This is a genomic window from Streptomyces sp. NBC_00028 (assembly GCF_045041065.1).
Taxonomy (GTDB): domain Bacteria; phylum Actinomycetota; class Actinomycetes; order Streptomycetales; family Streptomycetaceae; genus Streptomyces.
In genome coordinates, this window is the sequence record NZ_CP108293.1 from 6,229,564 (window position 1) to 7,150,444 (window position 920,881).

810 protein-coding genes, 14 tRNA genes, 1 other RNA gene, 8 pseudogenes and 2 riboswitches (2 of these 835 running past the window's edge) are annotated in these 920,881 nt (G+C 70.8%); of the genes and pseudogenes, 442 read left to right on the plus strand and 391 right to left on the minus strand.

The window, feature by feature from the left end; genetic code table 11:
• Positions 1-42, minus strand: partial view of an SsgA family sporulation/cell division regulator gene (locus tag OG885_RS28005; protein WP_329338650.1) — the beginning only. 372 nt of this gene lie to the left of the window's left edge; 42 of the gene's 414 nt are visible here — the first part of the coding sequence; its start codon is at positions 40-42; its stop codon lies off the left edge, out of view.
• Between the two features lie 215 nt (positions 43-257).
• Between OG885_RS28005 and OG885_RS28010 the strand changes: the two genes are divergently transcribed.
• Together OG885_RS28010 and OG885_RS28015 are read left to right on the plus strand one after the other, a co-directional pair.
• On the plus strand, positions 258-2,189 hold the full coding sequence (locus tag OG885_RS28010; RefSeq protein WP_405736415.1) for an RDD family protein: 1,932 nt from the start codon (positions 258-260) through the stop codon (positions 2,187-2,189).
• 87 nt (positions 2,190-2,276) lie between these two features.
• Positions 2,277-2,960 (plus strand): RDD family protein, encoded by a 684-nt coding sequence (locus OG885_RS28015; protein WP_405736417.1) that lies wholly within the window; start codon positions 2,277-2,279, stop codon positions 2,958-2,960.
• A gap of 49 nt (positions 2,961-3,009) precedes the next feature.
• Here the strand turns inward: OG885_RS28015 and OG885_RS28020 are convergent, their stop codons facing one another.
• Positions 3,010-3,288 carry a hypothetical protein gene (locus OG885_RS28020; RefSeq protein ID WP_405736420.1) on the minus strand — a complete coding sequence of 93 codons (279 nt, stop codon included), beginning with the start codon at positions 3,286-3,288 and terminating at the stop codon, positions 3,010-3,012.
• Between the two features lie 403 nt (positions 3,289-3,691).
• On the opposite strand from OG885_RS28020, the gene OG885_RS28025 reads away from it, so the two are divergent.
• Positions 3,692-6,034 (plus strand): immune inhibitor A domain-containing protein, encoded by a 2,343-nt coding sequence (locus OG885_RS28025; RefSeq protein WP_405736423.1) that lies wholly within the window; start codon positions 3,692-3,694, stop codon positions 6,032-6,034.
• 122 nt (positions 6,035-6,156) lie between these two features.
• Positions 6,157-6,504 carry a hypothetical protein gene (locus tag OG885_RS28030; protein ID WP_399961654.1) on the plus strand — a complete coding sequence of 116 codons (348 nt, stop codon included), beginning with the start codon at positions 6,157-6,159 and terminating at the stop codon, positions 6,502-6,504.
• Between the two features lies 1 nt (position 6,505).
• Here OG885_RS28030 and OG885_RS28035 read toward each other — a convergent pair whose 3' ends face one another.
• Together OG885_RS28035 and OG885_RS28040 are read right to left on the minus strand one after the other, a co-directional pair.
• On the minus strand, positions 6,506-7,096 hold the full coding sequence (locus OG885_RS28035) for an isochorismatase family protein (RefSeq protein ID WP_399961656.1): 591 nt from the start codon (positions 7,094-7,096) through the stop codon (positions 6,506-6,508).
• Positions 7,097-7,187: 91 nt separating this feature from the next.
• A complete protein-coding gene (locus tag OG885_RS28040) occupies positions 7,188-8,537 on the minus strand; it encodes a nicotinate phosphoribosyltransferase (RefSeq protein ID WP_405736427.1) in 1,350 nt (449 codons plus the stop codon).
• Between the two features lie 57 nt (positions 8,538-8,594).
• Between OG885_RS28040 and clpS the strand changes: the two genes are divergently transcribed.
• From clpS to OG885_RS28080, 8 genes are all read left to right on the plus strand, one after another.
• Complete coding sequence (gene clpS, locus OG885_RS28045; protein WP_399961660.1) at positions 8,595-8,912, plus strand: ATP-dependent Clp protease adapter ClpS; 318 nt, start codon at positions 8,595-8,597, stop codon at positions 8,910-8,912.
• 12 nt (positions 8,913-8,924) lie between these two features.
• A complete protein-coding gene (locus tag OG885_RS28050) occupies positions 8,925-9,527 on the plus strand; it encodes a DUF2017 domain-containing protein (RefSeq protein WP_405736431.1) in 603 nt (200 codons plus the stop codon).
• Positions 9,528-9,870: 343 nt separating this feature from the next.
• Positions 9,871-11,310: an amino acid permease gene (locus OG885_RS28055; RefSeq protein ID WP_405736434.1), complete on the plus strand. Its 1,440-nt coding sequence runs from the start codon at positions 9,871-9,873 to the stop codon at positions 11,308-11,310.
• 146 nt (positions 11,311-11,456) lie between these two features.
• Complete coding sequence (locus OG885_RS28060) at positions 11,457-11,879, plus strand: M67 family metallopeptidase (RefSeq protein ID WP_132798756.1); 423 nt, start codon at positions 11,457-11,459, stop codon at positions 11,877-11,879.
• A gap of 40 nt (positions 11,880-11,919) precedes the next feature.
• Positions 11,920-12,942, plus strand: a complete 1,023-nt coding sequence (locus OG885_RS28065) for a LacI family DNA-binding transcriptional regulator (RefSeq protein WP_405736438.1) — start codon at positions 11,920-11,922, stop codon at positions 12,940-12,942.
• A 103-nt stretch (positions 12,943-13,045) separates the two neighbouring features.
• Entirely contained in the window at positions 13,046-13,141 is a 96-nt protein-coding gene (locus OG885_RS28070) for a putative leader peptide (protein WP_019759525.1), read from the plus strand.
• A 111-nt stretch (positions 13,142-13,252) separates the two neighbouring features.
• Positions 13,253-13,531: a MoaD/ThiS family protein gene (locus OG885_RS28075; RefSeq protein WP_405736441.1), complete on the plus strand. Its 279-nt coding sequence runs from the start codon at positions 13,253-13,255 to the stop codon at positions 13,529-13,531.
• Between the two features lie 6 nt (positions 13,532-13,537).
• On the plus strand, positions 13,538-14,488 hold the full coding sequence (locus OG885_RS28080; protein WP_405736443.1) for a PLP-dependent cysteine synthase family protein: 951 nt from the start codon (positions 13,538-13,540) through the stop codon (positions 14,486-14,488).
• A gap of 3 nt (positions 14,489-14,491) precedes the next feature.
• Here OG885_RS28080 and OG885_RS28085 read toward each other — a convergent pair whose 3' ends face one another.
• Positions 14,492-14,944 (minus strand): type II toxin-antitoxin system PemK/MazF family toxin, encoded by a 453-nt coding sequence (locus OG885_RS28085; protein WP_405736446.1) that lies wholly within the window; start codon positions 14,942-14,944, stop codon positions 14,492-14,494.
• Between the two features lie 262 nt (positions 14,945-15,206).
• Here OG885_RS28085 and OG885_RS28090 point away from each other — a divergent pair, with 262 nt between their 5' ends.
• Positions 15,207-15,959 (plus strand): MBL fold metallo-hydrolase, encoded by a 753-nt coding sequence (locus tag OG885_RS28090; RefSeq protein WP_399961671.1) that lies wholly within the window; start codon positions 15,207-15,209, stop codon positions 15,957-15,959.
• A 63-nt stretch (positions 15,960-16,022) separates the two neighbouring features.
• Here OG885_RS28090 and OG885_RS28095 read toward each other — a convergent pair whose 3' ends face one another.
• Entirely contained in the window at positions 16,023-17,270 is a 1,248-nt protein-coding gene (locus tag OG885_RS28095) for a PTS transporter subunit EIIC (RefSeq protein WP_405736450.1), read from the minus strand.
• Between the two features lie 138 nt (positions 17,271-17,408).
• Positions 17,409-18,701, minus strand: coding sequence for a PTS transporter subunit EIIC (locus tag OG885_RS28100; RefSeq protein WP_405736452.1), 1,293 nt, complete (start codon positions 18,699-18,701; stop codon positions 17,409-17,411).
• A 132-nt stretch (positions 18,702-18,833) separates the two neighbouring features.
• Between OG885_RS28100 and OG885_RS28105 the strand changes: the two genes are divergently transcribed.
• From OG885_RS28105 to rdgB, 4 genes are all read left to right on the plus strand, one after another.
• Entirely contained in the window at positions 18,834-19,067 is a 234-nt protein-coding gene (locus OG885_RS28105) for a glucose PTS transporter subunit EIIB (RefSeq protein WP_055568676.1), read from the plus strand.
• A gap of 90 nt (positions 19,068-19,157) precedes the next feature.
• Positions 19,158-19,895 (plus strand): ribonuclease PH, encoded by a 738-nt coding sequence (gene rph, locus OG885_RS28110; protein WP_405736454.1) that lies wholly within the window; start codon positions 19,158-19,160, stop codon positions 19,893-19,895.
• Positions 19,896-20,039: 144 nt separating this feature from the next.
• The gene (locus OG885_RS28115; protein ID WP_399961679.1) at positions 20,040-20,450 is read left to right on the plus strand and encodes a hypothetical protein; all 411 of its coding nucleotides are present in this window, start codon (positions 20,040-20,042) and stop codon (positions 20,448-20,450) included.
• A 44-nt stretch (positions 20,451-20,494) separates the two neighbouring features.
• On the plus strand, positions 20,495-21,097 hold the full coding sequence (gene rdgB / locus OG885_RS28120; RefSeq protein ID WP_405736458.1) for an RdgB/HAM1 family non-canonical purine NTP pyrophosphatase: 603 nt from the start codon (positions 20,495-20,497) through the stop codon (positions 21,095-21,097).
• 50 nt (positions 21,098-21,147) lie between these two features.
• Here the strand turns inward: rdgB and OG885_RS28125 are convergent.
• The 3 genes from OG885_RS28125 to OG885_RS28135 form a co-directional block, all read right to left on the minus strand.
• Positions 21,148-21,231, minus strand: a tRNA-Leu gene (locus OG885_RS28125).
• A gap of 45 nt (positions 21,232-21,276) precedes the next feature.
• Entirely contained in the window at positions 21,277-21,942 is a 666-nt protein-coding gene (locus OG885_RS28130) for an HNH endonuclease (protein ID WP_405736461.1), read from the minus strand.
• A complete protein-coding gene (locus OG885_RS28135; RefSeq protein ID WP_405736464.1) occupies positions 21,939-22,580 on the minus strand; it encodes an HNH endonuclease signature motif containing protein in 642 nt (213 codons plus the stop codon). Before OG885_RS28135 ends, OG885_RS28130 begins: the two co-directional genes overlap by 4 nt.
• Positions 22,581-22,742: 162 nt before the next feature.
• Here OG885_RS28135 and OG885_RS28140 point away from each other — a divergent pair, with 162 nt between their 5' ends.
• Positions 22,743-23,267, plus strand: coding sequence for a GNAT family N-acetyltransferase (locus tag OG885_RS28140; RefSeq protein ID WP_405742913.1), 525 nt, complete (start codon positions 22,743-22,745; stop codon positions 23,265-23,267).
• On the opposite strand, the gene bcp is transcribed toward OG885_RS28140, so the two are convergent.
• Complete coding sequence (gene bcp, locus OG885_RS28145; RefSeq protein WP_399961685.1) at positions 23,242-23,715, minus strand: thioredoxin-dependent thiol peroxidase; 474 nt, start codon at positions 23,713-23,715, stop codon at positions 23,242-23,244. The two genes, OG885_RS28140 and bcp, sit on opposite strands and share 26 nt — an antisense overlap.
• Before the next feature lie 118 nt (positions 23,716-23,833).
• Between bcp and OG885_RS28150 the strand changes: the two genes are divergently transcribed.
• From OG885_RS28150 to OG885_RS28160, 3 genes are all read left to right on the plus strand, one after another.
• Positions 23,834-24,166 (plus strand): DUF3618 domain-containing protein, encoded by a 333-nt coding sequence (locus OG885_RS28150; RefSeq protein WP_314202527.1) that lies wholly within the window; start codon positions 23,834-23,836, stop codon positions 24,164-24,166.
• A 44-nt stretch (positions 24,167-24,210) separates the two neighbouring features.
• Positions 24,211-24,567 carry a GroES family chaperonin gene (locus OG885_RS28155; protein WP_399961689.1) on the plus strand — a complete coding sequence of 119 codons (357 nt, stop codon included), beginning with the start codon at positions 24,211-24,213 and terminating at the stop codon, positions 24,565-24,567.
• A 63-nt stretch (positions 24,568-24,630) separates the two neighbouring features.
• Positions 24,631-24,695: riboswitch (guanidine-III (ykkC-III) riboswitch) on the plus strand.
• A gap of 34 nt (positions 24,696-24,729) precedes the next feature.
• The gene (locus OG885_RS28160) at positions 24,730-25,050 is read left to right on the plus strand and encodes an SMR family transporter (protein WP_363163686.1); all 321 of its coding nucleotides are present in this window, start codon (positions 24,730-24,732) and stop codon (positions 25,048-25,050) included.
• Positions 25,051-25,060: 10 nt separating this feature from the next.
• Here the strand turns inward: OG885_RS28160 and OG885_RS28165 are convergent, their stop codons facing one another.
• Complete coding sequence (locus tag OG885_RS28165; RefSeq protein WP_405736469.1) at positions 25,061-27,448, minus strand: transglycosylase domain-containing protein; 2,388 nt, start codon at positions 27,446-27,448, stop codon at positions 25,061-25,063.
• A gap of 240 nt (positions 27,449-27,688) precedes the next feature.
• Between OG885_RS28165 and OG885_RS28170 the strand changes: the two genes are divergently transcribed.
• From OG885_RS28170 to OG885_RS28185, 4 genes are read left to right on the plus strand one after another with little or no spacing between them, the layout of a single operon-like run.
• Complete coding sequence (locus OG885_RS28170) at positions 27,689-28,495, plus strand: ABC transporter permease (RefSeq protein ID WP_405736472.1); 807 nt, start codon at positions 27,689-27,691, stop codon at positions 28,493-28,495.
• A complete protein-coding gene (locus OG885_RS28175; RefSeq protein ID WP_405736475.1) occupies positions 28,488-29,330 on the plus strand; it encodes an ABC transporter permease in 843 nt (280 codons plus the stop codon). The genes OG885_RS28170 and OG885_RS28175 overlap by 8 nt, the downstream gene beginning before the upstream one ends.
• Before the next feature lie 6 nt (positions 29,331-29,336).
• Positions 29,337-30,314: an ATP-binding cassette domain-containing protein gene (locus tag OG885_RS28180; RefSeq protein WP_405736477.1), complete on the plus strand. Its 978-nt coding sequence runs from the start codon at positions 29,337-29,339 to the stop codon at positions 30,312-30,314.
• 32 nt (positions 30,315-30,346) lie between these two features.
• The gene (locus OG885_RS28185) at positions 30,347-31,240 is read left to right on the plus strand and encodes a DUF1707 domain-containing protein (RefSeq protein WP_405736479.1); all 894 of its coding nucleotides are present in this window, start codon (positions 30,347-30,349) and stop codon (positions 31,238-31,240) included.
• A 164-nt stretch (positions 31,241-31,404) separates the two neighbouring features.
• On the opposite strand, the gene OG885_RS28190 is transcribed toward OG885_RS28185, so the two are convergent.
• On the minus strand, positions 31,405-32,742 hold the full coding sequence (locus OG885_RS28190) for an SGNH/GDSL hydrolase family protein (RefSeq protein WP_405736482.1): 1,338 nt from the start codon (positions 32,740-32,742) through the stop codon (positions 31,405-31,407).
• A 167-nt stretch (positions 32,743-32,909) separates the two neighbouring features.
• Between OG885_RS28190 and OG885_RS28195 the strand changes: the two genes are divergently transcribed.
• Together OG885_RS28195 and OG885_RS28200 are read left to right on the plus strand one after the other, a co-directional pair.
• The gene (locus tag OG885_RS28195; protein WP_405736484.1) at positions 32,910-34,295 is read left to right on the plus strand and encodes a DUF445 domain-containing protein; all 1,386 of its coding nucleotides are present in this window, start codon (positions 32,910-32,912) and stop codon (positions 34,293-34,295) included.
• Between the two features lie 107 nt (positions 34,296-34,402).
• Complete coding sequence (locus tag OG885_RS28200) at positions 34,403-35,944, plus strand: MFS transporter (RefSeq protein ID WP_405736486.1); 1,542 nt, start codon at positions 34,403-34,405, stop codon at positions 35,942-35,944.
• A gap of 105 nt (positions 35,945-36,049) precedes the next feature.
• Here OG885_RS28200 and OG885_RS28205 read toward each other — a convergent pair whose 3' ends face one another.
• Positions 36,050-37,543, minus strand: a complete 1,494-nt coding sequence (locus OG885_RS28205) for an alginate lyase family protein (protein ID WP_405736489.1) — start codon at positions 37,541-37,543, stop codon at positions 36,050-36,052.
• Between the two features lie 108 nt (positions 37,544-37,651).
• Between OG885_RS28205 and OG885_RS28210 the strand changes: the two genes are divergently transcribed.
• Positions 37,652-38,011, plus strand: coding sequence for a VOC family protein (locus OG885_RS28210; protein ID WP_405736492.1), 360 nt, complete (start codon positions 37,652-37,654; stop codon positions 38,009-38,011).
• Positions 38,012-38,025: 14 nt separating this feature from the next.
• Here the strand turns inward: OG885_RS28210 and OG885_RS28215 are convergent, their stop codons facing one another.
• The gene (locus OG885_RS28215) at positions 38,026-38,328 is read right to left on the minus strand and encodes a hypothetical protein (protein ID WP_405736495.1); all 303 of its coding nucleotides are present in this window, start codon (positions 38,326-38,328) and stop codon (positions 38,026-38,028) included.
• 156 nt (positions 38,329-38,484) lie between these two features.
• Here OG885_RS28215 and OG885_RS28220 point away from each other — a divergent pair, with 156 nt between their 5' ends.
• Both OG885_RS28220 and OG885_RS28225 read left to right on the plus strand, forming a co-directional pair.
• Positions 38,485-38,907 (plus strand): Hsp20/alpha crystallin family protein, encoded by a 423-nt coding sequence (locus tag OG885_RS28220; RefSeq protein WP_405742915.1) that lies wholly within the window; start codon positions 38,485-38,487, stop codon positions 38,905-38,907.
• Between the two features lie 55 nt (positions 38,908-38,962).
• Positions 38,963-39,370, plus strand: coding sequence for a DUF2267 domain-containing protein (locus OG885_RS28225; protein ID WP_405736498.1), 408 nt, complete (start codon positions 38,963-38,965; stop codon positions 39,368-39,370).
• A gap of 7 nt (positions 39,371-39,377) precedes the next feature.
• On the opposite strand, the gene OG885_RS28230 is transcribed toward OG885_RS28225, so the two are convergent.
• Positions 39,378-39,881, minus strand: a complete 504-nt coding sequence (locus OG885_RS28230; protein ID WP_405736500.1) for a hypothetical protein — start codon at positions 39,879-39,881, stop codon at positions 39,378-39,380.
• A 122-nt stretch (positions 39,882-40,003) separates the two neighbouring features.
• Here OG885_RS28230 and OG885_RS28235 point away from each other — a divergent pair, with 122 nt between their 5' ends.
• Positions 40,004-40,816 (plus strand): alpha/beta fold hydrolase, encoded by an 813-nt coding sequence (locus tag OG885_RS28235; protein ID WP_405736503.1) that lies wholly within the window; start codon positions 40,004-40,006, stop codon positions 40,814-40,816.
• Positions 40,817-40,861: 45 nt separating this feature from the next.
• Here OG885_RS28235 and OG885_RS28240 read toward each other — a convergent pair whose 3' ends face one another.
• The 3 genes from OG885_RS28240 to OG885_RS28250 form a co-directional block, all read right to left on the minus strand.
• On the minus strand, positions 40,862-41,359 hold the full coding sequence (locus OG885_RS28240) for a peptidylprolyl isomerase (protein WP_399961718.1): 498 nt from the start codon (positions 41,357-41,359) through the stop codon (positions 40,862-40,864).
• A 124-nt stretch (positions 41,360-41,483) separates the two neighbouring features.
• Complete coding sequence (locus OG885_RS28245; protein ID WP_405736505.1) at positions 41,484-41,687, minus strand: DUF397 domain-containing protein; 204 nt, start codon at positions 41,685-41,687, stop codon at positions 41,484-41,486.
• Positions 41,688-42,533: a helix-turn-helix domain-containing protein gene (locus OG885_RS28250; RefSeq protein ID WP_405736508.1), complete on the minus strand. Its 846-nt coding sequence runs from the start codon at positions 42,531-42,533 to the stop codon at positions 41,688-41,690.
• A 213-nt stretch (positions 42,534-42,746) separates the two neighbouring features.
• Between OG885_RS28250 and OG885_RS28255 the strand changes: the two genes are divergently transcribed.
• The 3 genes from OG885_RS28255 to OG885_RS28265 all read left to right on the plus strand — a co-directional run bounded on the left by OG885_RS28255 (position 42,747) and on the right by OG885_RS28265 (position 45,662).
• Positions 42,747-43,385, plus strand: a complete 639-nt coding sequence (locus OG885_RS28255; protein ID WP_405736511.1) for an ATP-binding protein — start codon at positions 42,747-42,749, stop codon at positions 43,383-43,385.
• A gap of 139 nt (positions 43,386-43,524) precedes the next feature.
• A complete protein-coding gene (locus OG885_RS28260) occupies positions 43,525-44,943 on the plus strand; it encodes a PIN-like domain-containing protein (RefSeq protein WP_405736513.1) in 1,419 nt (472 codons plus the stop codon).
• Between the two features lie 119 nt (positions 44,944-45,062).
• Complete coding sequence (locus OG885_RS28265; RefSeq protein WP_405736516.1) at positions 45,063-45,662, plus strand: hypothetical protein; 600 nt, start codon at positions 45,063-45,065, stop codon at positions 45,660-45,662.
• A gap of 57 nt (positions 45,663-45,719) precedes the next feature.
• Here the strand turns inward: OG885_RS28265 and OG885_RS28270 are convergent, their stop codons facing one another.
• Together OG885_RS28270 and OG885_RS28275 are read right to left on the minus strand one after the other, a co-directional pair.
• Positions 45,720-47,087: a DNA cytosine methyltransferase gene (locus tag OG885_RS28270; protein ID WP_405736519.1), complete on the minus strand. Its 1,368-nt coding sequence runs from the start codon at positions 47,085-47,087 to the stop codon at positions 45,720-45,722.
• 240 nt (positions 47,088-47,327) lie between these two features.
• A complete protein-coding gene (locus tag OG885_RS28275) occupies positions 47,328-48,011 on the minus strand; it encodes a hypothetical protein (RefSeq protein WP_405736521.1) in 684 nt (227 codons plus the stop codon).
• A gap of 120 nt (positions 48,012-48,131) precedes the next feature.
• On the opposite strand from OG885_RS28275, the gene OG885_RS28280 reads away from it, so the two are divergent.
• Genes OG885_RS28280 through OG885_RS28290 form a run of 3 tightly spaced genes read left to right on the plus strand, consistent with a single transcriptional unit; the run spans position 48,132 to position 52,220 of the window.
• A complete protein-coding gene (locus OG885_RS28280) occupies positions 48,132-49,541 on the plus strand; it encodes a transcriptional regulator (protein WP_405736523.1) in 1,410 nt (469 codons plus the stop codon).
• Positions 49,541-51,385: a DEAD/DEAH box helicase gene (locus tag OG885_RS28285; RefSeq protein ID WP_405736525.1), complete on the plus strand. Its 1,845-nt coding sequence runs from the start codon at positions 49,541-49,543 to the stop codon at positions 51,383-51,385. The genes OG885_RS28280 and OG885_RS28285 overlap by 1 nt, the downstream gene beginning before the upstream one ends.
• Before the next feature lie 19 nt (positions 51,386-51,404).
• Positions 51,405-52,220 carry a protein NO VEIN domain-containing protein gene (locus OG885_RS28290; RefSeq protein WP_405736527.1) on the plus strand — a complete coding sequence of 272 codons (816 nt, stop codon included), beginning with the start codon at positions 51,405-51,407 and terminating at the stop codon, positions 52,218-52,220.
• On the opposite strand, the gene OG885_RS28295 is transcribed toward OG885_RS28290, so the two are convergent.
• Together OG885_RS28295 and OG885_RS28300 are read right to left on the minus strand one after the other, a co-directional pair.
• Positions 52,217-54,226 carry a DUF262 domain-containing protein gene (locus OG885_RS28295; protein WP_405736529.1) on the minus strand — a complete coding sequence of 670 codons (2,010 nt, stop codon included), beginning with the start codon at positions 54,224-54,226 and terminating at the stop codon, positions 52,217-52,219. The two genes, OG885_RS28290 and OG885_RS28295, sit on opposite strands and share 4 nt — an antisense overlap.
• Before the next feature lie 210 nt (positions 54,227-54,436).
• Positions 54,437-54,904 (minus strand): very short patch repair endonuclease, encoded by a 468-nt coding sequence (locus tag OG885_RS28300; protein ID WP_405736531.1) that lies wholly within the window; start codon positions 54,902-54,904, stop codon positions 54,437-54,439.
• 588 nt (positions 54,905-55,492) lie between these two features.
• Here OG885_RS28300 and OG885_RS28305 point away from each other — a divergent pair.
• Positions 55,493-56,113 carry a TOPRIM nucleotidyl transferase/hydrolase domain-containing protein gene (locus OG885_RS28305; protein ID WP_405736533.1) on the plus strand — a complete coding sequence of 207 codons (621 nt, stop codon included), beginning with the start codon at positions 55,493-55,495 and terminating at the stop codon, positions 56,111-56,113.
• A gap of 83 nt (positions 56,114-56,196) precedes the next feature.
• On the opposite strand, the gene OG885_RS28310 is transcribed toward OG885_RS28305, so the two are convergent.
• From OG885_RS28310 to OG885_RS28320, 3 genes are all read right to left on the minus strand, one after another.
• A complete protein-coding gene (locus OG885_RS28310; protein ID WP_405736535.1) occupies positions 56,197-57,234 on the minus strand; it encodes an SEC-C domain-containing protein in 1,038 nt (345 codons plus the stop codon).
• A gap of 92 nt (positions 57,235-57,326) precedes the next feature.
• Entirely contained in the window at positions 57,327-58,799 is a 1,473-nt protein-coding gene (locus tag OG885_RS28315) for a beta-1,6-galactanase (RefSeq protein WP_405736537.1), read from the minus strand.
• A gap of 231 nt (positions 58,800-59,030) precedes the next feature.
• On the minus strand, positions 59,031-59,465 hold the full coding sequence (locus OG885_RS28320) for a DUF3592 domain-containing protein (RefSeq protein WP_405736540.1): 435 nt from the start codon (positions 59,463-59,465) through the stop codon (positions 59,031-59,033).
• Positions 59,466-59,562: 97 nt separating this feature from the next.
• Here OG885_RS28320 and OG885_RS28325 point away from each other — a divergent pair, with 97 nt between their 5' ends.
• Positions 59,563-60,348 carry a class E sortase gene (locus tag OG885_RS28325; RefSeq protein WP_405736543.1) on the plus strand — a complete coding sequence of 262 codons (786 nt, stop codon included), beginning with the start codon at positions 59,563-59,565 and terminating at the stop codon, positions 60,346-60,348.
• A gap of 35 nt (positions 60,349-60,383) precedes the next feature.
• On the opposite strand, the gene OG885_RS28330 is transcribed toward OG885_RS28325, so the two are convergent.
• The gene (locus OG885_RS28330; protein WP_405736546.1) at positions 60,384-61,745 is read right to left on the minus strand and encodes an MFS transporter; all 1,362 of its coding nucleotides are present in this window, start codon (positions 61,743-61,745) and stop codon (positions 60,384-60,386) included.
• A 135-nt stretch (positions 61,746-61,880) separates the two neighbouring features.
• Here OG885_RS28330 and OG885_RS28335 point away from each other — a divergent pair, with 135 nt between their 5' ends.
• The 4 genes from OG885_RS28335 to OG885_RS28350 all read left to right on the plus strand — a co-directional run bounded on the left by OG885_RS28335 (position 61,881) and on the right by OG885_RS28350 (position 64,553).
• A complete protein-coding gene (locus OG885_RS28335; protein WP_405736549.1) occupies positions 61,881-62,408 on the plus strand; it encodes a winged helix-turn-helix transcriptional regulator in 528 nt (175 codons plus the stop codon).
• Between the two features lie 48 nt (positions 62,409-62,456).
• The gene (locus OG885_RS28340; RefSeq protein ID WP_399961747.1) at positions 62,457-62,765 is read left to right on the plus strand and encodes a DUF6412 domain-containing protein; all 309 of its coding nucleotides are present in this window, start codon (positions 62,457-62,459) and stop codon (positions 62,763-62,765) included.
• Between the two features lie 102 nt (positions 62,766-62,867).
• Positions 62,868-63,566 (plus strand): YidC/Oxa1 family membrane protein insertase, encoded by a 699-nt coding sequence (locus OG885_RS28345; protein ID WP_405736553.1) that lies wholly within the window; start codon positions 62,868-62,870, stop codon positions 63,564-63,566.
• 129 nt (positions 63,567-63,695) lie between these two features.
• Positions 63,696-64,553 (plus strand): fumarylacetoacetate hydrolase family protein, encoded by an 858-nt coding sequence (locus OG885_RS28350; RefSeq protein WP_399961750.1) that lies wholly within the window; start codon positions 63,696-63,698, stop codon positions 64,551-64,553.
• 76 nt (positions 64,554-64,629) lie between these two features.
• On the opposite strand, the gene OG885_RS28355 is transcribed toward OG885_RS28350, so the two are convergent.
• Both OG885_RS28355 and OG885_RS28360 read right to left on the minus strand, forming a co-directional pair.
• Positions 64,630-65,139, minus strand: a complete 510-nt coding sequence (locus OG885_RS28355; RefSeq protein ID WP_405736557.1) for a heme-degrading domain-containing protein — start codon at positions 65,137-65,139, stop codon at positions 64,630-64,632.
• Complete coding sequence (locus OG885_RS28360; RefSeq protein WP_405736560.1) at positions 65,136-66,248, minus strand: Gfo/Idh/MocA family oxidoreductase; 1,113 nt, start codon at positions 66,246-66,248, stop codon at positions 65,136-65,138. The genes OG885_RS28355 and OG885_RS28360 overlap by 4 nt, the downstream gene beginning before the upstream one ends.
• A 48-nt stretch (positions 66,249-66,296) precedes the next feature.
• Here OG885_RS28360 and OG885_RS28365 point away from each other — a divergent pair, with 48 nt between their 5' ends.
• Together OG885_RS28365 and OG885_RS28370 are read left to right on the plus strand one after the other, a co-directional pair.
• A complete protein-coding gene (locus tag OG885_RS28365; RefSeq protein WP_405736563.1) occupies positions 66,297-67,382 on the plus strand; it encodes an ROK family protein in 1,086 nt (361 codons plus the stop codon).
• Positions 67,383-68,289: 907 nt separating this feature from the next.
• Positions 68,290-69,087, plus strand: a complete 798-nt coding sequence (locus tag OG885_RS28370) for a hypothetical protein (protein WP_405736566.1) — start codon at positions 68,290-68,292, stop codon at positions 69,085-69,087.
• 14 nt (positions 69,088-69,101) lie between these two features.
• Here the strand turns inward: OG885_RS28370 and OG885_RS28375 are convergent, their stop codons facing one another.
• Positions 69,102-69,881 (minus strand): HAD-IIA family hydrolase, encoded by a 780-nt coding sequence (locus tag OG885_RS28375; RefSeq protein WP_399961757.1) that lies wholly within the window; start codon positions 69,879-69,881, stop codon positions 69,102-69,104.
• A 164-nt stretch (positions 69,882-70,045) separates the two neighbouring features.
• On the opposite strand from OG885_RS28375, the gene OG885_RS28380 reads away from it, so the two are divergent.
• Both OG885_RS28380 and OG885_RS28385 read left to right on the plus strand, forming a co-directional pair.
• A complete protein-coding gene (locus tag OG885_RS28380) occupies positions 70,046-70,594 on the plus strand; it encodes a hypothetical protein (RefSeq protein ID WP_405736569.1) in 549 nt (182 codons plus the stop codon).
• Positions 70,595-70,599: 5 nt separating this feature from the next.
• Positions 70,600-71,280, plus strand: a complete 681-nt coding sequence (locus tag OG885_RS28385) for a class F sortase (RefSeq protein ID WP_405736572.1) — start codon at positions 70,600-70,602, stop codon at positions 71,278-71,280.
• A 372-nt stretch (positions 71,281-71,652) separates the two neighbouring features.
• Here OG885_RS28385 and OG885_RS28390 read toward each other — a convergent pair whose 3' ends face one another.
• Positions 71,653-72,459, minus strand: a complete 807-nt coding sequence (locus tag OG885_RS28390) for a GAF and ANTAR domain-containing protein (protein ID WP_405736574.1) — start codon at positions 72,457-72,459, stop codon at positions 71,653-71,655.
• A gap of 163 nt (positions 72,460-72,622) precedes the next feature.
• Here OG885_RS28390 and OG885_RS28395 point away from each other — a divergent pair, with 163 nt between their 5' ends.
• Positions 72,623-73,642, plus strand: a complete 1,020-nt coding sequence (locus OG885_RS28395; RefSeq protein ID WP_405736577.1) for a glycoside hydrolase family 6 protein — start codon at positions 72,623-72,625, stop codon at positions 73,640-73,642.
• Between the two features lie 60 nt (positions 73,643-73,702).
• Here the strand turns inward: OG885_RS28395 and OG885_RS28400 are convergent, their stop codons facing one another.
• The 3 genes from OG885_RS28400 to OG885_RS28410 all read right to left on the minus strand — a co-directional run bounded on the left by OG885_RS28400 (position 73,703) and on the right by OG885_RS28410 (position 78,167).
• Positions 73,703-75,640 (minus strand): galactose oxidase-like domain-containing protein, encoded by a 1,938-nt coding sequence (locus tag OG885_RS28400; RefSeq protein WP_405736579.1) that lies wholly within the window; start codon positions 75,638-75,640, stop codon positions 73,703-73,705.
• Complete coding sequence (locus tag OG885_RS28405) at positions 75,637-77,613, minus strand: glycosyltransferase family 2 protein (RefSeq protein WP_405736582.1); 1,977 nt, start codon at positions 77,611-77,613, stop codon at positions 75,637-75,639. Before OG885_RS28405 ends, OG885_RS28400 begins: the two co-directional genes overlap by 4 nt.
• Positions 77,614-78,093: 480 nt before the next feature.
• Positions 78,094-78,167 (minus strand) — tRNA-Lys (locus OG885_RS28410).
• Positions 78,168-78,353: 186 nt separating this feature from the next.
• On the opposite strand from OG885_RS28410, the gene OG885_RS28415 reads away from it, so the two are divergent.
• The 6 genes from OG885_RS28415 to OG885_RS28440 all read left to right on the plus strand — a co-directional run bounded on the left by OG885_RS28415 (position 78,354) and on the right by OG885_RS28440 (position 84,359).
• Positions 78,354-79,658 (plus strand): peptidoglycan-binding protein, encoded by a 1,305-nt coding sequence (locus OG885_RS28415; protein ID WP_405736585.1) that lies wholly within the window; start codon positions 78,354-78,356, stop codon positions 79,656-79,658.
• A 69-nt stretch (positions 79,659-79,727) separates the two neighbouring features.
• Positions 79,728-80,855 carry an SPFH domain-containing protein gene (locus OG885_RS28420; RefSeq protein ID WP_405736588.1) on the plus strand — a complete coding sequence of 376 codons (1,128 nt, stop codon included), beginning with the start codon at positions 79,728-79,730 and terminating at the stop codon, positions 80,853-80,855.
• A gap of 111 nt (positions 80,856-80,966) precedes the next feature.
• On the plus strand, positions 80,967-81,572 hold the full coding sequence (locus tag OG885_RS28425) for a lytic polysaccharide monooxygenase (RefSeq protein WP_399961773.1): 606 nt from the start codon (positions 80,967-80,969) through the stop codon (positions 81,570-81,572).
• Between the two features lie 40 nt (positions 81,573-81,612).
• Entirely contained in the window at positions 81,613-82,044 is a 432-nt protein-coding gene (locus OG885_RS28430; RefSeq protein ID WP_405736592.1) for a DUF3592 domain-containing protein, read from the plus strand.
• A 77-nt stretch (positions 82,045-82,121) separates the two neighbouring features.
• Positions 82,122-82,637 (plus strand): hypothetical protein, encoded by a 516-nt coding sequence (locus OG885_RS28435; protein WP_405736595.1) that lies wholly within the window; start codon positions 82,122-82,124, stop codon positions 82,635-82,637.
• A gap of 57 nt (positions 82,638-82,694) precedes the next feature.
• Positions 82,695-84,359: an AMP-binding protein gene (locus tag OG885_RS28440; RefSeq protein ID WP_405736598.1), complete on the plus strand. Its 1,665-nt coding sequence runs from the start codon at positions 82,695-82,697 to the stop codon at positions 84,357-84,359.
• Here OG885_RS28440 and OG885_RS28445 read toward each other — a convergent pair.
• The 6 genes from OG885_RS28445 to ehuB all read right to left on the minus strand — a co-directional run bounded on the left by OG885_RS28445 (position 84,325) and on the right by ehuB (position 88,533).
• Positions 84,325-84,398: transfer RNA gene (locus OG885_RS28445), tRNA-Lys, on the minus strand. The two genes, OG885_RS28440 and OG885_RS28445, sit on opposite strands and share 35 nt — an antisense overlap.
• A gap of 100 nt (positions 84,399-84,498) precedes the next feature.
• Entirely contained in the window at positions 84,499-85,257 is a 759-nt protein-coding gene (locus tag OG885_RS28450; protein ID WP_329338815.1) for an IclR family transcriptional regulator C-terminal domain-containing protein, read from the minus strand.
• A 208-nt stretch (positions 85,258-85,465) separates the two neighbouring features.
• Positions 85,466-86,251 carry an ectoine/hydroxyectoine ABC transporter ATP-binding protein EhuA gene (gene ehuA, locus OG885_RS28455; RefSeq protein ID WP_405736601.1) on the minus strand — a complete coding sequence of 262 codons (786 nt, stop codon included), beginning with the start codon at positions 86,249-86,251 and terminating at the stop codon, positions 85,466-85,468.
• Positions 86,241-86,891, minus strand: coding sequence for an ectoine/hydroxyectoine ABC transporter permease subunit EhuD (gene ehuD / locus OG885_RS28460; RefSeq protein ID WP_405736603.1), 651 nt, complete (start codon positions 86,889-86,891; stop codon positions 86,241-86,243). The genes ehuA and ehuD overlap by 11 nt, the downstream gene beginning before the upstream one ends.
• Positions 86,888-87,625 carry an ectoine/hydroxyectoine ABC transporter permease subunit EhuC gene (ehuC, locus tag OG885_RS28465; RefSeq protein WP_405736605.1) on the minus strand — a complete coding sequence of 246 codons (738 nt, stop codon included), beginning with the start codon at positions 87,623-87,625 and terminating at the stop codon, positions 86,888-86,890. Before ehuC ends, ehuD begins: the two co-directional genes overlap by 4 nt.
• Positions 87,622-88,533: an ectoine/hydroxyectoine ABC transporter substrate-binding protein EhuB gene (ehuB, locus tag OG885_RS28470; RefSeq protein ID WP_405736608.1), complete on the minus strand. Its 912-nt coding sequence runs from the start codon at positions 88,531-88,533 to the stop codon at positions 87,622-87,624. Before ehuB ends, ehuC begins: the two co-directional genes overlap by 4 nt.
• Positions 88,534-88,580: 47 nt before the next feature.
• On the opposite strand from ehuB, the gene OG885_RS28475 reads away from it, so the two are divergent.
• A complete protein-coding gene (locus OG885_RS28475; protein ID WP_405736611.1) occupies positions 88,581-89,075 on the plus strand; it encodes a DUF3830 family protein in 495 nt (164 codons plus the stop codon).
• Here OG885_RS28475 and OG885_RS28480 read toward each other — a convergent pair.
• Together OG885_RS28480 and OG885_RS28485 are read right to left on the minus strand one after the other, a co-directional pair.
• Positions 89,056-90,441, minus strand: coding sequence for an amidase (locus OG885_RS28480; protein ID WP_405736613.1), 1,386 nt, complete (start codon positions 90,439-90,441; stop codon positions 89,056-89,058). The genes OG885_RS28475 and OG885_RS28480 overlap by 20 nt on opposite strands.
• Before the next feature lie 13 nt (positions 90,442-90,454).
• Positions 90,455-91,432, minus strand: a complete 978-nt coding sequence (locus tag OG885_RS28485) for a D-2-hydroxyacid dehydrogenase (RefSeq protein WP_405736616.1) — start codon at positions 91,430-91,432, stop codon at positions 90,455-90,457.
• A gap of 131 nt (positions 91,433-91,563) precedes the next feature.
• On the opposite strand from OG885_RS28485, the gene OG885_RS28490 reads away from it, so the two are divergent.
• The 4 genes from OG885_RS28490 (at position 91,564) to OG885_RS28505 (ending at position 94,832) form a co-directional block, all read left to right on the plus strand.
• Positions 91,564-92,361, plus strand: a complete 798-nt coding sequence (locus OG885_RS28490; RefSeq protein WP_405736618.1) for a decarboxylase — start codon at positions 91,564-91,566, stop codon at positions 92,359-92,361.
• Complete coding sequence (locus OG885_RS28495; RefSeq protein ID WP_405736620.1) at positions 92,358-93,089, plus strand: decarboxylase; 732 nt, start codon at positions 92,358-92,360, stop codon at positions 93,087-93,089. Before OG885_RS28490 ends, OG885_RS28495 begins: the two co-directional genes overlap by 4 nt.
• A 100-nt stretch (positions 93,090-93,189) precedes the next feature.
• Positions 93,190-93,678 carry a hypothetical protein gene (locus OG885_RS28500; protein ID WP_405736623.1) on the plus strand — a complete coding sequence of 163 codons (489 nt, stop codon included), beginning with the start codon at positions 93,190-93,192 and terminating at the stop codon, positions 93,676-93,678.
• Positions 93,679-93,743: 65 nt separating this feature from the next.
• The gene (locus tag OG885_RS28505; RefSeq protein WP_405736626.1) at positions 93,744-94,832 is read left to right on the plus strand and encodes an LLM class flavin-dependent oxidoreductase; all 1,089 of its coding nucleotides are present in this window, start codon (positions 93,744-93,746) and stop codon (positions 94,830-94,832) included.
• Here OG885_RS28505 and OG885_RS28510 read toward each other — a convergent pair.
• The gene (locus tag OG885_RS28510) at positions 94,811-96,664 is read right to left on the minus strand and encodes a putative bifunctional diguanylate cyclase/phosphodiesterase (protein ID WP_405736628.1); all 1,854 of its coding nucleotides are present in this window, start codon (positions 96,662-96,664) and stop codon (positions 94,811-94,813) included. The genes OG885_RS28505 and OG885_RS28510 overlap by 22 nt on opposite strands.
• A gap of 312 nt (positions 96,665-96,976) precedes the next feature.
• Between OG885_RS28510 and OG885_RS28515 the strand changes: the two genes are divergently transcribed.
• Positions 96,977-98,224, plus strand: a complete 1,248-nt coding sequence (locus OG885_RS28515) for a M6 family metalloprotease domain-containing protein (protein ID WP_405742917.1) — start codon at positions 96,977-96,979, stop codon at positions 98,222-98,224.
• 280 nt (positions 98,225-98,504) lie between these two features.
• Here the strand turns inward: OG885_RS28515 and OG885_RS28520 are convergent.
• The 7 genes from OG885_RS28520 to OG885_RS28550 form a co-directional block, all read right to left on the minus strand.
• Positions 98,505-98,578: transfer RNA gene (locus OG885_RS28520), tRNA-Lys, on the minus strand.
• The gene (locus OG885_RS28525) at positions 98,569-99,165 is read right to left on the minus strand and encodes a bifunctional DNA primase/polymerase (protein WP_405736631.1); all 597 of its coding nucleotides are present in this window, start codon (positions 99,163-99,165) and stop codon (positions 98,569-98,571) included. Before OG885_RS28525 ends, OG885_RS28520 begins: the two co-directional genes overlap by 10 nt.
• 124 nt (positions 99,166-99,289) lie before the next feature.
• A complete protein-coding gene (locus OG885_RS28530) occupies positions 99,290-99,667 on the minus strand; it encodes a hypothetical protein (protein ID WP_399961805.1) in 378 nt (125 codons plus the stop codon).
• Between the two features lie 108 nt (positions 99,668-99,775).
• On the minus strand, positions 99,776-101,128 hold the full coding sequence (locus OG885_RS28535) for an AAA domain-containing protein (RefSeq protein ID WP_405736633.1): 1,353 nt from the start codon (positions 101,126-101,128) through the stop codon (positions 99,776-99,778).
• Positions 101,125-102,717 carry a hypothetical protein gene (locus tag OG885_RS28540; RefSeq protein ID WP_405736635.1) on the minus strand — a complete coding sequence of 531 codons (1,593 nt, stop codon included), beginning with the start codon at positions 102,715-102,717 and terminating at the stop codon, positions 101,125-101,127. The genes OG885_RS28535 and OG885_RS28540 overlap by 4 nt, the downstream gene beginning before the upstream one ends.
• Positions 102,708-103,832, minus strand: coding sequence for a hypothetical protein (locus OG885_RS28545; protein WP_405736638.1), 1,125 nt, complete (start codon positions 103,830-103,832; stop codon positions 102,708-102,710). Before OG885_RS28545 ends, OG885_RS28540 begins: the two co-directional genes overlap by 10 nt.
• Complete coding sequence (locus OG885_RS28550; protein WP_405736640.1) at positions 103,783-104,736, minus strand: phosphatase PAP2 family protein; 954 nt, start codon at positions 104,734-104,736, stop codon at positions 103,783-103,785. Before OG885_RS28550 ends, OG885_RS28545 begins: the two co-directional genes overlap by 50 nt.
• A gap of 191 nt (positions 104,737-104,927) precedes the next feature.
• On the opposite strand from OG885_RS28550, the gene OG885_RS28555 reads away from it, so the two are divergent.
• Complete coding sequence (locus OG885_RS28555; RefSeq protein WP_405736642.1) at positions 104,928-105,524, plus strand: histidine phosphatase family protein; 597 nt, start codon at positions 104,928-104,930, stop codon at positions 105,522-105,524.
• 9 nt (positions 105,525-105,533) lie between these two features.
• Here the strand turns inward: OG885_RS28555 and OG885_RS28560 are convergent, their stop codons facing one another.
• Positions 105,534-106,991, minus strand: coding sequence for a hypothetical protein (locus tag OG885_RS28560; RefSeq protein ID WP_405736645.1), 1,458 nt, complete (start codon positions 106,989-106,991; stop codon positions 105,534-105,536).
• A 296-nt stretch (positions 106,992-107,287) separates the two neighbouring features.
• Here OG885_RS28560 and OG885_RS28565 point away from each other — a divergent pair, with 296 nt between their 5' ends.
• Positions 107,288-107,701 carry a hypothetical protein gene (locus OG885_RS28565; RefSeq protein WP_405736648.1) on the plus strand — a complete coding sequence of 138 codons (414 nt, stop codon included), beginning with the start codon at positions 107,288-107,290 and terminating at the stop codon, positions 107,699-107,701.
• 56 nt (positions 107,702-107,757) lie between these two features.
• Positions 107,758-108,627 (plus strand): spermidine synthase, encoded by an 870-nt coding sequence (locus OG885_RS28570; RefSeq protein WP_405736651.1) that lies wholly within the window; start codon positions 107,758-107,760, stop codon positions 108,625-108,627.
• A gap of 8 nt (positions 108,628-108,635) precedes the next feature.
• Here the strand turns inward: OG885_RS28570 and OG885_RS28575 are convergent, their stop codons facing one another.
• Positions 108,636-109,148, minus strand: coding sequence for a hypothetical protein (locus OG885_RS28575; RefSeq protein ID WP_405736654.1), 513 nt, complete (start codon positions 109,146-109,148; stop codon positions 108,636-108,638).
• 98 nt (positions 109,149-109,246) lie between these two features.
• On the opposite strand from OG885_RS28575, the gene OG885_RS28580 reads away from it, so the two are divergent.
• The 3 genes from OG885_RS28580 to OG885_RS28590 all read left to right on the plus strand — a co-directional run bounded on the left by OG885_RS28580 (position 109,247) and on the right by OG885_RS28590 (position 112,925).
• The gene (locus OG885_RS28580; protein ID WP_329338855.1) at positions 109,247-109,951 is read left to right on the plus strand and encodes a response regulator transcription factor; all 705 of its coding nucleotides are present in this window, start codon (positions 109,247-109,249) and stop codon (positions 109,949-109,951) included.
• Positions 109,948-111,345: an ATP-binding protein gene (locus tag OG885_RS28585; RefSeq protein WP_405736657.1), complete on the plus strand. Its 1,398-nt coding sequence runs from the start codon at positions 109,948-109,950 to the stop codon at positions 111,343-111,345. The genes OG885_RS28580 and OG885_RS28585 overlap by 4 nt, the downstream gene beginning before the upstream one ends.
• Positions 111,346-111,452: 107 nt before the next feature.
• Positions 111,453-112,925, plus strand: a complete 1,473-nt coding sequence (locus OG885_RS28590; RefSeq protein ID WP_405736659.1) for a cellulose binding domain-containing protein — start codon at positions 111,453-111,455, stop codon at positions 112,923-112,925.
• Between the two features lie 90 nt (positions 112,926-113,015).
• Here the strand turns inward: OG885_RS28590 and OG885_RS28595 are convergent, their stop codons facing one another.
• From OG885_RS28595 to OG885_RS28610, 4 genes are all read right to left on the minus strand, one after another.
• Positions 113,016-114,455 (minus strand): GH1 family beta-glucosidase, encoded by a 1,440-nt coding sequence (locus OG885_RS28595; protein WP_405736661.1) that lies wholly within the window; start codon positions 114,453-114,455, stop codon positions 113,016-113,018.
• A 99-nt stretch (positions 114,456-114,554) separates the two neighbouring features.
• Positions 114,555-115,451, minus strand: a complete 897-nt coding sequence (locus OG885_RS28600) for a carbohydrate ABC transporter permease (RefSeq protein WP_405736664.1) — start codon at positions 115,449-115,451, stop codon at positions 114,555-114,557.
• 11 nt (positions 115,452-115,462) lie between these two features.
• A complete protein-coding gene (locus OG885_RS28605; RefSeq protein ID WP_405736666.1) occupies positions 115,463-116,470 on the minus strand; it encodes a carbohydrate ABC transporter permease in 1,008 nt (335 codons plus the stop codon).
• 5 nt (positions 116,471-116,475) lie between these two features.
• Positions 116,476-117,792 (minus strand): ABC transporter substrate-binding protein, encoded by a 1,317-nt coding sequence (locus OG885_RS28610; RefSeq protein ID WP_405736668.1) that lies wholly within the window; start codon positions 117,790-117,792, stop codon positions 116,476-116,478.
• Positions 117,793-118,302: 510 nt separating this feature from the next.
• Here OG885_RS28610 and OG885_RS28615 point away from each other — a divergent pair.
• Positions 118,303-119,358 (plus strand): LacI family DNA-binding transcriptional regulator, encoded by a 1,056-nt coding sequence (locus tag OG885_RS28615; RefSeq protein WP_405736670.1) that lies wholly within the window; start codon positions 118,303-118,305, stop codon positions 119,356-119,358.
• Positions 119,359-119,431: 73 nt separating this feature from the next.
• On the opposite strand, the gene OG885_RS28620 is transcribed toward OG885_RS28615, so the two are convergent.
• Both OG885_RS28620 and OG885_RS28625 read right to left on the minus strand, forming a co-directional pair.
• Positions 119,432-119,938: a GNAT family N-acetyltransferase gene (locus OG885_RS28620; RefSeq protein ID WP_405736672.1), complete on the minus strand. Its 507-nt coding sequence runs from the start codon at positions 119,936-119,938 to the stop codon at positions 119,432-119,434.
• 13 nt (positions 119,939-119,951) lie between these two features.
• Positions 119,952-120,524 (minus strand): TetR/AcrR family transcriptional regulator, encoded by a 573-nt coding sequence (locus OG885_RS28625; RefSeq protein ID WP_405736674.1) that lies wholly within the window; start codon positions 120,522-120,524, stop codon positions 119,952-119,954.
• A gap of 123 nt (positions 120,525-120,647) precedes the next feature.
• On the opposite strand from OG885_RS28625, the gene OG885_RS28630 reads away from it, so the two are divergent.
• Positions 120,648-121,052: a nuclear transport factor 2 family protein gene (locus OG885_RS28630; protein WP_405736676.1), complete on the plus strand. Its 405-nt coding sequence runs from the start codon at positions 120,648-120,650 to the stop codon at positions 121,050-121,052.
• Between the two features lie 33 nt (positions 121,053-121,085).
• On the opposite strand, the gene OG885_RS28635 is transcribed toward OG885_RS28630, so the two are convergent.
• From OG885_RS28635 to OG885_RS28650, 4 genes are all read right to left on the minus strand, one after another.
• Positions 121,086-121,158 (minus strand) — tRNA-His (locus tag OG885_RS28635).
• Between the two features lie 115 nt (positions 121,159-121,273).
• On the minus strand, positions 121,274-121,876 hold the full coding sequence (gene orn / locus OG885_RS28640) for an oligoribonuclease (protein ID WP_405736679.1): 603 nt from the start codon (positions 121,874-121,876) through the stop codon (positions 121,274-121,276).
• 145 nt (positions 121,877-122,021) lie between these two features.
• Positions 122,022-123,215, minus strand: a complete 1,194-nt coding sequence (locus OG885_RS28645; RefSeq protein ID WP_405736683.1) for a helix-turn-helix domain-containing protein — start codon at positions 123,213-123,215, stop codon at positions 122,022-122,024.
• 377 nt (positions 123,216-123,592) lie between these two features.
• Positions 123,593-123,898, minus strand: coding sequence for a hypothetical protein (locus tag OG885_RS28650; protein ID WP_405736685.1), 306 nt, complete (start codon positions 123,896-123,898; stop codon positions 123,593-123,595).
• Between the two features lie 312 nt (positions 123,899-124,210).
• On the opposite strand from OG885_RS28650, the gene OG885_RS28655 reads away from it, so the two are divergent.
• Together OG885_RS28655 and OG885_RS28660 are read left to right on the plus strand one after the other, a co-directional pair.
• The gene (locus OG885_RS28655) at positions 124,211-124,738 is read left to right on the plus strand and encodes a universal stress protein (protein ID WP_250078890.1); all 528 of its coding nucleotides are present in this window, start codon (positions 124,211-124,213) and stop codon (positions 124,736-124,738) included.
• Positions 124,739-124,889: 151 nt separating this feature from the next.
• A complete protein-coding gene (locus OG885_RS28660; protein ID WP_405736687.1) occupies positions 124,890-125,447 on the plus strand; it encodes a GPR1/FUN34/YaaH family transporter in 558 nt (185 codons plus the stop codon).
• A 152-nt stretch (positions 125,448-125,599) separates the two neighbouring features.
• Here the strand turns inward: OG885_RS28660 and glmS are convergent, their stop codons facing one another.
• A complete protein-coding gene (gene glmS / locus OG885_RS28665; RefSeq protein WP_399961855.1) occupies positions 125,600-127,417 on the minus strand; it encodes a glutamine--fructose-6-phosphate transaminase (isomerizing) in 1,818 nt (605 codons plus the stop codon).
• Between the two features lie 12 nt (positions 127,418-127,429).
• The gene (locus OG885_RS28670; protein WP_399961857.1) at positions 127,430-127,687 is read right to left on the minus strand and encodes a hypothetical protein; all 258 of its coding nucleotides are present in this window, start codon (positions 127,685-127,687) and stop codon (positions 127,430-127,432) included.
• A gap of 185 nt (positions 127,688-127,872) precedes the next feature.
• On the opposite strand from OG885_RS28670, the gene OG885_RS28675 reads away from it, so the two are divergent.
• Positions 127,873-129,429 carry a fibronectin type III domain-containing protein gene (locus tag OG885_RS28675; RefSeq protein WP_405736692.1) on the plus strand — a complete coding sequence of 519 codons (1,557 nt, stop codon included), beginning with the start codon at positions 127,873-127,875 and terminating at the stop codon, positions 129,427-129,429.
• Positions 129,430-129,446: 17 nt separating this feature from the next.
• Here the strand turns inward: OG885_RS28675 and OG885_RS28680 are convergent, their stop codons facing one another.
• Together OG885_RS28680 and OG885_RS28685 are read right to left on the minus strand one after the other, a co-directional pair.
• Positions 129,447-130,340, minus strand: coding sequence for a DUF4429 domain-containing protein (locus tag OG885_RS28680; protein WP_405736695.1), 894 nt, complete (start codon positions 130,338-130,340; stop codon positions 129,447-129,449).
• A 34-nt stretch (positions 130,341-130,374) separates the two neighbouring features.
• Positions 130,375-131,850: an RICIN domain-containing protein gene (locus OG885_RS28685; RefSeq protein WP_405736697.1), complete on the minus strand. Its 1,476-nt coding sequence runs from the start codon at positions 131,848-131,850 to the stop codon at positions 130,375-130,377.
• Positions 131,851-131,994: 144 nt separating this feature from the next.
• Between OG885_RS28685 and OG885_RS28690 the strand changes: the two genes are divergently transcribed.
• Positions 131,995-133,578, plus strand: coding sequence for a beta-N-acetylhexosaminidase (locus tag OG885_RS28690; protein ID WP_405736699.1), 1,584 nt, complete (start codon positions 131,995-131,997; stop codon positions 133,576-133,578).
• Between the two features lie 112 nt (positions 133,579-133,690).
• Here OG885_RS28690 and OG885_RS28695 read toward each other — a convergent pair whose 3' ends face one another.
• The 10 genes from OG885_RS28695 to OG885_RS28740 form a co-directional block, all read right to left on the minus strand.
• Positions 133,691-135,463, minus strand: coding sequence for an IucA/IucC family protein (locus tag OG885_RS28695; RefSeq protein WP_405736702.1), 1,773 nt, complete (start codon positions 135,461-135,463; stop codon positions 133,691-133,693).
• Complete coding sequence (locus OG885_RS28700; protein WP_405736705.1) at positions 135,460-136,005, minus strand: GNAT family N-acetyltransferase; 546 nt, start codon at positions 136,003-136,005, stop codon at positions 135,460-135,462. The genes OG885_RS28695 and OG885_RS28700 overlap by 4 nt, the downstream gene beginning before the upstream one ends.
• Complete coding sequence (locus OG885_RS28705) at positions 136,002-137,279, minus strand: lysine N(6)-hydroxylase/L-ornithine N(5)-oxygenase family protein (protein WP_405736707.1); 1,278 nt, start codon at positions 137,277-137,279, stop codon at positions 136,002-136,004. The genes OG885_RS28700 and OG885_RS28705 overlap by 4 nt, the downstream gene beginning before the upstream one ends.
• Complete coding sequence (gene desA, locus OG885_RS28710; protein WP_405736710.1) at positions 137,263-138,705, minus strand: lysine decarboxylase DesA; 1,443 nt, start codon at positions 138,703-138,705, stop codon at positions 137,263-137,265. The genes OG885_RS28705 and desA overlap by 17 nt, the downstream gene beginning before the upstream one ends.
• Positions 138,706-138,936: 231 nt before the next feature.
• Positions 138,937-139,791, minus strand: a complete 855-nt coding sequence (locus OG885_RS28715) for a siderophore-interacting protein (protein WP_405736713.1) — start codon at positions 139,789-139,791, stop codon at positions 138,937-138,939.
• A 117-nt stretch (positions 139,792-139,908) separates the two neighbouring features.
• Positions 139,909-140,958: an ABC transporter substrate-binding protein gene (locus tag OG885_RS28720; RefSeq protein ID WP_405736715.1), complete on the minus strand. Its 1,050-nt coding sequence runs from the start codon at positions 140,956-140,958 to the stop codon at positions 139,909-139,911.
• Between the two features lie 134 nt (positions 140,959-141,092).
• A complete protein-coding gene (locus tag OG885_RS28725; RefSeq protein ID WP_405736718.1) occupies positions 141,093-142,253 on the minus strand; it encodes an acyl-CoA dehydrogenase family protein in 1,161 nt (386 codons plus the stop codon).
• 6 nt (positions 142,254-142,259) lie between these two features.
• Complete coding sequence (locus tag OG885_RS28730; RefSeq protein ID WP_405736721.1) at positions 142,260-143,192, minus strand: hydroxymethylglutaryl-CoA lyase; 933 nt, start codon at positions 143,190-143,192, stop codon at positions 142,260-142,262.
• The gene (locus OG885_RS28735) at positions 143,189-145,111 is read right to left on the minus strand and encodes an acetyl/propionyl/methylcrotonyl-CoA carboxylase subunit alpha (protein WP_405736723.1); all 1,923 of its coding nucleotides are present in this window, start codon (positions 145,109-145,111) and stop codon (positions 143,189-143,191) included. The genes OG885_RS28730 and OG885_RS28735 overlap by 4 nt, the downstream gene beginning before the upstream one ends.
• 6 nt (positions 145,112-145,117) lie before the next feature.
• On the minus strand, positions 145,118-146,734 hold the full coding sequence (locus tag OG885_RS28740; protein ID WP_405736725.1) for a carboxyl transferase domain-containing protein: 1,617 nt from the start codon (positions 146,732-146,734) through the stop codon (positions 145,118-145,120).
• A gap of 95 nt (positions 146,735-146,829) precedes the next feature.
• Here OG885_RS28740 and OG885_RS28745 point away from each other — a divergent pair, with 95 nt between their 5' ends.
• The 4 genes from OG885_RS28745 to OG885_RS28760 all read left to right on the plus strand — a co-directional run bounded on the left by OG885_RS28745 (position 146,830) and on the right by OG885_RS28760 (position 150,613).
• Positions 146,830-147,423, plus strand: a complete 594-nt coding sequence (locus OG885_RS28745; protein ID WP_399961889.1) for a TetR/AcrR family transcriptional regulator — start codon at positions 146,830-146,832, stop codon at positions 147,421-147,423.
• A 118-nt stretch (positions 147,424-147,541) separates the two neighbouring features.
• Positions 147,542-148,699, plus strand: coding sequence for an acyl-CoA dehydrogenase family protein (locus OG885_RS28750; RefSeq protein ID WP_194075874.1), 1,158 nt, complete (start codon positions 147,542-147,544; stop codon positions 148,697-148,699).
• Between the two features lie 58 nt (positions 148,700-148,757).
• A complete protein-coding gene (locus OG885_RS28755) occupies positions 148,758-149,630 on the plus strand; it encodes an acyl-CoA thioesterase (RefSeq protein ID WP_405736728.1) in 873 nt (290 codons plus the stop codon).
• A 5-nt stretch (positions 149,631-149,635) separates the two neighbouring features.
• Positions 149,636-150,613: a cation diffusion facilitator family transporter gene (locus OG885_RS28760; protein ID WP_405736731.1), complete on the plus strand. Its 978-nt coding sequence runs from the start codon at positions 149,636-149,638 to the stop codon at positions 150,611-150,613.
• A gap of 28 nt (positions 150,614-150,641) precedes the next feature.
• On the opposite strand, the gene OG885_RS28765 is transcribed toward OG885_RS28760, so the two are convergent.
• Both OG885_RS28765 and OG885_RS28770 read right to left on the minus strand, forming a co-directional pair.
• On the minus strand, positions 150,642-151,430 hold the full coding sequence (locus OG885_RS28765) for a phosphatase (RefSeq protein WP_405736734.1): 789 nt from the start codon (positions 151,428-151,430) through the stop codon (positions 150,642-150,644).
• A 62-nt stretch (positions 151,431-151,492) separates the two neighbouring features.
• Positions 151,493-152,956 carry a PucR family transcriptional regulator ligand-binding domain-containing protein gene (locus tag OG885_RS28770; protein WP_405736737.1) on the minus strand — a complete coding sequence of 488 codons (1,464 nt, stop codon included), beginning with the start codon at positions 152,954-152,956 and terminating at the stop codon, positions 151,493-151,495.
• Between the two features lie 123 nt (positions 152,957-153,079).
• On the opposite strand from OG885_RS28770, the gene OG885_RS28775 reads away from it, so the two are divergent.
• Genes OG885_RS28775 through OG885_RS28785 form a run of 3 tightly spaced genes read left to right on the plus strand, consistent with a single transcriptional unit; the run spans position 153,080 to position 157,248 of the window.
• Positions 153,080-154,537: a sodium:solute symporter gene (locus OG885_RS28775; RefSeq protein WP_405736740.1), complete on the plus strand. Its 1,458-nt coding sequence runs from the start codon at positions 153,080-153,082 to the stop codon at positions 154,535-154,537.
• A 57-nt stretch (positions 154,538-154,594) separates the two neighbouring features.
• Complete coding sequence (gene speB, locus OG885_RS28780) at positions 154,595-155,566, plus strand: agmatinase (protein ID WP_405736743.1); 972 nt, start codon at positions 154,595-154,597, stop codon at positions 155,564-155,566.
• Positions 155,563-157,248 (plus strand): thiamine pyrophosphate-binding protein, encoded by a 1,686-nt coding sequence (locus OG885_RS28785; protein ID WP_405736746.1) that lies wholly within the window; start codon positions 155,563-155,565, stop codon positions 157,246-157,248. The genes speB and OG885_RS28785 overlap by 4 nt, the downstream gene beginning before the upstream one ends.
• A gap of 105 nt (positions 157,249-157,353) precedes the next feature.
• Here OG885_RS28785 and OG885_RS28790 read toward each other — a convergent pair whose 3' ends face one another.
• Both OG885_RS28790 and OG885_RS28795 read right to left on the minus strand, forming a co-directional pair.
• Positions 157,354-158,442 (minus strand): esterase-like activity of phytase family protein, encoded by a 1,089-nt coding sequence (locus tag OG885_RS28790; RefSeq protein ID WP_405736748.1) that lies wholly within the window; start codon positions 158,440-158,442, stop codon positions 157,354-157,356.
• A complete protein-coding gene (locus OG885_RS28795) occupies positions 158,439-159,287 on the minus strand; it encodes a serine hydrolase (protein WP_405736751.1) in 849 nt (282 codons plus the stop codon). Before OG885_RS28795 ends, OG885_RS28790 begins: the two co-directional genes overlap by 4 nt.
• A gap of 176 nt (positions 159,288-159,463) precedes the next feature.
• Here OG885_RS28795 and OG885_RS28800 point away from each other — a divergent pair, with 176 nt between their 5' ends.
• From OG885_RS28800 to OG885_RS28815, 4 genes are all read left to right on the plus strand, one after another.
• Positions 159,464-161,695, plus strand: coding sequence for a glycosyltransferase family 39 protein (locus tag OG885_RS28800; protein WP_405736754.1), 2,232 nt, complete (start codon positions 159,464-159,466; stop codon positions 161,693-161,695).
• A 216-nt stretch (positions 161,696-161,911) separates the two neighbouring features.
• A complete protein-coding gene (locus OG885_RS28805) occupies positions 161,912-162,715 on the plus strand; it encodes an endonuclease I family protein (protein WP_399961995.1) in 804 nt (267 codons plus the stop codon).
• A gap of 179 nt (positions 162,716-162,894) precedes the next feature.
• Positions 162,895-166,596, plus strand: coding sequence for an ABC transporter ATP-binding protein (locus OG885_RS28810; protein WP_405736756.1), 3,702 nt, complete (start codon positions 162,895-162,897; stop codon positions 166,594-166,596).
• A 308-nt stretch (positions 166,597-166,904) separates the two neighbouring features.
• Positions 166,905-167,306: a hypothetical protein gene (locus OG885_RS28815; RefSeq protein WP_405736758.1), complete on the plus strand. Its 402-nt coding sequence runs from the start codon at positions 166,905-166,907 to the stop codon at positions 167,304-167,306.
• Positions 167,307-167,359: 53 nt separating this feature from the next.
• Here OG885_RS28815 and OG885_RS28820 read toward each other — a convergent pair whose 3' ends face one another.
• From OG885_RS28820 to OG885_RS28835, 4 genes are all read right to left on the minus strand, one after another.
• A complete protein-coding gene (locus OG885_RS28820; RefSeq protein WP_405736760.1) occupies positions 167,360-168,787 on the minus strand; it encodes a S28 family serine protease in 1,428 nt (475 codons plus the stop codon).
• A gap of 95 nt (positions 168,788-168,882) precedes the next feature.
• The gene (locus OG885_RS28825) at positions 168,883-169,518 is read right to left on the minus strand and encodes a hypothetical protein (RefSeq protein ID WP_405736763.1); all 636 of its coding nucleotides are present in this window, start codon (positions 169,516-169,518) and stop codon (positions 168,883-168,885) included.
• A 115-nt stretch (positions 169,519-169,633) separates the two neighbouring features.
• Complete coding sequence (locus tag OG885_RS28830; protein ID WP_405736765.1) at positions 169,634-171,412, minus strand: glycoside hydrolase family 3 N-terminal domain-containing protein; 1,779 nt, start codon at positions 171,410-171,412, stop codon at positions 169,634-169,636.
• A gap of 332 nt (positions 171,413-171,744) precedes the next feature.
• Entirely contained in the window at positions 171,745-172,662 is a 918-nt protein-coding gene (locus tag OG885_RS28835; RefSeq protein WP_405742919.1) for a LysR family transcriptional regulator, read from the minus strand.
• 116 nt (positions 172,663-172,778) lie between these two features.
• Here OG885_RS28835 and OG885_RS28840 point away from each other — a divergent pair, with 116 nt between their 5' ends.
• Genes OG885_RS28840 through OG885_RS28850 form a run of 3 tightly spaced genes read left to right on the plus strand, consistent with a single transcriptional unit; the run spans position 172,779 to position 175,586 of the window.
• Complete coding sequence (locus tag OG885_RS28840; protein ID WP_405736768.1) at positions 172,779-173,693, plus strand: EamA family transporter; 915 nt, start codon at positions 172,779-172,781, stop codon at positions 173,691-173,693.
• Between the two features lie 4 nt (positions 173,694-173,697).
• Complete coding sequence (gene aroA / locus OG885_RS28845) at positions 173,698-174,939, plus strand: 3-phosphoshikimate 1-carboxyvinyltransferase (RefSeq protein ID WP_405736771.1); 1,242 nt, start codon at positions 173,698-173,700, stop codon at positions 174,937-174,939.
• Positions 174,936-175,586, plus strand: a complete 651-nt coding sequence (locus tag OG885_RS28850; RefSeq protein WP_405736773.1) for a GNAT family N-acetyltransferase — start codon at positions 174,936-174,938, stop codon at positions 175,584-175,586. Before aroA ends, OG885_RS28850 begins: the two co-directional genes overlap by 4 nt.
• 13 nt (positions 175,587-175,599) lie before the next feature.
• Here the strand turns inward: OG885_RS28850 and OG885_RS28855 are convergent, their stop codons facing one another.
• Entirely contained in the window at positions 175,600-176,565 is a 966-nt protein-coding gene (locus OG885_RS28855) for a LysR family transcriptional regulator (RefSeq protein WP_405736775.1), read from the minus strand.
• A 51-nt stretch (positions 176,566-176,616) separates the two neighbouring features.
• Between OG885_RS28855 and OG885_RS28860 the strand changes: the two genes are divergently transcribed.
• Positions 176,617-177,183, plus strand: coding sequence for an RBBP9/YdeN family alpha/beta hydrolase (locus OG885_RS28860; RefSeq protein ID WP_405736777.1), 567 nt, complete (start codon positions 176,617-176,619; stop codon positions 177,181-177,183).
• On the opposite strand, the gene OG885_RS28865 is transcribed toward OG885_RS28860, so the two are convergent.
• The 3 genes from OG885_RS28865 to OG885_RS28875 form a co-directional block, all read right to left on the minus strand.
• Complete coding sequence (locus OG885_RS28865; RefSeq protein WP_405736779.1) at positions 177,170-178,435, minus strand: MFS transporter; 1,266 nt, start codon at positions 178,433-178,435, stop codon at positions 177,170-177,172. The two genes, OG885_RS28860 and OG885_RS28865, sit on opposite strands and share 14 nt — an antisense overlap.
• Positions 178,436-178,520: 85 nt before the next feature.
• Entirely contained in the window at positions 178,521-179,321 is an 801-nt protein-coding gene (locus OG885_RS28870) for a sugar phosphate isomerase/epimerase family protein (protein ID WP_405736782.1), read from the minus strand.
• A gap of 18 nt (positions 179,322-179,339) precedes the next feature.
• Entirely contained in the window at positions 179,340-180,272 is a 933-nt protein-coding gene (locus tag OG885_RS28875) for a GNAT family N-acetyltransferase (RefSeq protein WP_405736785.1), read from the minus strand.
• A gap of 152 nt (positions 180,273-180,424) precedes the next feature.
• Here OG885_RS28875 and OG885_RS28880 point away from each other — a divergent pair, with 152 nt between their 5' ends.
• The 3 genes from OG885_RS28880 (at position 180,425) to OG885_RS28890 (ending at position 182,803) form a co-directional block, all read left to right on the plus strand.
• Positions 180,425-181,099: a class I SAM-dependent methyltransferase gene (locus tag OG885_RS28880; protein WP_405736787.1), complete on the plus strand. Its 675-nt coding sequence runs from the start codon at positions 180,425-180,427 to the stop codon at positions 181,097-181,099.
• A gap of 111 nt (positions 181,100-181,210) precedes the next feature.
• On the plus strand, positions 181,211-182,143 hold the full coding sequence (locus tag OG885_RS28885; protein WP_405736790.1) for a hypothetical protein: 933 nt from the start codon (positions 181,211-181,213) through the stop codon (positions 182,141-182,143).
• A gap of 24 nt (positions 182,144-182,167) precedes the next feature.
• Complete coding sequence (locus OG885_RS28890; protein ID WP_405736793.1) at positions 182,168-182,803, plus strand: hypothetical protein; 636 nt, start codon at positions 182,168-182,170, stop codon at positions 182,801-182,803.
• Between the two features lie 299 nt (positions 182,804-183,102).
• Here the strand turns inward: OG885_RS28890 and OG885_RS28895 are convergent, their stop codons facing one another.
• Positions 183,103-184,149 carry a LacI family DNA-binding transcriptional regulator gene (locus tag OG885_RS28895; protein ID WP_399961945.1) on the minus strand — a complete coding sequence of 349 codons (1,047 nt, stop codon included), beginning with the start codon at positions 184,147-184,149 and terminating at the stop codon, positions 183,103-183,105.
• Positions 184,150-184,491: 342 nt separating this feature from the next.
• On the opposite strand from OG885_RS28895, the gene OG885_RS28900 reads away from it, so the two are divergent.
• The 3 genes from OG885_RS28900 to OG885_RS28910 are packed head-to-tail and all read left to right on the plus strand — an operon-like array spanning position 184,492 to position 187,624.
• Positions 184,492-185,643 carry a Gfo/Idh/MocA family protein gene (locus OG885_RS28900; protein WP_405736797.1) on the plus strand — a complete coding sequence of 384 codons (1,152 nt, stop codon included), beginning with the start codon at positions 184,492-184,494 and terminating at the stop codon, positions 185,641-185,643.
• Entirely contained in the window at positions 185,640-186,794 is a 1,155-nt protein-coding gene (locus OG885_RS28905) for a dihydrodipicolinate synthase family protein (RefSeq protein WP_405736800.1), read from the plus strand. The genes OG885_RS28900 and OG885_RS28905 overlap by 4 nt, the downstream gene beginning before the upstream one ends.
• Before the next feature lie 32 nt (positions 186,795-186,826).
• Positions 186,827-187,624 (plus strand): sugar phosphate isomerase/epimerase family protein, encoded by a 798-nt coding sequence (locus OG885_RS28910; RefSeq protein ID WP_405742921.1) that lies wholly within the window; start codon positions 186,827-186,829, stop codon positions 187,622-187,624.
• 27 nt (positions 187,625-187,651) lie between these two features.
• Here OG885_RS28910 and OG885_RS28915 read toward each other — a convergent pair whose 3' ends face one another.
• The 5 genes from OG885_RS28915 to OG885_RS28935 all read right to left on the minus strand — a co-directional run bounded on the left by OG885_RS28915 (position 187,652) and on the right by OG885_RS28935 (position 196,881).
• Entirely contained in the window at positions 187,652-188,860 is a 1,209-nt protein-coding gene (locus tag OG885_RS28915) for a hypothetical protein (RefSeq protein ID WP_405736803.1), read from the minus strand.
• A gap of 41 nt (positions 188,861-188,901) precedes the next feature.
• On the minus strand, positions 188,902-189,966 hold the full coding sequence (locus OG885_RS28920) for a hypothetical protein (protein WP_405736806.1): 1,065 nt from the start codon (positions 189,964-189,966) through the stop codon (positions 188,902-188,904).
• Positions 189,959-193,885 (minus strand): FxSxx-COOH system tetratricopeptide repeat protein, encoded by a 3,927-nt coding sequence (gene fxsT, locus OG885_RS28925; protein ID WP_405736809.1) that lies wholly within the window; start codon positions 193,883-193,885, stop codon positions 189,959-189,961. The genes OG885_RS28920 and fxsT overlap by 8 nt, the downstream gene beginning before the upstream one ends.
• Complete coding sequence (gene fsxC / locus OG885_RS28930; RefSeq protein ID WP_405736812.1) at positions 193,882-195,171, minus strand: FxsC protein; 1,290 nt, start codon at positions 195,169-195,171, stop codon at positions 193,882-193,884. The genes fxsT and fsxC overlap by 4 nt, the downstream gene beginning before the upstream one ends.
• A 255-nt stretch (positions 195,172-195,426) precedes the next feature.
• The gene (locus OG885_RS28935; protein WP_405736815.1) at positions 195,427-196,881 is read right to left on the minus strand and encodes an FxsB family cyclophane-forming radical SAM/SPASM peptide maturase; all 1,455 of its coding nucleotides are present in this window, start codon (positions 196,879-196,881) and stop codon (positions 195,427-195,429) included.
• Here OG885_RS28935 and OG885_RS28940 point away from each other — a divergent pair.
• Positions 196,880-197,986, plus strand: coding sequence for a TIR domain-containing protein (locus OG885_RS28940; RefSeq protein ID WP_405736817.1), 1,107 nt, complete (start codon positions 196,880-196,882; stop codon positions 197,984-197,986). The two genes, OG885_RS28935 and OG885_RS28940, sit on opposite strands and share 2 nt — an antisense overlap.
• A gap of 163 nt (positions 197,987-198,149) precedes the next feature.
• Here OG885_RS28940 and rbsD read toward each other — a convergent pair whose 3' ends face one another.
• The 6 genes from rbsD to OG885_RS28970 form a co-directional block, all read right to left on the minus strand.
• Positions 198,150-198,545 carry a D-ribose pyranase gene (gene rbsD / locus OG885_RS28945; RefSeq protein WP_405736819.1) on the minus strand — a complete coding sequence of 132 codons (396 nt, stop codon included), beginning with the start codon at positions 198,543-198,545 and terminating at the stop codon, positions 198,150-198,152.
• Complete coding sequence (locus tag OG885_RS28950) at positions 198,542-199,444, minus strand: ribokinase (protein ID WP_405736822.1); 903 nt, start codon at positions 199,442-199,444, stop codon at positions 198,542-198,544. Before OG885_RS28950 ends, rbsD begins: the two co-directional genes overlap by 4 nt.
• Before the next feature lie 68 nt (positions 199,445-199,512).
• The gene (locus OG885_RS28955; RefSeq protein WP_405736824.1) at positions 199,513-201,450 is read right to left on the minus strand and encodes a substrate-binding domain-containing protein; all 1,938 of its coding nucleotides are present in this window, start codon (positions 201,448-201,450) and stop codon (positions 199,513-199,515) included.
• On the minus strand, positions 201,440-202,963 hold the full coding sequence (locus OG885_RS28960) for a sugar ABC transporter ATP-binding protein (RefSeq protein WP_405736827.1): 1,524 nt from the start codon (positions 202,961-202,963) through the stop codon (positions 201,440-201,442). Before OG885_RS28960 ends, OG885_RS28955 begins: the two co-directional genes overlap by 11 nt.
• Positions 202,960-203,997, minus strand: coding sequence for a LacI family DNA-binding transcriptional regulator (locus tag OG885_RS28965; protein ID WP_405736830.1), 1,038 nt, complete (start codon positions 203,995-203,997; stop codon positions 202,960-202,962). The genes OG885_RS28960 and OG885_RS28965 overlap by 4 nt, the downstream gene beginning before the upstream one ends.
• A gap of 240 nt (positions 203,998-204,237) precedes the next feature.
• Positions 204,238-204,759, minus strand: coding sequence for a GNAT family N-acetyltransferase (locus tag OG885_RS28970; protein ID WP_405736833.1), 522 nt, complete (start codon positions 204,757-204,759; stop codon positions 204,238-204,240).
• Between OG885_RS28970 and OG885_RS28975 the strand changes: the two genes are divergently transcribed.
• Both OG885_RS28975 and OG885_RS28980 read left to right on the plus strand, forming a co-directional pair.
• Positions 204,758-205,372, plus strand: a complete 615-nt coding sequence (locus tag OG885_RS28975) for a helix-turn-helix domain-containing protein (RefSeq protein ID WP_405736836.1) — start codon at positions 204,758-204,760, stop codon at positions 205,370-205,372. The genes OG885_RS28970 and OG885_RS28975 overlap by 2 nt on opposite strands.
• Before the next feature lie 284 nt (positions 205,373-205,656).
• Complete coding sequence (locus OG885_RS28980; RefSeq protein WP_405736838.1) at positions 205,657-206,832, plus strand: MFS transporter; 1,176 nt, start codon at positions 205,657-205,659, stop codon at positions 206,830-206,832.
• On the opposite strand, the gene OG885_RS28985 is transcribed toward OG885_RS28980, so the two are convergent.
• A complete protein-coding gene (locus tag OG885_RS28985; protein ID WP_405736841.1) occupies positions 206,829-210,650 on the minus strand; it encodes a BTAD domain-containing putative transcriptional regulator in 3,822 nt (1,273 codons plus the stop codon). The genes OG885_RS28980 and OG885_RS28985 overlap by 4 nt on opposite strands.
• Before the next feature lie 173 nt (positions 210,651-210,823).
• Between OG885_RS28985 and OG885_RS28990 the strand changes: the two genes are divergently transcribed.
• From OG885_RS28990 to OG885_RS29005, 4 genes are all read left to right on the plus strand, one after another.
• Complete coding sequence (locus tag OG885_RS28990; protein ID WP_405736843.1) at positions 210,824-211,525, plus strand: hemerythrin domain-containing protein; 702 nt, start codon at positions 210,824-210,826, stop codon at positions 211,523-211,525.
• Complete coding sequence (locus tag OG885_RS28995; protein ID WP_405736845.1) at positions 211,522-212,496, plus strand: pyridoxamine 5'-phosphate oxidase family protein; 975 nt, start codon at positions 211,522-211,524, stop codon at positions 212,494-212,496. Before OG885_RS28990 ends, OG885_RS28995 begins: the two co-directional genes overlap by 4 nt.
• Positions 212,497-212,551: 55 nt before the next feature.
• Positions 212,552-214,852 (plus strand): ATP-dependent RecD-like DNA helicase, encoded by a 2,301-nt coding sequence (locus OG885_RS29000; RefSeq protein ID WP_405736848.1) that lies wholly within the window; start codon positions 212,552-212,554, stop codon positions 214,850-214,852.
• A 150-nt stretch (positions 214,853-215,002) separates the two neighbouring features.
• Positions 215,003-216,292: a citrate synthase gene (locus OG885_RS29005; protein ID WP_405736851.1), complete on the plus strand. Its 1,290-nt coding sequence runs from the start codon at positions 215,003-215,005 to the stop codon at positions 216,290-216,292.
• A gap of 949 nt (positions 216,293-217,241) precedes the next feature.
• On the opposite strand, the gene OG885_RS29010 is transcribed toward OG885_RS29005, so the two are convergent.
• The gene (locus OG885_RS29010; protein ID WP_405736853.1) at positions 217,242-219,497 is read right to left on the minus strand and encodes a heavy metal translocating P-type ATPase; all 2,256 of its coding nucleotides are present in this window, start codon (positions 219,495-219,497) and stop codon (positions 217,242-217,244) included.
• A gap of 24 nt (positions 219,498-219,521) precedes the next feature.
• Entirely contained in the window at positions 219,522-219,755 is a 234-nt protein-coding gene (locus OG885_RS29015; protein WP_399957252.1) for a heavy-metal-associated domain-containing protein, read from the minus strand.
• 137 nt (positions 219,756-219,892) lie between these two features.
• Between OG885_RS29015 and OG885_RS29020 the strand changes: the two genes are divergently transcribed.
• The gene (locus OG885_RS29020; RefSeq protein WP_405736855.1) at positions 219,893-221,092 is read left to right on the plus strand and encodes a cation:proton antiporter; all 1,200 of its coding nucleotides are present in this window, start codon (positions 219,893-219,895) and stop codon (positions 221,090-221,092) included.
• Positions 221,093-221,141: 49 nt separating this feature from the next.
• The gene (locus tag OG885_RS29025) at positions 221,142-222,185 is read left to right on the plus strand and encodes a zinc-dependent alcohol dehydrogenase family protein (RefSeq protein ID WP_405736857.1); all 1,044 of its coding nucleotides are present in this window, start codon (positions 221,142-221,144) and stop codon (positions 222,183-222,185) included.
• Here OG885_RS29025 and OG885_RS29030 read toward each other — a convergent pair.
• The 3 genes from OG885_RS29030 to OG885_RS29040 form a co-directional block, all read right to left on the minus strand.
• Positions 222,166-222,771: a GNAT family N-acetyltransferase gene (locus OG885_RS29030; RefSeq protein WP_405736859.1), complete on the minus strand. Its 606-nt coding sequence runs from the start codon at positions 222,769-222,771 to the stop codon at positions 222,166-222,168. The genes OG885_RS29025 and OG885_RS29030 overlap by 20 nt on opposite strands.
• 48 nt (positions 222,772-222,819) lie before the next feature.
• On the minus strand, positions 222,820-223,020 hold the full coding sequence (locus tag OG885_RS29035) for an AlpA family transcriptional regulator (protein ID WP_059191908.1): 201 nt from the start codon (positions 223,018-223,020) through the stop codon (positions 222,820-222,822).
• A 295-nt stretch (positions 223,021-223,315) separates the two neighbouring features.
• Complete coding sequence (locus tag OG885_RS29040; protein WP_405736863.1) at positions 223,316-224,233, minus strand: sugar phosphate isomerase/epimerase family protein; 918 nt, start codon at positions 224,231-224,233, stop codon at positions 223,316-223,318.
• A 161-nt stretch (positions 224,234-224,394) separates the two neighbouring features.
• Between OG885_RS29040 and iolC the strand changes: the two genes are divergently transcribed.
• Genes iolC through mmsA (OG885_RS29065) form a run of 5 tightly spaced genes read left to right on the plus strand, consistent with a single transcriptional unit; the run spans position 224,395 to position 230,452 of the window.
• Positions 224,395-225,360 carry a 5-dehydro-2-deoxygluconokinase gene (gene iolC, locus OG885_RS29045; RefSeq protein ID WP_405736865.1) on the plus strand — a complete coding sequence of 322 codons (966 nt, stop codon included), beginning with the start codon at positions 224,395-224,397 and terminating at the stop codon, positions 225,358-225,360.
• Positions 225,357-226,238 carry a deoxyribose-phosphate aldolase gene (locus OG885_RS29050; RefSeq protein WP_405736867.1) on the plus strand — a complete coding sequence of 294 codons (882 nt, stop codon included), beginning with the start codon at positions 225,357-225,359 and terminating at the stop codon, positions 226,236-226,238. The genes iolC and OG885_RS29050 overlap by 4 nt, the downstream gene beginning before the upstream one ends.
• Before the next feature lie 7 nt (positions 226,239-226,245).
• On the plus strand, positions 226,246-227,058 hold the full coding sequence (gene iolB, locus OG885_RS29055) for a 5-deoxy-glucuronate isomerase (RefSeq protein ID WP_405736869.1): 813 nt from the start codon (positions 226,246-226,248) through the stop codon (positions 227,056-227,058).
• Positions 227,055-228,935, plus strand: a complete 1,881-nt coding sequence (iolD, locus tag OG885_RS29060) for a 3D-(3,5/4)-trihydroxycyclohexane-1,2-dione acylhydrolase (decyclizing) (protein ID WP_405736872.1) — start codon at positions 227,055-227,057, stop codon at positions 228,933-228,935. The genes iolB and iolD overlap by 4 nt, the downstream gene beginning before the upstream one ends.
• Positions 228,936-228,949: 14 nt before the next feature.
• Entirely contained in the window at positions 228,950-230,452 is a 1,503-nt protein-coding gene (gene mmsA / locus OG885_RS29065; protein ID WP_399957218.1) for a CoA-acylating methylmalonate-semialdehyde dehydrogenase, read from the plus strand.
• 58 nt (positions 230,453-230,510) lie between these two features.
• Here mmsA (OG885_RS29065) and OG885_RS29070 read toward each other — a convergent pair whose 3' ends face one another.
• Positions 230,511-231,338, minus strand: coding sequence for a hypothetical protein (locus OG885_RS29070; protein ID WP_405736876.1), 828 nt, complete (start codon positions 231,336-231,338; stop codon positions 230,511-230,513).
• A 289-nt stretch (positions 231,339-231,627) separates the two neighbouring features.
• On the opposite strand from OG885_RS29070, the gene OG885_RS29075 reads away from it, so the two are divergent.
• Positions 231,628-233,031 carry an APC family permease gene (locus OG885_RS29075; RefSeq protein WP_405736878.1) on the plus strand — a complete coding sequence of 468 codons (1,404 nt, stop codon included), beginning with the start codon at positions 231,628-231,630 and terminating at the stop codon, positions 233,029-233,031.
• Here OG885_RS29075 and OG885_RS29080 read toward each other — a convergent pair whose 3' ends face one another.
• Entirely contained in the window at positions 233,032-234,405 is a 1,374-nt protein-coding gene (locus OG885_RS29080; RefSeq protein WP_405736880.1) for a condensation domain-containing protein, read from the minus strand.
• 234 nt (positions 234,406-234,639) lie between these two features.
• On the opposite strand from OG885_RS29080, the gene OG885_RS29085 reads away from it, so the two are divergent.
• From OG885_RS29085 to OG885_RS29100, 4 genes are all read left to right on the plus strand, one after another.
• A complete protein-coding gene (locus OG885_RS29085; protein ID WP_405736882.1) occupies positions 234,640-237,336 on the plus strand; it encodes an alpha/beta fold hydrolase in 2,697 nt (898 codons plus the stop codon).
• The gene (locus OG885_RS29090; protein WP_405736884.1) at positions 237,333-238,187 is read left to right on the plus strand and encodes an ABC transporter permease; all 855 of its coding nucleotides are present in this window, start codon (positions 237,333-237,335) and stop codon (positions 238,185-238,187) included. The genes OG885_RS29085 and OG885_RS29090 overlap by 4 nt, the downstream gene beginning before the upstream one ends.
• Positions 238,188-238,334: 147 nt before the next feature.
• Positions 238,335-239,867, plus strand: coding sequence for a von Willebrand factor type A domain-containing protein (locus OG885_RS29095; protein WP_405736887.1), 1,533 nt, complete (start codon positions 238,335-238,337; stop codon positions 239,865-239,867).
• A gap of 93 nt (positions 239,868-239,960) precedes the next feature.
• A complete protein-coding gene (locus tag OG885_RS29100; protein WP_405736889.1) occupies positions 239,961-241,886 on the plus strand; it encodes an AMP-dependent synthetase/ligase in 1,926 nt (641 codons plus the stop codon).
• 65 nt (positions 241,887-241,951) lie between these two features.
• On the opposite strand, the gene OG885_RS29105 is transcribed toward OG885_RS29100, so the two are convergent.
• From OG885_RS29105 to OG885_RS29115, 3 genes are all read right to left on the minus strand, one after another.
• On the minus strand, positions 241,952-242,347 hold the full coding sequence (locus OG885_RS29105; protein WP_405736891.1) for a rodlin: 396 nt from the start codon (positions 242,345-242,347) through the stop codon (positions 241,952-241,954).
• Between the two features lie 135 nt (positions 242,348-242,482).
• On the minus strand, positions 242,483-243,508 hold the full coding sequence (locus OG885_RS29110; protein WP_405736893.1) for an LCP family protein: 1,026 nt from the start codon (positions 243,506-243,508) through the stop codon (positions 242,483-242,485).
• Between the two features lie 103 nt (positions 243,509-243,611).
• The gene (locus OG885_RS29115; protein ID WP_405736896.1) at positions 243,612-244,010 is read right to left on the minus strand and encodes a rodlin; all 399 of its coding nucleotides are present in this window, start codon (positions 244,008-244,010) and stop codon (positions 243,612-243,614) included.
• A gap of 261 nt (positions 244,011-244,271) precedes the next feature.
• On the opposite strand from OG885_RS29115, the gene OG885_RS29120 reads away from it, so the two are divergent.
• The 3 genes from OG885_RS29120 (at position 244,272) to OG885_RS29130 (ending at position 246,073) form a co-directional block, all read left to right on the plus strand.
• Complete coding sequence (locus OG885_RS29120) at positions 244,272-244,673, plus strand: rodlin (protein WP_405736899.1); 402 nt, start codon at positions 244,272-244,274, stop codon at positions 244,671-244,673.
• Between the two features lie 246 nt (positions 244,674-244,919).
• On the plus strand, positions 244,920-245,147 hold the full coding sequence (gene chpD / locus OG885_RS29125; RefSeq protein ID WP_405736902.1) for a chaplin ChpD: 228 nt from the start codon (positions 244,920-244,922) through the stop codon (positions 245,145-245,147).
• A gap of 131 nt (positions 245,148-245,278) precedes the next feature.
• Positions 245,279-246,073 (plus strand): chaplin, encoded by a 795-nt coding sequence (locus OG885_RS29130; protein ID WP_405736905.1) that lies wholly within the window; start codon positions 245,279-245,281, stop codon positions 246,071-246,073.
• A gap of 84 nt (positions 246,074-246,157) precedes the next feature.
• Here the strand turns inward: OG885_RS29130 and OG885_RS29135 are convergent, their stop codons facing one another.
• Together OG885_RS29135 and OG885_RS29140 are read right to left on the minus strand one after the other, a co-directional pair.
• Entirely contained in the window at positions 246,158-247,411 is a 1,254-nt protein-coding gene (locus OG885_RS29135; RefSeq protein ID WP_405736908.1) for an NAD(P)-binding domain-containing protein, read from the minus strand.
• Entirely contained in the window at positions 247,411-248,685 is a 1,275-nt protein-coding gene (locus OG885_RS29140; RefSeq protein ID WP_405736911.1) for an ATP-grasp domain-containing protein, read from the minus strand. Before OG885_RS29140 ends, OG885_RS29135 begins: the two co-directional genes overlap by 1 nt.
• Before the next feature lie 150 nt (positions 248,686-248,835).
• On the opposite strand from OG885_RS29140, the gene OG885_RS29145 reads away from it, so the two are divergent.
• Entirely contained in the window at positions 248,836-250,110 is a 1,275-nt protein-coding gene (locus OG885_RS29145) for a glycoside hydrolase family 26 protein (protein WP_405736914.1), read from the plus strand.
• A gap of 30 nt (positions 250,111-250,140) precedes the next feature.
• On the opposite strand, the gene OG885_RS29150 is transcribed toward OG885_RS29145, so the two are convergent.
• The 9 genes from OG885_RS29150 to OG885_RS29190 are packed head-to-tail and all read right to left on the minus strand — an operon-like array spanning position 250,141 to position 260,550.
• Positions 250,141-251,232: a GNAT family N-acetyltransferase gene (locus OG885_RS29150; RefSeq protein ID WP_405736917.1), complete on the minus strand. Its 1,092-nt coding sequence runs from the start codon at positions 251,230-251,232 to the stop codon at positions 250,141-250,143.
• The gene (locus OG885_RS29155) at positions 251,229-251,885 is read right to left on the minus strand and encodes a lipopolysaccharide biosynthesis protein (RefSeq protein ID WP_405736920.1); all 657 of its coding nucleotides are present in this window, start codon (positions 251,883-251,885) and stop codon (positions 251,229-251,231) included. The genes OG885_RS29150 and OG885_RS29155 overlap by 4 nt, the downstream gene beginning before the upstream one ends.
• Positions 251,882-253,027 (minus strand): glycosyltransferase, encoded by a 1,146-nt coding sequence (locus OG885_RS29160; protein ID WP_405736923.1) that lies wholly within the window; start codon positions 253,025-253,027, stop codon positions 251,882-251,884. The genes OG885_RS29155 and OG885_RS29160 overlap by 4 nt, the downstream gene beginning before the upstream one ends.
• Before the next feature lies 1 nt (position 253,028).
• Positions 253,029-253,769 (minus strand): polysaccharide deacetylase family protein, encoded by a 741-nt coding sequence (locus OG885_RS29165; protein ID WP_405736925.1) that lies wholly within the window; start codon positions 253,767-253,769, stop codon positions 253,029-253,031.
• Positions 253,753-255,429 carry a murein biosynthesis integral membrane protein MurJ gene (gene murJ / locus OG885_RS29170; protein ID WP_405736928.1) on the minus strand — a complete coding sequence of 559 codons (1,677 nt, stop codon included), beginning with the start codon at positions 255,427-255,429 and terminating at the stop codon, positions 253,753-253,755. Before murJ ends, OG885_RS29165 begins: the two co-directional genes overlap by 17 nt.
• The gene (locus OG885_RS29175) at positions 255,426-256,823 is read right to left on the minus strand and encodes an O-antigen ligase family protein (protein ID WP_405736931.1); all 1,398 of its coding nucleotides are present in this window, start codon (positions 256,821-256,823) and stop codon (positions 255,426-255,428) included. The genes murJ and OG885_RS29175 overlap by 4 nt, the downstream gene beginning before the upstream one ends.
• 2 nt (positions 256,824-256,825) lie before the next feature.
• Entirely contained in the window at positions 256,826-258,250 is a 1,425-nt protein-coding gene (locus OG885_RS29180; RefSeq protein ID WP_405736933.1) for an exopolysaccharide biosynthesis polyprenyl glycosylphosphotransferase, read from the minus strand.
• The gene (locus tag OG885_RS29185) at positions 258,247-259,416 is read right to left on the minus strand and encodes a glycosyltransferase (protein WP_405736936.1); all 1,170 of its coding nucleotides are present in this window, start codon (positions 259,414-259,416) and stop codon (positions 258,247-258,249) included. The genes OG885_RS29180 and OG885_RS29185 overlap by 4 nt, the downstream gene beginning before the upstream one ends.
• 51 nt (positions 259,417-259,467) lie before the next feature.
• Positions 259,468-260,550 (minus strand): DUF3344 domain-containing protein, encoded by a 1,083-nt coding sequence (locus OG885_RS29190; protein ID WP_405736939.1) that lies wholly within the window; start codon positions 260,548-260,550, stop codon positions 259,468-259,470.
• Positions 260,551-260,839: 289 nt separating this feature from the next.
• Here OG885_RS29190 and OG885_RS29195 point away from each other — a divergent pair, with 289 nt between their 5' ends.
• The 8 genes from OG885_RS29195 to OG885_RS29230 all read left to right on the plus strand — a co-directional run bounded on the left by OG885_RS29195 (position 260,840) and on the right by OG885_RS29230 (position 265,990).
• Positions 260,840-261,079: a chaplin gene (locus OG885_RS29195; RefSeq protein ID WP_059191878.1), complete on the plus strand. Its 240-nt coding sequence runs from the start codon at positions 260,840-260,842 to the stop codon at positions 261,077-261,079.
• 240 nt (positions 261,080-261,319) lie between these two features.
• Positions 261,320-262,036, plus strand: a complete 717-nt coding sequence (locus OG885_RS29200; RefSeq protein WP_405736942.1) for a hypothetical protein — start codon at positions 261,320-261,322, stop codon at positions 262,034-262,036.
• A 169-nt stretch (positions 262,037-262,205) separates the two neighbouring features.
• Complete coding sequence (locus OG885_RS29205; protein WP_329339066.1) at positions 262,206-262,493, plus strand: hypothetical protein; 288 nt, start codon at positions 262,206-262,208, stop codon at positions 262,491-262,493.
• A gap of 220 nt (positions 262,494-262,713) precedes the next feature.
• The gene (locus OG885_RS29210) at positions 262,714-263,211 is read left to right on the plus strand and encodes a DUF5949 family protein (RefSeq protein ID WP_405736946.1); all 498 of its coding nucleotides are present in this window, start codon (positions 262,714-262,716) and stop codon (positions 263,209-263,211) included.
• 2 nt (positions 263,212-263,213) lie between these two features.
• A complete protein-coding gene (locus tag OG885_RS29215; RefSeq protein WP_405736949.1) occupies positions 263,214-263,795 on the plus strand; it encodes a vitamin K epoxide reductase family protein in 582 nt (193 codons plus the stop codon).
• Between the two features lie 118 nt (positions 263,796-263,913).
• Positions 263,914-264,429 carry a hypothetical protein gene (locus tag OG885_RS29220; protein ID WP_405736952.1) on the plus strand — a complete coding sequence of 172 codons (516 nt, stop codon included), beginning with the start codon at positions 263,914-263,916 and terminating at the stop codon, positions 264,427-264,429.
• A gap of 150 nt (positions 264,430-264,579) precedes the next feature.
• The gene (locus OG885_RS29225) at positions 264,580-265,140 is read left to right on the plus strand and encodes a tyrosinase family oxidase copper chaperone (protein ID WP_405736955.1); all 561 of its coding nucleotides are present in this window, start codon (positions 264,580-264,582) and stop codon (positions 265,138-265,140) included.
• Entirely contained in the window at positions 265,124-265,990 is an 867-nt protein-coding gene (locus OG885_RS29230) for a tyrosinase family protein (RefSeq protein ID WP_405736958.1), read from the plus strand. Before OG885_RS29225 ends, OG885_RS29230 begins: the two co-directional genes overlap by 17 nt.
• 72 nt (positions 265,991-266,062) lie before the next feature.
• Here the strand turns inward: OG885_RS29230 and OG885_RS29235 are convergent, their stop codons facing one another.
• On the minus strand, positions 266,063-266,344 hold the full coding sequence (locus tag OG885_RS29235; protein ID WP_399957131.1) for a chaplin: 282 nt from the start codon (positions 266,342-266,344) through the stop codon (positions 266,063-266,065).
• Between the two features lie 187 nt (positions 266,345-266,531).
• Here OG885_RS29235 and OG885_RS29240 point away from each other — a divergent pair, with 187 nt between their 5' ends.
• Positions 266,532-267,080 carry a DUF2087 domain-containing protein gene (locus OG885_RS29240; RefSeq protein ID WP_405736962.1) on the plus strand — a complete coding sequence of 183 codons (549 nt, stop codon included), beginning with the start codon at positions 266,532-266,534 and terminating at the stop codon, positions 267,078-267,080.
• 39 nt (positions 267,081-267,119) lie between these two features.
• Here the strand turns inward: OG885_RS29240 and OG885_RS29245 are convergent.
• Positions 267,120-267,192: transfer RNA gene (locus OG885_RS29245), tRNA-Arg, on the minus strand.
• A gap of 321 nt (positions 267,193-267,513) precedes the next feature.
• Between OG885_RS29245 and OG885_RS29250 the strand changes: the two genes are divergently transcribed.
• From OG885_RS29250 to OG885_RS29280, 7 genes are all read left to right on the plus strand, one after another.
• Positions 267,514-269,121: a dynamin family protein gene (locus OG885_RS29250; protein ID WP_405736964.1), complete on the plus strand. Its 1,608-nt coding sequence runs from the start codon at positions 267,514-267,516 to the stop codon at positions 269,119-269,121.
• A 3-nt stretch (positions 269,122-269,124) separates the two neighbouring features.
• Positions 269,125-271,101, plus strand: a complete 1,977-nt coding sequence (locus OG885_RS29255; RefSeq protein WP_405736966.1) for a GTP-binding protein — start codon at positions 269,125-269,127, stop codon at positions 271,099-271,101.
• Between the two features lie 596 nt (positions 271,102-271,697).
• Positions 271,698-272,180, plus strand: a complete 483-nt coding sequence (locus tag OG885_RS29260; protein WP_405736968.1) for a single-stranded DNA-binding protein — start codon at positions 271,698-271,700, stop codon at positions 272,178-272,180.
• 266 nt (positions 272,181-272,446) lie between these two features.
• Positions 272,447-273,871, plus strand: a complete 1,425-nt coding sequence (locus OG885_RS29265) for a Cys-Gln thioester bond-forming surface protein (RefSeq protein WP_405736970.1) — start codon at positions 272,447-272,449, stop codon at positions 273,869-273,871.
• A gap of 236 nt (positions 273,872-274,107) precedes the next feature.
• Positions 274,108-275,772, plus strand: coding sequence for an energy-dependent translational throttle protein EttA (gene ettA, locus OG885_RS29270; protein ID WP_405736972.1), 1,665 nt, complete (start codon positions 274,108-274,110; stop codon positions 275,770-275,772).
• Between the two features lie 6 nt (positions 275,773-275,778).
• The gene (locus tag OG885_RS29275) at positions 275,779-276,192 is read left to right on the plus strand and encodes an acyl-CoA thioesterase (protein ID WP_399956569.1); all 414 of its coding nucleotides are present in this window, start codon (positions 275,779-275,781) and stop codon (positions 276,190-276,192) included.
• Positions 276,189-276,857: a hypothetical protein gene (locus OG885_RS29280; RefSeq protein ID WP_405736974.1), complete on the plus strand. Its 669-nt coding sequence runs from the start codon at positions 276,189-276,191 to the stop codon at positions 276,855-276,857. Before OG885_RS29275 ends, OG885_RS29280 begins: the two co-directional genes overlap by 4 nt.
• Before the next feature lie 21 nt (positions 276,858-276,878).
• Here the strand turns inward: OG885_RS29280 and OG885_RS29285 are convergent, their stop codons facing one another.
• The 4 genes from OG885_RS29285 to OG885_RS29300 all read right to left on the minus strand — a co-directional run bounded on the left by OG885_RS29285 (position 276,879) and on the right by OG885_RS29300 (position 284,580).
• Positions 276,879-277,835, minus strand: coding sequence for an ABC transporter ATP-binding protein (locus OG885_RS29285; RefSeq protein WP_405736977.1), 957 nt, complete (start codon positions 277,833-277,835; stop codon positions 276,879-276,881).
• 181 nt (positions 277,836-278,016) lie between these two features.
• On the minus strand, positions 278,017-280,761 hold the full coding sequence (locus tag OG885_RS29290; protein WP_405736979.1) for an ABC transporter permease: 2,745 nt from the start codon (positions 280,759-280,761) through the stop codon (positions 278,017-278,019).
• Between the two features lies 1 nt (position 280,762).
• Positions 280,763-284,017 (minus strand): FtsX-like permease family protein, encoded by a 3,255-nt coding sequence (locus OG885_RS29295; protein WP_405736982.1) that lies wholly within the window; start codon positions 284,015-284,017, stop codon positions 280,763-280,765.
• Between the two features lie 158 nt (positions 284,018-284,175).
• Positions 284,176-284,580: a globin gene (locus OG885_RS29300; protein ID WP_399956554.1), complete on the minus strand. Its 405-nt coding sequence runs from the start codon at positions 284,578-284,580 to the stop codon at positions 284,176-284,178.
• A gap of 69 nt (positions 284,581-284,649) precedes the next feature.
• On the opposite strand from OG885_RS29300, the gene OG885_RS29305 reads away from it, so the two are divergent.
• The gene (locus OG885_RS29305; RefSeq protein ID WP_405736985.1) at positions 284,650-285,639 is read left to right on the plus strand and encodes a methyltransferase domain-containing protein; all 990 of its coding nucleotides are present in this window, start codon (positions 284,650-284,652) and stop codon (positions 285,637-285,639) included.
• Between the two features lie 6 nt (positions 285,640-285,645).
• Here OG885_RS29305 and OG885_RS29310 read toward each other — a convergent pair whose 3' ends face one another.
• The 14 genes from OG885_RS29310 to OG885_RS29375 all read right to left on the minus strand — a co-directional run bounded on the left by OG885_RS29310 (position 285,646) and on the right by OG885_RS29375 (position 304,663).
• Positions 285,646-287,334 carry an FHA domain-containing protein gene (locus OG885_RS29310; protein WP_405736987.1) on the minus strand — a complete coding sequence of 563 codons (1,689 nt, stop codon included), beginning with the start codon at positions 287,332-287,334 and terminating at the stop codon, positions 285,646-285,648.
• Between the two features lie 46 nt (positions 287,335-287,380).
• Entirely contained in the window at positions 287,381-288,727 is a 1,347-nt protein-coding gene (locus OG885_RS29315; RefSeq protein ID WP_405736989.1) for a vWA domain-containing protein, read from the minus strand.
• 103 nt (positions 288,728-288,830) lie between these two features.
• Complete coding sequence (locus tag OG885_RS29320) at positions 288,831-290,183, minus strand: PP2C family serine/threonine-protein phosphatase (protein WP_405736992.1); 1,353 nt, start codon at positions 290,181-290,183, stop codon at positions 288,831-288,833.
• Positions 290,184-292,730 carry a tetratricopeptide repeat protein gene (locus OG885_RS29325; protein ID WP_405736995.1) on the minus strand — a complete coding sequence of 849 codons (2,547 nt, stop codon included), beginning with the start codon at positions 292,728-292,730 and terminating at the stop codon, positions 290,184-290,186.
• Positions 292,727-294,064: a hypothetical protein gene (locus OG885_RS29330; protein ID WP_399956536.1), complete on the minus strand. Its 1,338-nt coding sequence runs from the start codon at positions 294,062-294,064 to the stop codon at positions 292,727-292,729. The genes OG885_RS29325 and OG885_RS29330 overlap by 4 nt, the downstream gene beginning before the upstream one ends.
• Before the next feature lie 101 nt (positions 294,065-294,165).
• Positions 294,166-295,233 (minus strand): glutamate ABC transporter substrate-binding protein, encoded by a 1,068-nt coding sequence (locus OG885_RS29335; protein ID WP_405736997.1) that lies wholly within the window; start codon positions 295,231-295,233, stop codon positions 294,166-294,168.
• A 14-nt stretch (positions 295,234-295,247) separates the two neighbouring features.
• Positions 295,248-296,675 carry a hypothetical protein gene (locus OG885_RS29340; RefSeq protein WP_405742923.1) on the minus strand — a complete coding sequence of 476 codons (1,428 nt, stop codon included), beginning with the start codon at positions 296,673-296,675 and terminating at the stop codon, positions 295,248-295,250.
• Between the two features lie 324 nt (positions 296,676-296,999).
• The gene (locus tag OG885_RS29345; protein ID WP_405737000.1) at positions 297,000-297,971 is read right to left on the minus strand and encodes an N-acetylglucosamine kinase; all 972 of its coding nucleotides are present in this window, start codon (positions 297,969-297,971) and stop codon (positions 297,000-297,002) included.
• Positions 297,962-299,227 carry a 6-phospho-beta-glucosidase gene (locus OG885_RS29350; RefSeq protein ID WP_405737003.1) on the minus strand — a complete coding sequence of 422 codons (1,266 nt, stop codon included), beginning with the start codon at positions 299,225-299,227 and terminating at the stop codon, positions 297,962-297,964. Before OG885_RS29350 ends, OG885_RS29345 begins: the two co-directional genes overlap by 10 nt.
• 7 nt (positions 299,228-299,234) lie before the next feature.
• Complete coding sequence (locus OG885_RS29355; protein WP_405737005.1) at positions 299,235-300,128, minus strand: carbohydrate ABC transporter permease; 894 nt, start codon at positions 300,126-300,128, stop codon at positions 299,235-299,237.
• A gap of 3 nt (positions 300,129-300,131) precedes the next feature.
• Positions 300,132-301,073, minus strand: coding sequence for a carbohydrate ABC transporter permease (locus OG885_RS29360; RefSeq protein WP_405737008.1), 942 nt, complete (start codon positions 301,071-301,073; stop codon positions 300,132-300,134).
• 2 nt (positions 301,074-301,075) lie between these two features.
• Positions 301,076-302,410 carry an ABC transporter substrate-binding protein gene (locus OG885_RS29365; protein ID WP_405737010.1) on the minus strand — a complete coding sequence of 445 codons (1,335 nt, stop codon included), beginning with the start codon at positions 302,408-302,410 and terminating at the stop codon, positions 301,076-301,078.
• Positions 302,411-302,453: 43 nt separating this feature from the next.
• The gene (locus OG885_RS29370; RefSeq protein ID WP_405737012.1) at positions 302,454-303,647 is read right to left on the minus strand and encodes an ROK family protein; all 1,194 of its coding nucleotides are present in this window, start codon (positions 303,645-303,647) and stop codon (positions 302,454-302,456) included.
• A gap of 182 nt (positions 303,648-303,829) precedes the next feature.
• Complete coding sequence (locus OG885_RS29375) at positions 303,830-304,663, minus strand: hypothetical protein (protein WP_405737015.1); 834 nt, start codon at positions 304,661-304,663, stop codon at positions 303,830-303,832.
• Positions 304,664-304,928: 265 nt separating this feature from the next.
• Here OG885_RS29375 and OG885_RS29380 point away from each other — a divergent pair, with 265 nt between their 5' ends.
• Both OG885_RS29380 and OG885_RS29385 read left to right on the plus strand, forming a co-directional pair.
• Positions 304,929-305,573, plus strand: a complete 645-nt coding sequence (locus tag OG885_RS29380) for a hypothetical protein (RefSeq protein WP_405737018.1) — start codon at positions 304,929-304,931, stop codon at positions 305,571-305,573.
• Positions 305,570-306,133: a hypothetical protein gene (locus tag OG885_RS29385; protein WP_405737021.1), complete on the plus strand. Its 564-nt coding sequence runs from the start codon at positions 305,570-305,572 to the stop codon at positions 306,131-306,133. The genes OG885_RS29380 and OG885_RS29385 overlap by 4 nt, the downstream gene beginning before the upstream one ends.
• A gap of 1,027 nt (positions 306,134-307,160) precedes the next feature.
• Here OG885_RS29385 and OG885_RS29390 read toward each other — a convergent pair.
• Positions 307,161-308,243: a mechanosensitive ion channel family protein gene (locus tag OG885_RS29390; protein ID WP_405737024.1), complete on the minus strand. Its 1,083-nt coding sequence runs from the start codon at positions 308,241-308,243 to the stop codon at positions 307,161-307,163.
• Between the two features lie 292 nt (positions 308,244-308,535).
• On the opposite strand from OG885_RS29390, the gene OG885_RS29395 reads away from it, so the two are divergent.
• Complete coding sequence (locus tag OG885_RS29395) at positions 308,536-309,072, plus strand: HNH endonuclease (protein WP_031476758.1); 537 nt, start codon at positions 308,536-308,538, stop codon at positions 309,070-309,072.
• 84 nt (positions 309,073-309,156) lie between these two features.
• Here the strand turns inward: OG885_RS29395 and OG885_RS29400 are convergent, their stop codons facing one another.
• The 3 genes from OG885_RS29400 to OG885_RS29410 are packed head-to-tail and all read right to left on the minus strand — an operon-like array spanning position 309,157 to position 311,731.
• Positions 309,157-310,518 carry an ABC transporter permease gene (locus tag OG885_RS29400; protein ID WP_405737027.1) on the minus strand — a complete coding sequence of 454 codons (1,362 nt, stop codon included), beginning with the start codon at positions 310,516-310,518 and terminating at the stop codon, positions 309,157-309,159.
• Positions 310,515-311,201, minus strand: a complete 687-nt coding sequence (locus tag OG885_RS29405; RefSeq protein WP_405737029.1) for an ABC transporter ATP-binding protein — start codon at positions 311,199-311,201, stop codon at positions 310,515-310,517. Before OG885_RS29405 ends, OG885_RS29400 begins: the two co-directional genes overlap by 4 nt.
• Positions 311,198-311,731, minus strand: a complete 534-nt coding sequence (locus OG885_RS29410; protein ID WP_405737031.1) for a PadR family transcriptional regulator — start codon at positions 311,729-311,731, stop codon at positions 311,198-311,200. Before OG885_RS29410 ends, OG885_RS29405 begins: the two co-directional genes overlap by 4 nt.
• Positions 311,732-311,975: 244 nt before the next feature.
• Between OG885_RS29410 and OG885_RS29415 the strand changes: the two genes are divergently transcribed.
• The 3 genes from OG885_RS29415 to OG885_RS29425 all read left to right on the plus strand — a co-directional run bounded on the left by OG885_RS29415 (position 311,976) and on the right by OG885_RS29425 (position 314,818).
• On the plus strand, positions 311,976-312,164 hold the full coding sequence (locus OG885_RS29415; RefSeq protein WP_405742924.1) for a hypothetical protein: 189 nt from the start codon (positions 311,976-311,978) through the stop codon (positions 312,162-312,164).
• Positions 312,165-314,303 (plus strand): 4-alpha-glucanotransferase, encoded by a 2,139-nt coding sequence (malQ, locus tag OG885_RS29420; protein WP_405737034.1) that lies wholly within the window; start codon positions 312,165-312,167, stop codon positions 314,301-314,303. It begins immediately after the preceding gene.
• Between the two features lie 239 nt (positions 314,304-314,542).
• Positions 314,543-314,818 (plus strand): hypothetical protein, encoded by a 276-nt coding sequence (locus OG885_RS29425; protein WP_405737037.1) that lies wholly within the window; start codon positions 314,543-314,545, stop codon positions 314,816-314,818.
• A gap of 108 nt (positions 314,819-314,926) precedes the next feature.
• On the opposite strand, the gene OG885_RS29430 is transcribed toward OG885_RS29425, so the two are convergent.
• A complete protein-coding gene (locus OG885_RS29430; protein WP_405737039.1) occupies positions 314,927-315,532 on the minus strand; it encodes a TetR family transcriptional regulator in 606 nt (201 codons plus the stop codon).
• 143 nt (positions 315,533-315,675) lie between these two features.
• On the opposite strand from OG885_RS29430, the gene OG885_RS29435 reads away from it, so the two are divergent.
• Positions 315,676-317,115 (plus strand): FAD-dependent monooxygenase, encoded by a 1,440-nt coding sequence (locus OG885_RS29435; RefSeq protein WP_405737041.1) that lies wholly within the window; start codon positions 315,676-315,678, stop codon positions 317,113-317,115.
• A 1-nt stretch (position 317,116) separates the two neighbouring features.
• Here OG885_RS29435 and OG885_RS29440 read toward each other — a convergent pair whose 3' ends face one another.
• Entirely contained in the window at positions 317,117-317,623 is a 507-nt protein-coding gene (locus OG885_RS29440) for a MarR family winged helix-turn-helix transcriptional regulator (RefSeq protein WP_405737043.1), read from the minus strand.
• A 122-nt stretch (positions 317,624-317,745) separates the two neighbouring features.
• Here OG885_RS29440 and OG885_RS29445 point away from each other — a divergent pair, with 122 nt between their 5' ends.
• The 3 genes from OG885_RS29445 to OG885_RS29455 are packed head-to-tail and all read left to right on the plus strand — an operon-like array spanning position 317,746 to position 320,556.
• A complete protein-coding gene (locus tag OG885_RS29445; protein ID WP_405737046.1) occupies positions 317,746-318,687 on the plus strand; it encodes an EamA family transporter in 942 nt (313 codons plus the stop codon).
• Positions 318,688-318,729: 42 nt separating this feature from the next.
• A complete protein-coding gene (locus tag OG885_RS29450) occupies positions 318,730-319,644 on the plus strand; it encodes a DMT family transporter (protein ID WP_405737048.1) in 915 nt (304 codons plus the stop codon).
• A gap of 9 nt (positions 319,645-319,653) precedes the next feature.
• Positions 319,654-320,556 (plus strand): LysR family transcriptional regulator, encoded by a 903-nt coding sequence (locus OG885_RS29455; RefSeq protein WP_405737051.1) that lies wholly within the window; start codon positions 319,654-319,656, stop codon positions 320,554-320,556.
• A gap of 313 nt (positions 320,557-320,869) precedes the next feature.
• Here the strand turns inward: OG885_RS29455 and pepN (OG885_RS29460) are convergent, their stop codons facing one another.
• Complete coding sequence (pepN, locus tag OG885_RS29460; RefSeq protein WP_405737054.1) at positions 320,870-323,452, minus strand: aminopeptidase N; 2,583 nt, start codon at positions 323,450-323,452, stop codon at positions 320,870-320,872.
• Positions 323,453-323,573: 121 nt separating this feature from the next.
• Here pepN (OG885_RS29460) and OG885_RS29465 point away from each other — a divergent pair, with 121 nt between their 5' ends.
• On the plus strand, positions 323,574-324,044 hold the full coding sequence (locus OG885_RS29465) for a DUF1203 domain-containing protein (protein ID WP_405737057.1): 471 nt from the start codon (positions 323,574-323,576) through the stop codon (positions 324,042-324,044).
• Here the strand turns inward: OG885_RS29465 and OG885_RS29470 are convergent.
• Both OG885_RS29470 and OG885_RS29475 read right to left on the minus strand, forming a co-directional pair.
• A complete protein-coding gene (locus OG885_RS29470) occupies positions 324,041-325,066 on the minus strand; it encodes an aspartate-semialdehyde dehydrogenase (RefSeq protein ID WP_405737060.1) in 1,026 nt (341 codons plus the stop codon). The two genes, OG885_RS29465 and OG885_RS29470, sit on opposite strands and share 4 nt — an antisense overlap.
• Before the next feature lie 107 nt (positions 325,067-325,173).
• The gene (locus tag OG885_RS29475; protein WP_405737063.1) at positions 325,174-327,258 is read right to left on the minus strand and encodes a TerD family protein; all 2,085 of its coding nucleotides are present in this window, start codon (positions 327,256-327,258) and stop codon (positions 325,174-325,176) included.
• A 106-nt stretch (positions 327,259-327,364) separates the two neighbouring features.
• On the opposite strand from OG885_RS29475, the gene OG885_RS29480 reads away from it, so the two are divergent.
• The 4 genes from OG885_RS29480 to OG885_RS29495 all read left to right on the plus strand — a co-directional run bounded on the left by OG885_RS29480 (position 327,365) and on the right by OG885_RS29495 (position 329,924).
• Complete coding sequence (locus tag OG885_RS29480) at positions 327,365-327,910, plus strand: sigma-70 family RNA polymerase sigma factor (protein ID WP_399956460.1); 546 nt, start codon at positions 327,365-327,367, stop codon at positions 327,908-327,910.
• A 1-nt stretch (position 327,911) separates the two neighbouring features.
• A complete protein-coding gene (locus OG885_RS29485; RefSeq protein ID WP_405737067.1) occupies positions 327,912-328,625 on the plus strand; it encodes a hypothetical protein in 714 nt (237 codons plus the stop codon).
• Between the two features lie 61 nt (positions 328,626-328,686).
• Positions 328,687-329,214, plus strand: a complete 528-nt coding sequence (locus OG885_RS29490; RefSeq protein ID WP_405737070.1) for an RNA polymerase sigma factor — start codon at positions 328,687-328,689, stop codon at positions 329,212-329,214.
• Between the two features lie 2 nt (positions 329,215-329,216).
• Positions 329,217-329,924 (plus strand): hypothetical protein, encoded by a 708-nt coding sequence (locus tag OG885_RS29495; RefSeq protein WP_405737072.1) that lies wholly within the window; start codon positions 329,217-329,219, stop codon positions 329,922-329,924.
• A gap of 71 nt (positions 329,925-329,995) precedes the next feature.
• Here OG885_RS29495 and OG885_RS29500 read toward each other — a convergent pair whose 3' ends face one another.
• Positions 329,996-333,310 carry a S8 family serine peptidase gene (locus OG885_RS29500; protein ID WP_405737074.1) on the minus strand — a complete coding sequence of 1,105 codons (3,315 nt, stop codon included), beginning with the start codon at positions 333,308-333,310 and terminating at the stop codon, positions 329,996-329,998.
• A gap of 327 nt (positions 333,311-333,637) precedes the next feature.
• Here OG885_RS29500 and OG885_RS29505 point away from each other — a divergent pair, with 327 nt between their 5' ends.
• The 3 genes from OG885_RS29505 to OG885_RS29515 are packed head-to-tail and all read left to right on the plus strand — an operon-like array spanning position 333,638 to position 335,371.
• Positions 333,638-334,438: a hypothetical protein gene (locus tag OG885_RS29505; protein ID WP_405737076.1), complete on the plus strand. Its 801-nt coding sequence runs from the start codon at positions 333,638-333,640 to the stop codon at positions 334,436-334,438.
• Between the two features lie 28 nt (positions 334,439-334,466).
• Positions 334,467-334,988, plus strand: coding sequence for a hypothetical protein (locus OG885_RS29510; RefSeq protein ID WP_399956444.1), 522 nt, complete (start codon positions 334,467-334,469; stop codon positions 334,986-334,988).
• Positions 334,985-335,371: a hypothetical protein gene (locus OG885_RS29515; protein ID WP_405737079.1), complete on the plus strand. Its 387-nt coding sequence runs from the start codon at positions 334,985-334,987 to the stop codon at positions 335,369-335,371. The genes OG885_RS29510 and OG885_RS29515 overlap by 4 nt, the downstream gene beginning before the upstream one ends.
• Positions 335,372-335,427: 56 nt before the next feature.
• Here the strand turns inward: OG885_RS29515 and OG885_RS29520 are convergent, their stop codons facing one another.
• A complete protein-coding gene (locus OG885_RS29520) occupies positions 335,428-335,955 on the minus strand; it encodes a CGNR zinc finger domain-containing protein (RefSeq protein WP_405737081.1) in 528 nt (175 codons plus the stop codon).
• A gap of 107 nt (positions 335,956-336,062) precedes the next feature.
• Here OG885_RS29520 and OG885_RS29525 point away from each other — a divergent pair, with 107 nt between their 5' ends.
• From OG885_RS29525 to OG885_RS29560, 8 genes are all read left to right on the plus strand, one after another.
• Positions 336,063-336,506 (plus strand): VOC family protein, encoded by a 444-nt coding sequence (locus tag OG885_RS29525; protein WP_399956436.1) that lies wholly within the window; start codon positions 336,063-336,065, stop codon positions 336,504-336,506.
• Positions 336,507-336,508: 2 nt separating this feature from the next.
• On the plus strand, positions 336,509-337,396 hold the full coding sequence (locus OG885_RS29530; protein ID WP_405737084.1) for a pyridoxamine 5'-phosphate oxidase family protein: 888 nt from the start codon (positions 336,509-336,511) through the stop codon (positions 337,394-337,396).
• A gap of 9 nt (positions 337,397-337,405) precedes the next feature.
• Entirely contained in the window at positions 337,406-337,864 is a 459-nt protein-coding gene (locus OG885_RS29535; RefSeq protein ID WP_405737087.1) for an NUDIX hydrolase, read from the plus strand.
• 361 nt (positions 337,865-338,225) lie between these two features.
• Entirely contained in the window at positions 338,226-338,600 is a 375-nt protein-coding gene (locus tag OG885_RS29540; RefSeq protein ID WP_405737090.1) for a hypothetical protein, read from the plus strand.
• A complete protein-coding gene (locus OG885_RS29545) occupies positions 338,597-339,499 on the plus strand; it encodes a hypothetical protein (protein WP_405737092.1) in 903 nt (300 codons plus the stop codon). The genes OG885_RS29540 and OG885_RS29545 overlap by 4 nt, the downstream gene beginning before the upstream one ends.
• A 168-nt stretch (positions 339,500-339,667) precedes the next feature.
• Positions 339,668-341,455: a TIGR03767 family metallophosphoesterase gene (locus OG885_RS29550; RefSeq protein ID WP_405737095.1), complete on the plus strand. Its 1,788-nt coding sequence runs from the start codon at positions 339,668-339,670 to the stop codon at positions 341,453-341,455.
• Positions 341,456-341,546: 91 nt separating this feature from the next.
• The gene (locus tag OG885_RS29555) at positions 341,547-342,677 is read left to right on the plus strand and encodes a serine hydrolase domain-containing protein (RefSeq protein WP_405737097.1); all 1,131 of its coding nucleotides are present in this window, start codon (positions 341,547-341,549) and stop codon (positions 342,675-342,677) included.
• A 113-nt stretch (positions 342,678-342,790) separates the two neighbouring features.
• Positions 342,791-343,243: a hypothetical protein gene (locus OG885_RS29560; protein ID WP_405737100.1), complete on the plus strand. Its 453-nt coding sequence runs from the start codon at positions 342,791-342,793 to the stop codon at positions 343,241-343,243.
• Between the two features lie 83 nt (positions 343,244-343,326).
• On the opposite strand, the gene OG885_RS29565 is transcribed toward OG885_RS29560, so the two are convergent.
• Both OG885_RS29565 and pepN (OG885_RS29570) read right to left on the minus strand, forming a co-directional pair.
• Positions 343,327-344,373: a hypothetical protein gene (locus tag OG885_RS29565; RefSeq protein ID WP_405737102.1), complete on the minus strand. Its 1,047-nt coding sequence runs from the start codon at positions 344,371-344,373 to the stop codon at positions 343,327-343,329.
• A 206-nt stretch (positions 344,374-344,579) separates the two neighbouring features.
• Complete coding sequence (gene pepN, locus OG885_RS29570) at positions 344,580-347,153, minus strand: aminopeptidase N (RefSeq protein WP_405737105.1); 2,574 nt, start codon at positions 347,151-347,153, stop codon at positions 344,580-344,582.
• A 149-nt stretch (positions 347,154-347,302) separates the two neighbouring features.
• Between pepN (OG885_RS29570) and OG885_RS29575 the strand changes: the two genes are divergently transcribed.
• Complete coding sequence (locus OG885_RS29575) at positions 347,303-347,959, plus strand: DsbA family protein (RefSeq protein WP_405737107.1); 657 nt, start codon at positions 347,303-347,305, stop codon at positions 347,957-347,959.
• Between the two features lie 7 nt (positions 347,960-347,966).
• Here OG885_RS29575 and OG885_RS29580 read toward each other — a convergent pair whose 3' ends face one another.
• From OG885_RS29580 to OG885_RS29625, 10 genes are read right to left on the minus strand one after another with little or no spacing between them, the layout of a single operon-like run.
• Positions 347,967-348,194 carry a hypothetical protein gene (locus OG885_RS29580; RefSeq protein ID WP_405737110.1) on the minus strand — a complete coding sequence of 76 codons (228 nt, stop codon included), beginning with the start codon at positions 348,192-348,194 and terminating at the stop codon, positions 347,967-347,969.
• Entirely contained in the window at positions 348,191-349,219 is a 1,029-nt protein-coding gene (locus OG885_RS29585; RefSeq protein ID WP_405737112.1) for a glycerophosphodiester phosphodiesterase family protein, read from the minus strand. Before OG885_RS29585 ends, OG885_RS29580 begins: the two co-directional genes overlap by 4 nt.
• Before the next feature lie 26 nt (positions 349,220-349,245).
• The gene (locus OG885_RS29590; RefSeq protein WP_405737114.1) at positions 349,246-350,664 is read right to left on the minus strand and encodes an FGGY family carbohydrate kinase; all 1,419 of its coding nucleotides are present in this window, start codon (positions 350,662-350,664) and stop codon (positions 349,246-349,248) included.
• Positions 350,665-350,689: 25 nt separating this feature from the next.
• Entirely contained in the window at positions 350,690-351,730 is a 1,041-nt protein-coding gene (locus OG885_RS29595) for a 2-hydroxyacid dehydrogenase (RefSeq protein WP_405737117.1), read from the minus strand.
• The gene (locus tag OG885_RS29600; protein ID WP_405737119.1) at positions 351,727-352,809 is read right to left on the minus strand and encodes an ABC transporter ATP-binding protein; all 1,083 of its coding nucleotides are present in this window, start codon (positions 352,807-352,809) and stop codon (positions 351,727-351,729) included. Before OG885_RS29600 ends, OG885_RS29595 begins: the two co-directional genes overlap by 4 nt.
• Positions 352,787-353,605, minus strand: coding sequence for a DeoR/GlpR family DNA-binding transcription regulator (locus tag OG885_RS29605; RefSeq protein ID WP_405737121.1), 819 nt, complete (start codon positions 353,603-353,605; stop codon positions 352,787-352,789). Before OG885_RS29605 ends, OG885_RS29600 begins: the two co-directional genes overlap by 23 nt.
• Positions 353,602-354,684, minus strand: coding sequence for an ABC transporter ATP-binding protein (locus OG885_RS29610; protein WP_405737124.1), 1,083 nt, complete (start codon positions 354,682-354,684; stop codon positions 353,602-353,604). Before OG885_RS29610 ends, OG885_RS29605 begins: the two co-directional genes overlap by 4 nt.
• Complete coding sequence (locus OG885_RS29615) at positions 354,684-355,514, minus strand: carbohydrate ABC transporter permease (protein WP_405737126.1); 831 nt, start codon at positions 355,512-355,514, stop codon at positions 354,684-354,686. The genes OG885_RS29610 and OG885_RS29615 overlap by 1 nt, the downstream gene beginning before the upstream one ends.
• Complete coding sequence (locus OG885_RS29620; RefSeq protein ID WP_405737129.1) at positions 355,511-356,386, minus strand: carbohydrate ABC transporter permease; 876 nt, start codon at positions 356,384-356,386, stop codon at positions 355,511-355,513. The genes OG885_RS29615 and OG885_RS29620 overlap by 4 nt, the downstream gene beginning before the upstream one ends.
• 6 nt (positions 356,387-356,392) lie before the next feature.
• The gene (locus OG885_RS29625) at positions 356,393-357,814 is read right to left on the minus strand and encodes an ABC transporter substrate-binding protein (RefSeq protein ID WP_405737132.1); all 1,422 of its coding nucleotides are present in this window, start codon (positions 357,812-357,814) and stop codon (positions 356,393-356,395) included.
• A gap of 171 nt (positions 357,815-357,985) precedes the next feature.
• On the opposite strand from OG885_RS29625, the gene OG885_RS29630 reads away from it, so the two are divergent.
• Genes OG885_RS29630 through OG885_RS29640 form a run of 3 tightly spaced genes read left to right on the plus strand, consistent with a single transcriptional unit; the run spans position 357,986 to position 360,834 of the window.
• Positions 357,986-359,422 carry an FGGY-family carbohydrate kinase gene (locus tag OG885_RS29630; protein ID WP_405737135.1) on the plus strand — a complete coding sequence of 479 codons (1,437 nt, stop codon included), beginning with the start codon at positions 357,986-357,988 and terminating at the stop codon, positions 359,420-359,422.
• A complete protein-coding gene (locus OG885_RS29635; protein ID WP_405737138.1) occupies positions 359,419-360,045 on the plus strand; it encodes a histidine phosphatase family protein in 627 nt (208 codons plus the stop codon). The genes OG885_RS29630 and OG885_RS29635 overlap by 4 nt, the downstream gene beginning before the upstream one ends.
• 12 nt (positions 360,046-360,057) lie before the next feature.
• The gene (locus OG885_RS29640; RefSeq protein ID WP_405737140.1) at positions 360,058-360,834 is read left to right on the plus strand and encodes an SAM-dependent methyltransferase; all 777 of its coding nucleotides are present in this window, start codon (positions 360,058-360,060) and stop codon (positions 360,832-360,834) included.
• 117 nt (positions 360,835-360,951) lie between these two features.
• Here OG885_RS29640 and OG885_RS29645 read toward each other — a convergent pair whose 3' ends face one another.
• From OG885_RS29645 to OG885_RS29685, 9 genes are all read right to left on the minus strand, one after another.
• A complete protein-coding gene (locus tag OG885_RS29645; protein ID WP_405737142.1) occupies positions 360,952-361,593 on the minus strand; it encodes a superoxide dismutase in 642 nt (213 codons plus the stop codon).
• A 103-nt stretch (positions 361,594-361,696) separates the two neighbouring features.
• Positions 361,697-363,076, minus strand: coding sequence for an amino acid permease (locus tag OG885_RS29650; protein ID WP_405737144.1), 1,380 nt, complete (start codon positions 363,074-363,076; stop codon positions 361,697-361,699).
• Positions 363,077-363,199: 123 nt separating this feature from the next.
• The gene (locus OG885_RS29655; protein ID WP_405737146.1) at positions 363,200-364,090 is read right to left on the minus strand and encodes a TauD/TfdA dioxygenase family protein; all 891 of its coding nucleotides are present in this window, start codon (positions 364,088-364,090) and stop codon (positions 363,200-363,202) included.
• Between the two features lie 14 nt (positions 364,091-364,104).
• Positions 364,105-365,439, minus strand: a complete 1,335-nt coding sequence (locus OG885_RS29660; RefSeq protein WP_405737148.1) for an LLM class flavin-dependent oxidoreductase — start codon at positions 365,437-365,439, stop codon at positions 364,105-364,107.
• A 66-nt stretch (positions 365,440-365,505) separates the two neighbouring features.
• A complete protein-coding gene (locus OG885_RS29665) occupies positions 365,506-366,231 on the minus strand; it encodes an ABC transporter ATP-binding protein (protein ID WP_405737150.1) in 726 nt (241 codons plus the stop codon).
• Positions 366,207-367,052, minus strand: coding sequence for an ABC transporter permease (locus OG885_RS29670; RefSeq protein WP_405737153.1), 846 nt, complete (start codon positions 367,050-367,052; stop codon positions 366,207-366,209). The genes OG885_RS29665 and OG885_RS29670 overlap by 25 nt, the downstream gene beginning before the upstream one ends.
• Positions 367,049-368,116 carry an ABC transporter substrate-binding protein gene (locus OG885_RS29675; RefSeq protein ID WP_405737156.1) on the minus strand — a complete coding sequence of 356 codons (1,068 nt, stop codon included), beginning with the start codon at positions 368,114-368,116 and terminating at the stop codon, positions 367,049-367,051. The genes OG885_RS29670 and OG885_RS29675 overlap by 4 nt, the downstream gene beginning before the upstream one ends.
• A 199-nt stretch (positions 368,117-368,315) precedes the next feature.
• On the minus strand, positions 368,316-369,515 hold the full coding sequence (locus OG885_RS29680; protein WP_405737159.1) for an ROK family protein: 1,200 nt from the start codon (positions 369,513-369,515) through the stop codon (positions 368,316-368,318).
• Between the two features lie 65 nt (positions 369,516-369,580).
• A complete protein-coding gene (locus OG885_RS29685; RefSeq protein ID WP_399957314.1) occupies positions 369,581-369,667 on the minus strand; it encodes a putative leader peptide in 87 nt (28 codons plus the stop codon).
• A gap of 269 nt (positions 369,668-369,936) precedes the next feature.
• On the opposite strand from OG885_RS29685, the gene OG885_RS29690 reads away from it, so the two are divergent.
• Positions 369,937-370,515, plus strand: a complete 579-nt coding sequence (locus OG885_RS29690) for a biotin transporter BioY (protein ID WP_405737162.1) — start codon at positions 369,937-369,939, stop codon at positions 370,513-370,515.
• Here OG885_RS29690 and OG885_RS29695 read toward each other — a convergent pair.
• Both OG885_RS29695 and OG885_RS29700 read right to left on the minus strand, forming a co-directional pair.
• The gene (locus OG885_RS29695) at positions 370,505-371,794 is read right to left on the minus strand and encodes an FAD-binding oxidoreductase (RefSeq protein WP_405737165.1); all 1,290 of its coding nucleotides are present in this window, start codon (positions 371,792-371,794) and stop codon (positions 370,505-370,507) included. The two genes, OG885_RS29690 and OG885_RS29695, sit on opposite strands and share 11 nt — an antisense overlap.
• Positions 371,795-371,851: 57 nt before the next feature.
• Positions 371,852-372,571: a hypothetical protein gene (locus OG885_RS29700; RefSeq protein ID WP_405742926.1), complete on the minus strand. Its 720-nt coding sequence runs from the start codon at positions 372,569-372,571 to the stop codon at positions 371,852-371,854.
• Between the two features lie 219 nt (positions 372,572-372,790).
• Between OG885_RS29700 and OG885_RS29705 the strand changes: the two genes are divergently transcribed.
• Complete coding sequence (locus tag OG885_RS29705) at positions 372,791-374,671, plus strand: protein kinase domain-containing protein (RefSeq protein ID WP_405742928.1); 1,881 nt, start codon at positions 372,791-372,793, stop codon at positions 374,669-374,671.
• A 42-nt stretch (positions 374,672-374,713) separates the two neighbouring features.
• On the opposite strand, the gene OG885_RS29710 is transcribed toward OG885_RS29705, so the two are convergent.
• Complete coding sequence (locus OG885_RS29710; RefSeq protein ID WP_405737167.1) at positions 374,714-376,132, minus strand: amino acid permease; 1,419 nt, start codon at positions 376,130-376,132, stop codon at positions 374,714-374,716.
• A 193-nt stretch (positions 376,133-376,325) separates the two neighbouring features.
• On the opposite strand from OG885_RS29710, the gene OG885_RS29715 reads away from it, so the two are divergent.
• Together OG885_RS29715 and OG885_RS29720 are read left to right on the plus strand one after the other, a co-directional pair.
• Complete coding sequence (locus OG885_RS29715) at positions 376,326-376,814, plus strand: ribose-5-phosphate isomerase (protein WP_405737170.1); 489 nt, start codon at positions 376,326-376,328, stop codon at positions 376,812-376,814.
• Between the two features lie 35 nt (positions 376,815-376,849).
• Positions 376,850-377,671 carry an Fpg/Nei family DNA glycosylase gene (locus tag OG885_RS29720; RefSeq protein ID WP_405737172.1) on the plus strand — a complete coding sequence of 274 codons (822 nt, stop codon included), beginning with the start codon at positions 376,850-376,852 and terminating at the stop codon, positions 377,669-377,671.
• An 8-nt stretch (positions 377,672-377,679) separates the two neighbouring features.
• Here OG885_RS29720 and OG885_RS29725 read toward each other — a convergent pair whose 3' ends face one another.
• Entirely contained in the window at positions 377,680-378,921 is a 1,242-nt protein-coding gene (locus tag OG885_RS29725) for a GNAT family N-acetyltransferase (protein WP_405737174.1), read from the minus strand.
• Between the two features lie 162 nt (positions 378,922-379,083).
• Between OG885_RS29725 and OG885_RS29730 the strand changes: the two genes are divergently transcribed.
• From OG885_RS29730 to OG885_RS29745, 4 genes are all read left to right on the plus strand, one after another.
• The gene (locus OG885_RS29730) at positions 379,084-380,268 is read left to right on the plus strand and encodes a PP2C family protein-serine/threonine phosphatase (protein ID WP_405737177.1); all 1,185 of its coding nucleotides are present in this window, start codon (positions 379,084-379,086) and stop codon (positions 380,266-380,268) included.
• A 607-nt stretch (positions 380,269-380,875) separates the two neighbouring features.
• A complete protein-coding gene (locus tag OG885_RS29735) occupies positions 380,876-381,673 on the plus strand; it encodes an ABC transporter ATP-binding protein (protein ID WP_405737179.1) in 798 nt (265 codons plus the stop codon).
• The gene (locus OG885_RS29740; protein WP_405737182.1) at positions 381,673-384,102 is read left to right on the plus strand and encodes an FtsX-like permease family protein; all 2,430 of its coding nucleotides are present in this window, start codon (positions 381,673-381,675) and stop codon (positions 384,100-384,102) included. The genes OG885_RS29735 and OG885_RS29740 overlap by 1 nt, the downstream gene beginning before the upstream one ends.
• Positions 384,099-384,563 (plus strand): HD domain-containing protein, encoded by a 465-nt coding sequence (locus OG885_RS29745; protein WP_405737185.1) that lies wholly within the window; start codon positions 384,099-384,101, stop codon positions 384,561-384,563. The genes OG885_RS29740 and OG885_RS29745 overlap by 4 nt, the downstream gene beginning before the upstream one ends.
• An 83-nt stretch (positions 384,564-384,646) precedes the next feature.
• Here the strand turns inward: OG885_RS29745 and OG885_RS29750 are convergent, their stop codons facing one another.
• Positions 384,647-385,816 (minus strand): acyltransferase family protein, encoded by a 1,170-nt coding sequence (locus tag OG885_RS29750; protein WP_399956334.1) that lies wholly within the window; start codon positions 385,814-385,816, stop codon positions 384,647-384,649.
• Positions 385,817-386,339: 523 nt separating this feature from the next.
• Here OG885_RS29750 and OG885_RS29755 point away from each other — a divergent pair.
• Positions 386,340-386,534, plus strand: coding sequence for a hypothetical protein (locus OG885_RS29755; protein ID WP_171143330.1), 195 nt, complete (start codon positions 386,340-386,342; stop codon positions 386,532-386,534).
• Between the two features lie 85 nt (positions 386,535-386,619).
• A complete protein-coding gene (locus OG885_RS29760; protein WP_405737189.1) occupies positions 386,620-388,761 on the plus strand; it encodes a serine/threonine-protein kinase in 2,142 nt (713 codons plus the stop codon).
• A 57-nt stretch (positions 388,762-388,818) separates the two neighbouring features.
• Here the strand turns inward: OG885_RS29760 and OG885_RS29765 are convergent.
• Positions 388,819-388,889 (minus strand) — tRNA-Gly (locus OG885_RS29765).
• Positions 388,890-389,041: 152 nt separating this feature from the next.
• Here OG885_RS29765 and OG885_RS29770 point away from each other — a divergent pair.
• From OG885_RS29770 to OG885_RS29800, 7 genes are all read left to right on the plus strand, one after another.
• Positions 389,042-389,118, plus strand: a tRNA-Pro gene (locus tag OG885_RS29770).
• 166 nt (positions 389,119-389,284) lie between these two features.
• The gene (gene tig, locus OG885_RS29775) at positions 389,285-390,682 is read left to right on the plus strand and encodes a trigger factor (RefSeq protein WP_405737192.1); all 1,398 of its coding nucleotides are present in this window, start codon (positions 389,285-389,287) and stop codon (positions 390,680-390,682) included.
• Between the two features lie 245 nt (positions 390,683-390,927).
• On the plus strand, positions 390,928-391,548 hold the full coding sequence (locus OG885_RS29780) for an ATP-dependent Clp protease proteolytic subunit (protein WP_329339246.1): 621 nt from the start codon (positions 390,928-390,930) through the stop codon (positions 391,546-391,548).
• A 71-nt stretch (positions 391,549-391,619) separates the two neighbouring features.
• Positions 391,620-392,300, plus strand: coding sequence for an ATP-dependent Clp protease proteolytic subunit (locus tag OG885_RS29785; protein WP_399956324.1), 681 nt, complete (start codon positions 391,620-391,622; stop codon positions 392,298-392,300).
• 189 nt (positions 392,301-392,489) lie between these two features.
• Positions 392,490-393,779 carry an ATP-dependent Clp protease ATP-binding subunit ClpX gene (gene clpX / locus OG885_RS29790; protein WP_126271894.1) on the plus strand — a complete coding sequence of 430 codons (1,290 nt, stop codon included), beginning with the start codon at positions 392,490-392,492 and terminating at the stop codon, positions 393,777-393,779.
• 128 nt (positions 393,780-393,907) lie between these two features.
• Positions 393,908-394,165: a hypothetical protein gene (locus OG885_RS29795; protein ID WP_405737196.1), complete on the plus strand. Its 258-nt coding sequence runs from the start codon at positions 393,908-393,910 to the stop codon at positions 394,163-394,165.
• Positions 394,162-394,563 carry a hypothetical protein gene (locus OG885_RS29800; protein WP_405737198.1) on the plus strand — a complete coding sequence of 134 codons (402 nt, stop codon included), beginning with the start codon at positions 394,162-394,164 and terminating at the stop codon, positions 394,561-394,563. Before OG885_RS29795 ends, OG885_RS29800 begins: the two co-directional genes overlap by 4 nt.
• Before the next feature lie 271 nt (positions 394,564-394,834).
• Here OG885_RS29800 and OG885_RS29805 read toward each other — a convergent pair whose 3' ends face one another.
• Positions 394,835-395,773 (minus strand): hypothetical protein, encoded by a 939-nt coding sequence (locus OG885_RS29805; protein ID WP_405737200.1) that lies wholly within the window; start codon positions 395,771-395,773, stop codon positions 394,835-394,837.
• Between the two features lie 847 nt (positions 395,774-396,620).
• Here OG885_RS29805 and OG885_RS29810 point away from each other — a divergent pair.
• The 18 genes and pseudogenes from OG885_RS29810 to OG885_RS29895 all read left to right on the plus strand — a co-directional run.
• Complete coding sequence (locus tag OG885_RS29810) at positions 396,621-399,245, plus strand: valine--tRNA ligase (protein WP_405737203.1); 2,625 nt, start codon at positions 396,621-396,623, stop codon at positions 399,243-399,245.
• Positions 399,246-399,416: 171 nt separating this feature from the next.
• Positions 399,417-400,904: a bifunctional folylpolyglutamate synthase/dihydrofolate synthase gene (locus OG885_RS29815; RefSeq protein ID WP_405737206.1), complete on the plus strand. Its 1,488-nt coding sequence runs from the start codon at positions 399,417-399,419 to the stop codon at positions 400,902-400,904.
• 6 nt (positions 400,905-400,910) lie between these two features.
• On the plus strand, positions 400,911-401,285 hold the full coding sequence (locus OG885_RS29820; RefSeq protein WP_405737208.1) for a DUF4233 domain-containing protein: 375 nt from the start codon (positions 400,911-400,913) through the stop codon (positions 401,283-401,285).
• 73 nt (positions 401,286-401,358) lie between these two features.
• Positions 401,359-401,772, plus strand: a complete 414-nt coding sequence (gene ndk / locus OG885_RS29825; RefSeq protein ID WP_399956309.1) for a nucleoside-diphosphate kinase — start codon at positions 401,359-401,361, stop codon at positions 401,770-401,772.
• Positions 401,773-402,037: 265 nt separating this feature from the next.
• Positions 402,038-403,057, plus strand: coding sequence for a rod shape-determining protein (locus OG885_RS29830; RefSeq protein WP_004931372.1), 1,020 nt, complete (start codon positions 402,038-402,040; stop codon positions 403,055-403,057).
• Positions 403,058-403,213: 156 nt separating this feature from the next.
• Positions 403,214-404,161, plus strand: a complete 948-nt coding sequence (gene mreC, locus OG885_RS29835) for a rod shape-determining protein MreC (protein WP_405737211.1) — start codon at positions 403,214-403,216, stop codon at positions 404,159-404,161.
• Between the two features lie 13 nt (positions 404,162-404,174).
• Positions 404,175-404,855 (plus strand): rod shape-determining protein MreD, encoded by a 681-nt coding sequence (gene mreD, locus OG885_RS29840; protein WP_405737214.1) that lies wholly within the window; start codon positions 404,175-404,177, stop codon positions 404,853-404,855.
• A 167-nt stretch (positions 404,856-405,022) separates the two neighbouring features.
• Positions 405,023-407,278 carry a penicillin-binding protein 2 gene (mrdA, locus tag OG885_RS29845; RefSeq protein ID WP_405737217.1) on the plus strand — a complete coding sequence of 752 codons (2,256 nt, stop codon included), beginning with the start codon at positions 405,023-405,025 and terminating at the stop codon, positions 407,276-407,278.
• Positions 407,275-408,471, plus strand: coding sequence for a rod shape-determining protein RodA (rodA, locus tag OG885_RS29850; RefSeq protein ID WP_399956298.1), 1,197 nt, complete (start codon positions 407,275-407,277; stop codon positions 408,469-408,471). Before mrdA ends, rodA begins: the two co-directional genes overlap by 4 nt.
• Positions 408,472-408,514: 43 nt before the next feature.
• Positions 408,515-409,123, plus strand: a complete 609-nt coding sequence (locus OG885_RS29855; protein ID WP_405737219.1) for a hypothetical protein — start codon at positions 408,515-408,517, stop codon at positions 409,121-409,123.
• Positions 409,124-409,197: 74 nt separating this feature from the next.
• The gene (locus tag OG885_RS29860; RefSeq protein WP_405737221.1) at positions 409,198-410,706 is read left to right on the plus strand and encodes a CHAD domain-containing protein; all 1,509 of its coding nucleotides are present in this window, start codon (positions 409,198-409,200) and stop codon (positions 410,704-410,706) included.
• A gap of 113 nt (positions 410,707-410,819) precedes the next feature.
• The gene (locus tag OG885_RS29865) at positions 410,820-412,784 is read left to right on the plus strand and encodes a TIGR03960 family B12-binding radical SAM protein (RefSeq protein WP_405737224.1); all 1,965 of its coding nucleotides are present in this window, start codon (positions 410,820-410,822) and stop codon (positions 412,782-412,784) included.
• Between the two features lie 471 nt (positions 412,785-413,255).
• Positions 413,256-415,316: a restriction endonuclease gene (locus OG885_RS29870; protein WP_405737226.1), complete on the plus strand. Its 2,061-nt coding sequence runs from the start codon at positions 413,256-413,258 to the stop codon at positions 415,314-415,316.
• A 402-nt stretch (positions 415,317-415,718) separates the two neighbouring features.
• A complete protein-coding gene (locus OG885_RS29875) occupies positions 415,719-416,132 on the plus strand; it encodes a hypothetical protein (RefSeq protein ID WP_405737228.1) in 414 nt (137 codons plus the stop codon).
• Positions 416,133-416,274: 142 nt separating this feature from the next.
• Entirely contained in the window at positions 416,275-416,460 is a 186-nt protein-coding gene (locus OG885_RS29880) for a hypothetical protein (protein ID WP_405737230.1), read from the plus strand.
• 265 nt (positions 416,461-416,725) lie between these two features.
• Positions 416,726-417,151 (plus strand): hypothetical protein, encoded by a 426-nt coding sequence (locus OG885_RS29885; protein WP_405737232.1) that lies wholly within the window; start codon positions 416,726-416,728, stop codon positions 417,149-417,151.
• Positions 417,152-417,293: 142 nt separating this feature from the next.
• Positions 417,294-418,970 (plus strand): SpoIIE family protein phosphatase, encoded by a 1,677-nt coding sequence (locus OG885_RS29890; protein WP_405737235.1) that lies wholly within the window; start codon positions 417,294-417,296, stop codon positions 418,968-418,970.
• A 130-nt stretch (positions 418,971-419,100) separates the two neighbouring features.
• Positions 419,101-419,175: pseudogene (locus tag OG885_RS29895) on the plus strand (DUF899 domain-containing protein); the annotation flags it as partial.
• Positions 419,176-419,234: 59 nt separating this feature from the next.
• Here the strand turns inward: OG885_RS29895 and OG885_RS29900 are convergent.
• Positions 419,235-420,368 carry a glycosyltransferase gene (locus OG885_RS29900; protein WP_405737237.1) on the minus strand — a complete coding sequence of 378 codons (1,134 nt, stop codon included), beginning with the start codon at positions 420,366-420,368 and terminating at the stop codon, positions 419,235-419,237.
• A gap of 103 nt (positions 420,369-420,471) precedes the next feature.
• Here OG885_RS29900 and OG885_RS29905 point away from each other — a divergent pair, with 103 nt between their 5' ends.
• Positions 420,472-421,986, plus strand: coding sequence for a glycosyltransferase family 39 protein (locus OG885_RS29905; protein WP_405737239.1), 1,515 nt, complete (start codon positions 420,472-420,474; stop codon positions 421,984-421,986).
• Between the two features lie 40 nt (positions 421,987-422,026).
• Here the strand turns inward: OG885_RS29905 and OG885_RS29910 are convergent, their stop codons facing one another.
• On the minus strand, positions 422,027-422,881 hold the full coding sequence (locus OG885_RS29910; protein WP_405737241.1) for a hypothetical protein: 855 nt from the start codon (positions 422,879-422,881) through the stop codon (positions 422,027-422,029).
• Between the two features lie 199 nt (positions 422,882-423,080).
• Between OG885_RS29910 and OG885_RS29915 the strand changes: the two genes are divergently transcribed.
• The 18 genes from OG885_RS29915 (at position 423,081) to OG885_RS30000 (ending at position 448,906) form a co-directional block, all read left to right on the plus strand.
• Positions 423,081-424,127, plus strand: coding sequence for a hypothetical protein (locus tag OG885_RS29915; protein WP_405737244.1), 1,047 nt, complete (start codon positions 423,081-423,083; stop codon positions 424,125-424,127).
• 47 nt (positions 424,128-424,174) lie between these two features.
• A complete protein-coding gene (locus tag OG885_RS29920) occupies positions 424,175-424,933 on the plus strand; it encodes a TIGR03936 family radical SAM-associated protein (RefSeq protein ID WP_405737247.1) in 759 nt (252 codons plus the stop codon).
• 260 nt (positions 424,934-425,193) lie between these two features.
• Entirely contained in the window at positions 425,194-429,177 is a 3,984-nt protein-coding gene (locus OG885_RS29925; protein ID WP_405737250.1) for an Rne/Rng family ribonuclease, read from the plus strand.
• 203 nt (positions 429,178-429,380) lie between these two features.
• Positions 429,381-430,448, plus strand: coding sequence for a glucose-1-phosphate thymidylyltransferase (locus OG885_RS29930; RefSeq protein WP_405737253.1), 1,068 nt, complete (start codon positions 429,381-429,383; stop codon positions 430,446-430,448).
• Entirely contained in the window at positions 430,445-431,434 is a 990-nt protein-coding gene (gene rfbB, locus OG885_RS29935) for a dTDP-glucose 4,6-dehydratase (RefSeq protein ID WP_405737256.1), read from the plus strand. Before OG885_RS29930 ends, rfbB begins: the two co-directional genes overlap by 4 nt.
• Positions 431,431-432,327, plus strand: a complete 897-nt coding sequence (rfbD, locus tag OG885_RS29940; RefSeq protein WP_405737258.1) for a dTDP-4-dehydrorhamnose reductase — start codon at positions 431,431-431,433, stop codon at positions 432,325-432,327. Before rfbB ends, rfbD begins: the two co-directional genes overlap by 4 nt.
• Positions 432,324-434,333 carry a glycosyltransferase gene (locus OG885_RS29945; RefSeq protein ID WP_405737261.1) on the plus strand — a complete coding sequence of 670 codons (2,010 nt, stop codon included), beginning with the start codon at positions 432,324-432,326 and terminating at the stop codon, positions 434,331-434,333. The genes rfbD and OG885_RS29945 overlap by 4 nt, the downstream gene beginning before the upstream one ends.
• 56 nt (positions 434,334-434,389) lie before the next feature.
• Positions 434,390-434,983 carry a dTDP-4-dehydrorhamnose 3,5-epimerase gene (gene rfbC, locus OG885_RS29950; protein ID WP_405737263.1) on the plus strand — a complete coding sequence of 198 codons (594 nt, stop codon included), beginning with the start codon at positions 434,390-434,392 and terminating at the stop codon, positions 434,981-434,983.
• Positions 434,984-435,174: 191 nt separating this feature from the next.
• Positions 435,175-435,495, plus strand: a complete 321-nt coding sequence (gene rplU / locus OG885_RS29955; RefSeq protein ID WP_399956248.1) for a 50S ribosomal protein L21 — start codon at positions 435,175-435,177, stop codon at positions 435,493-435,495.
• Positions 435,496-435,509: 14 nt separating this feature from the next.
• Positions 435,510-435,764: a 50S ribosomal protein L27 gene (gene rpmA, locus OG885_RS29960; protein WP_164435564.1), complete on the plus strand. Its 255-nt coding sequence runs from the start codon at positions 435,510-435,512 to the stop codon at positions 435,762-435,764.
• A 117-nt stretch (positions 435,765-435,881) separates the two neighbouring features.
• Positions 435,882-437,327: a GTPase ObgE gene (gene obgE / locus OG885_RS29965; RefSeq protein WP_399956245.1), complete on the plus strand. Its 1,446-nt coding sequence runs from the start codon at positions 435,882-435,884 to the stop codon at positions 437,325-437,327.
• A gap of 185 nt (positions 437,328-437,512) precedes the next feature.
• Entirely contained in the window at positions 437,513-438,985 is a 1,473-nt protein-coding gene (locus tag OG885_RS29970) for a VCBS repeat-containing protein (RefSeq protein WP_405737266.1), read from the plus strand.
• 42 nt (positions 438,986-439,027) lie between these two features.
• Positions 439,028-440,536 carry an FG-GAP-like repeat-containing protein gene (locus tag OG885_RS29975; RefSeq protein WP_405737269.1) on the plus strand — a complete coding sequence of 503 codons (1,509 nt, stop codon included), beginning with the start codon at positions 439,028-439,030 and terminating at the stop codon, positions 440,534-440,536.
• A gap of 184 nt (positions 440,537-440,720) precedes the next feature.
• Entirely contained in the window at positions 440,721-442,277 is a 1,557-nt protein-coding gene (locus OG885_RS29980) for an alkaline phosphatase D family protein (RefSeq protein ID WP_405737271.1), read from the plus strand.
• 87 nt (positions 442,278-442,364) lie between these two features.
• On the plus strand, positions 442,365-443,561 hold the full coding sequence (locus OG885_RS29985) for a hypothetical protein (RefSeq protein ID WP_405737274.1): 1,197 nt from the start codon (positions 442,365-442,367) through the stop codon (positions 443,559-443,561).
• A gap of 241 nt (positions 443,562-443,802) precedes the next feature.
• Positions 443,803-445,302, plus strand: a complete 1,500-nt coding sequence (locus tag OG885_RS29990) for a D-ribitol-5-phosphate cytidylyltransferase (RefSeq protein WP_399956233.1) — start codon at positions 443,803-443,805, stop codon at positions 445,300-445,302.
• A gap of 155 nt (positions 445,303-445,457) precedes the next feature.
• Entirely contained in the window at positions 445,458-447,509 is a 2,052-nt protein-coding gene (locus tag OG885_RS29995; protein WP_405737277.1) for a hypothetical protein, read from the plus strand.
• A 227-nt stretch (positions 447,510-447,736) separates the two neighbouring features.
• On the plus strand, positions 447,737-448,906 hold the full coding sequence (locus tag OG885_RS30000; protein ID WP_405742930.1) for a glycosyltransferase family 2 protein: 1,170 nt from the start codon (positions 447,737-447,739) through the stop codon (positions 448,904-448,906).
• Here the strand turns inward: OG885_RS30000 and OG885_RS30005 are convergent.
• A complete protein-coding gene (locus OG885_RS30005; RefSeq protein ID WP_405742932.1) occupies positions 448,884-450,917 on the minus strand; it encodes a hypothetical protein in 2,034 nt (677 codons plus the stop codon). The two genes, OG885_RS30000 and OG885_RS30005, sit on opposite strands and share 23 nt — an antisense overlap.
• A 241-nt stretch (positions 450,918-451,158) precedes the next feature.
• Positions 451,159-452,505 carry a polysaccharide pyruvyl transferase family protein gene (locus tag OG885_RS30010; RefSeq protein ID WP_405742934.1) on the minus strand — a complete coding sequence of 449 codons (1,347 nt, stop codon included), beginning with the start codon at positions 452,503-452,505 and terminating at the stop codon, positions 451,159-451,161.
• 308 nt (positions 452,506-452,813) lie between these two features.
• Here OG885_RS30010 and proB point away from each other — a divergent pair, with 308 nt between their 5' ends.
• From proB to OG885_RS30035, 5 genes are all read left to right on the plus strand, one after another.
• Positions 452,814-453,920, plus strand: coding sequence for a glutamate 5-kinase (gene proB / locus OG885_RS30015; protein WP_399957302.1), 1,107 nt, complete (start codon positions 452,814-452,816; stop codon positions 453,918-453,920).
• A gap of 196 nt (positions 453,921-454,116) precedes the next feature.
• Complete coding sequence (locus OG885_RS30020; protein WP_399957299.1) at positions 454,117-454,575, plus strand: hypothetical protein; 459 nt, start codon at positions 454,117-454,119, stop codon at positions 454,573-454,575.
• A 103-nt stretch (positions 454,576-454,678) separates the two neighbouring features.
• Positions 454,679-455,965 carry a glutamate-5-semialdehyde dehydrogenase gene (locus OG885_RS30025; protein ID WP_405737280.1) on the plus strand — a complete coding sequence of 429 codons (1,287 nt, stop codon included), beginning with the start codon at positions 454,679-454,681 and terminating at the stop codon, positions 455,963-455,965.
• Positions 455,966-456,002: 37 nt separating this feature from the next.
• Positions 456,003-456,608: a hypothetical protein gene (locus tag OG885_RS30030; protein ID WP_405737283.1), complete on the plus strand. Its 606-nt coding sequence runs from the start codon at positions 456,003-456,005 to the stop codon at positions 456,606-456,608.
• A 100-nt stretch (positions 456,609-456,708) separates the two neighbouring features.
• Positions 456,709-457,782 carry a hypothetical protein gene (locus OG885_RS30035; RefSeq protein ID WP_405737286.1) on the plus strand — a complete coding sequence of 358 codons (1,074 nt, stop codon included), beginning with the start codon at positions 456,709-456,711 and terminating at the stop codon, positions 457,780-457,782.
• A gap of 115 nt (positions 457,783-457,897) precedes the next feature.
• Here the strand turns inward: OG885_RS30035 and OG885_RS30040 are convergent, their stop codons facing one another.
• Positions 457,898-459,007, minus strand: coding sequence for a M48 family metallopeptidase (locus OG885_RS30040; protein WP_405742936.1), 1,110 nt, complete (start codon positions 459,005-459,007; stop codon positions 457,898-457,900).
• 124 nt (positions 459,008-459,131) lie between these two features.
• On the opposite strand from OG885_RS30040, the gene OG885_RS30045 reads away from it, so the two are divergent.
• From OG885_RS30045 to OG885_RS30075, 7 genes are all read left to right on the plus strand, one after another.
• Entirely contained in the window at positions 459,132-459,293 is a 162-nt protein-coding gene (locus OG885_RS30045; protein WP_399956219.1) for a hypothetical protein, read from the plus strand.
• A 113-nt stretch (positions 459,294-459,406) separates the two neighbouring features.
• The gene (locus OG885_RS30050; RefSeq protein WP_097263999.1) at positions 459,407-459,571 is read left to right on the plus strand and encodes a hypothetical protein; all 165 of its coding nucleotides are present in this window, start codon (positions 459,407-459,409) and stop codon (positions 459,569-459,571) included.
• 58 nt (positions 459,572-459,629) lie between these two features.
• A complete protein-coding gene (nadD, locus tag OG885_RS30055; RefSeq protein ID WP_329339323.1) occupies positions 459,630-460,268 on the plus strand; it encodes a nicotinate-nucleotide adenylyltransferase in 639 nt (212 codons plus the stop codon).
• Between the two features lie 16 nt (positions 460,269-460,284).
• Complete coding sequence (locus OG885_RS30060) at positions 460,285-462,036, plus strand: LytR C-terminal domain-containing protein (protein WP_405737291.1); 1,752 nt, start codon at positions 460,285-460,287, stop codon at positions 462,034-462,036.
• A gap of 128 nt (positions 462,037-462,164) precedes the next feature.
• On the plus strand, positions 462,165-462,611 hold the full coding sequence (gene rsfS, locus OG885_RS30065; RefSeq protein ID WP_399956213.1) for a ribosome silencing factor: 447 nt from the start codon (positions 462,165-462,167) through the stop codon (positions 462,609-462,611).
• Positions 462,608-463,282, plus strand: coding sequence for a histidine phosphatase family protein (locus OG885_RS30070; RefSeq protein WP_405737294.1), 675 nt, complete (start codon positions 462,608-462,610; stop codon positions 463,280-463,282). Before rsfS ends, OG885_RS30070 begins: the two co-directional genes overlap by 4 nt.
• Positions 463,283-463,357: 75 nt before the next feature.
• Positions 463,358-463,430, plus strand: a tRNA-Ala gene (locus tag OG885_RS30075).
• Positions 463,431-463,448: 18 nt separating this feature from the next.
• On the opposite strand, the gene OG885_RS30080 is transcribed toward OG885_RS30075, so the two are convergent.
• Positions 463,449-464,315 (minus strand): helix-turn-helix transcriptional regulator, encoded by an 867-nt coding sequence (locus tag OG885_RS30080; RefSeq protein ID WP_405737296.1) that lies wholly within the window; start codon positions 464,313-464,315, stop codon positions 463,449-463,451.
• A gap of 109 nt (positions 464,316-464,424) precedes the next feature.
• Here OG885_RS30080 and OG885_RS30085 point away from each other — a divergent pair, with 109 nt between their 5' ends.
• The 4 genes from OG885_RS30085 to OG885_RS30100 all read left to right on the plus strand — a co-directional run bounded on the left by OG885_RS30085 (position 464,425) and on the right by OG885_RS30100 (position 466,543).
• Positions 464,425-465,888 carry an MFS transporter gene (locus OG885_RS30085; RefSeq protein WP_405737299.1) on the plus strand — a complete coding sequence of 488 codons (1,464 nt, stop codon included), beginning with the start codon at positions 464,425-464,427 and terminating at the stop codon, positions 465,886-465,888.
• A gap of 69 nt (positions 465,889-465,957) precedes the next feature.
• Positions 465,958-466,131, plus strand: a complete 174-nt coding sequence (locus tag OG885_RS30090) for a hypothetical protein (RefSeq protein ID WP_399956201.1) — start codon at positions 465,958-465,960, stop codon at positions 466,129-466,131.
• Positions 466,132-466,134: 3 nt separating this feature from the next.
• Positions 466,135-466,368, plus strand: a complete 234-nt coding sequence (locus OG885_RS30095) for a hypothetical protein (RefSeq protein WP_003976229.1) — start codon at positions 466,135-466,137, stop codon at positions 466,366-466,368.
• A 102-nt stretch (positions 466,369-466,470) separates the two neighbouring features.
• A tRNA-Ala gene (locus OG885_RS30100) sits at positions 466,471-466,543 on the plus strand.
• A gap of 112 nt (positions 466,544-466,655) precedes the next feature.
• Here the strand turns inward: OG885_RS30100 and OG885_RS30105 are convergent.
• A complete protein-coding gene (locus tag OG885_RS30105) occupies positions 466,656-468,269 on the minus strand; it encodes an NADH-ubiquinone oxidoreductase-F iron-sulfur binding region domain-containing protein (RefSeq protein WP_405737301.1) in 1,614 nt (537 codons plus the stop codon).
• Positions 468,266-469,549, minus strand: a complete 1,284-nt coding sequence (locus OG885_RS30110; protein ID WP_405737303.1) for a cytochrome b/b6 domain-containing protein — start codon at positions 469,547-469,549, stop codon at positions 468,266-468,268. Before OG885_RS30110 ends, OG885_RS30105 begins: the two co-directional genes overlap by 4 nt.
• Positions 469,550-469,976: 427 nt before the next feature.
• Here OG885_RS30110 and leuS point away from each other — a divergent pair, with 427 nt between their 5' ends.
• The 9 genes from leuS (at position 469,977) to OG885_RS30155 (ending at position 481,761) form a co-directional block, all read left to right on the plus strand.
• Positions 469,977-472,862: a leucine--tRNA ligase gene (gene leuS, locus OG885_RS30115; protein ID WP_405737305.1), complete on the plus strand. Its 2,886-nt coding sequence runs from the start codon at positions 469,977-469,979 to the stop codon at positions 472,860-472,862.
• A gap of 156 nt (positions 472,863-473,018) precedes the next feature.
• Positions 473,019-473,768, plus strand: coding sequence for a hypothetical protein (locus OG885_RS30120; RefSeq protein WP_405737308.1), 750 nt, complete (start codon positions 473,019-473,021; stop codon positions 473,766-473,768).
• A 72-nt stretch (positions 473,769-473,840) separates the two neighbouring features.
• Positions 473,841-474,686, plus strand: a complete 846-nt coding sequence (locus tag OG885_RS30125) for a DegV family protein (protein ID WP_405737311.1) — start codon at positions 473,841-473,843, stop codon at positions 474,684-474,686.
• A gap of 173 nt (positions 474,687-474,859) precedes the next feature.
• A complete protein-coding gene (locus OG885_RS30130) occupies positions 474,860-475,969 on the plus strand; it encodes a helix-hairpin-helix domain-containing protein (RefSeq protein ID WP_405737314.1) in 1,110 nt (369 codons plus the stop codon).
• A complete protein-coding gene (locus OG885_RS30135; protein WP_405737316.1) occupies positions 475,966-478,746 on the plus strand; it encodes a ComEC/Rec2 family competence protein in 2,781 nt (926 codons plus the stop codon). The genes OG885_RS30130 and OG885_RS30135 overlap by 4 nt, the downstream gene beginning before the upstream one ends.
• A 134-nt stretch (positions 478,747-478,880) precedes the next feature.
• A complete protein-coding gene (locus OG885_RS30140; protein WP_405737319.1) occupies positions 478,881-479,726 on the plus strand; it encodes an arylamine N-acetyltransferase in 846 nt (281 codons plus the stop codon).
• Positions 479,727-479,788: 62 nt separating this feature from the next.
• A complete protein-coding gene (locus OG885_RS30145; protein ID WP_405737321.1) occupies positions 479,789-480,034 on the plus strand; it encodes a hypothetical protein in 246 nt (81 codons plus the stop codon).
• Positions 480,035-480,179: 145 nt separating this feature from the next.
• A complete protein-coding gene (gene holA / locus OG885_RS30150) occupies positions 480,180-481,169 on the plus strand; it encodes a DNA polymerase III subunit delta (RefSeq protein WP_405737324.1) in 990 nt (329 codons plus the stop codon).
• A gap of 196 nt (positions 481,170-481,365) precedes the next feature.
• Positions 481,366-481,761 carry a nuclear transport factor 2 family protein gene (locus OG885_RS30155; protein WP_399956168.1) on the plus strand — a complete coding sequence of 132 codons (396 nt, stop codon included), beginning with the start codon at positions 481,366-481,368 and terminating at the stop codon, positions 481,759-481,761.
• Positions 481,762-481,945: 184 nt separating this feature from the next.
• Here OG885_RS30155 and rpsT read toward each other — a convergent pair whose 3' ends face one another.
• Positions 481,946-482,212 (minus strand): 30S ribosomal protein S20, encoded by a 267-nt coding sequence (gene rpsT / locus OG885_RS30160; RefSeq protein WP_329339357.1) that lies wholly within the window; start codon positions 482,210-482,212, stop codon positions 481,946-481,948.
• A 222-nt stretch (positions 482,213-482,434) separates the two neighbouring features.
• Between rpsT and lepA the strand changes: the two genes are divergently transcribed.
• A complete protein-coding gene (gene lepA / locus OG885_RS30165) occupies positions 482,435-484,303 on the plus strand; it encodes a translation elongation factor 4 (protein WP_399956165.1) in 1,869 nt (622 codons plus the stop codon).
• A gap of 249 nt (positions 484,304-484,552) precedes the next feature.
• A complete protein-coding gene (locus tag OG885_RS30170; protein ID WP_405737329.1) occupies positions 484,553-486,427 on the plus strand; it encodes an AMP-dependent synthetase/ligase in 1,875 nt (624 codons plus the stop codon).
• Here the strand turns inward: OG885_RS30170 and OG885_RS30175 are convergent.
• Both OG885_RS30175 and OG885_RS30180 read right to left on the minus strand, forming a co-directional pair.
• Positions 486,390-487,073 carry a two-component system response regulator gene (locus tag OG885_RS30175; RefSeq protein ID WP_405737332.1) on the minus strand — a complete coding sequence of 228 codons (684 nt, stop codon included), beginning with the start codon at positions 487,071-487,073 and terminating at the stop codon, positions 486,390-486,392. The genes OG885_RS30170 and OG885_RS30175 overlap by 38 nt on opposite strands.
• Before the next feature lie 12 nt (positions 487,074-487,085).
• Positions 487,086-491,249, minus strand: a complete 4,164-nt coding sequence (locus OG885_RS30180; RefSeq protein ID WP_405737335.1) for a HAMP domain-containing protein — start codon at positions 491,247-491,249, stop codon at positions 487,086-487,088.
• Positions 491,250-491,351: 102 nt separating this feature from the next.
• On the opposite strand from OG885_RS30180, the gene OG885_RS30185 reads away from it, so the two are divergent.
• Together OG885_RS30185 and hemW are read left to right on the plus strand one after the other, a co-directional pair.
• Positions 491,352-493,340 (plus strand): SpoIIE family protein phosphatase, encoded by a 1,989-nt coding sequence (locus tag OG885_RS30185; RefSeq protein ID WP_405737337.1) that lies wholly within the window; start codon positions 491,352-491,354, stop codon positions 493,338-493,340.
• A gap of 27 nt (positions 493,341-493,367) precedes the next feature.
• Positions 493,368-494,600, plus strand: coding sequence for a radical SAM family heme chaperone HemW (hemW, locus tag OG885_RS30190; protein WP_405737340.1), 1,233 nt, complete (start codon positions 493,368-493,370; stop codon positions 494,598-494,600).
• A 97-nt stretch (positions 494,601-494,697) separates the two neighbouring features.
• On the opposite strand, the gene OG885_RS30195 is transcribed toward hemW, so the two are convergent.
• Both OG885_RS30195 and OG885_RS30200 read right to left on the minus strand, forming a co-directional pair.
• Positions 494,698-495,501 (minus strand): DUF3097 domain-containing protein, encoded by an 804-nt coding sequence (locus tag OG885_RS30195; protein ID WP_405737343.1) that lies wholly within the window; start codon positions 495,499-495,501, stop codon positions 494,698-494,700.
• Positions 495,502-495,532: 31 nt separating this feature from the next.
• Entirely contained in the window at positions 495,533-496,264 is a 732-nt protein-coding gene (locus tag OG885_RS30200; RefSeq protein WP_405737345.1) for an MBL fold metallo-hydrolase, read from the minus strand.
• A 163-nt stretch (positions 496,265-496,427) separates the two neighbouring features.
• On the opposite strand from OG885_RS30200, the gene hrcA reads away from it, so the two are divergent.
• From hrcA to OG885_RS30225, 5 genes are all read left to right on the plus strand, one after another.
• Entirely contained in the window at positions 496,428-497,444 is a 1,017-nt protein-coding gene (gene hrcA, locus OG885_RS30205; RefSeq protein ID WP_405737348.1) for a heat-inducible transcriptional repressor HrcA, read from the plus strand.
• Complete coding sequence (gene dnaJ / locus OG885_RS30210) at positions 497,445-498,581, plus strand: molecular chaperone DnaJ (protein ID WP_405737350.1); 1,137 nt, start codon at positions 497,445-497,447, stop codon at positions 498,579-498,581.
• 337 nt (positions 498,582-498,918) lie between these two features.
• Positions 498,919-500,007 carry a nitronate monooxygenase gene (locus tag OG885_RS30215; protein WP_405737353.1) on the plus strand — a complete coding sequence of 363 codons (1,089 nt, stop codon included), beginning with the start codon at positions 498,919-498,921 and terminating at the stop codon, positions 500,005-500,007.
• On the plus strand, positions 500,004-500,753 hold the full coding sequence (locus OG885_RS30220) for a 16S rRNA (uracil(1498)-N(3))-methyltransferase (RefSeq protein WP_405737355.1): 750 nt from the start codon (positions 500,004-500,006) through the stop codon (positions 500,751-500,753). The genes OG885_RS30215 and OG885_RS30220 overlap by 4 nt, the downstream gene beginning before the upstream one ends.
• Positions 500,754-500,775: 22 nt before the next feature.
• The gene (locus tag OG885_RS30225; RefSeq protein WP_405737358.1) at positions 500,776-501,168 is read left to right on the plus strand and encodes a VOC family protein; all 393 of its coding nucleotides are present in this window, start codon (positions 500,776-500,778) and stop codon (positions 501,166-501,168) included.
• Here the strand turns inward: OG885_RS30225 and OG885_RS30230 are convergent.
• Together OG885_RS30230 and OG885_RS30235 are read right to left on the minus strand one after the other, a co-directional pair.
• Positions 501,110-501,532 (minus strand): hypothetical protein, encoded by a 423-nt coding sequence (locus OG885_RS30230; protein WP_405737361.1) that lies wholly within the window; start codon positions 501,530-501,532, stop codon positions 501,110-501,112. The two genes, OG885_RS30225 and OG885_RS30230, sit on opposite strands and share 59 nt — an antisense overlap.
• A 9-nt stretch (positions 501,533-501,541) precedes the next feature.
• Positions 501,542-503,128, minus strand: coding sequence for a hypothetical protein (locus tag OG885_RS30235; RefSeq protein ID WP_405737363.1), 1,587 nt, complete (start codon positions 503,126-503,128; stop codon positions 501,542-501,544).
• A gap of 93 nt (positions 503,129-503,221) precedes the next feature.
• Here OG885_RS30235 and OG885_RS30240 point away from each other — a divergent pair, with 93 nt between their 5' ends.
• The 5 genes from OG885_RS30240 to OG885_RS30260 are packed head-to-tail and all read left to right on the plus strand — an operon-like array spanning position 503,222 to position 509,287.
• Positions 503,222-503,746 (plus strand): hypothetical protein, encoded by a 525-nt coding sequence (locus tag OG885_RS30240; RefSeq protein WP_405737366.1) that lies wholly within the window; start codon positions 503,222-503,224, stop codon positions 503,744-503,746.
• 15 nt (positions 503,747-503,761) lie between these two features.
• Positions 503,762-506,959, plus strand: a complete 3,198-nt coding sequence (locus OG885_RS30245) for a S41 family peptidase (protein WP_405737369.1) — start codon at positions 503,762-503,764, stop codon at positions 506,957-506,959.
• Positions 506,960-507,011: 52 nt separating this feature from the next.
• Positions 507,012-507,365, plus strand: a complete 354-nt coding sequence (locus tag OG885_RS30250) for a histidine triad nucleotide-binding protein (protein ID WP_405737371.1) — start codon at positions 507,012-507,014, stop codon at positions 507,363-507,365.
• A 6-nt stretch (positions 507,366-507,371) separates the two neighbouring features.
• The gene (locus OG885_RS30255) at positions 507,372-508,277 is read left to right on the plus strand and encodes a ribonuclease Z (RefSeq protein ID WP_405737373.1); all 906 of its coding nucleotides are present in this window, start codon (positions 507,372-507,374) and stop codon (positions 508,275-508,277) included.
• A 20-nt stretch (positions 508,278-508,297) separates the two neighbouring features.
• Positions 508,298-509,287 (plus strand): adenosine deaminase, encoded by a 990-nt coding sequence (locus OG885_RS30260; RefSeq protein WP_405737375.1) that lies wholly within the window; start codon positions 508,298-508,300, stop codon positions 509,285-509,287.
• Positions 509,288-509,377: 90 nt separating this feature from the next.
• Here OG885_RS30260 and OG885_RS30265 read toward each other — a convergent pair whose 3' ends face one another.
• Positions 509,378-510,568: an MFS transporter gene (locus OG885_RS30265; RefSeq protein ID WP_405737377.1), complete on the minus strand. Its 1,191-nt coding sequence runs from the start codon at positions 510,566-510,568 to the stop codon at positions 509,378-509,380.
• 186 nt (positions 510,569-510,754) lie between these two features.
• Positions 510,755-511,540 carry an IclR family transcriptional regulator gene (locus tag OG885_RS30270; protein WP_405737379.1) on the minus strand — a complete coding sequence of 262 codons (786 nt, stop codon included), beginning with the start codon at positions 511,538-511,540 and terminating at the stop codon, positions 510,755-510,757.
• Between the two features lie 157 nt (positions 511,541-511,697).
• Between OG885_RS30270 and OG885_RS30275 the strand changes: the two genes are divergently transcribed.
• From OG885_RS30275 to OG885_RS30285, 3 genes are all read left to right on the plus strand, one after another.
• The gene (locus tag OG885_RS30275) at positions 511,698-512,594 is read left to right on the plus strand and encodes a 5-dehydro-4-deoxyglucarate dehydratase (RefSeq protein WP_405742938.1); all 897 of its coding nucleotides are present in this window, start codon (positions 511,698-511,700) and stop codon (positions 512,592-512,594) included.
• Complete coding sequence (locus OG885_RS30280; protein ID WP_405737381.1) at positions 512,591-513,880, plus strand: glucarate dehydratase family protein; 1,290 nt, start codon at positions 512,591-512,593, stop codon at positions 513,878-513,880. Before OG885_RS30275 ends, OG885_RS30280 begins: the two co-directional genes overlap by 4 nt.
• Before the next feature lie 102 nt (positions 513,881-513,982).
• Positions 513,983-515,125, plus strand: coding sequence for a carbohydrate kinase family protein (locus OG885_RS30285; RefSeq protein ID WP_405737383.1), 1,143 nt, complete (start codon positions 513,983-513,985; stop codon positions 515,123-515,125).
• A 316-nt stretch (positions 515,126-515,441) separates the two neighbouring features.
• Here the strand turns inward: OG885_RS30285 and OG885_RS30290 are convergent, their stop codons facing one another.
• Positions 515,442-516,161 carry an FAD binding domain-containing protein gene (locus tag OG885_RS30290; protein WP_405737385.1) on the minus strand — a complete coding sequence of 240 codons (720 nt, stop codon included), beginning with the start codon at positions 516,159-516,161 and terminating at the stop codon, positions 515,442-515,444.
• 245 nt (positions 516,162-516,406) lie between these two features.
• Here OG885_RS30290 and OG885_RS30295 point away from each other — a divergent pair, with 245 nt between their 5' ends.
• The 4 genes from OG885_RS30295 to OG885_RS30310 are packed head-to-tail and all read left to right on the plus strand — an operon-like array spanning position 516,407 to position 519,618.
• Positions 516,407-517,465, plus strand: coding sequence for a PhoH family protein (locus OG885_RS30295; RefSeq protein WP_405737387.1), 1,059 nt, complete (start codon positions 516,407-516,409; stop codon positions 517,463-517,465).
• Positions 517,466-517,478: 13 nt separating this feature from the next.
• Positions 517,479-517,976, plus strand: a complete 498-nt coding sequence (ybeY, locus tag OG885_RS30300; protein WP_405737389.1) for an rRNA maturation RNase YbeY — start codon at positions 517,479-517,481, stop codon at positions 517,974-517,976.
• Positions 517,973-519,262, plus strand: coding sequence for a hemolysin family protein (locus OG885_RS30305; RefSeq protein ID WP_314201900.1), 1,290 nt, complete (start codon positions 517,973-517,975; stop codon positions 519,260-519,262). Before ybeY ends, OG885_RS30305 begins: the two co-directional genes overlap by 4 nt.
• The gene (locus OG885_RS30310; protein WP_399956087.1) at positions 519,259-519,618 is read left to right on the plus strand and encodes an MmcQ/YjbR family DNA-binding protein; all 360 of its coding nucleotides are present in this window, start codon (positions 519,259-519,261) and stop codon (positions 519,616-519,618) included. Before OG885_RS30305 ends, OG885_RS30310 begins: the two co-directional genes overlap by 4 nt.
• Here OG885_RS30310 and OG885_RS30315 read toward each other — a convergent pair.
• Positions 519,580-521,040, minus strand: a complete 1,461-nt coding sequence (locus tag OG885_RS30315) for an MFS transporter (protein WP_405737392.1) — start codon at positions 521,038-521,040, stop codon at positions 519,580-519,582. The genes OG885_RS30310 and OG885_RS30315 overlap by 39 nt on opposite strands.
• A 148-nt stretch (positions 521,041-521,188) precedes the next feature.
• Here OG885_RS30315 and OG885_RS30320 point away from each other — a divergent pair, with 148 nt between their 5' ends.
• The 5 genes from OG885_RS30320 to OG885_RS30340 all read left to right on the plus strand — a co-directional run bounded on the left by OG885_RS30320 (position 521,189) and on the right by OG885_RS30340 (position 525,760).
• Complete coding sequence (locus tag OG885_RS30320) at positions 521,189-522,007, plus strand: helix-turn-helix transcriptional regulator (protein WP_405742940.1); 819 nt, start codon at positions 521,189-521,191, stop codon at positions 522,005-522,007.
• A gap of 34 nt (positions 522,008-522,041) precedes the next feature.
• Complete coding sequence (locus OG885_RS30325; protein WP_405737394.1) at positions 522,042-522,392, plus strand: cytidine deaminase; 351 nt, start codon at positions 522,042-522,044, stop codon at positions 522,390-522,392.
• Between the two features lie 355 nt (positions 522,393-522,747).
• The gene (locus tag OG885_RS30330; protein ID WP_405737396.1) at positions 522,748-523,224 is read left to right on the plus strand and encodes a hypothetical protein; all 477 of its coding nucleotides are present in this window, start codon (positions 522,748-522,750) and stop codon (positions 523,222-523,224) included.
• 149 nt (positions 523,225-523,373) lie between these two features.
• Entirely contained in the window at positions 523,374-524,690 is a 1,317-nt protein-coding gene (locus OG885_RS30335) for a beta-xylosidase (RefSeq protein WP_405737398.1), read from the plus strand.
• Positions 524,691-524,746: 56 nt separating this feature from the next.
• Entirely contained in the window at positions 524,747-525,760 is a 1,014-nt protein-coding gene (locus OG885_RS30340; protein WP_405737400.1) for a WxL protein peptidoglycan domain-containing protein, read from the plus strand.
• On the opposite strand, the gene OG885_RS30345 is transcribed toward OG885_RS30340, so the two are convergent.
• Positions 525,654-525,992, minus strand: coding sequence for a P-II family nitrogen regulator (locus OG885_RS30345; protein ID WP_059191692.1), 339 nt, complete (start codon positions 525,990-525,992; stop codon positions 525,654-525,656). The two genes, OG885_RS30340 and OG885_RS30345, sit on opposite strands and share 107 nt — an antisense overlap.
• Positions 525,989-527,311: an ammonium transporter gene (locus OG885_RS30350; RefSeq protein ID WP_405737402.1), complete on the minus strand. Its 1,323-nt coding sequence runs from the start codon at positions 527,309-527,311 to the stop codon at positions 525,989-525,991. Before OG885_RS30350 ends, OG885_RS30345 begins: the two co-directional genes overlap by 4 nt.
• Before the next feature lie 174 nt (positions 527,312-527,485).
• Between OG885_RS30350 and era the strand changes: the two genes are divergently transcribed.
• From era to OG885_RS30365, 3 genes and pseudogenes are all read left to right on the plus strand, one after another.
• On the plus strand, positions 527,486-528,445 hold the full coding sequence (gene era, locus OG885_RS30355; RefSeq protein ID WP_399956067.1) for a GTPase Era: 960 nt from the start codon (positions 527,486-527,488) through the stop codon (positions 528,443-528,445).
• Positions 528,446-528,462: 17 nt separating this feature from the next.
• Positions 528,463-528,650: pseudogene (locus OG885_RS30360) on the plus strand (hypothetical protein); the annotation flags it as partial.
• Between the two features lie 17 nt (positions 528,651-528,667).
• A pseudogene (locus OG885_RS30365) lies at positions 528,668-528,855 on the plus strand (hypothetical protein); the annotation flags it as partial.
• A gap of 412 nt (positions 528,856-529,267) precedes the next feature.
• Here OG885_RS30365 and OG885_RS30370 read toward each other — a convergent pair.
• Positions 529,268-530,116, minus strand: a complete 849-nt coding sequence (locus OG885_RS30370; protein ID WP_405737405.1) for a helix-turn-helix transcriptional regulator — start codon at positions 530,114-530,116, stop codon at positions 529,268-529,270.
• Between the two features lie 118 nt (positions 530,117-530,234).
• On the opposite strand from OG885_RS30370, the gene OG885_RS30375 reads away from it, so the two are divergent.
• Positions 530,235-531,089 (plus strand): NAD-dependent epimerase/dehydratase family protein, encoded by an 855-nt coding sequence (locus tag OG885_RS30375; RefSeq protein WP_405737407.1) that lies wholly within the window; start codon positions 530,235-530,237, stop codon positions 531,087-531,089.
• 18 nt (positions 531,090-531,107) lie between these two features.
• On the opposite strand, the gene OG885_RS30380 is transcribed toward OG885_RS30375, so the two are convergent.
• From OG885_RS30380 to OG885_RS30395, 4 genes are read right to left on the minus strand one after another with little or no spacing between them, the layout of a single operon-like run.
• The gene (locus tag OG885_RS30380; RefSeq protein WP_405737409.1) at positions 531,108-532,355 is read right to left on the minus strand and encodes an MFS transporter; all 1,248 of its coding nucleotides are present in this window, start codon (positions 532,353-532,355) and stop codon (positions 531,108-531,110) included.
• Positions 532,352-533,668: a GH1 family beta-glucosidase gene (locus tag OG885_RS30385; protein WP_405737411.1), complete on the minus strand. Its 1,317-nt coding sequence runs from the start codon at positions 533,666-533,668 to the stop codon at positions 532,352-532,354. Before OG885_RS30385 ends, OG885_RS30380 begins: the two co-directional genes overlap by 4 nt.
• Before the next feature lie 46 nt (positions 533,669-533,714).
• On the minus strand, positions 533,715-533,981 hold the full coding sequence (locus tag OG885_RS30390; protein ID WP_405737413.1) for a protealysin inhibitor emfourin: 267 nt from the start codon (positions 533,979-533,981) through the stop codon (positions 533,715-533,717).
• A gap of 21 nt (positions 533,982-534,002) precedes the next feature.
• A complete protein-coding gene (locus tag OG885_RS30395) occupies positions 534,003-535,076 on the minus strand; it encodes a M4 family metallopeptidase (RefSeq protein ID WP_405737415.1) in 1,074 nt (357 codons plus the stop codon).
• A 342-nt stretch (positions 535,077-535,418) separates the two neighbouring features.
• Between OG885_RS30395 and leuA the strand changes: the two genes are divergently transcribed.
• The 5 genes from leuA (at position 535,419) to OG885_RS30420 (ending at position 542,309) form a co-directional block, all read left to right on the plus strand.
• Positions 535,419-537,140, plus strand: a complete 1,722-nt coding sequence (gene leuA, locus OG885_RS30400; RefSeq protein WP_405737417.1) for a 2-isopropylmalate synthase — start codon at positions 535,419-535,421, stop codon at positions 537,138-537,140.
• Positions 537,141-537,405: 265 nt separating this feature from the next.
• A complete protein-coding gene (locus tag OG885_RS30405; protein WP_405737419.1) occupies positions 537,406-538,101 on the plus strand; it encodes a TerB family tellurite resistance protein in 696 nt (231 codons plus the stop codon).
• Positions 538,102-538,249: 148 nt separating this feature from the next.
• Positions 538,250-540,337: an MMPL family transporter gene (locus OG885_RS30410; RefSeq protein ID WP_405737421.1), complete on the plus strand. Its 2,088-nt coding sequence runs from the start codon at positions 538,250-538,252 to the stop codon at positions 540,335-540,337.
• A 53-nt stretch (positions 540,338-540,390) separates the two neighbouring features.
• Positions 540,391-541,638: a sensor histidine kinase gene (locus OG885_RS30415; RefSeq protein WP_405737423.1), complete on the plus strand. Its 1,248-nt coding sequence runs from the start codon at positions 540,391-540,393 to the stop codon at positions 541,636-541,638.
• A complete protein-coding gene (locus OG885_RS30420) occupies positions 541,635-542,309 on the plus strand; it encodes a response regulator (RefSeq protein WP_405737425.1) in 675 nt (224 codons plus the stop codon). The genes OG885_RS30415 and OG885_RS30420 overlap by 4 nt, the downstream gene beginning before the upstream one ends.
• Positions 542,310-542,333: 24 nt before the next feature.
• Here OG885_RS30420 and OG885_RS30425 read toward each other — a convergent pair whose 3' ends face one another.
• Positions 542,334-543,269 (minus strand): dihydrodipicolinate synthase family protein, encoded by a 936-nt coding sequence (locus tag OG885_RS30425; RefSeq protein WP_405737427.1) that lies wholly within the window; start codon positions 543,267-543,269, stop codon positions 542,334-542,336.
• A gap of 115 nt (positions 543,270-543,384) precedes the next feature.
• Between OG885_RS30425 and OG885_RS30430 the strand changes: the two genes are divergently transcribed.
• Positions 543,385-543,828, plus strand: a complete 444-nt coding sequence (locus OG885_RS30430; protein ID WP_405737429.1) for a protein phosphatase — start codon at positions 543,385-543,387, stop codon at positions 543,826-543,828.
• On the opposite strand, the gene bla is transcribed toward OG885_RS30430, so the two are convergent.
• On the minus strand, positions 543,812-544,633 hold the full coding sequence (gene bla, locus OG885_RS30435) for a class A beta-lactamase (RefSeq protein ID WP_405737431.1): 822 nt from the start codon (positions 544,631-544,633) through the stop codon (positions 543,812-543,814). The genes OG885_RS30430 and bla overlap by 17 nt on opposite strands.
• A 183-nt stretch (positions 544,634-544,816) precedes the next feature.
• Here bla and OG885_RS30440 point away from each other — a divergent pair, with 183 nt between their 5' ends.
• The gene (locus tag OG885_RS30440) at positions 544,817-545,953 is read left to right on the plus strand and encodes an abortive phage infection protein (protein ID WP_405737433.1); all 1,137 of its coding nucleotides are present in this window, start codon (positions 544,817-544,819) and stop codon (positions 545,951-545,953) included.
• Here OG885_RS30440 and OG885_RS30445 read toward each other — a convergent pair.
• Positions 545,941-547,419, minus strand: coding sequence for an alpha/beta hydrolase (locus OG885_RS30445; protein WP_405737435.1), 1,479 nt, complete (start codon positions 547,417-547,419; stop codon positions 545,941-545,943). The two genes, OG885_RS30440 and OG885_RS30445, sit on opposite strands and share 13 nt — an antisense overlap.
• A 195-nt stretch (positions 547,420-547,614) precedes the next feature.
• On the opposite strand from OG885_RS30445, the gene OG885_RS30450 reads away from it, so the two are divergent.
• The 6 genes from OG885_RS30450 to OG885_RS30475 all read left to right on the plus strand — a co-directional run bounded on the left by OG885_RS30450 (position 547,615) and on the right by OG885_RS30475 (position 552,080).
• Entirely contained in the window at positions 547,615-547,830 is a 216-nt protein-coding gene (locus OG885_RS30450; RefSeq protein WP_399956023.1) for a hypothetical protein, read from the plus strand.
• Positions 547,831-547,856: 26 nt separating this feature from the next.
• Complete coding sequence (locus OG885_RS30455; RefSeq protein ID WP_405737437.1) at positions 547,857-548,480, plus strand: DUF1266 domain-containing protein; 624 nt, start codon at positions 547,857-547,859, stop codon at positions 548,478-548,480.
• Between the two features lie 27 nt (positions 548,481-548,507).
• The gene (gene recO, locus OG885_RS30460) at positions 548,508-549,254 is read left to right on the plus strand and encodes a DNA repair protein RecO (RefSeq protein ID WP_405737439.1); all 747 of its coding nucleotides are present in this window, start codon (positions 548,508-548,510) and stop codon (positions 549,252-549,254) included.
• Between the two features lie 23 nt (positions 549,255-549,277).
• Positions 549,278-550,117, plus strand: a complete 840-nt coding sequence (locus OG885_RS30465) for an isoprenyl transferase (RefSeq protein WP_405737441.1) — start codon at positions 549,278-549,280, stop codon at positions 550,115-550,117.
• A 61-nt stretch (positions 550,118-550,178) separates the two neighbouring features.
• Entirely contained in the window at positions 550,179-551,522 is a 1,344-nt protein-coding gene (locus OG885_RS30470) for a histidine-type phosphatase (protein ID WP_405737443.1), read from the plus strand.
• A gap of 24 nt (positions 551,523-551,546) precedes the next feature.
• Entirely contained in the window at positions 551,547-552,080 is a 534-nt protein-coding gene (locus OG885_RS30475; protein ID WP_405737445.1) for a YcxB family protein, read from the plus strand.
• A gap of 4 nt (positions 552,081-552,084) precedes the next feature.
• On the opposite strand, the gene OG885_RS30480 is transcribed toward OG885_RS30475, so the two are convergent.
• From OG885_RS30480 to OG885_RS30495, 4 genes are all read right to left on the minus strand, one after another.
• Positions 552,085-552,501 (minus strand): Fur family transcriptional regulator, encoded by a 417-nt coding sequence (locus OG885_RS30480; protein ID WP_405737447.1) that lies wholly within the window; start codon positions 552,499-552,501, stop codon positions 552,085-552,087.
• A 63-nt stretch (positions 552,502-552,564) separates the two neighbouring features.
• Entirely contained in the window at positions 552,565-553,467 is a 903-nt protein-coding gene (locus tag OG885_RS30485; protein ID WP_405737449.1) for a metal ABC transporter permease, read from the minus strand.
• Complete coding sequence (locus OG885_RS30490; protein WP_405737451.1) at positions 553,467-554,252, minus strand: metal ABC transporter ATP-binding protein; 786 nt, start codon at positions 554,250-554,252, stop codon at positions 553,467-553,469. Before OG885_RS30490 ends, OG885_RS30485 begins: the two co-directional genes overlap by 1 nt.
• On the minus strand, positions 554,249-555,205 hold the full coding sequence (locus OG885_RS30495) for a metal ABC transporter substrate-binding protein (protein WP_405737453.1): 957 nt from the start codon (positions 555,203-555,205) through the stop codon (positions 554,249-554,251). Before OG885_RS30495 ends, OG885_RS30490 begins: the two co-directional genes overlap by 4 nt.
• Before the next feature lie 155 nt (positions 555,206-555,360).
• On the opposite strand from OG885_RS30495, the gene OG885_RS30500 reads away from it, so the two are divergent.
• From OG885_RS30500 to OG885_RS30515, 4 genes are all read left to right on the plus strand, one after another.
• Entirely contained in the window at positions 555,361-556,743 is a 1,383-nt protein-coding gene (locus OG885_RS30500) for a glycine--tRNA ligase (RefSeq protein ID WP_405737455.1), read from the plus strand.
• A gap of 83 nt (positions 556,744-556,826) precedes the next feature.
• Positions 556,827-557,441, plus strand: a complete 615-nt coding sequence (locus OG885_RS30505) for a LysE family translocator (RefSeq protein ID WP_405737457.1) — start codon at positions 556,827-556,829, stop codon at positions 557,439-557,441.
• Positions 557,442-557,483: 42 nt separating this feature from the next.
• Complete coding sequence (locus tag OG885_RS30510) at positions 557,484-558,497, plus strand: aldo/keto reductase (protein ID WP_405737459.1); 1,014 nt, start codon at positions 557,484-557,486, stop codon at positions 558,495-558,497.
• Positions 558,498-558,523: 26 nt separating this feature from the next.
• Positions 558,524-559,111, plus strand: coding sequence for a TetR family transcriptional regulator (locus tag OG885_RS30515; RefSeq protein ID WP_405737461.1), 588 nt, complete (start codon positions 558,524-558,526; stop codon positions 559,109-559,111).
• Positions 559,112-559,115: 4 nt separating this feature from the next.
• On the opposite strand, the gene OG885_RS30520 is transcribed toward OG885_RS30515, so the two are convergent.
• The gene (locus OG885_RS30520) at positions 559,116-559,322 is read right to left on the minus strand and encodes a hypothetical protein (RefSeq protein WP_399957281.1); all 207 of its coding nucleotides are present in this window, start codon (positions 559,320-559,322) and stop codon (positions 559,116-559,118) included.
• Positions 559,323-559,414: 92 nt separating this feature from the next.
• Complete coding sequence (locus tag OG885_RS30525) at positions 559,415-560,845, minus strand: MFS transporter (RefSeq protein ID WP_405737463.1); 1,431 nt, start codon at positions 560,843-560,845, stop codon at positions 559,415-559,417.
• 110 nt (positions 560,846-560,955) lie between these two features.
• On the opposite strand from OG885_RS30525, the gene OG885_RS30530 reads away from it, so the two are divergent.
• Positions 560,956-561,816 carry a helix-turn-helix transcriptional regulator gene (locus tag OG885_RS30530; RefSeq protein ID WP_405742942.1) on the plus strand — a complete coding sequence of 287 codons (861 nt, stop codon included), beginning with the start codon at positions 560,956-560,958 and terminating at the stop codon, positions 561,814-561,816.
• Positions 561,817-561,869: 53 nt separating this feature from the next.
• On the opposite strand, the gene OG885_RS30535 is transcribed toward OG885_RS30530, so the two are convergent.
• Entirely contained in the window at positions 561,870-563,315 is a 1,446-nt protein-coding gene (locus OG885_RS30535; protein WP_405737465.1) for an MFS transporter, read from the minus strand.
• 172 nt (positions 563,316-563,487) lie between these two features.
• Here OG885_RS30535 and dusB point away from each other — a divergent pair, with 172 nt between their 5' ends.
• The gene (gene dusB / locus OG885_RS30540; RefSeq protein ID WP_405737467.1) at positions 563,488-564,654 is read left to right on the plus strand and encodes a tRNA dihydrouridine synthase DusB; all 1,167 of its coding nucleotides are present in this window, start codon (positions 563,488-563,490) and stop codon (positions 564,652-564,654) included.
• A 474-nt stretch (positions 564,655-565,128) separates the two neighbouring features.
• On the opposite strand, the gene OG885_RS30545 is transcribed toward dusB, so the two are convergent.
• The 3 genes from OG885_RS30545 to OG885_RS30555 all read right to left on the minus strand — a co-directional run bounded on the left by OG885_RS30545 (position 565,129) and on the right by OG885_RS30555 (position 570,377).
• On the minus strand, positions 565,129-566,823 hold the full coding sequence (locus OG885_RS30545) for a CDP-alcohol phosphatidyltransferase (protein ID WP_405737469.1): 1,695 nt from the start codon (positions 566,821-566,823) through the stop codon (positions 565,129-565,131).
• 222 nt (positions 566,824-567,045) lie between these two features.
• Positions 567,046-568,983 (minus strand): glycogen debranching N-terminal domain-containing protein, encoded by a 1,938-nt coding sequence (locus OG885_RS30550; protein WP_405737471.1) that lies wholly within the window; start codon positions 568,981-568,983, stop codon positions 567,046-567,048.
• A complete protein-coding gene (locus tag OG885_RS30555; RefSeq protein WP_405737473.1) occupies positions 568,980-570,377 on the minus strand; it encodes an MGH1-like glycoside hydrolase domain-containing protein in 1,398 nt (465 codons plus the stop codon). Before OG885_RS30555 ends, OG885_RS30550 begins: the two co-directional genes overlap by 4 nt.
• A 120-nt stretch (positions 570,378-570,497) precedes the next feature.
• Here OG885_RS30555 and OG885_RS30560 point away from each other — a divergent pair, with 120 nt between their 5' ends.
• Together OG885_RS30560 and ppdK are read left to right on the plus strand one after the other, a co-directional pair.
• Positions 570,498-571,694 (plus strand): ROK family protein, encoded by a 1,197-nt coding sequence (locus tag OG885_RS30560; protein ID WP_405737475.1) that lies wholly within the window; start codon positions 570,498-570,500, stop codon positions 571,692-571,694.
• Between the two features lie 331 nt (positions 571,695-572,025).
• On the plus strand, positions 572,026-574,797 hold the full coding sequence (gene ppdK / locus OG885_RS30565; RefSeq protein WP_405737477.1) for a pyruvate, phosphate dikinase: 2,772 nt from the start codon (positions 572,026-572,028) through the stop codon (positions 574,795-574,797).
• A gap of 150 nt (positions 574,798-574,947) precedes the next feature.
• Here ppdK and OG885_RS30570 read toward each other — a convergent pair whose 3' ends face one another.
• The 3 genes from OG885_RS30570 to OG885_RS30580 form a co-directional block, all read right to left on the minus strand.
• Complete coding sequence (locus OG885_RS30570) at positions 574,948-575,370, minus strand: LAETG motif-containing sortase-dependent surface protein (protein ID WP_405737479.1); 423 nt, start codon at positions 575,368-575,370, stop codon at positions 574,948-574,950.
• Positions 575,371-575,544: 174 nt separating this feature from the next.
• Positions 575,545-575,991: an excalibur calcium-binding domain-containing protein gene (locus OG885_RS30575; RefSeq protein WP_405737481.1), complete on the minus strand. Its 447-nt coding sequence runs from the start codon at positions 575,989-575,991 to the stop codon at positions 575,545-575,547.
• Between the two features lie 92 nt (positions 575,992-576,083).
• Positions 576,084-577,244, minus strand: coding sequence for an alkaline phosphatase PhoX (locus tag OG885_RS30580; protein ID WP_405737483.1), 1,161 nt, complete (start codon positions 577,242-577,244; stop codon positions 576,084-576,086).
• 186 nt (positions 577,245-577,430) lie between these two features.
• On the opposite strand from OG885_RS30580, the gene OG885_RS30585 reads away from it, so the two are divergent.
• Positions 577,431-578,357 (plus strand): oxidoreductase, encoded by a 927-nt coding sequence (locus OG885_RS30585; protein ID WP_405737485.1) that lies wholly within the window; start codon positions 577,431-577,433, stop codon positions 578,355-578,357.
• 4 nt (positions 578,358-578,361) lie between these two features.
• Here the strand turns inward: OG885_RS30585 and OG885_RS30590 are convergent, their stop codons facing one another.
• From OG885_RS30590 to OG885_RS30610, 5 genes are read right to left on the minus strand one after another with little or no spacing between them, the layout of a single operon-like run.
• Positions 578,362-579,132 (minus strand): SDR family NAD(P)-dependent oxidoreductase, encoded by a 771-nt coding sequence (locus OG885_RS30590; protein WP_405737487.1) that lies wholly within the window; start codon positions 579,130-579,132, stop codon positions 578,362-578,364.
• 60 nt (positions 579,133-579,192) lie between these two features.
• Positions 579,193-579,774 carry a TetR/AcrR family transcriptional regulator gene (locus OG885_RS30595; RefSeq protein WP_405737489.1) on the minus strand — a complete coding sequence of 194 codons (582 nt, stop codon included), beginning with the start codon at positions 579,772-579,774 and terminating at the stop codon, positions 579,193-579,195.
• 54 nt (positions 579,775-579,828) lie between these two features.
• Positions 579,829-580,179, minus strand: a complete 351-nt coding sequence (gene nirD, locus OG885_RS30600; protein ID WP_399955951.1) for a nitrite reductase small subunit NirD — start codon at positions 580,177-580,179, stop codon at positions 579,829-579,831.
• Complete coding sequence (gene nirB, locus OG885_RS30605) at positions 580,176-582,791, minus strand: nitrite reductase large subunit NirB (RefSeq protein ID WP_405737492.1); 2,616 nt, start codon at positions 582,789-582,791, stop codon at positions 580,176-580,178. Before nirB ends, nirD begins: the two co-directional genes overlap by 4 nt.
• Positions 582,791-584,005 carry an NAD(P)/FAD-dependent oxidoreductase gene (locus OG885_RS30610; RefSeq protein WP_405737494.1) on the minus strand — a complete coding sequence of 405 codons (1,215 nt, stop codon included), beginning with the start codon at positions 584,003-584,005 and terminating at the stop codon, positions 582,791-582,793. The genes nirB and OG885_RS30610 overlap by 1 nt, the downstream gene beginning before the upstream one ends.
• A gap of 220 nt (positions 584,006-584,225) precedes the next feature.
• On the opposite strand from OG885_RS30610, the pseudogene OG885_RS30615 reads away from it, so the two are divergent.
• Positions 584,226-585,043, plus strand: a pseudogene (locus tag OG885_RS30615) (sulfite exporter TauE/SafE family protein).
• 15 nt (positions 585,044-585,058) lie between these two features.
• Positions 585,059-585,592, plus strand: coding sequence for a chloramphenicol phosphotransferase CPT (gene cpt, locus OG885_RS30620; protein ID WP_405737496.1), 534 nt, complete (start codon positions 585,059-585,061; stop codon positions 585,590-585,592).
• 750 nt (positions 585,593-586,342) lie between these two features.
• On the opposite strand, the gene OG885_RS30625 is transcribed toward cpt, so the two are convergent.
• Together OG885_RS30625 and OG885_RS30630 are read right to left on the minus strand one after the other, a co-directional pair.
• A complete protein-coding gene (locus tag OG885_RS30625; RefSeq protein WP_405737498.1) occupies positions 586,343-586,978 on the minus strand; it encodes a class F sortase in 636 nt (211 codons plus the stop codon).
• A gap of 116 nt (positions 586,979-587,094) precedes the next feature.
• A complete protein-coding gene (locus OG885_RS30630) occupies positions 587,095-587,616 on the minus strand; it encodes a hypothetical protein (RefSeq protein WP_405737500.1) in 522 nt (173 codons plus the stop codon).
• Positions 587,617-587,893: 277 nt separating this feature from the next.
• Here OG885_RS30630 and OG885_RS30635 point away from each other — a divergent pair, with 277 nt between their 5' ends.
• The gene (locus tag OG885_RS30635; RefSeq protein ID WP_405737502.1) at positions 587,894-588,493 is read left to right on the plus strand and encodes an NADPH-dependent FMN reductase; all 600 of its coding nucleotides are present in this window, start codon (positions 587,894-587,896) and stop codon (positions 588,491-588,493) included.
• 113 nt (positions 588,494-588,606) lie between these two features.
• The gene (locus OG885_RS30640; RefSeq protein WP_405737504.1) at positions 588,607-589,092 is read left to right on the plus strand and encodes a DUF6098 family protein; all 486 of its coding nucleotides are present in this window, start codon (positions 588,607-588,609) and stop codon (positions 589,090-589,092) included.
• 16 nt (positions 589,093-589,108) lie between these two features.
• On the opposite strand, the gene OG885_RS30645 is transcribed toward OG885_RS30640, so the two are convergent.
• Positions 589,109-589,432 carry a MarR family transcriptional regulator gene (locus OG885_RS30645; protein WP_405737506.1) on the minus strand — a complete coding sequence of 108 codons (324 nt, stop codon included), beginning with the start codon at positions 589,430-589,432 and terminating at the stop codon, positions 589,109-589,111.
• 127 nt (positions 589,433-589,559) lie between these two features.
• On the opposite strand from OG885_RS30645, the gene OG885_RS30650 reads away from it, so the two are divergent.
• Entirely contained in the window at positions 589,560-590,222 is a 663-nt protein-coding gene (locus OG885_RS30650; protein ID WP_405737508.1) for an STAS domain-containing protein, read from the plus strand.
• 101 nt (positions 590,223-590,323) lie between these two features.
• On the opposite strand, the gene OG885_RS30655 is transcribed toward OG885_RS30650, so the two are convergent.
• Positions 590,324-591,994, minus strand: a complete 1,671-nt coding sequence (locus tag OG885_RS30655; protein WP_405737510.1) for a M4 family metallopeptidase — start codon at positions 591,992-591,994, stop codon at positions 590,324-590,326.
• A 127-nt stretch (positions 591,995-592,121) separates the two neighbouring features.
• On the opposite strand from OG885_RS30655, the gene OG885_RS30660 reads away from it, so the two are divergent.
• On the plus strand, positions 592,122-592,556 hold the full coding sequence (locus tag OG885_RS30660; protein ID WP_405737512.1) for a gamma-glutamylcyclotransferase family protein: 435 nt from the start codon (positions 592,122-592,124) through the stop codon (positions 592,554-592,556).
• A 7-nt stretch (positions 592,557-592,563) separates the two neighbouring features.
• Here OG885_RS30660 and OG885_RS30665 read toward each other — a convergent pair whose 3' ends face one another.
• Positions 592,564-594,651 carry a molybdopterin oxidoreductase family protein gene (locus OG885_RS30665; protein WP_405737514.1) on the minus strand — a complete coding sequence of 696 codons (2,088 nt, stop codon included), beginning with the start codon at positions 594,649-594,651 and terminating at the stop codon, positions 592,564-592,566.
• A 151-nt stretch (positions 594,652-594,802) separates the two neighbouring features.
• Complete coding sequence (locus OG885_RS30670) at positions 594,803-595,480, minus strand: vancomycin high temperature exclusion protein (RefSeq protein ID WP_405737516.1); 678 nt, start codon at positions 595,478-595,480, stop codon at positions 594,803-594,805.
• A gap of 209 nt (positions 595,481-595,689) precedes the next feature.
• Here OG885_RS30670 and OG885_RS30675 point away from each other — a divergent pair, with 209 nt between their 5' ends.
• The 5 genes from OG885_RS30675 (at position 595,690) to OG885_RS30695 (ending at position 602,674) form a co-directional block, all read left to right on the plus strand.
• A complete protein-coding gene (locus OG885_RS30675) occupies positions 595,690-596,592 on the plus strand; it encodes a sirohydrochlorin chelatase (RefSeq protein WP_405737518.1) in 903 nt (300 codons plus the stop codon).
• Positions 596,593-596,648: 56 nt separating this feature from the next.
• Positions 596,649-597,896: a deoxyguanosinetriphosphate triphosphohydrolase gene (locus tag OG885_RS30680; protein WP_405737520.1), complete on the plus strand. Its 1,248-nt coding sequence runs from the start codon at positions 596,649-596,651 to the stop codon at positions 597,894-597,896.
• A gap of 169 nt (positions 597,897-598,065) precedes the next feature.
• Positions 598,066-599,331, plus strand: coding sequence for an NAD(P)/FAD-dependent oxidoreductase (locus OG885_RS30685; RefSeq protein ID WP_405737522.1), 1,266 nt, complete (start codon positions 598,066-598,068; stop codon positions 599,329-599,331).
• Between the two features lie 29 nt (positions 599,332-599,360).
• The gene (dnaG, locus tag OG885_RS30690; RefSeq protein WP_405737524.1) at positions 599,361-601,268 is read left to right on the plus strand and encodes a DNA primase; all 1,908 of its coding nucleotides are present in this window, start codon (positions 599,361-599,363) and stop codon (positions 601,266-601,268) included.
• 104 nt (positions 601,269-601,372) lie between these two features.
• Positions 601,373-602,674, plus strand: a complete 1,302-nt coding sequence (locus OG885_RS30695) for an RNA polymerase sigma factor (protein ID WP_405737525.1) — start codon at positions 601,373-601,375, stop codon at positions 602,672-602,674.
• Between the two features lie 75 nt (positions 602,675-602,749).
• Here OG885_RS30695 and OG885_RS30700 read toward each other — a convergent pair whose 3' ends face one another.
• The 4 genes from OG885_RS30700 to OG885_RS30715 form a co-directional block, all read right to left on the minus strand.
• Positions 602,750-604,678 (minus strand): ABC transporter ATP-binding protein, encoded by a 1,929-nt coding sequence (locus OG885_RS30700; protein ID WP_405737526.1) that lies wholly within the window; start codon positions 604,676-604,678, stop codon positions 602,750-602,752.
• Complete coding sequence (locus OG885_RS30705) at positions 604,678-606,411, minus strand: ABC transporter ATP-binding protein (RefSeq protein ID WP_405737527.1); 1,734 nt, start codon at positions 606,409-606,411, stop codon at positions 604,678-604,680. The genes OG885_RS30700 and OG885_RS30705 overlap by 1 nt, the downstream gene beginning before the upstream one ends.
• A gap of 145 nt (positions 606,412-606,556) precedes the next feature.
• Positions 606,557-607,996, minus strand: coding sequence for an FGGY-family carbohydrate kinase (locus OG885_RS30710; RefSeq protein WP_405737528.1), 1,440 nt, complete (start codon positions 607,994-607,996; stop codon positions 606,557-606,559).
• 43 nt (positions 607,997-608,039) lie between these two features.
• Positions 608,040-608,345, minus strand: a complete 306-nt coding sequence (locus OG885_RS30715; RefSeq protein WP_405737529.1) for a YtxH domain-containing protein — start codon at positions 608,343-608,345, stop codon at positions 608,040-608,042.
• Positions 608,346-608,503: 158 nt separating this feature from the next.
• Here OG885_RS30715 and OG885_RS30720 point away from each other — a divergent pair.
• From OG885_RS30720 to OG885_RS30745, 6 genes are all read left to right on the plus strand, one after another.
• Positions 608,504-608,576: transfer RNA gene (locus OG885_RS30720), tRNA-Asn, on the plus strand.
• Between the two features lie 6 nt (positions 608,577-608,582).
• A tRNA-Asn gene (locus OG885_RS30725) sits at positions 608,583-608,655 on the plus strand.
• A gap of 179 nt (positions 608,656-608,834) precedes the next feature.
• A tRNA-Ile gene (locus OG885_RS30730) sits at positions 608,835-608,911 on the plus strand.
• Positions 608,912-609,007: 96 nt separating this feature from the next.
• Positions 609,008-609,760: a response regulator transcription factor gene (locus OG885_RS30735; RefSeq protein ID WP_405737530.1), complete on the plus strand. Its 753-nt coding sequence runs from the start codon at positions 609,008-609,010 to the stop codon at positions 609,758-609,760.
• Positions 609,757-611,187 carry a sensor histidine kinase gene (locus OG885_RS30740; RefSeq protein WP_405737531.1) on the plus strand — a complete coding sequence of 477 codons (1,431 nt, stop codon included), beginning with the start codon at positions 609,757-609,759 and terminating at the stop codon, positions 611,185-611,187. The genes OG885_RS30735 and OG885_RS30740 overlap by 4 nt, the downstream gene beginning before the upstream one ends.
• Positions 611,188-611,331: 144 nt before the next feature.
• Complete coding sequence (locus tag OG885_RS30745; protein ID WP_405737532.1) at positions 611,332-612,660, plus strand: DUF3500 domain-containing protein; 1,329 nt, start codon at positions 611,332-611,334, stop codon at positions 612,658-612,660.
• A gap of 13 nt (positions 612,661-612,673) precedes the next feature.
• On the opposite strand, the gene OG885_RS30750 is transcribed toward OG885_RS30745, so the two are convergent.
• Positions 612,674-613,552 carry a DUF1932 domain-containing protein gene (locus OG885_RS30750; RefSeq protein WP_405737533.1) on the minus strand — a complete coding sequence of 293 codons (879 nt, stop codon included), beginning with the start codon at positions 613,550-613,552 and terminating at the stop codon, positions 612,674-612,676.
• 437 nt (positions 613,553-613,989) lie between these two features.
• On the opposite strand from OG885_RS30750, the gene OG885_RS30755 reads away from it, so the two are divergent.
• The gene (locus tag OG885_RS30755; RefSeq protein WP_405737534.1) at positions 613,990-614,607 is read left to right on the plus strand and encodes an expansin EXLX1 family cellulose-binding protein; all 618 of its coding nucleotides are present in this window, start codon (positions 613,990-613,992) and stop codon (positions 614,605-614,607) included.
• A gap of 10 nt (positions 614,608-614,617) precedes the next feature.
• On the opposite strand, the gene OG885_RS30760 is transcribed toward OG885_RS30755, so the two are convergent.
• The 3 genes from OG885_RS30760 to OG885_RS30770 form a co-directional block, all read right to left on the minus strand.
• Positions 614,618-617,020 (minus strand): M4 family metallopeptidase, encoded by a 2,403-nt coding sequence (locus OG885_RS30760; RefSeq protein WP_405737535.1) that lies wholly within the window; start codon positions 617,018-617,020, stop codon positions 614,618-614,620.
• A 246-nt stretch (positions 617,021-617,266) separates the two neighbouring features.
• A complete protein-coding gene (locus OG885_RS30765) occupies positions 617,267-617,962 on the minus strand; it encodes an ANTAR domain-containing protein (protein ID WP_405737536.1) in 696 nt (231 codons plus the stop codon).
• Positions 617,963-618,335: 373 nt separating this feature from the next.
• Entirely contained in the window at positions 618,336-618,695 is a 360-nt protein-coding gene (locus OG885_RS30770) for a hypothetical protein (protein ID WP_405737537.1), read from the minus strand.
• Between the two features lie 6 nt (positions 618,696-618,701).
• Here OG885_RS30770 and OG885_RS30775 point away from each other — a divergent pair, with 6 nt between their 5' ends.
• Positions 618,702-619,607 (plus strand): anti-sigma factor RsbA family regulatory protein, encoded by a 906-nt coding sequence (locus OG885_RS30775; protein WP_405737538.1) that lies wholly within the window; start codon positions 618,702-618,704, stop codon positions 619,605-619,607.
• Positions 619,608-619,624: 17 nt separating this feature from the next.
• Here the strand turns inward: OG885_RS30775 and OG885_RS30780 are convergent, their stop codons facing one another.
• The 7 genes from OG885_RS30780 to OG885_RS30810 form a co-directional block, all read right to left on the minus strand.
• Complete coding sequence (locus OG885_RS30780) at positions 619,625-620,776, minus strand: hypothetical protein (RefSeq protein WP_405737539.1); 1,152 nt, start codon at positions 620,774-620,776, stop codon at positions 619,625-619,627.
• A complete protein-coding gene (locus OG885_RS30785; protein ID WP_405737540.1) occupies positions 620,773-623,388 on the minus strand; it encodes an ATP-binding protein in 2,616 nt (871 codons plus the stop codon). The genes OG885_RS30780 and OG885_RS30785 overlap by 4 nt, the downstream gene beginning before the upstream one ends.
• 86 nt (positions 623,389-623,474) lie before the next feature.
• Positions 623,475-624,860, minus strand: a complete 1,386-nt coding sequence (locus tag OG885_RS30790; RefSeq protein WP_405737541.1) for a GAF domain-containing sensor histidine kinase — start codon at positions 624,858-624,860, stop codon at positions 623,475-623,477.
• Between the two features lie 15 nt (positions 624,861-624,875).
• A complete protein-coding gene (locus OG885_RS30795) occupies positions 624,876-625,913 on the minus strand; it encodes a rod shape-determining protein (protein WP_059191590.1) in 1,038 nt (345 codons plus the stop codon).
• Positions 625,914-626,094: 181 nt separating this feature from the next.
• Positions 626,095-627,420, minus strand: a complete 1,326-nt coding sequence (locus OG885_RS30800; RefSeq protein WP_405737542.1) for a carboxyl transferase domain-containing protein — start codon at positions 627,418-627,420, stop codon at positions 626,095-626,097.
• Entirely contained in the window at positions 627,413-628,897 is a 1,485-nt protein-coding gene (locus OG885_RS30805) for an acyl-CoA synthetase (protein ID WP_405737543.1), read from the minus strand. The genes OG885_RS30800 and OG885_RS30805 overlap by 8 nt, the downstream gene beginning before the upstream one ends.
• Before the next feature lie 94 nt (positions 628,898-628,991).
• Positions 628,992-630,026, minus strand: coding sequence for a MerR family transcriptional regulator (locus OG885_RS30810; protein WP_405737544.1), 1,035 nt, complete (start codon positions 630,024-630,026; stop codon positions 628,992-628,994).
• A 145-nt stretch (positions 630,027-630,171) separates the two neighbouring features.
• Here OG885_RS30810 and OG885_RS30815 point away from each other — a divergent pair, with 145 nt between their 5' ends.
• Positions 630,172-631,047, plus strand: coding sequence for a RimK family alpha-L-glutamate ligase (locus tag OG885_RS30815; protein ID WP_405737545.1), 876 nt, complete (start codon positions 630,172-630,174; stop codon positions 631,045-631,047).
• Positions 631,048-631,059: 12 nt separating this feature from the next.
• On the opposite strand, the gene OG885_RS30820 is transcribed toward OG885_RS30815, so the two are convergent.
• The 10 genes from OG885_RS30820 to OG885_RS30865 form a co-directional block, all read right to left on the minus strand.
• Positions 631,060-631,659 carry a hypothetical protein gene (locus OG885_RS30820; protein ID WP_405737546.1) on the minus strand — a complete coding sequence of 200 codons (600 nt, stop codon included), beginning with the start codon at positions 631,657-631,659 and terminating at the stop codon, positions 631,060-631,062.
• The gene (locus OG885_RS30825) at positions 631,607-632,437 is read right to left on the minus strand and encodes an FkbM family methyltransferase (RefSeq protein ID WP_405737547.1); all 831 of its coding nucleotides are present in this window, start codon (positions 632,435-632,437) and stop codon (positions 631,607-631,609) included. Before OG885_RS30825 ends, OG885_RS30820 begins: the two co-directional genes overlap by 53 nt.
• Entirely contained in the window at positions 632,434-632,652 is a 219-nt protein-coding gene (locus OG885_RS30830) for a Trm112 family protein (protein ID WP_405737548.1), read from the minus strand. Before OG885_RS30830 ends, OG885_RS30825 begins: the two co-directional genes overlap by 4 nt.
• Positions 632,649-633,560: a hypothetical protein gene (locus OG885_RS30835; protein WP_399957273.1), complete on the minus strand. Its 912-nt coding sequence runs from the start codon at positions 633,558-633,560 to the stop codon at positions 632,649-632,651. Before OG885_RS30835 ends, OG885_RS30830 begins: the two co-directional genes overlap by 4 nt.
• A gap of 24 nt (positions 633,561-633,584) precedes the next feature.
• Positions 633,585-634,328, minus strand: coding sequence for a methyltransferase domain-containing protein (locus OG885_RS30840; protein WP_405737549.1), 744 nt, complete (start codon positions 634,326-634,328; stop codon positions 633,585-633,587).
• The gene (locus OG885_RS30845; RefSeq protein ID WP_405737550.1) at positions 634,325-635,809 is read right to left on the minus strand and encodes a condensation protein; all 1,485 of its coding nucleotides are present in this window, start codon (positions 635,807-635,809) and stop codon (positions 634,325-634,327) included. Before OG885_RS30845 ends, OG885_RS30840 begins: the two co-directional genes overlap by 4 nt.
• Positions 635,806-639,972 (minus strand): alpha-(1->3)-arabinofuranosyltransferase family protein, encoded by a 4,167-nt coding sequence (locus OG885_RS30850; protein ID WP_405737551.1) that lies wholly within the window; start codon positions 639,970-639,972, stop codon positions 635,806-635,808. Before OG885_RS30850 ends, OG885_RS30845 begins: the two co-directional genes overlap by 4 nt.
• A complete protein-coding gene (locus OG885_RS30855) occupies positions 639,969-640,694 on the minus strand; it encodes a class I SAM-dependent methyltransferase (RefSeq protein ID WP_405737552.1) in 726 nt (241 codons plus the stop codon). Before OG885_RS30855 ends, OG885_RS30850 begins: the two co-directional genes overlap by 4 nt.
• 56 nt (positions 640,695-640,750) lie before the next feature.
• Positions 640,751-641,902 (minus strand): glycosyltransferase family 4 protein, encoded by a 1,152-nt coding sequence (locus OG885_RS30860; protein WP_405737553.1) that lies wholly within the window; start codon positions 641,900-641,902, stop codon positions 640,751-640,753.
• Positions 641,903-642,101: 199 nt separating this feature from the next.
• Positions 642,102-643,079 (minus strand): DUF3068 domain-containing protein, encoded by a 978-nt coding sequence (locus OG885_RS30865; protein WP_405737554.1) that lies wholly within the window; start codon positions 643,077-643,079, stop codon positions 642,102-642,104.
• 182 nt (positions 643,080-643,261) lie between these two features.
• On the opposite strand from OG885_RS30865, the gene OG885_RS30870 reads away from it, so the two are divergent.
• Together OG885_RS30870 and OG885_RS30875 are read left to right on the plus strand one after the other, a co-directional pair.
• Positions 643,262-643,414, plus strand: a complete 153-nt coding sequence (locus OG885_RS30870) for a hypothetical protein (RefSeq protein ID WP_165951142.1) — start codon at positions 643,262-643,264, stop codon at positions 643,412-643,414.
• 3 nt (positions 643,415-643,417) lie between these two features.
• A complete protein-coding gene (locus OG885_RS30875) occupies positions 643,418-644,659 on the plus strand; it encodes a helix-turn-helix domain-containing protein (protein ID WP_405737555.1) in 1,242 nt (413 codons plus the stop codon).
• Here the strand turns inward: OG885_RS30875 and OG885_RS30880 are convergent.
• Positions 644,656-645,948, minus strand: coding sequence for a TerD family protein (locus tag OG885_RS30880; protein ID WP_405737556.1), 1,293 nt, complete (start codon positions 645,946-645,948; stop codon positions 644,656-644,658). The two genes, OG885_RS30875 and OG885_RS30880, sit on opposite strands and share 4 nt — an antisense overlap.
• A gap of 46 nt (positions 645,949-645,994) precedes the next feature.
• Positions 645,995-648,082 (minus strand): TerD family protein, encoded by a 2,088-nt coding sequence (locus tag OG885_RS30885; protein WP_405737557.1) that lies wholly within the window; start codon positions 648,080-648,082, stop codon positions 645,995-645,997.
• Between the two features lie 209 nt (positions 648,083-648,291).
• Between OG885_RS30885 and OG885_RS30890 the strand changes: the two genes are divergently transcribed.
• Both OG885_RS30890 and OG885_RS30895 read left to right on the plus strand, forming a co-directional pair.
• On the plus strand, positions 648,292-649,065 hold the full coding sequence (locus tag OG885_RS30890; RefSeq protein ID WP_405737558.1) for an IclR family transcriptional regulator: 774 nt from the start codon (positions 648,292-648,294) through the stop codon (positions 649,063-649,065).
• The gene (locus OG885_RS30895) at positions 649,062-649,919 is read left to right on the plus strand and encodes an SMP-30/gluconolactonase/LRE family protein (RefSeq protein WP_405737559.1); all 858 of its coding nucleotides are present in this window, start codon (positions 649,062-649,064) and stop codon (positions 649,917-649,919) included. Before OG885_RS30890 ends, OG885_RS30895 begins: the two co-directional genes overlap by 4 nt.
• Positions 649,920-650,007: 88 nt before the next feature.
• Here the strand turns inward: OG885_RS30895 and OG885_RS30900 are convergent, their stop codons facing one another.
• The 3 genes from OG885_RS30900 to OG885_RS30910 are packed head-to-tail and all read right to left on the minus strand — an operon-like array spanning position 650,008 to position 653,238.
• Complete coding sequence (locus OG885_RS30900) at positions 650,008-651,420, minus strand: FAD-dependent oxidoreductase (protein ID WP_405737560.1); 1,413 nt, start codon at positions 651,418-651,420, stop codon at positions 650,008-650,010.
• Positions 651,413-652,597, minus strand: coding sequence for an MAB_1171c family putative transporter (locus OG885_RS30905; protein WP_405742945.1), 1,185 nt, complete (start codon positions 652,595-652,597; stop codon positions 651,413-651,415). The genes OG885_RS30900 and OG885_RS30905 overlap by 8 nt, the downstream gene beginning before the upstream one ends.
• Before the next feature lie 44 nt (positions 652,598-652,641).
• On the minus strand, positions 652,642-653,238 hold the full coding sequence (locus OG885_RS30910; RefSeq protein WP_405737561.1) for a toxin-antitoxin system, toxin component family protein: 597 nt from the start codon (positions 653,236-653,238) through the stop codon (positions 652,642-652,644).
• 242 nt (positions 653,239-653,480) lie between these two features.
• Between OG885_RS30910 and OG885_RS30915 the strand changes: the two genes are divergently transcribed.
• The 5 genes from OG885_RS30915 to OG885_RS30935 all read left to right on the plus strand — a co-directional run bounded on the left by OG885_RS30915 (position 653,481) and on the right by OG885_RS30935 (position 659,166).
• Complete coding sequence (locus tag OG885_RS30915) at positions 653,481-654,830, plus strand: extracellular solute-binding protein (protein WP_405737562.1); 1,350 nt, start codon at positions 653,481-653,483, stop codon at positions 654,828-654,830.
• Positions 654,827-655,765 (plus strand): carbohydrate ABC transporter permease, encoded by a 939-nt coding sequence (locus tag OG885_RS30920; RefSeq protein ID WP_405737563.1) that lies wholly within the window; start codon positions 654,827-654,829, stop codon positions 655,763-655,765. Before OG885_RS30915 ends, OG885_RS30920 begins: the two co-directional genes overlap by 4 nt.
• Entirely contained in the window at positions 655,762-656,619 is an 858-nt protein-coding gene (locus OG885_RS30925; RefSeq protein WP_405737564.1) for a carbohydrate ABC transporter permease, read from the plus strand. Before OG885_RS30920 ends, OG885_RS30925 begins: the two co-directional genes overlap by 4 nt.
• Positions 656,616-657,587 (plus strand): arabinan endo-1,5-alpha-L-arabinosidase, encoded by a 972-nt coding sequence (locus tag OG885_RS30930; protein WP_405737565.1) that lies wholly within the window; start codon positions 656,616-656,618, stop codon positions 657,585-657,587. The genes OG885_RS30925 and OG885_RS30930 overlap by 4 nt, the downstream gene beginning before the upstream one ends.
• Before the next feature lie 67 nt (positions 657,588-657,654).
• Positions 657,655-659,166 carry an alpha-N-arabinofuranosidase gene (locus tag OG885_RS30935; RefSeq protein ID WP_405737566.1) on the plus strand — a complete coding sequence of 504 codons (1,512 nt, stop codon included), beginning with the start codon at positions 657,655-657,657 and terminating at the stop codon, positions 659,164-659,166.
• Between the two features lie 4 nt (positions 659,167-659,170).
• Here the strand turns inward: OG885_RS30935 and OG885_RS30940 are convergent, their stop codons facing one another.
• Positions 659,171-660,286 carry a hypothetical protein gene (locus OG885_RS30940; RefSeq protein WP_405737567.1) on the minus strand — a complete coding sequence of 372 codons (1,116 nt, stop codon included), beginning with the start codon at positions 660,284-660,286 and terminating at the stop codon, positions 659,171-659,173.
• Positions 660,287-660,320: 34 nt separating this feature from the next.
• A complete protein-coding gene (locus OG885_RS30945) occupies positions 660,321-662,951 on the minus strand; it encodes a beta-galactosidase (RefSeq protein ID WP_405737568.1) in 2,631 nt (876 codons plus the stop codon).
• 93 nt (positions 662,952-663,044) lie between these two features.
• On the opposite strand from OG885_RS30945, the gene OG885_RS30950 reads away from it, so the two are divergent.
• Together OG885_RS30950 and OG885_RS30955 are read left to right on the plus strand one after the other, a co-directional pair.
• Positions 663,045-663,515 (plus strand): RrF2 family transcriptional regulator, encoded by a 471-nt coding sequence (locus OG885_RS30950; RefSeq protein WP_399955774.1) that lies wholly within the window; start codon positions 663,045-663,047, stop codon positions 663,513-663,515.
• A gap of 136 nt (positions 663,516-663,651) precedes the next feature.
• Positions 663,652-664,566, plus strand: coding sequence for a sulfite exporter TauE/SafE family protein (locus tag OG885_RS30955; protein ID WP_405737569.1), 915 nt, complete (start codon positions 663,652-663,654; stop codon positions 664,564-664,566).
• Between the two features lie 9 nt (positions 664,567-664,575).
• On the opposite strand, the gene OG885_RS30960 is transcribed toward OG885_RS30955, so the two are convergent.
• The gene (locus OG885_RS30960) at positions 664,576-665,460 is read right to left on the minus strand and encodes an intradiol ring-cleavage dioxygenase (protein WP_405737570.1); all 885 of its coding nucleotides are present in this window, start codon (positions 665,458-665,460) and stop codon (positions 664,576-664,578) included.
• Positions 665,461-665,686: 226 nt separating this feature from the next.
• Here OG885_RS30960 and OG885_RS30965 point away from each other — a divergent pair, with 226 nt between their 5' ends.
• Positions 665,687-666,343, plus strand: a complete 657-nt coding sequence (locus OG885_RS30965) for a DUF4360 domain-containing protein (protein ID WP_405737571.1) — start codon at positions 665,687-665,689, stop codon at positions 666,341-666,343.
• A 101-nt stretch (positions 666,344-666,444) separates the two neighbouring features.
• On the opposite strand, the gene OG885_RS30970 is transcribed toward OG885_RS30965, so the two are convergent.
• From OG885_RS30970 to OG885_RS30980, 3 genes are read right to left on the minus strand one after another with little or no spacing between them, the layout of a single operon-like run.
• Positions 666,445-666,885 carry a hypothetical protein gene (locus OG885_RS30970; protein ID WP_405737572.1) on the minus strand — a complete coding sequence of 147 codons (441 nt, stop codon included), beginning with the start codon at positions 666,883-666,885 and terminating at the stop codon, positions 666,445-666,447.
• Positions 666,878-667,069, minus strand: a complete 192-nt coding sequence (locus tag OG885_RS30975) for a DUF397 domain-containing protein (RefSeq protein WP_405737573.1) — start codon at positions 667,067-667,069, stop codon at positions 666,878-666,880. The genes OG885_RS30970 and OG885_RS30975 overlap by 8 nt, the downstream gene beginning before the upstream one ends.
• On the minus strand, positions 667,066-667,884 hold the full coding sequence (locus OG885_RS30980; RefSeq protein WP_405737574.1) for a helix-turn-helix domain-containing protein: 819 nt from the start codon (positions 667,882-667,884) through the stop codon (positions 667,066-667,068). The genes OG885_RS30975 and OG885_RS30980 overlap by 4 nt, the downstream gene beginning before the upstream one ends.
• Before the next feature lie 131 nt (positions 667,885-668,015).
• Between OG885_RS30980 and OG885_RS30985 the strand changes: the two genes are divergently transcribed.
• The 3 genes from OG885_RS30985 to OG885_RS30995 all read left to right on the plus strand — a co-directional run bounded on the left by OG885_RS30985 (position 668,016) and on the right by OG885_RS30995 (position 670,193).
• Positions 668,016-668,492, plus strand: a complete 477-nt coding sequence (locus tag OG885_RS30985) for an ATP-binding protein (protein WP_405737575.1) — start codon at positions 668,016-668,018, stop codon at positions 668,490-668,492.
• 75 nt (positions 668,493-668,567) lie between these two features.
• Positions 668,568-669,083, plus strand: coding sequence for a putative immunity protein (locus OG885_RS30990; protein ID WP_405737576.1), 516 nt, complete (start codon positions 668,568-668,570; stop codon positions 669,081-669,083).
• Positions 669,084-669,260: 177 nt separating this feature from the next.
• Entirely contained in the window at positions 669,261-670,193 is a 933-nt protein-coding gene (locus OG885_RS30995) for a hypothetical protein (RefSeq protein ID WP_405742947.1), read from the plus strand.
• A 98-nt stretch (positions 670,194-670,291) separates the two neighbouring features.
• On the opposite strand, the gene OG885_RS31000 is transcribed toward OG885_RS30995, so the two are convergent.
• Positions 670,292-671,062, minus strand: a complete 771-nt coding sequence (locus tag OG885_RS31000; protein ID WP_399955763.1) for an intradiol ring-cleavage dioxygenase — start codon at positions 671,060-671,062, stop codon at positions 670,292-670,294.
• Positions 671,063-671,333: 271 nt separating this feature from the next.
• The gene (locus OG885_RS31005; protein ID WP_405737577.1) at positions 671,334-672,311 is read right to left on the minus strand and encodes a serine hydrolase domain-containing protein; all 978 of its coding nucleotides are present in this window, start codon (positions 672,309-672,311) and stop codon (positions 671,334-671,336) included.
• Between the two features lie 91 nt (positions 672,312-672,402).
• On the opposite strand from OG885_RS31005, the gene OG885_RS31010 reads away from it, so the two are divergent.
• From OG885_RS31010 to OG885_RS31020, 3 genes are all read left to right on the plus strand, one after another.
• Complete coding sequence (locus tag OG885_RS31010) at positions 672,403-673,734, plus strand: DUF3500 domain-containing protein (protein ID WP_405737578.1); 1,332 nt, start codon at positions 672,403-672,405, stop codon at positions 673,732-673,734.
• Positions 673,735-673,983: 249 nt separating this feature from the next.
• Positions 673,984-674,955, plus strand: coding sequence for an arabinan endo-1,5-alpha-L-arabinosidase (locus OG885_RS31015; RefSeq protein ID WP_405737579.1), 972 nt, complete (start codon positions 673,984-673,986; stop codon positions 674,953-674,955).
• The gene (locus OG885_RS31020) at positions 674,937-676,370 is read left to right on the plus strand and encodes a family 43 glycosylhydrolase (RefSeq protein ID WP_405737580.1); all 1,434 of its coding nucleotides are present in this window, start codon (positions 674,937-674,939) and stop codon (positions 676,368-676,370) included. The genes OG885_RS31015 and OG885_RS31020 overlap by 19 nt, the downstream gene beginning before the upstream one ends.
• Before the next feature lie 21 nt (positions 676,371-676,391).
• On the opposite strand, the gene OG885_RS31025 is transcribed toward OG885_RS31020, so the two are convergent.
• The 8 genes and pseudogenes from OG885_RS31025 to OG885_RS31060 form a co-directional block, all read right to left on the minus strand.
• Entirely contained in the window at positions 676,392-677,894 is a 1,503-nt protein-coding gene (locus tag OG885_RS31025; protein WP_405737581.1) for a pyridoxal phosphate-dependent aminotransferase, read from the minus strand.
• A 162-nt stretch (positions 677,895-678,056) separates the two neighbouring features.
• Positions 678,057-679,118 (minus strand): annotated as a pseudogene (locus OG885_RS31030) (aldose epimerase family protein); the annotation flags it as partial.
• Positions 679,119-679,169: 51 nt separating this feature from the next.
• Positions 679,170-680,414: a multiple monosaccharide ABC transporter permease gene (mmsB, locus tag OG885_RS31035; protein WP_405737582.1), complete on the minus strand. Its 1,245-nt coding sequence runs from the start codon at positions 680,412-680,414 to the stop codon at positions 679,170-679,172.
• Positions 680,411-681,961: a multiple monosaccharide ABC transporter ATP-binding protein gene (gene mmsA, locus OG885_RS31040; protein WP_399955747.1), complete on the minus strand. Its 1,551-nt coding sequence runs from the start codon at positions 681,959-681,961 to the stop codon at positions 680,411-680,413. Before mmsA (OG885_RS31040) ends, mmsB begins: the two co-directional genes overlap by 4 nt.
• 48 nt (positions 681,962-682,009) lie before the next feature.
• Positions 682,010-683,116, minus strand: coding sequence for a multiple monosaccharide ABC transporter substrate-binding protein (chvE, locus tag OG885_RS31045; protein WP_405737583.1), 1,107 nt, complete (start codon positions 683,114-683,116; stop codon positions 682,010-682,012).
• Positions 683,117-683,257: 141 nt separating this feature from the next.
• Positions 683,258-684,226 carry a hypothetical protein gene (locus tag OG885_RS31050; protein WP_399955741.1) on the minus strand — a complete coding sequence of 323 codons (969 nt, stop codon included), beginning with the start codon at positions 684,224-684,226 and terminating at the stop codon, positions 683,258-683,260.
• Positions 684,227-684,396: 170 nt separating this feature from the next.
• Positions 684,397-685,401 (minus strand): zinc-binding dehydrogenase, encoded by a 1,005-nt coding sequence (locus OG885_RS31055; protein WP_405737584.1) that lies wholly within the window; start codon positions 685,399-685,401, stop codon positions 684,397-684,399.
• Positions 685,398-686,558, minus strand: a complete 1,161-nt coding sequence (locus OG885_RS31060) for a mandelate racemase/muconate lactonizing enzyme family protein (protein ID WP_399955737.1) — start codon at positions 686,556-686,558, stop codon at positions 685,398-685,400. The genes OG885_RS31055 and OG885_RS31060 overlap by 4 nt, the downstream gene beginning before the upstream one ends.
• Positions 686,559-686,847: 289 nt before the next feature.
• Between OG885_RS31060 and OG885_RS31065 the strand changes: the two genes are divergently transcribed.
• The 6 genes from OG885_RS31065 to OG885_RS31090 all read left to right on the plus strand — a co-directional run bounded on the left by OG885_RS31065 (position 686,848) and on the right by OG885_RS31090 (position 694,587).
• Positions 686,848-687,867, plus strand: coding sequence for a LacI family DNA-binding transcriptional regulator (locus OG885_RS31065; protein WP_405737585.1), 1,020 nt, complete (start codon positions 686,848-686,850; stop codon positions 687,865-687,867).
• Positions 687,868-687,979: 112 nt separating this feature from the next.
• Positions 687,980-688,987 carry an ABC transporter substrate-binding protein gene (locus tag OG885_RS31070; RefSeq protein WP_405737586.1) on the plus strand — a complete coding sequence of 336 codons (1,008 nt, stop codon included), beginning with the start codon at positions 687,980-687,982 and terminating at the stop codon, positions 688,985-688,987.
• An 833-nt stretch (positions 688,988-689,820) separates the two neighbouring features.
• Positions 689,821-691,371, plus strand: a complete 1,551-nt coding sequence (locus OG885_RS31075; RefSeq protein ID WP_405737587.1) for a sugar ABC transporter ATP-binding protein — start codon at positions 689,821-689,823, stop codon at positions 691,369-691,371.
• Positions 691,368-692,450 (plus strand): ABC transporter permease, encoded by a 1,083-nt coding sequence (locus OG885_RS31080; protein WP_405737588.1) that lies wholly within the window; start codon positions 691,368-691,370, stop codon positions 692,448-692,450. The genes OG885_RS31075 and OG885_RS31080 overlap by 4 nt, the downstream gene beginning before the upstream one ends.
• Complete coding sequence (gene yjfF / locus OG885_RS31085; RefSeq protein ID WP_405737589.1) at positions 692,450-693,481, plus strand: galactofuranose ABC transporter, permease protein YjfF; 1,032 nt, start codon at positions 692,450-692,452, stop codon at positions 693,479-693,481. The genes OG885_RS31080 and yjfF overlap by 1 nt, the downstream gene beginning before the upstream one ends.
• A gap of 146 nt (positions 693,482-693,627) precedes the next feature.
• Positions 693,628-694,587, plus strand: a complete 960-nt coding sequence (locus OG885_RS31090; protein WP_405737590.1) for a hypothetical protein — start codon at positions 693,628-693,630, stop codon at positions 694,585-694,587.
• A 47-nt stretch (positions 694,588-694,634) separates the two neighbouring features.
• Here OG885_RS31090 and OG885_RS31095 read toward each other — a convergent pair whose 3' ends face one another.
• Complete coding sequence (locus tag OG885_RS31095) at positions 694,635-695,072, minus strand: MarR family winged helix-turn-helix transcriptional regulator (protein WP_399955727.1); 438 nt, start codon at positions 695,070-695,072, stop codon at positions 694,635-694,637.
• An 89-nt stretch (positions 695,073-695,161) separates the two neighbouring features.
• On the opposite strand from OG885_RS31095, the gene OG885_RS31100 reads away from it, so the two are divergent.
• On the plus strand, positions 695,162-696,160 hold the full coding sequence (locus OG885_RS31100) for an NADP-dependent oxidoreductase (RefSeq protein ID WP_405737591.1): 999 nt from the start codon (positions 695,162-695,164) through the stop codon (positions 696,158-696,160).
• A 140-nt stretch (positions 696,161-696,300) separates the two neighbouring features.
• A complete protein-coding gene (locus OG885_RS31105; protein ID WP_329339624.1) occupies positions 696,301-696,720 on the plus strand; it encodes an organic hydroperoxide resistance protein in 420 nt (139 codons plus the stop codon).
• Positions 696,721-697,096: 376 nt separating this feature from the next.
• Here the strand turns inward: OG885_RS31105 and OG885_RS31110 are convergent, their stop codons facing one another.
• On the minus strand, positions 697,097-698,248 hold the full coding sequence (locus OG885_RS31110) for a serine hydrolase domain-containing protein (RefSeq protein WP_405737592.1): 1,152 nt from the start codon (positions 698,246-698,248) through the stop codon (positions 697,097-697,099).
• On the minus strand, positions 698,245-700,791 hold the full coding sequence (locus tag OG885_RS31115; protein ID WP_405737593.1) for a M14 family zinc carboxypeptidase: 2,547 nt from the start codon (positions 700,789-700,791) through the stop codon (positions 698,245-698,247). The genes OG885_RS31110 and OG885_RS31115 overlap by 4 nt, the downstream gene beginning before the upstream one ends.
• 170 nt (positions 700,792-700,961) lie before the next feature.
• Here OG885_RS31115 and OG885_RS31120 point away from each other — a divergent pair, with 170 nt between their 5' ends.
• Genes OG885_RS31120 through OG885_RS31130 form a run of 3 tightly spaced genes read left to right on the plus strand, consistent with a single transcriptional unit; the run spans position 700,962 to position 703,281 of the window.
• A complete protein-coding gene (locus OG885_RS31120; RefSeq protein WP_405737594.1) occupies positions 700,962-701,825 on the plus strand; it encodes a hypothetical protein in 864 nt (287 codons plus the stop codon).
• A 59-nt stretch (positions 701,826-701,884) separates the two neighbouring features.
• Positions 701,885-702,670: an EI24 domain-containing protein gene (locus tag OG885_RS31125; protein ID WP_405737595.1), complete on the plus strand. Its 786-nt coding sequence runs from the start codon at positions 701,885-701,887 to the stop codon at positions 702,668-702,670.
• A complete protein-coding gene (locus OG885_RS31130) occupies positions 702,667-703,281 on the plus strand; it encodes a LysE family translocator (protein WP_399955710.1) in 615 nt (204 codons plus the stop codon). The genes OG885_RS31125 and OG885_RS31130 overlap by 4 nt, the downstream gene beginning before the upstream one ends.
• On the opposite strand, the gene OG885_RS31135 is transcribed toward OG885_RS31130, so the two are convergent.
• A complete protein-coding gene (locus tag OG885_RS31135; RefSeq protein WP_405737596.1) occupies positions 703,253-704,491 on the minus strand; it encodes a pyroglutamyl peptidase in 1,239 nt (412 codons plus the stop codon). The two genes, OG885_RS31130 and OG885_RS31135, sit on opposite strands and share 29 nt — an antisense overlap.
• 122 nt (positions 704,492-704,613) lie before the next feature.
• Entirely contained in the window at positions 704,614-705,567 is a 954-nt protein-coding gene (locus tag OG885_RS31140; RefSeq protein ID WP_405742949.1) for a LysR family transcriptional regulator, read from the minus strand.
• A 50-nt stretch (positions 705,568-705,617) separates the two neighbouring features.
• On the opposite strand from OG885_RS31140, the gene OG885_RS31145 reads away from it, so the two are divergent.
• From OG885_RS31145 to OG885_RS31155, 3 genes are read left to right on the plus strand one after another with little or no spacing between them, the layout of a single operon-like run.
• Positions 705,618-706,415: an NAD(P)-dependent oxidoreductase gene (locus OG885_RS31145; protein ID WP_405737597.1), complete on the plus strand. Its 798-nt coding sequence runs from the start codon at positions 705,618-705,620 to the stop codon at positions 706,413-706,415.
• 9 nt (positions 706,416-706,424) lie between these two features.
• Entirely contained in the window at positions 706,425-706,814 is a 390-nt protein-coding gene (locus tag OG885_RS31150) for a RidA family protein (protein ID WP_405737598.1), read from the plus strand.
• Positions 706,815-706,839: 25 nt separating this feature from the next.
• Positions 706,840-707,169: a YrdB family protein gene (locus tag OG885_RS31155; RefSeq protein WP_405737599.1), complete on the plus strand. Its 330-nt coding sequence runs from the start codon at positions 706,840-706,842 to the stop codon at positions 707,167-707,169.
• A 9-nt stretch (positions 707,170-707,178) separates the two neighbouring features.
• Here OG885_RS31155 and OG885_RS31160 read toward each other — a convergent pair whose 3' ends face one another.
• Entirely contained in the window at positions 707,179-707,757 is a 579-nt protein-coding gene (locus OG885_RS31160; protein WP_405737600.1) for a TetR/AcrR family transcriptional regulator, read from the minus strand.
• Positions 707,758-707,859: 102 nt separating this feature from the next.
• Between OG885_RS31160 and OG885_RS31165 the strand changes: the two are divergent.
• Positions 707,860-710,291, plus strand: a pseudogene (locus OG885_RS31165) (glycoside hydrolase family 3 protein).
• A 94-nt stretch (positions 710,292-710,385) separates the two neighbouring features.
• Here the strand turns inward: OG885_RS31165 and OG885_RS31170 are convergent.
• Complete coding sequence (locus OG885_RS31170; protein WP_405737601.1) at positions 710,386-711,360, minus strand: aldose epimerase family protein; 975 nt, start codon at positions 711,358-711,360, stop codon at positions 710,386-710,388.
• Between the two features lie 15 nt (positions 711,361-711,375).
• Positions 711,376-712,269: an SGNH/GDSL hydrolase family protein gene (locus OG885_RS31175; protein ID WP_405737602.1), complete on the minus strand. Its 894-nt coding sequence runs from the start codon at positions 712,267-712,269 to the stop codon at positions 711,376-711,378.
• A 269-nt stretch (positions 712,270-712,538) separates the two neighbouring features.
• Here OG885_RS31175 and OG885_RS31180 point away from each other — a divergent pair, with 269 nt between their 5' ends.
• The gene (locus tag OG885_RS31180) at positions 712,539-713,033 is read left to right on the plus strand and encodes a DUF3145 domain-containing protein (RefSeq protein ID WP_405737603.1); all 495 of its coding nucleotides are present in this window, start codon (positions 712,539-712,541) and stop codon (positions 713,031-713,033) included.
• Between the two features lie 67 nt (positions 713,034-713,100).
• On the opposite strand, the gene fabF is transcribed toward OG885_RS31180, so the two are convergent.
• The 5 genes from fabF to fasR form a co-directional block, all read right to left on the minus strand.
• Positions 713,101-714,372 (minus strand): beta-ketoacyl-ACP synthase II, encoded by a 1,272-nt coding sequence (gene fabF, locus OG885_RS31185; protein WP_399955683.1) that lies wholly within the window; start codon positions 714,370-714,372, stop codon positions 713,101-713,103.
• A gap of 85 nt (positions 714,373-714,457) precedes the next feature.
• A complete protein-coding gene (locus OG885_RS31190; protein ID WP_015660680.1) occupies positions 714,458-714,706 on the minus strand; it encodes an acyl carrier protein in 249 nt (82 codons plus the stop codon).
• An 82-nt stretch (positions 714,707-714,788) separates the two neighbouring features.
• Positions 714,789-715,790, minus strand: coding sequence for a ketoacyl-ACP synthase III (locus OG885_RS31195; RefSeq protein WP_399955680.1), 1,002 nt, complete (start codon positions 715,788-715,790; stop codon positions 714,789-714,791).
• A gap of 17 nt (positions 715,791-715,807) precedes the next feature.
• The gene (locus OG885_RS31200) at positions 715,808-716,722 is read right to left on the minus strand and encodes an ACP S-malonyltransferase (protein ID WP_399955677.1); all 915 of its coding nucleotides are present in this window, start codon (positions 716,720-716,722) and stop codon (positions 715,808-715,810) included.
• Between the two features lie 89 nt (positions 716,723-716,811).
• Positions 716,812-718,017 carry a fatty acid biosynthesis transcriptional regulator FasR gene (gene fasR / locus OG885_RS31205; protein ID WP_399955674.1) on the minus strand — a complete coding sequence of 402 codons (1,206 nt, stop codon included), beginning with the start codon at positions 718,015-718,017 and terminating at the stop codon, positions 716,812-716,814.
• A 74-nt stretch (positions 718,018-718,091) separates the two neighbouring features.
• Between fasR and OG885_RS31210 the strand changes: the two genes are divergently transcribed.
• Complete coding sequence (locus tag OG885_RS31210; protein WP_405742951.1) at positions 718,092-718,742, plus strand: pirin family protein; 651 nt, start codon at positions 718,092-718,094, stop codon at positions 718,740-718,742.
• Here the strand turns inward: OG885_RS31210 and OG885_RS31215 are convergent.
• Together OG885_RS31215 and OG885_RS31220 are read right to left on the minus strand one after the other, a co-directional pair.
• Positions 718,739-719,563 carry a serine hydrolase domain-containing protein gene (locus tag OG885_RS31215; RefSeq protein WP_405737604.1) on the minus strand — a complete coding sequence of 275 codons (825 nt, stop codon included), beginning with the start codon at positions 719,561-719,563 and terminating at the stop codon, positions 718,739-718,741. The two genes, OG885_RS31210 and OG885_RS31215, sit on opposite strands and share 4 nt — an antisense overlap.
• 18 nt (positions 719,564-719,581) lie before the next feature.
• On the minus strand, positions 719,582-720,052 hold the full coding sequence (locus OG885_RS31220) for a GNAT family N-acetyltransferase (protein WP_405737605.1): 471 nt from the start codon (positions 720,050-720,052) through the stop codon (positions 719,582-719,584).
• Between the two features lie 96 nt (positions 720,053-720,148).
• Between OG885_RS31220 and OG885_RS31225 the strand changes: the two genes are divergently transcribed.
• Both OG885_RS31225 and OG885_RS31230 read left to right on the plus strand, forming a co-directional pair.
• Positions 720,149-720,616, plus strand: a complete 468-nt coding sequence (locus OG885_RS31225; RefSeq protein ID WP_329339660.1) for a MerR family transcriptional regulator — start codon at positions 720,149-720,151, stop codon at positions 720,614-720,616.
• On the plus strand, positions 720,613-721,629 hold the full coding sequence (locus OG885_RS31230; protein ID WP_405737606.1) for an aldo/keto reductase: 1,017 nt from the start codon (positions 720,613-720,615) through the stop codon (positions 721,627-721,629). The genes OG885_RS31225 and OG885_RS31230 overlap by 4 nt, the downstream gene beginning before the upstream one ends.
• A gap of 72 nt (positions 721,630-721,701) precedes the next feature.
• Here OG885_RS31230 and OG885_RS31235 read toward each other — a convergent pair whose 3' ends face one another.
• From OG885_RS31235 to OG885_RS31245, 3 genes are all read right to left on the minus strand, one after another.
• A complete protein-coding gene (locus tag OG885_RS31235; protein ID WP_405742952.1) occupies positions 721,702-722,559 on the minus strand; it encodes a DUF4429 domain-containing protein in 858 nt (285 codons plus the stop codon).
• Between the two features lie 57 nt (positions 722,560-722,616).
• Positions 722,617-723,834 carry an alpha/beta hydrolase gene (locus OG885_RS31240; protein WP_405737607.1) on the minus strand — a complete coding sequence of 406 codons (1,218 nt, stop codon included), beginning with the start codon at positions 723,832-723,834 and terminating at the stop codon, positions 722,617-722,619.
• Positions 723,835-723,916: 82 nt separating this feature from the next.
• Entirely contained in the window at positions 723,917-724,543 is a 627-nt protein-coding gene (locus OG885_RS31245) for a TetR family transcriptional regulator (protein WP_405737608.1), read from the minus strand.
• Positions 724,544-724,609: 66 nt separating this feature from the next.
• Between OG885_RS31245 and OG885_RS31250 the strand changes: the two genes are divergently transcribed.
• Both OG885_RS31250 and OG885_RS31255 read left to right on the plus strand, forming a co-directional pair.
• The gene (locus tag OG885_RS31250) at positions 724,610-726,226 is read left to right on the plus strand and encodes an MFS transporter (RefSeq protein ID WP_405737609.1); all 1,617 of its coding nucleotides are present in this window, start codon (positions 724,610-724,612) and stop codon (positions 726,224-726,226) included.
• Positions 726,227-726,501: 275 nt separating this feature from the next.
• Positions 726,502-726,810, plus strand: a complete 309-nt coding sequence (locus OG885_RS31255) for a small hydrophobic protein (RefSeq protein WP_329339668.1) — start codon at positions 726,502-726,504, stop codon at positions 726,808-726,810.
• Positions 726,811-727,020: 210 nt separating this feature from the next.
• Here OG885_RS31255 and OG885_RS31260 read toward each other — a convergent pair whose 3' ends face one another.
• Both OG885_RS31260 and aceE read right to left on the minus strand, forming a co-directional pair.
• Complete coding sequence (locus tag OG885_RS31260; protein WP_405737610.1) at positions 727,021-727,758, minus strand: potassium channel family protein; 738 nt, start codon at positions 727,756-727,758, stop codon at positions 727,021-727,023.
• Between the two features lie 90 nt (positions 727,759-727,848).
• A complete protein-coding gene (gene aceE / locus OG885_RS31265; RefSeq protein WP_405737611.1) occupies positions 727,849-730,581 on the minus strand; it encodes a pyruvate dehydrogenase (acetyl-transferring), homodimeric type in 2,733 nt (910 codons plus the stop codon).
• 355 nt (positions 730,582-730,936) lie between these two features.
• Here aceE and OG885_RS31270 point away from each other — a divergent pair, with 355 nt between their 5' ends.
• The 6 genes from OG885_RS31270 to OG885_RS31295 all read left to right on the plus strand — a co-directional run bounded on the left by OG885_RS31270 (position 730,937) and on the right by OG885_RS31295 (position 735,490).
• Positions 730,937-731,374, plus strand: coding sequence for a DUF3052 domain-containing protein (locus OG885_RS31270; RefSeq protein WP_181387409.1), 438 nt, complete (start codon positions 730,937-730,939; stop codon positions 731,372-731,374).
• Positions 731,375-731,499: 125 nt separating this feature from the next.
• On the plus strand, positions 731,500-731,958 hold the full coding sequence (locus OG885_RS31275; protein ID WP_405737612.1) for a peroxiredoxin: 459 nt from the start codon (positions 731,500-731,502) through the stop codon (positions 731,956-731,958).
• 130 nt (positions 731,959-732,088) lie between these two features.
• Positions 732,089-732,664, plus strand: coding sequence for a calcium homeostasis/redox stress adaptation protein (locus OG885_RS31280; RefSeq protein ID WP_329339676.1), 576 nt, complete (start codon positions 732,089-732,091; stop codon positions 732,662-732,664).
• Positions 732,665-732,767: 103 nt separating this feature from the next.
• Complete coding sequence (locus OG885_RS31285) at positions 732,768-733,343, plus strand: TerD family protein (RefSeq protein ID WP_399955641.1); 576 nt, start codon at positions 732,768-732,770, stop codon at positions 733,341-733,343.
• Positions 733,344-733,491: 148 nt separating this feature from the next.
• Positions 733,492-734,637, plus strand: coding sequence for a DUF475 domain-containing protein (locus tag OG885_RS31290; RefSeq protein ID WP_405737613.1), 1,146 nt, complete (start codon positions 733,492-733,494; stop codon positions 734,635-734,637).
• A 115-nt stretch (positions 734,638-734,752) separates the two neighbouring features.
• The gene (locus OG885_RS31295) at positions 734,753-735,490 is read left to right on the plus strand and encodes a Tellurium resistance (RefSeq protein WP_405737614.1); all 738 of its coding nucleotides are present in this window, start codon (positions 734,753-734,755) and stop codon (positions 735,488-735,490) included.
• Positions 735,491-735,611: 121 nt separating this feature from the next.
• Here OG885_RS31295 and OG885_RS31300 read toward each other — a convergent pair whose 3' ends face one another.
• Positions 735,612-736,406 carry a TerD family protein gene (locus tag OG885_RS31300; protein ID WP_405737615.1) on the minus strand — a complete coding sequence of 265 codons (795 nt, stop codon included), beginning with the start codon at positions 736,404-736,406 and terminating at the stop codon, positions 735,612-735,614.
• Positions 736,407-736,629: 223 nt separating this feature from the next.
• Between OG885_RS31300 and OG885_RS31305 the strand changes: the two genes are divergently transcribed.
• The 3 genes from OG885_RS31305 to OG885_RS31315 are packed head-to-tail and all read left to right on the plus strand — an operon-like array spanning position 736,630 to position 741,199.
• Complete coding sequence (locus OG885_RS31305) at positions 736,630-737,796, plus strand: HpcH/HpaI aldolase/citrate lyase family protein (RefSeq protein ID WP_405737616.1); 1,167 nt, start codon at positions 736,630-736,632, stop codon at positions 737,794-737,796.
• A 23-nt stretch (positions 737,797-737,819) separates the two neighbouring features.
• Positions 737,820-740,384 (plus strand): phosphoribosyltransferase, encoded by a 2,565-nt coding sequence (locus tag OG885_RS31310; RefSeq protein ID WP_405737617.1) that lies wholly within the window; start codon positions 737,820-737,822, stop codon positions 740,382-740,384.
• Positions 740,384-741,199 (plus strand): HAD family hydrolase, encoded by an 816-nt coding sequence (locus OG885_RS31315; RefSeq protein ID WP_405737618.1) that lies wholly within the window; start codon positions 740,384-740,386, stop codon positions 741,197-741,199. Before OG885_RS31310 ends, OG885_RS31315 begins: the two co-directional genes overlap by 1 nt.
• Before the next feature lie 73 nt (positions 741,200-741,272).
• Here OG885_RS31315 and OG885_RS31320 read toward each other — a convergent pair whose 3' ends face one another.
• The 3 genes from OG885_RS31320 to OG885_RS31330 form a co-directional block, all read right to left on the minus strand.
• On the minus strand, positions 741,273-741,494 hold the full coding sequence (locus OG885_RS31320; protein WP_405737619.1) for a zinc ribbon domain-containing protein: 222 nt from the start codon (positions 741,492-741,494) through the stop codon (positions 741,273-741,275).
• Between the two features lie 16 nt (positions 741,495-741,510).
• The gene (locus OG885_RS31325; RefSeq protein ID WP_405737620.1) at positions 741,511-742,902 is read right to left on the minus strand and encodes a hypothetical protein; all 1,392 of its coding nucleotides are present in this window, start codon (positions 742,900-742,902) and stop codon (positions 741,511-741,513) included.
• A 74-nt stretch (positions 742,903-742,976) separates the two neighbouring features.
• The gene (locus tag OG885_RS31330) at positions 742,977-743,744 is read right to left on the minus strand and encodes a DUF4097 family beta strand repeat-containing protein (RefSeq protein ID WP_405737621.1); all 768 of its coding nucleotides are present in this window, start codon (positions 743,742-743,744) and stop codon (positions 742,977-742,979) included.
• A 252-nt stretch (positions 743,745-743,996) separates the two neighbouring features.
• On the opposite strand from OG885_RS31330, the gene OG885_RS31335 reads away from it, so the two are divergent.
• Positions 743,997-744,068: transfer RNA gene (locus OG885_RS31335), tRNA-Val, on the plus strand.
• 54 nt (positions 744,069-744,122) lie between these two features.
• Here the strand turns inward: OG885_RS31335 and OG885_RS31340 are convergent.
• Positions 744,123-744,455 (minus strand): hypothetical protein, encoded by a 333-nt coding sequence (locus OG885_RS31340; protein WP_405737622.1) that lies wholly within the window; start codon positions 744,453-744,455, stop codon positions 744,123-744,125.
• A gap of 108 nt (positions 744,456-744,563) precedes the next feature.
• Here OG885_RS31340 and OG885_RS31345 point away from each other — a divergent pair, with 108 nt between their 5' ends.
• Positions 744,564-745,085, plus strand: coding sequence for a hypothetical protein (locus tag OG885_RS31345; RefSeq protein ID WP_405737623.1), 522 nt, complete (start codon positions 744,564-744,566; stop codon positions 745,083-745,085).
• Positions 745,086-745,392: 307 nt separating this feature from the next.
• Here the strand turns inward: OG885_RS31345 and OG885_RS31350 are convergent, their stop codons facing one another.
• Both OG885_RS31350 and OG885_RS31355 read right to left on the minus strand, forming a co-directional pair.
• Positions 745,393-746,316, minus strand: a complete 924-nt coding sequence (locus OG885_RS31350; RefSeq protein WP_405737624.1) for a ketopantoate reductase family protein — start codon at positions 746,314-746,316, stop codon at positions 745,393-745,395.
• A gap of 79 nt (positions 746,317-746,395) precedes the next feature.
• The gene (locus tag OG885_RS31355) at positions 746,396-747,154 is read right to left on the minus strand and encodes an MBL fold metallo-hydrolase (protein ID WP_405737625.1); all 759 of its coding nucleotides are present in this window, start codon (positions 747,152-747,154) and stop codon (positions 746,396-746,398) included.
• Between the two features lie 59 nt (positions 747,155-747,213).
• On the opposite strand from OG885_RS31355, the gene OG885_RS31360 reads away from it, so the two are divergent.
• Positions 747,214-747,441, plus strand: coding sequence for a DUF2277 domain-containing protein (locus OG885_RS31360; protein WP_405737626.1), 228 nt, complete (start codon positions 747,214-747,216; stop codon positions 747,439-747,441).
• A 9-nt stretch (positions 747,442-747,450) separates the two neighbouring features.
• On the opposite strand, the gene OG885_RS31365 is transcribed toward OG885_RS31360, so the two are convergent.
• The gene (locus tag OG885_RS31365; RefSeq protein ID WP_405742954.1) at positions 747,451-748,044 is read right to left on the minus strand and encodes a DedA family protein; all 594 of its coding nucleotides are present in this window, start codon (positions 748,042-748,044) and stop codon (positions 747,451-747,453) included.
• A 160-nt stretch (positions 748,045-748,204) separates the two neighbouring features.
• Here OG885_RS31365 and OG885_RS31370 point away from each other — a divergent pair, with 160 nt between their 5' ends.
• Positions 748,205-748,732 carry a superoxide dismutase family protein gene (locus OG885_RS31370; protein ID WP_405737627.1) on the plus strand — a complete coding sequence of 176 codons (528 nt, stop codon included), beginning with the start codon at positions 748,205-748,207 and terminating at the stop codon, positions 748,730-748,732.
• Positions 748,733-748,803: 71 nt separating this feature from the next.
• On the opposite strand, the gene OG885_RS31375 is transcribed toward OG885_RS31370, so the two are convergent.
• The 4 genes from OG885_RS31375 to OG885_RS31390 form a co-directional block, all read right to left on the minus strand.
• On the minus strand, positions 748,804-749,247 hold the full coding sequence (locus OG885_RS31375) for a DoxX family protein (RefSeq protein WP_405737628.1): 444 nt from the start codon (positions 749,245-749,247) through the stop codon (positions 748,804-748,806).
• 85 nt (positions 749,248-749,332) lie between these two features.
• Positions 749,333-751,243: an FAD/NAD(P)-binding protein gene (locus OG885_RS31380; protein ID WP_405737629.1), complete on the minus strand. Its 1,911-nt coding sequence runs from the start codon at positions 751,241-751,243 to the stop codon at positions 749,333-749,335.
• A 182-nt stretch (positions 751,244-751,425) separates the two neighbouring features.
• Positions 751,426-753,060, minus strand: a complete 1,635-nt coding sequence (locus tag OG885_RS31385) for an alkaline phosphatase D family protein (RefSeq protein ID WP_405737630.1) — start codon at positions 753,058-753,060, stop codon at positions 751,426-751,428.
• Positions 753,061-753,122: 62 nt separating this feature from the next.
• Positions 753,123-753,767, minus strand: a complete 645-nt coding sequence (locus tag OG885_RS31390; RefSeq protein ID WP_405737631.1) for an HNH endonuclease family protein — start codon at positions 753,765-753,767, stop codon at positions 753,123-753,125.
• A gap of 348 nt (positions 753,768-754,115) precedes the next feature.
• Here OG885_RS31390 and OG885_RS31395 point away from each other — a divergent pair, with 348 nt between their 5' ends.
• Complete coding sequence (locus OG885_RS31395) at positions 754,116-754,697, plus strand: TMEM165/GDT1 family protein (protein ID WP_405737632.1); 582 nt, start codon at positions 754,116-754,118, stop codon at positions 754,695-754,697.
• A 164-nt stretch (positions 754,698-754,861) separates the two neighbouring features.
• Entirely contained in the window at positions 754,862-755,530 is a 669-nt protein-coding gene (locus tag OG885_RS31400; protein WP_405737633.1) for an HAD-IA family hydrolase, read from the plus strand.
• Between the two features lie 217 nt (positions 755,531-755,747).
• Here OG885_RS31400 and OG885_RS31405 read toward each other — a convergent pair whose 3' ends face one another.
• Positions 755,748-756,701, minus strand: a complete 954-nt coding sequence (locus OG885_RS31405) for a peptidoglycan-binding domain-containing protein (RefSeq protein ID WP_405737634.1) — start codon at positions 756,699-756,701, stop codon at positions 755,748-755,750.
• 160 nt (positions 756,702-756,861) lie between these two features.
• Between OG885_RS31405 and OG885_RS31410 the strand changes: the two genes are divergently transcribed.
• The 3 genes from OG885_RS31410 to OG885_RS31420 all read left to right on the plus strand — a co-directional run bounded on the left by OG885_RS31410 (position 756,862) and on the right by OG885_RS31420 (position 760,841).
• Positions 756,862-758,913, plus strand: coding sequence for a DHA2 family efflux MFS transporter permease subunit (locus OG885_RS31410; RefSeq protein ID WP_405737635.1), 2,052 nt, complete (start codon positions 756,862-756,864; stop codon positions 758,911-758,913).
• Between the two features lie 753 nt (positions 758,914-759,666).
• Positions 759,667-760,311 (plus strand): hypothetical protein, encoded by a 645-nt coding sequence (locus OG885_RS31415; protein WP_405737636.1) that lies wholly within the window; start codon positions 759,667-759,669, stop codon positions 760,309-760,311.
• Positions 760,312-760,316: 5 nt separating this feature from the next.
• Positions 760,317-760,841 carry a hypothetical protein gene (locus tag OG885_RS31420; protein WP_405737637.1) on the plus strand — a complete coding sequence of 175 codons (525 nt, stop codon included), beginning with the start codon at positions 760,317-760,319 and terminating at the stop codon, positions 760,839-760,841.
• Here OG885_RS31420 and OG885_RS31425 read toward each other — a convergent pair.
• Positions 760,827-761,258 carry a DUF1992 domain-containing protein gene (locus OG885_RS31425; RefSeq protein WP_405737638.1) on the minus strand — a complete coding sequence of 144 codons (432 nt, stop codon included), beginning with the start codon at positions 761,256-761,258 and terminating at the stop codon, positions 760,827-760,829. The genes OG885_RS31420 and OG885_RS31425 overlap by 15 nt on opposite strands.
• A gap of 103 nt (positions 761,259-761,361) precedes the next feature.
• Between OG885_RS31425 and OG885_RS31430 the strand changes: the two genes are divergently transcribed.
• Entirely contained in the window at positions 761,362-761,754 is a 393-nt protein-coding gene (locus tag OG885_RS31430; protein ID WP_399965828.1) for a hypothetical protein, read from the plus strand.
• A gap of 24 nt (positions 761,755-761,778) precedes the next feature.
• On the opposite strand, the gene OG885_RS31435 is transcribed toward OG885_RS31430, so the two are convergent.
• Together OG885_RS31435 and OG885_RS31440 are read right to left on the minus strand one after the other, a co-directional pair.
• Positions 761,779-762,450, minus strand: coding sequence for an O-methyltransferase (locus OG885_RS31435; protein WP_405737639.1), 672 nt, complete (start codon positions 762,448-762,450; stop codon positions 761,779-761,781).
• Between the two features lie 54 nt (positions 762,451-762,504).
• Entirely contained in the window at positions 762,505-763,632 is a 1,128-nt protein-coding gene (locus OG885_RS31440; RefSeq protein ID WP_405737640.1) for a DUF2330 domain-containing protein, read from the minus strand.
• A 355-nt stretch (positions 763,633-763,987) separates the two neighbouring features.
• On the opposite strand from OG885_RS31440, the gene OG885_RS31445 reads away from it, so the two are divergent.
• The 4 genes from OG885_RS31445 to OG885_RS31460 all read left to right on the plus strand — a co-directional run bounded on the left by OG885_RS31445 (position 763,988) and on the right by OG885_RS31460 (position 769,237).
• Entirely contained in the window at positions 763,988-765,958 is a 1,971-nt protein-coding gene (locus tag OG885_RS31445) for a bifunctional glycosyltransferase 87/phosphatase PAP2 family protein (protein ID WP_405742956.1), read from the plus strand.
• A 43-nt stretch (positions 765,959-766,001) separates the two neighbouring features.
• On the plus strand, positions 766,002-767,654 hold the full coding sequence (locus OG885_RS31450) for a LuxR C-terminal-related transcriptional regulator (RefSeq protein ID WP_405737641.1): 1,653 nt from the start codon (positions 766,002-766,004) through the stop codon (positions 767,652-767,654).
• A 255-nt stretch (positions 767,655-767,909) separates the two neighbouring features.
• Positions 767,910-768,095, plus strand: a complete 186-nt coding sequence (locus OG885_RS31455; RefSeq protein ID WP_405737642.1) for a tetratricopeptide repeat protein — start codon at positions 767,910-767,912, stop codon at positions 768,093-768,095.
• Complete coding sequence (locus tag OG885_RS31460) at positions 768,092-769,237, plus strand: flavin-containing monooxygenase (RefSeq protein ID WP_405737643.1); 1,146 nt, start codon at positions 768,092-768,094, stop codon at positions 769,235-769,237. The genes OG885_RS31455 and OG885_RS31460 overlap by 4 nt, the downstream gene beginning before the upstream one ends.
• Positions 769,238-769,316: 79 nt before the next feature.
• Here the strand turns inward: OG885_RS31460 and OG885_RS31465 are convergent, their stop codons facing one another.
• A complete protein-coding gene (locus OG885_RS31465; RefSeq protein ID WP_399965836.1) occupies positions 769,317-770,552 on the minus strand; it encodes a cytochrome P450 in 1,236 nt (411 codons plus the stop codon).
• Between the two features lie 236 nt (positions 770,553-770,788).
• Between OG885_RS31465 and OG885_RS31470 the strand changes: the two genes are divergently transcribed.
• Positions 770,789-771,958, plus strand: a complete 1,170-nt coding sequence (locus OG885_RS31470; RefSeq protein WP_405737644.1) for a steroid 3-ketoacyl-CoA thiolase — start codon at positions 770,789-770,791, stop codon at positions 771,956-771,958.
• Here the strand turns inward: OG885_RS31470 and OG885_RS31475 are convergent.
• A complete protein-coding gene (locus OG885_RS31475) occupies positions 771,942-772,127 on the minus strand; it encodes a DUF397 domain-containing protein (RefSeq protein WP_405737645.1) in 186 nt (61 codons plus the stop codon). The genes OG885_RS31470 and OG885_RS31475 overlap by 17 nt on opposite strands.
• Positions 772,108-772,935, minus strand: a complete 828-nt coding sequence (locus OG885_RS31480) for a helix-turn-helix domain-containing protein (RefSeq protein WP_405737646.1) — start codon at positions 772,933-772,935, stop codon at positions 772,108-772,110. Before OG885_RS31480 ends, OG885_RS31475 begins: the two co-directional genes overlap by 20 nt.
• Positions 772,936-773,045: 110 nt before the next feature.
• Between OG885_RS31480 and OG885_RS31485 the strand changes: the two genes are divergently transcribed.
• The 3 genes from OG885_RS31485 to OG885_RS31495 all read left to right on the plus strand — a co-directional run bounded on the left by OG885_RS31485 (position 773,046) and on the right by OG885_RS31495 (position 774,454).
• Complete coding sequence (locus OG885_RS31485) at positions 773,046-773,408, plus strand: ATP-binding protein (protein WP_405737647.1); 363 nt, start codon at positions 773,046-773,048, stop codon at positions 773,406-773,408.
• Positions 773,409-773,516: 108 nt separating this feature from the next.
• Positions 773,517-773,987: a hypothetical protein gene (locus tag OG885_RS31490; protein ID WP_405737648.1), complete on the plus strand. Its 471-nt coding sequence runs from the start codon at positions 773,517-773,519 to the stop codon at positions 773,985-773,987.
• Positions 773,984-774,454, plus strand: a complete 471-nt coding sequence (locus tag OG885_RS31495) for a pyridoxamine 5'-phosphate oxidase family protein (protein ID WP_405737649.1) — start codon at positions 773,984-773,986, stop codon at positions 774,452-774,454. The genes OG885_RS31490 and OG885_RS31495 overlap by 4 nt, the downstream gene beginning before the upstream one ends.
• Before the next feature lie 18 nt (positions 774,455-774,472).
• Here the strand turns inward: OG885_RS31495 and OG885_RS31500 are convergent, their stop codons facing one another.
• The 7 genes from OG885_RS31500 to OG885_RS31530 all read right to left on the minus strand — a co-directional run bounded on the left by OG885_RS31500 (position 774,473) and on the right by OG885_RS31530 (position 781,698).
• Complete coding sequence (locus tag OG885_RS31500) at positions 774,473-775,129, minus strand: YoaK family protein (protein WP_405737650.1); 657 nt, start codon at positions 775,127-775,129, stop codon at positions 774,473-774,475.
• Positions 775,130-775,248: 119 nt separating this feature from the next.
• The gene (locus tag OG885_RS31505; protein ID WP_405737651.1) at positions 775,249-775,668 is read right to left on the minus strand and encodes a transglycosylase SLT domain-containing protein; all 420 of its coding nucleotides are present in this window, start codon (positions 775,666-775,668) and stop codon (positions 775,249-775,251) included.
• Positions 775,669-775,976: 308 nt separating this feature from the next.
• Entirely contained in the window at positions 775,977-776,777 is an 801-nt protein-coding gene (locus tag OG885_RS31510; protein ID WP_405737652.1) for an ECF transporter S component, read from the minus strand.
• Complete coding sequence (locus OG885_RS31515) at positions 776,774-778,534, minus strand: ABC transporter ATP-binding protein (RefSeq protein WP_405737653.1); 1,761 nt, start codon at positions 778,532-778,534, stop codon at positions 776,774-776,776. Before OG885_RS31515 ends, OG885_RS31510 begins: the two co-directional genes overlap by 4 nt.
• Positions 778,531-779,679, minus strand: a complete 1,149-nt coding sequence (locus OG885_RS31520) for an energy-coupling factor transporter transmembrane component T (RefSeq protein ID WP_405737654.1) — start codon at positions 779,677-779,679, stop codon at positions 778,531-778,533. Before OG885_RS31520 ends, OG885_RS31515 begins: the two co-directional genes overlap by 4 nt.
• A 145-nt stretch (positions 779,680-779,824) precedes the next feature.
• A complete protein-coding gene (locus OG885_RS31525) occupies positions 779,825-780,466 on the minus strand; it encodes an SCO2322 family protein (RefSeq protein WP_405737655.1) in 642 nt (213 codons plus the stop codon).
• Entirely contained in the window at positions 780,466-781,698 is a 1,233-nt protein-coding gene (locus tag OG885_RS31530) for a prenyltransferase/squalene oxidase repeat-containing protein (RefSeq protein ID WP_405737656.1), read from the minus strand. Before OG885_RS31530 ends, OG885_RS31525 begins: the two co-directional genes overlap by 1 nt.
• Before the next feature lie 113 nt (positions 781,699-781,811).
• Positions 781,812-781,953: riboswitch (cobalamin riboswitch) on the minus strand.
• 61 nt (positions 781,954-782,014) lie between these two features.
• On the opposite strand from OG885_RS31530, the gene OG885_RS31535 reads away from it, so the two are divergent.
• The gene (locus OG885_RS31535) at positions 782,015-782,659 is read left to right on the plus strand and encodes a phosphotransferase (protein WP_405737657.1); all 645 of its coding nucleotides are present in this window, start codon (positions 782,015-782,017) and stop codon (positions 782,657-782,659) included.
• On the opposite strand, the gene OG885_RS31540 is transcribed toward OG885_RS31535, so the two are convergent.
• Both OG885_RS31540 and OG885_RS31545 read right to left on the minus strand, forming a co-directional pair.
• Positions 782,640-783,110: a nuclear transport factor 2 family protein gene (locus OG885_RS31540; RefSeq protein ID WP_405737658.1), complete on the minus strand. Its 471-nt coding sequence runs from the start codon at positions 783,108-783,110 to the stop codon at positions 782,640-782,642. The genes OG885_RS31535 and OG885_RS31540 overlap by 20 nt on opposite strands.
• A gap of 13 nt (positions 783,111-783,123) precedes the next feature.
• Positions 783,124-784,161: an MBL fold metallo-hydrolase gene (locus tag OG885_RS31545; protein ID WP_405737659.1), complete on the minus strand. Its 1,038-nt coding sequence runs from the start codon at positions 784,159-784,161 to the stop codon at positions 783,124-783,126.
• A 169-nt stretch (positions 784,162-784,330) separates the two neighbouring features.
• Here OG885_RS31545 and OG885_RS31550 point away from each other — a divergent pair, with 169 nt between their 5' ends.
• The 3 genes from OG885_RS31550 to OG885_RS31560 are packed head-to-tail and all read left to right on the plus strand — an operon-like array spanning position 784,331 to position 786,940.
• Positions 784,331-785,788, plus strand: a complete 1,458-nt coding sequence (locus OG885_RS31550) for an aldehyde dehydrogenase (RefSeq protein WP_405737660.1) — start codon at positions 784,331-784,333, stop codon at positions 785,786-785,788.
• Between the two features lie 8 nt (positions 785,789-785,796).
• On the plus strand, positions 785,797-786,030 hold the full coding sequence (locus tag OG885_RS31555; protein ID WP_405742958.1) for a ferredoxin: 234 nt from the start codon (positions 785,797-785,799) through the stop codon (positions 786,028-786,030).
• 46 nt (positions 786,031-786,076) lie between these two features.
• Positions 786,077-786,940: a tetratricopeptide repeat protein gene (locus OG885_RS31560; protein WP_405742960.1), complete on the plus strand. Its 864-nt coding sequence runs from the start codon at positions 786,077-786,079 to the stop codon at positions 786,938-786,940.
• A 269-nt stretch (positions 786,941-787,209) separates the two neighbouring features.
• On the opposite strand, the gene OG885_RS31565 is transcribed toward OG885_RS31560, so the two are convergent.
• Positions 787,210-787,875: a TetR family transcriptional regulator gene (locus OG885_RS31565; protein WP_405737661.1), complete on the minus strand. Its 666-nt coding sequence runs from the start codon at positions 787,873-787,875 to the stop codon at positions 787,210-787,212.
• Positions 787,876-788,089: 214 nt separating this feature from the next.
• Here OG885_RS31565 and OG885_RS31570 point away from each other — a divergent pair, with 214 nt between their 5' ends.
• From OG885_RS31570 to OG885_RS31580, 3 genes are read left to right on the plus strand one after another with little or no spacing between them, the layout of a single operon-like run.
• Positions 788,090-789,493: a glycosyltransferase family 4 protein gene (locus OG885_RS31570; protein ID WP_405737662.1), complete on the plus strand. Its 1,404-nt coding sequence runs from the start codon at positions 788,090-788,092 to the stop codon at positions 789,491-789,493.
• Positions 789,487-790,221 carry a class I SAM-dependent methyltransferase gene (locus OG885_RS31575; protein ID WP_405737663.1) on the plus strand — a complete coding sequence of 245 codons (735 nt, stop codon included), beginning with the start codon at positions 789,487-789,489 and terminating at the stop codon, positions 790,219-790,221. Before OG885_RS31570 ends, OG885_RS31575 begins: the two co-directional genes overlap by 7 nt.
• Positions 790,218-791,288 (plus strand): prenyltransferase/squalene oxidase repeat-containing protein, encoded by a 1,071-nt coding sequence (locus OG885_RS31580; RefSeq protein WP_405737664.1) that lies wholly within the window; start codon positions 790,218-790,220, stop codon positions 791,286-791,288. Before OG885_RS31575 ends, OG885_RS31580 begins: the two co-directional genes overlap by 4 nt.
• 19 nt (positions 791,289-791,307) lie before the next feature.
• Here OG885_RS31580 and OG885_RS31585 read toward each other — a convergent pair whose 3' ends face one another.
• The 4 genes from OG885_RS31585 to OG885_RS31600 form a co-directional block, all read right to left on the minus strand.
• A complete protein-coding gene (locus tag OG885_RS31585; protein ID WP_399965858.1) occupies positions 791,308-791,598 on the minus strand; it encodes a hypothetical protein in 291 nt (96 codons plus the stop codon).
• Positions 791,599-791,640: 42 nt separating this feature from the next.
• Entirely contained in the window at positions 791,641-792,651 is a 1,011-nt protein-coding gene (locus OG885_RS31590) for an LLM class F420-dependent oxidoreductase (RefSeq protein ID WP_405737665.1), read from the minus strand.
• Positions 792,652-792,755: 104 nt separating this feature from the next.
• Positions 792,756-793,556: a DUF5336 domain-containing protein gene (locus tag OG885_RS31595; protein ID WP_405737666.1), complete on the minus strand. Its 801-nt coding sequence runs from the start codon at positions 793,554-793,556 to the stop codon at positions 792,756-792,758.
• A gap of 158 nt (positions 793,557-793,714) precedes the next feature.
• The gene (locus tag OG885_RS31600; protein ID WP_405737667.1) at positions 793,715-794,689 is read right to left on the minus strand and encodes an N-acetylmuramoyl-L-alanine amidase; all 975 of its coding nucleotides are present in this window, start codon (positions 794,687-794,689) and stop codon (positions 793,715-793,717) included.
• Between the two features lie 118 nt (positions 794,690-794,807).
• Between OG885_RS31600 and OG885_RS31605 the strand changes: the two genes are divergently transcribed.
• Positions 794,808-795,017, plus strand: a complete 210-nt coding sequence (locus OG885_RS31605) for a chaplin family protein (RefSeq protein ID WP_405737668.1) — start codon at positions 794,808-794,810, stop codon at positions 795,015-795,017.
• 6 nt (positions 795,018-795,023) lie between these two features.
• Here the strand turns inward: OG885_RS31605 and OG885_RS31610 are convergent, their stop codons facing one another.
• Together OG885_RS31610 and OG885_RS31615 are read right to left on the minus strand one after the other, a co-directional pair.
• A complete protein-coding gene (locus tag OG885_RS31610; RefSeq protein WP_405737669.1) occupies positions 795,024-795,677 on the minus strand; it encodes a class I SAM-dependent methyltransferase in 654 nt (217 codons plus the stop codon).
• A 163-nt stretch (positions 795,678-795,840) separates the two neighbouring features.
• Positions 795,841-797,574 (minus strand): MFS transporter, encoded by a 1,734-nt coding sequence (locus OG885_RS31615; protein WP_405737670.1) that lies wholly within the window; start codon positions 797,572-797,574, stop codon positions 795,841-795,843.
• Between the two features lie 138 nt (positions 797,575-797,712).
• Between OG885_RS31615 and OG885_RS31620 the strand changes: the two genes are divergently transcribed.
• The 3 genes from OG885_RS31620 to OG885_RS31630 all read left to right on the plus strand — a co-directional run bounded on the left by OG885_RS31620 (position 797,713) and on the right by OG885_RS31630 (position 800,643).
• Entirely contained in the window at positions 797,713-799,158 is a 1,446-nt protein-coding gene (locus OG885_RS31620; RefSeq protein ID WP_405737671.1) for an MFS transporter, read from the plus strand.
• Between the two features lie 106 nt (positions 799,159-799,264).
• Positions 799,265-799,804: a SigE family RNA polymerase sigma factor gene (locus OG885_RS31625; protein WP_405737672.1), complete on the plus strand. Its 540-nt coding sequence runs from the start codon at positions 799,265-799,267 to the stop codon at positions 799,802-799,804.
• Complete coding sequence (locus OG885_RS31630) at positions 799,804-800,643, plus strand: hypothetical protein (RefSeq protein ID WP_405737673.1); 840 nt, start codon at positions 799,804-799,806, stop codon at positions 800,641-800,643. Before OG885_RS31625 ends, OG885_RS31630 begins: the two co-directional genes overlap by 1 nt.
• Positions 800,644-800,664: 21 nt before the next feature.
• On the opposite strand, the gene OG885_RS31635 is transcribed toward OG885_RS31630, so the two are convergent.
• Positions 800,665-801,297: a response regulator gene (locus OG885_RS31635; protein ID WP_399965935.1), complete on the minus strand. Its 633-nt coding sequence runs from the start codon at positions 801,295-801,297 to the stop codon at positions 800,665-800,667.
• A gap of 412 nt (positions 801,298-801,709) precedes the next feature.
• Positions 801,710-802,969: pseudogene (locus tag OG885_RS31640) on the minus strand (sensor histidine kinase); the annotation flags it as partial.
• A gap of 268 nt (positions 802,970-803,237) precedes the next feature.
• Between OG885_RS31640 and OG885_RS31645 the strand changes: the two are divergent.
• Genes OG885_RS31645 through OG885_RS31655 form a run of 3 tightly spaced genes read left to right on the plus strand, consistent with a single transcriptional unit; the run spans position 803,238 to position 806,174 of the window.
• Positions 803,238-804,113: a MaoC/PaaZ C-terminal domain-containing protein gene (locus OG885_RS31645; protein WP_405737674.1), complete on the plus strand. Its 876-nt coding sequence runs from the start codon at positions 803,238-803,240 to the stop codon at positions 804,111-804,113.
• Between the two features lie 33 nt (positions 804,114-804,146).
• A complete protein-coding gene (locus OG885_RS31650; RefSeq protein ID WP_405737675.1) occupies positions 804,147-805,223 on the plus strand; it encodes a Zn-dependent alcohol dehydrogenase in 1,077 nt (358 codons plus the stop codon).
• Between the two features lie 12 nt (positions 805,224-805,235).
• Positions 805,236-806,174: a 3-oxoacyl-ACP reductase gene (locus OG885_RS31655; protein ID WP_405737676.1), complete on the plus strand. Its 939-nt coding sequence runs from the start codon at positions 805,236-805,238 to the stop codon at positions 806,172-806,174.
• Positions 806,175-806,227: 53 nt separating this feature from the next.
• Here OG885_RS31655 and OG885_RS31660 read toward each other — a convergent pair whose 3' ends face one another.
• Positions 806,228-806,386, minus strand: a complete 159-nt coding sequence (locus OG885_RS31660; protein ID WP_405737677.1) for a hypothetical protein — start codon at positions 806,384-806,386, stop codon at positions 806,228-806,230.
• A 96-nt stretch (positions 806,387-806,482) separates the two neighbouring features.
• A complete protein-coding gene (locus tag OG885_RS31665; protein WP_405737678.1) occupies positions 806,483-807,733 on the minus strand; it encodes a hypothetical protein in 1,251 nt (416 codons plus the stop codon).
• A gap of 187 nt (positions 807,734-807,920) precedes the next feature.
• On the opposite strand from OG885_RS31665, the gene OG885_RS31670 reads away from it, so the two are divergent.
• The 3 genes from OG885_RS31670 to OG885_RS31680 are packed head-to-tail and all read left to right on the plus strand — an operon-like array spanning position 807,921 to position 810,860.
• Entirely contained in the window at positions 807,921-808,799 is an 879-nt protein-coding gene (locus OG885_RS31670) for a Nif3-like dinuclear metal center hexameric protein (protein WP_405737679.1), read from the plus strand.
• A complete protein-coding gene (locus OG885_RS31675; protein WP_405742962.1) occupies positions 808,796-809,539 on the plus strand; it encodes a zinc ribbon domain-containing protein in 744 nt (247 codons plus the stop codon). The genes OG885_RS31670 and OG885_RS31675 overlap by 4 nt, the downstream gene beginning before the upstream one ends.
• A 31-nt stretch (positions 809,540-809,570) precedes the next feature.
• Positions 809,571-810,860: a bifunctional RNase H/acid phosphatase gene (locus OG885_RS31680; RefSeq protein WP_405737680.1), complete on the plus strand. Its 1,290-nt coding sequence runs from the start codon at positions 809,571-809,573 to the stop codon at positions 810,858-810,860.
• On the opposite strand, the gene OG885_RS31685 is transcribed toward OG885_RS31680, so the two are convergent.
• A complete protein-coding gene (locus OG885_RS31685; RefSeq protein WP_405737681.1) occupies positions 810,832-811,464 on the minus strand; it encodes a bifunctional 4-hydroxy-2-oxoglutarate aldolase/2-dehydro-3-deoxy-phosphogluconate aldolase in 633 nt (210 codons plus the stop codon). The genes OG885_RS31680 and OG885_RS31685 overlap by 29 nt on opposite strands.
• A gap of 71 nt (positions 811,465-811,535) precedes the next feature.
• On the minus strand, positions 811,536-812,321 hold the full coding sequence (gene yaaA, locus OG885_RS31690; protein WP_405737682.1) for a peroxide stress protein YaaA: 786 nt from the start codon (positions 812,319-812,321) through the stop codon (positions 811,536-811,538).
• 72 nt (positions 812,322-812,393) lie between these two features.
• Here yaaA and OG885_RS31695 point away from each other — a divergent pair, with 72 nt between their 5' ends.
• The 6 genes and pseudogenes from OG885_RS31695 (at position 812,394) to OG885_RS31720 (ending at position 820,504) form a co-directional block, all read left to right on the plus strand.
• Positions 812,394-813,824, plus strand: coding sequence for an RNB domain-containing ribonuclease (locus tag OG885_RS31695; RefSeq protein ID WP_405737683.1), 1,431 nt, complete (start codon positions 812,394-812,396; stop codon positions 813,822-813,824).
• Between the two features lie 97 nt (positions 813,825-813,921).
• Positions 813,922-814,749 (plus strand): helix-turn-helix domain-containing protein, encoded by an 828-nt coding sequence (locus OG885_RS31700; RefSeq protein WP_405737684.1) that lies wholly within the window; start codon positions 813,922-813,924, stop codon positions 814,747-814,749.
• A gap of 73 nt (positions 814,750-814,822) precedes the next feature.
• A pseudogene (locus OG885_RS31705) lies at positions 814,823-815,536 on the plus strand (DMT family transporter); the annotation flags it as partial.
• A gap of 115 nt (positions 815,537-815,651) precedes the next feature.
• An RNA gene (rnpB, locus tag OG885_RS31710) (RNase P RNA component class A) lies at positions 815,652-816,058 on the plus strand.
• Between the two features lie 237 nt (positions 816,059-816,295).
• Positions 816,296-818,206, plus strand: a complete 1,911-nt coding sequence (locus OG885_RS31715) for a DNA/RNA helicase domain-containing protein (RefSeq protein WP_405737685.1) — start codon at positions 816,296-816,298, stop codon at positions 818,204-818,206.
• Between the two features lie 291 nt (positions 818,207-818,497).
• Positions 818,498-820,504 carry a DUF2075 domain-containing protein gene (locus OG885_RS31720; RefSeq protein ID WP_405737686.1) on the plus strand — a complete coding sequence of 669 codons (2,007 nt, stop codon included), beginning with the start codon at positions 818,498-818,500 and terminating at the stop codon, positions 820,502-820,504.
• Between the two features lie 53 nt (positions 820,505-820,557).
• Here OG885_RS31720 and OG885_RS31725 read toward each other — a convergent pair whose 3' ends face one another.
• From OG885_RS31725 to OG885_RS31740, 4 genes are all read right to left on the minus strand, one after another.
• The gene (locus OG885_RS31725) at positions 820,558-820,686 is read right to left on the minus strand and encodes a DUF6408 family protein (protein ID WP_405737687.1); all 129 of its coding nucleotides are present in this window, start codon (positions 820,684-820,686) and stop codon (positions 820,558-820,560) included.
• Between the two features lie 209 nt (positions 820,687-820,895).
• A complete protein-coding gene (locus OG885_RS31730; protein WP_405737688.1) occupies positions 820,896-821,141 on the minus strand; it encodes a hypothetical protein in 246 nt (81 codons plus the stop codon).
• A 7-nt stretch (positions 821,142-821,148) separates the two neighbouring features.
• Positions 821,149-821,607 carry a hypothetical protein gene (locus tag OG885_RS31735; protein ID WP_405742963.1) on the minus strand — a complete coding sequence of 153 codons (459 nt, stop codon included), beginning with the start codon at positions 821,605-821,607 and terminating at the stop codon, positions 821,149-821,151.
• A gap of 170 nt (positions 821,608-821,777) precedes the next feature.
• A complete protein-coding gene (locus OG885_RS31740) occupies positions 821,778-823,019 on the minus strand; it encodes a threonine/serine exporter family protein (RefSeq protein ID WP_405737689.1) in 1,242 nt (413 codons plus the stop codon).
• A 235-nt stretch (positions 823,020-823,254) separates the two neighbouring features.
• On the opposite strand from OG885_RS31740, the gene OG885_RS31745 reads away from it, so the two are divergent.
• From OG885_RS31745 to OG885_RS31760, 4 genes are read left to right on the plus strand one after another with little or no spacing between them, the layout of a single operon-like run.
• A complete protein-coding gene (locus OG885_RS31745) occupies positions 823,255-824,736 on the plus strand; it encodes an APC family permease (protein ID WP_405737690.1) in 1,482 nt (493 codons plus the stop codon).
• The gene (locus OG885_RS31750; RefSeq protein ID WP_405737691.1) at positions 824,733-825,176 is read left to right on the plus strand and encodes a hypothetical protein; all 444 of its coding nucleotides are present in this window, start codon (positions 824,733-824,735) and stop codon (positions 825,174-825,176) included. The genes OG885_RS31745 and OG885_RS31750 overlap by 4 nt, the downstream gene beginning before the upstream one ends.
• A complete protein-coding gene (locus OG885_RS31755; RefSeq protein WP_405737692.1) occupies positions 825,173-826,531 on the plus strand; it encodes a dipeptidase in 1,359 nt (452 codons plus the stop codon). The genes OG885_RS31750 and OG885_RS31755 overlap by 4 nt, the downstream gene beginning before the upstream one ends.
• A gap of 1 nt (position 826,532) precedes the next feature.
• Positions 826,533-827,819 (plus strand): hypothetical protein, encoded by a 1,287-nt coding sequence (locus OG885_RS31760; RefSeq protein ID WP_405737693.1) that lies wholly within the window; start codon positions 826,533-826,535, stop codon positions 827,817-827,819.
• On the opposite strand, the gene OG885_RS31765 is transcribed toward OG885_RS31760, so the two are convergent.
• From OG885_RS31765 to OG885_RS31780, 4 genes are all read right to left on the minus strand, one after another.
• Positions 827,773-828,120, minus strand: a complete 348-nt coding sequence (locus OG885_RS31765) for a MazG-like family protein (protein WP_405737694.1) — start codon at positions 828,118-828,120, stop codon at positions 827,773-827,775. The two genes, OG885_RS31760 and OG885_RS31765, sit on opposite strands and share 47 nt — an antisense overlap.
• A 25-nt stretch (positions 828,121-828,145) precedes the next feature.
• On the minus strand, positions 828,146-828,766 hold the full coding sequence (locus OG885_RS31770) for a DUF305 domain-containing protein (RefSeq protein WP_405737695.1): 621 nt from the start codon (positions 828,764-828,766) through the stop codon (positions 828,146-828,148).
• A gap of 77 nt (positions 828,767-828,843) precedes the next feature.
• On the minus strand, positions 828,844-829,248 hold the full coding sequence (locus OG885_RS31775) for a DUF6153 family protein (protein ID WP_405737696.1): 405 nt from the start codon (positions 829,246-829,248) through the stop codon (positions 828,844-828,846).
• Between the two features lie 97 nt (positions 829,249-829,345).
• Positions 829,346-829,912, minus strand: a complete 567-nt coding sequence (locus tag OG885_RS31780) for a DoxX family protein (RefSeq protein ID WP_399965897.1) — start codon at positions 829,910-829,912, stop codon at positions 829,346-829,348.
• Between the two features lie 132 nt (positions 829,913-830,044).
• On the opposite strand from OG885_RS31780, the gene OG885_RS31785 reads away from it, so the two are divergent.
• Positions 830,045-830,368 carry a nuclear transport factor 2 family protein gene (locus tag OG885_RS31785; protein WP_405737697.1) on the plus strand — a complete coding sequence of 108 codons (324 nt, stop codon included), beginning with the start codon at positions 830,045-830,047 and terminating at the stop codon, positions 830,366-830,368.
• 47 nt (positions 830,369-830,415) lie between these two features.
• On the opposite strand, the gene OG885_RS31790 is transcribed toward OG885_RS31785, so the two are convergent.
• The 3 genes from OG885_RS31790 to OG885_RS31800 all read right to left on the minus strand — a co-directional run bounded on the left by OG885_RS31790 (position 830,416) and on the right by OG885_RS31800 (position 833,820).
• The gene (locus OG885_RS31790; protein ID WP_405737698.1) at positions 830,416-831,129 is read right to left on the minus strand and encodes an ABC transporter ATP-binding protein; all 714 of its coding nucleotides are present in this window, start codon (positions 831,127-831,129) and stop codon (positions 830,416-830,418) included.
• A 76-nt stretch (positions 831,130-831,205) separates the two neighbouring features.
• A complete protein-coding gene (locus OG885_RS31795) occupies positions 831,206-832,681 on the minus strand; it encodes an ABC transporter permease (protein WP_405737699.1) in 1,476 nt (491 codons plus the stop codon).
• Between the two features lie 380 nt (positions 832,682-833,061).
• Positions 833,062-833,820, minus strand: coding sequence for an SDR family oxidoreductase (locus OG885_RS31800; RefSeq protein WP_405737700.1), 759 nt, complete (start codon positions 833,818-833,820; stop codon positions 833,062-833,064).
• A 132-nt stretch (positions 833,821-833,952) separates the two neighbouring features.
• Between OG885_RS31800 and OG885_RS31805 the strand changes: the two genes are divergently transcribed.
• Complete coding sequence (locus OG885_RS31805; protein WP_405737701.1) at positions 833,953-835,596, plus strand: alkaline phosphatase D family protein; 1,644 nt, start codon at positions 833,953-833,955, stop codon at positions 835,594-835,596.
• On the opposite strand, the gene OG885_RS31810 is transcribed toward OG885_RS31805, so the two are convergent.
• Positions 835,583-836,605: a Gfo/Idh/MocA family protein gene (locus OG885_RS31810; protein WP_405737702.1), complete on the minus strand. Its 1,023-nt coding sequence runs from the start codon at positions 836,603-836,605 to the stop codon at positions 835,583-835,585. The two genes, OG885_RS31805 and OG885_RS31810, sit on opposite strands and share 14 nt — an antisense overlap.
• A gap of 117 nt (positions 836,606-836,722) precedes the next feature.
• Between OG885_RS31810 and OG885_RS31815 the strand changes: the two genes are divergently transcribed.
• The 6 genes from OG885_RS31815 to OG885_RS31840 all read left to right on the plus strand — a co-directional run bounded on the left by OG885_RS31815 (position 836,723) and on the right by OG885_RS31840 (position 842,802).
• A complete protein-coding gene (locus OG885_RS31815) occupies positions 836,723-838,018 on the plus strand; it encodes a multidrug effflux MFS transporter (protein WP_405737703.1) in 1,296 nt (431 codons plus the stop codon).
• On the plus strand, positions 837,970-839,145 hold the full coding sequence (locus OG885_RS31820) for a serine hydrolase domain-containing protein (protein WP_405737704.1): 1,176 nt from the start codon (positions 837,970-837,972) through the stop codon (positions 839,143-839,145). The genes OG885_RS31815 and OG885_RS31820 overlap by 49 nt, the downstream gene beginning before the upstream one ends.
• A gap of 52 nt (positions 839,146-839,197) precedes the next feature.
• Positions 839,198-840,199 (plus strand): small ribosomal subunit Rsm22 family protein, encoded by a 1,002-nt coding sequence (locus OG885_RS31825; RefSeq protein WP_405737705.1) that lies wholly within the window; start codon positions 839,198-839,200, stop codon positions 840,197-840,199.
• A gap of 151 nt (positions 840,200-840,350) precedes the next feature.
• Complete coding sequence (locus OG885_RS31830; protein WP_405737706.1) at positions 840,351-841,190, plus strand: RICIN domain-containing protein; 840 nt, start codon at positions 840,351-840,353, stop codon at positions 841,188-841,190.
• 46 nt (positions 841,191-841,236) lie between these two features.
• A complete protein-coding gene (locus OG885_RS31835; RefSeq protein WP_405737707.1) occupies positions 841,237-841,866 on the plus strand; it encodes a TetR/AcrR family transcriptional regulator in 630 nt (209 codons plus the stop codon).
• 201 nt (positions 841,867-842,067) lie between these two features.
• Positions 842,068-842,802: a bifunctional DNA primase/polymerase gene (locus OG885_RS31840; protein WP_405737708.1), complete on the plus strand. Its 735-nt coding sequence runs from the start codon at positions 842,068-842,070 to the stop codon at positions 842,800-842,802.
• Positions 842,803-842,816: 14 nt separating this feature from the next.
• On the opposite strand, the gene OG885_RS31845 is transcribed toward OG885_RS31840, so the two are convergent.
• The 7 genes from OG885_RS31845 to OG885_RS31875 all read right to left on the minus strand — a co-directional run bounded on the left by OG885_RS31845 (position 842,817) and on the right by OG885_RS31875 (position 850,356).
• Positions 842,817-843,821 carry a hypothetical protein gene (locus OG885_RS31845; RefSeq protein ID WP_405737709.1) on the minus strand — a complete coding sequence of 335 codons (1,005 nt, stop codon included), beginning with the start codon at positions 843,819-843,821 and terminating at the stop codon, positions 842,817-842,819.
• A complete protein-coding gene (efeU, locus tag OG885_RS31850) occupies positions 843,781-844,653 on the minus strand; it encodes an iron uptake transporter permease EfeU (RefSeq protein ID WP_405737710.1) in 873 nt (290 codons plus the stop codon). The genes OG885_RS31845 and efeU overlap by 41 nt, the downstream gene beginning before the upstream one ends.
• A gap of 6 nt (positions 844,654-844,659) precedes the next feature.
• The gene (gene efeB / locus OG885_RS31855; RefSeq protein ID WP_405737711.1) at positions 844,660-845,892 is read right to left on the minus strand and encodes an iron uptake transporter deferrochelatase/peroxidase subunit; all 1,233 of its coding nucleotides are present in this window, start codon (positions 845,890-845,892) and stop codon (positions 844,660-844,662) included.
• A 12-nt stretch (positions 845,893-845,904) separates the two neighbouring features.
• Entirely contained in the window at positions 845,905-847,059 is a 1,155-nt protein-coding gene (gene efeO, locus OG885_RS31860) for an iron uptake system protein EfeO (protein ID WP_405737712.1), read from the minus strand.
• A gap of 209 nt (positions 847,060-847,268) precedes the next feature.
• Positions 847,269-848,090, minus strand: a complete 822-nt coding sequence (locus OG885_RS31865) for a heme ABC transporter ATP-binding protein (RefSeq protein ID WP_405737713.1) — start codon at positions 848,088-848,090, stop codon at positions 847,269-847,271.
• Positions 848,091-848,275: 185 nt separating this feature from the next.
• The gene (locus tag OG885_RS31870; protein ID WP_405737714.1) at positions 848,276-849,370 is read right to left on the minus strand and encodes a FecCD family ABC transporter permease; all 1,095 of its coding nucleotides are present in this window, start codon (positions 849,368-849,370) and stop codon (positions 848,276-848,278) included.
• A complete protein-coding gene (locus OG885_RS31875) occupies positions 849,367-850,356 on the minus strand; it encodes a hemin ABC transporter substrate-binding protein (RefSeq protein WP_405742965.1) in 990 nt (329 codons plus the stop codon). Before OG885_RS31875 ends, OG885_RS31870 begins: the two co-directional genes overlap by 4 nt.
• Before the next feature lie 143 nt (positions 850,357-850,499).
• Between OG885_RS31875 and OG885_RS31880 the strand changes: the two genes are divergently transcribed.
• The 3 genes from OG885_RS31880 to OG885_RS31890 all read left to right on the plus strand — a co-directional run bounded on the left by OG885_RS31880 (position 850,500) and on the right by OG885_RS31890 (position 854,195).
• Positions 850,500-851,903 (plus strand): HtaA domain-containing protein, encoded by a 1,404-nt coding sequence (locus OG885_RS31880; protein ID WP_405737715.1) that lies wholly within the window; start codon positions 850,500-850,502, stop codon positions 851,901-851,903.
• A 60-nt stretch (positions 851,904-851,963) separates the two neighbouring features.
• Positions 851,964-853,421, plus strand: coding sequence for an HtaA domain-containing protein (locus OG885_RS31885; protein WP_405737716.1), 1,458 nt, complete (start codon positions 851,964-851,966; stop codon positions 853,419-853,421).
• A 117-nt stretch (positions 853,422-853,538) separates the two neighbouring features.
• On the plus strand, positions 853,539-854,195 hold the full coding sequence (locus OG885_RS31890) for a PhzF family phenazine biosynthesis protein (RefSeq protein WP_405737717.1): 657 nt from the start codon (positions 853,539-853,541) through the stop codon (positions 854,193-854,195).
• Here OG885_RS31890 and OG885_RS31895 read toward each other — a convergent pair whose 3' ends face one another.
• Together OG885_RS31895 and map are read right to left on the minus strand one after the other, a co-directional pair.
• The gene (locus tag OG885_RS31895; protein WP_405737718.1) at positions 854,196-854,843 is read right to left on the minus strand and encodes a heme oxygenase (biliverdin-producing); all 648 of its coding nucleotides are present in this window, start codon (positions 854,841-854,843) and stop codon (positions 854,196-854,198) included. It abuts the gene before it with no gap.
• Positions 854,844-854,962: 119 nt separating this feature from the next.
• Positions 854,963-855,820, minus strand: a complete 858-nt coding sequence (gene map / locus OG885_RS31900) for a type I methionyl aminopeptidase (protein WP_405737719.1) — start codon at positions 855,818-855,820, stop codon at positions 854,963-854,965.
• 58 nt (positions 855,821-855,878) lie between these two features.
• Here map and OG885_RS31905 point away from each other — a divergent pair, with 58 nt between their 5' ends.
• Positions 855,879-856,106 carry a hypothetical protein gene (locus OG885_RS31905; RefSeq protein ID WP_399965922.1) on the plus strand — a complete coding sequence of 76 codons (228 nt, stop codon included), beginning with the start codon at positions 855,879-855,881 and terminating at the stop codon, positions 856,104-856,106.
• Here OG885_RS31905 and OG885_RS31910 read toward each other — a convergent pair whose 3' ends face one another.
• Positions 856,107-857,411: an MFS transporter gene (locus OG885_RS31910; RefSeq protein WP_405737720.1), complete on the minus strand. Its 1,305-nt coding sequence runs from the start codon at positions 857,409-857,411 to the stop codon at positions 856,107-856,109. It lies immediately after the preceding gene.
• Positions 857,412-857,460: 49 nt separating this feature from the next.
• Positions 857,461-858,072 carry a hypothetical protein gene (locus OG885_RS31915; RefSeq protein ID WP_405737721.1) on the minus strand — a complete coding sequence of 204 codons (612 nt, stop codon included), beginning with the start codon at positions 858,070-858,072 and terminating at the stop codon, positions 857,461-857,463.
• A gap of 135 nt (positions 858,073-858,207) precedes the next feature.
• On the opposite strand from OG885_RS31915, the gene npdG reads away from it, so the two are divergent.
• Positions 858,208-858,924: an NADPH-dependent F420 reductase gene (npdG, locus tag OG885_RS31920; RefSeq protein ID WP_405737722.1), complete on the plus strand. Its 717-nt coding sequence runs from the start codon at positions 858,208-858,210 to the stop codon at positions 858,922-858,924.
• Between the two features lie 4 nt (positions 858,925-858,928).
• The gene (locus OG885_RS31925) at positions 858,929-859,171 is read left to right on the plus strand and encodes a hypothetical protein (RefSeq protein ID WP_405737723.1); all 243 of its coding nucleotides are present in this window, start codon (positions 858,929-858,931) and stop codon (positions 859,169-859,171) included.
• Here OG885_RS31925 and OG885_RS31930 read toward each other — a convergent pair.
• A complete protein-coding gene (locus OG885_RS31930; protein WP_405737724.1) occupies positions 859,161-859,958 on the minus strand; it encodes a site-2 protease family protein in 798 nt (265 codons plus the stop codon). The genes OG885_RS31925 and OG885_RS31930 overlap by 11 nt on opposite strands.
• 184 nt (positions 859,959-860,142) lie before the next feature.
• Between OG885_RS31930 and OG885_RS31935 the strand changes: the two genes are divergently transcribed.
• Complete coding sequence (locus OG885_RS31935; protein ID WP_405737725.1) at positions 860,143-863,436, plus strand: BTAD domain-containing putative transcriptional regulator; 3,294 nt, start codon at positions 860,143-860,145, stop codon at positions 863,434-863,436.
• 19 nt (positions 863,437-863,455) lie between these two features.
• Here OG885_RS31935 and OG885_RS31940 read toward each other — a convergent pair whose 3' ends face one another.
• From OG885_RS31940 to panB, 3 genes are all read right to left on the minus strand, one after another.
• Positions 863,456-864,286 (minus strand): ABC transporter permease, encoded by an 831-nt coding sequence (locus OG885_RS31940; protein WP_399965929.1) that lies wholly within the window; start codon positions 864,284-864,286, stop codon positions 863,456-863,458.
• Positions 864,283-865,308, minus strand: a complete 1,026-nt coding sequence (locus OG885_RS31945) for an ATP-binding cassette domain-containing protein (protein ID WP_399965930.1) — start codon at positions 865,306-865,308, stop codon at positions 864,283-864,285. The genes OG885_RS31940 and OG885_RS31945 overlap by 4 nt, the downstream gene beginning before the upstream one ends.
• A 130-nt stretch (positions 865,309-865,438) precedes the next feature.
• A complete protein-coding gene (gene panB, locus OG885_RS31950) occupies positions 865,439-866,305 on the minus strand; it encodes a 3-methyl-2-oxobutanoate hydroxymethyltransferase (protein WP_405737726.1) in 867 nt (288 codons plus the stop codon).
• Between the two features lie 247 nt (positions 866,306-866,552).
• Between panB and OG885_RS31955 the strand changes: the two genes are divergently transcribed.
• The 5 genes from OG885_RS31955 (at position 866,553) to OG885_RS31975 (ending at position 872,021) form a co-directional block, all read left to right on the plus strand.
• Complete coding sequence (locus OG885_RS31955) at positions 866,553-868,151, plus strand: MFS transporter (RefSeq protein WP_405737727.1); 1,599 nt, start codon at positions 866,553-866,555, stop codon at positions 868,149-868,151.
• Positions 868,152-868,348: 197 nt separating this feature from the next.
• On the plus strand, positions 868,349-868,900 hold the full coding sequence (locus OG885_RS31960) for a TetR/AcrR family transcriptional regulator (RefSeq protein WP_405742967.1): 552 nt from the start codon (positions 868,349-868,351) through the stop codon (positions 868,898-868,900).
• A gap of 188 nt (positions 868,901-869,088) precedes the next feature.
• Positions 869,089-870,138, plus strand: a complete 1,050-nt coding sequence (locus OG885_RS31965) for an endonuclease/exonuclease/phosphatase family protein (protein WP_405737728.1) — start codon at positions 869,089-869,091, stop codon at positions 870,136-870,138.
• 88 nt (positions 870,139-870,226) lie between these two features.
• Positions 870,227-871,444, plus strand: coding sequence for an MFS transporter (locus OG885_RS31970; RefSeq protein ID WP_405737729.1), 1,218 nt, complete (start codon positions 870,227-870,229; stop codon positions 871,442-871,444).
• 169 nt (positions 871,445-871,613) lie between these two features.
• Positions 871,614-872,021, plus strand: coding sequence for a hypothetical protein (locus OG885_RS31975; RefSeq protein WP_405737730.1), 408 nt, complete (start codon positions 871,614-871,616; stop codon positions 872,019-872,021).
• Between the two features lie 3 nt (positions 872,022-872,024).
• Here the strand turns inward: OG885_RS31975 and OG885_RS31980 are convergent, their stop codons facing one another.
• The 4 genes from OG885_RS31980 to OG885_RS31995 all read right to left on the minus strand — a co-directional run bounded on the left by OG885_RS31980 (position 872,025) and on the right by OG885_RS31995 (position 877,629).
• Complete coding sequence (locus OG885_RS31980) at positions 872,025-874,079, minus strand: NAD(+) synthase (protein WP_405737731.1); 2,055 nt, start codon at positions 874,077-874,079, stop codon at positions 872,025-872,027.
• Positions 874,080-874,219: 140 nt separating this feature from the next.
• On the minus strand, positions 874,220-876,127 hold the full coding sequence (locus OG885_RS31985; protein ID WP_405737732.1) for a protease pro-enzyme activation domain-containing protein: 1,908 nt from the start codon (positions 876,125-876,127) through the stop codon (positions 874,220-874,222).
• A 222-nt stretch (positions 876,128-876,349) separates the two neighbouring features.
• Positions 876,350-876,970, minus strand: a complete 621-nt coding sequence (locus tag OG885_RS31990; RefSeq protein ID WP_405737733.1) for a DUF305 domain-containing protein — start codon at positions 876,968-876,970, stop codon at positions 876,350-876,352.
• Complete coding sequence (locus tag OG885_RS31995; protein ID WP_405737734.1) at positions 876,967-877,629, minus strand: DUF3105 domain-containing protein; 663 nt, start codon at positions 877,627-877,629, stop codon at positions 876,967-876,969. Before OG885_RS31995 ends, OG885_RS31990 begins: the two co-directional genes overlap by 4 nt.
• Positions 877,630-877,979: 350 nt before the next feature.
• Between OG885_RS31995 and OG885_RS32000 the strand changes: the two genes are divergently transcribed.
• On the plus strand, positions 877,980-879,341 hold the full coding sequence (locus tag OG885_RS32000) for a glutamine synthetase family protein (protein ID WP_266830106.1): 1,362 nt from the start codon (positions 877,980-877,982) through the stop codon (positions 879,339-879,341).
• Between the two features lie 66 nt (positions 879,342-879,407).
• On the opposite strand, the gene OG885_RS32005 is transcribed toward OG885_RS32000, so the two are convergent.
• From OG885_RS32005 to OG885_RS32015, 3 genes are all read right to left on the minus strand, one after another.
• Positions 879,408-879,851, minus strand: coding sequence for a histone-like nucleoid-structuring protein Lsr2 (locus OG885_RS32005; protein ID WP_405737735.1), 444 nt, complete (start codon positions 879,849-879,851; stop codon positions 879,408-879,410).
• A gap of 355 nt (positions 879,852-880,206) precedes the next feature.
• Positions 880,207-880,650, minus strand: coding sequence for a VOC family protein (locus OG885_RS32010; RefSeq protein ID WP_405737736.1), 444 nt, complete (start codon positions 880,648-880,650; stop codon positions 880,207-880,209).
• 12 nt (positions 880,651-880,662) lie between these two features.
• On the minus strand, positions 880,663-881,175 hold the full coding sequence (locus OG885_RS32015; RefSeq protein ID WP_405737737.1) for a pyridoxamine 5'-phosphate oxidase family protein: 513 nt from the start codon (positions 881,173-881,175) through the stop codon (positions 880,663-880,665).
• A 102-nt stretch (positions 881,176-881,277) separates the two neighbouring features.
• On the opposite strand from OG885_RS32015, the gene OG885_RS32020 reads away from it, so the two are divergent.
• Entirely contained in the window at positions 881,278-884,256 is a 2,979-nt protein-coding gene (locus OG885_RS32020) for a bifunctional [glutamine synthetase] adenylyltransferase/[glutamine synthetase]-adenylyl-L-tyrosine phosphorylase (protein ID WP_405737738.1), read from the plus strand.
• Here OG885_RS32020 and OG885_RS32025 read toward each other — a convergent pair.
• Positions 884,244-885,194, minus strand: a complete 951-nt coding sequence (locus OG885_RS32025; protein ID WP_405737739.1) for a DMT family transporter — start codon at positions 885,192-885,194, stop codon at positions 884,244-884,246. The genes OG885_RS32020 and OG885_RS32025 overlap by 13 nt on opposite strands.
• A gap of 71 nt (positions 885,195-885,265) precedes the next feature.
• Between OG885_RS32025 and OG885_RS32030 the strand changes: the two genes are divergently transcribed.
• Positions 885,266-886,156 (plus strand): LysR family transcriptional regulator, encoded by an 891-nt coding sequence (locus OG885_RS32030; RefSeq protein WP_405737740.1) that lies wholly within the window; start codon positions 885,266-885,268, stop codon positions 886,154-886,156.
• Here the strand turns inward: OG885_RS32030 and OG885_RS32035 are convergent.
• Together OG885_RS32035 and OG885_RS32040 are read right to left on the minus strand one after the other, a co-directional pair.
• The gene (locus OG885_RS32035; protein ID WP_405737741.1) at positions 886,119-886,979 is read right to left on the minus strand and encodes a phosphatase PAP2 family protein; all 861 of its coding nucleotides are present in this window, start codon (positions 886,977-886,979) and stop codon (positions 886,119-886,121) included. The genes OG885_RS32030 and OG885_RS32035 overlap by 38 nt on opposite strands.
• A gap of 131 nt (positions 886,980-887,110) precedes the next feature.
• Positions 887,111-888,157: a LacI family DNA-binding transcriptional regulator gene (locus OG885_RS32040; protein WP_405737742.1), complete on the minus strand. Its 1,047-nt coding sequence runs from the start codon at positions 888,155-888,157 to the stop codon at positions 887,111-887,113.
• A 414-nt stretch (positions 888,158-888,571) separates the two neighbouring features.
• Between OG885_RS32040 and OG885_RS32045 the strand changes: the two genes are divergently transcribed.
• The 5 genes from OG885_RS32045 to OG885_RS32065 all read left to right on the plus strand — a co-directional run bounded on the left by OG885_RS32045 (position 888,572) and on the right by OG885_RS32065 (position 894,456).
• On the plus strand, positions 888,572-889,840 hold the full coding sequence (locus tag OG885_RS32045) for an extracellular solute-binding protein (RefSeq protein WP_405737743.1): 1,269 nt from the start codon (positions 888,572-888,574) through the stop codon (positions 889,838-889,840).
• 111 nt (positions 889,841-889,951) lie between these two features.
• Positions 889,952-890,956, plus strand: a complete 1,005-nt coding sequence (locus OG885_RS32050) for a carbohydrate ABC transporter permease (protein WP_405737744.1) — start codon at positions 889,952-889,954, stop codon at positions 890,954-890,956.
• A gap of 13 nt (positions 890,957-890,969) precedes the next feature.
• Positions 890,970-891,872, plus strand: coding sequence for a sugar ABC transporter permease (locus OG885_RS32055; RefSeq protein WP_405737745.1), 903 nt, complete (start codon positions 890,970-890,972; stop codon positions 891,870-891,872).
• A 168-nt stretch (positions 891,873-892,040) separates the two neighbouring features.
• The gene (locus OG885_RS32060) at positions 892,041-893,726 is read left to right on the plus strand and encodes a glycoside hydrolase family 13 protein (protein WP_405737746.1); all 1,686 of its coding nucleotides are present in this window, start codon (positions 892,041-892,043) and stop codon (positions 893,724-893,726) included.
• A 163-nt stretch (positions 893,727-893,889) separates the two neighbouring features.
• Positions 893,890-894,456 carry a dihydrofolate reductase family protein gene (locus OG885_RS32065; protein WP_405737747.1) on the plus strand — a complete coding sequence of 189 codons (567 nt, stop codon included), beginning with the start codon at positions 893,890-893,892 and terminating at the stop codon, positions 894,454-894,456.
• 60 nt (positions 894,457-894,516) lie between these two features.
• Here the strand turns inward: OG885_RS32065 and OG885_RS32070 are convergent, their stop codons facing one another.
• On the minus strand, positions 894,517-896,583 hold the full coding sequence (locus OG885_RS32070; protein WP_405737748.1) for a carbohydrate-binding module family 20 domain-containing protein: 2,067 nt from the start codon (positions 896,581-896,583) through the stop codon (positions 894,517-894,519).
• A gap of 234 nt (positions 896,584-896,817) precedes the next feature.
• On the opposite strand from OG885_RS32070, the gene OG885_RS32075 reads away from it, so the two are divergent.
• The 5 genes from OG885_RS32075 to OG885_RS32095 all read left to right on the plus strand — a co-directional run bounded on the left by OG885_RS32075 (position 896,818) and on the right by OG885_RS32095 (position 907,291).
• A complete protein-coding gene (locus OG885_RS32075; RefSeq protein WP_405737749.1) occupies positions 896,818-898,200 on the plus strand; it encodes an alpha-amylase family protein in 1,383 nt (460 codons plus the stop codon).
• 154 nt (positions 898,201-898,354) lie between these two features.
• Entirely contained in the window at positions 898,355-899,650 is a 1,296-nt protein-coding gene (locus OG885_RS32080) for an RNA-guided endonuclease InsQ/TnpB family protein (protein ID WP_405742969.1), read from the plus strand.
• Positions 899,651-899,820: 170 nt separating this feature from the next.
• Entirely contained in the window at positions 899,821-905,220 is a 5,400-nt protein-coding gene (gene pulA, locus OG885_RS32085; RefSeq protein ID WP_405737750.1) for a pullulanase-type alpha-1,6-glucosidase, read from the plus strand.
• A 72-nt stretch (positions 905,221-905,292) separates the two neighbouring features.
• A complete protein-coding gene (locus OG885_RS32090; protein WP_405737751.1) occupies positions 905,293-906,915 on the plus strand; it encodes a SpoIIE family protein phosphatase in 1,623 nt (540 codons plus the stop codon).
• A gap of 28 nt (positions 906,916-906,943) precedes the next feature.
• Complete coding sequence (locus OG885_RS32095; protein WP_399965477.1) at positions 906,944-907,291, plus strand: 5-carboxymethyl-2-hydroxymuconate Delta-isomerase; 348 nt, start codon at positions 906,944-906,946, stop codon at positions 907,289-907,291.
• On the opposite strand, the gene OG885_RS32100 is transcribed toward OG885_RS32095, so the two are convergent.
• The 5 genes from OG885_RS32100 to OG885_RS32120 all read right to left on the minus strand — a co-directional run bounded on the left by OG885_RS32100 (position 907,288) and on the right by OG885_RS32120 (position 912,590).
• Positions 907,288-907,977, minus strand: coding sequence for a TetR/AcrR family transcriptional regulator (locus tag OG885_RS32100; RefSeq protein ID WP_405737752.1), 690 nt, complete (start codon positions 907,975-907,977; stop codon positions 907,288-907,290). The two genes, OG885_RS32095 and OG885_RS32100, sit on opposite strands and share 4 nt — an antisense overlap.
• 56 nt (positions 907,978-908,033) lie before the next feature.
• Entirely contained in the window at positions 908,034-909,050 is a 1,017-nt protein-coding gene (locus OG885_RS32105) for a PDR/VanB family oxidoreductase (RefSeq protein WP_405737753.1), read from the minus strand.
• Positions 909,050-909,928 carry a metal-dependent hydrolase gene (locus tag OG885_RS32110; protein ID WP_405737754.1) on the minus strand — a complete coding sequence of 293 codons (879 nt, stop codon included), beginning with the start codon at positions 909,926-909,928 and terminating at the stop codon, positions 909,050-909,052. The genes OG885_RS32105 and OG885_RS32110 overlap by 1 nt, the downstream gene beginning before the upstream one ends.
• A gap of 69 nt (positions 909,929-909,997) precedes the next feature.
• On the minus strand, positions 909,998-911,920 hold the full coding sequence (locus OG885_RS32115) for a hypothetical protein (protein ID WP_405737755.1): 1,923 nt from the start codon (positions 911,918-911,920) through the stop codon (positions 909,998-910,000).
• 163 nt (positions 911,921-912,083) lie between these two features.
• Positions 912,084-912,590, minus strand: a complete 507-nt coding sequence (locus OG885_RS32120) for a tetratricopeptide repeat protein (RefSeq protein ID WP_405737756.1) — start codon at positions 912,588-912,590, stop codon at positions 912,084-912,086.
• Positions 912,591-912,706: 116 nt separating this feature from the next.
• Here OG885_RS32120 and OG885_RS32125 point away from each other — a divergent pair, with 116 nt between their 5' ends.
• Positions 912,707-913,126, plus strand: a complete 420-nt coding sequence (locus OG885_RS32125; RefSeq protein WP_405737757.1) for a hypothetical protein — start codon at positions 912,707-912,709, stop codon at positions 913,124-913,126.
• A 57-nt stretch (positions 913,127-913,183) separates the two neighbouring features.
• Here the strand turns inward: OG885_RS32125 and OG885_RS32130 are convergent, their stop codons facing one another.
• From OG885_RS32130 to OG885_RS32160, 7 genes are all read right to left on the minus strand, one after another.
• On the minus strand, positions 913,184-914,740 hold the full coding sequence (locus OG885_RS32130) for a DUF1996 domain-containing protein (protein WP_405737758.1): 1,557 nt from the start codon (positions 914,738-914,740) through the stop codon (positions 913,184-913,186).
• Between the two features lie 181 nt (positions 914,741-914,921).
• Positions 914,922-915,575 carry a response regulator transcription factor gene (locus OG885_RS32135; RefSeq protein WP_329339917.1) on the minus strand — a complete coding sequence of 218 codons (654 nt, stop codon included), beginning with the start codon at positions 915,573-915,575 and terminating at the stop codon, positions 914,922-914,924.
• Positions 915,560-916,825, minus strand: a complete 1,266-nt coding sequence (locus OG885_RS32140; protein ID WP_405737759.1) for a sensor histidine kinase — start codon at positions 916,823-916,825, stop codon at positions 915,560-915,562. Before OG885_RS32140 ends, OG885_RS32135 begins: the two co-directional genes overlap by 16 nt.
• 306 nt (positions 916,826-917,131) lie before the next feature.
• Complete coding sequence (locus OG885_RS32145) at positions 917,132-917,701, minus strand: winged helix-turn-helix domain-containing protein (RefSeq protein WP_405737760.1); 570 nt, start codon at positions 917,699-917,701, stop codon at positions 917,132-917,134.
• Between the two features lie 313 nt (positions 917,702-918,014).
• Positions 918,015-918,941: a DUF6891 domain-containing protein gene (locus OG885_RS32150; RefSeq protein ID WP_405737761.1), complete on the minus strand. Its 927-nt coding sequence runs from the start codon at positions 918,939-918,941 to the stop codon at positions 918,015-918,017.
• A 90-nt stretch (positions 918,942-919,031) separates the two neighbouring features.
• A complete protein-coding gene (gene glnII / locus OG885_RS32155) occupies positions 919,032-920,060 on the minus strand; it encodes a glutamine synthetase (protein WP_399965500.1) in 1,029 nt (342 codons plus the stop codon).
• 264 nt (positions 920,061-920,324) lie between these two features.
• On the minus strand, positions 920,325-920,774 hold the full coding sequence (locus OG885_RS32160; protein ID WP_405742970.1) for a MarR family winged helix-turn-helix transcriptional regulator: 450 nt from the start codon (positions 920,772-920,774) through the stop codon (positions 920,325-920,327).
• Between the two features lie 75 nt (positions 920,775-920,849).
• Here OG885_RS32160 and OG885_RS32165 point away from each other — a divergent pair, with 75 nt between their 5' ends.
• Positions 920,850-920,881, plus strand: partial view of an alpha/beta fold hydrolase gene (locus OG885_RS32165; protein ID WP_405737762.1) — the 5' end (the start) only. It continues 829 nt past the right edge of the window; 32 of the gene's 861 nt are visible here — the first part of the coding sequence; it begins with the start codon at positions 920,850-920,852; its stop codon lies off the right edge, out of view.

The following is a 920,881-nucleotide window of genomic DNA, read 5'->3' on the forward strand; positions in this document are numbered from 1 at the left end:
GAGCTTGAGCTCCAGTTCGCGTTCCACCACGGTGTAGTGCATGTCGTTCGGTTCCTCTCCGCTCGCGCGCGGCCCTGTGGTGGGCCCGCAGGAGTGGAGAGCGGGGTGGGCCCGCGAGCATTACGCGGGTTCGGGAAACTTTTTTTCCGGACGTCTCGAACGTGTGGGTCCGGTGCGACTGGCGGTGGGGGGTTGCGCCGGTCTGATAGATGTGGAGCCCCCCATATTCACCCCCGAGCAGATACGGGACGACGGACATGAGCGCCCCAACCCCGGCCCCCGGTGACGACAGGCCCCGCGAGGGCTATTACCCGGACCCGTCCATCCCCGGCTACGTCCGCTACTGGAACGGTGCCGCCTGGGTACCGGGCACGAGTCGCCCGGCCCCGTCGGACGGCGCCCCGCCGGCGCCCCCGGGTTCGGGTACGGCCGCCGCGGTGCCGTCGGTGGAGGAGACGGGCCCGCACTTCTTCGACGAGGACCCGTCCCCGGCGGACGCCCAGCACGGCAGCCGTCCCGAGCCCGCGTCCGCGTGGGGTGCGGACCGGGGGCAGCAGTCCGGGTTCGGCGGCGACCAGGACCGCCGCGTCTCCTGGGGAGCGGCGGCCGGCACGGACCCCCGCGTCCCCTCGGAGACCGCCAGCACGGACGGCACGGCCACGATCCCGCCCACCCAGGGCGCCGGTGACGTCCCGTCGGGCAACACGTTCGTCTTCCGCAGGCCTACGACGGGGCAGCCGGGCGGCGCGGGTCAGGGTGGCGTGGGTCAGGGTGGCGTGGGTCAGGGCGCTGCTGGGCCGGGTGCCGTCGGGCCGGGCGGCGCGGGGGCGGGCGCGGGTGCGTCCGGTGGCCCCGCCTTCGGCCCGCCCCCCGGCACCGCCGGTTCCGGCTCGTCCGGCCCGGGTGGCCAGGGTGGCCCGGCCTTCGGCGCCCCAACAGCCTCCGCTCCAAGTGCTGGTGGCCCCGCGGGCGGTGGCGTTCCCGGGACCCCGGCCTCGGGTGGCCCGGCCGGCGCCGCTCCTCCCGGCGTCCCCGCCCCCGGTGGCCCCGTGGGTGACGAGGGCACCATGACCTTCCGGGCCGTCCCCCCGCGCACGGCCCAGCAGGGCGGGGCGCAGGGAGGGGGCACGGGCGGCGCACACCCGGCCGACGCGGCAGCGGGCAACTTCGGCGCACCGGCCGCCACCGGCACGGGCCACTCCGGCCCCGCCTTCACCGGCACCGGCCCCTCAGGCACCGGCGGCCCCGCCTTCACCGGCCCCTCCGCCCCAGGCGGCCCGGCCTCCACCGGCCCCGGCACCCCCGCCTCCGGCGCCCCGGGCTCAGCTGCTCCCGGCTCAGCCGTCGCAGGCGCCGGCGGCCCCGGCTTCGGCGCGGGCAAGGCCGCCGCCGAGCGAGCCGCGGCCGCGCAGGCCCAGACGGGCACCCCCGCCCAGGCCACCGCCGCGCCCACCGCCCTCTCCGGCCCCCAGCAGGCCGGTCCGGCCGCCGCTCCTCCCACCCCCTCCGTCCCGCAGCAGCCCACCCCGGCCTCCGCCTCCGCCTCCGGCGGCGCCACCCCCATGACGAGCGGTCCCGGTGGCGGGCAGCCCTCCTGGGCGCAGCAGGTGCACCGGCTCGCCGGCGCGTCCGGCGAGGACCAGCCCGTCGTGCCCTGGAAGCCGCCGGTCGACGACATCTTCCAGGCCGCCGCCCGGCGTCAGGCCTCCGCCCGCCCCGCGGGCCTCGGCAAGCGGCTGGCGGCACGGCTGCTGGACACGGTCGTGCTGCTCGGCGTCACCGCCGCCGCGGCGGTACCGCTGGGCACCAGGGCGCTCGACCACGTCGACGAGAAGATCGACGCGGCGAAGCTCAGCGGCGAGACCGTCACCGTCTGGCTGCTGGACGGCACGACGTCCACCTACCTCGGCGGCGTCCTCGCCGTCCTCCTCGTCTTCGGCGTCCTCTACGAGGCGCTGCCCACCGCCAGGTGGGGCCGCACCCTCGGCAAGAGGCTGCTCGGTCTGGAGGTGCGGGACATCGAGGGCGGCGAGCCCCCGTCCTTCGGCGCGGCCCTGCGCCGCTGGCTGGTCTACAGCGTCCCCGGCCTGCTCGCGATCGGTGTCGTGGGCGTCGTATGGGGCCTGTTCGACAAGCCGTGGCGCCAGTGCTGGCACGACAAGGCGGCCCACACGTTCGTAGCCGGATAGCCCGTAGCGCGGGCGGAGCGGCGATTCCGTACTCCGGACGGCCGCTCGCCAGATGCGGAGCCGGGGGGTTCGCGGTCGACTCGGGCCATGAGCAGCGAACCGCCCCCCGGCTCCGGTCAGCAGCCGCCGGAAGACGACCCGTTCAGGAAGCAGCCTCCGCCGTCGGGCGACTCCGGTTCGCCGTACGGCGGTCAGCCCCCGCCGGAGGCGGGAGACCCGTACGGCGGCAGCCCCTACGGCGGCGGCTCCCCGTACGGCGGCGGTGACCCCTACGGCGGTGGCGGTTACGGCGCCGGCGGCTACCCCTCCGACCCGCTGGCCGGGATGCCCCCGCTCGCCGACAGCGGTCGGCGCACGCTCGCCCGCATCATCGACCTCATCCTCGTCGGGATCGTCGTCGCCCTGCTCACCTGGGGTTTCGGGGTCAACGAGTACGACGTGAACGCCGACAAGGTCGAGTACGGCAAGTCCTTCGCGCAGTCGCTGGTCGCCGCCCTGCTCTACATCGGCTACGACACCTTCATGATCACCAAGTCGGGGCAGACGCTCGGCAAGAAGTGGCTGAAGATGCGGGTGGCCAACCTCGACAACGGCTCCACGCCCTCCGTGCAGACCGCGCTGGTCCGCTCCCTGGTGCTCTGGATCCCGTTCGCGTTCTGCTGCGCCTGTGTCTGGACCGCGATCGCGGGCGGCTGGAGCTTCTTCGACAAGCCCTACAAGCAGGGCCTGCACGACAAGGCGGCGAAGACGGTGGTGGTCAGCACCGGCTGACGCACCACCGCACGCGGGTCCGGATGCGGGTCCAGGTCCAGGCCGGGGTTCAGGCGGCCTTCTGGGAGCTCGTGGCCACGACGGCCACGGGCTCCTCGGCCGTGACCGGGGCCGCGGCGGCGACCTCGGCGGGCTTCTGCAGCGCGACCACCCGCGACTTGGGCATCGGCACCGTCATGGCGACGAGGAGCCCGAGCGCGAGTGCCGCGACGGCGATCACGGCGATCCCGATCCCCGAACTCGTCTGTGACAGCAGCAGCATGGCGAGCGTCGAGAAGAGCACGGTGAACGAGCCGTAGGCGAGCTGTGCGGCAGTCGGACGAGGCATGGCAATCGTGTCCTCGGAAGTGGGGGTCCACGGGGGTGTCGGCCTGGCTTTCCGCCGAATTTCGAACGTTCCGCCGGTCGACTCTATTCGCGTGCATGCCCGAGCGGAACGAACAGTAAGCGTGACCTAACCAACAGTACCGGTGCATGGGGGGCGCACGGATTCATACCGTCCACGAAGTGGACGCGGTCGAGCGCCGGTCGACCGCCGTCCGAGGTGTTCGTAAAGCGAACGTCAACTCCGCATAGCGCACTTGTTCTGTTCAGGTCAAGGTCTGTCTTTTCTTCTGAACCTCTAGTCAAATGACGTCACTTGACTACACGCGTTGATCACGCGCGCGCGGACCATCCACGATCAGGACCCCTCCTGCCTCCGCGCGCCCGAACGCGGGGGAGGACCTCAAGTGACCAGTAGATCCTGGACGTTCAGAGCCGCGGCGACCACCGTCGCATTGGCCGCCGCGACCGCGACGTTCTCCACGTTCGCCGTGGCCGAGGCCGGCACCGCCGCCCCTCAGTCGGCCGCCTCGAACCGGACCGACCCTCAGCCGGCGAAGGCCGCACAGGAGCACGACTTCGACGGCCCGCTCTCCAAGACCCAGGAGGCGCAGCGGGAAGAGGCGCTGAAGCAGGTCATATCCGGCGACGCCAAGGTGACGGAGCGGGACGGCTCGAAGGTCGTCGCGCTCAAGAGCCGCAAGGGCGACAGCAAGTACGTCGAGCTGGGCCGGGAGCGCACCGACAAGATCTTCACGATCCTCGTCGAGTTCGGTGACCAGACGGACCCCCGCTACGGCGGCACGACCGGCCCCGCCCACAACGAGATAGCCCAGCCCGACCGCGCCCAGGACAACTCCACGGCGTGGCAGGCGGACTACAACACGGCCCACTACAAGGACCTCTACTTCGGCGACGGCACCGCGTCGATGAAGACCTACTACGAGAAGCAGTCCTCGGGCCGCTACTCGGTCGAGGGCGAGGTCACCGACTGGGTCAAGGTCCCCTACAACGAGGCCCGTTACGGCTCCAACTCCTGTGACACCTGCGCCTGGAACGCGGTCCAGGACGGCGTCACGGCGTGGGTCGCCCAGCAGAAGGCGGCGGGGCGCACCGAGGCCGAGATCAAGGCGGACATCGCCGAGTTCGACCAGTGGGACCGCTACGACTTCGACGGCGACGGCGACTTCAACGAGTCCGACGGTTACATCGACCACTTCCAGATCGTGCACGCCGGTGAGGACGAGTCCGCGGGCGGCGGCGCGCAGGGCGAGGACGCCATCTGGGCGCACCGCTGGTACGCGTTCGGCACCGACGCGGGCGCGAGCGGCCCGTCCGGCAACCTGCTCGGCGGCACCCAGATCGGCGACACCGGCATCTGGGTCGGCGACTACACCATCCAGCCGGAGAACGGCGGACTCGGTGTCTTCGCCCACGAGTACGGCCACGACCTGGGCCTCCCGGACCACTACGACACCTCCGGCGGCGGCGAGAACTCCACCGGCTTCTGGACCCTGATGTCGTCCGGTTCCTGGCTCGGCACCGGCAAGGACACCATCGGTGACCTGCCCGGCGACATGACCGCCTGGGACAAGCTCCAGCTGGGCTGGCTCGACTACGGCGTGGCGAAGGCCGCGACCAGGTCGAAGCACAAGCTGGGGATCGCCGAGTACAACACCAAGAACAAGCAGGGTCTGGTCGTCGAACTGCCCAAGAAGGCGGTCACCACCGAGATCGTGACCCCGGCCCAGGGCGCCACCCAGTGGTGGAGCGGCAGCGGCAACAACCTCAACAACACGCTGGCCCGTTCCGTGGACCTCACCGGCAAGACGGCGGCGACGCTGACCCTGGACGGCTGGTGGGACACCGAGGCCGACTACGACAACGTGTACGCCGAGGTCTCCACCGACGCCGGCGCCACCTTCAAGCCGATCGACGGCACCGCGGACGGCGTGGCCCTGCCGCGTGACGCCAGCGGCCAGCCCGTGCTGACCGGTTCCTCGGAGACGTACAAGAAGCTGTCGTTCCCGCTGGACGCCTACGCCGGCCAGAAGATCGACGTGCGCTTCCGCTACTCGTCGGACGGCGGTGTGGCCGGCAAGGGCTTCGCGGCCGACCGGATCTCCGTGACCGCCGACGGCACCGCCCTGTTCGCGGACGACGCAGAGAGCGCCGACGCGGCCTGGACGGCGAAGGGCTTCTCCCGGGTGGGCGGGTCCTTCAGCAAGGACTACGCGCAGTACTACATCGCGGAGAACCGCCAGTACGTGTCGTACGACAGGACGTTGAAGGTCGGCCCGTACAACTTCGGCTTCTCCACGACCCGTCCGAGCTGGGTCGAGCACTACCCGTACCAGAACGGCCTGTTGATCTGGAAGTGGGACACCTCCCAGGCGGACAACAACACCAGCGCCCACCCCGGCACCGGTCTCGTCCTGCCGATCGACTCGCACCCGAAGGCGCTGAAGTGGTCCGACGGCACGGCGATGCGCAGCCGCGTCCAGGCCTACGACTCGCCGTTCAGCCTCTACCGCACGGACGGCATCACGCTGCACAACGCGGACGTCGCGACCCGGATCCCGTCGTCGAAGGGCGTGCCGGTCTTCAACGACCACACCAGCACGTACTACGACGCGGCGACCCCGTTCGCGGGTGTCCAGGTCACTGACACCAACACCAAGATCAAGATCGTCAAGGAGGCCAAGAACGGCTCCACGATCTCCATCGAGGTCGGCCCCGCGGTGAAGTAGTTCGTATTTCCGCAGGTCAGAAGGCTATCGGCGGCGACCCCCTGGCGGGTCGCCGCCGATCGTGTTTAGGTGCCTCCTGATGACTTTCTTATTGACACCGGTGCACACGGGGGTGTGACTGCATGGCCGCAGGAGGTTTCTGCAAGCTGCCGACCGGCAGCGTGGTGGTGGCGCTGAACCTGCCCAGACCCGCCGCCGACGGCACGGACTGCGTCCGTGTCCTCGTCCACGCCCGCAACCGGGCGCGCGCCCTGACCAGGCTGCGCAACCTCGGGCTGCGGGCCGTCTACCTGCGCGGCAACGCGGCCCCGCCGACGCCGGACGAGATCACCGCCGTACTCCACCACCCGGACGGCCTGATATGGCGTACGGCCCCTGACAACGCTGTCGTGGCGCCGGGCCCGGAGCTCGCCCAGGAGCTGTGGCACCCGATCAGGGCGCTGCTGAGGCGGCCGACGGCGCCCGCCTGACTCAGGCGACGACGGGCTTCCCGGTCAGCTCCACGCCGGCCGCGCGCAGCTCCTCCAGTGCGCGGTCGGTGGTCTCGGCCGCGACGCCCGCCGTCAGGTCCAGCAGCACCTGGGTACGGAAACCCTCGCGCGCCGCGTCCAGCGCAGTGGCCCGCACGCAGTGGTCGGTCGCGATGCCGACCACGTCCACCTCGGTGACCTCCCGGGCGCGCAGCCAGTCGGCCAGCGGGACGCCGTTCTCGTCGGCGCCCTCGAAGCCGCTGTAGGCCGCTGCGTACGCCCCCTTGTCGAAGACGGCGTCGATGGCGCCGGAGGCGACGGCGGGCGCGAAGTTCGGGTGGAAGCCCACGCCCTCGGTGCCCGCGACGCAGTGCGCGGGCCAGGAGTGCCGGAAGTCGGGGTTGTCGGCGAAGTGGCCGCCCGGCGCGATGTGGTGGTCGCGGGTGGCCACCACGTGCTGGTAGCCGGAGCCGGCCGCCTGTCCGATCAGCTCGGTGACGGCGGCGGCCACATCGGCACCCCCGGCCACGGCGAGGCTGCCCCCCTCGCAGAAGTCGTTCTGTACGTCGACGACGATCAAGGCGCGGCGCATGGTGGGTGTCCTTCGACTATGAGTGGCTTACGAGCCTAGAGACTTCGGCGGTCCGGCGATACGGCTTGTGGCACGGCGGGCGGGCGCACCGTTACTGGCTACCCGACCGCTCGTGCACGTACTCCGTCGGAAGGACGGGTTCCCCGCGTGAGAGCTGGGTCGCCGACAGCGGCAGCCCGTCCCGCACGGCCCGGTGCCGGTCCCGTACGACGTCCAGCGGCTCCCGCGCCACCACGTCCCCGCCCTTGACCAGCTCCACCAGCAGCTGCCGGTCGGCGAGCTCGGCCGGGACGGCCCCGGTGCCGACGACCTCGGCCTCCGCGATCCCGTCCTCGTCGAGCCGCCGCGCGGCCCACTTGCGGCCGCCGATCGACGTCTTCCCGCCGGACGACTTCTTCGCGACCGGCACCAGCGGCGCCCTGGGGTCGGCGGACTCGGCCCGCGCGACCAGCTTGTAGACCATCGAGCAGGTCGGGTGCCCGGACCCGGTCACCAGCTGGGTGCCGACGCCGTACGCGTCCACGGGCGCCGCCGCGAGCGAGGCGATGGCGTACTCGTCGAGGTCCGAGGTCACGATGATCTTCGTGTCACGCGCGCCCAGCTCGTCCAGCTGCTGGCGCACCCGGTGCGCGACGAGCAGCAGGTCACCCGAGTCGATGCGCACGGCCCCCAGCTCGGGCCCGGCCACCTCGACCGCCGTCCGCACGGCCGTCGCCACGTCGTAGGTGTCGACCAGCAGTGTGGTGTTCCGGCCCAGCGAGTCGACCTGGGCCTGGAAGGCGTCCCGCTCGTGGTCGTGCAGCAGGGTGAAGGCGTGGGCGGAGGTGCCGACGGTCGGGATGTTGTAGCGGAAGCCGGCCGCGAGGTCCGAGGTGGAGGCGAAACCGCCGACGTAGGCCGCGCGTGAGGCGGCGACGGCGGAGAGCTCGTGGGTGCGGCGGGCGCCCATCTCGATCAGCGGGCGCTGCCCGGCGGCGGACGACATGCGCGAGGCCGCCGCCGCGATGGCGGAGTCGTGGTTGAGGATCGAGAGGATCACGGTCTCCAGGAGCACGCACTCGGCGAAGGACCCCTCCACCCGCATGACCGGCGAGCCCGGGAAGTAGACCTCGCCCTCCGGATAGCCCCAGATGTCGCCCGAGAAGCGGTACGAGGCGAGCCATTCCAGGGTCGGCTCGTCGACGATGTCCCGCTCCCGCAGGAAGGCGAGGACGCCCGCGTCGAAGCGGAAGTTCTCGACGGCGTCCAGGACCCGCCCGGTGCCCGCGACGACGCCGTACCGGCGGCCGTCCGGCAGGCGCCGGGTGAAGACCTCGAAGACGCTGCGCCGCTCGGCGGTACCCGCCTTCAGGGCGGCCTGCAACATCGTGAGCTCGTACTGATCCGTGAAGAGCGCCGTCGAGGGAACGTCCACCGGCAGCCCAAGGTCCGCTGTGTTCATGACGAGGATGCTACACCCCTTCGCGTCAGTGTGACGATTTGTGGAGGCCGTGGCAGCATGGGGCCTGTGACGTCACCCGCTCCCGTAGAGATCGAACGCACCGAGTCGGCGGAAGAGGTCTTCGCCGTACCCGAGCCGGACGTCCCCTGGGTCACGATCGTCCACAACGACCCGGTCAACCTCATGAGCTACGTGACCTACGTCTTCCAGACCTACTTCGGGTACACGAAGGACAAGGCGACCAAGCTCATGATGGACGTCCACCACAAGGGCCGGGCGGTCGTCTCCAGCGGATCCCGCGAGGAGATGGAACGCGATGTGCAGGCCATGCACGGCTACGGTCTGTGGGCCACCCTCCAGCAGGACCGGAAGTAGCGACTGACCCTGATGCCAGGAACCTTCGAACCGCTCCCCGGCGGCGGCGCGGCCGTCGCGCTCGACGACGTCGAGATCTCCATCATCCGGTCGCTGGCCGTCCAGCTCCTGGAACTCATCGGCCCCGGCCCCGCCGAGGACGCCCCCGACGACCCGCTCGCCGAGCTCTTCGCGGAGGGCCCGAGCGAGCCGCCCTCCGACCCGGTGCTCCGGCGGCTCTTCCCGGACGCCTACAGCGACCCCGAGGGCACGCCCGAGGCCAAGGAGGCGGAGGAGCAGCGCGCGTACTCCTCCGAGTTCCGCCGCTACACGGAGAACGACCTCAGGGCCGGCAAGCGCGACAACGCCCTCGCGGTGATCCGCACCCTGGACGCGCTGAGCCCGGTGGACGACGGCGGGGCGGTGCTGAAGCTGTCCGTCGGGGAGTCCCGGCAGTGGCTCAGCTCCCTCAACGACCTGCGGCTGGCGATCGGGTCCCGCCTTGAGATCACCGACGACGAGGACACGGACCTCCTCTACCGGCTGCCGGACGAGGATCCGCGCAAGCCGATGGTGATGGCGTATCTGTGGCTGGGTGGCTTGCAGGAGACGCTTGTCTCCACCCTTATGCCCTGAGTGTGATGTTTTTGTGTTCGCTCAGCGGACGCTCAAATCCGGATAACGATCGCGTCACCCCGGCGGCCTCGTATGCCCGCCGGGGTGTTCTTTGTCCGCTTCTCCCTGTGCTCTGTGCCACATCCCGCACAGGTGATCAATGTTGCGGCCGTGATAAATCTTCACGACCGCCCGACGAACACCACCCGTATGTTCGGTCGGGTGCGCCACCGAGCCGGTAACCGCCGGCCAGGCAGGGGTGGGCTTTGCAGGCCCGCCCAGCTCCATCAATCCGGGGGGATCGAGAACCGGTCCGAGGCCGACGAGAGGCCCGGTTCGGTATGGAGAAAGGCGCACCACACATATGACCTCCGCTCAGGTCGACAAGGGTCCGGAGAACACCTCCGGCACCTCCGAAGAGGGTTACGAGCGTGGCCTCGGCAGTCGCCAGGTCCAGATGATCGCGATCGGCGGCGCCATCGGCGTCGGTCTCTTCCTCAACGCCGGGGCGAACATCGCCAAGGCGGGTCCGAGCCTCATCCTGATGTACGCCGTCGCCGGCGTGATCATCTTCTTCATCATGCGGGCGCTCGGCGAGCTGCTCCTCTACCGACCGGTCTCCGGCTCCTTCGCCGAGTACTCCCGTGAGTTCCTCGGCCCGTTCTTCGGCTATTTCACCGGCTGGACGTACTGGCTGCTGTGGGTGGTCACCGGCATGGCGGAACTGACCGCCGCCGCGATCTACATCCACTACTGGTTCCCGGACATCCCGCAGTGGGCCTCCGCGCTGGCCTTCCTGGTCGTCCTCTTCGTGGCCAACCTGATCTCGGTGAAGCTCTTCGGCGAGATCGAGTTCTGGTTCTCGATGATCAAGGTCACCGCCCTCATCGGCATGATCGTGATCGGCCTCGGCGTCCTCACCTTCGGCTTCAGCGCCGCCGGCGACACGGCCGCCGTCTCCAACCTCTGGGCCTTCGACGGCTTCTTCCCCAAGGGCATCGGCTCGTCCCTGATGACCCTCCAGGGCGTGATGTTCGCCTACCTCGCCGTCGAACTGGTCGGCGTCACCGCCGGTGAGTCGGAGAACCCGGAGAAGACCCTCCCCAAGGCGATCAACACCCTGCCCTGGCGGATCGGCCTCTTCTACGTCGGCGCCCTCACCGTCATCCTGTGCGTGGTCAAGTGGACCGAGTTCGCGCCCGGCGTCAGCCCGTTCGTGAAGGCGTTCGCGATGATCGGCATCCCGGCGGGCGCCGGCATCGTCAACTTCGTCGTGCTGACGGCGGCCCTGTCCTCCTGCAACTCCGGCATGTACTCCACCGGCCGCATGCTGCGCACCCTGGCCGACAGCGGCGAGGCCCCGAAGGCCTTCAACAAGCTGTCCGTGACCAAGACGCCCGCCCTCGCCATCACCGTCTCCGTGCTCTTCATGGGCATCGGCGTGGTCCTCAACTACATCGTCCCGGAGAAGGCCTTCGGGTACGTCGTCTCCGTCGCCACCGCGGCCGGTATCTGGACGTGGCTGATGATCCTGGTCAGCCATGTGCGCTACCGCCGCGCGGTCGAGGCGGGGCGGCTGCCGGCGTCCTCCTTCCCGGCGCCGGGCGGCTCGAAGGGGTCGTACGTCGCCATCGTGTTCCTGCTCTTCGTGACGGGCCTGATCGCGTACGACTCCGAGTCCCGCGTCTGTCTGTATGTGATGGCGGGCTGGGCCGTCGCCCTCGGCATCGGCTGGATCGCCCTCAAGAGCCGCAACCCGCAGATCGCCGAACGCCGCGAGCAGGAGTTCGAGAAGGTCGGCTGACCACCCCCGGCTGACCACCCCCAAGGACGTCCGGCCCAGGGAGTTTTCGTGGAACCCCCTGTCGCCGCCGCTCAAGGCGTCCGGCATATGGGCCGCCCCGTACCACCTGTCGGTACGGGGCGGCCCCTCTGCTTATCCTGACGGACATGCTGACCATCACCCAGGCCCTCGTCGACCAGATCGTCGCGCACGCGCGCAAGGACCACCCCGACGAGGCGTGCGGCGTCGTCGCCGGGCCCGCCGGGTCCGACCGGCCCGAGCGGTTCATCCCGATGCTCAACGCCGCCATGTCGCCCACGTTCTACGAGTTCGACTCCGGCGACCTGCTCAAGCTCTACCGCGAGATGGACGACCGCGACGAGGAGCCGGTGGTCATCTACCACTCCCACACCGCGACCGAGGCCTACCCCTCCCGCACCGACATCTCCTACGCCAACGAGCCCGGCGCCCACTACGTCCTCGTCTCGACGGCCGACACGGACGGACTCGGCGACTTCCAGTTCCGCTCCTACCGCATCGTCGAGGGCGAGGTCACCGAGGAGGACGTGGAGATCGTCGAGGCATACTGATCACCGTACGCCCGACCAACTCGGGGGATCGGAGACGGTGTTGACGCGACGGCCGCATGGACAGCGCCCCACGATCGAGGACGTCGCACGCCGGTCGGGAGTGTCCCGGTCCACGGTCTCGCGGGTGATCAACGGCGAGCCCAAGGTGCGCGCCGAGGTCGTCGAGGAGGTCCGGCGGGTCATCGCCGAACTCGGCTACGTCCCCAACCAGGCGGCCCGCCAGCTGGTCACCCACCGCACCGGCGCCGTCGCGGTCGTCGCGGACCAGCCCGACGGCCGGCTCTTCCTCGACCCGTTCTTCGACCGCCTCCTGCGCGGCATCCGCCGTGAACTCGCCCTGCACGGCGCCCAGGCCGTCCTGCTCTTCCTGGACGAGCCCGACGACCTCGCCCGCGTGGCCGACTACCTCGGCGGCGGCCATGTCGACGGCGCCATCCTCTTCTCCCTGCACCCCGGCGGCCGCCTCCACGGCATGACCGACAGCCTCGACATCCCCGCCGTCTTCGGCGGCCGCCCCCTCCTGGACGCCGGCGACACCGTGCGCGCCCACCCCTACGTCGACGGCGACAACCGCGGCGGCGCCCGCCAGGCCGTCCGGCACCTCGCCTCCCTGGGCCGCCGCCGCATCGCCACCGTCACCGGCCCGCACGACCAGGAGCACTCCGCCGCCGAACGCCTCGCCGGCTACCACGACGTCCTCCCCGACGCCCCGGCCGAACTCGTGGAGCGCGCCGACTACACCCGGCAGGGCGGCGCCCGCGCCATGGCCGCGCTGCTCGACCGCTGCCCTGACCTGGACGCCGTCTTCGCCGCCTCCGACCTCATGGCCGCCGGCGCCCTGGACGCGCTGCGCGAGCACGGCCGCCGGGTGCCGGACGACGTGGCCGTCGTCGGCTTCGACGACCTGACCGAGATCGCCGAAGCGACCGACCCGCCCCTGACCACCGTCCACCAGGACGTCGCCGAGATGGGCCGCCTGCTGGCCCGGCTGCTGTTCGACCGGGCGACCGAGCCGGCCGCGATCGTCGTACCCACCCGACTGACCGTGCGCGCGTCCGCCTGAACTGTGGCGTCCTGAACTGTGGTGTCTCATCCTCCGGCCGGAATCCGTCCATCATGTGGGATCACACTCCGGGACCCGGACCGGGAATCGATACGATGACCGCATGGTTTCCCACGACGTGAGCGAGAAGACGCCGGGCATGCTGCTCGTGGCGCGGCTGCACGTCGACCTGTGCAGGCTCGCCAGCGCCATCTGTTGACGCTGCTCCCTGCCGCCGTACGGCCGTGAGCCGCGGCGCCACTCACCTCCGCTGTTCTGCGCTGCCGCGCGCCGCCCCACTCCAGACCGCATCCGACAGGAGCCCGCAACCATGGCCATCGAGGTCCGCATCCCGACCATCCTCCGCACGTACACCGACGGTCAGAAGGCCGTGGAGGGCGCCGGGGACACTCTCGCCGAGCTCTTCACCGACCTCGAGACCCGGCACAACGGCATCCAGGCCCGCATCGTCGACGGCGGCGAGCTGCGCCGCTTCGTCAACGTCTACCTCAACGACGAGGACGTCCGCTTCCTCGACGGCATCAACACCAAGCTCACCGACGGCGACAACGTCACGATCCTGCCGGCCGTGGCCGGCGGCATGGCCTGATCCTCGATGCGTTACGACTCCCCGCTCGCCGCGGTCGGCAACACCCCCCTGGTGCGCCTGCCGCGGCTGTCGCCGTCCGAGGACGTCCGCATCTGGGCCAAGCTGGAGGACCGCAACCCCACCGGCTCGGTCAAGGACCGGCCCGCCCTGCACATGATCGAGCAGGCGGAGAAGGACGGCCGCCTCACGCCGGGCTGCACCATCCTGGAGCCGACGAGCGGCAACACGGGCATCTCGCTGGCCATGGCGGCGAAGCTCAAGGGCTACCGCATCGTCTGCGTCATGCCCGAGAACACCTCGCAGGAACGCCGTGACCTGCTCGGCATGTGGGGCGCCGAGATCATCTCCTCGCCGGCCGCGGGCGGTTCCAACACCGCCGTGCGCGTCGCCAAGGAGCTCTCCGCCGAGCACCCCGACTGGGTGATGCTCTACCAGTACGGCAACCCGGACAACGCGGGCGCCCACTACGCCACGACCGGCCCGGAGATCCTCACCGACCTCCCCTCGATCACCCACTTCGTGGCGGGCCTCGGCACCACCGGCACCCTGATGGGCGTCGGCCGCTACCTCCGTGAGCACAAGCCGGACGTGCGGATCGTCGCCGCCGAGCCGCGCTACGACGACCTGGTGTACGGACTGCGCAACCTCGACGAGGGCTTCGTACCCGAGCTCTACGACGCCTCCGTCCTGACCACCCGCTTCTCGGTCGGCTCGGCCGACGCGGTGACGCGTACGCGCGAGCTGTTGCAGCAGGAGGGCATCTTCGCGGGCGTCTCCACGGGCGCCGCGCTGCACGCCGCGATCGGCGTCGGCAACAAGGCGGTGAAGGCGGGGGAGACGGCCGACATCGTCTTCGTCGTGGCCGACGGCGGCTGGAAGTACCTGTCGACGGGCGTGTACACGGCCGCGACCACGGAGGAAGCGATCGAGACGCTCCAGGGCCAGCTCTGGGCGTAGCCGCTAACTCGCCAGGTGACGGACCTGGTCCCACAGGACCGGGTCCACCACCCCCACCCGACGCCGGAAGTCCCCCACCGGTACCTCGCGCAGCTCGTCCGTCTCCAGGAAGCTCGCGCGACCGTGGGAGTCGCCCACCGAACCCGGCGGCAGCGGAATGACTCCGGCCCGCTCGTCGTGGTACTTGCTGGTGATCTTCGCGACGACCGCGCGCCGCCCGCGCACCGCCAGCACCAGACACGGCCGGTCCTTCGCCCCCGGCCCGTCCTCGTAGGGCACGATCGCCCACCAGATCTCCGCCGGCCGCGGCCGCGCGGCACCCCGCGTCCCGGGCCGCCCGGGCGGCCGCGAACGCCGCCCCGCCGGCCGGCGCCCCCGCCCCCACCCGTCGACGAGCGTGGCGACCAACGCGAGCAGCACCACCGCCGCGAGCGCCAGCCACCAGGACGTGTCCATAAGCATGACGTTACCGGCGCCCGATCCCCACCGCGCGCCCTTCGCACGCACGTTCCGCCCGTGACCCGGTCGTGCGGCATCGCCCCGAAGCCTCGAACGGCTGAACGTGACGTACCTCGGATGGCAGCGCCGCACAGGTGAGTTCGCCCACAACAGCCCTTGGCGGAGGAGCGACAGGGGGTTTTGCGCCTTACGCTCGACGGACCGCACGACCCCCGACGCACCCACCTCTTTTCATCCCGCCAGCGGAGGTTTCTGCTTCATGAAGCTCACCGTCGTCGGCTGCTCGGGGTCGTTCCCGTCCGCGGAATCGGCCTGCTCGAGCTACCTCGTAGAGGCCGACGGCTTCCGGCTGCTTCTCGACATGGGCAACGGTGCCCTTGGCGAGCTGCAGCGCCACTGCGGTCTCTACGACCTCGACGCGATCTTCCTCAGCCATCTGCACGCCGACCACTGCATCGACATGTGCGCGTACTTCGTCGCGCGCTACTACCGCCACGACGGCGGCCGCTGTGCCCCCATCCCGGTCTACGGCCCCGAGGGCACCGAACACCGTCTGACCACGGCCTACGCCGACACCCCCACCGCCTCCTCGATGAGCGAGGTCTTCGACTTCCACACGGTCAAGCCGTCCACCTTCGACGTCGGCCCCTTCACGGTCCACACCGAACGCGTGGCCCACCCGGTCGAGGCGTACGGCATCCGCGTGGAGCACGGCGGCAAGTCCCTCACCTACTCCGGTGACACGGGCGTCACCCCCGCGCTGGACGAACTCGCCCGCGACACGGACCTGTTCCTCTGCGAGGCCGCCTTCACCCACGGCAAGGAGGACATCCCCGACCTGCACCTCAACGGCCGCGAGGCGGGTGAGACCGCGACCCGGGCCGGCGCCCGGCGCCTGGTCCTCACCCACATCCCCCCGTGGACCGACCCGCAGGCCAACCTCGCCGACGCCCGCGCGGCGTTCGACGGCCCGGTGGAACTCGCGGCGCCGAGGGTGTCGTACGAGATCTGAGACGTACGTACGCGAAGGCCCCGGTACCTCTTCGGTACCGGGGCCTCGGTCATCGCGGGAGCCTCACGCCTTCGTGAGGTCCTCGACCTCCTCCTCGGGCTCGCGGCCCGGGGTGGGGAGGTTCCACTTGACGATGGCGAAGCGGAAGACGGCGTAGTAGATCGCCGCGAAGACCAGGCCGATCGGGATGATCAGCCAGGGCTTGGTGGCCAGGTTCCAGTTCAGGGCGTAGTCGATGAAGCCCGCGGAGAACGTGAAGCCCGCGTGGACACCGAGCGCCCAGGTGATCGCCAGGGACAAGGCCGTGAGCACCGCGTGGATCACGTACAGGATCGGGGCGATGAACATGAACGAGAACTCGATCGGCTCGGTCACACCGGTCACGAAGGAGGTCAGCGCGAGCGAGATCATCATGCCCATCACGGCCTTGCGGCGCTCGGGGCGGGCGGTGTGCGCGATGGCGATCGCGGCGGCCGGCAGACCGAACATCATGATGGGGAAGAAGCCGGACATGAACTGACCGGCGGTGGGGTCACCGGCGAAGAAGCGGGTGAGGTCACCGTGCACGATCTCGCCGGCCGAGTCCTTGAAGTCGCCGATCTGGAACCAGGACACGGAGTTCACGAACTGGTGCATGCCGACGGGGATCAGCGCGCGGTTGATCAGACCGAACAGACCGGCGCCCACGGCGCCCAGACCGGTGATCCACTCACCGGCGTCGGAGATGACGCCACCGATCGGCTCCCAGACCAGACCGAAGAAGACACCCATGGCGGTGCCGACGAAGGCCATGATGATCGGGACGAGACGGCGGCCGTTGAAGAAGCCGAGCCAGTCCACCAGCTTCTTGCGGTGGTAGCGCTGCCACAGCACGGCGGAGAGCAGACCCATGAGGATGCCGCCGAGGACACCCGGGTTGTTGTAGGTCGCGGCTATGTCCGCGCCCGCCTGCACCTTGGCCTCCGTCACCGGGAAGGCCTTCAGGACATTGCTGTAGACCAGGAAGCCGACCAGGGCGGCCAGCGCGGTGGAACCGTCGGCCTTCTTGGCGAAGCCGATCGCGACACCGATGCAGAACAGCATCGGCAGGTTGTCGAAGATCGCGCCACCGGCCGTGGCGAAGACCGCCGTGACCTTGTCGGGCAGGTTCAGCTTGTCCTGGACGTCGGCCTGGCCGAGCCGCAGCAGGATGCCCGCCGCCGGCAACACGGCGATCGGAAGCTGAAGGCTGCGGCCGACCTTCTGAAGGCCCTGGATCAGACCGGATCCCCGCCTCTTTGCGGGGGCCGCCGTGTCGGTGGCGGTGCTCATACGTCCTCCATCGGGTGGTGGTCTACACCACTCAGTGGTGTAGACCTGTTGTAGCACGATGAAGGTGACGTAAGGAACCCACGATTCCGTGACGGGAACCGTGGGTTCTGTAACCGCGTTGAGAAGGGCCGTTCGGCCTCAGACCTTCGTCACGTCCTCGACCTCGTCCTCGGGTTCGCGCCCCGGGGTCTTCAGGTCGAACTTCGTGATCGCGAACCGGAAGATCGCGTAGTAGACGGCCGCGAAACACAGGCCGATCGGGATGATCGCCCACGGCTTCGTCGCCAGATTCCAGTTGATGACGTAGTCGATCAGACCGGCGGAGAAGCTGAACCCGTCGTGCACCCCGAGCCCCCACGTCACCGCCATCGACACACCCGTCAGCAGCGCGTGCACCGCGTACAGCAGCGGCGCGATGAACAGGAACGAGTACTCGATCGGCTCGGTGATGCCGGTGACGAACGAGGTCAGCGCGACGGAGAGCATGAGCCCGCCGACCTCCTTGCGGCGGTGCGGCTTCGCGCAGTGCGTGATCGCCAGGGCCGCGGCCGGCAGCGCGAACATCATGATCGGGAAGAACCCGGACGTGAACTGACCCGCGTTCGGATCGCCCGCCAGGAACATGTTGATGTCACCGTGCACCTCGGTGCCGTCCGGCTTGGTGTACGTGCCGAACTGGAACCAGATGGGCACGTTCAGGAACTGGTGCAGACCGATGACCAGCAACGCCCGGTTCGCCAGACCGAAGATGCCCGCACCCCACGCGCCCGCGTCGCTCAGCCAGTCGCTGAAGTTCTCCAGCCCGTCACCGATCGGCGGCCAGATCCACAGACACAGCGCCGCGAACACGATCGCCACGAACGCCATGATGATCGGCACGAGCCGGCGCCCGTTGAAGAAGCCCAGCCAGTCCACGAGCTTCGTACGGTGATAGCGCGCCCAGAAGAACGCCGCCAGCAGGCCCATGATGATGCCGCCGAAGACACCGGGGTTCTGATAAGTGAACGCGGAAACGGAGTTGTCGGCGGCCTGGCAGCCGATCTTCTCGAGGGCCCTCGCCCCGACCGCGCAGTCCTCCGGGAACTGCCGCAGCACGTTGTAGTAGACGAGGAACCCGGCCACCGCCGCGAGCGCCGTCGACCCGTCCGCCTTCTTCGCCATACCGATGGCCACGCCCACGCAGAACAGCAGCGGCAGCCCCAGCGAACCGTCGAGCAGTGCGCCGCCCGCACCCGCCATCACCTTGGAGACGTTCGTCCAGCCCAGCCCGTCGTCCCCGAACACGTCCGGCTGGCCGAGCCGGTTGAGGATGCCCGCCGCCGGCAGGACGGCGATGGGCAGCTGAAGACTCCGCCCCATCTTCTGCAGTCCCTGGAACGCCGAGTGCCACCGTCGGCGTGTGGGAGGGGGCTCAGTGGTCTCGGAACTCATGAGTTGGCGACCGCCTGTCAGGTGGTGTAGACCAGTTACGGACGATTGGATAGCTGTGACGTCATCTTTCGGTACGTTCGGCGCAATCGCTCGTGAAGTTGGGCCAACAGTGCGTTGCGTGAGGAGACCGACATGGCCAGCAAGGCAGAGAAGATCGTCGCCGGGCTCGGTGGCATCGACAACATCGAAGAGGTCGAGGGCTGCATCACCCGCCTGCGCACCGAGGTCAAGGACCCCGCGCTGGTCGACGACGCCGCCCTGAAGGCCGCCGGCGCCCACGGAGTCGTCAAGATGGGCACCGCGATCCAGGTCGTCATCGGCACGGACGCCGACCCGATCGCCGCGGACATCGAAGACATGATGTAAAGACCGCAGAAACGGTCAGGACGCTTCAGGGGCTCTTCCCGCCGCACCGCGGGAGGAGCCCCTTCCGCGTCTGCCGCTAGGCTCATCGCCATGTCTCGAATCGACGGCCGCACCCCCGAACAGCTCCGCCCCGTCACCATCGAACGCGGCTGGAGCAAGCACGCCGAGGGCTCCGTCCTCGTCTCCTTCGGCGACACGAAGGTCTTCTGCACCGCCTCCGTCACCGAAGGCGTCCCCCGCTGGCGCAAGGGCAGCGGCGAGGGCTGGGTCACGGCCGAGTACTCCATGCTCCCCCGCGCCACCAACACCCGCGGCGACCGCGAATCCGTCCGCGGCAAGATCGGCGGCCGCACCCACGAGATCAGCCGCCTCATCGGCCGCTCACTGCGCGCCGTCATCGACTACAAGGCGCTCGGCGAGAACACGATCGTCCTCGACTGCGATGTGTTGCAGGCCGACGGCGGCACGCGTACGGCGGCCATCACCGGCGCGTACGTCGCCCTCGCGGACGCGGTGTCCTGGGCCCAGGGCAAGAAGCTGATCAAGGCGGGCCGCCAGCCGCTGACCGGAACGGTCTCCGCGGTCTCGGTGGGCATCGTGGGAGGCGTGCCCCTGCTGGACCTCTGCTACGAGGAAGACGTCCGCGCCGAGACCGACATGAACGTCGTCTGCACCGGCGACGGCCGCTTCGTCGAGGTCCAGGGCACCGCGGAGGCGGAGCCGTTCGCCCGCGACGAGCTCAACTCCCTCCTCGACCTCGCGGTTTTGGGCTGCACGGAACTCGCTGTCCTGCAGCGCAAGGCCCTTGATACCGTCCTCGAAAAGTAAAGGACGGACCAAGGAAAGGTGGCCGGCAGGGGCAACCCGGCCGCCCGAACTCGCGTCACTAGGAGTACGGGCGTACGGCACACCGCTGTACGCCCGGCCAGTGCACGGGGGCCCTTGGGGCTGAGCAAGGGAGGGACCATCACCATGGCCGAGAGCCGACGCGGCCGTCGTCGACCACGTCTTGTCGTCATCGCCGCCGCAGTGGCGGCCGTAGGACTGACGGCAGGCCTGACCACCGGCTGCGACGCGGTCAACAAGGCACTGGACTGCGTCCAGACCGCCGACGCCATCGCCGACAGCGTCACCGACCTCCAGCAGGCCGTGGAGAACGCGTCCAACGACCCGACGCAGCTCGAGGAGTCCCTCGACTCCATCGACAAGAACCTCGACGAGATAGGCGACAAGACCGACAACGCCGACGTCAACCAGGCCGTCGAGGACCTCGGCAAGGCGGTCGACAACGTCCGCACATCCGTCGACAACGGCGACGCGACCCCCGACCTCAGCCCGATCACGGACGCGGCGGGCGAGTTGACGAAGGTCTGCACGCCGTAACGGGGCCGTCGGCGGACCGGGAGACTGCCGGGATACTGGAGGGCATGACCCGCCTGATCCTCGCCACCCGCAACGCCGGCAAAATCACCGAACTCCGCGCCATCCTCGCCGACGCAGGTCTGAGCCATGACCTGGTCGGCGCGGAGGCGTATCCGGACATCCCCGACGTCAAGGAAACCGGCGTCACCTTCGCCGAGAACGCCCTCCTGAAGGCCCACGCCCTCGCCCAGGCCACCGGCCTCCCCGCGGTCGCCGACGACTCGGGCCTCTGCGTGGACGTCCTGAACGGCGCCCCGGGCATCTTCTCGGCCCGCTGGTCAGGCCGCCACGGCGACGACCAGGCCAACCTGGCCCTGCTCCTGGCCCAACTGTCAGACATCGCCGACGACCACCGAGCCGCCCACTTCGCCTGCGCGGCGGCGCTCGCCCTGCCGGACGGCACGGAGAGGGTGGTCGAGGGCCAGTTGAGGGGCGTACTCCGCCACACCCCGTCCGGCACAAACGGCTTCGGCTACGACCCGATCCTCCAGCCGGACGGCGAGACCCGCACCTGCGCGGAACTGACGGCGGAGGAGAAGAACGCGATCAGCCACCGGGGGAAGGCGTTCCGGGGGTTGGTGCCGGTGGTGCGGGAGCTGTTGGGCTGACAACTGAAGAAGGTCCACCCGAACGCGGGTGGACCTTCGAATCAAAGATGTGCGGCCGGAGGGACTCGAACCCTCAAGGGATTTCTCCCACAGCATCCTAAGTGCTGCGCGTAGGCCAGTTCCGCCACGACCGCCCGTGCGCTCATGCTACCCGGCTGGGCGGCTTGGTAGTCGAGCGCTTATCGGGCTCCGGAGCCGCCGCGGCACCAGGTACTCGTGACGGCGTGACAGTTGGGGCAGAGCAACCGCAGGTTCTCCCGCCGGTCGTCGCTCCAGTCTCCGCTGATGTGATCGACCTCCAACGTCATGGGCCTGCCGAGCCACTCGGGCCCTGTTCCGCACCCGGAGCACGCCTCGGGCACACCCACTTCGAGGAGTGCCCGGCGGAGCAGGTGCGTTCTGGTCCGACGGGCGCCGTCATGCCGGACCAGGATGTCCTGCGCCCGCCGGAGCGGCGTCGTGCCCGGCCCGCCACGTTGATGCGCCTGCCCCAGAAAGTGAGAGGTGTCGAGGCCGTCCTCAGCCACCCAGTAGTGGAGCAGGGTGCGCAGCCTGTTGTTGTAGGGCTCCATTCCCAGAGCGCGAAGTGTGCCCGCGATGGAGGTCGCTCCCTCGACCGCTCGGCGAAGGTCGCCGGCGGAGGGCCTGGCGGGCACTTCCCTGGTTCGCCTGTGCCGCGGCATGTGCGAGACGTCGATCTCGAAGTGGTCGAAGCGTCGGAAGAGATGGCGGCGCAGTTGGCCGTAGGGCCGCGTGCCGAAGAAGGCGATGACCTCGTCGATGTCCGAACAATCCGCGGCCGCTTCGGTCAGCCGCTCCCGGGTGTACTGCACGCCACTGCTCATGAAACCCGCCCCTTGCCGCGCCCACGGTAACTGTCTGTTGTCGAGTGGCAGTTGGGGCACAGGAACCGGAGGTTCTCGATTCGGTTGTCGCGCCAGTTGCCATCAATGTGGTCGACCTCCAGCGGGAGCGGATGCCCTCGCCACACGGCTTCCGTGCCACACCTTGCACACTGTTCTGCGACGCCCACGCTCGTCATCGCCCACCTGAGCCGATCACTCGGGATGCGCCGAGCCCCTCCGACCGGCTGCTCCACGAGAAGCCCTTCCGGAGTCCGAGGCCGCCACGCCTTGCCCCGTCGGGTCGGTACCCGGAAATGCGAGGTGTCGATCCCGTACGCCTTGATCCGGCGGCTGATGTGCGTGTGGTGGCCGCCGACCACCTCAAGTCCCAGAAGCCGCAGCACCTCGCACATGTTCGTCGATGCCGAAACGGCCTCCTGCAGGACCTCCCGCGTCCACTTCACACCCTCCCGCTCGAAGTGTGAGACATCGACCCCCAGCTTCTTCATCCGCTCGAAGACATACCGTCGTGTCGAGCTCTTCGGATCCACCCCCAATTGCCCCAAGGCTTCCGACAACGTCCGAGCCCCCCGAGCCGCCTCCTCCAGCCGCTCCCTGCTGTAAGCGCTGACTCCCACCGAACCCCCTGCGTCCCGACCACACGTTCATGGCTCGCACGGAGTAACGAAGTGCCCATCCGACAGTCACGCTTGAAACGTAAACCGTGAACCCGATAATCTGCCCGTCGCCTGCAAAGCCTCCCGGCTGTGGACCTCTTGTCCGCTCGGGAGGCTTTTTTCATGACCTCAGCAGCGGACGAAACACGAGACCTGTCCATTCGCCCCGTCACTCCCACCGACCGCCCCACCCTCGACCGCCTCTGGCTCCTCTTCCGGCATGATCTGTCGGAGTTCGGGGGGCAACTGCCCAACCCTGACGGCATGTTCAGGACCGAGCGGCTGGAGGCGGCGTTCAGTGGTGACAAGGACTGGGCCGCGTATCTCTTCAGCAGCGCCCAGCAACCCGTGGGGTTCGCGTTCGTGCGGGGCCTCGATGGGCCCATCCGGGTGCTCAACAGCTTCTTCGTTGTCCGGGGCGCCCGGCGGAGCGGTGTCGGGATGAGGGCGGTGAAGGAGGTCCTCGCTCGGCATCCGGGGGAGTGGACCGTCGCGTTTCAGGACGCCAATCCAGGGGCCGCACGGTTCTGGCGGCGCGTCGCGCGCGAAATGGCCGGGACGGAATGGACCGAGGAGCGCAGGCCGGTGCCGGGGCGGCCCGGCCTGGCTCCTGATGTCTGGGTCAGCTTCCGATACCCAGGTCCTTGATGATCTTCGCCACGTGGCCCGTCGCCCGGACGTTGTACAGCGCCCGTTCGACCTTGCCCTCCTCGTCCACCACGATCGTGGAGCGGATGACGCCCATGTAGGTCTTGCCGTAGTTCTTCTTCTCGCCGTACGCCGCGTAGGCCTCGGTGACCGTCTTCTCCGGGTCGGCCAACAGCGTGATCCTCAGGTTCTCCTTGTCCCTGAACTTCGCCAGCTTCTCCGGGGCGTCCGGGCTGATGCCGATGACGTCGTACCCGGCGCCGGCCAGCAGCTCCAGGTTGTCGGTGAAGTCGCAGGCCTGCTTCGTGCAGCCGGGGGTGAGGGCCGCGGGGTAGAAGTAGACGATGACCTTGCGGCCCTTGTGGTCCGCCAGGGACACGTCGGTGCCGTCGGCGTCGGGGAGGGTGAAGGCGGGGGCTACGTCCCCGGGCTGGAGTCGCTCGCTCATCCGGCAAGCCTAACCGGGGGTCCTGACAGTGCGGCGGCCCGGCGAGCTGACAGACTGTCCAGGACAGGCAGAGGTACACGCACAGGCACAGAACACAGCGGACTCCGGAGGACCCACCGTGGCGGACACGTCGGACACGAGAACCCCGGCGCAGATCGAGGCGGACATCAAGCGCCGCCGCGAGACGCTGGCCGAGACGCTCGACGAGATCGGGGTGCGGGTGCACCCGAAGACGATCGTCGGCGATGCCAAGGCCAAGGTGGTGTCGAACATCGATCACACGCTCGGGCGGGCCTACGTCGGCGTGAACAAGGTCCTCACCGACACCAAGGCCCAGTTCGTCGACGAGGAGGGGGCTCCGCGGCTGGAGCGCATCGTCCCCGTCGCACTCGTCGCCGTAGGGCTCGTGGGGCTTCTCGCCCTCGGCAGCACCCGGCGCCGCAAGGGCTGACCCGGGCGCGTACGGATTCCCGTCAGGCAGGTAGGTTCTCAGCCGTGAGCGCCAAGAGAAACGACCACAGCGACCAGCACGACAAGCTGCCCATCCGGATGCTGCACGACCGGGTACTGGTGCGGCAGGACGCCGGTGAGGGCGAGCGGCGTTCCGGGGGCGGCATCCTGATTCCCGCCACCGCGGCCGTCGGGCGGCGGCTGGCCTGGGCCGATGTCGTCGCCGTCGGGCAGAACGTACGGACCGTCGAGCCGGGGGACCGGGTTCTCTACGACCCCGAGGACCGTGCCGAGGTGGAGGTGCGCGGCATCGCCTATGTGCTGATGCGCGAGCGCGATCTGCATGCCGTGGCCGCGGACCGCTTCGAGGGCTCCGAGGACTCGACCGGGCTGTACCTCTGAATCAACGGTAGAAACGGCAGAAAGGGCTGGTGACCATCGTCACCAGCCCTTTTGTCATTCCTTTGCTAGCTTTGAAGAGCAACCCGACGAGACGCGCCGTACCGGGTCCTACGACAAGACGACGCACCCCGTACAGAAGTCCGCGTCTCGGAGGTGCCTGTCATGGCCTGGGTTCTGCTCGTCGTCGCCGGTCTGCTCGAAGTCGGCTGGTCGATCGGGATGAAGTACACCGACGGTTTCACCCGGCTGGTGCCGAGTCTGTTCACCGGTGCCGGGATCGTCGCGAGCATGCTGCTGCTGTCGTACGCCGCCCGTTCCCTTCCCATCGGTACCGCCTACGGCGTGTGGGTGGGTATCGGTGCGGCCGGGGCGGCGGTGCTCGGCATGGTGGTGCTGGGGGAGCCCGTCACCGCCGCCCGGATCTTCTTCGTGTGCCTGCTGCTGGTCGCCGTGGTCGGTCTGAAGGCGACCGGCGGTCACTGAGCCCGCGGTCCTAACCGGTCTTGCCCGGTGGTCCCGCCGTCGTGCCGGTCGTCGTCGTTCCGCCGTCCGTGGTGCCGCCGTCGGCGGTCCCGCCGTCCGTCGTCCCACCGGTGGTGGTGTCGCCCGTCGTGCCGCCCGTGGTCGTCGTGGTGCCGCCGGTCGTCGTTCCGCCGTCCGTGGTGCCGCCGGTCGTGGTGCCCCCGTCCGTCGTACCGCCGGTGGTCGTCGTGTCGCCGGTGGTGCCGCCGTCCGTCTGGCCCTGGGTGTCCTGGCCGCCGTCGGTCGTGCCGCCGTTGTCCTGGCCCGCGGTGTCGTCCGGGGCCTGGGAGGTGGGCTGCTGGGTCGGGGTCTGGACGACGTCGGCGCCTTCCTGGAGCTCCAGGTCGAAGTCGGTGGCGGGCTTGCCCTTGAGGGCGCGCTCGGTGAAGTCGGCCCAGATCTCCGCGGGCGCCCCGCCGCCGTTGACGCGCTGGAGGCCCATCGCGCCGTAGAGCGACTTGTGGGCGGCGGTCTTCGGGTCCTGGCCCATCACCGCGACGACCGTGGCGAGGTCGGGGGTGTAGCCGGCGAACCAGGCGGCCTGGTCCTCCTCGGCGGTACCGGTCTTGCCGGCCGCCGGGCGGCCCGCGGCCTGGGCGGCGGTGGCGGTGCCGTTCTCGACGACGCTCTGGAGGATCGACGTGGTGGTGTCGGCGGCCTGGCGGGTGACCACCTGGGAGGTCTTGCGCTCCGGCAGCTTCACGACGTCCTGGCCGTCCTTGGTGACGCTCTTGATGAGCATGTACGTACCGTGCTTGCCGTGGTTGGCGAGCGTGGCGTACGACTCCGCCATGTCGAGGACGCTGGCGGTGTTCACCCCGAGCGCGATGGACGGCGAGGCGGTCAGGTCGGGGGTGTCGGAGGGGATGCCGAGGGCGACGGCGGTCTGCTTGACCTTGTCGGAGCCCACGTCCACGGCCATCTGCGCGTACACCGAGTTCACCGACTTGTCGGTGGCGGTGCGCACGGTGATGTCGCCGTACGACACGTCGTCCTCGTTCGCCGGGGCGTAGCTGCCGCCGGTCCAGCCCTGGACGGGGCGCTTGTTGGTGCCGTCGTAGATCGTGTTCGGGGTGATGGGGCGGCCGTCCTGGGTGGTGGACTCGTTCTGGACGGCGGAGGTGAACACGAAGGGCTTGAAGGTGGAGCCGACCTGGAAGTCCCGGCGGGTGGCGTTGTTCGTGTACTGCTTGACGTAGTCGATGCCGCCGTACATCGCCACGACCTGCCCGGTCTTCGGGTCGACGGCGGCGCCGCCCGCGCGGACGTACGTGTCCACCTTGCGGTTCTTCTTGTCGAGCTTGTCCATCAGCTGCTTGTTGACGGCGGCGACGAAGTCGTCCTGCTTGCTCTTCTGGATGGTGGTGGTGATCCGGTAGCCGCCGGCGTCGAGTTCGTCGGCGCTGAGGATCTTGTTCTTGGCCAGGTAGTCGTTGACGGCGTTGACGAGGTAGCCGCGCTGCCCGGACATGCCGGTGGAGACGGTCGCCTCCTTCGGCATCGGGAACTTCAGCCCGGTCCGCTTGGCCTGGTCGAGCCAGCCCTCCTTGACCATGCCGTCCAGGACGTAGTTCCAACGGGCCACGGCGGCCGACTTGTTCTCCGGGTGGGCGACGACGTCGTACTCGCTCGGCGCGTTGAGCAGGGCGGCGAGGTAGGCGCCCTCGGCGGCGGAGAGGTCGGTGGCGTCCTTGCCGTAGTAGGCCTGGGCGGCGGCCTGGATGCCGTACGAATTGCGGCCGAAGTAGCTGGTGTTGAGGTAGCCCTCCAGGATCTCCGCCTTGGACTTCTCGCGGTCCAGCTTGATCGAGATGAAGAACTCCTTCACCTTGCGGGTGACGGTCTGCTCCTGGGCCAGGTAGTAGTTCTTCACGTACTGCTGGGTGATCGTGGAGCCGGACTGGGCGCCCTTGCCGGTGGCGGTGTTCCAGCCCGCGCGCACCATCGCCTTGGGGTCGATCGCCGACTCGGAGTAGAAGTCCCGGTCCTCGGCGGCCAATACGGCGTGCTGGGCGGCCAGGGAGACCTGGGAGAGGCCGACGTTCTCGCGGTTGACCTCGCCGTCGCGGGCGAGCTGGCTGCCGTCGGCGTAGAGGTAGACGTTGGACTGCTTGGTGGCGAGGGCGTTGGCGGGTGGGATCTTGACCAGCGAGTAGCCGAGGAAGAACAGGCCGATGAGCAGCAGTATCCCGATGACGAAGGTGCCGAGCACCATGCGCCAGGTGGGGATCAGCCGCCGCCAGCCGGTGCGCTTGGGCCGCTTGGGCTTGCCCTTGCCGGTGTCCTGGCCCCCTTCGGGGTCTCTGGGCGCCCAGCCCTCGGTCGGCTGCTGCGGCTGCGGCTGCGGCTCGTCGCTCATGTCGTGCACGGACTCCTGTTGCGTGTCTCTTATGCGCTGGTTGTGCGCCATACGCCGCCATACGCCGTCGTACGCGCGCGTACGCCCTCGTACGCCTTCTGCGTCCCCAGATGAAGACTGTCGCACCACGCGTTCCGTTGCGGTTCGCGGCACGCTTCCGCGCCGAAAAAGGCGTGGCGTACGTCACCACCTGCGGACTAGGCTCCTGCGCTTCGGTGCCTGGCGCGGGTGAGGAGGGCTGTGGGGGTGGATTCGGGGCGGTTGTACCTCGCCGTGGGTGTGGGCGGATTCCGACGGTACGCGACGTATCGGGCGGCGACGGCGGCCGGGATCTTCACCAACACGGTGTTCGGGCTGATCCTCGTCTACACGTACACCGCCCTGTGGGACCAGCGTCCGCAGCTCGGCGGGTACGACCTCGCGCAGGCCGTCACCTATGTGTGGGTCGGGCAGTCGCTGTTCAAGACGCTCGCCAACGGGGGCGGTGGTGTCGAGGGCGAGCTCATGGAGCGTATCCGCACCGGCGACATCGCGGTCGACCTGTACCGCCCCGCGGACCTCCAACTGTGGTGGCTGGCAGCCGACTTGGGCCGGTCGGTCTTCGAGCTGCTCGCGCGTGGGGTGCCGCCCTTCGTGCTGGGCGCGCTGATGTTCGACCTGGCGCTGCCCACGGACGCGACGACCTGGCTGGCGTTCCTGGTCGCGGTGGTGCTGGCGATGCTGGTGAGCTTCGGCATCCGGTACCTGATGGCGCTGAGCGCGTTCTGGCTCCTGGACGGCACCGGGGTGGCGCAGATGGTGATGTTCGTCGGCTGGTTCTGCTCGGGGATGATCCTGCCGCTCAACGTGTTCCCGGGGCTGCTCGGCGAGGTCGTACGGGCCCTGCCGTGGTCGGCGCTGCTCCAGGCGCCCGCGGACGTGCTGCTCGGACAGGCCGACGCGCTCGGGACGTACGCCTTCCAGCTGCTGTGGGCGGTGCTGCTGCTGGCGGCCGGGCGGCTGGTGCAGGGGATGGCGACGCGGCGGGTGGTGGTCCAGGGTGGCTGACCTCGCGCGTGGTCCCGTCGGGATCGACCGGGTGCTGGACGGACTGCGCACCTACCGGATGATCTCGGTCATGTGGATCCGCTCCACGATGGCCTACCGCGCCTCCTTCGCCATGACCACGCTCGGCAACTTCACGGCGACCGCGTTCGACTTCGTGGCGATCCTGCTGATGTTCTCCCGCGTGGATGCGCTCGGCGGCTACACCCTGCCCGAGATCGCTTTCCTGTACGGCCTGTCCAGCGTGGCGTTCGGCCTGGCCGACCTCTGCCTCGGCTCGATGGAGCGGCTGGGGCGGCGGGTGCGCGACGGCACCCTGGACACGCTGCTGGTGCGGCCCGCGCCGGTGCTGGCGCAGATGGCCGCCGACCAGTTCGGGCTGCGCCGCCTGGGCCGGGTCACCCAGGGCACGATGGTGCTGGTCTACGCGCTGGCCACGGTCGACATCGACTGGACGGCGCTGAAGCTGCTGCTGATGCCGGTGATGATCCTCAGCGGCGCCGGGATCTTCGCCGCGGTGTTCGTCGCGGGCGCGGCCTTCCAGTTCGTGGCGCAGGACGCCTCCGAGGTGCAGAACGCCTTCACGTACGGCGGTACGACGCTGCTCCAGTACCCGCCGACGGTGTTCGCGACGGAGCTGGTGCGCGGGGTGACGTTCGTGCTGCCGCTGTCCTTCGTCAACTGGCTGCCGGCCACGTATGTGCTCGGGCGGCCGATCCCGCTCGGGCTGCCGCAGTGGGTGGCGTTCCTGTCGCCGCTGGTCGCGGCGGGGTGCTGTGCGCTGGCCGGGCTGGCGTGGCGGGCGGGGCTCAGGTCGTATCGGAGTACGGGGAGTTGAGGACGGATGGCTGACGGTGCGGACGCGGGCTTCATCGAGCTCGACCGGGTCGAGAAGGTCTTCGAGGTGCGCAAGAAGACCGGGTTCATGAAGCGGGAGCGGCGCGAGGTACGGGCCGTCGACTCGATCTCCTTCCGGGTGGCGCGCGGCGAGATGGTCGGCTACATCGGTCCGAACGGCGCGGGGAAGTCCACCACCATCAAGATGCTCACCGGCATCCTCGCCCCGAGCGGCGGCCGGCTCAGCGTGGCCGGCATCGACCCGTCCCGCGAACGCCGGCACCTCGCCCATCGCATCGGCGTGGTCTTCGGCCAGCGCACGACCCTGTGGTGGGACCTCCCGCTGATCGACTCCTACAAGCTGATGCACCGCATGTACCGCATCCCCGACGCCCGTTACCGCCAGAACCTCGACCGCCTCGTCGAACTCCTCGACCTGGCCGACCTCTTGGACGTACCGGTACGGCAACTCTCGCTGGGCCAGCGGATGCGCGGCGACATCGCCGCCGCCCTCCTCCACGACCCGGACGTCCTCTACCTCGACGAGCCGACCATCGGGCTCGACGTCATCTCCAAGGCCCGGGTAAGGGAGTTCCTGCGCGAGGTGAACACCGAGCGCGGCACCACGGTCCTGCTCACCACGCACGACCTCCAGGACATCGAGCAGCTCTGCTCCCGCGTGATGGTCATCGACCACGGCCGCCTCATGTACGACGGTCCGCTGGCCGGGCTGCACGAGGCGGGAGACAGTGAGCGGACGCTGGTGGTGGACCTGGAGCGGGAGCTGCCGCCGATCGAGGTCGAGGGGGCGCGCATGGTGAAGGTGGAGGGGCCCCGGCAGTGGCTGGCGTTCCCGGCCGGGACGTCGGCGGCGCCGCTGGTGGCGCGGATCGCGGCGGAGTACCCGATGGTGGACCTGTCGGTGCGGGAGCCGGACATCGAGGCCGTGATTGCCAAGATGTACGCCGAGAAGGCCGCCACATAGTGCCGGGCGCCCGGAACTCGTAGGCTGAGGACATGACGGACGCCGCGCCTTCTGAGGGGACGCCCCCCGGCTCTCCCAGGCCCTCTGCCCCGGAACTCCGTGCCGCCGACGCCGACCGTGAGCGCGTCGCCGAGATCCTGCGGGACGCCCTCGCCGAAGGGCGCCTGGACATGGAGGAGTTCGAGGAGCGGCTGGAGGCGACGTACAAAGCGCGGACGTACGGCGAACTCACGCCGATCACCCGCGACCTGCCCACGGCCCCCGGGGCTGCTCCGGCGGTCAACATGGTGAAAGAGCCCGCGGGGCAGGGGAGTTGGGCCGGACGCGTCACCGGTGGCGAGGGTTCGTCGAGCTGGGCGGTGGCGATCCTGTCCGGGTTCCAGCGCAAGGGCCGCTGGACCGTGCCGAAGCGGTTCAACTGCTTCGCCTTCTGGGGCGGCGGCGAGATCGACCTGCGGGAGGCGAGCTTCGCGGACCGCGAGGTCGAGATCAACTGCGTGGCGATCATGGGCGGGGTGAACGTGATCGTGCCGCCCGGCGTCGAGGTCGTCGTCCGCGGGATCGGCGTCATGGGCGGCTTCGACCACCGTGAGGAGGGCGTGCCGGGCGACCCGGGCGGCCCACGGGTGATCGTGACCGGGTTCGCCTTCTGGGGCGGGGTCGGTGTCGAGCGGAAGCTGACCCGGGCGGAGCGGCAGGCGCTGAAGGAGGAGCGGCGCCGGCAGAAGCTGGACCGCAAGGAGTCGATGCGCGAGCTGCACGAATCGTTCCGCGACGACGTGCAGGACGCGCACCGCCGGCTGATGGACGGGCACCACGACCTGATGCGGGGCCGCAGCGACCGCCACCGCGACCGACGGGACCGCCACCGCGACCGCCACGACAGGCGTGACCGCCGGGATCGCGGCGACGGGTACGACGACTAGCGCCTGTCCGGCGGATCATGCCGCAGACGCGGGGTCTGGCACGCCGGCCTGCGGCGCCCCTGCTCGCCTGCGTCGATGAGGTGCCGCGGCTTTCCTGCGAGTTGATCCGCCGGACAGGCCCTAGCGCGACCAGCGCACGGGTGCACCGAGGGCACCGAGACCGCCTACAGCTCCGCCGGAGCCGCCCCCTTCAGGTCCTCCAGGTCGAAGACCTCCGCCATCCGCGCGTACCCCTTGTCGCTCGGGTGCAGACGGTCCCCGGAGTCGTAGTCCGAGCGCAGCCGGCGCGGGTTGTACGGGTCGCGCAGCGCCTCGTCGAAGTCCACGACGGCGTCGTACACCTTGCCGTCCCGGATGGCGGCGTTGATCTGCTGCCGCACGCCCTCCCGGGCGCTCGTGTACCCGCGGTGCCCCTGGAAGGGCATGAGCGTGGCGCCGACGACCTTGATCCCGCGCGCGTGGGCCTGCCGGACCAGGGTGCGCAGCCCGTCCAGGACCTTCTCCGGGTCGGCGAGCCGCGGGTTGCGCAGGATGTCGTTGATGCCGAGGTCGATGACGACGACCTTCACGTTCGTACGGGAGAGCACGTCGCGGCCGAAGCGCCCGAGGCCGCTCTGGTTGTCGGCGGGGCGGCCGAGGCCGTTGGCGAGGACCTGGTTGCCGCTGATGCCCTGGTTGACGACGCTGTAGCGGGGCAGGTCGCGGCCGGCCTCGATCGCGGTGCGCAGCCGCTGCGAAAGGACGTCCGTCCAGCGGTGGTTGGCGCCCTCGGTGGAGGTGATGCCGTCGGTGAGGGAGTCGCCGAGGACGACGACGGTGCCGTCCGACTCGTTGCTGAGCACGTCCAGCGCGGTGAGATAGCGCCAGTACGGCGTCTCCTGCGCATACCCCGTGCCGGTCGTGTCCTCGGTGAGGTCGCCGTCCGCGACGTACGAGATCTGCTGGGCGTGCGGATGGTAGGTGACCGGTCCGGACGGTGTGGGCGAGTAGGTGGTGACCAGGACGTCGCTGTCGTGCGTGACGGTGATGCCGACCGCGTCGCTCATCACCTGGCCGCCCGCCGGGACGACCACGCTCGGGCTGCCGCCGAAGGTGAGCCGGCGCATGGTGTCGACGGCCGCGGCGGCGGTGTCGTCGGCCGCCGCGAGGGCGATCGACGCGTGGGTGATGGTCAGCGGCGACTGGCCGTAGAGATTGGACAGCGTGATCCGGGCACTCGTACCACCGACCGACGTGTGCACCACGTTGCGCACCGAGCGGCCCGCCATGCCCTCGGTCTCGGTGCCGGGTTCGGCACCGGCCGGGGAGGTGGACCAGGCGCCGACCCAGGTGCCGGTGGAGGCCGGGGCGGCGTTGCGTGGGGCGGGGGCCTGGGCGGCGCGGTGCCGCGGGCTCGTGGCGCTCCCGTCGTCGGCGGCGACACCGACGTAGATGGCGCCGGACAGGGCCACGATCAGGGCGATGATCGCCGAAAGCAGGGCATAACCACGTCTTCTGGTCATGCGGTGCGGGTCTCCTCGGGCGGATGGGAGCCCGAGGCTCCGATGTGATCACCTCATGATGCGTCATGCGGTGAGGGGTAGTTGACCGGACCCCCTTGTCCCGCTGCCCCGATCAGACAGACGCCGGGAACTCCTGTTCCGTTCCGGGAGTAGGTCAGGAAGGGACAATGTGTGCAGGGGATCACAACGGGCGGAGTGGATCGGACGTGATGGAACGCGCTAATCCGGATGAAACGGATGCCGCTGACGTGAATCAGCATGCCCACCCGGCCACCGCCTCCAACCGCGCGATGGGCACGTTCAGCGCGGCCGACGAGGAGAAGCAGCGGGGCGTACGCCGGATGAAGCTGACGGCGACCGGGCTGCTGCTGTTCGTCGCGCTCGTCTACGTCCTCGCCAAGTGGGCCTCGCACGCGGGCGCCGGCGGCTGGGCGGGCTATGTCGCCGCCGCCGCGGAGGCCGGCATGGTGGGCGCGATGGCGGACTGGTTCGCGGTGACGGCCCTGTTCCGTCACCCGCTCGGTCTGCCGATCCCGCACACCGCGATCATCCCCACCAAGAAGGACCAGCTCGGGGTGTCGCTGGGCGAGTTCGTCGGCGAGAACTTCCTCTCCGAGGACGTCGTACGCGGGCGTCTGCGCGCCGTCGGCATCGGCAGCAGACTCGGCGCCTGGCTCGCCGACCCCGAGCACGCCGACCGGGTCACGGCCGAGCTGTCGGCCGCGCTGCGCGGCGCCCTGACGGTCCTTCGGGACTCCGACGTCCAGGCGGTCGTCGGCGAGGCGATCACCCGGCGGGCCGACGCACAGGAGATCGCGCCCGGCATCGGCAAGATGCTGGAGCGGATCGTCGCCGACGGCGGCCACCGCAGGGTCGTGGACCTGGTGGTGACGCGGGCGCACGACTGGCTGGTCCTGCACGACGAACAGGTCATGGACGCCGTACAGGGCGGAGCGCCCGGCTGGACCCCGCGGTTCGTGGACAAGAAGGTCGGCGAACGCGTCTACAAGGAGCTGCTGCGCTTCGTGACGGAGATGCGGGACATGCCCTCGCATCCGGCGCGCGGCGCCCTGGACCGCTTCCTGGGCGACTTCGCCGCCGACCTCCAGTCCGACACGGACACCCGCGCGCGCGTGGAGCGGCTCAAGGGCGAGGTGCTCGGCCGGGGCGAGGTCCAGGACCTCATCGCCTCCGCCTGGACCGCCGTACGCTCCATGATCGTGTCGGCCGCCGAGGACGAGCGCAGTGAGCTACGGCTGCGCGTGCGCGCGTCGCTGCTCTCGCTCGGGGCGCGGATGGCGGTCGAGCCGCGGCTCCAGGCGAAGGTGGACGGCTGGGTCGAGGGCGCGGCGGTGTACGTCGTGACCACCTACCGGCACGAGATCACCTCCCTGATCACCGACACGGTCGCCGGCTGGGACGCCGAGCACACGACGCGGAAGATCGAGGCGAACATCGGCCGTGACCTTCAGTTCATCCGGATCAACGGCACGGTGGTGGGCTCGCTGGTGGGACTGCTGATCTACACGGTGTCGCGGCTGCTGGGGGCGTAGAGGGCGTAGAGGCCGATGGGGGAAGCTTCGGTGGCTTCACCGGGAGGGGCGTAGAAGGGCTGGTCGAGGGCACCCGGGCGGGGTTCGCCTCGACGAGGAGGGGGCCCATGACCACCGCAGACCACGCCGCGACCGGCCGCACCGTGACGACCGACATTCCCGCCCGCCTGGACCGCCTGCCCTGGTCCCGCTGGCACTGGACGATCGTCATCGGACTAGGCACCGTATGGATCCTCGACGGCCTGGAGGTGACGGTCGTCGGCAACATCGCGGGCCGCCTGTCCGAGCCGGGCAGCGGTCTGCCGATCACCTCGGGCCAGGTGACGGGCCTGGCGGCGGCGCTGTACGTGGCGGGCGCCTGCATAGGAGCCCTGTTCTGGGGCCGCCTGACGGACAAATGGGGCCGCAAGAAGCTCTTCATGATCACGCTGGCGGTGTACCTCGCGGCGACCGCCCTGACGGCGGTCTCCTTCTCCACCTGGTGGTTCTTCACGTTCCGCTTCCTGACCGGCTTCGGTATCGGTGGCGAGTACGCGGCGATCAACTCGGCGATCGACGAGCTGATCCCGGCGCAGTACCGAGGCCGCGTGGACCTGATGATCAACGGCAGCTTCTGGCTGGGAGCGGTCGGCGGGTCCCTGCTGTCGATCGTCGCGCTGGACACCTCGATCCTGCCGAAGGACCTGGGCTGGCGGCTGACGTTCGCGCTGGGAGCGGTCCTCGCCCTGGTGATCCTTCTCGTACGACGCCATGTCCCGGAGAGCCCACGGTGGCTGCTGATCCACGGCAGGGACGAGGAGGCGGAACGGATCGTCACGTCCATCGAGGAACGGGTGGCGGCGGAGAAGGGCGTGACGGGGGAGCGGCTGGCGGAGCCGGAGGGCGAGATCACCATCCACCAGCGGCGGAGCGTGAGCTTCGCGGAGATCGCCAGGACGGTGTTCTCGAAGTACCGCAGGCGCGCGGTCCTCGGCTTCTCGCTCTTCATCGGCCAGGCGTTCCTCTACAACGCGATCACCTTCGGTTTCGGCGCGATCCTGACCAAGTTCTACGACGTCCCGACCGGCAACACCGGCTACTACTTCGCGGTCATCGCCATCGGCAACTTCATGGGCCCCCTGCTGCTGGGCAAGCTGTTCGACACAGTGGGGCGCCGGGTGATGATCTCCTCGACCTATCTGCTGTCGGGCCTGCTGCTCTTCGGCACGGCCTGGCTCTTCGACCAGGGTTCCCTGAACGCCGCGACGCTGACGGCGTGTTGGTGCGCGGTGCTCTTCTTCGCCTCGGCGGGCGCTTCCAGCGCGTACCTCACGGTCTCCGAGATCTTCCCCATGGAGACCCGGGCGATGTCGATCGCCTTCTTCTACGCCCTGGGCACGGCCGCGGGCGGAATCAGCGGCCCGCTCCTGTTCGCCGACCTCACGGGCACCGGCAAGGTCGGCGACACGGTCCTCGCCTTCCAGATCGGCGCGACGCTGATGTGCCTGGCGGGCCTGGTGGCGGCGGCGCTGGCGGTGCGGGCGGAACGGAGGTCGCTGGAGGACGTGGCACGTCCGCTGACGGCGGCGGACCCTTCCGCTTCCTCCGCTTCCTCCGCTTCCTCCGCTTCCTCCGCTTCCGCTTCCGATTCTGCTTCTGCTGTGCGCTAGCGGCGGGCAGTCGTGCGGCTGGAGCGGCACGGGTGGGCGCAGGCGGCACCCCGTCAGCACCGGGCCGCCGCGACCCACCCCCGGCCCACCCTGACGCCGGACGGCCTACTCAGCCGCCCCGCGGCGCCCCCGGTCCCGTCGACGCAGCAGCAGCAATCCACCCGCGACGGCGGTCACCCCGGCGGCCGCGCTCCAGCCGACGAGGTCACCGGACCCCGTGGCGGCGAGGTCACCGTCCGTGGAGGGGGAGGCGGACGCCGAGGCTGACGCGGCGGCCTGCGGACGCGGGTCAGAACCGGCAGCCGACGCCGACGCCGACGCCGACGCCGATGCCGACGGCTCCGGCGAGGCCGCTACCCCCGCCCCCTTCTCCCGCGTGAACGCCAACGTCCCGAACCCCAGCTGGTCGTACCCCCCACTGTTCGGCCCGTAGTCCCCACCCCCACCCTCAGGCGCGGCCTTCGCGGCGATCTGCGTCAGATACGACGCCGACACCCCCCGCCGCTTGGTGTAGTGGTTGGCGATCATCGCCCAGATGGGCCGCATCATGGCGGGATCCACCCCGGCGGCCTCGCTGACGGTCTCGGCTCCCGACCACCCGCCCACGGCCCCCTTCCGCCGCGTGTTAGCGGTGAACGGCACCTCCCCACCCATGGTCCACTTCGCCACGTACTGCGCCCCCTTGAGGAACCGGCTGTCGTCATAGCCGTACAGATCGATCCCCTGGTTCCACGCCATCTCGCAGAACGTGCCCATCAGCCCCACGCCCAGCAGCGCGTGCCCCTGATCCCGCCCGGCCTCCAGCCACTCGGCGAGTCCGTCGTCGTACACCACGGGAATCGCGTTCTTGACCGCCCCCAGCCCGACTCCACCCTTGAAGTAGTCGACCGCGCGCCCGACTTGGGCCCGGTCGTCGCAGAACACGCCCGTGGCGAGGACGCAGGCCATGTTGGCGAGGTCCCAGTTGGTCCAGTAGTTGGAGTCGACGGCACCGTTGTGCCGGACGAGGAAGTCGTCGGCGAGCGTGCCGAAGACCTTGCTGAGCATCTCCTGGAAGCGCCCGAGGTCGAAGTCCCCGTGCTCGCGCACGAGTTCGGCGGCGTTCGCGAACTGGTACCCGTACAGCCCCGAAGCGAGGAACCGGTCCGCGCTCCCGGCGAGCTGGGTGAGCTTCCCCGACCAGGCGTTGAGGATCGCGACGGCGGTGTCGGCGTGGGCGTCGTCGCCGCTGACCTGGTAACGGAGGGCGTTCTGGTAGGCGGCGTGGATGTCGTTGTAGAGGATCGTGTAGTTCTGCGGGCTGCCCGCGCCCCGGTAGATCGTCGCCTGGGGATTCGCCACCCACCCGGTCTGCGCATGCCGGTTGGCGGTCAGCTTGGCGTACCCGGCGGTGTAGGGCGCGGCGCCCGCCTTCACCTTCGCCCGCATCCGGGCCAGGTCGGCGGAGGTGTGCAGCAGCCCGGGGTGGGCGTAGGCGGAGCCTGCGGCGCGCGCGGCCGGGGGAGCGAGCAGGGCCGTACCCGTCACGACACCGGCGGCTCCGGTTGCCTTGAGCAGGGTGCGGCGGCTGAACGGCGGAGTCGAAGTCACGGGTGTCATTCCTCGCGTGCCGGTGGCTGGGGACGCAGGGGAGACGCGAGGGTGGAAGCACGGATAACAGAAAGTCCCGAATGACACTGTCCCGAATGACACTGAGGAGCCGCTCCCATGACAGTCCGCCGGATCATGCCCGACTTCCAGGTCGAGTCGGAGGAGGCGATGACGGCCAGCCGTGACTTCTACGGCCTCCTGGGCTTCCGGGAGGCGATGGACATGGGCTGGATCGTCACCCTCACCTCCCCGGCCAACCCCACCGCCCAGATCAGCTTCTTCACCGAGGAGCGCACGGCACCCGTCGTCCCCGACCTGAGCGTGGAGGTCGAGGATGTCGACGCCGTGTACGCGCAGGTGGTGGCGTCGGGTGCGGAGGTCGTACGGGAACTGCGGGACGAGGAGTGGGGCGTACGACGCTTCTTCGTGCGGGACCCGAACGGCCAGGTGGTGAACGTCCTGACGCACAAGCCCTAGCCGGCTCTCAGCTCTCAGCCCTGGCGGTCCGCCACCGCCCACGACGCGAGCGCGACGGCCCCCGCCGCCCCGAACACGGCGGGCCAGGCGCCCACCTTCTTGGCCAGCGGATGCGAGCCGGCGAACGCGGCGACGTACGCGGCCGTCAGCGCACCGGCCGCCTTCCCGCCGGCCTGCTGCCGCCACTGCGTCGCCGCGGCGGCCCCGGCCACGGCCAGCACGGCCCCGCCGAGCTGCCGCTTCCTGGTCCAACGGGCCACGCCGTACCCACCGACGAGCCCAGTCGCCGCGACGACCGCGCTGGGGACCTTGGCCATGCCTGCCTCCTGATGATTGTTTCCGCCCCCGAGGCTAACTCCGGCACCGCGACGCGACCCGTACCTGAGTCGAGGCTTGTCAGGTTTCCTCCTTCGAGCTATATAAGAAGACGTAAGGGCATCGCACCTAGTTCCTGAGGAGAGGAGTGACCCGTGATGCTCATGCGTACCGACCCCTTCCGCGAATTCGACCGCCTCGCGCAGCAGGTCTTCGGCGCCACCCGTCCGGCCGCGATGCCGATGGACGCCTACCGTTCAGGGGACGACTTCGTCGTCCACTTCGACCTGCCCGGCATCGACCCCGAGACGATCGATCTGGACGTCGAACGCAACGTCCTGAACGTCCGCGCCGAGCGCCGTTCCCCCGCCCCCGAGGGCGCGGAGCCCATCGTCGCCGAACGCCCCACCGGCACCTTCACCCGCCAGCTCTTCCTCGGCGACACCCTCGACACGGAACGCATCGACGCCTCGTACGAGGCCGGCGTCCTGACCCTGCGCATCCCCGTGGCGGAGCAGGCCAAGCCGCGCCGCATCCAGATCACGGGCGGCGACGGCGGACGCAGGCAGCTGAGCAGCTGAGCGCGCCCGCCCGCACGGGCGCACGATCAGTACCAGGACCAGGAGGAAACATCCGGTGGTGAAGAGAAGCTGGGCCGAACTGGTGGACGCGGTACAGGAGTCGGGCCAGTACCCGACCCGCACCGAGGCGGAAAGCGTCACCCGCGTCGTCCTGTCCGCCCTCGGCGGCCACGTCACCGGCGACGAACGCGTGGCCCTCGCCAGGGCACTGCCCGAGCAGGCGGCACGCGTCGTCGCCGCCCAGATCCCGGCGACCCGCCCCCTGACGGCGGCGGAGTTCGTGGAGTCGGTGGCGGCCCGCATCGAGGGCGCGACGACGGCGACGGCCCGCTGGGACGTCAGCTCGGTACTGAGCACGCTCCCGCGGTGGGCGGGCGACGCGCTGGTGGACCGCATCCTGTCCCAACTCCCGCAGGGATACGCGCTGTTGTTCGGAAGGGCGGAGCTGATGACGACAGCGTGAGTGTTCCCTACTGGGCTTCGCCCGCACGGTTTCCGTGCCGCCGTCGGGCGCGCATCTCCGACACATACCCCGCGGCGATCACGCATCCGGCACCGGAGAGGGCGAAGCCCAGAAGGGCGGGGTTGAGATACCCCGGCACGTCCCCGTTGTCGTACCTCCCGCCGTCACTGGTCTCGCACACGAACCCGAGCGGGAGGTACGACACCGAGTAGTCGACGATCTCGACACCCCGCTCGTGCCGCTCCCACCAGCCCGCCGTACGACACGACTGCGGCGGCGCCGAATCCGTACCGCCGTCCTCAGCGGTCAGCACGGCCCCCGCGACGATCAACAACCCCCAAGCACACAGCGCCGCGGCCACGGCACCGGCCAAGGCGCCGAGCCCCCGGAGAAGGGTCGGCAGCTCGGCCCGCCGTACCCCCCGCTCGGCGATCCGCCCGCCCCCGTACCCGGCGAGCGCGAAAGCGACGACCGCCGCGACGACGACGAGCAGCAGATTCAGCAGTGCCATCGTGCCGCGCCCCCCTGTTGTGATCGACTGACTGACAGACAGCCGAGTCCAGCAGCGCCGTCCGCGTACGGCAGTGGCGGAGCCCACAGTTCCGGCAACAGGACGGCTACAGGGGGCGCCACATGAACCACGTGACGATGCGGGACGGCACGAGCATCGCGTACCGGGACGAGTCTCCACCCCTGCCTCATTCTCCTGATCAACCCCGCACGATCCTGCTCCTGCACGGCCTCGCGGGGCACCTGGGCGAGTGGGACGCCCTGACACCGCGCCTCCTGACCGCCGGCTTCCGCGTGGTGTCGTACGACGCACGCGGCCACGGCGCGAGCACCCGCCGCCCGCCTACGGTGAGCAGGGCGGCGCATGTCGCGGACGCGCGGACGTTGATCCAGGAGCTCGGGCTGCGCCGCGTGACCGTGCTCGGCCAGTCCATGGGTGGCAACACGGCGATGCTGCTGGCGTCGGCCCATCCGGAACTGGTGTCGTCCCTGATCCTGGTGGAGGCGGGCCCGGGAGGCCCGAACCCGACCGTCCCGACGCAGATCGCGGCCTGGCTGGACAGCTGGCCGACGCCCTTCACGTCCCTCGCGCAGGCGGAGACCTTCCTGGGCCACGAGGCATGGGCGCGGGGCTTGGAGCAACGCCCGGACGGCTGGCACCCCCGCTTCGACCGGGACACGCTGATCACCACGATCACGGAGCTGACGGCGCGGGCGTACTGGCTGGAATGGGAGCGCCTGACCTGCCCGACGCTGGTGGTGAGAGGCGGGAAGGGGATGCTGCTGGAGAGGGAGGCGGAGGAGATGCTGAGGCGCCGCCCGAAGAAAACCCGGCTGACGGTGATCCCGGACGCGGGTCATGACGTACACCTGGACCGCCCGGAGCAGCTCCTGGCGACCCTCACGGGACCGGACGCGCGACGGCCGGCGCGATGACGTACGCGCCGGCCGTTCGACTGGGGTCCTGCGGTGGGGCAGAGGTCAGAGCTGGCCGGACTCGGAGATGGTGATCTTCGCCGAGGTCCTGCCGTTGCCCGAGCCGAGCGCCTCGATCTTCTTGACGAGCTTCATGCTGTCCTCGTCGGCGACCTCGCCGAACACCACGTGCTTGCCGTCCAGCCAGCCCGTCACGATCGTCGTGATGAAGAACTGCGAGCCGTTCGTGTTCGGCCCGGCGTTGGCCATCGACAGCAGGCCCGGACGGTCGTGCTTGAGCTTGAAGTTCTCGTCGGCGAACTTCTCGCCGTAGATGCTCTTGCCGCCGGTGCCGTTACCCGCGGTGAAGTCACCGCCCTGCAGCATGAACTCCGGGATGACCCGGTGGAAGGACGACCCGGCGTAGCCGAAGCCCTTCTCGCCGGTGGCGAGGGCACGGAAGTTCTCGGCCGTCTTCGGGACGACGTCGTCGAAGAGGTTGAAGTTGATACGGCCGGCGGGCTCGTCGTTGATGGTGATGTCGAAGTAGACCTTGGTTGTCATGGTTCTATCCTGCACCCTCGGCCTTGAGCTGCCGCAATCGTGTCGGTCAGTGCCTGGTGGCACGGGGTGGCAGGCCCGCGAGTACGAGTTTGTTGATCTCCGTTCCTTAATCAGCGTTCCTTGATCAGCGCGAGCGCCGGGTGGCTGTCAGGAAGTCGGCCCATGCTCGCGCCGACACCGTGAGATGCGGCGGCGCGGGGCGCTTGGAGTCCCGGACCAGCACACCCGACGGTATGAAGGCGGCTTCCAGGCACTCGGTGGCGTTGGCGCCGCTGTACGACGACTTGAACCAGGCCGACTCGGTGGTCGACCGAGAGACAACCGGCATTCACAGCTCCTTGAGGGCGCGATGGATCATGGCGGAAGAGGCTTCCATGTCCAACGCTTGTGCGCGCAGGTACTCGAACGCAAGTCTGTAGCGCTCCAGTTCCTCGTCCTTCTCCAGGAACAGGGAGCCGGTGTGGAAGTCGACGTAGACCACGTCGAGCCCCGGCTCGGCACCCCCGATGATGACGAAGCTCCCCAGAGCCGCGGCGTGAGCCCCTTTGGAGAAGGGCAGCACCTGAAGCGTGATGTGCGGCGACTCGTTGGCGTCGAGAAGCCTGCCGAGCTGCTCTCGCATGATCTCGGCTGACCCGACGACGCGACGGATGACGGACTCGTCGAGAATCGCCCAGAGGCGCGGTGGCTTCGGCCGGGTGAGGACTTCCTGCCGCTTCATGCGGATGTCGACCAGCCGCTCGATCTCGGCTTGGTCCAGGGGGACCTCGTTGGCCCGCTGAAGTGCCGTACTGTACGCGCGGGTTTGCAGAAGACCGGGGACGTAGACACACGCGAAGTGGTTCTCGGCGATGGCTTCGTCCTCCAGCGTGAGCAGCAGGTTCATGCTCTCCGGAAGGGAGTCTGCGAAGGAGCCCCACCAGCCCTGTTGCTTGGCATCCTTGGCCAGCCCGACAACCGACGTACGTTCGGCCTCCGTCGCCCCGTACTCACGGCACAGCGCGTCGACGACGATCCACTTGACCGGCCCGGCCTGGGTCTCGTACCGGCTGACCGTTGCCTTGGATACGCCGACGAGCTTCCCGGCCTCCTCAAGAGTGAGTCCCTTACGGGCACGCAACTTCCGCATCATCGCGCCAAGTTGGCGGCGCCGCGTGGTGGTTCGCTCAGCCATTCGGCTCCTTCGCCATGCGCCGGGCGGATGGGCCCGGAGATCCCCATCAGGCTAGGCAGCGAGCCTGCCGACCGACCATCGGATTCACTCGATGGATTCTGGTGAGAAGTTACACAGCGAGATTTCTCTGTGTCATGCTCCTCTTGTTGGCAGCTACGCAGTGCAGCCGTACGAATACGGCGAGTTGGGGGAGTGCGTGGCTGGGAGGGAGGAATGGCCATGCCTGGATGCGACGTCACCGAAACCCGACTGCGCTTGGTCCTGCCGTTCGAGGCGGCGCCTGCGGAGGTCCGGCTGCTGAGGAGAGCCGCGGTCCGGCAGTTGGGCCGATGGGGCATGCCGGCCGTCGCCGAGGAGACGGAGCTGCTCGTCACGGAGCTGGCGACGAACGTCATCAAGCACGTCGGCGAAGGCGCGACGGCGACCTTGATCCTCGAATGGTGCGGTGAGGTGCTGCGGCTCGAAGTCCATGACAAGAGCCCGGCGGCGCCGAGGCTCAAGTCGGCGGGGTGTGAGGAGGAGTGCGGGCGGGGGCTGCATCTGTTGGCGGCGCTGGCTGTGGACTGGGGCACGGTGATCACCGCGGCGGGTAAAGCGGTGTGGTGCGAGATTCCGAGTGGGGCGGGACGCGCCTGTCGGCGCATTGAGCGAGCTGCGGAAGCGCTTGAAAAATATCAGGAGTCCGCGGACCGCTCCGCCAGCCCTGCCGGAGGGCGGAGCGCAGACCTGGAAGAGTCGGCTGTGGAGTTGATCTCCGATCTGCTCCACTGGACCGTTGCTAGTGGGCACGATCCGGACGACATCCTCGACCGTGCTCAGATGCATTACGAAGCCGAGGCGGACGCCGCGTAACTGGCGCGTGCTGCTTGGAGGCGAGGCTCCCGGGAGGCGCTCCTTGGGCGCCTTCCCGGGCAATCTCATTCATCCTCATCTGGTTGCTGTGCCAAGATGATCTCGGGCTGAGACCGCGCGAGTTCAGGGGGATGCGCTCATGGAGGATCCAGTACTGTTGCGGCGATTCCACGCGTGGCTTCGACCAGTGCCATCGCCACAAGACGCTGCCCGCCTCGCCTTCTTCCAGGATGCTCTGATCATCTTGGATGCCAACGTGCTGCTCAGTCTCTACGAGTACACGGCAGAATCCCGAGACGAAGTCCTCATGGCCCTGGGCCAAGTGTCCGGACGTCTTTGGATGCCATACCAAGTGGGACTCGAATTCGTCCGTGGGCGCCGAGGTGTACTGGAGTCACGTAAACGAGTCCTGAATGACGCTGCGAAGTCTGTTAACGCCAAGCTGATAGCTGCTCGCACGGCGATCATCTCGGCCAAGGAGACTGTCCGCTCGCAGCTTCAGAAATATGCACGTGTGCCGGGTGAGATAGATGCTCTGGAACAACTGGTAAGCGAGGCGGCTGTTGAAGAGCATCTAGCTGTATACCGCGACGCCTTCAAGTCACACCTAGACATGTTGAGGAACGGGCATGACCTCACGCCCGTCAACGTTGACTCGGCCGACCCTATTCTTCCCCAAGTGGCGGAGCTTTACGGGAGTCGCGTGGGTGATCAGCCGGATGATCAGCTGCTCCAGAGACGTCTGGACGAGGCTGTGGCATTCCGGTTTCCCAACCAGATACCCCCGGGATTCAAGGACTTCGGCAAGGAAACGCCGCTCAAGGCGGCCGGTGACTTTTTGATATGGGAAGAAGTGATCGAGCATGCGATTGCACTTCCAGAAGGGAAGCGCCGCGTGCTCTTTGTTTCCAACGACGTCAAGGAAGACTGGTACGACACCAGCAATGGCAAGCGCCGCCCCTGGCCCTCACTGCTGGACGAGTTTCAGCGTCGCGCCGACGCAGAATTGCGCCTCGAAACCCCGCCAGACTTCTATGCGGGTGTCGGGGAGTACCTGAACGCCGACCTTGGGGACGACACATACGAAGAGATTCGTCGCGTATCCGAGACATTCACTCCGCCGACGCAAGACGACATCGCAGTGGTCACGGCTATGACGGCCGTAAAGGTGGCACCGTTCGGCGATTTGGCGATCACCGCCTATCGGTCAGCGGGGCTGTCCTCCCCGGTCATGCGCAGCACGATGGGGTCGGTCGAGCCTGCGGATCGCCTTGTCCAGTGGTGGCTCATTGGCGTCACGGCACAGTTGCAGCGGCGGGAAGTCACCGAGGAAGAGCCCAGGGTAGACATCGTTGCCGCTACGCGGGGGAGCGAAGCACCTGCGCCCGACTGGAAGCCTGGGACAGAGCTGCCGTCCGGGGAGTGGATCTACCGGGAGTCTTCGTGGATCGCACCTTGGTTCTTCACCCTCCTTCGTGCTGCCCCACCAGCCGACCGCGTTGTTCTGAGCGCTCTAGCTTCAGAGCAGGCTGCCGAGAACCAGCGTTCCGCTGACTGACCCTGGTGGCGCGATGGAGTCGAAGCCTTCTGTGGATGGGTTGAAATCGCCGCGCGGTCTTGCCGTCTCGCACGCTACTCTCACCGCCTCCACGCCCACAACGAAGAAGGGATGCTGCCGTGCCGGAAGATAATGAAGAGCAGTACGAGGCGTCGTGGAGGAGTCTGAAGCCGGCATCGGCCTTCGCGGTGCGGGAGCTGCATTCTTCCTTCGAGAAAGAGAGCACCTCGGCGGATGACCTCATCGATGCCTACCTCTTCGCGAAGCGCAATCTTGCTCAGTCTATGCAGGCGTTGCTGATGTCCCAATTGCCCTCCGAATGCCCCGATTTTGCGGAGCTGAGGGCGAGGATTCAGACGGAAATGAAGAACCGTTACGCCGACAGGATTCCAGAGCAGTTCCTGAGGGTGCTCTACGGTAGCAAGGTACACAAAATCCTGTTCATGATCCTCCTGCAGAACCTAGGCAAGCGGGTTGACAGCGACAGGCTCCGCTTGGCGACCTCCGATGATGTCCACACAGAGCGCCGTACGAGAGAGCTACGTGAGCTAGGGCTAAACATCACAACTTCGAAGGAAGACGGCAGCCAGTTCTACACCTTGGTTGATTTGGAGATCGACTTCTCGAAGGTGCCGGAACTCATAGAGAAGGTCATCAAGAAGTCGCAAACCCTCAGTGAGGCTGAGAAGGGCGAATTGGCATCCAGGCTGGCGAAGTAGCCATCCAGATGCGGGGCGGCGGCGCCGCTATGAGCGCCGTCCCGCAACCCTATTTGATTAGCTGATTTTGGCCCGGAGTTGGGCAAAAAGATCATGTCGCTGATGATCTTCCTGTCCGGTAAACGCCTTGAACTCCCCGAGGCTGTATGCGATAGCGCCGCTGGATCGGACTGTCACCGTCATGGCGAAGTCATGACCGAGGTGGTTCAAGCGCCGCTCGACATCCGGCTGTTCGAGCACGGTGCCCCTCTTGGCGAGCTTCTCGATGATCTGGTCGATGGTGAGGGGGCGGTCAAAACCGCGGAGCAGCTTGTACACCGGGTCCAAGATGCGATCCGTGTTCTCCAAGAGGGTGTGGCGCTCACCTTCTTGGAGGAGTGCCTTCCGAATAGACACGCCCAGGGCCTTGGCGACCGGCGGAGGGAAGGCGTTACCGATCTGTCGGTACACGGACGTCTTACGGCCGTGGAATCTCCAGCGGAACTCGTCGGCTACGGTTGCCTCACTGTTCCTAGGTGGCTCGATGTCGTGCCAGCCCTGGATCCGGGCGACCATGGCCGTGGTGAGCTTGGGCCCTGGCACACCCTCCGGAACCCGCCACCCCTTCTCTGGAGCCTCATCCCGTACGCCCATGGCGTCGACGCCAAGGTCTGCCCACGCCCGCTTGGCGCGCGTGGGGCCCAGATCGGCGCCACCATGCTTCTTAGACCCTCCGACGATGGTCGGCGCGATGCGGTCAGCCCTCTTGACCCATGCGTCGACTTGATCCTGCTCCCAGCCGTTGGCCGCCATGAGGTCCTCAAGGAGTTCTCCCACGGTGGGCGGTTCTTCGGTGAACGGCGTAGGCCACTCAAAGTACTCCGCAAACTCCCGCTTCAGGGCAACTAGCACAAAGCGCGGACGGAGCTGGGAGACACCAAACTCGTTGGCTTGGAGGAGCTTCCAGTCGCCGATGTAGCCGTATTCGTGAAGCCTGTCCAGGACGTGCTGACGATAAGCCGTGAAGCGATTGGCGCTGAGCCCTCGCACGTTTTCCAAGAGCAGTGCGTTCGGCTGGATCTCACCACAGAGCTCGATTGCCCAGGCGAAGAGGTCCCGCTCGTCATTAGCACCCAGTTGCTTGCCTGCGACGCTGAACGGTGGGCAGGGCACGCCGCCGGCGAGCAGGTCGACGCCCTTGTGCTCCGTGGCATCCCAAGTCTCGGGGGCGGCAACGTCGCCCACCTTTACGGTGTCTTCTGCCTCTTTCTCGCCGTACCCAAGCACTTCTTGCAGATTGAGGCGTAGCGTGCGGGCAGCGTTCTCATCGAGCTCCACCGCCACGCGATGGCGAAATCCAGCCCGCTCCAGTCCGAGCGTCTGCCCTCCGGCGCCAGCGCAGATCTCGACAACCTCAAGCTGTCTGTCGCGCTTTGACGCCGTCATACGATCTCCTTTCAGGCGCGCGGGCGGAGCCAGCGCGGGGCCGAGGTCTTCTTGCGCTCGGCGCACTACCACAACAGGCATCCGCATGAACACAGATCCCGCAGTAGCACCCTAGTCGCCGATCTTCGCCGACGTCATCCCGTTGGAATGGCGAGCCGCGTGAGACTGCGCAGTCTACGGCGACCCCCTGAGGCGCACGAAACTCACACTGCTCATGCGCCTCCAGCAGAGCGGGAAAGGTCAGCTCTCAAGGGCCGCTCGTACCTCGTCTCGAGCGTCGGCTGGGAGTCGCCGGTAGGCGTTCCAGGCTCGGTCTAGTGGTGTCGAACCCCGTCGTCCGCGTTCGATCCACCGGAGGAGCCGACGCTGCTCACCAGGGTCGAGGGCCCTAATCTCGGCCACAGTTTCATCAGCCCGGGCAGGGCTGCCGTTGCTTCCTGCGCGACACCGCTTGCATTCCGTGATGGCCAAGGTCTGCTCCCGGCCATCTGGGAGGACAGTCTCGCGGCGGGTGACAGAGAGCACGGCAGTCTGGTTTGAGTCGTCCAGGTACGGCTCGCCGCCCGAGATCCCACAGACAGTGCACATGAAGTCGTCGCGGGCCATGACGGCCTGCTTCTCCTTGCTGGAGATGGACTTCTGCGGTGCCGCGGCGCGACGGGCCGCAGGGTCCCAGACAGGGACACCTGCCTTGACGAAGCGTTGGTCCTCGGCTGTCAAGGTTGCATCGTCGGAGCTTGTGAGGATGACCCAGCCGTAGTCCCGGAGATCACGTATACGCCGGTCCACCTGCGAGATCCCGGGAAACGCATCGCGGAGCTGTCCCTTCGTGAAGGTGCTTCCTTCACCGACCACTTGGACGAGCCAGAGCGCTCCGCGGACCATGGCCCCGGCCTTGCTGTCGTTCCAGGCGGGCAGCGTCACCTCGTGCTCCGTTCTCCAAGTGATCGAGATGTTGATTGTGGGTTATGGGCACGCCGTGTGTCAGCGGGTCCTGCCATGATGCTGGGACACGCTGCGTCTGACTCCTTGGAGGCTCTGGTTATGGCTGTGAAGTTCGGCGTCCCGCCCGAGGGTGAGAAGATTCGCTCGCTGGTGGACGAGCGGCTCAGGCAGGCCATGGCCGAGGGGGGCGCAAAGGTCACAGTGGAGTGGCGCGGGGAGCAGAAGCACCTGCATGTGATCTCCATGCCAGTTGACATGCTCTATTTCAACCCTGACACCCACCGTATCCGCGCCCAACGGACCCTCGAACCGGAGCGCAACCGCGTCCTTGAGGAGGAGCCCTGGAGCGAATCCGCACAAACGTATCTGCACGACTTGTTGCGGTGCCGTCCCTCGAATCCTAGCCAGAAGGACCCGGACTATGAGGCCTTGCGGGACGAGCTGGACGACGTGGGGCAGAGGGAACCTGGGATCATCAGCCCTGATGGCATCCTTGTCGACGGAAACACCCGCTGCGCCGCGCTGAAGGACCTTGGTATTCGGGACATCCGGGTGGGGGTCCTCCCTGCGGACACGTCCCGCCGCGACATCAACAGTGTCGAACTTGCACTTCAGTTGCGTCGTGACAGGCGCCGCGAATACTCGTACATCAACCGTCTCATCGCGATCGAAGACGAGTTGGCGGACGGCCGGCGTGAAGAAGACGTGGCGCGTGACTTCAACATCAAGAAGACGACCCTCCAGCAGGACCGTTGGGTCTATCAGTTGATCATTGACGCGATTAGGCGCAGCCAGACCACGAACGAAGCTGCTCTGCGACTGGTTGACTTCGAGGACCATCAGGAGAAGCTCCGCGAGCTTCATCGTGACTACACCAAGCTCGTGAAGACCGACCCGGATGCTGCGGAACAGCTCAAGGAAACGCGTCTGGCCATGGTGGTGCTGAACTACGCCAAGACGACGGTGCGTCTCGCGGAGGCGGACTTCCACAGCCGGTATCTCGACGAGCGATTGCCTGTGGAACTGCGTCCTGCTGCCCAGGAGTCCGCTGCTGTAGCCATCCCCGGCCTGGCAGGTGTTGTGATCCCGGACGCCACCGCCGCCGTCAAGACCACTCGAGCTCTTACGGATGCCCTGTTGCAGGCGAAGGCGGCGGCGCAGGCGGGTGACAAGCTGGACGCTGCAGCCGTGGCTCAAGCTGATGCGCTCATCAAGTCAGCCCGCAAGACCTTCGACTCTGCCGTGAAGTTGGCAGGAGCCAACGCTGAACTGCAGAAGCGCCAGGTGGCCGTTCCAGAACGTCTTACGGATGCTGCTGATTATGTCAATCAGTGCGCCGCCGAGTTCGCTGAGGCCAAGGCCAAGCGAGCGCTTGATGAGGATGCGTTCGACGATGCGCTACTCACGCTGAAAGCCAGCCTTGCGAGGCTCGCGAAACAGGCTGGGCGCACCTTCAGTTCTCCCGGCAACGGAGTTGCCTGGTTGCTCGACTCCACGCGGGAGCACTGATGGCTGGGCAGCCCTCTGTGCCCAGTCTGGAGATCGGTTTCGGTGAAGGTGTGACCCGAGCGCGGCTTCGAGCCGGAACCGGGTACGAAGGTGACCTGCGCCGTTTGGCCCTCCGGTTCCAGAGCAGCCTGCAGCGCTCTCCGGGAACGATGGAAATTGAGATCGATGATCTCCTGACAAACCTGGTGGCACTCGCCACATGGCCTGACCCCGCAAGCGTCACTTGGGACCCTCAACTGGCCGCACTGGCTACGGATTCCGCTATCGACGCACAAACGGTCGCCAAACGCCTCGATTCCACAGCCGGTCCCGACGGCGAAGTCGGCCCGGATGACGTAGGCAGTCTGTTGGGCCCGGACTGGGTCGCGGATCTGACGTCCTTCCAACGTCGGGACATCGCGAAACTTCTCTCGTTGCGTCACGGCGCCAACTTCTCCGTACCTGGAGCTGGCAAGACACGTGTAGGCCTCGCTGTATTCCACTCTCTTCGGAAGACCAAGGGCATTGAGCGGCTTCTGATTGTGGGGCCGAAGTCTTGTTATGAGTCCTGGAAGTATGAAAACCGGAAGTGCTTGAGCGAACCCTTGAGCATGGACGTGTTCTCGAAGAATTCAGATCCGGGGGCAGAGGCGCTAATCGTCAATTATGAGCGTCTGCGGCAGGACGGGGTCGTGAATGAACTCGGGCAATGGCTAGCAGCACGTCCATCGATGCTCCTGCTCGATGAAGCTCACCGGATGAAACGTGGTGCCGACGGCACCGATGGCGCTGCTTGCCTCGCCCTCGGACCCCGAAGCAGGCATCGGCTGATCCTGACAGGCACGCCGGCACCGAACGGTGTCAAGGACTTGGAGAACCTGTTCGGCTTCGTATGGCCCGGCCACGGGCGGCAGAAAGTGATCCAGGCAGTTGCTGGAGGGGATTTGGCCAAGGCGAGTCAGGTTCTGCGTCCCTTGTTTACCCGTACGACCAAGGGCGAACTCGGTCTGCCGCCAGTGAAGACGCATCTGACGACCGTGCCTATGCCGCCCCTTCACCTTGAGGTGTACGACGCACTCGCAGGGCGGTTCTCCGCCCGCGCTACTGGTTCAGAGGACGATTTCCTTGCTCTTGGCAAGGTCATCGTCTACATGTTGATGGCTGCGACCAGTCCGGCGCTGCTCGCTGTCGGCACGACACGTTACGAACCGCTGTCGTACCAGGTACCTCCGCTCTCCGTTCCTGAGGGAACGCCCCTCTTCGAGTTGATGCGGGATCTCCCGAGTTATGAGTTGTCGCCGAAGTACCGTGAGGTTCTTGCCATCGTCAAGCGGAACGCTGCGCAAGGCCGCAAGACACTCGTGTGGTCGACCTTCGTGCGAAGCCTGAACACGCTGGAGCGGATGCTCAGCGAGTTCTCACCGGCACTGGTCTACGGAGCGTTGGGAGACGCTGACCGCGAGACGGCGATCCAGCGGTTCCGGCATGACCCCGACTGCATGGTTCTGTTGTCCAACCCAGGCACCCTCGGCGAAGGCATCAGTCTTCATCACCACTGCCACGACGCTATCTATGTGGACCGGGACTTCGCGGCCGGCCGATTCCTCCAAAGCCTCGACCGCATTCATCGCCTTGGTCTTGCTCCAGAAACCGAGACGCGGATCACGGTGCTCGCCGCGGAAGGCACGATCGACGAAGTCGTTGATCAACGGCTCAGCGACAAGCTGAAGTTCATGGGGACGATCCTCGACGACCCGGCCGTCCAGCAGCTGGCCGACCTCGACGAGGAACCGGCAGTTGGCGGTGGACTGGACCGACGGGACCTCCAGGCATTGATGGGACATCTCCGTGCCCGTGCCGCCTGAGCCGGTCCTGCGTGCAGCCATGCGCTGGCTGGAGAGGTTGCCGGCCAGCGGCGTCGCGCGAGTTCGTGCCCTGCTCACCACGCATAGTGACTTCAGCGACATCACGCCGACCCAATACGACGCGGCGTACACCTGGATCCGGGAAACGGGGCTTCTGGACAAGGTGGGCAAAGACGTTTCGGTGAAACACAGCGTGTTTGAAGCTGCAATGGCGCAGAGCGGAGTGCCGTGGTTTCGGGACGCGGACTTGCTTATCCGTAGACCCGATGAACTCCCCGAAGATGCTTTGCGTGCCGCGGAGACTCTTGGCCTCACACCCGAAGAGGCGTACGTGCAAGTGAATACCGCCTGGGGAAAAGTAGACACGGAAGAGCGCTCTCGGATTGGCTCGGCAGGTGAACTCGCGCTTCTTGAGCTGCTCGCGGAATCAGCTGAAGGCAGGGTGGAACATGTAGCGGCGTGGTCGGACGGCTACGGCTACGACATTTTCGTGGATTCCTACCAGCACTCCGCTCACTTGGAAGTGAAGACCACGTTGCGTGTGGGCCGACTCACGGTGTACATATCCCGCAATGAGTACGAGACCATGTTGCATGACCCGGCCTGGGAACTAGTGACGGTTCGCCTTACTCCGGATTTGAAGCTGCTTGCGGTAGCTGCCGTGCCAAAGGAATGGATCACAGGTCAGGTTCCCTCTGACCGCACGGCCCGAGGACGGTGGGAATCGTGCCGCCTTGATGTGCCCCCTGAGGTGCCGGTTCCAGGCATTCCGAGCATTGTGCCGATGCTCGCTGAAACTGCCTCCGAGATCCTTAGGGGGAGGGATGCGTTCTAAGACGAGTTCCGCACTCCAGTGTCTGAAAGCAGGAACTCGTCTGGCTCGGCAGGCCACTGGTTATCGGTGGGTTCTGGGCATTCTTCCAGGGGGTGCGCGTCCTCAAACGCGTCCTTGACCGAAGTGCGCCACTGGTCGAGCGAGCCCCGGATGATGAATGGACCTAGGCCGAACGTCACGCAGTGCTCATCGTCGATGCGCAATGGCGCTGTTTCGTCTCCAACCGGAACATCGCTGGCGAGGCCGGTTGCGGCAGCGTCGAGTGCAGCTTCGAAGTCTTGGGGGTCAATCCACCCGATCCAAGTCCCGCTTTCGATTTCGGCCTCTGCCACCAACACGCTCCGGCCGGCTCCGGTATACCCAGCGAGCACGAGCGATCGAGGTGTATGCCTTTCGGTCGCCGTGGCGTGGTTGGTAAGGAAGTCAGGCCGGAACCGGTCGAGGAGTTCTGTAATCCGCCCCGCTAGCAAGGCCCGCCGTGCGGCCAGGAAGTCACGGTATCCTTCGGGCGTGAGTACGGCAGGGTCAGTCGGGATCGCATGGGACGTCCGGTCGCTGGCGCTGACGTCATGCATGTACGCAGCAGGAGAGCGTCCGCTAATGATGTTCTTCGCCGTCTGCTCGGAGACAAAGACAATGTTCGCGAGTTCGTTGATCTCCGTAGACGAGTACTCGTTGCCGTAGCTGCGCAGTTTCGTGGCCGGGTGTACTAGGCTGTATTGAGGTTTGCCAGACCTGTCGACACTTCCCGAGATAGGGCCGCCGTCCCACCAATCAGTGGCTCCGGCGTGAGCTGCGGCGAGGTAACAGAACATCAGATATGGGCTCTGATGGTTGCGTCCTGCCAAGTCGTCTGCGCGAACAGAAATACCGCCCTCTCGGAGCCCCAGGTTAGACAGCAACGCCGCTACCGGATTGTCGGCATCGAGCATCCTGATGTCCTGCGTCAGGGCGGTGTCCGAAGCGCCTCCATAGCGGTTTCTGGCTGTGGCGGCCAGGAACCAGTACAGAAGGCCGTTCTCTACATCTTCGGTGGAATCCACGATTTCAGAATCCCGCCCGTAGTAGAGGATCAACGGATGGAGTGCAGCCAGCGAAGGGATCAGTGCTGTCGTTGGGATCAGTAGCCTCTCCTCAAGGAGTGGTACTACGCAGGAAAGGCCTCTTTGGACCTTCGCCCATCCCGCTTCCACCATTTCTTTGCTGGCGGAGGTAAGTTTAGCCACAGACGCCAGACGCTTACCCGTGGTTGACAAGCTCAAAGTGAGAGCTTTGATCAGGAAATTGACATCGAGGGCGGCGTATCCATGGGCGGCCCAGCGGGCTGATTCCGCTTCCAGCTGTCCCAGGAAGCCTGGTGCGCGCGCCGATAGCGTCGCGAGGGCGAGATCAGTGGTCTTGAGTGCTCGGCCACCACTGTTCACGCGTACAAAGATGTCGGCAACTTCTTCATATTCAAATTCGTGTAGTACTTCCATATGGAAGTCACGCTGGGTGATCTTCTGAAGTGCGCTCAGGCGGCGCCCGATTTCAGCGTCCGGGATAGCAAGGCCGGCGCCTTTAAGGTCGCCGTGGATTGCGAATACATCGGAATCCGGGCCTGCGACGTCATAGACCTTGATCCATTTCTTATTTCGTCGTGTGGCAGCACTCTGGTTCTGGAACACCTCCGTTTCGATGTTGAAGACAACCTGAGCGTCTGCGTGGTCTGTGAGTACACGGAAGAGGGAGGTAAGCCGCTGTTGGCCGTCCAGGAGGTACAGAGGCATGACACTCGGCAGAGCCTGAGCTACGCCGATGGCTGCTCCTCGGGTTTCGGCTGGTTGTCCTGTCTTCCAGAACAGGAGGGAGCCAGCTGGGTACCCGCGGTACAGCGACTCGATGAGCCTGGCGACCTGTGACGCCTTCCAGACGTATCCACGCTGGATCTCAGGGAGCATGATCTCCCCGGCGGCGATCTGCGTGATGAGTGTCCGGACGTCGCGGTTAGTGCGCTCGACCGCCATCTCGTCCCCCCTATGTGTCCCGTTGGCCGCGGGTGGATGATCCGCATCCACTGCGCTCGATGTGAGTTCAGCCAGCCAGCTTCCCCACCGAAGCCGCTTGTGCCAGTGCCCTTTTGGAGACAGCGTAGGGCAGGAAGAAGGGCCTGTGGCATGGACGCTTACGGCTCGTCAGGTAGCGGTCTGCCTGGCGCGCCGCCGCTGCCGCTTTGCCTACGGCGACGCCGTAGTCCGTAGGGCTCTTCTCGCGGCCACCGCGTCGCAGACAGCTTGCGAGCACTCTTCTGCTGGTTCGTGTTCCCAGAAGCGAAGCACGAGCCATCCTGCCTCCCGCAGCCGCTGGTCTGTATCGCGGTCTCGCGCCATATTGCGGAGAACCTTCTCAGACCAGTAACCGGGGTTTGTTTTTGGCGGCACGTAGTGCTCAGGACATCCATGCCAGTAACAGCCGTCGATGAAGACTGCCACCTTGTCGGGGCGGAACACCATGTCCGCTGTTCGGCGGAAATCTGGGAGAGGGCGGGCGGCCACGCGGTAACGCAGCCCTTGAGCATGTACCAGCCGCCGGACCAGCTTCTCGGGCTTTGTGTCACGGCTGCGAATCGCCTGCATGTTGCGACGGCGAGCTGCGGATGAAGCCCAGGAACCCTCTGGCGCTTCCCACTTGGGATCTTCGGGCACAGCACCGAGCCTAGTACTGGACCGGTGCCGCGGGCGTAGGGGGTATCTGCCGTGGGGCGAGCGGGCGCGGCTGCTTGGTAGGCATGCGGGAGCGGAGGTGAGCCCGCCTGTGGCCTAGGCGCGCCTTAAGTCTTTGGAGGGCACGGTTGCCGTTACAGGGTGATTGGTCTGGGCGGCATGACCGGTCCGGGGGCGCTGTTGGGGTGCACCTTCTGCTGCAAGGTTGGCGTGGGGCCGCCCGCTTCCTGGTCAGTGTCGTGCTTCCACGGCCCGCCTCAAGGGCGCTTCGCGTCGGCTGCGCCGATGGCCCTCCGGGCCACCCTTGACCCGGGCCGCTCCAGCACGGGGGAGAAGCGCGCGGGTGGCCCGGGGGAGCGGGTGGCCGGGGGCTGTTGGCGGGTGCTGTCGGTCGGGCAGTGGGCCGGGGTTGGGCGGGCGCGGGGGCGTCTCGCCTGCACGCCGGGTGGTTTGGCGGCTTGAGGGTGGTGGGTGGGCGCGTTGGCGGCGGGAGGCAGCCGGGCGCGGCGCAGCGGCTGCGGGTGGTGGAAATGGCTCGCTCTGGGGGTGGAGGGGGCTGAGACTCGTTCCATGACTGACATGGGGGCGTTTCGGGATGCCGTCGCTGCGTGGGTGGGGGGTGGCGGCGATGGTGGGTCTGTGGCTGAGCTTGCTGCGCTGTTGCCCGTTCGGACGGTCGTGCTGCTTGAGGGGTTGAGCGATGTTGCTGCCGTCAATGCGTTGGCGGCGCGGCGGGGGCGGGATCTGGAGGCCGACGGGGTTTGTGTGCTGTCCATGGGCGGGGCCATGAATGTGGGGCGGTTCGCTCGGCTGCTTGGGGTGGACGGGCTGGGGGTTCGGCTTGTGGGGCTGTGTGATGAGCGGGAGCTGCCCTATTACGTCCGTGGGTTCGAGCAAGCCGGTGCGGCTGAGGAGGGCATCTTTGTGTGTGCCGCGGATCTTGAGGATGAGCTGATTCGGGCGCTGGGCGTGGCTCGGGTCGGGGAGCTGGTGCGAGGCGAGGGGGAGCTGCGGGCGTTGGAGATCTTTCTGCAGCAGCCGGCGCAGCAGGGGCGGGCTCCGGAGCAGCAGTTTCGGCGGTTTCTCGGGACGAAGAAAGGGCGCAAGATCCGGTACGGGCGGGTGCTCGTCGAGGCGCTCGACGATGATCGGGTTCCGGGTCCGCTTGATGCGCTGCTCGCCAGTCTTTGAGCGAGGGTGACGGCCTGCCGCGATCAAAAGCCGTCACCCTCAGCGGTAGCCGGCGGTATCCGGTTGCGCCTGGTCAGGCGCCGTTACGCCGCCCCCGCCCCATGGCAGTCCCCGTAGACCTGCCCCGACCCGCACCAGCACTCCGTCCCCCGCTGCGGCGGCCAAGCCACCGCCCTCCCCCTCGCCGCCAGTGTCGTCGCGTACTGGGGGAGCAGGGAGCCGTCCGCCGGTGACGCGCCCTCCGATGCCGCGAACGCCTCGTACGACGGGACCGTGCCCGTCACGATGCCGAGGTTCGGGGTGCCGGAGGCGGCCAGTTCGCGCAGTGAGGCCTCTATCGTCGCGAGGTGCTCGGCGTGGGAGGGGTACTCCTCCGACAGGGGCGGGTACGCGGTCAGGAGTTCTGTCAGTTCCCCTGTCGGCCAGTGCAGGACCGCGACCGGGAAGGGGCGGGACAGGGCCTCGCGGTAGGTGCCGAGTTCTGCTCGGAGGCGGGAGATCTCCGCCTTCAGTTCCGCCGGGTTGTCGGAGCCGAGGGACCAGACGCGTTTCGGGTCGTGGAGTTCGTCCAGCGGGACGGGGGACGTGTGGAGGGTGTCCGCCAGGACGTCCCAGTCGTCGTGGCCCACGCCCAGCATCCTGCGGACCCGGTGGCGGCCGAAGAGCAGGGGATGGGTGGAGTACGGGGGCTCCGACACGTCCGTCAGGAGGGCGCGGGCTCCCTCCGTGAACGTCTCCTGGGCCTGCTCCAGCTCGTCGTGGGCCTCCAGGGCCTCCGCGACGATCACCCAGGGGGCCGGGTCGCGCGGGGACGCGGTGCGGACGCCCTCGATGATGGCCCTGGCCTCCGCCTCATGGCCGTACTCCCACAGGTTCGAGGCCTTGAGGGCGCGTACCAGGTGGGGGTTGTCCAGTCGCTCGGGGCCTTCGGAGCCGTCGGAGGGGGACAGCAGGCGGTCGTAGAGCGTGGTTGCCGCGGGGCGGTCGCCGGCCAGTTCCAGGTGGGCGGCGGCCTGTAGGAGCAGGGCCTCGGCGTCCTCGGGATACAGGCCGGCGGTTCGCTCCAGGCGTGCCGCTTCGGCGGTGTGGTCGACGTTCTCGGCAGGCGTGTCGGGGCGCATGAGGGACACCGTACTGCCGAGCGGTGACTATGAAGAGATACGTGCAGGCCAGGGCCCGTCCAGGAACCCCGGCCCGCACACATCCGCGGTGGTCAGATCGTTACGCCGTCGATCTGGATCGTCTGCACCGCCTTCGCGGCGAAGGGGACGGCCACCGTCTTTCCGCTCAGGTACGTGTTGGAGTACGACGCGTACTTGTCGCCGCCCGTCGTCACCGTGTTCCAGCGGGGGACGAGGCCGTTGGTGCCGCCCGTCACCGTGGTGAAGTTGGAGAGGTTGAAGGTCAGGGTCTGGGCGGAGGACGAGGTGTTCAGGGCGACGATCACCAGGCGCTTCGCCGTCGCGTCGTACGCCGCCGTCGCGTAGCTCGATCCCGTGTCGAGGATCTTCATCCCGGGGCGGATGTGGCGGCTGAAGTGGGCGAGGACGTAGTACTTCGTCTCGATCGCGCCGGCCGTCAGGGTGCTCGCGTCGTACTTGATCACACCCCAGCCCGCCGTCGGGTCCATGACCTGCCAGTAGACCCACGCCGTCGGGTGCAGCCAGCGGAAGTCGTAGAGGAGGTTGAAGGCCATGGTGTAGCCGGTGCCGTCGCTGTCGCCGGTCTCCGAGTTCCACAGCTTCTTGCCGGCCGTCGTGACGACGTCCGTGTAGAGCAGGTCGCGGCGGCCGCCCGAGCCCTGGTAGCCGTGGACGTTGACCCGGTCGACGTACCCCTTGGTCGTGGAGCTGAAGGAGTTCCAGGTGGTGCGGGCCAGGTCGTAGCTCGTCTCGTCCGAGGACGAGATCTTCACGCCGGTCAGCCCGCGGCTGTTCAACTCGCTGCGCATGTACGGCAGTACGGCCGACTGGACCGTCGCGTCCATGTGGCAGCCCTCCTGCGTGCCGGTCGCCGTCCACCAGGACGACGAGGGCTCGTTGAAGGGGTCGACGGTCGCGAAGTTCACGCCCCAGTTGTTCTTGGCGTACAGGGCGACGGCGGCCAGGTGGGAGGCGTGCTGGCGGTAGTTCCAGGACTGGAGGTTGTTGCCGCCGTCCGAGGCGCCCGAGGGGTTGTGGTTCAGGCACATCCACCACATCGGGGAGTTGGCGAAGAGTTCGGTGGTCGCGCCCCGGGACACCGCCTTCGTCAGCATCGCGCGCTGGGTGGCGTCCGCGGTCCAGTCCCAGGCGGAGGACGTGGGGTCCTCGTTGTTCCAGTCCTGCCAGTAGCCCTCGATCTGCTTGTACGCGGGGATGTTGGCGGACGCCGTCATCGACGATCCGCTCACCGTGTTCCAGCTGCACGCGCCCAGGTTGTAGCGGGCGATGTTCAGGCCGAGGCCGGGGAGTGAAGTGCCGTTGTAGGTCGTGGACTTGGTGGTGAAGAACAGGTCGGCGAAGTCGTCCCTCGCGCCGAACACGTTCGCCCACCAGGCCAGCGAGGTGCCCCAGCCCTCCCAAGTGCCGTAGGAGGTGCCGGGGTTGACGGCGATCGTGGCGTCCGCCCGTGCGGTGCCGGTCGCCAGGGCGCTGCCGAGGAGGGTGCCTCCTGCGGCTGTCAGCAGCGTTCTGCGTCGGATCATGGCTGTCCTTCTCCGCCTCTCCGTGGGGCCGGCTCCCGCCCCTGAGCAGGGGTCGGCCTGAAGACGTAGTGGCTCGCTCGTCTCGCCCCCCGCGCGCCATCACGAAGCATCAGGGGTGACGCGTGGGGTTGTCGAGAGGTGGGACAGCGCTTTCTTTCTATGAGGCTTTCTATTTTTCCAACGGTTATGAGAAGGGGTAGAGGTACTCGGCTCCGACCCTGGCCCCCGGCCTCAGTACCCGTACCGGTACTCCGGCAGCAGCGTCGCGATCCGTATCAGCACCGCCGTCAGCGCGCCCGCCCACAGCAGCACGCCCAGCCACAGTCCGAACATCGCCGTCTTGTAGCGCTCCGGCGTGTCCAGGGCCACGGTGTCGGGGGCGCCGGGGTTGTGGATGACGCCGACGACGTTGCCCTCGGCGAAGCGACGGGAACCGGCCGACACGGCGTGCTCGTGCTCCGCGCCCTCCTCGTCGGTCCAGCGGACGATCGGGTGCCGGTACGGGTCCGTCCCCGACCGGGTGGTCAAGTGCCCCTTCACCACGGCCTCGGTACGGCGGCCCATGCGGCGCAGCACGATCTCGGTGATCGCGATTTCGGCCTGGTACACCATCAGGGCGAGCCCGCCGAGGAACGGGATCGCGGCCAGGAACCAGAGTTTGCTCATGGCCAAGGAGCCTATGGGGCTGGTGACTTGTGGAGTCAGCGCTTATCGTGCGGGCCCGGTGCAGGTCAGGTGGGCAGCCGGGTGGGCAGGTGGGCGCATGCGCATTCCCGTCGTACGGCCATCACGCACGCCCGTCGTACGGCACGACACCCGGCGTCGGCGTGCGCGGCGGCGGAGGGTGGTGTGGGCTGCCGGTGAACTCCTCGTCACCGTAGGGGTCGTGCTGCTGCTCCTCGTCGTCCATCAGCTGTGGTGGACCAACCGGGAGGCCCGACGCGGCGCCGAGCGGAAGGCGGAGGCGCTGGAGCGGGAATGGGCGGCCGAGCCGCCAACCGACCTTCCCGGCACTCCGCCGGAGCCCGAGACCTCGGACGAGCCGAAGGCGCGCACCACCCACCGACAGCCCACCACCCGTTCCACCCAACCCAGTTGGTCCCAGGCCTACGCCATCCTCACCATCCCCCGTCTCCACCTCCGCGTCCCCGTCGCCGAGGGCGTCGGCAAGCAGGAGGTACTCAACAAGGGGTACGTCGGCCACTATCCCGGCACTCAACAGCCGGGCCAGACGGGGAACTTCGCGCTCGCGGGGCACCGGAACACGCACGGGGAGCCGTTCCGGTACGTCAACCGGCTGGCCAAAGGGGACACCGTCCAGGTGGAGACCAGGTCCGCGGTCTACACGTACACCGTCGACAAGACCCTCGCCCAGACCTCCGCCCGCGACTCGGGCGTGCTGAACCGCGTCCCGCGCTCCACCGTCCGTCCCGCCTACGGCTATTCCACCCCCGGCTACTACCTCACCCTCACCACCTGCACCCCGGAGTACACGTCCCGGTACCGCCTCGTGGTGTGGGCCGAGCTGACCTCGACGCATCCCCGCTGACCAGGCCCTGCGCCCCCGCTGACCAGGCCCCGCGCCTACGCCCGCCGCTCCCGCAGCACCCCCAACAGCACCGCCGCCACCACCGCCAGCCCCGCCGACACCGCCATCGCGATGTCCGCGCCGTGCGCCAGGCCGCCGCCCGTCGACGTGGACACCGCGATCGTCAGCGCCACCCCGGCACACGACCCGACGTACCGGAACGTCTGCTGGGCTCCCGATCCCATCGCCGCCCGCGCCGCCGGTGCCGATTCGACCGCCACCAGCGGGAGCGCCGCGTTCAGGAGGCCGCTGCCGACGCCGCCGAGGAGCAGGCCGGGCAGGAGGCGGGTCCAGGAGTGCGCGGAGAGGGCGCCGAGCATGGTCAGCGCGCCGGCCGCGTGCAGGGCGAAGCCGAGGGCGAGTTGGAGGCGTGGCGGGACGCGGCCGGCGAGACGGCGGGCCTGGAGGGCCACGGCGAAGGAGAGGCCGGACCAGAGCAGGAACAGCCAGGCCGTGTCCATCGCGGACAGGCCGAGGGTCTGCTGGAGCAGTGCCGGCAGGAAGCTGAAGAGGCCGATCACGGCCAGGCCGGTGAACAGGCCCGCCGTGGAGGAGGCGAGGAAGTCCGGGCGACGCAGCAGGCCGAGGTCGATCATCGGGGTCGCCGTACGGCGTTCCACCAGGGCGAAGACGGCCACCAGTACGACCGCCGCGAGCAGCAACAGGGCCACCGGGGCCCGTAGCCAGCCGTCCCGGCCCAGGGTCAGGGCCGCGATCAGGGAGATCAGGGCCAGCCCGAAGGCCACGGCGCCGAGCACGTCCGGGCGGCCGGGGCGCGGGGCTCGTGACTCGGTGAGCGTACGGCTGCCCAGGGCCGCCAGGAGTACGGCGGCGGCGCCCAACACCCCGTACGCCACCCGCCAGTCGGGCAGCGCGCCCGCGACCAGCGGGCCGACGGCTATGCCGCCGCTGACGAAGGCGCCCCAGACGCCGGTCGCGCGCAGCCGGCCGTGCGGGGTGGGGAAGGCGTGCACGAGCAGGCCGAGGCTGCTGGCGAGCAGACCCGCGCTGGCCGCGCCCTGCGCGATCCGGGCCAGCGTGAACTGCCAGGTCGTGGATGCGAACGCGCCGAGGATCGTGGTGAGGCCCAGGGCGAGGGTGCCGGCGGTGAAGATCCGGCGGCGGCCGTGGTCGTCGGCGAGGCTGCCGGCCACCAAGAGGAGGGCGGCGAGACCGAGCGGGGTTCCGTTGATGAGCCAGGCCTGCGCGGAGAGCGGGGTGTGCAGGGCGGCGGCGGTCTCGGGGAGCGTGACCATCGGCGCGGTGTACGTCATCAGCGCCACGGCGGTGGCGGCGCTGGTCAGGGCGAGGGTGCGGCCGGGGTGGGGGACTGTCACCGGGCCTGCGGAAGAGGTCATCACGGGGGATGTCACGGGTGATGTCTCGGGGGAACCGGTTACGGTTCGTTCATTGAACCTAGCCATGTCCCGTAACCTAACAGGGTCAGTTCGGTCACTGAACCAACTGCTCGCAAAGTGGCTAAGGTGGACGGCATGGCACTGGGCAAGGACTACGCGACGCAGGAATGCTCGATCGCCCGCGCGCTGGAGATCGTCGGCGAGCGCTGGACGCTGCTCGTCGTCCGCGACGCGCTCTACGGCGTACGGCGCTACAACGACTTCCTCGTCCACCTCGGCATCCCACGCGCCGTCCTGGCCGCCCGCCTCCACACGCTCACCGAGGAGGGCATCCTGGAGAAGCGCCGCTACCAGGAGTCGCCGCCGCGGGACGAGTACGTCATCACCGACCGCGGCATCGGACTGTGGCCCACCCTCCGCTCACTGGGTCGCTGGGGCCGCGAGCATCACGGCGACGCCCGGTTGCGCTGGTTCCGGCACGCGGACTGCGGCACCGAACTCGGGCCGTACGGCGAATGCGCCGCCTGCGGAACCGTCGTACCGGTCGCGGACGTTCTGATGGAACCGGGACCCGGACTCGACCCGGACCCGGCGGATCCGGTCAGCCGCGCGCTGCTGAAGCCGAAGAGGCTCCTGCAACCGCTGGAGACCGGTCAGGTATAACCGAGGCAGTACGTACAGGCAGACCGGCAGACAGGCAGAGGGGGACTGGTGAACCGCACTCCGCGGCCCGCACCCGCCGTCGCCCTTCTCCTCCTCTTCCTCCAGCTCGCCGTCCTCGACGCGGGCAGCCTCTCCGCCACCGTCGCGCTCGCCGCGACCGCCGCGGCCGGCTCCGCCTTCGCGCTCTGCTCGCTCGCCGCCGCCCGCTGCGCGCCCGCCGTGCCGCCCACCCGGGTGCGTACGGCCATCAGGGACCGCGCCCGTCGTACGGCCTTCCTGGCGCAACGCGACCCCGACGCCCGGGGCCGCACCAGGCCCCGAGCCCCCGGACACGCCCTCCCGGCGACCACCGCGTAGGGCCCCGCACCCCGTTCCGCCTGCCCTCGCGCGGGTCGTCATGCCGTTTCCGCACACTCCCGGAACGTTCCGGCACCGACGAGACCCCCGGAGGGCTCACCCATGTCCGTCTTCGCCACCCTGGTCGAACACCTCGCCGACCTGCTCCACCCGCTGCTCGGCGCATCCGCCGCGGCCGGCGCGATCGTCCTGTTCACCGCCTGCGTACGACTCCTCGTCCACCCCCTGTCCCGGGCGGCGGCCCGCGGCCAGAAGGCCCGTACCGCACTCCAGCCGAAGATCGCCGAGCTGCGGAAGAAGCACGCGAAGAGCCCCGAGAAGCTCCAGAAGGCGGTGCTGGAACTGCACGCCGAGGAAAAGGTCTCCCCACTCTCCGGCTGTCTGCCGAGCCTGCTCCAGATGCCCGCCTTCTTCCTCCTCTACCACCTCTTCTCCAACACCACGAACCCGCTGCTGACCCATGAACTGTTCGCCGCGCCCCTCGGCGGCCGCTGGTCCGACGCGCTCGGTGACGGCGGGATGCTCGGGGGTGCGGGGCTGGTGTACGCCGGGCTGTTCGCGCTCGTCGCGGTCGTCGCCGCGTTCAACTACCGGCGCACCAGGCGCACGATGGCCGCGAGTCCGGTGATGCCGGTCGCCGACGGGGAGGCCGTGCCCGGCATGGGGGCGATGACCAAGGTCATGCCGTTCATGTCCTTCTTCACGCTGTTCACCGTGGCGGTGGTGCCGCTGGCGGCGGCGCTGTACGTCGTGACCAGTACGACCTGGAGCGCGGTGGAGCGGGCGGTGCTCTACCGCTGACCCGGCGGCGCTCGGGGTCCAGTCCGTGAACCGGGTATTGCGGACGGGACGTCGACCTTGGAGGATCGACCAGTCATCCGATGGCTGCACCCGTCGGAGGGCGCCCCGCGATCGAGGGAGATTGTGATCATGAAGCTGCTGCGAGTCGGTACGGCGGGAGCGGAGACGCCCGCGCTGCTCGACGGCGAGGGTGTCCTGCGGGACCTCTCCGGAGTCGTCCCCGACCTCGACGGAGCGCTGCTCGCCGACGCCGACGCGCTGGGCCGGATCCGGGCCGCGGCCGAGGCGGGCACGCTGCCCGCGCTGGACCCGACCGGGCTGCGGATTGGACCGCCGCTCGCCCGGATCGGCAAGATCGTCTGCATCGGCCTGAACTACCACGACCACGCCCGCGAGACCGGAGCCCAGCCGCCCGGCGAGCCCGTGATCTTCTTCAAGGCGGCCGACACCGTCGTGGGTCCGAACGACACGGTGCTGGTCCCTCGCGGGTCGGTGCAGACCGACTGGGAGGTCGAGCTGGCCGTCGTCATCGGGCGCACGGCCCGCTATGTCGAGTCGGCGGAGGCCGCGCTCGGGCATGTCGCCGGGTACGCGGTCGCGCACGACGTGTCCGAGCGGGAGTTCCAGCTGGAGCGCGGCGGGACGTGGGACAAGGGGAAGAACTGCGAGACGTTCAATCCGCTGGGGCCGTGGCTGGTGACGGCCGATGAAGTTCCCGACCCGCAGAACCTGTCGCTCAAGCTGTGGGTCAACGGGGAGCTGAAGCAGGACGGCACGACCGCCGAGCAGATCTTCCCGGTGGCGGAAGTGGTGCGGTACGTCAGCCAGTTCATGACCTTGTACCCCGGCGATGTCATCAACACGGGGACGCCCGCGGGGGTTGCGTTGGGGGCGCCTGATCCCAAGCCGTTCCTGCGGGCGGGGGACGTGGTGGAGCTGGAGATCGAGGGGCTGGGGCGGCAGCGGCAGGAGTTCAAGGACGCCTAAGGGGGTGGGGCGCGGGTTGGGTGGCGGCTGCGGGTGGTTCGTGGCTGGCCGCGCAGTTCCCCGCGCCCCTGGGCATCTACTGATCCTTGCTCAGGAACTCCTCCAGCGCCTCCACCACGAACTTGTGGTCCTGGAGCTGCGGCAGGCCGCTCACCGTCACCGCGCCCACGACCCCTACGCCCTCCACCGTGATCGGGAACGAACCCCCATGGGCCGCGTACTCGTCCGGGTCCAGGCGGGAGCTGTCCTCGAACGTCGTGCCCTTGGCGCGGAAGCGGGCGCCCACCAGGTAGGACGCGGAGTTGTAGCGCTCGACCACCCGGCGCTTGCGCGCGATCCAGGCGTCGTTGTCCGGGGTGGAACCCGGCAGGGCGGCGTGGAAGAGCTGCTGGCCGGCGCGGTGGATGTCGATCGCGACCGGCGCCTGGCGCTCACGGGCCAGGTCGACCAGCAGGGAGCCCAGCGCCCAGGCGTCGTCATGGGTGAACCGGCGGAAGACCAGACGGCGTTCCTGGGCCTCCAACTCCTCGATCGGCGGGGTCAGTTCCGGATGGAACTTCGGGGTCAGCTCGGTGTTGTGCGTCACAGCTTCACCACCACTGCGTCGTGGGCCGAACGGCGGGCCGCCTCCAGTACGTCGAGGGCGGCGGCCGCCTCAAGCGCGGTCACCGGGTTGGGGCCGCCGTCGAGCAGGGCTTTCGCCACGGCCGCATAGTAAGCGGGGTAGTCCCCGGGGAGGGTCGGTTCGGGGCGTCCGCCGCTGGTCAGCGGGGACTCTCCGGAGCCGACGCGACCCCACAGCGACTCGGGCTCCAGGCCCCAGTCCTTCTCCGTACCCGGCCGCTTGCCGTCCCGCAGGGCCGCCTCCTGGGGGTCGAGGCCGTACTTCACGTACCCCGCCTTTGAGCCCAGCACCCGGAAGCGCGGGCCGAGTTGGGCGGTGGTCGAGGAGACGTGGAGATGGGAGCGGACGCCGTTCGCGTGGGTGAGGGCGATGAACGTGTCGTCGTCGACGGAGGCGCCGGCCCGCCGGATGACCGACTCGGCGTACACGGAGGTCACGGGGCCGAAGAGGACGAGCGCCTGGTCGACGACATGGCTGCCGAGGTCGTACAACAGACCTCCGATCTCTGCCGGGTCGCCGGACTCCCGCCAGCCGCCCTTCGGCTGCGGCCGCCACCGCTCGAAGCGCGACTCGAACCGCCATACGTCGCCCAGGGCGCCCTCGTCGAGGAGCTTGCGGAGCGTCAGGTAGTCGTTGTCCCAACGGCGGTTCTGGAAGACGGAGAGCAGCAGGCCGCGCTCCTCGGCGAGGGCCGCCAGCTCGCGCGCCTCGGCCGCCGTGCCGGCGACGGGCTTGTCGACGACGACCGGGAGGCCGGCCTTCAGGGCGGTCGTGGCGAGCGCGACGTGCGTCTTGTTGGGGGAGGCGATGACGATCAGGTCGAGGTCGCCGGCGCGCTCGAACAGCTCGTCGGGGGTCGCGGCGACGCGTACGTCCGGGTACTCGGCGCGGGCCTGCTGCTGGCGCTCGGGGTTCGAGGTGACGACCGTGTCGAGGACGAGGCCCTCGGTGGCCGCGATCAGCGGGGCGTGGAAGACGGAGCCTGCCAGGCCGTATCCGATGAGGCCCACGCGGAGGGGGGCGCCGGGGCTGACAGGAGTACCGGGGGTGCCAGGAGTCGTACGTGTCATGACTCCCACTTTCGCAACGCTGTTGCCAAAGTGCAAGCACAGGGGAAAATGGAGGGCGTGAACAGGACGAACGTCGGCGCCAACCTTCCGGCTCTGCGCAGCCACAACACCGCACTGGTGCTGGACCTGCTGCGCACCGCCGGTGGCGACGGCATCAGCCGGCTCGAACTCGCCGAGCGCACCGGGCTGACCCCGCAGGCCGTCAGCAAGATCACCGGACGGTTGCGGGAGGAGGGCCTCGCGGCGGAGGCGGGGCGCCGGGCGTCGACCGGGGGCAAGCCGCGCACGGTGCTGCGGCTGGTGCCCGGGGCCGGGCATGCGATCGGCGTCCATCTGGACCGGGACGAGCTGCGGGCGGTGCTGGTCGATCTGGACGGGGCCGTGGTGGGGGAGCGGTGCGTGCCGATGGACCTGGGGGCGGGTGCGCGGGCGGTCGTGGAGGGGGTGGCCCGGGTGGTGGAGGGGCTGGCCGGGGCGGTGGCGTCCGTGCTCGGGGTGGGCGTGGCGCTGCCCGGGCCGCTCGATCATGTGCGGGGTGTGTTGCACCGGGTCACGGGGTTTCCGGAGTGGGACGGGTTTCCGCTGCGGGACGCGCTCGCGGAGCGGCTCGGGTCGCCGGTCGTCGTGGACAAGGACACCAACGCCGCCGCGCTGGGGCTGGCGGTCGCGGACGCGGGTGCCTCCTTCGCCTACCTGCATCTCGGGACCGGTCTCGGCGCCGGGCTGGTCATCGGCGGGGTGGTGCACCGGGGGGCCCGCACCGGTGCGGGTGAGTTCGGGCATCAGGTGGTCCAGCTGGACGGGCCGGTGTGCGGGTGCGGTGACCGGGGCTGCATCGAGGCCCTGTGTCTGGGCGCGGTGGGGCGCGGGGACCTGGCCGGGGCGGCACGGGTGCTCGGTGTCGGCGCCGCGAACCTGGTCGGTCTCCTGGACATCGACCTGGTACTGCTGGGCGGCCGTACGGTCACCTCGGCGCCGGAGGCGTTCGTGGGCGGGGTGCGCGCGGTGCTGGAGGAGCGGGCCCGGGGTGCGGGGGCCGTGCCGGTGCGGGTCGCTCCCGGCGGGGTGCGGGGAGTCGCGGAGGGCGCGGCCCAACTGCTGCTGGCCCCGCTGTTCGGCCGGGCGGCCGGTTGACCGGGCCGGTCGTCCACTACCGCTATCGCGGATGGAACGGCTCCGAGGCTTCGGTCGTCGGCTGAGCTGATCGGCTGGCCAGGTTGGTTTCGCTTGTCGGTGGAGCTGATCGGCTGGTGGGGTTGGTGTCGGTTGTGGGCTGGGTGGAGGGCTGGTGGGGTTGGTGTCGGTTGTGGGCCGGGTGGAGGGCTGGTGGGGCTGGTGTCGGTTGTGGGCCGGGTGGAGGGCTGGTGGGGCTGGTGTCGGTTGTGGGCCGGGCGGAGGGCTGGTGGGGCTGGTGTCGGTTGTGGGCCGGGCGGAGGGCCGGTGGGGCTGGCTTCAGTCGTGGGCCGGGGGGACGGTTGACCGGGCCGGCTTCGGTCGTCGGCTGAGCTGATCGGCTGGCCAGGTTGGTTTCGCTTGTTGGCGGAGCTGATCGGCTGGTGGGGTTGGTGTCGGTTGTGGGCTGGGTGGAGGGCTGGTGGGGCTGGTGTCGGTTGTGGGCCGGGGGAACGGTTGACGGAGCCGGCTTCAGTCGTCGGCCGAGCTGATCGGCTGACCCGGCTGTCTTCGCTCGTCGGCCGGGGGGATGGCTCACTCCGCCGGTCCGGTCCCAACCCGTGACCCCGGCCTCCGGCCCCCGGCCCTCGGCCCCGGCCCCCGGCCCTGGCTCCCTGGCCCTGGCCCCCGGCCCGACCCCCGACCCCGGCCCCGGCTCCCCACCCAGACCCCCGACCCCGGCCCCGTCTCCCGACCCCGACCGCCTGCTCCCGGCCCCGTCTCCCGGCTCCGACCCCCTGCTCCCGGCCCCCCCGGCCCCCCCGGCCCCCCCGGCCCACCCCCCGCCCCCGCCGATCGGGCGGGATTCCGCCCCCGCGCGGAGCGGCACCCCCCGTAAGCCGCCCCCACCCGTCATGGTCATGTGTTTATGCGACTGTTCTCGTCCCTCGTCCTCCCGCTCGCCGCGACAGCCGCCCTTCTCGCACCTCTCACCCCAGCTCACGCCACCCCCACCCAGGCCGCCCCCGCCTGCGACGCTCCCGACCCCCGCGCCTTCCCCCTCGCCACCCGTATCCACGGCGGCCCCGCCGCCTACGCGCCCGGCGGTGGGTACGGCACCTGGTATCTGGACCTCACCAACACCACCACCCGCACCTGCACGGACATCCACCCGGTCGTCGTCCTCGTGGACAAGCAACACGCCCTCAAGGCCGGGCAGCCCCGGCTGGAGTTCTATGACAGGGGCCGACCGCGGCCCGTCCGTCTTGAGACCACCGACGAGGACGAACTCGTCGGCGCGTTCGGCGGCGCCGGCCTCACCGTCGGACCGGGCAGGACCGTCACCGTCAAGGTGCGCCTCGCCCTCACCTCGGACGCCGTACCGAACCAGGTGACCGTCAACGCGGCCGTCGTACAACGCCACAACGACGACGGTGACTGGGTCGGCCAGTCCAACGACTACCGGTTCGCCGTCGCCGACGACACAGACACCGACACCGAGACCGGTACTGATACCGATACCGATAGTGGCGTCGGCACCGACGTCGAGGCCGGCACCGGCGCCAGTACCGACCCGGAGGGCCGGCCGGTGACAGGGGGCGACGGTCTCCCGTACGTCGAGGAACTCGCCCGCACCGGGCTCGGCCCGGCCGGCCCCGCCGTCGCCGCTGCCGTCGCACTCCTGGTCAGCGGCGCCGCGCTGCTGGTGGCCCGCAGGCGCCGCTGAGGGGTCGGGGTGGGTCAGACGAGGTCGACGAGGTCCGCGATCGAGTCGACCACCTTCGTCGGCCGGAACGGGAACCGGTCCATGTCCGCCTCGGTCGTCAGGCCCGTCAGCACGAGGAACGTCGTCATCCCGGCCTCCAGGCCGGCCAGCACATCGGTGTCCATCCGGTCGCCGATCATGGCGCTGGACTCGGAGTGCGCACCGATGGCGTTCAGTCCCGTGCGCATCATCAGGGGGTTCGGCTTGCCGACGAAGTACGGCTCCTTGCCCGTCGCCTTGGTGATCAGCGCCGCCACCGAGCCCGTGGCGGGCAGCACGCCCTCGTGCGAGGGGCCGGTGTTGTCCGGGTTGGTGGCGATGAAGCGCGCACCGGCGTTGATGAGCCGGATCGCCTTGGTGAGGGCCTCGAAGGAATACGTGCGCGTCTCGCCCAGGATCACGAAGTCGGGGTCGGAGTCGGTGAGGATGTAGCCCGCCTCGTGCAGGGCCGTGGTGAGACCGGCCTCGCCGATCACGTAGGCCGTGCCGTTGGGCCGCTGGCTGTCGACGAACCGCGCGGTGGCCAGGGCCGAGGTCCAGATGTTCTCGATCGGCACCTCAAGTCCTATGCGGTTGAGGCGGGCGTGCAGATCGCGGGCCGTGTAGATGGAGTTGTTCGTCAGGACGAGGAACGGCTTGCCGGAGTCGCGCAGCTTCTTGATGAAGGCGTCCGCGCCGGGGATCGGCACGCCTTCGTGCATCAGGACGCCGTCCATGTCGGTCAGCCACGACTCGATGGGCTTGAGCTCTGTCATGGGCGCGGACTCCTACGCTCTCGATCTGCTGGACGGCCATGGTATGCAACGGCCCCGCGAAACCCCTCCCCGACCGAATCCACCCCATTCGGAGCAGCGACGGCCCCCTGAGGATGCGGGAGCGCCATGACGGGGGGAGTCTCCAGATATCTGGAGGTTTCACGATGGGCTCACTACGTCTCACTCTCTGTGCCGGACTCCTCGGCGTCGCCTTCCTCACCCCGGCGGCCTACGCGGCGGACGGGGGTGGCGTCGCGGTCACCCCGTCGTCCCCCGCCCCAGGCACCGACGTGGCCCTGCGGGTGAGCGGCTGCGCGAGCAGCAGAACCGGTACGGCGGTCTCCGCGGCGTTCGTCGCCGAGGTGCGCCTGACGGGCGCCGACGGCACCCTCGTCGGCGAGACCCGGGTCCGTGCCGAGCTCAAGGCCGGCAGCTACGACGTCAGGATCAGCTGCGGGGACGTGTCCCGTAAGGGAGCGTTGACCGTGGTGGAGGAGGGCGCCCCGCCCTCTCCCATGGAGGACGGCACCCGGCCCTCGCCGTACGCGTCCCCCGTCGCCCCCGTCCACGCGGGCGGCGGCGGTACCGCGCAGCATCTCGCCTCCGCCACCGGACCCGGCACCGCGCACGCCGTGACCGGCCTGGTGCTGGCCGGGGTCGCGGCGACGGCGGTGGCGCTGCGCAGGTCCCGGCGGGGCCGCGGAAGCGACTGACCGTCATGTCCGAGCAGACCGACTCCACCGACCGCGGCACCCGCACCTCCGGCCGACTGCTGACCGGCGTGGCCTGGGCGCTGCTGCTCCTCGGGCTGTGGATGTGGGGGCGCGAGGTCACCGACGTACGGCACGGGATATCCGCGCCGACCACCGGCGACGTGGCCGCAGTCGGCCGGCCGCCCGACGTGGAGCTGCCGCCCGCCGCGCATCCCCTCGCCGCCGCCCGGCCGCAGCGCGTCGACATCCCGGGGCTCGGGGTGCAGGCGCCCGTGGTCGCCCGCGGGCTCGATACGGCCGGGGCGATCGATCCACCGCCGTACGACCAGGCGGGTGTCGTCGGCTGGTACGAGGGCGGGACACGGCCCGGGGCGGCCGGGACCGCGCTGCTGGTGGGACACGTGGACACCGAGACCCGGCCCGCCGTCTTCTACAAGATCAGCACGATGAAACCCGGCCAGACGGTCAGGGTGATCCGGGACGACGGCAGGGTCGCCGAGTTCACCGTCGACGACGTCCAGGTCGTCGCCCGCGACCACTTCGACGCCCGGCAGGCCTACGGGTCACGGCAGACGGGGCGCGCCGAACTCCGGCTGATCACCTGCGGCGGCACCTTCGACCGGGCCAGCCGCAGCTACACCGCGAACGTGATCGTCTCGGCCTACCTCACGGGCACCGGTCTCTAGGCCGTGTCCGCAAAGTCCCGCCTGCCGGGAGCCGCCCGGCACGCCGAGAGCACGCACCTGACGCCGCCCGCCCGCCCTCCCGGCGGACGACGGGACTTCGCGGACACGACCTGGGGCACCTGGCCCGGTCGACGGCCCGCTCCCCCCGAAGCCGCCGACCGGGCTGGTCCTCAACCGCGCGCGCACGGGCTGCGGGAGTAACCCGGCGTCCGACGCGGGAGGCTGCATCAGCCATGGGTGGGTGGACGACAGGCCGGGGGCTGGGGCCTTCTGGGGAAGACTCTAGAACGTATGAGCGCCCCGGCCTAGAGGGAGATTGACGCCAAGTCAGAGGCTGACGGCGCTCTGTCATCCGGCCAGGTCGTACGGGTGCTACGCGGTCCCGCCGGGGGATCCGCCGTCCGCCGCACGCAACGCGGCGTCGTCCACGGCCCGGTCGATGACAGCGCTTGCCACCTGGTCGAGGGGAAGGCGGTGCCGGCGCGCGAACCGGCGCAGCGCCACGAACGCCTCGTCGGCCCGCACACCCCAGCGCTCGGCGAGCATGCCCTTGGCCTGCTCGATCCGCACCCGGCTGGAGAGCGCCTCCTGCAACTGCGCGGACAGGGTGCGGTACCGCGTGTACGCGCGATGGTGCTGGAGCCCGACGGCCGCGGCGTCGGCGAGCGCCTGGGCCACCAGCACCTCCGACGCGAAGGCGGGCGTCCTACCGGCGGTCTGCGAGGCGGGCGGGGGCGGCCGGTCCGGCAGCGTCGGCACGAACACGTTGAGCACGCCGAACAGCGTCTCGTGACGGCGTAAGGGGACCGCGAAGGTCGCGACGATGTCATGGCGCAGCGCCCGCTCGGTGAACTCGGGCCAGCGGGCGGCCGCGTGGGCCACCCGGATGGAGACGGGCTCCACCGGCTCGCCGGACTCGTAGCTGTCCAGGCAGGGCCCGCCGGTGTGCTGCGACTGGAGCAGCTCCAGCGCCACCTCCCGCCGTTCGCTGCTCGCGGCGAAGGACACCGCCTGCCCGGCGTCGACCAGCATGACCCCCGCGGCCCGCGCGGCCAGCAGCTCCACACAGTGGTCGGACACACGTTGCAGATGGTTCCCGGCGTCGAAGCCGTCGGCGAGGGTGTCGGCCGCCTCCACCAGCGCCGCCGCCAGCCGGAGTTCCCGGGTGGTGTGGTGCATGTGCGCGCACTCCCTTCCCCTCCCGGCCCGCCCCCGTGAGCGCGCGCCTGCCCCGACCATGGGCGCTGTAACAGCTCCCCGACAAGGCCTGGGCGATCTCGTGTGCCCCACGACACCTATGTCAGGATTGAGACTTGGACCAGTGCACCCGAGGGGGAGCTGCATGTACGGCATGAGGGGGGCCGGAGCGAGGACGTCCGCGATGGTGCTGGGGGCGGCGCTGCTGATCGCGGGATGCTCCTCGTCCGGGGACAAGGACGATCCGGAGGACAGCTCCGGCGCCCGGATCACTCAACAGCCCAAGGGCACCGACCCGTTCTGGGTCAACCCGGCCGGCAACGCGGCCCAGCAGGTCGCCGAGTACGAGAAGGCGGGCAAGAAGACCGACGCCGAACAGATCCGCAAGATCGCCGAGCAGCCGACCGGCGAGTGGATCGGCCCGGAGAACCCCGAGCAGGAGGCCCGCGGCTTCACCGAGGCCGCCGCGAAGGCGGACCGCACGGCCCTTCTGGTCCTCTACAACATCCCGCACCGCGACTGCGGCCAGTACTCCCAGGGCGGCGCCGCCGACGGCAACGCCTACCGGAGCTGGATCGACGGCGTGGCCGCGGGCATCGGCGACCGCCCGGCGACGGTGATCCTGGAGCCGGACGCGGTCCTGCACCTGGTCGACGGCTGCACCCAGGACGAGTTCCACGAGGAGCGCTACGACCTGCTCGGCGGCGCCGTCGACAAGCTCAAGTCCCTGAAGAACACCAAGGTCTACCTCGACGCGGGCAACGCGGGCTGGGGCCACCCGGACCAGATCTTCGAGCCGCTGAAGTGGGCGGGCGTGGAGCGCGCCGACGGCTTCTCGGTCAACGTCTCCAACTTCTACTCGACCGCCGACTCCATCGCCTACGGCAAGCAGCTCTCCGGGAAGGTCGGCGGCAAGCACTTCGTCATCGACACCAGCCGCAACGGCAACGGCCCCTACACCGAGGGCAAGGCCGACGAACGCTGGTGCAACCCACCCGGCCGCGCCCTCGGCGAGACCCCGACCACCAAGACGGCGGACGGGCTGGTGGACGCCTACGTCTGGGTCAAGCGGCCGGGCGAGTCGGACGGCGAGTGCAAGGGCGGCCCGAAGGCGGGCCAGTGGTGGGCGGAGTACGCGCTCGGCCTCGCGAAGGCGAGCAAGTAGCCCTTACGACGAAGAGGGCGCCCACCAGACCATCGGCGGGCGCCCTCAACCACGTACGGACTAGGGAACCTTGACCCACTGCGCCTTGCTGGGCGTCCCCTGATCGTCATCGACGAACAGCATGTACCACCCCGACTGCACCAGGTTCTTGTTCTTCGGCACCGTCACCGTGATCTTGTCCCCGGACACCTTGTAGTCCAGCGCGACGGAGCGCTGGTCGACGTCGGTGACATGGGTGGAGGCGCTCGGCCGGATCAGCCGCACCTTCTTGATCGTCGAGGCGTGCTGGGAGGTGAACGTCCCCTCCCCGCCGCGCTCGATGGTCTGCGGACCGCCCGAGAGGGAGGGCCGCGAGTCCCGGTACAGGTACGGCGGCGTGTAGATCTCGATGCGCTGCTCGAACTTGCCCGGCTTGGTGTTGGCCTTGTCGCTGTAGAGCGAGTCCGAGCCGAAGAACATCACCCGGCCGTCGGGCAGCAGCAGCGAGCCGGAGTGGTAGTTCCGGCCCACCAGCGGGTCCGCCACCTGTTCGAAGGTGTTGGTGTCCGGGTGGTAGAGCCGCGCCTGGAGGATGTTGGAGTCGCCGCGCCCGCGGTAGTCCTCCGAGCCGCCCGACACCAGCACGGTGTCGTCGGGCAGGATCGAGGAGCTCGGGTAGCGGGTGCCCTTCTCCAGCGTCGGACCGTCCACGAACTTCGGGTCGTCGTCCTTCAGGTCGATGATCCGGGTCTTGTTGCTGGACTGGTCGGACTCGCCGACCCCACCACCGCCGACCACCATGAACTTCTCGTCCTGCGCGGGCGGCAGCAGCACCGTGCCGGAGGTCTCCATCAGCTTCGCGTCGCCGAGCCCGGTCAGCTTGGTGAACTTGTTGGTGTCGACGTCCCAGATGCCCGGGTCGCGGCCGACGTTGTCCGGTCCGTAGCCCGCGTTCGACCCCGAGTAGAAGACCTTGCCGTTCTGCATGAGGAACAGCGCGGGGTAGGTCGGGAACTGCCGGGTCTTGTCGAGGTAGGTCCACTTCTTGGTCTTCGGGTCGAAGACCTCGTTCTTGCCCGGCACCAGCTGGCCGATGTCGTCGAGACCGGAGACGCTGAGGATCTTGCCGTCGCTCAGGGTGGTGAGCGTCGGGTACCAGCGGGCCTCGTTCATCGGGTCGACCTTGATGTACCGCTCGGCGACCGGGTCGAACTCATAGGCGTCCCGGATGCCCTGGAAGTCCTTCTTGTCCAGGGCGAGCTTCTGGGCTATGCCGTAGGTGTTGCGCGCGTCGGTGCCGGACAGCCCCTGGATGCGGTAGTTGTCCTGCGTACCGGTCGCGTACTTCTCGCCGGACTTCTGCGCCTCCACGTACACCCGGTAGATGCCGGGAGTGTTGCCGAGGAACTTGCCGGTCGCCTTGTCGAAGTTCTTCTTCGCGCGGGGCACGATGACCGAGTCCTTGGAGACGAACGTCATGCCGTTCTCCTTGCCGGTGAACTTCGTGCCGGCGGGGAGGGTGATCGGCTTGTCCGGGTTCTCGTTGTGGACGATCATCAGGCCGCCGGCCTTGGTGACGTCACCCTTCAGCTTCTCGTACCGCTTGGTGCCGCCCGCGATCAGCAGATTGCCGTTGGCCAGCTGGGTGTGGCCGGTGCAGAACAGGTCGCTGGGGGTGGGCACCTTCTTGATGGTGCCCTTGACCGGGTCCCAGATCCGGGTGTCGAACTTCTTGGCGTCGAAGTTGTCCTGGTTGTTGCCGGAGCCCGCGACGAGCAGCACCTTGCCGGTGCGCAGCAGCGCCGCGTGGATGGTGTTGAGCCGGTACTCCTCGGGGAACTCGACGACTTCCCACTTGCCGTTCTCGGCTTTGTACTCCGGCTTGTTGATCTGGTACTGGTGGTATTTCTCGGTGCCGAAGCGATAGAGCCACGGACCGTTCATCCCGGCCAGTGCGAGTACCACCACCGTGCCGATCGCGAGGCGACGGGCACGGCGGCGTCCGGCCTGGTCGTTCATTCCTTACGTCCCCCAAGTCCACCCAGGGCAATTTGCATGGTCTGGTCGTTGCCTCCGCCGTCCGGCCCGGAGGCGGCCCAGGTCGGCTTCTGCGCCGGGGCGTGCGGAGTGGTCGGCAGCGGCTGCGGCTGGTACTGCTGCTGGGCCGACGGGACCGCCGGGTCCTGCGGCGGCGTCGCGGGCCGCTTCCTCTCCTGGCGCAGCATGTGCCGCCAGACGAAGATCGGGGTCGCGGTGATCAGCATGGCGAAGATGGCCCAGGTGATCATCGCGGGGTGGGAGTGGCCGTAGACGAAGCCGGCCGCGATCGAGCCGCCGAAGATGGCGATGAAGTACCAGTGGTAGCGGAAGGTCGCGAACCAGCGGTCGGGGCTGGCCGAGTCGCCCTTGGGGGTGACGACGAACTTGCTCTTCCTGCGCAGCGCGGAGTCGATCAGGGCCTTGGCGTACAGCGGCGCGGACAGCGCGGACATCACCATGCCGGCCACACCGCCGGAGCCCTCCGGCTCGTGCGGCGAGACGTTGTGGCGGCGGTTCCAGACGTACAGGCCGATCTGGAGCGCGGAGGCGTTGCCGTAGAGCATCAGCCACACGGTCGGGTCGATGTTCACACCCGATGCGCCGAGGCCCAGGAAGAGCGCGCAACTGATGGCCGCGAGGATCCAGTTGAGGGCGGACATCGGGTAGAAGATGATCATCATCGTGTAGTTGAAGAGCTTGCCGGGCGGCAGTGAGTACCAGCCCTTCCAGTACTGCTTCAGGATCGTCTCGTACGTCCCTCGCGACCAGCGCATCTGCTGGGTGAAGAAGTCCGTCCAGGCGCTCGGGCCCTCACCGACCGCGAGCACGTCCGGCGTGTAGACCGAGCGCCACTTGCGGCCCGTCGCCGGGTTCTTGTGGCGGTGGATCTCGAAGCCGGTGGCCATGTCCTCGGTGATCGAGTCGTACAGACCGCCGATCTGCTTGAGCGCCCTGATCCGTACGGCGTTCGACGTACCCACGAACATCGGGGCGCCGTAGTAGTTTCCGGCCCGCTGGATGAGGGCGTGGAAGAGGAACTGCTGGGACTCGGCGGCCTTGGTGACGAAGTTGTCGTAGTTGCCGTAGACCTGCGGGCCGATGACGAAGCCGACGTCCGGGTCGCGGAAGAAGCCGAGCATCCGCTCCAGGTAGTTGGGCAGCGGGACGTGGTCGGTGTCGACGGAGGCGAAGTAGTCGTAGTCGTCGCCGTGCGCGTCGAGCCAGGCGTTGTAATTGCCGTGCTTGGTCTTGGCGCGGTGCGGGCCCTTGGCCTGGTTCCACTGCGCGACGCCCTTGCGCGAGAAGTGGCGTACGCCGAGCCGGGCGCACACCTCCTTGACCTCGGGGTCGTCGCCCTCGTCGAGCAGCCAGACATGCATCAGACCCCGGTGGCGCAGCTTGACGGCCGCCTCCAGGGTCCTGGTCACCATCTCCAGCGGCTCCTTGCCGGGCACGAAGGAGGTCAGGAACGCGACTCTCGTGCCGGTCTCTGGCACCACCGGGATCGGGTCGCGGGCGACCAGGGTGGCGTGCGCGTTGGACAGCACGTTCATGCAGCGGAAGAACTCGATCAGGCCGATCGAGACGAGCATGACGATGTCGAGGGCCGGCAGGAAGTCGAAGGCGGGGTAGTCGCGTTCGGTCCAGTGCTCGGGCTGGAGCAGCCAGAACAGCAGGACCAGCGAGAGCACCGGCGCGGCGGCCAGCATCAGGGCGACCCGTATGCGGTGCGGCTCCTGCGAGATCAGCGAGCGGTACTGCACCTTGTACGGCTTGGTCGGGTCCGGCTGGGTGAGGGGTCCGGCCAGCCGGCTGTAGTGCTCGTAGTCGTACTTCGGCAGCGTCTTCTTGATCCGGCGGAAGGTGCCGGTCCGGGTTTGTGAGGCCACCCTGAGCTGGGTGGTCTGAGACGGGTCGAAGTTCTGCCGGGCGCCCGTCGGCGTCGACGTCATGAGTCATCCCCCCACACGCGCGTGTCGTCGCGTGCTGTGTCGGTTCCTTACGTCTGCTCGAGTCCCCCTCGACCTTCACAGACGTATCAGTGGTGGGCCGCAGTCACCACATTCTCCATACCAATAGACATGGAACTGCGACCTTCCGGTTGCATGATGCCCCCCTCGGCATCTCGTGCTGGACGCGGCCCCTCACCCCGTCCGTATCGGCAACCGGCTCCGTGCCCCCCAACTGCCGCATATCAGCAGCATGTTGAAAACCAGGTTTCTACGGTGCCAGGCATGATCGCAAGATGCGAAACGCGGTGTTTACCGGTCATACGCGTTCATTGTGGCACCGGTGGGAAGAGTGTGGAGCTGTTGTGGACAGCCGCGCGCGAGATGCCGCCGCCCCATACGGCGCATGGGCCCGTCCGGTTCAATCGGGCCCCCGCTCCATGCCGAAGGCCCCCCGTGTGCACGGAGGGCCTTCGCTGTCTGTGCGCCGCCAGGGACTCGAACCCCGGACCCGCTGATTAAGAGTCAGCTGCTCTAACCAACTGAGCTAGCGGCGCCTGCTGACCCGGAGAACTCTACCGGATGGTGGAGGGTGGTTTTGACCATGCCCGGTGCTCCCACCTGGGGCGGAGTCGCGGACGTACATCATTCGGACCGTCAACATGCGCGTCCGGACGACAGTTGAGAAACTGACGAATGTGCACAGTCGCGGACATTTCCATCTGGAGGGTGAGGGGAATCGCATGGAGGCTCCGGGATCCAAGGAACCAGTTTTCGAGGAGTTCGATCCCGCGAGCGACTGCGACTGCCCCGGATGCGTTCACTGGAGGCGCGTACTGCCCCCTTCCCGCACCGGCCGCCACCCCGCGGCCCACCGAGCCGTCGTCCTCGCCGCGACGGCCGGTGCGGCCCTCGGCGTGACCCAGGCCGCCCCCGCCTTCGCCGCCCCCCACGCCCCCGACCGCCCGAACCTCCCCGGGGCCGACGAGCCCGACACCCCCCAGGGCGACAAGGCCCCGCTGCACGGCCCGGGCGGCAAACCCGCCGGGGTCAAGGCCCCGGCCACCACCCGGGCCGCGATCATCAAGCGGGCCAAGACCTGGGTCGCCGCGCAGGTGCCGTACAGCATGTACGAGTACTGGACCGACGGTTACCGCCAGGACTGTTCCGGCTTCGTCTCCATGGCCTGGAGCCTGCCGGGCAACGAGTGGACCGGCAGCCTCGACCAGTACGGCGTACAGATCGCCAAGGACGATCTCCAGCCCGGCGACATCCTGCTCTTCCACAATCCGGCCGACCCCGAGAAGGGCTCGCACGTCGTCATCTTCGGCGGCTGGACCGACTACACGCACACCTACTACATCGCCTACGAGGAGACCCCGCCGCGCGCCCGCAAGCAGGCCACCCCGTACGCGTACTGGAGCAACTCCGCCCGCTACACCGCCTACCGCTACAAGGGGCTCGTGGCCGGTACGGCGGGCAGCGACAAGCCGGCCGAACCGCTCGCCACCCCGTTCCCCGGCGCCGCCTACTTCGGTCCGGGCGCCAACAACAAGTACGTCACCCAGCTCGGCCGCCTGCTCGTCGAGCGGGGTGCCGGGCGCTTCTACTCCTCGGGTCCGGGGCCGCGCTGGACGGACACCGACCGGCGTGCCACCCAGGCCTTCCAGCAGGCACAGGGCTGGACGGGCCGGGACGCCGACGGGCTGCCGGGGCCGCAGACCTGGACGCTGCTGGTGACGGGCAAGGGCAACGACATCCGGACCGGCGCGGCCGGACCGCCGGCGCCCTCCCCCTCGTCCCACGGCGTTCCCGGCTATCCCGGGCGGGCCATGTTCCGGCCCGGCGCCCACAACAAGTACGTCACCCAGCTCGGCAAGCAGCTGGTGAAGAAGGGATTCGGCAAGGCGTACACGACCGGTCCGGGACCCCGCTGGGGCGAGGCGGACCGCAGGGCCGTGGAGGCCTTCCAGCGCGCCCAGGGCTGGCGGGGCGGCGCGGCGGACGGCTATCCGGGGCCGGAGACCTGGCGGCGGCTCTTCAAGTGACCAAGTGACCGTTCCCGCAACACCCCATCCACTGTCATGACGTTTCTGGCGCGGAGGCTGGAGGCACGCATGAGCACCATCACCCCATCCACGGAAGAGCCCGAGGGACCCACCGAGACCACAGGGGTCTCCCGGCCCACCCGGCTGATCCAGAACGAGGCGACCACCGAGATCCCCGTTCATCTGCTGTTCCGCGACGACCCCGAGACCGGGGCCGTTCCGCTCAGCCCCGCGGTCGTCGGACGCCGCCAGGGCACCGGCGAGCAGCCCCGCTTCCGGCGCCCGGGCCGGCCCGCGCCGCGCTCCGCCCCGCAGGTCGACCCCGAGCTGGCCGAACGGCCCGCACGGGTGCTGCCGGGCTCGGCGGGCGTGCTCGCCGGCGCCTGCGGAGTGGCGGGCTGTGTGGCGACCTCCTGGTGGGCGGGCGCGCTGCCGACGCTCGCGGTGGAGGCGCTCAGGCTGCCGGAGTACGCGGGCGCGGGACTCGGCCCGGTGCAGTGGGCCGCCTACGCGGGAGCGGGTGCGCTCGGCCTCTTCGGGTTCGGCGGGCTGGCCCGCGGGCGGACCGGGCGGGCCTGGGTGCTCGGGCTGTTCGGCCGCTACCGGGGCACGGTCCGGCGCACCGGCCTGATGTGGGTCAACCCGCTGCTGCTGCGCCGCCGGGTCGACGTACGGCTGCGGCACTGGCGCGGTGAGCCGATGCCGGCCGCGGACGGCAACGGGGTCGCGCTGCGGGTGGTCGTCCTCGTGGTGTGGCGGGTGCGCGACACCGCGCGGGCCACGCTGGGCGTCGAGGACCACGAGGGCTATCTGCGCGAGTGCGTGGAGGCGGCCCTGGTGCGGGTGCCGGTGGAGCCGCCGGGCTCGGCACGGACGTCGGTGGACTCGGCGACCGACGCGCTGACCCGGCTGGTCGCGGCGGACGCGGCGCCGGTCGGCCTGGAGGTGTTCTCCGTGCAGCCGGTACGGGTGGAGTACGCCCCGGAGGTCGCCGCCGCGATGCACCGCCGCCGGATCGCCGCGCTGGACGCCCAGCACCGGGCGACCGTGCTGACCTCGGTCGTGGACTCGGTGGAGGACACGGTGACCCGGCTGACCATGCGCGGCCTGGTGGAGCTGGACGACTACGAACGCAAGGCGCTGGTCAAGGACCTGACGGTGGCGTTCTGCGCGGGGCGCGGGGAGACGGGTCAGTGATTGGTCTGGACATGCTCAAGTAGCGGCAATAATCTGGGACTTGGTCTAGACCTGCACAGCTCACTGAACCTCCTCACTGAACTTCCCCCACGTTCTCCAGGGAGCGGCAGCATGCGCAAAAAGACCAAGTGGTACGCCGCCGTGCTCGGCCTGAGCACGGCCGGAGCCCTCGTGCTCTCCTCCGGCGGCGCCAGCGGCCACGGCTACACCGACCTGCCCATCAGCCGGCAGAAGCTCTGTCAGAACGGCACCGTGACGAACTGCGGCGACATCCAGTGGGAGCCGCAGAGCGTCGAGGGCCCCAAGGGCTTCCCCGGCTCCGGACCGGCCGACGGCACGATATGCAACGGCGGCGTCAGCCGCTTCAGCCAGCTCAGCTCGCCCACCAAGCCGTCCGGCGGCGCCTGGCCGACCACGAAGGTGACGGGCGGCCAGAGCTACACGTTCCGCTGGCAGTTCACGGCCATGCACGCCACCACCGACTTCAAGTACTACGTCACCAAGGCGGGCTGGAACCAGAACCACAACCTGGCCCGCTCCGACCTCAACCTCACCCCGTTCCTGACCGTCCCCTACAACGGTCAGCGTCCGCCGTCCACCCTCTCCCACAGCGGCACCCTGCCGTCCGGGCTGAGCGGCCACCACGTGATCCTCGCGGTATGGACGGTCGCCGACACGGGCAACGCGTTCTACGCCTGCTCGGACGTCACCTTCTGATCCATCGCGTCGATCTTCGCTCGGGTAGGGTCCGCTGTCCGTGGACTCCTTCTTCAACATAGTGATGCCCTTGCTGATCGCCTTCCTGATCTGGGGCGGGTACGCGCTCGTGCGCCGGACCAGGGAGCGGCGGGCCGCCTGGGAGAGCGGGCTGACCGCCACGGCGAGGGTGGTGCGCGCCTGGGCCACGACCCAGATGGTCAACAACGTGGCCCGGCGCGTGCAGTGGCACGAGTACGACTACACCACGGGCGACGGCGTCGCGGTCCGCTTCAAGGAGAGCGGCGGCCCCCGGGACCGGGAGGCGGGCGAGGAGGTCCTCGTCCACTACGCCCCCGCCGACCCCGAGAAGGCCACGGCGTCCGAACCCCAGCCGGGCAAGGACATGGCCGGCACGGTCTTCGGACTGCTCTTCATCGGGGCGGCCGTCCTCGTGCTCCTGTACGTCTGGGCGACCCTGCCCGAACTCTGAGCATCGCTTGAGCAACTGCGCCCCTACCGGCGGGTACGTTCCCCACGCGACCAGCACTCAGAACTCGGGGGAACACCATGGACGTCTTCTTCTACCTCGTACCCGGCCTCATCCTGGCCCTGGTCCTGTTCGCCGCGTACCGCGTGCTGCGCCGCGCGATGCAGATCCGGCGGGCCTGGAACAGCGGGCTGACGGCCGAGGCCCGCTGTCTGCGGATGTACACCACGACCCACGGCGGCAGCGGCGACACCTCGGTGCACAGCACGCTGCACCACGTCTTCGAGTTCACCGCCCGCGACGGCCGTACCGTCCGCTTCGAGGAGGAGGACGGCCCGGGGACGATCCTGGAGGGCGACTTCGTCACCGTGTACTACGCCGAGGGCGCCACCGTCGTCGCCACGGCCAAGGCCCCGCGCCGGACCGTGCTCGCGGCGTCCACGATCGGTGTCCTGGCCTTCTTCGGGGTGGTCGCGGGCTTCTGCATCGTCTTCATGGTCACGTTCAGCCAGATGTCGGACGAGTTCGGCTTCGGCGACGACGGGGACGACACGACCAACGTCGTCGTCGTGGACGGCGTGACGATGACTCCGTGACGACGGCTTCGTGACGCCCCTCCACATCTGACGGTCCATCAACTACCGTGCGCGGCCATGGAGTCCAAGGTGCGCACGGTCGCCGAGCTCGTCGCCGAACGGTGGGGGGACCACCGGGCCGGGCTGTGGTGCGAGGAGCGGACGCTCACGCACCACGACATGGCGGCCGGCGCCGCGGCTCGTGCCGCGCTGCTGGCCGACCTGTTCCCGCCCGGCGCCGGGAACATCGGCGTCCTCCTCGACAACACCCCTGAATACCCCCTGTGGTTGAGCGCGGCGGCCCTGGCCCGTACCGCCGTCGCGGGCGTCAACCCCACCCGCCGCGGCCCCGAACTGGCCCGGGACATCCTGCACACCGAGTGCCGCCTGCTGATCACCGAGCGGGCCTACGAACCGCTCCTCAAGGACCTCGAACTCCCCGGCGTGACCAAGCTGTCGACGGACTCCGAGGAGTACGAGGCCCTGCTGGCCCCGTACGCGGACGCCCGCCCCGACCCCTCCCGGGCCACTCCGGGCGACCGCCTCCTCCTCTACTTCACCTCCGGCTCGACCGGCGCACCGAAGGCGGCGATCTGCTCCCAGGGCCGGCTGGCCGCCGCGGGGCGTTCGCTCGCCGACCAGTTCGGGGTCCGCGCCGACGACGTGCACTACGTCTGCATGCCGATGTTCCACGGCAACGCGGTGATCGCCGACTGGGCGCCCGCGCTCGCGGCGGGGGCGGGGGTCGCGCTGCGGCGGCGGTTCTCGGCGTCCGGGTTCCTGGGGGACGTACGCCGGTACCGGGCGACGTACTTCACCTACGTGGGCCGGGCCATCCAGTACGTCCTCGCGACCGAGGAGCGCGAGGACGACCGGGACAACCCGCTCCGGACGGGCTTCGGCACGGAGGCGGGGGCGGTGGACGCGGCGGCCTTCGAGCGGCGGTTCGGGGTGCGGCTGGTGGAGGGGTACGGGTCCTCGGAGGGCGGGGCGGCGGTGCAGTGGTCGCCGGGGACGCCGGCCGGGGCGGTGGGGCGGGCGGGGCCCGGTCTCGTCGTACTCGATCCGGAGACGCGGGACGAGTGCCCGGCGGCCGTGTTCGACGCGGCGGGACGGCTGCTCAACGGGGACGAGGCGATAGGGGAGCTGGTCAACCAGGCCCCGAACCCCTTCGAGGGCTACTGGCGCAACCCGGAGGCGGAGCGGGAGCGGCGCAGATGGGGAGGCTGGTACTGGACGGGCGACCTGTTCTGCCGGGACGCCGACGGTTTCCTCTACTTCGCCGGCCGCGCGGACGACCGGATCCGCGTCGACGGGGAGAACCTGGCCGCCGCGATGATCGAGAACATCCTCGCCCGGTACGAGGGGGCCGACGCGGTCGCCGTGTACGCGGTGCCGGACCCGGTGACCGGGGACCAGGTGATGGCGGCGCTGGCGGGAACCTTCGACCCCCTCACCTTCGCCGAGTTCCTGCTGGCCCAGCCCGACCTCGGCACGAAGATGGCACCCCGTTTCGTACGGGTCGTGGACCGGATGCCGGTGACAGCCACGAACAAGATCCACCGAGCGCTGCTGAGGCGGGAGGGGCTCCACTGCACGGACCGGGTCTGGTGGCGCCCACCGGGCGAGTCGACGTACCGCCCCTTGACCCGAAACGACACGGAAAAGCTCGAAGGGCCCCTCGCTCCCACGAGAGGCCCTTCTGAGGTGCGCCGCCAGGGACTCGAACCCCGGACCCGCTGATTAAGAGTCAGCTGCTCTAACCAACTGAGCTAGCGGCGCATGACCCTCGCCGACCTCGGGTTTTGTTCCCCGTGGCTGGCGACAGAGAAAATACTACCCGGTGCTGAGGGGTGCTTTTGACCACCGGTGGGTAGGGGGGTCAGATGGCCAGGCTGAGGAGGACGGGGGCCGCGTTGCGGTTCAGGGCGTCCGCCGCCTGACGGAGCCGGTGGGCGTGCTCGACCGGGAGTGAGAGGGCCAGGCAGCCCACCGAGGAGCCCGCGGTGATGGGGACGGCAGCGCAGACCGTGCCCACCGCGTACTCCTGGAGATCTAGGTGGGGGACGGTGGGCGGCTGGGACTCCAGGCGGGACAGCAGCAGCTTGTCGCTGGTGATGGTCCTGGAGGTGAGGCGGGCCATCTTGTGGCGGGAGAGGTGGTCACGCCGGCTGTTGTGGTCGAGCTGGCCCAGCAGGCTCTTGCCGATCGCCGTGGCGTGCGCCGAGTAGCGGAAGTCCACCCACTCGTTGACCACCGGCATCGACGGCCCGTCGGCGTACTGGGCGATCCTCACCTCGCCGTCGACATACCGGCTCAGATACACGGCCGCGCCGACCGAGTCGCGCAGCCGGTCCAGCGTGCGCTGGAGCGTCTCGCGCAGCGCCTGGTCACGGTCGTGGGCGGAGCCGAGGCGGGTCAGGGCGTCGCCCGTGACATACGCGCCGTCGGCGACCTGCTCGACGTACCCCTCGCGGCGCAGCATACGAAGGAGGGTGGTCAGCCGCTCCGGTTCGATGCTGGTGTGCTTGGCGAGCTGGGCGTCGGTGATTCCGGTGGTGTGCCGCGCCACTGTCTCCAGGACGCGCAGGGCGTCCTGGGCCGAGTGGTACGGCGCGGTCGGCTCGTGCTTCAGCGCCACGGTGGTTCCCCCTGCGCTCGCTAAGTCGCTCTACAGTTGGGCCGTATTCCGGACAGCGATCCCTACCACGATAACGGGCAAGCTGCTTGAAGTGGGGGCCTGTTGACGAGATTCCATCCCTCTCAGCAGGGGCGCTGACCCGCTGGCATATGCCAAAGTCAAGCGCCAGCGCCCCTACCTCGCGGATCGGTGCCTTCACCCCTTGTACTCAGAGCACCGCGCTCAGGAATTCCCGCGTACGGTCCTGCTCCGGCTCGCTGAAGATCTTCTCCGGCGACCCGGCCTCGATGATCCGCCCCGAGTCGAACATCAGAACCTGGTCCGAGATGTCCCGGGCGAAATTCATCTCGTGGGTCACACAGAGCATCGTGATGTCGGTGGTGCGGGCGATGTCCCGGAGCACGTCGAGCACGCCCGCGACCAGCTCCGGGTCCAGCGCGGAGGTCACCTCGTCGAGCAGCAGCACCTTCGGCCGCATGGCCAGCGCACGCGCGATCGCCACCCGCTGCTGCTGGCCGCCGGAGAGCTGGGAGGGACGGGCGTCGCACTTGTCCGCCAGCCCCACCAGGTCGAGCAGCTCACGCGCGCGTGCCTCCGCCTCGTCCTTGGACATGCCGAGCACGGTGACCGGAGCCTCGGTGATGTTCCGGAGCGCCGACATGTTCGGGAACAGGTTGAACTGCTGGAACACCATCCCGATCTGCTTGCGGACCTCACGGACCTGCTTCTCCGGCGCCGGGAACAGCCGCTGCCCGTCGACGGTGATGATCCCTTCGTCGGGCTTGGTCAGCGTCATCAGCAGCCGCAGGATCGTGGTCTTGCCCGACCCGGAGGGACCGATGAGGGTGACGTGCTTTCCGGCCTCGACGGAGAAGTCCAGGTGGTCCAGGACGGTGTTGTCCCCGAACCGCTTGGTGACCTGTTCCAGACGGATCAGCTCACCGGGAGCGCGATGGTCGGTGGGGTTGTTCTCGGGCTGAATGTCAGTGGACAAGACGTCGCTCCAGGGCTCGCATGAGGAGGGAGGCCAGATAGGAGATGAGGATGAAGGCCACGCCGATGACGGTCAGGGGCTCGGTGAACTGGAAGTGCTCCTGGGAGAAGAGCCGCGCCTGTCCGAGCATGTCGAGGACGGTGATCGCCATCAGCAGCGGCGTGTCCTTGAGCATCGCGATCACGTAGTTGCCGAGCGCCGGCACGACCCGGCGGATCGCCTGCGGCAGGATCACCACCCGCCACGTCCTGGTCACCGGCAGGTTCAGCGCCGTCGCGGCCTCCCACTGGCCGACCGGCACCGCCTCGATACCGGCCCGGTAGACCTGCATGGTGTACGTCGAGTAGTGCAGGCCGATCGCGAAGACGCCGGTGGTCAGCGCCGAGAACGTGAAGCCCCACTCGGGCAGCACGTAGAAGAGGAAGAACAGCTGCACCAGCAGCGGTGTGTTCCGCACGAACTCGGTGACCGCGCCCACCGGCCAGGTCACCCAACGGGTCGGCGCCCGCATCAGCAGCGCCCACACCAGCCCGAGCGCGAAGGAGATCACCGAGCCGAGGGCCAGCGCCTGCAGGGTGACCAGCAGACCGTCCCAGAACTGCGGCATGAAGTCGCCGACCGCTCCCCAGTCCCACTTCATCCGAGAACACCTCCCGAGGACGAGGCACCGACGCCGGTCGTCTCGGCCCGCTTGAGCTCCTGCTGCGGGGAGTTCCCGCGCGCCGGGGTCCCGCCGACCCCGGCCTTCAGCCTCTTCTCCAGACCGCGCATCACCCGGGTCAGGGCGAAGGCGATCACGAAGTAGATGACCAGCAGATACGTGTAGATCTCCGCGCTCTCCTGGAGCGCGAGCCGCACCAGGTTCCCGCTGAACGCCAGGTCGCCCATGCCGATGACCGACACCAGCGCGGTGCCCTTCAGCAGCTCGATGAGCAGGTTGGAGAACGGCGGGATCATCTCCGGCACCGCCTGCGGGAGCAGGATCAGCCGCAGCCGTTGCCAGGGCGTGAAGCTGAGCGCGATCCCGCCCTCCTTCTGCGCCGGGTCCACCGAGTTCAGCGCGCCGCGCACGATCTCGGAGCCGTACGCGCCGTACGTCAGCCCCAGCGCCAGCGCGCCCGCCCACAGCGGCACCAGCTGCCAGCCGAAGGCGAGCGGCAGCACGAAGTACACCCAGAAGATCATGATCAGCGCGGACGTCCCGCGGAACACCTCGGTGTAGAAGCCGGCGAGGAAGCGCACGACCCACAGCCGATGCGTGCGGGCGACGCCGACCACGAAGGAGACGGCACCGGCCAGCAGCGCGCTGAGGAAGAGGAGTTGGACGGTGACCCACACGCCCTTGAGTACGAGGTCCCAGAGTCCTGAGGTCATCCGCCGCAGAGCTCCTTGGCCGTGAGGTCGGTCATCTCGGCCTCGGTGAACCCGAAGGGCTTGAGGATCCGGAACAGCTCCCCGCTCTTCTTCAGCTTCCGCAGCTCCACGTTGAAGGCGTCCCGCAGCCTGGTCTCGGTCTGCCGGAACGCGAACGCGCCGCCGTCCACATGCGGCTTGCCGTCCACGAGGGGCGCGAAGGCCTTGGTGGCCTCGGCCTTGGCGGACTTCTTCACCACCTCACGGGTGGTGAGGGCCGTACCGGCGAACACGTCGGCCCGGCCCGCCTCGACGGCGTTGAGCCCGGCGACCTGGTCCGGGACGATCAGGATGTCGCTCTCCTTGTACCCCGCGTCCACGGCGTACTGGATCTCCGCATAGCCGGTCCCGGTGGCGAACTTGGCCTTCTTCTCGACGACGTCCTTGTAGTCGTGCAGCCCCTTGGGGTTGCCCTTGCGGACGATGAAGGAGTCGAGCATCTGGTAGTCCGGGTCGGCGAAAATCACCTGCTCGCACCGCTCGGGGTTGACGTACATCCCGGCGGCGACGACGTCGAACTGCTGGGAGTTCAGCCCGGGTATGAGCGAGCCGAACTCCGTCGGCACCGGCTGGACCCGGTCCACCCCGAGCCGTTTGAAGACCGCCTTGGCCAGCTCGGGCGCCTCACCGGTCAGCTCGCCGTTCCTGTCGATGTAGCCGAACGGGATCTCACCGGCGATACCGAGCCGTACGACCCCCGCCGCCTTCATCCGTTCCAGCAGATCACCGCCGTCCGTCGTCGAGGCCGTGGCCACCCGCGAGCAGCCGGCGGCCCCCAGCGCACCGAGCGCCGCCACCCCCGCGAGCAGCGATCGGCGCGTGGTTCCGGTCTGTGATGTGTTTCTGTCGTTCCGAATCGGTGGAGCCATGGCGGCGCGGCTACCCGAGACCATGCGATGTATGCACCATGGATTGCATGGCCGACCGATACATAGAAGTCTCGCTGGTCAAGCGCGGTGTCACCTGCACCGCAAAGCTGCTGGAGGACCGCGCGCCCGTCACCTGCGCGGCCGTCTGGGACGCCCTCCCCCTGGCCGGCGACGTCTACCACGCCAAATACGCCCGCAACGAGATCTACGCCCTCTTCCCACCCTTCGCCGCCACCGAGCCACCCCTGGAGAACCCGACCGTCACCCCCGTCCCCGGCGACCTCTGCTACTTCTCCTTCGCCGGGACCGAACTGGGCACCAGGTCCTACGGCTACGACCGCGAGGTCCGCGCCGGTACGACCGTGGTCGATCTGGCCCTCTTCTACGAGCGCAACAACCTGCTCCTCAACGGTGACGTGGGCTGGGTGCCCGGCATCGTCTGGGGAGAGGTGGTCGAGGGGCTCGCGGAGATGGCCGAGGCGTGCAACGACCTCTGGCGGTCGGGGGCGGCGGGGGAGACGCTCAGCTTCCGGAGGGCGTGAGCCCGTCCAGCGCGTGCGCCGCCCGCAGCACCAGATCGTCCCGGTGCCGGGCGGCCACGAGCTGGAGCCCCACCGGCAGCCCGTCGCCGTCCACCCCGACCGGGACGGACGCGGCCGGCTGCTGGGTCAAGTTGAAGGGGTAGGTGAAGGGTGTCCACCCCGTCCACCGCCGGTACCCCGAGCCCTTCGGCACCTCGGCGCCCGCCTCGAACGCCGTGACCGGCAGAGTGGGCGTCACCAGCAGGTCGTACGACTCGTGGAAGCGGCCCATCCGGCGGCCGAGGTCCATGCGGACATCGACGGCGGCGAGGTAGTCCAGCGCGCTGTACCGCGCCCCGAGCCCGCTGATCTCCCGCAGTCCGGGATCGAGCAACTCCCGCTGATGGGGCCCCAGATGCTGGGTGACCCGGGCCGCCCCGCTGAACCACAGGGTGTGGAAGGCGTCCACCGGGTCGGTGAAGTCGGGGTCGGCCTCCTCGACGTACGCCCCGAGCCCGGCCAGCCGCTCCACCGCCCGCCGCACCGCCGCCGCGACCCCCGGCTGGACCCGGACCTGTCCGCCGAGGGAGGGGGAGTAGGCGATCCGCAGACCGCGTACGCCGTCCTGGAGAACACCCCGGTAGGAGAGGGCACTTGCTCCCAGTGCCGACCAGTCCCTGGCGTCCGGCGCTCCGATGACGTCCAGCATCAGCGCCGCGTCCGCCGCGTTCCGGGTCATCGGACCGACGTGCGCGAGGGTGCCGAACGCGCTCGCCGGGTACAGCGGCACCCGCCCGTACGTCGGCTTCAGCGCGAAGATCCCGCAGAACGCGGCCGGGATACGGACGCTGCCGCCTCCGTCCGTGCCGAGCGCCAGGGGTCCCGCGCCGAGGGCGACGGCCGCCGCCGCGCCGCCGCTGGAGCCGCCCGCGGTGCGGGTGGGATCGTGCGGATTGCGGGTCACCCCCGACAGCGGGGAGTCCGTGACGCCCTTCCAGCCGAACTCCGGGGTCGTGGTCTTGCCGAGGAACACGGCACCGTGCTCACGCAGACGGGCGACGGAGGGCGCGTCCTCGTCCCAACGGCCCTTCTCCGACAGGACCCTGGACCCCTTCAGGGCCGGCGACCCGCGCATCAGCAGGATGTCCTTCACCGTGACCGGCACCCCGTCCAGCAGACCGGCCGGTTCACCGCGCCGCCAGCGGTCCGCCGACTCCCGCGCCTGCGCGAGCGCCTCCTCGCCGGTCAGCCGCACGAACGCGTTGACCTCCGGCTGGATCTCCTCGGCCCGCTCCAGCGCCGCCCGGGTCACCTCCACGGGGCTGAACTCGCCCCTGCGGTACCCCTCGACGAGCTGTACGGCGCCGAGTGCGGTGAGGTCCCTCATGCACACCCCCAGGTCAGTGTCCGGGTACGTACCCGCGCTTCTTGTCGACCACGTTCAGCAGTGGCTTGCCCGCCTCCCACCGCTCGTACAACTCCAGGAACTGCGCCCCGAGTTCGTCCCGCCAGCCGACCGTGTCCCCGCTCATGTGCGGGGACACGATCAGATCGGGCACCTGCCACAACGGGCTGTCGGGGCCCAGGGGTTCGTGCTCGAAGACGTCCAGGGCAGCGCCCGCGATCCACCGCCTGCGCAGCGCCTCGGCGAGCGCGTCCTCGACGACCAGACCGCCCCGCCCGATGTTGATGAACCGTGCCGAGGGCTGCATCACCCCGAACCGCCGGGCGTCGAACATGCCGTACGTCTGCTCGGTCAGCGGCGCCGCCGCGATGATCCAGTCGGCGCGGGCGATCAGCCGGTCCAGGTCGTCGGGGCCGTGGACGCCGGTGCGCGGGGTGCGGCCGACGAGCGCGGTGGTCACCTCGAGTGCCTTGAGGGTGCGGGCGATCGTCCGTCCGATGGGCCCGGTGCCGACGATCACGGCGCGCGTACCGGACACCCGACGGGACTCCCGGTGTCGCCAGGTGCGTTCCCGCTGGAGGTCCAGCGTGCGCGGCAGGTCCTTCGCCATCGCGAGGACGAGCGCGGCCACGTACTCGGCGATGGGCCGGTCGAAGATGCCGCGCGCGTTGGTCACCACCGTGTCGGACGCGGCGAGTTCGGGGCACATCAGATGGTCCACGCCCGCGCTCGCCGTGTGCACCCAGCGCGGCCGCGGACCCTCGCCGGGCCAGGCGTGCCGTACCGCGTGCGAGGTGAAGTCCCACACCAGCAGCACATCGGCGGACGGCAGCCGCTCGGCCAGCGTCGACGCGTCCGCGTGCGCGACGCGGACGCGGCCGGTGAGGCGGCCGAGGCGGGGGAGAGGGTCGGCGTCCAGGACGAGGAGGGTGGGGGAGGTCGGGACGGGGGAGGGCGGGGCGGGGGAAGTCATCCGAAGCCGTTCCTCCACAGGCGTCTGACATGCGCGGATTGACCACGCTCGCACCCGAACCTACCTTCGTCAACACGGGCGCGCGCACGGTCCGTTGTCCCCCTGTCTCTCACCGTGAGGCCGGTGCTGCCATGGACGTCTCCTTTCTCGGCGGACCGCGCCCCCAGCGCGGTGTCGGTGTCGTCGCGCCCTTCGACTTCGCGCTGGACCGCGAGCTGTGGCGCTGGGTCCCGGACGAGATATCGCTCCACCTCACCCGGACCCCGTACGTCCCCGTCGAGGTCAGCCTCGACCTGGCCCGTCTCGTCAGCGAGCACGAGACGCTGCACGACGCGGTCCGCACCCTGCACGCCGTCGCCCCCGAGGTCGTCGCCTACGCCTGCACCTCCGGCAGCTTCGTCGGCGGCGTCGCGGGCGAGCGCGCGATGTGCGAGGCGATGACGCGGGCGGGCGCGGTCCCGTCCGTCACCACGTCCGGGGCGCTCCTGGAAGCCCTGACCGAGCTGGGCGTACGCCGGGTGGCGCTGGTGACGCCGTACACCGTGTCGGTCACGCGCGCCCTGGAGGAGTACGTCGCGGAGGCGGGCGTCACCGTCACCGGCCGTGCCTTCATGGGCCTGACCAGGCACATCTGGAAGGTGCCGTACCGCCAGGTGGTCGCCATGGCGCACAAGGCGGCCCGGCGGGACACCGACGCCCTGTTCATCAGCTGCACGAACCTCCCGACGTACGACGTCATCCCGCAACTGGAGGCGGAACTGCGCCTGCCGGTGCTGTCTGCCAACCAGGTGACGATGTGGGCGGCACTGCGCCGACTGGGTACCCGGGCCTTGGGGCCCTATCAGGCGCTGATCGATCCGGCGGCGCGCCAGAGCCCCCTGCGTCCCGTACTGCCCGACGAAGAACAGCAGCAGGAAGGCTGGACATGACCGCACTCGGACTCCTCTACCCGGGCCACTCCGGCGAGGACGACTATCCACGCATCGAGCAGCTCCTGGGCAGCGACATCCGGGTCGACGTGGTGCACACCGACATCGGCGAGGACGCCCATCGCGAGGACGCCCTGCTGGAGATGGGCTCGCCCGAACGCCTCGCGGCCGGCGTCGAGGAACTGCGCATGGCGGGCGCCGAGTCCGTGGTGTGGGCCTGCACCAGCGGCAGTTTCGTGCACGGCTGGGAGGGCGCCCACGGTCAGGTCCGCGCCCTGGCCCGGGCCGCGGGCATGCCGGCCTCCTCGACCTCGTTCGCCTTCGTGCACGCGGCCCAGGAGATCAAGGCCGGCCGGGTCGCGATCGGGGCGACGTACCCGGACGACGTGGCGGGCCTGTTCGCGGACTTCCTGCGGGCCGCCGGCCTGGAGGTGAGCGGCGTCAAGGGCGCCGGGATCATCACGGCGGCCGAGGTCGGCACCTGGGGCGAGGCGGAGGTCCTCGCCCTGGCGAGGCAGGCCGACACCCCGGACGCGGACGCCCTGCTCCTCCCCGACACCGCCCTGCACACGGTCGCCCACATCCCCGCCCTGGAGAAGGAACTCGGCAAGCCGGTCCTCACCGCCAACCAGGTCACCGTCTGGGAGGGCCTCCGCCTCACGGACCGCCGCGTGAACGCGCCCCGGCTGGGGACGCTGTTCACGAAGGAGCCGATTGTGCAGGTGTGACAGACGGAAACGCCCTTCACGGACGGATGTGTGCATTCCGCCGCCGAGGTGACTGTGACAGCGCGACAATTGCCGCCTGCGCCGTCATCGGGGGATTCACATGTCGTCATTCACGCCGCCGCCACATCCGCCACGCCCACCGCGCCCGCCGCAGCCGCCTGGGGCGTCCCATAAGTGGCAGACCTTCGCGGCGCTGATCAGCGCGGGGGTCGGCGCCCTCACCTTCGCGGTCGGATTCATCGGGCTCCCGGCGGCGGGCGTCACCTCACCGGCGGCGGCCCGCGAGACGGCCACGGTGACGGCGACATCGACCGTCACCGTGTCGGCCCGGCCCGCCGTGCGGAGCGAGGAACCGGACGGCAGTGGCGGCGGCGGGGATGCGACACCGCCAGAGGTGCAGTGGAGCGGTCCGCTGCTTTCGCAGCAGCAGGGATTCGATCTCGACCTGGTGCCGCCCGCCGTCGGGGACGACGATATCGATCCCTGGGGTTTCGACGGACAAAAAGCGACGCTCATCTACAACAACTATGCGCTCGTGCCCGAAGGGGAAGAACCGGATTTCAGCGAGTGCAAGTTGCTCCTGGAATAAACCGGAGACCCCCTCCTGTTAGCACCGGACGGACACCGCACGGCTGGAAACAGGAGGCACACACCGTGACGTCAGACGAGACCAGGGGCACGGCACACGGCACCGCCCCCGTCCCCCTCTCCGTACTGGACCTGGTCACGGTCGGCGCCGGGCACACCGCCACCGAAGCCCTGCGCACCAGCGTCGAGCTCGCCAAGCTGGCGGAGTCGCGCGGGTTCCACCGGTACTGGGTCGCCGAGCACCACTCCATGCCCGGCGTGGCCTCGTCGTCGCCCGCCGTGATCCTGGCCCACCTCGCCGCCCACACCGACCGCATCCGCCTCGGCTCGGGCGGCGTCATGCTGCCCAACCACGCGCCGCTGGTCATCGCGGAGCAGTTCGGCACCCTGGAGGCCCTCGCCCCGAACCGGGTCGACCTGGGCCTCGGCCGCGCCCCCGGCACCGACGGCGCCACCGCGGCGGCCCTGCGCCGCAGCACACAGCTCAACGAGGGCGCCGACGACTTCCCCGAGCAGCTCGCCGAGCTGACTCGGTTCCTCGACGACGACTTCCCTGACGGCCACCCCTACCGCCGTATCCACGCGGTCCCCGGCCCGGTCCAGTCGACGTCCCCCGGCGGCGTCCAGTCCCCGCACCGCCCGCCGGTCTGGCTGCTGGGCTCCTCCGGCTTCAGCGCCCGCCTCGCCGCCACCCTCGGCCTGCCCTTCGCCTTCGCCCACCACTTCTCGGCGCAGAACACGATCCCGGCCCTGGACCTCTACCGCGAGTCCTTCCGCCCGAGCGAGATCCTCGCCGAGCCCTACGCCCTCATCGGCGTCTCCGCCCTCGCCACCGACGACGAGAAGGAGGCCCGCCGCCAGGTCCTGGCCGCCGCGCTGAACATGGTCCGCCTGCGCACCGGTCGCCCCGGCCTGGTGCCGAGCCCGGAGGAGGCGGAGGCGTACGAATTCAGCCCGATGGAACGCGAGTTCATCACGTCCTGGAACGCCAACGTCGTCCACGGCACCGCCGACGAGGTCCGCGCCGGCCTCGACGACCTCCAGAAGCGCACCGGCGCCGACGAGTTGATGATCACGTCCCACGCCCACAGCGGAGCGCTGCGCTTGCGTTCGTACGAACTGATCGCGGACGCCTACGGGTTGCCGACCGCCTGACGCGCCATCAACTCGGAGATACGATCCGGCGCCACCGGCCGTGAGTACAGCCACCCCTGGCCGGTGTCGCACCCGATCCGCCGCAGCCTGGAGGCTTGCGCCGACGTCTCCACGCACTCCGCGGTGACGGTGAGGCCCAGCCGGTGGGCGAGCTGGATCATCGCCTCGACGACGACCTCGTCGGCCGGGTTGGGCGGGGCGCCCGTCCCCTCGTACTGGAAGCCCCGGACGAAGGACCCGTCCAGCTTCAGGACCGCGACCGGCAGCCGGCTGAGGTAGGCGAGGTTGGAGTATCCGGTGCCGAAGTCGTCGATGGCGATGTGGACGCCCATGTCGCTGAGCGCCTGGAGCGCCTGGAGCGGGCGGCCCGCCGAGCCCATCACCGCGGACTCCGTGAGCTCCAGTTGCAGCAGCCCCGGCGCCAGGCCCGTCTCCGCGAGGATGTCCGCCACGTCCGCGACCAGGTCGGAGTCCCACACCTGACGGACCGCGACGTTGACGCTGACGAAGATCGGCGGCTCCCCGGGATGGTCGAGCTGCCACTGCCGCGCCTGCCGGCAGGCGGTCGCCAGCACCCAGCGCCCCAGCGGCACGATCGAGCCGTCCTCCTCGGCCAGTGCGATGAACCGATTCGGCGTCAGCATGCCGAACTGCGGGTGGTTCCAGCGCACCAGCGCCTCCACGCCCCGCAGCCGTCCGTCCTCCATACCGACCAGCGGCTGGTACTCGAGCGTGAACTCGCCGCGCTCGATGGCCGGTCGGAGCGTGGAGGCGAGGGCCTGGCGGGTCATGCGGTGGGCGTTGCGCTCCGGGTCGAAGAGCGTCCAGCGGGACTTGCCGTCGGCCTTCGCCCAGTACAGCGTCGTGTCCGCCGCCTGCACGAGCGCGGTCGGGGTGGTGCCGGCCGCGTGCCGCTCGACGACGCCGATCGACGCGGAGACCGACAGCCGGTGCCCGGCGATGTCGAAGGGGCTCTGCACCGCCTTCAGCACCGCCTCGGCGAGATCGGCGAGTTGGTCGGTGCCGGTGGAGTCCTCGACGAGCAGCGCGAACTCGTCGCCGCCCAGTCTGGCCACCAGCGGGGCGCTGCCCCGGGCGAAGCCCGCCTCGTCCGCGCACCGCGTCAGCCGCTCCGCGACGGCGGCCAGCAGCCGGTCGCCGACCCTGTGGCCGAGGGTGTCGTTGACGGCCTTGAAGCCGTCGAGGTCCAGATAGCACAGCCCGATCCGGCCGGTGCCGCCCTGCTCGTACGCCTCCGGCTCCAGCGCGGCCGACAGCCGCTCGAAGAACAGGGTGCGGTTGGGCAGCCGGGTCACCGGGTCGTGCATCTGCAAGTGCCGCAGCCGGGCCTGGAGTTCACGCTGGGAACTGACGTCGGCGATCGACAGCAGCACCCCGGGCTCGCCGCTGCCGAGCGGCGCGACGGTGACCTGCACCCACAGGGACTGGCCGTCGGGGTTCTTCATCCGCCGGGTGCAGCGCAGCCGGGCCTGCCGACCGCGCAGCACCTCCTGATAGGCGTGCCAGGTGCGGGCGTCGGAGGCCAGGTCCACCAGATCGGCGGCGAGGCGTCCGACGAGCGCGTCGGGCGCGCAGCCGAGGAGTTCGCCGCAGGTGCCGTTGGCGCCGACGACCAGCCCCTCGCGGTCGACGACGGCCATGGCGAGCGGCGCGGCCACGAAGGCCGACCGGTACGCCGTGGGTTCCGGGTACGCCGTGGGTTCCGGGTACGCCTGGGGGTCCGTACGAGATGACGTGTTGAAGTCACTGTCTGTGACGGCTGCCCGGTCGAGGTCTGTCGCGGGCGCCGGCCCTTCGGAGGTTCCGCTCACCGTTCGCTCCCGCAGTGCACTCGATCGCTGTCCGTGCAGGAAAGTGTGCCGATCATAGAGGCTGGCCCCCACCCCTTCCAGCCACTGCCCAGTGTCCCGGAAACACGGGCCCTTCTGACAGATCGTTTCTGCCCGCACCTGGACGGCTTGTTGGGCCGCCCGACCAGGTGTGACGTTCCGTGAGCGATTCGGGGTGTCGATTCTGACGGTTCTTCGACTGACTCACTCTTCTGGTGCAGACAAACAGGGCGTAGTACGACAATCTCACACAGGCTGGGTGCGGTGTCCCGTGAACCGCATCCGGAGGTCCCCGTGCCGCGCCCCTTCCCGCGCCCCCGACTGCGCAGCACCGCGGCCGTGTTCACCACGATGTCGGCGCTGGTCGCGACCTCCCTCATCACCGGCCCCTCGGTCGCCGAGCCGTTCTCCGCCGAACCCTGCGCCCTCACCCGCACCGAGGCCCACCACTCCGAGGGCCTCGACACCTGGAACGCCGCCTACCCGCGGCCGACCCGCACCCTGAACGCGGTGATGGTCTTCCTGTCCTTCCCGGACGCGACCCCGCGCACCACGCCCGACCAGCTCACCGCCGACCACTTCCCCGCCACCAGCCGCTTCTTCGAGCAGGCCTCCTACGGCAGGTTCACGCTGCGCCCGCATCCGCTGCGGCACTGGATCCGGATGCCGCAGCCCTCCACGTCGTACGTCATAGAGCGTGACTGGAACGCGTCGCACCGCGCGGCCTATCTGCGCGACGCGCTGGCCGCGGCGGACGGGCAGGTGGACTTCTCGCGGTACGACGTCGTCTACTTCGTCGCCGACCCGGACGCACCCGGCGTGGACTCGGACGCCACGAAGGTGGTCAACCTCGACGCTCCCCTGCGGGCCGACGGCACGGACATCCGCCGGGTCGTCACGGTGTTCGAGCAGCATCCGCCGGACCGGCTGGTCCTCGCCCATGAGACCGGCCATGTCTTCGACCTCCCCGACCTCTACCACCGCCCCGCCGACGGCAAGGGCGACTGGGACACGTACGTCGGCGACTGGGACCTGATGGGCAGCCAGTTCGGGATGGCTCCCGACCTGTTCGGCTGGCACAAGTGGAAGCTGGGGTGGCTGGAGCCGCGGCAGGTGGCGTGCGTGCAGCGGCCGACGCGGCTGACGCTGGAGCCGCTGGGCGCGGGACCGGGAACGCCGGTCGGCGGCCGCGCTGCCTTCGGCCTGGGGCGCGGCACCAAACTCGCGGTCGTCCGCACCGGCCCCGACAGCGCCCTGGCCTTCGAGGCCCGCGGCCCGGCCGGCAACGACGCGGGGACCTGCAAGGAAGGGGTCCTGGTCTACCGGGTACGCGCCGGCGCCGCGTCCGGCGGCGGCCCGATCCAGGTCATCGACGCCCACCCCCACACGGAGGCCTGCTGGGAGGGCTCGGTCTACCCACCCCTCGCGGACGCCCCGATCGCCCTGGGCGAGAGCTTCACGGTGCCGGGGGACGACGTACGCGTGAAGGTGGAGGGCCGGACGGCTTCCGGGGCTTGGACGGTGAAGATCACGCCCGGGTGACCTGTCGGCCTACGGCCACCTGCACGCCGGGGAGAAGGGGGTGCGGGTGGCGAAGCCCCCGCAACGCGCGGCGCAGCCGCGCAGAAAACAACGATGGCGAGACCGGTTCGCGTATTCCGCGAACATGCCTCGCCATCGCCAACGTGCGCCGCCAGGGACTCGAACCCCGGACCCGCTGATGCTGCATCCATCTGGGGGATAACCCCCAGACCCCCAGCCGCCCCTGCGGTGACGGTAAATACGAAGGCCTCCCACACTTGCGGGAGGCCTTCGTTGTCTGTGCGCCGCCAGGGACTCGAACCCCGGACCCGCTGATTAAGAGTCAGCTGCTCTAACCAACTGAGCTAGCGGCGCCTGCTGACGTCGTAGACCTTAGCATCCTGATCGGCGGGAGGAAAAATCGATATCCGCACCGCCGCGCGGGCCGCTCGTACGGCCGCCCAGAGCAGGATCTCGGGGCCCGGCAGCCAGGGGTGACGGGTGTCCGGGGCGACCAGCCAGCGGCTGTCGAACGGGGTCGGCGTCGCGCGTGTCGGCAGGGGTGCCGGGAGGGTCACCGCGTCGCCGTTGCCGTGGCACAGCAGCGGCGGGATCGCGCCCGTGCGACCGCACTCCTCCCACTGCAACAGCGAGGTCAGCCGATGCGCGGTGCCCGGCGCGGCGAACAGGAGCATGCGGCCCCGGAACACCGCGACCGGCCCCGAGCCGGGCCCGTCGTCCCATAAGCGGTCGAGCATCCGGCGGCCGAAGATGCCGGGCGCGTTCACGACGTCGAACGCGGCGCCGCACGGCAGGACCACCGGGGCGTCCGGGCGGTCCTCCCAGAGGGCGAGCGTGCTGCGCGGATACGTTCCTGCGGAGGCGAGCCAGGAGGCACCGTCCGCAGTGACCCCGCAGACGTCGGAACGGTCGGAGAACGGCTCGGTGCGTGTGTCGCTCATACATCCAGATGTACCGGGAGTGAGCGTTCCGTTTCCGAGAGTTGCCGAAAACCGGGACGGGAGGGGGTGAGGAGGGGTATCTTGCCCGTCTGGCATATGCCAGAACTGAATGGATGAACCCGGGCTACGCCGGGTCGGCGAGGCCCTTCTCCGCCGCGCCCTCGGCCGTACCGCGCATCAGGTCCCGCCCGAACTCGACCATCTTCTTGGCATAGTCCTCGGTCCACTCGGCGCGCTCCGCGATGTCCGCCGGCGTCAGCCGGTCGAACCGCCGGGGGTCGGCCAGCTGGGCCGCCGCCATCGCCTGGAACTCCACGGCACGGTCCGTCGCCGCACGGAAGGCCTGCGTCAGCTCCGTCGCCCGGGCCAGCAGCTCCCTGGGGTCGTCGATGGACTCCAGGTCGAAGAAGTGCTCCGGGTCGCCGGCCGCCTGCGCGGGCTCGAAGAGCAGGGGCGCGGGGCGTAGCCGCGGTTCGTTCCGACGCGGCGTGGGCTCCGCCATGTCTTCTCCTCCTCGTACGTCGCTGATGCCACCTCCGTAGGTAGCGGACCATCGTCCATTGTCGCGCGCCCGCGCAAGAGCCCCATAAGGACGGGGGAATCCCACAGGTCAGGGCTGCCAGGTCACCCGGTGCTCCGCGAGATGCGCCAGTACCGCGTGGTTCGCCTCCCAGCCGTCCGGGAACTTCACCAGCGTGCCCAGCTGCACCGGCTCCGTCGACGGGTAGTCGTCCAGCAGGTCGCTCACGCCCGCCCGGCAGACCACGATGCACGCGTGCCGGTGGCGGGAGGCGAGGACACAGAGGCGGCCCGTCTCCAGGTGGAACGCCGTGGCGTCGGGGCGGCCCGACAGGGGGTGCAGGACGACCGTGACGTCGTACTCCCGGCCCTGGAGACGGTTCGCCGTGTCGACGGTGACGTCCGTGACGCCCAGGTCGGTGAGGGCCGCGCGGACCGCCGCCGCCTGGTCGCGGTGGGCCGTACCGACGGCGATGCGGTCGGCGGTGAGGGGGGAGGGGGCCGGGGAGCGTTCTGAGGTTGCCGCGCCTCCTCGGTCCAGCAGGCGGCGTACGACCGTCGCCACCGCCCGCACCGCCTCCGGGTCCGTGCGCGGGGTGTGCCGGGCGGGGAGTTCCAGCAGGCCCCAGCCGGACTCCGCCGCCTCGTCGATGACCCGGTCGGGGCCCGAGCCGTCCGAGGGGACCGCGAAGGACAGGGCGCGGTCGCCGTGGTCGGTGCCGCTGCGGAACTGGGTGTACGGGTAGAACGCCGCCGAGACCAGCGGTGCCGCGGACGCCGGGAGCCGCCAGGACACCGGGAGACGGTGCTGGGGGAGGGTCGGGTTGTGGGCCAGGAGGGTCGTGACGGCCGATGCCGAGGGGTCGTACGACAGGCCCGCCCACTGCTCGCTGCCCACGATCGCGAACGGGTCCAGCTGGCCCGGGTCGCCCACGAACAGTGCCCGCTGGAACAGGCCCGCGACGGCGAGCAGGGAGTCCGATCGCATCTGGTACGCCTCGTCGACGATCGCGTGCTCCCACGGCTCGTCCACCTTGACGTGGGCCCACTTGGCGGCCGTGGAGATCGTGACCGGGAGGCCGGCGAGGTCCGTCGCCTTCGCCGACTTCCGCACGTTCGGCAGATCGTCCAGCGCCTTGTCGTACGCGTCGGCGTCGCTGCTGTGCAGTCGTCCCACCGGCAGCTCGGGGTTCTTCTCGGCGAGCCGCAGGACCAGGTCGTCCACCTGGGCGTTGGTCTGCGCGACGACCATCAGCGGGCGCCCGGCGTCGGCCAGTTCGAGGGCCGCGCGGACGACCAGCGTGGACTTGCCGGCGCCGGGCGGGGAGTCGACGACCACACCGCGCGCGTCGCCGTGCAGGGTGTCGCGGAGGATCGCGTCGGTCGCCCGGCCGGCCGCCGCACCGGGGTCGAAGCGGCCCGAGAGGTCGGAGACGGTGGTCACAGGACGTCCTCCGGAGTGAGCGGGTCAGCGGTTTCGTGGGCGGCCTCGCCCGGCGGCCCGCCGTGCGTCCAGGGCGTGTTCTCCGGGTCGGGGAGCTTGGCGCCGCCCCGCTGCTCGTGCTCGAAGAGGGTGAAGCAGAGCCGGTCGCCCTTCTCGGGGACCGACCCCGGCTCGGGCTCCTTGCCGCGGCCCATCTTGTCGAGGACGCGGAGCACGACCAGGGCACCCTCGTCCTCGTAACCCACGAACTCGGCCGACTGCGGCTTGCCGCCAAGGGAGCGGTAGACCTTGACGCGCTCCCCGAGATGCGGCCGGTCGTCCGTGCGCAGCGTCACGAGCGGGCGCGGGCTGGGGCGCTTGCCCTCGCTGTACGTCATGACGACGTCGGTGACCTCGCCCGCGAACGCCTCTCCGGACAGCCGCCGCCCGGCCATCACCAGCGGGTCGTCGAGGGCCTCCTGCGCCTCCAGGCGGGCCTGCTCGCGCTCGCGCGTGGCGAGCTTGTTGGCGGCGGTCACCGCGTCGTCGCGGCGCGGTTGCGGGGGCTCGCCCGCGGTGATGCGGTCGCGGTGGGAGGTGAACGACCAGCGGTCGCGGGTCCAGCGCTCCTCCACGCGCGCGCCCTCGGGCAGTTCCCGCAGGAGGTCCAGGCCGCGCCACACCGCGTCCCAGGTGGGGCGGGTCCGGCTCTCGACGAGGTCCCTGATCGCGCGCTCGGCGGCGGTCAGCTCACCGAGCCGGTCGTCCGCCTCCAGGCCGTCCTCGGCGGCGGCGAGCGCCGTACGCGCGCGGTTGTAGCGCTCGATGGCGGGGGCGAGCAGCTTGTTGTCGAACGCCGGGTCGGTGGCCGGGCCGGCCGGCGGGTGCAGCAGCTGGCCCTTGGCGTCCCGGGCGAGCTCGGCGGCGAGGGCCGCCTCGGCGCCGGTCGCGCCCTCCGGAGGGTCGATCCAGGCCAGCAGCGCGCCCAGATGCTGGTCCTCGAGGCTGGACTGGCCGGTCGCCCAGTGCCGGGACAGCAGCTCCGTCGCGGCGAGCAGCAGGGAGGATCCGGGGACGCGGGCCCGCTCCCCGAAGTGGGTCAGCCACCGGCCCAGCAACGGCACGCGCGGAGGCGCCGGGTGCGGGGCCTCCGGGTCCTGCTCGGCCGTACGGCGAAAGCGCATGGAGCGCCCGAGCAGCCGGACGAAGTCGACGCCCGCGCGGCTCGGCACGATCAGCTGCGGGGCGTCCGCGCACAGCTCGACCTCGACCTTGACCCGCTTGCCGGTCTCCGGGTCGGTCTCGCTGCGCTCGGCGGCCTCCACCGCCTCGGCGTAGGTGTCCACGTACGGCAGGACGACGTCCGCCAGCTCGGAGAGGAACTGGAACCTGAGGTCGCGGTCGCGCGGCTGCGGGACGACGAGCAGGCGCGGCGCGTCCCGGTCGGTGCCGACGAGCGCGCCGAGCGGGGCACCGGCCTCACCGGCGGTGGTGAGCGGGACGAGGACCAGGGGGCGGTCGGCCAGATGCCGGTGGCGGACGGTCGCGGCGGGCTGCGCGCGGCCGGTGCTGACGGCTTCCAGACGGGCGAGGGTGGCGATCAGCGACATGCGGCGGCTCCCAGTGCCTCCGCGCGGAGGGCGGCGGCCTTGCGCAGGGCGGTGACGGTCGGGTCCTCCGGGTCGCCGGCCTCCCCGCGCGCCGCCGCCAGGACGTCCGGGACGGTGGTGAGGCCGCCCAGCTCGGCCCGTACGGACCGGCCCAGGGACGTCACCGCGCCCGCCGCGCGGGAGCGGTCGCGGCAGTGGAAGGCCAGCTCGCACGCGGCCAGGCACTCGGGCGCGTACGTCGCCGGGACCGATTCGACGGCGGCGGTCAGCTCCTCGGCGGGCCGGCCGGGGTCGAAGCAGGTGCCCTCGGGGAGCGTGTCGGCGATGTCCTGGATGCGGGTGAGGCGCGCGAGTTGGCGGCCGGTGACCGCGCGCTGCTTGCGGACGTCGACCGCGGAGGCGGTGGGCAGGTTGGAGAAGTCCTTGGGGCAGACGAGGAGGACGCGGTGGCGTACCTCGGGGGAGGGCTCCATGCGCGCCGCCACCTCCTCCAGCGCCAGCACGTAGACCGCGGCCTGGCGGGCCGCCGCGCCCACCTTCGCCGGGTCCGCCGAGCCGTCCAGCAGCGGGAAGGACTTGATCTCCACGACCGTCCAGCTGCCGTCCGGGTGCACCACCACCGCGTCCGGCTCCAGGAAGGCGGGGGAGCCCGCGACGTCCAGGGCGAGCATCGGGTGGTCGAGCAGTGTCCACTCGCCGCGCGCCTCGTCGGCCTCGCGCAGGGCCAGCGCGGTGCGGGCGGTACGGCCCTCGGGGCCGATCGCGGTGAGGTCGGGCACACGCGCGTGGACGGGGGGTTCGGCGGCGGGGTCCAGCTTCTCGTGCACCAACCGCAGCAGTTCGGCGCCGCCGTCGGCCTTGACCTTCGCCTCGAAGGCGTTGCCCCGGGTCAGCGCGAACTGCGACTGGCCGAACGCCGAGGGGGAGCCCAGCGCGCTCGCCAGCGTCGCCTTGTTCACCCCGGCGCCGTCGAGGATCGCGCGCCGTCTGCACCCCGGGTTGGCGGCGAGGGCGGCCAGGGCGCGGGCATCCAGCGCCTTGGCCGGTACGTCGGGACCGCGCAGCTCAGCGAGCTGCTGCCGGAGCGCCGTCCCCCGCGTCCGTGGGAGAGGCACTCGGCTCGGTTCCCGCTCCGACCCGTGACTCGCGCTGCCGTGGAAATCGCTCACCCGCGGAAGTCTGGCATCCGCCACTGACAATTGAGGCCTGTGCGGCTCCGGTGCCCGCCGTGACGGGCGTGAGGGCCGTCGCCACACGCCCCCTGACCCGGCCCGCGGTCCGCAGTACGAGCGGCGCCAGCAGCAGCCCGACGCCCATGACGGCGGCGCCCGCGACGGCGTCGAGGAAGTAGTGGTTGGCGGTGCCCATGACCACGATCGTGGTGATCAGCGGGTAGGCGACACCGGCGGCCTTGGTGATACGCGTCCCGCCGTACCGCCACAGCATGACCCCGCACCACAGCGCCCAGCCCACATGCAGGCTCGGCATGGCCGCGTACTGGTTCGTCATTCCGCCCATGCCACGGGGCGCGCTCGCCTCGCCGCCCCACCAGCCGTACGAGCTGTACTGGGCCATCGTGTCGACGAAGCCGTGGCCCTCGGAGAGGAGGCGGGGCGGGCAGGTGGGCAGCAGGGTGAAGCCGATCAGACCGATGAACGTGGACGTCATCAGCCAGGTGCGGGCGGCGCGGTAGCGCACGGCGCGGGACCGGAACAGCCAGATCAGGATCGCCGGGGTGACCAGGTAGTGCAGCGACGCGTACCAGAAGTCGGCCGGTACGCCGAGCCAGGCCTCGCTCGTGAACAGCCGGTTGAGCGGGTGCTCGGCGTTGATGTGGAGGAACTTCTCCACCCGCAGGATCGTCAGGCCGTGGTCGACGGCGCTCGTGACATCACCCCGGGCCAGGAGCCGGCCCGCCGAGTAGCAGGCGTACACCAGGAGGATCAGCGGCAGCTCGGTCCACCAGCGCAGCCGGGTACGCGGGGCCGTCTCGCTGCCCGGTGTCTCGGCGTGCGGCATCCGATCGCCTCCCCCTTCTCGTTGCGGCGTCCGGTTGCCCGGTCTTACCACTTTACGGTGTATGTGCTCGCCCCCGCGCAGGGGCCCCGGCCCTCTAGGACGCAGAGATCGACCGACGGGTTGCCCCCGGACAGGGTGCGCGATGATGGGTGGGGTCCGCCCGGTTTTTTCCTCGAAAGGTTCCTCACCTCATGGCACCGCGCATCCTGCTCGCCCGGCACGGACAGACCGAGTGGTCCCTGGCGGGCAAACATACGGGCCGGACGGACGTGCCGCTCCTGGAGGAGGGCCGGCGTGGCGCGAAACTCCTCGGCGAGCGCCTGCACCGGCCGCCGCTGGACGGCCTCCCGGGCGTCGAGGTGCGCACCAGCCCGCTGGCACGCGCGCGGGAGACCTGCGAACTCGCCGGGTTCGGTGAGCGCGCGAGCGAGTGGGACGCGCTCATGGAATGGCACTACGGCGCGTACGAGGGCATGACCCCGGACGAGATCCAGGCCGTGAACCCGGGCTGGCTCATCTGGCGCGACGGCGTCCCCGAGGGCGAGACCCTCGCCGAGGTCACCGCCCGCGCGGACGAGGTGGTGGCGTGGGCCCGCGAGGCGGACCGCGACGTGCTGATCTTCGCCCACGGCCACATGCTCCGCTCCATAGGCGCCCGCTGGCTCGGCCTCCCCCTCGACTTCGCGGCCCGCATCAGGCTGAACCCGACGTCCCTGTCGGTGCTGGGCTGGGCGTACGGGGAGCCGGCGATCGAGAGCTGGAACGACACGGGCCACCTGGCGGGGTAGGGCCTGTCCCTACGCCGTACGCGGCAGGGAGGCGTGCCGCTCCAGGAACGCGCCCACCCCGGCGGCCCGCCGATGAGGCAGCAGCACGCGCGTGGTCCCCGCCAGCATCGACTGGATCCGCGACGACTGCACCTGCCCCAGCAGGTCGAGCACCCGCATCCCGGCGGCCGCGGCCTCGTCAGGACGGCCCCCGCGCGCGAGGTCGTCCGTCAGCTCGGCCGTGTACAGGGCGATGTTCCGGGTGAAGTGCGGGTCCTGGAGCTGCGCCGCCCGATGCGCGTGCCGTGCCGCCCGCGGCCAGTCGCCCAGCGTCGACCAGCACTGCGCCTCAAGGCCCTCCAGCTCGGCCTCTCCGTAGAAGCTCATCCACTCGGGGTCGGCGTCCGAGGGGCCGCGCTCGAAGAGGGCCTGCGCCCGGACCAGCGCCTGTTCGCAGCCGGTGCGGTCGGCGAGCCCCGCCCAGCCGCCCGCCTCCCGCAGCGCGAGCAGCGACATCAGCCGGGCGGACCCCAGCGGACGCCCCACCCGCTGCGCGGCCTGCGCGGCCCGCACCGCCTCCCGCGGCCTGCCCGCGTCGCGCGCGAGGAACGCGGTGTTGCAGAAGGCGTGCGACTCCAGACCGGCGTCACCGGTCATCCGCGCGGTCGCGAGCGCCTCCGCGTAGTGCGAGCGCGCGTCGTCGAACCGCCCCGAGTCGTGCGCCAGCCAGCCCACGGAGATGGCGAGTTCACCGGCGCCCGAGTGCAGCCGGTCGGCGGTGGTCTGCCGGGTCGCACCCGCGTCCAGCAGCGCGTAGGCGGCGCGCAGCGGCGTCGCCGCGCGCCGGTAGAGGCCGTCCGCGCCGTGCCGGTCGTCCAGCAGCCTGATCCGTCGTACGGCTTCTTCCAGGGCGTCCGCGTCGGGGACTCCCGGGCGCCGGACGCGGCGTTCGGCCGCCGCGGCGGTGGCGGGGGCGAGCCCGATGGTGCCCATGGAGGCGACGGCCACGGTGGCGCCCCCGCCGGTCATGAATGCGCGACGTAGCACGTCGCTCTCCTCGTAGTTGTCGTGCGTCTCGTACGGGTTCTGCGTGTCATACGGCTCGTGCGCCCCCCACGTCTCACCCGTCGCACCACCCGCGGGGTACGCGGGTGTGGTGACGTGTGCCGGGGGCGCGTCCTCGGTGGGGCGCGCCCCGCGTCCGCGTACGGACGCCCGGGGCGCGAAGCCCAGGTCGGTGAGCGTGCGGCCGGGGAACATGTGCAGGAACACCCGCTCGTACGCGTAGTTGGGGCAGCGGATCTCGCCCGCCTCGACCCGGCCCACATAGCGCGCGTCGCAGCTGACCCGCTCGCCGATCTCGCGCGCGGCCCGTCGGACCGCCGCGGCGAACTCGGCCGGGGAGCGCTGTGCGCGCAACTCCCGGAACGCGAGGTTCGGCCGTGGTGGCCTGGGGGGCTGGGACGAGGTCACCTTTGACGTCGCCATGGCCGGGTCCTCTCGTGCGAACCGTCGAACCATGCCGGATCCATGGTGAGTTGAGTGGTATGTCACTGTCGTCACCCTGGTTCCGGCGGGCAAGAACGTACCTGCTGTGTCAGACCCGCCACGCAGTGTTTGGCTACAAACCGGATATCTCATCCACGATCTGCCATGAACTGCCATCCTTTGCGGCTGACTTCCGCCGTAGCCGTTGACGCTGCCGTGCGTTGAACTCCATGGACCGGGAGCCGCCCGACTCCCGAGCCGCTCGTCCAAGGAGGGGTGCCGTGGTGGAGGCCGGGATGAAGACCAGCCGGAGCATCGAGGTCTGTGCGCCGCTGACGGAGTACAGCGAACCACCGCTCGCCGAGGTCGGCTGCGACCTCGTCACGGTGCCGACCCGGCAGGGGCTGGAGGCGGTCGACATCCTGCGGCGGGGGGCCGGGGAGGCGGTGGGGCCCGTACTGCACGACGACGGGGGCGACACCCTCGGCTTCGTGGTCCCGCCGGGGACGGCCGCCGCGTGGGACGTCCCGGGCAGCACCTGTACGGAGACCAACGGGCGGGGGCTGCGGCTCAACCCCGAGCCGCCGGTGGCGGGCTCGGACTGGCTGCTGCCGCCCGGCGAGGCCGACCTGGCCACCGACCCGGTGGTGCTGCGGGCGGCACTGGGGGAGGCGGCCCGGCTGATCGAGGCGGCGGACGGCTGCCAGTGACCTCCGGTGGCGAGGCTGCGCGAGCCTGACACCGCGCGGCTTGCGACAATGGGCGAATGGCAAGGTCCCGTAGTTCCCGGCGTGCGGCCGCTTCCGTCGAAGCCGTCGTGGAACCCGTCGACGGCGGGCTCGCCGAGCTGATCCCCGACCGGGAACGCGCGCGGGCCTGGACGCTCCTCATCGACGGGGCACCGCAGTCGCATGTCGACCTCGACGACCCCGCGCACCTCTCCTTCGAGTACCAGCGCCGCCTCGGCCATGTCATCGACCTGGTCGCCCCGCCCGGCAAACCGGTGCACGCCGTGCATCTCGGCGGTGGCGCCCTCACCCTCGCCCGGTACACCGCCGCGACCCGGCCCCGCTCCACCCAGCAGGTCGTCGAGCGGGATGCGGCCCTCGTCCAACTCGTCCGCCGGGAACTGCCGTTGGACCCGAACGCCCGGATCAGGGTGCGCTCCACCGACGCCCGCGAGGGGCTCGGCAAGGTGCTCGACGGCTGGGCCGACCTGGTCATCGCCGATGTGTTCAGCGGGGCGCGCACCCCGGCCCACCTGACCTCGACCGAGTTCCTGGACGAGGTCCGCAGGGCCCTCAAGCCGGGCGGCTGCTACGCCGCCAACCTCGCCGACGGCCCCCCGCTGGCCCATCTGCGCGGCCAGATCGCCACCGCCGCCGCCCGCTTCGAGCACCTCGCCCTGATCGCCGACCCGACGGTCCTGCGCGCCAAACGCTTCGGCAACGCCGTCCTCGTCGCCTCCGACACCCCGCTCCCGATCGCCGAACTGACCCGCAGGGCGGCCGGCGATCCCCACCCCGGCCGGGTCGAACACGGCCGCGCCCTCCTGGACTTCACCGGCGGAGCGACCCCCGTCACGGACGCGTCGGCCATCGCCTCGCCCGCGCCACCGCCCTCGGTGTTCCGGTAAGGACGTCGCTAGTACGTCCCGACATCCACCCGCGGCGCGCTGTCGTGCCAGGTGCAGAACACCGAAACCCGGTCCGCGCCGGAGGCGAACTCCACCCGGATCCACGTCTCCGTCTTCCACACCTGCATCGACCAGCCCGCGGCCGGCGTCGCCGACACCAGCGTCGCGGAGCTCTCGCCGAGCGAGAACACCGCCCGGCCGCCCTCGGTGTCGTAGCTCTTGACCTCACCGGAGACGGTGGGGGAGGGACTCGGGGACTTCGTCGGGGTCTTCGAGGGGGCCGGCGTGGGGGACGGCTCCCGTGACGCCGTGCTCCTCGACGGGGACGCGGACGGCCGGGCCGTCGACGACGCCAGCGGCTTCGACTCCTGCGTGGTCTGCTCCGCCACCGTGATGGGCAGGGCACGCGGCGGGTCGTAGGCCGTGCCCGCCATGACCGTGTGCACACCCCACCACGACAGCGTGACCGCCGCGCCCGTGGCGAGCGACCAAGCCAGTACGTGTACGAGTCCTCTGCGCATCGCCGGTCATACTGCCTCACGGACACCATGAGTCGCACCGGTGGGGAGTTATCCACAGGCAGGGATGCGGCTCGGCCGTATGGCGTACGGTGCGGCGCATGGCAAGTGTGCTCGTGGTCGAGGACGACCAGTTCGTACGCTCGGCGCTGATCCGGCAGCTGACCGACGCCGCCCACACGGTGCGGAGTGTCGGTACGGCGCTGGAGGCGCTGCGCGAGGTCGCCCATTTCCGTTTCGACGTCGTCATCCTCGACCTCGGTCTGCCCGACCTGGACGGGTCCGAGGCGCTGAAGATGCTGCGCGGGATCACCGACGTACCGGTGATCATCGCCACGGCCAGGGACGACGAGGCGGAGATCGTGCGCCTGCTGAACGCGGGAGCGGACGACTATCTGACCAAGCCCTTCTCGGTGGAACACCTCTCCGCCCGAATGGCCGCCGTCCTGCGCCGCTCCCGGGCCGTCGTCGGGGAGGCGGCCCCGGAGTCCGTGCTGCGCGTGGGCGGCCTGACCGTCGACCCGCTGCGCCGCCAGGCCGAACTGGACGGCGTCCGACTGGACCTCACCCGCCGCGAGTTCGACCTCCTCGCCTTCCTCGCCGGCCGCCCCGGTGTGGTCGTCCCCCGCAAGGAACTGCTCGCCGAGGTGTGGCAGCAGTCCTACGGTGACGACCAGACCATCGACGTCCATCTGTCCTGGCTCCGCCGGAAGTTGGGGGAGACCGCGGCCAGGCCCCGCTATCTGCACACCCTGCGGGGTGTCGGGGTGAAGCTGGAGCCACCCGGCGGGGGGCTGCCGCTGTGAGGTGGGCACTCGTCAAGGTCTGTCTGGCCGTCACCACCATGGTCGTGGTCGCCTTCGCGATCCCGCTCGGCCTCGTCATCAAGGAGATGGCCCGGGACCGCGCCTTCTCCAACGCCGAACGGGAAGCGGCCGCCGTCGCCCCCGCCCTGTCCATCACCACCGACCGGGACCAGCTGGAGCGGGTCGTCGCCTCCGCGGGCTCGGAGGACGGGATGGCCGTGCACATACCGGCGAGCGGCCAGGACCAGGCCGTCGACATCGGACGGCGGCGCGCCGCCGCCGACGACGTGGCGACCGTGCGCAGACTCGGCCGCGCCTCCACCACCGAGGTGCCGGGCGGCTCCACGCTGCTCCAGCCGGTCGCGCTGAGCTCCGGCGAGATCGCGGTCGTCGAGGTGTACGTCCCCGAGGCCGAGGTCAGCAACGGGGTGGCCACGGCATGGGCGGTGCTCGCCGGGGTCGGCGTCGCGCTGATCGTCGGCTCGGTCGCGGTCGCCGACCGGCTGGGCGTACGGATGGTGCAGCCCGCGCAGAAGCTGGTCGAGGGCGCGCATGAGCTGGGGGAGGGGAAGCTGGGCGCGCGGGTGCCCGAGGAAGGGCCCGACGAACTGCGGCTGGCCGCGGTCGCGTTCAACTCCATGGCCGACCAGGTCGTGCAACTGCTCGCCAACGAGCGTGAGTTGGCGGCCGACCTGTCGCATCGCCTCCGTACTCCGCTCACCGTGCTGCGGCTCAACGCCGCCTCGCTCGGGGACGGGCCCGCCGCCGAGCAGACCCGGGCCGCGGTCGCCCAGCTGGAGCGGGAGGTCGACACGATCATCCGGACCGCGCGGGAGGCCAAGCCGCAGACCGCGGCCGCCGGGCCCGGCACCGGGTGCGACGCCGCCGAAGTGGTGCGGGAGCGGATGGCGTTCTGGTCGGCGCTGGCCGAGGACGAGGGACGCAAGGTGCGGGTGGCCGGGGTGGAGCGGCCGGTGCGCATACCTGTCGCCCGCGCCGATCTGGCCGCCGCGCTGGACGCCCTGCTCGGCAACGTCTTCCGGCACACCCCCGAGGGCACCGCCTTCGCGGTCGACGTGCACAACGGCGAGGACGCGGTGATCGTGCTGGTGTCCGACGCGGGGCCCGGAATCCTGGACCCCGAGGCCGCGATGGCCCGCGGGCGGGGCTCCGGCAACGCGGGGTCGACCGGGCTCGGCCTGGACATCGTGCGCCGGCTCGCGGAGGAGACCGGCGGGGACGTACGGATCGGCTCGTCGGTGCTCGGCGGCACCGAGGTGCGGATCTGGATCCAGCTGGACGGGCGGGTGCCCGAGCGCCGGGGGCACCGGGTGCGACGGCGTCGTACCGGACGATTGGTCTCGACCTTTAACCGTCCCCGATCCCTTCCTTAAGCGCACCCTAAGATCGCCAACCGCCGTCCGGATCAGGCGCTTTGCCCGTTTCCGGCTCGCTAGCGTGCTGCCGCACCCCACCCCCGAACAACGAAGGCAGGCACGCCATGAGCACGCACCGGCGCAAGGTGAGCGGCAGAAACAAGGTGATCGCCGGGGCCGTCGCCGCGGCCGTGGTCGGTGGCGGCGCGATCCTGCTCACCGGCACCGCCCAGGCCGCCGGGATCGGCGCCGCGTACACGAAGACCAGTGACTGGTCGACGGGTTACACCGCCCAGTACGTGGTGACGAACAACAGCGGCGCGGCCAAGAAGGACTGGAAGCTGGAGTTCGACCTGCCCTCGGGCGCCAAGCTGAGCTCGCTGTGGAACGCCGAGTCGGGCGTGAGCGGACAGCACATCACCGTGACCTCGGCCAAGTGGGACACCGACGGCCTGGCCGCCGGCGAGTCCGTCACCGTCGGCTTCGTCGTCAACGGCACCGGCGCCCCGACCGGCTGTCGCATCGACGGCACCACCTGCTCCACGGACGCCACCGCCACCCCGGAGCCGACCGGCCGCCCCACGGAGACCGCGACGGCCTCCCCCTCCCCGACGGCGACCGGCAAGCCCACCGCCACGGCAACCCCCGCCCCCACCCCGACCGCCACGGCCAGCCCCTCGCAGAGCACCGGCACGGGAACCACCACCAGCGCCGGCTTCGCCCCCTACGTCGACACCTCCCTCTACCCGGCCTTCGACCTGGTCGCGAGCGCCACCGCCACCGGCGTGAAGGACTACAACCTCGCCTTCGTCACCGACGGCGGCGGCTGCACCCCCAAGTGGGGTGGCGTCACGGACCTCGCGAGCGACGCGGTCGCCGCACAGATCGGCGCCCTGCGCGCCAAGGGCGGCGACGTCCGCGTCTCCTTCGGCGGCGCGGCGGGCAGCGAACTGGCCACGACCTGCTCCTCGGCGGACGCGCTGGCCACGGCCTACGCCAAGGTCGTGGACGCCTACGACCTCACCAAGGTCGACTTCGACGTCGAGGGCGGCGCGCTGCCCAACACCACGGCGAACACCAACCGCGCCAAGGCGATAGCCAAGCTCCAGGCCCAGCACCCGGACCTGGACGTCTCCTTCACCCTCCCCGTCATGCCCGAGGGCCTGACCCAGGACGGCGTGAACCTCCTGTCCAACGCCAAGTCCAACGGCGTCGGCATCGACACCGTCAACATCATGGCGATGGACTACGGCCCCGCCTACAGCGGCGACATGGGCACCTACGCCGAGCAGGCCGCGACGGCCACGCAGGCCCAGGTCAAGAGCGTGCTGGGGCTGAGCGACAGCGCAGCCTGGAAGGCCGTCGCCGTGACGCCCATGATCGGTGTCAACGACGTCACCAGCGAGATCTTCAAGGTCGAGGACGCCACCCAGCTCGTGAACTTCGCGAAGTCCAAGGGACTCGGCTGGCTCTCCATGTGGTCCGCCACCCGCGACAAGCAGTGCTCCGGCGGCGCCAAGACCTACGCCGACGCCACATGCAGCTCGATCGTCCAGGACGAGCACGCGTTCTCGAAGGCCTTCGCGGCCTACAACTGACCTGCAACTGCCCTTCCCCCCACGAGAAAAGCGGGGCGCGGCATCCCCCTCGGATGCCGCGCCCCTTTCCCCGTTCCCCCATCCCGGTGGCTAGATCTCCGCGGTGACCGGCGGAAGCGTCCCCGTCCGCGCCGCCTGCCCGTACCACAGGGCGCTCGACTTCGGCGTACGGGCGAGGGTCGCGTAGTCGACGTACACCGCGCCGAAGCGCTTCTCGTAGCCGTACGCCCACTCGAAGTTGTCCATCAGGGACCACAGGAAGTAACCGCGGACGTCCGCGCCCTCCGCTATGGCCCGGCGGACCGCGCGCAGATGGCCGTGGAGGTAGGCGATCCGCTCCGGGTCGTGGACCCGGCCGTCGGGGTCGGGCTTGTCGTCGTAGGCCGCGCCGTTCTCCGTCACGTACAGCGGCAGACCCGGGGCCTCGCGCGTGTAGCGCATGATCAGGTCGTGCAGGCCGGTCGGGTCGATCGTCCAGCCCATCTCCGTGCGCTCGCCCGGCGTCTGGTGGAAGGCGACGTCGTCCGCGGCCGGCCAGGGGGAGTGGTCGCTGGAGCCGTGACCGTCCGCGCGAGGCGCGGCGAGGTCGGCGTCGGCCGCCGAGACCAGCGTCGGCGTGTAGTAGTTGAGGCCCAGCGCGTCCAACGGCTGGTTGATCAGCGCGAGGTCGCCGTCCTCGACGTAGGACCAGTCGGTGAGCAGCTCCGTCGCCGCGAACAGCGACTCCGGGTACGCCCCGTGCAGGATCGGGCCGTGGAAGATCCCGTTGGCCAGGTCGTCGATCTTCCGTACCGCGGCCAGGTCGGCGGGGTCCTGCGAAAGCGGCCTGACCACGGACGAGTTGAGGCTCACCGCGACCGAGTTACGGGCCGGCATCGCCGCCCGCAGGGCCGAGGCACCGAGGCCGTGCGCCAGGTTGAGGTGGTGCGCGGCCTTCAGGGAGGCGGCCGGGTCGGTGCGGCCGGGCGCGTGGACACCGGACGAGTAGCCCAGGAAGGCGCTGCACCACGGCTCGTTGAGGGTGATCCACTGCTCCACCCGGTCGCCCAGCGCCTCGCCGACGATCTGCGCGTACTCCGCGAACCGGTACGCCGTGTCCCGCTCCGGCCAGCCGCCCGCGTCCTCCAGCTCCTGCGGCAGATCCCAGTGGTAGAGGGTGACGGCGGGCTTGATGCCCTTCGACAGCAGTTCGTCGACCAGCTTGCGGTAGAAGTCCAGGCCGCGCTGGACCGCCGGGCCGCGTCCGGTCGGCTGCACCCGGGACCAGGAGACCGAGAAGCGGTACGCGTTCAGCCCGATGTCCGCCATCATCGCCACGTCGTCGCGGTAGCGGTGGTAGTGGTCGACAGCGATGTCACCGTGCTCGCCGCCCGCGGTCTTGCCGGGCGTATGGCTGAAGGTGTCCCAGATCGAGGGCGTACGGCCGTCCTCCCGCGCCGCCCCCTCGATCTGGTACGCGGAGGTCGCGGCGCCCCAGAGGAAGGCGGGAGGAAAGGTCACCGGGGTCGCCGGCGTTGCGGGTTCAGGCATGGAAGCGCTCCCATTGGAGGTCGTGGAGACCGACGGGTAGATGGGGGGAAGGAGAAGGGGCCGAGGCGGCGGTGACCCGGCCCCCGGGAAAGCGGGAGGTCAGCCCTTGACGGCGCCCTGCATGATGCCGCCGACGATCTGCTTGCCGAAGATCGCGAAGACCACCAACAGCGGCAGCGTGCCGAGCAGCGCGCCCGCCATGATCAGGGACTGGTCGGGCGTGTAGCCGCGGCCCAGGCCCGCGACCGCGACCTGCACGGTCGGGTTGCCGTTCTGGGTGAGCACCAGGAACGGCCACAGGAAGTCGTTCCAGGTCTGCACGAACATCAGCATGCCGAGCACGGCCATGGCGGGGCGGGCGGCCGGGAACACCACGTGCCAGATGACCCGCCAACTGTTCGCGCCGTCCACCCGGGCGGCCTCGATGATCTCGTCGGGCAGCGCCTGGAGCAGGTACTGCCGCATGAAGAACACGCCGAACGCGCTGACCAGCGAGGGCAGGATCACCGCCTGCAGCTGGTCGGACCAGTCGAGCTTGGCGACCATCATGTACAGCGGGATCACGCTCAGCTGCGGCGGCACCATCATGGTGCCGATCACGATCAGCATCAGGGCACCGCGGCCCTTGAACCGCAGCTTGGCGAAGGCGAACCCGGCGATCGTCGACAGGAAGACGATGGTCACGGCCGAGATGCCCGCCACGAACGTGGTGTTGATGAACGCCTCGCCCAGGTTGGCGTCGTTCCAGGCGATCTCCAGCTTGTCGAACAGGCCCCCGCCGAACCACATCGGCGGCGGGTTCTCCGCCAGCCGCTGGTTGTCGCGGGAGGCGGCGATCGCCGTCCACACCAGCGGGAACAGCGAGCCGAGGGTGAACAGGATCAGGATCAGATACGCGATCGGACCGGCGTGCAGGGTGCCGCCCGCACGGGCCGACTTGGGGCGCCGGGGACGCTTCGCCTCGTCGGCCGGCGGTTTGGTGAGTGTCGTCGTCACGGCCGGTTCTCCTAACTACTGGCGCGCAGCCGGCGCGAGATGACGTAGTTGATGATTCCGACCACGATGAGGATCAGGAACATCGTCCAGGCGATCGCGGAGGCACGGCCCAGGTGCTGGTTGACCCAGCCCTGCTCGTACAGATACAGGCCGAGCGTCTGGAACTGGTGGGTGGAGCCGCCGGACGCACCCTTGTTCGCGTCGAACAGCAGCGGCTCGCCGAAGAGCTGGGAGGCGCCGATGGTCGAGACGACCACGGTGAACAGGATCGTCGGCCGCAGCGACGGCAGCGTCACATGGAAGAACTGCTGCCAGCGGCTGGCGCCGTCGAGCGCCGCGGACTCGTACAGGTCCTGCGGGATCGCCTGCATCGCGGCCAGATAGATCAGCGCGTTGTACCCCGTCCACCGCCAGATGACGATCGAGGACACTGCGATCTGCGACGGCCACTTGTCGTTCTGCCAGTCGATCTTGCCGATGCCGACCTGGTCGAGGACCCAGTTGATCATGCCGTAGTCGCGGCCGAAGAGCAGGACGAAGACGAGCGAGGCGGCGGCGATCGACGTCGCGTACGGGGCGAGCATCGCGACCCGGTAGAAGGTCGAGCCACGCAGCTTGTAGTTGAGGATGTGCGCGAGGCCCATCGCCATCAGCAGCTGCGGGACCGTCGCGATGATCCCGATGGTCAGCGTGTTCTTCGCCGCGTTCCAGAAGAAGTCGTCGTCGAAGATCCGCGTGTAGTTCCGGAAGCCCACCCAGTGCATGTCGGTGGGCGCGGTCAGCTCCACCTGATGCAGCGAGGCCCACCCGGTGTAGATCAGCGGGAACAGGCCGAACGCCAGGAACAGCAGGAAGAACGGCGAGACGAAGGCGTACGGGCTCCAGCGCATGTCCCGCTGCCAGCGGCGGGAAAGCCGGGCGCGGCGGCGCTCGTCCTCCGGAGGCCCCGCGGTCGGGCGGGCCGGGGCCGCGCCCCCCTTGAGGGGGGACGCGGCGGTGGTGTCGTGCCCAGTGGTCATACGGGTCACTGGTCCAGGTTGTTGTCGATGGTCTTGGTGGCCGTCTCCCAGGCTTCCTTGGCGGACTTGCCCTGGGTCACGAGGATCACGCCGTTGTCGGTGAGACCCTGCTGGATGATCTGGTCCTTCGGACCGATCGACTGCACGGGGATGTTCTTGGCGGCCTCGGCGAAGATCGTGCCGATCGGCGCGTCACCCGTCATGTCGTTCTTGGCGTTCTTCACCGCGTCCGAGTCGTACGCGGCCGGGGTGCTCGGGAAGCTGCCCTGGACGGCGAAGAGCTTGGCCTGCTGCTCCGGGGCGGTCAGCCAGGCGGCGAGCTTGGCGGCCTCCTCGGTGTTCTTGCCGGACTTGGGCACGGACAGGAAGGAACCGCCCCAGTTACCGGACTTCGGCGCCTGGGCGACGTCCCACTTGCCCTTGGCGTCGGCCTTCGACTTGCCCTTGATGTAGCCGAGCATCCACGGCGGGCAGGACATCGCGGCGAACTTGCTGTTGGCGATCGTCGTGTCCCAGGCGGGCTGGAACTGCGTCTGGTTGCCGATCAGTCCGGCCTCGGCGGCCTTGGCGGTGAGGTCGAAGGCGGACTTCACGGCCGGGTTGGTCTTGTAGATGACCTTGCCGGAGGCGTCGTAGAAGCGCTCCTCCTCACTGCTGACGATGGCCTGGAGCAGACCGCCGGGGGAGTCCAGGAAGGTCGTGCCCTTGGCCTTCTTCTGGTACTGCTTGCCGACGTCGACGAACTTGTCCCAGCTGCCCGCCCACAGCTTGCCGACCTCCTCGCGGTCGGTCGGCAGACCGGCCGCCTTGAACAGGTCCTTGCGGTAGCAGATGGCCATCGGGCCGACGTCCGTGCCGAGCGCGACGGTCTGGCCGCCGGAGGTGGTGGCCTGCTTCCACTTCCAGCCCAGGTAGTCGCTCTCCTTGCCGTACTTCGACAGGTCGAGCAGCTTGGCGGACTGGGTCTGGACGATCTCGGCGATGTTGCCGACCTCGACCATCTGGATGTCCTGGAGACCACTGTTGGTGGTGAGGTGGTTCAGCAGCGCCGGGTAGTAGTTCTCGTTGCGCTCGACGACGGTCTGCTCGATGTGGATGTTCGGGTGGAGCTTCTCGTACTCCTTGTACAGGCCCGACTCCTTGAAGCCGGCGGTGCCGAAGAGGCCGAGGGTGATCGTGGTCTTACCGCCGCCACCGCCCGACGACTCGTTGCTGTCGTCGTTGCCGTCGTCGGCACAGCCGGCCAGCAGCCCGGCGCCCAGCGACGCTACGGCCGCGAGGACGACCACCCTGCGACGGGCGGTTCGGGTACGTGCTCGCATTGAGTCCTCCTGTTGCCCTGACGTGCCGACCCCCCGGCCAACTGCATTGTTGGGCCCGTTAGTTTCTCGCGGCGGCTCGGGCGGGGAACGTGCGGGATGTGTATGTGTCAGGTACTGTGGGAGCGCTCCCACCAGTGATGAGTTGAAGAGTCGTCGGTCTCGGCGGGGGTGTCAAGGGCACGGACAGTGCGATATCGCTTCGAGATGTTTCTTTCGCTGAAGGGGGGAGGCTGATCTGTTCGTATGCGATCTGTCGGGTACGCGGACGGCTTCCTTGGTGCGAGGCCCGTCGGGGAGGCCTCGGGGGCGTTCGAGGTTGCCTTCGCGAACTCCCGTACCCAGTGTTGCGTGCAAGTCTGAACGCACAGTGCTCCGGCAAGCGGAACCGAAGCGGAATCTGTGGGCGGGTGCCGTCGTACCGGATACGAGATGTTGTCGCTGGATCCCGGTCCGATCACGACTGTTAGATTCCAGGCCAACGTAGGTGAGAACGGCGGGAGGCGGAGCCACATGGCAAGCCACGGGGCGCGAGCTCGGAGCGGTGGCCGGCCCACCCTCGAAGAGGTGGCCGCACGCGCCGGAGTGGGGCGTGGCACGGTCTCCCGGGTCATCAACGGCTCGCCGCGGGTCAGCGACGCGACGCGCGCCGCGGTGGAGGCGGCGGTCGCGGAGCTGGGGTACGTCCCGAACACGGCGGCCCGCGCCCTCGCGGCGAACCGCACGGACGCGATCGCGCTCGTCGTCCCCGAGCCGGAGACCCGGTTCTTCGCGGAGCCGTACTTCTCGGACATGCTGAAGGGCGTCGCGGCGGAACTGTCCGACACCGAGATGCAGTTGCTGCTGATCTTCGCGGGCAACGACAAGGAGCGCCGCCGGCTGGCCCAGTACCTCGCCGCCCACCGGGTCGACGGCGTGCTGCTGGTCTCGGTCCACGCCGACGACCCGCTGCCCGACCTGCTGTCCCAGCTGGAGATCCCGGCGGTGATCAGCGGCCCGCGCTCGGCGCTGGAGACGCTGCCGTCGGTCGACTCCGACAACTACGGCGGCGCCCGCCAGGCGGTCGAACATCTGCTGTCCCGCGGCCACCGCCGCATCGCCCACATCACCGGCCGCCTCGACGTGTACGGCGCCCAGCGCCGTGTCGACGGCTACCGCGACGCCCTGCTGGACGCGGGCCTCGGCTCGGACGAGGCGCTGATCGAGGCGGGTGACTTCACGGAGGAGGGCGGCAGCCGGGCGATGGCGGCGTTGCTGTCCCGCCGGCCCGACCTGGACGCGGTCTTCGCCGCCTCCGACGTCACCGCGGCCGGCGCCCGCCAGGCCCTCAGGGAGGCGGGCCGCCGCATCCCCGACGACGTGGCGCTGGTCGGCTACGACGACTCCGCCATAGCCCGCCACATGGAGCCGCCCCTCACCAGCGTCCGCCAGCCCATCGCCGAGATGGGCCGCCAAATGATCAACCTCCTCCTGACCGAGATCGCGGACCGCCGCCCGGCCGCGTCCAGGGAGCTGGACCGACGCCAGGTGGAACTGGTGACGGAACTGGTGGCGCGGGCTTCGTCGTAGCGTCCGGAACGTTGCGGGACACCCGCACCTGAACGACGGCCGGTGTTGTCCGGAGTCACGCCCCCTCAGCCCCTCAGCCCCCCAGCGACAGCCGCCACACCACCTCTCCCTCGTCGTCCACCTCCTGTGTCGGCGACAACCCCGCCGCTCTCGCCACCGCCGCGGAGGCCTGGTGGGCGGGGTGGATGTGGGCCGTGATCGTGCGGATGTAGTGGCGGACGAGCCAGGTGGTCAGGGCGCGGGCCGCTTCCGTGGCGAGGCCCCGGCCCTGCCAGGGGGTGCCGGTGATCCAGGCGATCTCCGCCGCGCGGCGGGCCGGGGTGACCGTCGCCTGGACGGTGCCGATCAGGCAGTCGGCCGTGCGCAGGCGCAGGACCCAGTTGTGCCAGGAGACGGCCGGGTCCGGTGAGCCGGCGGTCAGGCGTTCGTAGCGGGCGCGCAGGGCCTCCGGGCAGAGGGGCTCGCCGCCGATGTACGTGTGCAGGGCGGGGTCGGCCAGGACGCCCGACATCTCCGCCGCGTGCTCCACCGCCAGCGGGACGAGGTCCAGGCGGGCCGTGCGGATGGGCTCGGTCAGCACGGGGGCTCCTCTCTCAAGCAGGCGGATCCGTCAGGGCCTTGAGGGCGGGACGGAGCAGTGCGGCCACCCGGTCCGCGGGGACCTCGCGAAGGGCGGGCAGGCCCAGGAGCTGGTGGCCGATGGTGATGCCGACCAGGGCGGTGACGGCCAGCGCGGCGCGCAGCTCGGCGTCGTCCTCGGCGGCGCTCGGGAGGGTGGCGGCCAGGCCGTCGATCTGCCGCGTCATCGCCGTACGGGCGTGCTCCGCCGCCGCCGGGTCGGTGAGCATCGAGCGCAGGGTGGCCAGGGTGCCGTCGGGAAGCCCGCCGAGTTTGACGCCGAGGGTGGTGAGGAGCTGGTCGACGACGCCGTCCGGGTCTTTGACCTCCCCGAGGTCCGGGGGCGCCACGACCGCTTCCGTGAACAGGTCCCGCTTGCTGCCGAAGTGCTGCATCACCAGTGCCGGGTCCACCCCGGCCCCCGCCGCCACCGCACGGATCGTCGTCCGCTCGAAGCCCCGCTCGGCGAACAGCCCGCGGGCGCTCTCCAGGATCCGGGCCCGGCTGGCGAGGCGCCGCTCGGCGCGGGTCATGGCAGGTTCGCTCACCCGTTCACTCACTCCTTCACTCACCCGTTCACTCTACAAGCGTTGACCGGTGCGGTGGAGCGGTCGTAGAGTCGGTGACTCAACAACTGTTGAGTGAAATGTCGAGTGAAAGGGGTGGGGCGCATGAGTGGTCCTCGGGATGTGCTCGCTCGCTACTACCAGGCCATGCGCGACAAGTCGGCCGACGATCTCGCGGATCTCTACGCCGAGGACGCGGTGCATGAGTTCCCGTTCGCGAGCCCCGGCTTCCCGCCGCGGTTCCAGGGGAGGGAGGCGGTGCGGGCGGGATACCGGGGGGCGTGGGGGCGCAGCCCCGTGCGGGTAGAGCGGATCGAGGTGGCGGCCGTCCATGACACCGGCGACCCGGAGGTGGTCGTCGCCGAGCACACCGTGGTGGCGTCCCTGCCCGGGCGGACGGGGACCGTCGACGTACCGGGTCTGCTGGTGCTGCGCGTACGGGACGGCGAGCTGGTTCAAGTCCGCGACTACATGGACGGGTTCGGGGTGCGCAACGCAATCGGCCGGTGACCTTGTTGCCAAGGTCACCGGCCGACTGTTCAGGGTGAGTGACGGGACTCGAACCCGCGGCATCCTGGACCACAACCAGGTGCTCTACCAGCTGAGCTACACCCACCATGACCGGCGAGGGATTTTGTGGTGTTCCCTACCGGCCGAGAAAAAGTGTACAGGGTCCGAAGGGGTGCTCGCGCACGGCTTTTACGGCGCCCCTCCGGAGGACCCTCATCCGCCTACTGAGCAGGCAGTACGTGCTTGGCCGCGATCGTGCGCGCGGTGTCCGAGTCGGGGCCGGGCTGCGGCACGAAGATGGCCTCCCGGTAGTAGCGCAGCTCCGCGATCGACTCGCGGATGTCGGCGAGGGCGCGGTGGTTGCCGTTCTTCTCGGGGCTGTTGAAGTAGGCGCGCGGGTACCAGCGGCGGGCCAGTTCCTTCACCGAGGAGACATCGACGATGCGGTAGTGGAGGTAGCCCTCCAGCGCCGTCATGTCCCGGGCCAGGAAACCGCGGTCGGTGCCCACCGAGTTGCCGCACAGGGGAGCCTTGCCGGCTTCCTTGACGTGCTCCCGGATGTAGGCGAGGACCTGTTCCTCGGCGTCGGCGAGCGTGGTGCCGCCCGCCAGCTCGTCGAGCAGTCCGGACGCGGTGTGCATCTGACGCACCACCTCCGGCATCGTCTCCAGCGCCCGGGCCGGCGGGCGGATGACGATGTCCACTCCTTCGCCGAGTACGTTCAGCTCGGAGTCGGTGACGAGGGCGGCTACCTCGATGAGAGCGTCGTCGGACAGCGAGAGGCCGGTCATCTCGCAGTCGATCCACACCATGCGATCGTTCATGCGAACACCCTAAAGCTGGTGTCGCGGTTTGGGAGGACCGGTGGTGCAGCCAGTCTCCCGGCCACGGCCATGATCGCGGCACGGCATGGCGGAACGCCGGACGGGATGAGTGGATCACCCCGTCCGGCGTCGACGCCTCAGCGCCTCACGAGCCGCTGCGCTGCCCCGGCAGACTCGCCGACAGCTGCGCCGCCGGACCCATCGCGCTCGCCGCCGCCGTACGGCGGGTCTGGAGCGGGACCGGACCGGCCTCCGGGTGGAGGAGCGGCGGCCCCGAGGGGCCCGTGGCGCCGTCGGTGTCGGTCGGCGGCCTGTCGCCCTGGGGACGCCGGGCCCGGTACGCCGCCCGGTACGCGGCGGGCGACGAGCCCAGCTGGCGGCGGAAGTGCCCGCGCAGCGCCACCGGCGACCGGAAGCCGCAGCGGCCCGCGACCTCGTCCACCGAGTAGTCCGATGTCTCCAGCAGACGCTGGGCCTGCAACACCCGCTGGGTGATCAGCCACTGGAGAGGGGCCGATCCCGTCAGCGAGCGGAAGCGGCGGTCGAAGGTGCGTCGCGACATGTACGCCCTCGCCGCCAGCGTCTCCACGTCGAACTGTTCGTGGAGGTGCTCCAGCGCCCAGGCGACGACCTCGGCGAGCGGGTCGGCGCCGATCTCCTCAGGTAAAGACCTGTCGAGGTAGCGCTCCTGACCGCCCGAGCGGCGCGGGGGCACGACCAGACGCCGGGCCAGTGCGCCCGCCGCCTCGTTGCCGTGGTCCGTGCGCACGATGTGGAGGCAGAGGTCGATGCCGGCCGCCGTGCCGGCGGAGGTCAGCACGTCGCCGTCGTCCACGAAGAGTTCTCGTGGATCGACGTGCACCGACGGGTAGCGCTTGGCCAGCGTCGGCGCGTACATCCAGTGTGTGGTCGCGGGGCGGCCGTCCAGCAGGCCCGCCGCGGCGAGGACGAAGGCACCCGTGCACAGCCCGACGATACGGGCGCCTTCCTCGTGCGCCCGACGCAGTGCGTCGAGTGCTTCCTCGGGCGGTGGCGAGGTGATCGAACGCCAGGCCGGCACGACGACCGTGCCCGCCCGCGAGATCGCCTCCAGGCCATGTGGCGCGGTGAGTTCCAGGCCCCCTGTGGTCCGCAGCGGGCCTTCCTCGCCGCCGCACACCAGCAAGCGGTAGCGCGGCACGCCGGCGTCCTGGCGGTCGATCCCGAACACCGACAGCGGTATGGAACTCTCGAAGATGGGGCCGCCGCTGAACAGCAGCACCGCGACGATCTCCTTGCGGCGTCGCCCGGACAGTTTCCGGGCCGCGGCTTCCGGCGCGGCAGTGGAGTCGTGGCTCATACTGCTAAGCCCCCCTCGGTGGTCGCGGCTCCTCGGTTGTGTCGCTCCTGCACGTTTCCCCTCGGTCCTGCACGAGTCCCCCGCCGTAAGACGTCAAGATCGAATCTACTGTGTCCCGTGGTGCCGGGGTGACCAGTTCGGCAACCGGCACATTGTCGACATGGCAACTTGGCGTGAAGCATTCGATCACGAAGCGTTGCACTCACGGGCCGTGCAGGGAAGTGCGCCTCGTCGTAGTGGCCAATCCACGAGGGGTGCGAAGGGGCCCCGGGACCCTTTCCGTGCAGGTCGAACGGGGGGTGGGGGGTGCCGGGAGCAACGGATGTGCGGGGCCGAGAAGTTGGCTGAAAAGATACGGGTCCGTGCATGGAAACCGGTCACGCGACCGGTGAGTTTCCCCCAGTGTGACGACCGCCTCGATGAGACCCGGATCCGGTCCTGTGACGACGGCCACGATGGGGTGCGTGTTCCTCGGCGAGCAAGCGTGCCGCGCCGCGCTCCGACTGCCGCAGCAGCACCCGGCAGACCGCCGTGACGGCGGCGAGCCCCAGGGCGGTGCCCGCGGCGCCGGCGAGCGAGGAGCCGTACCAGACAAGGACCACCGGCACGAGGACGCAACTGAAGGCCGCCCAGCGGACCACGTCCGTGGCGGATTCGTCGGAGGGCGGTCGGTGTCCGGACATGGAGTGCTCCCTGGGGGTGGCTCGCGGGGTTCAACGCCCGTTCGACGGGTCGGTCACTGCCCGCAGGGCCCTTCGGGGGGCCATGGAGACCTGAACCCTGTGCAAACCGCCTGTACAGCGCAGCAACCATTGCGTTACGGGCGCACCCTCGTGCATGCTCCCTGGAACCTCTCACTGACCGTGAGCGGGATATGGGCGAAGGAGGCGTGCCGCCGTACCCTTGGGGGTATGGGGTTGGGAAGATGATTCCCGGACACAGCTCCGCCGCACACTGTCGTCCCTCCCACTAAGGATCACAACGCCGAGACAGCCATGGCCGGTCACGAATTCTTCGAACCCGCGGACCGCAAGCGGCCCGTCGCCGATCCCACGGCGGCCGAGCCCCTGGCGGCGGAAGAGCCACGCCATTCCTGCGACCCCGCCTTCAAGCACGGCGTCGTCGTGGGCTTCGACGGCTCCACCTCCAGCGAGCGCGCCCTCGCGTACGCCATCGGTATGGCCCACCGCTCCGGCTCGGCCCTGATCATCGTCCATGTCGCCAACCGGCTGCCCACCACCGTGTGGGCGGGCTGCGAGCCGCCGGTCTTCGTGGACGTCCCGGACCATCGCACCGAGGTTCTCGGTCTTGAGCTGGCCTGTGCGGACTATCTCGCCGAAGTGCCCTGGATCCTCGTCGAGCGCGGCGGCGACATCTGCCATGAACTCGAAGAGGTCGGGCGGGAGTACGAGGCGGACGCGATCGTCGTCGGGTCGACCCACGGGATCGTGGGGCGCATCTTCGGCTCCGTCGCCGGGCGACTCGCCAAGCGGGCCAAGCGTCCCGTCGTCGTCATTCCGTAACTCGTCGTTCTCCCAGGTGAGATGCGAACCGGGAACGCCCCCTCCCTGTTGTGCAACGCCCAAATCTACTGGTGCGTAGAGGTGTTTGTGCCTTTGTGAAGGGCATATATCGCACACACCGCACAACTGCACAGCATGAAGGGAGCCCGCCGTGGACAACGACGTCTCCGCGGGAGCAACCACCACCATCGTCGGCCGACTCGCCCTCGGGATCACCCTCCTGGCGTTCGGGCTCGGCCACACCGACGTGATCGACGGCGTGACAGCCGCTGACGCCGTGTCAATCGCCCATTACGTGGGCGGAATCGCCCTCTTCGTCGCCGGGCTCATGGCCTTCCGCGACCGCGACACCGCCAACGGGACCGCGTTCACGGCGCTGGGCGCGCTGTGGCTCACGTGGGCCGTCTCCGACGCCGGATCCGCCAACGCGGCCGGGCTGTTCTTCCTGCTCTTCGCCCTCGTGGCGCTGTCCCTCACCCTCGCCGGTGGGGACCAACTCGGGCAGGGCACCTACGGGTTGCTCTTCGTGTCCCTCGTGCTGATGGCCATCGCGGCCTTCGCCGACAACGGGGGGCTCGGCAAGGTGGGTGGCTGGTTCGCGGTCGCGGCGGGGGCGGTTGCTTGGTACGCGGCCACTGCTGCGTTGGCTCATTGGCCGACGGTGCTTCCTGGGCGTGCTGCCGGTCGGGGCGTGACGGCAACCGGCTAACTGGCAGCCGACGTCGGGGTATTGGGCGGCCCCGGCGCTATGAGAGCGGACCCCCCGTGATGGGTGGCATCACGTGGGGGTCCGTTCCGTCGCGTTGGCCGCTGCGGGTGTGTGGGGGTTGCTCGCGCAGTTCCCCGCGCCCCTAACAGCCTTTACTCAACCGTCACTGATTTGGCGAGGTTCCTGGGCTTGTCAATGTCCCGTCCCAGGGCCAATGCCGTGTGGTACGCCAGGAGTTGGAGGGGGATGCCCAGGAGGATGGGGTCGAGTTCGTCCTCGTTCTTCGGGACGACGATGGTGTGGTCGGCCTTTTCCTGGTGCTGGTGGGCGACCGCGAGGATCTTGCCGCTGCGGGCCTTGATCTCCTCCATCGCGGCGCGGTTCTTCTCCAGCAGGTCGTCGTCGGGGACGATCGCGACCGTGGGGAGGGCGGGCTCGATCAGGGCCAGCGGGCCGTGCTTGAGCTCGGAGGCCGGGTAGGCCTCGGCGTGGATGTAGGAGACCTCCTTGAGCTTCAGGGAGGCCTCACGGGCCACCGGGTAGCCCCGGACGCGGCCGATGAAGAGCATCGAGCGGGCGTCGGTGTACTGCTCGGCCAGCTTCTTGATCTCCTCCTCCTGGTCGAGGATCTCGGAGATCTGGGCGGGCAGCTTGCGCAGGCCCTCGATGATGCGCTTGCCGTCGCGGACCGAGAGGTCGCGGGTGCGGCCCAGGTGCAGGGCGAGCAGCGCGAAGGCGACCGTGGTGTTGGTGAAGCACTTCGTGGAGACCACGCAGACCTCGGGACCCGCGTGGACGTAGATGCCGCCGTCCGCCTCACGGGCGATCGCGGAGCCCACCACGTTCACCACGCCCAGGACGCGGGCGCCCTTGCGCTTCAGCTCCTGGACGGCCGCGAGGACGTCGTAGGTCTCGCCGGACTGGGAGACCGCGATGTAGAGCGTGTCGGGGTCCACGACCGCGTTGCGGTAGCGGAACTCGGAGGCCGGCTCGGCGTCCGCGGGGATGCGGGCCAGCTCCTCGATCATCTGCGCGCCGATCATGCCGGCGTGGTACGAGGTGCCGCAGCCGAGGATCTTCACGCGGCGGATCTGGCGGGCCTCGCGGGCGTCCAGGTTCAGGCCGCCGAGGTGGACCGTGGAGAAGCGGTCGTCGATGCGGCCGCGCAGGACGCGGTCGACGGCGTCCGCCTGCTCGTGGACCTCCTTGTGCATGTACGTGTCGTGGCCGCCCATGTCGTAGGAGGCCGCCTCCCACTCGACCGTGGTCGGCTCGGACGTCGTACGGGTGCCCTCGGTGGTGTACGTGCGGAAGTCGTCGGCCTTCAGGGTGGCCATCTCGCCGTCGTCCAACGTCACTATCTGCCGCGTGTGGGCGACCAGGGCGGCGATGTCCGAGGCGACGAACATCTCCTTCTCGCCGATGCCGAGGACGACCGGGGAACCGTTGCGGGCGACGACGATGCGGTCCGGGAAGTCGGCGTGCAGGACGGCGATGCCGTAGGTGCCCTCGATGAGGCGGAGGGTCTCGCGGACCTTGTCCTCCAGCTTCTCCGCGGTGGAGCGGGAGATCAGGTGGACGAGGACCTCGGTGTCGGTCTCGGAGAGGAACTCGACGCCGTCGGCCTCCAGCTTGCGGCGCAGGTCGGAGGCGTTGTCGATGATGCCGTTGTGGACGACGGCGACCCGGCCCTCGGCGTCGAGGTGCGGGTGGGCGTTGGCGTCGGAGGGGGCGCCGTGGGTGGCCCAGCGGGTGTGGGCGATGCCGGTCGTGCCCTTGAAGCGGGCCGGGACCTTGGCCTCCAGGTCGCGGACGCGGCCCTTGGCCTTGACGGTCCTCAGTCCGGCCGTCTTCGGCGCGGTGATGGCGATGCCGGCCGAGTCGTAGCCCCGGTACTCCAGGCGCTGGAGGCCCTCCAGGAGGAGGGGGGCCACGTCACGCTTGCCGATGTATCCGACGATTCCGCACATATATACGTATTCCTAGCCGTAGACGATCCGGCGCAGCTGGCGGAGCGTGAGCTCCGGTGGGGCCACCGCCCGGTATTTCAGGTCCGCCTCGATCCGGTCGAAGATCTCCGCGTTCACCAGGCCCTGAGCCTGGAGCTCGCGGTGGCGGCGACGGACGTACACCTCGGTCGTCTCGTCGAAGTAGGCGAGCACGTCCTGGACCACCCGCAGCGCCTCGCCCCGCTGGAGGGGCGTGGTGCGGGTCAGGTGATCAACAAGGTCGTCGTGCACTCGGTAGATCCTGGGGTATCGGCGGCCCCCTCGCAAGAATCCTGCCCGATATCGGGCAGAGCGCTGTAGAAACTCTTAGAACAACATTGAATCTCTTATGAGGCCGTGTTCGTGACCTGGCCACCCGGCGTCTTGCATCTCGTTGCCTGAGGGGACGAGTTTCGGTCGTCATGGACATTCCTCGCATGGGAGTACCGGAGCAGCTCGCCGAGCGCATGAGCATGGCCGAGCAGCACGAGTACCTGCGCGCCAGATTCTCCCGGCGCACGATGATCAGGGGCGGCGCGGTCACGCTGGGCGCCGTCGCGGGCGGCGCGTTCGTGCCCGGCGCCACGGCCCAGGCCACGCCCATGGCCGCCCCGCGCACCGAGACCGTCGACGGGGCGCTCGTCGCCCCCTTCGGCCGCCACCTCGCCTACGGCAACGACCCGCGCACCGAGATGACCGTCTCGTGGCAGGTTCCGGTCGCCGTGAAGAAGCCCTTCCTCCGGATCGGCGCCCACCCCTGGGACCTCTCCCGCAAGATCGAGGCCGAGGTCCGCACCCTCTACACCCCGGCGGGTGTGGGGACGAGCGCCGACCACACCCAGTACTACATCCACGCCAAGCTGACCCACCTCAAGCCCGGCAAGACGTACTACTACGGCGTCGGCCACCAGGGCTTCGACCCCGCCGCCCCGCACCTCGCCGGCACCCTCGGCACCTTCACCACCGCCCCCGCCCACAAGGCGCCCTTCACCTTCACCGCCTTCGGCGACCAGGGCGTCAGCTACCACGGCCTCGCCAACGACAGCCTGCTCCTCGGCCAGAACCCGGCCTTCCACCTGCACGCCGGCGACATCGCCTACGCCGACCCGGCCGGGCAGGGCAAGTCCGCCGACACCGGCTTCGACTCGCGGGTCTGGGACCAGTTCCTCGCCCAGACCGAGTCGGTCGCCAAGTCCGTGCCGTGGATGGTGAGTTACGGCAACCACGACATGGAGGCCTGGTACTCGCCCAACGGCTACGGTGGCGAGGAGGCCCGCTTCACGCTCCCCGACAACGGGCCGGACAAGAAGAACCTCCCGGGCGTCTACTCCTTCGTCCACGGCAACACCGCGATCATCTCCCTCGACCCGAACGACGTGTCGTACGAGATCCCCGCCAACCTCGGCATCTCCGGCGGGACGCAGACCACGTGGTTCGAGGGGCAGTTGAGGAAGCTCCGGGCCCGGCCCGACATCGACTTCGTCGTCGTCTTCTTCCACCACTGCGCCTACTGCACCTCCACCGCGCACGCCTCCGAGGGCGGTGTACGGCAGGAGTGGGTGCCGCTGTTCGAGAAGTACACGGTGGACCTGGTCATCAACGGCCACAACCACCAGTACGAGCGGACGGACGTCATCAAGGGCGACAAGGTCGTCAAGAAGCTGCCGATCGGCGAGACGGCCTACCCGGAGACCGAGGGCGTCGTCTACGTGACGGCCGGTGCGGCGGGACGCAGCCTCTACGCGTTCACCGCGCCCGACTCCTACGAGGGCCACCTGAACGAGGTCGACTCCGTCGCCTCCTTCGTCAACACCAAGGACGGCAAGGTCAACGAGACCGTCACCTGGTCCCGGGTGCGGTATCTCAACTACTCGTTCCTGCGGGTGGACGTGGAACCGGCGCCGCGCGGGCACTACGCCAAGCTGAAGGTGTCCGGCATCGCCGAGACCGGCGACCGGATCGACCACTTCACGGTGGCCCGCAAGGCCAAGTAGCCGCGCCGGCAAGGGGCTTACATCCGTTTGAGGATCGCCTGCTTGGCCATCGTGAACTCCTCGTCCGTCAGCACGCCCGTGCGGCGCAGCTCGCCGAGCTCGCGCAGACGGCGCAGGAGGGCGTCATGGCCGTCCTCGACGGGCGCGACCGGGAGGGAAGGCGTTTCCGGTCGTGGGTCCAGGGCCTTGTGTACGTCGACGGTGGCCGCCCGGGCCGGGTGGGGGAGCCTGGCCTGGACGGCCGCCGCGATCAGGGCCATCAGCGGGTCCTTCTTGAAGCCCCACAGCTCCACCGAGTGGGGGTCGTACTTCGGCGGCGCCTTCGTCGGCGCGTGCTTCACCGTGAAGCGGAGATGGCCGTTGTCCAGACCCGCCGCCGGGAGCCACTCCACGGCGGCGAGGTCGCTGAGGGGGAGGGTACGGATGCCGGCGGCGGCCTTGGCGTCCTCCGTCTTCCAGTTCCACTCCAGGCGGACCCGGTCACCGTCGAAGGACGCGGTGCCGTCGCCGGCGGAGAACGACAGCGGGACGGCGGGGCCGGGGAGCAGATACTCGGTCACCGGGGTCACCGGAACCTGGTCGAGGAGGAGGGCCTCGCGGACCTCGTCCACGAAGTACTCGGCGACGCCGTAGCGGTCGGACTCGACGATCAGCTGATAGGGGTCGTTGGGTTCGGTGAGGCGGCCGCCGGTCGCGTGCAGCAGCGGATCGGCGCCGTCGCGCAGCCGCAGCCTGAGCCGCCCGGCCTTGCGGCCCTGCTCGAAGGAGATCCCCGCCAACGCACCGAGCGGGACGACGAGTTCACCCAGGGACGTGCGGAACAGGCTGACGTTCTTGTCGCGTCCCGGGGTCAGGCGCAGGGCGTCGCCGTCGAAGGCCCAGGTACCGTCCCGCTGGATGATTTCCGCCATGGGGCAAGTCTGGCATTGGGGTCGCGGGTGACGGTCAGTCGCCGAGTGCCTTCGTCAGGTCGGCGGTGGCCTTGAATCGGATCGCCTCGCCGCTCCCGGTCGTCGCCAGCATGCGGACCTCTCCGGCGCGGATGCCGACGGCGATGTCCTGGTTGTCCTGGCACACGAGGGTGAAGGTGCCGTCCGTGTGGGTCCTGAGGAGGAACGCCTGGTCCTCGGGGTAGGGGGCGTCGTCGCCCTGCTGGTAGGCGCAGGGGCGCAGTTGCATGGGGTCGCCGGTGACGCGGTCGCCCGCGATGTCGAGGCAGAACGTCGAGGAGACGTGCTCCAGGGCGTACGTGTTCCTGCCGGACGGGACGACGTTCCACCGTTGCGTCGGGCCCTCCGTACAGGCGACGGTCTTCGGGGCGTTGTCGAAGGAGGTGCCGGCGTCGGCGGCGACACAGCGTCCGCTGCCGGTGTTCTCCAGGGCGAGGGTGGCGATCGACGTGCCGCTGCTCGGGGAGGGGGAGGCGGACGTCGGCGCCGGACCGGTGGCCGAGGGGGCGGTGGCGGCGTCGGCGGCCTGGGCGGTGGAGTCCTCGCCGCCGAGCAGCTTCAGGGCGACCGTGGTGGCCACGGCGGTGACGACGACCGCGACGGCCACGGCGAGGACGGGGCGGCGTCTGCGGGGGGCCTCCGGGAGCGGCGGAGGCGTGGTCCTGGGCTCCGGGGCGGGCTCCTGGGGTGCCGGGGCGGCCGGCTCCGGCTGGGGTTGTTGTGCCGCCCGGTAGGCAGGGCCGCCCCACACCAGCACCTGGTCGACCAGCAGGGCCCGCAACTCCTCCGGGGGGCCGGAGGTGAGCGTGTGCAGGACGGTGACGTCGTGGGTGCAGAAACGGCAGCCGTCCAGGTGCTGCTGGAGGTCGTCGGGGGTCTCGCGGTGGGTGCCGCGGGCGATCGCGCCGAGCATGGTGCCGTAGTGCACACAGCGGGCGTCCGCCGTGCGCTCGGCGCGCAGCCGCAGGAACCCGTCGGCCAGCCGGGCGCGGGCCGACTCCGCCATCGCCTCGACGAACTCCTCCGAGGTACCGAGGACCTGCGCGGCGAACGCCGTCTCGCCCTGTTCGGCCCGGCACAGCCACAGCGCGGCGCGCGGCTGGTCGGCCAGGGTGGCGAAGGCGGCCAGGAGCAGCGAGGTGTGCTCCACCCGGCGCAGGGTGTCGGCCGGCCCGAACGTGTCGGCCGCGCGCTGCGACCAGGACCGGAACCCCGGGCGCAGCAGCGCCGCCCGTTCGCCGCGGACCCAGGTGTCCGCGGTGCGGCGCACATCGGTCAGCAACTCCAGGCGGCCGGTGGGCCCTTGTCGGTGCGCGGCATGGGCGAGGACCTCGGCGGCGAGTTCGGCGGCGGCGTGCTGCTTGCCGCAGAACGCGCCCGCGTACGCGCGCACCGCCGACACGTCCTCCAACGGGACACCCGGCGCCGGGGCGTGGGCGGTACCGGCTTGCTGTGCGGTGTGCTCGGACATCTTCGTCTCCCCCCAAGGAGCCGTCACGGCAAGGTGTGGACCGTAGCGGCCCTGCCTGTGACGGGGCTGTGCACTTCCGCACCGGGCCGGTTACCCGGCAGAGTGGTCTGCACCAATCCTGGGTGGACCATGAAAGGGGCGCAGGTGAGACGGAAGCGCGGAACGACTCCCCGTACGACCCGAGTTCTGGGCGCGTTGCTGCTGGTGGCGGTGGGCTCGCTCACCGTGGGCGCGGCGCCGACGCCCGCCGGGGCCGCACCGCTCGACCAGGTGATTCCGGCCCCCACGAAGGTGACGCCGGGCGGATCGCCGTACCGCATCACGACGAAGACCCGTATCGGCGTGGACGACTCGCGGGAGGTGCGCCGGGTCGGCGAGTACCTCGCGGGGGTGCTGCGACCGTCCACCGGCTATCGGCTGCCGGTGCGTGCGGGGCGCGGCGGTGACATTCAACTGCGGCTTGCCCAAGGCCCGTTCGGCGCGGAGGGCTACCGGCTCGACAGCGGGGCCAAGGGTGTCACCATCACCGCCGCCCAGCCAGCCGGCCTCTTCCACGGTGTGCAGACCCTGCGGCAGTTGCTGCCGGCGAAGGTCGAGAAGGACACCGTGCAGTCCGGCCCCTGGCTGGTCGCGGGCGGCACCGTCACCGACAGCCCGCGCTACGGCTGGCGCGGCGCCATGCTCGACGTGTCCCGGCACTTCTTCACCGTGGACCAGGTGAAGCGGTACATCGACCAGTTGGCGCTCTACAAGGTCAACAAGCTGCATCTGCACCTGAGTGACGACCAGGGCTGGCGCATCGCGATCGACTCCTGGCCGCGCCTCACCACGTACGGCGGTTCCACGCAGGTCGGGGGCGGCCCCGGCGGCTTCTACACCAAGGCCGACTACAAGGAGATCGTCCGGTACGCGTCCTCGCGCTATCTGGAGGTCGTTCCCGAGATCGACATGCCGGGGCACACCAACGCGGCGCTCGCCTCGTACGCCGAGTTGAACTGTGACGGGGTCGCCCCGCCGCTCTACACCGGCACGGAGGTCGGGTTCAGCTCGCTGTGCGTCGGCGAGGACCGCACGTACGACTTCGTGGACGACGTGGTCCGGGAGCTGGCCGCGCTCACGCCGGGGAGGTATCTCCACATCGGTGGGGACGAGGCGCACTCGACCAGTCATGAGGACTACGTCAAGTTCATGGACCGGGTGCAGCCGATCGTCGCCAAGTACGGGAAGACCGTGGTGGGTTGGCACCAGCTCACCGGGGCGACGCCGACGAAGGGGGCCGTCGCCCAGTACTGGGGGCTCGATGACACCAGTGCGGAGGAGAAGGCGCAGGTGGCGAAGGCCGCGCAGGGCGGGACGGGGGTTGTGCTGTCGCCCGCTGATCGGGTGTACCTCGATATGAAATACACCGCGGACACGCCGTTGGGGCAGGACTGGGCGGGGCTGGTGGAGGTGCGGCGGGCTTACGACTGGGATCCGGGGGACTATCTGCCGGGGGTGCCGGGGTCTGCTGTGCGGGGGGTCGAGGCGCCGTTGTGGACGGAGACGGTCGTGACGTCCGCGGATCTTGAGTACATGGCGTTTCCGAGGTTGGCGGGGGTGGCTGAGTTGGGGTGGTCGCCGGCTGTTACGCATGACTGGGGGCGGTACAAGGTGCGGCTGGCTGCGCAGGCTGAGCGGTGGGAGGCGTTGGGGATTAACTACTACCGGTCGCCTCAGGTGCCGTGGTGATTTGGCTGCGGGCCGGTGGGGGCTGGTCGCGCAGTTCCCCGCGCCCCTGACGGCATGAAGTCGACGGGCGCCACGAAGGACCGTACCTCGTGGCGCCCGCCTGTCCCTGGGGTCAGAACCCCGCTATCGGGTTCCTCAAGGTGCCCACCAGCTGGAGTGCGCCCGCCGGGTCCGCCAGGTCGACCATCTGCTGGTTGTTGCGCAGTTGGAGGCGGTTGAGGCAGGACAGGGCGAACTCCGGGGCGAACATGTCGTACCGCTGGAACTTGTCGGCGAGTTCGGGCACCGACGCCTGGTACTCGCGGGTGATGTCCGCGACCGTCCGCCAGAAGTCGTCCTCCTCCAGGATTCCCTCGGCGGCGAGGTTCGCGGCGAGGAAGCGGAAGAAGCAGTCGAAGACGTCCGTGAAGATGGAGAGGAGCTTCTTGTCCTCCGGGACGTCCACGCGCAGCCGTTCCACCGTCGGCGGGAGCACCGCGTCGACGTCCATGACGGCGATCTCCTCGGCGATGTCCTTGTAGATCGCGCGGGTCACCGCGCCGTCCTTCAGGACCAGGATCACGTTCTCGCCGTGCGGCATGTAGACCAGGTCGTAGGCGTAGAAGCTGTGCAGGAGCGGGGTGAAGTACGCCGTCAGATAGCGGCGCAGCCACTCCACCGGGGTCAGGCCCGACTGCTCGATCAGGGCCCCGGCGAAGGACCGGCCCTCGTGGTCGACGTGGACCAGGGAGGCCATCGTCGCCAACGACTCGCCGTCCTGGAGGGAGTTGACCGGGCTCTCGCGCCACAGCGCCGCCAGCATCTTGCGGTACGGCGAGTAGCGGTCGGTCGCCGCCTCGTACTCCAGGTGGCGGTAGCCGACGGCCGCGCGCTCGCGGATGATCGACAGGCCGGCGGACTTCAACACCGGGTCGTTGTCGATGAGTTGGGCGAGCCAGTCGTTGATGGCCGGGGTGGCCTCCATGTACGCCGCCGAAAGGCCGCGCATGAAGCCCATGTTGATGACGGACAGGGCCGTCTTCACGTAGTGCTTTTGGGGGTTCGACCGGTTGAAGAAGGTCCGGATGGACTGCTGGGCCAGGTACTCGTCGTCGCCCTCGCCGAGGCAGACGAGGTGGCGGCGGGCGACCTCGGCGGCGAAGGTGACGGAGAGCTTGTTCCACCACTGCCAGGGGTGGACCGGGATGAGAAGGTAGTCGGCCGGGTCGAGCTGCTGGGCGCGCAGGGTGTCGTGGAAGCGCTCGACCGTCTCCGCACCCAACTCGTCGCGCACGAAGGTCTCGTACTCGATGCCGACGCCCGCCGTGAACGCGGCCCGGTCGCGGTGGGCGGCCAGCCAGACCAGACGGACCGGGTTCGCCGTCTCGGGGGCGTACGAGAGGTACTCGTGGATGCCGAAGCCGAGCCGGCCGTTGTTGGCGACGAAGCAGGGGTGGCCCTCGGTCATGCCGGTCTCGATGGCCTGGAAGCCACTGCCGACCAGCTCCGCGACCGGGATCTGCGGCTTGGTGAGCTTGTAGCAGGTGCCGGAGAGGGTGGAGGAGATCTCCTCCAGGTATACCGGCAGGATCTCGTCGCTCAGGCCCAGCGCCGTCTTCAGCTCGATGAAGAAGTCCAGCGCGGCGAGGGGGAGGTCGACGCCGTCTCGCCGACGGGAGAGGGAGTCGGCGTCGACCTGCCAGTGGTCGAGGGCGCGGCGGGTGGCGGTGAACCCGTAACGGGTCAGACCGTCGTCGCTGCGGACCTCGAAGCGGCCGTCGGCGGTGGCCTCCGGCATGATGAGCCGCTCGTGCGCGAACTCGGCGAGAGCCTTGCGGATGAGGAGGCGGTTGGCCTTCTCCCAGCGCTCGGGGGAGAGGTGGGCGACGGAGTCGGCGAGGCTCATGCGGGCACCTCCGTCGCGGCGCGGAACTGCTCGCGGGTGCAGAAACTGAGCAGCGCCCTTTTCTCCGGCTTCTCGATCTCCCGCTCGGGCACGAATCCGACAGCCGCGTTGAGGGCGTGGACGGCCTTGTTGGAGACGTCCGGCTCGACGACGACCCGCTCGACGGCCGGGTCCTCGAAGAGGTGGGCCATGACGGCGGTGATGACGGACCGGGTGAAGCCGTGGACCGGGGTGTCGGTCGCCGGGGTGAGGAAGTGCATGCCGACGTCGCCCGGCAACGGCTCGTACAGGCCCACCAGTTCACGGTGGGCGGGGTCGTACTTCTCCATCAGGAAGACGGGGACGCCGTACTCGTCGAGACCCAGCAGCGCGTGGTGGTGCTCGTCGGCCGCTATGTCCATGTACGCCCGCTCGACGTCCTCCAGTTTCGCGTCCTGCATCATCCAGAACGCGGCCTTGGGGTGGGTGACCCAGCCGTGCAGCAGCTCGGCGTCCTTGAGCGGGTCGAGGGGACGGAAGGTGAAGGTGTGGGGGGTGGTCATACGGAGAACTCCTGGAACGCGATCGTCTTCTCGACCGGGTAGTACTCGGTGCCGAGCAGCTCACGGATGATGTAGCTGTTGCGGTACGCACCCATGCCCAGGTCGGGCGAGGTGATGCTGTGGGTGTGCACGCCGGCGTTCTGGAGGAAGACGCCGCGGCCGGTGGTGTCGATCGAGTAGTTGCGGGCGACGTCGAAGTTGCCCTGCGAGTCGTAGCGCAGCCGGTCCTTGACGGGGGCAAGGAACTCGGGCTCGGCGTACTTGTATCCGGTGGCGAGGACCAGGCCCTGCGTCTGGAGGTCGTAGTCCTTCTCCTGCTCCTCCTGGCGGAAGGAGAGGGTGTAGGTGCCGTTCTCGTAAGCCGCCGAGTTCAGGGCCGAGTTGGTGAGCAGTCGGGTGGGGACGGGCCCGGCGAGGTTCTTCTGGTAGAGCAGGTCGAAGATCTCGTTGATGAGATCGCCGTCGATGCCCTTGAACAGGCCCTTCTGCTGGTCGGTGAGCCGGTAGCGGGTGGCCTCGGGCAGCTCGCGGTAGTAGTCGATGTACTCCGGGGAGGTCATCTCCAGCGTGAGCTTGGTGTATTCGAGGGGGAAGAAGCGGGGCGAGCGGGTCACCCAGTTCAGCCGGTACCCGTACACGTCGATCTCGGCGAGGAGGTCGTAGTAGATCTCGGCGGCGGACTGCCCGGAGCCGACGATCGTGATCGAGTCCTTCTTCTGAAGCTCCGCCTTGTTCTGCACATAGCGGGAGTTGTGGAAGAAGTCCCCGCCGAGACCGCGCACGGCCTCCGGGTAGTGGGGGGAGGTGCCGGTGCCGAGGACGAGGTGGCGGGCGCGGTAGACGTCGCCGGCCGTGGTCGTCACGACGTACACGTCAGCCACGTACTGGATGTCCGCGACCGTCGTGCCGAAGCGGACGCTGCTCAGCTTGTTCGCGGCCCAGCGGCAGTAGTCGTCGTACTCGACGCGCAGCGGGTAGAAGTTCTCCCGGATGTAGAACGAGTACAGCCGGCCCTTCTCCTTCAGGTAGTTCAGGAAGGAGTACGGCGAGGTCGGGTCGGCCAGCGTGACCAGGTCCGACATGAACGGCGTCTGGAGGTGGGCGCCTTCGAGGAACATGCCCGCGTGCCACTCGAAGTCGGGCTTCGACTCCAGGAAGACACCGTCGAGTTCGTCGATGGGCTCGGTGAGGCAGGCGAGACCGAGGTTGAACGGGCCGAGCCCGATCCCTACGAAGTCGTAGGTTTTGGTCGGGGTTTCAGGACGCGCGGTCAAGGGACTCTCCCAGGTACTGCTCGGCGTGGCCGGCGATCAGGTCGAGGACGGCGGCGATGTCTTCGGTCGTCGTCTCGGGGTTGAGCAGGGTGAACTTCAGGTAGTGGCGGCCCTGGACCTTGGTGCCCGCGACCACCGCGTCGCCGGAGGCGAACAGCGCCTTGCGGGCGTAGAGGTTGGCGCGGTCGATTTCGGCGGGATCGGTCACGGCGGCCGGGATGTAGCGGAAGACGAGGGTGGAGAGCGTCGGCTCGACGACGACGTCGTAGCGCGGGTCGGCGGCGAGGATCTTCCAGCCCTCGACGGCCAGGTCGCAGACCTCGTCGAAGAGCTGTCCGATGCCGTCGGCGCCCATCGTCCGCAGTGTGACCCACAGCTTGAGGGCGTCGAACCGGCGGGTGGTCTGCAGGGACTTGTCCACCTGGTTGGGGATGCGCTCCTGCACCATGCGCTTCGGGTTGAGGTACTCGGCGTGGTAGGTCGCGTGGCGGAGCGTGGCCGCGTCCCGTACCAGGACGGCGGACGAACTCACGGGCTGGAAGAAGGACTTGTGGTAGTCGACGGTGACCGAGTCGGCGCGCTCGATGCCGTCGATCCGGCCGCGGTACTTCACCGACGCGAGCAGTCCGCAGCCGTAGGCGGCGTCCACATGCATCCAGGTGCCGTACTGGGCGCACAGCTCGGCGATCTCGGGCAGCGGGTCGATGGAGCCGAAGTCGGTGGTGCCGGCGGTGGCGACGACGGCCATGGGGACGAGACCGGCGGCCTTGCAGCGCTCCAGCTCATGGGCGAGCGCGACGGTCTGCATCCGCTTGTTCTGGTCGACGGGGATGGTGACCACGGAGTCGGGGGAGAGGCCGAGGAGTTTGGCGGACTTCTTGACGCTGAAGTGGCTGACCTCGGAGGCGAAGATACGCAGTTTGGCGGTGCTGTCCGTCTTCGCCTCCTCACGGGCGAGGAGCAGCGCCTGGAGGTTGGACTGGGTGCCGCCGGAGGTGAACACCCCGTCGGCGGCCGGGCCGAGGCCGATCCGGGCCGTCGTCCAGTCGATGAGCTTGCGCTCGATGAGGGTGCCGCCGGCCGACTGGTCCCAGGTGTCCAGGGAGGAGTTGACCGCGGACAGGATCGCCTCGCCGACGACGGCCGGGATGACGACCGGGCAGTTGAGGTGGGCGAGATAGCGGGGGTGGTGGAAGTAGACCGCGTCGCGGAGGTAGACGTCCTCCAGCTCGTCGAGCACCGCGCCGGTGTCGAGCAGCGGCTTGTCGAGGTCGATCGCGTCGATGGTCGGGGCGAGGGCGTCGACGGTGACACCGGTGAACGGACGGTCGGTGGCGGCGAGTTTGGCTGCCACCCGCTCGATACCTTCGGTCACGGAGCGGCGGTACTGCTCCGCGGTCGTGTCATTGAGCAGGTGCGAGCGCATGGTGGGGGTCCTCCGGTGGGGAGCAGTCCGTGCGGGTCGGACGGGGGTGGGGACGCGATCTTGGCTTTGCCCTGATCTTGCTTACTTAGGTTAGCCTAACCTAAGTAACGGGAATAAAACGTGGCCTCGTGCGTGACTACGGTCACGTGGCCCGCAGTTGCCCCTGCGGGCACAGCAGTCACCGCCGTACGCCCGGGAGTTGGGCGTACGGCGGCTGCGGTCCCGCTGTGGTCACTCCGCGGCGCGGAGCTGTTCCTCGGTCATTCCCTGCCGCCAGTACCCGACGAAGGTGACGCTGCGGCGGTCGATGCCGCGCTCGCCGACGAAGTGCCGGCGCAGCTGCTTCACACAGCTCGACTCGCCCGCGATCCACACGTACGGCCGCTCGGCGTCCGGCAGTTGGGCGTCACGGATGGCGCCGAGGGCCATGGGGGACCCCTCGGCGCCCTCGTGGTCCCGGACGAACCAGGTGATCTCGGCGTCGGCCTCGGTCACCAGGTCCTGGATGTCGCCGGCGTGCTGCACCTCCAGCCACACCCGGGCACGGGTGCCGGCCGGCAGGGACTCCAGGATCGAGGAGACGGCCGGTACGGCGGTCTCGTCGCCCCAGATGAGGGTGAGGTCGCTGCCGTCGGCCGGCCGGAACCGGATGGCACGGTTGTCGGCGATGGCGGGACCGAGGAGGAGGACACGGTCCCCGGCGGAGGCCCGCGAGGCCCAGCGGGAAGCGGGCCCGGCCTGTGTGTCGGCGCCGGGCTCGACGCCGTGCAGCACGAAGTCGATGTCGATCTCGTCGGGGTCGCGGCGCAGCGAGCGAAGCGTGTACGACCGCATCACGGCCCGTACGTCATCGGGGAGTTCACGCCACGCCTGCCACCAGCCGTCACCGAGCTCGATCGGAACACGAGGCTCCGTCTGCCCCTCGGCGGGGAGGAAGAGCGACAGCGACTGATCGCACCCGTTGGAGTGGAACTCCCGCAGTTCTTCGCCGGAGAAGGTGACCCGGACGAGAGACGGCCCGAGTTGCCGCGCTCTCACGACGTGGAGAGAGAAGAACCGGAAGGGTGCGGCGACGGCGGTGGTCATGAGGGGTGCGCTCCTGAGTTGGCAGGGGGGCAAGGCTTGTTGCTTTTAGGGGCGCGGGGAACTGCGCGACCAGCCACAACCGGCCCGCAGTTCACCCACCACATCAAGCCCCGTTTCTCAGATGACCTTCTTCGCGTTCTCAAGAGCCTCGGCGAGGGTCTCGAGCAGCGGCGTGCACTTGTCGTACGACAGGATCGGCTCCGGCGACCGCGAGATGACCTGCCCGGCCTTCACGGCAGGCAGCTTCTTCCAGGTCGCCTCGGTGATGTCGGCCGGCTGAATCGTCGACGACCGGTCGTCCATCATGATGATGTCGGCCTTGTACTTGTCGACGTTCTCCCAGCTCAGCGACTCGTACCAGCCGCCGCCCTCGGCCTTGGACTTCTCGGAGGGCTCGACGAAGTTCACGCCGAGGGCCTTGAAGTACTCCAGGTCGATGGAGAGGTTGGTGCCGGAGACGTAGAAGATGTCCTGGCTGGCGGAACCGGCCATCACCTTGATGTTCGGCTTCGCCTTCGCGGCGGCGCGCAGCCGGGTCGCGGCGGCCTCGAACTTCTTCTTGGCGTCGGTGACGGTGGCGGCCGTCATGTCGGCGCCGAGGGACTCGGCCAGCTCCCACATGCGCTGGAGCGGCTCGGTGATCTGGCGGTCGTAGACGGAGATGCCGACGCTCGGGGCGAGCTTGGCGATCTTGTCCTTGGAGGCGGCCGGGACGTACCAGAGGGTGCCGGCGTCGTCGAACATCGTGGTGATGAGGACGTCCGGGGCGAGGGCGGCGTACTTCTCGACGTTGAACTGGTCCCAGACGTTGCCGAGGATCTCGACCTTGGAGATGTCCATGTCGCCGGCCTGGACGTCGGCCTTGCCGTCGGCGGTCTTGGTCGGGCCGAAGACGCCCTTCACGGAGATGCCGTAGTCGTGGAGCGCGGCGGCGACGCCGGTGAAGGCGACGATGTTCGCCGGGATCTTGTCGAGCTTGACCTCTGTGCCGCGGTCGTCCTTGAACGTCCAGGGGCCGGACTTCTTCGCGGCGGCGGTCTCCTCGCCAGAGCCACCGCTTTTCGCGTCGTCGTCACCGCAGGCCGCGAGCACGGCACCGAGGCCGAGGGCGCCGCCCGCGGCGAGCATGCCGCGACGGGTGAGGTGGGTGGCTCTGGCGTTGGGCATGGTGTGGCTGCTTTCGAACGGGGCGGAACGCCCGCCGGACAAGTTCGAAGGTAGGTTAGCCTAACCTCAGATCTTGTCCAGGGGGTGGGGCCCCTTGTCATCGAAGCTGTGCCCCACCTGTGGGGGCTCGACGCTCAGCTGGTGAGCCCCAACTCCCTTGCAATCAGCATCCGTTGGACCTCGCTCGTCCCCTCCCCGATCTCCAGGATCTTGGAGTCGCGCCACATGCGGGCCACCGGGTACTCGTTCATGAAGCCGTACCCGCCGTGCACCTGGGTGGCGTCGCGGGCGTTGTCCACCGCGATCGTCGAGGAGTAGAGCTTGGCCAGTGCCGCTTCCTTCTTGAAGGGCTCGCCCGAGACCAGACGTGAGGCCGCGTCGCGCCAGGCGAGGCGGGCCGTGTGGGCCTTCATCTCCATGTCGGCGATCTTGAACTGGATGGCTTGGTTGGCGCCGATCGGTTTGCCGAAGGCGTGGCGTTCCTTGGCGTACTTGACCGACTCGTCCACGCAGCCTTGCGCCAGGCCCGTGGCCAGAGCCGCGATGGCGATGCGGCCCTCGTCCAGGATGCGAAGGAACTGGGCGTAGCCGCGGCCCTCCTCGCCGAGCAGGTTCGCCGCCGGGACGCGGACGTCGACGAACGACAACTCCCGTGTGTCCGAGGCGTTCCAGCCCACCTTCGAGTACGGTGCCGCCACCGTGAAGCCCGGCGTGCCCGACGGGACGATGATCGAGGAGATCAGCGGCTTGCCGTCGGGCTTGCGGCCGGTCACCGCCGTCACCGTCACCAGACCCGTGATGTCCGTACCGGAGTTGGTGATGAAGCACTTCGTGCCGTTGATCACCCATTCGTTCGTCTCGGGGTCCAGACGGGCCGTCGTACGCGTCGCGCCCGCGTCGCTGCCGCCGTCCGGTTCCGTCAGACCGAACGCGCCCAGGATCTCGCCCGCGCAGAGACGCGGGAGCCACTCCCGCTTCTGGGCCTCTGTGCCGTACAGATGCAGCGGCATCGCGCCCAGCGACACCCCCGCCTCCAGCGTGATCGCCACGGACGAGTCGACGCGCGCGAGTTCCTCCAGGGCCACGCCCAGCGCCATGTAGTCGCCGCCCATACCGCCGTACTCCTCGGGGAACGGCAGCCCGAACAGGCCCATGCGGCCCATCTCGCGGACGATGTCGTACGGGAACTCGTGGTGTTCGTAGTAGTCGGCGATCTTCGGCGCCACTACGTCGTGTGCGAACTCCTCTACCGTGCGGCGGAGTTCTTCGAGTTCGGGGGAGAGTCGGTGGTCCATCGCGGGTCACTGCTCCTTGTGGGACAGGGCTCGAACGGTGCGGGACGGGCTGGGTCGGCCCAGGTGGTCGGCCATCCAGGCGCTGGTGGCGACAAGACGGTCGAGGTCGACCCCGGTGTCGATGCCGAGGCCTTGCAGCATCCACACGAGGTCTTCGGTGGCGAGGTTGCCGGTGGCGGACTTGGCGTACGGGCAGCCGCCGAGACCGCCGGCGGAGGCGTCGACCGTGGTGACGCCGTGCACCAGGGCGGCGTAGGTGTTGGCGAGCGCCTGGCCGTAGGTGTCGTGGAAGTGCACGCCGAGCGCGGACGTCGGGATTCCCTCTTCGTTCAACGCCCCCAGCAGCGCCCGTACATGGCCCGGGGTCGCCACGCCGATCGTGTCGCCCAGGCTCAGTTCGTCGCAGCCCATGTCGAGCAGCGCCCGGCAGACCCGGACGACCTGCGGGACCGGCACCGCGCCCTCCCAGGGGTCGCCGAAGCACATGGAGAGGTAGCCGCGGACATGGACGCCCGCCTCCTTCCCGCGTGCCACCGTCGGCTCGAACATGGCCAGCGCCTCGTCCATCGTCCGGTTGAGGTTGGCCTTCGCGAACGACTCGCTGGCGCTGGCGAAGACGGCGATCCGGGTCGCGCCCAGCGCCAGGGCGCGCTCCAGGCCGCGTTCGTTCGGGACGAGGACCGGCAGATCCGCCTTCACGTCGGCCAGTCGCGGGAACAGCTGCTCCGCGTCCGCCAGTTGGGGCACCCACTTGGGGTGGACGAAGCTGGTCGCCTCGATCGTCGTCAGGCCCGCTCCGGCGAGGCGGTGGACGAACTCCGCCTTGACGTCCGTCGGGACGGTCGCCTTCTCGTTCTGCAGGCCGTCGCGGGCGCCGACCTCGTGGATACGGACGCGCGACGGCAGGCCTTCCTGCGGTACGACCATGGGGAGTGTCATGTCTCGTCCTCCACGGGGGTGATGACGGCCAGCACCTGGTCCATCGCGACCGTCGTGCCCGGCTTGACGTCCAGTTCGGCGACCGTGCCCGCGTGCGGGGCGGAGATGACGTGCTCCATCTTCATCGCCTCCACCACCAGCAGGCTCTGGCCCGCCGCCACCTCGTCCCCCACGGCGACCTTCACCACCGTCACCGTCCCCGGCATGGGCGCGGTGAGCGAGTCGGCGCCCGCGTGGGCCGCGCCGGACAGGGACGCGGCCACCGGGTCGTGGTCCCGCACGTGCCAGGCGTCGCCGTCGCGGCCGAGCCAGTCGGCGGCGCGGTGGAAGGTGTGCCGGACGCCGTCCAGCAGCACGCTCACCCGGTCGTCCGTGACGGTCGCGGTGCCGCGCGGGGTGTACTCCACCGGGTCCTGGACGCGGAGGGGGAAGGCGACCGGCCTGGGCGTGCCGCCCAGCCGCCAGCCGCTCGGCACGGAGAAGGGGTCCGTCCAGCCGTCGCCGTCTCCGGCTCGCGGCTTCAGGGCCTCCAGGCGTACGGCCGCCGCCGCCTCGTAGACCTCCTCCGGTACGTCCGTCGCGACCAGGCCGTCCACCTCGCGCTCCACCAGGCCCGTGTCCAACTCGCCCGCCACCACCGCCGGATGGGCCAGCAGGCGGCGCAGGAAGCCCGCGTTGGTCTGTACGCCCAGCGTGACCGTGTCCGCGAGGGCCGCGCGGAGCTTGCGGATCGCCGTCGCGCGGTCGGGGCCGTACGCGATCACCTTGGACAGCATCGGGTCGTACAGGCTGCCGACCTCCGCACCCTCGCTGAGCCCGGAGTCCGTGCGGACGCCGTCGCCCTGCGGCTCGCGCAGCCGCACCACCGTGCCGCCTGAGGGGAGGAAGCCGCGCGCTGGGTCCTCCGCGCAGATGCGCGCCTCGATCGCGTGCCCGGTGAGCCGTACGTCCTCCTGGCCGAAGTCCAGTCGCTCGCCCGCCGCCACCCGCAGTTGCCACTCCACCAGGTCCAGGCCGGTGATGAGTTCGGTGACCGGGTGTTCCACCTGGAGGCGGGTGTTCATCTCCATGAAGTAGTAGGAGGCGGGGTCGTTGCCGGGGACGATGAACTCCACCGTGCCCGCGCCCCGGTAGCCGCACGAGCGCGCCGCCTGGACCGCCGCCTCGCCCATCGCCGCGCGCGTGGCCTCGTCCAGGAGGACCGACGGGGCCTCCTCGATGATCTTCTGGTGGCGGCGCTGGAGGGAGCACTCGCGCTCGCCGAGGTGGACGACATTGCCGTGCCCGTCGGCCAGGACCTGGATCTCGATGTGCCGGGGGCGGTCGATCCACCGCTCCACCAGCAGCGTGTCGTCACCGAAGGAGGCGCGGGCCTCGCGGCGGGCGGCGGCGATCTCGTCGTCCAGCACCGACAGATCCCGCACCAGCCGCATGCCCTTGCCGCCACCGCCGGCGCTCGGCTTCAGCAGCACCGGGGCGCCCAGGTCGCGAGCAGCCGCCGCCAGTTCCGGGTCACGGCCGCCGGGCACCACCGGCACCCCCGCCGCGGCCACCGTCTCCTTGGCGCGGATCTTGTCGCCCATGAGGGCGATGGCCTCGGCGGGCGGGCCGATGAAGACCAGCCCGGCGTCGGCGCACGCGCGTGCGAAGGCCGCGTTCTCGGCGAGGAAGCCGTAGCCGGGGTGGACGGCCTGGGCGCCCGTCGCCGCGGCGGCCTCCAGCAGCCGCTCGATGGACAGATAGCTCTCGGCGGCCGGTGCCGGGCCCAGTCGTACCGCCGTGTCGGCCTCCCGGACGTGCCGGGCGTCCGCGTCGGCGTCGGAGAAGACGGCGACGGAGCGCACGCCCAGCGCGCGCAGGGTCCGGATGACGCGGACGGCGATCTCGCCGCGGTTCGCCACAAGAACGGTGTCAAACATGGGTCCTCACATCCGGAAGACGCCGAACTGGGGGTCACCCAGCGGGGCGTTCGCGCAGGCGGTCAGGGCGAGACCCAGCACCTGGCGGGTCTCCAGGGGGTCGATGACCCCGTCGTCCCACAGGCGGGCCGTCGCGTAGTAGGCATTCCCCTGATGGTCGTACTGCGCACGGATCGGGTCCTTGAAGGCCTCCTCGTCCTCCGCGGGCCAGTTCTCGCCGCGGGACTCCAGCTGGTCCCGCTTGACGGTCGCGAGGACCGACGCGGCCTGTTCGCCGCCCATCACCGAGATCTTGGCGTTGGGCCACATCCACAGGAAGCGGGGCGAGTAGGCCCGGCCGCACATGGAGTAGTTGCCGGCGCCGTACGAGCCGCCGACCACCACCGTCAGCTTCGGCACGCGCGTGCAGGCCACGGCCGTGACCATCTTCGCGCCGTGCTTGGCGATGCCACCCGCCTCGTACGAACGCCCCACCATGAACCCGGAGATGTTCTGCAGGAACACCAGCGGGATGCCGCGCTGGTCGCACAGCTCGATGAAGTGGGCGCCCTTCTGGGCGGACTCGGAGAACAGGATGCCGTTGTTGGCGACGATGCCGACCGGGTGGCCGTGGATCCGGGCGAAGCCGGTGACCAGGGTCTGCCCGAACTCGGACTTGAACTCCGAGAAGCGCGAGCCGTCGACCACGCGCGCGATGACCTCGCGTACGTCATAGGGGGTGCGGGAGTCGACCGGGACGGCGCCGTAGAGACCGTACGGGTCCACCTTCGGTTCCACGGCCGGCTCCACGGACCACGGGAGCGCCCCGCGCGCGGGGAGCGTGGCGACGATGTTCCGCACGATCCGCAGGGCGTGGGCGTCGTCCTCGGCGAGGTGGTCGGTGACGCCGGAGACCCGGGAGTGGACCTCGCCGCCGCCCAGCTCCTCGGCGGTGACGACCTCTCCGGTGGCGGCCTTCACCAGGGGTGGGCCGCCGAGGAAGATCGTGCCCTGGTTGCGGACGATCACGGCCTCGTCGCTCATCGCGGGCACATAGGCACCGCCGGCCGTGCAGGAGCCGAGGACGGCGGCGATCTGGGGGATGCCGGCGCCCGACATCCGGGCCTGGTTGTAGAAGATCCGCCCGAAGTGCTCGCGGTCGGGGAAGACCTCGTCCTGCATGGGCAGGAAGGCCCCGCCGGAGTCCACCAGATACAGACAGGGCAGCCGGTTCTCCAGGGCGACTTCCTGGGCGCGCAGATGCTTCTTCACCGTCATCGGGTAGTACGTGCCGCCCTTGACGGTCGCGTCGTTGGCGACGATCACGCACTCGCGCCCGCTGACCCGCCCGATCCCGGCGATCACACCGGCGGCCGGGGCCTGCCCCTCGTACAGCCCGTCGGCGGCGAGCGGGGCCAGCTCAAGGAAGGGCGAGCCCGGGTCGAGGAGGGTGTCCACACGGTCGCGCGGCAGCAGCTTGCCGCGCGCGGTGTGCCGGGCACGCGCCTTCTCACCCCCGCCGAGCCGAGCGGCGGCCAGCTTGCCGCGCAGCTCCCCGACGAGTGCGAGGTGCGCTTCCTCGTTGGCCCGCCAGGCCTCCGACGCGGGTTCTGCCGCGCTCGTCAGCTCCGGTGCCTCGTGCATCCTGCGGTCCCCTCACCCAGTGGTCGACTGTTAATGAGCGTTAACCATTTCCTTCAGGTTAACGACCGCTAACCTCCCTGTCTAGAATTGCTTCCATGGCCACCAGAACCGACGCCCCCACCCGGCGCGAGCAGATCCTCAAGGAGGCCGCGCGCCTCTTCGCCGAGCGCGGCTTCCACGGCGTCGGCGTGGACGAGATAGGGGCCGCCGTCGGCATCAGCGGCCCCGGCCTCTACCGGCACTTCGCGGGCAAGGACGCGATGCTGGCGGAGCTGCTGGTGGGGATCAGCGAGCAGCTGCTGCGGGGCGCGCGGCGGCGACTGGCCGAGGCGGACGGCTCCTCGGCGGCGGACGTCCTCGACTCCCTGATCGAGGGCCATATCGACTTCGCCCTGGACGACCGCCCCCTCATCACCCTCCACGACCGCGAGCTGGACCGCCTGCGCGACAGCGACCGCAAGCTGGTCCGCCAGCTCCAGCGGCAGTACGTGGAGCTGTGGGTGGAGGTCGTCCGCGAGGTGTACCCGGCGCTGACGGAGCCCACCGCGCGGTCCGCCGTCCACTCGGTCTTCGGCCTCCTGAACTCCACCCCGCATCTGGGCCGGCCGGGCGCGCTCCCGGGGCGGGGCGTCACGGCGGTGCTGCTGCACCGGATGGCCCGGGGGGCCTTCGGGGCGGCGGGGGAGTGACGAGCGTTACGGAGGGGTTCCCCCGGACGGCCTGGACGGCCCTCCCTACCGGCCGGTACCTTTATCTTCTGAGCAAGCGCTTAGACAAGCGACCCTGAGCCAGGTGGAGGTGGCGGACGTGCGCCGTACGGTGTTCAACGAGGATCACGAGGCGTTCCGGGAGACCCTCCGGGCCTTCATCGAGGCCGAGGTCGTCCCCGTTTACGACGAGTGGTTCGCGGCCGGCCAGGCGCCGCGCGAGTTCTACTACAAGCTCGCCGAGTTGGGCCTCTTCGGCATCAACGTGCCGGAGGAGTTCGGCGGCGCCGGCATCGACTCGTACAAGTTCGAGGCCGTGATGTACGAGGAGACGGCCCGCGCGGGCGTCCACTTCGGCGGCTCCGGTGTGCATGTGCTGCTCGCCCTGCCCTACATCAAGATGCTCGCCACCGACGAGCAGAAGAAGCGCTACCTGCCGAAGTTCGTCTCCGCCGAGGAGATGTGGGCGCTGGCGATGACCGAGCCGGGCACCGGTTCCGACCTCGCGGGCATGAAGACCACCGCCAAGCTGAGCGAGGACGGCACGCACTACGTCCTCAACGGCGCCAAGACCTTCATCACCGGTGGCGTGCACGCCGACCGCGTGATCGTGGCCGCCCGTACCGCCGCCTCCACCGCCGAGGACCGCCGCCACGGCATCTCCCTCTTCGCCGTGGACACCAAGGCCGAGGGCTACTCGATCGGCCGCAAGCTCGACAAGCTGGGCCTGCGCACCTCCGACACCGCCGAGCTGGCGTTCGTCGACGTGAAGGTGCCCGTCGAGGACCTGCTCGGCGAGGAGAACAAGGGCTTCTACTACCTCGGCCACAACCTGGCGTCCGAGCGCTGGGGCATCGCCTTCGGCGCCTACGCGCAGGCCAAGGCCGCCGTCCGGTTCGCCCAGCAGTACGTCACGGACCGCACGGTCTTCGGCAAGCCCGTCGCCACCTTCCAGAACACCAAGTTCGAGCTGGCCGCCTGCAAGGCCGAGGTCGACGCAGCCGAGGCGGTCGCCGACCGTGCCACCGAGGCGCTGGACGCGGGCGAGCTGACCCCGGCCGAGGCCGCTTCCGCGAAGCTGTTCTGCACCGAGGTCGCGCACCGCGTCATCGACCGCTGCCTCCAGCTGCACGGCGGCTACGGCTTCATGAACGAGTACCCGATCGCCCGCCTGTACGCGGACAACCGCGTCAACCGGATCTACGGCGGCACGAACGAGATCATGAAGACGATCATCGCCAAGGACATGGGTCTGTAAGAACGCAGGACACGGGTCCGTAAGACCCCCGCAACTGCTGACCAGTAGAAATGACTGCATGAGTCAGGCACTACAGGGTCTCCTCGATCTGCTCGACCTGGAGCAGATCGAGGAGAACATCTTCCGCGGCCGGTCCCGGCCCGCCATCGTCCCGCGCGTCTTCGGCGGTCAGGTCGCGGCCCAGGCGCTCGTCGCCGCCGGGCGGACCGTCCCCGAGGACCGCCTCGCCCACTCCCTGCACGCGTACTTCCTGCGCCCCGGGGACCCCGGCGCGCCGATCGTCTACACGGTCGAGCGCATGAACGACGGCCGCTCCTTCACCGCCCGCCGGGTCGTCGCCGTCCAGCACGGCCAGCCGATCTTCGCGCTGTCGGCGTCCTTCCAGAGGTACGAGGAGGGCTTCGACCACCAGGCTCCGATGCCGGCCGCCCCCGACCCCGCCACGCTCCCCACCTCCGCCGAGCGGCTGCGGGGGTACGACCACATCGCCCCCGAGGTCGTCGAGAGGTTCATCGAGGCCCGCGAGGCGATCGACCTGCGCCATGTCGACGAGCCGCCGTACGGGAGGTTCGGTGAGCCGCGCGAGCCGCACTCGCAGGTCTGGTTCCGCACCAACGGCAAGCTCGCCGACGACCCCCTGCTGCATGTCGTCCTCGCCACCTACGTCTCCGACATGACCCTCCTCGACTCCATCCTGCTCGCGCACGGGCGCGGCGGCTGGGCGACCGGGGACGTCGTCGGCGCCTCCCTCGACCACGCGATGTGGTTCCACCGGCCCTTCCGCGCCGACGAATGGCTCCTGTACGACCAGGAGTCGCCGTCCGCGCACGGCGGCCGCGGCCTCGGCCAGGCGCGCATCTACACCCAGGACGGACAGCTCGCCATCTCGGTGATCCAGGAAGGCGTGGTCCGGGCACCTCGGCAACACTGAGGGGCATGACCGCAGCGGAAGCAGAAACAGCAACGGGCGGCGGCGAGAGCACCTTCACAGTGATCGTGGCCGCCGTCGCCAACCTCGGGATCGCCCTCGCCAAGGCGGTCGCCGGTGTGATCAGCGGCTCCAGCGCGATGCTCTCCGAGGCCGCGCACTCGGTCGCCGACACCGTCACCGAGGTCCTGCTGCTCACCGCCCTGAAGCGCAGCGAGAAGCCCGCCGACGAGGAACACCCCCTCGGCTACGGCCCCGAGCGCTACATCTGGGCCATGCTGGCCGCCGTCGCCACCTTCGTCGGCGGCGCGGTCTTCTCCTTGTACGACGGCATCCACACCCTCGTCGAGGGCGAGGACCTCGGCGACCCGCTCGTCTCGTACATCGTCCTCGGCGTCGCCTTCCTGCTGGAGGGCTACTCGCTGCGCACCGGGCTGAAGCAGGCCCGCGGGGAGGCGGCCCGCTTCCGGACGCCGTTCAAGCGCTATCTGCGCCACACCCCGGACACCGCCGTGAAGGCCGTCGTCCTGGAGGACTCCGCGGCGCTGATCGGCCTCGTGCTCGCCGCGGGCGGGCTGCTCGGCGGCCAGCTCACCGGTTCGGGCGTGTGGGACGGGGTCGCCTCGCTGCTCATCGGGCTGTTGCTGCTGTGCGTGGCGTGGGTGCTCGGGCGCTCCAACGCCGAGCTGCTCATCGGCCGTCCGCTGCCGCGGTCCATGCGGGAGCGGATCAGGGCGGAGCTGCTGGCGGTGGAGCACATCGAGGCCGTCCTTGAGCTGACGACCCTGGTCCAGGGGCCGCGCGAGGCGCTGGTCGCCGCCAAGGTCGACTTCCGGGACGTGTCGACGGCGGCCCAGATCGAGTGGGCCTGCGAACAGGCCGAGCTCCGGCTGCGGGCGGAGTTCCCCGGCGTGACGAGGGTCTACCTGGACCCGACGCCGGGGCACGCGCAGCAGCGGACGGAGGGGCTGAACCCCTGGCCCTGAGGGCCTTTAAGGGCGGGTCACTTCAGGGTCACTTCAGGCCCGCCTCCGCCAGCAGATACGCCGTCATCGGGTCGTAGTGCCGCGGGCTGACGACATGGTCGTCGAGGGGGACCGTCACCTGGACGGTGCCCTCCGCCTCGCCGAGGAAGAGGGCGGGGTCGTTGCAGTCGGCGTACCCGACGGAGTCGACGCCGTGCTGGGCGGCGTACCCGGCCCATCCGTGGTCGGCGACGACCAGGTCCGGCAGCGGACGCCCGTCGCGCTCCATGCCCGTCAGGATGGCCTTCATCGGCTCGCCCGAGTGGGTGTGCCACAGCGAGGCGCCGTGCTCCAGCATCGCCACGTCGGCGAACTGCATGACGTACCCCTCCTCCGTCTGCAGCCCCTCCGGGATGACGACGATCTCGCAGCCGGCCGCCCGCAGCGCGACGGCGGTGGAGTGGTGCACCTCCAGCAGGCCGCCCGGGTGACCGGTGGCGAACAGCACCCGCTGCTGTCCCTCCGCCGCCTTCCGCAGCCGCGCCGCCATGCGCTCCAGCCCGTCCACCGTCAGCTCGGGGTCGATGGTGTCCTGGCCGTACCGGTACTCGGGGTCGTCGTTGACACCCACCCGCTCCGCCATCACCGCGAGCACGTCCTGCTCGTCGCTCCAGCGGTCGCCGAGCTCCAGGCCGAGCCAGTAGTGGCGGTTGCCGTTGGCGAGCTGACGGTAGTGGGAGAGGTTGTTCTCTCGGGGCGTCGCGACGTCGCCCGCGATGCGGGTCCGTACAAGGTGGTCGACGAGCTCGGCGCGGCTGGGAGTCCCGGGTATCGGCATGGGGTCCATTGTGAGGCAGGCGACTGTGCACGTGCCGGGTGTCCCGGACGCTGGGACGCGGGTCACTCACGCAGGGCGAACCACAACTCCATGCGTACGTCGGGGTCGTCGAGGTCGGCGTCGAGCAACCCCGCGCACTTGGCGACCCGCTGCCGCACGGTGTTGCGGTGCACGGCGAGCGCCACGGCCGTCCGGTCCCAACTGCCGTGCAGGGACAGCCAGGTGCGCAGGGTGTCCAGCAGGGCGGGGGAGCCGGCGAGGGGCGCGAGGAGGGCGCGGGCGTGCGCCTCGGCGGCGTCGGGTGCGACCAGGGCGGCCAGGCGGGCGCGACCGTCGTGCCGGACGAGCGGGGCACGGGTGGCGCGGGCACGGGCCAGGGCGCGGGCGGCCTGGGTGTCGGCGACGGCCCAGCCACGGGGCTCGACGGCGGCGCTCACGCCCAGGGCCCAGCCGGGCTGCGGGGCGGCCGGCTCCCGCTCGGCCGGCACGAGGACGCGTACGACGTCCTTCGCGACGTCGACCAGCGGCGACCCGAGCGCGGCGCCCAGCGCGGAGGCCGCCACGGCGTCCGGCGTCTGCGCGTCGGGGCGGGCGTGCACCACGACCCAGCGCCCGGCCCCCAGCAGCACCGCCACCTCCTCGGGCCGGCCGCCCAGCAGCAGCCGTACCAGCGCCGAGGAGCGGGCCGCTCCCGAGCCGCTCTGGTGCTCGCCGGTGAGGAGGGAGAGCAGGACGGCGGCGACGGAGGCGATCGTGTGGTCGCCGGGCTCGCGGGCGGGGGCGGCCACCCCGAGGACGAAGCCCTGACCGGCGCCGAGGGCGTAGGCGGCGAGGTGGGTGCCGGCGGCGCTGTGCGTGGCGGAGGTGGGGGTGCCGGGACCGGAGGGGCGTACGACCTGGGCCAGCTCGGCCAGCGCGAGCCGGGCGCCGTCCTCCACGGCCCGCCCCGCCGCCGCGATCTCCGTCCCCTCCGGCCCGTACAGCACCGCCCGTCCCCCCACCCGCTGGGCCAGTTGGCGCAGGACGGACGGCACCGGGTCCGGGCGGGACGCGGCGGCGGCGAGGCTCTGCTGGGCCTCGGTCACGCGGCGGAGTTCGGCGAGGCGGGCCTGGGCCATGAGCTGCCACACAGCGCGGGCCACGCCGGAGAACGTGGTCTGGGGCGGGACCTCGATCAGGGGGAGTTCATAGGCGTCGCAGGCCGCCACCAGGGCGCGCGGCACCGTGTCGTGCACCGGCGCCACGCCGAAGCCGAGAGCCGCTCCGCCCGCAGCCACGATCCGGGCGACGTAGTCGTCGAAGTACGCCCCCGACCCGGCCGCCTCCGGCACATGCACGCCCGCGGTCAGCAGCAGCTCGCCGCCCAGCAGATACGGGTACGGGTCGGCCATCTCCGAGGTGTGCGCCCAGTGGATGACGGCGGCCGGGTCCACGGGGCCGGCGATCTGCCGCAGCGCGAGGTCCTCGCGGGCCAGGAGTGCGGCCAGCGGGACGGGTGGGGTGGGCGGGACGGCCGGGTCCGGCATGGTGTGCGTTTCCTTCACTCCGAACGGCCTCAATGGATGAAAAGTACACTTCGCAGCCGCTTTCCGGCCACCTAGTGTCGGTGCTCGTCACCCGCCGGCGAGACCCGAGCGAAGGAGGGCCCTGTGGCCGTCGACTACACAGTGATCGTTGTCTATCTGCTCGGCATGCTGGCCGTGGGCTGGTGGGGCATGCGCCGCGCCAAGTCCAAGAGCGAGTTCCTGGTCGCGGGCCGCCGCCTCGGCCCCGCGATGTACTCCGGCACCATGGCCGCCATCGTCCTCGGCGGCGCCTCCACCATCGGCGGCGTCGGCCTCGGCTACCAGTACGGCCTCTCCGGCGCCTGGATGGTCTTCACCATCGGCCTCGGACTGCTGGCGCTGAGCGTCTTCTTCTCCGCCCGCATCGCCCGCCTCAAGGTCTACACCGTCTCCGAGATGCTCGATCTCCGGTACGGCGGCCGGGCCGGAGTCATCTCCGGCCTCGTCATGTGGGCGTACACCCTCATGCTCGCGGTCACCTCCACCATCGCCTACGCCACGATCTTCGACGTCCTCTTCGACATGAACCGGACCGTCGCGATCGTCCTCGGCGGCTCGATCGTCGTCGCGTACTCGACGCTCGGCGGCATGTGGTCGATCACCCTGACCGACATGGTGCAGTTCGTCGTCAAGACGATCGGCGTACTGCTCCTGCTGCTCCCCATCGCGGTCGTCAAGGCGGGCGGCTTCGGCGAGATGAAGGCCAAGCTGCCCACCTCGTACTTCGACCCGCTGGGCATCGGCGGCGAGACGATCTTCACCTATGTGCTGATCTATACGTTCGGCATGCTCATCGGCCAGGACATCTGGCAGCGCGTCTTCACAGCCCGCAGCGACACGACCGCCAAGTGGGGCGGCACGGTCGCGGGTACGTACTGCCTGGTCTACGCCCTCGCAGGCGCCGTCATCGGCACGGCTGCCAAGGTCCTCTACCCCAACCTGGCCAACGCGGACGACGCCTTCGCCACCATCGTCAAGGACGAACTCCCGGTCGGCGTACGGGGCCTGGTGCTGGCCGCCGCGCTCGCCGCCGTGATGTCGACGTCCTCCGGCGCGCTGATCGCCTGCGCGACGGTCGCCAACAACGACATCTGGTCGCGGCTGCGCGGAAAGGCCACGGGCGGCGAGCGGGACGAGGTGGCGGGCAACCGCGCCTTCATCCTCATCATGGGCGTCGGCGTCATCGGCACGGCCATCGCCCTCAACAACGTCGTCGAGGCGCTGACCGTGGCGTACAACCTGCTCGTCGGCGGCCTCCTCGTGCCGATCCTCGGCGGTCTGCTGTGGAAGCGCGGCACGGTGTACGGCGCCCTCGCGTCCGTGATCGTCGGCGGCCTCGCGGTCATCGGCCTGATGGCGGGCTACGGCATCCTCGCCAACGAACCCGTCTACTACGGCCTGCTGTCGTCCCTCGCCGCCTACGTGGTCGTGTCCCTGGCCACCCCGGCGACCGACGAGGCCGTCCTCACCGCCTGGCGCGAGCGGCTGGCCGGCCGTGGCGCCCCCGAACTCGTGTCCGAACCGGTCCCGGCTCCCCAGTAGAGTCGAGTGCAGATTCCGCACATACGTGATGAAGCGTAGGAAAGAAGGCATTACCTCATGAGCAGCAACGAGACGCCCCGCGGCCCCGTCGACTCCTCCCGCATCCCGCGGTACGCCGGCCCCGCGACCTTCGCCCGGCTGCCCCGCCTCGACGAGGTCGGCCGCGCCGACGTCGCCGTCGTGGGCGTGCCGTTCGACTCGGGCGTCTCGTACCGGCCGGGCGCCCGCTTCGGGGGCAACGCGATCCGCGAGGCGTCTCGGCTGCTGCGCCCGTACAACCCGGCGCAGGACGCCTCCCCGTTCGCCCTCGCGCAGGTGGCGGACGCCGGCGACATCGCGGTGAACCCGTTCAACATCAACGAGGCCGTCGACACCGTCGAGGCGGCGGCGGACGACCTCCTCGGCACAGGCGCCCGTCTGATGACCCTCGGCGGCGACCACACCATCGCGCTGCCGTTGCTGCGCTCGGTCGCCAAGAAGCACGGCCCGGTCGCCCTGCTCCACTTCGACGCCCACCTCGACACCTGGGACACCTACTTCGGCGCCGAGTACACGCACGGCACGCCGTTCCGGCGGGCGGTGGAGGAAGGCATCCTCGACACCTCCGCGCTCTCCCACGTCGGCACGCGCGGGCCCCTGTACGGCAAGCAGGACCTGACCGACGACGAGAAGCTGGGCTTCGGCATCGTCACGTCCGCGGACGTCTACCGCCGCGGCGCCGACGAGGTGGCCGACCAGCTCCGCCAGCGCATCGGCGACCGCCCCCTCTACATCTCCATCGACATCGACTGCCTGGACCCGGCCCACGCCCCCGGCACGGGCACGCCCGAGGCGGGCGGCATGACGTCGAGGGAGCTCCTGGAGATCCTCCGGGGGCTGGCTGGGTGTCACCTGGTCTCGGCCGACGTCGTCGAGGTGGCCCCCGCGTACGATCACGCGGAGATCACGTCGGTGGCCGCGTCCCACACCGCGTACGAACTGACCACGATCATGTCCCGCCAGATCGCCCAGGAGAAGGCAGCGAAGTGACCCACGACCACGACCTGGTGCTCCGCCCGACGGAAGCGCAGACCGCCGCCGCCCTGAACCCGCCCGCCGGCCGGAACGGCGGAGACCTGGTCGTGGAGACACTGGCCGCGCTCGGCACGACGACGGTCTTCGGCCTGCCGGGCCAGCACGCGCTCGGCATGTTCGACGCGCTGCGGCGCAGCGATCTGCGCTATGTGGGCCTGCGGGTGGAGAACAACGCGGGGTTCGCGGCGGACGCGTACGGCCGCATCACGGGCGAGGCGGCCCCGCTGCTCCTCTCGACCGGCCCGGGCGCGCTGACGTCCCTGGCCGCGCTTCAGGAGGCGGCGGCGGCGTCGGCGCCGGTCCTCGCGATCAGTAGCCAGATCCCGTCCGCCGGTCTGGGCGGCGGCCGCCACGGTTACTTGCACGAACTCCCGGACCAGTCGGCCTCCTTCCGGGGCGTGGTGAAGTCGGTCCACACCGTCCGTACCCAGTCCCAGATCCCGTCCGCGATCGAGGCGGCCTGGAAGTCGGCGCTGACCGCCCCGCACGGCCCGGTGTGGGTGGAGATCCCGCAGGACGTGCTGCTGGCTCCCACGCGGATCCCCGTGGTGACGGGCGGCGACGCGTTCCCTGAGGAACTCCCGCCGCGGGTCGAACTGACGGCGCTGGCGGCGGACTTGCTGTCCAAGGCGGCCCGCCCGGCGATCATCGCGGGCGGGGGAGTCGTACGCTCCGACGCCTCGCGCAAGCTGCGCCAGCTGGCGGAGCTGCTCCAGGCCCCGGTGGTGACGACGCCGGGCGGCAAGGGAGCGTTCCCCTGGAACCACCCCCTGTCCCTCCAGTCCTGGATCGAGGACCGGTACGTCACGGACTTCCTGGAGGACGCGGACGTCCTGCTGGTGGTGGGTTCGGGACTGGGTGAACTGTCCTCCAACTACCACACGTTCAAGCCGCGGGGCCGGGTCATCCAGATCGAGGCGGACCTCGGCAAACTGGAGTCGAACCACCCCGCACTGGGCATCCACGCGGACGCGCGACTGGCGTTGCAGGCGCTGCTGGAGACGGTGGGGAGGCGGACCGACGAAGGCGCTCCGGAGCGGGTGCGCGAGGTGCTCACGAAGGTCGCCGAGCGCATCGCCTCCCAGGAACTCACTCTGGAACAGGACGTGTTGGCGTCGGTGCGCAAGGCGCTCCCCGCCGATTCCCCGTCCTTCTGGGACATGACGATCCTCGCGTACTGGGCCTGGTCCGCCTTCGACGCCAAGGGCCCCAACCTCCTCCACTCCGCCCAGGGCGCCGGCGGCCTCGGCTACGGCTTCCCGGCGGCGCTGGGCGCGGCGGTGGCCGACGGTTCGCGTCCGGTGCTGGCGGTGTCGGGGGACGGGGGTGCGCTGTACTCGATCGCGGAGTTGGCCACCGCCCGCCAGTACGACCTGAACGTGACGTGGCTGATCGTCGACGACGGTGGCTACGGCATCCTGCGCGAGTACATGACGGACGCGTTCGGCGAGGCGACGGCGACGGAACTGACGCGGCCGGACTATGTGGCCCTCGCCGAGTCCTTCGGGGTACCGGGGGTGCGGACGACGCCGGAGACGCTGGAGGCGGACCTGGCGAAGGCGTTGGGGGAGCCGGGGCCTTCGGTGGTCGTACTCCCGGCGGTGCTGCGGATGTTCGCGCCGACCCACCTGGGCTGAGCTACGGTGTGCCCATGACGACCCAGGGCCCTGGCAGAACCGCCGGATGGGCGAAGGCCCTCGCGGTGTGCGTGTTTCTTGTGCCGCTGCCCCTCGTGATCTGGTTCATGGTGTCGTACCCGGGGTCCTGACACGCAGGTCGTAGAACCGCGTCGTCTGTGCCGCGTTCTGGTTGTCGTCGCTGACGAGCAGGACCTTCCAGGTGCCCTTGGCGTGGCCCGTGATCGTCATGCCCTCGATGTTGTCGAGGAGCGGGTTCGGCTGGGGCTGCTTGGCGGTGGCGCCGAGGGTGGGGCAGGCGGCGATGTCCGTGAGGAGGGTCTTGCGCAGCGGGCGTACGCCGTCCTGGCCGGTGAGGTACTCCACCCCGCTGGTGTCCGTGGCGTGGCGCGGGTCGGCCAGGTAAAGGCGGACCGTGTTGCCGACGCCGGAGGTGAAGCCGCGTTCCAGGACGAGGAGGCGGCCGTCGGGGAGGGACTGGACCTCCGGGACGCCGAGGCCCGGGTCGGGCTGGTAGGCGTACTGGGCGGCGAGCCTGAAGCCGCCGCCCCTTGCGCGGTCCCAGGTCTGGAAGCGGACCGCGCCCGAGGTGTCGCCGGACAGGGCGTACTCCATTGACGCCAGCAGTCCTCCGCGGAACCGCGTCAGGCCCTCGAACGTGCCGTTGGAGACCGCCCGCCCCGCCGGTGCCACCCGCAGCGCGTCCGGCACCGGCAGGCGGTCGAGGATCCGGCCGTCCGCGCTGTACCGGCGGATGGACGGCTCCGTCTCCGACGTCACCAGCCGCGTGCCGTCCCGGTCGATGACCAGGCCCTCGGAGTCGAGGGCGGCCCCCTTCTCGTCGGCCAGCGCCACCACGCCCCGCGGGGCGAGCGTCCTCGCGTCCAGCGAGAACAGCGAGGAACGGTCGGAGAGCGCCGCGAGCGAGCCGTCCCGGTCCACCGCCAGTGCGGAGAAGTTGCCGACGAAGGTCCCGTCGTACGACGTCTTGTCGAGCGCGTCGGAGAAGCGCTCGATCGAGACGGCGGGTGAACAGGCCGCCGCCGAGGGGGTGTCGGCGGCTGCGGGGCCCCCGGCGGACAGGCCGGTGGCGGCCGCCGCCAGGCCGGCGGTGACGGTCGCGAGTACGGTTCTCAGGCGCTGGGCGCCACCGTAGGAGGCGTGGGTGACGAACGGGAGACCTGCGGGCGTCAACTCGCGGCGAGATCCTTGTGGATCACCTTCGCCACACCCTGGATGGTAGTGATGCCGTAGTTCATGGTGCTGTTGCCGTGGGTGAGCACCGTGATCATGTAGTCGTGGCCGCCGCCCTTGAAGGTGCCGACGCTGTGGACGCGCCAGCCGTGCGTGGAGCGTTGCAGCCAGCCGTTCTTGACGTGCACGAGGACGCCGGACGGGGCGCCGTACGGAGTGCCCCAGCGCTGCGAGGAGATGACCTGGCCCATCAACTTCCGGATGTACGTACGGGAGTTGTCGCTCAGGACGGTGTTCGACGCGGTGATCAGCTTGAGCAGCTTCTGCTCGTCCGTGACGGTGATCTGGGTCAGGCCCCAGTAGCCGTCGGCGCCGGGCTTGGTCTGGGTCATACCGGCCGCGGTGAGGAAGCCCTTGATCTTCGTCAGGCCCAACTGCTTCCACAGGGTGCTGGTCGCGGCGTTGTCCGACTTGGTGATCATGGCCTTGGCGAGGGTCGTCTCGCGGTCGGTGAGATACCGGTCGTGCTTCTTCGCGTCCCACAGCAGCGTGGCGAGGACGGTGACCTTGACGACGCTCGCGGAGTCGTAGGCCGTCGAAGAACGCAGCGTGCAGGTCGTCTTGGTGCTGCGGTCGTAGAGGCCGACGGCGATCGTGCCCTTGCGGTTGGCGAGGGCCGAGGTGATGTCCCGCTTCAACTTGTCGGCGAGGCCGGCCTTCGCGGACGTACAGCTGACGGTCGGTGTCGTGGCGGCGGTGGCGGGAGTGGCGGCGGCCACGCACGCGACGAGCGCCGCCCCTGCCACCCATCTGGCGCGTGTGGATACGGATATGCCGTGAGTCATGCCCTCTTGACTCACGGACAGGAGTGAAAGGTTGCATGCGTGTTCGATAAGAATCCGGCGACGGGTGGTGCCTTGAGCCGGCTATGGGGGAGGCATTGCCCGGCCCTTGGTCAATTCACAGGCAGCGGCCAGGTACGGCACAGCGCACGCTCACCCCGGGTCCGCACCATGCTCGGGTGACATCTGCCACCGATCCACACCCCCACACCGAGTCCGAGGCCGCGGCCGTCTCTCCCGACTGGCCGCCGCCGGCACCACCCACGCAGACGCCCGACAAGGCGCCGCGCTGGTCGCTGCCCGCGCTGCTCGCGATCCTGGTCCTGGCCGGCGTCCTGTACGCCTGGAACCTGTCCGGGAGCAGCCTGAACAGCTTCTACAGCGCGGCGATCTACAGCGGCACACAGAGCTGGAAGGCGTGGTTCTTCGGCTCGCTGGACGCGGGCAACTTCCTCACCGTCGACAAGCCTCCGTTCGCGCTGATGATCATGGGCCTGTCGTGCCGGGTCCTCGGCTTCGGCACCTGGCAGATGATGGCGCCCGAGATCGCGGCCGCGCTCGGCACGATCTGGATCCTGCACTCCTCCGTCAAGCGGCACTTCGGGCATGTGGCGGCCACCATCGCCGCGCTGGTCCTCGCACTCACCCCGATCACGGTCGCGATCAACCGCGACAACAACCCCGACACGATCCTCGTCCTGCTGATGGTCGGCGGCGCGGCCCTGGCGCTGCGCGCGGTGCGCACCGACAGGCTGCTGCCGCTCATCGGCTCGGCGGTCCTGTTCGGGCTGGCCTTCAACACCAAGATGCTCCAGGGCTACATCGCCCTGCCCGCCGTCTTCGCCGTGTACGTGTACGCCTCGAAGCTCGGCTGGAAGCGGAAGGCCGTCAACCTGGCGCTGGCCGCGGTCGCGCTGGCCGTCGCCAGCTTCTGGTGGGCCACCGCCGTCTCCCTGGTCCCGGCTGACGACCGGCCCTACATCGGCGGTTCGACCGACGGCTCCGCCTGGGACCTGATCATGGGCTACAACGGTCTGGGCCGGGTCCTCGGCGGCGAGGGCAACGGCGGGGGCGGCGGGGGCGGCGGGGGCGGCACCTTCGCCGGCACCGCGGGCATCGGGCGCATGTTCAACGACGTCCTCGGCGGCCAGATCTCCTGGCTGATCCCCTTCGCCTTCCTGGCGCTCGTCGCCGGCCTGGTGCGGTGCGGCCGGGCCCCGCGCACCGACCTGACGCGGGCCGCGCTCGTCCTGTGGGGCGGCTGGCTGGTGCTGCACTACCTGACCTTCGCGATGGCCGAGGGCACCATGCACCCGTACTACACGACCGCGCTCGCCCCCGGCATCGCGGCGCTGTGCGGTGGCGGCGGTGTGCTGCTGTGGCGCGCGTTCCGCAGCGGCGACGCCCGCTGGTCGTGGGTGCTGCCCGTGGGTCTGGTGGTCACGGGGGTCTGGGCGATCGTGCTGCTGCGCCGGGCCACCGGCTGGAACACCTGGCTGTGGCCGGTCGTCGGCGTGGTCATGGCCCTCGCGGTCGTGGGCCTGTTCGTCTTCCGTACGGCGGGGTCCGGGACCAGGGCACGGCTGCTGGCCGCGTCCGTGGCCGCGGCCGTCGTGGCGGGCCTCGCCGGTCCCACGGCGTACGCCGCCTCCCCGGCCTTCGCCTCCGCCACCGGCGGCATGGGCGGCACCAACCCCACCGCGGGCCCCTCGACCGGCAACGGCATGGGCGGTCCCGGCGGCGGTGGCGGCCGGGGCGGCTTCGGCGGCGGCGACGGAGGTGGCCCGGGGGGTCGGCAGGACGGCACCCAGCAGGGCGGCCAGGCGGGCGGGGAGATGCCCGGCGGCGGCAACGGCCAGATGCAGCCGGGCGGCGGCGACGGTGAGCTTCCGCAGGGCGGCGCGCCGGGCGGCGCCACGAACGGGGAGCTCCCGGGTGGCGGTACGGCTCCCGGCGGCAACGGCGGTACGGGCGGCGCGCCCAGCGGCGGCTTCGGCGGCGGTGGCGGCATGGGCGGCAGCGTCGACAGTGAGCTGGTCGCGTACCTGGAGAAGCACCAGGACGGCGCGAAGTGGCTGCTCGCGGTCTCCAACTCGCAGAGCGCCGGCCAGCTGATCCTCAGCACCCACAAGCCCGTCATCTCCATGTGGGGCTTCACCGGCTCCGACAAGGCGATGACCCTGGCCAAGCTCAAGGAGCTGGTGAAGAAGGGCGAGTTGCACTACATCCAGCTCGGCGGTGGTGGCATGGGCGGCAACAGCAGCCTCAACCAGGAGATCACCACCTGGGTGCAGAAGAACGGCACGGCGGTGAAGGCGAGCGAGTACAGCTCCACTTCGACGTCGGACTCCGGTTCATCGAGTTCGTCCAGCTCCTCGATCTACCGCCTGGACGCCTCGGACGTCAGCTGACGTCCCCGTAGATCCCGTAGATCCCGTAGATCCGGCCCAACGGCCCCCGACCACCCGGTCGGGGGCCGTTTTGTCATGTCAACTCGCGTAGACAACGCCCGAATTGCCGTTTCAGGTCACCCAATGGACACGCGGATTCCATTTACACGGCTGCATGTCCATGCCACTCTCTCGCTTGCCGCCTCCATTCAACCCGCGTAGATGGGACCCCCGCTTATGCTGGCGACACGCATACGCCGCTGGAAGACAGTGGCTCTGACGACCGCCGCGGTCATGGCCGGACTCACCGCTCCGGTGGTGACCGCGAGCCCGGCCGCCGCCACGACGACCGCGTACGACTCGACGTACTACAAGAACGCGATCGGCAAGACGGGCACGAGCCTGAAGTCGTCCCTGCACACGATCATCAGCAGCCAGTCGAAGATCTCGTACTCCGCGGTGTGGGACGCGCTCAAGGTCACCGACCAGGACCCGAACAACACCAGCAACGTGCTGCTGCTGTACAGCGGTGTGTCCCGCAGCAAGTCCCTCAACGGCGGTGACGTCGGCGACTGGAACCGTGAGCACACCTGGGCCAAGTCGCACGGCGACTTCGGCGAGGTCACCGGTCCGGGCACCGACCTGCACCATCTGCGCGCCTGTGACGTCCAGGTCAACAGCACCCGCGGCAACCTGGACTTCGACAACGGCGGCAGCGCGGTCACCAACGGAGGCGGCTCCACCGTCGACTCCGACTCCTTCGCGCCGCGTGCCGCGGACCGGGGCGATGTGGCCCGCATGATCCTCTACATGGCCGTGCGTTACGAGGGTGACGACGGCTTCGCCGACCTGGAGCCCAACGAGAAGGTCGGCAACGGCTCCAACCCGTACATGGGCAAGCTCTCCGTCCTCAAGGCCTGGAACGAGGCGGACCCGCCCAGCGCCTTCGAGGAGCGCCGCAACCAGGTCATCTACGACACCTACCAGCACAACCGCAACCCGTTCATCGACCACCCGGAGTGGGTCGAGGCGATCTGGTAGGACCCGGTACACAGCGCCCCACCCGAACCAGCGAACCCCCGAACCCCCCGTGCCGTCCGCCGGGGGGTTCGGTCGTTCACGCGCAGTGACCGGGCTCCCCGGATTGTTGCAGCGGGATGAAATCCCCGCCCCTCCGTGTTGTGCCCTTCCGGCACACCAGCAGAGTGGAGGACGGGCACGTGAGACAGCGGGGATGGGCACGGCGGCTGGCCGGATACGCCTGGCGGTATCCGAAGGACGTCGTCCTGGCCCTGGGGTCGAGCCTCGCCGGCATGGCCGTCATGGCGCTCGTGCCGCTGATCACGAAGGTGATCATCGACGACGTCATCGGTGACCACAGCCGGGACATGGCCCCCTGGGCCGGTCTTCTCATCGCCTCCGCCGTGCTGGTGTACGTCCTCACCTACATCCGCCGCTACTACGGCGGGCGTCTCGCCCTCGACGTCCAGCACGACCTGCGGACCGAGATGTACGGGACGATCACGCGGCTGGACGGGCGGCGGCAGGACGAGCTGTCGACCGGGCAGGTCGTGGGGCGGGCCACCAGCGACCTCCAGCTGATCCAGGGGCTTCTCTTCATGCTGCCGATGACCATCGGCAACTTCGCCCTGTTCCTGATCTCCCTGGTCGTCATGGCCTGGCTGTCGATCCCGCTGACCCTGGTCGCCCTCGCGGTCGCGCCCGCCCTCGCCTGGATCGCCAAGCGCTCCCGCAGCAAGCTGCACCCGGCCACCTGGTACGCCCAGGCCCAGGCCGCCGCCGTCGCCGGGGTAGTCGACGGCGCGGTGGGCGGCGTACGCGTGGTCAAGGGGTTCGGCCAGGAGGAGCAGGAGACCGGGAAACTGAGGGAGGTCGGACGGCGGCTCTTCGCGGGGCGGCTGCGGACCATCCGGTTCAACAGCAAGTACACGCCGGCGCTCCAGGCCGTCCCCGCTCTCGGGCAGGTCGCCATGCTGGCGCTGGGCGGCTGGCTGGCCGTGCGCGGGCACATCACCCTCGGTACCTTCGTCGCCTTCTCCACCTATCTCGCCCAGCTCGTCGGGCCGGTGCGCATGCTCGCCATGGTCCTCACCGTGGCCCAGCAGGCGCGGGCCGGTACGGAGCGGGTCCTGGAGCTGATCGACACCGAGCCGTCGATGAAGGACGGGCCCAAGGAGCTGCCCGCCGACGCCCCGGCCACCGTCGAGTTCGACGACGTGTCCTTCGGTTACGAAGACGAGCGGCCCGTTCTCCAGGGGCTCTCCTTCGAGATCCGGCCCGGTGAGACCCTCGCCGTCGTTGGCTCCTCCGGCTCCGGCAAGTCCACGGTCTCCCTCCTCCTCCCGCGCTTCTACGACGTCACCCGCGGTGCCGTCCTCGTCGGCGGCCACGACGTCCGCGAACTGACCCTCGACTCGCTGCGGGCCGCCATCGGGCTCGTCCCCGAGGACTCCTTCCTCTTCTCGGACACCGTCCGCAACAACATCGCCTACGGCCGCCCCGAGGCGACCCGGGAGCAGATCGAGGAGGCCGCCCGCGCCGCCCAGGCGGACCGTTTCATCAGTGAGCTGCCCGAGGGCTACGACACCAAGGTCGGCGAACACGGCCTCACCCTCTCCGGCGGCCAGCGCCAGCGCGTCGCCCTCGCCCGCGCCATCCTCACCGACCCCCGCCTCCTCGTCCTCGACGACGCCACCTCCGCCGTGGACGCCCGCGTCGAGCACGAGATCCACGAGGCGCTGAAGCAGGTCATGGAGGGGCGGACCACGCTGCTCATCGCGCACCGCCGCTCCACCCTCAACCTCGCCGACCGCATCGCCGTCCTCGACCAGGGCCGGCTCGCCGACCTCGGCACCCACGCCGAGCTGGAGAAACGGTCCGCCCTCTACCGGCGCCTGCTCACCGACCCCGACGAGCTCGGCGGCGTCTCACCCGGCCACGCCCAGCCCCTCGCCCCGGCCGAGGACACCTCCGTACGCGACGAACTGGACGCCGAGTTCGACGCCGAGCGCGGCGTCACCCCGCGGCTGTGGACCGGCGACCGGGAGCCGAAGGACGCCGCGCTCTCCGGCACCCCGGCCACGCCCGAGCTGCTCGCCCAGGTGGAGGCGCTGCCCCCGGCGACCGACACCCCGGACATCGACGAGGCGCGGGCGGTCACGCCGGAGGAGTCGTACGGCCTGCGCAGGCTGCTGCGCGGCTTCGGCGCCCCCCTGCTCATCAGCCTCGGGCTCGTCGCCGTCGACGCCGGCATGGGGCTGCTGCTGCCGATCCTGATCCGGCACGGCATCGACAGCGGGGTCGGCGAGATGGCCCTCGGCGCGGTGTGGGCGGCCTCGCTGCTCGGGCTGCTCACCGTCGCCGTGCAGTGGGCCGCGCAGATCGGTGAGACGCGGATGACCGGGCGGACCGGCGAACGGGTGCTGTACTCGCTGCGGCTCAAGATCTTCGCGCAGCTCCAGCGGCTCGGACTCGACTACTACGAGCGCGAGTTGACCGGCCGGATCATGACCAGGATGACGACCGACGTCGACGCGCTCTCGACCTTCCTCCAGACGGGTCTGGTCACCGCCTTCGTCTCCGTCGTCACCTTCTTCGGCATCATGGGCGCCCTGCTCGTCCTCGACGTGCAGCTGGCCCTGGTCGTCTTCGTGACGCTGCCGCCGCTGATCGTCGCGACGTACTTCTTCCGCCGGGCGAGCGTGAAGGCGTACGAACTCGCCCGTGAGCGCGTCTCGGTGGTCAACGCCGACCTTCAGGAGTCCGTCGCCGGGCTCAGGATCGTGCAGGCGTTCCGACGCGAGCGGGACGGCGGGGCGCGGTTCGCGGAGCGCAGCGACAGCTACCGGCAGGCCCGTATCCGGGGGCAGTGGCTGATCTCGGTCTACTTCCCCTTCGTGCAGCTGCTGTCGTCGGTCGCCGCCGCGGCCGTCCTCGTCGCGGGTGCCGGACGGATCGACGACGCGACCCTCACCACCGGCGCGCTGGTCGCGTATCTCCTCTACATCGACCTGTTCTTCGCGCCCGTGCAGCAGCTCTCCCAGGTCTTCGACGGCTACCAGCAGGCCACCGTGTCGCTGGGCCGCATCCAGGAACTGCTCCAGGAGCCGACCTCGACGAAGGCCGCCGACGAGCCGCTGGAGGTGCTCTCCCTGCGAGGCGAGGTCGCCTTCGAGGGCGTCCACTTCGCCTACGGCGACGACGAGGAGGCCATCGGCGGGATCGACCTGCGCATCCCGGCCGGGCAGACCGTCGCGTTCGTCGGCGAGACCGGCGCCGGCAAGTCGACGGTGGTGAAGCTGGTGGCGCGGTTCTACGACCCGACCGGCGGCCGGGTCACGGTCGACGGCACGGATCTGCGGGCCCTGGACCTCACCTCGTACCGGCACCGGCTCGGTGTCGTCCCGCAGGAGGCGTACCTCTTCCAGGGCACCGTCCGCGACGCCATCGCCTACGGCCGCCCCGAGGCCACCGACGCCGAGGTGGAGGCGGCGGCCCGCGCGGTCGGCGCGCACGAGATGATCGCCACCCTCGACGGCGGCTACCTCCACGAGGTCGCCGAACGCGGCCGCAACCTCTCGGCCGGCCAGCGCCAGCTGATCGCGCTGGCCCGCGCGGAACTCGTCGACCCCGACATCCTGCTCCTCGACGAGGCGACGGCCGCCCTCGACCTGGCCACCGAGGCCCAGGTCAACCAGGCCACCGACCGCCTCGCGGGCCGCCGCACGACCCTCGTCGTCGCCCACCGCCTGACGACCGCGGCCCGCGCGGACCGGGTGGTCGTGATGGATCACGGTCGGGTCGCGGAGGACGGGACGCACGACGAGCTGATCGCTCGCGATGGTCTCTACGCCTCGTTGTGGCGGACGTTCGTGGGGGAGGACGAGCCGTTGGCCGCCTGAGCGACCGCCTGCCGTGGCGCCGGACGGAGTCCGGCCAGTCGGCTCGAAGCCCGTGAGGCCCGCCAGGGCCGATCGGTGCGAGAGCGACATCGGGAGGTTCAGCTCACGGTCGGGTCGCCGAGGACGGGACGCACGACGAGCTGATCGCACGCGATGGTCTCTACGCCTCGTTGTGGCGGACGTTCGTGGGGGAGGACGAGCCGTTGGCCGCGTGATGGCCTGATCCCGTGACGGTCGTGCAACCATCCGACATACGTCGTGCGTCCGTACACCAGTACGCTCATCGCCGGGGTACGGGAGGGACCACAGTGGACCGAGGGACTGGTGCGATACGGCGGCGGGCCGCGGTCGTGCTCGCGGCGTTGACCGCTTCCGGGCTGCTCGCGGTCGCGGTGCCGGGCCAGGCGCAGGCGTTCTCGGCGGACTCCTGCGAGGGCCGGAAGATCCGCACGTTCACGTTCTCCACCGGCGCCGTCAAGCTCTACAAGGACGGCGGCTGGCTCTGCGCGATGACGTTCCCGAAGAGCGGCGGCGCCAAGCGCACCATGATGGTCAGCATCCAGGCGCGCGGCTTCGGGGCCGTCGTCGACAAGGGCAAGTACACCCATCACGCCGGGCCGGTGCGGACGTACGCCGGCACCCGCAAGGTGTGGATCAAGGGCCAGGTGGGCCGGGGGGCCTACGAGTCCAGCAGCTGGAAGCGGTACTGACCGGATGACCGGCCGACTCCGGCGCGCGGCGCGCACCGGAGCCGGCCTCGGTGTCACGGACGCAGCGTGGGCTCCCGCTCCACGTCCCGCACGTCCAGCTTCCGGTCGAACGTCGCGAGCGGCTTCGCCTCGGCGACCGCGGTGGCCGACAGCCCCGCCCAGTCGAGGATGCGGGCCGTCGCGAAGGCCTTCTGGTCGGCGACCAGACCGGCCACGTTCGCGCCGTGGTTCATGCCGGGGGCGGTGAAGACGTAGGAGTCCTTCGCGCCCTTGTCGACCCGGAACCGCTCGCCGCCCCACGGGTCGTTCTGGCCGTAGACGTAGAGCATGTGCCGGGCGTTGTGCCGGATCCAGGTGTCGACGTCCCGCATCGCGTACGGCTGGAACTTCGTCGGGATGTCGCGCGGGACGAAGTTGCGCGGCGGCTGGTAGCCGTAGCGGACGTACTTCTTCTCGATGTACGGGAAGTGGATGGTCGGGGCGCCGAGTTGGGTGGCCGCCTGGTAGTAGTACGGCGTGTACGGCGTGAGGCCCTGGTCGGTGTAGAAGGAGAACCCGGAGACCGTGTCGATCGAGTTCCAGATCTGGTCGTCGGTCGCGGTCTTCGCGTCCGGCGGGATCAGCTCGTCGTCGGCGCAGTTGGCCAGCAGGTTGTACTGCCAAAAGCCCCACACGTAGTCGAGGACGACCGCCTCGTACGCCCGGTCGAGGCTGCCGATGGTGTCGAAGGTGAAGCCCTCCGACTCGGCGTAGGCGGCGTACTTCTTCTCCAGCGGCTCCCGGCGCACCAGCGCCTCGCGCTGCACGGCGTTCAGCCGGTCGCGGCACTCCTTGGTGCCGACGGACGCGAAGAAGCGGTCGTAGGCCGAGTCCTCGTCGTTGACGACGTCGTTCGGTGCCACGTAGGCCACCACGCCGTCCATGTCCTTCGGGTAGAAGCGCTCGTAATAGGTGGCGGTCATGCCGCCCTTCGAGCCGCCGGTGGCGATCCAGTTCTTCGAGTAGATCGGCTTCAGCGCCTTGAAGATCCGGTGCTGGTCACTGGCCGCCTGCCAGATGTCCAGCTTGCTCCAGTCGGCCGGGTCGGGCCGGGACGGCGTGAAGAAGCGGTACTCCATGGAGACCTGGTTGCCGTCCACGATCTGGGTCGGCTCGCGGCGGCTCGGTGTCGTCGAGACGTTGTAGCCGCCGGTGTAGAACACCGTCGGGCGGCTGACGTCCTTGTGCAGCACGGTGATCCGCTGCTGGAAGGTGCCCTTGGACGGGTGCCGGTGGTCCACCGGCTGGGTGTAGTTGAGAACGAAGTAGCGGTATCCGGTGTAGGGCTTCTCCTCGATCAGGCTCATGCCCGGTATGGAGAGCAGTTGCTCCTTGATATCGGTGGTGGTGGCCTCCGGCTCGGCGGCGGTGGCCGCCCCTGCCGTGCTCAACGTGCCTATGAGCACCGTGAGCGCCAGCAGCCATCTGAGCGCCTTGCGCATGCACCCTCCCCTGTGAGACAGATGTGCGAGCGGAAGCTATCGGAGCAACTCCCGTGTGCACCAGGGGAGATCAGGAAAAGGTGGATCGGGACAGGTCAGAGCGGCCGGGCGCAGCCGACCGGTTCCTGGCCGCCGAGCTGGACGTAGAGAGCCGTGGACAGCGGGCACCCGCTGCGCTTGCCGACGGCCTTGGTCACCTTGAACTCCGGCTTCCTCGCCCCCTTCCCGTCACAGGCGGTCTCGCGGACCTGGCCGTCGCCGGAGCTGTAGACGCAGTCCCCGACGATGGTGCGCGGCCCGCCCCCGCCGCCCGGGTCGCCGGGGTGCGGGGCGGTGAGGTTGCGCATACAGGCGTAGCCCTGCGGGACCTCGCCGTCGCCGTCCTCGTCGGCGGTCCTGGCCTGTTCGCTGATGTGCAGCACGAAGTCGGTGGTCCCGGGGCAGAGCGGACCGTCCTCGGTCGTGCCGTCGAAGCGCGCCACGACCCGCGCCGCCGCCCGCTCACCGGCGCAGGGCACCTCGGTGAAGCTGGTGGTGCCGAAGGAGCTGCACTCGTCGACGCCGAGGAACACCGTCCCGTACCCCGAGGGCCGGGTCGGTGTCACCTCGTTGCTGATCCGGCCGTCGCTCTCCGTGCCGTCGTCCGGGGTGCCCTGGCACCCGGTGAGCAGGGCCGCGAGCAGCGCAGCGAGCAGTGCGCACACCGCCCCCACCGACCATCTCTCGCGCATCGCAGCCCCCCGGACACCCCGGACCAGCGTGACCCGCCGTGGCGGGCACACGCCAGACGTGCGGGGTGCTTTGCGCCCTTTGGCGGGCGTACGCCGGGGGCGTGGCGTACCCGCGCTACGCCGGATACGAGAGTCCGTACCCGATCGGATAGAGCACCTTCGCCGGATCGTCCGCCTTCTGCACCGGCACCGGCAGCTTCCCGCGCGGCGCCACCGCGCCCGCGATCACCCGCGCGGCGGCCCGCAGTTCGACGTCGGTCCAGGAGTACGACGCCAGGCAGGCCGGGACGCCGGGCAGTTGGGCCACGTCGTACGGATTGCGGATCGCGAGCGCGACCACCGGCTTCCCGGTCGCCACCAGCTGCTCGACCAGCGTCTTCTGGGCGGCGCTCAGGTTGTACGTCCCCACGACGACCGCGTCCGCGTCCTGCGCCGCAGCGACCGCCCTGGCGATGGTGGCGGCGGAGGGTGCCGTACCCGTCGACAGGGCCGTGGCGGTGAAGCCGAGCTCGGTGAACGCGGTCGCGAGGACCCCGGTGGGCGGCCCGGTGGTGCCGGACGGGGAGGCCGGATCGGCGCCGCACACCAGGAGCCTGCGGGGTGACAGGGGCAGCAGGCCGCCCTTGTTGACCAGCAGGGTCGTCGTCCGCTCGGCGATCCGGTCGGCCTCGGCGAGGTGCGCCGGGACGCCCACGGTGCGGGTGACGCCCGCCTGGCTGACGTACGGCTCCTTGAACAGCCCCAGCTTCGCCTTTAGCCGCAGCACCCGCAGGAGCGACTCGTCGAGCCGCGCCTCGGTCAGCTCCCCGTCCTGGACGGCCTTCAGCACGGCGTTCCAGGCGACATCGAGATCCGGCGGGTTGAGGAGCTGGTCCACCCCGGCCTTCAGGGCGAGCACGGGGACGCGGTCGTCGCCGTACTTCGTGCGGACGCCCTCCATGCCGAGGGAGTCGGTGACGATCACCCCGTCGTAGCCCAGCTCCTCGCGCAGGATGCCGTTCAGGATCGGGCGGGAGAGGGTGGCGGGGTCGCCGGAGTCGTCGAGGGCCGGGACCATGAGGTGCGCGGTCATGATCGAGTCGATGCCGGCGGCGATCGCGGCCCGGAACGACGGCGCGTCCAGCCGCTCCCACTGCTCGCGGGTGTGGGTGATGACCGGGAAGCCGTAGTGGCTGTCGACGGCGGTGTCGCCGTGCCCGGGGAAGTGCTTGGCGGTGGCGGCGACCTGCCGGGAGTGCTGGTACCCGGCGACCTCGGCGGCGACGAGCCCGGCCACCGCGTGCGGGTCGGCGCCGAAGGAGCGGACGCCGATGACCGGGTTGGCGGGGTTGACGTTGACGTCGGCGACGGGGGAGTAGTTCTGCCGGATGCCGAGGGCCCGCAGCTCCCGCCCCGCGATACGGCCCAGGGTGCGGGCGTCCTTGCGCGAGCCGCCCGCGCCGATCGCCATCGCGCCCGGGAAGAGCGTGGCGGGTTCGCCGACCCGGCAGACGATGCCGTGCTCCTGGTCGGTGGAGATCAGGACGGGCAGGCCCCGGGGCTGGGTGAGGGACGCCTTCTGGATGCCGTTGGAGAGGTCGGCGATCTGGTGCGGGTCGCGGGTGTTGTGCGCCCAGGTGAAGTAAATGACGCCGCCCACGCGGTACTTGGCGATCAGCTCGGCGGCCGTGCGGACGCCGATCTCCTTGAGGTTGGCGTCGATGTCGGCCTGGTCGGGGGTGGTGGCGGAGTGGCCGTAGACCCGCATCACGAAGAGCTGGCCGACCTTCTCCGGCAGTGTCATACGGGAGATGAGGGAGCGGAGCTTCTTGTCGTCCGCGTAGGCGGGGCCGGACATGGCGAGGGTGGCGGCGACTCCCGCGGTGGCGGCTAGGACGGTACGTCTGGAGGGCACGTGCGCTCCTTCCGGAGGTGATCCGCTGAAGGAAACTTCCGAGGAGTCACCAATATCCGGGAAGTTTCTGCCAGTCAAGGGAGTGCACAGTAACCCGCGATGGGCCCGGGGCCCGGCAATGAGGGCCGTCATCGGCGCTGTTGGAGGGGGGCGCGCCGATGACGGCGTGCTGCCGGCCGCGGTACGGCGGAGAGGGTAGGTCAGCGTTCGCAGCCAGCAGCGAGGCCGACACCGCACCACGGTGACTCTCCGACAGCTCGCGCATTGGACGAGCGGAGCTGGGGCGGGGTTCCCGGCTCGGGCCCTAATCCCGCAAGTTGGGGCCGCGGGGTTCAGCGGGGCGGGTGGGACGCCGATTCCGGCCAGTGGTGCTGAAGGGTGCGTACGGTCTCCGTGATCGACGGGCGGCCCGCCGCGCCGGTGCGCCAGAGGGCGTACAGCCGCCGTACCGGCGTCGGGTCGAGCTCCACCTCGACGACTCCGGCCGGGAGGGGGCCGCGGCCGAGGCGGGGGACGAGGCAGATGCCGAGCCCGGCGGCGACGAGCGCGACGAGGGTGGGGTTCTCGTCGGCCTGGTGGATGATCTCCGGCTCGTGCCCCGCGCTCCGCAGGGTGCGCACCAGCCAGTCGTGGCAGACCCGGCCGGGCGGCTGGCACACCCAGCGCTCCCCGCCGAGGTCCTCGCGCCGCACGCGCTTCCGCTCGGCGAAGGGGTGGCCTTCCGGCACGAGCAGCGTGCACCGGTCCTCGCCGATCGCCGCCTGTTCCACGCCGGGCGGCACCGGCAGCGGCGAGATGTCCCAGTCGTGCACGACGGCCAGGTCCAGCGCGCCCCGGGCGACCAGCCCGACCGACAGATGCGGGTCGATCTCGGAGAGCCGGACGTCGAGGGCGGGATGCCGGCGGGCGAGGTCGGCCAGTACGCCGGGCAGCAGCCCGCGGGCCGCCGACGCGAACGCGGCCACCGTCAGCCGTCCCGCCGGGGTGTGGCGGCGCTGCTCGATCCCGGTCTCGGCCCGCTCGACGATCGCCAGCAACTGCTCTGCGGTGTCGACGAGTTGCAGTGCCTCCGCGGTGAGCCGGACCCCACGCCCCTCCCGTTCCAGGAGTACGGTCCTGGTCTCCCGCTCCAGCTTGGCGATCTGCTGGGACACGGCGGAGGGTGTGTAGCCGAGGGCGGCGGCGGCCGCGCCGACGGTGCCGTGCACGGAGACGGCGTGCAGGGCGCGCAGGCGTTGCAGATCGAGCATCTCCCAGCCCCTGTTCATCAGCGACATTCATCAGCGATATTCGGTAGCGACGCTTCATCCAACCATGCAGCAATCATCGCTGGTGCTACATGGTCGAGGCAGGTGATCCTCGACGCATGCGTCCCGCCCACATCGTCCTCGCCGTCCTCGTCGCCGCCGTCTGGGGCGTGAACTTCACCGTCATCGAGATCGGCCTCGACCACTTCCCGCCCCTGCTCTTCTCCGCCCTGCGCTTCCTGGCGGCGGCCCTGCCCGCGGTGTTCTTCGTGGGCCGGCCGAAGGTGGCCTGGAAGTGGATCATCGGGGTCGGCCTGGTGCTGGGGGTCGCGAAGTTCGGCCTGCTGTTCGTCGCGATGGACGCGGGCATGCCGGCCGGGCTGTCCTCCCTGGTGCTCCAGATCCAGGCGGTGTTCACGGCGGTGATCGCGTTCGCGGTCCTGGGCGAACGCCCCTCGGGCATCAGGGTGCTGGGCATGGCGGTGGCCCTGGCCGGCATCGCCGTCGCCGCCGTCGACGAGGGCACCTCGGGCCCCCTCGGCGCCTTCGCCCTGTGTGTCGCGGCGGCGGCCTGCTGGGGCGCCTCCAACGTCCTCACCCGCAAGGCGGCACCCCCCGACGCCCTCAACTTCATGGTGTGGGTGAGCACGGTCCCGGTCCTCCCCCTCCTCGCCCTGTCCCTGCTGACAGAGGGCCCGAGCCGGGACTACGACGCCCTGCGCGCCTTCGACTGGCAGGGCGCCGGCACGGTCGTCTACGTCGCCTGGGTCACGACGGTCTTCGGCTTCGGAGCCTGGGGCCGACTCCTCCGCCACCACCCGGCCTCCACGGTCGCCCCCTTCTCGTTGCTGGTCCCCGTCTTCGGCATGTCCTCGGCGGCCCTGTTCCTGGGGGAGGAGGTGAGCGGACCGCGCTGGTGCGCGGCGGCACTCCTGGTGGGCGGCGTGGCACTGGCCTCGGTGACGCCCGGGCGAAGAGCGCGGGTCCATCCCGTGGACGTCCCGGCGCCACAGGCGTCCGGCATCCGATCATGAGGCCATGCCCACGGTCGACATCCCCGGTTCCAAGTCCATCACCGCCCGCGCCCTCTTCCTGGCGGCGGCGGCCGACGGTGTCACGACACTCACGCGACCGCTCCGGTCCGACGACACGGAGGGGTTCGCCGAGGGGCTGGTCCGGCTCGGCTATCGGGTCGGGCGTACCCCGGACGCCTGGCAGGTCGACGGCCGGCCGGAGGGCCCCGCGGTGGCGGAGGCCGACGTCTACTGCCGGGACGGCGCCACGACCGCCCGTTTCCTGCCGACGCTGGCCGCCGCGGGCCACGGCACCTTCCGCTTCGACGCCTCGGAGCAGATGCGCCGCCGCCCCCTTCTGCCCCTGTCCCGCGCCCTGCGCGACCTGGGCGTGGACCTGCGGCACGAGGGGGCCGACGGCCACCATCCGCTCACCGTGCGGGCGTCCGGTGTCGAGGGCGGCGAGGTGGTGCTGGACGCCGGTCAGTCGTCCCAGTACCTGACGGCCCTGCTTCTGCTGGGTCCGCTGACACGGAAGGGCCTGCGGATCAGGGTGACGGACCTGGTCTCCGTCCCGTACGTCGAGATCACGATCGCGATGATGCGGGCGTTCGGGGTCGAGGTCGGCCGGGAGGGGAACGTCTTCGTCGTCCCGCCGGGCGGCTACCGTGCCACGACCTACCCGATCGAACCCGACGCCTCCACCGCCAGCTACTTCTTCGCCGCGGCGGCCGTCACACCGGGCGCCGAGGTCACCGTCCCCGGCCTCGGGACGGGAGCGCTCCAGGGCGACCTGGGTTTCGTGGAGGTCCTGGGGCGGATGGGCGCGGACGTGTCGGTGACGGGCGGGGCCACGACCGTCCGTGGGACCGGCGGACTCCGCGGCCTCACCGTCAACATGCGGGACATCTCCGACACCATGCCGACCCTCGCGGCCATCGCCCCCTTCGCCGACGGCCCGGTCCGGGTCGAGGACGTGGCGAACACGCGGGTCAAGGAGTGCGACCGCCTGGAGGCCTGCGCGGAGAACCTGCGGCGGCTGGGCGCGCAGGTCGCGGTCGGCCCGGACTGGATCGAGATCCAGCCGGGTCTGCCCGGGACGGGCGCGCAGATCACGACGTACGGCGACCACCGCATCGTCATGTCCTTCGCGGTCACCGGCCTGCGCGTGCCCGGTATCTCGTTCGACGACCCCGGATGCGTCCGGAAGACTTTCCCCGGTTTCCACGAGGCGTTCGCCGGACTGCGAAAGGACATCGGGCAGTGAGCTTCACGCTGGAAGGGCCGCTTCTGGAGGGCGAGCTGGTGCGCCTGGAGCCGCTGGCGCACCGGCATGCCGCCGGTCTGGCGGAGGCGGCCGAGGAGGACCGGGACACCTACGCGTTCACCTGGGTGCCGCGCGCCGACGAGGTCCCGGGGTACATCGACGCCCAGCTCGGCCGGGCGGCGGACGGCAGGCTCGCACCGTACGCGCAGATCTCGACGGCGACCGGACGCGTGGTCGGCACCACCTCCTACTGGGAGCCGCGCAGTTGGCGTGCGGCGGACCGGCTCGACGCCATCGAGATCGGCTTCAGCTGGCTGGCCCGCTCCGCGCAGGGCACGGGCGTGAACGCCGAGTCCAAGTACCTCCTCTTCCGGCACGCCTTCGAGGAGTGGGACGTCTCCCGCGTCGACCTCAAGACCGACGCCCGCAACGCCCGCTCCCACGCGGCCATCGCGAGCGTCGGCGCCCGCTTCGAGGGCGTCCTGCGCAACTGGTCGCGCTCCTGGGCACCGGGGGAGGAAGGGCGGCTGCGCGACTCGGCGATCTTCTCGATCACGGCGGAGGAATGGCCGGAGATCCGGCCGCGGCTGGCGGAGCGGGTGGGACGGTTCGTGGCGCGCCGGGCGGGCAAAGAGCCCGCGCTCTGAGCCCGGGGGCGGTTCAGCGGTCCGGGCCCGAACCGGTCTGGACGGTCGCCGACTCCCTGGCCGCGCGCCGCAGTTCCTCGCGTACGACAGTCAGCACCGGGTCGTCCTCCGAGCCCGTCCGCACCGCCGCGAAGACGTTGCGGGACGGCGGCTCGCCCTCGGTCGTCACGGTCGCCAGTCGGCGGCCCGCGTACAACGGCCGTACCAGGCGCGGGATCAGCGCCACCCCCGCGCCCGCCTCGACCAGCGCGGCCACCGCCGCCCAGTCGTTCACGGCGTGCCGGATGTCCGGGGTGAACCCCGCGGTGGCGCACACGGAACGCGCCACCGCCCCCACACAACTGCGCGGATGGCCCACGATCCAGGCGTCGGCGGCCAGTTCGCGCAACGGGACGCGTCCGGCGCGCCCCGCCAGCCGGTGCTCGTTGGGCACGACCAGGTCCATGACGTCGGTGAGCAGGTCGATCCTGCTGTAGCGGCGGTCCGTGTGCGGGGGACCCGCCGCGAAGTCCACGGCCACCGCGATGTCCACCTGGCCGCCGTCCAGCGCGGTGAACAGGTCCGGCGGCTCGGCCTCGACGACGTCGACGCGGACGTCCGGCATCCGCGCGCCCAGCGCCCCCAGGGCCGTCGGCAGCAGGCCGAGGATGCCGCTGGAGAAGCAGCCGATCGTCACCGAGCCGCGGCCGCCCTCGCCGTACGCCGCCAAGTCGGCGCGGGCACGCTCCAGTTGGGCGGCGATCAGGTCGGCGTGCGCGAGCAGGACCCGGGCCTGGCCGGTGAGCCGTACGCCCCGGCCGTCCCGTTCGGTCAGCGGCGCGCCCACCTCACGGGCCAGCGCGGCGATCTGCTGGGAGACCGCGGAGGGGGTGAGGTGGAGGGCCTCGGCGGTGCGCGCCAGGCTGCCCCGGCGCTGGAGTTCCCGCAGAACGGTCAGACGGCGCAGGTCGACGGTGAAGGTCTCGCTTACCGGTTCCATCGAGAAAGATTAACTGGACCGAAGGGGAGGGGATCGGAAACGATCGGTGCCATGACCGCCTACCTCATCCTCCACGGCTGGCAGAACCACCGTCCCAAGGACCACTGGCAGCACTGGCTCGCCGACCGGCTGACCGGACTCGGCCACCAGGTGACGTATCCGCAGCTGCCGGACCCGGACGACCCGGAGCTGGAGGTGTGGCTGAGCGAGCTCTCCCGGCACCTCGCCGAGGCGCGGCCGGAGGTCGTGGTCGGGCACAGCGCCTCCGCCGTGCTGTGGCTGCACGCCGTGGCGAGGGGGCTGGTGAAGGCCGGTGACGTGGACCGTGTGCTGCTGGTCGCCCCGCCGTCCCCGTCCGTCCTCGCCGGGTATCCCGAGGTGGCCCAATTCGCCCCGCCCTCCCTGGACTTCGCCCTCCCCGGCCCCACCCGCCTGGTCGCCGGTGACGACGACCCGTACTGCCCGGAGGGGGCACGCGAGACCTACGGTGAGCCGCTCGGCATCCCCACCGACCTCCTTTCCGGCGCCGCCCACCTCGACCTGGACGCCGGTTACGGCTCCTGGCCGGCCGTACTGGACTGGTGCCTGGATCCGGAGGCCGAGTTCACGGTCCGGTAGGCGCCGTGGCCGAGGGCTCCCCGGGTTCGGCGACACCGGCGGTGCGCAGCTCCGGTGTGCCGACGCCGACCGCCGTCACCGCCACGAGGCACATCAGCCCTCCGGCGATCAGCGCGGTCGCCCCCGAGGTCCAGCCCGCGACCAGGCCGCCGCGCAGGTTGCCGAGGTGGGGGCCCGCCTGGCCGACGATCGTCTCGGCCGCCGTGACACGGCCGAGCAGGGCGTCGGGGGTACGGGTCTGGACGATGGTCGTGCGGGACAGGACGGCGAGGGCGTCCGCCGCTCCGGCCAGGGCGAGCAGACCGAGGCCCACCCAGGCGCTGGTCGTCAGGCCGAAGAGAAACAGGCCCGCACCCCAGCCGGCGGACGCGCACAGCATCACCGGGCCGGGTCGGGCCAGCCGGGTCACCGGGCCGGAGAAGGCGGTCGCGGCGACGCCGCCGACGGCCAGCGCGGACAGGAACAGGCCGAGGGTGCGGGGGTCGCCGCCGAAGCGTTCCTCGTTGACCAGGGGGAACAGAGAGGTGGGCATCGCGAGCACACAGGCCGCGAGATCCGTGAGCAGCGCGCCGCGCACCACGCGGTGGCCGACCAGGAAGCGCAGGCCGTCCAGGACCCCGTCCACGCCGGGGCGGGACGTGTCGCCCTCCGGTCGCAGCGCGGGCAGGCCGTAGGCGCCGTAGAAGGAGAGGGCGAAGCTCAGGGTGTCCAGGAGGTAGCAGACGCCGATGCCCCACCAGCCCAGGACGACACCGGCGACGGCCGGGCCGACCAGCATCATCGCCTGGCCGGTGACCTGTTGCAGGGCGAGACCGGCGGCCACCTGGTCCTTGGGCAGCAGCCGGGGTACGAACACCCCCGCCGCGGGGGCGCCGAGCGCGCTGAAGGACGTCTGGAGCGCGACCAGGACGAGGACCACGGCCACCGGCGCGCGCCCGGCGAGACCCTGCACGGCCAGCAGCAGGGAGCACACCGCCGAGCCGACGGTGCCCGTGAGATAGAGCCGGCGGCGGTCCACACGGTCGGCCCAGGCGCCCGCGAACAGGCTGACGGCGACCATCGGCACCGCCTGCGCGACGCCGACCGCACCGCTCCAGAACGCGCTGTGGGTCATGTCCCAGACCTGGTACATGACGGTGACCATGGTCATGAAGCTGCCGAGCGTGGACACCGTGCGCCCGAACAGCAGCCGCCGGAAGACGGGGGAGGTGCGCAGGGGCCGTACGTCGAGCAGCGCGTCGGACAGGCTCATGAGAGCGGGAGCGCGAGCGGGGGTGGGGTGGGCTGATGCACCCCGGGACGTTATCCGGCGACCCCCGCCCGGGCCACCGAATTACTCACGCGCTGTCGTTCAGGAGGTGCGCCAGATGCTCGCGTCCCCGGCCGAGCAGCCCCGGAAGCGGCGCGGCCCCCTCGTACCACCGCTTCTCGTACTCCCAGCACAGCCAGCCGTCCCAGCCGTGCCGGGAGAGGATCTCGACGCACTCGGCGAGCGGCAGGACGCCGGCGCCGAGCCGCAGCGGGGTGGTGTCCTCGGCCGAGGAGATGTCCTTGACCTGGACGTATCCGAGGTAGGGGGAGAGTGCCGCGTAGGTCTCGCCGGGCTGTTCGCCGCCTAGCCAGGTGTGCATGACGTCCCACAGTGAGCCGACGTTGCGGTGGCCGACCAGGCCGAGGATCCGGATCGCGTCGGCGCCGGTGCGGTGCGAGTCGTGGGTCTCCAGCAGAATCCGTACGCCGAGGTCGGCGGCGTACTCCGCGGCCGTGCCGAGCCGCCGGGCGGCCGTGGCGTCGGCCTCCGCGCGGGACTGCTCCGGGCTCGCGCCGGGGAAGACGCGGATGTAGGGGGCGCCGAGGTCGCGGGCGAGGTCGAGGAGGGTGCGGATCTCGTCGATCACGGGCTCGTCGGCGCCGGGCGCGGCCACGCGCGCGTATCCGGCCAGTCCGAGGATCTCCACCCCGGCGGCCTTGAACTCGCTCACGACGTCGGCCCGTTGGTCCGCGTCGATCCCGGGATGCACGGCTTCCTCGGGGTGCGCGCGCAACTCGATCCCGTGATACCCGTGCGCGGTGGCCAGCCGCAGCACCTCGGGGACGGGGAGACCGGGGACACCGAGGGTGGAGAACGCGAGTTTCATGGTTCCGGACTCTACGCGTCACTCCCGGGTGCCGTGCAGGTCCAGACGCCAGTCCTGGCCGACCAGGTCCTTGCCGAAGGAGCGGTGCGGTTGCTCGGCGAGCAGCACGAAGCCATGGCGCTGGTAGAGGTGTCGGGCGGAGCTGAGGATGTCGTTGGTCCACAGCACGAGGTCCCGGTAGCCGACCTCGCGGGCGAAGTCGACGACGGCCGTGACCAGCCGGTCCCCGATGCCGAGGCCGCGGGCGTCCGGCTCGACGAGGAGCAGCCGCAGCCGGGCGGTGCCGGGCGCCTCGTCGCGTACGCACATCACGCACCCCACCGGCCGTCCGTCCAGCTCGGCGATCCACACCCGCTCCAGATGCGGGTCGTGATCCTCCGCGAAGTCGGCGACGATCCGGGCCACCAGCCCCTCGTAGTCCGCGTTCCAGCCGTACTCCGCGGTGTACAGCGCGGCGTTGCGCTGCACGATCCAGCCCAGGTCACCGGGGCCGGGCTCACGCAGCAGCACGTCCTCCCGGCGGGGCGGCCGTCCCTCGGACAGCAGCGTGCGCACCGTCCGCAGGGCCTCCGCGAGCCGCGGTCGCTCGGCGGCGGGCACGGTGGCGAGCAGCGCGCCCACCGATTCGTCCGCCCGCTCGGCGAGCAGCGCGGCGGTCTCCCGGCCGCGGGTGGTGAGCGTGACGCGCCGCCGCCGCGGGTCGCGGTGCGAGGCCGACCGCTCGATCAGGCCGTCGTCCTCGAACTTGTTGAGGATCCGGCTCAGGTAGCCGGCGTCCAGCGAGAGCTCTCCCCGCAGATCGGCCGCGTCCGTCCGTGGCGAGTGCGCGAGTTCGTACAGCACACGGGACTCGGTGAGGGTGAACGGTGCGTAGAGGTGCCGGCTGTAGTCGAGGGCGCCGATGACGTTCGTGTAGAAGCGGTTGAAGGCACGGATGTCCTGGACGGTCATGGCGGTCGACCTCTGGGTGGCTGGCGCGGATAGTTGACTCAGTCAGAGATACGGTACGACCGCCGCGGCCTCCCGTCCAGATCCCTCCCGTGCGCATGTGCCGTGAGCGAACCGGGGTTTGTGGGGGAGTCGGTGTTCCCAGGGTCGTAGGTATGACGACGACTGCGGCGTACGACGCACACGCGGACTGGTACAACGACTACATGTCGCCCGACGCGGGCGGCGACTACATCCACCGGGTGCACAGCACGCTCGGTGGGCTTCTCGGCCCCGGCGCCGGCGTCTGTCTGGACGTCTGCTGCGGCACCGGCGCGCACGCCGCCGTGACGGCGGAGCTGGGCTGGACGCCGGTCGGTGTCGACCTCTCGCGCGGCCAGCTCCGGCATGCCGCCGCTCGGCTGCCCGTGGCGGTCGCCGACGCGACGGCGCTCCCGCTGGCCGACGCCTCCGTGCCGGCCGCGGTGTGCGTGCTGGCCAGTACGGACGTCCCCGTCTACGCCGCCGTGGTCGGGGAGATCGCCCGTGTCCTCGCCCCCGGCGGACGGTTCGTGCACCTGGGCGTCCACCCCTGCTTCGTCGGCGCGTTCGCGGACCACGCCGAGCCGGGGCGGCTGGTCGTGGGGGCGGGGTACGCCGACCGTTCCCGCAAGGGCGGCGGCTGGAACCCCGCGGGTGTACGGGCCCGGGTCGGCGCCTGGCACATACCGCTGGCCGACCTGCTCAACGCCGCGCTCACGGCCGGGCTGCGGCTGGAGCGCACGGTCGAGGCGGGGCGGGAGGAGGTGCCGGAGCTGTTCGGGTTCGTGGCGGTGAAGGACGCCCGTTGAGTCCCCGGTGAAGTCTCCAGCAAAGAAACGCTTGCGTTTCGCTAAGAGCCTCCGTAGCCTATCTGTACGAAACCGTTTCGTATTGATGTGGGTGACAGGGAGGTGGGCCGGATGACGGCGTCCCCGGTGCTGCTGGCAGTGGCTCTCTCCCTCGTCTCCGCGGTCTGCTACGCCACGGCCGCCGTCGTCCAGGAACGGACGGCCGCCGCCACTCCCGGCATGCGCGGTGCGCTGGCCCGGGGCGCCTGGTGGGGGTCCGTGGCCCTCAACGCGGGCGGCGCGCTGCTCCACGTGGTCGCCCTGCGGTACGGCCCGCTGACCCTGGTCCAGCCGCTCGGCGCGCTCAGCCTGGTGCTGGCGGTGCCGCTCGGCTCGCTGGCCACGGGCCGCCGCACCTCCGGCACCCAGTGGCGCGGCGTCGCCTACACCCTCGTAGGCCTCGGCACTCTGCTCCTCGTCACCGCGACGGGACACGGGCCGCACGAGACGCTCGGCAGGACCGAGGTCCTGCTCGTCGCGCTCGCCGCGGCCGGTCTCGTGGCGGCGCTCACCCGCCTGGCCGGGACCGGCCTCGCCTTCGCCGCGGCGTCCGGTGTCGCCTCCGGCGTCGGCTCCACGCTGTCGCAGAAGCTGGCGGTGGGACCGACGCTCTCCTGGGACACGGCACTGGTCGCGCTCCTGACGGTCGCCTTCGCCGTCGGCGGTCTGCTGCTCTCCCAGCAGGCGTACCGCAGCGGCCTCGGCGGCCCGCTCGCCCTTCTCACCCTCGTCAACCCCGTCACCGCGTCCGTCATCGGCATCACGCTGCTGGGAGAGGGCTTCCGGTACGGCAGCACGGGCACGCTGCTCGCGCTCGCCGGGGGAACGGCCGCGGTCTACGGCGTGACCCTGCTGAGCCGCGCCCAGGACGCGCCGAGTGCCCCGACCGCTCCGTCCGCTCCGTCCGCCCCGAGCCGGACGCCGAGGGTCGTGGTGGCTGGCCCCCGCCCGTCCCTTCGCCGCCCCGCGCCCGTCGAACTGACCGGCACCGCCCCGTCACTGTGACCGTGTGAAAGGCAGAACACCCTCATGACGATCCTTCAGCTGCGCCCCCGTACCGCCACCGTCCGCCAGGCGGGCCTGGTGGACGTACCGGCGGTGGTCCGCCTGGTCTCCCCGCCGGCCGCGCCCGCGCTCCGGCCGGCGGAGTGCCTGGCCGCCGACTGGGACCAGGCGCAGCGTGCCATGCGGCTGCTGCTGGCCCATCACGCCCTGGAGGAGGGGCAGGTGTGGGTGGCGGAACGCGCGGACGGCGAGCTGCTCGCGGCCGCGGTCTGGATGCCGCCGGACACGGGCGCGGAGCCGCCCCACGCCCGCCTCGGCACCCTCTTCGCCCGCGAGCTCACGGTCCGCCCGCCGCGGAACCCGGTCCTCCCGGCGGCCCTGAAGCAGGCCGGCCCCGCCGAGCCGCACTGGACCGTGGTCACCGTCTGCGCGCAGGGCGACCCGGAGGCCTGGGACCCGGCCCTGGTCACCGACCTGCTGGCCCCCGGCCTGACGGAGGTGGACGCGCAGACCGCCACAGCCGTCGCCCTCACCCTCTCCGCCCGCCACACCGACCAACTCCGCCCCCTGGGCTTCCGCCACCCCCACCACGTCCCCCTGACCCCGGGCCTGGGCGTCTGGCTGACGACGCGCTACCCCGAGCAGCGGTTGGCGGCGTGAGGCCGGGGGTGGTGCGTCGGGCCGGCGGCGCGCTGTCCCGGGCAGGGGCCGACGGCGACGTGCCAGACCCCGCGTCTGCGGCATGATCCGCCGGACAGGTCCTAGGGGCGCGGGGCTGTATCGATGTGCGGCTCCGCCGCGTGGGCGCGACCAGCCACGACGCACCTCCAGGCACCACACGACAGCCAGTGGCACGCACCTCGGAGACGCCCCTCTCGACGCCGGGCGCCGCACAAGGTACAGCGCATCGACGCCCATGGCTCCTTTGTGTCCACGCCCCCTACACGCCCACGTCCTCCCTACTCCCGAGGCCCCCCAGAAGACCCCCGCACCATCAACTCCCCCCGGATCACCGCGATCCCCCCGGGCGGCGGCTCCTCGCGGCCCATCGCGATCCGCCCCGCCCGAGCCCCCGCCTCCGCCAACGGCAACCGCACCGTCGTCAGCGCGGGCACCGCGTCGATGCTGAACGGCAGGTCGTCGAAGCCGGCGACGGAGACGTCGTCCGGGATGCGCAGCCCCGAGTCCCGCAGGGCCGCGCACGCGCCGAGCGCGACGGAGTCGTTCGCCGCCACCACCGCCGTGAGGGACGGATCCCGCCGCAGCAGCTCCAGCGTCGCCTCGTAACCGGATCGCCGGTCGTACCGGCCGTGCACGGTCCACCGCGGGTCCTCGGAGATCCCCGCCTCGGCGAGCGCGACCCGATGCCCCTCGAGCCGGTGCCGGGTGGTCGTCCGCTCCTCGGGGCCGGCGATGTACCCCAGCCGCCGGTGACCGAGCCCGATCAGGTGCTCGGTCAGTTCCCGTCCGCCGCCACGGTTGTCGAAGGTCAGCGCGATCGCCGACGTGTCCGGCACCGCCGGGCGCCCGCACAGCACCACCCGCGTCCCCGCCTCGCCCAGCTTCCGCAGCTTCGCCGCGACGGCCGCCGCGTGCGGCGCGTCCTCGACGGCGCCACCCGTCAGCACGACCGCCGCCGCCCGCTGTCTCTGCAACAGGGTCAGATACGTCAGTTCACGCTCCGGGGAGCCACCCGTGTTGCAGGTCACCGCCAGCCGCTCACCGCCCGCGCGCCCACCCGGCCCGCCGATCTCCGACTGGATCGCACTCGCCATGATCCCGAAGAAGGGGTCGGCGATGTCGTTGACGAGGATCCCGACCAGGTCGGACGTGGCCGCGGCGAGCGCGCTCGCCGGACCGTTCAGTACGTAGTCCAGCTCGTCCACGGCCCGCAGCACGCGCTCACGGGTGGACGCGGCCACCGGGTAGTTCCCGTTCAGCACGCGCGACACCGTCGCGGGCGAGACCTGTGCGCGCGCCGCAACGTCCGCCAGGGTCACCGTCATCTCGTCGTCCTCCGGTCGCGCATCTCAGTCGTACCTCGTTGTACACGCACAGGCGCGGGGCATCGGTTTCGTGTGGGCCACCCACACCCTCGGCCCGGAAAGGCCACACGGACCCGCAGGCCACGCAGCCATCCAGACCTTAAGGCCCCCGCCCCCCGTTGTTCGCCCCCTCGAACAACTCAACCCCGTCACGGTCTTGTCCAGACCGCTGGTCAGAGGCTAGCTTCTTCAGAGATAGAAAGCGCTTGCTGTATCGCTCACCAGTCGAGGCGTACGCGGCGCGCACAACCGCGTACGGAATGCGCAGCGCACGCTGCGTACGACGCCTACGAAGGGATCGACGTGACACGCAAGACGGTGCGTATCGCCATGAACGGCGTGACCGGACGCATGGGCTACCGCCAGCACCTGGTCCGCTCCATCCTGGCCCTCCGCGAGCAGGGCGGCCTCGACCTCGGCGACGGCACCGTGCTGTGGCCGGAGCCGATCCTGGTCGGCCGCCGCGAGCACGCGCTGAAGGCGCTCGCCGAGAAGCACGGCCTGGAGCACTGGTCCACGGACATCGACGAGGTCCTGGACGACGACAGCGTCGACATCTTCTTCGACGCCGCGATGACCTCGGGCCGCGAGGAGGTCCTCAAGAAGGCCATCGCCGCCGGCAAGCACGTCTACACCGAGAAGCCGACCGCGGTGGGCCTCGAAGGCGCCATCGAGCTGGCCCGGCTGGCGCGCGAGGCGGGCGTCAAGTCCGGCGTCGTGCAGGACAAGCTGTTCCTGCCCGGCCTGCTCAAGCTCAAGCGGCTCATCGACGGCGGCTTCTTCGGCCGGATCCTGTCCGTGCGCGGCGAGTTCGGCTACTGGGTCTTCGAGGGCGACTGGCAGGAGGCCCAGCGCCCGTCGTGGAACTACCGAGCGGAGGACGGCGGCGGCATCGTCGTCGACATGTTCCCGCACTGGGAGTACGTCCTGCACGAGCTGTTCGGCCGCGTGACCTCGGTGAACGCGCTGGCCACCACGCACGTCCCGACCCGCTGGGACGAGGACGGCAAGCCGTACGCCGCCACCGCCGACGACTCCGCGTACGGCATCTTCGAGATCGAGGGCGGTGTCGTCGCGCAGATCAACTCCAGCTGGGACGTTCGCGTCAATCGTGACGAGCTGGTCGAGTTCCAGGTGGACGGCACGGAGGGCTCGGCCGTCGCCGGTCTGCGCAACTGCCGTGTCCAGCACCGCAGCGCGACGCCGAAGCCGGTCTGGAACCCGGACCTGCCCGCCACCTACTCCTTCCGCGACCAGTGGCAGGAGGTCCCGGACAACACGGAGTTCGACAACGGCTTCAAGGTCCAGTGGGAGCTCTTCCTCAAGCACGTGTACGCCGGTGCCGACTACCACTGGGACCTGCTCGCCGGTGCGCGCGGCGTGCAGATGGCCGAGCTGGGCCTGAAGTCCTCCGCCGAGGGCCGCCGTCTCGACGTTCCGGAGATCTCGCTGTGACGATCCAACTCCCCGACTTCCAGGGCGGGTTCAGGGCGTACGAGCCCCGCACCGAGCCGTTCGCGGTGAAGACGGGCACGCCCTTCACCTCCCGTACGGTCTTCTCGGCGGCGCACGTCGTGGCGGACCCCTTCGCGGACACCACGCCCGACGCTCCCGCCGCCGTCGACTGGGACGCCACCCTCGCCTTCCGCCGCCACCTGTGGTCCCACGGGCTCGGTGTCGCCGAGGCGATGGACACCGCCCAGCGCGGCATGGGCCTGGACTGGGCGGGCGCGGCGGAGCTGATCCGCCGCAGCGCCGCCGAGGCCAAGGCGGTCGGCGGCCTCATCGCCTGCGGCGTCGGCACCGACCAGCTCACCGGCCCGGCGACCCTGGCCGAGGTCCGCGCGGCCTACGAGGAGCAGCTCGCCCTCGTGGAGGAGTCCGGCGCCCAGGCCATCCTGATGGCCTCCCGTGCCCTCGCCGCGGCGGCTTCCGGCCCCGAGGACTACCTGGAGATCTACGGCCACCTGCTCCGCCAGGCCACCGAGCCGGTCGTCCTGCACTGGCTCGGCCCGATGTTCGACCCGGCCCTGGAGGGCTACTGGGGCTCCTCCGACCTGGACGCGGCGACGGACACCTTCCTGGAGGTCATCGCGGCCCACCCGGACAAGGTCGACGGCATCAAGGTCTCCCTCCTGGAGGCGCGGCGCGAGATCGACATCCGCCGCAGGCTCCCGCAGGGCGTCCGCTGCTACACCGGCGACGACTTCAACTACCCCGAGCTGATCGCGGGCGACGAGCAGGGCTTCAGCCACGCCCTGCTCGGCATCTTCGATCCGCTGGGCCCGCTGGCGGCGGAGGCGGTCCGTGTCCTCGACACGGGCGATGCGGCCGGATTCCGGGGGCTGTTGGACCCGACCGTCGAACTCTCCCGCCACCTCTTCCAGACCCCGACCCGCTTCTACAAGACGGGCGTGGTGTTCCTGGCGTGGCTGGCCGGCCACCAGAGCCACTTCACCATGGTCGGCGGCCTCCAGTCGGCCCGCTCCCTGCCGCACTTCGCCCGCGCCTACGAACTCGCCGACGGCCTGGGCCTGTTCCCGGACCCGAAGCTGGCGGAGGAGCGCATGAAGAACCTGCTCGCGATGTACGGAGTGACCCAGTGACCGGCGACCTCTCCCGCTTCTCCATCAACCAGATGACCGTCAAGCAGCTGTCGCTGCCGGAACTGGCCGCGGCCTGCGCGGAGTCGGGAGTCACCAACGTCGGCCTGTGGCGGGAGCCGGTCCAGTCGTACGGCGTCGAGGCGACCGCCAAACTGGTCCGCGACGCGGGCCTGACGGTCACCACCCTGTGCCGCGGCGGCTTCTTCACGGCGATCGACCCGGACGAGCGGGCGGCGGCCCTGGCCGACAACCGCCGGGCGATCGACGAGGCCGCGACGCTCGGCACGGACACCCTGGTCCTGGTCTCCGGCGGCCTGCCCGCCGGCTCGAAGGACCTGCACGGCGCCCGGGAACGGATCGCCGACGCCCTCGCCGAGCTGGGCCCGTACGCGGAACAGCACGGCGTACGCCTGGCCATCGAGCCGCTCCACCCCATGTACGCGTCCGACCGCTGCGTGGTCTCCACCCTCGCCCAGGCCCTGGACATCGCCGAACGCTTCCCGGCGCACCAGGTCGGCGTCACGGTGGACACGTACCACATCTGGTGGGACGACCACGCCCCCGCGCAGATCGCCCGGGCGGGCGCGGGCGGCCGTATCCACACCTTCCAACTGGCCGACTGGACCACCCCGTTGCCGGAGGGCGTCCTCAACGGCCGCGGCCAGGTCGGCGACGGCGCGATCGACATGCGCGAGTGGCAGGGCTACGTCGAGGCGGCCGGCTACACCGGCGCCATCGAGGTGGAGCTGTTCAACGACGCGCTGTGGGCGCGGGACGGGCGGGAGGTGCTGGCGGAGACGGCGGCGCGGTTCGTGGAGCACACGGACTGACCCTCGCCGCTCGCCGGTGACGTGCGCTCAGGAGGCCCTGGGCGCGGGTGGTTCCTTGCCCGCGCCCAGGGCCTCGGGTGTGCCCGGGACCGAGGCCCGCCCGCCGGTGTCCGCCACGCTCGCCGTGCGGCCCGCGCACTCCTCCCGGGTGAGTCGGCCCCGGTCCCGCAGCGCGTTGGACCCCAGATGCAGCAGGTTCACGACGAGGATCGCCGGGGCGACGACGGCGACGGCCTGGGGGAGGGCGGGTTCCAGGAGCAGGGCGAGGATGATCGCCGTGATGCCGTTCTGCTGGCTGAGGGACAGCGAGACCCGGTCGCGGGCCGGGAAACCCAGGGTCACCACCGCCCCGACCAGCACCTGCGCCAGGAACGTGGCGGCCCCGAGGACGGCACCCACCCGGAAGTCGGCGCCCTCGGCCAGCAGCATCCCCAGCAAAAACGTGGCCACCCACAGCGCCGCGTTCGTCGCCCGCCCCAGCCACCGTCCCAGCGCCGGACGGAAGAACAACGCCGCCACCGCCAGCCCCAGCATCAGGAACTTCCAGGTGGCCACGGTCAGCAGGCCCAGCAGCGCGACGACCTGGAGCACCGCCCGGCCCGGCCCGACCGGCTCGTCCCGCCGCGCCCTCGGCTGCCGCACGACGAGCCACACCCCGGCCGCCGCCACCAGCAGCACCGCGTTCCCGACCAGCGTCTGCGCGTACGTCGTCGCCCCCGAGGAGATGCTCCCCGTGTCGCTGAGCACCATCGAGCCAAGGATCACCACGAGCACCGTCGTCACCGGATCGTCGAACGACGCCCACGCCGCCAGCAGCGACTTCGCGCGCGGCGACATGTCCCGGGACTCCAGCATCGCCGACACCGACAGCGGATCGATCTGCGCCATCGCCACCGCCAGCACCAGATACTCCGGCTCACCCCGGAACGCCAGCCACAACACCCCGGCGATGAAGGCCGCCTTGACGACCACGCCGAAGGTGATGGCGACGACGATCCGGTACACGTCCCCCCGGCTCTCGGGACGACCCACGCCGCCGGCACTGCCGTAGAGACCGATCGCGAGGAGCCCGGCGGTGAGGTGGCCGTACATGCCGCCGCCGCCCTCGGGCCGCACCGTCAGCCACTGGCCGACGACGAGCCCCGCACCGGCGAGCGAGAGCGGCAGCAGCAGGGGAAGGCCCAGCGCGCGCAGCAGGGCTCGGCCACGCCCGGAGGGACCGGCTGGGGCTCGCACGCATCACGTCCTTCCCGGCCGGCCCTGAGCCGCCGTGGGTGTCAGCCGCCCGGCCGGTCCGTGGGCAGTTCCCTCGCCAGCCGGGCCAGCCGGTGGTCGGCCGCCGTGACCCGCGACTGGTCGAGCGTCACCCCGATGAGATAGCGGCCCTCGGACAGCGTGTGGAAGTACACCGCCCCCTGCTCCACATCGAGGACGAGCTGGACCAGTTCCCCGCCCAGGATCGCCCGCAGCGACAGGTTCATCCGCCCGGCGACCCCGGGCAGCAGCCGGCTCATCCGGGCGTAGCGTTCGCGCCGCTGGTCCGGGGTGCGGACCCGGAAGAAGTCGCCCAGCGCCGGATGGCCGAAGATGTCCTGCACCCACGCCGTGCCCGGGGACTGGTGGTACGCGACGTAGTGCAGCCCGCGCACGTCCAGCGCCTCCCGGAGCAACTCCTCGGCCGCGGGCGGCGGTACGGCGGTCTCCGGGCGCCGTACGTGGATGTCCCGCGCCGTGACGGGCGCGGCGGACGTTTCCGGCGGGTCTTCGTCCAGTGGCGGTTCGGCAGGGACCGTCGATTCCTCCGGTGTCCCCGCCTCGGCGGGTTCTGGTTCGGGTTCGGTCAGGAGCGCCCAGGAATCGGTGTTGAACCAGGAGCCGTAATTCAGCGGACTGTAACGCGCGGGCAGCCGAAGGCGGTTGGCGCATTCGGCCATACTCGCGTCGAGTTCGTCCAGACGTTCCCTTTCCGAGGTGGCCGCATAGAGATGGAATCCGGGTTCCACCTGGTAATAGAGAACGGCGCCCGACGGCACGCGTAATACGGTGCGAATGAGCGCGCCGGTGCGCAACGCGTTGAAATCGGGCTGGAGTTCCTCCAGGAGGTAGTAGATCTGCCGTCCGGCCCGCTCGTGTTCATGGGAATCCTGGGACAGGGCGGGGGAATGCGCGGTGGCGGCGTCCAGGGCGACGGTCGCCGTGTCACCGTCGTAGAGGACCAGATGCGCGAGGCCGTCGTGGCGCAGTAACTCCCGGAGCTGCTCGGCGAGTCGGGTCATCGGCGGTGTCTCCCCGGAAGGAAAGCGGACAGTGGTCTGCGCCGTGGCACCCAGGGGGTCAGACATCCTGCACCTCCAGATCCACACCCGCCCGCTGGTAGGGGTCGGCGAGCAGCACGGCCCTGAGCGGGTGCCGCTCAGGTAGTTCGGAGACACTCCGGTCGAGGATTGCCCGCAGTCCGCGGTCGCCGTCAGTTGTCGACGAAAGCCGGTTGGCCAGTGCTTTCAGGGTCACCGGATGCCGCTCCCCCCATGCCGTCGGCTGCCGGCAGTCCTCGTGGATACCGATGTCCTCGGTGGAGGTGTCCCTCCCCAGCACGTGCGTGCAGTTGCTCTGGTTCAGGCGTGCCGCGAGCGGATAGCGGTGTTCGCGGCCGAACACCGTCTCCAGTTGGTACACCGCCTTCTGCAGACAGGAGCGTGCCGCCTCCGGGTCCCCGGACGCGAGGTGATACACGGCCATGTTGTTGAGGCAGATGCTGGTGAAGGGGTGCTTCTCGCCGAAGACGCTCTTGTAGCGCTCGTACACCTCCTGCGTCCGGCGCAACGCGTCGGACGGCGAACCGGCGGCGTTCAGCCCGATGGCGAGGGACAACTCGCAGGCCATGGTGCGGGGATAACGGTCGCCCCACTGGCCCCGGAAGCCGCGCAGGGCGTCCTGGAGCCGCTCCCGGCCGTTCTTGGTCTCGCCCTTGCGGACCATCGTCATACCCAGGCTGGCCAGCGCGCCCAGATGATGGTGGGAACTCTTCCCGGTGAGCTTGAGGAAGCGTTCGCAGGCGCGGACCAGGTACCGCTCAGAGGACTCCAGATCGCCCAGCTCACGGAAGTAGGTGCCGAGGTTGGCGAAGGAGAGCCAGGGCCGGAAGTCGTCCTCGCCGAACTGCTGGAGGCGGATGGTGTGGGTCTCGCGGTCCAGCTCGACGGCCGCCTTGACGGTCTCCATGTAGAACTTCGACAGGGCGAGGTTGTTGGAGGCGTCGAGGGTGGCTCCGTGTTCCTTGTTGATCTCCTCGACGAGTCCCCGATAGGTCGCCTGGTCCTGCTCGAAGGCTTTGCGGAACTCTCCGGCCGCGCGCAGGTCGGCGGCGTAGCCCCGGGCGGCCATGAGGGTGTAGACGTCCCTGGCGTCCCGCTCGTTCAGGGTCTCGAACGCGTGCTTGGACAAGGGCAGCGCGCACGCGTACCGGCCGGCCTCCCGGCAGGCGGAGGCCACCTCGGACTCCATGCGCAGGACTTCCAAGGGGACCGGGCCGGACTCCGGGCGCCAGCGTTCCAGGGCGCGTTCGCCCAATTGCCGTGCCTCGTCCCAGCGCTCGGTGACGCGCCGGTGGTAGGCCTGGCTGATCAGCCAGCGGTGTACGTCGCGATCCGTGCTGTCGGGGGCTCCCGAGGCCTCCAGGTGCCGGTCGAGTTCGGCGAACACGGGCCGGTAGCGCGGCTGGTGGCGTTTCAGGTCCGAGGGCACCATGGAGGCCAGCACGGCCAGGACCTCGCGCTGGGTCCGTGCCCGTTTCTCGGCGTCCATCCAGCCGCGTACCAGGTCCTGCATGACACGGTTGACCATCAGCCGCTCGCTGGACTGGTCCACGACCGCCAGCGTGGCGCGGGCCAGGCGGTTCACGACGGTCCGCATACGGAGTTCGTCCTGGAGGCTCTCGTCCAGCCGGGCCAGCAGTCTGGTCATGCCTTTCGACTCGACGACCATCATGCCGACGCCGTCCGGCGACAGGAAGGAGCACAGCTCCAACAGCCGTGCGGCGGCCGGGTAGTTGCGGGTGAGGTCCGCGTAGATACCGCGGTAGAGGGTGCCCATGGTGCCGTACTCCGGCATGATCTCGGCCTGGGCCGCGCCCTCCAGGCTGTCGAGCCGGGCGATGAACCGGTCGATCTGGGACGGGTACGCCTCCACCACGCTGATCGCCGAGGTGAGGACCTGGGGCAGATGCCCGAACCGCTCGGCGAGCCGCCCGAGAGCGGCGGGATCTGCCGCGCACAGCCCTCTCTCCAGCAGGGCCAGGCTCTCCTCCGGGGTGAACGGGTCGATCCGCTGGACCTCGTAGCCGGGCGGCCACTCCGGGGTGCGGGAGGTGATCAGGATGTGGCCGGGGCCGGTGGTCGGCAGGAACCGTTCGACGGCCGCGCTGTTCTCCGCCCCGTCGAAGACGAGCAGCCAGCGAGGGCAGTACTCGCCTGTCCGCAGATCGTGCAGCAGGGCTTCGGGATCGTCGCCGTCACGCGTGCCGCGCAGCGCCGCGTTGAGCCGCGCCGCCAGTTCGCGCAGCGCGGCCCTGATGCCGTCCTCGCTGGTCGCGGGGACATGCCAGACCAGGTCGTACTGGGAGGCGAACCGGTGGGCGTACTCCAGGGCCACCTGGAACTTGCCCGCCCCGCGCATGACGCCCCACAGCACCCGCGGGGCCGTGTGCTCACCCGGCGAGAAGGTCAACTCGCGGCGCAGTACGGCCAGCTCTCTCGACCGCCCGACGAAGTGGGTGTTGCGCATCGGCAGGTTCGTCACCCGTGGCTGCGTGCCCGGGAACCTGGTGTGCTCCGCCGGGCCGAAGGGCGCCGGGCCGATCTCCCGGGCGAAGCGGGACAGGAGCGCCCGGTGCGCGCTCTCCTCCGTCTGTCCGGCGAGATTGACCGCGTCCGGCCAGTCGAAGAGGGCGAGCAGCGGGGCCGAACTGATGCGCACCCCGACCTTCTTGGTCCGGGGGGTGCCGTCCGCCGGAGCGTCCTCGGTGAGCCGCGCGATGCGGTCGCCCTCCGTGGTGCCCTCCAGGTGCTTGGAGAGGAGGGCGACGACGTAGTCGGTGTCGGGGCCGCTGACCTCGCCGGGCTCCAGCGGGTCGTCCGGGCAGGGGACGGCGTCCGGCTTCACCTGGATGCCGGCCGCGGTGAGCTGTTCGGCGACCCAGTCGGCCCACAACTGGTCGTCGGGGTGGTTCAGGACGGTCGCGGTCAGCCGGGGGACGTCCCGCTCCCTGCGCGCCCGCCAGAGGGTGTACTCCTCCCGGTGCTCCTTGGGGACCCGCTGGAAGGAGTCGACCTCGCCGTCGGTGATCCGCCGGGCGGCCTTCACACAGGCGTGCAGCAGGGTGTACGGGAGGTTCGGGTCCTGGGTCATGACCGCGAGTTCCTCGCCCAGGGCCAACTGCGCCTGGTAGGGGAGCCGGACCTCCTGCCAGTACGTCTCCAGGGCGTCCTCGTCACCGACGTCCAGGAACTCGTCGAGCGCGGCCCGGGCGGCCGTGACCGCGCGCTCGACGCGGGTCGCGTCGGTGGTGCTGTCCACCCGCAGGGGCAGGACGTGCAGGCCGATGGGCCGGGAGTGCCGGGAGTGGGCGTACACGCGACGGGCCATGTCGCGGGCGCCCTCGACGGACTGCCGGTCGAGGTTGATGCCGAGGACGACGGTGTCCGGCAGGGCGAGGGTGCAGATGGCGGCGTCCTCGGCGAAGCCGGTCAGGCTGTCGATGAGGATGTAGTCGTACTTGCTGCCGGTCATCCGGTGCCGCAGCGCGGCGAGGAACTCCCGCCCGTCGGGGGTGTGCTGGAACTGGGACCAGTCGAACGCCTTGTGCCGTGCGGCGCCGATGTCGCCGTCGAGATGGCCCGGGCTGAGGTAGTACAGCTCGCCGCCGTTCGGGAACGCGTATCTGACGTCGACGTCGTAGATGTCGAACGCCGCGTGCTCCGGGTGCAGGGCGCGCAGGTGGTCGGTGAGCGGTTGCTGGCCGGCGGCGGCGAAGGCGGAGAACATGTCCAGGATGCCGTCGCCGGTGCTCAGGTCCGGGTCCGTGAGGTACTTCGCGTAGTACAGGTGAAGACCGGGATTTTCCAGGTCCCAGTCGATGACGAGCACCTTCTTGCCGTGACTGGCCATGATCCAGGCGATGTTGGCCAGTGCCATGGTGCGGCCGGTTCCCCCTTTGGCCGCGTAGAACGTGATGACTCTCGTCTGTCGAACGGTCGTACTCATCCCCCGCCCCATGATTCCCTGGGTGCTCTCGTGACCAGCGGTGGCCAGGGTTCTCTGCGCCTGAGCCAGCCGGCCCGTTCCTGCTGTCTGCGGGCGAGCCGCTCCCCAGCGGTCTCCAGCAGTGGTTCCTCCGCTCTGTGCGGCGGGGCCTCCCCCTCCTCGGCATCCGTGTGGGCGTCCGCCAGCACCGCCGCCATGGCCAGTGACAGCGCTTCCGGCGACCCCGCCTCGTGGTGCGACGCGCCCAGGTCGCGGGCCGGAGTCCGGGCCAGCGCCTCGCGCAGCCTCCCCGACGCGCGCCGGGTCTCGCGGTCCTGTCGCGGCAGCACACTGATGACAGCCGAGACGCGGGCCCCCGAGCGCGCCAGCCGCTCCCAGTGCACCGAAAAGGATGAATCGCCGGTCATCCAGGGATCGACGAGCACCACGACCACCGCCGAGTCGGCGACCTCGGACAGCTCCTCCTGTCCGACACCGTCCAGGGTGACGACGGTCAGCCGGTCGACCCCGCGCTCGCGGGCCGCCCAGCCGGCGATCCCGGCGGCCGGTTCGTCGCTGTGCGGCCAAAAGGGGCGCCACTCCTCGGCGGTCTCGGCGTAGCAGTCGGCGGACTCGCGCAGCCGCTCCATGCCGTCCCGGGTCCCGGCGAGCAGCACGAGCACCAGTCGGCGCTCGGCGGCCAAAGGCGCGGGCGGCGGTTCGTGACGGGCCGTGAACCGCTCCCGGTCCGGCCCGAAACACGGTTTCACCGCCGTGCCGTCCTGCTCGGTCATGGCGGGCAGCGGGATGCGCGCGGCGCGCGTCAACCGCTCGGCGACCCTGCGCACCAGGGCCCGGTAGCGCTGCCGGGCACCGGTGTCGTCCTGCAGTCCTGCCACGCCCGGACCCTGGTATCCACCCTCGACGTCCTCCAGCAACTGGCCGGTGTCGGCGACCTCCTGGGGCAGGACCAGTGCGTCGGTGCGCCACAGCACCCCGATCAGCGCGTCCGAGTGGTGCCCGGTCAGCCACTGCCGTCGCTCCATGCGCTCATGGAAGACGGACCACTCCAGGGCGCACCGGCGGTCCGTCAGATAGTCGGCGGAGTACAGGACCAGTAGCGAGCGACAGGTGAGGACGGACGGGTCGGGGCCGGGGGAGGGGGTGGGGCGCTGGAGCCGGCCCTCATGACGGGAGAGACGGCCGAGCAGGGTGTGGATCTCGTTCTGGACATCGAAGTGGAACCGTTGGACCGGCCCTCTGTCGCCGGTCGAACTGGCATAGCTGGTGTAGAACAACGGCCCCACAGCAACCCCCCAAGGGACCAGCCTCCCGCTAGACGATGGTCCGTCGCACCCCCGATCGCCTGAATTGACACCGGTCGGTTGATGGGGCGGCGTGTTTCCACGCGGCGGTGTCAATTCAGCCCTATGATAAGCAGTTTTGCCCGCTTGGGAGCCGGTTTGAAACCGGGACATCTCTCTCGGGTCCCCTTGGAGTGGCCGGAAATTCCGGGCGCGTTACTGATCACTGTTCGATTTCGGAGGAATGTACATGCTGGTTCAGTGGCCGGTTCGTCGGCGTATGTGCCGGATGAGCCGAGTGAGGTCCAGACAGTACACCGATGGATTCATGAATCCGCGCCGCGCACTGTGCCGATGAGTGCGCAGTCCGCCGCCGCAGATGTCGACGTGCGCACAGGATCGACAGCTGGAACAAAGAGTTCCGATTCCGGTTTCGGGAGCGCGCGGCAACGCCAGAAGATCGTCGAATGAATGGCTGAATACGTTCGCACCCGTGTGTGCGGCGCGATCGGCCACGGCGTTGAGGGACTCCGCCCACACCAGGCTGCCGTCCGTCTCGATCACGGCTACGGCCGCGGGCACCAGGCCGAGGATCTCGGCACTGCTGCCGGAGCCGTGTCGCAGCAGGGTGAGCGCCGACTCGAAGAGCCGCACCGGTACCGCGCGACCGGTGTCCGTCCAGTGGTCGAAGACCTCGCACAACCAGTCGCCGTACGGCGCGCGCGAGCCGTCGGCGCCGGCCGGCGGGAAGTCCCAAGTGGCGTGCGGCAGCTGGAAGTCGACGGCGGGCGGGCGGTGTGCGGCAAGGGCGTCGTACGTCTGTCGGGGCGGGGCCGCGGGGTCCACCGTGCACAGCAGGCCGCCGAACAGCCGTCGATGACGCGGCGAGCCGAGCCGCTCCAGCGCCGCGCTCACCTCAAAGTGGCTGCCCCGTACCGGGCCGCCGTTCCCGCGCCGGTGCCGATGGCGGTCGTGGGTCTCCGCGGCCCCGTCGAGACTGATGCCGACGTGCACGTCATGGCGGTGCAGCACCTTCAGCACGGCCTCCGAGAGGAGGGTGCCGTTGGTCTGCACGGCGAGCTCCGCCACGGCGCCCGCCGCCCGCGCCGACCGGCGGACCGAGGCGGCGAACTCGTCGATGACCGCCGCGCCGGCGAGCAGGGGTTCACCACCGTGCAGGATGACCCTGATCCGTTCCAGACCATGCCGGCGGATATGTTCCGCGATGCGGTCCGCCACCTTTTCCCGTATCGGACCCGGCATGATCCGAGGCTGCTCACGCCAACTCGTGTCACGTAATTCGTACACGTAGCAGTAGTCACACGCGAGATTGCATCTGCTGTGCAGCTTCACGGTGAATTGGTCGAGGGCGGCAAGACGCGTCCGTCCGTCTTTGGTGACGGAAAGACGAGGCATTGGCCAATGACCGGGAGGCGGGCAGTAGTCATTCCACGTCGGGCCTCGCCGAGCACTGTCCGGCACGCTGCGGACCGACGTACTGTCATGCAGACTGTTCATCTCCGCCCCCCGATTCCTCCCACGGGGCAGCCGCATCCATGCCCGTCGAAACGATCGGCTGCACGGTGATGAGAGTCCCCCGCTCACCGTAAGCAGGGCGCAATACATGCAGCGAGGCGTCAACTGGCCAATGTTCGCCGCTCTTCCGCATGACCGGGGAAACGGGAACAAAGGAAAGTGAAGGGGGTTGCCCATGGCGAGCTACTTCGTCACGAGTTTCACGGCCGCCGACCACCGGGGGTACGCGGCCCGATTCCAGGACGATCTCGCCGTGGAGGTGGGCAGGCTGCTCGGGGGCCGCAAGATCGTCGCCCGGGCGTGCGACGACACCCTGACCGCCGAGGAACGCCGTGCGCTCGTCGCCGAGGCCGGTGTCCTGGTCGTCCTCTGCTCTCCCGCCTACTACCAGGACGAGGAGTGCGGGCGGGACTGGGCGGTGTTCCAGCGCAGACTCGGCCATGTCCCCGAGCAGGGACGGCCGCACGACAACCCCGCGCGGGTGCTGGTGCGTTGGCGCCCGGTCCGGATCCCGCCGCCCGGCCGGCCCTGGGCACCACGACTCGACGGGGACAGGCTGGACGCCTACGACGACTACAACGAGTCCGGCCTCTACACGGTGGTACGCAAACAGGGCCGGCAGTCAACCGCCTACCGGCGGGCGCTGCGGGCCCTGGCCGCCCAGGTACGGGAGGGCCACCGGGCGGCGGTCCCCGTCCTGTCACCCGGGGACGGTCTCCTGCCCGAGCCGGCTTCCGCGTCCGCCACGGTGCCTGGGCAGAGAACCGCCGAGCCGCCGGAGCCGCCGCCCGAACCGGTGCGCCCGCCCCGGGTGTTCCTCTCCTACGCCCACGCCGACGACCAGCCCGGGCACGACGACGACGTCCGGTCCCTGGCCGCGTTGCTGCGGCAGCAGGACATCGACGTCAGGACGGATGCGGAGGCGTCCGAGGAACCGCAGATCTGGCTGCGGTGGATGGACGGGGAACTGGAGCCGGCTGACTTCATCATCGGGGTGGCCTCACCTGCGTACCGGCGCAGATTGCGGCAGGAGGAAGAGCCGGGCGTAGGGCTGGGGGCGACCTGGGAGGCCAGTTACATCCTGGATTACGTGTACCAGCACCCGGCCACGTGGCAGAAGCGCATCCTCTGGGTTCTCTTCCCCAGCTACGGCCCGGAGGCCCTCCCGGGCTTCCCGGGTTCGGCCTCCGCCACGCACTGGCACATCGCCCCCGAGACGGGCGCTCCCGACCTGGACGCCCTGGTCCGCTACCTGAGACGCGGCCCCCGACCACCGTCCTGAAAAAAAATTCCCGTCGGCCGTGCAACCCTTCCCCCACCTCGCGGGTCGTACGTGGCATCAGGACTTCTGGGGAGGGGATCTGGGGGGATCGCGGGGGTTCTGACTGGAGGGGAAAGCCGAGGGGGCCTGGTCGACGGACCAGGCCCCCTCGAAGCTTGTACGGCTAGAAGAAGACCCCGCACCTCAGCAGCACGTTCGCGTACGGCCGGGCCTCGCCGGTGCGCACCACCAACCGCGCCGCCGCCGACAGCTCCTTCAGCCGTTCGTGCGACACGAACTCCAGGGCGCCCCCGTCGAAGTGCCCCGCCAGCAGCTCCGCCGCCGCCGGATTCGCGTCCCGCACCTCCGTCGCCGCGGTCGCGCCCTCCACGACCAGCTCGGCCAGCAGCCCGTCCAGCACCTCCGCGAAGGACGGCACCCCGGCCCGGAACGCGAGGTCGACGACACGAGGGCCGTCCGGTATCGGCATACCGGCGTCGCAGACCAGCAGCCCGTCGCCGTGCCCCAACTCTGCCAGCGCACCGGACAGCTGACGGTTGAGGATGCCCGCCTTCTTCACAGCGCGTCGACCTCCTCGGCCGTGGGGAACGACACCTGTGCGCCTTCCCTCGTCACCGCCGCCGCCCCGACCCGGGCCGCGTAAGCCGCCGCCTCCGGCAACGAAGCACCCGTGCCCAGCCGGTACGCCAGCGCCGCCGTGAACGCGTCGCCCGCGCCCGTCGTGTCCACCGCGTCGACCTTGACCGACGCCACCCGGCTCACCCCGTCCCTGGACGCCACGAGGGCGCCCTCCGCGCCCAGGGTGACGACCACCGACCGCGGGCCCTTCGCCAGCAGGATGCGTGCCCAGTCCTCCGGGTCGTCGCCGATCGCCGAGTCGCCGAGGATGACCTTCGCCTCGTGCTCGTTGACGATCAGCGGGTCGCAGGCCGCCAGCAGCACGGCGGGCAGCGGACGCGGCGGAGAGGGGTTCAGCACGAAACGGCTGTCCGGCGCGAGGCTCGACGCCACCGCCACGACCGTCTCCAGCGGAATCTCCAGCTGCGCCGACACCACCCGGGAGGCATGGAAGAGGCTGCTCGCCGCGCGCACGTCCTCCGGTGCGAGCCGGCCGTTGGCGCCCGGTGAGACGACGATGCTGTTGTCCCCGGACGGATCCACGGTGATCAGCGCGACCCCCGTCGGCGCCCCGCCGACCAGCACGCCCACCGTGTCGACCCCGGCCGAACGCAGCGAGTCCAGCAGCAGCCGGCCGTGGCCGTCGTCGCCGACCCGGGCCAGCAGGGCCGTACTCGCGCCCAGCCGGGCGGCCGCGACCGCCTGGTTCGCGCCCTTGCCGCCCGGGTGGACGGCCAGGTCGGAGCCGAGCACGGTCTCCCCGGCCGCCGGCCGGCGCTCGACACCGATCACCAGGTCGGCGTTGGCCGACCCTACGACCAGGAGGTCGTAGTCGTACATGAAGTTGCTCCCCTATGAGATGACGTGAGCCGGCGGACGCCCGTGACGAGCGCCCGCCGGCCTTGGTCTCAGCCCGCGAAGTCGGCCACGTTCTCCTTCGTGACCACCTTCACCGGCACCATCACCGACTTCTCGACCTTGTCGCCCTCGGCGACCTTCACCGCGTTCTGCACGGCGATCCTGCCCAGTTCCGCCGGCTGCTGCGCCACCGACGCGTACAGCGTGCCTGCCTTGACGGCGTTCAGGCCGTCCTCGGTTCCGTCGAAGCCGATGACCTGGACGGACTTTCCGGCCTTGGAACCGAGCGCCTTGATCGTGCCGAGCGCCATCTCGTCGTTCTCGGCGAAGACACCGTCGATGTCCGGGTTGGCCTGGAGCAGGTTGGTCATGACGTCCAGGCCCTTGGTGCGGTCCCAGTCGGCGGGCTGCTTGGCGACGACCTCGATGCCCGGGTAGGCCTTGAGCCCCTCGGTGAAACCGGCGCCGCGCTCCCGGCTCGCGGAGGTGCCCGCCTGGCCCTGGAGGACGACGATCTTCCCCTTGCCGCCCAGCTTCTCGGCGAGGTCCTTCGCAGCGAGTTTGCCGCCGGCCACGTTGTCGGAGGCGACGAGGGCGGCGGTGTCCGCGTTGTTGACGGCGCGGTCGACGGCGACCAGCGGGATGCCCGCCTTGTTGACGGCCTTCGCCGCCGGGGTCACCGCGTCGGAGTCCACCGCGTTGACGATGATCGTGCCGAGGCCCGAACTGGTGAAGTTCTCCAGCTGGTTGGCCTGCTGCGAGGCGTCGTTCTGCGCGTCGGTGACCGTCAGGTCCACACCCAGCTTCTTCGCCTCGGCCTGCGCTCCGGCGCGGATCTGCACGAAGAACGGGTTGTTGAGGGTCGACAGCGACAGACCGATCTTCTGGCTCTTCGCCTCCGAGGTGCCACTGTGCAGGAGCGAGGTGGCGCCCACGACCGCCGCCGCGACCACGGCCGCGAGCAGATAGGTCATTGCCTGCTTGCCCCTGTTGCCGCCCGTCCCCGCCGCCACCGGCGTCGCACCCGCCTTGCGGCGGACCGTGTCCAGGAGAACCGCCAGGGCGATGACGACACCGATGACCACCTGCTGCCAGAACGCGGAGACGGACAGCAGGTTGAGGCCGTTGCGCAGCACCGCCAGGATCAGCGCGCCGATCAGCGTCCCGGACGCCTTGCCCGTACCACCGGCCAGCGACGCGCCGCCGATGACGACCGCGGCGATCGCGTCGAGCTCGTAGCCCTGCGCGGCCTGCGGCTGAGCGGAGGAGAGACGGGAGGCCAAGACGATGCCGGCGGCCGCGGCGAACAGACCGGAGAACGCGTAGATCGCGAGCTTCTGCCGCTTCACCCGCAGACCGGAGAGACGGGCCGCTTCCTCGTTGCCGCCGATCGCGTACATCGCACGGCCGATGTACGTCCGCCCGAGCACGAACGCCGTGATCAGACCCATGCCGATCATCACCAGCACGGGCACCGGCAGCCAGCCGCCGAGGGTGTCACCGAGATGGGAGATCGAGCTCGGGAAGGCGATCGGGGAACCCTGCGAGATCACCAGCGACAGACCGCGCGCCACGGACAGCATGGCGAGCGTCGCGATGAACGGCGGCAGTTTGCCGTACGAGATCAGGAAACCGCTGACCAGGCCGCACGCTATGCCGGTCGCGATGGCGAGCAGCACCGCGAGGACCACCGGCATGCCCTGCGAAGTGGCGCTCCAGGCGAGGACGGTGGCCGACAGGGCGGCGACCGAGCCGACCGACAGGTCGATGCCCGCCGAGACGATCACGAAGGTCACACCGAAGGCGAGGATGGCGGTCACGGCCGCCTGGACGCCGACGTTCAGGAGGTTGTCCGTCGTCAGGAAGTCGCCGGACAGCGCCGACATGGCGATGACGAGGACGATCAGCGCGGTCAGCGCGCCGTTGTCGAGGAGCAGCCGGCGCAGCCCTGAGGCGCCCGTCGTGCTCTTGAGCGTGTCAGTGGCCACGAGGGGCCTCCTTCTCAAGGGTGTGGGGGTTGCTGACGGCGAGCGCCATCACGGCGTCCTGAGTGGCCTGGTCGGCGGGGAGTTCACCGGCGATCCGGCCCTGGGCCATGACCAGGACCCGGTCGCTCATGCCGAGGACCTCGGGCAGATCGCTGGAGATCATGAGCACGGCCGCACCTTGAGCGGTCAGTTCATTGATCAGCTGGTAGATCTCGACCTTCGCGCCGACGTCGATGCCACGCGTCGGCTCGTCGAGGATCAGCACCTTGGTGTCGGCGAGCAGCCACTTGCCGATGACGACCTTCTGCTGGTTGCCGCCGGACAACGTCCGCACGTGCTGGCCCGGTCCGGCCATCCGCACGCCCAGCTGCCCGGCGATCCGGGCGGCGGCCTCGCGCTGACCCTTGAGGTCGACGAGCCCCGCGCGCGTGGCCGAACGCAGCGTCACCAGGCCGAGGTTCTCCTCGACGGACGCGTCGAGGACCAGGCCCTGGCCCTTGCGGTCCTCGGGGATCAGCCCGATGCCCGCCGCCATGGCCGCGTTGACGTCATGCCGCTTCAGCGCGGCCCCGGCGACCCTCACCGCGCCCCGGTCGTACGGGTCGGCGCCGAACACCGCGCGCACGACCTCCGTCCGCCCGGCGCCGACAAGACCCGCGATACCGACGACCTCGCCGGCGCGCACCTCGAAGGACACGTCGTGGAAGACACCGTCCCGGGTCAGCCCCTCGACGGTCAGCAACGCGGCGCCCTTCTCGGGCACTTCACGCGGGTACTGCTGCTCGATGGACCGCCCGACCATCAGGCGGACCAGCTCGTCCTCCGGGGTGGAGGCGGGGACCTGTCCGACGGACTTTCCGTCCCGGATGACCGTGACCCGGTTGCCCAGGGCGGCGATCTCCTCCAGGTGATGCGTGATGAAGACGATCCCGACGCCGTCCTCGCGCAGCGTGCGCACGATTGCGAAGAGCTTGTCCACCTCCTCGGAGGTGAGCACCGCGGTCGGCTCGTCCATGATCAGTACACGCGCCTTCAGGCTCAGCGCCTTGGCGATCTCGACCATCTGAAGGCGGGCGATGCCGAGTTCGCGCACCCGCGCGCGGGGCGACACGTCGACACCCACGCGCGCGAGCAGGACCTCGGCGTCGGCCTCCATCCGCTTGCGGTCGATCATGCCGAGGCGGCGCGGCTGGCGGCCCAGGAAGATGTTCTCGGCGACCGTCAGGTCGGGGACGAGGTTGAACTCCTGGTAGATGGTGGCGATCCCGAGGCGCTCGGCGTCCTGCGCACCGTGGATGCGCACCTCCGCGCCGGCGGCCAGGATGCGGCCCTCGTCGGGCGTGTAGGCGCCGGAGAGCATCTTGATGAGGGTGCTCTTGCCCGCGCCGTTCTCACCGAGGAGGACATGCACCTCGCCGCGGCGCAGGTCGAAGTCGACGCCGTCCAGCGCGACCACGCCCGGGAAGGTCTTCCGGATGCCTTCGATGCGCAGCAACTCGTCCGGGTTGCTCACGACGTGCTCCTGTTCTGTACGGGGGCCGGCTCGGGGGAAGCCGGTTGCTCGCCGCACGAGCGGCGTACGACGAGACGGGCGGGAAGGGTGACGGACCGCGGCTCCCGGCCCTCGATGCGGTCGACGAGCGCGCGCACGGCGGCCCGCCCCAGCTCGCCCGTGGGCTGGGCGATCGCGGTGATCGGCGGATCGGTGTGCACGAACCAGCGGATGTCGTCGAACGCGGCGAGCGCGAGGTCCTCGGGGACCCGCAGCCCACGCGCGCGGACGGCGTCCAGCGCGCCGAGCGCCATCAGGTTGTCGGCGGCGAACACGACCTCGGGCGGCTCGGGCAGGTCGAGGAAGCCCTCGGTGACCCGCCGCCCGCTCTCGGCCTGGAAGTCGCCCTGCCCGATGTAGGTGTCAGGGAGGGGGATGCCGTACTCGGCGAGGGCCTCGCGGAAGGCCTCGACGCGCTCGCTGCCGGTGGTGGTGGCGGCGGGGCCCGCGATGATCGCGAGCCGGCGGTGCCCGAGCGCGTGCAGATGCGCCACGAGGTCCCGGACGGCGGCCCGTCCGTCGGCCCTGACGACCGGTACGTCCACGCCCGGGATCCACCGGTCCACGAAGACCATCGGGGTCCCCGCGCGGGCGGCGTCCAGCATCAGCGGGGAGCCGCCGTCGGTGGGGGAGACCAGGAGGCCGTCGATACGGCGGTCCAGCAGCGTCCGTACGTGGTGGTCCTGGAGGTCGGGCCGCTCGTCGGCGTTGCCGATGATGACGCTGTAGCCGAGCGCGCGGGCCTCCTCCTCGACGGAGCGGGCCAGTTCGGTGAAGTACGGGTTCAGTACGTCGCTGATGACCAGGCCGAGGGTGTGGGTCTGGTCGGTGCGCAGCGAACGGGCGACGGCGTTCGGGCGGTAGCCCAGCGCTGCCACGGCGGCCAGCACGCGTGTGCGTGCGTCGGCGCTGACCGACGGATGGTCGTTCAGGACGCGCGAGACCGTGGCGACGGACACTCCCGCCTCGGCAGCCACGTCCTTGATGCTCGCCATCGCCGTTCCACCTCCTTGTGGATCGATCGTGATCAGCCGGGCAATCGGTTCATGGAATCGATTACATCGGCGTGTACGGAGGATTGGAATCGATTACACGGCAGTTAATCAAGCCCCCGCCCGACCTCTGAGACCGGATCGTGATGAAGGCGCGCTCGCGAGGAAGGGGTGCTCGTGTTGAAGGGGCGCTCGTGCTGAAGGGGCGCTGGTGGTGAAGGGGCGCTGGTGGTGAAGGGGTGCTCAGCTCAGCGGCAGCCGCATGATCGTCAGGTCCAGCCACCGCCCGAACTTGATGCCGACCTCCCGGACCGTCCCCGCGTGCTCGAACCCGTACCGCTCGTGCAACCGCACCGACGCGCTGTTCCCGGCCTCGATCCCGGCGACCATCACGTGATGGCCGGCCGCGCGGGCCGAGGTGATGACGGCGTCCAGCAGCGCAGAGCCGATGCCCAGGCCGTGGCGCCCCTCGCGGACGTAGACCGAGTTCTCCACGGTGTGGCGGTAGCCCTCCTTCTCCCGCCAGGGCCCGTACGTCGCGAAGCCCACCACCTCGCCGGCGGCCTCGGCGACGAACGCGGAGCCGCGCTCCAGGTGGGAGGCCAGCCAGGCCGCGCCCTCGGCGGCGGACAGGGTCCGGTCGGTCCACAGGGCCGTGGAGTGCTCGATCGCGTGATTGCGGATGTCGCGGACGGCCTCGGCGTCCCCGGCAAGCGCCGGGCGTACGGTCACGCCCGTGGCGGACGTCTCGTATATTGGATTCATGTCCAACATAGTAGATCCCCTGGTGCGCCAGATCGCCGCACGCGTGCGGGCCGAGCGGGAACGCCGCCGCTGGACCCTGGCGCAGCTCGCCGAGGCCTCCGGGGTCTCCCAGGCGATGATCAGCCGGATCGAACGGGAGGAGAGCAGCCCCACGGCGGTCGTCCTCGGCAAGCTGTCGGCCGCGTTCCAGCTCAGCGTGTCCTCGCTGCTGGCGTCGGCGGAGGGCGAGGCGGCGGCCGAGGTCGAGGGGGAGGGGGAGGGGGAGCGAGTGCGGGTGCGGGTGCGCCGGGAGGCCGACGCGGCCGTGTGGCGCGACCCCGAGACGGGCTATCGGCGCCGCCAGATCACCAGCCCCCGCTTCCCCACGGAGATCGCCGAGATCCGCCTGCCCGCCGGGGCCCAAGTCCCCTACCCCGCGGCGGCGTTCGCGTTCATCCGGCAACTGGTGTGGGTCCTCGACGGTCAACTGACCTTCCACGAGGGCGATCTGGTGCACCACCTCCACCCCGGCGACACCATCGAACTCGGCGAACCGGCTCCGCGCGTCTTCGTCAACGACACCGACACCGAGTGCCGTTACGTCGTCGTCCTGGCTCGGCACCCGCAGCCATGAGGCGACCGATACGCCCCGCGCGTCACGTCGCGTCGACGGCACCCTGCGCCGCCGTTGACCCGGTAGGGTCACCCGCTCCCGCTCCCGAGCCCGCGCCTGCTTCCGGACCCGCTCCCGGACCTGCACCCGCTTCTGGGCCCGCGCCCGGACCTGCGTCTAAACCCGTGCCCGGACCTGCACCCGCTTCCGGACCTGCGCCCACCCCCACGCCCGTGCCCGGACCTGCGCCTGCTTCCGGACCCGCGCCCGCTTCCGGACCCCCGCCCACCCCCACCCCCACACCCGTGCCCGCACCCGCCCCCGCCCCCCGAGGCCGTCCCTTCCTCCTCGCCGTTGTCGCCGGCACGGCGATCGCCAACAACTACGCGATCCAGCCCGCGCTCACCGACGTCGCCGCCCAGCTCCACGTCCCGTTGTCGGTGATCGGCCTGATCCCCACCGCCGCGCTGCTCGGCTGCATGACCGGCTTCGTGCTGCTGCTCCCGCTTGCCGACCGCGTGGCCCCCGACCGTCTGCTGGCCGCCCAGCTCACCGCCCTCGCCGCCGCCCTCGTCCTGGCCGCGGCGGCCCCCGGCGCGGGCGTGCTCCTCGCCGCCTACCTCCTGATCGGCGCCACGGCCGGCGCCGCCGCGCAGGCCGGCACCATCGCGGGCCGCCTCGCCGCCGAGGGACGCCGCGCGCGTGCCGTGGCCACCGTCGCCGCCGGGATGTCGGCCGGCATCCTGCTCAGCCGTCTCGTCGGCGGAGCCCTCGCGGACGCCTTCGGCTGGCGGGCGATGCTGCTGGTCTTCGCCGCCGCCGCGGTGCTGTGCGCGACGGCCGTCGCGAGGCTGCTGCCGGGGGAACGGCCGCCCGCGCGCGGCACCTACCTGGCCGCGGTCCAGGCACTGCCCCGCCTCCTGCGCCGACACCCCGGCCTGCGCCGCGCGGTGGCCGCCGGCGGCCTGTGGTACCTCGCCTTCAACCTGATCTGGGTCAGCCTGGCCCTCGCCCTCGGCCGCCCTCCGTACTCCCTCGGCCCCACCGCCATCGGCCTCTACAGCCTGGCGGGCCTCCTCGGCTTCGTCGTCCTGCCGCTGACCGGCCGCCTCACCGACCGCCACAGCCCCCGTACGGTGATCACGGCTTCCCTGCTGACCGCCGCGACCGGCACCGCCCTGCTCGCCACGGGCCTGGACACCCCTCTGACCACCGCCCTCGGCCTGGCCCTCTTCGACGCCGGCGCGTTCGCCGCCCAGGCGGCGAACCAGAGCCGCGTCATGGCCCTCGACCCCGACCGGAGCGGCAGCCTCAGCAGCGTCTACCTGGTGCTGTACTTCATGGTGGGAGCCGTCGGTACGACGATCGCGGCGCCGCTGCTCGAAGCCGTCGGCTGGACCGGCACCGCCCTCGCGGCGCTCGCCGCGCTGCTCGCCGCCGTCGGAGTCGTACGCGCCGGGGACAAGAGGCCTTTCGCCTAAGGCCCGTCCGCGCACCCCCACGCACGGGCCACCCGCTCGGCCACGGCGTACGCGTCGGCCGCGTGCCGCTCCTCGCCGAGGAACCGGTACAGGTCCCCGAGGGCCCGGGCGAGGGGACGCGTGGCATAGGCCCCGCCGGCTGTCCCCGCGAACTGCTCCCGCAGGGGCAGCAGATGGCCGATCAGTATCCGGGCGGCGTCCCGGTCGCCCAGCATGACGGCGAGTTCGCTGCGGTAGTCGAGCTCCACACCGTAGAGATGGTCCGTCACCGGCCGCACCGGGAACTCGACGGCCCGCGCCTGCGCGAGCCGCCCCTGCCGGGCCAGGACGAGCGCGAGGGCCACCGCCACGGGAGCGCCGACCGCCGCGTGCACGGCACGGACGTCGGCCTCGATCTCCGCCTCCCGGCCCTGCGCGAAGCGGATCGTCCACAGCCCCAGCGTGCGCGGGCCCGTGGCGTGGTGCGCCCCGACGCGCTGGAAGAGCCCTTCCGCCTCGGCGTACCGGGCCTCCGCCTCCTCGAATCGGCCGGCGACCGTGGCCAGCATGGCCGAGGTGGCGACATTGATGCCCTGCGCCCAGCGCATCCGGTAGCGGAGGGCGAGTTCCAGTCCGGCCGCGGTGTGCCGGCGTACTGCGTCCGGGTCGTTGCGGGTCGCGGCCGTCAGGCCGTCGAGGTGTTCGCAGACCCAGAGGTGGGCGGGCAGGTCGTGGGCCCGGGCCAGTGCGCGCAGTTCGGCGACGAGCGGGGTGCGGGCCGGGCCCTGCGGCTCGTGCGGCAGCACCCGGGCCGACGTCATCAACGCCGAGGCCAGGAGCCGGGGTTCGCCATCGGTCCGGGCCAGCGCCAGCTGGGTGCGCGCGGCGTCGAGGGCCCGTGGCGCGTCCTCGCCCGCCACCGCGTCCGCCAGGACCTGGAGCACACGCGCGCGGGTCGGCCCGTCCAGCGCGGGATCACGGGCGAGCCGCTCCAGATGGGCCAGGTCGGTCCGGTCCAGGAAGCCCTCCAACCGGCTGCGCCAGGGGGAGGGTTCGGTCCAGCCGCCGTAGACCGCCGCGGCGAGGTCGTCCCGGCCCGCCCCCACGGCCAGGCCGACCGCCCGCCCCCGGGTGCGCCGGGCGCCGTCCGTGGCACCGGCCCGCACCTGCGCGCCCAGCAGCCGCACCAGCAGCGCGACGGTCCCGTCCGGATCGCCCTCGGGATCGGCGGTGGCCGCGGTGTGCGCCTCCAGCGCCTGCTCGATCAGTCCTACGGCCACGTCGTGGGCGTACCGCCGCTCGGCCCGCTCGGCGGCCCGCAGCGCGTAGTCGACGGCCAGGGGAGCGTTCGCGGTACGGCCCGACCGGGCGAAGTGGTGGGCCAGCGCGGCGAGATCGTCGGGGCGGTGGCGGCGCAGTTCCGCGGCGATACGGTCGTGCAACCGGGCCCGCCGGGTGCCGGACAGGTCCGTGTACACGGTGTCGCGGACCAGCGCGTGCACGAACCGCACCCGCCCCGGCCCCGGCTCGGTCAGCAGATCCGCGGCCACGGCGGCGTCGAGCCCCGCCAGCAGGGTCTCCTCGTCCGTCTCGGCCGCGTCCGCCAGCAGCGCGACGTCGCACTCCAGCCCCGCCACCGCCGCCAGCCGCACGGCCGCGAGCGCTGCGGCGGGCAGCAGCGCGAGCCGCCTGCGCAGCACGTCCCGCACTCCCTGGGGCACTTCGGACACGGCGACCAGGGCGCCCTCGTCGGCCAGCAGGCGCGCGCTCTCCCACACGTAGAACGGGTTGCCGCCGGTGCGCTCGGCGAGCGCCGTCACCGTGGCCGTGTCCACGGGCGCCCCGCGGACTGCGGTGACCACGGTGGCGATGTCCTGGTGGGACAGTCCACCGAGCGTGATCCGGTGCGGGAACCGGGGCGCGAGCTGGGCCAGGCTCTTGGCCAGCTGCCCGTTCACCTCGGCCGGCCGGTAGCAGGCCACGGTGAGCAACGGCACCCCGGTGACCGCGGCGGCCGCTTCGAGCAGGGCGAGGGTCTGCCCGTCGGCGCGATGCAGATCTTCCAGGACGACGGCGATCGGCCGCCCGCCCGCCGCACCCCGCAGCCAGGCCGCGAAGGCCCGATGCAGCCGAAACCGCCCCGCGGTGGCCTCGTCACGGGTGGTGGGGGTGACGGAGGGGCGCGGGACCGGGGGGCCGGGCGCGGTTGTGGTGCCGTTCGGGCCTGGGGTCGCGGTGGCGCCGGTTGCGGTGGGGAGGTTGGCGGGGTGTGGGGCGGGGGTGTCGGTGGCGGTTGTGGTGTTGGTCGGGGCTGTGGTCGTCGTGGTGTGGGTCGGGGTGGGGAGGTTGGCGGGGTGTGGGGCGGGGGTGTCGGTGGCGGTTGTGGTGTTGGTCGGGGCTGTGGTCGTCGTGGTGTGGGTCGGGGTGGGGAGGTTGGCGGGGTGTGGGGCGGGGGTGTCGGTGGCGGTTGTGGTGTTGGTCGGGGCTGTGGTCGTCGTGGTGTGGGTCGGGGTGGGGAGGTTGGCGGGGTGTGGGGCGGGGGTGTCGGTGGCGGTTGTGGTGTTGGTCGGGGCTGTGGTCGTCGTGGTGTCGGTCGGGGTGGGGAGGTTGGCGGGGCGTGGGGCCGGGAGGCCGGCGGCGGTCGTGGTGCTGTTCCGGGCCGTCGTCGCCGTGGCCTCGGTCGTGGCGGGTGTGGCGTCGGACTCTCGCAGCAGGGCCGCCAGTTGCTCCGGATGTGGGGGAGGTGTCGTCAGGGCCAGTGCGCCGAGTGCCTCGGTCCAGGCCCAGGCCGGCGGGGCCCCCTCGTCCTCCGGGCAGCGGCCGACGACCACCGTCCAGCCCCTGCCGCGCAGGCGGCCGGTGAGCCGGGCGAGCAGGGCGGACTTGCCCGCCCCCGCCTCTCCGGTGACCAGCACCAGACCGCCGGCGTGCCGGGCCGCCTGCGCGGCACCGTCCAGGGCCCGCAGCTCCTCGTCCCGGCCGACGAAGAGGTCGTGACCGCCGCGAGGTGGGGCGGGAGGGGCGGCGGCGGGCTGGGAGGGGAGCGCTATGGACATCGTCCGCGGCGATGCCGGTACCGCCGCCCGCAGTACGTCCAGCCGTTGGGCGAGGACGGCGTGTTCCAGTTCGGCCAGGGCCGGTGAGGGGTCGCAGCCGAGTTCGTCGCGCACCACCGCGCGGGCCCGGCGCAGCGCGGCGAGCGCGTCGGCGCGTCGGCCGCCCGCCCAGTGGGCGAGCGCCAGCAGCCGCCAGCCCTCCTCGCGCAGCGGCCGGTCGCGGACCATGGCCTCGGCGGCGAGCGTGGCCTCGGCGGTGTGCCCGGTGCGCAGCCCGGCGGCGACGGCGAGTTCGTGGGCCTCCGCGCACAGCGCGTCCAGACGGGCCGCCTCGGGCACCGCCCACGGCTCGTCCGCGTGCTCCAGGAACGCGGGCCCCCGCCACCAGCCCAGGGCCTCGGTCAGCAACTCCCGCGCCTGCGCGGCGGGCGCGTGCCGGGCACGGCTCACCCAGGACTCGAAACGCCAGGCGTCCACCGTGTCCTCGGGCAGCCGCACGGCGTATCCGGGCGCGGTGGAGACCAGCACGGAGGCCGGGGTGCGCGGCGGGCGGCCCGGTTCGAGCACACGGCGCAGATTCGACACGTACGACTGGAGGGACACGGTCGCCCTGGCCGGGGGCGCCCCGCGCCACAGCTCGTCCACCATGCGGTCGACGGACGTCACCCTGCCGCGGGCGGCGACCAGGAGCGCGAGGACGGCCCGCTGCCGCGGGGGCCCCAACTCCACCGGCGCACCCGCGACATCGGCACCGAGGGGACCCAGGACTCTGATGGACAGCACGCCGCCGAAATGTAGCCGAGGGTTGCGCCGGCCCCGTCAACAGGCACTAAACGCGCTGGTCAGGCAGGCACCGGCAGTGGCTTCGAAGGGGCTCCAAGCGGACTCCATGTCCTCGCCAAGCAGGCGCCGCGAGCGTGGCAGCCGTCTGTATCCGAGCTTCGAAGGACATCCGCGTGACCCCCAGCCCCACACCCTCCGGCCTTCCCACCGCCGAGCGCCCCCACACCCACGAGATGGTCGTGGTGCACCGCGTCTTCCGCCGGGAGTCCGCGCTGCTGCCGCGCCTGGTCCGTGCCGTACCGGACGGCGCGTCGGCCCGGGCCGAGCAGGTCTCGGCGTATCTGGACGACTACGTGATGGGGCTGCACCATCACCACGCGCTGGAGGACGAGTTGATCTGGCCCCTGCTACGGGTGCGGGCCGCCGGGCAGGACGACCTGGTGGCCCGGATGGAGGAGCAGCACGGGCACATAGACCGAACGCTGGCGGCGGTCGGGGACTGGGCGCCTCAGTGGCGGCGCTCGGCCGACAGCGTCGCCGGGCAGGAGCTCGCCCTGGCGCTGGAGGAACACCGTCTCGCCCTGCTCGACCACCTGGACGACGAGGAGAAGCTGGTCCTCCCGCTGGTCGCCGATCATCTGACCGTCCCCGAGTGGGACGAGGTCGGGCGCCGCGGCCTGGAGACCCTCCCGAAGAACAAGGTCATGCTGGCCCTCGGCGCGATCCTGGAGGACGCCACGGAGGACGAGCGGGCCTACTTCCTGGGCCGGGCCCCGCTGTTGGGGCGGTTGCTGTGGCGGTGGGTGGGACGCCGGCAGTACGCCGCGGCCTGCCAGGCCATGCGGGGCCCGCTGACCGGGGGGACGGGACGGTGACCGTGCTCGACTCCGCCCCGACGGCCGTCCTGGACGCCTACCGGACCTGCGAGTTCGTCACGCTGGGCCGGGACGGGACACCGCTCGCCTGGCCGACGGCGGTACGGCGCCGCGAGGACGGGACGCTGGTGCTGACCACGTCCCTCGCGTTCGCGCAGAAGGCCCTCAACATCCGCCGCGACGGCCGCGTCGCCCTGCTCTTCTCCGACCCCACCGGCAGCGGTCTGGCCGACGCCCCGCACCTCTTCGTCGGCGGCACGGCAGAGTGCCCGGACGACATCAGGACGGGACCTCAAGGCCTCGACGACTACTGGCGGACCCTCTTCGAGCGGCAGCCGCACAGCCGGTCGTATCTCGCGCGCCCGATGCGGCGGCTGATGGACTGGTACTACCTGCGGCTCGTCATCACCGTCACCCCGGAGCGGGTGATCGTGCGCTCCGCCACGGCGCCCCCCTTCCTGAAGGTGTCCGCCGGGCCGGACGGCACTCCGTTGCCCGGCGCGGAGCAGCTCGCCGGCCATCCCACGGCGGTCCTCGCCGCGCGCGACGCCTCCGGGGCGCCCGTGCTGGCCCGCACCCGGACCGCGCCCACGGCCGGCGGCTTCGTGGTGAGCCCGCCGGACGATCACGCGGTGGTGCCCGGGCCCGCCTCGCTGCTGGTGCACCGGCACGACGACAAGCTCAACCGGATGCGAAACGCGCTGGTCCGCGGTGCGTTGAGGCAGACCGACGACGGTTGGCTGCTCGTGCCCGTAAAGGTGCTGGAGCCGATGGGCTCGGGACGGCCGAGCGACGCGCTACGGGTCCTGCGCCACACCCAGCGGGCCACCGACCGGTATCTGCACCGCCGCGGTCTGACCCGGCCCCCGGTGGAGTGGGACAGCTTCCGCGCACTCGCCCGGTCCGCCCGCGGGCACAGCGCCGCCGACGAGGGCAGGATGCGCGACGTACTGCGCTCCCCGCACCACTGAGCCCCACCTGTGGACAACCCCGGCCGTTGTCGTACCGCACCGGTACCGTCGGATCATGGCTCAACAGGCGGGGAACGCGACGGGCGAGCGGCGGCTCGCCGTCCTCGAAGGCGTGCTGGAGCGGATCACCTACGCCAACGAGGACAACGGGTACACGGTCGCGCGCGTGGACACCGGCCGGGGCGGCGGCGACCTCCTCACCGTCGTCGGCGCGCTGCTCGGCGCCCAGGTCGGCGAGTCCCTCCGCATGGAGGGCCGCTGGGGCTCCCACCCGCAGTACGGCAAGCAGTTCACCGTCGAGAACTACACGACCGTCCTGCCCGCCACCGTCCAGGGCATCCGCCGCTACCTCGGCTCGGGGCTGGTGAAGGGCATCGGGCCGGTCTTCGCCGACCGCATCACCCAGCACTTCGGCCTGGACACCCTGCGGATCATCGAGGAGGAGCCCAAGCGGCTCATCGAGGTGCCCGGCCTCGGTCCGAAGCGGACCAAGAAGATCGCCGACGCCTGGGAGGAGCAGAAGGCGATCAAGGAGGTCATGCTCTTCCTCCAGACCGTGGAGGTGTCCACCTCCATCGCCGTGCGCATCTACAAGAAGTACGGCGACGCCTCCATCTCCGTCGTGAAGAACCAGCCCTACCGGCTCGCCGCCGACGTCTGGGGCATCGGCTTCCTCACCGCCGACAAGATCGCCCAGTCCGTCGGGATACCGCACGACAGCCCGGAGCGCGTGAAGGCCGGCCTCCAGTACGCGCTGTCGCAGGCCACCGACCAGGGCAACTGCTACCTCCCCGAGGAGCGGCTGATCGCCGACGCGGTGAAACTGCTCCAGGTCGACACCGGCCTGGTCATCGAGTGCCTGGCCGAACTCACCGAGCCGGACGAGCACACCGGCGAACCGGGCGCCGTACGCGAGAAGGTCCCCGGGGAGCACGGCGAACCGGTCACCGCCGTCTACCTCGTCCCTTTCCACCGCGCCGAACTCTCCCTGGCCGCCCAGCTGCTGCGCCTGCTGCGCACGGGCGAGGACCGTATGCCGGGTTTCCGGGACGTGACCTGGGACAAGGCGCTCGCCTGGCTGAAGGACCGCACCGGCGCCGACCTCGCACCCGAGCAGGAGGCCGCCGTCAAGCTGGCGCTCACCGAGAAGGTCGCCGTCCTGACCGGCGGCCCGGGCTGCGGCAAGTCCTTCACGGTCCGCTCGATCGTGGAGCTGGCCCGCGCCAAGAAGGCCAGGGTCGTGCTCGCCGCCCCCACCGGCCGCGCCGCCAAGCGCCTCGCCGAGCTCACCGGCGCCGAGGCCTCCACGGTCCACCGCCTCCTGGAGCTGAAGCCGGGCGGTGACGCGGCCTACGACAAGGACCGCCCGCTCCAGGCGGATCTGGTGGTCGTGGACGAGGCGTCCATGCTGGACCTGCTGCTCGCCAACAAGCTGGTGAAGGCGGTGCCGCCGGGGGCGCATCTGCTCTTCGTGGGAGACGTCGACCAGCTGCCGTCCGTCGGCGCGGGCGAGGTGCTGCGGGACCTGCTCGCCGACGACAGCCCCGTCCCCGCCGTCCGTCTCACGCGCGTGTTCCGGCAGGCGCAGCAGTCCGGGGTGGTGACCAACGCGCACCGGATCAACGCCGGGCAGCATCCCGTCACGGACGGCATGAAGGACTTCTTCCTCTTCGTCGAGGACGACACGGAGGAGGCCGGGCGGCTCACGGTGGATGTGGCGGCCCGTCGGATTCCGGCCAAGTTCGGGCTCGACCCGCGCCGGGACGTCCAGGTGCTCGCGCCGATGCACAGAGGCCCCGCGGGCGCCGGCCATCTCAACGGTCTGTTGCAGCAGGCCATCACCCCCGGCCGGCCCGACCTCGCCGAGAAGCGCTTCGGCGGCCGGGTCTTCCGGGTCGGCGACAAGGTCACCCAGATTCGCAACAATTACGAGAAGGGCAAGAACGGCGTCTTCAACGGCACCGTGGGCGTGGTCACCTCGCTCGACCCGGTCGACCAGCGCCTGACGGTGCTGACGGACGAGGACGAGGAGGTGCCGTACGAGTTCGACGAACTGGACGAGCTGGCCCACGCGTACGCGGTGACCATTCACCGTTCCCAGGGCAGTGAATATCCGGCGGTGGTGATCCCGGTCACCACCGGTGCCTGGATGATGCTCCAGCGCAACCTGCTGTACACGGCGGTCACCCGGGCCAAGAAGCTGGTCGTGCTGGTCGGTTCACGCAAGGCGATCGGTCAGGCGGTGCGCACGGTGTCGGCGGGGCGACGCTGCACGGCACTGGACTTCAGGCTCTCATCAAAAAATGATCGATCAAATGAGTCACCTAGGTCACAGAGCCCTTCCGGAACCGGGTAGGGGAGGGGCAGGATGGGCAAGTTGGCGGCACTGAGTGCCGCCAATAGGCCCAATGGTCGACCCCCAGTGCACTCTTCTGCGCCGAATGGGGGATGGTAGAGACAGTCAGGGCAACCTCGAAGAAGAGGCACAACGTCGGTGAGGGATGACGTGAGCGACAACTCTGTAGTAGTGCGGTACGGCGATGGCGAGTACACCTACCCGGTGATCGACAGCACCGTCGGCGACAAGGGCTTCGACATCGGCAAGCTCCGCGCCCAGACCGGTCTGGTGACCCTGGACAGCGGCTACGGCAACACCGCCGCCTATAAATCCGCCATCACCTACCTCGACGGCGAGGCGGGCATCCTCCGCTACCGCGGCTACCCGATCGAGCAGCTGGCCGAGCGCTCCACCTTCCTTGAGGTGGCGTACCTGCTGATCAACGGTGAGCTGCCGACCGTCGACGAGCTCTCCGTCTTCAAGAACGACATCACGCAGCACACCCTGCTGCACGAGGACGTCAAGAACTTCTACCGCGGCTTCCCGCGCGACGCGCACCCGATGGCCATGCTGTCGTCGGTCGTCTCCGCGCTGTCCACGTTCTACCAGGACAGCCACAACCCGTTCGACGAGAAGCAGCGCAACCTCTCGACGATCCGGCTGCTCGCCAAGCTTCCGACGATCGCGGCGTACGCGTACAAGAAGTCGATCGGTCACCCGTTCGTCTACCCGCGCAACGACCTGGGCTACGTCGAGAACTTCCTCCGTATGACCTTCTCGGTCCCGGCGCAGGAGTACGACCTCGACCCGGTCGTCGTTGCCGCGCTGGACAAGCTCCTGATCCTGCACGCGGACCACGAGCAGAACTGTTCGACCTCCACGGTCCGCCTGGTGGGCTCGTCCCAGGCGAACATGTTCGCGTCGATCTCGGCCGGCATCAACGCCCTGTGGGGCCCGCTGCACGGCGGTGCCAACCAGTCCGTGCTGGAGATGCTCGAGGGCATCCAGGCCTCCGGCGGCGACGTCGACACCTTCATCCGCAAGGTGAAGAACAAGGAGGACGGCGTCCGGCTGATGGGCTTCGGCCACCGGGTCTACAAGAACTTCGACCCGCGCGCGAAGATCATCAAGGCGGCTGCGCACGACGTCCTCTCGGCCCTCGGCAAGTCCGACGAGCTGCTGGACATCGCGCTCAAGCTGGAGGAGCACGCGCTCTCCGACGACTACTTCGTCTCGCGCAGCCTCTACCCGAACGTCGACTTCTACACGGGCCTCATCTACCGCGCGATGGGCTTCCCGACCGAGATGTTCACGGTCCTCTTCGCCCTCGGCCGCCTCCCGGGCTGGATCGCCCAGTGGCACGAGATGATCAAGGAGCCGGGCTCCCGCATCGGCCGCCCGCGCCAGATCTACACGGGCGTCGTCGAGCGCGACTTCATCCCGGTCGAGGAGCGCTGACACCTGCCGGTGGGGGGCGTCGCTTGATCGGCGCCCTGCTGCTGGTCGGTCTCCCCTGGGCTTGGCCCGCGTCGGTCGGGCCCGCTTGATCGACGCCTTGCCGCCGGTCGGTCCTCTTGGCTTCGGCTGCGCCCGTCGGGTCTTCCGGTGTGTGGCGCGGGGTGCCCCGAGGGGTCGGCCGGGGGCCGGGGGTTGCCCCCGGGTCGGCTCAGCACGGGCGTGGTGGAGCGCGACTTCATCCCGGTCGAGGAGCGCTGACACCTGCCGGTGGGGGTGCCGTTCGCCTAAGAGTTCGTCGCTGAAGGGGCGCGGGCGACTGCAGGGCCGTCGTGGCCGATCGCGCAGTTCCCCGCGCCCCTTGGTGCGTCCAGTGGCTGGTCGCGCCCGCGCGGCGGAGCCGGTGGTGCGTCACGGCGGCGGCGAGCCCCGGACAGGCTGGGCAAAACAGAAGGCGCCCTGGCGGCGGTCCCCCCACGGGCCGACGTCCAGGGCGCCTTCCCATGTCCCGGTGCGGATTCCCCCCACGGGATCCGGCCGGGCGTCTGTGAGAAAACAGCGCCTGAATCGCTGTGTTGAGCAGAACGAGCAAAACTCGTCGTACTCCTACTTGTGTGTACCGCGGTGTGCGATCTGCCGGGACAGCGCACGGTCGGGTGGGCCGCTCAAAGCTTCCCGACGTACGTGCCCCGGCAACGCATCTCTGAGGAAGTCCCCCAAGACATCCCCAGATGCCAGGATGCGCCCCCCAAGACGCGGCCTGACATCGCCAACTTAGACCTTCGAACCCCTTCGATGGTTACGTTCACATCACTGTGATCTGCGTCTCTTGCATTTGTCCGTTTGATACGCAAGGGGACCGATACGCCGATCGGGGCCCAAGCGTAAGGATGATGCGCGAGCCTTGTGAAGAGCTTATGTGAGCCGCGCGCCGGACTCCAGAGGGTCCCCCCTAACGGAATGAGCGCAATCGCAGGCTGTTCGTCACGACGAAGACCGAGGAGAACGCCATGGCGGCGCCCGCGATCATCGGGTTCAACAGCCCCGCGGCGGCCAGCGGCAGCGCGGCCACGTTGTAGCCGAAGGCCCACACCAGGTTCCCCTTGATCGTGGTCAGCGTCCGCCGCGACAGCCGGATGGCATCCGCCGCCACCCGCAGATCCCCACGCACCAGCGTCAGATCCCCCGCCTCGATCGCCGCGTCCGTCCCGGTCCCCATCGCCAGCCCCAGGTCGGCCACGGCGAGCGCGGCGGCGTCGTTGACCCCGTCGCCGACCATGGCGACGACCCGCCCCTCGCCCTGGAGTCGCCGTACGGCCTCCACCTTGTCCTCGGGCAGCACCTCCGCCACGACTCGCGAGATCCCGACCTGCTCGGCCACCGCCTCGGCGACCGTCCGGTTGTCCCCGGTCAGCAGCACCGGCGTGAGCCCGAGGGCCCGCAGCTCCCGCACCGCCTCGGCGCTGGTCTCCTTCACCGCGTCCGCGACGGCCACGACACCGCGTGCCGCCCCGTCCCAGCCGACCACGACGGCCGTACGGCCGCCCCTCTCCGCCTCGTCCCTGGCGCGGGCCAAGTCCTCAGGCAGCGTGTCGAAGAGGCGCCCCACGGCCACGTCATGGCCCTCCACGCGCCCGCGCACACCCCGCCCGGGCACGTTCTCGAACGCCTCGACCGCCGGCAGCGCCCCCACCCTCCCCCACTCTCGGCTTCCCTCGAGCGGGGGGACCCCCATCTCCGCACCGGCGGCGACCGCCCGGGCGACGGGATGCTCGGAGGCGTGCTCCACGGCGCCCGCGAGCCGCAGCACCTGCTTCTCGTCGGTGCCCTGGACGGCGTAGACCTCGTGGAGGGTCATACGGCCGGTGGTCACCGTTCCCGTCTTGTCGAGGACGACGGTGTCGACGCGGCGGGTCGATTCGAGGACCTCGGGGCCCTTGATGAGGATGCCGAGCTGGGCGCCGCGGCCCGTGCCGACCATCAGCGCGGTCGGGGTGGCGAGGCCCAGCGCGCACGGGCAGGCGATGATCAGGACGGCGACGGCCGCGGTGAACGCGGCGGCCGGGTCGCCGGTCGCGCCGAGCCAGCCACCGAGCGTGGCCACGGCGATCGCGATGACCGCCGGGACGAAGACGGCCGAGATCCGGTCGGCGAGCCGCTGCACCTCGGCCTTGCCGTTCTGCGCCTCCTCGACCAGTCGCGCCATCCGCGCGAGCTGGGTGTCGGCGCCCACCCGCGTGGCCTCGACGACCAGCCGCCCGCCGGCGTTCACGGTCGCGCCCGCGACCGCGTCCCCGACCGTGACGTCCACCGGCACCGACTCTCCGGTCAGCATCGACGCGTCGACGGCGGAGACGCCCTCGACGACCGTGCCGTCGGTGGCGAACTTCTCCCCGGGGCGGACCACGAAACGGTCGCCGACGGAGAGACGCGAGACGGGCACGCGGACCTCGCGGCCGTCCCGCAGCACCGCCACGTCCTTCGCGCCCAGTTCCATCAGGGCCCGTAGGGCCGCCCCCGCGCGGCGCTTGGAGCGGGCCTCCAGATAGCGGCCGAGCAGGATGAACGTGGTGACACCGGCCGCGACTTCGAGATAGATGGTCGTGCTCGCGTCCATGCGCGCGACCGTGAACCTGAACTCGTCCTTCATGCCCGCCATGCCCGCGTCCCCGAGGAACAGCGCCCACAGCGACCAGCCGTACGCCGCCAGCGTGCCCAGCGAGACGAGGGTGTCCATGGTGGCGGCGCCGTGGCGGAGGTTGGTCCAGGCGGCGCGGTGGAAGGGCAGTCCGCCCCAGACGACCACCGGGGAGGCGAGGGTGAGGGCCAGCCACTGCCAGTTGTCGAACTGGAGGGCCGGGATCATCGACAGGAGGACGACGGGGACGGCGAGGAGGGCGGAGACGACGAGCCGCTGCCGCAGGGACGCCGACTCCGGGTCCTCGGCCGGGGCGGGCTCTTGCGCCGGAGGCGCCGGCTCCTCGGCCGTGTACCCCGTCCTCACCACCGTCGCGATCAGATCCGCGACCTCGACGCCCTCGGCGTAGGTGACCTTCGCCTTCTCCGTCGCGTAGTTGACGGTGGCGGTCACGCCGTCCATCCGGTTGAGCTTCTTCTCCACGCGGGCGGCGCAGGAGGCGCAGGTCATGCCGCCGATGACGAGTTCGACCTCGGCGGGCGGGCCTATCGGGGCGGTGGTGCCGGACATGTTCCGTACTCCAGGAGGTGCTGGTTACGCCTTGCCGACGAGCTCGAAACCGGCCTCGTCCACCGCCGCGCGCACGGCTTCCTCGTCGAGTGCGGCGGTGGAGACGACGGTGACCTCACCGGTGGAGGCGACGGCCTTCACGGAGCTGACGCCGGGGAGCTCGGAGATCTCGCCGGAGACCGAGCCCTCGCAGTGGCCGCAGCTCATGCCGCTCACCTTGTAGACGGTGGTGACCTGGGTGTCGCTCTGGGCGGTCATCTCGTTCTCCTCTTCGAGGCGTGTGGGTTCTACGGGACCCGCGGTGGCGTCCACGTAACACACACTATACCCCTAGGGGGTATTTACCAAGCGGAGTCCCAGCGGGATTTCCCGGGACTTTATGGTAGATACCAACCATGTCGCAGGCCGGGACGCTCATCCTGATCATGTCCATCGCGGTACTCGCACCCCTGCTGGCGTACGGGGTCAGCCGCCGGCTTCCGGTGCCGCTCGTCATCTTCGAGATCCTGTTGGGCATCCTGGCCGGCCCGGACGTACTGGGCTGGGCCGGCGACGGACAGGTCATCGACACCCTGTCCGACCTGGGCCTGGCGATGCTGATCTTCCTCGCCGGATACGAGATCGAGTTCGACAAGGTCCGCGGCGACACCCTCAAGCGCGCGCTGTGGGCATGGCTGACCGCGCTCGTCGTCGGACTGGCGCTGGCCTGCGCCCTCACCGGACTGTCCAAGGGCGTCTACATCGGTACGGCCCTCACCAGCACCGCCCTCGGCACGGTCCTGCCGGTGCTGCGGGACGCGGGGGATCTGCACTCGCGGTTCGGCTCGGTGCTGACGGCGTTCGGCGCGGTCGGGGAGTTCGGGCCGATCATCGCCATCGCGCTGCTGCTGAGCGGGCGGGCACCGGGCCGGTCGACCGCGGTCCTGGCGGCGTTCGCCCTGCTGACGGCCGCCGCGGTGTGGTGGGCGATGCGCCCGCGCCCGCCGTGGTTCCCCCGGGTGATCGCGAAGACCCTGCACAGCAGCGGCCAGTTCGCCGTACGCCTGGTCGTCCTGCTCCTCGCGGTGATGCTCGGCATCTCCCAGGCGCTCGGCCTCGACACCCTGCTCGGCGCCTTCGCCGCCGGGATGCTCACCCGGCTGCTGCTGCACGGGGCGGCGCCGGAGAGCGCGGGGCCCGTCCTGGAGAAGGTCGAGGCGATGGGGTTCGGCTTCCTGGTGCCGGTGTTCTACGTCGTCACCGGCATCGAGTTCGACCTCGACGCCCTGCTGTCCGGCGGCCGGGCGCTGCTCCTCCTGCCGGTCTTCCTGCTGCTGTTCGTCCTGGTCCGCGGCCTGCCCGTGTACGCGCTGGCCCCGCCGGATCTCGTACGACGGGACCGGCGCGCCCTGACCCTCTTCGCGTCCACCGCGCTTCCCCTGGTCGTCGCCATCACCACGATCGGTGTCGACGACGGCGTCCTGAAGACGGACGAGGCGGCGGCACTGGTCGGCGCCGCGATGCTGTCGGTGCTGCTGTTCCCGCTGGCCGGGCTGCGGCTGCGCGGCGAGCGTCGGGTGGTCGAGGAGCCGCTGGGGGGTTCGGAGTCGTGGTGAAGCCGGGTCAGGATGGAGGGGCCAGACCTTCACGGCGATGGGAGCGCACATGCGGGCAGTGGTCTTCGAGCGGTACGGCGAGCCGGCCGAGGTGCGGGAGGTGCCCGACCCCGGACCGGCCCCGCACGGGGTCGTGGTCCGGGTGGCGGCCACCGGTCTGTGCCGCAGCGACTGGCACGGCTGGCAGGGCCACGACCCCGACATCACGCTCCCGCACGTGCCCGGCCATGAACTCGCCGGTGTCGTCGAGGCGGTCGGCGACCGGGTCACCGCCTGGCGCCCCGGCGACCGCGTCACCGTCCCCTTCGTGTGCGCCTGCGGAACGTGTGCCGCCTGCGCGGCCGGCGACCACCAGATCTGCGAGCGGCAGACCCAGCCCGGCTTCACCCACTGGGGTTCCTTCGCCCAGTACGTGGCCCTCGACCACGCCGACGTGAACCTGGTCGCCGTCCCCGAGGAGCTGTCCTTCGCCACCGCGGCCGCCCTGGGCTGCCGGTTCGCCACCGCGTTCCGGGCGGTCGTGCAGCAGGGGCGGGTCGCGGCGGGGGAGTGGGTGGCGGTGCACGGCTGCGGCGGGGTGGGTCTGTCGGCGGTGATGATCGCGGCGGCGGCCGGAGCGCGGGTGGTGGCGGTGGACGTGTCGCCCCAAGCCCTGGAGCTGGCACGGAAGTTCGGCGCGACGGAGGTGGTGGACGCGTCGGCGGCCGATGACACGGCAGCGGCGGTACGCGAACTCACCGGCGGCGGCGCCCACTTGTCGCTCGACGCCCTGGGCTCCCCGGTCACCTGCGCGGCCTCCGTCAACTCCCTCCGCCGCCGCGGCCGGCACCTCCAGGTCGGGCTGCTCCCCTCGACGGACGGCACGACCCCCGTCCCGATGGCCCGCGCGATCGCTCTGGAGCTGGAGATCCTGGGCAGCCACGGCATGGCCGCGCACACCTACCCGGGCATGCTGGCCCTGGTCCGGGCGGGAGTACTGCGACCGGACCTGCTGGTCACCTCCACGATCGACCTGAACGCGACCCCGGCCGCGTTGGCGGCGATGGGAACGGCACGGGGGGCGGGGGTCACGGTCATCGAGCCGTGGGGTTGAGACCGGCCCGCCCCTCCCTCAGGGCGGCCCGCCCCTCTCCCAGGGCGGCCCACTCCTGTTCCAGTACGGCCATCACCACCCAGTCCACCCACCGCCCGTCCCGCAGATCGGCCTCCCGCCGGACGCCCTCCCGCACGAACCCGGCCTTCTCATAGGCGCGCAGGGCCCGGGTGTTGTGGCCGTAGACCTCCAACTGGATGCGATGCAGGCCGAGTTCCTCGAAGCCGTACCCGACGACGAGACGTGTCGCCTCGGTGCCGAGGCCGCGGTCACGGCCCCGGGGTCCGAGGAGCGTGCGGAACGTACAGCCGCGTGCCCGGTCGTCCCACTCGTACAGCACCACCTCGCCGACGAGTTCACCGGTGGCGCGGTCGGTGACGGCGAGGTCGAGGCGGTCCGTCTGGGCGGACCGGGAGCCGTACCAGGAACGCAGGTGCTCCAGGGTGAACTCGGTGTCCGGCCCGCCGGTGAAGCGGACGACGTCGGGGTCGCGGATGATCTCCGCCATGACCTCCGCGTCCGCTTCCGTGAACGGCCGCAGCACGGTCTTCTCGCCGGTCAGCACGGGTTTGACGGAGAAGTTCATCCACGGATCCTCACCGGCCGGGCACCGGGTCGGCAACCGTGTTTCCCCTCAGTCCTCTCGTCTGCCGCGGTTGCCGGGCCGGGCGGCGACCCAGGCCCGCACCGTGTCCGCGTACCAGAAGGGCTTGCCGCCCTCCACGTGGTCGGGTGGGGGCAGCAGCCCGTGTTTGCGGTACGACCGCACGGTGTCCGGCTGCACCTTGATGTGCGCGGCGATCTCCTTGTACGACCAGAGCCTTCGGTCGGTCATGAGGGGTGCACCTCCCTGCGCGCGCCGCGGCGGCGGCCGGGAACGGCCGTCGGGGGTACCGGGCGCTGCGCTGGCGTCACAAAGCCTGTGCCCCGTCAACGACGGAGAGTGAGCGCGGGTCAGGCCCTGTGCACCGCGTGTGACGCAAGACCCGCGTATACGCGACATGTGTGACACACAAGGGGTGTTCGTGACAGGAGTGCAGCAAAGGCGCACGCGGGCGTGTGGGCGCGGCGCGTTGACAGGGCGGCGCGGAAGGGTTCACCCAGCTGGAGCCGCACCCGCAGCCGACGAACTACGCCCCGCAGCTCCTCAGAAACGCCCGTGTCCGCTGAGCGATAGGCAGCGGCTTGTCCGGCTCGCACGGATACATGTCCTGCTCCACGATCGCGAACAGATCCACGTCCAGAGCCTGCGCGGCCTCAAGCACCGGCCCCAACGCCGGTACACCCGACGGCGGTTCACACATCACGCCCTGCGCCACCGCGGGCCCGAACGGCGTCCCCTTGGCCCGTACGTCGGCGAGGATCTCGGGGTCGACCTGCTTCAGATGCAGGTACCCGATCCGGGACCCGTACGTCTCGATCAGCTTCACGCTGTCCCCGCCGCAGTACGCGTAGTGCCCCGTGTCCAGGCACAGCGACACCAGCGACGAGTCGGTCCCGTCCAGGAAGCGGGTGACGTTGTCCTCGCTGTCGATGTGCGTGTCGGCGTGCGGATGCACGACGATCCGGAGCCCGTACTCCTCCCGCACGCGCTCCCCGAGCCGCTCGGTGAGCGAGGTGAGGTTCCGCCACTGCTCCGGCGTCAGCGTGTCCGACTCCAGCACCTCGCCGGTCTTGTCGTCCCGCCAGAAGGACGGGATGACGACGAGGTGCTTCGCTCCCATGGCCTGCGCCAGGACCGCGTTGTCGGCGACATGGGCCCAGGTCTTCTCCCAGACGGACTCACCGTGGTGCAGCCCGGTGAAGACCGTGCCGGCCGACACCTTCAGCCCGCGCCGGCCCACCTCCTCGGTGAGCACGGTGGGATCGGTCGGCAGATACCCGTAAGGGCCAAGCTCGATCCACTCGTAACCGGAGTCCGCGACCTCGTCGAGGAAGCGCTGCCAGGGGACCTGCTGGGGGTCGTCGGGGAACCACACACCCCAGGAGTCGGGAGCCGACCCGATGCGGATGCGGGACAGTGAGGAAGAGGGTGACAACGACGTCATGCCGGTCAGCTTCCGTGTGAGCGGTAAGCGCTGTCAAGAGCTGGTCCGAATGTCTGGACAAAACATTGACAGGGCTCCGTCCGGGGGACTAGAAAGCCGTGGAGAGCCGATACGAAGCCCGGGGCGGGACTCGATGGTCCGACCGGCATGAAGGGAACTCGATGGCGTACGACCTGATCACCATGGGGCGGATCGGAGTGGACCTCTATCCGCTGCAGACGGGCGTCCCACTGCCGCAGGTGTCGTCCTTCGGCAAGTTCCTCGGCGGCTCGGCGACGAACGTCGCGGTCGCCGCGGCCCGGCTGGGACGGCGGACCGCGGTGATCACCCGCACCGGCGACGACCCCTTCGGCACCTACCTCCACGAGGCCCTGAAGGACTTCGGCGTGGACGACCGCTGGGTCACCCCGGTGCCCGGCCTGCCCACCCCGGTCGTCTTCTGCGAGATCTTCCCGCCGGACGACTTCCCGCTGTACTTCTACCGGCAGCCCAAGGCCCCCGACCTGGAGATCGACGCCCACGAGCTCGACCTCGACGCCATCCGCGAGGCCCGCATCTTCTGGGTCACCGGCACCGGACTGAGCGAGGAGCCCAGCCGCACGGCGACCCTCGCGGCCCTCGCCCACCGGGCCAAGGCCGGCCTCACGGTCTTCGACCTCGACTGGCGCCCCATGTTTTGGAACAACACAGCCTGGAGTGGCCCGGACGCGGCCCGCCCCTTCTACGCCGAGGCCCTCAAGCACACCACCGTCGCCGTCGGAAACCTCGACGAGGTCGAGGTCGCCACCGGCGTCCGCGAGCCCCGCGCCGCCGCCGAGGCGCTCCTTGACGCCGGTGTCGAGATCGCCGTCGTCAAGCAGGGCCCCAAGGGCGTCCTCGCCGTCGACCGGAACGGGAACTCCGCCGAGGTCCCGCCCCTGCCGGTCGACGTCCTGAACGGGCTCGGCGCCGGAGACGCCTTCGGCGGCTCCCTCTGCCACGGCCTGCTCGAAGGCTGGGACCTGGAGAAGACCATGCGGTACGCCAACGCGGCCGGCGCGATCGTCGCCTCCCGACTGGAGTGCAGCTCCGCCATGCCGACACCGGCCGAGATCGAGTCCGCGATCGCGGCGGGAGCTGTCAAGTGAGCGTCGACATCACCGAACTCGTCCGCCTGCGCGCCGAACGCCCCGAGGCGATCGCCGAGGCCGCCGACCGCCGTACCCGCAGGTCCCTGCTGAACGACAGCGGCCGTCTGATGATCGTCGCCGCCGACCACCCCGCCCGGGGCGCGCTCGGTGTCGGCGGCAACAGCATGGCCATGGCCAACCGCGCCGACCTGCTCGAACGCCTCTGCCTGGCGCTCTCCCGCCCCGGCGTCGACGGCGTCCTCGCGACCGCCGACATCCTCGACGACCTGCTGCTGCTCGGCGCGCTCGACGGCAAGGTCGTCATGGGCTCGATGAACCGCGGCGGCCTCCAGGGCGCCCGCTTCGAACTCGACGACCGCTTCACCGGCCACCGCGCCGAGGACATCGAGCGGCTCGGCTTCGACGCCGGCAAACTGCTTCTCCGTATCGACTACGACGACCCGGGCTCCCTCACCACCATGGAGTCCACCGCCCGCGCCATCGACGACATGGCCGCGCGCCGACTCCCGGTCTTCGTCGAGCCGTTCATCAGCAGCCGGACGGACGCGGGCAAGGTCAGGAACGACCTCTCCGCCGAGGCCGTCACCCGGTCCATCGCCATCGCCTCGGGCCTGGGCGGCAGTTCCGCCTACACCTGGCTGAAGGTGCCGGTCACCGAGAACCCCGACGACATGGCCGAGGTCATGGCCACCTCCACGCTCCCGGCCGTTCTCCTCGGCGGCGAGGTCGGTGACGACCAGGACGGGGCGTACGAGAAGTGGCGGGGCGCACTCCAACTGCCCACCGTGCGCGGGCTCGTGGTCGGCCGTTCGCTGCTCTACCCGGCGGACGGGGACGTCGCCGCCGCCGTGGACACCGCCGTAGGACTGCTGTGAGGGCCGCATGAGTAACGATCTCTACATCCCCAAGGGTTCCTCCACCAACTCCCTGTACACAGTGGACATCGACCCGAAGCGGGCCGGTTGGATGCACTCCAGTCTGCGGATCGTCGCGCTGGAACCCGGTGGCACGCACACCTTCACCACCGGCGACAGCGAGTGGATCGTGCTTCCGCTGGAAGGCGGATGTACCGTACAAACAGAAGAAAACGAGTTCCAACTCCTGGGCAGGGAAAGCGTGTTCGCGTCGGTCTCCGACTTCGCGTACGTGCCCCGCGACGCCCGGGCAACGATCGCCTCCGGCGCGGGAGGCCGCTTCGCCCTGGCAGGAGCGAAGTGCGAGCGACGACTCCCCGCCCGCTACGGCCCCGCGCCGGAGGTCCCCACCGAGGAACGCGGCAGCGGCAACCGGCTGCGCCACGTCCGCAACTTCGCCTCCGCCGACGCCTTCGACTGCGACAAGCTGATCGCCGTCGAGGTCATCACCCCCGGCGGCAACTGGTCCTCGTACCCGCCCCACAAGCACGACGAGCACCGGCCGGGCGTGGAAGCGGAGTTGGAGGAGATCTACTACTTCGAGATCGACGGCCCGAACGGTTTCGGCTATCAGCGCGTATCCCCTTCCCGTGAGGGCGGATCGGACGTCCTCACGGAGGTCCGCTCCGGTGACGCCGTCCTCGTCCCCGACGGATGGCACGGCCCGTCGATCGCCCAGCCCGACCACGACATGTACTACCTGAACGTCATGGCGGGCCCGGGGGAGACGCGGGAGTGGCGGATCTGCTTCCACCCGGACCACACGGAGGGGTACCGATGACGACCACCCGGCTCACGGTCGCGCAGGCCCTTGTACGTTTCCTCAGCGCTCAGTACACCGAACGCGACGGCACCCGGCAGCGGCTCATCTCCGCGACCTGGGGCATCTTCGGCCACGGCAACGTGGCCGGACTCGGCCAGGCTTTGGTCGAGTACGGCGACGAGATGCCCTTCCACCAGGGCCGCAACGAGCAGTCCATGGTGCACGCGGCCGTCGGCTACGCGCGTCAGTCGAACCGCCTGTCCACGCACGCGGTGACGACGTCCATCGGCCCCGGCGCGACCAACCTGGTGACGGGCGCGGCCCTCGCGACCATCAACCACCTCCCGGTCCTGCTGCTCCCCGGCGACATCTTCGCCACCCGCCCCGCCGACCCGGTCCTCCAGCAGCTGGAGGTCCCCTACGCGGGCGACCTCAGCGTCAACGACTGTCTGCGCCCGGTGTCGAGGTTCTTCGACCGCGTCACCCGCCCCGAAGCCCTGATCCCGGCGGCTCTCCAGGCGATGCGCGTGCTGACGGACCCCGTCGAGACCGGCGCGGTCACCCTCGCCCTTCCGCAGGACGTCCAGGCCGAGGCGTACGACTGGCCCGACGAGTTCTTCGCCGAGCGCACCTGGGTCGTACGACGTCCGGGCGCCGACCCCACCGAACTCGCCGAGGCGGTGCGGGCGATCAGGTCGGCCCGACGCCCGCTGATCGTCGCGGGCGGCGGAGTCCACCACAGCCGCGCCGAGGAGGCCCTCGCCGAGTTCGCCGAGGCCACCGGCGTCCCCGTCGCCTCCACCCAGGCCGGCAAGGGCTCGCTGCGCTGGGACCACCCCCAGGACGTCGGCGGCGTCGGCCACACCGGCACCGCCACCGCCAACGAACTCGCCCGCCAGGCCGACCTGGTGATCGGTGTCGGCACCCGCTGGACCGACTTCACCACCGCCTCCGGGACCCTGTTCGAGGCGCCCGGAGTCCGCTTCCTCAACCTCAACATCGCGCCCTTCGACGGCCACAAGCTCGGCGGCCGGCCCCTGGTCGCGGACGCCCGCAGCGGCCTCGCCGAGCTGACCGAGGCCCTCGGCATGCACGGGCACAAGGTCGCCGACGCGTACGTCACCGAGTACACCGAGGACAAGCAGCGCTGGGAGCACCGAGTCGACGCCTGCTACGAGGCCGACGAGATAGACGTGCGCCCCACCCAGCCGCAGGTCCTCGGCGCCCTGGACGCCCTCGTGGACGAGAGCGACATCATCATCAACGCGGCCGGCTCCCTCCCCGGCGACCTGCACAAACTGTGGCGGGCGCGGTCCCGGGACCAGTACCACCTGGAGTACGGCTACTCCTGCATGGGCTACGAGATCCCGGCCGCGATCGGCGTGAAGATGGCCGCCCCCGAGCGCAACGTCTGGGCGCTCGTCGGCGACGGGACCTACCTCATGATGCCGACCGAGATCGTGACCGCCGTCCAGGAGGGCGTCGCGATCAAGATGCTGCTCATCCAGAACCACGGGTACGCCTCGATCGGCGGCCTGTCGGAGTCGGTGGGCGGCGAACGGTTCGGCACCGCGTACCGGTACCGGTCGGACGACAGTACCTACACCGGGGCCCCGCTCCCGGTGGACCTGGCCGCCAACGCGGCCAGCCTGGGCATGCGCGTGCTGCGCGCGAAGACCGTGGATGACCTGCGCGAGGCCCTCGCGCAGGCACGCGCGGCGGACACTCCCACATGTGTCTACGTCGAGACCGAAACGGCAGACACAGTGTCGGGCGCGCCTCCGGCGCAAGCCTGGTGGGATGTACCTGTGGCCGAGACCGCGACCCGACCGTCCGCGGTGAAGGCACGAGAGCTGTACGACCGGCACGTCTCTACCCGACGCCGCCATCTGTGAAGGAGCAACTGGGCATGACGAAGATCGTCAACCACTGGATCGGCGGCAAGACCGTCGAAGGCGCGTCGGGCAACTACGGGCCGGTCACCGACCCCGCCACCGGCGCGGTCACCACCAAGGTCGCGTTCGCCTCCGTCGACGAGGTCGACTCCGCGGTCGCCGCCGCCAAGGACGCGTTCGCCACCTGGGGCACCTCGTCCCTGGCCAAGCGGACCACGATCCTGTTCAAGTTCCGGGCGCTCCTTGAGGCGAACCGGGACGCGATCGCCGAGCTGATCACCGCCGAGCACGGCAAGGTGCACAGCGACGCGCTGGGCGAGGTCGCGCGCGGCCTGGAGATCGTCGACCTGGCGTGCGGCATCACCGTGCAGCTGAAGGGCGAGCTGTCGACCGAGGTCGCCAGCCGCGTGGACGTCGCCTCGATCCGCCAGCCGCTGGGTGTCGTCGCCGGCATCACGCCGTTCAACTTCCCGGCGATGGTCCCGATGTGGATGTTCCCGATCGCCATCGCGACCGGCAACACCTTCGTGCTGAAGCCGTCCGAGAAGGACCCGTCGGCCTCCCTCAAGATCGCCGAGCTGCTGGCCGAGGCCGGTCTGCCCGACGGCGTCTTCAACGTCGTCCACGGCGACAAGGTGGCCGTCGACCGCCTCCTTGAGCACCCGGACGTCAAGGCCGTCTCCTTCGTCGGCTCGACCCCGATCGCCCGGTACATCCACACCACGGCCTCGGCGAACGGCAAGCGCGTCCAGGCCCTCGGCGGCGCCAAGAACCACATGCTGGTCCTCCCGGACGCCGACCTCGACGCGGCGGCGGACGCGGCCGTCTCGGCTGCCTACGGCTCCGCGGGCGAGCGCTGCATGGCCATCTCGGCCGTCGTCGCCGTCGGTTCCATCGGCGACGAGCTGGTGGACAAGATCCGCGAGCGCGCCGAGAAGATCAAGATCGGTCCCGGCAACGACCCGACCTCGGAGATGGGCCCGCTCATCACCAAGGTCCACCGCGACAAGGTGGCGTCCTACGTCACCGGCGCCGCGGCCGAGGGCTGCGAGGTCGTCCTGGACGGCTCCGGCTACACGGTCGAGGGCTTCGAGGACGGCCACTGGATCGGCATCTCGCTCCTCGACAAGGTGCCGACCACCGCGAAGGCCTACCAGGACGAGATCTTCGGCCCCGTCCTGACCGTCCTGCGCGTCGACACCTACGAGGAGGGCCTGGCCCTCATCAACGCCTCGCCCTTCGGCAACGGCACCGCGATCTTCACCCGGGACGGTGGCGCCGCCCGCCGCTTCCAGCTGGAGGTCGAGGCCGGCATGGTCGGCGTGAACGTCCCGATCCCGGTCCCCGTCGGCTACCACAGCTTCGGTGGCTGGAAGGACTCGCTCTTCGGCGACCACCACATCTACGGCAACGACGGCACCCACTTCTACACCCGCGGCAAGGTCGTCACGACCCGCTGGCCCGACCCGGCCGACGCCCCGGCGGGCGTGGACCTGGGCTTCCCGCGCAACCACTGAGTGAGCGAGCACCGAGCCCGGGCACCTGAAGGCAGGTGCCCGGGCTCAGTCATGCCTGCTACTGCCCCTGTGCTTCCTTGAGCGCGTCGGTCATGTCGGCGGTCTCGGCGGCCGGGGGAGCCTTGATCTCGGCGGTGGCGCCGAACTCGGTGAAGTCCATGGTGACCTTCATCTTCCCCATCCCCTGCACCAGGCGGACGGGCAGGTCCTTCTCGCCCAGCCAGACATCCATGGTGATGGTGTCCGCGCCGCCGGTCATCTGGTTGAGGAGGCTGCCGTCGCCGGTGTACGCCTCCTTGAAGCGGCCCATGTGCTCCTGGTCGATGACGGCCCGGTAGTGGGTCGCCTTCTGCCCGTTCACGGTCTGCGAGCCGAGGTCCTCGACGTCGCTCGCGTACTTCAGGCCCTTCAGGGAGGCTGTCGGGTTGCCGCCGGTGTTCATCGAGGCGGCGCCGCTCTCGCCGAACACGGCGGTGGCGTCGACCTTCATCCACTCCTTGCCCTCGAGCGGGCCCGAGGCCTGCGGGTCGACGTCGTAGTAGTAGACGCCGTCGACGAGCAGACAGTGGATCTTCGGGTCGTCCTGCACGGCCTGCATCTGGGCCGCCGCGGTGTCCATGTGCACGTCGTAGGCCATGCCGTCGCCCCACGAGTACGTGCCGTCCATGGCGATCGGCGTGCCGGTCCCGAGGTCCGTCGAGACCTTCACCTCGGCCGAGCCCAGCTGCTCGGTCCGGTCCGTGGCCCGGGCGAGCGCCGCCATGATCGCGTCGGTCTTGTCGACGGCGTCGGCAGCCTGCTTCACGGAGTCCGCGCCACAGGCCGACGTGGCCACCAGCGCGGCCGCCGTGAACCCCACCCAGGCAGCCGTGTGCTTCACCTTCATCTGTCCCCACCCCACGCTGTGAAATCTGTGCGTCAACTGTGACTGGTGATGCTAGCGGGGGCCACTGACTTGTTCGGATTCCGGACACCCTGACGATTTTTTGACGCTCGGGCTGCGATTCTCGTACGGCTGCAAGATGCGGAATTACCTGACTCGAATTGACGTAAAGGCGGGTCGAGGTGCCTTCGATCTACGGATTCCGTAGGCAAACACTTATTGACGTACTGGTTTCGTCGGGGTTCGATGCAGCGCAATCCACTGCACCGCCGACGTCGATGGGAACCGCCGTATGACCGACACGCTCCGCCCTGTCGACACCGCCGCCCTCCCAGAGGCGCCGGAGGCCGGCACCCGGAAGCTCAAGCGTTCCATCGGGGTCGTCGGCGGCACCCTCCTCACGCTCTCCTGCGTGACGCCCGCCTCCACGCTCTTCGTGGTCGTCCCCGACCTCTTCGGCTCCCTCGGCACCGCGACCGCCCTCACGATCGCGATCGGCTCCCTGCTCTGTATCGCCGTGGCGTTCTGCTACTCCGAGCTCGGCACCCTCATCCCGAGCGCGGGCGGCGAGTACGCCATGGTCTCGACGATGGCGGGCCGCCTCGCGGGCTGGCTGGTCTTCGTCCTCTCCCTCCTGGTCGTGATGATCGTGCCGCCGGTGATCGCGATGGGCACGGCCGACTACCTGGCCCCCGTGATCCATCTGGACCCGTCCCTCGCGGGCGCCGGCGTGATGCTCCTGGCCACCCTCGCCGGCCTCCTCGACCTGCGCGCCAACGCCTGGATCACCGGCGTCTTCCTGGTCCTGGAGGTCATCGCGGCGGCGGTCGTCGCGGTGCTGGGCTTCGCCCACGCCGAGCGCGGCGCGGGCAGCCTGGTGTCGATGCAGGTGGCGGGGTCCGGCGGCGGCACGGACACGGTGACCGCCATGCTGGTCGTCTCCGGTCTGGCGATCGCCCTGTTTGTCACCCAGGGCTTCTCCACGGCCGTCTATCTCTCCGAGGAGCTGGAGAACCCGCGCCGCAACGTCGCCCGCACGGTCCTCGCCACCCTCGCCATCTCCTCGGTGATCATCCTGGTCCCGGTGGTGGCGATCACCATGGGCGCGAGCGACCTGTCGGAGCTGACCGGCGGCGACATCAGCGCGATGGTCACGGCCTGGTCCAACTCGGCGGTCGGCACCTTCGTCAGCCTCTGCGTGGCCCTCGCGATCATCAACGCGGGCATCGTCATGGTCATCCAGAACTCCCGCGTCCTGTTCGCCTCGGCCCGCGACAAGGCCTGGCCCCAGCCCGTCAACACCGTCTTCTCCAAGCTCGGCCGCTTCGGCTCCCCGTGGGTCGCCACCCTCGCGGTCGGCATCCCCGGCGCGGCCCTCTGCTTCGTCAACCTGGACACCCTGTACGGCGTGACCGGCGTCTCCGTCACCGGCATGTACCTGCTGGTGGCGGTGGCGGCCCTGCTGGCCCGCAGGGGCAGTCACCGGCACACGCCGGCCTGGCGGATGCCCCTGTGGCCCGCGATGCCGGTCCTGCTGATCGGAGTCCTGGCCTACATCCTCAGCCAGCAGGAGACGCAGTACCTCCTGTGGACCGGTGGCATCACGGCGGCGGCGACCCTCTACTGGGCCCTCTACCTCCGCCCGCGCAAGGACACCCGCTGGCTGGTGGAGATCCCCGAGGACGAACTCGCGTAGCTAGGACGGGCCGCCCGCCGACACCATCAACGCCCGCAGCCTCTCCACGTACAGCCGCATGTTCTTGTAGGCCACGTCCGTGTCCGGGTACCGGCAGGCGAACCACACCCCGTCGTGCAGCCGGTTCAGCCACACGCACACCTGGTCCCCGTACGACACCCGGATCAGCCCGTACGCCGACAGCGCGTCCCACCGCTCGGCCCCCGGCAGGGCGCGCGCGTCGGTGAACGACACGATGGAGTACAGGTCGGGCGAGGTGGGCCGGAAGTCCGCGCCCAGCAGGCGCAGCATGCGGGCGAGCGGCATCCGGGACAGCGGCCGGGCGGCCTGCAACTGCGCCCGTACGGCGGGCAGGGCGCTCGGGAAGTCGGCGGGCACCGGCACCTCGATGGGGGCCCCGCCGACGTACCACCCGACGGAGTCGGACCACTGGGACTTCACCCGGGTGTGGAAGGGCACCACCGTCCGGTAGACGGACGCGCCCCCGATCTCCCCGGCGATCAGCGCGGTGGCCGCGAGCACCCCGACCAGGCTCCCGCCGTACGGCCGGCAGTAGGCCTCGAAGGCGGCCGCCTCCCCGGGACCCACGAGCATCTCGCACATCATCTTCTGCTCGGGCAGCGGACCACCCGGCTCCACCCCCAGGTCGAGGGGAAAGGTCGGCAGCGTCCCGTCGCACCGCCGGATGAACTCCCGCCAGCGCCCGACCGCCTCGTGGTCGGCGTCGATCCGGTCCGCGTCGGCCCGCTCGATCCGGCAGAAGTCGATGTAACTGCTCACCGCCGCCCCGTCGGCCACGCCGCCGCCCGCGTACAGCTCATGGATCTCCGACGGGATCCGGTAGATCGAGTACGCGTCGACGTTGCTGTGGTCGAACGCCATGTACACACTCGTCGAGTCGTCCCGTACGACCGCCGCGTACATCAGGTTCGGCCAGCGCAGCGCGTCCGCGGTGACGTCGAAGCGGTCCTGGAGGTGCCGGACCAGCGCGGTCGCGTCCGTGAACTCCCCGGCGTCCTCCCGGCGCAGGGACACGTCCCGCGCGTCCAGCGTGAACCGCCGCAGCGCGTCCCCGTCCGTCCGGAACCCGCTGCGCAGTGTCTCGTGGCGCAGCGTCCACGCGCGCAGGGCGCCTTCCAGGGCGTCGAGGTCGACCGGCCCCGGGAGGTCGAAGGCGGCACCGAGCCAGGTCGGGACGAAGAGACCGTCCTCGCGCACCGTCCGGGCGGTCCTGATGTGGGACTCCTGGATGTACGCCGGTGGCCGGGTGTCCTCCGGCAGCCCCCGCGCCGCCGCCACGGTCGCCGGACTGAGCGTCCACTCGACGAGCCGTCCGGGCCGGATCTCGCAGCGCTGGATGTCGGTGATACGCACGAGGGCGTCTCCATTCGCAAAGGGGCGGACCCTCAAGCGAAGACGGCGCTTGCGGCGGACACGCCCACTTCTCCGGCTTTTCAATGCATCGGGTGGTACCTCGAACACTGTTCCTCGTCCATCGAAGTACTTCGAGCGCGGTATGCGCGAGGACCGGCGTACGCCCGTAGGAGGTCGGCGGGTTCGGTCTGTGGTCGATAACTCCCCGACAGCTTCAGCCCGTACCGTTGAAGCATGGATCTTCGACTGCGAGGGCTGCTGCGGCGGCCCCGGCGACTGCTGGCCGCCGGGGCCGCCGTCGTCGTACTCGCGGGGGCCGGTACCTGGACGGCGGTCGCCGACGGCGACCCGTCCCCGGTACGCGCGACCGACCAGGTCATGGCGGTGAACGGCGTCCGCATAGACACCTCGTACTTCACGTCCGGCACCTCGGGACGCCGCCCCGCCGTCCTTCTGGGCCACGGCTTCGGCGGCTCCAAGGACGACGTACGCCAACAGGCCGAGGACCTCGCCCGCGACGGCTACGCGGTCCTCACCTGGTCGGCGAGAGGCTTCGGCAGGTCGACGGGCAAGGTGGGCCTCAACGACCCCGACGCCGAGGTCGCCGACGTCTCGAAGCTGATCGACTGGCTGGCGAAGCAGCCCCAGGTCCAGCTCGACAAGGCGGGCGACCCGCGCGTCGGCATGGCCGGCGGCTCCTACGGCGGAGCCATCGCCCTCCTCACCGCGGGCCATGACGACCGCGTCGACGCCATCGCCCCCGCGATCACCTACTGGAACCTCTCGGACGCCCTCTTCCCGAACGGCGTCTTCAAGAAGCTCTGGGCCGGCATCTTCGTGAACACGGGCGGTGGCTGCGACCAGTTCGAACCGCAGCTCTGCCAGATGTACGACCGCGTCGCGGAGTCCGGCACCCCGGACGCCCAGGCCGAGCGGATGCTCACCGAACGCTCCCCCTCCGCGGTCGGCGACAAGATCGACGTCCCCACCCTCCTCCTCCAGGGCCAGACCGACTCCCTCTTCACCCTGGACCAGTCCGACGCCGCCGCGAAGGCGATCAAGGCCAACGGCGCCCCCGTGGACGTCGACTGGATCGCGGGCGGCCACGACGGCGGCGACATGGAGACGAGCCGGGTCCAGGCCCGCGTCGTGTCCTGGTTCGACCGCTACCTCAAGAACGAGAAGTCCACGGACACCGGCCCCGCCTTCCGCGTCACCCGCACCGGCGGCGTCGACTCCACCGACGGCGCCGCCCAACTGCGCGGCGCGAGCTCCGACACCTACCCCGGCCTGCACAGCGGCGACCGCGAGATCGCCCTGACCGGCCGCGAGGAACAGCAGGTCACCAACCCGGCCGGGGCCAACCCGCCCGGCGTCTCCGCCCTCCCCGGCCTCGGCGGCGCGGGCGGCCTCTCCCAGCTCTCCTCCCTCGGCGTCGGCGTCTCCCTCGACTTCCCGGGCCAGTACGCCCGCTTCGACTCCGCGCCCGTCACCGACGACCTCCGCATCACCGGCGCCCCGACGGCCACGGTTCACGTGAAGTCCACGTCCGACGACGCCGTCCTGTTCGCCAAGCTCTACGACGTCGGCGCCGACGGCACCCAACAGGTGCTGCCGTCCCAGCTGGTGACCCCCCTGCGCATCGAGGACGCCAAGTCCGGCAAGGACGTCACGGTCACCCTTCCGGCGATCGACCACCACGTCGAGAAGGGCCACCGCCTGCGGCTGGTCCTCGCCTCCACGGACCTCGGCTACGCCTCACCGGCGGCCCCGGCGACGTACACCGTCTCCCTCAAGGGCGACCTGACGGTCCCGACCGCCCCCGGGGTGAAGACCGCCGCCGCCCCGGTGCCCTCCTGGGTGTGGTGGCTGCCCCTCGCGGGCGCGGCCGTCGCCCTCGCCCTCCTCCTCACGGCCCGCCGCCGCACCGCGACCCCCGCCCCGGACCCGGAGCTGTCCGACGTCCCGCTCCAGATCACGGACCTGAGCAAGAAGTACCCCGGCAGCGACCGCTACAGCGTCCGCGACCTCTCCTTCCGCGTCGAGAAGGGCCAGGTCCTGGGCCTGCTCGGCCCGAACGGCGCCGGCAAGACCACCTCCCTGCGCATGCTGATGGGCCTGATCAAGCCGGACGACGGTGAGATCCGCGTCTTCGGCCACGCCATCCGCCCGGGCGCCCCGGTCCTCTCCCGGGTCGGCGCCTTCGTCGAGGGCGCCGGCTTCCTGCCGCACCTCTCCGGCCGGGAGAACCTGGAGCTGTACTGGGCGGCGACCGGCCGCCCGCCCGAGGATGCCCACCTGGACGAGGCGCTGGAGATCGCCGGCCTCGGCGACGCCCTCGCCCGCGCGGTCCGCACCTACTCCCAGGGCATGCGCCAGCGCCTGGCCATCGCCCAGGCCATGCTGGGCCTCCCCGACCTCCTCATCCTCGACGAACCCACCAACGGCCTCGACCCGCCCCAGATCCGCGAGATGCGCGAGGTGATGATCCGCTACGCGGCAGCCGGCCGCACGGTCATCGTCTCCAGCCACCTCCTCGCAGAGGTCGAACAGACCTGCACCCACCTGGCGGTGATGGACCGCGGCCGCTTGGTCCAGGCGGGCCCGGTGGCGGAGATCATCGGCGCAGGCGACACGCTCCTGGTGGGCCTGGCAGCCGACATCGACGATCCTCTGGTGGAGAAGGTGGCGGCCCTACCGCAAGTCGAGTCGGCAACCCGAACAGACGGCGCCCTCTTGGTGCGGCTGGCATCGACGCCGCTCAGGGGCGCGGGGAACTGCGCGACCAGCCCCAACGAACCCGCAGCCGAACAACAACCCGCCGCATCCCTACTCGTAGACCTGGTCCGCCTAGAGGTACCGGTCGCCTCCCTCGCCCCCCACCGCCGCCTGGAAGACGCCTTCCTCACCCTGATCGGAGGCTCCGCATGACCACGCTCACTGAAACAGCCTCCGGCTACCAGCCCCGCCACACCCTCCCCCTCCGCGTAGAACTGATCCGCCAGCTCAAACGCCGCCGCACGATGGTCATGTTCGGCATCCTCGCCGCACTCCCCTTCGTCCTGCTGATCGCGTTCGCGATCGGCGGCGAGCCCGGCGGCCGCAACAACACCGTCTCCCTGATGGACACGGCGACCGCGTCCGGCGCCAACTTCGCCGCCGTCAACCTCTTCGTGTCGGCGGGCTTCCTACTGGTCATCCCGGTCGCCCTGTTCTGCGGCGACACGGTCGCGTCGGAGGCCGGCTGGTCCTCCCTGCGCTATCTCCTCGCGGCCCCCGTACCCCGGGCCCGCCTCCTGTGGTCCAAGCTCGTCGTCGGCCTCGGTCTCAGCCTGGCCGCGATGATCCTGCTGCCGCTCGTGGCGGTGGCCGTCGGTACGGCCGCCTACGGCTGGGGCCCGCTGGAGATCCCGACGGGCGGTTCCCTCTCACCCGGCACCGCGGCCGGCCGCCTCGTGATCGTCGTGGGGTTCATCTTCGTCTCCCAACTGGTCACCGCGGGGCTGGCGTTCTGGCTGTCGACCCGCACCGACGCCCCGCTCGGCGCGGTCGGCGGCGCGGTGGGCCTCACGATCGTCGGCAACGTCCTGGACGCCGTCACCGCCCTCGGCGACTGGCGCGACTTCCTGCCCGCGCACTGGCAGTTCGCGTGGGCGGACGCCGTACAGCCCAGCATGGAGTGGTCCGGCATGATCCAGGGCACCGCGGTCTCGGTAACGTACGCCCTGGTGCTGTTCGCGCTGGCCTTCCGCGGTTTCGCCCGCAAGGACGTGGTCTCCTAGGTCAACGGAAGATCACCTACCGGTCTCGACACCCCGTTTCCGTGCCCTCTTCGAGACGCTTCCGCAACGCTCCGTAGCGCACGTTCCGGCCCCCTGGCCCGTCACAGTCACAGAAGTCGACGTCAACGGACCAAGGGGGCACGGAAGATGGAGCAGTATCGAATACGACGCCTGCGTGCGGCGTTGCTCGCGGTGACCGCGGCGAGCGGCCTGCTGCTGACCGGGTGCGGCGGATCGGACGACAGCGGCGGCAAGGCGTCGGACGGCTCCCGCAGCGGTGGCTACGTCCCCGCACCCGAGGGCGAACAGAAGGGCACCCCGGACGGCTCGGAGGAGGACTCCCGCGAGGTCGCCCCCTCGCCCGACTACCTCTCCACCTTCGCCCTGGACGTCGACACCGCCTCCTACGGCTACGCCCGCCGCACCCTCGCCGACGGCCGGCTGCCCGACCCCTCGACGGTCCGGCCCGAGGAGTTCGTCAACAGCTTCCGCCAGGACTACGACCGCCCCGACGGCAACGGTTTCACGGTCACCGTCGACGGCGCCCGCACCAGCGAGGACGACTGGTCCCTGGTCCGCGTCGGCCTCGCCACCCGCACCGCCGAGGACACCGAGGAGCGCCCGCCCGCCGCCCTCACCTTCGTCATCGACGTCTCCGGTTCCATGGACGAGCCCGGCCGCCTCGACCTCGCCAAGGAATCCCTGGACACGATGACGGACCAGCTCCGCGACGACGACTCGGTCGCCCTGGTCACCTTCAGCGACGAGGCCGAGAAGGTCCTGCCGATGACCCGGCTCGACGGCAACCGCGGTGAGGTCCACGACGCCATCGACAGCCTGGAACCCCAGGACTCCACCAACCTCGGCGCGGGCGTCGAGACCGGCTACGAGACCGCCGAGGACGGCCTGCGCGACGGCGCCACCAACCGTGTCGTCCTCATCTCCGACGCCCTCGCCAACACCGGCGACACCGACGCGGACACCATCCTCGAACGCATCTCCGGCGAACGCCGCGAGCACGGCATCACCCTCTTCGGTGTCGGCGTCGGCAGCGACTACGGCGACGAACTGATGGAACAGCTCGCCGACCGGGGCGACGGCCACACCGCCTATGTCTCCGACGAGGAGGACGCCCGCAAGGTCTTCGTCGAGCAACTCCCGCAGAACGTCGACCTGACCGCCCGCGACGCCAAGGCCCAGGTCGCCTTCGACCCCGAGACGGTCAAGGAGTTCCGCCTGGTCGGCTACGACGACCGCCAGGTCGCCGACGACGACTTCCGTGACGACAGCGTCGACGGAGGCGAGATCGGCCCCGGCCACACCGTCACCGCCCTCTACGCCGTCCGCACCAGGGAGGGCGCCGACGGCCACCTCGCCACGGCGAGCGTCCGCTGGCTCGACCCCGAGACCCGCGATCCCCACGAGGAGTCGGGCCAGTTGGAGACCGAGGCCCTGGACTCCTCGGTCCACCGGGCGAGTTCCCGCTTCCAGGTCACCACCCTGGCCGCCTACTTCGCCGACACCCTGCGCGCCACGAACGGCGACCGCACCTCCCTGCCCGGCTGCCCCTCCCTGTCCGAACTGAGCGACCAGGCACGGGACTTGGCACACAGCACCGAGGACGAGGACGTGACACAACTGGCCGACGCGATCGGCGACGCCCGCCGCCTCCGCGACTGACCCGCACACCAGTCCAGGTGCCGCACGCCCCATTGACCTTTCCTTACGCGTGAGTAAGTTGACGTCCCAGTCAGCGCCGACCGGGGAGCCGTCATGGGCGTACGCAAGGATCTGAAGCGGGCGAGACAACGCACCGACCTGGCGATCCGCACCAAAGTCGAGACCGTGAGGGACGAGCACGGAGTGATCCGCGAGGCCCGTACCGCACCCCTCGCGCCGCCCGCCCCGACCGGCAGCACCGCCGACATCCCGTACACCAACGCGGCCGAGGCCCCCGACGCCGTGGTCCTGCGCCGCAGGCAAGGCGCCACCTGGCAGCCCGTCACGGCCGCCGCCTTCGCCTCCGAAGTCACCGCGGTGGCCAAGGGGTTGATCGCGGCGGGCCTCGAACCGGGCGGCCGGGTCGCGGTGATGTCCCGCACCCGCTACGAGTGGACGGTCCTGGACTTCGCGATCTGGGCGGCCGGCGGCCAGAGCGTCCCGATCTACGCCACCTCCTCGGCGGAGCAGGTGGAGTGGATCGTCCGCGACTCGGGCGCCCGCTTCGTCGTCACGGAGACCGCGGAGAACGCCGACACGGTGACCACCGGCACCGCCCGCCACCAGGACCCGCCGCACATCTGGCAGTTGGAGTCCCAGGGCCTCGCTCAACTGAAGGAACTCGGCCGCGACCTCCCCGACGAGGAGGTCACCAAACGCCGCACGAGCCTGACCCCCGCCACCGTCGCGACGATCTGCTACACCTCCGGCACCACCGGCAAACCGAAGGGCTGCGTCCTCACCCATGCCAACCTGTACGCCGAGGCCGCCAACACCGTCGAGCTGCTCTACCCCATCTTCAAGGAGGTCACCCGCCAGACCGCCTCCACCCTCCTCTTCCTCCCCCTCGCCCACATCCTCGGCCGCACCCTCCAGATCGCCTGTCTGATGGGCCGCATCGAGATCGGCCACTGCCCGAGCATCAAGCCCGACGAACTCCGCCCCGCCCTCAAGGAGTTCCGCCCGACCTTCCTCGTCGGCGTCCCGTACCTCTTCGAGAAGATCCACGACACCGGCCGCGCCACCGCCGAGAAGCTCGGCCGCGCCGCCTCCTTCGACCGCGCCCACCGCATCGGCGTCCGCTTCGGCGAGCGGTACCTGGACAGGTTCCTCGGCCGCGGCAAGGGCCCAGGCCCCGGCCTCTACGCCGCCTGGGCCCTGTACGACCTGCTGGTCTACCGCCGGGTCCGCAAGGAACTCGGCGGCCGTATGCGCTACGCCATCAGCGGCGGCTCCCCGCTCGACCGCGACCTCAACCTGTTCTTCTACGCGGCGGGGATCATCGTCTACGAGGGCTACGGCCTGACCGAGACCAGCGCCGCCGCCACCATCGTCCCGCCCCTCGCACCCCGCCCCGGAACGGTCGGCGTCCCGGTCCCCGGCACCGCCGTGCGCATCGCCGACGACGGCGAGGTGCTCGTCAAGGGCGGCATCGTCTTCGGCGCGTACTGGAACAACCCGGCCGCCACCGCCGCCGCCCTCACCGACGACTGGTTCGCCACCGGCGACCTCGGCTCCCTGGACGAGGACGGCTACCTCACCATCACCGGCCGCAAGAAGGACATCCTCGTCACCTCCGGCGGCAAGAACGTCTCCCCGGCCGTCCTGGAGGACCGGCTGCGCAGCCGCTCACCGGTCGGCCAGTGCCTCGTCGTCGGCGACAACCGCCCCTTCGTCGCCGCCCTGATCACCCTCGACCCGGAGGCGGTCGCCCACTGGCTGGCGGTCCGCAAACGCCCCGCCGACACCCCGCCGGCCGAACTCGTCGCCGACCCCGCACTGCGCGCCGCCGTCCAGAAGGCCGTGGACCACGCCAACGCGGCCGTATCGCGCGCCGAGTCGATCCGCGCCTTCACCCTGGTCGAGGGCGAGTTCACCGAGGACAACGGCCTGCTCACCCCGTCCCTGAAGGTCAAGCGGCACGCGGTCCTCGCGGCGTACGCCGACGAGATCGAGGCGATCTACCGCAGGCGGAAGTAGCCGCACACGCCGAACGGCGGGCCACCGGAGGAACCGGTGACCCGCCGTGGCGGGAGATCCGAGGATCAGCCGTTGCCCTGGCCGTTGCCGGAGAGGGCCGAGATGTCGTCCAGGATGTGCGACAGCGGCTCGTCACCCTTGGCCTGGGTGGAGTTCTCGACACACTGCTGGTTCTGCGGCGCCGACAGGACCGGAACGTCCTGGAGCACACCGACGGCGAGGAGGCCGGCGATGCCCTGGAGGTTGAGCTTGGCCGGCAGGCCGACACAGGGCTTGTTCAGCGAACCCTGGACCAGCGAGAGCTGCGGGCTCATGTCGCCGAAGGTCGCCGAGTTGCCGAACTCCTGCGAGGCGCCGTTGCCACTGGCGGACGTGGTGCCGTCGTCGCCGATGGCCATGGCGGGCGAGCCGACACCGACGACGGTGGCGGCGATAGCCGCGGTTGCCCACAGCTTCTTCATGTTCATTCCCTTCGAAAAGCGGACTCCGGTGAGGAGCTGCGTGATCATCAACGGCGGGACCCCGGCCGGGGTTGCGCTCTTTGCCCCGATTGGCCCAGCGCGCATGCGAGCCGCCCGGGCGCCCCCGCCGCGCGCTCACCCGCAGGTGAACCGGCTGCCGCGCACCGGGGCGTACCCCATCAGGCTGGGCGGGTCCTTGGGCTTGGGGTCGGCGTCGGCCTTCATCAGCGGCCGGTCGGCGCGCAGCTTCGCGAACATCGCGTCCGCCCGCTTGCGGTCCCAGGCCAGCGTCGAGCCGATGTCGGGCCTGGTCTCGTTGAACCCGGCGATCGGCACGGTCGTGAACTCCAGGGCCCGCGCCGGCACCTTGTCCAGCGCCGCCGCCAGCTGCACCAGCTCGCCCGCGTCGAAGCCCTGCTCGACCTGCCCGGACCCGACCAGGGTGTTCACCACGCGCGCCATGCCCACCGGGTCGGTCAGCGCCTTCTTCGCCTTGAGCCCGCTCAGGGCGTTCACCAGGAACCGCTGCTGGCGCTGGATCCGCCCGAGGTCGGCACTGCGGTCGACGTGCCGGGAGCGCACGTACTGCAGCGCCCGCCCCCCGGTCAGCCGGTGCTTGCCGGGCTTGAGGTTCAGCTTGGTGGCCGAGTCCTTCAGCGTCCGCGGCGTGCACACCCGCACCCCGTCGACGTCGTTCACGGCGTCGATGAAGCGCCGGAAGTCCACCTGGAGATACCGGTCGACCGACACCCCGGTCATCGACTCGACCGTGGCGATGGTGAGCGCGGGACCGCCCTCGGCGTACGCGCCGTTGATCTTCGCGGGATGCGTCCCGCGTTCCTCGCCGCTTGACTCGTCACGGTGCGGCGGGATGTCCGCGTAGGAGTCGCGGGGCATGCTCACCACGCTGACCCGGTCCCGGCGTGCGGAGACGTGGATCAGCATCAGGACGTCGGTGCAGTTGCAGGCGATGCCGCCGGCGTGGAACTTGCGCTTCTCGGCGGCCGTGATGGTGTCCCGGCCGTCCGTGCCCATCAGCACGATGTTCAGGGGGCGGGGAGCCTGCCGCTCGGGGAAGGGGGAGGCGCCGAGCAGGGTCGAGGCGGCAGCGAGGACGAGTACGGGGATGGCCAGGGAAGAAAGGGTTCTCTTCGTCGTCACGCGACGCACGCTAGAACAGCGGGCCGCCGGGAGACCGGCGGCCCGCTGATGGGGACTCAGATTGCAGCCCCAGGGCTCAGTGAACGGAGCCCCTGAGGACGGCTCAGTGGTTGTCCTTGCCGTTGCCCGCCAGGACGGAGATGTCGTCCAGGATGTGCGACAGCGGCTCGTCGCCCTTGGCCTGGGTGGAGTTCTCGACACACTGCTGGTTCTGCGGGGCCGACAGGATCGGCACGTCCTGCAGAACGCCGATGGCGCCGGCGCCGATGATGCCCTGGAGGTTGGCCTTGGCCGGCAGACCGATGCAGGGCTTGTTGAGCGAGCCCTGGATGAGCGCCATCTGCGGGCTCATGTTGCCGTACGTGGCCGAGTTGCCGAACGACTGGTGCGCACCGTTGCCGCTGGCGGAGGTGGTGCCGTCGTTCCCGATGGCCATGGCGGGGGAGGCGACGCCGACGACGGAAGCGGCGACCGCGGCGGTAGCCAGAACCTTCTTGATCACTTGCTAGTCCCTTCTGAGGAAACCCCGTCCACCGGAGCGCACTGGTCAACTCCCCGGGCCCCGCTTGGTTCCTGACATTCACTCCGATGGCCCACAAAGGCGTCATGGAGGGCGGAGTTCGGGGGCGTCGGGGCCTTTCCGTGAATTCGCCGTGCGTAAGCGGCCCGATCGAGTGAAGCCTCGAAACCATTCCCCGTGCAGCGGGTTGATGCGGAAGCAGAGCATGCGTCGTGGTGATGCACGCCAGGAAAGGAAACCCAAATGCTGAAGAAGGCAATGGCCGCTGCGGCGGTCGCCGCCTCCGTCGTCGGTGCGGCCTCCCCGGCCATGGCCATCGGGAACGACGGCACCACCTCGGCCAGCGGCAACGAGGCCAGCTCGAAGTTCGGGAACTCGATCACCAAGGGCGACATGAGCCCGCAGGCCACGCTGGTGCAGAGCACCGCCAACAAGCTCTGTGTCGGCCTGCCGGCCAAGGCGAACGCCCAGGCCATCCTCGGTGTCATCGCCGCCGTCGGGGTGGCCCAGGACATCCCGGTCCTGTCGGCCGCGCAGAACCAGCAGTGCGCCGAGAACTCCACCCAGGCCAAGGGTGACGAGCCGGTCTCGCACATCCTGGACGACATCTCCCTCCTGGCGGGCAACGGAACGGGCAACCACTGATCCGTCGGCTCGACGGAGCTCGGATCTGAACGGCTCGGGCCGCCTGTTTCCCCGCGGGCTGCCCGAGCCTTTTCCGCCACTCAGGCGAAGCGTTTCTCCTCATATGGGGGACCGGTGTCAATTCTGTGAAGGCGTTCGAGTGAATTACCAGACGCCACACGTTCCGCAGTTGCTTCGGCCGTCTATCTCTCGTTTACAGCCTGCAGGTCACGTCATTGGGGCATGACCGCAGAGAAGGGATAGCTCATGAAGAAGACCGCTGCTGTCGTCGCGGGCGCGATCATGGCCCTGGGTATGGCCGCTCCCGCATTCGCCGACGCGGGTGCCGAGGCTGCCGCTGTCGGTTCGCCGGGCGTTCTCTCGGGCAACGTGGTCCAGGTCCCGATCCACGTGCCGATCAACGTGTGCGGCAACTCGATCGACATCATCGCCCTGCTGAACCCCGCGTTCGGCAACACCTGCGTCAACAAGTGACGTCGTAACGCATCGGCCGCTCCGGCCGTGTGACAGCCGGCCTTGGACTGCTTCCTCGCCGTCCAGGGCCGGCTTTTCCCACTTCTTCAAGCAGGAAGACAACGAGATTGCGACAGACCCTGAGTAGGGGAATGGTCGCGGCCGCCGCCGCGACAAGCATTCTGTCCCTGTGCGGCAGCAGTCCCGCCCTCGCCGACTCGGACGCGAGCGGGACGACCAAGGACTCGCCCGGCGTCCTGTCCGGCAACAACGTCCAGGTCCCGGTCGACGCGCCGGTGAACGCGTGCGGCAACTCGGTCGACGCCGTGGCACTGCTGAACCCCGCGTTCGGCAACTCCTGTGCCAACGACTCGGGTTCACCTCGGGGCGGGTCGTACGGCGAACCGTACGGCGGCGGCGACTCCGGTCACGGCTCCGAGCACGGCACGTCCGGCTCCGGCTCCTCGACGCACGGCCACACCGCGGGCTCACCCGGGGTGGGCTCCGGCAACAACGCCGGTGTGCCGGTCGACGTGCCGGTGAACGCGTGCGGGAACACCGCGGACGTGATCAGCGGGCTCAACCCCGCGTTCGGCAACGACTGCGACAGCGGTGGTTACGGCGACGAGCACACCGCGCCGCCGTATGGCGGGGAGGACACGCCCACGCCCACTCCGCCCCACGGTGGCGGCCACCCGACGCCGACACCGTCGCCGCCCGCGACGCCGACCCCGCCGAACGGTGGCGATCACCCGTGGACGCCCACGCCCACGCCGCCCACCCACGGGGAGCAGCCCACGCCCCCCGGGCCGCACGGTCCGCCGCCTCAGCTCGCCGACACCGGCAGCAGCAGCGAGGCCCTGCTGGCCGCGTCCGGTGCCAGCGCCGCGCTCATCGCGGCCGGGGCCGTCCTGTACCGCCGAGGCCGAGCCGCGTCCGGCCGCTGACGCGCCGGGTGCCGGACCCCCCGTCCGGCACCCGCGCCGGGCACCCGGAGCGGTGCCCCCGCAGCCGCTCCCTCAGGCCCGCCCTCACGGTCGTGCCGTCTCCGATGTCCCGTGGCGGGTCGGGGCCGGGACCAGGGCGGGGCCCGTTCGCAGGCGGCGGTGGACGCCTCGTACCAGGGCGTTGGCCGTGTAGGTCGCGCCGTGGACGAAGCGCATCGCCGGGCCGAAGCCCGAGGCGGTCGTGAGGCCGGCCAGGAACAGGCCGGGGTGGGAGGGCGACTCGAAGTCCCGGCCCACCTCCGGAGTGCCGTCGGCGCCCGTCGCCAGGGCCGTGCGCAGGTCGGCGGAGAGCAGGGCGAGGCGGTCGGCCGTCGGCTTGAAACCTGTCGCGGCGACGACGTGTTCCGTCTCCAGGGTGCCCAGGGATCCGGTGCCGTCGGTGACGTCCAGCCGCAGCCCGCCCGGCACCGCACGCGCCGCCGCCACCTCGTGACCCAGCAGCACCTGCACGGCCGGCTCCACCCGGTCCCGCACCCACCAGGCGCCGGCCGGGCCCAGTGCCGTCGCCGCGATCCGCGCCCGCGTCGGCTCGGGGAGCCGGCGGAAGAGGCCGGGGCGCTCGGCGTAGAACCAGTTGCGCCAGCCGCAGCCCAGGCCGCCGAGCGGGGAGCGGACCGACCGCCACCACGGGCGCTCCCACGGCGGGGGCACGTCGTTCCAGCGCAGCCCACCGGCGCGGGCCAGCACCCGTACCCGTGTGCCCTGTTCGGCGAGCAGCGCGGCCGTCTCCAGCGCCGCCTGACCACCGCCGACGACCGTGACGTCCCGGCCCCGGAAGCGGTCCAGGTCGCCGTGGTGACTGCTGTGCGTCACGAGGGACGCGTCCAGGCCGGTGAGGGCCGTCGGGATCGCCACGAACGGCATGACGCCGACGGCGAGTGCGACCGTACGGGCGGACAGCACCTCCCCGTCGTCGGTGACCGCCTCGAAGCCGCCGGGGGACCGGACGACCCGGGTCACCATGCGCTCGTCCACCTCGGGCCCGGCGTTGCGGGCGAACCACAGGCCGTACTCGGCGAACACCTCCACCGGGATCGGCTCCCCGTGCCGGACGGTCATGCCCCGCTCGGCGCAGTAGGCGTCCAGGCGCCAGCGGCGCCCGGGGTCGGAGAGGTTGGACGCCCACGGCTCCGACTTCAGGAACATCCCGCGGGGCATGTGGTCGCGCCAGGACGCCATGGGCCGCCCGAAGACGCCCACCCGCAGCCCGGCGGCCACGGCGTGGGACGCGATGGACAGGCCGTACGGGCCCGCGCCCACCACCAGCAGGTCGTACATCAGCGACTGCTCGCTTTCTCGTCGTCCGACAGACCGCTCAGCTCCGGTGCGGATCCCTGGCGCACCACACGCGCGCGTGCCAGGTCGACGGGTGGGGTGCACAGCCGGCGCAACCGTTCCAGGACGCGCCGGGACACGTGCCGGGCCCACAACCCCCACATCGTCCAGCCGGGCCGCCGGTCGTCCGGGGCGCACCAGGCCAGCTCCCGGCCGTGGGCCGCCGGGCGCAGCGCGGTCAGCGGGGCGTAGTTCTCCACCACGAACTCCCGCCCGCCCCGCGGCACCCCGTCCGGCAGCGGACGGTGTGTCAGGTCCAGGTGCAGCGCGCGTACGACGTCCAGGCCCGCGGAGTCGCAGAACAGCCGGAACTGGGCGCCGGGGCGCGGGTTGAAGTCCAGGAGGTGCGGAACACCCCCGGCGCCGTGGCGGAAGTCGAGGTCGAAGATGCCGCGGTAGCCCAGCTCACCAGTGATCCGCTCGGCGAGCGCCTGCACCGTCGTGTCCGGCGTCCACCGCCCCACCGCCGTCAACCCGGCGCCGCGCGGCCAGGACGCGAGCTTGACCCCGGCACCGCCGCCGCGGACGGCGCCCGCGCGGTCGGCGTATCCGTGGCAGAAGCGGTCGCCGTCGGGGCCGGGCGGCAGGTACGCCTGGAGCAGCAGCCGGCTGCCCGCCTCCGCGGAACGCAGGTACAGCTCCCGTGCCTCGTGCGCGGAGCGCAGCAGGACCGTGCTGCGCAGCCCGCTCCCGACCGGCAGCAGCCAGGGCCGGCTCCATTTCGCCACCACCGGCAGCCCGAGGTGCCAGGCGGCGCTCGCGGCGTCGGCGGGGCCGTCCGGGATCAGGGTGAGCGGGTGCGGTACGTCCACGGACGCGCACAGCGCGGCCAGTTCCGCCTTGTCGGCGACCCGTTCGGCCAGCGGGCCCGGTGTCGCCGGCAGCAGATAGGAGGGGGCCAGCTCCGCGCGCAGCCCGCTCACCGCGACCGCGCTCGCGTCGTCCATCGGGATCAGCACCGCGGGGCGGGAGATCCGGGCGGCGACGCGGCGCAGGGCCACGGCGATGTCGGCCGCGGGCGCGCCCGGTGGCGGCGGGGGATGGATCTGTCGTACAAAACGCGATCGGGCCACCGGACTTCCGGCGGAATCCGCGATCACATGCACCTCCACTCCGGCCCGGCCGAGCGAGCGCACGGCTCCCAGCGTTCCGTGGTGAAAGGGATTCGGGTCGATCCGCAGCAGAACGGCGGGGACGCGGGTGTCGAACAGCGACACGGATTCCATTCCTTCGGTTGTTTCACCCGTGCGGGCGATCGGGCCACCCGAAAGCCGCAAGCTCGGTGGCGTAGTTCATATTCGTATGACTGAGTGTCAGGTATCGCGTTTCACCTGTCCCCACAGCGCGAGTGTGAGAAAGGAGCAGGCATGGACTCACAGCAGCGAAAGGCCCGGACCGGTCGGCTGGCGTTCATCGCGGTGGCAGTCGCCGCGTCCGCCGCCCTGGCCACCGGGCCCGGATTCGCCGCGGGGGTGGTACGGGCCACCGATCCGCCCGCTCCCACACCCGCGGTGCCCGCAGTGCCCACGGAGCCCGCGGTCCCGGCGGCGCCCACGGCGCCGGAGACCCCGGCGCCGGTGACCGAGCCCGAGCCGGCCGCCAAGGCGCCGGCCTTCGGCGCCTACCTCGACTACGGCCCGCGCGGCGTGGCCCGTATGGCCGAGCTCAGCCGCTGGCTGGGGGGCGCGGAACTGCGCGTCGGCCACACCTATCTGCCCGGTGACCGCTGGAGCAACATCGAGGGCGCCCCCGGCTTCCTCAACGTGTGGGCGGACTGGCGCAACCAGAAGAACGACCGGATGTTGGTCCTCAACGTCCCCATGCTGGAGCGCAACGAGGACCACGTCTCCGACGCCGAGGTGCGGCTGCTGCTGCGCCGGGGCGCGGCGGGGCAGTTCGACGGTCACTTCCGCCGCCTCGCCGAGCGTCTGGTCGAGCTCGGCGTGCCGGACACGGTGCTCGTGCTCGGCTGGGAGATGAACGGCATCACGTACACCCATCGCTGCGGGCCGGACCCGGAGGCCTGGAAGAAGTACTGGAACAGGATCGTCACCACCATGCGTTCGGTGCCGGGCCAGAAATTCCGCTTCGATTTCACGCCCAGCCGCGGCCGGGACTCCATTGCCTGGACGAAGTGTTATCCGGGCGACGACACGGTCGACGTCATCGGCATGGACTCGTACGACCAGCCGGAAGGACTCTCGTTCGACGAGCAGGTGAAGGAGCCCTACGGACTTCAGGAGCACGTGGATTTCGCCAAAGCCCACGGCAAGGCAATTTCCTATCCTGAATGGGGACTCTTCCGCAACGGAGACAACGCCGAGTACATGCGGCGCATGCTCGCGTGGATGGACGAGCACAAGCCGCTGTACAACACGCTGACGGACTACTGCCCGCACGGCGTGTGGCAGTGCGAGGACAACCCGAAGGCGTCCGACGTCTACCGGTCGATCCTCTTCGGCCGCACCCCGGACGAGCCGACGACGGAACCGACGCCGGTCGACCCCACGCCCGAGCCGACGCCCGACCCCACCCCGGCCAACCCGCCCAACTGTTCGCCGATGGATCTGGGCGAGTGGGTGGAGTACTGGATCGGCGGGAAGCTGTGCATGCGCTTCGACTGGTGGTCGCGCAGCCGGTGACGGGCGCGGGCCCCGGTGGTGGCGGGTCGGTCACGATCCGCCACCACCGCCGCGTGCGCGCCACCTGCGCAGCGCCTCCTTGCCGTACCGCCGGGCCGCGACGTCGCACAGCGCCGCCGCCAGCAGCGGTGCGGTGTGCCGCCGGGCCAGCAGCAGCCGCTGGTTGGCGACCGGTTCGGGCTTCCAGTGGTGCTTGTACGGCTCGTTGCCGCGCAGCAGGCTCAGCGTGCCGCGCGCGTGCCCGGTGCACGCGTCCAGCAGCATCACCGCCACGTCCACCTTGCGTTCCCGCAGACACGGATGGGCGCCGTACAGATAGCCGCCCGCCAGGCGCCGCGACAGCAGCGTCAGATCGACGGCCACCACGTCGTCGTCGAGCCGGAACTCGGTGACGACCGCGTCCCCGGAGTGCACCATCGGCCCGACCGAGCGCACCAGGTGGTCGCGGAACCTGGGCCGCAGATGCTCGCTGGTCACCTTGCGGCCCTGCCATTGCAGTTGATGCAGTTCCAGCAGCCGGCGAAGCGCCTTGTCGACCTCGTCCGGTTCGACCACGTGCCGTTCGACGCCGAGCGAGGTCAGCTTGCGCAGCTTGGCGCGCACCCGCTGCTGCGCCTTGGCGGACGGCAGCCGGTCCACCAGTTCCGCCATGGGTACGGCGGGCAGCTCCAGGCACAGCGAGTCGCCGACCCGGCGCCGGGGGCCCGGCCAGTGGTCGTACAGCCGCTCGGCCGCGCCGCCCGGGCGCACCTCGCGCAGGTCGACCAGCGCGGTGCGGGCCGCCCGGGCGAGCCCGTCGCTCAGCGCGGCCACCGCCTCCTCGCCCCGCTCGTCGTCCAGCAGGACGTCCCCGTAGTCGGAGATCGCCCCGCCGAGCGGCACGAGGGAGGGCACCGGGCTCCCCACCCGCATCAGGGGCGCGGCGGCCACCAGGTCGTCGTGGTCGCGGACGACGAGGACCCGCAGCCGGCCGCGACGGCCGTAGGAGAGCCACCAGGAGTGCAGCCAGGCGTGGCTCTGGAACGGGGTCGCGGCGGAGCAACGGCGGTACAGGCGGGCCCAGTCGGGAGCCAGGGCGGCGAAGACGGTGTCGTCGGTGACGAGTTCCGTCGTGTACGTCACAGCTGGCCGTGGGCGTCGGCGGCGACGGCCGGACCGGGCACGGAGGCGGGGCGTCCGCCGGGCTCCCCGGTGGTCCGGCGCGGCCGCACCAGCAGCACCAGGCCGCCCAGGAGTCCGCCCGCGCTCGCGCCGACCAGTCCGGTCAGGGCGGCGGAGGCCGAGGAGGGCTCGGTGGGCTTGGTGGCACGGGCGAACTGCTGGAGCTCGACGTTGGTGGTCGACTCGGTGTTGTCGGCGTGCCGGGTCAGGGCGCGGGCGACTGCGTTGGCCATGTCGGCGGCGAGGTCCGGGCGGGCCGAGGTCGCGGTGATCGCCACCATCGGGGCGTCCGGCGAAGTCACGGTCTGCACACTGGACTTGAGCGTCTTCACGGGCACGCCCGCCCACACCTGGGCGTCCCCGAGCACGGCGAGCTGGGTGGCGACCCGGCCGTAGGCCTGCGCGAAACCGAGCGCGGAGGCCGGGTCGGACTTCTCGGTGGGGACGACGATGACATAGCTGGTGGCCGTGTACGACGGGGCCTTGGCCAGCCCGTACCCGCCGCCCAGCAGGCCGCCGGCGACGGCGCCCGCGGCGAGCAGGGACCAGGCGGGGAGCGCCTTGGCGCGGGTGAGGGCCGCCGGGCGGCGCGGTCCGGTGGGGTTCTCGGTCATGAGGAACTGACTCCCTGGGGTGACGGTGACGACGAGGACGCGCCCGTGTAGACGTCCATCAACTGGGCGGCGCTGCGGGTGATGCAGTAGTGGTGGGCGGCGTCGGGGGCGGTCCGCGGACGCGGTCCCTCGGCGCGGGCCGCGGCGAGGGTGCGGGCGAACTCGTCGGCGCCGCCGCGGACTTGACGGGCGAGGGCGGCCGACTCGGGGGGCAGGTCCTCGATCGCGGGGCAGGAGGCGTAGCGCACCGGCAGCCCGGACGCGAGCGCCTCCACGACCGCGAGGCCGAACGCCTCCTCCGGTGAGGGCGAGGCGAGCACGTCCATCGCCCAGGTGAGGGAGGGCAGGTCGGGGCCGGGTGAACCGTCGGCCACATAGGGCCGTTCGCCGGTGAACAGGACGCGGTCGGCGACCCCCGCCTCCCGGGCGGTGCGCCGCAGGACGCTCTCGTCCGGACCGCCGCCGACCAGCAACAGCCAGCAGTCCGGCGGGAGTTGGGCGAGCGCGTGGATGAGGGTGCCGAACCGCTTGCCCGCCGTGAGGCGTCCGATGCCGCCGACGACGTACGCGTCCTCGGGCAGACCGAGGCGGCGGCGGGTGTGGAGGCGCTGGAGGGGGTCGAAGCGGAAGCGGGTCAGGTCGATGCCGTTGGGGACGACCTCGATGCGGGGGGCCGGTACGCCCCAGTTCCGCAGGCGCTGGGCGACCGTGGGGGAGACGGCGACCGTGGCGCGGCCCAGGCGCTCGCTGGCCAGGTAGAGGCCGCGGACCCCGGCGGTGAGGCGGCGGCCCTCCATCTGCGAGTCGCCCAGGGAGTGTTCGGTGGCGACGACCGCGCGGACCCCGGCGAGCCGGGCGGCGAGCCGGCCGTAGACGCAGGCCCGGTACAGATGGGTGTGGACGAGGTCGTAGCCGCCGGAGCGGATCAGCCGTACCAGCCGGGGCAGCGCGGCCAGGTCACGGTTGCCGGCCATCCCGAGGTGCGTCACCGGGACCCCGTCGGCGATCAGACCGTCGGCCACCGCACCCGGGTTGGTGAGCGTGACGACCTCGCAGTCGACCGGCAAGTGCCGCAACAGCAGCCGCAGTTGCTGCTCGGCACCGCCGACGCCGAGGCCGGTGATGACATGGAGGACCTTCACCTCAGATCCCCTCCACGGGGCGGCGCCGCAGCCGGTGCAGCCGGTGTTTGAGGAAGAGGCGGACGGCGGTGTCGTTCTGCCCGACATGGACGCGGGGCAGGGCGAGGGGGCTGTCGAACGGGCCGGGGTCGATGGCGCAGGCGTACCGGTATCCGGCGTCCCTTACGGCGTCGACGGCGCGCTGGTCGAGGGTGCCGTAGGGGTAGCAGAACCCGTCGACCGCCGCGCCGGTGATCTCCTCCAGTGCGGCCCGGCTCTCGACGACCTCGGACTTCAGCCGGAGGTCGTCGGTCCCGGTGAGGTCGACGTGGGTGAGACCGTGCGAGCCGATCTCGACGCCGGCCCGCGCCGCCTGGCGGATGCCGTCGGCGGTGAGCAGCGGCTTGCGCGGGCCCAGCGGGTCCCAGGCGTTGTCGCCGCCGAGCCGGCCGGGCAGCACGAACAGGGTGGCGCCGAAGCCGTGCCGCCGCAGGACGGGCAGGGCGTCGGTCAGGAAGTCGGCGTACCCGTCGTCGAAGGTCAGCCCGACCAGGCCCGTGCGGTCCGGGGCGGCCAGCAGCTCGGCCACGGACACGCCCCGCAGACCACGGCGGCCGAGCCAGGTCAGCTGCCGGTCGAGGCGGTCCGGGGCGACCGTGATGCGGTACGGGTCGTCGGAGCAGTCGCCGACCGAGTGGTACATCGCGATCCACGGAACGGTGCGCGGTCCGACGGGGGCGGCGGAATCAACGGGTGCGGCCATGCGTGAGCCTCCGCGTGAGGGTGCGTACGGATCGGAGTGCGGGTACGACGCCCTGGGCGTCCAGCGCCCAGGCGAGCAGGACGAACACGGCGACCACGGTGGTGCCGCCCGCGGCGAGCCCGGGGACGGCCGCGGGCACCTGTTCGGCGACGAACGTCCCGGCGATGGTCGCGACCACCGCGGCCCGCACCGGCTTGCTCAGCTCGCCCAGGACGCCCCGGACGCGGATCGGCACACTGCGCGGCCCCATCCCGGCGAGCAGCACCACGGCCGTCACGGTGATGCCGGAGGCGTTGGCGGCGGCGATGCCGAGCACACCCAAGCTGCCCACGGTCCAGGCGCCGATCCAGGACGTGGCGACGATGCCGGTGGCCATCGCGGCGACCGGGTACCAGCTCGGCCGGCCGGCGGAGAAGTACGACCGCACGAGCACGCCGGTCAGGGTCTGGCCGAGCAACCCGAGGGCGTAGACCCGCATGACGTCCGCCGTCGCGGAGGTGTCCCGGGCGGTGAACGCGCCCCGCTGGAAGAGGAGTTCGACGATCTGCGGGGCGCAGGAGATCACCACGGCCGCGCCGAGCAGCAGCATGCAGCAGGTCAGCGCCAGGTCCCGCTCCACCCGGCTGCGGGCCCGCTCGACGTCCCCGTCGGCGAGCGCCCGCGCGACCACCGGGAAGGTGACCGTGCACAGCATCATCGACAGCGTCATCGGGATCTGGGCCACCTTCTGCGCGTAGTTCAGGTGCGAGATGGCCCCGGCGTCGAGCGTGGAGGCGAGGAAGCGCTCGATGAGGGTCTGGGACTGCCGGCACAGGGCGAAGAGCAGGACCGTGGCGACGAGGGCGCCGGTGACGGCCCGCTCGGAGGCCCCGGTGGTCGGCTGCTCGACGGCGGGGGCGGTGGCCTTGCGGCGCAGCTGCCGGATGAACGACGGCAGTTGGACCAGCACCATCAGCCCGCCGCCGACGGCCACCCCGATCGCCGCCGACCGCACGCCCCAGTGCCCGCCCAGGACGAACATCGCCGTGATGATCCCGGTGTTGTACGCCACGTAGATCGCGGCCGGCGCGAGGAACCTGCGGTGGGCCCGCAGCGCCGCGCTGCCGTACCCGGCGAGACCGAAGCCGAGCACGCACAGGGCGGTGAGGCGGGTGCAGTCGACGGCGAGGGCCGGGTCGGGCAGGCCGGGCGCGAGGGCCTCGACGAGGTAGGGGGCGGTGCCGGCGATGAGCGCGGACACGGCGACGAAGGCGAGCGAGAGGCGCGGCAGCGTGCTGCCGACCAGCGCGCGCACGGGGTCGCCGGGAGCGCCCTGGGCCCGCCGGGCCAGCGCCAGGCTGAACGCCGGGACCAGCGCGAAGGCCAGGCCGTCCTCGATGAGCAGCGTCGAGGCGAACTCCGGGATCGTCCACGCGACCAGGAAGGCGTCCGTCTCGCTCCCCGCCCCGAACAGCCGCGCCAGCGCCTGGTCCCGGACGAGCCCGAGCAGGGCGCCGGCCGCGGTGAGGACGGCGGTGATCAGGGCGGCTTTGGCGAGGAAGCCGCGGGAGGCGGGGGCGACGTCGGGGGTGGCGGCCGGTGCGGCGGCCCGTGCCGCGGGGACGGCCACCGGACCGGCGTCGGTGTCGGCCCGGGACGGCCGGGAGCGCGTGACCCTCATCGCGAGGCGGCCTCCTCGGCGCGGACGGGTACCGCGAGCGGCACCGTCACGGGTTCCCGCAGGCCGCTCCCGGCCAGCCCCCACCACGCCGCCAGCCCGAAGCAGAGGGCCGTCAGCACGGTGGAGGGCCCGCCGATGTCGGCGTACACGAAGTCGGTCAACTGCCACACCAGCAGCCCGCAGGCGACGAGCCCACAGTCGAGCCCCCGCCCGGAGACGGCTCCGCCGCCCAGGGCCGCGCGACCGGAGACGGCCCCGGTGTCCAGGGCGGCCCCGGCGCCGGACCGCCGTACCCGCGCCAGCCCCCGCAGCCCGCACACCAGCAGTGCCAGCCAGCCACCGGCCAGCGCGAGCAGCCCGATCAGGCCCTGTTCGGCGAGGATCAGGAGGTACATGTTGTGCGGGGACAGCAGGGGCTGCTTGCGGAAGGCCGCGCCCGCGCCCTCCGTGTCGCTGCCGGCGGACAGCGCGAGCGAGGCGTGCGCGTCCCGGTGTTCGGGGAAGCCCTTCAACCCGACGCCGGTCAGCGGCTGTTCGCGCCACATGTCCACCGCGGCCGCCCACATGGTGTATCGGTCGGTGACGGACTGGTCGGGCGCGTCGGTGACCTGCGTGATGCTGTTGACGCGCTCCTGGAGCATCGCCGAGCCGACGCCGAAGCCGCCGACGAGGACCACCCCGAGCGCGGCCACCACGGCGCCCACCTTCAGTGCCCGCCGCAGCCCGGCCAGCATCAGTTGCGCCGAGCAGGTCACCGCGGTCGCGATCCACGCCCCGCGGCTGAAGGACAGGGCCAGCGGGACGAGCAGCGCCAGCGCACAGCACGCGGCGATCGTCCGCTGCCGTACGGCGGTGGTGCCGAGCGCGAGGCCCACCGCGCAGATCAGCCCGAAGCAGACGACGGTCGCCATCCCCATCACGTCCTGCGCCCCGAAGGTGCCGACCGCGCGGATCTCCTGGCCCTGGTAGGAGGCGCCGGTCCCGGTCAGGAACTGGTGCACGCCGATCGCCCCCTGCCACAGGGCGAGGCCGACGAAGGACCAGGCGAGGACGCGGAAGTCGCCGCGGTGCCGGATCAGGAGCAGGACCGCGGCGGGGACGAGGACGAAGATCTGGAGGTAGCGGCCCATGCCGGTGATCCCGGCACCCGGCGTCGCGGCGCCCATGGCGGCGATCGCCAGCCCGAGCACCGGCAGGCCCAGGACCACGGCGGCGGTACGGGACAGGGGGCGCCGACGGTCCCGTACGAGACGGATCCCGCAGTACAGCACCATCAGCGCGGAGACCGCGTCGGCCGGACCCGCGCCGCCCTCGCCGCCCGGTCCGAGCGGCAGCCCCAGCAGGGCGATCACCACGATGGCCGGAAGCACCGGCAGTACCCGAGGCAGCCTCATCGTCAGCTCCCCGTCGGACGGACGAGCGCGGCGGCGGTGCGGGCGAGGATGCAGATGTCCTGCCACAGCGACCAGTTGTCGATGTACGCGTTGTCGAAGCGGGCCCGGTCCTCGATGGAGGTGTCGCCGCGCAGGCCGTGGATCTGGGCGAGCCCGGTGATGCCGGTCTGCATGCGGTGACGGGCCGCGTAGCCGGGGTACATCTGGCTGAACTGGCCGACGAAGTAGGGCCGTTCGGGTCTCGGGCCGACCAGGCTCATGTCGCCCCAGAAGACGTTCCACAGCTGGAGCAGCTCGTCCAGGGAGGTGCGTCGCAGGAAGCGGCAGAACCAGGACATCTGGCGTTCGTTCGCCACGCTCCAGCGGGTCGCCGACTCGTGCTCGTCGACCGGGCGGTGGGTGCGGAACTTCAGCAGGGTGAAGGGGCGCCCGTCCTTGCCGATGCGTTCCTGGCGGAAGACGACACCGGGTCCGTCGGTCAGCCGCAGCACCACCGCGCACACCAGCAGCAAGGGGCTGACCAGCAGCAGCAGCGTCCCGGCGACCAGCACGTCGAGGAGCCGCTTGCCGAAGCTGCCGGGCCGCCGACCGCCCATGTCGAGACGCCGGCAGGCGTACCCGGCGAGCTGGTCGCGGGAGGCGTACGAGGGGGTGTCCGCGTCGACCTCCCACACCGCGCAGCCCGACTCGGCGAGCGCTCGCAGCAGCGGCCCCTGCCCGGTCCGTACGGACGGATGGACGACGAGGACGTCCCGGACGCCGTTCTGGATGAGCGCCCGTTCCACCTCCCCGCCGGTGGTCAGCACGGGCAGGCCGTCGCTGCCGTCGGGCTGCTCGGCCACCACGCCCACCGGCCGTACCCCGCAGCGGGGGTGGCGCAGCAGGCCGGCGGCCACGCGCTGCGCGGTCGCCGCCGGGCCGAGGACGAGGGCCGCGCGCGGTCGGCCGCGCAGGACCGTGCGGCGCCGCCAGTGCACGGTGCCGCGGGTCGCGCAGGCCGCGACCGTCTGGAGCAGGAAGCCGGCGGCGAGGGCGCGGGCGTCCAGGGCGTGCTGCGGGGCGTACGCGGCGACGAGCGCGCCGAGCGCCAGCCAGCCGACCGCGATCCGGCCGCAGACGGCGGGCAGTTCGTCGAGGACGCCCGGCACCGCGCGCGGCAGCTGCGGGCGCAGCAGCATCGACGCGGCGACCAGCAGGGCCGCGAGCAGCGGCTGGTGCGCGGTGCCGGTGAGGGCGAGGGCGCCCAGCAGGGCGGCGGCCAGGTCCGCGGCGAGCAGCGGCACGGGGGAGGCGGGCCGGGGCTGCGGGCGGCGGTGCGGGAACCGGAAACCGCCGGTGACACCACGTGAGGCGAGGACCGAGACGGGCGAGAAGCCGGGGTCGCGTGGCTGCCCGCCGGGCGAGGGGAGGGTGCTTTCCGCGGTCACGAGTGGATCGACTCCCTGTACTCGGAGGGCATGACGCGGCCTGTCGTACCGAGCAGTTCGCGGTACAGGTCCGCCACCGCCTCGGTGGTGTGCCGCACGTCGTGCGTGGCCAGCACGTGCCGGCGCCCCTGGTGGCCGAGCGACTCGCACAGCAGGGGATCGAGCAGCAGCTCGGCGACGGCCGCGGCGAGCGGCGCGGGACGCTCCGGCGGGACGACGCAGTGCGGTACGAGCTGCGGCGGCAGGCTCTCCCGGGCCCCGTCCACGTCGCTCAGCACCACCGGCCGCCCGCACGCCATCGCCTCCAGCGGGGCGAGCGCCATGCCCTCCCAGCGCGAGGGCAGGACGACCAGATCGGCGGCCTGGTACCAGGGGGCGGTGTCGGGGACGTCCCCGACGAACAGCACCGACTCCGGTGCCAGGGCCCGCAGTTGGTCCCGGTCGGGGCCGTCACCGACCAGCGCGAGCCGGGCTCGCGGCACCCGCCCGAGCACCGCCTCCCACGCCGTCAGCAGAACGTCCTGTCCCTTCTGCCGGCACAGCCGCCCCACGCAGACGACGAGCGGGGCGGCGGGATCGACATCGGGCAGCAGGGAGGCCCGTACGGTGCCCACGGCTGCGGGGTGGAAGCGGGCGGGTTCGATGCCGTTGGGGACGACGCTCCAGGGGGCGGCGATCCGGGCGCGTACGCCGGTCGTGCGCTCCGCCTCGCTCACGCACACCACCCGGGAGGCCCAGCGCGCCCCCCACCGCTCCCACTTCAGGGCGAGCGCCGCGGTGGTCCCGCCGACCGCCTCGAACGACCAGGCGTGCGGCTGGAACACGGTCGGGATCCGTCCGCGCACCGCGAGCCGGCCGGCGAGACCGGCCTTCGCACTGTGTGCGTGCACCAGTTCGGGCCGTACCTCTTCGATCACCCGTGCGAGCCGCCGTACCTCACCCGGGAGCGACGGTCCCGGGGACCGTGTCGCGGACCAGTGTCGTACCTCGGCGCCCAGCGCCCGCAGCCCGTCGGCGAAGGCCCCGCCCGGACAGGCCACCGTGACCCGCGTCCCGGCCGTGAGCTGGGCCCGGACCAGGTCCGTCACGACCCGGGCGACCCCGCCGTCCACAGGCTGCGTCACATGCAGGACCCGTGGCCGAGGGTCGGTTGCTGACTGGTGCATTGCGCGGTTTCCTCGCTCACGGACGGCACTCGGGACGGGCGGGAACGCGCCTCAGCTCTGGGCGTCGACGGCGACGAAGAGCGCGCCGGCCCACGCCGCGTCCCGCTGGGAAACGAGCCGGAAGGCCAGCTGGTCACCACCGCGTCGCAGAGCCGTGCCGAGATCGAACACATCGGAGTCGTAGCCGAGCGTGTTCACGTACGACGGGACACGCGCCGCCGGCCGCTCGCCGGGCTCGCTGATCGTCGAATTCAGTACGTCCGAACGGGGGTTGGCGGCGTCGGTCAGCGCGACGGGGGCCCGGCGATCGGCCGAGAGGGTGAGGGAGTCGCCCGTACGGCCGCGGTCGCCGTCGTAGGCGACCAGACCCACCCGGCCGGAGGCGCCCTTGGGGAAGCGCAGTCCGCGCGGGGCGAGATCCCGGCCCGTTCCGAGCGTGTCGAAGCCGTCCCACAGGGCGAGGTGCCGCAGCGGCTCCGCCGCCTTCTCGTACGCCACGACGAGCGTCCAGCCGCCCCACGCGCCGGCCGTCGACCTCCCCATCGCCACATTGACCTGCGCGACGGTGTACAGCCCCGAACCGCTCTCCCGCACCAGCTTCGTGACGTCCGCCGAGGCCTGGAAGGCGTCCGCGCCCTGGGCCGTCCGATGGCCGACCAGGGTGTCGGCGAGGACCTCCTTGTACTGGCCGCCGGGCTCGGCGATCAGCACCCGCCCGTTGTCCTTCGGCGGCTTCTGCTCGCCGACCCGGAGGTTGCCGCCCCAGTACAGGCGCGCGTACGTGGCCCGGGCGCCGTCGGGCAGCCGGACCTCGGCGCGGGAGGAGTTGTAGGTGTTGGGGTCGGTGTCGACGTCGACGTAGAACATGTCGAAGTCGCCGTTGGCCGCCGCGCCGCCCTCGCGCACGGCCGGGCAGGAGAGCTGGGCCGCGGTCGCCCGGCAGCTGATCGAGGCGTTCGCCGCGCGGACGATGCCGCCGTGCTGGAGGGCCCGGTACCGCTCCGCGAACGGGATCCGCCCGGCCTCGGGGGAGGGCGGGGCGGTGGCCAGGGCGCCGCCGGGTACCCAGAGCGTGGCGAGGGTGAGGGCTCCCACCGTCGCTCGGCGCAGCAGCGGACGCAGGGATTGGCGCATGACCGGGGTCGCCCTTCCGGGAGGTTGCGGGGAGGGGTGGGACACCCGGGTCGTGATGCCAGGGCGTCAAATGAGTGCGATTTGCTGGCTATAGGGGTGCGTCGTGGGGTCCGCAACTCTAGCTGCTATGCGTATTAATCCTGCGAAAGCGGACAAGTGTGTCGGAATGGTGAAGCAGGGCCTGTCGCGAGATCACCCCATTGGCGGCGCAACTCCCGCGCGCGCCGCGCGTTGACACAGCGCCGGGCATCCGCCCGGGTGTTTGTGTCAACCCAAGGAGCACCTCTCCATGTCGCGTATCGCGAAGGGCCTGGTCCTTACCTCCGCTGCTGTCGCGGCCGTCGCCGGCGGCGCCGGTATCGCCGCCGCCGACGCCGGCGCGCAGGGCGCGGCCGCCCACTCCCCGGGCGTCCTGTCGGGCAACGTCGTCCAGGTTCCGGTCCACGTTCCGGTCAACGTCTGCGGCAACACCGTGAACGTCATCGGTCTGCTGAACCCCGCCTTCGGCAACACCTGCGTCAACGACTGACGTCGGCTCGCAGCCCTTGACCGGCCGTCCTCCTGTGGTTCCCCCGCAGGAGGGCGGCCGGTTCGCGTTGCCCCGAATGGGCGGACCGGGCGGCGACACGGTCGACGGGGCTTGACAGGCCGTCTCACCAGGGAGGACGCCCGACGCGGGCGATCACTCCACGCATCCATTCGGTTGCATCCCGTGGCGAGCGCTTTCACGGTGGGCACAGGTTCCGTCCCCACCGAAAAGGAAATCTCCATGCCCGCACGTCGTATCGCGTCCACGGCCCTCAGCGCCACGCTCCTCATCGGCATCGCGGCTCCGGCCGCCGTGGCGGTCGACAACCAGTCGAAGGCCGAGCGCATCGAGGCGGCGGCCAAGGCACCCCTCCCCGGCGTCGACGGTCTGCTCACCCAGCTCAAGGCCCTCGGCGACCTCGGGGGCCTGCTCACCCCGGTCACCGACGTACTGAACACCGTGCTCAAGGCCGACGACGGCCAGATCACGCCCGAACAGGCGACCCAGCTCCTCGACGGCGTGAAGGCGGCCATCGCCAAGATCACGGCCGCGGCTCCGGTCCCGGTGCCGGAGACCCCCGTGACGCCGACGACCCCGCCGGCCACCGCCGCCGCCCCGACCACCCCGCCGGCCGCGACCGCCCCGGTCACCGGGCTGCTGCCGCTGCCCGTGACCAAGAGCGGCGACGACTCCAAGGCGCCGTCCGCGGACGCCGTCGGCGACGCGCTCACCGCCCTTCAGCAGGCGGTCAGCGACCTGCTCGCGGCGGCCACCGGCGGCGACCCCACCAAGGTGGTCCCGGCCGCGACAGCGGTGGTCGGCAAGCTCCTCAACGCCATCCTCGCGCTGCTGCTCGGCGGCGGACTGCCGCTGCCGCTCCCGGTGCCCCTGCCGGTGGACACCGGCGCCGCGACCGGCGCCACCGACACCGTGGGCGGTCTGCTGCCCACCTCCTGACCACCGCCTCAGCCGTGGTGCGGGCCCGCCGGCCCGTACCACGGCTGTTTTGTTTTCCTATTGTTTTTTCTTTGGTCTTTCGGGTTGCAGAAAATTTCTGCGTACGGGGTTTCCGGGCCGTATGAGAATCGTTAGGCACGGCGTCAGAATTCACTCTGAAAGGAACACGATGAAGTCCCTGAAGGCTGCCGCTGTTGTTGCCGGTTCCGTGGCCCTCGCGAGCGCCGCCGCGCCCGCGTTCGCCTACAGCACCGCCGACGTCACGCCCACCAGCCTCACCGGCGCCGTGAACACGCTCACCAGCGGTCAGCTCGCCCCGGCCGACGTGATGCCGCTCCAGCACCAGTCGAACGCGCTCGACACCGAGAACAAGGACTCCGTGCTCAACACCGTGAAGGGCGCGACCGCCACGCTGAACTCCAGCGGGCTGCTCGGCGGTCTGCCCGTGGGCGGCTGAGGTGTTCCGCGCCTGACCGTGCCTGACCGCGCCTGTCGCACAGGGGCCGATTCCGCGTCGTACGGAATCGGCCCTTTGTTTTTCCCGGTGTTTTCACGGTGTGTTTTTTCACGGCGTGTTCGAGAAAACATCCCTCGATCGTGTGGACCGTGTGCGGGGTGTCGCCCGGTCGGGTGAGAACGGACCGGAACCCATTCGGACCCGTCGATATGGTCGCGCGGTGACCTCAACCTCAAGCCAGACCCGCCCCTTCAACGCCGCCGACCTCGGCACGCTCGTCGTCATGGCCTGGAGCGGCGAGGCCCCCGACGGCGACATGCCCTATCTCCTCGCCTACACCCTCGGGGACGCCGCGGCCGGACCGGAGGCCTCCACGGCCGCCGTGGAAGCGCTGCTGGAGAACAACGGCCTGCCCGTCGGCGGCGACCTCGTCGACGGCAACGCCCGACCCAGCCTGCCGGTCAGCCTGCTCGTCGAGTCCGGCACGGCCGTCGTCAACATGCCGGGCTTCAACGCCCAGTGCACCCCGCCGCCGGAGTGGCTGGAGGCGGTCGCCGAACGCGGCTTCGCCTACTTCGTGTTCACCACCCGCCCCTGGCCCGAGGCCCAGCCGGGCAAGCCCGTGCAGCCGGAGGCCCTCGCCGCCTTCGCCGGCGCCGACGAGACGCTGAACGCCGCCGCGCACGTCGTCCTGCCCGCCCGCAGCCTGCGCGCCTGACCGTGCGCACCGCAGGGGGCAGCCGCGGGTTCGCCGTACTGCTGGTGCTCACCGGTGTCGCCGGGCTGCTGGCCTCCTGGGTCATCACCCTCGACAAGTTCAAGCTGCTGGAGGACCCGGACTTCACGCCCGGCTGCAGTCTGAACCCCGTGGTGTCCTGCGGCAGCGTCATGCGCAGCGACCAGGCCTCCGCCTTCGGGTTCCCCAACCCGATGCTGGGCCTGGTCGCCTACGCCGTCGTGATCTGCGTCGGCGTCAGCCTGCTGGCCGGGGCGCGCTTCCCCGGCTGGTACTGGCTCGGCCTCCTCGCGGGCTGCCTCTTCGGCATCGGGTTCGTGTCGTGGCTGCAGTTCCAGTCGCTGTACCGGATCAACGCCCTGTGCCTGTGGTGCTGTCTGGCGTGGGCCGCCACGATCCTGCTGTTCTGGTACGTCGCCTCGTTCGTCGTACGGCATCAGTTCCTGCCCGCGCCCACCTGGTTGCGGGCCTTCCTCGGTGAGTTCACCTGGGTACTGCCGGTGTTGCACCTCGGGATCGTCGGGATGCTGATCCTGACCCGATGGTGGGACTTCTGGACGAGCTGACCAACAGGCCGTCGTACTACTGCGGCAGTCGGGGGAATCTTGCGCTGATGGCCGCCTCGGCATCGTTGTGCGGTACGGACGTTGAGCCCACCGAATCCTGAAAGGGACCGTACCTGACATGAAGTCGACCACCCGAGGAACCCTTGCCGCCGTCATCACGGGCGTCGCTGCCGCGGTGGGCGCCACCGCGACCCCCGCCGCGGCGGTGGACACGGTCCCCGTCCCGGTGCCGCTGGACGGCGTCGAGAAGTCCCTCAACGTGGAGCTGCCCAAGATCGGCGGCGAGATCCCGCTGCCGATGCCCGGCGCCCCCGAAGGCCCGCGCTATGTCGAGGGGCGGCTCATCCCCGAGCGCGTCATCCCGCAGCTCCCGGTCACCGGCGGGCTGCCCGGCGCGGGTCTGCACGCCCCCCTGCCGCACCTCCTCGGCGACGACTTCGACCACGTCGGCGTCGGCGCCCCGGCCTCCGACCTGCGCACCCTCGCCCCGGGCCTGACCCTCGACGCCCCGCTGACGGCGCCGAACGCCGACAACTTCGGTCTGCCCGAGCCGAAGCTGCCGCAGGTGGGCGTGCTCACGCCGGTCCTGCAGACGGTGCCGGGCGCGAACCTGGTGGCGGGCCCCGGCCTGTAGCGGCGGCCCGGCACCCGTAGCCCCGCACTCTGGCGCGGAGATCCGCCCTCCCATGGAGCCCGTACGGCTCCGTCCGGACCACCGGACGGTGACCGTGCGGGCTCCTTCGCGGTTACCGCTACGGATCAACCCAACCGGGAGGAGCACAGGATGGTCGTCAGTGTCGGCGGAGTGGCCGGGGGCGTGGCGGGCGCGGTGGCGAGTGGTGTGGCCGTCGGGGCCGATCCCGTGGCGGGCGGACAGGCCAGACCCGGCCCGGTGCCGGACGCCGTACGGGACGCCGTACGGGGTGGTGGCCGACGGGACGTCCTGCGCGGGCTGTTCGCCGCGGCGGGGGCGCTGGCGCTCGCGCCGCTCGTCGCCGCCTCCCGGCCGCCGCACAGCGCGGACAACCCCGGCGAGATCGCCTTCGACGAGACCTACCGAGGCCGCCACATCCGCGGCATCAAGACCTCGGCGGGCCGCACCTTCGGCGCCGACTCCTGGCACGTCACCGTCGACGGCCGCCAGCTGGAACTCATGCGCCGCGCCGACGGCACCTGGCTGAGCATGGTCGACCACTACCGGTCGTACGAGACCCCCCTCGAAGCCGCTCGCGCCGCCGTCGACGAACTGGGGCCGGGGCAGCAGCTGCGCGAGACGCACATGGGGCGCATGGGGCACACGGGAAGCATGGAAGACATGGGGGGACAACATGGTGTACGTCCGTAAGGACGCGAGCACGCTCACGAGCGCGGAGAAGCGGCGCTTCGTGAAGGCGATGCTGGAGATCAAACGGCGTGGTGAGTACGACGAGTTCGTCCGGACACACATCGACTACTACGTCAGCGACGGTGACGGCGGACTCCGTACGGCTCACATGGCGCCCTCGTTCCTGCCCTGGCACCGCAGGTTCCTGCTGGACCTGGAGCGGGCGCTGCGCCGGGTCGACGCGTCGGTGACCGTGCCGTACTGGGACTGGACCAAGGACCGCAAGGCCGGCGCGACGCCCTGGACCAAGGACCTGCTCGGCGGCACCGGACGGCGTTCGGACCGGCAGGTGACGACCGGGCCGTTCGCCTACGCGTCGGGCAACTGGACGCTCAAGGTGGGCGTCACCGACGGGGAGTTCCTCACCCGCGACCTCGGACGCGTCCGCGACCCGATCGAACTGCCGACCAAGGCCGAGCTGGAGTCGGCGCTCGCCGACCCGGTCTACGACGTCTCGCCCTGGAACTCGACGTCGGCGAAGGGGTTCCGCAACCGGCTGGAGGGGTGGGGGAGCGGACGCGGCTCCGTCGCCTGGCGCAATCACAACCGGGTGCACCGCTGGGTCGGCGGTGCCATGGTCGGTGGCGCGTCCGTCAACGACCCGGTCTTCTGGATGCACCACGCCTTCGTCGACCTTCAGTGGTACCGCTGGCAGCGTCGGCACGGCGGCGCCCGCTATCTGCCCGCGAAGCCGGCCGCGCCGGGCAGCGCGCAGTACCGGCGGATCGTGGCGCGGCACGAGAAGCTGCCGCCGTGGGGCGTGACGCCGGACTCGCTGGAGGACGTCAGCGGGATCTACCGGTACGCGTGACGCCTTCCCGGGGCGGGCAAGGGAAGAGCCCCGGCGCTCGGAGTGCCGGGGCTCTTCGGGACTGACGGGAGGTCAGTCGCCGTAGCCGTAGCCGCCCTTGTCGTCGATACCGTCGCTGATGTTGGCGCACGTGTTGCCGAACGCCGGGTTCAGCAGACCGATCAGGTTGGCGGTGTTGCCGCACACGTTGACCGGAACGTGGACCGGGACCTGGACGAGGTTGCCGGACAGGACGCCGGGCGAGCCAACGGCCTCACCCTGGGCGCCCGCGTCCGCCATGGCCAGACCGGCGCCGCCGAGCGCCATGGCACCGGCGCCGAGGGCGACTCCGGCAGCCTTCGCGATGCGAGACATCACGTTCTCCTTTTGGATCGATGACCGCGCGGCGACAGGACGCGCCACCGCACTTCCCCTTCAACGCCGCCGCTCACGGCTGGTAACGGCGATCATGTGCGGATCACCCTTTTTGAAGAGGGGGACACCCGGCGGGGGTGGAAAATTGCTTAGCCGGGGTGTGGGGATGCCACTAGCCTCTCCGGGCATGGCTACCGACCGACTCATCCGTTTGTTCACCGACGAGAACCGGGTGCGGGTCTTCGCCGCGGTCGCCCTGGGGGCCGGCACCCCGGAGGAGGTCGCCCGGGCGGCCGGGGTGCCCGCGAAGGAGACGGCCCTGGCACTGCTGAAGCTGCGGGAGCAGGGGGTGGTGACGGCCGAGGGCGGAAGTGGCCTCGCCGTCGCCTACGAGCTGTTCCGGCAGGAGGCGCGCGCGGGCCGGGAGGGGGCGGCGCAGGACGCCGGGAACCCCGGGTCGGGAGACGCCGACACCGACCTGGTCCTGCGGACCTTCGTCCGGGACGGGCGGCGGCTGGTGCGGCTGCCCGCGCAGTGGAGCCGCAAGAAGCTGGTGCTGAGGTACATCGCCGAGCAGACCTTCGAGCCGGGCGTCGAGTACCCGGAACGGACGGTCGACGAGAAGCTGCGCGGCTGGTGCGAGGACGGCGACATCGACCATGTGACGCTCAGGCGCTATCTGGTGGACCTGGAGCATCTGCGGCGGAGCGCGGGGATCTATCGGCGGGTGGCCTGAACACCTCGGTGCGACGAGGCCCCGTACGACGAGGAAGGGCGCCCCCGGCAGGACTCGAACCTGCGGCCAAGCGCTTAGAAGGCGCCTGCTCTATCCACTGAGCTACGGGGGCCGGGTGTGGTGGCCTCGTGTCTGGTGCCCGGGTGTGGGCTGTTCCGTGACGTTGCCGGGGACAAGGATAGGGCTCCCGGGTCCTTGTCCCTGTTGCTTCGCCTCCGTGGCTCAATGTGGAGGTTCGGTGAAGCGGTCCTGATAATCGCAGGCAGGTACGAATCGTGCATCGCTTTTGGCGTCTCACGCCACGGGTGTTGTGTACTCGTTATGCCTGGACTATGCCGTTGTCCCGGTCGCCCCTTCCGTCCCTTGTGTTCTGTCGGCGCGCAGACATGCTCATATGCTTCAGAAATCCCCTAAAATTGGGCATTCTTCGCATGTGGTGACCTTGGACGTACGGCCTCAGCTGCTCGACGCACTCTCCGCCCTGCGCGACCGTGTCGCCGCCGCACGCTTCCCGCTGCCCCTCCCAGGGGCTCCACGCGCGCGTGCCAACCGCGACGAACTGCTCGCCCAGCTCGACGACTACCTGGTGCCCCGCCTGCGGCAACCCGAAGCGCCCCTGCTGGCTGTGGTCGGGGGTTCGACCGGCGCCGGCAAGTCGACCCTCGTCAACTCCCTTGTGGGACGCCGGGTCAGCGAGGCGGGCGTACTGCGACCGACCACCCGCACCCCGGTGCTGGTCTGCCATCCGGAGGATCATCACTGGTTCAGCGGCATGCGGGTGCTGCCCGACCTCACGCGCGTGTGGGTGCCCCAGCAGGACGGCGGCGACGACCTGTTGCTGCCCGGCGAGAACCACGCGCGCGTGCTGCGCGTCGAGACCGCCGACACCCTCCCGCCCGGCCTCGCCCTCCTCGACGCCCCCGACGTGGACTCCCTCGTCGCCGACAACCGCACCCTGGCCGCCGAACTCATCTGCGCGGCCGACATCTGGATCATGGTGACCACCGCCGCGCGGTACGCCGACGCCGTCCCCTGGCATCTGCTGCGCACCGCCAAGGAGTACGACGCCAGCCTCGTCACCGTCCTCGACCGGGTGCCCCACCAGGTCGTCTCCGAGGTGTCGAGACAGTACGCGGCCCTGCTCACCAAGGCGGGCCTCGGCGACGTACCGCGCTTCACCGTGCCCGAACTGCCCGAGTCCGCCTGGGGCGGTGGGCTGCTTCCGACCACCGCGGTGGCGTCCCTCAGGACCTGGCTCGTGCACCGGACCCAGGACCCCGCCGCCCGCCAACAGGCCCTCGCCCGCACCGCGCACGGCGTCCTCGACTCCCTCAAGGCCCGTATGCCCGAACTGGCCGGTGCCGCCGCCGCCCAGTACGCCGCAGCGCTGCGGCTCACCGCCGCCGTCGACGGGGCGTACGACAGCGAGCACACGCGCGTGCGGGGCCGGTTGCAGGCGGGTGCCGTGCTCGCCGGGGACGCGTTGAAGCGGTGGCGCGCCTTCCCGCTGGACTGCTCCGCCGCGGAACTCCTCGACGCACTCGTGGAGAGCCTCGCCGCGCTCCTGCTGTGCTCCGTCGCCGCCGCCGACGAGCGCGTCGACGAGGCCTGGCGGCGCGAACCCGCGGCAGGCGCCCCGGAACTCACCGGCCGCGATCCGGCGTTGGAGAGCCCCGAGCACCGGATCGGGCTCGCCGTACGACGGTGGCGGCGCGAACTCGAGGAGTACGCCGAGGACGAGGTCCGCAACCTCGACCGCAGCGTCGCGCCCGACCCCGAGGTGATCGCCGCCCTCGTCGCCACCGCCCTGCTCGGCGGCCGGCGCGCGCGGTCCGCCGGCGAAGGCCTCGCCGAGCGCCTCGGCGCCCATGGCGCGCTGCGGCTGCGCGACCGGGCGGGGCGACTGCTCACCGAGCACCTGGACCGGGTCGTGCACGCCGAGCGGGAGCGCCGGCTCGCGCCGCTCGACGCGCTCGACGTCCATCCCGAGCCCCAGGCCGAACTCATTGCCGCGCTGTCCGTACTGCAGAAGGAGAGGTGACCGGTGACCGCCGTCACTGACCAGGACCACACCGATCACACCGATCACACGGATCACGACGACCACAGCGACCACAGCGATCACGGCGATCACGCGGAGGAGACCGGGGACGGGGACGGGGGCGGTGCGCCGGTGGAGGGCGATGCCCTGGACGCCGTAGAGGTGGATGACGTGGTGGAAGCAGCGGAGCCTGAGGAGGTGGTGAAGGGGGCGGCCCGTACGGAGGCTGCCGGCTCTGCCAGTCGGGCGGATTCCGCCGATCGCTCCGACTCCGCCGGTGCCTGGGACGACGGGCTGATCGCGCGGCGGGTGAACGAGACCGCCGGTGGTGGTGAGCCGGTCGCCGTAGTGGAGGCGCGGGGCGCCGGGGCTCCGGTTGCCGCTCCCTTGGCGTACGACGGGTCGCTGCGGTCGCGTCTCGACGCGCTGCGTGAACTCGTGGGGCTCTCCCGGACCCGGCTCGACAGCCGGACGCTCGCGGAGGCGGGTCGGGTGCTCGACGAGGCGGCCGCGCGGCGCAGGCTGTCCGGGCAGCACACCGTCGTCGCCATCGCGGGCGCGACCGGCAGCGGCAAGTCACAGCTGTTCAACGCGCTGGCCGGAGTGACGATCTCGGAGACGGGCGTACGACGACCCACCACCGCCGCGCCCATCGCGTGCAGTTGGAGCGACGGGTCGGCCTCGCTCATCGAGCGGCTCGGCATCCCGCCCCGGCTGCGGCGGCGGCCCCTGCAGAGCGCCGAGGCGGAGGCGCAGTTGCGCGGGCTGGTGCTCGTCGACCTGCCCGACCACGACTCCGCGGCCGTGGCGCACCGCGAGCAGGTCGACCGCGTTCTCGCGCTCGTCGACGCCGTCATCTGGGTCGTCGATCCCGAGAAGTACGCGGACGCGATGCTGCACGAGCGCTACCTGCGGCCGATGGCCGGGCACGCGGAGGTCATGTTCGTCGTCCTCAACCAGATCGACCGGCTGCCCGGCGAGGCCACCGAGCAGGTCCTCGACGATCTGCGGCGGCTGCTCGACGAGGACGGGATCGCCCTCGGGGAGTACGGCGAGCCGGGGGCGACCGTGCTCGCGCTGTCCGCGCTCACCGGCGACGGCATGGGGGAACTGCGGGAGGCGCTCGGACAGTTCGTGGCCGAGCGCGGGGCGCCGGCGCGGCGGATCTCGGCCGATGTCGACGCCGCCGCGTGGGGGCTGCGGCCGGTGTACGCGACCGGGCGACGGACCGGGCTGAGCGAGGAGGCGCGGGACGAGTTCGCTCTGCGGCTGGCCGACGCGGTCGGCGCCACGGCGGCGGGCGAGGCGGCCGAGCGGGCGTGGCTGCGCAACGCCAACCGTGCGTGCGGGACGCCGTGGCTGCGGCTGTGGCGGTGGTACCAGGACCGGCTCGAACCGACCACCGGACGGTTCCCCTCGCGGGCCCAGGCCGAGGAGGAGGCCACCGCCCGGCAGCGCGTCGAGCAGGCGGTGCGGACGGTCGCCGACCGGGCCTCGGCGGGGCTGCCGGCGGCGTGGGCGCAGGCGGTGCGGGAAGCGGCCGTACGGGGTTCGCAGGGGTTGCCCGAGGCGCTGGACGAGCTCGCGGCCCGGGCCGGACTGCCGCCGGGGCGGCCACCGCGGCCGGGGTGGTGGCCGGCGGCGGTGTTCGCGCAGGCGTCCATGACGCTGCTTCAGGTCGTCGGCGGGCTGTGGCTGGTCGGGCAGATCGTCGGCTTCATGGCACCGAACCTCGGGGTGCCGGTGCTGTTGATGGTGGCCGGGATCATCGGCGGCCCCTTGGTGGAGTGGAGTTGCCGGATGGCGGCGCGGGGGCCTGCGCGGCGGTACGGCATGGATGCGGAGCGGCGGCTCAGGGAGGCGGCGGCGGGGTGCGGGCGGGCCCGGGTGCTGGATCCGGTGGCGGCGGAGTTGCTGCGGTACCGGGAGGTTCGGGAGCAGTACGGGAGGGTGTTGGGGGTGGAGGCGGGGGTGGGGTGAGTTGGGTGGGGGCCTCGGTGGGGGTGGGGTGGCCTCGGCGGGGGTGGGGTGGTCCCGGTAGGCGTGGGGTGAGCTCGGTGGGGGTGGGATGGCTCCGGCTGGAGTGCGGTGGCCCCGGTGGGGTGCGGTGGCCTCAGCGGGGGTCGGGTTGCCTCGGTGGGGTTGACGTGGCCCCGGTAGGGGTGGGGTGGCCTCGGTGGGGGTGCGGTGGCCCGGCGGGTGGGGTGGCCCCAGCGGGAGTGGGGTGGTCCCGGCAGGGGCTGCGGTGACCTCGGCGGGTGTGCGGTGAGCCTGGCGGGGTGCGGTGGATCCGGCAGGGCGGGGTGAGCTTGGCAGGGGTGAAGTGGCCGCGGAAGGGGCCCGATGGCCCCGCTCCTTGGCCGGTGTGTCGCTCGTTTCGGTGGTGGGGTTTTCCACAGGTGGGGTGGGGGTCCACAGGGCTCGGCGGGATCCGCTCGGCGGAGGCAGTCTGGCTCCGCGGTGATCGCGGCGTACGCGGTCGGCGCGGCAAGGACGGACGCAGCCGTACGGGACGGGCCCGTGCGCGTGTCCGCTGTCCGTCCGGCGTGGATGGCCGGGCGAGGGAGGGATTCGCGATGAACGAGACGATCGTGTGTGTGGTGGGGAACGTGGCGACGCAGCCGGTGTACCGGGAGCTGGCGGCCGGGCCGTCGGCGCGGTTCCGGCTGGCGGTGACGCAGCGCTACTGGGACCGCGAGAAGAGCACCTGGACGGACGGGCACACCAACTTCTTCACGGTGTGGGCCAATCGGCAGCTCGCCACGAACGCGGCGGCGTCGCTGAACGTGGGCGATCCGGTGGTGGTCCAGGGCAGGCTGAAGGTGCGGTCGGACGTGCGCGAGGGGCAGAACTGGACCTCGGCCGACATCGACGCGGTGGCGATCGGGCACGACCTGGCGCGGGGGACGGCGATGTTCCGACGGGCGCAGAAACCGGACTCGGGGGTGGTGGGGGCGGCGGACGCGCCGGGCGGGGCCGGGCAGGCGGAGCCGGACTGGGAGACGCCTGTCGGTGACGGTGCTGTTCAACAGGGGGCGGAGCCGGTCGCGGTGACATGACGTCAGCGGAGCTGAGCGCGCCGCCGTACCGAACTGCGGCTTATCGGCAAATGCGCCCCGAACGACCCCGGTGGATTTGTCGATAAGCCCTGCTCGCGAGTGATCTTGGCGATAACGATTCCGAGTCGGATCGGCCGTGCGACGGCATCACCGGGAACCGTGGTGCGGCGCTTCCTTAGGATGCCGAACGTGGCTCTCGGGGCTTCTGATTCTGCTGGTGGGACCGTTCCCCCCACGTCAACGGGTCCTGCCTGAAGGGGAATTCTGTGTTTTCTTCGCTCACTGCGCCCAGGACGCGACGGCCGGCTCGCGGCCGAGGGGTGGCCCGGTTCGTCGCCGGGACGCTGGTGTCCGGGCTGGTCGCGGCCGGGGTGCTGGCCGGTGCCGGCACGGCCGTGGCCGGTGACGGGACGGCGCAGATCCAGGGCGGGGCGACCGCCACCATAGGCGGCCTGAAGACCTACGGCACGGCCGTCATACACGACGACTCCGGGGACCTGGAGGTCTCGGCCGGTCTCTTCGAGATGGCCGTCGAGGGCGGCGGCATGCTCCAGACCTATTGCGTCGACCTCTACAACCCGACCCAGCGGGAAGCCAAGTACCACGAGACGCCCTGGAGCGGCACCTCGCTGGGCGCCAACAAGGACGCTGGCAAGATCCGCTGGATCCTGCAGAACTCCTACCCGCAGGTGAACGACCTCGCGGCGCTCGCCGAGAAGGCGGGCGTCGCCGGCGGCCTCACCGAGCAGGACGCGGCGGCGGGCACGCAGGTCGCCATCTGGCGCTACTCGGACGGCGCCGATGTCGACGCCGCCGACCCGCAGGCCGAGAAGCTCGCCGACTATCTCCACGACAGCGCTCGGTCGCTGGCGGAGCCCCAGGCCTCGCTGACGCTGTCGCCGGCCGCGGTCTCCGGACGCTCCGGCGGGCTGCTCGGCCCGGTGACGGTGCGCACCGACGCGGACAGCGTGACGGTGACGCCACCGGCGGACGCCGCCACCAGCGGGGTGCGGATCGTCGGCAAGAACGGGATGGACCTCACCTCGGCGAAGAACGGCAGCCAGATCTTCTTCGAGGTCCCCGAGGACGCGGCGACGGGCACGGCGGAGCTGACCGTGCAGGCCTCCACGACCGTGCCGGTGGGCCGCGCCTTCACCTCCGAGAGCAGGAGCCAGACGCAGATCCTGGCCGGTTCCAGCGAGTCGACGGTGTCGGCGACGGCGAGTGCGACCTGGGCCGACAAGGGTGCGATACCGGCCCTCTCCGCGGCGAAGAACTGCGCCGAGGGCGGCATCGACGTCACCGCGGCCAACGAGGGCGACGAGCCGTTCACCTTCGAGCTGCTGGGGGTCGAGCACAGCATCCCGGCGGGGGCGTCGCAGACGGTGACGGTTCCGCTCCAGGAGGACCAGGCGTACGACTTCACGATCACCGGCCCCGGCGGCCTCGAGAAGCGCTTCACCGGCGTCCTCGACTGCCAGACCCAGGGCAACGAGACCGGCGGCGACAGCACCCAGACCCTCAGCGAACCGAGCCCGGCGACCGTCGGCGGCGCCTCCGCCACCGGCACCAACCTCGCCGAGACCGGCGCGTCGAGCGTCACCCCGGTGATCACGGGCGTCGCGGTGGCACTGGTGGTGATCGGCGGGGCGGCGCTGGTCCTGGTACAGCGCCGGAAGCCGCAGGGCTGAGCGGGGCGGGGGCGCGGGGCTGAGCGAAGCCGGAGGGTGCCGTGAGCCGTACGGCACCTCGGCTCGTACCGTCGGAGCATGTGGGCGTCGACCCGTCGGCATACCGGCGACCGTAGGCGCGAGGAAACCCCAGGTCACAGCCCCCCGACCAGACGGGTTACCACCCGAGGGTGGACCTCAGGCAAGATGGGGTGTATCTGCCCACTGCCAGATTTCAAGCTGCCGGACGGTTTCTCTTGGCTGAGTACATCTACACCATGCGCAAGACGCGCAAGGCAATCGGCGACAAGGTCATCCTTGACGACGTATCGCTGAACTTCCTGCCCGGCGCGAAGATCGGTGTGGTCGGCCCGAACGGTGCCGGTAAGTCGACCATTCTGAAGATCATGGCGGGGCTGGAGCAGCCCTCGAACGGTGACGCGTTCCTGTCGCCGGGGTACACCGTCGGCATCCTGCTGCAGGAGCCGCCGCTCACCGAGGACAAGACCGTCCTGGAGAACGTCCAGGAGGGCGTGGGCGCGATCAAGGGCAAGCTCGACCGGTTCAACGAGATCGCCGAGCTCATGGCGACCGACTACTCCGACGCGCTGCTCGACGAGATGGGCAAGCTGCAGGAGGAGCTCGACCACGCCAACGCGTGGGACCTCGACGCCCAGCTGGAGCAGGCCATGGACGCGCTCGGGTGCCCGCCCGGCGACTGGCCGGTCACCAACCTCTCCGGTGGTGAGCGGCGCCGCGTCGCGCTCTGCAAGCTGCTGCTGGAGGCCCCCGACCTGCTGCTGCTCGACGAGCCCACCAACCACCTCGACGCCGAGTCGGTGAACTGGCTGGAGCAGCACCTCGCCAAGTACGACGGCACCATCGTCGCCGTGACCCACGACCGGTACTTCCTGGACAACGTGGCCGGCTGGATCTGCGAGGTCGACCGCGGCCGCCTGCACGGCTACGAGGGCAACTACTCCAAGTACCTCGAGACCAAGCAGACGCGTCTCAAGGTCGAGGGGGCCAAGGACGCCAAGCGGGCGAAGCGGCTCAAGGAAGAACTCGAGTGGGTGCGGTCCAACGCCAAGGGGCGTCAGGCCAAGTCCAAGGCGCGTCTCGCGCGCTACGAGGAGATGGCCGCCGAGGCCGACAAGATGCGGAAGCTGGACTTCGAGGAGATCCAGATCCCGCCGGGCCCCCGTCTGGGCAGCATCGTCGTCGAGGTGAACAACCTCAGCAAGGGCTTCGGCGACAAGCTCCTCATCGACGACCTGAGCTTCACGCTGCCGCGCAACGGCATCGTCGGTGTCATCGGCCCCAACGGCGCCGGCAAGACCACGCTCTTCAAGATGATCCAGGGTCTGGAGACCCCGGACTCCGGCTCCATCAAGGTCGGCGAGACCGTCAAGATCTCGTACGTCGACCAGAGCCGCGAGAACATCGACCCGAAGAAGACCCTCTGGGCCGTGGTCAGCGACGAGCTCGACTACATCAATGTCGGGCAGGTCGAGATGCCGAGCCGGGCGTACGTGTCCGCCTTCGGCTTCAAGGGGCCCGACCAGCAGAAGCCCGCCGGTGTGCTTTCCGGTGGTGAGCGCAACCGCCTCAACCTCGCGCTCACCCTCAAGCAGGGCGGCAACCTGCTGCTCCTCGACGAGCCGACCAACGACCTCGACGTCGAGACCCTCGGCTCGCTGGAGAACGCGCTGCTCGAGTTCCCCGGCGCGGCCGTGGTCGTCTCCCACGACCGCTGGTTCCTGGACCGGGTGGCCACGCACATCCTCGCCTACGAGGGCGACTCCAAGTGGTTCTGGTTCGAGGGCAACTTCGAGTCGTACGAGAAGAACAAGATCGAGCGGCTGGGCCCGGACGCCGCGCGCCCGCACCGCGCCACCTACAAGAAGCTGACCCGGGGCTGATCGGTCTTGCGGCACATCTACCACTGCCCACTGCGCTGGGCGGACATGGACGCGTACGGCCACGTCAACAACGTGGTCTTCCTCCGGTATCTGGAGGAAGCCCGTATCGACTTCCTGTTCCGCCCGGAGAAGGACTTCAAGCAGGGGTCCGTGGTGGCGCGCCATGAGATCGACTACAAGCGCCAGCTCGTCCACCGGCACACGCCCGTGGACATCGAGCTGTGGGTCACGGAGATCAGGGCGGCGTCCTTCACCATCGCGTACGAGGTGAAGGACGAGGATCTTGTGTATGTGCGGGCCTCGACGGTCATAGTGCCGTTCGACTTCGAGGCCCAGCGGCCGCGCCGGATCACCTCCGAGGAACGCGAGTTCCTGGAGGAGTACCGGGACGACGACGAGGAGGAGGCCGTCGCCGCATGACGGTGCTCCACCTGGCCGACGAGGGGGAGGCGGCGGATCTCGCGGCCTTCCTCTCCCGTCTGCTCCACTACGACCGCGGGGCCGCCGTGCGGCTCCAGGCCGCCGGGACCGCGCTCGCCGTGTTCGGGCGGCCGCCGTCCTTCGAGGTACTGGCGATCCGCGCGGTCCGGCTCGCCAAGCCCTATGAGAACGGGCTCGACGTCACGCTCGACGTGACGGTGTCCGCCGGGGAGTTGTTGGAATCCGTCGTCGAGGACGCCGCCACGGCCGGGGTGCCCGCGGCGGTCACCGGGCCGCCGTGGGCGGGGGTGCTGCCGCCGCGTGGCGGATGGCAGCCGGTCGCGGGGCTGCCCGCGCCCGATGCCCTGCGGGCCATGGTGGGCGCCGGGGTCGCCGAATTCCGGTCCCGTACCGGGGAGTTGGCGCCCGAGAGCCGTACGCGTGCGGAACTCGACCGGATCGGGCGGGAGATCTGGTCCCGGACGGTCGGGGAGACGCAGCTGCCGGTGCGGGCCGTGCATGCGGCACAGTCGCTCGGATTTCTGCGCCCCGGTGGGGAGTTGGCGCTGTTCTCGTCCGGTGCCTGGCTGCGGTTGCGTACGCCGTACGGGTCGATCGCCGTACGACGGGCGGGACTTGGGGCGTTGGACGTCAGCGTGCGCTGAGCGCGCGCCTCTGCGTCTGGGTCAGTGGGGGTCGCTGTCGTCCGGCCATACGCCGATGTGGTCGGGCTCCAGTTCCAGGGCCACGCGGTCGCGCATGCCGAGGGCCTCGGTGTACTCGGCGGGGAGCTGGAGGCGGCCGGCGCGGTCGAGCATGGCGTATTCGCGGGCCACGACCGTCTCGTGGCCGGTCGTGGCGTCGACCTCGCTGCGGCGCAGGACCTCGGTGGAAGTACGGCCGTCCCGGATGGCGACCGTGCGGCGGACCTCGCCGGCCACGGCCTGGTCGTGGGTGACGATCACGATGGTGGTGCCGAGCTGTTCGTTCGCCGTACGGAACGCGGCGAAGATCTGTTCCGCGGTCTGGGAGTCGAGTTCGCCGGTGGGTTCGTCGGCGAGGAGGACCGCGGGGGCGTTGGCGAGGGCGACCGCTATGGCCACGCGTTGTTGCTGGCCGCCTGACATCTGGTGGGGGTGGCGGTCCCGGCAGTCCGCGATGTCCAGCAACTCCAGGAGTTCCAGGGCGCGTTCGGATTTGGCCTTGCGGGTGGTGCGGGTGGCGGAGAGCTGCATCGGGAGCGTGATGTTCTGGGCCGCGTTGAGGTAGGGGAGTAGGTTGCGGGAGGTCTGCTGCCAGACGAAGCCGACGGTTTTGCGGCGGTAGGCGAGGCGGTCCTTGGCGGTCATGGTGAGCAGGTCGTGACCGGCGACGCGGGCCGCTCCCGCGGTGGGGGTGTCCAGGCCGGCGAGGATGTTCATGAGGGTGGACTTGCCGCTGCCGGACGCGCCGACGAGGGCCATGAGTTCGCCCTCGCGGACGAGGAGGTCGAGGCCCTGGAGGGCCTGGACCTCGATGCCGTCCGTGGTGAAGATGCGGACCAGGCGGTCGCAGGTGATGAGGGCGTCGTGGCCGTAGGTGGGGGTGTTGCGGGCCGCGGTCGCCTTGGTGGTCAGGTCGGCGAGGGTGGGGTTGGTGGTCACTGGGGCCTCCGTTTGTCGCTGGCCTGAGTGGGGGCTGGGGTAGGCGGGGTTTCGCTTGCCCGCGCTGGCGGGGTGCGCAGCGCTCCGCGGGAAGGGGCGTGTGGCGTCGTTGTTCGGCTGCGGCGCCGTTGGGGCTGGTCGCGCAGTTCCCCGCGCCCCTTTAGGGCGTTGCTGTGACCGGTCATCGTGCGTCGCCCGCTCTCAACTCAAGCACCGACCCCCGTCTCCCCGACCACCACGCCTGCACCCCCGCCACCCCCACCGTCACCAGTACCACCGCGAGGGCCGGGATCGCCAAGGACAGGGGGGACGTGCGCAGTTCTGCGGTGCCGCCGGAGGAGGGGGCTGTCGCCAGGGCGATGGTGGTCAGGTCGATGCCGGGGGAGAGGAGGTGGACCGTTGCCCAGCCGGTGAGGATGCCGCCGGCTGCCGCCAGGGTCGCCTGGGGCAGGGACTCCAGGATCAGGAGGCGGCGGCCCTGTGCGCGGGTGAGGCCCATGGTGCGGAGGCGGGCCAGCAGGGCGATGCGTTCGGGGGCGGCGCGGAGCAGGGAGAGGAGGAGGGCGAGGACGGCGTAGCCGGCGCCCGCCGCCACCGCTGCCGTATAGATGTCCTCGGCGCCCGACTGGAGCGGGGAGTTCACATAGTGCGACCGTTCCTCGGACCGCGTCCGGACGTGGCCCGCGTCGCCCACCGCCTTGCGCAGCTTCGCGCCGGACATCCCCGTGCCTGTCAACAGGAGCGAGGTCGGGCGGGCCGTCGGGCCGCTCAGGCCCGCCCGGTCGACGACCAGGAACTCCGTGCCGTTCACCGCCGGGGTCCGGTCCCGTACGAGCGTGATGCGGACGGTGATCGTCGTCGTGCCGTCCTCCAGGAGGACGGGGAAGGGACGGGTGCCGTACGCCTTCGCGACGGAGGGGGACGCCAGGGCCGGGAGGACGCCACCGGTGTCCGCCAACTCAGTCCCGGCGTAAGCACCCAGGCCTGTCCCCGCCGTCAACTCCGCGTATCCGCCCGGCTCCACGCCCACCAGCGGAACCGACACCCTGCCGTCCGTCGGCTTCGCCTGGTACGCGATGCTCACCTCGGTCAGGCCGTCCACCCCCGGTTGGTGGCGGAGTCGAGCCGCCAGGCCCGTGGGCAGGGGGCCGTCGGCGTCGACGCGGGCGTCCGCGCCCACCGCGAGCAGGGCCGCTTCGGCACGGGCCTCGGTCACGCCCGTGAGGACCGAGCCGCCGAAGGCCGCCGTCGTCAGGGCCGTGAGCAGGGCCAGCAGGGGCAGGACCGCAGAGGCGGACGTGCGGCCCGCGCGGGCCAGGGACAGATGGGCGACGGCGCCGCGGAGCCGGCCGGCCGGGCGGGCCAGGCCGCGCAGCGGGAACGGGTAGAGGCGGACCAGGACCAGGGCCGCGATCATCCCCGTCAACGCCGGTGCCACATAGGCCAGTTCGTCGCCGGACGAGCCCCTTCTGCGCAGGGTCTCCACCGCCGCCAGGGCCAGCGCGAGGAGGGTCAGCTCCGCCACCGTGCGGCGCCGCGTGGGTCGTAGTCTCGCCACGTCCTCGCGGCCGGTGTGCAGCCGGACGGCCCGGTGCGCCACCGCCGCGCGCAGCGGGAGCGCGGCGCAGGCCGCGACCGTGACGGTGGTGGCGGCGACGACGGCGTACGTCGTTCTGGCCTCGGGGAGCGCCAGTACGGCGGCCGTGAGGCCCAGGGCGCCGGCGGGGACGGCGACCGTGGCCGTCTCGGCGAGGAGGCGGCCGGCCAGGCCGCGCAGGGACGCGCCCCGGGCGCGCAGCAGGGCGAGTTCGGTGCGGCGGCGGTCGGCAGCGAGGCCGCCCGACATCAGGAGGACGACCGCGGCGACCGTACCGGCGCCGACCGCGGCCACCGCGACGAGCGGGGAGACGCCCTCGCGGAGGCGGGAGTACGCGGTCAGGACCTCGCTCAGGTCGGTGTCCGTCTCCGTGAGGCCGCCGGTGATCGTGCGGGCCTGCTGGAGGGCCGGGCCGGACTCCAGGGAGGCCACGGCGGTTTTCAGGCGGTCCACGTCGTAGGCGTGGAGGTGCTTCATGGCGGGCGCCAACTGCCAGTAACGCCAGGGGGTTCCGGGGGTACCCAGCATCGCGGGCGCCGACTCGGGGGCGAGCAGCAGGGCGCCGAGCCAGAACTTGTCGGCGTCCGAGCTCGGACCCGGCATCCGGATCAGGGCGGGCTCGTGGAGCAGCGGCTGGGCCGACCAGAAGGCGCCGGACGGCTCGCGCGGGGTGACGATGCCGGTGACCCGGACGGCGAGCGGGGCACGGGACTCGCCGGGCACGTGGATGACCGAACCGACCTTGATGTGCAGGGACTTGGCGGTCGCGGCGCTGACCGCGGCCTCCACCTCGGGTGTCATCGCGTCGGCCGGTGCGGCGGGCCCGCGCGGCAGCCGGCCCTCGACCGAGCGGACATGGCCGGCGAGGCCCTTCTGGGCGACCAGGGCGACCTGCGCGGGCGTCCCGGTCGGCCGGGGCAGCCAGGGGTCGGGCACCTCCATGTTGGTGGAGGTGCGCACGCCGTACGTCGACTGCCGGCGGTCGACGACGAGCGGCTTCTCGACCGTGGCCAGGATCTTCTCGTACTGCGCGCCCAGGGTGGCGGGGCGCAGGTCCTGCTCGGAGATGATGCCGTACTCGGGCTGGGCGTATAGCTGGATCGAGGTGCGGTCGGCGCCGGCCTGCTCCACGGCCCCGTGCAGGCCCGCGTCCGCGTACCGGTCCAGGGCCCGGGGCAGGGCCGCGGCGAGGCACGCGGTCAGCGCCACCAGCAGGGCGAGGGCGAGGGCCGCGCCGGGGGCGGTGCGCAGCCGGGTGCGGATCCACGGGGCGACCACGGAGGTCCGAGGAGCAGCCGCGGAGGTCCGGCGGACGGTTGCGGGGGCCATGTCACTCCCCTCCCTGTTGCCGCAGGGACACCAGTGGATTCGCCCGCCGCAGCGCGAGTACGGCGGTGACGGCCAGCGGGGTCACCGCGACCGCCGCCAGCAGCAGGGCCACCTGTCCCACCGGCAGTTCCACCAACACCTCCGGTACGGGGCGGGTCGCGTCGCCGGTCAGCAGGACCAGCGGGATCACCGCCCGGGCCAGGACCGTCCCCAGCGCCGCCCCCACGATCAGCGCCAGCGTCACCAGGACGCCCTGCTCGACGGCGATGGTGCGGGCCAGCCGACGGCGTGGGGCGCCCAGGGCGCGCAGTACCGCGAACTCGGAGTCCCGCTCCCGCAGCGAGCCCGTCGCGCTGACCGCGAAGCCGAGCGCGGCCAGCGCCGCCGCCACCCCGGCCGCCGCGGTGAACGCCGCTTCCGGACCCGCCCCGAACGGGTCGTCGCGCAGCTCCTCGGCGATCTCGTCCCGTACGACGACCTGCGCGGGGTCCAGGTCCGGGCGGGCCCGCAGCGCCGCGGCGACCGAGGACGGCCGGTCCGTCTCCAGCCACCACTCCGTCGGCGTGACGCTCTCGCCGTACTTCGCCTCCAACACCCGGTTCACGGACCGCAGATCGACCAGCAGCGCACCGCCGCTGTCGCTGCCCGTCGTCGGCAGCGCCCGGACCGCGGCGACGATCCGCACCGGCAGTGACCGGCCGCCGAAGGTCACGTCCACGCGCTGCCCGGTGCGGGCGCCCGAGGAGTCGAGGAAGCGGTCCGTGGCGACGGCGGTGATCTGCGCTGCCGCGGACTGCCTGGCCTGGAGACGGACCGTCAGCGAGGCCAGCGTCCAGGTGTCCTCGCGCGGGACGTAACCGGTGTCGTAGGCCACGGCCGACCCGCTCACGCGGGGCGGGGCGGGGGCGTTGCTGCGGTCCGGGAACTCCGAGGTGTTGTCGCTGACGGTGCGGGCCGTCCAGGCGGAAGGCAACTCGATCCGCCGCTCGGCACCTTGGGCTGTGAGGGCCGTCAACGCGTCCAGTGAGAAGCGCTGTTGCTGCGCCCGTCCGCGCGGCACCGGAAGCACCAGCTGTACGTCGGTGAGCGTCAACTTGCCCGAGGGAACCGCCAGTTCCAGGGTGTGCGGGCGGCCGTCGGCCGTGAGGGAACCGGCCGGGAGCCGGTAGGGAGTGCCGTAGCGGTCCTCCAGGGTGACCGTCACGTCGGCGCTCGTGCCCTGTGCCGCGCCGCGCAGAGTCGCCGTCAGCTTCACCAGGGAGCTGCCCGCCGGGATCGCCGCGCCCGCCGACGCCCCCTTCGGGCCGAGGCCGGCCAGCAGCGGCCGTACCGGCTCGGACGCCAGGTCCCGGCGCAGCAGCGCGGTGTCCGCCGCGTGCGCGGTGTCCAGGGCCAGCACGGTCGCCGAACGGTCGCCGGACAGGGGCAGTTCCGCGCGGACGGCGGGAGCGGCCTCGCCGACATGGGGGACGGCCGCGTACGCGTCGGTGCGGCCGAGGTCGTCCTCGCCGTTGGCCAGCACCCGCACCGGGACACCCGCGCGGAAGTCGGCCTGGTCGTCCTGCGAGCGGTCGAAGGAGGCGCCGTGCCCGATCGCCAGCATGCCCAGCGCCACGGCGAGCACCAGCAGCAGCACCGGACCCGCGCCCCGCATCGGACGCCGCCCGATCTGCCAGCCCGCGAGCGCGACGGCGATGCCCCGCCCGGCGGCGGCCCGGCGCTCGGCGAGCCGGGCCAGCGGCGGCAGCAGCCGCAGCGTGAGGACCGTACCGGCGAGGAGCGCCAGGGCGGGGGCGGCGACCAGCAGCGGGTCGACGCCGAGCGTGCCGGAGCTGTCGTCGGTGACCGCGCCCGTCGTCTGCCGGCCCAGCTGCCAGTACGCGACCGCGGCCACCACCAGCAGCCCCACGTCCGCGCCCGTGCGCACCGCACCGGGCAACGCGCGCGCCCGGCCGGTCGCGAAGGACGAGGCCCCCCGCGAGGTCAGCGCGGGCAGCGTCACCGCCAGCGCGCAGCCCAGCGCCACGCCCGCCGCGACCAGCCACACCCCGAACGAGCCGGCCGCCGGCACCTCAAGGCGCAGCCCGATCCGGGACAGCGCGCCCTGTCCGGCCAGCAGCCGGGTGAGCGGTCCCGCCAGCAGCGGCGCGCACACCAGCGCGGGCACGGCCAGCAGCAGCGCCTCCACCGCGGCCAGCCCCGCGACCCGCGGCCGGGAGGCGCCGCGGGCCCTGAGCAGCCGGGTCTCGCCCGTGCGTTGGGCGCTCAGCAGCCGGGCCACCAGCAGCAGCGCACAGCCCGCGAGGAGCGCGAGCTGGAGCGCGACGATCAGCAGGGTGGAGCGGGAGACGAGCAGGGAACGGTCGACGCGGTCGAGGACGGTGGGCAGATCGGTGTGCGCGGCCGTGGTGCCGCTGAGCGCGGCCTCGCCGCGCAGCGCGGCGCCGCCGTCCCGGGCCGCTTCGCGCAGGGCGCCGATCCGGCCGGTCGTCGCCGACGAGAAGTCGGCCGTCGCGAGCCACGCCGAGGGCCCGGCGCTGACCTTTCCGCCGGTCAGGGTGTCGGGGGCGGCGAGGAGGGGGCCGTAGGTCGTGAAGTCGAGCTTGTTGACGCCGCGGCCGTGCAGATCGTCCAGGAGCTGCCAGTACGGGGCGTCCGCGCGGGCGGGCCGGTAGAGGCCGACGACCTCGATGCGTACCTTCGGGCCGCCCAGGCGGTCCACGAGAGTGAGGCGGGCGCCGGGCTTCAGCTTCAGCAGCCGGGCCGCGCTCTGCGGCAGGGCCACCTCGGTCGTGCCGGCGGCCGGGGCCCTGCCGTCCGTGATCCGCGCCTGGGACGGGTCCAGCGCCGCGAAGTGCGTGAGATCCGGGTCGCCGGAACGCTCGGCGGGCGGCTGGAGCGCGCGGGGCAGCGCGTACGGGCCCGACTTCAGCAGCGTCCGCACGGTGACGGGCAGCCCGTCGAAGGTCTCCCGGGCACCCGCGCGCACGGCGCTGTCGGCGGTCTCACGGGACGCGGCCGGGACGTCGGCCTTGACGACCAGCGCGGTGTCGGCGGCGTTGCGCGGATCGGCGAGCGAGTGGCGCAGGGCCGCGTCGCCGATCGCGCCCGAGTACGCGGTGAGCGCCGCCAGGACCGCCGTCGTCAGCACGACCGTCAGCAGGGCGGCGGCGAGCAGCGGGCGGTGTGCCCGCGCCCGCTGAAGAACGAATCTCGCGAACCCCCCGGCCTTCGCGAACCCCCCGTACCCCGTCACCCCGTCACCCGACCCCCGTCGTGTTGTCCAGACCTCCCGGGATGCTTTCAGAGGAGGGCGGGGGCGGGTAAGCGTTTGTGCGCCGGACTTGACCGGATCGTGATCGGAAATCGGCGTCGTACGACCGGAATTCGGGACTCAGCGGCGCTCGGAGGGGATCAGCCCTCCGTGTTCACCATCGACGCCGCCGCGTACGTCAGGTAGTTCCACAGCGTGTGCTCGTGCTCCTCGGACAGGCCGAGCTCGTCGACGGCGACCCGCATGTGCTTCAGCCAGGCGTCGTGCGCCGCCCGGTCCACCTGGAACGGGGCGTGCCGCATCCGCAGCCGGGGATGGCCGCGGTTGTCGCTGTACGTCGTCGGACCGCCCCAGTACTGGATGAGGAACAGCGTCAGCCGCTCCTCGGCCGGACCCAGGTCCTCCTCCGGATACATGGGCTTCAGGAGCGGGTCCTCGGCCACACCCTCGTAGAAACGGTGGACGAGGCGGCGGAAGGTCTCCTCCCCACCGACCTGCTCGTAGAAGGTCTCCGTCTGAAGCGTGCCGCGCCGAATCTCTTTCACCGCTCCATCGTCTCAGACGGAGGGAACCAGGACTTGGGGCTTAGGACCCTTCCGCAGGACAGTGGAGGTATGGGTGCGCACGCTCTCCACAAGGACCTGGAAGAACTCGCCGCCGAGGCCCGGGCCGAGCTCGTGGACCGGATCGACGCGAGCGGGGCCTGGGCGGACGACCCGGTGTGGCGGGAGGCCTTCACGGCCGTACCGAGGCATCTGTTCGTGCCGTACTACTACGTCGGCGTCATGGGCGGCCACGAGCGCAGGTGGGTCGAGAGCCCCGACGCGCACGACCGGGAACGCTGGGTGCGCGGTGCCTACGCCGACGCCCCGCTGGCCACCCGGCTGCGCGACGGCGAACTGCTCTCCTCCAGCAGCCAGCCCTCCCTCATGGCGATGATGCTGACCGCGCTGGAGGTGGCGGACGGCGACCGGGTCCTGGAGATCGGCGCCGGTACGGGATACAACGCGGCGCTGCTCGCCCACCGCCTCGGCGACGACGATCTCGTCACCACCATCGATCTGGAGCCGGACATCACCGAGGCCGCCCGGCGGCATCTGGCCGCCGCCGACCACCACCCGGTCGTCGTCACCGGCGACGGCGCCCGCGGGGTGCCCGAGCGCGCCCCCTTCGACCGGATCATCGCGACCTGCGCGCTCACCTCGATCCCGGCGGCCTGGGTCGCCCAGTGCCGCCCGGGCGCCCGCATCCTGACCCCGCTGGCCACCGGCCTGGTCGCGCTGACCGTACGGGGCACGGGGCACGCCGACGGACGCTTCCTGCACACCCCCGCCTACTTCGTGCCGCTGCGCGGCGAAGGGCGCTCGGAGCCGGAGCCCGGCTCGCCGAGCGGGGTGCCGCGCGCGGCGCGCGAGCACGAGCTGTACCGGTTCCTGCTGACGCTCAGCCGGGGCAGCCTCGATCCGCAGGAGGCGTATCAGCTCTGGGAGCGGGAGGGCAGGCCACTGCGGCAGCGGTACGGCATCACGGTGAGCGGCGGGGACGAGTGGGCGTGGCTGGACGACCCGGAGGGGCCGTACACCTGGCCCCTCCGACTGCCCTGACGGGGTCTATCCGCGCCGGACCGTGATCGTCGTCCAGGCGCCCACGTGGACCCGGTCGCCGTCCTGGAGCGGCACCGGGACGAAGGGCTGGATGGGCTCCTCCGCGCCGTTGACCGTCGTGCCGTTCGTCGAGTTCTGGTCGACGACCGCCCACGAGCCGTCGGGCTGCTGCACCAGCACGGCGTGCTGGTGTGAGACGCCCGGGTCCTCCGGGGGCACCGACAGATCGATGTCGGGGGTGTCGCCGGTGGAGTGCCGGCGGCGGCCGATGGTGATCTGGTTGCCGGTGAGGGTGCGCTGCTGCTCGGGCGAGTACGCGGGCAGGTTGAGGCCCGCGGCCTCGGGGCCGGAGCGCTGCATCATCGCCATGAAGTACTCGCGGTCCGGGCCGATGGTCGCGGTCCAGGTCGCCGGTCCGGCGGACTGCTGCTGGTAGCCGGGGCCGGGCGGGGCCTGGGTGGAGCCGGGCTGCGGGTAGCCATAGCCGCCGGGTCCGCCGGGTCCGCCGGCGGACGGCGGGGAGATCACCCAGTCGTCCTCGCCGCCGCCGAAGGACGGACCGCCGGGCTGCGGCCGGTTCGTCTCCTGCGGGAAGGCGGGCGGGGCGGCCTGGCCGGACGGCGAGAACGCCGACGGGGCGCCGGGGCCACCAGGTCCGCCGGGGCCCGCGGGAGGCGTGGGACCGGGCGGGGGCGGCACCGGACGGGAGGGGTCGCCGCCGAAGGGCGAGGGGCCGGGGCCGTTGGGCCCACCAGGCCCACCAGGCCCACCGGGTCCGCGCTGGCCGTCGAAGCCGCCGGGTCCACCAGGGCCGCGCTGGCTGTCGAAGCCGCCGGGGCCGCCCGGGCCGCCGGGTCCGCGCTGGCCGTCGAAGCCGCCGGGCGCGCCGGGACCGCCCGGGCCGCCGAAGCCGCCAGGGCCGTTGGGACCACCGGGACCCGCGGGGCCACCAGGGCCGCCCTGGGTACCGAAGGCACCGGGACCGTTCGGTCCACCAGGTCCACCGGGACCGCCCTGCGTACCGAAGCCGCCGGGTCCGTTCGGCCCGCCGGGGCCGCCCTGGGTGCCATAACCACCGGGACCGTTGGGTCCGCCGGGAGCACCAGGACCGCCGGGGCCGCCAGGTCCACCGAACGGGCCGGGGCCGCCGGGACCGCCACCGGGGCCGCCGAAGCCGCCGGGCCCACCGGGTCCGCCGGGGCCACCCTGGCCGGGCGGCGGGGGCGGGCCCGAGGGGTCGCCGCCGAAGGGCGGGATCGGCTCGGCGGGACGGTTCATCTGGGAGGGGCGGGAGCCCTGGTACTCGTACGAGTCACCGCCACCGCCGTACGACTGACCCGGCGGCGGGCCCTGGAAGCGGACGCCCGGGCCGGGGGCCGGCGGGCGCGGGGCGGCCGGGGTGTACGAGGTCGCCGTGTTCGTCAGGAAGTTCCACCGGCACTCCTCGCAGAAGGGCGCACCGCCCTCACGGGGCGTGCGGCACTGCGGGCAGAGCTCCGGCTCGGGGTCCGGTACGGCGGACAGGTGGTTGCGTCCCTGCTGGCCGCCGGCGCCCGGCGGGGGCGGCGGGAAGCCGTAGCCGCCGCCGGGGGGCGGCGGGGGAGGGGGCGGAGGCACGGCACCGGCCATGCGGTGACCGCAGACCTCGCACCAGTCGTCGGAACCCGACTGGTGTCCGTTCGGGCAGGTCGGCATGTCGGCGCTTCCCCCTCTCACGTAAGGGAACTTCTGCTTCTGGTCGTCACTTCTTTACACGAACAGTCTTTGTGGACCGGGTCTCGAGAGTCATCTCGTCCGCCTCCGCGACCTTCGCCTTCAACCGCACAGTACCTGTCGCGGCATCGACCACGTCCACCACCTTCGCAAGCAGTTTCGCAGTATCGGCGTTGCCGGAAGCGCTTGCGAGCTGAACGGCCCGGCCCAGTTTGGACGTTGCTCCATCCATATCGCCCGCTTTGCGAAGGTCGAGACCCTGTTGGATGACTTGTGCCAGTTCGGCCTGGCCGGTGTAGTGGGCGACCTGGGGGTTGATCGACGTCGAGGCGACCATGTCGTCGGTCCACACCGCCCGCACCAGTCCCTGGGCGCCCAAGTTCTGTGCGGTGCCGTCGGGTTGGGGGATCACGAGGGAGACCCGGGCGGCCAGCATCTCCTGGCCGAGATGGGCGACCGGCACCTCCACGCAGACGTGGTAGTCACGGGACTCGTCTCCCCAGGAGCCGGTGGGGTAGTCCCCGGCACGCGGGCCCGCCTCGGTGCGGCGGTCGGTCAACTCCTCGACGGTGGGCGCGACCTGCTTCACGAACCTGATCGTCGTGCCGACCGGTGTCCACACCCGCAGGGAGACGTCCGCGACCTCCTTGCCCATCGCCGCCTCCATCATCTGCGTGAAGTCGGCGGCGAGTCCGGCCGGGTCGGCGACGATGTCCGCCGTGCCGAGCAGGGCGGAGGCGATGCCTGTGACTTCTTTCACTTCCCAGTCGGTGCCCACGCCCCGGGCGTCACAGGTGAAACGTCCGGCGCAGGAGTCGAGGGACGCCTTGAGGTCCTCGGGTGACTCGTGTTCATTGCGGCCGTCGGTGAGCAGGATGCCGTGCCGGATGGTGACGTCCGCCGAGGACAGCAGCCGGTCGGCGAGCCGCAGCCAGGTGCCGATGGCGGTGCCGCCGCCCGCACTGAGCTTGCGCAGGGCCTGCTTGGCCTGGTCGCGGGTGGTGGCGTCGGCGACCGCGAGTCGTCCGCCGCCCGGATACACCTCCTTGGCGACATGGGTGCCGCCGATCACCGCGAAGTGCACCCCGTCGCGCAGGGTGTCGACGGCCGCGGCCGTGGCGTCACGGGCGTTGCGCATCTTGGTCGGCGGGTAGTCCATCGACCCGGAACAGTCGACCATGATCGCCACGGCCGCGTCCGGGCCCTGACCCGGCGTGTAGAGATGGGGCGCGGCGACCGCGCTCCCGATGGTGCCGCCGCCGGTCGCGCTCACCGTGACGATCGCGTTGACCTCGCGGCCACCCTCCGGCAGGTACTCGTTCTGGTACACGTCGACCGAGAACTGCGGCACGTTGGACTTCGAGAAATTGGCCATGCCTGATCGAATCCCCCTTGAGAACCCCGCGGTTGCAGGGCGTGCGACTGTGTGCGGACCGGTCCCCTCCGGTCCTGCGAGGCATTCCCCGTACGAATCGGCCTCAGGCCGATCCTGCCCCCTGCGAAGGGGCGGGGAACGGCACGAGGGCCACTGTTACGTTGTCGTGGCCCCCGCCGTCCAGGGCGTGACCGACCAGGACCTGCGCGCCGTGCAGGGGGCGCACGGCGGCATCGAGCGGTACGGCCTCGGCCATGTCCTGCGCGGCCTCCGCGTAGTTCCACAGTCCGTCGGTGCACACCACCACTACACCCGGCCGGTCCGGCTTGAAGGAAGCGGTGTGCGGCTCCAGTTCGTAGGCGTCCGCGCCGAGCCAGCCGGTGATCGCGTGGGCGCGCTCGTCGGCATACGCCTCCGCCTCGTTCATCAGGCCCGCCGCGACCATCTGCGCGGCCCACGAGTCGTCCTCGGTGAGCCGGGCCGGCAGCGCGGTGCGGTCCACCGGCACCCAGTAGGCGCGGCTGTCGCCGACCCAGCCGACGACCAGCAGTCCCGACGTCACCACGGCGCCGACGATCGTGCAGGCCGGGGCGTTCTGGTGGGGGGCGTGCTCACGGGCCGTCTGCGGTTCGGCGGCCAGGGCGTTGACCGCGCGGGAGGCGGCGACGATCGCGTCGTGCATCGCCTGCTGCGGGTGGGTGCCGCGCGCGAGGGCGGCCAGCAGGGACTCGCTCGCCGCCCGGGACGCGGCGAGGGAGGCGTCGTCGGGGCGGGTCGCCGAGGAGACGCCGTCGCAGACGATCGCCACGGAGGCGGGCGAACCGTCGGGCAGGGCGGCGGTGCCGACGGCGAACGCGTCCTCGTTGCGGTGGTGGCGCAGACCGCGGTCGCTGACGGCCGCCATCGGGCCGCACTCCTGCTCCATGTGGTCGCGCTCGCGGGGCTGGGCGTGCCCGCAGTTCTCGCAGTAGCCGTCGTGGTCGACACGGCCCGCGCGGCAGGCCACGCACACCTTGACGCCCTCCGCCGGGGTCGGCGTCTCGGCGGTCACCCGCGGGTCCGGCGCCTGAAGCGGGTACTCGTCCGGCTCCGACGGCCGGTCGAAGCGCACCCCGGAGGCCGGGGAGACGGGGGAGCCGCTCGGGGGCGGCGCGGCCAGGTCGTGGCCGCCGGAGTCGATGCCCGTCAGGTCCGCCGGAAGATGGGTCGCCGGCGGGGTGTCGGCGCCGGCGGGCTCGTGCGCGGCCGGCCAGGGGGTGCCCCCGTCCGCTGCCGGTGACGGCGCGGACACCGGCGCCGAGCCGTTCACGGCCAGCGTCGGGTGGTCGTCCGGGCGGGCCGGTACGGCGGACAGGTCGTATCCGCACGCACCGCAGAAGCGGTCACCCGACTCGAGCGGCTCCTCGCAGCTCGGGCAGTTCGTCAGGGCGGCCTGCTGGGGCATCTGCGACATCAACTACACCCACGTCCGGGGGCGGTAACGGTTGGCACGTTCCACCAGGTCGATCCTCTCCTCGCCGCCCCGCGCGAGCCGGGCCAGCGTGCGGTACGAACGCTCCAGGCCGAAGCGGAGTCCCCGCTCGTCCAGTTCGCTGCCGAGCAGCACCCGACGGGCCGTCGGGTCGGCGCCCCGGCCACCGGAGAGTACCCAGTCCAGGGCGCAGCCGAGGACTTCGGCGGACAACTGCTCCCGGCGTGCCGGATCCAGCCCGTACGCGTCCAGCGCCTCGACCTGCCCCGCGGCTGCGGTGAGGTCGTCAAGGAACGGTACGTCACCTGCGCCGGGCGTGCGTTGACGCAGCCGGGCCCGTACGGCGGCCACGCGGGCGGCGGTGTAGTGGATGGAGCTCTCCGGCACCGACTCCAGTGTCCCCACGGCGCTACGACGGTCCCCGGCCGCGAGCTGGACCCGCGCGAGCCCGAACGCGGCGCTCACATAGCTGGGGTCGGTGGCCCAGACCAGCCGGTAGTACTCGGCGGCGTTGTCCAGCTGGCCCAGCACCTCCGCGCACAGGCCGAGCGCCAGCTTCGGCGCGGGCTCGCCGGGGAAAGCGTCGTAGATCGCGTCGAAGGCGAGCGCGGCGGCCTCGTGGTCCCCGGTGACCAGGGCGGCGACCCCGCGGTACCAGACCACCCGCCAGTCGTCGGGCCGCTCGTCCTCCACCCGGGCCAGCGCCTCCAGCGCGGTGTGCGCGTCGCCGTTCTCCAGCCACGCCCGGATCTGCCGCAACCGCGTCTCGACCGACGGGGCCGGCGCGGCGGCGAGCGCCCCCAGCAGCTCCGCCGCGGCGGTCGCCATGAGCCCGGCGAGGAAACCGGCGTTGGGATCGGCGGGATCGACCCGCGGAACGGGAAGCGCCAGCGCCGCGGCCGGCGTCCCGACCGGCTTGACCAGCGCCACCACGCTCCCGAGCGTCGGGACGGCGCCGCCGCCCCCGGCGACGGCGGCGGACGCGAGCGCGGGGGTGCCGGACGGCCGACGCCGCGGAACGACCACCCGCGCCCCCAGCCGTGACACCTCCCCGTCCAGCTTCGGGAACAACTCCGTGTCCGTCACCCGCAGTTCGGGACCGAACAGCGTCGACAGCGCGGGCCGCGCCCGGCCCGTCTGGAGCGAGACGACCTCGCGCAGCACACCGGTCAGCTGCTCGGCCATCTCCTGGGCGGAGGCGAAGCGGCGGGCCGGGTCGGGGTCGGTGGCGCGGACCAGGAGGCGGTAGAAGGACTCGTACTGGCGGAAGACCTCGATGTTGTCGGGGTCGGGCAGGGAGTCCACGAAGACGTTCGTGTAGCCCTGGAAGTCGAAGGTGAGGACGGCGAGCGTGCGGGCGACCGTGTACAGGTCGGACGCCACCGACGGGCCGACCTCGGCGACCTCGGGCGCCTGGTAGCCGACCGTGCCGTAGATGGCCGACTCGTCGTCGTCCATCCTGCGGACCGCGCCCATGTCGATGAGCTTGAGCTGGTCCTCGGTCTGGATGGCGTTGTCGACCTTGAAGTCGCAGTAGAGGAGGTTGCGGCTGTGGAGGTGGCCGAGCGCCTCCAGGGCCTCGATGCCGTACGCGCAGGCCTGTTCCACCGGGAGCGGGTCGCGCTTGCCGGCCGGGGTGCGGCGGCCGTTGGCGATCTCCTTGAGGGACTTGCCGCCCACGTACTCCATGACGATGTACCCGTCCAGCGAACCCGTCCGCTGGTCGAGGTGCTCCACGAAGTTGTAGATCCGCACGATGTTGGCGTGCTCGATCTCCGCGAGGAAGCGCCGCTCGGAGATCGCCGCCGCCATCGCGTCCTGGTCGCCGGTGTCGAGCAGACCCTTGAGGACCACCCAGCGGTCCGAGACCGCGCGGTCGACGGCCAGGTAGACCCAGCCGAGGCCGCCGTGCGCCAGACAACCCACGACCTCGTACTGGCCGTGCACGATGTCGCCGGACGCCAGCTTCGGGACGAACGAGTACGGGTTGCCGCACTTGGTGCAGAAGCCCTCCGTGCGCCCCGGCCGCTCGCCGCGCGCCCGGCCCACCGGCGCCCCGCAGTCCGACCGGGAGCAGAACCGCTTGCGCTCGGGGACCTCGGGGTTCTCCAGCACCATCTCGCGCGGATCGGGACGCGGGACGCCCGGCACCTCGACCAGACCGGCGCCCAGCCGGCCCCGGCTGCTCGCCCCGGTGCCGGAACCCGAGCTGCGCACCGACACCGACCGGCTCGTCGACCGGCCCGACAGGGCACGCGAGAGGCGGCCCGACACGGAGCGCCGGGACTTCGACGACTGCGAGGTGCTGCGGGACGTGCTGCGGCTGCCGCCGGAGCGTGAACCGGCGCTGCCCGAACCGCGTGAGCCCCTGCCGCCGCCCGTGATCCCGGTCGGCGGGGAACCCACCATGCCGGTCGCTGACACCACCGGCGCGAGTCCGCAGGTGTCGCAGTACAGCTCACCGCCGCCGACATCCTCGTACGACCCGCCGCAGCTGGGCCGCTGACAGGTCTGCTGTGCTGCCTGAGTCATGACTGGGCCTCCCCCCTACGGTCCTCAGGACCGCTCTGCTCCGGCACCCGCGGCGCGCGGAGCAGCTCGGCGGCCGCGTGCTGGTAGCGCAGCACGGCCTGTTCGGCGACGCGCAGATCGCAGGGCGCGCTCCACAGCATGCGGCGCGCCGCGTCGTACCGCTCGATCAGGAACGGGTCCTCGGCGAGCCCGTGCCGGGCGACCTTCGCCTTGTACGCGTCGAGGCGGCCACGCAGCTCCGCGCGGACCGCCAGCGGCTGGGTGACCGCGGTCAACGACTCGCGGGCGCGCAGCAGTTCGTCCTCCGCCTTCTGCTCCAGGGACTCAAGGAGCGGGGACAGGCGGTGCCACTGGGCGTGTCTGCGGTACTCGGCGGCCGTCGCCAGCTGCTCCTGCAGCACGGTCGGCGGCCCGCTGACGACCGGCACCTCGGTGGCCGCGATCTTCGCCAGCACCTCACCGCGCGCGGTACGGGCCTCGGCGAGCGTGCGGTCCGCGCGGGAGAGCACGTCACGCAGCCGGACCAGCCGCTGCTCCGCGTCCTGGCGGACCGTCAGCACCGCGTCGATCTCCCGGCGTACGTCCTCCAGGGCGCGGGCCTCCCGGTCGTACACCGTGGTGTCGGGACGCCCGCCGCCCGGTGCCGAACTGCCCGGGGTGGGGTTCCAGTAGGCCAGCGGGTCGGAGACCACCTGCTCGCGCAGGGTCGTCAGGGTGCGCGTGATGCGTTCCAGGTCGTCGCCCGCCGGGTGCTCGCCCGGGCGGACGCCCACCGAGTGCGCGAGCTTACGGGTGCGCTGGAGCTCCGCGGCCAGTAAATCTATCCGCGCGGGCAGCGCCGACCAGACGGCGTCGGCGGCGACGACCATGTCGAGCGAGGTCGCGTACAGCTCGTTCATCCGGTCGACGAGCGCGGCGAGGCTGAACTGCTCGCTGAGCTTGCCGGAATTACCGTGCAGCGTCGGCGCGTTGGCCGTCGCCGTCGCGCTGCCCGCCACTGTCACCGACGAGCCGCGCAGCAGCTCCGTCAGCTCCACCAGGTCCTCACGGCTGGACCAGCGGCGGCGGGAGCGGATGGTGCGGGCCGTACGCAACGCGTCCGTGTACGCGTCGAAGTACGCCCACAGCAGCGTGATGGACGCCTCCGCGGCCGTCCAGCGCTCCCTGGTGACGCCCGTGAGCGCGGCGCCCTCCAGGAGCCTGCGGCCGGAGTGGTCCTGCAGGGCGAGGAGCGAGGTCTCGATCGCCTCGTACTCCGCGCCGAGCCGCGCCAGCGCACGGTCCACCTCGTCCCGGTCCATCACCGGCCCGGCGGGGGGTCCCGTGACGCCCATCGATCACCTCTCGCTGCTGGTCTGGTTGTTGGGGGTGGTTGCTCGCCGTGCTCGCCGTTCAGGTGCCCGTCGGTGCCTGTCTGTGTCTGCCTGTGTCCGTCTCAGCTCGTGCGGAGGTACTCCGCCGGTGTCGGCGGCTTGGACTTCGCGGAGTCCTTGTCCAGTGTCGCCGAGAGCCACTTGTCGTACGACGTCTGCCAGCCGTCCGCGGTGTCCTTGCGGTAGTCCGCCAGGATCTGGTTGACCCGGCGTACCAGATCGTCCGCCTTCAGGTTCATCGCCACGCCGTAGTACTCGGTCGTGAACGGGTCGCCCATCAGCTTGACCGTCGGGTCCTGGGCCGCCTGGCTCGCGGCGAGCGCGCCGTCCGTCACCACCGCGTCCACCTCGCCGAGTTGGAGCCGCACCAGGCAGTCCAGCTGGTTGGGCACCGGCTTGACGATCTTCGCCTTCGCGGTGAGCCGGCCCGCCTTCTGGTCGTCCGTCAGCGTGGTGTTGGCCGTCGAACCCTCCGCCGTGCAGATCCGCTTGCCGGCGAGCGTGTCGTCGTACCCCTTGATCGACGAGGACTTGGGGGCGAGGACCTGCTGGCCGGTCTTGAAGTACGGGGCGGAGAACGCGACCTGGCCCAGGCGCGCGCAGTTGATGGTCATCGTGCGCACCACCATGTCGACCCGGCCCTCCTGGAGCGCCGGGATGCGCTGGTTGGTGGGGATCGCCTTGAACAGCACCGCGTTCGGGTCACCGAGTATCTCTTCGGCGATCCGGTGCACCAGGTCGATGTCGAAGCCCTCCAGCGTGCCGCTGGTGCCCGCGTTCGGGTTGCGGTAGCCCCAGCGGTAGCTGTTCTGGTCCACGCCGACGATCAGCTTGCGCTCGTCGCCCACCCGGGCCTTGATCTTCTTGATGGTGTCGCCGTCCGCGCCCGACGGCGACAGGGTCTGCTTCTCCGGCGCCTTCTTGATCTGCGGGTCCTGACACGGGTCGTCCTCGGCCCGCGCCTGGCTGCCGTGGGCCACGCCGGGGCCGCCGGTCGCGGTGCCGTCGGCGCCCTTCGACTGCGTCAGCGGCAGCAGCAGCACGAACGCGAGCGCGAGGACGCAGACCACCGCCATCGCGGCCACACCGCCCCAGCCCCGCAGACCGGCCCGCAGACGTCGTACGTTCATCGTCACGCCCCCTCTCACCGGTACTCCGACAGCCTGCGGCCGATGCCGAGGACCGCTCCGGCCGCGCCCAGGACGGCGAGTACCGCCGCGCCCACGGACAGGCCCGTCATCGCGTCCAGGCCGTCGCCGGCCGCCTGCTCGAACTCGGACTCCTCGTGCGCGATCGCCTTGGCGAGATTGTCGTCGACGCTGTCGAAGCACTCGCCCGTCGCGTTCTGGGGGCCGATGACCCGGTTCAGCGCCGCCTCGTAGTTGCCGCGGTCGTCCTCGTCGCGGGCCGTGGCGTGGCGCTTCTGCCACTCCACCATGTTGCTCTCCGCCGCGGTGACCGGCTTTTCGCCGGAGCTGTCGTCGGCCAGCTTCGCCGCCTCGGCGAGGCCCGCGCCGAGCGTCTTCATGTTCTGCTGGAACGTGTTGTCGTAGGCGTCCTTGACCTCGTCCTCGCCCTTCGCGTTCTTGACCGTCACGGTCTCCGCGCCGCGCGCGACCAGCGTCAGGTTCTCGTTGCCCCTCGCCTTGAGCGACGCGATACGCGCGTCGTGCAGGACGTTGAGGGAGCGGACGCCGTGGTCGTAGGAGTCGTTCAGGCCCGCGCGGGCGATGCTGTGGCCGACGACCAGCCACAGGAGTACGACGGTCGCGGTGGCTGTCGCCGCCACCAGGCCGTGGTTCATGACCCGGTTCGTGCGGCGGTAGTTGCGGTGCTGGGCCCAGGCGAGGGCGGCGAGCGCGACGACGCCGAGCGCGATCGCCGCCCACGGGTACGGGGTCGCGTCGTCGTAGTCGGCGCGCAGGCGTTCGTTCTCGCTGGTGTAGAGGTCTTCCGCCGCCGGGAGCATGTCGTGCTGCATCTTGTCGTTGGCGTAGCGCAGATACGCGCCGCCGACCGGGAAGCCCTGGCGGTTGTAGGTGCGGGCGCGCTCCACCAGGCCCTTGTACTCCGGGAGCAGACGGTTGAGCTTCGCGACCGTCGCCGCGGCCGGGGAGTCGGGGTCGGAGTTCGCCGCGGCCTTGACGAGACCGGAGGCCGCCTTGTCGATGTCCTCCTCGTAGACCTCGCGGGAGGTCGGCGTCTCCTGGCCGCCGGCGAGGAAGCCGCTGGAGGCGGCGGTGTTGGCGTCGGCGAGGCTGCGGTAGATGTCGGCCGCGGCGCTGCTGAGCGGCTGGCTCTTGTGCAGGACGTCGTCGGCCGCGGCGGCGCGGTCCGCGGTCTGCCAGGCCGTGACGGCGCCGAACGCGATGACGAGGGCGGCGAGGAACGCGCCGATGATGCGCAGGCGGCCGGGTTCGGTGGTGGCCGCGTGGCGCAGGCGGTCGAGGCCCTCCGCGAACGCGGTGCGGCGGGGTTCCTCGGCGGTGGGCGTGGGCGTGGTGGACGGGGCGGCGGCAGGGGTGGGGGTGCCGTTCGCCTGTGGGGCCTGTTGCGGTGGTACGGCCGGCATGGTGGGCATGCCGGTGTTCGGTGGTGCCGCGCTGCTTTTCGGCGGGTGTGTCACTGTTGACCTCCCCCATGGTCATCTGTCGCCGCAAGTATCGCTGCCGGGACCGACAATGCGCACCGGCCTTCACTGGATCTTGATCGGATCGCAGCGTGGGTGCCGGAAATCCGGCACCGAACAGCGCCCCGCACACCCCCTGCCCATTCACACGCGGCGGGAATCTGTTCGGTTCCCGGTGGGAGGCTGCGGGGCGTTGGGGGTGCGCGTTGTGCGCGGTTCGGTTGCGTGGGGGTCCGAACGCGGGTGCCGCGCCGTGCCGGTGCCGGTTCAGGGTTCGTAGTGCTGTCGTGTTCTCCTCTGGGCCGCCGCGGGAGCCCCTACGTCGTCCAGGCCCAGGAGTGCCGCGCCCAGTACCGGGCTCGCCGTGACCACTTGGGGTACGGCTTTTGGTGCGCGGGCGGACAGCAAGTTGCGTATGCCGGTGTCCAGTTGGGGGTGGGCCGCGGCCAGGACTCCGCCTCCCAGGAGCACCGGCGTCTCCTCGTTCAGTAGGTCCAGGCGGGTCAGGGCCACCGTCGCCATCGTCGCTACCTCGTCGGCCATGCGGTCTATCAGGGTGCGGGCTGTCGGGTCGCCTGCCGCTGCCGTGGTGAAGAGGACCGGGGTCAGTTCGTGGCGGCGGGCGGGCTCTATGTGTTCCCGGTGCAGGGCCTCTATCAGGGCGTACATGGAGGGGAGACCGAAGTGGGCGGGGAGGGTGCGGGTCAGGGTGGTCGGCTCTCCTCTGCCGTCCTCCGCTCTTGCCGCGTGCCAGAGTGCCTCTTCCGCGAGGCCCCAACCGCCTCCCCAGTCACCGGAGATCCGGCCGAGGGCGGGGAAGCGGGCGGTGCGGCCGTCGGGGCGCATGCCCACGCAGTTGATGCCGGCGCCGCAGACCACGGCCACGCCTCTTGGTTCGGTGGTGCCGGCGCGGAGGATGGCGAAGGTGTCGTTGCGGACCTTGACGGTGGTGGCCCAGCCGCGGGCGTGGAGGGCCGTGGTCAGCTGTTCTTCCTCGAAGGGGAAGTCCGCGTTCGCCAGGCATGCCGAGAGGTGGTCGGCTGTGGTGACTCCGGCGGTGGTGAAGGCCGTGGTCACGGCTTCGGCCACGGTGTCGAGGGCTTGCTCCGTGCCTGCTGCGTGGGGGCGGAAGCCGCCGCCTCTGGCGGTCGACAGGACCGTCCCGTCGGGGGCCAGGACGGCTACGTCCGTCTTGCTGTTGCCCGCGTCTATCGCGAGGACACGTGCCGTCATGCCCACGCGAGATGCTCCCGGTTGTGTGCGATCAGTCGGTCGGTGAGGGTCTCGGCGTACTCGTACTGGGCGATCAGGGGATGGGCGAGGAGGGCCTTGAAGACGCGGTCCCGGCCGCCGTGCAGGGCCGCCTCCAGGGCGAGGCCCTCGTAGGTGGTGACGTGTGCCGTCAGCCCCGCGAACAGCGGGTCCACGGCGGTCACGGGGAGGGGGCGGGGGCCGCTGCGGTCGACTGCCGCCTGGATCTCGATCACGGCGTCGTCGGGCAGGAAGGGCAGGGTGCCCCGGTTGAGTGTGTTCACCACTTGGTACGGGCTTCCCCCTCCGCTCAGCAGGGCCGCCGCCAGGTCGACGGCCGCCTCCGAGTAGTAGGCGCCGCCGCGTCGGGCCAGCAGGGCCGGCTTCTCGTCCAGGGTGGGATCGCTGTACAGGTGCAGCAGTTCCTGTTCCATCGCCGCTACCTCGGCGGCCCTGGACGGCTTGGTGCGCAGTTCGCGTACGACCTCGTCGTGGGCGTAGAAGTAGCGCAGGTAGTAGGAGGGGACCACGCCGAGCCGGTTGATCAGGGTGGGGGGCAGGTGGAGGTCCGCGGCGATCGACTCGCCGTGTGCCGCGAGGAGGTCGGGCAGGACGTCCTTGCCGTCGGGGCCGCCGAGCCGTACGCCGGTCTCCCAGGTGAGGTGGTTCAGGCCCACGTGGTCCAGGTGGATCTCGGACGGGGCGACGTCCAGGAGGGCCGCGAACTTGCGTTGGAAGCCGATCGCCACGTTGCACAGGCCGACTGCCTTGTGGCCCGCCTGGAGGAGGGCCCGGGTGACGATGCCCACCGGGTTGGTGAAGTCGATCAGCCAGGCGTCCGGGTTGGTGCGGCGGACCCGTTCCGCTATGTCCAGGACTACGGGGACCGTGCGGAGGGCCTTGGCGAGACCGCCCGCTCCCGTGGTCTCCTGGCCCACGCAGCCGCACTCCAGGGGCCAGGTCTCGTCCTGCTGCCGGGCCGCCTGGCCGCCCACGCGAAGCTGGAGAAGCACCGCGTCGGCGCCCTCCACGGCCGCGTCGAGGTCGGAGGTGGTCGTGATGCGGCCCGGGTGGCCCAGGCGCGCGAAGATGCGGCGGGCCAGAGGGCCCATGAGGTCCAGGCGTTCGGTGGACGGGTCCATCAGGACCAGTTCCTGGATGGGCAGGGTGTCCCGCAGGCGGGCGAAGCCGTCGATGAGTTCGGGGGTGTAGGTCGAGCCTCCGCCGACCACGGTGAGTTTCATTCGGTGTTCAACCCTTTACTCCGGTGAGCGTGACACCCTCCACGAACGCCTTCTGCGCGAAGAAGAACACGAGGATCACGGGGGCCATGACCAGCACGGTCGCGGCCATGGTCAGGTTCCAGTCGGTGTGATGGGCGCCCTTGAAGGACTCCAGGCCGTAGCTGAGGGTCCAGGCACCGGGGTTCTCCGAGGTGTAGATCTGGGGGCCGAAGTAGTCGTTCCAGGCGTTGAAGAACTGGAAGAGGGCCACCGCGGCGATGCCCGGCTTCGCCATGGGGAGGACGACCTTCAGCAGGGTGCGCAGATCGCCGCAGCCGTCCACCTTCGCCGCGTCCAGGTACTCGCCCGGGATCGTCATCAGGAACTGGCGGAGGAGGAAGATCGAGAACGCGTCCCCGAAGGCGAGCGGGATGATCAGCGGCCACAGGGTGCCCGAGAGGTCCAGCTGCTTCGCCCAGAACAGGTACATCGGGATGACCACCACCTGGGGCGGCAGCATCATCATCGAGATGACCAGCATCAGGGAGAGGTTGCGGCCCCGGAAGCGGAACTTGGCCAGCGCGTACGCCACGGGGATCGACGACACGACCACGAGGACGGTGCCGGCGCCGGCGTAGAGCAGCGTGTTCTTCCACCAGGTCAGAAAGCCCGGGGTGTCGAAGACCTTCTGGTAGTTGGACCACTCCCAGGTGTGCGGGATCAGGTCGCGGCTCAGGGCCTGGTCGTCGCTCATGAGCGAGGTCAGGAAGACGAACACGAAGGGGAGCGTGAAGAAGAGGGCCGCTGCGATGCCCAGGGAGTGGATCGCTATCCACTCCAGGAGGGCCTTGCGGCGGGCCGTGCGTTCGGCCGGGGAGGTCGTCTCCTTCAACTCCACGGGCCTGTCCAGTAGTTGGGTCATCTGTCAGTCACCTGCCTGGATCAGACCGCCGCGGCGCCGCATCAGGAACGCGGTGAAGGCCATGGAGAGGGCGAAGAGGACCAGGGCGACCACACAGGCGGAGCCGTAGTCGAAGCGCTGGAAGCCCAGGTTGTAGACGAGCTGGGGGAGGGTGAGGGTCGACTTCTCCGGGTAGCCGGGCTCGAACATGGTGCCCGCGCCCTGGATCACGCCCGAGGCGACCTTTCCGGCGACGAGGGGCTGGGTGTAGCACTGCATCGCCGCGATCACCCCGGTGACCACCGCGAACATGATGATCGGGGAGATGTTGGGGATCGTGACGTAGCGGAAGCGCTGCCAGGACGAGGCGCCGTCCAGCTCCGCCGCCTCGTACTGCTCCTTCGGTACGTCCAGCAGCGCGGCCATGAAGATGACCATCAGGTCGCCCACGCCCCACAGGAACAGGAGGGTCAGGGCCGGCTTGGACCAGCTGGGGTCGTTGAACCAGCCCGGGGCCGGGATGCCTACCTTCTCCAGGATCGAGTTGACCGGGCCCGTACCGGGGTTGAGGAGGAAGGCGAAGGCCATCGTCGCCGCGACCGGCGGGGCCAGGTAGGGCAGGTAGAAGAGGGTGCGGAAGACACCCGTGCCGGTCCTGATCTTCGTGATGAGGAGACCTATGCCCAGTCCGAAGAGGACGCGCAGGGTCACCGTGATCACCACCAGCCACAGGGTGTTGCGCAGGGCCGGCCAGAAGTAGGGGTAGTGCTCGAAGACGTAGGTCCAGTTCTTCGTCCCGCTCCATGTCGGCGGCCTGAAGCCGTCGTAGTGCATGAAGGAGAAGTAGAGGGTCGAGAGCATCGGGTACGCGAAGAAGACCGCGAAGCCGATCAGCCAGGGGGACATGAAGGCGGCCGTACGGAGGGCCGCTCGGCGGCGTTTTGACGCCAACGTGACGGTGCTCATGGCTACTTCGCCTGCGCGATGTCCGTGTCGATCTGCCGGGCCGCGGCGGCCAGACCCGCCTTGAGGTCCTTGGTCCTGCCGCTCTCGTAGTCGTAGCCCAGGTTCTGGATCGTGGTGAGGTACACGCCGCCGTTGAGAGAGGCGGGGCTGGTCGTGGAGTCGGGGTTCGCCGCGATGTCCAGGAACGTCTTGAAGCGCGGGTCGTACTTCAGCTTCGGGGACTTCAGGGCGGCGAGGGTCGACGGCACGTTGTGGATGGCGTTGGAGAAGTTCACCACCGCGTCGGTGTCCGTGGTGATGTACTTGACCAGCTCCCAAGCCGCGTTCTGCTTCTTGCTGGTGGCGGCGATGCCGGTGATCGTGCCGGTGATGTAGCCCTTGCCGTACTGGTCGGCCCGGTCGTCCGGGACGGGCAGCGGGGCCACGCCGATCTCGAAGTCGGGCTTCGCTTCCAGGGCCATGCCCAGGCGCCATTCGCCGTCGAGCTGCATGGCCACCTGGCCGGTGTGGAAGGGGTGCTTGGGGCCCCACTCGTCGCCCAGCTTGGAGCGGTACTTCTCCAGCTTGGTGTAGCCGCCGAGTTCGTCGACCAGCTTCTTCTGCGTGGTGAAGGCGGCGGCGACCGCCGGGTCCGTCGCGACCGTCGACTTGCCGCTCTTGTCGAAGTACGTCGGGGAGAACTGACCCATGTAGTGCTCGGTCGTGGTCTCCCAGCCGTGGTAGTTCGGCATGAAGCCGAGCTGCTTGAAGCTGTCGCCCTGAGGGATCGTCAACTTCTTGGCGTCGGCCTCGAATTCGGACCAGGTCTTCGGCGGGGAGGCGATGCCGGCCTTCTGGAACGCGGTCTTGTTGTAGTAGAGGCCGTAGGCGTCACCGAGCAGGGGGGCCGTGCAGCGGTTGCCCTCGAACTGGGTGTACTCGTTCATCGCCGTCGGGAAGGTCTTGGCGGGGTCGACGCCCGCCTTCTCGAAGAACGGGTTGAGGTCGACCAGGGCGCCGGAGGAGCAGAACTTGCCGACGGCGTTGGTGGTGAAGGACGAGATCACGTCGGGCGCCTTGGAACCGCCCGCGCGCAGCGCCTGGTTGATCTTGTCGTCCGTCATGTTGCCGACGACGTTGACGTGGATGTTGGGGTGCGCCTTCTCGAAGCCGGCGATCAGGGACTTGACCGCCTTCACCTCGTTGGGCGCGCTCCAGGCGTGCCAGAAGTTGATCGTCGTCTCGGCGTTGGCGTCGTCGTCGGCGCCGGAGGTGGACTGGCCGGTACAGGCCGCCGTGGTCATCAGGGCGAGGGTGGAAAGCAGGGCAAAAGCCGCTGTTCGGGCGCGGTTGGGCATGGCGAAGTCTCCCTGGGGCGGGGAAAGGGGATGAGAGGAGGGCTCAGCGCGAGGTGTCGAAGACCTCGTCGCGGGTGGCCGCCAGCGCGCTCTCCAACGCGCCGCGCAGCACGGGTTGTTCGGATACGTCGCCGACGACGAGGTGGGGGCGGGCCGCGGCCAGCTCCTCCAGTTCGGACTGGACGAGTGAGCGCAACGGCTCGCCGCCGGCGGTGAGGGAAGCGCCGCTCAGGACGACGAGTTCGGGGTCGAGGACGGAGACGAGCGAGGCCAGACCGGTGGCGAGGCGGGTCGCGTACGTCTCCAGCAGCTGTCGGTGGGCGGGGTCTTCGGAGTGTGCGGCGCGGGCGACGAGGGCGGCGGCGACCTCGGCGTACGGGCCGCTCGGGATGTCGTCGACGCCGAGTTCGCGGGCGAGCCGGGGGATGGCCTGGGAACCGGCCAGCTCCTGGTAGCCGCCGCTGTTGGCCTTGGTGACCTGCCGTACCAGCGGGGTTCCCGGCACCGGCAGGAAGCCGACCTCGCCCGCGCCGCCGGTCCAGCCGCGGTGCAGCCGGCCGCCGAGGACGAGCGCGGCGCCGAGACCGCCCTCGTTCCACAGGAGGACGAAGTCCTCGTGGCCGCGGGCCGCGCCGAGCCGCTGTTCGGCGACGGCGACGAGGTTGACGTCGTTCTCGTACTCCACCGGCATCGGCAGCGCGGCGGCGATCTCGTCGAGGAGGGCCGGGGTGTGCCAGCCGGGGAGGTGGGAGGCGTAGCGCAGTCGGCCGGTGTTGGGGTCGAAGGCGCCGGGGGTGCCGATGACGAGGCGGTGCACGTCGGCGCGGGCCAGGCCCGCCGCCTTCGCGGCGCCGTCGAGGGCGTCGGTGACCTGCTGGACGACCGGGGTGCCGGTCCGCCTGCCAGGGGTGGGCAGTTCGTACGAGCCGACCGTGCGGCCGGTGATGTCGGCGACGGCGGCGAGGACGCGTTCGGGGGTGACGTCGAGGCCGGCCGCGTGGGCGGCGGCCGGATTCACCTCGTACAGCTGGGCGTTGGGGCCGGGCCTGCCCTCGGTGGTGCCGCCGGCGAGTACCAGTCCGGCCGCCTCCAGCCGGGCCAGCAGCTGGGACGCGGTCGGCTTGGACAGGCCGGTGAGCTTGCCGATGCGGGTGCGGGACAGCTGCCCGTGCTCCAGCAGGAGGTCGAGGGCGGCGCGGTCGTTCATCGCGCGGAGTGTGCGCGGGGTGCCGGCCATGTGTACCCCTCTCCCGGGACTGTTCCGCAGCAGACTCTACGGATTACGACTGTTAGGAAGGTTTCCTATCGGATGCGAGGAACATAGGTCTGGACCGAGGGGGAGTCAAGAGGGGCAGAAGAAACCGCCCCGGCGGGAAACGGAGTCGTTACCTGCCGGGGCGGTGGGAGGGGGAGCTGTGACTACTGGACGTCTATGTAGTCGCCGGTCGCCTTCGCCGACGCCGTCGTGGTCGTGCCCGCGAAGACGTATCGGTAGTAGCCGTCCTTCGACGCCGTCACGGTCGTCTTCAGGGCGCCGGTGCTCGAGGACGTCACCGTCTTGACGGTGCTGTAGGTGTCCGAGCCCTTGGCACGGAACTGGAGGGTGGCCTTCTGCGAGGTGTAGGCGGAGTAGGAGCCCGTCTCCCAGTTGGCGCGGCTCAGCTTGCCGGTGACCGTGATGGTCCTGCCCTTCTTCACCGGCTCCGGCGAGGCGTTGACGGTGACCTTGGCGGCGCGCTTGAGTTGGACGCTGCCCTTGTTGCCCCAGGCCGCGTAGCCGTACTCGAGGCTGATGTGGTCGTCCGAGTCGTCGTCGTCCGCGTTGATCTGGCCGTAGAAGCCGCCGACCGTCCAGGTGGTGGCGTCCGCGGCCTCGAAGAGGTCGTACTCGGGATCGATGCTGAAGGTGTCGGAGCAGGACTCCGTGACCGTGGTGTCGGTCGTCGCCGTGGTGGTGCAGGTCGGCGAGGACGAACCCTCGATCACGTTCTCGGAGGTCGCGAGGCGGCCGCGGTAGATCATGACGCCGGCGGCGTTGTTCTTGTAGTCGATCGTCAGATCGGAGGGGCGGGTCAGGGTGTACGTCACCGGGACCTCCACCTCCTTCGAGGTGCCGACGGTGATCGCCTTGCCGTTGTTGACGGTCACGTCCGCGAAGACGAGGTCCGGCGTGGCGGCCTGTGCGGCGGGCACGGCCAGCGCGGACAGAGCCAGGGCGCCGGTCACGGCGGCGCCGATGGCGAGCTTTCTCATGTGTTTCCCCACATTTCGGAAGCAGGCCCCTGGGCGTTGAGCTCCAGAACAAGGGCCCGCTGATGGCTCGAACCTAGGTGGGAGGGGACGTGGGGGGAATGCGGGTGAGCTGTGAACATCATTAATTCGGGGGTGGGGTGCGGGGGCCGGTCCCGGAGCCGTCACGAGTTCATCACGATCATGCCCTTTCGCAGGTGGAGGGTGTTTTCTTCACAGGTTCCCGCTCTTTCATCCGACTGCGGAACACGAAGGGGAGGGGAACCCTGTGAACAACTCGGCTCGACGTGCCGTGCTCGCGGTCCTGTTGTGCGCGGCCGTGGGTTTCGGCGTGGGCGGGTGCCGGGTGGGGGGCGACGACTCGGCGGCCGTGGCACGTACGACGCCCAAGGCTTCGTCGGTGGGGTGTGCGGGCGGGGAGATCCGGTGGGGGCGGGTCACAAAGGAACCGACGCTCATCGCGGTGTCCCTGCCGGTCGAGGTCGGGAAGGGCGACGGGTGGGTGACCATCACGCCTGAGCGGGTGCGGGAGTTGGAGCCGCGGATCGAGACGAGCGGCGAGGGCCCCTCCGACCGGCGGATCTATGCCTCGCTCGCGAAGCGGCTGAAGCACTGGTCCGCGTCGGGTCTGGCGAAGCCGGGCGCCACGTCCGCCGACGTGGAGGAGGACGCCCGTATCGACTTCCACGGCGCCGGTGTCTTCGTGACGGCCCAGGCGGTCCGGGCCGTGGACGCCAGCTTCACGGTGGACTGCCCGGACGGCACCCGTACCCGGGTCTACGGCAGTGTCTCCACCTACCTTCGCGGCGGCACCACTACCTCACTGGCCTGCGGCTACGACCCCGCCAAGCACGGCACCAAGGAGCGGTGGATCACCGAGGCCTACAACCTGGCCTGCGGAGACGGCTCGTGAAGTTGCTCTTGGCGTGCTGGCGGGCGGCCGTGGCCGTCCAGTCGCCCCTGATGGCGGTCCAACTGCTCGCCGGGCTCGTGGACGACGGGTTCACCTGGGCCAACCTGGGCCAGGAGGCGGCGTCCGCGGTCCTGGTCTGGGGCACCGTCAGCCTCGTCTGGGCGGCGCTGGTGTGGTGGTGGCTCAGGCGCCGGTCACGGACGGCCGGACTCACGTTCTCCGCGGCGGTCCTGGACGACCGGCAGAGGCATCTGCTGCGCCCGGCGGACGTCTCGGACGGCTGGCCGGAACGGATGCGGGAGCGGTTGAACTCCGCCGAGCGGGCCTTCCTGATCGCCGAGAAGGGCCGGCAGGAGGAGGTCCGGTTCCGGTGGCGCGCGGGCCGTTCCGCCTCCTCGGCCCACGGCTCCCTCGCCTTCGACCAGGCCACCGGCACGGTCCTCGTCGACCTCCGCGCCGACGAGGGCCACCTCGGGGTGGCGGGCCTGCGCAGAGGCACGGCGTTCGTCGCGGTGTGCCAGGTCGCGGGGGAACTGGGGCTGACGGGGGCGGGCGGGTGATCGGCGAGGTGTACGCCGGGACCGTGGCCGTCCTGGGGGCCTTCACGAGGGTGCCGGCCTGATCACCGCGCACCCGTCGCCGGTGCCTCGACCTGGCTCGAAGGGGCGGCGGGCGACGCCCTGGGCCAGCCGGGCTGCCGCCGCCGACGGGACTGGGCGATGTTCCAGCACCCCGGCCGGGCTGCCGCGCTGACGGGGCCGTGGCTCGGCGGCCCGGCCCGGAGTAGGTGTCGACGCTGCTGCCGATGGCGGGTGTCGTGGTGCGCCGCTCGGCCGCCAACCTTGTCGCGGGAGGACGTTGGTCGGCGGCCTGTCGGGGGTGTGGGCGATGCCCTGGGGTCGCCTGGCCGACGCGGTCGTGGCTCGGCGCTCGGAGGATGCGACGACGCTGGTGTTGGTGGTGAGCGTCGTGGTGCGGCTTCTCAGCGGGCGGCCGGTGGCGGGATGACGGGGGCCGGTGCTCCTTGGCGGAATGACCGCAACCGGCGTGCCGTAGCGGAGTGACAGAGGGCGTCGCCCAGGCGGGGTGTTCGCGGTCGGTGTGCTGTAGCGGGGTGGCAGAGGGTGGTGCTCGGGCGGGGTGTTCGCGGTCGGTGTGCTGTAGCGGGGTGGCAGAGGGCGGTGCTCAGGCGCGATGACCGCGGCCGGTGTGCCGTAGTGGAAGGGCAGAGGGCAGTGCTGGCGGGATGACGGGGGCCGGTGCTCCTTGGCGGAATGACCGCAACCGGCGTGCCGTAGCGGAGTGACAGAGGGCGTCGCCCAGGCGGGGTGTTCGCGGCCGGTGTGCTGTAGCGGGGTGGCAGAGGGCGGTGCTCGGGCGGGGTGTTCGCGGCTGGTGTGTCGTACGGCCGGTATGTCGTAGCGGGGTGGCAGAGGGCGGCGCCCAGGCGCGATGACCGCGGCCGGTGTGCCGTAGTGGAAGGGCAGAGGGCGGTGCTCGGGCGGGGTGTTCGCGGTCGGTGTGTCGTAGTGGGATGGCAGAAGGCGGCGCTCAGGGGGACCCCGGGCGCCGCCTGTCTCGTGGTGGCTACTTCTGGGTGAGTGGTGTTGCTGCCTGGGCCTGGGGGGAGGCGGTGTTGGAGTAGGCCGAGGGGGCCGCGACGGCGGCGGTGGGGTCGGGTGCGGGGTCCGGGTCGGGCACTGCCACCGGGCCGCCGACGATGTCGATGTCCGCCGCGTCGAAGGCCCGCTTGACGCGCCAGCGGAGTTCGCGCTCCACGGTGAGCGCCTTGCCCGGCATGGTCTTCGCCGAGACGCGCACGATCATGGAGTCCAGGAGGACGCTGTCGAGGCCCAGGACCTCGATCGGGCCCCACAGGAGCTCGTTCCAGGGCTCTTCCTTGCTCATGCGCTCGGCGACCTCGTCGATCGTCGCCTTCACCTTGTCCAGGTCCTCGTCCGAGCGGACCGTCACGTCGACGCCGGCCGTGGCCCAGCCCTGGGAGAGGTTGCCGATGCGCTTGACCTCGCCGTTGCGGACGTACCAGATCTCGCCGTTGTCGCCGCGCAGCTTCGTGACCCGCAGGCCCACCTCGATCACTTCGCCCGAGGCCACTCCCGCGTCGATCGTGTCGCCCACGCCGTACTGGTCCTCCAGGATCATGAAGACGCCGGAGAGGAAGTCCGTGACCAGGTTGCGGGCGCCGAAGCCGATCGCCACGCCCGCCACACCGGCCGACGCCAGGAGCGGGGCGAGGTTGATCTCGAAGGTGCCGAGGATCATCAGGGCCGCGGTGCCCATGATGATGAAGCTGGCCACCGAGCGCAGCACCGAACCGATCGCCTGGGACCGCTGGCGCCGCCGCTCGACATTGACCAGCAGGCCGCCGAGCGCGGTGCCGTCGACCGCCTGGACCGTGCGGTTCATGCGATCTATCAGCTTGGTGATCGCCCGCCGTACGGCGACTCTCAGCACCGCCGCTATCACCAGGATCAGCAGCACGCGCAGACCGATCGCCAGCCAGGTCGACCAGTTCTGCTCGACCCAGCTCGCGGCGTTCGTCGCGCTCTCCTGGGCGTCCTGGAGCGAGGGGACGGTCGCGGTCTGGCTCTCCGAGGGAGAGGGGGACGGGGTCGCGGTCGCGGCCAGTAGGACGGCGGGCAAGGACACGGCAGGTACCTCCAGGTGCAGCGTCCGCCGCCCGGCGTACGGGCAAGGTCACGGAAAGGTCACCGGGCGGCAGGCCCACCACACTAACGGTGCATCGTGTGTGGATCGTCGCCATGTTCGAGGGAGAGACCGTGCTCACCTGGGGATGCTGAAAGCAGTGGTCGCAGGTGTGGTCGAAAACACTCCCAGCCCGTTACCGGGAGATGGTGGCGCTTCCACCAGGCATGAGGGGAGACTGACTACAGATCGTCCCGGCGCGAGCCACGCGCCGCCGACGCCCAAGGAGGCATCCGTGCCGCATGTCCTGGTCCTCAACGCGTCGTACGAGCCACTGGGCGTCGTACCGCTCCGCCGCGCGCTCGTCCTCGTGCTCGAAAACAAGGCCGTCTGCCTCGAGGAGTCCGGCGCCTTCATGCACAGCGCAACCGTCACAGTCCCCGCACCAAGCGTGGTCCGGCTCAAGCGATTCGTCCGGGTTCCCTATCGGGGGCCCGTTCCTCTTACCCGGCGCGCGCTCTTCGCCCGCGACGGGGGCCGGTGCATGTACTGCGGTGGCGTCGCAACCAGCGTCGACCACGTCATCCCGCGCAGCCGCGGGGGCAAGCACGTGTGGGACAACGTGGTGGCGTCGTGCCGCCGCTGCAACCACGTGAAGGCCGACCGACATCTGTTCGAGATCGGCTGGCGGCTGCGCCACAAACCCGCTCCACCCACCGGCCTGGCCTGGCGCATCATCGGGACCGGCCACAGGGACCCGCGCTGGCTGCCGTACTTGCAGCCGTACGGCGCGGAAGACGCGATGGCCCGGATCGACGGCATCTCTGCCTGACCACGATCCGGGCCTTTGTGTTGTCCCGGCCCGGTGCCGCGCGGTGCCCCGGGGGTCCCCCGTGCCCCCGGGGCAGCTCAGTGACTACGCGTACCGCAGCTCCGCCGGGCGCAGCCCGCGCCGCAGCAGCGGCAGCGAGGTGGCCGCGGCCAGCAGGCTCGCCGCGTACACCGCCACCGGGACCAGCAGCGCCAGGTACGGCACCGCCGGCGACCCGTGCTCGGAGGCGGCCGCGGTGTACCAGGCCGCGATCGCCGTCCCGCCGAGCCCGGCCACCACGGTCGCGGGGGCCAGCGGGATCGCCGTCTCCAGCAGGGTGGCCTTCGCCAGCACCGAGTACGGCACTCCGCTCGCGGTCTGCGCGGCCAGGCCCCGGCGCCGGGTGGCGACGGACTCGGCGGTGCCGACGGCGAGCGCGGTAAGCACCAGGGCGAGGGCGACGAGGACCGCGAGGCCGGTGAGGTTCAGGCCGTTCTCGTAGTAGCCGATGTCCTCCGCGTAGTGGTTCTCCCGCTCGCGCAGCAGCGACAGCATCACCTGCCGCACCCCCAGGAAGCCCGAGCCGATCACCGTCACCAGCAGCACCGCGGCATGGGTACGGGCCGCCGCCCACGGGTCGTCGCGCAGCCGCTCCGCCGCGATCAGCACCGCCGGGCTCTTGGCGCGGGCGGCCAGGCCCTCGCCGAGCTGCCGGGCCGAGGCGCCGGTCAGCCACACCGACACGGCACCGGCGAGCAGACACATGGCGAAGATCGTGAACGGGCCGAGCGCGAAGTCGAACGGGTTGCCGAAGAACGGGGTCGTCGCGATGTACAGGGCCAGCAGGACGAGCAGCGTGGTCGCCAGCCGGAACAGCCGCCCCGGACCCCGGGCCGGCCGCACCCGCCTTATCCAGCCCAGCGGTGAGGTCACCACCCGGCGCAGCGCGAACGCGCTCACCACCGCGCCGAGGACCGGCACCAGGACGGCCACGACGGCGATGCCCGCCCAGGCGAGCGGGGCGGGGCTCGACAGCCGCACCAGGATCAGCAGGGAGAACAGGGTCGCCACCGCGGAACCGGCCAGACAGGCCAGCCCCGACTCCAGCGCCGCGATCCGCCGCACCTGCCCGGGTGTCGCTCCGGCCAGCCGCAGCCCGGCCAGCCGCCGGTCGCGGTGCACCGCGCCGACCCGGGCGCACTGCCCGAGGAACCCGAGCACCGGGAGGAGCAGCAGCATCAGCGCGGCGATCACGCCGGCGCGGGTGCCCGGCTGGTCGAGCACGTCGAGACCGTTGCCGACGGAGTACTGCCCCCGCATCGACAGCAGCACGGCGACCGTCAGCCCGAGGCCCGTCGCCAGCGCCGCCCCGGCACCGGTGAGCAGCACCCGCCACCACTCCCGGCGGTCGGAACCGCGGGTGAGCAGCCAGGCGAGCCGGAGATCGGCTGCGTACGAGGTCGTCACGCGGCCACCTCCTGCGCGGCCAGGGTCCCGTCGCTCAGCCCGACCTCGCGGTCCGCGTACGCCGCCACCTGGGCGTCGTGCGTGATCAGCAGGACCGCCGTGCCCTGTTCGCGGGCCGTGTGGGTCAGCGCCGTCATGACCTGCTCGCTCGCCAGGGAGTCCAGCGCGCCCGTCGGCTCGTCCGCGAAGACGATGCGCGGCCCGGTGACCAGGGCCCGGGCCAGCGAGGTCCGCTGGGCCTGGCCGCCGCTCAGCTCGCCGGGGCGCAGCGCCTCCTGCCCCCGTACGCCGAACCGCTCCAGCCACTCCCCGGCGCGGGACTGCGCCTCCTTGCGGGCGATGCCGGCCAGCGTCAGGGGCAGGGCCACGTTGTCGAGGGCGGTCAGCTCCGGGATCAGCTGCCCGAACTGGAACACCACCCCGAACTCCGTGCGCCGCAGCTCGCTCAGCCGCTTCTCCGGGAGCGTGTCGAGACGGTCCCCGGCGTAGCTCACCGAGCCCTCGTCCGGGCGGACGATGCCCGCGAGGCAGTGCAGCAGCGTCGACTTCCCGCTGCCGCTGGCACCGGTCACGGCCAGGATCTCGCCCGCCCGCAGTTCGACGGAGGCGCCGCGCAGGGCCTCGGTCCTGCCGTGCGCCTTCACGAGATCGCGCGCCGCAAGGAGCGGCACTGGGGTGCTCATACTGTCTCGACCTCCGCGGTCAGAGTGGTCAGCCGGCCCGCCGTGGTGGTCATCCAACGGAGGTCGGCGTCTAGGTGGTTGAGGGCGTAGTCGGCCGAGAGGACGGTCGCGAGATCGGCGCCCTTGGCGGTCTTCAGCTGCGTCAGCTCCCGCATCCGGCCCATGTGGGCGGCCCGTTGGGCGCGCAGATAGGCCTCCGGGTCGCCGCCGGCCAGGATCGAGACGACGACCTTGGCGAAGATCTCGTTCGTCACGAAGGGGGCGGGCGGGGCGATCTCCTCGGCCCAGCGGCCGAGTTCACGTTCCCCCTCGGTCGTCGAGCGGTAGGTCGTACGCTCCGGGCCGCCTTCCGACTCGGTGGCGTCGATCTCGGCGAGTCCGTCGCGGACCAGGCGCTGAAGGGTCGTGTAGACCTGCCCGTAGGCCAGTGGGCGGGCCTGCGGGAAACGTTCGTCGTGGCGTCGCTTGAGGTCGTAGCCATGGCTCGGCCCTGAGGCGAGCAGCCCCAGCAGGATATGGCGGGTGCTCATGGCGATCATTATGCACTCGATACATGTACTGAGTGAATAGTGATCGGAGGAAGATCGGAGGAAGTCGGATGGAGAGTGACCGGAGACGTGATCGGTGGACGGATGAGGAAGCGGGCCGGAACATGACGAACAGCACGTTCTTCCCCTCCGTACGTCTGCCGCCGCGACCGCTGGGTAGGGCTGCGATGACCCGTCACGCCGCCGTACCCCCGAGGAGGCCCCCGTGGCCGCACCGACCAGCCCCCTGCTCCCGGCCGCCCTGTCCAAACCCGACGAGGCGCTTCTGTGCGTCTTCAGCGCCGAGGGAGCCTGCGCCGAGACCCCGCTGACCAGCGAACCGCCGCTGCCCGACGCCGAGCCCCTGACCAGTGAGCCTCCCCTTGCCGACGCCGCCCCGCTGACCAGCGAGTCAGATGCCGATGCGGAGCTGTAGATGACCGCTGCCGAGCCCCCGTCCGATTCCGGTCCTCCGTCCGATTCCGGGCTCTCGCCCGATCCTCGGCCCGCGTCCGATTCCGGGCCCCCGTCCGAGGAGCTCTCCCGGCTTGCCGGGCTGCACGGCGTCGCCACCTCCTACAGCCCCGCCCCCGACCGCACCGTCGCCGCCTCCGCCGCCGCCGTCATCCGGGCTCTCACCGCCCTCGGCGTCGACACCGGCGACCCCGCCGCCGCGCTCGCCGCGCGGGAACGCGAGCTGGCCGCGCGACTGCTGCCGCCCACGGTCGTGCGCTGGTTCGACGGCGGTGCGTGCGCGGCGCTGGACGCCCTGCCCGACGGCACTCGGCTGCAAATCGAGACCGAGCAGGGCGAGGAGCGCTCCTCCGTCGAGCAACTCCCGCCCGGAGTGCACCGGCTGACCGCCACGGCACCGGACGGCCGGGTCGCCGAGGCCCACCTCGTCGTCGCCCCCGCCCGGCTCCCCACCCCCACCGCACGCTCGTACGGACTGCTCGTCCAGCTCTACTCCCTCCTCTCCCGGCGTTCCTGGGGCATGGGCGACCTCGGCGACCTCGGCGAACTCACCGCCTGGGCGGGCCGCGCGCTCGGCGCCGGATTCGTCCAGGTCAACCCGCTGCACGCGGCCGTGCCCGGCGCCCCCACCGACCCCTCGCCCTACCGCCCCTCCTCCCGCCGCTTCCCCGACCCCGTGCACCTGCGCGTCGAGGACGTCGACGAGTACCCGTACGTCACCGACCGCGACCGTCTCCGCGCGCTGGCGGAACGCGCCGCGCTGCTGCGCGAAGCGGTGCTGGGGAAAGAGGCGTTGATCGACCGGGACGCCGTGTGGGAACTCAAGCGCGAGGCGCTGGAACTCGTCCACGAGGTGCCCCTCGGACCCGGCCGGCGCGCCGCCTACGCCGACTTCCTCGCCGAGGAGGGCGAGGCACTGGAGGACCACGCCACCTGGTGTGCCCTGGCGGAGGTGCACGGCTCGGACTGGAGCCGCTGGCCGGCCGCGCTGCGCGACCCCCGCTCCGGCGAAACCGCCCGCGCCCGTGCCGAGTTGATGGACCGCGTCGACTTCTGGTCGCGGCTCGCCTGGCTCACCGACGCCCAGCTCGCCGCCACCCAGCGCGCGGCCCGCGACGCCGGGATGGCCGTCGGTGTCGTCCACGACCTCGCGGTCGGCGTGCACCCCCTGGGCGCCGACGCCTGGGCGCAGCAGGAGTACTTCGCCGCCGGGATGTCGGTGGGCGCCCCGCCGGACGCCTTCAACGCGCGCGGCCAGGACTGGGGGCTGCCGCCCTGGCGCCCCGACCGGCTCGCCGAGTCCGGCTACGCGCCGTACCGGCGGCTCCTGCGGGCCCTGTTCCGCTATGCCGGCGCACTGCGCATCGACCATGTCATGGGCCTGTTCCGGCTGTGGTGGGTGCCGCAGGGGCTGCCGCCCACCGAGGGCACCTACGTCCGCTACGACGCCGAGGCCATGCTCGCGATCCTGGTCCTGGAGGCCTCGCGGGCCGGGGCGATGGTCATCGGCGAGGACCTCGGGACCGTCGAGCCCGGGGTGCGCGAGACGCTGCGCGAGCGCGGGGTGCTCGGGACCTCGGTGCTGTGGTTCGAACGGGACTGGGAAGGCGACGCCCGCCCGCTGCCGCCCGAACGCTGGCGCGCCGACTGCCTCGCCACCGCCACCACCCACGACCTGCCGTCGACCGCCGCCCGGCTCAGCGGCGACCACGTCGAACTCCGGCACCGGCTCGGGCTGTTGACGCGCGGCCTGGCCGAGGAACGCGCCGAGGCCGCCGCCGACACCGGGGAGTGGCTGGAGGTACTGGCCAGGCTGGGGCTGCTGCACGGCACGGGCGGGGGGCACGGCACGTCGACGGAGGAGGCCGAGGTCCAGGCCGTCCACCGGTTCCTGCTGCGGACACCGGCACGGCTGGTGGGCGTGTGGCTGCCGGACGCGGTCGGCGACCGGCGACCCCAGAATCTGCCCGGCACATGGGACCAGTACCCGAACTGGCGACTCCCGATCGCGGACGCGGAGGGGAGGCCGGTGACGCTGGAGGAACTGGCGGCGGAGCCGCGGTTGTACGCGCTCGTGGAGGTGTTGCGGGGGCTGGGGTGAGGGGGGTGGGCTGAGCGGGGTGGGGTGAGGCGCGGTGTGTCGGGTGCGGGTGGGGTGGGGGTTGCGGTGGGGGCGTTGCGCTTGCCCGCGCTTGCGGGGTGCCGCTGCGCCCACCCGTGCCGCCCCTGCGGCACGACTGCCCGCAGCTGCGGCGGGTTGGCAGGTGGCCCGGCTGGGGCGCACGGCTCTTACGCACCCCCGGGCGCGCGCTCCGGAGCCGCGTTGGATACTTTGGCACCGTGGACAAGAAGAACGCCCTGCGCGCCGGTGCTCTGGCAGCCGGTACGACGCTGATGATGCTGCTCATGACGTCTCCCGCGCTCGCGCTCACCCGCGACGACGGTGACGACCCCGGCCCTGGCCTGAGCGTCATCGAGACGCTGGGTCTCTACGTCCTGGCCCCGCTCGCGATCTTCGCGGTCATCGCGGGCCTGGTGCTGGTCCTGGACAAGTCGCACGCGGACCACCGGGTCAGCGTGCCCAAGGGCAAGGCCAAGGCCAAGGCCAACGCCTGACGCCTGACCGACCGAGGGGCTGAGGGTACGGCTCCACCGGTCACCGCACGTTCACGAGGGCGCCGGCCCCGTCCCTACGGGGGCGAGGCCGGCGCCCTCGACGTGTGCTCAGGGGCTCGGCGCCGTGAGGTACCGCTGCACCGTCGGCCCCAGCCACGCCACGATCTCCTCCGGGTGCAGTGCCACCGCCGGCGGAATCCGCAGCACATACCGGGTCAGCGCGAGGCCGAGCAGTTGCGACGCCGCGAGCGCGGCCCGCGCCGGGATCTGTTCGGGATCGGGGCACACCCGCCGGGCCACCGGCAGCAACTGGTCCCGGAAGATGCCCTGCATGCGCTCGGCCCCGGCCTGGTTGGTCGCGCCGACCCGGAGCAGGGCGGTGAGGACCTCGTCGTCCTCCCACATGTCGAGGAAGTGCCGCACCAGGACCGCGCCCACGTCCCGCGGCGACAGCCCGCCTGCGTCCGGCAGTCGCAGGTCGACGGTGACGGCCGCCGCGAACAGGCCCTCCTTGTTGCCGTAGTAGCGCATCACCATCGACGGATCGATGTTCGCGTCCTTGGCGATGGCGCGGATGGTGGCCCGCTCGTACCCGTCGGCGGCGAACCGCTCGCGGGCCGCGACGAGGATCGCGTCGCGCGTCGCCTCGGAGCGGCGGGCGCGGGCACTGGGCGAGGGGGTGGTGGGCCCGGGGGCGGGGGAAGTGCCGTTCATGCCTACAAGCGTAGGCCAACATCTGTTTGCCAACAACCGTTGACTCAATGCCGGGCAGGGCTCTAGTCTCGTCAACGAGCGTTGGCAAACAGATGTTGGCATACAAGCGTTGGCGTACAAGCGTTGGCAACAGGAGGCCCTCTATGAACGGCACCGTCCACCCCGTGATCGTCGTCGGCTCCGGCCCCACCGGCCTCCTCCTCGCCGGTGACCTCGCCACCGCCGGTGTCCCCGTCACCCTCGTCGAGAAGCGCCCGCACAAGATCAGCAACCTCTCCCGCGCCTTCGTCCTGCACGCCCGCACCCTGGAGCAGCTCGACGCCCGCGGACTCGCCGACGACCTGGAGGCGGTCGGTCAGCCGCTGGACCGCCTCCGCCTCTTCGGCGACCTCACCGTCGACCTGGGTGCCCTCCCCTCCCGCTTCCGCCACCTCCTCGTCCTCCCGCAGTACGAGGTCGAGGAGGTTCTGGAGCGGCGGGCCGTGGCGGCGGGCGTCGAGTTCCGCCACGAGACCGAGGTGACCGGCCTCCTCCAGGACGCAGACGGCGTGACGGTCGAGGTGCGTGGGCCCCAGGGCGCCGAGACGCTCCGGGCCGCGTACGTCGTCGGCGCCGACGGGATGCGCAGTGCCGTGCGGGACGCGATCGGGCTGCCGTTCCCCGGCAAGTCCGTCATCCGTTCCGTCGTCCTCGCCGACGTGCGGCTCGCCGAGGAGCCCGAGACGCTGCTCACCGTCAACACCGTCGGGGACGCCTTCGCCTTCCTCGCGCCCTTCGGCGACGGCTACTACCGGGTGATCGGCTGGAACCGCGCCCGGAACGTCCCCGACAGCGAGCCCCTCGACCTGGCCGAGGTCAAGGAGGTCACCCGGGCGGCGCTCGGCCGGGACTTCGGGATGTACGACGCCCGCTGGATGTCCCGCTTCCACAGCGATGAACGCCAGGCCCCCGCCTACCGCGTCGGCCGGGTCTTCCTCGCCGGGGACGCGGCCCACGTCCACACCCCGGCCGGCGGGCAGGGCATGAACACCGGCCTCCAGGACGCCGCCAACCTGAGCTGGAAGCTGGCCCAGGTGATCCGCGGCCACGCCTCCGCCGACCTCCTCGACACCTACCAGGCCGAACGGCACCCCGTCGGCAAGGCGGTCCTGCGCAGCAGCGGCGGCCTGGTCCGTCTCGCCATGGCCAAGCGCCCCTGGGAGCTGGCCCTGCGCGCGACGCTCACCACGGTCCTCGCCCATGTCGCCCCGGCCCGCCGCAGGATGGTCGGCCAACTCACCGGCATCGGCTACCGCTACCCCGCCCCCCGCGGCGCCCACCGCCTCACCGGCACCCGCGTCCCCGACGTGGCCCTGACGGGCGGTCGTCGCCTCTACGAGGCCCTGCGCGGCGGCCGGTTCGTACTGATCACCCCGGGGGCCTACGACGACCGGGGCACCCGCAAGGACCGGCTGACCGTGGAACGCTGGGCGAGCGACCGCCGTACGACCGTGCTGGTGCGGCCCGACGGATACGTGGCCTGGGCCGCGGACGCGGCGGACGCCGCGCAGATCGAGGCGGCGCTCGCCGCCGACGTCGGCTGAACTAACGGGACTCGGGCGTCCCGGCGAGCAACTCCCGCAGCAGGTCGGCCAGCTGGCCGGCCTGTTCGGCGTTCAGGGCGGACAGCGCCTCGGTCTCGGCGTCCAGCCCGGCGCCGACCGCCGCGTCGACGACGGTCAAACCCTTGTCGGTCAGCGTCACTTGGAGGCCGCGGCGGTCGTGGGGGTCGGGGGAGCGGCGGATCAGGCCCGCGCGTTCCAGCTTGTCGAGGCGGCCGGTCATGCCACCGGTGGTGAGCATCAGCGTGCCCGAGAGCTGACGGGGGGAGAGGGTGTAGGGCTCGCCGGAGCGGCGCAGGGTGGCCAGGACGTCGAACTCCCCGCGCGCGATGCCGTAGGGGGCGTACGCCTTCTCCATGCGGTCGCCCATGGCGCGGGAGAGGCGGAAGATCCGCCCGAAGACCTCCATCGCCTTGGTGTCGAGGTCCGGTCGTACGGCCGCCCACTGGTCGACGATCGTGTCGACGGGGTCCTTGCGCTGGGCACTCATGGGTCGAGTATCGGCGGCGCACAGGGTCACCCGCAAGAAAGTGGCTTGACTAAAAGTTGCTTAGCGCTAAGCTACTTTCCATCAAGCTTCATTCGTCGAAGTCGCCGTCACTTGGGGGAGTCGTGAACCGCACCGCGACCGTCCTGCTCACCGCCCTCGCCCCCGTCTCCTGGGGCACCACCTACGCCGTCACCACCGAGTTCCTCCCGGCCGACCGCCCCCTGTTCACCGGCCTGATGCGGGCCCTGCCCGCCGGTCTGGTCCTGCTGGCCCTCGCCCGGGTGCTGCCGCGCGGCCTCTGGTGGGGGAAGGCCGCGGTGCTCGGCGCGCTGAACATCGGCGCCTTCTTCCCGCTGCTGTTCCTGTCGGCGTACCGGCTGCCGGGCGGGATGGCGGCGGTCGTCGGGTCGGTCGGGCCGCTGTTCGTGGTGGGTCTGTCGGCGGTGCTGCTGGGGCAGCGGCCCACGACCCGCAGTGTGCTCACCGGGGTGGTGGCCGCGTTCGGCGTCAGTCTCGTCGTACTGAAGGCGGCCGGAGCCCTCGACCCGGTCGGCGTCCTCGCGGCCCTCGCCTCCGCCGCGTCGATGTCCACCGGCACCGTGCTCACCAAGCGCTGGGGCCGCCCGGACGGGGTGGGACCGCTGGCGCTCACCGCCTGGCAGCTGACCGCGGGCGGACTGCTCATCGCACCCCTCGCCTTCCTCGTCGAGGGCGCCCCGCCGGCGCTGGACGGACGGGCGATCGGCGGCTACCTCTACCTCGCGCTCGCCAACACGGCCGTCGCGTACTGGCTCTGGTTCCGCGGCATCGGTCGGCTCACGGCCACCCAGGTCACCTTCCTCGGCCCGCTCTCCCCGCTGACCGCCGCGGTCGTCGGCTGGGCGGCGCTCGGTCAGACGCTGACGCCGCTCCAGCTGGCGGGCATGGCGCTGGCGTTCGGGGCGACGGTGGCCGGGCAGCTCCGGCAGCGGCCTCCTGCCGCTCCGGTGCAATCGTTCAGTTTTGCTGAAAAGAACGCTCGAAAAGATTCGATGGACGTGACAGGTGTGGCGCTGCGACGGTAGATCCACCGAGATCACCGACGTAAGACCAGCGGAAGGACCTGTGTGACCGACGTCCTCGAAAGGACCCCCACCCGTACGACCCCGAGGGCCGCGCAGAGCGCCGCCCTCGGGGTCGTCTGCGCCGCCCTCGCGACCGTCGTCTGGTCCGGCAGCTTCGTTGCCTCCCGTGCCCTGCACGACAGCGTCCCGCCGGTCCAGCAGGCGTTCTGGCGCTGGATCGTCGCGCTCGTGGCGGTCGCCCCGTTCGGGGCGCGGCAGGCCTGGCGGCAGCGGGCGCTGATCCGGCGCCGGCTCGGTTTCGTCGTCCTCGCCTCGCTCCTCGGCGTCACCGTCTACAACACCCTCGTCAACCAGGCCGGGTTGACCACTCCCGCCGCCACCATGGGCCTGATCATGGCCGCGTCGCCGGTGCTGATGGCGGTGTTCGAGCGGGCTTCCGGCGTACGGCTCGGGCGGCGCCGGGTCGCCGGGCTGCTCATCGCCTGCGCGGGGGTGCTGCTGTTGATGGGCGGGGGCGCCGGGTTTGCGGCCGGGGACCTGTGGATGATCGGCGCGGCCTGCTGCTTCGCCGGGTACAGCGCGCTGCTGCGGCGCAGGCCCGCCGAACTCGGCGGCGCCGCCTTCCTGTTCACCACGTTTCTCGTCGGCGTCGGGCTGCTGCTGCCCGCGCAGGGGGTGAGTCTCGCGGTCCAGGGAGGCTTCACGCCGACCACCGCGACCGTGCTGCCGCTGGTGTACGTCGGGGTCGCCTCCTCCGCGATCGCCTTCTTCGCCTGGAACAAGGCGATCGCCCTGGTCGGCGCGGCCCGTGCCGGGGTCGTGTACTACCTCCAGCCGGTGTGCGTGGCCCTGCTGTCCTGGGCGCTGCTCGGGGAGACGTTCGGGCCGGTGCAGGCGCTGTGCATGGGGCTGATCCTCGGCGGGGTGACGTGGGGCGCCGCCGGTCGGCGTGCGTAGGTTGCCCTCATGGCCGAGTGGGACATCCGAAAACTGCACATCCTGCGGACGCTGCGAGAGCAGGGCACCGTGACCGCGACGGCCGAGGCGTTGCGGATGACGCCGTCCGCGGTGTCGCAGCAGTTGACGAATCTGGCGAAGCAGCTGGGGGTGCCGCTCCTGGAGGCGCAGGGGCGGCGGGTACGGCTCACCGACGCGGCCCGTCTGGTGCTGCGGCACGCCGAGGCCGTGTTCGAGCAACTGGAGCGGGCGGACGCGGAGTTGGCGGCGCATGTGCGCGGCGAGGTGGGGGAGGTGCGGGTCGGTGCCTTCTCGACCGCGGTGCCCGCGCTGGTCGTACCCGCCGTTCGGGCGTTGCGGGTCTCGTCGCCCGGGGTGAGTGTGCGGGTACGGGAGGCGGAGGCGGGGGAGGCGTACGAGCTGCTGGCCGCCGGGGAGGTCGACCTCGCGCTGTCGCTGGCCGCGCAGGCGCCGGTGGTGGGGGACGGGCGGTTCACGCGGGTGGAGCTGCTGGCGGACCCGTTGGATGTCGCGCTGCCGCGGGGGCATGAGCTGGCGGGCGTGGAGGGGTTGCGGTTGGCCGATCTCGCCGGGGAGGCGTGGATCTTCGGGGGGAGCGGGCCGTGGTCGGACATCACGCGGGGGGCGTGCGAGGCGGCAGGGTTCACGCCGCGGCAGGGGCATTCCGCGGCGGGGTGGACGGCGATCCTGGCGATGGTGGAGGCCGGGATGGGCGTGGCGCTGGTGCCGCGGATGGCTGCGGTGGGGAGGGGCGGGGTGGTGATGCGGGAGCTGGGGGTGGACCGGCCGGTGCGGCATGTGGTGGCGGCGGTACGGCGGGGTAGCGAGGCGGGGGTCGTGGTGAGGCGGGTGATGGAGGCGTTGGAAGGCGTTGCTGCGGGACTGGGTTGACGGTTGCCCGGCGTGTGGGCCGGCCGGGGGTGGGTGTCACTCACCCGCGCTGGCGGGGTGCCGCTGCGCCCACCCGTGCCGCCCCAGCGGCACGACTGCCCGCAGCTACACGGGGGCGCGGGGAGGCAGCTACGCGGGGACGCAGCTACGCGGGGGCGCATGGCGACTGGCGCCCGCTGCGGATGCCTAAGGGGCGCGGGGAACTGCGCGACCAGCCCCCACCGGCCCGCACACGCTCCACTGGCTGTCGCCCCCAAGGCAAACGAGGGGCGCCCCGCATCGCGCTGGGCGCCCCTCATCCTCGTACCGGCTACTACTCCGCCGCCGCGTCCGCCGCCTGGGCCTTCAGGGCGCGTTCGACGCCGGACCGGGACTCCGAGACCAGGCGGCGCAGGGCCGCGTTGGGCTCGGCCGACGTCAGCCACTCGTCCGTCTTGTCCAGGGTCTCCTGGGAGACCTGGATCGACGGGTAGAGGCCGACCGCGACCTGCTGGGCGATCTCGTGGGAGCGGGTGTCCCAGATGCCCTTGACCACCTCGAAGTACTTGTCGGTGTACGAGGCGAGGAGTTCGCGCTGGTCGGTCTGGACGAAGCCGCCGATGACAGCCTCCTGCACCGCGTTCGGGAGCTTGTCGGACTCCACGACCTGCGCCCAGGCCTCCGCCTTCGCCTCCGCCGTCGGACGCGCCGCGCGGGCGGTCGCCGCGTGACGCTCGCCCGCCGCCGTCTTGTCCCGCTCGTACTCGCCCGCGATCTCCGCCTCGTCGAAGCGGCCGACCGACGCGAGGCGCTCCACGAACGCCCAGCGCAGCTCGGTGTCCACCGCCAGGCCCTCGATCGTCTGCGAGCCGTCCAGCAGGGCGTCCAGGAGGTCCAGCTGCTCCGGCGTACGGGCCGTCGCCGCGAACGCGCGCGCCCACGCCAGCTGGTGGTCGCTGCCCGCCGCGGCGGACCGCAGGTGCGCCAGCGTGGCGTCGGTCCAGCGGGTCAGCAGCGCCTCGCGGGCGGTCGGGTCGGCGTACAGCTCGATCGCCAGCTTCACCTGGCGGTGCAGGGACTGCACGACACCGATGTCCGACTCCTTGCCGATGCCCGAGAGGACGAGGGAGAGGTAGTCGCGGGTGGCCAGCTCGGCGTCTCGCGTCATGTCCCACGCCGACGCCCAGCACAGGGCGCGGGGGAGGGAGGACTCGAAGTCGCCCAGGTGCTCCGTCACGAACGCCAGGGACTGCTCGTCCAGCCGGACCTTCGCGTACGACAGGTCGTCGTCGTTGAGCAGGACGACCGCCGGGCGGCGCTTGCCGACCAGCTGCGGTACGGCCGTCAACTCGCCGTCGACGTCCAGCTCGACGCGCTCGTCGCGGACCAGCTTGCCGCTGGCGGCCTCTGAACTGTCCAGTTCGTACAGGCCGACCGCGATGCGGTGCGGGCGCAGCGTCGGCTCGCCCTTCGCGCCCGCGGGGAGCGCCGGGGCCTCCTGGCGGATCGCGAAGGACGTGATGACACCGGCCGCGTCCGTCTCGATCTCGGGGCGCAGGATGTTGATACCGGCCGTCTGGAGCCACTTCTGCGACCAGGTGCTCAGGTCACGCCCGGAGGTCTCCTCCAGCGCGCCCAGCAGGTCGGACAGCCGGGTGTTGCCGAACGCGTGGCGCTTGAAGTACGCCTGCACGCCCGCGAAGAACTCGTCCATGCCGACGTACGCCACGAGCTGCTTGAGGACGGAGGCGCCCTTGGCGTAGGTGATGCCGTCGAAGTTGACCAGGACGTCGTCCAGGTCGCGGATCTCGGCCATGATCGGGTGCGTCGACGGGAGCTGGTCCTGCCGGTAGGCCCACGTCTTCATGGAGTTGGCGAAGGTGGTCCAGGAGTGCGGCCAGCGGCTGTCGGGCGCGTACGCCTGGCAGGCGATCGAGGTGTACGTGGCGAACGACTCGTTCAGCCACAGGTCGTTCCACCACTCCATGGTGACCAGGTCGCCGAACCACATGTGGGCCAGCTCATGGAGGATCGTCTCCGCGCGCAGCTCGTACGCGGCGTCGGTGACCTTGGAGCGGAAGACGTACTGGTCCCGGATGGTCACCGCACCGGCGTTCTCCATCGCGCCCGCGTTGAACTCCGGCACGAACAGCTGGTCGTACTTCTTGAACGGGTACGCGTAGTCGAACTTCTCCTGGAACCAGTCGAAGCCCTGCCGCGTGACCTCGAAGATCGCGTCCGAGTCGAGGAACTCGGCGAGCGAGGGGCGGCAGTAGATGCCGAGCGGGACGGACTGGCCGTCCTTCTCGTAGACGCTGTGCACCGAGTGGTACGGGCCGACGATCAGGGCCGTGATGTACGACGAGATCCGCGGGGTCGGCTCGAACTCCCAGACGTCGTCCTTGGGCTCCGGGGTCGGGGAGTTGGAGATGACGGTCCAGCCGGACGGTGCCTTCACGGTGAACTGGAAGGTGGCCTTCAGGTCCGGCTGCTCGAAGGAGGCGAAGACGCGGCGGGCGTCCGGCACCTCGAACTGGGTGTACAGGTACGCCTGCTGGTCGACCGGGTCGACGAAACGGTGCAGGCCCTCGCCCGTGTTGGTGTAGGCGCAGTCCGCCACCACGCGCAGGACGTTGCGGCCCGCCAGCAGGGCGGGGAGCGCGATGCGGGAGTCCTTGAAGACCTCCGCCGGGTCGAGCGCGTCACCGTTCAGGGTGACCTCGTGGACCTCCGGGGCCACCAGGTCGATGAACGACTCGGCCCCGTTCTCGGCCACGTCGAAGCGCACCGTGGTCACGGACCTGTAGGTACCGCCCTCTTGCGCGCCGGAGAGGTCGAGATCGATCTCGTACGACTCGACGGTGAGCAGCTTTGCCCGCTGCTGAGCCTCTTCGCGAGTCAGGTTTGTGCCAGGCACGCGGTCATCTCCTCGTTATGGGTGGGTTCGGCGGTTCCGCCATCCTTCCATGGGAGCCGCGCGAAACGCGATGTCCGGAACCCGCCGGTGACCGGGGAGGACTCCGAGGAGGGTGGAACACATGACCACCCACACCGCACGCCCCATCCCCCCGTCCGCTCTGAAGGAACTCCGCTCCACCGACGACGCGGGGCGGGAGACGGTTCCCGTGACCGACGACGAGGGCGGCGCGCCGCTCAGGTGCTGTCTGCGGCGCAGTGCGCCCGGCGAGCGGATCGCCCTCGTCTCGTATGCCCCGCTGCGCCGCTGGGCCGCCGAGACGGGCGCCGAGCCGGGGGCCTACGACGAGCAGGGCCCCGTCTTCGTTCACGCCGAGGAGTGCGCGGGGCCGGACTTCGCCGGCTACCCCTTCGCGAACGCGCACCGGACGCTCCGGCGCTACTCCGCCGACGGGCACATCCTCGGCGGCGAGCTGGTCGACGCGCCCGACGACGACGCCTTCCGGAACGCGTTCGACGACCCGGCCGTGGCGCTCGTCCACGTCCGGGCCGTCGAGTACGGCTGCTTCCTCTACGAGGTGAGGCGGGACTAGCCCTTCTGGCCCTTCAGCTCCGCCGCCACCAGCTCCGCGATCTGTACCGCGTTCAGGGCCGCGCCCTTGCGGAGGTTGTCGTTGGAGATGAACAGGGCGAGGCCGTTGTCGACGGTCTCGTCGCGGCGGATGCGGCCGACGTACGAGGCGTCCTTGCCGGCCGCCTGCAACGGCGTCGGGATCTCGGAGAGCGCGACGCCGGGGGCGCCGGCGAGGAGCTCCGTCGCGCGCTCCGGGCTGATCGGACGCGCGAAGCGGGCGTTGATCTGGAGGGAGTGGCCGGAGAAGACCGGGACGCGCACACAGGTGCCGGAGACCTTCAGCTCGGGGATCTCCAGGATCTTGCGGGACTCGTTGCGGAGCTTCTGCTCCTCGTCGGTCTCGTTCAGCCCGTCCTCGACGAGGTTGCCGGCGAAGGGCAGCACGTTGAAGGCGATGGGGCGCTTGTAGACCTGCGGCTCGGGGAAGTCGACCGCCTCGCCGTCGTGGGTCAGCTTGTCGGCGTCGGCGACGACCTTCTGGACCTGGCCGTGCAGCTCCGCCACGCCCGCGAGGCCGGAGCCGGAGACCGCCTGGTAGGTGGTGGCGACGAGCGCTTCGAGGCCCGCCTCGGCGTCCAGCACCTTCAGGACCGGCATCGCGGCCATCGTGGTGCAGTTCGGGTTGGCGATGATGCCCTTGGGGCGGTCCGCGATGGCGTGCGGGTTCACCTCGGAGACCACCAGGGGCACCTCGGGGTCCTTGCGCCAGGCCGAGGAGTTGTCGATCACGACAGCGCCCTGCGCGGCGACCTTCTCGGCCAGCGCCTTCGAGGTCGAGCCGCCCGCGGAGAACAGCACGATGTCCAGGCCCGTGTAGTCCGCCGTCGCCGCGTCCTCGATCGTCACGCCGTCCAGGACCGTCCCCGCCGAGCGGGCCGAGGCGAACAGACGCAGCTCGGTGACCGGGAAGTCCCGCTCCACGAGGATCCTGCGCATGACCGTGCCGACCTGGCCGGTGGCTCCGACGATTCCTACCTTCACGACGACTCCTTCTACATGGCGGGTGCGTGGCCTGGACGTTTCCATGATGCGTCTCTTACCGGCCGGTGTGTCCAATCGTTTGCCCGAGGGATGGGACGCCATGCGGGTCAGGGGCGCAGTTCGAGGGTCCACTCGCCGAGGCAGCGGACATGGAGGATCGAGCCCGAGATGCGGTACGGACCGGAAGAAGCGGTGAGTTTCCGGTGCGGGAAGAGGTTTTCGTCCAGTTCGAAGACATGGATCAGGGCCGTCCCGACGACCACCAGCTCGGCCTCGGGCCCGGTGTGACGTACGACTCCATACCAGCCACCCGGCGTCCGCGCGCCCAGCACGGGGGCCGCGCTGAGCGGGGCCGGCTCCAGACGCCACTTCGTGTCCTCGCCGGCACGCACCGTGAGGAAGCAGCTGCCGCCGGGGTCGACCCACACCGGCCCGAGGGTGGGGCGCCGCCGGCCCAGCGTGTCGGCGATGGTCGTCGACTTGCCGTAGGGATGGTTCAGGGACCACGCGCTCAGGTGCTCGTCGTCGCCGCGCGAGGTCCGGGTCACCGTCATCAGGGTCGGCGGGCCCTGGTAGCGCAGGACGGTGCTGCCCCGGCCCTCGGCCGGGCCGGTGAACAGCGGCGCCTGCTCCTCGGGCAGCAGCCGCAGCGTCCAGTCGCCGGCGCACTTGACGTGTACGGCCTGCTCGGCCCTGCCGTCGGCGAACAGCACCGCCATGCCGCGGGTGCCGTGCTGGCGGCCGGTGAGCCACTCGTCCTCGTCGCCGTACTCGTCGACGCGCTTCACTTCGAGGCTGTAGTCGGCCTTGGCTCCGGGGAACTCGTACTGGACCAGCGCCGGACGCCCGGGGCGGGGGTTGAGCAGGGTGATCGTCCGGTCGCCGCGGCCCTCGTAGGCGCCGGTCGTCCGGCCCGCCGAGGGGTCGCGGACGGGGAGCGGCTTGGCGGTGAGCTCCCAGTTGCCGTCGCCGTGCTCGATCACCAGCAGCAGGGGGCCGTCCGGGACCGGGACGGTCTGCTTGAGCTTCCCGGTCTCGTTGCACAGCATCTCGTGCTCGTCGAGGTCGTCGAAGTGCTCGGCCTCGTGGCAGTTGAGCACGAACCACTCGCCGCGGTCGGCGCCCCCGTCGAAGCGGACCTTCACATCGGCCATCGTGCCCGGGTAGGCGAGGACGTCGGGGCCGCGTCCCGTGAGGGTCCGGGTGCCCAGCGGACGGGCCGCCGACAGCGGCAGGACCCTGATCGTCCAGTCGCCGTCGTAGTTGACCTTCATCCGCAGCGGACGGTCGCGCGGGGGCTGCACCAGGGCGCGGCCGTGGAAGTCGCGCAGGGTGGTGTTGAAGACGGTGTCCTCGTCCTTGTTGCGCCGGTTCAGCGTCTCGACGAGGAGCCATTCGTCGCCCCGGACCTGCGCCTCCACGATCACCGGCCCGGGCGGCAGCGGTACGTCCACGGAGACGACGCCGTTGCCGCGGCCGCTCTGGGTGTGGGGCGGGAAGTCGGTGCCGAGGGGAGCGGGGGTGGACATGGGGGCGGTCATGGGTGCGGCCATGGGCGCGGGCGCCGGGGTGTACGCGGGGACCGGCGCGGGCGCCGGTATGGCATCGGCGATCGGCGGCCCGGCCGCCTTCGTCACCCCGGTGTGCGTCACCGGCGCCACCGGCTCCGCCTCCACCACGATCCCGAAGTCCGTCGCCAGCCCCGCGAGCCCCGAGTCCCAGCCCTGCCCGACCGCCCGGAACTTCCACTCCCCGTTGCGCCGGTAGAACTCCCCGAGCACGAAGGCCGTCTCACCGGCGGCGTCCGTCACGTCGTAGTGCACGACGATCGTGCCGTCGCCCGTGACGGTCTGGAGCGCGAGCCCCGGCACCGCCCCGAAGGTGCCGTCGTCGCAGGACGCGGCGACCAGCACCCGCTGCACCGCCGGCTCCACCCGGGGCAGGTCCAGCTCCAGCCACTCGGCGAGCTGGTCCACGCCGTCCCCGGTGCCCAGGTGCCGTACCGCGCCCGAGGGATGCGCGGGCTGGTTGTGGAAGACGAGGTCGGCGTCGCCGCGCACCTTGCCCGCCGCGTCGAGCAGCAGCGCCGAGACGTCCACGACGGGCGTCCCCGGCACCTTACGGCGGGAGACGGCAACCCTCAGGAGACCAGCGGGGACAGGGGCGTTGGCCCCCTTCACGATGTGCGTCATGGGGCTCATGGTGGCAGCGAAGATCATGTGAAGAAAGAATTCCGGAGATCGGACCGAACGTTTCCGCCCGAGCCGGCGTCATAGAGGAAACGCGGCGAGGAGAGGGGTGGCTGTGCTGCGCAGAAAGGCCCGCCGCGGCCAGGGGGACAGCATTCATGACGGGCCCGACGACCCGCTCGACGCGGCCCAGGAACGTCGGGTACGAGCCGTGCTCGCGCTCGGCGGCGTACCGCAGGCGGACCTGCCGGACGGGGTGCAGCAGGTCCGCCTGCGGTTGCTGGAGCGGGCGGCGAAGGGGTACGAGGCGCCGCGCGACGTCTCCGCGTGGGCGGCCGTCGTCGCCTCCAACCTCGCCATGGACTGGCACCGCGCCAAGCGACGGCAGGAGCGGATCGGTGAACGCCTGGCCTCTCTGCGCCAGTTGGAGCACCCCTCCGGCGAGGACACCAGCGTGCTCTCGCTCGCCGTCGCCCAGGGACTGGACGAACTGCCCGACAACCAGCGCCAGGTCCTCGTCCTGCGGTTCTACGCCGATCTTCCGGTGCGGGACATCGCCCAGGAACTCGGTGTCCCGGAGGGCACGGTCAAGAGCAGGCTGCACACGGCGGTCCGCGCGCTGCGCGCCCGTCTGCACGAGGACGAGGTGGTGTGACATGACCGCCGAACACCGGGACCGGGATGCCGACGCGCTGATGGCGGCGCTCACCGGCGAACCACTGCCCGACGGGGCCGACGCGGATCTGCTGGCGGAACACCGCGAGGCCACCTCCGACATCGCCCTCCTGCGCGAGCAACTCGGCCTCATCGGCGACGCGTTGGCCCAGGAGCCGCGTCCCTCGCCGCGACCTGCTCCGGTACGTCCCGCACGGGCCCGGCGCTGGGTCCCGAGGCTCGCCTTCGGCACCCTCGCGACGGCCGCGGTGGCCGCCGTGGTCACCGGCATGGGCTGGCTGATCGCGACGAACGGCGACAGCCTCACGGACTCCGGGGGCGACGCGAGCAGCGCCCAGAAGTCCCAGTCCGACGCGGACACCCGCTTCGGCAGCCCGCACTACCTCGCCTGCACCCGGCTGGTCGTCGAGGGGACGGTCGCCTCGGTCGAACGCCTCTCGGACCAGGTGCAGTTGCGGATCACCGTGGACGTGGTCCGCTACTACAAGCAGGACATGAAGGGCCCCGAGCGGCTGACGTACGTCGTCGACGACACCTTCGTCGACGGTCTGCGCAAGGGCGACCCGGTGCTGTTCGGGGTCCTGGAGGGGGACACCGTGCCCGACCACTGGGTGGTCGGCGAGCGGGAGGTCGCCCGGGAACGGGCCTGGATCCAGGCCTCGCTGCCGGAGTCACGGCGGCTCACCTGCGCATGAGGATCGAACGATCTGCGATGCTCCCGCGTCATAGGAGAAACACGGATGAGGGAGAACGCGGGTGCAGATCAGGAGACCTGGCGGCGCGGAGGCAGGCGCGGACCCGCTGGACGCGGCGCAGGCCGACCGGGTCCGTGCCGTCCTGGCGCTCGGCGGGGTCCCTCAGGACGACCTCCAGGACGGGCTCCAGCAGGTGCGGCTGCGCCTGCTGGAACGCCGGGCCCGCGGCGACGACCCGCCGCGTGACCTGGGCGCCTGGGCCGCGGTGGTGGCCTCGAACCTCGCGGTGGACTGGCACCGCGCCAGACACCGGCAGGAGCGCGTCAGCGAGCGGCTCTCCCTGCTCGGTACGCCGGACGAACGCGTCCAGGACGACACCGAGAACAGCGTCCAGGCGCTCGCCGTCGCCGAAGGGCTCGACGCCCTGCCGGGCGCGCAGCGGCAGGTCCTGATCCTGCGCTACTACGCGGATCTCTCGGTTCCGCAGATCGCCGAACAGCTCGGGATCCCCTTGGGAACGGTCAAGAGCAGGCTGTACGCCGCGGCGAAGCACCTGCGTGACCGGCTGCACGTGGAAGAGACGGTGTGACGGTGGACAAGCACGACGAGCTGATGGCGGTCCTGCTGGGCGAACCCGCGCACCGGGAGACGCAGGAGTACGGGGCGGCGGAACGCGACATGGCCGCCGTACGCGAGCAGCTTCGGCGGATCGGGGACGGGCTGGCCCGCGCGGCAGCGGAGGTGCCGGAACCGGTGCCGGAGCCCGTGTCCGTGCCGGAACCCGTCCCCGTGCGCCGGTGGTGGCGTGGGCGTCTCGGGCTCGTGGCTCTCGCGGCGGCCGTGGCCGTCGCGTCGCTGGGGACGGGGGCGGCGTATCTCGTCGCCCACAACGGGGTCGAGGGCGAGGGATCCCAGGCCCTGCTCACCGTCGAGGGGCTCATCGCCTGCTCCAGCACGGTCGTCGAGGGCACGGTGGCGCGGGTCGAGGCGGCGGGCGGCGACGACCGGTACCGGGTGGTGCTGGACGTGGAGCGGCACTACAAGCCGGCGAGCGGGGAGCGGACGGTCACCTTCGTCGACCAGGGTGCGAACGTACCGGCGTACTACCGGACCGGGGCGCGGATGCTGGTCCTGGTCTCCAGCCTGCCGGGCGAGGGGCCCGACACCTATCGCGCGGGCGATCCGCCGTACGCCGAGGACCGGACCGGTGCCGCTCAGGACGCGCTGGCGGAGGGGCGCCTGCGGATCGAGCGGGCGCTGCCCGCCGCACGGGGTCTGACCTGCGAGGGCGCGGCCTGACCGCACGGACGGAGAACGCGGAAGGGCGGGCGCCCCATGGGAACGCCCGCCCCTTTACTGCCGTTCAGCCGTTACGGCGTGACCTTCTCGATCGTCACGCTGCCGATGCCGGCGGCCGTGCCGCGGGCGTTGACCAGCTGGACCTGGCCGAAGAACTCACGGCCCTCCGGAGCGGCCGCCAGGGCGGTGACGTTCGCGGAGACGTTCGTCGAGTCGCCGGTGCCGAGCTTGACGGCGGCGGTGTCGTCGACGGTGACGGTGCCCAGGGCGTTGGAGAAGAACACGTCCTGGTAGTCGTACGCGGTGGAACCGGACGGCACCGAGTAGCCGATGACCTCGATGGTGTAGGTGCCGGCGGCCGGGGCGGCGACCGAGACGGCCTCCTCCGAGTCGCCGTCGGCCGAGGTGCCGGCCTCGCTGCCGTCGGGGCCGTAGACGACCAGGTCGAGGTCGGCGGCCGCGTCGGAGACGTTGCCGATGACCACGTCGAGGGACTTGGCGCCCTCGGGCACGTCGACCGTGGTGGTCTGGGTGACACCCTCGGTGATGGACGGGCGGGCCGACTTGGCCGAGCCGAGCGGACCGCCGACGAGCTTGCCGTCCAGGGCGGCGAAGTTGTTCGTCACCTTCCAGGAGGCGGCGACCGGGGTGCCGACCTTGGCCTCGGGAACCGTCACGACCTCGGGGTCGAAGGCGGCGCCGAGGACGGAGACGTCCAGCTTGTACGGGTTGTCGAGCAGCGGCGACGTACGGCGCGACTCGACCTCGATCTCCCAGACGCCGGCCTGCGGGTCCGCGTACGCACGCACGTCGGGCTTGCAGCCGTTGCCGTCGAGGTAGTTGTTGTAGCAGTACGGGGTGCCGGTGTTGTCGACCGGAGTGCCGTACGGGTGGATCGCGATGAACCGGGTCTGGCTCTTGTCCTTCAGCCCGCCGATCGCGACCTCCAGGGACTTGGCGCCCTCGGGAACGGTCACGAAGTACGACTGCGTGCTGTTGCGCTGGACGGTGTTCGACGCGGAGTAGGTGTACTTCACCGGCGACGAGACGACGACCGTGTTCAGGATCTGCTTGTCGACGCCCTCGGTGCGCGGGTCGTCGACCTCCAGGATCGCGCTCTTGACGCCGGCGGACGGCGACTTGGCGGCGATCTTCACGGTGACCGGCTTGTTCAGCTCCAGCTTGATGTCGTCGGAGCCGACGATGGAGAAGGTGCCGGAGGCGTTGTTCTCCAGGCTCAGCTCGTGCCACAGCGGACGGTCGGCGCCGGTCGTACGGGTGATGGTGACCTCGTACGACTTCTTCACGCCGGCCTTCAGGCCGCCCTCACGGTCGTAGATGCCGGTGCCGAAGCCCGGCGTCTTCAGGAACTGGTCGATCGCGGTGTCGACCGGCGCCTTGACCGTGTAGTCGTGGGCGGTCGCGCCGTCCTTGATGGCGTCCCAGGCGTCCACGATGTTGATGAGGCCCGCGCCCTCCTCGTACGCCTGCACACCCTTGATGTGGTCGGCGGTCGAGGTCAGGGCGGTGCGCAGGTTCGCCGGGGTGAGCGTGATGCCCTTCTGCTTCGCGGCGGAGAGCAGCAGCGCCGAGGCGCCCGCGGCCTGCGGGGAGGCCATCGAGGTGCCCTGGAGCATCGAGTAGCCGGCCGGCAGCGTGTAGCCCGACTCGGCGACCGGGGAGCCCGGCAGCCAGGTCTGCGTGGTGTTGATGGAGGCGCCCGGCGCGGACAGCGTCGGGGTGAACCCGCCGTCCTCACGCGGACCGCGCGAGGAGAACGGCATCATCGCGTACGACTTCGTCACCGCGGAGCCGTAGTTGGAGGCCCACGTCGCCTTGGAGATGGCCGCGCCGACGGAGATCACCTTGTCGGCCAGACCGGGGTCGCCGATGGTGTTGGCACCCGGGCCGGAGTTGCCGGCCGAGATGACCAGCTGGACGCCGTAGGTGTCGATGAGGCGCGTGTAGAGCTCGGCGCGCGCGTTGTTGCCGTCGTTCAGCGCCGGAAGACCGCCGATGGACATGTTGACGATGTCGACACCGCGGTTGGTGACGAGGTCGATCATGCCCTCGGTGAGCGCGACGTTGGTGCAGCCGCCGGACCAGGTGCAGGCACGGGACGAGACGATCTTCGCGCCCGGGGCCGCGCCGTTCATCTTCCCGCCGAACAGGCCGTTGGCGGAGGTGATGCCGGCGACGTGGGTGCCGTGCTCGGACTCGATGACGCCGATGTTGACGTAATCGGCCTTGGCGCCCGAGGAGTTGTAGACGACGTCCTTGCGGATCTCGACGACGAACGGAATGCGCTCGACGACCTCCGTGGTGGGGTCGTCGGTGCCGAAGTAGCCGATCTGGTAGCCGTCCTTGTACGGCTTCATGGCCACGTCGTCGGTGAAGTCGAGGTTGTCGTTCAGGTCGACGCGGACGGTGCCGGCGGCCGCGTCGTACAGCACGCCCCAGACGTCCGTCTTGTCGCCGTCGCGGTTCAGGTCGCCCGCCATGTCGCCACCGGTGGTGGCGGACTCGGACATGTAGCTGAACTTGTACGAACCCTCGGGCGCCTTGAACGTCTCGGTGCCCTGGCTGGTCGTGGTGATCGAGAACGTCGGACCGGCGACCGCGGTGGTCATCCGCCGCCAGGTGCCGTCGCCGTCGGAGACGGGGTCGGTCGAGGTGACCCAGTCGACGATCTTGCGCTCACCGGTGGTGGTCTTCTGCAGCGCGGGGTGGCCGAGGTCGACGCCGGAGTCGAGGATGCCGATGGTGATCCCGCGGCCGTCCGCCTTCGGGTGGTCCTGCACGAAGTCGACGGCGCCCGTCTCGAAGGACGGGTTGTACGGGTTCTTGGCGGGGGTCTTCTTGTTCGGCCCCGTGTAGGCGCCCGTGGCGCTCGCGGTCGAGGCGGCGCCCTTCGCGGTGTCCGCGGCGGGCGTGGGATCGTCCAGCGCGATCTCCTGCCGCAGGTCGATGCCGTGCACGGAGGAGAGCTTCGCGGCGGCGGCGATGGCCGCGTCCGCCTTGGCGGTCGGCACGGTCGCACGGACGTACCCGAGCTTGTCGTAGGTCTTGCCCACGTAGCCGCCCTTGACCGCGTCCAGCTCCTCGGTGACCTGCTCGGTCTTGCCGGGGGCGGTGGCGACCATCAGCGTGACGTTCTTGTCGCCGTCGGCCTTGGCCTCGGCGAGCAGGTCCGCGTCGTCCGAACCGAGCTTCTCGTGGGCGGACTTGACGCCCGGGTCGGCCGCGGCGGGCGTACCGGAGTCGGCCGAGAAGGCCATGGGTATCGGCCCGGCCGCGGAGAGCGCGGCCACGAGACCGGCGGCCACGGCTATACGCACCACGCGTCTCGCGCTAGGTATCGGTTCGCGCTGGGGGGTGAGGGTCATCGGCATCCCTTGTAGGTAAAGGAACGTGCGGTGGCGACCGGGACCGATCGGTCCTGACCGCGGGGGTCCGGAACGAGGTTCCGGGTGATCGCACAGCTTTACGCATGGGAAGGATGTTTAGGGAGAGTTGACCGAATCGATATGGACGCGTGGGGAAAACCCCCTAGGTCATCCGTGAGTTAACCGGCATACCGGTCCATCCGGCTTCACGGGCAGCGGGGTTACCCCGCCCCCGCGGTGCTTTAGATCCTTGTTGCCATGGCCTGGTCAAACCTTTACGATCTGCTCCGACCAAGATCACAGGGCTTTCACAGGGCGGAGCGTGCCTTGACCATGCTGGACTTCCACTTCCCTAAATGGGGGGTCTGGGCCGCCGCGGCCGTAGCGGTGGCGGCGGTGGCCGGGGGCGCGACCCTGCTGCCGGTCGCCGAGGCCGACACCAGGACCCTGGACTCGGAGCCCGAGGTGATCGCCCACGCCCTGGAGAGCGTGGAGTTCGAGAGCGTCGGACAGATGGCCGTCACCTCGCCCGCCGTGGTCCGCGCGACGGTGACCGCGGTGAACCCCGGACGCATCGTCGGTGCCGACGAGACCGCCGAGCCGGGCGAGGAGACCGCGGCCACCCAGGCCCGAGAGGTGACGCTCCAGGTCAACCAGGCGTTCTCGCCGAACGGCCGTACCACCTTCCCGGCCCCGATCAAGGTCGAGGAATGGGGCTGGGACGCCAGCGGCGACGGCTACCAGGTCAACAACTACAAGTGGAGCGAGGTCGGCAAGGAGTACGTGTTCTTCCTGCGCGGCTCCGCGACCACCGGCTGGAACGTCATCAGCACGGAGGGCCGGGCGGAGATCCTCGCCGACGGCTTCCTCTCCTCGTCCGCCGAGGAGGGCTCGGCGCTGAAGCAGAGCATCGAGAGCTACGACATGCTCGATCTCACGATCTACCTCAAGCGGATCTACGACACCAAGAACCCGCCGCCGGACCTGCCGACCGCCGCCGAGATGCCGGTCGCCGGCCCCTCCGGGTACGAGAACTCGCCGCTTCCGACGGCCGGCGTCACCGCGGAGCCCACCGACCTGGGCACCAACGACGGCTCGGAACCCACCCCGTACCCCTCCTCCACCTGAACCGTCTCCAGCTGAAATGAGAGAGCAAATGTCACGTACGACGCGCCCGCTGTGGGTCGCGCTGGCGGCGGTGCTCCTGGCCTCCCTCTCCTCGCCGGCCCACGCGAGTCACGACGACTCCGGCATGGACCCGGACAACAGGCAGCAGGCCGTCAAGGGCTTCAACCTGACGGTCAAGGGCAAGGGGGCCATGGAGTGGGGCAAGGAGCAGCTCGAACGGAGCGTCATCACCACCTCGTGGGGTGGCGGTGACATCGAGGTCCACGACTACAAGACGGAGAACGTGACGTGGGCGGGGCAGACCAGGTGCAAGGACTGGAACGCGCTCTTCACGTCGTGTGACGTCATCACCATCCAGTTCAACACCGCCATGTACCACGACGACTTCGAGTGGCTCACCATGGGCTGCCACGAGTTCGGGCACACCGGCGACCTCGGGCACCGCAAGGCGTCGAACGACACCGACAACAACTCGTGCATGCGCTCCACGACGGCGGCCTACTACCGGTTCGACCAGCACGACCTCAACGCCATCAAGGCGGGGACGTGATATCCAGGCGGACCCGTCTCGGCGTGGGCGCGGCGGTGCTCGTCGTCGGCCTCGGCGGCGGACTGCTGGGCTACCGGTGGGCGACGGCGGACGACTTCGCCGACGCCAAGGCGCAGGCGGCCTTCTGCCGTACGGCGGAGCCGCTGGATCTCCAGACCGTGAACGACCTGGGCCTGCACGACAAGCACCACATCCTCGAGGATCTGAGCGAGCAGGCGCCCGACGGAGTCCACGACGACTTCGCCGCGCTCCTGGACTGGTACGACCACTTCGATCCCGAGGACGAGAAGGACGCGCGTGCGGCGAGCTTCGCCGTGGGCGAGTTCATCGAGCGCAGCTGCGACGCCATCAACATCGGCGGGGTGCGCGCCGCGGACGGCTGAACGGCGTCCGGACACGGCGAGGGCGGGTTCCCGGCAGGGGGCCCGCCCTTCGCGCGTCAGGGCTTCTGCGTCCGCGCGTAATGGCGTGACGCCTTCGCCCGGTTGCCGCACGCCGCCATCGAGCACCAGCGGCGCGTCCCGTTCCGTGAGGTGTCGAAGAAGTGCAGGATGCACGCCTCGTGGGCGCAGCCGCGGATGCGGTCGGGCGCGGTGGCGAGCAGCTCCAGATAGCCCCGGGCGGCGAGCCAGGCCGGCCCCCAGGCGGGGTCGCGGAACTCGGGGATCTCGCCCGGCCCTTCGGCGGTGAGGGTGGCCCGGATACGGCCATGATCGAGCACGGCGTCCAGCGGAGCCGTCTCGCCCCCGTCGACCGCCTTCCGCAGCGCGTCCCGCGCCTGGAGGGTGTGCCGCAGCGTGGCCGCGTCCGCCGCGAACCGTCCGTCGAGCGCGTTGGCCGCCAGCCATACGGCGAGCCCGTCGGCGTCCTGGAGCAGATCCTGGGCGGCTCCTTCCCGCATCCACCGCGTGTTGAGCAGATCGAGGGCGAGCGGCTCGCCGGTGAGCGGGCGCGGGTCGGCTGACATGCGGGTCTCCTTCGGTGCTAACCACTCAAGGGTACGTGAGGGGTTGCGCCGACCGCGCCTAACCCTTAACTTTATCTAGAGAGGTTAGTCATCCGAAGGGACGCGTCATGACCTTGCGCACCGGCCACATCGGCCTGAACGTCACCGATCTCGACCGCTCGCTCGCCTTCTACCGGGACGTCCTGGGCTTCACACTGATCGCCGAGGGCAAGGAGGAAGGCCGCCGGTACGCGTTCCTGGGCGACGGCACGGCCCTGGTCCTCACGCTCTGGCAGCAGGCGGAAGGGCCGTACGCGAGCGACCGCGCGGGCCTGCACCACCTCGCCTTCGAGGCGGACTCGATCGAGCGGGTGCGCGCGTACGAGGAGGCGCTGCGGACGTACGGCGTCGACTTCGCCTACGAGGGAGTCGTCGCCCACCGCGAGGGCGCGGCGTCGGGCGGCATCTTCTTCCACGACCCCGACGGCACCCGGCTGGAGATCTCCGTGCCGAGCGGCGCGGAGGGGGCGCCGGCACCGGTGGAGTCGGCTCCGACCTGCGGGTTCTTCTAGTCATGGGCGTCTATCACGCGGGCTCGCGGGCGGTGCAGGAACGGGTGGGGGTGCGGGAGCGGGCGGATCATGTGGGTGCCTCGATAGGGGAGGGCATCAAGCCGATCGCCGCCGCGTTCCTGGAGGCGCAGCCCCTGCTGACCGTGGGCGCCGCGGACCCGTCGACGGGCGCGGTGTGGGCGTCCCCGCTCACCGGCCCGCCGGGCTTCGTACGGGCGACGGGCCCGCGCCAGATGTCGGTGACGGGAGGGGTCCCGGCGTCGGACCCGCTCACCGCGGCCCTCGCCGAGGAGGGCACGCTCGTCGGCACGATCGCCCTCGACCCCCGCACCCGCCGCCGTATGCGCCTCAACGGCCGACTCCGGCCCACGGAACGGGGCTTCGCGGTGACGGCGGACCGGGTCTTCGCCAACTGCCCGAAGTATCTCCAGCGGAGGGAGTCGTACGAGGTGGTGGCCGGCCGGGCTGTCGGGGTGCCGCGACGGGAACGGCAACTCTCCTCGGCCCAGGCGGAGTTCATCGCCACGTCCGACACCTTCTTCCTGACGACCGTGCACCCGGACGGCGCCGACACCAGCCATCGGGGCGGCAACCCGGGCTTCGTGAGGGTGGCTTCGCCGGGGGAGCTGAGCTGGCGGGACTACCCGGGCAACTCGATGTTCCTCACCCTGGGCAACCTCGCGGCGGACCCGCGCGCGGGCCTGCTCCTCCTGGACTGGACGACGGGTACGACACTCCAGCTGACGGGCGAGGCGCGCACGGAGTTCGACGCGGCGGGCGGCCGCCGGGTGCGGCTGGCGATCCGGGAGGTCATCGAGACGCCGGAGGCGCTGCCCCTGCGCTGGTCGCCGCCCGCATACTCACCGGCCAATCCACCGCTCGGGGGCTAACGTCCCCCCATGCGCAAGAAGTTGAGGGTGGCGGCCTACGCCCTGTGCGTCCGGGACGATCACCTCCTGCTCGCCCGCTGGATCGGCGACGACGGCCGGCCGGAGTGGACCCTGCCGGGCGGCGGCATGGAGCACGGCGAGGACCCCTACGACACGGTGCTGCGGGAGGTGGAGGAGGAGACCGGGTACACCGTCGAGATCACGCACCTGCTCGGCGTCGACTCCATCCGCCTTGCACAGGCCCGTCGTTGGGGCCGCGGCGTCGACCGCCAGGGCCTGCGCCTCCTCTACGAGGCCCGGGTCACCGGCGGCGAGCTCCGCCCCGAGATCGGCGGCTCCACCGACATGGCGGCCTGGCATCCCCTGACGGAGGTACCCGAGCTGAACCGGGTCGCACTGGTGGACGTGGGACTGACGTTGTGGCGGGAGCGACCGGCGACGGGGCGGGTAACAGGCGCCCGGGATTAGGGCCTGTCCGGCGGATCAAGTCGCAGGAAAGCCGCGGTGCCTCATCGACGCGGGTGAGCGGGGGCGATGGGGGTGCCCCCGCGCGAGGTTGTTCGAGCGTGGGGGAGCGTTGGACTGCAAGGCGGAGGAGGGCGGCGACGCGATGGGGGCCCCTCCCGCTCGAGCGAAGCCGAGAGCGGGGGAGTCGGCAACCGACGACAACGCCGCAGGCCGGCGTGCCAGCCCCCGCGTCTGCGGCATGATCCGCCGGACAGGCCCAAGGCCTTTGGGTCGCCGATGCCGATTCCCTCCCGGGCGGGGCGCTTGTCTGGAATGCTGAACGGCATCGCCATTGCCGAGGGGGACGGCCATGGAATGGTCGATGTCCATCACATACGGGGCGCTGGGCGGCCTGGTCGTGGAGATCGTGGTCTTCTACGGCCGGATCGCGACCTGGCAGGCGGCCAGGCACCGGGCGCTGTCGCGGAACCGCCGCCGCGACAAGCTGCCGCGCTTCGACAAGTACATCGACCCGCCCTCCGACGCGCTGGCCGCCCTGACGCGGATCTGCCTCGGTGCCGGCGCCGGCTGGCTCTTCGCCCCCCAACTGACGGGCGCGCTCGCGACGGTGGCGGTGGGGGCGTCGGCGCCGGCGCTGCTGCGGCAGCTGGGGAGTGCGCGCACGCTCCAGGCGGCGATCGCCGGGACGCAGACGGAACCGGCGACGCCGGCCGGTGAGGAAGTCCTCGAGTCATGACCCGCCACCTCGCGGAACGCTACTGGGCCTCCCTGACGGACTCCCACCCCGAGGCCCTGGATCACCTCGTCGAACACGGCCGCCGCCGGGATCTGCCGCTGTGGCGGCGGTACGTGGCGTCGCTGCTGGACGTCGAGCCGCTCGCCCTCGACGGCGGCGCGGACGTGCGTGCGGAGGAGGATGCGGGTGGGGAACCGGAACCGCCCGCATCCACCTTCTCCTACACCCTCGACACGGACATCGACCTCGGGCGGCCCGCGCCCGCGCGCGGGATCGGCCGGGTGATGGCCGGCTGGGCGCTCGCGGTGGTCTTCGTCGGCGTGGCCGTCCTCGGTTTCTCGCTCCACTTCGGTGCCCGGCAGCAGGTCGTCCCGGTCATCGAGATCGGCGACGCTCCCCGTACGAGCCCGCCGCCCGCGGCACGTGAGGAGTCCGGCGGGTTCGCCTGGGTCCCGCCCCAGGGCTGGCGCCGGGACGTGAAGACCGGTGCCGAGGTGCACTACACCTCTCCTGAAGGCGACCAGGAGGTCGCCGTGAAGTCCTCGCTGGCCCGGGGCGACCTCATGAAGACCTGGAAGGCGTCGGAGAAGAACGCCCGGCAGGGGGAGGGTTACCAGAAGATCCGGCTCGACCCGGCCCGCTTCGAGGGCTGGCCCGCGGTCCTGTGGGAGTACACCTTCACGCTCCAGGGCAAGCCCTGGCGCGCGGTGCTCCTGGGTTTCACGGTGGAGGGGCGGACGTACCAGATCAACACCTGGTACCAGCCGACCGCGACCCAGCCGATGAAGACCTACGAGAAGGTCCGGGCGAGCTTCACCGTGCTGCCGTCGGAACCCTCGACTACCCCGCCAGATGAACAGCCTGTGACCACCGTCCGCCCACCGGACGAGCCCTCGTAGACACTCAGGGTCCCCCAAGATCCACGTACGGTGATCGGTGTTGCGCGTTGCCGTCTCGTTCACGTACAGGTCATCCTCACTGCCAAGCATCCAGAGCGAGCGGGGAATTCGCGTCAGCGAGCGACCCGCGACCACTGCCGACGCGTTCGCACTCGGGGAGACCGCGCCATGTCGCGCACACGCTCTGTCGCCACCTCCGCCCTCGCGGTCAACCGCCGCACCGTTCTCGCCGCCACCGGCGCCGCAGCCGTCTCCGCCGGCGTCGGCTACGCCCTGCGGCCCACCGACAGCCAGGCCGCCACCGCCTCGACGTCCACCGCCGCCGGTTCCGGCATCGCGGCCGAGGCGCCCGTCGCCCAGTCCCGGCAGGCGCCGGCCACCACCCCCCTCGCGCCCTACACCCGCGGCACCACCGTCGCCACCGTCGCCGCCGCCCGCACCTCCTCCGGCTTCCGCCGCCTCGGCAACGGCCCCGGCTGGGCGCGGGTCGTCCGCGGTGACCTCGCCGCGCCGAAGACCGGCCGCGCCGGCCGCCGTACCGCGCTCGCCGCGTTCGTGCAGCTCACCGACATGCACCTCATCGACGCCCAGCACCCGATGCGGCTCGAATACCTGCGCTCGACCGACGTGCACGCCTGGCGTCCGCAGGAGGCGCTGACCGTGCACGGCGCGGTCGCCCTCGTCGAGCGGATCAACGCACTGCGCGGCGGCCCCGTCACCGGCGCCCCGCTGCACTTCGCGATGACCACCGGCGACAACACGGACAACAACGCCAAGTCCGAGTTGGAGTGGTTCCTGAAGGTGATGAGCGGCGGCCGGATCAGCCCCAACTCCGGTGACCCGCGGCGGTACGAGGGCGTCCAGAACAGCGGCCTCAAGCAGTACTGGCAGCCCGACGCCACGGTCCGCGACGCCGACAAGCAGCTCGGCTTCCCGCACCTCGACGGCTTCCTCGCCGCCGCGATCCGCGAGCTCAACAGCCCCGGTCTGAACCTGCCCTGGTACTCCACGGTCGGCAACCACGACGCCATGCCGCTCGGCTGCTACGGCTCCCACGCCGACCCCTGGCTCACCGAGTACGCGGTCGGCGGCAAGAAGCTCATGAGCCTGCCGGCCGCCGAGGCGAAGAAGCTCCAGGACGCCATCAAGACGGCCAAGGACCCCAAGGGCGCCGGCTTCCGCGACCTGCTCAAGGCGCACGCCCGTGACATGCGCGCGGTGACGCCGGACGAGAAGCGGGCACCGTACACGCCGGCCGAGTACGTCAGGGCCCACCTCGACCCGGCCTACCGCGGTGTCGGCCCGGTCGGCCACGGCTACTCCACCGCCAACCTCGACGCGGGCACCCAGTACTACTCCTTCCGCATCGCCGACGACGTCATCGGCATCAGCCTCGACACCACCGACGCGGGCGGCCACTACGAAGGGTCCGTCGGCACGGCCCAGTTGAAGTGGCTGGAGAAGACGCTGACGGACAACAAGGACTCGTACGCGATCCTCTTCAGCCACCACACCAGCCAGTCGATGGACAACACCCGCCCCGACCCGGCCCGCCCCGGCGAGCGCCGCCACAGCGGTGCCGAGGTCGTCGCCCTGCTGGCCCGCCACCGCAACGTCCTGGCCTGGGTCAACGGTCACATCCACCGCAACGACATCACCGCCCACGCGGGCTCCGGCGGCGGCCCCGGCTTCTGGGAGATCTCCACCGCCTCCCACGTCGACTACCCCCAGCTCGCCCGGGTCGTCGAGCTGGTGGACAACAAGGACGGCACGCTCTCCCTCTTCACCACCTGCGTCGAGTCCTCCGCCCCGCACCGCACGGATTTCGCCGACCTCTCCCAGACCGGCCTCGCGGCGCTGTACCGCGAGCTGTCGTTCAACGCCCCGGGCGCGAGCACGACGCTGGGCGGCGGGGCGCGGGACCGCAACACGGAGCTGGTGCTGAAGAAGGGCTGAAAGCCGCTCAACCGGAGTACACCGGTCAACCTTGCCGATACCGGCCGTGTCTCCTCCTCCGACCAGCACGAAGGGCCGGAAGGGGAAGAAGATGAGGACCGTACGGACGACTCTCGTGGCGGTGACGGCGGTGGTGCTGTCGGCGGCACTGGCGGGCCCCGCCCTGGCCGCCCCGAGAGACGGCGGCGAGCACGGTGCGACCCGGGAGGCGATCGAGGCCGCGGTGCAGGACGGCGTGCCCGGCGTCACGGCCACGGCGGGCCGCTGGTCGGCGACGGCGGGCGTCGGCGACCTGCGGACCGGCGCCCCGCGTTCGCCGTACGACCACTACCGCGTCGGCAGCATCACCAAGACCTTCGTGTCGACGGTGCTGCTCCAACTGGAGGCGGAGGGGCGGCTGTCGCTGGACGACACGGTGGAGAAATGGCTGCCGGGCGTGGTGCGCGGCCACGGCCACGACGGCCGGGGGATCACCCTCCGCCGGCTGCTGAACCACACCAGCGGCATCTACGACTACACGTCCGACGACGACTTCGGCCGGACGTACTTCCTGGCCGACGGCTTCCTGAAGCACCGCTACGACACCAAGTCGCCGCGGGACCTCGTGGCGATCGCGATGCGGCACGCGCCGGAGTTCGAGCCGGGTGCGTCGTGGAGCTACTCCAACACCAACTACATCCTGGCCGGGATGGTCATCGAGAAGGTGACGGGACGCCCGTACGCCGCCGAGATCCGCGACCGGATCATCGAGCCGCTCGGCCTGCGTGCCACGTCCGTCCCCGGCACCCGTGTCACCCTCCCGCAGCCCTCCGCTCGCGCCTACTCCAAGCTCGCCGAGACGACGACGGGCCCGACGTACGACGTCACGAAGCTCAACCCGTCCCTGGCGGGTTCGGCGGGCGGCATGATCTCCGACTCCGCGGACCTCGGCCGCTTCTACTCGGCCCTGCTGCGCGGCAGGCTGCTCCCGCCGAAGCAGCTGAAGGAGATGAAGACGACGGTCACGGCGGTGGGCTGGCCGAACGCCGGCTACGGCCTCGGCCTCATCGACCGCGAACTGAGCTGCGGTGTCCACGTCTGGGGCCACGGCGGCGGCATCCACGGCTCCCAGTCGGAGGCGGTCACCACGGCCGACGGCCGCCACACCCTGGCCTTCAACTTCAACGGCGACTGGTCGGGAGACAGCGACGCGGTGATCGAGGCGGAGTTCTGCGGAAGCTAGCGCTCGCTCCGCAATCCTGGGATCACCTGTACGAATACTGGTCATTGACAGCGAGTCGGCGACCGGCGGAGGATCTGCGGCGCCAGCGGTGATCTTTCGGGTGGGGATGTGTGATGTCACGGTCGGTGGAGCGAGTCAGGTCCGTCTCGCAGGGTTTTCTGGAACCCGGTGAGCGGACCCGGCGGGTCATGCTGGCGCAGGGCGGGGTCAGTCCCTGGTGGCGGGCCGGGTTCTTCCTGGTCGGGGCGATGGCGTTCCAGTTGGTCCCGGTGGGCGGGTACGCGGGATTCCGGGGTGCCCTGGGCGGTCTTGCCGGGGTGCTTCTCGCCAACGCGTTCACGAGCCGACGGGTGGTGCTCGAGACCGACCGGGCTGTCGTGGTGCTGCGCTACGGCCGCTTCGGGGTGGTCAAGCCGACCCGGGTGCTGGCGCGGTTGCCGCTGGGAACGGGGATCGGGTCCCTGTCCGGGACCTGGGCGCGCATCGAACTGGCCGGTGAGCGGCTCTGGGTGCACCGGCACTGGCAAGGGGACGCGGCGGCGTTCGTGCCGCCCCGGCTCGGCTAGCGCCGCGGCACACGAGGAGGGGCCGCCCGGTCCCCTCCGCCCGGCGGCCCCTCCTCTTTCCCCCTGATCCCCCCGGTCCGTCACTACCGGGGGAGGACGACCACGTACGCGGCCGGGTCGCGGTCGCCGGACGCCATGAGTGCCGTGCGGACCACGGCCGCCTGTTGCTCCATGGACTCCCTCAGCTTCTTCGGGGTGATGTGGACGACCGTGATGCCGAGGCGCTCCAGGTGTTCGCGCTTGCGGGCGTACTCGGACCACAGCGCGTCCTCGTCCTGGCGGGGGGCGCGGGTGTCCAGCTCGACGGCGACCGCCTGCTCGGGCCAGTACGCGTCCAGGCCGCCGAGGTGCGGGCCGCCGGGCAGGCGCAGGTCGACGTTCCACACCGGGTCCGGCAGACCGTGTTCGCGCACCATCCGGTACAGACGGTCCTCCGCGATCGCCCGCCCCTCGGCGAGCAGGGAGTCCACCGCGTCCACCACATGAGGCCGGGACAGGAGCTTCGCCTGGTTCAACTCGCGCACCACGGCGGCCGGTTCGCAGTGCCCGCCCCGGACGGCCTCGGTGAGCAGACGGCGTACGGCGCCCGCGTCCGTCAGCTCCGACACCGCGTCCGCCAGGGCGCGCGGGACAGGGGCCACCGGGACACCCGTCACCTGCTGCGGGGTCGGGAGGGACGCCGTACGGACGATCCGTGCGCTGCCCGTCGAACGCAGCCGGCGCAGCCGGGGGACCAGGACGTCGATCTTGTCGACCGACATCAGCGGCGGGGAGGAGGTGAAGCCGTGCAGGGTCAGGGCCGCGAGGCCGGTCAGCATCGCCTCCGTGTACGTCGGGGCGTGCGCGTCCTCCGCGCCGGGCTGGGCCGGGACCCCGGCCGGACGCTCCTTCGCCGCGTACATCAGGACCGCGTGCAGCCGCTCCTCGCTGGTGGGCGGGCCGGGGTGGAGCAGGATCACGCCCGGGAGGATCTGCTGCCAGGGGCCGCCGGGACGGCACTGCTCGTTCACGTCGGCCGGCGAGACACCGTGCGTACGCAGCTGCGCCGTCGTCATCACCCGGCGGTGCACCTCGGAGAGGTGGCGGACCGGGCGGGGGGAGAGCGGGGGGACCGGGGTGTTGTGGTTCATGCAGCGGGGATTCCCGCCGACCGACGCCCCTCTAACCGCTGTTACGCGCCTGTCGATAAATGCGGACAAGCCGGTACTAAAGGACGGGTGTTCGGATGCCGAGTAGGCGGCGAAAACCCCTGGTCCGAATGGGTGGGACCAGGGGTTACGGTCATAATTGACTGAATTCCGTAACGGCTACGGACGGCCCAGGCTTTGGCCAGAGATCAGCCCGTCTTCGCGTCGCACTCCTGGCCTCGCAGCGCCCTCGCCAGGTCGTCCCGCGCCTCCAGCACCAGCCGCCGCAGCGCCGGGGGCGCGGCCTCGTGCGCCGACAGCCACGCGTCCGTCGCGTCCAGGGTCTGCGGGGAGTCCTGCAAGGACGGGAACAGTCCGCGCACCACGTCCATGCCGATCTGGATCGACCGGTCCGCCCACACCCGCTCGATCGCCGCGAAGTACTTCTGCGCGTACGGCGCCAGCAACTCCCGCTGCGAGGACTGGTTCCACCCCGCGATCGTCGCCTCCACCAGCGCGTTCGACAGCGCGTCCGACTCCACCACCTGCGCCCACGCCTGCGCCTTCACCGCCGCCGACGGCCGGGAGGCCAGGCAGCGGACCTGGTGGCGCTTGCCGGACGCCGTGTCGTCGCGGGCCAGTTCGGCCGCGAGCACCTCCTCGTCCGCGAGCCCGTGCGAGGCCAGCGGGCCGAGGAACGCCCAGCGCAACTCCTGGTCCACCGTCAGACCGTCGATCTTCGCCGTGCCCTCCAACAGGCCCTGGAGCAGCTGGAGATCGGCCGGGGACGAGGCCACCGACGCGAAGAACCGCGCCCACGCCAGCTGGTGCTCGCTGCCCGGCCCCGCCAGCCGCAGCTCCTTCAGCGCACCTTCGGCGAGCAGCCGCTCACCCGTCGGACGCCACCCCGGCGCCGCATAGTTGACCAGCGACGAGTTCGCCCACGCGTGCAGCATCTGGAGCACACCGATGTCGGACTCGCGGCCCGCGAAGCGCAGCACCAGGTCCATGAAGTCCCGGGCCGGCAGCAGCGCGTCCCGTGTCATGTTCCACAGCGCCGACCAGCACAGGGCACGGGCCAGGGGGTCCGTCAGATCGCCCAGCTGCCGCTTCAGCGTGTCCAGCGACTCCGCGTCGAAGCGGGTCTTGCAGAAGGTCAGGTCGTCGTCGTTGACCAGCACCAGCTCCGGCGCCTCCGCGCCCGCCAGCTCGGTCACGATCGTGCGCGGGCCGTCGACGTCGACCTCCACGCGCGCGTACCGCTCCACGGCGCCCTCGGGAGTACGCCGGTACAGGCCCACCGCGACCCGGTGCGGGCGCAGTTCGGGGTGCGACTCCGCGGCCTCCTGGAGCACGGCCAGCTCGGTGATCCGGCCCTCGGCGCTCAACAGCACCTGCGGGGTGAGGGAGTTGACGCCCGCCGTCTGGAGCCATGACCTCGACCACGCCGCCATGTCCCGGCCGCTGGTCTCCTCAAGGACCGACAGCAGGTCACCGAGGCGGGTGTTGCCGTACGCGTGGCGCTTGAAGTAGCGCCGCGCGCCCTCCAGGAACGCGTCCTGGCCGACGTACGCCACCAGCTGCTTGAGCACCGAGGCGCCCTTGGCGTACGTGATGCCGTCGAAGTTGAGCTTGGCGTCCTGGAGGTCGCGGATGTCGGCGGTGATGGGGTGCGTGGAGGGCAGCTGGTCCGCGCGGTAGGCCCAGGCCTTGCGGCGGTTGGCGAAGGTGATCCAGGCGTCCTTGAAGCGGGTCGCGCCGACGTTGGCGAACGTGCCCATGAAGTCCGCGAAGGACTCCTTCAGCCACAGGTCGTCCCACCACACCATGGTGACCAGGTCGCCGAACCACATGTGCGCCATCTCGTGCAGGATGACGTTGGCCCGGCCCTCGTAGGACGCCTGTGTCACCTTGCCCCGGAAGATGAACTCCTCGCGGAAGGTCACCAGGCCCGGGTTCTCCATCGCCCCGAGGTTGTACTCGGGCACGAACGCCTGGTCGTACTTCCCGAAGGGGTACGGGTAGTCGAAGTGGTCGTGGAAGAAGTCCAGGCCCTGCTTGGTGACGAGGAAGACGTCGTCGGCGTCGAAGTGCGGGGCCAGACCCTTGCGGCACATCGCGCCGAGCGGGATCTCCAGGCGGGTCCCGTCCTCCAGCACCCGCTCGTAGGAGTCCGTCACATAGTGGTACGGACCCGCCACGACACAGGTGATGTACGTGGAGATCGGCTTCGTCTCCGCGAAGCGCCACACGCCGTCCGTGTGCGTGGCGACCCCGTTGCTCCACACCGTCCACCCCTCGGGCGCCCGCACCTCGAAGCGGAACGGGGCCTTGAGGTCGGGCTGCTCGAAGCACGTAAGGACACGGCGGGAGTCGGCCGGCTCGTACTGCGTGTAGAGGTAGACCTCGCCGTCCTCGGGGTCGACGAAGCGGTGCAGGCCCTCACCCGTGCGGGAGTAGGCGCACTGGGCGTCGACGATCAGCTCGTTCTCGGCGGCGAGGTCCTCCAGGGTGATCCGGGAGCCGTCGAAGACCTCGCCCGGGTCGAGATCACGGCCGTTGAGGGAGACGGAGGTCACACTCGGCGCGATCAGATCGGCGAAGCTGGTGGCGCCGGGCTCGTTGCAGCGGAACCGGAGCGTCGTCACGGAACGGAAGGTGCGCGGAGACCCGTCGCCCTCCCCGACGGCCGAGCGGACGTCGAGGGACACCTCGTACCCGTCGACGGACAGCAGGGCGGCCCGCTCCCGGGCCTCGTCGCGGGACAGATTCTCACCGGGCACAGGCGGCACTCCCTCAGATCGACAGCGAGCGGTGTTCGGTATGTGGACAGCACCGATCCTGCCATGTGCCCCTGACGGGCGGGAGGAGGGAATGGGGTGGGGTGGCACGACGTTGTCCCAGGGAATCGAACAATTTCCTGAGGAGACGCATGTCCGAGACCAGCTCCGCGAAGACGCCCGTCGACTTCTGGTTCGACCCGCTGTGCCCCTGGGCCTGGATGACCTCCCGGTGGGTCCTCGAGGTGGAGAAGGTCCGGAACATCGAGGTGCGCTGGCACATCATGAGCCTGGCCGTGCTGAACGAGCCGAAGATCGACGAGCTGCCCGAGGAGTACCGCGAGCTCCTTGAGACCAAGGCCTGGCAGCCGATCCGGGTGGTCACCGCGGCCTGGCAGAAGCATGGCTCCGACATCCTCGGCCCGCTGTACACCGCGCTCGGCACCCGTATCCACAACGAGGGCCAGGGCCCGACCCGCGAGGCCGTCGAGGGCGCCCTGGCGGACGTCGGCCTGCCCGCCGACCTGATCGGGTACTTCGACCAGAAGGACTTCGAGTTCGACGCCGAGCTGCGCGCCTCCCACAAGGAGGGCATCGACAAGGTCGGCCAGGAGGTCGGCACCCCGGTCATCGCCGTCCCCGGCGACGACGGCGAGCAGATCGCCTTCTTCGGCCCGGTCGTCACCCCCGCCCCCAAGGGCGAGGCCGCGGCCCGCCTGTGGGACGGCACCCTCGCCGTCGCCTCGGTCCCCGGCTTCTACGAGATCAAGCGCACCCGGACCAAGGGCCCGGACTTCAGCAACCTGTAGGTCACCGTCATTCCGCGTCGGCGGCGGGCTCCTTCTTGAACTTCTCGGGGAGGAGCCCGCTGTCGTTGATATGGCCGATGCGGAAGTAGGTCAGACAGCCGGCGGCCGTGCACCGCCAGAGGTCGTGCACATAGGTGCGGCCACCCTCCGCGCGGGCCCAGGCCTTCTCGGCCGCGTCGAGCTTCTCGAACTCCTGCATGCCACGGCAGGTCCGGCAGTACCGGCTGATCGTCACAGACCCCTCCTCGCCATCACCGCCAGATCCGGGAAGTCGGTCACCACCGCGTCGACCCCGAGTCCGTAGTACAGCGCGTATTCGGCGAACGCGTCCCCGAAATCGCTCGCTCCGCTCCCGCGCCGGAACTCCACCGGCAGGAACTGGTTCTCCGCGCGGAAGGTGTACGGCCCCACCCGCAGCCCCGCCGCATGGGCGTCCGCGAGGAGGCTCGTGCCGAGGAGGGAGGACTTGTCCGGGCCGATCCAGTCGGCGTACTCCGCGATCTCCGCCAGGCCCGCTGGGGACATCATGTCCCGGTACGTGGTCGAGGGCAGGTCGTACGGCCCGCCCGTCGTCCCCAGCGCCTGCCACAGCGGCACGCCGAGTCCCGTCATCCGCCGCAGGCTCGTCGGCTCGAAGGACTGGACGACGCACTCGCGGGCCGTCAGCCGGTTACGGCGGATCGCGGACGCCAGCTTCGGCTCCAACTCCAGGCCGATTCCCCGGAAGTACGTCGGATGCTTGGTCTCCGGGAAGACGGCGACCGTCCGGCCGTACGCCTTCGACAGCCGGCGGGCCAGCTCCACCACCTCCTGGAACGTGAGGATCTCGTCCCGGCCGTCGAAGACCGTGTTGCGGTTGCGGAGCGCGGGGAGGCGTTCGACCGCCCGCAGGGTCTTCAGCTCTGCGAGCGTGAAGTCCTCCGTGAACCAGCCGGACACGGAACGGCCGTCCACCGTCTTCGTCGTACGGCGGTCCGCGAACTCCGGGTGCGCGGCGACGTCGGTGGTCTGCGAGATCTCGTTCTCGTGCCGGACGACGAGGACGTGGTCCCTGGTCGGGACCAGATCCGGTTCGATCCAGTCGGCACCCGTCTGGACGCCGTACGTGTAGGCCGACGCCGTGTGCTCGGGACGCCAGCCGGCCGCGCCGCGGTGGCCGATGACCAACGGGCCCCGGTGCGGGCGGGCTTGGGCGGGCAGGGCCGCGGCCACCGGGGTGGCGGCGGCCGCGAGCAGCAGGGAGCGACGTCTCAGGCGCATGTGATTCCCTTTCGTCGGCGGATTGTTCAACCGCGCGCCCGGTCACGGGCCGCGGCCAGCCGTGCCAGATGGTCGGCGTAGCCCTTCGCGTAGTACGCGGCCCGCCCCGCGTCCGGCTCCACGACCGCCGTCGGCCGGGTCCATGCGTCGGTGTCCAGGGCGATGCCGTACCGCTCCGCCGCCGCCAACACCGCGCCCCGCGCCCCCACTTCACCCTCGACCACCCGCAGCGGCCGGCCCAGTACGTCCGCCAGCAGCCGCATCCAGGCGGGGCTGCGGGTGCCGCCGCCGCACACGGCCAGCGTGCCGGTCAGGCCCGCCGCCTCCAGGCAGTGCCGGGCCGCGTAGCCGATGCCCTCGCAGGTCGCCCGGATGAGATCGGCCGGGGTCGACTCCAGGGAGACGCCGGTGAGTTCGGCGCGGAGCCGGGGTTCGACGAAGGGGGCGCGTTCACCGGAGGGCGCGAAGTAGGGGAGGACGCGGACGCCGTGTGCGCCGGGCGGGGTGTCGGCGAGGAGGGTGTCGACCTCGTCGTGGGCCACGCCCGTCGTCTTCAGCACCCAGTCCAGGGCCGCCGTGCCGACCATCGCCGGCATCGCGCGCAGCCAGTGGCCGGGGCGGTCGGTGGAGATGTGGAGGCCGGCCGGTTCGCCGGACAGGTCGAGGCCGGTCGTGGCGACCAGGCTGGCCAGACAGGTCCCGACGATGAGCAGGCCGTCGCCGGGGCGTGTGACACCGGCACCGAGGGCGCAGGCCGCCAGGTCGTAGGGGCCGTTGGCCAGGGGGGTGCCGGCGGGCAGGCCCTCGCCCTTCGCCCCGCCCGTCGCCACCGGGTCGCTGACCGGGGCGAGCAGGCCGCGGCGGTGGGTCAGGCCGAGGAGTTCCACGACCCGGTTGTCGTAGGCGCGGGTCCTCGGGTCCAGGAACGGCATCGACGCGTCCGAGACGTCGGTGGTCGCGCGGGGCGCCCCGGTCAGCCGCTGGAACACCATGTCCTTGCAGTAGACGGCCGCCGTCGCCCTGTCGAGGGACTTCGGGTCGTGGCTGTCCAGCCAGGCGAGCAGGGGGCCGGGACAGCCGGGGAACATCGCGCTGCCGGTGCGGCGGAAGACGGTCTCGAAGGTGCCGTCCGCCAGCCAGCGGTCGACGAGCTCGGCCGCCCGCCCGTCCATCCAGGAGACGGCGGACCGAACGGGCCGCCCGTCCCGGTCCAGCAGCCACACACCGTCGCCCTGGCCGGTGAGCCCGGCCAGCTCCACCTCCTCACCGCTCACCTCCTCCAGGACGGCGACGACGGCCGCGTACACCTCCCGCATGTCCTGCTCCACGAACCCGTCACGCATCCCGAGGCCCACCGACCGTGCGGCGACCTTCAGCTCCCGCCCCTCTCCGTCGAACGCGGCGGCCTTCACCGTGGACGTACCGACGTCGATCCCGATGTACATCGCAGGCTCCCTATGACTCGGTCCGTCAGCTCAGCGAGTGCGCCAATGGTTCCCCCCTGGCCCAGCGCCCTACCTCCGCGGCTGCCGTCGCCGCAGCCTTTTCGGCCACCGCGCGGCTCGCGCCGCCCAGATGCGGGGTGAGGACGACACGGTCGCCGAGCCCGGGGTCGAGCAGCGGGGAGCCCGGCGGCAGCGGTTCCCGCTCGTAGGTGTCCAGCGCCGCCGCCGACAGGTGTCCCCGCTCCAGCGCGGCGCACAGCGCGGCCTCGTCCAGGAGGGGACCGCGGGCCGCGTTCACCACCACCGCGCCGGGCGGGAGGAGGGACAGTTCGCGGGCGCCGATCAGGCCCCGGGTCTCCGGGGTGAGACGGGCGTGCAGGGTGATCGCCCCGGACCGGGTGAGGAGTTCGTCCAGGGACGTCATGCGCAGCCCGTGGATCTCGCCCCGCACATAGGGGTCGTAGACCATCACCTGCGCGCCGAAGGCGCACAGCGCGCGGGCCACCCGGCTGCCGACCGCGCCGTAGCCGACCAGGCCGACGGGGAGGTCCTCCAGTTCGAGGCCGCTGTGTTCGTAGGTGTAGTACGCCGAGCCCTTCCAACTCCCCTGCCGGGCCAGCAGGTCGTGGGCCTGCGGGATGCGGCGGAGGGCGGCGAGGAGCAGGCCGATGGTGAACTCGGCGGTGGCGGCGGCGTTGCGGCCGGGGGTGAAGCAGACACGGACGTCACGCGTCCTGGCGGCGTCCAGGTTGACGTTGACCGGGCCGCCCCGGCACACCACGACCAGCCGCAGCCGCCCGGCGGAGTCCAGGACCCGTTCGGTGACCGGTGCCATCTGGGTGACCAGCACCTCCGCGCCGTCCTCCAGGGCCGCGATGACCTGGTCCGGCGTACCGCACGCCTCCTGGACCTCGGCCACCGGACCGAACGGCTCCAGGGGCCAGCCCAGGGTCAGTTCCCGTACGTCCACGGCTTGTTCGGGCAGTTCATGGGCCAGGGCCCGGGCGATCAGCCGGGGCTGTACGAAGTGGTCACCGGCCGCGACGATCCGCAGGGGGTCACTCATCGCAGGCTGTCTCCCGTCTCGGCGTCGAAGACTTGCGTCAGGTCCCGGTCCGCCACGACCCGCACCCGGTCGTCGTGGGCCAGTCGTACGTCCGGGTCGGTCACGACCACCAGGGGGCGGTCCACGCCGTCGAGCGCCAGGGTGGCGATCCCCGACTCCAGCAGGGGCTCATGGGCCACGACCCGGGCGGGCAGGGCACTTACGGCGTCCGACAGCCGCAGGTCCTCCGGGCGGATCCCGAGGACCAGCTCCCGGCCCTCGGCCACGGCGACGGGGAGCGCGAGGCGGACACCGTCCGACAACCGGGCGTGTGCGTCGGCGGTCGCCGTGCCCGGCAGGAGGTTGATCGCCGGCTCGCCGACGAAGTCGGCCACGAAGACATTGGCCGGACTGTCGTAGATCTCGTACGGCGTGCCCAGTTGCTGGATAACACCGTCCTTCATCACGGCGATCCGGTCGGCGAGGGAGAGGGCCTCCTCCTGGTCGTGGGTGACCAGGATGGTGGTGTGGCCCAGGTCCCGCTGGATGCGCTTGAGTTCACGGCGGGTGGTGTCGCGCTGACCGGCGTCCAGGTGGGAGAGCGGCTCGTCCAGCAACAGTACGTCCGGTTCGCGGACCAACGCCCGCGCCAGGGAGACTCGTTGCTTCTGGCCGCTGGACAGGGTCGCGGGGCGGGCGTCGAGGATCTCCGTCAGGCCCACCCGCCCGGCGATGTCGGCGACCTTGCGGGAGACGTCGGCGCGGCTCGACCCGCGCCGCGCCCGCAGCCCGAACGCCAGGTTCTCCGCCACCGTGAGCGGCGGGTACAGCGCGTAGTTCTCGAACGCCACCCCCATGTTCCGGGCCTGCGCCGGGGCCGAGATCACCGACCGGCCGTCGACCAGGATGTCCCCGCCGGTCACCGTCTCCAGGCCCGCGATCATCCGCAGGGTGGTGGACTTGCCGCAGCCGGACGGGCCGAGCAGACCCAGCAACTCGCCCGAGCGCAGGATGAGATCGAGGCCTTGGACGGCGTGCACCGGCGGCCGGCCGCGCGAGCGGTAGGTCTTGCGCAGATCACGTAGTTCCAGCCGGGTCATGGCCGCCCCTCGTCACACAGACCTCGTAACGGACCTTGTGCTCGTCCAGGTCGCGCAGCGCGTCCGCCGGTGCCCCGTCGTCGACCAGGAGCAGGTCGAAGCGGGAGAGGGGGGCGACGCGGTGCAGGGCGGCCCGGGCGAGCTTGGTGTGGTCGATCAGCAGGACGTTGCGGGCGGCGGAGTCGAGCATCGCCCGCTTCACCGACACGATGTGCTGCTCCTGGTGGTAGGCGTACCCCCCGTGCACGGCCGACGTGGACGCGAAGCAGACGTCCACCCGCAGGGCCTCGATCGCCTCGACGCAGGAGACGCCGAGGAAGGAGGAGTGCAGGGGGTCGTAGTCGCCGCCGAGGGCCATGAGGTGGATGCCGCGCTGGTCGGAGAGGAGGTTGATGGCCTCCAGGAAGTTGGTGACGACGGTGAGGGGCGTGATCTCGCCGAGGCGCAGGGTCCGCGCTATCTCCAGGGTCGAGGTCGAGTCGTCCAGCATGATCGCCATGCCGGGCTCGATCAGCCCCACCGCGTGTGCGGCGACGGCGGCCTTCTCGGCGCGCATGGCTTTGAGGCGGTACTGCACGTTGGACTCGAAGACCCCGGACGGCTGAGCGGTCACGCCTCCCCTGAACTTCCGTACGATTCCCTGCCGTTCGAGCTCGTCGAGGTCACGGTGGATGGTCATCAGGCTCACCCCGAACCGCTCGGCGAGTTCCGCGGCGGTCGCCGAGCCGTCGGCGAGGACCTGCTCGGCCATGGCGGACTGGCGGGCCGCGGGACCCTGCTGTGCGCTGTTGTTCATCGTTTCCCGATCCGTCGTCCTGGGCGCTGCGGCCGGTCGGCCTCGAACAGCAGCAGGTTCTCAGGCCGGACCTTCAGCCGTACCGGATCGTCGGGACGCAGACCGGTGGTGTCGGCCCGGGGCGCCACCAGGGACACGCGTTGCTCGCCGACACGGACGGTGACCTCGACGGAGCGGCCGAGGACCTCGGTGACGTAGACGGTGCCGGTGAGTTCCTGGCCGGGGCCGTGCAGGGCGAGGTCACGGGGGCGGATGCCGACGACGACGTCGGTGCCCTCCTCGGCCGCTCCCCGTAGGGGCAGCTCCACCTTGCCGTCCGCCGACCGGAAGCCGCCCCCGCTGACGGTCCCCGGCAGCAGATTGATCCGCGGCCGTCCGAAGGCGCGGGCCACCTCCGTGTCGTAGGGCCGGTACCAGATCTCGTCCCGTGTTCCCGTCTGGACGATCCGGCCGTCCCGGATGACGCCGATCCGGTCGCCGAGCGCCAGCGCCTCGACCGAGTCATGGGTGACGTAGAGGGTGGTCGTGCGCCGCACGGCGCCGATGGCCTTCAGCTCGGCACGCATCTGCTGGCGGAGCTTGGCGTCCAGGTGGCTGAGCGGCTCGTCCAGAAGGAAGGCGCGGGCCGGGCGGACGAGGACCCGGCCGAGGGCCGTGCGCTGGCGCTGGCCGTTGGACAGCTCGCCGACCGGCCGGTCCAACAGGCCGTCGATGCCGAGGAGTTCGGCGACCGTACCGATCGTCTTCCGGGCCTCGGCGGGCGGCACCCGGTACCGGGGCGAGCGGAGCGGCGAGGCGAGGTTGTCGTAGACCGTGCGGTGCGGATAGAGGGCGTAGCTCTCGAAGCACATCGCCACGCCCCGGTCGTAGGGCTCCACGCCCCGCATGTCCTGCCCGTCGATCTCCACCGTGCCGGAGTCGGGGAGTTCGAGCCCGGCGACCGTCTTGAGGGTGGTGGTCTTGCCGGCTCCCGAGGGGCCCAGCAGACAGAAGAACTCGCCCTCCCGCACGTCCAGTTCGAGCCCGTCGAGCGCGGTGACCCGGCCGTACGTCTTCGTCACGCCCCGCAGCCCGATCATCAGGACTTCACCGCCCCGAAGGACAGGCCCCGCACCAGATACCGCTGGATCAGCAGGGCGAGCAGCAGGGGCGGCACGACCGAGACCAGCGCCGCCGCCGCGGTGAGGTTGTACTTGGGCCGGTCGCCGCCGAGGAAGGAGAGGGCGCCCACGGTCACCGTCTGGGCCTCGTTGGAGGTCAGGATGAGCGGGAAGACGAAGTTGTTCCAGGCGAAGATGAAGGCGAGCAGCGACACCGCCGCGATCCCCGGCCTGACCAGCGGCAGGGCCACCTTGAAGAAGGCCTGCTTGCGTGAGTAGCCGTCCAGCAGGGCCGCCTGCTCCAACTCCGGTGTCAGATCGGCGAAGTACGACCTCATGATCCACACGATGAGCGGCAGGGTGACCAGTTGCAGGACCCAGATCATGCCGACGTACGTGTCGAAGAGGCCAAGCTTCTCGTAGAGGACGAACAGCGGGATGATCACCGTCAGTTCGGGGGCGAAGCGGAAGGAGAGGAGGGTGAACATGAGGTTCTCGGAGCCCTTGAAGCGCCAGCGCGCGGAGGCGTACGCGGCCGGCAGTCCGACCAGCAGGGACAGCAGCACCGCCCCCAGCGACACCACCAGGCTGTTGCCGAAGAACCGCACGAACGGGATGCCCTCGCTGTCGCCGAGCACCGTGCGGTAGCCGTCGAGGGTGGGGGAGAAGGAGAAGTAGGTGCTGAAGAGCTGGTTCGCGGGCTTCAGGGAGAGGATCAGCATCCACGCGACCGGGAAGAGCGCGAAGACGAAGTAGAGGATGAGAGCGGCGTCCGCCAGCCATCCCGACAGGCGTTTTCTGAACGTCACTTGGCCTCGGCCGCCTTCCGCTGGATCTTCCCGAGATGGCGTACGAGGACCATCGCGGCCAGGTAGACCACGGCCCACAGCACGATCGTGTAGCTGATGCCGAAGCTGTACCGCTGGAAGCGGATCGCCTCCAGGTACGCCCGGATCTGGAGGACCATGGTCGAGTCGCCGGGCCCGCCCTCGGTCAGGGCGTAGATGATGTCGAAGACCTTCAGCGAGTCCATGAACCGGAAGATCACGGCGACCAGGACGTACGGCCAGAGCATGGGCAGGGTCAGCCGCCGGAAGGTGTACCACCAGCGGGCGCCGTCCACGGCCGCCGCCTCGAAGGGGGAGGTGGGCAGCGACCGCAGACCCGCCAGCGCCAGGATCGCCACGAACGGCGTGTAGACCCACACGTCCACGGCGATCGAGGACAGCAGTGCGCCGGTCGGGGTGTCCGTCCACTGCACGCCGCCCAGCCCGAAGGGTCTCAGCAGGTGGTTGACGACTCCCACCGACGGCTGGAGCATCAGCTTCCAGATGATCGCCGCGATGACCGGGGCGATCATCAGGGGCAGGATCAGGATCTTCTCCAGCACTCGGCCGACGAGGGACGACCGGTGCAGCAGCAGGGCCACGGCGACACCGAGGACCGTCTCGACCGCGGCGGCTCCGACCGCGTACAGCACGGTCACCCAGGCCGAGTTCCAGAAGGCGTCCTGGGTGAAGACGGTCCGGTAGTTCTCGAACCGCACCATGTCCGGCTGGGGTTTGCTCGCCGAGAAGTCGAAGAGCGTGTAGTAGAGGCCGAGTCCGAACGGGTAGAGGATCCCGCAGGTCAGCAGCAGCGCGGGCACGATCAGGACGTACGGGCGCAGGGCGAGCCGCATGACAGCTCAGCCCACCTTGCCGGCGAGATCGCCCGCCAGCCCGTTCAGGACCGACTCGGCACCCTTCCCGCCGTAGATCTCCTGGAGGGCCGCCGCCCAGCTGGTCGTGGCGTCGAAGAACTGGGCCTGCGGGGTGAACTGGATCTTCGTCTGGTCGACGACGGTCTCGAAGGTCTCGATGAAGCCGGGCAGGTGCCGCATCTTGTCCTTGTAGGCGGCGTCGGCGGCGACCGACTTCCGTACCGGGTCGATGTGGTTGTGCGTGATCGCGCTCCTGCGCAGATGCTCCTTGCTGGTCGCCCACTGGAGGAACAGCCAACTGGCGCTCTTCTTCCTGCTCTTGGCGTTCATGCCGAGCGACCAGATCCACATGTTGGTGGCGAGCGACCCGCCCGGCCCCTTCGGCCCCGGGTGGAAGGCGATCTTCCCGGAGGCGGGGCTGGCCCCCTCGACGGCCTGGAAGTAGGCGGCCGTGTCGGCGTCGAACAGCATCCCGGCCTTCTTCGCCCCGAGGTCGCTGGAGCACTGGTACCAGGTGTACGACGTCCAGGACGGCGGCCCGCCCCGCTTGACCATGCCTGCCCAGTCCTCCGTGAACGCGATGGCCTGAGGGGTGTTCATGGCGGGTGTGAGCTTCTCACCGGAGACCGTGAAGTCGCGCAGCCCGTTCCGGGCGTACATGGTCATGAAGCCCGGATGGATGGTCGCCCAGCTCCGCGACCCGCGCACGGCGATGCCGTACATGCCGTCGAACCCGGCGCCGGGCGCCTTGTCCTTGATGACCCCGGCGATCTCCCGCAACTCCTCGAAGGTCTCGGCGGGTCGAAGGCCCAGCTTCTTGAACACCTCGGTGTTGTAGGCGACGACGTTCGTCTCCCACCCCCACGGCAGCGCGTACTGCCCGCCCTTTCCGAGCGGCGCGCCCGCCTTCAGCGACCACTGGTCGGCCTGGAGGAGGTTGGGGAAGAAGTCGGCCTGGTCCCATTCGGCGCCCGTGGCCGAGGAGTTGCGCATCCACGGGCCGAGGTCCTCCAGCCACCCCGGCGGCCCGTACTGCCACACCATGTACGCGCCCAGCATGAAGACGTCGTAGGAGGCGCGCCCGCTGGACAGGTCCACGGTGAGCTTGTCGAAGTAGTTGTCCTCGGGGAAGACGTCGTACTCGACCTTGATGCCGGTCTTCTCGGTGAACGCCTTCAGGTCGGCGATCAGCGCGTCCGTGTACGGATGCTTGTTGAGCAGCGCCTTGACGGTGGTGCCCTTCTCCCGCTTCCAGTCGAAGGAGCCGGTGACGTCGTCCGCGGCCGAGCCGTCGCTCTTGTCGTCGTTCCCGCCGAACCCGGCACCGCAGGCGGACAGGACGGGGGCCGCGGCCAGGGCGGCGCCGAGCGCGAGGAAACGTCGTCGGTCGTGCGCGTGCGTGTCCATCCATGACCTCCAGGTGGGGCTGGGCCAGGTGCTGGGTAACACGTCGAGTCGACTCGATAACAGAGGGTGTAACGGCGGAAGATGGCCGTCAATCCCTCGCGCACGCCCAAATCTCAGGGCAGAGTGAGAAGTTCACGGATCAATGTGTGCTCAGCGTGTGCGGGAGGCGGGATGGAGCAGGAGACATGGCTCGGGATCGACCTCGGGACCCAGAGCGTCCGCGCCCTGCTCGTCACGGCCGACGGCACGGTCCTCGGCAGCGGCTCGGCCCCGCTGCGGGGACGGCGTGACGGCGTACGGCACGAACAGGACCCGGGGGAGTGGTGGACGGCGGTGTGCATGGCCTCCCGGGCGGCCCTGCGCGATCACTCCGGCGGGGTCGGCGGCCTCGCGGTGTGCGGCACGTCCGGGACCGTGCTGCTCACGGACGACGCCGGGCGGCCGGTGAGCCCGGCGCTGATGTACGACGACGGGCGGGCCTGGGCGGAGGGGGAGCGGCTGCGCGGGGCGGGCCTCGCGGTGCAGAACACCTGGGGGCTGCCGAAGGCGCTGTGGCTCCGCCGGATCCATGGGCCGGGCCGGATCACCCACCAGCCCGACGTGATCACCGCCCACCTCACGGGCGGGCCCGTCCCCACCGACTCCAGTCACGCCCTGAAGACGGGGTACGACGCGGCGGCCGAGGCCTGGCCGGACGTGCCGGGCCCGCCGGTGCCGCTGCCCGGTGTCGTACGCCCCGGCACCCTCCTCGGCGAGGTCCGCGCGGGTGCCGCCGAGGCCACCGGCATCCCCGCCGGCACCCCCGTCGTCGCCGGGATGACGGACGGCTGCGCGGCCCAGATCGCGTCCGGCGCCCTGCGCGCGGGCTCCTGGAACTCGGTGCTCGGCACCACCCTGGTCCTCAAGGGCGCCTCCCCGACGCCGGTCCACGACCCGACCGGCGTGGTCTACAACCACCGGGCCCCCGACGGGAGTTGGCTGCCAGGGGGAGCCTCCGGCGTCGGCGCCGGTGTGCTGACGGCGGCGTTCGCGGGGGCGGACCCGGCGGTGATGGACCAGCGGGCGGCGCGGCACGAACCGGCCGGGGCCATCGCCTACCCGTTGGTCTCCCCGGGCGAGCGCTTCCCCTTCCTGGCCCCCGGGGCGACGGCCCTGCTCCTCGGTGAGCCCGCGGGCGAGGCCGACCTGTGGGCCGCGCTCCTCCAGGGCGTCGCCTTCACCGAACGCCTCTGCCTGGACTACCTCCACCACCTCGGCGCCCCCCTCGACGGTCCCCTCTCCTTCACCGGCGGCGCCGCCCGCAGCCCGTACTGGAACCAGCTCCGCGCCGATGTCCTGGGCCGCGAGGCACGGGTACCGGAGCAGACCGAACCGGCCCTGGGAATGGCCGCGTTGGCGGCCCACGGCGTCACCGGCCGGCCCCTCCCGGACATCGCCGACCGCATGGTCCGCGTCCGCACGGTCGTCACCCCCCGCCCCGACCGCACGACCCGCTTCGCCGAGCCGTATGCCCGCCTGGTCGACGAACTGACGGCCCGGGGCTGGCTGCCGCCCCCGGTCGCGGCACATGCGCACGCCCGTCTGGGCCGGGATACTGCGGACTCATGAGCAGCGCGACCCTCCTCCTCGCCCGTCACGGTCAGACCGTCTGGCACGCCGAGAACCGCTACGCCGGTGTCAGCGACATCGCCCTCACCGACGAGGGCCGCGCCCAGGCCGAGGCGCTCGGACGCTGGGCCGCAGCGCACCCCGTGGACGCGATCCGGACGTCCACGGTGTCCCGGGCCATCGCCACCGCCGCCCCCGCCTGCCGCGCCCTCGGCCTCACCTCCCACCCCGAACACGGCCTGCGCGAATGCGACTTCGGGGTGGTGGAGGGGCGGACGCTGGCCGAGTTCGCCACGGAGAACCCGACCGCCGCGGAGGCCTTCCGCACCGACCCGGTGGCGAACCCGTTCCCCGGCGCCGAGGACCCGAGGGAGGCGGCGGCGCGCGGCACCGAGACCCTCCGCCGCATCGCACGGGACCACCTCGGCGAACGGGTCCTCGTCGTCGCCCACAACACCCTGCTCCGGCTGGTCCTGTGCGAGCTGCTGTCCATCCCGCTCAGTGAGTACCGCCGGGTCCTCCCGCGGTTGCGCAACGCGGCGATCACCGAACTCCGCGTGACCGCCGCGGGATCCGCCGCACTTCTCTCCCTCAATGTGCCGTGCGACCTGCGCTTTCCGTAGCACCATGGGCACATGACGGAGATCGACACCTCGGTACCCCATTCGGCCCGCATCTGGAACTACTGGCTCGGCGGCAAGGACAACTACCCGGTCGACGAGGCGGCGGGCGACGCGTACACCGCCGTCTTCCCCGGCATCGTCACCATCGCCCGCAGCAGCCGCGCCTTTCTCGGCCGCGCCATCCGGTACCTGGTGCAGGAGGCGGGCGTACGTCAGTTCCTGGACGTCGGCACCGGCCTGCCGACCGTCGACAACACGCATGAGGTCGCCCAGCGGATCGCTCCCGAGTCGAGGATCGTCTACGTCGACAACGACCCGCTCGTCCTGACCCACGCCCGCGCCCTGCTCACCTCCACCGCGGAGGGCGTGACGGCGTACGAGGACCTGAGCCTGTACGAGCCGGAGCGCATCCTGGACCAGGCGGGCAAGACCCTCGACCTCTCCCGGCCCACCGCCCTGATCCTCAGCGGCATCCTCGGCCACGTCGCCGACCACGACCTGGCCCGGGACCTCGTCGCCCGCCTCCTCGCGGGTCTGCCCTCGGGCAGCTACCTCTGCGTCAACGACGGCTCGCGTGGCACCGACCCGGACTACGAGCAGGCCCAGGACGGCTACAACGAGACCGGTGCCGTCCCGTACTTCCTGCGCCCGGTCGAGCAGATCACCGCGTACTTCGAGGGGCTGGAACTGGTGGACCCCGGTGTCGTCTCGGTGCCGCTGTGGCGCCCGGACGCCGGCGCCCGCCCGGAGCCGATCGGCCAGCACGGCGGCGTGGGCCGCAAGCCGTAGCCGCCGCCGGAACGGAGGAAGCCCCCGCGAGTCACGTCCTCGCGGGGGCCTCCGTCATTCCGCCTGCCACGTGAAGGGTGAGAAGACGATCACGAGCAGGACGTATTCATACACCCCTCAGGGCGCGAGCAGCAGCACATCCGCACGGGACCTGGCCGCCTCGTAACGCCGCGCCACGTCCTGCCAGTTGACGACGGCCCACATGGCGTCGATGAAGTCGACCTTCTGGTTCCGGTACTGGAGGTAGAAGGCGTGCTCCCAGGCGTCGAAGACCAGGATCGGCACCGAGCCCTGGCCGACGTTGCCCTGGTGGTCGTAGACCTGCTCCACGACGAGACGGCCGCTCAGCGGCTCGTAGGCCAGCACGCCCCAGCCGGACCCTTGCGTGGTCGCGGCGGCCTTGGTGAGCTGCGCCCTGAACCCGGCGTACGACCCGAAGGACTCGGCGATCGCGTCGGCGAGGTCGCCCACGCCGTCGGCGGCGAGCGGCTCACCGCCGCCGTCGCCGGTCATGTTGTGCCAGTAGATCGAGTGCAGGATGTGCCCGGAGAGGTGAAAGGCCAGGTTCTTCTCCAGGCCGTTGAGCGCCCCCCACTGCTCCTTGTCCCGCGCCTCCGCGAGCTGCTCCAGCGTGTCGTTGGCCCCCTTCACATACGCCGCGTGGTGCTTGTCGTGGTGCAGCTCGATGATCTCCGGGCTGATCACGGGGGCGAGCGCCGCGTAGTCGTACGGCAGTTCAGGGAGCGTGTAGACGGGCATGAAGGTCCCCTCAAGAGCTTGTTGCAAGTAGCTTGCAACAACAAGCTAACAGCAAAAAGCCCCCGGGTGGATCACACGGGGGCTTTCGGGCGGTCGGTTCAGGTCAGCTCGCGGCCCGCCTGCGCTGCCACGCGTAGCCCACGGCCGCCAGCACCACCGTCATCACCCCGGTCGAGTACAACTGCACCCGCGTGTCCGCCTCCCGCGCCATCAGCACGAAGATCCCGGCCATCCCGGCCAGCGCCACCCAGGTCAGCACGGGGAACGCCCACATCCGCACCGTCAGCTTCTCCGGCGCCTCGCGCTCCAGTTGCCGGCGCAGCCGCAGCTGGGAGACGGCGATGAAGATCCAGACGACCAGGATGACCGCGCCGATCATGTTGAGCAGCCAGGAGAAGACGTCGTTCGGGCGCCAGTAGCTCAGCACCACGCAGGCGAACCCGAACACCGAGGACACCAGCACGGCCACCCGCGGCACCCCGCCGGAGACCCGGCCCAGCGCCTTCGGGCCCTGCCCGCGCTGCACCAGCGAGTAGGCGATGCGCGAGGAGCCGTAGATGTTGGCGTTCATCGCGGACAGCAGGGCGACCAGCACGACCACGTTCATCAGCTGACCCGCGCCCGGAATGCCGAGGGAGTCGAGGGCGGCGACGTACGGGCCCTTGGCCGTCACGGCCTCGGAGTCCCACGGGACCAGCGTCACGATGACCGCCATCGAGCCGATGTAGAACAGCGCGATGCGCCACATGGCGGTGCGGACCGCGGTGGCCACGCCCCGCACCGGGTTCTCCGACTCCGCCGCCGCGATGGTGACCGTCTCCAGACCGCCGTACGCGAACACGGAGGCGAGGATGCCGATGACCAGGCCCTCGCTGCCGTTCGGGAGGAGGTCGCCCAGATGCGAGGCGCCCGGCGAGTCCGTGCCCGGGAGGACGCCCGCGATCGCCAGCACCCCCAGCACCAGGAACAGGCTGATCGCGCCGACCTTCAGCGCCGCGAACCAGAACTCGAACTCGCCGAAGTTCTTCACGGCGGCGAGGTTCGTGGCGCAGAACACCACCATGAACAGCGCCACCCACGCCCACTCCGGCGTCCCCGGCAGCCAGCCGGTCACGATCTTCGCCGCGCCGATGCCCTCCAGGCCGACGGCCGTGCAGAGCAGGACCCAGAACGACCAGCCGGCGGTGAAGCCCGCCCAGGGGCCGATCGCGCGCTCGGCGTGGGCGGAGAAGGAGCCCGAGGACGGATACGCGGCCGACATCTCGCCCAGCATCCGCATGACCAGCATCACGAGGAGCCCGGAGAGGGTGTAGGCGAGGACGATCGAGGGCCCGGCCGCGGCGATACCGGCGCCGGAGCCCACGAACAGTCCGGCGCCGATCACCCCGCCGAGGGCGATCATCGACAGGTGGCGCTGCTTCAGGCCGTGGGAGAGGGAGGCGCCGGGCTCGGGTGGGGCCGGGGCGGCGGTGGTGCGAGGCATGGGAGCGATTCGTCCAGTGCGTGAGACGGCGTGCGGGGGGCAAAAACGCCCACAGTCTGGGCAGCCTCTCCGGTCAGGAGGAGAGGCTGCCCAGTATGCGGACACCGTCCGTACAGGCCGTGACTAGGCGGCCACGCTCGTGTAGTGCGAGGCGTCGCCCTCCACCGAGTAGCTCTCCTTGCCCTCGATGCCGACCGGGATGTCCCCGGCGACGGTCACCCGGTGCAGACGGCGGGCCTGGCGGTCGTAGTTGTCGACGGCGTAGTGCTGGGTGATGCGGTTGTCGAAGAGGACCAGCTGGTTCGGCGACCAACGGTGGCGCAGGATGTGCTCCGGCCTGACGACGTACGACTGGAGCAGGTCGAGCAGGGTGCGCGACTCGGTCACCGACAGACCCACGATGCGCTGCGCGAACCCGCCGATGAACAGGCCGCGTTCACCGGTGAGCGGGTGGACACGGACCACCGGGTGGGCGGTGCGGTACTTGATGGAGGTGAACTGGGCGCGCTGGGCGGCCTTCTTCTCGTCGATGTCCTCGGCCGGTACGGCGTAGTCGTAGTCGTTGGTGTGCTCGGCCCACAGCGTGTCCGCCAGCTGCCTGAGCGGGTCCGGCAGACTCCGGTACGCCGCCGCGGAGTTGGTGATCAGGGTCTCGCCGCCGTACGGCGGGAGCGTGATGCTGCGCAGGGTGCTGGCCTGCGGCGGGTTGAGGACGAAGGTGACGTCGGTGTGCCAGTGGCTGGCGCTGCCCTGCTCGCTGTCGACGGGCAGCACGTTCGCGGCGCCGTCGACGGCGGGGACGGTCGGGTGGGCGGTGGTGAGGTCGCCGAAGTGGCGGGCGAAGGCCTGCTGGCCCTCGTCGTCGAGGTCGACGTCGTCGAAGACGAGCGCCTTGTGGATGTTGAGGGCCTCACGGAGGGCGGCGACGGTCTCGCCGTCCAGCGGCTTGGCGATGTCCACGCCCAAGACCTGGGCGCCGATGTGGGCGGTGACCTTGCGGATGTCGATCGTCATGACGGTCAGTCCTTTCAGACCAGGGTGGCGGTGTACTGGTTGGCGGGGCGGGGCAGGCCGTAGCGCTCCCGCAGGGTGCGGCGCGGGCCGTACTCCTCGCGGAGCAGCCCGCGGGCGCGCAGGATCGGGACGACGTGGTCGACGAAGAGGTCGAGGCCGGAGGGCAGCACGGCCGGCATGATGTTGAAGCCGTCGGCGGCGCCGAGCGTGAACCACCGCTCGATCGCGTCGGCGACCTGCTCGGGCGTCCCGGCGAAGGTGAGGTGCCCGCGCCCGCCACCGAGCCGGCCGATCAGCTGCCGTACGGTGAGCCGCTCGCGCCGGGCGAGTCCGACGACCAGCGTGTACCGGCTCTTGGCGCCCTCGATCGCGTCCTCGGAGGGCAGGTCGGCGGGGAGCTGAGCGTCCAACTCCAGAGTGCCGACCGGAAGTTGGAGCAGCCGCTCCAGATTGGCCACCCCGTGCTCGTGCACGATGTGGTCCTCCAGCTCCTGCTCCGCGGCCCGTGCCTCGGCCTCCGTCGAGCCGATGACCGGCACGATGCCGGGCAGCACCTTGAGGTACTCGGGGTCCCGACCGGCCTGGACGACCCGGGACTTGAGGTCGGCGTAGAAGTCCTGCGCGTCCTTCAGGGTCTGCTGGGCGGTGAACACCGCCTCCGCGTACCGGGCCGCGAACGCCTTGCCGTCCTCGCTCGACCCCGCCTGCACCAGCAGCGGGTAACCCTGCGGGGAGCGCGGCACGTTGAGGGCGCCGCCCACGCTGAAGTACGTGCCCTCGTGCCGGGGCGGGTGGATCTTGGTGTCGTCGCCCCAGACACCGGTCGCCTTGTCGGCGACGATCGCGTCGTCCTCCCAGCTGTCCCAGAGCTTCAGCGCCACGTCCAGGAACTCGGCGGCCCGCGCGTACCGTTCGGCGTGCGCCGGCTCCGCGTCGAGACCGAAGTTGCGGGCGGCCTCGGCGCCGGCGGTGGTGACGATGTTCCAGCCCGCCCGGCCACCGCTGATGATGTCGAGCGAGGCGAACTTGCGGGCCAGGTTGTAGGGCGAGTTGTAGGACGAGGACGCGGTGGCGATCAGACCGATGTGCTCGGTGGCCGTCGCCAGCGCGGTGAGCAGCGTCAGCGGCTCAAGGGCGCCCGCGGGCCGCTGGCTGACACTGCCCCACAGCTGGGGGCTGTCGGCGAGGAAGAGGGAGTCGAAGGTGCCGCGCTCGGCGATCCGGGCCAGCCGGACGTAGTGGTCCAGCTCGACATGCGCGTACGGATCGCTCTCCGGAAGCCGCCAGGAGGCCTCGTGGTGCCCGGTGGTCATCAGGAACGCGTTCAGGTGCAGCTGTCTGGTGGTCATCGGTGGTGCTCCTCCGGGAAACCCAGGTGGGTGGTCATGCGAGCCCTCCGGCACGCCGGGCGATGGTCATGCGTGGTCCTCCGTCACTCCGAGCGCCCTCAGCAGCCGCTCCCGGTACTCGCTCAGCAGCGGATCGCGGTACGACCGCGGATGCGGCGGCTCGACGGTCAGGTCGAGCCCGATCCGCCCCTCCTCCAGCACCAGCACCCGGTCCGCCAGCACGATCGCCTCGTCCACGTCGTGCGTGACCAGCAGCACCGACGGCCGGTGCCGCTCCCACAGCTCCCGCAGCAGGACGTGCATCTTGATCCGGGTCAGCGCGTCCAGCGCCCCGAACGGCTCGTCCGCGAGCAGCAGTTCGGGCTCCCGGACCAGGGACCGGGCGAGCGCCGCCCGCTGCGCCTCCCCACCCGACAGCTCGCTGGGCCAGGCCCGCTCCCGCCCCCCGAGCCCCACCTCTTCGAGCGCGGCCCGCCCCTTGGCCTCGCCGTCGGTGCCCAGCAGTACGTTGTCCAGGACCCGGCGCCAGGGCAGCAGCCGCGAGTCCTGGAAGACCACGGATATCCGCTCGGGGGCGGTGAGCTGACCACTGCCGGTCACCTGGTGGTCGAGGCCCGCGACGGCCCGCAGCAGCGTGCTCTTGCCGGAGCCGCTGTGCCCGAGGAGGGCGACGAACTGTCCGGCCGGGATGTCGAGGTCGATGCCGTCGAGGACGGTGCGCCCGTCGAACGACCGGGTGAGTCCGCGGAGTTGGACGGCGGGGCGGGTCAGTTGCTCAGTGTGCGTCGCCATGACAGCACCCTCCTTTCGATGAGACGGACCGCGCTGTCGGAGGCGAGGCCGAAGACGCCGTAGACGACGAGACCGACGAGGATGACGTCCGACTGGCCGTAGTTCTGGGCCTGGAACATCAGATAGCCGAGGCCGCTGGTGGCGTTGATCTGTTCCAGGACCACCAGGCCGAGCCAGGAGCCGGTGACGCCGAGCCGGAGTCCCACGAAGAATCCGGGCAGCGCGCCGGGGATGACGATCTGCCGGACGAACTGGAACCGGTTCAGCCCCTGCACCTCGGCGAGTTCGACGAACCGGCTGTCGATGCCGGACAGCGCGGCATGGGTGTTGAGGTAGATCGGGATGTAGACGACGATCGCGATGATGGCGATCTTGAAGGTCTCGCCGATGCCCAGCCAGAGGATGAACAGCGGGATCAGACCGAGGGTGGGGATCGCCCGGTTGAGGTTCACCGTCCCGTCGATCAGCGCCTCCCCGACCCGGCTGAGCCCCGCCGCCAGCGCCAGCGCGACCCCGGCGACCAGCCCGATCGCGAAGCCGGACGCGGCCCGCTGGAGCGAGGTCAGGATGTCGGTGCGCAGGGTCCCGTCGGTCCACAGATGGGCGCCGGTCTCCAGGACCGTCCAGGGGGCCGGGATCGCGGCGGTGTCCAGCCGGCCCGCGGCCGAGGCGGCGGCCCACAGGGCGAGCAGGAGGACGGGGCCGACGAGGCGGGCGGCGGGCAGCCGCTTGCCGGGGGAGAGGCCGCGGCGCCGGCGCCGTACCGTCTCCGGGGCCTGTGCGACGACCGGAGCCGTCGCCGTCGTGGTCACAGCGCTCACTTGCGATACTCCTCTGCTACGGACTTCGCGGCGATGCCCTCGAAGCGGTGGTCGAACAGCGAGGCCACGTCGAACTTCTTCACGAAGCCGCCCTCCGCCAGCAGATCGGCGGTCTCCTGCTCCCACTTGATGGCCTCGCTCCAACTCGGCGGGAACAGCGGCTTGTTGGCGAGCGCGGTGATCCCCTGGGCCTGCGCGAGGGTCAGGTTCTGCGTCTTGACGTAGAACTCCTCGTTCCAGACGTCGGGGTTCTCGTACGTCCAGACCTGGCCCTTCGCCCAGAACGGGATGTACGCGGCGACCGCGGCGGCCTTCGCCTCGTCGTTCAGTACGGAGGCCGGCGCCCACAACAGGTTGAGCAGGTCGACCACGTCCGTGGTGATGACCCGGGCGCCCTTCGCCTCGTACTGCGAGAGATAGGCGGGCGACTGGGTGTTGCCGAGCGGGGCGATGTCCACCTGGCCCGACTGGAGGGCGGTGAGGAACTGGTTGCTGGTCAGCGGGACCAGCTTCACGTCGTCGTAGGCGAGGCCCGCCTTCTTCAACGCCCGCAGCAGCACGACCCCTTGGGCCTGCCCCTGGGAGAAGGCGAGCTTCCTGCCCCGGAAGTCCTCGACCGTCCTGATGTCGCTGCCCGGCTTGGTGGCGAAGACGTAGTTGGGCTTGCGGGTGATGTTGATCGCGACGATCTTCGCGTCGAAGCCCTGGTAGTACGCCTGGATCGGCGGAATACCCGCGTTGTTGGCGAGGTCCAGGGACTTGGCGCGGAAGGCGTTGATCACATCGGGGCCGGCTCCGATGTTGACCCAGCTGGACACCTTGAACGGCAGTTCGCCCAACTTGGCCAGCTTGAACTGGAGTTGCTGGGTGTCCTGATACGAGGCGACCTTCAGGGCCGTCCCCGCCGGGACCTTGTCGGCGAGCGGCGCGGTCGAGGCGCCCTCACCGCCGGTGGCGGCACTGGACTCGGCGCAGCCGCTCAGCCCCGCGACACCGGCCGCGGCGCCGAGGACGGAGGTGAGGAAGAGTCGCCGGTCTATGCCGGACGTACGGGAAAAAGGCATGGGAGGACTCCCTGAATTGGTGCAGGGGAAACATGAAATACACGGGAAAACGCGGCGGGAAATAAATTCACGCGGCGGAAACGAGCGCGTCACACGGGGCAGGGTGTCAGCAACAGAAGGCGAGACAGTGCAGGTGAGGGCTCATGAACACGATGCTCGCGGCCATACGGAACCCCTGTCAACATTCGGAGTTTCTGAATTAAATAGCCTCAGGTGACGCGGTCAGCGGATCCCGGTAGAGCACGTCCAGGGCGACCGAACCCCCCGCCACCGCGAGCACCGAATCCGGGAAACTCGTCGGGATCACCGACCCCGCCCGCCCGGCCCCGACCTCCGCCCGCAGCGCCGCGAGGCAGTCCTCCCGATGGATCGCGCCGACCTCGGTGACGACGACGGCCTCCGGATTGAGGATGTCCAGCAGCAGCCCCGCCGCCCGGCCCGTCATCCGCGACCGCTCCACCAGCAGCCGTACGGCCACCGGGTCGCCGTCCGCCGCCGCCCGCACCAGATGCATCGGGTTCACCCCGGCGATCACCCCGGCCGCCCGCGCCCTGCGGCACAACGTCCGCTCGCTCAGCTCGGCCTGGAGGCAGCCGGTCCGCCCGCACTCGCAGGGCTCGGTACCGCCCGGCACCGGCAGATGGGCGATGGCGCCCGCCTGGGAGCGCGGCCCGTGATGCACCTCGTCATGGGTGGCGAACGCCGCGTCGACCACATTGCCGACGAACAGATGCAGCACGCTGAGGCTGCCGCGCGCCCGCCCGAAGAGCCGCTCCGCGTTCACCAACGCCCGCGCGTGCCCGTCCACATGGACCGGCAGCCCGGTGCGCGCGCCGATCAGCTCCCGCACCGCCACGTCCCGCCAGCCGAGCAGCTGATGCTCGACGACGGTCCCGGTGTCCCGGTCCACCCAGCCGCCGGCCGCGAAGCCGACGCCGAGCGGCCGGCACCCCGGGGACGCCGCCAGCAGCGCGCCCAGCCCGTCGGCGGCCCGTGCCAGCACCGGCCCGGGATCGGTGCCGTCCGTGTGCCGCAGCTCCCGCGAGGCGACCACCCGCCCCCGCAGATCGAGCAGCGCGACCGTCGTATAGGGCACCGCCACATGGACGCCGCCCACGACGAACCGCGACGAGTCCAGGTCGACGGGCACATGGGGCCGGCCCACACCGTTCGACCGCCGGGGCGCGGCGGCCTCCTCGATCAGCCCCAGCCGGGCGAACCGGGCGCAGTAGTCGGTCACCGACGCGGGCGACAGCCCGGTCAGCCGGGCGATGGTGGAGCGCGCCACCGGCCCGTGCTCCAGCACGGACCGCAGGACGATGCTCGCGCTGGTCCGCCGCCGGTCACTGTCGGCGGCGCGGGCCAGGGTGGACGTAACGGTGGACGTAAGGGTGGGCATGGTGATCACCTCGGGGGCCGGTCCGACTCTGCGCCGTACGCGAGGGGCGAGACCGGAACGGGGCCTCACCCAGGACGGCGACAGGCGGCAGCACTCACACGCCGCAGGTCGACATGGCGACGCGACGTGAGGAAGAGGGCCTGGGCAACCATGGCTGGAAGGGTAGGGGGCGCCGACCGGATCCGGCCAGAGCGCGTCCCAGCATTTGGTGGGACCCTACAGACGCCGTTCACACTCGACACGTGAGTGAAACGTCCCGGCCTCAGTGACCGGCATCACGCTGTACCGGGTGTAACCGACACCCTTTGTATGGAGACCACCAAGTCGCCGCTCCAGCCTTTGTCGACCGCTGACGGTGATCGGCGCGAGGCGCCCGGGATAGCGTCGCGATGTCCCGTCCCCGTCACCTCGCGGAGTCCCCATGAGCACCGCCGTCGCCCCCGTCCGCCCCGGTCAGGTCCTCGCCGACCTGCTCCCGGCCTCCCGAGTCCGCGACCTCGCGCTCGTCGTCGGCGGCGCCGCGCTCACCGGCCTCGCCGCCCAGATCTCCGTGCCCGTGCCCGGCTCTCCGGTGCCGGTGACCGGCCAGACCTTCGCCGCGCTGCTCGTCGGCACCACGCTCGGCGCGGGGCGCGGCTTCCTCTCCCTCGCGCTCTACGCCCTCGCCGGCGTCGCCGGTATGCCGTGGTTCGCGGGCGCCACCTCCGGCTCGGCCGCCCCGTCCTTCGGCTACATCCTCGGCATGATCCTCGCCTCCACCGTCGTCGGCGCCCTGGCCCGCCGCGGCGCCGACCGCTCCGTGCTGCGCACGGCGGGCGCGATGCTGCTCGGCGAGGCGATCATCTACGCCGTCGGCGTCCCCTACCTCGCCCTCGACCTCGGCATGTCCGCCTCCGCCGCCGTCGCGGCCGGCCTCACCCCGTTCCTGCTCGGCGACGCCCTCAAGGCGGCCCTGGCGATGGGCCTGCTGCCGAGCGCGTGGAAGCTCATCAAGCGCTGACGTCGTCACCGTCATAGTCACCGTCACCGAAGAGGTTCGCCGGGTCGTAGGTCGACTTCACCTCGGCGAGCCTCTTCCGTGTCTCGGCGTCGTAGAGCCCTTCCCGCCGGTCCCCGCCGCCGAAGGCGAAGTTGACCGTCCGCCCGAGCGTGTGCGGTGCGAGCACCCCGAAGGCCGGATCGAGCAGCGCCCGCGCCTTCTCCCGTTCCCCCGCGGTCAACAACCGCACCAGGAAACGCCCTTCACGCCACGGCACCGAGTTCTCGGCGGGCCGCGCGAGCGCCCCGCCCAGATGGTTGACCTGTACGACGACCATGGCTCCGGAGTCGGGCCCGGTGCGCCGCAGCAGCTCCCCGCCCGCGCCCTCCGCGTCCAGCTCACTCAGCACCGCGCTGTCCCCGTAGTAGGCGTGCGGGAAGTCCGGGTCGCTGTGGATGGTGTGGCTCTCGGCGTACGGCAGCTCCCGCAGCGAGTCGCCGAGCACCGGCCCGATCTCCCGCAGCGGAGCGACGAGTCGCTCCCCGCCCTCGCCCGTGTGGGCGACCCGCACGGACAGCACGTACCGCCCGCGCAGCTGCGGCGGCAGCGCCGGCAGATCCGGGTACGGTACGGCGGTGAAGGACGAGGTCAGCCCGTCCGGCACGGTCCGCGTCCAGGCCTCGTACGCCCGCAGCGCGGCAGCCGGGTCGACCTCACGCCCGTCGAAGGCGAGCGAACCGCCGTACAGCGTCCGCACGGGGACGAGTCCGATCTCCAACTCGGTGACCACCCCGAGCCGATGGCCGCCGCCGAGCAGCGCCCAGTACAACTCGGAACCCGGCATGGCACGGTGCAGCCGTCCGTCGGCGGTCACCACGTCCAGCCACCGCACATGATCGGCCGCGTACCCGAACTCCCTGGCCAGGAGGGGGAGTCCACCGCCCAGTGTGTAGGAGACGGCGCCGACGCCCGGCGCGGACCCGTTCAACGGCGCGAGCCCGTACGGCGTGACCGCCTCGACCACCTGCCCCCATCGCACGCCCGCCTGTACCCGGACGGTACGGGCGTCGGGGGCGACGGTGATCCCGTCCATCCGCCGGGTGGAGAGGAGCACGCCGCCGATGACCGGCCCCTGCCGCCCGTGCCCGGTCGCCTCCACGGCGACACGCTGCCCGGTGTCGGCCGCGTGGCACACGGCGGCGATGACCTCCTCGGCGGTGGCGGGGGTGAAGACGGTGGCGGGCCGCAGATCGAACGCGGTCTGGAATCCGACGAGTTCAGTTCCGTTCTCGTGATTCATGGACCTCATGATGGAGGCATAACCTGACAGCCACCGTCAGGTTATGCCTTCGATGGATCAGATCTCCTGCCGCGGTCGACGCGTCGACCACCACAGCCCGGCCACACCGGCCGCCATCAGGGCCGCGCCCGCCGCACCCGCCGGGAGCAGATCACGCGCGGCACCGGTCTTCGGCAGCGCGTCGCCGCCGGGTGCCACCGGCTTGTTGTCGGTGCCGAGGAGCAGCGGGGTGGCCGGGGCGTTCGGCGACGGATTCGTCGTACCGAACGGAACCGGGCCCTGCTGCCAGTACGTCTCCTTCCCGTCGCCGGTCTGCACCGGCAGACAGATCTTTCCGGTCTTGTCGAGATCGAACGACGCGTCCACGGCGTACGACTTCGACTTACCGGCCGCGAGATTGTCGATCGGGCAGGCGAAGCCGCTGTTCGAACCCTCCGGCAGATCACTTTCGGCAATCGAGGAGCACCCTTGAACGCTATTGACCGTGAGGCCGTCGAAACCGACGACCAAAAGCTGGATCTTTCCGCTGTCCTTGGTCCCTTCGTTCTTCACGGTGGCGGTGAGGTCGGTTTTCTCGGACTTGTTGTCTACCGAGATCTGTTCGGGCAGCAGCGTGGTCAGCTTCACGCCGTCCGGCGCCTCGTCGACAACCTTTCCCCCCTTGCTGCTTCCGGGCCCCTGGTCATCCGCGCCGGCCGTGCCGGAAAGGATCAGTACGGCCGAGAAAGATGCCGTGACCAGCGATCCCGCGATGGTCGTCATACGACGAGAACTCATGTTCGTCCCCCTTGGCTGCGCCTGAATTCGCAGTACTTGAAGAGCTACCACAAGATTTCTCCGCACTATGCTGGTACGGCGTGAAGTGTGACCATTGTGTTGAAGTAGGCGTTGGCCGGTGCGTGGTGGAGGGGGTGCGACGGATTGCCGGGGAATACGGGAAGCGCGGGAAGTACGGGTAACACGGGAAACACGCGGAGCGGCGGAGTCCCAGGGATCCTGGTGGCGGGCCGATATCGGCTGGTCGAGAGTATCGGCCAGGGGGGAATGGGGCGGGTGTGGCGAGCCGCCGACGAAATGCTGGACCGGCTGGTCGCGGTCAAGGAAATGCGCATAGACGGCCTAGACGCCGAGGACGCCCGCACCCGACGTGAACGCACCCTGCGCGAGGCGCGCGCCACGGCCCGCATCGACCATCCCAACGTCGTACGGGTCTACGACGTCGTGGACGAGGGCGAACGCCTGTGGATCGTCATGGAGTTGGTGGCGGGCCGCTCCCTGGAACGCATGATGATGGAGGACGGCCCGCTCGGCCCCCAGCAGGCGGCCCGGATCGGCATCGGCCTGGTGACGGCCCTGCGCCAGGTGCACGCCCGCGGCGTCCTGCACCGTGACATCAAGCCGGGCAACGTGTTGGTGGAGGCGAATGGCCACCGTGTGGTCCTCACGGACTTCGGCATCGCGGCCATCCAGGACGCCAAGGCGCTCACCATGGTCGGCATGCTGGTCGGTTCCCCCGACTACATGGCCCCCGAGCGCATCGCGGGCCGCCCACAGGGCCCGCCGTCCGACATCTGGTCCCTGGGCGCGACGCTCTGCGCGGCCCTGGCCGGCCACTCCCCGTTCTCCCGGGACACCACGCTGGCAACCCTCCACGCGGTCCTCTACGAGGAGCCCCAACTCCCCGCCACGGCAGGCGCCCTACGATCCGTCCTCGCCGCCCTCCTGGAGAAGGAGCCGGAACTGCGCCCGGGCCTGGACGAGGTGGAGGAGGCCCTCCACCCGACGGCGTTCCCGGCCCCGACCCCCACGGTCCAGGTAGGACCGGAGGAGGAACCCCCACCCCACCCCGAGGACGAGCGCCCCCTCCCGGACCCACCGACCCCGGCCTTCCCCTGGCCCAGACGAGAACTCCCCACACCCCCCTTCCTGAACACCCCTCAACCCCCACCCGCCCCGGCGCCCACACCGGAACCCACGCCAGCCCCCACATGGGAACCCGCGCCCACCCCCACCCCCGACCGCGCACCCGCAGCCGCCGTCGGCGCTCAGCCCCCACAGGGGCCACCCGCACCCGACCACGAAAGCCGCACGGGCGGTGCGGGTGGGAACCCAGACCGGGCCGAAGGCCCGGTGCCCACCCACAACGCCTCCTCAGAGGCACACGGCGGCATCTCCCTCATCCGCTCAGAAGCCGTCACCGAACAACGACCGACCCCGCGACCTTCACCACACCCCTCATCACACCCCTCATCACACCCCCACCGCCGCACCCGCCTCCTCACCGCCGCAGCCCTCACCACAGCCGCCGCGGTGATCACGACCCTGATCCTCCTCAACGCCAACTCACCGGGCACCAACAACGAGGCACAGGGCACCCCCACCCCAACCGCCTCCACCCCAACCGCCCCCACCTCCCCACCCTCGACAGTCGAAGGCACCTCCCGCCCCCAGTCCCTCCCACCCGGCGCCCACCGAGAAGCCGGCGGCTTCGCCTGGGCAACCCCCAAGGACTGGCGCAGAGATGTGAAGACGGGCGCGGAGGTGCACTACACCTCACCCGACGGCACCCAGGAACTCGCCGCGAAGTCCTCCCTCGCCCGAGGCGACCTGATGGACACCTGGAAGACCTCGGAACAGAACGCCCACCAGGGCCAGGACTACCGGAAGATCCGCTTGGAGGACACGGAGTTCCAGGGCCACCCGGCGGTGGTCTGGGAGTACACGTTCATGCTCAAGGGCGTCCCCTGGCACGCCCGCCTGCTCGGCTTCAACGCGGGCGGCAAGTCGTACCAGGTGAACACGTGGTACCAGCCGCAGACGGAGACGCAGGCGCTCAAGACGTACGAGAAGGTCAAAAAAAGCTTCACGGTGCTGTAGAGAATCCACAGCACCGTGAAACGAGCAGCACCCCGAGGTGCCTCAACCCACCTTGATCCTGTCCTGCACGTCAGCTTCACCGACGGAGTCCGAACGCCGGCCTCGCATCCGCTCCTTGACCACGGCGACACCGAGCACGAACGCCGCGACGAGCAACGACAGCAGCACGGTCGTACGCCCGCTGCTCGCCCCTTCCGTGTCGGTCAGCATGTAACCGAGGACGAAGACGATCAACCCGGCCGTGGCCCAGGTCAGATACGGGTACAGCCACATCTTCACGACCAGCTTCTCCGGCGCCTCCGCCTGGATGATCTTCCGCATCCGCAGCTGCGAGAAGCAGATGACCAGCCACACGAACAGAGCGACCGCACCGGAGGAGTTGACGAGGAAGAGGAAGATCGTGTCGGGGGAGAGGTAGTTGAAGAAGACGGCGACGAAACCGAAGAGCACGGACGCGAGAATCGCGGCCATCGGCACGCCCCGCGCGTTCGTGCGGGCGAACACCTTCGGCGCGTCCCCCCGCTCGCCGAGCGAGAAGGCCATGCGGGAGGCCGTGTAGAGCCCGGAGTTGAGACAGGACAGCACCGAGGTCAGCACGATGAAGTTCATGATCTGACCGGCGTGCGCGATCCCGAGGGAGTCGAGGGCGGCGACGTACGAGCCGGACTCCTTGATGGACGGGTCGTCCCACGGCAGCAGCGTCACGACGACGAAGATCGAGCCGAGGTAGAAGACGCCGATCCGCCAGATGATGCTGTTGGTCGACTTGGTCACCGCGCGCTGCGGGTTCTCGGACTCGCCGGCGGCCAGCGTGGCGATCTCGCTGCCCATGAACGAGAAGACGACGAGCAGCACACCGGTGAGGATGGCGCCGGGCCCGTGGGGCAGGAAGCCACCATGGTCGGTGAGGTTGGACAGGCCCGCCTTGTCGGCGTCGACCCCCGGCAGCACACCGAAGACCGCGAGCCCGCCGATGATGATGAAGGCGCCGATGGCGACGACCTTGATCCCGGCGAACCAGAACTCGAACTCGCCGTAGGAGCCCACGGAGACCAGGTTGGTGGCGGTCAGCACCACCATCACGATGAGCGCCCACCCCCACTGCGGGACGGCGGGTATCCACCCTTCGAGGATCTTGGCACCGGCGGTGGCCTCCACCGCGAGCACGACGACCCAGAAGAACCAGTAGAGCCAGCCGATGGAGAAGCCGGCCCAGCGCCCGAGCGCCCGGTCGGCGTGCGCGGAGAAGGAGCCGGACGTGGGGTTCGCGGCGGACATCTCACCGAGCATCCGCATCACCAGCACCACGAGCGTGCCGACGAGCGCGTACGACAGGAGGATGCCGGGTCCCGCGGTGGCGATGCCGGAGCTGGAGCCGACGAACAGCCCGGCACCGATGACACCGCCGATGGCGATCATGGACAGATGCCGGTTCTTGAGTCCGGCCTGGAGACCAGTCATACGGGAAGTTCCTTTGGTGCCAGGTGTGGGGGGCGATAAGGATCGACTCAATGAATCAGAGGCAAATAAATAAATGAACCTTCGAATCCAGATTGTTACTTGAGGTTTTCTTGAGCTTCCGTGGCTCAGGCCATTGTTTTCCTGGCCGACACCCGAGGCTGCTGCCCCGAAACAGCCGTGTCACACTCATCCCATGCGCGTGTATCTCGGCTCCGACCATGCGGGCTTCGAACTCAAGAACCACCTCGTCGAGTGGCTGAAGGCGGCCGGCCACGAGGCCGTCGACTGCGGCCCCCACATCTACGACGCCCAGGACGACTACCCGCCGTTCTGCCTCCGCGCCGCGGAGCGTACGGCGGCCGACCCCGACGCCCTCGGCATCGTGATCGGCGGCTCCGGCAACGGCGAGCAGATCGCGGCCAACAAGGTCAAGGGCGTACGCGCGGCTCTCGCCTGGAGCGAGGAGACGGCGTCGCTGGGCCGCCAGCACAACAACGCCAACGTCGTCGCGGTCGGCGCCCGGATGCACACGGAGGACGAGGCGACCAAGTTCGTCGAGACCTTCCTCGCCACCCCGTTCTCCGGTGACGAGCGCCACATCCGCCGCATCGACATGCTGGCCGACTACGAGACCACCGGCGACCTCCCGCCGATCCCGGCCCACCACCCGCAGCAGGGCTGACCGCCCCGGTCCGGGGGCTGGAAGGAACAGGCACCGTGCCAGAGGGGCACACGATCCACCGGTTGGCGGCCGACTACGCCGACCGCTTCTTCGGCACGGCGCCCCGAGTCACCAGCCCCCAGGGCAAGTTCTCCGACGCCGCCGCCCTTCTCGACGGCGCCGGACTCACCCGTACCGAAGCCCACGGCAAGCACCTCTTCCTGGGCTTCCGCGACACCGGCCGGGACACCGACTGGGTCCACATCCACCTCGGCCTCTTCGGCAAGGTGAACTTCGGCGACGCCCCCGCGCCGCCGCCCACGGACACCGTCCGGCTGAGGCTCGCGAACGCCACGTCGTACGTCGATCTGCGCGGCCCGACCACCTGCGCCCTCATCACGGACGCCGAGAAGCAGGCGATACACGACCGCCTCGGCCCCGACCCGCTGCGCGAGGACGCCGACCCGCGGACGGCGTACCGGCGCATCTCCCGCAGTCGTACGACGATCGCCGCGCTCCTGATGGACCAGAAGGTCATCGCCGGCGTCGGCAACGTCTACCGCGCCGAGGTCCTCTTCCGGCACGGCATCGACCCGTACCGCGCGGGGAAGGATGTCACCGCGCGGGAGTGGGACGCGATCTGGCGGGATCTCGTCGACCTCATGCGCGAGGGCGTGCGCCACAACCGCATCGACACCGTCCGACCCGAGCACACCCCGGAGGCGATGGGCCGCCCGCCCCGCGTCGACGACCACGGCGGCGAGGTGTACGTCTACCGCCGGGCCACCATGCCCTGCCACATCTGTGGCGGCGAGATCCGCACCGCCGACCTCGCCGCCCGCAACCTCTTCTGGTGCCCGGGCTGCCAGACCCGTTAGGGCGGGCGTCAGAACCCGTGCGGCAGCCAGGGCGCGACGGGCGAGCCGAACCCGACCGCCGCCTCCGTCAGCGCCCCCTGCCGCAGCTCCCGCACCCGCCCCGCGCTGCCCAGCGCGGCGAGGCTCACCCCGCCGAGATACGCGGCCCCCAACTCCCGTACGGACAGCGCCAGATCGGCCGCGTCCTCGGTCCGCTCGCAGGACGCCCCCTTCGCGTCCCCGCTCAGCCGCCAACGCCCCGTGTTCCAGGGGCAGAAGTCGTCCTCGACCTCGAACACCACGTCCACCGGCGCCTGATAGGTCCGCGCCGCCAGCGCGGCCCCTACGTCCACCAGCCGTACATGCAGCGAGTCCCGCAGCCGCGGCTCACAGCGCCGGATGTCGGAGACCAGCTGCTGCCAGACCTCGTCGACCGGCCGCCCCCGCGCATGCACCTTCGAGGTCAGGTCGATCCCGAACAGGAACCGCCACAACGCGCCATGCGCGGCCGGATCCAGTGCCTGTACGTCCCGCAGCGCCACCGTCCCCTTGGGCCCGGCCGTGTCCCACTCCGGCTTCACATGGAAGCGGGCGTACCCGACGACCTCGCCGTCCCGCTCCGCGACCACGCACTGCAGCGGCGACGCCCCCTCCCGGCTGCCCTCGGGATCGAGCAGTCCGAGCCGCTCCCACCCGGGAATCCGCGCCACCATGCCCGGCCGTAGCGGCACCAGCCGCGCGTACACCGCCTCACACGCGTCGAGCACCTCGGCCGGCCGCGCGTAGCGCACCCGTACGTCATCGGTACCGGGCGGGACGGACAGCCGTACCCGAGTCGTGTCGATCTCGGCGCTGACGTGGAACGTCGCCGGCGCGTACCCGAACCGCCCGTAGATCGCCGGCTCGCTCGCCGTCAGCACGGCGAGCGGCCAGCCCCATTCCCGTACGTCGTCCAGCTGGCGCCGCATCATCGAGCGCAGCACCCCACGCCGCCGATGCGTCGCCGCCACGCTGACCATGGTCACGCCCGCGGCCGGCACCGAGGCGCCGCCCGGCACGGTCAGCCGGAAACTGAACGCCCCGGCCGTGCCGACGCACACCTCCCCGTCCCAGGCGCCGATGGAACGGTCGAGCTCGGTCAGCCCGTTCCACAACTCCCGTTCCTCGGCCGCCTCCGCGACCCCGCCGAAGGCCCGGATCAGGTTGTCGTACCACTCGTCCCATTCGTCCTGCCGCAGCACCCGCAGGTCGGTCGCGAAGTCAGAAGCCATGGACCATGCCTACCAGGGCATTGCGGGACGAGCCAGGGGATTTCTCCTTGGTGGCCGCAGGGTGGCTTTCCGTGAAGTTCACTGTGAAGTTGAACCTCGGACGGGGGACAAGTGGGACCTCCCGTGCCAAGCAGCTGGTCCGATGGATAGGGTCCCGAACTAATGGCAGCAGGACGAGAGCGGCGCGCGGAAGCCGATACGTTCACGGCCCGGTTGAAGATGCAGTGGCACCGGGCCCGCGTCGGCCTGCGCAGAAGCGCCGTCGACTACTTCCGCGGGGACGGCTCGGACTGGATCGCACTGGCCGGTCTGCTCCTCACGATCCCGCTGATCGCGGCCACCACGCTGATGAACTCGGTGTGGTGTTCACCGGCCGCGCTGGTCCTGCCGATCGTCGCGGGCGGGCTGCTGCTGCGCCCGGCGAGCCTGCTGGGTCTGTACGCGGCGGCGGCGACGGCGCTGATCGTGGAGTCGGTGCAGCTGGGCCCGTACACCGAAGGCCCCTCGCGGGTCACCCCCGGCATCGTGCTCGTGGTCGCCGCCTGCGGCTTCTTCGGCCTGCTCATCGCCCAGTTCCGCAGCCGGGTCGGCGTGCCCTGGCGGCGCGGCGGCACGATGCTCTTCGACCTGCGCGAACGCATCCGCGTCCAGAGCAAGCTCCCGAAGCTCCCGACCGGCTGGCACCGCGAGATGGCCCTGCGCCCGGCGGGCGGCCAGTCGTTCTCGGGCGACTTCGTGGTGGCGGCCCGCACGAACGGCGGCCGCACGATGGAGGTCGTCCTCACCGACGTCTCCGGCAAGGGCATGGACGCCGGTTCGCGCGCCCTGCTCCTCTCCGGCGCCTTCGGCGGCCTCCTGGGCTCCCTCCCCCCGCACGCGTTCCTCCCCGCCGCCAACGGCTACCTCCTCCGCCAGGACTGGGACGAGGGCTTCGCGACCTCCATCCACCTGGTCCTGGACCTGGACTCCGGCGACTACGAGCTCTACTCCGCGGGCCACCCCCCGGGCCTCCAACTCAGCGCGGGAAGTGGCCGCTGGGAGGAAAAGGCCGCGGAAGGCCCCCTCCTCGGCGTCTACGACGGCGCCCAGTTCGACCCCGTGAAGGGCTCGCTGCGCCCCGGCGACGTCCTGATGCTCTTCACGGACGGCCTGGTGGAAACCTCCGACCGCGACATCGTGGAAGGCATAGACCGCCTCACCGGCGAAGCCGACCGCTACGTAGCCGGCGGCTTCCACGGCGCCGCCTGGCACCTGATCGAGGCAGTGGCGAAGGACGTCAACGACGACCGGGCCCTGCTCCTGATCTGCCGCGAGGGCCCGACGGCCCAGGTGGCGGCCTCCGCGTAGCTGCGTGCAGCCGCGCCGCCGGGGCCCTGCCCCCGGCTCCGCCATCCGCCGTCGCTGCGTGCAGCCGCGCCGCTGGGGCCCTGCCCCCGGCTCCGGCATCCGCCGTGGCTGCGTGCAGCCGTGCCGCTGGGGTGCTGCCCCTCCGGCATCCGCCGTGGCTGCGGGCAGTCGTGCCGCTGGGGGTGCTGCTCCCGGTTCCGGCCTCCGCCGTGGCTGCGGGCAGTCGTGCCGCTGGGGGTGCTGCTCCCGGTTCCGGCCTCCGCCGTGGCTGCGTGCAGCCGCGCCGCTGGGGCGCTGCCCCCGGTTCCGGCCTCCGCCGTGGCTGCGTGCAGCCGCGCCGCTGGGGTGCTGCCCCCGGTTCCGGCCTCCGCCGTGGCTGCGGGCAGTCGTGCCGCTGGGGCGGCACGGGTGGGCGCAGCGGCACCCCGCCAGTGCGGGCAAGCGAAACCCTGCCCACCCCGCCGCACCCCCAAGCCAACCCGCACCCCACCTCCCCACCCAAGCCGCACCCCACCACCCCACCCACCCCAAGGTGGGGTTTTCCCCAGCCCCGATCCGCCAGCACCCCTCATCGTCCCCACCCCCTCCGCTCCGTAGCGTCAAGGACATGACCTCGGATCGGAAGAAGAAGTCCCTCATGGCCCCCACCTCGGCCGAGTGGGCCGTAGAACTCCACGGAGTGACCCGTCGCTACGGCCGCGGCCGCGCCCCCGTGCACGCCCTGCGCGGCATCGACCTCGCCCTCCCCCCGGGCACCTTCACCGCGGTCATGGGCCCCTCGGGCTCCGGCAAGTCCACGTTCCTCCAGTGCGCGGCCGGCCTCGACCGCCCCACCGCCGGCACGGTCCGCCTCGGCGGCACGGAGATCACCGGCATGAAGGAGAACAAGCTCACCGCGCTGCGCCGCACCCGCCTCGGCTTCGTCTTCCAGGCCTTCAACCTGCTCCCGTCCCTCACGGTCGAGCAGAACGTCGCCCTCCCGCTGCGCCTGGCCGGCCACCGCCCCGACCGCCACCGCACCGCCGAGGTCCTCGCCCAGGTCGGCCTCGCCGACAAGGCCCGCCGCCGCCCCGGCCAGCTCTCCGGCGGCCAGCAGCAGCGCGTCGCCATCGCCCGCGCCCTGGTCACCCGCCCCGACGTGGTCTTCGCCGACGAGCCGACCGGCGCCCTGGACACCACCACCGCGGCCGAGATCCTGGCTCTCCTGCGCCGGGCCGTCGACACCGAGCGCGCCACGGTCGTCATGGTCACCCACGACCCCACGGCGGCGTCCTGGGCCGACCGGGTCCTGTTCCTGGCGGACGGCGAACTCACCACCCACCTGGACCGCCCGACCCCCGACCAGATCGCCAGCCGCATGAAGACCCTGACGGCCCGCCGGGACGACGTGAAGGCGGCCGCCTGATGCGTCCCAACGGCCTCGCCCGCGCAGCCGTCCGCTTCCGACCCTCCGCGTTCGTCGGCACCTTCGTCGCCCTCGTCATGGCCGCCGCGATCGTCTCGGCCTGCGGCATCCTTTTGGAGACCGGCGTCCGCGCCGAGGTCCCACCCGGCCGCTACGCCGGCGCCCCCGTCGTGGCCGCAGCCGACCAACGGGCCCACTACGGCGAGGGCGACAGCGCCGACAGCGAGCCCCTCCCCGACCGCGCCCGCCTCGACGCCTCCCTCGTGGCCAAGGCGGCCACCGCACCCGGCGCCCGCACCGCCGTACCCGACGTCACCTTCCCGGTCACCGGCCCGCACGGCCCCCTCACCGCCCACAACTGGTCCGCCACCGCCTTCACCGGCGAACGCCTCACCAAGGGCCAGGCACCCAACCCCGGCGAAGTGGTCCTGGGCAACGCCGAGATCGGCACCCGCGTCACCCTCACCACCCCCGACGGCACCCACACCTACCGCGTCTCCGGCACGACCACGGGAACCGGCGTCTGGCTGTCCGACCCGGACGCCGTACGCGTCTCGGGGCACCCCGGCCACATCGACGCCGTCGCCGTCCTCCCGAAGCCCGGCGTCGCCACCGACACCGTGGCGGCCCAGGTGGCACACGCCCTGGGCGGCCAGGCCAGGATCCACACCGGGGACGGCCGCGGCACCGTCGCGGACCCCACCCTCGACGGGGCCAGGGAAACCCTCATCGGCATCGGGGGCTCCTTCGGCGGCATCGCCACGGTCGTCGCGATGTTCACCGCGGCCGGCACCATCGCCCTGGCCGTCGGCCAGCGTGCCCGCGAGTTCGCCCTGCTGCGCGCCATCGGCACCACCCCGCGTCAGATCCGCCGCACCATCGCCACCGAAACCCTCCTCGTCGCCCCCGTCGCGGGCGCCCTCGGCTGCCTCCCCGGTACAGCCCTGGCGGCCTGGTGGCTGGACCAGCTCCGCGACCGTGGCGCGGTCCCGGCCCAGGTCGACCTGGCCGTCTCCTGGATCCCCCTGGTCTCCGCGACCGGCGCCGTCCTCCTCACCGCCCTGCTCTCCGGCTACACGGCCGCCCACCGCAGCTCCCGCATCAAGCCGGGCCAGGCGCTGAACGAGGCGAGCGTGGAGCGGCTGCGCATCGGCTGGATCCGCACCCCGCTCGGCCTCGCCGCGGCGGCGGGCGGCATCGTCTGCGCGGCGCTTTCCGCCTCCCTCACCGGCGAGGACGCGGCCAACGCGGCCCTCGGTGTCGTCGTGCTGTTCATGCTCGCCGTGGGCCTGCTCGGTCCCCTGGTCGCCCGTGTCTGCGCGGCCCTGTTCGGCCTCCCGCTGCGCGGCGCGAGCGCCTCCGCCGTGCTGGCCGCCGCCAACTCCCGTACCAACGCCCGCCGTCTGGCCTCCGCGATCACCCCGATCGTGCTCGCGATGGCGTTCTCCTCGGTCCTGGTCTTCCTGCACACCAGCGAGGACCACGTCACCGCCCAGCAGCAGCGCGACGGCATCACCGCCGACCACATCGTCACGGCCCCGGGCGACGCCCCCGGCCTCGCTCCCGGCGCCGTACGACGGGCCGAGAACGCCCCCGAAGTCACCGCCGCGGTCGGCCTGTTGAAGACCTCCGTGCTGGTCCCGGCCACGGGCGGCGCCCTGGAGTCGGCCACCGCCCAGGGCGTCACCGGTTCCGCCCGCGACCTGGCCGCGGTACAGGATCTCGACGTCAAGGACGGCCAACTGTCGCTGAAGCAGGGTGAGATCGCGATCGACGCCTCCCTCGCCGACAACGCCGACGTCGGGGTCGGCGACCGCCTCCACCTCCGCCTTCCCGACGGCACGAAGGCCGCTCCGCGGGTCGTGGCGACGTACGGCCGTGGCCTGGGCCTCGCCCAAGTCACCCTGAGCCGCGCCGATCTGGCCACCCACGTCACCTCCGCCTACGACACGGAACTGTGGACCAAGGGCGGCACGACGGCCGGTCTGAAGGCGCTCGGCACGGTCCAGGGCCGAGACGGCTACACCGCCGCCCAGTCCGTGGACCGCGAGCTCAACGCCTGGGCGAACAACCTCATGGCGGCCGTCCTCGGCGGCTTCGCGGCCGTCGCCGCCGTCAACACCCTGGTGATGACGGTCCTCGACCGCCGCCGCGAACTGGGCACGCTCCGCCTCATCGGCTCCACCCGCCGCCAGGTACTGCGCATGGTCCGCTGGGAGGCCCTGCTGGTCGCGCTCGCGGGCATCGCCCTGGGCACCGCGATCGCCCTCGCCACACTCGTCCCGATGATGAACGGCCTGACGGGTCAAGGCCCTTACATCCCGCCCCTCACCTACGGCGCGTTCGCCGCCACGATCGTCGCCCTCGGCCTGACCGCCGCGACCCTCCCCGCCAAGGCGGCCCTCCGCAGGGACACACTGGACGAGTGACCGAACCACTGACACTCGCCGAGATCGAGACCCTCGCTCGCACCGCCCACAAGGACCAGACCGACAAGGCGGGCCGCCCCTACGCCGAACACCTCCAGGCCGTCGCCGAGGGCGTCCGCGCCCGCGGCGGCGACCCCGACCAGATCGCGGCGGCCTGGCTGCACGACGCGATCGAGGACGCGGCACTCTCCGAGCAATGGCTGACGGAGGCCGCACTGAGCAGCCGTACGAAGGCGATCGTACGAGCCGTGACCAAGCACAAGGGAGAGCCTCCCGAGGCATACGCGGCCCGCATCCTCACGACCCCAGGGGCGTTGCTGGTGAAGGAAGCAGACCTGGCCCACAACGCAGACCCATCCCGCCTGGCGATGCTGGAAGCCCCAACCCGCAACCGCCTGACCGAGAAGTACGCACGTATGCGCAGACTTCTGGATCTCAACTCCGGTCCTGCAACCCCCTAAGGGGCGCGGGGCTGTATCAATGTGCGGCTACCGCCGCGTGGGCGCGACCAGCCACGACGAAGCCGCACCCGAACGACAAGCAGCTACGCCGGCACCTTCTCGCGAAGCTCCCGCTGCTGCCGCTCCCTCGCCTGCTCCGCCGCATCCCGCCTGAACGCCCACTCCATCTTCGGCTCCATCGCGAACCGGAACACCCGCTGCACCGGCTTGGTGCACAGAGCGGTGACGACCGCGGCGGCGACCAGACTCACGAAGATCTCACCGGTCGGCCGGTGCAACCAGGCATGGTCGAACCAGCCCTCGTAATCCCCGGCCTTCACCAGGAAGCCGTGCAGCAGATAGCCGTAGAGCGTGCCGGCGCCCAGCGCCGTGAACCACATCTTCCGGCGCGGCACCCAGGCGAAGAAGCAGGCGGTCAGCAGCAGCGAGCAGCCGAACATCGCGAGCACCATCACCGGACCGACCCACCACGGCGCGGCCAGGTCCTGGGCGGCGTCCCGGTGGTAGAACCACGCGGTGTTCATCCGCGGCACCGCCCACCAGCCCACGACGAGCGCGGTGGCGAACACGGGCACGGCCAGGATCCGCATCCGCCAGGTGCGCACCCGGTGGAAGTGCTCGGCCTTCATGCACAGGCCGAGGACGAAGTAGGGCAGGAACTGCAGCACCCGCTGGAGGTCCAGGTCGTTGCCGATCGACGGCGCGACGGACGCCAGCATGGCGACGCCGAGGGCGAAGGGCAGCGGCCAGCGGATCAGCTTCAGGATCGGTGTGCACAGCCGCCAGACGAACAACGCGCACAGGAACCAGGTCAGATACCAGGGGTCGAGCAGGCTGATGTCCTTGCCGGGGTCACCGCCCACCGTCCGGTCGAAGAGGACGTACGCCGTCTCGAAGAGGACGTACGGCACCGCGACACCCGTGATCAGCCGCTTGAGCCGGTCGGGACGCATGTCGAAACTGCGCGAGAAGAAGCCGGAGATGATGATGAACGCCGGCATGTGGAAGGAGTACACGACTGTGTACGCGCCCTCCAGGATGCGGCTGTCGCCCTTGAGGGGCTCCCAGGCGTGACCGATGGCGACGAGCACGATCGCCAGGTACTTGGCGTTGTCGAAGAACGCGTCGCGCTGCTTGCTCTGTGGCTGGTGCCGAGGCTTCTGCTGAGCGAGCGGTGAGCGCGGGCTCGGCACTCCGGGTGCCGACGACTGTGCCGGCGGGAGCGGCACTCGGGGCGAGGCAGCGTGGAACATCTGAGGCACCCTAGCGTTCTCTGTGCGATTTCGTAAAACCGGCCACGTCATTCCTGGTTATCGGCTTCGGGTACCCGGTATTTCGGCAAGCCCTCGCCATTCCGCAGGTGACGGTGAACACAGCGAACGGGGCGTCGCAGTCGTCACCGCAAGGGTTGTATTGGTGTGATTCATCCCGACTAAATAGGGCATAAGACCAGCAGGCGACTCTGGCGGAATGTCCGCTTCCTGTGGGCGGGTTGAGGCCACCGTAAATTTTCGAATTACCTGCGAACGGGATGTGTGGAGACCGAAACGATCCCGTTGAATTCCCTGTGCGCCGCACTCTCGAATTGCTGTGCGGAAGATGGCGGGCCGATCACCGGACCCGTACGGCGCCGCACAGTTCGGGCACAGGTGTGGTCAACGATGCATCACCAGCCGCATACAGCGGCTTGGTTGGTGGCACGATGGTTCTGGCGGGGGTGTGCGGGGCCGGCATCCCCGGGCCGGGAGAGCGGACCGACCTAGGGTGTGATCAGTTGTGGCCATTTCGCTGTCAGTGGTGTTGCTGATGGGGATCATCATGGTGGTGTTGATCCGTGGCGGGTCCCTCAAGGCCGGACCCGCAGTAGTGGCCGTGCTGTTCGGCTTCTTCCTCGCCTCGACGGGTATGGCCGACGACATCCAGCGCTTCCTCAACTCGATAGCGGAGACCATCAACTCGATCCAGTTCTGACCCCGTTGACTCGGCCGGACCAGGGCAGGCCCTAGGCTGGCCAGCCCGGTCGCGGGGGCCGGGACGGACGGGGGGACGTACGGGGATGGCGCTGCGCGACTCGGACCCGGCGGAGGTGGGCGGTTACCGCATCAAGGACCGGCTGGGCAGCGGGGGCATGGGCGTGGTCTACCTCGCCCGCTCCGCCTCGGGCCGTCGGCTCGCGGTCAAGGTCGTGCATGCCCAGTACGCGGACGACGACGAGTTCCGCGCCCGGTTCCGCCGCGAGGTGGCCGCCGCCCGCCAGGTCAGCGGCGCCTTCACCGCGCCCGTCGTGGACGCGGACGCCGACGCGCCGCGACCCTGGATGGCCACGCTCTACATACCGGGCGCCGACCTCGGCACGCACATACGCGACCACGGTCCTCTGCCGCCGCCCCGGGTGCGGGAGTTGGCCGCGGGGCTCGCCGAGGCCATCCGCGACATCCATCGCGCCGGCGTTGTCCACCGGGACCTGAAGCCGGCCAATGTGATGCTCGCCGACGACGGCCCCCGCGTCATCGACTTCGGCATCTCCCGCGCCACCGAGTTCGCCGCCTCCGACGCCCTCACCCAGACCGGCCGGGTGATGGGCACCCCGCCGTTCATGTCCCCGGAGCAGTTCTCCGCCCCGCACGAGGTGGGCCCGGCGGCGGACATCTTCTCCCTCGGCGCGGTGGTCGCCTTCGCCGCCTCGGGCAAGGGCCCCTTCGACAGCCCGAGCCCCTACGAGACGGCGATCCGCGTGGTCGAGGGCACCCCGGAACTCGCGGACGTACCCCCGGAGTTGCTGCCGTTCATCCGGCTCTGCCTGGAGAAGGAGCCCAAGTCCCGTGCCACGGCGGACGAATTGCTCCGCCTCCTGCGCGACGGCACCCTGCCCACCACCGGCCCCCCGACCCTCCTGGACGCCCCGCGCCCCCGCAAGCGCCGTACCCGCCTCTGGCTGGCCGCCACGGCGGGCGCCGCCGTCCTCGCGGCCATCGCCACCATGACACTCGTCCTCACCGGCGACGAAGCCGCCGACCGGGGAAACCTCCCCGCCGGCTGGCAGGAGTGGCACCGGCAGGCGAAGGACCCGAGCGTCGACAAGGACCCGATGGGCCCCACCGCCCTCTTCAACCGCTGCGTCGCCTCCGGCACCTCCCTGGTCTGCGCGGGCGACGAGATCATGGCCACCCGCTTCGCCCTCGCCGACGGCACCAACACCTGGGGCCGGCCCATCGACCCGACCGCCGAGGACTCCGACTTCGGCAGCAGCAGCTCCGGCGCGGGCACGATCATCGGCGCCCGCGACGGCCGCGTGTACGTCTACGGCGCCGACGACCGGCCCACCAGCGACCAGGCGTCGTACCCGACCCGCTACTCGGTCCAGGCCCTGGACGCCGAGACCGGCAAGGTGGCCTGGAAGACGGTCACCGCCGACAGCGAGGACGGCACCGAGCCGAGCAGCGACCAGGGCGCCTCCGCGGCCGTCCCCACGGGCGTCGTCACCGTCTACGGCAGATCCGGCAACCAGTACGCCCTGCTCGACGCGGAAACCGGCCAGGTCCGCTGGAAGCGCCCCCTGCCCAACCCGAACCGGTACATGAGCCTGCTGCGCAGCGCCGGGGGACAGGCGTACCTGCTCACCGCGAAGTACACGAGCGAGAACATCGAGAGCACGAGCGTCAGCCAGCTGGACCCGGCCACCGGAAAACCCCGCTGGACGGTGAAGGTCAAGGGCGAGATCGACATCGTCGGCCGCCACGACGGCCGCCTGGTGCTGGTCAACACCACCGGAACCCGCCGCGCCCTGACCCTGATCAGGACCGACACCCACATCGTGACGACGGTGAAACTGGCCGAGCCCCAGCCCGAGGGCGCGGCCCCCACCCTCGCGGGCGGCACCCTCTACTTCACCCTCTCCAACGGAAGCATCCGCGCGGTCGTCCCGGAGACCGGGCGCCAGCTGTGGGAAGGCAACTCCGGCGTCGAACTCTCCGGCCCGCCCACCGCCTCCCGCACCCACCTGTACCTGGCGTCCCCCAGCGGCCGCCTCGCCGCCGTGAACCGGACCACCGGCAAGGTCGACGGCACCCTCGACGGCCGCGACGACGGCGCCGTGGACGGCTCCCCGACCGGCGCCCCCCTCACTCTTGTGGGCGACGCGCTCTACGTCCCGTACGGCCTGCGCTCCGTCTACACGGTCGACGTACGCACTCTGTGAGAAACACTCAGGGCCAGGTCGAGGAAAGCTCCTCTGACCTGGCCCTGAGCCATACAGAGCGGGCGACGGGAATCGAACCCGCGTAGCTAGTTTGGAAGACTAGGGCTCTACCATTGAGCTACGCCCGCACAGGACACGCCGCAGGTCAGGTGACCGCGGCACAGAAGGCATCGTAGCGGGTCGGCCCCCCTCGCCGCACACCCCGGGCTTCCTTGCCGCGCACCCCGTAAATGCGGCGGTCCCATGGCCTGCGGGCATGTACCCTACGTGTCGCACCAGACGGGGTGTGGCGCAGCTTGGTAGCGCGTCCGCTTTGGGAGCGGAAGGCCGTGGGTTCAAATCCCGCCACCCCGACCACCTTCCTTGATCGCCTTTTGGGGCGTGTCGTGGCTGCGGTTACTATGCAAGCTGCATGCCCGTGTGTCTCTCGTCTGACTCGGACGACGTCCTCCGGGCGGCGAATCCGCCGGGGCCGTTCTGGCACCGGCAGAACCCAAGAAGTCAGCCACAAGGAGACCGAACCGTGAAGAGCGCCGTTGAGAACCTGAACCCGACGCGGGTTCGGCTCACTGTCGAGGTGCCCTTCGAGGAGCTCAAGGACAGCCTCGACGCGGCGTACAAGAAGATCAACCAGCAGGTCACGGTGAAGGGCTTCCGCAAGGGCAAGATCCCGGCCCGCGTCATCGACCAGCGGTTCGGCCGCGGTGCGGTCCTGGAGGAGGCGGTCAACGACGCGCTTCCGAAGTTCTACACCGAGGCGGTCAACGAGGCCGACCTGGACGTCCTCGGCCAGCCCGAGGTCGACATCACGGAGCTGAAGGACGGCGACACGCTGAACTTCACCGCCGAGGTCGACATCCGCCCCGCCCTCGAGATCCCGGACTACTCCGGCATCGAGGTCGAGGTCGACGCCGTCGAGGTCAGCGAAGAGGACGTCGACAAGTCGGTCGAGCAGCTCCGCGAGCGCTTCGCCTCCACCTCCCCGGTCGAGCGCGCCGCCGAGGAAGGCGACGTCGTCACGATCGACCTGGAGGCCAAGGTCGACGGAGAGGTGCTGGAGGACGGCATCGCCAGCGGTGTCTCCTACACCATCGGCTCCGGCGAGCTCCTCGAGGGCATCGACGACGCCGTGAAGGGCCTGGAGGCCGGTGGCGAGGCCACCTTCACCTCCGAGCTCAAGGGCGGCTCCGCGGCCGGCAAGGAGTCCGAGGTCACCGTCAAGGTCACCCAGGTCGCCGCCCGCGAACTGCCCGAGCTGGACGACGAGTTCGCGCAGCTCGCCTCCGAGTTCGACACCCTGGAGGAGCTGAAGGCGGACAGCCGCAAGCGCCTCGAGAACATGAAGCAGTACGACCAGGCCACCCAGGCCCAGGAGCGCGTCCTGGAGAAGCTCCTGGAGCTCGTCGAGGTGCCCGTCCCCGAGAAGCTGCTCGAGGACGAGATCAACACCCGCAAGCACAACCTGGAGCACCACCAGCTCGGTCAGATGGGCCTGGACCTCGAGAAGTACCTGGAGATCCAGGGCAAGACGGTCGAGGAGTTCGACACCGAGACCAAGGACGCCGCGGTCAAGGGCATCAAGACCCAGTTCGTCCTGGACGCCCTGGTCAAGCGCGAGAAGCTGAACGTCAACCAGGAGGAGCTCACCGAGCACCTCATGCGCCGTGCCGCTTCCTCCGGTATGTCCCCCGACCAGTTCGCCCAGGCGGTCGTCGAGGGCGGCCAGGTTCCGCTCCTCGTCGGTGAGGTCGCCCGCGGCAAGGCCCTGGCCGTCGTGGTCGAGGCCGCCACGGTGAAGGACACCAACGGCGAGGTCATCGACCTGGACGACGAGGAAGAGGTCGAGGAGGCCGCCGAGATCGCCGGCGAGGCCACCGAGGCCGACGCCACGGACGCCGAGGCGGAGAAGACCGAGGGCTGAGCCCACGGCACCTTGTAGGTCGTAGGACGGGCCCTGGGTCACTCATGACTCAGGGCCCGTTCGCGTACCCACCGCGCTACGCCCCCGGCGAACAGCCCTGTATCCGGGATTCCCCGAAGGGACCAGCGCGTTAGGGTCCATGAATACGAGGGGAGTGGAGTCCCCGAGTGGCTCCAAGCCCCGCAGGGATACGCAGGGAAACGTGAAGACGGCCCGGCGCCGTCGTAAGACGAGCAGGTGGATACGTGACGAATCTGATGCCCTCCGCCGCCGGCGAGCCTTCCATCGGTGGTGGCCTCGGCGACCAGGTCTACAACCGGCTGCTCAACGAGCGGATCATCTTCCTCGGCCAGCCGGTCGACGACGACATCGCGAACAAGATCACCGCACAGCTGCTGCTCCTTGCCGCCGCGGACCCCGACAAGGACATCAACCTCTACATCAACAGCCCCGGCGGCTCGATCACGGCCGGCATGGCGATCTACGACACCATGCAGTTCATCAAGAACGACGTGGTGACCATCGCCATGGGCCTCGCCGCTTCCATGGGTCAGTTCCTGCTCAGCGCGGGTACCCCGGGCAAGCGTTTCGCGCTGCCGAACGCCGAGATCCTGATCCACCAGCCCTCCGCGGGTCTGGCCGGCTCGGCTTCCGACATCAAGATCCACGCCGAGCGGCTGCTGCACACCAAGCGGCGGATGGCGGAGCTCACCGCCCAGCACACCGGTCAGACGTTCGAGCAGGTCACCCGTGACTCCGACCGCGACCGCTGGTTCGACCCCGAGGAGGCCAAGGAGTACGGCCTCATCGACGACGTCATCACCGCGGCCGTCAACATGCCGGGCGGCGGCGGCACCGGGGCCTGAGCCCCGCCGCGAGGCCCGTGAAGGCCCCGCAGAGCCCCCAGCCGACCGCCACAGCTCCTAGGAGACAGACAGTGAACGACTTCCCCGGCAGCGGCCTGTACGACCGCACGCGCGCCGAGTACACGGGCCCCTCGGCGGAGTCCCGGTATGTGATCCCGCGCTTCGTCGAGCGCACCTCGCAGGGCATCCGCGAGTACGACCCGTACGCGAAGCTCTTCGAGGAGCGCGTGATCTTCCTCGGCGTCCAGATCGACGACGCCTCCGCCAACGACGTCATGGCGCAGCTGCTGTGCCTGGAGTCGATGGACCCCGACCGGGACATCTCGGTCTACATCAACAGCCCGGGCGGCTCCTTCACCGCCCTCACGGCGATCTACGACACGATGCAGTTCGTGAAGCCCGACATCCAGACGGTCTGCATGGGCCAGGCGGCCTCCGCCGCCGCGATCCTGCTGGCCGCCGGTACGCCGGGCAAGCGCATGGCACTGCCGAACGCGCGCGTGCTGATCCACCAGCCGTACAGCGAGACGGGCCGCGGTCAGGTCTCCGACCTGGAGATCGCCGCCAACGAGATCCTGCGGATGCGCGGACAGCTCGAGGAGATGCTGGCCAAGCACTCCACCACGCCGATCGAGAAGATCCGCGAGGACATCGAGCGCGACAAGATCCTCACGGCCGAGGAGGCGCTCGCCTACGGTCTGGTCGACCAGATCATCTCCACCCGGAAGATGAACAACGCCGCAGTCCGCTGACGCGACTGCTGTATCGTCTGCCGCCCCTTGGCACGGTTCGTGTGCTTTGACACGCTGCACGTCAAAGTGAACCGGGCCAAGGGGGGCCCGAACGGGGGGCCAGGCAAGGTACCGTCGGAATAAGGCAGCACCAGGAGCCGCTGGATTCGAAAGCGTCCAGGCGTCTCCCAGGCGAAGGGGAAGCACACCGTGGCACGCATCGGTGACGGCGGCGATCTGCTCAAGTGCTCGTTCTGCGGCAAGAGCCAGAAGCAGGTCAAGAAGCTCATCGCAGGGCCCGGTGTCTACATCTGCGACGAGTGCATCGATCTCTGCAACGAGATCATCGAGGAAGAGCTGGCGGAGACCAGCGAGGTGCGCTGGGAGGAACTCCCCAAGCCCCGCGAGATCTACGAGTTCCTCGAGGGCTACGTGGTCGGCCAGGAGGCCGCCAAGAAGGCGCTCTCCGTAGCGGTCTACAACCACTACAAGCGCGTCCAGGCCGGCGAGAACGGCGGCGCCAACGGCCGTGACGACGCGATCGAGTTGGCCAAGTCCAACATCCTGCTGCTGGGCCCCACGGGCTCCGGCAAGACGCTGTTGGCCCAGACACTGGCCCGCATGCTGAACGTCCCCTTCGCGATCGCGGACGCAACCGCGCTCACGGAGGCGGGGTACGTCGGTGAGGACGTCGAGAACATCCTCCTCAAGCTCATCCAGGCGGCGGACTACGACGTCAAGAAGGCCGAGACCGGGATCATCTACATCGATGAGATCGACAAGGTCGCGCGGAAGAGTGAAAACCCGTCGATCACGCGGGACGTGAGCGGCGAGGGCGTCCAGCAGGCCCTCCTGAAGATCCTTGAGGGTACGACTGCGTCGGTCCCCCCGCAGGGCGGCCGCAAGCACCCCCACCAGGAGTTCATCCAGATCGACACGACGAACGTCCTGTTCATCGTGGGCGGCGCCTTCGCGGGCCTGGAGAAGCTCATCGAGTCCCGCGCGGGAGCGAAGGGCATCGGCTTCGGCGCGACGATCCGCTCGAAGCGCGAACTCGAGGCCAAGGACCAGTTCGAGGACGTCATGCCGGAGGACCTGGTGAAGTTCGGGATGATCCCGGAGTTCATCGGCCGCCTCCCGGTCATCACGTCGGTCCACAACCTCGACCGCGAGGCGCTCCTCCAGATCCTGGTGGAACCCCGCAACGCGCTCGTCAAGCAGTACCAGCGCCTCTTCGAACTCGACGGCGTGGAACTGGACTTCGAGCGCGAGGCCCTCGAAGCCATCGCCGACCAGGCCATCCTCCGCCAGACCGGCGCCCGAGGCCTGCGCGCCATCATGGAGGAAGTCCTCCAGGGCGTGATGTACGAGATCCCGTCCCGCAAGGACGTGGCGAGGGTCGTCATCACGGCAGACGTGGTCCACTCCAACGTCAACCCGACGCTGATCCCGCGCGATGCGCGGGGTGGGCGGGGGTCGGGGGAGCAGAAGACGGCGTAGCCGTTAGTGGAGAGCTTCACAGGGGCGCCTGGCGATTCGCCGCCAGGCGCCCCTTTCATTGCCTGAACAGGGTACGGGTACGCACGCGTACCCGTACCCTGTTGATGAAGATGGGAAGGGAGCTCACCATGGCTGACGCCAACATCCGCATTCCTGCTGAGGCGCGGGATCGACTTGCTGAGATAGCGGCTGAAGAGGGCCTTTCCCTCCGTGCCTACCTGGCCCGTCTTGCCGACACGCTGCTGACGCCCGCAGAGCGCGCCGAGCGGGCGGACGAGGCCCGTCAAGCCTTGCGCGAGTGGAATGGCTACGACCCGACGCCGGCCGAGGAGAATTGCCTGGATGCCGAACTGGACCGGCGGTTGACGGAGGCCGGGATCGGATGAGCGATGAACTGCACGTCGTATTCGACGAGACGGCGTTGGTCGCCGCTGGGCGCGGCAACATCCTCGTCTCGCGCCTGATTCATCGTGCGCACGAGCAGCAGGGCTGGTTCCTGTACGCCACCGTCTGCGCGCTGGTCGAGGCGGACCGTGCACGGCCTGGCACGGCGGAGCACATCGCCGCCTTGCCAGGCATCACTGTGGTCGACCTCGACCTCCCTGCTGCGCTTGTCGTTGCCCGTGAGGACACCTGGGCGGTCGCGCACACCCGGTATGCGGCCGAGCCGACTCCCGACCGCCCAAGCGGCGCGGTCGTGGCCACCGCTGATCCGGAATTGTGGAAGGGCGCTTCGGTCCGTGTACTGAACCTCAAGCCTGGGGAATCGGATAGGGATGGATGAGCCTGGGCGGGATGGTCGCCCACAGTGACTCGGAAACCTCGGCATAGCGGACCGCGACACTGCGCGACTCGCAGGAGTCGCGGAGTGCCTCGGCCAATCGGGCCGCCAGGAACTGGAGTTCGCTTTCGGCACCCTGGGGGTCGACGAGCATGTTCTCGGAGTGCTGGACGCTGGTGGCGGGCTCGATAGAGACGAGGGCACCTCAGCCGTACGAGTAGTGATGACGTGAGGGGGCGCCGCTGTAGGCGGCGCCCCCTCACGTCGTTCCCGGCTACGCCTTGACGCGGACTTCCTTGCGGAACTTGGCCGTCATCTCGGCCGCGGCCGCGGGATCCGTCGCCTTCCCGGCGGCGATGTCCGAGTACTCCATGGGCATTACGAAGCCGAGCGTGCTGTGATCGCCCCAGACGCAGTACGTCACCTTCATCTCCTTCGCCATTCCGGACGACGAGGCATCGGAGTTGTCAATCTTGGCGCCCTGGCACTTCAGGATCGCGCCCTCCAGTGAACTGGGCTTGTACTCCTTCGGGTTGCCCTCGAAGGTGACGTTCTCGTCCTTGGAGTCCTTCTTCATGAAGGCGAAGAACCCGTCGACGGCCTTCTCAGGATCGTCGATCGTTCCGTAGACGCCACCGAACGAGATCATCTTGCCGCCCAGGGGGTTGCTCTCGTCCTTGACCTCGTAGCCGGCACTGACGTCCTTGGCGTCCTTCACTCCCCAGGACTCGGCGTCTTTGAGGTCGTCCTTCGTCATCGTGTCGCTGTCGCTGTCGGACTTCTTGTACTCAGTGAGCACCGTTCCCGGTGTCGTCAGCTTGTGCGGACCGTCATCGGCGATGTCCGACCCGCTGCCACCGCCACTGCCGATCACGAAGTAGGCGCCCACGGCGATTGCGGCCACGACTGCCACCGCGCCGATGATGATGCCAACCTTCTTCGTGCCACCATCCGGTGCCGGCGGCTGCGGGACGCCGTACGAGGCCTGCCCGTAAGGGGGCTGCTGGCCGTACGGCGGTTGGCCCTGAGGCGGCACGCCCTGCGGAGCCTGCTGGGGGTAGCCGTAGCCGGGCTGCGGCTGGACGGGCTGCTGGGGGTAGCCGTAGCCGGGCTGGGGGGCCTGCGGCGGCTGCTGACCGTACGGCCCCGGCTGACCGTACGGACCGGGCTGCTGGGGCTGCCCGCCGTACGGGCCCGGCTGGTTATAGCTCATTACTGGGTTCCCCTCCAGATGCTTATCTGTTTCAGACATCCTGGCGCAGGCACAGCAAAGGCACTGCATCGGGGGGCGCACCGTTACAGAAGCACCGTGTTTCGGAACGGGGTTGTGACGGCTATAGCCGATGTGGTCAGCGTCGGGCCACCGGCCCGCTTGATCGGATCGGACAGCTGGAACGGCCCGCCCGAGTGTTCGACGGGCCGCCATGGGAATTGTGGCTAGCTGCCGTAGCCCTCAGTGACGCAAGTGCCCAGCCTCGTGTCCCCTTCGAAAACAGCCACCTCGTGCTGTATGAGCCGTATGCCACCAGAGTCGGTTGCTGTCGTCGACCACGAGTTGGACGTTCCTGAACCTGAATACACGGCGTGCCAGGGCCAGAAATGTGTTGTGCCATCGTCTCGACGCGTCAGCAGCCTGATCCGCACGTGGTGGCCATCGGCTCTCGTGTCCTTGACGTACAGGCTCACGTCGTCGAGGAAGGTTCGACTCGCCATATGTTCGCTGCCCCCTCCGTATGCGCCTTGCACTACCGAGAAGCCATCGGGGATTAGGGCGCCGCAGAACCGGCTGGGGCCGGCCGCTGCGGGCGTTGCCGTGGCCAAGAGGCCGAGAACTGCCAGGCCGCTGATGGTGATCAGGTGTCGCTTCACGTACTGCGCCTCCAAGCTTCATGAACGCTCGTATGTTCGAGTGCTGAACGAAGTTACATTCCGCGGGTGGCGTGTACATGCTGTAATGGGTGATGTGGCGTGAGTCACCTGGCAGGTCGCTGGTTCCGAGCGGCTAGGGCCCAAGTGAAACGCGTTACTTGGTACGCCCGGGACACCCCTAAACTGACCCCGTGACCGAGAACGCTCAGCAGCAGCCTCCAGCGCCCAACACCGAACTGCCGACCCAGTACGCGCCGGCCGAGGTAGAGGGAGCGCTGTACGAGCGCTGGGTGGACAAGGGGTACTTCGCCGCCGACGCGAAGAGCGAGAAGCCGCCCTACACCATCGTCATCCCGCCGCCGAACGTCACCGGCTCGCTCCACCTGGGCCACGCCTTCCAGCACACGCTCATGGACGCCCTCACCCGGCGCAAGCGCATGCAGGGCTTCGAGGCGCTGTGGCTGCCCGGCATGGACCACGCCGGCATCGCCACCCAGAACAAGGTCGAGCAGCAGCTCGCCGAGGAGGGCAAGTCCCGCCACGACCTGGGCCGCGAGGAGTTCGTCGAGCGCGTCTGGCAGTGGAAGGAGGAGTACGGCGGCAAGATCCTCGGCCAGATGCGTCGGCTCGGCGACGGTGTCGACTGGGACCGTGAGCGGTTCACCATGGACGAAGGCCTGTCCAAGGCCGTCCTCACCATCTTCAAGAAGCTCTACGACGACGAGCTGATCTACCGCGCCGAGCGCATCATCAACTGGTGTCCGCGCTGTCTGACGGCCATCTCGGACATCGAGGTGGAGTACCAGGAGGACGACGGCGAGCTCGTCTCCATCAAGTACGGCGAGGGGGACGAGACCCTCGTCGTCGCCACCACGCGCGCGGAGACGATGCTCGGCGACACCGCCGTCGCCGTCCACCCGGACGACGAGCGCTACCGGCACCTCGTCGGCAAGCGGATCAAGCTCCCGCTGACCGACCGGACCATCCCCGTCGTCGCCGACACCCACGTCGACCCCGAGTTCGGCACGGGCGCCGTCAAGGTCACCCCGGCCCACGACCCCAACGACTTCGCGATCGGCCAGCGCCACGGCCTGGAGTCGATCACGGTCATGGACGAGCGTGCCGTCATCACGGTCCACGGTCCCTTCGAGGGCCTCGACCGCTTCGAGGCCCGTTCGGCGATCGTCGCGGCGCTGCGCTCGCAGGGCCGGATCGTCGCCGAGAAGCGGCCGTACGCCCACTCGGTCGGCCACTGCTCGCGCTGCAAGACCACCATCGAGCCGCGCCTGTCGATGCAGTGGTGGGTCAAGGTCGGCCCGCTCGCCCAGGCCGCCGGTGACGCGGTCCGAGACGGCCGCGTCAAGATCCACCCCGAGGACATGTCGAAGCGCTACTTCGACTGGGTCGACAACATGCACGACTGGTGCATCTCACGGCAGTTGTGGTGGGGCCACCGCATCCCCGTCTGGTACGGCCCCGACGGCGAGGTCGTCTGCGTCGGTCCCGACGAGGAGCCGCCCACCGGTGAGGGCTGGCGTCAGGACACCGACGTCCTCGACACCTGGTTCTCCTCCGGCCTGTGGCCGTTCTCCACGCTGGGCTGGCCCGAACAGACCGAGGACCTGCGGAAGTTCTACCCGACCGACGTCCTGCTCACCGGCCACGACATCATCTTCTTCTGGGTCGCCCGGATGATGATGTTCGGCCTGTACGCCATGGACGGCGAGGTCCCCTTCAAGACCATCGCGCTGACCGGCCTGGTCCGCGACGAGCGCGGCAAGAAGATGTCGAAGTCCTTCGGCAACGTGGTCGACCCGCTGGACTGGATGGACAAGTACGGCTCCGACGCCGTCCGCTTCACCCTGGCCCGCGGCGCCAACCCCGGCACCGACGTCCCGATCGGCGAGGACTGGGTCCAGGCGTCCCGGAACTTCGCCAACAAGATCTGGAACGCCACGCGCTTCGCGCTGATGAACGGCGCGACGATCGAGGGCCCCCTGCCCGACCCGTCGCAGATGTCGGCGACCGACCGCTGGATCCTCTCCCGCCTCAACAAGACGGTCGCCCAAGTCGACGCTTTCTACGAGGACTTCCAGTTCGCGAAGCTCTCCGACGCCCTCTTCCACTTCGCCTGGGATGAGGTCTTCGACTGGTACGTCGAGCTGTCCAAGACGACGTTCCAGGCGGGCGGCGAGGGCGCCAAGGTCTCCCAGCGCGTCCTCGGTGAGGTCCTCGACGTCACGCTGAAGCTGCTGCACCCGATCGTCCCGTTCGTCACCGACACCCTCTGGACCACCCTCACGGGCGGTGAGTCGGTCGTCATCGCGGACTGGCCGAAGGACAGCGGCTTCCGGGACGCGGCCGCCGAGCGCGAGATCGAGTCGCTCCAGTCCGTCATCACCGAGGTCCGTCGCTTCCGCGCCGACCAGGGCCTCCAGCCCGGCCAGCGCGTGCCCGCACGGCTGACGTTGGACGGCACTGCCCTGGCCCCGCACGAGGCGGCCATCCGCCAGCTCCTCCGCCTCCAGCCCGAGGGCGAGAGCTTCTCGGCGACGGCGACCCTCCCGGTCGCCGGGGCCACGGTCGCCCTCGACCTCTCCGGCACCATCGACGTCGCGGCGGAGCGCAAGCGCCTCGCCAAGGACCTCGCCGCGGCGGAGAAGGAGAAGGCCCAGGCCCAGGCCAAGCTCGGCAACGAGGCCTTCCTGGCCAAGGCCCCGGACAACGTCGTGGACAAGATCCGCGGCCGCCTGGCAAAGGCGGACGAGGACATCGCAAGGATCCAGTCCCAACTGGACAAGCTGCCGCCCGCGTAAGTGTCTCTACGACGCTGAAGGCCCCCGGAACTTTTCGGTTCCGGGGGCCTTCACGCACCTCAGGGGCGCGGGGAACTGCGCGACCAGCCACACACAACCCGCACCCGCCAGCCAAGCCCGGCCACCCCACTCCATGGGCGAGCTGTCAGCCCCCCTCCGTAGACTGACCCCGTGAGCGACAGCGACGACCCCTTCGACGAGATCATCTCGGCAGAGACAGACCGCGACCCCGACCTCGCGGTCATCGAGGCCGGCAGCCGCACCCTGCGCACCCAGGGCACCCCGCCGGAGGCACAGGTACCGGCCCGCCCCGAGGACCCCGAGCTCGACAAGGCCCTCAGGGACGTCGAGGCGGAGCTCGCCACCCGCTGGGGCGAGACCAAGCTGGAGCCCTCCGTCAGCCGTATCGCCGCGCTGATGGACGTGCTGGGCGAGCCGCAGCGGTCGTACCCCTCGATCCACATCACGGGGACGAACGGCAAGACCTCCACGGCCCGCATGATCGAGGCCCTGCTCGGCGCCTTCGAGCTGCGTACGGGGCGCTACACCAGCCCCCACGTGCAGTCCGTCACCGAGCGCATCAGCCTCGACGGGGCGCCGATCTCCGCCGAGCGCTTCATCGAGACGTACGAGGACATCAAGCCGTACATCGAGATGGTGGACGCGCAGCAGCAGTACCGGCTCTCCTTCTTCGAGGTGCTGACCGGCATGGCGTACGCCGCCTTCGCGGACGCGCCCGTGGACGTGGCCGTCGTCGAGGTCGGCATGGGCGGCACCTGGGACGCGACCAATGTGATCGACGGGGACGTCGCCGTCGTCACGCCCATCGACCTCGACCACACCGACCGGCTCGGCGAGACGCCCGGCGAGATCGCCAAGGAGAAGGCGGGCATCGTCAAGCAGGACGCCACGGTGATCCTGGCGCAGCAGCCGGTCGACGCCGCTCAGGTGCTGCTCAAGAAGGCGGTCGAGGTCGACGCCACGGTGGCTCGGGAAGGGCTCGAGTTCGGGGTGGTCTCGCGGCAGGTCGCCGTCGGCGGGCAGCTGCTGACGCTGCGCGGGCTCGGCGGGGAGTACGCGGAGGTCTACCTCCCGCTGCACGGCCCCTACCAGGCGCACAACGCCGCCGTCGCGCTCGCCGCCGTGGAGGCGTTCTTCGGCGTCGGCTCGCAGCGGCCCGAGCCGCTCGACATCGACACCGTCCGCAAGGCCTTCGCGGCCGTGTCCTCGCCGGGCCGCCTTGAGGTCGTACGGCGGTCTCCCACCGTCGTCCTCGACGCCGCCCACAACCCGGCGGGCGCCCGCGCCACCGCCGAGGCGGTCGGTGAGGCCTTCGACTTCAGCCGGCTGATCGGCGTGGTCGGGGCGAGCGGCGACAAGAACGTACGGGGGCTGCTCGAGGCCTTCGAGCCGATCTTCGCGGAGATCGTGATCACGCAGAACTCCAGCCACCGCGCCATGGACGCCGACGAGCTGGCCGCGATCGCCGTCGAGGTGTTCGGCGAGGAGCGCGTCCAGGTCGAGCCGCGGTTGCCCGACGCCCTGGAGGCCGCGATCACGCTGGCCGAGGAGGAGGGCGAGTTCGCGGGCGGCGGTGTGCTCGTGACCGGTTCCGTCATCACTGTCGGCGAGGCCCGACTGCTTCTGGGGAGGGGCTGACCACCCGTGCGTACGCTCTGTTCTTCGACCCTGATCGGCGAGTTCTTCGTCATCGGCTTCGCCGCGCTGGTCGCGATGAAGGACGACGACCTGTCCTCGTCCACGGTGTGGACGGTCAGCGGCATCGCGATGTTCCTGTGTCTGGCGCTGTGCGGCGTGCTGACCCGGCCGGGCGGCGTCGCCTTCGGCTGGGCCCTGCAGATCGCGCTGATCGCCTCCGGGTTCGTGGTGCCGACGATGTTCTTCCTGGGCGCGATCTTCGCCGCGCTGTGGTGGGCCTCGGTGCACTACGGCCGGAAGGTCGACGAGGCGAAGGCCAGGTTCGCGGCCCAAGCGGCCCAAGCGGGACCGGCCGAGGGCCCCGCACCTGACGCTGCGTGACAGGCGGCCGGACACGCCCTGTAACCTCGGTCTTCCCGCACCCGCTTGACACGCTTGACTAAGGAGTCCCCTCGTGACGCAGCGCACCCTCGTCCTGCTCAAGCCCGACGCCGTTCGTCGTGGCCTGACCGGCGAGATCATCAGCCGTATCGAGCGCAAGGCCGGCTGGCAGATCACCGCGCTGGAGCTGCGCACGCTGGACCAGGAGACGCTGGAGCAGCACTACGGCGAGCACAAGGGCAAGCCCTTCTACGAGCCGCTGATGGTGTTCATGGCGTCCGGCCCGGTCGTGGCGCTGATCGTCGAGGGCGAGCGGGTCATCGAGGGCGTCCGCGCGCTGGCCGGCCCGACCGACCCGATCGCCGCCGCGCCCGGTTCGATCCGCGGTGACTTCGGTGTGATCGTCCGTGAGAACCTCATCCACGCCTCCGACTCCGAGGAGTCCGCGGAGCGCGAGGTGAAGATCTTCTTCCCGGGTCGCGCCTAGTCAGTGTGCCGGCGGTGAAAGTCCGGGGAGGTGCTCCCCGGACTTTCTTGGCATATGCGTGCCGATCGAGGGAACGCGCACCCCCGAACGCCCCTCTCCAGAAGCGAACAGCGTCGGCATCTGCTGACAATGGCGGAGACCCTTACGCAGTGTTCGTGCGGGCGCCACTACGATGGAAGCCTTCACGTCACAGCACCCACTTCGCCGACCTGAAAAGCCCTCAAAAGCTCCCAGGAAGGCCAGACGAATCCTGATGGGGAACTCAATGTCGTTCATCGGCCGTGACATGGCTGTCGACCTCGGGACCGCCAACACGCTGGTGTACGTCAGGGGTCGCGGGATCGTACTCAACGAGCCGTCCGTCGTCGCGATCAACACCAACACCGGTGGCATCCTGGCGGTCGGCGCCGAAGCGAAGAAGATGATCGGGCGCACGCCCGGCAACATCGTTGCCGTCCGTCCGCTGAAGGACGGCGTGATCGCCGACTTCGAGATCACCGAGCGGATGCTCCGCTACTTCATCCTGAAGATCCACAAGCGGCGGTATCTGGCTCGTCCGCGGGTCGTCGTCTGTGTGCCCTCGGGCATCACCGGCGTCGAGCGCCGCGCCGTCATCGAGGCGTCGTCCCAGGCCGGCGCCCGTCAGGTGCACATCATCGAGGAGCCCATGGCCGCGGCCATCGGCTCCGGCCTGCCGGTCCACGAGGCCACGGGCAACATGGTGGTCGACATCGGCGGCGGCACGACGGAGGTCGCGGTCATCTCGCTCGGCGGGATCGTCACCGCCCAGTCCATCCGCGTCGCGGGCGACGAACTGGACAACGCGATCATCCAGCACATCAAGAAGGAGTACTCCCTCCTCCTCGGTGAGCGGACGGCCGAGCAGATCAAGATCACGATCGGTTCGGCGTACGACCTCGACGCTGACGAGCACACCGAAATCCGCGGCCGGGACCTCGTCTCCGGGCTGCCCAAGACCGTCGTCATCTCGGCCGCCGAAGTCCGCAAGGCGATCGAGGAGCCCGTCAACGCGATCGTGGACGCGGTGAAGACGACCCTCGACAAGTGCCCGCCCGAGCTGTCCGGCGACATCATGGACCGCGGAATCGTTCTGACCGGCGGCGGCGCCCTGCTGCGCGGTCTCGACGAGCGGCTGCGCCGGGAGACCGGCATGCCGATCCACATCGCCGAGGACCCCCTCGACAGCGTGGCGCTCGGCTCCGGCAAGTGCGTGGAGGAGTTCGAGGCGCTCCAGCAGGTCCTGGACGCCCAGCCGCGCAGATGACGTAACTCTTCGATTCCGCCGTACGAGATGATCTCCTCTCGTACGGCGGATCGTTGATATAGAGACATAAGCTCGCCCATAGGCATCCGCGAGCGTTTGTACACCCGCGTACCTGAACACCTGCACATTCCTATGAGGAAGGCACGGCCGCCGCACGTGAGGGACACACGAGAGAGCCGGCTGCTCCTGGTGCTGCTGATCGCCATCGCGTTCGCACTGATCACGGTGGACATCCGCGGCGGGGAGGACTCACCGGTCGACGGTGCCCGTCAGGCCGCGGCCACGGTCTTCGGCCCGATCGAGGACGGCGTCTCCGCCGCGGTGAACCCGGTCGGCAACGCGATCTCCTCGATCCGCGACTCCGGTGAGCGGCACGACCGGCTCGCCGCCCTGGAGAAGGAGAACGCGGCCCTCAAGGCGAGGCTCGGCAGCGACGACCGCAACGCCAGCCGCCTCAAGCAGCTCAACAAGATGATGGGCATCGCGGCCGAGGGCCAGTACGGCATCAAGGGCGCCGAGGTCATCGCCATAGGAGCGGCCCAGGGCTTCTCCTGGACCATCACCATCGACGTGGGCTCCAACGACGGCATCAAGCGCGACATGACCGTCCTCAACGGCGACGGACTGGTCGGCCGCGTGACCACGGTCGGCCCGAACACCGCCACCGTGCTCCTCGCCAACGACCCCGACTTCACCGTCGGCACCCGCATGGAGGCCGGCGACGAACTCGGCTTCGCCTCCGGGCAGGGCGACCGCCCGCTGCGCGTCGAACTCCTCAACGGCAAGGCCGAGGTGAAGAAGGGCGACCGCCTGGTCACCTTCGGCTCGCAGGCCGACAAGCCCTTCGTACCCGGCGTCCCGGTCGGTGTCGTCGCCCGCGTCGACCCCTCCGGTGGCGGCCTGACCCGCACCCTCTACGTCACCCCGTACGTCAGCTTCACCAAGCTCGACGTCGTCGGTGTGGTCGTCGAGGCCCCGAAGAAGGACCCGCGGGACACGGTGCTGCCGAAGAAGCCGAAGCCGACCCCCACCCCGACCGTCACCGTCACGGTCACCCCATCGGCGAACGCCAATGCCGACGGCCAGTTCGAGCAAGAGCAGTAGGAGCTGATTCCCCGTGCGTGTCAACCGGATCCTGCTCTCCACCTCCCTCGTCGTCGTCGCCCTGGTCCTCCAGGTCAGCGTCCTGTCCAGACTCCATCTCCCAGGCGCCGTCCCTGACATCCTGCTGCTGACCGTCCTGGGCCTCGCCATGGTCTACGGCCATGTCGGCGGCGCCCTCGTCGGGTTCGGCGCGGGACTCCTCGCCGACCTCGCGCCCCCCGCGGACCACGCCGCAGGGCGTTACGCGCTGGTGCTGTGCGTCATCGGCTACCTCGCGGGCCTCGCCAAGCCGGAGAACGGCCGTCTGAAGTCGGCCACCGGCCCGATGGTCGTCGTGGTCGTCGCCGCCCTCGGCACGACACTGCTCTACGCCGGTGTCGGCGCCCTCGTCGGCGACACCGCCGCCCGTCATGTCGGCCTCGGCAGCCTCCTGTTCACGGCGGCGCTCTACGACCTGCTGCTCGCGCCCTTCGTCGTCCCCGGCATCATGTGGCTCGCCCGCCGCGCCGAGAACGACCCGCTCGCGGAGACCAACTCCTCCGCCAAGAAGGCCACCGACATCTCCTCGGGGTGGCTGTCGTCCGGGACGGGGCTGAAGATCGGCGGTCAGCGCGGTGGCCTCGGCTCCCTGAAGACCAAGGCACGGACGCGGACGGCGCGCGTCGGGCGTATCAAGGGGGTCAAGCGGCTGTGAGGGCGGGTGTGTTGCAGGCGGGCGTGTCGAGGGCGGATCAGGTGTCTGCGGCCTCGGACGAGTTCACTCGAACGTGTTTGCCGGGGTGGAACGAGCGCTCACAGGTCAGCCGTTCATCATTCGTACGCGCACACAACTCGGCGCACTGAGAGGGGGCGGCAGCCGCAGTGACCAACATCCCCGAGACCGGTCGGACTCCACGGGTCCAGATCAGGCTCATCGTGATCCAGATCCTCGTCCTGTCCCTCCTCGGCACCCTCGGCGGGCGCCTGTGGTACCTCCAGATCCGCGAGGGCGACGAATACGCCAAGGAGGCGTCGGGCAACCACGTCCAGCAGGTCGTCGAGCCCGCCGTCCGCGGCTCGATCCTGGACGCGCGCGGCGTGCCCATCGCGGACAACGAGACCCGGCTGGTGGTCTCCGCCTCCCGCACGGACCTGCTGAAGATGAAGGACGACGGCAAGGCCGTCCTCACCAAGCTGGCCAAGGTCCTCGGCATGAAGCCCGCGGAGGTCATGCAGAAGGTCCGCCTCTGCGACGCCAAGACCCCGCAACCCTGCTGGAACGGCTCGCCGTACCAGCCGATCCCCATCACCGACGAGGCCACCGCCAAGCAGGCCCTCCAGATCCGCGAGCGTGCCGAGGACTTCCCCGGCATCACCGCCGAGCCCGAGGCCGTGCGCCGCTACCCGAGCCCCGGCAACGCCAACACCGCCCAGGTCCTCGGCTATCTCTCCCCGGTCACCGACGAGGAGATCACCAAGGCCCAGGACACCGACTCGCCCTATCTGCGCTCCGACCAGGTCGGCCGCTCGGGGCTTGAGCGGGAGTACGACAAGGAACTGCGCGGCAAGGCCGGCGTCACCCGCTACGAGGTCGACAACCTCGGCCGTGTCATCGGCCAGGCCGAGGCGGACGAGGCCCAGCCCGGCGCCAACCTCGTCACCAGCATCGACTCCCGCGTCCAGCGCGTCGCCGAGTACGAGCTGAACGACGCGATGAAGGAAGCCCGCAAGCAGTTCGACGACAACACCGGCGAGAACTACAAGGCGGACTCCGGTGCCGTCGTCGTCATGGAGGCCAAGACCGGCCGGATCGTCGCCATGGCGTCCAACCCGAGCTACGACCCCAACGCCTGGGTCGGCGGCATCTCCGCCAAGGACTACAAGAAGCTGACGGGCAAGAGCTCCAACTACCCGCTGCTCAACCGGGCCATCCAGGGCCAGTCGGCGCCCGGCTCCACCTTCAAGGTGATCTCCACGGCCGCCGCCGTCGAGGCCGGCTACGACTTCGACGGCCGCTACCCCTGCACGAGCTCCTACTCGGTGGGCGGCCAGGTCTTCAAGAACTTCGAGTCGGAGAACTTCGGCCCCATCAACCTCGGCCGCGCGCTGGAGGTGTCCTGCGACACCGTCTTCTACGGCCTCGCCCACAAGGAGTGGCAGCGGGACGGCGGCATCAACCCGAAGAAGGGCGAGCCGAACGACTACTTCTTCAAGGCCGCCCACCAGTTCGGCCTCGGCAAGACCACCGGCATCGACCTGCCCAACGAGGTCACCGGCCGCGTCCCCGACCGCCAGTGGAAGCAGGCGTACTGGGAGGCCAACAAGGACGCCTGGTGCAAGACCGGCAAGAAGGACGGCACGTACGTCGAGAAGATCTCCTACGAGAACTGCCTCGAAGGCAACAAGATGCGCGCCGGTGACGAGATCAACTACTCCATCGGCCAGGGCGACACCATGGTCACCCCGATCCAGATGGCCACGATCTACGCGGCGATCTCCAACGGCGGCACCCTGTACAACCCGACGGTCGGCAAGGCCATCGTCAGCGCCGACGGCAAGAGCGTCGACGAGATCGCGCCCAAGTCCCACGGCAAGCTGCCCATAAGCAAGACCACGCTGGCCAAGATGGACGACGCCCTCGCGGGCGTGGCCACCCGCGGTACGGCCGCCTGGCGCTTCGCCCAGGTCGGCTGGCCGCAGGACAAGATCCCGATGCACGCCAAGACCGGTACGGCCGAGGTCTACGGCAAGCAGACGACGTCCTGGTTCGCCACGTACACCAAGGACTACTCGATCGTGATGACGATCTCCCAGGGTGGTACGGGCTCCGGCGCCTCGGGTCCGGCCGTCCGCAACATCTACGACGCGCTGTACGGCGTCGCCGACGACGGCACCATCACCAAGAAGAACGCGCTGCTGCCCACCCCGCAGAAGAGCCTGCCGAAGGTCCGCACGGACGGCACCATCAAGTCGCCGAAGGTGGCCAAGGACCCGGCCAAGGAGCAGCGGGTGAACCAGCAGGGCGCTCCCAAGCCCGACGAGACCACGCTGGCGGCGACCGTCGAGAAGCCGGCCACAGGCAACCGCAACACCCGCAGGCGGCGCCGCAAGCGCGGAAGCCGGAGGATGTGCACATGACCGGCAACAGCTTCTCCGTCTCCGGGTACGGCCCCGAACGCGCGGGCTGGACGCGGCTGTTCGCCCGTGACTCGCTGGCCCGCCGGCTGGACTGGCCGATACTGTTCGCGGCCCTCGCCCTGTCGGGGATCGGCTCGCTGCTGGTCTTCTCGGCCACCCGCAACCGCACCGAGATCAACCAGGGCGACCAGTACTACTTCCTGATCCGGCACATCATGAACACCGGCATCGGGTTCGCCCTGATGATCGGCACGGTCTGGCTCGGCCACCGCGCCCTGAGAACGGCCGTGCCGATCCTCTACGGCGCCTCGGTGTTCCTGATCCTGATGGTGCTCACCCCGCTGGGCTCCACGGTCAACGGCGCCCACTCCTGGATCGTGCTCGGCGGCGGCTTCTCCCTCCAGCCCTCGGAGTTCGTGAAGATCACGATCATCCTGGGCATGGCGATGCTGCTGGCGGCGCGGGTGGACGCGGGCGACAAGCCCTACCCGGACCACCGGACCGTGCTCCAGGCCCTGGGCCTGGCCGCCGTACCGATGCTGGTCGTCATGCTGATGCCCGACCTCGGGTCGGTCATGGTCATGGTCATCATCGTGCTGGGTGTGCTGCTCGCCTCCGGCGCCTCCAACCGATGGGTCTTCGGACTGCTCGGCACCGGGGCGATGGGCGCGATCGCGGTCTGGCAGCTCGGCATCCTGGACGACTACCAGATCGCCCGCTTCGCCGCCTTCGCCAACCCCAGCCTCGACCCGGCCGGCGTCGGCTACAACACCAACCAGGCGCGGATCGCGATCGGTTCGGGCGGTCTGACCGGCTCGGGCCTGTTCCACGGCTCGCAGACCACCGGCCAGTTCGTGCCCGAGCAGCAGACCGACTTCGTCTTCACGGTCGCGGGCGAGGAACTCGGCTTCGTCGGCGCGGGCCTGATCATCATCCTGCTCGGCGTGGTGCTGTGGCGGGCCTGCCGGATCGCCCGGGAGACGACGGAGCTGTACGGCACGATCGTGGCCGCGGGGATCGTCGCCTGGTTCGCCTTCCAGTCCTTCGAGAACATCGGGATGACCCTGGGCATCATGCCGGTGACCGGCCTGCCGCTGCCGTTCGTGTCCTACGGCGGAACCTCCATGTTCGCGGTGTGGGTCGCGGTGGGCCTGTTGCAGTCGATCAAGGTGCAGCGGCCGATGTCGGCGTAGGGCCAGGTCTTTCGGCGCGTGCCTTTTACTACGGGGGAGTGGGATGTCCGAGGAGTACGTGGCCGTGTGCCCGGTCGACGAGGAGCTGGCCGACCGGCTGCTGGCCCTGGCGGAGCTGGACCTGACCGACGCCGACACGGTCGGGGCCCGGCTCGGCGAGGCCGGGTGGCATGACTGGTCGGAGGCGGTCAGCGGTCCGGCGTACGAGGAGACACCCGACGTCCCCGAGGCCACCCATGTCAGCCCGCACGGCCACTTCGTCACCGCCGACGGCGACGGCACGCTCTATCTGCCCTTCGCCTACCTCTACACCGTGGACGGCGGCCTGCTCGACGAGGACATCTGGGGCCCCGTCCCCGGCTGGACCAGCCAGGAGGGCGCCTGGCGGCCGGAGTTCGACGCCCACCACGCCACCGTCGTCCAGCGCTTCACCGACCGCCTCGGCCTGCCGCACCACGACATACGCCAGCCCAGGTACAACACCCGGTACGTCAGCTGGCGCCTGGAGCACAACGTACTGATCGTCGGACAGGGCCCCGAGCCACTGTCGTACGACCAGTTCGAGGACGCCCATGTCCTCCTGCTGTCCCGCACGGCGAAGGACGCGCCGTTCTCGGACAGCGAGGCGATGCGGGCCCTGCTCACCTCCTGATTCCCCGGAGATTCCCGGGGATTCGGCGTCGGCGCCCTCTGCCGTCCCGCCCTGACTCCGTCTAGATTCGGGTCATGGCGGACACAAAGCGCGAGATCGAGCGGAAGTACGAGTCCGACGACAGCGGACTGCCCGACCTCACCGGCGTCGCCGGGGTCGCGGCCGTCATCGACAAGGGTGTCGCACACCTGGACGCCACCTACTACGACACCCACGACGAGCTCCTCGCAGCGTCCTCGATCACTCTGCGCCGCCGCACCGGTGGCACCGACGCCGGCTGGCACCTGAAGTTCCCCGTCGCACCCGGCGTACGGGACGAGATCCAGGCACCCCTGTCCGACACCGTGCCCCGCGTCCTCGCCGGACTCCTCCGCTCCCGGGTCCGGGATGCCGAGCTGCGGCCCGTCGTCCGGCTCCGCTCCGACCGGGACGTCCGTCATCTCGTCGACGCCGAGGGCGTACTCCTGGCCGAGGCGAGTGTGGACGCCGTACGCGCCGAACGGCTCACTGAGGGCGGCGGCACCGTCCAGTGGACCGAGATCGAGATCGAGCTCGCCGACGGCGGCGACCCCGGCTTCCTCGACAAGGTGGAGAAACGGCTGCGGAAGGCGGGCGTACGGCCGTCCGGGTCGGCGTCCAAACTGGCGCGGGCGCTGGCGGAGACCGACGGAAAGAGGAAGCGGAGGAGGAAGGGCGGCCGGCCGGCCGCCCCGGAGACCGCCGGGGACCATGTCCTCGCCTATCTCCGCGCCCAGCGGGACGCGATCGTCGAACTCGACCCGGCCGTACGGCGGGACGTGTACGACTCCGTGCACCGCATGCGCGTCGCCACCCGCCGGATGCGCAGCGCGTTCAGGTCGTACGGCCTGGTCCTGGACCGTGCGGTCACCGACCCGATCGGCGCGGAGCTGAAGTGGCTCGCCGGCGAACTGGGCGTGGACCGCGACCAGGAGGTACTGACGGAACGGCTGGCCGCCCGCCTCGACGAACTGCCGCGCACCCTGCTCACGGGCCCCGTGCGCACCCGGCTGCGCACCTGGTCGCACGCCCGCAGCAGCGGATCGCGCCGCCGGCTGATCGCCGTACTGGACGGAAAGCGGTACCTGGACCTGCTCGCCGCCCTGGACGCGCTGGTGGCCGATCCGCCGGTGCTGAAGGCGGCCGACGGGAGGCCGTCCAAGGTGCTCCCCAAGGCCGTACGGAAGGACTTCGGGAAGTTGACGGAGCTGGTCGAGCAGGCGATCGAGCTGCCCTCCGGCACCGACCGGGACCTCGCGATCCACGAGGCGCGCAAGAAGTGCAAGCGCACGCGGTACTCGGCGGAGGCGTCGGTCAAGGCGCTCGGGGAGCCCGCCGTCGATCTCGCCCGGTCGATGAAGACCCTCCAGGGCCTGCTCGGCGACCACCAGGACAGCGTGATGGCCCGCGCGGCCCTGCGTGATCTCGCGGGTCAGGCGTACGGGGCGGGGGAGAGCACGTTCACGTACGGCGTGCTGTACGGGCACGAGGAGCGGCGGGCCGAGCTGGTCGAGCTGGATCTGCCCGTCACCTGGCCGTCGATCAAGGGCGACATGGAGGTCTGAACGGCCGGGCCGGAGTGATCTGAACGGCCGGGCCGGAGTGATCGGACGGACAGGGGCGGTCCGCGCTCGCGTTACGCTAGATGGTCACCCCTGTCAGTCCACGGAAGTGCGAGATGTCAGCCGAAACCGCCGAGTCGGTGTTCCCGCAGCTCGAAGCTCTGCTCCCGCATGTGCAGAAGCCGATCCAGTACGTCGGCGGCGAGCTCAACTCCACGGTCAAGCCCTGGGAGTCCTGTGACGTCCACTGGGCGCTCATGTACCCGGACGCCTACGAGGTCGGGCTGCCCAACCAGGGCGTCATGATCCTCTATGAGGTACTGAACGAACAGGAGGGCGTCCTCGCCGAGCGCACGTACAGCGTCTGGCCGGACCTCGAGGCGCTGATGCGGGAGCACGCGGTCCCGCAGTTCACGGTGGACAGCCACCGCCCGGTGAAGGCCTTCGACGTCTTCGGTCTGTCCTTCTCCACGGAGCTGGGCTACACCAACATGCTGACCGCGCTGGACCTGGCGGGCATCCCGCTGGAGTCGAAGGACCGCGGCCTGAACGACCCGATCGTCCTCGCGGGCGGCCACGCGGCCTTCAACCCGGAGCCGATCGCGGACTTCATCGACGCCGCGATCATCGGCGACGGCGAGCAGGCCGTGCTCGACATGACGCGGATCATCCGCGAGTGGAAGGCGCAGGGGCAGCCGGGCGGCCGCGAGGAGGTCCTCTTCCGCCTCGCGAAGACGGGTTCCGTCTACATCCCGGCGTTCTACGACGTCGAGTACCTCCCCGACGGCCGTATCGCGCGCGTGGTCCCCAACAAGTCAGGCGTCCCGTGGCGTGTGTCCAAGCACACGGTCATGGACCTGGACGAGTGGCCCTACCCCAAGCAGCCCCTGGTCCCGCTCGCCGAGACGGTCCACGAGCGCATGTCGGTGGAGATCTTCCGCGGCTGCACCCGCGGTTGCCGCTTCTGCCAGGCGGGCATGATCACCCGCCCGGTGCGCGAGCGCTCCATCACGGGCATCGGCGAGATGGTCGAGAAGGGCCTGAAGGCGACGGGCTTCGAGGAGGTCGGCCTGCTCTCCCTCTCCTCCGCCGACCACACGGAGATCGGCGACATCGCCAAGGGCCTGGCGGACCGGTACGAGGAAGACAAGATCGGCCTCTCGCTCCCCTCCACCCGGGTCGACGCCTTCAACGTGGACCTGGCGAACGAGCTGACGCGCAACGGCCGCCGCTCGGGCCTGACCTTCGCCCCCGAGGGCGGCAGCGAGCGCATGCGCAAGGTCATCAACAAGATGGTGTCGGAGGAGGACCTCATCCGCACCGTCGCGACGGCCTACGGCAACGGCTGGCGCCAGGTGAAGCTGTACTTCATGTGCGGCCTGCCGACGGAGACCGACGACGACGTCCTCCAGATCGCGGACATGGCGATGAACGTGATCGCCAAGGGCCGTGAGGTCTCCCGCTCCAACGACATCCGCTGCACGGTCTCGATCGGCGGCTTCGTCCCCAAGCCCCACACCCCCTTCCAGTGGGCGCCCCAGCTCTCCGCCGAGGAGACGGACGCCCGCCTGGAGAAGCTCCGCGACAAGATCCGCGGCGACAAGAAGTACGGCCGCTCCATCGGCTTCCGCTACCACGACGGCAAGCCCGGCATCGTGGAAGGCCTCCTGTCCCGCGGCGACCGCCGCATCGGCGCGGTCATCCGCGCGGTCTACGAGGACGGCGGCCGCTTCGACGGCTGGCGCGAGCACTTCTCCTACGACCGCTGGATGCAGTCCGCCGACAAGGCCCTCGCCCCCTTCGGCGTGGACGTCGACTGGTACACCACCCGCGAGCGCACCTACGAGGAGGTCCTCCCCTGGGACCACCTCGACTCCGGCCTCGACAAGGACTGGCTCTGGGAGGACTGGCAGGACGCCCTCGACGAAACAGAGGTCGACGACTGCCGCTGGACGCCCTGCTTCGACTGCGGGGTGTGCCCGCAGATGGACACGTCCATCCAAATCGGCCCGACGGGCAAGAAGCTGCTGCCGCTTACGGTCAAGAACGCTGCGCCGGCGCCTAGCGGTCACGCCCACTGAGGTGAGCGAGGCGCTTGATCGGGTGGTTGAAGCCTTTGTCGGGGTCGAGCCAGGTCGAGATTGCCGCTGTGCTCACCACCGCTGGGCGTGTCGAGTCGTCGGCAGCTGATGCTGGAGAGCCGCCCTCGAACGCCTCTGCCAGAGCCTGGAGGGTCCTCGGGTATCCATTCTGAAGTCGAGTGGGTCTGACCTTTCCGGGCCTCGGGTACGCGGCCGTGCAGGCTGCTGAGCCTCCTTCCGTTTGAGGAAGGGGGCTCATCGCTTTTGGCCTCGATCCCGCAGTGCCGACTGATGAACCTTTGGTTACGCTCTAAGGGCGGTGACCTGCGCGGATAGTCGAAGTGGGTCGCATTTGGCAAGTCTGTAGGCGAGGCGGCCGTTGCTGGATACAGTCGTCTCATCACTCCTGGTTGTGGGGGCAACCAGAGCTCTGGTCGGCGGTGCCGACGTCCTGGGGAGGGCTTGCAGCGCATGAGTCGTCGTTCTAGCGGTTTTGTTGGCGTCTGGGCTGATATACAACGTCAGCAACAGCGGGAGCTGGAGGCTGAGGCCAGACAGCAGCGGGAGCGGGCGAAACAAGCGCGTGCCTACCAGCGACATACTGCGCAGGCTCATCGCGAGTATCGGCAAGCGGAGGCAAGGCAGCGCACCGAGGAGTTGGACGCGCAGGTCGCGTCGCTGCAAGGTGTGCTCGCTGCCGGTTGCCGGGCCCCGGCCTTCAGGGCGGCTTCGTTGATGCGCTCCGAAGCGCTGCAACCCTTCTCGCCGGGGCCACTGGCAGTGCCCGTGCCCATGCCGGACCCGAATCAGTACCAGGCCCAGGGCGGGTGGACCGCGAGTCGACGTGCGCATGCAGAGGCCGAGGCGCGTGCCCGCTTTGAGCGTGACTGGCATGCGGCGCAGGCCGCTGAGGCTCAACGGCAGCAGCAGTTAGCCGCCCAGCAGCGTCAATACGAGCAGTGGGCGGAAGCGCAGCGGTCGGAGGTGCGTCGGTACAACGCTGGCATCACCGAGGTGACCGAAGGGGTTCGACAAAGGGAGCCGGGTTCGGTCGTCGAATACTTCACGGCGGCCCTCTACTCGTCGACGGCTTGGCCCGAAGGGTTCCCCCGGCAGGTTGCGGCAGCTTACGACCCAGCGGCACGACAACTGGTGCTCGACTGGGAGTTGCCGGGATACGGGATTGTCCCTGAGGCGAAGTCGGTGCGGTACATGGCGTCCATTGATCAGGACAAGGAAACGCCACGTCCTGCGGGCCAGCGTCGCGCGTTGTACCGCGAGGTTCTCGCGCAGTGCATGCTGCTCGTGTTGCATGAACTATTCGCGGCGGATGAGTTCAACGCGTTGGAGTCCGTGGCGCTGAACGGGTTCCTGGACGACCATGATCCGGCGACGGGGCGACTTGCGCACATCTACCTGGCGACCGCGATGGCGCAGCGATCCGTGTTCACCGGGTTGCACTTGGAGCAGGTGGACGCAATCAGTTGCTTGACTGATGCCCTTCGGGGCCAACTTGCGACTCGACCGGACCAACTCGGCCCCGTGCGGCCTGCCCGCAAACCGCAGGATGTCGGAAACCGCGTGGTCGCTCACGGAGGCGACGAGGAACCGGATCTCTACGAAATGGATCCGATCGCCTTCGAGTCTCTTGTTGCCGACCTTTTTCGGGCCATGGGGATGCAAGCCGTGACGACCCAACGCTCGAACGACGGTGGCGTGGATGTTGATGCCGTTGATCCCACGCCCATCCGGGGCGGCAAGATCGTCGTTCAGGTGAAGCGCTACCGCAACACCGTGCCCCCCACGGCCGTCCGTGACCTGTACGGCACTGTGCAGGACGCCGGCGCCAACAAGGGCGTCCTGGTGACGACAGCGGGGTTCGGTCCGGGCTCGCACACCTTCGCCAACGGCAAACCGTTGGAACTCATCTCGGGCGGCGAACTCATTGACCTGCTCCACCGGCATGGACTGCGCGGACGCCTGGGGGAGGGTGGGCGAGCAGCAGCAACACCGCAGTCGGCGCCTCCGAGCGCCACGACCCCGCCCGACGACTACAACGTGTTGGGCATGTCCTGGTCCGGCCGCGTTGCGCTCGACGTCTGTGCGCTCGTCTGCTCCGGGAATCGAGTCCTCAGCGACGACCACTTCGTCTTCTTCAACAACCAGCAGACGCCAGATCGCTCGGTGTGTGCGCTCCCTGCTACGGCGCCGGACAAAGCGGCAATCCGAGTCTCCTTCGACTCGCTGCCGGGGAATGCCGACCGCTTCGTCCTGGTGGCGGCCGTCGACCCAGAGGTCAATCCGCAGGCGGATCTGTCCGGGTTCACGGATGCGTGTATCCGTTTGCTCGACCCGGCGATGGCAGAACTCGGCCGACTTGAGGTCTCCGACGGGCGTCCTGGGGAGACCGCCCTCGTGCTCGGGTCATTTCGGCGCAGGGCCAGCGGGGACTGGGACTTCGTGCTAGGCGGCAAGGGTTACACGGGGGGATTGGAGCAACTTGTGCAGGACTACGGCATCGTCGTGGAGTGACCTCTCTGGGCTCATCTGTAAGTCTGCGTTCGACCGCAGATGGGCACGGCGATACAAATCGGGCCGAGCTTGCGAAGTTGCTGCCCTTGACGGTCAAGAAGGCTGGTCCGGCGCCCGCTTCGAGCGGTCACGCGCACTGAGGCGAGCGAGGCACTCGATCAGGTGATTGAGGCGCTGGCAGGGGCGAGGGAGAAAGAGTTGCAGGCGGCGCTTGTTGCAGCTGGCGCTTCGACTTCTCGCCCCGCAGCGTTGTCGACGTCCCGTCGGACGCCACCTCCAGGCCCTGGAGACCCGTCGCGGATCGCCTCTTTGGGTGGAGTGGGTATGAGCCCCGGGGCCTCCTTTCGGTCATATCATCTACTAGGCGCATGATTTGCCCGGTCTGTAGCCACGATTACTGGCATGGCGACTTCGGGGGCGAGACGCAGTCGGTTCGGTGGTTTGGGGCAGTGGTGGGGCGTCCTGGCCGGGGCGCTTCTCATCGCGGCATGGATCAATGCGGCAGCCGGCCCAGTGGTGATCATCGTCCTCTCGGCCTCGGTCCTGCTGTGGTCCTTCTTCCAAGCTCCGGTGACCTGCGGAGCCCCGGTCCGGGGACGGACCGACGGCTGCCGTAACAACGCCACCGGCATTCTCATGGGCTGCCACATTCATCAACATCGCTGGCAGAAGCTCAAGATGCTGATTCTCCGGCGCCGCGTGCGCGAGTTCTGCTCCGGGTTGTTCTCGGACGGCAAAGCAGCCCTCGTGACCCTCGCGGCGGTGGGCAGCTTTATTTCCGGGCTGGTGGCGCTGATCCCGGGTGTTGCTGTCTGACGCGACCGTGCAGTTTCCGTCATACGCCTTTGCCCGCAGATGGACACGGCAATACAAATCGGGCCGACCGGGAAGAAGCTGCTGCCTCTTGCGGTCAAGAACGCGGGTCCGACGCCGGCTGCGAGTGGTCACTCTCACTGAAGTGAGTGACGCGCTGCGGCATGTGATGGGCGCCTTGGAGGGCGGCAGCGAGGGAGAGGCGGCTGCTGTCCTCAGGGCGCTCGGCGTCGAGGCCGATCGGCGGTTGCCCGCGCGGGAGACACCGAGAACGCCCCTGCCGCCTCCTGGAGGCTCGACGGCTGTCCATTCCGAGGTGGAGTGGGTCTGAGCCTGCGTGAGGGCGGGAGAACCTCGCACTCGGCGGCTGTCGCCTGAGTGGCTGCTCTCGGTTCGCGACGTGCCTCTTGGCTTCCTAGCGTGGTGACGTCTGCTACCGAGGAGGCGACATGCCGCTGAGTGAGCCGCCTGGGGGGAGTCCTGGTTGGGGGAGTCGAGATGAAGCTTCGCCGCCTCCTGGGCGGTGGGCGTCACCACCTGTGCCTCCGCAGAAGAGGCGGCGGGGCCGTGGATGTCTCTGGGGATGCGCCGGCGCCGTGGGTGCGGTGGTCGTCATCGTTGTCGTGGTGTTGGTGATCGCACTCGCGGGCGGCAGCGATGAGAGCACCACCTCTGCTCCCAGCGCGACCACGACCCCGGCGACGCGGCAGGGGGAAACGCACGGACCGCAGACGGAGCGGGACGACCTCGTCAGCTTCCAGCTCGACGATCGCTCGCAAGCCGGTATCACCGACATCTGGCTCGTCTGGACGATCAAGAACAGCAGCAGTGAGAAGTCCGACTACTCCTGGAAGTGGGAGGCGGTCGACGCCGACGGCACTCGCGTGGAGAACGGTTCGCAACTGGAGACGGATGTGCGGCCCGGCCAGACGGCCAAGGGCGAGTACCCCACGACGCTCAAGAGCGTGAAGGGCATCAAGCTCAACATCACCAGCTTCGACCGCACCGCCAGCTTGATGTGACGGTGTGAGTCTGGGAGCCCCCTTCCTGATCGGGAAGGGGGCTTTCTGGTGGGGTGGGTGGTGGGGGTTGTGGGTCATTCGGGTGCTCGCGGGTACCCGAGGCGTGTGGATGTGTGTGGTGTCTCCATGGCGGGAGGCAGTGATGAGGGGGCCGGAAGGTCCGCTGGAAGCCGTTGCCGGGGCCTTGGACGCGCTCGGGACGGGGGCCTATCTGGCGGATGAGCAGGGGCTGATCGTCGCCGTCAATGGACGTGGTGAGCGGCTCCTGGCACGTCCCGCCGCTGAGCTGGTCGGCCGGGACGCCCATGAGTTGCTGCACCGCACCAGCTGCGGGGAACCCATGCCGAGGGCCGAGTGCCGGATACGGGACAGTGTCCTGGGCGGGGAAACGCAGCAGGGGGAGGACGAGTGGCTGCAGCGCGGCGACGGCACGCTGTTGCCGGTGCGATGGCTCGCCACCCCCTGTGACACGGCCACGCTCATCCTCTTCCACTCCGCCGGGCGCCAGAAGCGGCCCGTACAGCGGTCGCCGGCCGCCGGACGGCTCTCCGAACTGGAACGGCTGGCCCTGCTCGCCGAGACGACCACCCTGCTCACCTCGACCCTGGAGATCCACGAGGGGCTGCGCCATCTGATCGCCCTGGTGGTGCCGCGCATCGCCGACTGGGCGGTCATCGACCTGATCGACGAGCGCGACGAAGTGTCGCGCTTCGCGGTCGCCCAGGCCGAGGGCGGCTCCGTGGTCTTCCGGGAGGACCTCCAGGGGCCCATGCCACCGGTGCTCCAGGAGTCCCAGATGCCCCTGTCCCGCGCTCTGCGCGGCGTCGCGTCCTCTTTCGCCGGTCCCGAGACCTACCAGGGCCCGCCCGACTCCGGGATCGCGATGGAGCAGCGGCGCCTGTTCGAAGCGACCGGCATGCACTCGGCCGTCGTGGTGCCGCTGCGCAGTCTGCACGGTGTGATGGGCGCCCTCACCCTGGGCCGTGCCGATCAGCCGGAGCGGTTCACCGCGAGGGACACCGCCCTGCTGGAGGACATCGCCCGCCGCGCCGGCATGGCCCTGGAGAATGCCCGCCTCTACCAGCGTCAGCGCAAGGTCGCCGAGACCATGCAGCGCCATCTGCTGCCGAAGCTCCCGAACTCACCCGGCCGCAGCATGGCCGTCCGCTACCTGCCCGCGCCGGACGCCTCCCACGTGGGCGGCGACTGGTACGACGCGTTCACGCTGGCGGATGGTGCCACCGCCCTCGCCGTGGGGGACGTCGTCGGTCACGATCTGGAGGCCGCGGCGGGCATGGCGCAGCTGCGCAACATCCTCAGGGCGTACGCGGTGTCCCAGCAGCAGCCGCCGAGCAAGATCGTGGAGTGGCTCGATCAGGCGACGACGCAGGGCATCGCCGAGGTCTCCATGGCCACGCTGGTCTTCGCCCGCATGACGGAGAGGGCGGGCCGGTGCGAGCTGTCCTGGACGAACGCCGGTCACCCGCCTCCGCTGCTGGTCACGCGCGAGGGCGTGGCCCGCTATCTGACCGACGGTCAGGGAGTCCTCCTGGGTCTCCTGCCCGAACAGGCCCGCCCCGACGGGATGGTGGAGCTGCCGCCCGACTCCACCCTGGTCCTCTACACCGACGGCCTGATCGAGTCCCGCGCCCGCACGCTGGACGACGGCCTGGACCGACTGTGCCGCCACGCCGCGGCCCTGGCCCACCGCCCCCTGGAAACCTTCACCGACGAACTGCTGGCACGCGCCCGCCCACCGGACAACGACGACGACGTGGCCCTGCTGGCCGTGCGGTACGTGCCGGGCCTGTCCGGTTGACCCGTCCGCCCCCCCCGCAACAGGGTCAGGGCGTGTCGTAGGTGTCGTGCCGGCGCCACCAGGCGTACGGGTCGGACTGGGGGTAGGTCTCCGGGGAGTCCTCCCAGGTCTCCTGGCGGCCCAACTCCTCGTGGAGGAGAGGCGGCTGACCCGCGGCCGCGATGCGCCGGCGGCCGGGCGCCGCCGCATGCCCTGGCTGATGGTGGACAAGGCGTACGAGGGCGAGGGCCCGGACGGCCGCGCGACCCTCCGTGACCTGTTCCGTCACCTTCCTCTCGGTCCCCGTCCAGGGCCCCCCGCCACGGCCAGTTTGGTGCGGGCGAAGTCGTGGTTGGCGGCCACGCGCTCGCGGTGCTGCGCGGGCAGCTTGCCGTCGTCCAGGAGCTGCTCGCAGGCCTCCAGCGACTCGCGGTAGGCGCCCATCCAGTACGCGGCCACCGCCAGCTCGTCCAGGGCCCGCCAGTCGTACCAGGCGTGCTCGACGAAGAGGATGTCGTCGGGCGGCGCGAGCTCCGCGGCGCGCCGCGCGAACAGATAGGCGAGCGGCCAGCGTTCTCCCCGTGTCCGGCACAGATGGGCGAGCTCGCCCAGCGGTTCGGCACGGGTGGGCCGGTGTTCGTGGGCCTCCAGGAAGCGGGACATGACCTCGGGCGTACGGCGCTTCAGCGTCAGGGCGAGGCGCGCCGCGTAGAGCCGGGAGCAGAACGCCTCCTCGGCGAAGCCGTCCATGGCCGCGCGGCGGTCGTAGGCGGCCAGGGCCTTCGCCGGCTCGTCGGCGTCCCGCCAGCTCTGGGCGAGATAGAACGCGTACCGGGTGTTGCCGGGCTCCTTGGCGAGGCCGTCCTTGAGGAGCGCCGCGTCCCGCAGGTACTTCGCGCGCGGGCTGCCCTGCGACCGGCCACCGCCGCCCATGATCACCATGTGGACGCCGGCGAGCGATGCCCGGCTGAACTCCGTGTCGCACTCCAGGTATTCGTGCAGTACGCCGACGTACCGCCACGGGAGACGGGTCGACACCAGCGTCGGGCGCCAGTGGACGACGGGGCCGTGGCGTACCCGCATGTCGTAGCAGTCGTGGGTGAGCGTCGGCAGGGTGAAGCCGGGCTCGGTCTCCAGTACGTCGTCGGCATCGATGAACAGCAGATGGCCCGCCCGCTCCCGGGCCCGCTCGATCGCCTCCGTGCGGCTCGCGCCGAAGCCGCGGAAGGGGCTCTCGTACAGCGCTCCCGGCAGGTCGGCGAGGGTCTCGCGGACGATGTCCTGAGTGCTGTCGGTCGAGCCGGTGTCCAGGATCACCCAGCTGTCGATCAGGGGTCGTACGGACTCCAGGCAGCGTCGGATCACATGCGCCTCGTTCTTGACGATCATATTGAGGCAGACCGCGTTTGTGTTATTCATGGCATTTTCTTTTCTCTGCAGAAAAGGACCGCCCGGTGAAATTATCCGGCCCCGGGGGTGCGTGCAAGGAGCCACCGGCGAAAGGGCAGGTATAGGTATTCCCATGGTCATCGCCGCGCAGCTCCCCCCGCCTCGCGAAGAATTCCGGCCCGATGTCGCGGACGCTCCCGCGCGGGGCCGGGTGACGCTCTGGCTGGGGCCGCTCGCCCTCGCCCTGGGCCTGGGCGCCTTCAGGCTCACCGGCTCGCTGCTCAGCCGCGACGAGCTGGTCACCTGGGACATGGCCGGCCGCGACACGGACCGGATCCTCGCCACGGTGCGCAACGTCGACGCCGTACACGGCACCTATTACCTGCTGATGCACGGTTGGATGGAGCTCTTCGGGGATTCCGTCCTTTCGCTTCGGCTGCCCTCCCTGTTCGCGGCGGCCGGAGCGGCGGGCGTCGTCGCGCTCCTCGGGAACCGGCTCTTCGGATATCGGGCCGGAATTCTCGCCGGGATTCTCTTCGCGCTCGTCCCGGCGGTGAGCCGATATGGCCAGGAAGCCCGCTCCTACGCGCTGGTGATGCTCGCCGTCGCCCTCGCCACCCTCCTGCTGCTCCGCGCCCTGGACCGGCCGCGCGGCCCCTGGCGCTGGGCCGCCTACGCGCTCGCGCTCGCCCTCACCGGACTGCTGCATCTGATCGCGCTGTCCGTCGTGACCGCCCACGTCTGTCTGCTCGCCGCCCACGCCCGCCGCGACCGCTTCCTGTGGTGGCGGGCCGGTCTCGCCCTCGCGGCGGTCGCCGCGGTGGTCGTCCCGTTCGCCCTGCTCGGCCGCTCCCAGGCCGGACGCCAGCTGTACTGGGTTCCCGCGCCCGACGGCTGGGCGCTGCTCTCCCTCCCCGGCGAGGTCTTCGCCTCCGCGGTCGGCGCCGGAGCCCTGATCGCCCTGGCCCTGGCGGCCCGCTCGGAACGCAGGGCACCGCTGCTGCTGTGCGGCACCTGGGCGCTGCTGCCCCCGGCCCTGGTCTGGGCCGCCTCCCACGGTGAGGTCTCGTACTTCCGCGGGGTCTACGTCCTGTTCACCCTCCCGGCCTGGGCCCTGCTCGCCGGTTCGGGCCTCGCCCCGGCCCGGCGTTCCTGGAAGGCGGCGGCGTCGGTGGTCGTGGCGCTGGCCCTGCTCACGCTGCCGGACCAGCGGCAGGTGCGGCTGCCCTTCGAGCACAACGCCCCGGTGCCCCTCGACTACGCGGCCGCGGCGGAGGTGATCGAACGGCTCCACCGGCCCGGGGACGCCGTGGTCTACGACCGCTTCGACAGCTGGCAGCTCGACGGTGGTGTGCGGTACTACCTGCCGCATGAGCTGAAGCTGCGGGATGTCTTCCTGGCGCGGACCCCGGCCGAGATCGACGATCTCTACACGGTCCAGTGCCCTGTCCCGGAGCTGTGCCTCAAGGGTGAGCGCCGGATCTGGCTGGTGACGCAGGGGACCGACTTCCCCTTCAACGCGATCGATCCGGCCCAGGCGGGGGCCTTGCGGAGCCGGTACAGGATCTCGACGAGCACGCAGGTGACGGGGATGACGGTGAGTCTGCTGGAACGCAACGGTGCGGCAGGGGGTGCCCGGCAGTCCTGACATGCTGCCGGACAGCCCCTTGCCGTGGGTGCTACTTGACTCAGACCCCGCCGTTCACGGCGCCTGGGGTCGGTTGCAGAGTCACGAGGCTCCAACCGTCGGGATCTTCGCAGGTCAGAGTCGGGGAGCTTCCGGTGTCCACATCACACGTGGTCTCCCAGATGGCACCGGCCGTGGTGATGACGTCGATGTTGACGTCTCCTTCCGTGCCCCCACCCAGGGCCTGCTGGGCGATGGAGATTGCACAGGCGTTCGAGGGATAGTCGTCGAGGCCGCTGAGGTCGGTCCACAGATACGCCCCCGGAACCGGCTGGAGGTCGCGAATGCCGGCGTAGGCCCGGGTGACCGGGTCGCTGTCGGTCGCCGGGGACAGCACGGCCCGCAACTCGAAGTTGTTCTCGTCCCGGGTGGCGTCGATGTCGACGCACGGACCGGCCGCGCCGGTGGCTCCCGTGGCTCCGGTGGCTCCCGTGGCGCCGGTCGCCCCGGTGGCTCCCGTGGCGCCGGTGGCTCCCGTGGCACCCGGCGTGCCGTCCTCGCCCGAAGTGCCGGTGGCTCCGGTCGCCCCCGTGGCTCCGGTGGCACCCGTCGCACCCGTCGCGCCCTTCGGCCCCGTGGCGCCCTTCGGACCCGTCGCCCCGGTGGCGCCCTTGCAGTTGTCCTTCCCGGTGTACGCCTCCGCGCCCGCTCTCGACTGATGGGGCTTGTGCGGCTTGCACTTGTCGCCCGTCTGCGGTGTCGCGGCCGGTTTGTCGGAGACCGCCCGCGCGGCCGCCGCGGCCGGCGTGATCACTCCGCCGGCGATCACCAGAGCGAGGGAGGTCAGCACCCCGGCCTTCTGGAACCTCGCCCGGGCCAGTGGCCCCAGCAGCGAGCGAGTGGGTCGAGGACTCATGGGCATGCTCCTTGGCACGAAACGGGCCCGGGGGAGTTCCCGGACCTCGGTGCGAGGGTGACCTGATCACCCACGACAACCGCCGCGCGCGCGGCGGACGCGCCGTCAAATAGGTAAAACGGTCTAGCGGACAAGCCTTGTGACGGCATCGCAACCCACGAGGTGCATCCGGGCCGGGGGCCGTCGCGTCCTGTCCGGTATGGAACCGCAGAAGCCGCTGCCCGAGCCCCGACAGCCGGAGGGGTGCCTCGTGACGGCCCTCCGCATCCCGGTGCGGATCGTCGTGCTGGTGCTGGTCGTGCCGATACGGCTGGTCTGGGACGCGCTCGTCGTGACCGGGCGGTTCCTCGGCGACACGCTGCTCAGGCCGTTCGGGAGGGCGCTGCTGTGGGTGGGGCGGGCGGTGTTCGTGTGGCCGTTCGTCGGGTTGTGGCGGTACGTCGCCGTGCCGCTCGGCAAGGGGCTCGCGTGGCTGGGGAACGTTCTCGTCGTCGTACCCGTCGTCTGGCTCTACCGGTACGTCCTCACCCCCGTGGGGCACGGCCTCGCCTGGGTGTACGCGCGCGTGCTCACGCCCATCGGGCACGGGATCAGGTGGGTCCTGCGGGGGATCGGTGCCGGGCTCGCCGCGGTCGGGCGCGGGCTGTACGCCGCCGCTGCCTGGCTCGCGCGGTATCTCGTCCTCGTCCCCGCCGCCTGGGTGTACGCGTGGATCCTCACGCCGATCGGACACGGCATCCGCTGGGTCCTGCGGGGGATCGGGCTCGCCCTGTACTGGAGCGCGCGCGTGGTGCTCGTGCTGCCCGTGCTCGTCCTGTGGCGGTGGGTGCTCGTGCCCGTCGGGCGGTTCCTCGCCGTCGTGGGGCGGGAGGTGGGGGACGCGCTCGGGCACGCCTGGCGGATCGCCGGACACCTCTCGCTCGCCGTCGGGCGCTTCCTCGGGACCCTCTTCCGGTGGATCTTCGTGGAGCCGGTGCGATGGGTGTACCGGACGCTGCTCACGCCGGTCGGACATGTCGTACGAGATGTGGTGCTGCGGCCCGTCGCCGCGGTGGCCCGCGGTGTGGGACGTGCCACGCGGGAGGCGCTCGCCTCCGTGCGGGAGTCCGTGCGGCAGGCGCGGGCCGACGTCCGGCGGATGCTCCTCGGCGGGCCCCGGGAGCCGGTCGCGGTGGACCGGCGGGAACCGACGGAGCACGAGACACGTACTCTTGGTAGGAGTACGACCGTTCTCACTAAGGACTGACGACACTGGGCAAGCGACAGCCCGAAGGCCCGCCGCCCGCACCCGCGGTGCAGCGCATCCGACTGCGTTACACCAAGCGCGGCCGCCTCCGGTTCACCAGCCACCGTGACTTCCAGCGCGCCTTCGAGCGTGCGCTGCGCCGTGCCGAGGTGCCGATGGCGTACTCGGCGGGGTTCACGCCGCATCCGAAGGTGTCGTACGCCAATGCCGCACCCACCGGCACGGGCAGTGAGGCGGAATATCTGGAGATCGCCCTCACCGAGGCGCGGGACCCCGAGAAGCTCAGGGTTCTGCTCGACGAGTCGATGCCTGTCGGGCTCGACATCGTCGACGCGGTCGAGGCCCGGACGTCCGGGCTCGCCGACCGGCTGACCGCCTCGGTGTGGGAGCTGCGGCTCGACGGGGTCGAGCCGGCGGAGGCCGAGCGGGCCGTCGCCGTGTTCAACGCCGCCGAGGCCGTCGAGGTCCAGCGCATGACCAAGAACGGCGTTCGCACCTTCGACGCCCGTTCGGCGGTCGTAGATCTTGAAACGCACAGTTCGGCTGCTGATAGGCCGAGCGACCAGCCCTGTGCGATACTGCGGCTGGTTGTTCGGCACGTGACGCCTGCCGTACGACCCGACGACGTCCTGTCCGGTCTCCGCGCCGTGGCCGACCTGGCGCCGCCGGTCCCCGCAGCGGTGACCAGGCTGGCGCAGGGGCTGTTCGATGCAGAGACCGGCGAGGTGACCGACCCGCTCGCGCCCGACCGCGAGGCAGCTGAGGCCCCCACAACGGCCGCTGCCGCCGCGAAGGCGCCGGCGTAGGGAAGGTCCCGCGAAAGGACGGACGTCGTAGCGCCGCCCTCGTATCCGGGAGCCACCTGGGTCGGGCAGCGCACCGACCAGAAGACTTTCGCCAGGCCGTACCCAACAGGGTGTACGGAACCGGCGAGACAGGACACAGAGAGCTCCCGTGCGGCGCCCGCGCCCCGGACGGCGGCACCGCGCATCGCGCGAGCCGCGGACGTCACCGGCATCGCCGGACCAGGCGCGGCGCCCGGGAGCCTGACGGGAGAAACGCCCGCATGCTCGAGCCGACCGAACCCACCGAGGGTTCCGAACTCAACACCCCCAGCGACACCCTGCCGCCGCGCCGCCGGCGCAGGGCCGCGTCCCGACCGGCGGGTTCGCCGGTCGCCGCCGCGGCCGAGGCACCGGACGAGGTGACGCCGGCCATACCGGCCGCCGAGGACGCTGCCGAGGAGCCGACGGTGACCGCCGAGGCCGATCAGACCGAAGCGGCCGAAGAGGCCGACCGGATCGAAGAGTCCCCCGCGCCCGCCGCGCGTACGCGCCGCCGTGCCACTCGTCGGGCCTCCGCGCCCGCCGGGACCCCCGCCGCCGACACCGCGGTCGCCGAGACCGTCGTGCCGGTGGCCGAGGAGAGCGCGCCCGTCGCGCCCGCCGAGGAGCCGGTGGCGGCCGAAGAGGCCCCCGCGCCCCGTACCCGTCGCCGTGCCACCCGTCGGGCGACCGCGCCTGCCGGGGCCCCCGCTCCCGAGGCCGCCGAAACCGTCGTAGCCGCCGCTGCCGAGTCCGAAGCCGTGGCTCCGGCCGCCGAGGAGCCCGGGACCGACGAGGCCGCCGCGCCCGCGCCCCGTACGCGGCGTCGTGCCACCCGTCGGGCGTCCGCGCCCGCCGGTGCCCCCGCCGCCGACACCGACGCCGCCCCCGAGGCCGAGGCTCTGGTGAGCGTCGAGCCGGAGACGAGCGTCGCCGAGGAAGCCGCCCCTGCCGAGGAAGAGGCCCCCCGTCGGGGCCGTCGGCGTGCCACGCGTCGAGTGTCCGCGCCCACCGAGGCGCCCGAGACCGTGGAGGCGCCCGTGAGCGCTGACGACGAGACCAAGCAGGCCGAGACCAAGCCGGCCGAGACCGCCGCCGAGGCTCCGGCCGAGGAGGCCCCCGCCGCGGAGGAGGCCCCGCGCCGCGCCCGTCGGCGTTCCGTGCGCCGGGCCGCCACCGGGTTCTCCGAGCCCGCGCGGGCCGCGGGCGACGACGCCGCCGAGGAGGACGCTCCGCGTCGGCCCGCGCGACCCGCCGTGGCCGTCTTCCAGGCGCCCGTGTTCGCCGAGCCGCAGTTCCAGACACCCGAGCGCGCCGCCGCCGCGGCCGCCGCCGAGGCGGAGGTCGAGGAGCCCGAGGAGCCCGCCGCCGAGGAGCCCCAGGAGGAGCCGGTCGCCGCGCGCCGCCGTCGCCGCCGCCGGGGTGAGCCCGCGGAGGCCGAGGCGCCGCAGGTCGTCGAGACCGCCGTCGAGGACGAGCCGGAGGAGACCGAGGAGTCGGCCGAGGACGCCGTCGACAGCGATTCGGACGACTCGGACGAGGGCGGGTCCCGCCGTCGCCGTCGCCGTGGTGGCCGTCGCCGTCGCCGCGGTGACTCCGCCGAGTCGGACGCCGAGGACGGCGACGAACTCGCCGCCGATCAGGACGACCGGGCCGATCAGGACGGCGCGGACACCGCCGAACAGGTCGAGGAGGACGCCGAGGACGACGACGAGGGCGGTTCCTCGTCCTCCAGCAGCCGTCGCCGCCGGCGCCGTCGGCGTCGCGCCGGTGACTCCGGCACCGACGCCGAGCCCGGTGACGGCGACCCCGAGCGCACCGTCGTGAAGGTCCGCGAGCCGCGTCCGAAGTCCGAGCCGTCCGACGAGGTGCAGTCCATCAAGGGCTCGACCCGTCTGGAGGCCAAGAAGCAGCGCCGCCGTGAAGGCCGCGAGCAGGGCCGCCGCCGTGTCCCGATCATCACCGAGGCCGAGTTCCTGGCCCGCCGTGAGGCCGTCGAGCGCGTGATGGTCGTGCGGCAGAGCGGTGAGCGCACGCAGATCGGCGTCCTTGAGGACAACGTGCTCGTCGAGCACTACGTCAACAAGGAGCAGGCCACCTCGTACGTCGGCAATGTGTACCTGGGCAAGGTCCAGAACGTGCTGCCGTCCATGGAGGCCGCGTTCATCGACATCGGCAAGGGACGCAACGCGGTCCTGTACGCCGGTGAGGTCAACTTCGAGGCGCTGGGCATGGCCAACGGGCCGCGGCGCATCGAGTCCGCCCTGAAGTCCGGCCAGTCGGTCCTCGTCCAGGTGACGAAGGACCCCATCGGCCACAAGGGCGCGCGCCTGACCAGCCAGGTCTCCCTCCCGGGCCGCTACCTCGTGTACGTCCCCGAGGGCTCGATGACCGGCATCAGCCGCAAGCTGCCCGACACCGAGCGGGCCCGGCTGAAGACGATCCTCAAGAAGATCGTCCCCGAGGACGCGGGCGTCATCGTGCGCACCGCCGCCGAGGGCGCCAGCGAGGACGAGCTGCGCCGCGATGTCGAGCGGCTCCAGGCGCAGTGGGAGGACATCCAGAAGAAGTCGAAGAACGGCAACGCCCCGACGCTGCTGTACGGCGAGCCGGACATGACCGTCCGGGTCGTCCGCGACATCTTCAACGAGGACTTCACCAAGGTCGTCGTCAGCGGCGACGAGGCGTGGGAGACCATCCACGGATACGTCTCGCACGTCGCGCCCGACCTGGCCGACCGGCTGTCGAAGTGGACCTCCGAGGTCGACGTCTTCGCCACCTACCGGATCGACGAGCAGCTGTCCAAGGCGCTGGACCGCAAGGTCTGGCTGCCCAGCGGTGGTTCGCTGGTGATCGACCGGACCGAGGCGATGGTCGTCGTCGACGTCAACACCGGCAAGTTCACCGGTCAGGGCGGCAACCTGGAAGAGACGGTCACCAGGAACAACCTGGAGGCGGCCGAGGAGATCGTGCGCCAGCTGCGGCTGCGCGACCTCGGCGGCATCATCGTCATCGACTTCATCGACATGGTCCTGGAGTCCAACCGGGACCTGGTGCTGCGGCGCCTCCTGGAGTGCCTGGGCCGGGACCGGACCAAGCACCAGGTCGCGGAGGTCACCTCGCTGGGCCTGGTCCAGATGACCCGTAAGCGGGTCGGCCAGGGCCTGCTCGAGTCGTTCTCCGAGACCTGCGTCCACTGCAACGGCCGCGGTGTCATCGTCCACATGGAGCAGCCGACCTCTGTCGGGGGCGGCGGCAAGCGCAAGAAGCGCGGGCGTGGCGGCATCGAGCACGTGCACGAGGCCGCGGTGGCGGCGGAGGCGGCCGAGGCCGTCGACCACGACCACGACGCCGACGTGGAGACCGAGGCCGAGCTCGTCGCCGAGGTCGCCGAGCCGGTCGCGCTGCCCGCGCCCGTCTTCGAGCCGGACGAGGAGCTGTACAGCAGCGCCGCCGAGGCCGAGGCCGCGGCCGGCCGGGGCCGTTCGCGGCGCCGGACGAGCCGGCGGGCTTCGGCGCCTGCCGGTGCGCCGCGTCGCGAGCGGGCGGAGAGGTCCGACCGCGCCGAGCGGAACGAGCGGGCGGAGCAGGTCGAGGAGACCCTCCCGGCCGCCCCGACCGCGCAGGACGTCACCGTCGAGCAGGAGGTCGAGCGTCCGGTGCAGCCGGAGCCGGCCACCGAGGCGCACACCGAGCCGGTCGCCGTCGAGGACCCGGTCGTCGAGGAGGCCGCGCCCAAGGGCCGCACCCGTCGCCGCGCCACCCGCAAGGTGTCCGCGCCGGCCGGGTCGCCCGCGGGTGCCGAGGCCGCCGTGGTGACGGTCGCCGAGACCGCCCCCGTGGCGGAGGAGGCGCCGGCCGCGCAGCCCGAGGCGCCGGCCGAGCCGGTCGCCGAGAGCGCCGCACCGGCCCGCCCGCGGCGCCGCGCCGTGCGCAAGGCCACCGCGCCGACCGCGTCCGAGGAAGCGGCCGTCGTGGTCGTGCCGACGACGACGGAGACCGTGGCCGCGGAAGAGACCGAGGCCCCCGCCAAGAAGACGGCCCGTAAGACGGCCAAGAAGGCCACGGCGAAGAAGGCCGCCACCAAGAAGACGGTGGCCAAGAAGACAGCGGCCAAGAAGACCGCCGCGAAGAAGACGACCGCCAAGAAGGCGGCGTCGAAGAAGACGGCGGCGGCCGAACAGCAGTCCGCCCCGTCCGTCTCCACGGCGGCTGACGAGGGCTGACGCCCCGCCACCCGCGTGCACATGAAGCCGCCCCCCGGTCTTTCGACCGGGGGGCGGCTCATGTTTTTCCCTCCAAATGGGCAACCCCTATGGAGTGCGAGCCGTCCTACAAGTGGCATGGTTACGATGTAAACCGAGATCGACGACAAATCCTGACAGTTGGGGTTTCATCCCCTCTCGGCACAGTCATTGGGGCTCAATACGTGAAGGCACTCGTGCTCTCCGGGGGAGCGGGCACTCGCCTCCGCCCGATCACCCACACCTCGGCCAAACAGCTCGTGCCGGTCGCCAACAAGCCCGTGCTCTTCTACGGCCTGGAAGCGATCGCCGACGCCGGGATCACCGAAGTCGGCATCGTGGTCGGCGACACCGCGGACGAGATCCGCGAAGCGGTCGGCGACGGCTCGCAGTTCGGCATCGAGGTCACCTACATCCCGCAGGACGCGCCACTGGGGCTGGCTCACGCGGTGCTGATCGCGCGGGAGTTCCTCGGTGAGGACGACTTCGTCATGTATCTCGGCGACAACTTCATCGTCGGCGGTATCACCGCTCTGGTGGAGGAGTTCCGGGCCGAGCGGCCCGAGGCGCAGATCCTGCTGACCCAGGTGCCCAACCCGACCTCCTTCGGCGTCGCCGAACTCGACGCCGCGGGGCGGGTGGTGGGCCTGGAGGAGAAGCCGAAGCAGCCCAAGAGCGACCTCGCGCTCGTCGGCGTCTACCTCTTCACCCCGGCGATACACGAGGCCGTGCGCTCCATCGAGCCGTCCTGGCGCGGCGAGTTGGAGATCACGCACGCCATCCAGTGGCTGATCGACGAGAAGCGCGACGTCCGTTCCACCACGATCTCCGGCTACTGGAAGGACACCGGCAACGTCGCCGACATGCTGGAGGTCAACCGCTCGGTCCTGGAGACCGTCCCCGCGGTGAACGAGGGCACGGTCGACGCGGACAGCGAGATCATCGGCCGGGTCCGCATCGAGGCGGGCGCCCGGATCAGCGGCAGCCGGATCGTCGGGCCCGCGATCATCGGGGCCGGGTCGGTGGTCAACGACGCCTACATCGGCCCGTTCACCTCGGTCTCCGAGGACTGCCGTATCGAGGACAGCGAAATCGAGTACTCCATCGTGCTGCGCGGCTCGTCCGTGACCGGTGTGCGCCGGGTGGAGGCCTCGCTCATCGGACGTGACGTCGAGGTCACGCCCGCCCCCCGTAACCCGTCGGCCCACCGGCTCGTGCTCGGTGATCACAGCAAGGTGCAGATCTCCTCATGACAACCACCAGAATCCTGGTGACCGGCGGCGCCGGTTTCATCGGCTCGCACTACGTCCGTACCGTGCTCGGCCCCGAGGGCCCCGGTGACGTCGAGATCACCGTCCTCGACAAGCTGACGTACGCGGGCAACCCGGCCAACCTCGACGAGGTCCGCGCGCACCCCGGGTTCTCGTTCGTACAGGGGGACATCTGCGACCCCGAGCTGGTCGGCAAGCTGATGGCCGAGCACGACCAGGTGGTGCACTTCGCCGCCGAGTCGCACGTCGACCGGTCCATCGACGGCGGCGCCGAGTTCGTCCGCACCAACGTCGTGGGCACGCACACGCTCATCGACGCCGCCCACCGCGCGGGCGTCAAGACCTTCGTGCACATCTCCACCGACGAGGTCTACGGCTCCATCGACGAGGGCTCCTGGCCGGAGACGCACCCGCTCCAGCCCAACTCGCCGTATTCCTCCGCGAAGGCCTCCAGCGACCTGATCGCGCTGTCGTACCACCGCACCCACGGCCTGGACGTGCGCGTCACGCGCTGCTCCAACAACTACGGGCACCACCACTTCCCCGAGAAGGTCATCCCGCTCTTCGTGACCAACCTCCTCGACGGCAGGAAGGTCCCGCTCTACGGCGACGGCGGCAACGTCCGCGACTGGCTGCACATCGACGACCACGTCCAGGGCATCGAGCTGGTGCGCACCAAAGGCCGGGCCGGCGAGGTCTACAACATCGGCGGCGGCACCGAACTCTCCAACAAGGAGCTCACCGGGCTCCTGCTGGAAGCCTGCGGCGCGGACTGGGACACCAGCGTCGAGTACGTCGAGGACCGCAAGGGCCACGACCGCCGCTACTCGGTGGACTGCACGAAGATCCGCGAGGAGCTCGGGTACGAACCCCGCAAGAGCTTCCGGCAGGGCCTCGCGGAGACGGTCCAGTGGTACAGAGACAACCGCGCCTGGTGGGAGCCGCTGAAGGAGCGGGCCGCGCTGTGAGCGACAACCGCATCTGGCTGGTCACCGGCGCCGGCGGCATGCTCGGCCAGGACGTCCTGGCCCGGCTCGCCGAGGCGGGGGAGCGGACCGTCGCCCTCGACCGCGCCGCCCTCGACCTCACCGACGCCGACGCCGTGCGCGGCGCCCTGAACACCCACCTGCCCGCCGTCGTCGTCAACTGCGCGGCCTGGACCGCCGTGGACGACGCCGAGAGTCAGGAGAAGGACGCCCTGCGGATCAACGGCGACGGCCCCGCCCATCTCGCCGCCGCCTGCGCCGCCACCGGCGCCGTCCTCCTGCACGTCTCCACGGACTACGTCTTCCCGGGCGACGCGACGACCCCGTACGCCGAGGACGCTCCCACCGGCCCGCGCAGCGCCTACGGCCGCACCAAGCTCGCCGGGGAGCGGGCCGTGCTCGGCATCGAGCGCGGATACGTGGTGCGCACCGCCTGGCTGTACGGCACGGGCGGCCCCAACTTCGTCCGTACGATGATCAAACTGGAGGGCGTCAAGGACACCCTGGACGTCGTCGACGACCAGCGCGGCCAGCCCACCTGGAGCGCCGACCTCGCCGGGCTGCTGTACGACCTGGGCCGCGGCGCCCTGGCCGGGACCGCCCCGGCCGGTGTCTACCACGGCACCAGCTCCGGCGAGACGACCTGGTACGGCCTCACCCGGGAGATCTTCCGGCTGCTCGGCGCCGACCCCGACCGGGTCCGCCCCACCACCAGCGAGGCCTTCGTCCGCCCCGCGCCCCGCCCGGCCTACAGCGTCCTCGGCCACGACCGCTTCGCGGCGGCCGGCCTCACGCCCCTGCGTGACTGGCGTACGGCGCTGACCGAGGCCTTCCCGGAGATCCACCGGGTCCAGACGAAGGAGACCCCCGCGTGACCGTCAAGGTCAGTGTCGTCATCGCGGTGCACAACCCCGGCAAGTACTTCGACGACTGCCTCGGCGGACTGCTCCGGCAGAGCCTGCCCCCGGAGGAGTTCGAGGTCTTCTTCGTCGACGACGGCTCCACCGACGAGACCCCGGCCCGCCTGGACCGGCTGGCCGCCGAGCATCCGCACTTCCACGTCGTCCACCAGGAGTCCTCCGGCTGGTCGGGCAAGCCCCGCAACACCGGTATCGACGCGGCGCGCGGCGAGTACGTCATGTTCGTCGACCACGACGACTGGCTCGGCGACGAGGCGCTGGAGCGGATGTACGCGTACGGCACGGCGAACGACGCCGATGTCGTCGTCGGCAAGATGGCGGGCATCGGACGCCCGGTGCCCCAGGAGCTGTTCCGGGTCAACCGACCGCGGGCGACGGTCCAGAACGCGCCGCTGATCGACAGCCTCACCCCGCACAAGATGTTCCGGCGCGAGTTCCTGGCCGAGCACGGCATCCGCTTCAAGGAGGGGCGCCGGCGGCTGGAGGACCATGTCTTCGTCGTCGAGGCATATCTGCGGGCCAGGAGCGTCGCCGTCCTCGGCGACTACCTCTGCTACTACCACATCGCCCGTGACGACGGCTCCAACGCCGGCTTCCAGCGCTTCGACCCGGCCGGCTACTTCGGCAACCTCCGTGAGGCCCTCGACGTCGTCGAGGAGCTGACCGAGCCCGGCCCCCTGCGCGACCGGCTCTTCAGCCGCTGGCTGCGCAACGAGATGGTCGAGCGGCTGCGCGGCAAGCGGTTCCTGAAGCTCCCCGAGGACTACGCCGAGCAGCTCTACCGCGAGATCCGCGGCGTCGTCAACGAACGCTTCGGACCTGGTGTCCTCACCCATGTCGCCCCGATGCAGCGGGTCGTCGCGGGCCTCGTCGCCGCTGACCTCTACGACGACCTCCGCGAGCTCGCCCACTGGGAGGCCGCGATCCGGCCCACCGGCGAGCTGACCTCCCTGACCTGGGAGAACGGCCGGCTGAACATCGGCTTCGGGGCGGAGTACGAGTCCGGTGGCAGCCCCCTGGTCTTCCGCCGCGGCGACGACGGGCGTGACGTGCTCGACCTGCCGCTCACCGAGAAGGCGCGCGAGGCGCTGGCCGGGCAGGGCATCACGCTGGACGCGCGGACCGGCGACAGCGACGTGGACCTGGTGGTCCGGAACCGGGACGACGCCACCCAGTTCTATCTGCCGCTGAAGAGCGAGCGGCACGAGGTCGATGTCGAGGACGCCGAAGAGGAAGGCGCCTTCCGGCAGCGGATCACGGCCACCGCCGTGCTCGACCCGGAGACCGCCGCCGCGGGTGCGCCCCTGGCCAAGGGCATCTGGGACTTCTACCTGCGCATCAAGGCCGGCGGCTGGAGCAGGGAGTGCCGGATCGGTGCCGTGCACGGAGAGGGCGTGGAGCCGGGGCGGCTGGCCGCGCTCACCGGTGAGCCGCGTCGGCTGGTGTTGCCGTACTGGACGGACGGGCCCGGGAATCTGTCCCTGGACGTCGACCAGCACACCAGCAAGCTGGAGCGCGAGGCCGTGGTGCTGGTGGACCCGGCCGGGGCGGCCGTGGAGGGCACGGCCGTCAGGCTTCCGCTGCCGCTCGCGGTGCGCGGCGAGGAGGCCGTGCGGCTGCGCTTCGAGCGCAAGGACGCGGACAGGGTCGTCGCCGAGGCGGTGGCGGACGGTCGTGCGGTGAGCGCCGTGCTGCCGGTGGAGCGGCTCGTCGGGGCGCGCTGGGCGGTCCGGATCGGGCTGCCGTCCGCCGACCGGGGCGAGCCGAGGTGGACCCGGCTCCCGGTGGACGTGGTCGTCGCGGCAGACAGCACCGCCAAGGTCATCGACCGGCACATCCCGTCGGCCGAGCCCGCCCCGAAGCCGGCCCCGAAGAAGCGGCCCGCCCCGCCGCGCCCGCTGTGGCGCCGGGTCGCCGGACGCGTCAAGCGGGCCCTGACGAATCCGCAGAAGAAGAGCTGAGGGCGCGTTGCGATGCTTGTGATGCGACCTGTGCAGAAGAAGAGCTGAGGACTGTGATGCGACCTCTTTCGATTTCCGGCTCGTGGGTGCACGAGCCGAAGGTCTTCCCCGACGGCCGGGGCAGCTTCCACGAGTGGTTCAAGGCCCCCCTCTTCACCGAGGCGGCCGGCCACCCCCTCACCCTCGCCCAGGCCAACATGTCCGTCTCCAGCCGGGGCACCCTGCGCGGCATCCACTTCGCGGACGTGCCGCCCGGCCAGGCCAAGTACGTCAAGTGTGTGCGCGGCGCGGTCCTCGACGTGATCGTGGACATCCGGGTCGGCTCGCCCACCTTCGGCCAGTGGGAGATCGTCCGCCTCGACGACCAGGACCACCACGCCGTCTACCTCTCCGAGGGGCTCGGCCACGGATTCATGGCGCTGACCGACGACGCCACCGTGGTCTACCTGTGCTCCGAGGGGTACGCCCCCGAGCGCGAGCACGGTATCCACCCGCTCGACCCGGACCTCGCCATCGAGTGGCCGGCCGATCTCGCCCCGCTGCTGTCCGCCAAGGACGAGCAGGCGCCGAGCCTGGCGGACGCCCGTGAGCAGGGGATGCTGCCCTCGTACGAGGAGTGCGTGGCGTACCGGGACGGCCTCGGCGGGTGACCTGGACGGGGCCGGTTTGACCCGTTCGGCAGCGGCCCCGTAACCTTGACCGTCGGCGTGTCCTTGGATATGGGCGCGCCACATCCCCGTAAACCTCATCCTCTCGGGCCTCACGGCCGGGAGAGGCCGCTCGTTCTGCCGGGCGGCTGGACTGCGGGGGTGCCGTTCCCGAGCGAGAGAGTGAGATCCGCGTGTACGCCATCGTGCGCAGCGGTGGTCGCCAGCACAAGGTTGCTGTCGGCGACATCGTTGAGGTTGACAAGATTTCCACTGCCAAGGTTGGCGACACGGTCGAGCTCTCGACCCTGCTCGTTGTCGACGGCGACGCTGTGACCAGCGACCCGTGGGTGCTGGCCGGCATCAAGGTCCAGGCCGAGGTCGTGGACCACCACAAGGGCGTCAAGATCGACATCCTTCGCTACAAGAACAAGACCGGCTACCGCCGTCGTCAGGGCCACCGCCAGCAGTACACGGCGATCAAGGTCACGTCGATCCCCGCGGCTGCGAAGTAAGGGACTGAGGAGACATGGCACACAAGAAGGGCGCATCGTCCACCCGGAACGGTCGCGACTCCAACGCCCAGCGGCTCGGCGTGAAGCGCTACGGCGGTCAGGTCGTTTCCGCCGGTGAGATCCTGGTCCGCCAGCGCGGCACCCACTTCCACCCCGGTGCGGGCGTCGGCCGTGGCGGCGACGACACGCTGTTCGCGCTGAACGCCGGTGCGGTGCAGTTCGGTACGCACCGTGGCCGCAAGGTCGTGAACATCGTTCCGGTCGCCTGAATCAGGCACTGATCGGAAGCTTTCGCGAGGCGGACCTCACTTCCCTTCCGGGAAGGCGGGTCCGCCTTTCGCGTGTTACTGAAGTAGTACTCGTACCGTTTTTGGAGGCACCGAACCATGACCACCTTCGTGGACCGCGTCGAACTGCATGTCGCCGCGGGTAACGGAGGTCACGGCTGTGCCTCCGTCCACCGGGAGAAGTTCAAGCCGCTCGGCGGCCCCGACGGCGGCAACGGCGGGCGGGGCGGCGACGTCATCCTGACCGTCGACCAGTCGGTGACGACCCTCCTGGAGTACCACCACTCCCCGCACCGCAAGGCCACCAACGGCAAGCCCGGTGAGGGCGGCAACCGCTCCGGCAAGGACGGCCAGGACCTCGTCCTGTTCGTACCGGACGGCACCGTCGTCCAGGACAAGGCCGGCAACGTCCTCGCCGACCTCGTCGGCCACGGCACCTCCTACGTCGCCGCCCAGGGCGGCCGCGGCGGCCTCGGCAACGCGGCGCTGGCCTCGGCCCGCCGCAAGGCGCCCGGCTTCGCGCTGCTCGGTGTGCCCGGGGACATGCAGGACATCGTCCTGGAGCTGAAGACCGTCGCCGACGTGGCGCTGGTCGGCTACCCGAGCGCGGGCAAGTCCTCGCTGATCTCGGTGCTGAGCGCGGCCAAGCCGAAGATCGCCGACTACCCCTTCACGACCCTCGTCCCGAACCTCGGTGTCGTCACCGCCGGCTCGACCGTCTACACCATCGCCGACGTGCCGGGCCTGATCCCGGGCGCCAGCCAGGGCAAGGGCCTCGGCCTGGAGTTCCTGCGGCACGTGGAGCGGTGCAGCGTGCTCGTGCACGTGCTGGACACGGCGACCCTGGAGTCCGACCGCGACCCCGTCTCCGACCTCGACATCATCGAGGAGGAACTGCGCCAGTACGGCGCCGGGCTCGACAAGCGGCCCCGCATGGTCGTCCTGAACAAGATCGACGTCCCGGACGGCAAGGACCTCGCCGAGATGGTCCGCCCGGACCTGGAGGCCCGCGGCTACCGCGTCTTCGAGGTGTCCGCCGTGGCGCACATGGGGCTCAAGGAGCTGTCCTTCGCGCTGGCCGAGGTGGTCGCCACCGCGCGTGCCGCGAAGCCGAAGGAGGAGGCGACGCGGATCGTCATCCGGCCCAAGGCCGTCGACGACGCGGGCTTCACCGTCACCCGCGAGGAGGACGGGCTCTTCCGGGTGCGCGGCGAGAAGCCCGAGCGCTGGGTGCGGCAGACCGACTTCAGCAACGACGAGGCCGTCGGCTATCTCGCCGACCGGCTCAACCGCCTCGGTGTCGAGGAGAAGCTGATGAAGGCGGGCGCCCGCTCCGGCGACGGCGTCGCCATCGGCCCCGAGGACAACGCGGTCGTCTTCGACTGGGAGCCGACCGTCATGGCCGGTGCCGAGATGCTGGGCCGCCGCGGTGAGGACCACCGCTTCGAGGCCCCGCGCCCGGCCGCCCAGCGCCGCCGCGACAAGCAGGCCGAGCGGGACGAGTCGGAGCGCGAGTACGACGACTTCGACCCGTTCGAGAAGTAGCCGCGCTTCCCGACAAGGGTGGGCGACCGCTTCCCGGCAGTGGTTCTCGAGAACGGTTAACGGCAGGAAAAGCCCTGGCCATGGCAGGGCAACCAACGGTGACTCCGGTGTGTCGTACTGGGCAGCACGGAAGAGGATCTTGACTCTTTCCGTGGTCAACTGCCCTTGCGACAACCGGAGTTCGCATGTCCAGACGCCTCGCCCTCGCCACCGGCATCGCCCTGCTCGCCGGTGCGGTGGCGGTTCCGGCCGCCGGTGCCGCCACGGCCACCGCTACCCCGAGCGGCAAGCGGCTGCACGACGACTTCAACGGCGACGGCTACGCGGACCTGGCGATCGGCGCCCCGCCGACGAGCGGCGCCGGCACGCTCAGGGCGGGCTCGGTCACCGTGCTGTACGGCGCCGCGAACGGCCTGTCCACGGCCCGCAGACAGGTTCTGGACGACTCCAGGGTGTACGACGAGTCGACCCCGACCGGCTACGGCAGCGACCTGCAGAGCGCCGACCTCGACGGCGACGGCTACGCCGACCTGATGTCGTTCATCCACTGGTCGCCCGTCGACGGCGACCCGGGCAACACGGTCACCGTCAACTGGGGTGGCCCCACGGGCCTCTCGGCCGACCGGGACAACCTCGTGCGGCTGCCCGACTCGGCCTGGACGACCGGCTTCACCGTCGGGGACGTCGACGGCGACCACCACCCCGACGTGATCACGCTGGCCAACGAGTACGGCGTCCAGGACGGCTACGGCGACATCCTGTACGGCCCGTTCGACCGCACCGGCACGGCCGCGCGCACCGGCACGTTCACGATCGACACCGAGGACTTCCAGACCGCGACCACGATCGCGGCCGGTGACGTCAACGGCGACGGCATCGCGGACCTCGCGGTCGGCGCCCGGGACAGCGAGGAGCCCGACTCCCGCAAGACCGCGCTGCTGCTGGGGACTTCGCAGGGCCCGGGCGCGCCGGTCTGGCTCAAGGACCCGAACGGACGCCGCTTCGGCGGCGAGGATCTGGCGGTCGGCGACCTCAACAAGGACGGCTACGCCGAGATCGTCATCGGCCACTCCATCGACGGCTACGACAGCGACGTCGAACTCCCCACCAAGGGCGGCGCGTTGGGCATCGTCTACGGCGGCCCGAACGGCGCCTCCACCACCCGCAAGCCGGTGTGGATCAACCAGGACACCCCCGGCGTCCCCGGCGCCGGTGAGCGCGGCGACGGCATGGGCACCGGTCTGTCCATCGGCGACACCAACGGTGACGGCTACCAGGACGTCGCGACCGGCCTGCCCGGTGAGGACCTCGGCACCCTCGCCGACGCGGGCAGCGTGCTCGTGCTGCGCGGCGGCGCGAACGGCCTGACCGGCACCGGCGCCAAGGCGTTCAGCCAGAACACCAGCGGGGTTCCGGGCACCGCCGAGAAGAACGACCGCTTCGGCACCGCGACCGCGCTGGTCGACGCAGACGGCGACGGCGGCAAGAAGTACGGCCTGGTCGTGGGCGACCCGGCCGAGAACGCGAACAACGGTTCCGTGTGGGTCCTGTCCGCCACGTCCGGCGGCATCACCACGAGCGGCGCCTTCACCTTCGGCGCGGCCACGGTGGGTGTGACGCCGACGGGGGCGCGGTTCGGGGCGTCGCTGGGGGACTGAGGGCGCCGACACGACCGTAGGACCAGAACAGGGGAGGGTGAGATGAACAGAGGCACCAAGGCGTGGGGGTTGGCCGTCGCCGTGGTCCTGGCCGTCACCGGGGCGGCGGTCCCGGCAGCGGCGGACTCCGGGACCGCCACCGCGCGGCTCCAGGACGACTTCAACGGCGACGGGTACGCCGACCTCGCGGTGGCCGCGCCCGCGGCGACCGTGGGCGGCAAGGCCAAGGCCGGGTACGTGGCCGTGCTGTACGGGTCGAAGAACGGGCTGACCACCACGGGACGCAAGGTGTTCACGCAGAACTCCGCCGGGGTCCCGGGCAGCGTCGAGGCCGGTGACGGCTTCGGTTCCGCCCTCACCACCGCCGACCTCGACGGCGACGGCTACGCGGACCTGGTGGTCGGGGTGGGCGGCGAGGACACGGGCGCCGGTACCGACGCCGGGCTGGTCGAGGTCGTGTGGGGCGGGGCGCGGGGGCTCGCGGGCGGTGCGTCCGTGGCGAGCGGGAAGGCGTACGACAAACTCGGCGCCAAGGGCCGGCTGACCGTGGGCGACATCGGTGACGACGGCTCCCCGGACGTGGTGACCGTGGCGAACCATCACGACCTGCGGGTCCTCAACGGCCCCTTCACACGCGGCGGTGCGAACGGCGGCGAGCAGCTGGTGCCGGACCGCTACGACAGCCGCGTCCTGGACCTGGCCACCGGTGACGTCAACGGCGACGGGCGCACCGACGTCGTCGGCGCCGAGAACAACGCCGACACCTTCGACTCCCGCCGGATCGTGTACTGGCTGGGCAACGGGACGGGGCTCAACCCCTTCACGCTGGTGTACGACATCGACGGCGCCGGACTCCAGGGCGGCGAGAGCCTCGACGTCGGGGACGTGAACCGGGACGGCTACGACGACATCGTGGTGGGCCGGGCGATCGACGGCTACGCCAGCGATCACGACGCCTACCTCGCCAAGGGCGGCCGCATCGCCTGGATCCCCGGTACGCCCGACGGGCCGGACGGCGTGGAGAAGGCGCAGTTCCTCAACCAGGACAGCCCCGGGGTGCCCGGCACCGCCGAGAAGGGCGACCGGTTCGGCACCGACGTCCAGCTCGGGGACGTCGACGGGGACGGCTATCTGGACGTCCTGACCGGAGTGCCCGGCGAGGATCTCGGGTCGGTCACCGACGCCGGTGCCGTGGTCGTGCTGAGCGGCCGGGCCGACGGGCTGACCGGCGTCGGCTCCCACCAGGTGGTCACGCAGGAGAGCGGCATGGTGCCGGGCACCGCCGAGAAGGGCGACGCGTTCGGCACGGCCGTCCACCTCGGGGACGCGAACGGCGACGGACTGGCGGACGCGGCCGTCGGGGCGCCGGGGGAGAACGCGGACACCGGGTTCGTGTGGAGCTTCCGCTCCACGGAGTCCTATGTCGTCGAGCCGGGCGGGGTACCGCTGCCGGCGACGATCGTGGCGCCGAACGGCACGACCGCCTTCGGCAACACACTGCTGGGCACCACGGCGACGGGCGCGCGGCTCGGCGCCGGGTTCGCATACTGACGTTCGTTTCTTCTGCTGATCAGTCATCAGACCCGTTGCGGCCACGGCGAGTTCGTGTGCCGTGACGGGTCTTCTGTTGTCTGCCCAGTTGTCATGTGCGGGCACCCCGGCGTTCAGCGGGTGGACCGCCCCGGAGCATGAGCTTCCTCTGTCCATGAGGCCAGTGAGGCAAGGGAGTTCGTCGATGACCGGAGCAGTTTCGCCCGACCGCCGCCGCTTTCTGACCGTCGGGGCCGCCGTGCTCGGCGCCGCCGCCTCCGCCCAGCTGTGGCTGCCGACGGCCGCCCGGGCCGCCGAAACCCCGCTGCCCGACGGGGTGTTCAGCCTCGGTGTGACCTCCGGCGACCCGCTGCCCGACGGCATCGTGCTGTGGACGCGGCTCGCCCCGGACCCGCTGAACGGCGGCGGGATGCCCGACCGGGTGGTGCCGGTGGAGTGGGAGATCGCCGAGGACGAGCGCTTCAGAAAGCCCGTCCGCCGCGGTGTCGCCCAGGCCCGGCCCGAGTACGGGCACAGCGTTCACGTGGATGTACGGGGTCTGCGCCCGGGACGCGCGTACTGGTACCGCTTCCGCACCAGCGGCCAGCTCTCGCCCACCGGCCGTACCCGTACCGCCCCGCACCCGCACAGCAAGGGCGGCAGCCTGCGCGTCGCGCTCGCGTCCTGCCAGAACTACCAGCACGGCTACTTCACCCCGTACGCCGACATGCTCGCCCAGGACCCCGACGTCGTGCTCTTCGTCGGCGACTACATCTACGAGTCGTCGCCCGCCTCGACGGGGGTCCGCCGGCACGAGGGCACCGGTGAGCCGTACAGCCTGGTCCAGTACCGCAACCGCTACGCCCAGTACCGCAGCGACCCCGACCTCGCCGCGATGCACGCGAACGCGCCCTGGGTCGTCACCTTCGACGACCACGAGGTCGACAACGACTTCGCCGGCGAGATCCCGCAGGACCCCGACAAGCAGACGCACGACGCCTTCGTGGCCCGCCTCACCGCGGCCTACCAGGCGTACTACGAGCACATGCCGGTCCGCGCGACCTCGGTGCCGAACGGGCCGCACATCCAGATGTACCGGCGTCTGGAGTTCGGCCGCCTGGCCCGGCTCAACGTGCTGGACACCCGGCAGTTCCGCAGCGACCAGGCGACCACCCAGGAGGGCGCCCAGGACCCCTCGCTCACCATGCTCGGCGCCCGGCAGAAGGAGTGGCTCCTCGACGGGCTGCACGACTCACCGGCCCGCTGGAACCTCATCGCCTCGCAGATCATGATGGCCGAGACCGACCTCAAGGTCGGCGAGGGCAAGCTCTGGTACTACGACGCCTGGGACGGCTACCAGGCCGAACGCAACGCCCTCATGCAGGAGTTCGCCGACGTCCGCAACCCGGTCGTGTTCACCGGCGACCGCCATCTGACGATGATCAGCGACCTCAAGGAGGACTTCGCCGACCCGGACTCCGACGTCGTCGGCGCCGAGTTCGTCGGCACGTCCATCTCCAGCAACGGCGACCAGGACCAGGACGCCTTCCACAAGCAGTGGGACCCGCTGATGGGGGACAACCCGCACTGGAAGCTGCTCGACGCCCACCGCGGCTACCACCTCTTCGACATCGACAAGCACGGCATCGACGCCCAGGTGAGGGTCGTGGACACGGTCCGCCGGCCGACGGCGACCGCGAGCACGCTGGCCGCGCTGCGGGTCGAGGCCGGACGGCCGGGCGTCGAGCTCGCGTCTTCGTGAAACCTGTGTGACGGGAGCCTGGGACTCATCTGTGTCCCAGGTCTCTCTCAGTGCAGTCTCAGGAACCCCTCTTACCGTCCCTTGACCATGGAGACGGACTGTACGAGAGATGAAGGCCGGGCGAACGAGGGCGTGATCGCCCCGCTGCCCGCCGGCACCCGCCTGCTGCACATCGGCCCCCACAAAACCGGCACGACGTCGATCCAGGGCGCGATGTTCGCGGCCAAGGACCGGCTCGGCGAGCACGGCGTCCTGTGGCCGGCGACCACCCGGCATCCGATGGAGGCCGTCCTCGCGGCCTGCGCCCGGCCCGGGATGATGGGCGACGCCGGCCCCAGCGAGAAGCAGTGGCTGCAACTGGTGGACCGGGTCGACGGCGCCGGGCGGCACACCACCTCGGTCATCAGCAGCGAGTTCTTCGCCGACGCCCCCGACGACACGACGATCGCCCGGATCGTCGAGCAGCTCGGCGGCGACCGTGTGCACGTCCTCGTCACCCTGCGCCCGCTGGCGAGGATCATGCCCTCGCAGTGGCAGCAGTACGTGCAGAACGGACTGCGCATGGGGTACGAGGAGTGGCTGGAGCACATGCTCCGCAAGGCCCCCTACGAGAAGCCCAACCCCAGCTTCTGGCGCCGCCACCGGCACGACCGGCTGGTCGAGCGCTGGGTCCGGGCGGTCGGCGCCGAGCGGGTCACCGTCGTCGTGGTCGACGACCGCGACCGCGGCGGGCTGATGCGCACCTTCGAGCGGCTCCTCGGTCTCCCGGAAGACCTGCTCCAGGAGGTCCCCGACACCGCCAACCGTTCCCTGACTCTCGCCGAGACCGAAATGCTGCGGAATCTTAATAAGGAATTCCGCGGCAATGGACTCCCCGACGAGCTGTATTCCAGGCTGGTGCGGCACGGCGCGGTCATGCATATGAAGAACGCGTGCAGCCCGACACCGCACGACGTGAAGATCTGCACCCCGCAGTGGGCCGTCGAGGCCGCGGCGGAGATCGGCGCCGAGATGGCGCGGTCCATCGGCGCGACGGGCGTGCGCGTTATCGGCGACCCGGCCCTGCTCTCCGCCGTGGCGAAGCCCGGCACCGAGACGCTCGCGGAACCGCGGATTGCTCCCGAGGTGGCCGCTCAGGCGCTGTACGGCGCGCTGGCCGCGGCCGCCGCCGCGCCGATCCGGAACACCGCGCCGGTCAAGTCGCGCACCGTGCACCAGACCTCGTCCAGGGAACTCGTGAAGGTGCTCGGCCACCGGTGTCTGAAGCGGCTGCGACGCGGCTGAGCCCGAAGCGGCCGGGGCGCCGCGAAGCGGTACGGTCGTCACACACAGCAATACACAACTCCCTGTGGAGTTACTCACAGCAATTCCAGGGTGCTCACCACAACGGTCTCCTCAATCACCAGGAGTACAAGGTGAATGACAGATGGCGCGCACATATGCGGCGGACGGCGCTCACCTTGCACTGCGGTAACCCCAAGTGGGACCATTTCGAAGTTCCCTGTCGCCCCGAGGTAGGTCACCTGTGTCCCAGCACATCGCCAAGCCCCGTACCACCGCAGTGATCCTGGCCGGCGGTACCGGTCAGCGCGTGGGTCTCTCGATCCCCAAGCAGCTGCTGAAGATCGCCGGCAAGGCAGTCATCGAGCACACCCTGACCACCTTCGAGAACGCCGACTCGATCGACGACATCATCGTCCTGATGGCGCCCGGCTATGTGCCGGACATAGAGAAGATCGTGGCCAAGGCCGGGTTCACGAAGGTCAAGAAGATCATCGAGGGCGGCTCCACGCGCAACGAGACCACCGAGCGCGCCATCGAGGCGCTCGGCGAGGGCCTGGCCGCGGGCGAGGACCTCAACGTCCTGTTCCACGACGCCGTTCGCCCCCTGCTGTCGCAGCGCGTCATCGACGACTGTGTGGTCGCCCTGGAGCGCTTCCAGGCCGTCGACGTCGCCATCCCGTCCGCGGACACCATCATCGTGACCCGCACGCACGGCGAGGACGGCGAGTTCATCACCGAGATCCCGGACCGCTCCCGGCTGCGCCGCGGCCAGACGCCGCAGGCCTTCAAGCTGTCCACCATCAAGCGGGCCTACGAGGTCGCCGCCGGTGACCCCAACTTCCAGGCCACGGACGACTGCTCGGTCGTGCTCAAGTACCTGCCGGACGTGCCGATCCACGTCGTCGCGGGCGACGAGTACAACATGAAGGTCACCCAGCCCGTCGACGTCTTCATCGCCGACAAGCTCTTCCAGCTGGCCTCCACCGCCGCGCCCGAGCAGGTCTCCGAGGAGGCCTACCGCGAGCTGCTGACCGGCAAGACCATGGTCGTCTTCGGCGGTTCGTACGGCATCGGCAAGGACATCGCCGAACTCGCCGAGTCCTACGGCGCGAAGGTGTACGCGCTGGGCCGCTCCACCACCGGCACGCACGTCGAGAACCCCGAGGAGGTCGACGACGCGCTGTCCAAGGCGTACGGCGAGACCGGGCGCATCGACTACGTCGTCAACACCGCCGGCGTGCTGCGCATCGGCAAGCTGGCCGAGACGGACAACGCGACCATCGAGGAAGCCCTCAAGGTCAACTACCTCGCCCCGGTGCAGATCGCCCGTTCGTCGTACAAGTACCTGTCGGAGACCAAGGGCCAGCTGCTCCTCTACACCTCCAGCAGCTACACCCGCGGCCGCGCCGAGTACAGCCTCTACTCCTCCACCAAGGCCGCGATGGTGAACCTCACCCAGGCCCTGTCCGACGAGTGGGCCGGCGACGGCATCCGGGTCAACTGCGTGAACCCCGAGCGCACCGCAACTCCCATGCGCACCAAGGCCTTCGGTCAGGAGCCGGCCGGTTCGCTGCTGTCCTCCGAGGTCGTGGCCCGTACCTCGCTCGACGTGCTGCTGTCCGAGCTGACCGGTCATGTCATCGACGTGCGCCAGCAGGACCCGACGGCCGCCGCGGGCAAGGCCTCCGGCTTCGAGCAGGCGCTGGCCTCCGTTCTGGACCGTCAGGACGGCGTGGCATAATCAACCGCAATTAGACATCTGTTATTCAGGCCTCTGTGTCTGCCCGTTATCGGAGCATTCGCAGGGGCCTGAATCAGTACCTCTCGCGAATTCCTCACATTTTCGCTGCACCTCAGAACAAAACCGGCACTCCCCCTCCAAGAGCAGGTTCCTCCGTGATAACCAGAGCCATTCGCGTCGCCCGGGTGGGCAGTGCGGCCGAGCTGGCCGCGGCGGCCCTCATGATCCTGGGCTTCCCTGTGCTCATGCTGGCCGCGCTCGTCCCGAGCGTTCCCGCCTTCGCGGCCGCGGCCGCAGTGACGTACCTGGCGGACCACTATCTGCATCGCAAGAGCAGCTATCTGATCAACCGCCTGAGCAAGGTGCGCGCGGGTCTGTCGATCCGCTTCCTGATCCGGCAGCTGCTGCTGATCCTGCTGCTGGCCCGCCTGGACCTCGCGGACGGCCTGGTCTTCTACGGGGCGGTCGCCTGCTTCATCGCCTTCTACGGCCTCCAGGCCCCGCACGGCGCGCTGGTCACCCTGATCCGCAACCGCCGCCGGATGCCGGTCGCCACCCGCAACGTGGACCTGGCCGCCCGGATCCGTATCCCGGACGCCCCGCCGCGCCGCCTGCTCAACCGCTCCGCCGAGAAGATGCTCCACCTGGACCTGCTCGCCGTCGTCGGCGTGCTGGTCTCCGCCGCGACCGACGAGACGCTCGCGGCCTTCATCGGCATCGGCGCGACGATAGCGCTGGGCACCCTGTACGTCCTCGCGCTCGTGCCGTACGTCCGCGGCAGCAAGATCCCGCCGAACGCGGACACGGTCCTCGCCGCGGTCGACGACTGGCTGGCCGGCTACCGGCCCGAGACGGCGCTCTACTTCTCCGGCTCCAAGGACTCGGCGTACCAGGTCAACATGTGGCTGGAGACCATGGAGCAGCTGGACTCCAAGCCGCTGATCATCCTGCGTGAGCGGGCGATACTGAACAACCTGGCGCCGACCACGGTCCCTGTCATCTGCGTGCCCGGAGGGGTGCACCTGATGAACATGGACCTGTCGAACGTGCGCGTCGCGCTGTACGCGGCGAACGTCGGCAAGAACATCCACCTGCTGCGCGTGCCGACCATGAAGCACGTCTTCATCGGCCACGGCGACAGCGACAAGCTGGCCAGCGTCAACCCGTTCAGCAAGGTGTACGACGAGGTGTGGACCGCCGGCCGCGCGGGCCGCGACCGCTACGCCATCGCCGACGTCGGTGTCCGCGACGACGACATCGTGGAGGTCGGCCGTCCGCAGCTGGCGCCGATCCAGACCTGGCAGGGCGTGCCCGACGGCCGTATGCCCACCGTTCTCTACGCGCCCACCTGGGAGGGCTGGGACGGCAACCCCGGCAACACCTCCCTGGTGCTCGCCGGCGAGAACATCGTCAAGAAGCTGATCAAGGCCGACCCGCCGGTCCGCGTCCTGTACAAGCCGCACCCCTTCACGGGCACGGTGAGCAAGGAGGCGGGCGCCGCCCACGCGCGCATCACCGCACTGGTGGAGAAGGCCGCCGCCGAGCGCGCCACCGACGCCCGCTTCACCGCGGACGCCGCCGCCCAGGCGCAGGCCAAGGCCGAGCTGACCCGCATCGAGGCGCGCATCGCCCAGCTGGCCGGCAACGGCGGCGACAAGGGCGACGAGGCCGAGGCCACCCGTGACGGGCTGGTCGACGTGGCCAAGCACGAGGAGATCGCCCGACTGCGCGCCGAGTGGAACGACGCCTACTGGCGTTCCTTCGGCTTCCACGAGCACCGGGTCATCAGCGGCGCCGAGCCGCGGCTGTACGACTGCTTCAACGTCTCCGACGCGATGGTCTCCGACATCTCCTCCGTGGTCTCCGACTTCATCGCGAGCGGCAAGCCGTACGCGGTGACGGACTCCGCGGAGCTGGGCGTGGAGGAGTTCAAGCGGCAGAACACCGCGGTGCGCGCCGCCACGATCCTGTCCAACAGTGCCGCCGAGCTGGGCGAGCTGCTGAGCGCGGTCCGCGACCTCGCGGGCGACCCGCTGGCCGAGGACCGCAAGGAGCTCAAGCAGTACCTGCTGGGCCCGGACGAGCCCACGTCGATCGAGCAGTTCAACACCGCGGTGGCGGACCTGGCCCGCAAGGCCGACACCCGCAACGTCGGCCAGGAGTCACGGTCGGCGGCCGCAGCCGCGGAGGCCACGACCACGGCCTGACCCACTCGGCCCAGGGGCCCGGTTTTCGAGGAGTGATTCTCGAAAACCGGGCCTCTTTTGCGTATCTGAGGGGGGAACGGTCGTGTAGTCCGTGACCTGCATCACAAAAGTTGCTCACAGAGACAACCGCTCATGACTTTCGACCGTCTGACTGAATGTGAATATGAGGATACGGGGGAAATGTGACCCAGCCTGATGTGACCGTGGTCATCGGGGCGTACGAAGCGATGCCGTACCTCGTCGAGTGCCTCGCCTCCGTCGAGGCCCAGACCCTCGACCACGCCCGCATCGAGGTCATCGCGGTCGACGACGGCTCGACGGACGGCACGGGGGAGTGCCTGGAGCAGTTCGCGGCCCGCGCGGACCTGCCCGTCACCGTCATCCGGCAGGACAACTCCGGCGGCCCCAGCGGCCCGCGCAACGTCGGCCTGGGCAAGGCCGCCGGACGGTACGTGTTCTTCCTGGACGCCGACGACCGGCTGGGCCCCGAGGCCCTGGAGCGGATGGTCGCGATGGCCGACCGCAACGGCACGGACGTGGTGCTGGGCCGGGTCGAGGGCATCAACCGCAAGCCGCCGCAGTCCATGTGGGGCCAGACCCTGGAGCGCACCGACCTCTGGTCGTCCAACATCAAGTTCACGCTCAGCGCGCAGAAGCTGTTCCGCCGCGAGCTGCTGGAGCGGCACGGCATGCGCTTCGACGAGTCGCTGTGGACCGGCGAGGACGCCCTGTTCACCATGGAGGCCTATCTGCGGGCCGACGGTGTCTCCCTCATCGACGACTACACCTGCTACTACCTGGTGGGCCGCGAGGACGGCAAGCATGTGACGCGCAGCGGCAGTTACACCCTGCGCTTCGACTCCGCGCGCGCCCTGATGAGCCTGATCGCCGACATGGTCCCGGCGGGCCCGCGCCGCGACATGCTCATGGTCCGCCCGTTCGTCGTCACCCTGCTCCCGCAGTTCGGCCCCAAGTACCTGAGGGACAGCGAGCAGGTACGGCGGCACAAGTTCGAGCTGGCGAAGCCGCTGCTGGAGGCGTACTGGACCGACGAGGTCGCCCACCGCCTGCGGGTCGAGGAGCGGCTGCGGATGCACGCGGTGGCCGAGCAGCGCCCCGAACTCCTGCTGGACCTCCTGGAGTTCGGGCGGACCAAGAAGGAGCCCGAGGCCCTGCTGGAGAAGCGCGGCCGCCGGGTGTACTTCGCCTACCCGCACTTCCGGGACACCGCCGTCGGCATCCCCGACGCCCTCTACCTCGCCGAGCCCCGCGAGGCCCGCGCCGTCCCGGGATACCGGGAGGGCGGGCTCGACTCGTTCGTACGACGGGCGGTACGCAAGGCGCGCCGGACGCTGCCGTCCCGGTCCAGGGACGTCAGGCCGGCTGCGGCGGCGTGATCTCGGCCGTGTCCTCCGCCTGCCGGGGCGGGGGGATCTCCGACGCCAGCCGCTCGGCCATCCGGGCCCGATGGTCCCGCGCCGCCGCACACAGCGTCCGCACGGCGTCGTTGAAGCGCACCTGCGAGGACGGCTCGTCCGGGCCCAGCAGATGCCGCTTCAACTCGTCCCGCGCCTCGGCGAGTTCGTCCTTCTCCGGATGCCGTACGGCCTCCAGCATGCCCGGCACGCCCCGCGCGTCGGGCGTGAGCACGGTCGCCGCGCGCACGGTCGGGAACGCCTCCCGGAACGTCTCCTCGGGCAGCCCGCTGGTGTTGGCCACCGCATAGGGCTTGCCGCTCGCCAGGAAGTCGCTGACCACGCTCGACACATCGCTGACGAGCAGATCGGCCCGGTTGAAGCAGGCGTACAGCGCGGGCCGGGCGTCCGTGACGACCTGGTGCTCCCACTCCGGCAGCGAGGCCCAGTACGCCGCCTCCCAGGCCGCCGTGGCCCGCTCCACCGCCCTGGCCCGCCCCCGGGACGGCACGGACTGGAGCATCATCCGCTCCGCCGAGTCGGCACTCGTGCGGAAGTCCGAGGTGGTGAGCCGGTCCAACTCCTCGGTGCAGCGGGCCAGTTCCCCACCTGCGGCGGGCCGTGCCCCCGACCGCTCCCGGTTCGCGGCCCGCACCAGCTCCCGGATGCGATGATCGGCCGCCCCCGCCCGCGGATCCACCGAGCCGGTCAGCGGATGCGGCTTGTACAGCAGCCGTACGCCCGGATCGGCGAGCAGCGCCCGTACGAGGTTCTCGCCGGCCTCGATCACGGAGGTGTTGCCCGGATTGCCGTCCCAGCCCTCCCAGGTGGGCGCGTACAGGACGGTGACGTACGTTCCCTTCGGCGGGCCCGCGTACGGCCGTACCGCCTCCAGCTGGGGCCGTCCGATCTCCCGGACCTCGCGGTCGTCCACGCCCACCTCGGCCAGCGCGTACCGCTCACGCGCGGCGGGGCCCGCCACCCACACCTCGTCGTACGCCTTCGCGTACGGGTTGCACGAGGACAGCTTGTCGCTCTCGCCGTGGTTGACGAACGTGTGCTTGAGGGTGGGGATGCGCAGGACCTGGGAGGTCTTGCCGGAGTTCGACGGGTGGATGAGGACCTGGAGCGTGGAGTGCTCGAGGCGCATCAGGGTGGTGACCTTGGGCAGACAGATGATCGGCACGTCGGTGGCGGCGATCTTCTGCACCATGAAGCGCTCGCGCAGCACGATGACGGGCCTGCCTTCGAGCTTGGCGAGGGGCTCCAGCCACATGTTGGCCTGGTACGCGGAGGACGCGCCCCCGGAGAAGTACAGGCCGACCGTGGGCCGGTAGTCGGCCAGCCAGGCGTCGAACCAGTCGAGGACCTGCTGCTCGCCCGCCGGGCGGCGGCTCGGCAGCAGCCGCAGCAGCAGCTCGCCCAGGCCGAGCAGCCCGAGGACGAGGGACACGGCGAGCCCACCGGCCGCGGCGGCCGGATGGTCGGTCGCCGCCGTGGCCGCCAGGCCGAAGGTCGCGGGCAGTCCGAACACCAGCAGCCGGTGCCCCGGGCGGCGCAGCAGCAGCGCGGGCGGGGCGGTCGAGAGCCGGAGCGCGGAGGCGTCGATGTTCCGGGTCACCACCGGCAGGGTGCGGGTGCGGCGGACCAGGACGGAGACGGCCTGGATCGCGCAGTGCAGGGCGTAGAAGAGCAGCAGCGCGGCGACGATCGGCCCGTACACCGCCTCCCGGTCCTGCTCGCCCACCCGCAGCAGGCCCGCCACCAGCAGCAGGTCCCGCAGGACGTGCCGGACGGTGATGTCGGCGTGCGACTTCGCGAACACCGTCGCCATGCCCCGCTGCCATCGGTGCAGCACCCCCTCGCCGGCGACCGAGGCGGCCGTCGCGGCGAGCAGCAGCGGGACGTCGGGGAGGAACGCGGCGATGGCCTGGACGGCGAAGGCGGCGGCCAGGAGGGCCGTGACGAGGACGCGGGGCGCGGCGCGACGCAGGGGGAGGCGGCGCCTGCGGCGCGGGCGGCTTCCCGGGCCGTCGGTGGCGGAACGCTTCAGCGGGCGTCTGCGGCGGAGCAGGCGGGGGCGGCGGACTCTCTTCGTGGGCACGGCGTCACTCCAAGGTCGTCAAGGACGTGCGCCCGGGTTAACGCCTGCCGACCTCTGGACGACACGCGCGTGTCCGGGCGCCTTGGGGCGACCGTGGAGTGATAGTGACGCCGTGTTACCGGCGGCCGGACTACCGGCCCGACTGCAGGGCCCGGCGTATCGGACCGCCCACGACCCGGCGGGCGCGGCGGTAGACCGACGGCGCCGGGACGGCACCGGATGTCTTCGTGGACCGGGAACCGGCCTTGGCGCGGGCCAGGTCGCGCTTCAGCCGCTCGTTGTCCAGCGTCAGCTCGTTGATGTTGCGCTGCATGAACGCCATCCGCGTGGCCAGCGACCCGAGGTCGGCCTCCAGCCAGGGCCGGACGCCCGCCGGGAAGGACAGCTTCCGCAGCCGCTCCTCGAAGGCCGCGCCGCCGTCTCCGTGGGTGAAGGTGTTCTGCAGGCCGTTGCGGTCCAGGAATCCCATGAACCGCTCGTAGCGCTCGTGGTGACCGCTCATCAGCTTGCCGAAGTCCGCTTCCTCGTACAGCCGCGCCGGATCCAGGTCCGCGGGGAGCTGGTCGATGCGGACGTACGGGATGTCGAAGTAGCGGCACAGCTCCAGCGTGCGGGAGTCGCCGGAGAGCACGGTCGCCGGCGTGCCCGCCAGCAGGGCCGCGATGTTGCCGTGGATGCGGGAGCCGAAGGAGAAGTCGAAGTCGCGCAGCTCGTCGATCCAGGTGACCGGGTCGATGTAGACGCGGACCTTGTCCTCGGCGTACATCGGGTGGTCGGGGTGCGTCGGTATCGCCTTGATCTTGGCGTTCGGGTCCGACAGGTCCCGCCAGTGCAGCTGCCGCGCGTCGGACAGGTTCTGGCCGATGAAGCGCAGATGCGGGTAGCGGGCGTGGGTGCGGTCGATGACCTTGCCCAGGCCCTGCTTCTGGACCGCGTTGTGCGAGCCGTTGATCGCGATACGGGACTCGGCGGTGAGCTCCGGCGTCCGCTTGTGGACGGCGAGCTCCTTGCCGTACATGAACAGCGAGGGGCAGCCGATGACCTCGACGTCCTTGAAGCCCATGTCCTTCAGGTACTGCTCGGTGAACTCGCCGCGCACGCCGATCGAGGCGCTGCGGTCGAGGACCGCCGAGACGAACTCGCGCACCGAGGACTCGATGGGCTTGAGCCGCGTCGGGTCGTAGTTCAGCCCGGTCTGCGCGCCGACGCCGGCCACCACGACCGGGATCTTCAGCCGCTGGATGAGCCGCGTCAGCCGCCTCAGCTGGGGCTCGAACGACGGACGGAACGCGTTGGCCAAGGGCACGACGAATGCGTCGTACTCCTGGTTGATCCGCGTGGCCTCGGCCACCAATGACTTGATCCCGTTCGAGACCACCTCGGTGCCTGGTGTCTCCAGGATCTTGTGGGTGGCGTCGCTGAAGATCAGGTTGCCTGAGTTGGTGGCGAAGACGTCGCGTTGGAGGGCTTCCTCCATGGGCACGACGTCGTACGGGCTCTTGCCCGATCTCAGGAGGATGCGTTTGGCAGGGGTCACTCGGCGAACTTTAGGTGGCACAAACTTCAAAATAAGTTTGGATGCTCTTTGATTTCTATAAGCAACCCCTACAACCTTTTTGCCGTACGCGACGCGTGAGCAAACGGTTACGTGTGGTGTGCACGGTGCGGACGGGGCGCGGCTGTCCGGGGGCTGAAACGTCGGGGCGGGCGAAGGGGTACTTCGCGTAGATTGCTGCCACGCGCAAGGAAATGGGGACAGTGCAGGTGGCAAGCGTGAGGCAGGCCGTGAGCGAGGCCCGCAGGATCGTCGTCAAGGTGGGTTCCTCGTCGCTGACCACCGCGTCGGGAGGCCTGGACGCCGACCGGGTCGACGCGCTCGTCGACGTCCTCGCCAAGAGCCGCAGCGGGGGAGAGAAAGAGGTCGTCCTCGTCTCCTCCGGTGCCATCGCCGCCGGCCTCGCCCCACTGGGACTGCGCCGCCGCCCCAAGGACCTGGCCCGCCAGCAGGCCGCCGCCAGCGTCGGCCAGGGCCTCCTCGTCGCCCGCTACACCGCCTCCTTCGCCCGCTACGGCGTCCGCGTCGGCCAGGTCCTGCTGACCAGCGACGACATGAGCCGCCGGTCCCACCACCGCAACGCCTCCACCACCCTCGACAAGCTCCTCGCGATGGGCGCCTTCCCGGTCGTCAACGAGAACGACACCGTCGCCACCGACGAGATCCGCTTCGGCGACAACGACCGGCTCGCGGCGCTCGTGGCCCATCTGGTCCGCGCCGACCTGCTGGTCCTCCTGTCGGACGTGGACGGCGTGTACGACGGCGACCCCAGCAAGCCGGGCACCTCGCGGATAGCGGAGGTACGGGGGCCGGCCGACCTCGCGGGCGTCGACATCGGCAGCGCGGGCAAGGCCGGCGTCGGCACCGGCGGGATGGTCACCAAGGTCGAGGCCGCCCGGATCGCCGCCGCCGCCGGCATCCCCGTGGTGCTGACCAGCGCCGTCCACGCGGCCGAGGCGCTGAGCGGCGGCGACACCGGCACCCACTTCCACCCCACCGGCAAGCGCTCCGCCGACCGGCTGCTGTGGCTCCAGCACGCGTCGACCCCGCAGGGCTCGCTGACCCTGGACGACGGCGCGGTACGGGCGGTCGTGCAGCGCCGCAAGTCGCTGCTGCCGGCCGGGATCGCCGCCGTGGACGGTGAGTTCAACGCCGGGGACCCGGTCGAGCTGCGGGACGGCGAGGGGCGCGCGGTGGCCCGCGGGCTGGTGAACTTCGACGCCAAGGAGATCCCCCAGCTGCTGGGCCGTTCGACGCGGGAGCTGGCGCGTGAGCTGGGGCCGGCGTACGAGCGCGAGGTCGTCCACCGGGACGATCTGGTGGTGCTCCAGCCCTGAGAGCTCCCCGGGGAAAGCGCCGCTCACCCGAAAACGGGGGGAACGCCCCGCGAAGGCTGTCGCCCTCAGGTGGACGTTCCGCAAAAGTGCCACACAAGCCCTTGCGGCCTGCTCAACTTTGTTTCAGGGACACGTTCCGCACGACCACCGTGTCGGTCACTGGGATCACTGGGTAAAGGAGGCCGTCGTGAGACGAGTGCGCCCTGGGGCCGCGCCCCGTGGTGGTGCCGAGGAGGCCTCGTCCCGTGCGGCCGGTGAGGAGCGCGTCTTGACGAGCGTCGCGGCCGGCGACCGCTACGAGGAGCCGGCCGAGCTGCCCCGGCTGTGGCACGTCACCCTCAGCGTCTCCGGCAAGGAGGCCCCGCTGAAGGAGGTGCGGCGCGGTCTCGAACAGCTGGCCCACGACCACCCCTTTCTGCTGACCAGCCGCTACGCCAACGACCACGCCGAGATCCGCTACTGGGAGGAGGCCCGCGACCTCCATGACGCCGCCGCCGTCGCCCTGCGCCTGTGGGGCGAACACCGCCAGACCGCCCAGCTGCCGCCCTGGGAGATCGTCGGCCTGGAGGTCATCGACCGTGAGACCTACCACCAGCGCATCGCCGAGGGGTACGGCCCGGCCCCCGCGACACCCGTAGGGGTTCACCCCTTTTGACCTGCGTTGCTTCCATAAGGTGACATAGCGGTCGGTATCGCTTCCGTCTCGCGGTGCAAGACGGCCGGGTCCCCACCCCCGTACGGCGCACTACCCTTCCCTCATGACCACGCTCTCGCCGTACGACTCGATGTCCCCGGTCACCCAGGCCGCCTACCGCGCCAAGGCCGCCGCCGCCGACCTCGCCCCGCTCCCGCGGGCCGAGAAGGACGACGCGCTGCTGGCCATCGCGGACGCCCTGGAAGTCCGTACGAGCGAAATCGTCGAGGCCAACGCCAAGGACATCGCCAAGGCCCGCGAGGCCGGCACCAGCGAGACCGTCATCGACCGCCTCACCCTCACGCCCGAGCGGGTCCGCGCCATCGCCTCGGACGTCCGGGACGTCGTCGCACTGCCCGACCCGGTCGGCGAGGTGGTACGCGGATCGACGTTGCCGAACGGCATCGACCTGCGCCAGGTCCGCGTCCCGCTCGGCGTCGTCGGCATCATCTACGAGGCCCGCCCGAACGTGACGGTGGACGCCGCCGCGCTCTGCCTCAAGTCCGGCAACGCCGTCCTGCTGCGCGGCTCGGCCTCCGCGTACGAGTCCAACACCGCCCTCGTCCGGGTCCTGCGCGACGCCGTGGGCGGGGCGGGGCTGCCCGCCGACGCCGTCCAGCTGGTGCCCGGCGAGAGCCGCGAGAGCGTGCGCGAGCTGATGCGGGCCCGCGGTCTGGTCGACGTGCTCATCCCGCGCGGCGGCGCCTCCCTCATCCGGACCGTGGTCAACGAGTCGATCGTCCCCGTCATCGAGACCGGCACCGGCAACTGCCACGTCTACGTCGACGCCCACGCCGACCTCGACATGGCGATCGACATCCTGATCAACTCCAAGGCACAGCGCCCCAGCGTCTGCAACTCCGCCGAGACCCTCCTCGTCCACCAGGACATCGCCCCCGAGTTCCTGCCGCGCGCCCTGGACGCCCTCGCGGAGGCCGGCGTCACGGTGCACGCCGACGACCGGGTCATGGCGTACGCCAAGGACTCCGAGGCGACCGTCGTGGAGGCCACGGCGGAGGACTGGGAGACCGAGTACCTCTCCTACGACATCGCCGCGGCCGTCGTCGACTCCCTGGACCGGGCCGTCGAGCACATCCGGCTGTGGACCTCCGGCCACACCGAGGCCATCGTGACGACCTCGCAGCAGGCCGCCCGCCGCTTCACCCAGCTGGTCGACTCCACCACCGTCGCCGTGAACGCCTCCACCCGCTTCACCGACGGCGGCCAGTTCGGCTTCGGCGCCGAGATCGGCATCTCCACCCAGAAGCTGCACGCCCGCGGCCCGATGGGGCTGCCGGAGCTGACGAGCACCAAGTACATCGTCACCGGCGACGGGCACGTACGGCGCTGAAGCACGCGCCTATGAATTTCCATACCGTCTGCCCAAAATGACCCCCCAGGTCTACTCTGGATCCGTGCCGGAGGACGTGGGGGGTACGCCGTTCCCTGACGGCTGGGAGCCCGACGACGACCACGACCGCGGGGTGTCGGACGAAGAGTTCGCCTCCGTGGTCTTCGACGAGGCCTTCATACGGGCGGCCGTGGTGCACGAGCCGACCGCCGTCGAACGCCTCCTGGCCGCCGCCCAGGCGAGAGCGGAGGCCTCCGATGCCGAGGCCCGCCGCGCCCACCGCCGCGGCGAGCGCTACGAGGACGCGTACGGCGCCGAGGCCCGCGCCGGGTTCGACCACGACCCCGACTTCGACGACCTGGACGACACCGACATCCTCGAAGGCCGCTTCGGCGCCCCGGGGACGTACGGCAAACAGGTCCGCTGGCACCGCCCCGTCGCCTGGATGCTGGCGCTCGTGATGGGCATCGGCATGGTCACGCTCGCCTTCACCGCGGTCTACCGGGGCGCGTCCTCGAACAGCCGGGACCAGGTCCCGTCGCCGCCGGCCACCACCGGTCTGGAGCAGGGCGGCGCGGCGACCCCCTCCGCCTCCGCCGACTACTCCCAGCCGGCCTTCTCCGCGGTCCCCAAGTCACCCTGAACGCCCGTTGGGCACGCGCTGACGGTCCTGGTGAGAACCTGTCAGAACTTGTCGTGCGGCGGGGCGTTTACCCGAGCTTCCGGAGACCTACCCTGAAGGTATGGGAGGGCCTGGAGAACCACCTGAGGGTGCACCCGAGGGCGGCCCCGGGGGTGCTGAGGACGAGTACCGGTCCGTCGTCTTCGACGAGTCGTTCGTCCGTGCTGCCCGGCTCCAGGAGTACTCCGCGCAGGAGCGCATCACCGACCACGCCCCGGCCGTCCGCCGCCGCCCGCCGATGCGCCGGGGACTGTCCCGGCAGGCCCTCGTCCTGGTCCTGCTGATCGCCCTCGCCTTCGGCACGGCGATCTACATGGGCGTACGGCACCCCTACGAGAGCCCCGCCGCCGTACGGGACGTCTCTCTGCCGCTCCAGACGACCGTCGTCCCGCTCGCCCCGGTGGGCAGGGTGCCGGGCGCGGCCGACGCGGAGTATCTGTACGACCACAGCCCCGCCGCGCAGTTCCGGATCGGCGCCGCCGGGATCACGCTGCCCGCCGCGCGGGACACCTCGCACTTCTCCGAGACCCAGGTGATGAGCGCGCTGGACACGGTCAAGGAGTACCTGGTCCGGTCCGCGCTCTACCCGGAGGTGCTCACCGGCGGAGAGACCCGCCCCGTCCGCGTCCTGCTCCCCGCCGACCAGCACCTTCAGTTCGACGAGAGCCTGAGCCATCCCGCCGCGGACGGCCGGCACGCGGTGACCGGATGGCTGGTCCGCTTCGACGCCAGGGCCGTGCGGCTGGCCGACCCGCAGATCCGGGTCAGCGGGACGCTGGCGGTCAGCGAGACCGAGTCCACGATGCTGGAGGTGACCGCGGACCATACGTACGTGTACGCGCTGCGGTCCGCCGACGCCGGTGCCAAGGCGGAGACCTCGTTGTTCACCGTCCGGCGTGAGCTGCACTTCCGGTTCGACCGGGAGGACGTGCGGCTGCACCAGGCGCAGCTGTCCACGTCGTATGTGCAGGCCGGGCCCTTGTCCTGCGGGGACAACGCGGCGGATGTGCTGAGTCCGTTGCTGGCGGGGCAGACGGCGAAGGCGGGTGGGCCGGTGGGGACCGATCCGTTCGCTACGGATCGGGCCACGGCGGTGTGCGGGACGTTGGCTTCGGGGGCGTTGCCCAAGGGGTGAGGGGCGTTTGCTGCCCAGTCGCCGTAGGGGTTCGGTTGTTCGGCGGCTGCGGGCTGTGGGGGTTGTTCGCGCAGTTCCCCGCGCCCCTTAGGGACGTCACCGGCCCCGGCGATTTTCAGTCCTCGTCCGGTTCCCTCGGGGGCTCGTCCTTCGGGTGGGTGGTCGTGAAGCCGCCGAAGCCTCGGCGGACCCTGCCGCCCAGGTCGCCGGCGCCGCCCGCGATGTCCGTGACCAGCTTCATCAGGGGGTCCTTGGAGGACTTGACGTTGCTCGCGTAGCTCGCCGCCGACTCGCGGAAGGAGTCGGTGACCGAGGTGTCCTTGTCCTCGGTGCGGCGCGGGTAGTGGCCGTCCATCAGGCGCTGGAAGTCTCGGGACTCCGACCACTTCTTCAGCTCGGCCGCCCGGACCGTGGTGAAGGGGTGGCTGCGCGGGAGCACGTTCAGGATCTTCAGGACCGAGTCGCGCAGGTCGCCGCCGGCCTCGTACTCCTCGGCCTGCTTCAGGAACGCGTCCACGTTCATCTCGTGCAGGTGGTGGCCGCCGGCCAGCTTCATCAGGCCGCGCATCGAGGCCCTGAGGTCCTGGCCGACCAGCAGACCCGCGCGGTCCGCGGACAGCTCCGACTTGCGGAACCACTCGCGCAGCGCCGTCACGATCGCCATGATCGCGATGTTGCCCAGCGGGATCCACGCCACCCTGAGGGCGAGGCTCGTCAGGAAGAGCAGGATGGTGCGGTAGACCGCGTGACCGGACAGGGCGTGGCCCACCTCGTGGCCGACGACGGCCCGCATCTCCTCCTCGTCGAGCAGGTCGACGAGCCCGGTCGTCACGACGATGATCGGCTCGTCCAGGCCGATGCACATCGCGTTCGGCTTCGGGTCCTGGCTCACGTACATCGGCGGGACCTTCTCCAGGTCCAGGATGTAACAGGCGTCCCGCAACATGTCGTTGAGGTACGCGAACTGCTGGTCCGACACCCGCACCGAGTCGGAGAGGAAAAGGAGCCTGAGGCTCCGCTCGGGCAGCAGACCGCTGAGCGCCTTGAAGACCGTGTCGAACCCGCTCAGCTTGCGCAGCGCCACCAGGGCGGAGCGGTCGGCGGGGTGCTCGTACGCCCGCGAGGAGATCCCGGGGAAGCGCCTGCGCTGCCTGCTCGGCACGTTCTCATGGCCGTTGCCCTGGCCGTTCTCGTGCCCGTTCTGCTCGTGGCCGTCGTCGGACATGTCTTCCCCCATGTGCGTGAGTGTGATCCTTTGCGGACCCTTGTGCGGCCTTTTGCGCCCCCGAAGCAGAGCCCAGCCTAGGCGGAGATACGGTGGACGGGCAGTACAGCGAAGGAGTCCCGTCATGGAGCACAGCCCCGCGTCCGCCTGGCTGACCGAAGCCGCGAGCGCAGCCCAGCAGCAAGGGTCGGGGTATCTGCTCCGGGTCGTACTGATCGTGATGGTGGTGGGCTGTGTGCTGGCCGCGTGGTTCCTGCTGCGGGGCTACAAGCAGAAGGACGACTGAGCCGGAGCGGAAGTTCCGTCGGGGCGCCAACGGCGGAGTCGGCGTGATCGCCGCCGGGCCGCCTGATTACGATGGGCCGACATCTTTATCCCGCCCACATCGGATAGGTCCAGATGAGCTTCCACAGCACCGCTGCCCAGTTGGTCACCCTTGCCGCCGAGGGCGAGGAGCACGGCGGCAACCACGAGAGCCTGAGCCCCTACCTCACCGGCGGTGGCGCGTTCGTCGTCCTGCTGCTCCTGCTGTGGATCACGACCCGTTTCAACCGCGACCGCTGAGCCGCCGAGGGGCTGGGGGAGACCGACCCCGCGGAACGGGCCGGTAGGGTCTGCACGCATGGGAGAGCAGGACATGCCTACCGGCCCGGGCAACGCCCCGTCGAACCCCGGCAAGCGCCGTCTCGGCGTCATGGGCGGGACGTTCGACCCGATCCACCACGGACACCTCGTGGCGGCCAGTGAGGTCGCCGCGCAGTTCCACCTGGACGAGGTGGTGTTCGTGCCGACCGGGCAGCCGTGGCAGAAGAGTCACCGCAGTGTCTCGCCGGCCGAGGACCGCTATCTGATGACGGTGATCGCCACCGCCGAAAACCCGCAGTTCTCGGTGAGCCGCATCGACATCGACCGCGGCGGGCCCACGTACACCGTGGACACCCTGCGCGACCTGCGCATGATCAACCCCGACACGGACCTCTTCTTCATCACCGGCGCCGACGCCCTCGCCCAGCTCCTCACCTGGCGGGACATGGAGGAGCTCTTCTCCCTGGCGCACTTCATCGGGGTCACCCGGCCGGGCCACCATCTGACCGACGCCGGACTCCCGGAGGGCGGTGTCTCTCTCGTGGAGGTTCCCGCGCTCGCCATCTCCTCCACAGACTGCCGTGCGAGAGTCGCCAAGGGCGACCCCATCTGGTACATGGTGCCGGACGGAGTCGTGCGCTACATCGACAAGCGCGAGCTGTACCGCGGCGAGTGAGCCGAGAGGGGCACCGGTGAACGACCGATACGACGCGGGACACGGCGACAACCACGACGACCAGTACCAACTCGTCGGCTACGACGAGTACGGCCGTCCTGTCTACCAGCAGATCCCCCAGCAACAGACCCCGCAGCAGCCGTACGACCCGTACGCGCAGCAGACGCAGCAGGGTTACGGCTACGACCCCTACGCCGCCGGTGGGCAGCAGACGGGGCAGTACCCCGCGCAGACCTACGACACCGGCAGCCAGCGGCCCGTACCGCCGTACGACCCTTACGACACCGGTCAGCAGACCCCTGTGCCGCCGTACGACCCCTACGGCACTGGTCAGCAGGCCCCTGTGCCGTCCTACGACCCCTACGGGCGGGCCGCGACCAGCGCGCAGCAGCCCCGGGTCGCCGAGCAAACCGCGTACATCCCGCAGCAGGCCGGACCGGCCGAGGCCGCGGAGCCGGACAGTCACGGCCGTCCCGACGGCGCCGAACGCGACTACCACACCGAGCAGTTCTCCTTCGTGGAGGAGCCCGACGGTGACTCAGAGGACGTCATCGACTGGCTGAACTTCACCGAGAACCGCACCGAGCGCCGTGAGGAGGCCAAGCGCCGCGCCCGCAGCCGGCTCGTCGCCCTGGTCGTCGTCCTGGCCCTCACCGCGGTCGGTGGCGTCGGCTACCTCTGGTACGCCGGGAAACTGCCCGGACTCTCCTCGAAGTCCGACTCCACGACCGGCACCGGCACGTCCGTCGCCGCCCAGAACCGCGACGTGATCGTCGTCCACCTCCACAACACCAAGAGCGGCGGCACCTCCACGGCGCTGCTCGTCGACAACACCACCACCCAGCAGGGCACCACCGTCCTGCTGCCCAACTCCCTCGCCCTCACCGACGACGACGGCACCACGACCACCCTCGCCAAGTCGGTCGACGACGACGGCTCCTCGGGCACCCGCGAGGCGATCGACACGGTCCTCGGGACCCAGATCCAGGGCACCTGGCGCCTCGACACCCCCTACCTGCAGAACCTCGTCGACCTCGTCGGCAACATCGACGTCGACACGAACACCGACGTCCCCGACCCGGCCGCCAAGAAGAAGGGCACCGCGCCCCTGGTGAACAAGGGCGAGGACCAGACCCTCAGCGGCAAGACGGCCGTCGCCTACGCCACCTACCGCGCCTCGGGCGAGGCCCAGAACGCCCAGCTGGAGCGGTTCGGGCAGGTCATGCAGGCCGTGCTGCGCAAGCTGTCCTCCGACGCGGGGGCCGCCACGACCACCGTCCAGACGCTGGCGCAGATCCTCGACCCGTCGCTCACCGACAAGGACCTCGGCACCTTCCTCGCCAAGCTCGCCGACCTCGCCAAGGGCGGCGACTACAAGACCGCGCTGCTGCCCGTCCAGACCGACGGCACCCTCAGCGCCGAGGCCAGCGACAGCGTCGTCAAGGACGTCCTCGGCGGCACCGCCAAGAGCCCCGACAAGGACGCCGCGGTCCGCGTCTCCGTCCAGAACGCCAGCGGCGCCAAGGACAACACCGAGAAGGCCCGCGTGGTCCTCCTCAACGGCGGCTTCACCTTCCTGGAGGGCGGCACCGCCTCCGGCACCCAGGCCGCCTCGAAGGTCGTCTACGCCGACGCCGCCGACAAGGAGAACGCCACCGAGGTCGCCAAGACCCTGGGCCTGCCCACCAGCGCCGTCAGCAAGGGCAAGACCACGTCGAACGCGAACGTCTCCGTGGTCCTCGGCCAGAACTACGACCCGTCCTCGTAGCGGCCCCCGGCAGGCCGGGTCACGGACGCCCGTGACCCGGCCCCGGCACGGGCCCCGGTAATCACCCGGGTGCCCTCGGCGGTCGTGAGACCCTTGAGGTCAAGTGACCGCCGACCGAAAGCCGTGTAGTGACCGCCACTGACCGCTCCATCGAGCTCATCCACACCGCCGCACAGGCGGCCGCCGACAAGCTCGCGCACGACATCATCGCCTACGACGTCAGCGACGTGCTGTCGATCACGGACGCCTTCCTGCTGGCCTCCGCGCCCAACGACCGCCAGGTCAAGTCGATCGTCGACGAGATCGAGGAGCGCCTCCAGAAGGAGCTCGGCGCCAAGCCCGTACGCCGCGAGGGCGACCGGGACGCCCGCTGGATCCTGCTCGACTACGTCGACATCGTCGTCCACGTCCAGCACAGCGAGGAGCGCGTCTTCTACGCCCTGGAGCGGCTGTGGAAGGACTGCCCCGAGCTGGACCTGCCCGAGGACGCCAAGGCCACCCGCGGCAAGGCCGAGGAGCACGCCAAGCTGCAGGCCGCCGAGGAGTCCGAGGACCTCGACGGTGACTGGCGATGAGCAGCACCGGTGAGGTGACGGACGCCAAGCAGGGCGGCCGGGGCCGCCGCATCATCCTGTGGCGCCACGGCCAGACCTCCTGGAACGTGGAACGCCGCTTCCAGGGCACCACGGACGTCGCCCTCACCGAGACCGGCGTCGCCCAGGCCCGGCGCGCCGCCCGGCTGCTCGCCTCCCTGAAGCCCGACGCGGTCGTCTCCTCGGACCTCCAGCGGGCCGCGAACACCGCCGCCGAGCTCGCCGAGCTCACCGGTCTCGACGTCAGCCACGACGACGGACTGCGGGAGACCTACGCGGGAGCCTGGCAGGGGCTGACGCACGAGGAGATCATCGCCTCGTACGGCGAGGAGTACGCCGCGTGGAAGCGCGGTGAGCCGGTCCGTCGCGGCGGCGGCGAACTGGAGACCGAGGTCGCCGACCGCGCCGCCCCCGTGGTGCTGCGGCACGCCGACAAGCTGCCCGACGACGGCACGCTCGTCGTCGTCAGCCACGGCGGCACGATCCGCACCACCATCGGCCGGCTCCTCGGCCTGGAGTCCGGCAACTGGGAGAGCCTCGGCGGGCTCTCCAACTGCTGCTGGTCCGTCCTCGGGGAGGGCGCGCGCGGCTGGCGGCTCCTTGAGCACAACGCCGGGACGCTGCCGGAGCCGGTGCTCGGGGACGACGACTGAGCGGATTTCACTTTCTGGCAGGTCGCAGGCTAAAGTTCTTCTTGTTCGCCCCGCCGAGCGGGAAGAACAAAGCTCGGGGCTATAGCTCAGTTGGTAGAGCGCCTGCATGGCATGCAGGAGGTCAGGAGTTCAATTCTCCTTAGCTCCACAGATGAAGATCCCGTCCTCACAGGGCGGGATCTTTCATTTCCCGCAACAGGGCCGTGCGTCGCGCCGTCTCCTCGTCGTCCGGTGTGTAGACCACGATCCGGCACTCCGGCATCCCGTGGATCGACAGCGACACCGAGGTGAGCCGCAGCTCACCGACCGCCGGGTGACGGAAGCACTTCACCCGCCGCCCCGGCTCCGCCACGTCGCCGGTCTCCCACAGCCGCGCGAACAGCGGGCTCGCCGCGGACAGCTTGCGTATGAAGCCGTCCCAGGCCGGCTCCCCGGCATGCGGTCCGTAGGCCGCCCGCAGCGTCGCCACCATCACCGGCAGCTCGGTCTCCCGGAACAGCAGCGGGCAGTTGTCGTCCGGCGCCGTGAACAACCCCCACAGCGCGTTGGGCGGACGGCCGCTGGGCTGGAGCAGCGGCACGGCGAACAGGGTGCGATAGACCTCGTTGGCGGCCAGGATGTCGAACCGCGAGTTGTAGACCACGGCCGGGCGCGGTGCCAGGGCGTCGATGATGCCCTGGACCTCCGGGCCCACGGACTGCGCGACGGCCTCCGGCGTTGCCGTGTACGCCACTTCGGCCAGGCGGTACAGATGCTCACGCTCCGGCGGATCGAGCCGCAGCGTGCGCGCCACGGCGTCCAGGACCTGCGCGGAGGCGTTGATGGGGCGGCCCTGCTCCAGCCATGTGTACCAGGTCACACCGACCCCCGAGAGCTGGGCGACCTCCTCGCGGCGCAGACCCGGAGTGCGCCGGCGCAGACCCGGGGGCATCCCCACGTCCGCGGGGGTCACCCGGGCGCGCCTGCTGCGCAGGAACGCGGCCAGCTCCGGTCGGCGGCGCTGTGTCGTCCCCAGGTGTTGTGTCGTCCCCATCGTCACGTCCCCCATCGTCGACGCCCGACCCGTCTCCTGCCAGGTGCTGTCAGTACCAGCATCAGCGGGCTCTCGGCACCCTTACCGCGGCGCCGTCACGCTCGACTGCATGACGACAACAACCCCTGCAGGAACGGGTTCCGAGCCCGCTCCAAGCCCTGCGATCAGTGAAACACCCGGCACTGACAACGGCCCCCGCCCGCTCCTCGCCGTCGTCCTCGCCGCGATGTTCATGGCCATGCTCGACGTCTTCATCGTGAACGTCGCGGCCCCCACCATCGGTTCCGAACTCCACGCCTCGGGCGCCGAGTTGCAACTGGTGGTCGCCGGATACACCATCACCTACGCGGTGCTGCTGATCACCGGTGCCCGCCTCGGCGACCGGTTCGGTCCCGGCCGGGTGCACCTCGCGGGGATGGCCCTGTTCACCGCCGCCTCGCTCGCCTGCGGTCTGGCGCAGGGGGCCACCGAACTGATCGTGTTCCGGCTGGTCCAGGGCGCCGGCTCGGCGCTGATGATCCCGCAGGTGCTCAGCCTGATCCAGCGGAACTTCGTCGGGGAGGCCCGGGTGAAGGCGCTCGGCGCGTACTCGGCGGTGCTGGCGGTCGGCGCGGCGGCCGGGCAGGTGTTCGGCGGGGTCCTGGTCAGCGCCGATCTGTTCGGCACCGGCTGGCGTCCGGTGTTCCTGGTGAACGTGCCCGTGGGCCTCGTCCTCCTGGTCGTCGGCGGGCGGGTGCTGCCGCGCGGCGGCGGGAGCGGGGGACGGCGCGGGCTCGATCTGCCGGGGCTCGTCCTGCTCGGCACGGCCGTCTCGCTGTTCACGGTGCCGCTGGTACTGGGGCAGGAGCAGGACTGGCCGCTGTGGTCATGGCTGTCGCTGGCCGGCTCCGTGGTCCTGTTCGCCGTGTTCTGCGGGTTCGAGTCGCGGCTGGCCCGGCGGGGCGGCGACCCGCTCATCGCGCCGAGGGTGCTGCGCCACCCCGGCATGGGCCTGGCGGTCCTGCGCATCATGGCCGTGATGGCGGTCAACGGCGGCTTCCTGTTCCTGCTGACCCTGCATCTCCAGGGCGGCCTCGGCTACAGCGCCCTGCGCTCCGGCCTCACCTTCGTGCCGACCGCGGTCGTCTTCGGCGCGGTCGGGCTGACCTGGCGCAACTGGCCCGCCGGGTGGCAGCGTGCGCTGGCACCCGCCGGGTTCGGGCTCACCGCGCTGGCCGTGGCCGGGACCGGCCTCGCGCTCAAGGGCGGTGGCGAGGGCGGAGCCCTGGCCTATGTGTCGTACGTCGGCGTGGGCGTCGGTCTCGCGCTCGCCTTCAGCCCCACGCTCACCCGGGCCCTGGCGACCGTGCGCCCCGAGGACGCGGCGGACGCCAGCGGTCTGCTCGCCACCGTCACCCAGCTCGGCCAGCTGACCGGCGTCGCGGTGTTCGGCACACTGTTCTTCAACCGGCTTGAGTCACTTGGGGTCCCGCAGGCGTATACCTCTGCGGAGGCGCTTCTGGCGTGCATGTTCGCGCTGGCCGGGACCGCGGCGGTGGGTGCCGTGTCCGGACTGGTACTGAGGCGTCGCTGACCGTATTGGTCCGGCCGTGGCAGAATCAAACGGCCGGAAGGGGGCGCGGCCCGACGGGAGGGAGTAGCGATGCCTGCGAGCATCCTCGAGGAGGTCGACCACCTCCTCGGAGCAGTGCTGACCCGGGACACCGTCACCCGCCTCATCTGCCCTTCCTGCGGTTCCCTCCACGTCGCGCAAGTGCTCGGTGACAACGGCGGAATCTCCTACGTGTGCACGGCCTGCGGCCACAGCTGGAGCTGATCGATGGGTGCACACAGGCGAAAGTGCGACTGGTGCGGCAGCGGGACGCCGATCGTGCGGGACATGGAGCCGGTCAATCCCGATTACCAGTACTGGTGCGAGGAATGCGCGCGGGCGCTGATCATAAAAGGCGACCCGATCGAGACGTACCGAGAGCTCGAGGGCGAGCCGATCTACGGCCGGCTGCTCGAAGAGCACTGCACGCTCAAGAGGTTCTACTCGTTCGTCACTGCCTGAGGCCCGTCACCGGGCGGGCCTCGGGAAACGATTTGGTGTTCCACCCGGGTGACCGTGTAATGTTGGCGTCGCCGCCGGGGGAAACCGCGGAGGACACCGCAAGGGGCTATAGCTCAGTTGGTAGAGCGCCTGCATGGCATGCAGGAGGTCAGGAGTTCAATTCTCCTTAGCTCCACAGAAAGATCCCACCGGATCATCTAGATCCGGTGGGATTCTTGCGTTTCCGGGGGCAGTTGACATGCCGAAGGGGGCCGCCCGCGACGGGCGGCCCCCTTCGTGCTGTCGGCTCAGCGCCCCAGCGCGCGGCGGCCGCGGCCCTGGGAGAGGACCGGGAGGTTGCGGGAGGCGCCGTTGTCGCGGGGCGCCGACTCCTCCAGGCGCAGGGCGAGGGCGGGGCAGCGGCGGACCGCGCGGAGGGCCTTCGCCTCGGCGTAGCGGGGGACCTGGGCCTGGGCGACCGTGGGGAACCCGTCGGCGCCGAGCTCGAAGACCTCCGGGAGGATGTCGGCGCACAGGCCGTGGCCGCGGCACAGGGTCCAGTCGACGTAGATCTTCTGGCGGCTGGGGCCGTTCTCCTCGGACGTGGCACCGCCCGGGAGGCCCGCGGGCGCCATGCCGCCCTCGAAGAGCGGCAGAACGCCCTCCACGGGCCGTCCGCAGCCGTTGCCGAGGACATGGGCGGCGAGGTCGTCGGTGAACGCCTTGATGGTCGACTCCAGGAACATCGCGGAGCCGTCCGGGTGCGAGCACGCGCCGCGCCGCTTCACGTTCTTGGCGACCTGCTTGAGCGCCTCCAGGGCGGCCGGTCCGCCGCCGTTGAGGATGTCCTCCATGCCGCGCGCGGCGGCCGGCAGACCGAGGTAGCAGGGACCGCACTGGCCGGCGCTCTCCTCGGCCAGCCACTTGGCCACCATCAGCGACTCGCCCAGCGGGCAGGTCTCCTGACTGATCGGCAGGATCGCGCCCGCGCCGAGCGCACCGCCCACCGCGTCCAGCGAGTTGCGGGAGACGACGGCCTCGTTGACCGTCGCCGCGTCGATCCACTTGCCGTGGTAGCCGCCGGTGAGCACGCCCTGCGGAACGGGCGGGGCGCCCGCGAGCTGCAGGATGTAGCGCAGCGGTACGCCGGTGGGGGCCTCGATCACCATGGGGCGGGCGACCGCGCCGGAGACCGTGAGCATGACGGTGCCCGGCTCGTCGTACAGCCCGGTGTTGCCGTAGCGCTCCGGGCCGATGCGGGCGGCGATCGCCAGTTGCGCGAACGTCTCGGCGTTCGACAGGAGCGTGGGCGCGCCGCCCACGCCGTTCTGGGAGGCGCTGACCTTGCGGCCGGGCGGGATCGCCGGGCCGCCGTCGATGGAACGGATCAGCGAGGCCGCCGCTCCGGTGACCATACGGACGGGGTTGCGCTGCACACGCGCGCGTAGCGCGGATCTACGGCCGTTGCTGAGGCCGCGTTCGGCGAGGGCGGCCTCCATGGAGCGCTGGGTGGACTCCCGGGTGACGCCCACCACGAGCGTGCGGGCGCCCAGGGCCTCGGCGACCAGCAGGGCGCCGTCCAGGATGAGGTGGGGGGCACGGTTGATGAGCACCGTGTCCTTGCGGCAGGCCGGTTCGTCCTCGCTGCCGTTGACGACGACGACCGGTCGTACCCCGCGCTTGATGGCCGCCTCGGCGACCGAGCGCAGCTTCTTGTGGAAGGGGAAGCCCGCGCCGCCGCGGCCCTTCAGGTTGATGTTCTCGGCGAGCTTCGCGAGTTGCTCGCCGCCCATGGGTTCGAGCGGCCCGTGCACCTTCAGGTGCATGGGCAGATCGAGTCTTTCGACAAGGTCGAAGCCCGACGTGAGCTGGGGAAGACCGACCACGCGGACTTCTGGGACGTCGGGCAGGGCCTCGTTCACCTATAGCCTCCGGAAGGCATGTTCCAAGGTTCGCCCGAACCCGGTGCGCCGAAGTCGTAGGAGTCACCGGGCGTTGGATCAGTGGCGGGACCGCTGTTGTACGTGTCGTTCGGGTAGTACGCGCCGGAGGCGGCGTTCGACTCACCGGTGTCGTACACGTCACTCGTGCCGTATCCGGACGTGTCCGTATTGCGGTAGGTCGGGATGTTGTATCCGGTGTCCTGGAGCGGGTCGTAGGCCGACGGGGGTGCCTCGCCGACCGGCGGCGGGGACGGGATCGGCCAGCTGCCCGAGGTGCTGCCGCCGGTGTCGTAGCGGGGTACGGCCTGCGTGGGCTGCATGTCCATGGGCAGGTCCATGCGGGCGGTCTGGTCGGCGCCGTAGGACGGCTGCTGGGGGATGCGCGGAGTGGGCTGGACGGCGCGGTAGGCGGCGGCGAAGCCGTTCGCGGGCTCCGGGGCGGGGGCGGGTGCCTCGTAGGAGGGCTCCGGGCGTGACCGTGCGGCTCGCGCGTTCTCGTAGCCCGGCAGGGCGGAGGTGGCCTCGGCGACCTTGGCCCGGCTCGCGTCCAGTTCCTCGCGGCCCGGCCGGTCCTCGGTACCCAGGACCGCCTGGATCCGGTCGGCGACCTTGCGCTTGACCGGGCGCGGCGCCGCGCGCAGGGCGAGCGCGGCCATGACGCCGGCCAGGGAGAGGCTGTAGAGGAACACGAAGATCGGCTTCGCCTCGCGGCCCGAGTAGAGGCCGTGGACCAGCGCGAAGCACCAGGCCGGGTACGCCAGCATGTGCATGGCCCGCCAGCGGGCGGCGACCGGCGCCGGGGAGGCGAACTGGTTGCGCAGGGCGCCGGTGATGCCCACGAAGATCATCAGCAGGCCGGCCAGCGAGCCCAGACCGATCAGGCCCGCACTGCCGGTGAAGCCCAGCGAGAACGGGATGATCGCGCCGATCAGCTGGGTGTGGTCGAGGGCGACCTTGGTGGTGATGTGCAACAGCAGGAAGGCGATCGAGCCGACGGCGGTCGTCCGGTGGACGGCCTGGCCGATGATCCGCTGTTTGGGGTTGAGGAAGATCCGGTCCTGGGCGACCAGGCCCCAGATCACCGAGCAGCTGAGGGAGACGAGGGACAGCACACCCGCGCCGAAGTTCAGGAAGTCACGGACCGTGTCACCTCCTACCAGCACGAACACGGGTATGAAGAGCAGAACGACAGCCGACACCATGCCGTAGGCCGAGCGGCCGGGCCTGGGGAGCGAGCTGTTACTTCGACGAGGGTTCATGGGGGCAACTCCGAGCAGTTCGGGAAGGCGGTCCCGCTGCCGCACTCTAAGTGGAGCCATACCGATCGGTACGGGGTTTGAGTTATTGCGTTGTTACCAAAAGGCTGTGGGCTTGTTGTGTTGTCCCTTAGTGGGTGTTACGCGAAGTAACTTTTGACGTTTGTTCAGTTCGGTACCCGATGTCCGGGGCCATAGGAGGCATACGTAAGCGCGTCGCGGCTTGCTCAATGGCTGCGGTACCCTGACGCCATGCGTGCCGTACGCCTTCTGCTTAGCGAGCCGCGCTGACCAGTCCCGACCGCCGGTGAACCGGACGGGTCGGCATCAGCGCGGCGTCCCCTCCTGTGTGAGGGGATTTTTCATTTGCCGGCTGTCACAGCCGGACGACGCAGCCGCTGGCAGAGACGATCGATGGAGCTTAAGGATCATGAGCGAGACGAACCCCGCTGCCCCCACTGATACGTCGGTGGATGCCGCGCCGCACCGCTACACGGCCGCCATGGCGGCCGAGATCGAGGCACGCTGGCAGGACTTCTGGGACGCCGAGGGCACGTACGCCGCACCGAACCCCAAGGGTGACCTGGCGGGCGACCCGGAGCTGGTCGCCAAGCCCAAGAAGTTCATCATGGACATGTTCCCGTACCCCTCCGGTGCGGGCCTGCACGTCGGCCACCCGCTGGGCTACATCGCCACCGACGTCTTCGCCCGCTTCCAGCGCATGACCGGGCACAACGTCCTGCACACCCTGGGCTTCGACGCCTTCGGCCTGCCCGCCGAGCAGTACGCCGTGCAGACCGGCACGCACCCGCGCGTGTCCACCGAGGGCAACATCGAGAACATGAAGGCCCAGCTGCGCCGGCTGGGTCTGGGCCACGACAAGCGCCGGTCGTTCGCCACGATCGACCCGGACTACTACAAGTGGACCCAGTGGATCTTCCTGCAGATCTTCAACTCCTGGTACGACGACGAGGCGAAGAAGGCCCGCCCGATCGCCGAGCTGATCGCCCAGTTCGAGTCCGGTGAGCGTGCGGTACCCGGTGGCCGTTCCTGGGACGCGCTGACCGCCGCCGAGCGCGCCGACGTCCTGAGCGAGTACCGGCTGGCCTACGCCTCCGACGCGCCCGTCAACTGGTGCCCGGGGCTGGGCACCGTGCTGGCCAACGAGGAGGTCACCGCCGACGGCCGCTCCGAGCGCGGCAACTTCCCCGTCTTCAAGGCCAAGCTGCGCCAGTGGAACATGCGCATCACCGCCTATGCCGACCGGCTGATCGACGACCTGGACGCGCTGGACTGGCCCGAGGCCATCAAGCTGCAGCAGCGCAACTGGATCGGCCGCTCCGAGGGCGCCCGCGTCGACTTCCCGATCGACGGCGAGAACATCACCGTCTTCACCACCCGCCCCGACACCCTGTTCGGCGCGACCTACATGGTGCTGGCGCCCGAGCACCCGCTGGTCGAGAAGTTCACCCCGGCCGCCTGGCCCGAGGGCACCCACGATGTCTGGACCGGTGGGCACGCCACCCCGGCCGAGGCCGTCGCCGCCTACCGCGCGCAGGCCGCCGCCAAGTCCGACGTGGAGCGCCAGGCCGAGGCCAAGGACAAGACCGGCGTCTTCATCGGCGCCTACGCCTCCAACCCGGTCAACGGCGAGCAGATCCCCGTCTTCATCGCCGACTACGTGCTGATGGGCTACGGCACCGGCGCGATCATGGCCGTTCCGGCGGGCGACCAGCGCGACTTCGAGTTCGCGCGCGCCTTCGAGCTGCCGATCACCTGCATCGTCGAGCCGACCGACGGCCGCGGCACGGACACCTCCACGTGGGAGGACGCCTTCGCCTCGTACGACGCGAAGATCATCAACTCCTCGGGCGAGGGCATCTCCCTGGACGGCCTGCCCGTCGCCGAGGCCAAGGCACGCATCACCGAGTGGCTGGAGCGGTCCGGCGTCGGTGAGGGCACCATCAACTTCCGGCTGCGCGACTGGCTGTTCAGCCGTCAGCGCTACTGGGGCGAGCCCTTCCCGATCGTCTACGACGAGGACGGCGTCGCGCACTCCCTGCCGGAGTCGATGCTGCCGCTGGAGCTGCCCGAGGTCGAGGACTACTCGCCGCGCACCTTCGACCCGGACGACGCGGACACCTCCCCGGAGACCCCGCTGTCCCGCAACGAGGACTGGGTCAACGTCACCCTGGACCTGGGCGACGGGCGCGGTCCGCGGAAGTACCGGCGCGAGACCAACACCATGCCCAACTGGGCCGGTTCCTGCTGGTACGAACTGCGCTACCTGGACCCGCACAACAGCGAGGCCCTGGTCGACCCCGAGATCGAGCAGTACTGGATGGGCCCGCGCCAGGGCCAGCCGCACGGCGGCGTCGACCTGTACGTCGGCGGCGCCGAGCACGCCGTGCTGCACCTGCTGTACGCGCGCTTCTGGTCCAAGGTCCTGTTCGACCTGGGCCACGTCTCCTCCGCGGAGCCGTTCCACAAGCTGTTCAACCAGGGCATGATCCAGGCCTACGTCTACCGGGACGCGCGCGGGATCGCCGTACCGGCCGCCGAGGTGGAGGAGCGCGACGGCGCCTACTACTACCAGGGCGAGAAGGTCTCCCGACTGCTGGGCAAGATGGGCAAGTCCCTGAAGAACGCGGTCACTCCGGACGAGATCTGTGAGGAGTACGGCGCCGACACCCTGCGCCTGTACGAGATGGCCATGGGCCCCCTGGACGTCTCCCGGCCGTGGGACACGCGCGCGGTGGTCGGCCAGTACCGGCTGCTGCAGAGGCTGTGGCGCAACGTCGTCGACGAGGCGAGCGGTGAGGTCACCGTCTCCGACGCCGAGCCCGACGAGGACACCCTGCGTGCCCTGCACAAGGCCATCGACGGTGTGCGCGGCGACCTGGAGGGCATGCGGTTCAACACCGCCATCGCCAAGGTCACCGAGCTGAACAACCACCTGACCAAGGCGGGCGGCGCGCTGCCCCGGTCCGTCGCCGAGGCGCTGGTGCTGCTGATCGCCCCGCTGGCCCCGCACATCGCCGAGGAGCTGTGGCGCAAGCTGGGCCACACCGACTCGGTCGTCCACCAGGACCTGCCGGTCGCCGACCCCGCGTACGTGGTCGACGAGAGCGTGACCTGCGTCGTGCAGATCAAGGGCAAGGTCAAGGCCCGCCTGGAGGTCTCGCCGACCATCTCCGACGAGGAGCTGGAGAAGGTGGCGCTGGCCGACGACAAGGTCGTGGCGGCGCTGGACGGGGCGGGCATCCGCAAGGTGATCGTGCGGGCGCCGAAGCTGGTGAACATCGTTCCGGCGTAGGCTTCCGGCGTAGGCGTGCGGCCGTGTGTGACGCGGTCTGCCCCTAGGGGTTCGCTACGGGCAGGTTCGGGGTTCCGCTGGAACTCCGGACCTGCCTGTCGCGTTTACCGTGGAGGAAGGGCGTGGAACCTCGCGCCCGGTCGGAGGAGGAGCGTTGTGGAGGCACTGTTGGCGATCGTCGCTCTGCTTTTCGTGCTCGTCCTGGTGCTCGGCGCCTACGCCACCGTGAAGGCGGTCGGCGCCGCCAAGCGCGGAGTGGACCGCACCATCACCCAGGCCCGCCGCACGGTCGAGGACCACACCCTGCGGGCCAAGTCCATGGTGCAGCCCGGTCCCGCCGGCGAGGTCGCCCAACTGCGGCTGCGCCTGCGGACCTCCATGCGCGCCACCCAGGACGCACTGCACGCGGGCGCGGCCGAGGACGAGTCCCTCAAGGAGTCCCTCGCCCTCTTCCAGCGGCTCAGCGCGCACGGCCACGAACTCGACGCCGAACTGCGCCGACTGGAGTCCGAGCCCGACCGCGCGACCCTCGCCGAGCGGCTCCCCGCCCTGCGCGAGCGCACCGAGACCATCACCCGCTCCGCGGACTCCCTGCGCTGGGCCGCCCGCGACCGGGCCCGCCGCTTCGCGGACGACGACCTGGACTCCCTGAGCACCCAGATCGACATGGAGGCCGGAGCGCTACGGCACTGGACCACGACCGAGCCGGCGGACCCGGCCGCCGCCCAGTCCCCGCCGTCCTGGCCGGACGCCCCGGCCGCCGACGGCGCGAGCTCCCGGCAGACCTGGCCCGAGACCCCGCGGTCCCGCACGGCCGAGGAACCCACCCAGGCCTCCATCACGCCACCGGCCACCCGCCCCACCTACCCCTGGCAGAAGAAGCCCCGCCCCGAGAACACGACTTGATCCGGCCACGGCCCTCCCGGCCCCGAGGGGTCGGGCTGCCGCCCGGGCGCTACGGCAGGTAACCTCCAGCTCATGTCCCGCCATGTCGCGATCGTCACCGATTCAACGGCCTACTTGCCGCCGCGGACGATGGAGCGTCACGGCATCACCGCGGTACCGCTGACCGTGGTCCTCGGCGACCAGGCACTCGAAGAGGGCACCGAGATCTCGACCCGGTCGCTGGCCCAGGCGCTCCAGAAACGGCGCCCGGTCACCACCTCCCGCCCCAGCCCGCAGCTCTTCGCCGAGACCTACCGCAAGGTCGCCGAGACCGGCGCGACCGGCATCGTCTCCCTCCACCTCTCCGCCGAACTCTCCGGCACCTACGACGCCGCCGTCCTGGCGGCCCGCGAGGCGCCGGTGCCGGTACGGGTCGTGGACACCGGCATGATCGCGATGGCCCTCGGCTTCTGCGCGCTCGCGGCGGCCGAGGCCGCGGGGAGCTGCGGCACCATCGACGAGGCCGTCACGGCCGCCGAGAAGCGGGCCTCCGGCACCTCCGCCTACTTCTACGTCGACACCCTCGACTATCTGCGCCGCGGCGGCCGGATCGGCGCCGCGCAGGCCCTCCTCGGCTCCGCCCTCGCGGTCAAGCCGCTGCTCCAGTTGCAGGGCGGCCGCATCGAACCGCTGGAGAAGGTGCGGACGGCGTCGAAGGCGATCGCCCGCCTGGAGGAGATCGTGGCCGACCGCGCCGGCAGCGCGCAGGTCGACATCGCGGTCCACCATCTCGCCGCCCCCGACCGGGCGTCGGCCCTGGCGGACCGGCTGCGGGCGCGGGTGCCCGGGCTGGCGGACCTGCATGTGAGCGAGGTCGGCGCGGTGATCGGGGCACACACGGGGCCTGGGCTGTTGGGGGCCGTGGTTTCGCCTCGGTGACGGGGTGGTGGCCAGCTGTGGCGGTGGTCGTGGCGGTGGTCGTGGCCGTGGCCGTGGCCGGGATGCGTGGGCCTGTCACTCGTGTGGGTGGTGGAGTTATCCACAACTGGGTGGTTGTCCCCGGGAATTGAGCAAGATCATCGCGGATGCGTGAAGTGCCGGATCCTCGGCGCATGGCACTTCGATCACGTTCACGCACAGCTGTCCCGACCAGTGGGCCTGGCCGCGGCCCTGCCTCGGATGTCCGCAGCCGTCATCGCCGACGCCCCCCGACCACCGGTCGTCGGGGTCGGCATCGGTATGCGTCGGAGGAGGAGCTTCGGCGGCGGGCGGAGGTCATCTTTCCGGAACGGGTTGAGGAGTGGGGGGAGTTGGGGGCGGATGCTCCGGATCCGACGCCTTCTCCGGATCCGGCTCCTTCTCCGGATCCGGCTCCTTCTCCGGTTCTGAGTCCAACGGTGTTGGATCCGTCTCCGTCCTCTGCTCCGGCTTGGGGGGACTGGCGGGTGCGGGTCGGGCTCGCGGTGCGGGAACGGATGCCGGTGTGGCTTCAGACCAGGTGTGGTCTGGAGCGGCGGAGCGTGGTGGCGCTCACGGTGCTGCTCGTGGTCGCGGCCGGTTTCGCCGTGCAGCACTTCTGGACCGGCCGTACGCAGTCGGTGCGGGCGCCGGAGGTGGTGCGGGCCGCGGTGCCCTTCGAGGGGCAGCGGGCGTCCGAGGAGCAACGTACGGAGGCCGGGACCGGGGCCGGGACCGGGGCCGGGGCCGGGGCCGGGGCTGGTGCGTCTGGCGCGGCTGGTACGGCGTCGACGGAGATCGTGGTCGACGTCAGTGGCAAGGTCCGGGAGCCCGGGATCCATCGTCTTCCGGCGGGGTCACGGGTCGCCGACGCCCTCCGCGCGGCCGGCGGGGTCAAGTCGGGTGCGGACACCACCGGGCTCAACCGGGCCCGCTTTCTGATCGACGGCGAGCAGATCGTTGTGGGGGCTCCTGCTGGGGCCGCGCCCGGTCCTGCCGGGGCTACGGGAGGCGCGGCGGGGCCAAGCGGCTCGGTCGGCTCAGGCGGTTCGGTGGCGGGGGCCGGGCCCGCCGCGCCGGTCTCCCTCAACACGGCGACCGTGGACCAGCTCGACACCCTGCCCGGCGTCGGGCCGGTGCTGGCCCAGCACATCATCGACTACCGCACACAGCACGCCGGTTTCCGCTCGGTGGACGAACTGCGCGAGGTCAACGGCATCGGCGAGCGTCGCTTCGCCGACCTGCGGAATCTCGTACGGCCATGAGTCGCGTCCCTGGCCCTGCGGCGCCCCCGCCGACGGCACCTCACCCGCGCCCGGCGGTGCACGCCTCCTCCGGCGCGCGGTTGGGCGCGGCCAACCCCCGGCAGGAGGGGCCGACCGACCTACGACTCGTACCGCCCGCGCTGGCCGCCTGGTTGACGGCGGCGACGATGGTGGACGCCGCGTCGGGATGGATCGTCGGTGTCGCCGTCGGATGCCTGGTCGTGGGGGTGGGGCTCCTGGTGGTGCGGAGGCGTGCCGGGCGTCGGGTGGCGGTCGCCGCCGTGCTGCTGTGCGTCGCCGCGGCAGCCGCCTCCGCTGGGTTGCACGGTGCCGATCTGCGCCGGGGCCCGGTGCCCGCGCTGGTGCGGGAGTACGCCACGGTGACCGCCGAACTGGAGGTCACCTCGGATCCCCGGCTCACCCGGCCGCGGGTCAAGGGGGACCACATGGCCCCGGCCTCCGTGCTGATCGGCGCGGAGGTGCGGCGGGTCGAGAAAGCGGGCGGGGCGGCGGTGGTGACTCGCACGCCGGTGCTGGTGATCGTTGACGTGGGGGCGGGGAGCGAGGGCGAAGGTGAGGGAGGGGCGCCGGACGGATCTGGTGGGCGGACGGCGGGCGGTGAGGGGGCCGCCGGGGCGGGGGCGGCGGCAGGGGTCGGTTCAGGCGGTCACTTGGGTGCGGGGGCTGGTTCCGGTGGACGGCTGGGCGTGGGTGCCGGATTCGGGGGACCGTCGGGTGCGGGTGCGGGTGCGGGTGCGGGTGCCGGGGCCGATGGTCAGGCGGGCGTTCGTGTCGGGGCATCTGCTTCTGCCTGGCTTCGGTTGTTGCCCTCCACGCGGGTGCGGGTGAGTGCGCGGCTGGCGCCGACGGTGCGGGACGGGGACCGGGTCGTGGGGGTGGCGCGGGTCTCGGGCCGGCTGGCGCCGGAGGTCGTGGCGGAGGCGTCGGGGGTGCAGCGGTTCGCGGGGCGGCTCCGGGCGGGGCTGCGGGCGGCCACCGATCCGCTGCCGGGAGATGCCCGGGCGCTGTTGCCGGGGCTGGTCGTCGGTGACACCTCGCGGATCACGCCGGAGCTGGACGAGGCGTTCAAGGCGACCGACCTCGCCCATACGCTCGCCGTCTCCGGGAGCAACCTCACGATCATCCTCGCCCTGCTGATCGGACCGCCAGGGCTGGCCCAGCGGGTCGAACGGCGAGGGCTCGCGCCCCGGCTCGGTATCCCGCTGCGGACGACAGCGGTACTCGGCGGCGTCCTCACCCTGGCCTTCGTCGTCGTGTGCCGGCCGGACCCGAGCGTGCTGCGGGCCGCGGCCTGCGGTGCCGTCGTCCTGCTCGCGCTGGCGACCGGACGCCGCAGATCGCTGATCCCGGCGCTGGCGACGGCCGTACTGCTGCTGGTGCTGTACGACCCCTGGCTGGGCCGGAGTTATGGATTCCTGCTGTCCGTGCTGGCCACCGGCGCCCTGCTGACGATCGGGCCCAGTTGGAGCGCGGCCCTGCAACGGCGGCGGGTGCCACCGCGGTTGGCCGAGGCGCTGGCCGCCGCAGGTGCCGCGCAGGCGCTGTGCGCGCCGGTCGTGGCGGTGCTGTCGGCCCGGGTGAGTCTGGTGGCGGTGCCGTGCAATCTGCTCGCGGAGTTCGCGGTGGCGCCGGCCACGGTGCTGGGCTTCGCGGCGCTGGCGGCGGCACCGGTGGCGATGCCCGTGGCCAAGGTGCTGGCGTGGTGCGCGAGTTGGCCCGCCGGGTGGATCGCGGACGTCGCCCGCACCGGGGCGGCGCTGCCCGGCGCGGGGGTGGACTGGCCGGGCAGCTGGGGCGGGGCGGGTCTGCTCGCCGCGGTCACGGGGGTGCTCGTCCTGGCCGGTCGCCGGTTGCTGCGGCACCCGTGGTGGTGCGGGGTCTGCGGGGCGCTGCTCGTGCTGGTGGTGGTGCAGCCGCCGCCGTTGACCAGGGTCGTCACCGGGTGGCCGCCGCCCGGCTGGCGGTTCGCGGTCTGTGACGTGGGACAGGGTGACGCGACGGTGCTCGCGGCGGGCGACGGCACGGGTGTCGTGGTCGACGCGGGGCCCGACCCGGCGCTGGTCGACCGGTGCCTGCGCACCCTCGGGATCACCAAGGTCCCCTTGGTCGTCCTGACCCACTTCCACGCCGACCATGTGGCGGGCCTGCCCGGGGTGCTGCGCGGGCGGGCGGTGGGCGCGATCGAGACGACCGGGTTCGAAGAGCCCGTGGACCAGGTGGAGTTCGTACGGAGACAGGCGGCGCGACGGCACATCCCGCTCACCCGCGCGGTCGCCGGGGAGCAGCGGCGCACGGGGTCGCTGTCCTGGCAGGTCGTGTGGCCGCCGCCGAGTCCACCGCCGAACGCGCCACCGGGGACACCGGCCGGGCTCGTCGCACCGGAACCGGACGGGCCGAACGACGCCAGTGTCACGCTGCTCGTGCGGTCGGCGGGGCTGCGGTTGCTGCTGCTCGGCGACCTCGAACCCCCGGCCCAGCAGGCGCTGTCGAGATCGTCGGCGGGGGCCCTGCTGGACGGCGTGGACGTCCTCAAGGTGGCCCACCACGGCTCCGCCTACCAGGATCCGGAGCTCATACGGAAGGTGGCTCCGCGGCTGGCGCTGATCTCCTGCGGGAGGGACAACCCGTACGGCCATCCGGCACCCGGCACGGTCGCCGCGCTGCGGGCCTTGGGCGCGGTGGTGCTGCGGACGGACGAGGACGGGGCGTTGGCGGTCTCGGGGGCGGGAGAGGGGTTGCGGGTCTCGGCTGGTTGAAGCCGGTTGAGGTCGGGGGGCTGCGGGCTCGGCTGGTTGAAGCCGGCTGAGGTCGGGGACGGGCTGCGGGCTCGGGTGGCTGAAGCCGGTTGAGGCCGGGGGTGGTGGAGGTCGTGGTGACGGAGACTGAAGGCATGGACTCTGTACAGGTCGACGCCTATCTCCGCCGTCTGGGGGTCGGCCGCCCGGCGCGGCCCACCACGGACGCGCTGCGCGAGCTTCAGCTGCGCCATCTGCGGACCGTGCCCTTCGAGAACCTCTCGGTGCATCTCGGGGAGGAGATCGTGCTGGAGGAGAAGCGGCTGGTGGACAAGGTGGTGGGGGCGCACCGGGGCGGGTTCTGCTACGAACTCAACGGCGCCTTCGGGGCGTTGCTCGGCGCGCTGGGCTTCGACGTGACCCTGCTGGCGGCTCGGGTGTACGGGGAGGAGGGGCGGCTGGGCATTCCGTACGACCATCTCGCGCTGCGGGTGCGGACGATGGACGGGGGCGACTGGCTGGCCGACGTGGGCTTCGGGGCGCACAGTCACCGGCCGCTGGCGATCGGGGTGCGGGAGGAGCAGGACGATCCCGCGGGCGTCTTCCGGGTCGTGGCGGCGGAGCCGGACGCCGCCGGGGTGCGGGGCGGTGGGCTCGCGGCGGCCGAGGCCGTGGACCTGGACGTCGTCATGGACGGCAAGCCCCAGTACCGGTTGGAGGCGCGGCCCCGGGTGCTCCGTGACTTCGTGGCGGGCGCGTGGTGGCACACCACCTCGCCGGGGTCGCACTTCACGAAGTCGCTGGTGTGCTCGCGGGTCACGGAGGACGGCGGGAGGGTCACGCTCAGCGGCCGGGGTCTCACGGTGACGGCGGCGGACGGGGCGCGTGAGGTGCGGGAACTGGCGACGGACGAGGAGGTGCTCGCGGTGTACCGGGACCGGTTCGGGATCGCGCTGGAGCGGGTGCCGGAGGTGCGCGACTTCGGCCGGGCCGGTCGATAGGGAGGGGCGGGGAGGGACAGGGAGGGGCGGGGAGTGTCGGGGCGGTGCCGGAGAATGGGGGCGTGAGTGATGTGAGACATGTGCTGGTGCTGCCCGACCGGGACGCCGCGGAGGAAGCGGCGCGGGAGCTCGGGGAGCGTTTCGGGGTGACCGAGGAGCCGCAGCTGGTGCGGGACGCGCTGGCCGGGGAGGACGACGCGGAGGACGCGCAGTGGCTGGTCGTCGTGCGGGACGAGGAGGGACGGCTCGATCCCGGAGCGTTGGACGAGTTCGCGGGGGAGTGGGACGGGTGGCGGGAGGAGCCGTAGAGCGGTAGAGCCGTAACCGGTAGATCGGTAGATCGGTAGATCGGTACAGCGCAGAGCCGTAGGGCCGTAGAGCGGCAGGGGCGTCGGGGCCCAGGGTGGGGCTTGGGGGCGGGCGTTGTCAGTGGCGCGTGCCATGCTTGTCGCGATGGCCAGGAAGACTGCGAATGACGACCCTCTCGCCCCCGTGACGCTTGCCGTGGGCCAGGAGGACCTTCTGCTCGACCGTGCCGTGCAGGAGGTGGTGGCCGCCGCTCGGGCCGCCGACGCCGACACGGACGTACGGGACCTGACTTCGGACCAGTTGCAGCCCGGCACCCTTGCCGAGCTGACCAGTCCCTCGCTCTTCGCGGAGCGCAAGGTCGTGGTCGTACGCAACGCGCAGGACCTGTCGGCCGACACGGTCAAGGACGTGAAGGGGTATCTCGGGGCGCCCGCCGAGGAGATCACCCTCGTGTTGCTGCACGCGGGGGGTGTGAAGGGCAAGGGTCTGCTCGACGCCGCGCGCAAGGCCGGGGCGCGGGAGGTGGCCTGCCCGAAGATGACCAAGCCGGCGGACCGGCTGGCGTTCGTGCGGGGGGAGTTCCGGGCGACGGGGCGGTCGGCGACGCCGGAGGCCTGTCAGGCGCTGGTCGACTCGATCGGCAGTGATCTGCGGGAGCTGGCGTCGGCCGTGTCGCAGCTGGTGGCCGATGTCGAGGGGACGATCGACGAGGCGGTGGTCGGGCGGTATTACACCGGGCGGGCCGAGGCGTCGAGCTTCACCGTGGCCGACCGGGCGGTCGAGGGACGGGCCGCGGAGGCGTTGGAGGCGCTGCGGTGGTCGCTGGCGACCGGGGTGGCGCCGGTGATGATCACCAGTGCGTTGGCGCAGGGGGTGCGGGCGATCGGGAAGCTGTCGTCGGCGCGGGGCGGACGGCCGGCGGATCTCGCGCGGGAGCTGGGGATGCCGCCGTGGAAGATCGACCGGGTGCGTCAGCAGATGCGGGGGTGGACGCCCGACGGGGTGGCCTTCGCGCTGCGGGCGGTGGCCGAGGCGGACGCGGGGGTGAAGGGCGGCGGGGACGATCCTGAGTACGCCCTGGAGAAGGCGGTCGTCGCGATCGCTCGGGCGGCGCGGTCGCGGGGGCGTGGGTAGGGCGTAGGCAGCGGGCGGCGTCGGTCCGGTGCCGGGGCGCGTGGCGGGTCGGCTGGCGGGCCGGCTGGTGGGGTCGGCCTCGGAGTGTGGCCTGACCGGCGTTCCCCAGGCACGGTCGTGACGATTGTCCGTGGGGGGAGGACAATCGGAGGCATCAGCCGCATATCGCCGAGGTCATGGAGAGGTGGCGGTGGTCATGGCTGAACATCCGCACGCAACGCTCGTCCGCAAGGGCTTCGAGGCTTTCACCCGGGGGGACATGGACACCCTGCGGGAACTGATCGCCAAGGACGCCACGCATCATGTGCCCGGCACTCACCCGCTCTCGGGCGACTTCAAGGGGCAGGACGCGATCCTCGACATGTACCGGCGGCTCGGTGAGGAGACCGAGGGGTCGATGCGACTGGAGATGCTCGGGATCGCCGTCGACGGCCGGGGTCACGCGGTCGGCATGTGCCGGGTCACGGCCGATCGGCAGGGGCGGCATCTGGACGACACCGGCTGCATCGTGTTCCGGATCGTCGGGGACAAGGTCACCGACCTCGACGAGTGTGTCGAGGACATGGAGAAGAGCGACGCGTTCTGGTCCTGAGGCCCGGCCCGGTACGCCGAAGGCCCCGGCTTCCGCCCTGGGGAAGGGAGGGTGCCGGGGCCTTCGGTTCACGATGGTGGATCCGCGCCCGCGTGGCGAACGCAGGCCGCGCGCAGATCCGGGGAGCCGGTCGGGAGCGGATGAGAGAGGGCCCGCTCGGGTCCTTCCGGCGTCAAATCAAGTGTCAGCCGTTGAGGCCGGTGACCTTCGAAGCAAGCGCCGACTTCTTGTTGGCGGCCTGGTTCTTGTGGATGACGCCCTTCGAGACGGCCTTGTCGAGCTGACGCGCGGCAGCGCGCTGGTACTCGGTGGCCTTCTCGACGTCACCCGCGGCAGCAGCCTCACGGGCCTTGCGGATCGCGGTCTTCAGGGAGGACTTGACGGCCTTGTTGCGCAGCCGGGCCTTCTCGTTGGTCTTGATCCGCTTGATCTGGGACTTGATGTTCGCCACTGATTGAGCCTTTTCAGGTTCAGGCACGGAACCGCGAGGGATCCGGGCCAGGTGATTTCTTGGGGTGTGCCTCGCGCTGAGAGGGCATGAGACACAGCCACCCAGGCTACCAGGGGGGCGGCCGGTGGCCCAAAACGGTCCCCGGTCGCCCGCCGTGGGACCATGGAGCCTACGTATCGATCCGACCCGAGGCATAAGGCGCCTCAAGAGACAGGACCCTGCGTGCCCGCGACCCCTAACAATGTGCCCGAGCCGAGCCGTACCGACCCGGCTCTGATCCGCAATTTCTGCATCATCGCGCACATCGACCACGGCAAGTCCACCCTCGCCGACCGGATGCTCCAGCTGACCGGTGTGGTCGAGCAGCGGCAGATGCGTGCTCAGTACCTCGACCGTATGGACATCGAGCGTGAGCGTGGCATCACGATCAAGTCCCAGGCGGTGCGTTTGCCGTGGGCTCCGACCCACGACAAGACCAACACGCACATCCTGAACATGATCGACACCCCCGGGCACGTCGACTTCACCTACGAGGTCTCGCGGTCGCTCGCCGCCTGCGAGGGGACCATCCTCCTCGTCGACGCCGCCCAGGGCATCGAGGCCCAGACCCTCGCCAACCTGTACCTGGCGATGGAGAACGACCTCACGATCATCCCCGTACTGAACAAGATCGATCTGCCGGCCGCGCAGCCCGAGAAGTTCGCCGAGGAGCTCGCCAACCTCGTCGGGTGCGACCCGGACGACGTGCTGCGGGTCTCCGCCAAGACCGGTGTCGGTGTCGACGCGCTGCTCGACCGGGCCGTCCGGGACATCCCGGCCCCCGTCGGTGTCGCCGACGCGCCCGCCCGCGCGATGATCTTCGACTCCGTCTACGACTCCTACCGCGGTGTCGTGACGTACGTCCGTGTCATCGACGGGCAGCTCAACAAGCGTGAGCGCATCAAGATGATGTCGACCGGCGCCACCCACGAGCTGCTGGAGATCGGGACGAACTCGCCCGAGATGCTCGGCGCCGACGGCCTCGGCGTCGGTGAGGTGGGCTACCTCATCACCGGTGTGAAGGACGTCCGCCAGTCCAAGGTCGGTGACACCGTCACCAGCCAGCACAAGGGGGCCACCGAGGCGCTCGGGGGATACAAGGACCCCAGGCCCATGGTCTTCTCCGGGCTCTATCCGCTGGACGGCTCCGACTACCCGGAGCTGCGCGAGGCCCTCGACAAGCTCCAGCTCAACGACGCCGCGCTCGTCTACGAGCCGGAGACCTCCGCCGCGCTGGGCTTCGGTTTCCGGGTCGGCTTCCTCGGTCTGCTGCACCTCGACGTGATCCGGGAGCGGCTGGAGCGCGAGTTCGGGCTCGACCTCATCGCCACCGCGCCGAACGTGGTCTACCGCGTGGACATGGAGGACGGCAGCGAGCACGTCGTCACCAACCCGAGCGAGTTCCCCGAGGGGAAGATCGACAAGGTCTACGAGCCTGTCGTACGGGCCACGATCCTGGCTCCCTCGGAGTTCATCGGGTCGATCATGGAGCTGTGCCAGACCCGGCGCGGCACCCTGCTCGGCATGGACTACCTGTCCGAGGACCGCGTCGAGATCCGGTACACGCTGCCGCTCGCCGAGATCGTCTTCGACTTCTTCGACCAGCTGAAGTCCAAGACCCGCGGCTACGCCTCCCTGGACTACGAGCCCACCGGCGAGCAGACCTCCAGCCTCGTCAAGGTCGACATCCTGCTGCACGGCGACAAGGTCGACGCCTTCTCGGCGATCACGCACAAGGACGCGGCGTACGCGTACGGTGTGCGGCTCGTCGCCAAGCTGCGCGAGCTCATCCCGCGGCAGGCCTTCGAGGTGCCCATCCAGGCCGCGATCGGTTCCCGGGTCATCGCCCGCGAGACCATCCGCGCCATCCGCAAGGACGTCCTCGCCAAGTGCTACGGCGGTGACATCTCCCGTAAGCGGAAGCTGCTGGAGAAGCAGAAGGAGGGCAAGAAGCGGATGAAGATGGTGGGCTCTGTGGAGGTTCCGCAGGAGGCCTTCATCGCCGTGCTGAGCAGTGACGACAGCGCGGGTTCCGGCAAGGCCAAGAAGTAACCGCGTTTTCCCGTGGGAACAGGGGCCCGTCGCGTGTGAGCGTGACGGGCCCCTACGCGTGCGTAACGTCGCGCTCTGTAGGAAGTGACAGGCCGTCGCCCCTTACGCAGGCGGCGGTCGCGCTCTACTCTGATCTCCACTCGATAGTTACTCGTGAGTTAAACAACACTCGAGCAGCACCACCAGCCGCACTGAGCCACCAGCCGCACTGAGCCAGCCGCCGCACTGTCGCGGGCCCCGGAGGATGTCGTGAGCGACACACAGACCCTGATCGAGAACCGTCCGCCGAGCGTGGCGACCCTCTTCCTTGAGCGCGTTGCGGCCACGCCGGACGCGGAGGCGTACCGCTACCCGGTGCCTCCGGCCTCCGGTGAGGGCCCCGACGAGTGGAAGTCGCTGAGCTGGGGGCAGACCGCCGAGCGGGTCTACGCGATCGCCGCAGGCCTGATCGAGCTCGGGGTGCAGCCCGAGCAGCGGGTCGCGCTGTCCTCCTCGACCCGGGTCGAGTGGATCCTCGCCGACCTGGGCATCCTGTGCGCCGGTGCCGCCACCACCACGGTGTATCCGCAGACCAACGCCGAGGAGTCGGCGTTCATCGTCTCCGACTCCGAGAGCCGCGTCCTGTTCGCGGAGAACGCCGAGCAGCTGGCCAAGGCGGTCGAGAAGCGCGCCGAGCTGCCCGAGCTGACCCATGTCGTGGTCATCGACGCCGAGGGCGTGGAGACCGGCGACTGGGTGCTCACCCTCGCCGAGCTGGAGGCCCGGGGCGCGGCCCGTCTGGAGAAGGACCCCGACCTGATCAAGGAGAAGGTCGGCGCGATCACCAAGGACCAGCTGGCCACCCTCATCTACACCTCGGGCACCACGGGCCGCCCCAAGGGCGTCCGCCTCCCGCACGACAACTGGGCCTACATGGCCAAGGCCATCGCCGCGACCGGTCTGATCAGCGCCGAGGACGTGCAGTACCTCTGGCTGCCCCTCGCGCACGTCTTCGGCAAGGTCCTCACCTCCGGCCAGATCGAGGTCGGGCACGTCACCGCCGTCGACGGCCGCGTCGACAAGATCATCGAGAATCTGCCGGTCGTGCAGCCGACGTACATGGCCGCCGTTCCGCGCATCTTCGAGAAGGTCTACAACGGGGTCGCCGCGAAGGCCCGGGCGGGCGGCGGCGCCAAGTACAAGATCTTCCAGTGGGCCTCCCAGGTGGCGCGCGAGTACGCCAAGGCCAGCCAGGACAACTTCCGTCGCACCGGCACGGCGAGCGCGCCCTTCGGCCTCTCCGCCAAGCACAAGGTCGCCGACGCGCTGGTCTTCGCCAAGATCCGCGAGGCGTTCGGCGGGAACCTGCGCGCGTGTGTCTCCGGGTCGGCGGCGCTCTCGCCCGAGATCGGGTACTTCTTCGCCGGTGCCGGCATCCACATCCTGGAGGGCTACGGCCTCACGGAGTCCTCGGCGGCCTCCTTCGTGAACCCCGGCGAGGCGTACCGCACCGGCACGGTCGGCAAGCCGCTGCCCGGCACGGAGGTGCGCATCGCGGACGACGGCGAGATCCTGCTGCGCGGTCCCGGCATCATGGAGGGCTACCACGGGCTGCCCGAGAAGACCGCCGAGGTGCTGGAGAGCGACGGCTGGTTCCACACCGGGGACATCGGTGAGCTCTCGCCCGACGGCTATCTCCGCATCACCGACCGCAAGAAGGACCTCATCAAGACGTCCGGCGGCAAGTACATCGCGCCGGCCGAGGTCGAGGGTCAGTTCAAGGCGGTGTGCCCGTACGTCTCCAACATCCTCGTGCACGGTGCCGACCGGAACTTCTGCACGGCGCTCATCGCTCTCGACGAGGTCGCGATTCTGGGCTGGGCCGAGGAGAACGGGCTCGGCGGGAAGTCGTACGCGGAGGTCGTCGCCGATCCGGCCGCGGTGGCGCTTGTCGAGGGGTACGTCAAGGAACTCAACGGGGGGCTTCAGCGGTGGCAGACCATCAAGAAGTTCCGGTTGCTGCCTCGGGATCTCGATGTGGAGCATGGGGAGATCACGCCGAGTCTGAAGTTGAAGAGGCCGGTTGTGGAGCGGGAGTACAAGCATCTTATTGACGAGATGTATGCGGGTACTCGCGAGGCGTAGGGGGTGGTGGGGGACCGTTGGCGGCTGACGGTGCGTGGGGGCTGGTCGCGCAGTTCCCCGCGCCCCTAAGAGCCTTGGCCCCGGCCCTGTTCAGCAGTTGCCGTAGCTCCTGGATCTGGGTGCGCAATGCCGCCCGGTCCGGGGGGCCTTCTCCCTCCAACTCCGCCTCCAGCTCCGCCAGTCTGCTGTTCACTTCCCCGTAATCCGCCTGGTCCTGGGCCAGTAGTCGCTCCAGTTGCTGGTTCTTTCTGTGCAGGTCCAGGAAGACGCTGACCTTTGCCCTCAGGACCCAGGGGTCGAACGGCTTGGTCAGGTAGTCGGCCGCGCCGGTGGCGTAGCCGCGGAAGGCGTAGCCGGAGTCGTCCTCCGCGCCGGTCAGGAAGATGATCGGGACGTCCTTGGTCTGGTCGAGCCGTTTGATGTTCGCGGCGGTCTCGAAGCCGTCCATGCCCGGCATGCGGACGTCGAGCAGTACGAGGGCGAACTGTCGGCGCAGCAGCGCCTTCATCGCCTCCTCGCCCGAACGTGCCCGGACGAGCGGCTCGTTGAGGGACCCCAGGACGGCCTCCAGCGCGATCAGGTTGTCCTCCATGTCGTCGACCAGGAGGATGCTGGCGCGCTCGTCGGTCGTTGCCTCAGCGCTCATGGTGACTGTGCCTCATTCAGTCGTCGGCGGAACCGCCACGTCCCCACTCGTGTCCGGTTCCTCTACGGCGGTTTCCGCGGCGGGATCGGTCTCGTCCTCGCCCTCGGGGTCCAGGAGTGCGCAGACCACGGTCAGCAGCTGGTCGACGTCGACCGGTTTGGGTACGTAGTCGTTGGCGCCCCGCGCGATCGACTTCTCGCGGTCTCCCGGCATCGCCTTCGCGGTCAGCGCGACGATGGGCAGCCCCGTCCAGCGGGGGGTGCGGCGGATGGCGGCGATGGTCTCGTAGCCGTCCATCTCCGGCATCATGATGTCCATCAGGACGAGTTCGACGTCGGGGTTGCGTTCCAGCGTCTCGATGCCCTCGCGGCCGTTCTCGGCGTAGAGGACGGGCATGCCGACCCGGCCCAGGACATGGGTGAGGGCGAAGACGTTGCGGATGTCGTCGTCGACGATCAGCACCCGGCGTCCGGGGAGCACCTGGCCCGCCCGGCCCGACTTCCACGCCTCCAGTTTGGTCGGTGCGGGCCAGGAGTCGTCCACGTCGTGGGCGGCCGTGTAGGGCTCCGAGGAGAGCTGTTCCGGCACCGTCGGCAGGGAGCGGTCCTCGGGGACCGGGCCGGTCGCCGGGTGGCCGGGGCTGACGACGGGGACGTAGAGCGTGAAGGTGGAGCCCTTGCCGGGTTCGCTCTCGGCGACGATACGGCCGCCCAGCAGGCCGGCGATCTCCCGGCTGATGGACAGCCCGAGGCCGGTGCCGCCGTACTTGCGGTTGGTGGTGCCGTCGGCCTGCTGGAACGCCTCGAAGATCACCGGGAGTTTCTCGGCCGCGATGCCGATCCCGGTGTCGGAGACGGCGAAGGCGATCACCTCGTCGCTCTCCCTGACGTACCGGCGCTCGGGGTCCTTGACCCGGTTCACCCGGAGCTCGACCCGGCCGCCCGCGGTGAACTTGATCGCGTTGGACAGCAGGTTGCGCAGGATCTGCTGGAGGCGCTGTTCGTCGGAGTACATCTCCCGCGGTACGTCCTTGCCGACGGCCACCTCGAAGGCGAGCCCCCGGTCGAGGGTGAGCGGGCGGAAGGTGGCGTGGACGTAGTCGAGGAGCTTGATCAGCGGGAGCTTCTTCGGGCGGACGTCCATCCGGCCCGCCTCGATCTTGGAGAGGTCGAGGATGTCGTTGATGAGCTGGAGGAGGTCCGAGCCCGAGCGGTGGATCGTCGTCGCGAACTGGACCTCCTGGTCCGACAGATGGCCGTCCGGGTTGTCGGATAGGAGCCTTGCCAGGATCAGCAACGAGTTCAGGGGGGTGCGGAGTTCGTGTGACATGTTCGCCAGGAACTCCGACTTGTACTGGGATGAGGTGGCCAACAGGGCGGCCTTTTCCTCCAGTTCCGCGTTCGAGCGCTGCAACTCCGCCTGCTGCTTCTGGAGTTCGTCCGAGCGTTCCTGGAGCTGCATCGCGAGGCGCTGGGACTCGCCGAGCAGGGACTCCGTGCGGGAGTTGGCGATGATGGTGTTGATCGCGACGCCGATGGTGTTCACGAACTGGTCGAAGAACGCCAGGTGGACGTCGGAGAAGCGGGAGAACGAGGCGAGTTCGATGACGCCCAGGAGCTTGTCCTCGAAGAGGATCGGGATGATGACGACGCTTGTCGGGGCCGCCTCACCCAGACCGCTGTTGATCTTGATGTAGTCGGGCGGGGCCTCCTCTACGAGGATGCGCTTCTTCTCGCGGGCTGCCTGGCGGACCAGACCGTGCACGGGGAGGCCGCCGGTCTCCACGGTCGCGCCCTGGGCCGAGCCGTAGCCCGCGATGAACGCCAGTCCCTTTGCAGGAACGGTTGTGCGGATGGATGCGCCGTCCTCGTCCGGGTCGGCCAGGAAGAACGCCCCGTACTGGGCGTTCACCAGCGGCGTCAGCTCGCGCAGGATCAGGTCGGCGACCTCCATCAGGTCGCGGTGGCCCTGCATCAGCGCGGCGAGACGGGCCAGGTTCGACTCCAGCCAGTCCTTCGCGCGGGTGGTCTCGCGGAGGTTGGCCACCATCAGGTTGATGTTGTCCTTCAGCTCGGCGACCTCGCCCTGTGTCTCCACGGTGATCGAGCGGGACATGTCGCCCTGGGCCACCGCGGAGGCCACCTCGGCGATCGCGCGGACCTGGGTGGTCAGGTTCGACGCCAGCTCGTTCACGTTGGTCGTCAGGCGCTTCCAGGTGCCGTACACGCCCTCGACCCGTGCCTGGCCGCCGAGTTGGCCCTCGGAGCCGACCTCGCGGGCCACGCGGGTGACCTCGGAGGAGAAGGAGGAGAGGGTGTCGACCATGGTGTTGATGGCGGTCTTCAGCTCCAGGATCTCGCCTCGCGCGTCCACGTCGATCTTCTTCGACAGGTCGCCGTTGGCGACGGCTGTCGTCACCTGGGCGATGTTCCGCACCTGGGAAGTCAGGTTGTCGGCCATGTAGTTGACGTTGTCGGTCAGGTCACGCCAGACACCGGACACGCCCAGCACCTGGGCGCGGCCGCCCAGTCTGCCGTCGGTGCCGACCTCGCGGGCCACGCGGGTGACCTCGTCGGCGAAGGCCCGTAGCTGCTCCACCATCGTGTTGACGGTGTCCTTCAGCTCCAGGATCTCGCCGCGGGCGTCGACTGTGATCTTCTTGGAGAGGTCGCCGTTGGCCACCGCTGTCGTCACCTGGGCGATGTTCCGCACCTGCGAAGTCAGGTTCAGGGCCATGAAGTTGACGTTGTCGGTGAGGTCCTTCCAGACGCCGCTCACGCCCCGCACCTGCGCCTGGCCGCCGAGGTTGCCTTCGGTGCCGACCTCGCGGGCGACGCGGGTGACCTCGTCGGCGAAGGCGGAGAGCTGGTCCACCATCGTGTTGATCGTGGACTTCAGCTCCAGGATCTCGCCCTTGGCCTCGACCGTGATCTTCTTGCCGAGGTCGCCCTGGGCCACCGCGGTGGAGACCAGGGCGATGTTCCGCACCTGCGAGGTCAGGTTGTCCGCCATGAAGTTGACGTTGTCGGTGAGGTCCTTCCAGACGCCGCTCACGCCCCGCACCTGGGCCCGGCCGCCGAGGTTGCCTTCGGTGCCGACCTCGCGGGCGACGCGGGTGACCTCGTCGGCGAAGGCGGAGAGCTGGTCCACCATCGTGTTGATGGTCGACTTCAGTTCGAGGATCTCGCCCTGCGCGTCGACGGTGATCTTCTGCGACAGGTCGCCGTTGGCGACGGCGGTCGTCACCTGGGCGATGTTGCGGACCTGGGAAGTCAGGTTCGACGCCATGAAGTTGACGTTGTCGGTGAGGTCCTTCCACACCCCGCTCACACCCCGCACCTGAGCGCGTCCGCCCAGCTGCCCCTCGGTGCCGACCTCGCGGGCGACCCTCGTGACCTCGTCGGCGAAGGCGGAGAGCTGGTCCACCATCGTGTTCACGGTCAGCTTCAGTTCCAGCAGCTCACCGGTGGCCTCGACGGTGACCGTGCGGGTCAGGTCGCCGCGGGCCACGGCCGTGGTCACCAGGGCGATGTCACGGACCTGCGCGGTCAGCCGGGAGGCCATCGTGTTGACCGCCTCGGTCACATCCCGCCAACTGCCCGACAGGCCGGTCACCTTGGCCCGCCCGCCGAGTCGGCCCTCGGTGCCGACCTCGCGGGCGACCCGGGTCACCTCACCCGTGAACAGCGACAACTGGTCGACCATCTTGTTCACGGCCCGGCCGAGCCGACGCAGATCGCCCCGCAACTGGCGGTTGCCGTCATGCAGATCGACCCGCTGGGTCAGATCGCCGCCGGCCACCGCGTCCAGCACCCGGGTCGCGTTGGCGGCCGGGGCGACCAGGGCGTCCAGCAGCTGGTTCACATCGCTGACCCGGGAGGCCCAGGCGCCGGCACCCGGGCTCGGCGAGAGCCGCTCGTCCAGCCGGCCGTGCCGCACCAGCTCCCGCTTGACCCGCTGGACCTCCGTGGTGAAGTGGACGTTGCGGTCCACCAACTGGTTGAAGATCGCGGACAGCTCGGCCACGACGGGGCCGTGCCCCGTCTCCGGCACCTTCGAGAAGTGCCCGTCCCGCGCGGCCGTCATCGCGGCGAGCAGCGGACGCAGATCCGATGCTCGAATCTGGTCGTGATTCTGTCCGTCTTCGAGCACACGCGTAGCACTGTTCTCACTCATGGCGGCCCACTTCGGTAACTCGGCGCTTATGGGCGCAGTCAGTCTGTCACTCTGTTCGCATCCGCTGAGGTGTATTCGTCCGAACTGCTCGGGGAGCTGGACATGGGGGCCATTCCGACGCAACGGGAGAGCGATCCCCGTGCCTCTGATGCGCCTGTGCCCGACGGCGTGCTCCCGTGCGCCCGGGCGCACGCCACCCTTTCCGGGAGCTCGCACGCGCCGGGCGCCGCCCGCGCGCTGCTGCGCGCCGCGCTCGCCGAATGGGCCGAACTCGGCCTGCCCGGCGCCGACCAGCTCACCGATCGCCTCACCGACGACCTCACGATCGTGACCAGCGAACTCGTCACCAACGCGGTCGTCCACGCGGGCACCGACATCGCACTGGACTGCCGTATGGAGGCCACCGGCGCGGTCGTCGTGGAGGTCACCGACCACCACCCCTCGCGCGCCCCGCGCGCCGGAGCGCCCGAACCGCCGTACGACAGGAGCGAGTTCGCCGTCGGCGCGCCGGAAAGCCACCCCGGCACACCGGAGTACGGCCGCGGCCTTCGCCTGGTCGCCGCCCTCGCCGAGTCGTGGGGGATCACGTACCGCACCGGCTCCAAGACGGTGTGGGCCCGGCTCACCGACGACGGCTGTGCGGCCGTCGGCGACCTCGACCCGTACCCGGGGGAGCGCGGTCTGCGGGTCGCCGAGATCCTCGCGCCCGAACCCCAGCGCGCCGAGCGCGACCGGGAGTGGCTCAACCGAGGCGCCCTGTCCTTCCTCGCCGAGGCCTCCGACCTGCTCGCCGGGCAGCTCGACGAGGACCTGGTGGCCGCGCTCGCCGGACAGCTGATCGTGCCGCGGCTGGCCGACTGGTGCGCGGTGTGGCTGGAGGACGAGCTCATGGGGCGCTGGGGCTCACCGCGCGGGGCCGAGGCCGACGGCGCGGGCGGCGTCGGAGGCTGGGGCGCCGACGCGATCGCCGGGCCGGGGCCGCGGCTGGCCCGCGTCTGGCACGGCAGCGAGAACCTCATCGAGGATCTGCGCCGGGCCCTGGAGAAGGAGGCGCCGCGACCTCCCGACCCGCCGCGCTCGGGGCCCGTCTCCTTCCCCTGGCCCGGCGAGGCGCTCGGCCCGCACGGCACCCACGGCGCGGCTCTCGCGTACCGCCTGATCGCCGGCGGCCGCCCGCTCGGCACGCTGGTCATCGGACGGGCGGGCCTGCTGCGCTTCCCCGACGAGATCACCGGGCTCGTCGAGGACCTGGGCCGCCGGGTCGCCCTCGCCATCAGCGCCGCCCGCCAGTACGCCCGCCAGGCCACCATCAGCGCCGTCCTCCAGCGCGGGCTGCTGCCCGGCGCCGTCGCCGAGATCCCCGGGGTGAGCAGCGCGCTCGTCTACGAGCCCTGCGACAAGGCGGGCCCCAGCGGCGACTTCTACGACCTCTTCCCGTCCGGCGACGGCCGCTGGTGCTTCGCCATCGGCGACGTCCAGGGCAAGGGCCCGGAGGCGGCCGTCGTGATCGGCCTTGCCCGGCCCTGGCTGCGGCTGCTGGCCCGCGAGGGGTACGAGGTCGCCGATGTCCTCGACCGTCTCAACCAGCTCCTCCTCGACGACGCCACCGAGGCCGCCGACGCCGCCGCCCGCGCCTTCGCCGGACCGGCCGGCCTCGCCGCGGCCGCCGACGGCCCGCAGACCCGCTTCCTGTCCCTCCTCTTCGGCCAGCTCGTGCCCTTCGACGGCGGCGTCCAGGTCACCCTCGCCTCCGCCGGCCACCCGCTGCCCCTGCTGCTGGGCCCGGACGGCGGGGTCCGCACGGTCGCCCAGCCGCAGACCCTCCTCGGGGTCGTCGAGGACGCCGTCTACACCAGCGAGGTCATCGAGCTGCGCCACGGCGACACCCTCCTGTGCGTCACCGACGGGGTGACGGAGCGGCGCAGCGGCTCCCGCCAGTTCGACGACGGCGACGGCCTCGCCGAGGCCCTCGCCGGCTGCGCGGGCCTGACCGCCCCGCTCATCGCCGAGCGCATCAAACGGCTGGTGCACGAGTTCGGCGTACGACCGCCCGATGACGATCTTGCCCTGCTGGTGCTCCAGGCCGAGTAGTCGGCGGGGTGCTGGACAATGGAAGGCATGCCTTCCGCACTCCCCGACGGCGAGCCCGTCCCCGACGACGGCGCACTCCCCGCGCACGCGCTCTCCGGAGCCGCCGAGCGCCCCCTCGGGTTCTATCTGCACGTCCCGTACTGCGCGACCCGCTGCGGGTACTGCGACTTCAACACCTACACCGCCACCGAGCTGCGCGGCAGCGGCGGTGTCCTCGCCTCCCGCGACAACTACGCGGACACCCTGATCGACGAGATCAGGCTCGCCCGGAAGGTCCTCGGGGACGACCCGCGTCCCGTCCGGACGGTGTTCGTCGGGGGCGGTACGCCGACCCTGCTGGCCGCGGGTGATCTCGTACGGATGCTCGCGGCGATCCGCGACGAGTTCGGCCTCGCGCCGGATGCCGAGGTCACGACGGAGGCGAACCCGGAGTCGGTCGACCCGGCGTATCTGGCGACCCTGCGCGCGGGCGGCTTCAACCGGATCTCCTTCGGCATGCAGAGCGCGAAGCAGCATGTGCTGCGCGTGCTGGACCGGACCCACACGCCCGGGCGCCCCGAGGCGTGCGTGGCGGAGGCGCGGGCGGCGGGCTTCGAGCACGTCAACCTGGATCTGATCTACGGCACCCCGGGCGAGTCGGACGACGACTGGCGGGCGTCGTTGGACGCGGCGATCGGCGCGGGGCCGGACCACGTCAGCGCGTATGCGTTGATCGTGGAAGAGGGCACGCAGCTGGCCCGGCGGATCCGTCGCGGCGAGGTGCCGATGACCGACGACGACGTGCACGCGGACCGGTATCTGATCGCGGAGGACGCGTTCGCGGCGGCCGGGTTCGACTGGTACGAGGTCTCCAACTGGGCGACCTCAGAGGCCGGGCGGTGTCTCCACAACGAGCTGTACTGGCGCGGCGCGGACTGGTGGGGGGCTGGTCCTGGGGCGCACTCGCATGTGGGCGGGGTGCGGTGGTGGAACGTGAAGCATCCCGGCGCGTACGCGACGGCGCTGGCGGCGGGGAGATCGCCGGGGGCGGGGCGTGAGGTGTTGTCGGAGGAGGACCGGAGGGTCGAGCGGATTCTGCTGGAGCTGCGGCTGCGGGAAGGGGTGCCGCTTGATCTGCTCCGTGAGGAGGGTCTGCGAGCTGCTCGCCGGGCGCTGTCGGACGGGCTGCTGTGGCAGGAGTCGTACGACGAGGGGCGCGCGGTGCTGACGCTTCGGGGGCGGCTGCTGGCGGATGCGGTGGTGCGGGACCTGGTGGACTGAGAGGTCGTTGGGCGGGTGCGGGCCGGTGGGGGCTGGTCGCGCCCACGCGGCGGAGCCGCAAATGGACACAGCCCCGCGCCCCTTTAGGTGGGTCCAGTCAGGCCGTGACGAAATCGATCAGTTCTTCTACTCGGCCCAAGAGCTCCGGCTCCAGGTCCCTGTAAGAGTTCACCCGCTTCAGAATTGCCTGCCATACCGCGCCCGTGTTCTCCGAGGGCCAGCCCAGGGCCTTGCACACGCCCGTTTTCCAGTCCTGGCCGTGGGGGACTCTGGGCCACGCCTCGATGCCCAGGGACGACGGTTTCACCGCCTCCCAGATGTCGATGTAGGGATGGCCCACGACCAGGGCGTGTTCGCTGGTGACCGAGGCCGCGATACGGGACTCCTTGCTGCCCGGCACCAGGTGGTCCACCAGGACGCCCAGGCGGGCGTCGGGGCCCGGGGCGAAGTCGGCCACGATCGTCGGGAGGTCGTCCACGCCCTCCAGGTACTCCACGACCACGCCCTCGATGCGCAGGTCGTCGCCCCAGACCTTCTCGACCAGCTCGGCGTCGTGCCGGCCCTCGACGTAGATGCGGCCGGCGCGGGCCACACGCGCGCGGGCGCCGGGGACGGCGACCGAGCCGGAAGCCGTACGCGTGGGTCGTACGGGAGCCGCTGACGACGGGCGTACGAGCGTCACCACCCGCCCCTCCAGCAGGAAGCCCCGCGGCTCCAGCGGGAATACCCGGAGCTTGCCGAAGCGGTCCTCCAGGGTCACCGTGCCCGCTTCGCAGCGGATCACCGCGCCGCAGAAACCGGTGCCGGGCTCCTCGACCACCAGGCCGGGCTCGGCCGGGACCTCCGGGACGGGCTTCGGCTTCTTCCACGGCGGGGTCAGATCGGCGGAGTACTGGCGCATTCGGATGACGATAGGAGAAGCCGGGGTGCGGTCAGGGCGACACGCCGAAACGCCGCGCCAGGGCGTCGCGCTGTGCCCGGACGAACGCCGCGTCCACCACCGCTCCGTGACCGGGCACGTACAGCGCGTCCTCGCCGCCCAGGGCGAGGAGGCGGTCCAGGGCGGCCGGCCAGTGCGACGGTACGGCGTCCGGACCCGCCTGCGGATCACCGGACTCCTCGACCAGATCGCCGCAGAACACCACCTCGGGCGAGCCCGGCACCAGCACCGCGAGGTCGTGTGCGGTGTGCCCGGGGCCGACGTTGGCCAGCAGGACCTGCCGGCCGCCGCCCAGGTCGAGGGTCCACTCGCCGGAGACGAGATGACGGGGGTGGGTGAGGGAGTCCACGGCCTCGTCGGCCCGCCCCACCTCCAGGCCGTTGCGGATCGCGTCCGCGCGCAGCTCCGCGCGGGCCTGCTGTTGGCCGAGCAGCGTGTCCATGCCGACCGGCCCGAACACCTCCGCGCCCGCGAACGCCGCCGCGCCGAAGACATGGTCGAAGTGGGGGTGGGTCAGCGCGAGATGAGTCACACGGTGCCCGGCGAGCGACTCCGCCTGCGCCCGCAGCCGCGCCCCCTCCGCGAGGCTCGACCCGGCGTCCACCAACAGGGCCGTCTCCGCCCCGACGACCAGGCCCGCCGTGCAGTCCCAGACCGGCAGCCGGCACCGGCCCACCCCGGCCGCGACCCGCTGCCACCCCAGCTCTTCCCAAGTCACCGTCATACCGCGACGCTAGCCGTACGAGCGGTTCACGAGCTGTCACACCCCGACCGACCTTGCCCGGGTGGCACCCCACCGCCGTACACTGGGCCGCGGGGAACGCTGGCACTCGGACGGACAGAGTGCCAGGCAGGGGCCTGGGGATCGACTTCTGGAGGTGTGCGCGATGCTGAGTGAACGCAGGCTTCAGGTGCTGCGCGCCATCGTCCAGGACTATGTGGGGACGGAGGAGCCCGTCGGCTCCAAGGCCCTCACCGAGCGGCACAGCCTCGGCGTCTCCCCGGCGACCGTGCGCAACGACATGGCCGCCCTGGAGGACGAGGGGTACATCGCCCAGCCGCACACCAGCGCCGGGCGCATCCCCACCGACAAGGGCTACCGCCTGTTCGTCGACAAGCTCGCGGGCGTCAAGCCCATGACCGCGCCCGAGCGGCGCGCGATCCAGAACTTCCTCGACGGCGCCGTCGATCTCGACGACGTGGTGGCCCGGACCGTGCGGCTGCTCGCGCAGCTCACCCGGCAGGTGGCGGTGGTGCAGTATCCGTCGCTGACCCGGTCCACCGTGCGGCATGTGGAGCTGCTCTCGCTCGCCCCCGCGCGGGTGATGCTCGTCCTGATCACCGACACGGGCCGGGTCGAGCAGCGCATGGTCGACTGCCCGGCGCCCTTCGGGGAGGCCTCGTTGGCCGATCTGCGGGCGCGGCTCAACAGCAAGGTCGCGGGGCGTCGGTTCACCGATGTGCCGCGGCTGGTCGAGGACCTGCCCGAGGGCTTCGACGTCGAGGATCGGGGTACGGTCGCGACAGTGCTCTCCACGCTGTTGGAGACACTGGTCGAGGAGAACGAGGAGCGGTTGATGATCGGCGGCACCGCCAATCTCACCCGTTTCGGACATGACTTCCCCCTCACCATCCGGCCGGTCCTGGAGGCACTGGAGGAGCAGGTCGTGCTCCTCAAGTTGCTTGGCGAGGCCGGGGATTCGGGCATGACCGTACGCATCGGTCACGAGAACGCCTATGAGGGACTCAACTCAACTTCGGTGGTGTCGGTCGGCTACGGTTCGGGCGGCGAGGCAGTAGCCAAGCTCGGCGTGGTCGGACCGACCCGCATGGATTACCCGGGAACGATGGGAGCGGTACGAGCGGTGGCACGGTACGTCGGACAGATCCTGGCGGAGTCGTAAGTGGCCACGGACTACTACGCCGTTCTCGGCGTGCGCCGCGACGCGTCGCAGGATGAGATCAAGAAGGCGTTCCGTCGGCTCGCACGCGAGCTGCACCCGGACGTCAACCCGGATCCGAAGACCCAGGAGCGGTTCAAGGAGATCAACGCCGCTTACGAGGTGCTGTCGGACCCGCAGAAGAAGCAGGTCTACGACCTCGGCGGCGACCCGCTGTCCCAGGCGGGCGGCGGGGGCGCGGGCGGCTTCGGCGCCGGTGGCTTCGGGAACTTCTCGGACATCATGGACGCGTTCTTCGGTACGGCGTCCCAGCGCGGTCCGCGCTCGCGCACCCGGCGCGGCCAGGACGCGATGATCCGGCTGGAGATCGAGCTCGACGAGGCGGCCTTCGGCACCACGAAGGACATCCAGGTCGACACGGCCATCGTCTGCAACACCTGCAACGGTGAGGGCGCGGCGCCGGGAACCTCGGCCCAGACGTGTGACATGTGCCGCGGGCGCGGTGAGGTCTCGCAGGTGACGCGGTCCTTCCTGGGCCAGGTCATGACCTCGCGTCCGTGCCCGCAGTGCCAGGGGTTCGGCACGGTGGTTCCGACGCCGTGTCCCGAGTGCGCCGGTGACGGCCGGATCCGCTCCCGTCGCACGCTGACCGTGAAGATCCCGGCCGGTGTGGACAACGGCACGCGGATCCAGCTCGCGGGTGAGGGCGAGGTCGGGCCCGGCGGCGGTCCCGCCGGTGACCTGTACGTCGAGATCCATGAGCTGCCGCACGCGATGTTCCAGCGGCGCGGTGATGATCTGCACTGCACGGTGACGATCCCGATGACGGCGGCGGCGCTCGGCACGAAGGTGCCGTTGGAGACGCTGGACGGCATGGAGGAGGTCGACATCCGGCCGGGCACGCAGTCCGGGCAGTCGATCCCGTTGCACGGGCGCGGTGTCACGCATCTGCGGGGCGGCGGCCGGGGCGATCTCATCGTGCACGTCGAGGTGCAGACCCCGAACAAGCTGGACCCGGAGCAGGAGCGCGTGCTGCGCGAACTGGCGAAGCTGCGCGGCGAGGAACGGCCCCAGGGGCAGTTCCAGCCGGGGCAGCAGGGCTTGTTCTCGCGGCTGAAGGATGCGTTCAACGGTCGCTGACGCGGGCTGGGGGTGCTGCTGGGGGTCCGGGGGTCGTCCCCCGGGTGGGCACAGTCAGCCGGGGCAGCAGGGCTTGTTCTCGCGGCTGAAGGATGCGTTCAACGGTCGCTGAGGCGGGCTGGGGGTGCTGCTGGGGGTCCCGGGGGTCGTCCCCCGGGTGGGCACAGTCAGCCGGGGCAGCAGGGCTTGTTCTCGCGGCTGAAGGATGCGTTCAACGGTCGCTGACGCGGGCTGGGCGTCGACGGTGAAAGCCGCTCGGCGCCCAGTGGCATCAGTGGACTATGCCAGGTGGAAGGCTGGATTCGGACTTGTTCGGGGGACGTGACAACATGCGGGCATGTCCTCCGCGCTGACCGATCTCTTCCCCCATCCGATCGTGCAGGCCCCCATGGCGGGCGGGGTCTCCGTGCCGCGGCTGGCCGCGGCCGTGTCCGACGCCGGGGGGCTCGGGTTCCTTGCCGCCGGGTACAAGACGGCCGACGGCATGTACCAGGAGATCAAGCAGCTGCGCGGGCTCACCGGACGGCCCTTCGGCGTTAATCTGTTCATGCCGCAGCCCGAGTACGCGGACCCGGCCGCCGTGGACGTCTACTCGCACCAGCTGGCCGGGGAAGCCGCCTGGTACGAGACCGAGCTCGGCGACCCCGAGAGCGGCCGGGACGACGGATACGACGCCAAGCTCGCCGTACTCCTCGACAATCCCGTACCCGTCGTCTCCTTCCACTTCGGGGTGCCGGGCGGTGAGGTGCTGGAGGCGCTGCGGAGGGCCGGGACCTTCACCCTCGTCACCGCGACCACCCCGGACGAGGCCCTCGCCGTGCAGCGGGCCGGGGCCGACGCGGTGATCGCGCAGGGCGTCGAGGCCGGCGGACACCAGGGCACCCATCGGGACATCCCCGAGACCGACGGCGCCGGGCTCGGGCTGCTCTCGCTCGTCGGGCAGATCCGGGAAACCGTGGGGATCCCGGTCGTCGCCGCCGGCGGCCTCATGCGCGGCAGCCAGATCGCCGCCGTCCTCGCCGCGGGCGCCAGTGCCGCCCAGCTCGGCACCGCCTTCCTCGCCACCTCCGAGTCCGGCGCCGCCGACCTCCACAAGCAGGCGCTGACCAACCCGCTCTTCGTCCGCACCGAACTGACCCGCGCCTTCTCCGGACGGCCGGCCCGCGGGCTCGTCAACCGGTTCCTGCGCGAGCACGGTCCGTACGCCCCCGCCGCCTACCCCGAGGTCCACCACCTCACCTCCCCCCTGCGCAAGGCAGCCGCCAAGGCCGGTGACCCGCAGGGCATGGCCCTGTGGGCGGGACAGGGGCACCGGATGGCCCGCCCGCTGCCCGCCGGGCAGCTCGTGGAGGTGCTGGCGGCCGAACTCGCCGACGCCACGACAGCGTTGTCCGGATTCCGGAACGCCGGAGGTGACCCGCGATGACCGCTCCCGTGTTCGTGGTCGAGCACTTCGACGCCGGTGGCGGCGGCCACTACGTCCTCGACGGCCCCGAGGGACGGCACGCCGTCTCCGTGAAGCGCCTCCAGCCCGGCGAGGACGTCATCCTCACCGACGGCGCCGGCCGCTGGGCCGACTGCGTCGTGCTCGGCACCGAGGGCAAGGACCGGCTGATCGTCCAACTGGACCGCGTCAGCGAGGAACCGGTGGCGCAGCCGCGCATCGCCGTCGTCCAGGCCCTCCCCAAGGGCGACCGCGGTGAACTCGCCGTCGAGACCATGACCGAGGTCGGCGTCGACGCCGTCGTGCCCTGGCAGGCGGCCCGCTGCATCACCCAGTGGAAGGGCGACCGCGGGCTGAAGGCGCTCGGCAAGTGGCGGGCCACCGCCCGCGAGGCCGGCAAGCAGTCCCGCCGCGTCCGCTTCCCCGAGGTCGCGGACCTGGCCACGACCAAACAGGTCGCCGCGCTGCTCGCCCGCGCCGACTTCGCCGCCGTACTCCACTCCGACTTCGAGCGCGGCAGCCAGGCGCTCGCCACCGCCGGCCTCCCCGACGAGGGTGAGATCGTCCTCGTCGTCGGCCCCGAAGGGGGCGTCGCCAAGGACGAGTTGGCGCTCTTCGAGGAGGCCGGTGCGAAGGCGTACGTGCTGGGCCCTACCGTGTTGCGTACGTCGACCGCCGGGACGGCGGCCGCGGCCCTGCTCCTCGGCCGCACCGGCCGCTGGTCCTGACCGATCCTCCGGGGGAAACACCGTGGAACTCGCCCAAGTACGGCTCCTCGTCACCGACTTCGCCGCCTGTTACCGCTTCTACGCCGAAGTCCTCGGCCTGAAGCCGCAGTCGGGGGCGACCGAGGGACCGTACGAGAAGTTCAGCCCCTCCACCGGGGCGGCCGGCATCGCCCTCCAGGACCGGGCGATGATGGCCGGGATCCTGGGCGAGTTGGGCGACGAGGCGAGCGGACACCGGTCGCTCGTGGTGCTGCGCGTCGACAACCTGGACTCCTACTGCGAGCAGATCACCGGGCGGGGCGCCGTCCTGCTGCACGGCCCCGCGCCCATGACCGACCGGATGCGGGTCGCCCACCTCAAGGACCCGGAGGGGAACCTGGTGGAACTCCAGGAGTGGCTGCTGCTGCGCGCCTGAGGTCGACGGCCTCGGCGACGGCGTGGAAGAACTCCCAGCCGTCCAACTCACCGTCGCCGGACGGCAGCAGACCACGCCGGTTCGCCTCGTCCAGCAGGGCGCGTACGACGGCCGGCTCACGCAGGTTGATGCCCGCGCCCTGGCCGTCCATCGCCCAGCCCTGGAACCAGATGTCCCCCTCGGAGACATACCGGCCCGAACCCGCGCCGCCCGCCCGGAACACGAACCGGGTACGCCGGCCGCCCCGGTGCAGCGTGACGATGTCCCGCCAGACGCCGTCGACGCCCTTTTTCTGGCGGAAGTTCCACAGATACGTCGTCAGCTCGTCGACGACGAGCCGACGGAGCCGGCGGTCTTTGCGCATGGCGTCAGGTTAGGTGGGCGGGCAGTGGTCGGTCTCCGGGTTTTCTGCCGGGATCAGTTGCACGTCCTCGCGGCGGACGGCGAAGGATTCCTGGGCCTCGCCGTCGTTGCGACGAGGGTCCCAGAGCCAGATCCAGTCGCCGGTGGTGCCGAAGGACAGCACCGGGTGGTCGGTTGGGGCGGGGCCGTTGTCGACGGCCAGGGGTTTGCCGGGGTCCAGCGGGTGCAGACACATGAAGTGGCCGTGGATACCGAAGTACGAGGGTTCGGAGCCGTGCCGGGCGGCACTCTCGGCCGCCCGGCCCGCCGCGGTCGCGGCATCCTTCGTGCCCAGACCGATCGCAGTCAGGGCGTACACCAGCGTCAGCAGGGTCGCGAGGACCACGGCGAAGAACCGGTTGCCGCTGTCCCGGCCGAAGTGGAAGTGGCGTCCCCAGCCGACGACCGCCAGGAAGAACAGCCCGCTGCCCAGTGCCAGCGCCATGGGTTCGGCCGCCACGAGGTATCTGCCAAGGCTCGGTGTCGGCACGGCACCCCCCTGGATGTCGAAGCGGTCCAGGTAGTCGTCGTGCATCTGCCCGCCCAGCCACCCCACCAGTGACCACAGCACCGGTACCGACAGCGGCACCAGCCAGGCGGCGTGCCGGACGAAGAAGGTGCGGCGCAGGGCGAGCACCGCGCCGAAGCCGGTGAACGCGGCGATCGCCACGAGCAGCAGCCCCGCCCAAAGACCCCCGGGGGTGACGTCCTGCCCCACCAGCGCCCCGAATCCCGCCGTTGCCGTGGTTCCCGCGACCCCCACGGCCCACTGCACCGGCCACTTCTTGTCCCGGGTCTCCCGCGCGGCCCGGCCCAGCGGCAGCGCACCCGCCGTGCTCAGCAGGGCAGGCAGCAGTCGCCACCAGCCGTCCGCCCACACCACGTACGTCCCGCAGACGTACGCCAGCACGAGCCCGATGGCCCCCGCAATGACATCCGACCTCCGCACCCGCCGATCGTGCGCCGACTCGTCGAGCGGCGGACTCGCGTCGGAATGCCCCGGTACCCGCAGTCTGTGCACCGACGGGTCGAACGCGCGGCCGCCCAGCGCGCGTGCGGTCAGCTGGTCGCGCGCCTCGTCCTCGGAGTGGGGCCCCGCCGGCACGGTCACCGCCCGCTGTTCGTCCGCCAGCCCCAGCCACGTCACCAGTGTTCGCCAACTCGGCTGCACGCGGTGCACGTTGTACGTCGTCATCGGCTCACGTGCGTGCTCCACCAGCGCCGCATCCCGCACCCAGGCCCCCAACTCGGCCTGTTTGACCAGCCGTTCCACCGCCGCCGTGGCCGTGCGCAGCGCCCCGAAGCGAGCCCCGTGCAGCCGTACCTCCACCACCAGCGTCACACGATTCGCCACCGTGTCGGACGTCGCCGGACGCACGGTCCATCCCCGCTCCTCGAACAGGCGTGTCACATAGGCCACTTCGTCCGCCTGATCGACCACGTCCACCAGCATCCGCACCCGGCGCCTGCGCGGCGGCGCGGGCGGTGTCGCCGGGTCGGTCCCGGCGTCCGCGCCCTGTGTGGAGTCGTCCGGGGGTTGGGGCGGCGAGGTGGGCAAAGGGGGCCTCCAGTGATCGTGTGTCACTCGATTGTGGGTGAGTGTCCGTATGTGCTCTACCGCGGCGGGCGGGACAGTGGGAAGCTGCCCTCCATGGGGGTATTGAGGAGGATTTGGCGGCACCGGGGCCGGCGTGTCGGCGCGGTGGCCGCGCTTGTCGTCGTGACCGTCGGAGGGGCCGTTGCCTGTGATCCCGCGGGGCTGAGTTCCGCGTCGGTGGCGTACACCACCGATCAGACCGTCACCAAGGAGCTGGAGCGGCAGCACGCCAAGGTGCAGTGGCTCACCTGCCAGGCCTCCTACGGGAACCGTCCTACCCCGACCGCGACGGAGAACGCCGTCGCCGAGGTGCACTGCACCGGGGAGACCGACAGCGGCAAGGACATCAAGGCCGACGGGAAGATCACCCGGGTCGTCAACGGGCAGTGTGTGCGGGGGGAGTTGACCGCGAAGATCGACGGGAAGCAGTGGTTCCAGGTGAACGGGCTGGGCAACTGCAACGCCACCCCGGAGCCCACGCACGGCAACGGCCAGCCCGGTGCCACGGTCACCGTGACCGTCACGGAGACCGTGTGGTGCGACAAGTACCCGGACTGCCGCCCGGTGCAGGGCAAATGACCTTAGGGTGATCGGGTGACCCAGCCCGTGACGCCCGCGTATCTCCGATACCCGCACCTGACCGGCGACTTGGTGGTCTTCACCGCTGAGGACGACGTGTGGATCGCGCCCCTCGACGGCGGCCGGGCCTGGCGGGTCAGCACCGACAACGTGCCGGTCTCCACGCCCCGTGTCTCACCCGACGGCACGACCGTCGCCTGGACCTCGACGCGCAACGGGGCACCCGAGGTGCACATCGCGCCGGTCGACGGCGGCCCGGCGAAACGGCTCACCCACTGGGGGAGTTGGCGTACCCAGGTGCGTGGCTGGACCCCGGACGGGCAGGTCCTCGCCCTCACCACCCACGGCCAGGCGAGCCTGCGCCGCTCCTGGGCGCACGCCGTCCCGCTCGACGGCGGGCCGTCCACCGTCCTGCCGTACGGCCCGGTCGGCGCCGTCGCCCAAGGGCCGTCCACCGTGCTGCTGTCCGCGCCCATGGGGCGGGAGGCGGCCTGGTGGAAGCGGTACCGGGGCGGTACCGCGGGCAAGCTGTGGATCGATGACGGAGGCGACGGGGAGTTCGTACGGCTGCATGAGGAGCTCGACGGGAACATCGAGTTCCCGGTGTGGGCGGGGGAGCGGATCGCGTTTCTCTCCGATCACGAGGGTGTGGGTGCGCTCTACTCCTCCCTCGCCGACGGAAGCGATCTGCGCCGGCACACGCCGGTCGACGGGTTCTACGCCCGGCACGCGGCCGGGGACGGCACCCGGGTCGTCTACGCCTCGGCCGGTGAGCTGTGGGTCCTCGACGACCTGGACGGGGCGGAGCCGCGCCGGCTGGACATCCGGCTCGGCGGGTCGCGGGCCGACCTCCAGCCGTACACCCTGAACGCCTCCCGCTGGGTCGAGTCGGCCTCCCCCGACCACACCGCGCGCGGCAGTGCCGTCTGTGTGCGCGGTGCCGTGCACTGGGTCACCCACCGCTCCGGTCCCGCCCGCGCGCTGGCCGCGCAGCCCGGCGTGCGGTCCCGGCTGCCGCAGGCCTTCCGGGCCGACGGCGAGGAGTGGGTGGTGTGGGTGACGGACGCCGAGGGCGACGACGCCCTGGAGTTCGCGCCCGCCACCGGCCTCGCCCCCGGCGCCACCCCGCGCCGGCTCGCCGCCGGACAGCTCGGCCGGGTCCTCGACCTGACGATGGCGCCCGACGGCAGCCGGGCCGCCGTCGCCTCGCACGACGGGCGCGTCCTCCTCGTCGAGCGCGAGACCGGCGAGGTCCGCGAGGTCGACCGCAGCGAGGACGGCGACGCCTCCGGGCTGGTCTTCTCGCCCGACTCCGCCTGGCTCGCCTGGTCCCACCCCGGCCCGCGCCCGCTGTGCCAGCTCCGCCTCGCCAACACCACCGACCTGTCGGTCACCGAGGCGACCCCGCTCCGCTTCCAGGACTACGCCCCCGCGTTCACCCTCGACGGCAAGCACCTGGCGTTCCTCTCCACCCGCTCCTTCGACCCGGTCTATGACGAGCATGTCTTCGACCTGGCCTTCGTGGAGGGCGCCCGCCCGCACCTCATCACCCTCGCCGCGACCACCCCCTCGCCCTTCGGCCCGCAGCGCCACGGCCGCCCCTTCGACGCGCCCGACAAGGACGAGACCCCCGACAGCGAGGGCACTCCCGCCACCCGCATCGACCTCGACGGGCTCGCCGACCGGATCGTGCCGTTCCCGGTGGAGGCCGCCCGCTATTCCGACCTGCGCACCGCCAAGGACGGTGTCCTGTGGCTGCGCCACCCGGTGCGCGGGGTGCTGGGCGCCTCCCGGGCCACGCCCGACGCCCCGGACCCCAAGACCGAGCTGGAGCGCTTCGACCTCGTCCAGCAGCGCATCGAGCATCTGGCCGCCGACGCCGACCACTTCGCCGTCAGCGGCGACGGCAAACGGGTCCTGCTGTGGACCGACGGCCGGATCAAGGTCGTACCGAGCGACCGCCGCGCCTCGAACGACGACGACAGCGACTCCAACATCACCGTCGACCTCACCCGCGTCCGCCAGACGATCGACCCGGCGGCCGAGTGGCGGCAGATGTACGACGAGACGGGCCGCCTCCTGCGCGACCACTTCTGGCTCCCCGACCTCGGCGGCGCCGACTGGGACGGCGTCCTGGACCGCTACCGCCCCGTCCTCGACCGCGTCGCCACCCACGACGACCTCGTCGACCTCCTGTGGGAGGTCCAGGGCGAGTTGGGCACCTCGCACGCCTACGTCGTCCCGCGCGGCGGCCACGGCAACGGCGCCCGGCAAGGTCTGCTCGGTGCCGACATCTCCCGCCATGAGGACGGCAGTTGGCGTATCGACCGCATCCTGCCCTCGGAGACCTCCGACCCCGACGCCCGTTCCCCGCTCGCCGCCCCCGGCGTCGCGGTCCGCGCCGGGGACGCGATCGTCGCGGTCGCCGGACGGCCGGTCGACCCGGTGACGGGCCCGGGGCCGCTGCTCGTCGGCACGGCGGGCAAGCCGATCGAGCTGACGATCTCGCCGTCGGGCGGCGGAGACGTACGGCACGCGGTCGTCGTCCCGGTCGCCGACGAGGAGCCGCTGCGCTACCACGCCTGGGTGAGCGACCGCCGGGCCTACGTCCACGAGCGCTCCGCCGGCCGCCTCGGCTACCTCCACGTCCCCGACATGCAGGCCCCCGGCTGGGCCCAGATCCACCGCGACCTGCGCGTCGAGGTGGCCCGCGAGGGCCTGGTCGTCGACGTCCGCGAGAACCGCGGCGGCCACACCTCCCAGCTGGTGGTGGAGAAACTGGCCCGCCGGATCGTCGGCTGGGCCCGCCCCCGCGGCATGCGCGCCTACAGCTATCCGCAGGACGCCCCGCGCGGCCCGGTGGTGGCCGTCGCCAACGAGTTCTCCGGCTCCGACGGCGACATCGTCAACGCGGCCATCAAGGCCCTCGGCATCGGCCCGGTCGTCGGCACGCGCACCTGGGGCGGGGTGATCGGCATCGACAGCCGCTACCACCTCGTCGACGACACGCTCGTCACCCAGCCCAAGTACGCGTTCTGGCTGGAGGGTTACGAGTGGGGCGTGGAGAACCACGGCGTGGACCCGGACGTGGAGGTCCTCCAGCGCCCGCAGGACCACGCGGCCGGCCGCGACCCGCAACTGGACGAGGCGATCAGGCTGGCGCTGGAGGCGCTGGAGGGGACTCCGGCGAAGGTGCCTCCGTCGCTTCCCTGACCTGCTCGATACGATGCCCCGAGACATCGGGCGAAAGGGCGAGAGGACGAACATGCCAGGGGAGCCGCAGGCGGACTGCCTGTTCTGCAAGATCGTCGAGGGCCACATCCCGGCGACCATCGTCCGCGAGTCGGACACCACCGTCGCCTTCCGGGACATCAACCCCCAGGCGCCGACGCATGTCCTGGTCATCCCGAAGGTGCACTACAGGGACGCCGCCGCCCTCGCCGCCGCGGAGCCCGTCATCGCCGCCGACGTGCTGCGCGAGGCGCAGACCGTCGCCGACGAGGAGAAGCTGGAGAGCTACCGCATCGTCTTCAACACGGGCGCCGGCGCGGGCCAGACCGTCTGGCACGCGCACGCGCACGTCCTCGGTGGCCGCGGCCTCGAATGGCCCCCCGGGTAAGTCACCGTGTCCGTACGTGAATTGGTGGTCCTCGGCACCGCCAGCCAGGTCCCGACCCGGCACCGCAACCACAACGGCTACCTGCTGCGCTGGGACGGCGAGGGCATCCTCTTCGACCCCGGTGAGGGCACCCAGCGCCAGATGCTGCGCGCCGGCGTCGCCGCGCACGACCTGAACCGGATCTGCGTCACCCACTTCCACGGCGACCACTCCCTCGGTCTCGCGGGCGTCATCCAGCGCATCAACCTCGACCGCGTCCCGCACGAGATCACCGCCCACTACCCGAAGTCAGGGCAGCGCTTCTTCGACCGGCTGCGGTACGCGACGGCGTACCGGGAGACCGTCGGCATCACCGAGGCACCGGTGAGTGAGGACGGCGTGCTGGCCGTGGCTTCTTCCTATGCGCTGGAGGCCCGCAAGCTCTCCCACCCCGTCGAGTCGTACGGCTACCGCCTCGTCGAACCCGACGGCCGCCGTATGCTGCCCGACCGCCTCGCCGCGCACGGCATCAAGGGTCCGGACGTCGGGCGCATCCAGCGCGAGGGCGCGGTGGGCGGTGTGACGCTGGCGGAGGTCAGCGAGGTCCGGCGCGGGCAGCGGTTCGCGTTCGTCATGGACACCCGGCTGTGCGACGGCGTCCACGCCCTCGCCGACGGCTGCGACATGCTCGTCATCGAGTCCACGTTCCTCGACGAGGACACGCACCTCGCGGTCGAACACGGCCACCTCACCGCCGGGCAGGCCGCGACCGTCGCCCGGGACGCCGGCGTACGGCATCTCGTGCTCACCCACTTCAGCCAGCGCTACACCGACCCCGACGAGTTCGAACGGCAGGCGCGGGCGGCCGGGTTCGAGGGGGAGCTGACGGTGGCGCACGACCTGCTGCGGGTGCCGGTTCCGAAACGGCGGTAAAGCGGTCGTACGATTCTTTGATGCCCCTCCCCAAAGCTGAACTGCACCTGCACATCGAAGGCACGCTGGAGCCCGAGCTGGCGTTTGAGCTGGCCGCACGCAACGGCGTCGAGCTGCCGTACGCGGACACCGAAGAGCTGCGCAAGGCGTACGACTTCGACGACCTCCAGTCCTTCCTGAACCTGTACTACGAGCTCATGGCCGTGCTCCGCACCGAGCGCGACTTCGAGGACCTGGCGAACGCCTATCTCGCCCGCGCCGCCGCGCAGGGCGTGCGGCACGCGGAGATCTTCTTCGATCCGCAGGCGCACCTCGCGCGCGGTGTGGGCATGGGCACGGTCGTGGACGGGCTGTGGCGGGCGCTCGGTGAGAGCGAGGCGCGGCACGGTGTCTCCACGCAGCTGATCATGTGCTTCCTGCGGGACGAGTCCGCCGAATCGGCCCTGGAGACGCTGGAGGCCGCCAAGCCGTACCTCGACCGGATCGTCGGCGTCGGGCTCGACTCCGCCGAGGTCGGGCATCCGCCGGTGAAGTTCCGCGAGGTGTACGAGGCCGCTGCCGCGCTGGGGTTGCGGCGGGTCGCCCATGCGGGGGAGGAGGGGCCGCCGGAGTACATCACCGAGGCGCTGGACGTGCTCGGGGTGGAGCGGATCGACCATGGGCTGCGGTGCATGGAGGATCCGGAGCTGGTGGAGCGGCTCGTGCGGGAGCGGGTGCCGTTGACCTTGTGCCCGTTGTCCAATGAGCGGCTGCGGACGGTTGATGTGCTCGCGGATCATCCGTTGCCGGCGATGTTGGACGCGGGGTTGTTGTGCACGGTGAACTCTGACGACCCCGCCTACTTCGGGGGGTACGCCGGGGACAACTTCGATGCGGTGCGCTCCGCGTTGGGGTTGGGGGAGGAGCGGTTGCGGGAGCTTGCTCGGAACTCGTTCGTGGCGAGTTTTCTGGAGCATGACGAGGAGCGGCGGGCTCGGTATCTCGCGGAGGTTGAGGCGTATCGGTTTTGAGTTCGGCTGCGGGTTCGGTGGGGGCTGGTCGCGCCCACGCGGCGGAGCCGCAAATCGATACAGCCCCGCGCCCCTAAAAGACAAAAGCCTCTACGCAGCCGTTGCCTTGTCGTACGTTGGCGCTTCCACCGGGATCTCCACCACCGGCAGGGAGCGCCTTCCCTTGCCCATTGCCACCGCTGTCATCGGTACGGCGATCAGGAGCAGGCCCGCTGCCAGAACCACGCCCATCGCCGCGAAGCCCGCCTGTGCCGACAGGAGGCTTCCTGCCAACGGGCCCGCCGCCGTGCCCAGGGACGACGCCGAGCCGACCAGGACCGCCCAGCGGCCTCGGGGGTCGAGGGAGGCGGCGAGGCCTATGACGTACGACAGGACGATCGGGTAGAGCGTGTTCCAGGCGATCTCGCCGGTCGCGAACGTGGTGAGGTCGGTCGCGGAGGCGCTCAGGGCGATGCAGGCGGCGATGAGGGCCGTGCCGGCGCCGATGGGGAGGGCCCTGCCGAGGCGGGGGCCGAGGGCGCCCGCGCCGATGACGCCGAGCAGTCCGGCGCCGAGGGCGATCGCGAAGACCGCGCCGACGGTGGCCTCGGTGAGGTGGGCCTGGTCGAGGCCGATGCGGCCGCTGACGCCCCAGAGGGAGTTCTGGGCGAGGGACCAGCACGGGAGGGTGAGGGCGAGGAGCAGTCCGGCGCGCAGGTGCGGGAGGGGGCTCTTGGGCTGGTGCCGGGTGCGGCGGGGGGCCGTGGACGCGGGGAGGCGCGCGGTCAGGGGCCAGACCGCCAGTGCGGTGAGGGCGATCGCCGCCAGGGGCTGGCCGTGGCCCGGACCGAGGTGCGGGACCGTCAGATAGACGGCGCCGGCGAGCGCGGAGACGCCCAGCAGACCGAATGTGGTGGTGCGGTGCGGGTCGGGCTGGGCGGCGATCCCGGTGGCGGCCACCGCGGTCGCCGTACCGGAGCCGAAGCCGCCGGCCAGGACGCCCGCGATGACGGCGGGGACGGTGTGGGTGAGGGCGGCGCCGCCGTAGCCGAGGACGGCGAGCACGAGGCCGATCCGGGCCAGGAGGCGAGGGCCGACGCGGTCGACGCGGGAGGCGAGCAGGAAGCCCGCCGCGGCCGAACTCAGCAGCAGCGCACTGCCGACGGCGCCCGCCTGGGTGGCGGAGAGGGGAAGTCCCGAGTCGAGCCTGCCGACGGTGGTCGGGAGGAGGTACGGGGCGAGGTACCCGGCCGTGAAAAGGGCGACGAGGGGCCAGGGCGTGGTGGAGCGAGGGGCGGACACGGGCGTTCCCAGGGCATGCGGAAGGAGCGGTTCAGGAAAGGGGGTTGGGCGACGACCGTCGACGGACAGGAACGCGCGGGCAATTTGTATCAAGCACGCGGTTCGAGAAGAAGAGTGGGGGGTGTGATGTGGGGCACGTTGTGTTTGGGGTGGGGGAGAGCGGGTAACCGTGCCGGTTTCCGTGGCTCAGCGCCAGTGGACCGTCGCGCCGCTCGCCGCCGGTACCGTCGCCTCGATCTTGGCCCTGACCTCCTGCATCACCACGACGATCCGCTCCTCGTGCGCCGGCGTCAGGCGGGCCACCGGCACCGAACAGCTGACGGCGTCCTGGGCGGGGGAGTCGTAGCGCAGGGCGAAGCCGAAGCCGACGATGCCGAGGACGCCCTCCTCGCGGTCGATGGAGTAGCCGCGGGCCCGCGTCCCGGCCAGGTCCGCCGCCAACGCCTCGCGGGTCGTACGGGTGTGGGGCGTGAGCGCCTCGTAGGGGACCTCGGGCAGTTCCGCGTCGTCGCGCTCGGCCAGCAGGGCCTTGCCCAGGGCGCCCGCGTGGGCGGGCAGGCGGCGGCCGACGCGGCTGATGGTGCGCAGGTATTCGTGCGACTCGCGGGTCGCCAGATACGCCACGTCCCGGCCGTCGAGCCGACCCATGTGGATCGTCTCCCCCAGCGCCTGGGACGCCTCGTCGAGATACGGCCGTACGACCCGGACGCGCGGGTCGGTGTCGAGGTAGCTGGTGCCGGTCAGGAGCGCGTGGATGCCGATGCCGTAGAGGGAGCCGGTGATGTCGGTGCGGACCCAGCCGCGCGAGATCAGGGTCTGGAGGAGGGCGTACATGGAGCTGCGGGGGACCTGGAGCTCGTCCGCCAGCTCTTGCAGCCGTGCCGGGCGGTCCCCGCGCGCGGCCAGCACTTCCAGCAGCTCGACCGTGCGCGCGGCCGACTTCACCTCGCGGACGCCCCCTGTCTCTGACATGTGCCGATCGTAATCCTGCGGGACGGCGCCATTGACGCCTGTCGTTCGCCTGTCTAACCTTCATCTCCATACGTGGATGACATCTACATGGGGAGATGGGCGCGTGGGGATCGACACCGACCGGGGTGCGGGCGTCGTCCAGCGGCTGCGGGACGGGATGGCGGCCGGGGTGCTGTCCTTCCCGCTGACCAGCTTCGCGGCGGACGGCAGCCTCGATCCGCACGCCTACCGGGCCTATCTGGCCGGGCAGTTGGCCGCCGCTCCCGGCGCCCTCTTCCCCGCCTGCGGCACCGGCGAGTTCTTCTCGCTGGACGAGGACGAGTACCGCACGGTCGTGACCGTCGCCGTCGAGGAGGCGGCGGGCCGGGTGCCGGTCGTCGCCGGGGTGGGCTACGGCTGGGCGCAGGCCGTGCGGTTCGCGCGGATCGCCGAGGAGGCGGGCGCCGACGCCCTGCTCGTGCTCCCGCACTACCTCGTCGCCGCCCCGCAGGACGGGCTCGTCCGGCAACTGGCGGAGATCGCCGCCCGAACGCCGCTGCCGCTCATCGCCTACCAGCGCGACCAAGTCACCTTCACGGCCGACGCGTTGAGGCGTGTCGCGGACATCCCCGGCGTCATCGGTCTCAAGGACGGGCACAGCGACCTCGACCGGCTCCAGCGCCTCACCCTCGCCGCGCCCGAGGGCTTCCTCTTCTTCAACGGGGCCGCGACCGCGGAGATCCAGGCCCGCGCCTACGCCACGGTCGGCGTCCCCGCGTACTCCTCCGCCGTCCACGCCTTCGCCCCGGAGATCGCCGACGCCTTCTTCCGCGCGCTGCGGGACGGCGACGGCAAGTCCGTCGACCTGCTGCTGCGCGCGTTCTACGTGCCGCTCGTCGAACTCCGCGACCGCGTCCCCGGATACGCCGTGTCGCTCGTCAAAGCCGCGGCGCGGCTGCGCGGACGACCCGTCGGACCGGTCCGCGCCCCGCTCACCGACCCGTCGGACAGCGACCTCGCCGACCTCAGGAACCTGCTCGCCACCGGACTCGACCTCGTAGGAGCCGCTCTGTGAACCTCACGATCACCGACGTACGGCTGACTCCGATCCTCGTCGCCGACCCGCCGCTGCTCAACACCCAGGGAGTGCACCAGCCGTACACCCCCCGGCTGATCGTCGAGGTGGAGACCGCGGACGGGGTCGTCGGGTTCGGGGAGACGTACGGCGACACCAAGTACCTGGAGTTGGCACGGCCGTTCGCGCGGAAGCTGACCGGGCGTCAGGTGTCCGATCTGAACGGTCTGTTCACCGTCGCCGACGAGGTGGCCGTGGACGAGGCGCGGGTCTCCGGGCAGGTCGACGTGGGCGGGCTGCGCGGGGTGCAGACCGCCGACAAGCTGCGGCTGTCCGTCGTCTCCGGGTTCGAGGTCGCCTGTCTCGACGCCCTCGGCAAGGCGCTCGGGCTGCCCGTGCACGCGCTGCTCGGCGGCAAGGTGAGGGACGCCGTCGAGTACAGCGCGTACCTGTTCTACAAGTGGGCCGACCATCCGGCGGGGGTCGCCGCGGAGAAGGACGACTGGGGTGCCGCCGTCGATCCGGCCGGGGTGGTGACGCAGGCCCGGCTGTTCAAGGAGCGGTACGGGTTCACGTCGTTCAAGCTCAAGGGCGGGGTGTTTCCGCCGGACGAGGAGATCGCCGCGGTGCGGGCGCTCGCCGAGGCGTTTCCCGGGCATCCGCTGCGGCTCGACCCCAACGGGGCCTGGTCCGTGGCGACTTCGCTGAAAGTGGCGCAGCAGCTCGGGGACGTACTGGAGTACCTGGAGGACCCCGCGCTCGGTACGGCGGCCATGGCCGAGGTGGCCGCGCGGGCCGGGGTGCCGCTCGCCACCAACATGTGCGTGACGACGTTCGCGGAGATCGAGGAGGCGTTCCGGAAGGGGGCGGTGCAGGTGGTGCTCTCCGATCACCACTACTGGGGCGGACTGCGGAACACACAGCAACTCGCCGCCATCTGCCGGACGTTCGGGGTGGGGGTGTCGATGCACTCCAACACGCACCTGGGGATCTCGCTGGCCGCGATGACGCACGTGGCGTCCACCGTGCCCGACCTTCACCACGCCTGTGACTCGCACTATCCGTGGCAGTCGGAGGACGTGCTGCGGGAACGGCTGGTGTTCGAGGGCGGGAAGGTCGCGGTGTCGGACGCGCCGGGGCTGGGAGTCGAGGTCGACCGAAAGAAGGTACGGGTGCTGCACCAGCGGTGGCTCGATGACGACGGGGGGCTGCGGGAGCGGGACGACGCGGCGGCGATGCGGGTCGCGGAGCCGGGGTGGGTGACGCCGGACGTGCCGCGCTGGTAGTACCGGATGGGCTCAGACACGTGGACGCGTCCGGTGGACAACACTGTTGTCAGTGGTGTGGTGCAGACTGGCTGAATCCGTACCACTCGCAGGGAGCGCCCCGTGATCGCGTCCAGCGCATCCGTCGGAAAGGGACCGTCGCACCTCGGAGCGGCCGGGCCGTGTCAGGCCCAGGTCGACCCGCTCGCCGCGCTGCGCACCCCCGACGACCCCCCTTGGGACGTCTATCTCACCGGCACCGTCTTCCTCGACATCATCTTCACCGGCCTCGACTCCGCACCCGTACGCGGGACCGAGTCCTGGGCGCGCGGGATGGGGTCGAGCCCCGGCGGTGTCGCCAACATGGCCACCGCGCTCGCCCGGCTGGGACTCAGGACCTCCCTCGCCGCCGCCTTCGGCTCCGACCACTACGGCGAGTACTGCTGGGACGCCCTGGCCCAGGGCGAGAGCATCGATCTCTCGCCGTCACGCACCGTCCCCGGCTGGCACTCCCCGGTCACCGTCTCCATGGCGTACGAGGGCGAGCGGACGATGGTCTCCCACGGCCACGAGCCGCCCCCGGAGGAGACCGCCCCCGACTGCCCCCCACGCGCGCGTGCCGCGGTGGCCTCCCTGGTGCCCGGCAAGCGCGCCCCCTGGATCGCGCAGGCCGCCGGCGAGGGCACCCGCGTCTTCGCCGACGTCGGCTGGGACGACACCGGGGCATGGGACCTCGCGGGCCTCGCCGACCTCGAACACTGCGAGGCCTTCCTGCCGAACGCGGAGGAGGCCATGCGGTACACCCGCACCTCCTGCCCGCGCGAGGCCGCCCACGCCCTCCTGGACCATGTGCCGCTCGCGGTCGTCACCCTGGGCGCGGAGGGCGCCTACGCGGTGGACCGGCGGACCGGGGAGTCCGCGGAGGTGCCCGCCATCGCCGTGGAGGCTCTCGACCCCACCGGCGCCGGTGATGTCTTCGTCGCCGGGTTCGTCACCGGCACCCTCGCGGGCTGGCCGCTCGCCGACCGGCTGGCCTTCGCCGGGCTCACGGCCGCGCTCTCCGTCCAGGAGTTCGGCGGCTCCCTCTCGGCGCCCGGCTGGTCGGAGATCGGCGCCTGGTGGCGCAAGGTCCGGTCGGTGCCAGGCCAGGACCCCGCGGCGCTGGAGCGGTACGGCTTCCTGGCGGACCTGGTACCGGCGGAACAGGCCCGCCCGTGGCCCCTGCGGCGGGCGGTACCGACCATCGGGTTCCGCCGGTCGGCATAGGCGACCCGCGGGGTTTCGTGTGGGCGGGTTGGCCGGTAGGTCGGTCGCCTGTTGCTGGGCCGCTTGGCGGGTTTGGGTGGCCCGTGGGGTTTCGTGTGGGCGGGCTGGCCAGCAGGTCGGTCACCTGTTGCCGGGCCACCTGGCGGATACAGGCGGCCGCGGTGCTTCACGCGGGCGTGCGGGCCAGCAGGTCGGTCACCTGTTGCCGGGCCACCTGCCGGATACAGGCGGCCGCGGTGCTTCACGCGGGCGTGTGGGCCAGCAGGTTCGTCACCTGTTCCCGGGCCACCTGGCGGATACAGGCGGCCGCGGTGCTTCACGTGGGCGTGCGGGCCAGCAGGTTCGTCACCTGGTCCCGGACCGCCTCGCGGGCCTCGGCCGGCAGCGCGCCGATCGCCGTGTCGGCCAGGGCGTCGAGCACCGACTCGGGGCCGGTGTCGCAGGTCGCGGTCTCCGTGAGTACGTCGTAGCCGTCGCGGACGGCGATCCGCAGCACGGGGCGGGCGCCCGCCGGGGCGTGGACGGCGGTCGCCACGACCAACGGCGGCGGACCGCCGGGGGCCTCCGACAGCTTGCGGTAGGCGCTCGCCACCGGGGTGCGCCAGCGCAGGCTCAGCAGCAGCGGACGCTTCGCCGTGAGCTCGGCGAGGTCCGTCTCGACGGGGCCCTCCGTGTCCAGCACCACCGCACGCGCGTCCAGGACGACGGCAGCGGGCAGCAGACAGCGCAGGGTGCTGCCGACGATGTTCCCGCCGACCGTCGCGCTCCGGCGCACCGCACCGGTGCCGATCCCGGCCGCCGCCCGGCGCAGCACCTCCGGCACCCGGTCGTCGATCCGGTGCAGGAGCACCGCCGCCCCCAGTGCCTCGGCTTCCAGGACATTGGCCTCGGGCACCTCACGCAGGCTCATCGCCTGCTCCGGGAAGCCGTCCCGTTGCCAGACGGCCCACTGGAGGGTGGCACCGCCGACGGGTATCGCTCCCTCGGACAGGCACTGCTGTGCCTCGGACACGGACGTGGGCAGACGCAAGAGCACGGCCGACCTGCTTTCCCCGGACTCACGACGACGGGAACGCGCCGTCGGCGCGCATTCTCCCCACGCACGCCGGGGGCGTATGCAGGGCTCACCGCGGCACTCGGGGCGCTCTCCCCCTCGGCCGCGGTGAGCGGAAAAGGCCTTCGGTGTTGTCAGTGCCCCGGCGTACCCTGGAAATCGCCAGGCCGCCCATGTGGCGGGCGAGTCGTATCGAGGAGGACGAGCAAGGCCTACAGAGCCGGCCCATGACTCAGACACCCACAGATCGCACACCCGCGCAGGGACAGGCGAGAGCACAGTTCACCGTCCCCGCCCAGCACCCCATGGTGACCGTGCTGGGGTCCGGCGACTCCCTGCTGCGCGTGATCGAGAAGGCCTTCCCGGCGGCCGACATCCATGTCCGGGGCAATGAGATCAGCGCGGTCGGCGATGCCGCTGAAGTCGCCCTCATCCAGCGCCTGTTCGACGAGATGATGCTGGTGCTCCGCACCGGACAGCCGATGACGGAGGACGCAGTGGAACGCTCGATCGCGATGCTCAGAGCCAGCCAGAACGGCGAGGGGGACGGCCAGGAGACCCCGGCCGAGGTCCTCACCCAGAACATCCTCTCCTCGCGTGGCCGCACGATCCGGCCCAAGACCCTGAACCAGAAGCGGTACGTCGACGCGATCGACAAGCACACGATCGTGTTCGGCATCGGCCCCGCCGGCACCGGCAAGACCTATCTCGCCATGGCCAAGGCGGTGCAGGCCCTGCAGTCCAAGCAGGTCAACCGCATCATCCTGACCCGCCCCGCGGTCGAGGCGGGGGAGCGGCTCGGGTTCCTGCCGGGCACGCTCTACGAGAAGATCGACCCCTACCTGCGCCCGCTCTACGACGCGTTGCACGACATGCTCGACCCCGACTCCATCCCGAGGCTGATGGCCGCGGGCACGATCGAGGTGGCGCCCCTGGCGTACATGCGCGGCCGTACGCTCAACGACGCCTTCATCATCCTCGACGAGGCCCAGAACACCTCGCCCGAGCAGATGAAGATGTTCCTCACCCGCCTCGGCTTCGACTCGAAGATCGTGATCACGGGTGACGTGACCCAGGTCGACCTGCCCAACGGCACCAAGTCGGGTCTGCGTCAGGTCCAGGACATCCTGGAGGGCCTCGACGACGTCCACTTCTCCCGCCTGTCGTCGCAGGACGTCGTACGGCACAAGCTGGTCGGCCGTATCGTCGACGCGTACGAGAAGTACGACAGCTCGCACGGCACCGAGAACGGCACCCACAAGGGCGGCCGCACCAAGCGGAAGTAGACAGACCAGCACCATGTCGATCGACGTCAACAACGAGTCCGGAACCGATGTCGACGAGCAGGCGATCCTCGACATCGCCCGCTACGCACTCGCGCGGATGCGCATCCACCCGCTCTCCGAGCTCTCGGTGATCGTCGTGGACGCCGACGCCATGGAGCAGCTCCACATCCAGTGGATGGACCTGCCCGGGCCGACCGATGTCATGTCGTTCCCCATGGACGAGCTCAGGCCGCCCAGCAAGGACGACGAGGAGCCCCCGCAGGGGCTGCTCGGTGACATCGTGCTCTGTCCCGAGGTGGCCAAGAAGCAGGGCGAGGACGCGCCGACGCAGCACTCCATGGACGAGGAGCTCCAGCTCCTGACCGTCCATGGCGTGCTGCACCTGCTCGGCTACGACCACGAGGAGCCGGACGAGAAGGCCGAGATGTTCGGTCTCCAGGCCGCCATCGTGGACGGGTGGCGTGCGGAGAAGGGCCACACCGGTCCGTCGCCGGCTCCGACCGTCTCATGAGTCTTCCCCTCGTCTCCGGCGCGATCGCCCTGGTCGTCGTCGCGTGGCTCGCCGCCTGCGCGGAGGCGGGCCTCGCACGCGTCTCCAGCTTCCGCGCCGAGGAGGCCGTCCGCGTCGGCCGGCGCGGCAGCGCCAAACTCGCGCAGATCGCCGCCGACCCGACCCGCTATCTCAACGTGGCGCTGCTGGTCCGCGTCGCCTGCGAGATGGCCGCGGCGGCGATGGTCACCTACGCCTGCCTCCAGGAGTTCGACGGCACCACCCAGGCCCTGCTCGTCGCGATCGGCGTCATGGTGCTGGTGTCGTACGTCGCCGTCGGGGTCTCCCCGCGCACCATCGGCCGCCAGCACCCGCTGAACACCGCGACGGCGGCGGCCTACGTCCTGCTGCCGCTCGCCCGGATCATGGGCCCGATCCCCAACCTGCTCATCCTCATCGGCAACGCGCTCACCCCCGGCAAGGGCTTCCGGCGCGGCCCCTTCGCCTCCGAGGCGGAGCTGCGCGCGCTGGTCGACCTCGCCGAGAAGGAGTCGCTCATCGAGGACGACGAGCGCCGTATGGTGCACTCCGTCTTCGAACTCGGCGACACCCTCGTGCGCGAGGTCATGGTGCCGCGCACCGACCTCGTCGTCATCGAGCGCTACAAGACGATCCGTCAGGCCCTCACCCTCGCCCTGCGCTCCGGGTTCTCGCGCATACCCGTGACCGGGGAGAGCGAGGACGACATCGTCGGGATCGTGTACCTGAAGGACCTGGTCCGCAAGACGCACATCAGCCGGGACGCGGAGAGCGAACTGGTCTCCACGGCCATGCGGCCCGCCGCGTTCGTGCCCGACACCAAGAACGCCGGTGACCTGCTGCGCGAGATGCAGCGGGACCGCAACCACGTCGCCGTCGTCATCGACGAGTACGGCGGCACGGCCGGCATCGTCACCATCGAGGACATCCTCGAGGAGATCGTCGGCGAGATCACCGACGAGTACGACCGTGAACTGCCGCCGGTGAAGGAGCTGGGCGACGACCGCTTCCGGGTCACCGCCCGCCTCGACATCACCGACCTGGGCGAGCTGTACGGCCTGGACGAGTACGACGACGAGGACGTGGAGACGGTCGGCGGACTGCTCGCGAAAGCCCTCGGCCGCGTCCCGATCGCCGGCGCCTCGGCCGTCGTGGACCTGCCCGACGAGCGTGCGCTGCGGCTGACCGCGGAGGCCGCGGCCGGACGGCGGAACAAGATCGTGACCGTGCTGGTGGAGCCCGTAGAGGTCCCCAAGGAGGACGAGTGACCCCGCAGGAGCTGCGCACGCTCTGTCTCTCCTTCAACGCGGCCGTTGAGGACTTCCCCTTCTCGCCGGAGATCTCGGTCTTCAAGGTGCTGGGCAAGATGTTCGCGCTGTCCTGGCTGGACAACCGCCCGCTGACGGTGAACCTCAAGTGCGACCCGGAGGACGCGGTCCGGCTCCGGGGCGAGTACGAGGGCCTGATCATCCCCGGCTACCACATGAACAAGCGCCACTGGAACACCGTCACGGTCGACGGCGAGCTCCCGGACCGGCTGGTCCGGGAGCTCGTGGAGGACTCGTACGACCTGGTCGTGGCCGGCCTACCGCGCGCCGAGCGCCTCCGCCTCGACCGCCCCTGAAGGGCGGGTTCGCAGGCCTACGGCGACCAGCGCGGCGGTGACCAGGACGACCGCCGCGTCGATCGCGACGACCGTACGGACCCCGGACAGCAGGTCACCGGCGGTCGTCGCCAGGACGCCCAGCAGCGGGATGCCGATCGTGATGCCGACCTGCTGGGTCGAGGTGACCAGACCGGTCGCCAGGCCCTGCTCCTCGTCCGGCACGCCCGAGGTGACGGTCAGGCCGTACGAGATGATCGCGCCGAGGTGGAACATGCTGGCCAGCGAGACCGCCGCGACGGCCAGCCAGACCGAGGCGTTGCCCGCCCCGAGGCCCAGCAGCGCGGCGACCAGGACGCCCTGGCCGGTGAGGGAGACGACCAGCGTGCGGCGGGCGCCGCCGAGCAGGCCGATGACCCGCGGGGTGTACACGCCCGCCACCACCGACAGCACACCCTGCACACCGAAGACGAGGCCCGTCTCGAAGGCCGACAGGTGCAGGACCTCCTGGAGGTACAGGGTCAGCACGAAGACGATCGTCGACATCATCGAGAAGGTGACCAGACCGCCCAGGTTGCCCCACGCCACCGTGCGGCGGCGCAGCATCGGCAGGGAGACCAGCGGGGCCGCGGCGCGGGACTCGACGAGGACGAACGCCGTGAGCAGGACGAGACCGGCGACCAGGGTGACGAGGACGTCGGTGCGGGCGAAGCCGTGGTCGGCGGCCGTCGACAGGGCGTAGATCAGCGAGAGCAGACCGCCGGTGACGGTGACCGCGCCGGGGATGTCCAGGCGGGGGCGGTCCGGGGTGCGGGACTCCGGCAGCAGGCCGGGGGCGAGCGGCAGGACGAGCAGCGCGAACAGGGTCAGCAGGCCCATCGTGGAGCGCCAGCCGAAGGCGTCGGTGAGCACGCCGCCCGCCACCATGCCGACGGTGTAGCCGAGGGACAGCAGCGTGCCCGAGATGCCGAGCGCGCGGTCACGGGCCGGGCCCTCGGGGAAGGTCGTGGTGAGCAGGGACATGCCGGTGGGCACGATGGCCGCCGCGCCCACACCTTGCAGTGCGCGTCCGGCGAGGAACGACGCCGGGTCCCAGGCGAACGTCGCCAGCAGGGAGGCCGCGCCGAACAGGGCGAGGCCGCTGAGGAACAGCTTGCGGCGGCCGTACAGGTCGCCGATCCGGCCGAAGAGGAGCAGGAAGCCGCCGGAGGGCAGCGCGAACGCGGTGACCGCCCACTGGAGCGCGGACTGGCTCATGCCGAGGTCCGCGCCGAGCACGGGGAGGGCGACGTTCAGGACGGAGAAGTCGAGGGCGACCATGAACTGGGCCGCGCACAGGACGAAGAGAACGAGCTTGTCGCGGTGCGAGAGCCGTGCCGCGGGGGCGGTCCCGGTGCGGGTCCCGGTGTCGGTGGTGGTTGAGGATGCGGTGTCGATCGCCATGGGTAAGAGCCTCGCGGCGGCGGAATAGCCGTGGGGAGACGGAAGTTGTCCTGGTGGTGGCACCACCAGGCAACGGCGGCGGTACGAGGGGGACGAGTTCGTGGTGGCGGAGGCTGTCCAGCGGCGGCAGGAGCTGCGGGAGTTCCTGATGAGCCGGCGGGCCCGGGTCACGCCGGCCGAGGCCGGACTTCCGGACGGCGGCGCGCGGCGCCGGACGCCGGGACTGCGGCGCGAGGAGGTCGCGGTGCTGGCCGGGGTGGGCGCGTCCTGGTACCAGTGGCTGGAGCAGGGCCGGGACATCTCGGTCTCGCCGCAGGTCGTGGACTCCGTGGCACGCGTACTGAGGCTGAGCGGCGCCGAGCGACGGCATCTGTACGTCCTCGCCGGGCTCAACCCGCCCGTGCCCGAGGTGGAGCCGGACCGGCGGGACATGTGCGACGGGCTGCGGCGGATGATCGACGCGTGGATGCCGTATCCGGCGCACATCATGGACCTCTACTACAACTGCGTGCTCTACAACGACGCCGCCGCGATGGTCCTCGGGATGCGGCCCGACATCACGCAGAACTGTCTCGTCGACTTCTTCACCGACCCGATGTACCGCTCCCGCTCCAAGAGCTGGGAGCAGAACGCGCGCACGGTGGTGGCCCAGTTCCGGGCGGCCTCGGCCGCGCGCCCCGACGACGAGGGGTTCCGGCAGGTGCTGGCGGAGGTGTCGGAGGCGAGCGAGGAGTTCGTCGCGCTCTGGAACGAGCGGGACATCGAGGACGCCGGGCAGATCCGCAAGGAGCTGGATCATCCGGTGGTGGGGCTGCTTCAGGTCGAGTCGAGCGTGCTGAAGATGCCGGTACGGCCGGATCTGTCGGTCGTGCTGCACACGCCGATGGACGAGGTGACGGCGCGGAAGCTGGAGTGGCTGGCGTCGCCGGAGGGGCGGCGGGGCGCGATGTACCCCGTGGCCGGGTGAGGTCCGGCGGGATACGGGTACGTATCCTCGGCTCATGACCGACAGCGCGCTTGATCCCGAGGACCGCAAGATCGTGACCCTGGCCCGTTCCGCGCGGGCGCGTAACGGGGTGCCCGAGGGGGCGGCGGTACGGGACGACACCGGCCGTACGTATGTGGCGGGCACCGTTGCCCTGGACTCGCTCCAGCTCAGCGCGTTGCAGACGGCGGTGGCGATGGCGGTGGCGTCCGGGGCGAAGTCGCTGGAGGCGGCGGCGGTCGTGACGGCGGCGGAGACGGTATCGGTCGCGGACCGGGCCGCGGTACGGGATCTTGGCGGGGCGTCGACGCCGGTGCTGCTGGCGGGGCCGGACGGGGTGGTCCGGGGGACGGTGACGGCGGGCTGAGGCCGGGTTTCTTCTCGCCCCCGCCGCCCCTACCCGTCCCATCACTGGGGGCTGCCGCCCCCAGACCCCCGCTTCGGCCCTGAAGGGGCCTCGTCCTCAAACGCCGGACGGGCTGACGGATGCGGGCCGGCGCTTCAGAGGTGCGGACGGGCTGGAGGATGCGGCTGGAATTGAACCTTGCCGTGTTCAGTCTCTCGCGCATCAATGGAACCGGTAGTTCCGACGGTCCGTCAGGTTTTCACCGTCACCCCCCACGCGACGCGTCCCGCACCACGCCTCGCGAGCGGACCGTTCGGGCTTCTCCCGTCCATCCCCACATGGCAGTTTCCCGATACGGGAAGGGAGTCGGAACCCCATGAGAGGCAAACGAACAGCGACAGGTGCGGCACTGGTGACCGGGGCGTTCGCGGTCGCCGGGCTGGTGTTCGCGCCCGCGGCCCTCGCCGTCAGTCCCGGCAGCGCGACCATCAACGCCGACTGCGGCAGCTTCGGCAGTGGTGAAGCCACCATCACCGCCACGCAGGACGGCACCGCCGCGACCATGACCGTCAACTCCTCGGCCATCACCGCACCCATCGGCCTGTCCGAGGACTCGATCACCTCGACCCTCACTCTGGTGAACGCCGCCGGCGGCACCAGGTCCTTCACCGCCACCGAGAACCCGGCGATGGCCGCCGGCGACCCCGTGCAGGTCGGCCCGCTCCCCGGTGTCGTGGCCTCCGGCGACAGCCTTGAGGCCTACGGCGGCTCGCTCACGATGACGGTCTTCGGGATCACCATCACCTGCACGGCGACCGCGGCGCAGTCGCCCGGGCCGTTCGTGTTCGACTGAGAATCGGGCAAACGCTACTGACGGGCCGTCAGTTCCTGTGTGCAGTACAGGAGCTGACGGTCCATCAGTTCACGGCTCAATCTCCATTGACTTCTCACGCGATCCCCACATCAATGCCCCCAACGAGTCACAGAGAGGGGGCACTCCCCATGGATCCGACATCACGAAGACGCCGCTGGGCCGCACTGCTCGGAGCGGGCGCGCTGGCGGTCGCCGCGTCGAGCGGCCTGGCCGGTCCGGCCGCCGCCGCGAGCAACGTCGACTTCGCGACCCACTGCATCCCGCCCGCCGTCGCCGGCATCCCGCCCATCGACGGCACCACGACCGCGCTGATCACGGTCGACAACGCCGCCCCGAAGGTCGGCGACACCGTCACCGTGACCTACACCGTGGTCAAGCCCGCGGCCAGCAACCCCACCGCGATCAGCCTGCCGGCCGACATCATGACGCCGTCCGGGAAGGTCACCCTCGGCGGGGCGCAGACCGGTGACGTGACCGTCGTCGGGCCGAAGAAGAACGATCCGGTCGCGGGCAACGCCCCGTTCCCGTCGTTCAGCATGACCGGCACCTTCACCGTCACCACCGCCGGGGCCATCACGCTCTCGCCCGGCGACTACAACATCCACACCAGCTACATCCTGGAGCTGGACACTCCCTGCACCGTCACCAACGGGCCCGCCCCGGTCTCCGAGACCGTCACGGCGAGTCCGGCCACCCAGCCCAACACCCGTGCCATCACGCTGGGTTCGGCCTCCGGGAACCCCGGTGACAGCGTCACCGTCAGCGGCAGCAACTTCACCCCGGGCGCGACCGTCACCCTCGCCGGACGCTCCGGTTCCAGCCAGACCGCGGACACCGCGACCGTGACGGCGGACGGGAACGGCGCCTTCAGCGGGTCGCTGACCGTCAACGACAAGACCACCACCGGCGTCGTCGCGTACGAGGGCGCGAGCTGGACCGATGCCTCCGGTGCCGGGCCCGCCGCCTACACCGTCATCGACAACACCCCCGTCCCCGACAACGCCCAGAAGATCAGCACCACGGTGAAGGCGGGCACCCTGTCCATGACCCAGGCCGGGGACACCGTCTCCCTGGGCGCGGTCGACTACGGCAAGGGCGGCGCCTCGGGCGGCGACCTGAACACCGTGAGGGTCAAGGACTTCCGCGGCGGTGTCGCGGGCTGGTCTCTGACCGGCAAGGTCACCGACTTCACCGGTCCCGGCGCCAAGATCGATGCCGGGGCGCTCAGCTGGACCCCCGCCTGCACCACCAAGGCGGGCAGCCCCAGCACCTGCCAGGCCGGTTCCGCGGGCACCGTGGGCTCGGCCGGGGCGACCCTCGCGTCCGCTCCCAACGGCACGCTCACCGGCGGTGAGTTCACCGTGGACGCGAAACTCTCCCTGAACGTACCGGCGTTCACGCCTCCGGGCACGTACTCCGGCGTCCTCACCCTCACGCTCAGCTGACCGTACGGGCGTCCGCACCCGCCCGTGTCGCCTCGTTCAAGTGGGGGTCCGCACCCATGCGCCGTACGTTCTACGCCCTTGTCCTGGGGTGCCTGTTCGCCCTCTGCGCCCCGTCCGCGCACGCCGCCGACAACGGCAGCTGGTCCGTGTACCCGCTCTCGTCGAAGGTCGCCGTACGCCCGTACTTCTATCTCTCCGCCGACCCCGGGCAGACGATCACCGACAAGGTCGTCGTCGCGAACAAGACGGGGAAGCCGCTGACTTTCCGGCTGTACGCCGCCGACGCCTACAACACCGCCCGCGACGGGGGCTTCGCCGTGCGCACGGTGCGGGAGAAGATGCGGGGCGTCGGGGTGTGGGCCAGGCCCGCGAGGTCCCGGGTCACCGTTCCCGCGCACGGCAAGGTCACCGTGCCCGTCACGATGCGGGTGCCGCAGGGTGCCGAACCCGGTGATCACGCCGGTGCGATCGTGGCGCTGGACGAGCGGATCGACCGGGGCGACGGCTCCGTGGCGCTCGGCGTCCAGCGGGCCGTCGCCGCCCGCGTCTACCTCCGGGTCGGCGGCCCGACGCTGCCGGCGATCTCCGTCGAGGATGTCCGGGTCGGCCACCACCAGCCGCTCGTGCCGGGACTGGGCGACAGCGCCGCGACGATCTCGTACACCCTGCACAACACCGGCAACGTCACCCTGAACCCGAAGGTGGAGCTGCGCGCGACGGGGCTTTTCGGCCGTACGCTCCTCGCCCGCGACCTGACGAGGATCCCCTCCGAGCTGCTGCCGGGGCAGAGCGTCCGGCTGACCGAGCCGTGGCGGGGCGCGCCCCAGCTGGACTGGGGCGAGGTGACGCTCACGGCGAGCGCGAAGGACACCCGCGAGTCCGCGGCCGCCTCGTTCCTCGCGCTGCCGTGGCTGATGGCGGTGGTGCTGGCGGTCGTGGTGGTGGTGGGCGTCGTCCTCGTGGTCAGAGCGCGTCGGGGCCGCGTTCGCCCGTCCGCACGCGTACGACCGTCTCGACCGGCAGGGCCCAGACCTTTCCGTCCCCGATCTTCCCCGTCTGCGCGGCCTTGACGATCGCGTCGATGACGGCGTCGGAGTCGGCGTCCTCCACCACGACCTCGATGCGGACCTTCGGAACCAGGTCGACCTGGTACTCGGCGCCGCGGTACACCTCGGTGTGGCCGCGCTGACGGCCGTAGCCGCTGGCCTCGCTCACGGTCAGGCCGTGGATGCCCAGCTCCTGGAGAGCGGTCTTCACCTCGTCGAGGCGGTAGGGCTTGACGATCGCGGTGATGAGCTTCATGCCTGGGTCTTGGCCTTCTGGGCGGAGTGGACGGAGGACGCGCTGACCGGGGCGCCGTGGCCCAGGACGCCGTGATCGTATGCGGTCTCGGCGTGCACCGTAAGGTCCAGGCCGGTGTGCTCCTGCTCCTCGCTCGCGCGGAAGCCGATCGTACGGTCGAGCAGCTTGCCGATCCCGTACGTCACGAGGAAGGCGTACGCCCCTACGGCGACCACGGCCACCAGCTGCTTGCCGAGCTGGCTGAGGCCACCGCCGTACAGCAGACCCTCGGTGCCGCCGGTCATCTCCTCGACCGCGAAGACGCCGATGAGGAGGGTGCCGACGATGCCGCCGACCAGGTGGACGCCCACGACGTCGAGCGAGTCGTCGTAGTCGAACCGGAACTTCCAGCTCACGGCGTAGGAGCAGATCACGCCCGCGGCGAGGCCGACGACGAGGGCGCCGAGGAGGGAGACCGAGCCGCAGGACGGGGTGATCGCGACCAGGCCCGCGACCGCGCCGGACGCGGCGCCCAGCGTGGTGGGGTGGCCGTCGCGCTTCTGCTCCACGAACAGCCAGCCGAGCAGGCCCGTGCAGCCGGCCGCGAGGGTGTTGAGGAAGGCCGCCGCGGCGAGGCCGTTCGCGCCGAGCGCCGAGCCCGCGTTGAAGCCGAACCAGCCGAACCAGAGGAGTCCGGCGCCCAGCACGACCATCGGGAGGTTGTGCGGACGCATCGCGTCCTTCTTGAAGCCGAGCCGCGGACCGAGCACCAGGCACAGGGCGAGGCCCGAGGCGCCGGAGGTGATCTCGACCGGCAGACCGCCCGCGAAGTCCAGCGCGCCCAGCTTGTCGAGGATCCAGCCGCCGGGGCCCCAGACCCAGTGGGCGACGGGAACGTATACGAGGAGCGCCCAGACGGGGACGAAGACCAGCCATGCCCCGAACTTCGCGCGGTCCGCGACCGCGCCGCTGACCAGCGCCGCCGTGATGATCGCGAAGGTGAGCTGGAAGGTGGCGAAGAGGAGGGTGGGGACCGTGCCCTGGACGCTGTCGGGGCCGAGGCCCGCCATGCCGGCGTGGTCGAGGTTCCCGACGAGGCCTTGGAAGGCGTCGTCGCCGAAGGCCAGGGAGTAGCCGGCCGCCAGCCACACCACCGTCACCAGCGCGATCGACACGAAGCTCATCATCAGCATGTTGAGGACGCTCTTCGTGCGGACCATGCCGCCGTAGAACAGGGCCAGGCCCGGGGTCATCAGCAGGACGAGGGCGGTGGCGGCGAGCAGCCAGGCGGTGTCGCCGGTGTCGATGTGCGCTGCGGCCTGCGTGGCGGAGAGGGTCACGGTGGTCTCCAACGAGGTGGGGGCTCGTCAGAGGGTCACCGGCGTGCGTTTCCGGATGTGTACGGGTGTGTTTCCGCGAGGTTTCGTTGCGTGAGGGTTTCCGGAAGCTCACGTGCGGGGCGGTGATCGGTCTGTTGTACGGCAGGGCTCTGTGGATCAGGGAGAATGGGCGCCATGAGCGTTCGTAGTCAGTCATCCGAGCCGTCTGAGCCGTCCGGGGCTCCCCATCGCGCCGGCTTCGCCTGCTTCGTTGGCCGCCCCAACGCGGGCAAGTCCACCCTCACGAACGCTCTGGTCGGGCAGAAGGTGGCGATCACCGCCGACCAGCCGCAGACCACCCGGCACACGGTGCGCGGGATCGTGCACCGGGAGGACGCCCAGCTGATCCTGGTGGACACCCCGGGGCTGCACAAGCCGCGCACGCTGCTCGGCGAGCGGCTCAACGACGTGGTCCGCACGACCTGGGCCGAGGTCGACGTGATCGGCTTCTGCCTGCCGGCGAACGAGAAGATCGGTCCCGGTGACCGCTTCATCGCGAAGGAACTCGCCGGGATCAAGAAGTCGCCGAAGGTCGCGATCGTCACGAAGACGGACCTCGTCTCCTCCAAGGCCCTCGCCGAGCAGCTGATCGCCATCGACCAGCTGGGCAAGGAGCTGGGGATCGAGTGGGCGCAAATCGTGCCGGTGTCGGCGACGGCGAACAAGCAGGTGGATCTGCTGGCCGACCTGCTGGTCCCGCTGCTGCCGGAAGGGCCCGCCCTCTACCCCGAGGGTGACCTCACCGACGAGCCGGAGCAGGTCATGATCGCGGAGCTGATCCGCGAGGCCGCGCTGGAGGGCGTGCGCGACGAGCTGCCGCACTCCATCGCCGTCGTCGTCGAGGAGATGCTCCCCCGCGAGGACCGCCCCGCCGACAAGCCCCTCCTCGACATCCACGCCTTCGTCTACATCGAGCGCCCCAGCCAGAAGGGCATCATCATCGGCCCCAAGGGCAAGCGCCTGAAGGAGGTCGGCATCAAGTCCCGCAAGCAGATCGAGGCCCTGTTGGGCACGCCGGTCTTCCTGGACCTGCACGTGAAGGTGGCGAAGGACTGGCAGCGGGATCCTCGGCAGTTGCGGAAGCTGGGGTTCTGATCGAGTTGTTGGGGGTGGTGGTTGCCGGCCGCCTGTGCGAGCGGCTGGCAGAGGTCGGCATCAAGTCGGGCAGGCAGGTCGAGGTGCTGCTGGGGATGTCGGCCGCGCGGCGGTAGCCGCACATTGATGCAGCCTGGACCTGCACGTGAAGGTGGCGAAGGACTGGCAGCGGGATCCTCGGCAGTTGCGGAAGCTGGGGTTCTGATCGAGTTGTTGGGGGTGGTGGTTGCCGGCCGTCTGTGCGAGCGGCTGGCAGAGGTCGGCGTCAAGTCGGGCAGGCAGGTCGAGGTGCTGCTGGGGGCGTCGGCCGCGCGGCGGTAGCCGCACATTGATGCAGTCTGGACCTGCACGTGAAGGTGGCGAAGGACTGGCAGCGGGATCCTCGGCAGTTGCGGAAGCTGGGGTTCTGATCGAGTTGTTGGGGGTGGTGGTTGCCGGCCGTCTGTGCGAGCGGCTGGCAGAGGTCGGCGTCAAGTCGGGCAGGCAGGTCGAGGTGCTGCTGGGGGCGTCGGCCGCGCGGCGGTAGCCGCACATTGATGCAGTCTGGACCTGCACGTGAAGGTGGCGAAGGACTGGCAGCGGGATCCTCGGCAGTTGCGGAAGCTGGGGTTCTGATCGAGTTGTTGGGGGTGGTGGTTGCCGGCCGCCTGTGCGAGCGGGTGGCAGAGGTCGGCGTCAAGTCGGGCAGGCAGGTCGAGGTGCTGCTGGGGATGTCGGCCGCGCGGCGGTAGCCGCACCTTGATGCAGCCTGGACCTGCACGTGAAGGTGGCGAAGGACTGGCAGCGGGATCCTCGGCAGTTGCGGAAGCTGGGGTTCTGATCTCAGGAACTGCTCGGGGTGAGGTCCTGGAGGCCCACCACTCTCAGGAGTTGCAGGCGTTCGTAGGCCTCGGTGCCGGGGCGGGCCGAGTGGACTATCAGGAGGTGGTGGTGTTCGTGGCTGAGCATCACCTCGCAGTCGAGGTCCAGGAGGCCCACCAGGGGGTGCACGAAGCGTTTCGTCGCTCGGTTGCGCAGCGACACCTCGTGTTCCTGCCAGAGGGTGGCGAACTGCGGGCTCGCGGCGCGTAGTTCGGCGACCAGGGCCGCCGGTCCCGGGTCGTCGGGGCGGGCTGCCGTCACCGCTCGGAGCGTCGAGACATGGGCTCGGGCGTGGGCCTCCAGGTCCTCCGCCGGGAACAGGTCATGTGCCGTCGGGTCCAGGAAGAAGCGGCGGGTGAGGTTGCGGTCGCGAGGGGGCCGCGACATCACGTCGCCCACCAGGGCCTTCGCCATCGCGTTCTGGGCCAGGACGTCGCCGTGGTCGTTCAGAACCTGCGCCGGTGTGTCGTGGAGGCGGTCGAGGATCAGCAGGAGACCGGGGCGGACGTGGGACGACGCCGTCTCGCGGCGTGGGGGTTCCTCGCCCACCAGGTGGAAGAGGTGGTCCTGTTCGACGTCCGTCAGGCGCAGCGCGCGGGACAGCGCGGTCAGCATCTGGCGGGACGGGCGCGGGCCCCGGGACTGTTCCAGACGCGTGTAGTAGTCCACCGACATGCCCGCCAGCGACGCCACCTCCTCCCTCCGCAGGCCCGGCGTACGCCGTCTCGCCCCCGGTGTCAGGCCCACGTCCGACGGGGTGAGGCGGGCGCGGCCACGGCGGAGGAAGTCGGCCAGTTCGGTTCGGTTCACCCGTCAAGCGTGCGTCAGTCCGCCCGGCTTATCCAGGGACCGCCGATCCCCCGATCGACGGGTCTCTCCCGGCGTCGACGCCGCTGCCCAAGGCTGGTGGGGACGAGAGGAGCACATCGTGCTGACATTGGTCACCGGAACCACAGGTCAGGTCGGACGGCGCTTCGTGCCGCGACTGCTGGCGCAGGCACGGGGCAGCGAACGGGTGCGGGTCCTTGTACGGGACGCCGCCCGCGGTGAGCCCTTCGCCGACCTCGGCGCGGACGTCGTCGTCGGCGACCTCCGCGACACCGACACCCTCGGCAAGGCCGTCGCCGGCGTCGACGCCGTGGTCAACGTCGCCGCCTCCTTCCGCGGCGTGTCGGACGAGGAGGCACGGGCGGTCAACCATGAGGCGGCCATCGAGCTGGGCCGCGCCGCACAGGCGGCCGGGGTGCGGCGGTTCGTACAGGTCAGCACGGGGCTCGTGTACGGCACCGGACGCGGCCGGCCGCTGACCGAGGACGACGAGAGCCGGCCCGGCGGGGCGATGTGGGGTGCCTACCCCGAGTCCAAGGCCCGGGCCGAGCGGGAACTGCTCGCGCTGGAAGGGCTGGACGTACGGGTCGCCCGCCTCCCCTTCGTCTACGGCGAGGGCGACCCCCATCTCGCCCAGTCCCTGATGTGGGCCAAGAACTGGGCGGCCGGCCAGCGCCTGCACATGGGCCATCACGCCGACGTAGCTCAGGGGCTGCTGCGGATCCTGCACGCGCCCGGCATCGCCGGCCGGATCTACAACATCGCCGACGACGCCCCTGTCACGGCGGTGGAACTGCACCAGCTGAACGGGGCCGAGGTTCCCGAGGAGCTGTACACCCGCACCGACCCTGACCCGTGGCTGGCGATCACCTCCACCGACCGCATCCGCCGCGAGCTGGGCTACCGGCCGATGTACCCGTCCGTCTACACCGCCCGCGACGCCGGAGCCCTCTAGAGCCCCTAGTCGACGCCCCTAGTCGACGCCCTTGATCCGCCCCACCAGCACCGCCCCCGCCAGCCCGAGCACCGCCGCCACCAGATACAGCGTCCGGTAGCCGCCCAGGTGCGTCACGATCGGTGCGGCGACGGCGGGGGCGGCGACCTGGGGGAGGGCGTTGGCGATGTTGATGACGCCGAGGTCCTTCCCCCGGTCCAGGGCCTTCGGGAGGACGTCCGTCATCAGGGCGAAGTCGACCGACATGAACACCCCGAGCGCCAGGCCCAGCAGGGCCGCCACGACGATCGCACCCGCCCAGGTCTGCCAGACGGCGAGCAGTGCCGTGGCCGCCGCCATCAGCGCACCCGACCACCGTACGAACGGTTTGCGGCGGCCCAGCCGGTCCGACCACACGCCGCCCACCACCACCGTGGCCAGCAGCGTCACGCTGTTCACCGCGGTGAGGATCAGGACGCCCTGCTCCGGGTCGGGGTAGTCGAGCCGGTCCCGCAGGTAGTACAGCAAGTACAGGATCACCAGCGCGTTGCTGAGGTTGATCAGGAACCGGGTCAGCCAGGCCCAGCCGAAGTCCGGGTGGCGGCGCGGGCTCAGCCAGAAGCCGCGGACGAAGGACCGGCCGTCCCATGGCGGGCGGTCCGCCACCGCCAGTCGCAGGTCGGGGTGGCGGAGGACGTACGGCAGCACCCCCGCCACCGTGAACACCGCGCACGCCGCATATCCCGCCGCGATCCCGCCCGCCGCCGTCGCCAGTCCCGTACCGGCGACGGCGCCCAGGATCTGTGCCGCCCCCAACCACCCGCCCACCACACCCCGTTGCGGGCGCGGCACCCGGTCCGGCACCGCCGCCGTCACCGCCGCGAACGAGGCGTTCAGGGTGAGCTGGACCAGGCACCAGCCCAGCGTCATCAGCCACAGCCCGTCCGCTCCCGCGAGCAGCAGCAGGGACAGGGCGCCGCCCGCCGCTCCCGCCACGATCCACGGCGTCCGGCGGCCCCGGCTCGCGGTGGTGCGGTCCGACAGAGCGCCGAAGAACGGGTTCGCGGCCAGGGACACCACCGCGCCCACGCCGGTCACCCACGCCAGCAGCGTCTCCTTCGACATGCCGGTGCCGGGCGCGAAGTCCTCCGCCTGCCGGGCCAGCAGAATCTGCAGCGGGCCGTACCAGCCCACCCAGATCGCCACGTTGGCCAGTGACAGCGCGGCCGTCCAGCCCCGGCCGACCCGTTCGACGGGCTCGTCCAGGGCTGCCGACGGCGTCGTCACCTCTGGGCCCGCAGCAGGGACCGGAACCAGGCGTAGGAGTCCTTCTTCGTCCTCGCCTGCGTCGTGAAGTCCACGTGCACCAGGCCGAACCGCTGGGCGTATCCCTCGGCCCACTCGAAGTTGTCCAGCAACGACCACACGAAGTACCCGCGGACGTCGACCCCGGCCTCCACCGCCCGGTGCAGGGCCCGCACATGGCCGTCCAGGTAGTCGATCCTGGCGCGGTCGTGGACACCCCCGTACGAGCAGCCGTTCTCGGTGATGACCACCGGCGGCAGCCGGTCGCCGTAGCGCTCGTGGAAGGTCGTGAGGAGCTCCGTCAGGCCCTCCGGGACCACCGGCCAGCCGAAGTCCGTGACCGGGACGTCCTCGATCTCCTGGACGGAGAAGGGGAGTTCGGCCGGGATCGTCAGCCCGCCGAACTCGATGTCGGCGCCCTGCGGGGCGCCCACCCGGGTCGGCGCGTAGTAGTTGACGCCGTAGAAGTCGAGCGGCTCGGAGATGGTCTTCAGGTCCGCCGCCACGTCGCCCGGCATCAACTCGCCCAGCCCGTCCGGGTATTCGCCCAGCAGGATGGGCTCGGCGAACAGGCGGTTGAGCAGCAGGTCGTAGAACGCCGCCGCCTCCAGGTCCGGCTGCTCCTGCGAGGCGGGCCAGGTCGGGCCGTGCGAGTTGGCGATGCCGACGTCCGTGGCACCGGACGCGCGCAGCGCCTGGACGCCCAGACCGTGGGCGAGGAGCAGATGGTGGGCGACCGGGAGCGCGTCGAACATCAGCCGCTTGCCGGGGGCGTGGGCGCCCAGCGCATGGCCGAACAGGGTGTGTTCGGCGGGCTCGTTGATCGTGATCCACTTCGTCACCCGGTCGCCGAGCCGCTCGGCGACGACCTGGACGTACTCGGCGTAGCGGGACGCGGTGTCCCGCTCCAGCCAGTCCAGCGCTACCGGCAGGTCCCAGTGGAAGAGGGTCGGGACCGGGCGGACGCCCGCCGCGCAGAGTTCGTCGACCAGCCGGTCGTAGAAGTCCAGTCCGCCCTCCGCGCGCACCCGAGGCCAGGAGATCGAGAAGCGGTACGCGTCCACGCCCAGGTCGGCGAGGAGCGCCACGTCCTCGCGGTAGCGGTGGTAGTGGTCGCAGGCCGTCTCCGCCGTCGAGCCGTCCTTCACCCGGCCCGGCTCGGCCGTGAACGCGTCCCACACGGAGGGCTCGCGCAGGTCCGCCGCGCCCTCGATCTGATGGGCCGAGGTCGAGACGCCCCACAGGAAGTCGGCCGGGAACGTCGGTATCGCGTTGGTCGCCATGGGCGGGATCATCCTTACCGCCGGTAAGGGAAGTCAACGCCCCAGCGTGAACTGCCCGTTACGCTCCTTCCTTGAGCACCCGCGAGATCAGCCCACGCTGCTCCTCGGTGAGCCGGGGGTCGGCCGCGTAGACCGTCCTCCCGTCCACCGTGATCTCGTAGCTGAACCCGTCGGGGACCCCGACGGGCGGGGTGTGCCGCCCGTCGGCGATCGCCTTCTCGGCCAGGGCTCGCCATTCGTGTGCGTCGGGCCGCCCCGAGGTGTCCACCTCGGCGCTGCGCTCGATGCCCGCGAATCCGCCCGTGCGCCTCACTCGAATACGCATGGGACCGTGTGTAGTACGGAATTACGCCGTGCGCACCCCGACCTGCTCCCATGCCTTCAGTACGGCCTGAAGCTCCTCGCCCTCCTGGTAGCGGGCCTTGGCCGCCGCCACCGTCAGGGTCGCGAAGTCCGTGAACAGGGCGTCCTTCTTCAGCTCGCCGCCGGTCAGGACGTCGTACCAGATCTGTCCCGCCCGCTCCCAGGCGTGGCCGCCGAGGGTGGTGGCGGCGATGTAGAAGGCGTGGTTGGGGATGCCGGAGTTGATGTGGACGCCGCCGTTGTCGCGGCCGGTGCGGACGTAGTCGTCCATGGTCGCGGGCTGCGGGTCCTTGCCGAGGACGTCGTCGTCGTACGCCGTGCCCGGCTCCTTCATGGAGCGCAGGGCCTTGCCCGTGACGCGCGGGGCGAGCAGGCCGGCGCCGATCAGCCAGTCGGCCTCGGCGGCGGTCTGGCCGAGCGTGTACTGCTTGATGAGGGAGCCGAAGACATCGGACATCGACTCGTTGAGCGCGCCGGGCTGGCCGAAGTAGGTCAGGTTGGCGGTGTACTGCGTGACTCCGTGGGTGAGCTCGTGGCCGATGACGTCGATCGGGATGGTGAAGTCGAGGAAGATCTCCCCGTCCCCGTCGCCGAACACCATCTGCTCGCCGTTCCAGAAGGCGTTGTTGTAGTCCCGGTCGTAGTGGACCGTCGCGTCCAGCGGGAGGCCGCCCCCGTCGATCGAGTCGCGCTCGTAGGCCTTCAGGTAGAGCTCGAAGGTGGCGCCGAGGCCCGCGTAGGCGCGGTTGACCGTGGCGTCCTTGCCGGGTTCCGAGCCCTCGGCGCGGACCTTCTTCCCGGGCAGCTCGGTGCGGTGTTTGGCGTCGTAGAGGGTGCGGTGCGGCTTTCCGGCCTCCGCGCCGAGCGGCGCGGCGACGGAGGGGGCGCCGACGACCGTGGTCAGCCGGCGGTGGGTGCGCTCGAAGGCGTCGCGCTCCAGGGTCCTGCGCGCGGGATCGGCGAGCGCGGGGTCCTCGTGCTGCGCGAGCTTGTCGAGGACGTGGGGCGGTACGACGGTGCAGAAGACGGGCTCGAAGCCCCCGTTGGTCTTCGTCATGCCCGGCACCCTTGCACTGTGTTATGCCGGTGTCACTACCCGCAACCATGATTGGTGAAATATGCGGACAGGAGGGCGCACGCTCCGTGACGAAGTGGTATGACGAAGTGGCGTGGCGCACTTTTTGTCCGGTTCCCTGTTATTCGTCCCCCGGGTCCCGCATGCTGATACAGCGCCCCGCATCCGAACCGGCTCGGCTAGCATGCTTCGCATCATGCGTTTCGGGCTGCTTCTTCTTAGCTGCCGCGGCGAGGGCCTGTAGTCCAGGTCGACTCCCTCCCCGCGGAGCTTGGCGTTGCGTCGTCGGCCGTCCTTCCGGACACCCTGAGGAGCCCCCGCATCATGGCGAACCGCCAGCAGCCCAGCACCATGCCGATCCACAAGTACGGCCAGTACGAGCAGGTCGACATCGCGGACCGCACGTGGCCGAACAACCGGATCACCACCGCCCCCCGCTGGCTCTCCACCGACCTGCGTGACGGCAACCAGGCCCTGATCGACCCCATGTCGCCCGAGCGCAAGCGCCGGATGTTCGACCAGCTGGTCAAGATGGGCTACAAGGAGATCGAGGTCGGCTTCCCGGCCTCGGGCCAGACGGACTTCGACTTCGTCCGCTCGATCATCGAGGAGCCGGGCGCGATCCCGGACGACGTCACCATCTCCGTACTGACCCAGGCCCGCGAGGACCTGATCGAGCGGACCGTGGAGTCCCTGAAGGGCGCCAAGCGGGCCACCGTCCACCTGTACAACGCCACCGCCCCCGTCTTCCGCCGGGTGGTGTTCCGCGGCTCCAAGGACGACATCAAGCAGATCGCCGTCGACGGCACCCGCCTGGTCATGGAGTACGCGGAGAAGCTGCTGGGCCCGGAGACCGAGTTCGGCTACCAGTACAGCCCCGAGATCTTCACCGACACCGAGCTGGACTTCGCCCTGGAGGTCTGCGAGGCGGTCATGGACGTCTACCAGCCGGGCCCGGGCCGCGAGATCATCCTCAACCTGCCCGCCACGGTGGAGCGTTCGACGCCGTCCACGCACGCGGACCGCTTCGAGTGGATGAGCCGCAACCTCTCCCGCCGCGAGCACGTGGTCATCTCCGTCCACCCGCACAACGACCGCGGTACGGCGGTGGCGGCGGCCGAGCTGGCGCTGATGGCCGGCGCCGACCGCGTCGAGGGCTGTCTGTTCGGCCAGGGCGAGCGCACCGGCAACGTCGACCTGGTCACCCTGGGTATGAACCTGTTCTCCCAGGGCGTCGACCCGCAGATCGACTTCTCCGACATCGACGAGATCCGTCGTACGTGGGAGTACTGCAACCAGATGGAGGTCCACCCCCGCCACCCGTACGTGGGCGACCTGGTCTACACGTCCTTCTCCGGCTCCCACCAGGACGCCATCAAGAAGGGCTTCGACGCGATGGAGGCCGACGCGGCGGCGAAGGGGGTCACGGTCGACGACATCGAGTGGGCCGTGCCGTACCTGCCGATCGACCCCAAGGATGTCGGCCGCTCCTACGAGGCCGTCATCCGTGTCAACTCGCAGTCCGGCAAGGGCGGTATCGCGTACGTCCTGAAGAACGACCACAAGCTGGACCTGCCGCGCCGGATGCAGATCGAGTTCTCCAAGCTCATCCAGGCCAAGACCGACGCCGAGGGCGGCGAGGTCACCGGCGGCGACATCTGGAACGTCTTCCAGGACGAGTACCTGCCGAACCCCGAGAACCCGTGGGGCCGTATCCAGGTCAAGAACGGGCAGTCGACCACCGACACGGACGGCGTGGACACGCTGAAGGTGGAGGCCACGGTCGATGGTGTCGACACCGTGCTGACCGGTACCGGCAACGGTCCGATCTCGGCCTTCTTCGACGCGCTGGCCAAGGTCGACATCGATGCGCGGCTGCTGGACTACCAGGAGCACACGATGAGCGAGGGCGCGTCGGCGCAGGCCGCGTCGTACATCGAATGTGCGATCGACGGCAAGGTTCTGTGGGGGATCGGGATCGATGCGAACACGACGCGTGCGTCGCTGAAGGCGGTTGTGTCTGCTGTTAACAGGGCTGCGCGCTAAGAGGGGGCCGCGCGGGGTTGTGTTTCGACTGCGGGTTCGTTGTGGCTGGTCGCGCAGTTCCCCGCGCCCCTGAAAAGCCTTCCCCGCGCCGTCCGCTATGAGGTCCCGTCCGCTGTTTCTTCGCGGGCGGGGCCCGGTCGTTTCCGGCCATCTCTCTGTGCAGGTCACGGAAAGGTCTCGTCCAGGGTGCTGACTGGGCCTCCCTGATGTGGCTAACATCACGCCAGCGCGGCGATGTTGCCGTGCGGTTACGCGGAGGTGTGACGTGCTGCCAGGACGGGGACGAAACGACCGTGCCGCCAGGCCTGCGCGCATGCTGGGCACGCGTACCGCGTGGACGCCCGTGGGCGACGGGGAGTTCTTCTGCCCGGGATGCGGCGGGGACCGCAACTACCAGCGGCTGACCGGGCGCCGCCGCTTCACCCTCCTCGGGGTTCCGGTCCTGCCGCGCGGCGAGACCGGGCCGGTCGTCGAATGCGCCGCCTGTCGCCGCCACTTCGGCACCGACGTCCTCGACCATCCGACCACCACCCGCTTCTCCGCGATGCTCCGCGACGCCGTCCACACCGTCGCCCTCGCGGTTCTCGCCGCGGGCGGCACCTGTTCGCGTGCGGCGCTGGAGGCGGCCGCCTGCGCGGTCCGCGCCGCCGGGTTCGACGACTGCACGGAGGACCAGCTGGGCGCGCTGGTGGAGGCGCTGGCCGCCGACACCGGGCGGGTCTTCGGCGAGCCCTGCGGGGCCGGGCTGGCGATAGAGCTGCACGAGGCGCTCGATCCGCTGGCGCCGCACCTCGCGCCGGCCGGGCGGGAGTCCGTTCTGCTCCAGGGCGCGCGGATCGCGCTCGCCGACGGGCCCTACACCCCGGCCGAGCGGGACGCGCTGGCCACGGTGGGCGCCGCCCTCACCATCTGCGCGGACGACGTCACACGGCTGCTGGCGGCGGCGCGGACACCGTCGTAAGACACTCCCGTTACTCCCCGGGGAGTAACCGCGGCCGTATACCGCCCTCCGGAGTAACCGCCAACTCGCCCTTGCGCGCGACGATTCGGCCGTTCCGCGCCGGGAGTCTGGACTCGACCCAGACACCCGACCGGAGGGAGGCCCGTCGATGGGGGCCGCAAGGACATCTTCACCGCGACGGCGTGCCGTGCCCTGGGTGCTGCTCGGGCTCTGGATCGCCGTGCTGGCGTTCGCCTCGCCGTTCGCCGCCAAGCTCGCCGACGTCCAGCGGGACCGGGCCGTCGACTATCTGCCCGGCAGCGCCGACTCCACGCAGGTCGCCAGGATCCAGGACCGGCTGCCCGGCGGCGAGGCCACCGAGATGGTCGTCGTCTATCACCGTGCCGGTGGGCTGACCGCGGCCGACAAGGCGACCGCCGCCGCGCAGATCGAGCGGATCGCCGGCGCGCACCAGCTCACCGCCCGGCCGCAGGGCGTGCCCTCCAAGGACGGCACCACCCTGATGTACCCGGTGGCGAGCACCGAGCCGGGCACCGACGAGAAGGCGCGCGACGCCCTCGTCAACGACGTACGGGACATCGCGCACGACGACGGCGGGATGAGCGTCGACGTGGGCGGCGCGGGAGCCCTGCAGACCGACGCCGCCGAGGTGTACAACGCGCTCGGCGGGCCGCTGCTCTACACCACGGCCGGGGTCGTCGCGCTGCTGCTGATCCTGATCTACCGCAGCCCGGTCCTGTGGCTGGTGCCGCTCGCCGTCGCGGGCCTCGCCGACTATCTGTCGATGGCCGTGGCCTACGGCCTCCACCAGTGGTTCGGCACCGCCGTGACCGGCGCCGGCTCCGGCATCATGACCATCCTCGTGTTCGGCGCGGGCACCGACTACGCGCTGCTGCTCGTCTCCCGCTACCGCGAGGAGCTACGGCGCTTCGAGCGGCCGTACGACGCGATGGTCGCCGCGCTCAAGGGCTGCGGCCCCGCGGTACTGGCCTCGTCCGGCACGGTCGCCGCGGGACTGCTCTGCCTGCTCGCCGCCGACCTCAACTCCAGCCGCGGTATGGGCCCGCTCGGCACGGTCGGCATCCTGTGCGCGCTGGCCGCCATGCTGACCCTGCTGCCCGCCCTCCTCGTGCTGCTCGGCCGCCGCGTCTTCTGGCCGCTCGTGCCGCGCTACGGCAGCACCCCCAAGGCCCGCCGGTCCCTGTTCGCCGCGATGGGCAGCTCGGCCGGACGCCGCCCCCTGACCGTCCTCGCCGCCGGCGCGGTCCTGCTCGGCGCGCTGGCGCTCGGGACGCTGAACCTGCCCGGCGCCCTCAAGCAGGAGGACTCCTTCACCACCACGCCCGACGCGGTCGCCGCCATGGAGACGCTGGCCCGTGCCTACCCCGAGCAGGGCACCCAGCCGCTCACCGTCCTCGCCCCCACCGACCGCGCCGACGCCGTGCTGGGCGAGGTCCGGGACACCCCCGGCGTCGCCGCGGCGGAGCGCGGGCGCAGCGGGGACGGCTGGACGGAGATCTCGGTCGTCGCCACCTCCGCCCCCCAGTCGGCGGGCGAGACGGCGACCATCGAGGCACTGCGCGACCGCCTCGACGACGCGCTGGTCGGCGGAGCCAGCGCCCAGCAGCTCGACCTCGCGGACACCAACGCCCGCGACCGCATGATCGTCGTACCGCTCGTCCTCGTCTCCGTCCTGCTGATCCTGATCGTGCTGCTGCGGTCGGTGGTCGCGCCGCTGCTCCTGGTCGGCGCCGTGGTCGCGGTCTGGGGCGCGGCCCTCGGTATCGGCGGACTCGTCTTCGGCCCGGTGTTCGGCTTCGAGGGCACGGACCCGGGGCTCGGTCTGCTCTCCTTCGTCTTCCTGGTGGCCCTCGGCGTCGACTACGGCATCTTCCTGATGCACCGGATGCGGGAGGAGTCCCTCCAGGGCACGGAACCAGTGGCGGCGGCCCTGACCGCGCTGCGGACGACGGGCGGCGTCATCGCCTCGGCGGGACTGGTCCTCGCGGCGACCTTCGCGGTGCTCACCAACATGCCGCTGGTCAGCCTCGTCGAACTCGGCTTCGTCATCGCGGTCGGCGTCCTGCTCGACACCTTCCTGGTCCGCACCTACCTCGTCACCAGCGCCGCCGTCGCGCTGCGCCGCACGGTGTGGTGGCCGGGCGCCCTGTCCCGCGAGCCCGAGACGCCGACCCCACCGAGGGAACCGGAGCCCGTGGCGGTGGTGACGCACTGAACGGCACCGACCGGCGCCCCTCCTCTCCCGGAGGGGCGCCGTTCCGGCGGAGGATGAGCCCCATGCATCTCACCACAGCCCCGGTGCGGCCACGCCTGGGCGAACGCGTCGTGGCGGCGCTCACCCGCGACCCCGGCACCGCGCCGCACGCCACCCGCAACGACGCGGTGCTGGCGGCCGTGCTCGCCGCCCTCGCCACGGTCCTCGCGGCCTTCACCGACACCCTCCGCCACCCGGACGCCCTGGGCTGGACGCTCCTCCTCGCCGCCCATGTGCCGCTGGTGTGGCGCCGGCGGCGACCGCTGCTCGTGCTCGCCGCGGTCGTGGTGCTCGTCATCCCGTACCACGCCCTCGACAACAACCACGGCGCGCCCGTGCCCGCCTCGCTCGTCGCCCTGTACACGGTCACCGTCACCCAGCGCCCCACCCGCTCGATCCTGGTCGGCGCCGCGGGCCTCGCCCTCTCCGTGACCGTGATGTTCACCTTCGGCGACCACAAACAGGTCGGCGACCTGGTGCGCACCTACGGCTGGGTGCTCGCCGTCCTCTTCATCGGCATCGACGTCCGCTACTACCGCCAGTACGTCGCCTCCCTCGTCGAACGCGCCGAACGGGCCGAACGCACCCGCGAGGAGGAGGCGCGGCGCCGGGTCGCCGAGGAACGCCTGCGGATCGCCCGCGACCTGCACGACCTGCTGGCCCACAGCATCACGCTGATCGGCGTGCAGACCTCGGTCGCCGCGCATGTCCTGGCCGCCGACCCCGAACGCCTGGACCGGGAGACGGTGGCGAAGGCGCTGGAGGACATCGCGGACACCTGCCGCTCCGCGCGGGGCGAACTGCGCACGACGCTGGAGGTGCTGCGCGAACAGGGCGCCACCGTGGAGGTACGCGGACCGCTGCCGGGCCTGGACGGCGTCCCCGACCTGCTGGAGGCGGCCCGGTTGGCGGGAGCCAGGGTCCTGGAGACCCTGCGGGTCGACGAGACGCCCCCACCCGCGGTGGGCGCGGCGGCCTACCGCATCGTGCAGGAGGCGCTGACGAACGCGGTACGGCACGCCGGGCCGGAGCCCGCGATACGGGTGTCGCTGTACGAGGAGCAGGGCGCCCTGCGGGTGTCGGTGAGCGACGACGGCAGGACGGCGGACGTCGGCTCGGCGGGCGCCGGCTTCGGGCTGATCGGGATGCGGGAACGGGCCCGCAGCGTGGGTGGCACACTCGACGCCGGGCCGCGGACGGAGGGCGGCTTCGAGGTGACGGCGGTGCTGCCGCTCAGGGGTGCTCTGGAGGGGGCCGGATGACGATCCGCGTACTGCTGGCGGACGACCAGACGCTCGTACGGGCCGCGTTCGCGATGCTCGTCGAGTCGGCGGGGGACATGGAGGTCGTGGGCGAGGCGGGCACCGGCCGGGAGGCGGTGGAACGGGCCCGGGACTCCCGCGCGGACCTGATCGTGATGGACATCCGGATGCCCGACCTGGACGGCATCGAGGCGACCCGGCTGATCGCGGCGGACCCCGACCTGACCGGGGTGAAGGTGCTGGTCCTCACGACGTACGACACGGACGAGAACATCGTGGAGGCGCTGAGGGCGGGGGCGTCGGGGTTCCTGGTGAAGGACACGAGACCGGCGGAGATGCTGGAGGCGATCCGGACGGTGGCGGCGGGGGAGTCCCTGCTGTCGCCCGGGCCGACGGCCCGGTTGATCGCACGGCTGCTGCGAAGCCCGGGCGTGGTGCGGACCGTTGTCGCGGAGGCCGGCCCCGACTCCCTGTCCGAGCGGGAGCGGGAGGTGCTGACGCTGGTGGGGCGGGGGCTCAACAACACGGAGATCGGAGACGCGTTGGGGCTGAGCCCGCTGACTGCGAAGACCCATGTCAGCCGGATCATGGGGAAGTTGGGGGCCAGGGATCGGGCACAGTTGGTGATCGTGGCGTACGAGTCCGGGATGGTTACACCCGGGGGTGTGTAGCCGTGGGTGACGGGGAGAGGTCCCCTACAGCAACCCCGCCCCCGCCAAAAACTCCCCCACCTTCCCCACCTCCCCCTCCGACAACCCCACCTGAGGCTCAGCGGTCACCGGGCACGCGATAACCCCCCGCAGATACAGCGCCGCCTTGAACGCCCCCAGCGCCGCCGAAGAGCCCCCCATCCGCCCGGGGTCCCCGACCCTCACCATCCCGAACAGCCGGCACAACCGCTCCTGTTCGAGCCGGGCCGCGCTCCAGTCGCCCGCCTTGCACAGCTGATAGAGCCGGACGTAACCCTCCGGGTCGACGTTCGCCAACCCCGGCACCGCCCCGTGTGCCCCCGCCGCCAGTGCCGAGTCGACGAACAGCTCGGAACCTGTGAGGGCCGAGAAGCCCGCGAGGTCGGCGCGGGCGCGCGCGCCCCGCAGGACGTCACGGAACGCCGCCAGGTCGCCGCTGGAGTCCTTCAGGCCCGCCAGCACCCCCTCCGCCGCCAGCTCCAGCACCACGTCCGCCGGCAGTTTCGTGTGGACGCCGCTCGGGAGGTCGTACGCGATGACCGGGACCTCGCTCGCCGCCGCGAGGAGGCGGTAGTGGCGGGTGATCTCGGCCGGGTGGGTGCGGGTGTAGAACGGGGCCGTCGCCACCACCGCGTCCGCTCCCGCCGCCGTCACCGCCCGGACATGTTCCAGGACCCTCGGCGTCGTCATGTCGATCACCCCGGCCAGTACCGGCAGCCGTCCGCCCACATGGTCTGCGACCGCCCGGACCACCAACTCCCGCTGTCTGTCCGTGAGATACGCCGCCTCCGACGACGTACCGAGCACGAACAGCCCGTGCACCCCCGCCGAGAGCAGATGGTCGACCAGGCTGAGCAGCGACGGGACGTCCACCTCGCCGTCCGGCGTCAGCGGGGTGCACACGGGTGGTACGACTCCGGTCAGCGGGGCGGGGACGGTCATGGAGGCTCCCTGTCGTCGGTCCTACGCGGAAGATCTTCCCCTTTCCGCGAACTCGACCCGCCGAGGCGAAGGACGTGATGCGCTGTGGGCGCGGAGCTGAGGAAGGCGGAGGGGCGTGGGAGGGGCTGTGTGGGGCGAGGGCGACAGTGGGGTACTGCGGTTGCCGTCCGGCAGGCTGGTGAGGGGGCGGGGTCTGCGGCATCCCCTGCCATCGGGTGCGCCGGTCCCCTCGTACGGTCTCTATCTGCTCGGGCACCGGCCCCCGCCCGTCGCCTGGGAGTCGCGCTGGCTGCGCTGGCCCGACTTCCGGCTGCCCGCCGATCGCGCGGACGCCCGCGACGCGCTCGCCGAGGTGTGGGAGCGGGCCGCGGGCGAGCGTGTCGAGGTCGCGTGCGGAGGCGGACGCGGGCGTACGGGGACGGCGCTGGCGTGTCTGGCCGTACTGGACGGCGTACCGCCCGACGAGGCCGTCGCGTACGTCCGCGCGCACTACCACCGGGGTGCGGTGGAGACGCCGTGGCAGCGGCGTTATGTGCGGCGGTTCACGGCTGCCCGGTGAGGGTCCGCGCCAGCAGGGCCGCGGTGTCGCGGATCAGCGCGTCGTCCCGGGCGGCGTCCTGCGCGGGCAGGGTCGTCAGGACGGCCAGCAGGAGCGGGGTGCCGTCCTCGGTCCAGGCGATGCCCACGTTGTTGTTGGTGCCGTAGGAACCGCCGCCCGTCTTGTCGGCGACCGTCCAGGTGGGCGGGAGACCGGCGCGCAGGCGGGTGCCGCTCGTGGTGTTGCCGCGCAGCCAGCGGGTGAGCAGGGCACGGTCCGGGCGGTCCAGGGCGTGGCCGAGGACCAGTCGGCCGTACGTCCGGCCGATCGCGTACGGGCTCGTCGTGTCCGTGATCCGCCAGGGCTCGGCCGAGTTGAGTTCCGTCTCCCAGCGGTCCAGGCGGGTCACCCGGTCGCCGAGGGAGCGGGCGAAGCGGGTGATGGCGGTGGGGCCGCCGAGTTCGCGCAGGAGGAGGTTGCCGGCGCCGTTGTCGCTGAACGTGATGGCCACCTCGGCGAGTTCGGCGACCGTCATGCCGTCGGCGAGATGCTCCCGCGTCTTGTCGGAACCCTCCTTCGGCAGGTCGGCGTCCGTGTAGTGGATACGGCGGGACAGGAACTCGCCGTCGCGGTCCAGGTCGCGCAGGACGGCGGCGGACGCGAGCGTCTTGAACAGCGAGCACATCGGGAAGAGTTCGCCGGCGCGGTGACGGACGGTCCTGCCGGTGGCGATGTTGCGGGCGAACACCCCCAGGCGGGCGCCGTGTTGAGTTTCCAGCTCACGCAGCCCCGGGTGCGTGGAGGCGTGCGCGGGCGCGCTCGTCATGAGGGCGGTGGTAGTGGCAGCGGCTGCGGTCAGAAGGGTTCGGCGGGCTAAGATCGCGCTCTCCTTCGGTCGGTGGGTGGTGACGATCTCCGTAGTGATCGACGCCGTACGTCATTCCTTGGTTGCGGGGGCGTAGACCTTCGGGGGACGGCGGTGCGGGCGGGGGCTCGGCACAGTGGCCGTATGGAGATGACCGGGAAGGCCAAGGGGATCAGCCGGGCGCGGTTCCTCACGGGGGTGGCGGGGGTGGCGGTGCTGCCCGCGGGGGCGGCGTCGGCGACCGGACGGGCGGCGCCCCGCAAGGGACTCGCCCGTCGCGGTGTCGTCTACACCGTCGGTGCGGGGGAGACGCCGGCCACGGCCTGGAGCGCCGCCCGGATGCGCGGGGACCTCCGGGTGATCCGCGACGACCTGCACGCGAACACCGTCGACGTCACCGGCGACGGCGTCGGACGCCTCACCGCCACCGCCGCCGAGGCCGCCGAACTCGGGCTGCACATCTGGCTTCAGCCGACCCTCGGTGATGTGCCGGAGCGGGACATCCTCGAACACCTCGCGGAGACGGGCCGGTTCGCGGAGCGGCTGCGGCGGCAGGGTGCGAGCGTCGAGCTCAGTGTGGGCTGCGAGTTCTGGCTGTTCGTGCCCGGGATCCTCCCCGGGGACACGGTCTTCGAGCGCATCGAGAACCTCCAGAGCGGCAACCTCGACTGGGCCGGAATGCAGCGCCGCCTCGCCCGCTTCACCGCGAAGGCGGCGGCGCTCGGCCGCAGGGTCTTCCACGGCCGCCTCAGTTACGCGTCCGCTCCCGAGATCGACCAGGTCGACTGGGGCCTCTTCGACGTCGTGGGCGTCGACTACTACTCGTACTTCCCCCGACGCTCCGACTACGTACGGGAGTTGAGGAAGTACCTGCGCCACGGCAAGCCCCTCGTCATCACCGAGTTCGGCACCTGCGCCTACGTCGGCGCCCCCGAGGCGGGCGGTATGGGCTGGGACATCGTCGACCACGGCAAGAACCCCGAGGAGATCAAGGACCCGATCCCGGTCCGCAGCGAACGCGTCCAAGCCGCCTACCTCGCCGACCTGTTGGACGTCTTCGCGTCGATGGACCTCTACGGGGCGATGGTCTTCGAGTTCCTCACCGCCGACGCCCCGCACCGCCCCGGCGACCCGCGCCACGACCTCGACCTGGCGAGCTACGGCATCACCAAGGCGGTCCAGAACCGCCCCGGTGACCCGGACTCGGGCTGGCACCGGGAGCCGAAGGAGGCGTTCCATGCCGTGGCCCGGGCCTATGGCAGGGCGTGTCAGCGGCAGTAGAGGTCGGTGGCGGGACGTTCGCCGGTGGCCAGGAAGCGGGACACCGCCGCGTCACCGCACGCGTTGCCGTTGTCGAGATAGGCGTCATGGCCCGTCGAGTTCACGGTCACCATGACGGCTCGCCGGCCGAGGGCCTCGCGGAGCTTGAGGGCGCCGCTCAGGGGGGTGGCGACGTCCCGTTCGTTCTGCACGAGGAGGATGTTGGACGGCCCTCGGTCGGTGATCCGCACCGGCGGTTCCTGGGGCGCGTAGGGCCAGGCGGCGCAGACCATGGCGTTGCGGGGCATACCGGCGGTGAGCGGGTACTTGGCCCGGCTCTCGGCAACGTCCTTCTGGTAGGCGGCCGTTGAGGTCGTCCAGGCCACGTCGTTGCAGAGCGTCCCGGCGCCGACCGCGGCCACGTTCTGGAGCACGGCGTCGGGTGGCGAGGCCGGCGCCGGCGGCAGCGTGCCGCTCTCGGCGGCCAGCATCAACTGGGCGAGGGCGGGGAAGTCGTCGGGGTCGTAGAGGGTGTCCAGCATGGTCTGCCGCAGTACGTTGCCGTTCAGCTCCTCGGGGTTGGCGCCGGGCCACGGGATCGGCTCCCGGTCGAGCCGCTCGGCCAGCCGCAGGAACAGCGGCCGTACCTCGGCGGCGGTCTCCGCGAGCCGGTACGGATTTCCGTCCTCCGACGCCCACTTGGCGAACTCGGGGAAGGTGTCCTCGACGCCCTGCTCGTGTCCGGCGAGCCAGGCGCGCGAGACCCGCGTCGGGTCCGGGTTGTCATTGCTGTCCAGCACGAACCGGTCCGTGCGCGCGGGGAACAACTGGGCGTAGACCGAGCCGACATACGTCCCGTACGACACTCCCCACGCGGAGATCCGCCGCTCGCCCAGCGCGGCCCGCAGCCGGTCGAGGTCGCGGGCCTCGTTGCGGGTGCTGAGGTGCTTGAGCAGTTCGCCCCCGTTGGCCGCGCAGGCGTCCGCCATCCGCCGGGCGGTGACCAGGGCGTCGTCGACGGAACCGTCGGCGGCGGGCCAGGGCCGCAGCCGGGAGAGCGCGAGGTCCTCGTGCGCCAGCTCGCAGTCGACGGAGGTGGAGGGCGCGAGGCCACGGGGTGCGAAGCCGATGAGGTCGTAGGCGTCCCGGACGTCCTGCGGCAGCTTCTGCCCTTTCCTGGAGGGGTCGTTGAGGCTCGACCCGCCGGGCCCGCCCGGGATGAGGAAGAGTGCCCCGCGCCGGGCGGCCGGGTTCTCGCTCACGATCCTGGAGACGGCGATCTCGATCGTCGGGCCGCCGGGATCGGCGTAGTCCATGGGCACGTCGAGCGTGGCGCACTGCTGGCGCGGGTCGAGCCCGCTGCCCGTGCACGGCCCCCAGTCGAGGGCGGAGACGGGCGCGGCCGAGGCGGTGAGGGGCGTCAGCACCCCGAAGACGATCCCGGAGGCGGCGGCGATCAGGGCGAGGCTCTTGGTCAGCTGCTTCATGCCCCTGAGCCTCGCGGATCTTCCCGACCCGCCCCATCCGGCCAACTGCCTTGTCGGTCGGGGGGTTTACCCCACCGGGTCCAGTAAGGGGCGGCGCGCGCACCCCGTGACGGGAGCAACCAGAGAGTCTAGAAGCAACACCCCGCCGCCCACGCACAAAGCGTGAAACTCGACGGGGCGGGGGAACCACACGACGTGAAGACCCCCGTCGGCAGCTACGTCGTGGACACCCGCACCGGAAGGCTGGGCATCGTCATGGGACACGAAGGGCCCTACCTCCAGCTCAGACCCTACGGCGGCGGCAAGGAATGGGACGTCGCCCCCGACGCCGTACGCCACGCGACCCCCGCCGAGCGGCTCAGCGCGGCGACCGCGTACGCCAACGCGCGCAGCCGGGGCGAGGTGCCTTGACGCCGTTGTCGTAAGGTGCGGGTCCCATGGGCCTGTGGAGCATACGGAAATGGACGAAGCCGAGGGCGACGAGCCGCCACCGCATTCCGCTCACCGCGCACCAGCTGTGGATGGTGTCGCTGAGCGCGCCCGTGAGCAGAGACCGGGACGCCTCCCGCGGCACGCTCTACCCGTTCACCCGGATCGACGACGAGCGGGCCCGCGACTGGCTCGCCGAGCAGTGGGGCATCACCACCCGCGATCAGCTGGCCGGCCGCCTCGACGAGCTGCACCGCAGCGGCTACCGGGCGCGTGCCGCACAGCGCTACGGCGTCTCGCCGCTCGCCTGGGACGCCGCCCTGTACGTCGACATCTCCCGGCGCGGCTTCGGCTGCGGGCTGATCACCGAGGCCGAGGCATGGACCGCCCTGAAGAACATCGTGCCCTCGGTGGTGTCGGCGTACGGCTCCTGGCGCGAGTACGCCGACCACTATCTGCTGGGCCGGCAGGTGTGGCGCGACGACCTGAGGGCCGACGGGGACACCGACCTGCCCGCCCCGCAGGCCACCGCCGACGCCCATCTGCGCGCCCTCCTCGACCCCGCCAACCGCTCCAGCCCGTGGAACCAGGCCCCCTGGACCACCATCAGCCACCCCGACCGGGCCCGCTGACCCCTCGACGTACGGGACAATGACCCTATGAGCCTTTTCCGGGACGACGGCATCGTCCTGCGGACGCAGAAGCTCGGAGAAGCGGACCGCATCATCACCCTCCTCACCCGGGGCCACGGGCGCGTGCGGGCCGTCGCGCGCGGCGTGCGGCGGACCAAGTCCAAGTTCGGGGCGCGGCTCGAACCCTTCTCCCATGTCGACGTGCAGTTCTTCGCGCGGGGGAGCGAGCTGATCGGGCGGGGGCTGCCGCTGTGCACGCAGAGCGAGACCATCGCCGCCTACGGCAGCGGGATCGTCTGCGACTACGCCCGCTACACCGCGGGGACCGCGATGCTGGAGACCGCCGAGCGGTTCACCGACCATGAGGGCGAGCCCGCCGTACAGCAGTATCTGCTGCTCGTCGGGGCGCTGCGGACCCTCGCCAACGGGGAGCACGCCCCGCACCTCGTCCTCGACGCCTTCCTGCTGCGCTCCCTCGCCGTCAACGGCTACGCCCCCAGTTTCGGCGACTGCGCCAAGTGCGGCCTTCCCGGGCCGAACCGGTTCTTCTCGGTCGGCGCCGGCGGCTCCGTCTGCGTGGACTGCCGCGTGCCGGGCAGCGTCGTACCCTCTCCACAGACCCTGGAACTCCTGGGCGCGCTGCTTACGGGAGACTGGGGCACGGCCGACGCGTGTGAACCGCGGTACGTGCGGGAGGGCAGCGGACTCGTCTCCGCTTATCTGCACTGGCATCTGGAACGCGGGCTGCGCTCGCTGCGTTACGTAGAGAAGTAAGCCGGAGAGGAACGAGAAGCAACATGGTCGTACGTGGGATCCTGGGGCGCCAGCGCCGCGACTACAAGACGCCGGAGCCGCACCCCTCCGGCGCCCGCGCGCCGAAGCTCCCCGGCGAACTCGTCCCGAACCATGTGGCGATCGTCATGGACGGCAACGGCCGCTGGGCCAAGGAGCGCGGGCTGCCGCGCACCGAGGGTCACAAGGTCGGCGCCGAGCGCGTTCTCGACGTCCTCCAGGGCGCCGTCGAGATGGGCGTCGGCGCCATCTCGCTGTACGCCTTCTCCACCGAGAACTGGAAGCGCTCGCCCGACGAGGTCCGCTTCCTCATGAACTTCAACCGCGACTTCATCCGCAAGACCCGTGACCAGCTCGACGAGCTCGGCATCCGGGTCCGCTGGGTGGGCCGCATGCCCAAGCTGTGGAAGTCGGTCGCCAAGGAGCTCCAGATCGCCCAGGAGCAGACCAAGGGCAACGACAGGCTGACCCTGTACTTCTGCATGAACTACGGCGGCCGGGCCGAGATCGCGGACGCCGCCCAGGCGCTCGCCGAGGACGTGAAGGCGGGCCGCCTCGACCCGTCGAAGGTCAACGAGAAGACCCTCGCCAAGTACCTGTACTACCCGGACATGCCGGACGTCGACCTGTTCCTGCGGCCCAGCGGCGAGCAGCGCACCTCCAATTACCTGCTGTGGCAGAGCGCCTACGCGGAGATGGTGTTCCAGGACGTCCTGTGGCCTGACTTCGACCGCCGCGACCTGTGGCGGGCCTGCGTCGAGTTCGCCTCCCGCGACCGCCGCTTCGGCGGCGCCCTGCCCAACGAGGAGCTGCTGGCCATGGAGGGCAGGCAGACCAACCCGTAGGCGGGAAACGTGGCCACTTTGTGGCTACCCGGCGTTCACCGGTGTCGCGCACGATCCGGCCATGAAGGTCACGCACCGCGCCATACCCGCCGCCCTCGCCCTCGGGACCCTGCTGGTCGCGGCCCTGCCCGCGCAGGCCGCGCACCAGCCCGCCCACGCCACGAGCTACGGCACGAAGGCCACGTACAGTCCGGGGCAGAGCGCGCACTCCTATCAGCGCCCGCCCGCCGGCTTCACCCCGGTCTTCACGGAGAACGTCTCCCGGCACGGCTCCCGAGCCGCCTCCGACAGCGAGGACGGCGACCTGATCCTCGCCCTGTGGGACAAGGCCCGGGCCGCCGGGCAACTCACCGGCAAGGGCAAGGAGTTCGGCCCCAGGGTGCGCGCCCTCCAGGCCGCCATGGCGAAGGTCGGCTACGGCAACCTCAGCGGACGCGGCGAGCAGGAGATGCGGGACACCGCCGCGCGGATGCACCAGCGGCTGCCCTCGCTCTTCGCCGGGATCGCCGCCGACGGCGAGAAGATCGACGTCGTCAGCTCCGGGCAGGGCCGCGCCATCGACAGCGCGAACGAGTACGCCGGTGAGCTGGCCGCCGCCGACCCGGCCCTGAAGCCGCTGATCGGCGAGACCCGTACCGACAAGGACCTGCTCTACTTCCACAAGGCCGCCGGGGGCGCCGCCTACCGGGACTACATCGACAACGACCAGCGGCTCGCGGCCACGCTGAAGTCGGTCACCGACCAGCCCCGCACCCACGAGGCCGCCCGCAGCGTCCTGCGCCGCCTCTTCGCGGACTCCTTCGTGGCGCAGCTGAGCGCCGCCGACCAGGTCGCCGCCGCCGAGGCCGTCTACAACCTCTACGCCATCGCCCCCGCGATGAGCGAGGAGAGCCCGGACGGCAGGGGCTGGGGGATGCAGCGGTACATCTCCAGCACCGACGCCGCCTGGTTCGGCTACCTCTCCGACGCCGAGGACTTCTACGAGAAGGGCCCCGGCTTCGCCGACAGCGACATCACGTACAAGATGGCCGACGTCCTGCTGGACGACTTCTTCCAGCAGGTGGAGGCGAAGAAGGCGGGTACCAGCACGCTGGGCGCCGAACTGCGCTTCAGCCACGCCGAGGAGATCATCCCGCTGGCCGCCCTGATGGGCCTGCCGGGCAGCACGGAGCCGGTCACCGCACAGCGGCCGTACACCTACGCCACCAACCCCTGGCGTGGTGCCGCTGTCTCCCCGCTCGGCGCGAACATCCAGTGGGACGTCTTCCAGAAGGGCGACCGCTGGCTGGTGCGCATGCTCTACAACGAGAAGGAGACCGCGTTCAAGGCGGGCTGCACGCCCCTCGCCAAGGGCAGCACGTTCTACGACCTGGACGAACTGGAGAGGTGCTTCGGACGGTCGTAGTCGGCGGGCGTACGATCCCGCCTCATGGTCATGAACATGGGGCGGGACGCCGAACAGGGCGTGGTCGAGCTGGCGTACCAGCCGGTCGTCGGGGACTACGCGGTGGCGTTGCGGGAGCGCAGGCGGTTCAACCGTGCGGGGCGGATCCAGAAGGTGGCGCTCCCGCTGATCGCGCTCGCCTGGGCGCTGGACCTCGAGGTCGCGGTGGGCGGCGGAGACGGCAACCTGTTCCTGCTGATCTGGGCCCCGCTGTTCGCTGTGCTGCTGCTGGGCCAGCCCTGGTTGCAGGCCCGCCAGGTCATGAAGGCCGCCACCCGCAACGGCGCCTTCCGGGCGGCGGTCTCGGACGCGGGGCTGACGGTGGTCACCGAGCACAGCTCGACCTCGGTGGGCTTCGCGGCCCAGCCTCGCTACCGGGAGACCAAGGACCTGTTCGTCCTGTACAGCGACGACAAGAACGCCACCTGCTTCACGGTGCTGCCCAAGCGGGGCGTCGCCGACCCCGCCGACGTGGACCGGCTGCGGGGGATCCTCGACCGGAACCTGACCCGCGTCTGAGCCGTCAGCCGGCCGCCGCCGCGCAGTCGGCGCACGTACCGAAGATCTCCACGGTGTGCGCCACATTGACATAGCCGTGCTCCGCCGCGATGGCCTCGGCCCACTTCTCCACCGCGGGCCCCTCGACCTCCACGGCCTTGCCGCAGACGCGGCAGACCAGGTGGTGGTGATGGTCGCCGGTGGAGCAGCGGCGGTAGACGGACTCGCCGTCGGAGGTGCGCAGGACGTCGACCTCACCGGCGTCGGCGAGGTTCTGGAGCGTGCGGTAGACCGTGGTCAGGCCGACCGAGTCGCCCTTGTGCTTGAGCATGTCGTGGAGTTCCTGCGCGCTGCGGAACTCGTCGACCTCGTCCAGGGCCGCCGCGACGGCAGCCCGCTGCCGGGTCGAACGGCCCTTCACGGGCGGTCCAGCGGTCGTCACCGGTTGCCTCCTCCACACCTACTGCGTCTGCCGGGCCATTGTGCCAGCCCCGACTGTGCCCAGTCAGACGCCGACCTTGTCGGTGCCCTCCCGGCTGGCCGGAATCACACACTCCGCGGGGTCCCCGGCGGCTCGGGCCGCGGCTGCGGCGCGGGCCCGGCGGCGAGCCAGCGGGGTGGCCAGGGCGGTGGTCAGGATGAACGCCGCGATGGTCAGCAGGACGATCGTCGCGCCGGGCGGGACGTCCTGGTAGTACGAGGTGACCGTGCCGCTGATGGTGACCGTGACGCCGATGGCGACCGCGATCGCGAAGGTCGCCGCGAAACTGCGGCTGAGCTGCTGCGCCGCCGCCACGGGGACCACCATGAGCGCCGAGACCAGCAGCAGGCCCACCACCCGCATGGCGACCGTGACGGTCACGGCCGCCGTGATCGCGGTGAGCAGGTTCAGGGCGCGCACCGGCAGACCCGTGACCCGGGCGAACTCCTCGTCCTGGCTGACCGCGAAGAGCTGGCGGCGCAGGCCCAGGGTGACCAACACCACGAAGGCCGCGAGCAGACAGATCGCCGTCACGTCCGACTGCGACACCGTCGACAGGGAGCCGAAGAGGTACGAGGTGAGGTTGGCGTTGGAGCCGGTGGGCGCGAGATTGATGAACATCACGCCGCCGGCCATGCCGCCGTAGAAGAGCATCGCGAGGGCGATGTCGCCGCGGGTCTTGCCGTACCAGCGGATCAGCTCCATGAGCACCGCGCCGAGGACGGAGACGAGGGTCGCCATCCACACCGGTGAGGTGTTCAGCAGGAAGCCGAGGCCGACGCCGGTCATCGCCACATGGCCGATGCCGTCGCCCATCAGGGCCTGCCGGCGCTGGACGAGGTAGATGCCCACGGCCGGGGCGGTGATGCCGACCAGGACGGCGGCGAGCAGGGCCCGCTGCATGAAGGCGTAGTCGAGGATCTCCATCAGCTCAGCAGTCCCGTGTGGATCGGCGCGTGTGCGTGCTCGTGCGGGTGGACGTGGTCGTGGCCGGGCAGCGCGTGCTGGCCGACGGCCTTCGGGGGCGGTCCGTCGTGCAGGACGCAGCCGTCGCGCAGGACGACCGCGCGGTCGATCAGGGGCTCAAGGGGGCCCAGTTCGTGCAGCACCAGCAGGACCGTCGTACCGGCCGCGACCTGCTCCTCCAGGGTGTGCGCGAGCACCTCCTGGCTGGCCAGGTCGACGCCCGCCATCGGCTCGTCCATGATCAGCAGCTCGGGTTCGGCGGCCAGGGCCCGGGCGATCAGCACCCGCTGGTGCTGGCCGCCGGACAGGGCGTCCACCGAGTCCTTGGCGCGGTCCGCCATGCCGACCAGCTCCAGGGCCCGGCGCACGGCCTCGCGGTCGGCCTTGCGGAGCACGCCGAAGCGGGCGCGGGAGAGACGGCCCGAGGAGACGACCTCGGTGACCGTCGCCGGGACGCCGCCCGCGGCCGTGGTGCGCTGCGGGACGTAGCCGACGCGCGCCCAGTCCCTGAAGGCCCTGCGCGGGGTGCCGAACAGCCGTATCTCGCCCTCGGCGAGCGGCACTTGGCCGATGATGCTGCGGATGGCAGTCGACTTGCCGGAGCCGTTGGCGCCGAGCAGCGCGACAACCTCACCGCGGTTCACGGTGAGGTCGATGCCGCGCAGGACGGGCCGCGAACCCAGGTCGGCGCGGACACCGCGCAGGGAGATGACGGGCTCGGACACAGACTCCTCCGGGTGGATCATTTGGCGCCTAGCGCGCTCTGCAGCGCCTTGAGGTTGGACTCCATGACCTGGAAGTAGTCGTCGCCCTTGGACTTGGCGGTGATGCCCTCGATCGGGTCGAGGACGTCCGTCTTCAGGTCGGCGTCGGAGGCGATGGTCTTCGCGGTCTTGTCGCTGACGAGCGTCTCGTAGAACACGGTGGTGACGCCGTCGGCCTTGGCCATCTTCTCAAGGTCCCTGACGCGGTTGGCGCTGGGCTCCGACTCGGGGTCGAGGCCGTTGATGGCCTCCTCGGTCAGGCCGTAGCGCTCGGCGAGGTAGCCGAAGGCGGCGTGGGTGGTGATGAACACCTTGGTCCTGGTGTCGGCGAGCCCGTCCTTGAACTGGATGTTGAGGCCGTCGAGCCGCTTGACCAGGGCCGCGGTGTTCTTCTTGTAATCGGCCGCGTGGTCCGGGTCGGCCTTCTCGAAGGCCTTGCCGACGCCCTCGGCGACCTGGGCGTAGCGCACCGGGTCGAGCCAGATGTGCGGGTCGAGACCGGCCAGCTCCTCGTTGGCGTGGTCGTCGTGCTCGGCCGCGTGGCCGCCGACCTCGTTGCCGTGCTTCTCCAGCGTGGTGAGGGAGGCGGCGTCGATCTTGGTCTTGACCTCGGACTGGGCCACCGCGTCGTCGACGGAGGGCTGGAGGTTCTTGAGGTAGAGCACCGCGTCGGACTCCTGGAGCTGCGCGGTCTGCTTGGCGCTGATCTCCAGGTCGTGCGGCTCCTGGCCGGGCTCGGTGAGGCTGGAGACGTTCACGTGGTCCCCGCCGATCTGCTCGGCGAGGAAGGCCATCGGATAGAACGAGGCGACGACGTCGAACTTGTCGGTGTTGCCGGCGGCGCTCGCGCCGGAGCACGCGGTGAGGGTCCCGAGACCGAGGGCGGTGACGGCCGCGAGGGCGATCCCGGATATGTGCTGTCGTCGTACGTTCATGACAGTCATTTTCAACAAATATGGAAACCGTTGTCAACAAGCCTGGGTAAGGGGCCGGTGAGAGTGGTGCGGAGCCGAACCGATTTGATACCGGGGGTGGCCCCGCCGGTAACCTGAGGCATTCGCTGCCGTACACCCGTCATGAAGAGAGCACCGTGGCCGCCGACAAGATCGACACCATCGTCAGCCTGAGCAAGCGCCGTGGCTTCGTTTTCCCTTGTAGTGAGATCTACGGCGGTCAGCGCGCCGCCTGGGACTACGGGCCGCTGGGTGTCGAGCTCAAGGAGAACCTCAAGCGCCAGTGGTGGCGCTACATGGTGACGTCGCGCGAGGACGTCGTCGGTATCGACTCGTCCGTGATCCTCGCCTCCGAGGTCTGGGTCGCCTCCGGTCACGTCGCCACCTTCACCGACCCGCTGACCGAATGCACCTCCTGCCACAAGCGGTTCCGCGCGGACCACCTGGAGGAGGCCTACGAGGCCAAGCACAAGCGCCTCCCGGAGAACGGCCTGGCGGACGTCAACTGCCCCAACTGCGGTAACAAGGGCCAGTTCACCGAGCCCAAGCAGTTCTCGGGTCTGCTCTCCACGCACCTCGGCCCGACCCAGGACTCCGGCTCGGTCGCGTACCTGCGCCCCGAGACCGCGCAGGGCATCTTCACCAACTTCGGCCAGGTGCTGACCACTTCGCGCAAGAAGCCGCCGTTCGGCATCGCCCAGATGGGCAAGTCCTTCCGCAACGAGATCACGCCCGGCAACTTCATCTTCCGCACCCGCGAGTTCGAGCAGATGGAGATGGAGTTCTTCGTCAAGCCGGGCGAGGACGAGAAGTGGCAGGAGTACTGGATGGAGCAGCGTTGGAACTGGTACACCGGCCTGGGCCTGCGCGAGGAGAACATGCGGTGGTTCGAGCACCCGAAGGAGAAGCTCTCCCACTACTCCAAGCGCACCGCTGACATCGAGTACCGCTTCCAGTTCGGCGGCAGCGAGTGGGGCGAGCTGGAAGGTGTGGCCAACCGCACCGACTACGACCTGAACGCCCACTCCAAGGCCTCCGGCCACGACCTCGTCTACTTCGACCAGGAGGCCGGCGAGCGCTGGACGCCGTACGTCATCGAGCCCGCGGCCGGTGTCGGCCGCTCGCTGCTGGCGTTCCTGCTGGACGCCTACGTCGAGGACGAGGCGCCCAACGCCAAGGGCAAGATGGAGAAGCGGACCGTGCTGCGCCTGGATCACCGCCTCGCGCCGGTCAAGGTCGCGGTCCTGCCGCTCTCCCGCAACCCCGAGCTGTCGCCGAAGGCCAAGGGCCTCGCCCAGGCGCTGCGCCAGCACTGGAACATCGACTTCGACGACGCCGGCGCCATCGGCCGCCGCTACCGCCGTCAGGACGAGATCGGTACGCCGTACTGCGTGACGGTCGACTTCGACACGCTGGACGACAACGCCGTGACCGTCCGCGAGCGTGACTCGATGAAGCAGGAGCGCGTGTCCCTCGACCAGATCGAGGGCTACCTGGCCGGCCGCCTGATCGGCTGCTAGGACACCTCTCGCCGCATTGGCCCCCGACGCGGGTCCCGTAGTGGACCTGTATCGGGGGCCTCTGTGCTTCCAGGGTTGAGGGCATGAGCCTCGCCTTCCTCCTCACCACGCTCGTCGTGGTCGCCACCCCCGGCACCGGCGTCGTCTACACCCTCGCCGCCGGGCTCTCCCACGGCCGCCGCGCGAGCGTCGTCGCGGCCTTCGCCTGCACGCTCGGGATCGTGCCGCACGTCCTCGCCACCGTCACCGGGCTCGCCGCGCTGCTCAACGCGAGCGCCACCGCCTTCCAGGTCCTCAAGTACGCCGGTGTCGCCTATCTGCTGTGGATGGCCTGGGCGAGCCTGCGGGACCGGGACGCGCTCGTCGTCGAGCGGGATGCCGGTGAGCCCGCCTCCGTGCGCCGGGTCCTCGTGCGCGGTGTGCTGATCAATCTCCTCAACCCGAAGCTGACGATCTTCTTCTTCGCGTTCCTGCCGCAGTTCGTGAGTGTGGACACCGCGGCCGCGCTGCCGCGGATGCTGCTGCTCAGCGGGGTCTTCATGCTGGCGACCTTCGTGGTCTTCGCCGGGTACGGGGTGCTCGCGGCGTCGGTCCGGCGCCAGGTGATCTCCCGACCGCGGGTGACGGCGTGGCTGCGGCGGGGTTTCGCCGGGTCCTTCGTGCTGCTCGGGGCGAAGCTGGCCATGGCTGACAGATGACAAATATTGAAATCTGTCAGCTGTCATGTCAGGCTGGAGCACATGACGACACAGACCCCCCGCACCCTCGGCACCACCGGCCCCCAGGTCGCCCCCCTCGGGCTCGGCTGCATGGGCATGTCCGCGTTGTACGGCGAGGCCGACCGCGCCGAGTCGATCGCCACGATCCATGCCGCCCTGGAGGCCGGCGTCACCCTCCTCGACACCGGCGACTTCTACGGCATGGGCCACAACGAGCTGCTGATCGGCGAGGCCCTGCGCAAGGCCCCCGCCGCCCGCCGGGAACAGGCGCTCACCAGCGTGAAGTTCGGCGCGTTGCGCGGCCCCGACGGCTCCTGGAGCGGCTACGACGGCCGCCCCGCCGCCGTGAAGAACTTCGCCGCCTACTCGCTCCAGCGCCTCGGCGTCGACCACATCGACGTCTACCGGATCGCCCGCCTCGACCCGGACGTCCCGATCGAGGAGACGGTCGGCGCGATCTCCGAACTGATCGAGCAGGGTTACGTCCGCCACGTCGGCCTCAGCGAGGTCGGCGCCGAGACGATCCGCCGGGCCGCCGCCACCGCCCCGATCGCGGACCTCCAGATCGAGTACGCGCTGATCACCCGCGGCATCGAGGAGTCGATCCTGCCCACCACCCGTGAGCTGGGCATCGGCATCACCGCGTACGGCGTGCTCTCCCGCGGGCTGATCTCCGGCCACTTCGGGCGGGACAAGCAGTTCGCCGCCAATGACTTCCGCGGGTTCTCGCCGCGCTTCCAGGGCGACAACTACCAGCGCAACCTCGACCTCGTCGACGCCCTGCGCAAGCTCGCCGAGCAGAAGGGCGTCAGCGTCGCCCAGCTCGCCATCGCCTGGGTGCTGTCCCGTGGCGAGGACATCGTGCCGCTGGTCGGCGCCCGCACCCGGGAGCGGCTCACGGAGTCGCTGGGCGCCCTGGACGTCGTACTGGACGCGGCCGACCTCGCGCTGATCGAGGACGCCGTGCCGGCGGACGCCGCGGCGGGCGAGCGCTATGCGAGCGCACAGATGGCACACCTGGACAGCGAGCGCTGATCCCGGCTCCAGGTACGGTCTTCTCCATGGCCCCGACCAGCGAATCCCTGACCGCCGAGCGCATCCTCGAAGCCACCGAGGAGGTGCTGCGCCGCCACGGCCCCGCGAAGGCCACCGTGGTCGACGTGGCGCGGGCACTCGGCGTCAGCCACGGCAGCCTCTACCGCCACTTCCGGACGAAGGCGGCGCTGCGGGAGGCGGTGACCAAGCGCTGGCTGGACCGTACGACGGCCGCCCTGTCCGGCGTCGTCACGGAGGAGGCCGACCCGGAGACCCGGCTGCGCGACTGGCTCGCCGCGCTGTTCGCGGCCAAGCGGCGCAAGGCGGGCGACGACCCCGAGCTGTTCGCCACCTACCAGGTCCTGGCCGTGGAGAACGGCGAGGCGGTCACCGCCCATCTCGCCGACCTCACCGGCCAGTTGGCCCGTATCGTCCAGGACGGGGTCGACGCCGGTGCCTTCGCCGCCGCCGACCCCGAGGCCACCGCCCGCGCCGTCTTCCACGCCACCGGCCGTTTCCACGACCCCGGTTACGCCGCGGCCTGGCAACGGCTCGACATCCAGGCCGAGTTCGACGGGGTCGTGGATCTGCTGGTGCGGGGGCTGCGGGCCTGACCCGTCAGTCGTTCTTCGGGTTCACCGTCGCCTGGTGGGCCTCCGTCAGGTGTTCCTCCGCCTTCAGCCAGGGCAGGAACTGCGCGGCCTGCTTCCAGCCGCAGGTGTCGCATCTGATCGTGCGCTGCGGGCCCTTGCGCAGCACATGGACGACATGCTCCCGCCCGTGCTGGTCCCAGCGGCTCACCTTGCTCGTGTTGATCTGCTGCACCATGACACCTCGCCTCCGGTCAGGCAGTGTGCAGCAAGAACAACATCAACAGGGGTTTCTTCACGGTGAGTTCGCTGAAGCGTGAACAGTCCTCACCCGACCGTCCGCGGCAGGCGCAGGCTCAGCAGGCCCGTCAGGGCCACGGTCGCCAGCTGGACGAGGAGGGTGACGATCAGGGCGTCCCGCATGCCCAGAGTGGGCGTCAGGGAGAGGAACAGGGTGCCCAGGGTGGCCACACCGAGCGCCAGCGCCGACTGCTGGGTGGTGACCATCACACCGCTGCCCACACCGGCTCGCGCGGGCGGCACCTCGGACAGCACGATCCGGAAGATCACCGGCAGCTGGAGCGCCTGCCCCACCCCGGCGATCGCCCCGCCCGGCAGCAGCGTGACGAGGCCGAGGTCCGGCCAGTCGCGCCACGCGGCCAGCACCATCAGGGTCAGCCCGACGCCCTGGATCAGCGCGCCCGCGGTCACCACCCGGGTGCCGAACCGGTTGATCAGCCGCGGCCCGGCGATCGACGTGACCAGGAACGTCACCGCCAGCGGGAACAGCGCGAGCCCCGCCTGCACCGGGCCGAGGCCCGCGCCCTTCTGGAGGGCGACCGCGATGACGAACATGAAGCCGCTGAACCCGATCGAGAACGGCAGGATCAGCACCAGGCCCCGGCGCAGCGACACCAGCGCGAACAGGCTCGGCGGGACCAGCGGCGTACGGCCCGCCCGGTCCGCCCGGCGCTCCACCGTGTAGAACGCCGCCGCCAGCAAAGGGAACGCGGCCAGCGACAGCCACGTCCACAGCGGCCAGCCCGCCGCACGGCCCTCGGTCAGCGGGGCCAGCAGGGCCAGCAGCGACGCGGCGAGGAGGACCGTGCCGGGACCGTCCAGCGGCTCCGGACGCCGTGCCCGGGTCTCCGGGACGGCGCGGGCCGCCAGGACCAGGCCGACCACGACGACCGGCACGTTCACCAGGAACGCCGAACGCCAGCCGGTGCCCCACAGATCCGCGGAGACCAGCACCCCGCCGAGGATCTGGCCCGCCACCATGGACAGGCCGGCCGTCGCGCCGTACAGGCTCATCGCCTTGGCGCGCCGGGAGCCGGTGGTCGTCGACTGGATCGTGGCGAGCACCTGCGGCAGCATCGCGGCCGACGCCGCGCCCTGCGCGACCCGCGCCGCGACCAGCGTCCACGCGGTCGGCGCGAGCCCGCACGCCAGCGACGTCAGGCCGAAGGCCGCCATACCGCCGAGGAAGAGGCGGCGCCGGCCGAAGAGGTCGCCGAGCCGGCCGCCGAGGACGAGCAGCACGGCGTAGGCCAGGCCGTAGCCCGCCACGACGAGTTCGAGCACGGACTCGCTCGCGGACAGGTCCGCGCCGATGCTCGGCAGGGCGACGTTGACGATGAAGAAGTCGATCAGGGGGAGGGCCGCGGCGAGCAGCACCGTGAAGAGGCCGAGGCCGCCGAGCCGGGGTGATTCCTCGGCGGTGCGGACGTGACGTGAGGTGATGGTTTCGGTGGTCACGTGCTCCAGCGTCCGCCTCCGCTCAGACGGGTACCAGAGTCTCTTTATCCTGGTACAACGAGTACCTGGAAACAGGGTCCGGGTGACGGCACGCTGGAGGTATGACGACCATGACCACCATGGCCCAGGGTGCCACGGACATCCGGCGGCACGAGCTGGCCGCGTTTCTGCGCCACCGCCGTGAGCACATCACCCCGGAGCAGGTCGGCCTGCCCCGCGGCCGCCGGCGCCGTACCCCCGGTCTGCGCCGCGAGGAGATCGCGCACCTCTCGGCGGTCGGCGTCACCTGGTACACGTGGCTGGAACAGGCACGGGACATCCAGGTCTCCGTCCAGGTCCTGGACGCGCTGGCCCGCACCCTGCTCCTCGACCCCAGCGAGCGCGCCCACCTCTTCCAGCTGGCGGGCGCGGTGGACCCCACCCCGGCGACCACCTGCCGGACGGTCACCCCGGCCGTGCGCCAGGTCCTCGAACAGCTGGAGCCGCTCCCCGCCTGCGTCCAGAACAGCCGGTACGACATCCTCGCCTACAACCGCACCTACGGCCTGCTCCTCTGCGACCTCGACGCCCTGCCGCCCGAGGACCGCAACTGCATGGTCCTGTCCTTCACCCACGAGCCGTGGCGCGCCTCGATCGTCCACCTGGAGGAGACCCAGCGCCTCATGGCCGCCCGCTTCCGCGCGACCATGGCCGGCCATCTCGCCGAGCCCGCCTGGAAGATGCTGCTCAAGCGGCTGCGCACGGAGTCCCCGGAGTTCCGGGAGATCTGGGAACGGCACGAGGTCGTCGCCCACCGCACCAAGCGCAAGGAGTTCCTCAACCGGTACGTCGGCCGCATCACCGTGGAGCACACCGACATGTGGCTGGGGCCGGAGGCGGGGCCGCGCATGGTGACGTACGCACCGGCGGACGAGGAGTCGAAGGAGCGGTTGGAGCGGTTGCAGGAGATGGCTCTGTCGCGGGTCGGCTGAGGTGGGTCGCGGCGGGCTCGGGTGGGCTGAGGTGGGTTGAGCGGCTCCGGTTTCTAGGCGGAGACCTTCGCCGCTTCCCGCACCTCGGTGGTCGACAGTCGCTCGGCGACCCGTTCGGCACTGCGCCGGGCCCGCACCCCGCTGCTCAGGGCGCCCAGCACCAGCACCGCGAAACCGCACCCGGCGAGGATCCACCAGCCGGGGCCCGCGGCCGACACGAAGCCCTCGGCGTACGACGACGAGCCCACGCCCGCCGCCAGCACCGCGCCGATCACCGCGACGCCGAGTGTCTGCCCCAGCTGCCTGCTGGTCGAGGCGACCGCCGCCGCCACCCCCGCCTGCGCCCTCGGCATGCCGGACACCGCGGTGTTGGTGATCGGGGCGTTCACGAAGCCGAAGCCGATACCGAACAGGACGTACCCGGCGAAGAGGGTGACGTTCGAGGTCTCCGCGTCGAACGCCGCGAACATCACGCCGCTTGCCGTCATCGCGAACCCGGCGATCAACAGGGGGACGCGGGGTCCCCGGCTGCCGACCAGCCGCCCTGCCACGGGCGCGCACAGGAACGTCGGCACCGCCATCGGCAGCATCCACAACCCGGCGTGCAGGGCGTCCAGGCCCCGGACGTTCTGCAGATACAGCGTCGACAGGAAGAGGAATCCGCCCAGTGCCGCGAACGCGCTGATCGCGATGACCGTGGCCCCGCTGAACGGCACCGACCGGAAGAACCGCAGATCGATGAGGGGCTCCTCGCGCCGGGGCTCGTACCAGAGGATGCCGAGCAGTGCGGCCAGCGCGAGTACGGCGTACGGCAGCGTCGAGGTGAACGCGGCGTTCGGAGCCTCGATGATCGCGTACGTCAGCGAGCCGAACAGCACGATCACCAGGATCTGGCCGAGCGGGTCGGGGCGCTTGCCCTTGGGGGCGCGGGACTCGGGGACGTAGCGGAGGGTGAGGAGGAGGGCGGCGAGGCCGACGGGGAGGTTGATCCAGAAGATCGAGCGCCAGCCGACGGAGTCGACGAGGAGGCCGCCCACGATCGGGCCGGCCGCCATGGATATCCCGACCACCGCGCCCCACACGCCGATCGCGCGAGCGCGTTCCCGTGGGTCGGTGAAGGTGTTCGTGATGATCGACATCGCGACCGGGTTGAGCATGGAGCCGCCGACCGCCTGCACCATGCGGAAGGCGATGAGCGCGTCCAGGTTCGGGGCGAGGGAGCAGAGCACCGAGCCGATCGTGAAGACGACCAGGCCCGCCATGAAGACGCGCTTGCGGCCGATGCGGTCGGCTGTCGAGCCGGCCAGCATCAGCAGTGAGGCGAGGACGAGGGTGTAGGCGTCGATCGTCCACTGGAGGCCGGATGTGGTGGCGTCGAGGTCGTGCTGCATGGACGGCAGGGCGACGTTGAGCACCGTGTTGTCCAGGCTCACGATCAGCAGGCTCATACAGCAGATCGCGAGGACGAGGAGGCGTCGGCGATGGCTGAGGTCGGGCATGGGGTCCAGCGTACGCCGATTTCGATAGTGCGTCTAACTAATGGTCGATACATGATCGAGTGGGATTCGAGTGAGGTTCGAGTGGGGTTCGAGTAAGGGGCTGGTGGGGCTCGGGTGGGGGGCGAGTGGGATTCGAGCGGGGGCACGCTTTGGCGTACGCGACAATGGGGGAATGTCCACGACCCCCGCGCCCCTTGAGATCGGGCCGCACACCGTTCAGCCGCCCGTCGTTCTGGCCCCCATGGCCGGGATCACCAACGCGCCCTTCCGGACCCTGTGCCGGGAGTTCAGTGGGGGTAAGGGGCTGTTCGTCAGCGAGATGATCACCACGCGGGCGCTGGTCGAGCGCAACGAGAAGACCATGCAGCTGATCCACTTCGACGAGAGTGAGAAGCCTCGGTCGATCCAGCTGTACGGCGTCGATCCCGCGACCGTCGGCAAAGCCGTCCGCATGATCGCGGAGGAGGGTCTCGCCGATCACATCGACCTGAACTTCGGGTGCCCGGTGCCGAAGGTGACGCGGAAGGGTGGCGGGTCCGCGCTGCCGTTCAAGCGGCCGCTGCTGCGGGCGATCCTGCGGGAGGCGGTGACGGGGGCCGGTGAGCTGCCGGTGACCATGAAGATGCGCAAGGGCATCGACGACGACCACATCACGTACCTCGACGCCGGGCGGATCGCGGTCGAGGAGGGCGTGACGGCGATCGCGCTGCATGGGCGTACGGCGGCGCAGCACTATGGCGGGACCGCCGACTGGGATGCCATCGCTCGGCTGAAGGAGCATGTGCCGGAGATTCCCGTGCTGGGGAACGGGGACATCTGGTCGGCGCAGGACGCGCTGCGGATGGTGCGCGAGACCGGGTGTGACGGTGTGGTCGTGGGCCGGGGCTGTCTGGGGCGGCCGTGGCTGTTCGCGGATCTGGTGGCCGCGTTCGAGGGGCGGACCGAGGCCCGCGCCGGAGGCGCTGATGGATACAGTGCGCGTCCGTCGCTGCGGGAGGTCGCGGACATCATGGTCCGCCATGCCACGCTGCTCGGCGAGTGGATCGGCAGTGAGTCCAAGGGTGTTGTCGACTTCCGTAAGCATGTCGCCTGGTATCTGAAGGGCTTTGCCGTCGGCAGCGAGATGCGCAAGCGGCTGGCGATCACGTCGTCGCTGGAGGAACTGCGGGCGGGGCTGGACGAGTTGGACCTGGACCAGGCGTGGCCGACGGGCGCGGACGGGCCGCGCGGGCGGACGTCGGGGAACAACCGGGTTGTGCTGCCGGACGGTTGGCTGAAGGACCCGTACGACTGCGCTGGCGTGAGCGAGGACGCGGAGCTGGACACGTCCGGCGGCTGACCGTCGTGCGCGTCGGGTGCGTTGGGGGTCGGGGCCGCGCCGGGGGGTGTCCGTCCTCGGAACGGCGCGAAATCGGTCCTCTACCAGGGGCACCCGTGCTGACGCGCCAACCGCTGCGGGCGGACACCCCCCGACACGACCCCTCACCGCCGTCGCGCACTGCGGGCGAGTCCGGGTCGCGCGGCCAGCTTGCCTAGGGGCGCGGGGAACTGCGCGAGCGGCCGCGACGCATCCGCAGGCGGGGGTAGGGGGCGCGGGTGTCCCCTCGGCTTCGGCTTCACATGCCGGTGCGGGTCGTGCCGCTCAGGGGCGCGGGGAACTGCGCGACCAGCCACGACGCGCCCGCAGGCTGGGGACGGGGGCCGGATGTTCTCCTGGCTTGGCTTCGTATGCCGGTGCGGGCAGCTTGCCCAGGGGCGCGGGGAACTGCGCGAGCGGTCGCGACGGGGCCGCAGCCGGGTGGCGGGGGTGGGGTCAGTCTGTTGAGGGGTGGGGGGTTGAGCCGTAGGCCTTCAGGAAGCGGTCTCGGAAGGAGCTCATTTTCCAGACCGGGGCGTTGTGGGAGGGCTTCAGGCCCGCTGTCCAGTTCCAGTCGCTGATCTTGTCCAGGACCTTGGGGTCCTTGGCGACTATGGAGATCGGGACGTCGCGGCTGGCGTGGTTGCCGCTGACGCGGGCGATGGGCTGGTGGTCGCCGAGGAAGACGAGGACGGTGTTGTCGGTGCCGTAGCGTTCCAGCCACTGGGTGAGGGCCGTGACCGAGTACTGGATGGACTTGCCGTATTCCTCGCGGGACTTGGTGGGGTCGGTGATGATGTCCGAGGGGTTTTTGCCGGCCTGGTGGATCGCGTCGAAGACCTTGCCGTCGCCCAGGTCGTTCCAGTCGACCATCTTGGGGATGGGGGCCCAGGGCTGGTGGCTGGAGGTCAGGATGATCTCCGACATCAGGGGCTTGTCCCGCTTCTTGCCGTGGACCTGGCGTTGGAAGGTCTCCAGGGCGTACTGGTCGGGCATCGTCGACCAGCTGAACTTGGGGCCTTCGTAGCCGAGTTGGAAGGCGTTGTAGACCTTGTCCAGGCCGTAGTAGCGCTGTTCGGGCCAGCCCTTCTGGATGCCCGGCATGACGCCCACCGTGTCCCAGGCGCCGGTCTTCTGGAAGGCCTTGGTGAGGCTGAGGTGGTCGCTGGCCATGACCGTGCGGTAGCGCTGCTGGTTGTCGATCCACAGGCCGGACATGGTGGTGGAGTGGCCCAGCCAGCTGCTGCCGCCGTACGTCGCCGACGTCAGCCAGCCGCTGCGGGCGCTGTAGCCCGCCTTCTTGAGGGCCGCCGTGCTGGTGGTGAGGGTCTGGTCCACGCCCGGTGCCATGACCGGGTCCTCGATCGCGCTGCGGCCGTAGCTCTCGATGAAGGTGAAGATCACGTCCTTGCCCCGGAGGTCGGGGAGGAGCTGGCTGCCGGGGGTCGCTCCGAAGGTGTCCGACTTGGCCTCGCGGGCGAAGGCCGCCTCGTCGCGGATCGTGTCCGTCACCCGCGTCGCCTGGATCTTCAGCGCCGCCGCGGCCCGGTCCGCGGCGATCGGCATGCCGGCGAGCTGGAGCCCCAGCGCGTAACAGGTGATCCATGCCATCGCCGCGATCAGGGTGCCCCGGGTGGCCGTCGCCCGGTTCGCCACCAGCACGTTGCTCAGCCGGATCATCGAGAGCGCGGTGAGGGAGAGCAGGAGCAGTACGAGGAGGACGGCGCCGATGGTGGCGAAGACCGTCACCGTGCCGCCCATCGAGTCCTTCAGGTACGACTGCGCGTCGTCCAGCAGTTCCCAGTCGAGGATCATGTTGAAGCCCCGGCCCAGGTAGTCCCTAAAGCCCATGTCCAGCAGATTCAGGACCGTCAGGACGCCCAGGCCGACGCCGGAGACCGCCGCCACGATGATCCTGGGGCGCCTCGGCAGCCACAGCGCCACCGCCGCTCCGATGATCGCCTCGACCGGGAGGCGGGTGAACCGGTTGGGCTTGAGGGCGGGCAGGGTGTTGGGGAGCAGGAGCGCGGCGAGGACGAGCAGGGCGGCGAGGGTGGTGACCGTCCAGCGGAGGATCGGGGGGCGCTTAGGCGCGGGGGCGTCGAGGACGACGTCCTCGGTCGGCGGGGGCGTGCTTGTGGAGACGGACACCCGAAGGACCTTCCGTGCGGGACCCGGTGGCGTGGTGAGGTGGTGGCGGGTCCGACATGGGGTCTCGGACCCGCCACATCTCGGTACGGGGTGCCGTGGATGGCTGTTCAGAGGTGCCGGGCAAACACCAAGCAAACGGTTCTTCAACGACCTGCTTTTGGTCTTTCAGGGGCGCGGGGCTGTGTCAATCCACACTCCACCCGCACCCGCCGTACAACCCCTCTACGCACCCCCCACCGCGGTCAGCAACGCCAACGGTGCCGCAGCCGAACGCGCCTCGCGCACACACGCATGCGGATAGGGCACCGGCTCCCGATGCGTGTCCCTGCCGTACCCGGCGATGACCTCCGGGAGTCGATGCCCGGCGGCCGTCGCCGCGTCCACCAGACCGTGGGCCACCGAGCGCGCCTCGTCGTGGAGCCCGTAGCGCGCCAGGCCCAGGGTGATGAGCGCGTTGTCGTGCGGCCACACCGAACCCCGGTGGTACGACAGCGGGTGATACGCCGGCTGCCCGGCCGCGAGGGTGCGGACACCCCACCCCGAGAAGAAGTCCGGCTCCAGCAGACGCCGGCCCACCAGCTCGCCGTACTCCTTGTCCAGCAGCCCCGACCACAGGAGATGGCCCGCGTCCGAGGCGAGCGCGTCGAGTTGGCGGCCCTGGCCGTCCAGGGCGAGGGCGGGGAAGGAGCGGTCCCGCATCCAGAAGTCCTGTTGGAAGCGGTCGCGGAGATCGGCGGCGGCCTGTTCGAGGAGGGCGGCGTAGGTCTCGTCGCTCCATACCGTCCGCGCCAGCCACGCCGTGCGCCGCAGCGCGTCGTAGGCGTAGCCCTGCGCGCCCGCCGCCATCACCGCGCCGGAGGCACGTGTGCCGTCCGAGGAGCAGATCGAGCCGGGGGAGTCCTTCCAGTTCTGGTTGGCGAGGCCGCCCTGGTCGGCGCGGTAGACGAGGTAGCCCCGGGAGGTCAGGCCGCCGTGGTCCAGCATCCAGCCGATCGCCGCGCGGGCGTGGGGCTGGAGGCGGTGGGCGAGAGCCAGGTCTCCGGTCTGTTCGACGTAGGCGCCCAGGAGGACGAGGAAGAGCGGGGTCGCGTCCACCGAGCCGTAGTAGCGGCCGTAGGGGACCTGACCGAAGTGCGCCAGCTCGCCGTGCCGTACCTCGTGCACGATCTTGCCCGGCTGGGTCACCGGGTCCGTGCCGGTCTCCGTCGCCTGGGCCGCGGCCAGGGCGGGGAGGGTGGCTGCCGCCAGCTGGGGGCGGTACGGGAGGGCGAAGAGGGAGGTGAGCAGGGCGTCCCGGCCCAGCAGGGTCAGGAACCAGGGGGCGCCCGCCGCCGGGACGCGCAGGGTCTCGCCGTCCGGGCCCGTCGCCGGGACCTGGAGCGAGGCCAGGTCGGCGAGGCCGCGGGCGCACGCGGCGGCCAGTTCGGGCCAGCCGGTTGGGAAGGCCACGCCTTCCACGAACTCGCCTTCCAGAGCGAGGAGTTCGGCGTTGAGAGAGGAGGGGGACTGCGGGACGCGGAGGGCGCGTTTGTCGCCGTGCGGGCGGGCCATGACCCGGAGTGTCAGCTCGGCCGTGCCGTGCGGGGCCAGGTCCAGGGTCCAGGTCAGGCGGCGGGCTCCGGTGCCGGTCTCCTCCACCGCGTCGGGGGCGGGCTCCGCCGTCACCGTCGTACAGGAGCGCCACTCGCCTCGCCGGTAGGTGAACTCCACTCCGGAGTCCAGGACTTCGCGGGAGCGGGTGGCGCCCGGCTTGGTGTAGGTGCGGTGGTCGGAGCGGAGTTCGAACTGGTCGGTGAAGTCGGCGTCCGCCGTGATCGCGAGGCGGAGGGTGGTGGGGACCGGCCGGTTGCTGGTCAGGCGGACGGATTCGACGAAGGAGCCGTCGCCCACCGCTTGTTCACGGAAGATCGTGTACGCGGGCGGCTCGTTGCGGCCCCCTCGGGGGACCAGGACACAGCGGGCCGTGTCACCGTCCGCGACGGGGGTCAGCGCTTCGGGTACGGCGCCGTCCACGGTGAGCTGCCAGCGGCTCAGGTGGCGTGCGTCGCGTACGAACAAGCCGTCAGGGCTGTTGCCGCCCCGGACTCCGGTGATGTCCCCGCTGTCGCCCACGGCCGCGAACGTCCCGCCGCGTACGAGCAGATGATGCCGGTCCGTCATTCCCGGTCCCCTCCCTTGGTTCCCGTGAGTGTGGTGGCGCTGTGGAGCAGGTCGAGCGCGAGCGCGGCCGTCCAGCCGAAGCCGGTCGCCCCGCAGGCCTCGCCGGTGTAGGGGTCGACGTACTCCGCGAAGTCGGAGGTGTCGGCCAGGTGCAGAACAGCTCTGCGCAGGGCGGCGGCCCGGCCCCGTTCGCCATGGGTGCGCAGGCCCCGCTCCAGCAGCCAGTTGGTGTTGAACCAGGCCGGGCCGCGCCAGTAGCGGTGCCGGTCGAAGGCCTCGCCGAGCAGGTCGTAGCTGGGGGCGAGACGGGTGGTGCCGCCCAGTCCGAAGTGTTTGGAGGCGGTGGTGCGGACCAGGGCCGTGACGACGGGGCGGGGGAGTGTGGGCAGCAGGAGGGGGAGGAGGCCGGAGACGCTGCGCTCGGGGATCAGGGTCTCGGTGCGTACGTCCCGGGAGAAGAACATGCCCTCCGCCGGGTTCCACAGGCGGTCGATCAGTGCCGTGGTCAGGCGTTCGGCTCGGGTGTGGCGGGCCGTGCCCGGTGCCCCCAACTCCTCGGCGATCCGGGCCAGTGCGTGCTCGGAGGCGATGAGGAGGGCGTTGAAGGACGGGTCCTCGACCGCGAACTCGCTTGATCCGTCCGCGTATTGGTTGTCCCGGTAGTCCGTCGCCAGGCGGACGTAACGGCCGTAGTCCAGGTCCGTCGGGCGGTCCTCCGGGGCGCCGTGGGCCAGGTCGGCGCGGCGGAATGAGCGGGCCGGGGCGGGCGTCACCCGGCTCAACGGGGCGTCCCAGCAAGGGCTGTTGTCCATGCCCTGCTCCCAGGGGTGGACCACGGACGCGAGGCCGGCGCCGCCCAGGTCGCGGCGGTGCAGGAGATAGCGGTGCCAGGCCGCCAGGCGGGGGTAGACCCGGGTGAGGAAACCGCGTGCCCGGGACAGGCCCGGGTCGGCGCGGTGCACCAGCCAGGCGGCCAGCGCGTGCACCGGTGGCTGCACGATGCCGGACGTCTGTACGGTGCGCGGGGCGCCCGCAGCGCGCCCCGCGGTCGAGGAGCGCCAGAAGTCGGGGCTCGGGAAGTACGCGTCGAGGGGGACCGAGGGGTTGAAGACGATGTGCGGGACGCGGCCGTCACCCCATTGGGCGTCGAGCAGCGTCTCCAGTTCCGTCTGGGCCCGTAACGGTGAGATGTGCCGCAGTCCGATGGCGATGAACGCCGAGTCCCAGGACCACTGGTGCGGGTACAGGCTGCGGGAGGGGACCGTGGAGGTGCCCGTCCAGTTGGCCTCCAGTACCCGCGCCGCCCTGACGTGCAGAGAATGGGTGGTGACGTCCGCTTCGTATACGAAGGGACGGGTCAGGCCGTACGAGGTCAGCTGGGCGGTGCGATCCACTCGGGGCTCCCCGAAGACGTTCGGCCCGACCGGTTCGGTCGTGGCCACCGTAGAGTTACGTCTATTTAACACGCAAAACTCAATATGTAATGCAAGCTTGAGAAACACAAGGGGGTGCGCATGAGTGGTCGTGCTCAAGCGAGCGCCGGCGAACTGCTCGAACTGGTGCGAAGCGGACGAGCGACGACTCGTGGTGCCCTGCAACAGGTGACCGGACTGTCCCGGGCCACCGTCGGCCAGCGCCTCGACCGGCTGTTCCGGGCCGGCTGGCTGAGGGAGGGGGCGGGGGGTCCGGTGGACTCGCCGCTCGGCGGACGGCCCTCCATCACCCTGGAGTTCGACGACTCCCATGCCGTCGTCCTCGCCGCCGACCTCGACACCCGGCACGCCCGCGCTGCCGTCCTCTCCCTGACCGGCGACCTCCTCGCCGAGCACAGCGGCACCCTCGTCATCGAGGACGGCCCCGACCTGGTGCTGGGCGAGCTGGGCCACTGGTTCGCCGAGCTGCTGGAGAAGGCGGGGCACCGGGCCGACGAGGTGTGCGGCATCGGACTCGCCGTGCCGGGTCCTGTCGACAGCGAGACCGGCCGGGTCGTCCAGCCGCCGATCATGCCGGGCTGGGACGGCTACGACATAAGAGAGCGCCTGGCGAGAGCGTTCAGTGAGCACACGGGTGCCGGGCGGGTGCCGGTCCTCGTCGACAACGACGCCAACCTCATGGCGTACGGCGAACAGCGCACGGGGTATCCGCAGTGCTCGGCCTTCGTGCTGGTCAAGGTGTCCACCGGTATCGGCGCGGGGGTTGTGGTCGACGGGGCGATCTACCGGGGCATCGACGGGGGCGCCGGGGACCTCGGGCACATCCGGGTCGGCGCCGACGCGCTGTGCCGGTGCGGGTCGTACGGCTGTCTCGCCGCCGTCGCCAGTGGTGGGGCGGTGGCGCGGCGGCTCGCGGAGAGCGGCGTGCCCGCCGCCTCCGGCTCGGATGTACGGGATCTGCTCACCGCCGGGCATCCGGAGGCCGCCGCGTTCGCCCGGGAGGCCGGGCGGCAGGTGGGGGACGTGCTGGCGACCGTCGTGACGCTGCTGAACCCCGGAGTGCTGATGATCGCCGGGGATCTGGCCGGAACTCCCTTCCTCACCGGGGTGCGAGAGCTGCTGTACCAGCGGGCGCTGCCGCGCTCCACCGCTCATCTGGACGTCGTCACCTCACGGCTCGGGGAGCGGGCCGGGCTGGTGGGGGCGGGTGCCCTGGTGGTGGAGCATCTGTACGCGCCCGGGCGGGTGGAGGAACGCCTGCTGGCGCTCGGTGTGTGACGTCCGCATGGTGGTACCCGGCCCTCTGCGACGGCGTGATTCTCGCCACCTCTGATAAGGGTTACGCTCAGATGAGCGGATCTTGAGCGACTGCACTTCTCCAAGGGGTGGCACCCAGTGCCACCCCTTGATCGTTCATCGATCGAAATCAGACGTGTCGAAAGCCGCTCAGATGAGCATTCGAGGGCGGCTTTGAGGTGATGCGCGTTCAAGAAGTGAACACATGATCACCCAATTGCTTGCCAAGCTTTGACTTTCGATCCGCTGGCAGAGGGCTGGTTACGAGCACATGACGCGCAAGTGGACGTACCCATGAGCCTTCGATCTGGGTATGTTCCCCGTCGTCAGGGCAGCCACCGCGTCCTCGAGGGAGTCGAGAACCGTGTCGGAAAACGTAGAGACCCACGCAGCGAAGTTCGTTTACGACTTCACCGAGGGAAACAAGGACCTCAAGGACCTCCTGGGCGGCAAGGGTGCCAACCTCGCCGAGATGACCAACCTGGGGCTCCCCGTTCCCCCCGGCTTCACCATCACGACCGAAGCCTGCAAGGTCTACCTGGAGAGCGGCGCGGAGCCGGTGGCACTGCGTGACGAGGTGAGCGCCCACCTCGACGCCCTCGAGACGCGGATGGGCAAGAAGCTCGGCCAGGCCGACGACCCGCTCCTCGTCTCCGTCCGCTCCGGCGCCAAGTTCTCCATGCCCGGCATGATGGACACGGTCCTGAACATCGGCCTCTCCGACAAGTCGGTGAAGGGCCTCGCCGAGCAGGCGGGCGACGAGCGGTTCGCCTGGGACTCGTACCGCCGCCTCATCCAGATGTTCGGCAAGACGGTCCTCGGCGTCGACGGCGAGCTCTTCGAGGAGGCCCTCGACGCGGCCAAGGCCCTCAAGAAGGTCGTGGTCGACACCGATCTGGAGGCGGCCGACCTCAAGAAGCTCGTCACCAAGTTCAAGAAGATCGTCAAGACCGAGGCCGGCCGGGACTTCCCGCAGGACCCGCGCGAGCAGATGGACCTCGCCATCCACGCGGTCTTCGACTCCTGGAACACCGACCGCGCCAAGCTCTACCGCCGCCAGGAGCGCATCCCCGGCGACCTCGGCACGGCCGTCAACGTCTGTTCCATGGTCTTCGGCAACCTCGGCCCCGACTCCGGCACCGGCGTCGCCTTCACCCGCGACCCGGCCAGCGGCCACCAGGGCGTCTACGGCGACTACCTCCAGAACGCCCAGGGCGAGGACGTCGTCGCCGGCATCCGCAACACCGTGCCGCTCGCGGAGCTGGAGCAGATCGACAAGAAGTCGTACGACCAGCTGATGCAGATCATGGAGACGCTGGAGAACCACTACAAGGACCTCTGCGACATCGAGTTCACCATCGAGCGCGGTCGGCTGTGGATGCTCCAGACCCGCGTCGGCAAGCGGACGGCCGGTGCCGCCTTCCGTATCGCCACCCAGCTGGTGGACCAGGGGCTGATCGACGAGGCCGAGGCGCTCCAGCGCGTCACCGGCGCCCAGCTCGCCCAGCTGATGTTCCCCAAGTTCGACGAAGAGGCGAAGGTCGAGCAGATCGGCCGGGGCATCGCGGCCTCGCCCGGTGCGGCGGTCGGCAAGGCGGTCTTCGACTCGTACACCGCCGTGAAGTGGTCGCGCTCCGGCGAGAAGGTCATCCTCGTCCGCCGCGAGACCAACCCCGACGACCTCGACGGCATGATCGCGGCCGAGGGCATCCTGACCTCGCGTGGCGGCAAGACCTCCCACGCGGCCGTCGTCGCGCGCGGCATGGGCAAGACCTGTGTCTGCGGCGCCGAGGAGCTGGAGGTCGACACCAAGCGGCGCCGGATGACCGTCCCGGGCGGTCATGTGGTGGAGGAGGGCGACCTCATCTCCATCGACGGGTCCAGCGGCAAGGTGTACCTCGGTGAGGTCCCGGTCGTCCCGTCCCCGGTCGTGGAGTACTTCGAGGGCCGGATGCACGCCGGTGCCCAGGACGCCGACGAGCTGGTCGAGGCCGTGCACCGGATCATGGCGTTCGCCGACCGCAAGCGCCGGCTGCGGGTACGGGCCAACGCGGACAATGCCGAGGACGCGCTGCGCGCCCGTCGCTTCGGCGCCCAGGGCATCGGCCTGTGCCGTACCGAGCACATGTTCCTCGGCGACCGGCGCGAGCTGGTCGAGCGGCTGATCCTGGCCGACACCGAGGCCGAGCGCGAGGAGTCCCTGAAGGAGCTGCTCCCGCTCCAGAAGCAGGACTTCGTCGAGCTGTTCTCGGCGATGGACGGCCTCCCGGTGACGATCCGCCTCCTCGACCCGCCGCTGCACGAGTTCCTGCCGGACATCACCGAGCTGTCGGTCCGGGTGGCGCTGGCGGAGTCGCGTCAGGAGCCGCACGAGAACGAGCTGCGGCTGCTCCAGGCCGTCCACCGGCTGCACGAGCAGAACCCGATGCTGGGCTTGCGCGGTGTGCGCCTCGGTCTGGTCATCCCCGGTCTGTTCACCATGCAGGTCCGTGCCATCGCCGAGGCCGCCGCCGAGCGCAAGAACGGCAAGGCCGACCCGCGCGCCGAGATCATGATCCCGCTCGTCGGCACGGTCCAGGAGCTGGAGATCGTCCGCGAGGAGGCCGACCAGGTCATCGCGGAGGTCGAGGCGGCGACGGGCACCAAGCTCAAGCTGGCGATCGGCACGATGATCGAGCTCCCGCGGGCCGCCCTCACGGCCGGTCAGATCGCCGAGGCGGCGGAGTTCTTCTCCTTCGGCACGAACGACCTCACCCAGACGGTGTGGGGCTTCAGCCGGGACGACGTGGAGGCCTCGTTCTTCACGGCCTACCTGGAGAAGGGCATCTTCGGGGTGTCGCCGTTCGAGACGATCGACAAGGACGGCGTCGGCTCCCTGGTGAAGCTGGCCGCCGAGGCGGGCCGCAGGACCCGCCCCGACCTCAAGCTCGGCGTCTGCGGCGAGCACGGCGGCGACCCGGAGTCGGTCCACTTTTTCCACGAGGTGGGCCTGGACTACGTCTCCTGCTCCCCGTTCCGCATCCCGGTCGCCCGCCTGGAAGCGGGCCGAGCGGCCTCGGAGTCGGCGGGCAGCGACCACCGCTGACCTGCGGCTGATCCACTGCTGATCCACGGCTGATCCACCAAGACGCCGGAGTCGTCGTCCGTCCCCGACCCTCAACACCGATGGGCGGCGACTCCGGATCACCAAGAAGGGGCGGGACCCTGTGCGGGGGTCCCGCCCCTTCGGCCTCTTCTACGAGCGTCCCGCCGGGGCCCGACGCCTGCGGGTCAGCAGGAGGACTCCGCTGCCGGCGAGCAGGGCGACCACGCTCCCGGCCGCGAGATACGGGGTGGTGTCGTCGCCCCCGGTCTCGGCCAGGTCGTCGGAGGCGTCCTGCTTCTCTCCCGCCTTGTCCTCCGTGTCCGTCCCGGCCGCCTTGTCATCGGCCGGCATGAAGCCCGCGGGCGGCCGGTCACAGCCGACGCCGTCGCCGTCGCGGTCCAGATGGGTGCCGTAATGCTCGTCGCCCTTTTCGATGTTCGCGTATCCGGCGGCGTAGGCCTCGGTGCAGTTGTCGAACGGGTGGTCGCCGTCGTGGGCCGAGGCGGCCGCCGGGAGTACGGCCAGGGCCAGCCCGGCGACGACGATGGCGCCGGGCTTACGGAGCAGCTTCACTGCGGGTCCCTCCGGGGTGGTGCGGATCTCCGGACGCGTGATCAAGAAGTGACGACCGGTCAGATATGAGGTGACGAACCTATTGAGGGACCCCACTTGTGGAGGCGGTATGAAGGACCCGTGACAAGAACGTGACGTGACCGGACGGTAGCTCTCCGCGAACCTGACGCTCGGTCAACTGTCACAGCCGACGCCGTCGTTGTCCCGGTCCAGGTGAGAGGCGTAACCGGGCTCGCCACGATGGATGGGAGCGGCGCCGGCGGCGCGGGCTTCGCTGCAGTTGGCGTAGTAGACGCTGTCGGAGTCGGATCCGGAGCCGGAACCGGTGTCCGCCTCGGCCTGCGCCGTGACCGTTCTGGTGACCTTGACGGTCTTCGTGGCGGTCACGGTCGCCGCAGGTTCTGGCTCGACGGTCTCGGTCGCCGTGGCCGTGGCCGTCATGGTGACTGTCGCCCGCGGCTGGGCCGCCGCGGGCTTCGCGTCGTTCTTCGTGTCCTCGCCGCCTGCGCCTATGCCGGCGCCGATGAAGAGAGCGAGCGCGAGGGCGGGCAGTACGTACCGCTTCCGGGCCCACTTGGGTGCGGATCCGGAAGCGGACGGTGCGGTGTACGGGTTGGTCATGGTGTCCCCCCAGGGTGCGACGTGAGGGGATGACCGTATGGGTGCACCTTCGCTTGTGAAGGTGGAGTGTTCAATCTGTGACCGGTATGCGGCTACTGCCGGAACGGGCCCGTTACTTCGTAGGTGATGCCGCCCGAGGAGCTGCCCGTCGTCCCCCGCTGGCTGGAGAAGTACAGCCGGGTGCCGTCGGGGGAGAAGGCCGGGCCGGTGATTTCCGAGGACGACTGGCCGTCGATGCGCAGGAACGGGGCGACCACGTCGTCCGGGGTGATCAGGCAGATCTCCATGTTGCCGCCGTCCTCGGCGATGTAGAGGTCGCCGGAGGAGGAGCCGGTGACGTTGTCGACGCCGGTAAGCGGGGCCGTGCCGGAGGTGACCAGGGAGTCGTCGTAGGCCAACTCGTAGGTGCTGGCGGTCAGGTTGAGCTGCCAGACCCGGTTGTCGCCCTTGGTCGTGAACCACACCTTGTCGTCGGCGTAGTGGCAACCCTCGCCGCCGTTGAAGGACTTGGAGCCCGAGACCTGGGTGCGGGTGGTCGTGGGGGAGCCGTCGGGGTCGGGGACCGTCGTCCAGGTGTAGGAACCGGACGTGGCCGTGCCCGCCACCAATACCTGGAGCGTGCCGGACGACAGGTCGCCCCAAGTGGTCGGCACGAAGCGGTAGAAGCGGCCGTTCGTCTCGTCCTCGGTCAGATAGATCACCTTGCGCACCGGGTCCGCGGCCGCCGCCTCGTGCTTGAAACGGCCCAGCGCCGGCCGCTGCACCGCCGCGTTCACACCCCACGGGTCCGTCTCGTAGACGAAGCCGCGATCCACCTCCTCGCAGGACAGCCAGGTGTTCCAGGGTGTCTTTCCGCCCGCGCAGTTCTGCCGGGTGCCCGACAGGATGCGGTACGCGCCCGTGATCGCCCCGGACGACGAGAACCTCACCGCGCTCGCGCCACCGCTCGGGTTGATCTCCGAGTTGGAGACGTAGATCCAGCCGCTGCCGTCGGCGTAGCAGGCGCCGCCGTCCGGCGCGCTGTGCCAGCTGTACGACGTCCCGCTCACCGTCTGCCCCGAACGGGCGACGACCCGGCTCGTGAAGCCGCTCGGCAGCCGGATGCCGTTGGCGTCCGGCGAGCCCGGCGCCCCGTACGGGCCCGTGCCCGGCTGGGCGGGGGCGGCGTATGCGGCACCGTGCCACAGGGAGCCGCCGAAAGCGGCGGAGGCCCCGCCGACGACGGTCGCACGGAGGAAGGTACGACGTTCCACGCTCACTCCATAGGGGTGTCGTGACAGCCCCGCCACCGGTCGGCGTCGGGGTCGCGCGCTGTCGGACCCTAGGGTCATGGGATTGACGTGTCATGGACAAGGCGTGAATCGGGCGTACGGCTCGCATGACCAGGAGTGCCCCCGCTCGTAGGCTGGGCTGTCGTCACCGGTGGAGGGAGGCCGGCCATGCCCGGCTGGAGCGAGCAGGACATCCCCGACCAGAGCGGGCGCACGGCCGTGGTCACCGGCGCCAACAGCGGCCTCGGTTACGTCACCGCGCGGGAGCTGGCCCGCCGGGGCGCCCGGGTGGTGCTCGCCTGCCGCAGCGAGGCGCGCGGCACCGAGGCCGGGGACCGGCTGGTCAGCGAAGTGCCGGGCGCTGACGTGGAGTTCACCCGGCTCGACCTCGGCGACCTCGCCTCCGTACGGGACTTCGCGCGCGCTTTCCCGTACGACCGCCTCGATCTGCTCGTCAACAACGCGGGCGTGATGGCGCTGCCTTACGGCACCACGGCGGACGGGTTCGAGACCCAGTTCGGCGTCAACCACCTCGGGCACTTCGCGCTCACCGGGCTGCTGCTGCCCGCGCTCCTCGACACCCCCGGCGCACGGGTGGTGACCGTCTCCAGCGGGGCGCACGCGCTGGCGAACATCGACCTCGTCGACCTCAACAGCGAGCGCCGTTACCGCCGTTGGGTCGCCTACGCCCGCTCCAAGACCGCCAACCTGCTCTTCACCCACGAGCTGGCGCGCAGGCTCGCCGGGCACGGGGCCGACGTGGTGGCCGCCGCCGCTCATCCCGGGTACGCCGCCACCAACCTCCAGGAGGCCGGGCCACGGATGGCCGGGCGGCGGTTCGTGGAGCGGTTCATGGCGGTCGGCAACAGGTTCTTCGCCCAGTCCGCGGAGGGCGGCGCGCTTCCCACGCTGTACGCCGCCACCGCCCCCGGCGTCCCGCCCGACTCCTTCACCGGTCCCTCTCTCGCCGGCCTGCGCGGCTCGCCCCGGCCGTCCTGGCGGGCGCCCTGGACGGTCGACGACCGGGCGGGCGAGCTGCTCTGGGCCGCCTCCGGGCAACTGACCGGGGTGGCGTACGAGGCGTTGAAGGGCTGACCTCTCAGGCCGCCGCCCCGCTGTCCACCACGAGGTCCGTGCCCACCACCGACGACGCGTCGTCCGACGCCAGATACAGGACCGCCGCGGCGATCTCCTCGGTGGTCGAGACACGGCCCAACGGCAGGGTGCCCTCGGCCCGTTCGGCGCGCTGCGCCTCCGTCTCGCCCGGGCGCAGCGACATCGGCGTCTCGACCGCGCCGGGGCTGACCGCGTTGATCCGGACGCCGTCGCGGATGTGGTCCAGAGCCGCGCCCCGCGTCAGCACCGACACGGCGGCCTTGGTGGCGGCGTAGGCGGCGGCGCCGGGATGGCGGGCGTGGACGCCGAAGATCGAGGCGATGTTGACGATCGCGCCGCCCGAGGGCTGGGTGCGCATCTGGTGGACCTCGGCCCGGAGGGCGAGGAAGACGCCGGTGAGATTGATGCCGAGCTGCTCGTGCCAGTCGGTCTCCGGCAGGTCGGCGAGGGGCTGCCCGCCCCGGAAGACACCCGCGTTGTTGACGGCCACGTCGAGCGAGCCGAAGTGGTCGACGGCGGCGGAGACCAGGGCCTGTACGCCGGCGGCCTCGGTGACGTCCGCCGTGACCGCCAGGGCCTTGCCGCCCGCCTCCTCGATCAGCCGCACGGTCTCCTCCAGCGGCTCCTGGCGGCGACCGGCGACCACCACCTGAGCCCCCTCGGTGGCGAGCGCCAGAGCGATGGCCCGGCCTATGCCGGAGCCCGCGCCGGTGACGAGAGCGGTCTTGTCGGTGAAACGCGTCCTGGCGGTCATGATCTCCCCTTATTCTTGACCGAACGGTTCAGTATGGCGGCAAATAAAAAACGGCGGACCTCAGTCCAGCAGTGCCAGCGCCTGTTCCGCCGCGTCCCGCACCCGGGCCGGGTCGGGCGAGGCCTTGCCCACGACCTTGAGGCCCTGGAGCAGCACCAGCAGCATACGGGCGAGCGCCAACGGGTCACGGTCGCCGGACAGTTCGCCCTGGGCTCGCGCGCGGGCCAGGCCCGAGTGCAGCACCGTCTCCAGATGGTCCCAGTTCCGTTCGACCTGACGGGCCGCGGCCGGGTCGTGCGGGGCCAGCTCCGCCGCCGTGTTGGTGATGAAACAGCCGTTCAGGCGCAGGTTCTCGGCGGTGGCCTCGTCGGCGTAGCGCCGAACGAGCGCCCGGACGGCCGGCAGGACCGGGCCCGGCCGGGACAACTCCCCGAGCAGGTCGGGCAGTCGCTCCTGATAGCGCTCCAGCGCCTTCAGATACAGCTCGTGCTTGCTGCCGAAGGTCGCGTAGAGGCTCGCGCGGCCGATGCCGAGGTGCTCGACCAGGTCGGCCATCGAGGTCGCCTCGTAGCCGCGCCGCCAGAACAGCTCCAGAGCTGCCTGCAGCGCGGCCTCGGGGTCGAACTCCTTGGTCCTGGCCATGGGGAGCAGCCTAGGACTTTTGAGAACGGTCGGTCAAGAAACCTCTCGAAGGGACTACGCGGCGCGTACCTCGTACGTCGTGATCCGTACCGCCTCGTCGTCCAGGCACTCCCCGGTCTCCAGGTCGAAGCGCTGCTTCAGCAGGGGCGAGGCCACGAACGGCCGTCCCTGGAGGGAGCCGGTCAGACCGCGGGAGAGGACCGCCGCGCCGCCGAACGGGTCGCGGTTGTCGATGGCGTACAGCTTGCCCGCGCGGTCGCGGAACAGGGCCACCTGGCGGCCGTCGGGCAGCAGGGCGGCGACGCCGCGGCCCGGCAGCAGGACGTTCAGGTCGCAGACCGTGAACCAGCTGTCGTCGAGCTGCAGCTGGACCTTCAGGTCGGTGGTCTCGGGTGCCAGGGTCATCGCTGGGCGGTTCCTTCCAGGACGTCTTCAGCAGGGCGGATGCCGATGGACAGCAGCGGCAGGTCGGGCTTGATCTGGTCGCGCTCGGGGACGAAGCCGACGACCGGGTCCGGGGTGTCGGGGGCGTTCACGAAGGACACGAACCGGGCGAGCTTCTCGGGGTCGTTGATGGTGTCGGCCCACTCGTCGCGGTAGTGCGCGACGTGCGCCGTCATCAGGCTCTCCAGCTCCTCGCAGATGCCGAGCGAGTCCTCCACGACCACGTCACGGACGTGGTCCAGGCCGCCGGGGATCCGCTCCAGCCAGGTCGAGGTGCGCTCCAGGCGGTCGGCGGTGCGGATGTAGAACATCAGGAACCGGTCGATCAGCTTGATCAGTTCGGCGTCGTTCAGGTCCTGGGCCAGTAGATCCGCGTGGCGCGGGGTGGCGCCGCCGTTGCCGCCGACGTACAGGTTCCAGCCGCCGGAGGTGGCGATGATGCCGAAGTCCTTCGACTGGGCCTCCGCGCACTCGCGGGCGCAGCCCGAGACCGCCGACTTCAGCTTGTGCGGCGACCTGAGTCCCCGGTAGCGCAGCTCCAGGTCGATCGCCATGCGGACCGAGTCCTGGACGCCGTAACGGCACCAGGTCTGGCCGACGCAGGACTTCACCGTGCGCAGCGACTTGCCGTAGGCGTGGCCCGACTCGAAGCCGGCGTCGACCAACCGGGTCCAGATCAGGGGGAGTTGTTCGACGCGGGCGCCGAACATGTCGATCCGCTGACCGCCGGTGATCTTCGTGTAGAGGCCGAAGTCACGGGCGATCTCACCGATGACGATCAGGCCCTCCGGGGTGATCTCACCGCCGGGGATGCGCGGGACGACCGAATAGGAGCCGTTCTTCTGGAGGTTGGCGAGGAAGTGGTCGTTGCTGTCCTGGAGCGCGGCCTGCTCGCTGTCCAGGACGTAGACGTCGGCGCCGATCGTCGGGGCGAGGGAGGCGATGATCGAGGCGACCGCCGGCTTGCAGACCTCGCAGCCGTCACCGCCCTTGGCCTCGTCGCGGCCGTACCGGTCGAGCAGGTCCTGGTAGGTGTTGATGCGCAGGGCGAGGACGATCTCGTACAGCTCCTCGCGGGTCTGCCCGAAGCAGCCGCACAGGCCCTTGTCGACCTCGACGCCGGACGCCTCCAGCTCGGCGTTGACCAGCTGGCCGAGGACCTTGACGCAACTGCCGCACGTCGTACCGGCCTTGGTGCACTTCTTCACCTCGGGCACGGTGGTGCACTGGTGGTCGGTGACCGCGGCGCGGATGGTGCCCTTGCGGACGTTGTTGCAGGAGCAGATGATCGCGTCGTCCGGCAGCGCGCTCGGGCCGAGCTGCACCGACTCCCCGGCACCGGCCGGCAGCACCAGCGACTCGGGGGAGACCGGCGGGATCGAGCCGGTGAACGCCTTCAGCGTGCCGTAGGCCTCCGCGTCGCCGACCAGGATGCCGCCGAGCAGTGTGCCGTCGCGGCCGATGACCAGCTTCTTGTACAGGCCCGCACGGGAGTCGGAGTAGACGACGTCCAGGCAGTCCTCGGTCGCGCCGTGCGCGTCACCGAAGGAGGCGACGTCCACGCCGAGCAGCTTCAGCTTGGTGGAGAGGTCGGCGCCGGTGAAGGCGGCCTCGTCGGCGGCGATGGTCGCGGCGGCCGTCTCGGCCTGCTCGTAACCCGGGGCGACCAGGCCGTACACCCGGCCGTCCGCGGCCAGCGCGCACTCGCCGATCGCGAAGACGCTCGGGTCGTTCACCGTGCGGCACTGCTCGTCGACGGTGATGCCGCCGCGCTCGCCGACGGTGAGGCCGCAGTCGCGGGCCAGCTGGTCGCGGGGGCGGACACCGGCGCTGAACACCACGAGGTCGGTGGCGAGTTCGGAGCCGTCGGAGAGCTTCATGCCGGAGACGGCACCCGCCTCGTCGACGACGATCTCCTGCGTGCCGACGCCCGTGTGGACGCTCAGGCCCATCTCCTCGATGGTGCGAAGGAGGGCCGCGCCACCGCCGTCGTCGACCTGCACCGGCATCAGCCGCGGCGCGAACTCCACGATGTGGGAGGTGAGTCCGAGACCCTTCAGCGCGCCCGCGGCCTCAAGGCCCAGCAGACCACCGCCGACCACGGCGCCCGTGGTCGCCGTCTTCGCGTACTCCTCGATCGCGAGGAGGTCCTCGATCGTGCGGTAGACGAAGCAGCCGGCGGCGTCCTTGTTCGGGACCGGCGGGACGAACGGGAAGGAGCCGGTGGCGAGGACGAGGATGTCGTACTCGAAGACCTGGCCGGACCTCGCGGTGACCTTCTTCGCCTCGCGGTCGACCGTCTCGGCCGCGTCGCCGACGTACAGCTCGATGCCGTGCGCCTGGATGAACTCCAGGTCCGTCATGGACAGGTCCTCGGGCGTCTTGCCCGAGAAGTACGAGGTGAGGGCGACGCGGTCATAGGCCGGACGCGGCTCCTCGCACAGCACGACCACGCGGTGCGTGGCGGTCAGGCCGCGGTCGGCGAGCGCCTCCAGGAAACGCTGGCCGACCATGCCGTGGCCGACGAGGACGATCGTGGGGGTGGCCTCCGTGGCCTCCGGGCTGGCGGTCATCAGGAGCCTCCATCGTTGGTGAGCAGGTGGAGCAGCGGGCCGTCGTCGGGGAGCGGCTCTGCTCCCTCCCAGGCGCGGGCGAGCGCACCGACGGTGCCGAGTTCGCCGACGAGAACCCCGCCGACCAGGCGGTCGTCGCGGACGACGACCTTGCGGTAGGTGCCGCGGGTGGCGTCCGTGAGCTGGACGACGTCGTCCCCGGGCCGCGGCTCGGTCTCGCCGAACGCGGCGAGATCGAAGGGGGAGTTCGCACCGGTCAGCGTGAGCCGGGTCAGCGAACGGGTGCCGGTGTAGCGGGCGTTCGCCCGACCGGCCAGCAACTCGGCGAGCACGTCGGCCTGTTCGAGGGCCGGAGTCGCCAGCCCGTACAGGACACCGTCGTGCTGGACGCAGTCGCCGATGGCGTGGATGTGCGGGTCGGAGGTGCGCAGTTCGTCGTCGACGACGATGCCCTTGCGGACCTCCAGGCCCGCGCTCTGCGCGAGGCCCGCCCGCGGGTGGACGCCGCAGGCCAGGACCACGAGGTCGGCGTCGAGGGCGTAGCCGTCGGCCATCTCGACCGAGCGGACCGCGCCGCCGACGACGCGGACGTCACGGACCCGGCACTCGGTGTGGATCTCCACGCCGAGGTCCCTCAGGTGCCGCTGGACCAGCTTCGAGGCGCTCGGGTCGAGTTGGCGCTCCATGACCCGCTCGCCCTGCTGGGCGAGGACGACCTGGGCGCCACGTTGGGCGAGGGCCCGGGCCGCGGAGACCCCGAGGAGCCCGCCGCCGATCACGACCGCCTTCACACCCGGCCGTACCTGCTTGGACAGGCCCAGGCAGTCGTCCATGGTGCGGAAGGCGTGGACGCCCTCCGGCAGGACATGGTCCGACATGAACAGCCCGCGCAGCGGCGGCAGCACCGGGTTCGAGCCGGTGGCCAGGACCAGCCGGTCGTATGCGATCTTCGAACCGTCCGCGCACTCGACGGTCCGCGCCTCCCGGTCGATGCCGGTGACCCGGGCGCGGGTGAGCTCCGCGGGGGCCGGCAGCGCGATCACGTCGGGGCTGTACCGTCCGGCCAGCACATCGGCGAGGAGCACCCGGTTGTACGGGCGGTGCTCCTCCTCACCGATCAGCGTCACGGGCGTGCCGAGCTCGCCGAGCCGCCGGGCGAGACGGACGCCCGCGAGGCCGGCGCCGATCACCACCACACGCGTATTCGAGGTCATGTCCAGGAGCGTGCGGTGCGGGTGTTTCCCGACCGCATCGCATCTGTTTCCCACGAGGAACGCTGCCCTCCCCACCGCCGGGGGGCGGGTGTGAGGGTTCGGGACGGGCGCCGGGGGTGCGCTGTGAGGAGGGTGGCGTGGGCCACAGAGGAGTGGCCGGAGCCCCTTGTGCGCCCAGGTGATTGGACGGTGCACGTATCCCATCCATAAGGTCGCGCTCATGCCCGAGATACCCCTGACCACCGTCGTCGTCCTGTGCCTCGCGGCCCTCGCGGCCGGCTGGATCGACGCCGTGGCCGGTGGCGGCGGCCTGCTCCTCCTGCCCGCCCTCCTTCTCGGCCTGCCGCCCGGCACCCCGGCCGCGCACGCCCTCGGCACCAACAAGGCGGTGGCCATCGTCGGCACGTCGGGCGCGGCGGTCACGTACGCGCGTAAGGCGCCGGTGGACGTCCGCCTGGCCGTCCGGATCGGCCTGGCCGCACTCCTGGGCTCCTCCGCCGGGGCGTTCTTCGCGGCCGGGATGAGCACGGAGGTGCTGAAGCCGGTGATCATGGTGGTGCTGATCGCGGTGGCGGCGTTCGTGATCCTGCGCCCGGCGTTCGGCACGGCACCCGCGTCCGGCCCGGCGACCCGCCGCCAGGTTCGCGCCGCGATCGGCCTCGCGGGCCTCGGCATCGGCTTCTACGACGGTCTGATCGGCCCGGGAACCGGCACCTTCCTGGTCCTGACCCTCACCGCGCTCCTTCACCTCGACCTGGTCACCGCCTCGGCCACGGCCAAAATCGTCAACTGCTGCTCCCCCACTCTCGGCTTCGCTCGAGCGGGGGGACCCCCATCGCCGGCGCGCTGGCCATGTTCGCCTGGCAGGGCGCGGTGCTGTGGCAGCTGGCCGCGCTGATGGCCGTGTTCAACCTGGCGGGCGGCACGCTGGGCGCGCACACCGCGTTGAAGAAGGGGAGCGGCTTCGTACGGGTCGTCCTGCTGACGGTGGTGTTCGCGCTGGTGGCGAAAATGGCGTGGGAGCAGTGGGTGGCCTGACGCTACCTTGGCCCGATGGCGACCCAGGTGATCGTGCTCAACGGCGGCTCCAGCTCCGGCAAGTCGGGCATCGCGCGGTGTCTTCAGGCGGTCCTGCCGGACCCGTGGCTCACCTTCGGCGTCGACTCGCTGATCGAGGCGATGCCGGGCGAGGGGGTCGGCATCGAGTTCGCCCCCGACGGCGGGGTGGACGTCAGCCCCGCGTTCATGGCCCTGGAAGCCGCGTGGGCCCGCGGGATCGCCACGATGGCCCACTGCGGCGCCCGGCTGATCATCGACGACGTCTTCCTCGGCGGCGCCGCCACACAGGACCGCTGGCGCCGCGTCCTCGACGGCCTCGACGTCCTCTGGGTCGGCGTCCACTGCGATCCGCAGGTGGCCGCGGGCCGCGAGATCGCCCGCGGCGACCGGGTACGGGGGATGGCGGAACAACAGGCGACCGTGGTCCACGAGGGCGTGACCTATGACGTAGAGGTCGACACTGCCCGGACCGAGTCACTGGAGTGCGCGCGGATCATCGGGCGGAAGGTGGTGGGCGGGGTGGGGTGAGGGGGTAGGCGGGTCGGTGGTGTTGTGGGGTGGGGATGGGCGACCGGTGGGGCGGTGTGGGTGCCGAGGGTGACCGGCGGCAGGTCGCCTGGAGCGCGCCCGGCGTGGTGTTGAGGGCCGATGCTGCGTGACCCCCGGAAGCTGCCGCCGCGCGCTGACGACCACCGGATGCCCGACACCTGTTCGAGGCGGCGGTCACCGGAGGGGCGGGTCGGCTGCGCCGCCGCAATCATCGGGCGGGCGCCGGCTACAGATGCGGGGACCGTCAGGAGGTCGGTGGCTACAGGCGCCGGGGGCGGGCGGCGGGAAGTTGCCGGTTATGCCAGCGGGGGCCCGGTGGGGGGCTGTCGGTTGCGCCCGCAGGGGCCGGGAAGGTGCCGTCGGTCACGGCCGCGGGGACTGTCAGGGGCTGGTGGCTACAGGCGCGGGGACTGTCAGAGGGCGGCGGCTACAGGCGCGGGGCCCTCGGGAGGCTGTCGGTTGTGCCCGCGGGGACCATCAGCAGGTGGTGGCTACAGCCGCAGGGTCCGTCCAGAGGCTGTCCGGATACATCCGTAGGGCCCGTGCAAACGCTGTCCGGATACATCCGTAGGGACCCCGTCCACAGGCTGTCCGTTACACCCGCAGGGACCGTCCAGAGGCAGCCCGTCACAGCCGTAGGAGCGGCCGGTCCCGAGGTCGCCGGTTACGCCTGCCATGACCCCGTGAGGGGGCCGTGCCGACGGGGTCGCGGGGCCGCCGGAGGCCCCGTCAGTGGCTGGCCGTCAGGTGGGCGAAAGCGACCACGTTTCCCTGGTAGCCCGTTGACTTCGAGTAGCCGCCTCCGCAGGTGATGACCCGGAGTTCGGGGCGGTGGGCGGCGCCGTAGACCTTCTTGTCGGGGAAGTGGCGGGCGTCGTAGACCTCCACGGAGTCGACGCTGAAGACGGCCGTCGTGCCGTCGCGGCGTTGCGTCTCGATGCGGCTGCCCTTCTTCAGGGCGCCGAGGTCGTAGAAGACGGCGGGGCCGTCGGCGTTGTCGACGTGTCCGGCGATGATCGCGGTGCCGGTCTCACCGGGCGTCGTGCCGGCCTCGTACCAGCCGGCGAGGTTCTTCTTCTCGGCCGGCGGGACGTCGAGGCTGCCCGTAGGGGTGAGCCCGAGGCCCATCAGGGGCGCGTCCACGCCGATCGACGGGATCCGGATGCGGTCGGGCGGCGAGGGCGGCAGGGCGGGTGCCGAGCGCGGGTCGGCGTGACCGGCGCGCGCCTCGGACGGCGCCGGCTGCGGCGGGGCGTGTGTCTCGGCGCCACTGCGCAGCAGCCACGCGCCCGTGCACAGGGCGACGAGGGTGACGGCCGCTATGACGACGTTGCCGGTCCTGCCGGCCCTGATGAATCTGCGCACACGAGCCTCCTACGCGATGGACGCGGTGGACCCGCCCCCCTCCGGGCCGCGAGGGGCGTCGGACCCGGAGGGGGAGGGACATGCGGTACCGGCGGACGGACAGCGGAGGGTGTCCGTCAGATCCCGTCGCCTCTCGCCCGGCGATGCAGGAGCCAGGTACCGCCCGCGGCGGCGACGGCGAGAGCCGCCACGCCGGCCGCGGTCTGCACGGGATCGGGGCCCAGAGCGCCACCGACCCCCGTCTTCACACTTCCCCGGGGATACACCTGCTGCCGCGTCGACGTCATCGTGACCATGAGGTCACCGGTGACCCGCCGCCCGCTCTCCGCACAGGTCGCGACGATCTCGTACGTTCCCGGCTGCGCGCTCTCCGGCACCTTGAACTGCCCGATCGCGTCCTGCTCGTGCGTGCTCGGCGCGAGCGTGAACCGCCCGGCACCCACCGCACTCGCGTCGCCCTCCGCCGTGGCGCCGTCGCCGCACGCCGCCGTGTTCACCGTGACCTGCTCGCCCGGCACCACCGAGGAGGGGTACACCTCCAGGCTGCCCGAGTCCGCGGCGTACACCGGCGCGGTTGCCAGCCCGGCGGCCGCGACGGCGAGCGCGGTGCCGGTGAGCAGACGGGCGGTACGGCGCATCGGTGCTCCTTCGAGCGATTCGGTGTCCCCTGCCCTTCCGAGGTAAGTCGCAGCGGGCCGAGCGCGCTTCCTGAGCGTCCGTCAGAAATGTGCTGAATGGGTGTCAGGTCGGGATAAAAGGCGCCCGGGGGTTCGGAGTTTCGGCAGGTCACCGGCGTACGGCAGGTGTGTCGCGGAAGAGAACCCGAAGGGCCCAGAGCGCGCGTGCGACCGGGTGACCCGCCCGTCGCGGCCACCGCTTGACCTCGACCAAACTTGAGGTATCAGGCTGTGCCGCATGCCCAATCCAGACGCGCTCGTCGCAGACGCCCCGCTCCATGTCACCCTCATCGTCGGCAGCAACCGGCACGGCCGTTTCGGCCCCGTGGTCGCCGGCTGGCTCCTCGACCAGCTCCGCGGCCGGGACGACCTGATCCCCGAGGTCGTCGACGTGGCCGACGTCCACCTCCCCACGAGCCTGACCCCGACCCCCGAGGCGACCGCCGCCCTCGCCGACGTCACCCCGAAGCTGGAGGGCGCCGAGGCCTTCGTCGTCCTCACCCCCGAGTACAACCACTCCTTCCCGGCGGCCCTGAAGAACCTCATCGACTGGCACTTCACCGAGTGGCAGGCCAAGCCGGTCGCCCTTGTCTCGTACGGCGGCCTGGCCGGTGGCCTGCGGGCGACCGAGCATCTGAAGCAGGTCTTCGCGGAACTGCACGCGGTGACGGTGCGGGACACGGTGTCCTTCCACAACGCGGGGGCGTCGTTCGACGACACCGGCCGTCCGAAGGACCCGTCGGGCCCGGAGGTGGCGGCGAAGGCGATGCTGGACCAGCTGGTGTGGTGGGGGAGGGGCCTGCGGGAGGCGAGGGCGAAGCGTCCCTACGGGGCGTAGCCCCGACACCCCCTGGGTTCGGTGCACGTCGTGGCCGGGTACCCGATGCGCGTGTGTCTTGCGAGGCGTGTGTCTTCCGAAGAGTCTGTCTTTCGAGGGAGGAGCGAATGCCGATGACCGGCCACGGCCCCGGCCCTGAGTCCGAGCAGCCGACGACCACCGCGGACGCGCTGCCCGTCATGGGCAGCCTCAAGGAACTCGCCGACCTGGTCGAGCGGCGTAGGAATCTGTTCGTCCGCTGGTCGCGCGGGCCCGGGGCGGATCTGGAGGCCGCGGTCAGCACCGACGACCTCACCGGGGTGAGCATGCCGGGCCTGTCCGCCAACCCGCTCGACGTCGAGCCCTGGTGGCAGGGCCGCTCGACCGAGCTGTGGGTGGCGCGCCGGCTGTACGACTACTCCCACCTGCCGTGGGACAAGGGGCCCGGCGTCCGTCCGTGGATCCTGGTCGGCCGGGTGGCGGGCCGCGGACCCGACAACGAACCCCTGGTCCGGGACGTGGAACCCGTCGGCTGGATCGCCGAGGACGTCATCGGTCAGGCGGAGCGGGCGGTCGGCGGACAGGAGGAACGCTGGGGACCCCTGCGGCGCGGACGGTGACGCGGTCGTACCGGCGTCACCCGTCGGCGGTCTCGCGCCGCGCCTCGTGGTTGGCCAGCAGGTTGAGGAGTTCCGCCACCGTCAGGCCGGACTCCGCGGGGTGGCGCAGGATGGTTCCCGGCTGGATCCGGTACGTGTTCGATCTGCCCTCGCGCCGATGGGTCAGATACCCGTCGGTCTCCAGATCGGAAATGATCTTCTGGACGGCGCGCTCGGTCAGCCTGCACCGGGCCGCGATGTCGCGGATGCGGGTGGTGTGGTCCTCGGCGATCGCTGCCAGTACACGGGCGTGACTGGTGAGAAACGTCCACCCCGAGTGTGGTTCCGGCACTTCTCCCATGCCCTCAGAGTACGAGGTCTGGTTCACGTATTCAAAAGGCTGAAATAAATTTCCTGTATCCCTTGACGTGTGAAGGAGTGGTGCGGAAGCTGGAACCGGAGCGAGCGGACTCGACAAGGACAGCGAAATGCACGCACCCCTCGTGGTCGACGACAGCGCGGCGCACCTGGCCATGGACGCGCCGTCCCCGGACGGACGTGTACGGGTCACGGTCCGCGGCGAACTCGACATCAGCGCTGCTCCGGCGCTGGAGCGAACCCTGCGGCGAGCCCTGCGGTGTGCCGCCGGGGGCGTGGACCTGGACCTGAGCGGGACGACGTTCTGCGACTGCTCGGGCCTCAACGTCCTGCTGGCCGCCCGGCGGCGCGCGCTGGACCACGGCAGGACGCTCACCATCCGATCCGCCGGTCCCGCGGTACGGCGCCTGCTGACCGTGACCGGAACCTGGCCACTGTTCACACCGGGGGAGCACGCCCTGAACCACGACGAGCAGGAACTGCGCAACGAGGTCGTCCAGCTGCGCCGCGCCATGCAGACGCGGCCCGCCATCGACCAGGCGCGGGGCATCCTGATGGCGACGTTCGCGCTCAGCCCCGAGGACGCCTGGGACGTACTGGTCAGGATCTCCCAGAACACCAACACCAAGCTGCATGTGCTCGCCGGCGAACTGGTGGGCACGGCACGGGACGGAGGGCTCCCCGACGGCATGAGACAACAGGTGACGGAGGTGCTGGCGACCCGGCCCGCGGCCCCCGGCGCCGGGGAACCCGCGCCGGACGCGGCACCCTGAGGCGATCCGGGCGCGCCGCTTGCCGGAACGTCGGCGGTGCGGTGGCGAAGCCCCGTTCGGGCCCGCCACCGCACCGCCACCGCATCACACCCGCCCGTGGGTCAGGCCACGTTCACCGCGCTCCAGGCCGCGGCCACCGCGTTGTACTCCGCGCTGCCCGCCCCGTACAGGTCCTTCGCCGCGTTCAGCGTCGCCGTGCGGGCGCCCGCGTAGTTCGTGGAGGACGTCATGTAGACGGTCAGCGCCCGGTACCAGATGGCACCCACCTTGTCCCGCCCGATGCCCGACACCGAACTGCTGTTACAGGTCGGCGAGTTGTAGCTGACGCCGTTGACCGTCTTCGCGCCGCTGCCCTCGGACAGCAGATAGAAGAAGTGGTTCGCGACGCCCGACGAGTAGTGCACGTCGAGGTTCCCGACCGAGGAGCTCCAGCAGTCCGCCGAGTTGCCGTCCTTGGACGGCTTGTCCATGTAGCGCAGCGCGTCCCGTCCGAATCCCGACCGGACGATCTTCTCGCCGATGAGATAGTCCCCGGCGTCGGAGGAGTTGCCCGCGTAGAACTCCACCAGGGTCCCGAAGATGTCGGAGGTCGCCTCGTTGAGCCCGCCGGACTCACCGGAGTACGTGAGCGCCGCCGTCTTCGACGTCACGCCGTGCGACATCTCGTGCCCCGCCACGTCCAGCGACACCAGCGGGCCGAGCTGCGTCCCGTCACCGTCGCCGTAGGTCATGCAGAAGCAACTGTCGTCCCAGAAGGCGTTGTTGTAGCTGTTGCCGTAGTGGACGCGGTTGTACGAGCCCTTGCCGTCACCGGCGATGCCGTTCCTGCCGTGGACGTTCTTGTAGTAGTCCCAGGTGACGTTGGTGCCGTACTGCGCGTCGACCGCGGCCGTCGCCCGGTCCGAAGTCGCCCCCGTCCCCCAGTGGTTGTCGGCGTCGGTGAACAGCGTCGCCGGGGCGCGGCTGAAGCAGATGCCGAGGATGCACAGGTCGGTCTTGTTGGCCGCGTCGCCGGTGTACGTGTTCCCGCGCGTCGCGTCCTTCAGCTGGTACGTCGACCCCGACAGCGTCGTCTCCAGCGGCACCGTCCCGCCGTACAGCGACTTGCCGTCGCCCGTCGCCGACTCCAGCGAGTCCCAGGCGTCGATCTGGGCGCCCGAGCGCGCGTCGGTCAGCACGACGCGCGCGACCGGGTTGCCCAGCGAGTCCTGGGCCACCGCCTCGGTGCGCCAGGCCAGCTTCGGCGTGCCGTGCAGGGCGTCGACGACCAGCTGTGGCTTGGCCGTCAGCTTCTTCAGCGTCTCACCGAGGTTGGCGGCGCGCAGCGCGTTCGCGGCGAGGTCGGCGGCCTTGGGCGCGGACAGGGCCGGCGTCACGCCGGACAGCGAGATCGCCTTCTTCGTCGCGCGGTCGGCGCCCTTGTACGACCCGTCCGACGCGAGGTGGACGACGAAGTCGCCGCCCAGCACCGGCAGGTTGCGGTAGGTGCGGTCGTAACGGACGTGCTGGGTGCCGTTCTTGTCGACGACGACGTCCCGGACCTTGGTGTCCTGCGCGGAGGTCAGACCCAGCGCGGCGGCCTGGTCGACCAGCGCCGAGGCCGCGTTGTCGATCGCGGTGGCCCGGGTCGGTCTGTCGGCCGCGTCGGCGGTGGGGACGAGAGCGGCCGCCAGCAGGGCGGTGCTGGTGACGGCGACACCGGCGGCGGCGAGCCGGGAACCCCGGAGGGAGCGGATGGAGCGGACAGGACGAATTGAGCGTATTCGGCTCATCTGTCTCCTCAGAAAGGCGCCTTGGGCGCGTGGGGGAGGCGCTCGTGCTGGAGGAGATTCAAAGGGCACAGGCCTGTCATGTCCATACCGCGTCTGTGCCGGTGTGTGTGGAGAGAGAATCGTTTCTGTGAGCCTCACCCCCCTGCTCCCGCCCGCCCTCCCGTTCTTCGTCTACGGCACCCTTCGCCCTGGTGAGCCCAACCACGACCACTTCCTGCGCGGCCGCACGGCGGCCGAGGAACCGGCGCTGCTCCAGGGCGCGGCCCTGTACGACGGCCCCGGATATCCGTACGTGGTGGAGGAGCCCGGCATCGTCCGCGGCGACCTCGTCACCGCCCGCCCCGAGGAGTACGGCGCCTTGCTCGTCGCCCTCGACCACTTGGAGGAGTACGTGCCCGGCGACCCCCGGAACCTCTACGAACGGGTCGAACGCGAGGTGGTCCGGGAGGCCGACGGAACGCCGGTGCGGGCCTGGACGTACGTCGCCGCCCCCGCAGTGGCCGAAGGGCTCCGCCGCCATGGCAGCCGCATCGCGACCGGCGACTGGCTGGCCCTGCGCTGACGCTCGGTCAGGACTCGACGGTCTCCACCCGCACCGCGCACGTCTTGAACTCCGGCATCCGTGAGGTCGGGTCGAGCGCCGGGTTGGTGAGGGTGTTGGCGCGGCCCTCGCCGGGCCAGTGGAACGGCATGAAGACCGTGTCGGGGCGGATGCCGGTGGTGATCCGGGCCGGCGCCACCGCCCGGCCGCGTCGGGACACCACCGCCACCGGGTCGCCCTCGGCCGCGCCGAGCCGCGCCGCGAGCCGCGGGTGCAGCTCCACGAACGGACCGGGCGCGGCGGCGTTCAGCTCGTCGACCCGGCGGGTCTGCGCACCGGACTGGTACTGGGCGACGACCCGGCCGGTCGTCAGCAGCACCGGGTACTCGTCGTCCGGCTCCTCCGCCGACGCCCGGTGCGAGACCGGCACGAAGCGGGCCCGGCCGTCGTCGGTGGCGAAACGGTCGAGGAAGAGACGGGGCGTGCCGGGGTGTTCCGCCTCTCCGGCGTCCTGGGTCGGGCACGGCCAGAACACCCCGTTCTCCTCCGCCAGTCGGCGATAGGTGATTCCGGAGTAGTCCGCCGCCCCGCCCGCGCTGGCCCGGCGCAGCTCCTCGAAGACCTCCTCGGGGTCGGTCGGGAAGCCCTTCTCCACGCCGAGCCGGTCGGCGAGTTCGTGCATGACCTCCAGGTCGCTGCGGACTCCGTCGGGCGCGGTGATCGCCTGCCGCCGCAGCAGCACCCGGCCCTCCAGGTTGGTCGTCGTCCCCGTCTCCTCGGCCCACTGGGTGACCGGCAGGACGACGTCCGCGAGCGCGGCCGTCTCGGAGAGGACGACGTCACAGACCGCCAGGAAATCAAGGGACTTGATGCGCTCCTCGATGTGCGCGGCGGCCGGCGCCGACACCACCGGGTTGGACCCCATCAGCAGCAGCGACCTGATGTCCGTACCCAGCGCGTCCAGCAACTCGTAGGCACTGCGCCCGGGGCCGGGCAGCGAGTCCGGGTCCACGCCCCACACCTCGGCGACATGGCGTCGCGCCGCCGGGTCGTCCAGCTTGCGGTAACCGGGCAACTGGTCGGCCTTCTGGCCGTGTTCGCGCCCGCCCTGTCCGTTGCCCTGCCCGGTGAGACAGCCGTACCCGGACAGCGGCCTGCCCGCCCGGCCGGTCGCCAGGCACAGGTTGATCCACGCGCCCACGGTGTCGGTGCCCTTGGACTGCTGCTCGGGCCCGCGCGCGGTCAGCACCATCGCGGCTTCCGGCTCGCAGAACATCCGCACCGCTTCCCGGAGTTGGGGGACGGGCACGCCGGTGATCCGCTCCACGTACTCCGGCCAGTGCGCCATCGCCGCCGCCCGCGCGTCCTCCCAGCCGGCGGTGCGCTCGGCGACGTACGCCTCGTCGACCCGCCCCTCGGCGACGATGAGGTGCAACAGACCGAGGGCCAGGGCGAGATCGGTGCCGGGGCGGGGCATCAGATGCAGGTCGGCCTGGTCGGCGGTCTTCGTCCGGCGCGGGTCGACGACGATCAGGGTGCCGCCGTTCTCCTTCAGCTCGGTGAAGAAGCGCAGCGACGGCGGCATGGTCTCGGCGAGGTTGGAGCCGACGAGGATCACACACCCCGTTTTCGGGATGTCCTCCAGCGGGAACGGCAGCCCGCGGTCCAGACCGAACGCCTTGATGCCACCGGCCGCGGCCGAGGACATGCAGAAACGTCCGTTGTAGTCGATCTGCGAGGTGCCGAGGACGACCCGGGCGAACTTGCCCAGCGTGTACGCCTTCTCGTTCGTCAGGCCGCCCCCGCCGAACACCCCGCACGCGTCCGGACCATGTTCCGTCCGCGTACGCAGCAGTTCCCCGGCGATCCGGTCCAGCGCCTCGTCCCACGTCGCGGGCACCAGCGTGCCCCCGGAGCGCACCAACGGGGAGGTCAGGCGGACGCTCGACGAGAGCACCGCGGGCGCTGTCCGGCCCTTGCCGCACAGCGCCCCCCGGTTCACCGGGAAGTCCGCGCGCTCGGTGACCTCCACGCCCCCGTCCGGGACGGGCGTGAGATTCATCCCGCACTGCAGGGCGCAGTAGGGGCAGTGGGTGGGCGTCGCGGAGTTCTGCATGCCTTTCAGCGTGCTTCCGCCGTGTTACGTGCGCGGCGGCCCCCCTGTTACACGGCCGGGACGGCGACCTCCCCGCCGCCTCCCGGTCCCGGTGAGGATGCCTACAGTCCGCCATGGTGAACGGCGTTCCTGGAGAAGCGTCCGCCCCGCGTCACCGGCCGCCGGCGAGCGCCTTGGTCACCCCCGGTTCCCTCGGCCCGAGGAACCGGGGATCGGGCTCGAAGACCGCGTCCAGGGCGGCCTTGCCGGCGGCGAAGATCTCGCGGGTGCCCCCGTAGTACCAGGTGACGTCGTGCTTGGCGTCCACGCCGACGCCGTACGAGGTCACGCCCGCCGCCTGGCACAGCGCGACCGCCCGCCGGATGTGGAAGCCCTGGCTGATCAGCACGGCCCGGTCCACGCCGAAGATCTTCTTGGCCCGGACGCAGGAGTCCCAGGTGTCGAACCCGGCGTAGTCACTGACGATGCGGGCGTCGGGAACCCCGTGCTCGGTCAGATAGGTCCGCATGGCGTCCGGCTCGTCGTAGTCCTTGCGGCTGTTGTCGCCGGTGACGAGGACGACCTTGATCTTCTGTTCCCGGTACAGCTTCGCCGCCGCGTCCAGCCGGTGCGCGAGATACGGCGACGGCTCGCCGTCCCACAGCCCGGCCCCGAAGACGACGGCGACCTCGGTGCGCGGCACGTCCGCGGTCGTCCGCAGCCGGTCACCCGTGACGACGTACATCCAGGTCGCCGGAAGCAGCGCCAGCACGCACCCGGCCATCACGGCCTGCACCAGCCGCCGCTGCCCGGTACGGGTGCGCGGCAGACGGGGTCTGCGCAGTCTCACGGGGTCCCTCCCAGGTCGTCCTTCGACAGTCAGGGACGTGCCGTAAGCCGCCGCGGTTCGCCGCCGCCGACGTGACCAGCCTCACGCACACGCAGGAAAACGCAGGTCAGCCCACCTCACACCGGCCTACCGGGGCGCGGTGAACCCACGGAAAATCCCCGTTATCTTCATGCAACGGGACGGCAACCTCCCCCCGCCACCATCGGTTCATGACAGCGTCGAACTCTCTAAGCGACGAGTCCAAGACGGTCCACTTCGACAGTACGGCGCACCTCATGAACCGGATCAGCAGCCAGCTCGCCAGCCAGCTCAGCCTCGTCTCGCTCGACGGCAGGCGGCGCCCCGAACCTCCCGCGCTCGTCGTCGTGGCCCACGGCAGCCGCGACCCACGCGCCCTGAGCACCGTGAGCAGCCTCCTCGACAAGGTCCGCGAACAGCGCCCCGGCCTCGCGGTGCACCTGGGCCACATCGAGCTCAACGCCCCGCTGCTGACCGACACCCTCAAGACCCTCGGCAACCGCGAGGCGATCCTCGTCCCGCTCCTGCTCAGCCGCGGCTACCACGTGAAGCGGGACATCCCCGAGATGGCCGCCGAGACGCAGGTACGCGCACGCGTGGCGCCGGCGTTGGGCCCGCACCCCTTGCTGGTGGAGGCCCTGCACGCTCGCTTGGTGGAGGCGGGCTGGGAGGAGTCCCCGCGCGCGGGCAGCGCGGTGGTCCTGGCGGCGGCGGGTTCGCGTGACCCGGAGTCGAAGGTCGACATGGCCCGTATGGCGGCCCTGCTGTCGACCCGCCTGGGAGCCCCGGTGGTCCCGGCGTACGCGACCACGGCGGCCCCCACGGTCCCGGCAGCGATCGAGGCCCTGACGGCGAGGGGCTACGACCGTGTGGCGATCGCCTCCTACTTCACGGCTCCGGGCCGCTTCGCGAGGGAGTGCGCGGAGGCGGCACCGTGGATAGCGTCAGCGCCCCTGGGCACACACGCAGCGATGGCAGACCTCTTGCTACACAGGTACGACCAGATGACGTCCCTAAGGGGCGCGGGGCTGTGTCCATCTGCGGCTCCGCCGCGGGGCGCGAGCAACCACGAACAACCCGCACTCGCCGTCTAAACAGAACAACGCAGACGAACCGGCGATTTGTCAGTCCCTCCCCGTACTGTCGAGTCATGTCGTACGACCTGCCCTCAACAGACCGCTGGGCCCCGGAACCCGACAAGCGTCCCGGCCGCACCGCTTTCCAACGCGACCGAGCACGGATCCTGCACTCCGCCGCTTTGAGGAGGCTCGCCGGCAAAACGCAGGTCGTCACCCCAGGCACCCGTAACCAGGCCTGGGACGCCACCCCCCGCACCCGCCTCACACACTCCCTGGAGTGCGCCCAGGTAGGCCGAGAGCTCGGCGCAGCCCTCGGTTGCGACCCCGACCTCGTCGAAGCCGCCTGCCTCGCCCACGACCTCGGCCACCCCCCGTTCGGTCACAACGGCGAACAGGCACTCAACGAGTTCGCGGAGGACTGCGGCGGCTTCGAGGGCAACGCCCAGTCCCTGCGCCTCCTCACCCGCATCGAGCCCAAGCGCTTCACCGAGGAGGGCTCGGTGGGGCTGAACCTCACCCGCGCCACCCTCGACGCGGCCACCAAATACCCCTGGCCCCGCGGAGCGGGAGCGCAGGCGTCGCCCAAGTTCGGCGTCTACGAGGACGACCGCCCCGTCTTCGACTGGGTCCGCAAGGACGCCCCCGGCACCCGCACCTGCTTCGAGGCACAGGTCATGGACTGGTCGGACGACGTGGCGTACTCGGTCCACGACGTGGAGGACGGCCTGCACGCGGGCCACATCGACCCCAACTACCTGCACGCGGAACCGGAACGGCAGGCCGTCTTCGAGGTGGCCCTCGGCCGGTACGTGCCCGAGGACACCGACCCCGCCGAACTCGCCGCGGCCCTCGACCGGCTCCAGGACCAGCCCTGGTGGCCGCACGGCTACGACGGCACGGCCGTCGCCCAGGCCCGGCTGAAGGACGCCACCAGCCAGCTCATCGGCCGCTTCTGCCTCGCCGCCGAGGGCGCCACGCGCGCGGCGTTCGGCGCCGGCCCGCTCACGCGGTACGCCGCCGAGCTCGTCGTACCGCACGAGACGCGGCTGGAGTGCGCGGTCCTCAAGGCCGTCGCCGACCGGTACGTCATGCAGCGCGCCGAGCAGGAGCGGCTGCGGGCCGACCAGCGGATCGTGGTCGCGGAACTCGCCGAGGCGCTCACGACCCGGGCCCCGGACGGGCTGGACCCGCAATTCCGCGCGCTGTTCGACCAGGCGCCCGACGACCGCGCCCGCAAGCGGGTGATCGTCGACCAGATCGCGTCCCTCACGGACGCGTCGGCGCGTTCGCTTCATGCGCGTCTGACAGGGCATATGTGAGACAGATGTGCCATGGGTGAAGCGAAACGCGCCCGAATGTGACCCTCCGTGGCCTGATCGGGCCACTCCCTCTTCCCCCATCACGCTGCGTGCGGGACGCTCCCATGTGGCGGCACCCGCTGTGTTTTCTGGGGCGACACTCCCCAGACCCCCCGGTAGGAGGCATCAAGTGGTCGACGCGGACCAGACATTCGTGATCGTCGGAGGCGGTCTCGCCGGCGCCAAGGCGGCCGAGACGCTCCGAGCGGAGGGCTTCACCGGTCGCGTGATACTGATCTGCGACGAACGCGACCACCCCTATGAGCGCCCGCCCCTCTCCAAGGGCTACCTGCTCGGCAAGGAGGAGCGCGACAGCGTCTTCGTGCACGAACCGGCCTGGTACGCACGCAACGACATCGAGCTGCACCTCGGCCAGACGGTCGACGCGATCGACCGCGGGGCGAGGACGGTCCGCTTCGGCGACGACGGCACGCTCGTCCACTACGACAAGCTGCTTCTGGCCACCGGCGCCGAACCCCGCCGCCTGGACATCCCCGGCACCGACCTCGCGGGCGTCCACCATCTGCGCCGCCTCGCCCACGCGGAACGCCTCAAGGGCGTGCTCGCCGCGCTGGGCCGGGACAACGGCCATCTGGTGATCGCCGGGGCCGGCTGGATCGGCCTGGAGGTCGCGGCGGCGGCCCGGGAGTACGGCGCCGAGGTCACGATCATCGAGCCCTCCGCGACCCCGCTGCACAACGTCCTCGGCCCCGAGCTCGGCGGCCTCTTCGCCGACCTCCACCGGGAGCACGGCGTCCGCTTCCACTTCGGCGCCCAGCTCACCGAGATCGTCGGCCAGGACGGCATGGTGCTGGCCGCCCGCACCGACGACGGCGAGGAACACCCGGCGCACGACGTCCTCGCGGCCATCGGCGCGGCCCCCCGCACCGCCCTCGCGGAGGCGGCGGGACTGGAACTCGCCGACCGGGCGCACGGCGGCGGCGTCGCGGTCGACGAACGGCTGCGCACCTCCGACCCCGACATCCACGCGGCCGGTGACGTCGCCTCCTTCCACCACGCCCTCTTCGACAGCAGGCTGCGCGTGGAGCACTGGGCCAACGCCCTCAACGGCGGCCCCGCCGCGGCCCGCGCGATGCTCGGCCAGGACCTCGTCTACGACCGCGTCCCCTACTTCTTCTCCGACCAGTACGACCTGGGGATGGAGTACAGCGGCTGGGCGCCCCCGGGGTCGTACGACGAAGTGGTGATCCGCGGGGACGCCGGAAAGCGTGAGTTCATCGCGTTCTGGGTGAAGGAGGGCCGGGTGCTCGCCGGGATGAACGTGAACGTGTGGGACGTCACGGACCCGATCCAGCAGCTGATCCGCACGAAGACCCAGGTGGACACGGAGGCGCTGGCGGACCCACACGTTCCGCTCGAAAGCCTCGTCTCTTGAGTGTCAGTCCGTCCCCGTAGAATTCACGCGTGGCTGGACGGATCAATGACGAGGACGTGAAGGCGGTACGGGACGCGGTCCCGATCGACGCCGTGGTGTCCGAGTACCTCCAGCTGCGCAACGCGGGCGGTGGCAACCTCAAGGGCCTGTGTCCGTTCCACGACGAGAAGTCGCCGTCCTTCCAGGTCAGCCCGAGCAAGGGACTCTTCCACTGCTTCGGCTGCCAGGAGGGCGGCGACACCATCACGTTCGTGATGAAGGTCGACCACCTCACCTTCTCGGAGTCGGTCGAGCGCCTGGCCGCCCAGGCCGGCATCACGCTGCGCTACGAGGAGGGCGGATACAACCCCGCCCACCAGCGCGGCGAACGCATCCGGCTGGTCGAGGCCCACAAGATCGCCGCCGACTGGTACGTGGAACAGCTCGCCACCAGCCCGGAGGCCGACGCCGGCCGCAAGTTCCTCGCCGAGCGCGGCTTCGACCAGTCCGCCGCCGAGCACTTCTCCGTCGGCTACAGCCCCCAGGGCTGGGACCACCTCACCCGCTACCTCCGCGGCAAGGGCTTCAGCGACAAGGAACTCCTGCTGTCGGGGTTGTCGCAGGAAGGCCGCCGCGGCCCCATCGACCGCTTCCGCGGCCGGCTGATGTGGCCGATCCGCGACATCGGCGGAGAGGTCGTCGGCTTCGGCGCCCGCAAGCTGTACGAGGCGGACAACGGCCCCAAGTACCTCAACACACCCGACACGGCGATCTACAAGAAGTCCCAGGTCCTCTACGGCATCGACCTCGCCAAGAAGGACATCGCCAAGGCGTCCCGCGCGGTCGTCGTCGAGGGCTACACCGACGTCATGGCCTGCCATCTCGCCGGGGTGACCACCGCCATCGCGACCTGCGGCACCGCCTTCGGCGGCGACCACATCAAGATCCTCCGCCGGCTGCTGATGGACAACGGCAGCGCGCGGGTCATCTTCACCTTCGACGGCGACGCGGCCGGCCAGAAGGCGGCCCTGCGCGCCTTCGAGGACGACCAGAAGTTCGCCGCCGAGACCTACATCGCCATCGCCCCCGACGGCATGGACCCCTGCGAACTGCGCCTGGCGAAGGGCGACGAGGCGGTCGCCGACCTGGTGGAACCCCGCACCCCGCTCTTCGAGTTCGCCCTCCGCCAGATCGTCGTCCGCTACGACCTCGACACCCCGGCGGGCCGTGCCTCGGCGCTGGACGAGGCCGCCCCGATCGTCGCCCGCATCAAGAACAGCGGCGCCCAGCACGAGGTCGCCGTCCAGCTCGCCGGCATGCTCGGCATCCTCGACACCCAGTTCGTCGTCAAGCGCGTCGCCCAGCTGGCCCGCTGGGCCCGCGACCGCGGCGGCAAGGGCGCCCCCGCCCCCTCGCGCGGCGGCCCGCAGCAGACGTACGAGGCCACCCAGCGCCCCACCGCCGGCGGCCCGGCGCTCCAGCTCCGCAACCCCGTCTACGCCACCGAGCGCGAACTCCTCAAACTCGCCCTCCAGCGCCCCGAGTTGGTCTCCCCGGCGTTCGACGCCTACGGCATCGACGAGTTCACCGCCGCGCCCTACGCCGCCGTACGCCTGGCGATCATGGAGGCGGGCGGCGCCGAGTACGGCACTCAGGACGCGCAGGACTATCTCGTCCGGGTCCGCGAGGCCGCGCCCGACGACGCGGTCCGCGCGATGGTCACGGAGCTGGCCGTCGAGGCGATCATGCGCAAGACCGTCGACGAGATCTACGCGGGCATCCAGCTGGTGGCGGTCCGCCGCCGGGCCGTGGAGCGCCGCGTCCGCGACATCCAGTCCACCCTCACCCGCCTCGGCACCCACGGAGACCCGGCCGAACTGGCCGCCGTGCAGAACGAATTGTGGGTGCTCCAGCAGTACGACCAGGCGCTGCGCGAGCACGGAGCCGCAGCTCTCTGAGCGTGTCGCGTCCGCCAGGGTAACCACCCGGTCACGGACCGGACTCAAAAAGTCACCGCACGCCCCTCGTGGCGGCGATGTGTCGTACTCCACACTGGGTTCCGGTGCCTGAGTCCTCGGAGCGCGGCCGATCCGTCCCCAGCGGGTCCCAGACCCCCGCGGTTCCGCTCATCGCGTGCGGGACGGACAGCGGCGAGGCCGCCGACTCCGCCCCCGAAACAGCGCTGCCGCACTCCTCTGCAGCGATCATCCTGGAGGTCGCCCCCGTGCAGACCCTGACCCAGACCGAGAACAGTACGGACGCCACGGAGCCGGACGCCGAGACCGACGTTCTTGTCGCGGTCCCCCCGCAGAACCGTGTCGTGCACCACCCCGAGACCGAGTCGGAAGAGCCCCCCGCCGACGCCCTGGAGGCCCCGGAAGCCCCTGAGGCCGCGGAGGCGCCCGAGCCGGTCGAGGCCCCGGAACCGGCCGCCCGCACCCGCCCCGACACCAGCGGCCCGTCCTCCGACCTGTTCCGCCAGTACCTCCGCGAGATAGGCCGCATCCCGCTCCTCACCGCGGCCGAGGAGGTCGAACTCGCCCGGCGCGTCGAGGCGGGCCTGTTCGCCGAGGAGAAGCTCGGCACCCCCGGCCTGGACAGCGGGCTCGCCCTCGACCTGGACCGGCTCGTCGTGATGGGCCGCATGGCCAAGCGCCGCCTCATCGAGGCGAACCTGCGGCTGGTCGTCTCGGTCGCCAAGCGGTACGTCGGCCGCGGGCTGACCATGCTCGACCTGGTCCAGGAGGGCAACCTGGGCCTGATCCGCGCGGTCGAGAAGTTCGACTACGCCCGCGGCTACAAGTTCTCGACGTACGCCACCTGGTGGATCCGCCAGGCCATGTCCCGCGCCCTCGCCGACCAGGCCCGCACCATCCGCGTGCCGGTCCATGTCGTCGAGCTGATCAACCGGGTCGTCCGCGTCCAGCGCCGCATGCTGCAGGAACGCGGCTACGAACCGACGCCGGAGGAGGTGGCCGGCCACCTCGACCTCGCTCCGGAACGCGTCAGCGAGGTCCTGCGGCTGGCGCAGGAACCGGTGTCGCTGCACGCGCCCGTGGGCGAGGAGGACGACGTCGCACTCGGCGACCTCATCGAGGACGGCGACGCGACGTCACCCGTGGAGTCGGCGGCGTTTCTGCTGCTCAGGGAACACCTTGAGGCGGTGCTGTCGACGCTGGGGGAGCGTGAGCGGAAGGTGGTGCAGCTCCGTTACGGTCTTGCCGACGGACGTCCCCGCACGCTGGAGGAGATAGGGCGCATCTTCGGTGTGACGCGGGAGCGGATTCGGCAGATCGAGTCGAAGACGCTGAACAAGCTGCGGGATCACGCTTTTGCGGATCAGCTGAGGGGCTACCTCGATTGATGCCGGGTGCGGGTGGTGGGGGCTGGTCGCGCAGTTCCCCGCGCCCCTGAGGTGGGACCAGCCCCCGCCTGTTTATCAGTCCACCTCGGCCACCGCCTGCGCGAACTGCGCCTTGTAGAGGCGCGCGTACGCCCCGTCCGCCTCCAACAGGTCCTCGTGTGCGCCCTGTTCCACGATCGCGCCGTTCTCCATCACCAGGATCGTGTCCGCGTCCCGGATGGTGGAGAGGCGGTGGGCGATCACGAACGACGTGCGGCCGTGGGCGAGTTTGGCCATCGCCTTCTGGATCAGCACCTCGGTGCGGGTGTCGACGGACGACGTGGCCTCGTCGAGGACGAGGATCACCGGGTCGGACAGGAACGCCCGCGCGATGGTGATGAGCTGCTTCTCACCGGCGCTGACGCCCGTGCCCTCGTCGTCGATCACGGTGTCGTAGCCGTCCGGCAGCGTCCGGACGAACCGGTCGGCGTGTGCGGCGCGCGCCGCCTCCTCGATCTCGCCGCGGGTGACGTCGCGGGACGCCCCGTAGGCGATGTTCTCCGCGATGGTGCCGCCGAACAGCCAGGTGTCCTGGAGCACCATGCCGATGCCGGCCCGCAGTTCGTCCCGGGACATCTTGGCGATGTCCACCCCGTCCAGGGTGATCCGGCCACCCGAGACGTCGTAGAACCGCATCAGCAGATTGACCAGCGTGGTCTTGCCGGCGCCCGTCGGGCCGACGATCGCGACCGTGTGACCCGGCTCCACCTTCAGGGAGAGGCCCTCGATCAGCGGCTTCTCGGGGTCGTACCGGAAGGACACGTTCTCCAGCGCGACCCGCCCGCGCAGCTCGTCCGGGCGAAGGCCCGGGACCGGGTCCGCCGACTGCTCCTCGGCGTCGAGCAGTTCGAAGACGCGCTCGGCGGAGGCGACACCGGACTGCACCAGGTTCGCCATGGACGCGACCTGCGTCAGCGGCATCGAGAACTGGCGTGAGTACTGGATGAAGGCCTGGACGTCACCGATGGACAGGGCGCCCGAGGCGACCCGCAGACCGCCCACGACCGCGACCAGGACGTAGTTGAGGTTCGACACGAACATCATCAGCGGCTGCATGACCCCGCTGTTGAACTGCGCCTTGAACCCGGCCTCGTACAGCGCCTCGTTCTGCTCGGCGAACTGCTGCGCCGACTCCTCCTGCCGCCCGAACACCTTCACCAGGGCGTGCCCGGTGTACATCTCCTCCACGTGCGCGTTGAGCTTGCCGGTGGTGCGCCACTGCTGCACGAAGTGCGGCTGCGAGCGCTTGCCCACGCGCGTGGCGACGACGAACGACAGCGGCACGGTCACCAGCGCGACCAGCGCCAGCAGCCAGGAGACGTAAAACATCATCGCGAGCACGCCGATGATCGTCAGCAGGGAGTTGATGAGCTGGCCCATCGACTGCTGGAGGGTCTGCCCGATGTTGTCGATGTCGTTGGTCGCCCGGGACAGGACCTCGCCGCGCTGGCGCTTGTCGAAGTACGACAGCGGCAGCCGCGACATCTTCGTCTGGACGTCCTCCCGCAGCCGGAACATCGTGCGGTTGACGGCCCGGTTCACCAGCCGGGTCGCCACCGCCATCAGCAGCCCCGCGACGAGGAACGCGCCGGTGGCGAGGAGCAGGACATGTCCTACGGCGGTGAAGTCGATGCCCTCACCGGGGGTGAAGTCGGTGCTGCCGAGCATGTCGGCGATCGCCGAGTCGCCACGCTCGCGCATCCCGGCGAGGACCTCCTCCTTCGAGGCCCCGGCCGGCATCTGCCGTCCGATGATGCCGGCGAAGACCAGGTCGGTGGCCTTGCCGAGGATCCACGGCCCGATCGAGTTCAGGCCGACGCTGACGACCACGCAGGCCAGCAGCCCGTAGATGGTGAACCGCTCCGGCCGGAACTGGCCGATCAGCCGCCGGCCCGACACCTTGAAGTCCAGCGAACGGCTGTCCGGGCCGCCCCCGGCCATCATCCGCCCCATGGGCCCGGCCATCAGGCAGCCTCCGCTTCCGTCAGCTGGGAGAGCACGATCTCCCGGTAGGTCTCGTTGTCCGCCATCAGTTCACGGTGGGTTCCGGTGCCGACGACCCGGCCCTCGTCGAGGACGACGATCCGGTCGGCGTCGCGGATGGTCGCCACCCGCTGGGCGACGATCACCACGGTCGCCTCCGACGTCTCCGCCGCGAGCGCCGCGCGCAGCGCCGCGTCGGTGGCGTAGTCGAGCGCGGAGAAGGAGTCGTCGAAGAGATAGATCTCGGGCCGCTGGACCAGCGTCCGGGCGATCGCGAGCCGCTGCCGCTGACCACCGGAGACGTTCGTCCCGCCCTGGGCGATGGGGGAGTCGAGGCCGTTCTCGAGACCCTCCACGAAGCCCTTGGCCTGCGCCACCTCCAGGGCGTGCCACAGCTCCTCGTCCGTGGCGTCCGGGTTGCCGTAGCGCAGGTTGGTCGCCACGGTCCCGGCGAAGAGATACGGCTTCTGCGGCACGAGCCCGACGGTCTTCGCCAGCAGCGTCGGCTCGACGTCCGCGACCGGGACCCCGTCGACCAGCACCTCGCCCTCGGTCGCGTCGAACAGCCGGGGCACCAGCCCAAGGAGCGTCGACTTGCCGCTGCCGGTCGAGCCGATCACGGCCGTCACCTCACCGGGCCGGGCCACCAGTTCGACCGCCTTGAGCACCGGCTCCTCGGCCCCGGGGTAGCGGAAGCCCGCGCCCCGGATCTCCAGGTGTCCGTGCCGGCGCAGCTCCACGACCGGCGCCACCGGCGGCACCACGCTCGACGACGTGTCGAGGACCTCCTGGATGCGCTCGGCGCACACCTCCGCGCGGGGCACCATCATGAACATGAAGGTGGCCATCATCACGGACATCACGATCTGCATCAGATAGGCGAGGAACGCGGTCAGATCACCGATCTGCATCCCGCCGCTGTCAATGCGATGGGCGCCGAACCACACGACGGCGATCGACGACAGGTTCACCACCGTCATGACGATCGGGAACATCAGCGCGAGCATCCTGCCGGTGGCCAGCGACATGTCGGTGAGGTCGCCGTTCGCCTTGCGGAAGCGCTCCTCCTCGTACTCGTCCCGGACGAAGGCGCGGATCACCCGGTTGCCGGTGATCTGCTCGCGCAGCACCCGGTTCACGGTGTCCAGGCGCACCTGCATCGTCCGGAACAGCGGTCGCAGCCGCCGTACGATCAGGGTCACGCAGACGCCCAGCGTCGGTACGACGGCGACCAGCACCGCCGACAGCGGCACGTCCAGGCCGAGGGCGAGGACGATGCCGCCCACGCACATGATGGGCGCCGACACCATCAGGGTGAACGTCATCAGCGCCAGCATCTGCACCTGCTGGACGTCGTTCGTGGTCCGGGTGATCAGCGAGGGCGCGCCGAAGTGGCCCACCTCGCGGGCCGAGAACGACTGCACCCGGTCGAAGACCGCGGCCCGCACGTCCCGCCCGAGCGCCGCGGCCGTTCGGGCGCCGTAGTAGACGGCCCCGATGTTGCACACCACCTGCGCCAGCGAGATCCCGATCATCAGGGCGCCGAAGGACAGGATGTAGCCCGTGTCCCCGTTCACCACGCCCTTGTCGATGATGTCGGCGTTGAGCGTGGGCAGGTAGAGGGTGGCGCAGGTCTGGAGGAACTGGAACAGCACCAGGACGGTGATGGCTTTCTTGTAGGGCCTGAGATAGGTCCGCAGAAGTCGTATGAGCACGCTACGTCTCTCGGAGTCGGCGACAGGGGCCGGAGGTGGTTGCCCCTGGCCCCTATCGTCGGACACTCCCCCCGCGTTACCTCAACCGATTAAGCCGACAGCAGTGCTCTTTACCGTCTTATGGGCGGAAGGTGCGCCCACGGGGTCAGCCGCGGAAGGCGTTGGGGTGGGTCTGCTCGCGGACCGACACGAATTGCTGCCGCACCGCCTGTCCCACCGCCAGCTCCTCGCCGGGCTCCAGGATCTGCGCCGTCGCGCCCTGCCAGGCCGGCGGGGTGCGCGGGTCCAGCGACCCCTGCGACACGCCGAGCGCCCAGGCCGCCTGCCGGGCGGCGCCGATCGCCGCGTAGTCCGCGGGCTGCGGTACGACGACCTGCGCGCCGAAGATCGCCGGTGCGGCGGCCTGCACGGCCGACAGCTCGGCGGCGGCCCCCAGCAGAAAGACCCGCCGCACCTCCACGCCCCGGCCGCGCAGCACGTCGAGTGCGTCGGCGAGCCCGCACAGCATGCCCTCGAACGCGGCCCGCGCCAGATGCTCGGGCTTCATCGACTCCCGCCGCAGCCCGGCGAGCGTCCCCGCGGTGTGCGGCAGGCTCGGCGTCCGCTCGCCCTCCAGATAGGGCAGCAGCACAAGGCCGTGCGAGCCCGGCGTCGACTTCATCGCCAGCTCGGACAGGGCCTCCAGATCGGCCAGCCCGAGCAGCTCGGCGGTGCCGCGCAGGGTCCGTACGGCGTTCAGGGTGGTGACGACGGGCAGGTGCATGCCGGTCGCGTCGGCGAGGGAGGTGATCATCCCTGAGCTGTCGACGAGCGCCTCGGGGTGCACGGCCATGACGGAGCCGGAGGCCCCGAGCGATACGACGGCGTCGCCGAGCCCGATGCCGAGGCCGAAGGCGGCGGCCATGGTCTCACCGGTCCCGGCGGAGATCAGCAGCCCCTCCGGGGTCGTACCGGCTGCCTCAGAGGGGCCGATCACCTCGGGCAGCATGGCCTGGTGACCGAGCGCCAGCTCGACGAGGTCGGTGCGGTAGGCGCCGGTGGCGGCGGACCAGTAGCCGGTGCCGGAGGCGCCGCCGCGGTCGGTGGTCCGGCGCACGGGCCGCCCGAGGAGCTGCCAGACCAGCCAGTCGTGGGCCTGGAGCAGCACGGCGGTGCGCAGGGCCGCGTCCGGCTCGTTCTTCACCAGCCAGCGCAGCTTGGTCACCGGCTGCGGCGCCTGCGGCACACAGCCCACGGCCTGCGCCCACGCCTCGCGCCCGCCGAGCGCGTCGATGAGGTCGGCCGCCGCGACCTGGGCCCGCTTGTCGCTGCCGACGAGGGCGGGGCGGACGGTGTTGCCCTGGGAGTCCAGCGGCACGACGGCGTTCTGCTGCGCGGACACGCCGATGGCCTGCACGCCTTCGAGCAGCCCGCCGCCCGCCGCCTCACCGAGGGACAACAGCCAGGCCTGGGGGTCGACGTCGGAGGGGCGGCCCTCCACCGGGTGCGGGGCATAGCCCTGCCGGAGCACGGCGCCCGTGTCCGCGTCGCAGACGACGATACGAGTGAAATCGGGCGCACTGTCCAACCCGGCGACTATCCCCATGGCGAAAATTCTATGGGCCGGACGACGTCACCCCGCCCGGCACTCAAGTGTTGGTGGTTCCCCAGTCGTCCTCGGCGGCGCCGTTGGTGTTCCGGTCCCGCAGGGAACGCACCCGCTGGGCCACCGAGTCCGGCACCCGGTCGCCCACCTTGTCGCTCACCACGTGGTACGCCTTGCCCGCGAACTGGCGGCCCTGCTGGGCGGCCGACTCGGCGGTGTTGCGGACCGCGGGGTTCTGCGAGACCTGCCGCGCGGACTTCTTCAGCTGCTCGTAACGCTCGCGCCCGGCACGCGTGCCGAGCACGTAACCCAGAGTCAGCCCGGCGACGAAAGTGAGCTTGTAGCGCATGGCTGCCACCCTTCCCTTGCGTAGGTATGCGGTGCGGCGTCGGTGCCGGGGGGAACCGATTGGCGGAGCACCCCCCTGCTTGCGCTAATGTATGTGTCGCAGCGGACGCCCGCCCCCTGGCGAATACCCAGGGAGTTACGTTCGATGCAACGAGGCATTCCTCCGTAGCTCAATTGGCAGAGCAGCCGGCTGTTAACCGGCAGGTTACTGGTTCGAGTCCAGTCGGGGGAGCTTCGATCTTCCGTAGCTCAATTGGCAGAGCAGCCGGCTGTTAACCGGCAGGTTACTGGTTCGAGTCCAGTCGGGAGAGCGTCTTGGACAAGGACCCCGAAGGGGTCCTTTTTCATGTGATCACCCCTGAACCGGGAACCGCGCAGGTCACGGCGGAGTCCTTCAGGGCATGCGAAGTCGACCATACGAAGCAGGAGATCGTATGAGCGGCTATGCTGCGGCAGACGGCGCGCACACCTGTACGCGACACGCCGCTATGGGGCGGTAGCTCAGCCGGTTAGAGCAGCGGACTCATAATCCGTCGGCCGTGGGTTCGAGTCCCACCCGCCCCACCACTCGATGTGGTCGAAGAAACGATCCATCGACGGCGTCATGGTCTCCGCCCAGCCGGTTCACAGGAATCTCCCAGCCGCACCCGGCACGCTCACGGCATGTCTGCCGTCCGCGAAGTCCGTGAAGGCCGTGAAGTCCGCGCAGCCCGTCAGGGCGCGGTCCGGGTCCTGATCGTCGATGACGAACCCGAACTCACCGAACTGCTGTCGTGGGCCGTCGCCGAGGCCGGCTGGCAGCCGTTCCTCGCCGCGGACGGCCACAGCGCGCTCGACCTCGCCCGCGGCTGCGCCCCGCACGCCGTCGTCCTCGACGGCATGCTGCCCGACCTCGACGGCGTTCAGGTGCTGCGCCGGCTGCGCTACGAGAACGCCGGGCTGCCCGTGCTGATGCTCACCGCCCGCGACGGGCTCGAACACCGTATCGACGGGCTGTCCGCCGGTGCCGACGACTACGTCACCAAGCCCTTCTCCCTCGAAGAGGTCATGCTGCGGCTGCGCGGACTGCTGCGCCGCTCCGGCGCCGAGGAGGCCGTCGCCGACGAGTCCGTGCGTGTGCTCGGCGATCTCGTCCTGGCCGAGAAGACCCGTCAGGTGCGGCGCGGCGGGGAGACGATCGCGCTCACCGCCAAGGAGTTCGACCTGCTGCACTTCCTGATGAGCCACCCCCGCCAGGTGCTCAGCAAGACGCAGATCCTCGACCACGTGTGGAACAGCTCGTTCGAGAGCGAGGGGAACCTGGTCGAGGTGTACGTGTACAGCCTGCGCGGGAAGCTCGACAAAGGGCGCCGGCCGATGATCCACACCGTGCGCGGCGCGGGATATGTCATCAGGGCGGCGGGCGAAGGCAGATGAAGACCCTGAGGGCCCGCCTGGTGCTGTTGGTGTCCCTGGCCCTCGTCGTGGTCTGTACGACGATGGCGGTGGCCACCGTCCTCGTCCAGGGCGCGCACCTCCAGGCGGACCTGGACCAGCGGGTCCGGGACACGGCGGACCGCAGCCAGGGCGGTCTGCAACGGCGTCCCGGTGACGCCACGGACCTCGGGTTCCTCAACGAGCGGGGCCAGCCCACCGGGACCGTCGCCGCCCGGCTCACCGACGGGAAGGTGGTCGCCGCCGAGGTGGTCACCGAGGAGGGCGGCCAGCGGGTCCTCACCGCCGCCCAGCGCGCGGCCCTCGCCGGGCTCACCGAGGCGGGCACGCTGTACACCCGGACCATCCCCGGCCTCGGCACCTACCGGCTCACCGTCGCGAGCGGCGACGGCCCCGCGGTCCTCGCCGGACTGCCCGCCGCCGAACTCAAGGACACCGTGGACGACCTCGTCGTGGCGGAGGCCGTGATCGCCGTCGTCGGCCTGGCCGGCGTGGGCACGGTCTGCGCCTGGGTCATACGGCGGCAGTTGCGGCCCCTCGGGCAGGTCGCCGCCACCGCCGTCGAGGTGGCGGGCGGACCGCTCGGCACCGGCGAACTCACCCGCGTCCCGCACCCCGACACCGGCACCGAGGTCGGCCAGGTGGGCGCCGCCCTCAATGTCCTGATCGACAGCGTCGAGTCCTCCCTCACCGAACTGCGGCGCAGCGAGGACCGGATGCGCCGCTTCCTCGCCGACGCCAGCCACGAACTGCGCACCCCGCTCGCCTCCATCGCGGGATACGCCGAGCTGATGGACCAGGGCGCCGCGCCGGTCCCGCCCGCCGTGGTCTGGCAGCGGGTCTCCGCCCAGTCCGCCCGCATGACCGGGCTGGTCGAGGACCTGCTGCTGCTGGCCCGCCTGGACGAGGGACGGCCGCTGGAGGAGACCGACGTCAACCTCGCGACGCTGGTCGCCGAGGCGGTGTGGGACGCACGGGCCGCCGGGGCCGGCCACGACTGGCAGCTCGCGCTGCGCCTCGACGAACCGGCCGTCGTGACCGGCGACGCCGCCCGGCTGACCCAGGTGGTCGCCAACCTCCTCGCCAACGCCCGCGCCCACACCCCGCCCGGCACCCGGATCGAGGTGGAGGTGGCGACGAGCCGTACCGCGTGCGTGGTCGTCGTCCGGGACGACGGGCCCGGTATCCCGGCCGACCTCCTCCCGGCCGTCTTCGAGCGCTTCACCCGCGCCGACGCCTCCCGCACCCGCGCCCCCGGCCAGGGCGGCGGCTCGGGGCTCGGCCTCGCCATCGCCGCGGCGCTCACGGAGGCGCACGGCGGACGGATCGAGGTGGCGAGCGAGACGGGGCGCACGGAGTTCAGGGTCACGTTGCCCAGGGCCGGCGCACGATCCACGGCTTCCTCATAGAAAGCCTGGTCAGTGCCGTCGTAGCGGCTGTGTACGGCCCGGTCGGCGAACTCGCTTCAGCGGAGCCTCAGTTAGGGCCCCCAGGGTGGTTGTCCGGTGGCCGGTCCGCAGGGGACGTGGCCAGGACGAAGGGAGCGGACCACGATGGCCGAGCTCGACACCGGTGGGCAGCCGCAGCAGGAGGCCGAGGTCGCGCGTCGCGCCCACGCGAGCCGCCGCAACTTCATGCGCAAGGTCTTCTTCGCGTCCGGTGCCACGGCCGTCGCCACGATGGGTGGCGCCGGTGCCTGGGCCGCGCTGGCCGACGACACCACGGGGACGGCCGACGCGAGCGCCACGCCCAGCGGTGCGCCCAGCGGCGGTCCGGGCGGGGGCGCCGGCGGTCCCGGCAACCAGTCGATCACCGAGGAGTTCTTCGGTCTGACCACCGACGGCAACCGGATCGACGACCTGTTCACGATCCACTCGACCGGTGTCGCCACGGCCCCCGTCATCACCGCCGCGAACGCCTTCCTCGCCGGGCTGACCGACGACCAGAAGACCTCGACCGTCTTCACCGTGCACTCCACCGAGTGGCGGCTGTGGAGCAACGTCGACTCCTACGAGCGCCAGGGCGTCTCGCTCGCCGACCTGAGCGACGACCAGAAGGCCCTCGGCACCGCCCTGCTGAAGGCCGCGCTCAGCGCCGACGGCCTGGAGACCACGGAGAAGATCCGGAAGATCAACCAGGCGGCGGGCGAGGCGATCGGCAACACCACCGCCTTCAACGAGGACGCCTATTACTGGACCGTCATGGGCACTCCGTCCGCGACCGAGCCGTGGGGCTTCCAGTTCGACGGGCACCACCTCGTCATCAACTACTTCGTCCTCGGCGACCAGGTCGTGATGAGCCCCTGCTTCTGGGGTTCGGAGCCGACCACCATGGACATCGACGGCGAGACCGTGACCGTGTGCCACGAGGAGGTCGTGGCCTCCCTCGCCTTCATCAACTCCCTCACCTCGGCACAGCAGGCGGTCGCCATCGAGTCGGCCACCAAGTCGAACGAGTCGATGAAGGCGGGCGCCTTCTCCGACAACGCGGTCCAGGAGTACACGGGCCTGCGCGGCAACAAGCTGAACGCCGCCCAGAAGAAGAAGCTCCTCGCGATCGTCGAGGCCTTCGTGGGCCGCGCCAAGGCGGACGCCGCGAAGGTGCGGATGTCCGAGGTCGCCCAGCACCTCTCGGACACCTATGTCACCTGGGCCGGCGGCACCGGCGACGACGACGCCTTCTACGTGCGGGTGCACAGCCCCGTCGTATGGGTGGAGGTCGACTGCCAGGGCCCGGGCCCGCTGGCGGGCGCGTACGGCGCCACACAGGGCGGCGGGGCGACCCAGCTGCACGTCCACTCGATCATCCGGACCCCCAACGGCAACGACTACGGAAGGGAGCTCCTCAGGCAGCACTACCTGACGTCACCGCACCACCGGTGACACACCGTTCCCGTCAACCCGTGGGCCCCGCCGCGTCGTCCGTGGCGGGGCCCACGGGCGTGCGCAGATGCGCGAACACCTCCTCCAGCGGCAGATCGAGCCGGTCCTTGTCACCGCTCCAGCGCCGCAGCACCGCCGCCGAGGCCTGGGCCATGTCCGGCGGCAGTCCTACGGCGTCCAGGGCGGCGGCGATCTCCTCCATCTCCGGCGCCCAGCGCCAGGCACGGGCGGCCACGCTGGGGAAGTGGTCGGCCTCGGCGAGGATGCGCGCCGTCAACTCCCGCCCCTCCCGCATCAGTTCGTCACCGACACCATGGCTCGCGGCGAGGGCGTGCGAGACGGCCGCCAGGACACGTGCCGACTTCTGGAACGAGGCGTACGCCGTCTTGAGCGCCGAGGCCGCGCCGATCCCGGCGTCGAGCGGACGGGCCGGGACGTCGGTGCCCTCGAAGAGCGCCGCCGCCATCGCCACCGCCCTCGCGTCGCCGCTCAGATAGAGACGGGGGCCGCTCCCTCCGGCCGGCGGGCCGCCGATGATCGAGCCGTCGACCAGCACCGCGCCGCGCTCGGCACAGGCCTTGCCGATGCGGGTCACGCGGTCCGGGCTGATGGCGTTGGCCTCGACGTAGACGCCCCGGAAGCCGTGTTCCAGGACCTCGTGGGCGACGTCCTCCGCGGCGTGCGGCGGGCAGACGGAGAGCACCAGGTCGCTGACGGACAGGGCCGATTCGAGGGAGTCGGCCGCCTCCAGGCCCGCCTGACGTGCCCGTTCGACGGAGGCCGGACCGCGGCCGGTCGGGACGTACAGGACGCGGGTCCCGGTGCGGGCCGCCTGGCCGCCGACCGGGGCGCCCATGGCCCCCGGATGCAGGAGCGTCACCGTTGTCGTCATTCGCGCCTCCTGCCCGGCAACCTTCTGGGATCCTGCGGCGACTGTACGTCGAAGGCTTCCGGCACCGAAGCCCCACCCGACACACAAGGACCTGAGCCGTGGCGCATCACTCCTCGCATCGCCGTCCCCGTAAGTCGCGTGCCCTTCTCGTGGCCGTCGCGGTGGGGGCCGTCGCCCTCCTCGCGTCCGTGATCGTGGCGTTCCGGCCCGGTGGAGGCTCCGGCGGGAGGTCGGGGGAGGCCGTGTCCGTGGCGGACCGGGGCGGTTCGGCTACCGCCGAGTCGAAGGGGGCGACGGGCACGCCGTCCGCCAGTCCCACTCCGTCACCGAGTCCCTCGGCTTCGGTTTCGCCGAGCAGGAAGGCCACGCCCAAGGCCACCGCAACCAAGCGGCCGAAGGCCACGAGCGCCCCCAAGTCGCCTGTGTCGGCAGGTTCGTTGGCCGGACGCATCAAGCCCGGCGTCACCTACACCGGTATCGCCACCTTCTACGACGCCGGGAACGGCGACGGCGCCTGTACCTTCGGCCCGACCGGCGACGTCATGACCGCCGCGATGAACCACACCGACTACGAGACGGCCAAGGCGTGCGGCGCGTATGTGCGGGTCAGGGCGGCGGACGGGGCCTCGATCACCGTACGCGTGACCAACGAGTGCCCCGAGTGCAAGCCCGGCCACATCGACCTCAGCGCCCCGGCCTTCGCGAAGCTCGCCGCGCCCGTGAAGGGCCAGATCCCCATCACCTGGAGCCTGTTGAGCCCGGCCGACGCCCCCGCCGCGCTGTCGATCCGCTACAAGACGGGGTCCAGCCGCTACTGGTGCGGCATCCAGGTGCTCGACCACCGGAATCCGGTGGCGCGACTGGAGGTGCGCGCCGGTAGCGGCTGGACCGTTCTGCCCCGGGCCGAGTTCAACTACTTCCTGTCCGAGGGCGGTGCGGGGTGCGGCGCCGCGATCCGGATCACCGACATCTACGGGGAGCAGCTGACGGTGGAGGGGATCGCCGTACGACCGGACGCCGTGCAGAAGACCGGCGTCCAGTTCGCACGCCACTGAACCGTGGGGCTCAGCCGGTGGTGACCGCGGTGTCGTCGACGACGAAGCTCGTCTGGAGCGAGGAGTCCTCGACACCGGAGAACTTCAGCGTCACGGTCTGGCCCGCGAAGGCGGACAGGCTGAACGACTTCTGGACGTACCCGGAGGCCGCGTTGAGGTTCGAGTAGGTGGCCAGGGTGGTCGAACCGGCGGTGACCGTCAGCTTGTCGTACTGGGTGCTGGTGGTGGTCTCGGCCGTGTCGATGTGCAGATAGAAGGTGAACGTCGTGCCCGTGCAGCCGCTCGGGATGGTCACCGACTGGGAGAGCGTGTCGGTGTGGGTGGCGCCGTAGCCGTCCAGCCACGCCTTGTACGAGCCGGTGCGGGCGGCCTGGCTGCTGGAGCTGGTGATGACGCCGCTGGTCGCGGTCCAGGTGGTGTTGCCGGACTCGAAGCCCGCGTTGCCCAGCAGCTGCGTCGAGGTGCAACTGCCGCCGCCACCACTGGAGTTGACGGTCCAGGTGAAGGAGGCGGTGCCGGTCGCGCCGGTGCTGTCGGTCACGGTGACGGTCGAGCTGTACGTACCGGCGGTGGTCGGGGTGCCCGAGACAGCCCCGGTCGAGCTGCTGATCGACAGGCCCGTGGGCAGACCGGTCGCCGCGTAGGTCAGCGTGCCGCTGTTGGTCGAGCTCGCGCTGATCTGCAGGCTCACCGCGGTGCCGACGGTCGAGGTCTGGCTGCCCGGGTTGGTGACCGTGACGCCGGTGGTCGGGACCGTGATGTGGCTGCCGACGTTGATGCCCGCGAAGGCGTTGCCTACCCCGGCGTACTGCGTGGAACTGGTGCCGTAGAGGGCCGCGGCGGCGTTGAGGGCGGCGGTGCGGGCGCCCGCGTAGTTGGTGCTGGACGTCATGTACGTCGTCAGCGCCTTGTACCAGATCTGAAGGGCGGCGGCCCGGCCGATGCCGGCCACGGCGACCCCGTCGGAGGTCGGGCTGTTGTAGGTGACGCCGTTGATGGTCTTGCTGCCGCTGCCCTCGCTCAGCAGGTAGAACATGTGGTTCGCGGGGCCGGACGAGTAGTGCACGTCCAGGTTGCCGACGCCCGAGTACCAACTGTCCGCCGATGAACCGTCCTTGTCGGGCTCGTCCATGTAACGCAGCGGCGTGCCGTCGCCGTTGATGTCGATCTTCTCGCCGATGAGGTAGTCGCCGACGTCGGTGGAGTTCGCGGCGTAGAACTCGACGCCGGTGCCGAAGATGTCGGAGGTGGCTTCGTTGAGACCCCCCGACTCACCGGTGTAGTTGAGCCCCGCCGTGTTGGAGGTGACGCCGTGGCTCATCTCGTGGCCGGCCACGTCCAGCGAGGTCAGCGCGTGGGTGCTGCTGGTGCCGTCGCCGTAGGTCATGCAGAAGCAGTCGTCGTCCCAGAACGCGTTGACGTACGCCGTGCTGTAGTGGACGCGGCTGTAGGCGGCGACACCGTCGTTCTTGATGCCGCTCCGCCCGAAGGTGTTCTTGTAGAAGTCCCATGTGACCTGCGCCCCGTAGTGCGCGTCGACGCCGGCCGTCTGGGTGTTGGACCCCGATCCGGTGCCCCAGGTGTCGTCGGTGTCGGTCATCAGCGTGCCGGTGCCGGACGTGCCGTTGTTGAGGCTGTACGTCTTGTGGCCGCCGCGCGTGGTGTCGTACAGCTGGTACGTCGAGCCGGACAGCGTGGTCCCGATCGAGACCGTGCCGCTGTACTGGCTGTTGCCGGTGCCGGTCTCGATGCCCTCGAAGCGGGAGAGTTCGGCGCCGGTGGCTGCGTCGGTGATGACGTGCAGCTTGCTGGGCGTGCCGTCGTCCTGGAAGCCGGTGACGACCGTCTCCCAGGCCAGCTTCGGGGTGCCCTCGCCGGCCCAGATCACCTTGCGGGCGCTCTCGGCGGCCGGGCTGGTGGCGTCGAGCGCCTTGGCCGTCTTCAGCGCCTTCGACTGGGCGGCGGACTTGCCGAACGTCGCGGTCGTCGACTTGACGGAGACGGTACGGCGGTTGTTGTTGAAGGTGGTGCTCACGGTGCCGGTGGCCTTCGCGGCCGGGGGCGTGTGGACGACCAGGTCGCCGCCGAGGACGGGGAGGCCGGCGTAGGTGCGCTCGTAACGGGTGTGGAGCGTGCCGTCGTTGTCCTTGACGACGTCCTTGACGACCAGCTTCTCCTTGGTGCCGAGGCCGATCGACCGGGCGGTCGTGCCCGTCTTCGCGGAGGCGCTCTTGATGAGCGCGGTGCGCTGGGCCGGGGAGAGCTTGGCCTCCAGGCCGCCGGTGCGCAGCGGGCTCGGGTGGGGGGATGCGGGGGCGGCGGTCGCGGGGACCGCCTGCAGGCCGAGGGCCAGCAGCGCGGCCGTGGCCGCGAGGGCTCCGGCGGTGGCCGCCGGACGGGGGGTTCGTCTCACTCTTGCTCCTACTGCGACGGCCGCACGTCGGCGGCCGGTGACAGACCGGGCAGACGGATGTGCTGTCCGGGTCGGACTGAGCGGTGCAGTGCAGGGCCGAGCAGGTGGAGGGAGAATGACAGGATTGACGTAGGCATGTCATGCGCAGGGCGGTCAACCGAGGGCTGTGCGGCAGCCGTAGAGGGTTAACCCTCTACCTGCCTGTGGGTCCTCTGTGCCCGACCTGTGTCCCGTGGCGGGACGGCCTCAGTGGAGGCGGCGCGCGACCGCCGTGCGCAGGGCCGTGCGGATCGCCTCGGGCGGCGGCGGGCCGTCGGTCCCCGCGCCGGCGGTGAGCGCCGCGGCGACCGTGTGCAGCTTGGTGTTGGACAGCTGCGACGTCTCGCGCAGGATGTGCCAGGCGTCGTCCGGTGTGCAGGCGTGGGCGGCCATGAGCATGCCGCGGGCCTGGTCGATCACCGGCCGGGAGACGATCGCCTGCCGCAGCTGCCGGACCTCCGTGCGCAGCATGTGCAGCTGCTCGGCGCGCTCCAGGGCCACCACGGAGCGGGCCGGTGAAGCGGGCTCGGGGGTGGGAGCCGTTGAAGGGGGCGGTGTCGCGTGCAGGGGGTCGGTGGTGTCGATGCCGGCGAGCTCCAGGATGCGGCGCGGCTGGCCGCTCCAGTGCGTGGCGGCCACGGGGATGTGCCGGTGGCGGCCGTAGTGGTGCAGCAGTTCCAGGAACTGGAGCCCCGCCGTGTCCATGAACACCACGTCGGCCATGTCCAGTTCGACCCTGCGGACATCGGACGGCAGGGCCGTCAATGTCTCGTCCAGGACGTCCGCGCAGCCGTGCACGAGCTCGCCGCGCGGCCTCAGCTCGGCGTGGCCCGCGTACGTACGTCCCCTGATGACCAGGGGGTTGACCCGCCCCGCGAGAGAACTGTGCGCCGCTGAGTCCATGTCCCCGCCTCGTCGATCCCCGCCCGCCGTCACCGTGCCGTACGACCCTGTCCGCGCCCGTTCGTTCCGCCGGCACGCCTGACGTCCGCCTGCCCTGCCCGCCACGGGCTACACCCACCCAGCGGGGAATGATCGGCCCCACGACGGGTACGCGCGGCTTCGTCCAGGACCAGCGGGGAGCTGTATGAGCGGCACGCATGAGTGACACGGCATGAGCGACGCGAGCGGGGTGGGTGGACCTGGCTGGGCGGGCGGGGGCGGCTCTCCCGGCGGGGTCGACCGGGCGGACGGGGCCGACGGGTCAGGCGGGGTCGGTCGGGCGGACGGGGCCGATGGGTCAGGCGGGATTGGTCGGGCGGATGGGATCGACGGGTCAGGCGGGGTCGGTCGGGTGGGTGGGTTCGGCAGGTCGCGTGGGCTTGAAGAGCCGGGCGAACTCAGTGGGTCCAGCAGATCCGACGGGTCGGGTGGGATCGGTCGGCCGGGCGGGTTTGGCGGACCAGGGGGATTCGGTCGGGCGGGTGGAGCCGAAGGGGCAGGCGGGGTCGGTCGGGCGGGCCGGCTTGGCGGGCGGGGCGGGACGGGCCGGGCGGGCGGGGCTGCTTCTTCGGGTGGGCTCGGCGGGTCGGGCGCGTTCGGCGGATCGGGTGGGCTCGCAGGGCAGGACGAGTTCGGGCGGTCGGGTGGGCTTGAAGGGGCCTGTGGTGGGGGCGGGGATGGGGGCTTCGTTCATCCTGCGTTGTTCTATCGGGGCACTCGGGAGTATCTCGACGGGACGCTTCGCTTCGTTCGGGAAGGGCTTGCCGTGGGGGAGCCGGTTGCCGTGGCGGTGCCCCGGGAGAATCTGCGGCTGGTGCGGGACGGGCTCGGGGGCGATGCCGATGGCGTACGGCTGCTCGACATGCAGGAAGTCGGCCGTAATCCCGGGCGGATCATCCCCGGTGTGCTGCGGGCCTTCGCCGACGCGCAGGCGCCGGGGCGTCGGGTACGGATCGTCGGCGAACCGATCTGGGCGGGCCGCAGCTCCGTCGAGTACCCGGCCTGCGTCCAGCACGAGGCCCTGATCAACGCCGCCTTCGAGGGTCGTACGGTGACCATCCTGTGCCCGTACGACGTCCGGCGCCTCGACGGCCAGGTGCTCGCCGACGCCCACGCCACCCATCCCACGGTCATCCGCGACGGCCGGTCCGCGGACAGCGAGGCGTACGCGCCGCAGACCGTGGTCGCCCGCTACAACGAGCCGCTGGCCGCCGTGCCGGGCGTGAAGGCCGTGAGCTTTCCCTTCGACGGCGGCACGCTGGCCGAGGCCCGCCACCGTGCCGCCGACGAGGCCGGCCGGCTGGGGCTGGCCGCGGCCCGTACGCGGGATCTGCTGCTGGTCGTCGCCGAGCTCACCACCAACAGCGTGGTGCACGGGGGTGGCCGCGGGGTGCTGCGGGTGTGGGGGGAGGGCGGAACGGAGGGGGCGGTGGTGTGCGAGGTGCGGGACGCGGGGGTGCTGGCCGACCCCCTCGCGGGGCGCCGCCCGGCTCCACCGGAACGGCCCGGCGGGCGGGGGCTGCTGCTGGTGAACCTGGTGGCGGACCTGGTCCGGACCCACACCGGCGGGGCGGGGACGACCGTACGGTGCTGGTTCGGGCGCTGACCGGCGGGTGCGCGGCGTCAGGCGCGGAAGACGGCCGCCATGGCCGCGCCGCGTCGGCGCAGGGCGGTCAGGTCCTGCCGGCGCCAGGTGCAGGCGAAGCGGGTGTCGGACGCGACGGCGTGGTGGAGGGCGGCGTCGCAGGCGCGGTCGAAGGCCGCCAGGCGCGGGAGGACCTCGGCGGGCAGACGGGCGGCCGCCGGGTCCGGCAGAGGCCCCGGGGCGGCGTGGAAGCGGTCGTCGACAGGCGGCAGGCCCGCGGCGTGGCGGACACCGGCCAGCTCCAGACAGGCCAGGGCGCGATGCCAGTCGTAGCGGAACCAGAACGGCAGCTGTTCGGGGAGCGGTTGATGGGCGAGGCGCAGCCGGATCAGATGGGCGGGGTCCGCGGGGTCGCCCTCGTCGGCGGACAGGAGCAGCGAGTAGACGGACTCCTCGATCGCGACCAGGGCGTCGCCCGGCATCTCCGGATTGGACAGGGCGTCGAGCTGTCTGGAGGCCGACCGGGCGGCCGGGCCGTCGTTGCCGAACTGCGCCAGATTGCACCGGCACTTGGCCAGCTGCCAGGGCGTGACGGGCTCCTCCCGCGTCGACCCGACCAGTTCCGCCCACCGCCCCGCCTCCTCGCGCCGGCCGAGTTGAAGGCAGAAGTAGCAGGCGGCGGAGGCGGCATGGGACGAGTAGGTCTGCGGGCCCGGCCCCTCCCGGCCGGCCCAGGACCGCTCCGCGGCGTCCAGCGCGTCGGCCCAGTTCCCCCGGTTGGCGAACAGCGCGCTCCTGAAGTAGAGGGTCCTGGAGCCCTCGGCGCCCCAGGCGCCGACCGCCAGTTCGGCCATGACCTCCATCTCGCGGTCCAGGTCGCCGACCGGCAGCTCCTCGTCGATGGCGTGCATCAGGAACACGGTGTGCAGCCAGTACCGGCCCTCGGCGTCGTGCAGGTACTCCAGTTGCTGCCGCGCCTCCAGGAGCAGCCGGATGCCGCGGTCCGGGTCGGCCGAGTAGGACCAGGCGTCGGCGGCCTCCCGGAGCGCGTCGAACGCAGCCTGCTTGTCGCCGAACTCCACGGCCAGCTGGTACGCCCGCTCGTACAGCAGGCCCGCGGTCCACATGTCACCGCCGCGGTACGCCTCCCTCGCCTTGGCCATCAGGTCGGCGTACTCGTCCGGGCTCATTCCTCGCCCGCCTGCCGCACCCGGCCGATGATGATCGGAGCCAGGTCCTGGTTCTCCCGCCCGAGCAGTCTGCCCACCTCCTCGGGCTGCGCGCTGAGCCAGTCCTGGGCGGTGCGGTAGCGCGCGGCGAGCTGGTCGAGGGACTTCGCGGGCAGGACGACCGGGGCGATGAGGTCGGCGAGGCGCCGGGGGGAGACGTAGCGGGGGTGGCCGGCCCTGCCGAGCAGCTCGCGGATGTCGCCCGAGCGCCACATCGCGGCCCGCAGCGACTCCGCGAGAGAGACGTCGGCGAGCGAGTACTCGATGTACAGCATCGCCCGCAGGTCGGCCGGCAGGGCGGTGCCGTTCGTGGAAGTGCCCTCGCGCAGCAGGACGACCGGGCGGTCCCGGCGGTCGGTGAAGGCGGCGCCGAGTTCGAACATCACGTTGGGGTTGCTGTCGGTGATCTCGGCGATGAAGCCGTCGGCCGCGTCCATGAGGATCTGGACGTTGTCGAGGAGCCGGTCGGACTCCAGCCGGTCGTTGGCGAGGACGAGCTCGAAACCCCAGTGGTGCTCGACCACTTCACGGCAGGCCTCGACCACGGGGCGGTAGCGGTCGGCGAACGGGGTGATCATGAAGAAGCTGCGGTGGTCGGACCGTTTCCCGTCGCTCGCCCGGCTGCGGCTCTGCACCGCCCGCAGCCGGTCGTCCAACGCCTTGCAGCGGGCCTCCAGTTCCAGCGCCTCCAGGCTGCGGCCCATCAGCTGCTGCAACTGGTCGTGGAAGGCGGTGGCCGCCTGGGCGCTGATCAACTGCCCGTTGGCCAGCACCGCGCTGTGGTACAGCGCCCGCATCAGCTTCCGGACCTCGACGTCGGCGGTGTCCTGGTGTGCGGCGAGGCGCTGCACCAGGTCGTTGCGGGCGTTGATGGTCAGCCGCTGGCCGGTGCCGCGCATCATGCGCTGGACCGCCTCGGCCATCTCCCGTGTCCCGGGGGAGGCGTTGGGGTCCAGAAGCACCTCCTCGGCCTTGATCTGGGCCTCCGTCCGCGCGTCCGTCCGCAGCACCGCCGCGATGTCCGGGGGCTCGAACTCCCGGGCCTCGGTGCGGATGGGGTGGCCCTGGGGGGTGCGCAGCACCGCGCTCATCCGGTCCGCGAGCTTCTGCACCGCCATGCTGTCCTCCCCGCCGGCCGGCCGGAAGATGGCGTCGCCGGACGGGGCGTCCTCCCGGTCGATGTGGACCAGCCGCAGATTGACGCCGGGCAGACCGGTGTAGGCGTCGAGGAGTTCGGGCTCGAACAGGTAACTGGCGTCCACCACCGTGGTCTTGGCCGCGTTGGCGATCTTGAAGAACTGGCGGGCGGCGTCCGCGCCGGTCACGCACTGGAGTGTCTTGGTCTGATCGGGCGCGCCGGGCAGCCGGTCCAGGATCTCGGGGAGCGTGCGCAGGGCGACACCGGTGCCGGTGTTCTCCAGCGGATCACTCACGCTGTCGTCGCCGGGCTCGTCCGGGAGCCGGTTGGTCCGCCACAGCAGCAGGTCGGCGAACTTCGCGAAGAACTCCTCGTAGTAGTAGCTGGCCGCGGCGAAGCTCATCCGGTGGTAGCGGGCGATCCCGGCGAACCGCTCGCGCTGGGAGTCGCGGAGCCGTTCGAGGTGCTCGATGACGAGGTTGCCGAGCGCGTCGCGCAGGGCCGCCCACTGGTCGTCCCGCAGATAGTTGTCGCGGGCCGCGGTGGGCGTCAGGTCCGGGGTGTTGATCACGCCGTTCACGAACCGGGCCCACTGGGGCAGGATGTCCGGCTGGTCCTCGCACAGGAACATCCGGCGCTGGAACACCTGGATCTTGCGGGGCTGGTCGACGGTGTAGAAGCGGTCGCGGGTGATGTAGAGGACGCCCTCCGCCTTCACCTCCCCGCGCAACTGGACCGGGATGACCTCCAGCACCCGGTCGTTGAGCGTGCGCTCCACGTAGTACCGCAGGTCGTAGCTGAGCTCCTCCGGGGTGAGGCCGCCCTTCTCCCAGGGCATGTGCATGGTGTTCTCGGGCTCGCGCGAGCCGTTGAGGTGGATCGGCGTGGTGAGCATGTCGGCGTAGCGCCGGATCAGCGCGCGGACCTCGGCCTCCTGGATGATGCCGCGGTCCTCGACGCCCGCGAGGGAGACGGTCACCGTGGTGCCCGGTGCCGCGACCTCGTGCTCGGTCAGCCGGTACTCCTTGCTGCCCTCGTTCTCCCACAGCCAGCCGGTGTCCTCGCCCACCTTCCGGGTCGTCACCCGCACCTTGGAGGCCACCACGAACGCGGCCAGGAACCCGATGCCGAACTGGCCGATCAGTGTGTCGTCCTGCTCGCGCTCCTGCTTGGTGAGGCTCTTGCCGACGTTGGACAGGTATTTGACGAGGTCGCTCTCGTTCATGCCGATGCCCGTGTCCCGGACGGTGATCTCCAGGTCCTGCGGCCGGGTCTCCACGTCGATCCGGCCGGCCACCCCGTCGGCCCAGGCCCGCTTGCGAATCCCGTCATGCGCATTCTGGATCAGTTCGCGAATGAACACCTTCTTCTCGCTGTAGAGGTTGTTCGCGATCATCTGGATGAGACCTTCGAAGTCGAACGACATCTCAGGCATGGGCGACCTCCCCCGTCGACCCCAACTCGGCGCGCCGAAAGGGGTATTCGGAAGGGTATCGCCGGATCTTCAGCCAGGGGAGGGGTTCACAGCGGCGCCTGCCAGGTGGCGGTCGTCCCCGCGCCTGCGTCGTCGTACACGGTCAGCCGCACCCCGTCCCGCCCGTCCGGCAGCACCGCGGTGGCGTCCATGGCGACCTCGATCCGGGACACGCCCGACCGGCGTGAGGCCTCGGCGAGGGCCCGTCGCAGGGTGGTCAGCAGCTGCCCGGCGACCTGCTCGGGGACCCGGCTCTCCACGGCCCCCGTGAACCGGACCGACGGCGCGAACCCCAGCACGGCCGCCGCCCCCGCCGTCTCCCGCAGGACCCTGCCCCGGAAGGTGGTCGGGGCGTCGGCGGGCGGCTGCTGGAGCGCGAAGATGGTCGTCCGCACCTCCTGGATGGTCGACTGCAACTCGTCGACCGCCTTGCCCAGCGCCTCCTGGACGTCCTGCGCCCCGCTCCGCCGCTGTGTCGACTCCAGCATCATCCCGGTGGCGAACAACCGCTGGACGACCAGGTCGTGCAGATCGCGGGCGATGCGGTCGCGGTCCTCGAAGACGGCGAGGAGCTCACGGCCGTGCTGGGCGTCCGCGAGGACGAGGGCGAGGGCGGCCTGGGAGGCGAACTGGACGGCCAGCAGGCGTTCGACGGAGGTGTACGGGCGGTCGCCGCGCCGGCGCGGCAGGGCCAGGGTGCCGATCAGCCGGCCCTCGGCCTGGAGCGGCAGCATCATGCTGGGCCCGAAACGGTGCCGTACATGGGTCGTCATCCGGGGGTCGGTCGCCGAGTCGTCGATGAACACGGGCTCCCCGCCGAGGAGTTGCTTCAGGACCGGGCTGCCGGGGGCGATCGTGGTGCCGACGATGTCACCGGGATCGGTGTACGTCGAGGCGGTCACGATCTCCATGCCGCCCGCCTCGGTGGGCTGGAGGATGACGCCGGCGGCGGCGTCGGCGAGGATGCGGGCGCGTTCGGCGACGGTCGTCAGGGCGTCGGCCGCCGGCTCGTCGCTCAGCAGCGCCGTCGTGACCGCGGCGGCGCCCTCGATCCACCGTTCCCGCTGCCGGGCCGCCTCGTACAGGCGGGCGTTGCCGATCGCGATGCCGGCCTGGGCGGCGAGGACGTGGAGCAGCTGCTCGTCCTCCGCGGTGAACGACTTCTTTCCGGCGAGATGCAGGGTCCCGAACTCCTCGTCCTGGACCCGGATCGGCACGGTGACCGCCGCTGTCTCCGGCATCGCGCCGCCCGGGGTGCGCATCTCCAGGAGCCCGTCCTGGCCCGGGTCGGCCGTCCCGAGCGCCGCGTACCGGGCGCCGGTGAGCTCGGCGGCGGCGTCCACGATGTGCTGGAGGGTGGTGCGCAGTTCGAGGTCGGTGCCGACGCTGAGGACGGCCTCAAGGAGGGGCGGGAGGGGATCCTCACCGGTCAACGCGGCGTCCCGGCCTCAGTCGGTGATCGGGTCCAGCGCCAGCGGCTCGATGCGGCCCTCCAGCATCGCGCCCAGGCCCTCCACCGCGCACACCTCGGGGCGTTCCGCGATGTGCACCGGCATGCCGGTCGCCTGGCGCAGCATCTGGTCGAAGCCGGGGAGCAGGGCGCTGCCGCCGACCATCATGATGCCGCGGTCGGCGAGGTCGGCCACCAGGTCCGGCGGGCAGTCCCGCAGCACCTTTCCGATGCCGTCCAGGACGGCCGTGAGCGGGGTCTGGATCGCGTCGCGGACGGCGGCGGTGTCGACCTGGACGGAACGGGCGAGACCGGTGGCGACGTCACGGCCGTGGATCTCGGTGGAGGCGGGCCCCGAGGCGGTCAGACCGTTCCCGGACAGGGCGAGCTGGAGCGGTCGTACGGACTGGCTCGGCAGCATCAGCTCGTGCTGGTGGCGCAGGTGCTGCACGATCGCGTGGTCGACGGCCTCGCCGCCGACGGGGATGCGGACGGCGTTCACGATCGAGCCGAGGGAGAGGACGGCGACCTGGGTGGCCGCCGCGCCGCAGACCAGCACCATGGTGGCCTCGGGCCGCTCCACGGGCAGTCCGCAGCCGACCGCGGCGGCGATGAGGGTGTCCACCAGCTCGACGCGGCGAGCGCCGAGGCCGACCAACGTCTCGATGGCGGCCCGCTGGGCCAGTGGGTCCGCGTCGTGCGGGGTGCACGCGGCGGCGCGCAGGATCGGCTTGCGGCGCAGCGAGCGGCGGATCTTGTCGCCGAGCAGGTGCCGCAGCATGCGCTGCGCCATCTCGATGTCGACGACCGTGCCGCCGGAGACGGGGCGGACGACGCGGATGTAGTCGGGGGTACGGCCCGTCATCTTCTCCGCGAAGTCACCGACCGCGATCAGCGCGCCGGTGCGGGTGTTCACGGCGGCGACGGACGGCTGGTCGACGACGAGCCCGGCGCCCTTCACGTACACCCGCGTCCTCGCCGCGCCCAGGTCGACGGCGAAGTGGCAGCGGCGCAGCTGCTCCAGACTGGCGGTCATGGCAGGTCCTCCCGAGAGCACAGACCGGGGGCGCGCCGGGTGGCGGGCCTCACTGGCATCGTCTGGGGGGTGGGGGTGGGGCGCCTTTTGGAGGGGGCTGTGTGGGGCGCGGCTGAATGGGGGGTTTTATGGCTTATGTCCTATGTAAGCGTTGGATAAGGAGAGGCCCCGACCCGGGCGCCTACCCGTCGTCGCGGATGACGCCCAGCTCCGTCAGGTCCTGGGGGCGGATGCGGAGTTGGTTCGCCGTCGGTTCGACCTCGGTGGCCGGGCGCTTGAGGATGGCCGCCGCCAGTTCCGGGGCGATCACCGAGAAGTAGCTGTCCGGCGTCGCCCAGGTGCGGTCCGGGGCCGCCAGGGCCAGGGCGCCGCCCGAGCCGCCCTCGCCGATCAGCAGCGTGGTGAGGGGGGTGCGGGCGGCGGCGACCGTCAGGAACAGGTCCGCGATCGCCGCGCCCGCGCCCTGGCGCTCGGCCTCCGCGTCATTGGCGGCGCCGGGCGTGTCCACCAGCGTCAGCACCGGGATGCCCAGCCGGTCCGCCAGCCGGATCAGCCGGGTGGCCGTGCGGTAGCCCGCCGGGCGGGTCGCCGTCCCGGTCTGCGCCGCGTAGGCGACCGTACGGCCGTCCCGCTCGCCGAAGCCGCAGAGCATCCCGGAATCGGTGCCGCCGCACCGGTCACCGGAGAGGGACAGGCGGTGCGTGAAGTAGGTGTCCAGGTAGGCCGTGGCCCGGGGGCGCTGCGGGGAACGGGCGCGGCGGACCGCCTCCCAGCCGGTCGCGGGCAGCTCCGTCGTGCCGAGCGGGGCGGGTACCGGCGCCGGATCGTCGCTCGGCCGCGTCAGCAGCCGCAGCCAGCGGCCCAGCGTCTCCCGGAGCCTCCCCGGCTCCACCACGGCGTCGGCGGCGCCCACCGCGACCTGCGCCTGCGCCGTGTACGCCGCCGGGTCCGCGTCCGCCGGGCGGACCCGGGAGCCCGCGAAGCCGACCTGGGCGCCGGGCAGCGCGAGGATCACGTCGGCACCCGCGCCCAGGGTGGCCCAGCCGCCGCCCGTGGTGGGGTCGCGCAGGACGGCGATCTGCGGCAGGCCCGCCTCGCGGGTGAGCGCCGACTGGCGTGCCACCCGCTGGAGTTGGGTCAGCGCGAGCATCCCCTCCTGCATCCGGCTGCCGCCCGTCGCGACCAACGGGACCACGGCGAGGCGGTGTTCGCGGGCGTGCCGGTACGCCGCCTCCAGCCGGTCGCCGGTGCGCACGCCCAGCGATCCACCGAGGAAGCCGAACTCGAACGCGATCAGCACGGCCCGGGTGCCCTCGACGTCCCCCGTCCCGCACACGACCGACTCCTCCTCGCCGGTGCGCTCTGCGGCGCGGGCACGCGAGTCGCCGTAGCCCGCCCAGCCGAGCGGGCCGTCCGGGGGGCCTGATTCCCGCGCCGGGTACGAGAGTTCGGTGAAGTCGTCGGTCACCAGGGCCAGGGCCTCGCGGGCGGAGAGGCGCTCAGGCATGCAGGGCCCGCTTCATGATCTTCCCCATGTCGTTGCGGGGCAGGGCGTCCAGGAGGTGGAGGACGCGCGGGCGCTTGTGCGGGGCGAGGCGACCGGCGACATGGGCGGCCAACTCGTCGAGGGAGGGCAGGGATTGGGGGTCCGTCGGGACGATCCAGGCCACGATCCGCTCACCCAGGTCCGCGTCCGGCTCGCCGGTCACCGCCGCCTCCCTTACCCCCGGATGCTCCAGGAGCGCGTTCTCGATCTCACCCGCCCCGATCTTGTAACCCCCGCTCTTGATCAGGTCGGTGGCCTTGCGGCCGACGATCCGGACGTACCCGTCGGGATCGCGCACCGCCATGTCGCCGGTACGGAACCAGCCGTCGGGTGTGAAGGCGGCGGCCGTCGCGTCGGGGCGGTTGAGGTACTCGGTGAACAGGTTCGTTCCCCGCACCTGGATCTCGCCCACCGTCTCACCGTCGTACGACGTGATCGGCGCCCCGTCCTCCTCCACGAGCCGCAGCTCCACGCCCGGCAGCGGCACGCCGACGGTGCCCGCGCGCGCCTCCCCGTCCGCGCGCACGCTGGTGTTCATCAGGGTCTCCGTCATGCCGTACCGCTCGATCACCCGGCGGCCGGTCGCGGCCGTGATGCGTTCGTGGTCGTGCACGGGGAGGGCGGCCGAGCCCGAGACCAGGAGGCGGGCGCCGGCCAGCGCCTTCGCCAACTCCGGGTCCTCGGGGAGGGCTTGGGCGATCCGGTGGTACATCGTCGGCACGCCGAACAGCATCGTCGCACCGGCGTTCAGCTCGCGTGCCACGCCCTCCGTGGAGAAGCGGCCCAGGTGGCGCACCGAGCCGCCGCGCCGCAGCGGGCCCAGGGTGCCCAGCACCAGGCCGTGCACATGGAACAGCGGCAGCCCGTGCACCAGCACGTCCTCGCCGGTCCACCCCCAGGCGTCCGCGAGCGCGTCCAGGGTGGCGGCGATCGCCCGGCGCGGGATGACGGCGCCCTTGGGCGGACCGGTGGTGCCGGAGGTGTAGACGACGAGGGCGGGGGTCTCGGCGGAGACGGCCGGGCGCGGGAAGGTGTCGGCCGCGGTGGGCTGCGTCGAGACGTCCAGGCGGTCCAAGTGGCCCAGTGCGGGCGGGAGTTCGTCGCCGGGTGCGGTCAGGACCAGCGTCGGTGCGCTGTCGGACAGGATGTGCCCGAGCTCCTTCTCCCCGGACCTGGGGTTGAGCGGTACGGCGGCGACACCGGCCTCCAGCGCCGCCACCACCGCCACCGCGGTCTCCAGCGCGGGAGTCGCCCAGACGGCCACTCTGCCCGCCCCGGCGATCCGCTCCGCGAGGGCACCGGTGGCGGCGGCGAGCTCGCCGTACGTCAGGGAACGGTCGCCGAACCGCAGGGCGGGACCGTCGGTCCGGGCGGTGGCTCGGTCGGTGGCTCGGGTGGTGGTCCGGGCTGCGGTCAGGGCCGGGAAGAGCGAGGACACGCGGCGTACTCCTTCGTCTGGTCAGCCAGCTGCTGTGCAAGCCTTCGTTCGCATCGCACCCCTATGATCCGCGATGGCGCCCGGCGAGCCGGCATCACACCCCTCGCGCCCCCACCACGTCCGCCACCACACAGCTCACGTTGTCCGGGCCGCCCGCCTCGTTCGCCGCGCCGATCAACGTGTGGACGGCCGCCTCGGGCGAGTCCGCGGCGGTGAGGGCGGCGCGGATGCGGGCGTCGGGGACCACGGCCGACAGGCCGTCGGAGCACAGGAGGTAGCGGTCGCCCAGGGCCGCGTCCCGAAGGCGCAGGTCCGGGGCCGCGGTGCCGAGCGCCCGCAGCAGCAGAGTGCGTCGGGGATGGGAAGTGGCCTCCTCCGGCGTGAGCCGGCCCTCGTCGATCAGGGACTGGACGAGGGTGTGGTCGTGCGTGATGCGGAACAGCGCGCCGTCGCGCAGGAGATACGCGCGCGAGTCGCCGATGTGGACCAGGGCGAGGCGGGAGCCGGTCCAGAGGAGGGCGGTGAGGGTGGTGCCCGAGTCGTCCCCTACCCCTTCCGTCGCCTCCTCCAGCGTCTCCTGGAGCAGGCTGAGGACGTCTCCCGCCGGGATCTCCCGTGTCTCCAGCGGCTTCAGCGCCTCCACGGCCGCCCTGCTCACCGGCGCGCCCCCGGGCCCGAAACCGTCCGCGACCGCGAGCAGACGGGTGCCCGCGTACGCCGTGTCCTGGTTCTGCGGGCGGACCCGCCCGGGGTCCGAGTGGGCGGCGTAGCGCAGTTCCAGCGAAGGGACTTCCTCCTTTCGGCCGTCCGTCGTGAGGTGGTCGACCAGGAAGGCGGCCAGGTCACGGCGTTGGGCTGTCTCCGCCTCCACCCGGTCCCAGTAGGCGCGGATCTCCCCGGCGGCGGCGTCCGGTGTGAGGGCGCAAACCTCGCGGACCCTGGCCAGCGGCATCCCGATCCGCCGCAGCCACGCCACCAGCCGGGCCTGCTCCAGCTGCTCCGGCGCGTAGTAGCGGTACCCGGTGTCCGGGTCGACGCGCGCGGGGCGCAGCAGGTCCAGCTCGTCGTACAGCCGCAGGGCCTTCGGCGACAGCCGGCACGCCCGCGCGAAGGCACCGATCGTCAGCATGCTCGTCCTCCCCGGCTCGATGCTGGAGCTTCACCAAGGGGGAAGGTCAAACGGGTTGCCGCGGTTGCGGTTCCTCCGGTTAGCCTGCTGTGACCTCTTAGCCTGCCGTGACCTCGGAAAACCGCTGTGTGAAGGGACCCCACCCGTGCCCCGTGTCGCCCTCGCCACCTACGATCCCCGGCCCGAGCCCTCCCGTGACCGTGATCTGCCCGTGCTGGTGGACGCGCTGCGGGCGGCCGGGGCCGACGCGGAGGCCGTGTACTGGGACGACGCAGAGGCCGACTGGGGCGGGTACGACCTCGTCCTCATCCGGTCCACCTGGGACTACAGCTGGCGGTCCGCCGAGTTCACGGCGTGGACCGAGCGGGTCGGCAAGGTGACCCGGCTCGCCAATCCCGCCGACGTGGTGCGCTGGAGCAGCGACAAGCGGTACCTCGGGGAGCTGGCCGCGGCCGGGGTGCCGACCGTGCCCACGGCGTATCTCGCGCCCGGTGACGCCGTCGAGCTGCCCGACGATCACGAGTACGTGGTGAAGCCGACCTCCGGGGCTGGGGCCCGTTATGCCGCGCGGTACACGGCGGACCAGCACGACACGGCCGTACGGCAGGTTCGGCGGATGCACGCGGAGGGGTTCACCGCGATGATCCAGCCGTACATGCGCGGCATCGACGCCGGCGGGGAGCGGGCGCTTCAGTTCTTCGGCGGGCGGCTGCTGCACGCCAGCCGGAAGCGGGCCGTGCTCGCGCCCGGTACCGCCTTCGACGCGGACAAGGTCGCCCATCCGGGCCTTGAGCCGTGGACGGCGACCCCGGCCGAGCTGGACGTCGCCGAGCGCGCCCTGGCCGCCGTACCGGACGCTCCCGAGCTGCTGTACGCGCGCGTGGACCTGGTCGACGGGGACGACGGGGAGCCGGTGGTGATGGAGCTGGAGCTCGTCGAGCCGAACCTTTTCCTGTTCCTGCACCCGGAGTCGCTGCCGCGGGTGGTGGAGGCGGTGCTGGGGGCGGCCGTACCGCGGTGAGCTCCCCGGCGCTCAGCGCACCGCCAGCCGCTGGAGCAGTCCCCAGGTGAACTCCGCCGCGCACTGACGGCGTACGCCCTCCGCGTCCGGGGCCGTGAACGCCAGCCCCCAGCGGGTGGGAGCCGTCCCCTCCAGGGGGCGGGCCGGTGCGAAGGCCCGGGCCACCTCGTCGACCGTGCACGACCAGGGGGTGAGGTCCTCCAGGGTCCGCAGCTCAGGACCGGGCGCCCCCGGTGTCCGGACCAGCCACTCGTTCCACACCGCCGTCCCGGTCGGCGCCAGCAGCACCTCGAAGCGCAGGTCCGGCCAGAGCGGCAGCGGCCACAGCCACGCCTCGCACTCCATGTCGCCGACCTTGCGGGTGAGCACCGACTCGGGTGGGCCGAGGACCGATCGGTAACGGGAGGCGGCGGCCCGCGCACGCGGGGAGCGCAGCATGGCCTGCCAGCGCTTGTTGGCCTCGCGCATCTCGGCGAGCGAGGCACCGAGTTCCCGGCGGGCGTCCTCGACCAGGTCCGGGTTGTGGTCGGCCATGCGGCGCAGCAGGACCAGTTGGAAGTCAGCGGGGCCGAAGGGGCTGGCGGGGGGCTTGGCGGAGGGCATGCGTCCCATGGTCGCCGACGCCGGCGCCGGGACGGCGGCCGTCGGGCAGAAACAGGACCGAGTTGACGTACCGCGGGCCCCGGAACGGCAGCACGCGGCGCAGCAGGCCGTGGGAGACGACGTACGAGGCGCCCTCCTGGTGGGCTTCCAGGGGGAAGGAGCGGAGCGGCACCCAGGTGTCGCCCGGCAGTACCCAGCCCGCGTAGCCGAGCAGCGACAGATACGTCACCACCGGGCCGATCGGCTGGATCCGCGACTCCAGCTCGACGAAGAGGGCGGGGCGGTCGCGGGCCAGGACGGCGGTCGCGCCGCGCAGCACCGCCAGCTCGCTGCCGTCCACGTCGACCTTCATGAACCCGACGTCCTTCAGGCCGAGTTCGTCGAGCGTGACGCAGCCGACGGACAGCGCCCGCTGATGGATGTCCCGGCGGACCAGCGACGACACCCCGCGCTCGCCCGTGTCGTCCGGCGGCAGCCAGAGCCGGGCGGTGCCGGGGCGCTCCGCCGCGGCGGCCTGGACGACCCGGACGTTGGGCGGGGCGGTCGCGGCGAGCAGCCGGGCCAGCCGCGGCACCGGCTCCACGGTCACCACCCGGTCGGCCCGCGCCGCGAGACGGCGCGTCCACGGCCCGTACCAGCCACCGACGTCCACGGCCGTGCCACAGCCCTCGGGGCACAGCTCGGGCAGCCGGGCCAGCTCCGGCTCGAAGCGCGGATAGACCGCCCGGGCGACGGCGGCCACCAGCCGGTCGGGCAGCAGCGGGGCGATGCGAGCGGCGAGCGTCACGACATCGTCCCTGTCATCCGTTTGAGCAGTTGCTCGTGTTCGTCGTCCGACACCTGCTCCCCGGAGGAGGGCAGCAACTGCGGGATGCCGTCCACGATCGGGTAACGGCGGCGCAGCCGCGGGTTGTAGAGGGCCTCGTCCGGCCCGACCAGGTGTAGCGGCCCCTTGTCGAGCGGGCACGCCAGGATCCGCAGCAGCGGGTCGTCGGGGTTCATGGGGGTGTCAACTCCTTGGCACCGATGGGGGGTTGAGGGTCGGGTTGCGGGTCGTGCTTGGGCATGGACAGCAGGACGGAGACGGCGAGGACCGTGCCCGCGAGCCGCAGCGCGAGGCGCAGCGGGTCGTGCGGCAGCGTCTCGCCGAACGACAGCGTGCCGAGCACCGCCGTGAACAGACACGTCACCGTCGTGCACACCGGCACGATCAGCGAGGCACGGCAACGCTGAAGCGCGGCCTGCGACATGACGAGCCCGAACGCGCCGGTGAAGAGCAGGAGATACGGATACGGCGAGCGCAGCACGTCAACCACGGCCGTCCCGAGCCCACTTGAGGTCAGCCGCGTGGACACCCCCTTGATGGCCAGCGAGCTCACGCCGTAGAGCAGGCCCACCGCCACGCCGTACTCGACACCCGTCGTCGGCAGCCGATGCCGGTGCCGGGAGCGGCGCTCCGCCGACCCGTACAGCCACACCCCGGCGGCCAGCGACGGCACGCACACCAGCAGGATCAGCGGATACGGCGCCGCCTGGCTCACCGCGTCCGCGCTCTCGTCCAGCGACAGCACCACCATCAGCAGCGCGCCGAGGATCGCCCCCAGCGCGTACCGCTCCCGCCCGGTCGTCTCCTCGCCCAGCAGCCGCGCCGACAGCAGCACCAGCAGCACCAGCCCCGAGACGAAGATGCCCTGCGCGGCGGCGATCGGCAGCGTCCGGTAGACCACGAGCTGCGCCCCGAACCCGGCGGCCAGCGCGAGCGAACCGCCGATCCACAGGGGGCTGCCGAGCACCAGGCGGAGCAGCCGTGCCGGTTCCCGGATCGACACCTCGGGCAACGACGTGAGCGCCCGTTTCTCCAGGACGAAACCGACGCTGTACAGGGTGTTCGCCAACAGGGCAGCCGCCACTCCCCACCACATGGTCCACGCCCCCTAGGTCTTTCGCGCGTGCAACAACAGGATCGAGGCGAGCGACGGTCTGCGACACGCCAGCCGGTCCAGCGGCCGCAGCGGACGCGGTACGCCGTGGAAGGGGGCCCCTTCCAGTCGTACGACGGTGAAGCCCGCCGCGGCGACGAACTCCCGCAGCGCACGCGCGGTGTAGAGCCGCAGATGGCCCACGACCTCGCGTCCCGGGCGCCCGTGGATCGCCCGCAGACTGACCTCGGAGAACACCGGCTGCACCCCGGCCAGCAGCAGGGCGCGGTTGTACCAGGCGGCCAGGTTGGGCGTGGACAGCAGGAGATGACCGCCCGGGCGCAGCACCCGGCTGATCTCGTCCAGCGCCGCGTCCGGGTCGACGAGATGCTCGATCACCTCGCTGAACAGCACGGCGTCGACGGACTCGGCCCCGAACGGCAGTCCTCCGCCGGTGAGTTCACCGCGCACGGCGTACGGCAGCCGGGTGCGGGCGCGGCGCAGGGCGTCCTGGGACCAGTCGACGCCGACGAGGTGGTGACCGGGGAGGAGGGGCGCGGCGGTGGCCGCGGCCGTTCCGTCGCCGCAGCCGATGTCCAGGATCGTCTGCGCGGGGCGCTGGTGGAGTGCGGCGGCCAGCATGCGGGCCTGGCGGAGGCTGCGCGGGGTGCCGGAGGCGACGGGGACGGCGGGGTTCTCGTAGAAGTCGCGCAGTTCACGGGGCTTGGCGGCGGCGCGGTCGGTCTGGGCGGTGGTCATGACTGCTCCACGTCCGTGGTGTGCAGGTAGTGCTCGAACAGGTCGCGCAGATGGGCGCCGTCGCCATGGCTGAGCAGGGACCGTGACCAGCGCAGGGCGAGATGCAGCCGGCCGGCCGTGGACGCGGTCGTGACGGTGAGGCCGCGCGGCATCCTGGCCGGCGCCGAGAACCACACCGCGTGCGCGCGGCCCGCGTCCTCGCCGAAGTCGAGGGGGTAGGGGATACGGCCGATGTTGCTGAGGAGGGTCGTCGACGTCCAGGGGGCGGCGGCCCGGCGCAGACCGCGGGTGAGCGCCGCTCGCCAGGCCACGGGGGTGACGGGGGCGGTGAGGATTGCCGCGCCGTGGCCGAGCTGGGGGCGGGGGAGGGACTTGAGGGCGCGGGTGCGGGTCGCGGTGCGGGTGAGGAGGCCCTGTATGTCGGCGGTCGCCAACTCGTCCGGCGCGAAGGGAACTTCGACCAGGCGGGTACCGTTCCCGATCGGCATGGTCGTGTCGCGCGGGCGGTCGTCCACCGGCATGGTGATGCGGAGGGGGCGGGGGCGGGCGCCGTGCTCCCTGTTCCAGTGGGCGATCGTCAGGGCCGTGGAGACCATGAGCTGGTCGTTCACGGTGTAGGGGGCGCCCTTGGGGCGATGGAGGAGCGGGAGTTCGGTGACGAGCAGGCCGTTGCCGGGGGAGGGCTCGGGGGTGCCGGGGGCCACTCGGGCGGGGGGTGACCAGTTGGAAGGGGTGCCGGTGGGGTCGGGTTGGGGTTCGGGGGTGCGGGTGGGGGGTGCGGTGGGGGAGTTGTCCTTGCCGCTGTAGATCTCGGCGGCGGTGGCGAGGACGCGGAGGCAGGCGGGGCCGTCGAGGGCGGTGTGGTTGATGGTGAGGAACAGGACCGTGCCTTGGGGCTGGGCGGGGGTGGGGGTCGCTTGCCCGCGCTCGCGGGGTGCCGCTGCGCCCACCCGTGCCGCCCCAGCGGCACGACTGCCAGCAGCTGCGGCAGGGGAAGTGACAGTTGTGGCAGCGGTGTCGGCACGACTGCCGGCAGCTGCGGGAGGGGAGCTGGTAGCTGCGGCAGCGGTGCCGGTAGTGCCGACGGCGTCTGTCGCCTCGCTTCCCTCCACCCGGCCGACTCGCTCCACCACCTCCAACCGCACCGGCGGTGAATCCGTCAGCGGTGGAGCCGTCGTCAGCGCGCGCGTCCTCGCGTCCCGCAGCGCGTCCCTCCCCGGTGCCGGGAACGTGACCACCTCCACGTCCGGCCGCTCGGTCAGTTCCCACGCGTAGCGGCGTCGGTACCAGGGCCCCTGCGCCTCCCGCATCAGGATGCGGGGGTGGCGCAGGAGGGCCTCGTGGAACGCCTTGCGCAGGCCCGCCGGGTCCAGGCGGCCCGGGAGGTGGACCTCGATGTGGACGGTCTCCGGCTCCTCCTCCTGGAGGCAGTGCCGGGCGACCTCGTCCACCACGGGGAACGGGATGGTCCGCACGCTCACGCCTTCTCTCCCCCCTCGAACCTGGGCAGCACCCGCGTCGGCGCCTCCGCCCCGCCCGCGTCCCCGTCGTCGTCCGGATCGCGCACGCTCACCACCGCCGCGAACAGGCCGATCAGCGCCAGCAGCTGGGCCACCCGACCGAACGCGCCCTCGCCCGCCGCCACCGGCTCGCCCGCCCCGGTCGCCGCCGCGATCCCCGCCCCGGCGAGGGCCACGAACGCGATCGGGACCAGCCAGGCATGGCGCCGGTACGCGAGCAGCGCCAGCGCCGGGACCAGCAGGGCGAACCAGCCGGCGATCAGCACCCCCACCACGGTGAGCGCGACCGTGCCCAGCCACAGGCCCGGCGGCGGGGCCACCGGCTGCGGGTCGTCCGGGTTGGGGGAGCGGCGCCGCCACAGGGCGAGGCCCAGCAGGAGCAGCAGCGCGATACCACTGCCGATGAGCGCGCCGTCGTAGGTCACCGCCGGTTCGTACGACAGCTTGACCGTGCCGCCCGCCCCGTCCGGGATCCGCCAGCCCTGCTGCCAGCCGTCGAGCCGCACCGGCGACAGCTCCTTGCCGTTCAGCGTGGCCTTCCAGCCGTCGTTGTAGTTCTCGTACGTCGTCAGGTACATGGCCGCGCCCGAGCCGACCGTCGCCTCACGGCGGTCGCCGAGCCAGTCCCGTATCCTCAGCTCCCGGCTCGCCGCGGTGGGCTCGGTGACCGTGCCGCGGGTCAGGGTCACGTCGGTGAGGGTCAGGGGCCCGGCGTCGCCGCCCTCGACCCGGTGGGCACCGGCCGACAGTGCCAACTCGGCGTTCTTCTTCCCTTCCTGACAGAGCGTTACCGCGACCGGTCGGCGCTCGCGCAGGTCCGCCACCGTTCCCTTCACGCTCGTCCGGTACAGCTCGCCGTCCACCGACACCACCGGTCCCTCGCCGCAGGGCAGGGAGAACGTCCGGGTGTCGCGGGGCTGGGGCGTGCGGTACTGGTCGAGGGAGGGGATGTAGGCCTCGGTGAGGCCGACCGGGAGGCGCAGGTTCTCGTCGACGACCGGGTTGTAGAGCGTGACCGGTGCGGTGTCGGTGACGGTGATGTCGAGGTGGTCGGTGGTGATGGCCGGGAAGCGGACCCAGCCGTTCTCGTCGACGCCCGCGGTCGTGGAGCCGTCCGGGGAGCTGATGTCGACCTGGGTGGGGCGGGTGGCGAGGCCCCCGGCGGGGGCCAGGACCAGTTCGCTCACCGGCTGTTTGCCGTCCCAGCTGAGGTGGATGGTGGGGCGGTCGCCCGCGATCCACGCCGTGGTCAGGTCGCCGTCGGTGAGGTTGCGGGCCGACAGGCCGGTGCCGAGGGCGGCCGTGGAGTCGGCGGTGGCGACGATGCGGTTGTCCTGGTCGGGGGCGACCTCGTACAGCAGCTTGTCGAGTTCCGGGCCCGGCACGGTGGTCGCGCTCGCCTTCACCTCGTACGTCCCCGCCGTGGCCGTCGAGAAGCGGCGGTGCAGACCGGCCTCCGTGCCGTCGGCCGCCCGGTGCAGGGAGATCAGGTCGGCGTCGGCGGCGGTGTCCTCGGCGTCGGTGGGGAGCCGGAGGAGCCGGGTCACCTGGACGTCGGGGAGGTCGATCTCGGAGAAGCCCGCGCCCAGCAGCCCGGAGCGGCGTTCGATCGAGTCGAGGATGGTCAGCTTCATCCAACTCGTCGGCCCGGGCGGTGCCTTGACCGACTGCGTCATGCCGTCGGGGCGCAGGAAACTGGTCCGCGAGCCGTTCTCCGTCTCCACCCGCACCTCGGTCGGCGCCGCGCGCACGCTCTCCTGCGGCAGCGGTGTCACCTTGAACGACGACGGCATGTCGTACGCGTCGTCCGTGAACCCGATCCGCAGCCACTGCCCGTCCGCCGAACCCAGCGAGCCCTCCACCCACGCCGTGTCGGGGTTGCCGTCGAAGGCGTTGACGGGGTCGAACTGCGGGAGATGGAAGAGCCAGTTGCCGTACGAGGACGCCGTCACCGAACGCGCGCCGCGCAGTTGGGCGACCGTCTGGTGGTCGATGCCGGTCGTCGGCAGGATCTGGTGCGGCTTGTCGCCCGCGTCCTCGGAGGCTTCCGGCGCGTTGCGCTCACTACTGGTGTACGTGTACGACGTGTTGGCGTTGACCAGGCCGAACCGGGTGTCGGCGCGGCGCAGTCCGTCGCCGGTGATCTGGAGCTGCGGGGTGCCGAGCCCGGGGTGGTTGTCGCCGGTCAGGACGGTCGCCCTGCCGCGCAGTTCGGATGCCAGCGGCAGCAGCGACTCGGGGCCGCCGGAGACGGCGGCGGTGTCGGCGACCGGCAGCAGCGCGGCGTGCCCGGGGTTCGTGGTGCCGTCGGGCGGCATATAGATCTCCACCGCCCGCTGCCTCGGGTACAGCCCCTCGACCGCGAGCGGGGCGTCGTGCACGATCCGGCCGCCGGTCATGATCGGCCCGTAGCCGATGACCCGCTTGTACCCGGACTGCTCCAGCGTCCGCTTGACGACCGTCGTCGGCACATAGCCGATCTGATCGGGGTCGAGGTCATTACGGACGACGATGTACCGAACACCCGACCGGGCCAGGAAGTCGGCGAGCCCGGGGACCTCGCCGCCGCTCGTCAGGGCGTCCTCCACGGCGTCCATGGCCCGCCGGTTGCCGGCCGTGCCGAAGGGGACGTAGTCGCGTTGCGCCCAGCGGGACTTGGCGACCACGTCCAGCGGCTGGTCGATGGTCGAGCCCCAGGTGTAGATGCCGTGCGCGGTCGCCGGGACGACCAGGGCGCGCGCGTCGGGGGAGAACTTCTCCAGCCAGGTGGCCGTCGATTTCCAGTACTTGGGGATCTCCTGGAACGAACCCGGGTTCAGGATCGACCCGTTGAGATACGGCCACATCAGCCCCGGCAGGATCAGCACGGCGGCGACCAGCGGAGCGAACCGCCGCCCCCGCACCGGCCGCGCCCCGCGCGTCTCGGCGGCGACCCCGACGAGATGGGCGAGCCCCAGCACCAGGGCCAGCGCGAGCCCCGTCTGGAACTTGTAGATGTTCCGGAAGGGCGCGAGCCCCCCGTTCAGCCAGTCCTGCACGACCCCGTGGAAAGGCGCCCCGAACCCGCCGCCGTACCCGGCGAGCAGGATCAGCGCGGCCACGATCACCGTCAGCGTCAGCCAGCGCCGCTCCGGCAGATCCCGCCGCGCGAGTCCCGCGAGCCCGAGCCCGGCGGCCAGCGCCGAGCACACGATCACGATCACCGAGGAAGCGACCGTCCACCCGGCCGGCAGCCACGCCTCACCGAAGTGCAGATACGCGACCCAGTTGCCGCCGCCGCGCAGCGCCTCCGTCGCCGACATGGTCTCGGTGGTGGTCTGCGCGCTCTCGACGTACGGCAGGAAGTTCTCCCCGTAGACGCCGAGCAGCAGCAGCGGGATCCACCACCAGGCGGTCGCGAGGATCACACCGGGCACCCACCAGGCGAGCAGCTTTCTCTGCCGGGGCCCGGAGGGCCGGGTGAGCAGATACAGCCCGACGGGCAGCAGCGAGGCAAGAGTCGCCGCCGCGTTGACGCCGCCCATGAACGGGATGACGAGCGCCGACCGCACGGCGGCGACCCGGGCGCTGTACCGCTCGTCGACCAGCGGCAGCAGCACCCAGGGCAGAAAGGCGCCGGGCAGGGCGGCGGCCGAGGTCGACCCGATGACGATGGTGAAGACCGGCCAGAGCGCGTACGCGAGCGCGGCGAGCAGCCGTGACGCCCCGCTCCCGATCCGCAGCCGTTCCGCGAGCCGCAGCGCACCCCAGAAGGCGACCGACACGATCAGCGACAGCCACAGCCGTTCCGCCAGCCACACCGGCAGCCGTACGGCGTCGGCCAGCCAGTAGAACGGCAGCATCGGCCACAGATAGCCGGCGTACTGGTCGGAGATCCCGCCGAACGACCCCTGGTCCTGCCACAGCTGCCCGAGATCCGAGAAGAAGCGACCCGGGTCGACGGTGACACCCAGCTTGGTGTCGAAGGTCTGCCGCCCCGGATGCACCGCCAGCAACAGCACGAACACCACGGCCCAGAACCCCACCAGCCACCGGCGCGACCGCGGGCCCTCCGGCGGGCCCGACCTGCGCGCGGTGGAGGGGACGGCGGCCGGAGGAGGGGCCTGGACCGTGGACGTCGTCATGGTGGGCACCGCCGGAGGATGAGGAGGAGGTTCCAGGTGGCCACCTCGCGGATCCCGGGCGCCTTCACCACGGTCTCGGCGAGGAACGGCCAGTAGCGGGAGCGCGCCGAGACGACCCTGACGTCGTCACGGGCGCGCACCTGCCGCAGGGTCGGGCCGATGTGCACGGCGAACAGGTTCTCGCCGAGGGTGTGTTTCGCGGCCCTTCCGGTACGGCGCCGATAACGGGCCCGCGCCCGCTCGGCGCCCAGATAGTGCCAGGGCGCCCACTCATGACCGCCCCACGGGGACAGCCAGTTGGTGAACGACAGATAGATCAGCCCACCGGGCCGCGTCACCCGCACCAGCTCGCTGACGAAGGTCTGCGGATCGGCGACATGCTCAAGGACGTTGGAGGAGAAGGTGACGTCCGCGACCCCGTCGTACAGCGGCAGCAGATACCCGTCGGCGATCACCGCCCCGTCGGGCGGCTTGGCGCCGAGTTCCTGTACGTCGGGTTCGAAGAGGTAGGCGTGGGCGCCGCGCCGCCGGAACTCCTCGGTGAAGCATCCGCTGCCACCGCCGACGTCGACGACGGTACGGCCGGTGACGGGGCCGTCGTAGGCCTCGACCTGGTTGACGGAGTCGCGGGCGAGGAGTGAGTAGCAGGCTTCGGGGTCGTCCTGCTCGCTGAGGAAGGCACGAAACAGGGCAACGGATCTACGAATCGAGGGGTCCTTCATGCCGCTGAAGGGGCGCGGGGAACTGCGCGACCAGCCACGACGCACCCGCAGCCGCCTCACGGTCCCCAGCCCCTCACCGCCTCCGCAGCAACAGCCCGGAACTGTCTGACGGACCGCTCCCAGCGAAAACGCGCCGCATGTTCCCGAGCCGCCTTGCCCATCAACTCCCGCCGCTCACCGGACAACGCGAGGGTGCACCAGGCAGCGGCGAACGAGGACTCCCCGCGCGCCAGCACACCCGTCTCCCCGTCCACGACGGAATCCCGAAGCCCGGGCACGTCGAAGGCGATCGTCGGCGTCTCGCGGGTGGCGGCCTCGGTCACGACCAGCCCCCACCCCTCCACCGCCGACGGATGCATCAACAGCCACGCCTCGCACAGCAGCCGATGCTTCTCGGCCTCGGAGACATGGCCTCTGAACTCCACTCCAGGACCGGCGAGTTGCTCCAGCCGCTCCCGTTCAGGACCGTCCCCGACGATGACAAGCCGCCCGCCGGTCACGGGACGCACCCGCTCCCACAGCCGCAACAGCAGATCGATCCGCTTGTACTCGACCAGCCGGCCCACGGCGACGAACAACGGCTCGGGCGACCGGTCGGCCCGCGGCCCGGGCTCTTCGACTCCGTTGTGGACGACGCGGATACGCTCACGCTCCACCCCGATCGCCCGCAGCGCGTGCGCGGTCGACGGCGACACGGCGACCAGCAGACTCCGGTGCTGCGCACCGGTCAGCGCCCAGTGCTCCAGTCTTCGGCCGAGCCGTGCCGCGGGGGCCATCGGGCCGCCGAACCGCATCTTCCACAGATCGGTGTGGACGTGGTTGACCAGGCACAGCGTGGGACCGCGGTGCCACAGGGGCGCGAAGTACGGCATCCCGTTGCAGACCTCGACCAGCAGATCGCAGTCGCCGACCTGACGGGAGAAGGCCGAGCGGGCGCGCAGGAAGTGACCGAGCTCGCCGCCCGCGGAGACGACCCGGTAGTCGCGGTACGACGCGGGACCGCCGCACAGCAGGGTGACCTGGTGACCGAGCCGGGTGAGACCGTCGGCCAGCCGGTCGACCAGGAGCTCGGAGCCCCCGGCGGCCGGGTTGCCCAGATCACGATGGGCGAGGAAAACGATTCGGCGCGGAGGTGGGGGGAGCGCCGAGGGGTGCTGCGATGCCGGGGTGTGCGTGGCGCGCAGCGACGAAGGCACGTGCTGGGGCATGCGTGCTCCAACTCGTCTCAGGGTGCGGAACTTGAAGCGTGGGGAGGTGCTTTGTGTTCCTGTGGGGGATGTGAGTGCTTCCTACGAGGACGGTGTGGGCGGACTGTGCCCGGGTGGGGGTGGACAGTTTTCGCCCACCCGTTCCTCATTGCTACTCACCGGGATGACAATTTCCGGGCTTATTAGAGCTGACGTCACGTCACATCGTGAGCGTGGGATCGGGCGTATCGGAAGAACCGGGATGCCGCCTCCCGCGTACCAACAAAACGGAACCGGCCACCACCAGGACGAAGCCGCCCACGGCCGCCCCGATCGGCAGCGTCACACCGATCGCCTTCAGCTGCCCGCTGTCCCTTTTGGCCTGCTTCACGGCGTCCTTCTGCGTCGCCGTGGTGAACGCGATCTTCTCGCTGTCCAGCAGCACCACCGCGTCCTTCTTCGCGCCCGGCGCCCGCAGCGTGCGCTTCGGGCCGACCTGTGCGTAGATCACCCGGCCGGTGCGCTGGTCGACGACCAGCTCGATGCCGTGGTTGGAGTACCACTCCTCGGCGAGCACCTGCGGCTGGTTCTTCAGGCCGACGATGCTGCCCGGCACCAGCCGGGTGCCGACCTTCGCCGGGGCGACCGTGCCGGTGAACCGGTAACCCGTGTACCCCTGGACCTTCCTGGTATCCCGGTAGGTCAGCACGACCGTCGAACCGAGGGAGTTGTCCCACCACTGGTACGAGCGTTTCTGCACGTCGAAGGGGAACTTCAGATACGCCTCGCCCTCGATGTACGGCTTCTCGCCGCAGCAGTGGACCGGCTTGGTCGTCTCGCGGTTCATCACCCAGCGGTGCGGGATGAACTCCAGCGCGTCATGCGGATCGGAGGCCGGCAGCGACTTGTCGGTGTCGACCGTGGTCGTCACGTCCCAGACCGCGTCGCCGCTGCGCTCGCTGTCCTCGACGTTGCCGCGCACCCGCTGGGTGACGGTGATCTCCTGGCCGGGCACGGTCTCGACCTTGTCGGTGTCGAAGACGCTGCCGGTGCCCTTGTAGACGGCGGTCTGATCGATGTCGATCGGGTTCACGGCGGCCCGCGGGGTCACATACCACGCCAGCAAGGGCGCCAGGACCAGCAGAAACGTACCGAGTCCCAGCAGAATCAGGGAAAGAGGAGAGGCTGTACGGCGCATCCGGGCACTCCAGGGGCGTGAGGGTACGGAGTTCGGGCCGCTCTATGGGCCGGGAACCGTAGAGCCGTCTTGACGAGGTGTCAATCTCATGTCGACACTGGGGCGGACCGTCAGGGTGGAGCGCGCCGGGGTGGGGACCGCCGGAAGAGAGCCACTGAGGCCACTGAGAGGCTGACCCTGCGATGTCCAGACTGCTTGCCGCCGCGTTGACCGTCGTGGCCGCCGCCGTGCTCGCCGTGGGTGCCGCGCTCGGCATCGTCGCCCTGCTCGACGCCACGCCCGACCAACCGAACACCCCCTTGATCACCTATGAGCAAGCGGGCCAGGGGAGTTGACCCGTGACGGCCCGCCCGGCAACCGTCAGCTCCCGTTCGGCCTGGCTCGACGTACCCCGCCTCCAGGTGCGCCGGTTCGCCGCGATCGCCATGGCCGAGGCGCCCGAACTCGCCGACGAGATCCTGCGCGAGATCCGCCGCGAGTACCCCCATCTGCCCGTCGTCCTCGACGAGTCCGGCGAGCCGATGGCGCTCGTCGGCATCCGCCGCGCCATCGAGGTCTTCGTCCAGCACCTGGAGACCGCCGAGGGCCGCCCCACCGTCCCGCCCGGCGTCTTCCAGGAGTTCGGCCGCGGTGAGGGTATCGGCGGACGCAGCCTGGACTCGCTCCAGGCGATCTACCGCATGGGCGTACGGCTCGCCTGGCGCCGCTTCGCCGAGATCGGCCAGCGCGTCGAGATCCCGCCCCCCGCGATGTACGAACTCGTCGACGCCGGCTACGAGTACCTGGACGGCCTCGTCGACCAGTCGGTCCGCGGCTACGCGGAGGCGGCGGCCCGCCAGGCCGGCGAGCGCTTACGCCTCCAACGCGGCCTGATGGAACTGCTGTTGGCGGAACGCCCGCGCGGCGGCAACCCCGACGACCTGCTCACCGAGCGCGCCGCCCGGATCGGCTGGACGCTCCCCGAGAAGGTCGCCGTCGGCGTCCTGCTGCGCCCGGCGCGCGAAGCCATGGCACCCGCGGTCGGCCAGGGCGTCCTTCTCGACATGGAGTACGAGCAGCCCCGCATGGTCGTCCCCGAACCGGACTGCGCGGGGCGCCCCGAACTCCTCCACCGCGCCCTGACCGGCTGGGCCGGCGCCATCGGCCCGCCCGTCCCGCTCGCCGACGCGGCGAAGTCACTGCGCTGGGCGGAGGCGGCGGTGAGCCTCATGGAACGCCGACTGCTGCCGGCCGGCGAGGTCCTGTACTGCACCGAGCACACGGAGGCGCTGGTCCTCCTGCAACCCGAGGAACTCATCGACGACCTCGCCGTGCGCTGCCTGGCCCCTCTCGCCCACTGCGGCCCCACCCACGGCCGCCGCCTCGCCGAGACGTTGCTGGCCTGGCTGGAGACGCGCGGCGGCGCCCCGGAAGTGGCCACCCGCCTGGGCGTCCACCCCCAGACCGTCCGCTACCGCCTACGCCAGATCCGCGAACTCTGGGGCGCCGAGATCGACGACCCGGACCGCCGCTTCGAACTCGAACTGGTGCTGCGGGCGCAGAGGTTGAGGGGCGCGTTGGGGACAGCGGGTCGTTCCTAGTCGCGGCCCTTGAACTCCACCGGACCCGCGTTCATCTCGATCGTGCCGTCCGGGTGCAGGACCGGGCGGCGTTCCGTCATGCGGCCGCTGTACGCCTCGATGTGCTGGATCGCCGCGCCGTCCGCCGAGGTGAAGTCGACGAGGGCGATGGCCACCCAGTAGCGGGTCTTGGTGTTCTCGAAGAGCGGGACGGTGACGTTGGAGCCGCGGCCGTCGTCCACGACGACCTGCGCGCCGAAGCTCTTGAAGGAGCCGAAGCCGTTGCTGAGGGCCGAGTAGGCGCACAGCAGGACATAGCCCTGCTGGTCCGGACGGACGATCCGCACGGTCTCGCGGCCGGGGACCTTGGAGTCGCCGTCGAGCTGGATGTAGGGGGCCTGCTGGAGCGAGCCGAGGTTCTTGTAGTAGACGACGTCCGCCTTCGGGCCCTTGTCGCCCTTCTGCGGCATCTGCTTCGCGAGGCCGGTCTTCACGATCGTGCCGGGCGCCTCGGACCCGCCCCGCTGCGCCTTCGACGCGGGCACGAACAGGGCGTACAGATCGAGGTCGGCGCCCCGCCGGCGCCGCTGGTCGCTGCCGCCGTCCCACTCCAGGGAGACGGTGACCACCAGCTCGCGGTCCTTCTTGTCCAGGCTGATCGAGACCTGGCCGCCCTTGTCGAGGCTGACCTTGCCGAGCGGGGGTTTGACGAGGCTCGGGGGAACGGGGGCCGGGGCCGCCTGCGCAGGCATCCGAGGCACCTGGGGCACCTGAGGCGCCTCAGGCGTGGACGGTTCCGACACATCGATCCCGAAGTCCGTCGCGAGCCCCGCCAGCCCCTCCGCGTACCCCTGCCCGATGGCCCGCAGCTTCCAGCCCTCGCCCCGCCGGTACAGCTCGACCAGCAGGACGGCCCGCTCACCGTCGACGAGGGGCGGCTGCCGGAAGACGACGGGCTCGGTCCCGTCCTGCGCGGCCTGGACGGTGACGCCTCCCACTTCCCGGAACGTGCGACTCGTGTCGTCCGGATCGCAGCTCGCGACCAGCACCACCCGCGCCACGTCCGCGGGCAGCGCCCCCGGATCCACGGCGATCCGCTCGGGGGCGCCGGCGTCCGCGGCGAGGTGGCGGACCGCGCCGGACTCGACGGTGGGCTGGTTGTAGAAGACGAGGTCGGCATCGGACCTGACCCTGCCGTCCGCACCGACCAGCAGGGCGCTGAGGTCCACCGGGTCGCCCGCGGAGTGCAGTTCGACGGTCAGCGGCCCTGCCCCGACCCCGGTGTTCCCGCCCTTGAGAAGTTCAGGCACAGCTACTACCCCCGCCCCGTCGATGTGACGCCCCGTCGATGTGACGTCACCTTGTCACATCGGACCTGGAAGGCAAGGGGGTGCGCCGGGGGGCCGGCCCGTCCAGGTGGACCACCACGCTCGTGTAGAAGCGGTGCACGGCGTCGTCCACGCTGCGGATGAAGCCGGACTCGGCGTTGCCGCGGGTGCTGCCCATGCCCTTCAGGAGGGACAGCCGGAAACCGGTGATCTGCGTGCCGTTCTTGGGGAGCAGGTCCGCGGGTTCCGGGCGGAGCCTTTCCAGGGTGCCGCGCGGACCCTGGGCGTCACCCTCGACCAGGGACTCCACATGCAGATCCGCCGGTGCCTCGGCGAGGCGACGGACGAGCCGTTTGACCCAGCTCAGGGGGTAGCCCTGCTCGGGCGCCGGGATCTCGATGGACGTGCGCAGTCTGCCGGTCCGCAGATCGGCGCCGACGGTGAGCAGGCCGGGCGCCTCGTCGACGCGCAGCTGTGCCTGCAACCGCCCTTCCAGGCACAGCTGGTCGGCCAGCTGGATCCGGCGCGTGCCATGGTCGGTGCCGCGCCTGACGCGTTGCGCGGGCAGCACTTTCTGGCCCAGTTCGCCACCGAGCCTGAGGCACACCTGGCGGATGAGCCGCTCCCAGCTCTCGACGACTTCGAGGGCCCGTGGGTCGCCCTGGCAGAGCGTCTCGTCGTTGATGCCGTTGCGTACCGGCACCCAGGCGGAGCCCATGTTCTGGAAGCCGTGGCAACCGGAGTTCTCGTGCTGGAGATAGTGCAGCAGTTCCTGGAGCAGCCAGGTGCGCGCCGCGTTGCCGACCCCCTCGTGCCGGATCAACAGCTGTGCCTGATGGGCCACCTCGGCCCAGGACAGATGCCAGAGCGCCACCTGGTGCTTGCGCCGCCGGTCGATCCTGACGTCGACCAGCGGGGTGCCCTCCAGCGCGACGTCGTTCGACAGCGTGATCACGGCTTCGTAGCCGCGCCGGGCGGCGATGTCCATGTAGGCCTGCACCTGGTCGGCCTTGAGGGCGTTGCCGTTCGTCTTGGTCTCGACGAGCGCCGTCCACAACTTGCCGGCCCGCTCGATGCGGATCACTCCGTCGGGCCGCCGGGGTGTGTCGCCGTGCGGCAGGGAGACCTCGGTGAAGGTCTCCATTCGGCCGGACGGCGCGCCGAACGCGGCGGTGAGCCGTCGGCCGAACCGCGGTACCTGGGTCATCACCGACAACAGCACCGAGGTGGCACGCATCTCCCGGTCCCGGTCGCTCTTGAGCGCGGAGAGCGGAAAGAGCCTGGCCGGACGCCAGGAGTCGTTCTCCCCCAGGGACTTCTGCGGCGCGCTGGGCGGGGCCGCCCGCTTCTTGGCGGTGCGCGGCCGGGCGGCCGGTTTGCGCGGCCTGGCCTCGTCGGTGGCGCGGCGGGGAGCCGGTACGGCGTTGAGGGTCTCGGCCGGGTCCGGCTCGGGGGACGCGTCCGAGGGCGGGCCGGCCGGGTCACCGTTCCCGGTCGGCTCCGGCGTCGCCGCGGGCGCCGTAGCCCCCGCATCCCCGACGGTGGTCTCCGCCTCGTCGTTCTCCTCGCTGGTCTCCGCCTCGTCGTCGATGTCGACGCCGAAGTCCGTCGCGAGGCCCGCCAGCCCCGATGCGTAACCCTGTCCGACGGCTCGGAACTTCCACTCCCCTTCGCGGCGGTACAGCTCGCCGAAGATGATCGCGCTCACCTTGTCGGGGTCGCCGACGGCGAAGCGGAGGAGGTTCTCGCCCACCGCGTCGGACAGGGTCACCCGGAGGTCGTCGAGTTCCCCGAAGTGCGCGTCGCCGTAGCGGCTCGCGGCCACGACGACACGGTCGACCTCGGGCGGCACCACGGTCAGGTCGAAGCTGATCCGGTCCTCGTTGCCGTCCTCGGTGGGCGTCTTGTCGAGCAGGTGCACGCTTCCGTCGGCGGCCACCGGGTTGTTGTAGAAGTAGAAGTCCGCGTCGCTGCGGACCTTGCCGTTCGGGCCCAGGAGTAAGACGGACACATCGGCGTCGCCGTCACCCGCCGGACTGCTCCACCCCAGGCTGACGATCACCGAACCGGTGTTCTCACTCAGCGCCGACAGGGCGGCATTGGACCCCTTGGTCATTTCGCGCACGAGATTCCCCCCAGGAACCGCATCCCCCAAGACTCGCCACGCAATGTGACGTGTCACACACGGACACAGTAATACCGGCAGCTCGCACGCGTAGGACCATTGCCCGGGCAAACTGGAGTTGAGTAGCCTGTGTTCGTCATTCCGATCGGCTGTTGAAATTTCGAACGCAGCCTTACAGGCACCAAGGGAGGGGACCGGACGTGGGACGTCTCGTACCTGCCGTGACCCGGGCGCTCGACATCCTCGAGCTCTTCCTCGACGGGGACGGCACGCTCTCCGCCCCCGACATAGTGCGCAAGCTCCAGCTGCCGCGCACCACCGTGCATGAGCTGGTGACCACGCTCGCCGCGCGGTCGTACATCGTCCCGGTCCAGGGCCAGCCGGGACGCTACCGGCTCGGCGTACGTCCGTACCAGCTCGGCAGCCGCTACGCCGAGCAGCTCGACCTCGCCGCCGAGGGCCAGCAGGTCGCCCGCTCGGTCGCCGAGACCTGCGACGAGACCGTCCACGTGGCCATCCTGGAAGGCACCGACGTCATCTACATCGCGAAGGTCGACTCCACGCACGCGGTGCGCATGGTGTCCGCCGCCGGTCGCCGGCTGCCCGCCCACTGCACCTCCGTCGGCAAGATGCTGCTGGCCTCGCTGCCCGAGCCGGAGCTCAGCTCCCGTATCCCGGACGACGCCGGCCTGACCGCGATGACTCCGAACAGCATCACCGACCCGGCCGCTCTGCGCGAGGCCCTCGCCGAGATCCGTGACCGGGGTGTCGCCGTGGAGCGCCGCGAGTCCAACCCGGACGTCTCCTGCGTGGCCGCCCCGGTCCGCGACCGCACCGGCCGGGTCGTCGCCGCGCTGTCGATCTCGGTGCCGATGATCCGCTGGAGCGAGGACCGCCGCGAGGAGCTGGAGCAGCTCGCCGCCAAGGGCGCCGTCGAGCTGTCCGAGCGCCTGGGCCACCGGAGCGTGGGATGACCTCGAAGACGTACGACTACGAGGTCGCCGTCCGCGCCGAGGCGACCCTCGGCGAGGGCCCGACCTGGGACCCGGCGACCGGCCGGCTGCTCTGGCTGGACATCCTCGGCGCCCGCCTGCACAGCTACGACCCGGCGACGGGCCGCAGCTCGGTCCGCGTCACCGACCAGCACGTCGGCGCCGCGAAGCCACGCGCGGGCGGCGGCCTGGTGCTGAACCTCCGGGACGGCGTCGCCCTCCTCGACCCGGACGACACCTTCCACTGGCTCCACCACGAGCCGGTGCCGGGCCGCCGGGCCAACGACGCGGCGATCGCCCCCGACGGCTCCCTCTGGGCCGGCACCATGCGCTACGACGAGGCCCCCGGCGGCGGCACCCTGTCCCGCTTCACGGCCGACGGCACGGCGGAAACGGTCCTCGACGACGTCGCCGTCAGCAACGGCACCGGCTGGAGCCCCGACGGCCGCCTGATGTACTACATCGACTCCCCGACCCGCCGGGTCGACGTCTTCGACCACGAGGCGGGGAGGGTGTCCAACCGCCGCCCCCTCGCCGAGATCGAGGACGGCGCCGGCTTCCCCGACGGCCTCACGGTCGACGCGGACGGCTGCGTATGGGTGGCCCTGTGGGACGGGGGAGCGGTACGCCGCTACACGCCGTCGGGCGCCTTGGACCGCGTCGTCACCCTGCCGACGCCGAGGGTCACGGCGTGCGCGTTCGGCGGCCCGGACCTGACGGACCTGTACATCACGACGGCAAGGGTGGGGCTGGAGACGCCACATCCGGTGGCGGGCTCGCTACTGGTGGTACCGGGAGCAGGGAAGGGTTTGCCTCAACTTCCCTACGCCGGGTGAGTCGATGCCGTTAGGGGCGCGGGGCTGTATCGATTTGCGGCTACCGCCGCGTGGGCGCGACCAGCCCCCACCGCCCGCACCCGACCGACTACCGAACCCCCGCCACCTTCAACTCCTCAGCAGTCAAAGGCGGCTCACCGAGCGTCGGTTTCAACGGCCCCACCAACGCCGCCAACAGAACCGACGGCGCCAACAACACCTCCGCCCGCCGCTCAAGGGACGTCACGTCAGTGACCCGGCGAGCGATCCGCCCATTCCCCGTGGCCGCGTACATCAGCCGATCCACGTACGCGGCCACGAGCCGGTCCCGCCCCGTGGGCCCACTCTCCGTGGCCCCGGGATAGAACACGTCCTGCCCGGTGGCGAGATCCCACGCCGCCCCCACCGGCCGGGCCACCGCCTTCTGCACCCGACGGGACACCCCCGGCGCCCCCCACCCGTACCGCCGTACGACATCCCGAAGGATCACCGCGCTCTGCGCCCCCACGGCCAGACCGTGCCCGTAGACGGGGTTGTAGGCGGCCAGCGCGTCACCGAGGACGGTGAAGTTGTCCGGCCACGCCCGCATCCGCTCGTAGAAGTAGCGCCGGTTGACGGTCGTCCGAGTGAACGCCACGTCCGACAACGGCTCGGCGCGCTCGAGGAGTTGACCGATGAGGGGATGCCGCAACGACTCACGGGCGAAGCGGACGAAGTCGTCACCGGAGGCGTTCGCGGAGGTGGGTTCGCCGCCGCGCGTGCCGTTGAGGGTGACGATCCAGCGGCCGTTCTCGATCGGCAGCAGGAAGCCCGCGCGGCCGGGACCCTCGGCGCGGGCGTCGGACTGGACGTTGACGACGGGGAAGCCGTCACGGGCCTGTTCGGGGGCCAGGTACAGCCGGCTCGCGTAGGCGAGGCCGGAGTCGACCTCGCGCTGTTCCGGCGCCGGCAGCCCCAGCCCGGTGAGCCAGCCCGGCGCTCCCGAACCCCGCCCGCTCGCGTCGACCACCAGCCCGGCGTCGATCGTCCGCTCCCGGCCGTCACGTTCCCGCACCCGGACCCCGGTGACCGCCTCGGCGTCACCGACGAGCCCCAACACCTCCGTGCCGTCGAGGAGTTCGACGTGCGGGGACGCGAGGACCCGGGTCCGGAGCGTCGCGTCGAGGAGATCGCGGCCGGCGAGGATGACGTGGTGGGACTCCGGCCAGCGACGGAACCAGCCGTGGGCCGACAGGACGACCATGTCCGTGGTGACCGGCGCCCGGCGGGCCCCGGCGGCGCGGAGTTCGCCAGTGACGCCGGGCAGGAGCTCCTCCAGCGCGTGCACACCGCCCGACCACAGCATGTGGGCGTGCCGGGCCTGCGGCAGTCCCTTGCGGGGCGCGGGCCCGGCGGGCAGTTCGTCGCGCTCCACGACGACGACCCGTTCGGCGAGCTGGGCGAGCGCGGCGGCGGCGAGCATGCCGGTGTGGGATCCCCCCAGGACTACGGCGGTTCTGGCGGGGGACGGAGCTTCAATCATGCGTGGACATGCTCTCTGCCGGGACGGCCGCGCGGGCGCGCACCGCCTTGATCTCCTCGGGCTTGCGCAGGGCCTGGGACACGGCCTGGATCTCCTGCAGCAGGTAAGTGGTGTCGGGGGCGCTGGTCCCGCCGCCGTCGGGGGAGCGCCGCTCGGCCTCCACCGCGTCCAGGATCGTCACGGCGGCGGCCAGGGCCTGCGCGGGGCCGGGTGCGTGGCCGAGGGCGCGTGCGGCGTCGTAGGACCGGGTGCGCAGGTCCTCGTCGAGGCGGCGGGCGAGTTGGAGGAGGGTGTCACGGATGAACGTCTCGCGGCGGATGAGCCGCATCTCGGGGGTCGCCCGCAGACCGAGGGGTTCGCGGCCGCCTGCGACGGTCCGCATGAGGCGGGCCAGCGGGGCCAGGCCGCGATGGCGGCGGCGGACCAGCCAGCGCTCCTGGAGGTACTGGCCGGCGTGCGGCACGATGAAGCCGACCGCGACGAAGGTGGCGGCGATACAGGCGGCCGACGGCGCCACGTTGGTGTTGAGCCAGTCCAGGTCGTGGCCGGTCCAACGGGCCACCACGGCGCTGAGTTTGGCCGCGCTGAAGAGCAGGTTGGTCGCGAAGCCGACGCCGAGGAAGCGCAGTCCCCAGCGCAGCCAGGCGTCGAGGCCGTCGGTGCGGATCCAGTTCCACACCAGCCGGGACGTGATCAGGCTGGCCACGGTGTGCGCGCTCAGATAGAGGAGGATCAGCTCCCGCATGAAGGGCGTGGAGGCGTAGTACGTGTCCAGGTCCCGGATCTGTTCCACGGGGACGTCGGCGAGCGCGAACAGGATCCACAGCGCGGCGACGACGGCCGCGTAGAGGGCGACCACCCAGCGGGTCGCGCGGCGTGTCTGGGCGTGGCGTTCGGTACGGCCGTTGCGCCAGTGCACGACCAGCAGCAGCCAGGACGCGCACAGCGCGGTGAGCAGCGAGTAGACCCAGGGCGCGGCGATGTTCGGGACGCCGGTGACACGGTTGGTCCAGGCGATGGTGGAGGGGGCGGCGAAGACGAACACCGCGCAGGCGAACAGCAGCAGCCCGCCGACGGCCCGCAGCAGCGGGTCCCGCCACAGCTTGAGGATGCTGGGCAGTTTGATCGCCAGGGCCGCGGTCAGCACGGCGGTGGGCAGCCAGAAGGAGACGTACATCCCGCTGAGGAGGTTTCCCGCGGCGAGCGTCCCGAAGGCGTCGCTCACCTCGCGGTGCCCCGGCGGCCGCGGTAGCCCAGCGACCGCTCCAGCGGTTCGAGGTGCTGCCGGCCGCCGTGGCCCGACAGACAGGGCCGGAAGACGGCCGCGAGGCGGTGTCCGAAGTCGTCGGCCTCGGCCTCGTCCGTCTGCCGGGAGCCGTCACGGGCGGCGACGGTCAGGGCGTCCTTCCAGTCGGGTTCGCCGGCCAGCGCGCGTGCGGCGGCCGAGCCCACGCCGTGCCGGTGCCCGGCGTGCAGATGCCACAACTCATGTCCGAGGATGACCAGTTGCTGGACCGCCTCGGCCCGTTCCTCGACGATGATCAGATCGAAGTCCTGGAACTCGACGCACAGGCCGGTCACCTCGATCTCGTCGGGGAACCGCTCGAACCGCAGCTCCACGGGCCGTCCGCCGCGGCGCCCGCTCATCGCCTCGCACAGCGCCCGGCACACCTCGTGCGCCCCGGTCGGGGGCCGCGGCGCGGCCCGTACGGCGGCGGCGAGCTCGCCCGCCAGATCGCGCATCGCGGAACCGTTTCTCGCCCGTCGCAGTGCCGCGGCGATCCGCCCCGAACTCCTGCGCGCGCCCGCGATGTCCATCGATCCCCCTTCTCACCACCGCACGGCAGTTCGTCCGAGAGTACGCGGCGGGAAGTGTCCGCGTCACCGGGTTCCGGGGACCGTTCGTACAACTGAGAACCATCGTCCCCGTTCTGAGAATCCTGTCCGGACCATTGACTAGCAAGCGCTTCCTATCTACGGTCCCGTTCGAAGTTACGGGCGCCTTTCGAAATACCGAACAACTGACACGTTTCTCTGAACTCGGAAAGTAAGGGCAGGCAATGGGACGACCTGACCTGAATCGCAGGCAACTGCTCACCGCGGCGGGTGGACTCGCCGTCGCCGGCAGCTTCGGCTTCGCGGCGCTCGGGACGGGGGCCGACGCACTGGCCTCCGGTGCGGACACCCGCGTACGGTACTGGAACCTCTTCAGCGGTGGCGACGGCGCCAACATGATCACGATGCTGGACGCCTTCCGCAAGGAACACCCCGACATCGCGGTGAAGGACTCCACCCTCCAGTGGGGCAACCCCTTCTACACCAAGCTCGCCATGGCCGCCGCGGGCAACCGCGCCCCCGAACTGGGCGTGATGCACATGGGCCGGGTCACCGGCTTCTCGCCGGGCCGCCTCCTGGACCCCTGGGACGTGGACCTGCTCGCCAAATACGGCGTACGGGAGCAGGACTTCAACCCCGCGCTGTGGAAGCGCGGCGTCATCGACGGCAAGCTCTACGCCCTGCCGCTCGACATCCACGTCCAGCTCTGCTTCTACCGCAAGGACGTGCTGAAGAAGGCCGGCCTGCTCGGCGACGACGGCCGCATGATCCCGGTGGGCTCCACCACCGAGTGGTTCGACGTGCTGAAGAAGGCCAAGGCGGTCCAGAAGAAGGGCCTTCAGACCATCGGCCTGTGGACCAACGACCAGAACTTCCAGTGGTGGTTCTTCGTCGCCTTCTACACCCAGCTCGGCGGCGAGTGGTTCAACGCCGAGAACACCGAGGTGCTCTTCGACCCCGACAAGGCCACCCAGGTCCTGGAGTTCCTCCGGCAGCACGTCACCGACGGCTATGTCATCCCCGGCGCCCCCACCGGCGAACAGTTCATCAACGGCGCCCCCTTCACCTGGGAGGGCAACTGGTCCGTCCCGGTCTTCTCCGGCGCCAAGCTCGACTACGGCGCCACCCCGCTGCCGCCCGTCTTCGGCAAACAGGCCACCCACGCCGAGTCGCACGCCTTCGTCCTGCCCCACCAGGCCGGCCGCGGTGGCGCCACCAACGACGGCGCCCACCAACTCGCCGCCTACGTCGTCCAGCACGCCCAGCAGTGGGCGGCCGGCGGTCACATCCCCGCGTACACGCCGACCCTCTCCACGGCCGCGTACCAGAAGCTCACCCCGCAGAACGAGTACGTCAGCGCCATGGACCACCAGGCCACCGAGCCCAAGGTGTGGTTCGCGGGCTCCACCGGCGTCCTCGCCCAGGACCTCGGCCCGGTCGTCGTCTCCTCGACGATGGGCTCCGCCAAGCCCGACAAGGTCGCCCAGACCATGAAGAGCCATCTCACCAAGCTCCTCGCGTCCAAGAACCCGATGGACGGCAGGACCGCCGCGCAGGGAGGTGCGGTCGCATGACGACCAGTGCTCAGACCGTCGCCGTACCGGCCCGCGCGAAGACCGCGACCGCCGTCGCGACCGTCCGCCGCAAGCAGGGCTTCCAGCACGGCGGCTGGTTCATCGCCCCGTTCCTGGCCCTCTTCGCCCTGTTCGTGGTCTGGCCGCTGCTGCGCGGCGTCTGGCTCAGCTTCACCGACGCCAACATCTCCGGCGAGGGCGCGAACTTCGTCGGCCTCGACAACTACCGCGAGGCCCTGAACGACCAGGCGATGTGGGACGCGCTCGGCCACAGCGCCTACTTCACGCTGCTCGTCGTCCCCTGCATCACGCTCCTCGCGTTCCTCCTCGCGATGCTGGCCCACCACATCGAGCGCGGCAAATGGCTTTGGCGCCTGTGCTTCTTCGCGCCCTTCCTCCTGCCGTCCACCGTCGCCGCCAACATGTGGCAGTGGCTGTTCACCCAGGGCATCGGCCTGTTCAACGAGACCTTCGGCCTCGACACTCCCTGGCTGACCGACAAGTCGTACGCCATGCTCGCCATCGTCATCACCACCCTGTGGTGGACGGTCGGCTTCAGCTTCCTGCTCTACCTCGCCGCCCTCCAGGGCATCCCCGGCCACCTCTACGAGGCCGCCAAGATCGACGGCGCCAACGCCTGGCACCGCATGGTCCACATCACCCTGCCGATGCTGCGCAACATCACCGGCCTGGTGATCGCGCTCCAGATCCTCGCCTCGCTCCAGCTCTTCGACCAGGCCGTGGTGATGATGGACTTCGGCCCCGGACCCGAGCTCTCCACCCGCTCCTTCGTCCAGTACACCCTCGAACAGGGCTTCACCAGCTACCGCGTGGGCTACGCCTCCGCGATGTCCATCATCTTCTTCGTGATCATCGCCGCCGTCGCCCTGGGCCGGATGGCGCTGCTGCGCACCCGTGAGGAGGGCACCCGATGAGCACCACCCAGGTACGGCTCAAGACCCGCAAGCCCTGGACGCCGAGCCAGATCGTCCTCACCCTGATCGGCGCGGCCGTCTCCGTCGTCTTCGTGGCCCCGATCGCCGCCGCCCTGTTCACCTCCCTCAAGTCCGAGGCGGAGGCCGCCGAGATCCCGCCGCACTGGCTGCCGAAGGTGTGGACGGTCCAGGCGTGGAAGTCCCTGTGGGAGACCGGCAACGTCAGCAACTGGTTCGTCAACTCGCTGGTCGTCTCGGTGTGCGTGACGACCATCGTGCTGATCGTGAGCGCGCTGGCCGGATACGGCTTCGCTCGCACGGAGTTCAGGGGCAAGTCGCTGCTCATGGGGGTGGTGATGTCGGGCCTGATGGTCTCCCCGGCGGTCCTCGGTGTGCCCCTCTTCACCACCGTCCAGCAGATGGGGATGGTCGACACCTACTGGGGCATGATCCTTCCCCAGTGCGCGCCCGCCGCGATGGTCTACATCCTCTACAAGTTCTTCCAGGGCATCCCGCGCGAACTCGAAGAGGCCGCCTTCATCGACGGCGCCGGCCGCTGGCGGGTCTTCTTCACCATCGTCGTCCCCCTGGCCCGCCCTTCCCTGGCGGCGGTCGGCATCTTCACCTTCATCGCCTCCTGGAACAACTTCCTGTGGCCGTACATGGTGACCAACAACCCCGACCTGATGACCATGCCGAACGGCATCGCGACCGTCATGAACTCCTACGGCATCCAGTGGGCCCAGCTCATGGCCGGCGGCCTGATGGCGGGCCTGCCCCTGATCGTCGTCTTCGTCTTCTTCCAGCGGCAGATCGTGGCGGGCGTCGCCCACACGGGATTGGCGGGACAGTGACCCTGCGCAGAACCCTGACGGCGGTGGCCGCGGCCACGCTCCTCGCTCTCCTCCCCAACACGGCGCAGGCGGCTGCCAGTTACCCCGACCCCCGCCCCATCACCGGCCAGCAGATCATCCACGACCCGTCGGTCATGCATCTCAAGTCCGGCGGCTACGTCGCCTACTCGACCGGCGGCATCATCGGCGCCCGCCTGTCGAAGGACGGCAAGCAGTGGGACGACGCGGGCAACGCTTTCGCCGAGCCGCCGAGTTGGTGGTACGAGTACAACAACACCGGCGACCCGTGGGCCCCCGACATCTCCTACCGCGCGGGCAGGTACTGGCTCTACTACGCCGTCTCGTCCTGGGGCACCAACCACTCCGCGATCGGCGTCGCCACGTCCGACTCCGGCCTCCCCGGCACCTGGACCGACCACGGCAAGGTCTTCTCCTCCGAGACCACCGACTCCTGGAACGCCATCGACCCGGGCGTCATCAAGGCCGACGGCAAGCTGTGGATGGCGTTCGGCTCGTACTGGACGGGCATCCGCATGGTCGAGCTGAACCCGGTGACGGGTAAGGCGATCGAAGGAGCGACGGTCGACCACCTCGCCACCCGCCCCGACCTCCCCTACGCCGTCGAGGGCCCGTACATCGTCAAGCACGGCCGCTACTACTACCTCTTCGCCTCCTACGACGCCTGCTGCGCCGGCGTGAACTCCACCTACAAGATCAAGGTGGGCCGCGCCACGGACGTGGAGGGCCCGTACGTCGACAGCACGGGCAAGCCGATGCTGGAGGGAGGCGGCGATCTGGTCCTGGAGGGTCACGGGAGATACGTCGGCACGGGCGGCCAGTCGGTCTTCAAGGACAAGGGCCAGGACTGGCTGGCGTACCACTACTACGACGCAGAGGACAGTGGCACACCCAAGCTGGGGCTGAACAAGCTGAGCTGGACAAAGAACGGCTGGCCAGTAGTCCTTTAGGGGCGCGGGGAACTGCGCGACCAGCCCCCACGCACCCGCAGCCAAATCACAACCTCGAAAGGCAAGCATGAGCACCGCCCGCTTCACCCTCGACCCCGCCTTCAAGGTCGGCGAGGTCAACCCCCGTCTCTTCGGCTCCTTCGTCGAGCACCTCGGCCGCTGCGTCTACACCGGCATCTTCGAACCCGGCCATCCCACCGCGGACGCGCACGGCATCCGCCAGGACGTCCTCGACCTCGTCCGCGAACTCGGCGTCACCGCCATCCGCTACCCCGGCGGCAACTTCGTGTCGGGCTACAAGTGGGAGGACAGCGTCGGCCCGCAGGCGGAGCGCCCGCGCCGCCTCGACCTCGCCTGGCGCTCCACCGAGACCAACCAGTTCGGCCTCTCCGAGTACATCGCCTTCCTGAAGAAGGTCGGCCCCCAGGCCGAGCCGATGATGGCCATCAACCTCGGCACGCGCGGTGTCGCCGAGGCCCTCGAACTCCAGGAGTACGCCAACCACCCCGCCGGCACCGCCCTCGCAGAGCTGCGCGCGGCGCACGGCGACAAGGAGCCCTTCGGCATCAAGCTCTGGTGCCTCGGCAACGAGATGGACGGTCCCTGGCAGACCGGCCACAAGACGGCGACGGAGTACGGCCGCGTCGCCGCCGAGACGGCCCGCGCGATGCGCCAGATCGACCCGAACGTCGAACTCGTCGCCTGCGGATCCTCCAGCCAGTCCATGCCGACGTTCGCCGAGTGGGAGGCGACGGTCCTCCAGGAGACGTACGACCTCGTCGACTACATCTCCCTGCACGCCTACTACCAGCCCGAGAACGGCGACATCGACTCCTTCCTGGCCTCGGCCGTCGACATGGAGTCGTTCATCGAGAACGTGGTCGCGACCGCCGACCACATCGGCGCGAAGCTCAAGTCCAAGAAGAAGATCAACCTCTCCTTCGACGAGTGGAACGTCTGGTACATCTCGGACTGGCACGAGATCGAGAACTCCGACACGCGGGACTGGGCGGAAGCCCCCCGTCTGCTGGAGGACAACTACAGCGTCACCGACGCCGTCGTCTTCGGCTCCCTCCTCATCGCCCTGCTCCGGCACGCCGACCGTGTCACCGTCGCCTGCCTCGCGCAGCTCGTCAACGTGATCGCCCCGATCATGACCGAGCCGGGCGGCCCGGCGTGGCGGCAGACGACGTTCTTCCCGTTCGCGCAGGCCGCGCAGTACGGCCGCGGCGAGGTCCTCGACGTACGGGTCGACTCCCCGACGTACGAGACGAAGAAGTACGGCGAGACCGACCTGCTGCACGCCACCGCCGTGCGCGCGGAGGACGGCTCGGTCACCGTCTTCGCCGTCAACCGCAGCCGGACGGAGGCGCTGCCCCTCGAAGTCGCCCTGAGCGGTCTGAACCTGACGACCCTCGTCGAGCACAGCGCCCTCGCCGACGCTGACCCGGACGCCCGCAACACCCTCGCCGAGCCGGAGCGGGTCGCACCGCACGCGGTCGAGGACACCGCCCTCACGGACGGCACCCTGACCGCCGTACTCGAACCGCTGTCGTGGAACGTGATCCGCCTGGCCTAGCGGGCTATCGCTCGATGTACACCTGCGCGGGCGGGTACGGGGACGAAGGTGTCATGCCGACGGCCCAGTACCCGCCCGCGCCGGGTACGGCCGCAAGTGCGTTCACCAGGACGGCCGTTGAGGATACGGGTCCGCGTTCGCTCACCCAACTCCCCGCCTCCCAGCGGAGGTGGTGGGAGCGGGTCTGGTCCCAGAAGTCCCAGCCCGCGATGCGGTCCGGGCCGCCGAGCCCGTCATCGACGATCCCGGTCAGCATGCCGACCGTGAACGGGGTCGGGGCGTAGCTCCACGCGCCGCCGTCCCAGTGCCGGAGGGTGACGCCCGGGGGCTTGCCGGGCGGGCCGCCCACGCCGTAGTCGAAGCCGGTGAGCCAGATGTCGTCGTCGGCGACCGGGAGCAGCCCGGTGACAGCGGGGCGCAGGCCCGCCGGTGTGGGCAGTTCGGTCCACTCCTCGTGGTCCCAGCGGGCGATGAGCGCGCTGTCGTACACCCATACGTCCCCGGAGCGCGTCACCCGCAGGCCCGCCGGGGTGGCCGTGCTGCCGCTCGGCGGGCGGGGCAGCCACAGCCAGCCGTCCGTGTCGCCGCGCAGCAGCACACAGCCGTCGCTGTTGCGGCCCGACAGCCATACGCGGTCGTCGGCGTCGAGTGCGACCGAGGTGAGTACCGTCCCGGAGGCCGTCCGCCCGGCGAAGTCGGCCTCCTGCCAGGTCGTGCCGTCCCAGCGGAGGAGACGGGCGACACCGGCCGCGTCGGTGCCGACGGCCCACGCGGCGCCGTACGACCCGGCGACGGACCGCAGACAGCCGCCGTTGAAGCCGAGGTGGCTGAGGTCGAGGCGGGTCCAGGTCCGGCCGTCCCACACCAGGGCGAGCGGCTTGCCGCGGGTGGAGCCGTTGCGGCCCTCCTCGCCGACGGCCCAGGCGAGATCGGGGCCGGCCGCCGCAACTCCCAGAAGCTGGGCGGCGGTTGCGCAGGCGGGGGCGGGGACCGACTGCCAGTCGTGTGGGCCGGCGGCCCTGGGGGCGGCGGCGGCCGTGGTGGCGCCGCTGCTCTCCGGGGCGAGACCCATGGCCGCCCCCGCCCCGAGTAACCCGCTGATGAATCGCCGTCTTCGCACGAGGTTCTCCCTCCTCAGAGGTTCACGGACGCTCTCAGACGTTCTCCACCGAAACCCCGCCCGCCGACGCGCCCAGCAGGGTCAGCCGTACGTCCTTCGGGCCCGCCTCGGTCGTGCCGTCCGAAAGGACGGCGAGGGCAAGGGAGTTGCTGCCCCGGGTGCGCAGGATGCCGTTCGGCAGGGCGAAGGTGTGCTGGGAGCCGGTGTCGTTGACGTACTGGCCCATGTTCCAGCCGTTGAGGAAGATTTGCACCCGGTAGGCACGCTTCGGATCGTCTTCGAGGGTGAGTCCGACCGAGGCGTCGACGCCGGCGGGAACGGCGAGCCGGAAGCCGGTGCGGTACCAGGTGACTCCCTGGCGGCGGTCGGCCCGCGGCAGCTTCACCGCGTCCCATGCCCGGTCGTCGAAGGCGGGCAGATGCCAGCCCTCCCGCTCGCCGAACAGCCCGCCGTTGTTGAGCGGCCCGCGCACGGGGTCGGCCGCGCCGGCGCCCTGGAGTCGCCAACCTACCTTCGGTGAAGCCCCCTTGAAGCGGACGGACGTGAGTCCGCGAGCCGCCTTGTGGGTGTCGCGGGAGGTCTCGTCGGTGTCGTGCGCCATCCGCCGGACGAGCACGGACAGCACGTGTTCTTCCCGCGCCCGCAGCTTCTCCGGCACCTCGAAGACGGCCGTGTCCGTCCAGGTGCCCTGCCGGGCGGTCCCGGTGTCCGGCACCGGCATCCGGTGGGTGCCGAGCGGCTTCCCGTCCAGCCAGGCCATCAACAGCCCCTGTGTGCCGGTGCTGTAGGCGAGCGAGACGGACGCGAGGTCCTCGGCGTCGGTGATCCGGCCCCGGTACCAGACGTCGCCGTAGTGGAAGCCGTAGTCGTCGGCGAAGAGGACGGGCTGTCCGTCGGGGACGGGGGTGGTGCTGAAGGTGGTCTTCTTGTCGGCCTTCACCCACGCCGAGTCGTCGAAGTCCGGTGCGGACTCCGGGTTTTCCGTCTTTCGCCGCCAGCCGTCCAGCGCGGGCAGGGTCACCGGCCCCTGCCCCTGGAGCGGTTGCAGGGCCAGGAGACTGGCGGTGGCGCTGATCCGGGAGGCCACCGGCCGCTGGTTCCAGGTGACGTGTTCGATGCCGCGCGGCCCCCACACCTCAAGACCGGTCAACTTGGTGGTGTCGCCGGTGAGATGGACCGTCGTGTCCTGGAGCCGGAGCTGCCGCACCAGCGAGGGCCCGTACACCAGTGCCGACCCGGACGGTGTCTCGTACGGCCACAGCCGCAGCGCGGTCGCGTCGTCGGCGAACAGCAGCAGCAACGGCCGGTCGGAGCCGCCGTTCTCCACCTTCACGCGGGCCAGTTCACCGATGCCGAGCGGGCAGGTCACCCGCAGCAGCCCACGGTCGTAGATCCACGCCGGTTCCATGTCCAGCCGGGTCGCCGTGGGCTCCTCCGGGCACTCCAGGACGACCTGTGCCATGTCGCCGTACCGCCCCGCGAACACGGCGATGTCCTGCCGCCCGGCGGAGAGGAAGAACATCAGCTGGGCGGTGGCGTACCGCAAGGTCCGCCCACCGAGCCTGAGCCGGGTGCTGAGCACCTTGGTGTCATGGGCCGCGACATTGACCGGCACCTCGATCCCGGCGCCCGGCAGCGGCGTGGAGACGGCCTTGGCGGAGTCGTTGCGCACCACGTACATCTGGGAGTCGGTGTCGCGGTTGGCCAGGTGCTCCACCTCCAGCCGTCCGCCCGGCGACCGCACACCCTTCGCCCGGTCCAGCCGCGCGAAGTCCGGGACGGTTCGCAGCAGTTGGCCGAGCCGGTGAGTCGGCGCGAGAGCGGCGGTGGGCCGGCGCCCCGCGCCGAGGGCCGCGCCGTCGTCGTACGACGTGGTGGAGAGCTGCGGCGCGGGCAGCCAGCCCCAGGTCGTCCCGCCGTACGCCATGGGCGGGTCGGGGAAGCCGGTGAGCGGGGACCGGGGCACGGACAGGGGTACGTCGATGCCGTCGGCCCGCACCTTCCTGTGGAGGTGGGAGAGGTAGGCGGTGTCCGTGGCCTGCTCCAGCTCGTACAGCAGGACCGTGCCCTTGCCCTTGGTGTAGAGATGCCGGGCGGCGATCGCGTTCACCCGCGTCAACCACTCGTCGGCGTACGCCAGATAGGTCGGGTCGGTGGTCCTGGCCCGGCCCTCGGTCGCCGTCAGCCAGCCCGGGAAGCCACCCGCGTCGATGTCGGCGCCGAGGTGGGGACCGGGGCGCAGGACGACGTACAGCCCCGTCTCGGCGGCCGTGCGCAGGAAGCGGTCGAGGTCCCGGACGCCGGTGAAGTCGTACCGGCCGGGGGCGGGGGAGTGGTAGTTCCAGGCGACGGAGAGACTGACGGCGTTGTAGCCGTACGCCCGCGCCTTGTCCAGCACGTCCCGCCACAGCGAGGGGCTGGGCAGCCGGAACAGATGCATCTCGCCGGGCCACAGCGTCAGCCGCCGGCCGTCGACCAGCAGGGAGTAGCGGTCGTGGCCGACCGTGTGCGCGGCCCCGTCGGCGACGGGCGGAGCCGGCGGCGGCCCCGTGGGCACGACGCGGGGACCCGTCCGCGCGGGCAGCGCACCGCCGCTGCCGGCCAGCGCGAAGCCGAGCGCGGCCGTACCGGCGAGGGTGCTGAAAGTTCGTCTGCTGAGCTCCACGCGAGCGTCGCCTCCTGTTGTGCCTGCGTTTCCCGGGACGCGAGTGAGGGACCATTCTCCATGCCCGGGGCGGCACACCTCACAATGGTCCGTATGAGGATCTCGGCACGGGCGGACTACGCGGTACGAGCGGTACTGGAGCTCGCCGTACGACAGGGCGGCGGACCTGTGAAGACGCCCGTGAAGGCGGAGGCCATCGCCGTCGCGCAGGACATTCCGCACAAGTTCCTCGAAGGCATCCTCGGCGACCTGCGCCGCGGCGGGGTCGTCGACAGCAGGCGCGGCGGCAACGGCGGGTACACGCTGGCGCGGGACGCGGCGAAGATCACGGTGGCGGACGTGATCCGGACGGTCGACGGCCCGATCGTGTCGGTACGGGGCGAACGGCCCACGGGCCTCGCGTACACGGGCTCCGCCCAGCCCCTGCTGCCCCTGTGGATCGCCCTGCGCGCGAACGTGCGCCGCATCCTGGAGGGCGTGACGATCGCGGACATCGCGGCGGACGCGCTGCCGGAGCCGGTGCAGCGGCTGGCGGCGGAGCCGGCGGCCTGGGAGAACCCCTGAGTCCTTCGCGGACGCTGCCTGTGAACGTCCTCATCCGGGTCTAAGCCTGTCCTCAGCTTGACGCCCTAGCGTCCCCTCCCGTTCATCCCTACCTCCCCGGTGGGAAAGCCAGGAAAAGACGGACGGGACGTTCCCCATGCGCACGCTGATACTGCTCGCCCTCGCGGGCCTGGGCGCCCAGCTCGTGGACGGCAGCCTCGGCATGGCCTACGGCGTGACCTCCACGACCCTGCTGCTGGCCATGGGAACGAATCCGGCCGCCGCCTCGGCCACGGTCCACCTCGCCGAGATCGGTACGACGCTGATGTCCGGCGCCAGCCACTGGCGCTTCGGCAACGTCGACTGGAAGGTCGTGACGAGGATCGGCGTCCCCGGCGCGATCGGCTCGTTCCTCGGCGCGACGGTCCTGTCGAAGCTGTCGACTGAGGTGGCGGAGCCGGTGATGTCGCTGATCCTGCTCGGCCTCGGCCTGTACGTCATGTCCCGCTTCACCTTCCGCGGCCTCCCCAAGGACCGCCTGGGCCAGCCGCTGCGGAAGCGGTTCCTGGCACCGCTGGGCCTGGTCGCCGGCTTCCTGGACGCGACCGGCGGGGGCGGCTGGGGCCCGGTGGGCACGCCCGCGTTGCTCGCCAGCGGCCGGATGGAACCCCGCAAGGTGATCGGCTCGATCGACACCAGCGAGTTCCTGGTGGCCGTGGCCGCGAGCCTCGGCTTCCTCTTCTCCCTCGGCTCCCAGGGCCTCGACTGGACCTGGGTCCTCGCCTTCCTCCTCGGCGGCCTGATCGCCGCACCGGTCGCCGCCTGGCTGGTCCGCCTGGTCCCGCCGCGGGTGCTGGGCTCGGCGGTCGGCGGAGTCATCATCGTCACCAACGTCCGTACGCTGCTGAGGAGTGACTGGATCGGGGCGGGCGGCGGGGTGAGCGCGGCGGTGTACGTGCTGCTGTACGCGGTGTGGGCCGCCGCCCTCACGTACTCGATCCGCGCCTACCGCCGGGAGAAGGCGGCGGCGGAGACCGAGCACGCGGAGGGACGGCGGACCGTCAGCGCATGAGGGTCATGGTCAGTCGCTGTTGACGCCCACGGTGAGGGTGGCGGCGTACCCGTCGGACACGCTGGAGCCGAGCGCGGTCAGGGTCAGCAGGCCGGAGGACGCCCCGCCGTCGTCGTAGATGGAGTCGTTCTCCAGCAGCGTCTCCTGGGTGGTGTTCTCGGTGTACGGCGAGGTCGCCTGCACCTCGGTGTTGATGTCCTGGTCGAAGAAGAGCTGCCCGGTGTGGATGATCTCGCCGCCGGTGTACGAGTCGTCGGTGAGGGTCACGTCCGTGTGCACCCGCATATGGACGTGGACGGCGCGTGAGACGTAGTGCCCCGGCCAGATGGACGTGATGCCGCACTGCCCGTTCTCGTCGGTCAGCTGACCGCCGCGCAGGAAGGTGCCGTTGTCCTCCTCGTCGTGGCCGTTGCCGCCGACGAAGCCGGAGTACTCGCCGAGGGCGTCGCAGTGCCAGATCTCGACGAGCGCGTCCGCGAGGGGTGCGCAGTCGTTGCCGACGTCGACGACGGTGAAGGTGTACTGGACCTCGAAGCCCTCCTTGTCCTCCCGGATGTCCTCGCGGACGAGGGCGCCTTCGAGGGAGTACGGACCCTCGGTGACCTCGGCGTTCAGCACACAGACGCCGCTGGTGGCGGAGGCTTCGGTGGAGGCGGAGGTGGTGGCGGAGGCAGTGGTGGAGGCGGTGGTGGAGGCTCCCTTCCCGGGCTTCCTGGTCTTTGTTTTGGCAGGGTCGGCGGAGGCGATGCCGGCGACCGCGAGACCGCCGGTCACGGCGACACCGCCGCCGCCGATGAGGACACGGCGCCGTCGGACGGAGTTGTCCAGGCGGTGCCTGCCGGATTCCTGTTGCTGCTCTTCGAGCTCGTTGGGCTCGGTGTGGTTTCCCGTCATGCCGAGTGAAGTTAGGGGGCCAGCTGAAGAAATCCTTAATGTGCGGCTGTGAATGACCTGGGGACGGATTCGTCAACGGCCGCTTATGTCACCAGAGTTCAGACACTGTGAAGATGCTGTGAAAACCGCGTCTGTGAATGGCTTGAGTTCATCCTGTTGCCGGCGCCCGTCTGTCCCTACGGTCCGGGTGGCACGTCAGCCACCCCCCAACTGTTACGGAGACACCATGACTCGTGGGCTCCTGCTGAGCGGTGCGGTAGCCGCTCTGCTCACCACGGCACTACCGGCGCAGGCCGCCACGTCGTCCGGCGGGTTCGAGGACCCGCCGCCGGACAAGATCGTCATCAAGGTCGCGACGGTGAACGGCTCGGGCTGCCCGGCCGGTACGACGGCGGTCGCCGTCTCCGAGGACAACACGGCCTTCACGGTCACCTACAGCGACTACCTCGCCCAGGCGGGCGGCGGTTCGGACCCGACCGCCTTCCGCAAGAACTGCCAACTCAACCTGATAGTCCACGTCCCGCAGGGCTTCACGTACGCCATCGCCAGCGCGGACTACCGCGGCTTCGCCGCACTCCAGTCCGGCGCGACGGGCACCCAGAGAGCCTCGTACTACTTCCAGGGCTCCCCGAACACGGCATCCCGCTCCCACCCCTTCACCGGCCCCTACAACGACAACTGGCAGGCGACCGACACCACCGACTGGGCCCAACTGGTCTGGGCGCCCTGCGGAGTTCAGCGCAACTTCAACATCAACACGGAGCTGAGGGTCGCGGCGGGTTCGACATCCGCGAACAAGGTCAGCTTCATGACGATGGACTCGACGGACGGGGACATCAGCACGGTGTACCACTTGGCGTGGAAGGAGTGCCCGGAGGCATAGCCCAGTAGACGCGAGCGGCTGCGGCTCGGGCCGCAGGATGGTATCGCCGGAGATGGTCTCCTTGGGGATTCTCTTTGGCGATACCGTCCCGACGGGGCTCGTCACTCCTCCGACTGGGACTGCGGGAGAAGCCATTCACGGGCGTCGGCTCTCCGCATCAAGGGCTCGGCGGTGGTGGGGTCGGTGAGGAAGGGGTGAACGCGACGGATGTAGTCCACCTGTCCTTGGAGCGACTTGCGGAACTGGTTCTGGTTCCGGGCGCTGTAAGAGATGCCGCCGCGCTTTTCCACGACACCGGCGGCGATGGCGAGCGCCTCGAGGCCGACGGTCAGATTGGCTGTTTCTGTGGGCACTTCGACCGTGCAGCCCACCGTTCCCTCCCTGCCGTCGACCAAGAACTGGTACTCGACGCCAACGCCCCTGTAGGTGAAGGTCGGCGCGACCACGTAGTCCTCTGCGGGGCCGGTCAGTTTCAGGTCGTCCGCCATGTCCGCGCAGGCCATCTGGACCTCGTCGAAGAGGCTGAACCTCTGTCTAGCCAAGGGGGTTGCTCGCGAACGTGACGAAGGTCTGCCAGGTCTTGGGGGACAGGGTCAAGTGAGGCTCGCTGGGGGTCTTGGAGTCGCGGACGTGGATGGTGGTGGGGCGGGTGGCGACCTCGACGCAGTCATCGCCGGAGGCGCTGCTGTAGCTGCTCTTGAACCAGGACAGTTCGTCGGTGCTCATAGGAGGTCTCCTCGCATCCGCTGTAGCAGGCTCACGGCCTCGGGGCTGGGGAGAGCCTGTGAACGCATCCTGGCATAGCGCTGCTGGAGAGCGCTGACCACTTTCGCGTCGGTGATCAACTGGCCGCTTTCCTGCCCCTCGTTGTAGGCGAACCACCGGTTCTCAGGAGTCTCCGCAAGGCGGATCGGGCCCTGCAGTCCGGAGTGGGACGGCGGTTTGAGCGGCATGATCTGGAAGTCGACGTTTCGAAGCTCGGCGATCTCCAGGACGTGGTCGATGAGTTCGCGCGTGACCTCCACCCCGCCGGTGTGCCGAACGAAGACGCTCTCCTCGACCATGAACCCGAACGCCGTGTTGGGTCGCTGGCGAAGCAACTGCTGTCGCTCCAACCGCGCCGCCCACCGCTCATCGATCTGGGCGTCGTCCAGCGGTGGCAACTGATCGGCGGACATGGCGCGTGCGTACCCCTCCGTTTGGAGCAGCCCTGGAACCATTCGGCATTCGTACGTGTACAACGTGACCGCGGTCGCCTCCAACGCCGCCCACCGCCTGAACCATGCTGCCAACCCCGGCTGCCGGGCCAGCTTCGGCAACGCCTTCCGTAAGGCCCCGGTGTTGCCCGTGGCCTCCTCCGACCGCTCCACAAAGGCGAGGTCCGGCATCCTTCTCCCCAACTCCACAGAAGCCACCGTGTGTTTGGAGTACCGCACCAGCTCGGCGAACTCCTCCCGGCTGAGCCCAGCGTGTTCCCGCAGTGCCTGCAACACCGCCCCGAACGTCCGCAGGCTGTCCGACGACTCCGGCTCATCGACCATGCTCGCCCACCTCCCGCGGTCATGGTCACGGTCAGTCACAAGTACTGTCCACCCCGCAACCGCGTACGCTTCCGCAGCGTACGCGGCGTCGACCTGGAGAAATGCCCCTCGCGCAGGCCAGATTGGGCCCCATGACCGCACCCCCCACGCGCCCCGGACGGGTTATCGCACGCACGTTCCGTCAGCGCCTCAGTCCCACACCGCGCGGCGCCCGCCTGGCCAGACACCTCGCGCTGCACCAGCTCCAGGATTGGGGCATCCCGCACGGCAGCGACGTCTCCGACGCGGTCGCCGTGATCGTCGCCGAACTCGCCGCCAACGCCGTCACCCACGGCCGCGTACCGGGACGGGACTTCGAGCTGGCCCTCTCTCTCGTCACCGGCAGTATCCGCGTCGAGGTCACCGACACCCGCGCCGATGCCGATGCCGTCATCGACGTACGAAGGCCGCGCCCGCTGGCGGAAGCCGGACGCGGCCTGGTGCTGGTCGGCGCGTTGGCCGACCGGTGGGAGGTGGTGGACCGGCAACCCCCGCCGGGGAAGACCGTGCGGGCGGAGGTGGATGTGCCGGGGTGGCTGGGACTGTCGCGACGGGGTGAGGGGCCCTGAGTTCAGGGGCCGCCACGTCTGGGAGTGTCTTGTTTCAGGACAGTCCCACGCCGCCCGCCAGAAGGAAGGCTCACCATGATCCTCCCGAAGGTCAGAGACCCTCGCTTCGTGACGATCCGCCGCGGTGGGACCCTCACCGATTCGGATCACCATCTCCTTGCCCTCTGGGCGGCGTCCTGCGCGGAGCACGTCCTTGACCTCTTCGAGACGGCTCAGCCTGAGGACCCACGCCCGCGCCAGGCGATCGAGCATGCCCGCGCCTGGGTCCGCGGCGAGGTCAAGATGATGCAGGCCCGCGCGGCGGGCGGCCACGCAATGGGCGCCGCTCGAGACCTGCGTGGCGCAGCACGGCATGCCGCTTACGCCGCTGGTCAAGCCGCAGTCGTCGCACACGTCGCCGCGCACGAGCTCGGCGCGGCTGCCTACGCGATCAAGGCCGCACGCGCAGCCGCGCCAAAAGACAAGAGCGAGGCCGCGGGGCGACTCGAATGCCAGTGGCAGCGCGACCAGCTCCCGGAAGCGATTCGCGAGCTGGTACTCGACGACCAGCGATTGCGCAACGACATCTGCTGGTCGGTGTTTGACTGCTGAGCCTGATCCACCGCCACGAGTCACGAGTGCTGCCGAGACGGCCGCTCCGGTGACGACACCCGGTCGGAGCTGAACGTTTCGTCGCCGCTCGAAAGGGTGAACGGGTTCTGGTTCTTCGGGTGGCTGGTCCAGGGATCGATCTACGTTGCGCGCATGGTCACTTCAGCTCACGAGGGTATGCACCGGATCTTTCAGGAGCGGCCCGAGATCCTGGCGCCCGTGTTCGGAGCGCTGGGCGTCCAGTTGTCCGCGAAGGCGACCGTGGACGCCGTCACCACGGACGTGACGGAGACCCGGCCGCTGGAGCGCCGCGTGGATACCGTGCTGCGCATCGGCCCGTCCGACGGTGACGACTTTCTGCTCGCTATCGAGGCGCAGTCGGCCAAGGTCATGGGCAAGGACGCGAGTTGGGCGTACTACGTTGCGTATCTCCAAGCGAAGTACCGTCTGCCCGTGCTGCTTCTCGTGGTCTGTCAGGACCGGGCCACGGCCAGATGGGCAGCGGGGCCTTTCGACTGCGGTGCGCGTGGCTGGACGGCGCTCCGGGTGTATCCGCTCGTCGCCGGGCCGGACAACCTGCCGGTGATCACCGACGCCAGGAGTGTGGCGAAGAACCTCGCGCTGGCTGTGCTCTCGGCCTTGGCGCACGCCCGCAGCCCGGAGTGTGACGCCATACTGGAAGCCATCGGCAGCGCCCTTCAGGAACTCCGGGAGACCGATTCCGGCACCGCCGAGTACTTCTTCGAGTTCCTGGAAATCAACCTGGGTGACACCCCAGCCGCAGAGAAATGGAAGGGAATCATGTCGTTCGTCAGCTACTTCCCCGGCCGGGGGACGGTTCGTGAGACGGCCTACCTGGAGGGCAAGGCCGACGGCGAGGCCCGAGGCGAGGCCAAGGGGGTTCTGTTCGTGCTGGAGGTGCGCGGCATCTCCGTGTCGGACAGCGTGCGTGAGCGCATCACCAGCTGCACCGACCTTGACCGCGTGGACGCCTGGTTGGAGCGGTCCCGCACGGTTGAACGGGCCGAGGATCTGTTCGCCGGGGATCCGGAGGATGCAGAGGTTGCGATGGATGCAGAGGTTCCGGGGATCGGGCCGCGACAGGACTGACTGACCGTCCGGCAGACGCCCGCGCGGCACGCGGTCTCCCTGGACCCCGCCGCCGGCAGCAGGCCCCAGGGAGGTGTGGCATCGCGGGAGGGGCTGGGTCAGACCTCCACGCCGAGGGTCAGCGTGCCGGTGTACCCGGACGACGGAGAGCTGCCGATCGCCGTCAGGGTCAGGAGGCCGGAGGAGGCGCCGGCGTCGTCGTAGATGGAGTCCTGGGCCAGCGTCGTACGGGTGACCGTGTTCGCCGAGTACGGGGACAGCGCGCCCACTCTCGCCGTGATCGTCTCGTCGAAGAACAGCTGGCCGGTGTGGACCTCGTTGCCGCCCGTGAAGGAGCCGTCCGAGGTGAGGGTCACGCCCGTGTGGACCTTGACGTGGATGTGGACGCAGCGTCCCCGGTACCAACCCGGGTACACCGTGGTGATGTTGGCGACGCCGCTGGAGTTGGTGAGGACACCGCCCCGCAGGAACGTGCCGTTGTCGGCCTCGTTGTGGCCGTTGTTGCCGACGTAACCGGAGTACTCGCCGAGCGCGTCGGCGTGCCAGATCTCCACGAGGGCGTTGGGGATCGCCGCGCAGGTGTCGTCGTTGACGACGGTGAGCGCGAGCTTGAGCACGAAGCCGGTCTTGGTCTCGTGGATGTCGGAGCGGACGAGCGCGCCGTCCAGGTAGTAGGGGCCTTCGGTCATCTCCTTCGTGAGGGTGCAGACGGCCGCGGCGGCGACAGGGGCGGTGTGGTCGGCCGCGTCGGCTGTGGGGGCTTCGGGCGCGGCGACGCCTACGGCGACTGCCGCTGCGGTGGCGCCGGTTGCGATCAGAACGGTGCGGCGCCCGACCGGGGTGGGGGTTGCTTCCGAAGTGTCTGTCATGGACACGGCACCGTAGAAACGGATGCTGTCGGAGGCCTGTCAGTTAGGCAAAGTGACGGAGCGTCAAGAGGTCTGCAGGACACGGTGATCGGCGGCGGTGAGACGGCTCTGAGCAGCGCATTCGAGGGCGACTCCACCCTTCGGCTGTCGACGATCCTGTTGGCGATCCCGTTTGCCGAGTCCGTGCCCCGGCTGCCCCTTCCTGCCTTACGTCAGCCGCGCGCAACGCAATGTCCGAATGCCGCCCAACGGAAACCGCGCCGCGACCGTCTCAGGCCGCGAAGTCGTTGATCAACCCCGCGATGTCGTCCCCGGTGAGTGCCTGTTGCATGGCGCTCAGCAGGGTCGCCAGCGCGGGCAGCGCGTTCTGCTCGTCGGCGACCGCCACACTCACGTACTCCTCGTCCGGGACCAGGACCATCGCCGCCCGATAGCCGGGCAGCCGTCCGTTCAGGTACAGCTGGCCCGATGGGCCCACCGCCCACCCGAGGCCGTACGTCATGGGGTCCTCGGCGCGGGTGCGCGGGCGGCGGATCTCCGCCAGCAGGGCGTGGTCGGCCAAGAGGCCCTCGCCCGCCGCCAGCAGCTCCGGCACCGACGACCACAGGCCGCCGCTGGGGCGCCGGGTGCGCGGGTAGGGGAGCGGCGGGAGTTCGGTCGTACCGTCCCAGCCGGGGACGGCCGTCGGCGGGGCGGCGAAGCCCGTCCGGCTCAGGTTCCAGGGGGTGAGGGTGGACGCCTGTAGTGCTTTCTCGTACGTCGTGCCGCTCAGGCTCGCCAGGATCGCGCCGGCCAGGAAGTAGTTGCCGTTGTAGTACGACCAACGCTCGCCGGGCGCACGCTCGTTCCCGGCGCGGACGACCAGCCGCGCGGCCTCCAGATGGGCGTCGTCCCCCTCGCCCAGCGCCTTCACCATCCCCGCGTCCACCGACTCCCGCAGGCCCGACACCTGGCCCAGGAGCTGCTCGACGGAGAGTCGCGGGTCGGCTCGCCAGTCGGGGGCGAGGGCCGGCAGCAGGTCGATGGCGGGTGTGGCCGGCGGTACGCCCTTGTCCCGCAGTGTGCGGACCAGGGCCGCGGAGGTGAAGACCTTCGTCAGCGACGCGATACGGAAGGACGACTCCGGCGCCACGCCTCCAGCTGCTCCGCGCGTCGCCGTCGTACGTGTCCCCGCCCGCGACGCCCCCGCCACCACCGCCGGGACAGCACCAAGACCGGCCTGCTCGTTCATCAGCTTCTGAAGATCCACGGTCAGCATGCTACTGAGGGCGCCATGGCCGACCGCTCGTCCACAGACTTCACCCAGGAACGCTTCAGGTAGGCCCGCGATCCTCGTCCGTATGCACGGAAACGGACACGACCACAGCCACGGGCACCGGCCCCGCACCCCCGACGCCGAACGCAGCCGCCGCTGGTTCATGAACAAGGCGCTGCTCGCCGGTGGCGTCGCCGCGATGGCGACCATGACCGGCTGTTCCTCGGGCGCCGACGACACGGCCGCCGCCTCCAGCTCGGCCGCCGCTGGTGGCGCCCCCAGCGGCATGCCCTCCGGTGGACCCGGGGGACCCGGTGGCGGTGGAGGCGGGGGCATGGGCCCCGGCGCCTCCCAGGTCAAGTACGCGGACGTCGTCGGCGTCACCACCGACGGCAAGGTCGTCGATGACCTCTACACGATCCACTCCACCGACGTCTCCACGGACGGACTCGTCAAGGCGGCCCAGGCGTTCCTCGACGGGCTGTCCGCCAAGGAGCGCAAGTCCTGCACGTTCGACATCGACGCCGACGAATGGACGGCGTGGAGCAATGTCGACGGCTACGACCGCAAGGGCGTCCGCATGGGCGACCTCACGGAGAAGCAGCGGAATCTCGGTTACGCGCTCCTCGGCAAGGCGCTCTCCGCCGACGGCCTCACCCAGACCCGCGGCATCATGAAGCTCAACGCGTTCCTCGGGGACTCCAACGGCGGAAACCAGAAGACCCTGACCGAGGGGCACTACTTCTTCACCTTCATGGGCACCCCGTCGACCACGAAGCCGTGGGGCTTCCAGTACGAGGGTCATCACGTCGCCATCAACTACTTCGTCCTGGGGGACCAGGTCGTGATGACGCCGACGTTCATGGGGTCCGAACCCACGACGGGCACGTACAAGGGGGAGAAGATCACCCTCTTCCGGCCGGAGACCACCGCCGGCCTCGCCATGATCCGCTCCCTCACCTCCGCCCAGCGCACCAAGGCGGTCTCCTCGCAGTCCAACGGCAACGAGGACATGAAGGCCGGCGCCGGCCAGGACAACCTCAAGCTCGCCTACGAGGGGCTCAAGGGCTCCGAACTCACCTCGGCGCAGCGGAAGAAGCTGCTGGCGCTGGCGCGGGTGTACATCGGCTACGTCAACGAGGGCCACGCCGAGGTCAGGATGACCGAGCTGGAGGACCACCTGGACGACACGTACTTCTTCTGGATGGGCGAGACGAAGGACGACTCCGCCTTCTACTACCGGATCCACAGTCCGGTCGTCCTCATCGAGTACGACGCCCAGGCCCCCCTCTTCTACAAGGGGGGCTCCGGCGGCAGCGATCCGTCCCAGGAGCACATCCACACCATCGTCCGCACACCCAACGGCGGCGACTACGGCATCGACCTGCTCAAGCTCCATCTGGAGAACGACCACTGACGCGAAGGTGTCGCCGTCGTCGTAGAAGTACGCGGCTCCGCGGGAGTTGCTGGAGTATTTGATCTCTGTACAAGAGAACTTCGACTGTCAACAAGCTGTGAATGTCAGGGCTGTTGAGACGTGAGTGACGTCAGGGCTGTTGACGCGCAACTGATTCGATTCTACGGTCCGTCCGAATTGACGATCGACGTTCGAAATCTCGCACATGAATTTCGGACATCAACTCCCCCTTCCGTCAAGGAGGCCCGTGTGAGCCGCACCTCGCGCGTCCGAACCACCCTCCTCGCCCTTCCCGCCGCCGCTCTGCTCGCCCTGATCCCCTCCACCGCGTCGGCGTACCCCAACCCCGGCACGGTCACCGGCAACACGGTCATCCACGACCCCACGATGATCCGCACCTCCGCCGGCCGCTACCTCCTCTACGGCACCGGCGGCGGCCTCGGCTACCGCACCTCGACCGACCGGATCGCCTTCACGGCGGGCAGCGACGCCTTCACCACCAAGCCTGCCTGGTGGTCCTCGTACGCCACCGAGGCCTGGGCGCCCGACATCTCGTACCACGGCGGCAAGTACCTGATGTACTACGCCGTCTCGACCTTCGGCTCCAACAAGTCGGCGATCGGGCTCGCCGGTTCCACGACCGGCCTTCCCGGCTCCTGGACCGACTACGGCGTCGTCTACACCTCCACCACCTCCAGCGACTACAACGCCATCGACCCGAACCTCTTCGTGAACGACGACGGCAAGTGGTGGCTGTCCTTCGGCAGTTGGTGGACCGGTCTGAAGATGATCCAGATCGACCCCGCCACCGGGAAACAGCTCTCCTCCAACACCACCCGCTACTCGCTCGCGTCCCGCCCCACCGGGACCAAGGCCGTCGAGGCGCCGTACATCGTCAAGCGCAACGGCTACTACTACCTCTTCGCCTCGTACGACACCTGCTGCGCCGGCACGAGTTCGACCTACAAGGTCAAGGTCGGCCGGGCCACCAGCGTCACCGGCCCGTACTACGACAAGAGCGGCGTCGCGATGACGAACAACGGCGGCACCGCCGTCCTCGAATCGCACGGCAGCATCATCGGCCCCGGCGGCCAGTCGATCATGAACGACTCCGACGGCGACCTGATCGTCTACCACTACTACGACGGCAACGACAACGGCACGCCCAAGCTCGGCATCAACCTTCTGAACTGGAGCAGCGGATGGCCCGTCGCCTACTGACCCTGCTGGCCGCGCTGCTGCTCGCGCTGTCGCTCGGGCAGTCCTCCGCGAGCGCGGCCTCCTTCAGCAACCCCATCAAGACGCAGAAGGGCGCCGACCCCTGGATCTCGTACTACAACGGCAACTACTACATGGTGACGACGAGTTGGACCAACGTCATCACCATGCGCAAGTCGACCACGCTGGCCGGGCTCGCCACCGCGCCCAACTACCAGGTGTGGACCGGCGACGCGTCCTCGCGCTGCTGCAACATCTGGGCGCCCGAGATCCACTTCCTCAACGGCAAGTGGTACCTGTACTACGTCGCCGGGCAGAACATCACCGACTACAACGCCACCCAGCGCACCCATGTCCTGGAGAGCGCGGGGACGGATCCCACCGGTCCGTACACCTACAAGAACCAGCTCAACTCCGCCTGGATGCTCGACCCGACGGTCGGCACCATCAACGGCCAGCTCTACCTCTTCGGCAGCGCGAGCGGCGGCACCCAGAACCTGGTGGCGGCCAGGATGTCCAACCCGTACACCCTCGCCACCGGCTTCTCGACCATCTCCACGCCGACCTACTCCTGGGAGACGAGCGGCGGCACGGTCAACGAGGGCCCGGAGATCCTCCAGCGGGGCGGCCAGACCTACCTCATCTACTCGGCGAGCGGCTGCTGGACCCCCGACTACAAACTCGGCCAGCTCACCCTGACGGGCTCCGACCCCCTCTCCGCCTCGTCCTGGACGAAGAAGTCCACCCCCGTCTTCCAGCGCAACGACTCCGCCGGAGTCTACGGCCCCGGCCACAACGGCTTCTTCACCTCGCCGGACGGCACCGAGAACTGGATCGTCTACCACGCCAACGACTCGTCCTCCGACGGCTGCGACAACGGCCGTACGACCCGCGCCCAGAAGTTCACCTGGAACTCCGACGGCACCCCGAACTTCGGCACCCCGGTGGCGCTGGGGTCGAGCATGACGGGCCCGTCCGGCGAGCCTTCGTCCACCTCCACGACGTACACCCTGACGAACCGCAACAGCGGCAAGTGCCTTGACGTCGCCGGTAGTTCGACCGCCGACGGAGCCAACGTCCAGCAGTACACCTGCAACGGTGGCAACAACCAGAAGTGGCGCGTCGAGGACCAGGGCGACGACACGAGCAGGCTCGTGAACGTGGCCACGGGCAAGGTCCTGGACACGGCCGACTGCTCCAGCGCGGACGGCGCCGACCTCCGCCAGTGGAGCTGGCTGAACAACACCTGCCAACGCTTCCGCTTCATCGTCACCGACAGCAGCTACGTCCGCATCGTCAACCAGGCGACCGGCAAGGTGGCGGACGTAGCAGACTGCTCAACAGCAGACGCGGCGGATGTCAGGCAATGGACCTGGCTGAACAACAATTGCCAACAGTGGAAACTAAACCCGGCTTAGCTGCAACTCCGCCCGCGCTCCTCAGGCCCCCGCAGCATTGGGCCAAGCCCCACTGTTAGGCCACCCCTGAGCCGGCGCCGGCGTCAACCCGTCCGTCCCCCGAACCTGCGCCGCCGTGAGCCCACCCCGCGCGGGCACCCCAGGCGGCGTAGGTCCACCCCCCACCCCGTACGGCGACTGAACAGCAGCCGCAGGAGCAACCGGCATGGGCATGGGCATCGGCTGCGGCTGCGGAGCAACCGGCATTGGCATAGGCATAGGCGCAGGCGTCGGCTGAGGAGCCGCCGCCATAGCCTGCGCCTGCGCAGCCAGCGGCATACCCACCCCGTTGCTCATCAGCCGGTCCACGGCCGCCGTACCCGAGCTGTAGCTGGTCCCGGTAGCCAGCTCGGGTACGGCGGCTCCCCTCCTGGTCCCGTAGAGCACCTGTTCCATTGCGGACACCAGGCGACGGACGTCCGTCTGGGGGCGCACCACGAGACGCAGGAAGCGGCTGGACGAGCCGATCTTGTTGCCGCACTCGCGGACCAGGATCCGGTGCTCGGAGAGCAGCCGGTCCCGGACCACGGTGCCTTCGGCGCCCACGGGGAGGCGCACGAAGAGGAAGTTTCCCTGGGAGGGGTAGACGGTCAGACCGGGGAGCGCGGAGAGCTGGCTCGACATGTCGAGGCGGTCCCGGTAGACCTGCTGGAGGCTCTGCGCGTACTCGGCGCCGTGCTCCTTGAGCATGAACACCACGTACTCGGCGAAGGCGTTGAGGTTCCACTTCGGCAGCATGGAGCGGACGCGTCCGGCGAGGGCCGGGTTGGCGACCATGTAGCCGAAGCGTATGCCGTGCAGTCCGAAGTTCTTCCCGAGGCTGCGAAGCACGATCACGTTGGGCCGCAGCATGGCCTCCTGGACCACGCTCGGCTCCGCCTCCGCGTCGGCGAACTCCAGGAAGCTCTCGTCGATGACGACCAGGTCGAGGTCGGCCATGGCGTCCATGAACTGGACGATCGCGTGCTTGTGGAGGAAGCCGCCGTCGGGGTTGTTCGGGTTGCAGATCACGGCCGCCCGGGTCCCCCTGGCCCGGATGAACTCGGCGTACTGGGCGAGGTCGAGGGCGAAGCCGCTGGACTCCTGGAGCGGGAACATGTCGACCCGCTTGCCGGTCTCCATGGGCTGGTCGGTCCAGCGGCCGAAGGTGGGGACGGGGATGGCGAGGGACTCACGGACCAGCAGGTGGTCGATCCAGGTGATCAGTTCGGTGGAACCGTTGCCCATCGCCACGGCCTGCGGCGGGAGTTGGAGGAGGTTGCAGAGCTCGGCGGTGATGGTGTCGGCGCTGGACGGGTAGTACGTGATGATGTCGCGGAGGCGGCTGGACATCTCGTCCCACATCCCCGGGGTGGGAAAGTAGGGGTTCACCGGAATACAGAAGTCGATCGGGCCTGCCCCGTCGCCGGCCGCCCGCGTCAACGCCGCCATCGACGGGCTGTGTGCCGCGGTGCTGCGGAACAGCGAGGTGACGTTCTCGGCCATGGAACCTCCGTATGGGGCGGACCCGTTGGGGACGGCCGGGTCCGTCGTCTTTGGGTGGCCCGCGCGGGGGAGCACGGGCCGCTCATACATACGGGGGCTGGGGTGGCACTGTTCAACCGCTGAGAAATCGGTAAGAAATTGTGTGCCACCTGTGAAGGAGGGTCACCTGGGGAAGGAGTGCACGGTCGTCGACCGGTAGGTCTGCCCAGGTCGCAGCACGGTCGACGGGAAGTTCTCGTGGTTCGGGGAGTCAGGATAGTGCTGGGTCTCCAGGCACAGCGCGTCGCCCTGACGGTAGGTGCGGCCGCCCGGGCCGACCAGGGTGCCGTCGAGGAAGTTGCCCGAGTAGAACTGCAGGCCGGGCTCGGTGGAGGCGATCCGCAGGGTGCGGCCCGAGGACGGGTCGCGAAGAACCGCGACCTCCTGCGGCTCCGCCGTGATCCCCTTGTCCAGCACCCAGTTGTGGTCGTACCCCTTGGCCGCGAGCAGCTGCGGATGCCCGGTGCGCAGATCCCGGCCGATCAGCTTCGGCTCGCGGAAGTCGAAGGGGGTGCCCGCCACCGGTGCCAGTTCACCGGTCGGGATCAGGCCCGGGTCGGTCGGTGTGAAGTGGGCCGCGGGGATGGCCAGTTCGTGATCCCCGATCGTGCCGCTGCCCTCGCCCGCGAGGTTCCAGTAGGCGTGGTGGGTGAGGTTGACGACCGTGGGCTTGTCGGTGGTGGCCTCGTAGTCGATGCGCCAGTCGCCGTCGGCGGTGAGGGTGTACGTGACCTTCACCGTCAACGTGCCCGGGTAGCCCATCTCGCCGTCGGGGGAGGTGTACGACAGGTGCAGGCCGACGTCGGTGCCGCGCTCGAACGGCTCGACGTCCCACACCACCGTGTCGAAGCCGGCCTCGCCGCCGTGCAGGCTGTTCTCGCCGTCGTCCACGGAGAGTTGGTACGCCGAGCCGTCCAGCGTGAAGGCACCCTTGCCGATGCGGTTGCCGTACCGGCCGATCAGTGCCCCGAAGTACGGGCTGGCGTCGACGTAGTCCTCGATGCGGGTGAAGCCCAGGGTGACGTTCGCGTACCGGCCCTGCCGGTCGGGGACCTCCAGGGACTGCACGATCCCGCCGTAGGACAGGACCTTCATCCGGGTGCCGCCGTTCTCCAGCGACCAGCGGTGGATCCGTGTCCCGTCGGCCAGCTTGCCGAAGAGTTCCTGCACCGGGTGTCTCCTCCCATGGAAAGGGCCCCGTCGTCCGACGGGGCCCGAACCGTTCGAACCGCTCTGCTACGAACCGGACTTGCGCTTGTTCCACACGTCGAACCCGACCGCGGCCAGCAGGGCGAGGCCCTTGATGACCTGCTGCCAGTCGGAGCCGACGCTGAGGAGGTTCATGCCGTTGTTCAGCACACCGAGGACGAGACCGCCGATGATCGCACCGAGGACGGTGCCGACACCGCCGCTCATGGACGCGCCACCGATGAACGCCGAGGCGATGGCCTCCAGTTCGTAGTTGAGGCCCGCCTTCGGGGACGCCGCGTTCAGTCGCGCGGCGATCGCCAGACCCGCCAGGGCCGCGAGCGCGCCCATGTTCAGGAAGACGAGGAAGGTGACCTTCTTGTCCTTCACACCGGACAGCTTCGCGGCCGGCAGGTTGCCGCCGATCGCGTAGATGTGCCGGCCGAAGATCGAGTTGCGCATCAGGTAGCCGTAGCCGACGACCAGCGCGCCCAGGATGAGCAGGACGATCGGGGCACCCTTGTAGCTGGCGAGCAGCATGGTCACCACGAGGATCGCGGCGACGATCGAGACGAGCTTCAGCAGGAAGATGTTCCTGGGCAGTACGTCGAGGGAGAACTCCTGCTGGCGCCCCCGGTCACGGACCTCCTGGAGGACCACGAAGACGATCAGGGCGAGGCCCAGGAGCAGCGTGATGTTGTGGTAGTTGGTGTCCGGGCCGGTCTCCGGCAGGAAGCCGTTGCCGATCTTCTGGAGGCCGCCGGGGAACGGGCCGAGGGTCTGGCCCTCCAGGAGGATCTCGGTGAAGCCGCGGAAGACCAGCATGCCCGCGAGGGTCACGATGAACGACGGTATGCCGAGATACGCGATGAGGAAGCCCTGTGCCGCACCCGCGCCCGCGCCGACCGCCAGGCTCAGCACCACGGCTATCGGCCAGGACACGTCGTGCTGGACCGTCAGTACCGCCGCGAACGCGCCCACGAACGCCGTGACCGAGCCGACCGACAGGTCGATGTGGCCCGCGATGATGACCAGCATCATGCCGATCGCGAGGATCAGGACGTAGCTGTTCTGAAGGACCAGGTTGGAGACGTTGCGCGGCAGCAGCAGGTCACCGTCGGTCCACACCGCGAACAGCGCGACGATCAGGCCGAGGGCGATCAGCATGCCGTACTGGCGCATGTTGCGGCGCAGGCCGTCCAGCATCAGCTGCAGCAGGTTGTCGCCGGAGGCGGAGCCGCTCTTGCCCGGCGGCGCCGGGGCCGGCGTCTTGGCGGTCACATCCGTGCTCATCGGGTTACCTCTTTGTCCTTGGTCATCTGGCGCATCAGCGATTCCTGCGAGGCCTCGGCACGGGAGAACTCGCCGGTCAGCCGCCCGGCGGCCATCGTGTAGATGCGGTCACACATGCCGAGCAGCTCGGGCAGCTCGGACGAGATGAAGACGACCGCCTTGCCCTGCGCGGCCAGCTGGTCGATGACGGTGTAGATCTCGTACTTGGCACCGACGTCGATGCCTCGGGTGGGTTCGTCCAGGATCAGCACCTCGGGACCGGCGAAGATCCACTTGCTGAGGACGACCTTCTGCTGGTTGCCGCCGGACAGCTTGCCCACCGGCTCGAAGACGGTCGGCGCCTTGATGTTCATGGACTTGCGGAAGCCCTCGGCGACCTTCCGCTCCTCGTGCTCGTCGACCACCCCGCGCTTGGCGACCTTGTTCAGGGCGCTCAGCGAGATGTTGCGGTTGATGGTGTCGATGAGGTTGAGGCCGTAGTGCTTGCGGTCCTCGGTGACATAGGCGATGCCGTGGTCGACCGCCTCGGCGACCGACTTGGTGCGGATCTCCTTGCCGTCCTTGAGGACCGTGCCGCCCGCGTGCCGCCCGTACGAGCGGCCGAACACGCTCATCGCGAGCTCGGTGCGGCCCGCGCCCATCAGGCCCGCGATACCGACGATCTCCCCGCGCCGGACATGGATCGACACGTCGTCGACGACCTTGCGCTGCTGGTCGATCGGGTGGTGCACGGTCCAGTCGCGGATCTCCAGGGCCGGAGCCGCGTCCAACTCACCGTCGTACGCGGTGCGTTCGGGGAAGCGATGGTCGAGGTCGCGGCCCACCATGCCGGAGATGATCCGGTCCTCGGAGGTCTCCTCGGACTTCACGTCGAGGGTCTCGATGGTCTTGCCGTCCCGGATGATCGTGACGGAGTCGGCCACCTTGCGGATCTCGTTGAGCTTGTGGGAGATGATGATCGAGGTGATGCCCTGCTTCTTCAACTCCAGGATGAGATCCAGGAGTTTGCCGCTGTCCTCGTCGTTCAGGGCGGCGGTGGGCTCGTCCAGGATCAGCAGCTTCACCTTCTTGGAGAGCGCCTTGGCGATCTCCACGAGCTGCTGCTTGCCGACACCGATGTCGGCGACCCGCGTTTCGGGGTGCTCACTGAGCCCCACCCGGCGCAGCAGCTCGCTCGCGTGCCGCAGGGTCTCGCGCCAGTCGATGAAACCGCGCGAGGCGTGCTCGTTGCCGAGGAAGATGTTCTCCGCGAGGGAGAGGTACGGCACCAGCGCCAGCTCCTGGTGGATGATGACGATGCCGTGCGCCTCGCTCGCCCGGATGTCCTTGAACTCGCAGACGTCCCCTTCGAAGAGGATCTCGCCCTCGTACGTGCCGTGCGGATGGACTCCGGAGAGCACCTTCATCAAGGTGGACTTCCCGGCGCCGTTCTCACCGCAGATGGCGTGGACCTCGCCCTGGCGGACGGTCAGCGTGACGTCCGACAGCGCTTTCACACCGGGAAAGGTCTTGACGATCGAGCGCATTTCCAGGACGGGTCCCGCCATGGTCGTGCCTTCCAATCTGGTTTCTTGCAAGCGACTACAGGACGGGGACTACTTGAGCTCGCCCTCGGTGTAGTAGCCGCCGTCGACCAGGACCTGCTTGTAGTTGCTCTTGTCGACGCTCACCGGCTTGAGCAGGTAGGCGGGGACGACCTTGGAGCCGTTGTCGTAGGTCTTGGTGTCGTTGGTCTCGGGCTTCTTGTCGTTGAGCACCGCGTCGACCATGTTGGCCGCGACCTTGGCCAGCTCACGGGTGTCCTTGTAGACGGTCTGCGTCTGGTCGCCCGCGATGATCGACTTCACGGAGGCCAGCTCGGCGTCCTGACCGGTCAGGACCGGAAGCGGCTTGGACTTGGTGCCGTAGCCGTCGGACTTCAGCGCCGACAGGATGCCGATGGAGATGCCGTCGTACGGGGAGAGGACCGCGTCGACCCGGCCGGACTTGTAGGAGCCGGTCAGGATGTCGTCCATGCGGCGCTGGGCGGTGGCGCCGTCCCAGCGCAGGGTGGTGACCTTGTTGAGGTCGACCTGGCCGGACTTGACGACGAGCTTCTTGGAGTCGATGTACGGCTTCAGGACGCTCATCGCGCCGTTGAAGAAGTACTTGGTGTTGTTGTCGTCGTTGGAGCCGGCGAACAGCTCGATGTTGAAGGGGCCCTTGCCGGAGGCGAGGCCGAGCTTCTCGACGATGTAGTTGGCCTGGAGCTCGCCGACCTTGGAGTTGTCGAAGGAGGCGTAGTAGTCGACGTTCGGCGTGCCGAGGATCAGACGGTCGTAGGCGATGACGGGGATGCCCGCGTCCTTCGCCTCCTGGAGCACGTTGTTGAGCGACTTGTTGTCGATCGCGGCGACGATCAGCGCCTTGACGCCCTGGGTGATCAGGTTCTCGATCTGCGAGACCTGCTGGTCGGGCTCGTCCTCGCCGTAGACCAGCTTGGTCTTGTAGCCCAGCTTCTGCAGGTTGGTCTCGACGTTCTTGCCGTCGGCGATCCAGCGCTCGGAGGACTTGGTCGGCATCGCGATACCGATGGTGCCGCCCTTGGAGTCGCCCTTGCTCTCCGCGCTGCCACCCTCGCTGTCCTGGCCACAGGCGGTCAGGGAGAGGGCGAGGACGGCCGAGGTGGCTATGGCGGAGAGTGCAGCTCTGCGGTTAAGCATGATCATCATCCTTGATGTTCTAGAGACTGTGGGCGGTCCGGCGATGCGGGCGCCTGTCGGTGGTGCTGGATCGACCGAGAGAAGTTGTGTCGGAGTCTGTTCGACTACGTCGGCTTCTGTGAAGGGGCGTTGTCCGGAACGTTATGCAGGCGTTTCGAATCGCGTCAGCGCGCCCGGCAGTCTTGAGCCGAGCGGCGCCATGTCGCCGTCCGCCCCGTGCCGTGCGAGCAGGTCCAGGGCGAGCCGTCCGCGCCGCACTCTTTCCTTGGCGGTGGACAGCGTGAGCTCGCGCATGTGATGGCCGTACGGGTAGATCCCGGGAGCCTTCGACAGGCCGAACTTCAGATACAGCGGGGCGCCGCGCCGGATCAGCTCGGCGACCTCGTACATCCGCACATAGCCGCCGAGATCGTCCGGCGCCTCGATGTACATGTCCATCGGAGCGCCCGACACCCGGCGGATCTCCGTGAGTTGATCCAGCGTCAGATCGCTGGGCACGTTGATCGAGTCGCCACCGAGGTTCTCGTAGACGGCGTACGCGGCCGGGTTCACCGGGCCGATCAGCGCCGACACCTTGAGCGTGGTGTCGGCCGGGATGATCCCGGCGACGCGCGCCCGGTGCAGCGTCCACAGCACGCCCTCATCGGCGACGAGCAGGCACTTCACGCCCAACTCCGTTGCCCGCACGGCGTCTTCGACACAGCCGGCGACCGCGTCGTGGCCGCGGGCGCGCAGCCCGGCGCCCTTGGAGTCGGTCCGGGTGGAGCCGCCGATGTCCCAGGTGCCGCGAGGGCCGGTGAACAGGCAGAGCTCGATGTCCCGCTCGGCGGTGGCCTCCACCATCTCGGTGATCTCGGCGTCGGTGAGCATCCACACGCCGCTGCCCTGGCTGATCCGGTGGATCGGCACATCGAGCCGCGAGGACTCCTTGAGGACCACGGAGAGGGCCTCGGGCCCCTCCACGGAGGGCACTTCGGTGCGCCAGCGGCCGCCACCGGGGAAGGTGTGCGCAGAGGCGTCGGCCGGGTCGAGGGCGGGAGCGCCCAGACCGAGCGCGGCGAGCGCCTGCTCACCGGGTCGTCGGGCCGCGCTGGCGGTGGTCTCGGTCACAAGCTGTCCTTCGTGTTCGGTATTTCGGACGTGGATCGCGGCTCTGCGTGCAACAAGGCTTCGTGCAACATGGCTTAAAAAAGGCCCAGGGATTTGGGTGTACGCCGGTACGAAGTCGTCAGGTACTCCGTACCGGCGTACGGCTCAGGGGGTCGTCATGGCTTCCGTCGTCATGGCTTCAGGAGGACCTTGCCGACCGTCGGGTCACCGGATCCGACCAGCTCGATGGCGCGCGGGAACTCCTCCAGCGGCAGCTCGTGCGTCACGAGCGGCAGCGGATCGAGCAGCCCGGCCCCGAAGACCCGCACCGTGTGCGACCAGGCGTCCGGCGGCGCCCCGAACACGGTGTGCACCTCCAGCTGCCGTACGACGAGATCGGTGGGGTCGAGTCCGTCGGCGCCCGCGGCCGGGATGCCCGTCAGGACGAGCCGGCCGCCGCGCCGGAGCAGCGAGGCCGCGGTGTTCGCGGCGGACGCCGACCCGGCGGTCTCGATGACGACGTCGAAGTCGTCGGGCAGCTCCTGGTCCCGGGTGCGGAAGTCGGTGGCGCCGAAGGTCTTCGAGAGCTCCGCGCGGTCCGGGCGGGTGCCCACCACCAGCAGTTCCGAGGGCGAACCCGCCCGCAGGAACTGCACCGCGAACATCCCGAGCGTCCCCGTGCCCACCACGGCGACCCGCTCGCCGGGCCGCGCGTTCGCCTTGATCGCGGCGGCCGCGATGCACGCGGCGGGCTCCAGGAGCGCCGCCGCCGTCAGATCGGCGTCGTCCGGCAGGGCGTGCAGCAGCCGGGCCGGCAGGGTGAGCGTGGCGGCCATGGCGCCGGGCTGGGTGAACCCGGTCTCCTCGTAGCCGTCCGTGCACAGCGTGGTCTCGCCCGCGTGGCAGCGGTCGCAGACCTGGCAGTTGCGAAAGCCCTCGCCGACCACCTTCCGGCCGACCAGTGACGTGGGCACCCCGGCGCCCACGGCCTCGACCGTGCCGGACCACTCGTGGCCCGGGGTCAGCGGGTAGCGGACGTACCCCTCGGGCCGGTTGCCCTGGTACACCTCGCGGTCGCTGCCGCAGATGCCGACCGCGTGGACGCGGACCAGGGCCTCGCCGGCGCCGGGCGCGCGCGGGGTGTGCTCGACGAGCTCGTGCTCGCCGGGCGCCCCGACGACGACCGCGCTGCTCACTGCTCGGTGCCCTTCGGCTTGCGCTGCTCCCAGCCGTCGGCCCACAGGTCGAAGCGGGCCTGCTGCTGCGGGAACTCCGCGGCGGCGTCGACGTCCAGCTCCACGCCCAGGCCCGGCTCGTGCGACAGCTCGAAGTAGCCGTCCACGACCTGCGGGGCGCCCTTGACGACCTTCTTGATGTCGGCGTCCGCGAAGTCGTTGAAGTGCTCGAGGATCTTGAAGTTCGGCGCGGTGAAACCGACCTGGAGCGAGGCCGCCGTCAGCACCGGGCCGCCCACGTTGTGCGGGGCGACCAGCATGTAGTGGGTCTCGGCGGTCGCGGCCAGCTTCCGGGTCTCCCAGATGCCGCCGATGTGGCCGACGTCGGGCTGGATGATGTCCACGGCCTGGCTCTCGAAGAGCTCGCGGAACTCGATCCGGTCGTGGATGCGCTCACCGGTGGCGACCGGCATCTCGACCTTGGCGGCGACCTTCTCCAGCGCCTTCAGGTTCTCCGGCGGCACCGGCTCCTCCAGCCACGCGGGCTTGAAGGGCGCCAGGTCCTTGGCCAGGCGTACGGCGGTGGCGGGGGAGAAGCGGCCGTGCATCTCCAGCATCAGCTCGGCGTCCGGGCCGATGGCGTCGCGGACGGCCTCGATGAGCGAGACGGCGTACAGGCTCTGTTCGTGGTCCAGCTCGAAGTGCCCGGTGCCGAAGGGGTCGATCTTGAGCGCCTTGTAGCCGCGCTCCATGACGCCCTGGGCGGCCTTGTGGTAGGCCTCCGGGGTGCGCTCGGTGGTGTACCAGCCGTTGGCGTACGCCTTGACCTTGTCAGTGACCTTGCCGCCGAGGAGCTGCCAGACCGGGACGCCGAGCGCCTTGCCCTTGATGTCCCAGCAGGCCATCTCGATCACGGCGATGCCGGACATCACGATCTCGCCCGCACGGCCGTAGTCGCCGTACTTCATGCGCTTGACGAGGTCCTCGACAGCGAACGGGTCGGACCCGAGAATGTGGTTGGTCTTCGCCTCGTGCAGATAGCCGATGAGGGCGTCGGTGTGGCCCAGCATGCGGGTCTCGCCGACTCCGGTGAGTCCCTCGTCGGTGTGCACCTGGACGTAGGTCAGGTTGCGCCATGGCGTCCCGACCACGTGCGTGCTGATTCCCGTGATGCGCACGTCAGCTACTCCCTAGGCTCTCGAGCTCGTTGTTCGAAATTTCGGCTCACGTTCGAAATGCTGGCCCGACCGTAAGGACGTCTCGGTCGGGGTGTCAATGGGTCGGAGGGTCGAACGGCGTAACGGTCTTGGTGACGTGCACATCCGTCCGGTATCTCAACTCCCGCAGCCTGCTGCGTTATTCAACCGTGACGACCTTCCCGCTGCAGCCCTCTTGACCGCCATGAATTGTTAGCGCTCACAATGTGCCTCGCATTCAACCGATCGCTGACCGCCAGGAGGTGCGGCCGTGAACCACTTGGAGCTCCGGCCGCCCACCATGGCCGATGTGGCACGCCTCGCCGGGGTGTCCCACCAGACGGTGTCCCGGGTACTGGGCGATCATCCCAACGTCCGGGACGAGACACGGGCCAAGGTCCTGCGGGCGATCGAGGAGATGGGCTACCGCCGCAACTCCTCGGCCCGCGCCCTGGCCACCCGCCGCACCCGCACCCTGGGTGTGGTCGCCTCCAACACCACGCTGTACGGCCCGGCCAGCACGCTGTTCGCGCTGGAGGACGCGGCCCGGGCCGCGGGGTACACCGTCTCGACGGTCAGCCTGCACAAGCTGGCGAAGGAGACCCTGTCCGAGGCCCTGGACCATCTCAGCGACGGCGGCGTGGAGGGAGTGATCGCCCTCGCCCCGCAGCGCTCGGCGGTCGAGGCCCTGGCCGAACTCCGCCACCCCTTCCCGGTGGTGGTCGTCGGCACCGGATCAGGCGCCGAGATCCCCAGCGTCAACGTCGACCAGCAGCTCGGCGCCCGGCTCGCCACCGGGCATCTGCTGGCCGCCGGGCACCGGACGGTCTGGCATCTCGCCGGACCCGAGGACTGGCAGGAGGCCGCCGACCGGGTCACCGGCTGGCGGGCCACCCTCGAAGCGGCGGGCATCGAGCCGCCGACGCCGCTGCGGGGGGACTGGAGTCCGCTCTCGGGCTACCGGGCGGGCCAGGAACTGGCCGGCTGGGTGGGCCGTGGACTGACCGCGGTCTTCGTCGCCAACGACCAGATGGCGCTGGGGGTGTTGCGGGCGCTGCGGGAAGCGGGGGTGCGCACGCCACAGGACGTCGCGATGGTCGGCTTCGACGACATCCCGGAGTCGGAGTACTTCGCGCCTCCGCTCACCACCGTCCGGCAGGACTTCGCGACGGTGGGCAAGCACAGCATCGCCCTGCTGCTGGACCTCATCGAGGGCCGGGCTCCCTCCGGGGCGCCCGGAGTGGCCATCGAACCCCAACTCGTCGTCAGGGCCAGCACGGCACCCGACTGACCCGACCTCCATCAATCGTCGCAATTCGCACACCAGTGTGACCGAGATTTCGAATAATGATCGACAGGCTGGACGCGGTGCGATCTGTCCTGGCTCTTCAAAGGAGAAGAACATGCTCAACAGAAGGAACTTCCTGACTGCGGCGATCGGCGTTGCGGCGGCGGGCACCCTGGCGGCCTGCGCCAAGGAGGACGACAACTCCAGCGACTCCGCGGGCAGCGGCGGCGGCAAGGCGATCACCCTCGGCTTCTCCCAGGTCGGCTCCGAGAGCGGCTGGCGCACCGCCAACAGCGACTCGGTCAAGTCCGCCGCCAAGGACGCGGGTTACACCCTGAAGTTCTCCGACGCCCAGCAGAAGCAGGAGAACCAGATCTCGGCCATCCGCAGCTACATCGCGCAGAAGGTCGACGTCATCGCCTTCTCCCCGGTGGTCGTCACCGGCTGGGACGCGGTGCTCAAGGAGGCCAAGGCCGCGAAGATCCCGGTCGTCCTCACCGACCGTTCCGTCGAGACCTCCGACGAGTCCCTGTACGTCACCCTCGTCGGCTCCGACTTCACCGACGAGGGCCGCCGCGCCGCGAAGATCCTCGAGAAGGTCATCGCCAAGGCCGGCCTCAAGGGCGACGTGAAGATCGCCCAGCTGGAGGGCACCACCGGCGCCGCCCCCGCCATCGAGCGCGCCAAGGGCTTCAAGGAGGTCATGGACGCCGACCACGCGGACGACTGGAAGATCGTCGTCACCCAGACCGGTGACTTCACCCGCGCCGGCGGCAAGCAGGTCATGGCGGCCTTCCTGCAGTCCAACCCGGACATCAACGTCCTCTACGCCCACAACGACGACATGGCCATCGGCGCCATCCAGTCCATCGAGGCGGCCGGCAAGAAGCCCGGCAAGGACATCCTCATCGTCTCGGTCGACGGCGTGAAGGACGGCTTCGTCGCCATGTCCGAGGGCAAGATCAACGCCATCGTCGAGTGCAACCCGCTCCTCGGCCCCCAGCTGATGGAGGTCGTCAAGACGGTCCACGACGGCGGCTCGGTCGAGCGCTGGATCAAGACCAAGGAGGGCGACTTCATGCAGGACCAGGCCAAGGCCGCCCTCCCGAGCCGCAAGTACTGACGGGGCGACGGCGGTGCGGCACCGGCGGGACGGGGCGGCGACGGTGCGGCACCGGCGGGACGGGGCGGCGACGGTGCGGCACCGGCGGCTGGGGAGTGCCGACACGCTTCGACGCCGACCGGATGGCGGCGCGCTCGCCGACTGCGGGCGCGCTTGCCGACCGGGGGTGCGCCCGCCGACCGGGGTGCGCCCGCCGTCCGGGGGCGCGGTCGCCGAATGGCAGTGCCGACCGGCGACCGGTGCCGACCGGCCGCCCCGGGCGCAGTCCGGCCGCGGTGTCGCCCAGGCGAGGAGGCTGTTGGCCGGCGGTGCCGGCGGATCGGTGGCGCCAAGGGATCGGCGGTGCTGACCGCCTCGGCGGCCACCACCGTGACGGCTACCCCGCAGGGCCGGCGCCCGGGGGCGTGGTGCCGTCGCGGCGTCGACCGGCGACGGTGGCTGCTGGGCGTCGGTGCCGACCGAGAGTGGGTGCCGACGGATCGGCGGTGGCTGCTGACTGGAGCTGCCACCGGCCCACCGACCCACCGGCCCACCGACCCACCGGCCCACCGACCCACCGGCCCACCGGCCCACCGGCCCACCGGCCCACCGGCCCACCGACCCACCGGCCACCGTGCCGACCGGCCACGCGACCGGGCGTCGTAGCGACCACCCGCCGCAATGACCACCCGCCGCAATGACCACCCGCCGTAAATGACCACCCGCCGCAAACGAAAGACCGCACCCCCCAGGGAGCCCCCGGCCGGCCGAGTACGTCTCGGTCGGCCAGGCTCCCCGCGGGGTTGGCCCCTTGGGGGCCTGATCCGAATCGACGATCCACGAGGAGCGCTGCCATGGCAGAGCCGCAGCCCGTCCTGGAGATGACGGGCATAGTCAAAGAGTTTCCGGGGGTAAGGGCTCTGTCGGGCGTCGACTTCCGGCTCTTCCCCGGCGAGATCCACGCCCTGATGGGCGAGAACGGAGCCGGGAAATCCACCCTGATCAAGGTGCTGACCGGGGTGTACACCCTGGATGGCGGCACCGTCACCCTGGACGGCAGGGCCGTGCGGATCGGCAGCCCGCTCCAGGCGCAGCAGGCCGGCATCAGCACCGTCTACCAGGAGGTCAACCTCTGCCCCAACCTCTCGGTGGCGGAGAACATCTTCATCGGCCGTGAACCCACCCGCGCCGGCCGCATCCAGTGGAAGCGGATGCGCAAGGAGGCGGCGGAGATGGTCGACCGTCTCGGCCTCGACATCGACGTGACCGCGCCGCTGTCCTCGTACCCGCTGGCCGTGCAGCAACTCGTCGCGATCGTACGGTCGGTGGGCCACGGCGACAGCGACGGCTCGGGCTCCGGCACCAAGGTCCTCGTCCTCGACGAACCGACGTCCAGCCTCGACCGCGACGAGGTCCTCGAACTCTTCCGGCTGATGCGGCGGCTGCGCGACGAGGGCGTGGCGATCCTCTTCGTCTCCCACTTCCTCGACCAGATCTACGAGATCTGCGACCGCATGACGGTCCTGCGCAACGGCACCCTCGTCGGCGAACACCTGGTCCGCGACCTCGACCAGGTCGGCCTCATCGAGCTGATGATCGGCAAGGCCCTGGACCAGCTGGAGGAGTTGCACGACCACCAACTCCACGCGGACGTCGGCGAGTCGCTGCTCACCGCGGAGGGCCTCGGCCGCACCGGCGGCATCGCCCCCTTCGACCTCGACATCAAGAAGGGCGAAGTCGTCGGTCTCGCGGGCCTGTTGGGATCGGGGCGGACCGAACTCGCCCGGCTTCTCTTCGGCGCCGACCAGCCCGACGCCGGCAAGGTCACCATCGGCGGCAAGCAGGTCGCGATGAGCGCCCCCAACGACGCCATCGGCGCAGGCGTCGCGTTCTGCTCCGAGAACCGCAAGACCGAGGGCCTGGTCCCCGACCTGACCGTGCGCGAGAACATCATCCTCGCCCTCCAGGCGGCCCGCGGCTGGACCCGCCCCATCCCGACGGCCCAGCGCGACGAACTCGTCGCCAAGTACATCAGGGCCCTCGACATCAGGCCCGCCAACCCCGAAGCCCGCGTGGGCCAGTTGAGCGGTGGTAACCAGCAGAAGGTGCTCCTCGCCCGCTGGCTGATCACCCAGCCCAAGCTGCTGATCCTCGACGAGCCCACCCGCGGCATCGACATCGGCGCCAAGACGGAGATCCAGAAACTGGTCGTCTCCCTCTCCGAGGACGGCATGTCGGTCCTCTACATCGCGGCCGAGCTGGAGGAGGTACTCCGCCTCAGCCACACCATCGGCGTGCTGCGCGACCGCAAGCTCGTGGCCCGGCTCACCAACGGGCCCGAGATCACCCCCAGCAAGATCCTAGAGACCATCGCCAGCGGAGAGCAGAGCGGAGAACAGCAGTGACCACCAACCCCCGCTGGCGAGCACTGACGCGCCACAACCTCTTCTGGCCGGTCGCGGTCCTGGTGGCCCTGCTGCTGGTCAACCTCCCCTTCACGCCCGACTTCTTCGCGATCCACATGACGGACGGCCACCTCTACGGCAGCCTCGTCTCGATCGTCCTGTTCGGCTCGCCCCTGATCCTGGTCGCGGTCGGCATGACCCTGGTCATCGCCACCGGCGGCATCGACCTCTCCGTCGGCGCGGTCGTCGCCATCACCGGCGCGCTGACCTGCTCGTACATCAGTGACCAGAAGGACCAGGACGCCCTGGCCGGAGTTCTGCTGGCGATGGGTCTCGGCCTGGTCGCCGCGGTCGTCTGCGGTCTGTGGAACGGCTTCCTCGTCGCCCGCATGGGCATCCAGCCCATCATCGCGACCCTCATCATCATGGTCGCGGGCCGCGGCGTCGCCCAGCTGATCACCGACGGCCAGATCATCACCATCAACAGCGAGCCGTACAAGCTGATCGGCGGCGGCTACTGGCTGACCCTGCCGTTCTCCATCTTCGTGGTCGCCGCGGTCGTCGCCGTCACCGTCGCCCTGACCCGCCGCACCGCCCTCGGCCTGCTCGTCGAGTCGGTCGGCGGCAACGCCGAGGCCAGCCGCCTGGTGGGCATCAGGTCGATGCGCATCAAGATCATGGTGTACGTCTTCTGCGCCCTGTGCGCGGGCATCGCCGGCCTGATGGTCAGCTCCAACACCTCGGCCGCGGACGGCAACAACGCCGGCCTGTGGATCGAGCTCGATGCCATCCTCGCCGTCGTCATCGGCGGCACCTCGCTGCTCGGCGGCCGCTTCTCCATCGGCGGCACGGTGGTCGGCGCCCTGGTCATCCAGACCCTCACCACCACCATCTACACCATCGGCGTACCGACCCAGACGAACCTGGTCTTCAAGGCCGCCGTCGTCATCGTCGTCTGCCTGCTCCAGTCCCCGAAGTTCCGGGCGAAGGTCTTCGGCGCCCGCGCGAAGAAGACGCCCCCGACGGCACCGGCCGCGGTCACCGCCGAGCCCGCCGCTCCCAAGATGGAGGTGTCGTGATGAGTACGACGACCAAGACCCCCACGACACCGGACCGGCCCGAAGCCCGTACGCCGTCCAAGGCGGCGCGTGTCCTGGGTGACCGCCGACTCCCCGTGCTGGTCACGGCCGCCCTGTTCCTCGCGATGTACATCGCCGGCCTCAGCCGCTACCAGAACTACGGCTTCGGCGACTCGCAGGTGTTCCTCAACCTGTTCATCGACAACGGCTATCTGCTGGTCGCCGCCGTCGGCGCCACCTTCGTCATCCTGTCCGGCGGCATCGACCTGTCCGTCGGCTCGGTGATCGGCTTCACGACGATGCTCACGGCGTGGCTGGTCCAGGACGTGGGCCTGCCGCTCCTCGTGGTCATCCCCATATCCCTGGGCGTGGGCGCGTTCGGCGGCTTCCTCATGGGCTATGTGATCCACAACTTCGAGATCCAGCCGTTCATCGTGACCCTCGCGGGCCTCTTCCTCTTCCGGGGCCTGTGCCTGGTCATCAGCAAGGAGTCGATCGCGATCAACGACTCCGCGGTGAGCAGCCTCGCCGAGACCCGCGTGTCGCTGGGCCTGGGCGATCTGTCGATCGGCGCCGTGGTGGCCCTCGTCGTCCTGGCGGCGGCCTTCTACCTCCTGCACTACACCCGCTTCGGCCGCCGGATCTACGCCATCGGCGGCAACGAGCAGTCGGCACTCCTCATGGGCCTCCCGCTGGGCGGCACGAAGATCGCGGTCTACACGATGAGCGGCTTCTGCTCCGCGCTCGCCGGTCTGCTCTTCATGCTCTACATCCAGTCCGGCGACCCGCTGCACGCGGTCGGCATGGAACTCGACGCGATCGCCGCGGTGGTCATCGGCGGCACGCTGCTCACCGGCGGCTCGGGTTACGTCCTCGGCACGCTGTTCGGTGTCCTCGTGCTCGGTCTGATCAAGAGCATCATCCAGTTCGAGGGCACGCTCAGCTCCTGGTGGACGAAGATCGCCACCGGTGTGCTGCTCTGCGCCTTCATCCTGATCCAGCGGGTGATGACGACGCGTAAGAAGGCCTGAGCGGAGCGCTGCGGCCGGTTTCGGCGGGTTGAGGGTGGATGGGTGGATCATCCTCAACTCGCCGCACCGGAACGGCCAGTTCCCCACACAACATTCACAGCTGCCTCTAGGAACGCTACGGATCGGGAACTTAATCTTCCCGCGTCATGGACTACTGCCTCCCGTGCCGACGGCACCTCAACGGCGCCCTCGCCTGCCCCGGGTGCGGCACCTCCGTAGAACAGCTCCGCGCCTACGCGACCCAGCCCGCCCAGCAGCACGCACAGCAGTACGCGCAGCAGCCGCAGCAGCCGACGGGTGACGGCGCGTACCAGGCGTACGACGGCGGCTACGCGGAGACGGCGTACGCAGCCGCCTCCCAGGCCGTCCCCGAGCCCACTCCCGAAGCCGTGGAGAGCCACGAAGCGCCCCATGAGGAGTCGTACGCGGAGTCCCATGAGGAACCTCGCGAGGAGCCCGAGGCCGTCACCGGCGGCCGGGCGGCCCGCCGCCGCGCCCAGGGCCGTCGCGGCCGGGCCCCCGTCGTGGAGCAGCCGGACGAGTACGACGACGAGGGCGACCTCGAGTACGACGACGAGGGCGGCGACGAGGACGGCGACGGCCCCGCGGGCGCCGGAAGCCGCCGTGACCGTAAAGCCGCGGCGCATCGCCGCAGACGCCGCCGGGTGCTCCTCGTCGCCGCGGGCTTCGTGCTCGCCGCCGGTGGCCTGAGCCTCGCCGAGCTCGGCATGGACGCACCCGGTTCCCACTCCACGCCCGCCGCGGCCGACGACGAGTCCGCCGAGGACGCCGCCTCCGCGGAGGCGGGCAAGACCGCTGAGCCGCTGGACGACGCGAACGTGCTTCCCTCGGCCTCCGTGTCCGCGAACGCCTCGACGTCCCCGTCGGCCTCGGCCTCCGCGTCCGCCTCCGAGAAGGAGAAGGACGACAAGGACAAGGACCCCCAGTCGGCGGGGGCCACGGCCGTTCCGGGTGCCTCCACCCCGACCCCGACGGCCACCGGCCCGGCCGCGTCGGCCACTCCCACGACCGACCCGACCACGGCCGACCCGACGCCGGCTCCGTCGGAGACGCAGTGCGAGCGGTTCCTGTGGTGGTGCACCTGAGGCGGTGACCCCGGGTCACCGCCGGCCGGTCAACCGCCCGGCCGCGGCTACGAGTTCAGCATCCGCCGCAGCAGGTCCCGCAGTGACTCCCGCTCCTCGTCCGACAACCCGGCCAGCGGCTCACGGGCGAACCGCAGTCCCTCGCGCAGGCTCCGGGCCACGTCCCGGCCCTCGTCCGTCACCGCCGCCACCTTCACCCGCCGGTCCGCGGGGTCGGGCCGCCGCTCCACCAGGCCGCGGGTCTCCAGGCGGTCCACGATCCCGGTCACGTTCGACGGCTCGCACTTCAGCTTCTGCGCCAGCTTCCGCATGGGCAGCGGCTCCAGCGACAGCAGGCTGAGCAGCCGCGCCTGGGGGCCGGTCAGCGCGTGATCGCCGGCGGCCTCCTCGTAGTCCTCGTAGAAGCGCGCCACGACGTCACCGATCAGCTCGACGACTTCCATGGTCAGCGCGTCGGGGCGGCGGGTCTTGGGAGGAGTGGCCATGGCTCAAGACTACCCCCATTACTTGACAACCTGAAATATTCAGGAGCATGGTTGTTTCAGGTACTGAAGTAAATCGGAAAGGTTCTGTCATGATCAACCGCGAGTGGCACCTGCTCAGCCGTCCCGTCGGCTGGCCGAAGCCCGAGGACTTCGCCCTGGTCGAGGCCGAGGTGAAGCAGCCGGGTGAGGGTCAGGTGCTGGTGCGGAACAAGTACCTGTCGGTGGACCCCTACATGCGGGGCCGCATGTCGGCCGCCAAGTCCTACGTCGCCCCCTTCGAGCTCGGCAAGGTCATGCAGGGCGGCGCGGTCGGCGAGGTGATCGCCTCCGGCGCCGAGAACATCTCCGTCGGCGACCACGTCCTGCACTTCGGCGGCTGGCGCGAGTACGCCACGTTCGACGCCACGCAGGCCGTCAAGGTCGACCCGGACGCCGCGCCCCTGTCCACCTACCTCGGCGTCCTCGGCATGACCGGCCTCACCGCCTACGCGGGTCTGCTGCGCACCGCGTCCTTCAAGGAGGGCGACTCGGTCTTCGTCTCCGGTGCCGCCGGTGCCGTGGGCGGCCAGGTCGGCCAGATCGCCAAGCTCAAGGGTGCCTCGCGGGTCATCGGCTCGGCCGGCTCCGACGAGAAGGTCAAGCTCCTGGTGGAGGAGTACGGCTTCGACGCGGCCTTCAACTACAAGAACGGGCCGGTGAGCGAGCAGCTCCGGGCCGCCGCTCCCGACGGTGTCGACGTCTACTTCGACAACGTCGGCGGCGACCACCTGGAGGCGGCCATCGGCTCGCTGAACCAGGGCGGCCGGATCGCTGTCTGCGGCATGATCTCGGTCTACAACAACACCGAGGCCGCCCCCGGTCCGCGCAACCTCGCCCGCCTCATCCAGACCCGCGGCCGTATCGAGGGCCTGCTGGTCGGCGACCACTACGACCTCCAGCCGCAGTTCGTCTCCGAGGTCGGCCCGTGGGTGGCGTCCGGTGCGCTCAAGTACCGCGAGACGGTCGTCGAGGGCATCGAGAACAACCTGGAGGCGTTCCTCGGGGTACTGCGGGGCGACAACACCGGGAAGATGATCGTCAAGCTCTGATGTAGCTCTGACGTAGCTCTGGTGTAGCTCTGATGTAGCTCCGACGCCTTCTGTCGTTTTCCGGCATGCGGTAACTTCTTTCCGAAACCGTCGTCGATCGTGGGCGCGAGTCGCACGGCGGACCTAGGAGGAAGTACCGCATGTCCATCCAGCAGACCGACGTCCTGTACACCGCCGTCGCCACCGCCGAGAACGGCCGCGACGGCCGTGTCGCCACCGAGGACGGCCGCCTCGACGTCGTCGTGAACCCGCCGAAGGAAATGGGCGGCAGCGGCGAGGGGACCAACCCCGAGCAGCTCTTCGCCGCCGGCTACAGCGCCTGCTTCCAGGGCGCGCTCGGCGTCGTGGCCCGGCAGACCAAGGCCGACATCACCGGCTCGACCGTCACCGCGAAGGTCGGCATCGGCAAGAACGACGACGGCTTCGGGCTGATCGTGGAGATCTCGGCCCACATCCCCCACGTGGACGAGGCCACGGGCCGGGCGCTGTTGGAGCAGGCCCACCAGGTCTGCCCCTACTCGAAGGCGACCCGCGGCAACATCACGGTGACGCTGGTCTGAGGTCGCTCGTTGCGTACGCGAGAGGGCCGTATCCGTGGACGTCGGGTACGGCCCTCTTGTGTGGGGTGGGCCGAGTAGGTGCCTCCTGTAGTTGGGGGCGTTGAGTAGGTGCCTCCCGCAGCTGGCGTGCTGAATATCTGGGTCGGTCGCCTCCGGGGCGCTTTCAGCCGGTGTCGAGACGGCGATCGTGCTCGACCCTTCGGGCCTCCGCGCGTTCGCCGCCTCGACACCGGCGCGCCCTACGGCTCCCTCCCGGCCGGTGGCCCGCAGACAGTGGGCCTTGGTGGGCCTGTGCCGTGGGGTGTGGTGGCTTCAGTGGGCCTGTGCCGTGGGGTGTGGTGGCTTCAGTGGGCCTGTGCCGTTGGGTGTGGTGGCTTTAGTGGGCCAGTGCTGCTGTGTGTGCTGCCCTGACGAACCGGTTGTTTTCTGGGGCTGCCCCGCCTGGGAAGGCGAGGCGGCGGCGGGTGTAGCCGTAGGCCAGGCCGCTGCGGGGGTCGGCGAAGCCCTGGGAGCCGGCCGCGCCGCTGTGGCCGAAGGCGCCGGCGCCCAGGAACGGGTGCCAGGTGTCGGCCGTGGCCTGGAAACCCAGGCCGTAGGAGCGGTGGGCGCGGGCGATCAGGTCGTAGCCGATCGAGTGGATCTGGCCCACCTCGGCGATCGTGTCCGGCTTGAGAAGGGGCGGGCGGTCGTTCAGCTCGCTGATGGCCGCCGCGTACATGCCGGCGATGCCGCGCGCCGCCGCCACTCCGCCCGCCGACGCCGGGCCCTTGGCGCGTACGGTGCGGGAGTTGGCGTAGTCCACGAGGTCGCCCGAGTCCGGGACATGTGCGTTGAACGCGATCGAGGTCAGGGAGTGCGGGCCCTGCGGGGAGGCGTCGATCAGGGCCTGCTGCTCGGAGGTGGGGAGCATGGGCTGGATCGGGCGGTAGCGGGGGTCGAGGGACTCCGGCAGGCCCAGGTGGAAGTCGAGGGAGTAGGGGGCGCGGACTCGTTCCTCCCACAGGTCCTGGATCGTGCGGCCCGTGGCGCGGCGGACCACCTCGCCGGTCAGGGCGCCTATGACCAGCGCGTGGTAGCCGAAGGCCGTGCCGGGGCGCCAGAACGGGCGCTGGTCGGCGAGGCGTTCGGCGATCACGCGGTCGTCCGCCATCTCGGCCCGGGTGAAGCCGGCGTCCAGGCCGACCAGGCCCGCACGGTGCGCGAGGAGGTCGCGGAGGGTGAGGCCGCCCTTGCCCTCGGCCGCGAACTCCGGCCAGTAGTAGGTCACCTTGCGGTCGAGTTCGAGGGTGCCGTCCTGGACCAGGAGCGCCACCACGAGGTGCGCGGCGCCCTTCGTCGTGGAGAAGACGGCGTGGAGGGAGTCCGCCTCGTTGCCCTCGCCGGTCCACAGGTCGACGACCCTGCGACCGTGCACATAGGCGCACAACTGGCCCTCGTAGTCGGGGCGTTCATCGGCCACGAACGCGGCGAACTCCTCGCGCACCGCGTCGAAGCCGTCGGCGACGGTGCCGTGGATCTCCTGCGTCATCCGCTCTCCTTGACTGCTGCCATGCTGAACAATGCCCTTGCCACCTGCGGGAATTCTCCCTTCGGATGGTCCCGGAAGAGAGGCTCGGTGCCGAACAGGACCGCGTGCGGACCGCTGATCACCGAGGGCTGCCCGGCCGCGGCGGAGGGTCCGCCGGTGCCGTCCTCCAGGGCGCGCCAGTGCCCGGAGAGCAAGGGGTTGCCGGTCGCGTACGACTGCTCCACGCGGACCTGCGGCCCGAGGTCGGTGAACCAGACGGGGGCGTACACGAAACCGTAACCCGGGGTGCCGGTGGTGATCGTTCCCGCGTTCACCATGCGGACCACCCCGTTCGCGTCCCCGTTGCCCTCGACGGGCTTCGCGGCCAGGAGGCCGGTGGCGGCGCTCAGTTCGGCTCCGCCGATCCCGCGTCCGACCAGGCCATGACCTCCGGAGAGGAACGCGTCGAGGGCCGTGCGGGCGGGTGTGGTCAGGCCGGTGTGGTCCAGCCCCGTCGACACCATCAGCACATCCGTCGCCGACCAGTCGAACCCCGCGTTGAGGACGTCCGTCGAGACCGGCGTGACCTCGAAGTTCATCTCGCGCAGGGCGAACAGCTCGCCCGGGGTGACGGCCGCGGCGACGCGCGTGCCGTGGAGCGGGGTGCTGCCCGTGAGGCGCGTGGCGTCGAAGGTGACGTCGTGGGTGCGGGCGAGGGCCGTTGCCTTCGGGCGGGCCGACGCCGGGACGATCGCTGTGCTGCCGTCCGCTGTGCTTCGTACCGGAACGCCCTGCTGGAGGAGGGAGTTGAGGGCCGCGATCGCCGCCGGGTCGTCCAGGCGCAGGCTCAGGTCGCCGTGCGGGGCGACCCGGCCGACGGCTGTCGCCTCACGTACGGATCGCAGCGGGAGGCCCGTGAGCTTCGCCGACGCCACTGCCGTCACCTCGGCGCCCCACAGCCGGCCCAGGCTCCAGCCCGAGATGTCGTACATCACCGAGACCTTGTCGCTGATGTCCCGGCCGTCCGCCAACAGGACGTTCGCGAGGCCGCGCTTGGGCTGGTGCATGTCGACCACGTACGAGCCCTTCGGGTACGTCCGACCGGTCAGGCGGACGGGCTTGGTGGCGCGGGTGACCTGGACGTCGTTGGCGAGGAGGTGGTCCACCAGGCGGGCGGCGGCGGTCGTGCCCGCGGGGATGACGTAGGCGCGGGGGAAGGTGGTGGTGTAGACGTCCTCCGGGCCGATCCCGGGCACTCCCGGCACCGTCTTCCCGGACACCGGTACCTGCGCCGCCCCGGCCGCCCCGCGCCGGAAGACCTCGATCTGGTCGGCGACGAGTGACGTCCGGTGCGTCTGCACGAAGTCGAGCGTGGCCCGGATCGCGGCGCCCGCGACGGCCGTGTTGATGGCCGAGCGGCGGCGGAGTTCCTCGACGGGGAGGTTGGTGTAGGCCGAGTTGTTCACCTGGAGCGGGATCTCGACCGTGTGCGCGGCGACCGTGCCGTGGAAGGCCGCGTACTGCGGGGTGAAGATCGGCGGCCAGTCGTCCCAGCCCTCCTGCTGGTCCCGGAAGGGGATCTGGGCCGGGTCCACCCCGTCCTTCGCGGGCGTGTAGCCGAGGCCGTTGACGGCGGCCTCCATGCCGAGGGCGTTGGCGTAGGTGTTCTTGAGGAAGAGGTCGTACTCGTAGTTCTCGCCGTGCGGGGGAGTGGTGGGCTCGATGAGGGTGCCGTTGACGTACCCGTGCAGATCGAGCATGACGGCCGGCTGCTTGTCGATCTCGATCCGCCGCATCGCCCGTGTCTCGGGCTGTGAGGCGGTGACGAAGTCCCGGTTCAGATCGAAGCCGTTGGCGTTCGCGCGGGTCCCGGCGATACGGCCGTCGGGGTTGGCGGTGATGTTGAAGTACAGGCGGGAGTGGGAGAGGAGGTCCCGCGTGGGTGCGTCCTTGGCGGTGGCCAGCTGTTCGATGAGGTTGAGGGAGGCGTCGGTGCCCTCCCACTCGTTGCCGTGGATGTTGTTGTTGAAGTAGACGGGGGCCTTGTAACGCGCCTTGATCTCAGCGGATTTGGCGGCCGACGCCGGGGTGTTCTCGATCAGCTCGCGCATCCGTTCCTGGGCGCGGGCCTCGCGGGCGGTCTCCGGGGCGGTCACGGTGACGAGATAGAGGCGGTGCCCGCCGGCCGACGTCCCGGTCACCTCGACACTCACCCGGTCACCGAGGGCCTGGAGCGCGTTCAGCTTCGGGGCGATCGCGTGGTACGGGGTGAGGCCGAGCTTGAGGGACTTGTCGGCGGGGTTCTCGGGGTCGGGGGAGAGGACCTGTTCGCGCGGATAGCCGGTGACCGGGGCGCCGGTGGGGGCTTCGGCGGCGAGGGCCCGCCGGGCGGCGCTCGCCGGGGCCCGGGCGGCGTGCGCGTCGAGTGCGGGCTCGTGCCGGGTGGGGGCGGGCGCGGGGTCCGCCCCGGCCGACCGCGGGGTGAGGAGCAGGGACCCCGCCGTGGCCAGGGCGAGGGTGGCGATCAGTACGGGTCTCGCAGGGGCGGTTCTCGTGGTGCGCACGGGTCGTACCTCCTCCGGGAGCTTCCTGAGATCGGTACGGCGACATGTACCTGTTCGACTCAACCGGAACAAGAGGGAGTTGGTGTCACGGATGCCCCGGATGGCGCATCCGGGCGCCCCCGGACGGGGCATGCTGAGGGCGAACGAGCCGAGGACGAGGAGAGCCACCCATGGCAACCATCCCTTCGCTCCCCAGCAGGGACGACGTACTGCGCATGGCCCGCAGCACGACGGACATCACTGGCCAACTCCTGGACACCGCCGGGAACATCACCAGGATCGCGATCAACACCTTCGACCCGAGGGACGGTTCGGGCCAGGAGGTGCTCCGGGTCCTGCGGCGGACCACGGCCGAACTGGCCGAGGCGAGCGCATCGCCCCAGGCGCAGGAGGCGTTCTATCGCATCGTCGACACCCTGACCCGCCTCGGCACCAGCGGCGCCCCGCTGGCCGCCCACCCCGTCAGCGCACCGGCCCAGGCCCTGCTCACCGCGCTGGGCGACAGCCTGCTGCCGGTGCTGGACGCGGTGGAACCGGCGGTGGAGGAGTTCGCGACGGCGCTCGGAGAGCTGGTGGAGGCCATGTCCCCGCTGCTGCCCGCGACGGCGGGCCTCACCGCCGGCGCCCTGCTCGCCCTCACCCCGCTGATCCGCGCGGCGGCGGACGTCCTGCGCGACTCGTCCCCCGAGCTCCGTCGTATCGCCGACGCGTTGACTGCCGCCCTGGCCCCGCTGATGCCGCTCCAGGTGGCCCTCGCCGAACGCGCGGCAGCGGCGGGAGCCGGCGTGGTCCGAGCCTCCCTCCAGCCCCTCGCCGACCTCACGGAGGCAGCCGCGGCGACGACCAAGGCCGCCGGACCGGTGCTGGTCGCGGGCGAGGAGCTGCTGGTGGCCGGCCTGGAACACCTCCAGCCGGCCCTCCTGGCCGGCGCCTCCCGCGCGGGCCGGGTGGCGCGGGCGGCCGCGGTACGGGTGTCGGCGGCGGTGAGTCCGGCGGCGGAGCCGGGGGTGGTGGTGTCGGTGGCGGCCGTGTGAGCTCAAGGGCGGCGCACGCGACCGCGAACCCTGATCCGGTCGCCCGATAGAGTGCGGCCATGCGCGATCTTGGGGTGGGGTTCAGGTATCTCCTGAAGGGCCAGCGGTGGGTGGCCCGGCACGGCAAGCAGTACGAGTTCGGGCTGATTCCGGGACTTATCACCCTCGTCCTCTACGGGGCGGTCCTGGTGTCGCTCGCGATCTGGGGCGATGACTTCGTCGGGTGGGCGACGCCGTTCGCCGACGACTGGTCGAGCCCCTGGCTGGGTCTCTTCCGCGGTCTCCTCACGGTCGTGCTGTGGGCGCTCGCCCTGCTCCTCGCGGTCCTCACCTTCACCGCGGTCACGCTCCTGATCGGCCAGCCCTTCTACGAGAGCCTGTCGGAGAAGGTCGACCGTGACGTGTCCCCGGACGGCACCGCCCCCGAGTCGAACCTCCCCCTCTGGCGGGAGCTGTGGATCTCGGCGCGCGACAGCCTCCGCATCCTCGCCCGCGCCCTGCTGTGGGGCGTCCTGCTCTTCGCCCTCGGCTTCATCCCGTTCGTCGGGCAGACGGTCGTCCCCGTCCTCGGCTTCTTCGTCACCGGCTTCTTCCTCACCGAGGAACTCGTCGCCGTCGCGATGCAGCGCCGTGGCGTCGAACTCCGCGACCGGCTCGCCCTGTTGCGCTCCCGCAGGACCCTGGTCTGGGGCTTCGGCACGCCTCTGGGCCTGGCCTTCCTGGTCCCGTTCGTCGCGGTGTTCCTGATGCCGGGCGCGGTCGCGGGCGCCACCCTCATGGCCCGCGAGCTGCTGGGCGAGGAGACGCTGGACGATTCCAACGACGCAGAGGAAGTCACCTCTTGACCGAGATACTCGCCGTCGCCGTCATCACCGTCCTGGCCGTCATCGCCCCCGGCGCCGACTTCGCCATGGTCGTCCGCAACAGCTACCTCCACGGCCGCCGCACCGGTGTGCTCGCCGCGACCGGCGTCGCCGCCGGCGTCCTGGTGCACGTCACCTACACGATGCTCGGCGTGGGCCTGCTGATCGCCTCCTCCACCTTCCTGTTCACGATCATCAAGCTGGTCGGCGCGGCCTACCTCGTCTACATCGGCGTCCGCACCTTCCGCGCCCGCGGCGAGGTGGAGGTGGACCTGGAGACCCAGTCGGACCTCACCCCGCTCCAGGCCCTGCGCTCCGGCTTCCTCACCAACGTCCTCAACCCCAAGACGACCCTCTTCGTCGTCTCGACCTTCGCCCAGGTCGTCAGCCCCGGCACCCCGGTCTACCAGCAGGTGGGCTACGGCCTGTTCATGTCCCTGGCCCACCTGCTGTGGTTCGGCGTCGTCGCGGTCTTCTTCTCGCACGACCGGATGCGCACCCTGATGCTGCGCGGCCAGAAGATCCTCAACAAGGTGATCGGTTCGGTCCTGGCCGGCCTCGGCATCAGCCTCGCGTTCGCTCCGTCGCACTGACGGCGACCGTCAGGATCGCCCTCACCTGCGCGATGATGTCGAGCCGGTTCGCCACGAACTCCGGGTCGGTCACCTCGGTGGTGTTCCCGGCCCCGAACTGGAGCACGGGCGTGTGCACATGCCCGCCCGGCAGCCGGTCGCGCAGTCCGAGCCGGTCGCGCAGCAGCGTGGCCCGGTAGGCGATCTCGTTGGAGAGGTAGTTCCCGCCGCCCCCGGCCCGGGCCGTCGACCCCTCCGTCGGCCCGTCGGGCCGCACCACGGCCTCCGTCCCCCCGGCCGGTATCTCGGTCACGCTCGTGTTGTCGTAGACGGGGAACCGGCCGGTGGTCGCGGCCACGATGTCCTTGTACGGCAGGGTCGTCGTCGTCCACTGCGGCTGCGAGGCCGGATCGGCGACCGGCACGGTCTCCGTCCGGCTCACGTTCTCGTTGTCCGGGAACCCGCCCCGCCAGGCCCCGTTGGTCCGCTCGACGTCGAACCGCCCGACCCGCCCCTGGCTGACGGTCGTGAACAGATCGACCTTCTTCAGATACGGCCGCAGCGTCCGCTCCACCGTCCCGTCGGCGAAGTCCTGCCACCGCACCGGGAACACGGCGGTCTCCACCCGCGCGGGCCCGTCCGCCGTCCGGATCACCGTCCCGTCGAGCGCGAGCGCCGTCGCCCCGGACGGGTTGGAGATCCGGATGTCCCGGTCGAGGGTGAACGGATCGAAGCCGGTGACGAGGACGCGCCTGTGGGGGCCCTTGGGGTAGTGGATGTCGGCCTGCCCACGCGAGGTCCACTCCAACTGGTCGAGCAGAGAAGCCCGTTGAGCCTCATCGAGCCCGAACTCCGGCTCCCAGCCCCGCACCTCCCTGGTCATCCCCAACCGCGCCCAGTACAGCGGCCGATCATCGTCCCGACTCAGATCCCCACCCGCGGGCCCCCGCCCCTGCGCCCGGTCGACGGCCCGCTCCCACAGAGCCGATCCTTCGCGTACGACGATCCGGCGGGCCTGCGCATAGCTGTGCGCCGAGCCGAGCGCCCGCGCGAACTCCGGTGCCACGGAGTCGAATCCGGACCGCCGGAGAATCTCCTGCGGCACCGCGCTGCCGAGCCGCTGCTCCTCGACGGTGGCCGGGGCGGCGGCGGTGGCCTGCGGCGCGGCGGTGAGCCCGGCTGCGAACAGGGTGAACCCGAGGGCCATGGTCCGAACACGTAGGGAAGTCACGGGAGTTCAGCCTCCGTCTGGTTGTGACGCCGTGGGGTCAAACGCCCCGAGGGGCGCGGGACTGCATTGATGTGCGGCTCCGCCGCGTGGGCGCGACCAGCCCCCCACCGGCCCGCAGATCATCACTGCCCCCCACCCCCCACAACAATCCGCCCCACCCCCTCCCGCAACGCCGACACGAACGCCTCCACCACCGGCGCCACCACCCGCCCCCGAACCGTCGCCGCATACACCGCCCGCGCCGGCCCCCCGTCATCCACCACCGGCACCAGCGCGACATCCGCCCGCACCGACCCCGCCGCCAGCGCCGGCACCAACGTCACCCCAAGCCCCGCCGCCACATACCCCTGCTTGGCCGTCCACTCGGCGACAACATGCGCGACCCGAGGCCGGAACCCCTCCCTCAGGGCCGCGTCCAGCAGCGTCCCCTCCGGACGCGCGCTCCCCGAGATCCACTCCGCGTCGGCGAACCGCCCGAGCCGCACCGGCCCACCGCCCGCCAGCGGATGGTCGGCGGGGACGGCGACGTACAGGGACTCGTCGAGGAGATGGTGAAGGTCGTACGACTCCAGCGGCGGACGGCCCGTCGTCGAGACCACCGCCAGGTCCAGATGGCCGGCGCTCAGCCGCTCCAGGAGCCCCGGGGTGAGGCCCTCCTCCCGAGAGACCCGCACCTTCGGGTGCCGGACCCGGAACGCGGCCAGCGCCTGTGGCACCAGCGCCGCGTCGGCCGTCGCGAACGCCCCGAACCGCAGCCGCCCGCCCGCGAGTTCACGCAGGGACGCCAACTCACGCCCGGCCCCGCGCAGCGCCTCGGCGACGGTCTCCGCGTACGGCACGAGGACGTGACCGGCCTCGGTGAGCCGGACACCCCGTGGGAGCCGATCGAAGAGCGGGGCGCCGCCCAGCGCCGTCTCCAGCGAGGAGATCTGCCGGGACACCGCGGACTGGGTCCAGCCGAGGCTCCGCGCGGCGACCGTGAACGAGCCCCGCCGCGCGACCTCCAGGAACACCCGCAGCCAGACGGTCGAGAGATCGAGCGTCTCGAATTCATGCGACTTCGGCATGGCGGCCATGCTAGACATTCGCTTGTCGCATCCATCAGCCGCCGCATAGCGTCGTCGCCATGGAGCACATCGCATTCCTGGGCCTCGGACACATGGGCGCCCCCATGGCCCGCCGACTCCTCGCCGCGGGCCACCCGTTGACCGTCTGGAACCGCACCGCGGAGAAGACCGCGCCCCTCGTCGCCGACGGTGCCGTCGCGGCCACGTCGCCCGCCGACGCCGTACGGGACGCCGACGTCGTGATCACGATGCTGGCCGGGCCGGAAGCGCTCGACGCGGTCGCCGAGGCCGTAGCGGACGCCCTGCGTCCCGGCACCTGCTGGATCGACATGTCCACCGTCGGGCCCGACGCCGTACGCCGCCTCGACCGGTTCACCGGGGTCTTGGTCGTCGACGCCCCGGTCATGGGCAGCACCGACAAGGCCGGCGCGGGCACGCTAGGCATCCTCGCGGGCGGCGACACAACCCGCGTCGAGCATGTCCTCGCCCACCTCGGCACCGTCACCCGTACCGGCCCCCTCGGCTCCGGCGCCGCCCTCAAGCTGGTCCTCAACGCGTCCGTCATCAGCGGCATCGCCGTCGTCGCCGAGGCACTGCGGCTCGCCGACGCCCTCGGTCTGGACGGGGAGACCACCCGGACCGCCCTCGCGAACGGCCCGCTCGCCGGAGTCGTCGCCCGCACCTTCGCCGAGGACGTCCACTTCGACACGGCGCTCGCGGTCAAGGACCTCGCCCTGGCCGTGGACGCGGCCGAACTGCCCACCACCGAGGCCGCCTTGCGGCTCTACGGGAAGATCGCCGAGCCCGGCGAGGACATCTCCCGAGCCGCCGCCCGCATCCGCACCACCCTCAGCTGAAGGAACCCCGTGAAGATCACCCTCGGCAACCCGGCCGACGCACCCCAGCCGCTGAGCCCCTACTACTCCCAGGTCGCCCGGGTCGAACAGCCCGACGGCGGCGCCCTGTTGTTCCTCTCCGGCCAGATCGCCGACGGCGACACCCTCGCCGAGCAGAGCCGGGGTGTCTTCGAGACCATCGAGGCGCTGCTGAAGGCGCACGGCGCCACGCTCGCCGACGTCATCAACATCCGGACCTATCTGACGGACATCGGCCGCCTCGACGAATACGGCGCCGTGCGACGGGAGTTCCTCACCGGCACCCCGCCCACCAGCATGACCTTCGAGGTGCCGCGCCTGTTCCGGGAGGAGGCCCAGGTCGAGGTGGAGGTCGTGGCCGCGGTGCCCGCCCCGGAGTGATCCCTTCCGGGTGATACTGCCGCCCATGAAGACGACGAACCTGGGCGTGCTCTTCCTCATCGAACTGGGCGCCCTGGCGGCCGTCGGCTACTGGGGCTTCACCCGCGCCGTGGCGACCCCACTCACCTGGCTGTTCGGCCTCGGCGCCCCGGCCGTACTCATCGTGCTGTGGTCGCGGTTCGGTTCCCAGAAGGCCCCGTACAAGACCCGGGGTGCGGTCCGGGTCGGTTTCGAACTGCTCTGGTTCGGGGCGGGCGTGGCCGCGCTGTCCGCCGCCGGGGCCGTCGGCTGGGCCGTCGCCTTCGCTGTCGTGTGCGCGGTGAGCAAGAGCCTCGCCGTCATCTGGCGCCAGTAGCCGGGAGGTTCAGCCCTGCTCGCCCAGCAGCGTGAGGAAGTCCCGGAAGGCGCCCGGCATGTCGACCGAGTCCGGGTCCAGCAGCCACTGGTACTGAAGTCCGTCCATCACCGCCACCAGCAGTGGTGCCGTGCGCTCGGGCGTCAGTCCGTTCGGCAGCAGGTCGCCGTACTCGGCGCGCAGCACCGCCGCCATGTTCTCCCGCACCTTCGCATAGCGCTCGGTGAAGTAGCCGCGTGCCGGGTGGCCTTCGGTGACGCTCTCGCCGAGCAGCGCCGAGAAGGTCTGGATGATGCCGGGCCGCATCGCGTTGTACTCGACGAGCGAGACGAGCAGATCGACCCGCCACTGGGTGTCCGGCACCGCGTCCCACTGGTCCCGCTCGGTGAGCACGGCGACCAGCAGCGCGTCCTTGGTCGGGAAGTAGTGCAGCAGCCCCTGCTGGGTCAGTCCGACCCGCTCGGCGACGGCGGCGAGGCTGGCCGCCCGGTAGCCGCGCTCGGCGATCACCTCCAGGGCCGCCCGCACGATCTCCGCGCGCCGCTCCTCGCTCCTGACCCTGGCGTTCATGAACTCACCGTACGACATGACCGTATGGCAAATATAACGTAGAGATAACGAAACCTACCGACCTACAGGTAGCGGGTGCACGATGGAGGGACCGCACGGACCAGAACCCAGGAGGACCCCATGGCGGGCACCCACTCCCTCACCCCGGCCGACCAGGCCCGCGAGGCGGCCGTAGAAGCCGCCCTCGGCAAGCTCGACCTGGACGCCAAGGCCCGGCTGCTCTCCGGCCAGGACATGTGGACGCTGCCCGCCCTGCCCGAGATCGGTCTGAAGTCCCTCGTGATGTCCGACGGTCCGATCGGCGTCCGGGGCGTGCGCTGGACCGCCGACGACCCGTCGATCGCGCTGCCGTCCCCGACCGCCCTCGGCGCCACCTGGGACCCCGAACTCGCCCGCCGCGCAGGCGTCCTGCTCGCCCAGGAGGCCCGCCGCAAGGGCGTCCACGTGCTGCTCGCCCCGACCGTCAACCTGCATCGCTCCCCGCTCGGCGGCCGCCACTTCGAGGCCTACAGCGAGGACCCGTACCTGACCGGTCTGATCGGCGCGGGATACGTGACCGGCGTCCAGTCCGGCGGCGTCGGCACCACCGTCAAGCACTTCGTCGCCAACGACGCCGAGACCGACCGCTTCACCGTCGACACCTCGTCTCCGAGCGCGCCCTGCGCGAGCTGTATCTGCGACCCTTCGAGCTCATCGTCGAGAACGCCCACCCCTGGGGCATCATGACCGCCTACAACCAGGTCAACGGCGTCACCATGACCGAGCACCACCACCTGGTCAACGGGATCGCGCGCGGCGAGTGGGGCTTCGACGGCTACAACGTCTCCGACTGGATGGCCGCCCGCTCCACCAAGGGCGCCATCGAGGGCGGCCTCGACGTCGCCATGCCCGGCCCGCAGACCGTCTACGGCCCCGCGCTCGCCCAGGCCGTGCGGGACGGCGAGGTCGAGGAGGTCCAGGTCGACGCGGCCGTCCGCAACGTCCTGCGGCTCGCCGCCCGCGTCGGCATCCTGGCGGACGCCGAACCCGTCGTCACCGAACTCCCCGACCCCGTCGACGGCGAGGCCCTGGCCCGCGAGATCGCCCGCCGCGCCTTCGTGCTGGTCCGCAACCAAGGCGCCCTTCCGCTGCGGTCAGGGAGCGTCGCCCTCCTCGGCGCCGCCGCCCGCGACGCCCGCGTCCTCGGCGGCGGCTCCGCCACCGTCTTCCCGGCCCGCATCGTCTCCCCGCTCGACGGCCTCAGCGCGGCCCTGCCCGACCTGACGTACGCCGTCGGCGCCGACCCGAACACCGAACTCGCCGTCGCCGACAAGGGCTTCACCCTGCGCGCCGTCTGCCGGGACGCCGACGGCAACGTCCTCGGCACCGGCTCCGCGCCGGGCGGCCAGATCCAGTGGATGGGCGACGACCTGCCCGAGGGCGTCACCCACGACACCCTCCACACCATCGAACTGACCGGCACCTTCACCCCGCGCGACACCGGCACCCACACCTTCGGCATCAAGGGCGTCGGCGCCTTCACCCTCACCGTCGACGGCACCACCTCCTTCGACGACCTCCAGCTCCCCGCCGACACCAGCGACCCCTTCGAGGCATTCTTCGGCTCCCCGGTGCCCCGCGGCGAGGCCGAACTGACCGCAGGCGAACCGGTCGAGGTCTCCCTCACCCATGTCTTCCAGCTCCCCGAGGACTTCCCCTTCAAGGTCATCGCGTTCGCCCTCGCCCACCAGGAGCCGCAGCGCGACCCCGACGAGCTGATCGCCGAGGCCGTCGAGGCCGCCCGGAACGCCGACACGGCCGTCGTCGTGGTCGCCACCACCGACCGTGTCGAGTCCGAGGGCTTCGACCGCAAGGACATGCGCCTGCCCGGCCGCCAGGACGACCTGGTCCGCGCCGTCGCCGCCGCCAACCCGAACACGGTCGTGGTCGTCAACGCGGGCTCCCCGGTGGAGCTCCCGTGGCGCGACGAGGTCGCCGCCGTACTGCTGAGCTGGTTCCCCGGCCAGGAGGGCGGCGCGGCCCTGGCGGACGTCCTCACCGGGGCCCACGAGCCCGGCGGCCGGCTCCCCACCACCTGGGGCTCCCTGGACGCCGCCCCGGTCACCCAGGTCACCCCGCAGGACGGCCGGCTCCGCTACACCGAGGACGTCTTCATCGGCTACCGCGCCTGGACGAAGGAGGGCCGCACCCCCTCGTACCCCTTCGGCCACGGCCTCGGCTACACCGACTGGGCCTACGAATCCGTCGAGGTCACCGGTACGACCGTCAAGGTCCGCGTCCGCAACACCGGCGAGCGCGCCGGCCGTGAGGTCGTCCAGGTCTACCTCGCGCCCACCGAGACGGGCGACCGCCCGGAGCGCGTCCTCGCCGGCTTCGCCGGGGTCGAGGCGGCCCCCGGCGAGACCGTCGAGGCCACGGTGGAGATCCCCCGCCGGGCCTTCGAGACCTGGAACGAGGAGGAGGGGGCGTGGTCGTTTGTGAAGGGTTCGTACGAGATCCGGATCGGGCGGTCGATCACGGACCGCCGACTCACCGAGACGATTAACGTCTGATCCGGGACAAGTCTCCCCATGAGCAGCCCCGGCCCGGGACCTGACACCCGGGCCGGGGCAAATACCTTCCCAGGACCTCTGCTCTCCCGGAACCTCAGCGCGTGCCGAACGCGTACACCGTCTCCGAGCGGAACACCTCGCCCGGCCGCAGGACCGTGGTCGGGAACGCGGGCTGGTTGGGGGAGTCGGGGAAGTGCTGGGTCTCCAGCGCGACACCGTCGCAGGGTGCGAAGGGCTCGGGCAGATGGTCGGCGGTGTAGAGCTGGAGCCCCGGCTCGGTGGTCGAGACCGTCAGGACGCGGCCGGAGGAGGGATCGTGCAGCTCGGCGACCTCGACGGGGGTGTCCGTCAGCCCCTTGTCGAGCACGAAGTTGTGGTCGTAGCCCGACCCGGTCTTGCGCCCCTCCCGGAAGTCGAACCGCCCGCCCGTCACGTCCTCCAGCACCCCCGTCGGGATCAGGTCCGCGTCCACCGGCGTGTACCGGGAGGCGGCCAGCCGCAGCTCATGACCGCCCGCGTTCCCGGACCCGGCCAGGTTGAAGTAGCTGTGGTTGGTGAGGTTGACGACGGTCGGCGCGTCCGTCGTGGCCTCGTAGGAGATCCGCAGCGCCCCGTCGGCGTCCAGCGCATAGGTCGCGGACACCTCCAGCCGCCCGGGGAACCCCTCCTCGCCGTGCGGACTGACCCGCGACAGCCGCAGCCCGTGCTCGCCGACCGGCGCGACGTCCCACACCCGCTTGTCGAAGCCGCGCTCCCCGCCGTGCAGGGAGTTGGGCGCGGGGTTGAGCGCGAGGGCGTACGTCACTCCGTCCAGCGGGAAACGCCCCCGGGCGATCCGGTTCGCGAACCGGCCGATCAGGGCGCCGAAGTAGGGCCCGGTGTGCGTGAGATAGCCGTCCAGGTCCGCGAACCCCAGCACCACGTCCGCCGTACGCCCGTCCCGGTCGGGCACCTCCACCGACTGCACGATCCCGCCGTACGACAACACCCGCACCCGCACACCGGAGCGCTCCAGGGTCCACCGGTGAACCGGGGTGCCGTCGGGAAGTGTGCCGAAGAGTTCGTTCATGTGCGGAACTTTAGGTCACCCGGCTGTGGCGGTGACCTTCCGGTAGGCCATCTCGGCCAGCCGGGCCTGCCCGTTCACACTCGGGTGGAACCAGTCCCAGTGGCTCAACTGGTCGGTGCCGAACCGGTACGCGTAGACCGCGCCGCCGTCGAAGCGGCACCGCTCGTCCTTCGCGCACACCTCCGCCAGCACCTCGTTGTACGCCTCCACCCGGTCCTGCACGGAGTCCCGCCGCTCGGTCGCCGCCGCGGCCAGATCGTCGGGGTCGCCCAGCATCGACGGGCAGATGCCCAGCTTCCATACCTGCTTGCCCAGCTCATTGGTCCGCCCCTGCGACCACAGCCTCTTCAGGTCCGGCACGCTCGCCACATACACCTGCGCCTTCGGCGCCGCGGCCCGCAGCGTGTCCATCGCCTCCTCGAACTGCGCCCGGAAGTCGGCCACCGACGTCATCGCCGCGGCGGTGTCCCGGCACGCGTCGTTGGCCCCCGCCATCACCGTCACCAACTCCGGCTTCCGCGTCGCCGCCTGTGCCATCTGCCCGGCGAGATCGGCCATCCGCGCCCCGGTCACCGCGTAGTTCCAACTCGCCGAGGCCGCCTTGGCCCGCCCCAGCAGCCGTACGGCGAGACTGTCGACCTCGGCACTGCTGCCGGTCGCCCAGGACGCCTCCGTGCAGTCCTTGAGCACCGCACACGCGTCGAAACCCCGGGTGATGGAGTCGCCGACCGCGGCGAGGGACGCCGGGCTGCGGTCCCACAGGGACGTCGGCGACGGGGACGGCTTCGCTCTGTGCGCCGCGGCGCCGGACGGCTCCGACGCGTTGCCACCGACGGCGTCGCACCCCGCGGCGCCCAGGACGGTCGCCGTCACGACGGCGAGTACGGCACGCGAACGACGGCTTCGCATCCCCTGGTGACCTCCTCGGTCGACATGCGCTCTCCCGCGAACTTCGTCCCCCTCCATGACAACGCACGGGAGTTCCCGACCCGCGCCCGCGCAACGCCGCGGCCCCCTTCTAGCGTCCTGCCGGGTGAATGGCGGGCGTTTCACGGCATCGGGACCGACGGTACGTCACACTCCTTGCGCCGCCGCACGGTAGCCTCGCCATCAACGTGGCTGCCGCCACCGCCACTCATCTCGTCCGCACAATGGTCCCGCTCTGCCCGGAGGTCCCGGTGACGACACGTGGAGTTCTGTACGTGCACTCCGCTCCGCGCGCGCTGTGCCCGCACGTCGAGTGGGCCGTCGCCGGAGTGCTCGGCACGCGCGTCAACCTCGACTGGATCCGGCAGCCCGCGGCCCCCGGCACCTGGCGCTCGGAGTTCTCCTGGCAGGGCCAGGTCGGCACCGCCTCCAAGCTCGCGTCGGCCCTCAGAGGCTGGCACCTGCTCCGCTTCGAGGTGACCGCCGAGCCCTGCCCCACCGCGGAGGGCGAGCGCTACAGCTGCACCCCCGACCTCGGCATCTTCCACGCCGTCACCGGCATCCACGGCGACATCCTCATCCCCGAGGACCGTCTGCGCGCCGCCCTGAGCCGCTCCCAGCAGGGCGAGACGGACCTGGAGGCCGAGATCGCCAAACTCCTCGGCAAGCCCTGGGACGACGAGCTGGAGCCGTTCAGGTACGCGGGCGAGGGAGCACCGGTGCGCTGGCTGCACCAGGTGGTCTAGGAATCGCGGACATGCTGAAGGGCCCCCATCGACCGGTGGGGGCCCTTCAGTTACGTACGAACGTTTCTCACACCGTCCGGAACGCCAGCACCACGTTGTGCCCGCCGAAGCCGAACGAGTCGTTCAGCGCGGCGATACGGCCCTCCACGGGCAGCTTGCGCGCCTCACCGCGGACGACGTCGGCGTTGGCCTCCGCCTCCGGGTCGAGGTTCTCGACGTTGATGGTCGGCGGGGCGAGACGGTGGTACAGGGCGAGGATCGCCGCGACGGACTCGACACCACCGGCGCCACCCAGCAGATGGCCCGTCATGGACTTCGTGGCGGACACCGCGAAGTGGTCGGTGTCGTCGCCGAACACCTTGCGCAGCGCCTTCAGTTCGGCCACGTCACCGGCCGGCGTCGAGGTCGCGTGCGCGTTGACGTGCACGATCTCCGCCGGGTTCAGGTCGGTGTTGTCGAGCAGGTTCTGCAGGGCGTGGGCGATGCCCCGCCCCTCCGGCTCGGGCTGCACGATGTCGTGGCCGTCGGCGGAGATGCCCTGGCCCACGGCCTCGGCGTACACGCGGGCACCGCGCTTGGCGGCGTGCTCCGCGGACTCCAGGACGATGACGCCGGCGCCCTCGCCGAGGACGAAGCCGTCGCGCGCGGTGTCGTAGGGACGCGAGGCGCCCTGCGGGTCGTCGTTGTTCTTGGACATCGCCATCATGTTGCCGAACGCGGCGATGGGCAGCGGGTGGATCGCTGCCTCCGTGCCACCCGCGACGACGACGTCGGCGCGGCCGGTGCGGATCATCTCGATGGCGTAGCCGATGGCCTCGGCGCCCGACGCGCAGGCGGACACCGGGGTGTGCACACCGGCACGCGCGCCCACGAGGAGACCCACGTTGGCGGACGGGCCGTTCGGCATGAGCATGGGGACGGTGTGCGGGGAGACGCGGCGGACGCCCTTCTCCTTCAGCACGTCGTACTGGTCGAGCAGCGTCGTGACGCCACCGATGCCGGAGGCGATGACCGCGCCGAGACGGTCGGGGTCGACGCTGCGGTCCTCACCGGCCTTGGCCTCGAACCCGGCGTCCGCCCACGCCTCCTTGGCCGCGACCAGCGCGAACTGCGCCGAGCGGTCCAGGCGGCGGGCCTGCGGCCGGGGGATGACCTCGGTCGGCTCCACGGCGACGGGCGCCGCGATACGAACGGCCTGGTCGGCCGCCCACTCCTGCTCCAGGGGCTTCACACCGGACTTGCCGGCGATCAGACCCTCCCAGGTAGAGGCTGCGTCGCCACCCAGCGGTGTGGTTGCGCCGATACCGGTGACGACCACGGTGCGATTGGTCGGGCTCACGGGAAATCTTTCTCCAAGTATCACGAGGATTCAGCGGCGCCACCGCCGGGTGGCGGGGCCTGCGCAGCCGGGCCTAAGCGGTGGCTCAGGCCTGGTGCTTGAGGATGTAGTCGGTCGCGTCGCCGACCGTCTTGAGGTTCTTGACGTCCTCGTCCGGGATCTTGACGTCGAAGCGCTCTTCGGCGGCGACGACGACCTCGACCATGGACAGCGAGTCGACGTCCAGGTCGTCGGTGAAGGACTTGTCCAGCTGGACGTCCTCGACCGGGATGCCGGCGATCTCGTTCACGATGTCGGCGAGACCGGCGACGATCTCTTCCTGAGTGGCGGCCATGTGAGGCGCTCCTTCTTCTTGATCCAGAGGGTGTGGCAGGTGGTGCTTCCCGCACCGGACCAGGTGATCCGGCACGGAGTGCCTAGGGGAGGGTAACGACAGTGGCGGCGTAGACGAGACCCGCCCCGAAGCCGATGACGAGCGCGGTGTCGCCGCTCTTCGCCTCGCCGGTCGCCAGGAGCCGCTCCATCGCGAGCGGGATCGAGGCGGCCGAGGTGTTGCCGGTGGTGCGCACGTCGCGGGCGACCGTGACATGCTCCGGCAGCTTGAGAGTCTTCACCATCGAGTCGATGATCCGCTCGTTGGCCTGGTGCGGAATGAAGACGTCCAGGTCGTCCGGGCTGATTCCGGCCGCGTCCAGCGCCTGCTGGGCGACCTTCGCCATCTCGAACACGGCCCAGCGGAACACCGCCTGGCCCTCCTGCGTGATCGCAGGGAACTTGGCGACCGAGCCCTCGCGGTAGTCGGTCCACGGCACGGTCTGCTTGATCGTCTCGGACTTGTCGCCCTCGGAGCCCCAGACGGTCGGGCCGATGGCCGGCTCCTTCGCGGGACCCACCACGACCGCGCCCGCCCCGTCACCGAACAGGAAGGCCGTCGCGCGGTCCTCCAGGTCGGTCAGGTCGGACAGCCGCTCCACGCCGATGACCAGGACGTACTCCGCCGAACCCTCGACGATCATGCCCTTGGCGAGGGTGAGGCCGTAGCCGAAACCGGCGCAGCCCGCGGAGATGTCGAACGCGGCGGCCTTCCGCGTGCCCAGCTTGTCGGCGATCTCCGTCGCCACGGCCGGGGTCTGCTTGAAGTGCGACACGGTCGAGACGATCACGCCGCCGATCTGCTCGGCGGAGATCCCGGCGTCGGCGATGGCCTTGCCGGACGCCTCGATCGACATGGCGGCGACGGTCTCCTCGTCGTTCGCCCAGTGCCGGGTCTCGATGCCGGAGCGCGAACGGATCCACTCGTCGGACGAGTCGATCGTCTCGAGGATCACCTCGTTGGGCACGACCCGGGTCGGACGGTAGCCGCCCACGCCCATGATCCGCGCGTACGGGGCGCCCTTGCTGGGCTTGATCTTCGACATTGCTCGTTGGCTCCTTTTCAGGCGCTCTGCTCGGCGATGAGCTCGCGAGCGGCGTCGAGGTCGTCGGGGGTCTTGAGGGCCAGCGTCTTGACGCCGGGCAGCGCGCGCTTGGCGAGGCCGACCAGCGTGCCGCCGGGGGAGACCTCGATGATCGCGGTCGCGCCGAGCTCCTTGAAGGTCTCCATGCACAGGTCCCAGCGGACCGGGTTGGCGACCTGGCCGACCAGCCGTGCCAGCACCTCGGTGCCGGTGGCGACGGTCCGCCCGTCCTTGTTGGAGACGTAAGGGAGCGTCGGGTCGGCGGGCGTGACGGCCTCGGCGGCCTTCGCCAGTGCGTCGACCGCGGGCGCCATGTGGTGCGTGTGGAAGGCGCCGGCCACCTTCAGGGCGATGACCTTGCGGACGCCCTCGGGCTTGTCCTCGTTCAGCGCGGCGAGCTGCTCCAGCGTGCCGGCGGCCACGATCTGGCCCGCGCCGTTCACGTTCGCCGGGGTCAGGCCGAGCTTCTCCAGGTGCGCGACGGAGGTCTCCGGGTCGCCGCCGAGCAGCGCCGACATACCGGTCTCGGTGACCGCGGCGGCCTCGGCCATGGCGAGCCCACGCTTGCGTACGAGGGTCAGCGCGGCGGTGTCGTCGAGGACACCGGCGAGGGCGGCGGCGGTGAACTCACCGACGGAGTGGCCCGCGACCGCGCCCGGGGCGACGGCACCGAGTGCCGAGGCGGACAGGATCCCGGCCGCGACCAGGAGCGGCTGGGCGACAGCCGTGTCCCGGATGGCGTCCGCGTCGGCCTGTGTGCCGTAGTGGGCGAGGTCCAGGCCGATGGCGTCCGACCACGCGGCGACGCGGTCGGCGGCACCGGGGAGTTCGAGCCAGGGAGTCAGGAAGCCGGGCGTCTGGGCGCCCTGGCCGGGAGCGACGAGTACGAGCACTCTCACACTCTCTCTTGTGGACGGCCATAGCCGCCCGTGGGGACAGGGACGAAGAACACGAGGGGGTTTTGTGGACCCCCGACAAAAGGCTAGAGCGGGAGATCCCCGTCGGCCAGACGCCCCAGGATCAGCGCGATCCGCAGCGTGAACGCGGAACGTACGTCCGAAGGCGACCAGCCGGTGACGTCAGTCACACGTCGAAGCCGGTAGCGCACGGTGTTGGGATGGACGAAGAGCATTCGGGCCGCGCCTTCGAGACTGCTCGCCTGTTCGAGATAGACGGAGAGCGTCTCCAGAAGCGCCGATCCGGCCTCCTCCAGCGGTCTGTAGATCTCCTCCACCAGTTGCTCGCGGGCGCTGGGGTCACCGGCCATCGCGCGCTCCGGGAGGAGATCGTCCGCGAGGACCGGGCGCGGGGCGTCCTGCCAGGCGGAACAGGCCTTCAACCCGGCCGCGGCGGCCTGCGCGGACCGGGTCGCGGCCAGCAGGTCGGGCACGACGGGCCCGGCGACCACCGGCCCCGCCGCATAGGGCCCGATCAGCGACTTGGCGACGGCGATCGGATTGTCGCTGCCGCCCGCGATGACGACGAGCCGGTCCCCGAGGACACCGGTGAGCACCTGGAGCTTGGCATGCCGGGCGGCCCGCCGGATCGCCTCGACGGTCAGCTCGGAGTCCCCGTCGGGAGCGGTGCCGAGGACGACACACACATGTTCGGGAGCGTTCCAGCCGAGCGCTGCGGCGCGGCTGACCGCCCCCTCGTCGGCCTCGCCGCTGAGCACGGCGTTGACGACCAGCGACTCCAGACGCGCGTCCCAGGCACCCCGTGCCTCCGCGGCCTGCGCGTACACCTGGGCCGTGGCGAAGGCGATCTCCCGGGCGTAGACGAGGAGGGCCTCCCGCAGAATGCCCTCGTCGCCGGGAGCGGCCACCTCGTCGATGGCGGACTCCATGACCTCGATGGTGGTGCGCACCATCTCGACGGTCTGCCGCAGGGTGATCGCCCGGGTCAGCTCGCGCGGAGCGGTCCCGAAGACATCGGTGGAGATGGCCTGCGGGGCGTCGGGATACCGGAACCACTCGGTGAAGGCCGCGATACCGGCCTGGGCGACGAGACCGATCCAGGAACGGTTCTCCGGGGGCATGGCCCGGTACCACGGCAGCGTCTCGTCCATCCGCGCGATGGCCTGCGCGGCGAGCGACCCGGACGACCTCTCCAGCCTCTTCAGGGTCGCGGAGTGCGAGTGGGCGGCGGCTGCGGCGGCTGCGGTGTTGCCGGTTTCGGGTTCGGGCACGGGACAAGACTGCCTTATCCGGACGGGAGCATGCGCTGGCGGGGTCCGGGACGGGGTCTACGGTGGGGTCCGTGATGGACGTGCGACGCGCCGACGAGCGCTACCCAGGGGGCGACCGGGCGGCCGGAATCGACTCCCGTCACGCCTTCTCCTTCGGCTCCCACTACGACCCCGACAACCTCCGCTTCGGCGCGGTGATCGCCTGCAACGAGGAGCGTCTCGCCCCCGGAGCCGGCTTCGACGAGCACCCGCACAGCCACACCGAGATCGTGACCTGGGTGATGGAGGGCGAGCTGACGCACCGCGACAGCGCGGGCCATGAGACGAAGGTCCGCCCCGGCGACGTCCAACGCCTGAGCTCCGCGGGCGGCGTCCGGCACGTCGAGCGCAACGACGGCGTGGAGCCGCTGGCCTTCCTCCAGATGTGGCTGGCCCCCCGCGACCCCGGCGGCGACCCCTCGTACGAGATCGTCCGCGGCATCGCCGACTCCACCCCGTACGCCGTCCCGGAGGCGGCCGCGATGCTCCACGTACGGCGGCTGGGGCCGGGGGAGCGCACGGCGGTGCCCGACGCCCCGTACGTCTACGTCCATGTCGTGCGCGGTGAAGTACGGCTGGACAGCGAGGAGTTGGGCCCCGGCGACGCGGCCCGGATCACCGACGCCGAGGGGTTGGACGCGGTGGCGGTGACGCGGGCCGAACTGCTGCTGTGGGAGATGGCCTAGCGGCCACTGATCTCGGCGAGCACCGCGTCCGTGAAGGGCGGCCACGCCTCGACCGCCCACGGCCCGAACGCCCGGTCCGTCAGGGCCACACAGGCGGCCCCCGCGGCCGGGTCGATCCAGAGGAACGTACCGGACTGCCCGAAGTGCCCGAAGGTGCGCGGCGAGGACGAAGAGCCCGTCCAGTGCGGGGACTTGGAGTCGCGGATCTCGAAGCCGAGGCCCCAGTCGTTGGGGTTCTGGTGGCCGTAGCCCGGCAGGACACCCTTGGTGCCCGGGTACTGGACGGTCATGGCGTCGGCGACCGTGCGCGGGTCGAGCAGCCGGGGCGCCTGCACCTCGGCCGCGAACCGGAGGAGATCCTCGACGGTCGACACCCCGTCCTTCGCCGGAGAGCCCTCCAGGCTCGTCCCCGTCATCCCCAGCGGCTCCAGCACTGCCTGGCGCAGATACTCGGCGAAGGGGATGTCCGTCGCCTTGGCGATGTGGTCGCCGAGCTGCTCGAACCCGGCGTTGGAGTACAGCCGCCGCTCCCCGGGCGGCGCCATCACCTTGTGCTCGTCGAAGGCCAGCCCGGAGGTGTGGGCGAGCAGATGCCGGACCGTCGACCCGGCGGGTCCCGCCGCCTCGTCGAGCTCGATCGCCCCCTCCTCGTACGCGACGAGCGCCGCGTACGCCGCGAGCGGCTTGGTGACCGAGGCCAGGGGGAAGCGCCGGCCGGCCGGCCCCTGCACACCGAGCACCGTACCGTCGGCCCGCACCACCCCCGCCGCAGCGGTGGGAACCGGCCAGTTCTCGATCAGCGCGAGGCTCTTCAACGACATGCCGCCGAGCCTAAGCTCTCAGAGCTTCAGCTCCAGCAAGGGGTCGGGCTTCGGCAGGAACCCGAGAGCGTCGTACAGCGCCCTGGCCTCGGCGGACGCGGTGAGCTGGACGCGCCGGACCCCGCGCTCGCGGAACCACTCCAGCAGCGCGGTCATGCCCGCACGCGCGTATCCGCGCCGCCTGGCCTCCGGGTCGGTGGCGACGCTGAAGACGAAACCGGTGACGCCCAGCGGGTTGCCCGCCTTGCCGATCCGGTACTCCACCGTCCCGCACACCAGCGCGGTCAACGCGCCCGCCCGCTCCGGGTGATCGACCACGAACGCGGCGAAGTCCCCGTCCGCCTCCGCGAGCCGTCCCTTCAGCACCGGGAGCGACTCGGTGTGCCACGCTGTGGACGGATCGGCGTCCGCCATCGAGTCGATCATCACCTGGCGAAGGCGCAGCACTTCCCCGGCGTCCTCGGGCACGGCACGTCGTACGAGAGTCATGACCCGCACGCTAGTGACCGTGCCCGGCCGGCGTCCTGCGAATTCTTACCTGTTCCGCTTGCTTGGAGTGCACTCCAAGGTTTTAGCGTTGGGGTCATGACGGTGATGGAGACCACCCCGGGTACCAGGACCGACAGCTGTGCCGCCCCGCCGCACCCACACCGGCGGCCCGAGGGCCAGGACAGCTACACGATCAGCGAGGTCGTCGCCTTTACCGGCCTGTCCGCGCACACCCTGCGCTGGTACGAGCGCATCGGCCTGATGCCGCACATCGACCGCTCGCACACCGGCCAGCGCCGGTACAGCAACCGCGACCTGGACTGGCTCGACCTCGTCGGCAAGCTCAGGCTCACCGGCATGCCGGTCGCCGCGATGGTGCGGTACGCGGAACTGGTGCGCGAGGGCGACCACACTTTCACCGAACGGTTCGAGCTCCTGGAGACGACCCGGCAGGACGTCCTGTCCCGGATCGCGGAACTCCAGGACACCCTCGCCGTTCTCGACCGGAAGATCAGCTTCTATGCCGACGCCGGTCACGCCTACGAAACGGAGAAAGCGGGATGACCGACAGCACGATCCCCACCGCACGACTGGGTGCCGACGGCCCCGAGGTGGGAGTGCAGGGCCTCGGCTGCATGGGCATGAGCTTCGCCTACGGCCCCGCGGACGCGGGCGAGTCGCGGGCCACCCTGGAACGCGCCCTGGAACTGGGCGTCACGCTCTACGACACCGCGGACGCGTACGGCGCCGGGGAGAACGAGAGGTTCCTCTCCCCGTTCTTCAAGGCCCACCGCGACGAGGTCGTGATCGCCACCAAGTTCGCCCTGGCCGTCCCGCCGGACGACCCGACCCGGCGCATCATCCGCAACGACCCGCCCTACATCCGCCAGGCCGTCGAGGCCAGCCTCAAGCGCCTCGACGTCGACGTCATCGACCTCTACTACATGCACCGGCGCGATGTGAACGTCCCCATCGAGGAGACCGTCGGCGTCATGGCCGAGCTGGTCCGCGAGGGCAAGGTCAAGCACCTGGGCCTCAGCGAGGTCACCGGCACCGAACTGCGGGCGGCGCAGGGCGTCCACCCCATCGCCGCCGTCCAGTCGGAGTGGTCCCTGTTCAGCCGCGACATCGAGTCCGGCGTGGTCCCGACCGCCCGCGACCTCGGCGTCACCCTGGTCCCCTACTCCCCGCTCGGCCGCGGCTTCCTCACCGGCTCCTTCGCCAACGCCGACAAGGACCTCACCGCAGGCGACTTCCGCCGCCAACAGCCCCGCTTCACAGGCGAGAACGCGGCGGCGAACGTAGCCCTCCTCGACCCGATCCGCACGGTTGCCGAAGCACACGGGGCGTCCTTGGGCCAGGTCGCGCTGGCCTGGGTCCAGCAGCAGGCACGGGTGCATGGCCTGCCGGTGATCCCGATCCCGGGCACGAGGAAGGCAAGCAGGGTGGAGGAGAACGTAGGGGCGGTGACCGTTGAACTGACGGCGGAGGAACTGACGCTGCTGGAGCCGATCGCCCAGAAGGTCGCAGGCGACCGCTACGCAGACATGACGTTCACTTCGGCAGGACGTGAGTAAAGAGGCTTTTGTCTTTCAGGGGCGCGGGGAACTGCGCGATCAACCCCCACCGGCCCGCAGCGCCCCACAACCTCACAACTCAGCCAACAACTCCGCCTTCTTCATAGAGAACTCCTCATCAGTGACCAGCCCAGCCTGATGCAGCTCTCCCAGATGGCGAATCCGTTCAGCGATGTCGGCGGGATCGCGCCTCGGCGCGGCCGCCGGCACCGCCGCCACAGCCCCGCGTTCCCGTACCGCCGCCAACACCGCCGCAGCGAACGGCAACGACTCGTGCACCGGCCCGTACCCCAGCCCGAACACCACCGTCGCCGGATCCTGGTCAGCCTGCGCAGGCGACGCCACGTCCCCGCGCAGCAACCGCAGATGCCCCTCGAACACCTCCGGTGAGCGCCACTCCACCCCGCTCAGCTCGGAAACGGCGAAACTCTGGTCGCCCGCCTTCCACTTCGCCGACGACGCCCCCGTCCAGAACCACCGGAAGAACACGGTCTTCCCGTCGAAGGACGCCTTCCCGTCGTACGCCTTGAAGGACAACGGCACCTCGGGAGCCGGCACCAGAAAACGATCCGCGGGTCCGTCGTCCGCCGGCAGCGACGACCGCAGCTCGTCGGCGTAGTACTCGGCGAGTACGGCACGCTCGGCCGGCAGCACCAGCCGGTACGGGTCGCAGCCTTCCTTCAGCTGCCCGGCCGCCGCCTCCATCAGGGGGTCGGCGCCGGGGCGGGGCTCGGCGCGCAGGACGACCGTGCCGCGTTTGCCGGGAGTCAGGGTCACCCCGGACAGGGCCCGCAGCGGAATCCGGCGCTCACCCAGGGACTGGAAGAGCTTGGGTGTTCGAATACCTCGTTCGTAGCGGATGCGCACAGAGTCGGACTCGAACTCCCAGGCGGCATGAAATCCGGCCAGTACGTCACCCATGCGGCTCATCGTATGCGGCACGAGCTCCTCCGTCGCCTCCCTGCGCAGACCGCAATTCCTGCGCCTCTACGCGCGTCCGTCCGTCGTGGTGCCGGACAAACCCGCCCGGCACGCCTTGTCCGCGTCGGCACAGTGGACCGACCGGTATGCGCCGACCCCGATGTCGGCGAAGTTCAGCAGGCTCTCGGTACCCGGCTCGAAATAGCCGCTGTGCCCCTTCGCGTCCGCCGCCGACAGCACCCGGGCCCCGAACGCGGAGGACACCGGGTCGGCGCCGTGCCCGAGCCCGCCGAGTTCCAGGTACGGCACGTCCTGGATCCAGTCGTCCGCGTCCCGCATCGCCCACACCTGCGCCGAGGTGTGCAGATGGGAGGCCTTCTCGACCCGCATCCCGGGACTGCCGGCCACCGCTATGTCAGCGACCCGGCCGGGCAGTTCACGTGCGGCGACCCCGCAGACCACCGAGCCGTAGCTGTGGCAGAACAGGGAGACGGGCGCGCTGCCGGGCAGCGCCCGCACCAGCGCGTTCAGCCGGATCGCGCCCTCCGCCGCGCGGACGCCGGTGGCCGAGTCGAGACCGAGTCCGCCGGGCGCGGTGTAGTCGGCCCAGGCGATCACGGCCGTACGGGTCGAGGGGCTCGCCGCCTTCTCGGCCGCGTACAGGGACTTGGCCATGCCGACCGGGGCCGAGTACTTGCGGTAGGTGCGCTGGAAGGTGAGCAGGTCGGTGTCGACGCCGGGGACGACGACCGAGATCCGCTCCGCCTTGCTGAGGCTGCCGAAGACCTCGGCGACCCGGCCAGAGCCCTCCGGGTCGAAGGCGAGGATGTGCCGCTTGCCGCTCATCAACGCCTCGTAGCGGTGCATACGACGGCCCGCTTCCTGCTGCCCGTCGGGCGAGAGGCGGGGGTCGTGCATGCGTTTGCGCTCGGTCTTGCGGGCCTTGTCCAGCGCGATCCGGTTGGCGCGGTAGCGCAGCTCGACGGGGGCGCCGTTCATGTTGCCGACCGCGAGTGAGTAGCGGCGGGCGAGCGTCGCGCGCTGGGGAGCGGTGAGCGAGGTGAAGAACGCGGCGAGCCGGACGGGGGAGGCGTCCGCGTCGGGGAGGTCGTGTCCCGCTATCCGGCCGTGCTCCCAGGCGCTGAGCGAGGCCTGGAGCGGGGTGGTGGCCCGGTGGCCCTTGAGCGCGGTCCAGCCGGTGGTCGCCAGCATGACGAACACCACGGCCAGCGCGAGCAGTGCGCGCCAGACGTTGAGTTGGGGAGAGGTGTCGAAGGAAGTCACTGAAAGGACACACTAGGAGAACAAGAGGGTCTCGCGTTAACCGAGTGACGGGGATCACGTTTCGGCCGGGGTGACGATGACCTCAGTGGGTTCGCCAGTCGCCTGTGAGTGCCGGGCCCACTTGTTCGAGATACGACGCCGTCAGGGCCCGCATCGCGTCCAGGCCGAAGTCGGCGCCCGTGCTCCACCGGCGCTCGGTCACCCGCATCACCCCGCTGAAGACGGCCACCACGAGCCGTGGTCTGAGGTCCGCGTCCACATCGAGCCCCTCGCGCTCGGCGATCACCCGCGCGAGCGTCTCCTCGACCTCCATGGACCGCCGCAGATGGGCCGCGAGCAGCACGGGCGTCGACTCGACGACCTGGTACATCCGCAGGTAGAGCTCCACCGGTACGACGGACTCGATGGTGTCGTTGAGCGAGTCCCAGCCCTCCACGACCGCCTGCCGCAGGGCCTCCATCGGCGCCTCGTGCGGCGGCCGGTCGCGCACCGCCTCGACGAAGTGCGCCACCGCCAGCTCCACCACGGCGAGGGCGGCCTCCTCCTTGTTGGCGAAGTACCGGAAGAAGGTGCGCTGGGAGACATCGACGGCGCCGACGATGTCGTCCACGGTCGTTTGCTCGTACCCGCGCGTGGTGAACAGTTCGAGGGCGGCCCGCAGCAGGGCCTCACGAGTGCGCTGCTTCTTGCGTTCGCGCAGGTTTTCCATGCTGTGTCAGTTACCGACTTGTGAATTGCTTTGTCAATTGTCAGTGGCTGTCACTAGCCTCGGAGCATGACTAGTCAGACCACGCTCGACAAGACGGGGCCGGGGGACGACGCGACGTCCGCCCCGTCCGCGTCACCGGCCTCGGGGCTGCGCGGCCACCCCTGGTTCACGCTCATAACCGTGGCGGTCGGCGTCATGATGGTCGCCCTCGACGGCACCATCGTCGCCATCGCCAACCCGGCCATCCAGAAGGACCTCGGCGCCACCTTCGCGCAGGTCCAGTGGATCACCAACGGGTACTTCCTCGCACTCGCGGTCTCCCTGATCACCGCGGGCAAGCTCGGTGACCGCTTCGGCCACCGGCAGACCTTCCTGATCGGGGTCGTCGGCTTCGCCGCCGCGTCCGGTGCGATCGGGCTCTCCAGCAGCATCGCCGCGGTCGTTACCTTCCGCGTCCTCCAGGGCCTGTTCGGCGCGCTGCTGATGCCGGCCGCGCTGGGTCTGCTGCGCGCCACCTTCCCGGCCGAGAAGCTCAACATGGCCATCGGTATCTGGGGCATGGTCATCGGTGCCTCCACCGCGGGCGGCCCGATCCTCGGCGGTGTGCTCGTCGAGCACGTCAACTGGCAGTCGGTGTTCTTCATCAACGTCCCGGTCGGCATCCTCGCCCTCGTGCTCGGCGTGCTGATCCTGCTCGACCACCGGGCCGAGAACGCCCCGCGCTCCTTCGACCTGCTGGGCATCGGCCTGCTGTCGGGCGCGATGTTCTGCCTGGTCTGGGCCCTCATCAAGGCTCCGGCGTGGGGCTGGGGCGACGGCAAGACGTGGGCGTTCATCGCCGCGTCGGTGCTGGGCTTCGCGCTCTTCGCCTTCTGGGAGACCAAGGTCGGCGAGCCCCTGATCCCGCTGGGCCTCTTCCGCTCGGTCGCCCTGTCGGCGGGCGTGGTGCTGATGGTCCTGATGGCCATCGCCTTCATGGGCGGCCTGTTCTTCGTGACGTTCTACCTCCAGAACGTCCACGGCATGAGCCCGATCGACGCGGGCCTGCACCTCCTGCCGCTCACCGGCATGATGATCGTCGGCTCCCCGCTCGCGGGCGTGCTGATCACCAAGCTCGGCCCGCGCGTCCCGCTGGCCGGCGGCATGGCGGCCACCGCGATCGCGATGTACGGCATGTCGACCCTGGAGACCGACACCGGCAGCGGCGTGATGTCCCTCTGGTTCGGCCTGCTCGGCCTCGGCCTCGCCCCGGTCATGGTCGGCGCGACCGAGGTCATCGTCGGCAACGCGCCCATGGAGCTGTCCGGTGTGGCCGGTGGTCTCCAGCAGGCGGCGATGCAGATCGGCGGCAGCCTCGGCACCGCCGTGCTCGGTGCCGTGATGGCGTCCAAGGTCGACAGCGACCTGGCCGGCAACTGGAAGGCGGCGGGGCTGCCCGAACTCACCCCGGCCCAGCAGGCCCAGGCCTCCGAGGCGGTCCAGGTGGGCGTACCGCCGATCGCCAAGGGCACGCCGGAGGCGATCGCCGCGAAGATCACCGACGTCGCGCACGACACCTTCATCTCCGGCATGAGCCTGGCGTCGCTGGTCGCCGCCGGGGTGGCCGCCGTCGCGATCTTCGTCGCGCTGCTGACCAAGCGGGGCGCGAATGCGGAGGCGGGCGCGGGAGTAGGCCATATCTGAGGTCTTCTGACGTCATCTGACCGGAATCCAGGGCAACTTCCCTCATCAGAGTGAAGAGGCTAAAGATTCCTCGCCCTCGGCACGCACCGCACGTCACAGTAGGTGAAGCCCTCCGGTACGGCATGTTCCTCAGGCAAGTGCGGGACGGGTGACCGGCGTTGCGGCGCGCTGCCGGAGGGGGGTGGCGCGCCGCAAGTCCGGAGGAGGATTAGAAAGTCATCCATGGGTACCCGCCTCCTCGAACCCAACTTGCCTAGGGGTTCAGGGAGTTGTTGATGATGGCGGGCTTCGGACAAGGAACGCGCAGGCACCCCCGCTCACGTGGCCGGACGTGGTCACGGACCGGGCCGGACCGCGCGACGCTCGGAATCATCGGAGTCATCTGCGCGGTCGCGGGTTTCTTCGTGCTGGGGATCATCCTCGGCCCGGTCGCGATCGTCTGCGGATGGCTGGCCATGGGCCGCACCTGGTCGCGCTCGCGCCCGGTCACGGCCTTGGTCGCTTTCGTGTTGGGCGCCATAGACACGCTCCTGGCAGTCGTCTGGCTGGCGGGGGCGGCGTCCCCGGGGAACGGCATGTTCTAGCCGGGGGAGTGAGGGAGGGCCCCTGGCCTGGTGAGCCGGGGGCCCGCTCCGCGCGTGCCCAGCGGGACGCCTTCCGCTGCATGCCCCCTCAGGTGGTGACGGACCGGCGCGGTCGCCGGTAGCTGCGGGCAGTCGTGCCGCTGGGGCGGCACGGGTGGGCGCGGCGGTACCCCGCAAGCGCGGGTGAGTGCAACCCGCCCCAACGCAGGCTCACTTGTCGAGACGCACGCCCTGCAACTCCGCCACCTGCGCCCGCAGCGCCCGTACCTCTTCCGTCAGCGCCACGATCGCCTCCGTCTGGCGGCGTTCCTCCACGTCGTCCTTCTCGAAGCGGGCGATGAACCACGCGGCGATGTTCGCGGTGACGACACCGAGCAGGGCGATGCCGGACAGCATCAGGCCGACCGCGATCACACGGCCCAGGCCGGTGGTCGGGGCGTGGTCGCCGTACCCCACGGTCGTCATCGTCGTGAACGACCACCACACCGCGTCACCCAGCGTCCGGATGTTCCCGTTCGGCGAGTCCCGCTCCACCGAGAGGACAGCCAAGGAGCCGAACATCAGCAGCCCGACCACCGCCCCCGCGACATATGTCGTCAGCCGGATCTGCGAGGCCATCCGCGCCCTGCGCTGCACCAGCAGCAGCGTGGCGACGAGCCGCAGCAACCGCAGCGGCTGGAGCAGCGGCAGCACCACCGCCCCCAGGTCGAGCCAGTGCCGCCGTACGAACTCCCGCCGGTCCCGCGCGAGCGACAGCCGTACGACGTAGTCGACGGCGAACGCCGCCCACACCACCCACTCGACTCCCGTGCACAGGGCCGTCACCTCATGGCCGGCCGAGTCGTCGACGATCGGCACGGCATAGGCGACGGCGAACAGCACCGCGAGCGCCATCAGAGGCCGCTGGGTCAGGTGTTCCCAACGGTCCTGCGCCGAATGTTCCTTCATGACCGCATCGTAAAGAAGCAGTAAGAACGGTGGAGCCGTGAGGCCCCACCGCCCTTCAGCGCACAGGTGCGTTAACGCGCAACGGCAGCGCTACGCGTCGCCGCCCGCCGCGCCCGGGTCCGCCGCCGCGACGTCGAGGAGCTGGTAGCGGTCGATCGCCTGCTTCAGCGCCGACCGGTCGACCTTGCCCTCCCTCGCCAGCTCGGTCAGCACACCCAGCACGATCGACTGCGCGTCGATGTGGAAGAAGCGGCGGGCCGCGCCCCGCGTGTCCGCGAAGCCGAAACCGTCCGCGCCCAGCGACTGGTACGTGCCCGGCACCCAGCGCGCGATCTGGTCCGGCACCGCCCGCATCCAGTCGGACACGGCCACGAACGGCCCCTGCGCACCCGACAGCTTCTGCGTCACGTACGGCACCCGCTGCTCCTCCTCGGGGTGCAGCAGGTTGTGCCGCTCGACGTCGACCGCCTCGCGCCGCAGCTCGTTCCAGGAGGTCGCCGACCAGACGTCGGCGCGCACGTTCCACTCCTCGGCGAGGATCTGCTGCGCCTCGACCGCCCACGGCACCGCGACACCGGACGCCATGATCTGCGCCGGGATGGAGCCCGAAGTGCCCTCGCTGAAGCGGTGGATGCCCTTCAGGATGCCCTCGACGTCGACGTTCTCCGGCTCGGCCGGGTGCCGGATCGGCTCGTTGTAGACGGTGAGGTAGTAGAAGACGTCCTCGGCCTGCGGACCGTACATCCGGCGCAGACCGTCCTGCACGATGTGCGCGATCTCGAACCCGTACGCCGGGTCGTACGCGACACAGCCCGGGTTGGTGGAGGCGAGCAGCTGCGAGTGGCCGTCCGCGTGCTGGAGACCCTCACCGGTCAGCGTCGTACGTCCCGCGGTCGCGCCCAGCACGAAACCGCGCGCCAACTGGTCGGCCATCTGCCAGAACTGGTCGCCGGTGCGCTGGAAACCGAACATCGAGTAGAAGACGTAGACCGGGATGAGCGGCTCGCCGTGCGTGGCGTACGCCGAACCCGCCGCGATCAGCGAGGCCGTGCAGCCCGCCTCCGAGATGCCGTCGTGCAGCATCTGACCGGTCGGCGACTCCTTGTAGGCCAGGAGCAGATCGCGGTCCACCGACTCGTACTGCTGACCGAGCGGGTTGTAGATCTTCGCACTCGGGAAGAACGAGTCCATGCCGAAGGTGCGGTACTCGTCCGGCGCGATCAGCACGAACCGTTTGCCGAGTTCCTTGTCCCGCATGACGTCCTTGAGCAGTCGTACAAACGCCATGGTGGTGGCGATGGACTGCTGACCGGACCCCTTCTTCACGGTCGCGTACGTCTTGTCGTCCGGCAGTGCGAGCGGCTTGGCGCGCACCACGCGCGTGGGGACGTAACCGCCGAGGCTCTTGCGGCGGTCGTGCATGTACTGGATCTCTTCCGAGTTCCGGCCCGGGTGGTAGTACGGCGGGGCGCCGGACTCCAGCTCCTGGTCGGTGATCGGGATGTGCAGCCGGTCGCGGAAGCCCTTGAGGTCGTCGACCGTCAGCTTCTTCATCTGGTGGGTCGCGTTGCGGCCCTCGAAGTTCGGGCCCAGCGTCCAGCCCTTGACCGTCTTGGCGAGGATCACCGTCGGCTGGCCCTTGTGCGCCTTGGCCGCCGAGAACGCCGCGAAGATCTTCTTGTGGTCGTGACCACCACGCCCCAGGTGCAGGATCTGGTCGTCGCTCATGTTCTCGACCATCGCCCGCAGCCGGTGGTCGTCACCGAAGAAGTGGTCGCGGATGTACGCGCCGGACTCGGTCGCGTACGTCTGGTACTGGCCGTCCGGCGTGGTGTTCATCCGGTTGACCAGCACCCCGTCGCGGTCCTGGGCCAGCAGCGGGTCCCAGGAGCGGTCCCAGACCAGCTTGACGACGTTCCAGCCGGCGCCGCGGAAGACCGACTCCAGCTCCTGGATGACCTTGCCGTTGCCGCGCACCGGGCCGTCCAGGCGCTGGAGGTTGCAGTTGACGACGAAGGTCAGGTTGTCGAGGCCCTCACGGGCGGCGATGGTCAGCTGGCCGAGCGACTCCGGCTCGTCCATCTCGCCGTCGCCGAGGAACGCCCACACATGCGACTTAGAGGTGTCGGCGATCCCGCGCGCGTGCATGTAGCGGTTCATCCGCGCCTGGTAGATCGCGCCGATCGGGCCGAGGCCCATCGACACGGTCGGGAACTCCCAGAAGTCCGGCATGAGCCGCGGGTGCGGGTAGCTGGAGAGGCCGTACGGCGCCTTCGACTTCTCCTGGCGGAACGCGTCGAGGTTCTGCTCGCTGAGCCGGTCGAGGAGGAACGCGCGGGCGTAGATGCCCGGGGAGGCGTGGCCCTGGAAGAAGACCTGGTCGCCGCCGTCGCCCTCGTCCTTGCCGCGGAAGAAGTGGTTGAAGCCCACGTCGTACAGCGAGGCCGAGGAGGCGAAGGTGGCGATGTGGCCGCCGACCCCGATGCCGGGCCGCTGGGCGCGGGAGACCATGACCGCGGCGTTCCAGCGGGTGGCGTTCAGGACCTTCCGCTCGATCTCCTCGTTGCCAGGGAAGAACGGCTCGTCCTTGGTGGCGATCGTGTTGACATAGTCCGTGCTGCGCATCTCGGGCACGGCCACGCGCTTCTCGCGGGCCCGCTCGATCAGCCGCAGCATCAGATAGCGGGCCCGCTCCCGGCCGCGCTCGTCGACGGCGGCGTCGAGGGAGTCGAGCCACTCCTGGGTTTCCTCGGGATCGAAGTCAGGAACCTGACTCGGAAGGCCGCCAATGATGATCGGGTTGCGATCGGATCCGGAAGCCACGCTGTTCCTTACCTGTCAGAGGGCCGTATTTCTGTACGTCTGCACCGCCCCCCATCGTGTACCTCGGGGCGCGAAACGTCATCTCTACCGCGAGGTAACGAAACTGCTGCGACTGCACTCTCGAGTGTCCTCCTGGTTCACAACCACACAAAGGGGGCAGAAAGGTGTGGTGTAGGTCACTTATGGGCGGAATGGCGTGCCTGGAGTTGCGGTGACACGGCCAGGAACGTCACCGTTTCGGCGGTCTGAACGGCCGGGTACTTGCGCGATCCGTCCCGCCCGTGTGGACTACGGCCAATGCTTCGCGCACGCGCGTGGCTGAGTCATTCCCTAAGACATGATCAGGAGGCAACCCGTGAGCGCGACCGCGGACCACGCGGAGGAGCGGACGAACCCTGCCGCAAGGCTGGGGTTCCAGCCCGAGCAGGTGGTCCAGGAGATCGGCTACGACGACGACGTCGACCAGGAGCTCCGCGAGGCCATTGAGGAAGTCATCGGCGGTGAGCTGATGGACGAGGAGTACGACGACGTCGCAGACGCCGTGGTGCTGTGGTTCCGCGATGACGACGGCGACCTCACCGACGTACTGGTGGACGCCACCACGTACATCGAGGAGGGCGGCTCGATCCTGCTGCTGACGCCGAAGACCGGCCGTGACGGCTACGTCGAGCCCAGCGACATCTCCGAAGCCGCGACGACGGCGGGGCTCTCGGCCTCCAAGAGCGTCAGCGTCGGCAAGGACTGGAGCGGCAGCCGTCTGGTGACGCCGAAGGGCGCCAAGTCGAAGCGGTGACCTCCATCCGCTAGCCCCGGACGGGCTGAGCCGCGCGTCGTGCTCAGCCCGTCCGTCAGTCTGTCGTGATCACTGCGTAGGGTGGGTGTCACCCGAACAGTCCCATCCGAAAGGGATTCACGACGATGGCCATCCAGGTCGGCGAAAAGGCCCCCGACTTCGAGCTCAAGGACAACCACGGCAGGTCCGTGAAGCTGTCGGACTTCCGTGGCGGCAAGAACGTCGTCCTGCTCTTCTACCCCTTCGCCTTCACCGGGGTGTGCACCGGCGAGCTCTGCGAGCTGCGCGACAACCTGCCGCAGTTCTCCGACCGCGACACCCAGCTCCTCGCCGTCTCCAACGACTCCATCCACACCCTGCGCGTCTTCGCCGAGCAGGAGGGCCTCGAATACCCGCTGCTGAGCGACTTCTGGCCGCACGGCGAGGTCTCCCGCGCCTACGGCGTCTTCGCCGAGGACAAGGGCTGCGCGGTGCGCGGCACCTTCGTCATCGACAAGGAGGGCGTGGTCCGCTGGACCGTCGTCAACGCGCTGCCCGACGCCCGTGACCTGAACGAGTACGTGAAGGCCCTCGACGCCATCTGAGTCGGGACACCCTGTGATTGTTGGGTCCCAAGCCCTGCGTAGGGCGGGAACCCGTCACTAGGATCGACTCGTTGATCCGGTATCAAACGCATGGCGGGGCTCCCCGCCCCTGGACACCAATGGAGGACTCGTGGGAGTCAGCCTCAGCAAGGGCGGCAACGTATCGCTGACCAAGGAGGCCCCCGGCCTGACCGCGGTCATCATCGGTCTGGGCTGGGACGTCCGCACCACGACCGGTACCGACTTCGACCTGGACGCCAGCGCACTGCTGCTGAACAACTCCGGCAAGGTCAGCAGCGACGCCAACTTCGTCTTCTTCAACAACCTCAAGAGCCCCGACGGCTCGGTCGAGCACACCGGCGACAACATCACCGGTGAGGGCGAGGGCGACGACGAGCAGATCAAGGTCAACCTCGCGGCCGTCCCGGCCGACATCGAGAAGATCGTGTTCCCGGTCTCGATCTACGACGCCGAGAACCGCCAGCAGTCCTTCGGCCAGGTCCGCAACGCGTTCATCCGCGTCGTGAACCAGGCGGGCGAGGCCGAGATCGCCCGCTACGACCTCTCCGAGGACGCCTCCACCGAGACCGCCATGGTCTTCGGCGAGCTGTACCGGCACGGCGCGGAGTGGAAGTTCCGCGCCATCGGCCAGGGCTACGCCTCGGGCCTGCGCGGCATCGCGCAGGACTTCGGCGTCAACGTCTGAGACACGTCACAAGGTCTCATCGTCCGGCGCCGCACGGTTTACGTGCGGCGCCGGACGCGCAGGACCACCAGAGAAACAGCAGCACACGGGGAGGGACCACATCATGGGCGTCACGCTCGCCAAGGGGGGCAACGTCTCCCTGTCCAAGGCCGCACCCAACCTCACTCAGGTGATGATCGGGCTCGGCTGGGACGCACGCTCCACCACCGGAGCCGACTTCGACCTCGACGCCAGCGCGCTGATCTGCGCCGGCGGACGGGTCATGGGCGACGAGTGGTTCATCTTCTACAACCAGCTCAAGAGCCCCGACGGCTCGGTGGAGCACACCGGCGACAACCTCACCGGTGAGGGCGAGGGCGACGACGAGTCGATCCTGATCGACCTCTCCAAGGTGCCGGCCCAGTGCGACAAGATCGTCTTCCCGGTCTCGATCCACGACGCGGACAACCGCGGCCAGACCTTCGGCCAGGTCAGCAACGCGTTCATCCGCGTGGTGAACCAGGCCGACGGCCAGGAACTCGCCCGCTACGACCTCTCCGAAGACGCCTCCACCGAGACCGCGATGATCTTCGGCGAGGTCTACCGCTACGGCGGCGAGTGGAAGTTCCGCGCGGTCGGACAGGGGTACGCGTCCGGACTCAGGGGCATCGCCCTGGACTTCGGGGTCCACGTCTCCTGACCCGCCGGGACAAGGTCTCATAACGCGTTATGAGCAAAAGCCGGTCCCTGGTGGGCGGCGAAGGGCTCGGGACTAGACTTCGGCTTCAAAGTCTTCGTAAAGCCGAGTACGGCGCGGGGGAGACCCGTACACAAGGATTGGGTAGCCAGTGGTTCTGAAAACCTTCGGCTGGTCGTTCGCGATCACCGCGCTCGGCCTCGTCGCAGCGGTCTTCTACGGGGGGTGGGAGGCCTTCGGCATCGTCGCGATCCTCTCCATCCTGGAGATCTCGCTGTCCTTCGACAACGCGGTGGTCAACGCCGGGATCCTGAAGAAGATGAGTGCCTTCTGGCAGAAGATCTTCCTCACCGTCGGTGTGCTCATCGCCGTGTTCGGCATGCGACTGGTGTTCCCGGTCGTCATCGTCGCGGTCAGCGCCAAGATGGGGCCGATCGAGGCCGTCGACCTCGCCCTGAACAACAAGGACCACTACCAGGAACTCGTCACCGACGCCCACCCGGCGATCGCCGCGTTCGGTGGCATGTTCCTGCTGATGATCTTCCTCGACTTCATCTTCGAGGACCGCGACATCCAGTGGCTGCGCTGGATCGAGCGCCCGCTCGCCAAGCTCGGCAAGGTCGACATGCTGTCGGTCTGCATCGCGCTGATCGTCCTGCTCATCACCGCCTTCACCTTCGCCACCCACGCCCACCAGCACGGCGGCGCCCACGTCGACAAGGCACAGACCGTCCTGATCTCCGGCATCGCCGGTCTGATCACGTACATGGTCGTCGGCGGACTCTCCGGCTACTTCGAGGACAAACTCGAAGAAGAGGAAGAACGCGAGCACGAGGAGGAGGAAGAGGCCGCCCGCACGGGCAAGAAGAAGCCCGCCGTCGTCCTGGCCGGCCAGGCCGCGTTCTTCATGTTCCTCTACCTGGAAGTCCTCGACGCGTCGTTCTCCTTCGACGGCGTCATCGGCGCCTTCGCCATCACCAACGACATCGTCCTGATGGCCCTCGGTCTGGGCATCGGCGCCATGTACGTCCGGTCGCTGACGGTCTACCTGGTCCGCCAGGGCACCCTCGACGACTACGTCTACCTGGAGCACGGCGCGCACTACGCGATCGGCGCCCTCGCCGTGATCCTGATGGTCACCATCCAGTACGAGATCAACGAGGTCATCACCGGCCTCGTCGGCGTCATCCTCATCGCCTGGTCCTTCTGGTCCTCCGTCCGCCGCAACAAGGCACTCGCCGCGGCCGAGGGCGGAACCGGCTCGGACGAGAAGACTGAGGTCTCGTCCGGGGTGTGACACCCCTCGACGTGAGGGAACGCTCTGAGCGGGGCGGCATCGAGGCGACTCCTCGACGCCGCCCCGCCGGTCTTTGTCAATGCAGATGGACGCGGTCAGTGAGGTGGGGGCGGCAATGGGCTTCTTGGACGGACTCCGGCCCGGACGGGCGGCCGAGTTCGACTCGGGCAGCGCGGCGAGCAACGCGATAGAGCTGACCAAACGGCACGACCGGGTCTCCCTGACCAAGCAGGGCGCGGAGCACGGGCATCTGCGCATCAACCTCGCCTGGCGGATGCGGACCTCCGACATCGGCGGCTCCCAGCGGGAGTCACTGCTGCGCCATCCCTTCAAGGCGCTCAAGCCGCCGGAGGTCATGGGCCACAGCCAGAGCATGGTCAACGTCGACCTCGACCTGGGGTGCCTGTACGAGCTGACGGACGGCTCCAAGGGCGTCGTACAACCCCTCGGCGGACTCTTCGGGGACGTCAACTCACCGCCGTACGTCAAGCTCAGCGGCGACGACCGGTTCGGGTCGGCGTCCGGCGAGACGATCTACGTCAACCTCGACCACCGGGAGTCCATCAAGCGGATCCTGGTGTTCGTCTACATCTACGACCAGACGCCGGCGTTCGACCGCACGCACGCGAGCGTGACGCTGTATCCGAGCAACGGGCCGCGGATCGAGATAGGCCTCGACGAACGGCATCCTCAGGCCCGGTCGTGCGCGGTGGTGATGATCGAGAACGTGAAGGGAGAGATCATCGTCCGGCGCGAGGTGAAGTTCGTGTACGGGTTCCAGGCGGAGCTGGACCGGTTGTACGGGTGGGGACTTCAGTGGGGGCGGGGATATAAGACCAAGGCGGAGCGGTGAGGGTCGCCCAGGAACTCGGGGGTCCTGTTGTTCGACGGGTGCGGACCGGTTGTGGTTGCTCGCGCCCGCGCGGCGGTAGCCGCAAATTCAATACAGCCCCGCGCCCCTTAGGGCGTTTCCCCTAGCGGCCGATGAATTGGGGGCCCTGCGGAGGGAGCCGGAAATCCGGGTCCAAGGTTGCCGCTGCCGGCACCGGAGCCTGGGGGTAGCCGTACGATGGCTGGCTCGTCGGCTGGGGGTAGCCGTACGCCGGCTGGGTCGGCGGCGGGGACTGGGGGTAGCCGTAGGCCGGCTGCTGGGGGACCGTGGTCGGCTGTTCCGGGGGCAGGGGCTGAGAAGTCTCCGGGCTCGGCGCCGGATCCTCCATGACCTCCGAGTCGTCCACCGAGATGCCGAAATCGCTGGCCAGGCCCTTCAGTCCGTCCGAGTAGCCCTCGCCCAGGGCGCGGAACTTCCAGCCGTCGCCGCGGCGGTACAGCTCCCCGCAGATCATCGCCGTCTCGCGGCCGGTCTCCGGCTTGATGTCGAAGTAGGCCAGCGGTTCGCCCTCGGTGACCGCGGCGTCGTACAGCACGATGCTCAGTGCGCGTACGCGGTCGAACGTGACGCCGTCCGCCGATGCGACCAGCAGAATCCGACCGACGCCGGACTCGACACCGGAGAGATCTGTCTGGATCGTGTCGGTGAGGCCCTCGGCGACCCGCTTCTTGCCGAGCCGCCACACCTTCCCGGAAGGGTGCCGGGGCTGGTTGTAGAAGACGAAGTCCTCGTCGGAACGTACGCGACCGTCGGGGCCGAGGAGCAGCGCCGAGGCGTCGACGTCCGGGACCCCCTGCCCGGGCGTCCAGCGCACCACGGCGCGCACCGTGGTGACGTCCAGCGGGACGTTCGACCCCTTCAGCATGGCGTGCGTCATGCGGTCATCCTGCCTTCTCGGTCCTGCTCACGACAACGCGGGGTGGGTGGCTCGAGATGGGTACTCGGCACGGGTGCTCGACAATGGTGTCCCTGCCGATGTCCCCACGGGCGTTACCTGAAATTCATGCCCGACGGGAACCTCTGACATGGCTCGGTACGTACTATTACCGGCCACCTGTTCTCAAAATCCACAGGCTTACCTTGCGCCACGGGGGAGTTTTATGCGTCATTTCGGGCACATCGCCCCTGAGGTGCGACAGCGTCTCTTCCATCGCGAGTCCTGCGCGTTCGACGCGGACTCGCCGGCCCGGCTGCTCTCCGCGGCCCTGGGCGCCACGCTCTACAGTCCGGCCACCCGGCCCCGGCTGGCCGACGACATCGTCAAGCAGACCGGCCGCGGCGTGGTCTCGATGGTGCTGTGCCTGGAGGACTCCATCGGTGACGAGGACGTCGCCGCCGGTGAGGAGAACCTGGTCAGGCAGTTCGCCGACCTCGCCTCCCGCGAGGACCTCGAACCGCCCCTGCTCTTCATCCGGGTGCGCACGCCCGAGCAGATCCCCGACCTCGTCCAGCGCCTCGGTGAGACCGTGCGGCTGCTGTCCGGCTTCGTGTTCCCCAAGTTCACCGAGGAACGCGGCATCCCCTTCCTGGAGGCCCTCGCCCTCGCCGAGCACGCGAGCGGCCGCCGCCTCTTCGGCATGCCCGTCCTGGAGACGCCCGAGCTGATGTACCGCGAGTCCCGGGTCGACGCCCTGGAGGGCATCGCCCGCGCCGTCGACAAGTACCGCGACCGCGTCCTCGCCCTGCGCCTCGGCGTCACCGACTTCTGCTCCTCGTACGGCCTGCGCAGAGCCCCCGACATGACGGCCTACGACGTCCAGATCGTCGCCTCGGTCATCGCCGACGTCGTCAACATGCTGGGCCGGGCCGACGGCACCGGCTTCACCGTGACCGGCCCCGTGTGGGAGTACTTCCGCGTACCCGAACGCATGTTCAAGCCGCAGTTGCGGAACAGCCCCTTCCTGGAGGGGCAGGCGGTGGAACTGCGCGAGAAACTGATAGAGCACGCCATGGACGGGCTGCTGCGAGAGATCTCCCTCGACCACGCCAACGGCCTGCTGGGCAAGACCTGCATCCACCCCTCCCACGTGCCGGCGGTCCATGCGCTGTCCGTCGTCAGCCACGAGGAGTACAGCGACGCGGCCGACATCCTGCGGCCCGAGCGAGGCGGCGGAGGCGTCCTGCGCTCGCAGTACACGAACAAGATGAACGAGGTGAAGCCGCACCGCGCCTGGGCCGAGCGGACCATGCTGCGCGCGGAGGTCTTCGGCGTCGCGAACGAGGACGTCAGCTTCGTCGACCTGCTCGCCGCCGGCATACCCGGCTGAACCCACCTCCACCCAAGGGACGCATGAACAACGCAGTGAACAGCAAGGTGCCGGACACCATCTGGTCCGGCACCTGGGTCGCCGAGCGCCTCGGGGTCGCACTCGTGGGCGACGAGAGCCTGACCGACCTCCTCGGTCTGGCCCTGCGCCGCAACCCCAAGCGGGCCCACCTCCTCGTCTCCAACGTGCTCGGCAAGCACGTACCGCAGTCACCGACGGTGGTGTACGGCCATGGCTTCGCCCTCGGCCGCCGAGTCCGCGACCTGCTCGGCGAGGAGGCGGCCACCGCGGTCGTCCTCGGCTACGCGGAGACCGCGACGGGCCTCGGCCACTCCGTCGCCGACGGCCTCGGCACCGCCCCCTACCTCCACTCCACCCGCCGCCCGGTGGCGGGCGTCGCCCAGGCAGGCGGCTTCGAGGAGTCCCACTCCCACGCGACCTCCCACCTGCTGCTCCCGGAGGACGCCGGCCTGCTGTCCGGCGACGGCCCCCTGGTCCTGGTCGACGACGAGTTCTCGACGGGCAACACGGTCCTGAACACGATCAGGGACCTGCATGAGCGCTACCCGCGGGGCCGGTATGTGGTCGTGGCTCTGGTCGACATGAGGTCGGAGGCGGACGCCGGCCGACTGGAGGAGTTCGCGCGCGAGATAGACGCGAGGGTGGACCTGGTGGCGGCGGCGTCGGGGAACGTACGACTGCCGGAGGGGGTGCTGGAGAAGGGGCAGGCGTTGGTCGCGCGGTACGAGGCGGAGACTGCGTCTGCGGGCTCGTCGTGGCCGGTCGCGCAGTTCCCCGCGCCCCTAGACGGCGACGCTGGTGCCGCGAGCCTTGAAGCCGACGGCCGGTCCAGCACCCCAGGGGCGCGGGGAACTGCGCGCCAAGCCCCCACCGGCCCGCAGTCAACACTTGACCGCGTCGACCTCCACTGGCCCCACGCCCTCCCCGACGGCGGACGCCACGGCTTCACCCCGTCCCACCGCGCCCGCCTCGAGTCCGCCCTCCCCGAGATGACCGCCCGCCTCGCAGAGGCCATCCCGGCCGACGCCCGCCGCATACACATCCTCGGCTTCGAAGAGCTGATGTACGCCCCCCTGCGCCTCGCCCGCGAACTGGAGCAGGTCGCGGAAGGCGCCGAGGTCACCTACTCCACCACCACCCGCTCACCCGTCCTCGCCGTCGACGACCCCGGCTACGCGATACGCAGCCGCATAGTCTTCCCGGCCCACGACACCCCCGCCGACGGCCCCGGCGACCGCTACGCGTACAACATCGCCGGCGCCGGTTTCGACGTGGTCGTCGCCGTGGTCGACTCCACCGCCGACACCCCCGAACTGCACGCCGCCGACGGCCTGTTGGCGCAGCTGGCCGAAACCGCCCCGCACATACTGCTCGCGGTCGTCCCGTCGTACGTCCCCGAAAGGCCCCCCATGCTCCCCGAGCCCCTCCGCGGCCCAGCCTTCTCCTCGTACGCCCCCGACGAGGTCGGCTGGCTGCTCCAGGATCTCTCGGACGTGACGCTGGAGGCGCCGACCGAGGAGCGCGAGGAGGCCATCCAGAGCGGCGGCGCGCACTACGCGGAGTCGCTGCCGGTGGAGTACCAGCCCAGCGAGCAGTACCAGCAGCTGTTCCACACGGCCCTGGACGCGTCCGTCGCCCGCCTCGCGCAGGCCGTGGGCGCCGTGACCGAGATCGTCCTCGAAGAGCGCTCACCCCGGCCCGTCCTCGTCTCGCTCGCCCGCGCCGGTACCCCCGTCGGTGTGCTGATGCGCCGCTGGGCCCAGTTCCGGCACGGCCTCGACCTGCCCCACTACGCCGTCTCGATCGTCCGCGGCCGCGGCATCGACGCCAACGCGCTGCGCTGGCTCGCCGCCCACCACGACCCGGCCGACGTCGTCTTCGTCGACGGCTGGACCGGCAAGGGCGCCATCACCCGCGAACTGGCCGAGGCCGTCAAGGAGTTCGAGGCAGCGGGCGGCGCCACCGGCTTCGACCCGGAGATCGCGGTCCTCGCCGACCCGGGCTCGTGCGTGAAGACGTACGGCACCCGCGAGGACTTCCTCATCCCCTCCGCCTGCCTCAACTCCACCGTCTCCGGCCTGATCTCCCGCACCGTCCTGCGCGCCGACCTCGTCGGTCCGAACGACTTCCACGGCGCGAAGTTCTACCGCGAACTCGCCGGCGCGGACGTGTCGGTGGACTTCCTGGACGCCGTCTCCGCCACCTTCCCCGAGGTCGCCGACACGGTGGACCAGCAGGTCAAGGAGCTGCTCTCCGGCGACCGCGAGCCCACCTGGGAGGGCTGGGCGGCCGTCGAACGCATCAGCGAGGAGTACGGCATCCACGACGTGAACCTCGTCAAGCCCGGCGTCGGCGAGACCACCCGGGTACTGCTGCGCCGCGTGCCCTGGAAGATCCTCGCGAAGGCCGGCGCGGGCGCCGACCTGGACCACGTACGGCTGTTGGCCGAGCAGAGAGGCGTACCGGTGGAAGAGGTGGCCGAACTCCCCTACACCTGCGTGGGGTTGATCCACCCCAAGTACACGCGGGGCGCTACCGGCGCCGACGGCAAGGCGGTGGCGGTCTGATGCCGGTGTTGGTGGCGAGCGACCTCGACCGTACCCTCATCTACTCCTCGGCGGCCCTCGCGCTGACCATGCCGGACCCACGGGCGCCACGGCTGCTCTGCGTCGAGGTCCACGAGAGCAGACCCCTGTCCTACATGACCGAGACGGCCGCCGGACTGCTGGCCGACCTCGGTGACGCGGCGGTGTTCGTGCCGACGACCACCCGGACCCGTAAGCAGTACCAGCGCATCAACCTGCCGGGCCCGGCGCCCACATACGCCATCTGCGCCAACGGCGGACACCTGCTGGTGGACGGCGTCACCGACGCCGACTGGCACGCCCGCGTCCAGGCACGGCTCGCCGACGAGTGCGCGCCGCTGGACGAGGTGCGCGAGCATCTGCTGCGCACCGCCGACCCCGTGTGGGTGCGCAAGCACCGGGTCGCCGAGGACCTCTTCGCCTACCTCGTCGTCGAGCGCGAGCTGCTGCCCGAGGACTGGGTCAAGGAACTCGCGGTCTGGGCGGAGAACCGCGGCTGGACGGTCTCCCTCCAGGGCCGCAAGATCTACGCCGTCCCGAAGCCGCTCACCAAGAGCGCGGCGATGAGGGAGGTGGCCCGCCGGACGGGCGCCGAGCTGACGCTGGCGGCGGGTGACTCGCTCTTGGACGCGGACCTGCTGCTGGCCGCGGACAGGGGTTGGCGGCCCGGGCACGGCGAGCTGGCGGACGAGGGTTTTACTGCACCGACGATCACGGCACTGCCGGAGAGGGGCGTGCTGGCAGGGGAGCGAATCCTCAGGGAATTCCTGAAGGCAACGAGGACTCCAACGCCCTAGGGGCGCGGGGCTGTGTCGATATGCGGCTCCGCCGCGTGGGCGCGACCAGCCCCCACGCACCCGCACCTGACCACTAGCTACAGCACCCTCCACCGCAGCAGCCGCCGCCCCCTCCTCCCTGGGGCGCCGGCGCTGCGGCACCGCGCGCCGTACCCCCCACAGCCACCGTCGACAACAACTTCACCGTGTCCTCATGCCCCACAGGGCACGTCGCGGGCGCCGAGGACTCAGCCATCGGCCGGCTCAACTCAAACGTGTCGCCGCAGCTCCGGCAGCGGTACTCATAACGAGGCATGCGCACAGGCTAACCGTCAGTGCGGCCCAGCCCCCCGCTCGTCCCGGATCTGCCCCACCACCCGAGCCACCGACTGCCGCACCGCCTCCGTCTCCGTGAGGAAATGCCAGTAGTCCGGATGCCGCCCCTCCAGCGTGCCGATCGCCCGCTCCAGACGGGCCACCGACTCGTCCAGCGGACGCGCGTGCCGGGGATCGGGCGTGTTCCGCCCCGACATGGCCAGCCGCTGCGCGTCCCGGATCGCGAACCGCGTCCGGTCGATCTCCTGCTGCGGATCCTTCTGCACGGCGTTCAGCCGGCGCAGCCGGTCACCGGCGGCCGACACGGACTCGTCGGTGGAGTTCAGCAGCGCCCGCACGGTGGACAGCAACGCCGTCGCGTCCGGCCACCGCTGCGCGTCCCGCGCGGCGCGCGCCTCGGTGAGCTTCAGCTCGGCCTGCCGTACGTTCTCCACGGCCTGGTCGGGAACCTGCTGGAGGTCCTGCCAGCAGGCCGCCACGAAACGCCGCCGCAGCTCGCTGAGGACCGGCTCGACCTGACCGGCACGGGTGGTCAGCGCCTGCGCGCGCGTGCGCAGCGAGACCAGCCGGTGGTCGATCTCCGCGGCCTTCTCCGGCAGCCGCTCGGCCTCCACCCGGACCGCCTCGGCCGCACGGGCGACGCGCTCGGCGCGCTCCAGGGTCTGCGGGACGCCATGCGCCCCGGCGCCCTGGTTCAGCTTCGTCAGCTCGGGGCCGAGGGCGGCGAGACGGGCGGCGAGGTCGTCGGCCGTCAGCCCCGACTGCCGTACCGCGTCCAGCGCGTTGGACGCCGCCAGCAGCCCCTGCCGGGCCCGCTCCACGGCCGGAGCGAGTCGGGCCAGCTGCGTCTCGGCCTTGCCCAGCAGCGGCCCGAGGCCGTCCGCGAACCGGTCGAGGTCCTGCTTGACCCGGCCCAGCTCGTCCTTGGCGGCGGTCAGCTCGGTGCGCGCGCGGGCCGCGACCGAGGCCTCCAGGTCGTCCCGGTCGAGGTCGTGCGCGTCGACCGCGTTGATGTACTGGCTGCTGGCCTCGTCGATGCGCCGGCCCAGCGCCTCGAAGTCGGAGACGGCCCGCCGGGCGGCGGGGGAGTCGTCGACGGCCGTGATGGTCTCTATCGAGATCCGCAGGTCGCGCTGGGCGGTGTCGAGCTCGTAGAACGCGGCCGCGGCGGCGTCCTTCGCGGCCTGTGCCTCGGCCCGCTGGCTCTCGGCCCGGCCGCCGAACCAGCGCCGGGTGCCGCCGCCGGCGAACGCGGCGGGCAGGGCGAGGGCGGCGACGAGCGGCAGGGCGAGAAGGGTGAGGGTGTCGCGCAGCGCGTGAGGCGCGCGTGGCACCGACGGCGAGTGCGGCTGTGCCGGCGAGTGCGGCTGCGCTGGTGTCGCCGTCACATCCCTCTCCCGTGCTGTCATCCGTCCGGCCCGGTGCCATTCTCCCACCGGTTAAGGACGAACACACGGGCCCGTTAGTTCGCGGTCCTGACGGTGACTTTGCCGTCACCGGTGTGCGCGGATATGACGTGCGAGCTGGACTCGTCGCGCGGGACGGAGACATCCACCCCGCCGTCGCCGGTCTGCGTCGTGACGCGATAGGCCGCCTCGGGCAGCTCGACGGTGACGGACCCGTCCCCGCTCCGGGACTCCACCAGGTCCGGTACGGCGCCCAGTTCGAGATGCACGGATCCGTCCCCGGTCCGGGTCTGCACCCTGCGGGAGGTGACCTCCGCGCGCACGGACCCGTCCCCGGTCTTCAGGTCGAGCGGGCCGCTGGAGTCGGTGACATGGACGGACCCGTCACCGGTACTGATGCTCAGCGCGGCCTCGAACCCCTTGGCCCGCACGCTCCCGTCCCCGTCCTCCACCTTCACGGCGACCCCCCGCGGCACCTCGATCCGGTGCTTGGCCGCGCAGTCGGCGACCACGCCGGTGCAGTGCATCCGCAGCTTCAGCCGGTCGTCCTTCATGGACCAGGTCACCTCGGGGTCCTTGCCCAGCGCGACGGTCCCCTGGAACCACCGCGTGACCTCGACCGTCCCCGCCTTGGCGTCGTCGACGACGACTATCTCCAGCGCGGAGTCGTCGGAGTCGACGGTGAGGGTGTCCCCGTGCAGCGCGAAGGCCCGCTGGTCTGGATCCTTGTCATCCCCGGCGGAAGCCCCGCACGCACTGACGACCCCGACAAGCGCGACGGCCCCGACGGCGAGAACCACGCGGGCGGTGACGGAACGAGCCATGAGAATCTCCCCCTGAACGGACCGATGAGGCCCCGCGCCGAACCCAACGCCGAGCCACTTCGACCGTACGGACCGGACACTCCCCGTCGTATCCGGGAACCTCCCGGATACACCCGGGGGAAAACCCCCGGAAGAACCCTGACGCGGCCCGGCGGCAGCCCTGACGTCCGGTTCCTGGGATACGGGTTTGCGGGACAGGGCCCCGGGCGATGTAGGCTGTCGACTCGTCCTGGGCGCATCGGCTCGGGGTGCGGGTGCGTAGCTCAGGGGTAGAGCGCCTGCCTTACAAGCAGGATGTCGGCGGTTCGAAACCGTCCGCGCCCACCGGTTTTGACGTAGAGACCCCGGCCTGTCGTGGCCGGGGTCTTCTTCGTTGTGTCAGGCCGGGCGGTCCTGTGCGTGCTTCAGGTTCGTGCGGGCGTCGACCCGGTCTCCCGTCGCGACCTCCGCCCAGAAGCGGTGGCCGCTGATGAAGACGGCGAGTTCGTGTTCGCGTTGGCGGAGCTTTTCCACCTCGGCCTGTTCGTCGGGGGTCCAGCCGGGGGAGGCGGGGCGTTCCACCTTGCGCCAGCCGGCGGTGTCGCTGAAGCCGTCCAGGGGCTCGACCGACCAGGGCAGCCGTTTGAGCAGGGCCGAGAGCTCGGCCCTGACCTGATGCAGCTCCTCCTGACCGGCGAGGAGGTCACTCGGAAAGTCATAGGTCGTAGCCACGGCGCAATGCTACGCCTGTTCGATTTAGGGGTGCGAGTTTCTTGGGGTGGTTCATGCGAACGGGTTGTGGGGGGCCTCCCCTCCGCCTGTGGGAGGGTGGGGCGGGTGATGCGTTCCGTTCGGCTGGCCTACTGGGACAGTCCCTTCGTCAACTTCCGGGACTTCGCCTTCTCCGAACCCGGCGGGCATGGGTATAGGTGGGTGCAGGTCAAGCGTTTCCGGCTGCCGGCCGAGCCGCCCGGTGACCAGGAGCTGCTCGCCGGGCTGATCGCGCACCCCGAGTTCCGGGATCTCTACGACGGCTCCGGCATCTGGCAGGAGCTGCGGCACGGGCGGTGGTGGGCGGACCGGATCGGGCCGGAGGCGTATGTGCCGGTCGACGCGGAGGTCGCGGTCGGTGTCGTCCGGGAGTGGGCCGGTGGGCTCGGGCCGGTGCCCGACGCCCTCGACGAGCGGCTTGACGAGGTGGTCTACGAGCCCGTCCGGCGGGCCACCGGCCGGTACGTCCTCGGAGAGCTCCCCGAGGACGCCCGGCACGACTACGTACCCGTCCACATCGAGTTCCACGAACTAGTCCTCGTCGACCGGACCCTCGGCGTTCTCTCCCTCGTGGTCGCGGCCGACGACTGATCGCGGCGCCGCCCAGGGCCTGTCCAGCGGATCATGCCGCAGACGCGGGGGCTGGCCCGCGCATCCCCCGCTCACCGGCACCACATGAAGCACCGCGGCTTTCCTGCGACCTGATCCGCCGGACAGGCCCTAGGTCGTGTCCGCAAAGTCCCGCCTGCCGGGAGCCGCCATGCACGCCCTCTCGCCGCACCGGGCACAAACCCACGTACAAACCAGTACGCGGGTTCGTGCCCGGCACGCCGAGAGCACGCACCTGACGCCGCCCGGCCCGCCCTCCGGGCGGACGACGGGACTTTGCGGACACGACCTAGTGACCGGCGGCCCGTACCTCCCGTACCAGGCGTGCCGTCACCGGCGCCGGTACCCCGGAGCGTTCCGCAGCGCGGAGCAACGCCCCGCCGATCGCGTCGAGTTCGAGGGGGCGACCCGCCTCGGCGTCGCGCTGCATGGAGGACTTGGTCTGCGGGGGGAACGCGTCGTAGCGGGAGAGGGCGGCGGCCGGGTCAGCCGGGCCGCCCGCCGCTCGGCTGATCGCGGCCGTCTCCTCGACCAGGGCGGTCAGCTCGTCGCGGTGGGTCGTGCGCACCTCGCCCAGCGGCACTCCGTACCGCGTGGTGAGCAGGGCCAGCGGGGCGAGGAAGGACATCTTCGCCCACAGCGCCGCCGTCTCGTCCGGCAGGACGCGGGTCGTCGGGCCCGCGGCGCCGAGCGTGTCGGCCAGCGACGACAGGCGTTCCCTCGCCACCCCGTCCCCCGTCAGGTCGATCTCGGCGAACGGGCTGCCGTGCTCGATCTCGCCCGGCGCCACCCGTGTCGACTCCACCCGGATCACCGCCGGGGCCACCAGATCGGCGCGGTAGCGGGCGCGCAACGCCTGCGGGTGCTCCACGCCGTTGAGGAACGGGACGAGGAGCGCGTCGCCCAGTGCCTGCGGCGGGACGCGGTCCAGGGCCGTGTCCAGCGTCGTGTGCTTGACGGTGACCAGGCAGACGTCCACCGGTGTGCGCAGCGCGGTGTCCGCCTCGACCTCGGCCGTGAAGTCGCCGAACACTCCGCTGCGGACCCGGATTCCGGTCGTGCGCAGGGTCTGGGCCGTATCCTCGCCGGCCAGGCAGATCACCCGGTGCCCGGCCCGGGCCAGCAGCCCGGCGAGCAGGCCGCCGATGCCGCCGGGGCCGAGCACCGCCACGGTGAGCCGGTCGCTGTCGTGGCGCTGGTCGTCGTACGTCATGACATGAAGTCCCTTCTCCGGTCGGCCCCTTGGACGGTGGCCGCCTCGGAAGGATCATCGCAGAGGGGGTGGGGCGACCCTAGGACAGGCGCACGCTCGACCCGGGCTCCAACAGGTGCAGTCGGTCCGTCAGGCCCGCCTCCGCGAAGGCCTTGGTCAGGGTGGGGCCGTTCTGGGTGAAGTGGCCCCAGTGCTCGAAGTGCAGGGGTACGACGTGCCGGGCGCCCAGCACGGTCGCCGCCTGTGCCGCCTGTTCGCTGGTCAGGGTGAGGGTCGCGTCCGGCACGAGGGGGGTGCGGGCGGCTCCCGCGAAGAGGATCGCCACATCGACGGGGCCCTCGCGGTCGGCGATCTCCCGGACCAGGTCCAGGTCGGCGTTGTCGCCGCTGACGTACACCTTCGGCAGGCCCGGGCCGGACAGGAGGAAGCCGGTGACCTCGCCGACGAGGGGTTCGGAGCCCTTGGGGCCGTGCAGGGCGGGGACGGCGGTGACACGGACGTCGCCGACCTCGGTGTGCTCCCAGGTGGGGAGGGCTCGGACGGGGGCGCCGAGTCGGCCGTGCGCCGAGGGTGTGGAGAGGACCAAGGGTGCTGACGTCACCCAGGCGCGGCCGGCTGTGTCGAGGTTGTCCGGGTGGTGGTCGTGGGAGAGCAGGACGGCGTCCACCGGGGGGAGGTCGGACGGCCGCAGCGCGGGGCCGGTGGTCTTCACCAGCTTGCGGGTGCCGACGGTGTACTCGCCGGGCGCGTCGAAGGTGGGGTCGGTCAGCAGACGGATTCCGCCGAGGGTGATCAGGGAGGTCGGGCCGCCGACGTATTGGATCTCCACAGTGGTCATGTTCTGCACAATCCGGTGGAGGGCCCGCGCTATTCCTCGCGCCGGGCGACACTTGAGGCATGTGCCGCAGCATCAAGACCCTTCGCCCGCCCGTGTTGCCCGAGGAGGCGACCGAGGAGGAGATCCGGGCCGCCGCTCTCCAGTACGTGCGGAAGGTGTCCGGGTTCCGGGCGCCCGCCGCGCACAACCAGGAGGTGTTCGACCGTGCGGTAGAGGTGATCGCCGAGGCCACGGCCGAGTTGCTGGCCGGCCTGGAAGTGCGCGGGGCCGCGCGGAAGGCCGGGTAGGCCGGGGGGTTACGCGGGCTGGCGGCGCATCACGTACGCCGCTCCGGCGCCCGCGCCGAACAGGGCCAGTACGGACACGCCGGTCGCCAGCCAGGTCGTGCCGAGCCACTGGGCGCCGTAGTAGCCGAGGGCGACGCTGTACGCCGCCCAGGTCAGGCCCGCGAGGGCGGACCAGGGCAGGAACTCGCGGATGCGGCGGTGTGCGGCGCCCGCGACGAAGGAGACGACCGAGCGGCCGGCGGGGGCGAAGCGGGCCACGACGACGAGGGCGCCGCCACCACGTGCGAGGGCGCCGCCGAGACGTTCCTGCGCGGTGGTCAGCCGGCGGGAGCGGGCGATGGCGCGGTCGAGGCGGTCGCCGCCGCGCCAGGCCAGGCGGTACGCCACCAGGTCGCCGAGGACGGAGGCGGTGGCGGCGCACAGCGTGAGGAGCAGGATGTCGGGGACGTCGGCCGGGACCTTGCCCGCCGCCGTGCCCGCGGCCGCCGCGGTGGCCGCCGTGATGACGAGGACGCCGCTGGGCAGGACCGGAAGGAACACGTCGAGCAGGACCGACGCGGCCACCAGCGCGTAGATCCATGGGCTGCCGGTCAGCGCGCCCATACTCCCGAAATTCTCGAACACCGTCACTCCCCGTTTTCCCCCGTAACAGCCATACAGCGTACGCGTGGGGTGTGACAGGAGGTTCATGGGGGGCTCGCGTGTCCCGTAGTGCGGGAGGAGGGGGCACCATTACTGACATACGTGAGGAACGGGGCAGATCATGGTGGCAGGAATGTGCGTGGGTGCGGTCGCGGCGGCCGTGTTCGCGGCCGGTGCCGCGGGCACGTACGGCTACGAGATGCGGACGGACGCGCGGTTCGCGCCGCCCACCGCCTTCGTCCCGTCGGCCGCGGTGACGTACGACATGGCGCTCGTCCCGGCGGCCTCGTGGATCGAGGTGGGGCAGCGCGGTGAGGAACTCGGGCCGACGACCGTGACGTTGAAGGTGACCGGCTTCGTGCCGGGTCACGCGTACGGCGTCCAGGTGCACCAGAAGCCGTGCGGTGCCGATCCGGCCGCCGCGGGCGGGGTGTACCAGCACGAGCCGGCGGCGGAGCGCGGCGACGCCGGCAACGAGGTGTGGCTCGACTTCACCGCCGACGCGCAGGGCGCCGGCGAGGCCACGGCCCGCCACGACTGGGGGTTCCGGCAGGGGGAGGCGTCCTCGGTCGTCCTTCATGACGGGCCGGGCGCGGTGGGCGCGCGCGTGGCCTGCTTCACCGTGCCGTTCGGGTGGACGACGGTCTGAGGGGTCCAGCACAGCGGGACGGCGCCCGTCCCGGGTGGGGAGGGCGCCGTCGTGGGGTGGTGCGGGGTGGGTCAGGCCGCCACGGGGGTCTGCTTCGCGGCGGGGCGCTCGGTGGTGGCCGACGTGCGCTTCCGGCTGAACAGCCGGTCGAGGCCGAAGGCGCCGGAGCCGGTGAACACCAGCAGTAGAAGGGCCCAGCAGAACATCGCCGAGGCCTCGCCGCCGTTCTCCATCGGCCACAGGGCGGCGGGCTGGTGGACCTTGAAGTACGCGTAGGCCATGGAGCCCGAGGCGATGAACGCGGCGGCACGGGTGCCGAGGCCGAGCAGGACGAGGGAGCCGCCGACGAGCTGGATCACGGCCGCGTACCAGCCGGGCCAGGTGCCGACGGGGATGCTGTCGCCGCCGAGGAGGCCGAAGAGCGAGGCGGCGCCGTGGCAGGCGAAGAGCAGTCCTACGACGATGCGGAACAGGCCGAGGGCGTACGGCTGGGCGCTGTTGAGGCGTCCGGTCATGGGGGGTACTCCTACGGTCGGACCGGTCCGTGGGGAGGACCGGCGTGGGGGACGGAACCGTTCGAGCACTCCACGGTAGGCGCGCCTAATCGATGCTTGCAAGTTCAACATCTGGCCATGAGTTTGCTTCCCCTTGGGATTCCGTTTCGCTCGAAGTCGCACGTAGAGCGGTCCGTAGCGCCTCTCTCGCGACCGCGTCCGCATCCGAAAGCGTGACCGAATCCACACCTGGCCGGGCGCCCGCCGCGGTCACCCAGTGCACTCCCTCCGTCGGCACGCCGAACGCGAACCGCCTTGCGTGGACGGCTCCTTGACGGTCAATCAGGCGATACGGCCGCGCGGTGACGTCGAGTCCGCCGGTCTCGTAGCCGTCGACCGTGTGCGGCCGGCACTGCCCGGTCTCCAGCAGCCCGGCGAGAAGGGGGTCGGCGGTGCGTCGAAGGTCCGGTTCCGGTAGCCGTGCCTCTATGAGGGTCGTCACGGAGACGGCGGACCCGGGGATGTAGGGGGAGCGTGCCACCCATGCCCCTTCCCCCTCCATGACCTCCAGCCGCGGCCCCACCACCTCGACCACGCCCGCCTCCACCAGCGCCACCAGCTCCTCCACACGGCGGCGGGGCGGGCCGATGGACAGGAAGGCGTTGAGCGGGGTGTACCAGCGGTCCAGATGGTCGCGGCGCGAGACTCCGGAGAGGCCGCCGTGGTCGACGATCAGACGGAGTTCGTTGCGCAGGTCGCGCAGCACGTCGAGGGCCGCCTTGAGGGGGCCGTCCACATTGCCGAGGGCGGCCTGCGCGGCGTCCTCGCGCAGGTGTGCGAGGAGCCAGTCACGCCACTGGCCGGGATACGCGAAACCGCTGCCCGCGTACGGCCGGGAGACGCGGTCCCAGCTCCAGCGTTCGGCGTCCGGAACGGCGAACTCGTCCAGGATCAGGGCCTCTTGGGGGTCGCCGTGCGGGACGGCGAGGAAGCGGTCGGTGAAGTGGGGGTGCCGGGTCAGGGCCGCGTAATAGACCGTCTCCACCTCCTTGGCGGCGAGCGGCCATATCTCCGCGAGGAAGTCGGGTGCCTCGCCCGAGTCGGCGCGTTTGCGGAAGCCCGCTATGACCTCCGGAGTGAGGACGAGCGGCGTGTGCCGTCCGTACGGGCCCTTCGCGTTGTCGCCGCGCGCCTGGTACGGGATGCCGCGCCGGGAGCCCGCGTGGAGACGGGGTTCGCGGCCGGAGGGGAGGTAGCGCAGTCCCTGGGGGCCGGTGTCGAAGCGTCCGCCGCGTCCGGTCGTCAACAGGGCCATGTGGTCGAAGAAGTTGAGACCCAGGCCGCGCAACAGCACCGGTTCGCCGGGGGAGATGGTGGAGAGGTCGACGTCGGCCGGGTTGGCGGGCGGGATGTGGCGCAGTCCGTGGCGTGCGGCGTACGCCGTGAGGCGCGCCTCCTCGGCGGTGGCGAGCGTGGGGAGATGGCCCTGCGTGAGGACGACGGCGGTGAGGCCGGTCAGGGTGCGGCCGTTGTCCAGGGTGAGGGTCTGCCGGCCGTCGGCGGTGTCGTCGAGGCGGGTCGCGCGGGCCGCGTGGGTCCGTACGCGCACGGCGGGCGGGGCCTCGCGGACGGTGCGGGCGAACACCCACTCCAGGTAGCGGCCGTAGTGGGCGCGGGTCGGGTACGCGTCCGGGCCGAGCTCGCCGGCCGCCCACTCGTACAGGCTGGGGCCGGGGCGGATCGGCCCCGAGCAGTCCACGCTGTCGTCGGTGAACAGGGTCACCTGGCAGGCGACGGTGTTCATCAGCAGCTCGGGCGACTGCGAGGTGCGCCAGACGCTTCCGGCGCCGGGTGGCGCGGGGTCGACGAGATGCACGGTCAACTCGGCGCCGGGTGGGAGGAGTTCGGGGGCCGAGGCGCACAGCCGCTCCAGGACGCTGGTGCCTCGTGGTCCGGCGCCGACCACGGCGAGGGAGAGGGACGACGGTTCCGCGGCAGGCGATGCCGGTGCAGACAAAAGGGTGACTCCCGGGCGTGTGGGGCGCTGGGCGGGTGGTCGGCCGCTGGAAGCGGACGGTCCGCCTCATCATGCCGTGCGCTCATCCGGGCGCGAGTACCGAGTCCGCACCCTTCCGTGAGAACTGAGCCCTCACCCTTCCGTGAGCACTGAGCCCGCACCCTTCCGTGAGTACCGAGTCCTCACCCCTCCGTGAGTACCTGGTCCGTCACCGTCCTCAACTCGCCCTTGCGCCGTGCCTGTTCCAAGCGCAGCCGCGCCGACCGCCCCCGCAGCGTCAGTGTCATGAGCTGGTTGCCGAACCACGGGCCGCCCGTGCGCCGCCAGTCCACCGAAGGGCGGGGGCAGCCGCCGTGGCCCGCGAAACGGCGGCCCAGGACCCGGGCCGCCGCGCTCCAGCCGAAGCGGAAACCGAGGCGTATGGAGAGCGGGATGGAGTTGTGGACCGGCGAGCAGGTCAACTGGAGCACCCGGGCGTCCGGGCCGCCGTCGGTGGCGGGCCAGGCCGGCTCGGCCACATACGCGTGGTGCACGTCCCCGGAGAGCACCAGCACCGTCGCCGGCGCCTCCGGCCCGGAACCCGCCTCGGCGATCAGAGCGGCCAGCGCGTCGAAGGACGCCGGGAACGCCGCCCAGTGCTCCAGATCCGCCCGGCGCCGCAGATCCTCCCCGAACCGCGCCCAGCGCGCCCCGCGGTCACCACGGCACAGGGCCGCGCTCCATGCCTCGGCGTGGTGCACGAGGTGCGGAAGCAGCCAGGGCAGGGAGGTGCCGAGGAGGAGATGGTCGTACGACTCCCTGTCGGCGAGGACCTGTTCCCGCAGCCAGGCCGCCTCCCCGGGGTCGAGCATCGCCCGGTGCTCCTCGTCCAGGACGCGGGCCGCGCGGGTGTCCACCATCAGCAGCCGCACCCGGCCGAAGTCGCGCCGGTAACTCCAGCGCACCGAGGCGGGATCGGCGTCGGCCTCGCAGGCGAAGTCACGCAACGCGTCGGTGCCGTCCGGGGTTCGGCGGACGGCGGCGTAGAGCGGGTCGGCGGCGAGTTCGGCCGGGGACAGGTTCCCGAGGTGCTGGTGCACCCAGTACGACATCAGGCCGCTCAGCAGCCGTTCCCGCCACCACGGGGTGGCCCGCATGTCCTCCACCCAGGCGGCGGAGGTGTTCCAGTCGTCTATCACGTCATGATCGTCGAAGATCTGACAACTGGGCACGGTGGACAGCAGCCAGCGGATCTCCGGGTCGAGCCAGGACTCGTAATAAAGGCGCGTGTACTCCTCGTAGTCCGCGACCTGGCTGCCCGGCGGGTCGCTCAGATCTCGGCGGGCGGCGAGCCAGCGGCGGGTGGCGGGGGAGGTCTCGTCGGCGTAGACCTGGTCGCCCAACAGCACGAGCACGTCCGGGCGTTCACTGTGGGGGTCGGCCGCGATCCGGGCGGCGAGGGTGTCCAGCGCGTCCGGGCCCTTGGGGTCCTTCTCGCCGTCCGGCGGGGCCGCCCAGCGGCAGGAGCCGAAGCTGACGCGGACGGTGTCGCCCTCGGCGGAGGTGCGGATCACCGACTCCGGGAACGGGGAGCCGGGCAGCGGCCACACCCGGGTGCCGTCCAGGAACACCTCGTACGCCGTCGACGTCCCGGGTGCCAGGCCGGTCACCGGGATCAGCGCGTAGTGGTGGCCCGCGATCTGGAAGGTGCGGTCCTCCCCGCGGGTGCCGTCCGCGCAGCGCACCTCGGCGGTGCACGGACGGCTCGCCTCGACCCAGATGGTCGCGGACGAGCCGTCGGCGTACCTCAGCAGCGGTCCCAACCGAAGTTCGGCCACGTGATCCTCCTCCGTCGCCCCGTACGGTACGGAACGACGGGGGAGGTTGGGGAGGGTCGGGATCAGCAGGCGCTCAGGTAGCTGGTGAGCGCGCTCTTCTCGGCGGAGTCGACCGAGAGGCCGTAGTAGTACTTCACCTGGACCCAGGCGCGGACGTAGGTGCAGCGGTACGAGGTGACCGACGGCATCCACTCGGCCGGGTCCTGGTCGCTCTTGGCCTGGTTCACGTTGTCCGTCACCGCGATGAGCTGCGGGCGGGTGAGGTCGTTGGCGAAGGCCTGGCGCCGGGCGGTGGTCCAGGCGCTGGCGCCGGAGTCCCAGGCCTCGGCGAGCGGGACCAGGTGGTCGATGTCGAGGTCGGAGGCGGCGGTCCAGGTCGCGCCGTCGTAGGGGGAGTACCAGCTGCCGCTGGTGGAGGCGCAGGCGGAGTCGGTGACCACGTTGGAGCCGTCGCGCTTGAGGACCGTCTCGCGGGTGTTGCAGGTACCCGAGATGGTGATCCAGTGCGGGAAGAGGTCGCGGCTGTAGCCGGTGCGGTTCTCGGTCGCCACGGTGAGCGAGGCGAGGTAGGTGCGGGCGGTGGCGGCGCTGACCGGCGTCGGGAGGGCGGCGGAGGCGGTCGGACCGTTGAAAAGTCCGACCGAGGCTATGAGACCGGTGAACGCCGCGAGTATGCTCAGCCGTCGACGCGCGTAGAACTTCGGCATGCGAACTCCCTGGGGATGTGGGGGTGTTGAGGCGTGCGGGCGAAGGAATGCTCGCCGCGCCGTGTTGCGGGGAGATGTGCGTTGGGTGAGAAGTTAATGACGCGTACATGACATGACAAGCTTTGCGGCGAAACGATCTCGTATGATTGACGGAGTTGAAGGGGAGTAGCTCTTCGCCGGACCGTCGACATACTGCTCAGCTCGTCTGAGCCGGCGCCCGGAGGCGGGTCCCTCGTGGACCTCGCCAGCGAGACCTTCGGCAAGCAGTGCACTGACCGTGTGCTGCCATGCCGAGGTGTCGTTTTGCGGTAACACTCTCGGTGGGGCAGCCCGACCGATTGAGGAACCTTGATCAGCTTCACCGTGACGGCCGTCGTCTTCGGCGTCGTCTTCCTTGCCGAGCTCCCTGACAAGACCGCCCTCGCCGGGCTGGTGCTCGGCACCCGGTACCGCGCGTCCTACGTCTTCGCCGGCGTCGCCGCCGCCTTCGCCCTGCATGTCGCGCTCGCCGTCGCGGCCGGCAGCGTGCTCACTCTGCTGCCGCAGCAGATCGTGCACGCGATCACCGGTGTGCTGTTCCTGGGGGGAGCGGCCGTCCTGCTGCGGAACAAGGACGAGGACGACGAGGAGATCCGCAAGCCCGAGAACCAGTCCTTCTGGAAGGTCGCCGGGGCCGGGTTCATGCTCATCCTCGTCGCCGAGTTCGGTGACCTGACGCAGATCATGACCGCGAATCTCGCCGCCCGCTACGACGACCCGCTCTCCGTCGGCCTGGGCGCCGTGCTCGCGCTCTGGGCCGTGGCCGGGCTCGGCATCGTCGGTGGAAAGGCCCTGATGAAGCGGGTGCCGCTGGCGCTCATCACCAAGATCGCGGCCGTGCTGATGCTGGCGCTCGGGGTGTGGAGCCTGTGGGAGGCCGCGACCGCGTGAGCTGAACGCCGGGTGAACTGTTCCGGGAGACGGTGGCGGGATCATGGTCGCGTTTTGTACCGTGGAGAAACAAAGTGGCTCCCGCCCGTTCTCCCTGACCGGCGGGCGGGGCCGCCTTGTCCCGCCGGGCGACCCCCGGCTCCCCTCGCGTACTGGAGCTGCCGATGACGGCCACCGCCGTGCCCACCGTGCTCACCGCCCGTGCCCTGCTGCTGGACATGGACGGCACCCTTGTGAACTCCGACGTCGTCGTCGAACGCTGCTGGCGGCGCTGGGCCGAGCGGCACGGGCTGGACGGCGACGAGGTCATGAAGGTCGTCCACGGCCGGCAGGGGTACGCCTCCATGGCGCTGCTGCTGCCCGACCGGCCCATGGCGCAGAACCACGCCGACAACGCGCGCATGCTCGCCGAGGAGACCGCAGACATGGACGGCGTGGTCGCCATCCCCGGCGCGGAGGCCTTCCTCGCCTCGCTGGCCGGGGTGCCGCACGCCTTGGTGACCTCCGCCGACGTCGCCCTGTCCACCGCCCGGATGGCCGCGGCGGGGCTCGCCCTGCCCGAGGTACGGATCACCGCGGAGAGCGTCGGCGAGAGCAAGCCCGATCCCGAGGGGTTCCTGAAGGGCGCCGCCGAGCTCGGTGTGGCGCCCTCGGAGTGCGTCGTCTTCGAGGACTCCGGGGCGGGGATCGCGGCGGGGCGCGCCGCGGGGATGCAGGTGGTGGGGGTCGGGCCGCGGGCCGACTTCCATGAGCCGGACGTGGTGGTGCGGGATCTTGCGCAGGTGCGGGTGGAGGCTTTGGGGGATGGGCGGGTTCGGCTTTATATCGGGTGACGGGGCCGGGGGGCGGGTGGTTCGGCCTTGCGCCGGGGTTGAGGGCTGAGGGCTGAGGGCTGGGGGGGGTGAGCGCTGAGGGCTGAGGGTCGGGGGTCGGGGGTCGGGGGTCGGGGGGTTTGGCTTTGGGTCGGGGGTCGGGTGGTTTTGCTTTGGGTCGGGGGGCGGGTGGTTTGGCTTTGGGGCGTGTGGCGGGGCTGGGGCCGGAGGTCGGGTGTTACGGCTCTGTTGTTTCCGACTCCAGCATTTCCCTGGTCGCCAGGTCGTAGACGCCGTACTCCGTCACCTGGATGCCCCGCGCCCACTGGTAGCGGGTGACCGCGTCCTCGACGCCCTCGTTGTAGTGGCCGCTCGCCTTCCTCGGATAGAGGTTCAGCTGGGTCAGGCGCAGCTCCAGTTCCACCACCTCGTCGCCCTGGGAGCCCCGGCGCAGTACGGGCGGGGTGCTCTCCCGGGAGGTGCTGGAGTTGTCCGCCGTGTCGGTGGGGGCGGCGCTTGTCGTGGTCGCCGTGGGCTTCTCGGAGGGTGACGACGGGGTCGGGGAGGCGCTGGAGCGGGACGGCGACGGGGACGCGGACCTTGACGCGCTCGCGCTCGCGGACGGGGACGCCGAGGTCGGCCCGGCCGATGCCGTGCTGGTCGACGGGGACGCCTGCGCCGAGCTGGTCGACGCGTCCGGGATGCTCGCCCTGATCCCCTCGGGGAGCGCGGTGTCGCGCTGCGGAGAGTCGTACGAGAGCAGGCCGCTCGCCAGGCCGGCCGCCGCGATCACCGCCACGAGGGCGGCGGCCGAGGCCACGATCAGGGTGCGGCGGTGGGGTGTGCGGTTACGGGGGCGCGGCTCGGTGGGGGTGCCCTCGTGCGGCGGAGCGTTCTCGAAGAGGCTCAGGTCCGTGGTGCTGGGCGGGGGTGGCACGGATACCGGGCGCAGCTGCATCGTCGCGTCGGGGGGCCCGGCGAGGGTGGGGGCGGGGGCCTCGGGGGTCTCGCCGTCCAGGTCGACGTACGGACGTATGCGCAGCGGATCGAAGTCCTCCGCCGCCGCCTGTTCCGCCTCGCGCGCGTCGCGCAGGGCGTCGGACGCCCGCCGTGTGCACCCGCAGGACGGGGTGTTGTCGGCCCCCCTGGGTGCCCCGCACTCCGGGCACAGGTGGCCCTTCGACTCCGTCATGTGTTCGTCCCTCCCCTCGCGAACTCCAGAGATTATGCAGACCTTCTTCACACCCGTCTCCCGCCAACCCCCGGAATAACGGCTTCCAACAGGACTCGACAGGCCATAAGTGGTCACACCGACCACGATGGAGTCGTAACGAGTCTCACGGGAGGTCTTCATGGCCGCGGATGCGGACGCTATGACGGGAGATGTGCGGGACGCGCGAGAGGAGCACGTGCCCGGGAACGTCCTCGTGTCGATCGGGGCGTTGCTTCTCGGGATGCTGCTTGCCGCGCTGGACCAGACGATCGTGTCGACGGCGCTGCCGACCATCGTCAGCGACCTGGGCGGCCTGGAGCATCTGTCGTGGGTCGTCACCGCGTATCTGCTCGCCTCCACGGCCGCGACCCCCCTGTGGGGCAAACTCGGCGACCAGTACGGGCGCAAGAGGCTGTTCCAGACCGCGATCGTGATCTTTCTGATCGGGTCGGCGCTGTGCGGGATGGCGCAGAACATGCCTCAACTCATCGCGTTCCGGGCGCTTCAGGGGCTCGGGGGCGGTGGACTGATGGTGCTGTCCATGGCCATCGTCGGCGACCTCGTGCCGCCGCGGGAACGCGGGCGCTACCAAGGGCTGTTCGGTGCGGTGTTCGGGGCGACGAGTGTGCTCGGGCCGCTGCTGGGCGGGGTGTTCACCGAGCATCTGAGCTGGCGGTGGGTGTTCTACGTCAACCTTCCGGTGGGTGTGGTCGCGCTTGCCGTCATCGCCGCCGTGCTGCGGATTCCGCGCAAGGCGACCCACCATGTCATCGACTATCTGGGGACGTTCCTGATCGCCTCGGTCGCCACGTGTCTCGTGCTCGTCGCGTCCCTCGGTGGCACCACGTGGGGGTGGGGGTCGCCGCAGATCATCGGGCTGGCCGTGCTCGGGGTCGTGCTGGGTGTTGCCTTCGTGGCGGTGGAGCGGCGGGCCGTGGAGCCTGTGCTGCCGTTGAAGCTGTTCCGCATCCGGACGTTCGCCTTGTCCGCGGTGATCAGCTTTGTCGTCGGGTTCGCCATGTTCGGCGCCATGACCTATCTGCCCACGTTCCTTCAGGTCGTGCAGGGCGTCTCGCCGACCATGTCCGGTGTGCACATGCTGCCCATGGTGTTCGGGCTGCTGCTGTCGTCGACCGCGTCCGGGCAGATCGTCAGCCGCACCGGTCGCTGGAAGGTGTTCCCGATCGCGGGCACCGCGGTCACCACGATCGGGCTGCTGCTGCTCCACCGGCTCGACGAGGGCAGTTCCACCTGGGTCATGAGCAGCTACTTCTTCGTGTTCGGGCTGGGGCTCGGGCTGGTCATGCAGGTGCTGGTGCTCATCGTGCAGAACGCGGTGTCGTACGAGGACCTCGGCGTGGCCACGTCCGGGGCGACGTTCTTCCGGTCGATCGGGGCGTCGTTCGGGGTCGCCATCTTCGGCACGGTGTTCACCAACCGGCTCGGGGACAAGCTGGCGGACGCGTTCGCCGGGGGGCAGTTGCCGGGTGGGGTGACCGTGGAGGGGCTGGAGGCCGATCCGCGGGACATCGCGAATCTGCCGGCGGCGCTGCGGCCGGCGGCGCTGCACGCGTACGCCTCGTCGATCACGGATGTCTTCCTGTACGCGGCGCCTGTGGCCCTGTTGGGGTTCGTGCTGGCCTGGTTCCTCAAGGAGGACCGGCTGCGGGCGTCCGTCACCGCGCCGGACGTGACGGAGACGCTGGCCAGCAATCCGGTGGAACGGTCCTCTTACGACGAGGTGTGCCGGGCGTTGTCGGTCCTCGGGACGCGCGAGGGGCGGCGGGAGATCTATCGGACGATCACTGATCGGGCGGGGTACGACCTGTTGCCCGGGGCGAGTTGGCTGCTGCTGCGGATCAACAAGTACGGGTCGGTGGAGCCGGGGGCGCTCGCCGCGGGGAGTTCTGTCCCGTTGCAGGTCGTCATCGCCGCGGCCCGGCAGGTGGAGGAGCGGCGGCTGGCGGTGCGGTCGGGGGTGGACCTGGTGCTGACCGCGGAGGGGGTGGCGGTCGCGGAGCGGCTCGCGGCGGCTCGGGAGGAGTCGTTGGCGGAGCTGCTGGGCGACTGGTGGGGGGCTGACCGGCCGACCGATCTGGTCCAGCTGGTGGGCGAGTTGACCACGGAACTGTGCGGCTCGGACCGAGAGCAGCCGCAGAGCGGGGCGGCGGCGGTGGCTGGGGGCGGCTGATCCCCCGCGGGCGCGATTCGGTTCGGTTCGATTCGGCGCGTTGTGCGTTGTGCGTCGTGGCGGGCCGCGGGCGGTTTCGTCGTGGGTCGGGGCCGCGCCGGGGGGTGTCCGTCCTCGGAACGGCGCGAAATCGGTCCTCTACAAGGGGCACCCGTGCTGACGCGCCAACCGCTGCGGGCGGACACCCCCCGACACGACCCCTCACGTCCGAACGCGGCCGCCGCGCCGCGGGGGTACACATCGAACGCCGGTGCGCTTCGTGCCCCTCAGGGGCGCGGGGAATTGCGCGGCCGGCCACGACGCACCCGCAGGCGGAGGGATGGGGGCGCGACTGTTCACTTGGCTTCGTACGCCGGTGCGGATGGCTTGCCCAGGGGCGCGGGGAACTGCGCGAACGGCCACGACGTGCCCGCAGGCGGGGGGATGGGGGCGTGGGTGTTCCCTTGGGTTCGTATGCCGGTGCGGGTGGCTCCCCCAGGGGCGCGGGGAACTGCGCGAGCGGCCACGGCGGACCCGCAGCCGGGCGACGGGGGTGCGGGTTCTTCCTTCGCTTCGCACGCCGGTGCGGGTGGCTCCCCCAGGGGCGCGGGGAACTGCGCGAACGGCCACGACGCACCCGCAGGCGGGGGGATGGGGGCGCGGGGAACTGCGCGAGTGGCCACGACGCGCCCGCAGGCGAGGGGACGGGCGCTGGGGGCTGTCTCTCGGGTGCGGTGGCTGTTTGAGGGGCGTGGGTGGGGCTACTCGGGGTTTATGACAACTGGCGTGATCATCGCTCTGATCGTGATCGTGGCGGCCGTCGTCGTGGTGGCGGTCGTCCTGGCCCGGCGCAAGCCCGGTGGACGGGACCTGAAGCGTCGCTTCGGGCCCGAGTACGACCGGGTCGTCGCCCGGCATGACGGGGACTCGCAGGCAGCCGAGCGCGAGCTCGCCGAGCGGGTCGACAAGCACGGGTCGCTGCGTGAGCGGGACCTGGAGCCCGCGCAGCGGCAGGAGTACGAGGCCCGGTGGGCGGCCGCCCAGGAGCGGTTCGTCGAGTCGCCCCGGGAGGCGGTGGACGAGGCGGACCGGCTGCTCGCAGAGGTGGCCGGAGCCCGCGGGTTCCCTGATGGGGGGCAGTACGAGGAGCAGCTCGCCGCCCTGTCCGTGCATCACGCGAACCATGTGCACGGCTACCGGCGTGTGCACCGCGCGGCTCATACGCGCGGCGGCACGGAGGACGGTGCGCGGGGCGGCACCGAGGAGATGCGCGAGGCCATGGTCGAGGCCCGGGCCCTGTTCGAGGAGTTGGTGGGAGCCGGTGGGCGGCGTGAGGCGGCCGGTCATCGGACCGTACGCAATGACGGTCACGGCCATCAGCCGTGGACGTTCACCCGGCGTCAGGCGAAGGGGAGTTGAGAGGCATGACGGATGCCATGAGCGGTCGGGGCGCCGAGAGCGTCCCGCAGCGGGGCCAGGGGGACGGGTCGCCCCTCGTGGCCGGGCATGAGGGCGAGGGGCGTGGCCTGGACGACGGGCGCGGCCTGGGCAAGGGGCGTGGCCTGGACGACGGGCGTGGCTTGGACACGGGGCGGGAGAAGGCTCCCCTGGTCGCGAGTCATGACACTGCGGGGCGTGAGGCCCATGAGGGCAAGCTGCTCGGCGACGAGCAGTGCGACAAGCTCTCCGGGCAGTTGCAGCACGCCATGACCGGGTTCGTCGACGGGCCCCGGGCCGCCGTAGAGGAAGCCGACCATGTGCTCGAAGAGGTCGCCTCGCGGTTCACGGACGCCATGGCGCAGCGGCGGCGCACCCTGCGGCAGTCCTGGCAGGGCGCCCAGCACACGGACGGCCCCATGGCGGGCGACGGCGGCGCGGGTGACACCGAGCAGCTTCGGCTGGCCCTGCGGGACTATCGCGAGCTCACGGAGCGGCTACTGCGACTCTGACTCCGCGCGGCTCGACTCCGCCCGGCGCTCCCGCCACTGGCGTACGACCTCTTCGACGTCGTACGGCTTCAGACCCAGCGGAGGGCCGGGCGGTGGCATGTACATCATGGCGCGGATCTTGACGTTGACGTCGGTGATCAGTTTGCGGACCGTGTGTTCGGAAGGGGCCGTGCGGGCGGCGGCCAGGGTGTCCTCGGCCTCTTTGCGCAGGGCCAGGGACGGGGGGAGTGCGGACAGGCCCTCGCGGGCCATCTTGCGTCTGATCCACCAGAGTTCGTCGTAGGGCGTGTCCAGCTCCGGTGGCAACGGCTCGCCCGCGCCGGGGAGTCGGTCGAAGTCGCCGCGGCCCTGCGCGTCTCGGATCTGTTTGTCGACCCAGGACTCGAACGGGACGCCGGGTGGCTTTCGCTCGGTCATGAGTCCATTGTGCCGGACGCGATGGGGCCGGGCGATTTATCATGCGGCCGCTGTGCAAGCACACTTGCTCAGGAACGGTTCAGGAACTGCAAAGGGAGCGCACGTGCTCGAACTCACCATGGCCGCCGTCTCCGCGGCGGAGGAGGGTGCCACGGCCGGCATGCTCATGGCCGACGCGCCCAGCGAGCCGGGCGCGCTGCTGCGGGTGGGCCGTGACCAGTCCGTGTGCCGACTGGCGACGCCCGACGACTGGCTGTTCGTCTCCCGGGTGCATCTGGAGTTCCTGTGCGGGCCGGAGGGGACCTGGCAGGTGACGTGGCTGCGCGGGTCGCAGGCCGAGCCGTCGAGCGAGGTGCGGCTGACCGTCGGGGAGTACGCCCAGCCGCTGGTCTACGGGGGGACCGTGGCGCTGCCCCGCGGCGGCAGCGGCGAGATCGTCGTCGTGGACCGCACCGCGCCGCGCAGCGTCAACGTCGGCTTCTATCACGAGGTCTGAGCGCGGGGCTGGCTCTGCCGGGGGCTACGACTCCACGCGCGCCAGCGCGAAGCCGTCGTAGCCCTTCGCCCCCACCGTCTGGATGGCCGTGGCGCTCACGCGGGGGTGTGAGCCGAGGAGTTCGAGGGCGGCGCGGGTGCCGGTGACGTCGGGGGTGGTGTCGTTCTGGTCGGCGACCCGGCCGCCGCGTACGACGTTGTCCACGATGATCAGGCTGCCCACGCGGGTCAGTTTCAGGGCCCACTCCACGTAGTGCGGGTTGTTCGCCTTGTCCGCGTCGATGAAGACCAGGTCGAAGGGTGCCGGGTGCTCGTCGGCCAGGAGGGGGAGCGAGTCGAGGGCCGCCCCCACGCGGATCTCCACGAGCTTGTCCAGGCCGGCCCGGGCGATGTTCCCCGCGGCGACCTCGGCGTGCCGCGGGCTGTACTCCAGGGAGACCAGTCGGCCGTCGGCGGGCAGGGCGCGGGCCAGCCAGATGGTGCTGTAGCCGCCCAGGGTGCCGATCTCCAGGATCCGCCGGGCGCCCTGGATGTGGGCCAGGAGCTGGAGCAGCTTGCCCTGCGGGGCGGAGACGGCGATCTGCGGGAGCCCGGCCGCCTCGCTCTCGCGCAGGGTGGCGGTCAGTGCCTCGTCGTCGGGTGCGAGGCGGGTGGCGAAGTAGGCGTCCACGGCTTCCCAGCGCTGCGACTCGCTCATGCGACCTCATTCGTACGGGTGGTCGGTGCCGATCGGCAGATGCCCTGACCGAGGCTACGGGTCGGCCGGGTCGTCGGCGAGTGGTCCTGCCGGGCGCCGGGAGCGTCGTACGACGAACAGGGCCACCGTCGCGGTGAGCGCGGCCAGGGTGCCGGCGAGGGTCAGCAGCCAGGCCGGGAGGCCGGCGAGGGTGCGGAGCCGGTCCTCGTAGATCACCTGCTGGAAGGCGGTGTCCGCGGCGGTCCGGCGCAGGGTGTGGTCGGCGTCGATCAGGTTCGGGGACGGGAACTCCTGGCCGATCGCCGTCAGGAACGGGGTGCCCGCGGTCAGCTCGGCCAGGGGGCTGCCGCGCCGGGGCGTGATCCGGCCGGCGAAGGTGACCCGGGGGCGGGAGCCGCCGATGCGGGACGTCGGTTCCATGCGGTGGGCGGCCAGCACGTACAGGCCCAGCGACTGGGGCGTCCGTGCCAGGCGGGACAGGCGCATCGGGTAGACGGGCTCGTCGGCCGCGAAGGACAGGCTCAGCGGGTCCAGGGTGCCCTGGAGGGCGGTGCCGGTGGTGTCCGGGGCCAGGCGGATCGCCACGTACTCCCAGCGGCGCTCCACATAGGGCTGGAGGGCGCCGCTCAGACGGGGCGGGAGGCTGAAGCCGTTGGCGCTCAGCCAGTCGCCGAGGGCGTCCGGGTCGGTGGCGGTCAGGCGGGCCACGTCGAAGGGGCCCAGCTTCTGGCGGCCCACCACGCCCACACCGGGCGCCCTGCCGACGCCGGGCGGGGGCGCGCCCGCGTCCCGGCCGCCGCCGGAGACCAGCGGCCAGTCGCCGTCCTGCGGCCAGAAGTGGTACCGGGTGCGGTGCACGGGCGCGGTGGCGGCGTCCAGCTCGTCGAAGAGGGCCGGATCGCCCAGCTCCACGTCCGCGCGGTGCGGGACCGGCATGATCCAGGCGGCGCGGTCGCTGTCGCCGTCGACCGTCAGCCGCATCACGATCCGCTCCCGGCCGCCGTCCCAGCGCACCACCGACACCTCGCGCGCCACGCCGACCCGCCGGGCGGTGTCCGGGATCATGGCGCCGCACCCGCAGGCGTACGCGGGGGCGACCAGGGAACCCACCTGGGTGGCGAGTAACGCCAGGACGACCGCGAGCAGGCGTCGGCGCGCCCGGCCTCTCAGGAATTCGATCATTCCCCCCAAACCCTCCGCTGCACGCTCGCCGGGCCTTCAGACGGTTACGCGGAGCATACGGGTCCGCGTCTTGTAGCTACGTAAGTGATCCACTGCGCGCTCAGCGAGGCGGTGCGAGATGGTGCGGACTATCGTCATTCGGACAAACGCGGGACGGGTGTCAGGCAAAGCGGAACCCCCTGCGTCTCTTCTCCGGGGGGCGGTGCGCGCCTCATAAGGTGCGCACGACAGACCTCACGTATCGGACGTGAGGGACGAACTGGGCGGGAGGCCTGGGCGCGTGGTGAACACCAACCCCAGTGGAGGACCGGCGGAAGCGTTCGGAGCGACGGCCGTGGACACGGCCAGAGCCCGGATGCGCGTGGCCAGATTCCTGCTGTGGGTGGTCGCCGCCATACTCGCCGTCCGCCAGGTCGCCGTCGTCCTCAGTACCCCCAGCGGGGAGCGGCTGACGGATCTGGAGACCTGGGTCGGTCCCGACGGGGTCCTCCATGTGAAGGGTTCGCTGTACGACTCGACGGAGTTCACGGGCACGCCTTTCGGCGGACTCGTCCTCAAACCGCTGACCAAGGCGGCCGAGCAGGCCCTCGGCTGGGGATGGACCTTCGGAACGCTGCTTCTGGTGGTCGCGCTCGGTCTTGTCGTCGCGCGGGCGCTGCCTCATCCGGTGAACAGACGTACGTCCTTCTTCGCCGCGCCGGTCGCGATCAGCCTGCTGATGCTGTCCCTGCCGGTCCGCAACACCCTGTATCTCGGGCAGACCAGCATCATGCCGGTGCTGCTGGTGCTGGTCGGCTGCTTCGTCGTACGCGGGCAGCGGGCGAGCGGCGTGCTCATCGGCCTGGCCGCGGCGCTCCAACCGACCGTGCTGCTCTTCGCCGGGCTGCTGTGGTTCACCGGGCGGCGGCGGGCCGCGCTGGCCACCGGGGCCACGTTCGCGGCGAGCACGGCACTGGCGTGGGCGGCGCTGCCGCACGACTCGTACACCTACTGGGTCCACCACATGGCGGGCACGGGACTCGGCGGTGACGCCGACGATCTCGCCAACCAGTCGCTGCACGGGGCGCTGCTGAGGGCCGGATTCGCCGGGCCGGCCGAGGTCGGGCTGTTTCTCGCGCTGGGCGCGGCGGTGGCGGCGCTCGCCCTCGGGCGGGCCGTGCGCTACGCCCGCGACGGGCAGCTGCTGCTGGCGGTGGCGGTCACCGGCTGCGCGGCGATCCTCGTGGCCCCGATGGCCTGGCAGCACCAGCTGCTGTGGGTGCTGCTGGCGGTCGTGGGCAGGGTCGGCAAGCGGGCCTCGGACCGGTATGTGTGGCCGGTCGCGGTGGTGCTGGTGATGACGCTGCCCGCGAAGATGATCCTGCCGAACATGGCCTCGCTCTACCCGCTGCGCGACAACGTCGTCCTGCTGGCGGCGCTGGCCGCGGCGACGCTCGTGCCGTTCCTGTCCCGGACCTCGCCCTACTACCGGACGCCGGTCCCGACGGAGTACGCCGAGCCGGTCGCCGCCCGCTTCCGGCGGGTGCCGCTGCTGCCGTTCCTGAAGCGGGTGCTGACGCGTCCCAACCTGCTCCTTGAGTTGCTGCTTATTCGTGTCACCTACGCCGCGTACCAGAAGGTGCGGCTCGCGGCGACGGGCGGCACCAACTCCGAGGGCCGGGCGCGGGCCGAGGAGCACGGACAGCAGGTCCTGGACCTGGAGCGGTGGCTGCACATCGACATCGAGCACTGGGCGAACCACGCGGTCGTCAAGGTCGACTGGCTGCGGAACTTCTTCGACTTCTATTACGAGTCCTTCCACTTCGTCGTCCCGCTGACGGTCCTCGGCGTCCTCTACTGGCGCCGCCCCGTCGACTACCGCTGGGCCCGCGCCTCCCTCGGCTTCGCCACCCTCCTCGCCCTCGTCGGCTTCTGGCTCTACCCGCTCGCCCCGCCCCGCCTCATGCCGTCCCTCGGCGTCATCGACACGGTCCACGGCGTCCAGGACTTCTCCAAGCCCGACTACGGCACCCTCACCGCCCTCACCAACCAGTACGCGGCGATGCCCTCGCTGCACTTCGGCTGGTCCCTGTGGTGCGGGGTCGTCATCGCGATCGTCGCGCCGAGGTGGTGGATGAAGGCACTGGGGCTGCTGCACCCGTTCTTCACCGTCACGGCGATCGTGGCCACCGGCAACCACTGGGTGCTGGACGCGGTCGGCGGCGCGGTGGTGGTGAGCGCGGGCTTCGGGCTGTCGTATCTCCTCCAGGGGCCCAGGGCGCGGCTGGTGAAGAACGCGGCGGCCGATGCGAAACCCGTGTTGGCGCGCGCCTCCGGGAGCGGGTGACAGCCGTACCCCCGCGGGGGTGCAATGGGGGGCGGAGGCGCCAATGGACGCGGACGCGGAGCTGGACCGGGGACGCCAGGCCTGTCGACGGCAGGCCTGGGCGGAGGCGTACGCGCTGCTCGGCAAGGCCGACACGGTACGACCGCTCGACGCCGCCGACGTCGAGGCGCTCGCCGAGGCCGCCGACATGCTCGGCCGGGGCGACGACGCGGTGGCGCTGCTGCGGCGGGCCTTCACGGCGTACGCCGGGACCGGCGAGGTCGGGGCCGCGCTGCGGTGCGCCTACTGGCTCTGCAAGGGCCTGGCCTGGGGCGGGGACCTCGCCCAGTCCGGTGCCTGGCTGGCCCGCGCACAGCGCCTCGCGGCCACGGAACCCGACTGCCCGAGCCGCGGCTATCTGACGATGCTGGAAGCCGAACTGCACTTCCGCGCCGGTGAACCCGCCGAGATGCTCACCCTCGCCCGCCGCCTCGCCACGACCACCGGACCCGACGCGGACCCCGACCTCGTGGCCGGTACGGCGATGACGCTCGGCCTCGCCCTGGTGAGCAACGGCGAGGTCGCCGCCGGGCTCGCCCAGCTCGACGAGGCGATGGTCGTCGTCGCCGAGGGGGCGCCCTCGGCGCGGTCCATCGGCATGACGTACTGCGTCGTCATCGGCACCTGCCAGGAGCTCCAGGAACTGCGCCGCGCCCAGGAGTGGGCCAAGGCGCTCGCCCGGTGGTGCGCGGCCCAGCCCGACTTCAGCGGCGCCTACCGGGGACTGTGCCGGGTGCACCGGGCCGCGCTCCTCCAACTCGGCGGCGCCTGGCCGGAGGCCGACCGGGAGGCGCGGCTGGCCTGCGCCCAGCTCACCGCCGGTTACGGCGAGAGCGCCGCGGGCAGCGCCTTCTACCAGCTGGCCGAACTCCACCGGCTGCGCGGCGCCCACACCGAGGCCGAGCAGGCCTACCGCGACACCCTGCGGCACGGCTGGGACACCCAACCAGGGCTCGCCCTGCTCAGACTGGCCCAGGACCGGCCCGCCCCGGCCGCGGCGGCGATCCGCCGAGCGCTCGCGGAGACGACGGACCCGATGCGGCGGGCGCGGCTGCTGCCCGCGGCGGTGGAGATCCTGCTGGCCGACCGGGACGGTGAGGTTCCCGAGGAGGCGCTCCGGGCCGCCGACGAACTCGCCGCCGTCGCCGGTGCCCAGAGCATCGCCGCGCTGCACGCCATGGCCCGCCAGGCCCGCGGTGCCGTGCTGCTCGCGCAGGGGGCCGCGGGGGAGGCGCTCGGGGTGCTGCGGGAGGCCGGGCGGGGGTGGCGGGAGCTGGACGTGCCCTACGAGGCGGCCAGGGTCGGGGTGCTCGTCGCGCTGGCCTGCCGGGCGCTCGGGGACGAGGACTGCGCGGCACTCGAGCTGGACGCGGCCGGGCAGATCTTCGCGCGGCTCGGGGCGGCACCGGACGTACGGCGGGTCGAGGGGCTCCGGGGCGGGGAGCGGCGGTCCGTCCTCTCGCCCCGGGAACTCGATGTCGTACGGCTCGTCGCGCAGGGCCGCACCAATCACGCCATCGCCGCGGAACTCGTCCTCAGCGAGAAGACCGTCGCCCGGCACGTCAGCAACATCTTCGCCAAGCTCGACCTCGGCTCCCGTACCGCCGTCGCCGCGTACGCCTACGAGCACGGGCTGGTGCGGACTCCGGGCGCCTAGGCCGTGTCCGCGAAGTCCCGCCTGCCGGGAGCCGCCATGCACGCCCTCTCGCCGCACCGGGCACAAACCCACGTACAACCAGTACGCGGGTTCGTGCCCGGCACGCCGAGAGCACGCACCTGACGCCGCCCGGCCCGCCCTCCGGGCGGACGACGGGACTTTGCGGACACGACCTAGGAATACCCATACCCCCGGCCCACCGAATGGGCATTGCTGTCGATGCGGGTCCCTGCCCCGCGCCGCCAGCATCGAAGTGTGTCCGACGACGCGCTCACCCTCCGCGAACAGCTGCGAACGGCCCGGCTGAGGTACGCCGACAGCGCTGCCGAGCTGGGCACCCTGTTGCGGCTGCGCGGTGAACTCGCCGAGGCCGAGCGGCTGTTGCGGCAGGCCGTGGAGATCTACGAGGCCGAGCGCACCACAACCGAGGAGCTGGCATGAACACCGAACTCACCGAACGTATCGAGACCGTGGTCATCGGCGGTGGCCAGGCCGGACTCGCCACGGGGTACCACCTGGCCCGCGCCGGACGGTCGTTCGTGATCCTGGAGGCCGGGGAGCGTGTCGGCGACAGCTGGCGCGCACGCTGGGACTCCCTGCGGCTGTTCAGCCCGGCCCGCTTCGACGGCCTGCCCGGACTGCCCTACCCGGGACCCGCCTGGGCGTTCCCCACGCGGGACGAATTCGCCGACTACCTTCAGGCCTACGCCGGATGGGCGGAACTCCCGGTGCGGACGGGTATCCGGGTGCGGCGGCTGTCGTACGACGGCACGCGGTACGTCGTGGAGACGGACGGCGAGACGCGGTACGAGGCCGAGAACGTGGTCGTCGCCGCCGGATACGACCGGCTGTCCAAGATGCCCGCGTACGCCGGTGAGCTCGACCCGGGCGTCACGCAGTTGCACGCCGTCGACTATCGCGGCCCGGGGCAGTTGCAGGACGGTCCGGTGCTGATCGTCGGGGCGGGGAACTCGGGGGCTGACATCGCCGTCGAGCTGGCGGCGAGCCGTCGGGTGCTGCTGTCCGGGCCGCATCCGGGGCAGATCCCGTGGCGGATCGAGCGGCGGGCCTCGCGGGTGCTGACGCCGGTGCTGTTCTTCCTCTTCCGGCACGTGCTGACCGTCCGCACTCCGATGGGCCGCAGGCTGCGGCCGAAGGTGCTCGCGCACAGCGCCCCGCTGATCCGGGTGAAGGCCGCCGATCTGAAGGCGGCGGGCGTCGAGCGGGTGGACCGGGTCGTCGGGGTGCGTGACGGGCTGCCGGAACTCGCGGACGGGCGGCGGGCGGAGGTGGCGAACGTGCTGTGGTGCACGGGCTTCCGGCCGGACACCTCCTGGATCGACCTGCCGGTCTTCGACGGCGAGGACGGTGAACCGGCGCAGCGGCGCGGGGTGGTGCCCTCGCAACCCGGGCTGTACTTCGTGGGGCGGCTCTTCCAGTACGCCATGGCCTCGTCGATGGTCCAGGGCGTGGGCCGGGACGCCGAGCATGTCGTCCGGCACCTCAGCGCCCGGCCGACGGCCGTGCCCCCGGCTGTCGCGCCGGACGCGGTACGCCTCGGGGGAGGCAGGAACGGGGCGTGAGGGACGGATGCTCCCGCCTCCCCCGGGTCCGGACGGGCCGGCGGCGCCGGGAAGCCGCCGACCCGGGCCCGGTTCCGGGTCAGACCATGCTGACCTGGAGTTCCTTGACGCCGTTGATCCATGCCGAGCGCAGGCGGCGCGGGTCGCCCGTCAGGGTCAGGTTCGGCATCGCGTCGGCGATCGCGTTGAAGATCAGGTCGATCTCCAGGACCGCGAGCGACTTGCCCAGGCAGTAGTGCGGGCCGCCGCCCCCGAAACCGAGGTGGGGGTTGGGGTCGCGGGTGATGTCGAAGGTGTCGGGGTCGGTGAAGACCTCGGGGTCGTGGTTGGCGGAGGCGTAGAAGATGCCGACCCGGTCGCCCTTCCTGATCAGCTTGCCGCCCAGCTCGGTGTCCTGGGTGGCGGTGCGCTGGAAGGAGTTGACCGGGGTGGCCCAGCGGACGATCTCCTCCGCCGCGGTCGACGGACGCTCCGCCTTGTACCGCTCCCACTGGTCGGGGTGGGTGAGGAAGGCGTGCATGCCGTGGGTGATGGCGTTGCGGGTGGTCTCGTTGCCGGCCACCGCCAGCATCAGCACGAAGAAGCCGAACTCGTCGGAGTTCAGGTTGCCTTCGTCCTCGGCCGCGACCAGAGTCGTCACGATGTCCTTCGCCGGGCACTGCTTGCGGTCGGCCGCCATGTTCATCGCGAAGGCGATGAGCTCCATCGCCGACTGCTGGCCGACCTCCTCGGTGATCGCGTACTCGGGATCGTCGTACGAGATCATCTTGTTGGACCAGTCGAAGATCTTGGCCCGGTCGTCCTGCGGGATGCCGATGAGTTCGGCGATGGCCTGGAGGGGCAGTTCGCAGGCGACCTCGGTGACGAAGTCGAAGGAGCCGGGGTGTTGGCGGGCGTTCGCCGCGATGGCGGTGGCACGGGCGCGGAGGTTGTCCTCCAGGGCGCGGATGGCGCGCGGGGTGAACACACGCTGGACGATGCTGCGGACCCGGGTGTGCTCCGGCGGGTCCATGTTGAGCAGGATCAGGCGCTGGGCGTCGATGGCGTCGCGCTCGATGTGCTCGTTGAAGCGGATGATCGCCGTGTTGAGGGTGGAGGAGAAGAGCTCGGGGTGGGTGGAGACGTACTTGACGTCCGCGTGCCGGGTCACCGCCCAGTAGCCCTCGTCCTGGAAACCGGCGATGTTGCCCGCCTGGGGGATCCAGCGGACCGGTTCCACCCGGCGCAGTTCGGCGAACTCCGGCAGCGGAACGCGCTGTTGCAGCAGATCGGGGTCGGTGAGGTCGAACCCGTCGGGGAGCTCTGGACAGGTCATGGGGCAGCTCCAGCCGTGTTCCAGCCTTGCTCGGCGGTCTTCTGACGGTCCATCAGGTTGTCCGGTGAACGTAGTAACGGGTTCTAGAAGTAGCAAGAGGCGTGCACGACTCTTGCGGCGATGGAGTCCCTGTCAGCAGACTGCACGTGGAACTAGAACACGTACTAGTTCCGCGTGGCGGGCCGGGCCGGGACGCCCCCGCGCCGCGCGGGTACGCAAGGAGAGGAACTCCTTAGATGGCCGCGGAACCCGTGATCGTCGAAGCCGTACGCACCCCCATCGGCAGGCGCGGTGGCGCGCTCGCCAACCTCCACCCCGCCTATCTGCTGGGCGAGACCTACCGTGAACTCCTCGGCCGCACCGGCATCCCCGCCGACTGCGTCGAGCAGATCGTCGGCGGCACCGTGACCCACGCCGGCGAGCAGTCCATGAACCCCGCGCGCACGGCCTGGCTGACCATGGGCCTGCCGTACGAGACGGCCGCGACGACGGTCGACTGTCAGTGCGGCTCCTCGCAGCAGGCCTCGCACATGACGGCCAACCTCATCGCGGCGGGCGTCATCGACGTCGGGATCTCCTGCGGCGTCGAGGCGATGTCCAGGGTGCCGCTGGGGTCGGGTTCGAAGCACGGTCCGGGGAAGCCGTTCCCGGACGAGTGGAACGTGGATCTCCCCAACCAGTTCGAGGCCGCGGAGCGGATCGCCCGGCATCGCGGACTGACCCGCGAGAACGTCGACGCGCTCGGGCTGATCTCACAGGAACGGGCCGCCGTCGCCTGGAGCGAGGAGCGCTTCAAACGCGAGACGTTCGCCGTCCAGGTCCCGACCACCGAGGACGAGCAGCATGCCGGACAGGGCATGTGGCGGCTGGTCGACCGGGACGAGGGGCTGCGCGACACGTCCATGGAAGCGCTGGCCGGACTGAAGCCGGTCATGCCGACCGCCGTCCACACGGCGGGCAACTCGTCCCAGATCAGCGACGGGGCGTCCGCCATCATGTGGGCCTCGAAGCGCATGGCGCGGGCGCTGAAGCTCCGGCCGAGGGCCCGGATCGTCGCCCAGGCACTGGTCGGCGCCGATCCGCACTTCCACCTCGACGGGCCCATCGACGCGACCAAGGCGGTGCTGGGCAAGGCCGGGATGTCACTGAGGGACATCGATCTCGTGGAGATCAACGAGGCGTTCGCGTCGGTGGTGTTGAGCTGGGCCCAGGTCTTCGAGCAGGACCTGGAGAAGGTCAACGTCAACGGTGGTGCGATCGCCCTCGGTCATCCGGTGGGCGCGACCGGGGCGCGGCTCATCACCACGGCCCTTCATGAACTGGAGCGCCTGGACAAGGAGTTCGCCCTGATCACGATGTGCGCGGGCGGCGGACTCGCCACCGGCACGATCATCCAGCGTCTGTAGACGCCCAGTTGACGAAGCTCGTGAACGCGGCGGGGTCGAGGGTGAGGATCGGTCCCGCCGGGTTCTTGGAGTCGCGGACGGCGATGGTGGCGGCGGTGCCTTCGGCGACCTCGACGCAATCGCCGCCCTGGTCGCTGCTGTAGCTGGACTTACGCCACTTGCTCTCCATAGCGGTCCTCCATCGTGCTCCGGATCAACTCCGCCGAGTCCTTGATGGACAGAGCGGCGGCTCGCAGATGATCGTAACGGAGTGAGCAGTCCTTGACCGTGTCCGGGTTCGCGGACGGATGTCCGCTGCCGTACCCCTCCGTGTAGACGATGGTCGGGTCGCTCGCGAAGCGGTAGAGGTTGAACGAGCCTGTCAGTCCCGTGTGCGCTCCGGCCGAGAACGGCAGCACCTGGATGTTGATCCGGAGGTTGTCCTCGAAGTCCAACAGGTGGGCCAGTTGGCCGCGCATCGTTTCCCCGCCGCCAATCTCCTGGTAGAGCGCGGCCTCGGTGATCACGGTCCAGAAGACGGGCGATTCCGGCTTGTCGAAGATGCGTTGACGAGCCAGTCGCACGGCGGTGCGGTCGTCGAGGTCGGCCTGGTCCAGTGTGCCGAGAGTGGCGCGCGCGTAGGCGTGGGTCTGGAGGAGGCCGTGGATCATCGTGGCCTGGAACGTGCAGATCTCCGTCGCCCGCGCTTCAAGCTCCGCCACCTGCCTGAACCACGCCGGGAGTTGGCTCCGCAGGACCAGCTCCACGAGCCGGGACAGCAGCCCGTCGGAACCCAGCGCCGCGTCCGCCCGTTCGCTGAACTCCGGGGTCGGGACCTTCCTCGCCGTCTCGATCTGGCCGATGAGGGAGCCGGTGTAGTTGAGAATCTCCCCGAGCTGTTTCTGGCTCAGTCCCGCCGCTTCCCGCAGCCGCCGGAGCTCGTAGCCGTAGTAGTCGAGCGGCGAGGCTCCCGGGTCAAGGACGTTGATGTGCGTCACGAAGAGCCCCCACTCCAGAACGGGTTGTATCCGGCCTGTAGCCCAGCGTAGTCGCGGCAGTTCAGGCTCGTCCCGTGAACACATACTTTCCCCCCACCACGCACTACCGCATGCGCATCACCGTCGGCGAGCACTCGGTCCGGCACATCCGCCGCATCGTCCGCTCGCTGCTCGCCGAGTGGGAACTGGCCGAGCTGGTCGACGCCGTGGAGCTGGGCGTGACCGAGCTGGTCACCAATGTCGTACGGCATGTTCCGGACCGGCGGTGCGAGGTGGTCGTACTGAGAACCGCGGGAGTCCGGGTCGAGGTGACGGACTCGTATCCCCAACGGCCCGTCGTGTGCGGGGCGTTGACGGCCGACGCGGAGGGCGGGCGGGGGCTGGTGCTGCTGGGGGCGGTCGCGGACAAGTGGGGGGTGGCGGGGGCGGCCGGGGGTGGGAAGACCGTGTGGTTCGAGTGTGGGGTCGCCTGACTCGACCGCCCTGGGCGGCAGCCGCCTGCCCGCCGCCGTCAGGGCCGCCGATGAGTTTCCTCCGGACTCGCGGTCAGCACTGTCGTCCGGCACGAGGAGGTGTCCACCGTGGGTGGAGCGGCATGGCAGGAAGCGCGGGAGCGGCTCGGGGTCCTGGTCGGGGAGTGGGTGGTGGAGGCGGACTTCGCTGACCCGGACCGCGCGGATCCGGACGGTCCCACCGCGCGCAGTACGTTCGCCTGGGATCTGGACGGACGGTTCCTGGTGCAGCGCACCCGGATTCCCGTCGCCGGGGCGCCCGACAGCATGGCGGTGATCGCCGTCGATCCGGAGTCGGGGGCGTACACCTACCACTACTTCGACTCGCGCGGTGTCGTACGGACGTACGCGATGACCTTCGACGGCGAGGAGTGGACGCTGCTGCGGGAGACGGCGGACTTCTCGCCGTTGCCCTTCCGGCAGCGGTTCGTGGGGCGGGTCGGGGACGGGGTGGTCCAGGGGGTCTGGGAGCGGGCGAAGGACGCGTCGGCGCCATGGGAGCGGGACTTCGGGCTGGTCTATCGCAGGGGTGCGCGGTGACGGAGGTGGAGGCGGACGGCGAGGTCGGGCGGGGCATCGTCGACGGTGGTCGGTATCTGGTGCTGGCGACGGCCGACGCGGACGGGCGGCCGTGGAGCACGCCCGTGTACTTCGCGCACGAGGGGTATCGGGAGTTCTTCTGGGTGTCCTCGCCGGAGGCCACCCACTCGCGCAACATCGCGGTGCGGCCCGAGGTGGGGATCGTCGTCTTCGACTCGTCGGCGGCGATCGGGACCGGGCAGGGGGTGTACCTGTCCGCCGTCGCCGGGGTCGTGGCGGAGGGGGACGCGGCGCCGGGTCTCGACGTCTTCTCGCGCCGGTCCGTCCGGCACGGAGGGCGCGTCTGGACCGTCGAGGACGTGCGCGGCGACTCCGGTATGCGGTTGTACCGGGCGGTGGCGGACGCGCACTGGATGCTGGCCAAGGACGGCAGGCCGGACCACCGGGTGCCGGTGCGGCTCGCCTGAGCGCGGCCGGGTCCGGCGCTACTCCCGCCCCGACGCCGTCACCGCCAGCACTCCCACCAGCACCGTCGACACCAGCAGCGGGATGCCCAGCCCGTGGTCGCGGACCAGCCACGCGCCCAGCGCCGCGCCGGCGATCATCGCGCCGACCGCGGCGGTACGGCGTACCCGGCGCGTTCCTGGACCGTCGGCGGCCAGGCCCGTCAGGGTCATCGTCAGGACGGTGGTGGTGAGGTCGGCGACGCCCAGTTTGCGGACGGTCGCGTTGCGCAGGCCCATCGCGAAGGCCGTGACGGCGATGAGGGTGTAGACGGTGGCGGTGTCGTCGGGGGCGGCGAGGGCGACGACGGTCGAGGCGGCCAGCAGCAGCGCCTCGGCGGCGAGGGTGCGGCGGACCCAGGTGCGGCGCGGGCCCCGGCCGAGGCGCTGGGCGATACGGCCGCCGGTCGCCGCGCCGATCACGAACGCGAGCAGGGAGGTCAGGGTGTGGGGGACGGAGAAGCCCGGTGCGCCGGCGGCGGCGAAGCCCAGTACCACCACGTTGCCGGTCATGTTCGCGGTGAAGACATGGCCGAGGCCGAGATAGCTGACGGCGTCGATGAGCCCGCTGACCAAGGTCAGGACGAGCAGTACGGGTACGAGGCGCAGGCCGCGGTCGGGCTGGGGATCCGTGCTCACCGGGTCAGTGGACCACGCGGGGCGCCGGGATCGTCGTACTACGAAGGCGGCGACCCCCGGGAACGGGGGTCGCCGCCTTCGTGCGTCTGCGGTCAGTCGTCTGTCGTCTGTCGCTCGGCTCAGTACCAGCCGTTGGCCTGCCAGAACGCCCAGGCGCCGGACGGGCTGCCGTAGCGGGAGTTCATGTAGTCGAGGCCCCACTTGATCTGGGTCTGGGCGCTGGTCTTCCAGTCCGAGCCGGCGGTGGCCATCTTGGAGCCCGGCAGGGCCTGGACCAGGCCGTAGGCGCCGGAGGAGGCGTTGGTGGCGTTGACGTCCCAGCCGCTCTCGTGCTCGACGATGTGGCTGAACGCGGAGTACTGGGCGGAGTTCGGGATCATCTTGTGAGCGATGGACTTGGCCTGGGCGGCCGAGTCGGTCGTGGCCGCCTGAGCGGGCGCCGCGGTCAGCACCAGACCGGCGGTGGCGGCGGCCATCGCAGCGGTGGTGATGGCCTTCTTCGGGGAAGCGATGCGGCGAACGATGCGGGAGACGGACACGGAGAACCTTTTCTTCGGGGACGTGGTCTGTCGCGGCCTGTGCCGGTTGCGCCAGGCATCCGGTACATGCGTCGGCGCCGAGGCCCGTGGGCTTGTCGGCGCCGTGCGACGTTGTCCAGAGAAACAGGCTTGAAGCCCGTCCGCAATGACCCCTTTTGCTAGTGGTGGTCGTATCCGGGGCGGGAGGGGTCCGTGTGAGCTGGCTCTCAATGCGCAGGTCAGAGGCCGTTATGGCATGGGCATGGCGTCCGATATGTACTACTAGGGTGGTTAGTTCGTGATGTGGGTCATGTGGGGTGGTTCACCGATCAACGGGGTTCGAATGTGACCGCGCTCTCGAAGGCGGCCCGTCGGGTGGCTCTGCGTAGCGCCCTGAGCACGGCCGGGCCGAGCGTGAAGGTGAGGACGACCGTGCACAGGGCCCGGCCCAGGTCCCAGCCCAGTGAGGTGGCCAGACAGTAGAGGAAGAAGCGGGCCAGATTGCCGGGGACCGAGCCGTCCGGCTGGAAGGCGATGTTCGAGGCGGTCCCGGCGAGGAACGGCCAGCCCGCGAGGTTGGTGAGCGTGCCGTAGGCGAACGCGGCGAGGAAGCCGTATGCCGCGAGCAGCGCGAGTTCCGTACGTCCGCGCAGGCGTCGCGCGCCGGGCAGCAGCCCCGCGCCCATCGCGAACCAGCCCATCGCGAGCATCTGGAACGGCAGCCACGGCCCCACCCCGCCCGTGAGCAGCGCCGACGCGAACATCGACACCCCGCCGAGGGTGAAGCCGAAGCCGGGACCGAGGACCCGGCCGCTGAGCACCATCAGGAAGAACATGGGCTCGATACCGGCGGTTCCGGCGCCGAGCGGACGGAGCGCGGCGCCGGTCGCCGCGAGCACGCCGAGCATCGCGACCGCCTTCGGGCCGAGGCCCGACTCCGAGATCGTCGCCGCGACCACGACCACGAGCAGGATGAGCAGCCCGGCGAAGAGCCAGGGCGCGTCGGCCGCGTGCGCGTTGACCTGGGAGCGGGGCGGGGCGAGGAAGGGCCAGCCGAGGGCGACGACCCCCACCGCGCTGACGAGGACGAGGGCGGCGAGGGAGCGGGGGCCGAGGCGGATGACGTTCACGGGCGTTCGAGGGCCTTCCTCACCTGGGCCACGGTGAGCCACTTCTGCGGGGCGAGGATCTTGCTGACCTGCGGGGCGAAGGAGGGGGACGCGACGACCACGTCCGCCGCCGGGCCGTCCGCGATGATCTCGCCGTCCGCGAGCAGGACGACACGGTCGGCGATCTCGGCGGCGAGCTCCACGTCGTGGGTGGCGAGGACGATGGCGTGGCCCTCGGCGGCCAGTGTCCTGAGTACGGCTGCCAGGCGGGCCTTCGCTGCGTAGTCGAGGCCGCGGGTGGGTTCGTCCAGGAGGAGGAGCGGGGGGCGGGCGGTGAGGACGACGGCGAGGGCGACGGTGAGGCGCTGGCCCTCGGAGAGGTCGCGGGGGTGGGTGTCGTCGGTGACACCGGTCATCTCGGGGAGGAGGTCGGTGACGAGGGCGCGGCAGGTGCCGGGCGCTGCGCTCGCGTCGGAGTCGGCGGCCTCGCATTCGGCGGCGACGGTGTCCGCGTAGAGGAGGTCCCTCGGTTCCTGGGGGACCAGGCCCACTCGGCGGATGAGGTCGCGGGGTGGGGTGCGGTGGGGGATGGCTCCGCCAGTGCGGACTGTGCCGGAGGTGGGGGCGATGAGGCCTACGAGGGTGTTGAGGAGGGTGGACTTTCCGGCGCCGTTTCTGCCCATGAGGGCGAGGGTTTCGCCGGGGGTGAGGGTGAGGGTGATGTTGGTCAGGGCCTGGATGGGGGTGCGGTGGACTGTGAGGGCTTGGACTTCGGCGGCGTGGGGGGATGGGGGGATCGGGGTGGGGGTGCGTTTGAACCAGCGGCGGGGGGTGGGGGCGCCTGAGGGGGTGGGGGGTGTGGGTTGTTGGCGGGTGCGGGTTGTGTGTGGCTGGTCGCGCCCACGCGGCGGTAGCCGCACATCAGATACAGCCCCGCGCCCCTGAGGTACCTCAGGTTGGCCTGCGTTTAGTTGGTTCCGTAGGTCTGCTGCCCGTCGCCTCGCGTCTCGCACCGTTAGTGGCAGGGGTGTCCAACCCGCCAGGCGGCCTAGGCCCACCACCGGTGGATACACGGAGGACACGGCCATGATCTCGGCCGGGGTGCCCAGGCGCAGGGGCGCGCCCGGGCCCGGCAGGAGGGCTATCCGGTCGGCGTACTGGATGACGCGCTCCAGGCGATGCTCGGCCATGAGGACTGTGGTGCCCAGGTCGTGGACCAGGCGTTGGAGGACCGCGAGGACCTCCTCCGCGGCGGCGGGGTCGAGGGCGGAGGTGGGTTCGTCCAGGATCAGGGCCCGGGGGTGGGGGGTGAGGACCGAGCCGATCGCGACGCGTTGCTGCTGGCCGCCGGAGAGGGTGGAGATCGGGCGGGCGCGGAGGTCGGTGAGGCCGAGGAGGTCGAGGGTCTCCTCGACGCGGCGGCGCATCACGTCCGGTGGCAGGCCCAACGACTCCATGCCGTAGGCCAGTTCGTCCTCGACCGTGTCCGTCACGAAGTGGGAGAGCGGGTCCTGGCCCACCGTGCCCACGACGTCGGCCAGTTCGCGAGGCTTGTGGGTGCGGGTGTCGCGGCCGGCGACGGTGACCCGGCCGCGCAGGGTGCCGCCGGTGAAGTGCGGGACGAGACCGCTGACGGAGTTGAGGATCGTGGACTTGCCGGTGCCGGACGGGCCCACGAGGAGGACGAGTTCGCCCTCGGGGACCTCGAAGTCGATGCCCTGGACGGTGGGTTGGGTCGCGCCGTCGTAGGTGACGGAGACGTCCTCGAAACGGATCACGACGGCTCCTCGGGAGGCGGGGTGACGAAGGCGGGCAGCAGGCCGAGGAGGATCGCGGCCGCGGGGTAGAGGGGGAGGGTGGGGGTGGTCAGGGGGATGACGCCGGGGTGGAGGGCCGCGGGGTCGTGGACGGAGGCCCAGGCGAGCGCCGCGGCCACCGCCGCGCCGGAGGCGGTCGCCAGCCAGGCGCGGGCGCCCCAGGGGTCGGGGCGGTAGCGGGTGCGGGGCGTGCGGCGGCCGCCCAGACGGAGGCCGGCGAGCGCCGCGGTCACTCCGGCGAGGAGGACGGGGACGCCGTACGTGCCGCCTTCGGCGGTCAGCAGGCCGTACGTTCCCGCGCAGACGCCGAGCAGGCCGCCGAGGGTGAGGGTGTTCGTCGTACGGCGGACGCGGGGCGGGACGTCGGCGGTACGGCCGTAGCCGCGGGCGTCCATCGCGGCGGCGAGGGCGACGGAGCGTTCCAGGGCGCCTTCGAGGACGGGCAGGCCCACCTGGAGGAGGCCGCGCAGGCCGGAGTCGGGGCGGCCCCGGAGGCGACGGGCGGCGCGCAGACGCTGGACGTCGGCGATGAGGTTCGGGGCGAAGGTGAGGGCGACGACCACGGCGACGCCCATCTCGTACAGGGCGCCGGGGAGGGACTTGAGGAGGCGGGTGGGGCTGGCGAGGGCGTTCGCGGCGCCTACGCAGATGAGGAGGGTGGCCAGTTTCAGGCCGTCGTAGAAGGCGAAGGTGAGGGTCTCCGCGGTGACCTTGCCACCGAGGCGGATGCCCTGGGCCCAGTCCGGGAGGGGGACTTCGGGGAGGGTGACGAGGGTGTGGGTGCCGGGGAGGGGGGAGCCGAGGGTGACGGCGAAGGTGAGGCGGATGAGGAGGACGGCGAGGGCGAGTTTGACGAAGGAGGAGTAGGAGCGGGCCCAGGGGGTGTTCGGGCGGCGGGCGGCCACTACGTAGGCGGACGTGGCGATGAGGAGGGTGAGGAGGAGGGGGTTGGTGGTGCGGGTGGCGGCGATGCCGAGGGAGAGGGACCAGAGCCACCAGGCGGCGGGGTGGAGGGGGGTGCGGGGGGTGCTGTGGGTGCGGCGGGTGGGGGTTGAGGTGGGGGGCGTTTCGCTTGCCCGCGCCGGCGGGGTGCCGCCTGCGCCCACCCGTGCCGCCCCAGCGGCACGACTGCCCGCAGCTAGGGTGTGGTCTGCGCCTGCCTGTGCCGCTCCGGCGGTGTGACTGTCCGCAGTTGGGGGTTGTGGGGTGGGCGCCGCCTCGGTGGCGCGGCCGTCCGGGGGCTGGGGCGGGTTAGCGTGCATTCCTGCGGCGCCTTGCCTGCCATATCGCCGCCGCGGCCAAAGTTGCCACCGCTGCGGCGCCCGTCAGTAGGCCCACCGATGGGCCGGAGTCGTTGTTGGTGTTGTGCTTCTTCGCCGAGGTGTTCTTGTTGCCCGTCGCCACTTGCTCACCGCACCCGGTCTCCGGGTACCCGGCGATCGCGCACAGCAGGGCGTTGGTGTCGTAGCGCAGGGGTTTGGCCACCGTGGCCAGGGCTTCCGCCGTGGTCGCGTCGGCCGGGACCACCGCGCACTTCGTGCGGAGCGCGGGGGGTGTCTCTCCCGACGGGGCGTCCGTCGGTGTGCCGAAGTCGAGGACCAGGGCCACGCGTTTCTTGCCGGGGTCGGCGGGGGTGTTCGCGCAGATCTTCGCGAACGACGCCGTGCCGCGGGGCTTCGTCGCGTCCGTCGAGTCCTCGCTCACCGCGAAGCGGAAGCCCTGGACGTCGCCGTCGGCGGGGACGGCGGTGGCGGGGCCCTGGGTGGCGTAGGTCCAAGCCGTGCCGGTGCGGTCCCAGAAGGACCAGTAGCGGTAACCGGCGGCGTGGGCCGCCTGGCCGGTGAGGGCCAGGAGGCAGAACGCCGTCAGGAGCAGGGCGGCGACGCGGCGCATCACTGGCGGCGCTTCCGGCCGCGGAGCATGAGGGCGAAGCCGATGAGGGCGCCGAGGAGGAGACCGCCGCCGACGGTCCAGGCGACGGACAGCCCGTCATCGCTGTCGTCGGACTCGGTCGCGCCGGTCGCCCGTCCCTCCTTCGGGCCGGGCACGTGCTCCGGCGTCGGGCCGGTCGCGTTCAGCAGGACGATCAGGTCCTTGCCGCCGAACTCACGCGGGTTCAGGCCACCGGCCTGGGCGGCGAAGACGAGCTGGGCGTAGGCGGCCGGGCCGGTCTGCGCGGCCCACTTCAGGGCGTTGGCCTCCAGCCAGTGGACGGACGCGGTGGCCTCGGCGTGGAAGTCGGCGGCGGACAGGGCGACGACCGCGTCGGCGGTGTTGCCGTAGTCGGGCTGGTCCTCGGCACCGGGCAGGGCCGACTTCAGGTACTTGTCCTTGGCCATCGTCTTCGCGAGGTAGGAGGCGCCGTTGTGGGCGGCCTGCTCGGAGTCGCCGGGCTTCTCGCAGGACTGGCTCGCCCGGTCGTCGTCGCTGTGGACGTTCGTCTGCTGCTCGCCGAGCCCGCCGAGCACCGCCGCCGCCGTGGCGTCCGCGTTGGCGGTGAGCCCGCCCTTCTTGTCGGGCTGGTAGGCGAAGGCGCCCGCCCCCGTCCCGGTGCAGGGGAGGGCGAGGTCCAGCAGGGCGTCGTAGGGGCTCTTGCCGTTCTTCTGGACCTTCGCGGCCTGCTGGCCGACGGCGGTGAGCGCCCCGATGACCACGGACGTGGAGTTCGCGTCGCTCGCTCCGCCGGCGGTGTAGCCCCAACCGCCGTCCTTGTTCTGCACGGACTTCAGCCAGGCGACGGCCTTGCGGGGGACGTCCTCGTGTCCGCCGGTCGCGGCGAGGGCCTGCACCGCGGCGGCCGTGCTGTTGGTGTCGACCATGACCTTGGCGTCGCAGGCCTTGGTGGTGTCGGCGCGGAAGGCGGGGAAGGCGCCGTTGGCGCACTGCTGGCCGGCCAGCCAGTCGACGGCCTTGTCGGCGGGGTCGACGGACTGTTCCGTCTGCGCCATCAGCGTCAGCGACTGCCGCCACACCCCGTCGTACGTCGGGTCGCCCGCCCCGTACAACCCGTCGGGTATCGCCACCGAAGGCGAGGGCGAAGTGGACGGATCGGCGGCCATGGCCGGGGTGGCCGTGCCGATCACGGCGGTGGCGGCCAGGACCGCGGCGCTGCGGCGGACGTTCATGATCGGCGGATGCCTCTCCCTGCAAGGGAGCCGGGCAGCGCGGGGAGACCCCGGGCGGCTCGGCCCCGTAGACCTCGACGGTGCCGTGCACCGGCCGGATGCCGGTGCGCGTGAGCCGGTCAACTGCTCCGCGCGGGGCGATCCGGCTTGCCCGGGAGGCAGGGCCTCGGAGGCTCACGGTTGCGGGTCAGCGCCGGAATTGCACCGGCTTCCCCCCGTACGGGTGTGATGACGACGCGGCCACTCTACCCGCCCGTAAACAACCGGCTGAGGGGCTCCTGTGAGGCGCTCCCGACCGGGGGATAGGTTCGGCGGCGTGGAGATCACGGGGAGACTGATCGGCTCGGGGCGGGCGTCCGACGTCTATGAGATCGACGACGCGTGGGTGCTGCGGCGCGACCGGGAGGGGTACGCGGACGCGCTGGCCGAGGCCGCCGTCATGGAGCGGGTGCGGGCCCATGGGTATCCGGTGCCCCGGGTGCGGACAGCGGATTCCTCCCGGTCCGACCTCGTCATGCAGCGGCTGCACGGGCCGACGATGCTGGCGGCGTTCGCGGCCGGGCGCATCGACGCGCGGGACGCGGGGGAGATGCTGGCGGGGCTGTTGCGGCGGCTGCATGCCGTGCCGGGGCGGGTGGTTCACCTGGATCTGCATCCGGACAACGTGATGCTCACCGCCGACGGGCCCTACGTCATCGACTGGGCCAATGCCGAGGAGGGCGACCCCGGCCTCGACTGGGGCATGTCCGCGGTGATCCTCGCCCAGGTCGCCGTCGGGGACGAGCCGATCGCGGGGCCGGCGCGCGCGATGCTGGCCGCCCTACTGGCCGACCCGTCCGCGCTCACGGAGGAGGGGCTCGTCGAGGCGCGCGGGCGGCGGGCGGTCAATCCGACGATGAGCCGACGGGAGACCGAACTGCTCGGCGCCGCCGAGGAGTTGGTCAGGACGTTCCTGTCCTGACCGGAGTCGGGCCGCCGAACGGCAGCCGCAGCCTTCGCGACGCGAGCAGCCACGTGCCCTTCGCCGACCTGCGGAACTCGTCCTCGTACTGCCCGACCTGGACGGGCGGGCCCGGCGGGACGGGGCCCTGGCCGCCCTCGTGGCCGTCGACGCGGTACGTCGTGAAGTACGAGGTCGCCGTCGCCCTGTCCGGGGACGTCACCGTGACGAGGATGTTGGACATCACCCGGCGCGAGAGGCGGTCGGAGGGACGGGAGGCGAAGTACGCGCGCAGCGCCTCCCGGCCCACGGACCGCCGCCCGTCCCCCTCTGGGAGCGGCCACTCCCAGGAGCCGTCCTCGGTGAACAGCCCGGCGACCGAGCCCGGTTCGCCGAGGTCGAGACGGTGGACGAAGTCGATGATCAGGCGCTCGCAGGCGCGTTCGGCGAGGAGTCGCTCCAGAGGGTCCATACCCGCGATGGGATCACACCGCCACGTAGGTGAGGGGATCGCTCCCCGGCACCGCCTCCGCCCGGCCCAGCTTCACCAGGCGCCGCAGATGGGCCTCCGCCTCCGAGACGGCGATGTTCCGTGAGCCGTGGGGGATTTCGGCCCAGGGGCGGTTCCATTCCATGCGCTCGGCGACCTGCCATGGCGTGAGCGGCTCGCCGAGCAGCGCCCGCAGCCCGGTCAGCCGGTCCTCGTGGTGCGCCAGCAACTCCCGTACGCGGGCGGACGCGTCGGTGAAGACGTACTGGTGGGCCGGGAGGACCTCGGCGGGGGCCAGCCGCCCGACGCGTTCGAGGGAGTCGAGGTAGTCGCCGAGGGGGTCGGTGACGGTGGCGTCGTCGGGGTCCTCGTACAGGCCGATGTGCGGGGTGATCTCGGGGAGCAGATGATCGCCGGAGAACAGGCGTCCCTGGCCCGGTAGTTGGGCGGGATGTTGTTCCTCCAGATGGAGGCAGACATGGCCCGGGGTGTGGCCCGGCGTCCAGATCGCGCGCAGACGGCGGCCGGGGAGGGGGAGGAGGTCGCCGGGGACGATCTCGCGGTCCGGCACGGCGGGGGAGAAGCCGGGGAGGCGGCGGGGGCGGGCGGTGCGGAAGGGCGCCACATGCTCCTCGGGGGCGCCCGCGGCCACCAACTTGGCCGTCATGTAGGCGAACCAGCGCTCGGGGCGGGTCTCGCCGGTGCGGCGGACGATGGCGGCGTCCGCCGCGTGCATCGCGATCCAGGCGCCGGACGCCTCGCGCACCTTGCCGGACAGGCCGTGGTGGTCGGGGTGGTGATGGGTGATCAGCACCCCGTGGACGGCGGCCGGCGAGGTGCCGCAGGCCGTGAGTCCGGCGGCGAGGGTGTCCCAGGAGGTCGGGTCGTCCCAGCCGGTGTCGACCAGTACCGGGCCGCGGTCGGTGTCGACGACGTACACGAGCGTGTAGCCCAGCGGATTGTCCGGGATGGGGACACGGATCGAGCGGACGCCACCGCCGTGGTCGGTGACCTGTGGGCTGACCTGTGCCATGGGCTCCCCCGTCTCCGCGTTCCCGCCACTATAACTAGAACGGGTTTCGATGGGAGCCCAAGTCATCCTTCAGCTGCCGCCGCCGGTCTGTGGACTCCTCGGAAGGGAACTGGTATCAGTTCCGATATCTGATGAACCGTCAGAGTCAGCTCCCGGGGAGGCAGTCGCCATGACCGAGCTCGTGGAACACGGACAGCTGTTCATCGGCGGGGAGTTGACGGACCCCCTGGGCAAGGACGTCATCGAGGTGATCTCCCCGCACACCGAGGAGGTCATCGGACGCGTCCCGCACGCCGCGCGGGCGGACGTGGACGCCGCCGTCGCCGCCGCCCGGCGCGCCTTCGACGAGGGGCCCTGGCCGCGGCTGACCCTCGACGAGCGCATCGAGGTCGTCACCCGCATCAAGGACGGCATCCTCACCCGGCACGAGGAGATCGCCCGCGTGATCTCGTCCGAGAACGGGTCGCCGTACTCCTGGAGCGTCCTCGCGCAGGCGCTCGGCGCGATGATGGTGTGGGACGCGGCGATCACCGTCGCACGGAACTTCCCGTACGAGGAGCAGCGCGACGGCGTCCTCGGGAAGATCCTCGTGCGCCGCGAGCCGGTCGGCGTCGTCGCGGCCGTAGTCCCCTGGAACGTCCCGCAGTTCGTCGCCGCCGCCAAGCTCGCGCCCGCGCTGCTCACCGGCTGCACGGTGATCCTCAAGCCGTCGCCGGAGTCACCGCTGGACGCGTATCTGCTGGCGGAGATCACGCGTGAGGCGGGACTACCGGAAGGCGTGCTGTCGATCCTCCCGGCCGACCGCGAGGTCAGCGAGTACCTGGTCGGGCACCCCGGCGTGGACAAGGTGTCCTTCACCGGCTCGGTGGCGGCGGGCAAGCGCGTGATGGAGGTCGCGGCACGGAACCTCACCCGGGTCACCCTCGAACTGGGCGGCAAGTCCGCGGCGGTTGTCCTGCCGGACGCGGACGTGGAGTCGACGGTCGCGGGGGTCGTTCCGGCCGCCTGGATGAACAACGGCCAGGCGTGCGTCGCCCAGACCCGCATCCTCCTGCCGCGCTCCCGCTACGACGAGTTCGCGGACGCCTTCGCCGCGGCGGCGAGCGCCCTCGTGGTCGGCGACCCGCTGGACCCGGCGACCCAGGTCGGCCCACTGGTCGCCCAGCGCCAGCAGCGCCGCAACCTCGACTACATACGCATCGGCCAGGAGGAGGGCGCGAAGATCCTCACCGGCGGCGGTCGTCCGCCGGGCCTGGACAAGGGCTGGTACGTGGAGCCCACCCTCTTCGGCGACGTCGACAACTCGATGCGGATCGCCCGCGAGGAGATCTTCGGCCCGGTCATCTGCCTTCTCCCGTACGGTGACGAGGCCGAGGCCGCGAAGATCGCGAACGACTCCGACTACGGGCTCAGCGGCAGCGTGTGGACGGCCGACGTGGCGCACGGCATCGAGTTCGCGCGCGGAGTCCGTACCGGCACCTACAACGTCAACACCTTCAGTCTGGACATGCTCGGCCCGTTCGGCGGCTACAAGAACTCGGGGCTGGGCCGGGAGTTCGGCCCGGAAGGCTACGGCGAGTACCTCGAACACAAGATGATCCATCTCCCGGCCGGCTGGGAGGCGTGAGCGCGGCCATGGGAGACCGCTGGCAGGTCGAGGTCGACCGTTCGCTCTGCATCGGCTCGGCCCAGTGCGTCCACCGCGCCCAGGGCGCCTTCCGGCTCGACTCCGGCATGCAGTCCCACCCCGTCGAGCCGGAGACCGACGCCAACGAGAAGGTCCTGGAGGCCGCCGAGAACTGCCCGGTCGAGGCCATCATGATCACCCTGCTGGGCAGTAGGGAGCCGGTGTTCCCGCCCGAGGAGTGAGGGCCTAGGCTCCTGCGGTCGTCATCAGGGGATCGTTGGGGTGGGTGTGAAGAAGTCCGAGGCCAAGCGGCTGATCAAGCAGGCGTACGAGGCGTGGGACGCCGAGGAGTGGCAGGCCGCGGCCGAGTTCTTCGAGCGGGTCCTCGCCCACTTCCCGGACGAGGAGCCGAGCGCGGTGTGGTGGTACGACGCCGCGCTCGCCCACAAGTTCCTGCGCGACTGGCCAAAGGCGTACGAGCTGGGGCGCGAGGCCGCCGCCCGCGCCCCGCGCGGGGAGGGTGACCCGGCGTACTGGAACCTCGGCATCGCGGCGACGATCCAGCGCGAGTGGGCCGTGGCCCGCGACGCCTGGGCCGGCTTCGGCATCGAACTCCCGGACGGGGAGGGCGAGATCGAGGCCCCCGGCGGCCACGCGTGCGTGCGGCTCGACACGGACGGAGAGCAGGAGGTCGTATGGGTCGAACGGCTGTGTCCGACCCGCGGCCGGGTGCTCAACGTACCGATCACCGGCGGACGGCGCTACGGCGAGATCGTCGTCCACGACGGCGCACCGAACGGCGAACGGATCGTCGACGGCACGACGTTCCCCGTCTTCGACGAACTGCTGCTGTTCGCGGCCTCCGAACTGCCCACCCTGGAGGTCACGGTCGCCGCGGGCGAACGGTCTGACCTGGAGGCGCTGGTCGCTCTGTTCACCGAGCACGGCTACGGCGCCGAGCCCGCGAGCAGCGTCCGGATGCTGTGCGCCTGTTGCAGCGAGGGCACGCACGAACAGCACCGGACCGTCGAGGCGGGCGCCCAGCTCCTCTCCCTCGCGGCCCCGCCGGAGGAGGCGCGCCGGCTGCTGGAGCGGTGGTCGGCGGGGACGGCGATCGGGGGGAGCTGGAGCGGGCTGGAGGCCGTGGGGTAGGAGGGGCGCGGCGGCGAAAAATTATCCTGATTGGGGGGTTCTGTTCCCGCTCGGGCGTTCTATTCTGGAAGTGGCCTACGGGACGAGTGAGGGAGTCCGAGCGGCGTAGCCGACTCTGGCGCGACGCGGAAGTACAGCATCCGCCGGTGCCGACGTCGACGGTCGGGCTGAGAGGCCGGAAGGCAGCAGCAGAGCCGGAAGGCGACCCCCAGAACCTGATCCGGACCATCCCGGCGAAGGGAACCCGTCTCGTAGGTTTCCCGTGCGTCCTAGGTGTCCTTGGTGTCCGCCGCCGTCAGGTCGATCAGGCGGCAGACCGTTTCGATGTCGATCTTCACCTGGGCGATGGAGGCGCGGCCCGAGAGCCAGGTGATCAGGGCCGAGTGCCAGGTGTGCTCGATGACGCGGACCGCGGAGAGCTGGGCCGGGGTGGGGTCCGCCAGGCCCATCGCGTCCAGGATGATCACCGTGGTCTGCCGGGAGACCTGGTCGACCTCGGGGGAGACGCTGCGGTCGGCGAAGGTGAGCGCGCGGACCATCGCGTCGGCGAGGTGCGGCTCACGCTGCAACGCCCGGAACGCACGCATCAGCGTCTCCGCGACCCGCTCCGCCGCCGTGTCCCCCTGCGGGGGCTTCTTCCGCAGCGTGCCGTGCATGTGCTCCAGCTGGTCCTGCATGGTCGCGACCAGCAGATGCACCTTGGACGGGAAGTACCGGTACAGCGTGCCGAGCGCCACCTGGGAGGACTCCGCGACCTCCCGCATCTGCACGGCGTCGAAGCCGCCCCGGCTCGCCAGCTGGGCGCTCGCGTGCAGGATGCGGCGCCGCCGGGCCTCCTGCCGCTCGGTGAGCGGCGGCGAGTCGGTCCGCGCGGCACCGGCCTCCACCTTGACCGGCTTGGCCGGTTTGACCGGCGGCTTGGCTTGCGCAGGCATGGGTCGGATCCCGTTCCGTGACAGTCGGTGAGGGCGAATGATCGCACAGCATGACAGGGGCCTCGGCCGTGGCGCGAATCACCTGATCCACTGCTCACACCGCCCCTACCTGCCGGTAGATTCAGAGCCTCTTGAACGATCAAGTCTGAAACTTGTTCTAGATTAGCGTCCCGGCGTAACCTCGCGGGAAATAGCAGGGAGAAGGGGGCCCGGAGTGACCGCTGAGGCCAGTCAGGCGGGGTCCCAGGCGGGCCCGGCCGCGGACGGCGAGCGACCGCTCAACATCGCACTCCTCACCTATAAGGGGAACCCGTTCTGCGGCGGCCAGGGCGTCTACGTCCGCCACCTCTCCCGCGAACTGGCCCGCCTCGGCCACCGCGTCGAGGTCATCGGCTCCCAGCCCTACCCGGTCCTCGACGAGGGACTGGAGGACCGGCTGTCGCTCACCGAGCTCGCGAGCCTCGACCTCTACCGCTCCCCGGACCCCTTCCGCACCCCCAAGCGCGACGAGTACCGCGACTGGATCGACGCGCTCGAAGTCGGCACGATGTGGACCGGCGGCTTCCCCGAGCCCCTCACCTTCTCGCTCCGCGCCCGCCGCCATCTGCGCGCCCGGCGCGGCGAGTTCGACGTCGTCCACGACAACCAGACGCTCGGATACGGCTTGTTGGGCGACATCGGCGCACCCCTGGTCACCACCATCCACCACCCCATCACCGTGGACCGGCAGTTGGAGCTGGACGCGGCGGAGGGCTGGCAGCGCCGCTACTCGGTGCGCCGCTGGTACGCCTTCACCCGGATGCAGAAGCGGGTCGCCCGCCGGCTGCCCTCCGTCCTGACGGTCTCCGGCACCTCCCGCCAGGAGATCGTCGACCACCTCGGCGTCCGCGACGACCGCATCCACGTCGTCCACATCGGCGCCGACACCGACCTGTTCAAGCCGGATGCGTCCGTACGCCGTATCCCCGGCCGGATCGTCACCACCTCCAGCGCCGACGTCCCGCTCAAGGGCCTCGTCTACCTCGTCGAGGCCCTCGCCAAGGTCCGCGTCGAGCACCCCGACGCCCACCTCGTCGTCGTCGGCAAGCGCGCCGAGGACGGACCCGTCGCCCAGGCCATCGAGCGGTACGGCCTCGAAGGCGCCGTCGACTTCGTCAAGGGCATCTCGGACGCCGAACTCGTCGACCTGGTCCGCTCGGCGGAGATCGCCTGCGTCCCCTCCCTCTACGAGGGCTTCTCCCTCCCGGCGGCGGAGGCCATGGCCACGGGCACGCCGCTGCTGGCCACGACCGGCGGAGCGATCCCCGAGGTCGCCGGGCCGGACGGGGAGACGAGCCTTGCGGTACCGCCCGGCGACGCGGGGGCGCTGGCCGCCGGTCTGGGCCGACTGCTGAGCGACCCGGCCCTGAGAGCGCGCCTCGGCTCGGCGGGCCGTGAGCGAGTACTGGCCCGCTTCACCTGGGCCAGAGCCGCAGAGGGCACGGTGGCCAGGTACCGCGAGGCCCTCGCCCGCTCCGCGGTCACGAATCCCGGCCGCCCCGCGGCCTTCCCGGGTGTCGAGTCCGCGACCCCCACCAGTGACACCGGTGTCTATTCCGAAAGCAGGGCCACGTGCTGACCGTCGACTTCTCCCGGTTCCCGCTCGCCCCGGGCGACCGAGTCCTGGACCTCGGCTGCGGAGCCGGCCGGCACGCCTTCGAGTGCTACCGGCGAGGCGCCCAGGTCGTGGCACTGGACCAGAACGCCGAGGAGATCCGCGAGGTCGCGAAGTGGTTCGCGGCGATGAAGGAGGCGGGCGAGGCCCCCGAGGGCGCCACCGCGACGGCCATGGAGGGCGACGCGCTCGCGCTGCCCTTCCCCGACGAGTCCTTCGACGTCGTGATCATCTCCGAGGTCATGGAGCACATCCCCGACGACAAGGGCGTCCTCGCCGAGATGGTCCGGGTGCTCAAGCCCGGCGGCCGGATCGCCATCACCGTCCCGCGCTACGGCCCCGAGAAGGTCTGCTGGGCGCTCTCCGACGCCTACCACGAGGTCGAGGGCGGCCACATCCGCATCTACAAGGCGGACGAGCTGCTGGAGAAGATCCGCGAGGCGGGCCTGAAGCCGTACGGCACCCACCACGCGCACGCGCTGCACTCGCCGTACTGGTGGCTGAAGTGCGCGTTCGGCGTCGACAACGACAAGGCGCTGCCGGTGAAGGCGTACCACAAGCTCCTGGTCTGGGACATCATGAAGAAGCCGCTCGCGACCCGGGTCGCCGAACAGGCCCTCAACCCCCTGATCGGCAAGAGCTTCGTGGCGTACGCGACCAAGCCGCACCTGCCGCGGGTGGACGCCAAGTGACCACTCCCCGGACAGAACACCTCGTCCTGCCCGGGGTGCTGACCGCCGAGCAGGCCGCCGCGACCGTCGCCGGCATCCTCGCCGTACAGCGCGAGGACGGCGCGATCCCCTGGTTCCGTGGCCACCACCTCGACCCCTGGGACCACACCGAGGCCGCGATGGCCCTGGACGCGGCCGGTGAACACGAGGCGGCGGGGCGGGCGTACGACTGGCTGGTCCGGCACCAGAACGAGGACGGCTCCTGGTACGCGGCGTACCGGGACGGCGCCTTCGACGACGTCACCGACCGGGGCCGGGAGACCAACTTCGTCGCCTACATAGCGGTCGGCGTCTGGCACCACTACCTCTCCACCGGCGACGACACCTTCCTGGACCGCATGTGGCCCGCGGTCTACGCGGCGATGGAGTACGTGCTGCGGCTCCAGCAGCCCGGCGGCCAGATCGGCTGGAAGGGCGAGGACGACGGCAGCTTCACGAACGACGCGCTGCTGACCGGCTCCTCCTCCATCCACCACGCCCTGCGGTGCGCCCTGGCGATCGCCGAGCAACGCGAAGAGCCGCAGCCGGACTGGGAGTTGGCGCTAGGAGGACTCCGGCACGCCATCCGTCGCCACCCCGAGCGGTTCCTGGACAAGGACCGCTACTCGATGGACTGGTACTACCCCGTCCTGGGCGGCGCGTTGACGGACGCGGAGGCCAAGTCCCGTATGGACAAGGACTGGGACCGCTTCGTCGTCCCGGGCCTCGGCGTGCGCTGCGTCGTCCCCAACCCGTGGGTGACGGGCGGCGAGTCGGCCGAACTCGCCCTGGCCCTCTGGGCGATGGGCGAGTCCGACCGTGCGCTGGAGATCCTCCAGTCCATCCAGCACCTGCGCGACGCGGAGTCGGGCCTGTACTGGACGGGCTATGTCTTCGAGGACGACGCGATCTGGCCGAGGGAACTCACGACATGGACGGCCGGATCGCTGCTGCTCGCCGTCGCCGCGCTGGGCGGGGACGAGGCCACGTGCCAGGTGTTCGGCGGGGAGCAGTTGCCGAGGGGCCTGGACCCGGACTGCTGCGACTGAGCACAGCAGCCGGTACGGGTCAGTGGCGGTGGACGCGGTTCGCGATGGCGTGCCCGACGAACAGGTACACCACAGCGGCGAGACCATAACCCGCCACGACCCGGGCCCACGCCTCGTCGAACGTGAACAGGTCGTGGCTCCAGCCCGCCAGCCACAACGCCGCGTCATGGATGAACTGCACGAAGTCGTTCGCGCGGTTCGCGTCCAGCAGGTACATCAGAATCCAGAGGCCCAGGATGAGGGCCATGATGTCGGCGACGATCGCTATGACCGTGCCGGCCGAGTTGGCACCGCGATATCGAGGGGACATGACTCTCGGGTTGCCGCTCAATCCCGTATGAAACCACGCGGCCTACCGGTTGAGTTCGGCGAGCACCCGCAGCGAGTGCCGGTCCGGCGCCAGGGCGATCAGATCGGTCACCGGCCCCTTGCGCCACAACTCCAGCCGTTCGGCGATGCGTTCACGCGGGCCGACGAGGGAGATCTCGTCGGCGAAGGCGTCCGGCACGGCGAGCACGGCCTCTTCCCTGCGTCCCTCCAGGAACAGCCGCTGGATCCAGCGTGCCTCCGCCTCGTACCCCATGCGGGCCATGAGGTCGGCGTGGAAGTTGCGACGGGCGTGGCCCATGCCGCCGATGTAGAAGCCGAGCATGGTCTTCACGGGGAGGAGACCCTCGCGTACGTCGTCACAGACGCGGACCTGGGCCATCGGGGCGACGAGGAAGCCGTCCGGGGCGTCGGCGAGGGAGACCTCGTAGACCTCGGGGCGGGTCGGGGACCAGTAGAGGGGGAGCCAGCCGTCGGCGATGCGGGTGGTCTGGGCGATGTTCTTCGGGCCCTCGGCGCCGAGGAGGATCGGGAGGTCGGGGCGGAGGGGGTGGGTGATGGGCTTGAGGGGTTTGCCGAGGCCGGTGGCGTCGGGGCCGGTGTAGGGGTGGGAGTGGAAACGTCCTGCCTTCTCAACAGGTGCCTCGCGTCGGAGGACTTGGCGTACGACGTCGACGTACTCGCGGGTCGCGGTGAGGGGAGACTTGGGGAAGGGGCGCCCGTACCACCCCTCCACCACCTGGGGACCGGACAGCCCCAGGCCGAGCATCATGCGACCGCCGGAGAGGTGGTCGAGGGTGAGGGCGTGCATGGCGGTGGTGGTGGGGGAGCGGGCCGCCATCTGGGCAACAGCGGTGCCCAGCTTGATGGTTGTGGTGTGGGCGGCGATCCAGGTGAGCGGGGTGAAGACGTCCGAGCCCCAGGACTCGGCCGTCCACACGGAGTCATAACCGAGCCGCTCCGCCTCCTGGGCGAGCGGCACATGGTCGGGGTTGGGGCCACGCCCCCAGTAGCCGAGCGCGAGACCGAGCCGCATGCCTGCCTCCTGACGGTACGTCAGACCGGAAACGGTAGGCGACTGTACGACAACGGCCCCTCACCCGGAAGGGAGAGGGGCCGTGCGTTGATTGTCTTGCGGGCTCAGCCGCGCTGGATGCCCGAGGTGTCCTGGAGGACACCGCGACGGCCGTCCTGCGTCTGGGCCACGAGGGACGGGCCGCGCTGCTCGACGGCCAGGTACCAGGTGCCCGGCGCCAGTTCGGCGATCGGCGTCTGCGAGCCGTCCTCCGCGAAGAGGGGGCGCGCGACGGGGACCGCGAACCAGAACGGGGAGAAGTCCCCGGCCGGCGGCGTCGGCTGACCCGGCTGCGGCTGACCCGGCTGGGGCTGACCGGCGTTGAACGGGGCCGTCGGCTGCGGCTGACCACCATAGGGCTGACCCGGCTGCGGGGCACCGGCGCCGGGGTAGCCGTAACCGCCGGGGGGCTGGGCGCCGTAGGGCTGGGGGGCCTGGGGGCCGGGGGCGGGGAGGAGGGCGCCCTTGAGGGCCGGGACGAGCGGGGAGGCGATCGCGCCACCGGCGAGAACCAGCGCGGCGATGAAACCGAGGATGAGACCGGCACCGGCCTCGACGCCGTCCGGGACGTCCACCAGCGCCCAGAACATGATCCATGCGACGAGCACCGTGAAGGCCGCACCGACCACACCGAGATCCAGTCCGGCGACCTTGCGCGGCTGCGGCAGGATGCGGTTGACGACGATCAGGGCGGCACCGATGACTCCACCCATGTAGATACCCATGCCGGTGTCGAGGGTGTCCCACGCGCTCGGAGCGCCGCTGTAACCATTGAGGGAGTAGATGTCGAGGAACGACGCGATGAAGAGCAACACCGCTGCTCCGATCACCACGCCGTCGCCTCGAGTGAGGGAGCGGATATTCACTTCAGGTCCTTCGTAGGTCGTCTCATCGTCGGAAGAGGCGTCGCTGTCACCATGTCGCCGTCAGGCCCCGGTGTGAAGCGCGGGGGTGGCCCCTCATCGTAAAGACGACCTTATCGTCCGTCCGACGAAGCTGTCCCCGGGGATCAGCCCGGGATCCACTAGCCGCGCAGGAAACTCACGATTCCTTCAGAGATTCCCTGCGCCGCCTTCTGCCGCCACGCACCGCTGGTCAGCAGTGCCGCGTCCTTGGTATCGCGCATGTTGCCGCACTCGATGAACACCTTGGGAACCGTTGACAGATTGAGACCGCCCAGGTCCTTACGCGTGACGAGTCCGGTGCCGTCGCCGACGTAGTTGGAGGGGGCGCTGCCCGTGACGCGGACGAAGTTGCCCGCGATGCGCTCGCCGAGGTCCGCGGAGGAGGCGACGATCGGGCGGGTGTCGGCGGCGCCGGCATGGACGCTGCCCGGGAGGATGACATGGAAGCCGCGTTGGCCCGCGCCCGCCCCGTCGGCGTGGACGGAGACGACCGCGTCGGCGTGGGCCTGGTTGCCGATGCGGGCCCGCTCGTCGACGCACGGGCCGAACGTCCGGTCGCCGTCCTGCGTCAACTTCACCGTGGCGCCCTGCTTTTCGAGGAGCGTGCGCAGCCGGTGGGCCACGTCCAGGGTGAACTTGGCCTCCGTGTAACCGGAGTTGGTGGACGTACCCGTCGTATCGCATTCCTTCCAGTTCGTGCCGATGTTCACCTTCTTGTTGATCTCGGCCGTGTGCTGGAAGTTGCTCGGGTTGTGCCCCGGGTCGATGACGACGACCTTGCCCTTGAGGGGGCCGGACGCGGCGGGGGTGGAGGTGGATGGGGTGGGGCTCGGGCTCGGCTTGTCGTCGTCCGTGGAGTCCGTCGACCTGGGGGCGGAGGTGGACGCCGCCGTGGGGGAGACCGGCGCGCTGGACGAGGACGTGGGTGTCCCGACCGCGTCGCTCTCGGTGCCTCCGCCCGATCCGCCCACCGCCTCGTACGCCAGCCAGCCGAGCAACGCGCCCGGCACGAGGGCGGCCACCGCGACCGTGAGGGGGCGGCGCCTGGAACGGCGGGGCTGGGGAGGATCGAAGTCCGGGCCTACGTACGACACGACAGCCACCCTAGCGGCGGGCCCGCGGCGAGGCGGAGTGGCTACGGCCGACCGGGTCGTTTCATCCGAACGGCACACCGGCGTCGCTCACGGCCGACCGGTATGCCGAGAATCGCCCATGAGATCACATGTGCGAGTCATAGCCGGCCTCTTCACCAGCGTCACCATGGCGGTCGTGCTGGGTGCGCCCGTGGCCCAGGCCGCGCCCTTCCCCTGCACCCCGCCGGAGGATGCCTGCGCCGTCGACTACGTCTACGGCCAGCCGGGCGTCGGGACGGGCAATGTCATCCAGACGCCGGTCGACCTCGACCTCAACGTGCAGCCCTGAGGCGTTTCAGATCCCCGCGCCCGTCCGCCGCAGCACCCGCAGGGTGTCCGTGACGGAGATCTCCGTGAACGCCCCCGACTCCAGCGCCCGCAGATAGATCCGGTACGGCGCCTGGCCGGTGAACTCGTCCTTCGGGTCCGGGTGGACGTCGTGGATGAGGAGAAGGCCGCCCTCGGCGACGTGGGGCGCCCAGCCCTCGTAGTCGGCACTCGCGTGCTCGTCGGTGTGGCCGCCGTCGATGAAGACCAGGCCGAGGGGAGCACCCCAGACCTTCGCCACCTGCGGGGACCGGCCGACGAGGGCGACGATGTGATCCTCCAGGCCCGCCCGGCGCAGCGTCCTGCGGAACGTCGGCAGGGTGTCCATCAGCCCGATCTCCGGGTCGACCGTCTCCGGGTCGTGGTACTCCCACCCCGGCTGCTGCTCCTCGCTGCCCCGGTGATGATCGACGGTGAGCGCCGTCACCCCGGCCGCCCGGGCGGCATCGGCGAGCAGGATCGCGGAACGCCCGCAGTACGTCCCGACTTCGAGGAGCGGGAGCCCGAGCCGCCCCGCGTCCACGGCCGCCTCGTACAGGGCAAGCCCTTCGTGCGTGGGCATGAACCCCTTGGCGCCCTCGAACGCTGCGAGGATCTCGGGCTTGGGGGCCGCGGCGTTCATGGGGTCCCTTTCGGTCGTACGAGGCTATGGCCGCCCATGGTGCACCACGCCCCCGTCACGCCGGGTGACGGGGGCGTTTTTAGGGGCGCGGGGCTGTATCAACCTGCGGCTCCGCCGCGTGGGCGCGACCAGCCCCCACGCGCCCGCACTCGAGAGCGAACCCCTACGCGGTCACCGTCTCACCGGGCAACGAAAGATCCAGGTCCACGGCACTGTCGTCACCCGCATGGCTCGCGGACGAGGCAAGCGGACCATGCCCGGAGGCCCGTGCGGCCAGCACATACGCACCCTGCGCCGGCACGGCCAGCGCGTAACTGCCGTCCTCAGCCGAGAGCGTCGCCCCCGCCTGCCGCCCCCGCCGGTCGATGAGCGTCACCTTCGCACGGGCGACGGGAACGCCGTCGGCGCCGAGAACCCGGCCCCGAAACCCCCGCAGAACAGCCTCCGCACGCGCCAGGTTCTCCTCCTCCTCGCTGCTCGCCCGCAACTGCGGCGCCCGGTCCGGCTTCGGCAGGAACAGAGCCATCACCAGCCCGATCGCCACCGCGCCGGTCGCGATGAGGAAGGAGACGCGGAAGCCGTGCATCGTGGGGATCGCGACGCCGTTCACGGTGTTCGCGGTGTTGGCGAGCACCATGCCGATGACGGCGCTGGACACCGACGTACCGATGGAACGCATCAGGGTGTTGAGGCCGTTCGCCGCGCCCGTCTCCGACGCCGGGACCGCGCCGACGATGAGGGCGGGGAGCGAGGAGTACGCGAGACCGATGCCCGCACCCAGGACGACCGCGATGACCAGGCTCTGCCAGGCCGCGCTCATCAGGCCGAGGCCCGCCCCGTAGCCGATCGCGATGATCAGCATGCCGAGGATGAGGGTGAACTTGGGGCCGTACTTCGCGGACAGACGGGCGTAGACGGGCGCCGTGACCATCATCGTCAGGCCCAGCGGCGCGACCAGCAGTCCGGCGACGACCATCGACTGGCCGAGACCGTATCCGGTGGCCTTCGGGAGCTGGAGGAGCTGGGGAAGGACGAGCGAGACGACGTAGAAGGAGACACCGACCATGATCGAGGCCAGGTTGGTGAAGAGGACCGCGGGGCGGGCCGTGGTGCGCAGGTCGACGAGGGGGGCCTTGGTGCGGAGCTCGTAGACGCCCCACAGGAGCAGGACGAGGGCCGACGCGGCGAACAGGCCGAGCGTGGTGCCGGAGGTCCAGCCCCAGTCGCTGCCCTTGGTGATGGGCAGGAGGAAGAGGACCAGGCCGGTGGAGAGACCGAGGGCGCCGAGGAGGTCGAAGGTGCCTTTCGCGCGCATCGTCGATTCCGGTACGACGAGGAGGGTGAGGACGATGGCGAGCGCGCCGAGGCCGGCCGCGCCGTAGAAGAGGGCGTGCCAGTCGGCGTGCTGGGCGATCAGGGCCGCGAGGGGGAGGGCCAGGCCGCCGCCGACGCCGATGGAGGAGCTCATCAGGGCCATCGCCGAGCCGAGCTTCTCGCGGGGGAGCATGTCGCGCATCAGGCCGATGCCGAGGGGGATCGCGCCCATGGCGAAGCCCTGGAGGGTACGGCCGACGATCATCAGGACGAGGTCGCTGGTGAGCGCGCTGACGAGCGCGCCGACCACCATCACCGCGAGGCTGGCGATGAGCAGGCGGCGCTTGCCGTACAGGTCGCCGAGGCGGCCCATGATCGGCGTGGCCACGGCACCCGACAGGAGGGTCGAGGTCAGGACCCAGGTGGCGTTGCTGGGGGCGGTGTCCAGCAGCTGCGGCAGGTCCTTGATGACGGGGACGAGCAGGGTCTGCATCACCGCGACGACGATGCCCGCGAACGCGAGCACCGGGACGACGGCGCCGCTTGCTGTGCGGGTGGGCTGGTCGGTCGGCGTAGGTCTCATGTGAGCAATGAACTCGGTGTGCCAGGGCAACTATTCCGATGCTTCGGCCAGCTAACGATTTCTTTATCTTCTCTTGACGTATGAGTCTGTGGGCCTAGACCTAAATCCCGATGCAAGGGGCGCACGGCGGTTGAGAGCATGACACCCATGTCCCGAGCCGCCGAAGTGCCCACCGCAGCCGCGCCCCCTCGTCGTACCGCTCCGCCCGCCTGGGTGGTGGTGGCGCTCGCGTGTGCCGGACAGTTCCTCGTCGTCCTGGACGTGTCCGTCGTCAACGTGGCGCTGCCGTCGATGCGGGCGGACCTGGGCATGAGCGCGTCCGGGTTGCAGTGGGTGGTGAACGCGTACGCGATCGCCTTCGCCGGGTTCATGCTGCTCGGCGGGCGGGCCGGCGACCTGTACGGGCGCAAGCGGATGTTCCTGGTCGGGCTCGCTCTGTTCACGCTGGCCTCGCTGGCCGGCGGACTGGCCCAGGACGGCTGGCAGCTGCTGCTGGCCCGGGCCGTGCAGGGGCTCGGCGCGGCGGTGCTCGCGCCCTCGACGCTGACGATCGTGACGTCCGCCGTCCCCGAGGGGCCCGCACGCGCGCGTGCCATAGCCACCTGGACGGCGGTCGGCGGAGGCGGCGGTGCGGCGGGCGGGCTGGTCGGCGGCGCGCTCGTCGACGTGTGGTCATGGCGCTGGACACTGCTGATCAACGTGCCCGTCGGCGCCCTCGTGCTCCTGGGCGCGCTGTGGTGGCTGAGCGAGAGCCGGGCCGGGGACGGGCGGCGGCTCGACCTGCCGGGCGCGGTCCTGGTGACGGCCGGGCTGGCGACGCTGGCGTACGGCATCTCCCAGACCGAGGCCGAGGGATGGGCGTCGGCGGCGACGGTGGTGCCGCTGCTCGCCGGGGCCGCGCTGATCGGTCTCTTCCTCGCCGTCGAAGCCCGGACCACCGCCCCGCTGATGCCGCTCGGACTGCTCAGGCTCCGGTCCGTGGCCTCGGCGAACGCCGCCATGTTCCTGTCCGGCTCGGCGATGTTCTGCATGTGGTTCTTCATGACGCTGTACGTGCAGAACGTCCTCGGCTACTCGCCGCTGGAGGCCGGGGTCGCCCTCGTGCCCAGCTCCCTGGCCGTGATCCTGGGCTCGAAGACGGCACCGCGGCTGATGCGGGCGCTGGACGCGCGGAAGGTGGCGGTCCTGGGAACGTGCGTGGCGGCGGTCGGCTTCGCCTGGCAGTCGACGCTGAGCGTCGACGGGGGGTACGTGGTGGCGATCATGTGCCCCGGGATCCTGATGATGCTGGGCGCGGGACTGGCGACTACACCCCTGGCCGCGCTGGCCACCTCGGGGGCGGCGCCGGGGGAGGCCGGGCTGGTGTCGGGGCTGGTCAACACCTCGCGGACGATGGGCGGCTCGCTGGGGCTCGCGGTGATGTCGACGATCGCGGCGTCCCGGACGGGCGGCGACCTGAGCCCCGAGGGGCTGACCGAGGGGTACGCGCTGGTGTTCCGCACCGGGGCCGGGGTGCTGGCCGGCGGTGTGCTGCTGATGCTGCTGTGGCTGCCGCGGAGGGTGTCCTCGGGCTCGTCGAGCTGAAGGATTTGTGCAGACGGAGGTGTGCTGAAGGATTTCTGCGAAGTCGTCGAAGGGAGGCAACGGTCCGGGCGGCTCATGGACTCCTTTGAATATCTAGGAGGTGCCCATGGGGGATCGCAAGGAGGCTCGGGACGCGGAGTTCCAGAGCTTTGTCATCGGCCGCTGGCCGCGGCTGATGAGAACGGCATTTCTCCTCACGGGGGAGCAGCACGCCGCGGAGGACCTGGTCCAGTCGACCCTGGAGCAGGTGTACGTGGCCTGGCGCAGGGTCGGCTCGGCCGACGACCCGGAGGCGTATGTACGGCGCGTGATGATCAACGCGCACGCCCGTCGGCACCGCAGGAAACTCAGGGAGTTCCTGGCGCCCAAGGACGACTCGGGCCTGGCGCGCGAGATCGCCGACACGGGTGACCGCATCGCGCAGGCCGAGGACCGCAGCGCCCTGCTGAAGGCGCTGGCCCAACTGCCGCCGCGGCAGCGCGAGGCCGTGGTCCTGCGCTACTGGGAGGACCTGACCGAGACCCAGACCGCCGAGGCGATGGGCTGTTCCGTCGGCTCGGTGAAGAGCAACGCGGCCAAGGGGATCGCGAAACTCCGGGCCATACCGGGGCTGGTCGACATGGCGACGCAGGGAGGGCGGCAGTGATGAGCGCGGACCGGGAGACGAACCACGACATGACGAACAGCGACATCACCACCCTGCTGACCGAGGCCACGGACGAGGTGGAGATCGGCATAGCCCCCTACCAGGCGGTCATCCGGGGCGGCCGCCGCCGCAAGGCCCGCCGCTGGGCCGTGGCCACGGCCACCGCCCTGGTGATCGCCGGCTCCTCGGCGACGCTGGCGGTGGCGGGGCTGCCGGGAGGCGGCGGGACGGTGGGCCCGGCGGCGACCGAGGCCCCGGCGACGGCTCCGGCGGACCTGTTCACCCCGCAGCGCACGACGCTCGCGAGCGGCGTCGAGGACGGGAAGTCCTGGAAGGTCGTCATCGACGTCTGGGCGACACCGCGCGACAAGGCGCAGGCCGAGGGACAGCTCCAGGCGATGGCCCTGTCCGGCCACATCCCGACGGGCGTGACCAAGGCCTCCGAACTGATCGGCAAGAGCTCGTACGTGACGTACCTCAGGGACGGTGACGACGAGAGCCGGGGTGTCTACGAGGACGCGTTCGACGAGACCGACATCCCGATGAAGGGGACGGACGTCGAATCCGCCGCGATTCCCTTCAGGACCACGGACGAGCATGTGGAGCGTCTGGTCATCGGCATGGTCGGCAGGGACGCCGAGCAGGTCACGTGCACCTGGAAGAACGGAACGGCGACCAAGGTCGACCGCCCGGGGAAGGACACGGAGGTCGCCACCGACCAGCCGGCGATCCGCAGGGCCGAGGGTTCGCCGGTGGACTGGTTCGTGTGCTTGGCGCCGAAGGGGACGGAGTACAAGTCTGCGGACGTGACGGAGAGGCAGGTGCCGGCGGCGGGGTAATAGGGGGCGGCGGGACGGGCACTACAACCAGCCCTGCTGCCGGGCCTCCCGCAGTGCCTCGGTCCGGTTGCGGGTGCCTGTCTTGCCGATGGCGGCGGAGAGGTAGTTGCGGACCGTGGACTCCGAGAGATGGAGGGCGTCAGCGATGTCGGCGACCGTCGCGCCGTCCGCGGACGCGCCGAGGACCTCGACCTCACGAGCCGTCAGAGGGTTGGGTCCGGCGCTGAGGGCGGCCGCGGCGAGGGCGGGGTCGATGACCGTCTCACCGGTCAGTACGCGGCGGATCGACGCGGCCAGTTCCTCCACGGGGCCGTCCTTCACCAGGAAACCAGCGGCCCCGGCCTCCATGGCCCGGCGCAGATAGCCGGGGCGGCCGAAGGTGGTCAGGATCAGCACCCGGCAGTCGGGGGCCTGGTCGCGGAGCTCGGCGGCGGCGTCCAGGCCGCTCTTGCCCGGCAGTTCGATGTCGAGGAGCGCCACGTCCGGGCGGTGGATCAGCGCCGCGTCCACGATCGCGTCACCGGCCCCGACCTGGGCGACCACCTCGATGTCCGCCTCCATCCCGAGCAGCAGCGCGAGAGCGCCCCGCATCATGCCCTGATCCTCGGCGAGGAGCACCCGAATGGACTTGGCAGGCCGATGATCCCGCGGCATCTCGTTCACGGCCCAAGGGTAGGGCGAGGGGGACCGGGCCGCTTGGCATGCGGGCTCACCCTCGGAGGGACGCGGCCGTGACCGCGGTGCCGGTGTCGGCCACGTCATGGGATGCGGCCGGGGTCCTGATGCCGTCCGCGGGTCCGGGGTCGGCCGGCGTGCCCATGTCGGTCACGGGCTCGGGGGCGGCTGGCGTGGGTGTGTTGGCCATGGCTTCGGGCGCGGCTGGCGTGCCTGTGTCGGCGGTGGCTTCGGATGCGACCGCCGTGTCGGTGTCCGCCACAGCCTCGGACGTGACCCTCGTCCCGGTGTCGTCCACGCGCCCGGGGTCGGCCGACGTACCCGTGTTCTCCACGGTCTCGCGCGCGACCGCCAGGCCCGTGCCCATGCTCGTGTCCGCCACAGTTCCGGGCGAGCCCGCCGTCCCCACGTCCCCGCCCCCCACCGGCAACTCCGCCGTCACCACGAACCCGCCCCGAGCCCCCGCCGTCCCGGCCGTCAACCGGCCCCCCGCCGCGGCAAGCCGCTCCTCCAGCCCCCGCAGGCCGGTACCCCCGACCACCCCGCGCGAACCCATGTCCCCGGCCGTCGCTCCTTCCGATGCCCCGCGCCCCTCCCCGTCGTCAACCACCCGCACCCGAACCCCCTCAGCCTCCCCTTCCACCGAGATCTCGCACCGCGTGACGCCCCGCCCGTGCCGCAGCACATTGGTCACCGCCTCCCGGACCACCCACCCCAGCAGCACCTCTGTCTGGGCGGCCAGGGGTGGGCCGGAGTGGTGGACGGCGGGTTCGATGCCCGCGGCCTCCAGGACCGACCTCGCGCGGTCGAGCTCCGTGCCGAGGCTGCCCTCGCGGTAGCCGGTCACCGCCTCGCGGATCTCCGTGAGGGCCTGGCGGCCGACGGACTCGATGTCGGTGATCTGGGCGAGGGCGGCGTCCAGGTCGCGGCGGGCCAGGCGGCGGGCCGCCTCCGACTTGACCACGATCACGGACATGGTGTGACCGAGCAGGTCATGCAGGTCGCGGGAGAACCGCAGGCGTTCCTCCTCGACCGCGCGCCGGGCCAGTTCCTCGCGGGCGGCGCGCAGTTCCCGTACCGCCTCGGACAGGGACAGGATCGCCGCCGTCACCATCGTCGACAGGAACGTGGCGTAGGCGATGTTCACCGCGTCCCAGCCGTCCCGGTAGGTGGAGACGGCCGCCGCCAGGGCGGTCAGGGCCAGGCCGGTCCTGCCGAGCCACGGCCCACGGGTCACGGACCCGGTGGCCAGGCCCAGCAGGGGGAAGAAGTACAGCCAGCTGCCGCCGTAGCCGAGGGCCAGGGTGCAGGTGACCAGGCCCATGAGGACCAGGGCCACCCGGGTCGAGCGGGCCTCCCGGGTCTGCTTCGTGAACGCGCGGAAGACGACGTAGATGTAGAGGGAGTTGAAGACGAACAGGCCGATGCCGCCGAGCACCGGCTGCCGCGTGCCCGCCTGGAAGAGGTTGGAGAACGCGCCCATCCCGAGCAGCAGCCAGGGGAGGAGCGCGAACCCGGTGGGCGGCGGGCCGGGCGCCTCCGACGACTTGCGGGCCTGGCGTGCCTCGAGGCTGCAGGACGCCGACTCCCACCAGTGCCACTTGTTCCATGTCTCCCGCACGCGCCGCATGCCCTGCATCCCCTGTGTCATGGCTCCACGCTACGAACCCCACCCACCCGCACGGCAGAGCCAGTCGTACGGAATCCCGCAGGACAAATGTCATACGGCCGGGGACACCGAGCTGACACCCCGTCAGGAGTCTTCACAACTCCCGTGCGCTGGGCTATACAGGGGGCGCCGGACTGGAACGCGTTCTAGATCGGCCCGTGACGACCTCGGTGCGGCCGACGGTGCGGACGGCCGCACCGAGGTCTCGGAGCCCCTCTCCGAACCCGACTCCGAACCCGAGGGAGCCGCCTTGCCCATCGACGCCGCCAAGGCCCTTGCCGCCGAACCCCGTTCCGGTGAGATCTCCTGGAACTCCAAGGACGTCCAGCTCTACCACCTCGGCATCGGTGCGGGCGCGAACCCCGACAAGGCCAGTCCCGCCACCGACCCGGACGAGCTGCGCTACACCCTGGAGTCCCGGCTCCACGTCCTGCCGAGCTTCGCCACGGTCGCCGGCTCCGGATCACCCGGCGTGATCAGCGGCCTGTCCATGCCCGGCATCGAGGTCGACCTGGCCCGGGTGCTGCACGGCGGACAGTCGCTGACGATCCACCGCCCCCTGCCCGTCGACGGCACCGCGACCGCCACCGGCCGGATCGCCGCGATCCACGACAAGGGCAAGGCGGCCGTCCTCGTCATGCGCACCGAAGTCGCGGACACCGAGGGGCCGTTGTGGACCAACGACGCCCAGATCTTCGTACGGGGGGAGGGCGGGTGGGGTGGCGACCGCGGGCCGTCCGCCCGTCTCGAACCGCCCACCGGTGAACCCGACCGGGTCGTCGAGCGGGCCGTCCGTCCCGACCAGGCGCTGCTCTACCGCCTCTCCGGCGACTGGAACCCACTGCACGCCGACCCCGAGTTCGCCAAGGTCGCCGGGTTCGAACGGCCCATCCTGCACGGGCTGTGCACCTACGGGATCGCGCTCAAGGCCGTCGTCGACACCCTGCTCGGCGGGGACGTGACACGGGTGCGGTCGTACGACACCCGGTTCGCCGGGGTCGTCTACCCGGGCGAGACCCTGCGCATCCGTATGTGGCACTCGCCCACGTCCACCCGCGTCGCCGTCAGCGCCGTCGAGCGGGACGACGCGCTCGTCCTCGCCGACACGACCGTCGCACACACCTGAGTCCCAAGAACCCTGCACGAGGGGAGCCGCACCATGCGCGCAGCCGTACTGCACGAGATCGGCCAGGACAAGCTGGAGGTCCTCGACGACGTCGAGGCGGTGGGCTTCGGCCCGGGCAAGGTGCGGATCCGGGTACGGGCCACCGGCCTGTGCCACTCCGATCTGTCCGCGATGGGCGGCGTCCTGCCACAGCCCGCACCCTTCGTGCCGGGGCACGAGGGCGCCGGCGAGATCATCGAAGTCGGGGAGGGCGTGGGGAACGTGAAGGCCGGGGACCGGGTCGTGGTCTGCTGGCTGCCCGCCTGCGGTGTCTGTCCCGCCTGCAAGCGCGGCCAGACCGAACTGTGTCTGGCCGGGTTCATGAACGCCGGCACCCCCAACTTCAAGCGGCCCGGCGGCGATCTGTTCGGCTTCGCCGGTACCGGCACCTTCGCCGAGGAGGTCGTCGTCGACGCCGGATGCGCGGTGCCGATCCCCGACGACGTGCCCTTCGACATCGCCGCGCTCATCGGCTGCGGGGTGACCACGGGACTCGGCGCCGCCCTCAACACCGCTGACGTGGAAGCCGGTTCGTCCGTCGCCGTCATCGGCTGCGGCGGCGTCGGTATCTCCGCGATCCAGGGGGCCAGGCTCAAGGGCGCGGCCGAGATAGTCGCCGTCGACCCGGTCGTCTCCCGGCGCGAGTCCGCCCTCAAGTTCGGCGCCACCAGGGCCGTTTCGCCCGACGAGCTGGCCGACGCCAAGCAACAGGTCACCGCCGGCGAAGGCTTCGACTACGTCTTCGAGGTCGTCGGCAAGTCCGCCACCGCCCGCACGGCCTACGAGAACACCCGCCGCGGCGGCACCCTGGTCGTCGTCGGCGCGGGCGCCATGGACGACTTCCTCCAGCTCAACATGTTCGAGCTGTTCTTCGACGAGAAGCGCATCCTGCCGTCCATGTACGGCGGCGGTGACGTCCTGACCTCCTACGAGCGGACCATCGCCCTGTGGCGGGCCGGCCGGATCGACCTGGAGGGGCTCATCACCCACCGGGTGCCGCTCACCGAGATCAACGAGGCCCTCGACCAGATGCGCACGGGCACCGCGCTCCGTACGTGCATCGAGATCTGAGGAACCCAGGCCATGTCACTGCCACTTGAGGGGCTGTCCGCGATCGTCACCGGCGCCGGACGCGGCCTGGGCCGGGCCGAGGCGCTCGAACTCGCCCGGCTCGGCGCCGCCGTCGTCGTCAACGACTTCGGGCAACCGGGGCGCGACGGCTCCGGCGCGGCCTCCACGGGCCCCGCCGAGGAGGTCGCCGCGGAGATCCGCGCGGCGGGCGGCCGGGCGCTCGCCCACACCGGGGACGTCGCCGACTTCCAACAGGCGCGGGAACTGGTGGAGTTGGCCGTGTCCGAGTTCGGCAAGCTCGACATCCTCGTCAACAACGCCGGCATCCTGCGGGACCGCATGGTCTTCTCGATGAGCGAGGGGGAGTGGGACGCGGTCATCCGCGTCCACCTCAAGGGCCACTTCAACACGACCCGCTTCGCGGCCGCGCACTGGCGCGCCCGGGCCAAGGACGCCGGGGGGCGGGTGTACGGGCGGATCGTGAACACCTCCTCGGAGGCGTTCCTCGCGGGCTCGGCCGGACAGCCCAACTACGCCGCCGCGAAAGGCGGCATCGTCGGACTGACCACCTCCACGGCGCTCGCCCTCGCCAAGTACGGCGTCACCGCCAACGCCATCTGCCCGCGCGCCCGCACCCGGATGACCGAGGACGTCTTCGCGGGCTTCGAACTCCCCGAGGACCGGCTGGACCCGCTCGCCCCCGAGCATGTCGCCCCGCTCGTCGGCTACTTGGCCGCACCGGCCGCCGCCCGCGTCAACGGACAACTGCTCGTCGTCCACGGCGGGATGGTCGCCGTGGTCGAACGGCCGCGGGTGCAGGCCAAGTTCGACAGCAAGCAGGAGACGTTCACGTACGACGAACTCGACGCGGCCCTCACTCCGCACTTCGCGGAACGGGCGGACGGGGAGACGTTCGGGGCGGTGGAAGTACTGGGACTCAAGCGCGAGTAGACGAAGGCCCCGCCCACCTCGGAGGTGGGCGGGGCCTTCGTCCTGCGTCGTCCCTAGGCCGCCGACTCGGTCTTCTCCTCGGCCGGCTTGCGGTGCCGGCCACGAGGGGCCGAATCGCCGTCCTGTGCCGAGACCTGACCGCGGTGCCGGCCGTGGCCGGAGGCACCCTGGGAATCGGTGTGCGGCGGCTGGATCGTGCGTGCGTCGCTCATCGGAAGAACTCACCCCGTCAACATGATCTTTCTTACAGCCGGGCGAGTTTAACCGGCACCCCACGGGCCGAATCCAGGCGGCCACGCCAACCGGCACTAGTTCGTTACAAGACGTCCCAGAGGCGCTTTCCCGAGCGGCACCGGACGCGGTGCGACAGGCTCCACGGCCACGGCGGGCTCCGGGGGATCCGGCTCCGACGGCCCGCCGGTACCCGAGTCCGACGCCGTGCCCGGCGTCTCCCCGGCGGCCGTCCCGCCCCTGTCCGGATCCCCCGGGCCCGCGTCCCCCGCGGTTCCCCCGTTCGCAGTGGCTCTTCGTGCCTCCCGCTCGGGCGCCGTCAACTCGGCCACCCCGCACGGCACTTCGTCCGTGGCGTACGGCAGTCGCAGCACCCCGTCCCGCGTCCACAGCCCGCTGCCCGCCAACCACCCCACGGGCGCCGCGAGATGGTGCACCTGCCGTCCGTCCGGCCGCCACACCCCGACCCAGCTGCCCAGCGGCCCGTCGATGCGCAGCGCCACCGCGCAGCTCTCCGGCATCAGCACCTGCCCCGGCTGGATCGCGAACGGCGTCACCGTGCACTCCGGCAGCCGCAGGCTCTCCGGGAAGCGCACCGGCAGCGTGCTGCCCATGACCCCCCAGCCCAGCCGCTGCCGCCCGGGCGAGGGCGCGTCGGAGCCGATGAGCAGCAGCCCGCTGTCCGGGTCGGCCAGCAGCAGCCGGTCGTCGCTGCCGTCCGCGATCTGGAGCAGCGGCGACACCTCGCCGCCCCGCTCCAGGTCCACCACGATCGCCTTGGTGCAGCCGCCGACCTCCCGGTCCAGGGCCAGCATCCGCCCGGTCCGGTCCAGCCACACGCCGCCCGAGCAGCGCCCGGGGATCTCCGCGAGGTGCTCCGGGCCGAAGGTGCCGCCCGCCACGAGCCACACCGCGCTCGTCCGCCGGCCCACGGCGAGGGCGTACGCCCTCTCCCCGCCCGGCGCCGGGGGCAGCAGCCACAGCCGGGTCTCCTCGTCCGGGCACTCGACCGCGCCCAGGAGCAGCTCGCCGGTGCCGGGGCCGGTCGGGTAGAGCAGCGAGAAGTTGTGCCGTCCGTCCGCGAACCGCCGGATCAGGACCCGGCCGTCGGCCATCGGCTGCACCTCGGTGCCGGGCTCCTCCGGCTGGTTGCCGGGCAATGGCACCGCGTAGGGCTCCGGGCCGTCCATCGTCCAGCGCTCCGGGAACCAGGAGTCGCCGTCCAGGGTGAGGCGGGCGGCGTAGCAGCCGTCCGCGGTGATCGTGCAGCCAGCCTGCGGCGTACCGTCCTCGTCCGCCGCCGTGGGCTCGATCGCACAGGCCGTCATCGTTCGGTCACCTCCGGCCACGAAGCTAGTTTTCGCACGCACGGGCGGGGGACTAGGCGCCCACCGCTTCACACAAAGGGATGGCCCAGGAACGATTCGCCTGAGGAAACCGGGGCGATTGTGCTGTACGGGACGACGACGGCCCGCTCCGGTACAACGGCACAGAACAGCCAGGTAGCCTTTTCCCGTGCCCCGTCTGTCTGAAGTCTCCCCGCCCCGTCTCTCGGACGTCGTCGCCGCGCTGGAGAACCTCTGGCCTGCCGAGCGGGCCGAGTCCTGGGACGCGGTCGGCACCGTCGTGGGCGACCCCGACCAGGAGGTCACGCGGGTCCTGTTCGCCGTCGACCCGGTCCAGGAGATCGTCGACGAGGCGGTGAAGCTGGGCGCCGACCTGCTGGTCACCCACCACCCGCTCTATCTGCGCGGTACGACGACGGTCGCGGCCACCCACTTCAAGGGCCGGGCCGTCCACACCCTCATCAAGAACGACATCGCGCTGCACGTCGCCCACACCAACGCGGACACCGCCGACCCGGGTGTCTCCGACGCCCTCGCCGGCGCGCTGGACCTCCGGGTCGTACGACCCCTCGTGCCGGACCCGACCGACCCGAGCGGCCGCCGGGGCCTCGGCCGGATCTGCGAGCTGGACCACCCGCTGCCGCTGAAGGAGTTCGCGGCGAAGGCCGCCGCCCGACTCCCCGCCACCGCGCAGGGCATCCGTGTGGCCGGCGACCCGGAAGCCGTTGTGCGCACGGTCGCCGTCAGCGGCGGCTCCGGCGACAGCCTCTTCGACGTCGTACGCGCCGCCGGCGTGGACGCCTTCCTCACCGCGGACCTGCGCCACCACCCGGCCTCCGAGGCCCGCGCCCACAGTCCTCTCGCGCTGCTCGACGCGGCGCACTGGGCCACCGAATGGCCCTGGTGCGAGCTGGCCGCCGCCCAGCTCGACGAGATCTCCGACCGGGAGGGATGGGACCTCAGGGTCCATGTGTCCCGCACGGTCACCGACCCCTGGACCGCCCACGCGGCGTCCACCACGCCTACTGACCTGGGAGCCCCCAACTGAACGCCGCGCCCGCCGACCAGATCCGTCTTCTCGACGTCCAGGCCCTCGACGTCCGCCTCCAGCAGCTCGCGCACAAGCGCCGGTCGCTGCCCGAGCACGCCGAGATCGAGGCGTTGACCAAGGACGCCACGCAGCTGCGTGACCTCCTCGTCGCCGCGCAGACCGAGGAGAGCGACACCGCCCGCGAGCAGACCAAGGCCGAGCAGGACGTGGACCAGGTGCGCCAGCGCGCCGCCCGCGACCAGCAGCGCCTGGACTCCGGCGCGGTGACGTCCCCGAAGGACCTGGAGAACCTCCAGCGCGAGATCGCCTCCCTCGCCAAGCGCCAGGGCGACCTGGAGGACATCGTCCTGGAGGTCATGGAGCGCCGTGAGTCCGCGCAGGAGCGGGTCGCCGAGCTGACCGAGCGGGTCGGCGCGGTGCAGGGCAAGATCGACGACGCGACGGCCCGCCGGGAGGCGGCGTTCGAGGGCATCGACGGCGAGGTCGCGACGGTCACCAAGGAGCGCGAGGTCATCTCCGGCACGATCCCCGCGGACCTGCTCAAGCTCTACGACAAGCTGCGCGAGCAGCAGGGCGGCATCGGTGCGGCGAAGCTGTACCAGCGGACCTGCCAGGGCTGCCGTCAGGAGCTGGCGATCACGGACATCAACGAGATCCGCTCGGCCGCGCCCGACACCGTCGTCCGCTGCGAGAACTGCCGCCGCATCCTGGTGCGCACGGCCGAGTCGGGTCTGTAAGGGCCTGAGGGTCCTGTAAGGAGCGTTGCGCGTGCGGGAGTTCATCGTCGAGGCCGACGGCGGGTCCCGGGGCAACCCCGGGCCCGCGGGCTACGGCTCGGTCGTCATCGACGCGGCGACGGGCGAGACGCTGGCGGAGCGGGCCGAGTACATCGGCGTCGCGACGAACAACGTTGCCGAGTACCGGGGGTTGGTGGCGGGCCTGCGCGCCGCCGCCGAACTCGACCCCGCCGCGTCCGTGCACGTCCGCATGGACTCCAAGCTCGTCGTCGAGCAGATGTCGGGACGCTGGAAGATCAAGCACCCGGACATGAAGCCGCTCGCGATGGAGGCGTCCCGGGTGTTCCCGGCGGACCGGGTGACGTACGAGTGGATCCCGCGCGAACGCAACAAGCACGCGGACCGGTTGGCGAACGAGGCGATGGACGCGGGGGCGAAGGGGGAGCAGTGGTCTGCTTCGACTTCGGCTTCGACTTCGACTTCGACTTCGACTTCGGCTTCGACTTCGGGTTCGGCTTCGGCTTCGGTGGCGGAGCTGGAGGCGGCGAAGTCCGCTGCTCTTTCCTCTGCCGGTGAGTCTGTCCGCCGCGGAGCGGCGGGGAGTCTGGGCGGCGGAGCCGTCAAGGCCAAGGCCGACGCTGATGTGCGGGCGGCTCAGAGCGTCGCCAGCGCCGGCTGGGCCCCGGCCGACATGGGAGCGCCGGCGACCTTCGTGCTGCTGCGGCACGGGGAGACGCCGTTGACTCCGCAGAAGCGGTTCTCGGGGAGTGGCGGTACCGATCCGTCGCTGTCCGAGGTGGGGCGGGAGCAGGCGCGGCTGGTCGGTGAGGCGCTGGCCCGGCGCGGCACCGTACAGGAGATCCTGGCGTCGCCCCTCGCCCGTACCCGGCAGACCGCGGCGGCCGTGGCGGAGCGCCTCGGGCTTGACGTGACCGTCGAGGACGGGCTGCGGGAGACGGACTTCGGGGCGTGGGAGGGGCTGACGTTCGGCGAGGTACGGGAGCGTTACCCCGACGACCTCACCCGTTGGCTCGCCGACCCCGAAGCCGAACCCACCGGCGGCGGCGAGAGCTTCGCGGCGACGGCCACCCGTATCGCCGCCACCCGCGACAAGCTGATCGCGACGTACGCGGGCCGTACGGTCCTGCTCGTCACGCACGTCACGCCCATCAAGACGTTCGTACGTCTCGCCCTCGGCGCTCCACCGGAGTCCCTGTTCCGCATGGAACTGAGCGCCGCCTCGCTCTCCGCGGTGGCGTACTACGCCGACGGCAACGCCAGCGTCCGCCTCTTCAACGACACGTCCCACCTGCGTCCCTGAGTTCCGCTGCGGCGCGGGCGAGTTCCTCGACCCGCGCCCAGTCCCGGGCGGCGATCGCGTCCGCGGGCAGCATCCAAGTCCCGCCCACGCACCCGACGTTGGGCAGGGACAGATACTCGGGAGCGTTCGCCGCCCCGATCCCGCCCGTTGGGCAGAACCGCGCCTGCGGCAACGGCCCCGCGAGCGACTTCAGATACGCCGTCCCGCCCGCGGCCTGCGCCGGGAAGAACTTCATCTCCCGCACCCCGCGTTCGAGGAGCGCCACGACCTCGGACGCCGTCGACACCCCCGGCAGGAACGGCACCCCGGACGCCCGCATGGCTTCGAGGAGTACGTCCGTCCAGCCCGGGCTGACCAGGAACCGCGCCCCGGCCGCCACCGACGCCGTCACCTGCTCCGGCGTCACGACGGTGCCCGTCCCGACCACGGCATCCGGCACATCGGCCGCGATGGCCCGTACGGCATCCAGCGCGGCCGGAGTCCGCAGCGTCACCTCGATCGCGGGCAGCCCACCGGCGACGAGCGCCCGCGCCAACGGGACGGCATCGGAGGCGTCCTCGATGACGACGACGGGGACGACGGGGGCGAGATCCAGCACGCTCATGGCTTCATCGTGCCGATGCGGAGCGATGTGCGCAACGAGCGTTGCAGAGGATGCAATCGCAGGGTGGCCGACTAGTGGATCTCGTCCACCAGCACATCCAGCGTCCAGGCCTTCCCGGCCGCCCCCTTCGGCGGCTCGACCTCCACGACGTACCCGAGGTCCCGCAGCGCCTCCACCAGCTCCGCAGGCCCCGCCGGCGCGATGCCCGCCGACAGCAGACTCCGTACGATCCGCCCCTTGGTCGCCTTGTTGAAGTGGCTGACCACCTTCCGCGTCGGCGCGTGCAGCACCCGCACGCTCGCCGTCCGCCCGGCCACCTCACCCTTCGGCTTCCACGCGGCGGCGTACGCGGAGGACCGCAGATCGAGCACGAGCCCCGCCCCAGCGGCCTCCGGCATGACCTCGGCCATCGGCGCCCGCCAGTGCGCGCCCAGCGCCCCGAGCCCCGGCAGCCTCACGCCCATGGAGCACCGGTACGAGGGGATCTTGTCGGCGACCCCGACGGCCCCCCACAGCCCGGAGAACACGAGCAGCTGCCGCCCCGCCCGCCTCTTCGCGGCGGTGTCGAGAGAGGCGAGGCCGAGCGAGTCGTAGAGAACCCCGGTGTAGATCTCCCCGGCAGGCCGCGCCCCGGCCCCCAGTAGCTCGGCGTTCTTCCCGACCTCACCCCGCAGCCCCTCGCTCAGCCCGAGCACCTCGCGCGCCTTCTCCTCGTCCCCGGCGCACAGCTCCACGAGCTCACCGAGCACGGCCTGCCGGGCCTCGGTCAGCCCCGGCAGCGACAACGACTCCAGCTTCAGCGGGGCGCCACGACCGGAGGCGGCCTTGCCTTCGGACGGCGGCAGCAGGACAAGCACGGGCGGATCTCCTTCTGTTTGTGCAGAGCTCCCGCACAGCGTACGGGGACCCGATGTGCTTACCCTCGCTGTATGCCCCGCCGCCACATCAGCGTGACCGGCGCCCCCGAAGCCCCTCTCCGGGCCGCGCTCACCGCACTGCGCACCGAACTCGGAGTGCCGGATGCCTATCCGCCCAAGGCGCTGGCCGATGCAGAGCGTCCCCCGGTACTCCCGCCCTACGACGCCACCGACATCCCCCTGTTCACGATCGACCCGCCGACGTCCACCGACCTCGACCAGGCGATGCACCTCGCGCGCCGGGGCACCGGCTACCGCGTCCGGTACGCCATCGCCGACGTCGCCGCGTTCGTCGTACCCGGATCGGCGCTGGACGCGGAGACCCACCGCCGTGTGATGACCCTCTACTTCCCCGACGAGAAGGTCCCGCTGCACCCGCCCGAGCTCAGCGAGGGCGCGGCCAGCCTGCTGCCGGGCCAGACCCGCCCGGCGGCCCTGTGGACAATCGACCTGGACGCGGAGGGCCGGACGGTGGCGGTGGACGTGCGCCGCGCACTCGTCCGCAGCCGGGCGAAGCTCGACTACGAGGGCGTACAGAAGGAGATCGACGGGGGCACCGCCGAGGAGCCGCTGGCCCTGCTCAAGGTGATCGGTCGGCTGCGGGAGGAGCTGGAGGTGGCTCGCGGCGGCATCTCCCTGAACGTCCCCGAGCAGGAGATCGTAGAGCGGGAGGGGGGTTACGAGCTGACGTACCGCGCCCCACTCCCCGCCGACGGCTGGAACGCGCAGATCTCCCTGCTCACAGGCATGGCGGCCGCCGACCTGATGCTCGCGCACGGCACCGGCGTACTCCGCACGCTTCCCGCCGCCCCCGACGGCGCGGTCGGCCGCCTGCGCCGCACGGCCCACGCGCTGCACATCGACTGGCCGCACCACGTGTCGTACGCGGCGCTGGTCCGCTCCCTGGACCCGGCCGTCCCGCATCACGCGGCGTTCTTGCAGGAGTGCACGACGTTGCTGCGGGGCGCGGGTTACACGGTCTTCCGGGACGGGGTTCTTCCGTTGATCACCACACACTCGGCGGTGGCGGCGCCGTACGCCCACTGCACGGCCCCTTTGCGCCGCCTGGCCGACCGGTACGCGTCGGAGCTCTGCCTGGCGGCGGTGGCGGGGGAGCCGGTGCCGGAGTGGGTGCTGGCGGCGTTGGATTCGCTTCCGCAGGAGATGGCCGAGGGCGGCCGACGGGCGGGCACGGTCGAGCGGGCGTGCGTCGACATCGTGGAGGCGGCGCTGTTGAAGGACCGGGTGGGGGAGGTCTTCGACGGCTGCGTGGTGGAGGTGGAGGAGCGGCGGCCGTCGGTGGGGGTGGTGCAGTTGGAGTCGCCGGCGGTGATCGGGAGGGTCGAGAGTCCGGATGGGCTTCCGCTGGGGGAACGGCTACGGGTCCGCCTCACACAGGCAGACCCTTCTCACCCGGCGAGGGTGCGTTTCGTGCCCGCGTGATCCTGCGGACGACCTGGAGACGACGGACTTTCTCTGACCACCCCGGCGTTGCACCCTGAGAACGACGGACAGGGGACGTCGGACAGGGGGGCGGGGCGTGGAGCAGGCACTGTGGACTCGGGCGCGGCTGGGTCGCTGCGGCCCGCGCCTGGACCTCCTCACGGCCCGCTTCGACAAGCATGTCTACGCTCCCCACGCCCATGACGAGTTCACGGTCGGCGTCTGCGTGGGTGGCTCGGAGATCATCGACTACCGGGGCGGGCACATCCGCACCGGCCCGGGCAGCATCGTCGTACTGGCACCGGGGGAGGTGCACACGGGAGGCCCGGGAAACGCGACGGACGGTTACGCGTACCGGGCCCTGTACGCGGAGACGCCCCTGCTCGCCGACGGCACGCTGGGCTTCCCGCACTTCCGTGAGCCCCTGATAGACGACCCGGAGCTGGCCACGGCCCTCCGCCTGACCCACACGGAGCTCAGCGCCTGCCCCGATCCGCTGGAGGCGGAGTCCCGGCTGCCGTGGCTGCTGACCGCGCTGGCCCGGCGCCATTCGACGGCCCGGGCGACGGGGGACGTGGTACCGGGCGGCGACGGTATCGCGTTGCTCGTGCGGGACCGACTGGCGGACGAGATGGTGACCCCTCCCTCCCTGGCAGCCCTGGCCACGGACCTGGGCCTGTCCCGCTACCAGCTCCTACGGGCCTTCCGTACGACGATGGGCCTGCCGCCGTACGCCTGGCTGGCGCAGTACCGCGTCCACCGCGCACGGACCCTGCTGGAGTCGGGCCTGCGCCCGGCCGAGGTGGCGACCGCCGTGGGCTTCGCGGACCAGGCACACCTCACGAGGTGGTTCCGGCGGGTGCTGGGGGTGACGCCGGCGGCGTACCGCAACAGCGTTCAAGACGGCGGGCGGGGGTCCGGCTGAGACTGCGCGCATGACTGCACGCGGCTGGTTCCTGTTCTCCCTGATGGGAGTGGTCTGGGGCATCCCCTACCTGATGATCAAGGTGGCGGTGGAGGCTCCGCTGTCCCCGTCGTTCGTGGTGTTCACGCGGTGTGCGCTGGGGGCGGCGCTGCTGCTGCCGTTCGCGGTGCGGGGTCTGGTGGGGACGGTGAGGTCCCATTGGAAGCCGCTGCTGGCGTTCGCGTGCATCGAGATCATCGGCCCGTGGTTCACGCTGACGGACGCGGAACGGCATCTGTCCAGCTCGACGGCGGGTCTGCTGATAGCGGGGGTGCCGATCGTGGGCGTGCTGCTGGCCCGCTTCTTCGGCGCCACGGAGCGGCTGGGGGCGCGCCGGGTGACGGGCCTGGGGCTGGGCCTGGCGGGGGTCGGGGTCCTGACGGTCCCGCACCTGACGGGCGGGGACGCGCGGTCGATGGCGGAGGTGCTGGTGACGGTGGTGGGCTATGCGACGGCGCCGTTGATCGCGGCACGGCATTTGCGGGACGTCCCCTCCTTGCAGCTCACGGCGTCGTGCCTGGGCCTGGCGGCGCTGGTGTACGCGACGCCGGCGGCGATGACCTGGCCGGCGGCGATGCCCTCCACCCCGGTGGTGTTGGCGCTGGCCGGGCTGGGGGTGATCTGCACGGCGGTGGCCTTCGTCGCGTTCCTGGAGCTGATCAAGGAGGTCGGTCCGACGCGCTCGACGGTGATCACGTACGTCAACCCGGCGGTGGCGGTGGCGGCCGGCGCCCTGTTCCTGGGCGAGGACCTGACGGCGGGCGTCGGGGCGGCGTTCGCCCTGATCCTGGCGGGCTCGGTGCTGGCGACGGCGTCTGGAGTCCGGGGCTCTGGCCGCCCGGTAACATGGTCGACACGGCAGACGAGCCGGGCGGACGGCCGCGTGGAGTCCCCTTGACGGGGGCTTCCCGAGGAACGTCCGGGCTCCACAGGGCAAGGTGGTGGCTAACGGCCACCCGGGGTGACCCGCGGGACAGTGCCACAGAAAACAGACCGCCGGGGACCTCGGTCCTCGGTAAGGGTGAAACGGTGGTGTAAGAGACCACCAGTGCCCAGGGTGACCTGGGCAGCTAGGTAAACCCCACTTGGAGCAAGGTCAAAAGGAGTGCCGTAAAAAGCACTCTGCGGGGACGTTCGAGGGCTGCCCGCCCGAGTCCCTGGGTAGACCGCACGAGGCCGGTGGCAACACCGGCCCTAGATGGATGGCCGTCTCCCCGGCCGCCGCGAGGCAGCCGGGCGACAGAACCCGGCGTACAGCCCGACTCGTCTGCCCTTCCGCTCCGCGCTGAATCCGGGCCAGCCGATTTGCGGTTGACCTTCGGACATCGGAAAACCGAGTGTGGCGTGTGCCGCCGCCACGGCGACCACCCGTACGGCGGCCAGCGCCGCCGGGTACCCTCGGACACATCGTCAACGCGGCCCGACGGGCTTCCGTTCCACTCCGGTGGAGCTTCGAAGGACATGCCCCCACCCGCACGAGTCTCTTCGTGCTGCCTGGGGGAAGTCCTTGCTGTTCCGTGCGTCCGCGAAAACGGTCGCCGTCATGGCACTCGACGGTTCGCTGTTCCTGCACCTCACCGAGCAGTTCGTCCATATGCACGGCTACCGGCCCGGAGCCTCGGAGATGCGTTCCTGGGAACGCAGCATCCCGCTCCTGACCGCCGCGCTCAACGACGCAGGACTGGGCGACGTCGAGGTGATGCTCGAGTACGCCCTGCCGCTGAACAGCAAGCGCGCCGACGTCGTCCTCGCCGGCGTGCACCCGGCCACGCAGGAGCCGTCCTATGTCGTGGTGGAGCTGAAGCAGTGGAGCCAGGCGGCTCCGCACGAGGACGACCCCACCCTGTGTCACGTCGACGCCTATGCGCACGCCGTGCTCAATCCGATCGAGCAGGTGCGGCGGTACCGCGACTACCTGGTCAACTTCAACGGCGCCGTGGCCGATCACGGCGAGCGCGTCCACGGAGTGGCCTTCCTGCACAACGCCACCGAGTTCGGGGTGGCCGGGCTGCGGGAGATCGAGGGCGACGGGCAGGGGCGGCTCTTCACGGCGGAGCGCCGCGGTGCGTTCGTCGACTACCTCCGGTCGAAGCTGAGTGACAAGCACCCCGGTGCCCGTGCGGCGGACGACCTGCTCGCGGGGGCCACCGTGCCGTCGAAGCAGTTGATGTCCGTGGCAGCCCAGGAAGTGCGGGAGCGGCAGCAGTTCGTCCTCCTCGACGAGCAGCAGGTCGCCTACCGCTTGGTGCTCAACGCGGTGGAGCGGGCTAAGCGCGCCGATCACAAGGAAGTCGTCATTGTCACCGGCGGCCCTGGTACCGGGAAGAGCGTGATCGCGCTCCAACTGCTCGGCGAGCTCTACCGGAGGGGTGTGGCAGCGGTTCACGCGACCGGCTCGCAGTCGTTCACCAAGACGATGCGCAAGGTGGCCGGCTCCCGGAAACGGGAAGTCCAGGATCTCTTCAAGTACTTCAACAGCTTCATGACCACGGAGAAGAACAGCCTGGGTGCGCTGATCTGTGACGAGGCGCACCGCATCCGGGAGACCTCCGCCAACCGTTACACCCGCGCGGCACTGCGGACCGGCAGGGCACAGATCGACGAACTCATCGACGTCGCCCACGTACCGGTCTTCTTCCTCGACGAGCACCAGGTGGTGCGCCCCGGTGAGATGGGTACCGTGGACGAAATTCGTGAGGCCGCGTCCAGGCGGGGCATCGACTGCCATGTCGTCCCCCTGGACAGCCAGTTCCGCTGCGGAGGCAGCGATGCCTACCTGCGCTGGGTGGTCCGGCTCCTCGGCCTCGAGCCCGGAGGGCCGGTCGTGTGGGAGCCCGACGACCGCATGCAGTTGCTGGTCGCCGACAGCCCCGAAGAACTCGAGGCATTCCTCGCCGCCCGCCGCGCCGAGAAATACGGTGCCCGCATGTCGGCGGGATACTGCTGGCGGTGGTCTCCCGAGCCCAAGCCCGGTGATCCACTGCCTCCCGACGTCGTCATCGGGGGCTGGGCCCGGCCCTGGAACCTGCGCGGCGACCGGTCGGTCTCCGGCGCGCCTCCGTCCGCGCTGTGGGCCACCGACCCCGCGGGCTTCGGGCAGATCGGCTGTGTCTACACCGCCCAGGGATTCGAGTACGACTGGTCCGGCGTCATCATCGGACCGGACCTGGTCTGGCGGGGCGGCCGTTGGGTCACCGACCGCACCGCGTCCAAGGACCCCGTCTTCAAGAAGTCCACGTCGGACACCGACGTGGACCGCCTCATCCGGAACACCTACAAGGTGCTGCTGACGCGGGGCATGGTCGGCACGATCGTCTACTCGACCGATCCGGAGACCCGGGAGAAGCTGCGGGAGCTGGTGTCCGGCCGACCGAAGCCACAGCCTGCCGCGCGTGAGGAGCGCCTTCTGAGGCAGTGAGCGCGTGATATTCGGCCATGATGTCCGTGCTTCCAGCCGACCGACGTGGCATATGCGTCGGGCTAGGACGTCCCTTCCCTAAGATCGCAGGCGTCATTGCGGCTCGACGGGCTTCCCCACGTGGACATGCCCCCATCCGCACGAGATTCACTCGTGCCCTGGGGGATCCACCTCGTGTCCATGCTCCTGCTGAAACTGGCAGCGCGGGATCTGCTGACCCTGAACTCAAGACGCCGTATGGTGCCCCACCTCGCCGCGAGATGGAAGCACTTTCTCCGCACCGACGCATCGTTGACCGAACGTTCCGCCTGGGCAGAGAGCCTGGTGCACCTTGCCGAGGATCTGGTCGCCGCCGACCGCGGGAACGTCGAGATGGTCGTCGAGTGTGCGGCCACGCTCGACGAGGCCGAGCGCGCCGGCGCCCCGCGGCTCATCGATGTCGTCCTCGTGGGTCATCATCCTGAAGAGAACGGGCTGTCCGTCCAACTCGTCGAGCTGAAGCGGTGGTCGACAGTGACCCGGGTGGAGCGGGCCACCGCGGAATTGGTCCATGTCCCCGGCATGGGGGAGAAGAAGCATCCCGCGCTACAACTGCGCGAGTACTACGAGGCGTTCACGAGCCGCAGAGGTCCGCTGTACGGACTGGACTTCGAGTGCGGCGGCTTCGCCTATCTGCACAACGCCACCGATGCTTCCGTGCTCCCACTGATCGGCGTGGACGCGCCGACCGGTTCCTACGCTCGTGTCTACACGAACGACCGACGCGCCCAACTGCGGTCGGACCTGCGGAGCAGCTTCGCCGCCGAGGGGGCCGACTCGGCGGCCGAGATCCTGCTACGGAGCATGGGCCTGCGTAATACTCCGCTCCTCGATGCCATGATCCGCTCCAACGGCGAGGACACGGTCTTCACCCTGCGCGGCCGTCAGAAGAAGGTTGCGGACGAGATACTCGAGACTGCCGCCAAGGTGCTTCCCGATCGCCGGCAGCCCGCGCTCCTCCCCGACGAGCGGCGGGTGGTGTTCCTCGTCACGGGAGGCGCAGGTACGGGCAAGAGCGCCATCGGTCTCCAGCTCAAGGCCGAACTGGAGGCCGAGGGCCGCACGGTCAAGTACGCGAGCGGCAGCAGGGCCTTCAACGGCGCCCTGCAGGAGCATGTCGGCTTCGGCGACCGGGAGTTCAAGGAGACCTTCACCTACTTCAGCAACTTCGTCACCCCACCCGACCCGCCTCTGGACGTGCTCATCTGCGACGAGGCGCACCGCCTCCGTGCCCGCTCGACCAACCGCTTCTGGAAGCCTGAGCACTGGGGCACCAAGCCTCAGGTGGACGAGCTCCTCGACGCCTCCCGGCTCACAGTGTTCTTCCTGGACGAGGGCCAGTCCGTGCGCCCGCAGGAGGTGGGCACCGCCGCTCTCGTGGAGGACGCGGCAAAGCGCTACGACGCCGTCCTGGTCCGCAACAGCCTGAGGGAGCAGTTCCGGTGTGGCGGCAGCGACGGCTACATCCGCTGGGTGCGGGGCGCGCTGGGGGTGTCCGGCGCCGAGCCGGAGGTGTGGGCCCCGGACGGACTCATGCACATCGAGGTCGTGGACAGCCCGGAGGAACTCGAGCGGATCATCCGTACCGAGGCCGGGGCGGGAGCGTCCGCGCGCATGGTCGCGGGATACTGCTGGCCCTGGACGAAACCCCGGGGGAAGGAGAAACGACTCGAGCGCGACGTGCGGATCGGTGACTGGCACCGGCCGTGGAACGCGGACAGTGAGTCCTTCTGTGAGAGCAAGAGCGTTCCGCCTTCGAAGATCTGGTCCGTGCACGAGAACGGCCTTGGCCAGATCGGCTGTGTGTACACCGCGCAGGGTCTGGAGTGGGACTGGTGCGGTGTGATCATGGGCGAGGACATGGTGCGCCGTGGCGACCGCTGGGTGTTCCGCCGGGGCAAGGACCGGGCGGACAAGGACGCGGGCGTCAAGCGGGTGGCCGTTCCCGGGTCGTTCGATCCCAAGGTGAAACCGAAGAGCGTGGACGATGACGAGTTCGCCCGACTCGTCCGGCATGCCTACCACGTGCTGATGACCCGGGCCAGCCGGGCAACCGTTCTCTACTCCACGGACGCGGAGACCCGGGACTACCTGAAGGATCTCGTCGGTGACGTCCAGATCCATGGTCTGCGACCCACCTGGGGGAACCTGCCCGAGCAGGCGCGACAGCCACATCTACCCCGCCCCGACCCAGGGCGACGCCGCCGTAGGAAACGTCAGAAGCAGGACAGCCCGCCCGGAGTGATGTTTCTTTTCTGAAGCGGCGGGCCGGTAGGTGGAGTGGCGGGCTCCCGGGCCCGCCACCTTGCCGGTCAGAAGACCAGGCGCGCTACCACGGCAAGGGCCGTCACCAACAGATTGGTGACGACTCCCACCGTGACGTCGACCAGAATCTGACGAATCCGGTCCTGACGTGCAAGCTTGTACTCAACGGGGTTCATCGGTTTCCACTCCTGAGCGTGAGCTGGGAATGGCAGGGATCGCCCTACCGGGCATCCGCAGTCACACCGCGTTTGACGCGCGGTGGAGACCATTCGTCGCTCCTTGCCGAGGACCGGCAACCGGAACACCGCCGACGTACCCTCCGGGAAGGTGCGCAGCGGATAACTAGCCTACTGCACAAGTCAGTTGACGTGGATCGCAGGTGCGATCACAAGCGTTTCGACTTCTTCTGCGTCGTCTTCGCCATCCACGACTGACAAGCCCACCGGGCCAGCCCACCGGCGGCAATGGCCACGAGAATGGCCCCCCAGTCGATGACATGCGGCAGTCCGGGCCAGAAGGCGAAGAACGCGAGTGTGCCGACCGTGCCTACGAGGAAGGCGGCGATGCCCGCTCGCTGCTGTCGGGGTTCCCGCTCCTGTTGCGGATTCTCCGCCGGGTGCTGCTCGACCATGCAGGACTCACTTCGTGATGTGGTGGCACTGGCTTACGCGGCGCACCCCGTTGACATGGAGATGAGCGCACGCCTTGCCATAACGAGGCAGCCTCTGCGGAGAGTTGTTTCGCATAGGGTCGATCTTGCATTCGCTGTGCGTCTTGCCGCGTGACGTGCGGTACGTACGGTTGTTGGTGTCGGCGTAGGTGAAGTCGATGCGCCAGTTGCAGAAGCCGCTGCTGAGTGCCGCGACGAAGCCGCAGTCGACGCCGGCGTTCTGGTAGGTGATCTTCTTGCCGCTGCCGCGGATGACGTGAGTGAACATGCAGCCCGTGGGGACCTTCATCGTCATACCACCCACGCTGTACTCGAAGGTACGTACGGGAGCGGAGCCGATCGCTGTGGCGTGCGCGGTCGTTGGTGCGGTGAGGGCGAGCGCCCCTGCGGTGGCCAGAACCGCGGTGAGGCGTGAAAGGTGGTGCATGAACAACGTGGACCCTCCGGTGATGTCCTGATGAGTACCTCGGACAACCGGGTCCTGTGATTGGCGGTTGCATGATTTCGCTTAGTTCACCGCTATTGAGTGATCAATGGGTAAGTTGGCTGACCTGCGGAAACGTTCATGGAGTCCATCGCGAGCGTAGGACAGGAGTGTCACTCCCGCCGTACCACCGTCGCCCCCACCACCATCCCCACCGCAATAGCCGTAACGATCGTCACCAGCTTCAGCAGATCCTGGAAGCCCTCGATGACGTAGCCGCCCGCCAGCGTCGTCAGCCCCCGCATCCCCAGCGAACCCACCGTGAGGGTGAAGAAGCCGGGGAGGAGGAGGACCAGGCGGGGTGGGCGGTGGGGGGAGCGGGCCAGGACGGTGGCCGTTGCCGTCAGGGCCACCGCTGCCACGAAGGTGCCGGCCGTTTCGCCGATCAGCTTCGTCGCCAGGGACTGGACCGCGACCGTCAGGTAGACCAGTGCGAGCAGGGGCCAGAAGAGGCGGTACGGGACCGCGAACGCCAGGACCGTGCCCGCCGTGAAGACGATCCAGGACAGGAACAGGGCCCAGCGCGGGAGGTCGGAGGCCGCGGCGATGTCGAAGAGGGCTCGGGTGGAGGTGCCGGTCGCGTAGACGCCCAGGAGGACGCCGAGGTAGAGCTGGAGCAGTAGGAACACCGCGTTCACCAGGCGGATCGCGCCCGTCGTCATGCGGCCTGCGGCCAGTTCGGCCGTGGCTGCGCTCAAGTAGTCGCCGGGGACGAAGAAGAACAGCGCCGGGAGCATCAGCAGGACCGGGCCGCCGTGGGACGGGGTGCGTGCGAACACCTCGATCGTGACGATCGAGATCACCGTCGAGACGAGCAGGGGGAGGACGGCGGACAGGCGTGGTCTGCGGTCTGCCGCGACCGCCAGGGCCGCCGCGATCGTGGCCAGGACCGCCGTGCTCGCCACCTCGTACCACGTCGGCTGCATCAGCGGTGCGAATCCCAGCGCGAACAGCACGATGCCGATCAGCTTCGCCCACCAGGGATACGGCGGACGCGACTCCTCGATCCGCGTCAGGCGCAGAGCTGCTCCCGCCACGCCCATACGCCCCGCACCCACCTCCGCCAGCAACGGCTTCAGCGCCGTGACCTGGTCCAGGCGGAAGACCTCCGGCACGCCGCGCACCGTGACCGTCCGGGCGGAACCGTCCGCCGCGGTCACCGTCAGCGTCGCCGCGTCGGGTACCAGGAGCAGCGACGCGTCACCGCCGAGCGCCCTGGCCGTCGCCGTCACCGTCTCCTCGATGCCCTCCGCGCCCTCGCCGCTGGTGTTCAGGAGGAGTCGGGTCAGTCGGGTGAGGAAGCCGGCGAGCTCGTCGAGGCCGGGGGCGCGGGCGGCGGCATGGGACGACTCCACCACCGGCCTCCTCCGAACTCCGATGCGAGCGAGCAGATGCCCTCCATGGACAGTCGGTTTCCTTCACCCTGCTGCCCCACCCACCGAAACGGCCAGGTGGGTGAGCCGTACGGGCGACCGGGTGAGCAGCGGGCCACCGTCGCCGCTCACCCCAACGGCCTACGCCATCATGCGAGCCCCCCAAATCCCCCCGAGGCTGGCACCGACCCCAACTGCCCAGCCCCGGGAGGGCTTCATGGCATCGATGGACGTCCCCGCCGACATGCCGAAGCGGGCGCAGACGGCTGAGGCGCCGCAGGTGGCGGTGCGTGCCACCCCGGCGCCTGTCCTCAGCTGGGTGACCCTGGCGCTGATGACCACCGCCTCGGTGGCCAGTCTGCGTGCCGCGCCGACGATGGCCGTGTACGGGCTCGCCTGTGTGTTTCTCTACCTCGTCCCCGCGGTGGTGTTCCTGCTGCCCACCGCGCTGGTGTCGGCGGAGCTCGCGTCGGGGTGGAGCGGTGGTGTCTATCGGTGGGTGAGCGAGGGGCTGAGCAAGCCGCTCGGGTTCCTCGCCGTGTGGTGTCAGTTCGCGATGACGATCTTCTACTACCCGAGCCTGCTGGCGTTCGTCGCCAGCACCATCGCGTACGTCATCGACCCCTCCCTCGCCTCCAACGGCCTCTACACCGCCATCGTCATCATGGTCCTGTACTGGACGGGCGTGTGGGTGTCCTCCCGGGGGACCAAGGCCCTTGCCGGGCTGTCCAGTTGGGGACTGATCATCGGGACGCTCGTGCCCGGCACGATCCTCGTCGTGCTCGGCATCATCTTCCTCGGGCAGGGCAATCCGTCCGCCGCGCCGATGACCTCCAGCCATCTGCTGCCGGCGTGGACCGGGCTCGCCAGCCTCGTGCTGATCGTCAACAACTTCCTCTCCTACTCCGGCATGGAGATGAACGCCGTCCATGTGTCGTCGCTGAAGGACCCGGCGAAGGAATACCCCAAGTCGATGTTCCTGGCCGTGGGGTTGGTGCTGCTCATCTTCATCCTCCCGGCGCTGGCGATCAGTTGGGTCGTGCCCGCCGACCAGACCAGTCTCACCGCCGGCGTGATGCAGGCGTTCAACGCCTTCTTCTCCTACTTCCACATCGGCTGGATGACCCCGATCGCCGCCGTGATGCTGGTGGCCGCCTCGCTCGGCGGCATGCTCACCTGGCTCGCCGGACCGTCCAAGGGTCTGCTGGAGATCTCCCGCAGCGAGGGCTATCTGCCGCCCTACCTGCAGAAGCTCAACAAGTTCGGCATCCAGCAGAACATCCTGGTCACCCAGGGTGTCGTCACCACCGTCATCGCCCTGATGTACGCGCTGATCCCGAACGTCTCCAGCGTCTACTGGATCTTCTCGACGATCACCACGCAGGTGTATCTCATCGTCTATCTGCTGATGTTCGCCGCCGCCATGCGGTTGAGGAAGAGCCAGCCCGACCATCCCCGCGGCTACCGCGTGCCCGCCCTGCACCTGATCTGCACGGTCGGCCTGCTCTCCTCCGTCGCGGCGCTCGCGATCGGCTTCGTGCCGCCCTCGCAGTTCGGCGGCAGCAGTGTCTGGTCGTACGTCCTGTTCATCGCCGGCGGTCTGGTCGTCCTCGGTCTGCTCATCCCGTATGCCTTCCTCAAGTTCCGCAAGCCCGGCTGGCGTACGGAGGCCGCGGCGACCGAAGGGAGCGCGTCATGAGTCCCACCCGGTTCGCCTCCGAGCACAAGTGGATCTACGTCGGCGCGATCGTTGTCCTCGTCGCCCTCGCGATCATCGGTGTCATCCAGTACGAGAGCGTGAAGTCCACCAACGAGTCGGCGGAGAAGGCGAACAAGCTCGCCGACGCCGCCGAGGACGCCGGATACCCGCGTCCCGACACCGAGGTGATCGAACGGGCGCTGGGCACCGACGGCGGGATCGTCTGCGAGGACCCCGCGACCGCCCTGCGGTCCGCCCTGTGGAAGATCAACGTCTCCAACGGGGCCGCGTTCGTGGGCCAGCGGCCGGTCATCGGCGACACCAAGGCGCTGCGGGCCGAGGCCAAGATCCTGGAGATCTACTGCCCGGAGAAGCTCGACAAGTTCAAGGACCGGCTCGATGACCTGAAGACCGACGACACGGTGAGGCGGGACGCATGACCACCACGGATCTGGCCGCGCGCATCGCCGCCCTGATGCCCCGCGCCCAGCAGGACCTCACCGACCTCGTCGCCATCCCCTCCGTCGCCGACCCCCGCCAGTACCCGCCCGAGGAGTGCCAGAAGGCCGCCCAGTGGGTCGCCGACGCCTTCGCCGAGGCCGGGCTGCGCGATGTCCATCTCGCCGAGACCCCCGACGGCAGCCACGCCGTCATCGGCCACCGCCCGCCCCCGCCCGGTGCCCCCACCGTGCTCCTCTACTGCCACTACGACGTCCAGCCCCCGCTCGACGACGACGCCTGGACCACCCCGCCGTTCACGCTCACCGAACGCGACGGCCGCTGGTACGGGCGCGGCACCGCCGACTGCAAGGGCAACATCGTCATGCACCTCACCGCGCTCAGGGCGCTCGGCGAGGACATCCCGGTGGGCCTGAAGTTCGTCGCGGAGGGCTCGGAGGAGCAGGGCACGGGCGGTCTGGAGGCGTACGTCGCCCAGCACCCGGAACAGTTCCTCGCCGACGCCCTGCTGGTGTGCGACACCGGCAACGCCGAGGTCGGAACGGGTACGGCGACGATCACTCTGCGCGGCCTCGCCAACCTCGTCGTCACCGTCGAGACCCTCGGCGGGGAGATCCACTCGGGCATGTTCGGCGGCCCGGCCCCCGACGCCCTCGCCGCCCTCATCCAGATGCTGGCCACCCTCCGCGACCCCAAGACCGGCGCCACCCGCATCAACGGCCTGGACTGTGACGGCACTTGGGACGGCGTCGGCTACGACGAGGCACAGTTCCGCGCCGACGCCGGCGTCCTGGACGGCGTACAGCTCACCGGCACCGGCACGGTCGCCGACCGGCTGTGGGCCCGCCCGGCCGTCACCGTGCTCGGCGTCGACTGCCCGCCGGTCGTCGGCTCCGCCGCCGCCGTGCCGCCCACCGCCCGCGCCCGCGTCAGCCTGCGCGTGCCGCCCGGCACCGACGCCCAGGCCGCGCTCAAGGCGCTCACCCGGCACCTCACCGACGCGGCCCCCTGGGGCGCCCGGGTGACGGTCGAGACCGAGGGCGCCGGCTCCCCCTTCAAGGCCGCCACCGACGGCCCCGCCTACACGGCCCTCGGCAAGGCCATGCAGCAGGTCTACGGCAAGCCCCTCGCCTTCCTCGGCCAGGGCGGATCGATTCCGCTGTGCAACGTCCTCGCCACCACCTACCCCCGCGCCGAGATCGTCCTCATGGGCGTCGAGGAGCCCCGGTGTCTCATCCACGCGCCCAACGAGAGCGTCGACCCGTCCGAGATCGAGCACATGGCGCACGTGGAGGCACTGTTCCTGCACGAGTACGCCGCCGCCCGGGGGCGATGACATGACCGACCCACAAGAGGATGAACTGGCGCAACTCCGCGCCCGTGTAGTGCAGTTGGAGGCCGAGCGGCGGCCCCGCAAGCACCGGCTGCGTTCGTTCTTCGCCGCCCTGCTGGTGATCATCGGCTGTGTGCTCGCCCCGCTGTCCGTCGTCGCCACGTGGACCGCCGACGTCATCGGCGACACCGACCGCTACGTCAAGACCGTCCAACCGCTCGCCTCCGACGCCGACATCCAGGAGGCGGCGGCCCGGCGCGTCACCGACGCGGTGATGACCCGCCTCGACCTGACCACCCTGCTCTCCGACGTCGCCCCCACCGAACGCCCGCGCCTGGAAAAGGCGTTGGGCAAACTCGGGGACTCGCTGGAGGGTGCCGTGCGCAGCTTCGTGCACGACAAGGCGCAGGCCGTCATGGCCTCGGACGCCTTCCAGACCATCTGGACCGAGGCCAACCGCCGCGTCCACAGCGCCGTGGACAAGGCGCTCACCGGCAACGGCGGCGGCGCCGTACACCTCGACGACGACACCGTCACCCTCGACCTCGCCCCGGTCGTCGAACAGGTCAAACAGCGTCTGGTCGACTCGGGGATGACCGTCGCCGCCAAGATCCCCGAGGTGCACACCAACTTCACCCTGGTCAAGTCCGAGGACCTCGGCCAGATCCGCACGTACTTCCGGCTGTTGCAGCTCGCCGGCACCTGGTTGCCCGTCGTCGCCGTCGTCCTGGCCGCCGCCGGGATCCTGCTCGCCGGCCGCCGCCGCAGGGCCCTGATCACGGCGGCCCTGGGCTTCGCCGTCGCCACCGCGCTGCTCGGCATCGGCCTCACCGTGGGGCGCGTGATCTACCTCGACGCCCTCCCGGCCGGCGTCTCGCAGCCCGCCGCCGGGTCCGTGTACGACACGCTGACCCGCTTCCTGCGCCGCGGCGTCCGGGTCGTGGTCGCCCTGGGCGTGGTGCTCGCGCTGGCGGCCTGGCTGACCGGGTCGGGCCGCCGGGCGACGTACCTGCGCCGGCTGTGGAGCTCGTGCATCCGTGCGCTGCGCGGCGTCGCCGACCGTGCGGGCCTGCGGACCGGCCCGGTCGGGCCCTTCGTCCGCCGGTACCGCACCTGGATCGTGTGGGTGCTGGTCGGCGCGGCCGTCCTCGCGTATCTGCTGTGGTCGTACCCGACGGGCTGGGTGGTCGTGGGGCTGGCGCTCGCGTTGCTCTTCGCGCTCGCGGTGGTGGAGTTCCTCGCCGTCACGCCGGACGAGGACCGGGACCGGGACCCAGCGACCGTTCCCTGACCCGCGCCAGATGCCGGACGAAGACCTCACGGGTGTCCGGTGTCAGCGTGCGCAGGGCGACCAAGGCGGTGATCACGACGTCGCACAGCTCGCTCTCGACGTCCTCCCAGGTGTGGGAGGCGCCCTTGCGCGGGTTGCGGTTCATCGCGCCGATCACCGCCTCGGCCACCTCGCCGACCTCCTCCGACAGCTTCAACATCCGTAGGAGGAGGCTCTGTTGCCCGTCACCCGGGCTGTGCGAGTCGAGCCACGCCCACAAGTCCTCGATGCCCGACCAGATGTCGGGGTCCTGATCGCTCATGGACGCAGCTTGGCACGGCTTGCGGTCAGCTCTTGCCGAGGAGCTTGTTCATCTCGCTGATCTCGGCGCTCTGGCCGGTGACGATGTCGTCGGCCATGGACGTGGCGGGCTCATAGGCGCCCTTCGACTTCTCCGTCCTCGCCATGTCGACGGCGCCCTCGTGGTGTTCGACCATCTGGGTCAGGAACAGGGTGTCGAAGTCCTTGCCGGAAGCCTGCTCCAGCTTCGCCATGTCGGCGTCGTCCATCATGCCCGGCATACCGGAGTGATCCATGCCGGGCATCGACCCCGTCGACTCCATGGCCTGCGGGACGTCCTCGCCCCACGCCTTCAGCCACCCGGACATGGTCTCGATCTCCGGGTCCTGCGCCTTCTCGATCCGCGCGGCGAGGTCCTTCACGTCCGCGGACGAGGCCCGGTCGGCGGCGAGTTCGGCCATCTCCAGGGCCTGCCGGTGGTGCGGGATCATGCCCTGCGCGAAGGAGACGTCCTGGGCGTTGTGGGAGGCGGTGGACGCGGACGCGGACGTGCCGTGGCCGCCCTCGTGAGCGCTGTCGTCGTCGCTCCCGCACGCGGTGAGGACGAGGGCTGCGGTGACGGTCGCCACGGCCAGAACGGCGGCGCGGCGCGTACGGATGGTGCTCATGCTGGAACTCCTGCTGGGAGAAAGGGATCTGGGCTGCGGGCATGCCGAGGCGCACGACGTGCGCACGGCAGCCGTCTCTAGATCCGCAGGAGTTGGAGTTCCGCCAGGGTCGGGGGAGCGCGGGCCCCGTCCGGGTCCGCGACCGCCCACGCACGCGGTACGTCCTCCCGTACGACGCCGGCGACCGGGTCGGCCACGAGCGCGGGGAGCACCGGCCCCCCGTTCACCGCGGGCGCCGAACAGGTCGCGTCGGCGTGCGTCACATGGCCGGAGCCGCAGTGGCCCTCGCCACCGCAGTCGTCAAGGGTCGCCGCCACCGAGAGGGCGTTGCTCATCGGGGACGTGTGCGGGTGATCGCCCGGAAGGGCGGCGCCGGGTGCCAGGGCGTGCATGCCCAGGACGCCGGCCAGTACCGCCAGCACGAGCAGCGCCCGCCACCGCCGCGAGGGCGGTCGCACGGGGAACTGCTCGGGACGGTTCACGGGGCACAGCCTAGGGGCAGGCGCGGCGCCGCCTGTGACCGGCCCGCGAAGAACGCGGGCCGCGCGGGGGAAGTCACTCGCCGAACCGCGCCTCCCGTCACTCCCCGAACAACGCCTCCTGCTCGTCGAACATCTCCGCGGCCTCGTCCTTCTTCGCGTCCCGTACCCGCCGGTTCCGCGCCCCCACGACGACCGCGGTCATCGCGGCGGTCGCCGCCAGTGCCGTGGGGACCATCCAACCGCGGTCGAACACATGCCCGATCGCATGGTCGAGGGAGAGCCGCCCGGGTCCCGCGACGGCCAGGCCCGTGGCCGCCAGGCCGAGCGTCGCCGCGTACTCGAACCCGCCCTCGGCGTTGAAGAAGCCGTTGGGGGCGTGCACGGCGGACGCGCCCGCCATGGCCCCGGCCGCCGCCGCACCCGCGGCCGGCGTCGCCAGGCCGAGCGCCAGCAGCGTTCCGCCACCGGCCTCCGCGAGGCCCGCCGCGGTCGCGCTGGCCTTGCCCGGCGCATAGCCCACGGACTCCATGAACTGGCCGGTCCCTTCGAGGCCGTGGCCGCCGAACCAGCCGAGCAGCTTCTGCGCGCCATGCGCGGCCAGCACACCTCCGGTTCCCAACCGGAGCAGCAGCAGGCCCAGATCACGTCGGTCGTACGTCGTCACGATGGCTCCCGGAGCAGACGGCAACAACAACCCCTCCCGCGTTTCCACCGTCGCATCCCTGACACCTGCCCGGGTCGCCCAGGCCCGCCGTTCGGGTGGCGGGGCCCGGAGCGCGGTGTGAGTCTGACTGGCATGACGATTCAGACGTCCAAACTCAGCGACCCGGCCGTCCGTGCCTTCGTCGGTGCCGTCAACGCCCACGACCGCGACGGCTTCATGGCGCTCCTCACGCCCGGCGCGACCATGTCGGACGACGGTTCCGACCACGACCTCTCCGACTGGATCGACCGGGAGATCTTCACCTCCCACGGTCACATGGAGGTCGACAACGAGTCCCGCGGCGGCCGTGACCTCATCGCCCGCTACAGCAACGACACCTGGGGCGAGATGCGCACGAAGTGGCACTTCGAGGTCGAGGACGGGAGGATCTCCCGCTTCGAAACGGGTCAGGCGTAGCTGCTCACCATGAGCAGCTACGCCTGTTTTGAGGAGCCCTGGACTGTCTAGTACTGCGCGTACGACTGCTGCGGGTGCTGCCGCTGGTGCTGCTCGGTCAGCGTGATCTGACCGGCCTTGATCGTCGCCAGCCGAGGCGCCCGCCGGGCGATCGACGAGTCATGGGTGACCATGATGAACGTCAGCCCGTACTCGTGCCACAGGCCCTCCAGCAGGCCCATGATGTCGTCGCGCGTGCCCTCGTCGAGGTTTCCGGTCGGCTCGTCGGCGAGCAGGACCTTCGGCTTCTTCACCAGTGCGCGGGCGATGGCGACCCGCTGCTGCTGGCCACCCGACAGCTCGGACGGCGCGTGGCCGAGACGCTCGCCGAGGCCCACGGACCGCAGCGCCTCCGCCGCCCGCTCACGCCGCTCGGACGGCTTGACGCCCAGCGGGACGAGGGCCGTCTCGACGTTCTCCTGGGCGGTCAGCGTCGGGATGAGGTTGAAGGACTGGAAGATGATGCCGATCTTCTCGGCCCGCAGCCGCGTCAGCTTCGCCTCGCTGATCCGCGCGAGGTCGACACCGTCCAGCTCCACGCTGCCCTCGGTCGGCCGGTCCAGCCCGCCGATCATCTGCAGCAGCGTCGACTTGCCGCCACCCGTGGGGCCCTGAATGACGAGCTGGTCGCCGTCCTCGATGGTGAGGTCGATGCCGCGCAGCGCCTCCACCGTCTCCTTGCCGCGCGTGTAGCGCTTGGTGACGCCGGTCAGTCTGTACATGGGGTGCTCCAGAAGTAAGGGGGACGGGGCGCCGCGACCCGGGGGGAACGGACGCGGCGCCCCAGCTCATGAGGGGTCAGGAGACGCTGCGCAGCGCGTCGGCCGGCCGCATCCGGGAGGCGCGCCAGCCGCCCATGGCGCCGGCGATCAGACCGCCGGTCACCGCGAGGCCGACCGCGAGGGCGATGGTGGTCAGCGAGACGGGCGCGGAGAGGGCGATCTCCATGGTGTTCTGCGAAGACTGCTGGCCGGGTCCGCCGCCGCCGGGTCCGCCGCCCATGCCGCCACCGCCGCCGGTGCTGCCGAGCTGAGCGGTCAGCTTCGGGCTGATCGCGGTCACCGCGTAGGCCGCCGCGAGGCCCAGGCCGATGCCGAGGGCGCCGCCGAGGAGGCCGTTGACCATCGACTCGCCGACGACCTGCCGGGTCACCCGGCGGCTCGGCCAGCCGAGGGCCTTCAGGGTGCCGAACTCACGCACCCGACGGGACACGGCGGAGGAGGTGAGCAGCGCGGCGACCAGGAAGGCCGCGACGAGCACCGCGATGGAGAGCCACTTGCCGACGCTGGTGGCGAGGTTGGAGGCGGTGGACAGGGAGCCGGAGACGGTGTCCGCGAGGTCGGCGGAGGTCGTCACCGTCGTACCCGAGATGTTCTTCTGGATGGTCGCCTTGACGGTGTCGATCTGCTTCGAGTCGGTCGCCTTGACGTAGATCGTGGTGACCTGGTTCTTGGCGTCGGCGAGCGTCTGGGCCTGCTTCAGCGGCAGGTAGACGTCGGTGGTGGACTCGCTGCTGGAGGCCGTGGCGATACCGATGATCGTGTACTTGGTGCCGGAGATCTTCAGGGTCTTGCCGACCTTGTACTTGTTCTCCTTGGCGTACGACTTGCTGAGCACCACGACCTTCGCGTTGGTCTGCGCGGCCGTGAAGGTCTTGCCGGAGGTGATCTCCATGCCGGCCAGCGGGCCGAGGGTCTGGTCGGTGACGTCGACGCCGGCGACCGAGTAGGAGTTCACGTCGAACGAGGCGCCGCCGCCCTGCACCTGGGGCGCCGCCGTGCTGTTGCCGCCGCTGCCGCCACCGGGGCCGCCCTGGCCCTGGGACTGGCTGCTGCTGCCGGTCGTGGACTGGGCCTTGCCCTGGGTGAAGGAGCCGTCGACCTTGGTGACGTTCAGGGTGATCGCGCCGACGGCGTTCGCGACGCCGTCCTGCTTCGCGACCTTCGCGACCAGCGCGGCCTTGAGGGCCTGGCCGCCCTGGGTCATGACCCGGTCCGAACTCTGCGTCTCGTCGCTGTCGTTGGACTTGGCGTCGAACTCGAAGTTCGGTCTGCCGGAGCTGTTGCCGGTGGGCGCCGACCGGGCCTTGGTGACGGTCATGTCGGTGCCGAGGCCGTACAGCGACTTCAGGACCTTGTCCTGAGCCTGAGTCATACCGGCCGACACCGAGTTGACGGTGATGACCAGCGCGATACCGAGCGCCAGACCCAGTGCGATGACCAGAGCCGCCTTCTTGCGCCGGCCCAGCTCGCGCTTGAGATAGATGCCAAACATCCCGTTCCTCGAGGTTCGTGGCGCCCGCATGTGGGCGCGGCCTCAAGTTAGGGACGAAATGTTGAGCAGCCGTGAGTAAGGGATGTGTGGGACCTGAGAGGCGATGTGCGTGAGCTGAGAATCCGCGGACCGTCCCGAACTGCACGGCAGCCGTTCCACCCGCCGGTGTGCACTCCGCGGTCCCACGCGGAGCCCACCCCCAACCGGCGTGGTGGAACGGCTGCCGTCTCCCCCCTCGGTTTTGGACCGGAAGCTCGCTACTCCAACTGTGAAGCTCTTGTGGAGATGAGTTGAGCATAGGTCCGCTACCGGCCGCAATGGAGCGGAGTGAACTATTCCGTTTGTGCAAGTTGTAAAGCCGCGACGCCCATGAACGGGGCTCAGCCACGCCCCACGTAGGGCATCGCCGTCGCCAGCACCGTCGCGAACTGCACGTTCGCCGCGAGCGGCAGTTCCGCCATGTGCCGCACGGTGCGCGCCACGTCGGCGACGTCCATCACCGGCTCGGGCGCGACTTCCCCGTTGGCCTGCAACGCACCCGTCTGCATCCGCGCCGTCATGTCGGTGGCGGCGTTGCCGATGTCGATCTGCCCGACCGCGATGCCGTACGGCCGCCCGTCCAGGGACAGGGACTTGGTGAGGCCGGTCAGGGCGTGCTTGGTCGCCGTGTAGGCGACGGAGTGCGGGCGCGGGGTGTGGGCGGAGATGGACCCGTTGTTGATGATCCGGCCGCCCTGCGGGTCCTGCTCCTTCATCTGCCGGTACGCCGCCTGCGCGCACAGGAACGCCCCGTTGAGGTTGGTGTCCACCACGTGCCGCCAGGCGTCGTACGGCAGTTCCTCCACCGGCACCCCACCGGGCCCGAACGTCCCCGCGTTGTTGAACAGCAGGTCCACCCGCCCGAACCGGTCCACGGCCGCCGCGAACAGTGCGGTCACCTCGTCGGGGTGAGAGACATCCGTCCGTACGGCGAGAGAGGCGCTCCCGGGCGCGAGTGCCGCCGTCTCCCGAAGCGTCTCGGTCCGCCGTCCCGCCAACGCCACCGACCAGCCCGTACGCAGCAGTTCCACGGCGACCGCGCGGCCGATCCCGGAGCCCGCTCCGGTCACCACAGCGATCCTCACGTTTTTGGTGTCCATGAGCGCGCAGCGTAGGTGAGCCTCCGCGATACGGAAGCTACTGTCCGCCATCCGGGTGCTGCCATCGCCGTGAACGTGTGTCGACACCGGACCCGCGCCCTCGCCCTCCCTCAACTGTGACGGGAGGAAAGAATGACCATCACACCGGGCCGGTCGGCCGGGCGCAGCCGTGAACTGCGCGCCGCCGCCCGCCATATCGGCCGCCGCCGCTTCCTGGGCCTGACCAGCGCGGCCGCCGCACTCGCCTTCGCCGTGGACCTGCCCGCGACCGGGGCCGCGGCCGCCGCCGAACACAACGCGAAACGCATCACCGACTTCCCCTTCACGCTCGGCGTCGCCTCCGGGGACCCCCTGCCCGACTCGGTCGTCCTGTGGACCCGGCTGGCGCCCGCCCCCTACCAGCCGGACGGCGGACTGCCGGCTGAACGTGTCGACGTCGACTGGGAGATCGCCGAGGACGAGACGTTCGCGACGGTCGCCGCCAGGGGTACGGACATCGCGCACCCGGAGTTCCACCACAGCGTGCACGTCCAGGCCGAGGGCCTGGCCCCCGACCGCGTCCACTACTACCGCTTCCGGGTCGGCGACTGGCTCAGCGAGACCGGCCGCACCCGCACCGCGCCCGGCGCCGACAGCCCGGTGTCCGCCATGACCCTGGCCGCCGTCTCCTGCCAGGCCTACCACGACGGCTACTTCACGGCCTACCGCCACCTCGCCGAGGACGACGTCGACCTGGTCCTCCACCTCGGCGACTACCTCTACGAGTACGCCGTCGACCGGGCGGGCGGCGCCCGCAACTACACCGACCGGTCGCTTCCTGCCCTCTTCGACCACGAGGCCGAGACGCTGGAGGACTACCGGCTGCGTTACGCCCTCTACAAGAGCGACCCGGATCTGCGGGCCGCGCACGCCAGGCACCCCTTCGTGGTCACCTTCGACGACCACGAGACCGAGAACAACTACGCCGGTTCCGTCCCCGAGAACGACGTCCCGGCAGAGCAGTTCCTGCTGCGCCGCGCCGCCGCCTACCGCGCCTACTGGGAGAACCAGCCGCTGCGCCTCGCTCAGCTGCCCATCGGCCCCGACATGCAGCTCTACCGACGGCTCCAGTGGGGCCCGCTGGCCCAGTTCGACGTCCTCGACACCCGTCAGTACCGCTCCGACCAGGCCTACGGCGGCGCCAAGCACGCCCCCGGGCCCGAGTCGGAGGATCCCTCCCGGACGATGACCGGGGCGGCCCAGGAACGATGGCTCCTGGACGGCTGGAGCACCTCCCAGGCCTTGTGGAACGTGGTGCCCCAGCAGGTCTGCTTCGCGCAGCGCCGACTGGACCTCAACCCCGTGGCCGCGGTCTCCATGGACGCCTGGGACGGCTACCCGGCCGCCCGTCGCCGCATCATCGACGGCGCCAAGGCGGCCGGGATCGAGAACCTGATGGTGCTCACCGGCGACCTCCACCGGGGGTACGCCTTCGACATCAAGGACGACTTCGACGACCCGCTCTCCCGCACCCTCGGCACCGAAGTCGTCGCCACCTCGGTCAGCAGCGGCAAGGACGGCGAGGAGAAACCGTCGAACTGGGCCACCTACACGGCCGCCAACCCGCACCTGAAGTTCTACGACGGCCGGCGCGGCTACACGACCGTCACCCTCGACGGGGCCGGGGCCCGCGCCGACTTCAAGGTTCTGCCGTACGTCACCACCCCCGGGGCACCGATCACCACGGCCGCCTCTCTCGTGACGGAGGTGGGGAACCACGGGTTCACGCCGGCGTGACGGCCTCCCCGGCGACCTCGCCCGGGTAGCGCACCCCGATCCGCTCCCGCACCGCGTCCATCGTCCGCATCACGGCCAGTGTGCCGTCGAGCGGGACCAGCGGGGACTCGGTCTCGCCGGCCCGCAGGGCCCGCATGACCTCGGCGGCCTCGTGCTTGAGGCTGTTGCGGGGACCGGCCGCCGCGTCCGCCTTGAACTCCTCGGGGTCGCGGCCGTCCCGGTGCAGCACGAAGTGGTCCGGGAAGAAGAAGCCGTACGGCACGTCGATACGGCCCTCGCTGCCGGTGACCGACGCCGAGGTCGCCGTACCGCCGATGATGGAGCAGTGCACCGAAGCGAGAGCGCCGCTCTCGTACGAGAGCAGTGCACCTGTCTGGAGATCGACGCCCTCGTCGGAGAGCACCGCTCTCGCTGCCACGTCCGAGGGCTCCCCGAGCAGCAGCTGAGCGAAGGACACCGGGTACACCCCGAGGTCGAGGAGCGAACCCCCGCCCTGTGCGGGGTCGCGCAGCCGGTGCGAGGGCGGGAAGGGGCCCGCCAGGCCGAAGTCGGCCTGCACACTGCGCACCTCACCGATCGCGCCGTCGTCCACCAGCGCCTTCAACTGCCGCACCAACGGGTTGCAGTACATCCACATGGCTTCCATGAGGAAGCTCCCGCGGTCCCTGGCCAGCGCGACCAGTTCCTCCGCCTCGCGCGCGTTCAGCGTGAACGCCTTCTCGCACAGCACGTTCCGCCCGGCCTCCAGACACAGACCGGCGGCGGCCCGGTGCGCCGAGTGCGGAGTGGCGACGTACACGACATCGATGTCCGCGTCCTCGGCCAGCGCACCCCACTCCCCGTACGCCCGCTCGATCCCGAACCGGTCCGCGAACGCCTTCGCCGACTCCTCGCTGCGCGAGGCCACCGCCACGACCTCCGCGTCCGGCAGGTCCACCAGGTCCGCCGTGAACGCCGCCGCGATCCCGCCCGTCGCCAGAATGCCCCAGCGCACGCTTCTCTCCGCCATCCCGCTGCCCGCCCCTGCTCGCACTCGGTCTCGCTCGTCCGCGTGACCCTCGCCACTGTGTACGAACTGAGAGCATAGGTGGCGGACCACGCGGGTCACCGGGAGAGGGAGGGGCGCATGCCCGAGCGCGGGGCATCGACATCGGATCTGAGCGAGGCGGCCGTACCGGAGACGGAGACGGCCGCCCCTGCTGTGCGCCGGACCAGCCTGCTCGTCACCTTCGTCCTCGGCGGTCTGACCGCCACGCCCCCGCTGGCGATGGACATGTACCTGCCCTCGCTGCCCGAGGTCACGGAGTCCCTGCACGCCCCCGCGGCGACCGTCCAGCTCACCCTCACCGCCTGCCTCGCCGGCATGGCCCTCGGACAGCTGGTGGTCGGCCCGATGAGCGACCGCTGGGGCCGCCGCCGCCCGCTCCTCGCCGGCCTGGTCGTCTACGTCCTCGCCACCGCCCTGTGCGCCCTCGCCCCGAACGTCGAGACGCTGGTCGCCTTCCGGCTGACCCAGGGCCTCGCGGGCGCGGCCGGGATCGTCATCGCCCGGGCCGTCGTACGCGACCTCTACGACGGTGACGCCATGGCCCGCTTCTTCTCCACCCTCATGCTGATCGGCGGGGTCGCCCCGATCGTGGCGCCGGTCATCGGCGGCCAGATCCTGCGCGTGACGGACTGGCGGGGCGTGTTCGTCGTCCTGACGGTCATCGGAGTGCTGCTCGCCGGGCTGGTGTGGGCGCGGCTCCCGGAGACGCTGCCGGTGGAGGCACGGCACGTCGGCGGCGTCGGCGAGGCCCTGCGCTCGATGCGGGCGCTCCTCGCCGACCTGCCCTTCGCCGGTTACATGCTCACCGGCGGCTTCGCCTTCGCCGCGCTGTTCGCCTACATATCGGCCTCGCCGTTCGTGATCCAGGAGATCTACGGCGCCTCTCCGCAGACGTTCAGCCTGCTCTTCGGCGTCAACTCGGTCGGCCTGGTGGCCGTGGGCCAGATCAACGGCAAGCTGCTGGTCGGGCGGGTCAGCCTGGAGAAGGTACTCGGGGTCGGGCTCGTGATCGTGACGGTCGCGGCGGCGGCGCTGCTGCTGATGTCCCTCGGTGCCTTCGGTGAGGTGGGCCTGGCCCCGGTGGCGGCGGCCCTCTTCGTCCTGATGTCCGCGATGGGCCTGGCCCTGCCCAACGCCCAGTCGCTGGCCCTGCTGCGCACCAAGCGCGCCGCGGGCTCCGCGTCCGCCCTGCTCGGCACCTCCTCCTTCCTCGTCGGGGCCGTCGCCTCCCCCTTGGTGGGGGTGGCCGGGGAGGGCACGGCCGTCCCGATGGCGGTCGTCCAGTTGTCGGCTTCACTGGTAGCGCTTACCTGTTTCATGGGAATGTGCCGTCCTTGGAACAGACGTGCGAGTGTGGAGGGAGCGGAGAGCTGAGCGCGCCGAAACTGCGCAGCGACACACCGGAGCGGGCCGGACTGGACCCCGAGGAACTGCGGCTCCTCGTCCAGGACGTCCACGCACTCACCACCGGCGAACGCCCCTGGGCGGCGGGCGCGGTCGTGGTGGCCGGCCGGGGTCCGGTCGTCGCCGTGGAGGAGGCGACGGGCTGGGCGGTCCGGTACGCGTCCTACGACCCGAGGACGGACACGGGCGTGGAGCTGCCGCGCAGGACCCGCGTCCCCATGACCACGGACACCCCCTTCGACCTCGCCTCCCTCACCAAGCTGTTCACGGCGGTCGCCGCCATCCAGCAGATCGAACGCGGCACGCTCGGCATCGACGCCAGGGTCGGCGCGTACCTCCCCGACTTCCGGGCGGCGGCCGAACACGGCATCACCGTCCGCCAGCTGCTCACCCACACCTCGGGCCTGCGCCCCGAACTCCCGCTGTACGACCTCGCGGACGACCCGGCACGCCTGAGGGCGCTCCAGCGGGAACGCCCGATCGGCGTGCCGGGCACGTACTGCTACTCCGACCTCAACCTCCTGCTGCTCCACCACGTCCTCGAACGCATCACCGGCCGCGCCCTGGACGTCCTGATCCACGAGGGCATCACCCGCCCCCTCGGCATGACGTCCACCGCCTTCGGCCCCTGCCCCGGAGCGGCGGCCACGGAGGACCAGCGCCGACCGTGGGCCAAGGCGGACCGGGGGATGCTGCGGGGCGTCGTCCACGACGAGAACGCCTGGGCCCTGGGCGGCGTCGCCGGCCACGCGGGCCTCTTCTCCACGGGCCGCGACCTCGCGGTGTTCTGCCGCACGATCCTGGCCGGCGGCTCCTACGGCCCGGCCCGCATCCTGGGCCCCGACTTCGTGGAGCTGCTGCTCACCCCGCCGGGCCTGGGCTTCGCCCTGGACCAGCCGTGGTTCATGGGCGAACTGTCGGGCCGAGGCGCCGCCGGCCACACCGGCTTCACGGGAACGTCCCTGGTCCTGGACCGGGCCACGGACACGTTCCTGGTCCTCCTGGCGAACACGGTCCACCCCAGACGCCGCCCGGCAGTGAACGGGCCGAGGGCGAACGCGGCGACGCGGGTGGCACAGGCGGTCAGGGAGAAGTGAGCGCGCCAACGGGCAGGTCCGCGCCTGCGCCCCGCGCCCATAGAATCACCGGGTGAACGCCCCCGTACCCCCGGCCGAGACCCTCCGTACCGCACTGGCCGGCCTCCTCGACGGTCTCCCGCCCAGACAGGCCGCACAGGCCGTGGAGCGGCTGATCGCCACCTACCGCGGGGCGACCCCGACCGACGCCCCCATCCTCCGTGACCGTGCGGACGTCGCCGCGTACGCCGCCTACCGGATGCCCGCGACGTTCGAGGCGGTGCGGTCGGCGCTGGCGGAGTTCGCGGACGCGACCCCGGAGTGGGCGCCGCTCAGCCATGTGGACGTCGGTGGCGGCACCGGCGCCGCGACCTGGGCCGTCACCGCCACCTGGGCCGGGGCCCGCCCGGTCACCGTGCTGGACTGGGCCGAGCCCGCGCTGGCCCTGGGCCGGGAGATCGCCGCCGCCAACCCGGCACTCGGCGCGGCGAAGTGGCAGCGCTCTCGCATCGGAGCAGCGCTCACCATCGAGAGCACTGATCTCGTCACCGTCTCCTACGTCCTCAACGAACTCACCCCCGCCGACCGCACCGCCCTGGTCGACGCCGCCGCGACCGCCGCACAGGCCGTGGTGATCGTCGAGGCCGGCACCCCGGCCGGCTACGCGCGCGTGATCGAGGCCAGGGACCGGCTCATCGCCGCCGGCTTCCACATCGCCGCCCCCTGCCCGCACAGCGCGCGCTGCCCGATCGTCCCCGGCGAGGACTGGTGCCACTTCTCGGCCCGGGTCAGCCGCTCCTCCCTCCACCGCAAGGTCAAGGGCGGCTCCCTCGCCTACGAGGACGAGAAGTTCAGCTACGTCGCCGCCACCCGCTTCCCCGTCACCCCGGCCGCCGCCCGCATCGTCCGGCGCCCGCAGATCCGCAAGGGCCAGGTCCTGCTCGACCTCTGCGAGACCGACGAGCGCCTGACCCGGACGACGGTCACCAAACGCCACGGCGACCTCTACAAGGCCGCCCGCGACGCCGAGTGGGGAGACGCCTGGCCGCCGGAGTCGGAGCCGGATCAGGGCTGAGGCGGTCGCACCGGCGCACGCCTCCCCGTACGAACACCTCCGCACGCCCCTCCCCGCAAGGAACCGCCCCGTGCCACCGGCACGTTGAAGCGGGAGTGAGGGGCTGTGGGGGACTCCGGGCGGACCGGGGACGGCTCCTTCGGAGGTACCCGTGCTCGTCCTGGCGCTCGTCATCACCGGCGGTACAGCCGTCGTGTCCGGCCTGCTGATCGTCGTCGTCAGGCGCACCGGCACCGCCACCCAGCAGATCGTCAAGATCCTCCTCGGAGTCGTGGCCATCTCCATCGCGGTCTTCTTCGGGACGCTGGCGCACCTGGACGACAACGGCGGCCACACGGTCGGCGCCGAGGACGACCGCGCCGCCGTCGCCCGCTCCGCCACGCCGCCCACCCCGTCCACGGCGACCCCGCCGACATCCACCCCACCGGAGACCGCGCCCCCGGCGGACGAGTCGTCGCCCGTCTCCCGGCAGTCCTCTTCCCTACCGGAGCGAACCCCCGACAAGGCGCCGGACGAGACGCCCGGAGGGGCACCGACCGCGACGCCCGCCGACACCCCCACCCCCACCGGCCACGACAACGCGCCCCGCTCCAGCCCGGCCAAGATCCGCATCCAGGGCGCCGAGGCCCCCTGGACCGGCATGTGCCTGGACGTCTACGGCCCGCTGACGGACCCCGGCACCCCGGTACAGATCTGGCACTGCGAACGCGTCGCCGAGATGGAGTGGCGGTACGGCACGGACGGCACCCTCGTCGGCTACGGCGGCAACTGCCTGACCGCGGTGGGCGTGGCCGCGGACGCCACCCCGGTGGAGATGCGTCCCTGCGACGGCGGCACAGGGCAGCGGTGGCGGCGGGTGGGGGAGGAGTTCCACGGGTCCGACGGCTACTGCCTCGACATCAAGGGGCCGGGCACGACGGACGGGACACGCGTGCAGTTGTGGACCTGCGAGGGCGTGCCGCAGCAGCAGTGGACGACGACCACACTCTAGAACTTCGGCGAGACGTTCCGTCTCACCTCCCTGGTACCGTCGCCCCATGCCCAACCAGCCCGCCCCCGCCCCCCAGCAGCCCGACTCGAGCCGCCGCAGCGCGCGGTCCCGCCGGGCGATCTACGACGCCGCCCTCGCGCTGGTCGGCGAGGTCGGCTACCCCAGGACCACCATCGAGGGCATCGCGGCCCGCGCCGGCGTCGGCAAGCAGACGATCTACCGCTGGTGGACGTCGAAGGCGGACGTCCTGCTGGAGGCCTTCCTCGATCTCAGCGGCCAGGCGGCCGAGGCGGCGGGGCAGGAGCCGTACGCCATCCCCGACACCGGCGATGTCGCCGCCGACCTCAAGGCGGTGTTGCGGGCCACCGTCGACGAGCTCCAGGACCCCCGCTTCGAGACGCCGTCCCGCGCGCTGGCCGCCGAGGGCCTCGTCAACGAGCAGCTCGGCCGGGAGTTCGTCGCCAAGCTCCTCGAACCGTCCCTCCAGCTGTACGTCGAGCGGCTGCGGGCCGCGCAGGCGGCGGGCCAGGTCCGTCCCGAGGTCGACCCGCGCATCGCCCTCGAACTGTTCGTCTCCCCCCTCGCCCAGCGCTGGCTCCAGCACACCGCGCCCATCTCGTACGAATACACCGACACCCTCGTCGACTACGCCCTCCACGGCCTCGCACCCCGCTGAGCCGGCGTGATCCCTGTGACCAGGACGACAACGACCGGCGCGACAGGGGGGTAAATCCCGGCAAAGCGGGCCATGGCGCGTGATCCATACCCCCGGTACGCCCTGTCCCACCTACCCCGGTTGTCGGCTCCGGTCCCCCGGGGCGCAGGATGGTGGGACCATAGGGCATGCTGTCCGCACCACAGCGAGGCGAGGGGATAGATGAGCCAGGAGTTCGGCGGCCGGACCGGCCTTCAGGGCAAACTCACCCAGTGGCTGCGCGGACGCCGCCCCAAGGAGGCCGCTGACGACAGCGGCCGTGAGGCCCTGCTGGTGGCCGCCGTCGAGGCGGGACTCCCCCTCGCGCCCGCCGCCCACCCGGCCCCCGGCTACCGCTGTTCCTGTGACCGGGTCGGCTGTCCGACCCCTGCCCGGCACCCCGTCTCCTTCGCGTGGCAGACCCAGTCCACCACCGACCGCGGCCAGATCGAGCGCTGGGCCCGGCATCAGCCGCAGGCCAACTTCATCACCGCCACCGGCATGGTCCACGACGTCCTGGACGTCCCCCTGGACGCCGGTCTGGAGGCCATGGAGCGGCTGCTCGCCTCCGGTATCGAGGTCGGCCCGGTCGCCGAGAGCAGCGACGGCCGCCTCCTCTTCTTCACCCTCACCCGCGGCACCCCCGAGGACGAGGACGAGTGGTGGCCCTGCGAGCTGGACTGCCACCCCGAGACGGCGGACGAGCACCCCGGCCTGCGCTGGCACTGCCGGGGGTCCTACGTCCTCGTACCGCCCGCGCGACTGCCCGGTGACGGACAGGACGTGCATTGGGTGCGCGGCCTCGAACACCCGCTGCCCGATCCGCTGAGCCTGCTGGAAGTCCTCACCGACGCCTGCGCCCGCCATGCCGGCGCGGAGCCCGACCACGTCTCCACGGCCTGGCCCCTGCGCGGCTGAGACACCCCCGGGGGCTATTCGCCCTTGCCGGCCGTCAGACCCTGGATGCGGCCCAGCACCGCCACCTGTCCGCCGTCCGCGTTCCTCGGCGGGTCCAGGGCGAGCTCGTTGGAGATGGTCTCCAGCGTCAGCGACTGCTTGACCTCACCGGTCGTCAGCGCCTGCACGGCCGCGGTCTGCGTGGGCACCGAGGTGCCGGGCGCGGCGGTCTGCTTCTCGTAGTGCCGCGTGGTGAAGAACACCGCGGCGCCGCCGTCCTTCGTGCGCAGCGCCAGCGGGGCGTACGCGCCGCTCGTCAGCGACTCGTCGATGTACTGCCGGACCAGGCCGGGCTTCTTGGCCTGCTTCTCCCGCGCGGTGCGCCATCCGCTGGTGTGCGCGCCGTCCGCGAAGACCTTGCCCTTGCCGTCCTGGAGATATGTCGCGTAGTCCTGGCTCAATTCCTTGGGTGCGACGGCCAGTTCGGCGGAGTTCGGGGCGATCGCCTCGGCCCAGCCGTCCTCGTCGGTCTTGAACTCCGGTACGTCGTCCGGGGCGACCAGCGTCAAGTACGCCGCCTGGAACGGCTCGTTCAGGCCGCCTCGGGTGAACACGAACAGCCAGCGCGCGGCGCCACCCTTGTTGGCGGCCGCGTCGGCGACGAACCAGCGCGGCCAGCCCGCCTTCTCGGTGATCGTGTACTTCACGTCGGACAGCTTCAGCGGCGTGTGGGACGGGTTGCCGTCCGGGCTGGTCACCGAACCGGCCTTCAGCCGGGCCGCGTCGATGTCACCGAGGGGCCCGGTCACCCGGTCCGCGTCCAGTGAACTGTCGTACGCCTTGTCCGCGTTGTTGTACGCGGTCGTGAACTCCTGAAGTGCCTTCGCGGCCTCGGCCCTGGTGGTGGCGGGGAGTACCTCGCGTTCCCCGTGCACCACCACGCACCCGCTCGCCGTCAGCGACAAAGCGGTCACCGAGGCCGCTATCAGCGCCCTGCGGTCAAGACTGCGAAGCCTTCGAGGGCTGCGATCCCTGCTCATCGCGTACCTTCACCTTCCCCTTCCCGGAGGCGAACCCTACCGGGGCGAGGAACAGGGCGAGCGTCGGGATCAGGTACAGCAGCCACACCGTGACCTGGAGGACGGTCGGGTTGGGCTGGAAGTTGAAGACGCCCTTGAGCAGCGTGCCGTACCAACTGTCCGGCGGGATGGTGTCGCTGATGTCGAAGGCCAGGCTGCGCTCACCGGGCAGGAAGCGGGCCTCCTGGAGGTCGTGGAAGCCGTACGCCAGCACGCCCGCCGCCACCACGACCAGCATGCCGCCGGTCCAGGTGAAGAACTTGGCGAGGTTGATCTTCAGCGCGCCCCGGTAGAACAGCCAGCCCAGCACGACCGCCGTGGCGATGCCGAGCCCGGCGCCGATCACCGGGCGCGGGGTGCCGTCACCGGCCGCGCGCACCGACGTCCACACGAACAGGGACGTCTCCAGGCCCTCCCGGCCGACGGCGAGGAACGCGGTGGCGACCAGTGCGCCGGTGCCCATCTGCAGGGCCGCGTCCAGCTTGCCGTGCAGCTCGGACCTCAGGTGCCGGGCGGTGCGCCGCATCCAGAAGACCATCCATGTCACCAGGCCGACCGCGATGATCGACAGGGAGCCGCCGAGCGCCTCCTGTGCCTCGAACGTCAGCTCCTGGGAGCCGAATTCGAGCGCGCAGCCGAAGCCGAGCGCGAGGGCGACCGCGACGCCGATGCCGATCCAGATGGGCTTCAGCGCGTCCTTGCGGCCCGTCTTCACCAGATAGGCGATGAGGATGCAGACGACGAGAGAGGCCTCCAGGCCCTCGCGCAGACCGATCAGATAGTTGGAGAACACGGTCGCTCACGCCTCCTTGGAGAACAGCGTCCGGCCCCACCAGTCGTCCTTGTCCCGGACGCCGGGCGGGACGGCGAAGACGGCCGAACCCACGTGCTGGATGTACTCGTTGAGGGCGTCCGTGGCCAGGTTGCGCTGGATGCGGATGAACCCTTCCCTGACGTCCCGCATGTACGCCAGGAAGAACAGCCCGGCCTCCAGGCGGCCGAGGCCGTCCGTGCCGTCGGTGAAGGAGTAGCCGCGGCGCAGGATCGTCGACCCGTGGTTGGACGTCGGGTGCGCGAGCCGGACGTGCGCGTCCGGTTTCATCGCCTTCAGGAACGGCTCGTCGCGCTCCTTGGCCTTGCCGACCGGGGCGCCCTCGCCCTTGTCCCGGCCGAAGATGTCCTCCTGCTCCTGCAGGGGGGTGCGGTCCCAGGTCTCGATGTGCATGCGGATGCGCCGGGCGACGAGATAGGACCCGCCGACCATCCAGTCGGGCCCCGCCTTCTCGTCGACCCACACGAACTTCTTCAGCCGGTCCGTCTCGGTGCCCGCGATGTTGCGGGTGCCGTCCTTGAACCCCATGAGGTTGCGCGGGGTCTGCTCCTCGGGCGTGGTCGACGAGGTCTTCCCGAAGCCGAGCTGCGACCACTTGATGACGACCTTGCCGAAGCCGATCCGGGCGAGGTTGCGGATCGCGTGCACGGCGACCTGCGGATCGTCCGCGCAGGCCTGCACGCACAGATCGCCGCCGCTGCGGTTCTTGTCCAGGGCGTCCCCGGCGAAGTGCGGCAACTCGACCAGCCCTTCGGGCTGTTGGTCGGCCAGCCCGAACTTCTGGAAGAGGGAGGGCCCGAAGCCGATGGTGAGGGTCAGCCGCGACGGCTTGAGCCCCACGGCCTCCCCGGTGTCGTCCGGCGGCGCCTCGGCCAGGCCGCCGAAGGCCCCCTCGCCGACGGCCTGTCCACCGGTCATCCGGCGGGCCGCGGCCGTCCAGTCCTTCAGCATCCGCACGAACTCGGCGCGGTCCTCGGTCTGTACGTCGAACGCGGCGAAATGCAGCCGGTCCTGCACCGGCGTGGAGATCCCGGCCTGATGGGCACCGTGGAAGTCGACCGCGGCGCCCGTCTCGGCGGCCACGGTGTCGACGTCGTCGCCACGGGTCATCGCGACCGCGCCACCGGCCGCGACGGCACCGAGCGCGAGCCCGGCACCGCCCCAGCCGATGAGGGAACGGCGAGAAGGAGATTCCGTCATGGTGGTGTCCCCCTACTTCGAGACCACGGCGGCGGCGAGCTTGGACAGCGGCTCCGCGAGCGCGTTGACCGCGTCCGACAGCTCCTTGCGGTCGGCGTCGCCGACCTTGTCGTACGAGGTGAAGTCGTACGACGTCTTGTCCGCCCGGTACTTGTCGAGCAGCGTGTTCAGCGCGGCGAACTGCTTGTCCAGCTCGGTCACCAGGGCGGGGTCGTTCTCCTTGGCGACCGCCTTCAGCAGCTCGTACGACTTCTCCGCGCCCTCGACGTTGGCCTTGAAGTCGACGAGGTCGGTGTGCGAGTAGCGCTCCTCCTCGCCGGTGACCTTGCCGGTGGCGACCTCGTCGAGGAGTTCCTTGGCGCCGTTGGCCATGGAGGTCGGGGTGATGTCCGCCTTGCCGACCCGCTTCTGCCAGTCGGTCAGATCGGTGATCAGCTGGTCGGCGAGCTCCGAGTCGCGGGCGGTGAGCTTCTTGTCCTTCCAGAGGGACTTCTCCAGCCGGTGCCAGCCGGTCCAGTCCTTCGCCGGGTCCTGGCCGTCCTCCAGGCCGTCCTCACGGACGTCGACCTTGGGGTCGATGTCACCGAAGGACTCGGCGACGGGCTCGGTGCGCTCCCAGCCGATACGGGAGGGGGCGTAAGCCTTCTGAGCCGCCGCCAGATCCCCGTCCTTGACCGCCTTGGCGAAGGTCTCGGCGAGCGGCAGGGTCGCGTCGGCCTGCTCCTGCACATAGGTGCGGTAGGCGGCGACGGCCTTGTCGAGGCGCGGGTCGCGCTTGGCGGCGGTACCGCCGGTGGCCTTGACGTCCTGGCGGATGCCGTCGCCCTTCATGCCGGGCTTGCAGGCGATGGTGTAGTCACCGGCCTTCACCTCGGCGGTGACCCGCTGCTTGGTGCCGGCGCCGATGTTCTCCCGCTCGGTGACGATCCGGTCGTCGGGGAAGAGGAGGTAGACCTCGGTGACCTTGGAGCCCTTGTTCTCGATGGCGAGCTCGACGTGCCCGGCCGGGAACTCCTTGGTCGACACCTCGCACTTGCTGTCGGTGGCGGTCACGTTGATCACCCGGTCGCCGCTCGCGTCGCCGCCCTTCTCGGTGCATCCGGTGAGGGCGGTCAGAGCCGCCACGGTGGCGGTGGCGGTGACGGCGGACAGACGGACGGCTCGCATGCAGGCTCCCGTGGGTGGCGTGGGTGGCCGAAAAATCACGTGACAGCGCTCACACGGATTGGTGAGGCTGCCCTAACTTAACCGAGGCTTACCTGCGTGATACCCGGTCGTGCCGTGATTCACCTCTCATAGACGGTGTAAGGGCACGAGCCGATCACGGTGACTTAAAACGGACCCCAAGAACGTCCCAAGAACCCCTCAAAGGTGAATCACAGATTCCGGGCCGGAGTGACGAGCAGCGCCTTGGTCCGCGGATGCGGAAGCACTTCCACCGGCTGCTGGTACACCTCCGACAACAGCCCCTCCTCGAACACCTCCCGCGGCGGCCCGTCCGCCACGAGCCGCCCGGCGCACAGGATCGCGACCCGGTGCGCGTACGCCGCCGCGAGCCCCAGATCGTGCAGTACGACGACGACGGCGTCCCCGGCCCGCGCCCGCTCCCGGCACACCCTCAGCACCAGCTCCTGATGCCGCAGATCGAGTGCGGCGGTCGGTTCGTCGAGCAGCACGAGCGGCGCACGCTGCGCCAGCACCCGAGCGAGCGCGACCCGGGCCCGCTCACCGCCGCTGAGCGCGGAGAAGGGGCGAGGTGCGAAGGCGGTGGTGTCCGTCTGCCGCATGGCCTCCGCCACGGCGGTGTCGTCGCCCTCGGGATCGACACCGGCCCAGGGAGCCCGCCCCATCTGGACGACGTCCTCGACGGTGAAGGGGAAGGAGAGCGCGGCGGACTGGGGGAGGACGGCCCGGCGCAGGGCGAGATCGGGGGCGGACCACTCGCTCGCCGGACGGCCGTGAATGCGTACGACCCCTTCGGCGGCCGGGACATCGGCGGCGAGGGCGGAGAGAAGTGTGGACTTGCCGGCGCCGTTGGGGCCGACGAGCGCGAGCACTTCACCGGCGCGGACGGTGAGGTCGATGCCCTGGAGGACGGTACGGGAGCCGAGACGGACGTGAAGGGTGCCGACTTCGGCGAGGACGTCACCGGGGGAGGCGGGGGAGGGAGGGGCGGGACGAGGACGCAGGAGTCTCATGGGCGGGTTCCTTGGGAGAGGGGTCGCGGAGGGTGCGGAAGTCCTTTGTCACTGCTGATGAGGGGCTGAGCTGGTGAAGGCACGGCGAGGTGACGTACCCAAGGGGCGCGGGGCTGTGTCGGATGTGCGGCTACCGCCGCGTGGGCGCGGCCGGCCCCCACTACCCGCACACGACACACAACCCACTACGCCCAACCCCCTTGCCTCCGCCGAGTCCTCCGCAACAGCCAGAAGAAGAACGGACTCCCCAACAACGCCGTCAGCACACCCAATGGCAACTCCGCGGGCGCGGCCACCGTGCGGGCCGCCAGGTCCGCCCCCAACAACACCAGCGCCCCCAACAGCGCACTCCCCGGCACCAGAAACCGATGCCCCGGCCCGGCAGCCATCCGCAGCAGATGCGGCACCACGAGCCCCACGAAGCCGATGATCCCGGCCACGCTCACCGCCGCCGCCGTCAGCAACGCGATGACCAGCACCAACACCACCCGCAACCGCTCCACGTCCACCCCCAGATGCCGGGCCGGACGTTCCCCGAGCGACAGCAGATCCAGCCGCCGGGCATACCAGGGAGCCACCGCCAGCCCGAGCACCGCACACGGCAGCACCGCGAGCACCTTCGGCCACGTCGCCTGCGCCAGCGATCCCAGCTGCCAGAACGTGATCTGGTTGACGGCGGCGGTGTCGGCGTAGAACAGGAACAGCCCGATCACCGCCCCGGCGAACGCGTTCACCGCGATCCCGGTGAGGATCAGCGTGACCACCTCGGTCCGGCCGCCGGACCGCGACATCGCGTACACCAGCAGCACCGTGCCGAGCCCCGCCACGAACGCGAACACCGAAACCGTCCACGTCCCCAGGAAGTTCACGCCGAACGCGATCGCCGCGACCGCTCCCACCGCCGCCCCCGAGGAGACGCCGATGACCCCCGGCTCGGCGAGCGGATTGCCGAACACGCCCTGCATCAGCGCCCCCGCACACCCCAGCGAGGCCCCGACGAGCAGCGCGAGCACGATGCGCGGGAACCGTACGTTCCACAGCACGGACTCGGCGACCCGGTCCAACTCCCCGCCACCCAGACCGACTCGATGCAGCACCGAACCCAGTACGTCCCCCACCGGGATCGGATAGGCCCCGACCCCCGCCGCGACCGGCACGAGAACGAGCAGCCCGACGACCAGGCCGACGGTCAGCAGCCAGGAGACCGAGGGGCGTCTCCGCGCCGGCGCCTCGGGCGAGGGCGCCCCGCCCCGGGTCGTGGCCTTCTCCAGTACGGTCACGCCCCACCGTCCTTCGCGTACAGCTGCCGCACGATCGACTTCAGCACCTGGTCGGTGCGCGGCCCGTAGTTGAGAAGCACCCCGTCCTCGACCGAGACGACCCTGCGGTCCATCCCGGCCGGGGTCTGGGCGACCCCGGGGATCCTCACCAGGCCGTCGATGCCGCCCACCGACTCAAGTCCCTTGGCCATGACGAGAATCGCGTCCGGCGCGGCCTTCACGAGCGCCTCGCTGGTGATGGCCGTGAAGTCCTTCGTCAGCCCCGACTCGGCCCCCGCGTCGATCCCTCCGGCCGCCTCGATGAGCGAGGTCGCGCCGGAGCCCTTGCCGCCGATCAGGTAGACGGAGGCGGAGCCGCGGAGGTAGAGGAAGGCGACGCGGGGCTTCTCCCCGGTATGCGGAACTCGCCTGCTCGCGGCGGTGATTCGCCGCTCGGAGCGGGATGTCAGCTCCTCGCCGGCCTTCGGTACGCCGAGCGCGTCGGCCACCGCCTGGATGCGCGTGCCGACATCGTCGAGACCGTCGGCCGGATCGACCACGAGCACCGGGACACCCGCGGCACGGATCTGGTCCATCGCCTCCGCCGGACCGGTGGTGGTCTCGGCGAGCACCAGATCGGGCTTCAGTGACAGCACGCTCTCGGCCGACACGTCATGGCCGCGGGTGACGACCGGCAGCTTCGACGCCTGCGTGAAGGTGGCCGTGATGTCGCGGGCGGCGACCCGGTCGCCGAGCCCGAGGGTGAACACGATCTCGCTGAGGCTGCCGGAGAGCGGCACGATCCGCTCGGCCCGCTCGACGGTCACCTTCCCGCCGTCGGCGGAGGTCACGGTGGCGGGGAGTTCCGGGCTGGGGGTGCCGACGAGGGGCTCGACCCGGTTGGCGGTCGTCGTCGCCGCCTCGGCGGAGGACGTCGATGCCGGGGCCCCGCCTCCGCAGCCCGTCGCCGTCGTGAGGGCGAGCACCGTCAGCAGTGCGCCCGTCATTCGTGTGCGCAAGCGTCGCACGGGTCCGTCCGTTCCTTCGGTGTCGTCGATCCGACCGGCGGAAACCTGTTGTCCCCGACCACTGGAGCTTAGGTTAGCCTTACCTTTGTTCGCTACCGGCAGTCGTATCCGGAGGACCCTCCATGCCCGCACGTCTCCGTGCCCTGGTCACCGCGGTCTGCGTGGCCGTCCTGGGCGCCGCGCTCCCGGCGGCCACCGCGCACGCCGCGAGCCGCACCGTGCAGGGCGGCCGCCTCGACTGGGGCGTCAAGTCCTCCTTCCAGAGCTATGTCACCGGGCCCGTCGCCCAGGGGAGTTACTCCCTGACCGGCGGTGCGGCCACGGTCGGCAGCGGAGCCTTCCGCTTCCACTCGGCGACCGGCACCTACGACGGCGACACCGGCGCCTTCACCGCCGCCTTCTCCGGGGGCGTCCGCTTCACCGGCCACCAGGCGGACGACGGCACCTACCAGCTCGACCTCACTCTCAGCCGCCCCACCGTCCGCGTCACGGGCTCCACCGGGACCCTCTACCTGGACGTCACCAGCAAGGCGAAGGGCACCGGGACGGTCACGACGTCCCGCCAGGTGCCCTTCGCCTCCCTCGCCCTCGGCGGCATCGACATGCGGGGCGGCGGCACCGCGGTCGTCCTCAACAACCTCCCCGCCACGCTCACTTCGCAGGGCGCCCGGTCCTTCGCGGGCTACTACACGGCGGGCACCGCACTGGACCCGGTGAGCCTGTCGGCGGACGTGCGGGCGGCGGTCACCGAGTCGCCGACTCCGAGTGCCGCCAAGTCCCCTGCGAAAAAGGAGACTTCGGACAGCGACGGCATCGAGGACGGCGCCGTCGACTGGGGGGTGCGCCGCACCTTCCGCGAGTACGTCACCGGCGACATCGCCCAGGGCAAGTGGACCCTGTCGGCCGGCGCCCAGGACGGCGGAGCGCTCTTCCGCTTCCCCGGCGGGGACGGCACGTTCGCCGACGGTGCCCTGACAGCGACCTTCGAGGGAGCCGTCCGCTTCACCGGCGCCCACGGCCTCGACCTGAGGCTGAGCGATGTCCGGGCCACCGTCGCCGGGGACGGCGAGGGCACGCTGTACGCGGATGTGGTGACCGCCGACTTCACCGGCGAAAGGGTCCCCCTCGTCACCTTCACCGCGAAGGGCCTCAAGGCGAAAGGTGGCCTGGTGACGGTCACCGAGGCGCCCGCGAAGCTCACGGAACGGGGCGCCAGGGCCTTCGCCGGCATGTACCGGGCGGGCACCGCCATGGACCCCGTGTCCCTGGCCGTCGCCCTCACCGACACCGCCCGGCTCCCCGCCCTGCCCGACCTCGGCAGTACCCCGACAGAGAGTGCGAGCCCGGCCGCGAAGTCGCCGGACACCTCCACCGAGCCTGTCGCGAGCACGTCGTCCGACGACGGCAGGGGCGCGGCGCTGCCGATCGGCCTCGCGGCGGGTTCGCTGCTGCTGGCGGCCGCGGCGTTCGCGGTGCTCCGCAGGCGTCGTACGCAGGCCGCGGCCTCCGCCGCACAGGACGACTGAACCCCCTTCCCCCGTCCGCCCGTTGCCCACGGCCGGACCCTCGCCCAAGGAGAACCGCACATGCCCGTCAGACCTCGTCGCCGTCCCCTCGCCCTCGCCGCGGCCGTCGCCACCGCGGCGACCGTCGGTGCCACCGCGCTCGCGACGGCCGGCGCGACCAGCGCGGCGGCGGCCGAAGTGCCGCTCAGCGGCTATGAGTTGACCTGGGGGATCAAGCAGTCGTACCGCACCTACGTCACCGGCTTCGCGGCCGGCAGCTTCACCGCGACGGACGGGGCGAAGCAGGCGGCTGACAACGGGGTGTTCACCTTCACCGAAGGCGCCGGCACCTACGACTCCACCGCGCACACCCTCGCGCTCGGCTTCCAGGGTGCCCTGAAGATCGAGTCGAAGCTGCACGGCTTCGAGATCGACCTGTCCGACGTGCGCTTCGACAGCGCGGCGGCGGAGATCACCGCGGACGTGACCAAGTCCGGTACGACCACGCAGGACGTGCCGCTCGCCGACGTCACGGTCACCCGTGCCATGACGGACATGGAGACCAGGCTGACGAAGGAGGCCGCGGACGTCTTCGGCAGCGCGAGCTACGAGGGCGCTACGGGCGACCCACTGACGGTCGTACAGAAGACACAGCCCCCGACCCCGACCCCGACGCCCACCCCGACCCCCACGCCGCCGGCGACCGAGAGCGCGACGCCTACGCCGCCCCCGTCCACCACCGCTCCCACCCCCACCCCCACCGCCACGGAACCCGCGGCGACCGCGGGCGACATAGTCGACGGCACGCTCGGCTGGGGTGTGAAGCAGTCCTTCCGTACGTATGTCGTGGACGGCGTGGCCAAGGGCGGGATCACGACCTCGGGCGGGGCGGCCCAGGCCGCCGGCAACGGGATCTTCACCTTCGTCGACGCGACGGGGGAGTACGACACGGACGCGGACACCCTCTCCGCCGCCTTCGCGGGCGCGGTGAATTTCAAGGGCCATGAGGAGAACGGCGAGTACGGCCTCGACCTGACCCTGAGCGACGTCCACGCGACGCTCGACGCGGGCAAGGGCGAGCTGACGGCGGACGTCACGAGCCTCGGCGAGAAGACCGAGAACGTGGTCCTCGCCGACCTGAAGACCACGAAGGCGGACCTGACGGCCACGGACGACGTCATCACCGTCAACGACGTGGAGGCCACCCTCACCGAGGCCGGCGCGAAGGCGTTCGGCGGCTTCTACACGGCCGGTACGGAACTCGACCCGGTGGACCTCACGCTCGCCGCGACGGACGACGCGACCCTGCCGACCGACGACGACTCGGCGTCCGCGAGCCCCTCGGACCCAACGTCCGGCACGACGGGCGGCACGGCGTCCGGCACGACTGGTTCCACGACGGGCGGCGGCACCGGCGGCGCCCTGGCCACCACCGGTGCCGGCACCCCGGTGGGGGCCCTGGGCGCGGCGGCCGCGGTGACGGCGGCGGCGGGCGCGGGCGTCGTGTTCGCGGTGCGCAGGCGGCGCACGCAGGCGTAGCACCGGCCCCCGTGCGCAGGGGGCACCGGGAACGGGCTCGCCCGTTCCCGGGCCCCGCCTCGGCGGAGCCCCCCACCTGGGACGACCTCGCCGCCCGCGCAATGTTTCAATGCCCCCGTGACTGACTACGACGTCCTCCGCGTCTTCTGTGCGCCCAACGGCGGATACGGCAACGAACTCGGCGTCGTCCGTGAGGGCTCCGTGATGCCCGGCAGGGACGAACGGCAGGCGTTCGCGGGCAAGCTCGGCTTCAGTGAGACCGTGTTCGTCGACGATCCCGAGCGCGGTGTCATCGACATCTACACGCCCACCCTGCGGCTGCCCTTCGCCGGACACCCCTGTGTCGGTACGGCCTGGCTGCTGGACGTGCCCGAACTCGTCACGCCCGCCGGGCTCGTGGGTGCCCGGCTGGACGGGGAGTTCAGCTGGATCGAGGCGCGGGCGGAGTGGGCGCCGCCGAGGACCCTGCGCCAGTACGCCTCGGCCGCCGAGGTCGACGATCTGCCCGTACCGCCCAAGGGGGAGTGGATCTACGCCTGGGCCTGGGAGGACGAGCCCGCCGGACGGGTCAGGGCCCGTGCCTTCCCCGGCCGCGACGACGGCATCGAGGAGGACGAGGCGACCGGAGCCGCGGCGATCCTGCTCACGGATCTGCTCGGCCGCGCCCTGAACATCACCCAGGGCGCGGGCTCCCAGATCCTCACCGCCCCACAGCCCTACGGCTGGGTGGAGATCGGCGGCCGGGTGGTGCTGGAGCGGGAGCCCGAGCGCTAGTCACGCGCTCAGCGGGAATTCCTCGCCCAGCGCCCTGAACACCGCCGTGTTGAGGGCGAACGCCCTCTTGCACTCCGCGACGATCCGCTGCTTCTCCAGGTCGTCCGCCCGGATCGCGTCCAGCAGTTCCCGGTAACCCCTCTTGAACGCGGCCGGGTTGGCGATCCCCTCGAAGACGTAGAAGCGCACGCCGTCGCCCTTGCGTGCGAAGCCCCAGGTCTTCTCCGCCTTGTCGCGGATGATCTGGCCGCCGGACAGGTCGCCGAGGTAGCGCGTGTAGTGGTGGGCGACATAGCCGGCGGGCCAGCGTTCCGCGCACTCGCGCACCCGGTCCGCGTACGCCTGCGTGGCGGGCAGCGCGGAGACTCCCGTACGCCATCCGGGGCCTCGCAGATGCTCCAGGTCCCGCTCCAGGGCGGCGAGCCGGTACAGCTCGGGCTGGATGAAGGGGCCGGCCACCGGGTCCGACGCCAGCCGGTCCGCCCCGGCCTCCAGTGCCTCGTACACGCACCACAGCTGCTCGGTGTAGCGGGCGTACGCGTCGACCCCCAGCCTGCCGCCCAGCAGATCGCTCATGAACGACGAGGTCTCCGCCTCGACGTGCTGTGCGTGGGACGCGGTGCGGATGACTGTCGAGAAGGAGTCCATGCGCCATATCCTCTAAGGTTAGGCTCACCTAAGTCAATAGGTTTGCCGACAGTCTGTCGGTAAAAGCGTACAAGAAAAGACCCGCCCCCAGCAGGGGGGACGGGTCCGGCGAGCGCCTCCTACGGCAGCGTCAGGATCTCCGTGCCGGTCTCCGTCACCACCAGCGTGTGCTCGAACTGCGCCGTCCGCTTGCGGTCCTTCGTGACGACCGTCCACCCGTCGTCCCACATGTCGTAGTCATGCGTGCCCAGCGTCAGCATCGGCTCGATCGTGAACGTCATCCCGGGCTGGATGACCGTCGTCGCGTGCGGGCTGTCGTAGTGCGGGATGATCAGGCCGCTGTGGAAGGACGAGTTGATGCCGTGACCGGTGAAGTCACGGACGACGCCGTAGCCGAAGCGCTTGGCGTACGACTCGATGACCCGGCCGATGATGTTGATCTGGCGGCCCGGCTTGACCGCCTTGATCGCGCGGTCGAGGGATTCCCGCGTGCGCTCCACCAGCAGACGGCTCTCGTCGTCGACCTCCCCGACCAGATACGTCGCGTTGTTGTCGCCGTGCACCCCGCCGATGTACGCCGTCACGTCGAGGTTGACGATGTCCCCGTCGTTGAGGACCGTCGAGTCCGGGATCCCGTGGCAGATCACCTCGTTGACGCTGGTGCACAGCGACTTGGGGAAGCCGCGGTAGCCGAGCGTGGAGGGATAGGCGCCGTGGTCGCACATGTACTCGTGCGCCACCTTGTCCAGTTCGTCGGTGGTGACACCGGGCGCGATCTTCTTGGCCGCCTCGGCCATCGCCCGGGCCGCGATCCGACCGGCACGGCGCATCGCCTCGATCGTCTCGGGCGTCTGCACCTCCGGACCGGTGTACGGCGTCGGCGCGGGCTTGCCGACGTACTCGGGACGACGGATGTTTCCGGGGACGGAACGGGTGGGGGACAGTTCCCCTGGGACGAGCAGCGACTGGCCAGACATGTCAGTGAGTCTAACGAGCGGGTGTGGGGGAACATGTTCGTGGCGAGAGGAGCAGGTCATGGCCTTGTTCAAGAAGCGCACGGTCGGCAAGCCGGGCGAGTGGTACTACTGCCTGGAGCACAAGAAGGTCGAGGAGGGGCCGGAATGCCCCGCCAAGGACCGCTTCGGTCCGTACGCCTCCCGGAAGGAGGCCGAACACGCGATGGAGACCGCCCGCGAGCGCAACCTCGAGTGGGAGAACGACCCGAAGTGGCACGACGCCACGAAGGGCGCCGACGAGGACTGATCAGGCCCGTGCAGCCGCCTTGCGCTGTGCCCGGACCCGTGCCGCGTGCTCGTCCGTCCGGGCGTCGTACGTCATCAGCTTCGGCAGGCACAGGGCCAGCAGTCCCACCGCGCCGGCGCACAGCAGTCCCCCCGACCACACCGACGTCCGCACGCCCCACCAGGCGGCGAAACCGCCCGACCTGACCTGGCCGAGGGTCGGGCCGACCGAGTAGGACAGCAGCTCGATCCCGGCGAGCCGGCCCCTCAGCTCGTCCGGGATCGTCTGGTTCCACATCACCCCGCGGAAGATCCCGCTGACCATGTCGCAGCCGCCGGCCACGGTCAGGAACAGCAGCACCAGCCAGACGTTGCCGACGACCCCGGCCGCCGCGACGGCCACGCCCCACAGCGCGGCCGACAGGACCACCATCCGGCCGTGCCGATGGATGCGGGCCGTCCAGCCGCTGGTCGCGCTCACCAGCATCGCCCCCAGCGGGACGGTCGCGTACATCAGGCCGAGCGACCACTCCGCGTCCAACTCGTCGGCGAGGAAGGGGAGCAGGGCGAGAGGCATCGCCAGGAACATCGCCGCCAGGTCGACGGCGTAGGTGCCGAGGAGTTCCTTGCGGCTCCAGGCGTACCGCGCTCCCTCGGCGATCGCCTTCAGCGACGGTTTCGCCGCCTCGTGCGCGGCGGGCGAGGAGGCGATCGGGATGATCAGGGCGACGGACACGACGAAGGTGACCAGATCGGCGGCGTAGGCCCAGCCGAGCCCCGCGTACGCCACCACCACACCCGCCAGCGCCGGGCCGGCGACCCCGCCGACCGTCCAGCGGAAGGTGTTGAGGGAGGCCGCGGCCGGGAGATGGTCATGGGCCACGATCCGCGGCCACAGGGAGTCCAGCGCGGGGCGCTGGACCGACACCAGCGCCGAGGAGAGGGCGGCGACGACATACAGCGGCCACACGGCCGGGTGCGGCATCAGCGCGTTGAGCAGCAGCACCGCGCTCAGCAGACCCTGCCCGGCCTCCGTCCAGAGGATCAGGCCCCGCTTGTCGAGCGCGTCGGCGAGCGCACCGCCGTACAGCCCGAAAACGATCAGCGGGACGAGCTCCACCGCGCCGATGGCCCCCACGGCCGCCGCCGATCCGGTCAGGTCCTTGATCTGCACCGGCAGTGCGACGAACGTCAGGAAGCTGCCGAAGTTCGAGATCAGCCCCGACACCCACAGCCGCCGGAAGTCGGCCGAGGCCCGCCAGGGCGCGAGGTCGGGCAGGACGGAGCGGAGACGGGAAGGGGCCGTGTCGGCGTCGGTGTCGGTCACGAGCGGTCATGCTCGGGCGGGGCGGCCGACCGGGCAACCGAATTTCCCGCTACCAGCGCGCCGGCGGCGGCGCCGTGAGCTGCTCCGTCAGCCGGGAGAGCCGGTCCCGGAAGCGGCGCGGGCCACGCGGCGCGGGCACCGCGTTCTCACCGGCCGCCGCGCTCACCAGATGCTGCACGGTGTCCAGATCGAGGTCCGTGCCCTGCGGCACGGCCAGCGACTCGTGCGCCAGCGCGGCCAGGTCCCCCTCGTCGGGGCCGAGGGCGAGGACGGTCGCCCCGGCCCGGCGGGCGTCGTGCACCCGCTCAAGGAGCGGCGCGTCCGGTCCGTCCGGTCCGTTCGGCGACACCACCAGGAGCGTCTCGCCGCGCCGCGCCGCCGCCAACCGCCCCAGCCCGACGGCCAGATGGGCCGGATCGGAGGGCTGCGCGTCATGCCGTACGAGCGTGGGGGCCAGCTCCGGCGTCCCGGACCAGGCCGCCTCGTCCACCAGATGCGCCGCGAGATGCCAGGGCTCGTACTCCGGGGTGCCCACCAGCAGCAGCCCGCCCCCGTGCGACACCACCGACCCGCGCAGCACCCCCGCGAACCTCCGGGTCGCCCCCAACCACTCGGTCCCGGCGAGCACTTCACGCAGCAACGCGACACGTACGGCGTCCATGCGACCGCATCCTGCCGCAACCGGCCGGGCGCGGCCCCGGGTTCCCGTCGAATTCGCCCGAACCGGGTTCGGGGGAGCGCGCCTCCGCCCTCACCTGACCGGCCGGGGTGCGCGAGCCGCACGTAAAGTCAGCCCATGACCTCTACCGACAGTGCTGCACAGACCCCCGCGAAGGCGCCCGCCAAGGACCCCTGGGACCTCCCCGACGTCTCCGGCCTTGTCGTCGGCGTGCTCGGCGGGACCGGCCCCCAGGGCAAGGGCCTCGCCTACCGGCTCGCCAAGACCGGCCAGAAGGTGATTATCGGCTCGCGGGCCGCCGACCGCGCCCAGGCCGCCGCCGACGAGCTCGGGCACGGAGTCGAGGGCGCCGACAACGCCGAGACCGCGCGCCGCAGCGACATCGTGATCGTCGCCGTGCCGTGGGACGGACACGGCAAGACCCTGGAGTCGCTGCGCGAGGAACTCGCCGGGAAGCTGGTCGTCGACTGCGTCAACCCGCTCGGCTTCGACAAGAAGGGTGCCTACGCCCTGAAGCCGGAGGAGGGCAGCGCCGCCGAGCAGGCCGCGGCCCTGCTCCCCGACTCCCGGGTCGCCGCCGCCTTCCACCATCTGTCGGCCGTCCTGCTCCAGGACCCGGAGATCGACGAGATCGACACCGATGTGATGGTCCTCGGCGAGGAGCGCGCCGACGTCGAGATCGTCCAGGCCCTCGCCGGGCGCATCCCCGGCATGCGCGGTGTCTTCGCCGGCCGGCTGCGCAATGCCCACCAGGTCGAGTCGCTGGTCGCCAACCTGATCTCCGTGAACCGCCGCTACAAGGCGCACGCGGGGCTGCGCGTCACGGACGTGTGAGGGGATGGGGGACACTGGACGTCGTCGTACACCGGTGTCCCCCGACAGGAGAATCGCCCCCATGCCCCGCCTCGCCCTCTACACCCTGATCGTCTGCCTGCTCGCCGTCGCCGCGGCGGTCGTGTCCTTCGCGCAGGGCAGCTTGCTGGGGATCGTGTGGGTGCTGATCGCGGGGCTGTCCAGCAACATGTGCTGGTACTACGTCAAGCGCGGCAAGGCCGAGCGCGACAGCTCGGTCACGAACTGACCGAGCAGAAGTCGCTGGTCTGCCAGAACCGGAAGAGGTCCTGACCGCAGTACGTCTCGACATCGCTGATGCCGAGCGACGCCAGGATCGAGTCGATCAGGTCGAAGAACGCGTGGTTGACCGACGGCACCCACAGCAGCGCGAACACGAACAGCAGACCGAACGGGGCGAAGGGCTCCACCTGGCGCTTGATCTTGTACGACAGCCAGGGCTCGATGACCCCGTAGCCGTCCAGGCCCGGGACCGGCAGGAAGTTCAGGATCGCCGCCGTCACCTGGAGCAGGGCGAGGAAGGCCAGCGCGAACCGGAAGTCGGTCGGCACGCCGTCCAGGGCGTCCAGCCAGAACGGGGCGGTGCACACGACCGCGAACACCACGTTGGTCAGCGGTCCGGCCGCCGAGATCAGACTGTGCTTCCAGCGCCCCCGGATCCGTCCGCGCTCGATGAACACCGCACCGCCGGGCAGACCGATCCCGCCCATGATCACGAAGAGGACGGGCAGGACGATGCTCAGCAGGGCGTGGGTGTACTTGAGCGGGTTCAGGGTCAGATAGCCCTTCGAACCGACCGAGATGTCACCGCTGTGCAGGGCGGTACGCGCGTGCGCGTACTCGTGCAGACACAGGGAGACGATCCACGCGGCCGTCACGAACAGGAACACCGCCACCCCGGGCTGCTCCGCGAACCCGGTCCAGGTGGCCCACCCGGTCACCGCCGTCACGGCGAGGATCCCGACGAAGACCGGGCTGATCCGCCGGTCGCTGCGGCGGGCGGCAGTGGCTGTCATGGGGTTCCCCCGACTCTCGTACACGCTCTGGGACTGCCCGACCGTACCGGGCCTACGCCGAAAACGTCTCGCGGTCGGTCATCGGTTCCGGAGAAGGTGGGGGACATGGGGTGGTGGCATGAGGGTGACGAGGCCGTCGCCGACACCCGTATCCCCGTGACCGCGCCCTGAACGACCGGAGACAATGGACCCCGTGCGCTATCGCATCCTCGGTACCACCCAGGCACTCCGTTCCGACGGCACCCCGCTCCCCGTCGGCGGGGCGCGGCTGCGTGCCCTGCTGACCGTGCTCGCCCTACGACCCGGCCGCACCGTCACCGTGGGACTGCTGGTCGCCGAGGTGTGGGACGGCGACCCGCCCGCCGACGCGCCCGCCGCGCTCCAGGCACTGGTCGGACGGCTGCGCAGGGCCCTCGGCGCGGACGCCGTCGCCTCCGTGGACGGCGGTTACCGGCTCGTCGCGGCCCCCGACGACATCGACCTGCACCGCTTCGACCGGCTCACGGGCGAGGGCGCGCGGGCCATGGCCGACGACGACCCGGCGAAAGCGGCCGGTGTCCTCGACGACGCGCTCGCCCTGTGGCGCGGCCCCGCCCTCGCCGATCTGCCCGACCGCGCCGCCGAGTCGGCGCGCTGGGAGGCCCGACGCCTGGACGCGCTGCGCGCCCGCCACACCGCCGCCCTCGCCCTCGGCCACGCCGAGCAGTCCCTGCCCGAGCTGACCGCCCTCTGCGACACCCACCCCCTGGACGAACCCCTCCAGGCCCTCCGGCTGCGCGCCCTGCGCGACGCGGGCCGCACGGCGGAGGCACTGGCTGCCTACGAGGACGTACGCCACCTGCTGGCGGACCGCCTCGGCGCCGACCCGGGGCCGGAACTGCGGTCGCTGCACGGGGAGTTGCTGGACCAGCTGCCGTCGGCACCCGCGGTGCCCGTCCCGGCTCCGGCCGCCGACACCGTCGCCCCCGCCCCCGGCAACCTCCGCGCCCGGCTCACCTCCTTCGTCGGGCGGGAAGCCGATATCGAGGCCATTCGGGGGGATCTCGCGGTGGCCCGGCTCGTCACCCTGCTCGGGCCCGGCGGGGCGGGGAAGACGCGGCTGTCGCAGGAGGCGGCCGAGACCGTGGGGGACGCGGCACGGGACGGGGTGTGGCTGGCCGAACTCGCGCCGGTCGACGATCCGGTCGATGTGCCGGAGGCCGTGCTCACCGCCGTCGGCGCCCGCGAGACCGTGCTGTACGGGGCCGGCGCCGAGGCCATGCGGGCCGGCAACGAGCGGCACGACGACCCGGTCGAGCGGCTCGTCGAGCACTGCGGCAGACGCCGGATGCTGCTGATCCTCGACAACTGCGAGCATGTCGTCGAGGCCGCCGCCCGTCTGGTCGCGGCCCTCCTGGAACGGTGTCCGGAGCTGACGGTCCTGGCCACCAGCCGTGAATCCCTCGGCGTGCCGGGGGAGTTGCTGCGGCCGGTCGACCCGCTGCCCGAGCCCGTCGCGCTGCGGCTGCTCGCCGACCGCGGGGCCGCGGCCCGGCCCGGCTTCCGGGTCGAGGCCGACGCGGAGACCGCCGCGGCCTGCGCCGAGATCTGCCGTCGCCTCGACGGGCTCCCGCTCGCCATCGAACTCGCGGCAGCCCGGCTACGGATGTTGACGCCACGTCAGATCGCCGACCGGCTCGACGACCGCTTCCGGCTGCTGACCTCCGGCAGCCGTACCGTCCTGCCCCGCCAGCAGACCCTGCGGGCCGTCGTCGACTGGTCCTGGGACCTGCTGGACGAGGGAGAGCGGGAGGTGCTGCGGACGCTGTCCGTGTTCGCGGGCGGATGCGACCTCGCCGCCGCCGAGGCCGTGTGCGGTCCCGTCGCACTGGACGCGCTCGGCTCCCTCGTCGACAAGTCCCTTGTGGTGGCCGCGCCTTCGGACTGCGGAGGGATGCGCTACCGGCTCCTGGAGACCGTCGCCGAGTACGCGGGCGAGCGGCTCGACGAGAGCGGGCGGCGGGCCGAGACCGGGCGCGCGCATCTGACGTACTACCGCGAACTCGCCCGCACCACCGACCCGTTGCTGCGCGGCCCCGGCCAACTCGCCTCCATCGGGCTGCTGGAGCGCGAGTACGAGAACCTGCGCACCGCCCTGCGGCTCGCCGTCGCCGAGCGGGACGAGCAGGAGGGCCTCTGTCTGGTCCTGTCGCTGGCCTGGTACTGGCAGATGCGCGATCTGAAGATCGAGGCCCGTACCTGGTCCAAGGAGGTCATGGCCCTCGGCCCCGACCCGTTCACCGACCCCGTCCGCCCCGCCCGGCCGGTGTGGCGGCGCTGCACGGACGATCCGCCGCCCTGGACCGGCGAGGTCCTCGAAGAGGCCCGGCGCGGTCTGCATCTGACCCATCTCGCCTGCATGGACACCGAGTTGGACGCCTGGCAGACACCCGAGGCGCAGGCGAAGCTCAAGGCCGTCGCGCACACCTACGAACCCGGCCAGCCGCAGACCTGCCGGGCCCCCGGCTGCCTGTGGGTCTTCGCCATCATGCTCACCGGCGACATGGAGCGGCTGCGGCTGGTCATCGACGAAACCGTGCGCACCTCGCGCGAGACCCCCGGATACGACTGGGAGCTCGCCGCGAGCCTGCAGTGGCGCGCCAACATGTTCGCCAACCGCGTCGACTGGGCGGGCGACGCCATCAGGGACGCGGACGAGTCACTGGCCATCTACGAGCGCCTCGGTGACCTCTGGGGCACCGCGGAGGCACTCTCCGCGCGGGCCGAGTCCCATGAGCGCAAGGGCCGTTGGGACCTGGCGGCGGCCGACTACGAGGCGGGGATCGACATCGCCGCCCGGCTCGGCGCCCGCGCCCAGCAGGCCGTCCTCAAGGCCCGGCTCGGCAGTGTGCTGATGGAGTCGGACCCCGAGGGCGGGGAGCGGCTGCTGCGCGAGGTGATCGCCGCCCACGGCGGTGGCCACAACGACGCGATGCCCGCCGCCCGGCTCTTCCTCTCCGCCCGGCTCGCCCAGACCGACCGCGTCACCGAGGCGCGCGAGCAACTCCGGCTGCTGCGCGAGGAGTTCGGCATCGCCCACTTCATCATCTTCGACGCCTTCATCCTTGGCGCGGAGGCATTGGTGGAGGCGGCTGACGGGCGCTTCGCAGCCTGTCTCGACAAGGTCCGCCGGGCCCTCGGCAAGGCCGAGGACCCGCTGTCCCAGGCGATCGCCCCGCACATGCGCGCCCAGTACCTGCACATCGCCGCCCTCGGCCTGGCCGGTGTGGACGGCGGTGGGCGCGCCACGGACGGGGCCCGCTGTCTCGCGGCCGGCGACGCGATGCTGCCGCCCTCCCATGTCCCGCAGAGCTACGAACGGGAGGCCCGCCACCGGGCCGAGCGCGAGCTGCGTGCCCGGCTCGGGGAGGCGGCCTACGCCACGGCGTACGACGAGGGCGCCGGTCTCTCCCCCGGGGAGGCCGCCGCCCTCGTCTGAACCGTGCCGCCGCCCGGCGTCAGCTCTTCGTCCGGAACTTGTGGATCGCCACCGGCGCCATCACCGCGGTGATCGCCACCGACCAGGCGAGCGTCACCCACAGGTCGTGCGCGACGGGACCGCCGATCATGAGTCCGCGCGCGGCGTCCGCCAGCGTGGACAGTGGGTTGTAGTCGGTGAAGGTCTGCAACCAGCCCGGCATCGAGGTCGTCGGCGCGAAGATCGACGAACCGAACTGGAGCGGGAACAGCACCAGGAAGCCCATCGCCTGCACCGACTGCGCGCTCTTCATGACCACGCCCAGGGTGAGGAACACCCACATGATCGACGAGGCGAACGCGGTGGCCAGCGCGACGGTCGCGAACAGGCCGGGCCAGTTGGTGATGTCGAAGCCGACGGCGACGGAGACGAGCATCAGCACGGTCGTCGCGAACAGCATCCGCATCAGCTCGACGGAGATCTTCGCGAACAGCACCGAGCCGCGCCCGATCGGCAGCGACCGGAACCGGTCCATGACACCGGAGTTGAAGTCCTGGCTGAAGCCGGTGCCGACCCCCTGGGACAGGGTCATGCTCATCATCGCGATCATGCCGGGGATGACGTACTGCACGTACTGGTCCTGGCCGCCGCCCAGCGCCTGCCCGATGGAGCCGCCGAAGACGAACACGAACAGCAGGGTGAAGATGACCGGCATCAGCAGCGCGTCGGCCATCGACTCGGGGTCCTGACGGATCCACAGCAGGTTGCGGCGGACGAGGGCGCCGGTGTGCCGCAGATGCCCGCGCAGCGGGATCCGGACGTCGTCGGCGGGCTTGGCGGTGTCGGCGGGGGTGAGAGTGGCGGCGCTCATACGGCGACCTCCTCGCGGGTCTCGGTGGGCACGGTGTCCTGCGGTGCACTGGCACGGTGGCCGGTGAGGGACAGGAACACCTCGTCCAGGCTGGGCAGTTCGGTGGTGATGGCGGAGACGGTGATGCCGCGCGCGGTGACCGCGCCGACCACCGCGGTCAGCTGCTCGTCGCTGAGGATCGGCACCAGCAGGGAGCCGGACTCGGGGTCGACGGTGGTGGTGGCGAGGCCCGTGATGCCGAGGCCGTCGAGATGACCGGCGAGCGGGCGCAGGTGCAGCGGATCGGCGGGCCGTACCCGCAGCGTCCGGCCGCCGACCTTCGCCTTCAGCTCCTCGATACCGCCGCCCGCGATGACCTTGCCGCGGTCGACGACGGTCAGCTCGGAGGCCAGCTGCTCGGCCTCCTCCATGTACTGGGTCGTGAGCAGGACGGTGACACCGTCGCCGACCATCCGCTTGACCTCGTCCCACACCTCGTTGCGGGTGCGCGGGTCGAGGCCGGTGGTCGGCTCGTCCAGGAAGAGCACCGCGGGGTGCCCGATCATGGAGGCGGCCAGGTCGAGGCGGCGGCGCATACCGCCGGAGTAGGTGCTCGCCGGGCGCTTGGCGGCCTCGGTGAGCGAGAACCGCTCCAGCAACTCGTCGGCCCGGGTGCGGGCCTCCTTGCGGGGCAGGTCGAGCAGCCGGCCGATCATGTAGAGGTTCTCCCAGCCGGGGAGCTTCTCGTCGACGGAGGCGTACTGCCCGGTGAGCCCTATCACCCGGCGCAGCTGCCGCGGCTGCCGTACGACGTCGTATCCGGCGACCGTGGCGCGGCCGGCGTCGGGGGAGAGGAGGGTGGACAGGATCCGTACGAGGGTGGTCTTGCCGGCGCCGTTCGGCCCGAGCACACCCATCACGGTGCCCTCGCGCACGTCCAGGTCGACGCCGTCCAGCGCCTTGGTCTCGCCGTAGTGCTTGACCAGTCCCCGCACGGAAACGGCGGTGTCGGCGCCGCTGCGGTTGTTGTCGATTCGCGTCATGCCGAGAACGGTGCCAGGGCCCACCGACAAACGACCTACAGCCCACCGACAGCCGCCTACAGGCCGCCTACAAAGCCAGCAGCCCGCCGATGGGGGAAGTCGGCGGGCTGCTTCTGTACCGCTGTGGCTCTTAGTGGACGCTGTGCTCTTCCAGCGGGAACGTCCCGCCGACCACGTCCTCGGCGAACGCCTTCACCGCGTCGCCCATGACCGTGCGCAGGTCGGCGTACTGCTTGACGAACTTCGGGACCCGGCCGCCGGTCAGACCGAGCATGTCGGTCCACACCAGCACCTGCGCGTCCGTCTCCGGACCCGCGCCGATGCCGACCGTCGGGATGGCCAGCGTGCGGGTGACCTCGGCCGCGAGCTCGGCCGGAACCAGCTCCAGGACGACCGCGAAGGCGCCGGCGTCCTGCACGGCCTTCGCGTCGCGCAGCAGCTGCGCCGCCGCCTCCTCGCCGCGGCCCTGGACGCGGTAGCCCATGGCGTTGACGGACTGCGGGGTGAGGCCGATGTGGGCCATCACCGGGATGCCGGACTCGACGAGGAGCCGGATCTGGTCGTACGACCGCTCGCCGCCCTCCAGCTTGACCGCACCGACCCCGGCGTCCTTGATCAGCCGGGTGGCCGAGCGCAGGGCCTGGACAGGGCCTTCCTGGTACGAGCCGAAGGGGAGGTCGGCGACGATCAGGGCGCGGGAGGTGCCCCGGACCACGGCCGCCGACAGCATGGTCATCTCGTCCATGGTGACGGGGACGGTCGACTCGTACCCGAGCGCGACGTTGCCCGCGGAGTCCCCGACGAGCAGGACCGGGATACCGGCCTCGTCGAAGACCGACGCGGTCCCCGAGTCGTAGGCGGTGAGCATGGGCCACTTCTCGCCGCGTTCCTTGGCGAGGGCGAGGTCCCGGACGGTGAGGCGGCGGGTGCCCTTCCCCCCGTACAGCGCTTTGCTGCCGTCGGAGGGCTTGGTCTGGGCAGCCGAAAGCTGCGTCATGGCAACGGCTCCTTCGTCATCTCGAGGCGCCCTGACGGCGTCCCCGGATCCCCTCCATGGTGGCACCTCGTGCCACGCGCGGCCAGAGCGGGTGGCGGGACATGAGTCACGCGTCGAGTGACTTACGTCCGTCGCCCTAGGTCCGGCGGCAAGGACTCCGTAAAGGCGGTTAAGGGCTGCGTAAGGTCTCCGTAAAGGAATTCGATACGAGACGGTTCCGTATCGGAATTCGCCTAGGCTCGACGGCATGACCTCTCCTGCCGACCACGCCGCGTCCGGCCCGACCGTTCCCGAGGCCGTGCACCGGCGTCGCTGGGCGATTCTCGGCGTGCTGATGCTGAGCCTGCTGATCGTGGTGCTCGACAACTCGATCCTGAACGTCGCGATCAAGACGATCTCGACCCCCGCTCCGACCGGCCTGGGCGCCACGCAGAGCGAGCTGGAGTGGGCGATCAACGCCTACACCCTGGTCTTCGCGGGCCTTCTGTTCAGCGCCGGGCTCCTCGGTGACCGGCTCGGCCGCAAGCGGGTCCTGCTCGGCGGGCTCGCCGTCTTCGGCATCGGCTCGGCGCTCGCCGCCACCGCGGGGTCGCCGACCGAGCTGATCGCCTTCCGCGCCGTCATGGGTCTCGGCGCCGCGTTCGTGATGCCGGCCACCCTCGCCGTCCTCATGAACGTCTTTGAGCGCGAGGAGCAGCCCAAGGCCATCGGCATCTGGGCCGGCGGCGTCGGCCTCGCCATCGCCATAGGGCCGATCACCGGCGGAGTGCTCCTCGACCACTTCTGGTGGGGCTCGGTCTTCCTCATCAACGTGCCGATCGTGCTGCTCGCGCTGGCCCTGATGCTGTGGCTGGTGCCGGACTCCCGTGACCCCAACCCGGGGCGCATCGACCCGATCGGCGTCGTGCTGTCCGTCGTCGGACTGGTCCTCCTGGTCTACGGCATCATCAAGGGCGGCCAGCTCGCCGACTTCACGGACCCGGCGGTGCTGTCGACCATCGGCGCCGGTCTCGCCGTACTCGTCGCGTTCGTGGTGTTCGAGAAGCGCAGCGACCATCCGTCCATCGATGTCACCTACTTCAAGAACAAGGTGTTCTCGGCCGCCATCGCCGCCATCGCGCTGGTCTTCTTCGCGCTGATGGGTGTGACGTTCTTCTCCGTCTTCTACACCCAGAGCGTGCGCGGCTACTCACCCCTGCAGACCGGTCTGCTGATGCTGCCGCTGGCCGCCGCGCAGATGATCTTCGCGCCGCGGGCCCGGCTGGTCGTCGACCGGTTCGGCAACAAGGCCACCACCACGGCCGGACTGCTGGTCATCGCGGCGATGCTGGCCGCGTTCGCCGGGTTCGAGTCGGACACGCCGATCTGGGTCCTGGAGGTCGTCTTCTTCCTCATGGGTGCCGGCATGGCGCACATCATGACCCCGGTCAGTGTCGTCATCATGCAGGCCCTGCCGCGCGAGAAGGCCGGTTCCGCGTCCGCGCTGAGCAACACCTTCCGTCAGCTCGGCGGCGCCCTCGGTATCGCCGTCCTCGGCTCGGTCCTCTCCACGGCGTACCGCAGCGGCATCGAGGACAAGCTCGGCCTGCTCCCCGCCGGCGCCCGTCACACCGCGGGCGAGTCCATCGAGGCGACCCTCGGCGTTGCCGAGAAGCTCGGCCCCAAGGGCGCCGTCCTGGTCGGCCCGGCCCACGACGCCTTCCTCCACGCCATGCACATCACCGCCCTGTGGGGCGCGGGTGTCGCCGTGGTCGGCGCGGTCGTGGTCGCCGTGTTCCTGCCGGGCAAGCCTCCCACCGACGAAAAGGACGCGCAGGGGCGGGAGTTGGTCCCCGCGGCGGAGTGACCGGGGCACGCGCGCGTGCGTACGGGGGAAAATCGCCCCACACCACAGAAGGGACCACCGACGTGACCAGCCCCGCCGACGCCAAAGGCGCCCCGGCCCGGTCGGGAGCCCCCCGGCGGCCGGGCGCACCGGGGGCCGGGCCCGCCCGCGGCAGGCCCCGTAGTGAGGCCGTGGAGCGGGCCATCGTCGAGGGCGTGATGAAGTTGCTGGAGGAAGGGGTGCCGCTCGCGGAGCTCTCCATCGAGCGCATCGCACGTACCGCCGGGGTCGGCAAGGCCGCGATCTACCGGCGGTGGAGCGGCAAGGAGGAGCTCTTCGTCGACGTCGTACGGACGGCCGAACCGCCGGACCCGGTGCTGCCCGGCACCTCCATGCGCGACGACCTCGTCGTGCTGCTGGAGTCGTTGCGGCAGCGCGGGCTCGTCCGCCGGACCTCGGCGATCCTGCACAACGTCCACGCCCAGATGAAGAGCAGCCCGAAGATCTGGTGCGCCTACCACGACGCCGCCATCGCCCCCCGGCGCCGCGTCGGCATCGAGGTCCTGCGCCGCGGCCGGGACAACGGCGAACTCCGCGCCGACGTCGACCTGGAACTCGTCAACGACATGCTCGTCGGCCCCATGCTGGTGCGCACCTTCATGCGCCCGGACGCCGACCTCCCCGAGGGGCTGTCCGAGCAGATCGTCGACACCATCCTCGAAGGGCTACGTCCCGTCAGCTCACCGCCCGTCAGTTCGCCGACCCCGTAACCCTCGTGTGCGCGTTTCGTCACAGACCGCGCTTTCCCCGGCCGTGTTCGGAACTTCGGACGGTGACTTGTACGTCCTCGTGCGGGTACGGCCGTCATGGGACGGCGGGATCAGAACCGATCATCCCCTAGGGTCTTGAGGTACCGGGGGGACGGACGGATGCACGGCAGGCAGTGAGGCGACACGGTATGGCTCAGCAGGCGTACATGGAGGAGACGGACAACGGAGGCTCGGGGCCCGAGCGCCGGGGATCCAGGCTCCGACGCCTGCGGGACGCGCTGCTCGGCGGCTGGCGGGGCGACCCGCGGATCTGGCGGCGCGGACTGGTCCTCGCCGCGCTGGCGCTGCTCATCGCCCTGGTCATGCTGATGCACTCACGGATCCCCAACCGCATCGGCAACCTCGGCAGTCTCACCGAGACCTTCCTGCCCTGGCTGGGCCTCGCCGTCCCCGTCCTGCTGGTCCTCGCCGTCGTCCGCAAGTCGGCGACCGCCCTGATCGCGATCCTGCTCCCGGCGGTCGTGTGGCTGAACCTCTTCGGCGGGCTGCTCACCGACAAGGCCGGCTCCGGCGGCGACCTCACGGTGGCCACCCACAACGTCAACGCCGACAACCCCGACCCGGCCGACACCGCCCGCGACGTCGCCGCGTCCGGCGCCGACGTCCTCGCCCTGGAGGAGCTGACCTCCGCCGCGGTCCCGACGTACGAGAAGGCGCTGGCGGGGACGTACAAGTACCACTCGGTGCAGGGCACCGTCGGACTGTGGAGCAAGTACCCGCTGACCGGGGTGAAGCCCGTCGACATCAAGCTCGGCTGGACCCGGGCCATGCGGGCCACGGTGACCACGCCCGCCGGGCAGGTCGCGGTCTACGTCGCCCATCTGCCGTCGGTGCGGGTGAAGATGGAGGCCGGGTTCACGGCCCGGCAGCGCGACAAGAGCGCCGACGCGCTGGGCGAGGCCATCGCCGACGAACCGCTGGAGCGGGTCGTGCTGCTGGGCGACCTCAACGGCACGATGAACGACCGCGCCCTCAACGCCGTCACCTCCCAGCTGCGCTCCACCCAGGGCGCGGCGGGCAGCGGGTTCGGATTCAGCTGGCCGGCCTCGTTCCCGATGGCGCGGATCGACCAGATCCTGGTCAAGGGCGTCGAGCCGGAGACCTCGTGGACCCTGCCGGAGACGGGCAGCGACCATCTCCCGGTGGCGGCCCGTGTGACGGTCGACACCTCGTCCTGACCGTATGGAATACTGGGCCCGAAAGGCTTTGTTCCGTAGCTGAACATAAGCGCCGCGGAACTTGACCTTGAAAGGCACAGGCACCTCCATGCCCCTCGCCCTGCTCGCCCTCGCCGTGGGCGCCTTCGGGATCGGCACCACCGAGTTCGTCATGATGGGCCTGCTGCCCGAGGTCGCCGACGACCTGAACATCTCCCTCCCCACCGCCGGCCACCTGGTCTCGGCGTACGCGCTCGGCGTCGTCATCGGCGCCCCGCTGCTCGCCGCGCTCACCGCGCGCATGTCCCGCCGTACGGTCCTCATCGCGCTGATGGCCCTGTTCGTCGCCGGCAACGCGGCCTCCGCCTTCGCCCCCGACTACCACTGGCTGCTGCTCGCCCGCTTCGCCAGCGGCCTGCCGCACGGCGCCTTCTTCGGCGTCGGCGCGGTCGTCGCCACGACCATGGTCGCCCCCGAGCGCAAGGCCCGGTCGGTGTCGCTGATGTTCCTCGGGCTGACCGTCGCCAACATCGCCGGCGTGCCGGTCGCCACGCTCATGGGCCAGCACCTCGGCTGGCGGGCCACCTTCCTCGGGGTGAGCGCCATCGGCCTCGCCGCGATCGCTGCCCTGGCCGCCCTGATCCCGCACGACCGCGTGGCGCCGGCGCACGGGGGTCTGCGCGGCGAGCTCGCGGCCCTGAAGTCCCTCCCCGTCTGGCTGGCCCTCGGCACGACCGTCGCGGGCTTCGGCGCGCTCTTCTCCGCGTACAGCTACATCACGCCGATGCTGACCGACTCCGCCGGGTACGCCGACACCAGCGTCACGCTGCTGCTCGCGCTGTTCGGCGTGGGCGCCACGGCCGGCAACCTGCTGGGCGGACGGCTGGCCGACCACGCGATGCGGGCGACCCTGTTCGGCGGCCTGGTCTCGCTGGTGGTCGTCCTCGGCGCCTTCCCGCTGCTGATGAGCACGCCGGTGAGCGCCGCCGCGGGCGTCGTCCTGCTCGGCGTGGCCGCCTTCGTCACCGGCTCGCCGCTCCAGCTGATGGTCATGGAGAAGGCCTCCTCGGCCCCCTCACTGGCCTCCTCCGCCAACCAGGCCGCCTTCAACCTGGCGAACGCCGGCGGTGCCTGGATCGGCGGCCTCGCGCTGGCCGCGGGGTTCGGGGTCACCTCCCCGGCGCTGGCGGGCGCGGTGCTGGCGGTGCTGGGGCTCGCGGTGGCGGGCGTGGCGTACGCGGTGGACCGGCGCCGGATGCCGGTGGCGGTACGCGAGCGGGTCGTGGCGGCGCATCTGCCGCAGGCCGCGGAACTGCTGCGGCACTGAGCCGTCGTACCCCCGACGCGCAGCGCGGGTGCGAGAGGCTGGGCGGCCGGTGCCTCGCCGGCTGTGACACGGCTGTGGCCGGAGGAGTGGCTTCCGCCACAGCTCGCCGGTCCCGGTGCTGATGGGGTGAGCCGATGCAGCGAGCAACGCGCCCCGGGCGGACGGCGACGTGACCTTACTCGTGGTCTTCGTGACCCTCGTCGTCTGCCAGGTCGCCCTGCGCGGCTGGGTCGCGCTGCCCCGGCTGCCCTGGGCCGTGCGCAGCGCCGTCTTCTGGGCGGCGCCGCTCGCGGCGGGAACGTGGCTGGTCGTCGTGACGGCGGACGACGCCGTCCTCTTCCCCGACACGGCCCCGTGCCCCAGGGAGCCCATGCGCAAGGGCATCCTGGGCGACGGGGCCGTCAGGGGCGTCTCCACGGTGTTTCCACCGCGGGCGTACTGCCGTTGGGAGGACGGCACCACCTACGAACTCGCGAGCGGCGCCGAGTTCTTGTTCTGGCTGTTCTTCGGTGTGGTCGTCCTGTCCCTGGCGGCCGGCCTCTGGCACGCGCTGCGCGCCCCGCGGGAACTGCTCTGAGTGTCAGCGATCGGCTGCCAGTTCCTCGAACCGCTCCAGATCCCGCAGCCACGCCCGCGCCGAACTGTCCGACGGCGCACGCCAGTCACCGCGGGGCGACAGCGAGCCGCCCGCCGAGACCTTCGGGCCGTTGGGCATCGCCGAGCGCTTGAACTGGGCGAAGCCGAAGTAGCGGCGGCAGAAGACCGCCAGCCACTTGGCGATCTCCGGCAGCTCGTACGCCACCCGCTTGGCCTCGGGGAACCCGGGCGGCCACGCGCCGGCCTCGGCGTCCCGCCAGGCGTGCCAGGCCAGGAAGGCGATCTTCGACGGGCGGAAGCCGTAGCGCAGGACGTGGAAGAGCGTGAAGTCGTGCAGCGCGTACGGGCCGATCTTCGACTCCGTCGACTGCATCTCCTCACCCGGCACCAGCTCCGGACTGATCTCCGTGTCGAGGATCGCGGCGAGGGTCCTGCCGGTCTCCTCGCCGAACTGGCCGCTGCTGATGACCCACCGGATGAGGTGCTGGATCAGCGTCTTCGGCACGCCGCCGTTGACGTTGTAGTGGCTCATCTGGTCGCCCACGCCGTACGTCGACCAGCCGAGCGCCAGCTCGGAGAGGTCACCGGTGCCGAGCACGATGCCGCCGCGCTGGTTTGCGAGGCGGAAGAGATAGTCGGTGCGCAGGCCCGCCTGGACGTTCTCGAAGGTGACGTCGTACACCGGCTCGCCGGACGCGAACGGATGCCCCATCTCCGCCAGCATCAGCCGCGCGGTCGGCGTGATGTCCAGCTCGGCCGCGGTGACGCCGAGGGAGTTCATCAGCTTGTGCGCGTTGTCCTTCGTGTGGTCGCTGGTGGCGAAGCCGGGCAGTGTCCAGGCCAGGATGTCGCTGCGCGGGCGCCCGGCGCGGTCCATGGCGCGGGCGGCGACGATCAGCGCGTGGGTGGAGTCCAGACCGCCGGAGACACCGATGACGACCTTCGAGCCGCCGATCGAGGCGAGCCGCTGCTGGAGGCCCTGGACCTGGATGTTGTACGCCTCGAAGCAGTCCTGGGCGAGCCGGGCGGCGTCGGCCGGCACGAACGGGAAGCGTTCGAGGCGCCGCCGCAGCCCCAGGTCGGTGAGCGGCGGGTCCAGCTCGAAGCAGACCGTGCGGAAGTCACCCGTCCGGGCCCCGTGCGTACGGCGGTTGTCGTCGAACGTGCCCATCCGCAGCCGCTCCTGCCGCAGCAGATCGAGGTCCACGTCGGCCACCGCGTACTCGTCCCCGAGCGGGAACCGCTCTGTCTCCGCGAGCAGCACGCCGTTCTCGTAGACCATCGTCTGGCCGTCCCAGGACAGATCGGTGGTCGACTCGCCCGACCCGGCCGCCGCGTAGACGTACGCGGCCAGACAGCGCGACGACGCCGAACGGCACAGCAGCTTGCGGTCCTCGGCCCGTCCGACCGTGATCGGGCTGCCGGACAGGTTGACCAGCACGGTCGCCCCGGCGAGGGCCGCCTCCGCGCTCGGCGGCACCGGCACCCACATGTCCTCGCAGATCTCGGCGTGGAGGACGAGGCCGGGCACGTCGGACGCCTCGAAGAGGAGGTCCACGCCGAACGGCACCTCGGCACCGCCGACCCGGATCGACCCGCCGCGCTCGTCCGCGCCGTCACCGATCTGCCGACGCTCGTAGAACTCGCGGTAGTTCGGCGGGTACGACTTCGGTACGACGCCGAGGACCCGGCCGCGGTGCACGATCACCGCGCAGTTGTAGACCCGGTTGCGATGCCGCAGCGGGGCGCCCACCACCAGCACCGGCAGCAGACCAGCGGACCCGGCCACCACGGTCGCGAGCGCCGCCTCGACCTCGTCGAGCAGCGCGTCCTGGAGCAGCAGATCCTCGATGGAGTACCCGCACAGCACCATCTCGGGAAAGACCGCGACCGCGACCCCGTCGTCCGAGCACCGGCGGGCGTGACGCAGGACCGCGTCGGCGTTGGCGGGCGGATCGGCGATGACGGTGTGACCCGTGCAGGCGGCGACACGCGCGAACCCGTGCTGATAAATCGACCAGAAGTTCAGTGGAGGCACGAAAGCCAGTGTAATCGTCAGAGAGACGCGATGGGGTGGCGTGGGCATTGGGCACCCACACCACCCCGTTCACACAGACGCCCCTAGGGGCGCGGGGAACTGCGCGACCAGCCACAACGGAGCCGCAGCCGGAAGACGACCTATCGCCGCTTGTACGACTCCACGTAACCGCCCGCAGGCGTACCCACGCCGGTCACAGGGTCATACCCCTTCACCGCGACCAACGAGCTGTCCTTACCAAGCGACCGCACAGATGTCGCCAGACCGTCCGTCGCGTCATACCCGTTCACGAAATCCACGCGAGCCACCGCGAGCCCCGACCCCGTCGGGTTGTCCGTGACGTCGTGGTACACCTTCGACCCGTACTTGGCGTAGATCGACGGGTTCGCGAACCCGATCGCCTTACCGCCGCGCGCCTCCTGCGCCAGCGCCTGCACGGCCGCGATCACCGGCGAAGCCAGCGACGTGCCGCCGATGCGGTACTCGCTGTACTTCTCGGAGCCGTCCGGGAAGGTCTGCGTCTGGCCGACCTTGAAGCCGGTGTTGGGGTCGGCGATCGCGGAGATGTCCGGGACCACCCGGTTACCGGCCGCGTTGTTGGCCTTCGCCAGCGCGTCCGGGACGACACCCTTCTGGTAGAAGGGCTCGGCGACCGTCTTGCTGGTGCCGCCGCCCGCACCGGAGGTGAACGCGCCGGGGAAGTTGGTCCAGCTCTTGCCGTCCGCGGACAGCGTGGCCTTCTCGGTGCCCCAGCCGGTCTCCCACAGGTACTTGTCGCCCTTGCCGACGGCGAGGGAGGTACCGCCGACCGCCGTCACCCACGCCGAGTTGGCCGGGGTGTCGACCTGCTTCGTGCCGGTGTTGGCGACCTCGTCGCCGTTGTCACCGGAGGAGAAGTAGAAGCCGATGCCCTCGACCGCGCCGAACTGGAAGACCTGGTCGTAGGCGGCCGCGAGGTCGGGCGTCTGGTTGGCCTCGATGTCGCCCCAGGAGTTGGAGACGATGTCGGCGAGGTGGTTGTCGACGATCTTGCTGAGGGAGTCCAGCAGATCGTCGTCGTAGCAGGACGCCGCGCCCACGTACGTGATCTGCGCGTCCGGCGCGACCGCGTGCACGGCCTCGACGTCGAGGGTCTCCTCGCCGTACCAGCCGGAGGCGTCGCACTCGTCGGCACCGGTGTGCGTGTAGTTCTTGGGCAGGACCTGCTTCAACTGGCCCGTGGTGTAGGCCGCGTCGCCGTGCTTCTTCGCGTAGGTGGCCGCGTCGTAGGCGATGGTCGGGGAGGCGAACGCGTCCGTGATGGCGACGCGCACCCCCTTGCCCGTGTACTTGCCCGCCCCGTAGGCGGCACGCAGCTGCTTGCCGGTGTAACCCTGCACGGCGTACGGGATCTTGGTGCCGTACGCGTCGGGCAGCGTGCTCGCGATGTTGGAGCCGTAGTACGACGAGAACGGGCCGGAGTTCTTGAACACGGCTCCGGGGCCCGGCAGTTGCTCGTCGCGGTCGGCCTTGTGCGGGGCGTTGTCCAGGCCGGTGACGGTCAGGACGGCACCGTTCAGGCTCTCCGGCGCGGACGCCGACTTCGAGGGCGCGCGGTAAGTCTTGCTGCCCTTGGTGTAGTTGTGCAGCTGGGTGCCGAACGCCTTCTCGGCGGCGGCCACGTCACCGGTGACGGAGACGTAGTGCTGCGAGACGCCGGTGACCTTCAGACCGGCCGACGTCAGCCAGGACTTCACGGCCGCGACCTGGGCCTTCGTCGCGCCGAAGCGGGACTGCGCCTGGCCGGCGCTCAGATATCTGCCGTACGACGCCGAGGACGGGTCGGACACCGACTTCGCGTACGCGGCGAGGCCGGCCGCGTCCCTGCCCGCCAGATAGACCCGGGCCGAGACCCGCGAACTGTCGGCGGTGGCACCCTTGTCGGCCTTGGTCGTGGCCCACGCGGGCTTCGTTCCGGTCAGCGTGTCACGGGCCGGGGAGTCCGAGGCGTGCGCCGCGGGTATACCGAGCGCGAGCGCGCCGGCGATCATCGGCAGTGTCGCTGCCATGCTCACTCCGGCGCGCGTTCTTGCGCGGTTGGATCTCATGGAACCCCCTGTATGCGGTTCGTCGCGAGTGGATCACTCGCCGGGGCCACTCTTTCGACGAACCGTTCATGCGAGGGGAATACGAATCCCAAGAAGAGCCCAATTAACCTAATGACAAGGCCATTTGAGGGTTAACGCGCTATGAGGACCGAGGGGAAACCCTCTATGGCGAGCCGCCGCGCGCTATGAACGCGGTTTCGCGCCCCGCTCCTTGAGCATGTCCGTCATCAGCTCGATCTCGGACTCCTGGGCGTTCACCATGCCCTGTGCGATGTCCTTCTCCACCTTCACCGTGCAGCGCGCGACACAGCCCTCGGCCATGTGGATGCCGCCCTTGTGGTGCTCGGTCATCAGCTGCAGATAGAGGATCTCGGCCTGCTTGCCGCTGAGCTTCCGGAGTTTCCCCAACTCGGTGTTGGTCGCCATGCCCGGCATCAGCGCGCCGTCCTTGCCGTCGGTCATGCCGCCCATGTCCATCCAGGTCATCGGCGGGTCGGACGACACCTTCGGCAGCTCCCACAGATCCAGCCAGCCCAGCAGCATGCCGCGCTGGTTGGCCTGCGTCTGCGCGATGTCGAACGCGAGCCTGCGCACGTCCTCGTTCTCGGTGCGGTCGCGCACGATGAACGACATCTCCACCGCCTGCTGGTGGTGCACAGCCATGTCCCGCGCGAAGCCCGCGTCCGCGGAGTCGGCGGTGGGCGTGGCCGTGGAGTCGTCGCCGTCGGCGACCGCGTAGGTGACCGCGCCGGCCGCGACGAGCACTGCCGCCGCGGTCCCCGCGATCCAGCCGACCTGCCTCACTGCGCCTTACCGCCCGTGCACACGGCGCCCTTCTCCGGCGTCTGCTCGCCCTGGACGTACTTCTCGAAGAACTTCGCCACGTTCGGGTCGCTGGCGCTCGTCACCGTCCGCTGGTGGCCCCACGCCGTCAGCATGATCGGGTCCGCCTGGTCCTCGTACGGGCTCATCAGCGTGTACGGCGTCGCCTTGACCTTCGTCGCGAGCGCCTCCACGTCGGACTTCTTGGCCTTGCTGGTGTACGTCACCCAGACCGCGCCGTGCTCCAGCGAGTGCACCGCGTTCATGTTGTCGAGCGCCTTGGTGTAGACGTCGCCGTTGCAGTTCTGCCAGACCGCGTTGTGGTCACCGCCGGCCGGGGGCGTCATCGGGTACTTCACCGTCTTGGTGACATGCGTCTGGCTCAGCTTCGCCGACCACGTCTTCACGCCGTCCTTGCCCGTGGTCCAGTGCCCCGGGTTCTTCGAGTCGGACGCGGTGCTGCTGTCGTCGTCCTGCGACTGCACGAGCACGACGGCGCCGACGACGAGAGCGGCCACGACCGCCACGCTCGCCCCGATCGTGAGAAGCCGGTTGCGGCGCTCGCGAGCCTGCTCGGCCCGCCGCATCTCGGCTATACGCGCCTGCCGTGCGGCGGATTCCTTCTTCTTGGCGGAGCCCATGGGGTTGTGTCCTTCTGGGGAAAGGGGGCCGATCGGGTCCGCTGATCGTAATAGGGAGGACCGGGTCTCCCGTAGGGCGGGCACAGGAATGGCCGAAGATCGGGTTCCGCTCACGCCCCGGGCCCCGCAGGTTGCGGACCGCCCGGCATTACTTCCGCGCGTCCGAGCAGGCAAGATGGGCGCAGAACAGTACACCTGTCGGACGTGAGGCGTTCAACCGGGCGTCGGCCTGCCGATCATGGTCCGCAACACGGATGAAATGGTGTTGTGGTGGGATGCTCAGGTGCCCGACCGTCTCTCTGCGGGACCGGAGGCAGGCGGCCTGACCAGCAAGGATGGGGAAGCGGAAGATGGACAAGCAGCAGGAGTTCGTGCTCCGGACGTTGGAGGAGCGCGACATCCGGTTCGTACGCCTGTGGTTCACGGACGTGCTGGGCTTCCTCAAGTCCGTCGCCGTGGCCCCGGCCGAGCTGGAGCAGGCCTTTGACGAGGGCATCGGCTTCGACGGCTCGGCGATCGAGGGCTTCGCCCGGGTCTACGAGTCCGACATGATCGCCAAGCCGGACCCGTCGACGTTCCAGATCCTCCCCTGGCGTGCGGAGGCCCCCGGTACGGCCCGGATGTTCTGCGACATCCTGATGCCGGACGGCTCGCCGTCCTTCGCGGACCCGCGCTACGTGCTCAAGCGCGCGCTGGCCCGCACCTCCGACCTGGGTTTCACCTTCTACACCCACCCGGAGATCGAGTTCTTCCTCCTGAAGGACAAGCCGCTGGACGGCACCCGCCCGACCCCGGCCGACAACTCCGGATACTTCGACCACACCCCGCAGAACATCGGCATGGACTTCCGCCGCCAGGCGATCACCATGCTGGAGTCGATGGGCATCTCGGTCGAGTTCTCCCACCACGAGGGCGCCCCCGGCCAGCAGGAGATCGACCTCCGCTACGCCGACGCGCTCTCCACGGCGGACAACATCATGACGTTCCGCCTGGTCATGAAGCAGGTCGCGCTGGAGCAGGGCGTGCAGGCCACGTTCATGCCGAAGCCGTTCTCGGAGCACCCGGGCTCGGGCATGCACACGCACCTCTCCCTCTTCGAGGGCGACCGCAACGCGTTCTACGAGTCGGGCTCGGAGTACCAGCTCTCCAAGGTCGGCCGCTCCTTCATCGCGGGCCTGCTGAAGCACTCCGCGGAGATCTCCGCGGTCACCAACCAGTGGGTCAACTCCTACAAGCGCATCTGGGGCGGCTCGGAGCGCACGGCCGGCGCCGGCGGCGAAGCCCCCTCGTACATCTGCTGGGGCCACAACAACCGCAGCGCCCTGGTCCGCGTCCCGATGTACAAGCCCGGCAAGACCGGCTCGGCCCGCATCGAGGTCCGCTCGATCGACTCCGGCGCCAACCCCTACCTGGCCTACGCCGTCCTCCTCGCGGCCGGCCTCAAGGGCATCGAGGAGGGCTACGAGCTCCCGCCGGGCGCCGAGGACGACGTCTGGGCCCTCTCCGACGCCGAGCGCCGCGCGATGGGCATCGAGCCCCTCCCGCAGAACCTCGGCGAGGCCCTGACCCTGATGGAACGCAGCGACCTGGTCGCCGAGACCCTCGGCGAGCACGTCTTCGACTTCTTCCTGCGCAACAAGCGCCAGGAGTGGGAGGAGTACCGCTCCGAGGTCACCGCGTTCGAGCTGCGGAAGAACCTGCCGGTGCTGTAACACCCCGCGCGCGACAAAGGGGCCGGTGGCTGTGCGCCACCGGCCCCTCGGCGTTCTCGCGCCCCGTCACGAGGCGCTGTTCCCGCCCGCGGCCCGCCACGCCTCGACCAGATGGGCCGGAACCCGGCCACGAGCCGGAACGGTCAGGCCCTGGGCGCGGGCCCAGGCGCGCACCGCCTTCGCGTCGTACGGGCGTGTGCCCGCCGCCGCGGCCCGCCCCAGCAGCGTCTGCCGGGCCTGGGCCTCGGCGAGACGGTGGGCGAGCACGTCGATCTCGGCCTGCACCGACTCCTGAGGCGTGCACGCGGGGAACAGACGGGAGAGCAAGGACCCGCCCAGGCTGGGCAGCACCAGGAAGCCGGCCGTGGCCCTGGGCGCGTAGTCGGCCGCCGGCGGCGCGTCGGCCGGGGCCGGTCCGGTGGCGAGCAGCGCGGCGCCCCCGGCGCCGGTGAGGCCGGCGATGCCGAGCCAGCCGCTGTTCTGCCGCTGCCGTACCGCGTGTCCGGCCACCTGTCGCGGAGTGCGAGAAGCCGGGCGACAACCCGGCCCTCGTCACCGAACTGCACGCCGCGCTGTTCAGCGTCGGGGACTGCTTCGGCGCACGCGGCGCCGAGGCCACCGCCCGGGCGGTACGGGAACGGCTGCGGCCGGTGCTGGTGCCCCTGGTCACCGAGCGGGACCGGCCGGCCGCCCGGGAGACCTGGCTGGTCGCCCGCGCCCTCGCCTGTCTGCTCACCGTCACGGCGCAGGACCGGCGAGGTGGCGAACCCGACCTCGCCGAGACCCTGCTCAGAGCTGGCCGCCGCCCGCCGCGACGCGGAGGGCAACTACCCGGAGGACCCCGCCCGACGAGGCCCCCGGGGCGTCACTGCCCCCGCTGCCCCGCCAGGTCCGCCAGCACCTTGTGCAGGGGCTCCGTCTCCCGGCGGCGATACTCCTGGATCGCCCAGCCGTTTCCGTCCGGGTCCTTGAAGTACATGAACGTGGCGCCGTCCTGGGGGCCGAAGGACTGCGGCTCGGTGACGTCCAGGCCGCGGGCGGTCAGCTCCTCGTACGCCGCCTTCGCGTCCGTGACGCACAGCTGCATGCCGTGGTACGTGCCCGGCTGCGGGGTGCCCGTGGGGATCTGGAGGCCGTCGACGAGCGCGATCGAACAGCCCGAGCCCGGCGGGGTCAGCTGGACGATCCGGACGCCCGGCATCACCTCGCCGTCCAGGTCCACGTGGAAACCGACCTTGTCCCGGTAGAACTCCTTGGCCCGGTCCACGTCCGAGACCGGCATCAGGATGACTTCGAGACTCATGTCCATGGCAAGGCTCCCTCAGGTGAAACGCCAACGCGTCTGGCTGAACGGCTCCCCCTTACCGAAGCCGAAAACCGTGCGCGGCGCTACCGAGAAGACCAGAGCGCTTCCCCCGCCGTGGTGGAAACACCCCTCCCGGACCTCGAAGTGCCAGAACTCGCCGTACTTCGCCTCCCACCCGGCCGCCAGCGCCCGCAGCCGGACGTCGTCGGTGACCCGTACCGCCTCGCCCTCCACGACCAGGTCGTACCCCTCGTTCCAGGTGCTCGTCCCGGTCGTCAGCACGACCTGCGGGTTCGCCGCGAGGTTCAGGGCCTTGCGCTCCTCGGCGCCCGTGCAGAAATGCAGGGCGCCGTCCGACCAGACCGCGGGCAGCGGGGTCACGTGCGGGCGCCCGTCCGGCCGTACCGTCGAGATCCAGAACAGTTCGGCCGACTCCAGCAGCGCGACCGCCCGCGGCCAGGGGGTCGCCGTGACGGTCGGGTCGCTGTAGCGCCGGTCCAGCCGGGTCTGTGGTTCGTCGTGAGTCATACAGGGCAGACCCCGTTGCGGCCCGGAACTCATCGGCGCTTCCCTCCAGGTCTGCGGTTAGGCTCAAGGCCGTACGACCTTGATCCGACGGGAGGGCCGGGGATGACGGCGCCGGGGCGCAGGAGCAGTACCTTTTCGCGGCTGCTGCGGCACGGGTTCACCGATCCCTCCGCCGCCGAGCGGCTCCTCGACGGACCGGAGCTGAGCGGCGTACGCAATGACCCGGTGCTCCTGGAGGCCCTCGGGGCCACCGCCGACCCCGATCTCGCGCTGCACGGTCTGGTCCGGCTCCTGGAGGCGCAGACGGACCGGGAACTGCTCGACACGGTCATAGCCGCCAAGCCGCTGCGCGACCGGCTGCTGGGGGTGCTCGGCGCCTCCGCCGCGCTCGGCGAGCACCTCGCCCGGCACGCCGGCGACTGGCAGGCGCTCGTCATGTACGAGCCGCGCGACCTGCACCCCGGCGTGGAGGAGTTCGAACGCGGGCTCTCCGGGGCGACCGACCCCGTCTCCCTGCGCGTCGCCTACCGCCGCTGCCTCCTCTCCATCGCCGCCCGCGACGTGTGCGGCACCACCGACGTCGCCGAGACCGCCGCCGAGCTCGCCGACCTCGCCACCGCCACCCTGCGCGCCGCCCTCGCCATCGCCCGCGCCGCCGCCCCCGAGGACGCGGCGCTGTGCCGGCTCGCGGTCGTCGCGATGGGCAAGTGCGGTGGCCACGAGCTCAACTACGTCTCCGACGTGGACGTGATCTTCGTGGGGGAGGCCGTCGACGGGGCCGACGAGGGCAAGGCCCTGCGCGCCGCGACCCAGCTCGCCTCGCACATGATGCGGGTCTGCTCCGAGACCACCGTCGAGGGCTCCATCTGGCCCGTCGACGCCAACCTGCGCCCCGAGGGCCGCAACGGCCCGCTCGTACGAACGCTCGCCTCCCACCTCGCCTACTACCAACGCTGGGCCAAGACCTGGGAGTTCCAGGCGCTGCTCAAGGCCCGGCCGGTCGCCGGGGACATCGAGCTGGGCGAGGAGTACATCGCCGCCCTCGAACCCCTCGTCTGGAAGGCCGCCGAGCGCGAGAACTTCGTCGCCGACGTGCAGAAGATGCGCCGCCGCGTCGTCGAGAACATCCCCGTCGCCGAGGTCGAGCGGGAGCTGAAACTCGGGCCCGGCGGACTCCGCGACGTCGAATTCGCCGTGCAGCTCCTCCAGTTGGTGCACGGCCGCGCCGACGCCTCGCTGCGCAGCGGCACCACCCTCGACGCCCTCCAGGCCCTCGCCGCCGGCGGCTACGTCGGCCGCGACGACACCGTCCAGCTCGACGACGCCTACCGCTTCCTGCGCTCCATGGAACACCGCATCCAGCTGTTCCGGCTGCGCCGCACCCACCTCGTCCCCGAGGACGAGGCCGACCTGCGCCGCATCGGCCGCTCCCTCGGCCTGCGCACCGACCCGGTCGCCGAGCTGAACCGCGAGTGGAAACGGCACACCAGTGTCGTACGGCGCCTGCACGAGAAGCTCTTCTACCGGCCACTGCTCGACGCCGTCGCCCAACTGGCGCCGGGCGAGGCCAGGTTGAGCCCGGAAGCGGCCCGCGAGCGGCTCGTCGCCCTCGGCTACGCCGACCCCGCCTCCGCCCTGCGCCACCTGGAGGCCCTCGCCTCCGGCGTCACCCGCAAGGCCGCGATCCAGCGAACTCTCCTGCCCGTCCTGCTGGGTTGGTTCGCCGACTCCGCCGACCCGGACGCCGGCCTGCTCAACTTCCGCAAGGTCTCGGACGCGTTGGGCAAGACCCCCTGGTATCTGCGGCTGCTCCGCGACGAGGGCGCCGCCGCCGAGAACCTCGCCCGCGTCCTGTCCGCCGGCCGCCTCGCCCCTGACCTGCTCATGCGCGCCCCCGAGGCGGTCGCGCTCCTCGGCGACGAGGAAGGCCTCGCACCCCGCGACCGGGCCTCCCTGGAGCCGGAGGTCCTCGCCGCGGTCAGCCGCGCGGACACCGCCGAGAAGGCCGTCACCGCGGCCCGCGGCGTACGCCGCCGCGAACTGTTCCGCACCGCCGCCGCCGACATCATCGGCTCCTACGGCACCGAGACCCAGCCCGTCGAGGCCGACCAGGGCGCCCTCGTCGACCGCGTCGGCGGTGCCGTCTCCGACCTCAACGCGGCCACCCTCGCGGGCACCCTGCGCGCGGTCGTGCGCGACACCTGGGGCGACACCCTGCCGACCCGGTTCACCGTCATCGGCATGGGCCGCTTCGGCGGCCACGAACTCGGCTACGGCTCCGACGCCGACGTCCTGTTCGTCCACGAGGCGCGGGGCGGCGTCCCCGAGCAGTCCGCCTCCGAAGCCGCCAACAAGGTCGTCTCCGAGATGCGCCGGCTCCTCCAGATCCCGAGCGCCGACCCACCGCTGCTCATCGACGCGGACCTGCGCCCGGAGGGCAAGTCCGGGCCGCTGGTACGGACGTTGAAGTCGTACGAGGCCTATTACCGCCGCTGGTCCCTGGTCTGGGAGTCGCAGGCGTTGCTGCGGGCCGAAGTCGTCGCCGGTGACGAGGACTTGGGGCGGCGCTTCATCGAGCTGATCGATCCGCTGCGGTACCCGGCGGAGGGGCTCGGGGACGACGCCGTACGCGAGATCCGGCGGCTGAAGGCGCGGATGGAGGCGGAGCGGTTGCCTCGCGGCGCGGACCCGAAGCTGCACACCAAGCTCGGGCCGGGCGGGTTGTCCGACGTCGAGTGGACCGTGCAGCTGCTTCAGTTGCAGCACGGGTGGGCCGAGCCCGGATTGCGTACGACCCGGACGCGGGAGGCGCTTGCCGCGGCGCGCTCCGCCGGGCTCATCGGCTCGGAGGACGCCGAGACTCTCGACGAGGCCTGGGTGTTGGCCACGCGGGTGCGTAACGCCGTGATGCTGGTGCGGGGGCGGGCGGGCGACACGTTCCCGACGGAGGCGCGGGAACTGGCGGCTGTGGGGCGGTACTTGGGGTACGGGCCTGGGCATGCGGGGGACATGCTGGATGCGTATCGGCGTACGGCGCGCAGGGCGCGGAGTGTGGTGGAGACGTTGTTCTACGGGGCGTAGGCCTTCTTCGTCGGGTGCGGGTGTGTTGTGGTTGCTCGCGCCCGCGCGGCGTTAGCCGCAAATCGAGCACAGCCCCGCGCCCCTGACACCCGCGTCATGGCGACGCCTATGAGCACCACTGCCATGCCTGTCAGCACCCTTATCCCTACCTGCTCGTTCAACAGCACCGCTCCTAGCGCCACCGACACCACCGGCAGCAAGTACCCCACCGTCGCCGCCGTCGTCGGCCCCTCGTCGGCGATCAAGCGGTAGTTGAGGTAGAAGGTCACCCCCGTGCCCAGGACCCCGAGTGCCGTGACCGCCCCCAGCCCCACCAGGTCCGCCTCCACCGGGCCCGCCACCGGCGCCGACAGCGTCGTCCACCCCGTCGCCATCAGCAGCTGTGCCGCCGACATCGCCATCGGCGCCCGCTTGTCGGTCAGTTTGCGGGCCATGTACGCGAACGCCACCGCGTAGCTCGCCGCGGCGCCCAGCAGGGCCAGCGCGCTCCAGCTCAGCAGGCCCGAGCGGTGCCAGGGCGCGAAGATCAGGACCGTACCGGCGAAGCCGAGGAGCAGGCCGGTCAGGCGCAGGGGGTGCAGGCCGCGGTCGGTGCCCAGCACCACGCCGATCAGGAGTGACCACAGCGGGGTCGTGGCGTTCAGGACGCCGGCGATGCCGGAGTCGAGGTGCTGCTCACCCACCGCGAACAACGCGAACGGGATCGCGTTGCAGAACAGCGCGGCGATCACCAGGTGCCCCCAGGTGGCCCGGGAGCGGGGAAGGCGCTGGCCGACCGAGCGGGCCAGCACCCACAGGGTCACCGTGCCGAGTGCGCAGCGGACGATGGTGATCTGGGCGGGGGAGAGGCCGTGGTTGAGGGCGAGCTTGATCCACAGGAAGCCCGAGCCCCACAGGAGGGCGAGGGCGGCCATGCGGAGTGTGGAGGCGGGAGACATGGCTCTACGGTCCGGGAGAGAACGCGTGAGGACAAGTGAAGAGTTCTGGATGTGTTGTTAAGCTGCGCTACATGCTGGATGTGCGTCGGATGCAGGTGCTGCGGGCCGTGGTGAGCAGCGGGTCGGTGACGGGGGCGGCGGCGGTCCTCGGGTACACGCCGTCCGCGGTGAGCCAGCAGATCGCCGCGCTGGAGAAGGAGGCGCGGACCGAGTTGCTGGAGCGGGTCGGGCGAGGGGTGCGGCCGACGGCCGCCGGGCTGCTGCTGACCGGGTACGCGGACGCCATCGGCCGTCAGGTCGCCGAGGCGGAGACGGCCCTGGCCGATCTGCTCGCGGGGCGCACGGGCCGGCTGGCGGTGCGGTACTTCGCGACGGCGGGGGCGGCCCTCGTCGCCCCGGCGGTCGCGAGGCTGCGGACGGAACATCCCGGCGTGCAGATCGAGCTCAAGCTCATCGACCCCGAGGACCCGCTGCCGGACGTGCGGGAGGGGCGGGCGGATCTGGCGCTCGTCGTGGGGCCCGCGGGGCACGAAGGGGTGCGGCTCCTGCATCTCCTCGACGATCCGTATCTGGCGGTGCTGCCGGAAGGCCACCGGCTGGCGGACGCCCCGGAACCGGGGCTGTCCGACCTCGCGGAGGAACCCTGGGTCGGCAGTGAGTGGCCCGGCCCCTGTCTCGACGCCCAGCTGAGCGCGTGCGAGGCCGCCGGGTTCCGGCCGCGGTTCGTCGTCGAGAGCGAGGACTACGTCACCGCGCAGGGCTTCGTGGCGGCGGGTCTCGGCGTGAGTCTGATCCCGCGGCTCGGGCTGCGGAACGGGGTGCGCGACGGCGTGGTCGTACGGGAGCTGCGGGCGCCCGAGCCGACCCGGTCGATCTACGCGGCCGTACGCGAGACCGCCCCGCCGCAGCCCGCGCTGCGGGCGTTCATCGCGGCGATGCGCTCCGCGGCCGGGGTCGGCTGACCGGCGGCACCAGCTGGGGGAGGCGGTACGGCAGGGCGCCGTACCAGAGCCTCGCCACCGTGAAGCCGAAGGCCAGGCACAGGATGCCGCCCACCGCGTCCAGCCAGAAGTGGTTGGCCGTCGCGACGATGACGACCAGGGTGACCGTCGGGTAGAGCAGGCCGAGGACCCGCACCCACGGCACCGACGCCAGCGCGAAGATCGTCAGGCCGCACCACAGGGACCAGCCGATGTGCATGGACGGCATCGCGGCGTACTGGTTCGACATGTTCTTCAGATCGCCGGAGGCCATCGAACCCCAGGTCTGGTGGACCATGACGGTGTCGACGAAGTCGCCGCCGTTCATCAGCCGGGGCGGCGCCAGCGGATACAGGTAGTAACCGACGAGAGCGACGCCGGTCGTGGCGAAGAGGACCATGCGCGTCGCCGCGTAGCGGCCGGGGTGGTAGCGGAAGAGCCACACCAGGACACCCAGCGTCACCACGAAGTGCAGCGTCGCGTAGTAGTAGTTCATGCCCACGATCAGCCAAGTCACCGAGTTCACGGCGTGGTTGACCGACTCCTCGACCGCGATCCCCAGGTCGTGCTCGACCCGCCAGATCCAGTCGGCGTTGCGCAGCGCCTCGGCTCGCTGTTCCGGGACCGCGTTGCGGATCAGTGAGTACGTCCAGTAACTCACCGCGATCAGCAGGATCTCGAACCACAGCCGGGGGCGGCGGGGGGTGCGCAGGCGGCGAAGAAGGCCCCTGTCCGAACGGTCCGCGACAGGATGCGGAACGGCCTCTTCGCGGCCTTCCAGTGTCGTCACGGTCGCATCACCCATGGACACAGAGTCTGCCAGAAAAGCCCTTGCCCCCAGATCATCCCCCGGTCGGGTTCAGGACGCATGTTCTACGGCGGAACGAGGCCCTCGTCTCCTCCCCGCGCAGGTCCTGAAAGCCCGGTTTCTCCGCCTCAGGAACGAGCCCGCTCCGTACGGGACGCCACAGGCGCCGAAGCCGTGGAACCACGCACCACCAGCTCCGGCATGAACACGAACTCACTGTGCGGAGCGGGCGTCCCGCCGATCTCCTCCAGCAGCGTCCGCACCGCGGCCTGGCCCATCGCCGGAACCGGCTTGCGGACCGTCGTCAGCGGCGGATCGGTGAACGCGATCAGCGGAGAGTCGTCGAAGCCCACCACCGAGATGTCCCGCGGCACTTCGAGACCGAGCTGCCGGGCCGCGCGTATCGCACCCAGCGCCATCATGTCGCTCGCGCACACGACCGCCGTACAGCCACGGCCGATCAACGCGGTCGCGGCGGCCTGACCGCCCTCCAGCGTGTACAGCGAGTGCTGGACCAGGTCCGACTCCGCGGACTCCGCGGACAGCCCCAGCTGGTCCTGCATCGCCCGTACGAAGCCCTCGATCTTGCGCTGCACCGGCACGAACCGCTTCGGGCCGACCGCGAGACCGATCCGCGTGTGACCGAGCGAGGCGAGATGCGTGACCGCCAGCGTCATCGCCGCGCGGTCGTCGGGGGAGATGAACGGCGCCTGCACCTTCGGCGAGAAACCGTCCACGAGCACGAACGGCACGCCCTGGCCGCGCAGCTGCTCGTAGCGCTGCATGTCGGCGGAGGTGTCCGCGTGCAGTCCGGAGACGAAGATGATGCCGGCCACGCCCCGGTCGACGAGCATCTCCGTGAGCTCGTCCTCGGTGGAGCCGCCGGGGGTCTGGGTGGCCAGCACCGGGGTGTAGCCCTGCCGGGTCAGCGCCTGGCCGATCACCTGCGCCAGCGCAGGGAATATCGGGTTCTCCAGCTCCGGCGTTATCAGCCCCACCAGGCCCTCACTGCGCTGACGCAGCCGCACCGGACGCTCGTACCCGAGCACGTCCAGCGCGGCCAGCACGGACTGGCGAGTGGTCGCGGCGACGCCCGGCTTCCCGTTGAGGACGCGGCTGACGGTCGCTTCGCTGACCCCCGCTTGAGCAGCGATGTCGGCAAGCCGTGTGGTCACAGGATTGGACTGTACCGGCCGTCCCTCCCCTTGCACACCAATCGGACGCCGTGGGCGACCTGTTGACCGTCCCGGTCCGAGCTGCTGGGTCATCGCGCTCCCTCGTGAAAGTGATGGCAAGAGCTTGCAGAGTCTTGCACAGCGCGCTCTCCGCCGCTCCACCCCTGGAAACAAGCGTCTCACGGCGGTAGCCGGGAGGTCACGCGCGGATAACTTACGAGACGTCTTGCACTTTTTTGCTGCAAGGTCTTTCGCAACGCTTACACGGCTGTTACGTTCACGTCGCCCGGCCGCCGCAACGGCGCAGTCGGCACCACAGCAGGGACGGCAGACGGGGCCGACCCTGCACCACGCAGGGAAGCGGGCGGGACCGCCTCCCTGCACCACACGGGCTTTCACCCTCAAGGAGAACTCATGCGGCGTGGCATAGCGGCCACCGCGCTGGTGGCGTCCCTCGCCCTCGCGGCGACGGCCTGCGGCGGAGACGACGGCGACAGCGAATCCAGCGGTCCGACCACCATCACCTGGTGGGACACCTCCAACGCCACCAATGAGGCGCCGACCTACAAGGCTCTGATCAAGGAGTTCGAGGCGTCCCACAAGGACGTCAAGGTCAAGTACGTCAACGTCCCCTTCGACCAGGCGCAGAACAAGTTCGACACCGCCGCCGGCTCCAAGGGCGCCCCCGACGTGCTCCGCGCCGAGGTCGGCTGGACCCCCGCCTTCGCCAAGAAGAGCTACCTCCTGCCCCTCGACGGCACCGAGGCCCTCGCCGACCAGAGCAAGTTCAAGTCCAACCTGCTGGAGCAGGCCAAGTACGAGGGCAAGACCTACGGCGTTCCGCTGGTCACCGACACCCTCGCCCTGGTCTACAACAAGGAGCTCTTCGAGAAGGCCGGCGTCGAGGCCCCCAAGACCTGGGACGACCTCAAGGCCGCCGCCGCCACCATCAAGAGCAAGACCGGCGTCGACGGCTACTGGGGCTCCACCCAGGCCTACTACGCCCAGTCCTTCCTCTACGGCGAGGGCACCGACACCGTCGACGCCTCCGCCAAGAAGATCACGGTCAACTCCGCCGCCGCCCAGAAGGCGTACGGCACCTGGCTCGACCTCTTCTCCGGCAAGGGCCTGCACAAGGCCGACACCACCGCCGACGCCTACGCCCACATCCAGGACGCGTTCGTCAACGGCAAGGTCGCCGCGATCATCCAGGGCCCGTGGGAGATCACCAACTTCTACAACGGTGCCGCGTTCAAGGACAAGAACAACCTCGGCATCGCCACCGTCCCGGCCGGCTCCACCGGCAAGGCCGGCGCCCCGACCGGCGGCCACAACCTCTCGGTCTACGCCGGCTCCGACGCCGCGCACCAGAAGGCCGCGCTGAAGTTCGTCAACTTCATGACCTCCGCGAAGTCCCAGGCGACCATCGCGCTGAAGAACTCCACGCTGCCCACCCGCGACGACGCCTACACCGCCGAGGTCAAGGCCGACCCGGGCATCGCCGGCTACCAGACGGTCCTCGCCGCCGCCCAGCCGCGCCCCGCCCTGCCCGAGTACAGCTCCCTGTGGGGCCCGCTGGACACCGAGCTGCCGAAGATCGCCGGCGGCAAGGAGTCCCTCGACAAGGGCCTGAGCAGCGCTGAGACCGCCATCGCCAAGCTGGTGCCGGACTTCAGCAAGTAAGCCCCGACAGGCCGCCGGATCTCCCGACCACGGGGGGAGGGATCCGGCGGCCATCGGCCTGAGAGCCGTACCCCCTCTGGAACCACAGGACTTCACGAAGGTCGTCGAACCATGACAGTCGCCATCGACCGCGCGACCGGCAAGCGCCGCGGTGACCGCGCGCCCCGGCCCGGCCTGGGACAGCGCCTCAAGCACAGCTACCAGAAGCACTGGTACGCCTACGCCATGATCGCCCCCGTGGTCGTCGTGCTCGGCGTCCTCGTGCTGTACCCCCTGGTGTACGGCCTCTACCTCACCCTCACCGACGCCAACAGCCTCAACACGGCCCGCACCATCGGCGTCAACCACATCGACGCCACGTACAAGTTCATCGGGCTCGACAACTACGCCGACATCCTGTGGGGCCCGACGGCGTACGACCGCTTCTGGTCGCACTTCATCTGGACCGTCGTGTGGACCGCGCTCTGCGTCACCCTGCACTACTGCCTCGGCCTCGGCCTCGCGCTGCTGCTCAACCAGAAGCTGCGCGGCCGGACGCTGTACCGCATGATCCTGATCCTGCCCTGGGCCGTGCCGACCTTCGTCACCGTCTTCGGCTGGCGCTTCATGCTCGCCGACGGCGGCGTCATCAACTCCTTCCTGGACTTCCTCCATCTGCCCGCCCCACTGTGGCTGGAGGACACCTTCTGGCAGCGGTTCGCCGCGATCATGGTCAACACCTGGTGCGGTGTCCCCTTCATGATGCTGTCGCTCCTCGGCGGCCTGCAGTCCATCGACAACTCCCTCTACGAGGCCGCCGAGATGGACGGCGCCACCGCCTGGCAGAAGTTCCGGTACGTCACCCTGCCGGGCCTCAGGTCCGTCAGCTCCACCGTCGTCCTCCTCGGCGTCATCTGGACCTTCAACCAGTTCGCGATCATCTTCCTGCTGTTCGGCGACACCGCGCCCGACGCCCAGATCCTCGTGACCTGGGCCTACTACCTCGGCTTCGGACAACAGCCGCGTGACTTCGCCCAGTCGGCCGCCTACGGCATCCTGCTGCTGGCCATCCTGATCGTCTTCACCTCCTTTTACCGACGCTGGCTGAACCGCAATGACCAGCAGCTCGCGATCTGAGGCAGGAGCTCCCATGAGTACGACCACCGCCCCGACCTCCGTCGAGAAGACCGAGCAGGACCAGGCCACCGGCACCCCACCCAAGCCGCGCCGGCGCGGGCTCGCCACCTCCCTCGTCTCCCACGGCATCCTGATCGTCGCGAGCGTCATCGCCCTGTTCCCCGTGGCCTGGCTGGTCTATCTGTCCCTCGGCCCGGACAGCGACGACTACCTCCACCCCGGCGGCATCTGGTCCAAGATGACGTTCGACAACTACACGTTCGTGCTGCAGCACACGAAGTTCTTCGACTGGCTGCAGACCACGATGATCGTCACCCTGGGCACCACGTTCATCGGCGTGATCATGTCCGCCACCACCGGCTACGCCGTCTCGCGGATGCGCTTTCCCGGCTACAAGAAGTTCATGTGGGTCCTCCTGGTCACCCAGATGTTCCCGGTGGCCGTCCTCATGGTGCCGATGTACCAGATCCTCTCGGACCTCCAGCTCGTCGACAGCTACCTCGGCCTCGTCCTGGTCTACTGCACCACCACCGTGCCGTACTGCGCCTGGCTGATGAAGGGCTACTTCGACACCATCCCGTTCGAGATCGACGAGGCGGGACGCGTCGACGGACTCACCCCGTTCGGCACGTTCGCGCGGCTGATCCTGCCGCTCGCCAAGCCGGGCCTGGCCGTCGCCGCCTTCTACAGCTTCCTCACCGCCTTCGGCGAGGTCGCGTTCGCCTCCACGTTCATGCTCTCCGACGACAAGTACACCTTCGCCGTCGGCCTGCAGACCTTCGTCAGCGAACACGACGCCCAGCGCAACCTGATGGCCGCCACCGCGGTGCTCATCGCCATACCGGTCGCCGCGTTCTTCTACTTCGTCCAGAAGAACCTGGTCACCGGCCTCACCGCCGGCGGCACGAAGGGCTGACCGCCGGCCAGGGGCCTCACCCCACCGACCCGAGGCGGTCGCGGTGTCCATCCGACCCCGCTGTCACCGCGGCCGCCTCGTCAATCAGCCGCACGCTCCTGTGCGCCCCCCTTCTGCCCCCATCTGCAACCTCCTGCCCAGATGACTCCGTTACGTATCAAGGACGCCATGAGCCAGCAGCACTCCGCCGCCGACCCGGCCCCGACCTCCGCCGTCGCCACCGTCGCCCAGCGCCGCGACTGGTGGCGGGACGCGGTGATCTACCAGGTCTATCCGCGCAGCTTCGCCGACAGCAACGGCGACGGCATGGGCGACCTGGAGGGCATCCGCTCCCGACTGCCGTACCTGCGTGACCTCGGCATCGACGCCGTGTGGCTCAGCCCCTTCTACGCCTCCCCACAGGCCGACGCGGGCTATGACGTCGCCGACTACCGTGCCGTCGACCCCATGTTCGGCAACCTGCTGGACGCGGACGCGCTGATCCGTGACGCGCACGAGCTGGACCTCAGGATCATCGTCGACCTGGTCCCCAACCACTCCTCCGACCAGCACGAGTGGTTCAAGCGCGCCCTGCGCGAGGGCCCGGGCTCCTCCCTCCGCGACCGCTACCACTTCCGCCCCGGAAAGGGCGAGAACGGTGAACTCCCGCCCAACGACTGGGAGTCCATCTTCGGAGGCCCGGCGTGGACCCGGGTCACCGAGCCCGACGGCTCCCTCGGCGAGTGGTACCTCCACCTCTTCGCCCCCGAGCAGCCCGACTTCAACTGGGAACACCCCGCAGTCGGCGACGAGTTCCGCTCCATCCTGCGCTTCTGGCTGGACATGGGCGTCGACGGCTTCCGCATCGACGTGGCCCACGGCCTGGTCAAGGCGGAGGGCCTGCCGGACCTCGGGGACCACGACCAGCTGAAGCTGCTGGGCAACGATGTCATGCCGTTCTTCGACCAGGACGGTGTGCACGAGGTGTACCGCCAGTGGCGGCTCATCCTCGACGAGTACGCGGGCGAGCGCATCTTCGTCGCCGAGGCCTGGACCCCGACCGTCGAGCGCACCGCGAACTACGTCCGCCCCGACGAACTGCACCAGGCCTTCAACTTCCAGTACCTGGGCACCCATTGGGACGCCGAGGAACTCCGCCAGGTCATCGACCGCACCCTGGAGGCGATGCGCCCGGTCGGCGCCCCCGCCACCTGGGTCCTCTCCAACCACGACGTCACCCGCCACGCCACCCGCTTCGCGAACCCGGCGGGCCTCGGCACCCAGATCCGCGAGGCGGGCGACCGCGAGCTGGGCCTGCGCCGAGCAAGGGCAGCCACTCTTCTCATGCTCGCCCTCCCCGGCTCGGCGTACATCTACCAGGGCGAGGAACTCGGCCTCCCCGACGTCGTCGACCTCCCCGACGAGGTCCGCCAGGACCCGGCGTACTTCCGCGGCGCGGGCCAGGACGGCTTCCGCGACGGCTGCCGCGTCCCGATCCCGTGGACCCGGGAGGGTTCGTCGTACGGCTTCGGCACGGGCGGCAGCTGGCTCCCGCAGCCGGCGGAGTGGGCGGACCTGAGCGTCGAGTCCCAGACGGGCGTCGCCGGCTCCACCCTGGAGCTCTACCGCACGGCCCTCGCCACCCGCCGCACCGAGCCCGACCTCGGCGCCGGCGAGTCGGTCGAGTGGCTCCGCGCCCCCGAGGGCGTCCTCGCCTTCCGCCGCGGCGACTTCGTCTGCGTGGCGAACACGACCGGCGAGTCGGTGACGACCCCGGCGTACGGGCGCCTTCTCCTCGCGAGCGGCGAGATCGCCGAGGTCGACGGCGACGCGAAGATCCCGGCGGACACCACGGCGTGGTGGACGACGGCCTGACCACGGGCACGCCCGCACCGGGCCCCCGCCGCCTTCGGGCAGCGGGGGCCCGGTGGTTTTCCCGGGTGAGCGGAGATTTCTCCGGCGGCGTGTCGATCGGCGCGGCCCGCGATCGACGCTTGGGTGGAAGGGCGACCGGCGCCCACCGTCCCGAGGAGAGACCATGCGGATCCGCGCCCGCCTCAGCATGAGTGCCGACGGCTATGTGACCACGCCGAACGGCTGGCCCGCCCTGACCGCCGACCCCGCGTTCGTCTCCGGCGAGAGCCATGGCATCCGGGAGTTCCTCGCGGACTGCGAGGCCGCGCTCATGGGCCGCACCACCTTCGAACCGGCGCTGAACAACACCCGCTGGCCCTGGCCCGACCTCGATGTGTTCGTCCTCGGCTCGCACCGCCCCGAGGGCACCCCGGACCATGTCACCACCGACAGCGATCCGGCCCGGCTGCTGGAGAGGATCCGCGCGGCCAACAAGGGCGGCGACGTCCACCTGGTCGGCGGCCCGCGTACGATCGCGACCTTCCACGCCCTCGGTGCCCTGGACCGCCTCGAACTCGTCGTCCTGCCCCTGCTGTTCGGCGGTGGCACACAGCTGACCCCCGCCCTCGGCGCCGACACCGGGCTGACCTTCCAGAGCCAACGGGCCCTGCCCGGCGGCTCGGTGGAGATCGTCTACGCCTGCGGAGGCAGCCGCGGTGAGCTACCGGCCCGGCCCGCCAGTCAGCGCTGAACGCGGACAGCCGGAAGAGGCCGCTCGTGGATCGAGCGGCCTCCTCGGGTCAGGACGGCGTCACTTCCAGGTGTCGCTCGCGGAGTAGCCCGACGAACTGCCCGTGGTGTACGAGCGGTTGGTGCCGGACTCCCAGGTCACGTTCCCGGAGCTGTCCTTCTTGACGTACTTGTACTCGAAGCTCGTGCTCTTCGGCACGATCGCCAGCTTGCTCCACGTCGGGTACGACGCCGACGACAGCGGGATGGCGTCGGCCGTGTTCCAGGAGCCGAGGGAGGCGACGGAGCCCACGACGTAGACGTTGGTGCCGAGGGTGGTCGTGGCCGTCACGTTGAAGGTCACGTCCGTGGCGTTCGCGGTGGCCACGTTCCACGCGGTGTTGATGCCGACGGCCGAAGTGGTCGTGGCCGCCGTCCGGTTGGCGTTGGACTCCCACGTCACATTGCCCGAACTATCCTTTTTGACAAACTTGTACTCGAACGACGTGTTGATCGGCACGCTCACCGCACCTGACCAGATCGGGTACCCGGTCGACGACAGCTGGACCGCCTTCGAGGTGTCCCAGGAGCCGAGGGCCGAGATCGAACCGACGACGTAGACGTTGGTGCCGCTCGTCGTCGACGCGTACTCGTTGAACGTCGCCGTCACCGTCGACGTCGAGCCGTCGTCGCCGCCCGAGTCGCCGCAGCTCGTGCACGGGGTGAACGAACCGTTGTAGAAGGCGATCGCGCTCTTCGCCGGGACGGTGAGGGTGGCGCTGCCGCCGGACACGGTGACTGTCGTCGCGCCGTTGTCGATGACGTTCGTGTACGTGCCGTCGGCCATGCCGGTCGTGAAGGTGTAGGTCGCCGCCGACGAACCGTTGTTGATCGCGATGTAGCCCGCGGTGCCGCGGCTGAAGCCGATCACGTCGGACGACTTGGTCGACCAGTTGGACACCGCCTCCGTGCCCACCGCGTTGTGCCACTTCACCATGCCGGTGACGGCGGTGTCCCGGTCGAGGCAGTACCAGCCGCTGGAGCAGTTGGTGTCGGTGACGAAGCCGGCGGAGTTCGGCGGGGCCTGGTCGCTCTGGGTGAACTCCCAGCCGGCGTAGATGGTCGGGGTCGACCACTTGTAGGCGAGCTGGAAGATGTTCGCCAGCTTGTAGCTGTCACCGTCCTTGTAGGACATGTGCAGGCCGTTGCGCTCGGTGTCGTGGTTCGTCACGAAGGACACCGAGTTGGCGGGGGTGAGGATGCCGGAGGAGGAGAGCGACGCGAGGTCGGAGACGTTCCCCTGGAACGCCGACTTCAGCTTGCTCGCGTAGGTGAAGTCGAGGACGTCACCGGAGGAGTAGTAGTCGGAGGCCGCCGGGGTGGAGCCCGGGTAGATCTCCTGGAAGACGTACGGGTCCGTGCCCGACGTCGTGTCGGTCAGCTTGGCCTCGATCGCCTGGAGGTCGGCGGTCGGTATGTGCTTGGCCGCGTCGACACGGAAGCCGTCGACACCGAGGGCGAGCTGTTTGTTGAGGAAGGCCGCGATACCGCTGCGGACGCTGTCCTCCTCGGTCTCCAGGTCGGGCAGGCCGAGGAGTTCGCAGTTCTGGACCTCGGTGAGGTTCGACCAGTCGTCGATGACGAGGTCGGAGTCGGAGCAGTCGTCCGACTGGTGGTAGTCGCCGGCGTTCCAGTCGGGGGTGTCGTACTTGTTGGTGATCGTGGTGCCGTTGTAGCCGGTGCCGGTCTGCGCGGCGGTGTGGTTGATCACCGCGTCCGTATACACCTTGATGCCGGCGGCGTGGCAGGTGCTCACCATGGAGGCGAACTCGGCCGCCGTGCCGAAGCGGCTGTTGAGGTTGTAGGAGTAGGGCTGGTAGACGTCCCACCAGTAGTACGAGGACTGCTTGAGGGACTCGGCGGGCGGGGCCACCTGGACGGCCCCGTAGCCGTTCGGGCCGAGGACGTCGGTGCACTCGGCGGCGACCGAGTCCCAGTTCCATTCCCACAGGTTGGCGATGACATCGCCCGAGGTGGTGGCGTCGGCGTGGGCGGTCGCGGCGGGCAGGGCTGTCACACCGGCGAGGGCCAGGGCGCCGACCGCCAGGGCTCTCGTGGTGCGGCTCAGCGCACCCGGTCGGAAGGTCATGTGCGGCTCCGGGAGGGGGAGGAGAGGGGGAGGAGAGGGGGAAGCGGCTGAAGTCGATCAGAGGTCGGGGATTCAACAAGTCGTGAGAGTGCGGCAGTTGAGAAGGGCACGTCAAGAGAGTTGGTGAAAGTTCTTGCTGTGAGTTTCAAGCCCCTTGCTGTAAACCTTTCGTCAGCGGTACGTTCACGCCGGCGCCGGGCAAAGGAGCCCGGCCGTCACGCAAGGAGCCCCCACGTGATATCGAGATGGTCAGCCGGCGCGTCTCTCACCGCGCTCGCCGCAGCCGCGGCCCTCATCGCCCCCGCCACCCCCGCCGCCGCCTCCCCGCCCGGCACCAAGGACGTGACCGCCGTCCTGTTCGAGTGGAACTTCGCCTCGGTCGCCAAGGAGTGCACCAACACCCTCGGCCCCGCCGGTTACGGCTATGTCCAGGTCTCCCCGCCCGCCGAGCACATCCAGGGCTCGCAGTGGTGGACGTCGTACCAGCCCGTCAGCTACCGGATCGCCGGTCGCCTCGGTGACGCCACCGCCTTCAAGAGCATGGTGGACACGTGTCACGCGGCCGGGGTGAAGGTCGTCGTCGACACCGTCATCAACCACATGTCCGCGGGCAGCGGCACCGGCACGGGCGGGTCGTCGTACACCAAGTACAACTACCCGGGCCTGTACTCCTCCGCCGACATGAACGACTGCACGTCGACCATCAGCGACTACACCAACCGCACCAACGTCCAGAACTGCGAACTCGTCGGCCTCGCCGACCTGGACACGGGTGAGGAATACGTCCGCGCCACCATCGCCGGGTACATGAACTCGCTGCTCGGCTACGGCGTCGACGGCTTCCGCATCGACGCGGCCAAGCACATCCCGGCGGCCGACCTCGCCAACATCAAGTCGCGCCTGTCCAACACCTCCGTGTACTGGAAGCAGGAGGTCATCTACGGCAGCGGCGAGGCCGTCCAGCCCACCGAGTACACGGGCAACGGGGACGTCCAGGAGTTCCGTTACGCCTACGACCTCAAGCGCGTCTTTAACAACGAGAACCTCGCCTACCTAAAGAACTACGGCGAGGGCTGGGGCTACATGAGCAGCGGCGTCTCCGGTGTCTTCGTCGACAACCACGACACCGAGCGCAACGGCTCGACCCTCAACTACACGGACGGCGCGAACTACACCCTCGCCAACGTCTTCATGCTCGCCTACCCGTACGGCGCCCCGGACATCAACTCCGGCTACGAGTGGTCCTCCACCGACGCGGGCCCGCCCAACAACGGCTCGGTGACCGCCTGTTGGCAGGACGGCTGGAAGTGCCAGCACGCCTGGCCGGAGATCATCCGCATGGTCGCCTTCCGCAACGCCGTGCGCGGTGAGGCCATCACCAACTGGTGGGACAACGGCGGCGACGCGATCGCGTTCGGGCGCGGCAGCAAGGGGTTCGTGGCGATCAACCACGAGTCGGGCTCGCTCGGTCGTACGTATCAGACGTCTTTGCCAGCGGGGACGTACTGTGATGTGCAGGGCAACAGGACCGTGACGGTGAACTCCAGCGGGCAGTTCACGGCCACTCTCGGCTCCAACACCGCCCTCGCGATCTACGTCGGAAAGTCGAGCTGCTGAGCTTCGAAGCAACGGGGGAGCACGGAGGCCAGTGAGGATTCGAACCGCCGTGTGATCGAAGGTGTTGGAACGCATGCGCTCATGGCGCGCATAATTTCGACCGGATGTGATCTTTGGTGCGATAGATCGATTGCGCGCCCATACGGTGATCTGCATGAAGCTCCGGTACAACGTTCGTGTGTACCCGAGCGCCTCTCAGCGTGGCAGTCTGGCGAGGGCGTTCGGGTGCGCCCGCGTCGTGTGGAACGACGCCCTTCGACTGCGTTGGGACGCGTATGCGCAGGGTGTGCCCCGCCCGACGGCGGCTGAGCTGTCGAAGCGGGTTATCACCGAGGCCAAGAAGACTCCGGAACGGGTCTGGCTCGGTGAGGTGTCCGCCGTGGTGCTCCAGCAGTCGCTACGCGACCTGGAGGCCGCGTACAGCAACTTCTTCGCCTCGAAGAACGGCACTCGCAAGGGGCCGAGGATGGGCCCGCCGAAGACGAAGAAGAAGACCGCCCGGCAGGCAGTCCGGTTCACCGCGAACGCCTGCTGGGCCATCACGAAGGGCGGCAAGCTTCGGCTTCCGAAGATCGGCGACATCGAGGTGCGCTGGTCACGCGAGCTGCCCGCACGGCCGTCGTCGGTGACGATCATCAAGGATTCGTCCGGTCGGTACTTCGCCTCGTTCGTGGTCGAGGCGGAGGACAAGCCGCTGCCCGAGTTGGACGTGGAGGAGACGGATACCGGGATCGACCTGGGCCTTGCCTGCTATGCCGTGCTGCGCGGCCGGAAGATTGCCTCCCCGAAGTTCTTCCGCCGCCAGGAGCGCAAGCTCAGAAGAGCTCAACGGGCTGTATCCCGTAAGCAGAAGGGATCGAACAACCGGCGCAAGGCCAAGCAGGCCGTCGCCAAGATCCATGCCCGCATCGCCGACCAGCGACGCGACTTCATCGAGCAGGAGACCACCCGCATCGTCCGCGAGAGCCAAGCGGTCTACGTGGAGGACCTGAACGTGAAGGGCATGGCCGCCCGCGGCGGCAGGCTCGGCAAGAGCGTCCATGACCAATCCCTCGGCAGGTTTGTCCGCACCCTGGAGGCCAAGTGCACCCGGTACGGGCGGACCTTCGTCAGGATCGACCGGTGGTTCCCCTCTACGCAGCTGTGCTCCCGCACGGGATGCGGGCGACTTACCGGCCCCAAGGGCCGCGAGCAGCTTCACGTCCGCGTGTGGACGTGCGCGGAGTGCGGAACCCGACACGACCGAGACGAGAATGCCGAGGCCAACCTGCGCGCCGCTGGACGGAAACGTGTCGCTGAGATGCGGCACGAGGCGGAGCGTCAAAACGCCTGTGGAGAGCACGTCAGACCTCGCAAGCCGGGGCAGCGCTCGATGAAGCAGGAACCCACCCGAAGCCCAGCCGCTGCGCGCGGCGGGGCAGGCGGGAATCGTCCACGTTCACGTGGATGAGGACGTCAAAAGGATGGCGCTAACTACACGGTGGCCAGGTCTGCAAATGTTGAGGGGCGCGCTGAAAATTCTTACCGATGGTTTCAAGCCTCTTGCTGTAACTCTTACGGCGGCGATACGGTCGCGCGGGGTCGGACCCACCTAGAGCCGTAATCGCAAGGAGCCCATCTGTGATACCGAGATGGCCGACGCCGTCGAGGCGCCGTACCGCCCATGCCGGACGGGTCGCCGCGGTCACCGTCACCGCGCTGGCCGCAGCGCTCGTCCAACCCCTCGCCGCGCGGGCGGACACACCGCCCCCGCCCCCGTCCGACACCAAGCTCGCCGCCGAGCCCGCCCGGCACGACTCCACGCGCGAGCAGTTCTACTTCGTCCTGCCGGACCGTTTCGCCAACGGTGACACCGGCAACGACAAGGGCGGCCTGACGGGCACCCGCCTCAGCACCGGCTACGACCCCACCGACAAGGGCTTCTACCAGGGCGGCGACCTCAAGGGCCTGACGAAGAAGCTCGACTACATCAAGGGGCTCGGCACCACCTCCATCTGGATGGCGCCGATCTTCAAGAACCAGCCGGTGCAGGGCACCGGGGCCAACGCCTCGGCCGGCTACCACGGTTACTGGATCACAGACTTCACCCAGGTCGACCCGCACTTCGGGACCAACAAGGACCTCGAAACCCTCATCTCCAAGGCGCACGCCAAGGGCATGAAGGTCTTCTTCGACGTCATCACCAACCACACCGCCGACGTCGTCGACTACGAGGAGAAGTCCTACGACTACCTCTCCAAGGGCGCCTTCCCGTATCTGACGAAGGACGGCGAGCCCTTCGACGATGCCGACTACGCGGACGGCACCGAGGACTTCCCCGAGGTCGATGCCGACTCTTTCCCGCGCACCCCGAAGGTCACCAAGAACAACAAGGTTCCGTCGTGGCTCAACGACCCGACGATGTACCACAACCGGGGCGATTCGACCTACGCGGGCGAGTCCACGACCTACGGCGACTTCTCCGGCCTCGACGACCTGTGGACCGAGCGTCCCGAGGTCGTCAGCGGCATGGAGAAGATCTACGAGAAGTGGGTCAGGGACTTCGACATCGACGGCTTCCGGATCGACACCGTGAAACACGTCGACATGGAGTTCTGGACCCAGTGGGCCACCGCCCTCGACGCCTACGCCGCCCGGCACGGCCGCGACGACTTCTTCATGTTCGGCGAGGTCTACTCCTCCGACACGTCGATCACCTCGCCGTACGTCACCCAGGGCCGCCTCGACGCCACGCTCGACTTCCCCTTCCAGGAGGCGGCACGACAGTACGTCTCCCAGGGCGGCAGCGCGCAGAAGCTGGCGGCGCTCTTCGGTGACGACTACAAGTACACGACCGACAAGGCCAACGCGTACGAGCAGGTCTCCTTCCTCGGCAACCACGACATGGGCCGCTTCGGGTACTTCCTGAACCAGGACAACCCGAAGGCCACGGACGCGGAGTTGCTCGCCAAGGACGAGTTCGCCAACGAGCTGATGTTCCTCAGCCGCGGCAACCCGGTCGTCTACTACGGCGACGAGCAGGGCTTCACAGGCTCCGGCGGCGACAAGGACGCCCGCCAGACGATGTTCGCGTCGAAGACCGCCGACTACCTCGACGACGACGAGATCGGCACCGACCGCACGCACGCGAGCGACGCGTACGACACGAGCGCGCCGCTCTACCGGCAGATCAGCGCCCTCGCCAAGCTGCGCAAGGCCAACCCGGCCCTCACCGACGGCATCCAGACCGAGCGCTACGCGGCCGACGGCGCGGGCGTCTACGCCTTCTCGCGTACGGACGCGAAGACCGGCCAGGAGTACGTCGTCGCGTTCAACAACGCGGGCGAGGCCAAGTCGGCGACGTTCGCGGTCGGTTCGGCGGCCACGGCGTACAAGGGCGTCTACGGCACCGACGACTCGGTGAGGTCCGACGCCGACAAGAAGCTCACCGTCACCGTCCCGGCCGGCTCGGCGATCGTCCTCAAGGCGGCGGCCAAGCCCGCCAAGACGGCCACCGCGCCGACGGTCACCCTCAAGGCCCCGGCCGCCGGCGCCACCGGCACGGTCACGCTGTCGGCCGACGTCGACGGCGGTCAGCTCAATCGGGTCGTCTTCGCCGCCCAGGTCGGCAACGGCAAGTGGAAGACGCTCGGCTCGGCCGACCACGCCCCCTACAAGGTCACGCAGGTCGTCGGCAAGGACGTACCGGCCGGAACGGCCCTGCGCTACAAGGCGGTTGTCGTCGACTTCCAGGGCCACACCGCGAGCGCCCTCGCCGCGTCCACCACCGGCACCCCGCCCGCCGAGGAGGTCCCCACCGCCACCTCCCGCGACTACGCGATCGTCCACTACAAACGCGCGGACGGCGACTACGACGACTGGGGCCTGTACGCCTGGGGTGACCTCGCCGACGGTGAGGCCACCGACTGGCCGAACAGCCACCCCTTCACCGGCCGGGACGCCTACGGCGCCTTCGCCTACGTCAAGTTGAAGACCGGCGCCTCCAACGTCGGCTTCCTCGTCATCGACAAGGACGGCGACAAGGACGTCTCCGCCGACCGCTCGATCGACGTCACCAAGACCGGCGAGGTCTGGATCGAGCAGGGCAGGACGGACGTCCTGACCGAGAAGCCGGACTACCCGGCGCAGGACAAGACCAAGGCGGTCGTCCACTACCACCGCGCCGACGGGAACTACGACGGCTGGGGCCTGCACGTCTGGACGGGCGCCGCGAACCCCACCGACTGGTCGAACCCGCTGAAGCCGGTGAAGACTGACGCCTATGGCGCGGTCTACGAGGTACCGCTCACCGAGGGTGCCACCAGTCTCAGCTACATCATCCACAAGGGCGACGACAAGGATCTCCCGTCCGATCAGTCGCTGGACCTCACGGCCAACGGTCATGAGGTGTGGCTGTTGAACGGCCAGGAGAAGTACCTGCTGCCGCAGCCCGCGGGCTCAGCGGCCGCCCTCGACCTGACCGCCTCCAAGGCGGTCTGGATCGACCGGGACACGGTCGCCTGGAACGGCTCCGACGCCGCCGCCTCCACCCAGCTCCTCTACAGCCGCGACGGCTCGATCGCCGTCAAGGACGGGGCGCTGACCAGTGACGACGAGCGTTGGCTGCGGCTGACCAGAACGACGCTCACCGACGCCCAGAAGGAGAAGTTCCCGCATCTGAAGGCGTACACCGCCTGGACCGTCGACCCCCGGGACCGCGACCGGGTCCGCGAGGCGCTCAGCGGCCAGGTCGTCGCCTCCCAGCGGGCCGCGAACGGCGCCGTCCTCGCGGCGACCGGCGTCCAGATCGCCGGCGTCCTCGACGACGTGTACGCGAGCGCGACCAAGGCCGACCTCGGCCCGACCTTCGACAAGAGCGGCCGCCCCACGCTGTCCGTGTGGGCGCCGACCGCGCAGAGCGTCTCGTTGGAGCTCGACGGCTCCACGGTCAGGATGAAGCGCGAGGCGAAGACCGGCGTCTGGTCCGTCACCGGCCCGAAGTCCTGGAAGGGCAAGGAGTACCGGTACGCCGTCAGGGTCTGGGCGCCCAGCGTCCAGAAGGTCGTCACCAACAAGGTCACCGACCCCTATTCGGTCGCCCTGACCACCGACTCCGAGCGCAGCCTCGTCGTCGACCTCGACGACAAGTCCCTGGCCCCGTCGGGCTGGACGTCGTACACCAAGCCGAAGGCCACCCCGCTCAAGGACGCGCAGATCCAGGAGCTGCACATCCGGGACTTCTCCGTCGCCGACAAGACGGCGGACCACCCCGGTACCTATCTCGCCTTCACCGACAAGGACAGCGACGGCTCCAAGCACCTCAAGGAGCTGGCGAAGTCGGGCACCTCGTACGTGCACCTGCTGCCCGCCTTCGACATCGCCACCATCCCCGAGAAGAAGTCCGACCAGGCGACCACCGACTGCGATCTCGCCTCCTACGCGGCCGACTCCGACAAGCAGCAGGAGTGCGTCGCGAAGATCGCCGCGAAGGACGCCTTCAACTGGGGCTACGACCCGTACCACTACACGGTCCCCGAGGGCTCTTACGCCACCGACCCGGACGGCACCGGCCGCACGGTCGAGTTCCGCAAGATGGTCAAGGCGCTCAACGACGACGGTCTGCGGGTCGTCATGGACGTCGTCTACAACCACACCGCGGCGAGCGGGCAGGCGGACACCTCCGTCCTCGACCGCATCGTCCCCGGCTACTACCAGCGGCTGCTCGCCGACGGCTCGGTCGCCAACAGCACCTGCTGCGCCAACACGGCGACCGAGAACGCGATGATGGGCAAGCTGGTCGTCGACTCGATCGTCACCTGGGCCAAGGAGTACAAGGTCGACGGCTTCCGCTTCGACCTCATGGGCCACCACCCCAAGGCCAACATCCTGGCGGTCAGGAAGGCCCTGGACCAGCTGACCCTCGCCAAGGACGGCGTCGACGGCAAGAAGATCATCCTGTACGGCGAGGGCTGGAACTTCGGCGAGGTCGCCGACGACGCCCGCTTCGTCCAGGCCACCCAGAAGAACATGGCCGGCACCGGCATCGCCACCTTCTCCGACCGGGCCCGTGACGCGGTGCGCGGAGGAGGGCCCTTCGACGAGGACCCGGGCGTCCAGGGCTTCGCGTCCGGTCTCTACACCGACCCCAACTCCTCGAAGAACAACGGCACCTCGGCCGAGCAGAAGGCCCGGCTGCTGCACTACCAGGACCTCATCAAGGTCGGACTGTCCGGCAACCTCGCGAAGTTCACCTTCACCGACACCGACGGCAAGGAGGTCACCGGCGCCGAGGTCGACTACAACGGCCAGCCCGCCGGCTACGCGGACGCTCCCGGCGACGCCCTCGCCTACGCCGACGCGCATGACAACGAGTCGCTGTTCGACGCGCTGACGTACAAGCTGCCCGCCACGACCAGCGCGGACGACCGTGCCCGGATGCAGGTCCTCGCCATGGCGACGGCCACCCTCTCGCAGGGCCCGTCCCTCTCCCAGGCGGGCACCGACCTGCTGCGCTCCAAGTCGCTGGACCGCAACTCCTACGACAGCGGCGACTGGTTCAACGCCATCCACTGGAACTGCGCGGACGGCAACGGCTTCGGCCAGGGCCTGCCGATGGCGGCCGACAACGAGTCCAAGTGGTCGTACGCCAAGCCCCTGTTGGCACAGGTCAAGGTCGGCTGCACACAGATCGGCGGGGCCTCGTCGGCCTACCAGGACCTGTTGCGGATCCGGTCGACGGAGAGCGTGTTCTCCCTCGACTCCGCCGCGCAGGTGCAGTCGAAGCTGTCCTTCCCGCTGTCCGGGAAGGCGGAGACGCCGGGCGTGATCACCATGGAACTCGGTGACCTCGTCGTGGTGTTCAACGCGACGCCGGAGGCGCAGGCGCAGCGGGTGGCCGGGCTGGCCGGGACGGCGTACGCGCTGCACGAGGTCCAGGCGACGGGCGCCGACTCTACCGTCAAGCGGTCTTCGTACGAGCGGGTTTCGGGCACCTTCGCCGTTCCGGGGCGCACTGTGGCGGTATTCGCCCGCAAGTCCTGACAACGGCATTACCTTGGTGGGGCAGACCCGGTCCGGGTCTGCCCCACTGTGGTGTCCAAGGGCTCTGCACACATGGATGTCGAAGGAAACCTGACAGGCACGACCGTCATGGTCGTGGACGATGAGGAAGCAAGCCGCTACGCGATGGGCACCCTGCTGACCCGGGCGGGGCACCGCGTCGTGCCGGTCGCCAGCGGTGGCGAGGCGCTCGCCGAACTCGACGTACGGCTACGCAAGGGCACTCTGCCGGACGTGGCCCTCGTCGACGTGGGGCTGCCGGACATGAGCGGCTTCGACCTGTGCCGCCGCTTCAGGGAGCGGCCGCACACGGCCGGGCTGCCCGTCGTGCACTTCTCCGCCGCCCGGGTGGCCCCGGTCGACTGCTGCGAGGGTCTGGACGCGGGCTCCGAGTCCTATCTGAAGGTGCCCGCCGAGCCCCTGGAGATCGAGGCGGTGGTCCGGGCCGCCGTGCGTAACGCACGGGTGCGGGCCGACGACCGGGCGCTGGTACGGCGGCTGACCCTGCTGTCGGAGACGACCGTCACCATCCAGGCGGCACGCTCCTTGCAGGAGCTCAGCGACGCGGCGGCGGAGGGTATCTCGCGGGTCACCGGCACTCCCGCCGCCGTCTTCGTCCTGGACCAGGAGGGCCGGTTGTGCCGGGGCCTGTCCCGGGACCGCATTCCGGTCGCCCTGCCGGACGACGGGGCCGATCGTACGGTGGCCGCACTGCTGCGGCGGCTCACCCGGGGGCAGTCCGGTGGTGTGCAGCTCACGACGGTGCCCGCGCCGCTGTGGCCGGCCGGGTACTTCCGGCCCGGTGTCGAGCATGACGCCCGGCTGGCGCTCGTCCGCACGCAGGACGGCCGGGCCACGGTGTGCCTGGCCGCGCCCGCGCGCGGGATGCGGAGGATGGGCCCCGAGCGCGAGAGCCTGCTGGCCCAGCTGACCCAGGCCACCGCGTTCGCCGCCGAACCACTCCTCATGTACCAGGTGGAGCGGCATGTCGCCCTCACCCTCCAGCACAGTTTCCTGCCCTTGCCGCACCGGCTGCCCGAGCTGCCCGGAATGAACGTCGTGGTCCGCTATGTGCCGGCGTCCCCGGAGACCGAGATCGGCGGCGACTTCTACGCCGTGCTGCGGACCGACGAGGGCGTGCTCACCGCGGTCGGTGACGTCGTCGGGCACTCGCTGGACGCGGCGACCGTCATGGTGGAGATCCGGCACGCGCTGCGTGCCTACGCGGTCGAGGACAGCGACCCGTGCGTGCTCGCCGAGCGCCTCGACCGGATGCTCCAGCGCTACCACCCCGACCTCACGGCCACCGTCTGCATGGCCCTCGTCGACCCCACCACCGGGCGCACCCAGGTGGCCAACGCGGGCCACATCCCCCCGCTGATCGTCCGCGACACCGCGAGCGCCGACTACGTCAAGGCGGCCGGACCGCTGCTCGGCGTCGGCCTGCCCCACCCGCCCGCCACCGAGCTCTTCCTCGAACCCACCGACCGGCTCCTCATGGTCACCGACGGCCTGATCGAGACCCGCGGCACCGACCTCTCGGTCTCCATGGAACACCTCCGCGCGGCTGCCGCCGGCTCCCTGCCCGGCCTGGACGCCCTGTGCGACACCCTCCTCGCCTCGTTCGGCCATGACCGCGAGGACGACATCGCGATGCTGGCGCTGCGGCTAGGCTGAGGCCCCTTGGCCTAGAACAGGAGTGCCCATGCCGCAGATCACCGTCGACTACTCCCAGACCATCACCCCCGCCTTCGACCGGGCCGGTTTCGCCCGGGCGTTGCACGAGGCGACGGTGGAGATCGCGGCGGCGAAGCCGGAGGCGTGCAAGACGCAGTTCCGGGCGAGCGAGTTCACCGCCTTCGGATACGAGGAGGACGGCCACGCCGTGGTCCATGTCACCCTCGGTCTGCTCGCCGGGCGCACCGACGAGACCAAGGCGAAGCTCACGGAAGCGGTCCTGGAGCTGCTGCGCAAGCACATCGAGGACCAGGGCGTCGTGCTGCACGCCTCCGCGGAGGTGCGCGACCTGGACGCCTCCTACCGGAAGTTCTAGGACGCCAGCGCGATCAGCCGGCCCACCAGGTCGGCGAACGGCCCGTCGGTCGGCTCGTCGCGGAGCATGACACGCATCAGCGCACCCATCTCCTCGTCGTAGGCGGCGCTCACCGCGGCGAGCGCCGCGAAGTCGCGCACGAGCTGCGCCTCCAGCTCTCCGCGCGGGATGCGCCGGCCGTCCAGCCAGATCAACGCCGTCGACTCGGCGAGCGAGATCCAGGAGCGGACGACCAGTTCCAGCCGCGCGGGCGGGTTCGTGACGCCCAGATGCGACAGGATCTGTTCGTACGCGGCCTGCCGTACCGAGTCGATGAGCGCGTTGGTGGCCGAGGAGCCGACGGCCGGGCCGCCACGCATCAGGGCCGCGAAACCGGGCCCGTGCTCGTCCACGAAGTCGAAGAAGCGCCGCATCACCCGCAGCAGCCGGACCCCGAGCGGCCCTTCCCGCGGTTCGACGAACCGGCCCGCCAGGTCGTCCGCCGCCCGCTTCAACGCGGCCTCGTACAGGCTGAGTTTGCCGGGGAAGTAGTGATAGACCAGCGGACGCGAGATGCCCGCCGCGGACGCTATCTCGTCGATGGACACATCATCGGGCGAGCGCTGGCTGAACAGTTCGAGGGCGACGCCGATCAACTGCTGCCGCCGTTCCTCGACTCCCATTCTTCGCCGTACCCCGGTAGTCATGCGAACACCTTACCGATCGGATCCGGCCCGGAACGGGCCGGTCCGACCAACGGCGTTCACATGTCCAGCACAAGTCGCTCACTTCGTGCCCGCGAAACGCAGATGAGCATCGAGTCGCCGCGCTCCCCGTCCGTCAGCAGCTCGTCGCGGTGGTCCACCTCGCCCTCCAGCACCCGCTGTTGGCAGGTCCCGCAGAATCCCTGCTCGCAGGAGTAGAGGGTGTTCGGCAGCTCCGCGCGCACGGCCGCGAGCACCGTCGAGTCGGCGGGGACCTTCAACGTCCGTCCACTACGCCGGAGTTCGAGCTCGAAGGCGGCACCAGGTGCCGAGGCGCGCGGCGTGAACCGCTCCACGCGCACCTGCGGATACCGCTCTTCGACCGCCGCCATCAGCCCCTCGGGCCCGCAGCAGTACAGGGCGGCACCCTCGGGCACCTCCAGCGCGTCGAGATCGGGCACCCCGGTGACGACGGTGACCCGGCCGCCGAACCGCTCCAGTTCGGCCACGAACGGCATCGACTCCCGCGACCGCCCGCAGTACAGCAGCCGCCACTCGACGCCCTCGGGCAGGGCCCGCAGCATCGACAGGACGGGAGTGATCCCGATGCCGCCCGCGACGAAGACGTACGACTCGGCCGCGACCAGCGGGAAGCGGTTGCGCGGCCCGCGCACCTCGACCTCCATGCCCTCGGACAGCTGCTCGTGCACCTCGCGCGAGCCGCCCCGGCCGTCCTCGACCAGCCGGGTCGCCACGGTGTACGAGGAGGTGTCCGCCGGGTCCCCGCACAGCGAGTACTGCCGTACGAGGCCCGACGGCAGCACCAGGTCGAGATGCGCGCCGGGCTCCCAGCGCGGCAAGTCCTGGCCTTCCAGGCGCAGTTGTACGACCCCCTCGGCGACCGTCTCGCGCGAGGTCACCAGCAGTCTGAGCGCCCGCGACCGGGGCCGCCCGGAGACCGGCTCCTCCAGGGCGGGCATCGGCCACAGCGGAGACGCCTGGATACGGCGGCGCATGGCCCGGCGCGCGAGCAGCGCGGCCCCCGCGACGACCGCCACGGTCAGCGGCTTCGGCATCACGCGGCACCTTTCTCGGCGGCCAGCGCCGCGGGGGACCGGTCGAGATAGGCGACGGCCTGCTCGGTGCAGCCCTCCTGGGAGGGGTGGTAGTCACGGCTCAGATAGCGCGGTATCGACCGGAGCAGGTCGCCGGTGCCCGGCAGCACGCCCCGCCGGCCCCGGACGTAGAAGTCCTTGAAGCTCGCCCTGCCATCGACGAGCGTCGGGTCGTTCGCCATGAAGAACCGCGCCCCGCGCTGCCACAGGAACACCAGTGCCGCGAAGGCCAGCGCCCAGGTCCGTACCCGGCGCCGGTAGCCGCCGTCCACGTGCTGGAAGAGCTCGAAGGCGACCGACCGGTGCTCGACCTCCTCGGCGCCGTGCCAGCGCAGCAGGTCCAGCATGGTCGGATCGGCGCCCCGCCGGTCCAACTCGTCGGCGTTCAGGACCCAGTTGCCGAGAAAGGCGGTGTAGTGCTCGATGGCCGCGATGGTGGCCACCCGCTCCATGAGCCACCACTTGCGCGCCCGGCCCGGCGGCAGCGTCCGGTCGCCGAGCAGCTTCTCGAAGAACCAGTCGATCTGGGCGGTGTACGGCGTCGGATCGAGGCCCTGCTCGCGCAGGTGCGGCAGGACCTCGTCATGGGCCTGGGAGTGCATGGCCTCCTGCCCGATGAACCCGATGACGTCCTCGCGCAGCCGCTCGTCCCGGATGTACGGCAGCACCTGCTGGTAGACGTGCACGAACCACCGCTCACCGGCGGGCAGCAGCAGATGCAGCACATTGATGGTGTGCGTGGTGAAGGGGTCGCCGGGCACCCAGTGCAGCGGGGTGTCGTCCCAGGAGAAGGACACCTTGCGGGCCTTGAGGTGCACCCGGTCCTGCGTGTTAGACATGGCGTCAATGTACTGACGAGTAGGACCGAGAGGAAGTCTCGTGCGGTGACTTGTTGACGCCAGTGTCAGCTAGCGCAGCCCGTTGATCGCCCGACCACTGTTCAAGGTCCCCTTCAGCCCGGCCCGGGCGCCGTCCTTCGCCTTCACGGCCAGCAGGTTCCCCCGGGCCGAGCCGCTGACGGCCCCGGTCGCGCTGATCGACGCGGTGTTCCTGCCGCCCGCCGCCAGCAGGTACCAGGACCCCGTCCCCGACTTCCACAGCACACCGGCCAGCACGTTCGGATCGCGCGGACCGCACGCCGGGACGTTCTCGGCCTGCGCCGCGACCGCCCCGTAGGTCCCGCCCGGCGTGCGGAACTGCGCCAGCACGCGCGTCCCGCCGCCCCGCCAGGTCTCCGCGCGCGTGCACACCCACTGCGCCGCCCCGCCCGCGTCGGGCAGCCGCTGGTCGGCGTACGCCCACGCGTTCACCGTCCGTACGCCGGCCGAGCGCATCACGCCCAGCGAGCAGGCGTACGGCGCCCAGGTGCGCAGCGCCTCCGCGCCGGACGCCTCGTGCGGCGCGCCGGGGCGGCCGGTGGTGAGGCGGGCCGGGACCAGTTCACCGAGGTCGCTCAGCAGCCGGGTGCCGGAGCGGTCCGTCAGCTCCAGGACGTTCCAGGACGTGCAGCTGCCGTTCTGCTGCGCCGAACCGGCCAGCGGCGAGGTGACCCCGCTCGTCGGCGTGAGGTCCATCGCGCCGGAGCCGGGCTTGAGGAGATCACGCTCGGCCGCCTTCGTCACCCAGGGCGCCAGCAGATAGCGGACGTTGCCGTCGGCCCGGCCCAGCACGATCGCGCTCGCCTCACCCGGGGTCGCCCCGTCGACCCGCGCGAAGTCGAGGGCGGCGCCCTCGGTGCCGTCCTTCGGCTCGGCGTAGCGGGCGATGCGCAGACCGTCGTAGAGGATCACCACGCGCGCGTTGTCGACGAGCCCGGCGTACAGGAGCTGCGGCGGGCCCGCGGGGCCGCCGGACGGGGTGCCTGGGGTCGCGGAGACCCGGACGGTCTCGCCGGGGCGGGCCCAGACCGCGAGGGCGCGGCGCAGCAGCGCGGTGTCGTGGGCGAGGCCGCCGCGGGCGGGCCAGACGGAGAAGTCGTTGCGGGAGGCGGCCTCCCAGGCGGTGGCGGGGACCCGGGTCAGCTGGGCGGGGTCGAGCGCGGCCCGCGCCGACGGGTTGTCCGCGTACACGGGCGCCGCGGCACCGTCGGGACCCCAGCCGTCACCCGGCAGACCGAGCAGCGCACCGCAGACGGCGACCGCCGCCGCGGCGGCGAGCGCGGCCTTCAGATGCTGCCTGCGGCGCATCAGATCGGTGGGGCGGGCCTGGAGCGAGCAGGGGTCGAACTCGGGGGAGTCGAGCAGGGCGTACTCCGCGGGCACCTCGGCGGCCTCTTCCAGCGCCGCCTCCGCGTCCGTCGCCCCCGCCTCGGTCAGCACCCGGCGGACATCGCCGTCCGGAAGGCGCTCCAGGCCACGCAGCACATAGGCGGCGCGGGCCTCGCCGGACAGGGCCGACAGCCGCTGGTCCAGGGCGAGTTCGTCGGCGCCGCCCGAGCGCGGGAAGAGCCTGAGGCCCCACACCTGGGGGAGCAGCGGCGGCAGTTGGGAGCGCTTGGGCCACGCCCTGGGGGTCAGCGGCAGGCCCGCCTCCAGCGCCGTACGCAGTACCTGGAGGCGGACGAAGGCGTACCCCGGGTCGCCGTCGCGGCCGGTCGACTGGGCCGGGATGGCCGGTGTCGAGGCACGACCGCGCGGCAGGGCACGCTGGACGAGGGCGTGCGCGGTCAGGACGCGCCGGTTGCGGCCGAGGCTCGGCGGCAGCACCAGGTAGGCCAGCCGGACGAGGCGTGGGTAGTGCTCGACGAGCGCGGCCTCGGCTTGTTCGACGTCGACGAACGGCTCGGCGGAGGCGGACGGTGCGGGGCGCGGGGCGACATCCTGTGACTGCACGTTCAGCAGAACGAGCGAATCGTGCGTTGGTCACCGCCACGCGAACGCTCCGCTGGGAGTGCCGCGATGGGTCGCTTTTCGGGTGCGGTCCCGTTGTGGCTGGTCGCGCCCGCGCGGCGGTAGCCGCAAATCGAATACAGCCCCGCGCCCCTGAGGGCGTTGCTCAGCCGTCGGTGTCCGGCTGGACCAAGGCGCGGGCGTAGTTGGCCATCGAGCGCTGGTAGCGCGGCAGATGAGGGGCCAGGGCGCCCAGGACGAGGGAGAGGCCCTCACGGTCGCGGCCGAGGCTGGACAGGCACAGGGCGAGGCACGCTCGTACGGCGTCGTCCAACTCGTCGGAGGGGGCGTCGAGTTCGGGCGTCAGCAGCTTGACGCCCTCCTCGGCCTGCCCGATGTTCCGCAGCGAACTGGACAGTTGGATCTTCGTACGACGGCCCTTGTAGCCGGACAGACCGCGCGCCAGCGCCTCCCGGTACAGCGGCGCGGCCCGGTCCGAGTGGCCGGTCGAGTCCCAGGCGCAGGCCTGCTCGAAGGGGCCGAGCGGGCTGTCCTCGGGGAGCTCGGCGACAAGGGCGTCGATCACCGCGCGGAAGTCGGCGGCCCGCTCCTCGGGATAGTCGTCGAAGGTGGCCCAGGCGGCCGTCACGCGCTGTTCCCAGTTCTCGTTCACCGGCACACTTTCGCACGGGCGTGCCCATCCGGGTACCTGATTTGAGCGCAGCGTGCTCCCCGGCCGTATGGAAGGGGACGGGCACCCAGGCCCACGGGAAGGTTCCGGAGGAACAGATGAGGTTGACCCGACCGATGCTCGCGGCCGCGGCGGCGGCTCTCCTGCTGGCCGGCTGCGGTTCCGGCGGCGGTGACGACAAGGCAGCCGCCGTACCGGAGACCGCGAGCGGCAGCCTCGAACATCTCGCCGCCGAGGTGGGCTGCGAGCCGACCATCCAGATCGACGCCGACGAACTCCGCCAGGGCTCGTGCCGCAAGAGCAAGGCCGACGGCAAGTTCATCCTGGCCACCTTCGCCACCGACCGCGGCCAGCGCGAGTGGATCAACGGAGCCAAGGACTACGGCGGTCACTACCTGGTCGGCCGCAAGTGGGTGGCCGTCGGCGAGACCACGAAGACCGTGTCCGCGCTGCGCGCCACGCTCGGCGGTGACGTCGAGGAGGGCCAGGACCACTCCGCGCACTCCGGCAGCCACTGAACACGCGCGAAAGAGCCGGCGGTGGGAATCCCACCGCCGGCTCTCTCATGTGCTAGCTCACTGGCACTTCTGGCCGGTGTTGATGCACTTGACCATCTTGTTCATCGTGTTCGTGGAGAAGAAGTTGATGAAGTCGTTGTGGTCGGTCACCGGCTTGTGCAGGTTCTCCGGGAAGGTGTCCACCGCGTACGGCTTCACGACCTGACCGTTCTGGATGGTCGGGGCCGGAACGTTGTAGACCAGCCGGACCTGGAGCTGCGGGATCGCCTTGAAGCCGTTGGCGCAGGAGCCGTCGGCCTGGGCGAACGCCACGTGCGTACGGTGGTTGGCGCTGTCGATGTTCTGACCGTCCCAGCAGCTCTGGAAGTTGGTCGTGCGCACCACCTGGCTGCCCTGCGGGCAGATCGGGTACTTGTCGTGCAGCTGCACCTTGTTCTCGAAGCCGGTGCAGCTCCAGTTGACGTTCGCGTTGGCGTTGCCGTTGACGAAGGCCTTGGCGTCACCGGTGATGATGCGCAGGGCGGTCGGCATCGCGACGACGTTGCCCTTCTTGTTGCCGACGAACTTCAGCTGCGCCTGGGCGGGCTGAAGGATCTTGCCGACGTTGCCCTCGGTGCCACCGCCGGCGGCGTTCTGGTCGAAGTCCTGCGTACCGTCCTGGAGGCGCAGTACCGGCCAGAAGTACGAGGACTTGTCGCCCTGGTTCTGGCAGGTGGTCTGGGCCCCCGCCAGTTCCTGGTCGCTCGCGAACGCGTCGTTGCTCTGGTTGCCGACGTAGTCGTGCAGGTGGTGGGCGCCGTTGCTGACACCGGGGGCGACGATCACGTTGTCCGTGTTGTGGTTGTCGTTCCCGTTGGTGCCGCACTTCGTGGTGAACGTGCCCCGGGAGCCGGAACGGCCGTTCGCGGGAAGGCCGTTCTGCCCCACGCCCAGCTGGGCGTTGGCCTGCACCTTGGTGATGTCCACGAAGTCGGCGGCCGTCGGACCGTTACCGCCCTGGCCGTTCTGCTGCTGGCCGCCGTTCTGGTTCTGGCCGCCCTGCTGCTGACCGCCGTTCTGCTGCTGCCCGCCCTGCTGCTGGCCACCGTTCTGCTGTTGGCCACCGTTCTGCTGCTGACCACCCTGACCGGCGTTGGTCGTCGGCTGCTGGGCCGGGACCCCGGTGCACGCGGCGAGCTGCGCCAGGTTCGAGGCCTGTCCGCCGGCCCGCTGGATGTTGATCCGGATGCGGTCCAGAGCGGCGGACCGCTTGTCCTTCAGCGGGCCGAGGATCGCGTTCTGCACGAACCCGGAGTCGCCCGCCTGCGCCTGGCGCGTGGAGGCGAGCCGGGCGTAGGCCTCGGTGATCTGCTTGTCGAGGTTCGCCAGCTCCGTACTCACGCCGTTCCGGGCGCCGTTCGGGACGTTCGTCAGCTTCTGGCCGACGTCCGGGCACTGGATCGTGGCGATCTGCGCTGCGGCGGCCTTCGTCTGGTTCTGTCCCGAGTTCGACTCATGAGCCGATGCGTAGAAGTTCGCCCAGACAAGCCCGCCCCCACCGAGCGCTAGGGCAGCCGAAGCGGCTATGGCCTTGTTGGCCAGCGGCGTACGGCGTTTGCGATTGTTGCGTCCCATGGAACTCCTCTGACTTCCTTGCGGGGCTATCGAGGCGCCCGACAGGAGTGAAGCGGCGCAGTTCCATACGGGCGTGGTCCCACGGGTGTTCACCCGTCTCTCATAAAAATCAGAGGATTACTCGGAAGTTCCGCCCCAACAACCTCTTGAGCAGCGGAAGTTACGGAGAATCAGCGGCCGCTCACCGGCCCTGGTCCAGATAGGCGAGGACCGCCAGAACGCGACGATTGTCGTCGTCCGACACCTCCAGGTCCAGTTTGGTGAAGATGTTGGAGGTGTGCTTGGCAATGGCCCGTTCTGTGACGACGAGCTGTCCCGCGATCGCCGCGTTGGACCGCCCCTGCGCCATCAGGTCCAGCACCTCCAGCTCCCGCGGGGTCAGGCGGCCCAGCGGCTGGTCGGCGGCCGCCCGCCGGGTCAGCAGCTGCTGGATCACCTGCGGGTCCATGGCCGTACCGCCCGCCGCCACCCGGTGCACGGCGTCCACGAACTGCGCCGCGTCGAACACCCGGTCCTTCAGCAGATAGCCGACCCCGCCCGTACCGTCGGCGAGCAGTTCGCGCGCGTACAGCTGCTCCACGTGCTGCGAGAGCACCAGCACGGGCAGCCCGGGTCTCGCCCGCCGGGCCGCCAGCGCGCACTGGAGCCCCTCGTCGGTGTGCGTGGGCGGCAGCCGTACGTCGACCACGGCGACGTCCGGCTCCAGCTCGGCCAGCGCACGGGTGAGCTCGGGGCCGGACTCGACGGCCGCGGCGATCTCGAAGTCATGGGCTTCCAGCAGCCGGACCAGTCCGTCCCGCAGGAGGAACAGGTCTTCGGCTAGGACAACACGCAAGGGATCTCCATGGTGACCATGGTGGGACCGCCCGCGGGACTGCTGACGGCCAGGACGCCGTCGAATGTACCGAGCCGCCGCTCGACCCCGGCCAGTCCCGAGCCCGCCCCGATCACCGCACCGCCCTTGCCGTCGTCGGTGACGCTGATCCGCAGCGTGCCCTCCTTGTGGTGCAGGTCGATCCACAGCCGCTCGGCGTCCGCGTGCTTCACGGCGTTGGTGAGCACCTCGCTCACCGCGAAGTACGCCGCCGACTCCACCGGCGCGTCCGCCCGCCCGGGCAGCTCCACCGTCACCTCGGCGGGCAGCGGCAGCCGCAGCGCCAACGCCCTTACGGCGTCGCCCAGTCCGCGCTCGGCGAGCACCGGCGGATGGATGCCGCGCACCAGGTCCCGCAGCTCGGCGAGGGCGTCCACGGAGGACTTGCGGGCCTGCGCGAGCAACTCCTTCGCCTTCCCCGGGTCCTTGTCGAGGAGCAGCTCGATGGTGCCGAGGTCCATGCCCATCGCGACCAGCCGGGCCTGCGCGCCGTCGTGCAGGTCCCGCTCGATGCGCCGCAGTTCGGCGGCGGAGGTGTCGACGGCGTCCTGCCGCGTCTCGGTCAGCACCCGGACCCGCTCGGCGAGTTCGGCCTGGCTGGGGGAGAGGAGGGCGCCGGTGAGCCGGAAGTGGGCGCGCAGCACGGGCACGGGGAGCAGCCGGAACAGCAGCAGGAGGACGAGCGCGAGCGCACCGGCACCGAACGCGGAGGCCTGCCCGGTGACCGGCACGAAGGCGTACCAGTACCCGTCCGGGAAGACCCGCCACAGCCCGGCCGCCAGCGCCAGCCCCTCCACCGGGTACAGCACCAGCACGGCGGGCAGCAGCGCGGTGAGGAACCCCGCCGTCATGTCGACGGGCAGCCACCTGAGGTCCCGCCAGGTCGCCGGGTCGCCCAGCATGCCGAAGGTGCGCCCCCACGGGTTGGCGTCGGCGGGGAGCGGCCGGTACGCCGCCGGGATCCGCACCCCGGCCCACTCGGCGCCGAGGACCCGCCGCCAGTCGGCGAACGCCCGGACCCCGGTCAGCACCCACGGCGTGGTGACGATCCCGACGCCGATCGGGATGAGCGCGATCGACACCAGCGACAGCACGAGGCACAGCACCGCCCCCGGCAGCGCCACCAGCGCGAGCCCGAACCCCCGCACCGCCGCCAGACCCGAGGTCCGCGCCCAGGTACGCCCACTGCTGCTCTGTGTCTCGATGCTCATGGCAGCAGTCTGTCCCGAGGGCCTCGACCGGGTCACGGGGCCTGACCACCCGCTCAGGGGGTGGTGCCAGATACACCCCCGCCGGTTGATCGGACCGGCGATGACGCCAACGCCCCAAGGGGCGCGGGGAACCGCGCGAACGGCCACGACGGTCCGGCACCCGGCACCCGACAGACGCCACCATGGCGGGACCCCGCACCAGCCGCGCAGCGCCTCGCACCGCCGACCAGGTACCGGCGACGGCCCGCCCCGCGAACTCGCCCCGCGGAACGGGCCTGTGCCGTCAGCAGACGGGCTTGCGCGGCGTCAACGCCCCGTCGGCGGCGCGTACTTGTAGCCCACCCGGCGGATCGTCTGGATCGCCTGCCGGTGCTGGGTACCCAGCTTGCGGCGGAGGCGGGCGATGTGGACGTCGACGGTGCGGCCGTCGCCCACGTGGCCGTAACCCCACACGGTGGTGACCAGCTGGTCGCGGGTGTGCACCCGGTGCGGGTTGGCGACCAGGTGGGCGAGGAGCTCGAACTCCAGGTAGGTGAGGTCGAGTTCGACGCCGTTCACCTCGGCGGTGCGCTGCACCGTGTCGATGCGGACGAGCGGGTCGTCGCCGCTCCCGGCACCGGCCGGGCCCGACTCGGTGGGCAGCAGGGGCGGCTGCTGGTCGGCCGGGACCAGCACCAGGTAGCCGATCATCGGCGGCTGGCCCGGCAGCGTCGGCAGCGCGTGCTGCGGGGCGGGCAGCCAGGTAGCGCCCGGCGGCAGGAAGTCCGCCACGTCCAGCACGTCGTCGGGGCCGACGGCCCGCAGGCGGTGCCGGGGGCCGTGCTCGGCCGGGGCGGAGGCGAGGGGGGCGGGGGACAGAGAACGAGTGGTCGCCATGAGGGTCAGCTCTTTCGCGCGAGAAGGTCGTCCCGGGGACGGGTCGTCCGGAGACGTGGATCGACTGCGCGCTGGCCGAAGGCCGGACGGGGTGTGTCGGCTTTAGAGGGCCCGCGCGTTCATCGCGCGGCAACACACCCGGTCGAAGTCGTGATGCTGACGGGAAGGCCAGAACGGCTCGAGGTCATGGCGACCTGTCGCGGTGGGGTTCTGGAAGCTGGCCATGCCCACATTGAAGCAGACACAAGCCCGCAACAGGACCCTCCTCTCACTGCTTGGACGCTTCCTTGACGGGAAACTGACGTTGCGTACGTCACCCCATCAGGCGTTTGCGCCAGTTCAGGGGCGTGATGGTGATCGCGGTGTCCGGATTGCCGTCCCACTGGGTGGACAGCCCGGCGGCGTCGAGCGCCGCGACGACCTCCTGACCGACGGCGGCCTTGCCCTGCGGGGTGTTGTCGAAGTCGCCGTAGTAGACGGACAGTCCATGGCCCTCGGCCGCGCTGCGGGTGCACTGGTAGTGGAAGAAGACGAAGCCCCGCGCGCCCCCCTCACGGTCCGCCATCTCGGCGCCGATCTCGCCCATTCCGCAGTTGCGGCAGCAGGTGAAGTTCTCGCGGGCCACGATGCCGGCCCGCTCCAGCGCCGCGAACGCCCGCTCCAGCCGGTCGGGGTCGGTCGGTTCCGCCCAGGACTCCTGCTCCTCGATGCGGGCCAGCCACAGCCGCTCCACGATCGGCCGGGCCTGCGCGGCGGACAGCCGGTCCTCCAGCAGATAGGCGGTCTCGCGGATGATCTCCTCGATGCCGAGGTAGCCGTCGGCGAGCATCACGCGCACCTGCCCTTCGGCCTCGGCGGCGATCTCCGGGTCCGGCGCGGGCACGTCCTGGGGCGCCCCGAGTTCGTCGCGCTGCCAGACGATCCCCGTGTCCCAGCCGTCCTCCTGGCGGGCCCAGCGCGCCATCACGTCCGCGACCAGGTCCGGGTCCGTCACCTCGGTGACCCACATGTACGGGACGGGGCCGGTGCGGTGCTGGAACTGGTAGACCCCACCCGGCTCGTGGGCGACCTGGATGAAGACCGCCGGCCGGTCCGGTATCCGCTGCACGATGAGGAAGTGGTCGCCGGCGCCCCCGATCCGGTGCACCAACTCCCGCAGCCGCGGCGCCGGGATCCGGGTGTGCGTCTGCCGGTTCTCCGTCTCGACCTTGATGGCGAGCGGGCCCTTGTCGATCTCCATGTCCCCACCATGGCAGACCCCACTGACAACGCGCCGAGGGGCGCCCACCGCAGTCGGTGGGCGCCCCTCGGGAAGCTGCAAGCGTGCTGCTCAGACCTGGCCGGCCTTCTCCAGCGCGGAGCAGCAGGTGTCGACGATCAGCCGCGTCACGACGTACGGGTCGACGTTGGCGTTGGGACGGCGGTCCTCGATGTAGCCCTTGCCGTCCTTCTCGACCTGCCACGGGATACGGACCGAGGCGCCACGGTTGGAGACACCGTAGGAGTACTCGTTCCACGGGGCGGTCTCGTGCAGACCGGTCAGACGGTCGTCGATGCCGGCGCCGTAGTTCTTGACGTGGTCGAGCGGCTTGGAGCCCTCACCGAGCGACTCGCACGCGGTGATGATGGCGTCGTAGCCCTCGCGCATCGCCTTGGTGGAGAAGTTGGTGTGCGCGCCGGCGCCGTTCCAGTCGCCCTTGACCGGCTTGGGGTCCAGGGTGGCGGAGATGCCGAAGTCCTCGGCGGTGCGGTAGAGCAGCCAGCGGGCCACCCACATGTGGTCCGAGACCTCGAGCGGGGAGACCGGGCCGACCTGGAACTCCCACTGGCCGGGCATGACCTCGGCGTTGATGCCGGAGATCGCCAGACCCGCCTTGAGGCAGTTGTCCAGGTGGGCCTCGACGACGTCACGGCCGAAGATCTCGTCGGCGCCGACACCGCAGTAGTAGCCGCCCTGGGGGGCCGGGAAGCCGCCCTTGGGGAAGCCGAGCGGGTAGCCGTCCTTGAAGAAGGTGTACTCCTGCTCGATGCCGAAGATCGGCTCCTGCGCGCCGAACTTCTCCTCGACCTCGGCCAGCGCGGCGCGGGTGTTGGAGGAGTGGGGCGTGAAGTCGATGTTCAGGACCTCACACAGGACCAGGATGTCGTCGCCGCCGCGGATCGGGTCCGGGCAGGTGAAGACCGGCTTGAGCACACGGTCCGAGGAGTGCCCCTCGGCCTGGTTGGTGGAGGACCCGTCGAAGCCCCAGATCGGCAGCTCGGCACCCTTGGCGTCGTCCGCCAGGATCTTCGTCTTGGAACGGAGCTTGGCCGTCGGCTCGGTGCCGTCGATCCAGATGTACTCAGCCTTGAAGGTCACGGGCCACATCCTTCGGGGGTGGGTCTCTAGGCGCACTTGCGGGTGCTGCGGGGTGCTGCGGCGCTGCGGCACTGAAACGCCGCGCTTGATGTGCGCGAGCCTGTCAACAGGCGATTTCCCGGTCATTGCTCGAATGTGAACCCCGTGTTACCTGGTGGTTCTGTGGCGCGTCTCACGCTGTGAGGGCGGGCGGCGCCGGGGGAGCGGCTCGCGGAGCCGGCGGATGAGCCGGCGTGCCGGCTCGTATGCGATGGGGTTGGCGGTTCAGTCCCGCTCGGCCGCCGCGTCCCGCACTCCGGTGAGGAACCCCAGGATCGCGGCCGTCTCCCGCTCGTCGTACGTCCGCAGCAGCCCCATGGTCCGGTCCATCAGCGGCCCGAAGAAGGCCCGCCCGAGCTCGACGGCCTCCTCGCTCACCTCGATCACGACCTTGCGCCGGTCCCGTTCCCCGCGCACCCGCCGCACATGCCCGGCCCGTTCCAGCCGGTCGACCAGCGCGGTCGTGCCCGCCGAGTTCAGCCCGAGCGCGGCCCCGAGCCGCCCCGCCGTCATCTCCTCGCGCGCGCGGGCGGCGTCCATGAGGGCGATCAGGGCGCGCACATCCGTCGGATGCATGTCGTTGCGCTGCGCGAACCGGGCGCTGTGCAGACCGAGCTCGACGGTGACCGCGCGCAGGAGATGGACGATCTCCATGCCGGAACCCTGGGGTGTCATGTCGCTCATGCCGCTCCTCGGCTATTGTCTCGCTCATCGAACATCTCGCTCAAAGAGATAATAGGGGAGGGCTCGATGAGCACGTACGACGACGACGCTTTCCAGGC

Bases quoted from the DNA above. Each gene is read 5' to 3' on its own strand.
- OG885_RS28010 (WP_405736415.1), top strand. From the start codon at position 258: ATGAGCGCCCCAACCCCGGCCCCCGGTGACGACAGGCCCCGCGAGGGC.
- OG885_RS28015 (WP_405736417.1), top strand. From the start codon at position 2,277: ATGAGCAGCGAACCGCCCCCCGGCTCCGGTCAGCAGCCGCCGGAAGAC.
- OG885_RS28020 (WP_405736420.1), bottom strand. From the start codon at position 3,288: ATGCCTCGTCCGACTGCCGCACAGCTCGCCTACGGCTCGTTCACCGTG.
- OG885_RS28030 (WP_399961654.1), top strand. From the start codon at position 6,157: ATGGCCGCAGGAGGTTTCTGCAAGCTGCCGACCGGCAGCGTGGTGGTG.
- OG885_RS28035 (WP_399961656.1), bottom strand. From the start codon at position 7,096: ATGCGCCGCGCCTTGATCGTCGTCGACGTACAGAACGACTTCTGCGAG.
- OG885_RS28040 (WP_405736427.1), bottom strand. From the start codon at position 8,537: ATGAACACAGCGGACCTTGGGCTGCCGGTGGACGTTCCCTCGACGGCG.
- clpS (WP_399961660.1), top strand. From the start codon at position 8,595: ATGGGGCCTGTGACGTCACCCGCTCCCGTAGAGATCGAACGCACCGAG.
- OG885_RS28050 (WP_405736431.1), top strand. From the start codon at position 8,925: ATGCCAGGAACCTTCGAACCGCTCCCCGGCGGCGGCGCGGCCGTCGCG.
- OG885_RS28055 (WP_405736434.1), top strand. From the start codon at position 9,871: ATGACCTCCGCTCAGGTCGACAAGGGTCCGGAGAACACCTCCGGCACC.
- OG885_RS28060 (WP_132798756.1), top strand. From the start codon at position 11,457: ATGCTGACCATCACCCAGGCCCTCGTCGACCAGATCGTCGCGCACGCG.
- OG885_RS28070 (WP_019759525.1), top strand. From the start codon at position 13,046: ATGGTTTCCCACGACGTGAGCGAGAAGACGCCGGGCATGCTGCTCGTG.
- OG885_RS28075 (WP_405736441.1), top strand. From the start codon at position 13,253: ATGGCCATCGAGGTCCGCATCCCGACCATCCTCCGCACGTACACCGAC.
- OG885_RS28080 (WP_405736443.1), top strand. From the start codon at position 13,538: ATGCGTTACGACTCCCCGCTCGCCGCGGTCGGCAACACCCCCCTGGTG.
- OG885_RS28085 (WP_405736446.1), bottom strand. From the start codon at position 14,944: ATGGACACGTCCTGGTGGCTGGCGCTCGCGGCGGTGGTGCTGCTCGCG.
- OG885_RS28090 (WP_399961671.1), top strand. From the start codon at position 15,207: ATGAAGCTCACCGTCGTCGGCTGCTCGGGGTCGTTCCCGTCCGCGGAA.
- OG885_RS28095 (WP_405736450.1), bottom strand. From the start codon at position 17,270: ATGAGCACCGCCACCGACACGGCGGCCCCCGCAAAGAGGCGGGGATCC.
- OG885_RS28100 (WP_405736452.1), bottom strand. From the start codon at position 18,701: ATGAGTTCCGAGACCACTGAGCCCCCTCCCACACGCCGACGGTGGCAC.
- OG885_RS28105 (WP_055568676.1), top strand. From the start codon at position 18,834: ATGGCCAGCAAGGCAGAGAAGATCGTCGCCGGGCTCGGTGGCATCGAC.
- rph (WP_405736454.1), top strand. From the start codon at position 19,158: ATGTCTCGAATCGACGGCCGCACCCCCGAACAGCTCCGCCCCGTCACC.
- OG885_RS28115 (WP_399961679.1), top strand. From the start codon at position 20,040: ATGGCCGAGAGCCGACGCGGCCGTCGTCGACCACGTCTTGTCGTCATC.
- rdgB (WP_405736458.1), top strand. From the start codon at position 20,495: ATGACCCGCCTGATCCTCGCCACCCGCAACGCCGGCAAAATCACCGAA.
- OG885_RS28130 (WP_405736461.1), bottom strand. From the start codon at position 21,942: ATGAGCAGTGGCGTGCAGTACACCCGGGAGCGGCTGACCGAAGCGGCC.
- OG885_RS28140 (WP_405742913.1), top strand. From the start codon at position 22,743: ATGACCTCAGCAGCGGACGAAACACGAGACCTGTCCATTCGCCCCGTC.
- bcp (WP_399961685.1), bottom strand. From the start codon at position 23,715: ATGAGCGAGCGACTCCAGCCCGGGGACGTAGCCCCCGCCTTCACCCTC.
- OG885_RS28160 (WP_363163686.1), top strand. From the start codon at position 24,730: ATGGCCTGGGTTCTGCTCGTCGTCGCCGGTCTGCTCGAAGTCGGCTGG.
- OG885_RS28165 (WP_405736469.1), bottom strand. From the start codon at position 27,448: ATGAGCGACGAGCCGCAGCCGCAGCCGCAGCAGCCGACCGAGGGCTGG.
- OG885_RS28180 (WP_405736477.1), top strand. From the start codon at position 29,337: ATGGCTGACGGTGCGGACGCGGGCTTCATCGAGCTCGACCGGGTCGAG.
- OG885_RS28185 (WP_405736479.1), top strand. From the start codon at position 30,347: ATGACGGACGCCGCGCCTTCTGAGGGGACGCCCCCCGGCTCTCCCAGG.
- OG885_RS28190 (WP_405736482.1), bottom strand. From the start codon at position 32,742: ATGACCAGAAGACGTGGTTATGCCCTGCTTTCGGCGATCATCGCCCTG.
- OG885_RS28195 (WP_405736484.1), top strand. From the start codon at position 32,910: ATGTGTGCAGGGGATCACAACGGGCGGAGTGGATCGGACGTGATGGAA.
- OG885_RS28200 (WP_405736486.1), top strand. From the start codon at position 34,403: ATGACCACCGCAGACCACGCCGCGACCGGCCGCACCGTGACGACCGAC.
- OG885_RS28205 (WP_405736489.1), bottom strand. From the start codon at position 37,543: ATGACACCCGTGACTTCGACTCCGCCGTTCAGCCGCCGCACCCTGCTC.
- OG885_RS28210 (WP_405736492.1), top strand. From the start codon at position 37,652: ATGACAGTCCGCCGGATCATGCCCGACTTCCAGGTCGAGTCGGAGGAG.
- OG885_RS28215 (WP_405736495.1), bottom strand. From the start codon at position 38,328: ATGGCCAAGGTCCCCAGCGCGGTCGTCGCGGCGACTGGGCTCGTCGGT.
- OG885_RS28220 (WP_405742915.1), top strand. From the start codon at position 38,485: ATGCTCATGCGTACCGACCCCTTCCGCGAATTCGACCGCCTCGCGCAG.
- OG885_RS28230 (WP_405736500.1), bottom strand. From the start codon at position 39,881: ATGGCACTGCTGAATCTGCTGCTCGTCGTCGTCGCGGCGGTCGTCGCT.
- OG885_RS28235 (WP_405736503.1), top strand. From the start codon at position 40,004: ATGAACCACGTGACGATGCGGGACGGCACGAGCATCGCGTACCGGGAC.
- OG885_RS28240 (WP_399961718.1), bottom strand. From the start codon at position 41,359: ATGACAACCAAGGTCTACTTCGACATCACCATCAACGACGAGCCCGCC.
- OG885_RS28245 (WP_405736505.1), bottom strand. From the start codon at position 41,687: ATGCCGGTTGTCTCTCGGTCGACCACCGAGTCGGCCTGGTTCAAGTCG.
- OG885_RS28250 (WP_405736508.1), bottom strand. From the start codon at position 42,533: ATGGCTGAGCGAACCACCACGCGGCGCCGCCAACTTGGCGCGATGATG.
- OG885_RS28255 (WP_405736511.1), top strand. From the start codon at position 42,747: ATGGCCATGCCTGGATGCGACGTCACCGAAACCCGACTGCGCTTGGTC.
- OG885_RS28260 (WP_405736513.1), top strand. From the start codon at position 43,525: ATGGAGGATCCAGTACTGTTGCGGCGATTCCACGCGTGGCTTCGACCA.
- OG885_RS28270 (WP_405736519.1), bottom strand. From the start codon at position 47,087: ATGACGGCGTCAAAGCGCGACAGACAGCTTGAGGTTGTCGAGATCTGC.
- OG885_RS28280 (WP_405736523.1), top strand. From the start codon at position 48,132: ATGGCTGTGAAGTTCGGCGTCCCGCCCGAGGGTGAGAAGATTCGCTCG.
- OG885_RS28285 (WP_405736525.1), top strand. From the start codon at position 49,541: ATGGCTGGGCAGCCCTCTGTGCCCAGTCTGGAGATCGGTTTCGGTGAA.
- OG885_RS28290 (WP_405736527.1), top strand. From the start codon at position 51,405: ATGCGCTGGCTGGAGAGGTTGCCGGCCAGCGGCGTCGCGCGAGTTCGT.
- OG885_RS28295 (WP_405736529.1), bottom strand. From the start codon at position 54,226: ATGGCGGTCGAGCGCACTAACCGCGACGTCCGGACACTCATCACGCAG.
- OG885_RS28305 (WP_405736533.1), top strand. From the start codon at position 55,493: ATGACTGACATGGGGGCGTTTCGGGATGCCGTCGCTGCGTGGGTGGGG.
- OG885_RS28310 (WP_405736535.1), bottom strand. From the start codon at position 57,234: ATGCGCCCCGACACGCCTGCCGAGAACGTCGACCACACCGCCGAAGCG.
- OG885_RS28315 (WP_405736537.1), bottom strand. From the start codon at position 58,799: ATGATCCGACGCAGAACGCTGCTGACAGCCGCAGGAGGCACCCTCCTC.
- OG885_RS28320 (WP_405736540.1), bottom strand. From the start codon at position 59,465: ATGAGCAAACTCTGGTTCCTGGCCGCGATCCCGTTCCTCGGCGGGCTC.
- OG885_RS28325 (WP_405736543.1), top strand. From the start codon at position 59,563: ATGCGCATTCCCGTCGTACGGCCATCACGCACGCCCGTCGTACGGCAC.
- OG885_RS28330 (WP_405736546.1), bottom strand. From the start codon at position 61,745: ATGACCTCTTCCGCAGGCCCGGTGACAGTCCCCCACCCCGGCCGCACC.
- OG885_RS28335 (WP_405736549.1), top strand. From the start codon at position 61,881: ATGGCACTGGGCAAGGACTACGCGACGCAGGAATGCTCGATCGCCCGC.
- OG885_RS28345 (WP_405736553.1), top strand. From the start codon at position 62,868: ATGTCCGTCTTCGCCACCCTGGTCGAACACCTCGCCGACCTGCTCCAC.
- OG885_RS28350 (WP_399961750.1), top strand. From the start codon at position 63,696: ATGAAGCTGCTGCGAGTCGGTACGGCGGGAGCGGAGACGCCCGCGCTG.
- OG885_RS28360 (WP_405736560.1), bottom strand. From the start codon at position 66,248: ATGACACGTACGACTCCTGGCACCCCCGGTACTCCTGTCAGCCCCGGC.
- OG885_RS28365 (WP_405736563.1), top strand. From the start codon at position 66,297: ATGGAGGGCGTGAACAGGACGAACGTCGGCGCCAACCTTCCGGCTCTG.
- OG885_RS28370 (WP_405736566.1), top strand. From the start codon at position 68,290: ATGCGACTGTTCTCGTCCCTCGTCCTCCCGCTCGCCGCGACAGCCGCC.
- OG885_RS28375 (WP_399961757.1), bottom strand. From the start codon at position 69,881: ATGACAGAGCTCAAGCCCATCGAGTCGTGGCTGACCGACATGGACGGC.
- OG885_RS28380 (WP_405736569.1), top strand. From the start codon at position 70,046: ATGGGCTCACTACGTCTCACTCTCTGTGCCGGACTCCTCGGCGTCGCC.
- OG885_RS28385 (WP_405736572.1), top strand. From the start codon at position 70,600: ATGTCCGAGCAGACCGACTCCACCGACCGCGGCACCCGCACCTCCGGC.
- OG885_RS28390 (WP_405736574.1), bottom strand. From the start codon at position 72,459: ATGCACCACACCACCCGGGAACTCCGGCTGGCGGCGGCGCTGGTGGAG.
- OG885_RS28395 (WP_405736577.1), top strand. From the start codon at position 72,623: ATGTACGGCATGAGGGGGGCCGGAGCGAGGACGTCCGCGATGGTGCTG.
- OG885_RS28400 (WP_405736579.1), bottom strand. From the start codon at position 75,640: ATGAACGACCAGGCCGGACGCCGCCGTGCCCGTCGCCTCGCGATCGGC.
- OG885_RS28405 (WP_405736582.1), bottom strand. From the start codon at position 77,613: ATGACGTCGACGCCGACGGGCGCCCGGCAGAACTTCGACCCGTCTCAG.
- OG885_RS28415 (WP_405736585.1), top strand. From the start codon at position 78,354: ATGGAGGCTCCGGGATCCAAGGAACCAGTTTTCGAGGAGTTCGATCCC.
- OG885_RS28420 (WP_405736588.1), top strand. From the start codon at position 79,728: ATGAGCACCATCACCCCATCCACGGAAGAGCCCGAGGGACCCACCGAG.
- OG885_RS28425 (WP_399961773.1), top strand. From the start codon at position 80,967: ATGCGCAAAAAGACCAAGTGGTACGCCGCCGTGCTCGGCCTGAGCACG.
- OG885_RS28435 (WP_405736595.1), top strand. From the start codon at position 82,122: ATGGACGTCTTCTTCTACCTCGTACCCGGCCTCATCCTGGCCCTGGTC.
- OG885_RS28440 (WP_405736598.1), top strand. From the start codon at position 82,695: ATGGAGTCCAAGGTGCGCACGGTCGCCGAGCTCGTCGCCGAACGGTGG.
- ehuD (WP_405736603.1), bottom strand. From the start codon at position 86,891: ATGAAGTGGGACTGGGGAGCGGTCGGCGACTTCATGCCGCAGTTCTGG.
- ehuC (WP_405736605.1), bottom strand. From the start codon at position 87,625: ATGACCTCAGGACTCTGGGACCTCGTACTCAAGGGCGTGTGGGTCACC.
- ehuB (WP_405736608.1), bottom strand. From the start codon at position 88,533: ATGGCTCCACCGATTCGGAACGACAGAAACACATCACAGACCGGAACC.
- OG885_RS28475 (WP_405736611.1), top strand. From the start codon at position 88,581: ATGGCCGACCGATACATAGAAGTCTCGCTGGTCAAGCGCGGTGTCACC.
- OG885_RS28480 (WP_405736613.1), bottom strand. From the start codon at position 90,441: ATGAGGGACCTCACCGCACTCGGCGCCGTACAGCTCGTCGAGGGGTAC.
- OG885_RS28485 (WP_405736616.1), bottom strand. From the start codon at position 91,432: ATGACTTCCCCCGCCCCGCCCTCCCCCGTCCCGACCTCCCCCACCCTC.
- OG885_RS28490 (WP_405736618.1), top strand. From the start codon at position 91,564: ATGGACGTCTCCTTTCTCGGCGGACCGCGCCCCCAGCGCGGTGTCGGT.
- OG885_RS28495 (WP_405736620.1), top strand. From the start codon at position 92,358: ATGACCGCACTCGGACTCCTCTACCCGGGCCACTCCGGCGAGGACGAC.
- OG885_RS28500 (WP_405736623.1), top strand. From the start codon at position 93,190: ATGTCGTCATTCACGCCGCCGCCACATCCGCCACGCCCACCGCGCCCG.
- OG885_RS28525 (WP_405736631.1), bottom strand. From the start codon at position 99,165: ATGAGCGACACACGCACCGAGCCGTTCTCCGACCGTTCCGACGTCTGC.
- OG885_RS28530 (WP_399961805.1), bottom strand. From the start codon at position 99,667: ATGGCGGAGCCCACGCCGCGTCGGAACGAACCGCGGCTACGCCCCGCG.
- OG885_RS28540 (WP_405736635.1), bottom strand. From the start codon at position 102,717: ATGTCGCTGATCGCCACCCTCGCCCGTCTGGAAGCCGTCAGCACCGGC.
- OG885_RS28550 (WP_405736640.1), bottom strand. From the start codon at position 104,736: ATGCCGCACGCCGAGACACCGGGCAGCGAGACGGCCCCGCGTACCCGG.
- OG885_RS28555 (WP_405736642.1), top strand. From the start codon at position 104,928: ATGGCACCGCGCATCCTGCTCGCCCGGCACGGACAGACCGAGTGGTCC.
- OG885_RS28560 (WP_405736645.1), bottom strand. From the start codon at position 106,991: ATGGCGACGTCAAAGGTGACCTCGTCCCAGCCCCCCAGGCCACCACGG.
- OG885_RS28565 (WP_405736648.1), top strand. From the start codon at position 107,288: ATGAAGACCAGCCGGAGCATCGAGGTCTGTGCGCCGCTGACGGAGTAC.
- OG885_RS28570 (WP_405736651.1), top strand. From the start codon at position 107,758: ATGGCAAGGTCCCGTAGTTCCCGGCGTGCGGCCGCTTCCGTCGAAGCC.
- OG885_RS28575 (WP_405736654.1), bottom strand. From the start codon at position 109,148: ATGCGCAGAGGACTCGTACACGTACTGGCTTGGTCGCTCGCCACGGGC.
- OG885_RS28580 (WP_329338855.1), top strand. From the start codon at position 109,247: ATGGCAAGTGTGCTCGTGGTCGAGGACGACCAGTTCGTACGCTCGGCG.
- OG885_RS28590 (WP_405736659.1), top strand. From the start codon at position 111,453: ATGAGCACGCACCGGCGCAAGGTGAGCGGCAGAAACAAGGTGATCGCC.
- OG885_RS28595 (WP_405736661.1), bottom strand. From the start codon at position 114,455: ATGCCTGAACCCGCAACGCCGGCGACCCCGGTGACCTTTCCTCCCGCC.
- OG885_RS28605 (WP_405736666.1), bottom strand. From the start codon at position 116,470: ATGACCACTGGGCACGACACCACCGCCGCGTCCCCCCTCAAGGGGGGC.
- OG885_RS28610 (WP_405736668.1), bottom strand. From the start codon at position 117,792: ATGCGAGCACGTACCCGAACCGCCCGTCGCAGGGTGGTCGTCCTCGCG.
- OG885_RS28615 (WP_405736670.1), top strand. From the start codon at position 118,303: ATGGCAAGCCACGGGGCGCGAGCTCGGAGCGGTGGCCGGCCCACCCTC.
- OG885_RS28630 (WP_405736676.1), top strand. From the start codon at position 120,648: ATGAGTGGTCCTCGGGATGTGCTCGCTCGCTACTACCAGGCCATGCGC.
- orn (WP_405736679.1), bottom strand. From the start codon at position 121,876: ATGAACGATCGCATGGTGTGGATCGACTGCGAGATGACCGGCCTCTCG.
- OG885_RS28645 (WP_405736683.1), bottom strand. From the start codon at position 123,215: ATGAGCCACGACTCCACTGCCGCGCCGGAAGCCGCGGCCCGGAAACTG.
- OG885_RS28650 (WP_405736685.1), bottom strand. From the start codon at position 123,898: ATGTCCGGACACCGACCGCCCTCCGACGAATCCGCCACGGACGTGGTC.
- OG885_RS28655 (WP_250078890.1), top strand. From the start codon at position 124,211: ATGGCCGGTCACGAATTCTTCGAACCCGCGGACCGCAAGCGGCCCGTC.
- glmS (WP_399961855.1), bottom strand. From the start codon at position 127,417: ATGTGCGGAATCGTCGGATACATCGGCAAGCGTGACGTGGCCCCCCTC.
- OG885_RS28675 (WP_405736692.1), top strand. From the start codon at position 127,873: ATGGGAGTACCGGAGCAGCTCGCCGAGCGCATGAGCATGGCCGAGCAG.
- OG885_RS28680 (WP_405736695.1), bottom strand. From the start codon at position 130,340: ATGGCGGAAATCATCCAGCGGGACGGTACCTGGGCCTTCGACGGCGAC.
- OG885_RS28685 (WP_405736697.1), bottom strand. From the start codon at position 131,850: ATGTCCGAGCACACCGCACAGCAAGCCGGTACCGCCCACGCCCCGGCG.
- OG885_RS28695 (WP_405736702.1), bottom strand. From the start codon at position 135,463: ATGAGCCTCGCCGACTCCGTCGCCCACCTCTCCCCCGAGCGCTGGGAG.
- OG885_RS28700 (WP_405736705.1), bottom strand. From the start codon at position 136,005: ATGACCACCCCCCACACCTTCACCTTCCGTCCCCTCGACCCGCTCAAG.
- desA (WP_405736710.1), bottom strand. From the start codon at position 138,705: ATGCGCTCGCACCTGCTCAATGACACGACCGCGGAGCAGTACCGCCGC.
- OG885_RS28715 (WP_405736713.1), bottom strand. From the start codon at position 139,791: ATGACCACCGCCGTCGCCGCACCCTTCCGGTTCTTCTCTCTCCACGTC.
- OG885_RS28720 (WP_405736715.1), bottom strand. From the start codon at position 140,958: ATGCCCAACGCCAGAGCCACCCACCTCACCCGTCGCGGCATGCTCGCC.
- OG885_RS28725 (WP_405736718.1), bottom strand. From the start codon at position 142,253: ATGGACCACCGACTCTCCCCCGAACTCGAAGAACTCCGCCGCACGGTA.
- OG885_RS28730 (WP_405736721.1), bottom strand. From the start codon at position 143,192: ATGACACTCCCCATGGTCGTACCGCAGGAAGGCCTGCCGTCGCGCGTC.
- OG885_RS28735 (WP_405736723.1), bottom strand. From the start codon at position 145,111: ATGTTTGACACCGTTCTTGTGGCGAACCGCGGCGAGATCGCCGTCCGC.
- OG885_RS28740 (WP_405736725.1), bottom strand. From the start codon at position 146,734: ATGCACGAGGCACCGGAGCTGACGAGCGCGGCAGAACCCGCGTCGGAG.
- OG885_RS28745 (WP_399961889.1), top strand. From the start codon at position 146,830: ATGGCCACCAGAACCGACGCCCCCACCCGGCGCGAGCAGATCCTCAAG.
- OG885_RS28755 (WP_405736728.1), top strand. From the start codon at position 148,758: ATGAGTCAGGCACTACAGGGTCTCCTCGATCTGCTCGACCTGGAGCAG.
- OG885_RS28760 (WP_405736731.1), top strand. From the start codon at position 149,636: ATGACCGCAGCGGAAGCAGAAACAGCAACGGGCGGCGGCGAGAGCACC.
- OG885_RS28765 (WP_405736734.1), bottom strand. From the start codon at position 151,430: ATGCCGATACCCGGGACTCCCAGCCGCGCCGAGCTCGTCGACCACCTT.
- OG885_RS28770 (WP_405736737.1), bottom strand. From the start codon at position 152,956: ATGCCGGACCCGGCCGTCCCGCCCACCCCACCCGTCCCGCTGGCCGCA.
- speB (WP_405736743.1), top strand. From the start codon at position 154,595: ATGAGCAGCAACGAGACGCCCCGCGGCCCCGTCGACTCCTCCCGCATC.
- OG885_RS28795 (WP_405736751.1), bottom strand. From the start codon at position 159,287: ATGACTCACGGCATATCCGTATCCACACGCGCCAGATGGGTGGCAGGG.
- OG885_RS28805 (WP_399961995.1), top strand. From the start codon at position 161,912: ATGCTGGCGACACGCATACGCCGCTGGAAGACAGTGGCTCTGACGACC.
- OG885_RS28820 (WP_405736760.1), bottom strand. From the start codon at position 168,787: ATGCGCAAGGCGCTCAGATGGCTGCTGGCGCTCACGGTGCTCATAGGC.
- OG885_RS28825 (WP_405736763.1), bottom strand. From the start codon at position 169,518: ATGCGCGAGAGATGGTCGGTGGGGGCGGTGTGCGCACTGCTCGCTGCG.
- OG885_RS28835 (WP_405742919.1), bottom strand. From the start codon at position 172,662: ATGCTCGATCTGCAACGCCTGCGCGCCCTGCACGCCGTCTCCGTGCAC.
- OG885_RS28840 (WP_405736768.1), top strand. From the start codon at position 172,779: ATGCGTCCCGCCCACATCGTCCTCGCCGTCCTCGTCGCCGCCGTCTGG.
- aroA (WP_405736771.1), top strand. From the start codon at position 173,698: ATGCCCACGGTCGACATCCCCGGTTCCAAGTCCATCACCGCCCGCGCC.
- OG885_RS28855 (WP_405736775.1), bottom strand. From the start codon at position 176,565: ATGGAACCGGTAAGCGAGACCTTCACCGTCGACCTGCGCCGTCTGACC.
- OG885_RS28860 (WP_405736777.1), top strand. From the start codon at position 176,617: ATGACCGCCTACCTCATCCTCCACGGCTGGCAGAACCACCGTCCCAAG.
- OG885_RS28865 (WP_405736779.1), bottom strand. From the start codon at position 178,435: ATGAGCCTGTCCGACGCGCTGCTCGACGTACGGCCCCTGCGCACCTCC.
- OG885_RS28870 (WP_405736782.1), bottom strand. From the start codon at position 179,321: ATGAAACTCGCGTTCTCCACCCTCGGTGTCCCCGGTCTCCCCGTCCCC.
- OG885_RS28875 (WP_405736785.1), bottom strand. From the start codon at position 180,272: ATGACCGTCCAGGACATCCGTGCCTTCAACCGCTTCTACACGAACGTC.
- OG885_RS28880 (WP_405736787.1), top strand. From the start codon at position 180,425: ATGACGACGACTGCGGCGTACGACGCACACGCGGACTGGTACAACGAC.
- OG885_RS28885 (WP_405736790.1), top strand. From the start codon at position 181,211: ATGACGGCGTCCCCGGTGCTGCTGGCAGTGGCTCTCTCCCTCGTCTCC.
- OG885_RS28890 (WP_405736793.1), top strand. From the start codon at position 182,168: ATGACGATCCTTCAGCTGCGCCCCCGTACCGCCACCGTCCGCCAGGCG.
- OG885_RS28895 (WP_399961945.1), bottom strand. From the start codon at position 184,149: ATGACGGTGACCCTGGCGGACGTTGCGGCGCGCGCACAGGTCTCGCCC.
- OG885_RS28910 (WP_405742921.1), top strand. From the start codon at position 186,827: ATGACCGTCAAGCAGCTGTCGCTGCCGGAACTGGCCGCGGCCTGCGCG.
- OG885_RS28920 (WP_405736806.1), bottom strand. From the start codon at position 189,966: ATGTCTGACCCCCTGGGTGCCACGGCGCAGACCACTGTCCGCTTTCCT.
- fxsT (WP_405736809.1), bottom strand. From the start codon at position 193,885: ATGAGTACGACCGTTCGACAGACGAGAGTCATCACGTTCTACGCGGCC.
- OG885_RS28940 (WP_405736817.1), top strand. From the start codon at position 196,880: ATGGCGAGCTACTTCGTCACGAGTTTCACGGCCGCCGACCACCGGGGG.
- OG885_RS28935 (WP_405736815.1), bottom strand. From the start codon at position 196,881: ATGGGCAACCCCCTTCACTTTCCTTTGTTCCCGTTTCCCCGGTCATGC.
- OG885_RS28950 (WP_405736822.1), bottom strand. From the start codon at position 199,444: ATGTACGACTACGACCTCCTGGTCGTAGGGTCGGCCAACGCCGACCTG.
- OG885_RS28965 (WP_405736830.1), bottom strand. From the start codon at position 203,997: ATGGCGAGCATCAAGGACGTGGCTGCCGAGGCGGGAGTGTCCGTCGCC.
- OG885_RS28975 (WP_405736836.1), top strand. From the start codon at position 204,758: ATGTCCAACATAGTAGATCCCCTGGTGCGCCAGATCGCCGCACGCGTG.
- OG885_RS28970 (WP_405736833.1), bottom strand. From the start codon at position 204,759: ATGAATCCAATATACGAGACGTCCGCCACGGGCGTGACCGTACGCCCG.
- OG885_RS29000 (WP_405736848.1), top strand. From the start codon at position 212,552: ATGGCTCAACAGGCGGGGAACGCGACGGGCGAGCGGCGGCTCGCCGTC.
- OG885_RS29010 (WP_405736853.1), bottom strand. From the start codon at position 219,497: ATGTCCGGCACCACCGCCCCGATAGGCCCGCCCGCCGAGGTCGAACTC.
- OG885_RS29015 (WP_399957252.1), bottom strand. From the start codon at position 219,755: ATGACCGCCCAGAGCGACACCCAGGTCACCACCGTCTACAAGGTGAGC.
- OG885_RS29020 (WP_405736855.1), top strand. From the start codon at position 219,893: ATGTCGCAGGCCGGGACGCTCATCCTGATCATGTCCATCGCGGTACTC.
- OG885_RS29025 (WP_405736857.1), top strand. From the start codon at position 221,142: ATGCGGGCAGTGGTCTTCGAGCGGTACGGCGAGCCGGCCGAGGTGCGG.
- OG885_RS29030 (WP_405736859.1), bottom strand. From the start codon at position 222,771: ATGAACTTCTCCGTCAAACCCGTGCTGACCGGCGAGAAGACCGTGCTG.
- OG885_RS29035 (WP_059191908.1), bottom strand. From the start codon at position 223,020: ATGACCGACCGAAGGCTCTGGTCGTACAAGGAGATCGCCGCGCACATC.
- OG885_RS29040 (WP_405736863.1), bottom strand. From the start codon at position 224,233: ATGACGTCGTTGTCACCCTCTTCCTCACTGTCCCGCATCCGCATCGGG.
- iolC (WP_405736865.1), top strand. From the start codon at position 224,395: ATGGCGTACGACCTGATCACCATGGGGCGGATCGGAGTGGACCTCTAT.
- iolB (WP_405736869.1), top strand. From the start codon at position 226,246: ATGAGTAACGATCTCTACATCCCCAAGGGTTCCTCCACCAACTCCCTG.
- iolD (WP_405736872.1), top strand. From the start codon at position 227,055: ATGACGACCACCCGGCTCACGGTCGCGCAGGCCCTTGTACGTTTCCTC.
- mmsA (WP_399957218.1), top strand. From the start codon at position 228,950: ATGACGAAGATCGTCAACCACTGGATCGGCGGCAAGACCGTCGAAGGC.
- OG885_RS29070 (WP_405736876.1), bottom strand. From the start codon at position 231,338: ATGAAGGTGAAGCACACGGCTGCCTGGGTGGGGTTCACGGCGGCCGCG.
- OG885_RS29075 (WP_405736878.1), top strand. From the start codon at position 231,628: ATGACCGACACGCTCCGCCCTGTCGACACCGCCGCCCTCCCAGAGGCG.
- OG885_RS29085 (WP_405736882.1), top strand. From the start codon at position 234,640: ATGGATCTTCGACTGCGAGGGCTGCTGCGGCGGCCCCGGCGACTGCTG.
- OG885_RS29090 (WP_405736884.1), top strand. From the start codon at position 237,333: ATGACCACGCTCACTGAAACAGCCTCCGGCTACCAGCCCCGCCACACC.
- OG885_RS29095 (WP_405736887.1), top strand. From the start codon at position 238,335: ATGGAGCAGTATCGAATACGACGCCTGCGTGCGGCGTTGCTCGCGGTG.
- OG885_RS29100 (WP_405736889.1), top strand. From the start codon at position 239,961: ATGGGCGTACGCAAGGATCTGAAGCGGGCGAGACAACGCACCGACCTG.
- OG885_RS29105 (WP_405736891.1), bottom strand. From the start codon at position 242,347: ATGAAGAAGCTGTGGGCAACCGCGGCTATCGCCGCCACCGTCGTCGGT.
- OG885_RS29120 (WP_405736899.1), top strand. From the start codon at position 244,272: ATGCTGAAGAAGGCAATGGCCGCTGCGGCGGTCGCCGCCTCCGTCGTC.
- chpD (WP_405736902.1), top strand. From the start codon at position 244,920: ATGAAGAAGACCGCTGCTGTCGTCGCGGGCGCGATCATGGCCCTGGGT.
- OG885_RS29130 (WP_405736905.1), top strand. From the start codon at position 245,279: ATGGTCGCGGCCGCCGCCGCGACAAGCATTCTGTCCCTGTGCGGCAGC.
- OG885_RS29135 (WP_405736908.1), bottom strand. From the start codon at position 247,411: ATGTACGACCTGCTGGTGGTGGGCGCGGGCCCGTACGGCCTGTCCATC.
- OG885_RS29145 (WP_405736914.1), top strand. From the start codon at position 248,836: ATGGACTCACAGCAGCGAAAGGCCCGGACCGGTCGGCTGGCGTTCATC.
- OG885_RS29155 (WP_405736920.1), bottom strand. From the start codon at position 251,885: ATGACCGAGAACCCCACCGGACCGCGCCGCCCGGCGGCCCTCACCCGC.
- OG885_RS29165 (WP_405736925.1), bottom strand. From the start codon at position 253,769: ATGGCCGCACCCGTTGATTCCGCCGCCCCCGTCGGACCGCGCACCGTT.
- murJ (WP_405736928.1), bottom strand. From the start codon at position 255,429: ATGAGGGTCACGCGCTCCCGGCCGTCCCGGGCCGACACCGACGCCGGT.
- OG885_RS29175 (WP_405736931.1), bottom strand. From the start codon at position 256,823: ATGAGGCTGCCTCGGGTACTGCCGGTGCTTCCGGCCATCGTGGTGATC.
- OG885_RS29185 (WP_405736936.1), bottom strand. From the start codon at position 259,416: ATGCACCAGTCAGCAACCGACCCTCGGCCACGGGTCCTGCATGTGACG.
- OG885_RS29190 (WP_405736939.1), bottom strand. From the start codon at position 260,550: ATGCGCCAATCCCTGCGTCCGCTGCTGCGCCGAGCGACGGTGGGAGCC.
- OG885_RS29195 (WP_059191878.1), top strand. From the start codon at position 260,840: ATGTCGCGTATCGCGAAGGGCCTGGTCCTTACCTCCGCTGCTGTCGCG.
- OG885_RS29200 (WP_405736942.1), top strand. From the start codon at position 261,320: ATGCCCGCACGTCGTATCGCGTCCACGGCCCTCAGCGCCACGCTCCTC.
- OG885_RS29205 (WP_329339066.1), top strand. From the start codon at position 262,206: ATGAAGTCCCTGAAGGCTGCCGCTGTTGTTGCCGGTTCCGTGGCCCTC.
- OG885_RS29220 (WP_405736952.1), top strand. From the start codon at position 263,914: ATGAAGTCGACCACCCGAGGAACCCTTGCCGCCGTCATCACGGGCGTC.
- OG885_RS29225 (WP_405736955.1), top strand. From the start codon at position 264,580: ATGGTCGTCAGTGTCGGCGGAGTGGCCGGGGGCGTGGCGGGCGCGGTG.
- OG885_RS29230 (WP_405736958.1), top strand. From the start codon at position 265,124: ATGGTGTACGTCCGTAAGGACGCGAGCACGCTCACGAGCGCGGAGAAG.
- OG885_RS29235 (WP_399957131.1), bottom strand. From the start codon at position 266,344: ATGTCTCGCATCGCGAAGGCTGCCGGAGTCGCCCTCGGCGCCGGTGCC.
- OG885_RS29240 (WP_405736962.1), top strand. From the start codon at position 266,532: ATGGCTACCGACCGACTCATCCGTTTGTTCACCGACGAGAACCGGGTG.
- OG885_RS29260 (WP_405736968.1), top strand. From the start codon at position 271,698: ATGAACGAGACGATCGTGTGTGTGGTGGGGAACGTGGCGACGCAGCCG.
- OG885_RS29280 (WP_405736974.1), top strand. From the start codon at position 276,189: ATGACGGTGCTCCACCTGGCCGACGAGGGGGAGGCGGCGGATCTCGCG.
- OG885_RS29290 (WP_405736979.1), bottom strand. From the start codon at position 280,761: ATGGCCCCCGCAACCGTCCGCCGGACCTCCGCGGCTGCTCCTCGGACC.
- OG885_RS29305 (WP_405736985.1), top strand. From the start codon at position 284,650: ATGGGTGCGCACGCTCTCCACAAGGACCTGGAAGAACTCGCCGCCGAG.
- OG885_RS29310 (WP_405736987.1), bottom strand. From the start codon at position 287,334: ATGCCGACCTGCCCGAACGGACACCAGTCGGGTTCCGACGACTGGTGC.
- OG885_RS29315 (WP_405736989.1), bottom strand. From the start codon at position 288,727: ATGGCCAATTTCTCGAAGTCCAACGTGCCGCAGTTCTCGGTCGACGTG.
- OG885_RS29325 (WP_405736995.1), bottom strand. From the start codon at position 292,730: ATGACTCAGGCAGCACAGCAGACCTGTCAGCGGCCCAGCTGCGGCGGG.
- OG885_RS29330 (WP_399956536.1), bottom strand. From the start codon at position 294,064: ATGGGCGTCACGGGACCCCCCGCCGGGCCGGTGATGGACCGGGACGAG.
- OG885_RS29335 (WP_405736997.1), bottom strand. From the start codon at position 295,233: ATGAACGTACGACGTCTGCGGGCCGGTCTGCGGGGCTGGGGCGGTGTG.
- OG885_RS29340 (WP_405742923.1), bottom strand. From the start codon at position 296,675: ATGCCGGCCGTACCACCGCAACAGGCCCCACAGGCGAACGGCACCCCC.
- OG885_RS29350 (WP_405737003.1), bottom strand. From the start codon at position 299,227: ATGAAACTCACCGTGGTCGGCGGAGGCTCGACCTACACCCCCGAACTC.
- OG885_RS29355 (WP_405737005.1), bottom strand. From the start codon at position 300,128: ATGACCCAACTACTGGACAGGCCCGTGGAGTTGAAGGAGACGACCTCC.
- OG885_RS29360 (WP_405737008.1), bottom strand. From the start codon at position 301,073: ATGAGCACCGTCACGTTGGCGTCAAAACGCCGCCGAGCGGCCCTCCGT.
- OG885_RS29365 (WP_405737010.1), bottom strand. From the start codon at position 302,410: ATGCCCAACCGCGCCCGAACAGCGGCTTTTGCCCTGCTTTCCACCCTC.
- OG885_RS29370 (WP_405737012.1), bottom strand. From the start codon at position 303,647: ATGGCCGGCACCCCGCGCACACTCCGCGCGATGAACGACCGCGCCGCC.
- OG885_RS29375 (WP_405737015.1), bottom strand. From the start codon at position 304,663: ATGAGAAAGCTCGCCATCGGCGCCGCCGTGACCGGCGCCCTGGCTCTG.
- OG885_RS29405 (WP_405737029.1), bottom strand. From the start codon at position 311,201: ATGAGCACCCCAGTGCCGCTCCTTGCGGCGCGCGATCTCGTGAAGGCG.
- OG885_RS29410 (WP_405737031.1), bottom strand. From the start codon at position 311,731: ATGAGCACCCGCCATATCCTGCTGGGGCTGCTCGCCTCAGGGCCGAGC.
- malQ (WP_405737034.1), top strand. From the start codon at position 312,165: ATGACCGCTGCCGAGCCCCCGTCCGATTCCGGTCCTCCGTCCGATTCC.
- OG885_RS29430 (WP_405737039.1), bottom strand. From the start codon at position 315,532: ATGAACGGCACTTCCCCCGCCCCCGGGCCCACCACCCCCTCGCCCAGT.
- OG885_RS29435 (WP_405737041.1), top strand. From the start codon at position 315,676: ATGAACGGCACCGTCCACCCCGTGATCGTCGTCGGCTCCGGCCCCACC.
- OG885_RS29440 (WP_405737043.1), bottom strand. From the start codon at position 317,623: ATGAGTGCCCAGCGCAAGGACCCCGTCGACACGATCGTCGACCAGTGG.
- OG885_RS29455 (WP_405737051.1), top strand. From the start codon at position 319,654: ATGGCCGAGTGGGACATCCGAAAACTGCACATCCTGCGGACGCTGCGA.
- OG885_RS29465 (WP_405737057.1), top strand. From the start codon at position 323,574: ATGACCACCCACACCGCACGCCCCATCCCCCCGTCCGCTCTGAAGGAA.
- OG885_RS29475 (WP_405737063.1), bottom strand. From the start codon at position 327,258: ATGACGCACATCGTGAAGGGGGCCAACGCCCCTGTCCCCGCTGGTCTC.
- OG885_RS29485 (WP_405737067.1), top strand. From the start codon at position 327,912: ATGACCGCCGAACACCGGGACCGGGATGCCGACGCGCTGATGGCGGCG.
- OG885_RS29500 (WP_405737074.1), bottom strand. From the start codon at position 333,310: ATGACCCTCACCCCCCAGCGCGAACCGATACCTAGCGCGAGACGCGTG.
- OG885_RS29510 (WP_399956444.1), top strand. From the start codon at position 334,467: ATGTCACGTACGACGCGCCCGCTGTGGGTCGCGCTGGCGGCGGTGCTC.
- OG885_RS29520 (WP_405737081.1), bottom strand. From the start codon at position 335,955: ATGTCAGCCGACCCGCGCCCGCTCACCGGCGAGCCGCTCGCCCTCGAT.
- OG885_RS29525 (WP_399956436.1), top strand. From the start codon at position 336,063: ATGACCTTGCGCACCGGCCACATCGGCCTGAACGTCACCGATCTCGAC.
- OG885_RS29530 (WP_405737084.1), top strand. From the start codon at position 336,509: ATGGGCGTCTATCACGCGGGCTCGCGGGCGGTGCAGGAACGGGTGGGG.
- OG885_RS29535 (WP_405737087.1), top strand. From the start codon at position 337,406: ATGCGCAAGAAGTTGAGGGTGGCGGCCTACGCCCTGTGCGTCCGGGAC.
- OG885_RS29540 (WP_405737090.1), top strand. From the start codon at position 338,226: ATGTCCATCACATACGGGGCGCTGGGCGGCCTGGTCGTGGAGATCGTG.
- OG885_RS29545 (WP_405737092.1), top strand. From the start codon at position 338,597: ATGACCCGCCACCTCGCGGAACGCTACTGGGCCTCCCTGACGGACTCC.
- OG885_RS29550 (WP_405737095.1), top strand. From the start codon at position 339,668: ATGTCGCGCACACGCTCTGTCGCCACCTCCGCCCTCGCGGTCAACCGC.
- OG885_RS29555 (WP_405737097.1), top strand. From the start codon at position 341,547: ATGAGGACCGTACGGACGACTCTCGTGGCGGTGACGGCGGTGGTGCTG.
- OG885_RS29560 (WP_405737100.1), top strand. From the start codon at position 342,791: ATGTCACGGTCGGTGGAGCGAGTCAGGTCCGTCTCGCAGGGTTTTCTG.
- OG885_RS29565 (WP_405737102.1), bottom strand. From the start codon at position 344,373: ATGAACCACAACACCCCGGTCCCCCCGCTCTCCCCCCGCCCGGTCCGC.
- OG885_RS29575 (WP_405737107.1), top strand. From the start codon at position 347,303: ATGTCCGAGACCAGCTCCGCGAAGACGCCCGTCGACTTCTGGTTCGAC.
- OG885_RS29585 (WP_405737112.1), bottom strand. From the start codon at position 349,219: ATGCGCCTGAGACGTCGCTCCCTGCTGCTCGCGGCCGCCGCCACCCCG.
- OG885_RS29590 (WP_405737114.1), bottom strand. From the start codon at position 350,664: ATGTACATCGGGATCGACGTCGGTACGTCCACGGTGAAGGCCGCCGCG.
- OG885_RS29595 (WP_405737117.1), bottom strand. From the start codon at position 351,730: ATGAGTGACCCCCTGCGGATCGTCGCGGCCGGTGACCACTTCGTACAG.
- OG885_RS29600 (WP_405737119.1), bottom strand. From the start codon at position 352,809: ATGACCCGGCTGGAACTACGTGATCTGCGCAAGACCTACCGCTCGCGC.
- OG885_RS29605 (WP_405737121.1), bottom strand. From the start codon at position 353,605: ATGAACAACAGCGCACAGCAGGGTCCCGCGGCCCGCCAGTCCGCCATG.
- OG885_RS29610 (WP_405737124.1), bottom strand. From the start codon at position 354,684: ATGATCGGGCTGCGGGGCGTGACGAAGACGTACGGCCGGGTCACCGCG.
- OG885_RS29620 (WP_405737129.1), bottom strand. From the start codon at position 356,386: ATGCGGCTCGCCCTGCGCCCGTACGTCCTGATCGTGCCCGCGCTGCTG.
- OG885_RS29625 (WP_405737132.1), bottom strand. From the start codon at position 357,814: ATGGACACGCACGCGCACGACCGACGACGTTTCCTCGCGCTCGGCGCC.
- OG885_RS29630 (WP_405737135.1), top strand. From the start codon at position 357,986: ATGGAGCAGGAGACATGGCTCGGGATCGACCTCGGGACCCAGAGCGTC.
- OG885_RS29635 (WP_405737138.1), top strand. From the start codon at position 359,419: ATGAGCAGCGCGACCCTCCTCCTCGCCCGTCACGGTCAGACCGTCTGG.
- OG885_RS29640 (WP_405737140.1), top strand. From the start codon at position 360,058: ATGACGGAGATCGACACCTCGGTACCCCATTCGGCCCGCATCTGGAAC.
- OG885_RS29645 (WP_405737142.1), bottom strand. From the start codon at position 361,593: ATGCCCGTCTACACGCTCCCTGAACTGCCGTACGACTACGCGGCGCTC.
- OG885_RS29650 (WP_405737144.1), bottom strand. From the start codon at position 363,076: ATGCCTCGCACCACCGCCGCCCCGGCCCCACCCGAGCCCGGCGCCTCC.
- OG885_RS29655 (WP_405737146.1), bottom strand. From the start codon at position 364,090: ATGACGATCGACATCCGCAAGGTCACCGCCCACATCGGCGCCCAGGTC.
- OG885_RS29660 (WP_405737148.1), bottom strand. From the start codon at position 365,439: ATGACCACCAGACAGCTGCACCTGAACGCGTTCCTGATGACCACCGGG.
- OG885_RS29665 (WP_405737150.1), bottom strand. From the start codon at position 366,231: ATGGCGACGCACACTGAGCAACTGACCCGCCCCGCCGTCCAACTCCGC.
- OG885_RS29675 (WP_405737156.1), bottom strand. From the start codon at position 368,116: ATGCCTTTTTCCCGTACGTCCGGCATAGACCGGCGACTCTTCCTCACC.
- OG885_RS29680 (WP_405737159.1), bottom strand. From the start codon at position 369,515: ATGCCCACCCTTACGTCCACCGTTACGTCCACCCTGGCCCGCGCCGCC.
- OG885_RS29685 (WP_399957314.1), bottom strand. From the start codon at position 369,667: ATGGTTGCCCAGGCCCTCTTCCTCACGTCGCGTCGCCATGTCGACCTG.
- OG885_RS29690 (WP_405737162.1), top strand. From the start codon at position 369,937: ATGAGCACCGCCGTCGCCCCCGTCCGCCCCGGTCAGGTCCTCGCCGAC.
- OG885_RS29695 (WP_405737165.1), bottom strand. From the start codon at position 371,794: ATGAATCACGAGAACGGAACTGAACTCGTCGGATTCCAGACCGCGTTC.
- OG885_RS29700 (WP_405742926.1), bottom strand. From the start codon at position 372,571: ATGAGTTCTCGTCGTATGACGACCATCGCGGGATCGCTGGTCACGGCA.
- OG885_RS29710 (WP_405737167.1), bottom strand. From the start codon at position 376,132: ATGACTGGTCTCCAGGCCGGACTCAAGAACCGGCATCTGTCCATGATC.
- OG885_RS29715 (WP_405737170.1), top strand. From the start codon at position 376,326: ATGCGCGTGTATCTCGGCTCCGACCATGCGGGCTTCGAACTCAAGAAC.
- OG885_RS29725 (WP_405737174.1), bottom strand. From the start codon at position 378,921: ATGGCTTCTGACTTCGCGACCGACCTGCGGGTGCTGCGGCAGGACGAA.
- OG885_RS29730 (WP_405737177.1), top strand. From the start codon at position 379,084: ATGGCAGCAGGACGAGAGCGGCGCGCGGAAGCCGATACGTTCACGGCC.
- OG885_RS29735 (WP_405737179.1), top strand. From the start codon at position 380,876: ATGACCTCGGATCGGAAGAAGAAGTCCCTCATGGCCCCCACCTCGGCC.
- OG885_RS29740 (WP_405737182.1), top strand. From the start codon at position 381,673: ATGCGTCCCAACGGCCTCGCCCGCGCAGCCGTCCGCTTCCGACCCTCC.
- OG885_RS29750 (WP_399956334.1), bottom strand. From the start codon at position 385,816: ATGTTCCACGCTGCCTCGCCCCGAGTGCCGCTCCCGCCGGCACAGTCG.
- OG885_RS29760 (WP_405737189.1), top strand. From the start codon at position 386,620: ATGGCGCTGCGCGACTCGGACCCGGCGGAGGTGGGCGGTTACCGCATC.
- OG885_RS29795 (WP_405737196.1), top strand. From the start codon at position 393,908: ATGGCTGACGCCAACATCCGCATTCCTGCTGAGGCGCGGGATCGACTT.
- OG885_RS29800 (WP_405737198.1), top strand. From the start codon at position 394,162: ATGAGCGATGAACTGCACGTCGTATTCGACGAGACGGCGTTGGTCGCC.
- OG885_RS29805 (WP_405737200.1), bottom strand. From the start codon at position 395,773: ATGAGCTATAACCAGCCGGGCCCGTACGGCGGGCAGCCCCAGCAGCCC.
- OG885_RS29830 (WP_004931372.1), top strand. From the start codon at position 402,038: ATGTCGTTCATCGGCCGTGACATGGCTGTCGACCTCGGGACCGCCAAC.
- rodA (WP_399956298.1), top strand. From the start codon at position 407,275: ATGACCGGCAACAGCTTCTCCGTCTCCGGGTACGGCCCCGAACGCGCG.
- OG885_RS29855 (WP_405737219.1), top strand. From the start codon at position 408,515: ATGTCCGAGGAGTACGTGGCCGTGTGCCCGGTCGACGAGGAGCTGGCC.
- OG885_RS29860 (WP_405737221.1), top strand. From the start codon at position 409,198: ATGGCGGACACAAAGCGCGAGATCGAGCGGAAGTACGAGTCCGACGAC.
- OG885_RS29865 (WP_405737224.1), top strand. From the start codon at position 410,820: ATGTCAGCCGAAACCGCCGAGTCGGTGTTCCCGCAGCTCGAAGCTCTG.
- OG885_RS29870 (WP_405737226.1), top strand. From the start codon at position 413,256: ATGAGTCGTCGTTCTAGCGGTTTTGTTGGCGTCTGGGCTGATATACAA.
- OG885_RS29875 (WP_405737228.1), top strand. From the start codon at position 415,719: ATGGCGACTTCGGGGGCGAGACGCAGTCGGTTCGGTGGTTTGGGGCAG.
- OG885_RS29890 (WP_405737235.1), top strand. From the start codon at position 417,294: ATGAGGGGGCCGGAAGGTCCGCTGGAAGCCGTTGCCGGGGCCTTGGAC.
- OG885_RS29900 (WP_405737237.1), bottom strand. From the start codon at position 420,368: ATGAATAACACAAACGCGGTCTGCCTCAATATGATCGTCAAGAACGAG.
- OG885_RS29905 (WP_405737239.1), top strand. From the start codon at position 420,472: ATGGTCATCGCCGCGCAGCTCCCCCCGCCTCGCGAAGAATTCCGGCCC.
- OG885_RS29910 (WP_405737241.1), bottom strand. From the start codon at position 422,881: ATGAGTCCTCGACCCACTCGCTCGCTGCTGGGGCCACTGGCCCGGGCG.
- OG885_RS29915 (WP_405737244.1), top strand. From the start codon at position 423,081: ATGGAACCGCAGAAGCCGCTGCCCGAGCCCCGACAGCCGGAGGGGTGC.
- OG885_RS29925 (WP_405737250.1), top strand. From the start codon at position 425,194: ATGCTCGAGCCGACCGAACCCACCGAGGGTTCCGAACTCAACACCCCC.
- rfbB (WP_405737256.1), top strand. From the start codon at position 430,445: ATGACAACCACCAGAATCCTGGTGACCGGCGGCGCCGGTTTCATCGGC.
- rfbC (WP_405737263.1), top strand. From the start codon at position 434,390: ATGCGACCTCTTTCGATTTCCGGCTCGTGGGTGCACGAGCCGAAGGTC.
- rpmA (WP_164435564.1), top strand. From the start codon at position 435,510: ATGGCACACAAGAAGGGCGCATCGTCCACCCGGAACGGTCGCGACTCC.
- obgE (WP_399956245.1), top strand. From the start codon at position 435,882: ATGACCACCTTCGTGGACCGCGTCGAACTGCATGTCGCCGCGGGTAAC.
- OG885_RS29970 (WP_405737266.1), top strand. From the start codon at position 437,513: ATGTCCAGACGCCTCGCCCTCGCCACCGGCATCGCCCTGCTCGCCGGT.
- OG885_RS29975 (WP_405737269.1), top strand. From the start codon at position 439,028: ATGAACAGAGGCACCAAGGCGTGGGGGTTGGCCGTCGCCGTGGTCCTG.
- OG885_RS29980 (WP_405737271.1), top strand. From the start codon at position 440,721: ATGACCGGAGCAGTTTCGCCCGACCGCCGCCGCTTTCTGACCGTCGGG.
- OG885_RS29985 (WP_405737274.1), top strand. From the start codon at position 442,365: ATGGAGACGGACTGTACGAGAGATGAAGGCCGGGCGAACGAGGGCGTG.
- OG885_RS30000 (WP_405742930.1), top strand. From the start codon at position 447,737: ATGCCGTACCTCGTCGAGTGCCTCGCCTCCGTCGAGGCCCAGACCCTC.
- OG885_RS30010 (WP_405742934.1), bottom strand. From the start codon at position 452,505: ATGGAGGAAGCCCTCCAACGCGACGTCTTCGCCACCAACTCAGGCAAC.
- OG885_RS30025 (WP_405737280.1), top strand. From the start codon at position 454,679: ATGACCACGCTCTCGCCGTACGACTCGATGTCCCCGGTCACCCAGGCC.
- OG885_RS30030 (WP_405737283.1), top strand. From the start codon at position 456,003: ATGACCCCCCAGGTCTACTCTGGATCCGTGCCGGAGGACGTGGGGGGT.
- OG885_RS30035 (WP_405737286.1), top strand. From the start codon at position 456,709: ATGGGAGGGCCTGGAGAACCACCTGAGGGTGCACCCGAGGGCGGCCCC.
- OG885_RS30040 (WP_405742936.1), bottom strand. From the start codon at position 459,007: ATGTCCGACGACGGCCACGAGCAGAACGGGCACGAGAACGGCCAGGGC.
- OG885_RS30045 (WP_399956219.1), top strand. From the start codon at position 459,132: ATGGAGCACAGCCCCGCGTCCGCCTGGCTGACCGAAGCCGCGAGCGCA.
- OG885_RS30050 (WP_097263999.1), top strand. From the start codon at position 459,407: ATGAGCTTCCACAGCACCGCTGCCCAGTTGGTCACCCTTGCCGCCGAG.
- nadD (WP_329339323.1), top strand. From the start codon at position 459,630: ATGGGAGAGCAGGACATGCCTACCGGCCCGGGCAACGCCCCGTCGAAC.
- OG885_RS30070 (WP_405737294.1), top strand. From the start codon at position 462,608: ATGAGCAGCACCGGTGAGGTGACGGACGCCAAGCAGGGCGGCCGGGGC.
- OG885_RS30080 (WP_405737296.1), bottom strand. From the start codon at position 464,315: ATGGGGACGACACAACACCTGGGGACGACACAGCGCCGCCGACCGGAG.
- OG885_RS30085 (WP_405737299.1), top strand. From the start codon at position 464,425: ATGACGACAACAACCCCTGCAGGAACGGGTTCCGAGCCCGCTCCAAGC.
- OG885_RS30090 (WP_399956201.1), top strand. From the start codon at position 465,958: ATGCCTGCGAGCATCCTCGAGGAGGTCGACCACCTCCTCGGAGCAGTG.
- OG885_RS30095 (WP_003976229.1), top strand. From the start codon at position 466,135: ATGGGTGCACACAGGCGAAAGTGCGACTGGTGCGGCAGCGGGACGCCG.
- OG885_RS30110 (WP_405737303.1), bottom strand. From the start codon at position 469,549: ATGAACCCTCGTCGAAGTAACAGCTCGCTCCCCAGGCCCGGCCGCTCG.
- leuS (WP_405737305.1), top strand. From the start codon at position 469,977: ATGAGCGAGACGAACCCCGCTGCCCCCACTGATACGTCGGTGGATGCC.
- OG885_RS30125 (WP_405737311.1), top strand. From the start codon at position 473,841: ATGTCCCGCCATGTCGCGATCGTCACCGATTCAACGGCCTACTTGCCG.
- OG885_RS30130 (WP_405737314.1), top strand. From the start codon at position 474,860: ATGGCACTTCGATCACGTTCACGCACAGCTGTCCCGACCAGTGGGCCT.
- OG885_RS30135 (WP_405737316.1), top strand. From the start codon at position 475,966: ATGAGTCGCGTCCCTGGCCCTGCGGCGCCCCCGCCGACGGCACCTCAC.
- OG885_RS30140 (WP_405737319.1), top strand. From the start codon at position 478,881: ATGGACTCTGTACAGGTCGACGCCTATCTCCGCCGTCTGGGGGTCGGC.
- holA (WP_405737324.1), top strand. From the start codon at position 480,180: ATGGCCAGGAAGACTGCGAATGACGACCCTCTCGCCCCCGTGACGCTT.
- OG885_RS30155 (WP_399956168.1), top strand. From the start codon at position 481,366: ATGGCTGAACATCCGCACGCAACGCTCGTCCGCAAGGGCTTCGAGGCT.
- OG885_RS30175 (WP_405737332.1), bottom strand. From the start codon at position 487,073: ATGAGCGCTGAGGCAACGACCGACGAGCGCGCCAGCATCCTCCTGGTC.
- OG885_RS30180 (WP_405737335.1), bottom strand. From the start codon at position 491,249: ATGAGTGAGAACAGTGCTACGCGTGTGCTCGAAGACGGACAGAATCAC.
- OG885_RS30185 (WP_405737337.1), top strand. From the start codon at position 491,352: ATGGGGGCCATTCCGACGCAACGGGAGAGCGATCCCCGTGCCTCTGAT.
- hemW (WP_405737340.1), top strand. From the start codon at position 493,368: ATGCCTTCCGCACTCCCCGACGGCGAGCCCGTCCCCGACGACGGCGCA.
- OG885_RS30195 (WP_405737343.1), bottom strand. From the start codon at position 495,501: ATGCGCCAGTACTCCGCCGATCTGACCCCGCCGTGGAAGAAGCCGAAG.
- OG885_RS30200 (WP_405737345.1), bottom strand. From the start codon at position 496,264: ATGACGGTGACTTGGGAAGAGCTGGGGTGGCAGCGGGTCGCGGCCGGG.
- hrcA (WP_405737348.1), top strand. From the start codon at position 496,428: ATGCTGAGTGAACGCAGGCTTCAGGTGCTGCGCGCCATCGTCCAGGAC.
- OG885_RS30215 (WP_405737353.1), top strand. From the start codon at position 498,919: ATGTCCTCCGCGCTGACCGATCTCTTCCCCCATCCGATCGTGCAGGCC.
- OG885_RS30220 (WP_405737355.1), top strand. From the start codon at position 500,004: ATGACCGCTCCCGTGTTCGTGGTCGAGCACTTCGACGCCGGTGGCGGC.
- OG885_RS30230 (WP_405737361.1), bottom strand. From the start codon at position 501,532: ATGCGCAAAGACCGCCGGCTCCGTCGGCTCGTCGTCGACGAGCTGACG.
- OG885_RS30240 (WP_405737366.1), top strand. From the start codon at position 503,222: ATGGGGGTATTGAGGAGGATTTGGCGGCACCGGGGCCGGCGTGTCGGC.
- OG885_RS30250 (WP_405737371.1), top strand. From the start codon at position 507,012: ATGCCAGGGGAGCCGCAGGCGGACTGCCTGTTCTGCAAGATCGTCGAG.
- OG885_RS30260 (WP_405737375.1), top strand. From the start codon at position 508,298: ATGCCCCTCCCCAAAGCTGAACTGCACCTGCACATCGAAGGCACGCTG.
- OG885_RS30270 (WP_405737379.1), bottom strand. From the start codon at position 511,540: ATGTCAGAGACAGGGGGCGTCCGCGAGGTGAAGTCGGCCGCGCGCACG.
- OG885_RS30275 (WP_405742938.1), top strand. From the start codon at position 511,698: ATGGCGGCCGGGGTGCTGTCCTTCCCGCTGACCAGCTTCGCGGCGGAC.
- OG885_RS30295 (WP_405737387.1), top strand. From the start codon at position 516,407: ATGACTCAGACACCCACAGATCGCACACCCGCGCAGGGACAGGCGAGA.
- ybeY (WP_405737389.1), top strand. From the start codon at position 517,479: ATGTCGATCGACGTCAACAACGAGTCCGGAACCGATGTCGACGAGCAG.
- OG885_RS30305 (WP_314201900.1), top strand. From the start codon at position 517,973: ATGAGTCTTCCCCTCGTCTCCGGCGCGATCGCCCTGGTCGTCGTCGCG.
- OG885_RS30315 (WP_405737392.1), bottom strand. From the start codon at position 521,040: ATGGCGATCGACACCGCATCCTCAACCACCACCGACACCGGGACCCGC.
- OG885_RS30320 (WP_405742940.1), top strand. From the start codon at position 521,189: ATGAGCCGGCGGGCCCGGGTCACGCCGGCCGAGGCCGGACTTCCGGAC.
- OG885_RS30325 (WP_405737394.1), top strand. From the start codon at position 522,042: ATGACCGACAGCGCGCTTGATCCCGAGGACCGCAAGATCGTGACCCTG.
- OG885_RS30330 (WP_405737396.1), top strand. From the start codon at position 522,748: ATGAGAGGCAAACGAACAGCGACAGGTGCGGCACTGGTGACCGGGGCG.
- OG885_RS30335 (WP_405737398.1), top strand. From the start codon at position 523,374: ATGGATCCGACATCACGAAGACGCCGCTGGGCCGCACTGCTCGGAGCG.
- OG885_RS30340 (WP_405737400.1), top strand. From the start codon at position 524,747: ATGCGCCGTACGTTCTACGCCCTTGTCCTGGGGTGCCTGTTCGCCCTC.
- OG885_RS30345 (WP_059191692.1), bottom strand. From the start codon at position 525,992: ATGAAGCTCATCACCGCGATCGTCAAGCCCTACCGCCTCGACGAGGTG.
- era (WP_399956067.1), top strand. From the start codon at position 527,486: ATGAGCGTTCGTAGTCAGTCATCCGAGCCGTCTGAGCCGTCCGGGGCT.
- OG885_RS30385 (WP_405737411.1), bottom strand. From the start codon at position 533,668: ATGATCCCGCCCATGGCGACCAACGCGATACCGACGTTCCCGGCCGAC.
- OG885_RS30390 (WP_405737413.1), bottom strand. From the start codon at position 533,981: ATGCGTATTCGAGTGAGGCGCACGGGCGGATTCGCGGGCATCGAGCGC.
- OG885_RS30395 (WP_405737415.1), bottom strand. From the start codon at position 535,076: ATGACGAAGACCAACGGGGGCTTCGAGCCCGTCTTCTGCACCGTCGTA.
- leuA (WP_405737417.1), top strand. From the start codon at position 535,419: ATGGCGAACCGCCAGCAGCCCAGCACCATGCCGATCCACAAGTACGGC.
- OG885_RS30410 (WP_405737421.1), top strand. From the start codon at position 538,250: ATGGGGGCCGCAAGGACATCTTCACCGCGACGGCGTGCCGTGCCCTGG.
- OG885_RS30415 (WP_405737423.1), top strand. From the start codon at position 540,391: ATGAGCCCCATGCATCTCACCACAGCCCCGGTGCGGCCACGCCTGGGC.
- OG885_RS30420 (WP_405737425.1), top strand. From the start codon at position 541,635: ATGACGATCCGCGTACTGCTGGCGGACGACCAGACGCTCGTACGGGCC.
- OG885_RS30425 (WP_405737427.1), bottom strand. From the start codon at position 543,269: ATGACCGTCCCCGCCCCGCTGACCGGAGTCGTACCACCCGTGTGCACC.
- bla (WP_405737431.1), bottom strand. From the start codon at position 544,633: ATGACGAGCGCGCCCGCGCACGCCTCCACGCACCCGGGGCTGCGTGAG.
- OG885_RS30440 (WP_405737433.1), top strand. From the start codon at position 544,817: ATGGAGATGACCGGGAAGGCCAAGGGGATCAGCCGGGCGCGGTTCCTC.
- OG885_RS30445 (WP_405737435.1), bottom strand. From the start codon at position 547,419: ATGAAGCAGCTGACCAAGAGCCTCGCCCTGATCGCCGCCGCCTCCGGG.
- OG885_RS30455 (WP_405737437.1), top strand. From the start codon at position 547,857: ATGGGCCTGTGGAGCATACGGAAATGGACGAAGCCGAGGGCGACGAGC.
- recO (WP_405737439.1), top strand. From the start codon at position 548,508: ATGAGCCTTTTCCGGGACGACGGCATCGTCCTGCGGACGCAGAAGCTC.
- OG885_RS30465 (WP_405737441.1), top strand. From the start codon at position 549,278: ATGGTCGTACGTGGGATCCTGGGGCGCCAGCGCCGCGACTACAAGACG.
- OG885_RS30470 (WP_405737443.1), top strand. From the start codon at position 550,179: ATGAAGGTCACGCACCGCGCCATACCCGCCGCCCTCGCCCTCGGGACC.
- OG885_RS30475 (WP_405737445.1), top strand. From the start codon at position 551,547: ATGGTCATGAACATGGGGCGGGACGCCGAACAGGGCGTGGTCGAGCTG.
- OG885_RS30485 (WP_405737449.1), bottom strand. From the start codon at position 553,467: ATGGAGATCCTCGACTACGCCTTCATGCAGCGGGCCCTGCTCGCCGCC.
- OG885_RS30490 (WP_405737451.1), bottom strand. From the start codon at position 554,252: ATGATCCACCCGGAGGAGTCTGTGTCCGAGCCCGTCATCTCCCTGCGC.
- OG885_RS30495 (WP_405737453.1), bottom strand. From the start codon at position 555,205: ATGAACGTACGACGACAGCACATATCCGGGATCGCCCTCGCGGCCGTC.
- OG885_RS30505 (WP_405737457.1), top strand. From the start codon at position 556,827: ATGAGCCTCGCCTTCCTCCTCACCACGCTCGTCGTGGTCGCCACCCCC.
- OG885_RS30510 (WP_405737459.1), top strand. From the start codon at position 557,484: ATGACGACACAGACCCCCCGCACCCTCGGCACCACCGGCCCCCAGGTC.
- OG885_RS30515 (WP_405737461.1), top strand. From the start codon at position 558,524: ATGGCCCCGACCAGCGAATCCCTGACCGCCGAGCGCATCCTCGAAGCC.
- OG885_RS30530 (WP_405742942.1), top strand. From the start codon at position 560,956: ATGACCACCATGGCCCAGGGTGCCACGGACATCCGGCGGCACGAGCTG.
- OG885_RS30535 (WP_405737465.1), bottom strand. From the start codon at position 563,315: ATGCCCGACCTCAGCCATCGCCGACGCCTCCTCGTCCTCGCGATCTGC.
- dusB (WP_405737467.1), top strand. From the start codon at position 563,488: ATGTCCACGACCCCCGCGCCCCTTGAGATCGGGCCGCACACCGTTCAG.
- OG885_RS30550 (WP_405737471.1), bottom strand. From the start codon at position 568,983: ATGACGGACCGGCATCATCTGCTCGTACGCGGCGGGACGTTCGCGGCC.
- OG885_RS30560 (WP_405737475.1), top strand. From the start codon at position 570,498: ATGAGTGGTCGTGCTCAAGCGAGCGCCGGCGAACTGCTCGAACTGGTG.
- ppdK (WP_405737477.1), top strand. From the start codon at position 572,026: ATGTTCCCCGTCGTCAGGGCAGCCACCGCGTCCTCGAGGGAGTCGAGA.
- OG885_RS30575 (WP_405737481.1), bottom strand. From the start codon at position 575,991: ATGACCAACCCGTACACCGCACCGTCCGCTTCCGGATCCGCACCCAAG.
- OG885_RS30585 (WP_405737485.1), top strand. From the start codon at position 577,431: ATGCCCGGCTGGAGCGAGCAGGACATCCCCGACCAGAGCGGGCGCACG.
- OG885_RS30590 (WP_405737487.1), bottom strand. From the start codon at position 579,132: ATGACCGCCAGGACGCGTTTCACCGACAAGACCGCTCTCGTCACCGGC.
- OG885_RS30595 (WP_405737489.1), bottom strand. From the start codon at position 579,774: ATGGCCAGGACCAAGGAGTTCGACCCCGAGGCCGCGCTGCAGGCAGCT.
- nirD (WP_399955951.1), bottom strand. From the start codon at position 580,179: ATGACCCTGGCACCCGAGACCACCGACCTGAAGGTCCAGCTGCAGCTC.
- nirB (WP_405737492.1), bottom strand. From the start codon at position 582,791: ATGACCGCCAGCCCGGAGGCCACGGAGGCCACCCCCACGATCGTCCTC.
- OG885_RS30610 (WP_405737494.1), bottom strand. From the start codon at position 584,005: ATGACCTCGAATACGCGTGTGGTGGTGATCGGCGCCGGCCTCGCGGGC.
- cpt (WP_405737496.1), top strand. From the start codon at position 585,059: ATGGCGACCCAGGTGATCGTGCTCAACGGCGGCTCCAGCTCCGGCAAG.
- OG885_RS30630 (WP_405737500.1), bottom strand. From the start codon at position 587,616: ATGCGCCGTACCGCCCGTCTGCTCACCGGCACCGCGCTCGCCGTCGCG.
- OG885_RS30635 (WP_405737502.1), top strand. From the start codon at position 587,894: ATGCCCAATCCAGACGCGCTCGTCGCAGACGCCCCGCTCCATGTCACC.
- OG885_RS30640 (WP_405737504.1), top strand. From the start codon at position 588,607: ATGACCGGCCACGGCCCCGGCCCTGAGTCCGAGCAGCCGACGACCACC.
- OG885_RS30645 (WP_405737506.1), bottom strand. From the start codon at position 589,432: ATGGGAGAAGTGCCGGAACCACACTCGGGGTGGACGTTTCTCACCAGT.
- OG885_RS30650 (WP_405737508.1), top strand. From the start codon at position 589,560: ATGCACGCACCCCTCGTGGTCGACGACAGCGCGGCGCACCTGGCCATG.
- OG885_RS30655 (WP_405737510.1), bottom strand. From the start codon at position 591,994: ATGAGCCGAATACGCTCAATTCGTCCTGTCCGCTCCATCCGCTCCCTC.
- OG885_RS30665 (WP_405737514.1), bottom strand. From the start codon at position 594,651: ATGCAGAACTCCGCGACGCCCACCCACTGCCCCTACTGCGCCCTGCAG.
- OG885_RS30675 (WP_405737518.1), top strand. From the start codon at position 595,690: ATGACAGCGTCGAACTCTCTAAGCGACGAGTCCAAGACGGTCCACTTC.
- OG885_RS30680 (WP_405737520.1), top strand. From the start codon at position 596,649: ATGTCGTACGACCTGCCCTCAACAGACCGCTGGGCCCCGGAACCCGAC.
- OG885_RS30700 (WP_405737526.1), bottom strand. From the start codon at position 604,678: ATGGCCGGGCCCATGGGGCGGATGATGGCCGGGGGCGGCCCGGACAGC.
- OG885_RS30710 (WP_405737528.1), bottom strand. From the start codon at position 607,996: ATGGGGATAGTCGCCGGGTTGGACAGTGCGCCCGATTTCACTCGTATC.
- OG885_RS30715 (WP_405737529.1), bottom strand. From the start codon at position 608,345: ATGCGCTACAAGCTCACTTTCGTCGCCGGGCTGACTCTGGGTTACGTG.
- OG885_RS30735 (WP_405737530.1), top strand. From the start codon at position 609,008: ATGTCTGCCGTCCGCGAAGTCCGTGAAGGCCGTGAAGTCCGCGCAGCC.
- OG885_RS30740 (WP_405737531.1), top strand. From the start codon at position 609,757: ATGAAGACCCTGAGGGCCCGCCTGGTGCTGTTGGTGTCCCTGGCCCTC.
- OG885_RS30745 (WP_405737532.1), top strand. From the start codon at position 611,332: ATGGCCGAGCTCGACACCGGTGGGCAGCCGCAGCAGGAGGCCGAGGTC.
- OG885_RS30750 (WP_405737533.1), bottom strand. From the start codon at position 613,552: ATGACGACAACGGTGACGCTCCTGCATCCGGGGGCCATGGGCGCCCCG.
- OG885_RS30765 (WP_405737536.1), bottom strand. From the start codon at position 617,962: ATGGACTCAGCGGCGCACAGTTCTCTCGCGGGGCGGGTCAACCCCCTG.
- OG885_RS30770 (WP_405737537.1), bottom strand. From the start codon at position 618,695: ATGAACGAAGCCCCCATCCCCGCCCCCACCACAGGCCCCTTCAAGCCC.
- OG885_RS30780 (WP_405737539.1), bottom strand. From the start codon at position 620,776: ATGAGCCCGGACGAGTACGCCGACCTGATGGCCAAGGCGAGGGAGGCG.
- OG885_RS30785 (WP_405737540.1), bottom strand. From the start codon at position 623,388: ATGCCTGAGATGTCGTTCGACTTCGAAGGTCTCATCCAGATGATCGCG.
- OG885_RS30795 (WP_059191590.1), bottom strand. From the start codon at position 625,913: ATGACCGCCAGTCTGGAGCAGCTGCGCCGCTGCCACTTCGCCGTCGAC.
- OG885_RS30800 (WP_405737542.1), bottom strand. From the start codon at position 627,420: ATGCCTGAGCGCCTCTCCGCCCGCGAGGCCCTGGCCCTGGTGACCGAC.
- OG885_RS30810 (WP_405737544.1), bottom strand. From the start codon at position 630,026: ATGCTGACGATCGGTGCCTTCGCGCGGGCGTGCCGGCTGTCGCCGAAG.
- OG885_RS30820 (WP_405737546.1), bottom strand. From the start codon at position 631,659: ATGGGACGCATGCCCTCCGCCAAGCCCCCCGCCAGCCCCTTCGGCCCC.
- OG885_RS30830 (WP_405737548.1), bottom strand. From the start codon at position 632,652: ATGAACCCCGACGACCCGCTGCTGCGGATCCTGGCGTGCCCGCTCGAC.
- OG885_RS30840 (WP_405737549.1), bottom strand. From the start codon at position 634,328: ATGACCACCGCCCAGACCGACCGCGCCGCCGCCAAGCCCCGTGAACTG.
- OG885_RS30850 (WP_405737551.1), bottom strand. From the start codon at position 639,972: ATGACGACGTCCACGGTCCAGGCCCCTCCTCCGGCCGCCGTCCCCTCC.
- OG885_RS30855 (WP_405737552.1), bottom strand. From the start codon at position 640,694: ATGAAGGACCCCTCGATTCGTAGATCCGTTGCCCTGTTTCGTGCCTTC.
- OG885_RS30860 (WP_405737553.1), bottom strand. From the start codon at position 641,902: ATGCCCCAGCACGTGCCTTCGTCGCTGCGCGCCACGCACACCCCGGCA.
- OG885_RS30865 (WP_405737554.1), bottom strand. From the start codon at position 643,079: ATGCGCCGTACAGCCTCTCCTCTTTCCCTGATTCTGCTGGGACTCGGT.
- OG885_RS30870 (WP_165951142.1), top strand. From the start codon at position 643,262: ATGTCCAGACTGCTTGCCGCCGCGTTGACCGTCGTGGCCGCCGCCGTG.
- OG885_RS30885 (WP_405737557.1), bottom strand. From the start codon at position 648,082: ATGACCAAGGGGTCCAATGCCGCCCTGTCGGCGCTGAGTGAGAACACC.
- OG885_RS30895 (WP_405737559.1), top strand. From the start codon at position 649,062: ATGACCTCGAAGACGTACGACTACGAGGTCGCCGTCCGCGCCGAGGCG.
- OG885_RS30900 (WP_405737560.1), bottom strand. From the start codon at position 651,420: ATGATTGAAGCTCCGTCCCCCGCCAGAACCGCCGTAGTCCTGGGGGGA.
- OG885_RS30905 (WP_405742945.1), bottom strand. From the start codon at position 652,597: ATGTACGTCTCCTTCTGGCTGCCCACCGCCGTGCTGACCGCGGCCCTG.
- OG885_RS30910 (WP_405737561.1), bottom strand. From the start codon at position 653,238: ATGGACATCGCGGGCGCGCGCAGGAGTTCGGGGCGGATCGCCGCGGCA.
- OG885_RS30915 (WP_405737562.1), top strand. From the start codon at position 653,481: ATGGGACGACCTGACCTGAATCGCAGGCAACTGCTCACCGCGGCGGGT.
- OG885_RS30920 (WP_405737563.1), top strand. From the start codon at position 654,827: ATGACGACCAGTGCTCAGACCGTCGCCGTACCGGCCCGCGCGAAGACC.
- OG885_RS30925 (WP_405737564.1), top strand. From the start codon at position 655,762: ATGAGCACCACCCAGGTACGGCTCAAGACCCGCAAGCCCTGGACGCCG.
- OG885_RS30935 (WP_405737566.1), top strand. From the start codon at position 657,655: ATGAGCACCGCCCGCTTCACCCTCGACCCCGCCTTCAAGGTCGGCGAG.
- OG885_RS30950 (WP_399955774.1), top strand. From the start codon at position 663,045: ATGAGGATCTCGGCACGGGCGGACTACGCGGTACGAGCGGTACTGGAG.
- OG885_RS30955 (WP_405737569.1), top strand. From the start codon at position 663,652: ATGCGCACGCTGATACTGCTCGCCCTCGCGGGCCTGGGCGCCCAGCTC.
- OG885_RS30960 (WP_405737570.1), bottom strand. From the start codon at position 665,460: ATGACGGGAAACCACACCGAGCCCAACGAGCTCGAAGAGCAGCAACAG.
- OG885_RS30965 (WP_405737571.1), top strand. From the start codon at position 665,687: ATGACTCGTGGGCTCCTGCTGAGCGGTGCGGTAGCCGCTCTGCTCACC.
- OG885_RS30975 (WP_405737573.1), bottom strand. From the start codon at position 667,069: ATGAGCACCGACGAACTGTCCTGGTTCAAGAGCAGCTACAGCAGCGCC.
- OG885_RS30980 (WP_405737574.1), bottom strand. From the start codon at position 667,884: ATGGTCGATGAGCCGGAGTCGTCGGACAGCCTGCGGACGTTCGGGGCG.
- OG885_RS30985 (WP_405737575.1), top strand. From the start codon at position 668,016: ATGACCGCACCCCCCACGCGCCCCGGACGGGTTATCGCACGCACGTTC.
- OG885_RS30990 (WP_405737576.1), top strand. From the start codon at position 668,568: ATGATCCTCCCGAAGGTCAGAGACCCTCGCTTCGTGACGATCCGCCGC.
- OG885_RS30995 (WP_405742947.1), top strand. From the start codon at position 669,261: ATGCACCGGATCTTTCAGGAGCGGCCCGAGATCCTGGCGCCCGTGTTC.
- OG885_RS31000 (WP_399955763.1), bottom strand. From the start codon at position 671,062: ATGACAGACACTTCGGAAGCAACCCCCACCCCGGTCGGGCGCCGCACC.
- OG885_RS31010 (WP_405737578.1), top strand. From the start codon at position 672,403: ATGCACGGAAACGGACACGACCACAGCCACGGGCACCGGCCCCGCACC.
- OG885_RS31020 (WP_405737580.1), top strand. From the start codon at position 674,937: ATGGCCCGTCGCCTACTGACCCTGCTGGCCGCGCTGCTGCTCGCGCTG.
- OG885_RS31025 (WP_405737581.1), bottom strand. From the start codon at position 677,894: ATGGCCGAGAACGTCACCTCGCTGTTCCGCAGCACCGCGGCACACAGC.
- mmsB (WP_405737582.1), bottom strand. From the start codon at position 680,414: ATGAGCACGGATGTGACCGCCAAGACGCCGGCCCCGGCGCCGCCGGGC.
- mmsA (WP_399955747.1), bottom strand. From the start codon at position 681,961: ATGGCGGGACCCGTCCTGGAAATGCGCTCGATCGTCAAGACCTTTCCC.
- chvE (WP_405737583.1), bottom strand. From the start codon at position 683,116: ATGCTTAACCGCAGAGCTGCACTCTCCGCCATAGCCACCTCGGCCGTC.
- OG885_RS31070 (WP_405737586.1), top strand. From the start codon at position 687,980: ATGCTCAACAGAAGGAACTTCCTGACTGCGGCGATCGGCGTTGCGGCG.
- OG885_RS31075 (WP_405737587.1), top strand. From the start codon at position 689,821: ATGGCAGAGCCGCAGCCCGTCCTGGAGATGACGGGCATAGTCAAAGAG.
- yjfF (WP_405737589.1), top strand. From the start codon at position 692,450: ATGAGTACGACGACCAAGACCCCCACGACACCGGACCGGCCCGAAGCC.
- OG885_RS31090 (WP_405737590.1), top strand. From the start codon at position 693,628: ATGGACTACTGCCTCCCGTGCCGACGGCACCTCAACGGCGCCCTCGCC.
- OG885_RS31095 (WP_399955727.1), bottom strand. From the start codon at position 695,072: ATGGCCACTCCTCCCAAGACCCGCCGCCCCGACGCGCTGACCATGGAA.
- OG885_RS31100 (WP_405737591.1), top strand. From the start codon at position 695,162: ATGATCAACCGCGAGTGGCACCTGCTCAGCCGTCCCGTCGGCTGGCCG.
- OG885_RS31105 (WP_329339624.1), top strand. From the start codon at position 696,301: ATGTCCATCCAGCAGACCGACGTCCTGTACACCGCCGTCGCCACCGCC.
- OG885_RS31110 (WP_405737592.1), bottom strand. From the start codon at position 698,248: ATGACGCAGGAGATCCACGGCACCGTCGCCGACGGCTTCGACGCGGTG.
- OG885_RS31120 (WP_405737594.1), top strand. From the start codon at position 700,962: ATGGCAACCATCCCTTCGCTCCCCAGCAGGGACGACGTACTGCGCATG.
- OG885_RS31125 (WP_405737595.1), top strand. From the start codon at position 701,885: ATGCGCGATCTTGGGGTGGGGTTCAGGTATCTCCTGAAGGGCCAGCGG.
- OG885_RS31140 (WP_405742949.1), bottom strand. From the start codon at position 705,567: ATGGCCGCCATGCCGAAGTCGCATGAATTCGAGACGCTCGATCTCTCG.
- OG885_RS31145 (WP_405737597.1), top strand. From the start codon at position 705,618: ATGGAGCACATCGCATTCCTGGGCCTCGGACACATGGGCGCCCCCATG.
- OG885_RS31155 (WP_405737599.1), top strand. From the start codon at position 706,840: ATGAAGACGACGAACCTGGGCGTGCTCTTCCTCATCGAACTGGGCGCC.
- OG885_RS31160 (WP_405737600.1), bottom strand. From the start codon at position 707,757: ATGTCGTACGGTGAGTTCATGAACGCCAGGGTCAGGAGCGAGGAGCGG.
- OG885_RS31170 (WP_405737601.1), bottom strand. From the start codon at position 711,360: ATGAACGAACTCTTCGGCACACTTCCCGACGGCACCCCGGTTCACCGG.
- OG885_RS31175 (WP_405737602.1), bottom strand. From the start codon at position 712,269: ATGCGAAGCCGTCGTTCGCGTGCCGTACTCGCCGTCGTGACGGCGACC.
- OG885_RS31190 (WP_015660680.1), bottom strand. From the start codon at position 714,706: ATGGCCGCCACTCAGGAAGAGATCGTCGCCGGTCTCGCCGACATCGTG.
- OG885_RS31195 (WP_399955680.1), bottom strand. From the start codon at position 715,790: ATGTCGAAGATCAAGCCCAGCAAGGGCGCCCCGTACGCGCGGATCATG.
- OG885_RS31210 (WP_405742951.1), top strand. From the start codon at position 718,092: ATGGACGTGCGACGCGCCGACGAGCGCTACCCAGGGGGCGACCGGGCG.
- OG885_RS31215 (WP_405737604.1), bottom strand. From the start codon at position 719,563: ATGTCGTTGAAGAGCCTCGCGCTGATCGAGAACTGGCCGGTTCCCACC.
- OG885_RS31220 (WP_405737605.1), bottom strand. From the start codon at position 720,052: ATGACTCTCGTACGACGTGCCGTGCCCGAGGACGCCGGGGAAGTGCTG.
- OG885_RS31225 (WP_329339660.1), top strand. From the start codon at position 720,149: ATGACGGTGATGGAGACCACCCCGGGTACCAGGACCGACAGCTGTGCC.
- OG885_RS31230 (WP_405737606.1), top strand. From the start codon at position 720,613: ATGACCGACAGCACGATCCCCACCGCACGACTGGGTGCCGACGGCCCC.
- OG885_RS31235 (WP_405742952.1), bottom strand. From the start codon at position 722,559: ATGAGCCGCATGGGTGACGTACTGGCCGGATTTCATGCCGCCTGGGAG.
- OG885_RS31245 (WP_405737608.1), bottom strand. From the start codon at position 724,543: ATGGAAAACCTGCGCGAACGCAAGAAGCAGCGCACTCGTGAGGCCCTG.
- OG885_RS31250 (WP_405737609.1), top strand. From the start codon at position 724,610: ATGACTAGTCAGACCACGCTCGACAAGACGGGGCCGGGGGACGACGCG.
- OG885_RS31255 (WP_329339668.1), top strand. From the start codon at position 726,502: ATGATGGCGGGCTTCGGACAAGGAACGCGCAGGCACCCCCGCTCACGT.
- OG885_RS31260 (WP_405737610.1), bottom strand. From the start codon at position 727,758: ATGAAGGAACATTCGGCGCAGGACCGTTGGGAACACCTGACCCAGCGG.
- OG885_RS31275 (WP_405737612.1), top strand. From the start codon at position 731,500: ATGGCCATCCAGGTCGGCGAAAAGGCCCCCGACTTCGAGCTCAAGGAC.
- OG885_RS31285 (WP_399955641.1), top strand. From the start codon at position 732,768: ATGGGCGTCACGCTCGCCAAGGGGGGCAACGTCTCCCTGTCCAAGGCC.
- OG885_RS31295 (WP_405737614.1), top strand. From the start codon at position 734,753: ATGGGCTTCTTGGACGGACTCCGGCCCGGACGGGCGGCCGAGTTCGAC.
- OG885_RS31300 (WP_405737615.1), bottom strand. From the start codon at position 736,406: ATGACGCACGCCATGCTGAAGGGGTCGAACGTCCCGCTGGACGTCACC.
- OG885_RS31305 (WP_405737616.1), top strand. From the start codon at position 736,630: ATGCGTCATTTCGGGCACATCGCCCCTGAGGTGCGACAGCGTCTCTTC.
- OG885_RS31310 (WP_405737617.1), top strand. From the start codon at position 737,820: ATGAACAACGCAGTGAACAGCAAGGTGCCGGACACCATCTGGTCCGGC.
- OG885_RS31315 (WP_405737618.1), top strand. From the start codon at position 740,384: ATGCCGGTGTTGGTGGCGAGCGACCTCGACCGTACCCTCATCTACTCC.
- OG885_RS31320 (WP_405737619.1), bottom strand. From the start codon at position 741,494: ATGCCTCGTTATGAGTACCGCTGCCGGAGCTGCGGCGACACGTTTGAG.
- OG885_RS31330 (WP_405737621.1), bottom strand. From the start codon at position 743,744: ATGGCTCGTTCCGTCACCGCCCGCGTGGTTCTCGCCGTCGGGGCCGTC.
- OG885_RS31345 (WP_405737623.1), top strand. From the start codon at position 744,564: ATGCGTTCCGTTCGGCTGGCCTACTGGGACAGTCCCTTCGTCAACTTC.
- OG885_RS31350 (WP_405737624.1), bottom strand. From the start codon at position 746,316: ATGACGTACGACGACCAGCGCCACGACAGCGACCGGCTCACCGTGGCG.
- OG885_RS31355 (WP_405737625.1), bottom strand. From the start codon at position 747,154: ATGACCACTGTGGAGATCCAATACGTCGGCGGCCCGACCTCCCTGATC.
- OG885_RS31360 (WP_405737626.1), top strand. From the start codon at position 747,214: ATGTGCCGCAGCATCAAGACCCTTCGCCCGCCCGTGTTGCCCGAGGAG.
- OG885_RS31365 (WP_405742954.1), bottom strand. From the start codon at position 748,044: ATGGGCGCGCTGACCGGCAGCCCATGGATCTACGCGCTGGTGGCCGCG.
- OG885_RS31370 (WP_405737627.1), top strand. From the start codon at position 748,205: ATGGTGGCAGGAATGTGCGTGGGTGCGGTCGCGGCGGCCGTGTTCGCG.
- OG885_RS31375 (WP_405737628.1), bottom strand. From the start codon at position 749,247: ATGACCGGACGCCTCAACAGCGCCCAGCCGTACGCCCTCGGCCTGTTC.
- OG885_RS31390 (WP_405737631.1), bottom strand. From the start codon at position 753,767: ATGCCGAAGTTCTACGCGCGTCGACGGCTGAGCATACTCGCGGCGTTC.
- OG885_RS31400 (WP_405737633.1), top strand. From the start codon at position 754,862: ATGACGGCCACCGCCGTGCCCACCGTGCTCACCGCCCGTGCCCTGCTG.
- OG885_RS31405 (WP_405737634.1), bottom strand. From the start codon at position 756,701: ATGACGGAGTCGAAGGGCCACCTGTGCCCGGAGTGCGGGGCACCCAGG.
- OG885_RS31410 (WP_405737635.1), top strand. From the start codon at position 756,862: ATGGCCGCGGATGCGGACGCTATGACGGGAGATGTGCGGGACGCGCGA.
- OG885_RS31415 (WP_405737636.1), top strand. From the start codon at position 759,667: ATGACAACTGGCGTGATCATCGCTCTGATCGTGATCGTGGCGGCCGTC.
- OG885_RS31420 (WP_405737637.1), top strand. From the start codon at position 760,317: ATGACGGATGCCATGAGCGGTCGGGGCGCCGAGAGCGTCCCGCAGCGG.
- OG885_RS31425 (WP_405737638.1), bottom strand. From the start codon at position 761,258: ATGACCGAGCGAAAGCCACCCGGCGTCCCGTTCGAGTCCTGGGTCGAC.
- OG885_RS31435 (WP_405737639.1), bottom strand. From the start codon at position 762,450: ATGAGCGAGTCGCAGCGCTGGGAAGCCGTGGACGCCTACTTCGCCACC.
- OG885_RS31440 (WP_405737640.1), bottom strand. From the start codon at position 763,632: ATGATCGAATTCCTGAGAGGCCGGGCGCGCCGACGCCTGCTCGCGGTC.
- OG885_RS31445 (WP_405742956.1), top strand. From the start codon at position 763,988: ATGCGCGTGGCCAGATTCCTGCTGTGGGTGGTCGCCGCCATACTCGCC.
- OG885_RS31450 (WP_405737641.1), top strand. From the start codon at position 766,002: ATGGACGCGGACGCGGAGCTGGACCGGGGACGCCAGGCCTGTCGACGG.
- OG885_RS31460 (WP_405737643.1), top strand. From the start codon at position 768,092: ATGAACACCGAACTCACCGAACGTATCGAGACCGTGGTCATCGGCGGT.
- OG885_RS31465 (WP_399965836.1), bottom strand. From the start codon at position 770,552: ATGACCTGTCCAGAGCTCCCCGACGGGTTCGACCTCACCGACCCCGAT.
- OG885_RS31470 (WP_405737644.1), top strand. From the start codon at position 770,789: ATGGCCGCGGAACCCGTGATCGTCGAAGCCGTACGCACCCCCATCGGC.
- OG885_RS31475 (WP_405737645.1), bottom strand. From the start codon at position 772,127: ATGGAGAGCAAGTGGCGTAAGTCCAGCTACAGCAGCGACCAGGGCGGC.
- OG885_RS31485 (WP_405737647.1), top strand. From the start codon at position 773,046: ATGCGCATCACCGTCGGCGAGCACTCGGTCCGGCACATCCGCCGCATC.
- OG885_RS31525 (WP_405737655.1), bottom strand. From the start codon at position 780,466: ATGCGCCGCGTCGCCGCCCTGCTCCTGACGGCGTTCTGCCTCCTGGCC.
- OG885_RS31530 (WP_405737656.1), bottom strand. From the start codon at position 781,698: ATGAACGTCCGCCGCAGCGCCGCGGTCCTGGCCGCCACCGCCGTGATC.
- OG885_RS31540 (WP_405737658.1), bottom strand. From the start codon at position 783,110: ATGGACCCTCTGGAGCGACTCCTCGCCGAACGCGCCTGCGAGCGCCTG.
- OG885_RS31545 (WP_405737659.1), bottom strand. From the start codon at position 784,161: ATGGCACAGGTCAGCCCACAGGTCACCGACCACGGCGGTGGCGTCCGC.
- OG885_RS31550 (WP_405737660.1), top strand. From the start codon at position 784,331: ATGACCGAGCTCGTGGAACACGGACAGCTGTTCATCGGCGGGGAGTTG.
- OG885_RS31555 (WP_405742958.1), top strand. From the start codon at position 785,797: ATGGGAGACCGCTGGCAGGTCGAGGTCGACCGTTCGCTCTGCATCGGC.
- OG885_RS31565 (WP_405737661.1), bottom strand. From the start codon at position 787,875: ATGCCTGCGCAAGCCAAGCCGCCGGTCAAACCGGCCAAGCCGGTCAAG.
- OG885_RS31585 (WP_399965858.1), bottom strand. From the start codon at position 791,598: ATGTCCCCTCGATATCGCGGTGCCAACTCGGCCGGCACGGTCATAGCG.
- OG885_RS31590 (WP_405737665.1), bottom strand. From the start codon at position 792,651: ATGCGGCTCGGTCTCGCGCTCGGCTACTGGGGGCGTGGCCCCAACCCC.
- OG885_RS31605 (WP_405737668.1), top strand. From the start codon at position 794,808: ATGAGATCACATGTGCGAGTCATAGCCGGCCTCTTCACCAGCGTCACC.
- OG885_RS31610 (WP_405737669.1), bottom strand. From the start codon at position 795,677: ATGAACGCCGCGGCCCCCAAGCCCGAGATCCTCGCAGCGTTCGAGGGC.
- OG885_RS31615 (WP_405737670.1), bottom strand. From the start codon at position 797,574: ATGAGACCTACGCCGACCGACCAGCCCACCCGCACAGCAAGCGGCGCC.
- OG885_RS31620 (WP_405737671.1), top strand. From the start codon at position 797,713: ATGACACCCATGTCCCGAGCCGCCGAAGTGCCCACCGCAGCCGCGCCC.
- OG885_RS31625 (WP_405737672.1), top strand. From the start codon at position 799,265: ATGGGGGATCGCAAGGAGGCTCGGGACGCGGAGTTCCAGAGCTTTGTC.
- OG885_RS31630 (WP_405737673.1), top strand. From the start codon at position 799,804: ATGAGCGCGGACCGGGAGACGAACCACGACATGACGAACAGCGACATC.
- OG885_RS31635 (WP_399965935.1), bottom strand. From the start codon at position 801,297: ATGCCGCGGGATCATCGGCCTGCCAAGTCCATTCGGGTGCTCCTCGCC.
- OG885_RS31650 (WP_405737675.1), top strand. From the start codon at position 804,147: ATGCGCGCAGCCGTACTGCACGAGATCGGCCAGGACAAGCTGGAGGTC.
- OG885_RS31655 (WP_405737676.1), top strand. From the start codon at position 805,236: ATGTCACTGCCACTTGAGGGGCTGTCCGCGATCGTCACCGGCGCCGGA.
- OG885_RS31660 (WP_405737677.1), bottom strand. From the start codon at position 806,386: ATGAGCGACGCACGCACGATCCAGCCGCCGCACACCGATTCCCAGGGT.
- OG885_RS31665 (WP_405737678.1), bottom strand. From the start codon at position 807,733: ATGACGGCCTGTGCGATCGAGCCCACGGCGGCGGACGAGGACGGTACG.
- OG885_RS31685 (WP_405737681.1), bottom strand. From the start codon at position 811,464: ATGAGCGTGCTGGATCTCGCCCCCGTCGTCCCCGTCGTCGTCATCGAG.
- OG885_RS31695 (WP_405737683.1), top strand. From the start codon at position 812,394: ATGCCCCGCCGCCACATCAGCGTGACCGGCGCCCCCGAAGCCCCTCTC.
- OG885_RS31725 (WP_405737687.1), bottom strand. From the start codon at position 820,686: ATGAACCCCGTTGAGTACAAGCTTGCACGTCAGGACCGGATTCGTCAG.
- OG885_RS31730 (WP_405737688.1), bottom strand. From the start codon at position 821,141: ATGGTCGAGCAGCACCCGGCGGAGAATCCGCAACAGGAGCGGGAACCC.
- OG885_RS31735 (WP_405742963.1), bottom strand. From the start codon at position 821,607: ATGCACCACCTTTCACGCCTCACCGCGGTTCTGGCCACCGCAGGGGCG.
- OG885_RS31745 (WP_405737690.1), top strand. From the start codon at position 823,255: ATGGCATCGATGGACGTCCCCGCCGACATGCCGAAGCGGGCGCAGACG.
- OG885_RS31750 (WP_405737691.1), top strand. From the start codon at position 824,733: ATGAGTCCCACCCGGTTCGCCTCCGAGCACAAGTGGATCTACGTCGGC.
- OG885_RS31755 (WP_405737692.1), top strand. From the start codon at position 825,173: ATGACCACCACGGATCTGGCCGCGCGCATCGCCGCCCTGATGCCCCGC.
- OG885_RS31760 (WP_405737693.1), top strand. From the start codon at position 826,533: ATGACCGACCCACAAGAGGATGAACTGGCGCAACTCCGCGCCCGTGTA.
- OG885_RS31765 (WP_405737694.1), bottom strand. From the start codon at position 828,120: ATGAGCGATCAGGACCCCGACATCTGGTCGGGCATCGAGGACTTGTGG.
- OG885_RS31770 (WP_405737695.1), bottom strand. From the start codon at position 828,766: ATGAGCACCATCCGTACGCGCCGCGCCGCCGTTCTGGCCGTGGCGACC.
- OG885_RS31785 (WP_405737697.1), top strand. From the start codon at position 830,045: ATGACGATTCAGACGTCCAAACTCAGCGACCCGGCCGTCCGTGCCTTC.
- OG885_RS31790 (WP_405737698.1), bottom strand. From the start codon at position 831,129: ATGTACAGACTGACCGGCGTCACCAAGCGCTACACGCGCGGCAAGGAG.
- OG885_RS31795 (WP_405737699.1), bottom strand. From the start codon at position 832,681: ATGTTTGGCATCTATCTCAAGCGCGAGCTGGGCCGGCGCAAGAAGGCG.
- OG885_RS31800 (WP_405737700.1), bottom strand. From the start codon at position 833,820: ATGGACACCAAAAACGTGAGGATCGCTGTGGTGACCGGAGCGGGCTCC.
- OG885_RS31805 (WP_405737701.1), top strand. From the start codon at position 833,953: ATGACCATCACACCGGGCCGGTCGGCCGGGCGCAGCCGTGAACTGCGC.
- OG885_RS31810 (WP_405737702.1), bottom strand. From the start codon at position 836,605: ATGGCGGAGAGAAGCGTGCGCTGGGGCATTCTGGCGACGGGCGGGATC.
- OG885_RS31815 (WP_405737703.1), top strand. From the start codon at position 836,723: ATGCCCGAGCGCGGGGCATCGACATCGGATCTGAGCGAGGCGGCCGTA.
- OG885_RS31835 (WP_405737707.1), top strand. From the start codon at position 841,237: ATGCCCAACCAGCCCGCCCCCGCCCCCCAGCAGCCCGACTCGAGCCGC.
- OG885_RS31840 (WP_405737708.1), top strand. From the start codon at position 842,068: ATGAGCCAGGAGTTCGGCGGCCGGACCGGCCTTCAGGGCAAACTCACC.
- OG885_RS31845 (WP_405737709.1), bottom strand. From the start codon at position 843,821: ATGAGCAGGGATCGCAGCCCTCGAAGGCTTCGCAGTCTTGACCGCAGG.
- efeB (WP_405737711.1), bottom strand. From the start codon at position 845,892: ATGACGGAATCTCCTTCTCGCCGTTCCCTCATCGGCTGGGGCGGTGCC.
- efeO (WP_405737712.1), bottom strand. From the start codon at position 847,059: ATGCGAGCCGTCCGTCTGTCCGCCGTCACCGCCACCGCCACCGTGGCG.
- OG885_RS31865 (WP_405737713.1), bottom strand. From the start codon at position 848,090: ATGAGACTCCTGCGTCCTCGTCCCGCCCCTCCCTCCCCCGCCTCCCCC.
- OG885_RS31875 (WP_405742965.1), bottom strand. From the start codon at position 850,356: ATGACGGGCGCACTGCTGACGGTGCTCGCCCTCACGACGGCGACGGGC.
- OG885_RS31880 (WP_405737715.1), top strand. From the start codon at position 850,500: ATGCCCGCACGTCTCCGTGCCCTGGTCACCGCGGTCTGCGTGGCCGTC.
- OG885_RS31885 (WP_405737716.1), top strand. From the start codon at position 851,964: ATGCCCGTCAGACCTCGTCGCCGTCCCCTCGCCCTCGCCGCGGCCGTC.
- OG885_RS31895 (WP_405737718.1), bottom strand. From the start codon at position 854,843: ATGGACTCCTTCTCGACAGTCATCCGCACCGCGTCCCACGCACAGCAC.
- map (WP_405737719.1), bottom strand. From the start codon at position 855,820: ATGTCTGGCCAGTCGCTGCTCGTCCCAGGGGAACTGTCCCCCACCCGT.
- OG885_RS31905 (WP_399965922.1), top strand. From the start codon at position 855,879: ATGGCCTTGTTCAAGAAGCGCACGGTCGGCAAGCCGGGCGAGTGGTAC.
- OG885_RS31915 (WP_405737721.1), bottom strand. From the start codon at position 858,072: ATGGACGCCGTACGTGTCGCGTTGCTGCGTGAAGTGCTCGCCGGGACC.
- npdG (WP_405737722.1), top strand. From the start codon at position 858,208: ATGACCTCTACCGACAGTGCTGCACAGACCCCCGCGAAGGCGCCCGCC.
- OG885_RS31925 (WP_405737723.1), top strand. From the start codon at position 858,929: ATGGGGGACACTGGACGTCGTCGTACACCGGTGTCCCCCGACAGGAGA.
- OG885_RS31930 (WP_405737724.1), bottom strand. From the start codon at position 859,958: ATGACAGCCACTGCCGCCCGCCGCAGCGACCGGCGGATCAGCCCGGTC.
- OG885_RS31935 (WP_405737725.1), top strand. From the start codon at position 860,143: ATGGACCCCGTGCGCTATCGCATCCTCGGTACCACCCAGGCACTCCGT.
- OG885_RS31940 (WP_399965929.1), bottom strand. From the start codon at position 864,286: ATGAGCGCCGCCACTCTCACCCCCGCCGACACCGCCAAGCCCGCCGAC.
- OG885_RS31945 (WP_399965930.1), bottom strand. From the start codon at position 865,308: ATGACGCGAATCGACAACAACCGCAGCGGCGCCGACACCGCCGTTTCC.
- panB (WP_405737726.1), bottom strand. From the start codon at position 866,305: ATGACGCAGCTTTCGGCTGCCCAGACCAAGCCCTCCGACGGCAGCAAA.
- OG885_RS31955 (WP_405737727.1), top strand. From the start codon at position 866,553: ATGACCTCTCCTGCCGACCACGCCGCGTCCGGCCCGACCGTTCCCGAG.
- OG885_RS31960 (WP_405742967.1), top strand. From the start codon at position 868,349: ATGAAGTTGCTGGAGGAAGGGGTGCCGCTCGCGGAGCTCTCCATCGAG.
- OG885_RS31965 (WP_405737728.1), top strand. From the start codon at position 869,089: ATGGCTCAGCAGGCGTACATGGAGGAGACGGACAACGGAGGCTCGGGG.
- OG885_RS31970 (WP_405737729.1), top strand. From the start codon at position 870,227: ATGCCCCTCGCCCTGCTCGCCCTCGCCGTGGGCGCCTTCGGGATCGGC.
- OG885_RS31985 (WP_405737732.1), bottom strand. From the start codon at position 876,127: ATGGCAGCGACACTGCCGATGATCGCCGGCGCGCTCGCGCTCGGTATA.
- OG885_RS31995 (WP_405737734.1), bottom strand. From the start codon at position 877,629: ATGGGCTCCGCCAAGAAGAAGGAATCCGCCGCACGGCAGGCGCGTATA.
- OG885_RS32000 (WP_266830106.1), top strand. From the start codon at position 877,980: ATGGACAAGCAGCAGGAGTTCGTGCTCCGGACGTTGGAGGAGCGCGAC.
- OG885_RS32010 (WP_405737736.1), bottom strand. From the start codon at position 880,650: ATGGACATGAGTCTCGAAGTCATCCTGATGCCGGTCTCGGACGTGGAC.
- OG885_RS32015 (WP_405737737.1), bottom strand. From the start codon at position 881,175: ATGACTCACGACGAACCACAGACCCGGCTGGACCGGCGCTACAGCGAC.
- OG885_RS32020 (WP_405737738.1), top strand. From the start codon at position 881,278: ATGACGGCGCCGGGGCGCAGGAGCAGTACCTTTTCGCGGCTGCTGCGG.
- OG885_RS32025 (WP_405737739.1), bottom strand. From the start codon at position 885,194: ATGTCTCCCGCCTCCACACTCCGCATGGCCGCCCTCGCCCTCCTGTGG.
- OG885_RS32030 (WP_405737740.1), top strand. From the start codon at position 885,266: ATGCTGGATGTGCGTCGGATGCAGGTGCTGCGGGCCGTGGTGAGCAGC.
- OG885_RS32035 (WP_405737741.1), bottom strand. From the start codon at position 886,979: ATGGGTGATGCGACCGTGACGACACTGGAAGGCCGCGAAGAGGCCGTT.
- OG885_RS32045 (WP_405737743.1), top strand. From the start codon at position 888,572: ATGCGGCGTGGCATAGCGGCCACCGCGCTGGTGGCGTCCCTCGCCCTC.
- OG885_RS32050 (WP_405737744.1), top strand. From the start codon at position 889,952: ATGACAGTCGCCATCGACCGCGCGACCGGCAAGCGCCGCGGTGACCGC.
- OG885_RS32055 (WP_405737745.1), top strand. From the start codon at position 890,970: ATGAGTACGACCACCGCCCCGACCTCCGTCGAGAAGACCGAGCAGGAC.
- OG885_RS32060 (WP_405737746.1), top strand. From the start codon at position 892,041: ATGAGCCAGCAGCACTCCGCCGCCGACCCGGCCCCGACCTCCGCCGTC.
- OG885_RS32065 (WP_405737747.1), top strand. From the start codon at position 893,890: ATGCGGATCCGCGCCCGCCTCAGCATGAGTGCCGACGGCTATGTGACC.
- OG885_RS32070 (WP_405737748.1), bottom strand. From the start codon at position 896,583: ATGACCTTCCGACCGGGTGCGCTGAGCCGCACCACGAGAGCCCTGGCG.
- OG885_RS32080 (WP_405742969.1), top strand. From the start codon at position 898,355: ATGAAGCTCCGGTACAACGTTCGTGTGTACCCGAGCGCCTCTCAGCGT.
- OG885_RS32090 (WP_405737751.1), top strand. From the start codon at position 905,293: ATGGATGTCGAAGGAAACCTGACAGGCACGACCGTCATGGTCGTGGAC.
- OG885_RS32095 (WP_399965477.1), top strand. From the start codon at position 906,944: ATGCCGCAGATCACCGTCGACTACTCCCAGACCATCACCCCCGCCTTC.
- OG885_RS32100 (WP_405737752.1), bottom strand. From the start codon at position 907,977: ATGACTACCGGGGTACGGCGAAGAATGGGAGTCGAGGAACGGCGGCAG.
- OG885_RS32105 (WP_405737753.1), bottom strand. From the start codon at position 909,050: ATGCCGAAGCCGCTGACCGTGGCGGTCGTCGCGGGGGCCGCGCTGCTC.
- OG885_RS32110 (WP_405737754.1), bottom strand. From the start codon at position 909,928: ATGTCTAACACGCAGGACCGGGTGCACCTCAAGGCCCGCAAGGTGTCC.
- OG885_RS32125 (WP_405737757.1), top strand. From the start codon at position 912,707: ATGAGGTTGACCCGACCGATGCTCGCGGCCGCGGCGGCGGCTCTCCTG.
- OG885_RS32130 (WP_405737758.1), bottom strand. From the start codon at position 914,740: ATGGGACGCAACAATCGCAAACGCCGTACGCCGCTGGCCAACAAGGCC.
- OG885_RS32140 (WP_405737759.1), bottom strand. From the start codon at position 916,825: ATGAGCATCGAGACACAGAGCAGCAGTGGGCGTACCTGGGCGCGGACC.
- OG885_RS32145 (WP_405737760.1), bottom strand. From the start codon at position 917,701: ATGGCGACCACTCGTTCTCTGTCCCCCGCCCCCCTCGCCTCCGCCCCG.
- OG885_RS32150 (WP_405737761.1), bottom strand. From the start codon at position 918,941: ATGGAGATCGACAAGGGCCCGCTCGCCATCAAGGTCGAGACGGAGAAC.
- OG885_RS32160 (WP_405742970.1), bottom strand. From the start codon at position 920,774: ATGACACCCCAGGGTTCCGGCATGGAGATCGTCCATCTCCTGCGCGCG.